The following is a 922,746-nucleotide window of genomic DNA, read 5'->3' on the forward strand; positions in this document are numbered from 1 at the left end:
GATTGCCAGCCGTTACCGCCGACAGTTATATTCGCTACTCTACTGATTTCCCATTTTAAAAAGCGCTCCGGCGCTTTTTTATTTCCCATCAGCCGAGGACAAAGCTTCGATGATTGGACAACAGGCGCTGTCGTTACCCGGGCAGGTGCTCGCCAATGATTTCAATGACTTTTTCATGGCCTGAAGTTCTTTTATTTTGTCGTCTATCTCTGCGATTTTCTCCAACGCCTTTTGCTTTACATCCGCACTTCGACGGTTAGGGTTTCGCGACATACCCAATAGCGTCTGACACTCTTCCAAGCTAAAGCCCACCAAGCGCGAACGACGGATCATTTGCAACTCATTAATGTGCTTTTGACCATAAGCCCGATAACCATTCTCCAGGCGTGCAGGTTCACTAATGATCCCCTTTTGTTCGTAGAAGCGAATCGTCTTTGGTGTCAGTCCTGTCGCCTTGGCAATTTCATTGATTTTCATGCCTCACTCCCCGTCTAAAACTCACGCTTGACCTTACAGTTGATGGAAGGTTTATTCTACGGAATTATGAACAGTCCATACCTGAGACCGCAAGTAGATTTATAGGTATCGAAATGACAGATACAGAACTGAACACTCGTGAGGAAGGCAAAGAAGCCGCCACATTTATCACGCTCCCCTTGTCAGGACTTAACTGCATGGGTTGTGCGCGTAAGGTGAAAAATGCCGTCGAGCCTATCGAAGGTGTGTCAGTGGTAGAAGCCGACAAGACCTCCCTAACGATCAACGCAGATGCGCCTTTAAGTGCCGTTATCAGTGCAGTTGAATCACTGGGTTATCAGGTGGGAACGACCACGGCACTTCCTTTGGCAGGGCTCAGCTGCGGACGCTGTGTTGCCAAACTGAAAGCCGCTTTTGAAGCTTCACCAAAGGTTTTTCTTGCTGATGTGACTAAGACCGAAGCTACCATCAACAGCGCACTGACACGGGAAGAATTGACAGCCATCGTCGATGCTACGGGTTATCAGGTTGCAGAAACCCAGAGCGAAACCACACACGTGGCTGAAATCACAGCAGCGCCAGAAGTTGCGCTCGATGATACTCCTTCCGAACCGCCGTTGAGTTCAAATTCAGCTTCCCTGCAATTTATTCTTTCCGGCATGACCTGCGCGAGCTGTGTGTCATCCGTAGAAGGCGCGATAAAAGGTGTAACCGGTGTAATGGCGGTCAACGTAAACTTGGCTGAGCGCACTGCGTTAGTGTCCGGAGAAGCCGACGCCGACGTCATCATCAGAGCGGTAGAAGCCGCAGGCTATGGCGCAGAAGTGAGCGAAAGCGAAGAGACTCGCCGTGAGCGTCAGTCAGCCATGCATGCCGCACAACTTGCAGAACACAAACGCAACACTTGGTTATCTCTGGGCTTAGGTGCACCACTGATGGCATGGGGACTGCTCGGCGGTTCAATGACCATTGAAAGCACCACTAGCCAGATCGGCTGGGGCATCATCGGCCTTCTGACCTTCGCACTTCTGTGCACCGCGGGTAAACATTTCTTCGTGAATGCTGTGAAAGCGGCACGCCATCATCGCGCGACCATGGATACCTTAGTCGCTTTGGGTACGGGATCTGCCTGGCTTTACTCTGTTGCCGTGGTGTTTGCGCCAGACCTTTTCCCTGCACAAGCGCGTCATGTGTACTTCGAAGCCACAGCCATGATTCTGGGCTTGGTGACGCTCGGTCATGCTATTGAAGCCAAAGCGCGGGCCTCGACATCTAAAGCGCTGGATCACTTACTCGACCTACAACCACCAACCGCACTGGTCGTTGAAAACGGTCAGGAGCGAGAAGTTCCACTGGCAGCCGTGCAAGCAGGCATGATGCTCAGGGTGAAACCCGGCTCAAAAATTCCGGTTGATGGTGTGGTTGAAGACGGCGAAAGCTATGTCGATGAATCCATGCTGACTGGCGAGCCGCTTGCCGTACGCAAAACCTCAGGGGAAACGCTGCATGCCGGTACCGTGAACCAAAACGGTAGTCTACTGTTTAAAGCCACCGGCATCGGTAGCGATACCATGCTGTCAAGGATTATTCAGTTGGTGCGTCAGGCACAAAGCAGCAAACCGGCGCTGGCACGCATGGCGGATTCTATCTCGGCCATATTTGTCCCGACCGTTATGATCATTGCCATTCTGACAGCGCTTGGCTGGTACAACTTTGGGCCTGATCCGAAGCTCAGCTTTATGCTGGTCACCGCGACCACTGTGCTGATCATCGCCTGTCCTTGTGCGCTTGGTTTGGCAACGCCAATGTCTGTCACAACTGGCGTTGGTCGTGCGGCTGAGCTTGGTGTGCTTATTCGTGATGCAGAGGCATTGCAACATGCAGCGTCGGTCGACACTGTGGTACTGGATAAAACCGGTACGCTGACCGAAGGTAAGCCGCAAGTGACGTCGATTATTAGCCTTGCACTGCCAGAAGAGGAGTTGTTACGTATCGCAGCAAGCCTTGAACAGGGCTCTGAACAGCCACTGGCAAAAGCTGTGCTGGATGCAGCAAAAGGTAAAGACATTGCCCTTGCATCAGTATCGAGCTTTGAAGGTATTCCAGGAAAAGGTCTGAGTGCCAACATTGATGGCGACACTTATTTTCTGGGTAACGCCCGCCTGATGGCTGAAAAAGGCATTGCGGTGGAAGACGGCCAGGCTGCCGCCAAGCAACAAGCAGAACGCGGGGAAACCGCTGTATATCTGGCAACACGCACTGAGCTTCTTGGTCTTATTGGTATCAGCGACCCATTGCGTTCAGATTCTGCCAGCGCAGTAAAACGTCTAAAGGCTTTGGGCTATGAGGTGGTGATGCTCACCGGTGATCACCCGGATACGGCCAATGCCATTGCCAAACTGGCCGGGATTGAGAATGTGATTGCAGGGGTTTTGCCAGACGGTAAAGCGGATGTAGTCACTCGCCTGCAAAGCGAAGGCAAAAAAGTCGCCATGATTGGTGATGGCATTAATGATGCGCCAGCACTGGCCAAAGCTGAAGTTGGGATTGCGATAGGCAGCGGCAGTGATGTAGCCATTGAAAGCGCCCAGATGACGCTGATGCGTCACTCAATTGATGCCGCCACTGATGGGCTAACACTGTCCAAAGCAACCCTTCGCAATATGAAGGAAAATCTCTTTGGTGCATTTGTTTACAATTCTCTGGGTATTCCGATTGCTGCGGGTGTGTTATATCCCCTCACCGGCGCACTGCTGAGTCCAGTTGTTGCTGGCGCGGCCATGGCTTTCTCGTCGATTACTGTCGTGAGTAATGCCAACCGACTGCGCTGGTTTAAACCACCTCAAGGAGGAAACCATGTTGGTTAATCTTGTTGGGTTTGGACTGATCGGAGCCATCATCTGGTGGTTCTGGCTGGCGGAAAAGAAAAATTAAACGCCGTCTAATTTAACGCTGTTTGCGACTACGCAACAGGCATTCGCCCCGGGTTGGTTTCATCGCACGGGGATAACATCAAGGAGAAAATGATGAAATCTAAACTTGCTGCACTGTCGTTTGCGCTGCTATCCACCAGCGTGTTTGCTGCTTCTGGTGTGACTTACAAATCTCCGTATTGTGGTTGCTGTAAAGAGTGGGTAAAGCACATGGAAGATAACGGCTTTGAAATGAAGTCCGAAGACCATGTGAACATGAACCCAATTAAGATGAAGCTTGGTATCAAGCCAGAGCTCGCTTCGTGCCACACTACTGTTATCGACGGTTACCTGTTTGAAGGGCACATCCCAGCAAGCGATGTAAAAGCCTTCCTTGAGCAAAAACCAAAGCTGGCCGGTCTTGCAGTACCAGGGATGCCAGTGGGTTCACCGGGCATGGAATATGGCGACCAGAAAGACCCATATGATGTCGTTGGCTTCTCGAAAAGCGGCATGACAATCGTCTTTAACAGCCACAACAAAGACTGACAATTGATGGTGAAGCCTCCATACTGGAATTTCAACAGTATGGAGGCTTCATGTACCGCATTACTACCCTGCTTTTCTCGCTGCTTTTTAGCGCATTATCTTTTGCTGCCCCTCAAGTCTGGCAAGCGCAAAAAAGCGACCTTTCCTTTACTATCATGGGCTCTGTACACGCTGGCAAGCCGGAGTTCTACCCTCTTCCCGAGATCATGATCAGTAGATTCGAATCTGCCGATGGTCTTATCGTAGAAGCCGATATCATCAACGATAAATCTATTTCCATTCCCAAAGGAAAACCTTCCGCCTCGTACCTGACAAACGCCCAGAAAGAAACACTTGAGGAAATCGCAGCAGAGACTGGCACACCATCAAACGTGCTGCTTAATCTTCCTCCCTGGCAAGCAGCCATGGCACTCCAGCTATACCAAATCAACAAGTTGGAATTGCAACAACTGCTGGGCATTGACCTTTATTTCCTCTCTCGAAGCCAGAAGCATTCTGTACCCGTGATCCCACTGGAAACCGTACAACAGCAAGTCGACCTACTGGCCGATGCAGATAAGGATGGTTTGGAGCTACTGACAGACACTCTGGATTACTGGGAACTCTCCAAAGAGTTTATGCCCTGTCTGATTGATGCCTGGCAGTATGGTGACGGTGCGAAAATGGAAGAAATGGTAACGGTCATGAGCGGCGCAGGAGAGTTCGAACGTCAACTGATTGATGAGCGTAACCACAACTGGCTGGAAGCTCTCACTGACAAATCGCGATTTAACAAAGGAAATTACGTCATGGTTGTCGGAGCACTGCATCTTTATGGCAAAGAAGGTGTGCTGACGCTGCTGGAAAAAGCCGGTTTCGACGTAAAACTCTTAACGCAGGGTGAAAAGGTTGATTGCGAAATTCCGGCGATTCCATGAGCGGCTAGATCAGCCGCTCACCAGTACCTGAGTCACAATCATTGAGACCAGAAACAACAGAATAAACCAGATAACAATGGACTTTCTCATACCTTTTTCCTTACTGCGGTAAAGCCAGAATCTGGAGTAGTTTACCGCATACACGATGAGGAAAAGAGCACAATTGGAAGGTTTGTAGCAGCGGATTGCTGCTCTCATTAGAGGAATAAAAAGAAGCCGAAGTGCGTTGCTGCCTTCGGCGTAAGCAACCAAGTCTACATTTAACTGGTTTAAGGGAATTATTGTGTTCCTGGCTCTTTCATCGCCTTGTAGACAAAGAACCCCGCCATGAAGCTAATCATGCCCAATGCAACAAAAATGACGATCATTGAGGAGAGGCCAATTGCGTTGCCGAAAAGTAGGTCTAACCAGAATTCCATTTTTGTGCTTCCTATGTCTGTGAACGTTAAGACTAGGTTGCCAATTGGTGAAAGAATCAACGATGATCCAGATCAAGTGAAGCTCGTGTTAGTGGCACGTGACAATTCAAGTGTGTGTGTTGTCGCAATTTATTCTGGATTGGTGATCCTTTGAGCGAACGGTTCGTACCACGCAAAAATCCTGATAAAACACTTGTGTCTTAAGCGTGGATGAGTAATATAACCAACCTCTGAGACGCACAGCGAATCAGCATTGTCGGTAATTAGCGCAGTTTGATGGCGCATCCGGCTCTAGTGAATAGCGGACCAGAGGGCCACCCTCTAATAGCGAAATCTCAAGACACAAAATACATGCTCGGTGAATAGCGCAGTTTGGTAGCGCATCTGGTTTGGGACTAGAGGGTCGGGGGTTCGAATCCCTCTTCACCGACCACTCTTTCAAATCTTGAGCAATACGCTTGAGTAATATCGTCGGTAAATAGCGCAGTTTGATGGCGCATCCGGCTCTTGAGAATAGCGGACCAGAGGGTCACCCTCTAATAGCCGAATCTCAAGATACAAAACATATGTTCGGTGAATAGCGCAGTTTGGTAGCGCATCTGGTTTGGGACCAGAGGGTCGGGGGTTCGAATCCCTCTTCACCGACCACTTTTCAAGACTTGAGCGATAAGCTTGAGCAATATTGTCGGTGAATAGCGCAGTTTGATGGCGCATCCGGCTCTTGAGAATAGCGGACCAGAGGGTCACCCTCTAACAACGGAATCTCAAGATACAAAATATATGTTCGGTGAATAGCGCAGTTTGGTAGCGCATCTGGTTTGGGACCAGAGGGTCGGGGGTTCGAATCCCTCTTCACCGACCACTCTTCGAAGCCTCGCAGCAATGCGAGGCTTTTTCTTATCTGTTTCATTTTACGTCCGCAAACGTTCATGCGTTCCGCATGATGGGTCGGGTACGGAAGGCCGCCCCGCTCGAATCCCTCTTCACCGACCACTCTTCAAAGCCTTGCAGCAATGCGGGGCTTTTTCGTATTATTTCCCTTTGTAACCCTTTGAACAATTGCGTTATTCACTTCCTACGAGACCTCCGAATTGTTTGCCGTTATACTCAAACCATGCTCCAACAACCCGTAACGACTATGAACGGCAACAACGAGTTCGACTTATTTCGGGAGATGATGGCAGATGTCGCGCCTATCAAGCACGATACGGTCGATAACTCCCAACAATCACATAAACCGACTGAAGCCCAGCTGGCACGTCAGCTTGCGGCTCAAAGCCTCTCTGAGGGTGATCCTGAGTATCTTTCCATTGATTACGCCAAGATGCTCAAGCCTGAAGATATCGTTGCTTTCAAGCGCCCTGGTGTTCAGGATGGCGTGTTTCGAAAACTTCGTCTGGGTAAATATGACATTCATGCCCGACTGGACCTGCACAAATACACCCTGAAAGATGCCAGAGATGAAATCCTGCGCTTTCTGAAACAATGCCAACGCATGGACATTCGCTCGGTGATCATTGTGCACGGAAAAGGCGAACGCTCTAACCCTCCCGCCATGATGAAAAGCTATGTCTGCCAGTGGCTGGAACAGATCACTGACGTGCAATGTTTCCACTCCGCCCAGCGTCATCAAGGTGGTACGGGCGCAGTCTATGTGATGATTAAAAAGAGTCAGGAAAAGAAACTGGAGACACGGGAGCGACATCTTAACCGTCGGAGTTAATCTTCTATCTCATCAACGGAAACAGGAGCCATTTGGCTCCTGTTGTGTGTTTCAGATATTGTCTAGCTATAGCGTCACAACAACCCGAACTGCAAGACCGATCAGCACGATGCCACACAGGCGGTCGATGAGTACGGCTTTTTGCTTGAGCTTTTCCAGCACATGGGGAGAGGACAGAACCAAAGCCACTATGGTGTACCACAGACCATCAATAACAAATGGGGTAGCCACAATCACTGCTCGGCTAAATGTATCTGTACCAATCGCTACAAACTGGCTGAACAATGCGAGGAAGAAAAGTGCTAGCTTGGGGTTAAGAACTGAAATCATAGCGCCATCTCGCGCCGCTTCCAACAAGGTGGTTTTCTCGCCTTTTTCCAGCTTGGCTGCCACACCACCTTTAGCACGCAGGGATTTAATACCTAGCCAGGCTAGATAAGCGGCACCCGCGTAGGCAATAGCAGTAAACAATGTTGGAGACTGTTTGAGGATAACCGCGAGGCCAAGCAGAGTAAGCAAAGCGTAGAAACCAACACCCAACGCGTGTGACCAAGCAGCGACAATACCATGTAGGCGGCCTCCTGCCAGGCTGTGCCGCATCATTACCACAAGGCTCGGCCCCGGGGAAACAGCCCCTAAAATACACACCAATGCCAGACCAAGCCATACGGAAAATGTCACTTAGCGCCTCCTTTCACGCCCATCAGGCTGTTTAGACGAATGATCTGTTCATTAGTCAATTCAATCATGCAGTTAAGGTATCCCTGTCCACTTCCTGAACCTGAGGCAAAGCTAGCCTCTACCATTTTGCACTGGTTTTCGCGCCAATATTGAAATCCACCAAAGGCACTCTGAGATATCGGCACCGCATCAGTTGCTGATGAGACTTCATCCAGCTTTTTCAAATGTGCCCCGAGCGCAATTTCCGTCTTATTCAATGCCTCCTGAGCCACCTTCCAATGGTTATCGAGACAGGCCGTGACTTCAACGTGCGTTTCAGATGCTTTGTAGCATGCCATTAATGCAGAGTGCTCTTTTCCTGCAAAGGCCGTTAGAGGTAAACTCAAAAAAACGAATACCCACCAACTCTTACGCATGAATTACCCCTCCTTGCCGATTACGGCAAATTTTCCTTGTGTCAGTGAGAGTAAATCTGAGGGAGAAAGTTCAATTTCAAGCCCGCGCTTGCCTGCGCTGACATAAATAGTTTCAAAGGCTTGTGCACTCTCATCTAAAAGCGTTGGTAAGCGCCGTTTTTGCCCTAGCGGACTGATACCACCCACCACATAGCCAGTAGTCTTTTCTGCAATCGCTGGATTCGCCATTTCTACCTTTTTCGCGCCCGCCGCTTTCGCCGCTGCTTTTAAATCCAACTGGCCGGAAACCGGCACAATGGCAACAGCCAGCTTTTTCGGGTCACCGTTCATCGCAAACAGCAGGGTTTTGAAGACACGCGCTGGATCTTGCCCCAACACACTTGCCGCCTCCAATCCAAAGTTGCTATTGTTCGGATCATGCTCGTAGCTGTGAACATGAAAATGGATACCCGATTTTTCCGCCAGTGTGATTGCCGGTGTCATACCTTTTCTCTCTGATTCTGCTCTTAAGATGAGCCGCGTTATCCCGCTGATAATGACATAAAAAAAGGCACTGTCACCAGTGCCTTTTCGTCTCTATAACGAGTTTGTCCGCGATGGGACAATGTGATTACTTGTAAGTAATTTCACCGTTTGGCGCATACTTGTTCACATCGATTGGAGAGTTCTTCTCCAGATAATCTTTCAGCACTTCAGCATCCACAAAACCGGTGTTCACGTTACCTGGGTGGCCAGTCAGCTTAGGATAGCCATCACCACCTGCTGCATTGTAGCTAGGCACAGTAAAGCGATAGGTTTTGCTTGTATCCAGTGGCTCACCGCCAATCACAACGTCGCTCACACCATCAGCTGACACTATCATTGAGATGCCATAAAACTGTGCATAAGCACCTGAATCAACTGGCTTGGTTGCCACTTCGTTTAGGTAATCCAATACCTCTGCACCGCTCATGTCGGTGTAAGTCACCATATTCGCAAATGGTTGAACGGTCAGCACATCTTTATAGGTCACGTCACCTTCTTCGATTGAAGCACGCACACCACCAGAGTTCATCACAGAGAAGTCTGCTTTCGCACGGTCTTTGTGCGCTGCTGCAATTAGACGGCCCAGATTAGTTTGCTGAAAGCGAACCACGTTACGATCACCTTGCAGATGGCCATTGGTTCCTGCAATTTTTACGTTCAGTTGCTCCTGACCTTTCTCCTGATAAGGTTTCAGGAAGTCGTACAACGCTTTATCTTTTGGAATCTCATTCTGGATGAAGACACGTTTCTTCTCACCGTTCACCTTGATTTTCTTCTTCAGGTTCACAGGTATCAGGTCGTAAGACACCAGATTCAGTTCGCCGTTGCGGAATTCAAAGTCCGCTTTACCCACGTACTTGCCCCACTCGTGCGCCTGAACAATCCAGGTACCGTTTTGGTTGTCTGGCTTACACTCGTCGCCCGGTTTGAACGACTTGTTATACATGTTTGGGCCTTCCATACAAACAGGCTCTTGTGAATGACCACCAACGATCATGTCAAGCGAACCTTCGTTCAGGTAGCGAGCCAGTGCTACATCGCCCGGTGCATTGATGCCACGCTGCCCATCTTCATAGTGGCCCATATGTGTCGCTGCGATAATGATGTCTGGGTTTTCGGTTTCTTTCAGCTCTGCAATCAACTTTTTCGCTTCTTCTTTGGGATCGCGGAAGTCCAGCTCACCAATAAACTCAGGGTTACCGATTTTCGCGGTATCTTCTGTCGTCAGACCAATAACCGCGATACGCAGGCCGTTGCGCTCAAACATTTGGTATGCCTGATACTTACGTTCACCAGTGGCTTTGTCGTAGATATTTGCCGACAGCATTGGGAAGTCAGCCCATTCCATTTGCTGGTCAAGCACTTCAAGCGGATTGTCGAATTCGTGGTTACCCAGTGCCATCGCGTCATAACCTATCATGGTCATGCCTTTGAAATCTGGTTCTGCATCTTGCAGATCAGACTCAGGAACACCGGTATTGATATCACCACCGGACAACAGCAGCACCGTCGCACCTTGTTCTTCAGATTCCTCACGCAGGTTATCAATCAGCGTCTTACGAGCTGCCATACCGTATTCGCCGTGACGGTTGTGCCAGAAGCGGCCGTGATTATCATTGGTGTGAAGAATGGTCACTTTGTAAGTGGTATCTGGTTGCCAACCTGGTACAACTTCCGTTGTTTGGGTGGTGGTTGAACAGCCTGCCAGAGCGGCAAGCAGTGCAGCGCTGATCGCTGCCTTCAGAGAGAGGCGTTCCTTCATGGTGATACCTATTATCTGTGAGGCAGCATGAAAGCGTTTACTTTCATGCTGTGGGGTTTAACCTAGACTGCTTTTATTTTCACGAAGTAGTCTAAATAGTTAAACTTGGCATCACATAGAACTTTCAAGAAAGTGCCATCCAGATCACTGAAAAACACCTCAATTGCGGGTAAATCAGCTGCAATTAAAGTATTTGTATTGGTTATCTAGACAGACACTGTCCTTTACTGCGTGCAATCGCAAAGCCTGCTGAGATCGCAAGCAAGAAACAGTAATAAGACTGGCTTACGACACTCATAGGGGACAATTCAAAGATTGAGCCAAGCAATAACGCCTGCGCACCGTAAGGCAGAACCCCCTGAATTACACAAGAAAAGATATCCAGCAAGCTGGCACTGCGTTTCGGTGAAACATCGTGCAGGGTAGCCAGCTCTTTCGCCACACCGCCAGCCACAATAATCGCAACCGTATTGTTTGCCGTACAAAGGTTGGTCATGCTTACCAGCGATGCAATACCGGCTTCGCTGGCTCGTGGTGAGCCTTTTTCTGTTTCCTTATCTGCACGTGACAGGATCAGTTTGCTCAGTTTATCCGTTACAAACGCCAAACCACCCTGTTGGCGCATCAATTCCGCCAAACCTCCAATCAGCAACGACAACAAGAAGATTTCCTGCATATTGCCAAAGCCTTTGTAGATGTCCTGACTGAACGTCATCACGCTATAGTCAGCGGTCTTTAACATACCAACGATACCCGCAAACAGAATGCCGATGGTCAATACAACAAAAACGTTCATGCCGTAGACCGCAAGCACTAGGATCGTCAAGTAAGGAAGCACCGCCAGCCAATCGATTTCACCGGAAACTGGCGCTTGGGTTACTTCATTGGCAAAGAAGAAAATCACCAAAGCCACCAATGCAGCAGGTACTGCGATTTTGACGTTTTCACGGAACTTGTCTTTCATGTGGCAGCCCTGTGAGCGCGTCGCAGCGATCGTGGTGTCTGAGATGATAGAAAGATTGTCACCGAACATCGCACCACTCAACACCACCCCCGACATCAATGCAGCATCAATACCTGTCGTATCAGCAATGCCCAAAGCGACAGGCGCAACTGCTGCGATGGTGCCCATCGATGTACCCATCGCTGTTGCGATGAAAGCAGAAATCAAAAACAGGCCTGGCAGAATAAAGCTTGAAGGAAGAATGGCTAAACCCAGATTAACCGTTGCATCTACACCGCCAGTCGCTTTTGCTACCGCAGAGAAAGCCCCCGCCAGTAAGTAAATCAAGCACATCGCGGTAATATCGCGATGGGAAACGCCTTCAATAAACTGACCAATAGCGCCGTTGAGCTTTTCTTTACTCATCAGCACAGCAAGCATGATAGCGGGCAACACCGCTATCGGGGCTGGAAGTTGGTAAAAGGCGAATTCGACATTCTGAGTCGAAAAGTAAATGCCCGTCCCTATAAATAGGCACAAGAAAAGCCCAAAGGGCAAAAGTGCGCTCGCTGATGGCGCAATGTTTGTCTGCTTCTGTGTCATGTTGCGTTGCATATTTTCGTGAAGTGAAACGCAGAGTAATCTTAAAGCGATAGACCGTCAACAAATAGACGTCTAAACGTCCAAGCTATTTTGTTACAGCAGAAATCTCTCTGAAAAACATCTGCAAACGGTAATATTTATCCCTTCGCCTCAGCCTTGTGAAAATGACTGAAGCAATCTCACATTCTCTGAGCTTAAAACAGCAAAAAATCGCGCACTTCCCCTCAAGCAACCGTTCCGCAGGTCGATATAGAATGTTGTGTGGAAAAGAATAATTCTCAGCACAACCCACCTCAATTTTTCAAAGAGTTCGATGCAAGGAACGTAACATGACGCTGACTCTCAAGCAGAAGCTGATAGGTACCTGCCTTGTCGCCGTGGTGGCGATGGCAACCATCCTGTCTTTCTTGGCTGCAAAGCAATTATCTACCCAGACCCAACAAGGCTTGGAAAATCGTGTGGAAAGCATGTCTCAAGTCGCCCGTGTTGGCTTTGCCAATTGGCTGGAGGCTCACGATGTGGCGATGAAAGGCTATGTAGAGACCCTACCCCACGAGGATGAAATCAATGCCTTGGAGATGCTCCAGGTTTCTGGTGACTTCGAGATGACTTTTTTTGCTCAAACTGATGGTGCCATAGCGCTTGCAAACGGAGCTAACATTGATATCGACCCTCGCCAACGCCCTTGGTATATAGAAGCTGTACGAGAAAACAAAACGATTTGTACCGCCCCTTACCGTGACGCCCTGACTGGAGAAACCATGGTGACACTGGCTACCCCGGTTTATCAGAGCGGAAAGCTTAAAGGTGTGGTTGGCGGTGACATCAGCCTTCGCAAGATTGTCAGTGACCTGTCTCAATTCAACTTCGGCGACAATGCCTTCGGCATGTTGTTTGCGGAAGATGGTACCCTTATTGCCCATAACAACGCCTCACTGAACGGCAAACCGCTGACTCAATACAATCCGGCTCTTACTCAGTCTGAGGTGCGTGAAGCTATGGCCCAAGGCGGCCTACTGAAAAGCTCTCTAAATGGCGATGAAAAGGCTTACTACTTCACAGAGCTTCCAGAAGCGAACTGGGTAATCGGTATTGAAGTCGATATGGGTACAGAGCTCTCCTCCCACAACTCAGCAGTAACCACCCTGATCCTGACAAGCTTTGCTGTAACCTTGGTAGTGCTTGCCCTGTCAGCCTGGTTGGTGAATGCGCTTTTCCGCGATCTTGTCCGCGTGTCGAAAGCGATGGAAGAAATTGCCAGCGGTGACGCAGATCTGACTCAGCGTCTGACACCACATAGTAACGATGAAGTCGGCCAACTGGCGCATAACTTCAACACCTTCGTTGCGAACATGCACACAATGGTGACGCACCTGAAAAGTGTCGGTGAATCGCTCACTGAACAGGCAACTCATGCCGCCGAGCAAGCGAGTATGCGCAGCACCCGTATTCGTGGTCAGCAGGATGAAATCAACATGGTGGCAACGGCTATCAACCAGATGGCAGCAGCAACCCAAGAGATCGCAGGTAGCGCGGAAAATACCGCTGAGCTTTCTAAGCAGGCTGTCGGTTGTTCAGAGGAAGGCGCCAATCAAGTGAACCAAAGCCAGCAATCCATCGGTAATCTGTCTACGGAAGTGGAATCTGCCACCAGCGTGATAGCGGAGCTGGACTCCCACACCCAGAGCATCAACTCTATTCTTTCCACCATTCAGGATATTGCCGAGCAAACCAACCTGCTGGCGCTAAATGCGGCGATTGAAGCAGCCCGTGCTGGTGAACAAGGCCGGGGCTTTGCCGTGGTTGCCGACGAAGTCCGCGTGTTGAGCCAACGCACACACAACTCAACCCGTGAAATTCAGGCAACGATTGAAACACTGCAAAACACCACTCAGTCCGCTGTGAAAATCATGGAAGACAGCCGCCATCTGGCTACCACAAGCGTAGAAGACGCTAACTTTGCAACCAACAGCCTGTCGCAAATCACCACTTCGGTATCGACCATCAGCGACATGGCGACCCAGATTGCCTCTGCTGCTGAAGAGCAATCTTTGGTAACGGCAGAAATCACACGCAATACGGAAGCAGTGCGCAATGCCTCGGACGAACTCGCTCACGAAGCTAATCATGCAACAGAGCAGGCGACGGCGCTTTCGAGCCTATCACGTCAGCTTAACGACGAGCTTGCCAGATTCAGGTTGTAACGTTTAGACGCTAAATCGCAGACACAAAAAAGCCGGCGTACTCGCCGGCTTACTTTTATCTCTTGTTTTGTTGATTCAAAGGCGATACTTAGCGGATATCCAGCTCTTCGAAGCTCTTCACCAGATCGTCCAGTGCTTTCATTTGCTTCAGGAACGGCTCTAGTTTGTCCAGAGGCAGCGCTGATGGACCGTCACAACGTGCGTTGTCTGGATCTGGGTGCGCTTCAATGAACAAACCCGCAATCTTGGTACCCAAACCTGCACGCGCCAAATCAACCGTTTGTTCGCGACGACCGCCAGATGCTGCCCCCAAAGGATCGCGGCATTGCAGCGAGTGAGTCACGTCAAAGATGATTGGGCTACCATTGCTCGCCTTCTTCATCACGTCAAAACCCAGCATATCGACCACTAGGTTGTCATAACCCATGCATGAGCCGCGCTCACAAAGAATGATGTTCTCGTTACCGCACTCTGCGAACTTGTCGACGATGTTGCCCACCTGTCCCGGGCTCATGAATTGAGGTTTTTTCACGTTGATCACTGAGCCTGTCTTCGCCATCGCTTCGACCAGATCGGTCTGGCGGGCAAGGAATGCTGGCAGTTGAATAACATCAACCACTTCTGACACGGGCTGCGCCTGCGCTTCGGTGTGAACGTCAGTGATGATTTTCACGCCGAAGGTATCTTTCAGCTCTTGGAAAATCTTCATGCCTTCTTCCATACCTGGACCACGGTATGAATGAACAGAAGAGCGATTTGCTTTGTCAAAAGACGCCTTGAACACGTATGGAATGCCCAGCTTCTGGGTCACTTCTACATAGTGCTCACAGATCTGCATCGCCAGATCGCGAGATTCCAACACATTCATTCCGGCAAAAAGAACAAATGGCTTGTCGTTAGCAACTTGAATATCGCCAACCTGAACCGTTTTTTGTGTTGTCATGGTGACTTCCTGATTAGTGGAAAATAGGAGCTTCTGCAGTCAACACTTTGACCTGCAGTTTCAGGAGCTCAGCCGCCGGATCATCAGGACACTGAGCGATAAAATATTCGTAGTCTTCCGCGGCAACCCAGTCACATTTCAATTGCTGGAAGATATAGCCACGGTCGCGAATTTCATAAGGATCATCCGGACTGAATGTTAGCGCCAGCTCACTGCAACGAAGCGCCATCGCGTAGCTTTCTTCACGAAGCAGTGCACTTTTGATTACCGCCAGCCAACGGCCAATCAATGTTGGATTATCCGATACCTCTAGATGCTCTTCTTCAAGCTTTGCCGTTGGACCTTCTTTACCCACCAGCCAACCACGTAACACGCGCTCAGATAGAAACTCGCCATCAAACGGGTTGATGTATTGCGGCTCACGGTGGAACCAGTCTACTTTCAGAATAAGTTGAGTCGGAAAGCCCACCGGCTCTAACGGCAAGTCGAGGCGGTCTGCGAAAAACAGGAAGATTGCGCCCAGACTCACTGGAATGCCTTTGCGACGCTCCAGCACTTTATCTACAAATGCATTTTCAGATGAAAAGTATTGCTCGAAGTCGCCTTTGAAACCCCATTCTTTGTAGAACAGACGCAGCAGACCTTCCAGTCGCAATTCGTCATTGGCTTCTCCTGCCAACAAATGTTCAGCGTCCTTTGCCAACCGTTCGAGCTCTGCCCGAACCCAATGCATGGATGTCGCAGGGTCAATGGCAGCATTCAGTGCAAGTGCGCCTTCGACCAACGTCAGCTCATCTAATTCCTGGTCAGTAAAACCGATCATTTTTACCCCAACAGCTGTGGTGTTTTAGTGATAGCCAAATTAGCGGCGGCAAATACCCAACCTAAAGCACCAAAGAAAGCAAAGAGTCGGAACATGGTTCCCTGACTGTACTTCATAGCAACAAAACCAAGCGCAATGTATGCCAGAACACACGTCAGTTTTTCAGTCATCCACATCCCTTGCGGTGTGAATGGATAGAAACCGGTGACAAAAATCAGTGCCACACCCGTTCCCAGTAAAATGGTATCAACAACGTGAGGAACGACCTTCACCCATTTCTTCTCAAGCATCTTGCTGTCCATCATGCGCCATGCAAAACGGATGATAAACAGGATCACGCTAAGGGCGATAAACATCAGGTGAGTATGCTTCAATGCAACGTACATAATTCCGTAGGTCTCTCTTTTTAATTTATTGTTTGGTTTCTTTCCACCAGAGTTCTAGCGAACAAAACGTCCTAGGGTAACACGATCCAACCCAGCATAATCGTGCTGCGTCTCGACATCGCTGAATCCTGCTTCAGAAAAAATCGTGCGTACCGCCTCACCCTGATCATAGCCATGCTCGATAAGCAGCCAGCCATCATCTGCCAGATACGCCGGGCTTTGCTGACAGATAACACGAATATCTGCTACACCATGGTCATCCGCGACTAATGCAGATTTAGGTTCAAAGCGAACGTCACCTTGCGACAGGTGCGGGTCTTCCAGGTCGATATACGGTGGATTGCTGACAATCAGAGAAAAGCGTTGTGCCGGGACATTACCAAACCAACTGCTTTGCATAAATTGGGCATTAGTAATCCCATTATCAAGCTTATTGCGTTCAGCCAGCGCGACCACTTCGTCACGGAGGTCAACACCGGTCACCTTCATGTCTTTGCGCTCACTGGCAATCGCTAGCGCAATCGCGCCCGTACCTGTGCCCAAATCCAGCACTGAGCCTTTGCCTTGTGGGAGACGCTCCAATGCCAGCTCTACTAACCTTTCAGTATCTGGTCTCGGGATCAGAGTACTGGGCTCCACGTTTAGGCGCAGCGACCAGAAATCGCGGTAGCCTATGATGTAAGCAACAGGTTCCCCCATTTTGCGACGTTCAAGCAGCGCATTGAACGTCGCTTCTTCTTCGTCTGTCAGCGCTTTGTCTGACCAAGTGTAGAGGTAGCTGCTCGGTTTATCGAGCAAGTGACAAAGCAACACAGAAGCATCAATACGCGGAGAGGGACTTTGATGCTCTGCTAACAAAAACGCTGCATCACGCAGCGCATTTTCAATGCTGATTGGCATTAGTGTTGCTCAGCCAGTGCCGCCAACTGGTCAGCCTGGAACTCTTGGATAATTGGCTGGATCAATGAATCCAGATCGCCTTCCATCACTTCGTCCAAACGGTAAACCGTCAGGTTGATACGGTGGTCAGACACACGGCCTTGCGGGTAGTTGTAGGTGCGGATACGGTCTGAACGGTCACCGGAACCCAGCAAGTTACGGCGGGTACTTGCCTGTTCAGCTGCACGTTTTTCTTCTTCTGCCTTGATCAAGCGCGCCGCCAGAACGGCCATGGCTTTGGCTTTGTTCTTGTGCTGTGAACGCTCGTCCTGACATTCCACCACAGTGCCCGTTGGCAAGTGGGTAATACGGATGGCAGAGTCGGTGGTGTTTACGTGCTGACCACCCGCCCCTGAAGAGCGAAAGGTATCGATTTTCAGATCTGCTGGGTTAATTTCCGGGATTTCTGCTTCTGGAATTTCTGGCAGGATCGCAACAGTACACGCTGAGGTGTGAACACGGCCTTGAGATTCAGTAGCAGGAACACGCTGAACACGGTGACCGCCTGACTCGAACTTCATCACACCATAAGCGCCTTCGCCGCTCACTTTAGCGATCATTTCTTTGTAACCGCCATGCTCACCGTGGTTGGCGTTAACCACTTCAACACGCCAGCCTTTCTTCTCCGCAAAACGGCTGTAACTGCGGAACAAGTCACCAGCAAAGATTGCCGCTTCGTCACCACCCGCGCCCGCACGGATTTCCAAAAAGCAGTTACGCTCATCGTTAGGATCTTTAGGCAACAACAGGACCTGAAGTTCATCGGTTAGGCGCTCGATTTCCGCCTTTGCTGATTTGACTTCTTCCTGCGCCATCTCGCGCATCTCAGGATCGTCTTCGTTGGCCATTTCCTGTGCCGCTTCCAGATCCTCTTCGGCCTGTTTGTATGAAGTGAAGCATTTGGTCACTTCTTCAAGTTGGCTGTATTCTTTCGACAAAGAGCGGAAACGATCCTGATCAGAGATCACTCCCGGATCGCCAAGCAGATGTTGCACTTCTTCATAGCGCTCACTGAGTGCTTCCAGTTTCGCGAGAATCGATGATTTCATAATGGGTCTTTAACTATTTCAGGGGATCCAGACCTAAGCTCTGACGTAGCGTTTCCAGTGTACGCTCATCGCCATTTCTGGCAGCTTCCTGCATGGCCTGAGTGGGGGCATGGATCAGTTTATTGGTTAGTTTATTACTCAGCTCGGCGATCACTTTTTGCGGATCGGCACCACTGGCGAGAGCTTGTAAGCCCTTGCTGAGCAATTCATCTTTCAGTGCTTCTGACTGAGCACGATATTGTTTGATGCTGTCCACCGCCCCGCGGGAACGCATCCATGTCATAAAGCCTTCGCTTTCTTCGTCAACAATCACTTCTGCCTGAATCGCGGCCGCTTTTCGCTGCTCACGGTTGCGCTCTACTATCGATTGCAAATCGTCGACGGTGTAAAGGTAAGCATCGTTCAGCTCACCAACTTCTTCTTCAATATCACGCGGCACAGCAATATCAATCAACAGCATGGGCTGATGACGACGCGCTTTGATCGCTTTTTCCACCATGCCTTTACCGATAATTGGTAATGGTGCAGCGGTGGAGCTGATTACGATATCCGCTTTGTGCATGTGCTCTGGAATTTCTTCCAGAGAAATAATTTCCGCACCAAATGCATCAGCAAATGGCTTAGCACGGTCGCGGGTGCGGTTAGCGACAATGATGTTCCTACAATCGTGCTCAAATAAGTGTTTAGCGACCAATTCGATGGTTTCGCCCGCACCAACTAGCAGTGCGGTAGAAGTTTCAAGTGACTCGAAAATCTGACGCGCCAGCGAACAGGCAGCAAAGGCAACTGATACTGCATTACCACCGATATCTGTTTCTGTGCGAACACGTTTAGCGACAGTAAAGGTTTTATGAAACAGGCGCTCCAGAGAACCGTTAACTGCACTTTGATCGACAGATTCCGCATAAGCCTGTTTTACCTGACCAAGAATTTGTGGTTCACCCAGTACAAGAGAATCAAGACCACTCGCCACACGCATTAAATGCTGCGCTGCCGCTTGGTCATGATGGGTATAAAGGCAAGGAAGCAACGCCTCACTGTCGAGTTGATGGAAATCTTGAAGCCAGTCTACCACCGCACCAGGGCTAGGTTGGTCGACTTCACAATAAATTTCGGTGCGGTTACAGGTAGACACAATCACTCCACTCTGCACAACCTGCTTTTCTTTAAGCTGGTGCAATGCATCGCGAAGTTGTTGCGGAGAAAAAGCGACTTTCTCACGCAGGTCGACCGTAGCGGTCTTGTGATTGATTCCGAGAACTAACAAGCTCATTAAGCAGGCTTACCGACAGCACCAAGTGAAATCCGAGCCGTGGATTTTACTTTATGGGCCCGATGAATAAAAGATAACATTAGTTCCCTCTCCTCGCTAGAAGCAGAAGTGTGACTTTTCCGCTTTTGTAACAACATATTCGTCCATTTTTTCAACAAGTAACAAATCGTGTTTAGTGGCTTTATTCTCAAATGTGTATGTCTTGGGTGTATTGAAGAGATTTTTACTTCTGCCACAGATATACCCAAACAACCTGAAGATGCAGGATTCAGCGAGATTGACTGGCGTTGTGATCGCGGCGTTCCTTTGCAGGTGTAGTCACCTCCATCAAAAAGGAACAACAAAGAGCACGACATCAGTCAACTCGCCCGAAGGGAGGGCCTCAATGCGAGCATCTTCAGGTTGTTTGGGTATATAATCAGACCACCTTCTCGACAGAGAAAACCAAAAACGGAGTTTGCCTATGTTCAGACGTCATCGCGTCTTGGTTATATTTTTCCTCGCCCTATTGGGATTGACCGGATGTTCCACCCAACCTATTCCACAAACCGAGTGGCAAACTCATCAAAAAGCATTGACAGAAATTACTGACTTCACTGCTAAAGGCAAAGTAGCGCTGATTAGTCCGGAACAGCGCGTTTCCGCCAATTTTGTCTGGGAGCAGAAAGATGACGAACTTTCACTCCGTCTGACCAACTTCCTTGGCACTACCCTGTTTAAACTGGATGCCACCCCCGATATTACGGTTTTGGTCGATGGCGACGGTGAACGTTACGTCGGTAGAAACGCCGCAAGTCTTTTAAAGCAACTGACAGGTATTGCCCTGCCTGTTGACGAGATGATGCTGTGGGTCAAAGGGCTGCCTGCAGAACAAAACGAATATGCGCTTGGCGCAGATAACCGCTTGGTATTCCTGAGTGAAAACAAAGCCGATACCAATCAGGCTGGCTGGCAGTTGGAATACACTGGCTACGATGCTGATACTAACAACCTGCTGCCATCAAAAATCAAAATGAATCAGCACCAGCAAAAAGTGAATCTGGTGATTTCTGAATGGGTTTTACCTCAATGACACAAACCACTTCAGTTTGGCCAGCACCGGCCAAACTTAACCTTTTCCTATATATCACGGGTCAGCGCGATAATGGCTATCACGATTTGCAAACCCTTTTTCAGTTTCTAGATTACGGCGACACGCTTTCTATTACCCTCAATGACAGTGGCGAAGTCACCCTGTCACCGGAAATTGAAGGCGTCCCGGTTGAAGAAAATCTGATCTATCGCGCAGCGATGGCAATCAAAGAAAAAACCGGATGTACCTTGGGCGCGCATATTTACGTCGAAAAAGTGTTGCCAATGGGCGGCGGTTTAGGTGGCGGTTCTTCTAATGCTGCCACCACATTAGTCGCCCTCAACCACCTCTGGGAAACCCAGCTTTCTGTTGATAAATTAGCCGATATTGGGCTGGCACTAGGTGCGGATGTCCCTGTATTTGTGCGCGGTACCACAGCGTTTGCAGAAGGGGTTGGAGAATTGCTTCAACCTGCCGAAGCAGAAGAGAAGTGGTACCTGGTAGCCAAGCCTGAGGTGAGCATCGCCACCGCAAAGATTTTTGGTCACCCCTCACTGACTCGCAATACACCAAAGCGCACACTAAATGCGCTGTTGGCGGCAAATTACGAAAACGATTGCGAAAAGATAGTCAGAGAGTTGTTTCCAGAGGTTGATAAGGCTATTTCGTGGCTGCTAGAATACGCGCCGTCGAGACTGACCGGGACCGGCGCCTGCGTTTTCGCTGAATTCGAAAACGAAAAGGACGCGCGAGCCACCTTAAACAAATTGCCCGACTGGCTCACTGGCTTTGTCGCGCGTGGTGTAAATACCTCACCACTGCTGTCGACACTGAAAGTACAATGAGACAGACAACACTCAATGGATGCAACCCCGAGGTTTTCCACCGTGCCTGATATGAAGCTGTTTGCTGGTAATGCAACGCCTGTACTCGCCCAACGCATTGCGAATCGCCTATATATGTCACTAGGTGACGCTACTGTTAGTCGTTTTTCTGACGGTGAAGTGTGTGTACAAATCAATGAAAACGTACGGGGTAGCGACGTATTCGTTATCCAGTCGACTTGTGCGCCTACCAATGACAACCTGATGGAATTGGTTGTGATGATCGACGCACTGCGTCGCGCATCAGCTGGCCGAATCACTGCAGTTATCCCTTACTTCGGCTACGCTCGCCAAGACCGCCGTGTGCGTTCTGCGCGTGTGCCAATCACTGCAAAAGTTATCGCAGACTTTCTGTCTAACGTAGGTGTTGACCGCGTTCTGACTGTTGACCTGCACGCAGAGCAAATCCAAGGCTTCTTCGACGTACCAGTAGACAACATCTTCGGTACGCCGGTACTTCTGGAAGACATGCTGGCGAAGAAGCTGGAAGATCCAGTCGTTGTTTCTCCAGACATCGGTGGCGTTGTACGTGCACGTGCAACTGCAAAACTGCTGGATGACACTGACATCGCCATCATCGACAAACGACGCCCACGTGCGAACGTTTCTCAGGTTATGCACCTGATCGGTGACGTTGAAGGTCGTGACTGCATCATCGTTGACGACATGATCGACACCGGTGGCACTCTGTGTAAAGCAGCAGAAGCACTGAAAAACCGTGGCGCGAAGCGTGTATTCGCTTACGCAACTCACGCAGTGTTCTCTGGCAACGCGCCTCAAAACATCAAAGAATCTGTGATTGATGAAGTGATCGTCACTGACTCAATCCCGCTGAGCGCAGAAATGCAAGCGACCGGTAAAGTTTCACAGCTGACTCTGTCAGGCATGTTGGCTGAAGCAATCCGCCGCATCAGCAATGAAGAATCTATCTCTGCAATGTTCGATTCTTAATCGTTCCCTTTTGCGGATGAAACGCCTCGCTTTTGCGGGGCGTTTTTGTTTTGCACAGATAATGGTAGGATAAGCCGCTTTTGGCACAGGGCGGTTTACCGTTGTGCATAAAACTGTCTACACAGAATAATGAGAATCTCACCGTGAGCGATAAAATTCGTCTTTTAGTGGGTCTGGCAAATCCAGGGCCGGAATATGCAAAAACCCGTCATAATGCGGGTGCCTGGGTGGTTGAAGAATTAGCGCGCATTCATAACGTGTCGCTGAAAGAAGACAAAAAATACTTCGGTTTGACTGCCAGAATCAGTGTGGGTGGCGAAGATCTGCGTCTACTCGTCCCAACCACATTTATGAATCTGTCAGGCAAGTCGGTCGCTGCACTGGCGAAATTCTTCCAAATCAAGCCGGAAGAAATCATGGTGGCTCATGACGAGCTGGATTTGCCACCGGGTGTTGCCAAATTTAAGAAAGGTGGCGGTCACGGTGGCCATAATGGTCTTCGCGATATCATCAGCAAAATGGGCAACAACAAAGAATTCTACCGTCTTCGTGTCGGAATCGGACATCCAGGGCACAAAGACAAAGTGGCGGGATTTGTGCTGACAAAAGCACCTGCCAACGAACAAAGCCAAATCGAGCAAGCCGTTGACGAAGCCGTTCGCTGCATCGATATTTTGCTGAAAGACGATCTGGCCAAGGCGCAAAATCGCCTGCATACATTTAAGGCTCAGTAAGCGTCTGCTGACTGAGCTTTCACTGTTTATACAACGAAAGGTTACCATCTCATGGGTTTTAAATGCGGTATCGTTGGTCTACCAAATGTCGGTAAATCAACTCTGTTCAACGCTCTGACCAAAGCAGGTATTGAAGCGGCTAACTTCCCGTTCTGTACCATCGAACCAAACACTGGCGTGGTACCAGTGCCAGATCTGCGTTTGGACGCACTGGCTAAAATTGTAAACCCACAGCGTATCCTGCCAACCACGATGGAATTCGTAGACATCGCAGGTCTTGTAGCTGGTGCTTCTAAAGGTGAAGGTCTGGGTAACAAGTTCCTGGCTAACATCCGTGAAACCGACGCGATTGGACACGTTGTTCGTTGTTTTGAAAATGACAACATCATCCACGTTGCTGGCAAAGTGAACCCAGCTGACGATATCGATGTTATCAATACCGAACTGGCACTGTCCGACATGGAAGCGTGTGAACGCGCTATCCAGCGCCAAGCGAAGAAGGCGAAAGGTGGTGACCGTGATGCGAAATTCGAAATCGCGGTACTGGAAAAACTACTCCCAGTGCTGGAAGAGGGCAAAATGCTGCGTTCTGTGGAACTGACCAAAGAAGAACACGCAGCGGTTGACTACCTGAACTTCCTGACCATGAAGCCAACCATGTATATCGCAAACGTGAACGATGATGGTTTCGAAAACAACCCTTACCTGGACATCGTTCGTGAGATCGCTGAAGCAGAAGGTGCAACCGTTGTTGCAGTTTGTGCGGAAATCGAAGGCGAACTGTCTGAGCTGGACGCTGATGAAGCGGCAGTGTTCCTGGAAGAAATGGGTCTTGAAGAACCTGGTCTGAACCGCGTGATCCGCGCAGGTTACGATTTGCTGACACTGCAAACTTACTTCACCGCTGGCGTGAAAGAAGTACGCGCTTGGACTATACCTGTCGGTGCAACTGCGCCACAAGCTGCGGGTAAGATTCACACTGACTTCGAAAAAGGCTTTATCCGTGCAGAAATCATCGGTTACGACGATTACATCGAAAACAACGGTGAAGCAGGCGCGAAAGTAGCGGGCAAATGGCGTTTGGAAGGTAAAGATTACATCGTTAAAGACGGTGACGTTATCCACTTCCGCTTTAACGTGTAATTACAGACACAATCTCTTATACCCAAACGACCTCAAGATGCTCGCATTCAGCATCTTCAGGTTGTTTGGGTGTATTAAAAAGCTGGCTTCTGCCAGCTTTTTTATTTCCCGAAATTAAGGACTTGCAACGCTTTCAAGCTTGAGTTGTTAGAATTTCAACCTTCCTGCTCACTTTCACACCGAACTCACCAAATGGGTAAAAAAAGCCAAGAAAAAAGGTTGACGTTGTCAGCCCTTCTTCGCATAATGCGCCCCGCACTCAGGGGGAGACCCCAGAAAGTAAAGATGGCTACGTAGCTCAGTTGGTTAGAGCACATCACTCATAATGATGGGGTCACAGGTTCGAATCCCGTCGTAGCCACCATCTTCTTTCCAGTGCAAAAATGCGATGGTGGCGGAATTGGTAGACGCGCTAGCTTCAGGTGTTAGTGTCCTCACGGACGTGAGAGTTCAAGTCTCTCCCTTCGCACCAAATCTTTGTTAAGGCAAAGTAACTCTTGGGGTATCGCCAAGCGGTAAGGCAGCGGCTTTTGATGCCGCCATTCCCTGGTTCGAATCCAGGTACCCCAGCCATATTTCAGGTTGGCTACGTAGCTCAGTTGGTTAGAGCACATCACTCATAATGATGGGGTCACAGGTTCGAATCCCGTCGTAGCCACCACTAATCTTGAAGGTCTTGAGACTTTCAGCCAGATAAGAGAAACTACCGATTCTCAGAAAGCGAAGGCTTTCAGTCTGGGAAAACAAAATTTGCGATGGTGGCGGAATTGGTAGACGCGCTAGCTTCAGGTGTTAGTGTCCTTACGGACGTGAGAGTTCAAGTCTCTCCCTTCGCACCAAATACCTTGCTCAAAAGAGAGTCAGACAAGGCTACAAACTGACAACAATTCGGATTGCGATGGTGGCGGAATTGGTAGACGCGCTAGCTTCAGGTGTTAGTGTCCTTACGGACGTGAGAGTTCAAGTCTCTCCCTTCGCACCAATCTCCTTGCTCTAAAAGAGAGTCAGACAAGGTTAAAAACTGACAGACAATTAGGTTTGCGATGGTGGCGGAATTGGTAGACGCGCTAGCTTCAGGTGTTAGTGTCCTTACGGACGTGAGAGTTCAAGTCTCTCCCTTCGCACCAAATCTTTGCCGAGGCAAAGTAACTCTTGGGGTATCGCCAAGCGGTAAGGCAGCGGCTTTTGATGCCGCCATTCCCTGGTTCGAATCCAGGTACCCCAGCCATATTTAAAAGCTCGCTTCCAGCGGGCTTTTCTCGTTTTTAAACCAAGGGTCAGTCGATCTTAAGAGTTTCTCCCTAAACCTTACGTGGTTGAAAGCCGCTGCAATCCCTGTACGCTTGAAGTATTCGGAACAAGGAATTAGCAGTCATGGCGTCGTTCGAAAATCCTATCAAGCATCAAGTCTATCTTTCATTACCGGAAGATATGTATACATCCCTCGCGCCGCGCCGCGTGGAGTCGCCTTCTCTTTTAGCCCTAAACAAAGCATTACTTGATGAGTATGGCTTGGCGAGCAACTGGTTTGAGGATGCCAAAGGCATTCACTTTCTTGCCGGCAATGGCGACTATGACGATGAAAGCCCTGTTGCCATGGCTTATGCCGGTCACCAGTTTGGGCATTACTCGCCACTGCTTGGGGACGGCCGCGCGCATATGCTGGGTCAACTTCAAAAAGTAGATGGCGCATACGTTGATGTGCAACTAAAAGGCTCCGGCAGAACCCCTTACTCGCGAGGTGGAGATGGAAGGGCGACGGTTGGTGCTGTAGTACGCGAATACCTCATCAGCGAAGCCATGGCGGGGCTTGGTATACCGACCACCCGCACCCTTGCCATTATGGGTACTGGCGAGTCCGTGATGCGCGATTACCAAATGGTGCCGGGTGGTATTCAGGTGCGCACAGGTGCCAGTCACATCCGCGTAGGCTCTTTTCAATATGCTTATGCCAAGTTGGGTAAAGATGGCGTCCAAGCGCTTGCCGATCACCTTATCGAACATCACTTCGCGGAAGTGACCGATCAAGAAGATAAATACCCAGCCTTACTTGAAGCCATTGCAGAAAGACAGGCCCAACTGATTTCTCAATGGATGCTGGTTGGTTTTATCCATGGCGTCATGAACACCGACAATATGTCTCTGGTTGGCGAAACCATCGACTTTGGCCCTTGCGCCTTTATGGATGAGTTCAAGGCCAAAAAAGTATTCAGCTCAATAGATCGCGACGGTCGATACGCTTGGGACCAGCAAGCCAATATCGGTTACTGGAACCTGTCACGCTTTGCAGAAACTTTGCTACCGCTGTTTTCCGATGATACAGATGAAGCTGTGAAGATTGCGGAATACAAACTCCAAACCTATATCGTCAACTTCCAGGAGCTGTTCCAAAAGGGGTTGATGACCAAGCTCGCGATCACCGCCAATTCAAAAGAAGCTGATGCCTTTGTTAATCAAGCACTGCCAACGCTGGAATCTGAGCGCATAGACTTCACGCTGTTTTTTGATGCACTGACACGTGTTGCCAATGGAGAGGAAGAATCCGAGCTGATCTCCCTGTTCGATAATCAGGAAAAAGGTCAGGTTTGGGTCAGTGAGTGGACTTCACTAAAAGATGATAGTGAAGCAGCACTAAAGGCAATGCGAGAAGCCAACCCGGCATTAATTGCCCGAAACCATCAGGTGGAAAAAGCCATTGAAGATGCAATGGAAAGGAGCGACTTTGCGCTATTCCACCGACTGGCAGAAGCACTGAAAACGCCTTATACCGTCAGCGAAGAAAACCGTGATTTACAAACGCCACCGGCACCGGAAGAATGTGTACTAAGAACATTCTGCGGCACATAGACGTAGCTCAACAATGAGATTTAGCGACATTTCTGACGCAGAATAAATGGCGATAGACAAGGCGCGAGTTGAAGGTGCTAGGGGTTCTACCACCAAAACGAGCAACGCAGCATATCGCCATTTAGACCAGTAACAATGGGGCTAAAGGCCCATGGCGTACTTCAACACCTGCTGTTTAACCGGCCCACTGTTTTCCGCCAACTTTAAGCCGACATTGCGCAATAGTTTAAGAGGCGCAATATCGTTGCTGAACCCACCATAGAACACATCCATACCGGTTTGCATGATAAGGTTATCAGGTTTACGTTTGCGCTCGTAAGTTGCCAATACGTCTTCATTCAGCCACTCTAAACCTGCATCGGCTGCTACTTCCAGCAAAGCATCCACGTCTTTAAAGCCGAGGTTTACTCCCTGCCCTGCCAGCGGGTTGATAGTGTGGGCAGCATCTCCCAATATCACCACATTCTTGTTGAAGTAGCGCTGGGCATGCCGACGGATTAATGGGAATGCGCCTTGTTGGATCACTTCAATATCACCGAGCTCTTTAGGGAAATGCGCAAGGACTTCTTCCTTTAGCGCCTCTGGTGACATGGAACACAAAGCTTTTATGCGTGATGGATTGTCATACCACACCAGTGAGCCTTGATGCCCAGGCAGAGGTAGGAAGGATCTCGGGCCCTCCGGGGTGAACCACTGCCAGGTAATATCTTGCTGTGGCAGCTCAGTTTTAACATTCACCAACATACAATGCTGACGGTAATCCCACGCGGTCACGCTAATTTTGGCGTAATCACGTACGCGGGAATTTGCACCATCTGCACCGACCAGCCAGCGGCCATGAAGCAAAGTACCGTCTTCCAATTCAACGACGTGCCCTTCGGAGTCGGCAAACATAGCGACAATATTGCCTGGGCAAAGTGCTTCCAGATTCTCTTGTGCCAAGCAAGCATTCCAAAGTGCGAGTTGCAGGATGCGGTTTTCCACAATGAAACCGAGCTCAGGTAAATCCATACTCTCTGCACTGAAGCGGATACGGCACTCAGGGTGCTCCCAGGTTTCCAGACGTCGATAAGGGCAGAGACGCATGTTCAGCACGTCATCCCATGCTTTCAGGGATTTGAGCAAAGAGACAGATGCAGGAGAAATGGCAGACACGCGAAGATCCATAGGCTGATCAGGAGAAAAGGCTTTTGGCTCGCTTCGTTCAACCATGGCCACACGTTTACCCTGTTTAGCAAGGCCTAATGCTGTGGCAGCGCCGACCATGCCACCGCCAACGACGATAATATCGAATTGTTTCATAACACAATCTCTAAAGTTCCTGCGCCCATTCTAGCGTCACCTCACTTAAATGCGACTCCTGCAGGCGCTGCTCATCCCTAAATCCAATAAAAAATTTGGGGAGAACGTGATCTGGTCACAGATTGACTAAAGCAGTACAATACGCGGCTTATCAACGGTTGGGGCTATTTTTCGTTGCCTCAGCTCGTACAAAGAACCATGATTTTCGGTTGGGATTTCGGCGGCGAACAGCCAGCGATAATTAAGTGCTTCCCGGCCGGAACACGTAAAACATCAACATGAGCAATGAGTTACATGGCTAAGAAACTGCTGATCAAAACCTGGGGCTGCCAGATGAACGAATACGATTCATCAAAAATGGCGGATCTGCTCAATGCGGCCGGCGGCTACGAGCTGACCGAGGAGCCGGAAGAAGCAGACGTACTGCTTCTGAATACCTGTTCTATCCGTGAAAAGGCCCAGGAAAAAGTGTTCCACCAGCTGGGTCGCTGGAAAAACCTGAAAGATCAGAAGCCAGGTCTGGTGATCGGCGTAGGCGGCTGTGTAGCCACTCAGGAAGGTGATCACATTCGTGAACGTGCACCTTATGTTGACGTTATTTTTGGTCCGCAAACCCTGCACCGTCTGCCTGAGATGATCAAAAAATCTCAGCAGGACGAAGCACCGGTCATGGATATCTCTTTCCCTGAGATTGAGAAATTCGACCGCTTGCCAGAGCCGCGTGCAGAAGGCCCAACGGCATTCGTTTCTATTATGGAAGGCTGCTCTAAGTACTGTACCTTCTGCGTGGTACCTTACACCCGTGGTGAAGAAGTCAGCCGTCCACTGGACGATGTGCTTTACGAAATCGCTCAGCTTGCTGAGCAGGGTGTTCGTGAAGTGAACCTGCTGGGTCAGAACGTTAACGCCTATCGTGGTGAAATGCACGACGGCGAAATCTGTTCATTTGCAGAACTACTGCGTTATGTGTCGGCGATCGACGGTATAGACCGTATTCGCTACACCACCAGCCACCCAATCGAATTTACTGACGACATCATCGAAGTGTACAAAGACACCCCAGAAGTGGTGAGCTTCTTGCACCTTCCAGTTCAGAGTGGCTCTGACCGTATTCTGACCATGATGAAGCGTCCTCATACGGCAATCGAGTATAAATCGAAGATCCGTAAGCTGCGTGAAGCGCGTCCAGGCATCGCAATCAGTTCTGATTTCATCGTCGGTTTCCCGGGTGAAACTGATGCTGATTTCGAAGCGACCATGAAGCTTATCCGCGATGTTAACTTCGACATGAGCTTCAGCTTTGTTTACTCACCACGTCCAGGTACGCCTGCAGCAGACATGCCTGACGACACACTAGAGCAAACCAAGAAAGAGCGTCTGTATGAACTGCAACAGCAGATCAACGCACAGGCGATGATCTACTCTCGCCAGATGCTGGATTCTGAGCAGCGTATTCTGGTCGAAGGTCCATCGAAGAAGAATCTGATGGAGCTGCGTGGCCGTACTGAAAACAACCGCGTGGTTAACTTCGAAGGTTCTGTCGATTTGATCGGTCAGTTCGTTGATGTAAAAATCACCGAAGTACTACCAAACTCACTGCGCGGTGAGCTGGTTCGTACTGAAAAGGACATGAATCTGCGTGTGGCGGTGTCGCCTGCAGAGATGATGGCAAAAACACGCAAAGAAGATGATCTTGGCGTAGGCGTGTATACTCCGTAAATAAACGGAGCCCAATAAAGCCATTACAAACCTCGAAGAAGCGAGGGTAATCACCTGTTATCGGCGTCCTATACAGACGCCGATAACCATTGCGAGGAAGCATTGAACAAAGTCATTACTTTAGAAGTATCACTGGAACCAGCTGATAATTCGCGCCTGGCCAGCCTTTGCGGCCCTTTCGATGACAACATCAAACAGCTCGAACGCCGTTTAGGTGTGGAAATCAATCACCGAAATCATCAATTCTCCGTGGTTGGCAAACCTCATACAGCCACTGCTGCTATCGATATTCTCAAACGACTTTACGTTGAAACTGCAACAGTGAAAGGCAATTTCATTGACCTTGAGCCAGAGCATGTGCATCTGGCGATCAAAGAAAGTGGCGTGTTGGAGCAGAGTATCGAGTCGTCGATCCCTTACGGCAAAGAGATCAACATCAAAACCAAGAAAGGTGTGATCAAACCGCGTACCCCAAATCAGGCGCAATATATCGCCAACATGGTGACGCATGACATCACCTTTGGTATTGGCCCTGCCGGTACAGGTAAGACTTATTTAGCGGTTGCTGCAGCGGTCGATGCACTTGAGCGTCAGGAGATCCGTCGTATTCTTCTGACTCGTCCTGCGGTTGAGGCCGGTGAGAAGCTTGGCTTCCTTCCTGGCGATCTGAGCCAGAAAGTCGACCCTTATCTGCGCCCACTATACGATGCCCTGTTTGAAATGCTGGGTTTTGAGCGCGTAGAGAAACTGATTGAGCGTAACGTGATTGAAGTGGCGCCATTGGCCTACATGCGCGGCCGTACCCTCAATGACGCCTTCATCATTCTTGATGAAAGTCAGAACACCACTGTGGAACAAATGAAAATGTTCCTGACACGTATCGGCTTTAACAGCCGAGCGGTGATCACCGGTGACGTCACGCAGATTGACCTGCCACGCAATGCGAAATCTGGTCTTCGCCATGCAATTGAAGTGTTGGCGGATGTTAACGAAATCAGCTTTAACTTCTTCCAGGCAGATGATGTGGTTCGTCACCCTGTCGTAGCACGTATTGTACAAGCCTATGATGCATGGGAAGCGGAAGATGCCCGTGCCCGTAAACAAGCGGAAGAGCGCCGTCGTCAGGAACGCGAAGCGGCATTGAATGCTGTGCCGCCTTCGGAAGAGAAACAATCGTAAATGCAATTTTTCGTTGACCTTCAAATTGCGACACAAAGCACTGATAGTCTGCCAACTGAACAGCAGTTTCAGCTGTGGTTTGAGCAAGCTGTCAAATCTTTCCAAGAGCAGGCGGAAGTGACTATCCGTATCGTAGACGAGTTTGAGAGCCAGTCTCTAAACCGCGACTATCGCGGAAAAGACAAACCCACCAACGTGCTCTCCTTCCCGTTCGAAGCGCCTCCAGGCGTGGAGTTGGATCTACTGGGCGACCTGATTATCTGTCGTCAAGTTGTCGAAAAAGAAGCAGAAGAGCAGAACAAAGACCTACTCGCTCACTGGGCGCACATGGTTGTACACGGCAGTCTCCATCTGCTAGGTTATGACCATATAGATGATGAAGAAGCCGAAGAGATGGAGTCTCTCGAGATTTCTATCATGAACGCACTGGGTTTTGAAAATCCTTATGCGGCGGACTTCATCTAATATCAACGTTGTAAAAATAGAGACAATGAACGAAGACAATTCACAAAGCTCTGAAGGTCCGAGTAGAAAGACCTTCTTCGAACGTTTAGGACAGATCTTTCAAGGTGAGCCTAAAGATCGTCAGGAACTGGTAGATGTATTCCGTGATTCGGAACAGAACGATCTGATCGATCACGATACACGGGATATGCTCGAAGGCGTTATGCAGATTTCTGAAATGCGCATCCGAGACATCATGATTCCGCGTTCGCAGATGGTGACCATCGAGCGCTCACAACCTCTCGAAGAAATCATCACTATCATCAATGACGCCCAGCACTCACGCTACCCAGTGATCAGTGATGATAAAGACCACGTTGAAGGCATCCTGCTGGCAAAAGACTTGCTGCGTTACCTGATGCCAGACAGCGAACCGTTCGACATCGACAAAGTGATCCGCCCAGCCGTGGTTGTGCCGGAAAGCAAACGAGTTGACAGACTGCTGAAAGAATTCCAGGAAGAACGCTACCACATGTCGATCGTTGTCGACGAGTTTGGCGGCGTGTCTGGCGTGGTAACCATCGAAGATATTCTTGAGGAAATCGTTGGCGATATCGAAGACGAATACGACGACGAAGAAGAGCAGGAAATCCGCCAGCTCAGCAAACACACCTTCGCGGTGAAGGCGCTGACCACACTGGAGGACTTCAACGAGAAGTTCGGTTCTCAGTTCAGCGATGACGACATCGATACCATTGGTGGCCTCGTGATGACCAGCTTTGGCCACCTGCCAGGACGTGGTGAAGAAGTGGACATTGAGAACTTCCACTTCAAGGTGACGGCAGCTGACAGTCGACGCATCATCCAATTGCAGGTTACTATTCCAGATACTACTGCAGAGGAAACGGCATAAACGTCAAATGCTAAACATAGAAACATTTAAGCGGCCCCAAGTATTCATGCGGATCTTAGGGGCCGCTTTTTCAGGTGCACTCGCCACCCTCGCCTTCGCGCCTTACTCCTTCTGGCCAGCCATGCTGGTCTCATTGGTGGCACTTCTCCTTCTTATTCACGGGCAATCGCCGAAACGTGCTTGCTATATCGGATTCTTTTGGGGTCTGGGTCAATTCGGAACCGGCGTTGGCTGGGTCTATGTCGTCATCGAGAAATTCGGTGGGCTACCTACGGCGATAGGCTTAGCTTTGATAGGCCTTTTGGTTACCTATCTTGCGCTATTCCCCGCACTTTTCTCCTATATACTGCGCCGTGTTCAACTGCCGTTAGCGCGCTCGTATTTATTACTTGCACCGTCACTCTGGCTAGTTATCGATTGGTTCCGTGGCTGGTTCCTGACTGGCTTCCCATGGCTTTGGCCTGGTTACAGTCAGATTGACGGGCCATTAGCCTTCTTTGCACCTATGTTTGGTGTGCAAGGTATTACGCTCGCACTGCTTATCATTTCTGGCTCAATCGCTATCACGCTGGTAAACCGAAAAGCCACTTCGCTTCTTCCGGCCTTGGTTGTCGCTGCAGTGGCTGCAGGTTCTTCCTTTGTACCCTGGGTGCAGAAAACAGGAGAAAGTGTAGATGTTGCCATGGTTCAGGGAAATGTCCCCCAGGAACTAAAGTGGCTCCCAAGCCAGCGCTGGCCAACTCTTCTGTCTTATCAGGACCTAACGCGAAAAAACTGGGATGCAGACATTGTGATCTGGCCAGAAGCTGCCGTACCAGCTTTGGAGCGAGATTTACCTGACTTTCTGGCTAGACTCGACGCTGCAGCCATCAATAATGACACCGCAATTGTTACAGGCGTACTTGATGTAAACTCAGACGGTAAGGCATACAACAATGTCATCACCCTAGGTGACAACGGGGAAGGTGGTTATAGTTACCCTTCTTCACAACGCTACAGCAAACACCACCTACTTGTGTTTGGTGAATTTGTGCCTTTTGAGGATATCCTGCGTCCACTTGCACCGCTGTTTAATCTACCCATGTCATCGTTCAGCCGAGGTGATTACACCCAATCGAACATAGACGCCAAAGGCTATCAGTTAGCCCCTGCCATATGCTATGAGATTGCCTTTAGTGATCAGGTTAGGCATAGCCTCACGGAAGAGTCGGATTTCATTCTAACCCTTTCTAATGACACCTGGTTTGGTACCTCAATCGGCCCCCATCAGCACTTAGAAATAGCCCGTATGCGCGCGTTGGAGAATGGTAAGCCGGTTCTTCGTGCCACCAATACCGGCCTGACCGCTGCTATTGGCTACAAAGGGGACATCATCGACCAAATCCCGCAGTTTGAAACGGTAGTGCTAAGAACTGATGTACCGACGACGACAGGCCAGACACCTTACACCCGCTTCGGAGATTGGCCTCTCTATGCATGGATTGTTCTGTCAGGGTTGGCACTGGTTCTGTTAACCCGCGGTCAAAAATCAACCGTTAGTGATCAGTCGCAACAATAAGAGCGAACAAGCGCTATAAAATCATGTCCTAATCAGCCAGAGGGATTTATTCCTCTGGCTTTTTTGTTGATTGATTTTGTTTGATATGGAGAGTCTTATGCGCCACTTGGCCAGAATCGCATCTTCCGTTGTTATCCTTTTTGCATCAGTCTTTGCTCCACTTTCCCATGCCAATCCGGATGCCGAACTCTTTGCGGATACCCGTGCTGCACTGGCGAATTTCCATCGATTTGAGCAAGTTAAACCCTTCTTTGAGAAAGCTTACGGCTACGCGGTATTTCCTTCTGTTGGAAAAGGCGGGTTCTGGATTGGCGGCGCTTACGGTAATGGTCTGGTGTATCAGAGGAATCAAACCGTTGCTGAAGCAGAGTTGATTCAGGTTTCTATCGGCCTGACCTTCGGCGGGCAGGCATTCAGCGAGATACTTTTCTTTGAAGACAAAGAAACCTTCGACAGCTTTATGTCGGGCAGTTTCGAGTTAGGCGCACAGGCTTCCGCCACCGCTTTAACTGAAGGTGCAGCGGCACATGTCGGCACAACTGGCACTTCAGCCAGCGCGGGTAGCGTGCAATCTAAAGCCTATTACATCAATGGCATTGCGATTTTCACCCAAGCCAAAGGCGGCCTGATGGTCGAAGCCGCACTGGCCGGGCAGAAGTTCAATATCGAACCGTTAGGGAATTAGGGTAAATCGGCCCTGAGACCAGGGTCACAAAATACTCAATTCTATCGTTCTCACTAAGCAGGAAACGGCTTACGACTGAATTCTTTACTGCCACACTTAATGCACGGTGTCAGCACATCTACATGGGTGTGCTCAGTCTGGTTGCCACATTTCTCGCAAATCAAAATGCCGAGCCCCACCACTTCACCCGCATTGTAGACGCCGTGATGCTGAATGTCCTGTAACACCTCACGCCACTCCAACTGGGTTTTGTCAGTGATCTCCGCAAGCTGCTCCCACAATGTGTTAGCGATCAAGTCGCGAAACAACTGACCATCATCTTTGTTTTCTTCGGGCTCGTTGTAACGTGCGCCAAATTCCTGCACATCACGTTTGAAATAGGCTTCGATAAGAGCAAGCTCATCTTTAGTCATGTCTGACGCCGCTTTTACGTATTTCTCAGACAAATCCAGCCAACGCTGCAGTTCTTCCGGGCTGTGCTTTAGTGCTTCACTGATCCGTTCGACCAGCACCTTGTACTCCGCTTTTTGCTCTGACATAGGCCACCTCCGCATTCAACTGTTGTTGCGCCTTCTACCTTTAGTTATTCTATGTCGATTATTTTGGTTCATTTTAAACCTATCTCACAAATTCCCGGATGTCATCGATGCAAGAACAATACCGTCCACAGGACATCGAGCCTAAAGTTCAGGCCGATTGGGACAAGAACAAAACCTTCGTAGTTCAAGAAGACCCAAGCAAAGAAAAGTTTTATTGCCTTTCCATGTTCCCGTACCCAAGCGGTCGACTACACATGGGTCACGTGCGTAACTACACCATCGGTGACGTAATCTCTCGCTACCAGCGTTTGCAAGGCAAGAATGTGATGCAGCCTATCGGTTGGGACGCGTTCGGTTTGCCTGCAGAGAACGCGGCTGTGAAGAACAAGACTGCACCAGCACCTTGGACTTACGAAAATATTGAGTATATGAAGAACCAGCTAAAAATGCTGGGCTTCGGCTACGACTGGGAACGTGAATTCGCGACCTGTACCCCTGAATACTACCGTTGGGAGCAAGAGTTCTTCACCAAACTTTACGAGAAAGGCTTGGTGTACAAGAAGATGTCAACGGTTAACTGGGACCCAGTAGACCAAACTGTTCTAGCAAATGAACAAGTTGTAGATGGACGCGGTTGGCGTTCAGGTGCAATCGTTGAGCAGAAAGAGATCCCGCAGTGGTTCATCAAAATCACTGAATATGCTCAAGAGCTAATCGACGATCTAGATAACCTGGATGGCTGGCCTGAAATGGTCAAAACCATGCAGCGTAACTGGATTGGTCGCTCTGAAGGTGTTGAACTTAAATTTGAAGTAAAAGGTCAGGCTGACCTTGAAGTTTACACAACACGTCCAGACACGCTAATGGGTGTGACTTATGTAGGTATCGCAGCAGGCCACCCTCTTGCGACAATCGCCGCTGAGACCAACCCTGAGCTTGCAGCATTCATCGAAGAGTGTAAGAACACCAAAGTAGCAGAAGCTGAACTGGCGACAATGGAGAAGAAAGGTATGGCTACTGGCCTTACTGCTATTCACCCATTGAACGGCCGCGAAGTACCTGTTTACGTAGCAAACTTCGTATTGATGGACTATGGCACAGGCGCTGTTATGGCAGTACCTGCACACGACCAGCGCGACTTCGAGTTTGCTACCAAGTACGGCCTAAACATTGAGCCAGTGATCCTGGCAGAAGACGGCAATGCACCAGACATCTCTGAAGCTGCACACACCGAGAAAGGTGCTTTGTTCAACTCTGGTGAGTTCGACGGTCTGAGCTTCGAGCAAGCGTTCGATGCGATTGCAGCGAAACTGGAGTCTGAAGGTAAAGGTCACAAGACAGTGAACTTCCGTCTACGTGACTGGGGTGTATCTCGTCAACGCTACTGGGGTGCACCGATCCCAATGGTAACCACTGAAGACGGTGAAGTGCATCCGGTGCCAGCTGACCAACTGCCAGTCATCCTGCCAGAAGACGTGGTGATGGACGGCGTAACCAGCCCGATCAAAGCAGACAAGACGTGGGCAGAAACCACCTACAATGGTCAACCTGCACTGCGCGAAACCGACACCTTCGATACCTTTATGGAATCAAGCTGGTACTACGCGCGTTACTGTTCGCCAAAGGCAGACGAAATTCTCGACTCAGAAGCAGCAAACTACTGGCTGCCTGTTGATCAGTACATTGGTGGTATCGAGCACGCGGTAATGCACCTGCTTTACTCTCGCTTCTTCCATAAACTGCTACGCGATGCGGGCTATGTTACATCTGACGAGCCATTTAAGCGCCTGCTGTGTCAAGGCATGGTACTGGCTGATGCTTTCTCTTACGAAAACGAGAAAGGCGGCATTGAGTGGGTTTCTCCAACTGAAGTAACCGTTAGCCGTGACGAAAAGGGCCGCATCACTAACGCTGTCGATAACGAGGGCCACGACCTTGTTCACTCAGGCATGACCAAAATGTCTAAGTCGAAGAACAACGGTATCGACCCACAAGAGATGGTTGATAAATACGGTGCTGACACCGTGCGTCTGTTCATGATGTTCGCATCACCAGCAGACATGACGCTTGAGTGGCAAGAGTCTGGCGTTGAAGGTGCTAACCGCTTCCTGAAACGTGTTTGGAAACTGGTATTCGAACACACTTCGAAAGGTGAAGTGGCTGCGCTGGATGCATCAGCACTGAACGCTGAACAGAAAGCACTGCGTCGTGAAGTTCACAAGACTATCGCGAAAGTGGGCGATGACATCGGCCGCCGTCAGACCTTCAACACCGCGATCGCCGCGATCATGGAACTGATGAACCGTCTGACCAAAGCACCTCAAGACTCTGATGCTGACCGCGCTATTCTGGATGAAGCAGTCAAAGCAATTGTTGCGATGCTATACCCAATCACTCCGCACATCAGCACTGAGCTTTGGGCTGCACTGGGTCAAACTGACATCGACAACACGGTATGGCCAGTCGCTGACCAAGACGCCTTGGTGGAAGACGAGAAGCTGATCATCGTTCAGGTGAATGGCAAGCTTCGCGCAAAAATCACCGTTGCAGCAGACGCAGCTAAAGAATCAGTAGAATCGATGGCGCTGAACGACGAGCATGTTGTGAAGCACACCGAGGGGAAAACCGTACGCAAAGTGATTTACGTACCGGGCAAACTGGTTAACATCGTTGCTAACTAATACAGGGAGTATTCGGTGAAATCGATCTTTCGCTCTCTCCGAACCCTGCTAGTCGTGGTGGCCGCTCTGGCCACCGCTTCTTGCGGATTCCACCTTCGTGGCAGCTACAACCTGCCAGAAGAAATTCAGAAACTGTCAGTCACCAGTTTCGATAAATACGGCAAACTCACCCGTGAAATGAAGACACAACTGCGTCTTCATGACATTGATGTCATCCCGCCCGCCCAAACCATTTCCAACTTGCATCTGAAAGGCGAGAGCTATGGTGAAAGCACACTGTCGCTTTACCAGAACAGCCGTGTAGCGGAAAAGCAATTTGCTTATACCGTCAGCTACTCAGTGACAGTGCCGGAGAAAGGTAGCTATAACTTTTCGACATCTCTTAGCCGCACTTACCTCGACAATCCTTTAACCGCCTTGGCGAAGTCAGTGGAAGAGGAAATGTTGGCCCAGGAAATGCGTGTTGAAGCGACCAAACAAATCATGCGACAGCTTGCCCGCCTGAATACGCACATCGAAGCTTTCGATCGCAAAGAAGCTGAAGAAAAGGCACTGCGTGAACTGTATCAAGGTGCAGAAGAAGAAAAGCCTTCCATGACTATTGAAACCCGTTTCGACGGCAAAGATGACGAAACACGCGGTAAGCCTCTGTCGAGCTTCACCACTCGCGGTGAAGAAGAAACACAATGAGGATTTACCCAGAGCAACTGACACAGCGTCTTAATCAGGGGCTGTGTCAGACTTACCTTATTTTCGGTAACGAACCACTGCTCAAAGAAGAATCCAAGCAAAGCATTATTGATATTGCGCAGAAGCAGGGATTCGACGAAAAGCACCGCTTCGTCATTGACAACCAGCTTAACTGGCAGGACGTTTACGACGTTTGTCAGGCACTGAGCCTGTTCGCCAGCCGACAAATCATCATTCTAGCATTACCTGAAAACCCGCTAACCACGGCTCAAGCGAATGCGCTGAAAGAGCTGCAGCCTATGCTGCATCAGGATTTGGTTTTGGTCCTTGATGGTCCTCGCTTGAACAAAAAACAGGAATCAGCCAAGTGGTTTACCAGCTTCCAGACAAACGGTTTGTATGTGCCATGCAACACACCTGATGGCAGACAGCTACCCCGTTTTATTGAGAACCGCTGCCACAGTCTGGGATTGCATCCGGATCACGAGTCCGTGATGTTACTGGCCCAATGGCATGAAGGTAACCTTCTCGCACTGTCGCAAAGCCTGATGAAGCTTCAACTGCTCTATCCCGACGGTGAACTGACACTGCCGAGGCTCCAAGACGCTTTGTCACGCCACAACCACTACACGCCGTTCCAACTCACCGACGCACTGATTGAAGGCAAAGCCAAGCGGGCAGCGCGTATCGTTCGCCAGCTTGAAGCTGAAGGCGTGGAAATAACTATCCTACTGCGCGTTATACAAAAAGAGCTGATCCAACTTTGTAAAATGCAGGAATACGGAGCGTCTGGCATGGGCCTAAGCAAAATCTTTGACCATTTCAGAGTGTGGCAAACACGTCGTCCAGCAATGACAGCCGCGCTCCACCGTTTGACGCTGCCAACGCTGATGCACCTTCTGCAAAGCCTTGCTGCCATCGAAGTAATGGTAAAAACCGACTTCGACAGCCAACCTTGGCCGGCACTTTCCGCATTTTGTCTGGAGATGTGTGGTCATCCGCTTCCGCTATCACCTGTCAACTGACAGTCAAACAGCGACACCGCTGTATTCTATTCATCACAGCCAGTGGTATAATTTTTAGATTCGTCCTGAAAAAGGACTGTCCTGCATTTTTGCAGAACGTTAGGCCAAAACCGATAAGGGGAAAACATTGCTTCCGGAACAACTTCAAGACTTTGTTGTCGATAAAGCAGATGATATGAAAGCCGCAGACATCGTCACTCTTGATGTCCGTGAGAAGAGCAGCATTACCGACTTTATGGTGCTTTGCACAGGTAACTCCAAGCGCCACGTTTCGTCCATTGCAGAACACGTCGCCGATGAGGCACGCGCAGCCAATGTAGATACTCTGGGTATGGAAGGTGAAAACGAAGGCGAATGGGTTGTACTGGATCTCGGTGATGTGATGCTTCATATCATGCAAGATGAACAACGTCAGTTGTACCAGCTAGAAAAGCTGTGGAACTGACGCAATGAAGTTACAACTGATTGCGGTCGGCACTAAGATGCCGAAATGGGTCGAGGAAGGCTACAAAGAATATAGCCGCCGCTTCCCAAAAGACATGCCGCTGGAGCTGGTAGAAATCCCTGCGGGTAAGCGCGGCAAAAATGCCGATATTGCGCGTATTCTGCAAAAAGAAGGGGAAGCCATGTTGGCCGCCGTTCCAAAAGGTAACCGCATTGTGACGTTGGATATTCCGGGCAAGCGCTGGGACACAGAGCAACTCGCAGAGCAGCTGGAGAGCTGGAAGTTAGATGCTCGAGACGTGTCTATTCTGATTGGAGGCCCTGAAGGGTTGGCACCGGCTTGTAAAGCAGCTGCTGACCAAAGTTGGTCGTTGTCTCCGTTGACACTTCCTCACCCGCTGGTACGTGTGGTGATGGCTGAAAGTCTCTACCGCGCCTGGAGCATAACAGCAAATCACCCTTATCACCGGGAATAATTCATGAAGCACAAGCGTAGTCCAATACGCGATCATCAGGCCGAGTCTTCCCTCTTTTTCCGTCGGGCCGTAGTGGCTTTCGGCGGTATTCTCGTTCTTGTCGGCGTCTTGCTTTTCAACCTGTATAACATTCAGGTAGAAGATCATGATGATTACATCACCCGCTCCAACGACAACCGTATCAAGGTCGTTCCCGTAGCGCCAAACCGTGGATTGGTTTACGACCGCAATGGAAAGTTGCTAGCAGAAAACCGCCCTGTTTATGCATTGGAAATCACACCCGAGCAGGTGAAAGACATTCCCGGTACCATTGCCAGCTTGCAGGAATTGCTGCCTATTTCAGAAAACGAAATCCGGGCTTTCGAGCGCGACAAGAAACGTACCCGCCGTTTTAACGCCGTCACACTGAAAAACCAGATGACGGAAGAGGAAGTGGCCATTTTCTCTGCCAACCAACACAAGTTCCCTGGTGTTGAGATCAAAGGTTACTTGAAGCGTTACTATCCTTATGGTGACGCGCTGACACACGTTTTGGGTTATGTGGCAAAAATCAACGATAAAGACATTAACCGTCTTGATCGTGAGGGTGTGCTTAATAACTACAAAGCGACCCGCGATATAGGAAAACTCGGCATAGAGCGCTTCTACGAATCTGAATTACACGGAACCGCTGGTTATCAGGAAGTGGAAGTCAACAGCCGTGGACGCATTATCCGCACGCTAAAGTATGTGCCGCCAGAGCCGGGCAAAGATCTGGTACTTAACCTTGATGTTGACCTGCAGTTGTACATTCGCTCTATCCTCGGCGATCGCCGTGGTGCAGTTGTGGTACTTGATCCTAAAGACTCTTCAGTACTGGCTATGGTATCGACGCCAAGCTATGACCCGAACCTTTTCGTTCACGGTATTTCTGGCAAGAACTACCGCAAATTACTGAATGACAAAAACCGTCCGCTGGTGAATCGCGCCACTTTGGGCATCTATCCCCCCGCATCCACGATTAAGCCTTTCATTGCCGTTGCGGCACTGGAAGAAAAAGCCATCACGCTGAATACCACGCGAAACGACCCAGGTTACTGGCGTTTACCAAACTCAACCTCACGACCTTTCCGTGACTGGCTCGCATGGGGTCATGGTCGGGTAAATATCGTTCAATCGATTGAAGAGTCGGTGGATACTTTCTTCTATCAAATTGCCTATGACTTGGGCATCGATAAACTATCTACTTGGATGAGTCGCTTTGGTTTCGGCGATTACACGGGTATCGACATCCATGAAGAAAGCAAAGCCAACATGCCGACTAGAGAGTGGAAAATGGCTCGTCATCGCCAGCCTTGGTACAAGGGTGACACGATCCCAGTCGGCATCGGTCAAGGGTATTGGACGGCTACCCCAATGCAAATCGCTAAAGCAACCTCTGTATTGGTGAACCGTGGTGAAGTAAACCCTCCTCACCTCCTCCAACGTATCGAGAACGAAGGAGTCATGGAAATTGCACCATTTTCTCCCTATCCACCGATTGAAAACGTAGATGAGAAATACTGGGATGCCGCTCTAGAAGGAATGCGCCTCGTCAACCATGGCAAAAAAGGGACAGCTCGCCGCGCTTTTGCCAATGCAGAATACATCACTGGTGGTAAATCAGGTACTGCACAGGTTTTTGGTCTGGGTGAAGACGAAGAGTATAACGCGGATGAAATCGCGGAGCATCTGCGCGACCATGCGCTTTATACCGGCTTTGCACCCTTTGAGGATCCGGAAGTGATTGTCTCTATGGTTTTGGAAAATGCCGGTGGTGGCTCCAGCAATGGCGCCCCTATTGCCCGCCGCATCTTCGACCACATGCTGGTTGATGGCTACAAAAACAATAAGAATGCTGATAAGAAGGAGGAGCAAGTCCAATGAGCTTGTTTGCATCCACGGGTCAGAAGAAGACTGTGTTTGAGCGGTTGCACATAGACTTGCCTCTTTTGCTTGGTATCCTGGCTCTGATGGGCTTTGGCCTCATAGTGATGTGGAGTGCCAGTGGCCAGAGCATTGCTATGATGGAGCGTCAGGTTTTCCGGATCTTTCTTTCGTTGGGAGTGATGTTTTTCCTCGCACAAATCTCTCCGCGGCATTATGAGTTTTGGGCACCCTATCTCTACGTAACAGGGCTGTTGATGCTGATAGCTGTATTACTGTTCGGTGAAACCGCCAAAGGTGCTCAACGGTGGCTGGACTTAGGAGTCATTACTTTTCAGCCTTCTGAATTGATTAAGTTAGCGGTCCCTTTGATGGTCGCGCGCTTTATCGGCAAAGAGCCGTTGCCACCGCGTTTCCAGACGTTGGTAATTGGTCTAGTCATGGTGTTTGTGCCGACTATTCTCATCGCTAAGCAACCCGATCTCGGCACCTCTATTCTGATCGCGGCTTCCGGTATTTTCGTTTTGTTTCTATCAGGTATCAGTTGGCGAATCATCTTAGGGGCTGGTACTTTGGTAGCGGCTTTCATCCCAGTACTTTGGTTCTTCCTGATGCGCGAATACCAGCGAGTCCGTGTTCGCACCCTGTTTGATCCGGAATCCGACCCATTAGGCGCGGGTTACCACATCATCCAGTCAAAAATTGCCATTGGTTCCGGTGGAATTGGCGGTAAAGGTTGGCTTCAGGGCACACAATCTCAGTTGGAGTTCCTGCCAGAACGCCATACCGACTTTATCTTCGCCGTCATTGCTGAAGAATGGGGCATGATTGGTGTCTCATGTTTGCTGGCACTTTACCTTTTCATCATCGGCCGCGGCCTGTTAATAGCCAGCCGTGCGCAAACGGCGTTTGGCCGTATGATGGCAGGCAGCATAGTGCTTAGTTTCTTCGTTTATGTCTTTGTTAACATTGGCATGGTAAGTGGCATATTACCTGTCGTTGGTGTTCCCCTTCCTCTTGTCAGCTATGGCGGTACCTCCATGGTGACTCTAATGGCAGGTTTCGGCATCTTAATGTCTATTCACACTCATAGAAAAATGCTTTCTAAGGCTCTGTAATGAAAAAATTATTGCTGATTACCGCTCTCATTCTTTCCGGCTGTGCCACACAAAATGATGACCGCTACAGCCTAGAACATGACAAAGCCCCGGAAGCCATTCCTACGCTGGATCATGTCGAAGATGCACAGCCACGATACGAGCCTTACAGCCGAGCGGGTAACAAGGACTACACCGTCCGCGGTGAAAGTTATCAAGTGATGACAAACCCTGAGAGTTACACTGGGGAGGGCATTGCTTCATGGTATGGTAAGAAGTTCCATGGTCACAAAACCTCAAATGGTGAGATTTATGACATGTTCTCTATGTCTGCGGCTCATAAAACACTGCCACTACCTAGTTATGTGGCAGTAGAAAACACTGCTAACGGCAAAAAAGCGATCGTTCGCGTCAATGACCGCGGTCCTTTTCACGAAGGGCGGATCATTGACCTGAGCTATGCCGCAGCATCCAAACTCGACATCCTCAAAACCGGGACTGCCCCTGTAAAAGTGACACTACTCAAGGTTGACAAACCTCAGGACAATAATGAGTGGCAAGGAGCCCGCCTTAACCGCTATTTTGTACAACTGGTAGCGATATCCAGTCAGGACAAAGCGGAGAAGGCCGCGGACACATTCCAGAAGCAATTCGAGTTGCCGACAGATATCCATCAGTCAGGTAGCGTTTATCGCGTGCGTTTGGGGCCATTTTACGATTATGACCAGACACAAAAAGCCGCATTACTTGCCAGGGAACAGCAAATAAATGAGGCATTCGTCGTTGTAGAGCCAATTACTGATGAACCGGGCAAGAAATCGGGTGTCAGTAATTAGGTTCCAAGACTATTTTAGGTAAGCAGCTCCTAATGCTCGTCATTTAGTAAGTTGTTGTAACCCTGTCTGACACTACCCTGACTATCTGCTATAGTGTTGGCAGTTTTTTGACTGAAGAAATACCAAGTAAGTACCTATATATATGAAAAAATCACCCTCATTGTTGCGCTCTTTAGTCTTATCGACTGCTGTCTTCTTTTCCGCTGCAACTGTAGCAGCCCCAACCGTCGTCCCGGATGCGCCTCAGATCTCGGCAAAAGGGTACGTACTGATGGATTACAACTCGGGCAAGATCCTGGCAGAAAACAACGCCTACGAACGTCTTAACCCAGCAAGCCTGACCAAAATGATGACAAGCTATGTCATCGGTCAGGAAGTTGAACGCGGCAACATCAGCCTTGATGATGATGTGGTGATCAGCAAAAACGCCTGGGCAAAGAACTTCCCTGGCAGCTCAAAAATGTTCATCGAAGTTGGCACCACCGTCAAAGTGGAAGATCTGAACCGCGGCATCATCATCCAGTCAGGTAACGATGCATGTGTTGCAATGGCCGAGCACATTGCAGGTTCCGAAGACTCGTTTGTAGACCTAATGAACGGCTGGGCAAAAACCCTGGGCATGAAAGACACCCAGTTCGCCAACTCACACGGTCTGGACCATGACGACCTGTATACCACGCCTTACGACATGGCGCTGCTGGGTCAAGCAATGATCCGAGATGTACCGGAAGAGTACCGCATCTATAAAGAGAAATCGTTCACCTACAATGGCATTACCCAGTACAACCGTAATGGCCTGCTGTGGGACAAGAGCATGAATGTGGACGGCATCAAAACCGGCCACACTGACAAAGCAGGTTACAGTCTTGTAAGCTCGGCTACTGAAGGTGACATGCGCCTCATCGCGGTTGTCATGGGTACCAACAGCGCAAATGCCCGTAAGGCAGAAAGCAAGAAACTGCTGAACTACGGGTTCCGTTTCTTCGAAACCGTCGCCCCACACAAAGCGAATGAAACTTTCGTCACAGAGAAAGTGTGGATGGGTGACACCGATCAAGTCGCGCTTGGTGTTTCTGAAGACACATATGTAACTTTGCCACGCGGCAAGGCAAAAGAGTTGGAAGCAAGCTTTGTGCTTGAAAAAACGCTAGAAGCACCAATTGCGAAAGGCGATGTAGTCGGAAAGCTTTACTATCAGGTAGACGGTGAAGACATCGCAGAATATCCACTGGTTGCGCTAAATGACGTGCAGGAAGGTGGCTTGTTCAGCCGTCTGATGGACTACATCATCATGTTCTTCAAGAACTTGTTCTAAGACTCAAGCCATCACTTTCAAGGGCAGCTAATGGCTGCCCTTTTTATTTCCCTTCTCGGCCCCATATATACTCAGACGACCTGATGATGCTAGCTTAATCCGGCACCTTAAGGTTGTTTCGGTACAAGAAAAAGTCACCAACTTGTTTTCTCAACACAGGACGATTACTATTCGTTTCCAACAAATTGCGTGATCATCTGCACATATATTTTGGGTCAACAGAGAAAGATCTGTGACCAATTCTGGAGTAACCGATGCAAGAGCAACCAAAACTAAAAGACCTGCTGGAATTCCCGTGTAAGTTTACTTACAAGGTCATGGGATACGCGAAGCCAGAGCTGACAGATCTGGTTTTGGAAGTGATCCAGCGCCACGCACCGGGCGATTACAGCCCAAGCGTTAAGCCAAGCGGCAAAGGCACTTACAACGCAGTTTCAGTCACCATTACGGCCACTTCTATCGAACAAGTTGAAACGCTGTACAAAGAACTGGGTGACATTGAAATCGTGCGCATGGTTCTGTAATCCTCTATCAGACTAAAGAACCACAATACCCATACGATTAGGCGGCTGTTATTTCAGCCGTCTGTCATTATAATGTCGTGACTGAGACAGCTATCCCCATCATATTCAATTCCGGCAGGTGTACATTGCAGCAGAACCGCCTCATTATCAGACAACTCGGATTGCGTCCTTACGAACCAACGTGGAAAGACATGCATGCTTTCACTGACGAACGTAACGCCGATACAACTGACGAAATCTGGTTGGTAGAGCACGAACCTGTGTTTACCCAAGGACAGGCGGGAAAAGCTGAACACTTGTTAGCAACGGGGGATATCCCGGTAGTACAGAGTGATCGTGGCGGTCAGGTGACTTATCATGGTCCAGGCCAACAGGTGGCTTACTTCCTGATTGATCTGAAACGCAAAAAGCTGGGTGTGCGAGAGCTGGTCACTTCGATTGAGAATATCGTGATCGATACCCTCGCCCATTACGGTATTGAATCCCGTGCGCGTCCTGATGCGCCGGGCGTATATGTGGGTAACGATAAAATTTGCTCGCTGGGTCTTCGTATCCGCCGAGGCTGCTCTTTCCATGGGCTGGCGCTTAACGTCAATATGGACTTGTCACCTTTCCTTCGTATCAACCCTTGCGGTTATGAAGGCATGGCAATGACACAAACCGTCGATTTAGGGGGCCCGGCATCACTGCCCGAGCTATACCCTGTGTTAGTAGAGAAACTGACTTCGCATCTGGGCTATGATCAGGTCGAGTCCCTAACAGAAAGCAATCAACTATGAGCAAACCGATCCAGATGGAACGCGGTGTTAAGTACCGCGATGCAGACAAAATGGCGCTCATCCCGGTCAAGAACATGCCGACCGAACAAAAAGAGATGCTGCGCAAACCTGAGTGGATGAAGATCAAGCTGCCTGCGGACAGCAAGCGTATCCAAGACATTAAGTCTGCGCTTCGCAAAAACAATCTGCATTCGGTATGTGAAGAAGCGTCCTGCCCTAACCTGGCGGAATGTTTCAACCACGGCACCGCGACCTTCATGATTCTGGGTGCGATTTGTACCCGTCGTTGCCCTTTCTGCGATGTGGCACACGGCCGTCCCAACCAGCCTGATGAAAATGAGCCAGCGAAACTGGCAAAAACCATCAGCGACATGAAGCTGAAATACGTGGTTGTGACTTCAGTAGACCGTGATGATCTTCGTGACGGTGGTGCGAAACACTTTGCTGACTGTACCCGCGAAATCCGTGCGCTGAACCCAGAAATCCGCATCGAAACGCTGGTTCCTGACTTCCGTGGCCGCATGGACACTGCGCTGGAATTGCTGAAAGACAATCCACCAGATGTGTTTAACCACAATCTGGAAACCGCACCACGCCTTTACCGTAAAGCGCGTCCAGGTGCGAACTACAAATGGTCTCTGGAACTGCTGAAGAAATTTGGTGAAATGCATCCAAACGTCCCAACCAAATCCGGTCTGATGATGGGTCTGGGCGAGACCAAAGAAGAGATCATCGAAGTTCTGAAAGATCTGCGAGCACACGGCGTGACCATGCTGACACTGGGTCAATACCTGGCACCAAGCCGTCACCACCTTCCGGTAGAGCGTTACGTGCCGCCAGAAGAGTTTGATGAGCTGAAAGATATTGCACTGGAACTAGGCTTTACTCACGCAGCTTGTGGTCCGTTCGTGCGTTCTTCTTACCATGCTGACCTTCAAGCGCAGGGCGTGGAAATCAAGTAAGCGCTAACGCAAATCTAAATACGAAAACGCCGAGCACTGCTCGGCGTTTTTTGTTTCCGATCGTCGAAGCTTATTTACTTTGGGAGAGGTAAATCTCGTGGTGCTCTAAATAGGTTTTGGACAAAATCTAGTTGGCAAGGTGGCTTAGCCGATTGAGTTTTTGATAATAAAAAATAATGGATTCTTGACTTAGTGCTGCATGGTCTAGTTTTTGAGGAGCAGGTCAGCCGTCGTCGACATAGACGATTTCGCAGCGTTCTGGCATTTCATCCAAAACGGTGGCTAAACGACGATGAAATTCAGGCAGGACTTCTTGCTCGTTAAAGAATGACACCACTACAACAAAACTGTTTTAGGCTCAGTGTGTTGGCTCACCTTTGAAAAGGTTGCAGCGTGAATATTGAAGGTTGACATGCTACTCTTCAACTAAATCCGATGAATGAATCCAGTCTACAAACATCAATGTGAAAGAGGTGTTGTTGACATCTTTTTCACGTTCTTAGTGAATAATGTTCGGTTAAGACGAAGTCTTATTTTCGAAAACTCGCCCACTTGGAGAGAAATACATTAAACGCGTACTTTTAGTCGAAGATAATCGAGAAATCGCAGGCATGCTGTTCGATTATTTTGAGTGTGCAGGTATGGAACTCGATTATGCAGACAACGGCGAGCTCGGCCTGAAACTGGCGATGGAAAACACCTTCGACATCATGTTGCTCGACCTTATGCTGCCACGCATGGATGGCCTGACTATGTGTAATAAACTTCGCGATGCGGGCAATAACACACCGGTGCTTATACTGACGGCACTCGATAGCCGTGACGATATGCTCAAAGGCTTTCAACACGGCGCCGATGATTACCTGACCAAACCTTTCGATCTGGATATTCTTGAAGCGCGCATGATGGCACTGATCCGCCGTTACCGTGGCACCGTCGCGTCGAGCAAGTTGGAATACGGTGAAGTGTCTATCGACCGAAAAACGCGCAAGGCTTACCGCCAAGATAAACTGCTGGCGCTAAACCCAACCACTTACACCATTCTGGAAATGCTTGTAAAAAACGCACCCGATGTGGTGACACGCGAAGAAATCGCCTTCCAACTTTGGCAAGAGAACGAGCCGAACAACGACGTTCTGCGCAGCCATATTTACCAACTTCGCAGCCAACTTGATAAGCCATTTGAACAACATGTGCTGATCACCGTGCCGAAAGTTGGTTTTCGCTTGGAGACAGGTGCATGATCAATCGCTTACTTGCTAGCACGCAAAGCACACAAAGTATGACAGGGCGACTCGCTCTGTTTTTCTCTTTGGTGTCGGTCGTGATTGGCATCTTCTGCTTTTTGTTGATTACCGGCTCCCTGCTTTGGTCTGAAGACCGCGTGGGTGAGCGTCGTATTATGGTCGACAAAAAAGAGGCGATTGAACATTTTAAGTCCCATCCAGAGCAAGGCAGTATTCAGCTTGACCTGCTCACCACCGCGTACAATGACATCTCACTAGTTGCCGAGCGCTACCAAAAATACCTAATTGGTCAAAAGCACTTTCTTGACGAAGTAGAGGTCGGTGAATACTCACGCATGGTTTACATGAGCACTTACACCTATAAAGGCGTTGAACATCCGGTGATCCTGGTTTCCTTGATTGATGAAATCGAGATCACCTCTGAGGAATTCATTCTCGTCGTCGCTATGGTGTTGTCGATTGTCGCCGTGCTGATGTTTCTGTTTGGCAGTCTGTTGCTGCGCTTATCACAGCGACTGATTGAACCCGTCAATGCGCTTAAAACCCAACTCGATCATCACCAAGGCGATGCAACGCAGACTTTTAGTGTGCCAGAAGGCTCGGCGAAAGAGTTCCAAACTCTTGCGGATGAGTTGAATGAGTACCGCCACAAAATCAACCAAGTCATTAAGCGCGAGCAAGCCTTTGCTCGATACGCGAGTCATGAACTGCGTACACCGTTAACGGTGATGAAAGGCTCAAGCAGCTTACTGGCGAGAAGTGCGAAAACGGATTTCCAAGCCCGCCAAGTGAACCGAATTCAGGATGCAACGCAGCAGATGTCGACCATTGTGGATGCCCTACTCGGCATAGTACGTTACGAGCGTAATGTAGATGATTCGCCAGTACGCAGCATCACCGAAGAAGAACTCAACCAAATCATCTTCCAAAGCCAAGCTCAGGCGGATGAGAAAACACTCAGCTTTGATGTACAGATCGACGGCAACCCAAGAACGCGCGCGACCAATGCTGTACTGACCATTATTCTTGGCAATCTGATTCGCAACGGCATCGCCGCGACACCATCAGGGTCAATTCGTATCAGTATGGATGAGAACACCATCTCGGTACGTGATGAAGGCGAAGGCTTTTCGTCCATTCCGCATTCTGATGGGCATGGATTAGGTTTGATGATTGTGGACGATTTGTGCCAACGCTATGGCTGGCAATTTAAGATTGGTACACATCCAGAAGGTGGATGTGAGGCTGTGATTGCTCTTTCGTCAGATCATCAAAAGGCTTGCTCAGAGTAACTTCCTCAGCAATAAATTCAATCAAAGATATCGCCAGTTTTAGTTGACCATTGCAAACACGACACATAGTTAACAGGCGGCAACAGTGCCGCCTTAATCATTTTTAACTCTTTACTTATCGACGTCTCCGATAACACCCTCATGGGATAGGTCGCCTGATAGCTCTGCTTTTATCTCTGCAAGCCTTTCTTCTTCAGCTGCGACAATCTTTCCTGTTAGGGCATCAACCTCTATTTCATAGGCTTTGTCGTCTTTTTTAACGAACACATCCCATTGAGTATCTGGTTTATCATGGCGAATGCCAAGCACTTCAATATTCAAAGCGCCGAGCGCAGCTTTAATGGCTTCTTCTTGGTTAATAATTTCTGCATTTGACGCTGCGTAATTTGGAAGGCTCACTACACCAAGTGCAATCAAAGTCGAGCATAACATTAACTTTTTCATTGGAATCTCCTTAACATCTTATTTACCCGAGGGAGTTCTTTCGTTGGCGCTTCCATAATGTAGGTAGTAATGTAAAAAAAATGTGAATGCGGCATTTGAGCGTTATTCCATCAAAAAAACGCACACTTTTGTCGTGCCAGGTATCTTGGTTTGAAAGAGGGAGCGATTGTGTTTTTAAGTGTAAGTGCATTAACTATACAAGTTTTTCACATTTATATTGATAGATAGGGTTTGTTGCAAAAACTGAAATCGAGCACCGGACTCAAGCTACCTTCTCCTGAACATATGATCCAATGAACAATCCCCATTTCAAATGGAAACACTTCGCCCCTGAGATCATTCTTTGGAGCGTCCGTTGGTACAGCTCTACGCCCCTGAGTTACGCACACCTCAGTGATATGCTTGCCGAAAGAGGGATCGCCGTTAACCGTTCGACGCTTTACCGCTGGTTTATTGAGTATTCCCCGAAACTACGTAAGACTCTCAAAAATTATCAATTTATCCGCTCTGACTCCTTGTGGCAGCTTGACGAAACGTATGTAAAAGTGAGGGGGAATGGCATTTTCTGTACCGCGCTATCAACAAGTAACGAGAAACCATTTATACAGATTGACGGTCAATTTTAGATAAGATTTTCTTATCTCAAACCTCGGAGTTTAACTCGCATAGCGCTATTGCACTAACAAGATTTGGGGCATTAACGTGCCAGGCTGATCGGCCTGACACGAGGCTGGACAATTATGGGTTAGGGTTTGTACCCGTAGCAGCTCACTTCGGATAAGTTGAGTTTGGGCAAAGAATGGATTTTCAGGGTCGGCTGCTCAACACTTCTTCTTATTTGTTAGGCTTAACGTTCTCCATTTATCTGCCTTGCAAAATCTGCGTGAAAGCTGATTAGCTCTATACCATCAATTGCTTTTATTGATGCATTGTTGCTTTCAACAGTACAGAAAGGCGGATAAACGAATAGCAGCTGACCAACCTTTAGCTCCAAATCGCTTGGAATATTCAATCTTTCAATTGGGTCCTCTTCTACCCAAGCCAAAAACTGCTCCCAAGTACAACCAAATTCATCAATCTCACCAGTTTCAGCATTCAACTTAACTACCAAGTTATCTCGAATAAGGAATTGATCGCCAAAGCAATCCTGAGCAATCGGAAAATCGCTTGCTTTAACTTCTCGATACAAGTTGTGGAGAGCAAATTCACCTTCTAAAAAGGTATTAACATTTAGCAAGCGTTCTTGTGCATCATGAGAGCGAACCTGAAGACCACCTGAATATAATATTTTCATAGTTTCCCCTGTAAGCCTAGCGCCCAATTAAGGGGTGAGCAACGCTACCACCCAACCTAAAGCATTGTACCGTAACCACTAAAATTGAAGTCGAAGCAAAAATGCCAAGCGTTGGGAATCCCTCTTAAATTGTTTGTTAGGCTTAAACTCGCTTGACCATTAATAGATCAATAATAACTGAACCTTCAAATTCCTCAGACATAAAACCATCTGCGAATTCAAAGCCATGCTTAGAATAAAACTGAATTGCTGCTTCATTGTTGTCGAGCACATATAACTTGATCATTGTTGTTCCCAGAGCTTGGGACTCTTGCTCTAAATGAGTTAGAAAGCTGCTACCAAGTCGTTGACCATAGACACTAGGACATAAGTAGAGTTTGCTTAGTTCTATAATTTCTGCTCCCTCCGGGGAAGCAAAATAGGACATGAACCCAACAACCTTGTTGGCTCTTTCAGCGACAACTACAGTCTCGGTGTTATTTCTTATTATTTTCTGCCATTCATCTACACGTGATGAAACGGTAAAGCCATTAATATAATCAGCAGGCATAAGCCCATCGAACGCAGACTTCCACGAATTCACGTGAATTTGTGCGATTTCCCGAGCATCCGTTTGGACTGCTTTCCTTAGATTAATGCCCACTGATTCCTCCTTGAAGCCTAACGCCCTGCTAAGTGGCTAGCAACGCATTACACGATACTTAAACTAGCCGCCGTAAACACTTTACCAAACTAGAGCCCAAATTGCCGAGCGTTGATAGTCCGCCTTGAGCAGTTTGTTAGGGCTTGAACCTAAAACCCATTGGATAGCTATGCAAGCCATCAAAATCACCTTTGCTGAGCGGAACACCATTTTTCCTAGCAATTGCATACACCATACTGACGTGGAACATATAGTTGGGGATTATGTATTCTAAGATGAAGCTGCTTTGAGGGAGTGACACTTCTGAAAAACCGGCGGAATCAGAAATTGATTTATTGTCATCAAAATTCTCCACATCAGGCATTGACTCGAGATGTGTCCTAACCTTTTCTAGCATCTTAGAGACAGAATCTTTCCCCGAGCCAACGAGTTTATACGACGCTGAATCAGCACCTACCAATGGGCAATAACCTCTCAACAAAAAATTAGCTGCAACTTGTGCGTTTAACTCAAGAGAAAACATGCCGTCAGATAAGGATTCAGAGAATACATCATTTTGTACTTTATCTACGATAACGCTCAGTTGCTTCAAATAACCAAGGAATAATTGCTTTGTCGAAATTCTAATATTGACCTCCTAGAGCCCTAACGTCGCAATAACGGGCGCTTATCAAACCACCCAAAACTGCTTTAATCCTTTGTATTCAGAACACTTTGAAAAGCTGCCGCATTGACAAAGCGCCCCGCATTGTTTGCCTTGTTATATGCTTTCATCTGCAACTACTTGGTCAAACCAAACATGCTCTGACTCACCACCTAAGTTAAAACGATACCCAAAAGGAAGAGCCATATATATTGCTAATTCAGGGCGTTTTTCAATGATGTGCTCAAAATGCACAGCAACCAATGAGCTGATGTTGCCGTCATATTCATCTGTAGTTAACCACCAACCACTCATATGGTTTGGTGATGGGTAACGAACCCCTTCGACCGGGGTTGAGCCTTCATAAATGCCTTTAGAAATAGTAACAAGTTGAGTAAGCTCAACAGGAGCATATATTGCTTGATAGTGCTCACAGCATTCCTTTTGGATTAACTCAATACTCAAGCTTCTAACTCCGAAATTGAAAAAGCATATAACGCCTTAAGCAGAGGCGTTCGTTGTTTGCGCGTCCTTCTGACTTAATTTGTTGTGTGATTTTCTCAAATACAACTTAGATGCTATATACGATGCCACTAAAGTCTCAACTAAGGCCATAGGTAAAACCGTCACTAAATACGACCAGCTTGAAAGGTTCATATTTGCCATACCAACCCAAAATAATACAAAGAAAAAGCACCAAGACATGACACCACTAATAGTGATTGATTTAGTATTGTTGCCAAATACCTGAGCACACAGCCAGAATAAAAATACGTATAAAGCCGTAAGTAATGTGTCCCACAAGCCCCAAATGGCAAAAATACCCCAACTCATATCAGCAACATTTGAGACAACAGATAGATAGCTATGCATTTCTGGTCGTACAAATAGGAAGTACCTAAACACCTCAGAGGCGTTAACCCATAGACTTACAACAACTGTAATTATTATGAAATCTTTTGCCACGAATTCTTTATTCATTTCTCTTGAGTACCTATATACACATAACGCCCGCCTTAACAGGCGGAAAATAGCAGGCTAAAATTAGCGACGAAGGAGCGCAAGCCTGCTGTTTTTCGTCCTTTGTTTAAGCTTTTGTTAGGTGACATTCTAGGAACTGCCTTGATAAACGTTAGCGCTAAAAACAAACCAAGTTTGCTGTATTTTGTGACATATATACAAAGTGCGAAACTCTATATTTTGAGTTTCAGTTTCAATAAGCCAGCCAATATTGACTGCCACTTGCCCTACGTCTAATCTTTGTTGATTTAAAATACTAAACTTTGCCTGCTTATAGCCAATATTGCCCATGTCTCGACAGTTGTTACTAAACTTATTTAAGAGTTCTATCTTATCGGTATAAGTTTGAACACCATCTGAGTCAACTATTGCACAAGGAAGACGATATAGACTAGCAATAGCTTCAGGGTCAAAGGCATCCCAAGCCGCAGCGTATTTTTGAAAAAGTTCTTCCATGTCTAATTTTTCCTTTGTCACCTAACAACTTATTAGCGGGCATAAAGCCCGTTTAGTACAAAATCGAGACGCCCGATTAGTCCGCGTACACTTAAGACACTTTATCATACAGCTTAGTAGAATCAGTGGATTAGCTTATTGGCTTGTGGTCCAAAAGTGAGAAATCGGGCGTCCCGAATTTAAAGCGTTCACATTTTTACTATATACATATCCCTGTATTTTTATACATAGGGAATGCAATAGAAAAATTTGGCCATTGTACGTCGATTCAAGTGCTGGATTGTTCGAAATGCTAACTCACTTTGGGGCATTCTTGAGTTACGCTGAGTACAGGCTCAGATCCCTCCCCTTCAACCCTTTGAAACGTCAATTACATCCGCAACGCGGATTGCTATTTCGGAAAAATACGTTTCTTGATTGTTCAATAGTGGCAAACCGGATTCGCGCTTAGAATAAACCCAAATTAAAGTAGGGTCTTTTCCATGAGCAAGCATCTGACAGAACTTCAAGAACGTTTCTACCAAATCATCAACAATCCAACCCTGTCGCCAAAGCAGAAAAACCAATGGCTGGCGTTGGAAGCAGAAGCAAGCCTGCCTTACATGGATATCTCGGACGATATCGAGCAGGCGATGAAAGACGGCGTTATCTGTGACATGTTTGAAGGTCACGCTCCGTTCAAACCACGCTACGTACTGCCAGACTACGCGAAGTTCCTGTCTCAGGGTTCTGAGTACCTAGAGCTGTCTCCAGCAGAGAACCTTGATGATGCGCTGAACATGCTGAACATCATCTACCACCACGTACCGTCTGTGACCAACATTCCTGTTTACGTGGGTCAGTTGGATGACGTGCTGATGCCTTACGTGGGCGAACTGTCAGACGAAGAGATCTACCAAAAAATTAGGCGTTTCTGGATCATGCTGGACCGCACCCTGCCAGACGCATTCATGCACGCAAACATCGGCCCCGCAGACAACATCATCTGTCGCACTATCCTGCGCGTGGATGCTGAGCTAAAGCAAATCGCACCGAACCTGACGTTCATGTACGACCCAGCGGTAACGTCTGACGACCTGCTGCGTCAAGCGACCTCAAACATCGTTGAGTGCAGCAAGCCGCACATCGCGAACTACCCAATGCACGCTGCGGCATACGGCGACAAGCGTTTCGGTATTGTAAGTTGCTACAACTCGCTGCCACTGGCTGGCGGTTCTAACACCTTAGTGCGTATGAACCTGAAGCATGCTGCTGAGAAAGCAGAAAGTGCTGAAGACTTCCTGAACGCTGTGCTGCCAACGTACAGCAAGCTGATGGTTGAACTGATGGACGTTCGCAGCAGCTTCCTGCACGAGTCTTCAAACTACTTCAAACACTTCCTGGCAACAGAAGGTCTGATTGAAGAAGGCCGTTTCGCGCCTATGTTCGGTATTTACGGCATGGCGGAAGCGGTTAACATTCTGATGGAGAAAGACGGTCAGTCACTGAAGTACGGCCACGACATCGCAGCAAACGAACTGGGCCACGCGATCTCTGCAAAACTGGCTGAGATTGTTGAAGCAAGCCCTGTTAAGTACGGGCTGAACGGTAAAGCGGTACTGCACTCACAAGGTGGCATCAGCATCGATAAAGACGTCACACCGGGTGTTCGTATTCCTTACGGTACTGAACCAGACCCAGTAACTTATGTGCATGCAACCGCTGGTCACCACAAATACTACACCTCGGGTATCAGTGACATTCTGACCATCGACGAGACCGTAAAATCAAACCCAGAAGCCATGTTCAACCTGTGTAAGGGTGCAATCAACAAGGGCTACCGCGAGTTCACCGCGAACGTTGCGTCAAACGATCTGGTGCGCGTAACGGGTTACATGATCAAACTGTCTGACATCGCGAAATACGACGACGAAGGCTCTCGTAAGAACACCACGTGGCTTGGCGCGGAAGCGGCTTGCAACACAGGTATTCTTGACCGCGCACCACGTGTGGTGAGCTTCGAGACCACGCCTGTTTACAAATAAGCGATAGAAAGAAATACCGCCGGAGAATGTCAGTGAAACCGAGTAAGACAAACGCATTGGTCAGCCGTATCCTGACATTCTCTTGTGTCGATGGACCGGGCAACCGCCTGGTCATCTTTTTGCAGGGCTGCAATTTCGACTGCATTACCTGCCACAATCCGCATACTATCAATCACTGCACCGATTGTGGCGATTGTGTAACGCCCTGCCCTGCTGATGCGCTGTCATTCAGTGCTGAAGGCAAAGTGGTTTGGGATGCGGCAAAGTGTACCCACTGCGATCTTTGCATCGACGTCTGCCCTCACAAGTCCAATCCAAAAATTGTCAGCTACAGTTTGGACGACATGCTGGCCTTGGTTCGCCAACACCACTTTTTCCTGAACGGCATTACGGTGTCAGGCGGTGAAGCCACACTGCAACTATCATTCATCATCGAGCTGTTCAAAGCCGTAAAAGCTGACCCTGCGTTGTCTCACCTAACATGCTTTATCGACAGCAACGGTTCATTATCCCGCTCAGGTTGGGAGCGTGTTGCCCCTTACCTTGATGGCGCAATGATTGATTTAAAATCCTGGCAATCAGAGACACACCGCTGGCTCATTGGCCGCGATAAACACCGCGTCATTGACACTATCGACTTGTTGGCTGAGATGGGAAAACTGCACGAAGTGCGTTTGCTTCATATTCCAGGGAAAAGTGATTTGGATACGGAAGTGGATGCCGTCGGCGCGTATCTCAACAAACTGCCGGAGTCGGTTCAAATTCGCCTCAATGCCTTTCAGCACCATGGCGTGATGGGTCAGGCACTGGAGTGGGAAAAATGCAGCGAAGCGGAAATGGATCGCTTCCACGACTTGCTGTTCGACCGCATTCAGCGCCCCATGCTGAAACCGACCATTTATACCTAACTCATCACCTCACTTTGATTGGCGATTAACTCTCGGCAATAAGCTGGCTATGAAGCCAACGACAGGCTGGGTTATTCAAGCTCACCGTATTCCACACCAGACTGTATGCCACCTGCCCATAATCGAATGGCAGAGATTTCACCACCAGTCCTTTTGCCTGCAACGCGGTTTCCGCCCAACGTTTAGAGCAGGTAAACAAATAGTTTGAGTGGTGACAGGTGGATGCTGCCGAACCAAAGTCCGCCACGCGCATGGCTATTTGGCGCGCACCATAGTGCTGGGTTAGGGTTTGTTCGAAATACGGCTCTGACAAATCTTTATCTATCACATTGATATGGCGACAACTCAGGTAGCCATCAATGTCTAACTCCGCACTTGCCAACGGATGGTTTGGGTTCATCAAACACACCATTTCATCCTCCAGAATCGTCTGCCAGACTAGGCTTTTGCTGAGCGTTGGTGGCTGACTGACATCGTGAGGAAGTACGAGAAAATCCAGTTTCCCACTCAGCAGCGCTTCGAAACTGAATTGCTCCTTGGTGGAAATACTAAGCTGCGCACTGGCACTCAGTTTTTGGGAAATATCACACAGCGTGGGCGCGAAAAGTTCAAAAGTACTTTCCCGCATGGCGAGTGACAGACTGCCGCCAAACCTCTCAGGTGCGAATTCACCCTGCTCAAAGATACCGCTGATGTTGGAAAGCACGTTATGGATAGCAGGACCAATGCTGAGCGCATATTGCGTCGGCATCAATTGGTTGCCGCGACGGAAAAAGAGTTCGTCATTCAGATCGGATTTAAGCTGCCCCAATGCTTTACTGACACTTGATGGCGTCACGCAAAGAATCTCTGCCGTTTGTGTCACGCTGTGCGTCATCAAGAGCACATGCATCACAGTGAGGTTTTTCAGGCTGATGCGGGAGAGCGTGGTGTAATCCATGGCGGTCTTTTTCAATCGTAAAGGTTGGCGAAAGATTACCTTCAAAGAGATTGGCAGAAAAGAAAAAGGCACGCTTTCGCGTGCCTTTCAATATTCATTTGGTGCGCGGTTTAAGCGCGTGGCAGGTAGTCTGCTTTACCGACCCACTTGTAGGTGGTCAGCTCTTCTAAGCCCATAGGACCACGTGCGTGCAGTTTCTGAGTAGATACCGCAACCTCTGCACCCAGACCGAACTGTGCACCGTCAGTGAAGCGAGTAGACGCATTCACGTATACCGCCGCAGAACCTGCACCATTGATGAAAGCTTCTGCTGCTGCCAGATCGTTGGTCAGGATCGCATCTGAGTGGCTCGCATTGTGGTCACGCATGTGTTTGAGCGCAGCATGCACATCGGCGACCATAGCCACGCCCAGTGTGTAGCTCAGCCATTCGGTGTCGAAATCACCTTCCGTTACTTCCTGCAGATCTGCAACGCCGCCCAGCAATGGCAGCGACGCTTTATCAGCAACGATTTTCAGCTTGTTGTCATTGAACAGTGGCGTCAGTTTTTGCAGCACCTCAGCGGCAACCGCTTCGTGTACCAGCAAGGTATCCAGCGCATTACACGCAGAAGGACGTTGAACCTTGGAATTAATAATCACATCCAGTGAGCGCTCGAGATCAGCCGTTTTATCTACGAACAAGTGACTGATGCCGAAGCCGCCAATGATCACAGGAATCGTGCTGTTTTCCTTACACATTTTGTGAAGACCCGCGCCGCCGCGAGGGATGATCATGTCAACATACTCGTCAAGGCGAAGCAGCTCACCCACAAGCTCGCGATCCGGCTTTTCAATGTACTGCACAGATGCAGCTGGCAAATCGGCTTTTTCTAGCGCCGTCTGAATCACTTTCACCAGCTCAACGTTTGAGTGGAAGGTTTCACGACCACCACGCAGAATGCTGGCATTACCGGTTTTCAGACACAAAGAAGCGATATCAATGGTCACGTTCGGGCGCGCTTCATAGATCACACCAATAACGCCAATGGGTTCACGGCGACGGCTCAGTGTCATGCCATTTTCCAGCACTTTGCAGTCAATCTCACTGCCAACGGGATCAGACAGCGAAATCACGTTGCGAACGTCAGCAGCAATACCCGCCAGACGCGCTTCGTTCAGCAAAAGACGATCCAGCATCGCGTCGGGCAAACCCGCTTCGCGTCCCGCATCGATGTCTTTTGCATTGGCAGCAAGGATAGTTGCTGCGTTCGCTTCCAATTCGTCAGCAATGACTGCCAGCGCTTTGTTCTTTTGCGCTGTCGGTGCCGTTGCTAGTGCGTAAGCAGCGTCTTTCGCTGCACGTCCCATTTGTTGAAGACTCATTTCAGCCTCTATTGCTCTTCCTGAATAACTGCGGTTTCTGCCACAGTCTGATTAATCGATAACGACCAAGTCGTCGCAGTGCACTGCGACCGCGCCGTGAGCGTATCCCAGAATATCTTGAATATCCTGGCTATGTCGACCCGCGATCGCGCTGAGATCTTTGCTTGAGTAGCGACAAATACCGCGTGCCAACTGTTTACCTTTCTGGTTACAGATGCGTGCTACTGAACCTCGGTCAAAATGACCTTCCACCCCAGTAATGCCTTTTGATAACAGGCTGCTGTGACGCTCAACCACTGCTTTCGCGGCGCCGTCGTCAATAATGATGTTACCCGCTGGAGGAGGCCCAGCCAGAATCCACCGCTTGCGGCTTTCCAGAGGTGATTCCAAGGGAAGGAAGCGCGTACCGGCCTCTTTGCCATCCACCAAATGTTGAATCACTTCCGGACGACTACCTGCTGCGATCGTCACTTCAATACCTGCACGGCGAGCAACATCTGCTGCCTGCAATTTGGTTGCCATACCACCCGTCCCCAAACCGCTTACACTGCCGCCAGCCAACTTGTGCAGGGTCTCGTCAATGGTATGTACCTCACGGATAAGCTCGGCTTCCGGATTGCTACGCGGATCGGCAGTAAACAGACCGGGTTGGTCAGTCAAAAGTAGCAGCTTGTCAGCTTCAGCCAAAATCGCAACCAGCGCTGACAGGTTGTCATTATCACCAACTTTGATTTCCGCCGTCGCAACTGCATCGTTTTCATTCACCACAGGCACAATATTGTTCAACAGCAACGCCTGAAGCATGTCGCGTGCATTAAGGTAACGCTCGCGGTCATCCAAGTCAGCACGGGTCAGCAGCATTTGACCAATGTTAATGCCATAAATGGCAAACATGCTTTCCCATTCCTGGATAAGACGGCTTTGACCTACAGCAGCTAGCATTTGCTTATTAGCAATGGTACTGGCAAGGTCTGGATAGTTGAGGTGTTCACGACCCGCAGCAATCGCACCAGAAGTGACAACAATAACTTTGTGTCCCTCTCGAATAAGCATGGCGCACTGACGCACTAGCTCAACGAGATGTGCGCGGTCGATTTTCTTGGAGCCGCCAGTCAGTACACTGGTACCGAGCTTAACGACGATGGTCTGACGATCAGAAGTATCGCCAGCACCAGAATAGACAGATGAAACGTTTTCTTGGCCTGACATGACATTGACAACATAAAAGCGATTAAGCCCTTCTTTTATCAATCCCAGACCAAGATAACAAGTGATTAAAGCAACTCAATCACATAATTCATCAAAAGGAGAGGTTTAGGCTGCAGAACCCAGTTTAGGCTCTTTCAGTGAAGGCTTGGCAGTGATTTCCAATCCCAATTCGCCTTCGACAAATTCAGTTATTTTTGAATAAAACGCATCAAGCGAGGCTTTTACTTCGGTAGAAGACTTATTTGGTACATTCTCCGCCTTCCACGATCCCTCGGTATCAAATTTACCGAAAGTATAAGCGTACTCAAACCCACCCTCTTTGGGTGAAATTTCCATCCACCAGCCCCAAAACTCACGGCATTCTGGTGATTTTTTGGCATTCACGCAAGCAGAAAGGCAATCAAAGAAATACCCTTCTTCCGAGCATTTATTTTGGCGTAAGTAAGGCCCCAACTGCGCAAAACGCGTCAGCAGGCGCCCATGTGAAAGCGTTTTTGTTTCATCGGTCATAGCAAGCTCCCATAAGACGAGAAAGGTTCCGTTTCAACACTACCGCGTACTGGCAAAAAAGGGGCTGTTTAGCGCAAAGCCCCCATTTTTATTATGTGCATTTTCACCAGCAGGTAATGCTTGTATAACACGCTACGATCAATATATCGTCCCATCGAGCATTGCTTTGAGCATTTAATGAATGCTCCACGCCGTTAAGAAGATCTATATCACAATGTATCGCTAAACCATTTCACAGCATCATTCATTATTCTGTGATATCCATCATGAAGTGGTCTATTGGGTAGCGTCTTCGCCTTGCCACCAAAACTGTAGAGTGCAGCAAGTTGATTATCCGTTTCTGGGCAAACTGGGTCACCTTCCAGGCTTAACGCCAATACCGGCACTTTGGTTTTTCGGCCGGATAGCAGTCCTTGATTTTTTAGCGACAGCGCTTGCAACTGAGTCAAAAACGATGTTGACGCCTGCACTTTCCCCATTCGGGAAGCGATAGTATCTAGATGCATCGGTGAGATCTGTCTAAGGCGCTGCATATCACTCAGTAAGGCGTGCAATACCCCACCAATGGATACGCAAGACTTGATACGATTCTCTTCCACAAACGCCATACGAACTGCAGCATTACCGCCAAAATGTACGCCCATACAGCCGACACGATGATGGTCAACCCAAGGTACTGAAGTGAGCTCACTCAGCATCGCCTGATGCAACTTGCTGGTATCCTCGCTCAGGGGCCAATGACAGCTACGACCAACAGACGGCATATCCAAAGTCAGCATGGCGATATTCGCAGGTGCAAAGTAGGTTTCGAACAGACGCCATAAGTCAGTCTGCAATGTATCCAAACCACCACTGACGATCACAGTAGGTAAAGGCTCATTGGTATGGGGAAGGTACAGGAAACCTTCGAGCGGTTTACCATCAACCTTAGTGATGATGTTTTTGATTTTGTATTGGGATTTTTCAATTGCAGAGTGGAAAGCCTTGTTGGCCAACACTTCAGCCTGCAAAGAAAGAGGATCGCCTTTTAAATGGGGGTAGGCAGCAATACTGAAATGGGTACAGGCATGTAGCCAATGCTCCGCAGCATCAGTTTTGTTTCCCCGCTCTTCGCTCTCTTGCGCAAGCTTCTGATGCTTCATGCCCTCCTGCGTCCATTCATAGGACCAGTTTCCAGGTCGATAACCCACAACCGTATCCAATAGCGTTTCACTGGTGCGGTTATTATCAGAGCCCGCAATACGCGCCAAAGTTGCTTCCATCTCAATGGGATCAATACCTTGCCAAATCCACTGAGGGCGACGCAGCGTACGGTACCAGCTGTTATTGCTGTCTCCATCTAAAGTGTTGTGAACACAATTTGCCGATTGGTTGACCGACCCAACAATGGTCGAGGTTTCCTTGGCATGCTTGTGTTGTTTGAAGAGTTTTACTGAAAGGTTTTCGGATTCGGCTTCGCTCACGTAACCTCTCCCTGATTAAATAACTGAACTGATACTATTCTATACTCAAACATGCTGAAAACCATCGCTTCACATGAATGATAAGCGCCTAACTTCAAACACAAAAAAAGCCCCATAAAGGGGCTTTCAAAACCGGTAACGATTAGCGCTTTGAGATTGGCTCAACGAAAGTCACGCCCATGTCCCATGGTTGCTCAATCCAGCAATCCTGCGGGATATCTACGACATAGTCATCAACCAGATGCTTACCGGCTGGCTTCGCACAAACAGTCACGAATTTCGCTTTCGGGTACATTTCGCGAATCACTTCTGCAGTACCCCCGGTATCAACCAGATCATCCACTACCAAGAAACCTTCGCCATCTCCGTCTGCTTTCTTCAGAACACGCATATCACGCTGGTGATCGTGATCGTAGCTAGAAATGCAAACTGTATCCACGTGGCGAATACCCAGCTCACGCGCCAGAATTGCTGAAGGAACCAGACCACCGCGGCTTACCGCGATAATACCTTTCCACTGTTCTGCCGGTAGCAGCTTTTCAGCTAATTGGCGGGTGTACATTTGCATGTTGTCCCAGGTGATAACAAACTTGTTGCTCATTTAGAAAACCTCAGGCGTTAGACGCCAATTTAACTCAGTAAAACGATTGCGGCGTATTGTGTCTTACATAACAAATTTCAGCAAGAACAGGGCAGCAAGAACCCAAATACTGATAGGCACATCACGTCCTTTACCACTGAATGCTTTGATCGCACAGTAAGAGATGAAGCCCAGACCAATACCGTGAGCGATGGAGTAGGTCAAAGGCATCAACAGACACACTACAACAACAGGTGCCGCCTCCGTCAAATCACGCCAGTTAACGCTCACCAGGCCCGACATCATAAGGATAGCGACGTAAAATAGTGCACCCGCGGTTGCATATGCCGGAACCATACCTGCCAATGGAGAGAAGAACAACGCAAGCAGGAACATGATACCCACAGTCACTGCAGTCAGACCAGTACGGCCACCTGCAGCAACCCCTGACACACTTTCAATATATGACGTAGTATTCGATGTACCCAGAACCGCACCCACAGTAGTCGCGGTACTGTCAGCCAACAGTGCACGGTTCAGACGTGGCAGTTTTCCATCTTTATCCAGTAGCTCTGCTTTTTGCGCAACACCTACCAAGGTGCCCGCTGTATCAAACAAGTCAACGAAAAGGAAAGCAAACACGATAGAAATCAGACCGACTTCCATCGCACCGGCAAAATCAAGCTGCATAAAAGTTGGAGCAATGCTTGGTGGTGCAGACATGATGCCGCCATATTGGATTTCGCCGAACAACACACCCAATGCAGTCACGATAAGAATCGCAATCATTACTGCACCTTTGATGCCGCGGTTAACTAGGCCAATAGTCAAGAAAAAACCCAATGCTGCCATCGCAGGACCAAAAGCAGACAAATCGCCCATTGAAACCAGCGTTGCTGGATGGTCAACAACAATGCCGGAGTTTTGCAATGCAATCAGCGCCAGAAACATACCGATACCCGCAGAGATACCGGTGCGCAGTGAAAGCGGAATTGAGTGGATAATCCACTCACGCACTTTGAACAGGCTTAACGCAATAAAACATACACCCGACAGGAATACTGCGGCCAATGCCACCTGCCATGAGTAACCCATCTGGAACACAACAGTGTAGGTAAAGAATGCATTCAAACCCATACCTGGCGCCTGGGCCACAGGATAGTTTGCAACCAAGCCCATGATGAAACAGCCAATTGCCGCCGCTAAACAGGTTGCAACAAAGACTGCACCACGATCCATACCTGTTTCAGATAGAATCGCTGGGTTTACGAAAATGATGTAAGCCATTGTCAGGAAGGTAGTCAGTCCTGCAATAACCTCGGTTTTGATATCTGTACCTTGCTCTTTCAGTTTAAAAAGACGCTCAAGCATGGCTTTCTGTTCCTTGGAAAGTAAGAATTTGGAAAATTTTCACGCAAACGTTTGTGGAAAACGTTTGCGTGAAAATTTGACGCGCATATTACCCGCCACATCACAAAATTTCCAGCGTGAATAACCACTTGAAAATCTTGATTGCTGGCGAATTAAACGACAGTTCGCGACCCTAAGGTCTGTACATATTATGTTAGAAGGAAACGCTGCTTAATAAATGTACTGTGTTGAAATCTGAGAGTTATATAAAGAAGTGGCTGAACAGAATGAGATCTGCTCAATGATTCACCAATTGATAGGTAAAAAAAACGCCACTTTAAAAGTGGCGCCAGATAAAAATGGCGTTCCCAAACTGCGGAAACAAAGTATCTGTTAGAGCGGGGTATTACAGTTGAGGACCTCGGTCCTCAGGGGGAACAAGTAAACTTACTTACGGCTGTACCCGAACATCGCCGGATAGCGAAAATTAGTGGTGTATACAGAACCGCGATTCCAGTATTGACACGCTGAGCTACCTTTCATCAGCTTATTACCTCAAAAAAATTCGAAAAGAATGCAGCTTCGTTAAAAGCTCGGTTCCGTGGAGACGAATACATTTCGGGCTTATCCATAAACAAATGAAAGCGCATGGCCATGTCCCGGGCAAAGAGCCCAATCCAAGGGACAGCGGGATAATAGCTTTTTCGTTACTTTATTACAACCAATAAAGCGACATAGATCACTCTTTACCTGAAAACCCTCCAGTTAATGTAATTTAATTACACACGGTTTCAAATGTTATAGAGAAAAATGTTAAGACATCTAGCTATTTCACCATAATTACTTGAATACCAAACGTCATGCTGAAAAAGTAGACAGTATAACTATAATTAAGACACAACAAGACAGGACTCGCTCATATAGGCTGCTCTAAACCCAGCTGAAAAGCGAACCACGGACAAACTGCAGTTGATGCTGTAGCTCCTTCAGTCACAACATAGGAATGTACTCTGATGCTTGTCAACGCTATTCGTAATATCAAAATCCGCCAGAGGGTTTTCATACTTGTCGCGATTATTCTAAGCGCCATGGTAATCCCAATTTATCTATTCGCCAGTCAAAACTACCAAGCCTTGATGGAGTATAAAAAGGATGAAACCAAAGTACTTGTGGAAAGCGGCCATTCACTAATTGAATACCATTACAACCGCTATAAAAATGGCGATATAACGGAACAAGAAGCCAAGCAGGCCGCTCTTGATGCGATTGCGGCTCTCCGATATGACCAGGGCAACTACTTTTGGATTAATGACAGTCAGCCTGCAATGGTCTTACACCCTATTAAGCCTGAGTTAAATGGTAAAGATCTTAGTCAATTTGAAGACAAGGCGGGGAATCGTCTGTTCGTTGAAATGGCATCAACAGCCAAACGTTCAGGAGGTGGTTTTGTTGACTATTTTTGGAGTAAGCCGGATTCTGACGTCCCTGTTCAAAAGAGTTCTTATGTGAAGCTTTTTCAGCCCTGGGGCTGGATTCTGGGCACAGGCATATATGTGGATGACGTAAAATCTAATTTTGCCAGCGGGATTACATTTCTGATTGCGTGTATGACAGTGATTTTTGGAATAGTTCTTTTTATCAGCGCAATTATCGGACAATCTATCGTTGCACCAAGCGTCAATACGGCCAAAGCACTGGAAGATATATCGAGTGGTCAGGGAGATCTATCAAACAGACTACCTTCTTCCGGTCGAGACGAACTCAGTCAGATAGCCCGCTTCTTCAACCGTTTCATCGAACAAATTCGTGGCATAGTCGGAGATATAAATCCAGTGTCTGACACGCTCGCCAAATCAGCGGATGCAATGGCTCGTTTATCTGAAAGTTCCGAAAGACTGGCAAATCAGCAAAGTGCAGAAATCGACAGCATTTCCGCCGCCGTCAATGAACTGCTGGCCAGTAATCAAGAAATGGCTTCTTCAGCCGCACATGCTGCGCAGGAAGCGCAACTTGCTACAAATGAATGCCATCAAGGTCAAAAAGTTGTCAACGATATGCACCACCAGATGCAAGGGATGGTTAATAGTATTCAGAGCGCTTCTAACGAAGCGAATATGCTGTCAGATGACTCAAAGAATGTGGGTCAGGTGCTAGATGTCATTCGCTCCATTGCGGAGCAAACTAATTTGCTTGCGTTAAACGCTGCTATTGAGGCTGCACGTGCTGGCGATCAAGGTAGAGGTTTTGCGGTGGTAGCAGATGAGGTTCGTACTTTAGCCATCCGTACCCAACAGAGCACTGATGAAATTGAAACCATCATTACTTCACTGCAAACCCGCGCTTCGTCACTAAATGCAGAGCTAGGTAAAACGCAGACCCTTTCTGAGGCTACAGCCGAGCACAACCAGCTAACCCAGCAAGCTTTGACGGCCATTGACGACAAGGTTGTAGACATCACTGAAGTAACACAATCTATAGCTTCTGCGTGTAGCCAAACAGCTTCTGCCACGGAAGATATTAACGTCAACCTGAACAATCTTGTCAGTAAAGGACGGGAGACCGTTGAACAAAGCCGTGACCTCACAGAGCAAAGCTTGGCATTGTCGGCAGTGGGCATTCAACTTAAAAGTGCCATCGGCCAGTTCAAGATGTAGTCAACCGCACTTACTCCAGAGGTATGCTTTTAACAAAGCATACTTTTACACTACAAATTCTGTTAATTTGACGGCATGCCATAATGGCATGCCGTTTTCGCACATAGACATGGTATGTCGTATGGGACAGAATCAATGTAGTGATATCCAAATAACCTAAAGATGCTCGCATTCAGAGGTTATCAATGCGTTCAATTCGAAGCGAATTTTGCGAGGAATAGTCGTTCTATTTTCGTGGAATTTAACGAAGAAGCGGGCGCATTGAGGCCCTACCTTCGGGTTGTTTGGGCATAAAACCCATTTTGGCTTTGTAAAGCGCCTTTTTATTTCGAGTTTTCTGGAGAAAACCTGTGTCAGAAATCAGCCAACTATCGCCACAGCCTGTGTGGCAGTTTTTCGATAAGATCTGTTCTATCCCTCACCCATCCAAGCATGAAGAGCAACTGGCACAGTACATTGTAGACTGGGCAAGCGGTGAAGGACTTTCTGTCACACGTGACGATATCGGCAACGTGATTATCAGAAAGTCTGCCACGGCTGGTATGGAAAACCGCAAAGGTGTCGTGCTTCAGGCACACATCGATATGGTGCCGCAGAAAAACGAAAACACAGAACATGACTTCACGACCGATCCGATACGTCCATATATTGATGGCGATTGGGTGACAGCCGATGGCACCACATTAGGCGCTGACAATGGCATGGGGATGGCAACATGTCTTGCGGTTCTGGCGTCTAAAGACATTGAGCATGGTCCTCTGGAGGTGCTGCTGACGATCGATGAAGAAGCCGGCATGACTGGTGCATTTGGCTTGAAGGCTGGTTGGCTAGAAGGTGAAATCCTCCTCAATACCGACTCGGAGCAGGAAGGTGAAATCTACATGGGTTGCGCCGGCGGTGTAGATGCCTCCATTGCTTTCTCTTTGGAACGTGAAACCCTAGGCGTCGGTTACGTAGGTAAAAAGCTACAGATTAAAGGTCTGAAAGGTGGTCACTCCGGTGTTGATATTCACACAGGCCGTGCAAATGCAAACAAACTGTTGGGCCGCTTTCTAGCTGGTCACGCGAACGAATTGGGCCTTCGTCTGCTTTCAGTCCGCGGCGGTACACTTCGCAATGCCATCCCGCGTGAAGCTTTTGCAGATGTCGCCGTCCCAGCAGCCAACGAGGAAAAGCTGACAAATCTGTTCAGTCATTTTGAATCTATTCTGAAAGAAGAACTGGGCGCTGTAGAGACCTCCGTCGCACTATCGGTTCTGGATACCGAGCTTACTGAGCAAGCGTTTAAGCCAACCGTTCAAAGCCGAGTTATCGCCACTATCAATGCCTGTCCTAATGGGGTAATTCGCATGAGTGATGATATTCCCGGCGTAGTAGAAACCTCTTTAAACCTCGGTGTGATTACCACTGAAAACGACCAGATGACCCTGCTTTGTCTTATTCGCTCTCTGGCTGACAGTGGGCGAAGCTATGTAGAAAGCATGTTGAAATCCGCTGGTGAACTGGCGGGTGCGAAAGTCACCTTCTCTGGCGCATACCCGGGCTGGAAACCAGACCCAAACTCAGAAATCATGCATGTTTTTAGAAAAACCTATGAAGACATCTATGGTCGTGCTCCTGACATCATGGTGATCCACGCTGGTCTCGAGTGTGGCCTGTTCAAAGAACCGTATCCAAACATGGATATGATCTCCTTTGGTCCAACCATCAAGTTCCCTCACTCCCCGGATGAGAAAGTGAAAATTACAACTGTTGGACTCTTCTGGGAGCAAATGGTGGCAATGCTGAAAGCCATCCCTGAGAAGGTATAATCCAAGAGCGCTAATTGGCGCTCTTTTCTATTCATGGCTCTCTCCAAGCCATTACCACTCAAAGCTGAGTTGCGAAGGCTGATTCTTCTCTGCTGACTTCAATCCTACCGACAGGCCAATAAGCCGCACTCCCCTCCCCTGCTGTCGTGATAGCGCCTCGTGCAGCAGCTCAGGAAACATCGCATTGTCATAACGCCACTGGCGATGTTCCACCGTGGTTTGCTGAAAATCAGAGAATTTGAGTTTTACGCCCTGCCGGACAATCTCCATATTGGGTGACACACGTTTGAGTCGGGTTTCCATCTCTTCAAAGAGACTGGTCATCACATCCATACATTCTTCTTCAGTCTGAATATCCTCTGGCAAGGTGCGCTCAACGCCCACAGATTTTCTGACACGCTCCGTTTCAACGTTTCGTTCATCAATACCATGGCAACGTTTCCAGAGGGAAAGACCAAACTTCCCAAATCGTTTGAGCAGTGTGTTCTTATCAAACTGTTGGACATCTTCGCCTTTATAAAGCCCCATCTCGTGAAGCTTCGTCAAAGTCACTTTTCCAACACCCGGTATTTTCTCGAGCGCCAGAGACTTAACAAATGCATCCACCTCATCCGGCGTCACAATATACATTCCATCTGGCTTGTTAAGGTCGGACGCTACCTTGGCAACAAACTTCACAGGTGCTATCCCTGCAGAAGCAGTCAGGCCAAGTTCTTCTCGGATGGCTCGACGGATATCGTCAGCAATCATGGTCGCAGAACCTTGAAAGAGTGAGCATTCATTAACATCTAGGTATGCTTCATCTAGAGAGAGGGGTTCTATTTTGTCGGTGTAGCGCTCGAAAATAGCGCGAATTTGGCGGGAAACACTTTTGTATTTATTCATGTCCCCACGAATCACCGTGAGGTTTGGGCAAAGCTTCAAGGCATAGGCTGTTGCCATGGCAGAGCGCACACCGAACTTACGGGCGATGTAATTACAAGTCGAAATCACCCCGCGACGCTTTTCAGAACCGCCAATAGCAAGAGGTATATCGCGCAGCGAGGGGTTATCCCGCATCTCAACTGCTGCGTAAAAACAATCCATGTCGACGTGGATTATCTTTCTCATAAACTCGCTCGCTCAGACTTAACACTGTTTATATATACAGCAATGCAGCCAGATGTCAATCTGACATCCCCCCAATACCTCTCAAAAATAAAGAAGCCTATGTTTTCTGAAGTCATAAAAAAACCGCCTGGTCAGGCGGTTTTTTGTTTAAATGATTTGATTCTTTTTCCACTCTTCGGTCTTGGCTGACCGAGCTTCACGCTTCTTCCGCGCATCACATGGTTCTGGGCAGTCACACTCTTTCTCGATACCGACTGCGCCCAGACCACCACAACTACCGCTGATGGTTTTGCGCTGAATAATGAAGCCAATAGACATACCAGTAATCACCAGAATGAATACCGCGAAGGTTATCAGATACACAGACATCTTATTACCTTTAACGTGTGAGATAGGGTTTAAACGCATCCGATGCGACTTCGTTAAATCCATTATCCGTCTTTACAATGAAAAATGCAGGAATATTTTCCTGGTTCGCTAATGCAAGCGCCGCATCTGGACCCATCACCATAAAGGCCGTAGACAGACCATCCGCCGTCATACAAGACTTATCGAGCACCGTTACAGACACAAGCCTATGGTTGATTGGCTTGGCTGTTGCTGGGTTGATGGTGTGCGAGTAACGAACACCATTTTCTTCAAAATAGTTTCGGTAGTCACCTGATGTGGCAATAGCCATATCACCCGGTGCAATGATTTCCTGCACGGTTTGCTGTTCAGAAGTTGGCTTTTCGATGGCAATACGCCATGGCTGCCCTTCTGCATTTTTACCTTTCAGTTGAAGTTCACCACCAATCTCAACCAAATAGTTACTAATACCCAAAGATGTCAGGTAGTTGGCAATCACATCTACACCGAAGCCTTTGGCGATTGACGATAGATCAACATATAAACCCGGATTGGTTTTGATCAGATTGTTGCCGTCCACAGACAAGAACTCAATACCTGTCATCGCACGACGCTCAGCAATCTGCTCGACCGTTGGCACCCGATCGGGGCGTCCTTCAGGACCAAAGCCCCAGAGATTGACCAAAGGACCAACTGTCACATCCAAAGCACCGTCAGACAAAGTGTTCAAACGAATCGACTCTGCCACCACTTTTGCCGTATCTTTCGACACAGTAAATGGTTCACTAGTTTTTTGCTGGTTGAACAGACTCAACTCTGAGTCTTTGCGGTAGGTCGACATCTGGTCATTAACCAACTCCAGACGCGCATCAATCTCTGCCTGAATATCATTGGATGCACGCGTGTCACCATCGGCAAGGTATTTCACCGAGTAGTAGGTGCCCATCGTAGACCCTGTCAGGTGCGCTTGCTTAGGTGCTTGTTCACAGGCAGCCAAAACCAGCAGCGCACTGATCATTAGACCGACTGACAACAGGAATTTTTTCATTACATCATCCAGTTGTTTAAAAGAAGGATCAGAAAGAATCACTTTCGACTATGGTAAGCTTAAAAAGCCTTTGAGAAAACAATGATTCTGTCTGATTAGATGCAAAATGGCTGACCCAAAGGCCAGCCATTATCTCTTTCAGACTGTGTAGTGATTAGCCACCGAAGTCATCCAGCAGGATGTTTTCGTCTTCAACACCCAAGTCTTTCAGCATGCCGATCACGGCGGCATTCATCATTGGAGGACCACACATGTAGAACTCACAATCTTCCGGCGCGTCGTGATCTTTGAGATAGTTCTCGTACAGCACGTTATGAATGAAGCCAGTGTAGCCTTCCCAGTTGTCCTCTGGTAGAGGATCAGAAAGTGCACAGTGCCAAACGAAGTTTTCGTTTTCTGCCGCCAAGCCATCGAAATCTTCTACGTAGAACATTTCACGCTTAGAACGCGCACCGTACCAGAAAGACATCTTACGACTAGACTTCAAACGCTTAAGCTGGTCAAAGATATGTGAACGCATTGGTGCCATACCTGCACCACCACCCACAAACACCATTTCTGCGTCAGTATCTTTCGCGAAGAACTCACCGAACGGACCTGAGATCGTACACTTGTCACCTTCTTTCAAAGACCAGATGTACGAAGACATGATGCCTGGCGGTACGTCTGGATTGTTAGGTGGTGGCGTCGCAATACGCACGTTCAGCATGATGATGCCAAACTCTTCTGGGTAGTTCGCCATTGAGTACGCACGAATGGTTTCTTCGTTAACCTTGGACTCGTAACGGAACAGGTTAAACTTCTCCCAGTCTTCACGATACTCTTCTGGAACATCGTAATCTGCATACTTAACGTGGTGAGCAGGCGCTTCGATTTGGATGTAACCACCCGCACGGAACGGTACTGACTCGCCGTCTGGAATTTGTAGCTTCAGCTCTTTGATGAAGGTTGCTTTGTTATCATTAGAGATAACAGAACATTCCCATTTCTTCACGCCGAAGATTTCTTCAGGGAGCTCGATGTCCATGTCAGTTTTCATTGCTACCTGACAGGCCAGACGCTCGCCTTCACGCGCTTCACCCTTGCTGATGTGGTCAAGTTCAGTTGGCAGAATATCACCACCACCCGATTTCACTTTCACGCGGCACTGGCCACATGAACCACCACCACCACAAGCTGAAGATACGAATACACCTGCACCTGCCAGCGCGCTCAGAAGCTTACCGCCCGGTTGCGTGGTGATTGCAAGGCTTGGATCGCCGTTTACAGCGATCGTGATGTCACCTGATGGTACCAGCTTGGACTTGGCGAACAGAATCACCAGTACCAGTGCCAGTACAATGAGAGTAAACATCACTACACCAAGAATAATGTCCATTGACTATTCCTTAATTCGCGGTTTACCCGACTTACAGTTGAACACCGGAGAAAGACATAAAGCCTAACGCCATCAGACCTACAGTGATGAAGGTAATCCCCAGACCACGAAGTGCAGGTGGTACGTCAGAGTACTTCATCTTTTCACGGATACCTGCCAGCGCAACAATCGCCAGCATCCAGCCCACACCAGAGCCAAAACCGTAAACCACAGACTCCATGAAGTTGTAGTCACGCTGAACCATGAAAGATACGCCACCGAAGATTGCACAGTTCACTGTGATCAGCGGCAGGAAGATACCCAGTGCGTTGTATAGCGGCGGGAAGAAGCGGTCCAGAACCATTTCCAGGATCTGTACCAGTGCCGCGATAACGCCGATGAAAGTGATGAAGTTCAGGAAGCTAAGGTCCACGCCCTCAACAATCGCACCGTTTTTCAGTACCAGGTTGTAAATCAGGTTGTTAACCGGAACGGCCACAGACAGTACTACGATTACCGCAACACCCAGACCGAAAGAGGTTTTTACTTTCTTGGACACCGCCAGAAAAGTACACATACCCAGGAAGAAAGACAGTGCTAGGTTTTCGATGAAAATCGAACGAACCAGCAGGCTAATGTAATGTTCCATTACGTACTTACTCCTTCGCTTCTACTTGTTCAGGTTTGAAGTAACGTACAACCCAGATCAGGAAGCCGATCAGGAAGAACGCTGATGGGGCCAGAAGCATCAGACCGTTTGGCTGGTACCAACCACCTTCTGAAGTCAGAGGCAGGATTGACACGCCGAACAGCTTGCCTGAGCCCAGCAGTTCGCGGAAGAAGCCAACAGAAATCAGTACGAAACCGTAACCCAGACCGTTACCGATACCGTCGATGAATGATGGCAGCGGTGGCGACTTCATCGCGTACGCTTCTGCACGACCCATAACGATACAGTTGGTGATGATCAGACCAACGAATACCGACAGCTGTTTAGAGATGTCGTAAACGTAAGCTTTAAGGATCTGGTCTACCACGATTACCAGCGATGCAATGATCGCCATCTGAACGATGATACGCACAGAGTTAGGAATGTGGTTACGAATAAGCGATACGAACAGGTTGGAGAATGCCGTTACGAAAACTACCGCAAGGGTCATTACAAACGCTGTTTCCAGCTTGGTGGTTACTGCCAGTGCAGAACACACGCCCAATACCTGAAGGGCAATTGGGTTGTTATCCAGTACTGGAGACCAAAGATTCTTTTTCAGTTCTTTAGAATCAGCCATTTATCAGCTCTCCCTGTTGAACTTTCTTCAGGAATGGGCCAAAGCCGTTGTCACCAAACCAGAAGTCAAACGTGTGCTGTACACCGTTTGAAGTCAGAGTTGCACCTGACAGACCGTCTACACCGTAAACGTCTCCAGGTTGAGCACCGCCTTTAACAACTTTCAGTGCTGGCATGCCTTTGTCATCAAACAGCAGTTTGCCTTCGAACTGTGCACGCCAGCGAGGGTTCTCAACTTCGCCACCCAGACCCGGAGTTTCACCGTGCTGGTAATAAGCGATGTCAGAAACAGTCTTGCCGTCTGTGTCCAGTGCAACGAAAGCATACATCATGCCCCATAGACCACTGCCGTGTACTGGCAGGATCAGACGTTCAGTTTGACCCGCGCCGTCTTTTACCAGGTAAACTTTGGCAATGTCAGACAGGCGGCCAATCTTGGCGATATCTTTGTCTGCAGTGAGTTTTACTGACTGAGATGGGTCAGATGCTGCAATGCGTTGGTCAAAAGCCTTCGCTTCTTCAACGGTACCTACAAGCTCACCTGTCTTCAGGTCAACCAGACGCGGTTCGATGAACTTGTCGAAGGTTCCAGTGATGTTGCCGTTCGCATCGATACCAGCAACAGAAAGGATGTTGCGCTGTACGTCCAGTACGGCATTTTTCTCTTGCAGAGGGCGCAGAGAAACGGCCGCGAAAGATACCACGACTGAACACACTAGGCTCAGCGCGATAACTACGGTCAGCGTTTTTTTAATGCTATCGTTATTGCTTGACACGAGCCAGTCTCCGTTTGATGTTGCCCTGGATTACCAGGTTGTCGAACAGTGGCGCAAACAGGTTCGCAAACAGGATAGCCAGCATCATACCTTCTGGGTATGCTGGGTTAACCACACGAATCATCACTGCCATCGCACCGATCAGGATGCCGTACCACCATTTCGCTTTGTTGGTAAACGACGCGGAAACTGGGTCAGTCGCCATGAACATCATACCGAACGCAAAACCACCCAAAACCAGGTGCCAATGCCATGGCATGCTGAACATTGGGTTAGTGTCAGAGCCTATGATGTTAAACAGGGTCGCTGTAGCTACAAGACCAATCATGGTACCCAGAATGATGCGCCAAGATGCGATTCGCATCGCTACGATCATTGCACCACCAATGAAGATTGCCAGCGTTGACACTTCACCGATTGAGCCTGGGATGTGACCAATGAATGCATCCATCCAAGAGGTTGCTTGGCCAGTAATGTTATTAACCAGCGCGCCTTGACCACCTTGAGCCCATTGGCTAAGGGCTGTCGCACCTGAATAACCGTCAGCCGCAGTCCAAACCAGGTCACCTGAAATCTGTGCAGGGTATGCAAAGAACAGGAACGCACGGCCAGCAAGTGCAGGGTTCAGGAAGTTACGACCGGTACCACCGAAAATTTCTTTTGCAACAACAACACCAAAGGTAATACCCAGTGCTGCTTGCCACAGAGGAAGTGTAGGTGGAACAATCAGAGCAAACAGGATAGAGGTCACGAAGAAGCCTTCGTTCACTTCGTGCTTGCGGACCATACAGAACAATACTTCCCAGAAACCACCAACGATGAACACCGTTGCGTAGATTGGTAGGAAATAAGTCGCACCCAGCATCATCATACTGCCCCAGCCCGCTTCAGAAGAAAGCGTGCCGCCAAGCATTTCCGTTAGCCAGTAGTGCCAGTTACCATCGATAACCGCAACCAGTTGGTCGCCGCTGTACATAGAGTTCAGCGCCATAATGGCTTGGTTACCTGCGTTGTACATACCGAAGAACATGGCAGGGAACACAGCCATCCACACCATGATCATGATACGTTTGAGGTCGATGCTATCACGAACGTGTGCACCGCGTTTGGTCACAAGGCCAGGAGTATAAATAACGGTTGCTACTGCTTCGTAAAGCGCAAACCATTTCTCGTGTTTGCCACCAGGCTCGAAGTGATGCTCGATATCTTCAAGATAATTCTTCAGGCTCATTGCTTACCCTTCCTTCTCAATTTGATCCAGGCACTCGCGGAGCATAGGGCCAAAATCGTACTTGCCAGGGCAAACAAAAGTACACAGAGCAAGATCTTCAGGATCCAGTTCCAGTGCGCCCAGCTGAGACATACTGTCCAGGTCACCTGCACAGATATCACGCAGCAGCAGAGTCGGCTCGATGTCCAGAGGCATCACACGCTCGTAGTTACCGATTGGTACCATTGAGCGCTCACTACCGTTTGTGGTAGTGGTCATATTGAACAGCTGGCCTTTAAAGAACTGGCTTAAGTATGCGCGGGTAACAGAGAACTTGTTCTTACCTGGTGTAATCCAGCCTAACAGTTCTTTTTCACGACCTTCACGTAGCGCACTCACCTGAAGATGATAGCGGCCAAGGTAACCGTGAACACCACCAGCGTTCGTACCACTTAGTACGGACCCAGAAATGAGACGGATTTCACCAGGCATTAACTCATTATCAGTGATGTCTGAAATGGAAGCACCGACCTGGGTGCGAATGAGACGAGGATTGTTAACAACTGGCCCTGCCAGAGAAACAACACGATCAGTGAAAACTTCACCTGTCAGGAAAAGCTTACCGAAAGCGATCACGTCTTGATAGTTCAGGTGCCATACCTGTACGTCCATGCCGACAGGACGCAGGAAGTGAATATGGGTGCCAACCAGACCTGCTGGGTGAGGACCATTAAACACTTGCTCTTCCACATTGGCTTGGTTGCTACGCGGCAGGCTGGATTCGCCTTTACACACAAACACCTTACCGTCGGTCAGGCGTGAAAGCACGTCCAGACCTGCTACAAACGCTTCTTGCTGTTCATTAATGATCAGCTCTGCGTTTGCAGCCAGAGGGTTTGAGTCCATCGCTGTAACAAAAACAGCTGCAGGACTTGCGTCAACCGCTGGTGTTTTGCTGAATGGGCGGGTACGGAGCGCCGTCCACACACCTGACTCAACAAGTTGGTCTACGACCACTTGACGATCCAGGCCTGCGATGTCGGAGGCTTCGTATTTGTTGAAAGTGACTTGCTCGTTGCCTTCTACTTCGATGACAACAGACTGAAGAACACGTTTTGCACCGCGGTTAATTTCAACCACAGTACCCGCTGCAGGAGCAGTAAATTTAACGCCTTGGTTCTTCTTGTCTTCAAAAAGAACCTGACCTTTTTTCACTACATCCCCAACACGAACATGCATCGTTGGACGCATGCCAACGTACTCTTCGCCAAGCAAGGCGACTTTTTTGATGGCAGGGCCATCATTTATCACCTGAGCTGGAGTCCCGGCAATTGGGATATCCAAACCCTTTTTTATTGTAATCATACGCACTTGCACTACATTAACGGGAAAAAATTCTGTTATTGCGCAGTTTAATACACGACTTTCCACTGTCTGGCTGAGCGATTCATCCGCTCACCTTCGCAACTTCCTCATCACCAACCCGCAACAATTCGAGGCATGGGGTCAGTTTTCAAGCGGTGGATTCTATCATCAACCAAAGTCGCTATTCCACGGCAATCACCGTGATACACCCTGAATTTTCAGCAACTGAACAAACTATGCTCAATTGTAAGCGATAAGTATGAGCAGGTGCACAACTTATGGTGCAAACGTGATGTAGATTAGTTGTTAGAGAAATAACATCTATCACGTAGACCTGTCGTCATCTCGGACACGCTAATACACTCAGATTTTTTAACATCTGCTCACATTTCAGGACGGTTTTGGTCCCAAGCTTTACGACTGATATCCAGTAGTGATTTTCCTTACTGCGCTAAAAAGGCTGTTTAAAACAGCCCATTGTCAATCACTACTCGGTATCTAAAACAGAGCCACCGTGACATGGCGGAGAGACCGGAGCCTGCTCATTTATTTCACGCCACTCCCCTTCAGTATAAGTATGAATTGCAAGTGCATGGATATCATTTTGCAATTCTTCACTCAGAGCCTGGTTTACCGCACGGTGCCTTGCGATAAGGCGTTTTCCTTCAAACTGTTCACTGACAACGGTGACTTTAAAGTGGCTTTCTGCCCCTTCCGGTACGTTATGCATGTAACTTTCGTTTTTCACATCCAAATGCACCGGTGAAAAAGCGGTATTGAGTTTTTCCTCAATTCTATGCTGAACTTTCATTGTTCCCTCTGGCTTTAAACGTAACGGGCTGAATGCACTGGGTTGGTTCTGAATCTCAATCAACTGCAGAAATTCATGGTTTAGCGTTGGCACTTTTTCCATGAGTCAGTCAATACAAATAAATCCCAACACAACCTGCATATTGCGCCGTTTTCGGTATATTATTTGCGACAATATACTCTATTCTCACAAGCACTTCGCCGATACCTCTCATGAAGACAACATTAGACATTTCCGGTAAGGCATTTTCTTTACGCCGTTACCCCATCCAGAAAAACGACACTCTGCAAGCATGGGATGCGGCTGATGAATACTTGATTGAACAACTGGAACAGGCCGAACTGCCAGCAGGTAGCCATCTTCTCGTGCTAAACGATGGTTTTGGCGCAATAAGCTGTTGGGCTGCAGAAAAAGGGTACCACGTTACCGCTGCCAGCGATTCACATCTCGCCCAAATCAGTGCTGATGCGAACCTCAGTAAAAATAACCTGAACAGTGTGAATTTTATTTCATCGCTAGAACCATTGCCGAACGATGCTGATATCATTGTGATGAAGCTTCCGAAATACACACGTTTTTTGGTTTGGCAACTCCAGCAAATATCGCAATACTCGCGAATAGGTGTGCAAGTTATCGCAGGCGCAAAAACGAAAGATATTCACACATCAACGCTCAAACTGTTCGAAAAACATATTGGTACTACACACACCTCACTGGCCAAGAAAAAAGCACGGTTGATTTTCTGTCTGAAAGAAAAGCAACTTGGATCAGCACCTGTTGAAACCACGTCTTTTGATGTTACTGATTACCAAATGACGCTGCAAAACCATGCCAATGTGTTTTCTTCGGAAAGTCTAGATATTGCGGCCTACTTGATGCTCAAACATATTCCAAGTAACGAAGACTTCAAACATATCATTGATCTAGGATGCGGAAACGGGGTGCTTTCAGTGGAAGCTGCACGCCGTAACCCTCAGGCCAAAGTGACTGCCGTGGACGAAAGTCACATGGCTGTGGCATCAGCATCTGCTAACCTGCTTAAACATGGTATTACAGCGGGACGTTTCGATTGCAGAGTCAACGACTGCTTGAATGGTTTTGAGCCAAACAGTGCTGACTTGGTGTTATGTAACCCACCATTCCATCAACTGAACACAGTGACGGATCACATCGCTTGGCAAATGTTTTGTGACGCCAGACGGGTTCTTGGACCCAATGGGCGCATTGTAGTGATTGGGAACCGCCACCTCGGCTATCATGCTAAATTGAAACGTCTTTTTGGCAATGCACAAGTCATTGCTTCTGACCGTAAGTTTGTTATTGTCGAGGCTTATAAACAGCCTGATTCTAAAGGGATGCGTTAACTCATGAAAAAACTACTGCTTGTTTCCGGACTGTTACTGGGCCTGACTGCTTGCTCGTCCCCCCGCGAACCTCAGATGACGATTGCGCCTCAGCCTTCAGTCTCATCCGTACCAGTCGCGCAAAGTAAACCGGTTACGGTAGAGAGCCGCGACCTGCGTACCGCACAATTTGTTGCCGTCGTTGATAATGGCCGTAAAAATGTACAACCAATTCAGGCTACCTCAAACGTGCGTGTGGTATTGGAAGATGCGCTTATCCGTCAGTTAAATTCACAAGGCTATAAAGTGGTTGCTGACAGCAAAGGTAAGCTACGCATGGATCTGCTTGATGCCTTAGTGAAGGTAGAGCACAGTGTTTTTTCCCATACGATGAACACCAACGTTCAGATCCAATTGGTTGCCGATAATGGTCAGAACAAGTTCGTGAAGCGCTATACTGGTAAATCGACCACTGAAGGCTCTACCAGCGCATCTGTAGAAGACATGGAAATGGCTCTGAACAGCCTGCTCGAAGCCGTACTGCAAGACATTGCGCGTGACCAACAGCTCATGACATTTATGAACGAGAACTTCTGATGAAAAATGTGTTAAAAACTGTACTTGTTGTCATCTCTTTGTTTGCTGCCCAGGCTATGGCAGCAAACCCTGTGGTTAGCGTTGAAACCAGCGTGGGTAACTTCAAACTAGAGCTATACCCAGAAAAAGCACCTAAAAGCGTAGAGAACTTCCTCAAATATGTGGAAGATGGAAGCTATGTGGGCACCCAGTTTCACCGTGTTATCCCTGGATTCGTTGCACAAGGAGGTGGTTACGATGCGTCATTCAAACCACGTCCAAATACCTATGGTGAAGTGGTTAACGAATCAAAGAATGGGCTAGGTAACGAGCGTGGAACGATTGCGATGGCGAGGCGTAAGGCTCCAGACTCTGCGACACGACAATTCTACGTTAATCTACGGAATAACAGTAACCTGGATGGTAACAGTCACAAATACGGCTACACAGTGTTCGGTAAAGTCATTGAGGGCTTTAACACTGTCGAGAAAATGGCAAAGGTTAAGACCATCACAATCCCCGAAGCTCGCATGCGTGATGTTCCTCAGCAACCTATACTGATCGAGAAGATTCTCATTATCAATTAAGTAACAGGTAAAGAGGGAATGCTAAAACTCGTTGCAGACAATCCCGAAACCAATAATGATGAGCTTGCCGGAGAACATGTTCGACAACATGCACCGGCATTTGCTGCTGATGTCATTCGTTACATTCTCCACCAAGCTTCCTACGACAATTTAGTAAACTCCAGCCAAAACCAGTTTATGGATTGGTGGCAACTGTCAATATCCGGCGGTCCTTCGGAAGACGATTACGAGTCAGTTTACTGGTACCTTCTCTACCTCATCGAATCCCGCAGAGAAGACGAATTGCGGGGTAACCGTTTTGTGAACCAACGTCTCAAAGAGTGTGCTTGCTATCTGATCAATAAAGAAAAATTGCCCCGGTTTGCACGTGGCATTCGTCCTTGAAGCACGGTAGCATGATTCTACCCTATACAGATAACAAGGACGTACACTGATGTCCCCCTCTTCCCATCCAACTTGGCGTGAGACGCTGAATAGCTATCTTGACCGCAGACTCCTATGGGTCTTCATGTTGGGCTGCGCAAGTGGCTTTCCATGGCTTTTGATTGGTTCAAACATGTCAGGCTGGCTGAAAGACGCTGGCCTTACCAGAACAGCAATCGGTCTATTCGGTTCTATTTTCGCGGTATATGCGATCAACTGGATGTGGGCGCCACTGATTGACCGGGTAAAATTACCTGTGCTGCACCGCACCTTGGGTCAACGACGCAGTTGGATCTTACTGATGCAGGTCATTATGTTGGTCTGTACACTTCTCATCGCCAATACCAACCCTTCATTTAACCTTTGGCTAACCTCTGTTCTTGCATTCACCATTGCGCTGGCTTCGGCCACCCAAGATATCGCTGTAGATGCATTCCGTATAGACAGTTTTGGTGAGCAGGAAAAGTCCAAAATGCCGCAGGCTGCCGCCATGGCTGTGATTGGTTGGTGGACAGGTTACAGCCTTCCTGGCTATTTCGCTTTTATCAACGCTGATTCAATAGGCTGGAATGGCGTTTACTACGGCATGGCAGGTTTTATTGTGCTTCTTATTCTGTTTACGCTATTTGTTGGCGAGCCGGACTCACAACGAGACAAACTGCAAGCTGAAGCTGAATCACGTTACGCTAAGCGTTTAAATCAAGGCGAGAACAGCATTCTGGTATGGTTCTCAGTGACCATCGTTGAACCTTTTGCTGAATTCTTCAGGCGCAATGGTGTAAAAGTCGCACTCACTCTTCTCCTCTTTGTATTTTTGTTCAAGATTGGTGAAGCCTTCCTCGGCCGTATGTCGATCGTGTTTTACAAGGAAGTGGGCTTTAGCAATGAGCAAATTGGCTATTATTCCAAGCTAATTGGCTGGGGCGCGACCGTTGTCTTCACCTTAATTGGTAGTGCAATAAATGTGCGTTTCGGTGTCGTGAAAGGGCTTCTGATTGGTGGTATTGCTATGGCCGCCAGTAACCTGATGTTTGCGTTGATGGCACATGTTGGGCCAAATGAGAACTTATTCCTTGCCACCATCATTGTGGACAACTTTACCAGTGCATTCGCAACGATAGCCTTTGTGTCTTTCCTGACATTTCTTACTGGCCGGGCTTTCTCTGCAACTCAATATGCCTTGCTCGCTTCACTCGGCAATCTTGGCAGGACAACCCTTTCATCCTTCAGTGGTTCTCTTGTCGATTGGATTGAACAGTTTGAGTGGATTCACAACATCAGTTGGCTTGATCCGTGGTCTTTCTTCTTCATCCTCACTACTGTCATGGTCATTCCAAGCCTCGCCATGATTGTGGGACTCAGGAAACACTTTAGAAAGCTTCAAGACGCGCAGGAAACCACCTAATCTGTGTTTAATCCGCGACAATTGTCGCGGATTCATATCTCAAATCCTGTTTAAACCGCCTTTCTGATCATCTTTTGAAACATATATCTCTAATTCAATCCTTTTCAACGGGATCTAAATCACAATTAGCAAACGATTGCGATTTCATTGCATTTTATTTTTTGAACTTTCCCATAGAATGGCGCCCGTTACGGCGGAGGTCCAACCAATAGGTGTCTTTGCCATTTCTTTTCTGACGGTGTAAAGAGAACTCAAGATGCGTAAATCAGTAGTAGCACTTAGCGTCCTGGCAGCAGCAGCTGCTGTTCCAGCTCAAGCGGAATACCTATTCGGCTTTGGTGGCATGTATGCAGACTACCAAGTTTGGAACCACGGTTTTGGTAATGACAATGACAACTTCGGTGGCGATATTTCTGATCGCAACCAAGCAGTGATTGGTATCGAAGGCGGTGCTGGTTTTACTTGGGGTCAAATCTACGGTTTCTACGACTACGAAGGCGTTGATCGTGGTACAGGTGACCGTGGCGCATCAGCTAAAGGTACTATCCACTACAACCTGACTGACTCTGGTGTGAGCCTTTACGCACAAGTGTACAACACTGATTCAGATGCAGGCTTCCACGAGCAAAACCGCGTTATCGGTCTGGGCTACACTGGCCTGAAAGGCGATGGTTGGGCATTGACTCCATTCATCGGTGTACACGAGATCAATTCTGGTGACATCAGCGGTGCAAACGGAGGCATGGCAGGTTGGGTTGGCTTTTACAACACCAACATCGGTAGCCAGAACTTCACTTTTTCAACCTGGGGTGAATACGAGTTTGGTCGCCAAGACGCTTACGCGGCTGTACAAGGCGACGACTGGGGCCTTAACGGTTCTGTTAACGCGATGTGGAACATCACTCAAAACTGGTCAACAGGCGTTCTTTACCGTTACACGGTGAATAAGCTGGCGCGTAAAGATTACCAAGACCTGATGATCTACCGTGTACAATACAACTTCTAATCAGAAGAGAAATGTATATTCAGAGGCAGCCAAATGGCTGCCTTTTTGTTTTTCAGCATTCGGCTCCTGTCACAACAATGGTATGCTTCCTATAGATCAATAAAGAAGGATGAAGCATGCGTTTTACGCTTGTCGGTGCCGGTGCGGTCGGCGCATTATGGGGACTAAAACTGTTTGAAGCTGGCCATCAGGTTCACTTTGTTACACGCAAAGAGGAGTCTCAGATAACACTGGGATTCGAGCACCAAAAACCGCAAACTTTCTCTGCTAACCAGCCCTCTTTGGGTGAAGATAGCGATTGCCTTGTGGTTTGCGTCAAAGCCTTCCAAGTCATAGACGCTATCAGTGCTGTTAAGTCTCATCTTCACCCGGATACACCCGTGGTTTTAATGCATAACGGTATGGGAACAGCCAATGATGTTCTTCAAACACTGGACACAAACCCTCTGGTGCTTGCCACTACCTCCCATGGCGCTTTAAAGATCTCTCCATCGGTATTACGACATACTGGCCTTGGGGAAACACGCCTGGGTGGTGCAAATGTCAGTGGAAAACAGTGTGACTTTCTTGCTGACGTTTTCAGCCATGCTCTACCCAGTGCCAAATGGGAAAAGGATATTCAGACCGCGCTTTGGCGGAAACTGGCCGTCAATTGTATGATCAATCCTATGACTGCACTGCGTCAATGCCAGAATGGCGAGTTGCTTTCTGATAGCTTGCGAGAGCAGCTAAACACATTAAGTGAAGAGATCGCTTTGGTCATGCAAGCCGAAGGATTAAACGTCGCATCGGGTGACGTCTTACAACACGCATTACAGGTCGCGAAAGCCACTGCAGAAAACCACTCTTCGATGAACCGGGACGTGCATTTCAAACGCCGTTCGGAAATCGACTTTATTACCGGCTACCTTATCAGCCGTGCAGAATCACACGATATAGCGGTACCGGAAAACCGGGCGCTGTATCAAGCCATCAAGAATTTGGAGCTATCCTATGACCACGCCTAGCGTATTGGTGTGCCTGGCCCAAGGCACAGAAGAAATGGAAGCCGTCACTGTTATTGACGTTATGGTACGTGCTGGATTCAACGTCACAACAGCAAGTGCTGCAGAAAACGGTGAGCTCACTTTGACTTGCTCACGTGGTGTAAAGCTGACCGCAGACATTCCACTAGTCAAAGTCGCGGATGAAGAATTTGACTGCATTGTTGTACCGGGCGGCGTAGAAGGCGCTAAAGCCTTGGGGGAAAGTGCGTTGGTTGTTGAAATGATTAAGCAGCAGCAGTGTGACCAGAAATGGGTAGCGGCAATCTGTGCAGCGCCTGCTTTGGTGATTGAGAAGAACCAGCTGTTCCCAGACGCTTATAAAACCTGCCACCCATCATTTATAGACCATATTCCGGCAGATAAGCAGAACAGCCGTCGGGTCTTCACTGATCACGACCACAAACTGATCACCAGCCAAGGTCCGGGCACTGCGTTGGAGTTTGCTATTGAGATTGTTTACTTGCTGGCAGGCAAAGACAAAGCCCGAGAAGTCGTAGAACCAATGGTGATTATTCCCAACCTCCATTACGAAAAGAAATTCGCTTAACCCTGCACTGGGTATACCTCAAACCAAAAAACCGACCTCGAAAGGTCGGTTTTTTGTTTCTAAGTCTTCTCGCTACGCTTTCTCGGATCAGCCTTACGGACGGTATACCTTCACATTCGCGTAGCCATTTTCTTGCAGGTAGAGAGCCTGCAGCCTGCTCATCACGCCGCGATCACAGTAGAGCAAATAAGTTTTGCTCTGGTCTAGATCGCCGAATTTGGTTGCCAGTCTGAAGAATGGAATGTGCACCACTTCCGCACCATCAATTTCCAATGGTTTTTCGTCTTCTTCTTCAGGGCTACGGATATCCAGCACCACGGCACCTTTAGCAATTTCGTCCACCAGTTCAACGTCTGGCGCTTTTTCTTTACTCAGCTTGCCGATATCACGGATATCAATGATTCGTGCGTCGTAAACCACTTTATCCAGAATGCTGAAATCAAAGTTCGCTTCTTCCGCTTCTAACTTCGCTTTCTCAGCTTTGATGGTTGGTTTACGTGAAATCACACCACAGTATTCCGGCATGGTCTTGGCGAAATCTTCAGTACCAATCTCGCGAGCCAGATTAATGATGTCTTCTTTGTCCCAGTTGATCAAAGGACGCAGGATCAAGGTGTCAGATACGTTGTCGATCATACGCAAGTTGGTCAACGTCTGGCTTGATACCTGCCCTAAAGCTTCACCGGTCACCAATGCCTGGATGCCAAACTTTTCCGCTACCATGGAAGCCGCTCGCACAAACATGCGCTTGAGCACGACACCCATTTGGCCGTCATCGACTTTCTCAAGGATCTCTGCCACAACAGGTTCAAAATCAATGGAAATGAACTTCACTTTGGCAGAAGAACCAAACTTCTCCCATAGGTAGTGGGCGGTTTGTTGAACGCCAATCTCGTGTGCTGCGCCGCCGAGATTGAAGAAACAATAGTGAACTTTACTGCCACGCTTGATGTGCAGATAGCTGGAAACGCCGGAGTCGAAACCGCCAGATATTAAGCTCAACACATCTTCCTGAGTACCCAGCGGGAAGCCGCCCTGCCCTTTAAAGCGCTCACGAACCACATTGACGTTTTCTTTGTCAACTTCCAGATGTACAACCATGTCAGGTTTTTTCAGCTGAACACGGGCTGATTCAACATCTTGGTTCAAGCCACCACCCACGTAGCGCTCGACGTCGATAGATGTGAAGTCATGATTGCCACGACGCTTGGCACGCACGCAGAAAGACTTACCTTTCAACTGATGTGCCACCGTTGCTGACACGATTTCATAGATGTTATGCAGATCAGTAAACGGCGTTTGCTCAACTTCCAACACATGGTGAATACCCGGCGTGTTGGTCAGCACACTCAGTGCAATATCGCGCTCAGCATCGTTTTTTAGCGAAACCTCGATATGGTCACGACGGTTGAATACCGACATAGCGTCTGACTTTCGCTTAAGAATATTTCGGATGTTAGTTTCCAGAATTTTCGTGAAGCGTTTCCGTACAGATTCACTTTTGACCATCACCTCAGGGTGAATTTTTACGATAAATTTCATAACAGGTTTCGCTACGGCTTTAACAAAGGCGCGGATTATACCTTAAGCATAACGTATTCGAAATAACCACACTGAAGTGAGTACAAAAACAAAAAAGGCAGCGTCAATGTGCTGCCTTTTGTAAGGGATTCAAACGATTCAGTTTTCTTGAATAGGCTCAACCGGAGCACTGGTAGAAATCTCATCAGATTCTTTCGGCTTACCCTGCATAATGGCAATCTCCACACGACGGTTTTGAGCCCGGCCTTCAGGTGTATCATTCGGCACGCGGGGTGAAGAGCCAGCGAGTCCCTCAACCCGCATTCTCATTGGGTCAAAACCTGTCACTGTTTCCATTTCCTGGGCAACAGAAACAGCGCGTTGCGCAGATAGGTCCCAGTTAGAGCGATAAAGCTCGGAGTCCAACGGTGAGTTGTCGGTGTGGCCGGAAACACGGATCTCGCCCGGTACGTCTTTCACTAAATCAGCGATCTGACGGACTAAAGGACGAAATTTTGGCTGTAGAAAAGCAGAGCCTGCCGGAAAAGCGCCGTTTTCGCGAATGCGAATAATCAGTTGCTGCCCCAGGTTTTCTACCTCAACGGCTCCTTCTTCCACTTCACGCTCAAGTGCTTGAACGACCATTTGGGCAGTACTCGACATCTGTTCTGTGTCTTGTTCCTGCTCCTGCATGGACGCTTCAGTAGCAGTAGAGCCCCCATCCAATTTTGCTGAATCGCGTTGTGAACCACCCGCACGCTCTGATTCACCATCTTGAAAGTCGAGCGTACGCTGCGTCATATCGATGGTTTGCTGCATGATAACTTCAATCGGCGTGGGCTCTGGACGGCCCGGGCGGAACTCCTGTGCAATCACACTGGTACCTTTCGGGATGTCTTTTACCTCAAGCAGGTTTTGTACACCGAAAGCGAATTTCATCGAGCCCGCGATCTGCTTGAACTTCAATACATCCATTTCCGAGAATGAAAGTAGAAGTACGAAGAAACACATCAGCAAAGACATCAAGTCAGCGAAAGTCCCCATCCAGGCTGGTAGGCCTGGGGGGGGACATTTGCATTCATCATCCATACCCGACTCCTTATCCCTCTACGTCAACTGCACGTTTCTTCTCGTTGAGGTAGTTCTTCAGGTAGCCGTCAATAACACGTGGGTTCTGACCATCCTGTATTGCTAAAAGACCGTCCATGATAAGACGTCGGTTCATTTTCTCTTGATCTTTACGCAGGCGAAGCTTACTGGCGATAGGAATCGCAATCATGTTTGCCAGCATTGCGCCGTAGAGTGTTGTCAAAAGTGCTACCGCCATCGCAGGGCCGATCGCTTTCGGATCGTCCATGTTTGAAAGCATGGCTACCAGACCGATCAGTGTACCGATCATCCCCATGGCAGGGGCTACGTCTGCTAAGGCACTGTAAAATTGTGCGCCAGCATCGTGCCTCTCGTCTGTCATCACAATGTCTTTTTGAAGCGTCATCTTCACGACTTCGGCATCGTGACCATCCACCAGCATGTCGACCCCTTTCTTCATGAAAGAGTTGGTCACTTCCATCTCTTCAAGTGCCAAGAAACCGCCTTTACGTGCTGCATCTGCCATCTCTACGATTTTGGCAATAAGGTCTTCCGGGTCGTCAGCTTTGAACATAAAAGCCTTTCCCGCGATTTTAAATGCACCAAAGAACTGACCCATGGTGTAGTTCATCAATACAACAAACAGGCTGCCACCAAATACGATTAACGTCGAAGGAACATCTACGAACATGCTGATGGTGCCACCAAGCAACATCGCCATGACGATGAAGGCAAAGGCGCCCAAAATACCTAGAAGTGTCGCCAGATCCACGGAACGATCCCCTTAAATTTTACTAGCCAGAAAGAGTAGTGACGTATTCTCAAGCGACCTGAGATTGCAGGTTATTAAACCGCTTGAGTATGACTGAATTCGCTGTCTGCCCTTCCGTTAACGGCAGATGTAGCGATAGATTTAGCGCGTACTTTAAATTTTATACCCATCTCATCTCAAGACGCAGATTTTCCTCTCAAGATTAAGCTAAATGTCCACTTCTGAATAGAGTAAGTAGACATTGAGTTGGACGACAATTTTTTGCCGCTGTCGAAAACACACGCAAAATTCAGGCCGTAATCGTCCATAACCCCAGAAAATCTACCCCAGCAGCGCAGATTTTCACTCAAGCGTTTGACCCTTAACAGGCACTGGGTTAACTTCTCCGCCATTCTGATCGTTCTGGATTTATCATGGCTGCTAAGAAACCTGAGAACATGACCTTTGAAGAAACACTCAAAGAGTTAGACACGATTGTTAATGGCCTTGAAAGTGGTGATTTACCGCTCGACGCGGCGCTAAAGCAATTTGAACGCGGGATTTCTCTGGCTCGCCAGGGACAAAAGACACTCTCTGACGCCGAGCAACGCGTGGAGATCTTGCTCGTGCAAGACGACAACGCCCCTTTGGAAAAATTTGAAGACACGCGCGATGAGTGACACTGCTTTAACTTCCACCCTCATCTATTACCAAAACCGCAGCAATGTGCAGCTTTCACGTTGGCTGGACAACCTCGGCAACGATGAACAGCCTTTGATCCAGGCAATGAAGCATGGTGCGTTACTCGGCGGCAAACGTGTTCGCCCTTACCTGACTTATGTAACTGGTAAGTTATTTGGCGCTCCGGAGGAGGCTCTGGACACCCCAGCAGCCGCGGTTGAGTGTATTCACGCTTATTCGCTTATCCATGACGATTTACCCGCCATGGATGATGACGCACTGCGTCGCGGTCAGCCAACTTGTCATGTTGCTTATGATGAAGCGAGTGCCATTCTTGCGGGTGATGCCCTACAGACACTGGCTTTCACCATTCTGGCAGAGGGAGATCTTTCTGCGGAAGGTAACGCGTACCGTATTCAAATGGTGAAAGAGCTGGCATCTGCATCCGGTGCTGCTGGTATGTGTCTGGGGCAGGCATTAGATCTGGCAGCGGAAGGTCGGAAAGTCGACTTAGCAGCGCTGGAAGCCATTCACCGCCACAAGACCGGAGCCCTTATTCGCTGTGCGGTTCGTCTCGGCGCATTGGCGGCGGGTGAGAGAGGTGTAACATACCTCGCAGAACTGGATACATTTTCAAATACCATCGGACTTGCCTTCCAAGTGCAGGATGACATTTTAGATATTATCAGCGACACCGAAACCCTTGGAAAACCGCAAGGTTCCGATCTCGAAGCGGAAAAAAGCACCTACCCGGCGTTGCTGGGACTGGAGGGCGCACAGCAGAAAGCCGAGCATCTATACCAAGAAGCACTACAAGCCCTGCAAGCGATCCCCTACAATACAGAGCAATTAGAACTGTTCGCCCGGTATATCATCGAGCGCAAGAGCTAAAACAAATAGCGCCATAAAACGAATATATGACTCTCGATATTTCTAAATACCCAACGCTCGCGCTGGCAGACATACCTGACGAACTCAGAACGCTGCCACGTGACGTTCTGCCGAAGTTGTGCGACGAGCTCAGAACGTATCTACTCAACTCCGTCAGCCATTCAAGCGGCCACTTTGCATCCGGTCTTGGCGCCGTTGAGCTGACCGTGGCACTTCACTATGTCTATAATACCCCTTTCGATCACCTGATCTGGGATGTAGGCCATCAGGCATATCCACACAAGATTCTGACCGGCCGCCGCGAGAGACTCACAACTATCCGTCAAAAAGACGGCTTACACCCTTTCCCATGGCGGGAAGAAAGCGAATATGACGTACTGTCTGTTGGCCATAGTTCAACCTCAATCAGCGCAGCGCTAGGGCTTGCGATTGCGGCAGCTAAAGAAGGCCGTGAACGTAAAGTCGTCAGTGTGATTGGTGACGGCGCGATCACTGCCGGTATGGCATTTGAAGCCATGAACCATGCTGGCGACGTACACGCAGATATGCTGGTGATCCTGAACGATAACGAAATGTCGATTTCAGAAAACGTCGGCGCACTGAACAACCATTTGGCACAACTGCTTTCGGGTAATTTCTACACCTCAATCCGCGAAGGCGGCAAGAAAGTGCTGTCTGGTGCGCCACCGATTAAAGAGTTGGTCCGCCGCGCAGAAGAACACCTGAAAGGTATGGTGGTGCCGGGCACTCTGTTTGAAGAGCTGGGTTTTAACTATATTGGCCCTGTTGATGGCCATGACGTTGAAGAGCTGGTCAAAACCATCAAGAACATGCGAAACCTTAAAGGGCCGCAGTTCCTGCATGTCATGACCAAAAAAGGCAAAGGCTACGAGCCGGCGGAGAAAGACCCGATTGGCTATCACGCTGTACCTAAATTCAACCCAGCTGAAAACACCCTTCCAAAAGCCAAATCATCAGGCCCTACTTTCTCCAAGATCTTCGGAGACTGGCTGTGTGATATGGCGATGGAAGACGAGAAGCTTCTGGCGATAACACCAGCTATGCGCGAAGGCTCTGGTATGGTGCGATTCTCCAAAGAATTTCCGGATCGCTACTTTGACGTCGCGATTGCGGAGCAACACGCTGTCACCCTAGGTACAGGTATGGCGATTGGTGGCTACAACCCTGTCGTTGCTATTTACTCTACCTTCCTACAACGCGGTTATGACCAATTGATCCATGATGTGGCGATCATGAACTTACCAGTCATGTTCGCCATTGACCGTGGCGGCCTTGTGGGGGCTGACGGACAAACGCACCAGGGTGCATTCGATCTCAGCTTTATGCGTTGCATTCCAAATATGGTGATCATGGCGCCGAGTGACGAAAATGAATGTCGCCAAATGCTCTACACCGGCCACACTCATCAGGGGCCAAGCGCCGTTCGCTATCCACGCGGTAACGGCTGTGGCGCCAAGGTAGAAGAGGTCATGACTGCGCTATCCATCGGTAAAGGTGTCATTCGCCGTCAAGGTGAAAAGATTGCTATCCTGAACTTCGGTACCATGATGCCTTATGCACTGGAAGCGGCGGAGAACTTGAACGCTACCGTTGCAGATATGCGCTTTGTAAAACCATTGGACGAAGCTCTTATCGACGAGCTTGCCACGTCTCATGATGTACTGGTGACAGTCGAAGAGAATGCGATTTCCGGCGGAGCAGGTTCAGGTGTGCTTGAGTATCTGATGAAGTCACGTCAAATCAAACCAGTGCTCCAAATTGGTTTGCCAGATAAGTTTATCCACCAAGGCACACAGCAGGAATTGCACGAAGAACTCGAGATAGACGGTAAAGGCATTGAAGCAAAAATCCGACGTTATCTGGGTGAATAACTTATAAAAAATATACTAAAAACGGCGCATTCAGCGCCGTTTTCTATTTCGTAATGCCACAGACTAACTGAGCCAGTACGTGTAGCCTATCCAAAGTATCACCATTGACATCAAACCTGCCACAATATCATCCAGCATGATCCCAAAGCCGCCATGCACTTTCTTATCCAGCCAACTGATAGGCCAAGGCTTGACCATGTCGAAAAACCTGAAAATGATAAATCCAGCCAGCACAACCTGCCAATCAGTCACAGGGACAAGGAACATGGTGATCCAAAAGCCGACAAACTCATCCCAGACAATACTGCCATGATCATGCACGCCCATATCACTTGAGGTGCGTTCGCAAAGGTAAATCCCCACCAGAGAACCAACCACAATAGCGATTGCCAATGCGAGGGGAGACAAGCTCACAAGCAAATAATAAAACGGCACCGCAGCCAGCGTACCCATGGTGCCCGGCATAATGGGAGAGAGGCCAGAGCCAAAGCCTGTTGCCAAAAGATGAACAGGATTGGAAAGACGAATTTTACTAATTGGATTATCCATACATCACTCGGAGAAATGATCCCAACCGCTCAGGGACCAATCGACAGGTTTGTCCTGCCATTGCACTGTTACGCCTTCACCATGGCGAATCTGACCGATACAGGTCACAGCAGTATTAGTATGTGCAAAGGCCGCATCCACCGCACCACGATGGCTCTCAGGTACAGTAAAACAAAGCTCATACTCTTCGCCACTGGTCAGTGCGATTTTCGCTGCCACTTCTTCACCGCCAGCAAACGCCACTAACTCTTCCGATACTGGTAGGGTTTCCGCATTAATAACGGCAGACACGCTACTGGCTTTCAGGATGTGCTTGAGATCCGCCACAAGACCATCAGAGATATCCAGTGCCGACGAAGCAATTTCACGCAGCGCCTGCCCTGCAAGAATTCTCGGCTCAGAATAATAGTGACGGTTAAGCAGTGTAATTTCAGTGTCATTCTTTGGTTTTTTGCCATTTAAGATGACTGAAAGACCCGCAGCACTGTCGCCAAGGTTGCCTGTCACATAAAGCCAATCACCCGCTTTTGCGCCATCACGACGAGTGGCTTTACCAGCAGGGACAAAACCCTGAAGCGTAATCGTAATACTCAGGGGGCCTTTGGTCGTGTCACCACCAACCAGTTGGACGTGGTAGTATTCAGCAAGCTTATAAAAGCCTTCACAAAACGCTGAAAGCCAAGTTTCATTTGGTTCAGGGAGTGTCAAAGCAAGAGAGCACCATGCGGGCATAGCGCCCATGGCAGCAAGATCGCTTAAGTTGGAAGCCAGCGCTTTATGCGCGACTTTTACAGGATCAGCATCGGGGAGAAAGTGGGTGCCTGCTACCAAGGTATCGGTCGTGACGACCAGTTGGCAGTTTTCCGGCACAGTGATGACGGCAGCATCATCTCCAATCCCCAAGTCCACATCGCGGCGCGTGACTGGCTGCGATTTAAAGTAACGGTTTATCAGGTCGAATTCGTTACCGGCCATTATTCCATCCCTAAGAAAAAGGCCAGCGTGGCTGGCCTTTGAAGTCTTAACTCGATATTACTTTTTACGCAGCGTCGGTACCGCTTTATCCAGCACACCGTTCACGAATTTGTGGCTGTCTTCTGCGCCGAAACGCTTCGCCAGCTCAATCGCTTCGTTAATAACTACTTTGTAAGGAACGTCTTCGCGTTTGCACAGTTCATACATAGCCAGACGAAGAAGTGCATGTTCCATTTCATCCAGATCCTGAATTGGACGAGACAGGTAAGGACGCATTTTGCTGTCCATTTCCTGATAGTTCAGAACGACACCCGCCAGCAGATCACGGAAATAATCTACGTCAGTTTCTGGTTGGCGCAGACGTGGTTCTTCTGCTTGATGCTCTTCTTCTTCATAGTTGTCTGCTGCCAGGAATTGAGCTTCGATATCAGCTACGTTACCTTGCGTCAGTTGCCATGAGTAAATCGCTTGTAGTGCAAAATGGCGCGCATTGCGCCGTGCGGCTGGTTTCACAGTAACCCCCGATTAGGATTCGATTTGGGACAGTACGTTTACCATTTCAAGCGCGCTTAGTGCAGCCTCTGCCCCTTTATTACCAGCCTTGGTACCCGCGCGTTCGATGGCTTGTTCAATGGTGTCTACGGTCAGCACACCGAATGCAACAGGAGTATCAAACTCCAGTGCTACCTGTGCCAGACCTTTGTTACATTCTCCGGCCACATAGTCAAAGTGTGGCGTACCGCCTCGGATCACGGATCCCAGCGCGATAATTGCGTCGTAACGGCCGCTTTTAGCAACACGTTGCGCCACCAATGGCAGCTCGTAGGCGCCTGGGCAACGTACTACAGTGATATTGTCTTCGCTTACCTGGCCCTGACGCTTCAGCGCATCAATAGCACCATCCAGCAGGCTTTCGTTAATGAAGCTGTTGAAACGGGAGATAACGATAGCAACTTGAGCATTTGGTGCTGCGAACGCACCTTCGATTACCTTCATGGGCCTTCCTGTGACTTATTTATCCGGATTGAGAAACCGCGGGATTCTATCACACTTTTCTGCAAAGCCGCCAGCGGTTATCCGGGCGGGAATTTGCGTCGAATCCTACAGGCTATAAATTAAAAAACGCAGCATAGGCTGCGTTTTCTCTGTCAGCATCGTTTTAGTTTAGTCGACGACGTACTCGACCACTTTCAGGCCAAAGCCAGATAGTGCATGGTAGCGCTTGTTAGTAGAGGATAACAAACGCATATCCGTCACACCCAAATCCGCCAAGATTTGCGAGCCCACACCAACACGGCGGCTGGTGCCCTGCCATTTGGCAGCTGCCGGTTTCTCGCCTTTGTCCTGCGCTTCGAAGGTACGTACTTTGTTGATGATGGACGAAGAAGACTCTTCTTTACCCAGAATAACCAGCACTCCACCATCAGCATTGATACGTTTCATCGCATCACTCAATGACCAACTACGCTCTGCTGATCGGTCAGAGTGCAGTAAGTCCGTAAAGGTATCCTGCAGGTGAACACGCACCAGCGTTGGCTGGTTGCTCACCTCACCTTTGCGCAGGGCATAATGCACCTGGCTGTCGATGGTGTCGCGGTAAGTGATCAGATCAAACTCACCATACTCGGTTGGCAGTTTACATTCTGCCACGCGCTCAATGGTGGTTTCGTTATTGTTACGATATTCAATCAAATCAGCGATGGTGCCTAGCTTGATGCCATGCTTCTCTCCGAACTTTTCCAGGTCCGGACGGCGTGCCATGGTGCCATCTTCATTAAGTATTTCAACAATCACACCTGCTGGAGAGAAGCCAGCAAGACGCGCCAAATCACAACCTGCCTCGGTGTGACCAGCTCGGGTCAGCACGCCACCATCCTGCGCCATCAACGGGAAAATATGTCCTGGCTGAACCAAGTCAGCGGCAACTGCATTGGGTGCAACGGCTGCTTCTACTGTGCGTGCACGATCGGCGGCAGAAATACCCGTTGTTACCCCTTCGGCCGCTTCAATCGAAACAGTGAAGGCCGTGGAGAACTGCGCGTTATTATCGCTGACCATCAGCGGTAAACCAAGGCGTTGGCAACGATCTTTAGTCATGGTGAGACAAATCAGACCGCGGCCATATGTCGCCATAAAGTTGATGGCTTCCGGCGTGATTTTTTCTGCTGCAATGATAAGGTCGCCTTCATTCTCGCGATCTTCATCGTCCATCAGGATAACCATTCTGCCCTGACGGATATCTTCGATAATCTCTTCTGCACTGCTGATTGGCATGGTTCTGTCCCTGTTCTTACCGGTTTGTTCGGTTCAGTTATCTCAAAAAGCCCGATTCGGCGAGCTTTGCCATGGTCAAACCTCCAACACCACTTTGCAGCGCTGCTCGGTCGCCCATCATTAATCGTTCAAGGTAGCGGGCAATCACATCCACCTCGATGTTGACCTGATGTCCGACGACGAAATCTTCAATCGTCGTTTCCAGTGCGGTATGAGGCACAATGGTCAGTTTGAATCGGTTGCCATCAATCGCGTTGATCGTCAGGCTGATACCATCAATAGTGACAGAGCCTTTTTCTGCCAGATATTTAGCAAGCGCCGTTGGCGCTTCAAGCCAAAACTCAATTGCACGCCCTGTTTGGGTACGAGAAACCACAGTCGCGACACTGTCAACATGGCCGGATACCATATGACCGCCAAAACGTGTCGTTGGCAACATGGCTTTTTCCAGGTTCACTTTCTGGCCTGCTTTATACGTTGCAAACGCAGTGCGATTCAACGTTTCACCCGACAGATCTGCCACATAACCGTTTCCAGTCAAGGCAACCACGGTCAGACACACACCATTAGTGGCAATACTGTCACCTAGCTTGACATCAGCCAGGTCCAGCTTGCCACTCTCCACGGTTAGCGAAATATCTCCACCTTTTGGGGTGATTTTCTGAATGTGACCAACCGCTTCAATAATTCCTGTAAACATACTAATTCACTTTAAATTTTACTCGGACTGCGGCTTTTGCATGCGAAGACGCACATCGTTGCCAATGCAGGTCACGTCAGTCAACTCGAAGGTTGGCACCTGGTTCATGCAGGTCATTCCCTTCAGGTTAACCAAACCACGGCTATCGATGCCCATGAGTTTTGGTGCTTGATAGACGATCAGCTCATCCACTAAGCCTGCATTCAGCAAACTACCCGCCAGCGTGGCACCTGCTTCTACCCAGATATGGCTGATACCATCTGATGCCAATGCACGCATGGTAATGTTCAGGTCAAGCTTTCCTGAGTCTTTTGCAACAGTCAGCACTTTATACGCATCATTGTCTGGTTCTGCTTGAGAAGCTGTCACTATAATAACGTCACCTTCCAAAGAGAAAAGGTGGGCATGTTCACTCACCTTCCTCTGGGTATCCAGTATCACGCGTACCGGTTGACGCAAATCATCTTGGGCATACTCTGCTTTAACAACGTCAGGCAGCTCTTCCCAACGCACGTTAAGAGATGGATTATCATCCAGTACCGTCTGACTGGTTGAGAGAATTGCGCTGGCCTGAGCACGAAACGCCTGAACATCTGCACGGGCTTCAGCCCCGGTTATCCACTTGCTCTGACCATTTGCCAGCGCTGTACGACCATCAAGACTGGAGGCAAGCTTTAACTGGACGAACGGCAGACCGGTTTTCATCACCTTGATGAAACTAGGGTTGAGCGCTTCAGCCTGCGCCTGCATTAAACCGACCTCGACCTGAATACCTGCATCACGCATGCGCTGTATACCACGTCCAGCCACTTTCGGATTCGGGTCTACCATGGAACATATTACGCGGCTAACGCCCGCCGCAACTAATGCATCAGCACAAGGTGGTGTTCGCCCATGGTGAGAGCAAGGCTCAAGGGTAACGTAAGCAGTGGCGCCTCTAGCTTTCTCACCAGCAGCCTGCAACGCATGCACTTCCGCATGAGGCTCTCCGGCACGGAAATGAAAACCCTCTCCGACGATGTCATCGCCTTGAGTAATCACGCAGCCAACATTCGGATTAGGAGCAGTGGTGTAAATACCGCGTTTCGCCAGTTCAAGCGCGCGCAGCATCATTTGAGTGTCAAAAATTGAAAACATGTAACCGCTTATTTTTCCAGGCGGGCTATTTCTTCACCGAAATCTCGGATATCTTCAAAACTGTGATACACAGAAGCAAAGCGAATGTATGCGACTTTATCAAGTTCTTTCAGTGCATCCATCACCAGATTGCCTACCAATGTCGAAGACACCTCACGTTCGCCTGTAGCGCGAATGGTTGATTTGATGGTGTTAATAGACTTTTCGATATCGTCTGTGCTCACCGGACGCTTTTCGAGAGCTCGTTGAATACCGCCACGCAATTTATCTTCGTTAAATGGCTCTCGGTTGCCATTAGTTTTGATGATACGCGGCATCACCAGCTCTGCAGTTTCGAACGTGGTATAACGTTCGTTACACGCCAAACACTGGCGACGACGACGCACCTGATGGCCGTCTGCGACCAGTCGTGAATCAATGACCTTGGTGTCATTCGCACCACAAAATGGACAGTGCATCTCGCCTCCTTAAACAATTGCTGAACAGTGTAACCGATTTGCAGACTTGAGAAAGCGGGAAAGTGGTGAAAACAGGCACAAAAAAAGCACCCGAAGGTGCTTTTTTCAATCAGATAACGACTTATGCGTAAACTGGAAGGCGTTTGCAGATTTCCAGCACCTTCGCTTTGGTTGCTTCGATAACTTCTGCGTTTTCAATGTCATCCAGAACATCACACATCCAGTTCGCCAGCTCTTTCGTATCTTCCTGAGTAAAACCACGGCGGGTGATCGCCGGGGTTCCAACACGGATACCAGAAGTGACGAATGGGCTACGTGGGTCGTTTGGCACGCTGTTCTTGTTCACAGTGATGTTTGCTGCACCCAGCGCTGCATCTGCATCTTTACCCGTGATGTTCTTGTCAATCAGATCCACAAGTAACAGGTGGTTTTCAGTACTGTCAGATACGATCTTGTAACCGCGCTCTTGGAACTGACCTACCATGGCTTTTGCATTGTCAACAACACGCTGCTGGTAAGCTTTGAACTCTGGCTCCATCGCTTCTTTGAAAGCAACTGCTTTTGCCGCGATCACGTGCATCAAAGGACCACCCTGACCACCTGGGAAGACAGCTGAATTCAGCTTCTTGTACATATCTTCGCCTGCATTAGACAGTATAAGACCGCCGCGTGGTCCCGCCAGGGTTTTGTGGGTGGTAGTAGTCACAACGTGTGCATGTGGGATTGGCGTTGGGTATACACCGGCTGCAACAAGACCAGCAACGTGCGCCATATCAACAAGCAGGTAAGCGCCTGATTTGTCTGCAATCTCACGCATTCGCGCCCAATCAACGATTTGTGAGTAGGCAGAGAAACCGCCGATAATCATCTTAGGTTTGTGCTCAAGCGCCAGTGATTCCATCTCGTCGTAGTTGATTTGGCCTGCTTCGTCGATACCGTAAGGAATCACATTGTAGTGCTTACCAGAGAAGTTAACCGGTGAACCGTGAGTCAAGTGACCACCATGAGCCAGGCTCATGCCCAGAACAGTGTCGCCCGGATTAAGCAGCGCCATATACACTGCACTGTTCGCCTGAGAACCTGAGTGAGGCTGAACGTTCGCGTACTCGGCACCGAAGAGTTCACATGCACGGTCGATAGCCAACGCTTCCGCTTTGTCTACATACTCACAACCGCCGTAGTAGCGCTTGCCTGGGTAGCCTTCCGCATATTTGTTCGTCAGCTGGGAACCTTGCGCTTCCATAACGCGAGGGCTGGTGTAGTTTTCTGACGCGATGAGCTCGATGTGCTCTTCCTGACGTGCAGTTTCTTCCTGGATCGCGGCAAACAGCTCCGCATCGTAATCAGCGATGTTCATGTCACGCTTTAGCATCTGTATCTCCTGACTCAGATAGTTCCCTGGGTACCAAGTTGACCGGATAACTCGCGCTAGCAAATTATCTGCTCAACCTGGCTTGGGTTGATTTACACCAAATTAAAAACGCCAGTATCCACGCGGACGCAAACGTTTTCGTCATTGCATTCCTATTGGCTGCGATTCTACAAAATTTGTTGCGCAACAGGTAGTAGGAATCACATTTTTTTTGCCTGAGTGAACATGGTCTTTTCTCATTCCAATCATGAATTGAATTCACATTGACCAATGTCACATACTGTAAACCACGGAACTTTACACTCCGTAAGCCGTTGGTGACACAAGCGCTTACGCAAGTTCATCCCGCCTCTTTTCTCCCTTATACAATCTCTTTAAGATGCCCTGCTTTTCATTCGCTTATAGTGAAAGCAGTGCCGTGGAATGATTCCAGAGAGAATCAAGCATCCCGGCTTTTTGCGAGTACATTCTTGCGTCGTGAATCCCTTTAAAAACGACACATTTTAGGAGTTATTACGTTGAGCTATCAGCCCAAACATTCACAGTTTGAAGACATGATTGCGATCCTGTCTGGTGCGTTTATTGTGGCACAGGGTGTTTATTTCCTTCAGCAAGCAGGCTTGCTGACTGGTGGTACAACAGGTCTGGCACTTTTAGTCACCCAGTTTACCGACCTCTCTTTCGGTACCCTTTACTTTCTGATGAACGTGCCTTTCTACATCATGGGATGGCATCGTTTCGGTACCCAGTTTGCCCTACGCAGTGTTTTTGTAGGCGCTATGGTTTCGTTAATCGTTGACCACATCTCCCATGTATTTACCATCGGCTGGCTACAACCACTTTACTGCGGTTTAATTGGCGGTCTTCTAATGGGCGTGGGCATGTTGATGATCTTTCGTCACAACGCAAGCCTTGGCGGTTTTAATGTAATGGCTCTCTTCTGCCAGGATAAGTTTGGCATTCGCGCAGGCAACGTTCAGATGACAATTGATATTGCGATCCTGCTGGCTTCATTCTTCTTTGTCTCGCCATGGCTGCTTGCCTGTTCGGTAATTGGGGCATTTGTACTGAACCTAGTGCTAACCATGAACCATAGGCCAGACCGCTACGTGGTTTGTTATTAAACGCGATTGAAACGAAAAGACCGCCAGTCGGCGGTCTTTTATCAATAGTCAGTTAGGCGATTAGATCGCCTCTTCATCTTCTTCTCCAGTACGAATACGCACTACGCGCTCGACGTCGGTAACAAAGATTTTACCATCACCGATCTTACCGGTTTGCGCCGTTTGCACGATGGTTTCCACACACTGGTCCGCCGCATCGTCTGCTACCACGATTTCCAGTTTTACTTTTGGCAGGAAGTCCACCATATACTCGGCACCGCGATACAGTTCGGTATGGCCTTTTTGGCGACCGAAGCCTTTAACTTCAGACACCGTCATACCTGTGATTCCGACTTCTGCCAGCGCTTCGCGCACGTCGTCAAGCTTGAACGGCTTGATAATCGCTTCAATTTTTTTCATATCGCATTCCCTTAAATTCTGGATTAAGCAAACAGCTCACTACTTTAATTGTAACCTTACACCACCCCGTTGGCGCGGTTTTCCCAAATAAAATCCCTCATTAAACCAGAGACTTCTTCCACGTCGTGGTTTTAGTTTCACCACAAGCAAAAGGAGGCTCGTAGCCGGAATTGGTCAACAGCGCCTGCATAGGTTTACGTCCAATGACTGCACCGCAGTCCACTTTAAGCTCGCAAGTGACGGTTGCAGCATAGGCCTCTAACGCATTCAGTAGGTTTTTACCTATCCCCTGAAGACGGCTTGCCTGATCAACCTCAAGCAGAGTAAGCGTGGCATCTTCAACCATAATCCCGTTGTGGCGCTTTTCATGCTGGAGTACGGCTACGGCAACAGGCTTGCCGTCTTTTTCGGCCACCAGCATTGGGATCTCTTGAGAGGATTCAAGATCGTTTAGTTTTGCCAGCGAAGGAAAACGGCGCTGAAGGGAATCCGGCATTGTTCCGGAAGGAATGAGCGTAAAGCTAATCGCACTGTCCATTGCATTTCTCTCCATAAAATTGCCGGAACACTTTACCCTCTTGCCGATACAGGATGCAATCGGATAAAAAAGCCGCCACCAGAAGGTAGCGGCTTGTGTCACAAGTTTGGTGTTTAAAACGTCCTGATTAGCCCAGCTTAACGCGCGCGTTACGGAACATACGCATCCATGGGCTATCTTCACCCCAGTTATCTGGGTGCCATGAGTTCGCCACAGTACGGAATACACGCTCTGGGTGCGGCATCATGATGGTCACACGACCGTCACGGGTGGTGAGGCCAGTGATACCGTTTGGTGAGCCGTTCGGGTTGGCAGGGTAATCCTGCGTCACCTTACCGAAGTTATCCAGATAACGCAGTGCAACCGTGCCTGATTGCTCAATCGCAGCCAGATGCTCAGCATCACGCACTTCCGCTCGGCCTTCGCCATGAGAAACCGCGATAGGCATGTGAGAGCCCGCCATACCACTCAGGAATAAAGATGGGTTTTCCTGAACCTGAACCAGACTGAAACGCGCTTCAAACCGCTCAGATTCATTACGAACGAAGCGAGGCCACAGGTCTGCGCCCGGGATCAAATCGTGCAGGTTAGACAGCATTTGACAGCCATTACATACGCCCAGTGCGAAAGAATCGCCACGGTGGAAGAAGCGCTCAAACTGGTCACGCGCCTGTTCGTTGAACAGGATTGATTTCGCCCAACCCTCACCTGCACCCAGCACGTCACCGTAAGAGAAGCCGCCACAAGCTACTAAGCCGTTGAACTCCTCCAGCGAGATATTGCCTGCCAGCACGTCGCTCATGTGAACGTCTTTAGCATCAAAGCCAGCACGGTCAAACGCTGCTGCCATTTCAACGTGAGAGTTTACGCCCTGCTCACGCAAAATTGCCATTTGAGGACGTGCACCCGTTGCGATAAACGGTGCCGCAACATCTTCCTGAACATCGAAGGTCAGGTTCGCTGACAAGCCTGGGTCAGTAACGTCTTTCTTAGCATCAAACTCTTGCTGAGCACCACGTGGATTATCACGCATTGCCTGCATTTGATAAGTGGTTTCCGCCCAAATGGTACGAAGCTCTGTGCGGTTCTGATCCAGCACCAGCGCGTCACCATTCCAGATACGAACGGCGTCGTCTTCTGTCAGGGTACCAATCACATGGCTACATGCTTCCAGACCGTGTGCAGAAAGCGTCGACAGAACAGCGTCCAAATCTTCGGTGCGAACCTGAACCACCGCGCCCAATTCTTCGTTGAACAGTGCTGCCAGCTCATCGTTGCACTCGCCTTCCGCTGACAGGGTGTTGATATCCACTTCTACACCCACATGACCAGCAAACGCCATTTCCGCAAGTGTCACGTAAAGGCCACCGTCACCACGGTCGTGGTAAGCCAGAAGCTTTTCGTCGCGAACCAGCGTTTGCATTGCGTTGAAGAAGCCTTTCAGCAGCTCAGGGCTGTCAACATCAGCAGGTTTGTCACCCAACTGCTTGTAAACTTGCGCCAGTGCGGTTGCGCCCATGCGGTTTTGGCCTTGACCTAGGTCGACCAGTACCAGTGCACTGTCGCCTTTGTCAGTGCGAAGTTGAGGCGTCACTGTCTTGCGTACGTCTTCGACACGGCCGAATGCGGTAATGATAAGAGACAGTGGCGAAGTGTTTTCTTTCTGCTCACCGTTTTCGTCCCAGCGGGTTTTCATCGACATCGAGTCTTTACCCACAGGAATGGTCAGATCAAGCGCTGGACACAGCTCTTCACCCACTGCTTTCACTGCTTCATACAGACCAGCATCTTCGCCAGGGTGACCTGCGGCAGCCATCCAGTTTGCAGACAGCTTGATGCGCTTCAGGTCACCGATGTCAGAACAGGCGATGTTAGTCAGGGATTCAGCGACTGCCAGACGCGCAGACGCAGCAAAGTCCAGCAGTGCAACCGGCGTGCGCTCACCCATGGACATGGCTTCACCATGGTAAGTGTCGTAGCTTGCTGCCGTTACCGCACAGTTCGCAACCGGCACCTGCCAAGGGCCGACCATTTGGTCACGCGCAACCAAACCGGTTAAGGTGCGGTCACCGATGGTGATAAGGAAGGTTTTCTCTGCAACTGAAGGCAAACGCAGCACACGCTGGGTGGCTTCTTCGATATTGATGCCGTCACGGGCAATAGCCTGACCTTCCACTTTCAGAGAGGTCACATCACGGTGCATTTTCGGTGGCTTGCCAAGCAGAATATCCATTGGCATGTCGATAGGTGTGTTGTCGAAGTGGCTGTCTTCCAGCGTCAGATGACGCTCTTCAGTCGCTTCACCGACGACCGCATATGGCGCACGTTCGCGCTTACAGATGGCATCGAATACGTCCATGTTTTCTGGCGCAACGGCCATCACATAGCGTTCTTGAGATTCGTTACACCAGATTGCCAATGGGCTCATACCCGGCTCGTCATTCGGTACATCACGCAGCTGGAATTTACCGCCGCGCTCGCCGTCATCCACCAGCTCAGGCAGGGCATTCGAAATACCACCCGCGCCCACGTCGTGAATAAACGCAATTGGGTTTTGCTCGCCAAGCTGCCAACAACGGTCAATCACTTCCTGACAACGGCGTTCCATTTCTGGGTTCTCACGTTGAACAGAAGCGAAGTCCAGATCTTCGGTCGACTGGCCAGACGCCATAGAAGAGGCTGCACCGCCACCCAGACCGATGTTCATCGCGGGACCACCCAGAACAATCAGCTTCGCGCCGACTGGGATTTCTTTTTTCTGTACATGCTGGTCACGGATGTTGCCCATGCCGCCTGCAATCATGATTGGCTTGTGGTAACCACGCACTTCTTCACCATTGTGCGAGCTAACCTTTTCCTCGTAAGTACGGAAGTAACCCAGCAGGTTAGGGCGGCCAAATTCGTTGTTGAATGCGGCGCCACCCAGAGGACCTTCCAGCATAATATCAAGCGCGTTGACGATACGGTTTGGCTTGCCGAAGTCGGTTTCCCAAGGCTGCTCAAAGCCAGGAATACGCAGGTTAGATACCGTGAAGCCCACCAGACCCGCTTTGGGCTTACCGCCAATACCGGTTGCGCCTTCATCACGGATTTCACCGCCAGAACCTGTTGAAGCACCTGGCCATGGAGAAATCGCCGTTGGGTGGTTGTGGGTTTCCACTTTCATCAGGATATGGGCTTCTTCCTGATGGTAGTCATATTGGCGTGACTCTGGATTCGGGAAGAATCGGCCTACATTAGAACCCGTCATCACAGCTGCATTGTCTTTGTAAGCTGACAACACATTTTCACTGTTGTGTTCAAACGTATTCTTGATCATCTTGAACAGGCTCTTTGGCTGTTCAACACCATCGATGGTCCAGTCTGCGTTGAAGATCTTGTGACGACAATGCTCTGAGTTTGCTTGTGCAAACATCATCAGTTCGATGTCGTTCGGATTACGACCCAGCTTGGTGAAGCTTTCTACCAAGTAGTCAATTTCGTCTTCCGCCAGTGCCAGACCCAACTCGACATTGGCTTTTTCCAGCGCTTCGCATCCACCACCTAAAATATCGACTGCCGTCATTGGCGCTGGCGTTGCCGCTTTGAACAATGCGGAGGCTTCATCGAGTTGGCCAAATACCACTTCCATCATACGGTCGTGAAGCAGGCTGGCGAGTACGTTTTGCTGAGCTTCAGACAGCTCTCCGGACAACTCAACATAGTAAGCTGTGCCACGCTCCAGGCGTTTAATCTGAGCCAAGCCGCAGTTGCGGGCGATGTCGGTAGCTTTGGAAGACCAAGGCGAGATGGTGCCGGGGCGCGGTGTTACAAGGAAGAGGGTTCCAGTTGGCGCATGCTCAGCGATCGTTGGACCGTAAGTGAGCAAGCGTTCCAGTTTTTGCTTTTCGTCGTCACCCAAAGGCGCGCTGAGATCAGCAAAGTGGATATACTCTGCATAGAGGCTGGTGACAGGCAAATCATTCGCTTTGCAGCTTTCCAGCAGTTTTTGGACTCGAAATTCGGACAGAGCGGGGGAACCACGCAAAATTTCCATGTGCGTACGTCTCTCGGTTAGCAGTGAATTAAAGTGATATTGACCTAACCCCATGATTTACATTGCGCAAATGAGATGGGAGAGCCATGTCGATACCACTTCTAAAGGCTTCGGGGCGGTATTATAGGGTAAAAAGGTGAGCGACGTAACACTTGACGCAACCGTTTGCGTAACTTTTTTTGACTGGCGTTTATTGTCACTATTCTGAGTATTCGCCAAGTAACGGTTGCTGCTTAACTTTCCGCATCCAGCCAGCTTTGATATAACAGTCCTACGAAATACGAGTGAGCATAACTTTTTGAACCAGAACGCTGTAAAACGAACCTACATACTACTCACTGGCTTTTTTCTGGCACTTTTTATCGCTGGATGCGAATGGAAGTACGACGACAGAACGGCGCTGGAAAAAATCCGCGATCGCGGCGTATTGCGTGTGGGCACCCTGAACAACCAGCTTTCTTACTACATCGGCCCCGATGGTCCGACAGGCCTCGACTATGAACTCGCCTCCCAATTTGCCCAAAGTCTGGGCGTTAAGCTTGAGATGCAACCGGCCTATACCCTGTCTGGGCTTTTCCCTGCCGTTGAACGTGGTGATGTAGACATCATAGCCGCGGGTTTAACCATCACCAAAGACCGCCTCGAACATTTCCGTCCGGGACCGGCTTACTACTATGTTAGCCAACAACTGGTATACAAAAATGGCCATTGGCGACCGCGAAACCTCACTGAGTTAAATAAAGATGGGGCTCGTGTTGCTGTCGTTGAAGGTTCAAGTCATGCCCTTACCCTAAAGGCGATTCAGCGCGAATACCCAGAGCTTGTCTGGGAAAGTGTCAAAGACATAGATGACGATGAGCTTCTCAAACAAGTTGCTGATGGCAAGCTGGACTTCACTATCGCTGACTCCGTCGATATTGCATTGGTACAACGCACCCACCCAACCATCACAGTTGCATTGGAATTAACTGAAGATGAACCTGTTGCCTGGTTCATGAAAAAATCACAGGACGACAGTGTTTACGCTTTAATGATTGAGTTTTTCGGCAAGAAAGCCCAAAGCGGAGAATTGGCAGCACTTGAAGAGAAATACTTCGGCCATGTAGACAGCTTCGACTTTGTGGATACCCGCGCCTTCCTTCGCGCGATTGACTCCAAACTGCCGAAATGGGAACCATTGTTTAAGAAATATGCCGACGAGTTTGACTGGCGCTTGCTTGCTGCTCTTTCTTATCAGGAATCTCACTGGAACCCGCGCGCAGTCTCTCCAACTGGCGTTCGTGGCATGATGATGTTGACGCTGCCAACAGCCAAATCTGTAGGTGTTAAAAACCGACTCGACCCGGAGCAGAGTATCCGTGGTGGCGCTGAATATCTGCGTAAGATGCTGCACCGTATCCCGGAGAGTGTGAACGAGCATGAAAAAATCTGGTTTGCGTTGGCTTCCTACAACATTGGCTTCGGCCATATGATGGACGCTCGCCGTCTGACCAAGGCACAGGGTGGAAACCCAGACTCTTGGGCGGATGTGAAACAACGCCTGCCACTATTGGCCAAACGCCAGTACTACAAGCAAACCCGCTACGGTTATGCGCGTGGTTACGAAGCACTCAGCTATGTAGAAAATATCCGTCGCTACTACCAGAGTATTGTTGGCTATGATCAGGATAAAGCAGAGGCTATCACCAGTGATGTCGCTGACGACCTTGAAGGATTGCAAACCATCATAGTAGAAGATGTAGCCGGTGAAGGGGTAAGTGAGGTTATTGATACGCTTGAATCGGCCCCCGTAGCAGATGAAGCAGAGAGTGCGGAAAAAACGCCGGAAGCTCAGTAATAAGCCAACGGGAAGAACGGGGTTTATCAGAGAATCATGCTGTCATCGTGCTTTAATAAAAGATGATTATAAATACCTATAAGCGCAGCGAGGCTGCGCTTATTTTTTAAAAGGAACGACGATGTTTGCAAGAAAACGAAAGGTACAGGCTAACTTCGCCCGTAACTCCAGTGCGGCGTCAAACCGTCGCAAGCGTCACCGCAACGTTGCATTGAAAAAGGTGCTTTGGCGTCAACGTACGTTCGCTATCCGCGAATTTGCTATGATGGACGAGAGTTTCTAGTCCTCTTCGGAAGGGTTTTGTGCTGCTTTTCGCGCTTCTTTTTCCGCTTTCTTTTCCAGACGACGGCGGCGAAAAAATGCCTGTAATTGCTCGCGACACTCTTCTTCTAACACGCCCCCCTGATAAAGAACATGGTGATTCACACCTTCATAGCTCAGAAGGTTCATGACACTGCCCGCTGCTCCGGTTTTATAATCCGGCGCACCAAAGACTACCTTACCAATTCGGCTGTGCACCATGGCAGAAGCACACATTGGACAAGGTTCCAGCGTGACATAAAGCACTACATCTAACAGCCGATAGTTTTGCAGCACTTTACCTGCTTGACGCAACGCCATCATTTCAGCATGGGCGGTAGCATCATGCTGGCCAATCAGACGGTTCCAGCCTTCACCAATGACAACACCTTCATGCACGACAACCGCGCCAACAGGTACTTCGCCATCGGCTTCTGCATTGCCTGCCAGTTCCATCGCCCGGCGCATAAACTGCTGATCTAATTCACTCTGTGTCACTATTCACTCTAAACCTACTCTTGATATGCGCCGGAGTATATCACTCCTATAAGCACTATTCCTTAGCCTGATTTGCCAGTTTAGCCGCCAGAAAGTCCACCAGCAGTTTGACACGAAGGGGCTGTAGCCTTCGGTGTGGGAAAAGTGCCCAAATTCCCTCTTCCAAATCCTCATAGGCATTCAGTACTTTGACGACCTCACCGGATCCCAATGCCTCTTGTAAGTAGTAATCCGGAAGCTGGATTAGGCCGTTACCGCGAGTTGCGGCATCAAGCAACGCAATACCACTGTTACAACGAAGGTTTCCGCGCACCCTCACTGTACGTTCTTTTCCTTCCTCCCTAAAACGCCAATAGTCGTGTTGCCCACGCAGGCAATTGTGTTGTGCCAATTCAGAGAGTGTATGAGGGGTGCCAAATTTGGAAAGATAATCCGGTGAACCACAAACAATAAGACGACGTGTAGCCAGGCGCTTACACACCATAGAGGAGTCCACCAAGCGCCCTAACCTTAACGCCACATCACAAGATGAGTCGACGAGATCTAACGTCGCATTGGTCAAATCTACCTCTATCTGAATTTCAGGATAGGCGTCCATAAAATCCAGAATCAAAGGCATCACAACTTTTTCACCATAAGTCACAGGCGCTGTCAGCTTGATCTGGCCGTTTGGCGTCTCGTGTAATTGAGTCACTGCACTCTCTGCTTCTTTCAATCCATCTGCCAGCAGCCTGCAATGTTGATAATAGATATCTCCCTCTTCAGTGGTCGATACCCTTCGCGTCGTACGAAATAGAAGGCGGGTACTAAGCCGCTCCTCCAGCAAAGCTACCTGTCTACTTACATGTGCCGTCGATGCGCCGAGGCGACTGGCCGCTTTGGTAAAGCTTGCCATTTCGACCACGGCCAGAAACTCCGAAACCCCTTGCCAATCTGACATTATTTCTCACCAGTAAAAGTTAATTGCAATTTAAGTGGATTATCACACGAATAGAAATAAATAGACTATCACTCAAATTCAGCGTGTCACAAAAGTGAACTCGCTACGTCAGAATAAATCGCCTAGGGTTAAACGTTAAGGGACTAGCCCTTTACTTAATGAGGATGCTTTCAATGGCAGAACAATTTATCAAATCACGCGCAGCAATTGCCTGGGAAGCAGGCAAGCCACTTAGCATTGAAGAAGTGGATGTCATGTTGCCAAAAGCGGGCGAAGTGCTGGTACGTATTATCGCAACTGGCGTTTGCCACACTGATGCATTTACCCTTTCTGGTGACGACCCTGAAGGCATCTTCCCAGCAATTCTAGGCCACGAAGGTGGCGGTATTGTTGAACAAGTGGGGGAAGGTGTCACCAGTGTTCAAGTGGGTGATCATGTTATTCCTCTATACACTCCAGAATGTGGTGAGTGTAAGTTCTGTAAATCAGGTAAAACCAACCTGTGTCAGAAAATCCGTGAGACACAAGGTAAAGGCTTGATGCCAGACGGCACGACCCGTTTTTACAAAGATGGTCAGCCAATCTACCACTACATGGGTTGTTCAACCTTCTCTGAGTACACAGTACTGCCTGAGATCTCTCTGGCTAAAGTGAACAAAGATGCGCCACTAGAGGAAGTATGTCTTCTTGGATGTGGTGTTACCACCGGTATGGGCGCAGTGCTCAACACCGCTAAAGTCCAAAAAGGCGACACTGTGGCTGTATTTGGTCTGGGCGGCATCGGGCTTTCAGCAATCATTGGTGCAGCAATGGCAGGTGCAAGCCGCATCATTGGTGTCGACATCAATGAGAGCAAGTTCGAGCTGGCTCAAAAGCTAGGTGCGACTGACTGCATCAACCCAAGCAAGTACGACAAACCGATTCAGGACGTGATTGTCGAACTGACTGACGGCGGTGTAGATTATTCATTCGAATGTATCGGTAACGTTAATGTCATGCGCTCAGCACTTGAGTGCTGCCACAAAGGCTGGGGTGAGTCAGTCATTATCGGTGTTGCCGGAGCTGGTCAGGAAATCTCTACCCGTCCATTCCAACTGGTTACCGGTCGCGTATGGCGCGGTTCGGCGTTCGGTGGTGTTAAAGGCCGCTCAGAGCTACCAGAGATCGTAGAGCGTTACATGGCGGGTGAATTCGCCCTTGATGACTTCATCACCCATACCATGGGTCTCGATGGCATCAATGAAGCGTTCGACCTCATGCACGAAGGTAAAAGCATTCGTACTGTCATCCACTACGACAAGTAAGCCACTTTACGATCCAACCCCACGCAGGCGGATCTCCACCGCCTGCTTTGGAGTCCTAAATGAGTCTTGAAAACATTAGCAGTAACCGTAGTTTTGGCGGTTGGCACAAGCAATATACCCATACCTCCCGCACGGTTCATTGCAACATGCGCTTTGCGATTTTTTTGCCACCACAAGCGTCAGAGTCAAATCGTGTACCAGTGCTTTACTGGTTGTCAGGACTGACCTGTAGCGATGAAAACTTTATGCAGAAAGCCGGCGCACATCGCGTTGCTGCTGAACTGGGTATTGCTATCGTTGCACCTGACACAAGCCCACGCGGTGACAACATTCCTGACGATCCAGAAGGTGCTTATGATTTTGGTATTGGTGCAGGTTTCTATCTGAATGCCACCGAGGCCCCCTGGAACCGTTTCTATCACATGTACGATTATGTGCTGAAAGAACTCCCAACTCTCGTCGAAGCGCACTTCCCAGTCAGCGATGTGAAGGCTATTTCAGGCCACAGCATGGGTGGCCATGGTGCTCTGACTATTGCGCTGAAAAACAGCGATGACTACCGTTCAGTCTCAGCCTTTAGCCCAATCGTGAATCCCGCCGCTGTGCCTTGGGGAGAAAAAGCCTTTACTAACTACTTGGGTGAAGACCGCCAGAGCTGGTTAGAATATGACAGTTGCGCCTTAATCAAAAAAGCAGATAAGCACTTGCCAATGCTGATTGATCAAGGTGATGGTGATCAGTTCCTGCATGAGCAACTGAAGCCAGGAAACTTACTCCAAGCTGCAGAAGAAGCGGGTTATCCGCTGGAGCTTCGAATGCAGGAAGGCTACGACCACAGCTACTACTTCATTTCGAGCTTTATCGAAGATCACCTCCGGTTCCATGGAGAGCATTTGAAGTAACGCTTCAAACAACAAAAACCCGGCCGAAGCCGGGTTTTTCTATTCTTGCTGCACCTGATCAGAAGCCCAGAGGAATATTAAAGCTGAAGAAGACGATCAGCAGGCTTGTCCATACTGTCAGGAACGCTGCCGAGTATGGCACCATCATTGCAATCACGTCACCGAACGTCAGATCCGATTTGTACTTGCGCATAAAGGCCAGAATAACACCTGCGTAGGTCATCATTGGCGTAATGATGTTGGTGGAAGAATCTGCCACACGGTAAGCCGCAGCAACCAGATCAGGTGTCATATTCGGGTTAACCTGATACAGCATAGGAACGAAAATTGGCCCCAGCAGCATCCACTTAGAAGTCAAACCACCGACAAACAGGTTGATCAGTGCAGTGGTAAGAATGAAGCCAATGATTAGCAGGATTGGGAAGTTTTCCAGGCCCAGTGAAGACAAAGTGGTTGCGCCTAGGTAAGTGATGTAAACACCCAAGCCTGAATAACTCAGTACCGCCAGGAAGTTGTGACTGAAGAAAGTCAAAACCAGAACATATCCAAAGGTATTCATCTGTTTCACCATGGCATTCACCACGTCTTGAAGCGACTTGAATTTACCCGTGCTATAACCAAAACAGATACCCGTCACCGCAAACACCATCGCAATTAGCAAGATCACGTTGTTCATATATGGCGTAACTGTGCGTCCTGCTTCGTTGGTGTAAGGTGCTAATGGTCCCATAGCCAGCGCAACAATCGCGGCCAGAGAAGCAACCAAACCAAGACCTGCAGCGCGCAAGCCCTTTTTCTCGCTTTCACTGACGGAGAAATCGCTCTGATCCAGTCCTTCTGGAAGTGTGTACTCCATTTTATCCAGACGCGGCGCCACAAAGCGCTTGGTGACCCAAGCACCCAGAACCGCCAACATGAACGTGGAAACGAAGATGAAGAAGTAATGCATGGTCGCCGGGTTCAGCACCTCTCCACCTGCGTTCTCAAAAGGTACACCTTGAGATTCTGCAAATACGCGTGCATTCAGACCAATAATAACATCAACCGGGGTTGCTGGAATCAGGTTCGCACTGAAGCCAGCAGATACCCCTGCGAACGCAGCTGCCATGCCAATCAGCGGGTTTTTACCCACACCTGCGTACAACATACCCGCCAATGGGATAAGCACCAGATAGCCTGCATCCGTTGCGATGGAACTCATGATACCCAGGAATACCAGCAACATCGGGAGCCACTTCTCATTCAGGCGAAGGCCAACGCGCTTAATTACCGCCCCCAGAAAACCTGAGTTCTCAGCAATGCCGACACCCAGCATCACCACAAGAATCACACCCAGTACGCCATGGCCAAACGATAGCCAGTTTTTCAGGATCGCATTGTCAAACATCCAGCGAACGTTTTCTGTTGCCAGCATGCTCTTCACAGTGTGGCTGACAGGATTACCATCTGCCCCTGTGGTTTGAAATTCCATTCCGCCGATCAAACCTGTAATGGTCAACGCAGCCACAAAAAGGAACATAAAAATGATCACAGGATCGGGGATTTTTTTACCTACACGTTCAATAAACGCAATCGCGCCATTCTGTTGCGGCGCTCCTTGTGAAGCTTGACTCATTTCGTACCACCTTTTCGATGAGTTCTAACCTGCATTGCTACTCTGCTGAAGGGAGCGCACGATAAAATCAGGTATATCCGTTACTTTCGCTGCAAGAACTTAGCAGATGCCACTTTTAGAGTAAAATTCCCAAAAAAGAGACTCAAAAGGCGACAATTCCAAACCCATGTGGATTATCAGGATTTATTACAAATGAAAGGCAGCCCAGCAGATAATAGTGTGAGATAACTAACACATCCCAGAACATGCATCTTTTATATAAAACTTCATAAAACCATTAATGTATGGAGTTATGTTTTGATTATGTTGCATATATGCAGCACATAAGGTTAAGTAAAAATTCAAGAGCAATAAAAAGCCCTGCACGATGGCAGGGCTTGAAAGCAACGGATTACTGTCACAGCTGGTAGGTATAAGGCGCTTGGATGCCTAGAGGAATACCAAGTGCCCAGTAAGCCAACAGGAAGATCGACCAGCCAATCAACATCGCAATGGAGTAAGGCATCATCATTGACGCCAATGTGCCGATACCTGTGCTCTTCACATAACGTTGGCAGTAAACCACAACCAGTGGGAAGAACACCATCAGTGGAGAAATGATGTTAGACACAGAGTCACCCACACGGTAAGCCGCCTGAGACAGTTCAGGAGAAATACCCAGCGCCATCAGCATTGGCACCAGGATTGGACCAATCAGCGCCCATTTCGCCGATGCAGAACCGATCAACAGGTTCACACACGCGGTCAACAAAATCATACCGATAATGGTTAGCTGACCCGGCATGTTCAGCGCTTTCAGGAATGCTGCACCTTCCAATGCCAGCAAGGTACCGATGTTCGACTGGCTGAATGCCGCCAGGAACTGCGCACAGAAGAATGACATCACCAAATACGCGCCCATCGTCGCCATGGTATCGCTCATCGCTTTGATGATATCGCCTTGCGTTTTGAAGGTACCTGCAACGCGACCATAAACCACACCTGGAATCACAAACAGGATAAAGATCAGCGGTACGATAGACTTCATCAGCGGCGCAGAGAACGCGGTAAGATCGCCCTCAGGTGAACGCAGTGCTGAAGTTTCAGGGATAAGCGCAACCACCAGCAGAACGATACCCGCCAGCATTGCAAAACCTGCGCGGTTGAACGCTTTACTCTCAATAGCGGTGAAGCTGCCGAGATCCGGTGCTTTTTCTGCGTCTTCATCAATTGGCAATTTGTTCAGGCGCGGCTCGATGATTTTCTCCGTCACATACCAGCCGATAGCCACAATCAGGAATGAAGATAGGCCTGTAAAATACAGGTTCGCCAGTGGGTTCACCACGTAGTCTTTATCCAGAACCTGCGCAGCAGACTGGGTGAAGCCTGCCAGCAACGGATCAATACCCGCCGGGATGAAGTTTGCAGAGAAACCGCCGGAAACACCAGCAAATGCTGCAGCAATGCCTACCAGTGGGTGACGACCCGCAGCGTGGAAGATAATGCCGCCCAAAGGAATAACCAGAACGTAACCTGCATCTGCCGCAGTGTGCGACACAATCGCCACCAGAATCAGCGCTGGAGTCAGCAGTTTCTTAGGCGTCACGTTAAGCATTTTCTTCAGGCCAGTCGTGATAAAGCCAGAAGCATCAGCCACACCTACACCGAGCATCGCCACCAGCACAATACCCATAGGTGCGAAACTAGTGAAAGTGGTCACCATGTTCGCCAAGAAGTTCGACAGCGCAGTGCCTGTCAGGAGGTTATTAATTTCTACAGCCTGGCCAGTAACAGGGTGGATCAGGCCGAAATCAACCTGAGAAAGAACGGCGGACAGGCCCCATACAATCAAAAGTCCATAAAAGAACAGAAGAGCAGGATCAGGAATTTTGTTACCTGCCCTTTCAATCCAGTTCAGGAACTTTTCCATACCGCCGTTTGGCGCGTCTGGAGTATTGCTCATGGCATGATTACTCATTTAAAGCTCCGAGTTATTGCAGTGTGTGTTTGCATCGTAAAAAGCGGATTCTTTGATGAATTCGCAACGACGTCATCATTATCCAACAGTACAAAATACAATTAAAAAACATAAATAATAGCGACTAATATCAATAAAAATCACCCATATAGCAGATAAATTCACTTCACACACAAGAAATAAACACAAAGCAAACAAAGAAAACCCAAATGAACAACAACCACAAAGAAATGGCTACTTTTGGCATGAAATGGTGAGTATCAGTCACCCATAAGCTGAATGACGTATCGCGGGTGAGAAAGAAAGAAAAAGGCACGCAATGCGTGCCTTTGAATGACTGGATTCAGGGGAAGATTATTCCCACTCGATGGTTGCAGGTGGCTTGCCAGAGATGTCGTAAACCACGCGGCTGATGCCATCCACTTCATTGATGATGCGGTTAGAAACTTTGCCCAAGAAGTCATATGGCAGGTGTGCCCAGTGTGCGGTCATGAAATCGATCGTTTCTACTGCACGCAGTGAGACAACCCAATCGTATTTACGGCCGTCACCCATTACGCCTACTGAGCGTACTGGCAAGAACACGGTAAATGCCTGAGAAACCTTGTTGTAAAGATCTGCTTTGTGTAGCTCTTCGATGAAGATAGCATCTGCACGGCGCAGCAGGTCACAGTATTCTTTCTTCACTTCGCCCAGCACGCGTACACCCAGACCTGGACCTGGGAACGGGTGGCGGTAAAGCATGTTGTATGGCAGGCCCAGCTCAAGACCTATCTTGCGCACTTCGTCTTTGAACAGTTCTTTCAGCGGCTCAACCAGACCCATTTCCATGTCATCCGGCAGACCACCTACGTTGTGGTGAGATTTGATCACGTGCGCTTTACCGGTCTTAGATGCAGCAGACTCGATCACATCTGGGTAGATAGTGCCTTGCGCCAACCATTTCGCGTTCTTCAGTTTCTTCGATTCTTCATCGAATACATCAACGAACACGTGACCAATCTTCTTACGTTTTGCTTCTGGATCAGCAATGCCTTCCAGCGCAGACAGGAAGCGCTCTTCCGCATCAACATGAACAATGTTCAAGCCGAAGTGATCACCGAACATTTCCATAACCTGCTCAGCTTCGTTCAAGCGCAGCAGACCGTTGTCTACGAATACACAGGTCAGCTTGTCACCGATCGCGCGGTGGATAAGCATAGCAACAACAGAAGAGTCCACGCCGCCTGACAGGCCAAGAATCACTTCGTCATTACCCACTTGTTCTTTGATGCGTGCAATCGCATCTTCGATGATAGATGCTGGCGTCCATAGCTTCTCACAGCCACAGATAACCATCACGAAACGCTCAAGCATGCGGTGACCCTGACGGGTGTGAGTCACTTCAGGGTGGAACTGAACGCCATAGAAGCGCTTCTCTTCGTTTGCCATTGCTGCGAATGGACAAGTGTCAGTCGATGCGACTTTCACAAAGTCAGCCGGAATTTCTACCACTTTGTCGCCGTGGCTCATCCATACATCCAGAACGCCTTTGCCCGCTTCGTTAATGGCATCTTCGATACCTTCAAACAGGCTACCTGGGTTATCCAGCGTCACTTTCGCGTAACCAAACTCTCGCTCGTTTGAACCTGAAACTTTACCGCCAAGCTGCTCAGACATGGTTTGCATGCCGTAGCAGACGCCCAGTACCGGAACGCCCGCGTTAAACACATATTCAGGCGCACGTGGTGAACCGTCTTCGGTCACGCTCTCCGGGCCACCAGAAAGAATGATGCCATTCGGGTTGAAGTCACGGATATCCTGCTCTTCAACATCCCAGCCCCAAAGCTCACAGTAAACACCGATTTCACGGATACGACGTGCAATCAACTGGGTGTACTGAGATCCAAAGTCGAGGATCAGAATACGTTGGTCATGAATATTTTGGGTCATTTCAGCTTGTCTCAAAAAGTCATCAATACAGGGGACTTTCGCCCCCATGCTATAAATTTCGGCTTTAAATTACGGGCACGAATTACTGGCCAGTACGATAGTTTGGTGCTTCTTTAGTGATGGTCACATCGTGCGCATGCGATTCAGTGATACCAGCACCTGTGATGCGAACGAACTCTGCTTTGGTGCGCAGGTCTTCAACAGTCGCTGAGCCAGTCAGACCCATGCACGAGCGCAGGCCACCCATTTGCTGATGAATGATTTCTTTCAGGCGACCTTTGTATGCCACGCGACCTTCGATACCTTCAGGTACCAGTTTGTCCGCTGCGTTATCGCTCTGGAAGTAACGGTCAGAAGAACCTTTAGACATCGCACCCAGCGAGCCCATACCACGGTAAGATTTGTAAGCACGGCCTTGGTATAGTTCCACTTCACCTGGAGATTCTTCAGTACCTGCCAGCATTGAACCCACCATGACACAAGATGCGCCAGCAACAATCGCTTTACACATATCACCAGAGAAGCGGATACCGCCGTCAGCGATACATGGCACGCCATATTGTTCTGCCACTTCTACTGCGTCTGAAATTGCAGTGATTTGCGGAACACCCACACCGGTAACAATTCGGGTCGTACAGATTGAACCAGGTCCAATCCCCACTTTCACAGCATCTACACCCGCTTCAATAAGGGCTTTTGCACCTGCTCCAGTCGCGACGTTACCGCCAATGATTTGTAGTTCAGGGAATTTTTCACGGGTTTCACGGATGCGCTGAAGTACACCTTCAGAGTGACCGTGAGAAGAGTCGATAAGCAGCACGTCAACGCCTGCTTCAACCAGTGCAGCAACACGGTCTTCGTTACCAGCACCAGCGCCAACCGCAGCACCAACACGTAGACGGCCTTGCTCGTCTTTACATGCGTTTGGCTTACGTTCAGCTTTTTGGAAATCTTTTGCAGTGATCATGCCCGCGATGTGGTGATCGTCGTTAACCACCAAGATTTTTTCTACGCGGTGCTTTTGCATCAGCTTTTGAACTTCTTCTGGGCTCGCACCTTCTTTTACCGTTGCCAAACGCTCTTTCGGTGTCATCGCTTCAGACACCTTGAGACTCAGGTCAGTCACGAAACGTACGTCGCGACCAGTAATAATACCGACCAGCTCATTCGCTTCAGTCACGACTGGGAAACCAGCAAAGCCGTGAGTGTCAGTCAAAGCTTTCACATCAGCAATGGTTTGCTCTGGCGTTACAGTGATTGGGTTTGAAACCACACCAGCTTCGAAAATCTTCACCAAGCGAACTTGTTCAGCTTGCTGTTCGATAGACATGTTTTTGTGGATAAATCCGATGCCACCTTCCTGAGCAAGCGCAATTGCGAGGCGCGCTTCGGTCACTGTGTCCATCGCCGCTGAGATCAGGGGGATGTTCAGAGAGATTTTTTTCGTCAGTTGAGTGCGCAAGTCGGCAGTGTTCGGAAGAACTGTGGAGTGTGCTGGAACCAGCAGTACATCGTCAAAAGTAAGGGCTTCTTTAGCTATTCGTAACATTGCAATATCTCACGCCAAAATAATATGAGGGAGTTCAAAATATTGCCGCCGCATTATACTGACAGCGCAAACGTTTGGCTACAGATTTTTACGAAAACGTTTGGCTTTCAGATTTCGCCTCTTTAACATGGCTTCATCTTGCTGAAAATAAAGACGCATTCCGCTATGAATCTCGCCAACAACAATATCTATACCGTCTCCAGATTAAACGCTGAAGTGCGTTTGTTGCTCGAAAACGAAATGGGCATTGTTTGGCTGGTTGGCGAGATTTCAAACCTCACCATGGCAACATCTGGTCACTGGTATTTCACCCTGAAAGACCGTCAGGCTCAGGTGAAATGCGCCATGTTTAAAGGCAACAATATGCGGGTAGCCTTTAAGCCTGCCAATGGTAATCAAGTCCTAGTGAGAGCAAGGCTGTCGCTGTATGAACCTCGTGGCGACTATCAGATCATTGTAGAAAGCATGCAGCCTGAAGGTGATGGTTTACTTCAGCAGCAGTTTGAAAAACTGAAAATGCAGCTTTCTGCAGAAGGGCTGTTTGCTGCCAGTCTGAAAAAGCCACTCCCAGAACAACCCAAGCGGGTTGGCGTGATCACTTCCAGCACCGGCGCAGCGCTACATGATATTTTGCATGTCCTGAAACGCCGCGATCCTAGCTTGCCTGTGGTGATTTATCCCACCCAGGTGCAGGGAAAAGATGCATCTATCCAAATCGCGCAGGCTATTGGGCGTGCCAACAGCCGTAATGAATGTGATGTGCTGATCGTTGGCCGTGGTGGTGGTTCGCTGGAAGACTTGTGGTGCTTCAATGAGGAAATTGTAGCTCGTACCATTGCCGCCAGTACCATCCCGATCGTCAGTGCTGTTGGCCATGAAGTTGATGTTACCATCGCGGATTTCGTCGCCGATGCCCGTGCCCCTACCCCGTCAGCGGCAGCAGAGCTTGTCAGCTGTGATACCTCGGTACGTGATCAGCAACTGCTGCAGCGTACTGATCGCCTCGCCCACGCTTTCAGCCGTCATTTAAGCCGCTCTCAAGAGTGGCTAACACGCTTGCAACACCGATTGGCGATGCAGCACCCCAAAACGCAGCTTCAACAACAATCTCAGCAGTTTGATGAGCTTGAAAGGCGTCTTCACCAATCCATGCGCTATACACTTCAAACGGAAGCCCAGCGCCTTGATAGAACTACGCAAAAGCTTGAGCGTTACTCCCCCGCGAACCAGATTCCTGGGCAGAAAGCACAACTGGGCTATGTGGAGCAGCGTCTTATTGAGGCCATGCGCCGACAACTCCGACAACAACAGCATGCACTGGCACTGCAGATGGAAACACTGGATGCAGTAAGCCCGCTGGCAACACTCGCACGCGGTTATTCGATCACCCGGAACGATAAAGGCGAAGTGATTCGTTCAGCATCATCGCTTAAGTCTGGCGATCAGATCAGGTCAACGTTCGGGGACGGAGAGATCCAATCTACAGTGAACTAGAAAGGATCTTTAACAAGAAAGGTGAAACGATGTCTCAGAACACCGTTTTTTGTTCTTCAAAAACGATTCTCGCGCTCGACTTCGATTTCAGCTCGTTGCAGCTATTACAGAAATAGCTGGTCGCCCCACAAGCCTGAAGCTTTTCCAATAGCGCGCGGCAAGTGGCACAAAACGCCTGTTTTATAAAACTTTTCTCGCAGGTTTCACAACGGTAAGTGCCGTTGTCCCACACCAAGTCACGTTCGCAATCAGGGCAATTATTTCCCATTAAGGTTTCCTTAGCTTTGACTTCGCAGTTTTTTGGTCAAAGGATGCACAATGATCCTTTTGCCGTTATTCTAACCCTTAGATGCTGGCAAAACGAGCAGCCTAGTGCTGGATCCTATAAAGATCGTCAGATCGCAGCGATTATGGGATCCGATCAGCGATCACCCCCTAAAAAAATATTTATCAATACAACCCCCGAAAGCATAAGTTACATGTTCTGCATATGGACTTTAAAAAGGATAAAGTATTTCAATATTATTAAAAAATCATCTTGTTCGATATTTTATAAATTATAGGAGTTATAGTAGCCGCGTAATAATTCGCCTTTCCTTCCTAGAACGATATTTCACGCCTAATTGCTTATTTTTTGTGACAAAGATCATCTAAACTCCATCATTCGACGGTCAGATCAGACTGAATTAGCGGTCAATCAGCCGTACCTGAGAGACTGTATTGAGGCTAACTGCTCAAATTACGGGCGGGAAATACGGAAAGATGACACTTTTGTCTAAATTACATGGGCTGTTATTCAACCTTCATGTATCCGGATACAATCCGTTTTTTACGAGCGTAAAAAAGCCGACCCTGAGGTCGGCTCTTAGTATTTAGTGGCAGAGAGTTACTTTTTGCCGCGAGTTTTCACCATGTCCATCAGACGCTTACGTTGGCGCGCCTGAGAAATGGTAAGCTTCTCTTTCTTACCTTCAAACGGGTTCTCGCTGTTCTGGAACTGAATACGGATAGGTGTACCCATGATTTCCAGAGACTTACGGTAGTAGTTCATCAGATAACGCTTGTAAGAATCAGGCAGCTCTTTCACCAGGTTTCCGTGAATAACGAAAATCGGTGGGTTGTAACCACCCGCATGTGCATACTTCAGCTTCACGCGACGGCCACGGATCATCGGTGGCTGGTGATCGTCCTGTGCCATGCTCATGATGCGTGTCAGCATCGCGGTGCTGATTCTCTTGGTCGCAGACTCATACGCTTCCTGAATCGACTCGAACAGGTGACCCACACCTGTACCATGCAATGCAGAGATAAAGTGAATCCGGGCGAAATCAACAAAGCCAAGACGACGGTCAAGCTCTGACTTCACACGCTCTTTCACCTCGCTGTCCAGACCATCCCACTTGTTTACAGCGATGACGATCGAACGACCTGCGTTCAATGCAAAGCCCAGCAGGCTCAAATCCTGATCCGAAATGTTCTCGCGCGCGTCGATGACCAGAAGAACAACGTTAGAGTCTTCGATCGCCTTTAGTGTCTGAATAACGGAGAACTTCTCCACTTTCTCGTTAACACGCTTACGGCGACGAACACCTGCAGTATCGATGATCACATACTCACGGCCATCACGCTCCATTGGAATGTAGATCGAATCACGTGTTGTGCCTGGCATGTCGTAAACTACCACGCGATCTTCGCCAAGAATACGGTTGGTCAGGGTCGATTTACCGACGTTTGGACGACCAATAATGCCGAATTTAATTGGAAGGTTGCGCAGACGCTCCAAAGCAGTTTCTGCATCTTCCTCGGTCAGATCTTTATCTTCGTCTTCTGCATCTTGCTCGCCAGTCAGATCGACCAAGCCTTCTTGATCTTCACCTTCTTCGTTCGCGAGTTCTTCCGCGAACGGCTTCAGTGCACGGTCGATCAAAGCGAGTACACCACGACCATGTGCGGCTGCAATCTGGTACATGTCTGGCATGCCCAGTTGCCAAAATTCTGCACTGGCTGCGTCTGCATCAATGCCATCAACTTTGTTGACGACAAGGAAGGTTTTCTTCTCACGGCTACGCAGATGATGTGCAATCGCTTCATCAGCAACGGTCAGGCCCGCTCGGCCATCAACCATAAACAGCACAACATCGGCTTCTTCAATCGCTGCCAGTGATTGCTCAGCCATCTTAGTTTCTACACCTTCTTCGGTACCGTCGATACCACCGGTGTCCACCACGATGAACTCATGCTCACCCAGCATAGCTTTTCCGTACTTACGATCCCTGGTCAAACCCGGAAAATCGGCAACGAGCGCATCGCGCGTCCTTGTTAGCCGGTTAAAGAGTGTCGACTTCCCCACATTAGGACGCCCCACCAGGGCTACTACAGGAATCATACTGACCTCTTAAAATCTCAAATTCATTAATAACAGCGGCTCCTGACCGGTCAGGATCAGGAGCCGAATAATTGATAAGCAACTGTTTTTACAATATTTGCTTTTTACTTATTGTGCCGTCACGGCTAATGACGATGTAGCCTTCATCGACCTTCAGCGGGCTCACAGCAAATCCACTGTCATCCAACTGTTGCTGCGCTACAAACTCGCCCGAGTTAGGGTCCATCCAATGCAGATAACCTTCTGCATCGCCAACCACAACATAACCGGAGATCGCAACCGGTGCCGTCAGCTGACGGTATTCCAAATCACGGTTCTGCCAAAGCTCAGTACCACTGCGTGCATCTACTGCAACAACATGGTCTTTATCGGTGATAAGGAACAGATAGCTGCCCACTACCAAAAAGTCAGTCGATGAACTGTAAGTACGTTTCCACGCAGGGCGACCTGAACGCAGGTCAATCGCAACCAACTGGCCATTGTAACCCACCGCGTAAAGCAGTGCGCCGTCAATCACAGGTGTTGCATCAACATCAACAAGGCGGTCGATTTCAGTAGCACCTTTCGGACTCGCAATCGGCTGTTGCCAGATGATGTTGCCGTTTTCAACGAAAGCAGCACCCAGACGGCCGTTTGCCATTCCCCAGAACACACCACCTGACGTTGATACCGGAGAGCTGTCTCCACGCAATGTCAGGTTTGGCAGGTCAGTAGAAATACGCCAGCGTTCTTCACCCGTTTCTGCATCAAACGCAGCCAGCTCACCACGGCTGGTGTTAACGATCACCAGACTTTCATCTGCCAAAGGCTTAGAAAGGATTTCGCCACCTGCGTTGCTACGCCAAACGGTTTCTCCGGTTTCTTCGTCCAACGCAATCAACGCACCGGTTTCGGTCCCCAAGTAGATCTTACTGTAAGAGGCTGTCAGACCACCGGAGATCAGTGCGGCAGCATCTTCACCGAGATCGACACTCCAAAGGGTCGAACCGGTTTCAGTATCCATCGCTTTAACCACACCTTGGCGATCAGCAGCAAACACTTTGCCATAAGCCTCTACAGGAGACAGGTTGCTGAAATAATTTCCAACACCGTCTCCAACACTCGACTTCCAAACCTGAGTTGGAGTGAATTCGCTCTCAACCACTGGCACGGGTGCCATTTGGATGGAATCCTCCTCACCCGCACAGCCAATCAGCAGTGTTCCCAGCAAGGCTGCTGCACCAACACGTTTCCATCCCATACGCATCATACTCAGGCCTTATTGAGACAGGTTGTCCAGTTTCATCTGAACAACAGGGTTGGTCGCTGCTGCAATGGAAGCGGCATAAGCAGAACGTGCTGCCGCGGTGTCGCCTTTACGCAGTTCAATATCGCCACGAAACTCTTCAACCTGTGCTTTCCAGCTTTCCGCCGTTACGCTGTTCAATTGTGTCAGCGCAGCATCGTAGTTACCAAGCTCTGCTTCAACACGTGCCAAGCGAACTGTCGCCAGTGTTTTCAGTGTTTCGTCTTTTGAGGACTGCACTTTACGCAGTTGCTCAGCCGCCTTGATTAGATCGCCCGCATCAACAAACGACTTCGCCAATTGCAGCTCAAGCAGGGTCGCGTAAGAGCCTTCATTATCACCGATAAAAGCTGTCGCTTTCTCTTCCGCCTGCGCATCGCCTGCAACCAGTGCGCTTACTACTTGTGTGTACGCTTCTGATGCCTGCTCACGGCTGGTTTCCATTTCCGATTGGTAATAACGCCATCCATAAAGGCCGCCCAAACCGATTACTGCGCCGAGGACAACGGCTTTGCCGTTATCCCGCCACCACTTTTTAATCGCTTCGACTTGTTGTTCTTCTGTGGTGTAGACGTCCACGTTTTGTCCTCTCTTAAACTCGTTGAGCCAGTTTATCGGCTACTTCATCCTGAGAAATGGTCAGCTGTTCGCCGCCTTTAAGATCTTTGAAGGTTACTTGGTTGTTAGCGACTTCATCTTCGCCAAGTACCAAAGCCACCGACGCACCGACTTTGTCAGCGCGTTTGAATTGCTTCTTAAAGTTACCGCCGCCAAAGTGGGTCATTACGCGCAGACCTGGAACCAGCTCACGCAGTTTCTCAGCCAGTTGCATGCCCGCTACCAGCGTGCCTTCACCTGCAGTGACCATGTATACGTCAACCGCAGGACGGGTTTCATCAAGCTCCAGTGTCTCCATCAGAAGTACCAGACGCTCAACACCCATCGCAAAGCCCACTGCCGGGGTTGCTTTACCGCCCAGTTGCTCGACAAGACCGTCATAGCGGCCACCGCCGCAAACGGTACCCTGAGAGCCTAGACTTTCAGTAATCCACTCAAATACAGTGCGGTTGTAGTAGTCCAGACCACGAACCAGTTTTTCGTTTACCGTGTATTGGATGCCAGCCGCGTCCAACAGTTCACAAAGACCTGTAAAATGTTGTTTTGATTCTTCATCCAGATACTCTGAAAGCTTTGGTGCATCAGTCAGTACCGCTTGAATATCTGAATTTTTGGTATCCAGAACACGTAGAGGGTTGGTATGCATTCGGCGCTTGCAATCTTCATCCAGAATCGCTTCATGCTGCATCAGGAACGCAACCAACGCTTCACGATAGTTAGCACGTGCTTCCAACGAACCGATAGAGTTCAGTTCCAGACGGACATGCTCATGAATACCCAGCTTACGCCAAAGGCGTGCGGTCATCATGATCAGCTCAGCGTCAACGTCAGGACCATTCAAACCAAACACTTCCACACCAAACTGGTGGAACTGACGGTAACGACCTTTCTGTGGACGCTCGTGACGGAACATTGGGCCAACGTACCACAGGCGTTGTTCTTGATTGTACAGCAGACCGTTTTCAATACCGGCGCGAACGCAGCCTGCCGTGCCTTCAGGACGTAGTGTCAGGCTATCACCGTTGCGATCCTCAAAGGTGTACATTTCTTTCTCAACCACATCGGTCACTTCACCAATCGCGCGGCTAAAAAGATGAGTCATTTCCACGATCGGCATGCGCACTTCGCTGTAACCGTATGCGCTGATAACGTCTTTAACAGTGCCTTCCACTTTTTGCCAAAGTGGAGACTGTGTTGGGAGGCAATCGTTCATGCCTCGGATTGCTTGAATAGTTTTTGCCACGTTAACTCTCGTAACCGATCTGTTTGTTCTAGCTAAGTAAGCGCGCTGCGCTTACTCTTGTGTGTTCACGTCAATGCGGTTGTTCTCATCCAGCATTGCCGCTTTCGCCCGGATCTTCGCTTCTAGCTGATCGATCAGGTTGTCGTTTTCAAAACGTTCTTTCTGGCGTTTGCCATCATCGTAATACGCACTGCGCTTGTTACCACCAGCAACGCCAATGTGCGAAACTTCAGCTTCACCTGGGCCGTTAACCACACAGCCAATCACTGATACGTCCATCGGGACGACAACGTCTTCCAGACGCTGTTCCAGTGCGTTTACGGTGCCAATCACATCAAACTCCTGACGGGAGCAGGTAGGACAGGCAATAAAATTCACGCCACGTGAACGGATACGCAGCGATTTTAAAATATCGAAACCGACTTTGATTTCTTCTACTGGATCCGCTGCCAATGAGATACGCAGGGTATCACCAATGCCTTCGCTTAGCAGCATGCCAAGGCCAACCGCTGATTTCACCGAACCTGCACGCGCACCACCTGCCTCAGTGATCCCAAGGTGCAGAGGTTGATCAATGCGTTTTGCCAGTTGACGGTAAGATTCAACGGCCAGGAATACATCCGACGCCTTCACACTCACTTTGAACTGGTCAAAGTTCAGGCGATCCAGAATATCAACATGGCGCATCGCCGATTCAACCAGAGCTTCCGGAGTTGGCTCACCATATTTTTCCTGAATATCACGCTCCAGCGAACCACCATTCACGCCAATGCGGATAGGAATATTCTTGTCACGCGCTGCATCAACAACAGAGCGGATGCGTTGTTCGTTACCAATGTTGCCAGGGTTAATACGAAGACAATCAACGCCGTATTCTGCCACCTTAAGGGCAATACGGTAGTCAAAATGAATATCAGCAACCAAAGGTATTGAACACTGTTGTTTAATCAGTTTGAACGCTTCAGCAGCATCCATAGTCGGTACAGAAACACGTACGATATCTGCACCCACTTTTTCCAGTGCTTTTATTTGCGCAACCGTCGCTTCCACATCAGTTGTGCGGGTATTTGTCATTGATTGAACTGCGATCGGAGCGCCATCGCCAATTGGCACGTCACCCACATAAATACGCGTAGACGGACGACGTTTAATAGGAGATTCGGTATGCATTAGGTGTACTCTGGATTACTTCGGAAGGCTCAAACGCGCTACCCGTCCTGATGGGTAGCCACTCAGATCAACGTTCTTGCCGTTGTAGGCAAGACTCACAGTAGCTGGTGCACCCAGCACCAACTTAAAGGGAGCTTCACCGGATAGTTCAACGGTTTCGCCCGCAGATTTTATCCCTGTCAACAGACGTTTGCCAGTAGCGTCGCGGATATCGACCCAGCAGTCGCCACTGAATGACATGGATAATGTAGGTTCAGTAACAATAGGTGTCGATACAATTTCTTCAATCTGAACAGGTTCTTCAATCACAGGCGCGGTTTCAGCCACTAGCGGTTGCTGAGGTGTGGCTTCTGACTCAGTAACCGCTGCCACGACAACTTCTGGTGAAGCATCAGCGACCGTTTCTTCCACCACATTATTTGTGCCTTCGGTATCTGTCAGCGCCGGCGCAATGCTATCTGTCACATCCTGAACCTGCTCGCCTTCAATACTCTCTCCAACATTATTAGCCGCAGGCGCTTCTTCTGTGAGAGAGGCTAGCAAACTGCTGCCTTCTGGTAGCGAAAGAAGTGGATCGTTTTGTTGGTTTTGCCACCACCAAAATGCTGTCAGCCCAACCACGACGGCCAGAATCACCCAAGTCAGCCCCATCACGCGGCTGTCATGCTGATCACGACGTGTTTTGCGCGAGAAGCTTTGCATCTTCTGCACATTGTCTTCTGCTTCGGGTGCAGGCTTAAACGTGTGCATGATCTCGTCTGCATTCACACCAACCAGTTTGGCGTAAGAACGAATATAACCACGTGTAAACGTGGTTATCTTTTCTTCATCGCAGCAATTTTCTTCTAAGTCTTGAATGACGGAAACACGAAGTCTGAGGCGGTCAGCCACATCCTGATCGGACAGCCCCATTGCCTCTCTAGCCTGTCGCAATACCGTTCCCGGATGTCTCGACTCAAGCTCAAACAGCTGTTCTTCGTTTTGTTCAGTATTCATTCGTTATGTACTGTCTATATTCTTTTGATTCCGGAAACTTGTTGGCCAACAGGTTTGCGTAACGCTCCACTTCCTTTGGCCGTCCAGCTTTGTTTTCCAAGTCAGTCATTATTAACAGCGTTGCAGGCTTATAGCCATAGCGTTTGTGAAAATGAAAAAGACGGATCCTCGCTTGATTCAGCTCATCGTCTTCCACTTCCATACGGGCGAGTTTTACAGAAGATAAAGGCCTGTTCGGCTCATGGTCAATGGCTTTAGCGAACCATACTTTCGCATTATCCCTACTCCCCGCTTTCATTGCACAGAGTGCGGCGTTTTCATAACTACCGGATAACTTGTAATAGTATGGCTGCTCAATCGCCTTCGCAAACGCCCGTTGCGCTTCGTTATACCGTTGCTGTCGGCATAAGAAGACACCGTAATTGTTCTGAACGTCACCATTTTTTGGTGAGTGACGTAACGCTGTTTTGTATTGCTGTTCTGCTTGGTCATACTCGCCGACTTCCTGAAGATAGTAGGCGAAACTAATAAGAGAGCGATAGTAAGTAGGTGCAAATTGCACCGCTGTTTCAAGATTTTTCCTCGCTCGCTCCCATTGTCCTGCCTTTAAATAGGCAAGACCAAGCGAAATTCTGGACTCGGCTGCGTCAATGCTATCAAACTTCGCGTTATTTTGCTTCTCCGTTACTGTGACACAACCAGCTAATAATCCCATCAAGAACAGAGCGCTAAGCGTCCTTGCCATTATCCCATCCTAATCAGTCTGACAAATCAGACTGATTTAACTGGGATTTGTTCCTCAACGTTCAGTCTGCTCTGCGTGCGTTTGGTACGGTCAATAACATCGCCAACAAGCTGACCACAAGCTGCGTCAATGTCATCGCCACGGGTTTTACGAACGATAACCGTGTAGTCATATTGCATCAGTGTTTTCTGGAAACGGTCGATACGAGAGTTACTCGGCTTCTTATATGGTGACCCAGGATAAGGGTTAAAAGGAATCAGGTTTATCTTCGCAGGCGTATCTTTTAGCAGCTCTGCGAGTTGGCGCGCATGCTCCATATCATCGTTAACGTGATCGAGGAGAATATATTCTACGGTGACACGTCCGCGGTTCGCATTTGAAGACGCTATATAGCGACGTACAGACGCCAAAAACGTATCAATATCATAGCGATCATTGATTGGCATGATTTGGCTGCGTAGCTCATCTGTAGGGGCATGAAGAGAGATTGCCAGCGCTACATCGATCTTGCCTGCCATCTGATCCAGACCAGAAACCACCCCTGACGTTGATACGGTGACACGGCGTTTTGACAGGCCGTAAGCAAGATCATCCAGCATCAGATTCAGCGCAGGGATAAGGTTTTTCATGTTCAGAAGCGGTTCACCCATGCCCATCATCACCACGTTGGTAATTGGACGTCGGCCAGTCTCTTTTTCCACACCGATTTCTTTCGCTGCACGCCAAACCTGTCCAATGATTTCAGACACTTTCAGGTTACGGTTAAAGCCCTGCTGCGCGGTAGAGCAGAATTTACAATCCAACGCACAACCAACCTGAGAAGACACGCATAAGGTCGCACGATCGTCTTCAGGAATATAAACAGTTTCTACATCCTGGTTACCAACACGCATAGCCCATTTAATGGTGCCATCAGAAGAATACTGAGCCGTGCTGACTTCCGGCGCGCTGATTTCGCAGCGCGCTTTCAGTTTTTCACGAAGCTTTTTGTTGATGTTGTTCATCTGATCAAAATCATCAACACCGAAATGGTACATCCACTTCATGATCTGATCGGCTCGAAACGCCTTTTCGCCTAATTCTTCGGCGAAAAACGCGCGTAGCGCCTGTCGATCGAAATCCAGCAGATTGATTTTTTCTGTTGTCATCAGATTGCCTCGTGAACAAATAAAAACAGGTATAGCCTTAAATCAAGGCGCGAAATTGTACAGTCTTTGTGATCGGGATTCCACCTGTTACTTATAGGACTATTTTACGTCAGAAATGAAAAAGGAGAGCCTGGGCTCTCCTTTTGTCTTATCTATGAACCGATTATAGGGTACGAGGGCAAATCTCATCACCGGCGAAAAAATAAGCAATTTCTCGTTCTGCTGAAGCCGTGCTGTCAGAACCGTGCACTGAGTTAAAACGCATGCTCTCGGCAAAGTCCGCACGCAGTGTGCCACACGCCGCTTCTTCCGGGTTTGTTTTACCCATCAGCTCACGGTATCGCGTAATCGCGTTTTCACCTTCCAGAACCTGCACGGTAACCGGACCTGAAGTCATGAACTCAACCAAACCGTCATAAAATGGCTTGCCTTCATGCTCGGCATAAAAACCTTGTGCCTGCTCTTTAGTCAGGTGAAGCATTTTTGCTGCAACAATTTGCAGTCCAGCCGCTTCAATACGCTGATAGATCGCGCCAATCAGATTGCGTTTTACTGCGTCGGGCTTAACGATTGAAAATGTGCGCTCAATAGTCATTCTATCTTCCTTTTATATTTATTCAGATAGCGGCATTAAGTACCAGTATCTGTTTGTATTTACAAAAATAGCCTACCAGAGCGCAATGCCAGACCCCACCCTGACATTGCGGAAGCGTTAACTGTGTTGTCAAAACACTTAACTTTTGTAGCGATTACTGGCTTGACTCATCCATCAGAATACGCGCGAGGGTTTTCACCCCCATACCGGTTGCGCCCACAGACCACTTGTCACTTGGTGTTTTGCGGTACGTGCCGGAGCAATCCAGGTGGATCCAACCTTCTTTGTAATTATCGACGAAGTACGACAGGAATGCCGCTGCTGTGCTTGCACCCGGTGAGTATTGACCACCGCCCACGTTTGCAAGATCGGCGAAGTTGGAGGGCAACATTTGGCGGTGGAATTCTGCCAGTGGTAATTGCCACATGCCTTCATTTTCTGACTCTGCTGCAGACAGACAACGCTGGGAAAGCGCCTTATCAAAGCTGAACAGAGCGTGGTAGTCATTTCCTAATGCAGCCTTAGCAGCGCCGGTCAAGGTAGCACAATCAATAGTCAGCGCCGGGCTGAATTTGTTTGCGTAAAGCAGGCCATCCGCCATCACCAAACGACCTTCGGCATCTGAGTTAAGTACCTCAACCGTCACACCGTTTTTGTAGGTAATAATGTCACCCAGCTTGTAAGCATTACTGGAAATCATGTTTTCTGCACAGCACAGAATTAATTTCACTCGCTTGTTCAGACCTTGCGCAACCGCCAGTCCAAGTCCACCGGTCGCCATGGCAGCGCCGCCCATGTCTGCTTTCATTGAGTCCATGAAGGCAGATTGCTTGATGCTGTAGCCGCCGGAATCAAAGGTAATGCCTTTGCCGACAATACAAGCAAACACTTCTGCGTCTTTGTCACCGGTTGGGTTGTAATCAAGCTGCAGCATCGCAGGTTTGCGCGCTGAACCACGGCCTACGGTGTGAGTACCCACCCAACCTTGCTCAAGCAGGTCTGCGCCGGAAACAATCTTGTAACTCACATGCTCAGGGTTAGGTGCCTGAGATTTAATGAACTCACCGGCTCGTACTGCCAATTGTTGAGGACCTACCTCTTCTGCGGTTTCATTGATGATCTGGCGAACCCAATCAGTAGCCACCATGCGTTCGTTCAGCACTTTCTGATCAGCATCTTCCAACTCTGCGTCGAAAGCAAAACCTGGCTTAGGACCACGTAGTCCTTGGTAAAAAGCCCATGCGGTTTCCAAATCCCAGCCATCACCGACCAGAGATACTTTGCGAATACCTTGCATATCAAGCTTACGGGCCGCTTGCTGTACTGGCGTGAGTTTGTAGTCACCTGAGGCGTGGACAATAGCGCCTTGCTGATTGAAAGAAACCAGTGCATTGGCACCCCAAGCTTCATCAGCTGCTTCTTGTGATAGCGTGATACGCATTTTGTCAGTCATGCTGAACTCCTTTTAACTGTCACCCCACGCATCGTTGCGGAGCGTAAAATTCGGGCTGATTTTTCTTTCAGAATACGCCATCTTTATGACGATTTATCTGAATCGCTCCAAATAGCCTGCTCATCAGAGAAACAGCTCAATTTGGAGATAAAACAAAGCGGGCAACATGCCCGCTTGAATAGTCTCAATCTGCCTGCTTTACTGGCGTAAAACAAGGGCTTTAATCCATTTCTTCCATCCAGCACAGGATGATTGCCTCTAAGATCTTCTCATTGGAGCGATTTGGGTCGTCTGAGAAGTCTTCAAGCTCCGTCACCCAACGGTGCAAGTCGGTAAAGCGCACCGTTTTCGGATCGGTTTCAGGGAATTTTTCTACCAGCTCGATCGCGATATCTCGCGAATCAGTCCATGTCAGGCTCATAGTTTTTGCTCCCTTATCAGATTAGTGATTTTCTGCAGCGTGGTTTAGGGTATAACGCGGAATTTCTACCACCAGATCTTCATCAGCCACTTTTGCCTGACAGCCCAAGCGTGACTCAGGCTCCAGACCCCATGCTTTATCCAGCATGTCGTCTTCCAGCTCATCGCTTTCATCCAGAGAATCAAATCCTTCACGGATGACTACGTGGCAGGTCGTACAAGCGCACGACTTTTCACAGGCATGTTCAATCGCAATACCGTTACGCAGTGCAACGTCCAGCACAGTGTCACCGGTCTTTGCTTCCAACACCGCGCCTTCTGGGCAGAGATCCTGGTGTGGCAGAACAACAATCTTTGGCATGTTTAAACCTCGTCAATGGAATGGCCAGCCAGTGCTTCACGGATGGATTTGTCCATACGGCGTGAGGCAAACTCCTGACTCGCTTTATCTGTATCTTTGATGCCTTGTTCAATGGCTGCGGCATCGTCACCGTTACGGAGCGCAATCAGCGCTTCAATCGCTTTCACCAGCGCTTGCTGCTCTTCGTCAGACAACAGCGCTTCGCCGTCTGCTTGCATCGCAACCAGCAGACCTTCAATCACACGATCGGCTTCAACACGTTGCTCCGCCAGGTAACGGGCGTCTTTATCTTCCTGCGCATGGGTGAACGACGATTTGATCATATCGGCAATTTCGGTGTCGCTCAGGCCGTAAGACGGTTTCACCTGAATCGATGCCTGCACCTCGGTGCTCTTTTCCATCGCTGTCACGGATAGCAGGCCATCGGCGTCAACCTGGTAAGTCACGCGAATATGCGCTGCGCCTGCAGCCATTGGTGGAATGCCTTTCAGGGTAAAATCCGCCAGCGAACGACAATCATCAACCATTTCGCGTTCGCCCTGAAGCACATGTACCTTCATGCCTGTCTGACCGTCTTTGAAGGTGGTGAACTCCTGCGCACGTGCAACCGGGATGGTGGTGTTGCGCGGAATGATTTTCTCTACCAGGCCACCCATTGTTTCAATCCCCAAAGACAGTGGGATCACGTCCAGCAACAGCATTTCACCATCTGGCTTATTACCGACCAGAATGTCTGCCTGTGTGGCAGCACCAATGGCAACCACTTTGTCCGGATCAATATTGGTCAGCGGCGTGCGGCCAAAAAACTCTCCCACTTTTTCGCGAACCAGTGGTACGCGGGTAGACCCCCCCACCATCACCACTTCCAGCACTTCTTCAGCAGAAACGCCAGCATCTTTCAGTGCGCGGCGACAAGACAACAGAGTTTTCTTTACTAGAGCGCCAATAAGATCGTCGAACTGTTCGCGACTCAATGTGCCTTTCCAGTCCAGCACATCAATATCTACGACATCGCTTGCGCTCAAAGCAACTTTTGTGCTGTTTGCGGCATTCATCAAACGCGCGCGGTCATCACCGGAAAGCGCCCCAAATCCTGCCTGATCGGAAATCCAATCTGCAATCAGGTGGTCAAAATCGTCACCACCCAGTGCTGAATCACCGCCCGTAGCCAGCACTTCAAACACGCCTTTTGAAAGACGGAGAATAGAGATATCGAAGGTACCGCCGCCAAGATCGTATACCGCAATCACACCTTCCTGACCGGAATCCAGACCGTAAGCAATCGCGGCAGCTGTTGGCTCGTTAAGAAGGCGAAGTACTTTAAGACCAGCAAACTTTGCGGCATCTTTGGTTCCTGCGCGCTGCGCATCATCAAAGTAAGCTGGAACGGTAATAACCACACCTTCCAATTCGCCACCCAACGCTTCTTCTGCACGCGCATTCACGGCACGGAGGATATCCGCAGAAACTTCGATTGGGTTTTTCTTCCCTGCACGGGTGTTGAGCAGTGGTAAACCATTGTCAGAGGCAGACAGTTCATAAGGAAGTTTGGGATAACGCGATTGAACGTCAGCAAGTGAGCGGCCCATCATGCGTTTGACGGAAGAAACCGTGTTTGCGCTATCAGTTTCGGACATCGCTTTCGCTGCGTATCCGACTGTGACATTTTCACCATAATGAACCACAGAAGGGATCAGCGCTCGGCCGTCTAAATCATTGAGTGTGCTCGCGGTACCGCTGCGAACAGAGGCCACGAGGGTGTTAGTAGTCCCTAGGTCAATGCCCACCGCAAGCTTGTGTTCATGCGGTGCAGCACTCTGACCAGGTTCTGCAATTTGTAACAGTGCCATGTTGGTTCCTGTAGCCTGATCAGCGTACTGTGTTAACCCAGCAGCCGATCTTCGATTCGTTCGATTTCTTGTTTGAGTTTGACCAAGAACTTCAGCTTGCGGACACTTGTTGCCGCATCCTGCCAACGCCCGCCATTTAATTGTTCTTTCAATTCGGCCAGCAAGGCTTTATGGAGTTTCTCAACACCTTGTTCAAAGTCAAACAACAATACATCCGGCTCATCGCTGTCTGCAATCTCTTCCAGCTCTTCTCGCAGCTCCATTTGCTGCATTAAGAACTCAGGATCTTGCATGGTCTGCTGCTCATCGCGCAGTTCTACGCCATTGAGAGAGAGAAGGTATTCTGCACGGCGTACCGGATCGATCAGCGTTTGATAAGCGTCGTTGATTTGCGCAGCTTTCTGCACAGCAAGCAAGCGATCCTGCTCGGATGCAGTGGCAAATTTATCCGGATGGAAACGTCGTTGGAGTTCGCGAAACTGCGAAGAAAGAGAGCTACCATCTAGTTCAAACTGCGATGATAGCCCAAATAGTTCGAAATGATTCATATCATCTCACGAGTTAAACGTTAAAGCTTTCGCCGCAACCACACTCGCTGCTTACGTTAGGGTTATTGAACTGGAAGCCTTCGTTTAAGCCTTCTTTAGTAAAATCAAGCTCGGTACCATCTAAGTACAAGAGACTTTTACTGTCGACAATCACTTTTACGCCGTATTGCTCAAAGTCGAATACTTCATCTTCTTCCTGGAGCTCATCAACAAATTCCAGTACATAAGCCATTCCCGAGCAGCCTGACGTGCGAACACCCAAGCGAAGGCCGATGCCTTTTCCGCGGTTTTCCAAGAAGGTGCGAACGCGTAATGCCGCCGCGTCAGTCATAGTAATGGCCATATGTACAACAACCCTTTAAATCGTATTAAGCTTCGTGTTTTTTCTTATAATCGCTTACTGCTGCTTTGATAGCATCTTCCGCGAGAATTGAGCAGTGAACCTTCACAGGAGGAAGCTCCAGCTCTTCTGCAATTTCAGCATTCTTGATTGCCGCAGCTTCGTCCAGAGACTTGCCTTTCACCCACTCAGTGACAAGTGAGCTCGACGCGATCGCCGAACCACAACCGTAGGTTTTAAACTTCGCATCTTCAATGATGCCTTGCTCGTTTACCTTGATTTGCAGTTTCATCACGTCACCACACGCTGGTGCACCAACCATACCGCTACCTACGTTTGGATCGTTTTTGTCAAAACCACCCACGTTACGTGGATTTTCATAATGATCGATTACTTTTTCGCTGTAAGCCATGATCTTATCCTCAAAACCCTGAACCGCTTAGTGGTGTGCCCACTCTACAGTGCTTAAATCAATACCTTCTTTGTACATATCCCACAGTGGTGACATTTCGCGTAGCTTGGTCACCGCTTGGCGTACTTGTTCAACCGCGTAGTCCACTTCTTCCTCTGTCGTGAAACGGCCGAATGAGAAACGGATTGAGCTGTGTGCTAATTCGTCATCAAGACCCAGTGCACGAAGTACATACGAAGGTTCCAGGCTGGCAGATGTACATGCAGAACCCGAAGAAACAGCCAGATCTTTCAGCGCCATCAACAATGATTCACCTTCAACGAAAGCAAAACTCACATTTAGGTTTGATGCAACGCGCTGATCCAGATCGCCATTCACATAAACAGCTTCCAGATCTTTCACACCGTCGTAGAAACGGTTACGTAATGCCAGAGAATGCGCCGTGTCCTTCTCAAGTTCTTCTTTCGCGATACGGAAAGCTTCACCCATGCCTACGATTTGGTGAGTTGGCAGAGTACCAGAACGGAAACCGCGCTCATGACCACCACCGTGCATTTGCGCTTCTAGACGAATGCGTGGCTTACGACGAACATACAGAGCACCGATACCTTTAGGACCGTATGCTTTGTGCGCGCTCATCGAAATCAGGTCAACTTTGATTTCCTGAGTGTCCAGAGGCAGTTTGCCGATAGATTGCGCCGCATCAACGTGGAATACGACTTTACGCTCACGACACAGCTCGCCGATCGCAGCAATATCCTGAACCACGCCGATTTCGTTGTTCACGTGCATAATAGAAACAAGAATGGTGTCTTCGCGAATCGCGTCAGCCAGCTTGTTTAGATCGACAATACCGTTTGACTCTGGCTCAAGGTATGTCACTTCAAAACCTTCACGCTCCAGCTGACGGCATGGGTCCAATACAGCTTTGTGCTCAGTTTTACAGGTGATGATGTGCTTACCTTTCTTACCATAGAAATGCGCCACACCCTTAATTGCCAGGTTGTCAGATTCTGTTGCACCAGAAGTGAACACGATCTCTCGAGGGTCAGCGTTAAGGTAGTTGGCGATGTTTTCACGGGCAGTATCTACCGCCTCTTCCGCCTGCCAGCCAAAACGGTGCGAACGGGATGCTGGGTTACCGAAACAACCATCAAGGGTCAGGTACTGCATCATCTTTTCTGCAACACGCGGATCCACTGGGCATGTCGCTGAATAATCAAAATAGATTGGCAATTTCATTTGTGTCTCCAAGTACTCCGGCACATCTAACTACGAGCGAAAATTCACACCCAAAGTGGTGGCTGGCTTTTCACTGCCACTGGAGTTTAAACCATGCCTAACAATTGTTGAGGACTCAAGTGAGGAGTCCTGACGATCCGCGACATGCTTGACTTCGTTGTCTTGCATAAGTTCGCCAAGCGTAATGTCATTCAAAAAGCTGCTGATACGGGAGCTAAGGTCACGCCATAGCGTGTGCGTAAGGCAGCGTGTTCCGCCTTGGCAATCGCCTTTGCCCTGACACTTGGTCGCATCTACCGATTCATCAACAGCGGCAATCACCATGCCGACTGCAATTTCATTTGCATTAACACCGAGTCGATAACCGCCACCTGGACCACGTACACTAGACACCAAGCCTGCTTTACGAAGGCGGGAGAAAAGTTGCTCCAGATATGACAGAGAGATCCCTTGACGCTCTGAAATATCGGCGAGAGGCACAGGCCCCATCTCGGAGTGTAGCGCGACATCGAGCATCGCTGTGACGGCATATCTGCCTTTCGAAGTCAGTCTCATAACATCCTACCTGTGAGCGAGTAATGAAATGAGTCTGACATACCCGACTAAAGTGGTCAAGTATTTAACCTACCATTTTAGTCAGGCTTTTAACCACAATTTTAAAGTGGTCATCTTTACTTATCTTTGTGTTGTTTTTCAACTGATGACAGCACACCGCGAAGAATATTCAGTTCCTGACTTTCCGGTCTTGCACGGTTGAACAGGCGGCGTAATTTGGTCATCACCATGCCTGGGTGGGATTTATTGATAAAGCCCGTCGTCTCTAAAACCTGTTCAAGGTGAGCGTAAAAGCGCTCTAGATCTTCAGCCAATGGATAAGGTTGTTCTTTCACTTCCCCTTTATAAGCCTGACTATCAAGCCAAGCCATACGCGCTTCGTAACAAAGGGTCTGTACCGCCATAGCAAGGTTCAGCGAGCTGTAATCCGGATTAGCAGGAATAGCCACATGGAAGTGACACGCCTGAAGCTCATCGTTTGTCAGGCCGGTTCGTTCACGGCCAAAGACAAATGCCACTGGGTATTGGGCTGCTTCTTCAATCGCTTTTACGCCACACTCGCGGGAGTCCAGCATTGGCCATTCTAGCGAACGGTTACGGGCGCTGGTTCCGATCACCAGACCACAATCGGCAACCGCCTCTTCAACGGAATCAACGATACGTGCGTTGTTAGCAATATCACTGGCACCGGCTGCAAGCGCTATCGCTTGCCCATCGACTGTACATTCAGGAGCGACCAGTATCATGTGTTTCAGACCCATCACTTTCATTGCGCGAGCCGCCGAACCAATGTTGCCTGAATGCGTGGTACCCACCAGCACAATTCGAATATTTTCTAACATTTCGCTATCACTGAATTACTTTGAGGAAGAAAAACCGCCGGATTCTAACACAACCGCTTTTGTTTTACCCTTTTTACGACCTTCCAGAAAAGGCGAGTGAGCAAAAAATAACCGCTTCCCTTTTGGTCCAGCTCTGATATACTCGCCGCCGCTTTTCGTTCTTTAACATCCGTTGGGAAAATCGTATGCATCCTATGCTAAATATCGCCATTCGCGCTGCGCGAAAGGCGGGCGACTTCATCGCTAAATCTGCAGAGAACTCTGATAACGTTGAAACCACTCAGAAAGGTTCTAACGACTTTGTTACTAATATCGACAAAGCAGCTGAGCAAATCATTATCGACGTAATCAAGAAGTCTTACCCTGAACACAACATCGTGACTGAAGAAGCCGGTGTGGTTGCAGGTAAAGACACTGATTACCAATGGATCATCGACCCACTGGATGGCACCACTAACTTCGTTAAAAGTTTCCCGCACTTCTCTGTGTCTATTGCCCTGCGCATTAAAGGCCGTACCGAAGTTGCGTGTGTTTACGATCCAATCCGTAACGAGCTTTTCTCTGCTCAGCGTGGCGCAGGCGCGCAGCTGAACAGTAAGCGTATCCGTGTAGGCGTTGCGAAAGATCTGAACGGTACCGTTCTGGCAACTGGCTTCCCGTTCAAAGCTAAACAACACTCTGAAGGCTTCATCAAAGTCGTTAGTGCACTGTTTGTTGAGTGTGCTGACTTCCGCCGCACTGGCTCTGCTGCTCTTGACCTTTGCTACGTAGCTGCTGGCCGCGTTGATGGTTTCTTTGAGCTGGGCCTGAAACCTTGGGATATCGCTGCAGGTGAATTGATTGCCCGTGAAGCTGGTGCAATTTGCACTGACTTCGCTGGCGGTACTGACTACGTTCAGTCAGGCAACATCGTGACCGCAAACCCGAAAGTACTGAAAGGTATTTTGGCGAAAATTCGCGACAACGCGAACGAAGCGATGAAAAAATAAGATTCTTTTGAATCAATAAAACGGAGCCAATCGGCTCCGTTTTTCGTTAAGGCATAGCGTCGAATTCTTCGCCTTCTTTTTCCACCGGAGGCGGTGGAAGCAGGTGCTCGCGGGTAATACCCAACTTGAGCGCCAGCGCAGAAGCAACATAGATAGACGAGTAAGTACCGATGGTAATACCAATCAACAACGCGGTCGCAAAGCCGTGGATCATGGCACCGCCCTGAAGGAACAATGCGATAACCACAAACAATGTCGTACCAGATGTAATCAAGGTACGGCTCAGAGTCTGGGACACTGACGCATTAACGACCTCATCCGCATCACCTTTACGCATCTTACGGAAGTTCTCACGGATACGGTCGTATACAACGATGGTATCGTTGAGCGAGTAACCGACAACCGTCAACAGTGCTGCCACAATAGTCAGGTCAACTTCAATCTGCAGGAACGAGAAGATACCCAGCGTGATAATCACGTCGTGTGCGAGAGAAACAACTGCACCCGCCGCCAGACGCCATTCGAACCGCAAAGAGACATACAGCAGAATACAGATTAGCGATACCAGTATCGCCAGACCACCCGCTTCTGTCAGTTCGTCACCCACGTTAGGGCCAACAAACTCGATACGGCGCATTTCTACTGCCTGACCCGTGCCTTCTTTAATGGCATCCAGAATCTGGTTACCCAGCAACTCACCCTGCGCATCTTCGCGTGGACGAAGGCGAACCATCACGTCACGTGCAGTACCGAAGTTCTGAACGATAGCATCACCAAAGCCTTTTGCTTCCAGTGACTCACGAATCAGTGGCAGGTTTGCAGGCTGCTCAAAGCCCACTTCAATCAACGTACCGCCAGTGAAGTCCAGCCCCCAGTTCAGCCACTTGGTAGACAGACTAAAAATTGACGCGCCAATCATTAGAAGTGACAGGAAAAACGCCGGCTTCGACCAACGCATAAAGTCGATGCTAAAGTCAGGCCTTAATAGTTGAAACATCTTAATGCCTCCTTAAATCGACAGCTTGTTAATGCGCTTACCGCCGTACACCAGGTTGACCAGGCAACGGGTACCGATAATTGCAGTAAACATAGACGTCAGAATACCGATCGACAGTGTCACAGCGAAGCCTTTCACCGCGCCTGTACCCACAGCAAACAGAATGATTGCTGTGATCAGTGTGGTGATGTTCGCATCGGCAATGGTACTGAATGCGTTCGCATAGCCCTGATGGATCGCTTGCTGAGGATTACGCCCTTCATTGAGCTCCTCACGGATACGCTCAAAGATAAGGACGTTGGCATCAACTGCCATACCGACCGTCAGAACGATACCTGCGATACCCGGCAGGGTCATGGTTGCGCCCGGAATCATCGACATCACACCGATAATCAGGATGATGTTTGCCGCCAGCGCACAGTTCGCAAACAGGCCAAAACGACGGTAGTAAACCAGCGTGAACAACATGACCGCCAGCAGACCCCAGATACAGGCTTTAATACCCATATCGATGTTCTGTTGACCCATAGATGGACCGATAGTGCGCTCTTCAACAATGGAGATTGGCGCGATCAAAGCACCTGCGCGCAGCAGCAGTGCAAGGTTATGCGCTTCTGCCTGAGAGTCGATACCCGTGATACGGAAGTTACGGCCCAGTGCAGTTTGAATCGTCGCTTGGTTGATCACTTCCTCATGCTTGGAAAGGATAACCTTGCCGTTTTCATCGCGCTTGCCACTGTCTTTGTATTCTGCAAACACAGTAGCCATCAGCTTGCCGACATTGTTCTTACTGAACGCTGCCATTTTGCTGCCACCGTCGCTATCGAGCGAGATATTTACCTGCGGACGGCTGTATTCATCGAAGCTTGAGCTCGCATCAGTAATGCTTGAACCGCCCAGAATCACACGTTTTTTCAGCACGACCGGACGACCGTCTCGGGTGTATTTGATTTCGCTACCCGGTGGTACACGGCCTGCGGCCGCAGCAGCCAGATCGGCGCTGTCATCCACTTCACGGAATTCCAGGGTTGCAGTCGCACCCAAGATTTCTTTCGCACGTGCCGTGTCCTGAACACCCGGTAACTCAACCACGATGCGGCTTGCGCCTTGGCGTTGCACCAATGGCTCGGCAACACCCAGCTCGTTAACACGGTTACGCAGGATAGTAATGTTCTGCTCAACCGCGTAGTTACGGATTTCCTGAAGGCGCTCTTCAGTGAACTTCGCAGAAACAGCAAAACGGGCACTATCGGTGGTGAACACCATATCTGGGTGCAGTCTTGCGAGTTCACTTTCTGCAGCATCCATGTCCGCTTCATTACGCAGCATGACTTCAATGTTGTCCTCACCGCCCACGCGGATACCGCGATAGCGGATTTTGGCTTCACGAAGTTCAGTACGGAAGGTGTCTTCCTGCTGGGTAAGCAGTTTTTCCATTGCCGCGTCCATGTCCACTTCCATCAGGAAATGCACACCACCACGGAGGTCCAGACCCAATTTCATTGGATTGGCACCAATGGCTTCCAGCCAATCAGGCGTTGCAGGAGCAAGGTTAAGCGCAACAATCAGACCGTCTTCTTTGAGTTCGCTGTTTAGAGCGTCACGAGCTTCAATCTGATTATCAGTGTCGGAGAAACGAACCAGTACAGTGCCGTTTTCTAGCGCAATGGATTTATAAGAGATTTTATCTTTTTCGAGGGAAGATTTGACGGTGTCCAGTGTGGAGAGATCAACCGAGGCGCCACGCGCCCCGGTGATTTGAACCGCTGGATCTTCACCGTAGATATTGGGAAGTGCATAAAGGGCGCCGACAAAAATGACCAACACCACCATAATGTACTTCCACAAAGGATAACGGTTTAGCACTGCTAGGATCCTTTATGGCTAGGGGGTTACAGCGACTGAATAGTGCCTTTTGGCAGAACAGCAGTCACAAAATCCTTTTTGATGGTCACTTCGTTGTTGTCGCTCAGTGCGATAACGATGAAGTCGTTTTCATCAGAAATCTTGGTAATTTTACCCACCAGACCGCCACCGGTCAGAACTTCATCGCCCTTGCCCATTGATGCCATCAGGTTCTTGTGTTCTTTCACACGTTTAGCCTGTGGACGGTAAATCATGAAGTAGAAAATAACGGCAAACAGGCCAAGCATGATAAATAGCTGCATACCGCCGCCTTGTGGTGCGCCTTCTGCTGCTGCATGAGCTTGAGAAATAAACATTCAGTAACGTCCTCGTATCAATATGAACATTTTCTAGACTTTCGCCTCACCGAAAGCACCCTTCCGGCAAGGCGAGAATTCCTAGTCTTCTTTCAGCGGTGGCACTTCACGGCCACGGCGTTCGTAGAATTCCTTAACAAAGGCCTCTAATCTACCTTCGTCAATAGCGTTACGCAAACTCTCCATCAGACGCTGGTAGTAACGCAGGTTGTGGATAGTGTTCAGGCGAGCGCCCAGAATTTCGTTACAGCGATCAAGATGATGCAAATACGCCTTGCTGTAGTTGCAGCAAGTGTAACAGTCGCACTCTGGATCCAGTGCAGTTGTGTCACTTTTATGCTTCGCATTACGGATCTTGATCACACCGCCAGTCACAAACAGGTGGCCGTTACGCGCGTTACGCGTTGGCATCACACAGTCGAACATGTCGATACCACGGCGAACACCTTCCACCAAGTCTTCCGGTTTACCTACGCCCATGAGGTAACGTGGCTTATCTTCAGGCAGTTTTGGACAGGTATGTTCCAGAACGCGATGCATGTCTTCTTTTGGCTCACCCACCGCCAGACCACCCACCGCATAGCCATCAAAACCAATATTGGTCAGGCCTTCGACGGACACATCGCGCAGGTCTTCGTAAACAGACCCTTGAACGATGCCAAACAGTGCATTTTTATTACCCATTTTGTCGAAATGGTTGCGGCTGCGTTGTGCCCAACGCAGGCTCATTTCCATCGATTTCTTTGCTTCTTCGTGTGTCGCCGGGTATGGCGTACATTCGTCGAAGATCATTACAATGTCAGAACCCAAATCGTATTGGATTTCCATCGACTTCTCTGCGTCCATGAAAATCTTGTCGCCATTCACTGGGTTACGGAAATGCACACCTTCTTCGGTGATTTTACGCATTGCACCCAAGCTGAATACCTGGAAACCGCCTGAATCGGTCAGAATTGGACCCTGCCAGTTCATGAAATCGTGCAAGTCACCGTGGGCACGCATGATTTCCTGACCGGGGCGAAGCCACAGGTGGAAAGTATTACCCAGAAGAATTTGTGCGCCAGTATCAGCCACTTCTTCCGGTGTCATCCCTTTTACGGTGCCGTAAGTACCCACTGGCATAAATGCCGGGGTTTCAACAGTGCCGCGTTCAAAAACCAGACGACCACGACGCGCGCGGCCTTCTTTCTTAATCAGTTCGTATTTCACAATACCTCCGAAATGCCAGAGAAACAGTCTGGCGCTAATGTGCCTGTCGCACAGAGACAAAACTGGCTGTCGCAAAATTGCTGACAGCCAGTTGAATTTGGAGTCGCCACATCACAGAAAGCAATGCGGCATAATAGCCAGCGTCTGATTATACCTCAGTCTGGCGGGTGACAAACATCGCATCTCCGTAACTGAAGAAACGATATTCATTGTTCACGGCTTCTTTATAAGCATTCATCACGTGCTCATAGCCTGCAAAAGAAGACACCAGCATGATCAAGGTTGATTCCGGCAGGTGGAAGTTAGTCACCAATGCATCCACCAATTGCCATTCGTAACCCGGATAGATAAAGATTTGGGTATCATTGAAGAAAGGCTTCAGGTCAGTGCCTTCATTCTTTGAATGCTGAGCAGCACTTTCCAGCGAACGCACAGACGTGGTACCTACCGCAATCACGCGGTTTCCGCGCGCTTTGGTTGCCAGAACCGCATCCACCACCTCTTGTGGCACTTCAGCATATTCAGAGTGCATCACGTGATCATTGATATCATCAACACGCACTGGTTGGAAGGTACCCGCACCAACGTGAAGGGTCACAAATGCCGTTTCTACGCCTTTCTCTTTGAGTGCCGCAAGAATATTTTCATCAAAGTGCAGACCTGCTGTTGGTGCTGCGACTGCCCCCGGTTTTTCATTGTAAACCGTTTGGTAACGCTCTTTGTCCGATTCTTCATCAGGGCGATCAATATAAGGTGGCAACGGCATGTGACCAACCTGATTTAAGATATCAAGTACAGCTTGCTCGCCGCTGAAGTGAATTTCAAAAAGGGCATCGTGACGGGCAACCATTTCCGCTTCGAACTCATCGTTCTCACCCAGGAACAATTGTGTACCCGGTTTTGGCGGCTTAGAAGCGCGGACATGCGCAAGGATCAATTTTTCATCCAGTATACGCTCCACCAGCACTTCAATCTTGCCACCGGACGCTTTGCGGCCATAGACACGCGCAGGGATCACCCGGGTGTTATTAAACACCATCAAGTCACCTGGCTCGACAAGATCAAGAATGTCAGTGAATTGCTTATGACTCAGCCCACCTGTATTGCCATTCAGTTGCAACAAACGGCTCGCAGTACGATCAGCTTGCGGATAACGCGCGATCAGCGAGTCAGGAAGGTCAAAGTGAAAATCGGATACTTGCATTGAAAAAGCCCCATTCTACAGCAGCCCGCTAGTATAGGCCGCTGTGCTGCAATATCAAGCAGGATGGGGCTTACCCGCTGTAAATTCAGCGGGCAATCTGTGAGGAGTTATGACAGCAGTCGGCGACGGAAAATCAGAAGTCCTAGTGAGAGCAGTGATAGCCAAGCGAAAGAGCCTCCCCCTCCAGAATTGTTTTCAGCAGTGGCGAGCGCGAAGATATCTTCAGCGAAGCTAACACTTGGTGCACTGTAGCCTCCGTCCATGTTGGCATCAATCCAAGAGAAATAGGTACTCACCTGAGTAAAACCATCCTCCGCATTTGGACTTGCACAGCCATCATCTCTGCTTGAGAAACTAACAAGTCCTGCGAGTCGATATCCGCGGTCTGCATCCGACGCGTTGCTTGGATTTTGCCATACAAGCGGGCCTCCGGAGTCCCCAGAACAAATACCTTCAGTGGTAGTATTGTTTGCACAGACATACGCGTCTGAGAATGCTTGCGACACACTCCCATTACTAAACGTTGTCCAAGAGCAACTACTGTCAGGGACACCTGTTAACGCCACCATCTTAAGAGACTGGCTTCCTGCCCCCCCTGTTCTTGTTGCACCCCATCCCGAGGAAACAAGGTTATCCAGTTTAGGTACTTGAAACTCGTTATCCATCTCACTTTGATTTTCTGCCATCAAAAGAGGAATAGATTTGGCGTTAGAGGGAAGCGATCCAGCAAGTTTCAAAATAGCAATGTCAGCGGTTAAATTCGCATTGTTGTAGTCAGGATGCACCTGAATATTAGCAACCGGAATAGGACTTCGCGGAGAGCTTAAATCCGTAAAGCCCGCAAGTACAGATATGTCGGACGCAAAAAGTCCTTCAACGCAATGCGCGGCCGTTAAGACATAGTCATTCGAAATGATAACGCCCCCACATCCACTTGAGGGAATATCAATATATACCTGCCAAGGTAACGCACTAATATTGGCATTGTTGCCACCTACTATGTGTGGCTGCCTTACGTTTTCTTCAGATGCATGACTAAAATTAGACAACGCCGCCAAGGCAAAAACTGCGAATCCCTGCTTTAATTTCATCCTATTCACTTCAAGATAAATATAAACACAGGTTACACAATAACGTATTGGTTTGTAGATTTCGGCTAAAAGCTAATACAGTGGCATTAGTATTCTCAAATATGAATCAAAATGGCCTTATATTTACTTTGCTCGTCTAAAGAGACAAAGAGCCATACTTATTATAAAAAATATTGGAACACTCCCTCCCCCGCCAGAGCTTTCAGTCGCTGTCGGAGACTGACTCGCACAGCTCCCTCCCTGACAACTAGAAATCCAGTCAGTGTAACTAGCAACCTGGGTGAATACGTCTGGAGCAATTGGAGATGCGCACTGTGAAGCGACACCAAAGCTCACCACACCAACCAAGGTGGCTCCGCCATCAGTATCACCCGCGCGGGATGGGTCATACCAAATCAGTGGGCCGCCGGAATCCCCATTACAGGACCCGACGCCATTTGCCTGAGCACAAAAGAATTTGGGCTGGTAATCAGAAATACCGGTCAGAGTAGAGCCCCAAGCTGAAGCGCAACTAGCGTCAGTTACGGCAGAGACTGTCGCTTTTTGGAGCCTATTTGTACTTTGAGAGCGGCCTTTGTCGGTAAAACCCCACCCCGTTAACTGCATATCATTGTTGTTGAGATTCCCCGTGGCATCGACGGCAGCTTGCACTGTGTTATTCGGTAACATAACGCTTGACGCGTTTGGATGAATATCAGAAGAAAGCTTGATCAATGCAATGTCGTTTTGGAGCGTTTTTTTGTCGTAGCCGGTGTTAGCATAGATAGATTCAACAGAAGATTGGAAGTTGGAGAAGTCTGCTCCGTTGATTTCCGCTGTGCCTGTGTAGACCGTGACCGAGCTCGCTGATACCAAAGAAAACGGGGCACCATCGCCGTTAGTATCAAGGCAATGCGCTGCCGTCAGAATCCACCGACTGGAAATGACAACACCACCACATGTGAAGTTACTTGTCCTGATAAATGCCTGCCATGGAGCATCACTAATGGAAGCATCTGCCCCACCAATTACGCGGGGCTCAAGTTCTAAGGCATACCCCGAAAAAGAGATCAGAAATACCAGTGTCGCTATCAGTTTCATTCGCATTATCTTCACTCCCACTAACAAAAAGGTATTGCTGGACGCCATTGCGCCCCGGTGCGTTGCTACTGCTTGAAACAACCTTGGTATCATTCAGAAGTTCCGGGTGGAAGCTTGAATGTCGTCGCCTACACTCCCTGCCTTTTTAGCTATATTTGACATATAGGCTTACTTTAGTGTGTATATGTAGGCAGAATATTTATCGTATATGACATGATGAGTAGCGACCTCATCACTCTCACTTCTAAGAATAAGACACTTCCAGTAATTTGAAAAAACGAAATAAACAGATTAATACAATCGAAAAGATCGATGAATGAATTCCCTTCTCTCAAACAGCTCCACTACTTGGCCACACTGCATGAGACGCGCCATTTCGGAGAGGCGGCCAAACAGTGTTTCGTCAGTCAGTCTGCACTACGTTCCGGCATTCAGAACCTTGAAGATGTAGTGCCTCGAAGTCGTGAAATCTTGGCACGTAGTCAGGATTTAATGGAGCTGGCGCAAGTCAGTTAAGGCCCGATGCAAGGCAAGCTGCGCGTGCAGTTAGCCAACTATTACAGGTCGTCAGTGTGCTTGGACAGGAAGGATGCAACACCTTCTGGAGACGCTTGCATGCCAGCCTTACCTTTTTCCACTGTGCCGGTCTCAAAGAGGCTGCGCTATATATGCAGAAGCGCAAGATTGGATGCTTGCCTGTCGTAGAGGACGACAAACTGGTTGGTATTATCACAGACAGCGATTTCGTCGCCATCGCCATCAACCTTCTGGAGATCCAGGAAGAGACTGAGCCAATGGAAGAAGAGGGAGAAACGGTCTGATAACGACAAACAGGTACCACTTAAGATAGGCTAAGCCTTCCGTATCAAGGAAAGATCCCGAGGGCGCGTGAATTATCTGGCGCATTTACACATTGCCGAACACTGCAACAGCCAGTTGATGGGAAACCTGATGGCAGATTTTGTTCGCGGTAAGCCCGACGGTAAATTTCTGCCAGAGACAACGCAGGCCATCTATCTTCATCGGTTTGTGGATCGCTACATCGATAGCCATGAGGCCATCAAGCCCTGCCGTGCGCTCTTTCCCAAACACCTTTACCGCTTCAGTGCCATCGCCCTCGATATGTTCTGGGATCATGCGCTGGTTTATCACTGGGATGCCTTTAATGACGATCCTTTTGAAGTATTTGTCGCGAATGCTGAGAGGGCCTGTCGAGCATCCACGCATCAAGAGCCTAATCCGCTCCCAGAAAAGTACCTCTTCCTCTCAGATAAAATGTGGCGCGAAGGTTGGATCCCTTCCTACGCGGATATCAACACCCTGCCCTTTGCGCTAAAGCGAATGTCAGCCCGAAGCCCTCGGATGGGGCCGCTGGCTGAAACGGCGGAGACCTTAGTCGCTCATCGACAAATATTGCTGAATGCTTTTCCCTCTATATACAGAGATGTGCTGAGCGCTGCGCATCATTTTCACCACTAAGGTCTGTTGACCAAATCACAGGCACAAAAAAAGCGACCCGAAGGTCGCTGAAAGCGTGGATATGGGGCAGTAAACCCCTGGGCTCTGCGGCCCATGAACAGCTAAGGAATTTGCATGTTATATACCCAAACAACTTTAAGGTGGTTAATTCAGGTTGTTTGGTTATACAGAACAATCGGGCTAACAGGTATGGCTGGTTTGTTAGCCCGATTGGGATAACGCTTTAGAACTGGTCTTCTTCGGTAGAACCTGTCAGAGCTGTCACAGAAGAGTTACCGCCCTGAATAGTGTTGGTCATCTTATCGAAGTAACCGGTACCCACTTCCTGCTGGTGAGCAACAAAGGTGTAACCACGCTCAGCCGCTTCAAACTCAGGACGCTGTACTTTCTCCACGTAGTGACGCATGCCTTCACCTTGCGCATAAGCGTGCGCCAGATCGAACATGTTGTACCACATGTTGTGGATACCCGCGAGAGTGATGAACTGGTACTTGTAGCCCATGTCAGACAGCGCCTGCTGGAACTTCGCGATGGTTGGCGCGTCCAGGTTTTTCTCCCAGTTGAACGATGGCGAACAGTTGTAAGCCAGCAGTTGATCTGGGTACTGAGCGTGAATAGCTTCAGCAAACTGACGCGCTTCTTCCAGATCCGGCGTCGCCGTTTCACACCAGATAAGGTCAGCGTATGGTGCGTAAGCCAGACCACGAGAAATCGCCTGTTCGATACCTGCACGAACCTTGTAGAAACCTTCTGAAGTGCGTTCACCTTCGATGAAGTCTTTATCGTAAGGGTCACAATCTGAAGTCAGCAAGTCTGCTGCATTCGCATCAGTACGTGCAATCACAAGGGTGGTGGTGCCTGCAACGTCGGCAGCAAGACGCGCTGCAACCAGTTTTTGGACGGCTTCTTGGGTAGGAACCAGCACCTTACCACCCATGTGACCACATTTCTTCACTGATGCCAGCTGGTCTTCAAAGTGAACACCTGCTGCACCCGCTTCAATCATCGAACGCATCAGCTCGTAAGCATTCAGAACACCACCGAAGCCCGCTTCTGCATCGGCAACGATTGGTAGAAAGTAGTCGGTACCTTCTTCCGGTGTGCCACCTTTAGACCATTGGATTTGGTCTGCACGGCGGAAAGAGTTATTGATACGCTTAACCACTGCCGGTACTGAATCTACCGGGTACAGTGACTGATCAGGGTACATAGAAGATGCGGTGTTGTTGTCCGCAGCCACCTGCCAACCTGACAGATAAATCGCCTCGATACCTGCTTTTGCTTGCTGGACTGCCTGACCACCGGTCAGTGCGCCAAGACAGTTCACATAGCCTTTTTTCGCACTGCCGTTGACCAGTTCCCAAAGCTTGTCAGCGCCGCGCTGGGCAATAGTCTGCTCTGGTACGAATGAACCACGCAGGGCAACCACTTCTTCCGCCGTGTAAGTACGCTTCACGTTCTTCCAACGCGGGTTTTCAGCCCAGTCTTTTTCCAATGCTTCAATTTGCTGCTGTCTTGTCAGAGTCATTGTGCTTCCCTCTCTCAATGTTCAAGTTTGTAAAATCAGTGGTTAGTCCAGCAATTCGTATCCAGATAACGTCAGGAAATCTGCCAGCTCATCACTGGTGGTCAGTTGCTCCATCAAACTGGCCGCCCGCTGGTATTTCCCGCCGTTGAATACGGTTTCACCTAGTTCTTGCTTCAGCACCTCCATCTCTTCGGCCAAACAGGCGCGGAAGAAATCGGCGGTCACGGTCTTGCCGTTGCTGAGCGATTTTTCATGTTTAATCCATTGCCAGATAGAAGCGCGGGAGATTTCCGCCGTCGCCGCATCCTCCATCAGGCCATAGATAGGCACACATCCATTTCCCGAAATCCAAGCTTCGATGTATTGCACCGCCACGCGAATATTGTGTCGCATGCCTTCCTCAGTGCGGTCGCCTTCACACGGCTCTGTGAGCTCTTTGGCTGTGATAGGTGCGTCTTGCTCGCGCATCACATCGAGTTGGTTTTTACGCTCACCGAGCGCCGCATCGAAAACTGCTTTCGCCGTGTCTGCCAGTCCAGGGTGAGCCACCCAGGTACCGTCGTGACCGTTATTGGCTTCCAGCGATTTGTCTGCATTGATCTTGTCCAGAACCCACGCATTCTTCTCCGGGTCTTTTGACGGGATAAACGCCGCCATGCCACCCATTGCCATCGCACCACGGCGGTGACAGGTTTTCACCAGAAGGCGCGAATACGCGTTCAGGAAAGGTTTTTCCATCGTCACCACCTGACGATCCGGCAATACGCGGTCCGGGTGGTGACGGAATGTTTTGATATAGCTGAAGATGTAATCCCAACGGCCGCAGTTAAGCGCCACAATATGGTCTTTCAGCGCGTGCAGGATTTCGTCCATCTCAAACACAGCGGGCAGCGTTTCGATAAGCACGGTTGCTTTGATGGTACCGCGTGGCAAATTGAACTCGTCTTCCGTGAAACAGAACACATCGTTCCACCATGCTGCCTCTTGATGCGCCTGCAGTTTTGGCAAGTAGAAATAAGGGCCTGAGCCGTTTTCCAGCAAGGTTTTGTGATTGCGTAAGAAATACAGACCGAAGTCCAACAGCGCACCTGGAATCGGCGTGCCATTCAGCAACACGTGCTTTTCTTTCAAATGAAGGCCGCGAACACGGCAAATCAGCACCGCTGGGTCTTCGCCCAATGCGTAGTGTTTGCCTGTCGCCGGGTTGTTGTAAGAAATGGTGCGGTTAATCGCGTCAGTCAGGTTGCGCTGACCTTGCAAAACGGGTCCCCATACCGGCGAGAATGAATCCTCAAAGTCCGCCATGAACACTTTTACGTTGGCATTCAGGGCATTAATCACCATTTTTCGCTCTGGCGGACCGGTAATTTCCAGGCGGCGGTCTTGCAAGTCTTCAGGGATCCCGCGAATACGCCAATCACCCTTTCGGATTTCCGCCGTATCAGGCAGAAAATCAGGAGTGGCACCCGCATCAAATTGCGCCTGACGTGCTTCTCGGGCTTCCAGTAGTTCTGGTACACGGTGCGCAAAGCGGGTGGCAAGTTTCAGGATGAAGGAGAGCGCTTCATCAGTCAGTACATCAGATTCCATCTCAGTGATCGGCGGAACAAACGACAATTCCTTTAAAGCTTGTTGTGCTTGTGATTCCATAAAACGCCCTCCATTTCCATTTGTAACTAAATCACAACAATATCAATTAATCCCTTACTGCTTCGATTGCTTTCTTATCGCCGAAACACCTTTCTAAACTGGCGTATTTATTTTCGCCAGTCAACACTACCAAAGGGGTTAGACTTAAGTATAAATTCTTTTAAATTTATAAATATCAATAACTTATAAAATATAGAGTTTTAACTCAAAACACTGAATTAAAACGATTCTCAGATTGTTCTTCCGTTTGTGACTTTCTCATCCCTTAGTGCGATTTTTGTAATCACTTACGAAATTAAATTACTTTAAGAGTAAACCAGTTGAATATCATACAGGTCTGTTTTAAACGTAGCAGCCGATGGCGATTTCTGCAGAAAATCTTTCCATAACAAAAACTTAACAATAATTACATGTGATTATGGCTAACGGGCAAGCAACTTAAGTGCTTAATAATTGATGAAAAATATGTAGGGATGCCGACAGAATTTAATTTCAGAAACGCAGGACAGTTACTAAAGTGTAAAAAGACAATAGCTCTAGTTTAAGAGAGAATATCAGCACAAAAAACCAAAGTTATTAGTAAACCTAATAAGAGCTAAAGAATCTTGAAAAAGCAGAGGAAATTTCATCGTTTTATGCACTATGAAGCTTATATAAACGATGAAACTCCCTCGGATTTGAGTTCCAGAATGGTGCTTAAAGGAGAGTTTCAACCAGATCTGCGAGTGCTTCAAAGGTCGGTTTGCGGCTCGAAGTAGGACGCCAGACCAGACCAATTTCGCGGTAAGCCTCCCTCCCTGGTGGCTCCATCACCACCAAATCGAGATTATCGATGAGGCCGTGATTGATCGCCATTTGAGGAATAAACGTCGTACCGAGGCCATTCGCCACCATCTGCACCAGCGTGTGAAGACTGGTCGCGGTAAAAGGATTGATTTTCTCTGTGCTTGCCAACTGGCAGGCCGAGACTGCGTGGTCTGTCAGGCAATGTTCTCGCTCCAACAGAAATACCGACTCATCCGGCAGGTCAGAATAGTGAATAGGGAAAGGCATCCCTTCCGCCTGAGCACTGTTCAGCACCATCTTGAAAGCGTCTTTCCCGACGATACGGCTTTGCATGCTGCCAATTTCGACCGGCATCGCCAAAATAAGCACATCCATCTCACCACTTTTCAGTGCCATCAACAGATTTGCAGTGGTGTCTTCACGAAGCAGCAAATCGAGTTCAGGAAAACGCTGATTCACTGCCTGTACCAAGTCACAGAGAAGAAAGGGCGCTATAGTCGGAATACAGCCTACACGCAGCTTGCCATGCATCGGGCCTTCACTGACTTGGGTCAGCTCCATTAAATCCTGACTACGTGCCAAGATTTCCCGACTTCGACACACCACATCTACACCAATAGCCGAAAATACCAGAGTTTTGTTATCTCGCTCAATAAGCTGAGAGCCAATCAGATCTTCAAGGTTCTGAATGCCGGAACTTAGTGTAGACTGACTGACGAAACACTGTTTGGCCGCCTCACCGAAATGGCGCGTCTCATACAGTGTGACCAAGTAGTGGAGCTGTTTGAGAGAAGGGAATTTATTCATCGATTTTTCCGATTGTATTAATCTGTTTATTTCACTTCTTCCAACTTATCACTTCCACTATAGTTTGTCCCGTTCATTGATGAATCAAGGCATTAATGCCCGAAAATTAGACATTTTAGGAGCTGAGAAATGTTACTATTAGGCCGTCACGCCCCAGATTTCACTGCAGCAGCAGTACTTGGCAATGGTGAAATCGTAGATAACTTCAACCTGAAAGATTTTACCAAAGGTAAGAAAGCGGTTGTGTTCTTCTACCCACTGGATTTTACTTTCGTATGTCCATCTGAGTTGATCGCTTTTGACAAGCGTTACTCGGACTTTAAAGAGAAAGGCGTTGAAGTTATTGGCGTTTCCATCGACTCTCAGTTTACTCATAACGCATGGCGCAACACGTCTGTCGAAGACGGTGGCATCGGACCTGTAAAATACCCACTGGTCGCAGACGTTAAGCACGAAATCTGTAATGCTTACGGCGTTGAGCACCCAGAAGCTGGTGTTGCTTTCCGTGCTTCTTTCCTGATTGACGAAGAAGGTGTGGTACGTCACCAGGTTGTTAACGATCTGCCACTGGGCCGTAACGTCGACGAGATGCTGCGCATGGTTGACGCACTGAACTTCCACCTAATGAACGGTGAAGTTTGTCCAGCACAGTGGAAAAAAGGTAAGGCTGGCATGCAAGCGTCTCCAGACGGTGTTGCATCTTTCCTGGCTAACCACACTGACGACCTGTAATAGTTGACAGCTGCGCGCGCAGTTTCCCCCTAAACGCGTAAGCGTAAAGCCAAAGTCAGCGATAAAATAGAACGAGGCCCGGACCACCGGGCCCTTTTAGTATTTAAGCCTCAGTGGTTGGTGATGTAATCACCTCTCGAAAAAGCCCGCACTTTTGAGTTCCAAAAGGACTTTATAGGGCCTACTCTTAACCAACTTTTACCAAACTTTTACACCCTCCCATCTTCTATTCCAACAGCAACTCATTGATGATGAATGCACGAAATTCAGGGAGTGTTGTATGTCTGTTTTGGTTGAAGTGTGCATTGATAGTATTGAATCCCTTTCTATTGCCGAGCGAGCAGGCGCAAAGCGTATTGAGCTTTGTAGTTCGCTGGCGACAGGTGGCCTGACAGCAAGTGCGGGTTACATGAAAGCCGCGATGCGTGTGGCGGGCATTCCGGTTTACGGCATTATCCGACCCCGTGAAGGCGACTTCCTTTATTCGGGTGATGATGTAGACATCATGCTCGAAGACATTCACACCGCTAAACAGGCAGGCCTTAACGGCGTGGTGATCGGTGCGCTGCAGGCTGACGGAAAAATTGATGAGACCATCGTCGGCGACATGATTAAAGCTGCCTCCGGCATAGGCATCACTTTCCACCGCGCGATTGACCACTGCTCAGCCCCGTTCGATGCCCTGGAGTTTCTGATGGCGCACAAAGTAGAACGCATCCTCACTTCCGGTCTTGCCAAGCGCGCAGAAGACGGCATAGATAAGCTGAAAGACATGGTGGCCTTCACCCAAGGTCGACTCTCTATCATGCCGGGCGCCGGTGTCTCGCCGGATAACGTAAAACGCATTGTCCAAGCCACAGGCGTCAGCGAAATTCACCTCTCCGGTAAAACCACCCGCCAATCCCATATGGCTTTCCAGAACGAAAACGCCACCATGGGCAACGGTGACGATTTCGCTATCACAGTCACCAACCCGGACACCATCAAAGCGACACTGGCTGCGCTCTCTTCTTAAGCCTGATTTCCCAAGCCTGATCGAGCCTCGCACTTTTCCGAAAGGGGGATTGAAATCATCCTCCTTTCTTTTTTAGGGTGGCAGGACAAACCCGAGGAAAAGGACGTGGCACATGGCGAGCGAAGATAAAAACCAGCCAACGAAAAAGAAGAAAGGGAAACTCAGCAGCGAAGCCTACGAGAACAAACTCGCTGAGCTACAGACGGAACTCGTCAAACTTCAGGAATGGGTCAAACTCAAAGGCCTGAAAGTGGTCGTCGTCTTCGAAGGGCGCGATGCCGCGGGTAAAGGCGGCGTAATAAAGCGCATTACCGAAAAGCTCAACCCGCGAGTCTGCCGCATTGTCGCGCTGGATAAGCCCACCGAGCGCGAACGCACCCAATGGTATTTCCAACGCTACGTTTCGCATCTACCAGCCGCAGGCGAAATCGTCCTGTTTGACCGGAGTTGGTATAACCGTGCGGGCGTAGAGCGCGTGATGGGCTTTTGCAGCGACGAGCAATACGACGAGTTCATGCGCACCTGCCCCGAATTCGAGCGTATGCTGCAACGCTCCGGCATTATCCTGTTGAAATACTGGTTCTCAGTGTCTGATGAAGTGCAGGAAAAACGCTTTAAAGAACGCATCGATACCCCGATCAAACGCTGGAAGTTCAGCCCGATGGATTTGGAGTCCCGAAGCCGCTGGAAAGAATACAGCGAAGCGAAAGACAAAATGTTCTCCTACACAGACACCAAAGAATCCCCATGGTGGGTGGTGGAAGCCGACAACAAAAAGCGGGCGCGCCTGAACTGTATTTCCCATCTTCTCTCCAGCATTCCGTATCAAGCCATCAGCTATGACACCATCGATCTGCCGGAGATCAACAAAGAGGGCTATGTCCGTGTGCCGCTCGAAAGCCAAAGCTTTGTGCCGGATGTGACCGACGAGTGATAAGCCAATAAACGCATCACCCCAAAAGCGCAGCCGATAAAAGCTGCGCTTTCTGTCATGAAAATACACCTCATAGACTACCTTTCCAGACAGCGTCAAAACTTCGTAAACCCCTGTAATAACGCCATAGAAACGTCATCACTGTGCATTCACTACCAATTCGTTCTGATGAACTGAGGGGCTACTTCAAATAACGGATTTTCTCGCTCACTCACCCGATAACTCCCTCTATATATTCCGCCCCCAGTTTCAACAACCACAACGACGACAATGATCAAGAAACAATTAGCCTGCCTTATTCCGGCATTGCTCGCTGGGGCAAGCTACTCAACAGCCTTCGCCAGCACACCAAGCTCTCAAACCGTTTACTTCAACCAGAAATCCCTGCCTTCAGATACCCAAGGCTCACTGGCTGCCAGCGTCAGCATGGCGCAGAGCGTGATCATGCCAACCCTCCACGGCATCGAAGGCGATCGCCAGCCGCATCTGGTCGCACTGCGTAAAGCACTGTTGATCGTTGAGCCTCACGCCACTCGAGCGCTTCAAAACAGCGACATCGCCGTGGTGGTGAAAAACAGCCAGGGCGAAGAAGTGCACCGTACCACCCTGCTGCCACCTTCGGCCCAACCAAAACCTGCGGGTCAGATTGATATCGACATCGACATTGTCGTGCCAGAAACCTACGCCCACCGCATCTCGTCACAACAGGCTATTGATGCCATCGCCTATGAATCCGGCAAGGACGCTTTCAAAGCGCTGCTGACCGAGCATGACACCCTCGAAATCGCCACCAGCAACGGCAACTTTGCCTACGACTTTATGCTGCCGGAAAGCGCAGAACTCGACGGCAAGATCGTCACCATCTCCTCACAGGCCGGATACAATTCACGCATTCACTACACCCACGGCTCAGACACGCTCTCAAACGGTAACCGCTTTACCTACAACAACGTCGGCGGAAAATGGTTTGCCCAGTCTGACGCGGATTACGGCAAGCTCGCCTACAGCGACAACGCCTACACGGCGGTTTTGCCCGCAGAAGTGATTGAGCCGGGCTTCAGCCTGACACTCAGCAATGGCCATCAGGAAGGTGTGGTCGAAGGCATTAAAGTTGGCGCTAACACCACACTGATCCTTAACGCCGTCGATGTGGGTCTGCTAACGCCACCGCGCGGTGAATTTCGCTTTATGAGCGATGAGAAACTGCACCGCGACTACTTCCAGTCTGTGCAGATCAGCAAGCTTATCGTGAATCCATACGCACCCATCCATCTCGAAGAAATCATGCTGCCGGATGGCCGCCTTCTGGTTGACGTAGACCCAAGCAAAGCAGACGCTTACGGCAGTGACTCCCACTACCGCATAGCCCGTGAACTGATTTCCGCTGGCATCAACAGCGCCAACTACGGCGTGAACAGCCATGACGTGATGAACGGCTCTCAATGGAACATCAGCGCGCCTTACCACGCGGCCCAAGTGACGGTGAACAACTCACGGGGCAACTACAGCGATGGCATTATCAATCACGGTTTGCTCGGCTCTTATGCCGGTGTCGCGTCAGTGGTCAGCTCAACAGGCAATGAATTCAGCCACGAAGTCGGCCATGAGTTTGGGGCTGGCACCCATGCAGAAGCTCACTATCTGGGCGGATTCAAAGGCTCAGTGCATAACAGCTCCACCAATATCAACTCCACCTGGGGCTGGGATCTGTTTGAAAACCGCTTCCTGCCGAACCTCAGCAAAGCGCGAACCAATGGTTCCTCCTGCTACGAAGGCGAATGCGCAGAACCTTTCAACGGACACAGTTTCGGCTGGGGCACCATGGCGGGTGGCTGGCCGCTGCACCCGGCAGGCAATGAATACACACTGCACACCCCTTACGAGCTGAACGTGTTCCAACATTTCATGGAAGGCAAAGCGAGCTTTGATCCTGCCTCCCCAACCGGATTCAGCAAATGGGATGCAGAAAGCCAGACCATGCAGCCATGGGACAACAGCGTGAAGGACGATCTCGCCTTTAACATTGTCACCATCAGCGACAACAACACCCTGAACGAGTTTGGCGCGGAAAGCCGCAAATTCCACGAACTGTTTGAGAACGCAGACGCCGTTCGCATCAACACAGGAAACGGCTACTGGGCGCGTGATTTCTACCTGCCGACAGACCAAAGCTATGAAGGCAAAGTGGTGGTGTTCCGCTCATCAGCAGGCTACAACTCCCACATTCACGTTAACGGTGGATCCCAGCTTCTGGTGAACGGCACCAAATACGCATACCGCTTTGAAGCGGTTCAGTGGGTGGAAGTCGAAAAAGACATCATCGACAAAACCGTGCCGCGCATTCCTGAAAAACAGGGCGTAGCCGTGACCACACTGGTGGGTTACTACGACCCAAGCAACACACTGCCAAGCTACATCTACCCCGCCCTGCATGGTGCATATGGCGCCGTGTATGCCGATAACTTCACCGCATCGTCGTGCCAGTTGGACGTGCTCATCCAGCAAGGCGGCACCCAGCGCTTCAACCTGCACAACCGACGCTTTAAAGAAGGCTTGATGAACCGCTTCCACGTGAATGTGGAAACCGCGCTCAACCCTTACCGCGCAGAGCTTTACTGCAACGATAAACTGCTTGCCGATATCGCGATTACCGCGCCGACGGTGGAACTCAAAGCTGGCATCGTCACCACAGAGCTTGGCGAAGCGCCGACCCTGTCAGGTGTGACAAACGTGACCCTGCAACAGGGCGATAGCTTTGATGCACTGCAAGGCGTAAGCGCGTTTGATAAAGAAGATGGCGACATCACCGCCAACATCCGCGTTTCCGGTGATGTCGATACCCAAACACCGGGCGATTATCAGCTGAGCTACAAAGTCACCGACAGCGAAGGCCAGACAGCGTCAGCCACCCGCACCATCACGGTCGAAGCCAGCGCCACATGCATTGCCAACTGGGAGAAAAACCGTGTGTATGTGGGTGGCGATAAAGTCTCGCACCACGGCGTGGTATGGCTGGCCGCGTGGTGGACCAAAGGCGAAGAGCCGGGCAACACGGGCGAATGGGGCGTTTGGAAACAAACCAACGACGAGAGCTGTGGCGGCGCTAACCCAGCCAAACCCAGAGCCAACACCCGATCCGGACCCAGAAGTGACACCGCCACTACCGGGGGAATACCCAAATTACACACCGGGCGCAGCCTATCAGGAAGGTGCCATTGTAAAAGGTCAGGACGGCAAGCTATACCAATGCAAGCCATGGCCAAACTCAGGCTGGTGCTCTAACCCAAGCTACGCGCCAGGTAAAACACCGTTCTGGCAAGATGCCTGGAACCTGCTGAAGTCATACCAATCGTAGTCAATATCCGCTCATCCTAGCTTGTGCGGGCTTCAATAAAAAAAAGCGGTGGCCAATGACCACCGCTTTTCTCTTTGTTCTTATCTATATTCTTATCCGCATTCTTCTTCACTTTCTTACACGAAAGCGAAGCGCTGATTTACTCGCCTTTACGCAGCGGGTTCACCTTCCCACCTGTGACCGGGTCAGATTTCCCTTCCGCTTTCATACGCTCTGCGCGACGGCGGCGGATTTCTTTCGGGTCTGCCACCAACGGGCGGTAGATTTCAATGCGGTCGCCGTCATGCACCGTCGCATCCAGTTTCACCAGACGACTGAACACACCGACTTTATTCTTCTTCAGGTCGATTTCAGGGTACGCATCCAAAATACCCGAGTGGCTGATAATTTCTTCCACCGGCGTATCTGGCGTCACAATCGCCTTAAAAACACGTTGCTCATCCGGCAACCCATACATTACTTCAATATGCAGTAACTTACCGTCACTCATAAATGTCTCTCGCCCTGTCGGTGAAAGCCTTCACCATATTCACCGCCAGCTCGTTAAAGACTTTTCCGAACGCCATTTCCACCAAACCGTTGGTGAACTCAAAATCCAGATTCAGCTCGATTTTGCACGCATCCGTATCCAAAGACGTAAAATGCCAGCCACCCACCAGTTTCCGGAAAGGGCCATCCACCAGTTCCATTTTAATTTGCTGACCGTTTACCAGCAGATTGCGCGTGGTAAAGGTTTTGCGGATACCGGCTTTCGACACATCCACCGACGCGGTCATCGCACTGTCATTGGCTTCCAGCACGCGCGAACCGGCACACCCCGGTAAAAACGAAGGGTAAGCTTCAACATCATTAACAAGTTCAAACATCTGCTCTGCACTATACGGCACCAACGCAGAACGGGTAATACGCGGCATAGCGTCTCCTCTCAGGTCGATTCCGGCATCATATCACCAGACCGTATTTTTCCCCAAATTCCTTCAACGTGCCTCCAAACCGCACAAACGGCAACGAACAGGTACACCCGGAAACACCGCCATCGACGGTTTATGGAGCCGGGCGCCTGAAAATCCGATAAAAACTTGTTTCGCCCACCATAACCACTACGTATAATGCCGCCATTATGGTAAAGAAAAACGCAAAGAATAAGGCGGGCAGCAACACGATTGCTCAGAACCGCCAGGCTCGCCACGAATACTTCATCGAAGACGATATTGAGGTAGGGCTAGAGCTACAAGGCTGGGAAGTGAAATCACTCCGTGCAGGCAAAGCCAACATCAGCGAGAGCTACGTGTTCTTCCGCAATGGTGAAGCTTTCATGTCTGGCGCGACCATCACTCCGCTGAACGTTGCTTCTACACACGTAGTGGCAGACCCAACACGCGTGCGAAAACTGCTGCTCAAGCGTCGTGAACTCGACAACTTGATTGGTAAAGTGAACCGCGAAGGTTACACAGTTATCGCGCTTTCCATGTACTGGAAACAGTCGTGGGCTAAACTTAAGATTGGTCTGGCGAAAGGTAAAAAACTTCATGACAAACGTGATGCTTCTAAAGATCGCGATTGGCAGCGCGACAAAGCGCGAATCATGAAGCACTCAACCAGATAATCGTTGACGCAGCAGCATGTTATGCTAGTATCTGCGTCCACATTCCGGGGCTGATTCAGGATTCGACAGGATCAAGAAGGCTCGTGGAGCATGCCGAGGGGCGGTTGGCCTCGTAAAAAGCCGCAAAAAAATAGTCGCAAACGACGAAAACTACGCACTAGCAGCTTAATAACCTGCTCAGAGCCTGCCCTCCCTAGCCTCCGCCTGTAGGACGGGGAATCAGGGCAGTCAAACCCAATCAGGATAGCGAGGGAAGCTTTGACCGAAGAGCTGAACCGCGAAATAGAATTTCGGTATGTCTTTTTGTAGCGTGTCTATTCGCAGCACACTGACGAGATTAAAGATAGACTAAGCATGTAGCGCCATTAGTTAGACTGATTTTGGACGCGGGTTCAACTCCCGCCAGCTCCACCAAACGTTTGGGAAAGCGCCAACTCGAAAGGGTTGGCGCTTTTTTAATATCTAAACCCCTGAGCCAGTACCTATTTATGACAAACTGCTCACACTTATGTTGATTAATATCCCTTTCAGGGGATATTGGTTTGCATATACCCAGTAAGGGATATAAGTTTAAATATACCGTGTAGGGGATAAGAAATAATATATCCGCAGCAAGGGATATATTATTTCACGTAGATGGAGGGTTGTGATGATTTACAGTCCGCAGCAATTAGCCAATCACTTAAAGTTACTCCGGACCAGGCATAAACTTACACAAGCCGAGCTTGCTCAACGCGTCGGTCTAAAACAAGCCACCCTCTCTAACTTTGAGAACCATCCAGACACCACACAGCTCAAAACCGTTTTCAAGATCATCCAAGCATTGGGTGTGAAAATGGAAATAAGCACTGAAGTGCACCCTGTGCAAAATCACTCGGATGAAGAGGTGTGGTGATGGAAAAGCTTGTGACATATATGAATGGAGAGCGTGTTGGCGAGTTCATTAAACTGACCAACGGCGCACACGAATTCCAATATTGTGCGCAGTGGCTTGAAAATCCAAAAGGGAGGCCACTTTCCCTTTCATTGCCCCTTCAGTTTAAAAAACATACCTCCAGCCACGTTATCAATTACTTTGACAATCTGCTGCCTGATCTCAACGAAATCCGTGACCGCATTTTAGCGAGATATAAAGCCGACTCACGTCAAGCGTTCGACCTTTTAAAACAAGTTGGCAAAGACAGCGTAGGCGCAATATCTCTGCACACAGCAGACGATAAACCTCATGTTCAGCAACTTGATTATGAGCCGCTCAGCAAGTCGCGATTAAAGAAAGTGCTCAGTGCATATCAGTCCAAGATCCCGCTTGGCATGTTAGACGACGAAGACGATTTTCGTATCTCCATCGCGGGCGCGCAGGAAAAAACAGCACTACTCAAAATAGGTAACGACTGGTGCATACCGAAAGGTTCAACGCCTACTTCACACATCATCAAGCTGCCTATTGGCGAAATTCAACAACCCAACGCAACACTGGACATGACCGACAGCGTTGAGAACGAGTTTATCTGTTTGAAGCTTGCAAAGGCGCTTGGTTTTGCGGTTCCTGATGCTGAAATCATTCACTGCAATAACGTTAAAGCGCTGGCCGTTGAGCGTTTCGACAGGCGCTGGTCAAAAGACAACACGTGGATTTTGCGTTTACCGCAGGAAGACATGTGCCAAGCGTTCGGCAAACCTTCTGCGATTAAATACGAAAGTGATGGCGGTGTTGGCGTAAAAGAAATCATGCAGCTGCTATTAGGTTCAAGTAACGCACTGGCCGACCGCGCTGCGTTTATGCGTTTTTTAGTCTTCCAATGGCTGATAGGCGCAACCGATGGACATGCCAAAAACTTCTCTATCTTTATTGGTGCTGGCGGCACATACCAGCTTACTCCCTTCTACGACATTATCTCCGCCTACCCCATTGTTGGCGGAAAAGGGCTCCACATCAAATCACTAAAACTCGCCATGGGCCTGAAAGCAAGCAAAGGGAAAAAGTACAAGCTAGACAAAATCTACCCTCGCCATTTCCTCGCAACAGCCAAGGAAGTCGGATTCAGCAAAATACAAATGCAAGAAATCATGGATGGGCTGGCTGGGGCGTTACCCAAAGCGATCGAGCAGGTCAAACAACAGCTACCGCCCGAATTTCCAGCACATATTGCAGATGCGATCTTTGAGGGGGCTTTAAAGATGGTGGCGCGGTTGGAATCGCAAGATGCTTACTGACCAAGCAACAACTCATCTAAAGATAGTCATCAACATGGGGAATTCACCGCGAGCAAAACGGCCCACTGTCGACACGCCGCATCCACCGTTTGCCGCCGCAACATGTCATGCTAGTATCTGCGTCCACATTACGTGGCTAATTCAGGATTCGACAGGATCAAGAAGGCTCGTGGAGCATGCCGAGGGGCGGTTGGCCTCGTAAAAAGCCGCAAAAAAATAGTCGCAAACGACGAAAACTACGCACTAGCAGCTTAATAACCTGCTCAGAGCCTGCCCTCCCTAGCCTCCGCCTGTAGGACGGGGAATCAGGGCAGTCAAACCCAATCAGGATAGCGAGGGAAGCTTTGACCGAAGAGCTGAACCGCGAAATAGAATTTCGGTATGTCTTTTTGTAGCGTGTCTATTCGCAGCACACTGACGAGATTAAAGATAGACTAAGCATGTAGCGCCATTAGTTAGACTGATTTTGGACGCGGGTTCAACTCCCGCCAGCTCCACCAAACGTTTGGGAAAGCGCCAACTCGAAAGGGTTGGCGCTTTTTTGTTTATATAAACAAGCAGCCAGAGGCAGTCTCTCAGTAACTGGAACTAAGTCACTCTGTTCCTTTCAAATCAAAGATCCATCCCAGCACCATTATGCTTCAACCAAGAAACATGTTTTTGGTAGTCCGGCATAATTTTATCGACGAGGTTCCAAAAAGCAGCACTATGATTGCGCTCAATGCGATGTGCTAGCTCATGCACCACGATGTAATCCAGAACTGCGAGTGGGGCCATCAGGCAACGCCAATGAAAGTTCAGGTCCCCTTTGGGTGAACAGGAGGCCCAGTGGTGCTGAAGCTCCATGACTCGGATTGCACGATAATCCACTCCCAGCTTTGGGGCGAAGTGCTCTACCCGTTTACTAATGCGAGATAGCCCTTTGGTGCGATAGAAATATTTGAACAGCTCGCTACCATATTCCGCTTTATCACGGCGCATCAGGAAATAACCATTTTTCAGGATCAAGTCTTCTTTCTGCTCGTCTACCAGCTTTAAGCGATAATTACAGCCCAAGTAGGGGAAGCCTTCACCGCTAACGAACTCTCGCTCGACCTTGGTGCGGTTAAGATCTTCCCACTCAGCAAGGTTGCGATAAATCCAACTGCGCTTTTCCTCAACGATGCTCTCTACTTTTTCAATATCGTAGCTTTCAGGCGCAAGCACAGTAACATTCCCATCCCGTTCGATAAGAATGCTGGTGGTCTTTCGCTTGCTCTGTTTCAAACTGTATTTGATATCTTTGTATTGCATTAGTGATGCTTTTTCTTATCTTACTTTGGTGAATTGCGGTTACGCAGTTGCTTTAGTGCGTCATCTACTAAGCTTTGCTCTTCAGTGCGCGAAATTCCGTAGTTCGCTTCATCAACTCCCCGTTCGGCGCGATTTCGCTCTACCATCGCTGGTAGCTCAGATTTGATACGCTCCCCTTTTGCAGCCATGTTTTTGATAGGCTGGCGACCTTTCAATGCGGTAGTTTTGATAACGTCATAAATGAAATTAGACATCACCCCAACAGTTACTCCAAAGATGAAGCTACCTTGCGCTGTTTCCTTCAATGCAACAATCGGCCTTTCCTCTAAATCTGGTAAAGAGAGCTCTGATTGAATTGTGAGGATAATATCGACCAATGCTTCACGAACGTCATCGGCAAACAAATTAAACTGTTTTCGAACCTCATACGGCAGTGTTGAACGATCTTCTTCGTTCTCTACATAATTGATGTCAGTAGCGACCTTTATCAACGCTAGCTCGTAGAAACTCTCATATTGCTCCAACTCTTGAGCTAGGTATAAATCAACACCATCCAAGTCATATTTCAGCATTGAGAGATCTGGTTCTTCGCTGATTTGTTTTTGTAACGCTTCAGGAGCAATCGCACGGAGCTTTTCGATAATTTCATCGATACGCTCATTCAGCGCCTGTTCAGATAGAATTAACAATTCCCTCCTTCGCGCTAATGCCACTACTTCAGTTGTCAGTTGTTCACTTAGTTCACTCAATTGAGGTACGCCACTCAGTAAGAAGCGCATTTCAACTTTCCCTTCGAGCTCCGAAATCAAATCTTCGCGTTCCCAGAAATCTAAGCTGCCAATATTCTCGCCAAGATCTTCCATAACGGCTTCGACACAGGCTTTTACCTTATCGTATGGCTTTATTGGTTCGCCGTCTTGAAATGCCTTTTGGACAATCAAATCAAAGAACGGATCCGATACTTTGGCGTTGGGGCCGCGTCCCGCGTCGATTTCATCTCGCAAAGCACTCAGCTCTAGGATCATCTTTTCCCAGTTGCCAGAGTGCTTTTTGATTATCTCATCCAGCTTCTCACTCATTTTTTTGTGGAAGACAGGGTCATCGTCCGCATTGACTTTGCAGTGCTTACGAATGGCGTGTTCCATCTCACTCGCTTGCGCTTGTAAATCCGGCTCTTTACCCATGTGCGTCATGAACGCATCACTGAACAGATCAATCGGCTTAATTTTAGGGTTGATGCCCAGGCTGATAAGATGCTCGTTCACAAGGTGGCGAATTTTTGCGCCCACGCCTTGGAAGCTCATACTGTCATCTTGGTAACGCTGGCGCGCTTTCGCTTGAATATGTACAAACTGGTACATCGGCGTTTTATAAGGGTCCGCCAATGAGTTAGGCATGATGATGTCCATGCTTTGAAGGAACTTCTTCAAGAACACGTTAAAACTGTCACGCTGGCGAGGGTCTTCTAAAACTGCGATCGCTTGAAGTTGAACTTGATAGTGCTCATCGACACTAAGCTTCTGGTTCACAAACGCTTCGATGTTGTGAACCTTGAGTTCGGTAAACAACTGAAGCAATCGGCGATAACGGCTTTCCAAAACCGGCACTTCGCTATCAATATTTTGCAAGCTTTCCAGAATGTCATCTTGGTCATCCTGCGAGTACATTGACAGCGCATCTCTCAGGTGATGAGCCAGACCAATGTAATCAACGATATAACCGCGTTTTTTCTCCTTTGCGGTTCGGTTTACACGGGCAATGGTTTGCAGCAAGTTATGCTCTCGCAGCTTTTTATCGAGGTACATCACCTGTTCAATAGGCGCATCGAAGCCCGTTAACAGCATGTCGCAGACAATCAAGAAAGCAACGCCAGTATTTGGCTTGCTGTGATCAAACTTCTTCTTGAAGCTCTCGACGGCTTTTATCTCTTTGGCCTGCTTTCTGGCATAGGTGAATGACGCGGCTTCATTGGTGTCATCACTGGAGATCACGACTGCCGTTTTCAAAAACTCAAGGCGTTCAAGCCAGGCCTTGTCGATACATTGCTCTGGCTGCTTTTTGTATCGCTCGATTTCTTTCGCCAGTGCCTTTTCAATGTAGGTTTGGTAATGAATCGCAGCTTGCTTAGAAGAGCACACCACCTGAGCTTTAAAGCCTGCAGGCAAAATCTGCCGTATGTAGTGTTTTACTAGGTCCTCAGCAATTTCCTCAATGCGCTTTTCTGCTTCAAGAATATCCCCTTCCGCACCATACTTTTTACGGATCTCTCTTAGTTCTTCTTCCGTTCTATCCGCAAAGAGATCTTCAAATTTGGTATCAAACCCCGCTTTATCGTAGATCGCGCTGTCAGCGGTTTTACCTTCGTAGAGGATTTTTAACGTGGCACCATCATCGACCGCATCCTGAAGCTTATATTTGTCGATATAGGCTTTTTCTTGGCTAACGCCAAAACGCTTCCAGGTTGGATATGTGTGATGGTCAGCGATAAGCGGCGTTCCTGTGAATGCCACTCGAGTTGATTTTGGGAAAGCATCAAACAGGTTGTCTGAAAGGCTGGGGCGGTCTTTGCCGCCTCGCTGGGTGCGGTGCGCTTCATCCACCAAGATCAATACTTTTTCACCAGCGTTGATCACGCCGAAAGGTCGATGCATAACAATCTCTGCATCAAAGTCAGCTTCTAGCTCTTCAATGCGCTCTACATCGCCCGCTTCTTTTGCTTCTGCGAGATGCTTAGATAAGAGCTTACGAACAGATTCCGGCAGGAAACTGCTGTCTTGCTCGCGGAACTTATGCACCATCACCATATTGGTGTTCGAGGTATCGCTGGCCAGCTTCTCTTTCGCATCCTTGGTGCTCTTGATCTCAACAACCGTATCACCAATTAACGCGGCGGTATTGGTCAGTTGCTCTTCAAGATCACTCCGGTCGTTGACCATCAGTACCTTGTAACTTTTCAGGTCTGGATGGCGACGAAGCTTTCGAACTAGGAACACCATAGTCAGGCTTTTTCCGCTTCCCTGGGTGTGCCACACCACACCGGAGCGTTGAATGCCGGTTTCGCCTTGCTCCATACGCTCAATGATTTTCTGCACCGCGCGAAACTGCTGGTAACGGCAAATCACTTTTACACGTGGGCCGTTGTCGGTATCCATAAACAGGGTAAAACAACGGGTAATATCAAGCAGCCGTTTGGGGTGGAGCATACCCTGGACCAGCTTTTCCTGGCTCCGATGGGTGCCAATTTCCGGTGCTCTATAGGACTCAGTATCGGGGTAGATGGTTTTCCAGTTGAAGTAGTAATCTTCATTTGAGGTGATGGTGCCCACTTTGCAATCATCACCGTAGGTGCTGATCATCAACTGATTAGTAAAGAACAGAGCAGGTTCACCTTCGCGCAGTTTACTGTGTTCGGGCTCGCGCAAGTCTGCATAGCGGCGTAATTGGTCAATACCTGCTGCCATTGGGTTAGAGCAATGCTGAGACTGCTCTTTACACTCAATCACCACCAGCGGCAGGCCGTTGACGAACAATACAATGTCTGGGCGTATGTGTTCTTTACCTAACCCTGGGGTATCAACGCGGAACTGGTTGATGGCAGTGAACGTGTTGTTTTCCCAATTATCAAAGTCAATCAGCTTAACAACCGGGTCTTCTTCGCCGGTCAGTTCGTTGCGATCAAGCTGCCATTTGTGGAGACGGCCAATAAACTCTTCATTGGCCGCCAGTAATTTGTGAGTACCAAAGTCGGTGACATCATCCTGCAAAACATCGAGTTGGCTATCCGTCAGCCAGGGCTTACCGTCATCAGTGGTGTTGATACGGTGCACCGCAGTTTTAAAAATGTCTTTTAAGATGACTTCACGAAAAGAGCTGCGAAAGCTGGTTGTCGGGTCGGTAGGCACACCTTGCCCTAAATCCGTCACATCCCAGCCCATGCTTTTAAGCTGGTTTAGCAGCGGCTTTTCAACCAATTGGTACTCTGACATTGTTTGATATCCTTATTGCAGGCAGCGAGGCATTTGCCTGCTGCCATTTTTTATTTTTTGTTATGCGGGTAAGGGGACTTTGCCTGTTAAGAGGTCGTGCATTAGGCCAGCCTTTTGGGCTTTTAACTTGTTTAATGACGAAACTTCGCTCCAGATATAACTTTCCAAACTTTGTAATTTCGAGTTGATCAACTCAAGTTCAATAGCATCAGGCATTGGAATCATTAATTCTCTCATTGTCTGAATTCCTACCGCCGGCTGTGATGTTACGTTCACAATTTTATCTAATTGAGCCAACGTATATTGGGAAACCAAAACGTCACGAATATAGTGTCCTTTCATACCTGACTTGATTAACAACACATTGGCACTTAATGCAAATTCACCATCTTCTCTAATGACTTTAGGTTGCCCAATGGTGCCAATTTTCCCGAAAATTACATCGCCCATCTCTACTTTAAATCGGCTCTGCTGTTTTAGATATGCGTTACGACTTACTTTACGACACTTCTTAGCGTCAATACGTTCATCCCAGGTAAAGTCACCAACCCCTACATAAGGAATACCTTCTTTTACCTGTGGAGGCGTTCTGTGATCAGGTTGAGGGTCAATTACAGGAGCTATTTCTTCAAGCAAACCTATATCCCACTCCTTCGGCAACATCCCCAATCGCGTCTTGTGATAAAGCTCTGGCGCTTCTTCAAATGTTGGGCGAAGGGCTTTGGTTTCCGGGTCGACACCTCGGCTAAACAAATCTGCCATCATACCTTGCTTAATAGCAGTGTATTTGTCGATAAGGGCTTGAGTGGCATCGACTTCAGCGTTAATACATTGGATTATATCTGTAACTTTTTCGCCAACTCTACGATTCTTTGGCACAGGGATTTTCATTTCCGAAAGATCTTTTGCGCAAATAGCATCAAACGTTGAACCTTGAGCGCGACGATGAAGAAAACTAGCGGATATAGTGAACGCCTCCCTCAAATATGAAGCGGAGACAATATTACTTTTGACCGCTGCTAACCCCCGACCAATACAATAATCTTTGTCTGCAACATTTGTTGTACCAACTGGAGCTCTAACACTAACCAATAAGCTCCCTTCTTTAGCAACCTTCCCAGGAGAGGTACAAAAAACATCAGTCACAGGATAGCTACCTGTAAAGTCTCCACAACCTTGTAAGAAAGGGATGTATCTATCATCATCTGTATATGTTTCAGAGTCTGGCGATTGCCCCATCGTAATCGCAGCAATTTCCCCAAGCCGCACCCATTCAAAATCACTCATAACCCAGCTCCTTCATAAAGCCAGCCAGCTTATTTGCTTCCTGCTCTCGCTTAGCAGTGATGCTTTTTGCGGTAACTTGGTATTTGCGGTGTAGGTTCTCGATTGCAGCGATACGGTCAAGCAACAAGGCACGGACATAACTTTGGTATTGGCGATCCAACTCAGTTTTGAACCGGTCCAGAATCAACACTTTCGCCTGTTCTGGTGTGATTGCCGCTCGGGCAGCCTCAAGCAGTTCATCTCGGCATTTTTCTGTTTCCTTGATTTCCGCTTTCAGCTGTTTCAACTCATCTTCTAACGCTTTGTGTGCTGCCAGCTTGGCTTCAATCGCAGTTGCTTCAGCCGCAGCAACTGCACCTTTTCTCGCGTGCTCTTTGATCAGCTCAAGGTTATCTAACTGAACGCCAAGTTCATCCGCTAAGGCAAGAATCTCGCTATGGACTGCGAAGTTCATTTCTTTACCTGTCAGCCCTTTTGCAAAATCCCCTTGCTTAGTGCCTTTTGGCAGTTCTGCACTGTTTTTCAGCTGGATGAACGCATCTTTGATTTGTGCTTTCAGCACTGCCACGCAGGTTTTGATCGTCGCTTTGTGTTCTTTCAACTCATCTTTAAGCTGTTTAACATACTCAGACGGCAGCGCAGGGTTTTCATCGGTCGGCTCGTAGTCCTCTTCATCTGCTGCATCAACAAAGGCTTGTAGTTCACTGATACGCGCTTGCTTGCTCTCCAGCTCTTCCACCACATCCGCGCACTGGCTAGCAAACAGCACTTCGTCAGGGATAAGCTCAGCATTCCAGCCGCTTGCCGCAACAGATTTAAAATCTGCTTCCAACGTCTTAAACCAATCTGCCAATGCGCCACGCACCTTGTATTGGTTGAGCAGTTTGATCGGCATTAGGTGCTTTTCAATGGTGTTCAGAGATTCGCGGCGCAGAGCAAATACACCTTCATCACCGAGCTTTTTGTCGCCCAGAGCTTCAAAGCCCGCAAAGTCTTGTTTCCAATCATCCAACGCCACTTGAAAAGCCGCATGTTTTTTCAGTACTGCTGGGAAGTTTTCAATATGTGGCTTGAGCGATGACAGCGCTTCAAACTCATCGGAAAAATCTTGAAACTCGTTGTTAGCACGTGGAACGAACAGGCTTTCTTTCAACCCTGGGTAATCATTCCAAGTGCTTTGCAGCGCATCAACTTCTTTGGTTGGAATACCGCCATTTAAGTGCGCTTTAACGTTTTGAGGCTCAGGTGCTGGGCTGTTATCGACATAGCGGCGAATATTGAAGTTGTAGTCTTCACGCGCCAATTCATCTTTGTGTACCAGACGCGCATATTTTTCGACGCCTGGGTGCTTTTCATCTTCCAGCATGGCTTTATAGACGCTGGTGATTTTCTCAATATCTTCAGGGCGCAGGCTGTTTTGGTTTTTGCCTTCGCGATATTCTCGGTCGGCATTAATAAACAGCACCGACTCGCGGTTTTCACGTCCAGCTTTGTTGAGCACCAACACACAGGCAGGAATGCCCGTACCGTAGAACAAGCCTTGCGGCAGGCCAATCACGGCTTCAAGAATGCCGCGCTCAATGAAGTCTTGGCGACAAGTGCGCTCTTCTGCACCACGGAACAATACGCCATGAGGCATCACCACAGCAGCTTTACCGTTGGCTTTGAGCGAAGCCACCATGTGTTGCACAAACATCAAGTCCGCTTTCTTACCAGACTCTGGCATAAAGGTGTTGAAGCGTTCTTTGAGCTGCATATCCGCTTTCTTGTAGTTTTGTGAAAACGGAGGGTTGGCAATCACGCGATCGAAAGGACGCACTTCACCATCTTTGGTTCGGTGCAGTGGGGTGGCTAGCGTGTCACCATTTTCAATGTCTGCACCACCTGTTCCATGCAAGATCATGTTCATCTTACAGATAGACCAGGTGCCACCATTGTCTTCTTGGCCGAACAGGTGAATTTTCTTAACATTACCGCCCGTTTCCTGCACGTAGTTGCGACTTTGGATCAGCATACCGCCCGAACCACAGGTGGGGTCGTAAATCTCCATGCCTTCAGCAGGCTCAAGAATCTCCACCAGCAAGCGCACTACTTCGGCAGGGGTGTAGAACTCACCACCTTTTTTGCCTGCACTGTCGGCGAAGTATTTGATCAGGTATTCATAGGCAGCACCCAATAGATCGGGGAATTCGAAATCGTCATTTGAGAGAGGGATGCTGTCAAAGTGCTGAATAAATTCAACCAGACGCTCATCTGGGATGGGTTTTTTACCCACCTTACGGTTGAAGTTGATGTGCTTGAGCACGCCTTCCAAGCCTTTCTTGGTATTGCTCTCTTCCAATGCTTCCAGCGCTTTGTTTAGCCCTGAGCCAACATTTGTTTTTAAATGACGCAGATTTTCCCAACGCGCTTTGTCTGGTACGAAAAAACTAAACTGAGACGCTTTGCTAACGACAGTTTGGATAGCCGCGTCACTATGACCAGCTTTTTTTAACTCTTGTACTTTGGTTTCATAATCTTTATGAAACTGGTCAGACATACGTTTAAGAAATAGAATCCCGAAAATATATTCTTTGTATTCAGAAGCATCCATCTTGCCCCGCAGAATATCACAAGCTTCAAATAGCTTACGGGACAGTTTGTTAAGCGTCAGTTTTTGCATAATTTTCTCGATGATTGTGTTCAGCCAGTGCAGAACAGTTAAATTCGATAATGGATTAAAGATAGAGGGGCTTGGTTGCCAATAGGCTATTCAACCACACCTTTTTGCTTCTCTATCCAGGCTTCGAGATCTTCTCGTTTGAAGCGCCAAGAGCCCCCCCCAACTTTAAAGCCAGGTAACTTGCCTTCACTGGCAAGCCGGTAGGCCGTTTTTTCAGCAAGCTTTAAATACGCCACCACCTCTTTCAAGGTTAAGATTTGATCATTCATTTCAGCGTGTTAGCTCTAACCGATTTTGTTGATAAGTTTGATGGTGAGAGGATATGGGAAAGTTGGTGAATGGACAATGATATAGAAGGGGTATTGCCTCCCGCCACACAACTACTGTTCGCACACCAACCAAATATATTTGAACTCATATTTGTCCCACTAGCTCTCAAAAAACTCTTCATCAATGCGTTTAAGGTAAATCACCTGCTCATCACGGCTACCGATGTTGTACCGAAGCATCAGCTTGGCTAATTCTTTGCCATTTATAAGCACAATACGCATACCTAAATCTTTCGCGGTTTGAACAGCGGAGAGCGTGAAATCAGAGGTAGTGATAAAGATACCTTTCTGCGCCTTCTTGAGGTTTAGTGCACCAAAGAAATCACGAATATCACCAGAACTAACATTATTACCTTCTGCATAACGTTTAGCTTGAATGTAAACCTGGTCGACACCCAATGGATCTTGGTTGATGACTCCATCAACACCATTGTCACCACTTTTACCCAAGGTGTGAGCCATACCCTCCCCAGTACCGCCATACCCCATGGCAAGAAGCAGGTCTATCAGTAACTGTTCGAAAAATGCAGGGCTGACTTTGCGAGTCCGGGCGAGAATTTCCGAGGCGAGTGCATCATTGATTTGTTTGTAGGCCGCGCGAAGAACTTCGTCTGGCGTCGTTTCACTTTCGACATCCGCTAGGCTAGGTTCATCTTCTTTGTTTTGACTAGGGCTAATGAACGCAACAAATTCTTCGTATTGCTTTAAGAACCGCGTATCGATTACAACGCTTGGATTGCTAATCGCGTCGACACCACGAGGCGTTATCATGAAATGTCCACGTCGGGTAACTTCAATCAAACCCGCTTTTGATAAGTAAGTTCGCGCCCACCCTACTCGGCTATCAATAACGGTTTGCTTACCACTTGGTAGCTTTTCTTCACGCTCTTCTTCCGACAAACCGAAATGGTCAGCGAGCGCATTGATTGCATCTCGAAGTCTGAGTTCCTGTCCATTGGCCGCTTTGGCGACTTCCAGCAATGGACGCATAAAAGCTTGATAGCTTGGGATCATTAATTATGCCTAACATTAGAGTGCTACTAGCTGGCTCTGGGAATAGAAGAACCGAAGAAATCTGCACTGATAGTGATATCAAAAGAGTACGAAAAGGGCCTTCAATGAACAATATGCTAGGCACTTTTGTGCGTACTTTATCAACAACATTGATACTCTTTTCGATTTACCTAACTTCACCACAGCAGCACTAGACCAAAAAGCCTACCAATAAATAACAACAACGATTTCGCGTTACCGTATACCTTTCGTTATCCTTGTCCAGAAAATTGATTAAAGCCAATAAGCATTGCCTAAACCACCGTTACTCTGAGCGACCTATCAATAGCTCAGAAGTTACGAGTGAATGAAAAGCATTGAATTTGACAAAGCCGGAAGAATCAAGAGGCTCAACACACTTGCCAAACCTCTCAACGCCAATCACATAGAAAGTGCCTGTCGTCTCTTTAACGAAAAACAAGGCGACATCGAAAGTTATGCTCCATCAAAGGATTACGATCTAATAGTCCACGGCAGGCCTTACCCGCCAAAGGCGATTTTTGGTCTTGCCATGTCTGAGTTGCTTAATATCGAAGTTTCCTCAAAACACTTCACGGGTGGTGAGAAAAGCCCGTGTTTCAAAGTGCTCAGAAAGCTTGGTTATGAAGTGATTGCTAAAGAAAGAGACATGGAAAATGTCACTTTAGAACTTTATGGGCAATATAATCGCGAGGAGGTTTGTAAAGTATTCGCACCTGAGGCGAAATTTACAAAAGGTGCGGGTTCATGGGGGCTTTCGGGTATCGTCTCCAATGCCTCAAAAGAAGGCGATTTTGTTTTCTTTGTCACCTTAGAGCCAAGTCAGTCAAACACTTACGAAGATTTCATTACAGATGATGGCAAGTTAATTTGGTGGTCACAGAACCAGCACACACCCGAATCCTCTGTCATCAAACAATTAATCGCTCACGATGATAAAACAAACACTATCCACTTGTTCCTGAGAGCCAATAAGGAGGATGACTACACCTACCTAGGTCATCTTCTTTTCGATAACTGGGACACAACAACGAGCGAGCCAGTCAATATAAACTGGCAGTTTGAGAGCTGGCCGATCCCTAGCATGATTCAAAGAAGGATAGCGTTCGAAACTCATTCCGATACGCCAACGTTTACTTCATTAAACCCCGATAAAACCGTCATTAAGGAAGTGCCGATTGATGGCAACCTCTCCCCGTTTTACGCAGAAAGTGGCAGGAAGAGAAAAGCTGCCCAAGTTGACTGGGCTGAAAGAGATAAAAGAAACCGTGAGCTTGGAGATATTGGTGAACAAATCGTTTTAGAGATGGAACGAAAACACTTGGTATCAAGCGGAAAACCCGAACTTGCCGAGCGCATTCAGCATATGGCTTTAATCAATCCCAATGCAGGATATGACATTCTGTCTTTCGAACCTGACGGTACAGAGAAATTCATCGAAGTGAAAACCACAGAGGGAAGGCAGAACACTCAGTTTTTCATTTCGGATAATGAAGTGAGTGTCTCTCGGGATACACCTGAAAAGTATTGGCTTTACCGTTTGTACAACCTTAACCGCACCGAGAACACAGCGGATTATTATAAGCGAAAAGGCGCTATTGATGAGTTGTTCGACCTCAGGCCAACAAGCTACAGAGCATCACTCAAATAGCATTCAATTATCGAGGAATAGCTTTGCGCTGTTCCTCACCACTCCCCCCACCAGCCAGGAATTCTTAGCCCCGCCTCCAATCTGATACAAACCAACGAATCAGCAGTGCGCAAAAACACAGATCACGGCAACGCGCTCAAAGATAAGCTAGCTTTCACAAAATGGTAATGACAGGGATGATGTCGATGAAAGTGCTGTTTAGAAAATCCGTGTGTAAACCGTTTTGGGTGTTTGGCTTATTTTGCACCTCTTTACTTGTTGGCTGTCAGTCAACGGGAAGCACTAACTCCCCGAAAGAGAGTGCCCCCAAAGCATATGCTCCCTCCACGCCTGCCAGTGTAGAACAAGGCTATAACGATGCGCTGAATGTAATGGTTAATCGGTTTATCCGACGCTATTACAAGTCATCACTCGATACGCTCATTCCCCTGGCTAACAACCGCGAAAGTGTTGGGCAGGCTTTTTCTCGGCTTCTCTTCAATCTGGACCCCATCGGTGTGGTGTTAACGGATGAAGAGAAAAAGGCGTTTGAGGATCGATATCGCGATCTGTTCGTTTATCCCCTAAACCTTTCCACCAAAGAGGCTCAGGACTTTTACACCGACTATCGGGAAAAGGAAAACCTCGCCATTAGCGCGATGAAAACCTGGCTGGCCGAAAACGGGGCTGAGGTTTTAAAAAATGCACCAGACAATGCGCTGAGTTTTATCTCAGCAGACGATGGCGATCTGATAGACGACAGACGAGCAGCGTTCCTGACGTATAAGCTGGTCGCTATCAATGGGTTTACTGACAACCCGGCAGAGACGCTGCGCATTATTGAGGGGCAATTGGACTATCATCAGTCGAAAACTGACCGCGTCGACTTTTCCAACATCGGGCTGTTTATTGGCGCACTGCTTCCTCACTCAGTGACAGGTGTTCACTATGTTTCTGAAAAAGAGTATCAACAAACGACGCTTCCTCCCGTTCCGCACATTGGTGCGACGTTGGCGCAAAGGCCAGCGTGTTACTCCGTCACGAGTATTACCAACACATCCACCCTTAATGCGGGTTTAAGACCGCTGGACTGTATTGTCGGTGTGACGAAATCCGGGGAGTTTTCAACACTCACAGACAGCCATGCTGACAAGCTCCAAGATTTGCTCACGGGAATCAGCGGTGAAATGGTCACGCTCCATGTTCTGCGCAATAACGGGGAAAATATTACCTTCCTTGATATTTCTGTCCCATTGCAGTTGGACACACAGGCGGATTTCACCTCCAGTGAAAATGGTATCCAAACACAGGGCGTTGATTTCTCCCTGCTGAACATCGACGGCAAGCGTGTCGCTTACATTTGGATGGCTTACTTTTACGATGGTATCGCTGAGGCAACCGGAAAGTTTTTAGAAGCCAACAATCCCGAGCTTGTAGTGTTCGATCTAAGAGGAAACCAAGGCGGCGCTCTGCCAGAGATGACAGGTTTAGCGGGCCTGTTTCTTGGGGATGAAGATTTCGGTGTCTATTACGATGCCTTTGGCAGAAGTAAGCGCGTTTCTTCCGAGGCCAGCAAGGTATTCGATGGGAAAATGTTGGTGCTAACCGATGCACAGACAAATTCCGGCGGGGAAATATTGGCGGCTGGGATTCAAAGTTCCCCCGAATCGACGGTGATTGGCAAGCCAACTGCGGGCTCTCCCTTGGTGATTCAGTTCCGTTCACTTCACCATATCTACGACTTGTATGATGAGAAATTTGGATACATCAGTTATCCCGTTATGGAGTTTCGTCGGTTAGATGGCTCAAGGTTGAATGAGGGCGTAGTGCCAGATATTTCATGGGAGTCTGAGTTACTCAAACAGAGCCCTTACACGTTGCCATACAGAAACAAAGCGGACTTGGAGAAAGAGCTTCGTGAAGCCATCCGTATCAGTGGCTTCTCTCAATGAATATGGGTTAAAGGGGATTTAAGGGATCAGTAACATGGCGGACAGCCATTAAATCGCCGGAGCCGTCATCCGGCAGTAACCTATTGGTATTGCGAATTAAGCTGCTCGCGTTTTGATCGTAAAACTGGATGTTCCGGTTCATGGAAATGGCAGTTCTGGGTGGTTTATCAATTGTACTGTGTATGGCCTTTTATGCACGATGAATTGAGTCGAATCGCGATGGGGGGTTAGAAATGACAAAAGTGAACCAATAAACATTGATATCTAAGCAACTTTTCGCCCACTGGGCCATTTCTTACCCAAGTCTCGGGTAAACTTTCGCCCCACTTACTGCAAATTAAATATAAGCATCTGTATTTATTAATAATTAAGAATGGCATGAATTGTGTTTAGTCATATGTTCTTTTATCGCAATCTACTTCTATCGCAATCTAAAAGGACATTACGATGCCAACTCCTTGCTATATCGCCATCGAAGGTAAAACTCAGGGCAACATCACTGCTGGTGCGTTCACTGCAGACTCTGTCGGTAACATCTATGTGGAAGGCCACGAAGATGAAATGCTGGTTCAGGCGTTTGACCACATTGTGACTGTACCGACTGACCCACAAAGCGGTCAGCCTTCAGGCCAACGTGTCCACAAGCCGTTTAAGTTCACTGTGGCGCTGAACAAAGCGGTTCCTTTGATGTACAACGCACTGGCATCAGGCGAAATGCTGCCGAAGATTGAGCTTAAATGGTACCGTACCTCAGTAGAAGGTAAGCAGGAGCACTTCTTCTCGACCATTCTGACTGACGGCACCATCATCGATATCGATTGCAACATGCCTCATTGTCAGGACGCGGCAAAGAAAGAGTTCACCCAACTGGTGACTGTTTCTGTGGCGTATCGCAAGATTGACTGGGAACACACAGTTGCGGGTACTTCAGGTGCCGATGACTGGCGTGCACCGATTGAAGCATAAGGCTTCACTGCATAAAGCTGGGGGCGGTTGTCTCTCGGCTTTTTGACGTCACCCGCCCTTTGGCGGGTTTTGTCGTCAATCTATAAAGAACAATACTGCGATGCCCCTGAAGGGTTATCGATAGACCTGGCTAACAGGCTCTGATTGGGAAGATGTATGGCTACGGAAAGCGGTCTCCAATTTACTCTCACCGTCGAAGGCTTGCCCGATGACACCTTTGCTGTGCTTGAATTCTCGGGAGAGTCAGCGCTCTCTTCGCCCTATTTATATAAGGTCAAGCTAGCCAGCCGTCAGGATACCGTCTCCAAAGAGTCAGTCGTTGACCGCAATGTCACCCTGATGCTCTGGCGTGATGGGGAGCTGGTCCAGCTTATTCATGGCATTGCCCGCCGCTTCACTCGGGGAGATACCGGTTTTAGCCATACGTTCTACGGGTTAGAAATCGTCCCGGCTTTGTCGCGGTTATCCCTTCGTCAAAACAGCCGCATTTTTCAGCAACAATCTGCGCCCGAAATCATCAGTATCCTGCTTCAGGAAATGGGCATTGATGACTACGCCTTTTCATTGTCTGCCACGCCTGAAGTGCGTGAATACTGTGTTCAGTACCGCGAGACGGATTTAGCGTTTCTCCAGCGTCTTGCCGCGGAAGAAGGCATTTTCTATTGTTTTTTGTACGCCAAAGGCAAGCATACGGTGTTGTTCTCCGACGACACCCAGACCTTGCCTTCATCGGGGCAGGCTTTCCTCTACAACGCCAATGTAGGCGGTGTCAGTGACCAGCCCTTTGTGAAAGGCTGGCAGTATACGGCGCAAGCCCGCCCGTCTTCCGTCACGCTCAAAGATTACAGTTTCAAAAAGCCTGCCTACAGTTTTCTGCAAAACAAGGCCGGCACAGAAATGAGTTTCCAGCGCGGTACGTACGAACATTATGACTACCCCGGCCGCTTTAAAAGTGACAGCTCAGGAAAGCCGTTTACCCAATACCGCTTAGAGCATTTGCGCAGCGATGCACTGACCGCCACGGCATCAAGTCACATCATGCAGGTCGATGCCGGTCAGGTCTTTGAGCTGGAAGAACACCCTGATGGCGCCAATAACCGCGACTGGGTTGTGGTCAGCATGAAGTGTGAGGGCACGCAACCGCAGGCACTGGAAGAGCGTGGCGGTGAAGGCATGACCACCTTCCACAATACCTTTTCGGTGATCCCCGGCCATCGCCCCTGGCGACCCAAACCACAGCCCAGACCTTGTGTTCATGGTCCTCAAGTTGCCATTGTCACTGGCCCTGAAGGGGAAGAGATTTTCTGTGATGAACATGGGCGCGTTAAAGTCCAGTTTCCGTGGGACCGCTACGGCAACAGTGATGAAAACTCCAGCTGCTGGGTTCGTGTCTCCCAAAGCTGGGCGGGGGCGCAATACGGCATGATGGCGATCCCACGTATCGGCCATGAAGTGATTGTGTCTTTCCTTGAAGGCGATCCTGACCAACCGATCATCACCGGCCGCACCTATCACGCGACCAATGTGCCACCCTACCCGTTGCCTGCCAACAAAACCCGCACCGTGCTCAGAACGGAAACCCATCAGGGTGAAGGCTTCAATGAACTGCGCTTTGAAGATCAGGCTGGGCAGGAAGAAATCTATGTGCATGCCCAGAAGGACATGAACCTGCTGGTGGAAAATGATCGCAAAGACAACATCAAGCATGATCTTCATGTTGATGTCGAAAACGAGCGTTTTTCTCATATCAAAGTGGATGACCACCTGACCGTCGACGGACAAAGCAAGACGCATGTCAAAGGTGACAAAACCGTGGTCACCGACCAGTCTTTCCACATTAAGGCCGGCACCGCGGTGCTGAGTGAAGCTGGCGTAGAAATCCACCATAAAGCCGGTCAGAAAGTAGTCATGGAAGCCGGCACGGAAATCACCCTGAAAGTAGGCGGTAACTTCGTCAAAATCGACCCTGCTGGCGTGCATATTGTCGGCACTGCTGTGAACCTGAACTCGGGCGGTGCTGCAGGCTCAGGCTCTGGGTTTGGTGGGGCGATGCCGGTCATGCCGAATGGGGTGACTGCGCCGAAAGCGCCTGAGGAAATACAGCCAAATTTTGCCACTGCGCTGCTTTATGCCGCAGAAGCTCATGTACCTATTTTGCCACTTTGTGGCCAACAAAGTGATGGCACCTGCACACTGGGGAATGATTGTCGATGCAAACCGTAACCTCAGGAGACTTGGTTGAGGAAACAAGCAAAACGTCCCGCTTGGTATTGTTGTTGGACACGCCCTGTTTTGACGAGAACGAGCGTTACCAACTGTTAGAAAGTACAACCAATTATCCACTGTTCACGGGTACACCCTTTGCGTCGATGCTCCATGTGTCACCTCATCTCATCGAATTGGGCGCAGAACATCAAGCTCTGCTTGAAGCCTGTCTGGAAAAACGTTCGGGTTGCATTGTTGTCAGTGATGAACCACTGAAAGACATGCAACAAGCACTTGCAAAGCAGCTGGTGGTAAAAAGTGCTGTCCATGGTGTCAGTTATCTGCGGTTTTATACCCCAATGGTCACCCGTGCCATGATTGACGATAGTATCAACCCTGATCCAACCTGGCCCATCGGGGAGGGAGTCTACCTTCCTGATCTAAAAGGAAAAAAATGGCAACCCATTGATTTTTCAAACGTCCGCTCAAGCATAACCGAACAAACTACAGAGTCATTGGAGCAGCAAATTCAAATCTTTCGAATGGCATACTCTTTAGGCGAAACACCGGAATGTCAGGCCCTAACAGAGGATGAACTACATCGCTTTGCCACCGCTATCGTCTGTTTTCACCAGTTACCTGATTTCTCGTTCAAAGCACTGGTAGCATGGCAAGCTTATTTGATGGAGCATCATCATGATTTTTCTGATATTTGTTGGCACACCTTTTTCAAAGCAACAAAAAGCATCCCCGAGGCAATGGAAGCTGCCAAGCAAGTTGTCATAAATAAAAACACGCCAGCGTTGGGAGAATAATAAATGGACAAGCCCACGGTCATCGAACTGCCTGAGTCGCCCTCTATCCCTACAAGGGGAGCGTGCCCCATTGCGCCGCTTCCGCCGAAAGTGTGCGCGCCCGATAAAACGCCAGTTAAATACCACGACATTATCTATATCGTGAACAGCCACGCCTTCTATTTGCTGACCGAAGAAGCGTGCAGCTACATTCAAACCGCAGAAGATAAACTGGCAGGCGTGAAAGGCAGCGATCACAAAGCAAAAGCGCTTTCAGGTATTTCGCAAGGGTTTACCATCGCCGCAATTCCCGAGTTTCTCTCTCAGCAAGATAAGGCGCGCTACGACGAGATCCTCTCCTTACTGGAGCAACCATTGCCTAGAGGAAGGGCAGAGTTGCTTACTGAATCCCGTAAACGTCACGGGTATTACATCGAGCAAAGAGCTTTAGAAGACAAAGCCATCGATATCGCCACCGACAAGAAGCATGGCTACACCTACAACAAAGGGCAGTTGTTTACACCGAGAGAAAGCAAAATTCAGTCTCTGCTAAAAGCCTATGACGCTGCTAAGAAAGCTTTTGCAAAAAACAAAGATATACCGCCAGATGACCAAGTAGCCGCGCTTAAAAAAGCACTGGAAGCGCACAAAGCATTCATCACCCAGTACGCACCCCATATGCTCTGGCCGGACCCCATGAACTACATCGAGGCCGAAAAACAACTGGCTGAAAAAAGTAGTTCGCTGCACAGGCTTTCAAATTGCATCACCGACCTTCAAGCCTTAGGCGTGGCCGTCCCCGAGTGCGCATTATCACTGAGTGGTGGAGACGGCATGGCCGTGTTAGCGCAATACTTTGCCCTGAGAAAGGAAGAAGAAACGCTGGAAGATGCATTACGCCAGCGTCTGAAAACCTTGGCAAAAGCAGCGGATTACCGGAACATCCCCCCCTCGTCCATCTTGAAAGACGAATATGAAAAACTGAAAGTTCTGCAAAAAGAGGCCAACCGTCTTTATAACCTGGCGCATCAGTTGGCGTCACAGCATCAGCTCTTACTTGTCTGGGATGTGACCGATTACAAAGAAAAGCCTGTACAACAACTGGTGAAAGATGACTTTCCCCTGCGCGAGTTTCTACTCGGCGCGCCAAAACCGGGGGCAGAGACAGCGCCCTCCGCACAGCTTCGCTACATGAGCTTGGCCGATATCCCACACCAGAGCGAGGCCGGTCAGCCAGTGAATGTCAGCTTCACCTCCCGACAAGACAGCGACAGCGCTTTTCAGCGCATTCTCAACCAAGGGCTGGCTACTCCGCTTAAGATTGAAAGTAAGTGGTTTGACGAGCATGGCCTGTTTCACCCTGATGCCTTCCATGCCGCCCTTGCAAAGCAAAACATCGAAGTCGCGAGCCTTCAGGCAGATCCCAGTGTATGGAATGATGCCGTGAGAGGCGTGGTGTATCGAGACTTTATCAAAAAACGGCTAGACCCTTTTGATAGCAGTTATCAGGCGCAATACTTCAGGTTCAGTACTCAACAGGGCAAAGGTGAAATTGGCCGGGTCTCGAATTATACCTATGAGAAAATAATCGATTACACCGGTACAACCAAGACAGGTGAACAATCTGATGAATCACTCAAAAGTGTCCACAAGGTTGAAGCCAAATACACACTGGCGGCTGCACGGGGAGAGCTGAACCTGATAGGTGCCGCTACCGGGAAGCCTTATCTCTCCTTCCCGGAAGAGTCAGAGATAAAACAGAATAAAGAGCTCGTGCTGACACTGGAAGCGCGCGACAAAAGCGCAGGTAAAACCTTTTCTTTTCCCTTTAAACCCGGCTTACTGCGAACGCGGCTTTACCTCAAGGCTTACGGATTTGCAGGGGCAAGCTTAGCCAGCGAGCAAAACATATCGCTAACCCCAGAAGGGCTAAAACCTTTCACTACCCTAAAAGACAAAGAGGTCAAACTCAGCTTAGAAGCCAATGTCGGGGTAGAAATGGCCTGTTATCTGGATTGGTTTTTGCCAAGCAGTGTCGATGACGGTATCGGCGTGCCAGATTTCATTGTGCCTAAAGATGTAAAAATGCTGACCACCCTCAAGGGCAGTCTCGGGGCCGAGGTGGGTGCTGAGGTCAGCCACTTGGTGCCGCTCTCCCTGCGCTATGTGAAAGAAAAGCTTTATCTGCGCTTTCAGGTGGGCCATGCAGCCAAACTGGTGATAGACGGGGAAATCATGCCAGAGGCAATAGGCGCATGGGTGTGGCAATTCCAGCGTATATTGCGTCAGGCTAACTACCACCCCGTGAACATTGCGGATGATGAAACCTTTCAGGCGCTATCCACCTTCAGCCGCGCCTGTTTGCTTTCACAAATGCAGGTGGGTTTGTTCCTGGCCAAAGGCAAAGACAGCTGGGACAAAATCATGACGATATTCCAAAGCAGCCCCGCGCCTATCGTGGCCCATGTCTTCACCATTGGCAATGAAGAGGCCATGAAACCCTGGATTCAGATGATGGTGCCGGAAGGACTCGCCCCTTTGATTGAGACGCTGCTGACAGAGCCAGAGGCGTTTACAATTGATGACCGACAAGGCGCTGGCGAAAAAGCAGATTACAGCAGCGAAGATGTCCTCGCCATGCAACAAATCGCGCTAATGAAAATCTTTATGTGGCTGCATAACATCTGGGCGAGATACCCAACACAGCGCCAGCCGGTATTGCGGCAAGTAGAAGAGGCGTTAAGCCGTTTAACGCGACACCACGAACTAAAAGCGCAGCGGGAGCTTGATTTTGTGCTCAATTGTGACCGGGTGGAAGCAATGATGAATCAATCAGTGAATATAAATGATAAAAGCAATAGCGGCGTCCTCAATGCTTACCTCGACGTTCGGCCAGTATTTCAAACCTATCATTTTCGCGATTTGACTATCGCCCAATACAAAAGTATTAAACAGCGTGAAGATGAACTCCGAAATGAAGTATTTGCCGACCTGCAACGACAATTTGATGGCAAAATACGCATTTAGCCTTAACCATTGTCTGAAAAAGAGGACGCCATTTACTATGCCCAAGTCTGTTAAACCTGTAACGAGAAATCTTTGGGTGCTGTTGATACTCATGCTGACAGCGTTATCCCCAGCCAAGGCCGAGACGCTCACCGCAGCCCAAGCCTACGAAAAAGGCAAAATCCTCCATTTTCAGGATAAGTTCGAGGAAGCTGAGCCTTACTTATTACAGGCAGGGCAAGGAGGATATGCAGCAGCCTACTATTTGATTGCGGGCGCAGAGCCTATCAATAGATTTATGATGAGCGAGAGAGAGTACAAATACTTAACGCTTGCAGCAAAAGAAGGTCACTTATTAGCAATGCTGGTTTTAACGCGAGATAGAAGCCTAGCACCTTCAAGCGAAAAGAGCAGTTGGCGACAATCATTGAAACAGATACTCGCACCTCATGTTGAGAAAAAAAACCCATTTGCAATGGCATTGAAAGCGCGTATGCACAGCAACGACCAAGATACTTATGATGCATACACGACCAAGGCTGCAGAAGCGGGTTATCCAACCTCCCAATATTATTTGGCAACGAGATATAGGAACGGTCGTGGCTGGTTTCTCCTCCCCGGAAGCCGAGAAAAAGAAGTCGCAAAGCTTTTCGAGGCTGCTGCGCGCGGGGGGTATCACGAGGCGATTATGTACAAAGGCTTTACCACGATTTCCGGCGGTGACATTGACACTGGCATGGCGGTATTAACATCGCTGGTTGACAAGGGAGATGCACAGGTGCTTTCTGGTCTTGGCATTCGCCTGTCAGGTATTGGCAAGGAGTACATCAAAAGCTGGACTTACTTTGACAAAGTCAAAGGCACGGTATTATTAAAATCACTTGCCTTGTCTACATCTCCGAAATTCGACGATGCTTACCAAAACTTCTCAGACCGCGCCTGGGCAACACTCACCGATGAAGAAAAAGCACAGGTCGACAAACTCACAGAAGAATACCTAAATAACCACACCGTCTACAAACAAGACGGCCTTGATGAATACGAATATACGGTTGATAACCTTCACACTGCCCTTGAGCGCTGGGGCGGCAATGCGATTGAGTAACTATGGGGTAAGAGAGCTGACCTAGCACACAGTACTTATGATCATGACCGTCCAAGCCTTACTGACCTATGCAATTGTCTTGTCACTACTGACATTGTCAGTTATGCAACCCGCAGTTGCAGAGACACTAACCGCCGCCCAAGCTTACGAAAAAGGGAAAGTCCTGCATTTTCAGGATAAATTTGAGGAGGCTGAGCCTTACTTATTACAGGCAGGGCAAGGAGGATATGCAGCAGCCTACTATTTGATTGCGGGCGCAGAGCCTATCAATAGATTTATGATGAGCGAGAGAGAGTACAAATACTTAACGCTTGCAGCAAAAGAAGGTCATTTATTAGCAATGCTGGTTTTAACGCGAGATAGAAGCCTAGCACCTTCAAGCGAAAAGAGCAGTTGGCGACAGTCATTGAAACAGATACTCGCAACTCATGTTGAGAAAAAAAAACCATTTGCAATGGCATTGAAAGCGCGTATGCACAGCAACGACCAAGATACTTATGATGCATACACGACCAAGGCTGCAGAAGCGGGTTATCCAACCTCCCAATATTATTTGGCAACGAAATATAGGAACGGTCGTGGCTGGTTTTTCCTCCCCGGAAGCCGAGAAAAAGAAGTCGCAAAGCTTTTCGAGGCCGCTGCGCGTGGGGGGTATCACGAGGCTTTGATTCACCAAGCTTATGAACTCATTACTTCGGGAAACAAAGTAGAAGAGGGACTGGGTGTGCTGGACATGCTTGTTCAAAAAGGGGATGCACAAGCACTTTCATTCTTTGGCAGTTTGTTTTCACACACCTTTTTTAATCATCCGAATGAGTGGACACTTAAGGATAAAGTTAAAGGCGGGTTGTATTTGAGCGCACTGGCAAAGTCCATGTCACCAAGCAGCGGTAATGGTGTTTACAAAGACAAATATGAGCGCTTGCTGAAAGTGCTCACCGATGAAGAAAAAGCACAGGTCGACAAACTCACAGAGGAATACCTCAGCAACCACACCGTCTACGAACAAGACGGTCTTGATGAATACGAATATACGGTTGATAACCTTCACACTGCCCTTGAGCGCTGGGGCAGTAATGCGAATGAGTAACTATGGGGCAAGAGAGCTGACCTAGCACACAGTACTTATGATCAAGACCGTCCAAGCCTTACTGACCTATGCAATTGTCTTGTCACTACTGACATTGTCAGTTATGCAACCCGCTGCTGCTGAGACGCTCACCGCCGCTCAAGCCTATGAAAAAGGGAAAACCCTCCATTTTCAGGACAAGTTTGAGGAGGCTGAGCCTTACCTATTATATGCTGGGGAAGGTGGGTATGCGGCCGCATATTATTTGATTGCAAATGCGGGCCACTTTAATCGTTTCGCGATGAGCGAGAGGGAGTATCAATATATTAAGCTTGCGGCAGAAAAAGGGCACCTTCTAGCACAAATTGGCATGATCAGTACTCGAAGTCATGCTCTTGAACAAGAAAAACAACAATGGAGAACAAAATTCTTTGATGTGGTTAACCCTGAAATAAATAAAGGAAATCCGCTAGCATACGAACTGAAATCCAGGTTATACGTCCTCACAGAAGACTATTTCGATCTTTTATCCGATTCAGCTTACGCGGGTTATCCTTCTGCACAATGGGAAATGGCACGACGTTTTAGGATGGGTGACGGTTGGTTTTTCCTCCCCGGAAGCCGAGAAAAAGAAGTCGCAAAGCTTTTCGAGGCTGCTGCGCGCGGGGGGTATCACGAGGCGATTATGTACAAAGGCTTTACCACGATTTCCGGCGGTGACATTGACACTGGCATGGCGGTATTAACATCGCTGGTTGACAAGGGAGATGCACAGGTGCTTTCTGGTCTTGGCATTCGCCTGTCAGGTATTGGCAAGGAGTACATCAAAAGCTGGACTTACTTTGACAAAGTCAAAGGCGCGGTATTATTAAAATCACTTGCCTTGTCTACATCTCCGAAATTCGACGATGCTTACCAAAACTTCTCAGACCGCGCCTGGGCGACACTCACCGATGAAGAAAAAGCACAGGTCGACAAACTCACAGAAGAATACCTAAATAACCACACCGTCTACAAACAAGACGGCCTTGATGAATACGAATATACGGTCGATAACCTTCACACAGCTCTTGAGCGCTGGGGTGGCAATGCGATTGAGTAGCTATGGGGCAAGAGACCTGACAGAGCTCAAGCCCAAAGCGGGGATACCCGCAAATTTTTAATGCCGATATCATCAAGTGATTGCAATAGTTCAACAATAATATTTCTCATCATATTGTCAGTGACTCTCTAGCCACTGGCATTCTTTCTGCTTAAAGCAGTGTCATGAACCCCTTAACCTAAATAAATCACTGATTGAATCCGGTCATTCGAACAGTAGAGGATTCGCTTATGCGAACTTGAAGTCGATACCCAATCGTTTCCAATGCTTCTTCAAAGCGTCTTTATGCTCAGTATCCATGGGGAGTTTTTGAAGCATTTCAGGCCAGTCTTTCCGAGCTAAGTTCATCACATCAATCAGGTGTGGCTTAATCGCAACCCATGGCACTCCTGCTTTCTTGGCCCAAAATTCAAAATGCTCCATGGTGATTTCAAACCAATTTCTGGTACCTACCATGTTCAACGCAAGGCTGTCATTTTCAATATACGGAGAGGTGAATACCACGTCATAAAGGGGCGATAAGCGCGGGGAGTAGGCATCGCTATAAATCAACGTCCAGTTTTTAAGGTGTGCATCGCCGTTTCCTAGCAAGATGTTAATCAGTAGCCTTCTTGCCATCTGCTGAATATCTTTCAAGCGTTCAGAGCTAGATTGATAGAGCACGTTGCCTAGTTGCTCGTAGTTAACCCTTTGATATTTATCCGATGGATAAAGGCCAAACACTTGAGCAAAATCTTCCGTATGTATTCGCCCCTTCTCATTGCGGTCAAACCGCTTGATGCCATAGGCATATTGCTCATCCGGTAGTTTGATACTGGGCAGTCCCTCAAGCTCATTCAGTTTGATTAGCCGAATCTCCGGAATATCTGCCCCCGCCGCTTCAGCTAATCTCATGCAGGTATATTCATTGACGGGAACACCTTGGTGAACAGTTGAAGGGGTTTTTATAATCCACATATCGTCAGAAATTTCCTGATCGATATGGTATCGGCCATCTAGGTGTGATGAGGAAAACTTCATCTGAACGCCAGCTAATGAAAACTTGGTATCCGCATGTTTCACTTTGATTTGCTGCGGCTCTGTCGATAATCGCTGCTCTAGTGCCCAGGCAGGTAAACCACCTGCTTTTATCGGCTTAGCGATGATTGCGCCTGGCAAGTTAGCGCCTAAATAAGCAAGGATTGAGAATTCGTTGTTTACGTGGCATTGGAACGCTTTGGCTGTCAGTTCTCTCAATGCTCCTTCTGGCAGCAGGTTGGACAATACAGGTGGGATTTTGTCGGTCCGGATCTGAGGCTTACTTAAATAATCAGGATCGCGCAGTTGCCTCAAGGTAAAAACAGGTCGTTTATCAGCTGACATCGCAGCAAATTCGGGATTGAAGGTCAGTATATTTTTCCCACCAGCATAATGCGCAATCACAGCCACATCGATACCGTGTAGTTGAATGTTTAGACCTTCAACTTTTTCGATTTGCCTGCTCATGCTCCATCCCCGGAACCAAACCAAAAATCCAGGTCATCTGAGTCATCCGCTAGCTCATTTTTGCCTATGCCAAGTGTGCTTTGACTATCTGCTACCGTTTCGACTGAGGAAGGTGCCGCTTTCCTTCCCTTAGGCACTATCGAGAGTTCCAAATCCAACCCTTCCAGCACTCTGAGTAAGGTCGAAAGTTTCACGTCATTACCGGCTTCAATGCGTTGATACTGTTGCTGCTTCATGCCGATTCGCATGTACATATCTTTTTGCTCGATACCCAGCTTTTTACGTTGCTCAATGAACAACGCTGCAATTTCATCAATATTCTTCACCACACACCTCAAACAACTCTATCGTTGTACCAGCTGCAATAAACAACACATTAGTTGTAAAAGGCTCAGATAACAACTTTAATGTTGTATATCATGTTACGAACAGCTCAGAAGTTGTGGCTACCAGCCTCTCTCGAGTTTCATGAAAAGCGTCCCTGCTGTCGACCAAAATGACATTATCAATACTCCGGGGAGCGCGGATTGGCGGGTAGCCATGAATACCGTAAAGCACCACATCACGGGCGGTGGTTCCGACAATGAAATAAGGTACGCCAAGCCCGTTGATGATCCGCACCAGGCTATAAAGCGCATGCTCAAACTGCGGGTTAAGGGAGTGAGTGAATGTATAGGTATGGGTTATTTAAGATCTCTGCACAAACCAAAACCCGGAGGCAGCAGCACTGGGAACTGGAAAGAGGCAACCCCGTGAAAGTCTTCAAAGGGTCCGGTTTTACGCCCTCTTAATTCGGAAATACAAAGGTTTATCTTCGTTATCCCTGATCGGGGATAAACCTTATTTTATACCCACTTGGGGATAAGAGTTGATGTTAGCCGCTCAAATATCAACCAAAACGCACGATTTAATTAAGCCTCAGTTTAATGAGTAACTAATCACTCATTAAGTGTTTATTGCTAATATTACGAGTAACTATCTACTCGTTTTTTGCGCAGCGGCTTTTTCTCAGAGAGCTTTTCACTACAATCTAAGTCGGGCATATACTTTTGAGTAGATAAATACTCATTAATTGAATTTTCATGAGTTTATGCGTAAATTAATACCCATTAGTGAACTCTGGGGTAATGATGATGGAGCAACTGACGATTCAGGCATTTATCAATGAACAATGGCTCGATATCGCCATCATTTCATTCCCTGAAAGTGACCTACACAACTACAAAGTCACCGCTGTTGACTATTTGCAGGACTATGCGATTGATCATTATGAAAAAGATGACCTGCACGCAGTTTCCATTAACCACCCAGTCGCTTTTTTCTTTGATGATAAAGGAGAACCCGGTTGGTTGAAGTTTCTCGACGACATCATGCCCAGTGGTGCCAGCAGGAAATACTGGGTTAAGCAATTAGACATTGAAGATCTTCCCCCTGCCGAGCAAGACTACGTCTTGTTGAGATATGGCACCATGTGTCCTGTTGGCAACCTTAGAGTCAAAGATTCTCTCCCAGATCGTTTTGATCTTGCCGATAATCTGTTCTTCTCGGTGGAAGATGTGAAAAGCCGCGCCAGTGACTTTTTAGATTATGCCCAACAGAGAGGTGCTGCGGCAGGCGGTGCAACAGGTGCAGGGGGAGAAGCGCCAAAGCTCCTTCTTCGCGCAGCTATCGAAGATAATCCAAATCACTGGAAAATATGGATAGATCCCTATCAGGACGACAACAGCAATCGGGATTTGCACTATTTAGTTAAATACCCACGAGGCTCAAGAAGTGTCATAGATTGCGATATTCTCCGCGCAGAGTTTCATTACTATCATGAACTGACAGAAATGGGGTTTGACACTATCCCAGTCGAGCACATGCGCCTGGAAGAAGGATCAGATTACCCCTCATTGTGGCTGCCTCGTTTTGACATTCGCTATAACTCTCAAGGGCAAATCGAAAGATTTGGCATGGAATCGGTCTATTCCATCCTGGGTAAAAGTGCTGGTGTCACCCTTGATCATGAAGAAACCATCAGAGCACTCATCGATAAAATCACTCAGAGTCATATGGTGACAAACCAAGGGTATCACTTTGATATTCAGGCATTCGTTATCGAATGGGTTAAAAGAGATCTTCTCAATATCCTCTTCGGAAACAGCGATAATCATGGGCGTAATACTTCATTTCTCAAAGGAAATGGTTACATCAAACTCGCGCCCATTTACGACTTTGCGCCAATGAAAGCAGACCCATCGGGTATACCAAGAACAACCAAATGGAAGGCACCGCTGGAGGTTGGTGGAACCTATGATTTTGTTGGAATAGCAAACACTTTGTCTGACCTGGTACCTAGCGAAAACTTGCTTCAAGCACTGCGTGATACGGCGGCCCAATGTATGGGTTTAAAGCAAAGACTGGCAGCAAAAGGGGTACCCGAAAAAATTCTCGAACTACCGGGTATTGGGTTCAACCATATCTCTGACAAACTGGCTAAGTGGGGGCTTCGATGAGCACAAACAAACCGTTACTTAACGAATCAGCTAGAGCGACCGTCGCTCGCCTGAAAGCCAACCGAGCACAGCTTTCACAAGTTCAATCAGATATCAGTGAAGCCACACAAAAGACCGTTTCAAACTCTCGGGCGACTCAACGGGTGTCAAAGAACAAGACACCGGTCAATGCAGCCGAGCGCAAAAATGTCGCCAACCGAATCATCAAGCAATTGCTGTTCGGGGAATTAACCCAAGGGCAAGCCTTAAAGGCGCTTAGGATAGATGTGCTGGGATTAAAGCAAGATGTGTTCGCCAAACTGGTCGACATTTCTCGAAAAACGCTTTCGGACATTGAGAACGATAGGGGCAGTTATAAGACGGACATATTGAACAAAGCATTTAAGCCATTTGGCTTGAAAGTGGGCTTGCTCCCAACCTCAGTCAGTACCTTGAACTCTTTATTACAGAGTGAAAGAGCAACGGATTAATACAGATTTATGGCTTAGATTTAGTTACCACGTATAAACCTTCTTCTATACCCACTTGGAAAAAAGCCAATGGATAACGCTTAAATATCACTCAGATCGCACGATTTAATCAAATTGCACATTTAGTGCGACAAGTTATACTCTGACTGTACTTTCAAATTGGAGCTCGATCATGCAGACACTAACAGCAAATGACGCCAAGCGTAATTTTGGAGAGTTACTTCTGAGCGCTCAGCGGGAACCAGTGAAAATCAGTAAAAACAGTAAAGACGCTGTTGTCGTCATGTCTATCAGGGACTTTGAAGAGCTTGAAGCTATGAAAGTCGAATACCTCAAGCACTGCTTTCATTCAGCCAAAGAAGAGCTCAACAGCGGTAAAACTGTCGACGGGGAAAGCTTTCTAAGTTCACTGTAATTATATGATAAATGAATAAATATAAGTTAAGTCAGTTAGCTCAATCCCATTTACTCAAAATAAAAAGCTACACCGTCGAAAACTTTTCTGAACTGCAGTGGCACAATTACAGAGAAATACTGCTTTCTGGGTTTCAGATGTTAGCTGACAACCCAGATATGGGAAGAAGCTGCAGCGAAATTTACCAGAATGGCTTCTGTTTGCACATTGGCAAACATACTGCTTACTACACCAAGGAAAACGGCTTCATTCTCGTTGTTGCAGTGCTGGGCCAATCACAGCTGCCCCAAAACCACCTGAAATAGTTTGCGTTGAGCGCAATATCGCTTCAGTAGATTCGGCTCCAAGAGTGACGCAAAGTTTACTCATTAGGGCTCCTCCTGCGCTATCCGCATCCCCCAAACAAATATGTTTTGGACGATGGAATCTGGACATCTTACCTTCCAACTGGAAACCTTACCCACTGATTGTCATTATTCATCTTATGCCGTTGTTATAATGCCGACGTTTCTGACTGGTCCATGGAGAGCCAAATGCGAATTGTTATCTGGGGGCTGATGCTGTCTCTGCTGTCTGCCCCTGCTCTGGCGAAATGGGATGACCCAGAGTATGTCAAAAGGGCGTTTAAACTGATTGCCCTCAGCAATGAATATGACAGTGACGAGCACCCTGTCCGTAAGTGGCAAAAACCGATCCGTATCTATATTGACCACCGTGTGGGCGATAAGGAACTTCATGGCATGCTGGCCAACAACCAGATTGACGATTTGGTGAGGGCAACAGGGCATGACATCAAGGTGGTGAACTCTCCGGAAAATGCCAACATCCGCATGGTGTTTACCCGCCAGAGCCGCTGGCAGAATGAAACCCGTGAATTGTGGCCGACACAGGAAAACTTTCCTTTTCATGGTGCCATCTGCATGGCGCATCTTTCCGTCTCGCCCAAGACGGAAATCAAAGAAGCACTGATTGTCATTCCTGTCGATCTCGCCCGCGAACGCGGTAAGCTCTTCGCCTGTGTGGTGGAGGAGCTGACTCAGGTGATGGGCCTGCCGAATGACTCTGACAAAGTCTTCCCTTCCATTTTTAACGATGGCTCTAAAAACAATGTGATGACAACGCTGGATATCACTTTGCTCCGCTTGCTCTATTCGTCAGACGTTCATGCGGGCATGACAGAGCAGCAGGTGATGCCGCTTCTAGATAGCTGGTTCAAGCAAAACCCCAACTGGTTGAAGCAATCGACCGATATGTATCTTAAGAGCAAGTTCGTGTCTGATTTTGGGTTGAATTAGCCCAGTCTCGGCAGGGAACGGTCAGCGCTGACTGACACCGACTAACAAATTAAATCCAGCACTTTATATGCAAAAAAAGCAAAAAAGATGAAATTTAATAGCACATATTCATCATTTGGATAGTTAATAATTTCTATTTTAGACATGGTAGTCATTAGAAAAGAAAGAAAAAGAAACGCCTTAACAGAATGTTCCGCAGTCACCTCAAATGTGCTTTTCTCTCCCCAAACAAATTATGCAATGAGATGCATTATCATATAGATATTTTTATTGATAACCGAAGCCAGTTTGCTCCTGGGCTTCGGAGACAAGAGGCTGTTGATTGTCACCAGCCATCTTGATCACTAAAATAAAATAGGAATATCAATATGTTAATAAACAAACTCAGTTGGTATATCACTGTTTCACTCGCAGTTATCTCTACGTCGGGTTTTGCACAAAGCAAAGAAGATCTGGGCATCGAGAAAGATCTTGGTATGACGATAGAAACGCAGAACCTGGCCCCCTTAGTGGTGGCCTCAGACGATCAGGCGATAAAAGACAGATACATCGTGATCCTCAAACAACCGTTTTTCCAAACGGGGAGCGTGGAAGAGATTCAGTCTTTCACGGAGCAAGCTGTCGCCAGTATTGAAACAGAGCAAGCGCTGACCATCGATCAGGTCTTTGATCGCTCTATCAGTGGCTTTGTGGCTGAATTGTCACCCGAGCAACTCCACGCGTTACGACAAGATCAGAGAGTGGAGCTGATTGAACAGGACCGTGTTATCTCGGTCGATCCCCTTGAAGGGGAAGACACCAACCAAAGCAATGCGATTTGGGGCTTGGATCGTATCGATCAGCGCGACCTGCCGCTGGATGGCAATTACAGCACTGATTTTGATGGTAGCGGCGTCACCGCTTACGTGATTGATACCGGTGTGACGATTACGCATCCTGAATTCGGTGGCCGGGCGGTATCAGGCTATGACTTCGTGGATAACGACGATGATTCAACAGACTGTAACGGGCACGGTACGCACGTTGCGGGCACCATTGGGGGTACAAAATATGGTGTCGCCAAGAACGTGAATATTGTCGGTGTCCGTGTCTTGAGCTGTTCAGGCTCTGGTTCTACGTCGGGTGTGATTGCGGGCGTTGACTGGGTTGCCGCGAATGCATCTGGCCCTTCTGTTGCGAACATGAGCTTGGGCGGTGGGGTCTCTATCGCGCTTGACCGCGCTGTTGCAAACGCTGTAGAGAAAGGAGTGAGCTTCATGCTCGCAGCGGGTAACTCTGATGCTGACGCGTGTAACGCATCACCGGCAAGGGAGCCAAGTGGCGTCACTGTGGGTTCTACGATGAGTAGTGACAAGCGCTCGAGTTTTTCAAACTGGGGAAGCTGTGTCGATGTCTTTGCTCCGGGCTCCTCGATTAAATCCGCCTGGTATGACGGCAGTTATAAAACAATCAGCGGAACCTCAATGGCAACCCCGCATGTAGCTGGTGTCGCCGCTCTGTATCTGCAGGAAAACAATACCCTGTCTCCGGCCGAGTTATCGGCGCTTATCAGCCAACGTGCGAGCGTAGGTAAAGTCAAAGATCCGAGAGGAACAGTCAACAAACTGGCTTACAGTCTGACAGACGGTGGCTGTGGTGATGATTGTCCACCTCCGGTAGAAGGCATTGAGCTCAATAACGGGGAAGCTGTTACCGGTATTGACGTGGCTGCCGGAGAAGAAGTGGATTTCTTCATTGATGTGCCTGCGGGCAAAAGCCTGTCTATCATGATGAGCGGCGGTACGGGCGATGCCGATTTGTACACCCGTTTTGGCGAACAGCCCACCACCAAAGAATGGGACTGCCGACCATATGCTTGGCGTAACAATGAAAACTGCGAGGTTTACAGCACCCAAGAAGGCCGTTATCACATTATGGTCAGAGGATATGTAGCCTCTGGCGGCATCAGTTTAGAAGCGAGATACTGAGCAAAGGGGAAGATTTAACACTTTGCTGAGGAAGCTTTCACGCTTTACAAAAAAGGATGACTTGCCGTGTAAGTCATCCTTATTGCCGATGATTAGTAGGAGAGAGGTGCTCACGACAAACATTATGTGAGAGAGGCAACTTAACAAGGCCACCAGTGTATTCTTCTCCAGATATAACCTTTTTGTTTCCCTCGTTTTCGAGCAAGAAATTGCCCCTGTTTGATCTGCCTTTCGGTTTTGGTTTCAACCCGTTGTACTGCCCCCGTTTGTTCGGTATCTAACCAAAAACAAAAGCACATCAGGGAAGGGTCAGTGGCGTACAGGGTTATAAAAATGACCGAACTTGCATCGTACGAGTTCGGCAAAGTCGAAGGGGGATTTTCGACGCTGGGTGAACGAGCATTGGAAGCCGTTTTACCTCAAGGCATCACCATACAAAAGTTTCAATCTCAGTTAGCAACTGGCGAATATGTGTTACTGAATGATTCGCCGGTCACCCCAGCACTGAAATCAACAACCAACTCAATGGGTGATAAGGTTTGGCAGGTCAATCCGGCTGCTGAATCCAGCTTTTCTCCTGAAGCCAAATCTGCGCTGACTTCACGGACGAAAGCCAAAGGATTTACCTCACGCTCGGGTTCTGAATCTAAAGCCCCTGCTGAGGCGCCTTACACGCCTGAAGCCAAAGTTGAAGAGAAACAGGAAAAGCCGCCCCAAGATTACGAATACCTGTTCGAAGTCGCCTGCTCGGAAGAGGTTCTTGCCAGCGAAGTAGGCTGTCAGTTTGCGCTGGGTAAAACGCCAAAGGAAGCCAGTATTGTCAGTTGGGAAACCAAGCTTTCTGAAACGGGCACCATTTTCTCAGCCAAAACAACTGACGACACGCCCCGCAAGCTTATCGCTAAAGTCGCTAGCGCGGAAAAAGGCGTGAGTAACCAGCCTCCTGTAAAGCTAAAACCCAAAGGCACAGACGCCGTTCGGGAAGCGTTTATTCCGGTGATCCCTGCCCTTCAGCTAGGCGACCGTTTGGGCTTTCCGACGGAAGGTTATTTCTACCATTTCCACGAAAATAAGCTGGTTCAGGAATACAAAATCCTCGGTGAAGGCCGCTGGGCATTTCAGGCCACACGTTCAACGCCGTTTAGCCTAAACAGTGAGCAAGGGCTGAATAAATATCAGGGCGCGATTCTGCTTTACTGGAAAATCAACAGTAAAGTCGTTATTGACCAGCACCTTATCTATCTCGACAGCCCAATCACGATTGAACAACTGGGTAATGTGAACGACCAATGGCTGAGCGAGCATGGCGTGATGATAGACATCCCTACCCTGCTGAATGCCAAGAAAGCCACAACGGCCGCCAAGAAGCCCTACAAACCGAAAACCTACAATGCGCCTGTTGATGTCGTCTACGACCATAAAGAACGCCTGTTAACCGGCTCGACACTCAAAGCCATCAACAATGAACGATTGGTAGAGAGTGGGTTGCCGGTAGTGAACATAAAGAAGTTGCCAAACAACAAGCTGACTATCGGTGTGTTCTTTGATGGAACGGGGAATAATCTTGAGAATGACAAATACAAAGAAGTAAGAGGTAGTACCTCCCGCACCAATGTAGCAAGATTGTTTGAAGCTTACCCAGAGAAGGAAGGTGAAATCGCCAAAATCTATATTTCTGGGGTAGGTACTCTCGATTTTGATTCCCGTGAAGAAGCCATCGAAGCGATAGACAATGACGAAGATTTGGAGATCACTGGCATGGCCACTGGCTCTTGGGATTTCTTTGGTAACTCAGATGCTTTTGATAAGTGGACATCTCTCATTGGAGCTTTAAGACGCATCACAAAAACCCTTGAAGAAACCGGGCACTATGAAAACATCAACCATATAGAATTTGATGTTTTCGGGTTTAGTCGTGGAGCTGCGTTGGCTCGTCATTTCGTCAATGCAGCAAATGTCGGTTTCCCAGACTATGACTCTCCGGTACCTCCCCCAAAGCCCCAGCATGGCCCACGTCACCACCCCCATCGTCATCGAAATAGTGACCAATTCAGTGTCGATGTTATCCCTCATCTTTTGAGTAGCGAACACAAAAGAGCAGGTAGGAGATGCCACTACTACATCGATAAATCAAGAAGTGTTAGCGTTCGCTTTGTTGGTATATTCGACACCGTCGGCTCTTTTGGTATTCCTGGAGACAATGATGAAGATGGTTTTAACTTAATCCTGTCCCCTTCTAGCGCAGAAACTGTCTACCACATCACAGCACACCACGAGTATCGGAAGAACTTCCCTCTTACCTCTCTAAAAGTTAATGGTGTATTGGCAGATAATTTTTATGAAGAGGTCTTCCCTGGCGCCCATGCTGATGTAGGTGGTGGTTATCCTTCCATGGCCCAATATGGAAAGAAAGGACTACCAAAACACTTGGACTTCCCTATTAACGATACATACAACAGAGAATTATTAAAAACAGTCAATCACCCAGGGTTGCAACCCAGAGATATGTTTCTGCTAGCGAGAAGTGAAGAAAGAGCTTGGGATAAGGAAGTGCAACAAAACTTCAAAAACCCGACACAACATGGCCGTGTTAAAAATGTTGGTAACACCCTCTATTATTACAGGCTTCAGCCAATTAATAATGGACTTCAAGGCTTGGCACAGGAAAGAATGAGACAACAAGGCGCAATTGCAGGTATCCAATGGCAAATGCGCAACTATGAAATGCCAAAAGACTTCAAAGAAAATGCCGAGCTTCCTTCACTCAATGCGAAACTATTGGCAATTGAGCCAGGGCAAGTTAATGCAAGCCACTGGGAAAGTGAAATAGCGCCAAACAAGCTGCTTTGGATCCACAGGCCTCACGACCCTCTGATCAACCCCGGTTATTCAAATATTACCGCTGCGCTGTCAAACGACGTAAACCGAGATTCCGAAGGGAAAATGTACAGGGAGATATTTAACAATGAGTAGAATCTTAATCAGTCTGGTAATGCTACTTGCTGTCTTCCCTTTTACTGGTTGCACGGATGACAGTATCCCGAGGGCTAAGCTTGGAAATGCGGGAAGCACTGATGGCCCCTACGGTATTAAAGAAATGGTTGTTTCTGATACCTCTGGAGGATTCTCAGATTTTGCATATGGTTTTGTCAGTAGCTACCCTGGTGCTTACGCAACCATTTCAGGCCTAGGCATACCCACTCACGTTAAGGGTTACTGGAGCAAGCACCCTGAATCAACGACAGACTCCCCTATTTATTATCGAATTGATAGTGCCATAAACAGCAAACTGGCTACTGAGAAAATGAAAGCGCTTGAGAATGCTTATAAAAACTTTGAGCCTTCAGGTGCATCTGTACAAGTCGTAGTTGATAAAGCTCATCTCAAAATTTTTTATACTTTCAGTTGCTTCAGTTCTTCGGATGACTGTTCAAAAAAAGAAGGGAGCGATCCAAACGGATGGATAGTGAGAAGTCCGAAAGATATTACGGATGTTGTTGTGCTCTTTTCTGGTGATGGAGAGACTTCACTTAAGCCCTTCCCAACATCGCCATATGACAATCGAATAATAAGAGCTGTCAATGTAGGTGAAACCGTTGTCAGCGAAGCGACTCTTCAGGATGTCGATTTGGTAAGCCACGAAGTCAACGACCAGATTGTGTTGCCTACTTCATTCTCCGTAAATTGGCGGAAGAAACTGAACCCAGACGCTGAATATTCCAAATGGCAATTTGATAACTATCAACTCACTGGCGACTTTAGTGCACTGGATATGATGGAAGAGAGTATTCAAGCCTATCGCAACGCCATGAACGGTTATATTAAAACCAGCACATTTGATATCTTTGCTGAAGATGAAAATCTTGTCATTACCTACAGTGCGGATTGCTTAACTGACACACCTGGGCAGCGCTGCAACGTCGCTGAAGACCCGAAAAAACGTTGGCGCTACTTCGACGAACTCGGTCGCCACGCTGTCGTCTTGTTTGAGGGAAAAGGAACGTTAATTGCTCATAGCAATCAGTAAGTACCTTCTTACAATATTGATGGCTTCACTCATTGTTGGTTGCTCCGATGAACAACGTCTAAATACAAAATTTGGCAATGCTGGCACCTTAGGTGGAACCTACAGTATCCGCGATGTATTGATTACGGACACTTCAGGCGCCTTTTCGAACTTCGGGTATGGCTCCGTCAGCGGCTACCCAGGAGCAAGTTCTGGTTTATCGGGGTTGGGAATTCCGGCTCACGTCTCAGCATATTGGAGTAAACCGTCTGAGACTTCTCCACACCCTGCAGCGTATTACCACCTCGATAGCGCCATTGATACGAAGTTAGCGAGCCAAAAAATCAAGACGCTAAAGGATGCTTATACGGCGTTAAAAGATAAGCCTGGTACTCTGCAAGTTGTGGTGGACAAAGACCAGATGCAGGTGCTTTACACGTTTAAATGCTTCGAAGTGTATGACGATTGCTCAAAAAAGGATGGCTCAGATCCGAATGGATGGATACAACCTAGCCCGGATGGAAATACTGACGTCGTCTTATTGTATTCGGGGAAAGGGAATACTTCTCCAACTGCTTTTCCCGCTTCTCCCTATGATCAGAGGCTTATCAGAACAAAGCGTGTAACAAGTACCAATATCACTGAGCTAAAGCTTAAAAATGAAGACGGAGAGCGGCGAGATTTGGGCGATAGCATGGCGCTCCCATCTTCCTTTGATGTTTCTTGGGCAACGAAAACAAACCCCGACGCCGACTATTCTCAATGGACATTTGACCGTTACCAGTTGAGTGGTAAATTGAACTCGCCTACAGACACTGAAAACGCAATCCAAGCCTACCGCAAAGCCACAGATGGTTATTTGAAAACCAGTACCTTTGACGTTTTCGCCAACAATGATCGCCTGTTTATTACCTACAGTGCTGCCTGTCTCACTGAAAAAATCGGAGAAAAATGCAACGTCGCTGAAGACCCCAAAAACCGCTGGCGCTACTTCGATGAACTCGGTCGCCACGCTGTCGTCTTGTTTGAGGGAAAAGGCGACCAAGTCCCCAGTGAGCAGGGTTAAATTCAGGCATAATTCAGAGGGATAAAAGAAACTCAGGATACATAATCCCTAGATCTTCACTCTTAGAGGTTTGGCATGGATTTCAAAGCAGAAGAAGCCAATCGACGCGAATTGGCGGTACGCCACTCCCCGGTGATGCAAAAAGTCGCGGCGTGGCTCAATCGTAAAAACATCACCCCGAACCAAATTTCGGTCATGAGCGTTGTTTTTGGCTTACTGGGCTTTTCCGCCATGCTCGCCAACCATTACTGGGGAGGCGATGTGCTGCTTTTGGTCACTGCGCTTTGTATTCAGTGCCGCCTGCTTTGTAATCTTTTTGATGGCATGGTCGCTATTGAAGGCGGTAAAAAAACACCCGCCGGCGAACTTTTCAACGATGTCCCAGACAGGATTACTGATCCCCTTTTCCTCATTGCTGCTGGCTTCGCTACCTATCTTGAGTGGGGAATGTATCTGGCATGGGCCTGCGCATTAGTGGCTGTTTTAACCGCTTACGTGCGTGTGTTGGGTACCAGCATGGGGTGTAAACCTGACTTTGGTGGCCCAATGGCAAAGCAACACAGAATGGCACTGCTAACAGCGGGCTTTATTATCCTTTTCCTCCAGAATCTCACTGATAGTTTCCTCGATGCGCCCGTTAATGCTATTGATGCCACGCTTATCATCATTTTGTTAGGCAGTATCATCACCTTCTGGAGAAGGCTTTTGACCATTTACAAGACAAAGGAAAATGAAGGGAGTGAAGGAGAAAACCATGACTGAAATACTCCCTCACTCTCTCCATGCAATGTATGCAGTTTTGCTGGCGTTGGTCTTGGGCACACTCATTTATCTGTGGAAGTCACGCACTAACCCAAACGCTGATTTTCTGGAGTTAAAGCTGAGGATCCGCTCGTGGTGGTGGATGGTGGGGCTGGTCTTTGTTGCTCTGTTTCTTCCGCTGCAATATACCTTGGTGTTCTTTGCTTTTCTGAGCTTTATGGCATTGAAAGAATTTCTCTCTATTGTGCCTATTCGACTTGCCGACCGACGAATTGTGTTCTGGGCGTACCTTTCTATCCCGTTAAATTACTATTGGCTGGGGAGCGGATGGTATGGCATGTACATCATTTTCATCCCTGTATATATGTTTCTTTATCTACCAATGGTTGCAGTGCTGATTGGAGATACGAAGGGCTTTATCCGCTCTGCAGGCGTGATTCATTGGTCTTTGATGCTCACCGTTTTCTGCCTGAGCCATATGGCATACCTCTTGGTACTTCCTTCTAAAAACCCTGATGCCGGTGCATTGGGAATGTTGCTGTTCCTCCTGATCTTCACCCAGTTAAATGATGTTTGCCAATACATCAGCGGAAAGTGTTTTGGGAAGCGCAAAATCGTTCCCAAAGTCAGTCCAAACAAAACGTGGGAAGGATTTATTGGTGGGGGGATCACCATCATTACCCTCTCATATTTCATTGCCCCTTATCTGACACCACTCACGCCATTGCAGGGTGTCGTGGCAGGACTGATTATTTCGATCAGCGGATTCATTGGTGATTTGGTGATTTCTTCGGTTAAGCGTGATTTACAAATCAAAGACACCAGCCAGTTGATTCCAGGTCACGGCGGTATTCTCGATAGGGTAGATAGCCTTATGTTCACCGCCCCATTGTTTTTCCACTACCTATATTATTTGTATTACTGATTATGCTATCTAAAGCACTGAAAATAATGTTTATTTTTCTGGTGGTAAAACCGCTGGTTTTTGTTGCGCTTGGTTTAAATGTCATCAATCGCAACAAGTTACCTCAGAAAGGGCCTGTCCTTATTGCCGCCAACCATAACAGCCATCTTGATACGCTGGTATTGCTCGCTTTGTTTCCCATTAGTCTGGTCCACAAGGTTCGCCCTGTGGCTGCTGCTGACTATTTTCTGTCAAATCGCTTTTCTGCCTGGCTCTCATTAAATGTTATCGGCATCATCCCTATTAACAGAACAGGAAATGCTGCTGATAGGAATGCGCTGTTTAATGAATGCCACCGCGCGCTGGATAAGGGAGATATTTTATTGGTATTTCCTGAAGGAAGCCGAGGTGAACCTGAGGTGATGAGCGAGTTAAAAAAAGGGATCTACCACCTGGCAAGAGAGCATGACCACTGTCCTGTTATCCCGGTTGTCATGAAAGGCCTTGGTATGTCTTTGCCCAAGGGCACAGCGATGTTTGTACCTTTCAACTGCGATGTTGTTATCGGCCAACCTGTGGATCACGTCGATTGTTCAGAAACCTTTATGGCTGAGATACAGGCTCAGTATGCTGAACTCAGTCAACACTGTATTACCCAGTATAACGCCTAGGGTCTGTTGACCTTTGGTGATGATTTTTGCAGCAGTTTGTGGGGATTTTATGCAAGGCAGAGGCTTCGATGTGTAGCTCGCCTACATGAGAAGCTGATAACGCAGCAGAAATTCCCCACAAACGCTGCCCGAAGGGTTCGACTGCGCGTCCCGTACTCTAAGCGTTTTATGCTTTGTTGAGGTGTATTTGCTTAGAATGGCTAGGCGGCACACACCTCGCCGCGCCTAAAACGCTTATGATGGGAACAAAACTCAACCACCAACGGTCAACAAACTCTGGCAATCATCCCCTTCAGCCAGCTCACAAAGCTCTCCGTGCTTTCGTCCTGCATATTGCTGATCAGGTAATACCCTGCGTTGGCTTTGATGGGCGAAAACGGTGACACCAACCTTCCGGTTTCCAACTCATTATCGATAAGCGCCATACGCGCCATCGCGATGCCTACGCCTGCTTCTGCGGCAGACATGGCCATATCAGTGCGGTTAAAGAAGTGGCCGCTGCCAGTGGGTACAGAAAGCTGCATTGCTTTGGCCCAGTTTCGCCATTCTAAATCCTTGTCGGCTTTTTCCCATGGCATGGCATCGTGCAGCAAGGTGATACCGCGCCAATGCTCAGCATTACCTCCTTCGTTTTGCAGCCACTGGTGACGTTCCAGATATCTTGGGTTCATCACTGGCAGCAGATACTCGTCCAACAACAGTTCAGCGTTCGGATGTTTGAAAGGATGCGGGCGATAGTCGATGGCAAGATCAAAGTCCCGCGTGTCAGCGTTCACCAATGCGCCTTCGGCATAGATCTGTACCTGAATATCGGGGTAAAAGTCGTGGAAGCTTTCGAGTTTTGGCACCAGCCATTTAAACGCAAAGGAAGGCGTCAGCTTTAGACGGATTTCCTGTTTCTTTCCGGTATTACGTTGCAAGCTGGCGATTTCTGCATCAATTTCTGCTAAATGGAAACTCACATTTTGGTGAAGCTGTTTACCCTTTTCGGTCAGACGAATACCCCGGGAATGACGTTCAAGCAGAGTGAAACCCAGTTGCTGCTCCAGTTGCAACAACTGTTGGCTCACCGCCCCAGTAGTCAGGTGCATAGCTTTCGCGGCGCTGGTCAGTGTGCTGTGCCTCCCAACTTCCGAAAAAGTATAAAGGGCACCGAGATGTTGGCTTTTGAGTGTCTGCATTTTTGCTTTTAGAAATTCTATACACAGTGATTAATTTAAATCGATTGTTAGGGTTATGTAAACACCGCAAACTCGCCCTGTCTGATTGGGGGGAATAATCATGAAAGCATTGGTCTTGGGAAGTGGCGTTGTCGGCCTGATGAGCGCCTGGTATTTGCAGCAGGCAGGTTACAAAGTCACTGTCGTCGATCGCCAATCTAAAGCAGGCGAAGAAACCAGTTTCGCCAATGCAGGGCAAATCTCCTACGGTTACTCCTCTCCTTGGGCAGCACCCGGTATTCCGCAAAAGGCCATTCGTTGGCTGATGGAAGAACACGCACCGCTCAAAGTGAAACCCTCGCTCGATCCTCAGTTGATCAAATGGGCAACGCAAATGCTGTCAAACTGTCAGCTTGATCGTTATCAGGTGAACAAGTCGCGTATGCTGGGCATTGCCAACCATAGCCGTCAGTGTCTGTTGGATTTGCGTGAGAAGCACGACATCGAATATCAGGGGCGCCAGAAAGGCACATTGCAAATCTTCCGTAATCAGAAGCAACTTGATGCGGTAGAAAAAGACATCGCCCTTCTGGAGCAAAGCGGTACCCGTTATCAACGTATGACGGTTGAAGATTGCATCAAGCAAGAGCCCGGATTGGCCTCTGTGAGCCACAAGCTGACTGGCGGTCTCTATCTGCCGGATGACGAAACGGGTGATTGCTACCTGTTCTGCCAGCAAATGACCGAGCTTGCCAAAGCGCACGGCGTGGAATTTATGTTCGACACCGAAGTGAAGAATGTGAAACGCGAAGGCACCCGAATTGTCAGCGTCGTAACGGATAAAGGCGAACTGGAAGCAGACGCTTATGTGGTGGCGATGGGTAGCTACTCGACCAAGTTTATGGCAGGTCTAGGTCTGAGTATTCCTGTGTACCCGGTGAAAGGTTACTCGCTGACCGTGCCTATCACTGACGAAACGCAGGCACCGACATCAACCGTGATGGACGAAACCTACAAAGTCGCCCTGACCCGCTTTGACGATCGTATCCGTGTGGCGGGCACTGCTGAGTTGGCAGGCTTCGATCCTTCTATTCCGGAAAAGCGCAAAGCGACGATTTCCATGGTGGTAAAAGATCTGTTCCCACACAGCGGCGATTTCGACAAAGCCGAGTTCTGGACAGGGTTCCGCCCAATGACGCCAGATGGTACGCCGCTGATAGGTAAAACGCCGTTCGACAATCTGTTCACCAATACCGGTCATGGTACGCTGGGCTGGACCATGGCTTGTGGTTCCGGCCATCTGCTGGCGCAAATCATCTCCAAAGAGATCACCAGTAATGTCGAGGGTCTGGATTACTTCCGCTACGCGGGATAACACATCTGACTAACAGAGGGGGCCACAAGGCTCCTTCTTTGCTTTCTTCTCCCGAAAACTATCTTTGCCACTTTCCCACTTTCCCCTCCCTGCTTTGTATCAAGAATAACGCGCGCTCTTCTGCCCTACACATCTAGGCTCTATGCATCTCTTTTCAATGAGGGTTTGTTATGCCAGTCATTCAACAGTTCAGCCTTGATGGTCAGGTTGCCATTGTCACCGGTGCTGCCGCCGGGATTGGGCGCCGGATAGCCGAAGTTTTTGCTGATGCAGGCGCAGAAGTGGTGGTAAGCGATCTGGATTTGGATGCCGCGACAGAAGTGGCTTCCGCCATTAATGCTACAGGTCGACATGCTATCTCAGCGGCCTGTAACGTCACCAAAGAAGAAGACAGAACGGCTTTGGTTGAACGTGCTGTCACGACATTTGGCAAGGTGACTATCCTTGCCAACAATGCAGGCGGTGGCGGCCCAAAACCCTTCGACATGCCAATGGCAGACTTTGAGTGGGCGTATCAACTCAATGTATTTTCCCCTTTTAGGCTGATGCAGCTTTGCGCGCCGGAGATGGAAAAAGCCGGCGGAGGCGCAGTATTGAATATCAGTTCGATGGCTGGCGAAAACAAAAACTGGATGATGGCGTCTTATGGCTCTTCGAAAGCCGCCATCAATCATCTCACCCGCAATACCGCTTTTGATTTGGGTGCCAGGGGCATTCGCGTGAATGCCATTGCACCGGGGGCAATCCGCACGGCGGCGCTGGAGAAAGTGCTCACCCCTGATATTGAAAAAGCCATGCTGAAACACACGCCACTCGGAAGGCTTGGGAAAACCGATGATATTGCGCTTGCCGCCCTGTTTCTGTGCTCGCCAGCGGCAGCTTGGGTGAGTGGTCAGGTGCTGACAGTCAGTGGCGGCGGCTCTCAGGAATTGAGCTAAAAACCATCTTTAACGAAAGTTAACCCCTCCTCGCCTCTCCCCTAAAAAGGGGGAGCCAAGACCGATTGTGTCATTCCCTTTAAACGGGAGAGACAAGGACGGAGTTAAATGGGGGGGGGGGAATCTTACTTCTCCATCTCTGCTTTCAGGTTATCTAAACCCGCTTTATAGAGTCCGGTGATGGCTGAAATGGCTGTTGCGTCGTTGAGGTTTTCAGGCGGATCGTTGTTCGGATAGCCACGGTAGAATCCGGCCTTCCAAGTCACCACACTTTTGTCACCTTCGGCTTTCACTTTGATGGTGGACTGGTAGTTGGTGACGGGTAACAACGCGGTGTTGTCTTTGATGATTTTGTATTTGAGCATCATGGCGTCAGGGTTGTAGCGCTTTATCTCTTCCGTCACGCTCTGGTCACCCACATAAACGACACGCACCGCCCCTTTCTCAGTCGGGTTTCCTGATTCCATGACCACTTTAGTCACGGGTGGCAACCAGGAAAGGCTCTCGAAAGCCCCTACCGTTTTCCAAACTTTGTCCGCTGGGGCATTGATGGTGACAGATTCAGAGACTTTGAGCCTTGATGGGCCATGGGCGTTGGCCGTTGAAACGCCGACAATGCCTGCCAGCATCACGATGACGGGAAGTAGTTTTCTTAACATCCGCTGTTCCTTCTCAAACCGTTTCGTTTCTTTATAACGACGATCAGGAAGGAACAGAATCACGTCAGTGGCAAAAGTGTTTTCCGTTTTTAGTGAATATCCTTGTATTACCTACCCACGCTGGGTTTCAAGCGTAAAGGTAAGATGCTATCCCCAAAAAACCTGAAGATGCAGGACTCAGATATATCCAAACAACCTGAAGATACTTCTATTCAGAGGTCATCAATGCATTCAATTCGAGGCAAATTTCACGAGGAATAGTGGCTCTATTTCCGTGGAATTAAACGAAGAAGTGGGCGCATTGAGGGCCTCCCTTCGGGCGAGTTGACTAACACCAAAAAATGCCTCTTTGTGATCAGGTGTAACGATGACTAACCCACTCATAAACCGCTTCATCAAACTTCGAAAATTCCACATGAAATTAAACTGAAAAAATTCACACCTTATTTCTATAATGTTAAAAAAAGAATAAATAAAACAATTTGAATCTCATCGAAAATAAACTTGCAAGTCATTTTAAAAATTAACTAACCATCCATTTCGTTTAAAACAAGAAAGGTCATGCAAGTCAAAATGAAGTCCGTGAAAGATCATTTAAACCAATATGTTAAACCAAAATCACAAGGAGGTATAAACAGATTAAAACAAAGATACAAATTAAAGTTAAATTGACTTTAAAAAGGCAGATTAAAAATCGAAATATATTGTCACATTAGAAGTTTAGGTTCACCCGGAAATCAATCAGAGGGTATATCTCAAATGAAAAAGTGGGCTCTATTATTATCTTTTCTAACGACAACAAACGTGCTTGCTGGTAGTGATGTCTACCTGACAAACAACTCTAGCCAGACTCTCACTATCAATGTTGATCATTCCGGTTCTGACTTACTTGAACATGGAAATGAATGGTTCCAACTCACTCAAACGTTGGGGCCTTGGGAGACCAAACCCGTGTTGACTTTCAATCGCTGGGAGGGCGTTAAAGCAGGCAAAGAATACCGCTTCACTACCGTAGTCACCAATGAATCTGGCCAGCAATCTATGTTACACCAAACCATGACGGGTCATTGGAGTCACTCTTCTATTTCCTATGGTGTCAGCGCAGATGATGTGCCTTTACACATGCAGAATGACCGGAACATTCACCGTTTCCACACCTCTGTGTTTCAGGACCGTCCTACGGAGCTGGCCATGAAATCCGTTGCCACCGCCAGATATGATAATCTTTATTACACCATCACTCCTGAGAAAATAGGTGAGCCTCAAGCACCATCTGAAGATACGTTAAAAGTCATGACGTATAACATTTGGGCTTTGCCATTGATTGCCTCTCATATCGGTGATCGGTTCAATATCATCCCCGAATACGTGAAAGGCTATGACGTTATCGCGCTGCAAGAAGTCTTTGCTAACGGGAGAGGCAGCTTCCTCCGCAGACTGGCCGCTGAATATCCTTATCAGACCCAAATGCTGAGTAAGAACAGTTCAAATATATATGATGGTGGTGTGGTCATTGTCAGCCGCTACCCTATCGTGAATGAAACACAATTTATCTTCCCTGATTGCTCGGGTACAGATTGCTTCGCCGATAAAGGGGTAAATTACGCGGAGATCATCAAAGGCGGAAAGGCCTATCATGTCTTTGCCACACATACGGCTTCTTTTGATACCGATACCGCAAGAGAATACAGGCAGCGACAGTTCCAACAAATTCGGGCCCTCGCAAATTCACTCGATATTTCGGCAAATGATACCGTCATCTACAGCGGAGACTTCAACGTGAACAAACTTAAGTTTCCCGGTGACTATCAACAGATGATCGAGAACCTCGCTGCTGTCGAGCCAACTTACTCGGGCTACACCGAATCAACATTTGATCCACGTATCAACAATTTTGCCGGTGAAGCGCTGTCCGGTGGAGAGCACATAGAATATCTCGACTACGTCATGATCAGTAGGGAATATGGCTCGAATACCGCGACCAATGACAACCGCGTCGATGTCCCTAGAACAACAGACCCGAGACTATGGAAACACTGGAATCTGTCTGATCACTTTCCCGTCGCCGCGGTGATTCAGCAATGAAAAAAGTCGTTATCGGCTTGGTGCCTGTCTTACTGACAGGCATCTTCATTGGGTTAGGAAGTGACGCTGACACACCTAATGTGGCTGTCATACCGACAAAAGCTGATGTCACCAATACGCCTCAAACTGAGCCTGACATCGCTTTACCCTTGCGCACTACAGACAAGGTTTCCGCCTCGACAAACCTAGAGGTGAAAAGTTCATTATTTAGCGATGATTTACTCTTAGGGGATCTTAAACGCTTAAAAGGCGAGCCTCTGCAACGATCTTTACAGGCATTTTGGACTCACTGCTCTGGGAAAGAAAATTGCGACGAGCGCTTGTTAGAGCTGCAGCAGCGCCTCTCTGCGGTTAATTATGATCTGCTAGCCACTTTCCCCATGCGAAGTGAAATCTGGAAAACAGTCCAATCCACTGTCCCACTCACCAATGACAATACGATTGAAGAGAATATCGCCATCTTCAAACGATATGGAGAAGAGACTTGGGATGATCACACCAATGTGGTGCTGGCAGATGCATTCACTATGCTGGATTTTAAGCAACAAGCACAGCAGCTAAACAATGTTTCAGCCGATATCTTTTTGTCGGAGTATCAATCTCTCCTCGGTCATTGGCGTCAAGATTTAAAGGTACTGGCGCTTGAATCAGGGGTAAATCAATATGAGCAAGGCCTTGATCTCATTCCTCCAAGTTTTACCAACGAACAACGCAGTATCATCCAAAGTCAACTCGCAAATTATTACCTCGAACCTCGGGAAGCAGAGCAGGTACTGGCCCGTGAGCGAGCAGTGATAGCACAATCAGAAAAAGTAGCGCGTTATCAGGCAGCCCTTTCCTCTCTTGAAGCATCATTGGAATCAGCACGCCTTACTACGCACTCTCATCTCGACAATACACGTTGGGAAGAATACAAGGCAGGAGAAATCAGCGTATTTCGGCGTAGGTTCTTTTCAGCAGGCACTGACTAGAAAAACGGGGCTCCCCATTTTCTGGAGAGCCTCCGATACAACGTGCTTCAATAGCCGAGACCCGTTACGCTCAGTAAATCCTTTATCTTCACCTATGAAGCGTGTTTTTTAATAAACCCTTTGATCTTAGGTGCTATCGCCTCTCGGTAGCGGCGACCGTTGAAAATACCGTAGTGCCCGACACCTTTTTGCTCATAATGGAGTTTCTTTGATTTCGGCAGCTTGGTACAAAGATCCAAGGCTGCAGAAGTTTGACCACGGCCGGTGATGTCATCTAACTCCCCTTCAATGGTCAATATGGCAGTTTGGGTAATGGCATCCAAATCGATAAGCTCTCCGCGATACTGCATGGTCTTATTAGGCAGTTTGTGTTCGAGGAAGACCTTGCGAATGGTATCGAGGTAGTAATGGGCAGGCAAATCCATCACGGCGAGGTATTCATTGTAAAACTTACGGTGGGCTTCTGCATTGTCGCCATCGCCTTTCACCAAATCGCCAAAGAACTTGAAGTGCTTCTGCACATGGGTATCAAGGTTCATCGACATGAAACCGGAAAGCTGTACGAAACCGGGATAAACCAATTGTCCCGCCCCCTCATATTGCTCGGGCACAGTACAAATCACGTTGGATTCAAACCACTCCAAATCCTTGTCACTGGCATAATCGTTCACTTCCGTCGGGTTGATTCTGGTGTCTATCGGCCCGCCCATCAGCGTCATACTGCAAGGCACCGCAGGATTGTTACGCGCTGACATCAAGGCGGTGGCCACCATTAAAGGAACGCAAGGCTGACAAACCGCGATGGCATGGGTGTCTGGCCCCAGAAGTTCTAAGAATTCGACCAGATAATCCACATAATCGTCGAAGTGGAACTCCCCTTCACTCAGCGGCACATCGCGGGCATTATGCCAGTCTGTGACATACACATCGTGATCTGGCAGAAAGGTGTCAATCGTGCCACGCAGCAAGGTAGCGAAGTGACCGGAAAGCGGCGCAACGAAAAGTACTTTGGGTTGGTTAATTTGGGCTTTGCTGCGGCGAAAATGCAGCAGATTACAGAAAGGTTTATTGGCAATCACATTGTACTGAATCGCGAGCTTCTCGCCGTTGATGACGGTGGTATCAAGCCCCCAGGCCGGTTCGTCATAGCAATCAGTCAGCCGCTCCACCAGTTCCATGGAAGCATCAAGCGTTCGGATAACCGGAGTCGTTTTCATTGGGTTCCAGGGGGCGGCATTCACATCCCGCACAAACTTAACCCAGCTGTTCAATGGCTTGATAGCATCCATATAGGTTGCGTTGAATTGGTAAAGCATAAACCGCCCCTTAATTCTGGCTGACTACAAAGGTGGTTTCGTTTTTATTAGCGATGGGTTATCGCTTATTGATTAACCACACAATTAATATACTAGCCCAGTTCGGCGTATTAACGCTTTGGCAAACTTCCACACAAACATCTAGATATCAAACGCGTGACCCTACGCGAAGCCACCCATTATCTGGTCCAGCAAGGCATGGTCTACCGCGTAAAAGGCTCCTGTCTGTATGTGGGATCTGGCCAAGTATCACCGAACAGCAATTTTTATGTCATCCCCCCCTTTCGATGAAAAGTCATCTCTAATATTCATCAAATTACCCGCCATTAGCGCTTACTTCCCCACCAGCCCTTCCTGAGGACTGGTTTACCGCAGTACTTTTATTTATATCTCGCTGGAAAGACATATGTCTCACATCTAGTCTTTTATGAGACAAAAAAGTCTTATTCAAGCGGGAAAAACAATGAAATACATCTTCATTCTGACGGCGTTGTCGATGCTATTAAGCGGCTGCGACAGCCGTGAAATCTCTGGAAGCCAGCAAGACGAAGAAGCAAAAGCTCTGGCCCTTAAACTTGCGGTATCAAGCCACGAGGACAGTGCAAGCTCAGAAGCAGCCCTGTACTTCGCCTCGCTGATAAACGAAAGATCCAAAGGTCAACTGACTGTATCTGCATCATTTAAGCCCAACAACGTCAGTGAGCGGGAGTTGATTGCTTCCGTCCAGAAAGGCGAGGTGGACTTTGCTGTTGTGACAAGCTCAAAGATGTCCTACCTTTATCCTTCTCTTGAACTGTTTGATTTGCCTTTTTTCTTTACAGATCATGAACAAGTCACACAAGTTTATGAAAGTCCGGCTGGCAAACTCTTGCTTAACTCTCTCCGAAAAAAAGAGCTTGTCGGACTGGCATTTTGGGATGGTGGCTTTAAGCATCTCGTCACCACTTTTCCCATGGAAACCATCTCACAATTAGACCAACGCCGCTTTCGCGTCACCGAAAGTGCCATTATTAAACAGCAATTCTCTGCCTGGAAGAGCCTGGCTATTCCCGTATCAGATGAAGTGGTAACGCAGGCTTTCTCAAATGGGGATTTGGATGGAGAAGAAATCACGCTAAGCCGGTTATCAGCGCGTCGAATTGCTGGGCAGAAACTCTATCTCACCCGTCATGGTCACCAAACCCAAATATTGATCATGTCGGAGAAAGCGAACGCAAAGCTCTCTGAAGCGCAGAAAACTCTCATCAATAGCGCCAGTAATATTGCCACCTCCTTCCAAAATGAAATTTCCCATCGAAAAGATCATGTTGCGCTTGCCAATTTAAGGGAAGAAGGAATCACCCGGCAACCGCCTGACAGCTTGCTTGCCGATTTAAAAGCCTCGTCTTCTAACATCATGGAACATAACAGGATGCGGATCGGCACGGCTATTATCGAACAAGTGCTTCAAGGAAAAGAGAATTGGAACCATCCGCATCCAGATAAACTTATTGTTGCGTTAGACGCCGATATGATCGGTGGTTCAGCCATTTCGGGATTGTCTATACGCAGGGGAATAGAACTCGCGCTGGAAGAAATTAATCAAGGTGGTGGCGTACTGGGCAAAGAAGTGGAATTGGTCGTCAGAAACAATTCTATGGTCCCCTCCCGGGGGTTGGATAACATTGCAATATTCTCGGAACTACCCAACCTAATTGCTGTGTTTGGTGGAATCAGTAGTCCCGTTGTGCTGGCAGAACTGGATTTGCTGCACCAACACAAAATACTGATGCTGGCTCCCTGGGCTGCCGCCACTCCCATTGTCAGTAATGGGCAAAATCCGAATTTTGTTTTCCGGGTTTCCGTGCGGGACGAATACGCCGCCCAGTTTATGCTGGATGGCGCATTGAGTGTTTCTAAAAAAGTAGGCTTTTTGCTGGTCAATAACGGCTGGGGAAGGAGCAATTTTGAGGGACTGACAAAAGAGATGGAGAGACGTACGCTTGCTCCTGTTCACGTCGAGTGGTTTGACTGGGGTGAGAAAAACATGGGAAATAAAGTTAAAAATCTCGTCCAGAAAGGCGTTGAATCCATCATTTTTGTCGGCAATGCCGTAGAAGGTGAAAAGTTTGTTTACCAACTTGCCAAATACCCCAATCCACCAGTCGTTTTCTCTCATTGGGGGATCACAGGCTCAGAGTTTGCCAGACGTTCTGAGAGCGCGCTTAGGGCCGTCGATCTCCGCGTATTGCAAACGTTCACTTTCGTTGAAAACAACACACCTGAAGCCAAAACTTTAGTCCAACGCTACCACCGCCGCTATGGAACCAAAAAAGAATCAGATATTTATGCCCCGTCCGGTACAGCACATGCTTATGATTTAATGCATATGCTCGCTATTGCTGCTGAAAAGGCAGGTTCGGCAGATATGTCCGCCATCCAAAAAGAACTCACTAAATTGGATAGATACAACGGACTGCTAAAGCAATACCGTTCTCCGTTTGATCGCGGTAAGCAAGATGCCCTGACATCAGAAGACTACCTGTTCGCTCACTATAAAGACGGAAGTCTTTATCCATTGGAGAGCGATCGCTGATGGCAACCAAAACCAGCATTGCCAACCGCTTTTCCAGACTTCTCCTGCTACTGCTTGTCTCATTCTTACTTTTGATTGTGGGCGCTACCACCATCATGGAAATTTTCCGAATTGAGCGACAGCTCCAAAGTACGCTCCATAGTGATGCGTTTAATACTTTAGGTCTTCTTGACCTAGAGCTAAAAACGCAGCAACGGGCAGTATCACGAACAGCACAAAGCCAGCTTTCCATCAACAGTCTTATTAATATCGGAACTGAGCAATATTACTTCCATCATGCTTTGGAAGATCTGACGCTCTATACCGCTATTGAGGACGCCTTGCTGTTTGATTATGCAGGGAATGCACTCGGCGATAGACAAGGCGATATCGGATGGTTTTCCCCGCAACTCGTCACAGATACACTTTCCTCTGGCCGCGGGGACGTCAAGTTTATCAACGGTAGCTTCTATATCATTGAGCCGATTAATTACTACTACGCAGTCCAGGGGGGAATCATTGCCAAAATCAATCTGGACCGGCTGACAGAAGCAGCTCTGGCAAACCTTGACCACAGCTACGACCTCAACATTCATCAAAAGTGGGGGAATAGTGAAGGTGATCTCGATGCTATGGGTATTAAAGTTTCTATGTATCCCGCGCAAGACCTGCTGATTGGCAAATTCGACATTTCTATTACCTTGAACCAACCCTATATTTCTATGCTCAAGGAAATTTCACCCTGGCTTACCAACTTCAGTATCCTTGCGCTTATCGCCATGATTCCACTGGTCATTATCACCAAGCGAATCGGGCAAAAAATGGCCACACCAATCGTTGAACTTGCCAACGAAGTCAAGGCAGGGGAATACCCGGTAAAAGCGCATGCATCAGACGCAGAGTTGGCGACCCTGGCAGAGGTTTTTAACCACGCTACCCAAGAAATAAACCGCATCAATGAACAAAATATTCAGGAAGAGCGTCAGTCTGGGCAAAGCCAGATAATCGCGATTGTGGATACTGTCATTGATGCCATTATCACCATCGATTCACAGGGCTATATCGCCACGTTTAATCCCGCTGCCGAAGGATTGTTTGGATACAAAGCAAGTGAGGTTGTGAGTCAGAAAGTCAATATCCTCATGCCTCATAAATTCGCCCGTGACCACGACACTTACATCAATAATTATCTCTCGGGTAAGCAGGCCCGAATTATCGGTGTGGGTCGTGAAGTTGTCGCAAGACGTAAAGATGGCTCGACATTTCCTGCGGAGCTGTCAGTCAGCGAAATGCAAGTATCGGGAAAACGGATGTTTACCGGTATCATCCGCGATATCACTTCACGAAAGCAAGATGAGGCGATGAAAAGCGAGTTTGTGGCCACAGTGAGCCACGAGCTTCGCACCCCCCTGACTTCAATACGTGGTGCGCTCGGTTTGATCCTCGGAAAATTCGCGGATGAGTTACCCCCAAAAACGCATAAAATGCTGACCCTGGCACTCAGGAACTGTGAACGCCTGACTCTGCTGATCAACGATATTCTGGATATCGAAAAGCTCAAATCCGATCAGATGGTATATACCTTCCACAGGAACAATCTCTACAGCATCATCACCCGTTCAATTGAGGACAATCAGGATTACGCCCGCCAGCATCAAGTCAGAATGTCGTTCCGAACGGAAACAGAAAATGCCTTCATCATCGCTGACTCCCCTCGCATGCAACAGGTGATGGCAAACCTGATTTCCAACGCAATCAAGTATTCAAAGCCAGGAGATAAAGTAGACATTTTGCTCTCTTTACAGGGGGGCGAGTATAAAGTGGAAGTGACTGATGTCGGAACTGGCATTCCGGAAGAGTTCCTTGATCACATCTTCGATCGGTTCTCCCAGGCTGATAGCTCTGACACCCGGCGCGTGGGCGGCACTGGTCTTGGGCTAGCTATCACTAAATCCATTATCGAGGCGCACAAAGGCAGCATCAATTTTTTCTCCACACAGGGGCAAGGGTCTACGTTCTTCTTCACTTTGCCTTGTGAAAACGCCCCTTCCCTCCCGAAAGCCCAGCAAGTTGCAGATACGCTTGCCGAATTTCAAATACTCTTTGTAGGACACAATGAAGATTTACTGACAGCACTCAGAAACCAGCTCTATCCTGCATGTGAGATCTCTGCTGCCGAATCAGTTTCACGTGCAAACCTCGCATTAGGCCAACAACCTTTCCAACTGGTCATGATGGCATTCCCTCAAAATGAACCCATCGACAAACTGCTGGACCAACTAAACCGTCGCAACATTCCAACCGTATTTCTTACTGATGGCATTCAGGACATCAAACTGCCTGAAGTTGTAGTCGCTACCCACGATATCCATGCATTGAATATCGGTAATCTTAAATCTGAACTATGTCTTATACTTAAGACATCAGTTCCCAGGGTCTGTTGACCTTTGGCGATGATTTTTGCAGCAGTTTGTGGGGATTTCATGCAAGGCAGAGGCTTAGATGTGAAGCTAGCCTACATGAGAAGCTGATAACGCAGCAGAAAGTCCCCACAAACGCTGCCCGAAGGGTTCGACTGCGCGTCCCGTACTCTAAGCGTTTTATGCTTTGTTGAGGTGTATTTGCTTAGAAAGAATGACTAGGCGGCACACACCTCGCCGCGCCTAAAACGCTTATAGATAGAACAAAATTCAACCACCAAAGGTCAACAGACCCTAGAGAGTCAGTCTGATGGATAAGCCAATTACCGTGCTTTACGTTGAAGATGATGAAGACATTCGTGATGTGGCAGAGCTCGCACTGGAAGGCGACGACTTCGTCATTCTGTCCTGCGAATGCGGTGACATGGCTCTTGAGAAAGCCGCGCTATCGAACCCGGATCTATTGCTGCTGGACGTTATGATGCCAGATATGGACGGTCCCACGACGCTAAAGCACCTTCGGGAAATGCCACATTTAGAAAGCACACCCGCGATTTTTATGACTGCCAAAGTTCAGCCTGCGGAAATGAAGTCCTATCACGACTGTGGCGCAATTGGCGTGATCAGCAAACCATTTGACCCTATGTTACTGGCCGACGAAATCATAAAGATAATGGGAAGGCACAGTGCATGAGACCTTCTCAAGTCAAAAAGTTTCAAGAACAGCAAGCCAAGTTCGCCAGCAGTGTTGCCAAACGCACTGAGCGTATTAAAACACTTTGGAATAAAATTCAGTCCCAAACATCCTCCGAATTTTGCGAATTGGAAGAGCTGGTCATGGAAGCGCACAAGCTTGCTGGCACCGCCACGACACTTGGGTTTGTGGATCTTGGTGAGTGCGGAAGAGATATCGAAGTACTGTTGAAACCTCACATTGAGAGCCAGACACTGCCTGCGGCAAGCGATGATATCGACAGACTGATTGTGGGCATAGACGATATCGCCAAGATCGAACCTAAACGCCCTGACGATCTTACGTATGGTGAGGTCACGCTACTTCACGAGAAGGACCGTACAAAGCAACTGGTTTATGTGGTGGCAGAGAACCCAGACGATGTCTCGGAGATGGTCAAACAACTCCAGTATATCGATTACGAAGTTATCCTTCTCGAGACCGCAACCCAGCTAAAATATGCACTCGGCAACGAGGCTCCTTCGGTACTGATTGTCGACTTGAACGACTTTCAGATCCTTGATGACATTACCCGAGTCTGGCGTAAAAACAGTGGTATTCCTCTTGTGGTACTCAGCACAACCGAATGCTGGGAAAGTCGTCTCCATGCCGCCAGGGCGGGTGCCTACACCTTCTTCCACAAACCTGTTGAGTACGATGATATTCTCGGGCTGCTCGATTCGCTGTGGGAGACAAATAACGCCCAGTATCGCGTGCTTATTGTGGAAGATGACCGCACTCTCGCCGAGCATTACTCTATTGTGTTGCAAGGTGCTGGAATGAAAACCAGCATTGTGGATAATCCCCATCAACTACTTGATGAACTTGGCGAATTCCATCCTGATCTTGTTTTAATGGACCTTTACATGCCGGAATGCTCCGGCGTGGAAGCCGCCAGTGTTATCCGCCAACATGCTTCGAATACCAATGTGCCTATCGTGTACCTTTCCGGTGAAACCGATCTCAAGCTTCAAATGAAGGCACTTCAGGTCGGTGCGGACGATTTCCTGACCAAACCCATCAATGATCTACACCTGACACAAGCCGTGTCGATTCGTGCTCATCGTTTCCGAGCCTTGAGTGCCATGATGGACAGAGATAGCCTGACCGGTCTTTTGAATCACTCCAACCTGAAAATGGCGTTGGAACGTGAGCTATCCCGCGCACGACGCCACAAGTCTCCAGTCAGCTTTGTGATGATCGATATCGATTACTTCAAATCGATTAACGACAAATATGGCCATCCGGTCGGAGACAAGGTGATCAAAGGTGTGGCCCGTTTGTTGAATTACCGCTTCCGTAAAACCGATACCAGCGCCCGTTATGGTGGAGAAGAATTTGCTTTGATCTTGCCTGACACCCCCGCAGACATTGCACTCAGGCTGATTGATGAAATTCGCATTACCTTTGCGAAAACGCCTTTTTCTAATGGCCCGGAAACGTTCACCGCAACCTTGAGTGCGGGGATCGCCACCTTTCCGGAATTCGATTCTACAGAAAGCATCATCGAAGCGGCAGACTCGTCACTCTATTTGGCTAAAGAGAGAGGGCGAAACCGTGTCATCACCCATGTTGAGCTGGGTGAGCATCATGATTCTCAGGAGAAAAACACCGCGTGATACCTTGATAGGTTTTCATTAGGGTCTGTTGACATTTGCGAGAATTTTGAGAGAAATTCGCGAGAGCTTTGCCATTTTTTCGCGCCATGCTTGGAGGAATTCAACGCACAGGGAGCGAAAAATGAAAACCTTACTTCTCAGCATGGCAATGGGCGCAGCATTCACCGCACAAGCCGCCAACGTCGATGTCAAAATCACCAATGCCACCGATGGTATTTATTTCACCCCACTGATTGTTGCTGCTCACAGCCCGGATGCGTATCTGTTCCGCACTGGCGAAGCAGCATCTGCTGATCTTGAAGCTATGGCAGAAGGTGGTGATATTTCCGGTCTGGTTGCGCTTGCTGAAGGCGTGGGCGCTGATGTGCAAGCCAACCCGGCAGAAGGCATTCTGGACCCAGGCGCATCAACGTCAACCACTCTTTATGCAAATCACGGCGATGTGCTTTCTATTGCCGCGATGTTGCTACCTTCTAACGATGCATTTATTGGTGTAGATAGCTGGAAAATTCCAAAGAAAAAAGGCACCTATGTCATCAGAGCCAATGGGTATGACGCGGGTACAGAAGCGAATGATGAGCTGGCAGGCAGCGTTCCAACCCCACCGTTTATCACCTTTGGTGAAGGTGGTACAGGTGTCGATACTGAAGTCGCCAATGAAACCGTCCATATTCACCCAGGCAACCTTGGTGATACTGATTCCAGTGGCGGTCTGAGCGACTTCGACAGCACCAAACACCGTTGGCTCAATCCAGTTGCCATCGTTACCGTTACCGTTTATTAAGGAGGGCATAACATGTATCGCTCTGCTCTCATTGGCGCTGCGGCGTTAATACTTGCCGGATGTGAGGAATACTCCGTGACGGTAGAAAATATGACGGACGCACAACCTATGTCTCCGGTGACGTTGTTAACTCACAGTAAGCCAAATACCCTGTTTGAAGTCGGCCAACCAGTATCTCTGGCCCTGGAGAAACTGGCCGAAGGTGGTGACAACAGTGAAGTGGTGGCTTATGAAAAACGACACCATGTCGAGGAGGCGCTCTCCGGTGCATCTCCTCTCGCGCCAGGCGCCTCCGAAAACTTCACGATTAAGCTCAAGCATAGGAAGACACGTTATCTGTCCGTTGCTTCCATGTTGGTTAACACCAATGACGCCATCGTTGCTGAGTCTGATATCGATCTTCGCAAATTACATCCAGGACAAAGTATCACTATTACACTGCCAGTGTGGGATGCGGGTACAGAAGCTAACTCGGAGACCCAAGGTACCATTCCTGGCCCTGCCGCGGGTGGTGAAGGCTTCAATGCTGCGCGTGATGATATAGACCGCCTACGTATTCATCCTGGCGTGCTATCCGCCGATGAAGGACTGGAAGATTCGGCACTGAAATACCGACACCGTTTTCTGAACCCCGGCGCAAAAGTCACCATCAAACGCGTTTGGTGATTCATTACCGCAAAGCACAAACGGGCACTGTTGAAAGTGCCCGTTTTGATCTCCGGTAACGTATTTATATCTATGTTAAGCTGATTGAAAAGACGATTAATGTTGGAGAACCCGTGTTGAGCTTTGTTGAATCACAGGAAAGCATTTTTCGCTTGCTGACTTTTTTCTCCATTTTTGGGGTGATGGCTGCTGCAGAGTGGCTGTTTCCCAAACGTACTCTTACGGTGAGTAAAGCCAAACGCTGGCTGAATAATATTGCCCTGATGATGCTCAATACGGCTGTGCTCCGCGCTATTTTCCCCCTCGCCGCTGCGGGTTTCGCGGCATGGTGTTCCCGCCAGGGGATCGGTTTATTCAATATCCTCGACGCGCCGCTTTGGCTTTCAGTAATCCTCAGTATTGTCATTCTCGATGGCATCATCTGGTTCCAACATAAACTCTTCCATACTGTCCCTCTGCTTTGGCGTTTGCACGCGGTTCATCATGCAGACCGGGACCTGGATGTCTCTTCAGGTGCACGCTTTCACCCGATTGAAATTCTGCTCTCGATGCTGATTAAGTTTGTAGCGATTGCGCTGTTAGGTGTCCCTGTCGTGGCAGTGATTTTGTTTGAAGTCATACTCAGCGGTATGGCTTTGTTTAATCACAGTAATGTGGCTATTCCATTGTCAATTGACCGCTGGGTGCGCAAAGTACTGGTGACGCCGGACATGCACCGCGTGCATCACTCCATTCACCGCTACGAAAGTGATTCGAACTTCGGCTTTAACCTTGCTATCTGGGACAGGCTGTTCAACACTTACCGCGCGCAACCCGAGGAAGGCCATTACGGTATGACAATTGGCATTAAAAGCCAACGGGAAGAAAAACATGTGGTTTGGCTAACAGGTCTGCTTGCCCTGCCATTTCGTTTGTTCAAACGCGCCCCTGAGAAAAAACAACAAGATAACTCCCTCTGAATCAGGATTGGATTCCCATGACTAAAGTGATCGTCACTTCGCTTAACCCTGCCAAAATTGCGGCTGTAGAAGCTGCCTTCAAAGAAGTATTTCCTAACAATGATATGACGTTTGAAGGTGTGTCTGTTGCCAGCGGTGTACCGGATCAACCCATGACCAGCGAAGCAACGTTGGCAGGTGCCCGCAACCGTGTCCACAACGCCAAGAAAGTGATTGATGGTAGTTTCTATGTAGGTGTGGAAGCCGGATTGGATGCCCCTTACACCTTTGCCTGGATGGTGGTGGAGTCTGCCGACCGTGTCGGTGAATCCCGTTCAGCCTCAGTACCATTGCCACCCGTGGCGCTGAAAATGCTGGAGGAAGGAAAAGAACTCGGCGATGTCATGGATGAGATGTTCAACGAGCAAAACGTCAAGCAGAAAGGCGGCGCGATTGGCATGCTGACCGGACACCTGCTAACAAGAAGCTCGGTCTACCATCAGGCGCTGATCCTCGCCTTAATTCCGTTTATAAATCCTGGGCTGTTTCCAACGAAAGAGTATTAAAGAGATCCTAGGGGCTGTAAAAAGAAAAAAGCGGCACTACTAAACAGTTGCCGCTTTCTCTTGTCCCTAGAACCTGCTTTTACTGAGCCCCAAGGCCCTCTGTTTATTTTTCCAAAAGCTTCAACAACCACTGCTTCTGCGCGTCATCCAGTTGCTTTAACTCGTTGGATCCACGGGTGATAGTGGCTATGCCTACGCCCAGCATCTGACTCAGTTGTCTTTGGCTCATCTCGCCTTTTAGCAACTCATTGACAATATTGACTCTGGCAATCAAAGCTGTTCGCTCATCAGGAGTCAGCAACATTTTCAGCAGTTCCGCTTCATGCCCGTCATCACTTGCTCTGTGGATCAAATCCAGCACATCTTGCCAGTCAGAATATTCCGGCGTCGCTTTCATGGTCACCTCATGGGAATGGGTTTACTAAACCCAGGCATTATACCCCATCTATGTCAGAGTCTTAGTGAATCATGACTTAATAACGACGCTTGGACTCACTTTCTGTCAGGAACTGCAGCTTCTGACCCAGTAACTTGCTGTAGTAGATGTCATACATCAGCACGTTTTGAACGTAACCACGGGTCTCTCGGAATGGAATGGCCTCGATAAACGCAATCGCATCCAGATTACCGTCTGACTTCTCCAGCCAGCGATTCGCTCGATGGGGACCAGCATTGTACCCGGCAAAGGCAAGGATGCGGTTTTCATCGAACTTATCCAACAGCATCCGAAGGTAGCCACTACCCAATCGGATATTGATACCCGGGTCGTTCAGCGTGCTCTTACCGAGATAGCGGAACCCCAGTTTTTTTGAGGTTTCCTTGGCAGTTGCTGGCATTAATTGCATCAGCCCACGCGCGCCAACAGGCGATACTGCGCGGGCGTAGAAAGCACTCTCCTGACGCGATAAAGCCAGAAGGGTCGTCAACGGAAGATCACGCTCTTTGCTGAAGAATTCAAACCACCAGCGATGCGCCACAGGAAAGCGGTACTCCAAATGTCCCCATAGCTTTCCAGCTATCGTTGCCTGCACACAAAGGTGATACCACTTCTGGTCGGACGCATACGCAGCCAGGTTCGCTTTCTGATCTTGATCGGCATTGCGGAGAATGTACTGCCACTCTCTTTTCGCAGCGGTAATCTTATCCAGTGCCAACAGTTCATCCACACGCTTCAAAGCGCTGTTAAATGGTGCCAGTGCGCCTGGGTTAAGCGGGGTAGTTTGGTAAGGGATATCAATCGGCTTACCTAACTCGTCCGCTGCTGCAACACTGTAGAAGTTACGCTCGCCGATTATGGACTCAAAAATCGCGTTAGCTTCTGCCGTTTTACCGGATTCTTTCAGCACGCGGGCACGCCAGTATTTCCACTTCAGCGAGTCGCGCTCTTTTTCTGACATGGCATTAATCCAGCGGCCAACGCCTGTCCAGTCGGCTTCCACTAAGCTCATGCGCACACGACGCTCCAGCAGCGACTGATTCACTGATTGCTTGAGATGCTTGTCACGCCAAGCGACAAGGGTTGCATCTTCTGTCGACATCAAACGACCAGCGAGATAATCGGCCATCTCCTGATGTTCATGCTTGTCGTAGTGCTGGCCTTCTACAGTGCGGTTGAACTGCTTCACCGCCTCTTTCGAATTGCTGCGCGAAAGACGTTCAAAGGCAATGCGGGTGAGATGGCGATTAAAGGCGGTGACTTTGCTTTTCTTGGAGAAATCCGCTACGCCCTGAGGCTTTTTATACAGCGCCAGAATCTCTTTGGCCTGACGTTTGGCATAAGATGACGTCAGTTGCTTCTCAAGATAAGTCATCAAGGACTTATTGCGGTTGTCAAACGCCAGCAACATGCGCTCAAGCACCAGGCTATCCGTCAACTTACCTTTGTCTTTAAGGTGTTCAAACAGCTTGTCGCATGCCCTGTCGACTGAGGAACCTGACAGATACAAGGATTTGGCCCCGGACAAAGCCAGGGCTTTGTCGCCTGCCCTGCTGTGTGCATAGTAGTAGTTACATTGATAACTCTCGCCACGCGGCACAGTCTGCTGAAAAGCCACCAACTGCGACCACTTTCCATTTGAAGCCAATGCGCTTAGATGACGAGCGCGCACTGTCCTGGTAAACGGCACATCTTCGTACTTCTCAAGAAAGGCATTCACTTCTTTGGTACTGGCACTGTTGATATCACGCATAAAGTCGCGATAGTCCAGGTACGGGTATAGTGGGTAGTTTTTCACATCAGATTTCAGACGCGAGAAGGTCTTTATGTCGTTGCGCTCAATGGCAGCAATAGCCTTTTCATAACGGGTACGCTGTTCATCAATCGTGAGGGCTTGGGCCGGCGCAATGCCACCTAAAAGCAACGCCAAACTGAGGGGCGCTGCAAAGTACAATTTATCCACTGACGTTATATATTCTTTTGTAATTATTGAGCTTTTGGTTAATAGCATTTCAGATGCTTCTCCCCGGCGCGCTTAGCTTTAAGCTTATACCCAATCCATCGAGTTAGATGGAAAATCAGATCCGTTGCACCGTCTTCTGTATATCAAATTCCCTGACCTCCCGCTGCAAAGAAACTGTTACTGAAAACGACAAACGGGAGCTCGGGCACGTGAGACGGAAGCATGCCTCTCTTTCTTTTGTTTTTCCCAACAACAAATGGTTCCCAAAACTATACTCTGACCAGCTCAATGTCTGACCTTAAAACGGTTTGAGGCCTATACCCAAACGACCTGAAGATGACCTCCCTCCGGGCGAGTTGACTGACGCCGTGCTCTTTGTTGTTCCTTTTTAATGGAGATGACTAAGCCTGCAAAGGTACGCCGCGATCACAACGCCAGTCAATCTCGCTGAATCCTGCATCTTCAGGTTGTTTGGATATAAGGTCTGTTACAATACTTGAACGAAGCAGGTAGAATATCCGGCTAATCATTTCCATTTAGTGACAAGAGAACGCGAGCAGAATGGCTGAGTACGTTTATACCATGTCGCGCGTTGGCAAAATCGTGCCACCGAAGCGTCAGATCCTTAAAGACATCTCTCTGTGCTTTTTCCCAGGTGCCAAAATCGGCGTATTGGGTCTAAACGGCGCAGGTAAATCCACCCTTCTACGCATCATGGCGGGTATCGATACCGATATCGAAGGTGAAGCGCGTGCACAACCTGGCATCAAAGTGGGTTACCTGCCTCAGGAACCAAAACTGGATGAAGACAAAACAGTTCGTGAAACTGTGGAAGAAGCAGTTTCTGACGTGGTTGACGCCCTGTCTCGTCTTGATGCTGTTTACGCCGCTTATGCAGAACCAGATGCAGATTTCGACGCCCTGGCAAAAGAGCAAGGTGAACTCGAAGCACTAATCCAGGCAAAAGACGGCCACAATCTTGATAACGCCCTTGAGCGCGCTGCGGATGCACTGCGTCTGCCAGAGTGGGATGCGAAAATTAAGCACCTGTCTGGTGGTGAGCGCCGCCGTGTCGCTATCTGCCGTCTGCTGCTTGAACGTCCAGATATGCTGCTGCTCGACGAGCCAACGAACCACCTGGACGCAGAATCTGTGGGCTGGCTGGAACGTTTCCTGGTTGATTACAACGGCACTGTTGTGGCTATCACGCACGACCGTTACTTCCTTGATAACGCAGCGGGCTGGATTCTGGAACTTGACCGTGGTGAAGGTATTCCATGGGAAGGTAACTACACCTCCTGGCTGGAGCAAAAAGACGCGCGTCTGCAACAAGAAGCGTCATCTGAAAAAGCCCGCCAGAAGACCATCGAGAAAGAACTTGAGTGGGTTCGCCAGAATCCTAAAGGCCGTCAGGCAAAATCTAAAGCACGTATGGCACGCTTTGAAGAGCTGAACACCACTGACTACCAGCGTCGTAACGAAACCAACGAACTTTTCATCCCACCGGGTCCACGTCTGGGTGACAAGGTTATCGAAGTGAATAACCTGACCAAGTCATTCGGTGACCGCGTTCTGATCGACGACCTGTCGTTCAGCGTGCCTAAAGGTGCGATTGTAGGCATCATCGGTGCCAACGGCGCGGGTAAATCTACCCTGTTCAAGATGCTGAGCGGCACCGAGCAGCCAGACAGCGGTTCTGTTGAAATGGGTGAAACAGTGCAACTGGCGTCGGTTGATCAGTTCCGTGACAGCATGGACGACAACAACACGGTTTATCAGGAAATCTCTGAAGGTGCAGAAATCATCCGCATCAACAACTTCGAGATCCCTGCACGTGCTTACTGTTCGCGCTTTAACTTCAAAGGCAGCGATCAGCAAAAACGTATCGGCGACCTGTCAGGTGGTGAACGTAACCGTGTTCACCTTGCGAAACTGCTAAAAGCGGGCGGCAACGTACTGCTTCTCGACGAACCAACCAACGACCTGGACGTAGAAACTCTGCGTGCACTGGAAGAAGCGCTGCTTGAATTCCCTGGCTGTGCCATGGTTATCTCGCACGACCGTTGGTTCCTTGACCGTATCGCGACGCACATTCTGGATTACCGTGATGAAGGTCAGGTGAACTTCTTCGAAGGTAACTACGCAGAATACAGCGAGTGGCTGAAGCAAACGCTGGGCGCAGCGGCAGCACAACCACACCGCATCAAATACAAGCGCGTGACCAATTAAGCGTTGCTTGATTGAGAAAAGGACCACGCCACGTGGTCTTTTTTTATCGATATATCTGCGGCTTACTTTCAATTATTGACTAATTCATTACTAAGACGGGTAGAACATCACGGAGACGAAGCGTCGAAGTAGAGATATAGCGTCGACTCTCCTACACTTGGTGTAAAAGGAATTGAGGAATTTTAGATGGCTGAACGTCGTAAATTTTCCCGCGTGGTCTATCGTACGCCTGCGACTCTCCAGCAAAAAGATAGGAGCTGGGAACCAAAATTGCTGGACCTTTCGTTGAAAGGCGCATTGCTTACTACTCCCGCCGGCTGGGGGGAAACCGGTAAGGCTGACGATTACGTTCTGAGTTTTTGTCTAAACGAATCAGACATCACATTAGATATGAAACTCAAGCTGATTCAGGAAAATGATGAATGCCTACACTTTGAAATCGTCCACATCGATATCGACAGTGCGAGCCACCTGAAGCGTTTAGTCGAACTCAATGTGGGTAATGATGATCTGCTTCATCGTGAATTAGCACAACTGACAGATTTAAAAGATACCGTATAATCGCGGTGCTCAATTAAGCGCAAATACATGAAGTAGTAGTAACATGCCCCACAACATTCGAATCGCCGTCTCCCATGCAAATGGCTCTCGCCACTTTGTACTTTCCCCTTGGCTCAAGAAAGTTCTGCTTTCACTGCTTGCTACCCTGATTGTCGGCATATTTGCCAGCATCGCGACTATCTATTATCTGAACCATCGCTCCACGACAGCAGAGGTGACGTTGAAGAACATGACGGAGAAAAGCTCTGCGCTCGTCGGCCAGTTGGAAGATCTCAGACAAAAACGTCAGCAACTTGAGCAGTTGATTGACAACAAAGAAGAGGAATACGCGCAGATCATTGAACACAAAGATAGTCAACTAAGCTACCTGACACAGCGCGTGTCGACGGTGGAAGAAGTGTTGGGTCTGGAAAACGAAGGCGATGAAACTTTGCCTTTGGCGGATCGCTTGGACGTCGCAGCTATTAACTCTGCCGTGCGAGCCACCATGTTACAACTGATCCCGAGTGGTAAACCGATAGAAAGCTATCGCCGCTCTTCTGGCTATGGCTCACGTAAACATCCTGTCACGGGTAACAAGAAGTTTCACCTTGGCTTGGACTTAACAGCGGATATCGGAACGCCCGTTTATGCGCCTGCTGATGGGGTAGTAGAATACAAACGCCCAAGCCGTAAAAAAGGCTATGGCAATATGCTGAAGATTGACCATGCCTTTGGCTTTATGACACTTTACGCGCACCTCGATAAATTCAACGTTGAAACCCGCCAGTTTGTAAAAAAAGGCGATTTAATTGGTTGGTCAGGAAACACAGGGCTTTCAACTGGCCCACACCTGCACTATGAAGTGCGCTTCCTGGGCAGGGCGTTGAACCCCAAACGCTTTATCACCTGGACGCCGGATAACTTCGAGTCTCTGTTCGAAGAAGAGGACAAAGTGAATTGGGCAAGCTTGGTAAAGATCATTGAAAATATGGTTTCAACTCAGGTTCAACTGGCATCCGATGCCGTTGCTCAATCAGGTACTGTCACAGCGAAAAGCCTGGATGATTCTGCGGTCACCATAGCCGCTGCTGAGTAGATAAGGGCAAGATACAAAAAGCGCCAATTCGTATTGGCGCTTTTTGGCTGACGTGTCTGGACACGTTAATCCATTTCATCCAGTACGGTCAGCACTTCAGAAAGCTTGTTCACCCCATAGATTTTCATGCCTGGAATGTCTTTTTTCGGCGCATTCGCTATTGGCACGACAGCGCGCTTAAAGCCGTGCTTGGACGCTTCTGACAAGCGCTCTTGCCCGCTGGGCACAGGGCGAATTTCTCCGGCAAGACCGACCTCGCCGAATACCACTAAATCACGCGGTAATGGACGGTCACGAAAGCTTGAAATCAACGCTAGCAGCAAGGCCAGATCCGCACTGGTTTCGGTGACTTTCACCCCACCGACGACGTTAACGAACACATCCTGATCTGACATTTGCAGGCCACCATGTTTGTGCAGAACCGCAAGCAACAACGCCAATCGGTTTTGCTCAAGGCCGACGGCGACCCGACGCGGGTTGGCAAGCTGACTGTAATCCACCAGCGCTTGAAGCTCGACAAGCAAAGGGCGAGTGCCTTCCCAAAGCACCATCACAGAACTCCCGGACGTCGCTTCCTCGCCACGTGACAGGAAGATAGCTGAAGGGTTGCTCACTTCACGAAGCCCCTGCCCTGTCATCGCAAAAACGCCCAACTCATTGACCGCGCCAAAACGGTTTTTGTGGCTGCGTAGGGTACGGAAACGGCTATCACTGGAACCATCAAGCAATACCGAACAGTCAATACAGTGCTCCAGCACTTTCGGGCCAGCGAGCGTGCCATCTTTGGTCACATGACCGACCATGAAGATAGCGACATTGTGCTGCTTGGCATAGCGGGTCAGGGCTGCAGCAGATTCACGCACCTGAGCCACACTACCCGGCGCAGAAGCGATATCAGCACAATGCATCACCTGAATCGAGTCGATAACCATGATTTTTGGCTGTTCCGTGCGGGCAATCGAACAGATGGTTTCAACGTTGGTTTCCGACAACATCTTGAGGTTGTCTTTCGGTAGCCCCAGTCGCTCAGCGCGCATGGCAACCTGTTGTAGCGATTCTTCGCCGGTCACATACAGCGTCGGCATTTGGCTTGCCAACCAGCACATGGTTTGCAACAAAAGCGTACTTTTACCCGCCCCTGGGTTACCACCAATCAAAATGGCAGCGCCCGGTACAATGCCTCCGCCCAGCACGCGGTCCAGCTCTTTAAATCCGCTGGTAAAACGCGGTACTTCCTGGAGGTCGATAGCGGAAAGTGTCTGAACTTTAGCTTCTGTCGCACCGGCATAACCGGCATATTTTTCTGTGCGAGCCACCGTCGGTGAAGCGGCCAAACGTACTTCAGTGATCGTGTTCCAAGACCCACAGGCTGTGCATTGTCCCTGCCAACGCGGGTAGTCCGCACCGCAGTCATTACACACGTAAGCACGTTTTGTTTTCGCCATGATTGCTCCTGTTACCAATTTTTACATGTATCGCTTGCAAGTATGCACATAAGTTCACGCCCAGGAAGAGAAAAAAGGTACACTAAGGGCACAATTTGCCGATACGTATTCTGTACTCTTAGTTTCAGGATTCTACCAGACTTTATCGAGATGAAGGACCACGACAAGGCGCTGTTCGATCAGCTACTCCCCCTTTATGAGCAAGACGCTTTTGATGCGGTTCTTGCCGAGCTCACTCCTGATGACAACGCTTCCGAACGGCTGATCACCAAAATGGAAGTGCGGCGCCTCATGTCTCCTTGCAGTAAGCCAGTTGATCTTCGTGGCAAAGTCGTTGGCGACTGCCGTCGCTACTTCCTACACGATGTCAATCACTGGATGGACGATGTAGCCATTAACCTGTATCACCGCCGTGTGGATATCTATCAAGGCAAGATGACTGTTGGCCTTTGGGAAGACCTACATAACACCCATAATAGCTACCGGGTATTGCAACGCCAAGGCGATGTCCGTGCGATGGAATCACCTGATACTGTTGACGCCGTGCCAATCCGTTTTGGTCACTACCTATCGAGAAGTGAAAACCGTATCCATCTTTCTACCCGCATTCAGGCTTTCTTGCCTGATGGTACGGAAGTGAATGGTTCGACCATCGATATTTCCAATTCAGGTATGCAGGTCAAACTACCCTCTTCGTTCCGGTATGAAGCAGGTTCAACGCTGGTCATTTACTTCCCGCAGTTGGGCGACGAATGCCAGCTTGCTGAGCTTTTTAGTGGCCTGAACTATCGTGTGGTGGGTGTTGAGCTCAACCTGAATGCAGACAACTTTCAGCGCCTGCGACTTCGGTTGATGAGCAGCACAGATGTCATCAAAGAAGCAATCGAAATTAAGTCCAGAAAGCACAATTTAACTTCCAAAACGGAAAACGAAGACAAGTTCCTGTCTACCCGTTCCCGCGCATATGAGCAGGTTTTCCTTGAGCAAACGCCCTCACTGCCACTTTTTTTCTGTGGTAACAAGCTAAGATACAGCCTGCTAACAGAGCAAAACAAGGAACTTTGGGACTACTGGCATGATGAGCGAAATCAGCCGGTGATCGACAAGCTGTTTTCAGCAAAGCGTCTGCAGTACCTGGCACTTGAAGGCTTAACCAACAGCGAAACTCTGGTTTATTGCTTCAACCACCAGCAGGGTGAGAAAACCTACTTCTTCTCCGCCTGTCCAACAGAGCTTGATGCAGCGCTTCGCCACTTGTTTTGGCATGTGGGCAGCTCACGCCCTTCCTGGCGCGTACTTCGCGTCACTATGGCAAAGATCAGCGAAGAAGATGCGCGCCGATTGCAGGAAGTCTCCCCGGCCTACATCCAGCAGATTGATGAGCTGACCCATATCGCGACTATTCAGGATTTAACACTTTCCCACATCAGTGGTGATTTTCGTATTCCCATCAAGCCCAAGCATCCGGTTAAGCAACTCAATCAGTTTGCCCACCCGCGTGATCCCATCCTACCTGTGGAGGCGGTACCTTCCGTATTAGCCCCTCAACGTAAGGAGCCGCGTTATCAGCACAAAACCAAAACCACTCTGGTGCACCATCTAAGCGGCGAATTGCAAGGGCGGACCATCGACTTTTCCACTCAGGGACTGAATGTGGTGTTGGATAAGCCGTTCACAGGCAGTAAACAGCAGGAAGTCGCAATCACCTTCACCGATCTAACGCGCGTTGACCCCAAAGCTCCGCTCGGTAATGTGCCTTACAAAGTGGTACAAATCAGTGAAGACAGGACCAACATCAAGCTGGCACTGTTGAAAGACAGACACAGCAAGCAATGTAGCCATTACTTGCAGCGTCTGATTGAGCACAATCAGCATAAGCTTCTGCTCGACAGCGAAAGGCTACCGGATGCGCCCCTACTGCATGCCATGCATAAAATGCTGCTAACCCGTCTGTCTGCAACGCCATATTTCATTGTACGCCGGGGCGAAACGCTTCAGGTGTCTGCGATTGGCGAGAGCTTAACGGGTAATGAGCTCAGCCGACTGCTACAGAAAAATGCTGGCTCAGACATGTTGTCACTGCGCTCAGTGATTGGTGATCACCTATCAAAATACGCGAACCCAGTCACCCGCCACCGTAACCGTGAAGCACAGGTTCGTCATGAGTTCTATATATCAGCAACGATCACAGATGGTGCCATCGTTGACATCACATCCCGACCCTTGGAAAGCTTCGGCTCGCCAGAAGAACGCAAGATGTTTATCTCACAGGCCAGAAGGCGTGGTAAGTTCTTCGCAGTCAGAAACTGGCTACAACCGATTGATGATGGTATTCAATGGCTTGCACCAGAAACACTCGAATCACTACTGTCTCTTTCAACCCTTCGGGCAAGACAGTTGGAAATGGAGTTTGCCGATCTGTGTGCATACGGTGAAATGAGTGATATTACGGATGAAGTGTTAAGGCGTCTGGAAATTGGTGGTTGAACCAAGACACAACAGCAGAAAAATAGAAATAAGGGATGTCAAATGACATCCCTTTCTCATTTTCTCTAACGGTTTACCAGCTCAAGCGTTGCGGTAACAGAGATGCAGAAAGCACACACAACACCCCTCCCAAGTCTGCATGGCGAATAGCAACTTGCGCTGCTTGTTGTACTTTCGGCTTTGCGTGGTAAGCAATACCAAGGCCTGCAGCAGACATCATCACCAAATCATTCGCACCATCACCGACGGCCAAAGTATTGGCCGGCATCAGCTCGTAGCTTTCAGCCAAATCAAGCAGGATATCTGCTTTGCGCTGTGCATCGACCACTGAGCCTGCCACTTCACCGGTCAGTTTACCGTTCTCAATCACCAATTGGTTTGATTCGGCATAGGCAAGCGACAAATCCTCTTTCAGCTTATCTGAGAACCAGGTAAAGCCACCGGACGCAATCGCCACTTTCCATCCACGCGCCTGCAAAGATGCGGTCAGTTGCTTCATGCCCGGCATATAAGGAATATTGTCACGCACTTGCTCAAGCACCGACACATCCGTGCCTTTCAGCGTCGCAACACGTTGACGCAGGCTCTCTTCAAAGTCGAGTTCGCCACGCATTGCTCGTTCAGTCACTTCCGCCACTTGCTCACCGACCCCTGCCAGCTTAGCAATTTCATCAATACACTCAATCTGAATCGCAGTTGAGTCCATATCAAACAACGCCAGACCTGGCTCGTAGAGGTTTGGAATGTTCTCTAGTGAAGCACAATCCAGCGCCAGAGCATCACACAGTTTTACGACCTCTGGCGTGAGTTCTCCGCGCATCAGCAATACTTCGTAAGGGCCAACGGTCCAACCTGTCAGCGGGAATACCCGCTCACCGAGCAGAAAGGAAAGATCATCCAAAGAACCTGGGCTGATATGAAGCCCATACAGAATCCAGCCTGCCTGGCGACTGTCGGAAGGGCGAAATTCTCGGATAGAAGGGAAACGGTTGAGCAGCTTAACGTGTTTTTTTATCGGATAGGCTGAAAATGCATCCATTGCATATATTCCTTTTAGTCAGTTATCCCTACTATATCAAAGAGTGCGGCAGATCACAGCAAGGCGCTGAACAGTCAGCAGCTTGCTTTTTTCCAGTCAGAACAGCAAACTGAATCAGTGAGTGTTCTCCCCACTCCATTTGTTGCGGTAACACGTTGAACACCGCCTTAGCTTGGACAGCTTATGCTTCAAATAAATACAAAACGCCTAAAAAGGCTTTGGCAGTTTATTGTTGTGGTTGCCTGTTTTACCACGGTAATGATGCTGTTTATGTACAGCAATCAACTGAACAACCGCAATTACAAAATGCTCTATGACCAGACAGAGTCCTTGTCCCGCGTTATTCTCCGTCAGGCGGCAGCATCCGCTAATAAAGCGCTTGCGAATGATGACATGGAAGCCGTGCAACAATTGGTGAACAACCTAAAGAACGAACCGCTGATCCTTGATGCCGCTGTTTATGATGTGAAAGGGAATTTGGTGGCAAGCTCACTGGGAGCAATGCCTTTAGAGCAACTCACCGGCCTCAATACCCCACTTTCAGTAGCGAGTATTGGCAGGCAGCAACTCGTGGAACCCATTGCTGAAGATGGTCATATGTCGGGCTTTGTGCGCATCACGCTCGAGCATGGGCAGGTGATTAAGGCTGCATCAAACCGGCTGGAACAAAGCATCAACCTAGTGCGCGCCATGATTTTGGTAGCCATTGCTACAGGTGCCCTGCTGATCTTCACCTTTGCTAACCGCAAGGATTTATGGCGCTCGACGTTTTTGTTGAAGAGTAACGACTAGTAGAACGAGAGCGGTCCAAAAGCCAACAGCCCCTGGGCGCGTTTTCCCTGAACGCAAAAAGGATGGCCGAAGCCATCCTTTTTCATTTTGGTCTGTTAGCAGAACTTACGCTTCTTCAGCGTCACCCAGCAGTACAGATTCCAGTGCGATTTCAATCATTTCGTTGAACGTGGTTTGACGTTCGTCGGAAGTGGTTTGCTCGCCGGTCTTGATGTGATCAGACACGGTGCAGATAGTCAGTGCTTTCGCGCCGAACTCTGCTGCTACGCCGTAGATACCTGCAGCTTCCATTTCCACACCCAGGATACCGTACTTCGCCATGGTGTCGAAGAAGTCTGGTTCTGGCGAGTAGAACAGGTCTGCAGAGAAAATATTACCTACACGAACGTTAATGCCTTTTGCTTTCGCTGCATCAACCGCATTACGGGTCATCTCGAAGTCTGCAATGGCAGCGAAGTCGTGACCGTTGAAACGAGTGCGGTTGATTTTCGCATCAGTAGACGCGCCCACACCGATGATAACTTCACGCAGTTTTACGTCTTCACGCACTGCACCACAGCTACCTACACGGATGATTTTCTTCACGCCGAAGTCTTTGATTAGCTCAGTCGCGTAAATTGAGCATGATGGGATACCCATACCGTGGCCCATGACAGAGATCTTGCGGCCTTTGTAGGTACCGGTGAAACCGAACATGTTGCGAACGTCACAAACTTGCTTCACGTCTTCCAGGAAGGTTTCTGCAATATATTTTGCGCGCAGCGGGTCGCCCGGCATCAGAACTACATCTGCAAAATCACCCATTTCGGCATTGATATGTGGAGTTGCCATTTTCTATTTCCTTTTGATCAAATTTCGGACTCAACCGATGCTAATCGGGTCACAGCACGTACTAAAAGTTTGGGCTGTGACCGGAATTCAAAGTGGATTACAGGAAAGACTTTCCGTATTCCATGTCTGAAGTACCGAAGTACTTCGCCAGAGACTGACCGATGTCTGCGAAGGTGTCGCGGCGACCCAGTGATCCAGCGGCTATGTGCTTACCATAAACCAGCACTGGAATGTGCTCGCGGGTGTGATCTGAGCCTTCCCAGGTAGGGTCACAACCGTGGTCAGCAGTCAGGATCAAAACATCATCTTCTTTCAGCATTTCGAGGATTTCAGGCAAACGCTTGTCGAAATACTCCAGTGCTGCAGCATAGCCTGCCACGTTACGACGGTGACCGTAGTGAGAGTCAAAGTCCACGAAGTTGGTGAAGATGATGCTGTTGTCACCTTCTTGGTTCATCGCATCTTTAGTTGCATTGAACAGGGCTTCCAAACCGGTCGCTTTCACTTTCTTGGTGATGCCAACGTGCGCGTAGATATCTGCAATCTTACCGATAGACATAACCTCACCGCCTTTCTCATCAACCAGCTTTTGCAGCACGGTCGCTGAAGGCGGCTCAACAGACAGGTCACGGCGATTACCGGTACGCTCAAACTGGCCTTTACCCGACCCGATGAACGGACGCGCGATAACACGGCCAATGTTGTAGTCTTCCAGCTCTTCGCGGGCGATCTGGCAAAGTTCCAGTAGACGATCCAGACCGAAGGTTTCTTCATGACACGCGATTTGGAATACCGAGTCCGCAGAGGTGTAGAAAATTGGCAAGCCAGTTTTCATGTGCTCTTCACCCAGGTCATCAAGGATCTGCGTGCCTGATGCATGGCAATTACCCAGATAATCCGGCAAACCTGCGCGTGCAAGAATGCGGTCAGTCAGCTCTTTGGGGAAGCTGTTTTCTTTGTCAGTGAAGTAGCCCCAGTCAAACAATACAGGTACACCGGCAATTTCCCAATGACCTGAAGGGGTGTCTTTACCGGAAGACAGTTCAGCCGCATGACCGTATGCACCGATAATTTCTGCGTTTGGATCCAGACCTTCAGGGAAGTAGCCTGATGATTCTTCACACGCTTTGCCCAAACCCAGTGCATTGAGGTTTGGCAGCGTGAGTGGACCTTGTCGGTCATCATTGTTCGCGTTACCCGCCGCACACGCTTTCGCAATAGAGCCCAGGGTGTTCGCGCCCACATCACCAAACTTGTGAGCATCTTCGGTTGCACCGATCCCGAAGGAATCCAGTACCAAAATAATCGCGCGTTTCATGATCGCCTCCTTAGACGTCTTGTGGGCCAATCTGGCGGTAAACTTCAGGGGTCGCTTCTGGCGCTTCGTCTTCGATGCGCATGGCAGCCTGAAATGCTGCAGCTGCTTGTTGCCATGCAGCTTCATTCTTGGCATGTACTACCGCCAATGGCGTGGTGCTGTCAGCTTGCATACCCAGACGGATAACATCGCTAAAGCCCACTGAATAATCGATCGTATCACTTGCAACACGGCGTCCACCGCCAAGGCCAACGACAGCCATGCCAATCGCGCGGGTGTCCATCGCTGATACAAAACCAGCACGGCTTGCAAACACAGGTTTCACGACGTTTGCCGCTGCCAGATACTTACTATAGTTCTCAACGAAATCGAGCGGACCACCCAAACCAGCTACCATTTTGCCAAAGCACTCTGCTGCCTTGCCGTTGTCCAGTACGGTTTGCAGTTTGTTCATGGCATCGTCTTTGTCTTTCGCCAGACTACTGATGATCAGCATTTCAGCACAAAGGGCCAAGGTGACGGCATACAGGTGAGGGTTACGATATTCACCTGTCAGGAACTGAACCGCTTCTTTCACTTCCAGTGCGTTACCTGCACTTGAAGCCAATACCTGATTCATGTCGGTGAGCAGTGAGCTAGTGCGGGTACCCGCGCCATTGGCAACTGCCACGATCGATTTCGCCAGTTCTTCTGATTTCTCATAGGTAGGCATAAAGGCGCCAGAGCCTACTTTTACATCCATCACCAGCGATTCTAGACCTGCCGCCAGTTTCTTCGACAGGATAGACGCGGTGATCAGAGAAATATTGTCGACAGTCGCTGTCACATCGCGGGTTGCGTATACACGCTTGTCCGCGGGTGCCAAATCACCGGTTTGGCCGATGATCGCCACACCTGCCTCTTTGGTCACCTTACCGAAAACATCATTGTTCGGCGTGATGTTATAACCCGGAATCGCTTCCAGTTTGTCCAGCGTACCACCGGTATGACCCAGACCACGGCCTGAAATCATAGGTACGTAACCACCACATGCAGCCACCATAGGGCCAAGCATCAGGGAGGTCACATCACCCACACCGCCGGTACTGTGTTTATCGACGATGGGGCCTTCAAAATTCATGTGTGACCAGTCAATCACCATGCCGGAGTCACGCATGGCACAGGTCAGTGCGACACGTTCGTCCATGGTCATGTCATTGAAGTACACTGCCATGGCAAATGCCGCGATCTGTCCTTCAGAAACAGTCTCTTTTGCAATGCCCTGGATAAAGAAATTAATTTCTTCAGAAGTCAGCGTAATGTTGTCACGCTTCTTCCGAATGATTTCTTGGGGAAGGTACATAATCGACCTCACGTACTGGGTGTCAAAAACAGGAGGAGCCAAAATCGCCAGCTCCCCAACAGAAGGGCTTAGTAGCCGCCTTCTGCCGCTTTTTCGCCTTCACCCAGCGTGTGAAGCAGGTTCGCCAGTAAGCTTGATGCACCAAAACGGTAGTGTGCGTTGTCAGCCCACTCGCCACCCAGGATACGGTCAGCCATCGCCAGGTATTCCGCTGCATCTTCAGCAGTACGCACGCCGCCAGCAGGCTTGAAGCCAACTTTGTCTGCAACGCCCATCTCTTTGATCACAGTCAGCATGATTTCTGCTGATTCTGGTGTCGCGTTCACTGGCACTTTACCGGTAGAAGTCTTTATAAAGTCTGCGCCCGCTTCAATAGAGATTTCTGATGCACGCTTGATCAGTGCGGCATCTTTCAGCTCACCGGTTTCGATGATCACTTTCAGCGTCACGTCACCACAGGCTGCTTTACATTGCTTAACCAGCTCAAAACCGATTTTCTCATCACCTGCGACCAGCGTGCGGTATGGGAACACAACGTCAACTTCGTCGGCACCGTAAGCCACAGCCGCTTTGGTTTCAGCCACTGCGATTTCGATGTCGTCGTTACCGTGTGGGAAGTTAGTCACGGTTGCGATTTTGATTTCAGGTGTGCCTTGCTCGCGAAGTTGTTTCTTCGCCACAGGGATAAAACGTGGGTAGATGCAGATAGCAGCAGTGTTCCCCACTGGGGTTTTCGCGCTCTTACAAAGTTCGATCACTTTCGAATCTGTGTCATCGTCGTTCAGGGTGGTCAAATCCATCAGTTTCAGGGCACGAAGAGCTGCTGCTTTTAGATCGCTCATGACTTTCTCCAGTCGTAAATATTCAAAACCAAGTAACAAACTACGCGAGGCAATGCTCGGCATAATCTGATGAGCGGACTTGGCTCCTTGAAGTTTGGCGCGCTGCATGGTCAGCGCCAATCAACATTCCGTGTTGGCCGCACACCCTATGGCATTCTGCCGGGTGTCTGCCTGTCTCATCGTGCTTCAAGTTTTTTACACGTTGGGGCAGGTTTGATGTCTCACCTTTCCGCTGTCTGTGAAACAGTAGTGAAACTAATGAAAGACTACTTCTGAAACTTTGACAGCGTTCACCAATTTTACCAATCTTCCTTTGGTTACACTAGGTGTTACCTGTTTCTGTTGAAAAACACTTTGTTGCTGATGGTGCAAACCTGAGCGGACATTTTTCGGTGTTACTGGCATCACTATAAGTGGCGATTAAGCATCACTTTGTCTTATTCCTGACGAATGGGCTCCCGAAGCTCCAGGCATAAAAAAACCACCTCACAAGGAGGCGGTTTTCGAATCTCTTTACTTGCTGATTACAGCGCAGCCAGCGTCAGGAAGAAACCAGCGATAGTTGCACTCATCAGGTTAGACAGAGTACCTGCACATACTGCTTTCACACCGAAACGCGCAATGTCGTGACGACGGGTTGGCGCGATGCTGCCCAGACCGCCCAGCAGGATTGCGATAGACGACAGGTTAGCGAAGCCACACAGTGCGAACGAAATGATTGCTGCAGTCTTCTCAGACAGGTCACCGATGATTGGGGTGAAGTTCAGGTATGCAACGAATTCGTTAACAACAATCTTCTGACCGATGAATGAACCCGCGATGTCAGCTTCTGCCCATGGAACACCAATCAGGAATGCCAGTGGTGCGAACACTTTACCCAGAATCCACTCCAGTGTCAGGCCTTCGATACCGAACCAACCACCGATGCCAGACAGCATGCCGTTGATCAGCGCAATCAGACCGATGAATGCTAGCAGCATTGCACCGATGTTTAGTGCCAGTTGCATGCCAGAAGACGCACCGCCCGCTGCTGCGTCGATAACGTTTGCAGGCTTGTCTTCGTCTTCGTCACCGTCTTGACTTAATTGCTCGATTGGCTCGTCAGTTTCTGGCTTGATGATTTTTGCGAACAGAAGACCGCCAGGTGCCGCCATGAAAGATGCTGCAATCAGATATTCCAGAGGTACACCCATTGCAGCATAACCTGCCAGTACACCACCGGCTACAGATGCTAGACCACCACACATGACTGCGAACAGTTCAGACTGGGTCATTTTTGGCACGTAAGGACGTACAACCAGAGGTGCTTCAGTCTGACCTACGAAGATGTTCGCCGTTGCAGACATTGATTCCGCATGAGAAGTACCCAGTACTTTACGCAACGCACCACCCAGAATACGGATAACAAACTGCATGATACCCAGGTAGTACAGCACGCTGATCAGCGCTGAGAAGAATACAACAGTAGGCAGAACCTGGAACGCAAAGATAAAACCGATACCGTCAACTGAAAAGTTAACCAAGCTACCGAACAGGAAGCCTATACCGTCTTTACCGTAGTTGATCACGTTCTGTACAGCATTGGACATGCCGTTCAGGATCGCTTGGCCCGCAGGGACAAATAAGATGAAACCACCCAGAACAAACTGGATAGCAAACGCACCGCCCACGGTACGCAGGTTGATCGCTTTGCGGTTGTCAGATAGCAGTACTGCAATACCAAGCAGTACAACCATCCCTACAATGCTCATAATCAGGCTCATAAAAGGGTTCCTAAAAAAGTCTTGGCGTCTCGACAAATTGGGAGTGTTATTCCGGCGGCGATTATACGCATTGGCTGGGGACCAAAGGAATGCATAAGTCACACTTGAAGTGAAAAATTCGGTGAAATTCACTCAAAAAGGTGACGAAGCTCAATTTTTGTGACCTATGCACGACGCAAACGTTTGGGCAAACGATGCCACTCAGACGTTCAATGCAAAACAGGCTGTCGAGTTTTGCGTGGTGACGTGAATAACTTTCTCGATATTGACCCCTTTCAGACTGGCTAGAGCTTGTGCAATCAGTGGCAAGCGCTCCGGTAAATTCGGTTCGCCTTGGTAACCGTAAACAGGCATATCAGGCGCATCCGTTTCTAAAACCAAGTTGGAGAGTGGAAGGTTTCTCACCGCATTTCGGGTCTTATTAGCGCGCTGGTAGGTGATGGTACCGCCGATTCCCAGCAAAAAACCGCGCTTGATATATTCGCGCCCAATCTGCTCACTGCCGCTGAAAGCATGAAGAATACCCTTCACTTTCGGAAAATCATTAAGTAGCTGCAACAGTTCATTGTGCGCTTTGCGGCTATGAAGAATCACGGGAAGCTGATATTTCTCTGCTAACTTGAGTTGTTCCGTCAACAATCTTATTTGTCGCTCTGGGTCGGCATTCTCTATCGCAAAATCCAGCCCACACTCGCCAACCGCAACCAATCCTTTCGGCGCGTCAGCCAAAAACGTATCCAGCTTCTGAATGTCTGCGTCCTCATGCGATGACATCCAAACAGGATGCAATCCAACCGCGTACGAGATCTCAGGAAATGCCTCAGCCAATGTTGCGACCCTCTCCCAGTTTTCTGTCGACACTGCGGGAACAATAAGCTGACGGACGCCAGCAGCCAACGAGCGCTCTATCCAAGTTTCGGGGCTTTCAGTAAACGGCGGAAAATCAAAATGGCAGTGGCTATCAATCATTGCGGTAAAGGTTCGTGGGTAACTTCTATCTTTATAAAGGATACAAAAAAGCCGCCCCGAAGGACGGCTTTCTTTCATATCTTGTGATTAGTGCTCACGTGTTGCACGGAAGCTCACATCAGGGTGACGCTCTTGCGTCAGGCTCAGGTTCACCATGGTTGGCGCAATGTAAGTCAGGTTATCACCGCCATCCAGTGCCAGGTTGGTTTGGTTCTTGCGCTGGAAATCATCCAGTTTCTTCGCATCACCACACTCCACCCAACGCGCTGTCGCAACGTTGACTGGCTCATAAATCGCTTCCACGTTGTATTCAGACTTCAAGCGTGCAACAACAACATCAAACTGAAGCACACCCACCGCGCCGACAATCAGATCATTGGATGTCATTGGGCGGAATACCTGTACCGCACCTTCTTCAGACAACTGTACCAGACCTTTCAGTAATTGCTTTTGCTTCAGTGGGTCACGCAAACGGATACGGCGGAACAGTTCAGGCGCAAAGTTTGGAATACCCGAGAACTTCAGATCTTCACCTTGTGTGAAGGTATCACCAATCTGAATAGTACCATGGTTATGAAGGCCAATGATGTCACCCGCGAAGGCTTCCGCCGCACGGGCACGGTCGCCTGCCATAAAGGTCACCGCGTCAGAGATCGACACCATTTTACCGGTACGCACATGCTTCATCTTCATACCCTGACTGTACTTGCCAGACACGATACGCATGAATGCAATGCGGTCACGGTGTTTAGGGTCCATGTTCGCCTGAATTTTGAACACGAAGCCAGAGAACTTTTCTTCACCCGCTTCAACAGCACGCTCATGAGTTTGGCGAGACAAAGGTGCCGGAGCCCACTCGGTTAAACCGTCCAACATGTGGTCAACACCGAAGTTACCCAGTGCAGTACCGAAGAAGACAGGTGTCAGCTCACCGCTAAGGAAAAGCTCTTGATCGAACTCATGCGAAGCACCCAGCACCAGTTCAAGCTCCTCACGCAGTTGCTCTGCCAGACTTTCACCGACCGCTTCATCCAACTCTGGGTTATCCAGGCCTTTGATGATGCGAGAGTCCTGGATGGTATGGCCCTGACCTGTTTGATACAGGATCGTTTCATCACGGTGGATATGGTAAACGCCTTTGAACTCTTTACCACAGCCAATCGGCCAAGATACCGGCGCACACGCGATATTCAGTTCACTTTCCACTTCATCCATTAACTCCATTGGGTCACGGATGTCACGGTCAAGTTTGTTCATAAAAGTGACAATCGGCGTGTCACGCAGACGGGTCACTTCCATCAGCTTACGGGTACGATCCTCAACACCTTTTGCCGCATCAATAACCATGAGGCATGAGTCAACCGCCGTCAGCGTGCGGTAGGTATCTTCTGAGAAATCTTCGTGTCCCGGGGTATCAAGCAGGTTAACCAGACAATCATTGAACGGGAACTGCATCACCGAGGTAGTGACCGAAATGCCACGTTCTTTTTCCATCTCCATCCAGTCAGACTTCGCGTGCTGGTTTGAGCCACGGCCTTTTACCGTGCCGGCTGTTTGGATCGCGCGTCCGAATAAAAGCACCTTTTCAGTAATGGTGGTTTTACCGGCATCCGGGTGCGAGATAATCGCAAACGTACGACGCTTGCCGACTTCTTGCTGAAGTGGAGAGTTTGACATGCTTAAGCTTTTCCGCGTTAAACAGCGCGCAGGCATTAGAACGGAACTGCACGCAGTGTAGATGAATTCAAATCGGCGGGTATTTTGTACGATCTCGGGTTGAGACTCAACGATAGCCCGAAAAATCCTTCATTTATGCTCAGAGAGAGACAATTTCGCTCCAAAAAACAAGCTTCTAAGCTTTACACCAAAAGCGTCCAATTATTGACACACTCACCTTCACACCCGGTCACTTTTTTAAGTCACTCTCACTATAGTGAGATAAAGCTTTATTCCTCATGAAGATAGTTAGTGACGATGATTATAGGAATTTACACTTACCGTCACTTTTTTGTCGTTTTTTTAACATCACTCTTATAATCAATCCGTTTGGGTTGTAATATACATGATACTTATGTGTCTTTATTGACACAAAAATCATAATTTACCTTTCGCAGGAAGAGATTCATGGATTCGATTATCACCAAACAGGCTGCAAAAGTAATTTCAGTAAACGGCAATGCATTCATCAAAGTGAACGGGAAAGACGTCCCCATCGCTGAAGTTTTAGACCTTAACGCCGGCACTGAAATCTTTATACCTGAGGGTGCCAACGCCCTTCTATCGCTTGAAGATGGCACTATGCTCCCAGTTGGTAAACAAGACTCACCTGCACAAGATATCTTAGGCTCACCGCTTGATGACGAAATCGCCGCTATTCAGGCATTGATTGAAGGCGGTGTCGATCCGACAGAAGTACTGGAGGCAACTGCAGCAGGAGGAACACCTTCAAGCTCAGGCTCGCAAGCGCCAGTAGCTATCGCTCGCATTGGTGAAGAGACTATTGCTCAAGCAGGTTTTGATACAGCAGAGATTGCACGTGGACCTAACACATTTACGCCTTCACAAGCCGAAGTAACCCAGGTAAATCGTGATATCCAACCTGAAATTGTTGTTCTCGCACCAACATCACCAGTTAGCGAAGGACAACCAGCTGTTTTTACCATCTTTCTTGCTTTTGAAGGGCAAGCAGTAAGTCTGACAAGTAGCCTGACATTGAATCTCCAAGCTATGACCGGTGGGAGATTCAGCGCCGAGTCAGAAGATCTAGGCGAGCTTGAATACTTTGATGGTACGTCATGGCAACCAATTGTTGGCGGACAAATCACATTACCTGCTGGGCAAGGAAGTATTCAGGTTCGTGTAAATACGGTTAATGAAGACGGTACACCAGTTTATGAAGGACTGGAGAATTTTGGTCTTATCGTATCGGAAGTAGTGATAGGAACCTCCCCTGTACTAACTAGTAATGGCGAAACAGGTGTTATTGGGGAAGCCAGCGTTGTTGATGATGGAAGTGGTTCTGTAACAGAAGGCGTTGTGTCTGATGATGATCGCCCAACATTGACAGTTTCTGACGCAGGAGAAATTAGTGAAGGAAATGACGCTGTATTTGTTGTGACACTCTCCAACCCTGTTGATGGAAACCTTAGCTACAAGTTTTCTCTACAAGACACCGACATTGAACGTGATGATATTACGGGTGTAACCATTAATGATGGGGAACCTCTAACTTCAGAACAAATTGATTTACTTTTCAGTGGTGACCTAGAGCTAAATATTGATGGCTTCGACACGCCTTTCAACGTTGTTCTAAATACAAATCCAGATTCAGTTTTTGAAGGTGATGAGAGCTTTGAATTAAATGTCGAATCTGTAGTCGGTGGTCAGGTTATTTCTGACAATGGTTCAGCAACCATCTCCGATGACGGCGTGATCGGCGGCGAGCCAGGCGGCGACTCGGATACCCCAACCCTGACTGTCTCCGGCGGCGGCGAAGTCAACGAAGGCAAGAACATTGTCTTTGATGTCAAACTCACCAAAGCGGTCGACGGCGACGTCACCTACGCCTTCAGCCTTGGCAATGCACAGATTGATGCTGACGACATTGAAGGCATCACGGTCAATGGCACACAAGTCGACATCGGCGCGTTCCTGGCCGGTAACATCACGGCCGCTATCGATGGCAGCCAGCAAAGCTTCAAGGTGGTTATCGACACCAAGGGCGACAAGGTGTTTGAAGGTGACGAGAGCTTCACCCTCAACGTGTCGGCAGACACCGGTATCACAGTCGACGGCCAGAGCGGCAACCTGATCCTGAATGGTGATGCCAATGCAACTGTTTCCGACGACGGCACCACCCATGGCAAGCCGGGTAACGACGACCGTCCTGAGCTGACAGTCACCGGCGGCGGCGAAATCAACGAAGGCAAGAACATTGTCTTTGATGTCAAACTCACCAAAGCGGTCGACGGCGACGTCACCTACGCCTTCAGCCTTGGCAATGCCCAGATTGATGCTGATGACATTGAAGGCATCACGGTCAATGGCACACAAGTCGACATCAGCGCGTTCCTGGCCGGTAACATCACGGCCGCTATCGATGGCAGCCAGCAAAGCTTCAAGGTGGTTATCGACACCAAGGGCGACAAGGTGTTTGAAGGTGACGAGAGCTTCACCCTCAACGTGTCGGCAGACACCGGTATCACAGTCGACGGCCAGAGCGGCAACCTGATCCTGAATGGTGATGCCAATGCAACTGTTTCCGACGACGGCACCACCCATGGCAAGCCGGGTAACGACGACCGTCCTGAGCTGACAGTCACCGGCGGCGGCGAAATCAACGAAGGCAAGAACATTGTCTTTGATGTCAAACTCACCAAAGCGGTCGATGGCGACGTCACCTACGCCTTCAGCCTTGGCAATGCACAGATTGATGCTGACGACATTGAAGGCATCACGGTCAATGGCACATCGGTCGACATCGGCGCGTTCCTGGCCGGTAACATCACGGCCGCTATCGATGGCAGCCAGCAAAGCTTCAAGGTGGTTATCGACACCAAGGGCGACAAGGTGTTTGAAGGTGACGAGAGCTTCACCCTCAACGTGTCGGCAGACACCGGTATCACGGTCGATGGCGATAACAGCTCACTGGTACTGACCGGCAACCAAGACGCGACCATCTCTGACGACGGCAATGATGGCACCCCGGGCAATGGCGACGATGACGACGACCGTCCTGAGCTGACAGTCACCGGCGGCGGCGAAGTCAGCGAAGGCCAGGACATCACCTTCAATGTCGATCTGTCTAACAAGGTCGCGGGCAAGGTCACTTACACCTTCGGTATCGACCAAGACGGCGTCGAGCGCGGTGACATCACCGGCATGACCATCAACGGTAAAGCATTGACCACTGATGACATCGACGATGTCTTTGCCGGCACTTACACCCTTGATATCAGCGGCGGCAACACCAACTTTGACGTGGTCTTCAACACCCGTGATGACCAGCGTTTTGAGGGCGATGAAAGCTTCACCCTGAACGTGTCGGCAGACACCGGCATCACGGTCGACGGCGATAACAGCTCACTGGTACTGACCGGCAACCAAGACGCGACCATCTCCGATGACGGCGTGATCGACGGCAAGCCCGGCGGCGATGATGACCGTCTGACTATTTCAATTGAGGGCAATAAAGAAGTTAGCGAAGGCAAAATCGCCTGCTATAAGATCACTCTGGACGGCCAATCAGATAAGGAAGTTACGTTCAAACTCGCATTGACAGAAGGCACAGCTGACTCTGATGACTACGGTAACGTCACTGTCTATTTCCTCAACACGTACAATAAGTTCGAGGCTATTACTCCTGACGCTGACGGTTACTACACTGTACCGGCTGGAGTGAATCAGTTACTAGCTTATGTCGATACGAAGCAAGACCATGTATTTGAGGGCGATGAAAGTTTCACTTTGACAGTGATTCCAGGAGAAAACGTTAAAGGCATTACTGATAACAAGTCTGCTACTGCGGAAACAATCATATCCGATGATGGCCAAATCAATGACAAGCCAGGCGGTGATGACGACCGCCCAACCCTGACCGTTGCAGACGCCAGCGAAGTGGCCGAAGGCACCAATGCCACCTTCGATGTGGCGCTTGGTAACGAGGTCAAGGGCGATGTCACCTACACCTTTACGCTATCAGGCAACGGCGACAACGCCGCTGACATCAGCAGAGATATTGTCGGCCTGACCCTGACCAATCAAAACGGCGACGCGATTGACAGTGTAACCGTAACGATGAACCCGGATGGTACCTACTCTGCCACCATCGATGGCTCTGTGACCGACTTCAAGGTGGTTGTTGAAACCCATCAAGACAGTGCATATGAGGGAAATGAAGGCTTCAAACTTGACGTCAGCACCAACACCCCTCTGGCCACAACTGGCAACGACACCTCCGGCGTCGCAACCATCATCGACAACGACAACCCGCCTGTCGCCATTGATGACTACAAGGAGTCCAACACCTTGTTCCAAGAGTCCTTTGAGTTCGGCAACGGCTCAAAAGGCTGGGTCGTGGTTGATGAATTCAATGGCTGGAACATCACAAATGGCCTAGAAATTCAGACTGGGAACGTTGGAGGAAGCACCGCTTCTGATGGAAGCAGTCACGCAGAACTCGACAGCCATGGCGCGTTGACATCTGTTGAAATCAGTCGTGTTCTCGACTCAGGTGACGGCGTGATTGCAGGTCAACCCTATACGCTGACTTTCGATTTCAAACCACGCCCACGTCACGAAGATGATAGCGACATGATTTTCACATTTGGTGATTACAGCTACAAAGTTATCGTCAGTGCTTCAAAAAACATCTCTTTTGAAGCACTGCAGGAAGGCGCTCCCGTCATTACCTCATCGTCCGCTGGAAATGGTTGGACAACAATCTCAGTAACCTATACCGCACAAGATGACGCGGAGATTAAGCTTGCCTTTGCCAATGACGATGAAACCACGAATAACGACACCTTCGGTGCTTACATCGACAATATCGAAGTCAACGGACCACAACCGTACTGGGTCAACAACAGTGATGCAGAAGGCATTTTCATTGCCTTTACCTACATAGCGCATAATGATACCGATGCGGATGAAGGTGACACGGTTTCTGTCTGGAATAAAGACGACCTAGACAGCTTTGTGTTGGTGCCAAGCGAGGCTGGATCGATCGAACTTAGGGACGATGGACAAGGCTTGGTATTCAAGCCAAATCCGGATTATAACGGCCCTGTGCAAATCGAATATTTTGCAACTGACGGTACCAACAAGTCGTTGGAGTCTGCAGACATTCACATCTATGTGAATGAAGTGAATGCCAACGATGATGGCACAGGCTTGGTGTTTGAAACCTCTAGCGACGATGGTTGGCAGAATCTTGATGGCAACGGCATTCTGACCATTAGTGCGGTTAAGATCGGTGAAAATGGACAGCGTGTGCCACAAGGGGATTTAGTCACAGAAAACTCCGAGCATGTGCATGATAAACATGGTATCGGTGTGGCCGATGAAGCCCGCGAAGGTAATGCCGGCGGTGTCAGCTATCAGGTCGAGTATGATCACGGCACGAACGCCTCGGAAGCGTTGGAGTTGATTCTCACCTCAGCAGCAGACAAGCTGGAGATTGGCATTGCCCGTCTCTTCCAGAATGAGCACGGCCATGGTAACCATGAAGTTGCCAAATGGACCACGTATGGCGAAGACGGACAAGTTATCGCTACCGGTGAATTCAATTTTGGCGACAGAACCAGTGGTAAAGGTGTCATCACCATTGAAGCCGAAGGCATCTACAAAGTTATTCTCGAAGCATTGCCACGTGTCAATGAAGCCGACTCGGGCAAAACCAGTGGTGACTCATCTGACTTCACCATCACCTCTGTGGCGGTATACAGTGAGCAGGCCAAGTACACAGTTACAGAGACGGAAACGCTAGATTCGACAAGCACAGTACAAAGCTCGTTGCTGGACAACGATGGTGATCCCGAAGGACACAGTTTCAAAGTCACTGAAATCAATGGCGAACCACTCGGAGAGTTTGATGAAGAAGGCTACGCCAAGGTCGAATTTGACGAAGGTACGCTCTACATCAACGAGGAAGGTGAATTCCGATTTGTGGCCAATGATCAGGCCGACCTCCTTGAAGGTCAGTCAGAGCAGTTCCAGTTTGAATACACCATTACAGACAGCATAGGCGATGTAGATACGGCCAAGGTGATCATTCAAATTGATGGACTGGATGAAGCGCCAGAGTTGCAATTGAGCACGGACTCGGTCGTTGTCGATGAAAGTCTACTTGATCCGGCGGGTAGTGCGACAGCAACTGGCTACTTTGATGCCACGGATACTGGAACAGCATCAGCAGATCTCATTGCAGCACTGAGCACATCGGCTTCGTTGACTACCGCAAACGGCGAAAGCATCAACTGGGAATGGGATCCAAGCAGCTTGACGTACACAGGTTACACTGGGCCTGTGATCACCCCAGACTCCACTGTGATGACAATTACGTTGGTGAAGCCAACTAGTGACAGCAACACCTGGTCTTACGTAGTCAATCAAGAACAAGCTGTACGTCATGAAAGCGCGAACGATGATCAGCAAGACATCATTTTCGATCTGTCAATTTCTGACGAAAAACATACTGTGTCGCAACCTATTACCGTGAGCATTGTGGATGATGGCCCCGCCATCAGTGCTCGTGAGCCAGTCACGACAGATGGCAATGGCAGTGACAACAGTGATTTCCCCCTCGTGGATGTCGCTATTACCACTAAGCTACCTTCCCAAAGCGGCCTGTTGGATGTTGACTATGGCGCAGACAATGGAGCGGAGCTGAATCCGTTGATGCTGGCTCTGACCGGAATCACCTCTGGACTCACCAGCAATGGTCAGCCGATCAGTGTGGCTATCAGTCAAGGTGACATCGTTGGAACGGCCAATGACGAGCATGTGTTCAGCATCACTCTGGATACCAGCACTACACCGCCAAGCTGGGTACTAACGCAACACAAAGCGATTGATGGTGATGATGGCGCATTCAGCTTTAATGTGGTGGCCACGGATAGAGATGGTGATACCGCCTCCGTCACCTTGACAGCAACCTTAACTGGGTCAAGCGTTCTACCACCGGATGCATCAGGCCTTGGTGCTGATGATACTATCAGTATCGCAACAACCATAACTGGTGACGGTAACTCTGTGGTCTATCTTCAGGCCGGTGCGTTCCCGACCGGTTCTGGGGAAAGTTACACCGAAGAGGCGTTAAAAGGTGCAGGCTGGACAGACTCACGTCATGACTGGGATATCTCTCAGCCTGAAGTGTACGTGGACTACGACGAAGCGACTGGCGCATATATCCATGGTGGTGGCGGCAACGACAACATCATTGGCGGCGCAGGTGATGATATCATTCGCGGCGGTACTAACGGCCACGGCAGTTCCGGTGCCACCGCAAACGGCCGCGAAGGTGACGCCTTGGAAGGTGGGGCTGGCTCAGATACCTTCCTGTGGTTGAAGGAGGATTTGGTCAACGAAGGAACAGTCGGGAATTACGATCACATCACTGATTTTATCGGCGATTTTAATGCTGATGAAGACAGACTAGATTTGTCTGATCTCGTGTCTGTCACCAACGGTCAGTTGGATAACCTGACGGTCAGCTATGATGAACACGGTCAACTGAAGCTCTCTATTGCTGTTGAAAATGTGCAGGGTGACACCGATGGCTGCGTCACACAGCACATCGTTCTGGAAAAAACCAGTCAGAGTCAAGTGGACAACGTCGGGTTGGATCCCTCTGAGCCAAGTGGTGTGGAAATTAACACCATCATAAATGGGGAGAGCGCGACACTAACCATCACTGATAGCGATGGATTTGCCGGCACAGATGTACCCAGAATTACCATTGATTTTGACCATAGTTAAGCCTCTAGAGGCATCAGCCATTCGGCTGATGCCTTATTTATCCCTTTGGATTTTATTATTATTTTTATAAAGAGAGAAATAGGTGACTGACGCAGCGATTGCCGAACGCAAGCCGCAGCAATGGCGCATTAGTGCGTCAACGCAAGCGGTAGACGACCCGTTGTTAGATTGCTTGGTCTTTTTGACTGAGCACTATGGATCGCCGTGCTCGGGGGATGCCTTAACGGCAGGTCTTCCGATGACAGACGCACTGCTGACACCGGATTTATTTCCTCAGGCGGCAGCCCGTGCTGGGTTGACGGCCAAGCTTTCTCGCAGGCAATTAAAAGCAATACCAAAGCTCTTATTGCCTTGCATACTTCTTTTGACTGACAAAAAATCCTGTATTCTTCGTGAGATAAACACCAACGAAAGCACGGCGCTAATCCAAACGTCTGAAACTGGCGGAGAAGAAGAAATCTCCCTTGCAGACCTGGAAGCCATGTATACGGGCTACACGTTTTTGGTTAAACGCCAATACCGTGGTGACAATAGCGTCGATCTGCACCTTCATGACACCAAAATCCATTGGTTCTGGCAAACCGTCAAAGATGCCTCGCCCATTTATCGCGATGCGCTGATTGCCTCCGTACTGGTCAATATTTTCGCGTTGGTTTCACCACTGTTTGTCATGAATGTCTACGACAAAGTGGTGCCTAACCTTGCGTTTGAATCACTTTGGGTGCTGGCAACCGGTGCGTTGATTGCCTTTAGCTTTGACTTCCTGATGAAAAAAATGCGCTCTTACCTAATTGATATTGCAGGTAAGAAAGTCGATATCATTGTGTCTTCTCGACTGTTCGCTCGCCTTATGGGGGTCCCACTTGAGAAGCGAGCAAAAAGTGTCGGCGGTATGGCGAAGCAGCTTAGCGAATTTGACGGCATCAGAGACATGCTGACCTCTGCCACCATCACCACCTTAGTAGACTTGCCGTTCGCGCTTTTCTTCCTGTTTGTGATTTATATATTCGCTGGTGATTTGGCAGCCGTCCCTGTCGTCGCTGGCATTCTTATTATCGGCTATGCCCTACTGGTTCAGCCAAAGCTCAAAGCTGCTATTGAAGAATCAAACAAATATGCCAGCCAAAAGCATGGCCATTTGATTGAAAGTCTCTCCGCACTGGAAGGCATCAAAGCCAATGTCGCGGAAGGCATAGTTCAAAAGAGCTGGCAACAGATGACCGCTCACACGGCAAACTGGAACCTTAAGGTGAAACAAATCACCAACTCGGTTTCCTATTTTGCTTCTTTTATCGTTCAGGTCACCTCTGTCGCCGTTGTTGTGCTCGGTGTTTATCGCGTGGCAGATGCGCAAATTACCATGGGGGGGATTATCGCGGCGGTCATGCTTTCAAGCCGGGCCGTGTCGCCAATGGCGCAACTGGCAGGTCTCATGAGCCGCTGGAATCAGACACAATCTGGTATGCGTCAGCTCAATGCCATGATGGATCAGGAAGATGAATTTGCGGACAAAGGCCACTTGGTTAGCCGCAAGCGCCTAAAAGGTGATATCTACGCAGACAATATTGGTTTTAGCTACCCAGAGTCAGAAAAACCAACCCTCCACCCCACCAGCCTGACCATCAACGCTGGCGAAAAAATTGCCATTCTGGGTAAGAACGGCACAGGTAAAAGTACCCTTATCCGAATGCTATCAGGCCTTTATCAGCCAACGGCAGGCAGCTTGCGATTTGATGGTGTCGATGCCAAGCAAATTCACCCAGCAGATCTGCGTCGCAATGTGGGCTATCTGGCACAGGATGTAACGTTATTCCACGGTACGATACGCGAAAATATTATGTTTGGTACAAGACAGGTGACAGAACACCAGTTAATCCGTGCCACACAACTGTCCGGCGTAGGAATTTTTACATCACAGGACAGCGAAGGTCTTGATAAGCAAGTGGGCGAGCGTGGCGAGGCACTTTCCCGTGGTCAGCGACAATCTGTCGCACTGGCTCGTGCTCTGCTCAATGACCCGCCACTACTCATCATGGACGAGCCAACAGCAAGTCTGGACGCGCACGCCGAAAATCAGTTTATCAATTCAATGAAGTTTGCTGCTAAAGAACGCACGCTGGTGATGATCACCCACAAAATGGCGCTGCTGCAACTGGTCGATCGCGTAATCGTGATGGACAAAGGTCGCATCGTGATGGACGGTCCGAGAGACAAAGTGCTGGAACGTTTGAATGGCAATGCAGGAGGTCAACGTGACTAACGCTATCAAGCGTGACGACATTGAAATGACCGATGACGTCTATGGCGCCATGTTAACGGATGCACCAGTACGATACCGCCTGGTGATCTGGGGCGTATTTGCTTTCTTCGCCGCAATTATCACCTGGGCGGCATTTGCTTCTTTAGACCGTGTCACACGTGGTGAAGGTAAAGTCATTCCCTCTTCCCAGGTGCAACTTATTCAAAGTCTGGATGGCGGCATTTTACAAGCCATGTATGTGCAGGAAGGCCAGTTAGTCAAGCAAGGTGAACCTTTAGCCCGCATTGATGACACCCGCTTCCGCTCTGACTTTGCACAGCAGGAAGAAGAAGTTTCCAGCCTGCGTGCGAACATCATTCGGATGCGAGCCGAACTTGATAGCATCACTTTGAACCCAATAGCGCCGACTTGGCGTGAACAAATTCAAGTCGCCATTAAGCAAATAACCTTTCCTGACAAATTAGAAAACTCAGAGCCTGAATTGGTTTCAGGGCAACGACAAGAATACCAAGGTCGCCTTCTGGATCTCAAAAATCGCTTGGAAATTCTTGCTCGCCAGATTCTTCAAAAACAGCAAGAAAGCCAGGAGATAGACTCAAAAATCCGCACACTTTCAGATAGCTATGGGTTAATTACTCGAGAGCTGAAGATCACCATACCGCTAGCCAAAAAGGGCATTGTATCGGAAGTTGATCTACTCAAGCTGGAGCGTCAGGTGAATGACCTTAAGGGTGAACTCAATTCACTACGTTTGATGCAACCCAAAATCAAAGCCACTGTCGATGAAGCCATTTTGAAACGCCGTGAAGCTGTGTTGACATTCAGCAATGAAACACGGTCAAAAATGAGCGAGCTGGAAACCCGGCTTTCCCGCTTGAACCAGGCCCAGGTGGGTGCACAGGACAAGGTCGACAAAGCCGTGATCACTGCGCCAGTGACAGGCACCATCAAAACCATTCATATCAATACCCTTGGCGGCGTCGTGCAGCCGGGTGTTGATTTGATAGAAATCGTCCCTGCTGAGGATCAGCTTCTTATCGAGGCCAAGATCGCACCGAAGGATATCGCATTCCTGCATGCGGGCCTGCCTTCCGTCGTTAAGGTAACAGCATACGATTTCACTCGCTATGGGGGTCTCGACGGCACGTTGGAACACATTAGCGCAGATACCACGCAGGACGAAGAGGGTAACAGTTTTTATCTGGTTAGGATCCGGACAGAGAAATCCAGTCTGGAGAAAAAGGATGGCAGTGAACTGCCGATCATCCCAGGCATGTTGACCTCAGTGGACATCATTACTGGAAAACGAACAGTACTGGAATACCTGCTTAACCCAATTTTGCGAGCAAAAAAATCCGCTTTACGTGAGCGGTAAATAATAACAATCAAGGAGAGAGAAATGAGAAAGAATGTTGGCCACTCGCTCAGAAAAAGCGTGGCAGCATTGGCAGTGGCTGTAGTGTTGCTACCGTCAACCGTAGCCGCTCAATCACTTGAGCAAGCCGTGGCATCCGCACTGGATACTCATCCTCAGATCAGGCAGGCTTTTAATCGTTTCAAAGCAAGCGAAGAACTCATTAACCAGGCTGAATCCGGTTACTACCCAACCATCGATTTTGATGCAGGCATTGGTAGGGAGTGGACAGAAAGTCCATCTACACGCCGTGACTCTGCTCAATATGGTGTAGACGAAGAAGTTGAACTCACACGAAGGGAAATAGGTGTTTCGCTGCGTCAGGTGTTATTCAATGGCTTCCAGACAACGAACGAAGTTGAACGTTCAGAGTTCGAAGCAAGCGCTGACCAATGGGCTCTATTCTCTTCCGCGGAAGATTTGGCTCTCGAAGTCACCCGTGCGTATCTTGAATTCCTTCGTGCAAAGCAAATTGTTGAGTTAGCAGAACGCAACCTAGAAAGTCACCAGATCATTTTTGATCAAGTTAAGCATAAAACGGATTCTGGTCTCGGCTCTACCGCCGATCTCTCTCAGGTAACCGGACGCTTGGCTCGATCACACTCAAACCTGATTTCGGCACAAAATAACCTGTCTGATGCGCGTATCGTTTATCAGAAACTGGTGAATACAACACCAGACGACCTGCGTATCCCAGTTGCCGATGCGCTCATGCTTCCTGAGAATCTAGCCCAGGCTCTGGATATGGCAAAAGCAAGCCATCCTACGCTGAAATCGGCAAATAATGACATTCAGGCAGCCACTGCTCAACGTGACGCGGCAAAAGGTAACTATTACCCACAGGTCACTTTCGATCTTTCTGCGAGTTGGGATGATAACCTTGATGGAAACGACGGCACCACGGCAACCCCCTTTGACTCTCCAGCAGACGTAGGTGGTAACAGTGACGAAGTGCTCGCTATGGTTCGCCTGAACTACAACCTATTTTCCGGTGGTGCCGATCGCGCGCGTGAAAGAGAGGCGGCTTACAGCATCAACGAATCAAAGGCAATTCAACAAGAAGCCTACCGCGATATCGTTGAAGGCACGACATTGGCGTGGAATGCTCGAGACTTTCTGAAACAACAGATGCAATACCTTCGCCAGCATGTCGAGGCTTCCATTGAAACCCGCAACGCTTATGAAGATCAGTTCAAATTGGGTCAACGCACCCTGATCGACGTTTTGGACTCAGAAAACGAGCTATTCCAGGCTCGTCGTGAGTATCTCACTGCGGAATATGATGACCTGATAGCTCAATACCGATTGCTTAACGCAACGGGCCAGTTACTTGAATCCCTAAGAATCACCACACCGGAAATTTGGAAAGGTGAAGATAACTACAAAGGAGGTGTCCAATCATGAAAAAACTTCTTATCGCTCTTCCTATGCTAGTTCTGGCAGGATGCTCTTCACAAGAAGTTATCACGATGCAAGATAGCTCTGTACAGGTGAATGACCTTCGTGATCTCGATTACGATGGTGTTATTGAAGCACGTGAGCAATGTTCGGAAACACTGTCAGGTGCATCAGTGAACAATGATGGATGCCCTCGCGATAAAACCGTACAGCAAAGCTTCCGCTTAGATGTGAAGTTCGCTAACGATTCCTCTGATTTGCGCCCCAGTAATTATGCGAAGCTCGAACAACTAGCAGCCTTCTTAAGTGACCAAACAGATGCCAATGTCACAATAGAAGGCCACGCAAGTAAAGTCGGCAACCCGCAGTACAACCTTGCACTTTCTCAACGCAGAGCCGATGCCGTTGCTAAAGCGCTGATTGAGGACTTTGGCATCCCCGCCTCTCGTGTTGAAGCCATTGGTTTTGGTGACACAGTCCTATTGCTCGATGAAGACTCTGAGTACGCCCACGAAACCAATCGACGGGTTATGGCAACACTGTCTGGCAGCTACAGCACCACGGACATGCGTTGGCATATATTCACTGCAGACTAACGTGACCAGCCGGCACCCTGTGGTGTCGGCTTTTTATAAACACATTTCACGAGAGCCAATATGTTCAAGAACCGTCTTTCATTGCTCAGTATCTACCTGACAAGTGTATTGGTGGTCGCGCTATCCTCATTTGCGTACTTATCGAACAGCATATCCCAACAGCAATTGGCGCTGGAAAATAGAGCTTCTCATCTAGAAACGAAGTTGCAAGGGATTTTGCCGAAGTTTATCGCTTACTATGATACCGAATCCGTCGGTAAAATAGCGGGAGCCGTATTATCAGCCGAAGTCAGGCAGATAACTATTACGGACCAAGTGACATCAGAACAAGGGACATGGTCAACACCTTCAGAAGAAGCCAATCCAACTTGGTTTAACAACATCCTTTCGGTCAAGCCAATAGAGTTAACAAGCCCACTGATCCATGAAGGTAGAAATATCGCTTCGCTAAATTTACGCTTCGCTCCTGACTTAGCAAATAAAGCAGTCGCAAAAGATCTCTTTGCCTTTATCACATTGTTTTCAATATCTGCTGGTGTATTACTCGCTTTGTTCACCTTTACCTTGAGCCGAAACCAAAAGGCAGTACAAAAAGCAGCCAGCGCTTTGGATCGACTCTCTGAGCAAGACTTCTCTGTAAATCAGCTTAACCAAATGTCAGGGATAAAGAGACTGGACAATTCAATCAATAACCTCTCTTCTCATATTCAGCGAATGATCCAGTCTCTTCACAAAGAACTGAAAACCCTCAACAACGGCATGATGTATGATGCTGCATCAGGGTTACCAAACCGTCAGTTTTTTATCCATCAACTCAACAGCTGGATGGGTGATGATGAAGGTGTGCCAGGGGCTGTGGTGATCGCTAACATGAGTTGGCTTGATACCATTTATCGTCGTTATGGCTATGCCGCTCGTGACGAAACCTGGCGTTTACTGTCCACTTCTTTGCAATCAGCATTCAGCGCTCAACCAAATATCTGTGTGGCGCGCATCAGCGAAACCGAAATTGCGCTAATCCTCCCAGAATGCAGTGAAGAACAAAGCCGCAACGGCCTTCATACACTGATTAGTACCCTCAATAATGAAGTTACCATGGCAGGGTTTGAGACCAATGAAGGTTTCCATGTTGGTGTGGTACATGGTCATGGTCTACCAGGTACTCAACTGTTGTCCTTGGCGGATAACGCACTTCAACGCGCCATCAGACACCATGAAGTGTTCGTGTTTAACCGTGGTTCAGAAGAGCAGGTCATCGACCGCGAAACCTGGCGCTCTTTGTTGGATAATGCGCTCAAGAAAAAAGCGGTTCGACTCCTCTCCCAGCCGGTTTATTGCTTATTTGGAGACACAACCGAGCCACTGCATAGTGAAGTGTTTACCCAAGCTAACATTGAAGGAACCTGGCAATCCGGCGGAAGATTGATACCCTATATCCAGCTATTTGAGAAAGGCGTGGAGTTTGATCGTGTGGTGGTCGAACAGTTGGTAAATCTTCATGAAATTAAGCCTATCACCCAGCCTTTAGCCTTAAACCTGACCGATGACAGTCTTGAAAACCGACAATTTATCAGTTGGCTTCAGAATTTGCTGAAAAGTGAACTCCCAGCGGAAAATATTTGCTTTGAGATCAGTGAAGCTAGTGCACGCAATAACCTCACGGCATGTATCAGCTTCAGTGAAGCAGTCAGACAAACAGGGGCAACAATTGGTATCGATCACTTCGGACGCTATTTACAGGAGGTCGAATATCTTTCGGTGTTGAAGCCGGGTTATGTCAAGCTGGATCAGGCGCTTAGCCAAAATCAGAATGCACAGAACCGCGTCTTTACGGAAACGCTGGCCAATATCGCGGATTCACAAAACATTACTGTGATTGCCACCGGCGTGAAAGACGATGAAAGCAAGGCGAAGATCAATGCTGATTTCATCGGCGCTTATCAAGGTTTTATTCATCCACCAGTGCCAATAACTCCTTCTGAGCAAACCGCATAATGAAGAGAACCCGCTGCAGCGGGTTCTCTTTTAAGGGCGGCTGGGCGATTTATTCGAACCAGCAACTCATGATCAGAGCATCTTCCCTGCCAGATGCCGTCGGGTAGTAATCATACCGACGGTCAAACTCGTTAAATCCCAAAGCTTCATAAAGTCTGATAGCTGATTGATTGCTCTCACGCACTTCTAACCAGGCCTCTTCCCCACCCGCTTCGCGCATGCAATCAAGAAATGCCTGAAGAAGCTGCTTACCATGTCCTTTTCCTTGAAACTCGGGGCAAACAGCAATATTCAACAATGAGGCTTCGCCTGCAACACATTGGGCAAAGAAGTAGCCAATCAGTTGATTATCTATAACCAATACGCGGTTACAGCCAAACTTGGCTTCTGGTTTTCTAAGCAGGCTTTCAGCCCAGGGGTGGCTGTGTGCGGTTTGTTCAATACGCACGACTTCGTCCAGCCATTGGCTTTCCATCGGAAGGATTTCAGGATTCATATCGCTTTATCTGCTGCCAAAGTTGTTTCTTGGCAAGTTGATCATTGTCGAGTACGGCGAGTGAAGGTGACGTTAACATCATCACCCCGTCAATATCTGTTTGTTGAGTACCTGCAAACCAACACCAATCCAGCTGGTGCTTTCCAAGCAAATTAACTGCCTGCGGCGGAAGATAAAGGGCCTGTTCAACAGATAATTTCATGCTGGCAAGCACCTTACTGAATAGCCAAGCTTCCTGTTCACTGGGCTGAGCATCACACACCAGCAGCAGTTTACAATGTTCAGGCAGAGAAACAGGCTGAGGGGCTAAGTCGGGATAGCACTCAGGTCGTCGGATATCCCATACCTTGATCCCCATTTCCTTCAGTCTTTGTAAATCGTTCATGCCGCTTTCACTCACTCTGCTGTGTGTATAAATGCTATCAAAGGCCAAGAGTAAACAACACAAAGAAAAAGAGCTGCTACCGCAGCCCTTAGTGTTTTTAGGGTACATTGGAATGATCTACAGCGCATCAAACTCTTGGCAATAAGCCACTTCACCACACGCTTCGTCAAATACTCCTGGCGTAAATTCAAACGCCATAAAGGCCTTTGCAGGTACATCCCATTTACAGCTAAGGCCAAAATCCGCAGCTGGCTTAAAACCAAATCGGCTGTAGTAAGCCGGGTCGCCCAGCACCACACAAGCGGGATAACCAAACTCGTTCAGCGTATCAAATCCTTCACGGACGAGCTGGGCCGCAATCCCCTGTTGACGATAACCGGGATGCACACACAAAGGCGCTAAACCTTGAACGCCAGTATCGGTTTCACCAACCAGCACCGGGCTGAACATTAGGTGTCCAACCACTTCGCCATCATCATTACACGCCACCAGCGACAAGGTGTTATGGCCATTCTCACGCAGCGCACGGACCAAAGCAGCTTCTGCCTCGGTCGGAAATACGTTTTTCAGCAGTCTATCAATGGCCAGCTGATCAGCCAGCGCTTCAGATCTTATGAGCATATTGGGCCTCGTTGACATTGGGTGTCGATTGTAGCCCTTTTTGTACGAAATCTGCCAATGTAAATAGTGCCTTGTGCAATCCAGAAGGCAGTGAATCTAAGTCGACGCTATCCATCAGGTTTTTCACTTCCAGTCCCAGTTCAGTATCGCCTTCGATCAATAATCGACGCTGGAAGAACAGAGTGTCTGGATCTTCCTTGCGTGCTGCGATGAGGATCAGGTCATTGAGATCACCGCTAAATCGCACATCTGCATTGTCGATATGGCTACGTACTATCAGTTTTTCATCTTCAAAGCTGATAAAGCTCTTCATATCAATATCGCGAACATGCACTTCGAGCCAGCGGTTTTCGAGAAACTCAAACTCACCATCATCCAAAGCTTCATGGAAAACGTGCTTCAACGTTTCAAGCATCACTTTTTGCTGAATAGAAGCGGGAAGGAGCTTAACAGGAAAGCGCAGAAAATTAGGTGCCTGCTGCACCAGAGTTGCATGGAGTTTGTCGAACAAAGTGGTGTTCCAATATGAATAAGCCAAAAGTAATCGACATTTTATGACACTGCTCGCGTGTTTTTTCATGCCCTGAGTCAAAAAACAAAGCTCTTTCCCATAAAGGTTTAACGTTACGCTCTCACATTATATAGTGTTGTCTCAATTATGGAGTTGAATTTAGATAAAGCTTTACGAGCTACAATGTATGGTGCCTAAATGCCAGTTGAGCAGTTGACCTATTGGTTTTCAAGTCTTACTCAAAACAGTCCGTTTCTCTTTGCCGTTCTCGATAAAAATCACCAATACCTCTGGGTGAGCCAGCGCTATTGTGAAATCAGCGGTCTGGATCAAGAAGAACTGGTGGGAAAACAGGATAGGGAAATTCTTGGCTCCAATTTTTATGAAGCACTAAAGCCTCACTATATGCGAGCTTTTGATGGCGAAGCGTCGGAAGGTGAGATCATATTGAATGATGGTGTTCATGATTCGAGCTTCCACTTCAGCGTCACGCCACTGACCAATAGCGAATGGGCAGATGGCGCTGTGATTTTCCATGCTGCTGATACCTCGGAGCGACAGGTACTCACCAGCGCCTTGGAATCATCAGAAAGCCGTTTTGACAACCTTTGTCAGTTGGTTGGCGATGGGTGTTGCGTGCTGGACGGCGGTATTATTCTGAGTGCTAACCACCATGCGGTGAAACTTCTGGGATTCGACAACCAGAATGAAATTCTTGGCGAGGACATCGAAAACCTTTTGGTGCCATCGGTGAAAGGGCAATCTGTTGTCACTTCATTGACCTTGCTAAAGCCAGGTCAACAACTGGTTTGCCAGACAAAAGGCGCTGGCGACAATCAGCCACCAATTAATATTTCTTACGGCTCTATCAGCCTGCTTGGCGGCAGTGGTGCTCTCATTACGCTCTCCCGCACGGGGGTAGTCTCCGATCACAAGCAAACCATCGAGAAGCTGGCACAGTTTGATGCTCTAACCGGACTTTACAATCGCCATGGTTTCTCACGGCGCCTGGAGCAGCTCATCAAAAGCAATACGCCGCTTCTGATGTTCTATCTTGATGTCGATAATTTCAAAAATATCAACGACTCCCTCGGACACCACATTGGTGACCGCGTCTTGCAGGACATCGCACAACGTCTCCGTAAACAACTTCCTTCCGATACTATTTTAGGTCACCTTGGCGGCGATGAATTCGCGGTTTTACTCCCCGAGCCAAGTAGCCCTGATGTTGCTGAAGAACTATCACAGTGCATCGTAGACGTCATTCGTCAGCCGTTCGACCTCTACCATTTCAGTAAGTACCTCGCCTGCTCTATTGGGATGGTGAAATTCCCAGGTGACGGTAAGGATGCGCGCAGCCTGCTTCAGAATGCCGATACCGCGATGTACGAAGCCAAAGAACAAGGCCGCAACCGCGTAGTGACCTACAACCAGCACATGAACAAAGAAGCGCGCATGCGTTTATGGCTAGAAATTGAGCTCCAAAAAGCGCTGCAAAACAATGGGCTGGAAGTCTGGTACCAACCCAAGGTCAACGCCAAAGACTACACCATCAATGGTGCTGAAGCGCTGGTGCGCTGGAAACACCCAGTGGAGGGTTACATCAGCCCAGGGCGCTTTATTCCAGTCGCTGAGCGCTCCGGTATGATTGAGCTGCTGGGTCGCAATGTGATGCGAGAAGTCTTCCAAACCGTCCGTCGCTGGCAAAATATGAAAGTACTGCCGGGCCGAGTGGCCATCAACCTGTCACCACAGCAGTTTCGTAACCCGAACCTAACCTCGCACATGAAAAAGCTGCAAGCAGCAACCCAAACCGATCCGTCACTGATCACTTTCGAGCTGACAGAAAGTGCGGTGATGAACGATGGCGTGCATGCTATCCAGATGCTGAATGCCATCAAGGAGCTGGGCTTCTCACTGTCGATTGATGATTTTGGTACCGGCTACTCCTCTCTGTCATATCTTGCCAAGTTCCCGCTTGATGAGATTAAGATTGACCGCGCCTTTATCTGCGATATGGAGACCTTCCCCAAGCAGGTTACCTTGATTGAAAATATCATCAATCTGGGCCGCTCGCTGAACATGTCCGTGGTGGCGGAAGGCGTGGAATCCGGTAAGCAGGCCAGTGTGCTTGCCAATCTGAAGTGCGACACGATTCAGGGGTTTCACTTCTATAAACCGATGCCACGTGAAGAATTTGAAGCCTTACTGATTAATAACCGCAAAGCGAAAATCGCGTCTTAACAACGCGGAAAAACACAAATACCACAGAGGCGCCATCAGCGCCTCTTTCTATCTCTCGTCCGTTTGTTGGCGCTAACCTGCCTTACATCAAAACCCTCTCCCCAAACTCTGCCTACAATTCAGGGCTTATCAAGACCATCACCCGAAACAGTAACCAGCCTGATGCTGACCACACAATGTGGGGAGAAATATGGAATTGCTTTGCCCAGCAGGTAACCTTCCTGCTCTGAAAACCGCCATCGATAATGGTGCGGATGCGGTATACATTGGATTTAAAGACGGCACCAATGCCCGTCACTTTGCAGGTCTGAACTTTGACGGAAAGAAGCTGGAAAAAGCCGTTTCTTACGTTCACGACCGCAAGAAACATATCCATGTTGCGCTTAACACTTTTGCGCATCCTGATGGCTTTCAACGCTGGATAGATGCGATGGATGCTGCGGTGGATCTTGGCGTTGATGCACTGATCATCGCCGATCTTGCTGTACTTGATTATGCCGCCACAAAACATCCTGACATGGAAATTCACCTATCGGTGCAGGCATCAGCCACCAACAGTGCCGCCATCCAGTTCTATAAAGATCACTTCAATGTTAAGCGTGTTGTGTTGCCGCGCGTGCTTTCCATGCATCAGGTAAAACAACTGTCTCGCACCACAGACGTGGATTTGGAAGTGTTCGCGTTCGGCAGCCTGTGCATAATGTCAGAGGGGCGCTGCTACCTATCCTCATACCTGACAGGTGAATCGCCGAACACCGTCGGCGCATGTTCACCCGCTAAATACGTTCGCTGGCAGGAAACCGCGGAAGGCTTAGAATCGCGTCTGAATGATATTCTGATCGATCGTTACCAAACCGGCGAAAACGCAGGCTACCCTACGCTGTGTAAAGGCCGTTTTGTCACCAACGGTGAGCCCTTCCACGCGCTGGAAGAGCCCACCAGCCTAAACACCCTGTCGATTCTGCCTGAGCTGTTTGAAGCAAACATCGCGTCAGTGAAAATCGAAGGCCGTCAGCGCAGCCCTGCCTATGTTGAGCAGGTCACCCGCACCTGGCGTCAGGCTATCGACAGCTATCAACGCAATCCGGGCAGTTATCAGGTACAGCCTCAATGGAACCAGTGCCTGGACAGCGTTTCCGAAGGTACACAGACCACCCTTGGCGCTTATCACCGTAAATGGCAGTAAAAGAGACTCCTATGAAATACTCACTTGGCCCACTCCTCTACTTCTGGCCAAAAAACCATGTTGAAACCTTCTATCAAAAAGCAGTGATGAGCGATGCCGACATCATTTATCTCGGTGAAACAGTATGCTCCAAGCGACGTGAGATTCGCCCCGCAGACTGGATGAACTTGGCTCGCGAGCTGGCATCCAGCGGCAAACAAGTCGCACTTTCCACCATGGCGCTGCTGGAAGCGCCAAGTGAAGTAAAAGTGATGCAGACCTACATCGACAATGGTGAATTCATTGTTGAAGCCAATGATGTCTCTGCCATACAACTGGCCTATGAAAAAGGTCTTTCCTTTGTCGCAGGGCCTGCACTTAACCTTTATAACGCACAGGCACTTCAAGTGATGCTGAAAAAAGGTATGACCCGCTGGTGTATGCCTGTTGAGTTATCACGCGAATGGCTGCACAAAGTGCTAACGGAAGCTGAGGCGGCGGGGATTCGCGATAAATTTGAGGTGGAAGTCTTCTCTTACGGCAATCTGCCACTGGCCTATTCCGCCCGCTGTTTCAGCGCACGTGCTGAGAACCGTCCAAAGGATAAATGCGAGACCTGCTGTATCAATTATCCGCAAGGTCTTGAAGTAAAAAGTCAGGAAAACCAGTCTTTGTTTACCCTGAACGGTATCCAGACCCAGTCCGGCTATTGCTATGACCTGAGCGCAGATACTGCATCGATGGAAGGCTTGGTGGATGTCGTTCGCATCAGTCCGCAAAGCGAAGCAGCGCTGGATGTGCTTGCTGGCTTTAAACGCGGAGAGTCAGGCTTTGCACCGAAAAGTCACTTCTGCAATGGTTACTGGCACAGTATTGAAGGGATGGCGACACAGCTTTAAGCCGCCTGCAAAAACGAAGAAGCCGCAAACGCGGCTTTTCTTTGTCTAACAACCATCATGTAGATGGCGGGTGACTCAGATCGTAAGCGATACGGCTCAACTCCAACATGGAGTAGCGGTGCTCAACGAAATCATACACATTGCCAGACATTGCCAGCTTATAAAGGGCCACTGCAGAGTTGATATCTCCCTGCGCCTGATAACGCTTGGCGAGGTAGAAGTAACCTTCACAGAGTCTTTCCGCGAGCTGGGCATTGTCGGTGCTGGTATTCATCACTTCACGGAAGAAAGCATCTTCACTGATGTCGTCCAGGTACATTCTTGCCAGCAACCACCCCCAATCAAGTTTGTCTGAGTGATCATAACGCGCTCTCAGCCCTTGCTGCGCTTTTTCCTGACCATCTTTTTCCAACTCGGCGAGGTATAGCCACAATGCGCGATAGGCGTCATTCTCGTTATCAGCGTAATGCTTGAGCAGATCGCGGACAGCCAGTTCGTAACGACCACCGTAATACAAAGCAATACCACGGTTCCGCTCAGCAGACTGGTGCTGCTCATTCAGTTCAAGGCTGGAATCGAAAGCTTCATAGGCAGCATCATACATGCCGCTTTGGGTGAAATAGACACCTAGGATGTTAAACACATCCGGCTGCGCTGGGTTATAAGAAAGTGAACGGTTGAAATCCAGACGAGCCAGATCACGAAGTCCCAGACTGTCATTGATCAGGCCACGCTCGTAGAAAAGCTGTGCCCTGTCTTTTTCGGTTAAATCATCACGCAGTAAAATCTGGTCAATTCGCGCCAGCTGCACTTCCTGCTGCGTGGTTGGCTGCAGCGGTACCGCCATTGGCAGCATATGCCAAGGCTGGTTATTATTCACCGAATTGCCCGAGGTCGCACAGCCTGATAACAGCAATACAGAACCTAGAACTGTCAGTAGCAGCCAGTTAAGTTTTCGCATTAGCGCTTCTCTCCTTAATCCCCAAATCACTTGCGTTCGAATAAAACACCACACAACGAGCTTCGAGTGTAAAACAAAAAGGGGGCATTGCCCCCTTTGTTATACCGTGTTTCACGCTAAAGCGTAAACCGTTATGCGTCAGCTTCTGGCTGTGCGTCAGTTTCTGAAGCTTCCGGCGCTTGCTCTACCGCTTCTTTCATTGACAGGCGGATACGACCCTGACGGTCGATTTCCAGAACCTTAACCTGAACTTCCTGACCCATTTCCACGTAGTCAGACACTTTCTCGATGCGCTTATCAGCCACTTGAGAAATGTGTACCAGGCCTTCTTTAGTGCCGATAACAGACACGAAGCAACCGAAGTCTACGATACGGGTGACTTTACCAGTGTAGATACGACCCACTTCCACTTCTGCAGTCAGCGCTTCGATGCGCGCGATAGCCGCTTTCGCTTTCTCGCCGTCGGTTGCTGCGATCTTCACAGTGCCGTCGTCTTCAATTTCGATAGTGGTTTCTGTTTCTTCAGTCAGCGCACGGATAACCGCACCGCCTTTACCGATAACATCTTTGATCTTCTCTGGGTTGATCTTGATGGTATGGATACGTGGCGCGAACTCAGAGATATCTTCACGTGCAGAAGAAATGGCCTGATCCATCACGCTCAGGATGTGCAGACGCGCACCTTTTGCTTGGTTCAGAGCAATTTGCATGATCTCTTTGGTGATACCTTCGATCTTGATGTCCATCTGCAGTGCAGTCACACCATCGTCAGTACCCGCTACTTTGAAGTCCATGTCGCCCAGGTGGTCTTCGTCACCTAGGATGTCAGACAGAACAACAAAGTCTTCGCCTTCTTTCACAAGACCCATCGCGATACCCGCAACAGATTTCTTGATCGGCACACCTGCGTCCATCAGCGCCAGCGATGAACCACATACAGAAGCCATAGAAGAAGAACCGTTAGATTCAGTGATTTCAGATACTACGCGAACTGTATATGGGAATTCTTCCTGAGATGGCATCACTGACTGGATACCACGCTTCGCCAGTTTACCGTGGCCGATTTCACGACGCTTAGGAGAGCCAACAAAGCCAGTCTCACCCACACAGTATGGAGGGAAGTTGTAGTGGAACAGGAAGTTATCTGTTGTTTCACCAGTGATTGAGTCGATGATTTGCGCATCACGCTGAGTACCCAGAGTTGCCGTTACCAGCGCCTGAGTTTCACCACGAGTGAACAGAGACGAACCATGGGTACGTGGCAGAACGCCAGTACGAACGTCCAGTGCACGAACCATGTCTTTCTCACGGCCGTCGATACGTGGTTCACCAGCAATGATGCGGCTACGTACTACGTTCTTCTCAAGGCTGTAAAGCATACCTTGGATTTCACGTGCGTCCAGCGTCTCGTCTTGCTCAAGCAGTTGCTCTTTCACGCTTGACTTGATTTCACCAACACGGTCGTAACGCGCCATTTTTTCAGTGATTTGGTACGCTTCGGTGAATTGTGCTTCAGCCAGTTCAGCAACACGCGCTTTCAGCTCGGTGTTTACCTCTGGTGCAGTCCAATCCCAAGCTGGAGTAGCAACTTCTGCTGCAAACTCGTTGATAGCTTGAATAACCACTTGCTGTTGATCGTGACCGAACACAACTGCTTGCAGCATTTGCTCTTCCGACAGGCGGTCAGCTTCTGATTCAACCATCAGAACCGCACCTTCAGTACCAGCAACAACCAGATCCAGACGGCTGTTCTCAAGCTCAGTGTTGCTTGGGTTCAGTACCAACTCATCGTTGATGAAACCAACACGCGCCGCACCGATTGGGCCGTTGAATGGGATGCCTGAAATCGCCAGCGCTGCAGAAGTACCAATCATGGTCACGATGTCTGGGCTAACGTTCGGGTTTACAGAAACCACAGTCGCGATAACTTGCACTTCGTTTTTGAAGTTGTCAGGGAACAGCGGACGGATTGGACGGTCTATCAGACGCGCAGTCAGGGTTTCGCCTTCAGAAGGACGACCTTCACGCTTGAAGAAACCACCTGGGATTTTACCTGCCGCGTAAGTACGCTCTTGGTAGTTCACAGTCAGAGGGAAGAAGTCTTGACCTTCAACCGCTTCTTTTTTACCAACAACAGAAACGAATACCGAAGTATCGTCCATGCTAACCATAACTGCAGCAGTCGCCTGGCGAGCCATTACGCCAGTTTCCAAAGTTACGGTGTGGTTACCGTACTGGAACGTTTTTACGATTGGATTCACGATAGATTCCTTGTAGTTGTGCGCGAATACGCGCGGTTTTACTTTTCTTTCAAAGGTCTCACCAATCGCGACTAATGAGAAAGTTTTCGCCTTGGCTGGAAAGCTCTCTCAATAGTCGCGGCCTGATGGTCGACTTCGTTGACTGTGAGTCCGATGAAAGCGCCAACATTATACACGGCTACACGATGAACGGTAACGTGAGACCGAAAGTTTCGTGCGTAAATGCCACAAAAATCTACGGATGCTGGCGGTTTACCCTCAACCGTCTCAAGGGACGTTACATTAAGTTAACGCACCGAAGGCTAAGCCTAGTCGAAGGGAGGGCGTTTCGGGGAGCAAAAACGAGAAAAGGAGCCACGAGGGCTCCTTTTCGGAATGCGATACTTAAAAGCCAAAGGCTTATTAGCGGCGCAGACCCAGACGCTTGATCAGCTCCAGGTAACGGTCAGCATCTTTACCTTTCAGGTAGTCAAGAAGCTTACGACGGCGAGAAACCATGCGCAGCAGACCGCGACGGCTGTGGTGGTCACCTTTGTGCTCAGCGAAGTGGCCTTGCAGGTGGTTGATAGAAGCAGTCAGCAGAGCTACTTGTACTTCTGGAGAACCAGTGTCGTTTGCGCCTTGCGCGTATTCAGCAACGATTGCTGCTTTAGTTTCTGCATTCAGAGACATAGTCTTTTCCTAAATGTAAAAGGTTTTAATTTGTGTCAGCCAATCTCTGATTCAGCCGACACCCGAGGCGGCGAATTCTACAGCGATTCCCAACATAAGGCAACCGCTGTAGGCTTCACCACGCGATAAATTTATACGTCGTGCGTACGCACCAAACGGCGCGGCTTCAACATGCCCTCAGCATCGATTTCACCGACACCGATAAAGGTATTGTCTTCACCCATGGTCACACGGACGACTTCGCCTTCTGCTGGCGCGTTTGGGATTTGAACCGCCTGGCCTTGCAGTGCGTAACTCGCCACCACTGGCAGAAGGTTCACTTCACGCAAATCCTGTACCGCAGTATCCAGTGGCAGAAGCAGTGGATCCAGCAACTCACGTGGCTGGATGTCTTGCTCACGGGCTTGTTCAAGCAGCGCTTCCAGTTGCTCAAGCGTCACCATTTTCTCATATGGGTAGCCTGAAACGCCGGTGCGACGCAGCATAGTCACGTGTGCACCACAGCCCAGTATTTCGCCCAGATCGTCAACGATGGTACGGATGTACGTGCCTTTAGAGCAATGGACTTCCATCTCTACTTCCTGGCCTTCAAAGCGCAGCAGTGAGATTTCGTACACGGTGATCTTACGGGCTTCACGCGGTACTTCGATGCCTTTGCGGGCATATTCGTAAAGCGGCTTACCTTCGTACTTCAATGCTGAGAACATTGAAGGAACCTGCATGGTTTCACCGCGAAACGACGCAATGCTGCGCTCCAGATCGCCCAAGTTCACTTTCACTTCACGGGTTTCGACCACTTCACCGTCAGAATCTGAGGTGTTCGTACGCTCACCAAGTTTGGCAATCACACGGTAGCGTTTGTCAGAATCGAGAAGGAACTGTGAAAACTTGGTCGCTTCACCGAAGCAAATTGGCAGCATACCGGTTGCCAGTGGATCCAACGCACCGGTGTGGCCTGCTTTTTCAGCGAAGTAGATGTTTTTTACTTTCTGTAGCGCGGCGTTCGATGTAATGCCTGTCGGCTTATCCAGCAGGATAATGCCGTCGACAGGGCGTCCGCGACGACGAGGACGGCGACCCATTACTCTTCTTCTCCGTTTTCATCCACACGACGTTCTTCGTCTGATTTCACTGCTTGAGATACCAGATTGGAGATACGCATACCTTCCGTCAGTGATTCATCAAAGAAGAAAGTAATTTCAGGTGTCACACGCAGACGAATCGCTTTGCCCAACAGGCTTCGGATGTAGCCAGTCGCTTCTTGAAGCGCTTCCAGGCCACCTTGCGGGGTTTGCTCACCCATAGTCAGGAAAGTCACGAATACTTTTGCGTAAGCCAGGTCACGGGACACTTCTACGCCGGATACTGTGACCATACCAATGCGTGGGTCTTTAATTTCGCGTTGCAGGATCAGGGCAATTTCTTTTTGCAGCTGCTGCGACACGCGTTGAGTGCGGCTAAATTCTTTTGCCATAACGCTCTTCTCTCATAAGAAATGGGGGGAAAGTGCTGAGCACTTCCCCCCATGGTGTTTATAAACAACCTGTTACAGTCGGTTATTATTCGATAGTACGTTTCACTTCGACGATTTCGAATACTTCGATTTGGTCGCCTACACGTACATCGTTGTAGTTCTTAACGCCGATACCACACTCGTAACCTTTCGCCACTTCTTGTACATCGTCTTTAAAGCGACGCAGTGACTCAAGTTCACCTTCGTAGATAACCACGTTATCGCGCAGTACGCGGATTGGGTTGTTACGCTTGATGGTACCTTCAGTAACCATACAGCCTGCGATTGCGCCCAGTTTCGGTGACTTAAACACGTCACGTACTTCTGCCAGACCCATGATTTCTTGTTTGAACTCAGGCGCCAGCATGCCGCTCATCGCTTGCTTCACTTCGTCGATCAGTGCGTAAATCACTGAGTAGTAACGAAGATCCAGGCTTTCAGTGTCGATAGTCTTACGTGCAGATGCATCAGCACGTACGTTAAAGCCAACCAGAATCGCGTTAGATGCTGCTGCCAGTACTGCGTCAGTTTCAGTGATTGCACCCACACCAGAGCCAACAATCTTCACTTTCACTTCGTCAGTAGACAGTTTCACCAGTGAGTCAGCGATAGCTTCAACCGAACCTTGTACGTCTGCTTTCAGAACGATGTTCAGCTCAGACACTTCGCCTTCAGCCATGTTAGAGAACATGTTCTCCAGTTTGGCTTTCTGCTGGCGAGCCAGTTTCACGTCGCGGAACTTGCCTTGGCGGTAGAGTGCAACTTCCCGTGCTTTACGCTCGTCACGCACAACAGTCGCTTCGTCACCCGCTTGAGGAACACCTGACAGACCCAGGATTTCCACAGGAATAGAAGGACCCGCTTCTTCAATCTCTTTACCGTTCTCGTCGCGCATCGCACGAACACGGCCATATTCCAGACCACACAGAACGATATCGCCACGCTTCAACGTACCTTCCTGAACCAGAACAGTTGCTACTGGACCACGGCCTTTATCCAGACGTGATTCAACAACTACACCACTCGCCATGCCGTCACGAATTGCTTCAAGTTCCAGAACTTCTGATTGCAGCAGGATAGCTTCCAGTAGCGCATCAATGTTAAGGCCTTGCTTCGCAGAAACGTGAACAAACATGTTCTCGCCGCCCCAGTCTTCCGGGATAACGTTGTGCTGTGCCAGCTCATTCTTCACTTGGTCTGGGTTAGCCGCTTCTTTGTCGATCTTGTTCACTGCAACAATCAGAGGAACTTCAGCCGCTTTCGCGTGCTGGATTGCCTCGATAGTCTGTGGCATTACGCCATCGTCTGCAGCAACAACAAGAACAACGATGTCCGTTGCTTTCGCACCACGAGCACGCATAGACGTAAACGCTGCGTGTCCTGGAGTATCCAGGAAGGTGATCATGCCGTTGTCGGTTTCTACGTGGTATGCACCGATATGCTGGGTAATACCGCCCGCTTCGCCCGATGCAACGTGCGCTTTACGGATGTAATCCAGCAGCGACGTCTTACCATGGTCAACGTGACCCATAATGGTAACAACCGGTGCGCGTGGTTCACGAACAGCATCGCCGTCACGATCTGACAGTACCGCCTCTTCCAACTCGTTTTCTTTGCGAAGAACAACCTTATGGCCCATTTCTTCAGCAACCAGTTGTGCGGTTTCCTGATCGATAACCTGGTTGATGGTTGCCATCGCACCCATCTTCATCATGGCCTTGATCACTTCAGTCGCTTTAACCGCCATCTTGTTTGCCAGTTCAGCAACAGTGATGGTTTCGCCGATTTCAACATCACGGGTCACTTTCTGCGCAGGTTTCTGGAAACCGTGCTGCATTGAGGTTGGCTTGGCCATACGGCCTTTAATCTTGCCACCCTTACCACCACGCGGACGAGAAGATGAAGTGTCATCTTTCTCTTGTGCTGATTTTTTCTTCTTACGACGACGTGGTGCAGCTTCTTGACGGCGATCTGCCTCATCTTCTGCTTCACGAGCATATTTCGACGTCGTGGTGTGGTGATCAGCTGTTTCCATTACTTCAACAGCAGCTGCGTCTTGTTGACTCCAGCGCTCTTCATTCAATTCTGCCATTTTGCGTGCCTCTTCTAGCTGGCGCTGACTTTCTTCTTCAGCTTTACGCTTGGCTTCCTCTTCCTGGCGACGCTTGAGTTCATCAGCTTCTTTCTTTGCTTGCGCCTCAGCTGCTTCACGAGCTGCAGTTTCTTCTGCAGTTTCGTTGGAAGCTTTTGCTTTCTCAGCCGCAATACGTGCTTTTTCTTCTGCTTCACGCTTGGCCTTCTCTTCAGCCTCGCGTTTTGCTTTCTCTTCAACTTCACGTTTCGCTGCTTCTTCAGCCTCACGACGTGCCTTTTCCTCGGCTTCGCGTTGTGCTGCTTCTTCAGCTTCACGTTGTGCAACTTCCTGAGCTACACGCTGTTCTTCCAGTTCACTGCGCTTCACGTAGGTGCGTTTTTTGCGTACTTCTACCTGAACATCCTTACTCTTTCCGCCAGCACCAGAAACACTCAATGTGCTGCGTTTTTTGCGCTGTAACGTCAGTCGAGTGGGAGCGCTACCATCATCACCATGCTCACGCTTGAGGTGAGACAGCAAGGTTTGTTTCTCATCTTGGCTTACATTGTCGTCTGCCGATTTCTGAATGCCTGCATCTTGAAATTGCTTCAGCAAACGTTCTACCGGCGTATCAATTTCGCTCGCCAGTGCTTTAACTGTAACCTCTGACATTCTGCTCCTCCTTTGCTGCGCTTAAGCTTCGTCGCTGAACCAGCAAATATTGCGCGCAGCCATAATCAGCTCGCCCGCTTTAACTTCATCCATTCCCTCGATATCCAGAAGATCATCTGTGCCTTGGTCAGCCAGATCTTCCAGAGTGCAGACGCCTTTCGACGCCAGACGGAACGCCATTTCGCGTTCCAAGCCATCCAGACCCAATAGGTCTTCTGCCGGCTCTGCACCATCGAGGATTTCTTCTTTTGCCAACGCAATAGTGGTCAGTGCTTCTTTCGCACGGTTACGCAGTTCATCAACGGTGTCTTCGTCCAGACCATTGATTTCCAGAAGCTCTGCTGCTGGTACGTATGCCACTTCTTCCAACGTTGTGAAACCTTCTTCAACCAGCACGGCAGCGAAGTCTTCATCAATGTCCAAGTGCTTGCTGAACAGCTCGATAGACTGGCCTGCTTCTTCCTGGTGTTTCTTATGAAGATCTTCAACTGTCATCACATTCAGTTCCCAGCCCGTCAGCTGAGAAGCCAGACGCACATTCTGACCGTTACGACCGATAGCCTGTGCTAGGTTGTCAGCTTCAACGGCGATGTCCATTGCATGGGTGTCTTCGTCAACGATGATAGAAGCAACGTCTGCAGGTGCCATCGCGTTAATAACGAATTGCGCTGGGTTGTCGTCCCACAGCACGATATCGATACGCTCGCCGCCCAACTCACCAGATACTGCCTGAACACGCGCACCACGCATACCCACACACGCACCAACTGGATCGATACGCTTGTCGTTGGTTTTCACCGCGATTTTTGCACGAGAGCCAGGGTCGCGAGCCGCGCCCATCACTTCGATCATCTCTTCGCCGATTTCTGGCACTTCAATGCGGAACAGTTCGATCAGCATTTCTGGCTTGGAACGGGTCATGAATAGCTGGAAACCGCGCGCTTCTGGGCGTACAGCATACAGCAAACCACGAACGCGGTCGCCTGGGCGGAAGTTTTCACGTGGTAGTTGATCGTCACGCTGGATTGCCGCTTCTGCGTTGTTACCCAGATCGACGATAATCACATCGCGGTTTACTTTCTTAACTACACCGGTGATCAGCTCGCCTTCGTTGTCCATGAACTGCTCAACCACTTGGGCGCGCTCTGCTTCACGTACTTTTTGTACGATCACTTGCTTAGCAGTTTGGGTTGTGATGCGGTCAAACGTCACTGATTCGATTTCGTCTTCAACGAAACCACCAAGATCAAGAGTTTCATCTTCAAATTGTGCCGCTTCCAACGTGATTTCGCGCGTTGGCAGCGCCACTTCTTCTACCACCAACCAGCGGCGGAAAGTGTCAAACTCACCGGTTTTACGATCGATAGCAACACGTACATCGATGTCAGCTTCATATTTTTTCTTTGTAGCTGTAGCCAGCGCCGTTTCCAGTGCTTCAAAAATGCGCTCGCGCGGAACTGCTTTTTCGTTGGATACCGCTTCTACGACAGCCAAGATTTCTTTGTTCATGAACTAATGCCTCATTTAGCCTTAAAATGAAGGAACCAGGTTGGCCTTGGCGATATTGCTCAGGGCGAACGCTTCTTCGTTGCCATCGACCTTGATGGTGACGGTTTCGCCTTCGACAGAAAGAATGTCACCTTTCCACTTGCGGCGGTTCTGCATGGCCATCTTCAGTACAATGTTTACTTCATGGCCAACAAAGCGCTGATAATGTTCAGCTTTAAAAAGTGGTCGCTCCAAGCCAGGAGACGATACTTCCAGGCTGTAAGCCACAGTAATCGGGTCTTCAACGTCCATTACTGCGCTAACCTGACGGCTAACTTCTGCACAATCTTCGACTGTGATGCCGTTTTCGTGATCGATATAGATACGAAGGGTGGAGTGTTGTCCTGCGCGAACAAACTCAAGCCCGACCAGTTCGTAATCCAGTGCCTCTACAGGCGCTTCAAGCAAGGCATGAAGCTGTTTCTCTAGTCCGGTCATACAAACCCCAGAAATAAAAAAAGGGCTTAAAAGCCCAGTCATCCATCCGAATGGTCATCTTCAGATAACAAAAAACCCCGAATTTCGGGGTTTAATGTAACTGGACCCTGATACCATGATTTCTCATGACCAGTGACTGTTTTGGTCTCTATAAACAATCACCTCAAAGTGGTTGCGGGGGCCGGATTTGAACCGACGACCTTCGGGTTATGAGCCCGACGAGCTACCAAACTGCTCCACCCCGCGTCCGAACGGCGCACATTATATCGTCGCCTCATGCACTATTTCAAGTGCGATGGCCTTATTCAGGACTTTCAAATTGGTGCTGAGAGCGGGACTTGAACCCGCACGCCTGTTAAGGCACTGCCCCCTCAAGACAGCGTGTCTACCAATTCCACCACCTCAGCGAAAGGTATTAATTCGGGATGTCGCTGTTGTTACTAGCAGCTGGCACATCACCTGACTGAACTTGTTCCACTGGAACGCTCAAATCATCGTATTCTCCGCCTGCTTCTGTCTGCTTAGCAGTCAGGTTACCTAGCACCAGGCTGAGAATAAAAAATATCGTCGCGAAGATCGCGGTCATTCGGGTGAGGAAGTTTCCAGAGCCGCCAGAGCCAAACACAGTGTTTGATGCTCCAGCCCCAAATGAGGCTCCCATATCTGCGCCTTTACCTTGTTGAACCAGTACCAGGCCAATGACAGCAAGTGCGGCCAACAGATAAATCACAAGTAGAATTTCGTACATGGGTTCCACCTATGTTCCAAATTGTTGAGCCAGATGACCAATTCAAGTTCACCAGCGCAACTCCCATCATTGGGAGCGGGAGAATACTAACGAATGCCAGCAGGTGAAACAAGTGAAAAATGCAAAAAAACAGGACTTTTCATTTCGTTTGCACATCTTGTGACCAACCGGACGCTCCCGCCCCACCACCATCCCCGTAAGGATTCGGAAACTAGCAGTTTGCTTTCACCGCATCTGCAATTTCAAATGCGTAGGCTTTTACGTCCTCCGCATTTTCGCCTTCCACCATAACGCGGATCAGCGGTTCAGTGCCAGACTTACGCAGCAACACTCGACCTGTCTCGCCAAGTTTAGCTTCCACAGACGCTTTCGCTGACAACACGGCGTCGGACTCCAGAGGGTCGCTAGCGCCGCTGAAACGCACGTTTTCAAGCACTTGTGGGAACATGCTCATGCCATCGCACAGCTCTTTCAGCGACATACCGGTACCGACAACACTTGCCAGTACTTGCAACGCAGCCACAATCGCATCACCGGTCGTCACTTTATCCAGCAAAATGACATGGCCTGAGTTTTCAGCGCCGATTTTCCAGCCGTTTTCCAGCAGCTTTTCCATCACATAGCGGTCACCCACTTTGGCACGGGTGAACGGAATGCCGAGGTTTTTCAGCGCCAATTCCATGCCCATGTTGGTCATCAAGGTACCCACCACCCCGCCTTTCAACTCACCACGGCGCAATGACTCACGGGCGATGATATAGGCAATCTGATCACCATCGACTTTGTTGCCTTCATGGTCAACCATGATCACGCGGTCACCATCACCATCAAAGGCTACACCCATCATAGCTTGCTCTTCGACAACACGAGCCTGCAACGCACGTACATCGGTCGCGCCTACTTCATCGTTAATATTGGTACCATTCGGCTCAACACCCATCGCGATGATATCGGCACCCAACTCTTTAAACACAGATGGTGCGATGTGATAGGTAGCACCATGAGCACAGTCGATAACTATCTTCATTCCCTTCAAGTTCATATCAGACGGAAAAGTGCCTTTGCAGAACTCGATATAACGGCCTGCGGCATCAACAATACGTTTTGCCTTACCCAGTTGCGCTGACTCTACGCACATTAGTGGCTGTTCAAGCTCAGCTTCAATCGCAAGCTCGATGGCATCCGGCAGCTTGGTTCCCTCGGATGAGAAGAACTTGATGCCGTTATCGTAGTAAGGGTTGTGTGAAGCTGAAATCACAATACCCGCTTCAGCACGGAATGTTTGTGTGAGGTAAGCGATTGCTGGAGTAGGCATTGGTCCCGTAAATGCAGCCTGCAGACCTGCAGCTGAAAGCCCAGCCTCCAACGCGGATTCCAACATGTAGCCAGAAATACGAGTATCTTTACCAATCAGTACTTTCTTGGTGCCCTGCTGACTCAGTATCCGACCAGCTGCCCAGCCAAGCTTAAGGATGAAGTCTGGCGTGATCGGGAATTGACCCACTTTACCGCGAACACCGTCGGTGCCAAAGTACTTACGTTCTGTCATTGTTTATCTCCAAATAAACCTGCTGCTTCTCGCATTGTGTTCACAATACGGACGACATCGGAGGTTTCAGCCACGTCATGAACGCGGATGATTTGAGCCCCTTTCAAAGCAGCAATGGTGGCGCAAGCTAAGCTCCCCCCGAGAATCTCAGTGGGGGATTTTTCTAATAATTTAAAAATCATAGACTTTCGTGACATTCCCGCCAGAACTGGTAGGCCAAATCGATGAAAGTCCTCCAGCTTTGCAAGTAGCTGGTAGTTATGTGTCAGTGTTTTCCCAAAGCCAAATCCAGGATCAAGAATAACCTTGCTCTTTTCAATTCCTGCCCCTTCACACGCCTTCAAGCGAGCATCAAAGAAGCTAAAAATATCTCCAAACAAATCGTCGTAGGTTGGATTGGTTTGCATGGTGCGCGGTTGTCCCTGCATATGCATCAGGCAAACGGGAACATTGGCTTTTGCTGCCTCTTCCAATGCCTGTGGCTCCTGAAGAGCACGTACATCATTGATAATATCGGCACCGGAAGCCACGGCTTCACGCATAACTCCTGCTTTACTGGTATCTATAGATATCCAACAATCAAAGCGAGAACGAATAGCTTCAATAGCAGGAATCACACGTTCCAACTCATCTTCCAAGGAAACGTCTGCGGCACCAGGACGGGTCGATTCACCGCCAATATCCAAAATAGTTGCGCCTGCTTTTAGCATGGCTTCGGCGTGCAGGAGAGCGGTATCTAACCGGTTGAATTTTCCGCCATCAGAAAACGAATCCGGCGTCACGTTGAGGATCCCCATCACCTGTGGTGAAGAAAGATCGAGGGTTTTATTTTTACTGACGAGTTTCATATGAGGGCTTTGTTCGGGCAGAGAATTTTCTACAGATAAAAGAAAAACCCCGAGTTATCCCGGGGTTTTGTCGGTTTGAATCACCAATTACGCTTCCGACTTACCGTCTGGGTCGACTGACTTGTTGCCAGTTTCCACTTCGTCCGAAGACGGAGGAACGTCGCTAGAGCTGGCTTCAGCGCTTGGCTTGGTCGGCGTATTATCTGAACTGTCGTCAGCGGACCAGCCTGCTGGCTCACGAACAGGGCGTCTTGCCATCAGGTCATCAATTTGTGCAGCATCGATAGTTTCGTACTTCATCAATGCATCTTTCATCGCATGCATGATATCCATATTTTCTTCGATGATCTTGCGCGCACGTAGGTAGTTACGGTCAATCAGTTCACGAATTTCACCATCGATAAGACGTGCAGTCTCATCAGACATGTGCTTACTCTGTGTCACGGAGCGACCCAGGAACACTTCACCTTCGTCTTCTGCGTACAGCAGTGGACCTAATTTCTCAGAGAAACCCCATTGAGTAACCATCTTACGGGCAATATCTGTTGCACGCTCAATATCGTTAGATGCGCCAGTTGACACTTTGTCAACACCGTAAATGAGCTCTTCGGCCAGTCGTCCACCGTACAGACTCGAAATCATCGACTCCAAGTGCTGGCGAGACATGCTGACACGATCTTGCTCAGGTAGATACATTGTCACACCCAACGCACGACCACGTGGGATAATAGAAACTTTGTACACTGGGTCATGCTCTGGCACCAAGCGACCAACAACAGCGTGGCCTGCTTCGTGGTATGCCGTTGACTCTTTGACCTCTTCGGACATCACCATAGACTTGCGCTCTGCGCCCATCATGATCTTGTCTTTCGCAAGTTCAAATTCAACCATTGAAACAACGCGCTTATTACCACGCGCAGCAAACAGCGCTGCTTCGTTGACAAGGTTAGCCAGATCTGCACCCGAGAAACCCGGGGTACCACGAGCGATCAGTGACGCTTCAACATCACTGCCCAATGGCACTTTACGCATGTGAACTTTAAGGATCTGCTCACGACCACGAACATCTGGCAGACCAACAACAACCTGACGGTCGAAACGGCCTGGACGCAGCAGCGCTGGGTCAAGAACGTCTGGACGGTTCGTTGCGGCAATAACAATGATGCCTTCGTTACCTTCAAAGCCATCCATTTCAACCAGCATTTGGTTCAGTGTTTGCTCACGCTCGTCGTGACCACCACCCAAACCTGCGCCACGTTGGCGGCCCACTGCGTCTATTTCGTCAATAAAGATGATACACGGCGATGCTTTCTTCGCTTGTTCGAACATGTCACGTACACGTGATGCACCCACACCCACAAACATCTCAACGAAATCAGAACCTGAAATGGTAAAGAATGGGACTTTGGCTTCACCGGCAATAGCTTTCGCTAGCAAAGTCTTACCCGTACCAGGAGGACCAACCATCAGGACGCCTGTCGGAATCTTACCGCCCAGTTTCTGGAAACGGCTTGGATCACGCAGATAATCAACCAGTTCTTTTACGTCTTCTTTTGCTTCGTCACAGCCAGCAACATCTGCAAATGTCGTTTTGATCTGTTCTTCGCTCATCATGCGCGCTTTTGATTTACCAAAAGACATCGCACCTTTACCGCCACCGCCTTGCATCTGGCGCATGAAGAAAATCCATACACCGATGAGCAGAAGCATTGGGAACCAGGAGATGAAAATAGACGCCAGAATGCTCGGTTCTTCAGGTGGTGTACCACGCACCTGAACTTTGTGGTTAATCAAGTCATCCAGAAGCTTTGGATCTTGGAGTACAGGCATGTACGTGACATAGCCAGTGCCGTCACGACGTGTCACTTTCAGTTCACGGTTATCGAACTGTACATCCTGTATCTTATCCTGTCCTATCTCTTGGACAAACGTTGTGTAGTCGACTTGACGGCCAGCACTGTCACCCGGTCCAAAGCTTTGGAACACAGACATTAATACGACAGCGATAACCAGCCATAAAATCAAGTTTTTTGCCATGTCACTCAAGGTGTTAGCCCCGCAAAAACTATATTAATAATGGTAGAGTACTACAGTTTATAACCTGTAGCCACAATGTAGACCTCGCGTGAGCGTGCACGTGAGGAATCAGGTTTACGGATTTTAACCGCTTTAAACATCTTACGCACTTCGGCCAAGTACTGATCAAAGCCTTCACCCTGGAACACTTTGACAATAAAGGAACCGTTTGGTGCCAAGACTTCACGACACATGTCCAATGCAAGCTCAACAAGGTACATGGCGCGTGGCTGGTCTGAAGCCAAGTTACCGCTCATGTTTGGCGCCATGTCTGACATCACCACATCCACCATATCTGGTTGAATACGATCAAGTAGCGCATTTAGCACCGCTTCTTCGCGGAAATCGCCTTGCAAGAATGCCACGCCTGGAAGAGAGTCCATAGGCAGAATATCACAAGCAATCACCTGTCCACTATCACCGACCTGCTCTACTGCGTATTGAGACCAGCCACCTGGAGCTGCCCCCAAATCCACAACAGTCATACCCGGTTTCAGCAGCTTATCTTTACCCTGGATCTCGTCGAGTTTAAAAATTGCTCTCGAGCGAAAGCCTTTTTTCTGGGCTTCCTGAACATATTTATCATCAAAATGTTCTTTCAACCAGCGACCAGAACTCGCTGAGTGTTTCTTTTTGCTCATGTTTTACCTAGCCCACAATACCACCGCAAAATTCTTGCTGATGATTCGGGGGGATATTTGTTCAGTTTGGATAGAGATGGCGGTAGAATGTCACGTTTTCAACCCCGATAAAACAATAAATCGAGCCATCAATGAATCTAAGCACAAAACAAAAACAGTATCTGAAAGGTCTGGCACACAACCTGAAACCGGTTGTACTTATGGGTGCAAATGGCCTGACAGAAGCCGTGCTTGCTGAGATTGTAATCGCTCTCGATCATCACGAACTGATCAAGGTGAAAGTGGCGTCCGAAGATCGCGACACTAAAAACTTGATTGTAGACGCAATCGTCCGTGAAACTAAAGCAGAGAAAGTACAGGTTATCGGTAAAGTTCTGGTACTGTACCGCCAAAGCGAAGAGCGCAAAATCGAATTACCACGCAAATAAAAAAGGCCGCTTAGCGGCCTTTTTTACATCAGTTGCCTGTAACAATCGCTAACATTTTTATCGACGGCAGGCATCCAACCTTTAAACGTACTCTACGCTATCAATCTCAAACTCTTTCACGCCGCCCGGCACAGTGATTGACACTTCATCACCTTCTTCTTTGCCGATAAGACCACGCGCAATTGGCGAGTTGATAGAAATCAGGTTCTGCTTGATGTCAGCCTCGTCGTCACCCACGATTTGGTAAGTCACCTCGTCATCAGTATTGCAGTCGATAAGCGTAACAGTTGAACCGAAGATAACTTTGCCGTTGTTTGGCATCTTCGCAATGTCGATCACCTGAGCGACAGAAAGCTTGTACTCAATATCACGGATTTGTGCTTCACAAATGCCCTGCTCTTCTCGAGCAGCATGGTACTCCGCATTCTCTTTCAGGTCACCTAGTTCGCGTGCTTCAGCAATCGCTTGAGTGATTAGCGGACGGCGTTTCAACAGGCGTTCCAGCTCTTCTCTCAATTGCTGTTCGCCACGCACAGTCATTGGTACTTTATCCATAAATGACATTACCTCTGTGACCAAAACCATATGTTTTGGCAAAAACAAAGCCACGCCCAGACAGAGTTTGAGCGCAGCCAACGAATAACTTTCATCTCAGTGTAAACAAGTTATCTTCTCAGGTCACCAACGATTTGAAACGCACACTCTCCGAAAAGAGAAGCTGGGAGGTAAACTCATAATCCAAAAAGAAATTCTCACGTAGCCATCACACATTCAACTCACACCAAAGAGATTTATATCGCAATTAAATATAAAAAATCATAAATCCCCTAAATATCAAGGAACTTCACCAATACGATATAAGTAACTGTTATTTATTGCATTTATTCTTTATCGCCAAATAAAAAACAGTGTTTTCTATTTGTTTTTTGATTGTTTTACTAACAGTCCTAAATCAGGAGCGGTTACAAACAAGGCATCGCGACGTTTGGAGATAACGTCTCGAAAATCAAATTCATATAAGGACAACGTAATGAACAAAAAGTTGATTGCTCTTGCTGTAGCTGCTGTAGCTTCTACCTCTGTTTCTGCTGCTGAAATTTTTAACGACGGCAATTCTTCTATGGCTATCGGCGGTCGCGCTGAAGCTCGTGCAGCTATCAAAGATGGCGACATGACTGACAACAGCCGCGTACGTATCAACGTTTTGGGTACTACTCAAATCGCTGAAGGTGCATACGGTGTTGGTTTCTTCGAGCGTGAGTTCAAATCTAACGAATCTAAAGATGAAAACCGCTACATCTACGCTGGTATTGGCACTGAGTACGGCCTGGTAACTTACGGTCTGAACGACGGTGCTCTGGGCATGATCACTGACTTCACTGATATCATGTCTTACCACGGCGCAAACGCGAGCACAAAAATCGCTGTAGCTGACCGCATCGACAACAACTTCGGTTACGTTGGCGAGTTCGGCGGTCTGACTGTGAAAGCTAACTACATTGGCGAAACAAACGATCTAGACGGCAACCTAGTAGTTGACGGTGGTTACTCTCTGGGTGCGGTTTACGCAATGGAAAACGGTCTGGCAATGGGTCTGGGCTATGCTGACCAAGGCAAAGACACGGTAACTTCTGCAGAATCCAACCAAATCCAAGCTGCTATCTCTTACTCAATCAACAACATCTACGTTGCAGCGCTGTACAAAGATGGTGAAGAGAAGCAAGCAGGTTCTAAAACTGACCTGACTGGTTACGAACTGGCTGCCGCTTACAAAATGGGTAACACTAAGTTCACTACTACCTACAACAACGCTGAAGAGAAAACTGCTAGCGACAAGTCAGAAACTGCTGACTTCATCGCTATCGACGCAACTCACTACTTCAACGACAACTTCCGCGCTTACACCTCTTACAACTTTAACCTGTTGGATGCAGACAAAGTTGGTAAAGAGAAAGCAGAAGACGAATTGGTATTCGGTCTACGTTACGACTTCTAATTCTCTGTTAAGTTAAATACTTAATATTGAATATCAAAACGCCTACCCCCGTGTAGGCGTTTTTTGTACCATACTGGAACTGCCTTCTTTGCCGGGGAAATCATGGTGCGACTTCTTACTCTGCTATTTTTCATCCTGCTCTCTTTCTCAACTTACGCTGTTCCCCTTAATAAGATTCAAGCCATGCTTCCCGCAGGCAGCCAATTAGCACTCTCTGTCCATGATGCCAATTCAGGTTCTGAGATTGTGTCAGTTGGCGATGACATTCTTCTACCACCAGCAAGCACCCAGAAAGTCGTGACAGCACTTGCTGCGAGCCTCTACCTACCTGAAGACTTTGCCTTTGAAACCAAAGTTGAACAGGCTGGCAATGACATCCTATTTACTTTTTCCGGAGATCCGACTTTAACGCGAAAAGACCTCCGGCTTATGGTTAGCGCCCTAAAAGCAAAGGGCGTGAAGCGAATCAGGGGCGATGTTTGGCTGGATGGAACTGTGTTTGCAGGCTACGAGCGAGCCGTAGGATGGCCGTGGGATATTCTGGGAGTCTGTTACAGTGCCCCTTCCAGCGCAGTCGCGCTGGAGAGAAACTGTGTTCAAGGCTCTATATACAGTGAAAAAAATAAAAAAATCACCCGGGTCTTTGTGCCTGAACATCAGCCTGTAAAGGTTAGCACTGACGCTCTCGCAGTAACCAAAAACGAACAGGAAGCCAAGCTGTGTGATTTGGAACTTCATTACGACAATAACAACCAGTATTTACTGAGTGGGTGCTTACAACACCGCACAAATCCACTCCCACTGAAATTCGCGATTCAGAATCCACAGAAATATGTCGAAGATGTGTTGGCTTCAGAGCTCAAAAGTGCCGCCATCAAATTGGATGGAAAAATTCGACTGGGTGCTGGCAAGGGAAACCGCACTTTGCTAGCAAGACACACATCGGATTCGCGGGATGCTCTCCTAAATATCATGCTGAAGCGCTCTGATAACTTGTTGGCCGACAACCTTCTTAAAACCATGGGACACCGCTATTACGGTCAGCCTGGCACCTTTGCAAACGGCGCTGCAGCGGTGAAGGCTATTTTACAGGAAAAAGCAGGGCTGGATTTAACCCATGCAGTGATAGTTGATGGTTCTGGCCTGTCACGTAACAACCGCATGACGGCTTCTCAACTGATGAACGTCATGCATTACGTTTATGAAAATCCAAGTCTTGGCGTGCTTCCTATGTTGCCGGTATCTGGTGTTGACGGCACTTTGAAGTACCGCTCCAGCGTACGCCATGCCCCCTTAAAGCAAAGACTCTCAGCAAAAACAGGCTCGCTCTACGGAAGCTATAACCTCGCTGGTGTGCTTAAAAACGAGCAGGGTAAAGATATCTTGGTCGTGCAATTGGTGACGAACTATCACATCCCAAAATCGGATGACAGGCCAGCCAATGTCGCCAGCCCGATCACCCAATTTGAACGGGAACTTTATCAGGCACTGCTTACGTCAAGCCTAACCACGCGTTAACCGTGATGAAATAGATTGCCATCCCGCTGATATCGACCACTGAGGCCAACACAGGGCTGACCAACACAGCAGGGTCAAGCTTGAGCTTTCTTGCCACCAAAGGCAGCACTCCACCAAGGGTGGTCGAAATTGTCACTTGAATGCTCAGTGCCAGGCCTATGGCTATGGCGATATCAATTAAGGTCATGCCTGCTGGCAGCGCACTGTCATCACTGAATAACATGACCCTTGCCATGATGACAGCAGCAAGGGAAATAGCGATGATCGACGCGATCCGTAGCTCTTTCCACATCACTTGAAGCCATTGCCTCGGCTTGACTTCATTCATAGCAAGCGCCCTGACCACCAATGTCGCAGCTTGCGAACCAGCATTACCACCGGCAGCTGCAATGACAGGCATATAGATAGCCAGTAACACAAGCTGGCTCAATGTATCCTCGTAGTGTGAGATGATAAGTCCAGATACAATACCGAGCAGTGCTAATCCGACAATCCAACCAATCCGTTGACGGACATGGCTCAATACCGAGTTAGCCAGATAGTTGCCATCAGGCTCCACTTCGGAGCTGATAAGCCCCAGCCCAGTGGCAATTTGCCTGACACGCACTGCCTCCCCCGTTTCAGCCAAGTCATCAAGCAGTTGTCGAGCCAATGCCACCGGGCACTGGTTTAACACCGCAATCGCCTCACTGACAGGCATAACACTAAGCAAGCTAACACGCTCATTGTTTTCATGAAATAAAAATGCGCTTCTTGCTGCTTCAATTTCTCTCGCAGCAAAAGCAGTTGGCTGGTTTCCCAGCGAAGTAGCGTTCATTACCGCCATAGCGAACCTCCCGATTGGCTAGGTGTAACGACCATAGAAAAGCGACTGATTTCAGACGAAAAAGTGCAGAAGCCTTTTAGCGACATACGAATACAGTCAGTTTTCTCACTCAGAATTTTCGGGAAGCACAGGGAATAAAAAGGAGCTTTAAAGCGGAGCATTCCAACCGGACGATTGAAACGCGAAATGATCACGAATGTTACCGTCTGGGATTACAGGCTTCCCTTGCAACTCGGAGGCTGGTCGATAACGTTCATGGTTTTCTCCAATTCAGTCGCAGCATTGCGACCCGTAAATTCTATGTGAAACGTAAAAGAACTCAACTAAAAACAAGGCAAAAAATATCAAGGACAAAAAACTAAAAACATAAAAAAGCCCACCATTAAGGCGGGCAAGGAGGTTATCGTAACGGTCGGCTTACTGCCGACTCATTAGTCTCCCCTCACAACTCAAAGCGCAAGCTCCAAATCGATCGGGGCTGTTTTGTTAATTATTTACCGTACTTTTCTGCCACACGTGCATGCAGTTCTTGTACTGAATTCACTTTCGACAGGTCAGCCGCAGCGTGAGCCATGCAGGTTGCGAATGCTGCATTCAGCGTAGTGGTGTAGTTCACTTTCTCTGCCAGTGCGCCGCGACGCAGTACCTTCGAGTCTTCAATCGCTTGACGACCTTCAGTGGTATTGATGATGTAGCTGTACTCACCGTTCTTGATGCGATCAAGGATGTGAGGACGACCTTCGTGTACTTTGTTCACCAGGCGTGGGTTGATACCCGCTTCACCGAGAACAACCGCAGTACCGTGAGTCGCATCCAGCTCAAAGCCCAACTTGATAAGCTTGGCTGCCAGGTCAACAACACGTTGTTTGTCGTTGTTACGAACAGACAGCAGAGCACGACCTTGATCAGTGTACGTTTTGCCACAGCCAAGGTCTGCTTTCGCAAATGCTTCTGCAAACGTGTCGCCCACACCCATGACTTCACCGGTTGAACGCATTTCAGGGCCAAGTAGTGGGTCTACGCCAGGGAACTTGTTGAATGGCAGAACCACTTCTTTCACTGAGTAGTAAGGAGGAATGATCTCTTGAGTGAAACCTTGTGACTCCAGAGACTGACCCGCCATGACACGAGCTGCAATCTTCGCCAATGGTGCGCCGGTCGCTTTTGATACGAAAGGCACGGTACGCGCTGCACGTGGGTTTACCTCAATCAGGTAAACTTCGCCGTCTTTTACAGCAAACTGAGTATTCATCAGGCCACGAACACCCAGCTCGAAAGCCAGTTTCTCTACCTGACGGCGCATTTCGTCCTGAATCTCTTGGCTCAGGGTGTAAGCAGGCAGTGAACATGCAGAGTCACCAGAGTGAACGCCCGCTTGTTCGATGTGTTCCATGATGCCGCCGATAACCACTCGCTCGCCGTCGCAGATTGCATCGACGTCAACTTCTGTCGCATCATCCAGGAAACGGTCCAACAGCACTGGTGATTCGTTAGATACACTTACCGCTTCATTGAAGTAGCGGCGCAGATCGCTCTCGTCGTAAACGATTTCCATTGCGCGGCCGCCCAGTACATAAGAAGGACGAACCACCAGCGGGTAACCGATTTCACGGGATTTCTCTACCGCTTGCTCCAGTGCCGTTACTGTCGCGTTTTCAGGCTGTTTCAGGCCAAGACGCTCAACCGCCGCTTGGAAACGCTCACGGTCTTCTGCACGGTCGATAGCATCAGGGCTGGTACCAATGATTGGCACACCTGCTGCTTCCAGCGCACGCGCCAGTTTCAGTGGCGTTTGACCACCGTACTGAACGATAACGCCTTTTGGCTTTTCGACACGCGCGATGGCCAGTACGTCTTCCAGTGTTACCGGTTCGAAGTACAGACGGTCTGAGGTGTCATAGTCAGTCGAAACCGTTTCAGGGTTACAGTTAACCATGATGGTTTCGTAGCCGTCTTCACGCAGTGCCAGTGACGCGTGTACGCAGCAGTAATCGAATTCAATACCCTGACCGATACGGTTTGGACCACCGCCCAGAACCATGATCTTGTCTTTGTCTGAAGGGGTCGCTTCACACTCTTCATCGTAAGATGAGTACATGTACGCCGTGTCAGAAGAAAATTCTGCTGCACAGGTATCAACACGTTTGTAAACAGGGTGAATGTCGTACTGGTCGCGCAGTTTGCGGATTTCGCTTTCGCTCACACCCAGCAGCTTGCTCAGACGTGCATCGGAGAAACCTTTACGCTTCAGTTTGCGCAGTACTTTCGCATTCAGGCCAGCAAAGCCGCCTTCTTTGATTTCCGCTTCCAGCTTCACAATCTCTTCGATTTGAACCAGGAACCAGCGATCGATGTTCGTCAGTTTGAATACGCCGTCTACGGACATGCCCGCACGGAATGCATCTGCGATATACCAAATACGTTCTGCGCCTGCATCTTTCAGCTCATGGCGGATTTTGGTCAGTGCATCTGGCTCATCCAGGTCAACCATTTCGTCGAAACCTGTCGCACCAACTTCCAGGCCACGCAGCGCTTTGTGCAGTGATTCCTGTTGGTTACGGCCGATAGCCATGACTTCACCCACAGATTTCATCTGGGTAGTCAGGCGGTCATTTGCACCCGCAAATTTTTCGAAGTTAAAGCGTGGGATCTTAGTAACCACATAGTCGATGGTCGGTTCGAAAGACGCTGGCGTTGCACCGCCAGTGATGTCGTTCATCAGCTCATCAAGGGTGAAACCAACAGCCAGTTTCGCTGCCACTTTTGCAATCGGGAAACCCGTTGCTTTCGAAGCCAGAGCAGAAGAGCGCGATACGCGTGGGTTCATCTCGATGATAACCATGCGGCCATCTTTCGGGTTGATACCGAACTGAACGTTCGAACCACCAGTTTCAACGCCGATTTCGCGAAGAACTGCCAGCGATGCATTACGCATCAGTTGGTACTCTTTATCAGTCAGGGTCTGCGCAGGTGCAACCGTGATGGAATCACCGGTGTGGATACCCATGGCATCGAAGTTCTCGATAGAACACACGATGATACAGTTGTCCGCTTTGTCGCGAACCACTTCCATTTCGTACTCTTTCCAACCGATCAGAGATTCGTCAATCAGCAGCTCGTTGGTTGGAGACAGGTCCAAACCGCGGCGACAGATTTCGTCGAACTCTTCTTTGTTATACGCGATACCGCCACCGGTACCACCCATAGTGAAAGAAGGACGGATGATACATGGGAAGCCCACCATATCGAGGACTTTGTAAGCCTCTTCCATGGTCTTCGCGGTGTCAGCGCGTGGACATTCCAGGCCGATAGACTTCATGGCTTTGTCGAAGCGTGAACGATCTTCTGCTTTATCAATCGCGTCCGCCGTTGCGCCGATCATTTCCACGCCAAACTCAGCCAGTACGCCGTGTTTTTCTAGATCCAGTGCACAGTTAAGCGCTGTCTGGCCACCCATAGTAGGCAGAACCGCATCTGGACGCTCTTTTTCAATGATGTTGCGTACCACTTCCCACTGGATTGGCTCGATGTAAGTCGCATCAGCCATCTCTGGGTCAGTCATGATGGTGGCAGGGTTAGAGTTCACCAGAATAACGCGGTAACCCTCTTCCCGCAGCGCTTTACACGCCTGTGCACCTGAATAGTCGAACTCACACGCCTGACCGATAACAATCGGACCTGCGCCAAGGATAAGAATACTTTGAATATCTGTACGTTTTGGCATTCTCTGCTACTCCGGATTACGCGCTGTGTTGCTTGATCAGTTCAATAAAGTGGTCGAAAAGCGGTGCCGCATCATGCGGACCAGGGCTCGCTTCAGGGTGGCCCTGGAAGCTGAATGCAGGCTTATCCGTGCGGTGGATGCCTTGCAGTGAGCCGTCGAACAGAGATTTGTGCGTCGCGCGCAGGTTAGCTGGCAGCGTCTCTTCGTCTGCTGCAAAGCCGTGGTTCTGGCTGGTGATCATCACGACATTGCGGTCCAGGTCTTTAACCGGGTGGTTCGCGCCATGGTGACCAAACTTCATTTTCACGGTTTGTGCACCTGATGCCAGTGCCAGGATTTGGTGGCCCAGACAGATGCCAAAGATAGGCAAGCCTTCCTCCAAGAACACCTTGGTCGCTTCAATCGCATAAGTACATGGCTCTGGGTCGCCAGGGCCGTTTGACAGGAACACACCGTCTGGATTCATTGCCAGCACTTCTTCTGCTGATGTCTGAGCTGGAACCACAGTCAATCGGCAACCACGGTCAACCAACATACGCAGAATGTTACGTTTCGCACCGAAATCGTAAGCCACTACATGATAAGGCAGCTCGCTGTCATCTTTCGCTTCTGGTAAGCCGCCTTCCAGCTTCCATGAGCCTTGTTTCCACTCGTACGCTTCTGCTGTCGTCACTTCTTTCGCCAAGTCCATGCCTTTCAGGCCAGGGAACTCTTTGGCTTTTGCCAGTGCCAGCGCTTCATCGATGTTATCGCCCGCAACGATACAGCCATTCTGAGCGCCTTTTTCACGCAGCAAACGGGTCAGCTTACGAGTGTCGATGTCAGCGATGCCAACGATATTTTGGGATTTCAGATAATCAGAAAGGGATTGCTGATTACGGAAGTTAGAAGCGATAAGAGGGAGGTCACGGATTACCAGGCCTTGAGCATGGATTTTTGAGGATTCTTCGTCTTCGGTATTAGTACCGGTATTGCCAATGTGGGGATAAGTGAGAGTAACGATTTGCTGGGAATAGGAAGGGTCGGTGAGAATTTCTTGGTACCCCGTCATCGAGGTATTGAAAACAACTTCACCAACAGCGGTTCCATCAGCACCAATGGATTCACCGTGGAATACAGTCCCGTCTTCCAGGACTAAGAGCGCAGACTTGCTCAAGACAACCTCCAAATCAATAAAGATGCAGAAAAGCTATATAATCTTGCATCAAAGCATTCCATACAAGTGCCAAAAATCACTAAAGCTGAATTTTGACAAATTGCGCGCATTCTAGAGATCGATTCACAAGCTGTCAATAAGTGGCAAAAAAAAGAATATTACTTATGGTCTATAACTGCGGTTTTGACTACCAAGCAGTTAAAAGTGAGGGTTATCTGAGGATTTCACGCAAAATTATGTAGAACAGGTTAACACTTTCTCTGCGCCGTAGCATTTGAGACAAATAAAGCAGTCAGGTCGAGACGTAACCGTTTTTATAAGCAATGTTTAGATAGTTTTTTATGGACTTAACAAAGAAAATAAGAATAACATCAAATTAAAAGCAGTTAAGTGGTGGGATTTTTGTAATCTGCGACCATTTAAATAGAATCATCGTCTTTTAAGAAAAACTATGCAGCATACAGAGAGAGACTGCATAGTTATATGAATACGTATCAACTGGAAAAACGAGTAATCTACAGGGTGTCCAGCTCAAGCACGTCTTGCATGGTATAGAAGCCCGCCTCTTTTGCTGCCAGCCAAACCGCTGCGCGAACCGCTCCATTGGCGAAGGTCATACGGTTCGATGCTTTGTGGGTAATTTCCACACGCTCACCGATGTCTGCAAACATAGCAGTATGCTCACCAACAATGTCGCCTGCACGGATAGTCGCAAAGCCAATCTCATCCCGGCTACGCTCACCTGTAATTCCTTCACGGGCATATACGGCTACATCACTCAGCTTGTTACCCATGGCTCCGGCAATCGCCTCACCCATACCAATTGCTGTTCCTGATGGTGCGTCCACTTTATGTCTGTGATGCGCTTCGACGATTTCGATATCACAGTAATCACCCATGACCTTGGCTGCTTTCTCCAGCAGCTTGAAAACAAGGTTCACACCCACGCTGTAGTTTGGCGCCATGACGATACCAACATCGGTCGCCGCATCAATCTGTGCACGTTGCTCTTCGGAAAATCCGGTCGTACCGATCACCAGTCGCTTACCATGAGCGCGGCAAAGCTCAATGTTTGCCAACGTCGCTACTGGCGCGGTGAAGTCGATGATGACATCAAATTGATCGGCCACTTTCGCCAAATCATCAACGATTGCTACATCGCGCTTACCAATACCTGCCAGTTCACCTGCGTCGGTACCAATCAAGCTCGACTCAGGACGCTCACTTGCTGCAGCCAGAACCGCGCCTTCCATCGCGTCAGTCGCCTGAATAAGCTGTCGGCCCATACGTCCGGCAGCGCCCGCAATTGCAATGCGAACCATCTGTTTCCCCTTTTAACTTCCTGTCATCACGCCACTTTGTGCGCGTTATGTTCGTAACTGGATAACCACTCTACCCTTTTCGTAGCGTGATGTGAATCAGCGGCGTAAAAAAGGGAGCCTTGGCTCCCTGAAGGTTTCATTAATTAATGGACTTCTTTCACCTGAAGCTCACGTGGAACCTCAAAGAACATATTTTCCTCGCGGCCTTTGAGCTCTTCAATCGTCGTACCGCCAAGCTCTTCAATACGAGAGATAATCAGGTTTACCAACTCTTCCGGCGCAGAAGCACCTGCGGTAATACCGACTTTGGTTTTCCCTTCAAACCATTCCGCTTTCACGTCTTCTGCACAATCGGTCAGATACCCCGGCGTACCCAGCTTTTCACTGAGTTCACGCAAGCGGTTTGAGTTAGAGCTGTTTTTCGAGCCCACTACCACCAATACATCACACTGAGTCGCTAAATCACGCACGGCATCCTGACGGTTTTGCGTTGCGTAACAGATGTCATCTTTACGTGGGCCTTGAATTTCCGGGAAGACCTTACGCAAAGTTTCAATCACCTCTGCTGTTTCATCCACCGACAAGGTCGTTTGGCTCACGAAATGAAGGTTGGATGGGTCTTTCACGTCCAACTTGTAAACGTCTTCCGGCTTCTCTACCAGATACATGCCACCGGTTTCGCTGGCATACTGTCCCATGCTGCCTTCTACTTCAGGATGCCCAGCATGACCAATTAACACCACTTCCATATTACGGCGGCTGGCACGTGCCACTTCCATATGGACTTTAGTCACCAATGGGCAGGTCGCATCAAACACGGTTAATGCACGGGTTTTCGCTTCATTACGTACCGCTTGAGAAACGCCATGCGCAGAGAAAATCACAATGCTGTCGTCCGGCACTTCGCTGAGCTCTTCAACAAATACCGCACCGCGCGCTTTGAGGCCTTCAACGACAAAACGGTTATGCACCACTTCATGACGTACATAAATGGGTGGCTGATAAAGTTCCAGAGCACGTTCAACGATACTGATCGCGCGATCAACACCGGCACAAAACCCTCGTGGGTTAGCTAGCATGACTTTCATGAGATAGCCCTTTAAGCAACACTGACAATTTCAACGTCAAAGATAACACGATGTCCCGCCAATGGGTGATTGAAGTCCACCGTCACAGATTCGCCCGCCACTTCCGTGACCAGACCCGGGATTTCCTGACCGCCTGGGCCGGAAAAGGCAATGATGGTGCCCTCTTCAGCTGGCGCATCACCTGCAAATAAGCTGCGGTCCATGTGCTGAACGTTATCTGGGTTTGGCTGACCAAAAGCATCTTCAGGTTCCAGTGTGAAGCTTGCCGACTCTCCTTCGGTTAAGCCCAACAGACACTTTTCGAAGTTCTCTGTCAGACTCCCATCACCCATCACCAGCTTCGCAGGTTTACCTGACGTTTTGGTGCTGTCTGCTACTGAACCGTCTTCAAGTTTGATGGTGAAGTGCATGATGACTTCACTGTTTGCAATAATTTGCGCCATTAACTCACTTCCTTTGTTGGCGGGCAATTTACCAAAAGAAACAGCCCCCAAGTCCCCAGTTTCAATTGGGTTATCAAGGTTTTTTATACGACTTGGCGCCGACCACGGAGCAGTCAGCGCCAATTTTTATTTTCGATGCGCGATAGGTTCTACTCGGCTTCAGCCTGAGGCTTTTTTGATGCGATGATGCTTTCCAGCACAATGAGTGCTGCACCAATCACAATCGCAGTGTCAGCCAAGTTGAATGCTGGCCAGTGATTGTTCCCGATAAAGAAATCAAGGAAGTCGACCACATAGCCATGCACCAGACGGTCAAACAGGTTACCAATGGCTCCACCAATCACCAATGCATAAGCAACATTCAGTATACGGTTTGTCGCAGGTGTTTGGCGCATCCAGTAAACCAACATGCCAGAAACACCAAGCGCTATGGCTGCAAAGAACCAACGTTGCCAGCCACCTGCATCGCTCAAAAAGCTGAACGCGGCGCCATAGTTATGAACATAGAGCAGGTTAAAGAATGGCAACACCTCAATGCGGTTCGACCAACCATAACCCATGGTATTCATCACCAGCAATTTGCTGCCGATATCCAGAACGAACACCAGAAGCGCTAGCCATAGCCAGCGCAGTCCTGATTGTTTCGCTGTCAGATCTTTCATCCAGCTTTCCTATCTTGCCTGTTATGCGAACTGGCGCTTTTCGCCTTCGCCATCGATGTTGCTCGCGCAACGGCCACAAATCGCTTCATGACCTTCGATGGTGCCAACATCTGCAACATGGTGCCAGCAACGATCGCACTTCTCTGCGCCAGACTTGGCAACAGTAACAGATAGACCTTCAACATCAGTCGCTACTGCAGCTTCAGGTGCTGCATCAGTGGCAACAACTTCAGCTTTTGACGTCAATAATACGAAGCGCAGTTCATCTCCCATTGCCTGCAGCTTGGCTGCAAACTCAGGTTTCGCATAAAGTGTTACTTCCGCTTCCAGAGAACCACCGATAGTTTTCTCGTTACGAGCAGCTTCCAGCACCTTGTTCACTGCACCGCGCACACGAAGTAGTTCAGCCCAGAATGCGTTGTTCAGTTGCTCGTCTTCACCCAGACCGAACAGACCGTCATACCATACTTCGGTGAAAACAAACTTGTTGCGGTTGCCTGGCATTTCGTTCCAGATTTCATCTGCGGTGAACGACATGATTGGCGCCATCCAGCGAACCAGTGCTTCCACGATATGGAACAGCGCAGTTTGACAGCTGCGGTGCGCGTGACCACCTGCTTTCGCGGTGTACTGACGGTCTTTAATGATGTCCAGATAGAATGAACCCATCTCAACCGAACAGAACTGCATCAGACGTTGCGTAACAGCGTGGAAGTTGCAATCTTCAAACGCTTTCACGATCTCTTCCTGAGCTTCCAGTGCTTTGCCCACTGCCCAGCGGTCTGCAACCACCAGCTCTTCCGCTGCAACCATATCAGTTTCAGGGTTGAATCCGTTCAGGTTCGCCAACAGGAAGCGCGCGGTGTTACGGATACGGCGGTATGCGTCTGCACTGCGTTTCAGGATTTCATCAGAAACTGTCATCTCACCAGTGTAATCGGTTGATGCCACCCACAGACGCAGGATGTCGCCACCCAGCTTGTTCATCACGTCCTGAGGTGAAACCACGTTACCGATAGACTTCGACATCTTGCGGCCTTGGCCATCAACAGTGAAGCCATGCGTCAGAACCTGCTTGTAAGGGGCGTGGTTTTTGATCGCGACAGAGGTCATCAGGGAAGACTGGAACCAACCGCGGTGTTGGTCTGAACCTTCCAGGTACATATCTGCTTCATGGCCTGCAAACTCTTCGCGCTGATTAACAACTGCATAGTGCGTTGCACCTGAATCGAACCATACGTCCAGAGTGTCCAGCACTTTTTCGTAGTTTGCCGCTTCTGCACCAAGCAGTTCTTCAGCGTCAAGATCCCACCATGCCTGAATACCCGTTTGCTCAACTTTCTGAGCCACTTGCTCAATCAGCTCGACGGTGTTGGGGTGCAGCTCTGCCGTTTCTTTGTGAACGAACAGGGCAATTGGCACACCCCAGGTACGCTGACGTGAAATACACCAGTCAGGACGACCTTCTACCATTGACTCAATGCGGCTCTGACCCCACTCAGGGATCCACTGTACGTTTTTGATTTCTTGCAGTGCTTTTGCACGCAGACCCGCTTTCTCCATAGAGATAAACCACTGCGGCGTTGCACGGAAGATAATTGGTGTTTTGTGGCGCCAGCAATGCGGGTAGCTGTGCTCGTAAGCATGATGATGCAGCAGTGCACCGTGCTCTTTCAGCACTTCAACCACGTTATCGTTCGCTTTCAATACGTGTTGACCTGCAAACAGCTCTGTGTCTGACAAGTAAACACCGTTACTACCTACTGGATTTGCTACTTCAAGGTTGTACTTTTGACCAACCGCGAAGTCTTCCTGACCGTGACCAGGTGCCGTGTGAACGACACCGGTACCTGACTCAGTCGTCACGTGATCACCCAGGATCACAGGAACATCGAAGCTATAGAACGGGTGATTAAAACGCAGCAGTTCCAACGCATCACCTTTACAGAAGCCAAGGTTATGGAAATGCTCAATTCCAGCTCGATCCATCACATCCTTAGCAAGCTCTGCTGCCATGATCAGACGACGAGGCGTTTCACCTTCCACCTGAACCAGCACATATTCCAGCGCATCAGAAACCGCGACGGCACGGTTCGCAGGCAGAGTCCAAGGCGTGGTGGTCCAGATAACGATAGACACGTCACCTTGACCGGCATGACCTTCGTTCAGGTTGAACTTAGACAGCACTGCCGCTTCATCAACCGCACTGAACATCACGTCGATGGATGGAGAAACTTTGTTGTAGTACTCGACTTCAGCTTCTGCCAGTGCAGAGCCACAGTCAGTACACCAGTGAACAGGTTTGAAACCTTTGTGCAGGTGAGCGTTACCCGCGATTTTACCCAGCGCGCGGATGATGTTTGCTTCGGTGTCAAAGTCCATGGTCAGGTATGGTTTTTCCCACTCACCCAACACACCCAGACGTTTGAAGTCTGCCTTCTGGCCTTCAACCTGCTTCGCAGCGTACTCACGACACTTCTGACGGAATTCAGCAGCAGACACTTTCTGGCCTGGCTTGCCGACTTTTTTCTCAACCATCAGTTCAATAGGCAGGCCGTGACAGTCCCAACCTGGTACGTAAGGTGCGTCAAAGTCCGAAAGGGTTTTGGACTTAATAATAATGTCTTTAAGAATTTTGTTTACGGAGTGACCAATGTGAATATTGCCGTTCGCATACGGAGGGCCGTCATGCAAAATGAAAGATTTTTTGCCTTTCTTCGCTTTACGGATTTCACCGTAAAGATCTTCGTCGTACCAGCGCTTGAGCATTTTTGGCTCGCGCTGTGCAAGATTCCCTCGCATCGGAAACGCGGTTTCCGGCAAGTTTAAGGTATCTTTAAAGTCACTCATTGATTGTTCATTCCGTATATGGACGTTTAGACATTATTTCTCATCATGCTCAGCCAGCCACGCACGCGCTGTCTGGGCATCAATTCCGATTTGGGCTTTCAACTCATCGAGCGAGCCAAATTTCATCTCGTCGCGCAATTTATGTAAGAGCTGCACTTCGATCTGAAGACCATAGAGATCACGCTCCAGGTCAAAAAGGTGTACTTCCAGTTGTTGGCGTACACCGTTGACAGTAGGCCGTGTACCGACATTCGCCACACCACCCAGACATTGTTCTCCTTCAATTCCGCCAACGCGCACAACGTACACGCCAGAAACTGGCGATACTCGACGCTTAAGCGGCACATTTGCTGTCGGAAAGCCTATGGTTCGACCCAGCTTGTTGCCATGGGATACACGGCCGCTAATGCTATAAGGACGGCCAAGCATGGTTTCAGCTTCACTCTGATGTCCCGCAGCTAATTCATTACGAATCGCAGTACTGCTGACACGTTGTTCAGAAACAGTAAAGCTGTCAGTGCTTACCACTTGAAAACCGGCAGTTTGGGCCTCGTTCTGCAAATAAGAGAAATCGCCCTGACGCTTAGCGCCAAAGCGAAAATCATCACCAACCACGAGAAACTTAACACCCAATTGTTCAGCCAACAAGCGATGAACAAAGTCATGCGGCGTGATAGAAGCAAATTTGGCGTTGAAGTTAACCATCACGAGACGCTCAACACCAAGCTTGGACAGTTGAACGTACTTATCCCGAAGCCTTGTGAGTCTTGCAGGAGCATTTTCTCCTGAAAAAAGTTCCCGCGGCTGGGGCTCAAACAGCATCACCGTTGAAGGCAATCCAAATTCACGTGCTTTTTCCACTACGCGGCGCAGCACTTCCTGATGACCTAAATGGACACCGTCAAAGTTACCTATTGTCAGCACGCAACCACGATGTCTATCGCGGATGTTATGGATACCCCGAATTAATTCCATAGCGGTATAACTGCTTTCCCTTAAAAAAACCGACGGATTATATACTAATCAGAAGCCGCAATCAGCCTTCAGCGCGAAGTTGATGCGGCCGCAGGCCCAAAATTACCAGAGACACCACGTAAGTCATTGCTCCCGAAACAATTAAACCAGCCAGCGTATATACCCGTTGCCAAAAATCCATCGCCAGCCACTGCTCAAACACCGGCATGGAGTAATAAACCACAGTACCCATGAGTACCACACCGACGATAAGACGCAGGGTGAATATCACGGTATCTTTGCTCACTCGGTAAACCTGCTGCTTGTGGAGGCCGCGATACAATAGGCCTGCATTAACCAAAGCAGACAACGCCGTTGCAATCGCCAATCCGACATAACCGTAGAAATAAGCAAAAATCAGGTTGAACACCATGTTGCTTGCCATGGCTATAATGCCATATCGCACGGGCGTTTTGGTGTCCTGCCGCGCGAAATAACCAGGTGCAAGCACCTTAATCAACATAAAGTTAAGCAAACCTGACGAATAAGCGATTAGGGACATCGCCGCTGCATTAACGTCATCTGCACCAAACTCACCGCGCATGAAAAGCACCATCAACATCGGCTTGGCGAGGACGATCATCCCGACCATTGCTGGAACCCCTAATAGCAGCACCATGCGCACGCCCCAATCCATTGTTGAAGCAAATTGCCCTGCCGTTTTCTCAACGTATTTTTTAGATAGTGCTGGCAGAATAACGGTCGCAATCGCGATACCGAAAAGACCTAATGGAAACTCCAAGAGGCGGTCTGAGTAGTACAACCAGCTGATAGAGCCAGTCGCCAGAAAACTCGCGATAAAGGTATCCAGTAAGAGGTTGATCTGGCTAACCGATACCCCAAACAATGCCGGGATCATCAGAGTCCGGATTTTCACAACCCCCGGATGCGACCAGCCCCACTTGGGGCGAACCAACATCCCTTCCCGGTAAAGGAACGGGATTTGGAAACCAAACTGAATAAGGCCACCCAGAAATACACCAATACCCAGCCCTATCTCAGGTTGGTCCATATTCGGTGAAATCCAGATCGCCGCAAAGATCATGGCAATATTAAGGAATACTGGCGTAAAGGATGAAACCGCAAAACGACCCAAGGTATTTAGTATCGAACCCGCCAGAGCCACAAAAGTGATAAACCAAAGATAAGGAAACGTGATCTTGAGGATCAGAGAGGCCAATTCAAATTTGTGAGCTGAAGGACCACCGTTCATCCAATCGAGGAACCACCCCATCCCGAACAATGCCGTGATAACCGGTGAGGCAATCACACCAAACAAGGTAACGATTGTCACTAACAGACCCAGTGTGCCCGACACATAGGCAATCAGCTCTCGGGTTTTGTTTTTATCTTCACTGGCTTGATATTCTGCCAGCACCGGGACGAAAGCCTGTGAGAATGCACCTTCAGCGAAAAGACGTCGCAGGAAGTTAGGGATTTTGTTGGCAAAGAAGAAAACATCCGCCGCCGCGCCTGCACCCATTAAATTCGCTATCACCACATCGCGTGCAAGACCCATTACGCGCGAAATCATGGTCATTGAACTGACAATTAATCCAGAGCGAAGTAATCGCTTTGACACCTATATCCCCTTAAAAAACAAAAGGAAGTAAACCTGCTCACCTGTCGCCCGCACCCCCTATAGTTATAAAAAGGAAGGAGGCACCTTTAATAGCACGAAAAGCACAGATAAAAGGCTTACTTCAAGTAAAGAATGCTGGTAGAATCTGCCGCCATATTAACCGCGATGTTCGCAGCACGCCAATCTTAAGGTGAGTGCGGCGGATATTTGCACAAATGAATTGACAACTCGGGTAAAACGAGGCATATTCCTCGGCCTTAAATTGTCACCGAATATAAGATTTGGGAGTTAGACCCTTGGCGAATATCAAATCTGCTAAGAAGCGTGCAATCCAATCTGAGAAGCGTCGCCAGCACAACGCAAGCCGTCGCTCAATGATGCGCACTTACCTGAAAAAAACTATCGCAGCTATTACAGCAGGCGATAAAGAAGCGGCTACTAAAGCATTTGCTGAAGCGCAACCTATCTTGGACCGCATGGCTACTAAAGGCCTTATCCACAAGAACAAGGCTGCTCGTCATAAAGCTGCTCTATCCGCTCAAATCAAAGCTCTGTAATAGCGCTCCGATTTGAAATAAAAAAACCGGCTCATAGCCGGTTTTTTTATTTGTTCTAATTTTTATTTACTGCAATACAACTGGTGTAGTGTTGTCATGATGGTTTGTACTTCTACACTTTTCAACGAATAGTAGACTGTCTGCGCTTCTTTTCTTGTCGCCACCAAGCCATCACGTCTTAACCAGGCTAAGTGTTGAGATAATGCAGACTGACTGAGTTCGAGCTTCTCACTCAGCTTACCAACCGACATTTCCCCTTCCAGCAGATAACAGAGTATGAAGAGTCTGCGCTCGTTGGCCATTGCTTTCAGCAACTGCACGGCCTTTGGCCCAGCTTCCTGCATCTGTTTCAATTCCATACTTACTGTCCGCTAAAAAATACGTCTAAAGGTTTGTTTGTGTTTGACTTAAGTTTAACATTGTTCGGAGCAGTAACAATGGCCCGCGCTTAAGAATGCTATAAAGGTGTTGAGACTTAGTGAAACAATTTGCTTAAATCGGCTTCACATATACGTTTTACCGCGGGATGTTGAATCATCCGCTCTGCAAAGATCACATAGTATTCCTCTTTCAATGCTTCTACCTTCGCAACCTCCTGCACATTAGGTAATTCCAACACGTCTGAAGAGTAGAATGTAGGCGCGACAAACATCGCTTTGTGATTCGAGCCAAAAGCTTTAATCAGCGCTGCATCATCAAACTCCCCAAGAATAGTTGGGGTGATCCCTTGGCTATCAAACCAATGCATCAACTTTCGTCCCATGGCAGTTCGCGTGCTCGGAATCAGTAGCTTGTGTTCTTCAATCTCTGCTGGGAAACGTTTCTTGGTAAAGTCAGCCGAGCAAAAAAAACTCATCAGGCTCTCACCAATCTTCACACTGAAAAGGCCGGGGCTTTGCGTGGAATCCACTGGGCAGTCAGAAAGAATCATATCGAGCTTATGCTGACTGAGCTGTTCGAGCAAAAGTTCGTGAGTTGATTCAAAACAACGCAGGTGAATACCATCATCTTCCGGCAGCGCTTTCAGTAGTACACGACTGACCAAGCTCTTTGATAGTGCATCGGCTACCCCAACATCAAACAGTTGGTGCTCCCGTTGACTGTAGTTAACGATATCAAGCATTTCATAGCTCAGTCCAAACATCTTGTCCGCGTATTTGAAGACAAGTTGCCCAAGCTCGGTGGGCTCGATATTCCTGCCAGCACGCTTGGTCAGTTTGCCCTTAAGACGCTCTTCAAGTGCTCTTATCTGCCCTGTGACAGTCTGTGGTGTCAGAAACAAAGCATCTGCAGCCTTGGATACTGAGCCTTGCTTACAGACCATCCAGAAGTAATAGAGGTGGTTATAGTTTAAATGTGACATGTGTTCTCAACGAAAAAACGCCAGGCACGTTATCCGCGGCTGGCGTTTTGACCTGTTAGCTTATCCTTTCTTGGCAATGGTGGAGGTCCTGTAACGACCACCTGCGCGCTGCTGAGGCGCTCTGCCTAATAGGGTGTCTTTGTAAAAGCTAGGCGTTGTTGTTAGTGATATTTTTTCAACAACCTCCGGTTGGGTTGTTTCCAGCCCAGCAAGGAAAGCCTTGCAAACATCTGTCGAATTATCATCAAAACAGTGCGAATACTTATCCGTTGCCAGCGCTGGTGCAGCAAAAAGACCACCGCTAATAATCAATGCTAACTTTTTTCTCATCGCTATCTTCCTCCACCTCGCTCGATTTCGGCAATACAGCATTCAGCAGAGCATAACCTGCGACAGCCGAGATAGTTGAGCCAATCAGAATGCCCAGTCGTGAGAAGGTAATGTATGTGTCATCTACCCCGACAAACGCCAGCGACGAAATAAAGATAGACATAGTAAAGCCAATACCACATAACAAAGACACGGCAAAGATCTGCTTAAAATCGACATTTTCCGGCAAACGGGCAACACCCAGTTTCACTGCAGCCCAACTGAATGTAAATATACCCAGTGGCTTACCAATCAACAGACCCAAAGCGATACCCAGCGGAAGCATATTAGTCAGACTTTCCATCGATACACCTTCCAGCGAAACGCCCGCACTTGCAAACGCAAAGATTGGCAGGATAAGAAACGCAACGTATGGATGTATTGCATGCTCAAGTGCTTTGAGCGGTGACTTACCATCTTTCCCACCTTCCAGTGGAATAACAAAGCCCAATACCACGCCCGCCAAAGTAGCGTGCACACCTGATTTCAAAACGCTAAACCAAAGTACGGCACCCACCAGTAAATACCACCTGGTTTGAGTCACACCTTTTGCGTTCATCAAAAATAGAGCAGCCGTAGAAAGGAAAGCAACAGTCAATGCTGCGATTGATAGGTCACTACTGTAGAACAGCGCAATAATCACGATAACTCCAAGGTCATCGATAATTGCCAGTGCCAGTAGAAAGACTTTCAGTGCCAATGGTACACGTTTACCCAACAGTGCCATGACGCCCAGCGCGAAGGCTATGTCTGTCGCCGCAGGAATCGCCCACCCAGCTTGAGTGACAGGATCACCAGCATTGAACGCTAAATAAACCAGAGCAGGCGCTAGCATACCGCCTACTGCAGCGATAGCTGGGAAAATCGCTTTTTCTTTTGTGTTTAGAGCACCTTCGATCAGCTCTCTTTTTACTTCCAGTCCAATCAGCAAGAAGAAGATGGCCATTAAGCCGTCATTGATCCAATGCGCGACAGAAAGACCAGCCACATAGCTGTGAAGTACTCCGTCATACACTGGCTGCAGGGGTGAGTTGGCAACAATCATTGCCAAAATAGCTGCAAATATCAGCACTAAACCACCAGCTGATTCCATCTTCATAAACTGACGAATCGCATCAGTCATTAAAAGCACTCCGTTAAATTAATTAATCTCTACTAGTCTAGGCGCCGATCATCGATAAAGAAAAATCGGTTCTTCGGAGATTAAACATCGAAATATCCGAAGTATCCAATCAAAATTGTTACTTTTTTCGCAACGAAAATCGGTAGCTCTGCAATAAACATCTCCAGTCCAGCCTGCATTAAGCTCCATACCGGTTCAAGTGCCTATTTTTTATACTGCGACTCTACCCTCCATACCCACAACTTATCTTTCTGTTTTTTATATGAATATGTACATGTGACACAAAGTCTTTACACCCTTTCTTATCAATGGCTAATGCACCAACTTATAACTGTCATATTAGTGAAATATTTCGTACCTAATATCCGCGCCAGATACTTTCACTGACACAAATCTGACATTTAACTGTCACGGAGATTTCTCTTATGACCTCCCAAGCCTCTACTGCTGCACCGATTAACAGCTCTAAGAATTGGGTACGTTGGGCCAACCTGGCACTTATGCTTTATGTACTGCTTCTGGCAGTATCCATGGTTGGAAGTGGTTTTAAATGGGCTGCGGGTGACGAAGCTAAAACCTTATTCGAGTTCGCGTCCCACCCAGTTGCAGGTCTGATGATTGGTATCGTAGCGACTGCGCTCATCCAGTCTTCAAGTACTGTGACTTCTATTATTGTTGGTCTAGTCGCTGGCGGCCTGCCTGTTGAGACAGCCATTCCTATGGTGATGGGTGCAAACATCGGCACCACCGTGACCAACACGCTGGTAAGCCTGGGTCACGCTCGCTGTAAAGACGAATTCCGCCGTGCATTTACTTGTGCGACTGTCCATGACTTCTTTAACCTGATTGCTGTTGCTATCTTCCTGCCACTGGAAATGATGTTCGGTCTGCTGGACAAGATCTCAAGCTGGTTGGTTGCACCATTCATGTTTGAAGGTAGCTTGAGCATGAAAGGTCTGGACTTCATGGGTCCGATCACTAAGCCACTGGTTAATGGTACGAAAGAAATGCTGTCTGTCCTTCCAGGTAACTGGGGCGGCGTAGTACTGGCTTTAATGGGTATTGCATTGATCTTCGCTTCTATCACCTTGATGGGCAAACTGATGCGCTCTCTGATGGTTGGCCGTGCAAAAGAGATGCTACACAAAGCAATCGGTCGTGGTCCTCTCCACGGCATTATGTCTGGCACTTTGGTAACTATCCTGGTTCAGTCTTCTTCTACGACCACCAGCCTGATGGTTCCGCTGGTTGGTACCAACGTACTGAAGGTACGCGATGTTTATCCGTTTACTCTGGGTGCGAACATTGGTACCTGTATCACTGCTCTGCTGGCAGCAACGGCGGTAACCGGTCCAAACGCGGTCTTTGCTCTTCAGATCGCTCTGGTACACTTGGCATTCAACATTCTGGCAACCCTACTGATCTTCGGTACACCATTCCTGCGTGAAATCCCACTGAAGTGTGCGGAAATGCTGGGTGACGCTGCAGCAAAGAACAAGATGGCCGTCGTGGCTTACTTAGGTCTGGTATTCATCGCAGTTCCTTCGCTAGTGATGCTGGTAACCCAATAAGCAAAACTGAAAAACTGATTTGAAAACGCCCGCAAATGCGGGCGTTTTTGTATTTAGCGTTCTGCAGGAGCAATACCAAATATTCCAGAAAACAAAAAAGCGGTACTGATAATCATCAGTTACCGCTCTTTTCTTTCCTAGGACCTTCTCTTAATAGGAGCTGCTCTTCCTAACTTTCAAACCTTAAATCGCAATCGGCGCTTTAATCGACGGCTGGGCTTCATAACCTTCAATCTCAAAATCTTCCAACTTGTAGTCAAAGATGGAGTTCGGCTTACGTTTGATTGCCAAGGTTGGGCGATTACCTGGCTCACGCTTGAGCTGCTCGTATACGATGTCATCGTTCAAGTGATTGTGATAAAGGTGGACATCACCAAAGGTATGAACGAAATCACCCACTTCCAAATCGCACTGCTGCGCAATCATATGGGTGAACAGCGCGTAACTGGCTATATTGAAAGGCACGCCCAGAAAGTAGTCTGCGCTGCGCTGGTAAAGCTGGCATGACAACTTGCCATCAGCTACATAGAACTGAAACAAACAGTGGCATGGTGCCAGTGCCATCTTGCCTTGCTCTGCATTTGCTTGCGGGCTGATGGTCTCGTCAGGCAGGTCAGCAGGGTTCCACGCCGTAATAATGTGGCGACGCGAATTTGGCTTGGCTTTGATCTGCTCAATCAGCTCAGCAATCTGGTCAACCGTTGAACCGTCCGGACAGGCCCATGAACGCCACTGAGCTCCGTAAACCGGGCCTAGATCGCCCTCTTCTGTCGCCCACTCGTCCCAGATTGTTACATTATTTTCTTGGAGATACTTGATGTTGGTATCGCCATTGAGGAACCAAAGCAACTCATGGATGATGGCGCGAGTGTAAAGCTTTTTGGTGGTCAGCAGCGGAAAGCCTTCACTAAGATCGAAACGCATCTGACGTCCAAAAACAGATCGTGTACCCACTCCAGTACGGTCACCGCGGTCGGTGCCGTTATCAATGATATCCTGCATCAAATCAAGATATTGCTTCATGACTCTTCCTTTCTTTTACTACCCGCCATAGCGGGGTGACAAATCACAAATATAAAGAAAGCCGCAGAGATCTGCGGCTTAAACTGAAATTATTATACGGAGCGCGCTGCGCTTGGGTCTCTGCGATAAGCCCAGACTACCATTAACACACCCACAATAATCATTGGCGTCGACAATATTTGTCCCATGCTGATCCAATCACCAAATAGGCCCAAATGTGCGTCAGGCTCGCGATAAAACTCAACAATAAAGCGGAACGCCCCGTAGCCAATCAGGAAGAGACCGGAAACGGCACCGGCAGGTCGCGGCTTCTTGATAAACCAGTTAAGGATGAGGAACAATACGATGCCTTCCAGCAAAAATTCGTAAAGCTGCGAAGGATGACGTGCAATTGGGCCTCCTGTCGGAAAAATCATTCCCCATGGCATATCTGTCGCACGCCCCCAAAGCTCACCATTGATAAAGTTACCCAGACGGCCTGCACCCAGCCCAAATGGTACCAGCGGCGCAATAAAGTCTGAAACAGCGAAGAAAGTCCGCTTGGTCTTGCGGGCATACCAAGCCATGGCTGCAATCACACCCAACAATCCACCGTGAAAAGACATGCCGCCTGTCCACACTTTGAACAGGAATAAGGGATCGGCAAGGAAAGCGTCAAATTGATAAAACAGCACGTAGCCAATACGACCGCCTAACACGACGCCTAAGAAGCCTGCGAACAGTAAGTCACCTACTTCATCTCTTGTCCATCCACTACCCGTTTTGTCTGCACGGCGGTTAGCTAACCAGAGCGCAAACGCAAAACCAGCAAGGTACATCAAGCCATACCAGCGAACTGCCAGCGGCCCGATTTCAATCAGGACAGGATCTATTTGGGGAAATGTCAGTGACATAAATTCGTCTTCCTTAGCTAAAAAACATGCTTGCGCCAACTACGAGCAAAAACACCGCGAATACGCGTTTTATGATGGGTGTCGGTAATTGGGTCGCAAGTCTAGCACCGTAGCGTGTTGTCATTACGGAAGTGACTACAATACCAATCAACGCAGGTAAGTAAACATAACCAACACTGTAGGGTGGTAGCGCTTCGGGTTGATTCAGCCCGAAAAAGATAAAACCAATGACACCGGAAAACGCCAAAAAGACACCGCACAGTGAAGCACTTCCGATGGCTTTTCGCATTTCGACGCCATGATAATGCAGGTAAGGCACGGTCAATGAACCGCCACCAATTCCCGCAAGGCTGGCTATCATACCAATCGCTGTCCCGCTGGTCATACTTCCTAGGGTGGAAGGTAACGGTCTGGCAGACTTAACCCTCAGCGATAATGCCATTTGAAGAGCAAGCAGCAACACAATAGCCCCAAACACTTTCGGCAAATATTCTGTCGGCATACGGTCTGCAATACCACTACCCAGCAATCCACCAAGTAAAATGCCTGGTAGCAGGGTACGGGTAACTGAAGGCTGAACATTGCCTAAGCGATAGTGCGTGTAAGCAGAAGAAGATGAGGTTACAACAATACTGGCAAGCGAGGTGGCAAGCGCCATTGGCATCACAAGATTTCCAGCAATCCCTGCCCAGGGGAGGAGAACACTCAGCGCAGGCACAACAATAAGACCACCACCGATCCCCAATAACCCGGCCAGCAAACCAACAACGCCCCCCAACAAAAGGCAAACGCCAAATAACCACAATGTGGCTTCTAACATGAAAGATCCCTATTGGCGCTGCACTTTTTGGGAAGCCAGATCACCCTATTTACCTACCCGGATCAAACCACCGAGATTATGCCGCTCTAAAAAGGCTTCTGAGGCGTTTCTTATATCACGCGCTAACGACAATTGTTGGACCGCCGCCGAGTGCGACTTAAGCTCTGCACTAGGAACATGACGTAATACGTATTTTATTTTCGCCACACTTCGGGTGTTCATACTGAGCTGTCGATAACCCATTCCCACCAATAAAACCGCGCCGATAGGATCACCGGCAAACTCACCACAGACACTCACCGGCAGTTTGAGCCGACGGCTGTTGTCGAGGATTTGCTTCAGCACGGCCAACACTGAGGGATGAAATGTATCATAGACATCTGCAACACGGGCGTTGTTTCTATCCACTGCCAGCAAATACTGTGTCAGGTCATTGGTACCGACTGAAAGGAAGTCGATGTGTGGGGCAATAGTATCCAGTTGGTAAAGGACGGACGGCACCTCCACCATGATCCCAAGCTTTGGCTGCTTCAAGGTCTCACTGTGCTGCGCAGCGATTTCAGACACTTCTGAAAATGCTCTTTCTATTAGACTTTTGGCTTCCAAAAGCTCTGATAAACCAGAGATCATCGGCAGCAAGATAGATAGGTTATCTCGACCGATGCTGGCACGCAGCATGGCTCGCACCTGAATAAGGAAGATATCTGGATGATCTAAAGTGAATCGAATCCCGCGCCACCCAAGGAACGGGTTGTCTTCTTCGATTTTAAGGTAAGGCAAAGGCTTGTCGCCACCAATATCCAGCGTACGCATCACCACAGGCTGCTTGGGGTAACAATCCAAAATCGAACGGTATTGGTTCACCTGATCGTCTTCAGACGGGAAGCTTCTCTGCATCAGAAAAGGCACTTCGGTTCGGTAAAGCCCAACGCCATCAACTCCACGGTTTATAGCAATGCTGGTATCAGCGCTAAGTCCTGCATTCAAGTGGACTTCAACCCGAACGCCATCGGCGGTTTCTGTCTTCTTAGTGAAGGCACTTTCGACTTCCTGTTGTAATTCAAGCTCCTCATCGCGAAGACGCTCGTACTCTTCAAGCACCTGAGGCGCAGGCTCAACCAGCAACCGGCCCTTGAAACCGTCAAGCACGATCTGCTTGCGGTGAACTAACTGCGGGCTGAATTCAACCCCCATGACAGCAGGAATACCTAGCGCTCTTGCCAGAATCGCGGCGTGGGCGTTCACCGCCCCCTCTTCAGCGACCACGCCCGCTAAACGATCGCGGGGGATCGCGGCCAGCATCGCAGCTGTCAGTTCACGAGCAAACAGCACGATAGGCTCATCAAAATTCCACTGTTTAATCTCCTGGTTCTCAAGGAAATAAATCAGACGCTGACCCAGCTCCTTCACATCATTGGCTCGTTCGCGAAGATAAGGATCTGACATGTTCTGGAACCGCTCAGCAAACGCATCGATGGTTTGCTTCACCGCCCACTCTGCCAAATCGCCATTTTGAATGCGTTCATTCATGGCTTTGCGCAACATCGGATCGTTCAGGAGGTGGATAAAAAGATCGAAGATCGCCAACGTATCCTGATTCAGGTCACTGTCAAAACGCTTCCGCAAACGTCGGAATTCGGTAACGGCAGCGCTGATAGCACCATCCAATCTATCGCGCTCTTTTTGTGTATCAAGGCAAGAAGCAGGGAATACCAAATCAAGACGTGGCTGTGAAACATCACACCATGCTTTGGCAATAGCAACACCTGGCGAAGCTGCCGCACCCTCGAGCAATAACGCTCCTTTAGCATTGTTAGGCCAGAAGCCCTGAGCTTTGGCATGGGCAAACACCACCGCAAGTTGGGCAGCGAGCGTGACAAGGAATGACTCTTCACTTTCATCAAACTGGCGTGAATCACGCTGCTGGACAACCAAAACTCCCAGCACCTTCCGGCGATAAATAATGGGTGTACCAAGAAAGGCATGGAAAATGTCTTCGCCGATATCAGGAAAGTGTTTGAAGTCACTATGTGAGCTGGCAAGTGCAAGGTTGATAGGCTCAGCACGGCGGCCAACCAACCCCACCAGGCCTTCATCAAAGGAGAGAGAAACACGGCGTGCACCGGCATTGAGTCCCTGCGTAGCCATGAGATCATATTGTTCGCGGTCATAATCGGCAATGTAGACAGAGCAACACTCCGTCTGCATCGCTGAACAGGTCTCACGTACCAAGACATTGAGCGCCTGTTTGACGTCGGTGGACGACGCTACATTGTTAACGATATCCCGCAGTTTCGTCAGCATCGGCGCCCTCGACGTTTATCCTTAGTTCTTCGCTGTGCCCCGTTTGCCTTTCCGTTTGCTTTTTCTTTCGCGAAAAGGCATCGCCATAGGCGCAAATTCTTTCATCGCGCGTCGATAAACTTCACGTTTAAACGACACCACTTGCCTTACGGGGTACCAATAACTGACCCAACGCCAGCCATCAAATTCCGGCGTCCCCCCGCGTTGCATGTTCACCTTTGACTCGTCACACTCCAGCTTCAGCAAAAACCATTTTTGCTTCTGGCCGATACACACTGGCTTGGATTCCCAGCGTACCAGACGTTTAGGTAATTTATAGCGTAACCAGTGACGACTGGTAGCTAGAACTCTTACGTCTTTCTTTGCTAACCCTACTTCTTCGTATAGTTCACGGTACATGGCCTGTTCAGGAGTTTCACCGTCATCAATACCACCTTGTGGGAATTGCCAAGAGTGTTGTCCGTATCGACGAGCCCAGAGAACTTGACCGTGGCTGTTACAAATTACTATCCCTACATTGGGACGGTAGCCATCGCCATCTATCACTGGACGACCTCAAATATAAATCTCTATTACCAGTGATTTTTTCACACTATGTGCACAGTGGTAAACAAACATTGTGTATGAGACGCATTTTTTGGGGGCTTTAACCGCCTTTATGGATAAATTCCCCCTCGCTCCAAAGTTATAAACAATCCGGTGAGACTGCGCGCACATTTATTCACGCTTTCTGTGGATACATTTGTGCAGAACAGACTTCAAACTGAATAAAAGTGTCGCAGTATAGAAAATAAAGGATACATTACGGACTTACAAAATAAAAATATCTCTCTATTTTTCATTAATATAGATAATAACACTATCGTAGCTCGCGTAAAGATTGGTGTCCAAATTTATAACGATCTTAAAATGGTCAAAGATCAATCAAACTTATACTTACCCACACAGCTCGTTCACTTTAACGCCAACACGTTCCAAAATTAACCACATTCTGTGAGTAAAACCACTGTATAGGCATCCATGACCCACTTTTATGCATTTCTTAAGCTGATCAATGTGGATAACTCAAAGATAAATGCAAAAATCAGTGGATCCATTTGGTAGAGGCTGATAGCGTTCTCATCAGATTAATCGTATTCAAAGCCATTATGATTCCAGCCCCAACATCTGAAGTTGAACTCCTTGAACGCGCCTTTTCCTTGGCGGGTTATACGCTTGGCGAGCTTGCTGAGCAACACGGGCTGGAGTGTCCGGCTGATCTTCGCCGTGAAAAAGGCTGGGTAGGCATGTTATTGGAGACATGCTTGGGAGCCACGGCGGGCAGTAAACCCGAACAGGATTTCCAAGAGATCGGGATCGAGCTGAAATCGATTCCGATCAGCCATACCGGAAAACCACTGGAAACCACGTTTGTCTGTGTTGCACCACTGACAGGGGTTCAGGGACTGACTTGGGAACAAAGCCACATTCGCAATAAGTTATCCAAAGTGCTTTGGATCCCGGTTGAAGGTGAACGGGAAATACCGGTATGTGAGCGTCATGTCGGCATGCCTTTGCTATGGCAACCCTCTGAAGATGAAGAAGCGCAGCTCAAAGCGGATTGGGAAGAGTTAATGGAGTTTATCGTGCTGGGCAAGGTACATGAAATCAGCGCCAGACATGGTGAGTATTTACAGCTTCGTCCTAAAGCAGCAAACAGCAAAGCAAAAACGGAAGCTTATGGTGCAAAAGGCCAACCCATCAAAACCTTGCCCCGTGGCTTTTATCTTCGCACCCAGTTCACGGGCAAGATACTCGCCCGCCACTTTATGCTGCCAGAAAGCGAAAGCTAACCTTACAGCGTAATTTCCATGTCTTCGTTACAGCTTGTGTCTGCGGGTCCAAATTCGTCATAGGGGTCAAGCAGGCGAAGCGTGGCTTTTTTCACGCCGACCTTACGAAGTTTTTCCGACACCTGCTCCATGTTGTCAAAATGCAGCACCTCGTCGGTATTGTCATCTTTCAAAGGCTCAAGTTTGTGTCTGACTTCTACTTCCACCACATACTGCGCACCACCTGCATGCGCGATCACATAGCAATGGGGTACGTTGTCGGGGTGAGCCTGTATCCAGCTCTTCAATTGCTTTAATTTCATTTCGTTACCCGCATTGTTAATCGAATGTTAACTTTAGTATATGGTGTCAGAATACTGAGTGTGATTTAAAACTGATATTTCTGACCGCTTCTATGTGAGTGATTTGCGACAGTTCAAACTCTCAAGTGGTGCGGCTGACTGATCTGCTTTTTTTTCGCTTGTACCGTCAAGAAAATTTCCTAAGATGGAAAGTAAAGCTCGTACATCTCTTCAACGTAATTCCCATCGCCCATGAGATGCAGCCCAAGGAGAAAGGATGCAATACCACACACTTCCCCACACCAACCTGGAAGTCAGTAAGATTTGTCTCGGCACCATGACGTATGGTCAGCAAAACACCGAAGCGGATGCTCATCAGCAGCTTGATTTTGCGCTCAATCGCGGTGTGAACTTTATTGACACGGCGGAAATGTATTCGGTGCCACCGACACCAGAAACACAAGGCCTGACTGAACAATATATTGGTACTTGGCTGCAAAAGTCCGGTAAGCGCGACAAAGTGATTATCGCCACTAAAGTCGCCGGCCCGCGTGGCGTGCCTTATATCCGTGAAAATATGTCGCTGGATCGTCGTAATGTTCGTCAAGCAGTAGATAATAGCCTTGCACGCCTGCAAACAGACTACATCGATCTCTATCAGGTGCACTGGCCTCAGAGACACGTAAACAGCTTTGGAGAATTGAATTATGACCATCAGGACGAAAACTCCGGTGTCACCCTGTTAGACACTCTGGATGCGCTGGCTGAATTGGTGCGTGAAGGAAAAATCCGCCATATTGGTGTATCCAACGAAACCCCATGGGGTGTAATGAGTTACCTTCGTTTGGCAGAGAAACATAGCCTGCCGCGCATAGTCTCCATTCAAAATCCTTATAATCTGCTGAACCGGAGCTTTGAAGTTGGCTTATCTGAGATTAGCCATCTGGAAGGCGTCGAGCTTCTAGCCTATTCACCGCTGGCTTTTGGTATTCTGAGTGGCAAATACATTAATGGAGCCAAACCTGAAGGCGCACGCTGTACACGCTGGGAGCGTTTTTCTCGGTACTTCACTGAGCAAGGGCAGGCAGCGACTCAAGCCTATGTCCATCTCGCAAAGGAATTCGCCATTGCTCCGGCACAGATGGCGCTGGCCTATGTGAACACCCGATCGTTTGTCGCCAGTAACATCATTGGCGCCACCACAATGGAACAACTTAAATCCAACATCGACTCCATTGATGTCGAGTTACCACAAGATTTGCTGAAACGTATTGAAGAGATCGGCAAGCAATACTCCAACCCTTGCCCATAACTCTGATATAAAAAGAAAAGCGCCATCAGGCGCTTTTTTATTGTCTAGCGGGAGCCACAAAGATCTGTGACTCCCTTTCGATTACGTAGTCAGGTTCAGCCTTAGCTTCCTGCGCATTCTAGCCACTTCGCGTTGAGCCTTGAATTGAGGGGCAACGCTGTGACCAATAGAGAAACCATCCTTTTCGAATCCAATATCTCGCAGAAGGTGCTCAGACAAAGGTTCGCCAACATAACGAATTCGGCGATGGGCTTTTCTCCAGGCAGACTCTTCACGTTTGATATCCATGCGGACAAAAAACACGGCCAGACGCAGGTAGATAGATTGGTTCATGACGGACTCCTTGATGAGTTATAGGAGGCCTTGGATAGATTGCGTGCGAGGGATCTTGATAGGGAAGTGTCGCTCAGAGCCGCAGTCGTATCCGCGGCCCATTTGCTAAAAGGGTGCGGACTAGTGTACAGGTTTTCGCTTATCTGCGCACAGATGAGTGGCGCAATTAATGACGGATGTAAGCTGTTGATTTGTCATCTTTTGCCTCCTTTCTGCGTAAACCTGCGGAACATTCCGCACTTGTAAATTCCCTGTTAATACTAATGATCTATATCAATATATCAACGCGTTATTTGATATAACAATGAATTTAGTGGCATGTTCTTTTTCAAATAACCTGAGCAAAGTTTCACCCTATCGTGTTCGAAGTTTTGCCTATTTAAAAGGACATTTCGCTCTTCACTAGTCAGTTTTAAAATTAATCTCTCCGGCAACAGTCGTCCCAAAATAATCAATCAGTTACACAACTGTAGGAAGACCGATCAAACTCATCTCTTTTACGGATAGTAAGTAACTATATTCAATCTTTTTAGTAGATATTATGTCGCTATTGACTGAGAGGAATAAACCATGAGAACTGCTGCTGACCGTATTCGACACGCCATCGCCTTTGAGGTGATTGGCCTTATTCTCATCGTGAGCATTTTGTCCCTGTTTGGTTTTGATGCGGCACACACAGGCGTGTTGGGTGTAGTTTTTTCCGTCCTCGCGACAGGTTGGAACTACATCTATAACCTTTGGTTCGACAAAGCTATGATGAGATTCGCAGGTAAGACTGAGAAGACACAGAAGCACCGTATTCTTCATGCGGTGCTGTTTGAGCTGGGCCTATTGTGGATAACACTACCCGCTATTGCTTGGTGGCTGAACATCAATCTGTGGCAAGCCTTCCTGATGGACATTGGTCTGGTGGCTTTCTATCTGGTTTATGCATATATCTACAATCTGATGTACGACAAAGTGTTCCCAATCAACGAGGGGAAACTTGCTAGCCAATAAAGCTAGAGACGAAAAAAAAACCGCCTGACCAGACGGTTTTTTCGTTTCAGCTAATCACTTAGCGAAAGCTACGTGGCGCCGGGATCAAGCTGTGCTTGTTCAGCAGGCGATACATAGTTGCACGGGATACACCCAGTTCTTTCGCAGCCGCAGATACTTGGCCATTGTTGCTTTCCAGTACCGCAAGCAATGCATCGCGCTCAGATTCTTCACGGATCTTACGCAGACTCTGTTTGTAATCGCCCTGACGTGGCAGATCCAGATGCTCAGCTTCAATCACCAGATTATCAGCCAGCAGTACTGCACGTTTTACTTGGTTGATCAGCTCACGTACGTTACCCGGCCAGCTGTAGTTGGTCAGGATCTTATTCGCCTCTTCAGAGAAAGTACGTGCTTGTGTGTTGTACTGACGTGCAAACTTCAGCAGGAAGTGTTCAGCCAGCTCAGGAATGTCTGCACTGCGCTCTTTTAGTGAAGGAACTGAGATACGCAAAACATTGAGACGGTAGAACAGATCTTCGCGGAACTGACCTTCAGCGACCGCTTTTTCCAGATCCATGTGCGTTGCAGCAATAACACGGACATCGATCTCTTTCGAGTACTTGTCGTCGTGTGTTTCTACCGTACCATCTTGCAACAGGTGCAGGAGATTCGCCTGAAGATTCAATGGCAAGTCACCGATTTCATCCAAGAATAGAGTACCTTGGTGCGCTTGCTGTACTTTTCCTTCTGTCGTGCCATCACCAAAGAGCTCGTCTTGAATAAGCTTTTCTGGCAACGCACTGCATTTCACTGAAATGAACGGACCTTTCGCGCGGGTAGAAGCATTATGAATCGCCATACCCACCAGTTCTTTACCGGTACCGCTTTCACCGTTGATTAGCACTGATACGTCTGTGGGTGCTACACGGCGAACCTGATCGCGAAGCTTCTTCATCACAGACGTTTTACCTAGCAGACCCATGTCACTGTGGTCGCCCAGTTGAGGCCATACGTGGCGCTCGAGTTTCAGCATACCCAGTTGGTGACCGATGGTGCTCATCAGCTGGCTATCTGGAATTGGAGAAGTGAAGTAGTCGATGCAGAAGCTCACGATGAACTGACAAATTGCATCATTGTTAAGTTGATCTTCGCGGATCAGCGCCAACCAGCGAACCTGCTTGTTGCGGTTTACCAGTGATGCGACACCGTTAAGACTGAAATCATCGTGGCTGATGTCCACAATACCAATGCAAGGACCAATGTCCTGAAGGAGAGATTGTGCTGCTCTGAGGTCATAACAGCGGTGACAACGCCAACCTGCTTGTTCCAGTGTTGCCAGCCAAGGTTCGTAAGTTCCGCCTACTACGACGAGTGAACTTGGAACCGCCTCAGATCTGAATTGCATACCCATAACGCCTGCCTTTAGTCATCCGTTAACGACACGTGTTCAAAATGTTGTGAGTATCATTATATTTTGTAAGACAAGCAGGTCTGTCTCAATGTAGATACAAAGTGGCTCTCAAATCAGCATAGTTCCCATATAAGACACTTTTGCTGTTCGATTTGCTGACAACATAGGCAACAAGTAGCTGACATAAATATCATTAATTTTAGTAAGTTAGACTATTCTACGATGCCTAAAAAAGCTATCAAAATGGCCAGTATTTCAAACACTTCTCATTTTTGAGAAATTTAGAATTATCTCTAAAATTTCTTAGATCATAGACTATGACCCGATTTATTGAGGCTATCTGCTGATAAAGAAGGCAAATGGCCGCATCTGAATGAGACTCGGTCTTTTATTTGAGGCAAAAAGGCGAACAACTATCTCACTTCTTCGCCACTGGCGATGACGGTTTCTCTTACTTTGTCTGCAAACTGCAACGCTTCCTCTCGGACTTTGTCTTCATCAACAGTCAGGATGTTTCTCTCCTGCATAAGGATCTGGCCATCCACAATGGTATGTTTCACGTTCGATGCATACGCTGAGTACACCAGCGCTGAATAGGGATTATACATTGGCAACATGTTTGGTGCCTTCGTATCAATCACGATGATGTCAGCGAGCTTGGCTGCTTCCAAAGAACCTATTTTATCTTCCATATGAAGCGCACGTGCAGCTCCTATCGTCGCCATCTCAATCACCTTGATGGGTGGCATTGCCGCGCGATCTTTGTTCACCAGCTTGTGCACTTTAGCAACTTGGTTGAATTCATCCACTGTGCTGAGTGTGTTACCTGACATCGGCCCGTCAGTGCCGAGACCAATTCGAAGACCATCATCAAACATCTTCAATGCCGGTGACACACCTTTGGCAGACTTGATATTGGCACTCATGTTGTGCGCAATGCCCACATCGTGCTTTTTCAGCAGCGCAATATCATGGTCATCGACATTAATCACGTGCGCGCCAACTAAGTTTGGCGTCAGCGCACCAATATCCGCCATGTATTCGACGGGAGACTTACCGCCACTGCGCTCGGCAATCACTTCGTTTTCACGCTCTGATTCCGCAAGGTGGATCATCACAGGCACATCGTGCTCCAGCGAAAGCCTGATGATTTTCTGCAGCACTTCGGTCGTATTGGTATAAGGTGCGTGTGGCGCGAAAGCTGGGGTAATACGTGGATGGTCTTTATATTTCTTAATAAAGTTCAGCGCGTATTGGATGCCTTCTTCCGCGTTAGCGGCATCAGCGACTGGAAACTTAATCACGGTTTCACCCAGGATCGCGCGCATACCAATCTTGTCGACGGTTTTCGCCACTTCATCTTCGAAGTAGTACATATCGGCATAAGTGGTCACGCCGCCTTTCAGCATTTCCACATTACCCAGTTGCGCGCCGATACGTACCATATCTCGGCTCACCAACTGACTTTCTAATGGGAAGATATAGCGATGAAGACGATCAGGCACATCATCACCCAGTGAACGGAACACTGTCATTGAGGCATGAGTGTGGGTGTTGATCAATCCTGGCATCACGATGTCACCGTCCACATCCAAGACAGTTTTGGCCTGATAGGCTTTCGACAGGGTCTCGTCACCGACAGCCACAATCTTGTTGCCATCAACAGCCACCACACCATTCGCATAAACCGCTTTATCAGCGTTCATGGTCAATACAGTCGCGTCTTTAATTAACAGGTCGATATGTTCAACAGCAAACGCTGCCGATGAAGCCAACGTTGCCAGAGCAACACTGGCAGAAAGGAAGGATTTTTTTAGTATGGTTATCTTCAATAAAAGCAGCAAGGAATTGCGCGGGCATCATCCCTGTAGATGGATCAAACCGGAACTAAAACGTTAATTGCACCGCAATATTTGTGACATTAAGCAAGCGTTTGTACATTCACATACACACATAAAAAAACACTGGCATAAGCCAGTGTTTTTGGTGTCTCAGAGACGTCTCAGAAGTCAGTCAGATTTAGTCTTTCTTCTGATTCTGTGGACGCATCGCCGGGAACAGAATCACATCACGGATAGTGTGTGTGTTGGTAAACAGCATTGCCAGACGGTCGATACCGATACCTTGACCCGCTGTTGGTGGCAGACCATGTTCCAGTGCAGTGATGTAGTCTGCATCGTAGAACATCGCTTCGTCGTCACCTGCATCTTTCGCATCAACCTGCGCTTTAAAGCGAGCGTCCTGATCTTCTGCATCATTCAGCTCCGAGAAACCGTTCGCTACTTCACGGCCACCGATGAAGAATTCAAAGCGGTCGGTGAAGAACGGATTGTCATCGCTACGGCGCGCCAGCGGAGAGATATCTGCCGGGTAGCCAGTGATGAAGGTTGGCTGGATCAGTTTAGGTTCTGCGGTTTCACCGAAGATTTCTTCCAGCAGCTGACCACAAGTCCAGAATTTCTCAACGTAGATCTCCAGAGACTTAGCGATAGCGACCAGCTTCTCACGATCCTGAACGTCTTCAACAGTCAGCGCTTGGATATCAGCGTGCTCTGGGTTGTAGTGCTTGATCGCTTCCAGCATGGTCATACGTGAATATTTACCACCGAATTCCACGGTGTAATCGCCGTAAGGCATAGAGGTTTCACCCAGAACTTCAAAAGCCACTGAACGAAGCATGTCTTCAGTCAGGTCGATCAGGTCGTTGTAATCTGCGTACGCCATGTAGAACTCAATCATGGTGAATTCTGGGTTGTGGCGTGGAGACAGACCTTCGTTACGGAAGTTACGGTTGATTTCGAATACGCGCTCGAAACCACCCACAACCAGACGCTTCAGGTACAGCTCAGGCGCGATGCGCAGGAACATTTCCTGATCCAGTGCGTTGTGGTGCGTGATAAACGGACGTGCAGAAGCACCACCCGGGATCACTTGCATCATTGGCGTTTCCACTTCCATGAAGTCTTTTGACTCCATGTAACGGCGAATCGCAGAAATCAGCTTAGATCTCACCTTGAATGCGTTGCGCGAATCCTCGTTTACGATCAGGTCAACGTAACGCTGACGGTAACGCATTTCCTGATCAGTCAGACCGTGGAATTTCTCTGGCAGAGGACGCAGTGCTTTAGTCAGCAGTTGGTACTCTTCCATGTTCACGTACAGGTCGCCTTTGCCAGACTTATGCAGTGCGCCTTTCACACCGATGATGTCACCGATGTCCAGGCCCTGATATTGATCTTTCAGCACGTTCTGAACGTCTTTCGCTGCGTATGCTTGAATACGACCGCTCACGTCCTGAAGTGCCAGGAAAGGGCCACGCTTTGCCATCACACGGCCAGCAACGCTGACTTTGTGATCCAATGCTTCCAGCTCTTCCTTGCTCTTTTCGCCAAACTCAGCCTGAAGATCAGCCGCTTTGTGCTCACGGCGGAATTCATTTGGGTGGCCGTTTGCATTGCAGCTTTGACGAATGTGGTTCAGTTTTGCACGACGCTCCGCGATCAGCTTGTTTTCGTCTTGTAACTGGTCAGTCATAGTGAACCTTTGAATTAACTTAAAAAATTACAAACCAGATTTCAGGCTCGCTTCAATAAACTTGTCGAGATCACCGTCAAGCACCGCTTGGGTGTTACGGTTTTCGATACCGGTACGCAGGTCTTTAATGCGTGAGTCATCCAGAACGTAAGAGCGGATCTGGCTACCCCAACCGATGTCAGACTTCGCTGCTTCATTCGCCTGTTTCTCTGCGTTCTGCTTTTGCAGTTCCAGTTCAAACAGTTTTGCGCGAAGCTGCTTCATCGCCTGATCTTTGTTCTTGTGCTGGCTTCGGTCATTCTGGCACTGCACCACGGTGTTGGTTGGTACGTGTGTGATACGTACCGCTGATTCGGTGGTGTTAACGTGCTGACCGCCCGCGCCTGACGCACGGTAAACGTCGATACGCAGATCAGACGGGTTGATATCGATGTCGATATTTTCGTCCACTTCCGGGTAAATAAATGCAGAAGAGAACGAGGTGTGACGACGACCGCCTGAATCGAACGGAGACTTACGAACCAGACGGTGAACACCGGTTTCGGTACGCAGCCAGCCGTAAGCGTATTCGCCGCTGATACGAACGGTTGCTGATTTCAATCCAGCCACATCACCTTCAGACACTTCAATCACTTCGGTCTTGAAGCCTTTTGCGTCAGCCCAACGCAGGTACATGCGCAGCATCATGGATGTCCAGTCTTGCGCTTCAGTACCGCCTGAACCTGCTTGCAGGTCGATATAACAATCAGAACCGTCGTGATCGCCAGAGAACATGCGGCGGAATTCCAGCTTCGACAGCTTCTCTTCCAGATCGCTCAGCTCCGGCTCGATTTCATCGAACGTATCCTGATCGTTTTCTTCTACTGCCAGTTCCAGCAGTTCGGTGATGTACTCGCCACCCTGATCCAGCTGGTCGATAGTTTCTACTACCGCTTCCAGCGACGCGCGTTCACGACCCAGCGCTTGGGCACGCTCAGGTTCGTTCCACACATCAGGTTGTTCGAGTTCGGCATTAACTTCTTCTAGACGCTCTTTCTTGGCGTCATAGTCAAAGATACCCCCTAAGGACATTTGCACGCTCGACAATGTCCGCTAGGCGGTTTTTGATTGGATTGATTTCAAACATGGTCACTTTTCTATGTTCGGAATGAGTTTTAACCGCCGAATTCTACAGAATTGCGGACGGAATATACAGAGTGTGATGGGGATCAAAGGAGAAATTTTCGGAGAAAAATGAGAGAAAAGGCTAAAGGTCCTGGGTCCTACAGTATTTGAACTGTTTAGCAGAGCCTCTGGCTCTTGCTCCTCCTAGGACCTTCTTTTCCTAGGACCCTAGGACCTGCTCTTCCTTACCTAAACCGCCGCCATATGCTCAACCATCAACTGCACCGTACGGTTGCCACGGAACTCGTTCACATCGAGGCGATATGCGACCTCGACCATTTGCACAGAGGGATCCGGCCAGCGTCGCAAGTCAATGTTGAAGGCGATGGCGTCCACCATTTGTCCGCCCATGACGGGTTCCAACATCATTTTCAGGTGTTTCCCGCCCACCAGCTTTTGATGCAGCAGCTTGAACTTGCCATCAAACAGTGGCTCAGGAAAGCCTTGCCCCCAAGGACCACCAGAACGCAGCGTTTCAGCCACATCCAAATTGATCTCATTGGAAAGGAGTTCACCGTCTGAAAGCAGTACACCTTTCAACTCTTCTTCGCTGATGGTGTTTTTTACGGCTTCGTCGAACAGTTTCGAGAAACGTTCAAAGTCCGCTTCGGCGATGGTCAGACCCGCTGCCATGGCGTGACCGCCAAACTTTTTAATCAGGCCCGGGTTTTGCGTATCAATCACATCCAGGGTGTCACGCATATGCAGCCCCTGAATCGAACGTGCTGAGCCTTTGATAGTGCCTTCACCACCATCAGCGAAGGCAATCACAGGGCGGTGGAATTTGTCTTTAATGCGTGATGCGAGGATACCAATCACACCCTGATGCCATTCGCGCTGGAACAGTGCAAGGCCGCAAGGCAGACTGCTGCCTTCACCAAATTGAAGACGCTCACAAATCGCCATCGCTTCTTCTTTCATGCCCTGCTCGATTTCCTTACGGCTTTGGTTCAGGGCATCCAGCTCACTTGCCATCTGGCGCGCGGCTTGAAGGTTTTGACACAGTAAAAGCTCAATACCAAATGACATATCATCCAAGCGGCCTGCAGCATTAATGCGTGGCCCCAAGGCAAAGCCGAAATCACTCGCCACCAGCGTCGTCATATTGCGGTTCGCTACTTCAATCAAAGCCTGAATACCCGGACGACATTTCCCCGCGCGGATTCGCATCAAACCCTGATGCACCAAAATGCGGTTGTTGGTGTCCAGCGATACCACATCGGCCACTGTACCCAATGCGACCAAGTCCAACAGTTCCGCCAAGTTCGGTTCAGCGATACCACGCTGGGCAAACCAGCCGTTATCACGAAGATGAGCACGCAGTGCCAACATCAGATAAAACGCCACACCAACACCTGCGAGCGATTTGGACGGAAAGCCACACTCGTTGAGGTTCGGGTTCACCATGGCATCAGCATCCGGCAGCACTTCGCCCGGTAAGTGGTGGTCGGTCACGACGACTTGAATATCGCGGGCTTTGGCTGCTGCAACCCCTTCAATCGAAGACACACCGTTATCCACGGTCATGATAAGCTCCGCGCCTTTGGCTGCAGCTTGCTCTACCACGTCTGGGCTCAAGCCATAACCATCGTCAAAACGGTTCGGCACTAGGTAATCAACGTTGGTGCAGCCCATCATGCGAAATGCCGTCACAGAAAGGGCTGAGCTTGTTGCGCCATCGGCATCAAAGTCGCCCACCACGATAATGCGTCGCCCTTCTGCCATTGCAGCTGCCAGCAATTCTACGGCGCGTGCAATGCCATGTAGTTCGTTGTAATTCAGCAGCCCGCGAGCACTGCGCTCCAGTTCACCTTCAGAGGTGATGCCACGGTTGGCGTAAATACGCTGGAGCAATGGCGGAATTGAAGCAGGAAAAGCAGCATCCTGTGCCGCATGACGACGTTTAATTTCAATCATGGAGAGAACCTGTGAGTCATCGCTTATACCGATGAGCATTAAGAATGCGGATTGAGCCTCCATTTTAGCGGGTGGTTTTCAAAGCGGAAGACTTTGGAACTGAATGCTGTGAAGACAGAAAGAAAAAAGCGCCATCAAGTCGGCGCTTTTTGAGAAGAAATATTTAACCTTTGAATTTCTGTTCAAGATTCTGCAGCAAACCCTTTGCAGGGAGATAACCGCCCAAAAGCGTACCATCTTCAAGCATAATGGCAGGTGTACCCGTCACACCCATTGCGTTGCCCAATACCATATGGCGACGGACAAGATCCGTGCACTGTTTGCTTTCTTCATTGAAGTTGCGCGCTTTTGCTAGGTTCATTGCGTCCACTTTGTCATCTGCACACCAAATGGCACTCATTTGGCCGATGTTTGGGGAGCGTTCACCCGAGCGAGGGAATGCCAGATAGCGAACGGTAATTCCCAGATCATTGTATTCCTTCATTTCACTGTGGAGCTTCATGCAGTAACCACAAGTGGTATCTGTAAATACGTTAACCACGTATTTCTCGTCTTTCGCCGGATAGACGATAAGTTCTTTCTCAACATCCGCTTCTTCAAACAGCTTTTTATTACGCTTCGCCTGAGTGATTTCAGTCAGGTTGATAGATTCCGTTGGAGTGGTATGGAAAAGCTGGCCGTAAATAAAGTAAGAGCCATCTTTATTGGCGTAAACTACGCCGCCATTCGTCACGACTTCATAGAGACCCTCAACCGGTGCTTTTTCAATAGTTTCAACATTCAGACGGTATTTCGCCAATACATCAGCAATTGCCGCTTTGTCTGCACCTTCCGCAGCCTGTGTGCCGAATGACAACATGGCAGAGGCAATCAAAGCACGCGCCATCAGTTGTTTTAAATTCATAGTGTTCAGATCCTGAAAATGGGTTTGCGGGCAAACTGTCACTCACTCAGACCGGACAGAAACGAAAAAAATCCCAAGTGAGGTAAAAAAACACCCGTTCGGCTGCATTATGCCCGAGGATGGTGCTCCTGATGCAACTGTTTTAGTCGCTCAGTCGCGACGTGAGTATAAATTTGCGTGGTCGACAGGTCACTATGTCCCAACAACATTTGCACCACACGTAAATCTGCACCGTGGTTTAGCAAGTGCGTTGCAAAAGCATGGCGCAAAACGTGTGGCGAAAGCATGTCACCATCAATGCCTGCAAGCGCCGCATAAAACTTGATACGGTGCCAGAAAGTCTGACGGGTCATCATGCGGGCGCGGCGGCTAGGGAAAAACACATCCGAACTTTGCTCACCGAGCAATGCCGGGCGGCTGTGCGCCATATATCGCTCCAGCCAGTCGATTGCTGCCTCTCCCATTGGCACCAGACGCTCTTTTCCACCTTTACCAATTACCCGAACCACGCCCTGACGCAGGCTGACGTTTTCAGTGGTCAGGCTAATAAGTTCAGTCACGCGAAGACCTGTGGCGTACAGGAGCTCCATCATGGCTTTATCGCGAAGCTCGAGAGTGTCTTCCACATCGGGCGCATCAAGTAGCGCTTCTACCTGCTCTTCCGACAAATCTTTTGGCAGACGCTTAGGCAATTTGGGGCTGATCAATGTGGCCGTTGGGTCGTCTTCACGCTGCTTTTCGCGGTAAAGGTATTGGAAAAGACGACGCATTGCAGAGAGCATACGGGCGCGGCTACTTTGCTTGTAATCCTGATCGAATAACCAATGTTGGTAATCCTGCAGTTTGGACGATGACACTTTCACCAGAGCCACGCTGTCATTATCCAGCCACTGGCAAAGTTTGGTCAGATCGTTTCGATAAGAGGCCAGGGTATTCTCAGATAGCCCCCTCTCCATCCACATTGCATCCAAAAACTGCTCTACCAATACCGCGTTTTGTTCCACGATTCACTCACTTAAGTTCAATTGTTGCTTATCTCAAACTACCTCACCCCCGCGTGAATGCAAGGTTTACCCTGATTAAGCAAAACGATTGCAGCAAAATGCGCCAAATCCTCGTGGTTTACAGGGTGGAGATACAAAGCCACGAGGAGTAGAATCCCCACGACGCAACAGCAGGAAAAGCACATGAAAATAGGTTTGTTTTACGGCTCCACCACCTGTTACACCGAAATGGCGGCAGAGAAAATCCGCGATATCCTGGGTGACGACATGGTGGATATTCACAACATCAAAGAAACGCCGGTTGACCAAATGAATCAGTATGATTTGCTGTTGCTGGGCATTTCCACTTGGGACTTTGGCGAGTTGCAGGAAGACTGGGAAGCGGTGTGGTCACAGCTCAATGGTCTGAACCTGCAAGGTAAAGTCGCCGCACTTTTTGGTCTTGGCGATCAGGAAGGCTATGCCGAATGGTACCTTGATGCCATGGGTATGTTGCATGACGAATTGCTGCCAACCGGCCTGAAATTTATCGGCTACTGGCCAAATGAAGGTTATACCTTTGAAGCCTCAAAAGCGCTGACCGAAGACGGTAAACAGTTTGTCGGCCTGGCTTTGGATGAAGACAGCCAATACGAACTGAGTGATGAGCGCATTGCAACATGGTGTGAGCAGGTGTTGGTTGAGTTTCAGGAAACGCTATAGTCCCTGAACCTGCAAGCCATCTTTCAGACATAAAAAAACCACCGCATCCGGTGGTTTTTTGTATTCCAATGATTTTGCTTTAAGCGTGTGACGTTTCGCCTTTACACTTGCCCGCAAAGCTTACCGCCGCCAGCGCAATTGCCGTTGGCAGCAACCATGCCATGCCGTAGTTAAACAGTGGCAGCACTTTCAACGCAGACACATCAACGCCCGCGACTTTCGCTGCATCCAACAGTGCGAACACCAGAGACACACCCAGTACCACGCGGTATGCCAGTTGTGGGTTAGGCATAAAGCGGCACAGGAACGTTAGAGCAATCAGTGCAATCGCAACCGGGTAAAGTGCAAACAAGACAGGAACAGATATGGCGATCAACTGGTTCAAGCCAACGTTCGCTACCACTGCACAAGCAATAGACAGGATAACCACCCATTGACGGTAAGTGATTTTGGTCAGGGTGCTGAAGTAGTCAGAACACGCTGAAACCAGACCAATAACCGTCGTCAGACACGCCAGTACAATGATGGTCGACAGGATGATTTGACCAGCAGGGCCAAACAGCGCCAACACGTAAGCTGACAGAATCGCACCACCGTTTGCCGCACCCGGTGCCACACCCGTCGCTGTCGCGCCCAGATAGAACAGAGAAACGTAAACAAATGCCAGACCTGCAGCCGCAATCACACCGGCATAAATCAGGTACTGACAGGTTTTCGCCTGATCAGTCACGCCTTTCTTACGGATAACATCCACAATCAACATACCGAACATCAGTGCGGCGAAGGTATCCATGGTGTTGTAACCTTCAAGGAAACCTGTCGTGAAGGCCTGATCCACATACGCACCCTGCGCTGCCACGATATCGCCTTGTGGGTTCACCACAACTGCAATCGCCAGTACTGCCAGTGCCGCAAACAGGGCAGGCGTCAGCAGCTTACCAATAGTGTCGATAAGCTTACCCTGAGACAGGGAGAAGAACATCGCGATGGCAAAGAACACCACCGAGAAAAGCGACAATTCGAACTGGCCTGGTGCATTTAGGAAAGGCTTAAAGCCCATCTCATAAGCCACCAAACCTGCACGTGGCGCTGCAAAAGCAGGACCGATAATGATGAAAATCAGCACCGCCATCAGTGTTGCGACTGACGCTGGCAGATCGCGGGTCAGGCCTTTCCAGCCGCCACCCGCCACGGCAACCGCGACGATACCAATAAGAGGAAGGCCTACAGCAGTGGTCAAAAAGCCCAGCATTGCAGAAAAGGTGTGTTCACCTGCCAGAAAGCCCGCCAGAGGAGGAAAGATGATATTTCCGGCCCCGAGGAAAAATGCAAAGGTCATAAACCCTAGCGCGAGTATATCGCTAACCTTTAAACTCTCTTTCACTTCGTACTACCTATGTGTGTTTGCTTAATAATTGTGTAATCAACCAGTTAGCCTTTTAGTTATTTTTACTACTCAATACCGATTACGCAGAATAATGACGAAGTTTCACTGCGCAGACAATAGAACATTAAAAAATAGATTATAAATCCATTTTTTAATGTTCTATTGGCACTTATAACCAAACATTAACCGTTAGTCGATAGAAGACAAAGATACTGAGCGCAAAAACTCATAACATGGAAGCAACATAATTATCTATTTTTTAAGCAATTGTCGACAATGGCAACGAGTAGAGATCAAGAGGTTACCGTGAGTAAAGGCTTCAGATTCAAGCAATTTACTGTTGAAGATAAAGGCTGTGGCATGCCCGTCAGTACGGATGGCGTGCTGCTTGGCGCTTGGGCTGAGGCGGGAGAGTCTGATGAAGTGCTCGACATTGGCACTGGCACTGGCTTGCTGGCACTGATGATGGCGCAGCGATTTCCCGCAGTAAAAATCACCGCGCTGGATATCGATGAACACGCCGCCAACACCGCGCAATTCAATTCAGAACAATCTGCTTGGGCAGATCGAATAAATGTACTGCATCAGGATATTGCCGAGTGGGAAAACCCGTTGCAGTTCAATACTATTATCTGCAATCCCCCTTACTTTAACTCCGGCGAGCAAGCAGGCGATTCTCGGCGAGCCACTGCGCGCCACACCGACACCCTCTCTCACGACACCTTATTAAAAGTGATAAATACTCGACTTTTACCCAACGGACAGGCGCATTTGATCTTACCTTCAGTGGAGGCTGATACCTTGCTGGCAAAAGCTGAAGAGTATGGACTTTATTGCCAACGGCTGTTGAACGTACAACCAACCGCCAACAAACCGGTGAGCCGGAAGTTGATGTCGCTATCGAATCAGGAAGAACATGGTTTAGATGCCAAAACCTTGGTGATCCAGGCAGCGGGAAGCTATACAAACGACTTTATTTCGCTCACAAGAGATTTTTACCTCAAGATGTGATGATCGTACTTGAATTAGTCTCTATAATTCGCCCCCTAACTTTGAGTGGAGAAACAACGCGTGCGAACTTTTGCTGAACTAGAACTGGATCCTCAACTGCTACAAGCGCTGGATGACATGAGCTTCGAGCGACCAACAGCGATCCAGGCTGGCGTGATCCCTCATGGTATGGATGGCCGTGATATTCTGGCGTCTGCGCCAACGGGAACAGGAAAAACGGCGGCTTTTGTATTGCCATTGCTGCAACACCTTATCGACTTCCCTCGTCAGAAGCCGGGTCCTGCACGCGCCCTGATTCTGACTCCAACCCGTGAACTGGCCATTCAGGTAGCTGATCAAGCCCGCGCGTTGGCGAAATACACAGATTTAAAGATCATCACCATCACAGGTGGTATCTCGTACCAAGAACATGCTGAGATTCTGGGTAAAACCCAAGACATCGTGGTTGCGACGCCTGGCCGTCTGATGGAATACATCGAAGCTGAACGCTTTGACTGTCGCGCAATTGAAAGCTTGGTATTGGACGAAGCCGACCGCATGCTCGACATGGGCTTTGGCCCTGCTGTTGATAAACTCTCTACCGAATGTCGCTGGCGTAAACAAAGTATGCTGTTCTCCGCGACGCTGGAAGGTAAAGGCATTGAAGGTTTCAAGAACACCCTGCTGACCGATCCGGTAGAAGTAGAAGCTGAACCGCCGCGCCGTGAACGCAAGAAGATCACCCAGTGGTACTACCGCTGTGACGACATGGCGCATAAAAATGCCCTGTTGAAAGCGATTCTGACGGAACAGGCTGAGCGTGCGATCATCTTTGTGAAAACCCGTGAGCGTCTGGCTGCACTGCGTGAATTCCTAACCAAAGAGAAAGTGAATTGTGCATGGCTGCAAGGTGAAATGGCTCAGGCAAAGCGTACTTACGCGATCGAGCGTTTCACCACTGGTGAAATTAATGTTCTGTTAGCAACTGATGTTGCAGCACGTGGTATCGACGTGCCAGACATCGACCACGTCATCAACTTCGACCTGCCACGAAAAGCCGACGTGTACCTGCACCGTATCGGTCGTACTGCCCGCGCGGGTAAGAAAGGTAACGCCATTTCTCTGGTAGAAGCGCACGATCAACCAATGATGGACCGTATCTGCCGCTACATGAAAGAAGACGTGAAAGAACGCTATGTTGATGGCATGAAGCCAAAACATAAGAAGCCGGAATTTAAGAAGAAAAAGAAAAAGCTTTCTAACAAAGAAGTAAAAGGAAAAGCTAAGAAAGCGGCGAAAAAAGCAGCGAAAAAATCCGCATAATCAAGATTTTGCTGGATTTTCAATTTAATTAACGTTAGAAAAGGAGGCGAAAAGCCTCCTTTTTTATTTGTTTGCGATCAGTCGCAGAGAAATATTCTAGTTTGCTAATGGAATGCAGACTAAAGATCGGGCTCACAATCCGTCATATTTACAATACAAAATGTTAACAATTCGTGTCATTTTCGGATTATCCTGCCGTTGGATAAAAAATCATCTATCCAATATTTTTTATTAGAGGGATCTTGTAATGCAATCTGTTGTTGATTTTTTAAACAGCATTATCTGGAGTCCAGTGCTTATTTACACCTGTTTGGGTGCTGGCCTGTTCTACTCCATCGTAACGCGCTTTGTTCAGGTTCGTCAGTTCAAAGAAATGACTCGCCTGCTGTTCTCTGGCAAAAGTTCTGAGAAAGGTATTTCGTCTTTCCAGGCGCTGGCCGTTTCACTCTCAGGCCGTGTTGGTACCGGTAATATCGCAGGTGTCGCTGCAGCGATCGGTTTCGGTGGTCCTGGTGCTGTTTTCTGGATGTGGGTTGTTGCCTTCCTTGGCGCTGCAACGGCTTACACTGAATCTACCCTTGCACAAATCTACAAAGAAGAAGACAAGGGCGAATTCCGTGGTGGTCCGGCTTACTACATCGAAAAAGCGATGGGTCAGAAGTGGTACGCATGGATTTTTGCCATCGCGACTATTTTTGCCTGTGGTGTTCTGCTCCCGGGCGTACAGTCAAACAGTATCGGTAACGCCGTTGAAGCCGCATTCGGCTCTGGTGAAATGATTGAAACCGCGATTGGTACCTACAGTCTGGCGAAAATCATCACCGGCACCCTCATCTCCATTTTGCTTGGTTTCATCATTTTTGGTGGCGTAAAGCGAATCGCGAGCTTTACTCAGGTCGTTGTGCCTTTCATGGCTTTGGCTTACATCATCATCGCATTCGTTATCATTGCGCTGAACATCACTGAAATCCCAGGTATCGTTGCGATGATCATTGGCGACGCATTCACACCTATGGCGGGTGTTGGTGCGGCTATCGGCTGGGGTGTTAAGCGTGGTGTTTACTCTAACGAAGCGGGTCAGGGTACAGGTCCACACGCAGCGGCTGCCGCGAACGTTCAGCACCCAGCGCAACAGGGTCTGGTTCAATCCTTCTCTATCTACATTGATACCCTGCTGGTATGTTCTGCCACCGCGTTTATGATCCTTATCACTGGCGCCTACAACGTTCACGGTGCTGGCGAAGCCTTCATCATCCAAAACGTTGCTGCAGACATTGCTGCGAATGGTCCAGTCTTCACCCAGATGGCAATTGAAAGCACCATGCCGGGTTGGGGCAAACCGTTCATTGCGATTGCACTGTTCTTCTTTGCGTTCACCACGATTCTGGCTTACTACTACATCGCAGAAACCAACGTGGCCTACCTGCGCCGTACCATCAAACTGCCAGGCATGATGTTTGTGCTGAAAGTGATTCTGATGGCAGCGGTATTCTATGGCACCGTGAAAACCGCCAACCTCGCGTGGGCGATGGGTGACGTGGGTGTGGGTCTGATGGCTTGGCTGAATATTGTAGGCCTTGTGATCATCTTCTTCCTGAGCAAGCCTGCCCTTAAAGCGCTGCACGATTACGAGCGTCAGCAGAAAGAAGGTGTGGAAGAATATACTTTCGATCCTGTGAAGCTTGGTATCAAGAACGCTGACTACTGGGAGCGTCGTCTGGCACGTCGTACTCAAGACAGCGAAGCGTCGGATGAAGTCTCCGGTAAGCCAGTCAATCCGACTGCTTAATCGAGATTATTGAGATACAAAAAAGGTTAGCCTCGGCTAACCTTTTCTTTTTTCTGATTTTAAATGGCGATTACTGCTCTTCGCGCTTAAACACCAGTTCCTTGTCGCTCGACTCTTCATTACAGAACCAGTATCCAGCCGTATCAAACTGCTTCAAAGCCTCAACCGAATCAATGCGGTTGTCGATGATGTAACGCGCCATCATGCCGCGCGCTTTTTTGGCAAAGAAGCTGATGACTTTGTACTGGCCGTTTTTCTGGTCTTTGAACACTGGCGTGATGATCTGCCCGTCCAATTGCTTAGGTTTGACTGATTTGAAGTACTCATTCGATGCAAGGTTAACCAGTACCTTATCACCCTGCGCGGCCAGTGCCTGATTCAACTCATCCGTGATGATGTCACCCCAGAACTGATAAAGATTGGTACCGCGTGGGTTCGCAAGCTTCGTGCCCATTTCCAAGCGGTAAGGCTGCATCAAATCAAGAGGACGCAACAGACCATAGAGACCTGACAGCATTCGCAGGTGATTCTGCGCCCAATCAAAGTCCTCTTCACTGAAAGTTTCCGCTTCAAGGCCTGTGTACACGTCGCCTTTGAATGCCAGAACCGCTGGACGGGCATTGTCGGTCGTGAACTCCGGCGACCACTCAGTAAAGCGTGCCGCGTTCAAACCTGCAATCTTGTCGCTTACTTTCATCAGACTGGAAATATCTGCCGGTGTCAGCTTACGGCAAACATCAATCAAAGCCTTAGAGTGCTCGGTCAACGTTGGCTGCGTGTAACGCTCCGTTGCAAGCGGTGATTGGTAATCCAAGGTTTTTGCCGGAGAAACCACAATCAACATAGTGTCATTCCTTTCAATCTCTTATTAGAGCAAAGAGTAACACCGACCATCAAAAAAGCCACGCGATCAAGCGTGGCTTTTTCCTATATGTGCCATAGACGAAACCGAATAAATCAGTTTGCTTTCTGGCGATTTTCCGATTCTGTTACTTGCGGTTTTCCCCAGACGCCTGGCTCAATCTGATTGAGCATATCAGGGTGATTACGGCTGTTGAACGACGGCACTTTGCCCTGCTTCACTTGCTGGTTGTAGTCTTTCGCCAGCGTCACCACGGTGCCAGAGAGCAGAAGGATTGCAATCATGTTTACGATCGCCATCAAGCCCATTGAAGTATCTGCCATGATCCAAACGACTGGCAACTCAGCCATCGCACCAAACATCACCATGCCAAGTACGACACAGCGAAAAAGGTTTAAACCCGCTTTGTGGTTGTGCTCAAGGAAGATCAGATTGGTTTCGGCATACGAATAGTTTGCAATGATTGAGGTAAACGCGAAGAAGAAAATCGCCACAGCCACAAAAATACCACCCCAGTCACCCACTTCGTTAGAAAGCGCACGCTGGGTCAATTCAATGCCGGTGATTTCACTACCCGGCATGTATTCGCCGGACATCAGGATGATTGCCATGGTGGCCGAACAAATAACGATGGTGTCTACAAACACGCCCAGCATCTGCACATATCCCTGAGAAGCAGGGTGCGGAGGATAAGGCGTTGCGCTGGCTGCAGCATTCGGCGCTGAGCCCATACCTGCTTCGTTGGAAAACAGGCCACGCTTAATGCCTTGCACCATGCCCTGCGCCACTGTGTAACCCAGCGCGCCCGAAGCGGCCTCTTCCAGCCCAAAAGCACTACGGAAAATCAGCGATAGTACATCGGGCACTTTTCCCAGATTAGTCAGCATGATGTACATGGCAAGCGCCAGATAAAGCAGCGCCATCACCGGCACAATCAACTCAGCCGTGCGGGCAATTTTTCGAATGCCACCAAAAATAACAAAGGCTGCAATTACCACCAATACAGCACCAACATGAAGGGGATCAAAGCCAAAAGCGACGTAAGCTGCCTGAGTAATGGAATTAGCCTGTACTGAGTTGAAAACCAGACCAAACGCAATGATTAGCAGCACAGAGAAGACCACGCCCATCCAGCGCATGCCAAGGCCTTTTTCCATATAGTAAGCCGGACCACCGCGGAAGTTGCCATCATCATCACGGGTTTTATAAAGCTGTGCCAGCGTGCTCTCAGCAAAAGCGGTGGCCATACCCAGTATGGCAATCAGCCACATCCAGAAAATGGCACCCGGCCCACCTAGCGTTAACGCAACGGCAACACCTGCCATATTGCCCGTGCCCACACGCGCCGCCAAGCTAGTACACAATGCCTGAAACGAGGAGATACCCTCTTTGTCTGATTTACGGCTGTTTTTCATCACCTTGAACATATGCCCGAAGTGACGAATTTGAATAAACCCAAGGCGCAGCGTAAAGAAAATACCGCCACCGATCAGAAGATAGATGAGCACCGATCCCCAGATCAGGTCGTTTAAAAAGTTGATGAGACTTACCACGCCTACCCCTCTGTACGCATAAACTGATTCGCAATGTCGTCGTTCCCCGAAATGAGGAAAATGCGATTAGATGCGACTGACGCAAGCCTAGCGTCTGCCGATAATGATGCAGGTCTCGCTGGCCAAAAAGGGCCACACAAAACCTGAAAATGTGTCGGTATTGCGGCAATCACCGCAAATTGCCGCGAGATGATGCAGGTAGATAACATAAAAATCAATATGCATATTTTTTTATATTGGATATGTGAGATATGCTCTCAAATCAAGACCAAACGTTCACACCACCGCTTTTCCATAACAGGATTGGAACATCGCGTTCACCTTGTCTGGCACCCTTTATGCATTTTATTCAATGTGTGACCAAATTCTGTCTTTACCCGGTCTGTTGCTTTGACAGGGGCTTGAGGAGCACCTCTCCGGATGAATTTGATGTTGTAGCTGTGAGACAACTTAAGGCACTGCAACTGCGCACATTTTGTTCAGTGACGAAATAAAGTTGATTGTGTTCTCATAAAAACTTCACTGAGGTGCAACAAATGAGAAACACTTCAATTTTATTTTGTCGGAGGTTTGATACTTAATTAGCGACCGCAACGGTAAAACGAGGTGAATTTATGGATAGCTTTGCCTTTGATGATGTATTCGATCAAGAGCGACCACAACGCGGTGGACGAACCAAACAAGCAAAACGTAAGTGGAGAGAAATTGAGGCGTTAAAAGACAGACAACGCCTGCGCAAAGAGCTGCAAGATATCGATATGCTCGGTGATATCAGCGACAGCGATTTCGATTTTTAAGTAGCGTACTCACTGGTTTAAATCGTCAATTTACTGACAGTATAACAATGGAATTTTAGAGAAAAGGCACCCGAGATGGGGTAATGCATGTGAATTAAGCTGAATGACGCTTTCTAGAAGGCCTAGTCGCATAGCGACTGGGCCTTTTCTTTACTGCTCTGGGATATGTCCTCTCCCGCCTCTCTGGAAGCACAAAGCTCTCTGCCATATCGAGGATATATCTGAGTACTTCTGGGTATCTGCCCGGCGCGACAGCCGGAAGCATCTGCAACTGACTCACCAAAAATATCGATGCCTGCTTAAAGCCTATTTGGTATGGCATCACCGTATTCAAGGAATACGCCATCTGGCACATCATAAAACGCAACAGGTTATAGGCGAGCAGCATTCCCCAAAGCTCCTGTTTCACTAACGCCGGCGTTTTACTTCTTAGCGTCAGGCTATTTTGAAGCATGGACTGTTTCATCTCTCGGTAGCCTAATTCGATTTCCCAGCGATGACTGTAGAGCTCTGCGATATCTGCACCTATATAACGCTTAGGGTCGGTCATGGAAGTCAGCAGTTTGACTTCTTTCCCTTTTATCTTGGTGGTAATGAGTCTGGCTTCCAGTGTATCCGGCGCATCTACCCACTTCTTTTTCGCTTGGGCAGTCAGGGAGAGCTCAACCAGCTCCTGACCGCGTCCCAGTTTTCTTAACGTCTTATATTGCGCCCCTTTACGAAGGGGAATTAGCCAGTGTCTTTCCTCTCCTTGGCTTTGCCAACGATGGAGAAGTCCCAATGCGTAGAAGCCTTTGTCAAACAGGGTAAGGCTATTGTCTTGGGCTTTGTCGATAAGCTGAGCGGTGAGGTCAATCTCACTGACCGAGACGGAGTCAAAGGCGGCACTGTTGAGCAGATGGCTCGTCAATTCCATGTGGCAGACCATGCGAACTTGGGGATAGTCTGACGTCGTTGTTTTATTACCTGTTCGACTAAACGCCTTATCATTGTCAGTCGTATCAGGTGTTCGCCAAACCACGCCATCGACGGCATGCAAAGTGAGCCCGTACCAATCGGGATGCGGGGTTTTCTCATGCCACAATTGCTGAGTTTGGTTGAACACCGCTTCTACGGGTTCATGTCCTAGTTTCTTACGGGCATGAATCACCGCGCTCGGCGCAACAAAAGGCTTCTTACCCGGAAGTAATATATCAAGCTGAGAGACCACCTTGCTCATCGATAGATGCCGATAAAGAGACATTCCCACCACGCTCCACACCATCAGTTCCATGGGGAGTCGACGCTTACGAATCGTGGCGACGCCCGTGTCTTCAAGACATTGATTAATCAGTGTGGGGCAAAGGAGATCTGATAGCCCATTGAGTTGGTCAGCAGAGAATTGGTGTATTCGGTCGAGCGCTTGCCTTAAGAACATAAAGAAATCCGAGTGCAGAGAAACACTCGGATTTTGACAGCCTATAAGGATCGTTCAACCGATCATTTATTGCTTAACTGATCGGCATTACCCGAGATGGGGTGCCTTTTTTTGTCTTGGATTTATAACCCAGCGGCAAGCTCTTTGAACCTGTCTGCCACTTGCTCACCAAACAGCGGATCAATATCTTCTTCCTCCCATTGTGTATGCAGGTATTCCCAATCTTCAGCTGTCAGGATTTGCTCCAAAACAGGCAGGATACTTTTCTCTTCCAAATCCAGATGTTCTTTCTGACAGCCTACAAACCTGTTGAGTTTGTCTGCAAAGAGATCGAGCGGAATGACAGCGTCCATCAATATCATGTCGACGGTATCCGCAAATTCAGCGGTTAAACCGGCGAGTGCTTCGTGCTCATCATCCAATCTGGCCACACCCTCTGAATCAGGGTAATGCTGTAAATAGTAGTGGTAAATAAGGTCTTCTTTTGGATGGTGATACTTTTCAGCGTGCTCTTGCAGGTAGCTGACGGTATCCTTAATCAGGCTGTAGTTAACGGGCTTTTCCTGCTGAATAGCCGTCAGCTTTTTCGACAACAGTTTAAGCAGTCGGCTGATGTTCCGGTGATCTCTATGAATGCTGGCTACTAACATAGCTCCTCCCTTTCTTCATTCACACCACGAGATCAGTCTATCGAACCGGACTGTTCACAAATTGCGCAAGGTCATTTTTTGTTCAGTTTCACCTTTGCACTACTAACAAACAAAAAGCCCGCGATGAAAATCACGGGCTTTCGAAACTCAATGAAACGAATCTATCCGTCGAGTTCTGGCTGCCAGTTAATCGGCGCTTTACCAGACTGGGTAAGCAGTGTGTTTGTGGTAGAAAAATGTTTGCAGCCCAAAAATCCACGATGCGCGGAAAGTGGAGATGGGTGTGGCGCTTCCAACACATGGTGACGGTTACGATCAATCACACGGCCTTTCTTGCGGGCGTGGGAGCCCCAAAGCAGGAACACGACCCCTTCACAATGTTGGTTTACGGCTTCTATCACGCGATCAGTAAAGGTTTCCCATCCTAAGTGGGCATGAGAGTGTGCGTTACCCTGCTCGACCGTCAGAACGGTATTAAGGAGCAACACGCCCTGATCCGCCCAGCTTTTGAGGTATCCATGCTGTGGAATGGTGAAACCTGGAATATCCTGAGCCAGCTCTTTATACATGTTCACCAGCGAGGGTGGCGTTTTGATACCGGGCAGGACTGAAAAACAAAGACCATGTGCCTGATTAGGACCGTGGTAAGGGTCCTGCCCCAGGATCACCACTTTCACATCTTCCAGCTCTGTAAAGCGGAAGGCATTAAATACGTCTTCCTTAGGCGGGTAAATCACTGTGCCTTTCTCACGGGCTTCCGCCACATAAGCCATAGTGTGTTTGAAATAGTCCTGTTCCTTTTCCTGGCCAATCACATCGTGCCAAGTCATCGCCTGTGTCATGCTTTCCCCAATCCTCTCTATTCTTCAGCGTCCGCTATTCTACGCAGAAACACGCTCAGATGCTGTGACTTCAAACTGACGCAGCAAACGGATTTCATCCGCCCACACTTCCGGTTTAATGGTCTCCAGAATCAATGGAATGCCATTGAAACGATTGTCTTGCATGATGACCTCAAAACACGGTAAACCAATCTCGCCCTCCCCCAGCGCCTGATGACGATCAACCCGGCTACCAAAAGGCGTTTTAGAATCGTTGAGGTGCATACCACGCAGATACTGAAAACCTACTGTGTTATCAAACTCCGTAAAAGTCGCTTCTGCCGCGCAGTGAGTGCGAAGATCATACCCTGCCGCAAAGGCGTGGCAGGTATCAATACAGACACCCACACGGGATTTATCTTGCACTTGCGAGATAATCGCCGCCAGTTGCTCAAACGACCATCCAAGATTGGTCCCCTGACCCGCAGTGTTTTCAATCACGGCAACGACCTCTGGTACGGCTTGATGTGCCTGATTGATAGATTCAGCAATCAGGGAAAGGCAGGCTTCCTCACTGATTTTCTTCAAATGGCTGCCCGGATGGAAATTCAGCAAAGGAAGCCCGAGTGTCTGGCAACGTTCCATTTCATCAATGAAGGCAGCGCGGGATTTCTCCAGCTTTTCTTCTTCAGGTGCACCCAAATTGATGAGGTAAGAATCATGTGGCAAAACAGCTTCAGGCACGAAACCATGCTTTTGGCAGTTTGCTTTGAATGCCGAGACATTTTTCGCTTCCAGTGGCTTTGCCTGCCACTGTCTTTGGTTCTTGGTAAACAGTGCAAACGCATTGGCACCAATTGCCGCGGCGTTAACCGGGGCATTTTCTACCCCACCGGAAGCGGATACATGTGCTCCGATAAACTTCATCTTCTCTCTCCAGGTCGAAACCGTAACCAACAACATTTTAAGTTACTCATACCGTAAAAGTCCGTTTTGATTTGCATATCGCTCTAGCACCACCAGACTGTGCCATCACATGGACTTGGGGCGATATCCGCATGTATCCCAATGCAATTCACACGCCATAAATGTAGTAATTAAATTACATTTGTAATTTTTAACAGAATATCGTCTTGTTAAAAATTTGTTTTAAACCATATATTTGATCTTTTATTGATTCAAAACAAAAAATCCAAGGCGTAAATTTCGCATATTTTGATTGTATTTTGACTAAAATCAAAATACCCTCACAAAAATTAAGGTATACAAGTACCCAGCTCATCAATTGATGGAAAATTAAAACCACCAAGCCTATCAAAAGGGGAAGGATTATGATCACTGGTATTCAAATCACTAAAGCGGCAAACGACGACCTGCTGAACTCTATCTGGCTGCTGGACAGCGAAACCAACGAAGCACGTTGCGTTGCAGCAAAAGCGGGTTTCGAAGCGGATCAGGTTATCCCTGCAGCAGATCTGGGCGAGTACGAAAGCCGTGAAATCGCTGTCGAAGTACCTGCAAAAATCGAAGGTGGTCAGCACCTGAATGTTAACGTTCTGAAGCGTGAAACACTGGAAGACGCTGCTAAGCACCCAGAAAAATACCCTCAGCTGACTATCCGCGTATCTGGCTACGCAGTGCGTTTCAACTCTCTGACTGTTGAACAGCAACGTGACGTTATCGCACGTACTTTCACTAACACTCTGTAAGTTAGTAGAAACATAAAAAACCGGCCAATTGGCCGGTTTTTTGTTTTATGTCGCGTGAGATTAGCCAGCAACCTTCATCAGATAATCACGAAGTTGTGCGAAATCCGCATCCTGCTCAACAGAAAGCAGTTCCATCGCCGCGTGTTTGGCCAGCGGGCCTGGCAGCGGAATGTCCTGAGTCAGGATCTCATCGACAGACTCTTTGAATTTCGCCGGATGTGCCGTACACAGGAACAAACCGTACTCACCATCCTGCAGTTGCTCGTCCAGCACGCGGTAAGCAATGGCACCGTGTGGCTCACACAGGTAACCTCCATCAAACATTGCTTTCAGCGTTTCTGCCGTTTGCTCATCAGTCACAGCACCTGCACCCAGCTCGTTCAGACCCCAGCCTTGACGCTGACAAAGCTCTTCAATGCGCGGCCAGTTGTTTGGCTGACTCACGTCCATCGCATTTGATAGTGTTGGGATAGTCGGTTCTGGCGTCCACTCACCGGTTTTCAGGTAACGTGGGACGGTATCATTCACGTTGGTTGCTGCGATGAAACGTTTGATTGGCAGGCCAATCGCTTTCGCCAATAGACCCGCAGTCAGGTTACCGAAGTTACCACTTGGCACTGCAACCACCAGGTTTTCTCGTTGTGCTTTGGTCAACTGCGACGCTGCTTCAAAGTAGTAGCAGATTTGCGCCATCAGGCGGCTGATATTGATCGAGTTTGCAGAGTTCAGGCCAATCGCTGCGCGAAGCTCTGCATCATCAAAGGCATTTTTCACCATGGCCTGACAGTCATCGAAAGTACCGTTGATGGCCACAGTGTGGATGTTGCCACCCAGAGTACAGAAGAGTTTTTCCTGCAGTGGGCTGATCTTACCTTTCGGGTAAAGGATAACCACGTTGATGTTTTCCATGCCGTAGAACGCATGGGCAACAGCAGCACCGGTATCACCAGAAGTAGCAGTCAGAATGGTCACTTTGCCGCTGTCAGACACTGCTGCCAGCGATTGCGCCATAAAACGGCCACCAAAGTCTTTAAACGCCAGTGTTGGGCCGTGGAACAGCTCAAGTGCGCTGATTTGGTCAGTCACTTTCTCGACAGGTGCCGGGAATTGGAAGGCATTATCCACCATGTTGCGCACGGTTTCTGGCGACAGCTCGTCACCGATGAATGCTGAAAGGATCTCGCTGCTGCGGCTGACAAAATCTTTGTCCAGCAGCGCATCAACGTCGTCAAATTTTGGCAGTTCGCTTGGAAAGAACAGACCCTGATTACGGCCAAGACCCTGTTTTACCGCTTGGCCGAACGATACCTGTTCGTCATTTTCTTTGATGTTGTAAAGCTTCATAGTTCACTTCCTGTCACTGTCGATCCTTTCACATCCAATCGACAGATGTGGACAAATCCTTCTTCGTTCTGAACGTAATTTTCCTCTAGCCACTTCGCTACGCGCTCTGCCACGGCTTTGTCATCCGTGATGCTAAACAGCGTCGGGCCGGAACCTGAGATGCCCGTCGCCAGTGCGCCTGCATCTTCCGCGTAGTGTCTGGCTTCGGCGAAGCCTGGCAACAATTTCTCGCGGTAAGGTTCTGCAACCACGTCTTTGATCATGCTCGCAGCAAGTTGTGGCTGGCCAGAATAACAGCCATGGATGAAGCCTGCCAGATGGCGACCGTGATTAATCACATCCTGACGACGATATTGTGCAGGCAAAATCGCACGCGCTTCAGCAGTCGGTACTTTGATCCCCGGATAAGCCATCACCCAGTACCATTCGTCAAAGCAAGGTACTTCCTGACTGATAATCCCCATTTGCTCTACCATCAGCTGCAGACCGCCAAGGTAACAAGGCGCCACATTGTCATAGTGAAGGCTGCCGGAAATCGCTGCTTCCATCTCGCCCATCAGCGCCAGCAAAGTTGTTTCGTCCAACGCTTCATCATGGAACTTGTTCAGGGCATCCAGAGCGGCAACGATAGAACAAGCACTGGAACCCAGACCAGAACCAATAGGCATGTTCTTTTCGAGAGTCATGGTGACGTGACGAACATGCTGTCCCAACTTTTCCATTTCACGGGAGAAGACCACGAAGCTCTGATAAACGATGTTTTCTTTCTGATCTTTAGGCAGCTTATCAACAAAGCTACCGACGCAGTTCAGGGTAAATGGTACATCACCACCATCTTCCACTTTCACGCGATCGCCAAGCAAAGTACCGTCGATGGGCGACACAGCGGCGCCCAATACATCGAAGCCTACACTGACGTTGCCGATTGAAGCCGGTGCGTAAACAACAACGCTCATCTTATACCCCCAGTTTCCAGCCAAGTGTACGCATCAAGTCTGCGAACACACCTGCCGCTGTCACGGCAGTACCTGCACCGTAGCCTCGCAATACCAATGGGATTGGTTGGTAGTAACGGCTGTAGAAAGCCAACGCGTTCTCTCCCTCTTTAATTTTGAACATTGGGTCGTCAGCATCCACAGCCTGGATTTTCACTGAACATTGACCGTGTTCGATGCTGCCTACATAGCGCAATACTTTGCCTTCGGCACGTGCATCACTAGCCAGTTTCTCAAAGTAAGCATCAGCTTCCGGCAGTTTTGCCATAAAGGAATCTACATCGCCAGAGGCGTCAAAGCCCGGTGGCAGTGCTGGCTCAACCTCAACATCTTCCAGTTCAAGGTGCATACCTGCTTCACGGGCAAGGATAAGAAGCTTACGCGCCACGTCCATACCAGAGAGGTCATCACGTGGATCCGGTTCAGTGAAGCCGCTCTCACGTGCTGCTGTCGTTGCTTCACAGAAGCTCTGGCCTTCGTCGAGCTTACCGAAGATGTGAGACAGAGAACCAGACAAGATGCCGGTGAACTTCTCGAGCTCGTCACCCGCAGCAATCAGGTTTTGGAGGTTTTCGATGACTGGCAGACCAGCGCCCACAGTTGTGTCGTACATGAACTTACGACGGGTTGCACGGGCAGACTTACGCAGCTGTTGATAGTATGCCATGCCCGCTGTGTTGGCTTTCTTGTTCGGTGTGATCACGTGGAAGCCTGCAGACAGAAAATCTGCGTATTGATCAGCAATCGCCTGATCTGAAGTACAGTCGATAAACACAGGGTTGATGATGTGGTTTTGCTGAACCAGGCTCACCATACGAGGGAGGCTGAACGGCTCTTCTGCTTTCGCCAGCTCATCGCGCCAGTTGTTCAGATCAATCCCTTTACTGTTCAGCACCATGCCACGGCTGTTTGCCATTCCACACACTCGGATAACAATGCCCTGACCAGCCAGTTTCGCCTGCTGGCGTTTCACCTGCTCAACCAGTTCGCCACCAACACCACCAACACCGACTACAAACACATCCAGGTAGTGGTTAGAGTTAAAGAGGTTTTCGTGACACGCTTTCACCGCTTCTGACACGCTGTCATCTGGGATAACTGCAGAGATTGAGCGCTCAGAAGAGCCCTGTGCAATTGCTACAATGTTTACGTTCACTTCTGCCAATGACGTAAAGAATTGAGATGCAACGCCTTTCGAGGTTCGCATCGCGTCGCCCACTAGCGACACAATCGCCACGTTGTCGACAAACTCAACCGGCTCAAGCAGACCGTCTTTCAGTTCGAGCTCAAAGCTTTCCTGAAGCGCGCGCTGCGCCATTGGCTTATCTTCCGCTTCAATACAAAAGCTGATGCTGTATTCAGAAGAGGATTGAGTAATAAGAACAACAGAAACACCTGCGGCTGACATTGCACCAAATACACGGGCAGCCATGCCGACCATGCCTTTCATTCCTGGACCTGACACATTCACCATGCTCAGTTTGCTAAGGGTGGTGATCCCTTTCACTGCAAGGTTGTCTTCACCACTGTCATTACCGATCAAAGTACCAGCGCCCTGTGGGTTCGCGGTGTTTTTGATCAGACAAGGAATATGGAAACGTGCGATTGGAAGAATGGTTTTCGGGTGAAGCACTTTTGCACCAAAGTAAGAAAGCTCCATGGCTTCCTGATAGCTCAGGGACTTAAGTAACGTCGCATCCGGCACCAAACGCGGATCACAGCTGTAAACACCGTCAACGTCCGTCCAAATCTCGCAGCACTCAGCGCGTACACAAGCTGCCAGTACTGCAGCAGAGTAATCAGAACCATTACGGCCAAGGGTAACAAGTTCGCCTTGCTCGTTAGACGCAGTGAAACCTGGCATCAAACCGATGTGTGCAGCAGGAATGGGTTCTTTTTTGAAGCGGTCGGAAGACACTTCGATATCGACCATAGCTTCAAGGTAATCACCTTTTGCCTGAAGGTATTTTACCGGGTCAATTTCAAAAGTGTTGTAACCGCGGGCTTGAAGCAGTGCAGACATAGTCGCAATAGAAAGGCGCTCACCTTTACTGATGATACGTGCATAGATGTTGTCGGGGCATAAGCCCAATAGCGCAATACCGTGGATATATTGCTTCAACTGCTCCACAGAGCGCTCTAGCTTGTCATAAAGCGAAGCTTTATCGATGCTTGGCTCCATTTCTTCCAGACCATCAAACAATGCGGAAAAGATTTTCCTGATCTCAGCAACCTGAATCTCGGCTTCGCCATGTTTAACTGTGTTATCAATCACATCAACCAATAGGTTAGTGATCTTAGCAGGCGCGGATAGAACCGCAGATACCTCACTTTGGCAGGTATTGCTGGTGATGATCTCTGCTGCGCGGCTGAATCTCTCAGCATTTGCCAGCGAAGTACCACCAAACTTTAATACTCGCATCCTTTCCTCCAATTCCTTCCAGAACTCGCAAATTTAATAATAAAGGGGTTAAAAAAAAGCCCGTACCTTGTTGGGTACGGGCTTCTTTTTAAAATTCTGTGCATGTCAGCCCGCACCCTCACCAATGGTGTTGGTAATAATGGTGATAATAGTTGTAGTGCCGACTGTTTTAAGCATGGGTTTTTAACCTACCGTGCTGCGTTTTTATAACCTTTACCGAACAAGGGTATCAAGGTCAACAAAAATTTAAGTTATCTCTCAAAAAAACGCTTCAATTCGCAACTCTTACTAACGAATTTAAAAGATGAGAAACCGCACCATTTCCCAGCATCTTCCTTGCTAAGAGTGATTTAGGCAGACATAGTTACTTGAATTGGACAGAAAATCAGCAACCGCGTAGGAGGGAACCATGGCAGTTGCGATGGAGGAGTTGGTCGCACAGACCATATTGCAGGGCTCTGATGCCATGTACGGCCGATTTTTGGATGTCACGGCTGGGGCACAGGAAAGGTTTGAAGCGCGCGACTGGAAAAGCGTTCAAAAAGCACTGAAAACCCGCATTAACTTTTACGACCACCACGTGGGCCTTGTCAGCCAGCAATTAAAAACCATGCTGGGGCGACAACATGCTATACGTTCTTTTCTGATGGCGGTAAAAGAGGAATACAGTCGTTTATTGGACGACTATCCGCGCTATGACATTGCAGAAAGCTTTTTTAACTCTGTGTATTGCAGAATGTTCGATCACCGCAATATCCGCCGTGAAAAGCTGTTTGTGAATAGCTCTCAGGGTGGCCGCATTCCTAGATATCCGACGCCACTGTTAAAACGCTATTCATCCAACCAGAAGCTTATCCAGACCATTGAGCGCATTCTGGATGACACTCCCTTCACCCTTCCTTGGGTTAACAAAGCACGCGATGTGCACCGTATTGTCGAAGCGTTGCAAAGAAGGCTGGGTCCACAATTGACCGAAGTTACTATCGATATGGTGCGTGAGCCTTTCTACCGGAACAAGGCCGCTTACCTGATAGGACGGATTGATATGGCGAATCAGGTTCGCCCGTTAGTACTGCCTTTGTTGGTGAACTCGAAAAATGAACTTTACGTGGATGCCTGTATTGCTGATGCGGATGAGCTCAGCGTTATCTTTGGTTTCGCCCGTTCCTATTTTATGGTTTTCGCACCAGCACCCGCTGCATTAGTTGATTTTCTTAACCAACTAATGCCCCATAAAACCCCTGCTCAGCTCTATACCGCGATTGGTTGTCAAAAGCACGGTAAGACCGAACTCTACCGGGAGTTCCTCCAGCATATTGAATCTTCTGACGATCAATTTGTAGTTGCTCCGGGGATCAAAGGCATGGTGATGTCAGTGTTCACCCTGCCCTCTTATGGCTTTGTCTTCAAGATCATCAAAGACAGGTTCGCTCCGCAAAAGGACATCACCCATGCGGTGGTCAAAGAGAAATACCGCTTGGTTAAAGAACACGACCGCGTTGGTCGCATGGCGGATACCCTGGATTATCGCAACTTCATTTTCCCAAGAGAGCGCTTCAGTGAAGACCTCATTGACGAGTTGATGGAAGTGGCGCCTTCGCTAATCAAACTGACAAAAAACGAAGTCCATATCCGCCACCTGTATATGGAGCGTAGGATGATCCCGCTAAACATTTACCTTGAACAGGCGGATGACGACGAGCTGAGAAATGCCGTTCAGGAATATGGCGACGCCATCAAACAGCTAGCTGCTGCGAACATCTTTGCCGGAGATATGCTGTTTAAGAACTTCGGAGTTTCTCGTCACAGTCGGGTGATCTTCTATGATTACGATGAAATTTCTTATTTGACGGAAGTGAATTTCCGAAAAATCCCGCCACCTCGCTTTCCTGAAGATGAAATGGCGGCTGAGCCTTGGTACAGCGTTGGCGAATACGATGTGTTCCCAGAAGAGTTCCGTACCTTCCTGCTGATCAACCCTAAAATCCGAGCTCTGTTTGATGAGCTACACTCCGATCTCTTTGAAGCGGACTACTGGAAAGGGCTACAGGACAACATTCAACAGGGACAATTTAACGACGTTTTCCCTTACAGCGACGATTGTCGCTTTACCAATCAGTAAAAATGAGACGCCGAGCAATCGGCGTCAATTTTCTACCGCCATTCGGGCACGCCATTTGCTTAAATATTAAACACCTCATGTAAGCGACGGGATTTTGCCGAATTCAACAAATTACACCATAACCGTTTGAATATATTCGTCAGGTGAGAGAGAAGATGGAAAATCTCAAACTCTCTTTATCAAAAACAAAACAAGTGAACTAGACTAAAAACTTAGTCTAATAAGAACGAATCAGGGAAGGTGGCTTAATGAAAAAATACCTACTCGCCGTCACCCTGCAATCAGTGGCTTTTTTTGCATTCGCGCAGGGTTCGTTACCGCTGTATGAATACTCCGATGAGAACCAGAAACCTTGGTTTTCGAGCTCCATTACATCTGGCAACCAAAGCTTTGATAGCTGGACTATTTCTTCGGGCTATCACTATCCCGTACTGAAAAATGTGAACGTGTATCTGGGTACAGAAATGACTACAGAAACAGACCATACCGCCAGCAGCAAAGGTTTGCTCAGTGGGATTCAATATAACTTTAATGAGAAGTTAAGCATTGGTAGTACCGTTCAAGCCGAACGCGTGAACGAAGAAACCATCGGCGTGGTGGGAATGAATAGCCAGTTCCGATTGACAGACAAGCTAAATTTGGAAGCGAAGTTCGATTACAACCTCAACCAAACACCCGCAGCCTCCGCTAATTACCAACTCGGCGTGGGTTATCGCTTCTGAAATCTGAAGTTCTGTCTAGAAAAATCGCCACTCGCGGTTTCTTCATTTCATGCTTCACTCTTTGTTTGTGATGGTTCCCCAAACTCAATCGGGTGTTGGCTAATCATTACGCCATTAAGATCCGCAAACAGGTAATTTCCTGGCGATACAGGAATTCCCTCTATGCGCAGTTGAACATCTTCATCACCCAGTCCACGCTTTTCCGTTTTGATGGGGCACACGCCCAAGGCTTTTACACCCAAGGCCATTTCACTTAATGCTCCCGCATCTCGCACCGCGCCATAGATAACAATACCTTCCCAACCATTTTCCACTGCGCGTTCGGCGAGCAAGTCACCCAGCAAGGCTTTGTTCAAATTACCATGTCCATCCACCACCAGCACGCGACCAGCACCGGGTTTCCCCAGAATATCACGCACCTTGGAGTTATCTTCGTAGCAACGCAAGGTTTCCACCCGTCCGGAGAAGACCTTTTTCCCGCCAAAATCGCGCCACTGAACCGGTATCCACATCACCTCATCGCCATGTGCATCACTGATATCAGGCAGTAAATCTTCCATGCTTCCTCCTATCAAGTCTTGGTATCAAGCTAGCAAGATACTCCTGCTTCGCCTCTTCCCGTTTCCATAAAGCTGGCATAGCTCACTCAAACTTTGGTGTTAGTGACAAAGCAAGAACAAGGAATGGTCAAATTCAGTAAGAACCTATACAGTGATATAACTATCAGATATGGGAGGAAAAAGTATGTGTGCAACCTTACTCATTTTTCTCTTTTACTGCCGTGACCTGCGAAGAGCTCTCGACAGGAGATAGTTGACCAGTATGCGACAAAATGGTCTGATAAAAGCGTTTTTACACAATATTCACACCTGTGGTAATAGTACAAAAAAGTTAAATCGAGTTTGTAAAATTCAGCCGGTTTATTAGGCAGCAATTCCACTATTTGTGACCACACAAGGCGAGATTGACGTATATCAATAAAGATTGAAAAAAGTTGCGTTGATTTATTACAAAATATTGTTAGCACGCTGTTAAATGAATACAATCAGCGCTATCCAAAGGATTAGCTGGTCAAAATGAGTTGACCAGTAGTATGCAGAGCAGAAAATCGCACCTGCAACCAGCTTCTCTAGGGATGGCGTTTGTATCAGGAAGGTATGCTCAAAAAGCATTCAAATCAATTTGATATACTTTTCCTGTTTGTTAGTTTTCTTCGCAGGGTCGTTAGACACTGTGGTTGATTGGGGAGACGCCTTTTTAACGTCGTCCCCGGTACCAGATTCCTTAAAGAAATTAGGTAACGCCAATGCAAACCCCTCACATTCTGATTGTTGAAGACGAACACGTAACTCGTAATACGCTGAAAAGCATCTTCGAAGCAGAAGGTTATACCGTTCTAGAAGCCAACGATGGCGAAGAAATGCATCAAGTGCTTTCTCACAATCAGGTTCACCTGGTTATCATGGACATCAACCTACCCGGTAAAAACGGTCTTCTGCTCGCTCGTGAACTGCGTGAGCAAGGTGACATGGCGCTGATGTTCCTGACCGGTCGTGACAACGAAGTTGACAAGATTCTGGGCTTGGAAATCGGTGCGGATGATTACATCACCAAGCCATTCAACCCGCGCGAATTGACGATCCGTGCTCGCAACCTCCTGACTCGTGCAATGAGCCAAGGCACACTGCCAGAAGACAAACGTTCTGTTGATAGCTACGTATTCAACGGTTGGACCTTGGACATCAACAGCCGCTCTCTAATCAGTCCAGACAACGAGCAGTTCAAACTACCACGATCTGAATTCCGCGCACTGCTGCACTTCTGTGAGAATCCAGGCAAGATCCAAACCCGAGCTGACCTACTGAAGAAGATGACAGGCCGTGAGCTGAAGCCACACGACCGTACTGTTGACGTTACTATCCGTCGTATTCGTAAGCACTTCGAGTCTTTCGGTGATACGCCAGAAATCATCGCGACCATCCACGGTGAAGGCTACCGCTTTTGTGGTGAGCTGGAAGAAATCTAATTCCTCCCCCAAAAGCACATAAGAAAGGCCTGCGATGCAGGCCTTTTTGTTATCTAAAAGTTTAGGGATTGGTGGGTTTAGTGATCTCTAGCTAAGCCTGACTCATCAGGCTTTCTATAGTGAATATTTCTGGTTAGGCCTCTTTGGAGTATTCCTCAAGCCACTGCTTCAGCACTTCCAGATCCTGAACATAACCTTCTTTGATTTCATCAACCCAATCAGCAATGTTCTCCCACCAGGCTGGCAGTTCCGGGGATTGCGCTTTCTGCGCCACTTTCTGGATGTGTTTCAGGCCAATTGAACCTGCTGCACCTTTAATTTTATGCGCTTCACTTGCAATACCGTCCTGATCTTTCGCCGTCATATTACTGTCGAGGATTTGAATGTATTCCGGCATCAGATCTTCAAACATCTTGATACTCTGGAACACAGGCTCAGAGCCCACAATATCCACATATGAAGTCAGCATTTCCAGATCCAGAAGCTTCTCAAGCATCTCATTGCCTGGCTTCTTCCGCTTTTTCACTTCAGCAGCTTCAGTGGCTACTGGGCATTGCAGTGCCAGACGCTCAATGACTTCAGCGACTGCAGAAACACTGATCGGTTTGCTGATGGCATCATCCATGCCGTTTTTGATGTACTCTGTTTTGTCCTTAATAACATTAGCCGTCAGCGCCACCAGCGGTGGCAATTCCTCACCAATCCCCCTGAGTGTCTTAGCGATATCAAAGCCTGTCATGTCTGGTAGTTGAATATCGAGTAGTAAGAGGTCGTATTGCGACTGTGGGTACATTGTCAGCGCTTCCTGACCGCTTCGCGCCACGTCAACCGAATGGCCAAGGCTTTCCAACAAGTTCGTAGCCACCGTAATATTCAGTTCAATGTCTTCGACCAACAGAATATGCAGAGGACTTTGCTCCGCATTCACTTTCTCTCTGTTGGAAACCATTTCACAAACTTGCACTGCCAAGGTCACAGTGAAGTTACTGCCTTCGCCCACTTCACTATCTACCGTAATATCACCGTTCATCAAACGGGCAAGCTTGCGGGAAACGGCCAGACCAATGCCTGTGCCTACAGCATGGAGGTTATCTTCACCTTGCTTCACCTGATAATACATGGCGAAGATCTTATCTTGCTCCTCCAGTGGAATACCGACACCACTGTCTTCCACATCAAACTGAAGGTGAGCTATGTCATCTTCAATGTCGCAACTGACCGTTACATTCACTGCCCCCTGCTTGGTAAATTTCACGGCATTACCGACCAAGTTCCAGAGGATCTGGCGAAGGCGCGTGGCGTCTACTTTGACCGCTGGCGGCAGATCAGTAAGTCTATCCAGCGAGAAACGCAGGCCGTTTTGCTGTGCCATCAAGGCACTGATGTTTTCAATTTCGGAAACAAAATCTGGGAAATCCAACGGTTGCGGCATCAACTCCAAACGGCTTCGATCTGACTTATCCATATCGATGATGTCGTTGAAGATATTACCCAGCGTAATTGCACTGACATAGATAGTACGCAGGTAACCCAACTGCTCTTCTGAGAGACGGGTTTCAAGCAACATACGACTTAGGCCTACAATGCCGTTCAGTGGCGTACGCAGCTCATGGCTAATGGTGGAGATAAACGCAGTTTTATCGCGGCTCGCCTTTTCGAGCGCATCCTGATAACGCTTACGTTCAGTGATCTCACGACCAAAACCTACCAGACCAAGACGTCGTCCATCCCGGGAGTAAAACGGGAGCTTTCGCAGTTCAAAGTATGCTTTGCGCCCGTCCTTGTATTCCAGCCACTGCTCATAAGTCAGGGAAACATTGCTATCAAAGACCTGCTGGTCAGTTTCTACCACTTTGCTAGCAATATCTTCACGGTAAACATCCCAAGGTGTCAGACCCACCAGCTCTTTTTCTTTCTTACCGGTCAAATCTTCCATCGCGCGGTTACAACCAGAGAATTGGCCTTTTTCATTACGGTAATAAATCAAGTCGGGTGAAGCATCAATAAACGAACGAAGTAACGCAGTTTGCTCCGCCAGTTCCACCTGCGCTTTTTCACGCTGATAGACTTCATTCTCCAAGTCCTGCATCGCCTCTTCACGCGCTTCTTCTGCTCGTTTACGCTCTTCAATCTCGAGGTTTAATTGGGTGATGTTCTCGGTCAGTTGGCGGTTGAGCTCCATATCACGGGCGCGCATTTCTTCAAGTTTGGAAACCAGTTTTGAAAGACGCTGTCGGGACTCTTCCAATTGATCCACCACGACAGAGAGAAAGTACACCGCCCAGGGGGTGATAAGTAGGCCGAAGAAAACAGAGCGAACAATATCGACATCGTGGACCGTACCATTCAACACAAGAGTGATGCCCACTTGAACAATTACCGCGAGGGCAACGAGAGCCAGCGCCAGTAACATGCTGAATCGAACCAAGCCAAGCTTGACTAAGAGATCCACGTAGTACTGAGCTAAGAGTTTAATTTGCTTCATTGAACGTCCAGATCAACATAAATAGGAAGTGCTGAGTCAGCCTTGAATCAGCATGGGAAAATAATACCCTTGGGGACGGAGAAGCTAAAGAAAAAGGGAGCATTTTACCTGCACCCACTACCCTTCTAGTAGAAAGGATCAGGCATTAGCTGAAAGCCGAACCTGTTTCAGTGATTGGCTTGTGGCCACCTGGTTTCTACCAGCATGTTTGGCACTGTATAGCGCACGGTCAGCCAAAGACACCAAATCACCGTAGTCCTGGCCACTGACGGGATGTAATGTAGCAATACCCTGACTCAGGGTCAGCCTGTCGGCCACTTTGGAGAATTCATGGGGAAGAGCTGCCACCTTCAACTCTTCCGCTATATTTTGGGCGACAACAACAGCACCTTCCTCAGTGGTATTAGGCAGAAGAATTGCAAACTCTTCACCACCATAACGGGCCACGGCATCCAGAGGACGTCTGATAACTCTTTGGAACACATCCGCCACGCTGCGCAGCGCTTCATCCCCCTGCTGGTGACCATAGTTGTCGTTATATGGTTTGAAGTAGTCAATATCACAGAAGATCAGAGAAAGAGGCTCTTGCTCACGGATGTGTGATTGCCACATTTTTACCAGTTGCTCATCAAAGCTGCGTCGGTTTGCCACCTTGGTGAGACCATCCACAAAGCTCAGTTCCTCAAGCTCCATGATGGCATCTGCAAGTTGCTGCTGAGTTGCCTTACGTTCAGTCACGTCGCGGGCAATCACCAGCACACCAATGGTGTCATCTGTCGGGTCTCGGAACTGGGTCTTGGTAAGCTCATACCAAACCATTGAACCATCACGCTTCATCACCAGATCTTCATATTTCACCGTGTCGCCACTTTCAAGCACAGGCACGTCAATCTTGCGGTGCTGTGCCAATACTTCCGGCTCCATCAAATCTTCCGCGTTCTCACCTTCAAGTTCATCATGCTGTGCGCCCATCGCTTCTGCGAAAGCCGCATTTCCACCAAGGAACTCGTAATCTTTATTGTAAATACCAATCGGGTCGACACTGGCTTTGAAAATAGAGGTCAGCAAATTACTGTGCTTTTTCAGTTGCTGTTCAACTTCCTGACGGGCCTCGATTTCTTGCTCCAGCGACTGTCGCATCATATACCAGTTGGTTACGTCATGGCTGATGATCAAGGTTCCAAACGCATGGTTTTCGTCATCCAGCAATACGGTTTGGTTGGACTCCAGCAAGCAACTGTCTCCATTGGGATTTGTCGTCCAGCTTTGCTGAGTTCGTCGACCCCGGGCATTTTCGTCGGCTGAGAAAATCAGGCCTTCCTGTTCGCGACCTTTCCAAAACCTGTCATACGCCAGATTAGAGCCAACAATACGGCCATCCTTGTCTTGGAAACAGATAAGTTCGGCGAGGGAGTTAATAACACTGCGGAAAATCTGACTATCATTATCAGCAAAAGGCTCACTATATACAGCGTCAGATTTTGGCTCGAGAGACACGATCCATATGCGTTGTCCTCCACACCAAACGGGAAGCCCTGAGAAACGGGCATGACGAGGAGTACAGTGATCCGAGAGCGTTCTGAAATCAGAGGTCATTTCAACAAAAGGGTGCGGCCAACGGCGGGAAGCGAGAAGTATATCAATGGTTTGTTGTTCCCGTTCACCCCGAATCTTATATTGATGTCTGCCCACTTCAACATCAAACAGGCGCACAAAACTGCGGTTCGCATACAAAATGCGACCGTTTTTATGGTTGATTATCGCTTTGGGGGAGTGAAGATTGGCCAGATATAGCTGCCATGTTTTCATCGACATTACACGCCGATGGGACACCCAAACCATTCCAGTTAAAAAACCTACCAATAGCAAAAACGCAGCTAATGGTAACCAATCAATCATCCTTCCACCTTTTGCCCGTCATCCTTAAATAAGCATTTTTTGAATAAACATCACACCTAATCTTGCCATATGGTTATGAAATAGAACGAGTATCTTCAATTTATTTTGCAAGGTATCTAATGTCGGTCACATTATTGTGGGAAATGAAAAGGCTTTCCCGTCAAGCTTCCCTGAACGCCTTTCACATTCAACGACCGGGCGATATCTGTCATTGCCAACCAGCGGGTTTTGCACCACTCAGGTGCCAATAATATTGGCTTTCGTGCATTCGCTGAGACACGGTGATAAACCACATCTGCCGGGGTGCGCAAATCATCTCAGAGGCACTTTCTACATATTCCTCAAGTGAAATAGCGTCTAGACGCGCTGCCCGCCAAGCTTTCGCCATTACAGAACCTTCAACGATGTGAAGAGGGTGTAATTTAATACCATCTGTACCTGTCTCAACCACCTGCTCGATAGTCTTGATATGGTCTGCTCTGGTATCACCCGGCAAACCAACGATCAGGTGGGTACAGACATTGAGGCCCAACGCCCTTGCTTTGCGTGTAATAACATCATAACAAGCAAAGTCATGACCACGGTTGATACGTTTCAACGTGTTGTCATTCGCCGTCTGTAACCCAAGCTCCAGCCAAATTTCAAAGCCCTCATCTTTATAGTGGGCGAGTAGATCCAGAACTTCATCTGGAACACAGTCAGGGCGCGTCCCTACACACAAGCCGACGATATCAGCGCTCTTCAATGCTTCTTCGTACATGGCTTTCAGCTTTTCCACCTCTGCATAGGTACTGGTATAAGCCTGAAAATAAGCCAGGTATCGCTTAGCACGGTTCACTTCTGTTGCTCGTTGAGACAGCTGTCTGGTGACAGACAATTGCTGGGCCGTTTCATCAGCAAACGAGGCCACATTACAGAAAGTACACCCGCCCCACCCTAACGTGCCATCCCTGTTGGGACAGCTGAACCCACCATGCAGAGTGAGTTTGTGAACTTTTTCGCCATACCTGCGTTGTAAATCCTGACCAAAGGTATCACCAATTGATGAAGTTCCATTGTCGACCGCCTGAAATATTGGATGAAGGAAAAAAGCGCGCGATCCTAACATCCGACAAAAAGAGAAAACCTCGATCAAATCAATATTGGATTAAGTTTTCATCAACAAACTGAAAGTTAATTACATTTCCTTTACATAGGGAAAAGTCACACCTTACGGCACTTTTTTTTATATTCATAAGATGATGCCCAATTCGAATTTTTATTCACTTAAAATAAAAACCCAGTCTAAAGTGGGCATTTAGATAGCCATCGAAACGCAACTTTTTATGGTAATTAATTTCCCGAAATTGTAGGATAGCTACAGCTGCGCCCAAATTGTGAGCAATAAAATTCGCCAAACTCAGCCTCGACTTAGAGTGTTATCTGGCAAATTAAAGAAAGCGCAGCATTTATGCATAGGATTGCAAAATAAGATGGTTACTGCTTTTTGACAGTAGCCGGGCTTGGTTACCGCGAATTTATACATTTTGTTGATTCAACCTTGGCGACCGCTCAGCTGTGCCCGCAACAGGTACAGCAAGGGAAGACAAATGCTCCCCCTGCATTTGTGTCAACTGGAAGGACGTAAACATGACTGATTCAGTGCTACGCACCGAGGGACTCTATGTGCCCGAAATGGAACACGACGCCTGTGGTATCGGCTTCGTTGCCCACCTGAAGAACAGAAAGTCTCATGCGATTGTTACTCAGGCACTTGATATGCTGGCCCGCATGGAACACCGTGGCGGCCAGGGCTGTGACCCATGCAGTGGTGACGGTGCAGGTATTCTTTTACAAAAACCCCATGAATTCTTACTCGAAGAAACCCGTAAGCTAGGTATTCAACTGCCGGCAGCTGACAAATACGGTGTTGGTGTGATGCTGTTCCCGAAAGACGAGAACAAACGCCAGCAGTGCCGTGAAATCTTCGAGCGTAATGCCAAACGCCTCGATCTTGAAGTGATTGGCTACCGTGTTCTGCCAACCGACAACTCTATGATCGGTGCAGATCCTCTGAGCACAGAACCTCAGTTTGAGCATGCTTTTGTCACAGGCGGTGTCGGCCTGTCTCTTGATGAGCTCGAACGTAAACTGTTTGTACTGCGTAACTACACCGTGCGCGTGTGCCTGGAAAGCGTCTCAAACATTGGCGACGACTTCTATATCAACTCTTTCTCTGCAAAGACACTGGTTTACAAAGGCCAGCTGACCACCGAGCAGGTACCTCAGTACTTCCTCGACCTGCAGAACCCGTCAATGGTGACGGCGCTGGCGCTGGTTCACTCGCGCTTCTCGACCAATACTTTCCCTCGCTGGCGTTTGGCCCAACCTTTCCGTTACATCGCACACAACGGTGAAATCAATACCGTTCGCGGTAACCTGAATTGGATGAAAGCGCGTGAAGCCCTGCTGGAATCAGACCTGTTCACAGACCAAGAGCTGAAAATGCTGCTGCCAGTGTGTCAGGAAGGCGCATCGGATTCTGCAAACTTCGATATGGCGCTGGAACTGCTGGTTCTAAGTGGCCGAAGCCTGCCACACGTATTGATGATGATGGTGCCGGAAGCGTGGCAAGAGAATGCGAATTTGGATCCAAAGCTGCGTGCTTTCTACCAGTACCATGCAAACATCATGGAACCTTGGGATGGTCCAGCGTCTGTTTGTTTCACTGATGGCGTGAAAGTAGGTGCGACCCTTGACCGTAACGGTCTGCGTCCAAGCCGCTATACCGTGACCAAAGACGATTACCTCATCATGGCATCCGAGTCAGGTGTGGTAGAGATTGAGCCGGAAAACATTCACTTCCGTGGTCGTCTGCAGCCTGGCCGAATCTTCGTGGCGGACCTTGAGCAAGGCCGCATCATTTCTGATGAAGAAGTGAAGAACGAAATCGCTTCTGCACAGCCATATCAAGAGTGGGTTGATAAGAACCTGCTGCATATTGATAAGCTGCCAGAAGCGGATACCAAACATCACCAGCCTTCTCCAGATCGCCTGTTGCACCATCAACAAGCATTCGGTGTGACCTCTGAAGAAGTGAACGAAATCATCGTTCCTATGGCAAAAGACGGCAAAGAAGCACTGGGCGCTATGGGTGCTGACTGGCCACTGGCAGTACTGTCACACCAGTCACAGCACCTATCTAACTACTTCAAGCAGCTGTTTGCGCAGGTCACGAACCCGCCAATCGACCCAATCCGTGAGCGCATGGTGATGTCGCTGAAAACGTATCTGGGTAAAGATCAGAACCTGCTGACCGAATCGCCTATTCACTGCCGCAAAGTTGAGCTGGAATCGCCAGTACTGAGCAATGCTGAGTTGGAAAAACTGCGTGCGGTTGACAACGATCACCTGCAAGCAAAAACACTGGATATCGTATTCCGTGCCAGCGGTGAGCCAGGCAAGCTTGAGCGTGCGTTGAAGCGCATCTGTCAATACGCGGAAGACGCCGTGATTGATGGCTACTCCATCATCCTGTTGACTGACCGTGCAGTGAACTCTAACCACGCTGCTATCCCAGCGATGCTGGCTGTCGGTGCGGTTCACCACCACCTGATCCGTAAAGGTCTGCGCGCGAAAGCCGACATCGTGATTGAAACCGGTGACGCGCGTGAAACCCATCACTTCGCCACACTCGTTGGCTACGGTGCGAATGCTGTTAACCCGTACCTCGTCTACGAAACGCTGGTGGATTTACAGCGTAAGAAGAAGCTGGATCCGGAAGCGGATGTGGATGTACTGTTTGAACAGTACCGCAAAGCGATCAACGCTGGCCTTTTGAAAATCTTCTCGAAGATGGGTATCTCAACCCTACAGTCTTACCATGGTGCGCAAATTTTCGAAGCACTGGGTATTAGCAAAGCAGTGGTCGACAAATACTTCACTGGCACAGTTTCCCGTATTCAGGGTCTGTCGATTGACGATATCGCGAAAGAGGTATTGGTTCGTCACCGTCTGGGCTACCCAACGCGTGAAATCCCTGTCCAAATGCTGGACGTGGGTGGTGTATATCAGTGGAAACAACGTGGTGAGAAGCACCTGTTCAACCCTGAAACTATTCACTTGCTGCAAAACTCCACCCGCAACAAGGACAAAAAGCAGTTTAAAGAATACTGCCACGCAGTAGACAGCCAAGGCGATGATGCTGCAACTCTGCGTAGCCAGTTTGATTTCGTGAAGAACCCCGCTGGCAGCATCCCTCTGGAAGAGGTTGAGCCAGTTGAGAACATCCTGAAGCGTTTCGCGACAGGTGCAATGAGCTTTGGCTCTATCTCTCATGAGGCGCACTCTACGCTGGCGATTGCCATGAACCGTATCGGCGCTAAGTCGAACTCTGGTGAAGGCGGTGAAGACCCTGTCCGTTTTGATAAGAAAGAAAACGGTGATTGGGAACGTTCTGCTATCAAGCAGGTAGCTTCTGGCCGCTTCGGTGTGACCTCTTACTACCTTGCCAATGCTGATGAAATTCAGATCAAGATGGCACAAGGCGCGAAGCCAGGTGAAGGTGGTCAGCTTCCAGGTCACAAAGTTGATGACTGGATTGGTCGCACCCGTCACTCCACCCCAGGGGTTGGTCTGATTTCGCCACCGCCACACCACGATATCTACTCCATCGAGGACTTGGCACAGCTGATTTACGACCTGAAGAATGCAAACCGTAAAGCACGTGTGAACGTGAAGCTGGTTTCTGAAGCGGGTGTCGGCACCATCGCTTCAGGCGTAGCGAAAGCAAAAGCAGACGTGGTTCTGATTGCTGGCTTCGACGGCGGTACCGGTGCATCACCACTGTCTTCAATCAAGCACGCAGGTCTGCCATGGGAACTGGGTCTGGCTGAAACGCACCAGACACTGCTGAAAAACGGCCTGCGTAACCGCATCGTGGTTCAGTCTGACGGTCAGATGAAAACCCCTCGAGACCTTGCAGTAGCGACTCTGTTGGGTGCTGAAGAGTGGGGTGTGGCAACAGCAGCACTGGTTGTTGAAGGCTGTATCATGATGCGTAAGTGTCACCTCAACACCTGTCCTGTTGGTATCGCTACCCAGAACAAGACGCTGCGTGAGCGCTTCGATGGCCGCGTAGAAGACATCGTCACCTTCTTCACCTATATGGCTGAAGGTCTGCGTGAAATCATGGCTGAGCTGGGTTACCGCTCTATCAACGAGATGGTGGGTCAGTCACAGCACCTGAAAGTCCGCTCTGATGTCGGCCACTGGAAATACCAGAACCTGGATCTCAACGTTGTTCTTTACAAAGAAGAGCCGCGTGAAGGCGATGCAATGTACTGCCAGCGCGAGCAGAACCATGGTCTGGAAACCGTGCTTGACCGCCGCCTGATTGAAGCCGCGTCCAGTGCGCTGAAAGAAGGTCGTAAAGTCGATGCCGAGTTCGCGATTGTGAACACCGACCGCAGTGCCGGTACCATGTTGTCGAATGAAATTTCGAAAGTGTACAAAGATCAGGGACTGCCGGAAGCAATGAGCGTGAAGTTCAAAGGTTCTGCAGGTCAAAGCTTCGGTGCCTTCCTCGCGAAAGGCGTGAACTTCACCGTTGAAGGCGATGCGAACGACTACTGGGGTAAAGGTCTGTCTGGCGGTACACTGGTACTCTACCCAGACGCGAAGAGCGACATCATTGCCGAAGACAACATCGTTGTCGGTAACGTCTGTTTCTATGGTGCAACCTCGGGCGAATCTTTCATCCGCGGTGTAGCCGGTGAGCGTTTCTGTGTACGTAACTCAGGCGCGAAAGTGGTTGTCGAAGGTATCGGTGACCACGGCTGTGAATACATGACAGGTGGTATTGCCATTGTTCTGGGTCAAACTGGCCGTAACTTCGCTGCGGGTATGAGTGGTGGTGTGGCTTACGTTTGGGATCAGTTCAATGACTTCGAATCCAAGCTCAACCCTGAGCTGGTGGATCTGGATCCGCTGGATGAAGAAGACATCGCACTGCTGAAAGAAATGATCAGCAAGCACCATGCACTGACAGGCAGTACGGTTGCAGAAACATTCCTTGCGAATGTTGAAGAGAACCTCAAGTCTATCGTCAAAGTCATGCCACGCGACTACAAAGCTGTGTTGCAAAAACGCAAAAAAGAAGCCGCTAACAAGGAAGAAGTGGAGGCTGTAAATGGGTAAGCCAACCGGATTTCTAGAATTTGGCCGTGAACTGCCGGCCAAAAAAGACCCTGCCGTTCGTATTCAGGACAACAAGGAATTTGTACTGAACGACGAGTTTGGCGAGAAAATTAACGAGCAATCTTCCCGCTGTATGGACTGTGGTGTGCCTTTCTGTCACAACGGTTGTCCTATCGGGAACATTATTCCAGAGTTTAATGACGCGGTTTACCGCGACAGTTGGGAAGAAGCCTGGAACATCCTGAGCTCAACGAACAACTTCCCAGAGTTCACTGGCCGGGTTTGCCCGGCTCCATGTGAAAGCTCTTGTGTCCTGGGTATTAACCAGGACCCAATCACCATCTGTAACATTGAAAAAACCATCGTGGAAACGGCATACCGCGAAGGTTATGCCAAACCGAAAACCCCGACTGCCCGCACAGGCAAGAAAGTGGCGATCATCGGTTCAGGTCCTGCAGGTCTTGCAGCGGCTGAGCAGCTCAACAGCGCAGGTCACTCAGTGACTGTGTTTGAGCGTGATGAAAAGGTCGGTGGCCTACTGCGTTTTGGTATCCCAGACTTCAAGCTGGGTATGGACGTGATTGACCGTAAAATCAGCCTGATGGCTGAAGCGGGTATCGAGTTTAAAGTGAACGCTCATGTTGGCGTTGATGTTAACGCTCAGCAAATCCGTCAGGATTACGATGTAGTATTGCTGACAGGTGGTTCTACTGTGCCACGTAACCTGCCAATCCCGGGCCGTGATCTCAAAGGCGTGCACTTTGCGATGGAATTTCTGGGTCAGAACAACCGCCGTGCAAACGGTATGGATCTAAAAACCGAAGAAATCCACGCCAAAGGCAAACACGTTGTGGTTATCGGCGGTGGTGATACAGGCTCTGACTGTGTGGGCACATCAAACCGTCATGGTGCAGCAAGCATTACGCAGGTGGAAATCATGCCGATCCCACCAGAGAAGCGCCCTGCGAACATGCCGTGGCCTCAGTACCCGATGATCCTGCGCACGTCGACTTCTCACGAAGAAGGCTGTGAACGTCACTGGAACATTCTGACCAAAGAGTTTATCAGCGACGAAAACGGCAACGTGAAAGCACTGCGCATGGCTGACATCGTATGGAAAGACGCAGCGCCTGGTGAGCGTCCAACCTTCGAAGAAGTTACAGGCTCTGAGCGTGAAATCCCTTGTGATCTGGCATTCCTGGCGATGGGCTTCTTGCACCCAGAACCACACGGTGTGCTGGCACAACTTGATGTGGCACTGGATGACCGCGGCAATGTTGCAACACAGGACTTCCAGACCAACCAGAAAGGTGTATTCGCTGCAGGCGATATGCGTACAGGCCAGTCACTGGTTGTACGTTGTATCAATGAAGGCCGTGAATGTGCCCGCTCTATCGATGCATATCTGATGGGCGGCACCAACCTCGAGGCCAAAGCGGACTCACTGATGCTCTCCGCATAAAAATAACGAGTGTTATCTTCCAGTTTTGCCAGCCCTCTGCGGCTGGCTTTTTTCGTTTTGAGCCCACATAAAAGCTTCACCGACCAAAAATTGAAAGCTTTTCATAAATAAGCCCCCAGATAGACCAAGTTAATCTCTGCGACAGGCTTAAAAAAACCGCCATAAAATGCTGCATGTAGGCAGTGCTTTCGACATATATAGCTATTAGTCGCCAAAGTTAATGTAATGTGACGAAATTTGACCTCTTCATCATTAACGGATAAGTTGATTGGCTCGCATACTCATGTGACCTGACGCAACAAAGTTCAGGCCATATAGGTATACGTAAAATCGAAACTGATTTTTCGGTAAAACACACTCCCAGGAAGGGAGGCCACTGAAAATCAGATGCCAGGACGGCATGAAAAACTGCAGTCGCTGCGTAACGCAGTCGCAAGGGAGAATTGCAATGTCGCTGTATGACCCAATGCTGGAGAAAGACAACTGCGGCTTTGGCCTGATCGCTCATACCGAGGGTGAAGCCAGCCATAAACTTGTCCGAACCGCAATTTCCGCACTGGACCGGATGACCCACCGAGGCGCAATTAACGCTGATGGGAAAACCGGTGACGGTTGCGGCTTATTACTTCAAAAGCCCGATAACTTTTTCCGAATCATCGCTGAAGAGAACAACTGGACCCTCAGTAAGCTCTACGGTGTAGGTATGATTTTTCTGAGCAAAGATCCTGCTAAAGCGAAGCGCGCTAAAGAGATCTTTGAACAGGAAATTGCAGCCGAAACCCTTTCTATCGTGGGCTGGCGTGAAGTGCCAACCAACGAAGACGTGCTGGGTGAAATCGCCGCCAGCTCTGTACCGAACATTGAGCAAGTGTTCATCAATGGTCCAGCAGGTTGGCGTGCCCGCGATTTGGAGCGTCGTCTCTACATCGCCCGTCGTCGCGCTGAGAAAGCGCTCGCGGACGACCCGGATTTCTACATCACCAGCCTGTCAACGCGCACCATTGTTTACAAAGGTTTGTGTATGCCAGCAGACCTGCCAAGGTTCTATTTAGATTTGGCAGATTTACGTCTTGAGGCATCTATCTGCCTGTTCCACCAGCGTTTTTCAACCAACACCACCCCTAAGTGGCCACTAGCACAGCCTTTCCGTTATCTCGCCCACAACGGCGAAATCAACACCATTGAAGGTAACCGCCAATGGGCGCGTGCCCGTGCATACAAGTTCAATTCACCATTGCTGCCTGATCTGAAACAGGCCGCTCCATTTGTGAATGAAACCGGTTCTGACAGCTCCAGCCTCGACAACATGTTGGAAGTTTTCCTCGCCGGCGGTATGGATCTCTTCCGCGCGATGCGGATGCTGGTGCCACCTGCATGGCAGAACCACCCAGACATGGACCCGGATCTGCGCGCATTCTACGACTTTAACTCCATGCACATGGAGCCGTGGGATGGTCCTGCAGGTATTGTAATGTCCGACGGACGTTATGCTGCTTGTAACCTCGATCGTAATGGTCTGCGCCCTGCCCGCTATGTGGTGACCAAAGACAAGCTCATCACGCTGGCATCCGAAGTCGGTATTTGGGATTACGCCCCCGATGAAGTAGCAGAGAAAGGTCGTGTTGGTCCGGGTGAACTGCTGGTTATTGACACCTTCGAAGGTGAGATCTGGCATTCTGCCGATATCGATAATGATCTGAAAAGCCGCCACCCTTACAAAGAATGGCTGGATAAGAATGTTAAGCGCCTGACACCGTTTGAAGAACTGCAAGCAGAGGACTCTTCCGGCCAAGGTGGCATGGACGACGACGAACTGCATGTCTTCCAGAAACTTTTTGGTGTTTCGAGTGAGGAACAGGACCAGGTACTTCGCGTACTCGGTGACATCGGTCAGGAAGCCACTGGCTCCATGGGTGACGATACCCCAATGGCAGTGCTTTCTTCGAAAGAACGCCATGTCGCTGACTACTTCCGTCAGAAGTTCGCTCAGGTCACCAACCCACCAATCGATCCACTGCGCGAAAATCACGTGATGTCGCTGGCGACCTGTATCGGCCGGGAAATGAACGTGTTCTCAGAAACTGATGGCCACGCCCAACGTGTTGCGTTCAAAAGCCCGGTACTTCTGTATTCCGATATGGTTCAGTTGCTGGAGTTGGATGACGAGCATTACCGTAACAGCATCATCGACATCAACTTCGATCCGAATGAGAAAGATCTCAAGCAAGCGATTGTGGAACTGTGCGATCAGGTAGAGCGCGTAGTACGCGACGGTACTGTACTGGTGGTGCTGTCCGACCGCGGTATTTCGAAAGGCAAATTACCTATTCCTGCCGCAATGGCAGTGGGTGCAGCCCAAAAACGTCTGGTGGACGCGCAGCTTCGTTGTGATGCCAACATCGTGATTGAAACAGCCTCTGCACGCGACCCACACCAGTTCGCGGTATTGCTCGGTTTCGGCGCGACAGCGGTATATCCCTACCTCGCTTACGAATCCATTGGCAAGATGGTCGAGAAAGGTGTCATCGAGAAATCGATGGGTGATGCGATGCTGAACTTCAGAAACGGCATCAATAAAGGCCTGTTCAAGATCATGTCGAAGATGGGTATTTCGACCATGGCCTCTTACCGCTGTGCACAGCTGTTTGAAGCTGTTGGCCTGAACAATAATGTGGTTGAGCTTTGCTTTAAAGGCGTCGCCAGCCGCATCCAAGGCGCAGATTTTTCTGACTTCCAGCAGGACTTACACAACCTTGCACGCAGAGCATGGCTGAAACGTAAGCCCGTCGAGCACGGCGGTTTGCTGAAATACGTCCATGGCGGCGAATACCACGCTTATAACCCGGATGTGGTTAACACGCTTCAATCTGCGGTTCGCTCCGGCGAAACGATGGATTACAAAACCTACGCAGAAACCGTTAACAGCCGTCCAGTCTCGTCACTGCGCGATTTGATGAACCTCAAACCTGCCGACAAGCCTATTTCTCTCGAGAAAGTGGAAGCGGCAACCGAGCTCTTCAAACGTTTTGACTCGGCCGCCATGTCAATTGGTGCATTAAGCCCTGAAGCACACGAGGCCTTGGCGATTGCGATGAACCGTCTGGGTGGTAACTCCAACTCCGGTGAAGGAGGTGAAGATCCACGTCGCTTTAACTCAGAGCGCAACTCACGCATCAAACAAATCGCTTCGGGTCGTTTCGGTGTGACACCACACTACCTGACCAACGCTGATGTGCTGCAGATTAAAGTAGCACAAGGCGCGAAGCCGGGTGAAGGTGGACAGCTACCTGGCCATAAAGTCACGGCTGAAATCGCGCGTCTTCGCCACTCGGTGCAAGGTGTGACTCTGATTTCACCGCCGCCGCACCATGACATCTACTCGATTGAAGACTTGGCGCAGCTAATTTTCGATTTGAAGCAGGTGAACCCTGACGCACTGGTTTCCGTCAAGCTGGTTTCTGAACCTGGCGTGGGCACCATCGCAGTCGGTGTTGCGAAAGCTTATGCGGACCTTATTACCATCTCTGGTTACGACGGTGGTACCGGCGCAAGCCCACTGACTTCCGTGAAATACGCGGGTAGCCCTTGGGAGCTTGGCCTTGCCGAAACCCAGCAGGCATTGGTCACCAATGGCCTTCGCCACAAGATTCGCCTTCAGGTTGATGGCGGTCTGAAAACTGGTCTGGACATCATCAAAGCGACCATTTTGGGTGCAGAAAGCTTCGGCTTTGGTACCGCACCAATGGTTGCGCTGGGTTGTAAGTACCTCCGTATCTGTCACCTCAACAACTGTGCGACCGGTGTAGCAACGCAGGACGATACTCTTCGCCGCGAATATTTCAAAGGCTTGCCAGAGCAGGTGATGAACTTCTTCAAAGGCCTCGGCGAAGAAGTGCGTGAATTGATGGCAGAGCTTGGCGTTGAGAAGCTCACTGACCTGATTGGCCGCACCGATTTGCTCGAAGCAGTCGATGGTTTCACCGCCAAACAGCTCAAGCTGGATCTTTCAGACATTCTGGAAAGGCCGCAGCCTAAGCCCGGTAAATCTGTATTCTGGAGTGAGCCAAACGCACCGTTTGATAAGGCGGAGCTTAACCAGAAGCTGCTGGAAACCTTTGAAAAGGCGATTGAAGAGCGCCGCTCAACCAGCGCGTATCTCGATATCCGAAACACCGACCGCTCGGTGGGCGCATCACTCTCCGGTGCCATTGCTAAACGTTATGGCAACCAGGGCATGGCGGCATCACCACTTGAAATCAACCTTCAGGGTACAGCTGGTCAATCCTTCGGTGTCTGGAACGCCGGTGGCGTTAACCTCACCCTGACCGGCGATGCCAACGACTATGTCGGAAAAGGTATGGCTGGCGGTAATATCGTGATCAAGCCGCCAGTTGGTTCAGCCTTCGATTGCCACGCATCTACCATCGTCGGCAACACCTGTCTTTACGGTGCAACGGGCGGCAAGCTCTTTGCAGCAGGTAAAGCGGGTGAGCGTTTTGCGGTGCGTAACTCTGGCGCGCAAGCCGTCGTCGAAGGCGCAGGCGATAACGCCTGTGAATACATGACAGGCGGTATTGTGGCGATTCTTGGCCATACCGGTGTGAACTTTGGCGCAGGTATGACAGGCGGCTTTGCTTATGTGCTTGATGAAGCGGGAGACTTCGCAGGCCGCGTCAACCCAGAACTGGTAGAAGCCTTGTCACTTGATAAGCTGGCTATCCATCAGGAACACCTCCGTGGTCTGATTGATCAACACCTCGAACTGACCGGCTCCAGCCGCGCTCAGGAAATTATCGCGGACTTTGAGCAATGGATCAGTAAATTCTATCTGGTGAAACCGAAATCAGCGGACGTGCGTTCCCTGCTGGGTCACCAAAGCCGAAGCGCAGCTGAGCTGCGTGTTCAGGCGCAGTAACGGAGGACCCTATGAGCCAGAACGTATACCAGTTTATTGACGTGCAACGTATCGACCCTCGAAAGAAGGCAATCAAAACACGTAAAACTCAGTTCGTTGAAATCTACGAACCTTTCACCCACAAGCAGGCGTCGGCGCAAGCCGACCGCTGTCTGGACTGCGGCAACCCTTACTGTGAGTGGAAGTGCCCGGTGCACAACTACATTCCGCAGTGGCTAAAGCTTGCCCAGGAAGGACGCATTATTGAAGCGGTGGAGCTATCGCACCAGACCAACAGTCTGCCGGAAGTCTGTGGCCGTGTGTGTCCACAGGACAGACTGTGTGAAGGCTCCTGTACCCTCAACGATGACTTTGGCGCAGTCACCATCGGTAATGTTGAAAAATACATTACGGATAAAGCGTTCGAGATGGGCTGGAAGCCAGACATGTCAGGCGTTACTTTGACTGACAAGAAAGTCGCCATCATTGGTGCAGGCCCTGCTGGCCTTGCCTGTGCAGATGTCTTGGTCCGTAACGGCGTGAAGCCAGTTGTATTTGACCGCTATCCGGAAATCGGTGGCCTGCTGACCTTCGGTATTCCGTCATTCAAACTCGAAAAAGACGTGATGCGTAACCGCCAGCGCGTCTTTACCGAAATGGGTGTCGAGTTCCGACTCAACACTGAAGTGGGTAAAGATGTCGAGCTGCAGTCTCTGGTTGATGAGTACGATGCCGTGTTCCTTGGCGTTGGCACTTACAAATCCATGCGTGCAGGTTTGGAAAATGAAGATGCGCCGGGTGTATTTGATGCCCTGCCGTTTTTGATTGCCAATACTTACCGCGTGATGGATTTAACGGAAAACCCGCCGGAATACATTGATATGGCGGGCAAGAAAGTCGTTGTTCTTGGTGGTGGTGATACCGCGATGGACTGTGTACGAACTTCGATTCGCCAGAATGCCAAAAACGTAATCTGTGCTTACCGTCGTGATGAAGCCAATATGCCGGGCAGCCGCCGCGAAGTGAAAAACGCGCGCGAAGAAGGGGTGAACTTTATGTTCAACCTGCAACCTATGGGTATTGAGCTCGACGCCAGTGGCAATGTGAGCGGCGTAAAGGTGGTGAAAACCGAGCTGGGCGAGCCGGATGACGCGGGCCGTCGCCGTCCTCAACCTGTTGAAGGTAGCGAGCACGTGCTGGACGCGGATGCCGTTATCATGGCCTTTGGTTTCCAACCGCACAAAATGGCATGGCTGGAACCATTTGGTGTCGACCTCGACCAATGGGGACGCATCAAAGCACCAGAGCAATCTGATTACGCTTATCAAACGTCTAACGAGAAAATCTTCGCCGGTGGCGATGCCGTCCGCGGCTCTGATCTCGTGGTCACCGCTATCGATGAAGGCCGTAAAGCGGCAGAAGGCATTCTCGATTATCTCGAGGTATAAGCCGACTTCAAAACCGACAGAAAAGTGCCTGCAAAGGCACTTTTTTTTCGCCCCAATTTTCGCCCGTGATACACTCTCGTTATTCCCTGATTATCAAAGAGCAACAAGATGAAAATCGGTATTATCGGTGCCATGGAGCAGGAAGTAACCCTGCTAAAAAGCAAGATCAACAACTGCCAACTGCAAGAGATTGGTGGCAGCAAATTTTATACGGGTGACTTGAATGGCGTAGACGTGGTGCTGCTGCAATCAGGCATTGGTAAAGTGGCGGCGGCAGTGGGTACATCTATCCTGTTGGAGCGTTTCAAACCAACAGCGGTGATCAACACAGGTTCTGCAGGCGGCTTCGATACCAGCCTGAATCTGGGTGACGTTGTGATTTCTACCGATGTCGCTTACCACGATGCTGACGTGACCGCGTTTGGTTACACCATGGGTCAAATGGCAGGCCAGCCAGCGAGTTTCACCTCTGATGTAAAACTGATGGATGTGGCAGAGCAGGCACTGGCAGCGATGGAACCAGCACCGCACGCAGTTCGCGGTCTGATTTGTACCGGTGATGCGTTTGTGTGCACCGCTGAGCGTCAAAATTACATCCGTGAATACTTCCCAGCTGTGATTGCAGTGGAAATGGAAGCCGCGGCAATTGCACAGGCGTGTCACCAATTCAAAGTCCCGTTTGTGGTAGTTCGCGCTATCTCTGACGTTGCTGATAAAGAGTCGCCAATGACATTTGATGAATTCCTGCCGCTGGCAGCGAAAAGCTCAAGCGCCATGGTTGAGAAAATGGTCGAGTTGCTGAAAGCATAATGACCGAGCTCTCCACACCGTTTGAAGCACTGTTAAACCACACCACATTACTTGCGATGTGGGGAGCCCTTATTTTGCACTGGTTTTTCCCAGTGCCTGCCTATATCAGCCCTGTCACCATATGGCGTCGTGTTGCCGAAGCCATTTCCGACAAGGTCAATCACGATGAAGACTCCCCGGAGCAACAACGCCTTTCCGGCGGTTTAGCGCTCGCAGTGATGTGGCTGACCCTAGCCGTGCTTTTAGTCGCCTTAAGGCAAATTGTCTGGATTGGCTGGTTGTTCGACCTTCTGCTGCTTTGGCTGGCATTAAGCTGGAAGCCCCTGACTGAGCTCGCGATGCAGGTCGAGCAAGCGCTCATTCGTGACGACAAGCCTGCAGCCAGAACCTTGCTGTCACAAACACTGAACCGCCAAACCCATTCACTCTCTCCGGTTGGTATTGCCAAAGCCAGTTGTGAAACCCTACTGGTTGGGTATGCGCGAGGCCTTGTCTGCGTGCTGTTCTGGTATGCCGTTTTTGGTGGCATTGGGGCGTTTCTTTACACGCTGGCAGCGCAACTTGCCCGTGTCTGGCCTCCCCGCCGACAGGAGTTCTCCCAGTTTGGATTGGCTGCCTCAGGCTTTCTTGCTTTGCTCGATTGGATACCATCCCGCTTATTTGCGCTTCTCATTGCCGCTGGGCACCGGTTTGAGCCTGCACTCACGGCAATCCGTGAACATGGACAAAGCTGGTCAGTGAACGGGGCGGGCTGGCTTCTTGCCGCATCCGGTGCCAAGCTGCAGCTTTCCCTGGGTGGTCCCGCTATCTATGACAGCGAGAAATGCACACGTCCCAGTATTGGCGGAAGCGTTGCCGCTTCTCCTATGCACCTGGCACTGCTGAATCAACAACTGAGGCAAAAGGCCTTGCTCTGGATCCTCATCCAAAGTTTCCTGATGTGGTTTACCCACGGATTATTGTGATGTTCCGTTTTTTAATGGTTTTACTTTTTCTTCCATCCTTCACCTTTGCCGAACCACTTCGCGTTATCAGCCTTTCTCCACATACCACAGAGCTCGCATTTGAAGCAGGGCTGGGAGATAACCTGATTGCAGTCAGTGCTCACAGCGATTACCCACCAGCAGCATTGGAACTTGAGCAGGTAGCCAACTACCGCGGGATCAATATTGAACGTGTAGTCACTCTGAAACCGGATTTGGTGCTGGCGTGGAAAGGCGGAAATCCAGATAAAGAGCTCGCCAAGCTCGAAAGGCTTGGCATTGAGGTGTTCTACTCAAATCCGCACTCTCTTTACGACGCTGCCGATAACATTGAAAAGCTGGGAGAGTGGTCAGAAAACCCGGCGTTAGCCAAAGCTCGCGCTGATGCCGTGCGTAACGAGTTGGCAAGCATTGAAGCAGCGCAAGCAAGAAAGTCCAAGGTATCCTATTTTTACCAACTCAGTGAGTCACCGTTGCTCACGAACAACGGCGATCATTGGCCACAACCTTTGTTTTCTCTCTGTGGCGGCAAAAACATCTTCGCGGAAAGCGCCGCGCCTTATCCTCAGGTCAGCATGGAGCAGATTGTAGTGAGAAAACCACTAGCAATTTTTTACCCAGCGGATCGTGAGAAACCTATGGCTGGCTGGCAAAAATGGCAGGACTTTATCCCCGCAGTGAAAAACAGCGCTATCTTTGCAATAACCGGAGACTGGCTAAATCGTCCAACACCAAGAGCACTAAAAGCAGTAAGACAGATATGCCTCGCGATGGATAAGGTAAGAGGCGATCTCGATCACTAATTCAAATAGTGGCTTGCAGAAGCTCTGTCTGTTGGATTGCCCGCCACCAAGTTTCACGTAAGATCGCGCGCGCTTATACCCAAACAGCCTCAGGTTGTTTGTGTATAACCAATTCGTGTTACTGGATCTCCGTGTCACAATAAAAACAAGACGCAGAGAAACACCAGCGATAGAGGTCGAATTGGATGTTTGGTTAAGGGATGAAATAACGCTTTATGCTTCTGTATATTTTGGACATGTTTGGTACGGCAGTCTTCGCCATATCAGGCGTATTACTTGCCAGTAAGTTAAGAATGGATCCCTTTGGGATGATCGTTCTTGCGATGGTCACCGCAATCGGCGGCGGTACCATTCGTGATATGGCATTAGGCGCAACACCGGTCTTTTGGGTCAACCAGCCGGAATACCTTTGGATGATCCTTGTCACCTGTATTCTTTCAATGTTGCTGATCCGTCAACCGCGTCGCCTGCCGTGGTACTTTTTGCCCGTGGCAGATGCCATCGGTCTGGCCGTTTTTGTTGCTATCGGTGTTGATAAAGCGCTGAGCTACGGTGCTTCCCCCATGGTGGCGGTGATCATGGGTGTGATTACTGGTTGTGGCGGTGGCATCATCCGCGACGTACTCGCTCGGGAAATCCCGATGCTTTTCAGAACCGAAGTCTACGCAACTGCCTGTATTGCAGGTGGAATTATCCATACAGTGGCGTTGGCAGCCAACGTGGATGTCGAGATAGCTTCCATTGCTGGTATGATCACTACATTGCTGATCAGGCTTGCTGCGATACGCTGGCACCTTTCTCTACCTGTATTCGGCTCAGGAAAGTAACCAAATTTTCAATTGCTTAGAACGCGCCTATCGGGCGCGTTTTTTGTTTCTGAGCCAGAAACATCCGTCTCTCACCTTGTTTCATCGTTTCCGCGCCACAGATCTCGATCTGGAGATCATCTCATCCATCCAAATCATTAAGTAAATTTTTTACTTTATTTAATGGCAATCCGATCTATTATGTAAATATATAGCTTTACTTAATAACGAGGAGCATCCCATGAGCAGCTATGTTGAACACGCCAATATCACTGTGACCAATCTCGATAACGCTATCCAGTTTTTGCAGACAGCCATGCCGGAATTCTCCATTCGTGGCTCAGGCCAGAATGATGATTACGGCTGGTGCCATCTGGGTACTGACACCTCTTACATCGCCCTTCAGGAAGTAGTCATCGAAAAGGCTGTCGAACGAGTCCCTTACCGTCAACTTGGCGTCAATCACATTGGCTTTGTGGTGGAAGATGCGGAAGGTACGGCGGAACGTCTGCGTGAAGCGGGCTATCAAGAGGCCTCATTTGACAAGAGCCATCCAGCCCGCAAACGTGCATATTTTTTCGATAGCGATGGTATGGAATGGGAGTTCATCGAATACCTGACCGACTCCATCGAAAGCCGGAACGATTACCTGCTTTAAGAACGAAGAACTAATAAAAATAGAGAGAAGCAGTCATGTTTAAACCAATAACGTCAGAAGCCCTAACACTCATAAGACATGGACATCGATATTCTCCAGTCTTTGGGCCAAGGCTTTCCAATCACTTGCCCATGGCACTGATTGCCATGTCCAGGCTAGGTGCCTCATCAAGGGACTTACATGACGAGTTCCAACGGGCAACCCCTCATCTGGAAGCGGAACAAACTCCTGTTGCCCCTCAAGTATTAAAGCTTGGGGAGAAAACACACAATGCGGATTTCGTGCTCTATTACAGCAAGGAGCTGGAAACCAAAGGCATTGAAGTAACATTAAAGGAGGCTTTGCCAACTTTACTGCCCGGTATCGCGGCAGGTTCTTTCCATGCCTTGATTCGCCTCGCCTATGCGGTGGAAAGTGAAGACTTCACTGAGATCAGCCACGCACTTGCCTACTGGTCATCCGGGTTTACGCCATTAGGGAACCTGCAATATGCCGCGGATAAAGACGCCGTTTCCCATCTCAATGAAGCACTGGGGGTAATGCGGGATCACACCTATCGAGAAGGGATCATCATCGATCATGTCGAAGAATTACGGGAACTTGCTAAGTACCACGCTGTTTCCACACAGCCCGCTTCATTGACCAAAGAGTCCGTTGCCATTGTGGTGCTCTCGCAATATGCCGCCAGCAATGATTTCACCTTGCTCCATGGCGTAACCGGCTTTCAGGCTCTGCTATCACTCGCTCCTTTTATAGACAATTTTGATTTTGCCTTGGACTGTTTCTGGCAAGCCTATGTCAGTGCAGCATGCACTGCGGAATACCGAGAGCTTGTTGCTCTCGAATGCAGAAATATCCAACCAGATTGGGAGATTTGGTTTAACCAGGCGCTGGCAACACAAGACGATCACACCATCAAACTTATCTACAGCTGCGCCCGGATTTATAACGAATTACAACTGGACGAGGCATTGCGTGCTATCAATGTCAGATTAGAGGTATCTTTATGAAGAAAATCGCGATTGTTTATTTCTCACAAACCGGTACCACAGACGCATTGGCTAAAGCCGTTGCATGCGGTGCAGAAACGCAAGGGGCACAGGTTTTTGCTTACCGCATATTAGGTTCAGACATCGTTGAAGGACGCTTCAAAAACGACGCGTTGTTCGAAGAGCTCAGTGACATGGATGCCATCATCTTCGGCTCACCAACATACATGGGCGGCCCGACAGCACAGTTCAAAGCTTTTGCTGATGCGAGCAGTGAAAGTTGGTCCAAGCAGCGATGGAAGAACAAGCTCGGCGCTGGGTTTACCATTGGCGGCAGCCCTTGTGGCGAAGTACAAAGCACGGTGGAATATTTCAATGTACTGGCTACTCAGCACAGTATGCTTTGGGTCGGCATTGATGCGCCAGAAGGCGCACTCAGCAAAGACTTTAACCGCCTAAATGCTTCTCTTGGCGTAGTTGCACTGGCTGATACAGAGAGTGGCCTTCACCCGGTAGATGCAAAAACGGCGGTGCGATTAGGTGAGCGGGTGGCGGAGCTGATTCGACAGTAGCTAACTAAATTTAGAAAAAAGGCGCCGTTCGGCGCCTTTTTCGTGATTATGCCAGCGTGATACGGGCAAATTTGCGTTTACCGACCTGGTAAACGGCAGTGCCGGCTGCTGGTACCAGCTTGATATCGTCCAACTTCTCACCGTCGATTTTCACCGCGCCTTGGCGGATCATGCGCATTGCGTCTGAGGTTGAACCTACCAGTGCTGCATCTTTCAGTAGGTTAGTGATAGCAACACCTTGCTCGAAAGAAAACTCTGGCATTTCGTCAGGTATCGCACCTTTCTGGAAACGGTTGATGAACTCAGCCTCTGCCGCTTCTGCATCCGCTTCAGAGTGGAAGCGAGCGATGATTTCTTTCGCCAGCAGGATCTTCACATCACGTGGGTTGCGGCCGTTAGCAATTTCTTCTTTAAGGCCCGCAATCTCTTCCAGTGGACGGAACGATAACAGTTCGTAGTAGTTCCACATCAGATCGTCAGAGATAGACATGATTTTACCGAACATCTCAGTCGGTACATCGCTGATACCGATGTAGTTGTTCGCTGACTTCGACATTTTCTTCACGCCGTCTAAGCCCACCAGCAGTGGCATGGTGATCACGACTTGCTGTGATTGGCCGTTTTGCTTTTGCAGCTCACGCCCCATCAGTAGGTTGAACTTCTGGTCAGTACCACCCAGCTCAACATCAGCTTCCAACGCCACTGAGTCATAACCTTGCAGGAGCGGATAAATGAACTCGTGGATCGCGATTGGCTGGTTGTTGCTGTAACGCTTTTTGAAATCGTCACGCTCAAGCATACGCGCAACGGTAGAGCTTGCTGCCAGACGGATCATGCCATCCGTACCCAGCTCACTCAGCCAGCTTGAGTTGAACTCAATGCGGGTTTTCTCTGGATCCAGAATCTTGAAGATCTGCTCTTTGTAAGTCTCAGCATTGCTCAGAACTTGCTCACGCGTCAGCGGTGGACGCGTTGCGTTCTTACCGCTTGGGTCACCTACCATCGCGGTATAATCCCCGATCAGGAAGATAACTTCATGGCCCAGCTCCTGGAAGGCACGCAATTTATTCATGATCACAGTGTGACCAAGGTGAATATCCGGTGCAGTTGGATCCGCGCCCAACTTGATACGAAGAGGACGGTTCTCTTTCAGTTTTGCAATGAGTTCCTCTTCAGGAATCAACTCCTCAACACCACGCTTAATTTCGGCTAGCGCGGCTTCAATGCTCGCCATATTTTATCGCTCCCACAGATTCGGCATTTTTTCGTAATCCGACATACTACTTGAATAGCGATGGTTTTTGAAACCAGTTAGACTTGAAGGAAGCAAAAAGGGATTAACGCGCCATTCTGATTTTTAGAGGGAGTTGGCACATCCCAACTAAATTCATTTTCTTAACGACTGTTTTTTAATGCCTGTTAAACATATTGCTGCGCTACCTAGGCTTCATCAAGTCTCGATTATGGCTCTCAGTGCCCTCGTGGTACTGCTGATTTTGCTCCCTACTGAAACCCCAGCTTCACACCCGGACGCCAAGTTTGAAGTCGGCAAACTGTATTCCATTCCCCTTGATGCTATCTCTTTGCTTCCACCGGAGAATGAGCAACAACCTGTGGTGGCCTATGCGCCGCTCGAGTGGCACAAGTTCAAGGTAAAAGCCGGTGATAGTCTGGCTGTGATTTTTGACCGTGTAGGGATAAGTCCAACCACCCTTTACCGACTGATTAACAGCGATAAAGGCACCAAATCGTTAGCCTCGTTGAAAGTGGGGGATGAAATTCACCTTGGGTTTGACGAAAACGGCCTTTTTACCCAGCTCGTGCAACCGAAACACGCCAATGAAAAGCTGGTGGTCACCCGCATTGGAGATGAGTTCTTTTCCAAAACAGAGTCCAAGCAAATTGATACCCAAGTGAACTTTGCCTCTGCAACCATCACCTCCAGCTTCTGGAATGCAGGTGTCGCTGCAGGACTTAACGCCAATCAAATCATGGAACTGGCGGGGATTTTCGGCTGGGATATCGACTTTGCCTTGGATATCCGTAAGGGCGACAAATTTGCAGTGTTGTTTGAAGAGCAATTGGTGGAGGGTGAAATGATTGGCCGAGGGAATATTCTGGCCGCGACATTTACCAATCAGGGCGAAACCTTCACTGCTATCCGCTCTGAAACAGGTAAGTATTACGATGATAGAGGCCGCGCAATGAGGAAAGCCTTCCTGCGCTCACCTGTTAACTTCCGGTACGTCAGCTCAAACTTCAACCCACGCCGCCTGCACCCCGTGACGGGGCGGGTTAAAGCACACCGTGGCACGGATTATGTTGCCCCGGTTGGCACACCAATTTGGGCGGCAGGCGATGGCGTAGTGATGAAATCGGCCTACAACAAGTTCAATGGTCATTACGTGTTCATCCGCCATAGTTCAACCTACATCACCAAGTACCTTCACCTGACCAAGCGTAAAGTGAAAACCGGCCAGCGTGTCAAGCAAGGACAAACCATTGGTACACTGGGTGGTACAGGCCGCGTGACAGGCCCTCACCTTCACTACGAATTTCTGGTAAACGGTGTTCATAAGAACCCAAGAACCGTCAAATTGCCACAATCGAAATCACTGGCAGGTAAGGAAAAGACCGCTTTTATTGAACTGGCCAAAGACCGGATGGCGCAGCTTAATAAGTTCGAGCAACTGTTAGCGTCTATCGGCACCCTTGAGCGCGTTTCTTCCTAAAGTCTGTTAACCTGTGGTTTGATTGACCAAATAAAAAGCAGCGCTTGTGCGCTAATGCATGTGAATTAAGCTGAATGACGCTTTCTAGAAGGCCTAGTCGCATAGCGACTGGGCCTTTTCTTTACTGCTCTGGGATATGTCCTCTCCCGCCTCTCTGGAAGCACAAAGCTCTCTGCCATATCGAGGATATATCTGAGTACTTCTGGGTATCTGCCCGGCGCGACAGCCGGAAGCATCTGCAACTGACTCACCAAAAATATCGATGCCTGCTTAAAGCCTATTTGGTATGGCATCACCGTATTCAAGGAATACGCCATCTGGCACATCATAAAACGCAACAGGTTATAGGCGAGCAGCATTCCCCAAAGCTCCTGTTTCACTAACGCCGGCATTTTACTTCTTAGCGTCAGGCTATTTTGAAGCATGTACTGTTTCATCTCTCGGTAGCCTAATTCGATTTCCCAGCGATGACTGTAGAGCTCTGCGATATCTGCACCTATATAACGCTTAGGATCGGTCATGGAAGTCAGCAGTTTGACTTCTTTCCCTTTTATCTTGGTGGTAATGAGTCTGGCTTCCAGTGTATCCGGCGCATCTACCCACTTCTTTTTCGCTTGGGCAGTCAGGGAGAGTTCAACCAGCTCCTGACCGCGTCCCAGTTTTCTTAACGTCTTATATTGCGCCCCTTTACGCAGGGGAATTAGCCAGTGTCTTTCCTCTCCTTGGCTTTGCCAACGATGGAGAAGTCCCAATGCATAGAAGCCTTTGTCAAACAGGGTAAGGCTATTGTCTTGGGCTTTGTCGATAAGCTGAGCGGTGAGGTCAATCTCACTGACCGAGACGGAGTCAAAGGCGGCACTGTTGAGCAGATGGCTCGTCAATTCCATGTGGCAGACCATGCGAACTTGAGGATAGTCTGACGTCGTTGTTTTATTACCTGTTCGACTAAACGCCTTATCATTGTCAGTCGTATCAGGTGTTCGCCAAACCACACCATCGACGGCATGCAAAGTGAGTCCGTACCAATCGGGATGCGGGGTTTTCTCATGCCACAATTGCTGAGTTTGGTTGAACACTGCTTCTACGGGTTCATGTCCTAGTTTCTTACGGGCATGAATCACCGCGCTCGGCGCAACAAAAGGCTTCTTACCCGGAAGTAATATATCGAGCTGAGAGACCACCTTGCTCATCGATAGATGCCGATAAAGAGACATTCCCACCACGCTCCACACCATCAGTTCCATGGGGAGTCGACGCTTACGAATCGTGGCGACGCCCGTGTCTTCAAGACATTGATTAATCAGTGTGGGGCAAAGGAGATCTGATAGCCCATTGAGTTGGTCAGCAGAGAATTGGTGTATTCGGTCGAGCGCTTGCCTTAAGAACATAAAGAAATCCGAGTGCAGAGAAACACTCGGATTTTGACAGCCTATAAGGATCGTTCAACCGATCATTTATTGCTTAACTGATCGGCATTAGCGCTTGTGCGCTGCTTTTTTGTGCATGGAAATTCAGCCTCAAAGCTGAGGCTCAACTTCCCGTTGTGCCTTTGGGTGTGGCGCTTCCTTCTCTTCGGTTTGCCAAACCATGTTAGTTTCTTTCTTCGCGCCTTTAGGCTCACGCGCCAGCATCAGAAGACACGGCGTCAAGACCAGCGTTAGCAAGGTAGAGAAAGCCAAACCACCCGCAACAGCAGTTGCAAGCTGAGACCACCACTGGGTACTCGGTGCACCAAACTCAATACCGCGGTTGACCAAATCAACGTTCATTTCCAGCACCATTGGTAACAGACCTAGAATCGTTGTTACGGTCGTCAGTAGTACCGGACGTAAACGCTGAGCACCAGTACGTAAGATGGCATCGATCTTTTCAAGGCCACTGCGGCGCAACACGTTATAAGTATCGATCAGTACAATATTGTTGTTCACCACGATACCCGCCAGTGTAATCACCCCAACACCTGACATTATGACCCCAAACGGACGCTGGAATACCAGAAGGCCAAGGAATACACCCACTGTCGAGAACAGCACGGCGCTCAAAATCAGGAAAGCCTGATAGAAGCTGTTGAACTGAGTGATGAGGATTAACGCCATCGCCGCCAATGCCGCCATAAAGGCAGTCATCAGGAAGGCTGAACTTTCATCCTGTTCTTCATTTTGTCCACGCAGTGTGACTTTGACTTCTGGAGATAGCCCCAAACGTTCGATGTGCTCGTTCAACCCGGGTAACGCCAGGCTGAGGTTATACCCTTCAGTCATATCGGCCATGACCTTCACCACACGCTTGCCATCAACTCGGTCGATATTACCTTGCTTCGGCTCTGGCTTGATTTGGGCAAAGTTGGTGATCGGCACCAACCCATAAGGCGTCATCACCCGAAGTTCATCAAAGCGGCCAATATCCCGCTTCTCTTCCGGATAACGTACCAGAATGTCGACTTCTTCACTGGCATCATCCGGCAGGTAATCGCCAATTTTCAGGCCATTGGTCACGAACTGAACCGTGTTCCCCACCAGCAAAGCGTCAGCCCCGTAACGTGCAGCATCTTCGCGGTTGATATCAATTGACCAATCAATACCCGGTTTGGTCAGGGTATCACTGTAGTTAGTAAATGCAGGATCCTGCTCAAGCAAGTCTCGGATCTGTTTCGCCGCAGGCGTGATCAGTCTGTGGTCTGCCGAACTGATTTCAATCGACAGATCATGATCACTTGGCGGCCCGGCATCCGGCTTTTTGAATTCCAGCTCAAGGCCGGATAAGTCAGCGGTTTTTTCGCGAAGGTCCTCAATGATCTCCTTCACCTTACGACGCTCTTGCCAATCGACAGGCTTCATCTGGATAACGCCGATTTCATCCTGACCACCCGTTTTGGTGTAGACGGACTCGATTTCATCCATCCCCATCACGCGCTCTTCAACCTCGGCCATGAGGGCATCTTTCTCGAAGATCGACAAATCTCCATGGGATCGTACTTTGATATTAAAGAAGGCCGGATCCACATCAGGAAAGAATTCCGAGCCAAGACCAGACTTGCCGTAAGAAAAGATAACGCCTGCAGCCACAATCACGGCCGCAATCAGAATCTTAACCGGATGTTTGATCGCAACAGAAAGCATGAGGATGTAAGCGCGCGTTATCCCCCGAGCTTGGGAGAAATCGCCCTGCTCGAGCGCATAAGTACGCGCCTGTTGCTCAGGTGTAAGAGGCAAAGGTTTACCGACCATGCTACCCAATACCGGCACAAACAGGAGCGCCATCGCCAGTGAAGCGGCAAGTGTGGCAATCAGAGTTAGCGGCATGTAGCCCATGAACTCACCGGTGATCCCGGGCCAGAACAAAAGTGGCGCAAAGGCTGCGAGCGTAGTCGCTGTCGAAGCGATGATTGGCCACGCCATACGGTGCGCCGCTTCGCGGTAAGCCATTTTACGCTCCACACCTTCGCGCATACGGCGATCTGCATATTCAGTGACCACGATTGCGCCATCTACAAGCAATCCAACCGCCATGATGAGAGAAAACAGCACGACGATATTCACCGTCAGTCCGCCCAATGACAGCACCACCAGACCTGTTAAGAAGGAACCGGGAATGGAAACCCCCACCAGCAGCGCAGTGCGCGCCCCCAAAATGGCGATAATAACGATCACCACCAGCAGGATAGCGGAAAGGATATTGTTCTGAAGATCTGTCAGCATGGAGCGAACATCTTCAGAGCCATCCCATGTGTATTTGACCTGAAGCGCACCAGGCCAAAGAGGCGATTTCTGCGCTTCATTCATGACTGCTTTCGCAATCTCAACCGTCTCAATGATGTTCTCACCCGCGCGCTTTTTCACGTCCAGCACAACGGCAGGTTTGCCATCCAAACGGGCAAAGCTTTCCGGATCTTTAAATGCGCGGCGAACGGTTGCAACATCGCCCACCGTGACCACCTGATTGCCATCAATCTTGATAGGTAGATTCAGTACATCATCTGCTGTTTCGAATACGGAAGGCACTTTGACAGAAAAGCGGCCGTAGCCGGTATCCACATACCCTGCCGCGACAACACGGTTGTTACGGGAAACCAGATTAAAGATGTCCTGCTGATCCAGCCCATAGCTTTCCAACAACAGCGGTTCGACGATAATTTCCACCACGTCGTCACGATCGCCGGCAATATCCACTTCGAGGATTTGCTTGAAGCCTTCCAGTTCTTCCTGAAGTTCCCGGGCGATTTTCACAATCGCACGTTCAGAAACATCACCATACAAAGCAATGGAAAGCACAGGCTGCATGTTAGCGAAGGTCACTTCGTTGACGGTTGGTTCGTCACTATCATCCGGCAGGCTCGGTTTCACCAAGTCCACGGCTTCTCGCACGTCAGCCATAGCTTCATTGAGATCCACGCCGACATTAAATTCCAGCGTGACAGAAGCGTGGCCTTCGGCGGCTGTCGACGTCATCTCCTTGATGCCCTCAATAGAGCGAAGCTCCTGCTCAACCGGACGCACAAGAAGACGTTCAGCATCCTCCGGAGAAATACCTTCATGGCTGACAGAGACATAAATCACCGGAATGGTGATGTCAGGATCTGACTCTTTCGGAATGGTTTGGTAAGTGTAAAAGCCCGCGACCAATAGCACCAACAACAAGGTGACCATGGTACGGGTGCGGGCCAGTGACGCATCAATCAATGTTCTCATGTGATGCTCCCCTTATTGTGCCGACGCTTGACGCACCGCCTCAACAGTATCGCCGTCACGCACAAAGCCCTGCCCTTTAGTGATCACATCCACTTCATCACCCAAGCCGGCTAGCCAAACGCCATTTTGCTCGGCTTTAACAACATTCGCAGAAACGAAGGCGACCTTATCACCCTGCAAAGTTTTCACCCCCAGATTGCCCTTTTCATCCAGTGCAAGCATTGAAGGACTCAGCTTCACAGCAGTCTGCTGCTCTAAAGCAAGATCGACTTCTGCGCTGATACCAGCGGGTAATTTTTGCTCGGGATTCGGAATTTCAAGCTCAATAGTGAAAGTATTGGTCGCTGGAGAAGAAATGCTGGATTGATAGCGAAGACGCCCTTCTTTCATTGCTCCGTTAACCAGCAGCACGTTGGCCGGCAAAGAGGCATCAATGTGGCTGATGTGTTTTTCACTGACATCCGCTGTCACAATCAAGGGGTCCAGATCCAGAATCGTCGCCATGGGATCACCGATACCTAGGTAGTCACCCACTTCGACATGCATGTCATCCACTATTCCATCGAAAGGTGCACGCACTTCAGTATGAGACAGAGCAAGTTTGAGGTTTTCAACTGTTGCACGGGCTTCGACCAGGTTGGCTTGAGCAAGAGAAAACGCGATTTCGCCCTGAAGCCCTTTTTTCTTCAGAGATTTCGCTGCATTGTATTCTTTTTCACGAACCAGCAACAGAGATTCGGCACGCTCAAGCTGTGCTTCACGATCACCACGGTCAATAAAGATCAGTAGTTCGCCTTTCTTCACTGCAGTACCTTTTCGGACATTCACTTTGGTGACACGGCCTGCCGCCTCTGCCGAAATGGTGGCATCTCGGTCCGGCGCAGTGCGGCCATATAGGGAAATTGAGCGGGTCATCGGCTCAGAATAAAAAGTTTCTACTGCCACTCTGGTCAAAGGAGCAGAAGTTTCGTCGTTAGCGGATTCTGGTTTTTCGTTGCTATGACCACTTCCGACCCAAAAAACCAAGCCGAAGAGAAGCACCAAAGAAATAACCCAGGGGCGCTGGGAGAGAAAAGACGTTTTTGCGCCTGCATTCGTCATAGTAGTTCCGTCCTGACGTAGTTACTGCAGTGAAAGAAAATGGCCGCTGATCCGACTGGCCCATAGAAAAAACGCGGCAGCTTTATTAAGAGCTACCGCGTCTTAAAAGTGTCTTACAGTTTATACACTGAAAGAGGCGCCACAACCACAGGTAGTCGTTGCGTTAGGGTTGTTAACGAAGAAACGTGAGCCTTCTAACCCTTCTGTGTAATCGACAACACCACCGATCAAATATTGCAGGCTCATTGGGTCAACAACTAAGGTGACACCACTTTTCTCAATAGTCATATCGCCATCGTTGACGTTTTCATCAAACGTGAAGCCGTACTGGAAACCACTACAGCCGCCACCAGTGATATACACGCGCAGCTTCAGGTTAGGGTTTTCCTCTTCCTGAATCAGCGTTTTTACCTTGTTCGCTGCGGTTTCAGAAAACTGCAGTGGCAAAGCGGCATCACTCATTGTTACCTCACATTAACTCTTTATATTTTGACCGCATTATCTAATACCTGACTAATTCGTTCAAGTATTGCTCATCACACGGAAACTTATCTGGCAATATACACCAAGTTTAAGCCAGATGTGATGGTTACCTCATCATCCATCTCGCACCCTTTATAGCCAAACGACCTGAAGATACTCGCATTCAGAGGTCATCAATGCGTTCAATTCGAGGCAAATTTCACGAGGAATAGTCGTTCTATTTCCGTGGGATTTAACGAAGAAGTGGGCGCATTGAGGGCCTCCCTTCGGGCGAGTTGACTGACGCCGTGCTCTTTGTTGTTCCTTTTTGATGGAGATGGCTACACCTGCAAAGGAACGCCGCGATCACAACGCCAGTCAATCTCGCTGAATCCTGCATCTTCAGGTTGTTTGGCTATAAACGTATCCCGTACAATACGCACCAACAGTGAATTCATGATCAAATAGTCCAGGGTCTGTTGACCTTTGGTGATGATTTTTGCGGCGCTTGCGGGGACTTTATACAAGGCAGAGGCTTCGGCGTGTAGCTGGCCTACACGAGAAGCCGATAAAGCAGGAGAAAGTCCCCACAAACGCCGCCCAGAGGGTTCGGCTAAAAGCGCTTTATGCTTTGTTGAGCTGTATTTGCTTAGAATGCTAAGCCTCATAAAGCTCGCCGGGCCTAAAACGCTTTTCGCAAGAACAAAATTTAACCACCAAAGGCCAACAGACCCTAGGAAAGAACCATGACAAAATCAGCCGATCTATTTCAACAAGCCCGTAAAACCATCCCAGGTGGAGTGAACTCTCCGGTTCGCGCTTTTGCGGGTGTGGGTGGTGACCCAATTTTTATCGAGCGTGCGGACGGCGCGTACATCTATGATGCAGATGGCAAAGCCTACATCGACTATGTCGGTTCTTGGGGCCCTATGATTCTGGGGCACAACCACCCAAGCATTCGTGACGCCGTGATCACCGCAGCACAAAATGGCCTGAGCTTCGGCGCGCCAACTGCCCGCGAAATCACGCTGGCTGAGCTGGTTAGCAAGCTGGTTCCATCAATGGAAATGGTTCGCATGGTGAGCTCTGGTACCGAAGCGACTATGAGTGCTATTCGTCTGGCACGTGGTTTTACCCGCCGCGACAAATTCATTAAGTTTGAAGGCTGCTACCACGGCCATGCAGACTGCCTGCTGGTGAAGGCGGGTTCCGGTGCTTTGACACTGGGCGAACCAACCTCTCCAGGTGTGCCTGCAGATTTTGCCAAACACACGCTCACTTGTACCTTCAACGATCTGGACTCAGTGCGTGCCGCGTTCGTGCAATACCCAGAAGAGATTTCGTGCATTATCGTTGAACCTGTTGCTGGCAACATGAACTGTATTCCACCACAGAAAGGCTTCCTGGAAGGGCTTCGAGCACTGTGTGACGAATTCGGCGCACTGTTGATTTTCGATGAAGTAATGACAGGTTTCCGTGTTGCTCTAGGCGGCGCGCAGGCGCATTACAACATCAACCCGGATCTGACGACTCTGGGTAAAGTTATCGGTGGCGGAATGCCAGTCGGTGCATTCGGTGGCCGTCGTGACGTGATGGAATACATTGCACCAACAGGTCCTGTTTATCAGGCAGGTACACTTTCCGGTAACCCTATCGCCATGGCAGCCGGTGAAGCGGCGCTGACAGAGTTGTCAAAAGAAGGCAATGAAGCGCATCTTGCAGATCTGACCAAGCGTTTGGCTGAAGGTTTCAAAACCGCAGCTGATAAACACGGCGTTGCTCTGGCGGTAAACCAAGTTGGCGGTATGTTCGGTTTCTTCTTTACCGACAAAGACACCATCAGCTGTTTTGTTGACGTTCAACAATGTGACATTGAGAAATTCAAACGCTTCTTCCATCTAATGCTCGAAGAAGGCGTGTATTTAGCGCCATCTGCATTTGAAGCGAGCTTCACCTCTCTGGCACACGGTGAGAAAGAACTTGAAGCTACACTGGCAGCCGCCGACCGTGCGTTTGCAAAGCTGGCCGCAGAGTAAACGTCTTTATGATCAAAAACGGAGCTTAGGCTCCGTTTTTATTGCCAGTTGATCACGACAAGTACCACAAGGACGACAACACAAAGTAACGGCAGACTCAGTTTGCGTCGTTTTTTGAACTCGCACTTGCCTTCACAGCACGCCATCATTTTTGTCCTTTCTCGTTGAATTATCACAACGTATCATACGCTTCACACTACACTGTTCTCCAGACCTTCGTGGAGAAAAACTAAGGAGCCATGCTGTGGCATCATTCAAGGCCGAACCGAGACACTGGACACTGATAGGTGCACTGCTCCTTGCGGCATACGCCTGCTATATGCTTATCGCCCCGTATCTGGGATCCATCGTGTTGGCATTTATTGTCTCCCTACTGTTCTTTCCTCTGCATGAGAAAATTGAAAACAAGCTACCTTCTTACCCTAACATTGCCTCGGCACTCTCATGTACGTTGTTAACCGTGATAATTATCATCCCGATGATTTTTGTCGCAGCGGCCATTTTGAGTCAGGGGGTAACTTTCTTTACCGGCGCCTATGAATGGCTCACCAAAGGAGGAGCAAAGGAGATTCTGGCTGCGCCTATTGTGAAGACAGGGTTGGCTTTGGTGGATAAATGGTTACCGACAGATTCTATCAATCCGCAAGAGCTGATTGCTAAAGCAGCATCGACACTTTCATCCATGAGCTCTCAAATGTTAGGAATGAGTTCAAAGATCCTTGGTGATGTCACCGGTGTATTCGTGAACTTCCTGTTGATGCTATTCGTGCTGTTCTTCCTGCTCCGCGATCACGACAAGATCATTAACATGCTCCGTCACGTCAGCCCACTTTCCCGCAGTCAGGAAGATACTTTGTTGGATGAAGCTGAGAAAGTGGCCAAGTCAGCAGTGCTGGGGTCTTTCCTCACTGCACTCGCTCAAGGCATCGTGGGTGGTTTCGCCATGTGGCTGGCAGGTTTTGCAGGCCTGTTCTGGGGCACTATGATGGCATTCGCCTCGTTTATCCCAGTAGTCGGTACCGCTTTGATCTGGTTGCCTGCAGCCGGTTATCTGCTCCTGATAGGCCAATGGGAGTGGGCTGCATTCCTCGCAGGTTGGGGAGTTATCGTTGTTGGTTCAGTCGATAATATCTTGCGTCCGCTTTTGATGCAGGGTAATTCAGGGATGAACACCTTACTCATTTTCTTCTCACTGATTGGTGGCCTGCATGTGTATGGCCTGATGGGATTGATTTACGGCCCAATCATTTTCTCGCTCACACTGGTACTGTTCCGAATGTACGAAACAGAATTCCACAGCTTCCTTGAGAAGCAAGACAACTGCTGATATTAGGGTCTGTTGACCCTAAGGAACCTAAGGCGCGGCATATTCCCTCACAGGTGACTTTATGGGAGAATCCGCGCCTCTTTGTTTGATAGCCCCGAGGTATCTATGTCCTACACTGCCCCTAGTCAAATCGCTGCTCGCCAACTCGAGTACTTCGAAGGCAAACACGTTCTGCTTGCCGGTGAATTGGAAGATACCTTTGCAACAGAGCTTGAAGACACTGCCGCAAGCGTCAGCATCTTCACAACCAACCTTGCTTACGCCAATCAAATGCGTCGCTACCAAAACATCGAAGTGCAGTTTGGCGAAAGCTATCAGGCAAACCCAAACGTCGATATGGTTTTGCTGTACTGGCCAAAAGCCAAAGCCGAAGCCGAGTTCCTTCTGGCGATGCTGATGGCAGAACTTGGCACGGGTACAGAGATAGCAGTTGTAGGCGAAAACCGAAGCGGCGTAAAAAGCATTGAGAAAATGTTTGCGCCCTACGGCCGTGTCACCAAATTTGACTCAGCCCGCCGCTGCAGCTTCTACTGGGGACAATGTGATAATCAGCCAGCACCTTTTGTATTGGAAGACTGGTACAAAAGCTACCCACTCAATGTGGGGGAGCAGTCACTGACCATCCGCTCTCTTCCTGGTGTATTCAGCCACGGTGAGCTCGACGCTGGTACCCAACTGCTTTTGGATAACCTACCAGTACTGAAAGGGAAAGTGCTGGACTTTGGCTGTGGAGCAGGGGTAATTGGTTCAGTAATCAAACTGCGCCATCCTGACGCGCAGATCGCCATGGTAGATATCAGTGCGCTGGCGGTTGCCTCTGCACGTGAAACCTTGCGTTTTAACAATCTTGACGGAGAGGTTTGTGCCTCAGATGTTTATAGCGATATTGACGGATACTTCGATCATATCGTGAGTAACCCGCCATTTCACGCTGGCCTTAAAACGCATTACACCGCAACTGAAACCTTGCTTGAGCGTGCACCTGATTACCTGAACCGTTCCGGTAGTCTAACAATTGTTGCCAACAGTTTCCTTCGTTACTTACCATTTATTGAGAAAGCATTTGGTCACTGTGAAACGCCAGCTAAGAGCAACAAGTTCGCTATCTATCACGCATCAAAGTGACACTAAATACGATGTAAAACGAGGGAGCCAATAGGCACCCTTTCATTTTTTACTTATACACATCTCGTCAAAAACGTTAATTTTGCGCATTGACACCAAGTTCATACAAAGGTTGCTTGCCAAGAAAAATTAACTCCGTATAAGAGTTGAAGATGTTTTTCATATGCGCCCATTTTAGCCATCGCCAAATTCCAACATTTCGGCTAAGCAAAGCGCCTTTTGATTTCTAATTTCTCAGGCAGAAACATGCAAAACAAGCAGAAATTTAAACGACTTCAGCACACGCTGATGTTGGCTTTTCTGGTGCTGAGTATTACGCCTCTCAGCCTGCTGGCGATTTTCTTCCTTGAATCTCACAGCAGCGATCTCGAACAACAAAGCACCACACACCTATCTTTCCTTCGTGATAACAAAAAAGAGCAAATAATCAGCTACTTTGATGCCCGTCACTCAGAGGTGAAATCCTTCAGTCGCTCTGAACTGGCAACCGCCAGTGGTGGACGCTTCTATGGATTAATTGCCGCCTTCCACCAATTGGGAGATACGGAAGAAATTGCCCGAAATGTTGCACGTGAGCGCTATGGTGCTGATGCCAACTCAACGCTTCCTCCAGGTACAAATGACAGCAACTTCATTGGCAGCGAGCGCTACCGCCTCCTGCACAAGCGCTACGACTGGGCTTACAAAGAGCATCTTAAACGTTCTGACTTTTCAGATATTTTGTTGGTCGACATCAAGGGTAATGTCGTTTATTCCGCACTTAAGGATGACGTTTTTGGTTCTAACTTACTCGACGAGAAGTGGCGTCATACTGCCATTGGCAAAACTTTTGCTGATATACAGAAAACAGTGGATGCACCGCTGGTCGATGGCGATAACACCCCGATAGCGTTTACCGACTACACCCAACAAGCCGACGGTGAAATGGTGGCGTGGTTTGCTGCGCCGATCATGCAACAAGGCTATTTACACAGTTATGTTTTGTTCAAACTGCCTAATACGGCATTGGACAAAATGCTTAACAAGACGCCACAGGAAAAGGGTTACATCAGTACGCTGCTAGTTGGAAATGACCTGATCCCCCGAAATTTGGTGACCAAAGACACTTTAAGGCCAATTAATAGCATCGCCATTGAGGCTGCACTTGCAGGGCTTCGCGATGTTGGCAGCTTCTTAAGCTCTGACAACCAACGTGTGTTAGGTGCCTATGCGCCGGTCAACATCACCGGTACAACCTGGGCGATTGTTCTCGAGCTGCCGGAAGAAGAGGCTTTTGCCCGTATTTATCAGTTAGAGAAAATCTTCATTGCCGTGATGGTAATCGCCATCTTGTTGGTGGTCATTGCTTCGCACATGCTGTCTAACTCCATCACAGCCCCGCTTCTAAAACTAACCTGGGCTGCAGAACAGGTCTCGGCGGGCGATCTGGATCAGAAGATAAACAATACTGACCGCGAAGATGAAATCGGGCGGTTGGCAGTAAGTTTTGCGCGCATGCAGCGCTCAGTCCGAGACAAACTCGCACTCATCCGAGAGCAAAACAAAGAGCTTGAACAGAACATTCAAGTCATCAAGCAAAAGAACGAAGAGCTGCAGCAAGCCGACCGCATGAAAGATGATTTTCTTGCAACGACTTCCCACGAGCTCCGCACACCACTTCACGGTATGGTAGGGATTGCAGAGTCCATACTTGCCGGCGCGGAAGGCCCGCTTCCAGAACGTCAAAAGCATCAGCTTCAGATGATTATCAACAGTGGAGAACGCCTTTCTAACCTCGTTGATGATTTGCTGGATTATCACAAGATGCGTTACGGCGAGCTTGAAATCTCTCCTCAAGCTGTAGATACCGCAAATGCAGTGAGGCTGGTTATTGAGCTTTCCAGTCACCTACTGGGCGGAAAGCCGGTGCGTATTATTAATCAGGTGCCTATCGACTTGCCGTTGGTACGTGCCGACGAGCAGCGTCTAGAGCAGGTGTTGTACAACTTGATTGGTAACGCCATCAAGTATACAGACGAGGGCAAGATCATCATTTCTGCCAACGTATTGGAAGGTCAGCTTCGCATTCAGGTGGTAGATACTGGTCAGGGAATCCCCTCCGACCAACTCGAGTACATCTTCGAGCCACTGACCCAAGCCAGTGGTAACGCGGCTCAATACCGTCAGGGGGCAGGACTTGGCTTATCTATCAGCCGCCAGCTTATCGACATCATGGGCGGTCAGCTGTATGTATCCAGCCAGCCTATGGTAGGAACGACGTTCAGCTTCACCTTGCCACTGGCAACCGAAGAAGATAAAGCAAAAACACGTCTTGCCAATAATGCGCATTTCGCCGCTCCCCGTGTAGAGCTGGATCAAACAGATTACACCCAGCTGCCGGAAAACCCAGATGGTCCTCTCATCATGGTGGTGGACGACGAACCTGTAAACCTACAGGTTCTTAATAACTTTCTGCGTCTCGAAGGTTATCGGGTGAAAGCCGTTGAAAATGGCCGCCAGGCTATTGAGTCTGTCACGATGGAAAAACCTGCGCTGATGTTGCTGGATGTCATGATGCCGGAGCTTAGTGGCTATGAAGTATGTACTCACCTTCGAGAGCGACACAGTCGTGCCGATCTACCTATCATCATGCTTTCAGCGTTAGGTCAGGTTCAGGATAAGGTGAAAGGATTTGATGCGGGAGCCAATGACTACCTGACCAAACCTTTCAATAAAGACGAACTCAGTGCCCGTATCCGAGCTTATATTAATGCCTCGCTGACCGAGCAGGAGCGCGAGCACAATCGCACGTTACAAAAAGAAATTCACTTCCGCGAGCAAGTGGAAGCTGGCCTTCGTGAAGTGCAAAACAGGCTACTTGGCATGCTGGATAGCGCATCTGAAGGCATTATCTGTGTGCAGGAGAATGGCCGGATAAGTTATGCCAATGATGCTTGCAGTGAAATCTTCCGTCTCAGTGCCGAACAAATCGAACGCCACCAACTCGAAGACTTCTTGGCAATGGTGCTGCCTGAACCAGAATCCTCACGAGGTCACTACAGCGGCCAGTTCAGGTTTAAAGTCGACGGTGATATTGCCGAAATCGACACTGATTTAATCACACTGCCCGAGGCCTCTGGCTTACAAATGATGCTAATCCTCAATACCGGAAAGAAAGCTTCCTCACACCGCGTACAGCTCTTGGAAAATGCTGTCTCGGCACTGTCCGACTATGCCTATGACGGTGATATGGAGAAGCTTCAGCAACTTCGTGAGCTTGGCGGGGAATTCACACGAATGGCAGACCGCTTTTCAGGCAGCAAACCGGATAAAGCCGATATCCTCAGAGATACGCTGGTCAAAGTGATGACTGCCACTTTGAATTTTTGGCAGAACTCCACCGGCAAAACCAAGTTTGACCTTGCAGAGGAAAGCGGGCTTTGGCGAGTCTACTTAGACAGAAGTACCTTGCAGACCCGTACGCTGGACAAATACCTCCATGTTGAAACTGTCCCTAAATCCCCTCGTTGGCGCACTGTTATCAGTACCATCGACTTTGTCCTGGAACGCTGTCTTGAAGAAAACAGAGAAAGGAATGAACTTGAAGTACTCAGGGAAAGGCTACAGACCTTAATTTCCCGATAATTCCATAAGCCCCGCAACGGGGCTTTTCTTCGCTATGTTTATACAAGCCCAGCACAAATCCTCCCTCACTGAAAGCGCTGATAAAGCCCGCTTTCATCCACATCCAGATCATCCCTGATATCTAAGCAATGACAACACTTTGCGTTTGGAAGCTTGAATCAGCAAGCCAGTTACTGCATCTACTCCATCATGCTCTCTGTACTTTGTCCGATATAAGGCGATTAAGCCTCCTATTACCTCTTCAATGTATTGGACTTCCTGTGCTTACTCTAAACTTATTTTTCGACGTAAAACCTAACCGCTATTGCTGGATTTATCAGGATGATTTTACCGTTTATAGCCCACCTAACCGTGCTCTATTTTTAACCGACAACCAAAAGGTTTAGACCTTTTTCCGTTTATGAGAACAGAATCACAACAAAATAAGCACTCAAATTTTCAGCAAAAAATTAACGGTAAAAACAAACGGAGATCGAGATCACCCAATATTTCAATTTCATTAAAAACAAGATAAAAACTGACCATAAACGATAGTAAATACTAACATTACTCGTTCTAATGGACGGATTTAGTTCATTTTTTGACCTCAATCAATTGAGGAGAAACCTTGTCAAAACCGTCAAAATTGACGGTTTTGACGCTCCTCTATTTTCTTTTGACGATTTTAACGGACTGCCCAATTGACCCAAAAACGGAACCGGAGTTTCCTTACCTTGCACTGAGCCTGCACGGCCATGTGGATAACCAAGTTCACTTGTGTGGTTATTCATAGCGGGTTCCGGCCTGACCAATTTATTAACGGTCAGAACCAAGTGGAACAAAGCAACTAGTAAGGAACAGCTATGCTTGCCAATCTAAAGAAAACAAAACTTGCAGTAGCCGTCGTTGCGGCCGCAGCGTCGGTACTGACAGCTCCTGTTGTCAGCGCTGCCGATAGAGTAGAACTAACTATCGTACCTGACTTCTACCCACAACTTACTCGTAACTTCAACCCGTTCTTACAGAACAACCTGAAGTCGACCTTGGACTTCGTTTACGAGCCACTGGTTATTTTCAACCAGCTGGACGGCAACACTCCAGTAATGCGTCTGGCGAAGGACTACACGATTTCTGATGATCTGAAAAAAGTGACTTTCGAAATCCGTGACGGTGTTAAGTGGTCTGACGGCACACCTTTCACTGCAGAAGACGTGGCATACACTTACAACCTGATCCGTGAAAACGCCGCACTTGACCTTGCAGGTAACGCAGCGCTGATCAGCGACGTAAAAGTGAAAGGCAACAACGTTGAAATCACTCTGAAAGAAGCTAACTCTTCAGCACCTTTCAAACTGGTTCAAACGCACCCTGTTCCTAAGCACATCTGGAGCAAGATCGACAAGCCAGAAGCTTTCGCGAACGAAACTCCAGTTGGTTCTGGTCCGTTCACCGAAGTTGATACCTTCACAAGCAACCTGTACGTCCAGTGTGAGAACCCTAACTACTGGGATGCTGACAGCGTAGCTATCGACTGTCTGCGTATGCCTCTGATCAACAACAACGACGGTCTGCTGTCTAAAATTGTTGCTTCTGAGCTGGACTGGACTTCTTCGTTCATCCCAGACATCGACGCAGTTTATGCTTCTGTTAACAAGAACCACAAATACTGGCCTGCTCCAGTAGGTTCGTCTGTTAACCTGCTGGTTAACTTTGAGCACCCAGAAGCTGCTAAGAACGAAGCACTGACTAACGTTGACTTCCGTCGCGCAATGTCTACTGCTATCGACCGTCAATCTATCATTGACATCGCGTTCTATGGCGCAGGTAGCCCTAACCACTCAGCAGCAGGTATTGCAGCGCTTTACCAAAGCTGGTCAAACGTTGACACCTTCAACGGTGCGAAAGCGTTCAACACCTACAACGTTGAGAAGTCGAAAGCTCTTCTTGCAAAAGCAGGCTTTAAAGACACGAACGGTGACGGTTTCGTAGAAACGCCTACTGGCAAGAGCTTCGAGCTGGCTATCCAGACTCCATCTGGCTGGACTGACTGGAACAACACTGCACAACTGGCAGCTGAGAACCTGGCAGACGTCGGTATTAAAGCGAAAGCTGTAACACCTGACTTCTCTGTGTACAACGAAGCAATGGCTGGTGGTACTTTCGACGTAGCACTGACTAACTACTTCACAGGTCCAGATCCACACCAGACTTGGGACACTGGCTTCCACTCTCGCTTTATGGCGAAAGAAGGTAACCCACGCTTCGCGATGCACCGCTTCAAGAGTGCGGAAGTAGATGACCTGCTGGACAGCTTCTACGCAACTGCTGACAAAGACGAGCAGCTGGAAGTAGCACACAAGATTGAAAAGATCCTGTCTGACAATCAAGTGGTAATCCCTGTAATGTCTGCGGCTTCTACTTACCAGTTCAACGAATCACGCTTCACTGGTTGGTGGAGTGCGGACAATGCCAAAGGCCGTCCAATGATTTGGCAAGGTATCAATGAGCGTCTGCTGCACATCCTTGATCTGAAGCCTAAATCTTAATCTCTAAATCTGGCGGCGCATCCGCGCCGCCTCTTTCCAAAGATAAACAATCGGTATTTTTGACCTTGGAGCTTTAATTCTTTGGTCACGGCTTCGTCGTGCCACTTAAGGTGTGAGTTATGGGATTTTTTCTTAATAGATTGATGTTTTATTTTGGCGCTTTGCTTATCGCAATCACGCTAAATTTTATTTTACCACGTGCAATGCCTGGCGACCCGGTGACCATGATGTTTGCCAACGCGAGTGTACAGGTAACCCCTGAGCGTATCGCGGCAATGAAAGCACTTCTGGGTTTCGTTGATGGCCCAATCCACGTTCAGTTCCTGACTTACGTGAAAAGTATTTTCACCTGGGAGCTCGGCGTATCTACCCAATTCTATCCAATGACTGTTAATGAGCTGATTGCTAAGTCGCTGGGTTGGACTCTGTTCCTTGCAGGTTCTTCCGTAGTGATGGCGTTCTGTATCGGTTCAGTGGTTGGTATCTTCGCGGCGTGGCGCCGTGGTAGTCGTTTCGACTCATTTGTATCCCCTGGCTTTATGGCCCTACAGGCAATTCCACCTGTTGTTATCGGCATGCTTATCCTTTTCGTATTCGGTATCACGCTTAAGTGGTTCCCGACATCTTACGGCATGCCAGAGGGCGCAGTTCTCGACTTCACCAGTTGGGAGACTTACAGCGGTATTCTCTACCACGCTTTCCTTCCTCTGTTCTGTGCAACCATTGCACAAATCGGTGGCTTCCTGATCAACATGCGTAACAACATGATCAACCTGTTGGCGGAAGACTACATCACTATGGCAAAAGGCAAGGGCCTTTCTGAAAACCGCGTTGTCTTCAACTACGCCGCACGTAACGCCCTGTTACCAACCGTGACTGCGCTTTCTATGGCGCTCGGTATGGCAGTTGCTGGTCAGCTGGTTGTAGAGATGATTTTCCAATACCCAGGTTTGGGTACTGCGATGCTCAATGCTGTGAACGGTCGTGACTACCAAGTACTGCAAGGCCTTCTGATCATCCTGACCATCGTCATGCTGTGCTTCAACTTCATCGCTGATGTTCTCATCGTTTTGCTTGACCCACGTCTGCGCAAGGGAGGCAAATAATCATGAAAGACTTTCTTAATATTATTCGCGGTAATACTAAAGCTCTGGTAGGTGTCATCTTAATTCTGATGTTTATCATCGCTGCTGTGTTTGCACCGTTTCTTTCTCAGTACGACCCACACAAGCGTACGGGTGCACCACATGAGTATCCGGGTTTCGTCGTAAAAATGGCGCAAGCCAATCCAGATGGCTGGGTCGCCGAGAACCTGGCAGATAACCAACGTCGTCTGCGTATGTCCAAAGATGGTGAGCACGTTCTAGGTACCACCCGTCTTGGCCGCGATATCTGGTCTCAGGTGGTTCACGGTGCACGAACCTCACTCTTCGTTGGCTTCACGGCCGGTATCTTCGTGTGTGTGGTTGCCACCATCATGGGTATCTCTGCAGGTTACTTTGGCGGACGTGTAGATAACGTATTGTCAGGTGCGATGAACGTCATGCTGGTTATGCCTCAGCTTCCAATCGTGATGGTAGTAGCAGCATTCGTCGGACAGGCCGGCCCGCTCACCATCGCCTTGGTCATAGCCTTAACCTCCTGGGCATGGGGCGCCAGGGTAATCCGCTCCCAGACACTGGCAATTCGTGAGAAAGAATTCGTTAAAGCAGCAGAAGTGCTTGGCGAATCCCGCACTCGCATCCTGTTTGTTGAAATCCTGCCAAACCTTATCCCTCTGGTAGGTGCAAGTTTCATCGGCTCTGTAATGTACGCCATCCTGACTGAGTCTGTGCTCTCGTTCATCGGTATGGGCGATCCGAGCGCAGTGAGCTGGGGTTCAATGCTGTACAACGTACGTACCTCTTCGGCAATGCAACTGGGTATCTGGTGGGAAGTACTGGCACCTTGTCTGGCGCTGAGCTTGCTGTCTCTTGCACTGGCACTGGTTAACTTCGCTGTCGATGAAATCGCTAACCCGCAGTTACGAGCACAAAAAGGCCTTAAGCGCTGGAAGAAGATGCAAGCAGCAGAAACTCAGTCACGTGCAGAAACTGAGCTGACTCCACAAGTAGCAATGAGCGGAGAGAAATAATGAGCGACGCACAACTACAAATCCGCAACCTATGTGTTGACTACATTACTGACGCGGGCGATGTCCGCGCAGTAAACAACGTAAGCTTTGATATTGGTAAAGGCGAAGTATTCGGCCTGGCCGGTGAGTCTGGCTGTGGTAAATCCACCGTAGCATTCTCGCTGATGCGTCTTCATAAGCCGCCTGCATTCATCAGCGGCGGTGAAGTACTCTTCAACGGTGAAGACATCATGAAATACAGCGATGAGCGCATGAGCCGCTTCCGCTGGAAAGAAATCTCTATGGTGTTCCAGTCAGCGATGAACGCCCTGAACCCGGTTCTTACCATGGAAGAGCAGTTCTGTGACGTTATCATGCGCCACACCAACATGACCCGTGAACAGGCAAAGCGCCGCGCAGAAGGTCTGTTGGAAATCGTTGATATCCACCCAAGCCGTTTGAGCGATTACCCGCACCAGTTCTCTGGTGGTATGCGTCAGCGTCTGGTTATCGCGATTGCACTGGCTCTGAACCCGAAAATGATCATCATGGACGAGCCGACAACGGCACTGGACGTGGTGGTTCAGCGCGAGATCCTGCAAAAGATCCACGCACTGAAAGAAGAGTTTGGTTTCTCGATTCTGTTCATTACCCACGACCTGTCACTGATGGTCGAGTTCACTGACCGTATCGGCATCATGTATGCCGGCCAGTTGATTGAGGTAGCACCATCGAAAGAAATCCTCAAAAACCCTTATCACCCTTACACCGAAGGTCTGGCTAGCTCATTCCCTCCATTGACGGGGCCAAAAACACACCTTTCCGGTATTCCAGGCAACCCTCTGAACCTGCTTGAGATTCCACAAGGATGTCGTTTCCAGGCTCGCTGCGGAAAGACCAAAGACACCTGTTTCAAAGTGGCTAACACACTGACTCAGGTAGAGCCAACCCGTTTCACCAACTGCCACCTGTTTACAGGCAAGTAATTGGCTTTAACGACTTGTAGGAGTGAGCAATGACTAAAGAATTAGGCCAACCGATTGTTGAAGGCAAAAATCTTGTAAAAGATTTCCCTATCAGCAGTAATGCGCTGAATAAGCCAATGATGCGCGCACTGAATGATGTCTCATTCAAGCTATATAAAAGCCGCGGTCTGTCGGTAGTAGGTGAATCTGGTTCAGGTAAATCTACCTCAGCAAAAATGATCGCCAAGATGTATGCACCAACCTCTGGCTCTATTGAGTACAAAGGCCGCGACATCGCGACGATCACCAAGAAAAACGATCTGATGACCTATCGCGAAGGTGTTCAGATGGTATGGCAAGACCCGTTCGGTTCTCTGAACCCAACACACACCATTTTCCACCACATCGCGCGTCCGCTGCACATTCACAAGAAAGCGAGTAGCAACCCGAAAGAGTTGGAAGAACAAGTGTATGACCTGCTGAATCAGGTTGGTCTGACACCGCCAAAAGAAACCGCACAGAAGTACCCTCACCAGCTTTCTGGTGGTCAGCGCCAACGCGTTAACTTGGCGCGTAACATCGCTGTAGGTGCTGAAGTTGTGCTGGCTGACGAGCCAACCTCCATGCTCGACGTATCTATCCGTGCAGGTGTATTGAACCTGATGGAAGAGATGAAGTTCGAGAAGGAAATGGCGCTGCTGTACATCACGCACGACATCGCTACTGCACGTTATATCGCAGAAGATCTGGCGGTAATGTACGTTGGCCACATGGTGGAATGGGGTGACTGTGAAGAAATCATTCACCGTCCACAACACCCATATACACGCCTGCTGGTTTCCGCAGTACCGGATCCTTCGAAATCTATCCACACCGAGCTGGAAGGTAATAAAGGCGAAATTCCTCTATGGACGCCAGATTCTGTTGGCTGTCCATTTGCTGGCCGCTGTCTGCACGCGACTGAAAAATGTCGTCAGGCGTTACCTCCAGTAACCAAACTGGCAGATAACCACTTCGTTCGCTGCTATCTGTTCGAGTGAGCCTCGGGCTAGAGTTTTAGGAGGTAAAATGCAGCTGTTGATCAATCATATCGGCTATGAGCGCTTCGGCAATAAACAAGCGCTGATCCTTGCAAAGCAAGAAGTCACTGCAACACATGCCGATATTGTAGATTGCCAGACTGGGCAATCAGTGATGCAGCTGCCTGTTTGTGCTTGTGGTTCTGTAGACCAATGGCATACCGGCGATGTTTACCGTATCGATTTCTCTGCACTCAATGAGTGTGGATATTTCTTCGTCAAAGTGGGAGATGTTTCATCTCCGGCTTTTTCAGTCGCAGAAGGTATCCTGTTTGATCGCACCTTTTCTGATGTGATCCACTACTTCAAATCCCAGCGTTGTACAGGCACATTTGATCAGCGCGATCTTACTGCACCCCTCCTTGGCACAGATCGTCACGTTGATGTTCATGGCGGTTGGTATGATGCGTCAGGTGACGTCAGCAAATACTTCAGCCACCTTTCATATGCTAACTATTTAAACCCTCAGCAAATTCCGATGGTTGTCTGGAATATGCTGAATACTCTGGAAACCCTTTCTTCAGAACTGGCTCCGTTTTCTAAAACCCGTCTACATGATGAAGCGCTGTTTGGTGCAGATTTTCTCGTTCGTATGCAGGACGCAGAAGGTTTCTTCTACTTGACCGTGTTCGACAAGTGGAGCAAAGACCCGTCTCAACGCGATATCTGCGCTTATGAAACCCAGCAAGGTCACAAGACCAATGCATTCCAGGCTGGTTTCCGTCAGGGTGCTGGCGTAGCGATCGCAGCACTTGCCGCTGCAGCGCGCTTTGGCGTCAACGGCGAATACGATGTTGAGACTTATCAAAAGGCTGCAGAAACGGGCTACTGGCATCTAAAAGAAAACAATTCGTCTTACCTGGACGATGGCCAGGAAAACACCATCGACTTCTACTGCGCGCTGCTGGCAGCAACAGAACTTTTCAAACTCACCGTCAGCGAGTCATACCTTGAAGAAGCGCGTTATTGGGCAACCCGCCTTGCCGAGCAACAACAGAGTGATGAATGTATTAATCACTTCTGGTCCGCTAACGGTGATGGTTCTCGCCCTTATTTTCATGCTGCTGAAGCAGGCTTGCCTGCGATTTCGCTGATGCAATACCTTCAGGTAGAAGGCGATGACACACTCAAAGCGAAATATACGGAAACCCTTTTCAATGCGCTGAACTTTGAACTCAGCATCTCCGCAGAAGTGAACAACCCGTTCGGTTATCCGCGTCAGTACATCAAAAGTGTCGACGCAGAAAAGCGCACCAGCTTCTTCGTGGCCCAGCGCAACGAGACCGGATACTGGTGGCAAGGTGAAAATGCGCGTCTGGGTTCACTGGCTGCCATGGCATTTATGGCCACCAGCTATGCGTCTGACGAAGAGCAAAAAGCCAAGCTTCGTGAATACGGTCAACATGCCCTGAACTGGATTGTGGGACTCAACCCTTACGACATATGCATGTTGGACGGCCATGGCCGCAACAACCCTGACTATCTGCCTGAACTTGGCTTTATCAATGCCAAAGGCGGCGTGTGCAACGGCATTACGGCTGGCTTTGAAAACGAGCATGACATCGCTTTTAATCCAGACGGCCAGAAAGATGACATGCTTCAGAACTGGCGTTGGGGTGAGCAATGGATCCCACATGCGGCTTGGTATCTGTTAGCGATTGCCATGCAAAAGAAGGATGTTGCCCATGGGTAATTTCTTCTGTGGCGTAGACGGTGGTGGCACTTCCTGCCGCGCGCGTATTGTTGATGAACAAGACCAGTTTTTGGGTGAAGCCAAAACCGGCAGTGCCAACATCCTTTTGGGTGTGGAACTGGCGATGGAGAACATCCAAAGCGCTATAGCTCAAGCAGCTGAACAGGCTGGCATCACCGACCTTTCCACCCTTTCTGTCGGTCTGGCATTAGCAGCAGCCGAGCAACGCTCGGCCTGGCAGGCCTTTATGTCTCTACCGCACCCGTACAAACACATGACCCTGAACACTGACGGTTATGGTGCATGTATGGGCGCATTCAACGGTGATAACGGTGCCATCGTTATCGCTGGCACAGGTTCTGTCGGTATCTATTTAGAAAACGGTCAACAGCATGTTGTCGGTGGCCGTGAATTCCCAATCTCAGATCAAGGCGGTGGCGCGGTTATGGGACTGCGCCTGATCCAACAAACACTGCTGGCACACGATGGTCTTCGCACCAGTTCAGCTCTGTCAGATCACGTCCTTGCGCATTTCAACCACGACCTCGATGCCATTGTTGAATGGTCTAAAACCGCGAAACCTCGCGATTACGGCCAATTCAGTCCGAAAGTATTCGAACTGGCAATGGAACGAGATGAACTTGCCATGGAATTACTGCAAGGCTCTGCTGATGATGTGGAGCGTCTTATCCTCGGTTTGAACCGTAAAGGCGCAACGCAAATCGCGCTGATGGGCAGCATTGGTGAACGCATTGTTCGCTGGCTGTCTCCAGCGGCCCAGTCTTTGCTGGTAAAACCCCAGGCGGATGCCATGGCCGGTGCTATTTTGATGGCGCGCGGTAACCACAATCTTTATCCGTTTTCGAGGTGAGCCATGAATTTTCGCCTAGACCTCAATGTTATTGAAGCGACGCCAAGCGAAAGCCGCTTTGCGTTAGTGCTTCATAACCTTTCTGAAACTAACATCCAGAACTGGCAGCTGACATTCAGCGCCAGCCGCTATGTGCTGCCAACGTCAGTGTCTCACGGCACCTTAAAACAGATTGGCAGTCTGTGTATTTTTGAAACGGGCGAACCTTTAAACGCAAACGATCATCTGTACCTCGAGTTCAGCCATCCTACCAAGCCTTTCTCTATGCATGATGAAGGCATTGGTGATGCATGTCTGTTGATCACTACAGAAGATGGCGTGAAGGCCGTGCCAGTTGAAACAACACCAATCAATCTCGGCACCCAAACACCAGAACGCCTTCCACTGACACTTCCGGAACCGAAAGCGATCAACCTGATCCCTCAGCCTAAAGCGTTGGTGGTAAAGCAAGGCCAGTTTACGCTGACTGACGACATCGCAATTCAATCTGACAGTGATATCAGCAAACCAGCTGCGCGTTGGCTGGCAGACGAGATGTCTCAACACCTTCGCCGTGATGTCACCATCAAGCAAGAAGCGCAAATCCGTCTGGTTCAGGACAACAATCTGAAGCCGGAGCACTACCGGGTAAGCGTAACCCTTCAGGGAGTAACGATTTCAGCATCTAACGAGGCAGGCTTTGCCCATGGTGTGGCGACCGTACTTCAACTGCTGCCAACACAGGCATCGCATCGTCACTATTTCGATTACGCCCTGCCATGTGTTGAAGTTGAAGACCATCCACGCTTTGGTTACCGCGGCATGATGCTGGACTGTGCACGTCACTTCCACCCAGTCAGTCGCGTGAAAAACCTTATCAACCAACTGGCTCGCTTTAAGTTCAACCATTTCCACTGGCACCTGACCGATGACGAAGGCTGGCGCATCCAGATTGATGCGTATCCAGAGCTGACGGAAATCGGTGCTTGGCGTGGGCCTTTCGAAAGCATTGAGCCTCAGTACACTTCGCTATCCAAAATCCACGGTGGTTTTTACACCAAGGATGAGATCCGCGACGTGATTGCCTATGCAGCAGGGAGAGGCATCACCGTGGTGCCGGAAATTGACATCCCAGGCCACTGCCGTGCGGCTATCAAATCCCTGCCACAACTGCTGGTTGAAGATGCCGATACCTCAGCTTATCGCAGCATCCAGAACTACAACGACAATGTGCTGAACCCAGGCCTCAAAGGCACTTACACCTTCTTGGAAACCGTTCTAAAAGAAGTGTGTGAGCTATTCCCTGCGCCTTACGTTCACATTGGCGCGGACGAAGTACCTGAAGGCGTTTGGATAGACAGCCCAGCATGTCAGGCCTTGATGAAAACCCACGGTTACAAAGACTTCAAAGATCTTCAGGGCCACGTTCTGCGTCACTGTGAAGATTTCCTCAGCACCAAAGGCAAACAAATGTTTGGCTGGGAAGAGGCCGTGTTTGGCAACAAAGTCAGCAAAGACACAGTGATCTTCTCTTGGCTCAACGAGCAATCCGGTCTCGACTGTATTCGCAACGGTTACAACGTTGTGCTTCAGCCTGGCCACGAAACTTACTTGGATATGGCACAAGACTACTCGGCTTGTGAGCCGGGCACAGACTGGGCCTGTAAGGTACCGCTTGAAAAAGCCTACCACTATGAGCCTTTCGCTAACTCAACCGTCACCACAGAAGAGTTTGGGAAAGTGAAAGGAATTCAATGCGCACTTTGGTGCGAGATGACCAATACCCAAAGCCGCTTCGAGTACATGATCTTCCCTCGCCTTCTGGCGATCGCAGAAGTGTGTTGGAGCGCCAAGGAACAGCGGGGCTGGGCAGATTTCCAAGCCCGTCTCAGCGGACAACTGCAATACCTTGATCGTCTGGGTATTAACTATCGTCGGTAATTACTTCAATTTTTTGAGATTTGTAGAAGGATATACGCCATGAAATACGGCTTCTTTGATAACGACAACCGGGAATATGTCATTACCCGCCCTGACGTACCGGCGCCATGGACCAACTATTTAGGTACAGAAAAGTTCTGTACTGTTATTTCACACAATGCAGGCGGCTACTCGTTCTACAATAGCCCTGAGTACAACCGCGTCACCAAATTCCGTCCAAACGGTACCTTCGACCGTCCAGGACACTACGTATACCTGCGTGATGACGAGACTGGCGACTACTGGTCAATCTCTTGGCAGCCAGTGGCTAAAAGCCTTGAAGAAGCGTCGTATGAAGTACGTCATGGCCTGTCTTACTCTAAATTCAAGTGTGAGTACAACGGCATCACCGCACAGAAAACCCTGTTCGTACCAAAAGGCGAAGACGCACAAATTTGGGATGTGACGATTAAGAACGACGGCGACAAACCTCGTACGATCAGCGCGTTCTCTTTTGTTGAGTTCTCATTCAGCCACATCCAGTCTGACAACCAGAACCACCAGATGAGCCTGTACTCTGCAGGTACTTCATATAACGAAGGCGTGATTGAGTACGATCTGTACTACAACACTAACGACCATGAAGGCTTCTACTACATGGCGTCCAGTTTCGACCCAGACAGCTTCGACGGTCAACGCGATAGCTTCCTGGGTATGTACCGCGACGAAGCAAACCCAATTGCACTGGAAAATGGCCGTTGCTCTAACCACGTTCAAACCTGTTACAACCACTGTGGTTCTCTGCACAAACAATTCGTTATTCAGCCAGGTGAAGAAGTTCGCTTCGTATTCTTACTGGGTATCGGTAAAGGTGAAGGCCAACGTTTGCGCGCGAAATACAAGTATATGGCTAACGTTGATGCAGCATTTGCTGACATCAAAGGCCACTGGGATGAGCGTTGTAACAAGTTCCAGGTAACCTCACCAAACAAAGGTCTGGACACCATGATCAACGCATGGACTCTCTACCAGGCGGAAACCTGTGTGGTTTGGTCTCGCTTTGCGTCATTCATCGAAGTAGGCGGCCGTACTGGTCTGGGCTACCGCGATACCGCTCAGGATGCGATATCTGTTCCTCATTCAAACCCAGCAATGACCCGCAAGCGTCTGGTTGACTTGCTGCGCGGTCAGGTGAAAGCCGGTTACGGTCTGCACCTGTTCGATCCAGACTGGTTCGATCCAGAGAAAGCCGACGTTAAACCATCTAAATCACCAACCGTTGTTCCAACCCCAAGTGACGAAGACAAGATCCACGGTATCGAAGACACCTGTTCTGATGACCACCTGTGGATTGTCCCGACCATTATTAACTATGTTCAGGAAACAGGCGAAGAAAGCTTCCTTGATGAAGTGATCCCATACGCAGATGGTGGCGACGCGACCGTTTACGAGCACATGAAAGCTGCACTGGAATTCTCTGCAGAATATGTGGGCCAAACCGGTATCTGTAAAGGTCTACGTGCAGACTGGAACGACTGTCTGAACCTAGGTGGCGGTGAGTCCGCAATGGTTTCTTTCCTGCACTTCTGGGCGCTTCAAGAGTTTGTAGCTCTGGCGAAGTACAAAGGTAATGACGCAGATGTTGCTAAATACACTGAGATGGCAGCAAACGTGCGTGAAGCCTGTGAACTGCACCTGTGGGATAACGAAGGCGGCTGGTACATCCGTGGCCTGACCAAAGACGGTGACAAGATCGGCACTGCACAACAAGCAGAAGGTCGTGTTCACCTTGAGTCAAACACTCTGGCTGTTCTGTCTGGTCTGGCGTCTCAAGAGCGCGGTGAGAAGGCAATGGATGCAGTAGATGAGAACCTATTCTCTGAGTATGGTCTGCACCTGAACTCACCATCATTCGCAACACCAAACGATGACATCGGCTTCGTAACCCGCGTTTACCAAGGCGTGAAAGAAAACGGCGCGATCTTCTCGCATCCAAACCCATGGGCTTGGGTAGCAGAAACCAAGCTGGGCCGCGGCGACCGTGCAATGAAGTTCTATGACGCACTGAACCCGTACAATCAGAATGACATGATCGAGAAGCGTGTGGCTGAACCTTACTCTTATGTTCAGTTCATCATGGGCCGCGACCACGAAAACCACGGCCGTGCAAACCACCCATGGCTGACAGGTACGTCTGGCTGGGCATACTTCGCGGTGACCAACTTCATTCTGGGTGTACAAACTGGCTTCAGCGGCCTGACTGTTGACCCATGTATCCCAACAAGCTGGCCCGGTTTCGAAGTTCGTCGTGAATGGCGCGACGCAACTTACAACATCAAGGTTGAAAACCCGAACAGCGTTAGCAAAGGCGTTAAATCAATCACTCTGAACGGTGAACCAGTAGAAGGTGCAATTCCTGAACAAGCTGCAGGCTCTGTGAACGAAGTGGTTGTTGTTCTGGGCTAATCACAAAAACGGGGCTGAATCAGCCCCGCTATTTGTCTGTTTCTAAAGGAGTTCAACCATGATCCAATTTGGTACCGGTGGCTGGCGTGCACTGATTGGCGAAGAGTTTACCCGCGATAACGTGCGACTCGTTGCTCAGAGCCTTGCCAACATCATGATCAATGAAAACGCTACTGAGCCGGGCTTTGTTATCGGTTATGACCGCCGTTTCCTGTCTGACAAAGCTGCAGAATGGTTTGCGAGCGTGCTAGCTGCAAACGGCATCACCGTTAGCTTTATCGACAAATATGTTCCAACCCCTATCGTCATGTTCAAGGCGAAGGAAATGGAAACCCACTACTCAGCATGTATCACCGCTTCACACAACCCTGCGGATTACAACGGTGTCAAAGTCTTTATCAAAGGCGGCCGTGACGCAGACGAAATCATCACTGCGAAGATTGAAGAGCAAATCAGCCAACTTCAACTAAGTGATGTGAAATCCATCGACTTCGAAGATGCGGTCGAAGCGGGCTCAGTCAAGATCATCAACCCGATGAACGAATTCGTGGATTCGATCATCAATTTCATCGACATTGAAGCGATCAAGAAAGCCAACCTGCGCGTGCTGATCGATCCTATGTTCGGTGTGGCGAAAAACGCCCTGCAAACCGTTCTTATCTCTGGCCGCTGTGATGTTGACGTTATCAACGACGGTGCAAACCCAGGCTTTGGCGGTTTGATGCCATCACCAAGTGCTGCAACGCTTTATCGCCTGAAACATTTGGTTGCTCATGAAGGTTACGACATCGGTATTGGTACCGATGGTGATGCAGACCGTCTTGGCATCATCGACGAGAAAGGTAACTTCATTCACCCGAACGAAGTCCTGTTGCTGCTTTACTACTACATGCTGAAGTACAAAGGCTGGAAAGGCTCAGTGGTACGTAACATCGCAACCACACACCTGCTGGACAAAGTCGCTGCAGACCATGATGAGAAGAGCTTTGAAGTACCTGTGGGCTTCAAACACATCAGCTCACAAATGGAAGCGGATGATTCTCTGATTGGTGGCGAAAGCTCCGGTGGCCTGACAATCCGCGGTCACATCAAAGGTAAAGATGGCGTATTCGCTTCAAGCTTGTTGGTGGAAATGATCAGCGTAACGGGTAAGAAGCTATCTGAATTGCTGGATGAAATCTACGGCAAGTATGGCTACGCCTACACAGCAGAAGGTGATTGCACGTTCAAAGCTTCCCTGCGCGAAGAGCTCTACAACAAGATTTATGTAGAAAAAGCGCTGCCAGAATTTGCTTATGAGATTGAAAAAGTCAGCTATGCCGATGGCCTAAAGGTTTACTTCAAGAACGGCGGTTGGGCATTGGCGCGCTTCTCAGGCACCGAGCCACTACTTCGTATTTTCGTAGAGTGGGAAGACAAAGAGACCGCAGAAGCACTCGTACAGCAAATCAAAGAGTTCCTATACGTTTGATGTCAAAAATGAACAGGTTAATCCACTAAATTGGCAACAATACTGTTCATTTCTGCAAACCGGAGGGTTTCTGCAACAAGGGTAGCTCAGCTACCCTTTCTTTTATCTGCTTAGGGTGCATTCACGGAGCAAAAGGTCACCAACAACCAACATGGCGTCATCCCCCTTGGTATATAAGCCTACAGAACTATCTTCTAGTTCATACTGCGCACCGGATGCAGAGCGAATACGGGGAAGTTGGTATTCAGCATCATTCACATGAACCAATGCATAATCAGACGTCACCATAGCACCAAACGTCTGATCACCCTCACAGGCATATTGGTAAGGTAATGATGAAGTACAGGCAAGCAACAGATATGTCGACATTGCTACGCTAAGTAATCTATTCATCGTTCTTTTCCATCACTGCGCTCTTATACACAAATAACCTGAAGATCCTGGATTCAGCATCTCTAAGTGGCTTGACTGTATCTATATTTCATCATGAATACAGAAATTCCCTTCACAGTACATTCTAGCTTGATCCAAGACGAGGCTTTGCTTCAAAACAAGATATTGAAGTTATGAAATTTGAATAGATTAACCAGCGAAAATAAAGGCGCATATTGATCGATATGTATAGCCATTTTTCTGTACATTGTGCGGTCAACAAAAATATTCTGTTGAAATGTCCTCCATTTCAGCTTCAATCGATGACCAAATTTGCAAAAGTAAAAGTCTTCCCTCGCAACTAATTGCCCTGCCTTTTTTCACCGTTATGCTCGTATTTTGTTTATTTCGCGTTAGAAATTAAAGGAGCAAACTGATGTTAAAACACGCTTTATTGGCGGCCGCTATTTCCGGAGCATTGGCGGCACCGAGTTATGCAGTCTCTTCGCAAGAGTTAATTCAGTTGGGCCAAGGTCTCGACCTGACGTACTCAGTCATCGATAACCAGCAAGATGAATGGCGTACGTTCAAAGGTGTCATTTCTCTCACCAATGACAGCGCAACCGCGCTACCATCGTCAGGATGGGCTATTTACTTCAGCCACATCCGCATGATCAAACCTTTAGCAACAGACACGCTTAAGGTTTCTCACGTTAACGGTGATATCTTCAAGATCGAACCTACCGCTTCTTTTTCTCCCCTCGCACCGGGACAGTCGCTTGATATCGAATTCTTATCCGAATTCTGGCAAGTGGCCAAAACCGACGTTATGCCAAACTGGTATCTGGTTTCCGACAGTGGTGATACCGCTCTGATTGCCAGCACAAGCAACACCATCAACGGAGAAGTGCCTACCAAGCCGGGTGAAGAGCTACCTTTCGTGTCTGATTTTGACACTGAGCTACAGTGGAAGCGCTATGGCGGCAGCATCACCGATTTCTACGACCCGTTCACGGCTGCCGATCGCTACGCGAAAAACAGCGATCTCAGCAAGATTGCTAACGCAAAGGGTGTTATCCCAACACCTGCTTCAATAAGCTTCGGGGAAGGCGATCTCACTATCGATCCATCTTGGGTAGTGGTTTACGACAATGGTTACCAAACCCAAGCTGAGTTTATCGCTAAGCAGTTTGGATTAACCGCAGCGCCTTGGTCTCCTAATCAATCCAAAGTGATTCATGTTGGCTGGGGGCAAGTCACCATTGATGGTAAAGCCAAGTGGGAAGAAGCTTACGAGTTGAGTGTATCCGCAGCAGAAGAAAAGATTGAGATCAACGCTGTTGATGCCGCAGGTGCCTTGTATGCTGCACAATCACTTATTCAATTAACAGACAACGGCACTGTGCCTGAAGCGTCAATCGCTGATGCCCCACGCTTTGCTTACCGTGGACTTTCCATTGACGCAGCACGTAACTTCCGCAGCAAAGAGTCTGTATTGGAGTTACTCGACCAGATGGCTGCGGTAAAACTGAATAAACTGCACCTTCGCCTGAGTGACGATGAAGCATGGCGTATTGAAATCCCAGAGCTGCCAGAACTCGCTGATGTTGGCTCAAAGCGTTGTCATGACCTCACTGAAACCACGTGTGTACTGCCATTCCTTGGCGCTGGCCCTGATGGCACAGCCGAATCCAATGGCTTCTACACCCAGGCTGACTACAAGGAAATCCTGGCCGCTGCAAAAGCGCTGAGCATTGAGGTGATCCCAGAAGTTGATATGCCGGGCCACGCGCACGCCGCTATCAAAGCGATGGACACACGCTATGAGAAATTTGCCGCGCAAGGTGATTTGGTCAAAGCCAATGAGTTCCGCCTGAGCGATCCTGATGACACCACAGAATATCTGTCAGTACAGATGTTCACTGATAACGCCATGAACGTTTGTATGGAATCAACCTACAACTTCGTTGATACCGTTGTTGGTTCATTAGTTGCCCTTCACCAGGACATTCAACCACTCAAAACCTTCCACTTCGGTGGTGATGAAATCGCTGGTGCATGGAAAGACTCTCCTGTCTGTCAGGCATTCCTTGCGAATAATAGCCATGGCATCTCTACCATTGACGAACTAAGCCAATACTTCGTTGAACGTATCTCTGCCATTACGGCGAACCACAACCTTGATCTGGGTGGTTGGGAAGATGGCCTGATGCACAACAACAAAGTTTACCCACGTGGTGAAATGGTGAACGCGCAGGTGACCGGTAATGCATGGCAGAACATCTGGGAATGGGGCGTTGCAGACCGCGCTTACAATCTTGCCAACAATGGCTATGGCGTGATTTATAACCAAGCAACTCACTTCTACTTCGATCACCCGCATGAGCCAGATCCAGAAGAGCGCGGTTATTACTGGGCGCCACGTTTCACTGACACCCGTAAGTCATTCGGCTTTATGCCAGATGATTTGTACGCGAACGCTGACTTTACCCGTGCTGGCGCGCCAATCACTAAAGAAGAAGTCCTCAACGCAGCTGGTGTGAAAACGCTTGAGCGTCCTGAAAACGTTCTGGGTCTTCAAGGCTCTATCTGGAGTGAAACTATCCGTACAGAAGCACAGTTCGAAGGCATGACCTTCCCTCGCGCAATCGCGTTGGCAGAGCGTGCTTGGCATTCGGCATTATGGGAAGCTCACGATGCAGACGGCAAGTTGGTTGATGAGGCGGCACGTAATGCTGGCTACAATCAGTTCGCAAACCTTGTTGCGAAAAACATCATGCCTAGTCTGGAAGAAGGCGGTATCGCCTTTAACCTGCCAGTACCTGGCGGCATCATCGAAGCTGGCGTATTGAAAGCGAACAGTGCTTTTCCTGGCCTAGCGATTGAATACTCCGTTGACAATGGTCAAAGTTGGCAAGCCTATGATGCGAATCAAGCGCCGGCAGTGACTAGTGCACTTATCCGCACTGTATCAGGAGATCGCTCAAGCCGAGTTGCTGAAGTGAACTAGTTCTTCATCTAGCTATATACGTCAAAAGGCCATTCTTACGGATGGCCTTTTTGTTGCGTGTCGAACAGTTGTTGTGTCATTAGCTATGGTGAACATGGAAAGTGGCAGATGCAAAAAAGCCCTGACCGTCAGGTCAGGGCTTTTTCTACTTTTTGTCTTCACTTTTTCAAAAAGTGAAAGAAAATTGGAAGCCTGGCGATGTCCTACTCTCACATGGGGAGACCCCACACTACCATCGGCGCTGTTACGTTTCACTACTGAGTTCGGCATGGAGTCAGGTGGGTCCATAACGCTATGGTCGCCAAGCAAATTCTGTGGCTTTATCCCGCTGGCTATAAAGCACGCTAGCGGCGTTACTTTGCTCCCTCACTCGGTCATGTACAGTCGTACACTCCCTCGCTCGGCTCACAAAATGCCTTGCTTTCGTACTTTATCCCTGCGCTGTTTTGGCGCTAGCTGGATAAATCCATCATCTGAAAAGTGACTGTCTTTGTTCTCGTTCTTACACATTCAATGTTCTCTCTGAGTCCGTCAAAACCCCTTGGGTGTTGTATGGTTAAGCCTCACGGGCAATTAGTATCAGTTAGCTCAACACCTCGCAGCGCTTACACACCTGACCTATCTACGTCGTCGTCTCCAACAACCCTTTAGAGGACTTTAAGTCCTAGGGATGACTCATCTTGAGGCTCGCTTCCCGCTTAGATGCTTTCAGCGGTTATCGATGCCGAACTTAGCTACCGGGCAATGCCACTGGCGTGACAACCCGAACACCAGAGGTTCGTCCACTCCGGTCCTCTCGTACTAGGAGCAGCCCCTCTCAATCATCCAACGCCCACGGCAGATAGGGACCGAACTGTCTCACGACGTTCTAAACCCAGCTCGCGTACCACTTTAAATGGCGAACAGCCATACCCTTGGGACCGACTTCAGCCCCAGGATGTGATGAGCCGACATCGAGGTGCCAAACACCGCCGTCGATATGAACTCTTGGGCGGTATCAGCCTGTTATCCCCGGAGTACCTTTTATCCGTTGAGCGATGGCCCTTCCATTCAGAACCACCGGATCACTATGACCTGCTTTCGCACCTGCTCGAACCGTCATTCTCGCAGTCAAGCGGGCTTATGCCATTGCACTAACCTCACGATGTCCGACCGTGATTAGCCCACCTTCGTGCTCCTCCGTTACGCTTTGGGAGGAGACCGCCCCAGTCAAACTACCCACCAGGCACTGTCCTCAACCCCGATAAGGGGCCCAAGTTAGAACATCAAACATACAAGGGTGGTATTTCAAGGTCGGCTCCACACAAACTGGCGTCTGTGTTTCAAAGCCTCCCACCTATCCTACACATGTAGGCTCAATGTTCAGTGCCAAGCTGTAGTAAAGGTTCACGGGGTCTTTCCGTCTAGCCGCGGGTACACAGCATCTTCACTGCGATTTCAATTTCACTGAGTCTCGGGTGGAGACAGCGTGGCCATCATTACGCCATTCGTGCAGGTCGGAACTTACCCGACAAGGAATTTCGCTACCTTAGGACCGTTATAGTTACGGCCGCCGTTTACCGGGGCTTCGATCAAGAGCTTCGACCGAAGTCTAACCCCATCAATTAACCTTCCGGCACCGGGCAGGCGTCACACCGTATACGTCATCTTTCGATTTTGCACAGTGCTATGTTTTTAATAAACAGTTGCAGCCACCTGGTATCTGCGACTGCCCTCAGCTCCATCCGCAAGGGACTTCACCATGGGCAGCGTACCTTCTCCCGAAGTTACGGTACCATTTTGCCTAGTTCCTTCACCCGAGTTCTCTCAAGCGCCTTGGTATTCTCTACCCGACCACCTGTGTCGGTTTGGGGTACGGTTCCTGATAACCTGAAGCTTAGAGGCTTTTCCCGGAAGCATGGCATCAATGACTTCATCACCGTAGTGACTCGACATCGTGTCTCAGTGTATAGCGTCCCGGATTTGCCTAAGACACCCACCTACGCACTTGAACCTCGACAACCGTCGCGAGGCCCACCTAGCCTTCTCCGTCCCCCCATCGCAGTTATCAGCAGTACGGGAATATTAACCCGTTTCCCATCGACTACGCCTTTCGGCCTCGCCTTAGGGGCCGACTTACCCTGCCCCGATTAACGTTGGACAGGAACCCTTGGTCTTCCGGCGAGGAGGTTTTTCACCCCCTTTGTCGTTACTCATGTCAGCATTCGCACTTCTGATACCTCCAGCAGCCCTTACAGACCACCTTCTACGGCTTACAGAACGCTCCCCTACCCAGATATAAATATCTGCCGCAGCTTCGGTGTATCGCTTAGCCCCGTTACATCTTCCGCGCAGGCCGACTCGACCAGTGAGCTATTACGCTTTCTTTAAATGATGGCTGCTTCTAAGCCAACATCCTGGCTGTCTGAGCCTTCCCACATCGTTTCCCACTTAGCGATAACTTGGGGACCTTAGCTGGCGGTCTGGGTTGTTTCCCTCTCCACGACGGACGTTAGCACCCGCCGTGTGTCTCCCGGATAGTACTTACTGGTATTCGGAGTTTGCAAAGGGTTGGTAAGTCGGGATGACCCCCTAGCCTTAACAGTGCTCTACCCCCAGTAGTATTCGTCCGAGGCGCTACCTAAATAGCTTTCGGGGAGAACCAGCTATCTCCGAGTTTGATTGGCCTTTCACCCCTAGCCACAAGTCATCCGCTAATTTTTCAACATTAGTCGGTTCGGTCCTCCAATTGATGTTACTCAATCTTCAACCTGCCCATGGCTAGATCACTCGGTTTCGGGTCTACGTCATGCAACTCATCGCCCAGTTAAGACTCGGTTTCCCTACGGCTCCCCTATGCGGTTAACCTTGCTACATAACGTAAGTCGCTGACCCATTATACAAAAGGTACGCAGTCACCTAACACGTAGGCTCCCACTGCTTGTACGTACACGGTTTCAGGTTCTGTTTCACTCCCCTCACAGGGGTTCTTTTCGCCTTTCCCTCACGGTACTGGTTCACTATCGGTCAGTCAGGAGTATTTAGCCTTGGAGGATGGTCCCCCCATCTTCAGACAAGATAACACGTGTCCCGTCCTACTCGTTTTCACGTTAAATAAGCCGTCGTGTACGGGGCTATCACCCTGTATCGCGCCACTTTCCAGAGGCTTCCACTAACTCATAAAACGCTTAAGGGCTAATCCGGGGTCGCTCGCCGCTACTGCCGGAATCTCAATTGATTTCTTTTCCTTCGGGTACTTAGATGTTTCAGTTCCCCGAGTTCGCCTCCACACACCTATGTATTCAGTGTGGGATACTGGCTTATGCCAGTGGGTTTCCCCATTCGGACATCCCAGATTCAAATGGCTGTTACTGCCTTATCTGGGCTTATCGCAAGTTACTACGTCCTTCATCGCCTCTGACTGCCAAGGCATCCACCGTGTACGCTTAGTCACTTAACCATACAACCCCAAGAGGTTTCGTAGGTTTAAACAACCAAGGTGTTCTTATAAGAACATGTTCACCCTTTTTGCCTCTGCTTTTTCTTAAAAAGCGGAAACATAAAGCGATGAACGATTTCGCCGGACTCAAATATTGTTCATCACTTCCTAGGAGAAGGATGAAACCAAGAACATTTGAATGTGTTTGGTGTTAATTCCGAAGAATCAACATTTGAGAACTTTTACAAACAAACTGAATCAGTTTGTTTAGTCAGCTTTCCAGATTTTTAAAGAGCATTTCTCTTTCGAGAACAGCGCAAAAAGCGCTAATCAATGACAGCGTCATTCATTAGGGCTTTTTACCTTCTTTATCATTTCGACCATAGCAATCTGTGTGGACACTAGCATTAATAGTATCGTTAAGGAGGTGATCCAGCCCCAGGTTCCCCTAGGGCTACCTTGTTACGACTTCACCCCAGTCATGAACCACACCGTGGTAAACGCCCTCCCGAAGGTTAAGCTATCTACTTCTGGTGCAGCCCACTCCCATGGTGTGACGGGCGGTGTGTACAAGGCCCGGGAACGTATTCACCGTGGCATTCTGATCCACGATTACTAGCGATTCCGACTTCATGGAGTCGAGTTGCAGACTCCAATCCGGACTACGACATACTTTCTGGGATTCGCTTCACATCGCTGTCTCGCTGCCCTCTGTATATGCCATTGTAGCACGTGTGTAGCCCTACTCGTAAGGGCCATGATGACTTGACGTCGTCCCCACCTTCCTCCGGTTTATCACCGGCAGTCTCCCTGGAGTTCCCGACAACCCGCTGGCAAACAAGGATAAGGGTTGCGCTCGTTGCGGGACTTAACCCAACATTTCACAACACGAGCTGACGACAGCCATGCAGCACCTGTCTCACAGTTCCCGAAGGCACACCAGAATCTCTTCCGGCTTCTGTGGATGTCAAGAGTAGGTAAGGTTCTTCGCGTTGCATCGAATTAAACCACATGCTCCACCGCTTGTGCGGGCCCCCGTCAATTCATTTGAGTTTTAATCTTGCGACCGTACTCCCCAGGCGGTCTACTTAACGCGTTAGCTCCGAAAGCCACAGTTCTAGACTACAGCCTCCAAGTAGACATCGTTTACGGCGTGGACTACCAGGGTATCTAATCCTGTTTGCTCCCCACGCTTTCGCATCTGAGCGTCAGTCTTTGTCCAGGGGGCCGCCTTCGCCACCGGTATTCCTTCAGATCTCTACGCATTTCACCGCTACACCTGAAATTCTACCCCCCTCTACAAGACTCTAGCCTGCCAGTTCAAAATGACTTTCCCAGGTTAAGCCCGGGGCTTTCACATCTTGCTTAACAGACCGCCTGCATGCGCTTTACGCCCAGTAATTCCGATTAACGCTCGCACCCTCCGTATTACCGCGGCTGCTGGCACGGAGTTAGCCGGTGCTTCTTCTGCCGCTAACGTCAAACACTGCACGTATTAGGTACAATGCCTTCCTCACGGCTGAAAGTGCTTTACAACCCGAAGGCCTTCTTCACACACGCGGCATGGCTGCATCAGGCTTGCGCCCATTGTGCAATATTCCCCACTGCTGCCTCCCGTAGGAGTCTGGACCGTGTCTCAGTTCCAGTGTGGCTGATCATCCTCTCAAACCAGCTAGGGATCGTCGCCTTGGTGAGCCTTTACCCCACCAACTAGCTAATCCCAACTGGGCCCATCCGGTAGCGAGAGGCCATAAGGTCCCCCTCTTTGGTCCAAAGACATCATGCGGTATTAGCCACCGTTTCCAGTGGTTATCCCCCTCTACCAGGCAGGTTCCCAGCCATTACTCACCCGTCCGCCGCTCGCCGCCCAATAAATCATCCGAAGAATCTTTATTGTCGCTGCCGCTCGACTTGCATGTGTTAGGCCTGCCGCCAGCGTTCAATCTGAGCCATGATCAAACTCTTCAATTAAAGTTTTTGGCTCGATGAAATACTGTTGTTGTTTTGTCTCCGCTTTTTAAAAAGCAGAAGCAAAACGAATTGACTGTGCCGATAACTCCGAAGAGTTTTCGTTTGGTCACTCAGTAAACATCGATAAATCTTTTGTCTATCAACTACGAGTGCCCACACAGATTGCATAGGTCAAATTGTTAAAGAACGTTGACTTGGTAGCTTGCTCTGCGAGCCGCTTGCCGTGTCGATGGGGCGCATTATAGAGAGTTTACTTTCATTGGCAATAGCCAAAACCAAATAATTTTAAAAAATCGAGTTAAATGGTCACAAAGCCAGCAAAAACAGCGAAAATGATCATTTATCCAGCAACTTTCACCCAAAAGGCGTAAAGAAAAATGAAATGAAGCATGCCTCCACCCCGATAAACCGTCGAGATTCTGTTTAAGAAGTCGCAGATGAGCCAAACAATCACAGGTCTCTTCCTTATCACTGATAATTAGAACGAAAGTGCTGAGGAACAAAGCATCACTAAATGGGAGTTAGGGTAAAGAAACGGAATAATGAGGAATTTTTAGAGTCGCAATAGAAAAACATAAAACGAAAAAAGCCCCAGTCTTTCGACTGGGGCTCTTCCGGAAGTTGGTGCCCGGGGCCGGACTTGAACCGGCACAGTTATTCACCGGCGGATTTTGAATCCGCTGCGTCTACCAATTTCGCCACCCGGGCAAGTGCGAGCAATTATACGCAAGCAATGGGTTGAAGCAAGCCTATAATTCACAAAACCTTCTCGATCGGTTCTTTTTTCACCACAGTGATATAAACACGCGCTATCTGCCCTATTTTTACGCATTCAACACTGTCGATGAGGCTGGTAAACTACACACAGTACTCATTTCTAGGACAGAACAATGGCTCAATCATCGACACAGTACAGCGTACCCAAGGGTGCTAGCTTTTTCCGACGTTTCGGCGCCTGGCTTTATGACTTTCTTGTCCTCATCGCCGTGGAGATGTTAGCAATCGCATTAGTCGTCGGTGCCGTGGCTATCGCCGTGCAGCTGGGGCTTTCCATTGATGGCTATGAAGATGTCAGCGATTACCTGACACGCAATCCTGCAATCAGTCCTTTCTTTACTATCTATGTGTTTACTATTGCAGCTGGCTTTTATGGTTACTTCTGGACCCGAGCAGGACAGACAGTGGGGATGAAAGCATGGAAGCTTAAAGTCGTCAGCGAGTTTGGTGGGAACATTACCTTTACACAAGCGCTTATCCGAATGGCGACGTCTTGTTTGGGTATTGGTAACCTGCTGGCTCTGTTTGACCGAAACAATCGCGCGTTTCAGGATCACTTCTCGAACAGTCAGGTGATTAAGGTCAATACGATTAAATAGGTCGACCGAATGCTACTAATAAAGAGGGAGCCAACAGGTCCCCTCTTTTGTTTTTCAGTCTGATATCGTCTTTTGTTAAAGTTTTCGATTAAGCAGATAAAGTGTCACGCCGATAAAAACCAAACTCGGTGCCACCGCACCAACAAATGGCGGCAGCTTGTAGACCAGTGTCATAGGGCCAAAGACTTCATTAGATATATAGAAGGCGAAACCAAAGATCACACCGGATAACACCCTTGCTCCCATGGTCACCGAGCGCAGTGGCCCGAAGACAAAGCTCAGTGCCAACAACATCATGACACCAATCGATAATGGCTGAAGTGCTTTACGCCATAAAGCCAGCTCATAGCGGGAAGCATCTTGCTCTGATGCTTTCAGGTAATCCACGTAACTGAATACGCCACTAAGAGACAGCTCTTCGGGTTTCACCGTCACAATCGCGAGTTTCTCCGGCGTCAGTGTGGTTTTCCACGCTAGCTCCGCTTCTTTGGTTTCACTGATCTTCACTGGACCATCGAAGTGCGTTACCGTCACCATCTCCAGCATCCAGTTGTCTTTATCCAGGTATTTCGCTTTCTCTGCGAAAACTTGTGCCTTAAGGGTCTGGAGATCATCAAACTTCCAGATATTCACACCCGTCAGTGACTCTTTCTGATCAGTACGTGCAATATAAATGAAGTCTGCACCGTCTTTGGCCCACACTCCAGTTCTCACCGACATCACGTTACCGCCAGATTTGGCGAAGGCGCGAAGTTCACGCGCAGCCTTCTGAGCATCGGGCGCACCCCACTGTCCCAGAGCCAGCACCACCAACATCAGAGGCATTGCAGTTTTCAATACAGAGAGACCGATATCCAACTTTGAAAATCCCGCCGCTTGCATCACCACAAGCTCAGAACTTGAAGCCAATGTGCCCAGTCCAATCAAGGCACCCAAAAGTACAGCCATCGGAAAAAACATTTCAATGTCGCGAGGCATGCTCAGCAGCACATACTGAATAGCCGTTATCATGGTGAAGGTACCATCACCCACAGAACGCAATTGTTCAACAAACTTGATAATGGCGGACAGGCCAACCAGTGTCGCAAGACACAAGGTTGTTGTGGCAATAATAGTGCGGCCTATATAAAGGTCGAGGATCTTAAACATTAGGCCGCTCTCCTCAATCGGTATTTCAGTTTACGCATTGGCAGACTATCCCAACTGATCAGCATTAACGCCACCAGCAACGCCAATATGTTTACACTCCAAAGACCAATCTCAGGTGGCAACTTGCTCTCCTCTACCGCAGATTTCGCCGCACTGATAGAAAGGAAGTAACCCAGATAAATTAATACCGCTGGGAAGAGCTTTGCGAAACGTCCCTGACGCGGGTTCACCGCCGAAAGCGGTACAACAATCATGGTCATCAGCGGGATGCACAGCACCAGAGAGATACGCCACTGCAGTTCAGCTTGAGCTCGTGCTGAAGGTTCGTTGAGCAGAGAATGGGTAGGAACGGCATCCCAATCCCTGTGTTTCTGACGCACTTCGCGTTGACCAATGAGCACCTGATAGTTCTCATAATCTGTCACTGTGTAATCGAGCAGGGTTGGCACACCTTCGTAGCGCATACCGCCATTTAGATCGAGAACCTGACGTCCATCAGGTAGTTCAGAGATATAGCCTTTCTCTGCTACAACAACGTTGGGGCGCAAGGTACCGCGAGGTACAGGTTGTGCAATAAATACTTTATGGAGATCTTTGCCATCTCCCGTGATTTCGTTGACAAAAACGACAGCCTGCCCATCTGGCGTGGTTTGGATTTGTCCCTGCACCAAAAGCTCAAGACCCGTATCGGCCTCTAGACTTTCCATCACTTTGATTTCTTTATCATTTGCCCATGGCGTTAGCCACAAAGCATTAAAGGCCGCAACGGTACCAGTAATTACAGCCAAATAAAGTGCTGCCCGGATCAGAAATTTGTTTCCGATACCCGTTGCGTTCATTACGGTAATTTCACTTTCTGCGTATAAACGCCCGAAAGTAATCAAAATACCTATATAGAGGCTGAGCGGCAGCATTAACATACCCATAGATGGCATGTACAACCCAACAAGAGTTAACACATCGCCGCCCGGAATTGAGCCATCTGTAGCGTTAGCCAACACTCGGATAAATTTCTGGCTAAAAAAGACCAGAAATAGCACAAACAGTACCGCAAGTTGCGTTTTCACTGTTTCTCGGATCAAATACCGAACAATAATCACGGCGTTTTACCTTTAGAAAACTTGTTTTTTTACTCGAATCGCTATAGTTTTTCGGTAAATTAGTTATTTTTTAATCTTTCGGCCAAGTGTTAGCCTGCTTAATGAAATTTACGTCGAACACGATATCGAGTTCCGATAAAGCGGGCATTATCCAACATTTAGCCTCACTTGTCTTTAGGATGTAGGAGTACGCATGGAGTTCAGTGTAAAAAGCGGGAGTCCCGAGAAGCAGCGCAGTGCATGTATCGTTGTTGGTGTATTTGAACCACGTCGCCTGTCACCAGTGGCAGAACAACTCGATAAAATCAGTGATGGTTACATCAGTAGCCTACTGCGCCGTGGTGACCTCGAAGGTAAGCCTGGCCAGATGCTGCTATTGCATCACGTTCCTAATGTGCTGTCTGAGCGTGTGCTTTTGGTAGGTTGTGGTAAAGAGCGTGAACTCGGTGAGCGCCAATACAAAGAAATCATCAAAAACACTATCAACACGCTGAATGAAACGGGCTCTATGGAAGCGGTTTGCTTCCTGACTGAATTGCACGTGAAAGGCCGCGATACATACTGGAAAGTACGCCAAGCGGTTGAGAGCACCAAAGACAGCCTCTACACCTTCAACCAGTTCAAGAGCGTGAAGCCAGAAACCCGCCGTCCGCTGCGGAAACTGGTATTCAACGTACCAACACGTCGTGAACTGAATTTGGGTGAACGTGCGATTGCACACGGCCTGGCGGTTGCTTCCGGTGTGAACGCATGTAAAGACCTTGGCAACATGCCACCAAACGTTGCAAACCCAGCATACCTTGCTTCGCAAGCACGCCGTCTGGCGGATGACTTTGAAAAAGTCAGCACCAAGATCATTGGTGAACAAGAAATGAAAGAGCTTGGCATGACTTCTTACCTGGCAGTTGGTCAGGGCTCGAAAAACGAGTCCATGATGTCAATCATGGAGTACAAAGGTCACCCAGACCCAGATGCCAAGCCAATCATCCTGGTTGGTAAAGGTCTGACGTTCGATGCTGGCGGTATTTCACTGAAGCCGCCTGCCAACATGGACGAAATGAAATACGACATGTGTGGCGCAGCGTCTGTATTCGGTGCAATGAAATCTCTTGCGAAGCTGGATTTGCCAATCAACGTGGTTGGGGTACTGGCGGGTTGTGAAAATATGCCTGATGGCAATGCTTACCGTCCAGGCGACATCGTGACCACCATGTCAGGCCAAACTGTTGAAGTGCTGAACACAGACGCAGAAGGCCGCTTGGTACTTTGTGACGCCCTCACTTATGTTGAGCGTTACGAGCCAGAGTGTGTGATTGACGTGGCAACTCTGACTGGCGCATGTATTGTGGCACTGAGCCATCACATCAGTGGTTTGATTTCGAACCACAACCCATTGGCACACGAAATTGTGAACGCATCTGAGCAAGCAGGTGATCGCGCTTGGCGTCTACCAATGACGGAAGAGTACCAAGACCAACTGAAGAGCCCGTTTGCTGACATGGCGAATATCGGTGGTCCAGGTGGCGGTACCATTACTGCAGGTTGTTTCCTGTCGCGCTTTGCGAAAAAGTACAATTGGGCACACCTTGATGTTGCCGGTACGTCATTCAAAGGCGGACAAAATAAAGGCGCAACAGGTCGTCCTGTCCCATTGTTGGTCCAGTTCCTTCTGAACCGTTCTGGCCTTGAAGTCGCAGAGTAAAACTGCATAAAGAGAAAAGGAGGCCAAGGCCTCCTTTTTTGTTGCCGCTTTTTGTTGCGTGAGTGAGCAACTCACCGCACACTGAGCCGAACACAAAGGTACCAACGCTGCTAACTAAGCTAATGTGCTAATGAGGGAAATCGATGATAGGCATGGCGACCTTCTACTTACTGGATGAATCGCAAGACCAACCAACACAACAAATGTTGGACAAGGTTAGTCAGCTCTCTGCCCTTTTTTGTCAGCAAGGTATAAAAGCATTCATCATGGCTGAAGATAAAAAACAAGCCGAAGCAATTGATGAATTGCTCTTCCAACAAACCACGGAACACTTTGTGCCCCATAACCTGGTTGGCGAAGGTCCACGTGGAGGAGCACAGGTTGAAATTGGTTGGCCGGGTGTACGCCATGCTGGCCACCGCCAAGTGCTAATAAATCTGGCGCAAGAAGCAGCAACTTTTGCGCCTTCCTTTGCACAAGTGGTAGACTTCGTGCCTTGCAAAGAAGCTCTCAAGCAACAGGCTCGGGAACGCTACAAAATTTACCGAATGGCGGGGCGTCAAATGCGTACCCTCGCCATTGAAGAAATGTCCTATTAAATCAGTCCATCAAGAGCGCTATGGAAAAGACATACAACCCAACATCAATTGAAAAGGCGCTGTACCAGCGCTGGGAAGAGGCTGGCTACTTCAAGCCTCACGGTGACACATCAAAAGCTGCTTACAGCATCATGATCCCACCACCCAACGTCACGGGCAGCCTGCACATGGGCCATGCGTTTCAGGACACCATCATGGATACCCTGATCCGCTGCGAGCGCATGAAAGGCAAAAACACCCTGTGGCAGGTCGGTACTGACCACGCAGGTATCGCGACCCAAATGGTTGTTGAGCGCAAGATCGCGGCAGAAGAAAGCAAAACCAAGCACGACTACGGCCGTGACGCTTTCATCGACAAGATCTGGGAGTGGAAAGGCGAATCCGGTGGCACAATCACCAAGCAGCTGCGCCGTCTGGGCGCGTCTGTAGACTGGGATCGTGAGCGCTTTACCATGGATGATGGCTTTTACGCTGCTGTTCAGGAAGTGTTTGTACGTCTGTATGAAGATGACCTGATCTACCGCGGCAAGCGTCTGGTTAACTGGGACCCGAAACTGCACACGGCTATTTCCGATCTGGAAGTAGAAAATAAAGACGTGAAAGGCCACATGTGGCACTTCCGTTACCCATTGGCTGACGGCGTTAAAACCGCAGACGGTAAAGACTACATCGTGGTAGCAACTACCCGTCCAGAAACCATGCTGGGCGATACCGGTGTTGCGGTAAACCCTGAAGATCCACGTTACAAAGATCTGATCGGTAAAGAAATCATTCTGCCAATCGTTGAGCGCCGCATTCCAATCGTGGGCGACGAACACGCAGACATGGAGAAAGGCACAGGTTGTGTGAAGATCACCCCTGCGCATGACTTCAATGACTACGAAGTTGGTAAGCGTCACCAGTTGCCAATGATCAACATCCTGACGTTCAACGCAGACATCCGTGACGCAGCCGAAGTGTTCAACACCAACGGCGAAGCGAGCGATCTATACAGCACTGACCTGCCGGAGAAATACCGTGGCATGGAGCGTTTCGCTGCACGTAAAGCGATCGTTGCTGAGTTCGAAGAACTGGGCCTGCTGGACGAAATCAAAGATCACGACCTGACTGTTCCTTACGGCGACCGTGGTGGCGTGGTTATCGAACCAATGCTGACTGACCAATGGTACGTTCGCACTGCGACGCTGGCACAACCAGCGGTTGAAGCGGTTGAAAACGGCGACATCCAGTTCGTGCCTAAGCAATACGAGAACATGTACTTCTCTTGGATGCGTGACATTCAAGACTGGTGTATCTCTCGTCAGCTTTGGTGGGGGCACCGCATTCCTGCGTGGTACGACAACGACGGCAATGTTTACGTAGGTCGTACAGAAGAAGAAGTACGTGAGAAGAATGGTCTTGCACCCGTTGTTGTACTGCGTCAGGACGATGACGTTCTGGATACCTGGTTCTCATCTGCATTGTGGACATTCGGTACACTGGGCTGGCCACAAGAAACGCCAGAACTGAAAACCTTCCACCCGACTGATGTACTGGTAACCGGTTTCGACATCATCTTCTTCTGGGTTGCGCGCATGATCATGATGACCATGCACTTCATGAAAGATGAAGATGGCAAGCCACAAGTGCCATTCAAGACGGTTTACGTAACGGGTCTGATCCGTGACGAAAACGGCGACAAGATGTCGAAGTCTAAAGGTAACGTACTTGACCCGATTGACATGATCGACGGTATCGATCTCGAGTCACTGGTAGAAAAACGTACCGGTAACATGATGCAGCCACAACTGGCGGCGAAGATTGAGAAGAACACCCGTAAGACGTTTGAAAATGGTATCGAAGCCTACGGTACCGACGCACTGCGATTCACCCTAGCTGCCATGGCTTCAACTGGCCGTGACATCAACTGGGACATGAAGCGTCTTGAGGGTTACCGTAACTTCTGTAACAAGCTCTGGAACGCAAGCCGTTACGTGCTGATGAACACTGAAGATCAGGATTGCGGCATGTCACAAGATCAGGGCGGTGAGATGGAATTCTCACTGGCTGACAAGTGGATCGAATCTCAATTCCAACTAGCAGCAAAAGAGTTCAACGGACATATCGAAAACTTCCGTCTGGATATGGCATCGAACACCCTGTACGAATTCATCTGGAACCAATTCTGTGACTGGTACCTGGAGCTGACCAAGCCCGTTCTGTGGAAAGGTTCTGAAGCACAACAGCGCGCGACCCGTCACACGCTGATCACCGTGCTTGAGAAGACATTGCGCCTAGCGCATCCGGTTGTTCCTTACATCACTGAATCTATCTGGCAGAGCGTGAAGCCGTTGGTAGACGGTGTTGAAGGTGACACCATCATGCTGCAGGCACTGCCACAATATGAAGAAGCACAGTTCGATGAAGCAGCACTGGCTGATATCGAGTGGGTGAAAGGTTTCATCACTGCCATCCGTAACCTGCGCGCTGAATATGACATCGCACCAAGCAAACCTTTGAATGTAATGTTGAAAGCCGCTGACGAGAAAGATGCTGCTCGTGTAGAAGCAAGCAAGCAGGTTCTAGTGTCACTGGCGAAGCTGGAAGGCATCCGCATTCTGGAAGCAGGCGAAGAAACACCGGCATGTGCAACCGCACTGGTTGGTAAATCTACCCTCATGATCCCAATGGCAGGTCTGATTGACAAAGACGCTGAACTGGCGCGTCTAGACAAAGAAATTGCCAAGACCCAGGGTGAAATCAAACGTGTTGAAGGCAAGTTGAATAATCAAGGCTTCGTGGCAAAAGCCCCTGAAGCGGTCGTTGCTGCTGAGCGTGCGAAACTGGACGGCTACGCTGAAACCCTGACTAAGTTGGAAGAGCAGAAAGCGACTATCGCGGCGCTATAAGCCAAACTCATTACGATTGCAGTACTAGGGCTGTTGACTTTTGCTTGTTAAATTTCGTTCTAGCCCTAAGCGTTTTATGCGCGGCGAGGTGTGCGCCGCCTAGTTATTCTAAGCAAATACACCTCAACAAAGCATAAAACGGTTAGGGCAGAACCCTTCGGGCAGCGTTTGTGGGGACTTTCTCCTGCGTTATCGGCTTCTCATGTAGGCCAGCTACATATCGAAGCTTCTGCCTTGCATAAAATCTCCACAAACTGCTGCAAAAATCACCACCAAAGGTCAACAGCCCATAGTAAACGGCATCACTACACCTATAAGCAGCAACCATTTCTCATTTTCATGAAAATCAGTTCTCTGTTCATCGTAGGAAGGACTGACAAGCTCCATTGTTGTTCAAAAACAAATATTTATTGCTTTTAACTCAATAGTCCACTTTTACACATACTTTTAGAATGTTAACTCCAAAACGCTCTAATATACATACCGATACTTTGTCATAACAATTTAAAAAGTATCAAAATAAAGACTGATTGGTGGCTAAGCTGAAACTCTGATTCCTGTTTCAAAGACAAAAACGTCACTCCTGTTCTATAGCCCTTCAGCTTCACATACCTTTATCTTAAACAACCATGACGCCGTAAGAGCCACACTTTATTCGTATCGATTAAAAACTAGTGTTAAATATACATTTAATTTGACTCATTAAGGTGACATGCGCCGCAATTGTCGTTCATATCAACATTGTTCTCTAAATCCGTTACTACGCTTTTCCGAACATCATCCTGCAACTAATGAAACGTAGAAATGAATTCAATTGCCTCCAGGCTGTACCTAAGTCTGATAACACTAGCGCTTCTCTTGCTAACCGTGTCGTCTTTGACTGTTTGGGTCGCGATCAGCACCCGAAGCAGCACGGATGCACTGCTTGATAAAGCGCTACAAAATACTGTCAATACTGCCCATATGGAGTATGAGCTCAGCGAAATGATGTTCAGTTTAGTCAGGTATGTGGAAGACCAAGAAAAGGAAGCTAACACAACCTTTCTGGAGCATCTGGGAAAATTCGTTGAGTACAAAAAAGAATTAAGTCTGTCTAAAAATGTTGAGACGACCAGCGAGGATATCGACAAGTTGAGGACGCTGCATCAAGAGTTTTTGTTATTGGCGCAACAACGTGTTTTCGGCGAGTTCGATCCGAGTTCAGTGCAACGTATCCGTACTCTTATCACTTCAAGCACCTTACCACTTGAAGTGCTTCTAAATAAGCTTCAAAGCTCTATCGACACTCAAAGCGAGCTTTATACGTTCCGTAACGATTTCTCCTCATCTCATCGATACGAATTGCATCGATACGATATAAAGATATTGCTCGAAAAAATACAGGACATGAAGACTGATTTAGATATTTTCCTTCTCGGCTACCCTTTGGCTGAAAAGCGTTTTATCGCTGATGCTGAAGAGTTTAAGTACTCCTTAAAGTCGATTTCTAATTCGACAGACAGCTCCAAAATTCTGGAGCAGATCAAGCCTATTGAATGGCACTTTACTAGGTTTTTTGGCGTTGCAAGCAGAATATTCAAATACCATGACAATACTGCCCGTCAACGTGCATTGAAGTCAGTAAATGAGCTAGAGAGAGGCGTGTTTCTGGATATGAAAACACAGCTCAAAAAGATTGCTGACCAATCGGATATTCTATTGATTGAAGAGTCACAAGGGCTACGTGGGGTGGCTAACAAGTCCATGTATGCACTTGTATTGGTGGTCGTTTTTGCATCCGTATTGCTAGCACTGATCGTTGTTTTCTTCCAGCGCTCCTTATTTAGGCCGCTGGAGAAAATCAACACAACGATTCAAGCGTTGCGTAAGGGGTATCGCAACATTGCTTTCGAGAACATTGAAGACAATGAACTAGGGCGAATTACCCAAAGTCTCAAAAACTTCCAGATTGGCTTATCTCAACTCGACCAACTCCAGAAAGAAAACGCCAACCAGAAGGAAGCGTTAAAGCAAGAAAAAGAGAGCCTGACTGAGATGCTAGAGAACCTGAAATCGGCACAAGACAAACTCATCGAGACCGAAAAACTCTCTTCCCTAGGTAGTCTGGTGGCCGGCGTTTCCCATGAAATTAACACGCCGCTAGGGATCTCTGTGACTATGGCGACGACTTTGGAAGACGAATATTCCAGCTTTATGAAGAAACTCAAAACCGGCGAGATCACTAGAGAAGACTTCGATAATTTTGAGTCACACAGTACCGAGACTCTCAACGTACTTAATGTCTCTCTAGAAAGAGCTTCTGGACTCATTAACAGCTTTAAACAGGTTGCTAACGACCAAACCAGTGAGCAACTACGTGACTTTGAACTGGGTACATTGTTGCAAGAGATATATTGCACCCTTCATCACCAAATCAAAAATCGACCCGTCAAATTCTCGTTGTACAACGATGAAGAACTAATGATGAACAGCTACCCCGGCCCTATTGGGCAGGTATTTACCAACCTTTTCAACAACTCCATTATTCACGGTTTTGATAATTTTAAAAAGGATATACAGGGAGAGATATCCCTCACATTAACTCGGGAAGGCGACCAAATACGTTTGCTCTACCGGGATTCAGGGAAAGGCTTATCTGAAGAAGGGATCAAACGTATCTTTGAACCTTTCTACACTACCCGCCTGGGCGAAGGTGGTTCAGGGATGGGCATGCATGTTGTCTACAGCATTGTGGTCAACATGCTGCAAGGGGACATTCAGGTATATAACGACAACGGTGCCGTCTTCGATATTTCTATTCCGGCATCCATTCAACAGACGGAAGATGAACTATGAGCGACTTTAAAATCAATATTATCGATGGCCCATCAACGCCTTCCCAACATCCAGTTACTCCAAGTCGAAGTTGGAAAGTCGCCATTATTGATGATGAAGCCTCTATGCACCATGCAACTACACTGGCACTTAAAAATGTCAAAATCATGGGCTACCCATTGAGTTTTATTCACGCATACTCTGGCAAGGAAGGACAACAGCTTCTTGCAGACAACATAGATACCGCCGTGATATTGCTTGATGTCGTGATGGAAGAGGAAGATTCAGGGCTGCAACTCGCCAGCTATATCCGAAAGGAATTAGGAAACCATACAACGCAAATCGTACTTCGTACTGGTCAACCCGGCTATGCCCCTGAAGAATCAGTGATTGAGAATTTCGAAATCAACGACTACAAGACCAAAAACGAGCTGACAAGAGCTAAGCTGTTCAGTACCCTTTGCTCGTCTATCCGCTCTTATCAGAGCCTGTATTCAATACAGAAAAGTCGTGATGGATTAAGAAAGATCGTTGACTCTGCCGCGAACCAATTCCAGGAGCGTTCACTCGCCAGCTTCAGCGAAGGCATACTAGATCAAATCAATGCACTGTTCGACATTCACTCAGAAGGTATTTTTTGCGTTTCCAGCCGCCCTCTCAATCCACCTCAACAACTGGAAAAGATTTACTTTCATGCCACTAGTGAACAGCATGAAGACGAACATATCGTTGTTGCTACCAGCCTAAAGTACCAGCAGGCATTCGGGAAAAACCTCGATACGATAGAATTGGATGAAACGTCCCACGCAGCTATCAAGCAGGCGTTTCAAGAGGGTCGAAATGTGATCAATGGCGGAAACATTGCACTTTATATGGACACGCCCAGCCAGTGGAAAGCTGTGATCTACATTTTCACTGGCAAAACCGATTTATTGGAGGAGCTTGATCCAGAGCTTCTGTCCGTGTTTATCCAGAATGTCGCTCTCGGTCTGGAAAATACCAAGTTTGTCAACCAACTATTTGATGCAGCCTTTATCGATGAAATCACAGGCCTTCACAGCCGCATGGGTTTTGTCGACTCGCAAGTCCCTTCTCTGCTGAAACGTGCAGGTCGCCTTACACTTGCCATGATTGATATTGATGACTTTCACCAAATCAATGAATCACTGGGCTTTGATTATGGCAATAAGGTTCTCAAAGTGTTCGGTGATGCTTTAAAGCAAAGCCTACCAACGAGCAGTGTGGTCAGCAGGCTTCACAGTGACGCATTTGCTGTCGCTACAGAGCTTGACGAAGCCTCGCTTCTCAATGTGCTTCAAACACTCCAAGATACCGTTTTTGAAATGGACGATGGTGGTCCCTTCTACCTTGGCGTTACGTCCGGCATTTTCAATTTGGAGGAAACCGGCACCCTAAACAACACAGAAGTCGCTCTCAAACGCGCGGAAATAGCACTTAAGCAGGCAAAGTCAAAACGTCGTGGTTGTGCACTAACCTTCCACGAAGATATGGAAATAGCCTGCAATGAGCGACTGAACCTCATCAATAAGCTGCGCCACGATCTATCTGAAGAGCTGCTTTATCTTGTATTTCAGCCAAAAGTGAACCTAACCAACAACTGCATTATTGGTGCCGAGGCTTTATTGCGCTGGAACCACACAGAGCTTGGTGAAGTCTCTCCGGGAGTGTTCGTTCCGATAGCAGAAGCTGCAGGGCTCAGTTTCGAGCTCGACACCTTTGTGTTTCGTTCTGCCTGTAAAGTGCTGGCAAACCATCCTGAATTGCCGGAAATTGCCATTAACATCTCCCCCCTGTCACTCAATCGCCGCGAGTTATTGCCAATTCTAGATGGCATCTTGCAACAGTATGGTATCGATAAGCGCCGGATATCTTTGGAAATCACCGAGGGCTGCTTCGTTCAGGGGAAAAGCTGCAAAGCAAATATTGCCAAGTTGCATGAACAAGGGTGGTCACTACACCTTGATGATTTTGGTACGGGGTATTCCTCCTTTGGTTACCTCCTCAACTTGCCAGTCTCCGTTATAAAGATCGACCGAATCTTCACTTGGGGACTAAGTAAATGTGACCGCTCTGAGCGCTTGCTGGGAGGAATGGTAAATATGCTCAAAGGCATGAACAAGCGGGTGCTTATAGAAGGAATAGAAACCGAAGAACAACTTGTTTCCGCTGTCGCTGCTGGGCTAGAAATGACACAAGGTTACCTGTTCTATAAACCACTTACCTTGGATGATTTCACGCTTGCGTTGAAAGAACAGGCTGTCGCCTAAAATGCATCTCAACCTTGGCTTGCTATATCAAGCCAAGGTTTACTCCGCTCCAATATCTCTCTCATCATCTGGCTTGTTTCAATACCTCCGCTTTGATAGCCCTTGCCTATTGTAGTAATCAAATAAAGCCAATTTACAAATGAGAATCATTTGCAATAATGGGGTCATACCGAATGAGGGAACTGTTATGAAAAAGACCTTAAGTTTTGCTGTGATTCACTTTACCGTTGCGTTTACTGTCGCATATATCCTGACAGGCGATATTCTGCTGGGTAGCTTGATTGCAATGGTAGAGCCTATGGTTAACACCGTTGCCTTCTACTTCCACGAAAAGGCATGGGACAACAAGTTACTGAAGCGTCTGGCAACAAACCATCCAGGCCGTAAAACAGCAAGTTTCGCCGTTGTTCATTTCAGCGTTGCGTTTGGTGTGGCTTACCTGCTGACGGGTGATGTGCTGATTGGCAGTGTGATGGCGATGATTGAGCCTTGTATTAACACCATAGCTTACTACTTCCATGAGCGTGTATGGCAGAAGAAAGAGCGCCTGAGCATGATGCAATATCACCACTATCCAATGGCAGCGTGATAGAGAACACGTCTCAAAATAAGAAAGGGCAGCGTAAACTGCCCTTTTATCATTCTGTCTGGAAGCTGTTTGCAGCCTCTATACGGCTTTCTGTGTCTGGATGGGAACTGAGCCATTGCGACATTCCCTCCGTCTGATGAGCCTCGCCAAGCAAGGCAAACATTTCTGCCTGTGCACTGGCATCACCATAAATAGTACTGAGGTATTTAGCAGCGAACTGATCGGACTCTTCTTCATCTGCCCTTGAATACCCTGCCGTCGCTGCAAGTACACCCAAACCTGTCATCAAGTCGATAACACCTGTGCTTTCACCGGTAATCACGGCTATAGAGACTGAAATCAAGGTCGAGCGCACCAGCCCTTTCATCACGTGCTGATGATAGACATGACCAAGTTCATGCAGTATCACACTCTCCAGTTGCGCGTCAGTTTGAGCAAGATTGACTAAAGGATCGAGTAACACCACAGTGCCATCACTTAAGGCAAAGGCATTGGGCCCTTGTTTCCAGTTGCGGAACACCAGTCTGGGGTTGACTGGCATCTGCGGAAGCATTTTCATCAACTCGTCAAAGCGTTGATTCAACGCTTGCTGGCGTTCCGTATCCAGCTCGGAAGCAGTAAACATTCTTTCATCGAGCTGAGACATCACATGCTCACCAACCGCCATCGGGATCTCTTCGGGTAAAACCTGCGTGATCCCTGTGCTTATCCCTGGCAACCCAATAGAGAAAAAGGCCGCAATAAACAACAATGCAGCCGCAATAGAAGAAAGGATCGCCGTTTTGCTGCTCTCAAGGCGTGTCAGCCATCCTCGACTTTTCACTTGAAAACAATAGGGCAAGTCAGCTTCATTATCAGGCAAAAAGAGCTCACCATTCGGAAAGCTAAGCTGAAGCGGAAGATTGCCGATGTGTTGGGAACGGGAGACTTCTTCCGGTCGGCATTCAACAGTTTTGCCATTAAATGTGAGTATCGCTTTGGTCTCACCTATGACAAAGAGTTCGGCCTGATGCTTCCCCGATTCTCCAGCAGCAAACGCAGTACCTTTCACCATCAGTTGATTCCAATATCCAAGTCGAAGACCTGTGACATCTCGTCACCGACTGCTGATTTGGCGCCATTTCCATCTTCGTAAACGCTGAGCGCATCAAGATCGCCATGAACCGCCGTCACTGACAATATATAGCGTGTTGTGCGGACCATTACCCAAGGACGCGCTAAACCCAACGTCAAAACCTGCATGAAGAAGTTCGTGATAACGAGCAGAATGTAATCAGCGGTATTCATTTTTGAAGACAGACGATAATCCCCACTGCCACCAACCATCATTTGGCTAAACACATGATTACGAGTTCGAGTATGAATAAACGCAGTCACGATAAGCATTGAGACAAACAACATCACATACATAAGAATGACCAGACTCATGGCGCCCAGTGCTGTCGTGATATGCCCGATATTGAGATCAGAAATATCAGTAAACCTTACCTCTGACAAACTGACAAACTGCCCACCAACAAAAAAGAATAATGCGCCAAATGCTAATACACCGATAGAAGACAGTATCCAGATAAGCACGGCCCAGATGTATGTGCGGACAAAAAAGCCTGTCGAGAGCGTGGCGTTAAATTGTAGTTTTCCGTAACCATATCCATTGGCGAAATAGCTTGCGATACCTTTCATCATCCATGCAAACATCACCAACAAAGAAGCAAGTCCACCAACAACAAAAAGGAAAGTGATAAAGCCACTGGTGGGCGCGATAGCGAAAGTCCCAAACACTACGATAGTGAGGATCAGCAAGAGGCCTCTACCCAGAATGGCAGCATAAGCGCCCATCAAAGTACCGGTGAAATTGAGCCTGACATTGCGGTAACTCGTCATACGGGCGTTAAAGCGAGCATTGTTTCTCGCTATCCAGGGCATCATAGCTAAGCCCAAAAGAAACAGAACGCTGGAAAAAACCGGGGAAAAATGGCCTGACAAAAACCAGATAACAAATGCAGTGACAGCTATAAGCCGCCCGATAAGGATTTGTTTTGGTGTTGCATGATAATCAAAGCGATCACCCGCAAGTTCAGTGTTTCCGTAAAAGTATTTTTTTGTACGTACTTTTGCCCACGCTGAATAAACTCCAAACGTAAGAATACTTAGCACAATATTTACAATCCAGATGCCAAAAAACTCACGGCCCGTACCGTGAAATGTCATTTTGTTTTCCATAGTCAATCCTTTGCCAACTGTTTTATTATGTATCTGAAGTCCATAATATACCCAAACAACCTGAAGATGCTCGCACTCAGAAGTCATCGACATGTTCAATTCGAGGCAAATTTCGCGAGGAATAGTCCCTCTATTTCCTTGGAATTTAACGAAGAAGTGGCCGTAATGAAGCTCTCCCTTCAAGTTGTTTAGGTATAAACCCTTCTCGCTTCAAGCTCAGGGCAAGTGCGAATCAAGAGACTTGTTTCTGTGCAGACGGAGTAATTATCTCTGAGTTACCTGCTTACACAAGACAGTAAGCCACAAAGGAATGCGACACATTTGGTGTAAAATGGAGACACAATGACTACAGGCCCAGTTGAAATCAGATCGCTCGTGCGCCAACTTCTTCGCCATCGCGGGTTGTTGGATAACATCTATGGCACTGCAGGACTTACCACAGTGCAATGCCACGTCATGATAGAGCTGGAGCAGGAGACTCTAACTGCTGAGCAACTTTCTGGGCGCCTCAATATTGATGTCGCCAATGCCAACCGAACACTGGCTATTCTCATCAACAATAACAATGTTGCTTCCACTATCGATCAAGACAGCAATCTGCCGCGCTATTCTCTGTCTGATGTTGGTAAAGAGCGTCTGGATGAGCACCACTTCGGTATCAATCATCAAATCGCCATGTATCTGGAACAACTGGATACCGATGAAATTGAATCCCTCTCCACATCCCTGCACCGCTATAACAGGGCTATGGAGCAGAGCGAACGCCAGAAAGGTTTCACCCTTCGCTTGTTGGAGCCTGCCGACAACGCAGCCATTGCCACTGTTATTCGCAAAGTATCAGAAGAATATGGCCTGACTGCTGACAAAGGCTACAGCGTGGCAGACCCGACACTGGATGTATTGAGTGAAAGCTACAAAGCGGATAATGCGGCTTATTGGGTCGTCGAGCAGAACGGAAAAATTTTTGGGGGCGGCGGCGTTGCATCTTTGCCCGGTGAAGAGGGTGTATGCGAATTGCAGAAAATGTATTTCCGTCCTGAACTACGTGGTCGAGGCTTTGCAAGAAGACTCGCGGCAATGGCCATGAAATTTGCGCGACATCACGGCTATCAAGCTTGTTATCTTGAAACGACTGCCTGTCTGAAAGAAGCCATTAGTCTCTATAAATCGCTCGGCTTTGAACATCTTGATAAGCCACTTGGTAACACCGGACATACAGACTGCGAAGTCGCGATGCTGAAAAAACTGTAAGTCACCAATTAACAAGCACAAAAAAGCCGGAGTCTTCAACGCTCCGGCTTTCTTTTCAGAAAAGACGATTAATCGTCTTCTTCCAGTTCACCCTCTTCCTCGGCGTCTTCGTCGTCCGATTCAAAGTAAGTGCCCCAGCCGTCATAATCGATACTGAATTTCTCAGCCAGCTTCACCAGTTTCTCGACCTGTTCGTCAATGCGCTCTGCATCCAACGCAGATTCCATCACTGCATCAAAGCAGATCACTGTGGAGCCATCTTCCAGTTCAAGCTCTTCCGCTTCCAGCACTTCAAAGCCCATTTTGAACGCTTCTACTGCCGCGCCTTCAAGCTCTGCAAAGCTGTCTGCAGACAGGTGGTGCTCAATGGTGTACAGCGCATCTGGATCGCTACCATCTTCCAGCAGGGCTTCAATGATTTCACGGGTTTCCGCTTTTTGTTCTTCAATAATGTCAGCGTAAGACATCAGATCACTCCAGGCACTTAATTAACGGCAGAACTATGGCATGGATTGGCATGGTTTACCACGTCAATTTCCCACACTCCCCCACATGTTAATTAAAAGTAAAATTGACCTTATCGAACAAGGTTGTCATTATTTGAGAACAGGGCAACAACAACACAAGATGCTGGATATATCTAAAAATACCCAATCTTGCGCCATCAAAGCCCCTGATTATGGAATAGTGTGCACTTATATCGCATAGATAAGCACCGATAGATGCATGGCGGGCTTTCACACTCGGCGAAGATCGAGCAAACCAAGGTTAGCCCTCACGCAAAAAGGTAAATGGATTTACGACAAATTTTCAGGCGTCTCTACTACCCGACGCCACGAATACAGAATTCTGTCGCTTTATCTCCATTTTCCCCACCGTTCCTGCTACGCACTGACATGACAGAGAGGCGAACGCTCTCTTCAACCTAACTCATGCGAAGTAAAACGGTGGAGGTTAATAAAAATTCAAGAGAGAAACGATCATGAGTCAGCTATATGTGGGATCTGAAGTCGGTCAATTGAAGCGTGTGATGCTTCATCGACCAGAACGAGCGCTAAACCACCTTACGCCGTCTAACTACAAAGACCTGTTGTTTGATGATGTACTCGCGGTGGAACGTGCCGGCGAGGAGCACGATCAATTCGCGCAAACCCTGCGTGACCAAGGCGTTGAAGTGCTGTTATTGCACGATCTGCTGGCCCAAACATTAGACGTGCCGGAAGCCAAGGCTTGGTTACTCAGTACCCAAGTGGGCGAATACCGTCTTGGTTACCAGTTCGCACATGATGTGAGAAGCTATTTAAAAAGCCTTAGTAACGAAGAGCTGGCACACATCCTTCTCGGCGGTTTGAGCTATATCGATTTTCCAAACCATTCAGCGTCGATGATGCAGGCAATGCACGAACGCATGGATTTCATCATCGACCCACTGCCGAATCACTTGTTTACCCGTGACACTTCATGCTGGGTATATGGTGGCGTGTCCTTAAATCCAATGGCGATGCCTGCCCGTCAGCGTGAAACCAACCACCTGCGCGCTATTTACCGCTGGCACCCACTGTTCGCAGGTCAGGACTTCATCACTTACCTTGGTGATGAGCAGCGCGACTACGATAATGCCATGGTCGAAGGCGGTGATGTGCTGGTTATCGGCAACGGTGCAGTTCTGGTGGGCATGTCTGAACGCACAACACCACAAGGTGTGGAGGCGCTGGCACGAAGTTTGTTTGCTCATGGTCAGGCAAAAGAAGTGATCGCGATTAACCTACCAAAGCACCGTTCATGCATGCACTTGGATACCGTGATGACTCACATGGACATCGACACTTTCTCTGTGTATCCACAAGTAATGCGTAAAGACCTGCAAAGCTGGCGTCTTATCAACAAAGGCAATGGCGATGTAGAAGTGAAAGAAGCTGACTATTTCCTTCATGCCATCGAAAAAGCGTTGGAGTTGCCTCAGCTCAACATCATCACCACCGGTGGTGACAGCTTTGAAGCCGAGCGCGAACAGTGGAACGACGCCAACAACGTGCTGACCGTGCGCCCAGGCGTGGTGATTGGTTATGAAGGCAACGTGTACACCAATGAAAAATACGACAAAGCGGGCATCACCGTTCTTCCTATCCCGGGCGACCAACTTGGCCGTGGTCGCGGCGGTGCGCGCTGCATGAGCTGCCCTATCGAACGCGAAGGACTGTAAAAGGGAACCGAACTCTCCCACTCTCCTTAACCGAACAAGCCACCTCATTGCGAGGTGGCTTTTTTCATGTCTCCGAGAAAATATCGACCAAACACAAATAAATATTTATTCAAAGGGGTTGAATTAATACTCACAAATAAGTCAGAATCGTGATTAATATCAAAGTGACATAAATTTATACCCAAACAACCTAAAGATGCAGGATTCAGCGAGCTTGACTGGCGTCGTGATCGCGGCGTTCCTTTGTAGGTGTAGTCACCTCCATCAAAAAGGAACAACAAAGAGCACGGCGTCAGTCAACTCGCCCGAAGGGAGGGCCTCAATGCGCCCACTTCTTCTTTAAATTCCACGGAAATAGAACGACTATTCCTCGTGAAATTTGCCTCGAATTGAACGCATTGATGACCTCTGAATGCGCGTATCTTCAGATTGTTTGGGTATAGGTCACATCGCAGTAAACGGATTTTTAGAAAGGGACCTCAACATGGCATTTAATCTGCGTAACCGGAACTTTCTCAAGCTGCTGGATTTCACGCCAAAGGAAATCGCGTACCTGCTGGATCTCTCCGCAGAGTTGAAGAAAGCCAAGTACGGTGGCTACGAGCAGCCTCGTCTGAAAGGCAAGAACATTGCCCTGATCTTCGAGAAAGCTTCTACCCGTACGCGATGTGCCTTCGAAGTTGCCGCCTTTGACCAAGGCGCACAGGTTTCCTATATCGGCCCATCTGGCTCGCAGATCGGTCACAAAGAGTCGATGAAAGACACTGCGCGTGTTCTTGGCCGTATGTATGACGGCATTCAATATCGTGGTTTCGGTCAGTCCATTGTTGAAGAACTGGGCCAATTTGCAGGTGTTCCAGTTTGGAATGGTCTGACTGATGAATTTCATCCAACGCAGATCCTAGCAGATTTCCTCACCATGCTTGAGCACGGCCAAGGCAAAAACCTTTCCGACATGAAGTTTGCTTACCTCGGTGATGCACGCAACAACATGGGTAACTCCTTGATGGTGGGCGCTGCGAAGGTGGGTATGGATATCCGCCTGGTTGCTCCAAGTCAGTTCTGGCCGGAAGAAGCGCTGGTTGAAGAGTGTCAGGAGATTGCCGCTAATACCGGTGCGCAAATTACCCTGACAGAGAGCGTGGAAGAAGGCGTTCAAGGTTGTGATTTCCTTTACACCGACGTGTGGGTTTCCATGGGTGAATCTAAAGAAGCTTGGGACGAACGTGTTGCCATCATGAAGCCTTATCAGGTCAATATGGGCATGATCAAAGCCACAGGTAATCCAGACGTCAAATTCATGCACTGCCTGCCGGCATTCCATAATGATGAAACCACCATTGGTGCAGAGGTAGCAGAGAAATACGGCATGAAAGGGCTCGAAGTCACCGAGGACGTATTCGAATCTGAATACTCCATCGTGTTTGATGAAGCAGAAAACCGTATGCACACCATTAAAGCAGTGATGGTAGCCACGCTGGGCAGTTAACCCTATTACATCGCTCCATGAAGCCGCGCACCTGCGCGGCTTTTTATTTTATAGGGCGACACGATGTCATTGGCTCTGCCTTGCACAGGACAAAAATGGGCGTATAATCCTTCGCAATTTGTCAAAAAAACGAATCGGAATGCCAACATTAGCGACACAACTGACTGCTAAAACCTGCCGAATCTCGGCACTGGCACCGTTTTTTGTTTTTACTGGATTCTCAAGAAAAGCCTCCTGATCGGGAGGCTTTTTTTTGACCAAAATGTACCATTCACCATGTTGCACTGGCTGTTTTCACCTAGCCAACGCATGGAATCTGTTAAGGGAAGAGAAGACATGGCGACCTCGCTGCACAATAAACACATCATCTCCATCCCGGAGTTGTCCCGCGAAGAACTGGAACTTATCGTCGACACTGCCGGCAAACTGAAAGCGGAACCGAACCCTACGGTGTTGAAGAACAAGGTAGTCGCGAGTTGCTTCTTCGAGGCATCAACCCGCACCCGCCTGTCTTTCGAAACAGCGGTCCAGCGTCTTGGTGGCACAGTCATTGGCTTCCCGGATGGCGGAAATACGTCTTCCGGTAAAAAAGGCGAAACCTTGTCTGACTCGGTACAGGTCATCTCTTCTTATGTTGATGCATTCGTGATGCGTCACCCGAAAGAAGGCGCTGCTCGTCTGGCTTCAGAGTTCTCCAAAGGTGTGCCAGTAATTAATGGCGGCGATGGTGCAAACCAGCACCCCACCCAAACCCTGCTGGACCTTTTCAGTATTTACGAAACTCAAGGCCGTCTGGACAACCTGAAAGTGGCAATGGTCGGTGACCTTAAATACGGCCGCACCGTGCATTCTCTGACTCAAGCACTGTCGAAGTTCGATAATAACCAGTTCTATTTCATTGCACCGGAAGCACTGGCCATGCCGGATTACATTCTGGAAGAGCTGGACGAGCAAGGCATCCCATACAGCCTGCATACCAGCATCGAAGACGTGGTGCCGGAACTAGACATTCTTTACATGACCCGAGTACAGAAAGAACGTTTTGACGAATCCGAGTACCAACACATCAAAGCGGCGTTCATTCTCGACACCCCACAGCTTGCCAATGCCCGCGATAACCTAAAGGTGCTTCACCCCCTGCCACGCGTAGATGAAATTACCGTCGCAGTCGATAAAACCCCTTACGCCTACTACTTCGAGCAGGCGGAAAATGGGGTGTATGCGCGTCAGGCATTACTGGCACTGGTTATCAACGGAAGCGTTTAAGGCAGGAGAATCAACATGGTTAAAGAACACAAATTACAAGTTGAAGCCATCAAGAACGGCACAGTTATCGACCACATCCCTGCCAATGTCGGCTTTAAGGTCATGAAGCTGTTTAAGCTACATAAAACCAACGAACGCGTGACGGTAGGTTTGAACCTACCTTCCTCAGCACTGGGTGCGAAAGATCTGATCAAGATTGAAAACATCTTCGTATCTGAAGAGCAGGCGCAACAACTGGCACTCTACGCGCCTAAAGCAACCGTCAACCAAATCGAGAACTACCAAGTCGTCGCGAAAATTCCCCTCACACTGCCTAAGAGTATTCTCGGCGTGTTCCGTTGCCCCAACTCCAACTGCATCACTCACGACGAAAAGGCCATTGAAAGCAGCTTCAACGTGATTGAGAAAGCCGATGATATCCATCTGAAGTGCAAATACTGTGAGAAAGTGTTCTCGCGCGAAATCATGACGGAAAACCACTGATCACTTCCTCTGCACTTGGAAAGCCAGCTTTTGCGTCTGGCTTTTCTTGTCTATGAGCGAAACATTGGGTGGTATCGGGTATAAAATGTGATGGAATTGGGTTTACGTCAGGCGAGTCGCAATGCAGACTAACCACCCTACCGAAAAACATTGAATGAAGGATTGGTAAATGACTAAAGTGCTTCACACTGAACACGCTCCAGCAGCAATTGGCCCATATATTCAGGGCGTCGATCTGGGTAATATGGTACTGACTTCAGGCCAAATCCCAGTGAACCCAGTCACGGGTGAAGTGTCAGCAGACATCGCGGTTCAAGCACGCCAGTCTCTGGAAAACGTGAAAGCGGTTGTTGAATCTTCAGGCCTAACTGTTAGCGACATCGTTAAGCTGACCGTATTCGTAAAAGATCTGAACGACTTCGGTACTGTTAACGAGGTATATGGCAAATTCTTCGACGAGCACGGTGTAGAACACTACCCAGCACGCTCTTGTGTTGAAGTCGCTCGCCTGCCAAAAGATGTTGGTATCGAAATCGAAGCGATAGCAGTACGCAAATAATCTCTCTCAAGGTCTGATGACTTTGATATCGGACGAGAATGAAAAAAGCGACCACAAGGTCGCTTTTTTATTATCTGGGCATATTGTTAAGCCGCCAACTGCACTTCAATCTTGTCGACAACCTGACGAAACCAGGCCGTAAACTGCTCGGGCTTATACCCCATCGCAGCAATCATTTCCTGCTGAGGCCACCAGCGCCAGTCCATCACTTCATCAGGGTTGGGGACCAGAGTGACATCATCTACCTGACAGACAATGATTTGATCCAACTCATGCTCGGTCAGATTGTTATCAAGCTCAGCGCGATAGCAAAAAGATTCGCCCATCTCGAAGCTGAGCGGCGCAACAATGCCAAGTTCTTCGTTCAAGCGACGCTTCGCTGCAGCCTCAAAAGACTCCCCTTGCATAGGGTGCGAGCAGCAGGTATTGGTCCACAATCCACCGCTGTGGTACTTACCCATCGCTCTTTGCTGGAGCAGGTATTCACGGCCATTCCGCGTTTCCCGGTAAATCATCACCGAAAAAGCCAGATGCAATAGTCCTTGCTCGTGCGCAGCCAGTTTCTCAGCCAGCCCTGTTGGCTCGCCGCTTTCTGTTACCAGAACAACCTGATCTCTCAGCATACCTGTCTTACTTCTCTTACAAATCAGAGGCTTTTAAAAACACAAAAGGATACGCACCAGCGTATCCTTTGGTTTATTGTTACAGAGTGTAGTCTATTATTTCTTGTTGAGCTCGGCTACTTCTGCGTCCAATTCTGCCAGCTTCGCCGCCATGATGTCATGACACTTCTTCGCCAATTCCCGAACGTTATCTTTGTTGTAGTCTTCGATAGAAATCGGATCCATCACTTCTACAATGATGTGTCCGTTATCGCCACGTGAAGCACTCAGGTGCTTGGTTGAGCTACATACGATAGGAACGATAGGCACACCTGCACCGATGGCAGCATGGAACGCACCAGTTTTAAATGGCAGTAGACCACGGCCACGTGAACGCGTACCTTCTGGGAACAGCCATACAGACACGTCTTTGTTTTTGACTTGGTCAACGACCTGACCAATGGTACCCATTGCCTTGCTGCGGTTGTTACGATCAATCAGGATGTTGCCGGTTAGCCAGTAAAGGGTGCCAAAAATAGGAATGTATGCGAGGCTTTTCTTACCCACGGTCACTGCGCCTGGACGAACAGCATTCGATACCGTTACCAAATCCCAATTGCTCTGGTGGTTAGCGATGTAAACGCAGGTGCCAACGTCTTTTGAGGCTTCAGACTGGCGCAGGTCAAGCTTGATGCCAAACAGGGAAGAAAGCTTGCCGAACATACGGCCAAAAGTATAAACGTGCTTTGGATTTCTCGGGCTGAACAGGCAGTAACCACAACCGAATACAAGCATGAAAATCGCAAACAACGCGACAGCCAGCAGTCGCAGTATAAAGTACATTCAAAATCTCCTAACACCATTTAGCCGCAAAGAATCAGGCTGTTGGCCTGGGGCGGTCGGGTAAAAATTACAGCGTACACTTGTTCGCTTAAATAGGCTGCGACTAGTATACGCATGCATTAACAAAAATCATCAACCTTCAGTTAACAAGACGAAAAAAAACCCTCCGTAGAGGGCTCTCTCTTATTCCGCACCTGGAGCGTCGGGCGCAGAGGTTTCTGCCGACGATGTGTCTGGTGTCACCACCTCGATAGCCGTCACGCGCTGCAAACCCCGTGGCAGCATAGAGCCACGTCGGCCTCGCTCGCCACGGAAGTTATCCATGTCCGCTGGTTTCAGCGACAGCTTGCGCTTACCAGCATGAAGGGTAACGGTTGAGCCTTGCGGTATAACGAACAATTGCGCCAACAGCTCTTCACGGGCTTTCGCGCGCGCAGAAGGAATGTTGATGATCTTATTACCTTTACCCTTGCCCAGTTGAGGCAACTCTTTCACCGGGAACACCAACATACGGCCTTCGTTAGTAATAGCGACGATATCGTCATTGTCGATATCAAACACACGTTGTGGTGCCATCACTTCTGCTGCTTGAGGTAAGCTCAGCAGGGCTTTACCACTGCGGTTTTTCGACAAAAGGTCGTCTTGCTTACACACAAAACCGTAACCTGCATCTGACGCCATCAGCACCAGATTGTCGTTGTCACCCATCATCACGTGACGCACTGTCGTGCCTGCTGTGATGTTCAAACGGCCAGTAATTGGTTCTCCCTGACTACGTGCAGAGGGTAGACTGTGCGATTCCAACGCATAACTTCGACCGTCAGTGCCTATGAAAACAGCAGGCTGGTTACTCTTACCGCGCGCAAACGCCAGGTAATTATCACCAGACTTGTAGCTCAGTGTGGTCGCATCAACATCGTGGCCTTTCGCATGACGGATCCAGCCTTTCTCGGACAGAACAACCGTGATTGGCTCACTCGGGACCAAATCACGCTCAGTCATCGCTTTCGCTTCAGCGCGTTCAATCAACGGAGAGCGGCGATCGTCGCCATACTTCTCAGCATCTGCCAGAATTTCTTTCTTCAGCAGGGTATTCATACGGCGCTCAGAGCCCAGCAGCTTTTCAAGTTGCTCGCGCTCTTTGTTCAGCTCGTCCTGCTCGCCACGGATCTTGATCTCTTCCAGTTTGGCCAGCTGGCGGAGTTTGATTTCAAGAATTGCTTCGGCTTGCTTCTCACTGAGGTCAAAACGACGCATCAGCTCTTTTTTCGGCTCGTCTTCGGTGCGGATGATCTCAATCACTTCATCAATATTGAGATACGCAGCCAACAAACCTTCCAGGATGTGCAGACGGGCCAGTACTTTGTCCAAACGGTATTGCAGACGGCGACGCACGGTCTCGCGGCGGTATTCCAGCCACTCAGTCAGGATTTTCACCAGACCTTTCACCTGAGGACGGCCATCAAGGCCAATCATGTTCAGGTTAACGCGGTAGCTCTTTTCAAGATCCGTTGAAACGAACAGGTGGTTCATCAGCTGATCGCAATCCACACGGTTTGAGCGTGGAACAATCACAATACGGGTCGGGTTTTCATGATCTGACTCGTCACGGAGATCGTCGACCATCGGCAATTTCTTCGCGCGCATCTGGTTAGCAATTTGCTCCAGAAGCTTCGCACCGGAAACCTGATGCGGCAGCGCGGTGATTACGATATCGCCGTTATCTTTGTGCCAGCAAGCACGCATCTTGATGGAACCACGACCATCGCGGTAAAGCTTCTTAAGCTCTACCTGCGGTGTAATAATTTCTGCTTCGGTCGGATAATCCGGGCCTTTGACGTACTCAAGCAGGCCATCCAAATCCAGTTTTGGCGTATCAATCAAAGCCACCAGCGCATCGGCCACTTCACGGGCGTTGTGCGGTGGAATGTCAGTCGCCATACCGACAGCAATACCAGTCACGCCGTTCAGCAGGATATGCGGCAGACGAGCAGGCAGCGCTTTTGGCTCCTTCATGGTGCCGTCGAAGTTTGGCTGCCAGTCGACAGTGCCTTGTCCCAACTCAGACAGCAGCACTTCCGAGAAACGTGATAGGCGCGATTCAGTGTAACGCATCGCCGCGAAGGATTTAGGATCGTCAGGCGCGCCCCAGTTACCCTGACCATCAACCAGCGGGTAACGGTAAGAGAACGGCTGCGCCATCAATACCATGGCTTCGTAACAGGCAGAGTCACCGTGTGGGTGATACTTACCCAGCACGTCACCGACGGTACGGGCAGATTTCTTGTATTTGGCAGTTGCCGACAGGCCAAGCTCAGACATCGCATAAATAATGCGGCGCTGTACCGGCTTCAGGCCGTCACCGATAAAAGGCAGTGCTCGATCCATGATGACGTACATCGAATAGTTGAGGTATGCATCCTCAGTAAACTTCCTCAGTGGAAGCTGTTCGACACCGTCATAAGTGATATCAGTCATTGAAAACGTCCGATCTTAAAATTCTTGCTTAAACTTCGGTCAGCTCAGCCATGTCGCCTTTGTCTTGTAACCAATGGCGGCGGTCTTCTGCACGTTTCTTACCCAGGAGCATGTCCATCATGCGATCCGTTTCTTCCTGATCGTCAATGGTCAACTGAACCAGACGGCGGGTATTTGGATCCATGGTGGTTTCGCGAAGCTGCAGTGGGTTCATCTCACCCAGACCTTTAAATCGCTGTACGTCGATTTTGGCGCGCTTTTGACTCAGGCGCTCAAGGATGCCGGCTTTCTCTTCGTCATCCAGCGCGTAATACACTTCTTTGCCGCAGTCGATACGGTAGAGCGGTGGCATTGCCACATACACATGACCAGCTTTCACCAGCGCCTGGAAGTGCTTAACGAACAGCGCACAAAGCAGTGTGGCAATATGAAGACCATCTGAGTCTGCATCGGCGAGGATACATACCTTGCCATAACGCAGGCCGCTCAGATCTTCACTGTCCGGGTCGATACCCAGTGCTACAGAAATATCGTGAACTTCCTGAGAGGCCAGCACTTGATCGGCTGAGACTTCCCACGTGTTCAGGATCTTACCGCGAAGCGGCATGATGGCCTGGAATTCGCGATCGCGGGCTTGCTTTGCGGAACCACCTGCCGAGTCACCCTCGACGAGGAACAGTTCAGTGCGCGCCAGATCCTGCATCGAGCAGTCAGTCAGCTTACCCGGCAGTGCTGGCCCCGAGGCCACTTTCTTGCGCACTACCTTCTTCGCGGCACGCATACGGCGGTGCGCGTTAGCAATACACACTTCCGCCAGTTGCTCTGCCAGTTGCGGACGTTCGTTCAGCCACAGGCTGAAGGCATCTTTTACTACGCCGGATACGAAAGCGGCGCATTGACGTGATGACAGACGCTCTTTGGTCTGGCCAGCAAACTGCGGATCCTGCATTTTTACAGACAGCACATAAGCACAGCGATCCCAGATATCGTCAGCGGTCAGCTTCACGCCGCGTGGTAACAGATTACGGAATTCACAAAACTCACGCATCGCATCCAGAAGGCCCTGACGAAGGCCATTCACATGCGTACCACCCTGAGCGGTTGGGATCAGGTTAACGTAGCTCTCAGCAATCAATTCGCCACCTTCCGGTAACCAGATAACTGCCCAATCGGCCGCTTCATGTGGCGCGTTAAAATCACCCACAAATGGATCTGCTGGCAGCAGTTCGTAACCTTTTACGCCTTCTGCAAGGTAATCTTTCAGGCCACTCTCGTAGCACCACTTGGTGGTTTCGTCAGTGTTCTTGTCGGTAAAGACGATTTCAAGCCCAGGGCAAAGTACGGCCTTGGCTTTGAGAATACTTTTCAGACGGGAAACAGAGAATTTCGGTGAGTCGAAGTAGCTGGCATCAGGCCAGAAGTGAACGCGTGTGCCTTTTGCACGGCGACCACAGGTGCCGGTCACTGTCAGCTCCTGTACTTTATCGCCATGTTCGAAGGCGATTTCATACACCTGACCATCACGTTTTACCGAGACTTCTACGCGGTTAGACAGGGCGTTTACAACCGAAATCCCCACGCCATGCAAACCTCCACTGAACTGGTAGTTCTTGTTGGAGAATTTACCACCTGCGTGGAGCTTACAAAGGATCAGTTCGACCCCTGAAACACCTTCTTCCGGGTGGATGTCCACTGGCATACCACGGCCGTCATCAATCACTTCAAGGGACTGGTCCGCATGAAGGATGACTTCCACTTTACGTGCATGTCCCGCCAATGCCTCATCGACACTGTTGTCGATAACTTCTTGACCGAGATGATTTGGACGGGTCGTGTCTGTATACATGCCGGGACGACGACGCACCGGCTCAAGACCATTGAGAACTTCAATGGATCCCGCGTTATAAACTTGCTCTGTCATAGATGAATGGTTTTCTAAATTTTGTCACATGGTCAGTGATGCCGCGCTAGCTTGTCAAATAATGTCACAGCTAACGAGGTTATTCTGTGAGTTGGGGTCACAGTCCCAGGAATTGAATGATTTCAGCGGGGTATCTGTCGAACCCAACAAAGGCGTGATCGCCACCTGCTTCAACGGTTTGCCTGCATCCCTGGTATTTAGCGACAGCCTCTCGGTAATCAAGCACTTCATCGCCCTCTTGTTGCAGCAGCCAGAGTCTCTCCGGATGGGAAATCGAGGCCACATCCAAGGCTTTCAGCTCATCCATATGATGAGGTTCAAGCAGGTACTCTTCTCCAGTGTAAGGATTTTGCTGTGGCCCCAGGTAGTCTGCCAGTAAGTCGTAAGGCTTTACGGCTGGATTCACCAGCGCGGCACGAAAACCATACCGGGCGTTGAGCCAAGTCGATAAATAACCACCGAGAGAACTACCAACCAAACCTATATGATAGTCACCTTTGTAGGTTTCGATAATATCTTTGAGTTGGAGTGCGGCTTCGGCAGGGTAACAGGCGAGACGGGGAACTTCCAGCTTTATGTCTGGGCGCTGCAGTTCGCACCAAGCCCGCATCAACTCTGCCTTTGCAGAAAGTGGCGAGCTGTTAAAACCATGGATATAGAGTAGCAACGAGGGCATATTCAATAGCCTGTTGAATTCATATCAGGCTGAAATTCCGTCCCTTTTAGTCGTCCTACATGAGTGATGATAGTGCCGTCCTGATGCAATTCAATCTCACGCCAACCAGGGTTAGTACAGTCCAGCGCAAAGTCATCAGAATCCGGTTTGAATTGGATGCAGGTTGAAGGTGCCGCCATCACACGACGACCTTTGTATTCAGTATCCAATGCCTGATGAATATGTCCACACACTACCCCTTTAACATTGTTGTGCTTTTCAACCACCGCCCAGAAATCTTCCTGATTGTGAAGTTGGTGTTGGTCCAGCCATGCACTGCCAGCGGGGAGTGGGTGGTGGTGTAGCAGCACCAGTGTATGACGGTCTTTGTTCGTTGATAGCGCGGTAACAAGTAGGGACAGTTGCTCTTCAGAGAGACAACCGTGCGGTACGCCTTTAACCTGGCTATCTAACACCACCAGTTGCCAATGCTCTCCAACCAACACGCTATCGCAACGTTGCAGCGAGGATTGCGCCAGAATGGATTGCATTTCCTGTTGGTAGTCATGATTGCCAGGTAGCCAGAAGCAGGGCTGTGACCAGTGAGCAATCCCATCGACAAAACGCTGATAGGATTCAGCGGTGTGATCCTGGGAAATATCGCCGGTCGCGATAATGGCATCAAACTCAACATGACTGGCTCGAATCTCGTTGACCACTGTCTGAAAACTCGCAGACGTATTCACCCCAAGTAGACAACCATAGGGGTCAGCAAAAAGATGGGTGTCTGTAATTTGTAACAACCGGACGGTCTGGCTGTGTTGGCTAGGTAGATGGCTTATCCGCAACGTCTTGAAAACCCTGATCGTAAATACGCGCTCATGCACGTCATACTAATAAATTATATTGTGTTTTGTTATACCGTTTTGCAGGCAATGCGCTAACCAGTCTGCAAGAAAAGCATTCACCTGATGCTTTTCATCTCTCTGGTGCATACGCGGGTTCGGGTAATCATATCGCGGTTGGATGCGAGAAATCTGCTGCGTGGTACACACTTCGGCCACACGTGCATCATGATACATACGAACTGTGAGTCTGGGTCGCAAATATTGGGGGACCTCACCACGCTGCCAAATATCGAGCAAGGTGGTGTAACGCGTCGACTCTACGATATCCATCTGGAACTCATGTCCCTGGATTTCGTACACGCAGGAATCCCCCACGTTGTCATCACGCGGCATCAGTCTTAGCAATTTAGCGTAATTGGTCTCGTACATGCGCATCAGCGCATTCAGGTCGACCTTGTATTGCCTCAACATACCTTTATTCCCAATCGCTACTTCATCAACCAAAGGAAGTCGACTCTGAGCGGACCCTGTCACGATTCAGTGCCAGCCACTGCAATGCAATAATAGAGGCGGCATTTTCCACTTTTCCGTCTTCTATCCATTGCATCGCGGTATCAAACGGCACCACGTGTACCAAAATATCTTCACCTTCTTCCGGCAAACCATGAACGCCTTCTGCCTCTGATGCATCCACCAGTCCGAGGTACAGATGAATGCGCTCAGAACACCCGCCAGAGCTCGACAGGTAGTTGGTCATCGGCTCAAGCTTACGGACAGAAAGCCCAGCTTCCTCATCCGCTTCACGCACAGCAACCTCCTCAGGGAATTCATCCTTATCGATGATCCCTGCGACAATCTCAAGCTGCCAGGGAGAATCGCTTGCCACCATTGCTCCGATACGGATTTGCTCGACCATTACAACCTGGTCAGTCACCGGGTCGTAAGGAAGCATTGCAACGGCGTGGCCGCGCTCGAAAAGCTCGCGTTCAATGGCATCACTCCAGCCACCGGCAAAAAGTCGATGACGAAAGCGATATTTCACCATCTTAAAGTAACCATTATAGACAACGTCGTTTGCTTCAATTTTGACGTCGCCTTTCCCAAATTGGGACGGCGCATTTTGCTGTGGCACGGAATATCCCTTTATTCCTGCAAACGGGGAGCAAATGATAAATGGTCGAAATGTGGGGCTGCAATGTCATACCTGTACTTTTTTGGTATGGATTGCAGAATTATTTGAATATCTTTATTGTCCAGATGGTTTTACAATCGATTTTTCTCAAGAAACCATCACATTGTCAGTTCCAAGCAAGCATCCATAGTTTACACTAGGGGCTTTGACCTATTGGTAATTGACGAGATAACGATAAGTTCAGGGACTACCTATTATGAAAAAATTGCTCCCCCTTTTTATCGGGGTTGCGCTAGGCTCTGCCGCTCCCCTGGCAAGCGCTGACGATTTGATTCAGGTTTACGAGCAGGCAAAACAAAGCGACCCACAACTCCTACAAGCAGCTGCAACAAAAGACGCTGCCTTTGCTGCCGTCGATACCAACCGCGGTACGCTGCTGCCACAGATTAATCTTAATGCAGGCTACAACCTCACCCGCTACAGCACTGACAGTCAGACCGGTCCTTTTGATACCAATGTCTTGAGTGCAGGCGTCGGCTTGAGCCAAGAGCTTTTCGAGCAAAACAGCTGGATTAACCTCGATATCGCCGAAATCACTGCCCGTCAGGCTGACGCGGTTTATGCAGCAGAACAGCAAGGCCTCATCCTCCGAGTATCACAGGCGTACTTCAACGTGCTTCGTGCCATTGATGATCTGATTTTCGTCCGTGCAGAGAAAGCGGCGGTTGGCCGTCAATTAGAGCAAACCAAACAGCGATTTGAAGTCGGTCTATCTGCGATCACCGACGTACATGATGCACAAGCGCAGTTTGACTCAGTACTGGCGCAGGAAATCCTGTCAGAAAATCAGGTTTCTAATAGTTATGAAGAGCTACGTGAGATCACGGGCACCCGCCACGCTGACCTTTACGTGCTAAACACCAGAAGCTTCTCAGCTTCCCGCCCTGAGCAAGCCACTGACCAGTTGGTGAAACAGGCAGAAGAAAGCAACCTGAGCCTGCTCGCGCAACGTATTTCCCGCGACGCAGCGAAAGAGCGTATCAGTCTCGCGGAGTCTGGTCATCTTCCATCGCTAACTCTGAATGCGGGATATGGTTACTCAGACACAGACAACAAAACAACAGGGGCTAGTAGCGACAACAACCAGTTCACTGCTGGTATTAACCTGAATATGCCTCTTTACACGGGTGGTACTATCAGTGCTGGAGTGAAGGAAGCACAGTTCAACTATGTTGCTGCGTCTGAACGCCTCGAAGGCACTTACCGTTCAACGGTGAAAGATGTACGTGCGTTTTATAACAATATCAATGCAAGCATCGGCGCACTGCGTGCTTATGAGCAAACCGTGGTTTCACAACGCTCAGCATTGGAAGCAACAGAAGCAGGCTTTGAAGTAGGTACCCGTACTATCGTTGACGTGCTGGATGCGACCCGTCGTCTGTACGATGCAAACCGCAATCTGTCAGATGCGCGTTACGACTACATCTTGAGCGTACTGCAACTGCGTCAAGCGGTAGGTACTCTGAGCGAGCAAGATCTTGTTGATATCAACAATGGTCTTCTGCCACCGAAGAAGTAACTCTCGGTATGCAGAAAAAAGGCGCCTCAGGCGCCTTTTTTGTCTGTATATCGGTTTGCCACAAACCTATTAGGCCTTGTTGTGACCACCCAGAATGGAGTTAATGATCTCTGTGGTAGAGCAGCCATCTTCAAAGTTCAGTACGCGAACTTCACCACCTGCTGCAATTACTTCTTTACCACCAGCGATATCTTCCGGCTTGTAGTCACCACCTTTCACCAACAGATTAGGCAACACTTCGCTGATAAGGCGTTGTGGGGTTTCTTCACCGAATGGTACAACCCAATCCACAGCCCCCAAACCTGCCAATACTGCCATACGGCGATCGGTAGGATTCACAGGGCGACCAGGACCTTTAAGCCCACGCACAGATTCGTCAGTGTTCACCGCAACAATCAGACGGTCGCCCAGTTTCGCGGCTTCATTCAGGTAAGCAACATGACCAGCATGCAGGATGTCAAAACAGCCGTTTGTCATCACCACTTTTTCGCCGCGGGATTGCGACATCTGCACGGATGCTTTCAATTGATCTTCAGTGACCACACCAAAACCAGAATGATGGCTACCGTGAACGGCTTCGGTAAGCTCAATGGTCGATAGGGTTGATGTACCCAGCTTGCCAACCACAACACCCGCCGCTGCATTTGCCAATGCACAGGCATCTTCGATTGATTTACCCGCCGCCAAAGAAGCCGCAAGTACAGAAATCACGGTATCACCCGCACCTGTCACGTCGTACACTTCTTTTGCCAATGTTGGCAGGTTAAGTGGCTCGTGCCCCTTACGAAGTAAGGTCATGCCGTTTTCACTTCGGGTAACCAGCAGTGCTTCAAAGTCGAATTGCTCAATAAGCGCCAAACCACGATCAACAATCTCTTCTTCGCTGCGGCAAGTACCGACGACTGCTTCAAACTCACTCATGTTTGGTGTCAGCAGCGTCGCGCCGCGGTAGCGTTCAAAGTCAGCACCTTTCGGATCAACCAATGTTGCTACACCTGCCTGGCGAGCCAGTTGGATCATGGGCTGAACATTTTCCAATGCGCCTTTTGCGTAATCAGAAAGGATCATTGCCTTTGCTTTCGGCAATGCCACTTCAATGCGCTCAAGAATGGGTTGAACGTCAACATCGTGGAAGCCTTCCTCGAAGTCCAGACGGATTAGCTGCTGGTTACGGCTCATTACACGCAATTTGGTGATCGTCGGGAAATTCTCCAAACCAACAAAATCACATTCCACTTTCAACGAGCTAAGAGTGTTGTTCAACACTTGCGCCTGCTCATCCTGGCCCACCAAACCAATCAGTTGTGCCTTGCCACCCAGCGCTGCGATATTCATCGCCACGTTGGCGGCACCGCCTGGACGCTCTTCAGTCTGGTTGATTTTTACAACCGGTACCGGAGCTTCCGGAGAGATACGTCCCGTAGGGCCATACCAATAGCGGTCAAGCATTACGTCTCCAACAACCAGAACGTCTGCTTGCTGATAATCAGGCAAAGTCAGTTTCATTGTTTTCTCCAGGGAAAAAGGAACGTCGGCGATATTACCATAAACACTGCACTGCAACAGCCATGCGAGCAATAACTCAACCCTTCAATGTCTGCAGTAAGATAGCTTGTTGACGAACTCTGACTATTTCAAAAGTTTCGGTATACAATGACGACCATATTTTCTCGCTTGATTCAGGAAACACGCATCGCTATGAGCAACCATTCTGACGCTCCGACTTTCCAATGGTCCTTACTACATCCTAAGTATTGGCATACCTGGATTGGTGTCGGATTGATGTTCCTGATCAGTTGGATGCCTTATCGCCTGCAACGTTTCCTGGGCCGTAAACTTGGCTTGCTGATCATGAAGTTCTTCAAAAGCCGTAAGAAGATTGCATCAAGAAATCTTGAGCTTTGTTTTCCTGAGATGACAGGTGGTGAACGCGAGGCATTACTGAAAGAAAACTTCCAACACATGGGGCTCGCTTTTTTTGAAACCTGTATGGCATGGTTCTGGCCTGCTTGGCGTATCAAGAAACACATGAAGTACGAGGGCTTTGAACAAATCGAGGATTTTAAAGCGAACAAAGAAGGTGTACTGATCATCGCGGTGCACTCTTTCAACCTTGAGTTGGGGGCACGTGCTTTTGGGGTTCACTCTCCAGGTTATGGTGTTTACCGACCCAACACCAACCCTGTTTATGATTGGTTTCAATACCGAGGCCGTACTCGCGAAAACAAGTGTATTGATCGTCGCGATGTAAAACAGATGATCAAACGTCTGCGTCAAGGCGGGCTAGTTTGGTATGCACCAGACCATGACTACGGCCGCCACCGCTACGCATGGGCACCACTGTTTGCGGTAGAAAAAGCCTGTACTACGACAGGAACACACTTACTGGCATCTGCCAGTAAGTGTAAGGTTGCTACTTTCACCATCACACGCGACCGCGAAGGTACCGGCTACACCATGAGACTGGATCCGCCAATGGATGCTTTCCCATACGATGACGCAGATGCTTCTGCGGTTTATACCAATAAGTTTGTGGAGCGCTCTATCATGCGTGCGCCTGAGCAATATATGTGGCTACACCGCAGATTTAAGAGCCGCCCTGAAGGCGAACCCTCGCTATATGACTAAGGAATCAAATAGCTTGGTCCTTCGCACAATAAAAAAGCGGCACCGAATCAGTAGCCGCCTTTTCATTTTCTAGGGTCTGTTTTACACAGGCTCCATCCACTCTTCCCAAGCCGTTTTCACCGCGTCACGCTCTACTGTGAAGGCGTTGTCATCCACTTCCACAGAAGCATCAAGCAGATTCAGACGATGGATTTCATCGCGCATCACGACATAAGCATCTCGTAAAGTCAGTGCCTGCGGCGTGCTGAGAATGCCTGCTTGTGCCATATCTTCGAGGATGCGGACGTTATCACTCCATCGGGTCAATGCAGGTTCGTCATTAGCATTCGCCAGCACGAAGAATTGAGTCATAAACTCAATATCTGTAATCCCACCCGGGTCTTGCTTGATGTGGAATTTGCCCTTTTCTTTACTTCCAAGATGGTCACGCATTTTATGGCGCATCTCGACCACTTCCTTGCGAAGGGCATCTATGTCACGCGCTTTAGTCAGCACACGCTTCCGCAAATCCGCAAAACCCTTGGTCAGGAGTGCATCACCATAAATCAGCCGGGTGCGCACCAGCGCCTGATGCTCCCAAGTCCAGGCTTCTTCGTTCTGATATTCTTCGAACGAATCCAGTGTCGTCACCAGCATCCCTGATGCACCCGAGGGACGAAGGCGAGTATCAATTTCATACAACACACCGGACGCGGTGCGGGTAGAAAACAGATGGACGATACGCTGCGCCAGTCGCAGATAGAACTGACGGCTGTCTATCTTTTTCGGGCCGTCTGTGTAGGTGTTATCCGGGCAATCGTGCACAAACACCACATCCAGGTCTGAGTTATAACCCAGCTCAATCCCCCCGACCTTGCCATAGCCGATCACCGCAAAGCCACGACCATCGCGGCCAGACAGGTGAGACGGCTGCCCGTACTTTTCAGTCATCTGATACCAGGCTTGATTCACCACCGCTTCCACGATGGCTTCAGAAAGATAGGTCAAGTGATCGCTCACCTTCATCACTGGCAACACATCAGCAATGTCAGCCGCAGCGATACGGAGCAACTGGGTTTGCTTGAATTGGCGGATGTTTTCCATTTGCTGTTCCATATCCTCTTCCGGAATACGGGCGAGAAAATCAAACAGCTCATTGCGGTATTGGTCGAGTGGCGTTGGATTGTAAAGGTGTTGCAGATCCAGAAGCTCATCCAGAAGGATCGGATAATTTGCCAGTTGCTCTGCCACCATTGGGCTCGCGCTACAAAGGCGGACTAACTGGCTAATCGACCCATGGTGCTCATCGAGAAGTTCCAGATACGTTGTCCGTGTAGCGATTCGAACAAGCAATTTGAGCACCCGCTCAAGCACAGCCATAGCATCTTTACGGCACACAATGTGGCTAAGCATCAATGGCATGAGTCGGTTCACCACTTCACGGCCACGAGGGCCTAAAGTGCGTTTAGCCAACTCTTCTTTGAATCGCAGCAGCGCTTTGGCCTGATCTTCGGCGCTTTGCGCCTGCATGTCAGTCAGGATCTTCTCCACCAAATCCGGATCGCGGGCAGCATCCCAGATCTCACTGAACTCAGCGCCGATCTTCTCTTCTTCGTTTTCCTCTTCGTCGCCAATCAGGTTATCGAAGATGTCGTGTACACCCTGCATATGGAAAGCAATTTTCTCACGCAGCGCGTCCCACTCCGTTTCACCCATGGCCACGGCAAGGCGCAACCTGTCACGATCGTTATCTGGCAAGGTTTGGGTTTGCTTATCGCCAATGGCTTGCAGCAAGTTCTCCACCCGGCGCAGGTAGCGGTATGATGCTTCGAGCGTGTCAGCTTCCTTCTCCGGCAGCAGCTCCAATTCGCGAATAGCCTTCAAGGTGATGAAAAGACCTCGTTTACGCAAAATCGGATCGCGACCGCCTCGGATAAGCTGGAAAGACTGGACGATAAACTCGATTTCACGAATACCACCCGCCCCCAGTTTGATGTTGTCTGTCAGGCCACGGCGACGCACTTCACTGCGGATCATCGCTTTCATACGACGTAGAGACTGGATCGCACTGAAATCGATATATCGGCGGAATACGAAGGGACGCAGCATCTGACGGAGAGTCTGGTAACAGGCAAACTGCTCTTTCCCCATCACCCGCGCTTTGATCATCGCGTAACGTTCCCAGTCACGCCCCTGCTCCTGATAGTAATCTTCAAGCGCTGCGAAACTCATGACCAGTGGGCCACTATCGCCAAACGGGCGAAGGCGCATATCGACGCGGTAACAGAAGCCATCATAGGTTTGCTGATCCAACGCTTTGATCAAACGCTGACCGAGACGGGTGAAGAACTGAGCATTGGCAATGCTGCGGCGCGCACCTTGCGTTTCGCCGTTCTCGGGGTATGTGAAGATAAGGTCGATATCAGAAGAAAAATTCAGCTCGCCGCCACCCAGCTTGCCCATGCCGAGGATCAACATTGGTTGCGCGTTTCCTTCTGCATCACATGGCGTTCCCCACTCATTGCAGCAGAAACGGTAAAGCCAGCCATAGGCTTCCATGATCATGGCTTCTGCCAGTTTAGAGAGATGGGCGAGACCATCATCAAGGGAAATGATGTCGTTAAAGTCATGCCACGCCAGCCAAACCATTTCGCGCCGACGGAAGCGACGAAGCTCACGCAACAGGCCATTTTCATCCTGCTGACCATCGAGATGCTCTTTCAGAAGCTTGCGGTATTGCGCAATACGAAGGCCAGAGCCGAGATTATCCTTCAGCCAAGGAAGCAGGTTTTCGTCATGAAGCACCGATTCCTTGATGAAATCACTGAGTGCCAATGTGCGGGAAAGGGTATCCCTGTCAGCACCTTGCCATTGTTCGAAGTTCTCGGGCTGCTTTTCAGCCAAGGTGTCGATAGCGCGGTTTGCGCAAGCTTCCAGTTCCGTAGGGAGCGGCATCGGTATTCTTTCCTTTGACCTTTCTAGTTATCCTTAAAATATCATAAAAAAAGCCCACACAATCGGTGGGCTTCCTCATTCCTAAACGGAAATCAAACCGCAAACTCTTTGATTTTCAAATCCAGCTGTTCTGCATTGCCCTGCATGCTTTCCGAGGTTTCCGCCAATTCAGTCACCACAGTGACCGATGCTTCCACCAGCTCACGGACATTGGTCAGGTTTTGGTTCATCTCATCAGCTACTGAGGCTTGCTGCTCTGCCGCTGTAGCGATATGAAAGTTCATGTCGTTGATTTGGCAGATTTGATCCACGATCAGGGTCAATTCTTCACCTGCTTTGCTCACAGACTCTACGCTTTCCACCGCTTCCACCACGCTTTGCTCCATCAGGCCAACCGCTTGCTGCGCGGAGGATTGAAGCTGGGTGATCATATCCTGAATTTCTACGGTGGCTTTTTGGGTGTTCTGTGCCAAGTTACGCACCTCATCTGCTACTACAGCAAAACCCCGGCCCGCTTCACCGGCACGCGCAGCCTCAATCGCTGCATTAAGTGCCAACAGATTAGTTTGCTCAGAAATCCCCTGAATCGTCACCACCACTGAACTGATCTTCTCCACACGCTCTTCCACCTGATTCACCACACTAGCTGACTCACGAATATCATCAGACAACTTGTTAATGGTCGAAATCGTGTTGCTCACATACTGCTGTCCGTTTGCCACCTGCTCGCGGGAGGCTTCTGTGGCTTGTGAAGCTGTACGGGCATGACCCGCAACATCTTGTACCGTCGACGTCATTTCACTCATTGCTGACGCCAACTGGTCAATTTCACCGAATTGCTCTTTGGCAGACTCGCGGGTTTCATCCATGCTGATGCTCATCACTTCAGCCATATCAGACAATTCTTCCGAAGAGTGACGCTGCGTTTTAATCACGCTCGACAGTTGAATACGGCTTTTTTCCAGTTCACGCGCCAGCTCACCGAACTCATCTTTGCAGTCCATCACCACAGGTATACCGAGGTTCTTCTGCGCCATATTCCTCATGCCGTCAATCAGGCAATTGATTTGGCGAAGCATCAGGTTAGAGCCTCCTAACAAGATCACCATAAAAGCAATAATCATGAGTGCCGTTTGCCATGCCACCTGCAACAGGTAAGCGTTGTAGTACTGTTCTGCCGCGGAATCTGGTTGGGAAGAAATGGACAACCAGTCTGTGTTTCCTACCGGCACCGCGATACCGTGACGCCCTTCATTCGCAAGGTGGTAAGTAAATTCGCCTCGGGTATTTCGAATCACTTCCGTCAGCATACGGCCATTTTCAAGTGGCAGGTTCAATCCATCAAAATTTCGTATGCTGGGGTGCGCCAAGACTTCACCGGTTTTACGATTGGTGAAGTAGATGTACTGGTTAATTTCGCTGGTCGCATTTTCACTGCTCACCACACGCTGAAGCAGCGCGGCTCCGTTTTCCTCTTTCAGAAGCTCTTTTGCCATTTCAGCGCTTCGCAATGCCAGACTATGGCTCTGTGCCTCGGTCACTTCACTGACAGAGTCACGGAACGTATTGGCGTCCCACAGCTGTTTTGTCACCAATAGCAAGGTACTGAAAACCATTAAAAGAATGAGTTTGGGAACCAGTTTGATGTTGGCAACGGCCTTTTCCCAAGGCCTGAATATCATCTGTGACATTCTCGGTGACTCCTTGATAGTGGCATCGCGTAATCTGCGATACAGTAAAGAGAAAGCAAACGGAATAGGGTTAGGTATCTGTCGAGCGTTAACTTCGGTGGAGATGCTGAGCCCTAAAGCACTAACGGCAATACAGGTTATTTATTAAGTGACGAGCGAGACTGAAACGAAAAACTTAGATCTAAATCCGATGGGATTGTTGAGCCTGTTGCTTTCCTTTGTCTCACTTTGTGTGGTCACTACTATTTTACTGCTGCCTAAAAACGCCCCCCTTTATACCTTATTGCTGGGCATCGATACGCTGATTTGCCTGATATTTTTGCTACAAATCGCCCTACATCTTCTTAAAAGTGATAACAAAGTCACTTATTTGAAAACACATTGGATAGATATCCTCGCCAGTATTCCTGTGGTCGAAGCATTGCGTTTCGCCCGCATTTTTCAAATTTTCCGGGTCATACGGCTTATTCGGCAAAGCCAGTCGCTGCTCACCTACATGAGCGAAAACCGCAATGAAACCACCATGGCGACCATTCTGTTATTGCTAACGGTTTTGGTTTCAACCGGCTCTGCCGCGGTATTTGCGTTTGAGAGCCCCGCAGCTGAAGCCAACATTACCAGCCTGACCGACGCTATCTGGTGGGTGTTTGTGACCATCTCGACGGTAGGTTATGGTGATTATTACCCAGTGACGCCAGCAGGACGCGCAGTCGCGGTGATAGTGATTATGTGTGGCGTGGGGATTTTTGGTGCTATCACTGGCCTTGTCACTTCGTATGTCACCAAGCCGGAGAAGAAAGCGCAGGAAAGAGAAGAACGCCGCCGCGAAGCGCTGGAACTTATCCTCGCCCAACAAAGTGAAATCATGGAACGTCTTACCGCGATTGAAGTCAAGCTGGAGAACAAACCCACTGCCCCGCAGATAAAAAAATAGCGCCATCAGGCGCCATTCCAACGTATTCAAGATTCTGCGCTTAGATATCCCAGTACGGGTCCAGAGTCAGGCCAATCTGGCGTGATTGCATCATGGCATGCAGCAAAGACTCTTCCTTGCGACCCAGCCATTTGTCTATCTGCACGCGGTCATCTTCTTCAAGATCATCGTCGTTTGCCAACTTTCTGACCGGCTCAAGCAATTGAAAATCTTCAATGCCCTGCAACAGATCCAACCAAGGGAGGCGGAAGGTCTCGCGCTCTTCACTCTCAAACAAGGCTGCAACACAACATCCTGACATCAGGTTCCGAGTCAGGCGCGGCTGTTGATCCAGATATGCAAATCGATCAAGCTCATTCCCTTCCGCAAAAACAGTCAACAGTTCATCCCAGGACTGCGCCAGTGAACGATTCGCAAACTGACGGATAGGTTCACCCAATTTCTCGCGAGCTTTGTCATCAAGGAAAGGTTGCCAACCACGGGTGAGGATCCAGCGGCTCAAATCAAGTAGCAGGTTGCAATAACGGCTTGAGTGAAGGAGTTCCAGCACTTCAGCACGCTCTGGCAATTCATCATATCGGTCAGAGAGCTTTGCCATCAGTGGCTTTTGCGCATTCAGTTTACGCAGGAAGTGACCTTTATCGTCAAGCAGGCGCTCAATGGCACGGCCTTCATAAACCCAATCCAGCTCCCCTTCCAGCCATTGCAGCTCCTGACGAAGCAGCGCACTGGCGCGACGCGGAATCAAACCACCATAAAGCACCAAAGCCTGACGGATCAGCGACACCGCATTACACATTTCGAAGATGGCTTCCTGCTCTGGGCGCTCCACATAGACCTGCTCGTGGTAGTGCCAATGATCGAGCGCATGCTCGAGTGCTTTCACAAACGACTGCTCTGCCGACATCTGGCCGTTAACACCAACCATGGTCAGCGGTTTCACCGGATCGCCTTCATAGCCAGTCGCCAGGCGATATCCGCGCGCCGCTTTACTAAGGTTGCCCAAACGCAGTCCACCGTTTTCTGCCAGCTCTCGCGCCAGCACAAACAAGGCATCCGTCTGACCAGACTTCAGCTCAAGCTCAACTTCGCAAATCGGGTCGTAACCGCCGTCCTCAGTCGTGACTTCGCCGCTGTCGAAAGCCAGCTCCACTTGACTACTGTCAGGCATCGCAAGCAGCCACTGCTGGCGCTCAAAATCTGTAGAGAACAAAGGATTCAGGTTGGCACTGAGTGCTTCGATGTCTAAGCCTTCTGGCCAAGCATCAGCAGGGATCAGTGAGAGATCAGGAACCGGAGAGTCCAGTTCTGCATTGTATTCCGGACGCTGGTGAAGTCCTGCAACAACGCGGCCTGCGGTTTTCAGTGTTTGCACGAACACATCGTCATACCGTCTGACACGAAGCCCTATATCATGGCGTCGTAGCAGGTAATCCGGGGTGTCGTAGTAGATATTACTGAGGTCTCGCTGGCGTTGCTGCAATACCTTTAAATCAGTAATTTTGTCCCGAATTTGGCGTGAAAAATCGCTTGAGACAAAAAACTTTAACTCTATCTCAGTTTCCATAAAGGTACCCATAACCAATAGCAGAACAAGGATATGGGTAATCGCCTAAGCGAGCAAGAGACTTTCATTGATCTGAAACGGTATCAATACAAATGTGATTACGATAACATTCGCCGCCTAAATAACCATCGCGTCACCAAAAAGCCAGACTCCTGAAATATTCAGATGGTTTTCGGTGTAATATTTAGCCTGATCCTTTGGACAGGTCTTTTAGGTAGATACGGCTATGCCTGTAAATACAATTGTTGGGCTGTTCGCAAAGAGCCCTCTAAAACCTTTGCAACGCCACGTGAGCCGCGTAAACGACTGCTGCTCGCTGTTAGTCCCTTTCTTCGAAGCCTGTGAGAAGGGCGATTGGGAACGTGCAGAGCAACTGCGCCATGAGATTTCCACGATTGAGAAAGAAGCTGATGCACTCAAGCGTGAAATCCGCCTCAAATTGCCTCGCGGTCTGTTCCTTCCGGTAGACCGCACTGACATGCTCGACCTGCTTATCCAACAGGACAAGCTTGCAAACCTCGCCAAAGATATTGCCGGCCGCGTGATTGGTCGACAACTCCAAGTCCCTTCCTTGCTCTACCCCGACTTCGTTGCTTACGTACAACGCTGTCTGGATGCTGCCGAACAGGCACGTCGCGTTATCAGTGAATTGGATGAACTGCTGGAAACTGGCTTTAAAGGACGTGAAGTCACTCTGGTCGAAGAAATGATCCACCAGTTGGATACCATTGAGGGCGATACTGACTCAATGCAAATCAAGCTTCGCCAGCAATTGATGTCAATCGAGAGTGAATACAACCCGGTTGATGTGATGTTCCTTTACAAGATTCTTGAATGGGTCGGCGCTATCGCTGATCAAGCACAACGTGTTGGCTCGCGTCTTGAGCTGATGCTGTCACGCTCGTAACGCGCCATTCATCTAAGAGATAACAAGGTAATACAATGGAAATCCTAGCGAATTACGGCACCATTATTATTTTGGTGGCCGCAGTCTTTGGTTTCATGATGGCTATCGGTATCGGTGCAAATGACGTTGCCAACGCCATGGGAACGTCAGTGGGCTCTAAAGCACTGACCGTTAAACAAGCCATCATCATTGCGATGATATTTGAATTCGCCGGCGCTTATCTTGCCGGTGGTGAAGTGACAGATACCATCCGAAAAGGGGTGATTGAAACGTCGCTCTACGCCTCGCAACCTGAAGTGCTGGTTTACGGCATGATGTCAGCTCTGCTCGCGGCGGGCACCTGGCTGCTGGTTGCGTCCTACATGGGCTGGCCGGTTTCCACCACTCACTCCATTATTGGTGCCATCATTGGTTTCGCCTGTGTATCTGTCGGCACCGAGGCTGTTGATTGGAGTTCCGTGCAAGGCATCGTAGGTAGCTGGCTTGTCACGCCTCTAATTTCCGGTGTGTTCGCCTATGCCATTTTTGTCAGCGCGCAGCGCCTGATCTTTGATACCGACAAACCTCTTATCAACGCCAAACGTTTCGTTCCGGTATACATGTTCCTGACCGCGATGATTATCGCCATGGTAACGATTAAGAAAGGTCTTAAGCACGTTGGTCTGCATCTTTCTACCGGCGAAGCCGTGATGGTGTCTATCACTGTTTCTGCACTGATCATGATGTTCGGTTATGTCTACATCAACCGTAAATACAAAGACGACACAGCAAGTAAAAACGGCTACCACGGCGTTGAGCGCGTATTCAGCCTGTTAATGGTCGTGACTGCCTGTGCGATGGCATTCGCACACGGCTCAAACGACGTAGCAAATGCGATTGGCCCGCTGTCAGCAATCGTTTCTACCGTTGAGCACATGGGTCAAGTTACGGAAAAAAGCGCAATTGCCTGGTGGATTCTGCCTCTTGGTGGTATTGGTATCGTTGTTGGTCTGGCAACACTGGGTCACAAGGTGATGGCGACCGTAGGTTCAGGTATTACTGAGCTAACGCCGAGCCGTGGTTTCGCGGCACAACTGGCAACCGCCTCAACGGTTGTTCTGGCGTCTGGTACGGGTCTCCCTATTTCTACCACACAGACTCTAGTCGGTGCGGTTTTGGGGGTTGGTTTTGCCCGTGGTATCGGCGCACTGAACCTAGGTGTCGTGCGTAATATCGTGGCATCTTGGGTTGTGACTTTACCAGCAGGTGCCCTACTTGCGGTGATTTTCTTCTACGTCATGCAAGCTGTATTCGGCGTTTAAGAAAGGCGTTTCAGTCACGTTTTTGTGCAGTGATGTCAGTCTTCGGTCAAAAAAGGGAGGTTATGCCTCCCTTTTGTTGTACCTGAACCGCAAAATTTTTTAGTATTTGGACTCTATACCCAAACAATCTGGATCCTACATCTTCAGGTTGTTTGGGTATATAAGTCTTAACTATCACGACCAAAACAAAGGAATACTCCGTGAAGCAACTTTTCTCTGCCCTGGCTGTACTTATGCTGCTGACGGTTCCTGCTGCACATGCGAAGGACAACTACATCTCAGACGAGCTTTTCACTTACATGCATTCAGGTCCGGGCACCCAGTTCCGTATTATCGGCAGTGTGGATGCGGGCACGAAAGTGACAGTTGTGGACAGTAACCGCAACGCTGGCTACACCCAAGTTATCGATGATCGTGGTCGTAAAGGCTGGGTTGAGACTAAGTACGTTTCTAAGCAACCAGGCCTGAAAACTCGCGTACCTGCATTGGAAGAAGAACTGAAGCAATTGAAAGAAGCACTGTCGAGTGCGCAAGGTGATTCAGAAGCGAAAACCAAAGGCCTGATCGAGTCGCTGGACCAACGTAACGCACAGGTGAAAGAGTTGGAGCAACATACCAGCGAGCTGAACCAAAAGCTGATTGATGCACAAACGGAAATCCGTGAACTGCGTGCGCGTATCGACACTCAGAAAGATGACCTGCTGATGCGCTACTTTGCCTACGGTGGCATGGTTGCCGGTGGTGGTTTGCTGTTTGGCCTAATCCTTCCGCACCTGATCCCACGCCGTAAAAAGCGTAATAACGGCTGGGCGTAAGAAATAAATAATCGAACGAAAACAAAAAAGCCGCGGAAGCGGCTTTTTTGTTTTTTGAATCAGCACAAAAGGCGATAGCTTTTGGCTCTTACTGCTTTTCCCTAGGTCCTAGGAAAAAACTCTAGAGGCGAACTCTTGAATTACCATGTCGTCAACGCTGGAATGGCGATGAGCGCATCTTCAAACTGCACCACCACCTGCTGGGGTTCGATCCCTCTAAGCAACACACCCTCTGCCACAAACTGCCCTTCACGGGCTTCTTTTCCGTTCACTTTCACCCAACGATTGTTCTCATTCGAGGTGTAAATATGGGTCTGAAAATCCATTGTAGGTAAGCGGTTTAACTGCGCAGAATTCAGCTCAGCAATCGGCACAACATTGCTTTCTGGATGGACGCGATCCAATTTCGCTTCTAGGGTTCGGCTTTTATCACTGCCCATAGCGGCTTCGACTTTCTGAGCCAACTCAGGGGAAAGCTCAGACAAGTCCAAATCTTCCAGCGTGAGCTCATCACTCCCTTTTAGCTGAGTCTGATTTGGCGCCGTAAAGGTTGTGCTACCAAGTTCTACCACTTCAGGTTCTGAAAGCCCGGCCTGAACAATCGCTTCCTCGACAACTGGCTCAATCCCGGTTGCTGGCAAAGGCTCAAGCGCAAGTTCAAACACCTCTGAGTCCGGCATCACCACTATCTCACCCTCTGAAAGCGCCAACTTCTCGCCCGGTGTAGCATCGATGCTGCCCACCAGCGTTGGCCCCGGCATTTGCAACACAGAGTCCAGCACCATAAAGGTCATTGCCCCAGGAATACCATCTGCATCCAAGCCTTTGCTTCGCTGGAACTCACGCACTTTCACGCGCTGCTCCTGCCCAAAGGTGTTAGATACCGGCGAATTCTCGCCAAGCACCAGATTCAGCCGTTGATCCAACCACTGGACCCGCTCGCCACGCTGACCGAAACGGATAAAGTTAGGGTTGCCCAATGGCGGACGCCAAAGCACCAATGCTTCGCCGCTCCAGTACTGGGTCAGAAATTCCTCGCTCACCAGCAGACGTTTGTCAGCAGCCAACAATTCAAACTGACCGTCGCCTCTGCCATACAGCACAGCAAACCAGTTCTGGCCACCTGTGCCGTTCATTTCAAGCACGGCTGGGCGGTCGATCGTCAACAATTGGGAAAGCGGTAAGTTTCCTTTAAAACAGGCAAGCTCGCCACGCACTTCCGACGAACAACCCGCCGCCAGCACGTCTGCATCAAATCCCCAAAGCTTATAAAGGGACTGCATCGACGAACCGGCACTCAGACTCTCACGAGTCACTTCGCTAAGTGGCAAAGTGACAATGGTTTGAACTGGCTTACTGGCCTCAACTTTCACCACAGGTGTCGGCTCAGTAACGACAACAACAGGCTCTGGGTTCGCAGGTATAGTGGTTACAGGTTGAGTCACCGCCACAGGTGCGGGCGACTCAGATGCCACCATGATGACTTCTTCCTCAGCACTGCCGCCCAGTCCTACACGAATCGCAATCGCGAGCAGCGCAGCACCACCAATCGCACCAGCATAAACCGGCCAGTAACGTTTGTAGTCGGTCTGAGGCTTGCTTTGAGTCACGCCCTGCCATTCCAATACGTCCTGACAAGCACGCGCCGCAATGGCTTTGTTCACCTTCTGGCGCGATTCTTTAAACGCCATCTTCAGCACTTTGTCACATACCAGATTGACCAGACGCGGCACACCGCCCGTTTCGTTGGCAATCAGCTTAATGGCAGCCCCATCAAACAAAGGCTCCAAACCACCCGCACAGCTAATGCGGTGAGTGATGTATTGGTGTACTTCATCAGCGGTCAGCGGCATCAGGTGATATCGGGCAGTAATGCGCTGGGCAAGCTGACGGAGGTTTGGTTGGCGAAGCATTTGCTGCAGCTCAGGCTGACCAATCAAGATCACCTTTAACAGCTTGCGGTAAGAGGTTTCGATATTGGTCAGAAGACGAAGCTGCTCCAACACGTCCGGCATCAGATGCTGGGCTTCGTCCACCAGCAAAACAGTTTGGATGCCTTTAGATTCGTTGTTGAACAACTTATCAGCAATCGTGTCATACAGACGCTTGAAGCTGTCATCGTCTTTGTATTCCACGCCCAGCTCATCGCAAAGCGTTTGAAGCAGTTCGAGGACAGAAACACTCGGGTTCAGGATCGTTGCCACCTGTGTTTTCTCAGGTAAGCGATCCAACAAGGCTTTCATGGTGGTGGTTTTACCCGTGCCCACCTCGCCGGTTAAAAGCGCCAGACCGCCGCCGTCCTCAATGCCATTCAGGACATGACTCAGCGCTTCTTTGTGCCTTTCGCTTAAAAAGTAAAATTTAGGATTAGGCACGATCGCAAATGGCGATTCGGTTAACCGGAAAAAGTCTTGGTACATGAATATTTCTCTGTTCCCTCAATGGCTCGCAAGGTAACGCGGCCTAAAGATGAAGTAAAGTCAGCCAAAGCTTCAGACTATGTAATCAGGGACAGGTTCGCACCTTTTACACACATCCTTGTATTCTGCGCACGGTTCCCGCCTGCATAGACGCATGGTTTCGGTATATGATGATCACATTATTACTTAGATTTCGGATAGTAATGTGAAAACCTACCTTGTCGGCGGTGCGGTACGCGACGAATTGCTCGGTCTGGAAGTCAAAGATCGGGACTGGGTCGTGGTCGGCGCAGATATTGATTCCATGCTAAACGCGGGTTACCAGCAAGTGGGCTCAGACTTCCCCGTTTTTCTGCACCCTAAAACCCGCGAGGAACACGCACTGGCGCGGACAGAACGAAAATCTGGCAAAGGCTATACAGGCTTTGTCTGTGATTTCACGCCGGACGTCACGCTGGAAGAAGACTTACAGCGCCGTGACCTCACCATCAATGCCATTGCCAAAGCCGAAGATGGAGCTCTGATTGACCTTTACGGTGGTCAGCAAGATCTCAACGATCGCCTACTTCGCCATGTTTCCCCAGCCTTTGTAGAAGACCCGCTCCGCGTATTGCGCGTTGCACGTTTTGCGGCGAGGTTCCATCATCTGGGGTTTCGCGTGGCAGATGAGACCCTTGCGCTGATGCAGGAAATCGTCGATAACGGCGAGCTTGAAGCCCTGACCGCCGAGCGTGTCTGGAAAGAGTGGGAGAAATCGCTCTCTTCCCAACACCCTGAAGTGTTTTTGAGCGTGCTTCGCGACTGCGGTGCATTGGCGGTTGTATTGCCTGAGATAGATGCCCTTTTCGGCGTGCCACAACCTGAGCAGTGGCATCCGGAAATCGATACTGGCATTCACACCCTGATGGTTGCCCGACAAGCGGCATTACTGACGGAAGACCGAGTTATCCGCTTTGCCGCGCAAGTACATGATTTAGGTAAAGGCCTGACCCCCAAAGAAGAGTGGCCAAGTCACAAGCTACACACCAAGCTTGGCTTGAAACCGATAAAAGCACTGTGTGAACGTATCCGTGTACCAAACGCCTACCGCGATGCCGCACTTCTAGTCTGCGCCGAGCACACCAATGTGCACAACGCGGGCGAGTTAAAAGCCGCGACTTTCGTCAAGATATTCGACCGCAATGATTGTTGGCGTAAGCCGGAGAAAATCCCTCAGATTGCCACCGCGAGCAAAGCCGATCACCAAGGCCGCACCGGTTTTGAGCAGCGTGAATACCCGCAATCAGAATGGCTGACTGGCGCGTTTGATGCCGCCAGTGCTGTCGAGGTTAAACCGATTGTCGCTGCTGGTTTTAAAGGCCCGGCAATTCGGGAAGAGCTGACTAGGCAGAGGGTTGAGGCAGTGAAGGGGTATCTCGAAGGACATAGGGTCCTAGGTTCCTAGAAGGCAATATGTCCAACTCCAGACGTAAAAAAGCGGCACTATATCAGTTGCCGCTTTTTCTATTGCTAGGGGCTGTTTTTCCTAGAACCTCAATCTCTTATCGTGTAGCCAAAAACGCCATCAGGCCAAGACCCAGCGCCACACGGTAAATCACGAATGGCTTCATGCCCATCTTGGTCACGAGTTTCAAGAACCAGTGAATGCACGCATAAGCACTGATGAATGAAACCAGCACGCCAGTCAAAATAGGCGCCCACATGACTGGCACGTCACTTTTCATGAGGCCTAAGCCAAGGTAAGAACCCGCCAGCACAATGATTGGAATCGACATCAGGAAAGAAAAACGCGCCGCAGCTTCGCGGGTATAACCCAGATAAAGCGCCATGGTCATAGTTGCGCCAGAGCGGGATGTGCCCGGGATCATTGCCAACGCCTGTGCAATACCAATCCACAGTGCCATTTTGGGCGTGGTTTTGTATTCATCAAACTCACACTTGGCTTTCACGTCCACCCACCAAAGCAGCAAACCGAAAACAATACAGGTCACCGCAATCACCCACGCCGAACGCAAGTACATTTCGATGATGTCTTTCATGAACAGGCCGAAAATACAGGCAGGAATCGTTGCCAGTACAATCATCCATGCCAGTGTAGCATCAGAAGAACGCTCGCCTTTGAAGATAGAGCGGAAGAATGCGCCCAGCAACTGCGTTACTTCTTTTCGGAAGTAGCCCACAACAGCAAGTAAAGTCCCCACGTGAACAGCGACATCAAAGGCTAAGCCCTGATCTTGCCAACCTAGAATTTCTGACGGAAGAATAAGATGTGCAGAGCTTGAGACGGGAAGAAACTCCGTCAGACCCTGAATTAAAGCCAGCGCAAAGGCTTCAAACATGCTCATAGTTTTAAGTCACTTATAATTATTAAAGGGAGAAGTCGGCTACCGGCCAAAGAGGTTGTTGCTCAGAGAATGCCTCCCACGCTTCTTTATAGGTTTTGTCATCACCCGGAATCAATTGGTCAGGACAAAGCTCTGCCAAAGGCCACAGGGTAAAGGCAAATTTATACACATCATTGCGCGGTAATCTCGGGCCTTCCGGCTGCGACAGCTCACCGTAAGTCAGCAAATCGATGTCCAGCGTGCGATCGCGAAACTTGATAGCATTACGTTCGCGACCCCAGCGAGATTCAATCTCACGCAGCGCAGCCATAATGCCTTCGAGGCTTAATTCAGTGTGAAGTTCAACGACAAGGTTATAAAAATTAGGACCTTCGAAGCCAACGGGGACAGCTTCAAAAATACGGGAACAACGACATTGGGGATCGAGCTCCCTAAGCGCAGCAATACCTTCAGAGATATGATGCTCGCGTTCAATGTTCGAGCCAACGCTCACTAAAACCTGAGTCACTTAGCGCCTCGCTCAATCACCACACCCACGGTACGGGCCTGAGGAACAGCACCGGGTTTGCTCACCTTCACGCGAACCCAAGGCACAGAGAACTGAGATTGGATCAGCGCCGCAATTTCTTCAGCAACACGCTCCACCAACAAGAAACGGCCATTTTCGACCAAATCGATGATAGCGCCACTGACCGAGGCATAATCCAGTGCGTAAGCGACATCATCGCTGTCCGCCGCAGGCTTGTTGTCGTGCGCCATTTCAATATCAAACACCAGCTTCTGTTTGATTTGTTGTTCCCAGTCGTAGACACCGATAGTCGTCACGACTTCAAGCTGCTCAATAAATACTAAGTCCATGTTCACTCAAAAATATCAGAGGTCGGATACCCATTATGCGCAAAAGCACGTAACATCGGCTCAACCGGCGCCATGGCCAAAACAGTCAGGGCGCGCATTATATCTACACAATATCCTCAAAAAATTGGATACTTTGTGTCTGGTGCGCGAACTATATCAAGTTCTCGCCGCCCTAGCGAATGTTCAACGTGGATGACTGAATGACTGCTTTTGGCCTATTAATGATCGTACTTGCATACTTACTGGGTTCCATATCCAGCGCAGTATTGATCTGTCGTCTCTATGGCCTGCCAGACCCACGTGAACAAGGTTCAGGTAACCCGGGCGCCACCAACGTGTTCCGCCTAGGCGGTCGACTCGCTGCCGCGCTCGTGCTGCTGTGCGACATGCTCAAAGGCACTATTCCTGTCTGGGTAAGCTACCTGTTGGGCGTCAATCCTTTCATGCTTGGCCTGATTGGTATCGCTGCCTGTCTGGGTCATATCTACCCCATCTTCTTTCATTTTCGTGGCGGTAAAGGGGTGGCAACAGCACTGGGTGCGATTGCACCTATAGGCTTAGACCTCACCGGCATGATGCTAGGAACATGGATAGCCGCTGTTTTAGTCACAGGCTATTCTTCTGTCGGCGCCTTGCTTGCCTCTTTGTTTGCTCCACTGTTTACGTGGATGGTCAAACCCCAGTTCACCATGCCCGTTGCCATGCTTTCCTGTCTTATCATTTTCCGTCATCAGGAAAACATAAAGCGCCTGCTTCGCAAGGAAGAGCAAAAGATCTGGAATAAAAAGAAGAAGCTGGCGGAGAGTGAAGATCAGGAAGGAAGAGCAGGTCCTAGGTCCTAGGTCCTAGGTCCTAGATCACTGAATACTGAATACTGAATACTGAAAGCAGTCTTCCCCCCTCCTTAGAGAAAAACAAAAAGCGGCGCTGGAAATCAGTCGCCGCTTTTTCTGTTCTATAACTCTGCTTTTTGCTTTTTCTGGGCTCTTGCTCTTACTAGGCCTTAGGACCTTTCTTTTCCTAGGCCCTGCTCTTACCCTTCAATAGACTTAAGTGTATCAATCGGCCAACGTGGGAAGGCTTTCACGCCCAAATCGTTGTGCTCGCCGTTTTTCAGGCGTTGCATGCCCGCATAGGCAATCATGGCGCCATTGTCAGTACAGAACTCAGTGCGTGGGTAGTAAACTTCACCACCGATATTGTTCGCCAACTCTTCAAGCTTGGCACGCAGATGACGGTTAGCACTCACACCGCCAGCAATCACCACGCGTTTCATGCCGCACTGCTTCAGTGCGCGCTTACACTTGATCACCAAGGTATCAACGACGGCATCTTCAAACGCACGGGCAATATCAGCGCGGGTTTGGTCGTCATTTTCATTAGCGGCAATCGTATTAGCGGTGAAGGTTTTCAGGCCAGAAAAGCTCATATCCAGCCCCGGCACATTGGTCATTGGACGCGGAAAAGTAAAGCGGCTGCTGTCGCCTTTTTCTGCCAGCTTGGAAAGCAGAGGGCCCCCTGGGTAATCTAGGTTCATCAGCTTCGCGGTTTTATCGAACGCTTCGCCGGCAGCATCATCAATCGATTCGCCAAGGATCTGGTATTCACCGATACCTTTTACTTCAACGATCATCGAGTGACCGCCAGAAACCAACAACGCGATAAATGGGAACGGAGGAGGGTTATCTTCCAGCATCGGTGCCAGCAAGTGACCTTCCATATGGTGAACCGCCACTGCAGGGATGTCCCACGCGTAGGCAAGGCTTCGGCCAATGGTTGCGCCTACCAGCAGCGCCCCCACCAGACCCGGACCTGCCGTGTAAGCCACGCCATCCAAGTCTTTCGGCGTCAGGCCCGCTTCTTTCAGCGCAGCTTGAACCAGCGGAATCGTCTTCTTTACGTGATCGCGAGAAGCCAGCTCAGGCACTACGCCGCCGTAATCAGCATGCAGTTTTACCTGACTGTATAACTGGTGCGCTAACAGCCCTTTTTCATCATCATAAATCGCCACGCCGGTCTCGTCGCACGACGTCTCGATGCCCAGAATTCGCATAACACCTCAGCTCACTTGGATCACAGATCGATCCGCTTTCGATCTGCCAGTTTCTATATCAGGCGGCAATCTTACATGGGCGGCATCAAATTCACCAGTTATGCTTTACAAGCACCCTAGTATCGGATTAGAATTCCGCACCATTTTTAATCAAAGCTGGTCAATCTGTCTCCAGCGATAACTGACTAACCCCTGAGGTGAAAGGCACATGCCAGTAGTTAAAGTACGTGAAAACGAACCATTCGACGTAGCACTGCGTCGCTTCAAGCGCTCTTGTGAAAAAGCAGGTATCCTTTCTGAAGTTCGCCGTCGTGAGCACTTCGAAAAGCCGACTACCGTTCGCAAACGCGCTAAAGCAGCTGCAGTTAAACGCCACCTGAAGAAGCTGGCTCGCGAAAACGCACGTCGCGTTCGCCTGTACTAATTACGATTAATACAGGATTGCGAGATGGAATTGATTGAACGTCTGAAAGACGAACAAAAAGCGGCGATGAAAGCCAAAGACAAACCTCGTCTTGGCACTATTCGTTTGATCATGGCTGCGATTAAACAGCAAGAAGTTGACGGTCAGAAAACTCTGAACGAAGACGAAGTGCTGGCAGTGATGACCAAAATGGTTAAGCAGCGTCGTGATTCTGTTTCGCAATATCAGTCAGCTGGCCGTGATGACCTGGCTGATGTGGAACTGGCAGAAATTTCCGTACTGGAAGAGTTCATGCCAAAGCCACTCAGCGACGAAGAAGTTGATGCTCTGGTGAAAGACGCCATCGCAACTTCTGGAGCAGGCTCCATGCAAGACATGGGTAAAGTCATGGCCGTTCTGAAACCTTTGGTTCAGGGCCGGGCTGACATGGGTAAAATCAGCCAATTGGTTAAAGCTAATCTGGCTTAACTTTTATCCGACCTGCAAACAAGCCGTGCTATCCATTTTTGGAGTGCGCGGCTTGTTCGTATTCGCTCAGTAGCAAATACTGAGAGTACCCTCTTCTCATATTCACCGAACGCATAAAGGTTTATGGCAGGAAAGATCCCACGTTCATTCATTGATGATCTGCTAGCCCGACTCGATATCGTCGAGCTAATAGACGCGCGGGTGAAACTCAAAAAGCAAGGCAAAAACTACGGTGCCTGCTGTCCTTTCCATAACGAAAAAACCCCGTCTTTCTCCGTCAGCCAAGAGAAACAGTTCTATCATTGTTTTGGTTGTGGTGCACATGGCAATGCCATCGACTTCGTCATGGAGTTCGATCGCCTCGAATTTGTCGAAGCCATCGAAGAATTGGCGTCTTCGCTGGGTCTGGATGTGCCAAGAGAGCAATCCGGCGGTGGTGCTCCAAAAGGACCTTATGCACGCAGCGATCAGAAACGCGACCTTTACCAGATGATGGGCCAAATCGCCCAGTTCTATCAAGGTGGACTGCGTAATGAAGCGGGTAAGATAGCGATTGATTACCTCAAAGGCCGTGGCCTTTCCGGTGAAATCGTGCAGAAGTTTGGGATTGGCTACGTCGCTGACGAATGGGATCAGGTGCGTTCACGCTTTGGCCGTGACAACAACAGCCAGCAGGCACTGGTGTCAACCGGCATGCTGATAGAAAACGACAACGGACGCCGTTACGACCGCTTCCGTGGCCGCGTGATGTTCCCTATTCGTGACCGTCGTGGACGTGTTATCGGTTTTGGTGGCCGCGTCATTGGCGATGGTACACCGAAATACCTTAACTCACCGGAAACACCGATATTCCACAAAGGACGTGAGTTGTATGGCCTGTACGAAGTGTTGCAGGCACACCGCGAGCCCAAGCAATTGCTCGTTGTTGAAGGTTATATGGACGTTGTCGCGCTGGGGCAGTTTGGCATTGATTATGCCGTTGCATCACTGGGCACCGCCACTACCGCAGAACATATGCAAACCATGTTCCGCCAAACCTCCAACGTGATTTGCTGCTACGACGGTGACCGAGCGGGACGTGACGCCGCATGGCGCGCAATGGAGCAGGCACTTCCACATTTGGTAGATGGACGCCAGCTCAAATTCATGTTCCTGCCAGATGGTGAAGATCCAGATTCCATGGTTCGACAGGAAGGTAAAGAAGGTTTTGAACAGCGTCTCGCAGGCGCAATGTCATTATCCGAATTCCTTTTTAACACCCTCATGGAACAGGTCGACACCAGCAGTCAGGAAGGCAAAGCCAAGCTCACCACTTTGGCCGTACCACTGATTGACAAAGTACCAGGTGGCACACTTCGTCTCTACCTACGTAACATTTTGGGCCAGAAGCTAGGTCTACCTGATGAGCAGCAACTTGAAAAGCTCATCAGCCGACAAGGACAGGCGCAAACGCGCAAGCCCTTGCCGGAAATGAAACGCACGCCGATGCGCGAAGTTATAACCCTGTTATTGCAAAATCCAGGGTTTATAGAAAACGTACCGCCACTGGATGGGGTGGAAGAGCTCGGCATGCCCGGCTTAAATTTATTCACCACCATGCTTGAACTTTGCAGAAACCGTCCCAATATTACGACAGGACAGCTGCTCGAACATTGGCGCGGCACAGAACAAGAGGCATTGTTGGCCAAATTGGCAAGTTGGGAATTACCCATCAACGAAAACAATGTATTAGACGTTTTTTTAGACTCGCTGGATAAAATTCTAGACCAGTGTGTCAAACAACAAATAGACAAGTTTCAAGCTAAAGATCGAAGCGTCGGCTTATCAGCCGAAGAGAGACGGGAATTATGGCTATTATTACAAAGCCGACCCGACTAGAAACTAGCCAGCATACTTGTATTTTGCTAAAATTGGCAGTTTGCGTTTCCGCATACTAAATTCTTCACTCAGACCCGAAGTTGGATATCGTCTATGGATCAAAATCCGCAGTCACAGCTAAAGTTGCTTGTCGCAAAAGGTAAGGAACAAGGCTATCTAACCTATGCAGAAGTAAATGACCACCTACCGGAAGACATTGTTGATTCTGATCAGATAGAAGACATCATTCAGATGATCAACGACATGGGTATTCAGGTGGTGGAAACAGCGCCAGATGCCGATGAGCTGATGATGTCTGAAACTGTCGCGGACGAAGATGCCGTCGAAGCAGCAGCAGCAGCACTTTCTAGCGTTGAATCTGAAATAGGTCGTACAACTGACCCAGTACGCATGTACATGCGTGAAATGGGTACAGTAGAACTGCTTACCCGCGAAGGCGAAATCGACATCGCCAAACGCATCGAAGATGGTATTAACCAAGTACAGGTATCGGTTGCCGAATACCCTGGTTCCATCTCATCACTGCTCGATCAGTTTGACAAAGTAGAAGCTGAAGAGCTTCGCCTGACAGACATCATTTCTGGCTTCGTAGACCCGAACCAAGAAGACATCGCACCTACCGCCACTCACATCGGCTCCGAGCTCACAGAAGAGCAGCTTGAAGACGAAGATGATGGCGACGACGATGAGGACGATGACGAAGAAGAAGATACCGGCATCGACCCGGAGCTAGCGCGCGAAAAGTTTAACGACTTGCGTCTGGCTTACGAAGGCATGCAACTGTCAATCGAGAAAAACGGCCGCTTCCACGAAGACACCGCTGGCGCCATCGCCGAGCTGTCAGAAGTGTTCAAGCAGTTCCGTCTAGTACCAAAACAATTCGACCGCCTGGTCAACGAAATGCGCGACACAATGGATCGCGTGCGCACGCAAGAACGCATTGTAATGCGCCTTTGTGTAGACCAAGCGAAAATGCCGAAGAAAGCCTTTGTACAACTGTTTAGCGGCAATGAATCGTCAGACAGCTGGCTAGACGAAGCACTGGCTTCAGAAAAGCCATACGTCGATCGCCTGAAGCAGTACGAAGAAGATCTTCGCCGCTGCGTACAGAAACTGAAAATCGTTGAAGACGAAACTGGCCTTTCTGTAGAGCGCGTTAAAGACATCAGTCGTCGCATGTCAATCGGTGAAGCGAAAGCTCGCCGTGCGAAGAAAGAAATGGTTGAAGCGAACTTGCGTCTGGTTATTTCTATCGCTAAGAAATACACCAACCGTGGCCTGCAATTCCTGGATCTGATTCAGGAAGGTAACATCGGCCTGATGAAAGCGGTAGACAAGTTCGAATACCGTCGTGGTTACAAGTTCTCGACCTACGCAACATGGTGGATCCGTCAGGCAATCACCCGTTCAATCGCAGATCAGGCACGTACTATCCGTATCCCTGTTCACATGATTGAAACTATCAACAAACTGAACCGTATCTCACGTCAGATGCTTCAGGAGATGGGTCGTGAGCCACTGCCAGAAGAACTGGCAGAGCGCATGCAAATGCCAGAAGACAAGATCCGCAAAGTGCTGAAGATCGCCAAAGAGCCAATCTCCATGGAAACCCCAATCGGTGACGATGAAGATTCACATCTGGGCGACTTTATCGAGGATACCACCCTCGAGCTGCCAATGGATTCCGCGACCATGAACAACCTCAAAATGGCAACCAGCGAAGTATTGGCTGGCTTGACACCACGTGAGGCAAAAGTTCTGCGTATGCGTTTCGGTATCGACATGAATACCGACCACACGCTGGAAGAAGTGGGCAAACAGTTTGACGTAACGCGTGAGCGTATCCGTCAGATTGAAGCGAAAGCACTGCGTAAACTGCGCCACCCAAGCCGCTCAGAAGTTCTGCGCAGCTTCCTGGACGAATAATCCAAGACGTATTTGAAGCAATATTGGAAAGGCGAGCACTGCTCGCCTTTTTCATTTCTGCGATTTGAACTAAGTGGCTAAAAAGCATACTGAATAGGGTGTGGTTACGTCTAGACACCCCTGCTTCCACCCCTTATAATCAACTCCCTACACGGCCCCTTAGCTCAGTGGTTAGAGCAGTCGACTCATAATCGATTGGTCCGCAGTTCAAATCTGCGAGGGGCCACCATATACAGAAAGGCCTGAGAGGTTAGTAACCACTCAGGCCTTTTGCTTTTTTTGCCCCGTTATAGCACTGTTATAGCAAATTAATAGATAATGGTCTTAAGTTACTCTTGCTGTCTTAGTGAAAAACCACATCCAAAGACGTTATGTTAATCTACACACAAGACCAAAATTAGAAGATTACTGACAAACATTTATCCGTTATATTCTCAAACACAGAAAAATACTGACAACACATAGAGATACTCCAGTTCAATGATTAAGTACGTGCAAGGTGATCTGTTTGCTGATGATGCAGAGGCCATTATCAACACTGTGAATACCGTAGGTGTTATGGGCAAAGGGCTCGCCTATCAATTCAAAGAAAAATACCCTGAGAATTTTGATGCGTATAGGGACGCCTGTAAACGCAATCAAGTTGTTACGGGCAAGATGTTTATCTTTGAAACTAAATCACTGAAAAAACCACGTATTATCATTAACTTTCCGACCAAGGAGCATTGGAGGGGGAAGTCAAAAATTGAGTATATAGAATCTGGTTTAGAGGATTTAGTAAAGATAGCCATTGATGCTGAGTTAAAGAGTGTTGCCATTCCTGCGTTGGGTGCCGGACTAGGCGGATTGCCTTGGAGTCAGGTAGAGCAAAAGATTATAAACAAACTGTCACCGATCAATGGCATTGAATGGCGAATATACGCTCCCAATGAAGAACCTAAGAAGCCAGTTAATGTCCATATGACCGTTTCTCGGGCGACAGTTTTATATGCTGTGAGTACTTACCTTCAGAAAACAAAAAAACAAGAAGTTACAGAGCAAGCACTCCACTGCTTTCTTTATTTACTAGACAAAAGAGGGCTGGGGATAGATGGGCTTACTTTCAATAAGTTCAAAGATGCACCTTATTCTGATGGATTACACACTTACCTTGTCAAAATTGACGGTAGCTCCATATACATGTCAGGTGAACAGAAAGCTGCAAATAGAAACTCTATAACTTTGAACAAAGACATACTCAAAGACCTCTTCTCGAAATATGTAATACCGCAAAAGTCAAAGAAACTGATCTTGGATGTTATTGATTCAATTTCTGGGTACGAGACACTTGATGGGCTAACCGTATTGGCAACTAGCCTTTGGGTAATCACTGAACAACCTTGCGACAGCACAGAGATTGTATCTAAGGATTTACCCGTTGAATTGATATCGGAAAGCTTAACAACGACAGGCACTTGCTCTAAGGCTATGATCAGAGGAGCCATTCAAAGGCTGAAAGAGGAAAAATGGCTCCAATGATTGAGTATGGGTTTAGGCTGTCTGTGCGGCTGCACAGAACATCAGGCTATTGACTTCTACATCGATAGTGAGTCCAAACTTCTCAGCTAACCCGTCAATATAGCTTTTACAAGCATCAGTCCTTACGTAAATTTTGAAAAAGTCACTTGTGGGCAACGTAGCGGGGGATAAACACTCTGCCATGCTTACCTGCTTCCATTCGTTACTATCCCAATCTCTGCTATCCATTAAATCCCAGTCAATTGCTGCCATACCATCTTGATATGGCAGCAATTTAGAAGCTCCCCTAGATAGAGGGTGCCTTGTAGAGATACTCCAGTTGTAGTGCTCAGCCAAGCTTCTACGAACTGTTATGTAAACAAATTCTATAGTTGGATTACTATTAACCACTGAATAGTCAAAGGGAGTTTTAACAAAGAAATGAAACGGAACCATGCTATCGAGAGCTCGCTCTCGTCTTCCACCCAAGATGCTAGCATCAGCAACATTTTTAAAATTATTCAGCTCATTTCTGGGTTTTAGGCCTTCGCTAAAAATACCATGAATATTATCAATAGCCGTGAAGTGATAAAGTAGCTTCCCATCTCTGATTGATTTACGCACCATGTGTTCCTTTTATTAAACAACCACACAAAAATAATGACTAATGATTAAAAATCAATACACGTGAGAAAATAAATATAGCTATGGGACGTACAACCAAAATACAGTTATTCACAGAACTCCAAGTAAAAGCGCATCTGTCCCTAGGACAGATGCCACTCGTTAGTTCGGGTAATGATGGTTTTGCCACCCGAAGAGATGCCTTTCAGTACCTTCAAAAGCTCCTCTTCGCTATACATCGAGGTTTTCACAACGCCTGTTGCCGTATCAACGGCAAGCTCATAATGCGGCGCGATAGCCTGTTCTGTGCGCTTACAAAACACACCGCCCATTAAATCGGTGAACGTCTTCCAACAACCTTTGTCCGCTGCCTCATGGATTTCTGTTACCAACTTGCTTTCGCCCATCATGGCCTTTAAACGGCGTAATTCGCGCCAAACTGTCACAGAACAGCCGCCAAGTTGCTGAAACTGGCGAATGCTCCAACATGCCGCCCATGCATCCACCCTCGCCGCTGCGCATTTGGGGTCTTCACCGTAAACGCCCGCTTCAAGGTTCTCACCATCAATGTTTTTAGAGATGTATTTAGCGATATAGCCCGTTGCTGACCCCTTATTAGGGTCTATCTTCACTTCGGTGAAACGGTGCTTATCTGCGCCGTTCTCGTCGCCATCTTCACGCATTGCGTACTCACGCATGATGTTTATCAAGGTGTCATAGTGGCGAGGCTCAACAAACAGCAATAAGTGCCAATGCGGTGTGCCGTCATGTTGTGGCTCTACGACGCGAAAACCATAGAAACGTACATCTTCTCGCTGCAATTTGGCGCGAACCAGTTTCCAGTTCTCGTTTAGATAGGTTTGGGCTTCGGCTGGCGTATAGCCTTGCCATTTGGGGTTATCGTCGCCTGTCGTTGCATAGCTGCGGTGATACTTTGACGGGCAAGTAATGGTTAGGAAAGTGGCAACATGGCCTAGCTCGTTGGCGAGGTCTTCAAAGCCACGCGCACGAACCATCAACTCGGTTTTGCGGATTTTAGGGTCAGATACGCCCTTTTGTGAAAGCTCCAACAGGCTAAAGCTTTGACCGTGTTGATTGGTCATAACGGTATTTGAAAGATATTCCGTTTGATGGAATTTTTGCGCTGCCCTGGCGGTGAGCGTTTCATCTGAGCAATAGATAGCTTTACAGCGATTCACTTCCCCAAGATGGCGCATGGTGGTTTCGATGTTCGCTCGCAACGCCTTGCGAAGTTTACGCAGCCACCAAGACTTATCCGACATACGCTTTAGGCGCCCTTCGAGCGTGTATTTTGTCTCTTCTGGCGGAGTGATTCCATAGCTTCGGCAAAGTGCGATCAGTGAAGATAGGGTTTCTTCCTCGTTGCCCATCATGGCTCGACGAATCGACAACGCAGCATCAACGAGATTTTCGGCTTCTTCGCGAAGCTCATCTTCTGACATGCTGAGACTAAGCGTTTCAGGGGAAACGGTAAGCTTTGCCGTTAGGCTATCAACCAATTCACGTAGGTCTGTGTTTCTAACCTGCTTGTTTGAGATAGCCTTGTAACGAATGAATAGAATTTTCTGTGCTTTGGGGGGCAATAGGGAAAGGCGCTCTTTTACGAACGCCCTGTCATCCCAATCAATTTTCGCCAGCTCGCTATCAGGAATGGCTAACATCTAAAGCCCTCCCCTCATCAGTTAGTTCATAGCGAAGCCAAGAGATACCGTAGTAAGACACCTTTTTGCTTGCAAGAATCCCTTCCCGTTGAAGCTTGAGAATGGTCCGGTGCATCACTCGAATACCGAAACCCTCAGAGCAGGCGTAACGGCCTTCAATGCATGGTTTGCTTGAATTGCACAGCTCGAACCAATGCCCTTTTTGAAGCGCTCCGATAACGTCTCGAAGGTGTTTGTTTAACTTGGGCTTGTTAGCGTTAGACATGCTCACCTCCATCACAGATAAGATGAGTTTGCTTGCGGTGGCTATCGAGCCACTGGTCGAGATCTTCTTTTAGGTAACGGACGGCACGACCAATTTTGATAAACGGTGGTGCTTCTGTGCGGTTCAGGCGGTGGCCTTCCATGCGTGATTGACGCAGAAAAGAGCGGCTCATGCCGATATAGGCGGAAGTTTCTTGTTCAGTGTATGCGCGTTTATTTGCGTGCTGTATAGCCATAACGATATCTCCTGTAGTTCGTTGGGAGATACCGTAAGCGTCCCGATGGCGTCGGGAGGCTCATCGGGAATCTAGTCGGGAAGGTTTTTAGGTTTGGCCTTTTCTAACCTCTGCTATCAGGTTTTGAAAGGTCTTGTACTTGGTAATTCGTACCGTGTCTTTCTGACCAAACCACTCTATTTCATCATTATTCATGGTGCTGATCAGGCTATCTGTATCTATCTGCTTTGCATCGTTTTGGTGATCGCGTCTTATAGCGTTCCAAATGGTTCGCGCATTGGCTTCTCTATTGCCAACAAGCACCTTAGCGATCATGGTCTTTATGGGATGTGTTTCGACACCAGTTGTATCGACGATTTGCTCAGCAACCTCTTTATGACCATTTGCTGCTAAACCGAACGTTCTGTTGACTAAGTTCAAGTCAAACCGAAGCTGTTCTGGCTTGATTACCAACGACTTCTTCTCAAGTACCTTATCGACCTTTAAGAATGCATCGAGTAAGCGCTTGGCACCTGCTTTTCGTTGCTCTTCAACACCAGAATTAGCAAGCCTCTTCATCTCGTCGCCAAACTCAGCTCTCGTACCGATTGAAGCAAAGGCAAAAAAAGTAGATTGGTATTGGGCTACCAATGGGGGAGCCTCATTTTTCCGGCATTGCTTAGCATCTGGAAAGTCGACAGACACATGTCGCCAGCGGGTAACTTTCTCAGGCTCTAATATAAAGACTATATCGACTTTGGCTTCTTCTGCCTGAATACATTTAATCGAGTCATCGGGCGATAAACCCAAAACTCCACGATAATCAAACAAGGGAATTTGAGAATAAGGATACACCTCAGTACGGCTTTTAGTTGCTCCCAGAGCTTTTGCATCCACCCACGCGCAAAGTCTCAGCTTTCCTGTTTCCACTGCATCAAGCAGGTCACCGTTGGTTAGAGGTGTTACATCAGAGATTTCATCTAACCGATAAAAGCGTCGTTTCAGCATCCGTGCTTACTTCCTTGCCTGTTTTCCAACCTATAGGTTAATCAAACCGAACATCTTGAATCAATTTCAAATATCAGAAAGCCAGTGTTTATGCGGCTTTGATCGGTTAAGTAACCGAACAAAAATGGAGGTTGCACCAACCTAGTAGTGGCTAGCGGAGTGAACCGAACCTTTAGGCTTACCCATTTCGGTTAGAGGCCTAGTGTTTATGCGGTTTCGTCGGTTAGGTAGCCGAAAAAATGGAGAGCGCACCAACATAGTAGTTGGCTAGCCAACTGAACCGAGCTTTTAGGCTTTCCCGTTTCGGTTAGAAGCCTAGTGTTTATGCGGCTTCGTCGGCTAAGAAGCCGAACATTTGATTTTGACCGAAAGAGGTAACACAAAGGTCTATCTAACCGAGGGAGCTCGGCTCAATGTGTCTTTTAGTTCGGTTAACAAGCCAGCTTATTAGCTGGCTCTATGTTCGGCTAGATTAAGATAAGTTGATAGCAACGTAACGCCACGGCAAGCGATCTGTCTCGGCCTCTCTGCAATTTATGAAAAGAAATGCACTACTCAGAATACTTGTGAAAGTATCGTCAGGTATAAGCTATCCAGAAACCTCTTAAGACTTTATAGGACAGAGGCCATTACGAAGCCTTGGTGTAACAAGATAAAAAATGAGATATAAACTGAAAATGAAAGACATCCCTTACCCTTACCGTCTTCCTACCTTTAAGACTTTGCATTAAAATAAAGGCAAACGTATCAAATCTACTAAATTTACTTGGCATTGAGGGCTGTAACCTTAGGACGGTAGTTTTCCTCTTTCAAATGCCCCGCCAACTTAATCACTGAGAATTTCGTGACAAACAACAGCAAGATACAACTAGCCACCCTTCTTCCTGGGGCTGATCTCTTAACCGAAACCACCAAAAACCCAGTATGGAAAGCTCCAGTAAAACTGCTAAACGGTGATACAACCTTCGTATACCTCAAGTTACTCGAAAAAAGACAGCTCTTTATCGAGTCTCTCTGTGCCATCATTGGGCGGGCAGTAGGGATACCCATACCAGAGCCACTCATAGTTAAAGTTCCAGCCAGCTTGGTTTCATCCTTAACAAAATGTGATGGGCCAACAGAAGACTTGTACGCATTTGGCTCAGTAGATGCAGATTATCCGAGTTTAAACCGCGTTTTGAACATAGATGATGGGAGTGTCGTTTGGGACAAACTTAGGGAGCACTCTAAGTCTCTAGAAGCTGCAATTTTTGATGAATGGATAGCCAACGGGGATCGGCACTGGGGAAACCTATTATATGACGGTGGTGACGATTTCATATTTATAGATCATGATTTAGCCTTATCTAGTTCAATTAATATCGATGAAGGAATAGAGAAGAACTTACTTTTCAACTTCATCACAGATGATATAGATGAGTTATCAAAAGCTAGAATTTTAAAGAAACTAGATGAAGAAATTCGTGTGAGCTATGAGAAAGTTGACATCACCGATTTTGTCGAATTATGTTTTGGAAGTTCATTTATCTGTGAAAATTCCATAGATGAAATAACAAATTTCCTTATAGAAAGAATAAATAAACTAAGTGTTATTTTAAGAAAAAAACTAAACCCAGAACAAGGGGATTTACTAGAATGTATATAGATTCCTTTCCTGACTTCCCCTCGTATAGCGCAAGTTGGACACCTGTCTATTTTGAGCCAATATTGCTATCAGGAGAAAGACTCACTGTACTAATCGTAATCGAAGATGAAAACAACGAATTTCGAATATTCAAAACATTACGAGACGAAGTTTTAGAATCTTTTTACGGCAGTAAATCTAAGAACGTAAAGTCGCTTATAGATTTATGTGAAACTTCGATTAAAGAACACTTAACTGTAAGACGCCAAATGAAAGATTGGCAACCGCCCTTTGACGGTCTTTATTCAGGTTTAACCAAAAGAGCAGCTGACGACAGCATAACTATGATTGCAAGACAGGCTATTCAACGTTCATCTAGCCTTAGCAGTTTGAGTATGGCCGTAGATAGAGATGATATTGAACAAGATAAGCAGAGCCAGAAACAGTCAATTCGCTGGCAAGATTCTATTATAAAAAACGTCCTAAATACTCATTCTCATTTTGAGAAGTCATTTAAAGTTAAACTAGCAATTGGTAATTCAAAATTAAAAACACAGTTTGGGTTTCTTTCAGATAAAGCTGCAGTGAATTTTGGCGTACTATCCCCACTTCATCACTCATCATCTTTAAATATAATAAAAGCAAGAATACTAGATCTTGAGCATTTAATGGGAAGTAGCTCTTTAATATTACCCGAAAATTACTCCATCATATTAAAATCTCCAAATCCCAATGATGCTTCTCTAAGTAAAATTGTGGTAGATAGACTTAATGACACATTACAAACGATCCAAGATATAAGCTCAGCAGCCAAGATAGATGTATATACTGCAGAAACTGTAGAGTCCGCAGCGAAAGCTTTGATAAAGGTTGCTGCTTAGTATGAAGTCATATGGTGTTTTCGCAGGAGGCGGGGTAAAGGGTGTAGCTTAGTATGAAGTCATATGGTGTTTTCGCAGGAGGCGGGGTAAAGGGTGTAGCTTTGGCAGGTGCTTTAGCTTCCGCAAATAAGAATGGAATTCGCTTTGCGGGCTTTGGAGGAGCTTCTGCTGGCGCGATTATCGCATATCTGGCTAGCATTGGTTATTCTGGTGAGGAAATTTATCAAAAGATGCTACGTACACCATTTAAAGATATGCTGTTTTATGACGGAGGGGAGAAATATTTCTCTCTGAAGGATCATGTAGAAGGAATATCAAGATTTCCAAACTACATAAAAAAAATAAATAAAGGTGGGACTCATATTGAATTTTATGGAAATATAAGAAAAGCCGTTTCAGCAACCACTCCATTTATCAAGTCGATACGACCAATATATAGAATAATAAATAATAGTGCTTTAGGAATTTATAGTACTAAAAAGCTTAAAGAAACACTAATTTATTGGACAAAATCAAAATGCCCAAATCTTATATCATCTGATGGAAATGGCCCTACATTTGAGTTATTAAAAAATGAGACTGAAATAGACCTCCGAGTTATAAGTTCAAACTTATCATCAAAGAGAGCCTTAGTTTATTCAGTTCAAAACACTCCTTCGGAAAGTGTTATTGACGCTGTATGTGCTTCTGCATCTTACCCATTCTTATTTAACCCTCAGATCGCTGGTGAAAAAGTTTTAATAGACGGTGGACTATCTTCCAACCTTCCGATGTTCATGTTTAAAGATGAAATGGGAGTTGGAAGTATCACGACTTATGCCTTCGATCTGTTCAAGGAAGAAAATGTGCCACTTGAGAATCCCGGACGGTTGGATTACGTGGCAAGGATGATTGATACAGCCTTGGAAGCTAGTGACCATGTAATGTCAAACATGCTCAAAGCCAGACGTGTACGTATTGACGTACCAAGTGATATTGATACGTTAGACGTAAATATTACCAAGCTAGATATCATGCGCCTTTACTATGCAGGACTAGTAAACGGTTCAAATTTTTTTGAAGTAGATAAAACTGTTCAGCTCCTTCAGGCTTCTGCAGACGACGTATGGAAAGAAGCCCTTGCTATTTATGGTTCTGGCAAAATGTTCAGTGTGGTTTTAAATACGATACAAGACATAGCAAAAATAAACTCATCGGAGAAAGTACGAGTATGGCTCTATACGCCATCATCTCGAGATACAATAATTTCTCTGGCAAACTCAAGCAACGCGACTGGGAATGTTTATGAATGGTCAACGATAAAACGTTCAGACGCTTGGGAAGCTTGGGAAAAGAAAGCTGAGGTCGTGTCATCTGATAAAAACCGGCATGGCGTTACTCGAACCAGAGTCTCATTTCCAATACCGATTGAAGATGATGTACTGAAGTTTGAGAGGGTTAATTCTAGTGATTCACATTTAGCTGGAGTTCTAGTATTGGACGTAAACGTTGGACCAAACGATTGTTATTGGTTAGACTTGAACAAAAAGAAACCAACTACTCTCGACTATTTTCGGGTCAACATGCTTGAGCCTTGGTTGCTTGTACTGAGCCGAATGCTATCAAAACCTTGTCATTAAAAGGAGGATGTTATGGATAAATCAAAACCTAGAACCGAGATTCTATCGATGCGCCGTTCTTCTTTAATCCGTAAGAGCTCCCCAGAAGAGTACTTCGACAGCGCAGTAGATACTAATGATATAGCTCGAGAAAATTTGATCAAAGCTCGCCTAAAGTCAATGAAAGCCGAAGATAGAGAGAGCCTCAGCAGTGATCTAGATTCAGCATTCAATCTTAGCAACTAGATTCGTGCTCTAGCAGCTTCGATTCAAACTCTCATCCAATCAGGCCAACCGCCGCCGCCTTATGCTCTGGCGCTAAGTGCGCATACCTTAAGGTCATTTTAAGGTCTGCATGACCGAGCAGCTCTCGCACTGTGTTTAGATCTACCCCCGCCATCACAAGCTTACTCGCGAAGTGGTGGCGGAGGTCGTGAAAGTTGAAGCCTTCAATCATGGCGATTTCCAGCACGGTTCCCCACGTCTTTTTGACATCAGTGATAGGCTTTCCAGCTTCTCTGCCTTCAAATAAGAAACGTGTAGTCGGGTTCTGTTCTCGCCACTTTTTCAGCACGTCAAACGCTTCATTGTTTAGCGGCATGGTTCGAGAGAGTTTTGATTTGGCATTGCTGGCTTTCACTTTGAGGAAGCGCTCATCAAAGGAAACATCTGTCCACTCAAGGCCAAGCAGTTCGCCACGGCGTAAGCCTGTATTCATGGCAAGAATTACTAATGGCTCTGCGTAGTCAGCAAACGCCACATCATCCAAACTCGGTAAGGTTTCATAGCCACGAATGGTTTTATGCTGATTGTTCGAACGTCGGCTTTCCCTGAGTTTCCAGTCCCTTTCTTTCAGAGCATGGCGAAGTCGCTTCTCTTCAGCTTCGGTCAGGTAACGAACTCGCGTATTATCGGCTTTAATCGCCTTCACTCTTCTCAAGTCATGCGATTCAATCAACCCCCAATCAACCGCCCTTGATAGTGCACCTTTGAGCGTGTTCAGCGTGTAATTGATGGTCGCGGGTGCTCGCCCTAACTTGCGTTGGCTTGTCCGCCATTTTTCGATTTCCCATGCTGTGATTTGCTCTAAGTCTTTATCCAGCAGAAATTTAAAGCTGTTCGTCAGGTGGTTAATGATTTTGCGTGAAGTCTTTGGGTTTCTCGTAGTGAGAAAAGGTTCGTAACGTTCGGTAAGGTAGGTTGAGAGCTTGAGGTGTCGACGGCGCTGGTTTTCTTCCCTTGCTGCTTTCTTGATTTCTTGAACGTCGTTTCCTTTGGCGACTTCACCTGCTTTCTCTCTGGCAAGGTCTCGCGCTTGAGCTGGCGTAATTTCACTTGCTAACCCAAGCTTGTAATTCACCTGTTTGCCATCAATGCGGTAATAGAGGTAGTAAGAGATTCGCCCAGCTTTCGACATGAGCGCATGGAAGCCGGAAATTTCGGTATCATTGAGGCGTCTTTCTTCAAGAGTAAGCTGTTTGATACTGGTCGCGGTGATCTTCTTTTTGATGGGCATTTAGGTCGGCTTCCTTGCGTCTCGTTTCCCCCGTTATAGCATATTTATAGCAAAATCTTCATTTCTCCATGAATTTCAGTGAACATTGAAAAACACATCACAATTTCTATAACATTGATATTTATAGTTTTATTTGATTTTTGTTGTTTATTGCTGTTCATTGAAAACCATCAATTTCGTTACTCATAATCGATTGGTCCTTAGTTCAAATCCGCGAGGGTTCACTATATTCCAGAAGGTTAACAGGCGTAATGCCTACTAACCTTTTTTGTGTCTGCCGTTTTTTAGTCAAACAAGGAACGGCTATCCAGCCGCTAAACGTGGCGAAAAAGCATGGGGCGGTTTACGCGGCGCCTTTTGCAGACATCACTGCGCATTAGGGAGCAACTTGATACCATCAAATAGGGGGATTATCGAAAGGATCAAACAACCGACAGTTCAGCGCCAGATTGACTTTCCCTAGCTCTTTGGCTTGCCAAAGCGCTCGGCTAAGTACTTTTTTTCAAGGTCAATGCCGTACTCGTTTTTCACCAGCACTACCACATCGTCATAAATCATATTCCTGGCTTCAGCATTGGCGAGTTCGCGTTCGAGTCGCTTTATCTTTTGTGCAGGTGTTTCGGACGATATAGACACAGGAGAGTGCGTACAAGGTCGTGACCAATCCAACTTACCGTGTTTTCTGAGCCAGACAAGCACGGTACTGCGACCTTGAATACCATAATGCTGTTGAGCCTGTTTATAGGTCAGCTTGCCTTTTTCGACTTGGGAAACCACGTCCAGTTTGAAGGCAAAGGAGTAGTCACGTTGAGTGCGTTTAAGCGTTGTCTTTCCTGGGGTGCTCATAGATAAGTCTCCAATGTGCCTACTTATCTCAGGGCGTGACATTACTTAAAATGCGACTCACTGTCTCGGCAAAGGAGAGAAACACCCCACATTTAACAACCTGTTTATCCATCATATTGTCCTTATCAGAAACACAAAAAACGCCCAATGGCGATGCTCACTAATAAGTTAGTGTATTTTCACTCTCTGTTTTTAAAATCGCTGATTTACGCGACCGAACCTTGATTTTCCCGTTATTGCTACACCAACGAGGCCAAAGATAACACCCCCCCCAGTTACCCAGACAGGGAAGAGTTATGCACTATTTAACACTCCCAACAGAAAATAAATTCATCCTGGCAGGGTGCGCAATTTTAAAAAAAACGGCGCTGTTCGTAGAACCTCTAAATTATCCAAGGCTCCAGTGAAGTCAGAATAAGGTTGGTTTTCTATACGCCAGACATGGTATTCGCCTCTTTGGCTCACCTGACGAATTTGTAAGCAACTTTTTGCCAACTACGCAAAATCTTGCCCCCGCATGACTAGATTCTATGTTTCGCAAACACTAACTTGCCATCAGCCTCTGACTCCTCTAGTTAATATCTATCCTATCGAACAGGAAGTAGATATGGTCGAGGTGGTTAATGTTGGAGATCGAGTTACTGACTAGGATGACCAACTGGTTACGACTCATTGCCATGGACTAGGTAGCTACGAGCGTTATGGTGGCGCAGTTTCACCCAAAAGAGTAATGCTATGGGAATTAAAAGATTGAACAAACTGGCAGCAGTGACGGTCCTTTCGGCTGGATGTGCTTATTCTCCGGTAGCCCTCAGTGGGCAGATACTTGAAGCTAGAAATAATCTAAAAGACTACGCACTGGTAAGCTGTCTTATTGCCATCGATCCAGAGAGCAAATTGGCCAAAGACTTGAATTTCACTAAACGAGCGCTGTCTTTCATGGGTAAAGGTGACTACAGGATTGTTCAAAACGCAGACACATTTGAAACGGAGAATGATCCCTATACCGAAGCTGTTAACATTCTGATAAGTGAAGCGAATCGCTCTATTGGATATATGAAAGATGGCTCATCATCTAGAACTTATGGTTGCTTTAATGCCGCAAAATCCGATGTATTTGATGAGTTTATAGTAAGCCAGGATGAGTTTATTGAAGATTAACTCAACACTAACAAAAAACACAGTCAAAGAGAGGTAGTTTGTAATTTGTAATCCATTCATTAATAACTAGAATTATTCAGAGAGCAATCCATCTTTAAGATTGAATCAGACCTGACAGATTGCTTTAACTCATTTCTTCCACACTTCGAGTTAGAATTTTTACTCATTCATGCTCTGTTAATATGAGTTTGACTTAGTAAAACTAATTTGAAAGCCCAACCTATTAAGCGAACAATAAAAGCTATAAGCAGGGGGCGAAGCCAAATTGATGGTCATATTTTAATATGTGGAGCCACGTTATAAACTCACCTTTGCTCATGCATTTGGTAGACTTAATGCGGCTGTATTGCGAGCGCTATTTGCTTTACTAAAGCCGTTCGAAATCCGCTTCTTTTTCACAGATTACTTCAATGTCTGCGGGAGAACATTACCAAGAGAAAATCACGTTGTAAGCAAAAGATTCACTCAGTGAATTGAGGAGAGCAACTTAACATCAGGTTCAAGATTTAAGCAACTTATCCGTAAAACGATCGGATTTTTGGTTCTTTTCATAGCTAAAAAAATACGACCAATTTTGGTATGCACTAAATTTATAAAGTATTAAAGTCGCACTTGTTATTAGTTTAAACTGGTAAGATAAATAATGTGTGACCTTTATAATAAAATACTTAAGTTAGTAGAAAATCTCGAATCAGCAACTTTAATTGACAATGAAAATGGTAGCTTCTACGTAAAAACATCGAATGACGTTTTTTTCTTATTCGTTAGTGCACAAGGCTACACCAAATTATCCTGTTACCCTACAGATGAAAAAGTCAACCCTGATCATTATAAGTTAATTTTAGAATACAACGCCTGTTATACCGAAACTGGAATTTCAATAGGTATTGATACAGATGGGCATATATGCTTTCAGACATTAATCCTAGATGATGACCTAAAAAATACATTTCTTTCATTTACTAGAAAAATCATTGAATGGACAGATTTACTGAGTGGAAATAGAAGTAAAAACACCTCACTTATAAACAAAGTATTGAGAGTATAATTAATGAAAATTGAATCGTTTACACAGCCAATATTATCAAAAAGCATAGATAAAGAAATTGTTAAAAATGGCGAAAATATTGAGACTGCGCCTAGGTTTAACGCCCTCTCATTAGGAAAGAGTGGAGCTAGAACAGCAGCAATCGATGCCATTTCTGAGGGATTAAAAAAAGAATTCGGGCTCAGTCAAAATGATATTGATAGCTTAATGAAACCAATTAGAGATTCAAAGAAAATCACTGTAGGTGAATTCAATAACCTTGTAAATAAGTTAGGAAAGCAGAAGTCTACTGCTACGATTGTGAGTGAAATAGTTAAACTACCAGCACAGACTAATACTAACATGGCCAAAACTTGGGTTCATGGTACAGATGCTATTGGTGAAATACTGTCCAGCCGCGAAGTATGGGGCGGGCATGCAGGCATAAAAGTACTGGGAGGAGATGCCAGTGGTGGGGTTGAAGATAAATCTCAAACCCACCACTTCTTTGTTGCTCAAACAGGTGACAAAGGGATTAGTGACAGGCCAGGGAATGCGTTTACTAAAGCTAGGCAGAACGCAGCGAATAAGTTACAGAATAATATAGAGCTCGGTTCATGGAAAGCTGCAGGTTATCCTCTTCTGGGCGTTTTAGAGTTTTCAAGTAATCTTGACTCAAGCTTGGATGGGAATACCTTTCAACAGAAAGGAGATGGAATTGGTGGTATCAATACCTTTATGAATGAAAAGGGCAAGTATACACAAAAGCTTGAAGGTGCCATGAAACCACAAGCGTTGAGACTGATGAATGAGCACGATATGGTTAATCTGGCCCTATTTCTAAAAGCAAGCCATGAGTCCGAAGACTTAGAGCAGTTCCTACCAATTCAGATAAGAGTTTTGAATGGTGATAATGCTAAAGCATCAGATAACGTCAATAAGTTTTTAAAGAGTGACAATGGTTTTCGTTCTCTTTTCACTACCGATATGGAAAGCGGTTGGAAAACCTACAATACTCAAGATGTCTTGAACGTAATAGAAAAGCTAAAAGTATAAAAACTTATCTATTATGACTTTGACATGACCGAGCTTGTTGAAAAATGGATAGGTTTCTGAGGTACCCATCTGAGCACCTCATTTCATGCAGAAATTCCTCAACAAGCTTTTGCCCATAATCGTGTCAGGCCGACCTGTTCTGGCACATTATGCCCCCCAAAGTACGGCATCTGAATTACGAATATTTTTGTAATCAGAACCGTACTTTTCCAATGTTGAAACATACTACCTATGCCATTGTGTCGCACAATATCGAAGTATTTGTTATTTCGACGATATATCGCGGAAATCATGGACGTGACCGAAAAAATCAATTCCAGCTGGGGATGGATCGGTATTGAAGCAGCCGAAACCTTAAACGTTGCTCTTTGAATAGCCTGACGTTGAGTTTTTGGGTTAACACCTGACTTTTTGTAATTGGTAGACAGTCCATAATTTCAAAAGTTATCAGGTTAAACTGCTTAGTCGAATCCGGTTCGGCATGTGTCTGTTTGAAAAGAACTGGAGCTAAGTATCACCCGGGTCATACGGCCCCAAAAGCGCTTACCTTCATGAGAAACAACTAGAAAATATCCTCTACCAGCTACCCCATTACCTCGGCAAAAACTGCTCTCATCTTGACCGGGTCAATCTCAATTCGCCTTGGAGATGGCACGATGTAACATCCAAGTGTTACCACGCTGTTAATAAATTGCGGTTAGATAACCATTAACCGCGCAGACATCGTACTTGCGCTGATTTATAGGAACAAAAGGAAGCTAATAATGGCAAGAGTGCTAATGATCACCGGTGACTTTGTCGAAGACTACGAAAATATGGTTCATTTCCAGTCGCTTACCGCAATGGGACACGAAGTCGATGCGGTGTGCCCGAACAAAAAGATAGGTGAAACCATCGCAACCTCTGTTCATGATTTCGAGGGGGATCAAACCTATACGGAAAAACGAGGACATAACTTTACCCTCAATGCGTTATTTAAGAATGTAAAAGCTGAAGACTACGAAGCTCTTTACATCCCAGGAGGCCGTTCGCCTGAATACCTTCGTTTGAACGAGAAAGTGATAGCGCTCGTTCGTGATTTCTTCTCGGCTGATAAACCTGTGGCATCAATTTGCCATGGTATTCAACTACTAACATCTGCTGGGGTGGTAGAGGGAAAAACACTAACGGCCTACCCTGCCTGCAAACCTGAAGTTGAGCTTGCGAAAGGGAAATATGTAGAAATTGCTATGGATGAAGCGATCACAGATGGAAAGCTTGTACAAATCATGATATCAGCAACTTCACCTCATTTCTGAGGGTATGCTGTAGTCGTTACTTGTCACTGATTGCAGATGGTGAAATAGCGAGAGATGACAACCCCTAAGACCATTAAATGCCGCTCCTATTCTGGAGAATAAAATGGCGCGGAGCCAAGCGCGTCAAAAACGTTACGACGCTTAACTCTGAGCGCCTTTAAGGATTCACGGATCTATAAATTCAACCTCTTTGAGCGCCCACTTCATTGGTCCAATAGTCATATCTATGTTTACCTAAACCACCTGAAGATACTCGAATTCAGGTGTTTGGAGCATAAGGCGACAGCCCCTGAAAAGCCTCTTGAATATCCTCTTTCCCTTCATTTTCCTATCTATCAGCGGCTCTTCCCGAGGTATTCTAAAAAGTTAATCGTCTCAATATTGCAATATGGGACATGGCACTAATCGTTTACTCATATTCTCTCTTATGCGACTCAATTGACTGCATGCTTTCATTTAGTCTCTCCAGAGTCGTTGAGAAAAAGTAGTATTCTCAATGTTAAGATAATTACCATTACATCAAATGCCTGCGACACAAACACTGCTCAAAAATTATTCACACACTGACTTCTGATTTTTTGAGAAAGTAGCGTGGAGTCGTTCTTAGAGACTCGTTTTCTTTCGCACACATTCAAATTTAAGTGCAAGTCACTGGATAAAAACCAAAGGATTGGGAGGTAGCTTGTCTACGGTCACAAAGTCTTTAAATTTCACCTCTCTCGTTGAAGAGAGCAACAAGAGAATTGCGGACATTAAGCGCGAGCAAAATTCGTCTGTGACAAGCACGGCGCGGAATTTAGGGTTTGCTGGATTTGCGCTTGTTGGATTGATGCTTTTGGGGACGATCCTGTTTCAGATAATTACCGGTGTTATTGCTCTGGTGGTTGGGCTTGGTGCTGTGGCACTTATGGTTTACGCCTTTCGTTATCTGAAAATGGCGGATCCCATGATTAAGCAAAAAATGCGTAATCATGTTTTAAAGAAAATGATTGAAGAAGCGAAAACTCACAAAATTGAAACCTTGACCCATATGGTTATTGAGTCAGGGAATCGTTTAGATTCTGCACGTGCAGCAAGGGACAAAATGGGTGGTTTTGTCAATAAAATCAATGCACGGCTCAAAACATCAAATAAAGAGTCATCTAACTACGCAAGAAAGGTTGAGATGGCTGAAAAAGTTGAAGCCGCTTATGGCATGGTAAAAGCCAACGTAGATCGAGCCGCCCGGGCGCATAAAGAATTAGAAATAAAAGTCCGCGATTATAAAGAAATGGCTGAATTTTCTGACATGGTGGGTGACGCACTGAAATTTGCCAATGATTCCAACGGTAACAAACTTGAGGAAATGCTTGGCATGGAAGCGTTTGCAGCCATTGAACAAGACTTCCATGAAGCCATGGTGAGTGTTGAGAACTCCGTTGCGGATTACGAAATTGACAACAAAGAATAGGAGCTGATATGTCGAATATCGAGCAAGAGACTAAAGTCGGTAAAACAACGAAAGTGATGCAGATTTTCATTGGTATTTTGTGCGCCGCGACTTTGGCTCTGGGTGTTCTTAGCTTCCTAAGTACGACAAACGGAGATTCATCAGAAAGCCACAACAACAACGTATTAACGGAAAGCCCATTTTAAGCTAAAGGAGAATAGCGAAATGAAACATCAATATTTGGTGGCTGCTGCACTCGCAGTATCTTTTATATCGAGCCCTTTGGTAGCTAAAGAGCTTGTGATGGGAACCGGCGGTCCTACGGGTAACTATTTTGGTATGGGTAATGATATTGCTGAATACTGTGCCGATGAAGTAACAGACTTCGACTTAACCATCACAAACTCCGGTGGGTCTGTTGATAACTTGCTCGGTATTACCAATAAGAAGTATGCACTCGGTATGGTGCAAGAAGATGTTCTTAACTTTCATGCTAAGCGCTCACCCAAACAGGTCAATAAAAACCGCATAAAGGTTCTATCTGGTTTACACGAAGAAGCCGTACACCTTTTAATTCCTAAAAACTACAAACCCAAGGGTAATGATAGTGGCGGAATGTGGACTAAGTGGTTCGGTGGCTCTGAAAAGAAAGCACAGAAGTTTGAACTCCCTATGCTAAAAGGACAGACAGTAGGCTCATGGGGAGGCTCGATGGTCTCGGCACAAGCGCTGAGCTACTTCTTCAATTTGAATCTCTCTGTCGTTGAAGCCGCCAACAACCCAAATGACACCAGCATGCCGCTAGTTTTGGTTGGTGGTGCACCTTACGCAGTGGTTGATGAGTATTTGAAAACGGGTAAGTGGACATTGGCAGAACTGGATTATGACCAAATTTCCCAGACGGCCGGTTTCTACAGCAAGCAAAACGTTAATTACCAAATTGCTGGCAAAGTGCAGTCAATTGAGACCGTTGGTGTGCGCGCACTATTGGTAGGCAAGTCCTTCCGTAAGAAAAAACGAAACGCATCGATGATTGAATTGGCAACGTGTATTTATGCCAATGTTGCTGACTTGGCTGATGATCCTAACACGAACCCTAACTGGGCAAGTGTTTATGACTATCTAGAAGATGAGGGCCAATCAGATTGGTCTTACTTCCCTCTTGATGAAGATAAGTTAGAGGACGAAGAGTACTAGCTGGCGCTCAATCATAAGGCAGATACAGCCAGGGAGTTTTAGATTCCTCTCGGTATACTCTCTTTGCTCTGACTCGCTCTAGCGCTTGGTTGTTCCTATGCCAGGTACTAGAGCTGATTCGTTTGCCTTGGTCGCCCCAAAAAGGAGGCGTGCGCTGGGAACTTCAGCATGGGTATTTTCGCTAATTTCGCTAAATTTGAAAAAGCGCCTTCTTTTTTCAGCTCATCTCGACACAAAGTATCTCTTTCAATTTGAGGCAAATAAAAAAGTGACTGCTATTGAGCTCCTCCCTAAACTCAGTAGAAGGCAGTTGCTTTTCAAGTCGCCTGGCTACGCTCAGTGGCACATGCATATCCTTATTACCATGCCAAAACACAACATGTGTCGGTAACGAACCTGGTTCAAAATCCGGTTTCCCCACCAGTCGCTCTACTTCTCGACATACCGAATATAAGCCTTGTTGCCAGCCGTAGTTAAGAACGTTACAAAATTCTTTTTCGAACTTGCTGTCGAGGAAACGTGTCTTTTCTTCACCAACAACACTTGATGAGATGAGGCTATAGACTTTATGCGGGTTTTTCCGGAACGTGGTGTACATTAAGTTCGCTATCAACCGAAAAGCTTTGGGGACATCTCTGGCTAAAAGCATACTCACCCGCCAAAGCGGATTCATTTGCTGAAACTCTGATTTTTCCGTAGAGGCTAAACCAGCGCTAACAGCAATGAGCTTTTGCACTCTGTTAGGGTAGGCATTCGCAAAACTGCCCCCGTAAAGCGCCCCCATCGAAAAGCCCAAAACGGGCAATTGAGTTATTTTCAAATGCTCAAGTAATACGTTTAGATCTTCTGCAAATGCTGAAAGAGAGCCATTTTTGTCCACACTCGATCTGCCATAGCCCGGACGATCAGGCGCGATAATCCGGTAACCCAACTCGCTGATCTCATCTGAGGTTGCCATCAATTCCAGCTCCTTTCCTCCCCCCAGAATGCTGTGTAAGTAAAGTATGGGCTTACCCATTGGTTTACCATACTCGGAATAACTCAATGTTCGTCCATCCTTCACGGTGACCTGTTTTACTTCTTGGTTCTGAATCGAACCACGATATAGCGCGACTTGTTGCGCTTGCTCGATGATAGGCCTAGGGCCGGTCAACAAAATGCGGACTAATTCAGTCTGTCGCTGCGTTTTGGTTTTTGACAGCAAGGATTTTAGATGGCTTCTCGCCGTGTGCTCAGTAACATGCATCTCATTGGCCAACTCTTTCACCGAAAAGCCCCGAATGAGCAGGCAGGCGACCTCCACCTCTTTTTTTGTCAGGCCGTAGTATTGCGTCAAGGAATCGGGGATAGACACGGGCTGGTTTTTCGGACTCGACAGGAAAGCCGCGACAAGCTGATTCCCGCTCTCATCTTGTTGGCCATAAATGGTGCTGAGCAGTACCATCAATTTTTCCAGAGGACGGGCAGCCTCTCCCAACATTAATACCTGATTGTGCTTACCAGAAAAATCTAAAGCGACTGCCTGAATAGCTTTAAACAAGCGGGCTTTTAACTCCCTGTCCTTGACGTTAATGATGCCATCTTCGATCTTGAGCAGGCCTTGGTTTTCCAGCATTTTCTTGGCGAGAAAGTTACTTTCCAGCACGCTTCCTTTACTGTTTAGAATGAGCAGGCCAACAGGAAGCTGATCAAGCACCGACGTCATAATGGCTCTATAGGATTCTCGTACATTCAGTTTTTGTGCGATCCCCAGAGCAGATTTAAAATGGCGTAATAGAATTGCATCAAGCTCTGTTTGGCTATATTGGCCGCTTGCCTCTTCAGAATCTGATGATAGAGGGCAAACCTGAAGTAATGCACTTTGCAGAGATATCGTTTCTGGCGCTTCGCTGCCAGGGAGAAATGTGTTCTGGTGATGCTGGGAATATCCCCTAAAGTCTTGGTAATTCGTGTTTTCCAGTAAATTAGCAACCGCTGTCACTAATACTGGCCATTTTTCAGGATCAACTGCCGCTTCATAAATATTTTCAATAAGATCATGAAGCTTTTCATTAGAGATCAACACAACAACAACCTACTGCTATACCCGAATAACCTGAAGATTCAGGATTCAGCGAGATTGACTGGCGTTGTGATCGCGGTGTGCCTTTACAGGTGTCGTCATCTCCATCAAAAAGTACAACGATGAGCACGGCGTCAGTCAACTCGCCCGAAGGAAGGCCTTCAATGCGCCCACTTCTTCGTTAAACCTCAGGGGAAATAGAACGACTATTCCTCGTGAAATTTGCCTCAAGCTGAACGCATTGATGACCTTTGAACACAAGTATCTTCAGTCTGTTTGGGTATATCAGAATGAAGACGCTCAATATTGATTAGATGTTTAGCTAAGCATCAAAAATTTGTGCTTAGCTAATCTGAAAGAATATTAAAGTCAGGCTTTATCAGCCCTCTCAATTCTAATAATCAAGTTCTGTGTTATTCGCTCATACCTCGGTTGCTTATTTTGAAGGAAGTACATAGCTGCTTACAGTAGCCTCCAGTTGCCGGGTAATCGTTACTGGATTGGAATAAGCCGACACTTCTGACTTCATCCTTCGCACTCGGCTCATACCGGTACGTTCCGAATAGCTGATCCCATAACACGATGGCGTTGCCGTAATTTGAATTAGCTTCATCAACCGACGTTGAATGGTGCCAACGATGCAGCTCGTTAGTGTTAAATAGGTAATTCAGCCCACCGTTTCTAAGGGGAATATTAGCGTGTTGAAGCATTAATACGGGTTGGCTGATGGCAAGGTACCCCAGAAAGGCCTGAGCAGAAAAACCAAGAAGCATGACAGGAAAGACCCCAACCGAAAAATTGATGATGTAGTTGAGTGGATGAAAGCGTAAATTATTGAAAGCATATAACCTTACACTACTGTGATGCATGGCATGGAAACGCCACAGTGGCATGGCGGTGTGGTGCAGGCGATGTGACCAATAGCGCCCAAATTCAACCAGCAGCGTGACCATGATGATTTGTACCGCTATTGGCAAGCTACCGAGGTTTGTACTGTCTGCAGAAAGCGTGAATATCGAATATAGAGCGATAATGGCAATAGGGGCCATATATTTCAAAGCGGGGTCCAGAATACCTGCGAGCACCAATGCGCTAGCCACATCCATCTTAATATCGCCCTGACTATTGTTCCATGTGGCTTTGAAGGGGTGTATGCGCTCGACAATACTCGCGGCTAAAAGTGTCATGATGGTTGACACCAACACAGCAAGTTCAAGATCCCAGCCTTGTGTGTAAGCAACAGTAAAAAGCGTGATGCTCAGAAACAGGGAGACAGAAAGTAAGTAGCGTGATAGTAAATGAACCATGGTAACCCCCTTTTTATGTGTTGAGGGTCTACCTTAAAGTCTCCCTATAAGGGGAGAGTCAAGCTTTGCATCTTCCAGCGCACAGGAAGGGTTATTCTCAAGACAGTCCAGAATGCTTGTTCTGTATTCTGAGAGGTGTTCTTTTTTCATTTCAAGTTGGATGATCGTGTCATTAATATCAGCGATTCTCTGGGTGATCATCTCTAAAATAGAATGCCAAGGGCTGGCATGACGCTCCCGCTCAACAAATTTCTTCATCTGTGACAATGTGAAACCCAGTGATTTGGCTTTGATGATCAACCTGACAAGGGCAATGTGATCTTTGTTGTAAACCCGATACTTGCCAGATCTCTTTATGTTGTTCAGCAAACCAATCTCTTCGTAAAACCTTATTGCCTTAATAGATGCGCCCGTCACTTCCGATAATTTGCCAATGTACATCTCGTCTTGCTCCTGGCTATAAGCTTGGCTACTGATTGATAGAATAGTGCAGCTCTCGAGAGAGGTTTTAAGACCGTGTATTTTTCAGTTACATCCCACCACCTTGCAACAGACACAGGCCTATCACTTCGAGACCAAAATTGCTTAACTTTTAACCAGATCATACTTAAAATTCGTATCCGCCACTACACTCGATAGATAGCTAAGGATTCTCTCATCCTTAATTTCTAAGGGGAAATGTATGCTCGACAGGCTGGATTGTCTTCACAAGTTGCTCCCCAGTGGCAGCAAGCACAGTGTTGTGCCTATGTATATGTTCGCTAACGATGCAGGGCTACCTGTGGTGCTGCGTCTGAACATTCGCGGGGGGGATACCTCTCTCCCTATCATGGTGGTGGCGTTTGATATCGACACCCTCGCCAAGTCAGTGTATTGCGATATTCAGTACCCTAGGGAAAAAGTACATTTCAAACTATACGGACAACTCACCTCCTCACGCTTTCATATCGGCACCCACGAAATTACCAGTTGGGGATCGTTGGAAAAACTCGCCATTGAGTGGCTGAAATCGACAGAAACCACCTCCTGAAAAATTAACCTTGTGGGCCCTTTTCTGGGTGGATTTAGTGAGGCTGAAGGTCTCACTTTCAAGAGTATTTCGAGAAACATGAAGCCCTACAGTCAAAAAGAAAGCTTTAAGCCATGGCCCATACCATAAGTGTTTGAGTTAGTTAATACACTTTAAAAAACCCTCCTACACCAAACTCACTTTACACATCATATTGTTAACGACGCCTGCTATAAGCCCTGGCTGAAAATATATGTTCAGTACTCACATTGATCCATTGGGTAAAGAACTTTTTCTGTTTTTACGACAAAGAAATAGTCAGTCGGAGATTCACAACAAAGCGAATAGAAAAAAGGAGGCAATACGCGACATCCCACTTGGGTTGACCTAATAACTCTATTGGAAAGGAGTAGAAATATGAGTTTTCAACCACGTTTCAGCACCAATATCGTAAAACCCATCACCATTGCAATCGCCTTATTCTCTGCCGCATGCTCTTCTGACTCTGTGACTTCAGAAAACGCGCCTGCATCTGATAATTTCACTATGATCCATTCAGCCTGGCTTGGAGGTTTCCAATGGCAAGGTGTTCAAGAGCAAGTCTTGAAGCAACAATCCGCCACCTTCAATACCCCCGACATGCCAGGACATGGGGCAGACAAAACCAAACCAGCAGACATTACTTTCGAGGATTATGTCAAAACAGTGACCGATATCTTGGATAAACAAGATGATAAGACCATTTTGGTCGGTCACAGTTTTGGAGGGATGATTGCAAGCCAAGTGGCCGAAGCGCGCCCTGATAAAATCAGTGCACTGGTTTACCTCTGTGCTTTCATGCTGCCTGATGGTGTCTCTTTTATGGATGCCACGCAAGGCGTTCAGGGCTCTGCCGTGCTCGATAACCTCTTCTTTAACGAAGATAAAACAGCCGTTGGGATCAAAGAGTCCGAAATCCATCATGCCTTTGCCCATGATTTACCCGCAGAAGCCGTTGAAGGTGCAAAAGCCGCTATGGTGATGGAGCCGACTGCACCGCTCACCTATAAGCTGTCGCTGACAGAGGAAAATTATGGCAGCATTCCGCGCTATTACGTGAAATGCTCTGAAGATAATGCTATTCCACCAGCCGTTCAGGACGCGATGATTCAGGGGCAACCTGTTAAAGGTACGTTCACGCTTGATTCAAGCCATGCCGTGATTTTTTCTGATCCAAAAGGTGTCGCTGATGCATTAGTTGCCGTCGCGGATGCCGAGCGCAACGAATAGTATCCACCGTTTTTCTGATCTGTTTGGAACTATTGCGATTGTATTGATTACAAGAAAAGCAAAACAGTAAATCTGGCCTCTGGTTATATTCGAAAATCAGAAAAGGTATACGTAACAAGCCGCACAGTAGGGACTAATGTGCGGCTTTTTTACTTTACATCATCATTCCCCTTGTGGAACGAACAACATGGAAGTGAGGGCCATCGCTACAAGCGCTTGTCTTGCGCTCCGCGGTGAAGCTGCTTTCTGCACTTCCGGTGACAACAGGGAGCAAGCATTGAGTACAAACAAGAACTTTGGCTTAACGTCGACCACTGAAATCCTGCTGACCAGTGAGGCGGGTGATAAGATGTCAGTGGTACCAAACCAGCCTTTTACCACCGAATGCGAAGAAAGTGACAAGCGGGTTGTGATCCAGCCAGATATCACCAAACAGACCATTACCGGAATTGGTGCCTCTTTTACCGAGTCGGCAGCGTTTGTTTTAGCGCATCTACCGCCAGCAAAACGCCATGAGGTAATGGAAAAGCTTTATGCCGAATCAGGCGCCAACTTCTCGCTGACGCGCACGCCAATTGGTTCTACCGACTTTTCAGTCGAAGGCAAACTGAGCTACGCCGAAGTAGAAGGTGATACTACGCTTGAGCATTTCACCATCGAGCCAGACAGCAATGGCTTTTCAAAAGCCAAGTATCCTGGAATTCAGGATGAATCGTTCGATGTGTTACCGATGATCAAAGAGGCTCAGTCGATTAAAGCCATACAGGATGACAGTTCCTTGAACATCATTGCTTCCGCGTGGACAGCGCCGCCCTGGATGAAGGACATCAATACCTGGTTTATCAAAGGCTCGGAAAAGAACGACTGGGAGGGAACGGGCGGCTCGCTCAAACCGGGATATGAATCCACTTATGCGGATTATCTGGTGAAGTACCTTGATCATTACAAAGAAGCCGGCGTTGATATCTGGGGCTTAACGCCAGTCAATGAACCACATGGCAACAGCGGCAACTGGGAGAGCATGCATTTCTCTGCTGAGAGCCAGAATACCTTCATCAAAACCTTCCTTGGTCCGGCCTTAAAAGAAAGCGCTTTCAGCGATACAAGATTGCTGATCTACGATCAAAACCGCGATCATCTGGAACATTGGACGGATATCATCCTGAGTGATCCAGACACCGCGACTTATGTCTATGGATCTGCGGTTCACTGGTATTCCAGCACGGTCGATGTGTATGAGAAGGTATTGGAGAAGGTACACAAAAAGTTCCCGGATTTTGCCATCATTCATACCGAAGGATGTATCGATGATCTCGGTAAACCTGCGCCAAAAGGTATTCTGGATCCGGTTAAGTTTCAGGAGTCCGGCTGGTTTGATAATGACGGGTTCTGGTGGAATGAAAACGCCACGGATTGGGCATACACTGCCACCTGGGCGCCAAACCCGGAAAACCACCCCATCTATACGCCGGTGCATCGCTACGCGCGCGATATTATTGTTGGCTTCAATCACTGGATGAACGGCTGGGTAGACTGGAATGCCGTATTAGATGCCAAAGGCGGCCCCAACCACGCTGGGAATTTCTGTGGCGCGCCAATCATGATTGATACGGAAACCGGCCACGTCTACTACACGCCAATTTACCATGTGCTGGCACAGTTCAGCCGCACGATTCGTCCTGGTGACCAGGCAGTCAAAACCGATACCGTGTTAGGCGGATTGGGGCATGATGATTTGCATGCCAGCGCGACGCTGAATCAGTCGGGGTTGCTCAGTGTACAGCTGCTGAACACGACCAAGAAGTCGATACAGTTTAATTTGAGGATTGGTGCGCAGGTTGCGCAGATAACCCTTCCAGCGAATGCGTTGCAAACGGTGAGGGTTCAACTACTAAGGATAGGTGCTTGAGGAAGTGAAAATTTGAAGTAAGACTGCGCAATATACTGAGTACTGCGCAGCCTCTCGCTGAATTACAGCGCTTCTACGTTAGTCGCTTGAGGACCTTTTTGGCCTTGCTCAACGTTAAAACGTACTTTTTGGCCTTCAGCCAATGTTTTGAAACCGTCAGAAACGATTGCACGGAAGTGAACGAATACGTCTTTGCCGCCGTTGTCTTGAGTGATGAAGCCAAAACCTTTAGTTTCGTCGAACCATTTTACCAGACCAGTCATTTTATCAGACATAGTAACCTCTAATTTTGTATTTTAATGAGTGTGTTAACGCGAAACATCAAAGCAGGCGTTAAACAATAAGGCTGTACGGAAAGCTATTGAATGGTCGATGAAGCACAAGTTGACGCAGGGTATTAACGAAGACTATCGAGAAGTCACTGAGCAGAAACTTAAACTAAATTTGGCATTAACAGCTCTTTCTGAGCCAGACGCGCACTATACAGGCTACTGGTTAAATAGCGAGCTTTATTTTCACTTTTCACGCATACCGCCGTTTACTTGTATACTCCATCCTCTGTTTTCTTCGTTCTGGAAGCCTCTCCATGCCATCTACAGCAGCCAATACCGTTGTCGTGCTCGACTTCGAAACCACAGGTTTATCGCCAAACATGGGCGACCGTGCCATTGAAATTGGTGCGGTGAAGCTAGTTGATGGTGAAGTGGTCGATACCTTTCAGGAATTGATGAACCCTGGCTTCCGTGTCAGCAGTTTTATCGAGGGTTACACCGGCATTAACAACAATATGCTACGTACGGCACCGGACTGTGAAGATGTGATGATCAGGTTTGCGGAGTTTATCGCCGGGTTTAACCTTGTGGCACATAACGCCTCTTTCGATAAACGCTTTTTAGATGCGGAGTTGGAGCGTCTGAGCGCGGGTTACTCCGGCCAGTTTACCTGTTCAATGCTCATTGCACGTCGTTTGATTCAGGACTCTCCGACCCATAAACTTGGCGATCTGGTGCGTTTCAAACACATCGCACACGATGGTGTTTTCCATCGCGCGTTAGCGGATGCCGAAATGACAGCAAAGCTCTGGCTTCTGATGCTGCATGAACTGGAGCAACAAGGTATCACCAACCTAACCTTTGCACAGATGCAAACCATCAGTAAAACCAGCAAGCAGGCATTGCCTTCCTTTTTGAACAAACAGCGCAGCAAAATCAGTCTTTAGTATCAATCTCTTAGACAACAATTATGCGACATGTTAGTGCAACTGAATTCACTATTGAGATTTCGCGCAAATAAACACAACCTGGCAATCGTCTTGAGTAGACTTAGTCGTCTATACATGTAAGAACGAAACGATCCGTAATGTCAGGTGAAGGAATGAATATCCTGGATAAGTCGCTGTTAACCTCCGCCATTCGATACCTTTTCGTGCTGCCGCTGCTGTTATTCAGTCAGCACGCAGTGTCCCAAAGATTCACTGTCATGACAGAGGATTTTGCGCCGTTTGGTTATGTGGAAAACGGTGAGCTGAGAGGTTTATCCGTCGAGATAGTGAGGGAGGTTTTCGCGATTGTGGAACACCCTGACGATATCGAGCTCCTACCATGGGCGCGAGCTTTCAAAGAGACACAGCGGAAAAAGCGCCGTATTATTTTTTCTATGAGCCGCACCAAAGAGCGAGAGCCACTATTCAAATGGGTTGGCCCTTTGATCGAAGACAGGGTGCGTTTTTTTCGCCATAAAGATAGTAACGTTGATATCCAATCATTGGATGATGCACGAGCGGTGAACTCTATTCTGGTCACCCGTGGTTTTCCAGAAACAGACTTTCTTCAGGCTAAAGGTTTCAACAACCTCTTCGTGACCAATTCGCCGGTGCAAAGTTTTGGCATGCTGGCAATGGAACGGGGGGAGTTGGTCCCGATTGGGGAGTTTGCCTACCAGTCGATGATACTAAAAAGTGGTATTAATCCGGACACCATTGAAAAAGTCGACATCCAGTTATTTAACATCGAGCTTTATATTGCCTTCTCGAAAGACACATCAAATGAAGAAATTGCCCGCTGGCAAGCAGCATTGGATCAGGTAAAAGCATCAGGCAAGTATGGGGAAATCATACGCCGTTATTCGGACCTTGGATATTAGTGTGAAAGTCCAGCAGATGCCTTGGGATGATTACCAATAAGATTCAAGAACGGTCGTACCTTTATAGGTCTTGCACTTAAAACGGGTTTTCTTGCCACTTTCCCCTTTGCAGCTCACCATGGTGAAAAGGGTGTCTTTGTCCCATATAGACTCAAAGTTTTGGTCGAAACCACAATCGGCACTATAAAAGCTCTCCGCCTGCGCTGCGCAGTATTGATAGGCTTCATGTTCCCCGCCGCGGGCATCCAACATTGCCGAGCGCATTTTTTGTTCTTTGAGAATATTGGCAATGTGCTCTTTATCCGGCATCTCAAACCAGTCTATGCGTGGGTTTTCTACATCAAAGCTTTTCTGGATCCATGTAGCTTCTTTGATCGTACCGGAGAATTTGATAGAAAGGTTTTTCAGATAATCGACATCCACGTCAGACAGTCCTTCGAAGCCAGCAAGGTCAGAGAGTGTAAAAGGCTCTCTTCCCACTCTAACCATCAGTTCTTCCTCGCTGGCTTCCTCAATCAAGCCCTCCAATGCTGTGAAGGTCACACCATCGCATTCATAGTTATATTGACGGTCAGCAAAGCACTGCTCCAAAAAGACATCACCGTCTTTTTCGTTTGAACAGCCTAAAACTGATAACAATGAAACTGCAAGAATTGAAGTCCTAAGCACTACCGAGAGATCCATTCCCAAAAAAAGATGACCTGTAGTGATTTTTGTACATATAACGTTCAAATTGCAAACCTATCAGTGTGTTTTGTGGCGCTGTTGGCTAATTTAAAATCCAATAATAGAACATCGTTCTGAAATCACACTTTTTTCATCGCACTTTTTACTGCTAAAACAGTGAAAATGAAAACCACATAGACGGCGGAGATGACTTGAGTGTTCACTACCATTACTATCAAAGCAAAGCTTGCTGAGAACCTTTTTACTTTCTATCAAGACCTGCTCGGCATGCGATTGACTGATTCAGGCTGGCAGTTTGAAGGCGAAAGTGCATCCCTCTCTTTTGTGCCGTCAGAGACCTCTTACCAACCAGCAGCAACCGATGGCTTTTGGAAAATCGGCATCACTGTGGTGGACTTGGACGCCGCCTGCCAATGGCTGCGTTCGCAGGGTGCGAATGTCTCTTCCCCCCGCCAGTTTCAGGATATTGGCTACCTCGCCCACCTGTCTGATCCCAATGGGCTGATCATTGAGCTGCTACAAACCACTTTTGAAGGTAATAAGCCTGAAAACCTGACGCTCTCACACCCTGTAGCTGATGGTGCGACGTTAGCGCACATTACGCTTCGCTGTCATAACAAAGATGCCATGCAGAAGTGGGCTGACGGCATTGGCCTTACGCTGAAATCTATCCAGCCGGTTACCCAATATGGCTTCACACTCTATTTCTACTCCTTCATTGATGAGGCTTTGCCAGAGCAGGATTTAAATGCAGTCGCTAACCGCGAATGGTTGTGGCAGCGTCCCTACACTGTGCTGGAGTTTCAGGTGGTTCATGACGCACAGCCTTTCGCTTTGCCTGAAGAGGGAGAAAGCGGCCTGTTTGCTTTTGAGGCAAGCGGGGAGGAAATCACGCCTAAAACACTTAAAAACGCAGGGCTCGGGAAATGAACTCCCCAGCTTTCGCCGGGGAGTGGTAGGCTAAATCAGCTTTTTGTTCATTGAATCAGCAATGTAATCCGCCTGACGGATCGCGAGGGCGACAATGGTCAGAGTCGGATTTTCAGCCGCACCCGTGGTGAATACGCTGCCATCAGAAATAAACAGGTTATCGATATCGTGGGACTGCCCCCAGCGGTTGACTACACCATCCTGTGCCTTGGCACTCATCCTGTTGGTGCCAAGATTATGCGTCGACGGATATGGAATGACTTTGTGGGTTTTCACTGCGCCGACGGCATCATAAATGGCGGCACCTTGCTTGTAGGCATGGTTTCGCATGGCGATATCATTGGGGTGATCATCGTAGTGCACATTAGGAACCGGTAATCCGAATTGGTCTTTGACATCGGTGTTGAGCGTGATGCGATTGGTCGAACGTGGCATGTCTTCGCCGACAATCCACATGCCCGCCATACGCTCGTAGCCTTCCATGTCTTTGGCAAACTCCTCGCCCCAGGCCCCCGGCCTTAAAAAAGCCGCCATAAAAGGAAGGCCCAGCGAAAGGGTTTCCATTTCATAGCCACCAACAAAGCCTCGGGATGGGTCGTGTTTGGACTCATCAGTCACAATCCCCGCCATCGTGGTTCCGCGGTACATGTTCACGGGATTTTCGAACTCAGCATACACAGAGCCTGTCACGTGGCGCATGTAGTTACGCCCCACTTCGCCTGAGCTGTTTGCAAGCCCATCCGGATACATGGCAGTAGCGGAGTTCAGCAGTACACGCGGGCTTTCAATTGAGTTACCGGCTAAGCAGACAATGCGCGCCTTCTGATGTTGCTGATTACCGTCGGCATCTACATAAAGTACACCATCTACTTTGCCTGATGCATCGTGGGTAATCTTCAGCACATGGCAGCTGGGCCTAAGCTCAAAGTGACCTGTCGCTTCCGCTTTCGGGATCTCAGTGTAAAGCGTCGACCATTTCGCACCCATTCGACAGCCCTGAAAGCAGAACCCAAGCTGCTGGCAGGCTGCCCGTCCATCTCGCGGTTCGGAGTTGATTGCCATGCGTCCGGTATGCACATTTTTGTAGCCAATTTTAGTGGCACCAGCTTGCAATACCTTGAAGTTGTTATTGCCGGGAAGGCCTGGGATATCATGGGTGCGGGTCACGCCCATTTTGTCTTCCGCTTTGTCGTAATAAGACTCAAGCTCCGCCAGTGTGATTGGCCAGTTCAATAAGGTGGCATCTTTGACATCGCCATACACGTCTTGGGTACGGAATTCGTGCTCCTGAAAGCGAAGGCTTGCGCCTGCCCAGTGAAGTGTTGAGCCGCCAACGGTTTTGCAAATCCAGGCGGGTAAGCCGGGAAAATCCCTTGCTACTTCCCAGGTGCCGGACGTGGTTCTGGGTTCCAGCCAGGCTTCTTTACCAAACATCTTCCATTCGTTGTTTTCAAAGTCCTTGCGGTAATCAAGGCGCGAACCGGCTTCAAGACACACAACATCGACGCCTTTTTGTGCCAGCTCATTTCCCAAAGTTCCGCCACCAGCTCCGGAGCCAATGACTACCACCACATTCTCGTCAGTCAGGTCATACTGCTTAGCCATGATTATCCCTCCTTACCGGATGTTGGCAGCCATTGAATATCGTCAAAGCCACGGTTGATGTAACCACCTTTTTCAAATGAAGAGCCTTCAAAACCAAAGGCAGGCCAGACACCAGGGTTGTCATAAAGGGACACCACCATGTTGCCGCGGACTGCCTGAAAAAAAGGTTCACTCGCCACCTGCTGAAGCAGTTCAGCTTGCTTCGACGAGGCAAGGCCATTCCAATCACCTCCCGCGTCTTTCATGAGGTTTGCTACGCCATCAGTCAGAGCTTTTTTCAAAGCAGGATCATTGGCGGCCTGCGCATCAATACTTTCCACGCTAGCGGCATAGTAGACATCACCAAGACTCGGGTGGGGATAAATACTGCGGGCAATGTTCACTAGATTGTTTGCGGTTTTGTTATCCAGCGCTTTGACTGTCAGTGCCCAGGATTTACCGGACAGGGAAATACCCACTGCCACATAGGCATAAGCGGCGGTGGCGGTCATCACTCCCATTTTTAGAATGGCTCGTCGGGAGTATTGGGGTTTCACGTTATTCATTGCTGTTCTCCTTGCTTTCAGTGTCCTTTTGCAAACAGTGCTGCGCTTCTTCTATTGGAAACGTCCGGACTGCTCAAGGAATTCGATTTTGTAGCCATCGGGATCGGTCAGGAAAAAGAACCTCGCCATAGGCGTACCTTGGTAGCTCATGGACTTAATTTCGGCAGGGTTTAGATTGGCATCGCTGATTTTGCAGTGCGTTGCTGCCAGATCGTCCACACAGACGGCAAGGTGCCCATAGCCCGTTCCGTGGGTATAGGGTTCGGTCTGGCTGTGGTTATGCGTTAATTCCAGCTCAAAGTCGTTACTGGCATTGCGCAGATAGATGAGGGAAAAGCCTTCAAAATCGAAGCGCTGTGCAACGTCGAGATCGAGGGCGGTTTTGTAAAAAGCTATTGAGCGATCCGGATCGTAAACCCGGATCATCGAATGAATGAGTTTCGCCATAAGCTCCTCCATACGTTATCGGGTAAACCCACTATAACGATGGGAACAACTGCTTAGGTGGTATCATGCTACCGCATGTAAAAATATTGTTAACATCACGAAGGTCTGTTGACCTATACCACTTTTTTCTCCAACTCGGCTTGTTGGCGAAGTTCAGCGTTGGCAAGGTCCAACACTCCGTGTGGCTCGCTCAGATAAAGAATACAGCTACAGCGAAGCAACGACGCAAAGTTGGTGACATCACTGTTGATATCCAAGGCTTCATCGTAAAGCGTGGAAAGGAACTTACCCGTGTTCATGCCCTGGGAGTGAGCGATATGATCGATGATTTGCCAGAACTTCTTTTCCAGCCTGACACTGGTGGAATGACCCGCAAGGCGAACAGAGCGGGAATGCATCTCGTAATTGGTGGGATCCTGCCCAGCGAAAATGGTACACATGACTTCTTACCTTTGCGCTACTACTCCTATTGAGCATATCCATAGTCGCGATGTGGTCTTGCCTCATCCTTAAGACAGTCAAGCGATAGGAAACTTTACGTCTGTCTACAATCAGCAAGTCTCATCATTCTGTTCAAGGTATTCACATGCAGCCTCAACCCCTTCATGAGCAGCCATTCGGAGGTATTTTTTGCCCTTGCTTTTATCAACAGCGATGCCAAAACCCTCGTAAAGAGCCTTACCATAGTGATATCGGGCAAGTCGCGAGTAGCCCGCTTCGTCGTTGAGTTGTGCCCCCTGTTTCATCAGGGCTGTGGAGCGGACGGGATTGGGGGCGGAGTAAACGCCGTTTTCATGGATTTGGGCTAGCAGTAGCATAGAATAAACGTCGTTCCATCGAGCAATGCAGTCTTCGAGAATAGCGACTGCAAAATCATGGTCACCGGTTTTCTCCGCGAAGTAACCATAAAGACACTTCATGCGGTTCTCACTGTCTAATTGTTCGGTGTAAGCAAATTCGCTCGTCTGCGCAGATAGGGTAAGAGGCAGAGAAAAAACACCAATACCCAGAAAAACTCTCCATTCAGACATGAAACAACCTCTTCAACCAATCCCGACAGTCTTGGTTTCACACTAGCAGTCATTCGCTTTTCCAACCGAAAATAACCTGCCATTTTGTCAGATCTAGGTGAAAAAATGAGGAAAACCGGACAGTGATAAAGCCGTATCGGTATTGAGCGGAATGATAGTTTTTCGCCTCACTACAAACAAAGATGTAAGACAACTGACTTACAAATGATTAGTTTCTAACGACAATTCAAAATTCTTGAAACACATCTCAGTTTTTACACTGATAAGTGATAACTTTCACATTAAATTTATGACCAGCACTTTTTCCACGCGATGCCAGATTTTAAAGACATACTCGACATCCACCCCAATCCCTGCGTTATACACATAAACTTTGTTCCTAAGTATGCCAATAACGCATTCGCCAAGTTCAGTGGAATGGCGAGTGCAGAAGACGTGCTGAGTCTGCCTTCGATCCGTGTGCTCTTTGAAGAGGAACACTGGCCAGAAGCTCAGCGCCGTTACAATCATGCGATGGAAACCGGGATCCCAACGTCACCGGAAGTGATTAATCATACGGATTTGAAAGGGAGTCCGATGATCGCAGAAATCACTGACAAAGTGATTGACTGGTATGGTGAAAAAGCCATGTGTACGTTTGTGAGTGTTGTGACCGACCAAATCCGTCGTGAACGCACCTTGCGTGATATGGCAAACCGGGACGACCTCACCAATCTTTACAACCGCCGTTATTTGCTGGATTTGTTCAGTGAACGCCATGCTGCCCAACAGCGTCGCCAGTATCTTGCTATGGCAGATATCGATCACTTCAAACGTATCAACGACACCTTTGGCCATCCGGTTGGCGATATTGTATTGCGTCGTTTTGCTCAAGAAGTTGAAGATTTCACCGCACCGGATGAGTATGCGTTCCGTCTTGGTGGGGAGGAGTTTGCCCTGCTTATCTGGGCGGATAACCAAACCGAAGCCACCTTGAGATTAGAGCAACTAAGACAGGAGGTGGAAGACTGCGAAGTGCGGGTCAGTCACCCTAATTCACAGCCTCTTTCCATCAGTTGCACTATATCCATTGGCGCGACAGCGCTCGACGCAACAGAAGATTTTCTGTCAGCCAGTTTACGTGCAGATGAAGCGCTTTACACTGCAAAGAAAACCGGACGTAACCGAGTGATAAATTACGACGAGCCCTCTGATGATAAAAGCTAAACACTAACCGGATTTGAATATCTATGATGCTGTTGGCTGGAAAGGCAGCCCAGCATCACCCTGTTACGCCCCGCTTCTTTGGCTTGGTACATCAAGCGGTCTGAGTGATGCAGCAGCGCCTCAAGCGACGTTTCCTTTCCATCTTTATCCACCAACAACGCCCCGATAGATACTGTCACGGTTAAACCGATGCCGTCCTGAGAAGCCTGTGGCACAATAAAGCTACATATATAGTCAGCGTTTACTTTTAGGTCGTGAAAGTCTTCTGCAGGTAGCAACAAGCAAATCTCTTCGCCCCCAATACGCGATATAGCCACAGCCTCACGCAGATAGTTGTTAAGCGCCTTACTCAAATCATTCAGCACTTCGTCACCTTTCAGGTGGCCGTATTTGTCGTTAATTTTCTTGAAATGGTCAACATCAAGCATCAACACCCCCAATTGACCACGCTTGAGCATAATTTTTACACGCTTGCTCGCGAAAACCCTATCTAGGCCGCGTCGATTCATCAGTCCAGTCAAGGAATCCGTAAACGCATATTCTTCAAGTTTGCTGTTCAGCGCCTTAAGGGCCCGGGTTTTGCGATTGACTGCCTGTTTAAGCAAGAGGATGTAGCTAGCTGCACCAAGTAAAAGCGCTGATCCCATGAAAGGCCAAAGCCAGCCGGGGATTTTCGTGGTTCTGCTGGTGTTAAGCCACTTCTGTTTGATGCGGTCTATTTCATGAGGAGGAATATTCTTTATACCGCTTTCGATTTCACGCATCAGTAACTCATTGCCTGCTGGCACGGCGGCATACAGCATTTTCTTGTACATACGCTCGATAGGCACGAATCCCAGCGAATTCTCCTGCTGAAGCAAGTAGTAAGTAGCGACCTGCGTGTCCACCAACATGCGTTTGACTTTGCCATTCCTCGCGGCCTGAATCAGCGCAGCATTGTTATCAAAACCCATAGTGGCAACCAATGGGTAGCGCATCTTCAGATATTCCTCTTCAAAGCCGCCGCTTACCACACCAATCACCATACCCGGCACCACGCCCTGTGTTTTCAGCTCTTCGCTATCGTTTACCACATAGAGGGTGGTGGTAATTTCAAAGAGGGGAAAAACGTAATCCAGATATTTATCGCGGGATTCTGAGTAGAGCAAACCGGCGTGTACTATTCGTCCGCCTTCTTGCATGGCAACTAAAGAGTCGTTCCAGTCTGAGAGAGCAAATTCAACAGGTGTATTATTAATCTCTGAAAACAACTTCCAGTAGTCGACCAACAACCCTTTGGCGATGCCATTTTCCGAAAAAGCAAATGGCTTCCAGCTATGAGAATTCGTTACGATGATGGTGTCTTTATCCGTTTCAGCCAACGCAACCGACTGGGAGATCCCCAGTGCGAGTACCACAACGCCACACACGAACCGGCATAACCGAAGCAAATGCATCAAAGGCAGCTTTTCCTCCAGATGAATCAGTGCCAACATTGTCGCAAAAATTAATCAACAGACCACATATTGTTTAACGATTGAATAGTCAGAGCGGGATATAGATCCATGAATTGATGAAAAATTTCGTAAAACGCTTACGGCACAACGAAATAATGTCATTTTTTTTCAAAAAAACTCAGGCATGATCCTCGCTAAGTGAGCTATCTTTTGACGCATTCAACCCAATGTTTACTGATGTTCACTGCTCTTTATCTAATCGTTGCTGATTAGTGATCTAGATAAGTTTATGTGGTAAATTTACGGCCCTGAAAAAGGCACTTGGCTGTATCATTTGGGTGGAACGTGGAAGGAAGGTTGGAATAACCCTTTTTCCATTGCCTATGATCAAATTTCCGCCATATAAAGCATGTATACTTGTGCCCGCTTTCATCGATGAGTTGTGTTGTCCAAGCGAATCTGCGTTTGGACAACACAATTATGTGGCATGAATCTGTATTAACGCTGTAAGAGCACCTGGCAATATTGCCGCTCATCACACAGTAGCTTGTTGTTTTATTACAAAACACAAGAGCCTGAATAACGTGGCTACAGTGACATTTATCCCTTGGGTAGTAAAAGTTCGACCGGAGAGAACCCTACATGAAAAAGACCAAAATCGTTTGTACGATTGGACCAAAAACCGAATCAGTAGAGATGCTGACTAAGCTGGCAGATGCAGGCATGAATGTAATGCGCCTGAATTTCTCGCACGGCGACTTCGCAGAGCACGGCACGCGCATCTCTAACCTGCGCCAGGTAATGGAAAACAGCGGCAAGCAACTTGCTATCCTGCTGGATACCAAGGGTCCTGAAATCCGCACCATCAAGCTGGAAGGCGGCAACGATGTTTCTCTGGTTGCAGGTCAAACTTTCACTTTCACTACTGATGCTTCAGTAGTAGGTAACGCAGAGCGCGTTGCAGTAACCTACCCTGGTTTCGCAAAAGATCTGGCTGCAGGTAACACTATCCTGGTTGATGATGGCCTTATCGAAATGGAAGTGCTGGAAACCACAGAAACTGACGTTATCTGTAAAGTTCTGAACAACGGTGATCTGGGTGAAAACAAAGGCGTTAACCTGCCAGGCGTTTCTGTCAACCTACCTGCGCTGTCTGAAAAGGACAAAGGTGACCTGGTATTCGGTTGTGAGCAAGGCGTTGACTTCATCGCGGCCTCTTTCATCCGTAAAGCGTCTGACGTTAAAGAAATTCGTGAGCTCCTGGCTGCAAACGGCGGCGAGAGCATCCAAATCATCTCTAAAATCGAAAATCAGGAAGGCGTTGATAACTTCGACGAGATCCTGGAGCTGTCTGACGGCATTATGGTTGCACGTGGCGACCTGGGTGTAGAAATCCCAGCTGAAGAAGTTATCTTCGCTCAGAAGATGATGATCGAGAAATGTAACCGCGCACGTAAAGTGGTTATCACTGCAACTCAAATGCTGGATTCAATGATCAAGAACCCACGTCCAACTCGCGCAGAAGCGGGCGACGTTGCAAATGCGATCATGGACGGTACTGACGCAGTGATGCTGTCTGGTGAAACTGCGAAGGGTAAATACCCAGTTGAAGCTGTGACCATCATGGCACAAATTGCTAAGCGTACTGATGCAGTACTGAAAGCTGAACTGGGCTCACGTCTGGACAGCTCTCGCCTGCGTATCACTGAAGCAGTATGTAAAGGCGCAGTAGACACCGCTGAGAAGCTGGGTGCTCCTCTGATCGTTGTTGCTACTGAAGCGGGTAAGTCTGCGCGTTCTATCCGCAAATACTTCCCAACTGCAAACATCATCGCTGTAACCATCAACGAGAAAACGGCTGCGCAACTTTGCCTGAGCAAAGGCGTGACTTCAGTGGTTGTTGACCAGTTCGAAAATACTGACGAATTCTACCGTCGTGGTAAAGAAATCGCTCTGGAGTCAGGTCTGGCTGCAAAAGGCGACATCGTTGTTATGGTTTCAGGCGCACTGGTTGCTTCTGGTACGACTAACACTGCATCTGTACACGTTCTGTAATCGAACCGTACCGAGCATGAAAAAGGAGCCAATTGGCTCCTTTTTTGTTTTTAGCGCTCGGGCTAAAATTCTGTTTCTTTGGGCTTTTACTTCTTAAATCTGGATGGAATCAGTTCATTGCGGTGAGTGTTCATCAGTACCGCCATCGGCACCAGATAAATCCAGCCGACCTTAATGGTCAGGACAGCCAGAGACAAGGTTGTCACTCTCACCAAATACTTATTGATGGTTTGCAACACAACGGCTTTCTCTTGGGTTTATTTTGTTTTTCTTGTACTCCGGGAGTATACATTTCGGGCAGAAAGTCACAAGCCGAGAGCATCTTCCAGCAGCCCATCAGACACAAAAAAACCGACGGCTCTTGTCGGTTTTTACTGGTATCGCTTGTCAGTTTTACTGACGCAGTGCGCGTTCACCACGTGCAATGCCTACAACACCACTGCGTGCCACTTCGATGATGTCAGTGACATCTTTCATCGCTGCGATGAAGGCTTCAATCTTGTCGCTTGAGCCTGCAATTTGCACAGTGTAAAGCGAGTTAGTCACGTCTACAATCTGGCCACGGAAAATGTCAGCAGTACGCTTCACTTCTGCACGGGCAAAGCCGCTCGCTTTCACTTTCACCATCGCTAGTTCGCGCTCAATATGCTCTGACTCGGTCACATTGCTCACTTTCAACACGTCAATCAGCTTGTGCAGTTGTTTCTCAATCTGCTCACGCTCTGACGCTTTAACTACGGTGGTCGTGATGTTCAGACGGGAAAGCGTTGGATCGTCTGTCGGGGAAACCGTCAGAGATTCAATGTTATAGCCACGCTGTGAAAACAGGCCGACTACACGAGACAATGCGCCCGGTTCGTTTTCCATCAAAATCGATACAATACTGCGCATTATGTTCTCTCCGTCTTGCTCAACCACATTTCATTCATTGCACCACCACGGACCTGCATAGGATAAACGTGCTCTGTTTCATCCACGCTGATGTCGAAGAAGACCAGTTTGTCTTTCATCGCCAGGCCACGTGCCAGTTCGCTTTCCAGTTGAGCCGGATCACTGATGCGGATACCTACGTGACCGTAAGCTTCTGCAATCGCAGCAAAATCAGGCACCGAATCCATATAAGAATGAGAGTGACGACCTTGATAAATCATGTCCTGCCACTGCTTCACCATACCGAGGAAGCGGTTGTTGAGGTTAATAATTTTGACGGGGATATCGTATTGCAACGCCGTCGACAGTTCCTGAATATTCATCTGGATACTGCCGTCACCGGTGACACACAGTACTTCTGCATCAGGGATCGCGAACTTCACGCCCATTGCAGCAGGCAGGCCGAAGCCCATGGTGCCGAGACCACCAGAATTAATCCAGCGACGGGGCTTATCAAACGGATAATAAAGCGCAGCAAACATTTGGTGCTGGCCAACATCCGATGCCACGTATGCGTCGCCATTGGTGAGCTTGTAAACCGCTTCAATCGCTTGTTGCGGCTTGATGCGCTCGTTGTTCGTTTCGTAAGCCAGACACTGACGCTCACGCCATACATTGACGTTGTTCCACCAAGCGTCGAGCGCTGTTTCATCATTCGTGCCCCCCTGTTCGGTCAGGATCTTCAACATGGTGTTCAGTACCACGTCCGCCGAGCCTACGATTGGGATATCAGCCGAAACAGTTTTTGAAATGCTCGAAGGATCGATGTCGATGTGCATGACCTTGGCATTTGGACAGTATTTTTCAAGATTATTGGTTGTACGGTCATCAAAGCGGACACCGATACCGAAGATCAGGTCAGCATTGTGCATCGCCATATTGGCTTCGTACGTGCCGTGCATGCCTAGCATACCCAGCGATTTATCACCCGTACCCGGATAAGCACCAAGGCCCATCAGCGTACTGATAACAGGAATATTCAGTGTGTCTGCCAGCGTTTTAATCTGCTCGCCACATTCAGAAATGATAGCGCCGCCACCCACATACAGAACCGGTTTTTTCGCTTCAAGCAGTGCTTTTAAACCACGCTTGATTTGTCCTTTGTGACCCGAGGTTGTCGGGTTGTAAGAACGCATGGACATGCTTTCCGGATACTCGTAAGGATATTTATTTGCTGGGTTCAGCATATCTTTTGGCAGATCAACAACCACAGGACCTGGACGGCCGGTTGACGCCAAATAGAAGGCTTTTTTGATGACTTTTGGAATGTCTTCAGTGTTTTTCACAAGAAAACTGTGTTTTACGATAGGACGGGAAACACCCACCATGTCACATTCCTGGAAGGCATCGTTACCAATCAGGTTGCTCATTACCTGACCGGACAAAACAACCATTGGGACTGAATCGTAATACGCAGTTGCGATACCGGTAATGGCATTGGTTGCACCTGGACCTGAGGTAACCAGTACCACGCCGACCTCGCCAGTTGCGCGGGCATAGCCATCGGCCATGTGAACAGCTGCTTGCTCGTGGCGAACGAGAACGTGCTCGATATCGCTTTTCTCATGCAGTGCATCATAGATATCCAAAACCGATCCGCCCGGATACCCAAATATATGTTTTACGCCTTGGTCGATCATCGAACGAACGACCATGTCGGCTCCTGACAACATTTCCACTATATGCCTCCATGTATGCATAGTTTAGGACTTATTTGTAGCCTAGAGATGGATGTCGGCGTGACTACCTGTTTGCCGCCAATCCATGCCAGCTATGCTTTTGACTCCGGTCGTAACAAGAATCAAAAAAGCTTCCACTCAAGGGCTATTTTGATGGCTGCTGCAAACAGCAACTCACCGCCTCTTGAGCACCACAACTTTAACGCTTTGTTAGCAAATATGTCTATCGCTTAACCCAGATTCCCAGTAATACTCTGATTGGATAAACTTTCGTCACTAAAGACTCTACTATAGATACCTGAATTAGCATTCACTGCTGAAAAGTTCCTTTTTGGCGATATTTAGTGTTCGCTCACCAAGAAAAATGAGGCATGAAAAAAGTATGTTTTTGGCTGTTACCGACAGAATTCAATTGAAGTAGCACATTAAAGACACTTTAACACCAGTTCCAAAGCAGGAATACGCAAAAGGATGCGATAAAAAAGCCCGACTCTTCGGCCGGGCTTTTCAGTGAAAACAAATCAGCGGTGCTTCTTGTACATGGCTTCGATTTGCTTCTTGTAGCGCTCGAGGATCACCTTACGGCGCAGCTTCAGGGTAGGCGTCAATTCACCTTGTGCCATGGAGAACTCTGAAGGTAACAGCGTAAACTTCTTCACTTGCTCAAACTTCGCCAGCTCTTTTTGTAGCTCTTCAACGCGTTTTTCGAACATTGCTACCACTTCACTGTGTTTAATCAACTCCATGCGATCGTGGTATTTGATGTTGAACTCTTTCGCCCAGGTTTCCAGCGATTCAAAACAAGGCACAATCAAGGCAGATACAAAATGACGTGCGTCTGCGACCACCGCGATTTGCTCGATGAAGTGGTCCTTGCCCAGCTTACCTTCAATCATCTGAGGCGCAATGTATTTACCGCCGGAGGTTTTCATCAACTCTTTGATGCGGTCAGTAATAAATAGGTTACCCAGCGCATCAATATGGCCAGCATCGCCGGTTTTCAGGAAGCCATCAGCTGTGAAGGTTTCTGCTGTTTCTTTTGGCTTATTGTAGTAGCCGCGCATGACCATAGGGCCACGCACCAAAATCTCGTTGTTGTTGCCAATTTTCACTTCAGCATTTGGCATTGCCATGCCAATGGAGTCCGGGTCAAAACTCGCACTGTCCCAGCAAGAAACCGTCGCCGTGGTTTCGGTCATGCCATAGCCCAGTTTCACGTTCACACCAATCGCGTGGAAGAAACGGCCAATAGCTGGCTCAAGCTTCGCGCCTCCGCACGGCATCATAGTAATATTGCCACCCAGAAGCTGGCGTAGTTTGCTCAATACCAACTTATCCGCAGTTCGGTGAGCGGTTTTCAGCCAAGGTGCTGGCTTCTTGCCTTTGCGGGTGATTTCCGCCATCAGGTTACCGATGTACACCGCTGCGCGGAACATACCTTTTTTCACCGGACTGGCAGTCGCCACTTTCTCGTGTACGGCGCTGTATATCTTCTCGTAAAATCGCGGAACCGCACACATTACGGTAGGTTTTACTTCCTGAAGCGCTTCACGGATGGCATTGGTGTTAGACAGGTAGCAGTTGGTCGCACCGTGGTGCAGGACATAAAAGCTCCAGCAACGCTCAAACACGTGAGACAGCGGCAGAAATGCCAGAGATACTTCGTTCTCACTGATCCCCAACACCTTATCGTGGCTTTCAATCTGGGCTGCTACATTGGCGTAATCAAGCATCACCCCTTTTGGCTCGCCTGTGGTCCCTGAGGTATAGATCAATGTCATCAGATCGCTCATTGAAGCGTCTGAAATACGCACCAGCATTTCCTGCTCTACGTTGTCATTGGCAGTTTGTAGGAAAGCTTCCCAGCTTTGGCCCATTTCATGGCTAGCAAAATCAACGTTGTCATCAAAGCTGACAATCTTTTCCAGCGCTGGGCAGCTAGACGCAATCGACATCGCCGCATCAGCCTGCGATTGATCGCCAACAAACAGAATACGTACACCTGCATCACGCAGGATATAGGCAGCCTGTTCAGCTGTATTGGTTGGATAAATTGGCACTGGCACACAGCGCACCTGTAGAGCAGCGACATCCGCTATGCTCCACTCCGCACAGTTGTTGGCAAAAATACCAATTTTGTCCTGAACAGCGAGGCCAGATACCAGCATCGCTTTAGAAGCTGTATCAATGCGCTCACCGAACTGACGCCAGCTCATTTCGCCCCAGCTATTTCCTTGCTGGAAACGCAGCGCGATCTTGTCGCCTTGAGCTTTTACCTGCTCACGGATTCGGTTAACGATATGAAGTTCCAGCGCCATTTAATTCTCTCTCAGCACGTGGTTGCGTCCCCTATGAATGCGTGGGGGGAACGACGATAAAAACTTAGCTAACACTTGTAAGCTAAAAATCCGAAGGCAGTGTAATAGCTCCCCCGTCAAATACAAGAAAAAGCACATGTAGAAAGCATAAAATATAGACAATGCATTTGAAGGCCACTGTCAATTTCAGAGTACACATGTTCTCTCAACTACCAGAAAAGTTGTAACAGGCTGTAATTCTGACAATAAATAGAGGGCGTAAAAAAACCGGCCAACGCCGGTTTTTGCACCAATGTCTGGGATAAGCTACGCGAGCGAATTACCGCAAATAGATAGCAATTGGTCACGCATCCATAGGTGACCTTTGTCTTTTTCTGCAGACGCATGCCAGCTCAGGTAGCCGCTAATACGGTTGGTATCGAGCGGCAGAGGCAGCATCTTGAGGTTATCGCGATTGTGGCCTGCTTCGATCATCCAGCGAGGTGCCACAGCCACCAACTGTGATTGGCTAACCACGTATAGGATGTTGCTCAAGCTAACGCCCTGGTACGCTTCGCGGTAACGGCCATCACGGTAAAGTGCTTCTGCGTAACCCTGCATTTCACCATTGCGTTTAAGTACTGCATGCGCTTCAGATGCCAGCTCTTTCGCGGTAATGCTTTCAGTAAGACGTGGGTGATTCTTACTCGCCACCACGACAAGCTCATCATTGAACATTTCTGTGCTGCTGAAGCCCGACTCGTTGAAATGAAGGTAATCAATCACAAAGTCCACTTCCTGATAACGCAGCTTACGCGCGATATCACGATCAAATTCCGTCTCTACCTGAACCTTCACGCTTGGTGCAACGGAAGAAATCGTGTTCAGGATTTGTGGAACAAAACGCATGTCTGATGGGCTGCAAATTGCCAGACGGAATGTACGGTTGCTGGTTTCAGGAATAAAGACTGAGGTCGGCAACTCATTCTTGATTAACTGGATCGCCTGGCGAATCGGGCCAAATAACTGACGGGCGCGTTGTGTAGGTTTAATGCCGCGGCCATTTCGAACAAACAGCTCATCGTTGAACATCACTTTAAGACGCGACACTGCATTACTCACCGCTGGTTGTGACATGCCTAGACTTTGTGCGGCGCGTGTAATGTTTTGTTCTTGCATCACTGCATCAAAAACAGTGATGAGATTGAGATCAACACTTCTTAACGTCGTATCCGTACGGTTTTCAATATTGTTAACCGACTCTTTCTGCGTCATAGCAAAACCCTAAAGGAAGGAGTAAATGTATAGCGTCCGCCACCCAAAACACCGAACGACCCTGAAAATGAGTATTTAAATTGAAAAGGGTCGAAAGACATCAGTCAGGCAACTTAGCTTGCTCATGCCCCAGCATAATGAGTGAAACTGAATACACGCTAACCAAGGCACCAACTTAGTAACATGATCGGATAAATACACCCCAGTAAATTGTTATAAAATCATGTGTGACGGAAATGGTAAAAACCTAAAAATAAAATAAAAAAGAGACTGATAAACAGCCTCTTAGTTCTAAAAAATACAACCAAAAACCTTGTTAGTTACACATTCACCTCATCAATGCTGACGCAAACTTTTATTTGTCTGTGACGGCAGCCTCATGCTGAACATGGCTCTCTTCCGGGTCTTTTGAGGCCAGAAATCTGACAAAAGATCGGTAACATGCTCTGGAAATGATACCTGCGACCAAAGGGATTCTCGAAGCAAAGGCAGGGTGCTCAAATCTCCTTCCCCCAACCATGCTGCCAGTTCTGAAGCAACGTTTGGGTATTTGACGCGACTGCTTTCTGTCTGCTTCAACCATTCACGAATCGTATCCAAATCCAGTGATTCCATTGAAGTTGCCAACCCCAGTGTATCGAGTGTCGAAACATTACTTTGCTGCTCAAACTGACCACTTAGCGGTTTAAGTAGCAACTTCTTGCCCAGCGATAATGCCTCTGAAGGCAGTTCAAACCCACCATTGGCAATGACACCGTCACAGCTTGCCAATACCTTGTGGAAAGCAGCCTTACTCAATGGACGGACATCCACATTCTCCTCCACTCTCGCTTCCTGACAGGATGGATGGAAGCAGATAAAGCGTTGCGTAAAATGTTGTAGCACTCCAATAACCTCTTCCAGTTTTTCAAACGGAAGATACGTCAAAATGGTACCACTTTTAGAGGTTTCTACCGTTTGAAGATCAATAATGGGTGGTAGGATGGGTTGGTTAAAATGGTACCAGTGTAAACCGATTTTAGTTTCCGTCGGCGCAAAATGGCGCATGATGACCTTATCCAGCAGAGATTGACTATGCTTTGGCACGTCATAAGCAAAAGCAGATTGGTGGCTGACAGACACCGTTGGCACGCCATGTCGCCTCGCAGCATGTGCTGTTAATGGCTCAAAGTCAGAAACCACCAGATCATAGCCCGACACATCCAGCTCGCGCACTTCGCGGACAAACGACACCAAGCTGTTGTTCAACGCGGTTTTCAGCATGCTGACTTTCCCCGCCTCACTGACAAAGGTGAGCCCACGGCGAACTTCATAATCCCCAAACACCCCCATATCAAAATATTCCGACGCGGGTCGCCCGGAGAAGAGGAATTTCACCTCTACATGTGGCAGCCTGGCAAAGGCTTCTGCCATCGCACGCGCACGTGAAATATGACCATTTCCCGTGCCTTGCACGCCATAAAGTATATTCATGCTGGTTCTCTATGTTGTTACCTGGCAATCAGACCATCAAAACCAATGATGCGCAGGCCAGTCCAAGCAGGGCTCCGACGAAGACGTCAGTGATGAAGTGAACGCCAAGTAACACTCGGGAAGCGCCAATAGCAGCAGCCCAGCCCCAGTAAACATGACTAAACTCGGGATAGAAGTGACTTAGCAATGCCGCCATCACAAATGCAGCTGCCGTATGTCCGGAAGGCATGCTATAGAGATCTGACGGTGTAATAAATGAAGGAAGATGTTGTGGTCTTGCTCGGCGGAAACGTCTTTTCAGCCACATAAAAAGAGGCACTTCAATAGCGAATGCCATCAGGCCCACTACCAGGAAATGTAGCCCTTGCATACCTCCGAAAAGCGCTAGCAATACACCAATGGCGGCGTAAAGGTGTCCGTCTCCACTTTTGGAGACCCAACGGAAAATCCTCGCGATATGCGCACTGAAACGGTGATTAAGGCAAAGGGTGGACACGGCATTATCCACCCTTTGGATAGCGACGAGACTCCGCATTCATCTGCTCCAATTCTTCACGTTACCGATTCAGATTAGGGGCGAGGAATGACAGTCCCATGACGCTTTGCAGACGACTTGATGAACTTTTAAGCGAAATCTCCGTGCAGAGACTCATGTTTTTTCACTTTGCCGAAGTCCGCCAATATGGCATAGGCCGCCGGTATCATAAACAGTACCAGCAATGTCGAAGTGAAAATCCCAAACACGATCGAGATAACGAGAGGTTTCACCACCTGAGCCTGTAAACTGGTTTCCAATAGCAGCGGCAACAAACCCGCTGCCGTGGTCAATGATGTCAGGAAAACAGCACGAAACCGTTCCTGACTGGCTCGCACAACAGCATCATAAATATCTTCACCTTCATCCAAGTGGTGACGGATATATTGCACCAGCAAGATGGAGTCATTCACCACCACGCCGGCCAGCGACACAAAACCCATCATGCTTGGCATGCTGAGCGGATGCCCTAGTAACCAATGCCCCCAGAGCACACCAATCAAAGCGAGCGGGATAGCGATTAACACCACAAAAGGCTCTAGATAGCTACGGAACTGATAACTCAGTATCACGAATATCCCGAACAATCCCAGCGCAAAGCCAATGCTCATAGATTGACTGGTCTCAGCCGTGTCCTGACTTTGGCCTTCAAACAATACACGTAGCCCCCGATATTGCGTTTCCAAATCAGGCACCACATCGCGTTTCAGTTGCGCCAGAACATCACCGATACTCACCTGACTCTGTACCACATCACCGTAAACACTTAGGGTCCGTAAGCCATCAATACGCTGGATACGAACAAAATTACGCTGGTAATTGAGCTCAGCGACGGTGGAAAGCGGCACCTGACTGCCATCTGGCAGGACAATCGGAAAGTTGGCGAAGCTTTGCAGGCTGGCAGCATCGTCGCCATCAAGTCGCACATCAATCTCGATACTTTCCGGACCAACCTGAATTTCATCTGCTGTCTGACCAAAATAAGCAGCACGAAGCTGCCTTGCAATCAATTGGCCGTTTACGCCAAAGGCTTCCGCACCGGGACGTAGCGTAACTTTCACTTCTTCCTTACCGGGACGCATATCATCCAACACACCGGATACCCCCTGAAACTGGCCAATAAACTGTTGAATCGCAATAGAGGCACTCTTCAGTTCATCCAGATCATCGTGCTGCAGGCGGATATCAAAGTCGCGCCCTCCCGGTCCCATCGCGGGTTGCTTGAATACCATTGAGATAGGGTCGGTTAAAACACCGGTTTCCTTTTCCCATTCAGCAAGAAATTCATCAATAAGGCTGTTCCGTGTTTCTGCGCTGAGCAAATCCAGTCTGACGGTCGCAATATGTTGGCCGCTCTCATCAGCATCGGCGTTAAAGTTGAACTGCTCGGTGATATGCTCAATCAGCGGCTGTCCGCCTTCTTTTTCTTCGCTCCAACGCTTACTGACCCGATTGGCTGATGCGACCAAGACTTCGACCACTTTCTCTGTTTGCGCCAATGACGACCCCGGCGGGAGGATGACCCTCGCTTCAGCTATATCACCATCCAATTCAGGAAAACCGACGAAACGTAACTGACCCGATGCCAGCAAAGATATCGAGATCAACAGCATCGCAATTACACCACCCACAAAGGGATAACGCCACTTGACCGCACTCTGCACCAACTCAGCCAGTTTGCCGGCACGGAAAGCTTCAAACTTCTCGAGAAAGATGCGTTTGAAAGCCAAATCTGGCTTTGGCGCTTTGGCTTTCGCCAGTGAATGCTGTAAATGATGCGGCAGAATAAGGAAGGCTTCGATAAGGCTAAGTGTGAGCACGAGGATCAACACCATAGGCACTACCCGGAGTACCGCTCCCATCTCTCCTTGCAAAAAGATCAGACTCCCGAAAATACACACAGTAGTGAGATAAGAAGACACTACGCCTGGAAGTACCTTCTTGACCCCGTTGACTACTGCTTCTTCGAGTTTCTGTCCCCGATCGATGTGTGATGCGATGGATTCGGATATCACAATGGCGTCATCCATCATGATACCGATAGCCATTAGGAGCGCGACCAGCGACATGATGTTGATGGAAAGCCCAAGTTGCGCCATCAAAAAGAAGCTGCCGAGGAAAGCAACTGGCAAGCCTGCCGCTACCCAGAATGAATAGCGCAACGAAAAGAACATCCACATCACACCAAATACCAGAATCACCCCTTGCCAGGCATTGCGGGTCATCATGGTCAGGCGATCCCAAAGGAGCGACGAGAAATCATTGGTAAGGTTGAGCGTCACGCCATTTGGGGTACGGGTCCGTTCGTCATCAACAAACTGCGCGACTTTTTCTTTAATGCGAAGGGCATCATCAGCTTTGTTTTTGCTGATTTTAAGCAGCGCAGAAGGTTTGCCATCAAACCATACCTGTTGTTCATCCAGCTCAAAGCGCTCGGTCAGGGTGGCGATATCCTGCAGACGAATCACGCCGCCGTCGCTGTCTGCGGCAACCACTATTTGCCCCAATGTGTCAGCGGCAATCCGTCTTTCGTCAAAGCGTATCAGCAGGCTCTTGTTATCAAGCTCAACATTACCGCTAGGGAGGTTAATGTTCTGCGCACTGACCTGAGCGGCAATATCAGAAACACTTAACCCCAGCTGGCGAAGTGCACTCTCTCGCACTTCGATGCGGATTTGCTTGCCCGAAAAGCCCGCCACACTGACCAAGGGGACATCGTAATCACGTTTAAGTGTCTGTTTGAGATCCTCTGCGTAGGCTTTGAGCCCCACCCAATCGGTATCAGCAGCAATCGCTACATCTACCACGGGTTCATTCCAATCCAACTCACGCACAACAGGGGGTTCAATATCGCTCGGGAAGTTGTTGATGGCGTTGATTTGGGTTTGGATGTCCACCAGCATGCGGGAGATATCAGCTTGGGCATCGAGCTTCACCACTAACCCTGCCGAACCTTCCACCGCTTCACAGCGGGTTTCAACAATATTGGAAAGACCATCAACCGCGTCTTCCATCAACAGACAGATGTTTTGCTCTACCTGCTCAGGGCTGGCACCGGGATACACTACCGTGGCGAGAATAAAAGGCGGCGCAAATTCCGGAAAGGTTTCACGCTTGAGTTGTGGCAGTGAAGTTAATCCAAGAAGGATCAACGTTAGCATCAGTAAGTTACCGGCTGTCGGATGACGGGCGAAAAAACGGATCATGATGCCTCCCCGTTCACCACATTGCTTTCTACCACATCACCGTTTGGGGTCACCGCGCGAAGCTCCATGCCTGGCACGGCGGGTAGAAGATCATTCAGTACCAGTTGCTGACCCGCTTTCAGATCCCCGGCGATCGCGACGCTCTCTCCACGCCTGAACAAAATGGTTACCGGCATCACTTTCAACGCACCGTCTTCCATCAGATAGATCTTGTCACCGCGAAGGGCACGCTCTGGGATCACCCAATGGGAAACGGGTTTTCCTTCAATCGTCGCTTTAACAAACATGCCATTAACCAGACTTGGCTGGGCGGCAATTCCCTGTTTTTGCTCTTCGTTCAATGCAATTTCGAGAATAACGCCGACCGTCGCCTGATTCAGGCTGACGGTATCACTGAGACGCGCCACCTTGGCAGGCCATTCCTCTTTAAAGCTGCCGCTGGAAAGGTTCACACTCGCGTTGAGCTGATGCAGTTTCTCGGCAAAACCCTCGCTTTGCTCGCCGTTTAAGGTGTCAAAAACCGTCTGCATGTCATGAATGGAGACCTGCGCATCTACCTCTACCGCACCAAGCCCATGGGCGATCACCATCACCTGTTGTGGCGTAACAACCTGATCACGTTCGATGTTTACTTCCGCAATGCGGCTGTCGACGGGCAAAACGATTTGGGTTTTATCGAGATTTCTCTGGGCTTGTTCCAGCGCCAGATTGCTCGCTTCAAGTTCTGATTCAGTGATGCGTTTTTCGTCCGGTAGGACTTTGAGCTGAGCTTCAAGATCCTGAACACGGGTTTGCTGGGAAAGGAAAGCTTGCTGTTCATTGTCTAAGTCTGACTGAGAGGTTAACCCTTTCTGGCGCAAGTTCTTTTGTCGCGTCAGTTCATCACGGCTAAGGGCCAGTCTGCGTTGTTCAATTGCCAACGTGGTTTTCAGATTCTTTTCGTCGAGCGACAGCTTTGCCAACCGCGCTTCCCGAACACTCACATCCGCCTGAGCCTGTGCAACCGCCAGTTGATAGTCAGTCGGGTCGATGCGTAATAGCTCAGTACCCGCGGGCAACACCCTACCCTTTTCCAAAGCAGGATTGCGGTAAATCACTTTGCCGTTCACTTCCGCAATTGCCTGCCAGGTAAGCTTCGGTGTCACCCGGCCAAAACCTGTGACCACAGGGGCGATATCAGATTGCTGCAAGGTGATAACATCCACAGCCCGCGCTTTAGACTGCGCGGGTTTCACGGGCACATCAGGTCTGCTGTTAATCGCGAAGAAAAGTACAGCGATTCCTACTGCCAGCGCTGGGAAGAAAAGCAGTTTACGGCGAAGTGTCATAGTGTGTTGTCTCCCTGAACCTTGAAAATTCCCTGTTGCAGCAGTGCGGCGTTGTGTTTGGCGAGTTTATCCAGAAAAGCACTGTCCATGGTGATCCCTTGAATGTCAGCGAGCGCTGTGGGAATGATAAATGGAAACACCATCAAGCTTGAGAAGCTCATTCGTGCCAGTTCCGGATCGATGTCTTTTCTCAAAGCGCCTTTTTCCTGTAGACGCTGAAAGAGTAATTGATGAAGGGGCAAGAGAATGTCCTGAAACAGCTTTTCGACCACCTGTCGTTGCTGATCGTCTTCATCCAGCATCATGCTACGGAAGATCAGCGTGGGTAGATTAGGCCCTGTAGACATCTCGCGGTAAAACGTTGTGACGACATCATTGAGGCTTTCAATTTTCCCTTCTTCAACCGCCTGACGCATTCGGGTGATCATCGGCGCCGCTGTCTCTCTGACCATGGCCTCAAACAAGCCTGCTTTATTGCCAAAGTAATAGCGGATCATCGCCACGTCGACACCGGCATTTTCTGTAATACGGCGTGTCGATACCTTGTGGTAGGGTTGTTTGTGGAAAAAGCGTTGGGCTTCGCTGATCAGCGCAGCTCTTGCATCAGAGCCTCCCAATGGTCGACCCGGCTTTTTGGTCATGGCATCATCCGTAATTCATCAGCGTTGAATTTATACTACTCCCTGTTTGGTCTCTTTTCGCACAATTTAATTCCCTAGATCATAGGATTGTGATGAATTTCCGTTCAAAAAATAACCACAGATGAATACTCTGGTTTTTTACTAAAAAAGCAGTTTTTTAAACCACAGTTAACATTATGAGTGACGCTTTCTTGTTATTTTCTAATTTGATATTGACGCTTTAGTAAGCTGTTTGGTATTCATTTGTGCAGACATCTTTAGAGAACTGTTACAAATGATGAAACGCATTTTCCTTCTAGACCTTCTACTTCTCGTGAATTGTTCGCGCGGGTAGGTCATGGATTGAAAACAGTTTTCACCTGACACACGAAACCCGCGCCAAGGCGCGGGTTTTTTGTATGACCTGCCAAAGGTGCGGAGTACAACCTAATAACGGCACATGAGGGAACGACCATGAAAGACCAAGTCATCATATTTGACACCACTTTACGCGACGGCGAACAAGCGCTGTCCGCCAGTTTGACTGTAAAAGAGAAGTTGCAGATTGCACTGGCGTTGGAGCGTCTGGGTGTGGATGTGATTGAAGCTGGCTTCCCTGTTTCAAGCCCGGGTGATTTTGAATCCGTCCAGACCATCGCTAAATCGGTCAAGAATAGCCGTATTTGTGCTTTGTCCCGTGCCGTCGATAAAGATATCGACGTCGCCGCTGAATCCCTCAAAGTTGCTGAAGCGTTTCGTATCCACACTTTCCTTTCCACTTCTACTATTCATGTTCAGGACAAACTGCGCCGTAGCTACGACCAGGTTGTTGAAATGGGTGTGAATGCCGTCAAACGCGCTCGTCGTTACACGGATGACGTGGAATTCTCCTGTGAAGATGCAGGCCGTACGCCGATTGATAACCTGTGCCGCATGGTGGAAGAAGCCATCAAAGCAGGCGCAACCACGGTGAACATTCCTGATACTGTGGGTTACACCGTACCGGGTGAGTTCGGTGGCATCATCGAAACTCTGTTCAACCGCGTACCAAACATCGACAAAGCAGTGATTTCGGTTCACTGCCACGATGACTTGGGCATGTCGGTAGCTAACTCGATTGCTGCAGTTCAAGCAGGTGCGCGCCAGATTGAAGGCACCATCAACGGTATCGGTGAGCGTGCCGGTAACTGTGCGCTGGAAGAGATTGCGATGATCATCAAAACCCGCGGCGAGTTGTTAGGCGTGGAAACAGGTATCAATCACAAAGAAATCAGCCGCACCAGTAAGATGGTCAGCCAGCTGTGTAATATGCCTATTCAGTCCAACAAAGCGATTGTCGGCACCAACGCATTCAGCCATAGCTCTGGTATTCACCAAGATGGCATGCTGAAGAACAAGAACACTTACGAAATCATGACGCCAGAGTCGATTGGTCTGGGTCAAAAAGCGCTGAACCTGACCAGCCGTTCAGGCCGTGCGGCGGTGAAGAGCCACATGGATACCATGGGCTACAGTGACGACGACTATAATCTGGACAACTTGTACGAATCTTTCTTGAAACTGGCAGACCGCAAGGGCCAGGTTTTCGATTATGATCTGGAAGCTTTGATGTTCTTCAACAATCTGCAAGAAGAAGATGACTTCTACAAGCTGAAGTATCTGAGCGTACAAAGCGGCAGCGTGATGGCAACCACAACCGTCAGCCTGCAGTGTGGCGATGAAGAAGTCAGCGACGCTGCGATTGGTAACGGCCCAGTTGATGCCTTGTATCAGGTCATTTACCGCATTACCGGCTATGACATTGTGCTGGACAAGTTTGACCTGACCGCCAAAGGCGAAGGGGAAGACGGCTTGGGTCAGGCAGATATCATCGCTAACTACAAAGGTCGCAAGTACCACGGTACGGGCGTCTCAACAGACATTATTGAAGCCTCAGGTCAGGCATTGCTGCATGTGATTAACAGCATTTACCGCGCTGACCGCATCGCGCAAATAAAAGAACAAGCAACATTAAAAATGGAGACAGTGTAACCATGGCAGGCACCTATAAGATTGCCGTTCTACCGGGAGACGGTATTGGCCCGGAAGTGATGCAACAAGCCCACAAAGTTCTTGATGCCGTAAGCGCTAAATTTGGCATTAGCTTTGAGAAAACAGAATACGATGTCGGTGGTATCGCCATCGACAACCACGGCACACCGCTGCCAGACGCAACCCTGAAAGGGTGTGAAGCGGCTGATGCGGTGCTGTTTGGTTCAGTAGGTGGTCCTAAGTGGGAACACTTGCCACCTAATGAACAGCCAGAGCGTGGCGCGCTGTTGCCACTGCGTAAGCATTTCCAACTGTTTTGTAACCTTCGTCCCGCGCAGATTCATGCCGGCCTTGAAGCTTTCTCACCACTTCGTGCGGATATCTCTGCGCGCGGTTTTGACATCGTAGTGGTACGTGAACTGACCGGTGGTATTTACTTTGGTCAGCCTAAAGGCCGTGAAGGCTCTGGCGCAGAAGAGAAAGCGTTCGACACGGAAGTTTACTACCGCTATGAAATCGAGCGTATTGCGCGCATTGCGTTTGAGTCTGCGCGTCTTCGCCGCAAAAAGGTGATGTCAGTAGATAAAGCGAACGTATTGCAAAGCTCTATCCTTTGGCGCGAAGTGGTCGAAGAAATCGCGAAAGACTACCCAGATGTTGAGCTGTCACACATCTACATCGACAACGCGACCATGCAGTTGATTAAAGACCCTGCACAGTTTGACGTGATGCTGTGTTCTAACATCTTCGGTGACATCATCTCCGATGAGTGTGCGATGATCACCGGCTCCATGGGTATGCTGCCATCCGCAAGTCTGAACGACAGCAAGTTTGGCCTTTACGAGCCAGCAGGTGGTTCTGCACCGGATATCGCAGGTAAGAACATTGCCAACCCAGTGGCGCAAATCCTGTCTGCCGCTCTGATGCTGCGCTATAGCCTTGGCGAAGAAGACGCTGCACGCGCTATCGAAGCTGCGGTCAGCCAAGCACTGGAAGCCGGCGAGCTAACGGCTGACCTGGCTGGCGATGCGACCCCGCTGACCACATCCGAAATGGGTGATAAGATTGCAGCGTATGTAAGCGAAGCCTAAGCGCACTGGAAGCACATAATTATTAAGGAAGACAGGGCAATGTCAGCAAAAACCCTTTACGAAAAAATCTACGACGCGCATATCGTCGTAGAAGCACCGGGCGAAACCCCGTTGCTGTATATCGACCGTCACTTGGTCCACGAAGTGACCTCTCCTCAGGCATTTGATGGCCTGCGTCAGCACGGTCGTAAAGTGCGTCAGGTTTCTAAAACCTTCGCGACCATGGATCACAACGTTTCCACTGAGACCAAAGACATCAATGCTTCGGGCGAGATGGCAAAAATTCAGATGGAAACACTGGCAAAGAACTGTGAAGAGTTCGGCGTCACCCTTTACGATTTGAACCACCCTTATCAGGGTATTGTTCACGTTATGGGTCCTGAGCTGGGTATTACCCTGCCGGGCACCACCATCGTTTGTGGCGATTCCCATACTGCAACCCACGGCGCGTTTGGTGCACTGGCATTCGGTATCGGTACCTCTGAAGTTGAACACGTACTGGCGACTCAAACCCTGAAGCAAGGCCGTGCCAAGACCATGAAGATTGAAGTCAAAGGCAAGGTCGATGAAGGCGTGACCGCGAAAGACATCGTTCTCGCGATCATCGGTAAAGTCGGCCACGCAGGTGGTACCGGTCACGTGGTTGAGTTCTGTGGTCAAGCGATTGAAGATTTGACCATGGAAGGCCGCATGACAGTCTGTAATATGGCGATCGAGCTGGGCGCGAAAGCGGGTCTGGTTGCACCGGACCAAACCACCTTTGAATACCTGCAAGGCCGCAAGTTCTCGCCAGCTGGCGCAGACTGGGATGCGGCAGTTGAATACTGGAATAGCCTGAAAACTGACGCTGACGCTGAGTTCGACACCATCGTCACGTTGGAAGCCGCGGACATCTCCAACCAGGTCACTTGGGGCACCAACCCAGGCCAGGTAGTGGGTGTGAACGATGTGGTTCCAGCACCAGAGAGCTTTAGCGACCCTATCGAGCGTCACTCTGCAGAGCGTGCGCTTCGCTACATGGGCATCGAAGCCGGCCAGAAAATCACTGATATCGCCATCGATAAAGTGTTTATCGGCTCTTGCACCAACTCACGTATCGAAGACATGCGCGCCGCAGCGGCTGTCGCCAAAGGCCGTAAAGTGGCAGCAGGCGTTCAGGCGCTGGTGGTTCCTGGCTCCGAGCAAGTCAAAGCACAAGCAGAGCAAGAAGGTCTGGACAAGATTTTCGTCGAAGCTGGCTTTGAATGGCGTCTACCAGGGTGCTCTATGTGTCTGGCGATGAACAATGACCGCCTTGGGCCAAAAGAGCGCTGTGCATCCACCAGTAACCGTAACTTCGAAGGCCGTCAGGGTCGTGAAGGCCGCACTCACTTGGTGAGCCCAGCGATGGCAGCTGCTGCAGCCGTAGCCGGTCACTTCGTTGATGTGAACAGCTTTTTACTAAGGAGACCACCATGTCAGGAATTAAACAACACACAGGCTTGGTGGCGCCGCTGGACGCAGCAAACGTCGATACTGATGCCATCATTCCAAAGCAGTTTTTGCAGAAAGTGACCCGCACAGGTTTTGGTAAGCACCTGTTTCACGACTGGCGTTTTCTGGATGATGCAGGCCAACAAGACAACCCAGAGTTCGTGCTGAACCAAGCACGTTACAAAGGCGCAAGTGTGCTGCTGGCACGCGAGAACTTCGGTTGTGGTTCATCCCGTGAGCACGCACCTTGGGCACTGGCTGATTTCGGCTTCAAAGTGATGATCGCGCCAAGCTTTGCGGACATCTTCTACGGTAACTCCATCAATAACCAGATGGTGCCGGTCAAGCTAACTGAAGCAGAAGTCGACGAACTGTTTAAGTTTGTGGAAGCCAATGAAGGTGCGGAGATCGCGCTGGATTTGGAGGCGCAAACCGTTTCAGCGGGTGGTAAATCTTACTCGTTCGAAATCGACGAGTTCCGCCGTCACTGCTTGCTGAATGGCCTAGACAGCATCGGTTTGACGCTGCAACACGAAGAAAAGATCGCAGAATACGAAAGTAAGATCCCCTCGTTTTTGGCGTGATCGCTCCTAACTTATGAACAAGCCGGCTCATTGAGTCGGCTTTTTTTGTCGTATCAGAAAGAAAATGATGGATTAAAAGGTCTTAGGCTTTAGAACGACTCTTTAGGGAAAAGATCATGCGAACTATTTTAACCATTTGCGCCGCCTTTTTATTGCTGACCAGTCAGGCTTTTGCTGCCCCCAAAAGCGACCTCTGGCCTATTTGGGATAAGAGTAACGAGTCTAACTCCGCTTCGTTTGATCACAGCTATTGGCAGAAAATTCTGGACAAGTACCTTCTCGAAAAAGGCCAGCACAATCTTTTCAATTACAGCGCAGTCAGTCCGGCTGAGAAGGCATTACTCAATCAATACCTGACTAATCTGACTGCTCTGGACCCTCGTAATTACAGCAAGGCTGAACAGTTTGCTTATTGGGTGAATCTATATAATGCGCTAACCGTTAAGCTTATCCTCGACGAGTATCCCGTAAAATCGATTACTAAACTGGGTGGGTTTTTGAGCTTTGGCCCTTGGGATGATGATGTTGCGAAAGTTGCCGGTCAATCATTGACGCTCAATGACATTGAGCACCGTATCCTTCGTCCGATCTGGAATGATTCGCGAATTCACTATGCAGTGAACTGTGCCAGCCTTGGTTGTCCTAACCTCGCCACCACGGCGTTTACAGCAGATAATAGTGAAACCTTACTGGAAGCTGCAGCTAAGCAGTTTGCCAACAGCGATAAAGGCGCCAGTCTTGATGGCAATACCTTAACCTTGTCATCGATTTACGAATGGTATGGCGTTGATTTCGGTAGTAATGAGCAAGAAATACTTCGTGCGATTGATAAATACCGGGATGGTGACAAGTTGGAGGGCTGGAGCGGAAAAATCAAATACGATTACGACTGGTCTTTGAATCAGCCATAAGAAGGATTGGTAATCATCAGTGTGATGATTACAATGGAAGACGTCTCATGGGGAGCTGACATTGTTGGCTGAGATTGCAAACGCTAAACCCATGTACCTGAACCAGATAATGCTGGCGTAGGAATGAGATGTCCCGAAGCTACAGCTTATTGACCCTCACCCTCGCCGCACATTGATGTGAGGCACTGATGAAATATTCTATTTCTGCTCTGATGTTGGCAATGACCATGGCAGGTCCTGCGCTGGCACATTCTACTGACACCCTGACGGTATACACTTACGACTCTTTTGCTGCAGACTGGGGGCCAGGCCCGGCAGTCAAAAAAGCATTTGAAGCGGAATGTCACTGCACCCTGAATTTGGTCGCGCTGGAAGATGGCGTGACCATCCTTAACCGCCTGCGTCTAGAGGGGGAAAACAGCAAAGCTGACGTCATTTTAGGCTTAGATACCAACCTGATGACTGAAGCAGAAAGGACCGGTCTGCTGGCCGCTCACAGTGTGGACACAAGGTCTGTCACCTTGCCTGACGGTTGGAACAATAACACCTTCGTTCCGTATGACTATGGCTATTTCGCCTTTGTTTATGACAAAACCAAGCTGGAAAATCCGCCGAAGAGCCTGAAAGAGTTGGTTGAAAAGCGTGATGGCATCTCCGTTATCTATCAAGACCCACGCACATCAACGCCAGGCCAAGGTCTGATGCTGTGGATGAAATCCGTCTATGGTGATGATGTCGCGGGTGCCTGGCAGCAACTGGCAAAAAAAACCGTCACTGTGACCAAAGGCTGGTCTGAAGCTTACAGCATGTTCCTGAATGGCGAATCAGACATGGTGCTGTCTTACACCACGTCTCCGGCATACCACCTGATTGCGGAAGAAAACCCGAACTTCAGCAGTGCTAACTTTGAAGAAGGCCACTACATGCAGGTCGAGGTTGCGGCAAAAGTAAAAAGTTCGGAAAGGCAGGAACTGGCTGATAAATTTATGCAATTTATCCTGAGTGACGGTTTCCAAAATGCGGTACCAACCGGCCAGTGGATGTATCCGGTTACGGGCGTAGAACTGCCAAAGGGCTTCGACACACTTTCTGTACCAGGGAAGAGCCTACAATTCACACCAGAAAAAGTGGCTGACAACCGCCGCAGCTGGATTCGTGAATGGCAATCGGCACTGGTAAAATAATCACGTGTTAAACTCTTCTAGAACCTGGCCCGGTATCTTGTCGGCGTCAGTCATCGCGGTGCTGATTGGCACCGCTTTGTTTTCTTTGCTGACTCAGGCTCCAACGTTAGATGTCGCCTCACTTTGGTACGACCCTTACCTGCAGCACGTGACGGAATTCAGTATCAAACAAGCTCTGCTTTCGACACTGCTGTCTGTTGGTTTGGCGATTCCGGTTGCACATGCGCTCTCGCGTCGGCAGTTTACGGGCAAGCGCTTATTATTGAAGTTGTTTTCCATGACGCTAGTCCTGCCTGTACTGGTTGGCGTATTCGGTATTCTGGCGATTTACGGCAAAAAAGGACTGCTGTCAGATTGGCTCCCATTGATTGGGCTGACCTGGGACCTCAATATCTATGGTCTTTCGGGCATTTTGCTGGCTCATGTTTTCTTTAACCTGCCATTTTCCACTCAGCTTCTGGTTCAGGCTATAGAACAGGTTCCAAGTGATCAGCAAAGACTTGCACAACAACTCGGAATGCGCGGATGGCATCGCTTCCGCCTATTGGAATGGCCATACCTTCGCCAGCAATTGCCACACGTGATTGGTTTGGTTTTTATGCTCTGCTTTACGAGCTTTGCGACTGTGATGGCACTGGGTGGCGGACCAGGCGCAACAACGATTGAGCTTGCTATCTATCAGGCTATCCGTTTTGATTTTGATTTGCAGACAGGTGCGCTGCTGGCACTATGGCAACTGCTGCTTTGTGGCCTTTTCCACCTCGTCATCCAGCGACTGACGCGTCCTGTTTCCCAACAAGGAAAGGACAGCCATATTGTGCTTCCACCAAGACTCGACAGCACAGCCGAGAAAATCTGGGACATCGTATGGATTGCCCTCGCGGTACTTTTTGTCATTCCTCCCCTTCTGATGGTGGCCCTGAGTGGTATCAACCCCAGCGCTCTGGATGTACTAACAAGCGCAGCGCTTTGGCAGGCGACAGCCAACTCCCTATCATTGGCTGCAGGGGCTGCGCTCAGTGCCTTTGTACTTGGCAGTGCCATTATGCTCACTAGCCGCTTTTGGCGTTTATGTGGCGCAAGCAGGCGTGCAGATAGCATAGAGATGACTGCTTCGTTGATATTGGTGGTTCCCAGCGTGGTCCTCAGTACGGGTCTATTCCTCACGCTGCGCAAACACATCGATTTATTCAGTTCACCTTATTGGCTTGTTCTGGCAGTCAATACATTGATGGCGTTGCCTTATGTGGTGAAAACGTTGAGCACACCCGCTTTCCAGCTTTCGCAGCAATATCAAAACCTGTGTAATAGCCTCGGCATAAAAGGAATCAACCGCCTCAAGCTCATTGAATGGCGCGCTCTAAAGGCGCCGATTGCCCGTGCTGTCGGTATAAGTTTTGTGCTTTCTACGGGCGATCTTGGCGCGATTGCTTTGGTCGGCAGTCAGGATTTTCAAACCCTGCCTTTGTACCTGTTCCACCTAATGGGAAGCTATCAAATGGATGCCGCTGCGGCGGCATCGCTGATTCTGTTTGCACTCAGCCTTGGCAGTTACGCCCTTATCGAAAAAATTATTTCAGGAAAACGTTATGCTGCGCGTCAGTGAGCTCAATTATCAATACCAGTCAGAAACGCTAAGTTTCTCTTTTGAAGCAGCGCCTGGCAGCATCACCGCCATCTTGGGTCCCAGCGGCGCAGGGAAAAGTACACTGCTCTCTTTGCTGTGTGGGCTTTTGACGCCTCAAGGAGGCTCGGTGAGCTTTAATGATGACAACTTCACACAAAAGCCATCACATGAACGCCCACTCTCTATTCTTTTCCAGGAACACAATCTGTTCAGTCACCTCAGTGCATTTGAAAATATTGCGTTGGGTATCAGTCCCAAACTCTCTCTGAGCGGGGAAGAAAAAGCCCACGTTGAAGAAGCGGCAAAAAAGGTGGGGCTGCTAGGCTATCTCAACCGCCAACCAGGAGAGTTATCAGGAGGTCAAAAACAGCGGGTCGCCTTGGCGCGATGTCTGGTTCGCAATCGACCACTATTGCTTCTCGACGAGCCATTTTCTGCTTTAGATCCTGCTTTGCGCCGCGACATGCTTATTGAAGTTCAACAACTTGCGCGTTTTCAGGGTACAACGATTCTGATGGTAACCCACCATCCTGAAGATGCCATCGCTATTGCTGATAAGGTGTTGTTTATTGATGGTGGAAAGGTCGTTTATCACGCTGAAATTAGCGAATTTAGCGCACCAAATGAAGCAATAAGGCCTTATTTTTCATAAAATTAAATGATGCTTAGTGGTGAAATATTGCGCATCAACTAACCGCATCTATACTTATTTTTAAGACACTTAACACATAAGAGAGATGCGATTGTGACTGTTACCAGTATCGATGTGCTGGACTCGGTGGTCGATATTACAGCCCAGACTGAGTCCGATACCATTTCCGAAAGCCTTATTACAACGGTCTTACAGCTAACACCGGCTAATCAGGTATTGGTGTTGGATTACAATTCAGAAGCCACCCCAGAATTTATGGTTGTCGCGTGTTCGGACATCTTTCTTTACGAAGATGAGCGGGATGCTATTGAGCGCGTAATCAAAAACTGCGTGCTGATTGGTGAGAATATCGTTGAATACAGTAATGATGATAATCAAGCCCTACTGGCAGTCCCTGTTCGATGTGGAGAGAAAGGGGAAATTGAAGCTGTTGTATTCTGCAAAGCAGATGAACTTAAAGGCGATGAAGTCCAACTTATCGAAGGGCTAACAAAAATCTATGAGAACTACCAAAAGATCATTTCAGCCAGCGAGAGAGACGGGCTTACTGGACTATACAATCGCAAAGTACTCACCTCAAAAATAGACCTTTTGCTTGACCGTTTTCTGATTCAGGGGGACACAATACTCGACTGCCCTTCCAGCACTCATTGGGTCTGCCTTTTTGATGTTGATCAGCTTAAAGTCATTAATGACACTCTTGGCCATGTCTACGGCGATGAGATATTGTTACTTATCACCGCGATAATGAAACAAGTCTTCAACGAAGATGACATCTTGTTCCGCTATGGGGGGGATGAGTTCGTTGTTATTATGCATCCGCAGTCTCGGGAAGAGATGGAAAGTACCGTCAGACGCTTTATGCAAGCGGTTCATGAGCGGGATTACGGGCAGGCAAAAGATGTTGCTATTTCTCTAGGCGCTGCCGCTATTAGCGAAGATGAGGCGAACGCAATCACAGTGATTGGTTATGCTGACCAAGCACTTTACAAAGCCAAACAAAATGGCCGTAGTCAACTCGCCTTCTATGAAGACTTAATTGCCAGTGGCGAACTCCAATCGTTTGTGCCCGAAGACGATGTCGAAATGTTCTAACTATCACTCAGCCTAATAAGCCGCCACACAAGGCGGCTTTTTATTCTGGGATGTACGTTACACTTTCACATCACATTAACGATTGACAGAAAACCGATTAATCATTTCCCTCAGCACAATGGGTTGCGTATAATCAAGTCAGATAATCTAGACAGATTGATTTACCCGAGTTTATTTATGCCCAGTATTCGCCGGCTCTTTGCTCTTGCGCTGACGTCAGTACTCTTTTTGTTTTCATCCTTCTCCTTTGCAGAAACCAAGAAGCTAGTCATTACGGGCTCCTCAACGTGGCAACCCTTTTCTTTTATCAACCGCTTTGGTGAGCCCGATGGCATCATGGTCGACTTTTGGCGGCTTTATGGTGTCGCCAACAATGTTGATGTCTCGTTTGAGCTCAAACCATGGAGTGAATCTCTCGCTTTTGCCCGTAATACTCCAAACGTAATACATGGCGGGCTTGGGTATACTGGTGATCGTGCCAAGTCACTCGCCTTCTCCCGGGAACTGCCACTTAATCATTACAACGTTAGTCTGTTCGTTCAAAAAGATCTGCCTTTTGACCACATCCACGCACTAGACTCGGCAATTGTGGGAACGGTGAAAGACAGCACTAAACACGCTTTTTTAACGTCACGTATTCCTGAGAAAAACATTCGCCTTTTCCCTACCTTCGGCTCTCTAAATGATGCAGCCTACCGGGGGGAAGTCGATGTATTTATTGATGATTTAAGCACGGCGCTTTATGACATGCGCCACACTGGCAACAGTGGCCAATTCACGTCGAGGCAAAAGCTCTACTCCTTCCCCATGCACTTTGCGGTAAACAAAGAGTCCAAAGCTATTATTGCGGATGTGGAAAGGGGACTAACCCGAATATCTCAGGAAGATATCAATGCCATCTATGAGAAATGGCTGCCTCAAAATAAGCTACACCTGTCATTGCCATGGTTGAATAAAACGGCTCAATATCTGATTTTTATTTCCTCATTGGTATTGCTGACAGTTGGATTGTTTCTCTACCATCGTTTGCTGAAATATCGCACTACAGAGCTAAAGAATGCGGTCAAAGCACTAAAAGATTCAAAACAAAAACTCGAGACAGCGACCCAAAACGATCCGCTTACGGGCACTAAAACACGTCATCAGTTTTTCGTGGCATTGAGTGATAAGCGCTTCTCACCGTCGCCTTATGTGGTAGCGGTGCTGGATATTGATCACCTTAAGGAAGTCAACGAGAGCTACGGGCAGGATGTGGGCGACATAGCCATCAAGCACCTTGCCACACAACTTAGATTACAGTTGCCTAGTCAAACGCTGTGCGCACGCCTTGGTGGCGGTGAGTTTGCAGTTTTATTTGATTTAAGTGATACCAGTCAGGCACAACGTAAGTTACAGCAGCTCCAAAAGACCCTACAGCTCAGCCTTCTCCACATCGACCAACAAGTCGTGCCGGTCAAGTTCAGCTCAGGCATCGCAGGCTATCCCTATGATGGTGAAAGTGGCGAGAAGTTGGTTCGTATCGCCTCAACCCGTATGCGCGCCAATAAACAGTCACAAAGTAACTTTACAGCTGGCGACAATGACGACGATTTGCTTGCTGAGCATCGCTGGGCATAGTGTCATAACGCATAAAAACAAAGGCTGCCAAACGGCAGCCTTTTTCAATTCGGTTCCGGTTAGAGGTTTTCTTCAGCAAACTCTGCGAGACGGCTGCGCACCACACCATTGAGGTAAACACAGGCACTGCCTTCAAAGTTCTTAAATCTTTCCACAATGTACGTCAACCCTGATGTCACAGGGGTTAGATATGGACTGTCAATTTGTGCCAGGTTACCCGAGCAAACGATTTTCGTGCCTTCACCGCAACGGGTGATGATTGTCTTCAACTGTGATGCAGTAAGGTTTTGACACTCATCCAGGATCACAAAGGCATTCTGGATAGAGCGGCCACGCATAAAGTTGATGGATTTAAACTGGATATTGGCCTTATCCATGATGTAACGCATCGAACCATCTGTACACTCGTCGTTTTTGTGCAGCGCTTCCAGCGTATCAGTTACTGCACCTAACCAGGGCAGCATTTTCTCTTCTTCGGTGCCAGGAAGAAAACCGATAGACTCGGCGATTTCCGGCGTGTTTCGGGTCACGATGATCTTGTCATACATACCCTTTTCTACCACCTGCTCAAGGGCGGCTGCCATGGCCAAGATGGTTTTACCACACCCCGCAGGGCCAGTCAGGATCACCAGATCCACATTCGGGTCGAGCAATGCATCCATTGCCATTCCCTGATAGATATTTTTTGGGCGCACTCCCCAAGCTTCGCGGTGCATCAAACGTTCACGGCTGATATCCTTGATGGTCATGTCCGTTTCCGTCAGTCCCACCACACGTCCGGCGAAATCGTCACCTTCATCCAGCAAATACTGGTTCACGAAGGTCGTATCGGCGAGTTCACGCGGCAAAGTGTGTAAGGTGGTACGGCCGCTGTTTTCCGTTTCCACTTGACCGACTTTGTCCCAGAAGCCGCCTTCAAAGACCTGAAAGCCTTTGGTCAGCAAGCTGACATCATCAATCAATTGATCGGTACGATAATCTTCAACAAACAGCACGCCAGCCCCTTTCGCTCGCAGGCGCATGTTAATGTCTTTGGTCACCAGTACCACCGTTCGTGGCGAGCGTTTAGCCTGCAGGTGCAGCACCGCATTGAGGATACGGTTGTCTCCCGCTTTGTCGGCAAACGCCTGAACGGTTTCCTTAATTTCGTAGTCTGCAAAAATGGAGACGGTCCCGGTGCTGCCTTCTTTACCGACAATAATGCCTTCGGCAATCTGGTCTGGGGTCGCGTCTTTAAAGATATCTTCGAGGGCGCGAATCGCGACGCGCGCGTCACGGGAAACGTCCCGCTTGCTGTCTTTGATCCGGTCTAGTTCTTCGAGGACGGTCATGGGAATGATCACGTCATGTTCTTGAAAGGAATAGATGGCGAAAGGTTCATGAAGCAGGATGTTGGTATCCAGCACAAAGAATTTCCGATCGGCATCGCCCATAGGCACCTCCTTGGTTGCATAGGCTTGTGGGAGCCCCACGAGTTTCCCCTGATCCCGCAAGCAAACCGCGTGCCACGGTAATCGGGTAAATACAGCCACTACGCTAAAAAGTCCGTGTCTGTATAATCTTAATCGTAAGACATATTTCAGTGTTTACCCGTCGACTACGCCACATTTTCACGAATTTGTTACTTGTTTGTTACGACCGCCAAATTTCCAACATTCGCCGTGACCCTGTTCACAAGTTCGAGTACCATTGGCAACCTTTTTCTCCGTGCGCATCATGGCCTACACTGTAGTTCGCATGAGGCACGTCATCTCCAATTTGTGTCAGCTTTAACCAGAGGTTTCTCCCCTATGTCTTACGCCCTCGGACAACGTTGGATCAGCGATACCGAAAGTGACTTGGGTCTGGGTACCGTTGTTGCGCTTGATGCGCGCACCGTGACCTTGATGTTCCCAGCCAGTGAAGAAAATCGACTCTACGCCAATAACGACGCACCCATTACGCGCGTGATGTTTAACGTAGGCGATACCATTGAAAGTCATGAAGGCTGGTTCCTGACCGTTGAACGTGTTGAAGAGGAAGGCGGTGTGCTGACCTATGTGGGAACACGCACCGATACCGGCGAGGAAAACACTTTGCTCCGCGAGATTTTCCTAAGCCACCAAATCCGTTTTAACCGCCCGCAGGACAAGCTGTTTGCCGGTCAAATCGATCGTATGGACCGTTTTGCACTGCGCTACCGCGCCCTGAAGAACCAGTACGAACAACACAAGAGCCCGATGCGCGGCCTGTGTGGTATACGTGCGGGTTTGATCCCTCACCAGCTTTTCATTGCCCATGAAGTGGGTCGCCGTCACGCGCCACGCGTATTGTTGGCTGACGAAGTAGGCCTGGGCAAAACCATTGAAGCAGGCATGATCATCCATCAGCAAGTGCTGTCTGGCCGTGCGTCCCGTGTTTTGGTTGTTGTGCCGGAAACCCTCCAACACCAGTGGCTGGTTGAGATGCTTCGTCGCTTCAATCTGCATTTCTCCATTTTCGACGAAGAGCGCTGCATCGAAGCCTTTGCGGATGCGGATAACCCGTTTGATACCGCGCAGTTGGTACTGTGCTCACTGGACTTCCTGCGTAAAAGCCGCAAACGCGCCGAGCAAGCCGCTGAAGGCGAGTGGGATCTGCTGGTCGTCGACGAAGCGCATCACCTTGAGTGGAGTGAAGAGAAAGCCAGCCGTGAGTATCAGGTGACTGAAGGCATCGCAGAAAACACCCCAGGCGTACTACTACTGACAGCAACCCCAGAACAGCTGGGGCACGAAAGTCACTTTGCCCGTCTGCGTCTTCTAGACCCAGACCGTTTCTATGACTATCAGGCATTTGTGGAAGAAGAAACCCAATATGCACCGGTTGCTGATGCCGTGAGCCAGCTTCTGTCTGAAGACAAGCTCAGCAACGAGGCGAAAAACAGCATTACCGAGCTGCTTTCTGAGCAGGACGTTGAGCCACTGCTGCGTATCATCGAAGCAGGCGATATCGATGACGACCAACGCCGTGACGCACGTAACGAGTTAATTGATAACCTGATGGACCGCCACGGTACGGGCCGCGTGTTGTTCCGCAACACCCGCGCGGCGATTCAGGGCTTCCCGCAACGCCATTTGAACCTATACCCGCTGGCACTACCAAGCCAGTACCAAACCTCGATGCGTGTTGCCGCCATGATGGGCGGTAGCAACCAGTCTATCGAGAAAAAAGCGGTTCAATGGCTATACCCTGAAGATATTTACCAGCAATTTGAAGGTGAAAACGCCTCGTGGTGGGGCTTCGATCCACGTATTGACTGGCTGCTAGATTTGCTAAAATCCAACCGCCAGAAAAAAGTGCTGGTGATCTGTTCGCGCGCACAAACTGCATTGTCGCTGGAGCAAGCTCTTCGCGAACGTGAAGGTATACGCGGTACTGTTTTCCACGAAGGCATGTCGATTCTGGAACGCGATAAAGCCGCCGCTTACTTCGCACAGGATGAAGCCGGCGCACAGGTACTGATCTGTTCTGAAATTGGCTCAGAAGGCCGTAACTTCCAGTTTTCTAACCAACTGGTGATGTTCGATTTGCCAATGAACCCAGACTTGTTGGAGCAACGTATCGGCCGTCTGGATCGTATCGGCCAGAAGCGTGATATCGAAATCCACGTCCCATTCATGGAAGGCACATCGCAAGCACTGCTGGCGCGTTGGTACAATGAAGGCCTGAACGCCTTTGAAGAGACCTGTCCGACGGGCCGCGCTGTCTTTGAAAACGTTCAGGAAGATTTGCTGCAACTGCTGGCAAAAGGCAGTCTGGATGAATCGCTGGATACGCTGGTTGAAACCAGTGCCGAGATGCACCATAGGCTAAAATCGGAGCTTGAAAAAGGCCGAGACCGTCTGTTGGAGATGCACTCCAATGGCGGAGACAGTGCCAAAGCACTGGCAGAAACCATCGCCTCCCATGACGGCGACACCAATCTGGTAACCTTTGCGCTGGGTCTGTTTGACACCGTCGGCCTGAATCAGGACGACAAAGGCGAGAACGCGATTGTGGTCACGCCTTCAGAACACATGCTGGTATCGAGCTACCCCGGGCTGCCAAGTGAAGGCTGCACCATCACGTTTGACCGCGAAACTGCGCTGTCACGTGAAGATTTGCACTTTATCAGCTGGGAACACCCAATGATCCAGGGCGGTATTGATCTGCTGCTTTCTGAAGATGTGGGCACCACCGCGGTTTCTTTGCTTAAGAACAAGGCCCTGCCTGTCGGTACCCTGTTCCTTGAGCTGCTGTATGTAGCCGATGCACAGGCACCGAAGAACTCAGGCATTCACCAGTTCCTGCCAGCGACCCCAATCCGTGTGTTGCTCGATGCAAAAGGTAACGATCTGGCAGCACAGGTAGAGTTTGAAGGCTTCCACCGCCAACTGAGCCCAGTAAACCGTCATCTGGCAAGCAAATTGGTGTCCTCCGTTCAGACCCAAATTCATGGTCTGATCGAAATGGGCGACCCGCTGGCTGAAAAACAACTGGCCGTGGTCAAAGATGCCGCAGAAGCGGAGATGACAGCCAAGCTTCGTGCTGAACTGGATCGTCTTCAGGCACTGAAAGCCGTGAACCCGAATATTCGTGATGATGAGCTGGAAGCGATTGAAACCCAGATGGGAGAGCTTCGTAGCTATATCAATCAAGCCCAGGTGAATCTGGATGCGCTGCGTGTGATCGTGGTCAGCCACCAGTAATCCAAGCGAGCCCAAAGGTAAGGCACTGCTTTGGCGGTGCCTTTTTGTATCCAGTCTTCCCTTTACATCGGGGCATGCTAAACTGCCGCCCGTCTAAACTTTGAGCAACACCATGAGCGACTTTATTTATAACCCGCCAACGGAGCCTTGGCTGAATGTTATCTATCAGGATGACGACATCATTGCCATCAACAAACCGAGTGGTCTTCTGACCAATCCCGGGCGAGACCCAGCGCATTACGACAGTGCATGGTCACGCATCAAGGCGGAATATCCTGACGCTGAACTGGTTCACCGACTCGATATGTCGACTTCTGGCTTAATTGTTTTTGCCAAACACAAAGAGGCAGAACGCCACCTGAAAGCCCAGTTTCGTGAACGTGTGACCCACAAGCTTTACTACGCACGCGTGTGGGGAAGTGTTGAACAGAATGAAGGTCGTGTCGACCTACCACTGATCTGCGACTGGCCAAACCGCCCTAAGCAAATGGTGTGTTTCGAAAACGGTAAGCCGTCAGTAACAGACTATGAAGTGATTAAGCGGGAGAAGAAAACCTCGCTGGTGCGCCTTCTGCCAATCACAGGCCGCTCCCACCAGCTTCGCGTGCATATGCTTGCGCTAGAACACCCGATTGTCGGTGACGAGTTTTATGCCCATCCGCAGGCACTAAAGTACTCACCACGCCTGCAACTTCATGCCGGAGAACTCTGTTTTCTGCATCCAGGTTCGGGGGAAACTATGCATTTGTCTGCGCCTTGTGATTTTTACAGCAGTGCGCCGGGTGACACGCTGGTACGACGAGGCATCAAAGCCGACCCTGAACTGTTGAAGTAATCAACAGTTCAGTTTTACACTGGCGGAAAAAGGAACTCCGCCATGGAAAAGATTGTCTTTCTGGATAGTGCCACCATCCCTTCCCATATCTGTATTCCCTCACCTTCTTTTTCTCATCAGTGGGAAAGCTTCGAAGAAACGTCTTCAGATGATGTACTGAACAGACTCAAAGATGCCACCATCGCCATTACTAACAAAGTCATCCTCAATGCTGAACTGTTGGCACAACTCCCTTCGCTAAAGCTGATTGCTATTGCCGCGACAGGCTATAACAACGTCGATACAGACTGGTGCAAAGCTAACAATCTCCCCGTATGCAATATCCGGGGGTATGCCACTCGTTCCGTGCCCGAACACGTAATTGCCCTCGCCTTTGCACTCAGGAGAAGTCTCAATGCCTACCACCGGGATATTGAACTTGGGGTGTGGAAGGAGAAGAACCAATTTTGCTTTTTCACCCATCCTATCGGGGACATTCAGGAAGCAACGCTTGGTATTATTGGCTCTGGCAGTTTGGGGCAAGCGGTGGAAACACTCGCTAAAGCCGTCGGCATGAACGTCATTCGCGTAGAGCGCAAAGACGTCACTTCCGCACGCGAGGGGTATGTCTCTTTTGAGGAGGCCCTGATGCAGGCAGATATCCTAACCTTGCATTGCCCACTGAGTGATGCCACCCGAAACCTGATTGGCGAAAAGGAATTCGCCAAAATGAAACCTACTTCGATTTTGATCAATACTGGTCGTGGCGGCTTAGTGGATGAAACAGCGCTGGTTGAGGCGCTGAAAAAAGGCGAGATTGCCGGTGCTGGGGTGGATGTGTTTACCGAAGAGCCCGCTACAAACAGCAATCCGTTACTGGCTCATTCAGGTTTGCCCAACCTAATCCTTACCCCTCATGTTGCCTGGGGCAGTGATTCCAGTCTTCAGACATTGGCAAATCAACTCACCGACAACCTGAATGCCTTTATCGAAGGTCATCCAAACAATCTCGTGTAAGGGCTTATTTAAAGCCCTTTTCTTTCTTAATCAAATCGTATGCAGCCTGAATTTCCTGCGCTTTCTGTTTCGCCATTTCCATCATCTCGGGCGGTAAGCCTTTTGCGGCTAGCTTGTCAGGATGATGCTCATTCATTAACTTTCTGTGAGCACGTTTAACAGCCTGTGCGTTGGCATCTTCATCAACACCCAAAATCTTATAAGCATCGGCGATATTGGGCCCGCCAAAGCCTTGTTGCCATTGTTGCTGGCCTTGATGCTGACCGCCCTGTTGCTGGTAAAACTGGTAAGCCGCTTCCTGCATCGCCAAGCGCTGTTCAAGTTGCGGGCGGGAAAAGCCTAGGGTGCTGGCAATGGTGTAAAGCATCTGAAGCTCGCTCGGGTGCATGGAACCATCGGCATACGCGGCCTGAATTTGTACCTCGAGGAAGAACTGGAGCAGGTCAAACCGGCCACCACAGTTGCGACGAACCGACGCTAATGTGTCTTCAAGCGGGAACGTGGCGTCTTTACCTTCACGGAATGCATCTTGCGCCTGTCTTCTGGCTTCACCATGCAGTCCCATTCGATCCATAAGGTTGGTCGCAAGACGGATTTCATTTTGTGTCACCTGCCCTTTGGCTTTGGCAACATGTCCCATCACTGCAAAAGTGGCATGAAAATAAGCCTGCTGACGCGCTTGCTGGTTTTGCCCTTGAAAGCCACCACCAAAGGAAATGTTTTGTCTCGCCTTATCGAACTTATGCCCCAAAAACAGACCTAACAATAACCCGAAAGGACCACCGAGCTGGAGGCCAAAGAATGCCCCCAACACTTTTCCCCAAACCGCCATCTTTATATCTCTATTTGATTAATTTATCTCGTTTAAGCCAGCAAGCAGGTGCCGTGAGGCATGATTTGCATTATCATATCCCCCATTTTTCAGCAAAAATTTACCAGGACGCAGCGCAAGAGTATACCAGTGCTGTATGCCAACAACAGGATTGAGTTTTAATGTCACTGACTGCCAGAAGTTTTTTATCCACGATGATTTGCCTTGCCCTTCATGGACAAGCCATGGCGGAAGAGAGCCAAGCCACTCAGGGCAGCAACGATCCTCTAGTGATTCAGACTGCAAAATGCCTTGCACCTGAATATCGCTGTAATCCTAGCAAAGGCAACACAGACGACATCAACAATTTACCAGTAAAAATCGTGGCGGACAGCGCAGAAGCCAAAGCCAACGAAAAAGCCATTTACCGTGGTGATGTGGTGGTGACACAGGGAAATCGCACAGTCAAAGCGGACACCGCGACCCTGCGACAACCAGAAAATATTGTCACGGCGGAAGGCAACGTTTACTTCCACGACGGTGAAATCGCTATTTCCGGTGAGTCTTTACAAACCAATTTGGATAACGAAGACACTACACTGAACGACGCACAGTACAAAATGATGTGTACACCCGGTCGTGGTAAAGCTAAACGCGTCTTTAAAAATGGGACGACGTTCTATGAGCTGGAAGATGGTACGTACACCACGTGCCCTGACGATGACAAAAGCTGGCGATTTAGCGCAGGCAAGCTGGAAAAAGAAGATGGCGATATCTTTGCTGATCTTTATCACGCCCGCTTCGAAGTGTTGGATACCCCCATTTTCTATCTACCTTACCTACGGGTGCCTGTGGAAGACGGCCGACTGACGGGGTTCCTATACCCTTCAATCAGTTGGAACGATACTGATGGTTTCGAGCTGGAGACGCCATTTTATTGGAATATCCATCCTCAGGCAGACATGCGTATTACGCCGAAATATATGTCTAACCGTGGTTTATTCATGACCATGGAGCCACGCTACCTCACCGAAATTGGAACCGGTAGTTTAGTATTGGAGTATATGGGTGGAGATAAACTCTACCCAGAATTTGATAAGAGCTGGGGATTTAACTGGACACATACTGGGATTCAAAACCATTGGCTGTATGATATTGATTACAGCAAAGTCAGTGATTACAGTTACTTCACCCGACATACCGATTCCCGAGTAGGTAGCCGCGAAGACAACACTCTGCTGCAAACCGGAGAAGTCTCCTATCGTGACCTGAACTGGGACTCAACGCTCAGCATTCGAAACTTCCAGCCATTGAGTCCTAACACATCGGTTTATCGCCTACTCCCGCAGCTTGCGATGAATTATTATCGTCCTGATGCAGGTTATGGGCTCGATTTCTATATGCCGGCACAAATTAGTAAATTTGCCACTGATAATACCAGTAAACCTAGCGCACTCCGTTTTAACATTGAACCGACCATTGTTCTGCCTTACAACCTGCCATGGCTCAGTGCTACTGCTGAAGGTAAGGTGTTTTATACCTACTATGACCAATCAAATATTGATGGTGTAACAGGTATCAATGGTGAAGAACTTGAGGAGACCGTCTCTCGGGTGATACCAATGGCACGACTTCACGCCGTCGTGACGCTGGAACGCAATGGTGCATTCTTCGATACCCCGTACACGCAAACTCTGGAACCACAGGTTCAATATCTGTACATCAAAGACGTCGACCAGAGCGGAATTTACAACCCAGTTAACTATTCAGGCGGTGGTTACGATACTGCGCGTCTGCAAACCGATTACTACGGACTGTTCCGAGCCAATCAATACAGCAGCGTAGATTACATCAACCCAGCCAACCAGTTTACGGTTGGTGCTGCCACCCGCTTCTTTGACGATGGCTACAAAGAGCGATTTAATGTGGCATTTGGTCAAATTTACTACCTCGACCGCTTTGGCAATCAGGAAGATACCTCTATCAATTATTCTGCTTGGGCGATTGAAAGTGAGCTGAACCTCAATGATTACCTCTTCGTTCGAGGTTCTCTCGAATACGATAGCAATCTGAGAGATGTACAGTTTGGTAATGCTACCGCCGAGTATCGTGACGGGGGATTCTTTGCGCAGACCAGCTATCGCTATGTCGCGAAAGATTACATTGCCAGCTCTGTTGGGTTCAGCAATTTGGATCAAATCACCGAAGATGGTATTTCGCAGGTAGGTCTGGTCACGGGCTTTCCTATCGCGGACGCCGTAAGTGTGCGTGGACAGTATTTCCACGACTTGACTCAGGATCTCATGTTGGAAAACCAGCTGGGTATTACGTACCGCTCTGATTGTTGGGTAATTGGCCTGAGTTACAACGAATATCTGTTGGCACGCAGCAATATCAATGATATTGCGCGATACGACAACAACATCAGCCTGTCATTCAGTCTACTTGGTCTCGGAGCGAACGCCGGCTTTGGCTACAGCACCGCTAGCGGCAACGCCTTGGGTTACCGCAATCCGTTTGGCCTTAAGAACTAATTTTGAGATTTTGGAAACGCAAATGAATAAATGGACGAAAGCTATACTGGCCACGGCAATCTCAGCCAGTTCATTAACGGTGTCGGCTTCCCCGGCAGAATTAGATCGCGTTATCACTGTCGTGAACGAAGGTGTGATCCTTTCAAGTGATGTCGAATCTCTAAAAAAGACAGTGGCTTTGAACGCAGATACAGCAAACCTGCCGCCAGAAGACGTGCTTGAGCAGCAAATTCTGGATCAGCTCATCATCGAAGAGCTGCAACTCCAAGAGGCAAAACGATTGGGTATTCGTATCGATGATACCCGTCTTGAGCAAGCTATTGACTCTATCGCCAAAGATAAAAATGTATCAGTCAATCAACTGCGTGAAGAACTGAAAGGAAACGGCATTACTTGGTCGTCTTATCGCGACCAAATCCGCCGCGAGATGACCATCAGCGAAGCACGTAATGCTCAGGTTCGCCGCCGCATTAACATTCTTCCTCAGGAAGTAGAGTCACTGGCATCCCAACTCAATGCACAAAACCTTGAGAACGTAGAGTACCGCCTAAGTCATATCCAACTTCGATTAGATGAAGACGCAGAGAAAGACGAGCGTAATGCTGTCGCTGCAAAGGCAAACAAGTTGGTTTCTGAGCTTGAAGCTGGCGGTAATTTCAAAGAATTAGCACTGGCAAACTCGAAAGGTCCGAAAGCACTTGATGGCGGAGACTGGGGCTGGATGCGTCTTCAGGAAATGCCAACCATCTTTGCTGACCAAATCAAAAATAACGGCAAGGGTGCCGTCATAGGCCCGTTCCGCAGCGGCGTAGGTTACCACATCCTGAACATTGCTGATGTGAAGGGCCTTCAGTCGGTTGCTGTTACTGAGGTAAAATCACGTCACATTCTAATAAAACCTTCTATTGTATTGAGTGATGAAGGTGCAAAGCGTCAGCTCAACAAAATGATTGCGCAAATCAACAAGGGCGAGAAAACCTTTGATGATCTGGCTAAACAATACAGTGCCGATCCTGGCTCAGCAGTGAAAGGTGGTGACCTTGGCTGGCAAACTTCAGAGCTTTATGTTCCTGAGTTCAAAGACAAAGTAGATACCCTCCCAGAAGGTCAAATCAGTGAGCCTTTTAAAACTGTTCATGGCTGGCACATTGTAGAAGTATTGGATCGCCGTCAGGCTGACCGCACCGATGCCGCAGTACAAAACCGTGCATACCGTATGCTGCTTAACCGTAAGTTCAATGAAGAAGCACAGGCTTGGCTACAGGAGCTTCGTGCTGGTGCTTACGTAGAACAGGTGGGTAACCTTGATGAAAACAGCTAACCCAAAACGCATTGCGATCACCCCCGGTGAACCTTCGGGTATCGGCCCAGATTTAGTCTTGGCGCTCGCGCATGATAATTGGCCGCACGAGTTGGTGATTTGCGCTAATAAGGCGATGCTGGGGGAGCGTGCCAAGCTACTTGGTATTGATGTCAGCTTTGAAGATTACGAACCGTCTGCAGCACCAAAAGCCCATCAACCTGGTGTATTGGTAGTTTGCGATGAGCCGCTTGAAGCTGCCGTAGTGGCAGGTGAGCTCAATGAAGCCAATGGCCACTATGTCCTGAATACACTCACCCGCGCTGCCGAAGGCAATATGCAGGGCGAGTTTGCCGCTGTCGTAACCGGCCCAGTACACAAAGGCGTGATTAACCGTGCAGGTGTTTCGTTCAGTGGCCATACTGAGTTCTTCCAGCACCATGCTAACGTACAACAAGTAGTGATGATGCTGGCAACAGAAGGCCTCCGCGTTGCCTTGGTGACCACCCACATTCCTTTGGCCTATGTATCAAAAGCGATTACCGAAGAGCGTCTTTTTCAGGTGATAGGTATTTTGAATGATGACCTCAAATCCAAGTTCGGTATTGCTGAGCCTAAGATTTATGTTTGTGGCCTGAACCCACATGCCGGAGAAGATGGCTGTCTGGGCCGCGAAGAAATCGACATCATAGAACCTGCGCTTGAGAAACTTCGCGAGCAAGGTATGAATCTGATTGGTCCTCTGCCTGCGGACACCCTATTTCAGGATAAGTACCTGAAAGATGCTGATGCCGTATTGGCGATGTATCACGATCAGGGACTGCCTGTGTTAAAATTCAAAGGATTTGGAAAGTCAGTCAACATTACGCTTGGCCTGCCTTTCATCCGAACTTCAGTGGATCATGGTACCGCATTGGATTTAGCAGGTACCGGAACGGCGGATACTGGAAGCCTGCGGACAGCGCTATCCCACGCCCTCGAGTTAGTAGATAAGAAAGCATGAGCGATAAAGTCCATCTAGGCCACCGCGCCCGTAAGCGTTTTGGCCAGAACTTCCTGAACGATCCGTACATCATTGACGGTATTGTTTCTGCCATTAACCCTCAGCCAGGCGAAAATCTGGTTGAAATCGGCCCAGGCCTCGGTGCTCTGACCGAGCCTGTTGCACGCGAAGTCGACAAACTGAGTGTGGTTGAACTTGACCGTGACCTGGCTGAGCGTCTTCGCCATCACCCAGATTTGGCAGACAAACTGACCATCTATGAAGGCGATGCAATGAAGTTCGACTTTACGCAACTGTCGTCTGAAGAGAACCCACTGCGCATTTTTGGCAATCTGCCGTACAACGTATCAACACCGCTGATGTTCCACTTGTTCAGCTTTGCGGGTAAAGTGAAAGACATGCACTTTATGTTGCAAAAAGAAGTGGTTAACCGTCTGGCTGCGGGTCCAAACAGTAAAGCCTATGGCCGTTTGACTGTAATGGCACAATACTACTGTAAGGTAGTGCCAGTGCTGGAAGTACCACCAACGGCGTTTAAGCCAGCGCCAAAAGTGGATTCAGCTGTTGTACGCCTTATTCCGCACAAAGAGCTGCCACACCCAACCACTAGCCTGAAATGGCTGGAACGTGTTTGCCGTGAAGGCTTTAACCAACGCCGTAAAACCGTGCGTAACTGTTTCAAATCACTGATTGATGCAGAGACAATGGAATCACTGGGTATCGACCCTTCGGCTCGCCCAGAGAGCCTCACGCTGGCACAGTTTGTTGCACTGGCAAATTGGATGGATGTTAACCATCAACAATAATTCAGGGAACACTTCAGGGATGATAATCAACAATTTTACGGTTCGCGTTTTGACTCACTATGTGGAAGAGCAATCCGAGCCGGATAAAAAGCGTTATGTGTTTTCCTACACGATTACCATTGAAAACAATGGTAATCGTCACGCACAACTCCTTCGCCGTAAATGGCTGGTCACCGATGCCAATGGAAAAAAATTGGTGATCGAGGGTGAAGGTGTTGTGGGTGAACAGCCCCTAATCGAAGCGGGCGACCAGTATACCTACACCAGTGGCACTGTGCTGGAAACGCCTGTGGGTGTCATGCAAGGATTTTACACCATGATCGATTTAGACGAAAAAGAGTTCGACATCGAAGTCTCGCCATTCCGTCTCGCACTTCCCAATATTCTCCACTAGGAATTTTTGTGGCTACTTACCTTGTCGGTGACATTCAAGGCTGTTTTGACGATCTCAACGCGCTGTTGAAAGAAGCTAGCTTCGATCCTTCCAACGATCACCTTTACATAGCTGGAGATCTAGTCGCCCGTGGCCCCGACTCCCTTGCAGTACTGAGGTTTGTAAAATCCCTTGAAAAGCATGGTCATACGGTTCTTGGGAATCATGATCTCCATCTTTTAGCGGTATCAGAGGGGATCATGAAACCGAAAGGTAAAGACAAAACTCTCGCGATACTGGAAGCTGACGATCGTGAAGAGTTACTCAATTGGCTTCGCCAGCAACCCTTGCTGATCCATGTTGATCAAGCCAATGCAGACAGCCCGGGCTTTGTAATGACCCATGCTGGTATCCCTCCTGTCTGGGATATTGAAACGGCTAAAACAAATGCACGGGAAGTGGAAAGCGTCCTGAAAAGTGATCGCTATGTCTGGCTACTTGAAAACATGTATGCCAATAAGCCTGCACTTTGGTCACCAAACTTAAAAGGCATTGAAAAGTATCGCTATGCCATCAATGCCCTGACACGCATGCGTTTTTGTGAGCTAGATGGAAGCTTGGATATGGCCTGCAAACTCCCTCCAGAGAAAGTGAAAGATGGACGTCTCATGCCTTGGTTTCAGATGCCAAATCGTCGCACGATTGACGAAACGCTGGTTTTTGGCCATTGGGCAGCGCTGGGCGGCGTATTAACTGACAATCTGTTAGGACTGGATACTGGCTGTGTGTGGGGTGGCTCACTCACCATGGTGAGATGGGAAGATGGGCAAAGGTTTTCGCGCCCCTGCCCAGTTCATGCCTGACCGCTTACGCCCGCTCTAACACCACAAACTCCATGTTGTAGCGGTTCTTTTCATCAGCCTGATAGGATTCGCGGTGTGTTTCTGACCATCCCTCCCCCCAATCAGGGAAGCAGGTATCACCGTCTATCTCAGCATCAATAAAGGTCAGACAAAGCTTATCCGCCATGGACATGCTCGCCTCGTAAATAGTACCACCACCAATGATCACCGCTTCTTCAACATCGCCTGCTAACACAATCGCTGCGTCAATGCTGGTAGTGCTCTCCACGCCTTCTGCTGACCAGTTTTCGTCTCGGCTGATCACTATATTACGTCGACCCGGCAGCGGGCGGCCAATCGACTCATACGTTTTCCGGCCCATGATGACTGGCTTGCCTAACGTGTTTTGTTTAAACCAGATAAAATCGGCAGGCAGATGCCAAGGCATGGCGTTGTCTTTTCCTATCACACGTCCCTTCGCCATTGCGGCAATCATACTGATCTTCATCTGCTCTTGATCCTTTATTTTCAAACGGCTGCGACATGCTACACCACAGGTTTTCCTCACGGAACCTTGATTTTATACCAATCGTAGTAAATATCTGCTCATCCTAGCTTGTTAAAATGCTCGATAACTGCGTTGAAAAATTTGATTGTAGAATAACTACTTATCGAAATTTTCCGCCTTGTTCTCGAGCATTTTTACTGCGCTATTTCTGATCACCTACCTACTGTGATTGGTATTATTAAGGCGAAAAAAAACCGCCTTTATCTAGGCGGCTTTTTATGTATTCCGGATTATGGACGGTAGATGATCTCTACGTCGTAATCGTCTTCGTTCCAATCATCCCAGTCATCGTCGTCGTCATCATCGGACTTAGACTGCTTCTTGATTTCCTGCTCGTGGTAGTCATCCCACTTGAATTCAACTTTAGCTTCTTCAGCTGCTTCTTCTGGCTCAATTGCCGTTGGCAGCGATTCGATGAATTCCATCAGATCGTAAGTCAGCTGTTGAGTGTTGCCTTTGTTGATGGCAGAAATCGCGTAGTAAGGTTCATCCCAACCTAATGCATCAAGAATACGCTCGATTTCCGCTTCCGCATCTTCTTCACTCATCAGGTCGATCTTGTTAAACAGGATCCAACGAGGCTTATCAGCCAGCTTCTCGCTGTAGCGTTGAAGCTCTTCAATGATAGTGAATGCATTATCGACAGGATCTGAACCATCAACAGGCATCAGATCAATCATATGCAGCAGCACACGACAGCGCTCTAAGTGTTTCAGGAATCGAATACCGAGGCCAGCACCTTCTGCAGCACCTTCAATCAGACCCGGGATGTCGGCAACAACAAAGCTCTTATTGTCAGCAACACGCACTACGCCCAGACTTGGCACCAGCGTGGTAAACGGATAGTCCGCCACTTTTGGCTTAGCCGCTGATACCGCGCGGATGAAGGTTGATTTACCTGCATTAGGCAGACCCAGCATACCCACGTCAGCCAGCAGAAGCAGCTCAAGACGCAGATGACGCAATTCACCCTTGGTGCCCATCGACTTTTGACGAGGTGCGCGGTTTACAGAAGATTTGAAGCGGGTGTTACCCAAGCCATGCCAGCCGCCCTTTGCCACCATGATTTTCATACCATGATGAGTCAGATCAGCAATCACTTCGCCGGTGTCTTCGTCAACGGCACGGGTACCCACAGGGACATTCAATATCAGATCGTCACCACGCTTACCGGTACAGTTACCACCACGGCCATTTTCACCACGGCCAGCAGCGTGGAAACGCTCAAAGCGGTAGTCAATAAGGGTATTCAGGTTTTCATCTGCCAGCAGGTAAACGTCACCGCCATCACCGCCATCACCGCCATCAGGACCACCTTTAGGCACATATTTCTCACGACGGAAACTGACTGTACCGTTACCGCCATCGCCGGCTTCAACGCGGATTACCGCTTCATCTACAAATTTCATTTTTCTTCTCCATACCCTGCACCACCTACCTTGAGGAAGGTATTACGTGTTCTTGGGTTAACATTGGCGATCGAGCAGCACCCTGTTGGAGCACTTCTGGCCGATGATCCTTATCCTTTAAGAAGATCTTAGGATCAAAAACCGGGTTGCGTTCAGTATTGCCACGCTATGTATGCCTACGGATGCATTCGTGACATCTGTGACATCTGCGTGACGCGATTCCTTTCAAGCCGCGAATGATACGCGGCATGCGTAAAATCGCTGCTGAGCCGCCTGAGCTTAGATTGCTGTTGTATAGCTAAATAACTTCACCCAAAGTCACTTAGCTATGCAACAAAAAGCCCCGCCGTAAGGCAGGGCTTCAAAATCAGTATCGAGAGCTATTAGTCAGCTTCGATGCTAACGAATTTACGGTTCTTAGGACCTTTAACCTCGAACTTCACTTTGCCGTCAGACAGAGCGAACAGAGTGTGGTCTTTTCCGCAACCTACGTTAGTGCCCGCGTGGAATTTAGTACCACGTTGACGAACGATGATGTTACCTGCCAGAACAGATTCACCGCCGAAGCGCTTAACACCAAGACGTTTGCTTTCTGAATCACGGCCGTTACGAGTAGAACCGCCAGCTTTTTTATGTGCCATTTATCTCTTCTCCTAGATTAAGCGCTGATGCCAGTAATTTTGACTTCAGTGAACCACTGACGGTGGCCCATTTGCTTACGAGAATGCTTACGACGACGGAACTTAACGATTTTCACTTTGTCGCCACGACCGTGAGTAACTACTTCAGCAGTTACTTTACCGCCTGCTACGAATGGTGCACCAACGGTGATTTCTTCGCCGTTAGCTACCAGCAGAACAGAATCAAACTCAACAGTTGAGCCAGTTTCAATGTCTAGCTTTTCCAAGCGAATAGTTTGGCCTTCGCTTACACGGTGTTGTTTACCACCACTTTGGAAAACTGCGTACATGGTTTTCTCCGCATTTCCGCACAGCCTTCTGCGTTTAAAAATTGTACAGTGAGGGGTGCGCATTTAATTCATCAATAGGGCGCGAATTCTACGGTAAGATTCGCCCTCTGGCAAGGGGGAAGTGAAAGAAAATTGGTGAAAAGCTGTTCACTGTATTTAACCGTCTATTTTGCCAACATTGATACTGTGTCGAGTAAGGAATTTTAGTGTACTATCATCGCAAAAACGAGAGCAGCAAACTGCAATCTACCCTTGGACCGGACGCATCAATGGATTTTAACACCATCCAAGCACTGACTGCCGATGACATGGCAAAAGTGGACAAAAAAATACTTGCGCAACTGAATTCTGACGTCGCCTTGATTAACCAATTAGGCTTTTATATCGTCAGTGGTGGAGGCAAACGCCTACGCCCTATGCTTGCTGTTTTGTCAGCCCGTGCGCTGAACTATCACGGTGAAGGACACATCACCGCCGCTGCCTTTATCGAATTTATCCATACCGCCACCCTGCTGCACGATGATGTTGTCGATGAGTCTGACCTCCGTCGTGGCAAAGCGACAGCAAATGCCATGTTTGGCAACGCAGCCAGCGTGCTGGTTGGCGACTACATCTACACGCGCTCTTTCCAAATGATGACCGAACTTCGATCGTTGAGGATCCTCGATCTGATGAGTGAAGCTACCAATGTGATCGCAGAAGGTGAGGTTTTGCAGTTGATGAACTGTAATGACCCGGATACCACTGAAGAAAGTTACATGCAGGTGATCTACTCAAAAACCGCACGCCTTTTTGAAGCAGCCACCCAAATAGGCGCAATCCTTTCAGACTCATCTGAAAATGTAGAAAAGGCGTTGCAAGATTATGGCCGCTACCTTGGGACTGCTTTCCAGCTTATTGATGACGTGATGGATTACACTTCACAAGGCGATGAGATGGGCAAAAATACGGGTGACGACTTGGCTGAAGGTAAACCTACCCTGCCATTACTGCACGCCATGGCGAACAGTAATCCAGAGCAGGCTGCTATGATCCGCGAAGTGATCGAACAAGGCAATGGTCTGGACAAGCTTGATCCTATCCTTGCCTGCATGAAACGGTGTGGATCTCTGGAATACACACGCCAACGTGCAGAAGAAGAAGCGGAGAAAGCCATAGAAGCCCTCGCACCTATTCCCGAATCAGAATATAAAGAGGCGCTCAAAGCGCTGGCACACATCGCTGTGCACCGTAAAAAGTAGACGTTCTGAAAAAGATCGACATGCTCTTTCAACGATGACAAAAAAAGCGGCTATCCAGCCGCTTTTTCTCTTTTCAGGGAAAAGTTACTTAACGAACTCTTCGCCCAGTTGGATATCTTTACGCAGTGTATCCAGCATGCTGTCCAGTGCGTTTTGCTCGAAAGCACTCAGCGGGCCGTGATCCAGGATCTCTTCCACACCGTTTTTGCCAAGGCGCACTGGTTGAGCGAAGAAGCGTGCATATTTGCCATCGCCTTCCACATAAGCACACTCGACAACGTCTTGTTCGCCTTGAGCTGCACGAACCAGTGCCAGACCAAAGCGACACGCTGCTTGCCCCATAGACAGGGTCGCAGAACCGCCACCCGCTTTCGCTTCGACGACTTCAGTACCCGCATTTTGGATACGTGGCGTCAGTGCAGCCACTTCTTCTTCAGTGAACTCAACACCCTCAACCTGAGACAGCAGCGGCAGGATGGTGACACCAGAGTGACCACCGATAACCGGTACACGAACATCGCTTGGATCTTTACCTTTCAGCTCAGCCACAAAGGTTTCAGAACGGATGATATCCAGCGTGGTCACACCGAAAAGGCGGTTCTTATCGTAAACACCCTTAGCTTTCAGCACTTCTGCTGCGATAGCAACAGTGGTGTTCACTGGGTTAGTGATAATACCGATCAGCGCTTTCGGGCATACATCAGCAATTCTTTCACTCAGAGAACGAACGATACCTGCGTTCACGTTGAACAGATCAGAGCGATCCATACCTGGCTTACGCGCTACACCAGCCGAGATCAGAACAACGTCAGCACCTTCCAGCGCAGGCGTTGGATCTTCACCGCTGTAACCTTTGATCGATACTGGGGTAGGGATGTGGCTAAGATCGACCGCAACACCCGGTGTTACAGGTGCAATGTCATACAGAGCCAAATCAGAACCCGCAGGCAGACGGTTTTTCAAAAGCAGGGCTAAAGCTTGACCAATGCCACCAGCGGCGCCAATCACAGCAACTTTCATCTCGTTCTCCTTATTTACGATTTTATTATTTCAGACCTTGGATACGAGGCAAGTCAGCAATAAGGTGGTTTACTTAAATCCACTGACAACCCCGCATGCATAACGGACCTCTGCGCATGATACGTTCCCATCATAGATAACCACAAGCTTATCAACCTGAGGATAAGCCGCGCTTCTCATTTTTATCTTCAAAGCCATCAAGGCCTGTTGAAAGGTGATAGGTGCGTCACTTTACCGCTGATTTTATTGCTCACGAGTGAATCACTATGCAAGAATGCGCCATCCTGAGACGGGGAAGAAAGAAGATATATGCGCAATTCAGATAAACAAGATCAATTGGTGAAGGCTTTTAAAGCCATCCTGAAAGAAGAAAAGTTCAGCTCTCAAGGCGAGATCGTAGATGCTCTGAAAGCGCAAGGCTTTGAGAACATTAATCAATCTAAAGTCTCTCGCATGCTGACCAAGTTTGGCGCTGTGCGCACCCGCAACGCAAAAATGGAAATGGTGTACTGCCTGCCGGTAGAACTTGGCGTACCCACCACAAGCAGCCCACTGAAAGAGTTGGTGATGGATATCGATTACAACGACGCATTGGTTGTTATCCACACAGGTCCTGGTGCAGCGCAGCTTATCGCGCGCCTGCTGGACTCTCTGGGTAAAGCAGAAGGTATTCTTGGCGTGGTTGCCGGTGACGATACCATCTTCATCACTCCAACGCGCTCTACCACCACTGTGCGACTGTTTGAAGCCGTTTGCGGACTTTTCGATTACTCCCGCTAATTCAAACTGAAAGTCCTTCAAAATTGGCAGGATGATTATCCGGTAATCCTGCCAGCTTCCTTATCCAACTATTCCCACCCTGAGACGTTATTTTGTCTCACTAATGAGGCTGCCCCGCTTTTATCTCCCGTTACGCCTCAATTCGATGCGAAAGACCATGACAAAATATTTCACTAGTTTTAAATTTTGGAAACAGGTTTGTTATCATCCATAACCAAAGAATCCTAAATACACACAATAAACTGAGTCTTACACAAGACCTTACAAAGCAGTACTCGTCATTAGGTGAAGACAATAAAGGCGTATAAAACGCGCTGTGGAGATAGCCCGCTTTGTTGCGGGTTATCCGCATCTGATGTCAGGTTTTTTTACACTTTTACTTGCCGATTAAAGGACAATGGCATGACGAAGACGACCGAGACACCGCAAGAAGCGCAGGATATTGTCGCTCAAGCGGACACCGGAGCCCGCGCTCCGTCAGGTTTACCAGGAAAAATCCTCTGGTTTGTTCCCTTGTGCTGGTCTATTTTCCAGCTCTGGTATGCCTCACCATTTACTGTCGCGCTCAATGATACCGAGGCACGATCGATTCACTTGGCGTTTGCTATCTTTCTGGCATTCACCGCATACCCCGCTCTGAAAAACTCTCCACGAGACCGTATTCCTGTCCAGGATTGGATTTTTGCGGCCGCAGGAAGCTTCTCAGCCGGGTACCTCTTCCTTTTCTATACCGAACTCGCTTCCCGCGCTGGTGCTCCAACAAGCTTTGATATCGTTGTTGCAGTCACAGGTATGATTTTGCTGCTGGAAGCGACACGACGCGCTCTTGGCCCTCCGCTGATGGTCGTCGCACTGGTATTTCTACTCTACACCTTCGCGGGTCCCCATATGCCCGATGTTATTGCGCACAAAGGGGCAAGCCTAAACAAAGCCATGTCCCACATGTGGCTGACTACCGAAGGTGTATTTGGTGTCGCACTGGGTGTATCAACGTCTTTTGTCTTCCTGTTTGTACTCTTCGGTGCCTTGCTTGATCGTGCCGGTGCAGGTGGCTACTTCATCAAAGTGGCCTTTTCCATGCTCGGTCATATGCGTGGCGGTCCAGCAAAAGCAGCCGTTGTGGCTTCTGGTCTGTCAGGCCTGATTTCCGGATCATCTATCGCGAACGTGGTAACGACGGGAGTATTCACCATTCCACTGATGAAGCGTGTCGGTTTCCCAGGAACAAAAGCGGGTGCAGTAGAGGTTGCAGCATCAACCAATGGTCAGCTGACACCACCTATTATGGGTGCGGCAGCTTTCCTGATGGTGGAATACGTCGGTATTCCTTATATTGAAGTGATTAAAGCGGCGATTTTGCCTGCCATCATTTCTTACATCGCACTTATCTACATCGTTCACCTTGAAGCTTGTAAGGCTGGCATGACAGGCCTTCCACGTCGCCACCAATCAACGCTGGTACAGTCTCTGCTTAGCTTCCTGACCATCGTGATTGGTATCTGTGTGCTGAGCTTTGCGGTCTACTATGGCATTGGCTGGACGAAAGATGTGTTCGGTGCAGCGGCGAGCCCAATCATTGCCGTAGCGATTTTCATTGCCTACGTCGCGTTGGTTCGCTATTCAGCGCAATACAAGAAAGAGGCTGTAGAAGACCCAGCAGATACCGATCTCTCTGAGCTCCCTGATCCAGGTCCAACCGCACGTTCAGGTCTTTACTACCTACTCCCAATCGTGGTGCTGGTATGGTGTCTGATGGTTGAACGCTTCTCACCGGGCCTGTCCGCATTCTGGGCAACCCTGTTCATGATGTTCATCGTGGTGACCCAACGTCCGCTGTTTGCTTTCTTCCATGGCGAGTCTAACTTCGGCGAAGAAATCAAAAACGGTTTCATCGACTTGGCAGAAGGCTTTGTCGCTGGCGCACGTAACATGATTGGTATCGGTGTAGCGACTGCTGCAGCGGGCATTGTGGTAGGTGTGGTAACACTGACGGGTATCGGTTTGGTGATGACTGACTTCGTTGAGTTCATCTCCGGCGGTAACATCATGTTGATGCTGCTGTTCACCGCAATCATCAGCCTGATCTTGGGTATGGGTCTACCAACCACAGCAAACTATATCGTGGTATCTACCCTGATGGCCCCAGTTATTGTGACGTTAGGTGCACAAGAAGGTCTTATCATCCCACTAATCGCCGTTCATCTGTTCGTGTTCTACTTCGGTATTCTGGCAGATGATACCCCACCGGTAGGTCTTGCAGCCTTCGCAGCGGCGGCGATTGCGAAATCTGACCCAATCAAAACCGGTATCCAGGGTTTCACCTACGATATTCGTACCGCGATCCTGCCGTTTATGTTCATTTTCAACACCCAACTGTTGTTAATGGACATCGAAGGTCCAGTGCATCTTTTACTGACTATCGGCTCAGCCGTGATCGCCATGCTCGCCTTCTCAGCCGCGACGCAAGGTTGGTGGTTCACCAAGAACAAATGGTGGGAAACACTGCTGCTGGTGCTGATCACTTTCTCACTGTTCCGTCCAGGTTACTGGTGGGATCAAGTTTATCCCGCAACCAATGATTACCTAGGTTCTTCTATTATCGAAGTGGCAGAAAAGCTGCCCGATGGCCAAACGCTTAACCTACAAGTTCGTGGTGAAACCATCGACGGTGATATCGTCACCAAACACGTTCACTTGCCCATTGACTATGCACAGGCAGAAGGTCTGGCTCGAGTCATGTCTACTGGCCTGGAACTGCGTGATGAAGAAGGCGCGAAACTGGTCGATATGGTTCAGTGGGGTAGCCCGGCATCAGATGCCGGTATCGATTTCGACTGGGAAATCGTTCAGGTGAGTACACCTGCGGAGCGGCCGTCAAAAGAATGGGTATTCGTCCCTACCTTGCTTCTTCTTGCAGCTATGGCCTGGAACCAGCGCCGCCGCATCAAAAGATCAAAACAACAAACAGCGTAATCAGTCCGGGGCATTACGCCCCGGTCACTACCAAACAAGAGAGTAGACGATATGTATAAACACATTCTGGTCCCTGTTGATTTGAATGATGAAAGCTTTGCTGATAAAGCAGTAGAGCACGCTGTTTGGCTGGCAGGACAAACCGGTGCTACTTTGCACCTGTTGACTGCGCTGCCGGGAATTCATAACTCCATGGTACAGTCATACTTCCCGGAAGATGCAGCCCGCCAGATGAAACAGGACGTACGTAACAACCTTAAAGCCTTTGCTGAGCGCATTGTGCCGGAAGGCATCTCGTATGATTTGTCTGTGGCTGAAGGCAAGCCTTACAAGGCCATCGTCAAAACCGCTGACAGCCTTGGCTGCGATTTAATCGTGATGCCAAGCCACAAGCGCTCTAAAGCCAACAAGCTTATCATTGGCTCAGTAGCATCCAAGGTGCTGGAGCAATCAAAAGTCAACGTGTTGATCATGAAGCCTCAAGGCTGATAGCGATACCAAGATCTAAAAAGGGCGGTATCGATACCGCCCTTTTTCTTTATCTGAATGAGAGTTACTTATCGCGCTGGTCATAGCCCCATCGCGGCACCAAGACCTGCTCAATCCCAAGATGATCGAGAATACGTGCCACCATAAAGTCCACCAGATCATCGATAGACTTTGGTTGGTGATAAAACCCCGGTGCAGCAGGCATGATGGTCACGCCCATTTGCGATAACTTCAGCATATTCTCTAGGTGAAGAGTGGAGAATGGCGTTTCACGCACCACCAATAACAGTTGGCCACGCTCTTTCAGTACCACATCTGCAGCGCGTTCTGCCAGATTATCCGACATGCCATGGGCAATCGCAGCTAGCGAGCCAGCCGAACAGGGGCACACCACCATTTTCTTAGGTGCCGCAGAGCCCGATGCAACCGGCGAGAACCAATCCTCTTTGCTACACACGATCAACTTGTCAGTCGGCGCATTGAGATGTTTTACCAAGGCTTCTTTCGCCGCGTCGGGCCCAGATGGCAGTTTTATACCATGCTCGGTGGCGAACACCACACGTGCGGCGGATGACACCAGCAAATAGACTTCATAGTCTGCCGCCAGCAAGCACTCCAGCAGGCGAAGTCCATAGGGCGCGCCTGATGCACCACTCCAAGCCAGTGTAATGCGTTTGTCGCTCATTGAAGTTGCCATGTGTTCCTTATTGTTGTTCCAACTTGGCTTTCAGTTTGTCGTGAATGCCACCAAAACCACCGTTACTCATCACCAGTATAACGTCGTCTACCTTGGCCTCACTGGCAATGCATGAAACCAGTGCATCAATCTCGTCAAAGGTTTGCGCTGGTGCTTTGCACGCTTCCGCTACCTCTTTGACAGACCATTCGATATGCTCCGGCTGGAAAAGCAATACCTCATCGGCAGCATCCAGTGACGGTGCAATCTCGTCTTTATGTACGCCAAGCTTCATGGTGTTGGATCTCGGCTCCAACACCGCAAAGATACGACGCTCACCCACTTTGGCACGTAGGCCTTCCAGTGTGGTTTTAATTGCAGTTGGGTGATGGGCGAAATCGTCATAGACAGTCACACCGTTAAAGTCGCCTTTGTGCTCCAGACGCCGTTTGGTGTTGATGAAACGCCCCAAGGCTTCACAAGCCAGATCCGGTGTGACACCGACGTGACGTGCAGCAGCAATGGCCATCAATGCATTACTGACATTGTGATCGCCAATCAGATCCCACTTAACCGTCCCGACCGACTCGCCTTCAAAACACACATCAAATTCGCTACCATCAGCTACGCGTTTCTCGGCTTTCCAAGTACCGTCTTCACCGGCAAACTCCAGCTCGCTCCAGCAACCCATCTCCAGCGTCGATTTAATGTTTTCATCATTCGAAGGCGCAATGATGCGGCCGATTCCCGGCACTGTCCGCACCAAATGATGGAATTGACGTTTAATCGCATTCATATCGTCGAAGATGTCAGCATGATCGAACTCAAGATTGTTCATGATCAGCGTATGTGGATGGTAATGCACGAACTTAGAACGCTTATCGAAAAAAGCACTGTCGTATTCATCCGCTTCGACCACAAAGAACATGGTTTCACCCAAGCGGGCAGATACGCCAAAGTTACCCGGTACACCACCAATCAAAAAGCCTGGCTGATAGCCGCAATCTTCCAAAACCCAAGCCAGCATACTCGCTGTCGTGGTTTTGCCATGCGTACCTGCTACCGCCAGTACCCAGCGATCTTTAAGCAGGAAATCCAACAGCCATTGGGGGCCGGAAGTGTAATTGAGGTTTTTATTCAGCACATATTCCACGCACGGATTGCCGCGGCTCATAGCATTTCCTACCACCACCAGATCCGGTGCCGGATCAAGCTGAGAAGGATCATAGCCCTGAATGATACCTATACCCTGAGATTCCAACAGTGTGCTCATTGGCGGGTAAACATTGGCGTCACAACCTGTCACTTTATGACCCAGTTGTCTCGCCAGAATAGCTGCGCCGCCCATAAAGGTGCCGCAAATCCCTAAAATGTGTATATGCATAAGGTTCCGTCAGCTTAAAACCGTCGTTCTGCATCTCCAAGGATCACAGTTCCCGACATGTCCAAATTACTTCGATACGAATAAAAAGTTCTACACTATAAAATGTGTAACAAGTTGATTTTTTGTCCGGTTGTGACGTCACGTTTTTGGCAAAAACTTTTGCCTGCCGCCCAAGCGATGCACCGAACACTTCGAATCAACCGGGAAAGTAAAGGCCTTATTGCATTTCGCTTGCGACTTTGTTTCCCAGCATCTTACCCAAGAAACCAATAACAGACATCAAAAGGATCTGGAATGTCCGATATGCGTACACTTGGCGAGTTCATTGTTGAAAAACAACATGAATATCCTAGCGCCAGTGGAGAACTCAGCTCACTACTCTCCTCTATCCGACTGGCCGCCAAAATCGTTAACCGTGAAATCAACAAAGCCGGTTTGGCTGATATCACTGGCGCATTTGGTGGCGAGAACGTCCAAGGCGAAGAACAACAAAAACTGGACGTCTACGCAAACGAAAAATTCAAAGCTGCCATGGCGGCACGCGATCAGGTGTGTGGCGTAGCCAGTGAAGAAGAAGATGATGCGGTTATCTTCGACACCGAACTTGGGCGCAACGCCAAGTATGTCATCTTGATGGATCCACTTGATGGCTCCTCCAATATCGACGTGAATGTATCGGTAGGCACCATCTTCTCCATCTACCGCCGTGTTTCCCCTATCGGCCAACCGGCCACCATGGAAGATTTCCTCCAACCGGGTAACCGGCAGGTGGCGGCGGGTTACATCATCTACGGTTCTTCTACCATGTTGGTTTATACCACAGGTAACGGCGTACACGGCTTCACCTACGACCCATCCATCGGCGCGTTCTGCTTATCCCACGAGAACATGACCATCCCGCAAGATGGTAAAATCTACTCCATCAACGAAGGGAACTATATTCGCTTCCCACTTGGGGTGAAGAAGTACATCAAATACTGCCAGGAAAACGAGCCAACTGACGGCCGTCCTTACACTTCGCGCTACATCGGCTCATTGGTGTCCGATTTCCACCGTAATATGCTCAAAGGCGGTTTATACTTATACCCAAGCACAGCGGCTTACCCAAGCGGCAAATTGCGCCTGCTTTATGAGTGCAACCCAATGGCTTTTATCATTGAGCAAGCGGGCGGGAAGGCGTCAGATGGTGCGCAACGCATCATGGATATCAAACCCACCGAGCTCCACCAGCGTGTACCGTTTTTTGTGGGTTCCACTCACATGGTTGAGAAAGTCGAAGAGTTTCTTGAGAATTTCCCAGACGAAGAGTAAGTGTCTAAAAAGAAAGCCCGGTTTCAATACCGGGCTTTTTGTTTTTGGGTTACTTGATACTGAACTGGTAAAGCAGGTCGACCGCATTGTCTGCGCCTGAAACCGCCTCGACATAAAGATCTGACAGTAACCGGTAGCGCACTGTGAATTCCGGCAAACTGGTAAAGATACCCACACCATATTTCACCTGAAGTCCTGGCAGAATGTAGCCAGAGACCTCTACTTTCTCGTCATTACCACTGCCCGAGGTATCTACCGACAGATCCTGTACACCAAACGCTTGGCCGATTTGTCCCACCAGCTTACCACTCTGAGAAAGACCGAGGCCGATCAACATCGACGTCATGGCGTTGCCGTCAGATTCGCTGTCCAGATTCCGTCCACGCGTCAAGTAAGACAAGGCGTTTGCCTGAGGCATGGCCGGATCTGAGAACACCTGCACTTCCGGCGCATCCGCAGGGCCGGTCACTCGGATACCTGCTTCGACGCCATCTTCAATAGCGTCTGGATTGCGGATCGCCTCCACTTGCAGATAAGGCTGTTCAGGCGGACCATTGAACAAGATCTGACCTTTTTTGATTTGGAGATCCTGACCAAATGAACGATATGTTCCCTCTTCCAGATTGATCTCGCCGTTAACGCTTGGTCCTTTACGGTTACTGGCAACGTCAAGCTTACCGACCAAATTGGTTCTCAGGCCAAAGGCTTCAAGGCGAACGTCATCGCCAATATTGACAGCAATGTTAGCGTTCACCGTGATCGGGTTGCTTTCTTCCTCAGAAACAGGCTGAAGATCATCGTTCAGGATCACGACATCACTGGAAACCTGCACCGCCGATGCTGGTAGGTTTTCCACCACAATACGCCCCCAAGGAACAGAGACACTACCATTCACATTCACGGACTTCGGCGACGCATTCAGCGTCATGTCTGGGCTGACTTCCATTGCAACCATGGGTGGCACGACGACTTTCAGGCGTTGTCCTTTCACATTCAGCGATGCCAGCCAGGCATTAAGATCTTTCCAGTCCGCATGACCGGTAAGTACCAAATCGCCATCCGGTGTTTTGATATCACCGTTGATGCGACCATTGGTGCCATTTAACAACGCCGTTATCTGACCTTCCCGCACTTCCACAGGCGCAGCGAGGCTCTGTAATTTCAGGCCACTCAGCTCAATGCTGCCATTGGCAGTTGGCGCCTCCAGATCGCCATTGAGGCTGACATTACCGCTGAGCATCCCCGCCAACTTGGTATCTTCGCCCAGCGCGGGGGCCAGGATATCGAGGTCAATATTATCAATGTCGAAGGTGCTTTTGAGGGTCCTTTTCTGGCTTTCAAGATTACCCATGACGGCTCTGAGAGTCACCTTGCCGTTGTCAGTCAATGCCAGCAGCACATCTGCGTTCAGGGTGTTATTTGCCAGCGTCGCATCAATGTTCACAGCATCCCAACCAAGGGTCAGTGGCGCATCTAATTGTTCCGTCACCTTCCCTTTTGACAAATCTACCGATGCTTTCAGGTTTGGCAGTACGTTTGGCTTCCACGCGACATTGGCGTTGGCAGTGACCATCCCTTCAATCGTGGTCGTGACAGGCAGAAAAGACTGCACCACATCAAGATTAAAATCGACGATAGAAAGCTGTGCTTCCCCACTGTCAGCCACTTTCGCTGGCTTATCCAGACAGATTTGGCTTTGGTTTTGCGTCCAGCAGAATGCGCCGATCTCGACCACACCAGATTTGAAATTCACGCTCAGCGGCACATTATTCACCAGCTTCCAAGGTCCGATAGGTGTTTTTACAGCGGAAGAATACAGGGTTCCCTTCCAGCCTTTTTCCCTGTCTAAACTGCCTCGAGCGGAAAGGTTTGCACTGACAGGCTTACCATCAACCTTTAGGCTTACTGTTTGATCTTTTTCATCCCCAGACGCACGAAGAGCAAGCGTTTTCACTTCTACGCCTTCTGCTTTCACGCCATTCACATCGACAATCAGACCGCCACCAATGATAGGAAGTGGCTTCACAGAGCCGCGAATACTGACATCCTGCACGGTGACCAGCTCTTCCCAACGCAAGGCATTGGCATTGATTAGCAGCGCCGCCTCTGGCTTTTCCAGCGTACCTGAAAGACCGATATTACCTTTAATACTGCCGCCAGCCTGCGGTACCGAAGCGGAGAGCTTGGGAAGGTTGAGATTGAGTTTCAGCGCCAGCGCTTTATCCACCTTGCCCGACACATCAATCTGGTTTGGGCCATGGCGGAGGGAAAGTCCCTTGGTTTCAAACAACAGGTCGCCTTTGCCTTTTACATCAGAAGCGTTGAGCTGGCCGCTTAGATCCAATGCCTGATCGCGGATGATGCCTTCAATGTCGAGTTCTGGCAGTCGCACTAACCAACCGCCCTGCTCGGTAATCTCACCACTGTTTTGCACTTCACCTGAAAGCTTACCTTCCGCTTCAGGCCACTGAAGTCCGGGCTGAATATCAGAAAAAGCCAGCCGGGTTTGCCATTTCACCTGCTTAGTCCAGTCGACGCTCGCCCAACCATCAATACCACCACCAAGTGTTTTCAATGAGATATCCCCCAACATCACTTTGCCGAGATCACCCTTTAACTTAGTCGACAAGTCGATATCCGGTATCGCTTCACCCGAGGCTTGGGTTTTCACCGAAGCACTGTACTTTTTCAGGCTACCGCTGGCATTGATAGCCGTTGATGTCAGCTTGTATTCCGCGTTACTGTCAACCGGCCACTGCAGGTTCTTACTGGTCAGCAGTACGTTAAACGGTAGGTTGGGATCAAGCACATTCAGCCTGCCGGAAAGCGCGGCCAGCAATACACCTTTAAGGTTGGCTTTAATCGCTAAATCGCAAAGGTCCCCCTTCGCATCCAGCGTCAGTGAGTGTCCCTGAAGCGGTTCCATTCTTACCTTGGCATTTGCAGCAAGGTTCAGCGGATAATCATCTTTCAGCGAGATATCACCATTGAGTGAAACCTTGCCCTGCTCTGCGTCGAGGCGTACATCTTCAAGTACAATGTCAGGACCACCCGCTTTTCCTTTCACAAAGAACTCATGAATCACCTGTTTTTGCGGCAACATGAGTAGTGCATCTTTCAGCGCAAACCCCTCAATCACAACATTGAGTGGGATATTCACGGCAGGCAATTCAATCGGCGTGTCACTTGTAGACGTGGCTTCTGGTTTCGCCGGTTTCTCTTCGCTTTGGGCAAGTTCGACCTTGATACCTTTCCATTCGGTAGGCTTTAACGTCACTGTGTTGCCCTGCATCTGGGCGGCGGTAGTCAGGCTGTCCCAATGCACCTTGGTGCCGAGAATATCGAGGGAGATATCAGAGAGTGCCACACCGCTGAGAAACAGTGGTACTGGCGTCTTAATTTCGGTCAGTGGCTCAGACGGCGGCGATGCCGGCGCAGGTTCAGTTTCACCAACCACCACTTTAATGCCATCCCCCGTCAGCGACTCCACACATAGAGCTGGGCCACTGAGGCACTTACTGTTGATATCAAGAGAGAGGGATTGACCTGACAACGAAAAGCCGTCCATGCTGAAGGCTACCCCTTCCAGCGCAAATCCGTTCAACAGCGCCCCACGGCTTTTTTCTATTGTTAACTCCGGCAGAGCTTCTTGCGCCCCCCAAACCGCAAGCTTAACGCCGGCGGGTGTCAGCAACACCGTAAGCGCTCCAGCAACAACCAGAAACAACAACAATACGATAGCGATAACGAATCGCTTAAACCAACGCATCATAGTTCCGGCCCAAGACTAAAGTGGATCATGAAATCATCGTCTTGGTTCTCAAAACCGTGGGCTATATCAAATCGGATAGGGCCTACTGGCGATTCCCATCTCACGCCCACACCAGCTGAGGTTTTCCATTCCGGATCGCTGCTTGTCCAGGCGTCGCCGCCGTCTACAAACAGCGCGCCCCACCAGTTTCCCGCCACGCGGTAGTTATATTCCAACGAGCCCGTTGTCATGTAGGCACCGCCTTCGAGCTTGCCTTCACTGTCACGGGGTGAAATCGATTCATAACTATAACCACGGATGCTGTTATCACCACCAGCGAAAAAGCGAAGTGATGGCGGCACGCGCTCAAATTCAGTGGTAAAAATACCGCCCGCATTCACGCGAGTCAGGAAGCGGTTGTCGCTGTTCAGACTGCGGATCCACGCAGTTTGCCCGACCGCGCGGAAGAGACTGATGTCTGAGAGCAACGCCGGATCACCTGCTTCAAAGGTAATAGATTGCTTATCACCCCAATATGGCATCGCACCGCCACGGCTACGCACCCGGGAGAAGTTTATCCCCGGTAAAATCAGGTTAGAGATGTTCGAGACACTGCCCTGGGTATAGTCCGAGTAGAGCCAGCGAAGGTACAGCGCACGCTGCCAGCCGGTGTCATACTTCCAGTGGCGGGAAACGGAAGAGGTTAACTCAAGGCTGGTTGTGTCATTATTATCGAGGTTTTCAAGGCCAACCTGCACCTGATAGTACTCGCGCTGCACATCCTCCAGCGGAATCTTATAGGTTGATTCCAGTGTTTGCTTAGGCTTGGAAACGTATAAGTCCGTGTTCAAACTATGGCCACGACTGTTAAACCAGGGCTTCTTCCATCCGATTTTGACGCGCGGCCCCACGTCGGTGGAATAACCAATACCGGTTTCAAACTGATTTCGAGGGGAGGGCTCAAGGTTCACCGAAATCGGCACACGATCGTCGCGAAGATCATCAATCCCCGCTTCAACGAGCACCGAGGAAAACCAGCCAGTGTTGGATAGGGATTGGTTGAACGCGCCAAGGTCAGACACGAGATACGGGTCACCTTCTTTGAACGTCAACATACTGTCGAGGCGTTCTTCGTTGATTTGGCTATTGTGGTAGATAACTTGACCAAAGTGATAACGTATCCCACTGCTAAAATGCAGGCGAATAAAGGCCTGATAGCGTCCTGGAGCCACCTCCAGTCTTGAGAGGGTATATTCAGCATCGAAGTAACCGCGACGCACTGCAAGGCTTTGAATCGACGATTTCAGGGCATCGTATTGCCCCTGATTAAGCACGTCGCCTACTTTCGGCGCGGTTTTCAGAAGATCGGTAAACGCCTCATCAGTTTTGGCATCCCCCGTCAGTTCGACATCCACTTCTGCAATGCGCACAGGTTCACCGGATGCGATATCCAACACCACAGTGGCATCATCGACTGACTTTTTATCTTCGAGCTTATAGCTAATCGTTGGGTCGTAATATCCCAGAGCCTGCAGCGCTTTTTCTATTTCGTCTGTAACGCGGGACTGAAACCGGAAAGTCAGCCGTCGCTCGCTATCAGGGATGGCGTCTAGGTAAACGGAAACATTTTTCTCCAGGGCATCATCCAGCCCTTTGATTTCAAAGTCCACATCAGCGATTGCCACCCCAGGCACCCATATTGCTGTGACTAAAACACAAGGTATTAATCGTTTCTTAATCATCAACCGTATACTTTTCTCTCACCCTGAGAGCCTGTTAAAAATAGAATAGTGACAGTATGACCGTCCATGTGTTCGGTTGTTCTGTTGCAAATATGCATCAAAGCGAGGAAAGATGTCCTCAACGGATCACTTTGAATGCACTGCAGAGTCGTCATCTTACGCAAGTACCTTATGAGGGTTCGGGCATCGGTGAAAGAATAAGCCCATTGTTCCGTTCTTTAGTTTTCCTGCCTGTTCAGTTACGTTTGTGGACACCTAACAAAAAACAGGCGCAATCCAGACACGACAAGGAGTCGATATATGCTTATCAACCAAAAGCAACTCTCCATCACCGCGGATCAGGCGTTGCCAGATCGACTCGAGGAAATTATTCCGGCTGAAGCGCATGCCGTCAATGGCTCAATGTTGAGTAAAGAAGCACCTGAAGGCCAAGCTCAAATCCTTTTGGGCATGGGTTGTTTCTGGGGTGCAGAGCGGCTGTTCTGGAAACTTGATGGCGTAAAATCCACGTCAGTCGGCTACAGCGGTGGCTTTACCGTGAACCCCACATACAGAGACGTATGCAGCGCCCAGACGGGTCACACCGAAGTGGTGCAGGTCGTTTTCAACCCTTCACGTATTTCACTGGAAGAAATCCTGGCACAATTTTGGCAGAGCCACGATCCAACGCAAGGTATGCGTCAGGGAAATGACAAGGGTACCCAGTATCGATCGGCAATCTATTATTTCGATGATGACCAGAAAGCCGCAGCACTAGCCAGTCGAGATGCTTATCAGGCAGCTTTGGATGCAGAAGGTAAAGCGGAGATCACTACAGAGATCGCTCATGCTGGTCCCTACTATTTTGCCGAAACCTATCATCAGCAGTATCTGGAGAAGAATCCAAACGGTTATTGTGGCATTGGAGGTACTGGTGTTTGTCTGCCTCCTTGGGAAAGATAATCCACCGGAAAAAGCGGCACTTTAAACGCAAAACGCCCGTCAAACGACGGGCGTTCTTGTATGTTCTTTTGATTAAGTCAGGCGGCAACTGCCATGGCCTTGATTTCATTGTTTACTTCGGTCATCACCGCCAGTGCGCGTTTGTCTTTTTTGTGCGGTGGCAGCAATCTCCCCCTGTCGAATTCAAAGGCCCCCACGCCATCGATGTAGACTCTACCGCGAAAAAAGCCTTTCACATAACGTGCAACCTGACGAGGGCGGTATTGGTGAAAAATACGCAACATTGATGAACTCCTCCATGCCTATGATAAAAGACCTGCATCACACACCAATACTTTCGGCATTGGCTGACATTTGCACGATGCAATCTAAATGCCAAGTGTTCAGGATAGTTGCCATCACTTTTTCGACAACAAAATCGACAAAGGTTTCCCAAACAAACCTAAACAATCACAAGCCGAAGACTGTTTAGTTATTCAATCACAACCAAATAAGCGTAGACAAAAATCCTCACATGGCAAAATTACGACACACTGTCTTGAAAAAGATTCAATTTGAACTGGGTTGAATTTCTCATTTTGAGTGGTTGGGCCAGTTATTGGTTCGGGCTCACTTCCTGTATCAGCTATATTCAATACCGTACCCCGTAAACTGAACAAATTCAGAGGGGTTACGCATAAAAACAAATACATCAATGAACAGGAAATAATCACTCATGCGTCGTATTAAAACACTAGCCTTGGCGACTGCTCTCATCTCAACCTTTGCCTCGGCTCACAATCTCTCAAACGGCCAAGCATTACCATCTGTCTCCGTCGAAAAGCACGGTGAACTTACCCTAAATGGCGACAAGATAGGTTACGAAACCTGGGACAGTGCAAACCTGACAGGCAAGGTCCGTATCATTCAAGCTATTGCTGGCCGCAGTAGCGCAAAGGAAATGAATGCCCCTTTGATTGAAGCGGTAAAAGTTGCTGGTTTCCCGCGCGATAAATACCAGACCACGACCATCATCAATCAGGATGATGCAATCTGGGGGACCGGTGGTTTCGTGAAATCTTCAGCCGCAGACAGCAAAAAAGAATTCAGTTGGTCGTCCATTGTTTTGGATGAAAACGGCACTGTTGCTGACGCGTGGCGATTACAGGATGAAAGTTCAGCCATTGTTGTACTGGACAATGAAGGTACCGTCCGTTTTGTCAAAGAAGGCGCACTAAGCGAAGCTGAAATCACTCAAGTTATTGATTTGGTGAACAAGCTAATGAAGTGATCTTGCTCACTCCTTGAAACGAAAAAAACCCGCTAGGTGCGGGTTTTTTTAATGTTTAACGAAAGTTAGCCGATAAACTGAGAAAGATAGAGTAGCGTTGCAATGTAAAACACGACAAGCAGGATATTGACGGAATTCATTTTGAACTTCTTCACTTCAATCATCCTCCTTTCGCTTCCATAACATGGATTAAATGTTAACAAATTTAATTTAATTTTAACATAGTTGATTGCGCGCGTTTTGCCCTAAATCATCGCCAAAACATTACCTTAACGTGTTCAAAGCGGGAACAGTATGGCCGAACCAAACAAACCTGTCGTTATTGATGCGGAAAGCGTCGAAAAAGAGAACTCGAAGCGTGGTGACAAATCACAAAGCCAGCAAGAGAGCCATATCAAATCCAGCCAGCACCGCCTTGCCGCCATTGCTGCCTCTCACCACATTGATGCAAAATTGCACGATATTGAACACGATACGCTGACGTCCCGAGCGGCTTTCCGCCAGTTAGAGATCAAACAGAAACAGCAGGAAAACCTAGAGCAAGTCATCAAGACCTGTAACGATCTTTGCCGCGATGAAACCGCCAGCTCGCCGGATCCGGACTGGCTGTACCGTTTTTTTGAAATGGCCAAAAACATCTACGGCGCTGGCATGCAGAACCTGTGGGCACGGATCCTGAAACAGGAAATTATCAAACCCGGCAGTACCTCGCTCAAAGCCTTGTCTTTGCTGGAAACAATGACACAACGCGAAGCACAGGCTCTACAACGCGCCTGCGCATTGGCCTGTACATTCGGCAGCGACAGCAGCAACAAACTCATTACGGGATTTAGAAAGCCGGAAGAAGGTATGAAGCGATACTTCAAACCGGATATTGCCGAGCGTTTGGCGCTGGGGAATTTCAAATTGCCATTCACGGATCTGATGCTGTTGATGGATTTAGGCCTCATATTGAGAACCGAATTGGAATCTGGCTTGCTTGAGCCACCGGCCTCATTTCCGCTGTTTGGTCAAAACAAAACCTTTATGCTCACGCCACTGAAAAAAGGCATTCGGATTTACTACTATCGCTTCAGCCCAACAGGCAATGAGCTGGCAAAACTGGTGGGTCAAAAAGCGCACCCCGAGTATATCGATGCCCTGATGGTACTGCTTTCAAAAGCCTTTAAGGTGGAAAGTGATGTTGGCTCGACAGTGAATGAAAAAGCCTAATCTTCTTCATATTTTGGCGATGAAAAATTGAAAGAAAAAGAGAAAACGGCCGGGAAATCCCAGCCGTTTTTTGTTTCGCGACTATCAATGTCAGCCGATGATACTAGCCTGACGTAGTGATGCAATACACTGATCCACCAGGACTTCGACAGAATGATCGTCAGTTTGAAGATGCACTTCCGGCGTTTCCGGCGCTTCGTACGCAGAGCTGATACCGGTGAAGGCTTTGATTTCACCCGCGCGGGCTTTTTTGTAGAGGCCTTTCGGATCGCGTGATTCACACACTTCCAAAGGCGTATCGACAAATACTTCCAAGAACTCACCTTCCGGTAGAAGCTCACGCACTAATTGGCGCTCTTCACGGAACGGAGAGATAAACGCGGAGAAAACAATCAAACCCGCATCTGTCATCAGTTTCGCCACTTCACCCACACGGCGAATGTTCTCGCGGCGGTCGTGATCGGAAAAACCTAGGTCGCGGCAAAGGCCGTGACGTACGTTGTCACCATCAAGCAGGTAGGTATGGTATCCCATCTGTGCCAGTTTACTTTCCAGTGCACCAGCAACGGTGGATTTGCCAGAGCCTGAAAGGCCAGTAAACCAAAGCAGCGCCGGACGCTGGTTTTTCTGTTCTGCGCGGTATGTTTTGTCGATAACGTGTTTATGCCAAACGACGTTTTCATCCGGATGCGGCGTATCCGCAGCACTCATAACTCAATCCTTTGTTGACCTCATCTCAGGCTCTATTGGCCTTTGAGGTAATTAAAATGGGAAAAACAGAGGGATAAGACCCAACACCAGTGCGGAGTACACCAACGACAACGGCAATCCAATCCGCAGGTAATCCGTTAACTGATAATTACCCACACTGTAGACCAGAAGGTTAGTCTGGTAACCATATGGCGAAATAAAGCTCGCACTGGCACCAAACAAGACTGCCATAATAAACGGCATCGGATCTACGCCATATCCGAGAGCGAGGCTATATCCGATCGGAAATGACAGCGCTGCTGCGGCATTGTTGGTCACAAGCTCAGTTAACACCAGCGTCAGCAAATAGGTTGCAATCAGCGCGCCATAAACGCCCCAGCCGTTAAACCAGTAGATAAACAGCTCGCCCATTTGCTCAGAAAGCCCAGACTCAATCATCAACTGCGCAAGACTTAGCGCGCTGCCGACAATCACCACGATCTCAACCGGGAAGCGGCGTTTCAGCTCCACCAGATTCACCACACCTGTCAGCAACAGCACAGTCAGATAGGCAGCCAAACCATTCAGCAGTGGCATCCACTCCATTAAAGCGGAACCAATTACTGCGGCAAAACCTGCCAGCACCCAAGTGCTCATTTTGCTATCGAGACGCGCACTGGAGTCCAAACCATTCACCAGCACGAATTCGCGCTGCATGCGTTGTTGTTCTTTCGCAAATCCTTTACCAGGGACAATCACCAAAGTGTCACCGGCAAGCAGGGTAATATTGCCTAAACCGCCTTCGAGCTTTTCATGACCGCGACGGATAGCGACGACGACCGCATCAAAGTTTTCACGGAATTTGGCCTCTTTCAGCGTCTTACCCAGAATCGATGCACTGTGGCTCACTACCACCTCAAGCAAGTTCTGTCCGTTAATGTGGTGCTGACCAAACAGCGCCAAACCTTCGATTTCCTGCAAGGTGGCCACGCTTTCCACATCGCCACAGAACTGAAGCTTATCGCCTTCGCGCATCACAGTATCCGGGCAAACCGGCGCGATCAGCTCACCATCGCGAACAATTTCGGCCAGATACAAACGGCGAAGCGCACGCAACCCATTTTCAGACACGGTTTTACCCGCTAATGGAGAGCCCCTTTTGACTTCTGCTTCCAATACATATGGCAAATCGTCATCACTGTCGTCGTCATAGTTAGGAAGGAGATAACAAAACGGGATCAACACCAGAAGACCGCCAGCCAATACGGCAAGGCCAATCGTGGATGGCGCAAAGAAGCTCAGTGTAGGCAGACCAGCACTTTCCACGAAGCTGTTGATGATGAGGTTTGTCGAGGTGCCAATCAGGGTAAGGGTGCCACCAAGAATGGCTGCGTAAGAAAGAGGAATCAGCAGTCGTGATGGCGCATGACGACGGTTACGCTTCACCGCACCAATCAGAGAAACCACGACAGCGGTGTTGTTGGTAAACGAGCTTAGAAACGCGGTCGACACGCCTAATTTAGCAACGACAGTTCCTAAACGGCCGCTGGCAAGTTGCCCGCTGACCCAACTGACCAAACGTGTTTTTTCCAGTGCCGCAGAGGCAAGGATGAGGAGTACCAGCGTTAACAGGGAACTATTGGTGAAGTTCCCTGCCATCGCTTCCACCGATACCAGCCCGGATTGAAATGCAACGAAAGCTACGCCTGCGAAAAGCACGGCAGGTTTGATTTTGGTAAACACCAAACCTGCCACAATCGCCAGCAGCAATCCCAATACCAGAGACTGATCCCAGCTCATTGGAATTACCCCAACAGCTTACTGATGTCGCGTGCATTCCAGTGTGGGAAGTGCTTGCGGATCAGCGCGTTGAGTTCTACCTCAAACGCAGAGATATCAGTACCTGAAGTTTGTGCAACGCTGTCTTCGAGCAGCTCGCTGATCATACCTGCACCCACGGTCACGTTGGTCAGGCGATCAATCAGGATGAAACCACCGGTGTCGGCGCAATCAGTGTAAACGTCGAGCGGCACAGATTCGGTCAGTTCAACCTCACATTCAGCGATGCCGTTCAGTGGCAGGCTTTCAGTATTGAAAGTTTCCAGCGAGTTGATGTCCACCTGATGACGGATTTTGCTCACGGCACCCACGGTTTTCTTGCCCGCGACTTTGACATCGTACTGGCGACCCACTTCCAGTGGTTGCTCAGCCATCCAAACAATGCGTGCGGCCAGTTTGTTGGTCGCTTGCTGGGTATCAGCAGCTGGCACAATCAAATCACCGCGGCTGATGTCGATTTCATCAGTCAGAGTAATCGTTACAGCCTGACCTGCGTGTGCATAATCCAAGTCACCATCAAAGGTAACGATACGCGCGACTGTCGAGGTTTTACCCGATGGCAGCACTTTGATTTCATCACCTGGGCGTACTTCACCACCAGAGATGGTACCGGAGAAACCACGGAAGTCGAGGTTTGGACGGTTCACGTACTGCACTGGGAAACGGAAGGCACCGTTGTCTTTCTCCGCAGTCACGTTTACATCTTCCAGCAAGGTCAGCAGGGTCTCGCCGTCATACCAAGGGGTGCTTGGGCTGCGATCTACCACGTTGTCGCCTTCCAACGCTGACAGTGGCACCAGTTTGATGTCGATGTCCGCATTCAGCTTTTCAGCAAACGCCAGGTAATCATCACGGATGCTTTCAAAACGTGCCTGATCGAAATCCACCAGATCCATTTTGTTCACCGCAACCACAAAGTGGCGGATGCCCAGAGAGCTCGCGATAAACGAGTGACGACGGGTTTGATCCAATACGCCTTTACGTGCATCAATCAAGATAACCGCCAGATCACAGGTCGACGCACCGGTCGCCATGTTACGGGTGTACTGCTCATGTCCCGGGGTATCCGCGATAATGAACTTACGTTTTTTGGTCGAGAAGTAGCGATATGCCACGTCGATGGTGATGCCCTGCTCGCGCTCAGCGGCCAGACCATCAACCAACAGCGCCAGATCCGGCTTTTCACCTGTGGTACCCACTTTCTGGCTGTCTGCGTGGATCGCTGCCAGCTGATCTTCATAAATTTGCTTAGAGTCATGCAGCAGGCGGCCGATCAGCGTACTTTTGCCGTCATCCACCGAGCCACAAGTCAGAAAACGCAGCAGGGATTTGTTCTGATGTTGGTCCAGATAGGCCTCGATACCCAGCTCGGCCACTTGTTGTTCAATAGCACTATTCATGTTTAATCCCTTAGAAGTATCCCTGACGTTTCTTCAATTCCATGGAGGCGGACTGATCGTGGTCGATCGCACGTCCCTGACGCTCACTCGAGGTCGCCACCAGCATCTCTTCAATAATCCCTGTCAGGGTGTTGGCTTCCGACTCCACAGCACCGGTCAGTGGGTAACAACCCAAGGTGCGGAAACGGACGCTCTTGTGTTCAATTTCCTCGCCTTCCTGCAGCTTCATACGGTCGTCATCGACCATGATCAGCATGCCGTCACGCTCCACCACTGGGCGCACGTCAGACAGGTACAGCGGCACGATATCGATGCCTTCGAGGTAGATGTATTGCCAGATATCAAGCTCGGTCCAGTTCGACAACGGGAACACGCGGATGCTCTCGCCTTTGTTCACCTGACCGTTATAAGTGTGCCAAAGCTCAGGACGCTGGTTTTTTGGATCCCAGACGTGGTTCTTATCGCGGAAGCTGTAAACACGCTCTTTAGCGCGGCTTTTCTCTTCGTCACGACGCGCACCGCCGAATGCTGCATCAAAACCGTATTTGTTCAGCGCCTGCTTCAAACCTTGGGTTTTCATGATGTCAGTGTGCTTGGAAGAACCATGGTCAAACGGGTTGATGCCCGCTGCCAGACCTTCTGGGTTTTTGTGTACCAGAAGTTCGAAGCCATATTTCTTCGCCGTTTCATCGCGGAACTTGATCATTTCCTTGAACTTCCAGTCAGTGTCGACGTGCAGAAGAGGGAAAGGGATCTTGCCCGGATAGAAGGCTTTACGAGCCAGGTGAAGCATCACGGAACTGTCTTTACCGATGGAGTACATCATCACCGGGTTATCGAATTCCGCCGCCACTTCACGAATGATGTGGATACTTTCTGCCTCAAGCTGTTTGAGGTGGGTAAGAGTTTTGGCTTCCATTCTATGTTGTTTCCTTAGCCTAAATTAACCACGGACGGTGCACGAACATCACCTACCGCTTCGAATGATTGCTTTCCGTACCAGTTCAACTGGTCTGCGAGCTGCACCACTTCACCGACGACGATCAATGCAGGGGAACCTACACCTTCCGCCAGCGACTCCAGCTCGTTGAGTTTGCCTTTATAGATTTTCTGATTGGTACGCGTGCCGTTTTCTATGATTGCGACCGGGGTCTCCGGGTCACGTCCATGCTGAATTAATTGCTGCTGAATATGGGCGCTTTTCATCAGACCCATGTAAATCACCAGCGTCTGGCGACCACGCGCAAGTGTCGCCCAGCGGAAACTGTCATCTTCTTTCTTGAGGTGTCCGGTAATGAACATCGCCGTTTGCGCATAATCGCGGTGTGTCAGCGGAATACCGGCATAGGCGGTTGCCCCGGCTGCGGCAGTAATGCCCGGTACTACCTGAAATGGAACGCCCGCTTCCTGCAGCACTTGTAGCTCTTCACCACCACGGCCAAACATGAAGGGGTCGCCGCCTTTCAGGCGCACCACGCGGTGGCCTTTCTGCGCATATTTCACCAACATGGCGTTGGTTTCTTCCTGCGATACGCTGTGATAGCTCGCGCGCTTACCGACACAAATCAGCTCGGCATCACGACGACAAAGTTCCATGATTTCATCAGAGACCAGATAGTCATAAAGCACCACATCGGCTTGCTGCATCAGTTGAAGCGCACGTAGGGTCAGAAGACCTGGGTCGCCCGGGCCAGCGCCAATCAGCGCCACTTCACCTTGTAGGGAAACGCCGTCAGTCAGTCGCTCGAGCTCTGCTTTGGCACCCTCTTCGTCGCCTGAAGCAACCAGTGAGGAAAAACGACCATCAAATGCCATTTCCCAGAATTTACGGCGACCATTCAGGGTCGAGATTTTCTGTTTTAAGGTATCGCGAAAATCGCCAGCCAGTTTTGCCATACGGCCAACGTGCGACGGGATCAGGGTTTCGAGTTTCTCTCGAATCAATCTTGCTAAGACCGGTGATTTACCAGCAGAAGAAATTGCAATCACAATTGGGCTGCGATCAACAATAGAGGGAACAATGAAGCTGCATTTCGGGGTGTCATCCACCACGTTTGCCAGTACACGACGTTTGTCGGCAGCTTTAGAAACCAGCTCATTCACCAGCGGGTTATCAGTGGCTGCAATCACCAGAAATACGTTGTCGAGGTGCTCCGGTTTAAAACCTTCTTTCAGCCACACCAGCTCGCCATTTTCAGCCGCTTCAATAACTTCATGATCAGCTTCAGGCGCCACGATGGTGACAGACGCCCCGGCTTTCATCAGCATGCGCGTTTTGCGCCATGCGACTTCACCGCCGCCGACGACCAGACAAGCACGTCCTTCAAGCTTTGCGAAAATTGGCAAGTAATCCATAGTGTCAGCCCTTTCAATCCATTGAGGCCACTATAGAGAGTTGATGTTATTACTTGAAATTCTAAAAATTCATTTTTTATAACGTTATGGCTATTAGACCTTCACTCTCATAGCGACGAAATTTTCTCCAACCGCCGCGAAGCCGCGCCAGCACTGCATTCGATTACATATCAATTAATCAAGTCATAGATCACAGTTAGAGATGAAATGTAACTATTCCTAGTCGTCGATATGCAAAATACAGGCACATTTCTGTCCTTGGGAGATAATCATGACTCTTTCAGCCCGTCCACTTTCCATCGCTGTACTGACCGGTATGCTTACCATGGCAGGCCCAGCAATGGCCCACACCATTAAACTGCGTATCATCGAGACCACTGACATCCACACCAATGTGATGGATTACGACTACTACAAGGACAAGCCGAGTGAGAAAATCGGTCTGGTGCGCACTGCAACGCTCGTGAAGGCTGCACAAGAAGAGGTCGGAAACAGCGTATTGGTCGATAATGGTGACCTGATTCAGGGCAGCCCTATGGGTGACTACATGGCTGCCAAAGGTATTGAGAAAGGCGAAGTTCACCCTGTCTATAAGGCAATGAATCTGTTGGACTACGATGTGGGTAACATCGGTAACCACGAGTTCAACTACGGCCTCGACTTTCTCGACCGCTCGCTGGAAGGCGCGAAATTCCCCTATATATCTGCCAACGTGATTGATGCCAACACTGGCAAGCACTACTTCAACCCCTACATCATCAAAGAGCACACCTTCAAAGACACCGACGGCAACGCCCATCTGGTGAAAGTTGGTTATATCGGTTTTGTCCCACCGCAAATCATGGTGTGGGACAAGAAGAACCTTGAAGGCAAGGTGATTGCTGAAGACATCAAAGCCAGCGCAGAAAAGCTGGTACCTGAAATGAAAGCCAAAGGCGCAGATGTGATTGTGGCTGTGCCTCACTCAGGCCTGTCTCAAGACCAATATAAAGCCATGGCGGAAAACTCGGTGTACTACCTTGCCGACGTTGACGGTATTGATGCCATCGCCTTCGGCCACTCCCACGCAGTGTTCCCCGGTAAAGGCTTTGACAACATTAAAGGCGTCGATAACCAAAAAGGCACCATCAAAGGCGTAGCGGCTGTAATGCCGGGTCGTTGGGGCAGCCACGTCGGCATCATGGATCTGCAGCTCGACAAGCAAGGCGATGAGTGGATTGTAACGCCGGTACAAAGCGAATCCCGTCCTATCTTTGACGGTAAATCACTGGCGGCGGCGGACGTTGAGATGCGTAAAGTACTTGAGCACGACCACAAAGGCACCCGTGATTTCGTCAATCAGCCTATCGGTAAAGCTAACGATGTGATGTACAGCTTCCTCTCGCTGGTGCAGGACGACCCGACGGTACAAATCGTCAATCTGGCACAGAAAGATTACGTCGAACGCTTCATTCAGGGTGACCCGGATCTGGACGGCATTCCAGTACTGTCAGCCGCGGCACCGTTCAAAGCAGGTGGCCGTAAGAATGACCCAGCGAATTTCACCGAAGTGGAAGCAGGCGAACTGACGTTCCGAAATGCAGCAGATCTCTACCTTTATCCAAATACCTTGGTGGCACTGAAAGTCACCGGTAAAGAAGTGAAAGAGTGGCTGGAATGCAGTGCCGGTCAGTTTAACCAAATCGACCCTCAATCCAGAGCCCAGCAGTCACTCATTAACTGGGATGGCTTCCGCACCTACAACTTCGATGTGATAGATGGTGTGAACTATCAGGTAGATATCACCCAGCCAGCACGATACGACGGTGACTGTGCATTGGTTAACGAAGGTGCTGAACGTATTCAGAACCTGACCTTTAACGGTAAGCCAGTAGATATGGCACAGCCATTTTTGATTGCGACTAACAACTATCGTGCATACCTGGGCAAATTCCCAGGCACAGGCAATGACTTCATTGCCTTCGCCTCACCGGATGAAAACCGTACCGTGGTCGCCAACTACATCAGTGCGGTGACCAAAGAGAAAGGTGTGGTTACCCCAACGGCTGACAATAACTGGTCGTTTGCCCCAATCGAAACCGACGTTGATCTGAACGTGGTGTTTGAGACATCACCAAGTGACAAGGCGGCTGATTTCGTAAAAGCCAAAGGTCAGTACCCAATGGAGAAAGTGGGCACAGATGATGTGGGCTTCGCGCAGTACCGCATTGACCTGAAAAAATGATTAATAATTGGTTGCACCAATGTTTAATTATTGAAAACACCCAAAATTGATACAGAAAAACCGCGGCTTTGATCGCGGTTTTTTTATAAGTTATCCGACTACCCAAAGGGAAATGGGCTATGAAAAAAGTAGCCCAAGAGATTTTTAAAAATCAGGAATAACAATAATGCAATGGATAACCCTGACCTTTGGTCAGTTGTCGACACGGCAACTCTATGACCTATTGAGGTTGCGCACTGACGTGTTCGTCGTAGAACAAAACTGTCCGTATCCGGAGCTGGACGGCCATGACACCCATCCCGAAACCCGACACTTGCTCGGCTACCGCGATGACAAAATGACAGCCTACGCCCGCATACTGCCAGCAGGCCTCACCTATCCGGAAATGAGTATCGGACGCATTGTGACCGCCATTACAGAGCGCGGAAACGGCTGTGGCAGTGAGCTGGTCAAACAAGCCATTATTCAAGCACATGATATATGGCCAAAAGCGCCAATCACCATTGGAGCCCAATATCACCTGCGAGAGTTCTATCGTCGCCACGGCTTTGAAGAAATTTCTGAGCAGTATCTGGAAGACGGCATTCCGCACATCGACATGCGCCGCGTCGCAGCCTAATCGGCGGTAAAAAGATATAAAAAAGGCTGCCCAATGGCAGCTCTCTTCTGTTTTCAGCAATTACTTACGCCGGGCAAAACTGCCATCTGACAGCCTGAAGAAAATCACCGACGCGCCTGAGGTTTCAATCTGCAACATATCCAAGGCACCTTGGTCATTACGCTTGAAGCGGAGCAATTGCCCAGGTTGGATTCGGCTGAGAGGCTTATCGTCCCCCTCTATCGCTGAGATGGCGTAAAGGTCAGGCAATGGTAAATCCTGTGCACGGAAGATATTGGACAGCGTATCACCACCCTCCACTTCGTAGTTCACCCAGTCCGTATTTACGGCTTGCGCGCCCACTGACTGCGTGGATATCACCTGCTCGCCATCAGCATCAAAGCCTTCATCGTTGCTGACTTGCTGCTGTCGAACCGCAAGTGGCACGGATACGCGTTCACCGGCCGTGTTGCTTTCCGGTGCCGAGTTATCACTTGATGGCCATAGCAGAAGCACCAACAACAACGCACCCAGTACTGAAATCGCAGTGCGGTGTAACTTCGGTAAGGATTGCCAGTAAGGGTGAACACGTTCAACCAGAGGGCTCAGCGAGGCTTTCGCTTTTTCTAATGCGCTTTTGATTGCCTCGCCCAGAGGCGGCGTGGCGGATGCTGTTCCTTTTTCGCGCTTTCCTTTCAAGGTCATTACCTCTTTCAAGATCCTCATTGTCCAGTATCTCAACGAATTCAATCACCTTGAATACTAGATCTGCAATATCAGCAAAATGTCAGCCAGTCGGCTTAACCTGAATAATTGTCTGACATTTGTACTTTCAAAGAATTCCGTCCGAATTACAACCTTAAAGCTGTAAGTCGATTTGTCCCGTACGCCCTGTAACTGTTATCCTTGCCCACTTTAAACCCGCAAATAAAGAGAGACGACATGTCTGATGTAAAACTGGAAACCGTAGAGCAGAAAGCAAGCTACGGCATCGGTCTGCAAATGGGTCAGCAACTGGCAGGTTCTGGTCTGGAAGGTCTGAACGTAGATGCAATCGCGAAAGGTATCGCAACCGCTCTGGCGGGTAACATGCCTGAGATTGAGATCGACGAGATCAACAATGCACTGCGTGAACTGCACACCCAGGCAGAAGAAGTTCGCCAAGCGGCAGCAAAAGAAGCAGCAGCAGAAGGCGAAGCTTTCCTGGCTGAGAACGCGAAGCGTGACGAAGTGACCGTGACCGAGTCTGGCCTGCAGTACGAAGTACTGGTTGAAGGTAACGGTGAGGTCCCGACTTCTGACAAGCAAGTACGTGTTCACTACCACGGTACCCTTACTGACGGCACTAAGTTCGACAGCTCTGTAGAGCGCGGTCAGCCAGCTGAATTCCCAGTAACCGGCGTGATCAAAGGTTGGGTTGAAGCCCTGCAAATGATGCCTGTAGGTTCTAAGTGGAAACTGTACATCCCACAAGATCTGGCATATGGCGAGCGCGGTGCGGGTGCAGCGATCCCTCCTTTCGCAGCACTGGTATTCGAAGTAGAACTGCTGGATATCCTGTAAGTTCTGCGCAAAAAAAGCCAGCTTTCGTGCTGGCTTTTTTTGTACCTGTGACTTTAGATTACCCCGCAGCTTCCTGATGGTCATCGTTGTCGTGATGCTCCTCCACCATCCAGGGCAAATGATGCTGGAAATGATCGGAGAGGAAGTCCACAAACAGCCTGACTTTGGCTGACAGGTTGCGGTTAAACGGGTAAACCGCCCAGACTGCCGAATCCGGTGCCTGATAACCCGACAAGACTTCTACCAGCTCACCGCTCATGATTTTCTGGCTTACGTAGTAGTCCGGCAATTGTGCCAACCCCAAGCCGTGTAAGGCAGCATCCAGCACTGCACTGCCACTGTTCCCATGCCAGCGCCCCTGCGGTTTGATGTTCACCGCGTTACCGTCATCCCGAAAACTCCAGCTATCCACAAGCCCAACCAGACAATTGTGGTTTTGCAGATCGTCCAAATTAGCCGGTACCCCAAATTCCTTCAGATAAGCTGGCGATGCACACACATAGAGTTTCCGCGGCGCAAGCTTTTTCGCCATCAAGGTACTGTCTTTCAGATCTCCGGTACGAATGGCCAAGTCATAGCCGTCATGCACCAAGTCCACCACATCATTGGTAAAGTGAAACTCGACACTGAGCTTGGGATGCACCTCAATGAAATCATTCGCGAGCGGCGCAATGAACTTCTCACCAAACACCGAAGGCGCAGTGATTTTCAAGGTACCGACCGGCTCGGTCTGCATTTGGGTAACCAATGCTTCTACCTCAGCGAATTTTTCGATGAGATCATTACATTGCTCAAAGTACATTTTGCCGACTTCAGTCAGCGTGATTTGTCGCGTTGTACGATAGAGCAAGCGGGTAGTGAGCCTACTTTCCAACGCGTCGATACGACGACTGACATGGGAAGTAGACACCCCCAACTTGCGTGCGGCGGCGGTAAAACTGCCACTGTTGACAACTTCAACAAATTCTTCAACACCACTCCAACGGTTCATCTTTGCCCCACTGAAAAGAAGTTTATTGATGGCTGCAACAATAAAACCCGCCCCTTGACGGTCTGATTGTTATCCTAATGTTAACCCATAATGTGTAGTGCTCTGCCCTTCTCCTACTAAGGTATGAGTATTATCAGAATAAAGTAGTATGAATGCCCTTAAATTTATCAAGGAAATAAGTTTCATATGCGCGATATTGTGTGCTTTTCATATCACCAGTATCAGTGCTGAAACAATCCCTGAACCCAACAGCTACCGTACCGAGAATTACCGGGCAGCAGTTCCTGAAACATTAACCGGTGGTCAGGTCATCGATTCTGCCGAGCAGCTTGCGGCTTTCATTGACGCGCGGCGTCCAATATTGATTGATGTCTTCCCTGCCCCTAATAAACCTAAGGACCTTTCACCGGATACGCTCTGGATTGAGCCTTCACGTGAGACCCTGCCGGGCGCCATCTGGCTTGCCAATGTCGGCCACGGGATTGCGCCTGACTCTCTCATCCAGCTATTGAAGACATCACTGCCTAATAACACGCCAATGGTGGTATTTTGCGAGCCCAATTGCTGGCATTCGTGGAATGCAGGAAAACGGGCAATTGAGCTAGGAGCCAAAGATGTCTATTGGTATCGTGCAGGTGTGAAAGGTTGGAAAGAGGCGGGTTATGCGCTAGAAACGCAGCATCCGGTAAGACCATGAGCCGTCTACTGGTCATGCTTTTTCTGATGCTTCCTCTCTCTGTACAAGCATCGCTGGAACTTACGTTTAGAGAGGTCGCACCCGGTGTTTTCATGCATCAGGGGAAGATTGCAGATCTGTTTACCGTCAACAACGATCCAGTCGCCAATATCACTTTTATTGTCGGAGACGAAGCTGTTGCTGTGATTGATACCGGCGGCAGTAAACGGGCGGGCGAGGCGGTGCTTAGGGCGATTAGGCAACAAACCCGTTTACCTATTCGCTTTGTGATCAATACGCATGTCCATCCCGATCATCACTTCGGCAACATCGCCTTTGTCGATGAAAAGCCTGAGTTTGTCGCCCACGCCCGCTACCCCGGCGATTTCAATGCCAAATCCGGCTACTATCTTCAACGATTAACCAACCCGTGGTTTACCGGCACCAAGCCGATTGGGGCGACGCGTGTGGTTAGTGAAACGACCAGCCTTGATCTTGGTAACCGTATCCTGACGTTAACCCCGCACGAGCGGGCGCACACCCGCCACGATCTCTCAGTGTTTGATCGAGAATCAGGCACACTGATCTCCGGCGATCTACTGTTTATTAATCATCTGCCCACACTTGATGGAAACCTGATTGGCTGGCTCGCTGAAACGGAAAAACTTGAGGCCATGCCTTACAACCAAGTGATCCCGGGGCATGGCCCACTACAAAAATCAAAACAAGCTTTTGAAAAACAAAAGCGCTATCTCTCTTCTCTGGCACAAGCTGTTCGTGCCGCTATCAACAATAACATCGATATCAACACAGCCAGCACCACCGTCATGCCGTCTCCAGAGGACTGGAAGCTTTATGAAGAGTTCCACCCTCGCAATGTGATTCAGGCTTACAAGGAGTTGGAATGGGAATGATGAGAGGACTCTCCGATGAAAATGACCACCATGCTGCTATCGGCACTGCTCAGCACTTTGCCACTGCAAAGTTATGCCCAATCTGAAACAGAAAGTGCCACCTGGCCACTAATCCGTGACAGTCTGTTTCCCGGCTCACCTGATATTGTAGAAAGTGAAGACGTTGTTTCGCTGACAGCACCGAAACGCGCCATTGATGCTGCGCTGGTTCCACTCGAAGTGAAGGTTAATGTGCGTCAGGACGATCCTAACCCTATCCAGCGCATTCACCTTATCGTCGACAACAACCCTTCTCCGATTGTTGGCAGCTTTGACATGAGCCCGAACAATGGGGTCGCTAACATCGCCACCCGTGTTCGCGTCAATGCCTACAGCCCAATTAGGGTGATTGCCCAAACTGCTGATGGCAAACTTCATATGCACAGTAAATTTGTTAAAGCTTCTGGCGGTTGCTCTGCACCGGCAGGCGCAGATGACATGCTGGCTCGTCAGCGAATGGGAAGAATGAAGCTTAAAGATCTGGCAGGTGAAAATTCCAGAATGATGCAGCTTTTGATCAGCCACCCCAACTACAGTGGGCTTCAAATTGACCAGATCACGCGCCACTGGATCCCTTCGGATTACGTAAGTGATGTAAACATTACGCTAGAAGGTGAACCTGTCATGCACTTTAACGGGGGCATATCTATCAGCGAAAATCCAACTTTTACCTTCCATCTTGATAAGGGTAAGAGCGGCAAATTGAAAGCCGACGTGAAAGACTCCACTGGCCGTCAGTTTTCCAGTGAATGGGACATTTGATAACAGTCCTGCGAAGTCTCATAAAAAAACACCAAGCTCCTGGTAACGTATCTCGATGACTTTTAAGGATATGTTACCGGGCGCTTATCTCATAAATTAATGGTTATCCCTAAAGTAAGACACCTAAAGTATTATTATTTTCAGTGATTTAATTACAAAATCCCACCCCTTAAACATTGTTGCCCGCGGACAAAAGTGTTGTGTCCTTTTCCTTCTCACACAACCCCAAAAGCTGCCATACACTCAATTCACGACATTTTGTACTCAACAAACGGCACCACTTTTAGTGCCCCTCTCTTGAGTCGAGATGATCTTAGGATTCAGTCAATAAACGCGGATCCGCCCAAGTTGTAGATCGCTATCGTAGCCAGCGCATCAAAGTGGCTTACAGACCCAGCGAGCATTGGCCAGCGCAGCGTCCCCACAACTCCGCGGCATACGCATTAAAAATTGAGTCAATAAAGCCGAAGTCAGGTCGCCCTTAGGCCTCCGACCAATCGTGCTGTCACGGAGGAAGTAAATATGATAGGTGCTGTAAGGTTAAGACGCTGCTTAGTCGCAGTCGCTACATTATCCATCACCATGCTGTTTCCCGCAGCTTCACAAGCAAATGACGAGCTCATCAAACTCCAGGATGATCCCAATCAGTGGGTCATGTGGGGCGGTGACTATTCAGGGACTCGGTATAGCTCACTAGATCAAATCAACGCGAAAAACGCTAAAGATCTTCAGGTAGCCTGGACATTCTCTACTGGTGTACTTCGTGGTCATGAAGGCAGTCCACTTGTTTTGGGCGATACCATGTATGTCCACACACCTTTCCCCAACAAAGTCTTCGCCATTGATCTGAAAACCAAAGCGCTGATTTGGGAGTACGTACCGAAACAAGATTCGTCTGTTATCGCTGTTATGTGTTGCGACACCGTTAATCGTGGCCTTGCATATGCCGATGGAAAAATTTTCCTACAACAGGCAGACACTACCCTCGTCGCGTTAGATCAAAAAACCGGTAAGGTGGTCTGGAAAGTCGTAAATGGCGATCCAAAAACTGGTGGGACCAACACCAATGCTCCTCTGGTGGTGAAAGACAAAATCATCACAGGTATCAGTGGGGGGGAATTCGGTGTGCGCGGTTACCTTACTGCTTATAACATCAAAGACGGCAGCGTCGCCTGGCGTGCATACAGCACAGGGCCAGATGATGAAATGCTGGTTGACCCAGAAAAAACCACTGAGATGCTCAAACCTATTGGTAAAGATTCCAGCTTGAAGTCCTGGGAAGGCGACCAATGGAAAATCGGTGGCGGTACCACCTGGGGTTGGTTTACCTATGATCCTGAGTTGAATCTCATTTACTACGGAACGGGTAACCCAAGTACTTGGAATCCATCACAGCGCCCAGGTGACAACAAGTATTCCATGACTATCATGGCGCGTGATGCAGATACTGGTATGGCGAAATGGCTTTACCAGATGACGCCTCACGATGAATGGGATTACGATGGCATCAACGAAATGATTCTGGTTGATAAGAAGTTCAAAGGCAAAGACCGCAAACTGCTGGTTCACTTTGACCGTAACGGCTTCGGCTACACCATGGATCGCGTTACCGGCGAATTGCTGGTGGCTGAGAAATTTGACCCTGCTGTAAACTGGGCTACTCATGTGGACATGGAAACTGGTCGTCCTCAAGTGGTGGACAAATATTCCACGCAATATAATGGTGAAGATGTAGATACCAAAGGTATCTGCCCTGCCGCACTCGGCTCCAAAGACCAACAACCTGCGACATATAGTCCGCGCACTGGTCTTTTCTATGTTCCGACCAACCATGTATGTATGAACTACGAACCTTTCGAAGTTTCTTACACCGCTGGGCAGCCTTATGTTGGTGCTACCCTTTCCATGTTCCCTGCACCGGACAGCCATGGCGGTCTGGGTAACTTTATTGCCTGGGATGCAGAGAAAGGCGAGATAGTCTGGTCACTGCCAGAGCCATTCTCTGTGTGGAGTGGCGCCTTGGCAACGGGCGGTGGCATCGTCTTCTATGGCACACTCGAAGGCTACCTGAAAGCCGTAGATGAGAAGACAGGTAAAGAACTTTATCGCTTCAAAACCCCATCGGGCATTATCGGCAACGTGAATACATACATGCATGATGGCAAGCAATATGTGGCAGTTTTGTCAGGTATTGGTGGCTGGGCTGGCATAGGTATGGCCGCCGGTCTTGAGGGCGATACTGACGGTCTTGGTGCAGTAGGCGCCTACCGCAAACTGTCTGACTATACCCAACTAGGTGGCGTGTTGACGGTGTTTGCTTTGCCTAACTAAATCAAAAACAACAACGAAGGGGGAGTATCTACTCCCCTTTCTCATCTCTGACGCACTGCATCAGGTTGAATCGCCTTTGGGGCATCTACACTCAACAAGTAGCAAAAGGATAATGCGTATGGCTAAGAAGTTAGTAGGTTCACTCTTATTGTTTTTGGGACTGGTAAGTAACGCTTTTGCAGAAGAATACGAAGTACGCGCCGTCGGCGTGAAATTCGACCCCATGTTCGTGATTCTCCAACCGGGGGATAGGGTAAGCTGGACGAATATGCCCGCTCATCTCATTGAAACCATTGACGCTATGGTGCCTGAAGGCACCGAGAAGATTTTGACTGAACTCGGCATGGATGTGAGCTTTGTTTTCGACAATGAAGGCGTTTATGTCTACAAATGCACACCGCATTGGGGAGCACGGATGGGCGGTGTTCTGCTTGTCGGCGACCCTTCCGATATTGAAGGCACTATCGACGCCTACCTCGCCGAAATCAAGAAAGACAAATCTTTGCTCCCTGCCAAAGGGCTGCTGAAGAAATTCAAAAAACACCTTAAAGCCGAAGGCGTAATTTGAGCGTTTTCTAGTAAAGGAGTCAGCTTATGCAAGTAGTAAAAAGAGTAAGCGCGCTTGTTGTACCCACCTTGTTTTTACTGGCCTCACCTGCTGCTAGTGCTAACGATTTCCCAACGCTTGAGCGAGTGAAATACGTGCAGGAATGTATGTCACTAAAAGGCGGGCCAACGTATGTAAACATGTATGGATGCAGTTGTGTGATTGACAAAATTGCCAGTCAAATGACCTTTGACGAATACGTACATGCGGATGCGTTTGTGCGCCTTCGCAGCATGCGTGGTGAACGGGGCGGTTACTTCCGTTCGTCCAAAGACAGCCGCAGTGCGCGAAAAGGGCTACTAGGCATTCGTGACAATGCCGAACAAGAGTGCTTTGTGTCCCAGCAAGTCACGGCAGCAGCCAAGTAGGAGGTCAGTATGAAGTCTTTGTTTTCACTCCTTATCGTGATGCTCTCGCTGTGGATTAGCAGTTTATCCTTCGCGGCAGACAATACCTTCCCATCTTCCTTGCCAGATAAACTCCGTGTCTGCGCAGACCCCAATAACCTACCCTACTCCAACCGCGAACAGCAGGGGTTTGAGAATAAAATCGCCGAGCAGCTCGGAGATTATTTCGGGCTTGATGTGGAATATGTTTGGTTTCCCCAGCGTATGGGCTTTATCCGCAATACCCTAAAGAATTGGTCTGACGACAATGGCCGCTTTGCCTGCGATTTGGTGATTGGTGTTCCGGTACAGTTCGATATTGCAGCCACCACCAAGCCCTATTACCGCTCTGCCTATTCTCTACTGTACAAAAAAGAAGGGGCATTGGCAGGAGTCGACAGTCAACAGGCGCTCGCCAACTTGCCTGACGAGGTCAAACAGTCACTGAAAGTCGCAGCCTTCACTCCTTCTCCCGTCGTTTCATGGTTACGTGAGAATGGCTTCAAGGACAACACAGAATTCTTCCGTATTATGAACGGTGATCCGGAAGACTACCCTGGCAAGATGGTGAAACGGGTAGCGGATGGTGAGTATGATGTCTTGGTGATCTGGGGTCCCATTGCTGGCTATTTTGCCCAAAACCAGTCTGATGTTGCGGTCGTTCCAATGACATCAGAGGGTAGTAAAGTCTTTGATTTCGCTATTTCGATGGGGGTACGCTACGGAGAGCGTCCATGGAAAGAAACGGTAGAAATGGCAATGGATGCCAATGCACCGCAAATCGCGATGATCCTTCAGGATTATGGGGTGCCAGTCGTGGAAGCTTCATCCAAGCCAAGGCGTGATGATGATGATGACTAATCACTCTACGGGCAGTTTAACTGTCCGTTTTTACTTATCCTTCCCTAAGGCGTTCATGTTTGCGACGCTGTTTTTCAGCACCCCATCCTTTGCCGCTGGCATTGCCGTCCTCAATTTTGAGCTCGCAGACTTTACACAGATCGATGACAACACTGAAGAAGTCGTACGCACTGCCAGCCTTGCTCCTATGCTGCGTAAATCTTTGGCAGACGAACATGGTTACGCCACTGTTCAGGTTCCGCTAGAAGCCTATGAAAACGCCAACCAAGGCTTTGGTTATCTGTTTGAACATACAGACTCAGCCACTGAACTTGGAGAGAGCTTTGACGCTGACTGGATCGTCATCACCCGACTCCATAAACCCAGCTTCCTGTTTTCCTACCTGATTGTTCAGGTTGTCAACGTGAAAGCAAAGCTTGCATACCCTGAACTGATTGTGGAAATAAAAGGTCAGCAGAGTGAATTGAATCAACGGGGCATCGACAAGCTCGCTGAGAAAATTCACAGCCAGATAAAACAACTATCCCGAACATCATCCCCTTAACCTTCAGGCTTCAGAACTGGCGGTTAAACTCCAATCGCCAATCCCGTGTAGAACCGGCAATATCAGAGTCAGAGAAGTGACCAAATACTCTGACATTCTGACGTGGGTTGATTTGGTAACTGGCAGCCACTTCATGATACCAACCATCCATCGCACCTTTCATGTAGTGATTGTCGTTCAGGGTGTTGATATACATAGGGTTGTAGTTAAGCCAAATATCATCGGAGACCGTCAATTTGGCGTAAGTTCCTACCACAAGATAGGTAGATGGAATGGCATAGCCAACGCTGCCAATTGGCGTCTCCGTTCCCCTGATCTCTGCCGTGTCTGACACCGTCAAGCCGGCACCAGCCAAAGGGTATAACTGAAGTGCACCCATTGCTGGCAATGCGCGGATTTTACTGTATGAAGCTCTTCCCAAACTGCTGTCGAAATCCCAACTGATGTCAATCTGAGAGCCCCAACCTATCTGGGTATCAAGGCCAAAGTTACGGAAACGAACGGTATCAAAACTGTCATCACCACCAAGGTGTAAAAAATCCCCTGCCAGCCCTTTCAGCTCTATAATGTTCATCCCCATGGTGGTATCAATGCCGGTATCGTAGGTCATACCCAGTTTGAAGTTCAGACCATTATTCGTCACTCCAACACCAGCCTGCGTGTATACGGCCAACGGATCAGACATATCCTGCAGATCACTTTTTTCAGCATGCACCTGAAACGTGAGTCCAAAGGTAACCAAAGGAGTGAGTAACAAGCCTTGGCGGGTGGAGCTGAAGAAATGGTCGGAAGCGTCAAAGCCGCACTTGTTGGCACTACGGATAGCACAAGGGTTAATCATCATCTATCTCCATCGCAATCTGTGATTCATCTAATGGAGAGACATTACCGCCTTGACATATAATTAAAAATAAAGTCAATTTTAATAAAAATATAATCAATTGTTATGTGTTTACTATGACTAAACCAGACTTCAATTTGCTATCCGTTTTTCTCACTGTCTACGAACTTCGCTCGATAACCGCTGCGGCCGAATCACTCAATATGACACAACCGGGTGTCAGTACGGCGTTGAAACGTCTGAAGAAGCAAATTGGAGTGGAACTGTTTGTCCGGGAAGGAAGGGGAATTAGCCCCACGCATGCAGCTGTTCAACTAGCCAATGACATTCGTCCGGCCCTCGAGCAGATGTCCCGTGCCTTATTACACATTAATCATTTCACTCCCCAAACTGAGCGCACCTTTAACGTATTGGTTAACGAAGTGGCCTTGCAGTTACTGCACCCTAAAGTCGAAAAAAGTCTACTGTTCGAAAAGTGCCGAATCCAGTTTAATTCAGTCCCCCGAACAGAAAGCCGTTTGCTGGAAATGCTTAGTCTACAAAAGGCCGATCTCGCGATAGATGTGGGTAAAGTCAATGGACAATCGTTCCAGACACTGCCGCTTTTTAACGAGGAACTTCGCCTTATCTGCGCCAAAAGCCACCCTCGGATTGGTGACAAGATTTCAGCCACTCAGTATTATGCGGAGAAACACATCACGCTTCGGCTCAGACGCTCAAATCTGTTTGCAGCAGACTATTTTACAAAGGAAAACCTCAGTGAACGCATTATCAGCGCAGAGTGCGAGTCCCTCTCATCCATGATGGCGCTGGTCGGGGAAAGTGAATGTATTGGCATGACTGGTCATTTGTTCGCAGAAAAGCACGCTAAGCTCCACGACCTTAAAGTGCTTGAATCTCCCTTTACCGGCGAAAACATTGTTCATCAGTTAATTTGGCACAAACGTAACCAACACAGCCCGGCAAACCTGTGGCTGAGAAACGCACTTTGCGAATTAATTAAAGATTCGCCAGTCTAACTAGAAAATGGAACTGAGAACGTGAAGATGAAAGCCATGTTGATAGCCACCAGTTTGTTGATTATCGCCGGGTGTTCCGCCGATGTTGGCCGCGAAATGGCAGAAGATGAGTGTTACCAAATCCGTAACAATACTGATAGGGAACAATGCTTTAAAGACGTTGACCGCACGTTTAAAAATTACTGATTCATCACGATCAACAGTAAAAAAGCGATGCTAGATAGCATCGCTTTTTTCGTTCTGTTTGGACGTTAAATGCCCGCGCCGTCGCTCACGTCGTCTTCATGCAAACCACATTCGCGTTTCAGACCAAAGAAGCGGGTTTCTTCTTCTGTCATGCCGTCTTCCAGCTTGCGGGTGGTATGCACATCACCAACCGACACATAACCTTGATCCCACAATGGGTGATACGGCAGGTCATGCTCTCTCAGGTAGTAGTGCACGTCTTTGTTCGTCCAGTCGATGACTGGCAGAAACTTAAACACACCGTTCTGAATACCCAGAATAGGCAGAGTCTGGCGTGAACTTGACTGATCGCGGCGAAGGCCAGAAAACCAGGTACCCACATTCAGCTCATCCAGTGCACGGCGCATTGGCTCCACCTTGTTGAGGCGGTTGTAGCGCTCAATGCCTTCCACACCTTGCTCCCAAAGCTTACCGTATTGCGCTTCCTGCCATGCCGAGCTCTGCTCTGCACGGTAGACGCACAGTTCTAGTTTTAGGCGCTCAGTCAGTTCATTAATAAACTGGTAGGTTTCCGGGAACAGATAGCCTGTGTCGGTCAGAATAACCGGCGTGTCCGGTTTTTCCTGTGTCACCAGGTGCAGCATCACCGCCGCCTGAATACCAAAGCTTGATGACAGGGCGAACTCCCCCTGCAGGTTTTCCAACGCCCAGCGAACCCGCTCCTGCGCTGACATGCTTTCAAGCTCAGCATTGATTGGCGCCAGTTCTAAGATTTGCTCAGCCTTGGTGCGGCCAAGCAAATCGGACAGTTGAAATTTAGGCATAGAAATCCCTCTTAGAGACTTTCACTTCCGCAATAATGCCAGCGCGGATAACAAAATCACCGAAGCCTTCACCGTCGTTACGCTCGGTTGCCCAGCGGCCAACCAGTGCATCGATCTCTTCCAGGATCTGTGCGTCAGTAATGTTCTCTTTGTACATTTTAGGCACGCGGGTACCTTCACGGTTCCCACCTAGGTGCAGGTTGTATCGACCCGGCGCTTTACCCACCAGACCAATCTCTGCCAGCATGGCACGGCCACAACCGTTCGGACAGCCAGTGACACGGAAGATGATGTGGTCATCACCTACGCCGTGCTTCTCCAGCACGCCTTCAATCTCGGTCACAAAGCCTGGCAGGAAGCGCTCAGCTTCAGCCATCGCCAACGGACAGGTTGGGAAAGCCACACACGCCATCGAGTTCTTACGCTGCTCGCTTACACCGTCATCCATCAGGCCATGTTCACGGGCAATCTTCTCAATTTTCGCTTTGTTAGACTTAGACACACCCGCGATGATCAGGTTCTGGTTCGCGGTCATGCGGAAATCGCCTTTGTGGATTTTCGCAATCTCAGCCACACCGGTTTTCAGCGGCTTGCCTGGGTAGTCTAACAAGCGACCGTTTTCGATAAACAGAGCCAAGTGGTGCTTACCGTCGATGCCTTCAACCCAACCCAGACGGTCACCACGGTCAGTGAACTCGTACGGACGGCTTGCTTCGAACTTCACGTCTGCGCGCTTTTCCACTTCCGCTTTGAACACGTCAGTGCCAACACGATCCAGTGTGTACTTAGTCTTCGCGTTCTTACGGTTAGAACGGTTACCCCAATCGCGCTGTGTGGTCACAACGGCTGCCGCTACATCCAACGTTTTATCCAGCGGGATAAAGCCCAGATCGTCCGCTTTACGCGGATAAGTGCTGGTGTCACCGTGGGTCATTGCAAGGCCACCACCGACCAGTACGTTAAAACCAACCAGCTTGCCATTATCTGCAATCGCCACAAAGTTCAGGTCGTTTGCATGCACATCCACATCATTTTGCGGTGGGATCACGACAGTGGTTTTAAATTTACGTGGCAGATAGTTTGAGCCCAGGATAGGTTCTTCATCCTGATGTCCTTCTACCTTCTCACCGTCCAGCCAAATTTCCGCGTAAGCGCGGGTTTTCGGCAGCAGGTGTTCACTGATCTTGGCTGCCCACTCGTAGGCTTCCTGATGCAGCTCAGATTCCACAGGGTTTGTGGTACATAGTACGTTACGGTTCACGTCACCCGCTGTTGCAATGGAATCGATACCGATTTTGTTCAGCGTCTGATGCATCAGCTTGATGTTTGGCTTCAACACACCGTGGAACTGGAATGTCTGGCGCGTAGTCAAACGGATACTGCCGTACATAGTGTGCTCGGTCGCGAACTCATCAATCGCCAGCCACTGTTTCGGGGTGATGATGCCACCCGGCATACGGGCACGCAGCATCACATTGTGCAGCGGCTCCAACTTCTGCTTTTGACGCTCAGCGCGAATATCGCGGTCGTCCTGCTGATACATGCCGTGGAATCGGATCAGCTGGAAGTTGTCTGCGGTAAAACCACCTGTCACTGGATCAGACAGATCCTGCTCAATGGTGCCGCGAAGAAAATCACTTTCGCGCTTCAGACGTTCGTTATCTGACAATGGGCCTAGCTCTTGACCCAACACGACTTGCTTGTCACTCATTAATACACATCCTTTTGATAGCGCTTCGCCTTACGCAGTTCGTTCAAATAGTTTTCTGCGTCTTCTCGGCTCTTACCACCCTGCTCCTGGGCAACCGTAATCAATGCTTCATGAACGTCTTTGGCCATATAGGTCGCGTCACCACAGATGTATAGGTAAGCGCCGTCTTGCAGCCATTGCCATACTTCTTTGCCTTGCTCGACAATCTTATGCTGAACATATACTTTCTCAGCTTGATCGCGGCTAAAGGCTAGGTCGATTTTGCTCAGCAGGCCGTCTTTCAGGAATTTCTGCCACTCGACTTGATACAGGAAGTCTTGGGTGAAAGTACGGTCGCCAAAGAACAACCAGTTCTTACCTTCTGCGCCGCGGGCATCACGCTCTTGCATGAAAGCACGGAATGGCGCAATACCCGTACCTGGGCCGACCATGATGACAGGTGCATTGTCGTCTGCTGGCAGTTTGAAGTTGTTGTTGTGTTCGATGAACACTTTCACAGACTCTGCGTCTTCAGCACGCTGCGACAGGAAGCCTGATGCACCGCCAAAACGGGTGTTGTCACCGTTTTGGAACTCCACCAGACCCACGGTCAGGTGTACTTCTTCGCCCACTTCTTCCTGGCTTGAAGCAATCGAGTACAAACGAGGCGTCAGTTTACGAAGCAGGCCAGCCAGTTGCTCAGCGGTCAGCTTGGTTTTCTTCTCGCCCAGCACGTCAACCACTTGGGTGTTGTTGGCGTATTGGCGCAGTTTGTCTTTGTCTTCTGCGAGCTTTTGCAGTTTCTTGCTGCCAGAAAGTTCAGCAATCGCAGCCACTTGCTGCGGGTTCGCTGCGGTGATCTCGAACTTCTCGATCAGCGCTTGGCGCAGTGAAAGGGATTCACCCGCCACTTCAACCGTTTCATCACCCGTCAGGCCCACTTTCGCGAGGATTTCATCGGCAAGTTCAGGACTGTTGGTGTAGTAAACACCCAGCGCATCGCCCGGTTGGTAAGTCAGACCTGACTCACCCAGATCGATTTCGATATGGCGAACGTCTTTGCCTGAATCACGGCCAGTGATTTTCTGGTTTGCTACCAGCTCTGCCGCATAAGGGTTTTGCTTGTTATAGGCAGAAGCCGCACCTGCGGTGGTCGCTGCATGCAGTGGCACAACCACTTCATCTTCACCGCCACCAATGGTTTCTTTCACTTTCGCCAGGACGTCGCTGCTCCAGCTTTCTGCTTCTGCTTCGTAATCCACGTCGCAGTCAACACGCGGTGCGATAGCTTTCGCGCCCAGCTTAGACAGGTAAGTGTCGAAGTCTTTACCGGTTTGGCAGAAGAATTCGTAGCTTGAATCACCCAAGCCCAACACTGCGTATTGCAGTTTGTCGAGTTTCGGCGCTTTCTTTGATTGCAGGAATTCGTGCAGAGAAATCGCATTATCTGGCGGCTCGCCTTCACCGTTGGTCGACGCCACGATGATAAGGTGCGTTTCTTTCGCCAGATCACGCGGTTTGTAATCATCCGCTGAATACAGAGAAACCTCTACGCCATCTGCCTTGGCTTTTGCTTCCAAAGCTTCCGCCACGCCTTTTGCGTTGCCGGTTTGAGAGGCATAAATGATAGTCAGCTTACCCGCAGGTTTCGCCGCAGTGGCAACCGCTTGGGCAAGAGGTTGAGGGTTAGCACCCGCTGCCGCCGGAGTTTGGCTTAAACCCCAGAAATAACCGCTGATCCAAGCCAGCTGTTGTGGCGACAACTCTGCCACGGCCTGCTGCAGTTGGCCGATCTGCTGGTCATTAAGCGGACTCGCCAGCGCAGAAAGTTCCTTAAGTAACATGTCACGACATTCCTTTATTATTGCGTGAGCATAGATTAGCTATTCGCCGTAATAACTAGAAAGAATAGAAATGCATGTTTTATAACCTTGCGTTAGATCACATGGTCATATAGAAATGTATCGGATTCACTGACCAACTGAGATCTATGGGAATTCGCGGGTAAGGAGAAAACCGGAGTAACACTAGGTACAGTTCATAGAAAGCTTGGCAAAAGATATTTGCTAGAAAGGAACCTTACGGGTCAATCAAGCGTCGACGATTCGTACCTGATGAAAACCGACATCCAATGCGTTTTCCGTCGCCATATCGACGTCACCAAAGCATTGTTCAATACCGTTGCCATCTGTTAAAGGGACCAATCCACCACGGGCATGGCGAAATTCGACAATCCATCCATCACTGGACAGAGATGGCTCGACTACGGCCTCCACCAGCATTTGCTGAGAATAGAGATTACGAAGTTCTGATTTTGTCATCACGCTTTCCTGCTGCTTTGCCAAATCAAAGCGTTACGCCACCATTAACGTAACAATAACCACACGTTTCGTTAGGAAAAGCATAGACCCGCACAGTACGATGTGCCATAGCAGGATCTATCGATTGTGAAACGTCCCCATTCTAGAGTCTTTTGACCTTCGCTGGTCAACAGACCCGAACAGAAACAGGGTATGCTTGCTCACCCGCGAGGAGATGAACCATGGTCATTTTCAAACGCATCGGTGACACAGGTTTATGCATAACCAAATAGCCGCAATCACGTGCCTGATGCTGAAGCTCTTCACTGCGGTTTGCAGTCACAATCACCGTGGGCACCTTTTGCATACGCTGCTGATTGATGGATTTAGCCAATGACAACCCCGTCATATCATTGTCGAGATGAAAATCCACAATCAGGAGCTCTACCGGACTTTGCACCGTATCACAGCTGATTTGCAGCTCTTCAAGCGAACCGGCACTCGTCACTTCACAACCCCAGCGTTGCAGTAGTTCTTCCATCGCGCGGCAGATATTCGGGTCATTATCAATCACCCAAACCCGTGCTCCCTGAAGCACCACACTGTTATCAGAAACCAGCGATTCCACATTACGAAGGCTTTGTCTTTCGGGCCTACCATAAGGCACCAGTACAGAAAATCGCGAGCCTGAACCCGGTATAGAGTCGACCGTCACTGTATGACCTAACACGCTGGCAATTTTGTCGACAATCGCCAGCCCGAGACCAAGCTGGGTGTGGCTTTCATCCTGTTTGGCGGTAAGGCGTTTGAATTCCTGAAAAATCTCATTCTTTTTGTCTTCCGGAATACCGACACCAGTATCCAGCACTTCAATGCGAAGTCCCTCTTTACAGCGGCGACCGCCAAGCAGGATCTTTCCGCTTAGTGTGTAGCGGAGTGCGTTTGTCATCAAGTTGCGTACAATCCGGGCCAACAGCTGAGAGTCAGTGTAAACATACGCTGAGCTATGCACATAACGCACTTCTACACTGCTACCTTCCGCAGCATGGCTGAAATCATCAGCGATGTTATCGAGCAGGTCGCTCACCGGGAAAGATTGCTTATCAGCCCGCACCACACCAGCATCGAGTTTGGAAATATCCACCAGGGTGGTAATAAGGGATTCCACGTCTTCCAGAGAATGGGCCAGTGAACTCACCAGTTTTCTCGCCGAAGGCGACATACGGTGACTCAACAGAGAGCCGAGATAAAGCTGCGCAGCATTTAGCGGTTGCAGCAAGTCATGACTGATGGCAGCGAGGAACTTGGTTTTGGAGAGATTCGCCCGTTCGGCTTCTTTTTTGGTTTCCAGCAGACGCTCTTGAATGGCGCGACGCTCTTCCACTTCATCCTGAAGCTGATCGTTTAAGGTTTGAAGCTGTGCTGTCCGCTCCTGAACGCGAAGTTCCATGGTTTGGTAGGCTTGCTCCAACTCCTCTGCATTTTGTTTACGCTCTGTGATGTCCCAGTTAAGCACGAAAAGCCCAGTGATTTTTCCATTAGAGGCCTGATTTGGCACATAACTTTTTACAACATATCTCACATCGCCAGATGCGTTGTATTCTTCGATTTCAAACACCACAGACTCGCCATCCAGCGCGCGCTCGACATAAGGACGCAACGCTTCAAACGTCGATGAACGGCGGGAGACCGAAATATGTTTGCCTATCAGCTCACCACGTGGGAAGCCATACCATTCGTCGTAAGCACGGTTAGTGAACTGGTAGTGAAGATCATCGCCAACATAGGCAATCAGCGCGGGCACATTGTCAGTGATCAGCCTCAGCCACTGCTCGGTTTCGCGCAGCTCTTTGGCATCAAGATAACGCTGGGTGATGTCAGTGTATGTATTCACATAGCCCTGATCTTCCATGGCGTGGCTGCGCACTTCAATCACGCGGCCATCAGGCAGGGTTTGCACCCGTATCCCTTCCGGCGGACGTATACCGCCTCGGCCGATACGCCAAAGGGTCACAGGTGACTCTTCGGTCAAGGGTTCAATCTGCGCACCAATTAGTCGTGATTGCTCGAAACCACTCATATCGAGAAAACGCTGGTTAAACACCTGTACTTCACCGTTTTCGCTGACCATCAACACGCCCTGAGACAGGTTGTCTACCATGTTTTGCAGGATGCGGCTTTTCTCCGCCATTGCCGCTTCAAAGCGCGCAGTTTCAGCCAATTTTAGTTGGGTGATATCCGAGTAGAGCATGACCATGCCACCATCGCTGGTCTGGCGCTCTTTGATCTGCAACCAGCGGTCATTTTGCAACTTCAGTGTATGTCCATTCAGGTTTCCAGCCACTTCACGTACGATCAGACCACGGTCTTTGGCAAGTTGCTGGATTTTTTCAGGGGTCAGGGACGGCGTGTTGAGCGAGATGGCATTATCTTGCCAATATCGTTGGAAGCGGCTGTTGGAGTACACCAGCTCCCGGTTAGGATCGTAAAGAGCAAAACCGTCAGAGATAGATTCGATGGCATCGATAAAACGCTGATGGGCCAGCTCTGCTTGTTGGTTAGCCTGGGTCAACTGACGATTGGTGGATTCAATGGAATGCAGCGCATGGTTCAGCTCTTCGGTTTTTTCCCGCACCTGATCGGCAAGTACCACAGAATGCTGAAATGCTCCCCATGCATCAACCTGACCGCTGCCACCCTGCTCTGCCCGCTTTACCAGTGCTTCAATTATTTTCTTTTGGCGCGCGTTCTCTTCCTTCAACGCGGCAATTTGCTGTTCTAGCGACAAATCCTTTTCAGCCACTAATCACCCCGCCTTACGGTCGACTATCACCGGCATTTCCAGCGGTTGAGTAGGTGGTTTACCAATCATCACACCCGTCAGGGTCTGGTTCATATGAATGCCATTGAGCTGTTCACCATAGGTGTTAAAGCCAACAAAATTGAAACGACGAAACATCATTTTGGCCTTATCACGCATCAGCTTCTGCTCAATCTCGAGGCGGCGCAGGAAACAGTCACAGGCCAGTGTGAGTTCCGGTTCACCAATCCGTTCCTGAATCGCGCTAAGCTTGGTTTCCATGTCGGCAAACAGATCACCCGGACGCATGGCGGTCACCACAATGCCATCGTCTACGGCACAGTAGAAATCGAGGCTCAAATCTTCATTCACTTTCTGAATTGAGCGGACGTAATACTGATCGCCAATCAAGACCGCGAGGGGGTGAAGGGCATAGATTTCAGGCCGTAAATCTTCCAGCGAGATACCCGCTTCACGGGCATAGACTTCGGCGGCAGGCTCTGCATTGAACTCGTGAACCCGGCGAGCAGTACAATCGGCGTCCGTCACCACCAACTTACTATCAAGGCTCTGAATATGGTGGGTGGTAAAGACTTCGAACGGACAATGGGTATTGAACATCACCACGATGGCAGACTCGCTGTGAAACGCGCCTTCGCTATAAACATGGGTATTGGCAAGATTGACATCATCCCCTGCTGACCCGCCAAAGTGAGGCAAACGGCCAAGTGCGGTATCTAGAGTCACTAGAAAACGCTCTTCATTCGGCGAGAGACCATCAATCAGGGTTAAGACGAAAGTATTGGTGTTGATTGGGGCTTTGAGATCTTGCTGGCAGGCATCCATCAAATCACTGACACAAAGCTGTGCAGATTGTAGGTCGAAGCCATCAAGTGACACCCGCTGGCCACTGACCTTGAAGTCCCGTCTCGAAAAACCAAGCGCGCTGATGCTGCTCTTTGCATAGCCGGAGGGCATCAGTTCACCAGCAGTGGTGCACCCCATGACCTCACAGTGGGAAAACGCCTGCTTCATCTCCCGTCCGAGGGCATCCAAATCGTACGCGGCGGAACAGAAGAAAAGCACAAAGCCGATATCTTCATCATCAAGCTGCATCGCCAGTTCACGCGCAGCCTTGGTTGCGTCTATCTGGTACGTCGCCGCGCTAAAAATAGCGCGGTGCTGAATAGAGGTTTGAAGTGCTACCATGGGCTCTCCTGCTCACTTTTAAGACAACTTAACATGACACTTTTGGGGAGTGCATATGACTTAAGTTTAATCGCTCGCAGGTCGGAGTAACTTCATACTTAGGAAGGATTTTTACAAAATTGCAAACTTTGCATATCAAAAGTATCAAGAATGTGACACCCAGACCAACACAAATGGAATCAGGGTCACTACACTGAATAGCAAGCAAAACCTTAGGGAATAAGCGCCTTTTCATTGACTCCTCATCGGGTCATTTTTGATGTGACACGCGTCGGGATGGCGGTGTTTGCAGTATTAAAAAGGATTGAATCATGTACAAATTTCTCGTTGCAGACGACCACCCGCTGTTTCGTGATGCATTGATTGCGGTGATACGTGGTCGTTTCGAAGAGTGTGACATTCTGCAGTCGGAAGACATTGAACGTACACTGGATGTAGCTGAGAAAAACCCGGACCTTGACCTTATTCTTCTCGATCTGAATATGCCCGGTATGGCGGGACTCAAAGGGTTACTTGAGCTTCGAAACCAGCATCCCACTATCCCCGTCGCCATTATCTCTGCCGAAACCAACAAACAGATTATCCTGCAAACCATCGCCTATGGCGCGGTGGGCTTTATCGCCAAGAGTGCACCGCGTGAAAAGATGCGAGAAGCGTTCGAACAAATTCTGGATGGGCACGTTTATTTGCCTGCTGATATCATCCGTGCGGAAGGGGAAAGTGAAAACTCTCACCGCCGAAAAGAAGACCCTCAATTTTCACCGGAAATGCTCCATACACTGACACGCCGCCAATTGCTGGTCCTAAAGTCTATGGCGCAGGGTGCAGCCAATAAACAGATTGCATACGATCTGAATATTTCGGAAACCACAGTGAAGTCACACGTATCTGCGATATTAAAAAAGCTTGGCGTACACAATCGTATTCAGGCAGTGGTGGGCGTAACTAATATCGATTTTGACCGCTACCTTAAGCGATGAGATTCAGGCATCAGTGTACGGTAGGATGTTTGAGCGCAGCCAATACACTGGTGGCGAGGTGTGTCAGACTGGCAGGTGTAACTATGCTGAAATCTACTGCCGTTGACTGCCCTACCGTTTCCAGCAACGCGGTGTGGAAACGGGCATGGGATTTCCGGTAACGCGCAGACACCAAACCCAAGCCCCCCTGACAACGCTTTTCCAGATCCTCCCATTCCAAAGGCTCTGTCAGTCCTTCTATTGCATTTAGCAAAGCGATAAAGCTGACGCTGGGGTCACTGTCTGCCACTGTGTCGAACGCGAGTTCATAGGTCATCAAATCAATCGACACCCCAAAGCTGTAACAACGTCCGCCAAGGCGACGTTTTTTCACCATGTCGCTCGCCATCACTGCCTGACCAAAGGTCGCGATGTCGCCTGCTTCCAAGGAGTGGGGAAACGAGAGCGTCACATGCATCGCTCCTTCTTCGTCTTTATGGCTGGCCATGATACTGCCAGCACGAAAGACCGGTGTACTTTGTGTGACGTAAAATTCTATGCCATTTCGGGTGTGCTGCCATTCGCCGTCCAGCACATTGATTTCATCGGCACTCAGGTGGTGGTGCCAGAAATTTCGTAGGACTTCGGCCTGTTCGAGGGATAGATCCACAGTGTACCCCAGCACTAAAGCGTTGGCACAATGCCATTCTCCCATGCTACCCAGTACGGGTTTCCCCTGCATCCATGCCCAACGCAATGTGCGTTGTTGACAGAGGATCAACCAGCGCTCCAACGACGCTTTGGTGTCCTCATCCCGTGCATTACAGCGACATAGGATTGCCATACGTGTAAGTGATTTACAAGGAGAAAGCCACTCTACATTGGCAATCGATGACGACGTATCTTCGAGCAACGGCTCACTGACATCGCCTTTCAGGAAAGAGGGGGCAAACGGGGTCACTGAAAAATCATGGTAAAGCCGCTGAAGACCATCGCCCCAACGCCTGGCCATATCCCGCCCTTGCTGGAGCGAGAAGTAGCCGGATTGCCAACTAACACGCCGTGAAGGCATACGCCTTGCTACCTCCTCAACATGGCGGTAAAGAGCGTCTAGATCGGCGTTGGAATCCAACTGAAAGCGCAAAGTAGGCACCGGCTGAAAGTCGGTAATAAGTGGCAAAAGGGTGGCACCATGCACTTTCATCATCTGCTGATTTCTCAGCGAACAAAGCGTGGGATAAAGCGCCGCCGCCCAATGTGGCGAGTAAGATAAAGTTTCGATAGTCGAGTCTTTGTTCGGGGCGATGTCAGCCAGCAATGAAAGCTCTGGCACTTCCGTCGGCAGCGGTTTTCCAACATTACTGAGGGATTTGGAAATTTGTCGCCAAAGCGCCACCATAGGCCAATTCCCAGATGTCAGGATCACCATTGATTCCGGCCGATAGTAATGATTGTGATAACGCCTAAGATCATTGATATCAAGTAGTGGCACAGTCTCGGGCATGCCGCCATAAAGCGGTGCACGGGGCTCACTCCTCACCGCCTGAGCAGTGGATTGCTGAAAACGCTCATAGCGCATGTATTCACCAAGCTCACGGAAAAGTGCGCCATCGTGGCCACTTTCTTCTTCCCGCACAATTTCATCGTCAAAATCATCGTCGGCAAGCTGCGGAGACAATACGGCGTCCGCCATAAATCCAATGCCACGCAGCACAGAATGGGGGTCGTATCCGGTAAGGTGAAAACGGGTGCTTTCTTTCTGTGTGGTGGCGTTAAATTCGAGCAAGGCCAGTTCTGCACGCAGGGTGAGAAAGGTGTCCGGCTCGGGGTAGCGGGCTGAACCACGAAGTACCATATGTTCCAGCGCGTGAGTGATTCCGCTGTCATCGTCGGCAGGGGTGGGAAACACAATCGCTGCGCTTAACCTGTCCTCTTCTGATGCTGCGTGATGCCAGTGCATGGCACCGCTGACATGACGATATCCAACCCAGCCTGTTTCCAGTTGCTGCTCATCTGGCGGTAACAGCAGCCAGTCCGGCGCAGTGGGATGCGGTTTCGCCATTGCAGTTCCTCACTCATGTGGCTCACCAAACCTCAGGGTTTGACGGACAGAATTATCTGGCTATTCTTCACGGTTCTCGCTAACGCTGCACTGTGGCAGCCCTGATTGGCTTTCGCCACCGCCTCTTCAATCACATGATGATGCGGTGATTTGCTGCATACCGGATCAGCGTTCGCCGGATCGCCAGTCAAAAGCATCGCCTGACAGCGACAGCCACCGAAGTCATTTTCCTTCTCATTACAGCTTCGGCAAGGTTCCCGCATCCAGTCAAATCCACGGAAGTGATTAAAGCTCTCCGACTCCTGCCAGATGTATGAAAGTGAGTGTTCCTTCACGTTTGGATGGGGTAAAGCGAGCATCGCTGCACTGTGGCAAGGCAGGGCTTTACCGTCTGGCGCTATGTTGATGAAAAGATTTCCCCAGCCACTCATGCAGGGCTTGGGACGGGATTCATGATAATCCGGCGTGACAAAGATGAATTTGGGCCCGACGCCTTGTTGGCTATAACGAATCGCGTTCACCTTGGCTTCGGCTTCTTCAATCTGGGTTTGCGATGGCAACAGTGCGTCACGGTTATGCAGCGCCCAACCATAATATTGTGAGGTAGCCAGCTCAACGAAATCCGCTTCCAGTTCAATCGCGAGAGCCATAATCGCTTCAATCGATTCAATGTTCTGGCGGGTAATCACCACATTCATCACCATGGGAAAGCCGTTATCCTTTACCGCTTTAAACATGGTTTTTTTATGCTCGAAAGCATGACGCTTTCCTGCGATGGCATCGCTTAAATCCGGATCAGCCGACTGGAAGCTGATTTGGATATGATCAAGCCCTGCTTCTTTCAGCGCCAGAATCCGCTTTTCATTGAGTCCGACCGCAGAGGTAATCAGATTGGTGTAATAGCCCAGCCCTTTGGCGTGGGCGACTAATTGTTCCAGATCTTTGCGCATCAAAGGTTCGCCACCGGAAAAGCCAAGCTGCACCGCACCCAGTTCCCGACCTTCTTCCAGCACGCGGAACCACTCATCTGTAGAAAGCTCATCGTCAGGATCGCCAAGGTTTATCGGGTTAGCGCAATAGGCACAATGAAGCGGACAGCGATACGTCAGCTCTGCCAATAGCCAAAGTGGCGGATTAACAGGCTTCGAGCCACTTTTTGTCACAGGCGACCTCCACGAACTCGTTTACATCATCTGCCAGATCGACACCGGGGAATTTGTCTTCCAGCCTTGAAATCACTGTTTCTACTGAGCTTGGCGTATCAAATTGCATCAGGATCTCTGCGGCGCTTTCGCTCAGTTTCACCATCCCTTCCGGGTAGAGCAGTACGTGGCAGTCCTGTGCTTTCTCAAACTGCATCCGGAACATGCTGTTACGCTGATAGACGGTATCACTGCTCATGTCGCCTCCCTGCTTGTGTTATCTCTATGTTTTCATTATCTGTCGAGCGCATGGTGCCAGACAGGTTTGTCGGTAATGCCAACATAAGGTGGACGCTCAAATTCGTATGCCATGCTGATGGCATCGAGCAGCGACCAAAGGATATCGAGTTTAAATTGCAGAATGTTCAGGGCCTGAACCTGTTGCTCAGCCGTCTGGAAATGATCAAGCGTAATGGACAACCCATGCTCCACATCGCGACGGGCCTGACTGAGACGCTGGCGGAAATAGGTCAGCCCTTCAGGGTCAATCCAAGTGTAATGATTCGGCCAAGAATCAAGACGGGACTGGTGAATTTCCGGTGCGAACAGCTCGGTCAGTGATGAGCAGGCGGCCTCCTGCCAGGTGGCCCGGCGGGCAAAGTTCACATACGCATCCACCGCAAACCGTACGCCCGGCAGTACCCATTTTTCATCGAGCACTTCTTGTCTATCCAGACCAACGGCTTCGGCCAAACGCAGCCAGGCTTCAATGCCACCCCATGTGCAATCCAGACTCTTGTGACCGTCATGGTCAAGGATGCGCTGCACCCACTCGCGACGGATTTCCGGGTCGCGACAGTTCGCCATAATGGCAGCGTCCTTCACCGGAATAGAGGTCTGGTAATAAAAGCGGTTTGCTACCCAGGCACGGATTTGCGCTTTGGTGCACCTGCCCGCGTACATGGCTTGATGAAAGGGATGGTGAATGTGGTAGTACTGCCCTTTGGCGAGCAGTGCCTGTTGGAATTCATCACGTGTCATTGGCTGTGCCATGGCGCCTCCCAGAATCAAATCTCAATCGTCATGCCGTCGAAGGCAATTTCCACTCCGGCATCCAACACCGCCTGATGCTGCGGCGAGTCAGGATCCAGAATGGGGTTGGTATTATTGATATGAATGAGCACCTTGCGCGGCTTGGTGAAATCTTCCATCAACGCCAACATGCCGTCGTCGCCAGAGACTGAAAGATGGCCCATTTCCGACCCCAGAGAGGTGCCAAGCCCTTCGCGGATCATTTCATCGTCCGTCCAGAGTGTGCCGTCCATCATCACGCAATCGGCATCGCGCATGGCTGCCAACACAGCATCTTCCGGTGCGCCCAGACCGGGTGCGTAAAAGAGCGTGGCCCCCGTTCGGGTATCGACAATCTTCAGGCCAATGTTGTCTCCCGGGCGCGGGCGGTTGCGGTAGGGCGAAAACGGCGGCGCATTGGACGAAAGAGAAATCGGATGGAATTCGAGGTTTGGCACGGAAGGAATGCGCCAGCCTTCCGGAGAATGGATATCGACGGTGCAGGTTTGGTAGCCCCCTTCCCAATGCTTCATCATCGACAAAATCGGATAGCTGGTACTGAGCTCTTCTGCGACTTCCGGTGTGCAGTAAAGCTCGAGCGGTAATCCTTCGCGAAGAATGAGCAATCCGGTTGTGTGGTCAATCTGTGCATCGGTGACCACCACGGCGCTAATGGCAGAGCCTCTTGTGCCATCAGCTTTCGCAAGTTGCGGAGAGGCGTTGATTTGCTGACGGATATCGGGGGAAGCATTAATCACCACCCAATGTTCACCATCATCGCTCACGGCAATGGAAGATTGAGTGCGCGGCTCAGCGCGACTGGTACCATTTCGCACCGACTTGCACATACGACAATGACAATTCCACTGGGGAAATCCGCCTCCGGCGGCTGAACCTAATACAACAATTTGCATCCATTCACCTCGTCGATTGCTATCCTGTCGACAAACAGCAGGGAATTAAAAACGGGATGCCCCTCTGTGAATCAGCGAAGGTGCATCCCGTTTGTCAGCTACTTAGCGGTTACTGATGTAAAGAGTCACTTCAAAACCGAGTCTGAGTTCTGTGTAGCTTGGTTTCTTCCACATACTGTCGCTCCTTGTACCGATACGTCGAGGCACGACTTGCCTCCTGATTTAGCCTATGCACAAGCTCCCGATCTACCAATCCTACTTTGTGATGATTTCTCTCATCTAAGACACTGATTTTATATCTTTGATGAGCCTTGTTGAGTGCTCTCCAAAGGGTCACAGATGGCAACCGGAATCGCCTCGCCCGACGTCCTCGTTTTGCGCCTGCGTTTGCCATATTTATCCGCGACACAACGGGTGTTGTCATTGATAATCGCAAGACAGGAAAAACACTGTATACACTCGTTGTAATCTATCGCGCCATCTTTATGAATAGCGTTGATCCCACAGTGTTTTTCACAAAGCCGACAGGGGCTTCCACACTCTTTTCTTCGGGTCAGCCAACTGAAGATCCTGAGCCTTCCAAGCACTGCTAAACCCGCTCCAAGAGGACACAAATACCGACAGTAAGCCTTGTGGATTTTGGCGCTGATCAGCAGCAGTAAAACCGCATAAATGACAAAGGGGGAGCTGCGCTCAAACATCAGGGTGACAGCAGTTTTAAAGGGCTCAATTTCGGCCATGGTTTCAGCTAAAGAGAGGCTGTAAAAGGACGTTCCCACCAGCACCAAAAGCACGCCATATTTCAGGTAAATCAATCGGCTATGAAGCACGTCATCGACCTTCCATTGTCGGATACGAAGCTTCTCAGCTACCGCTGCCACCAGCTCCTGCATGGCGCCAAATGGGCATAGCCAGCCACAGAAAAGTCCCCTTCCCCATAGAAAAAGGCTGATAAACACGTAACTCCAGAGAATAAACAGCATAGGATCGAGCAAAAAGACTTGGATATCAAACCCTTGCCAGAGCGATAACAGCAAGGTGTAGATGTTCACCACCGACAATTGCCCCTGGGTATAAAAGCCAATAAAAAGAATGATAAAACAAAGAGATACCAATCTTACCGGCGTTAAATATTGACCGAACTTGGCCAGCCTGTGCTGAAAGACAAATGCCCCCGTCAGCAACACCAAATATACCGCTAACACGCTGATTTCTGGTGTTCTATCCAACCAGATACGCTGCCAGAGTGGCAACGGCTTCTCCGGAGGCTCAACCGGGGTTTGCACCGATTTGGGGAGTGAATAATCGGTAGAAACGGTGATTGTTTCCGATTCCAGAAAATTCTTTTTCACCTGAACATTGATTCCAACGGTGATCGGAAGCGAAGGGTCGAAGCCACTTTGGTCTGAAAAGGTAAATATATGGGTAAGCTCGAATGGCGCAAGCGCAACGGAAAAAGCAGGAGGTTGTGCGTGGAACAAATCAGCATCCCGTAGGGCGAGCGGGCTGGCTTCCTGCTTCAAGGTCAGGCGCTGGGGCGCAGTGCCCGCCACAAAGTCTTCCGCCACATGATGATAGCCACCGCGAGAGCCCACCAGCACTGCCACTTCACCCGGCTCCAGTGTTGCCATAATGCGGGCGTATTCCTCCTCCCCCAGCAGATTTTTGCCTATCAGCGGAGGGTTTAGAACTGCAAAGGTTAAATCCAAAAATGGCGCATCTTTGTCTGCGGAGTCTTCTCTTGCCTCGGCGATTTTGTCCGGTGAGGTGTTGAGGACAGTTTCAGCCTCTTCATTCCCCATTTGCCATCGGAACAGCAGGCCTTCGCTTCGAAGATCGTCGAGGGTTTTCGGGTGATAGCTTTCCGTATTCAAAATCGCCTGAGTTGCTGAGCCAAACCCGGAGAGCCGCGACTGCGCCACTTTCCTTGCCGCTGCGATGATGGTGTCGTGCACCACCATTACTGACACTGTCGCCTTGGTGACACCATCAAAGTAAGCGATGTCATCACTCGCGATGCGTTGTTGGTCGCTGCCCACCAGCACCTGTTGTTTCAACGACAATCCCTGATATTGGCTGATGAAATCAATCAGCGGCTTTTCACCCAGGCCATGCAGAAATATCGGTTCGTGGTGACCGAGCAATAACAGCCCCACAATGCGCCCTTCGGTATCAAGCCCTACACGCAGGTTAATCGTATCGCCAGAGAAACCGGGAAAATTGGTGAGGTTATCGGTTTCAAACACATAGCCGATGGGTTGATCGAGTTGGTAGATTTCAGTGACAGGCAGCGCGTCTTCCGAAGCTTTCATCCGGGTGGCGCTGGGAAATAACGACGCGGCTTCCTCACTGACTTCCAACCAAGGAGAAGCTATCGAGAGGAAGGGTAATATCATGAGAAGCAGCCACAAAACCAGAGCACTGCGCCAACGCATGGTACACCTCTATGCTCAAACGCCAGAAAGCGCATGAGAACAACGGTCCTTTGAAAGAAAAAAGCGGGGCAAATGCCCCGCAAAAGCTCTCGCCTCAGGCAGCACCGGGAGGATTAACTGCCTTCGGACAAGCGGATATCGAACAAACGGACTTAGACAAAGCGCGTGTTACTGCTATCGGCTTTCACCTCTGCCGCAACACGCCCTCAGACTTACTTAGAAGAAACCCAATGGGTTGATGTCATAGCTCACCAACAAGTTCTTTGTTTGCTGGTAGTGATCTAGCATCATCTTATGGTTTTCACGGCCAATACCAGACTTCTTGTAACCACCAAACGCTGCATGTGCTGGGTATAGGTGGTAACAGTTAGTCCAGACGCGACCCGCTTCAATTGCACGGCCAACACGGTAAGCACGGTTAATATCTCGAGTCCACAGACCAGCACCCAGACCATATTCTGTGTCGTTGGCTATCGCCAGCGCTTCCGCCTCATCTTTGAAGGTCACCACGCTCACAACCGGACCGAAGATCTCTTCCTGGAACACGCGCATGTGGTTTTCACCTTTCAAGATGGTTGGCTGGATGTAGTAGCCGCCACCAAAGTCTGCCGCGTCACCACCAATCAGCACTTCGGCACCTTCCGCTCGCCCAATATCGAAGTAGCCTTTGATTTTCTCGAACTGTTCGTTAGAAGCCTGCGCACCCACTTGAGTCTCTGTGTCCAATGGGTCGCCGTGCTTGATGGACTTCGCACGCTCAATGACTTTGGCGATAAAGTCTTCATAGATGCTTTCCTGAACCAACAGTCGTGAAGGACAAGTACAGACTTCACCTTGGTTGAAGAATGCCAGCACGCAGCCTTCTACCGCTTTGCTGATGAATTCGTCTTCCTGCTGCATCACGTCTTCGAAGTAGATATTTGGAGACTTACCGCCCAACTCAACAGTGGATGGGATCAGATTGTCAGCCGCGCAACGCAATACGTGGTTACCAATCGCCGTTGAACCAGTGAATGCGATTTTCGCAATACGATCTGAAGTGGCCAGTGCCTGGCCCGCTTCCGGACCCATGCCATTCACCACATTCAAAACGCCCGGCGGCAATAGATCACCAATGATTTCCATCAGCAACAGAATAGTCGTTGGTGTTTGTTCGGCTGGCTTCAAAACAATACAGTTACCTGCAGCAAGCGCCGGCGCTAGTTTCCATGCAGCCATCAGCAGTGGGAAGTTCCATGGAATGATCTGGCCAACTACACCAAGTGGCTCATGGATATGGTAGGCCACGGTATTGGAGTCAATTTCAGCCGCAGAGCCCTCTTGCGCCCTAATCGCGCCGGCGAAGTAGCGGAAATGGTCGACACAAAGCGGAATATCAGCGGCAAGCGTTTCACGCACAGCTTTGCCGTTTTCCCAGGTTTCTGCCACGGCCAAATATTCGATGTTCGCTTCGATGCGGTCAGCGATTTTAAGTAGGATGTTGGAGCGCTCTGTAACCGAAGTTGCCCCCCAGCTTGCTTTTGCAGCGTGCGCAGCATCAAGCGCGAGCTCGATGTCTTCTGGGGTTGAACGCGGGATTTCAGCGATGGGATCACCCGTGCAAGGCGAGGTGTCCGTGAAGTACTGTCCCTTCGTTGGCGGAACCCAATCACCACCGATGTAGTTAGCATAACGCGCCTTAAAGTTAACGACGGCTCCGTCGGTATTTGGTTTTGCGTAAATCATTATCCACCCCTGTTTTGGCGAAATTCCCTTTGTCTTCCCTGACGAGCCGAAAAACGGAGTCAGGCGTTGTAGTAGTAACAGTATGGAATGATCACCAAATCTCTCCATCGCTCCTTGGTTGGCAAAATCTCATACTTTGGAGGGAGGCGATGAGAAGGATAATGTTGCGTTTTGAATAAAGAGGCGCGTTCTGTGCCCTTGATTACCAGTCAAACCGCCATTGGGTGGAGAGTCCGGGGATGTCCAACCGACCGGCGACTTGCTGTTTTCTAGCGCGAAGTTCCAACCAATGCGTCCAGACGTCTTCAACTGGCCAAGCATTTTCCGCCCTGCTTTCAAGTATGAACCTGTCTCCTGCGCTCACCTGTCCTGTTTCTAGTACACGGTAATACCAACCTGTACGTTTTAGGGAGACCAGTAGTGCCATCATATGTCCATTACCAATGTGTTGGTTAAGTTTCCAGCAGGGCATGCGGGGCTGACTGACCTGAATAAGGGCGGTACCGATGCGATAGCAATCACCGATATGTGCGGTGTCATCCATCATTCCTGAAGACGAAAAATTCTCGCCAACACAGGGGGATGAAAAACGCTCCGTAAGGTGCGGCAGGGCTTCAGTGAGGGTTTTATACGTTTCAGAAGGGAATTGGTAAATCGCTTTTTCCGGACCACCATGCACACGGCTATCCGCCACAAAATCACCGAGCAACCCCATTTCAGTTATCTCGACACTGCCTTCGGTTTTGAGCTTTTTGATACCGGTAGCAGTCTTGTTTGGGCCAATCTCAGAACGCGTCGCAATCGCGACTGAAAGCAATTCCATTGATGCCGTCGTATCCATACTTACCTCCAGATACAAGAATGCCGGACACACGGCCCGGCAATGATTTAAACAATAAAAACTTCAGTTTTTCGGTAACTTAAAGGTCCACACCATACCACCTTGGTTGAAGTCTTTGACGCGTTTTGCCACGTCACCACCCCAAAGTGGTACTGCACCACCCCAGCCTGACAGAACAGAAACATACTGCTCTCCGTCCATTTCCCAAGTGACTGGGCTACCCACGATGCCCGAACCAGTGTTGAACTTGTAAAGCAGCTCACCGGTCTTGTCATCGAACGCCATCAAGTAGCCTTCCGGGTTCCCGGTAAACACCAGACCACCGCCTGTGGTCATGACACCGCCCCACAGTGGCGCGTAGTTTTTGTATTCCCAGACGCGCTCACCGGTTTTTGGATCGTAGGCGCGCAGTGCGCCAATATACTCATCATTGAGTGTTCTGATGGTAAAGCCCGCACCGAGGTAAGCCGCACCTTTTTTGTAGGCGACAGGCTCATTCCAGATGTCCATTTTCCATTCATTGGCAGGCACATAGAACAGGCCGGTATCCGGGCTGTATGCCATTGGCATCCAGTTTTTACCGCCGAGGAAGGAAGGCACAGCTTCCACTGTTTTACCCTGCTTCTCGCCAGATGGGTTGCCCGGACGGTTGTCTTTGACATAAAGCGGACGGCCTTTGTCATCGAGCCCCGTCGCCCAGCTGATTTCATTCACAAACGGGAAGCCGCGGATGAAATCACCGTTGGTGCGGTTCAGAACATAGAAGAAGCCGTTACGGTCGGCCGTCGCCGCTGCTTTCACTTTCTTGCCGTTTTCGGTGTAGTCGAACGCAATCAGTTCATTAACACCATCGAAGTCCCAGCCATCATGCGGCGTGGTCTGGAAGTGCCAGACAATTTTGCCATCATCTGGGTCAATCGCGAGACGTGAAGAAGAAAAGAGGTTGTCGCCCGGACGCATGTGTGAGTTCCAAGGCGCAGGGTTACCCGTGCCGAAGAATAAAAGGTCAGTATCGGCATCATAAGTACCGCCTAACCACGGTGCTGCGCCGCCGCTTTTCCAGAGGTCTGCTGGCCAGGTTTTGCCCGGAGCACCGCCCGAGATGCCGTTTTCGGTTTTCTTACCATTTTTCCAGACGTAGCCCATGTGGCCCTCGACTGTTGGGCGTTCCCAGACCAACTTACCGGTTTTTGCGTCATAGGCTCTCACCTTACCAACAATACCAAACTCACCACCTGATACACCGGTGATCACTTTACCTTTTACAACAATGGGTGCTGCAGTGATGGAATAACCATCCTGATAATTATCAACGGTTTTTTTCCAGCGGGTTTTACCGGTTTTCGCATCCAGCGCCACAAGCTTGGCGTCCAACGTACCGAAGATAACCAGATCGTCGTAAAGTGCCACACCACGGTTAATCACGTCACAACAAGGCATGATACCGTCCGGCAGACGTGCGTCGTATTGCCAAAGCTCTTCACCGGTTTTCGCATCAATCGCGAACACGCGGGAATAGGAGCCCGTGATATACATAACGCCGTCTTTCACCATCGGCTGGCTTTCCTGACCACGCTGTTTTTCCCCACCGAGCGAGAAGGCCCACACAGGACGGATTTCTTTGACCGTCTCGCGGTTGATGGTGTCCATTGGGCTGTAGCGCTGACCACGAAGCCCAAGACCATAAGTCACCACGTCCTCTATGGTCTCCTGATCGGCGAGGATGTCTTTGTCCGTGACACCCGCGTAAACGGGCGAAACCGTCATCGCGAGCGAGAGTGCGGCATAGAGTCCGCAACGTTTAAATGACTTAATTGTCATAGGGATACCTCATTGTTGGCTGAATGCTTAGGGTCTGTTGACCTTTGGTGGCTAAATTTTGTTCTAGCCATAAGCGTTTTAGGCGCGGCGAGGTGTGTGTCGCCTAGTCATTCTAAGCAAACACATCTCAACAAAGCATAAAGCGCTTAGGGCAGAACCCTTCGGGCAGCATTTGTGGCGACTTTCTCCTGCGTTATCGGCTTCTCATGTAGGCCAGCTACATTTCGAAGCCTCTGCCTTGCATAAAGTCGCCACAAACTGCTGCAAAAATCATCACCAAAGGTCAACAGACCCTAGGTAAACAAGCTCTGTCGTTTTAGTCGTGCCTGTCCTGCCCCCGCATCGCCATGAGGGAGAGTTCGGTTCGCGAGAGATAACAGGCTGTTTGGAATTACGGTGTTTGTGCGATAGCCCCTTCATCGGCGACATCGGGCTCAGGACGGAAACGTTCAGGGAGTTGGTAATCCACCCCGAATCGTTCACCCCAGCGGAAAAAGTCGCCGTTGTTGATATGGGTCATCACGATATCTTCCAGTGCGTAGGCCAATTGACGGTAGTTCGAATGCACCGCAATGCCGAGTTCCCATTCGCTGCGCCCAAGAAGTGGGAACGCTAGTTCGGTGAGTTGCTCGTTAGCTTGCGGCTTTTTGTTGTTGTGATGAAGCCATTCCAACTGCGAAGCAGTGCCCATCACGATAGAAACTTCACCATCGTTGAGCGCTTGAAAGGCTTCCGGTGTAGAGGGATAAGTGCGGCTTTTTTCGCGGAAACGGCCCCCAAACGCAGTCGTAACGAAAAACTGGGGGACCGTGTCCACTTCAACGCCCACCGGGTGATACATAAAACGGGCGGCGGTTTGCGGTCTTTCAAGCTTGGTAGTGTCGTAGGCCATCAACCAACGCTCTTGTTGATATGGCGCGAACATATGCACCAACTCATGGGCAGGGAGACCAATATCATCGCGTTTCATCGCAAATTCACGGTCGTACGGCACTCGCAACATGACATCTGCTTTCACGCGCTGGCCGTCCTCACTGGTGAGGTTCATCCCTTTCCAAAGGTAATTACGCATATCATCTTCGACCGTTTCATCTGGCGTCATCCAGCGAAGGTCAAGATCGACATCCAGCCCTTTGGCAAGCGCCTTGGCAAGCTCCACATCAATACCCGCCGGATTCCCATTCTCGTCCTTGAACGAGTACGGCGGGAAATCGTTGTAGACGGCAATGGCAATCACGCCACGGGTCTGGATATCATCGTAGGAAAGCGCATGGGATGGCACAGCCAGCGCCATGCACAGCAGCAAGCAAAGTGTCTGAATGGCAGTGACCAACTTCATCCCGTCGCCCTCCTGTTAACCGTTATCCGGTGCCACAGATTCCAGCCAGGTGCGGATCGCCCATAGTGCTTCCTGGTTGAGGTGCTCGGTCATTTTCGGCATGTAAACCGCACCGTTACGAACCGCTCCGTTTTGTACGCGGTAGACATACCACTCGTCGCCATCATAGTCCGGTGCAAGCATGCGTAAATCTGGCGCAATCCCGCCTGAAATACCCTCAAGACCATGGCAGCGTGCACAATTCTGGTTGTAGGCCGATGCTCCCAAGCGCTCAATTTCCACCTTCACATCACCACCCAATTCGCGGTAGGGGTTGGTCTCAGACCAATCATCTCCTAGGGTGGGGATGGTTGAGGTATCGATGGATTGTGGTGTGACATCACCGTGGGCAAATGCCAGTTGGGTACTCAGCACAGAAACCAGCGCCACGGCAGTCAGAATACAGATATTACGTTCAACCCTTTCCACGTCTTTCGACTCCTTAATTTGTCAGCGTTGGAAAAAGTGTATGAGCGACGAGAGTTTGAGGACATGGTACAAAAGCGGGGATATTCCTCATTCTTTGGGAGGATTTTTTAGAAAGTCTCGTTCTTGTTTTTGGCAAATATGCCAGCGCCGCATACAGTAAAAACGTATGCGGCCACGGAGCAGTATTTGCGATGGACAAAGCAAAAAGACAATTTAAAACAAAGCATTACACCAGAATTCTATTAGTAGCACTCGGCTGGCTAGCTTTCTCTGCCTACGCATCAGTTCAGGTGGATGTAGGACTGTTAAGGCTATCTGTTGAAACCACCACTGCTGTTCCTGACTACCTTGCGGAGCCAGAAAACAACGGTGAAGCTGGGGCTGAGCTGGCAGTGAATGATGCTAATGGCACTGGGAAGTTTCTGGGGCAGAAATACGCTTTTCGGGTGGAGACTAACGACGATATCACTACACTCAATACCACCGCGAAAACCTGGTATGACGAAGGGGTAAGATATTTTCTTACTGACCTTGATACGCCTTCTCTACAAGCACTCCGTAAAGCACTGCCGGACGATGCGCTACTGTTTAATATTGGGAACCAGGACGATGCATTAAGACGCGATGTTTGTCTGCCAAACACGCTGCACACTGCGCTCAGCTACACCATGCGCGCCGATGCCCTTGGTCAGTGGATGCGATTACGACGCCTGAACGATGTCTTTTTGGTGTCCGGCACTACCGATGCTGACAATGCCTTCCTTACCACCACCAAGCAGACTCTGAAGAAATTCAACCAGAAAGTTGTGGCAGAAAAAGTCTGGAATTTTGATACGGACCTTCGCCGTACCGCCTCTGCTGAACTCCCTCTTTTCACCCAAGCCAGCGATTACGATCTGGTCTGGGTAATTGACGAAAGTAACCTTTTTGGTCAACACCTGCCCTACAACACTTGGCTTCCCCGTCCAGTCGTCGGTACTCACGGCATGCGTGCTGATGGCTGGCATTTCGTGATTGAGCAATGGGGCGCAATTCAGCTTCAGAACCGCTTTACCAAGAAATTCGACCGCCCCATGACGGCCAAAGACTACGCAGGATGGGTAGCCGTTCGCTCTATCAATGAAGCCGTGACTGTGCTCAATAAAGGCGATGTGGAAACAGTTTTGCCTTTCATCATGAGCGACAAATTCCAACTTGCGGCTTATAAAGGTCGTAAGTTGACCTACCGGCCATGGAACGGTCAACTCCGTCAAACCGTGCCTTTGTTTGACTCGCAAGCACTGGTGGCCAGCGCCCCATTCGAGGGTTTCCTTCATCCCCGCAACGAGCTTGATTCACTCGGGGTCGATGAGGCACAAAGTCAATGCCGCCAGTTTTAACTCTGTTTAATCGAACGACAGCTAACAATAAGGACATCACAATGAATTTTTCCAAATCGATTCTCGCCGTGACCTTCACGGCGCTGTTGGCTTCGCCGCTGGTCTCTCACAGTGCAGCGGCGAAAGAGCTGGCTTACGTGGCAAACGAAAAGGATGACACGGTCAGTGTGATCGACATGGACTCCATGGAAGTGATTGACACTATTGAGGTAGGTGATCGCCCGCGCGGCATTGAACTCAGCAAAGATGGCACTAAGCTCTATATCTGTGCCAGTGAATCAGACACGGTGCAAATCCTCGACCTCGCCACCAATAGCATCATCGGCGACCTACCGTCGGGCGAAGACCCGGAGCTTTTTGCACTCCATCCAGATGGCAGCCGTCTCTACATCGCTAACGAAGACGACGCCCTGATGACAGTTGTCGATATCCCGAGCTCCAGCGTGGTTGCGCAGGTGGAAGTAGGTGTTGAGCCAGAAGGCGTCGCAGTGAGCCCAGATGGAAAAATGGCGATCATCACGTCAGAAACATCGAATATGGCCCACTGGATTGATACCGAATCCAACCAGATGGTGCACAACACTTTGGTTGATGCCCGCCCGCGTTACGCCGAATTTACCCCAGACGGTGAACAGCTTTGGGTGAGCGCAGAAATTGGTGGTACCGTGGCGGTGATCGACACCGACACCAAAGAAATCATCAAGAAAATCGGTTTTGCTCCCAAAGGGGTTCATAAAGACAAAGTACAGCCCGTTGGCGTGAAAATCGCAGCAGATGGTAAAACGGCGTTTGTCGCATTGGGACCAGCAAACCACGTCGCTGTGGTCAATACTGATACCTTGGAAGTAGAGGACTACCTTCTGGTCGGCCGCCGAGTGTGGCAAATGGCCTTCAACGGAGAACAGGACAAATTGCTGGCGACCAATGGCGTAAGCGGTGATGTTTCGATCATTGACGTCCCGAACCGTAAAGTGCTGAAAACAGTGAAGGTCGGTCGCTACCCTTGGGGGGTAGCTGTTGGTCAAGCGGAATAAGGAAAGGTGAGACGCCTGACATGATTGAAGTTACCGGTTTGTCTCACCATTATGGTCCACGGTGCGCCATCAGCGATCTCTCCCTTTCGCTGGGGCGCGGTCTCCACATGTTGCTTGGGCCAAACGGAGCGGGGAAGAGCACCCTGTTTTCCCTGCTCACCCGCCTGACTCCCGTTCAACGAGGCGAGATATCTTTGTTGGGACAAACACCTTCAAGAGAGACCATGGCCAAGCTTGGCATGGTGTTCCAGCAAAGTACGCTCGACCTTGATTTGACCGTAGGGCAAAACCTCAGTTATTACGGCGCGCTTCATGGCTACAGCAAAAAACAGAGCCTCGAAAAAGCAGCGTCCCTGCTGGCGCATTTTTCCCTAAACGACCGCATAAACGACAAAGTCCGCACACTGAATGGCGGTCATCGGCGTCGCACCGAACTTGTCCGTTCATTAATGCATTCACCCTCTATTTTGCTGCTAGATGAACCCACCAGCGGGCTCGATCCCAAGGCACGGGCATCCCTTTCTAACGCTGTGAGAAGTCTTTGCAAGCAACAACCATTGTGCGTGCTGTGGGCAACTCATTTGATTGAAGAAGTCGACGATCATGACGATGTATTGATCCTGCATCACGGCATTTTGCGGGCGCACAACAAGGCTAGTGAGCTCAGAGCGTTGCACCAACACCCGACACTTGCAAAAGTCTTCGCCACCCTGACCTCAGATAACGAGGGGGAGGGTCGATGAGCTATTGGTATGCGTTTGTTGGAATTTGCTATCGAGAGTGGCTACGCTTTTTCTCTCAACGGGCAAGGTTTGCAGCCAGCCTCGTCAGGCCACTCTTATGGCTTGTGGTGTTTGCGGCAGGTTTCAGAGCAGCACTTGGCATTGCCATCATGGAACCTTACGCCACATACATCAATTACGAGGAATATATCCTACCCGGTCTTTGCGCTATGATTTTGCTGTTCAATGGCATGCAAAGCTCACTGTCGATTGTGTATGACCGGGAAATGGGAAGCATCAAGGTGCTATTAACCAGCCCGCTGCCACGTCCTTTCCTTTTACTTTCCAAGCAAATAGCAAGTGCTCTGGTCAGCGTGCTTCAGGTCGGTGCTTTTCTCGTGATAGCAGCGCTATACGACAGGCCATTGGAGCCAATGGGTTATGTGCTGGTGATCCCCGCCCTTTTCCTCGTTGCCCTGATGCTCAGTGCCCTAGGTATCGTCATTGCCTCGCGCATCAAACAACTGGAGAATTTCGCTGGGGTGATGAACTTTGTCATTTTCCCGATGTTTTTCCTTTCTTCAGCGTTGTATCCGCTTTGGAAAATGCAGGAAGCGAGTCTCTGGCTGTATGAAATCTGCCGTTTCAACCCCTTCACTTTTGGCGTCGAACTTATCCGGTTCGCGCTGTATCAGCAGTTGAATGTCACCGCCCTACTGGTGGTGTCCGGCTGTACACTGGCGTTTGTGATTCTCGCCGTCGCCGGTTTCCAGCCCGTTAAAGAACAAGGCAAAACCGGCGGAAAGCCATAAGCCAACCAACAACTGTCTCTAAACAACAGACACAAAAAAACCGCGCCTTTGCGCGGTTTTCTCAACATTTTCAGGGCTTAGAAATTGAACTCTACACCACCGAAGAAACCGTCATTGAAGAACTTACCATCGTTCGCACCGAAGTAGTTGAAGTCGTAATCCTGAACGCGGTAACCCGCTTTGAAGTTCAGGTCAGCTGCGACCAAACCCAGGGTGAACAACACACCCGCTTCTGCATCAACTGTGCTGGTGTCATCATAGCTACCAAAGCTGAAGGTACCGAACAGAGACACAGGCGTTGCTGGAATGCCCAGACGCACGTCAGAGTAAACTGCTGGCTGCCACTCATCGAAGCTACGACCAGTGAAACGGCCATCAAATTTCTGCAGGTTCAGACCGATGTCGAAAGCGATCAGGTCGTTATCCAGAATTTCGTAGTATGCAATCAGGTCATACTGAGTAAAGTCAACATCATACTTCGAAGATTCAACGCCTGTGTAACGGATTTTCGCGTTTGGCACCAGTGGAATGAAGTGTTCGAAAGCGGCGTAGTAAGATGGCTGAACACTTGCATCGTCTGCACGTACTTCGTTGACTTTCGCATCTGCATACCATGCATCGGCGCCAACTTTAGCCCCCAAAAGCACTGCAGCCTGTGCAGGCATTGCGATTACACCGGCCACTGCCAGCGCAGCCAGAGAAAGGTTTAGTTTTTTCATTGAAAGGGCTCCGCCTTACATTCTTTAAGTTTATGGTTTGCGATCACTATATCAAAACCAAGACGAAGATTCCGCACAAACTGCCGGATTTTTATGCGGAATAATCACTCTTATCAAGAAACACAATCAATTAAAGCGCCGTTTAGAAACGGCGCGCTCGATGGTAACGTCGTGACCGTTTGTAGCAGTAATCACGCGCTTGGGTGGCAGTTTTATCACGGCCTTTTAGCAACCAGACAATCACAGCGGCCAGCAAAATCCATGGTAGCATTTTGAATACCAAGCCAATCATGCCTGCCAGTGCCATCACGATAAATCCCACCGCCATCGCAGCGACAATGCCTAAAAAGCTGATACCCGTTGCCAACAGTGCAATGGTAAAACCAACAATAAACAGAAACTCGATCATCATACCCTCCTAAGGTCAGTGACTCTTTCTTGTTTGTATACCCAAACGACCTGGAGATGCTCGCATTCAGAGGTCATCAATGCGTTCAATTCGAGGCAAATTCCACGAGGAATAGTCGCTCTATTTCCGTGGTATTTAACAAAGAAGTGGGCACATTGCAGGCCTCCCTCCGGGCGAGTTGACTGACGCCGTGCTCTTTGTTGTTCCTTTTTGATGGAGATGGCTACACCTGCAAAGGAATGCCGCGATCACAACGCCAGTCAAACTCGCTGAATCCTGCATCTTCAGGTTGTTTGGGTATATTAGTCTTTGCACGAAGCGGGCCAACTTTATCAATCCCTTTTAAAACATACAGATAAAGAAAGATCGCCGCAGTTTGGCTGCGGCGCTTCGTTTATTTTTGGTAAATTTTACCGACTATTGAGTCAAATTTAACCAGACTGACTTACACATCCAGATGCGCAGGGATTTTTGCCAGTGCGGCTTCCAGCACTTCAACGCCTGAGCCTGGTTTGTGGGCGTTTTCACTGATGTATCGACGCCATTGACGTGCACCCGGCATGTTTTGGAACAAGCCCAGCATGTGACGGCTAATATGATTCAGATAAGTGCCCTTGCTCAATTCTACTTCAATGTAAGGGAACATGGCTTTCACAGCGTCACTGCGTTTGATGATTGGTACATCGCCACCAAAAAGGCGGTTATCCACTTCTGCCAGCATGTAAGGGCTTTGGTAAGCCTCACGGCCAATCATGACGCCATCCAGATACTTCAGATGCTCTTCTGCTTCTTCCAGCGATTTGATACCGCCGTTGATCGCCATGGTCAGGTGCGGGAAGTCTTTCTTAAGTTGGTAAACGCGTGGGTAATCCAGTGGCGGAATTTCACGGTTTTCTTTCGGGCTAAGGCCGGAAAGCCAAGCCTTACGCGCATGAATGGTAAAGTTATCGCAGCCGCCTTTCTCGCTCACTGTACGTACGAAATCGACCAGAAACTCATAGCTGTCCTGATCGTCGATACCGATACGAGTTTTTAGGGTTACCGGAATATCGACCACTTCTTTCATTGCCAATACGCACTGCGCTACCAACTCTGCTTCGCCCATCAGGCAAGCACCGAAACGACCATTTTGAACGCGATCAGACGGGCAACCCACGTTAAGGTTGATTTCATCGTAGCCACGCTCAACCGCCAGCTTGGCGCAGGTTGCCAAATCCACAGGGTTTGAACCACCCAGTTGCAGCGCGACAGGATGCTCTTCTTCATTAAACGCCAGAAAGTCACCTTTACCGTGGATAATGGCACCCGTGGTTACCATTTCGGTATACAGTAGCGCATTCTTGGAGAGGATGCGGTGGAAGTAGCGGCAATGACGGTCAGTCCAATCCAGCATCGGCGCAACAGAAAAACGAGCAGTGGAGAAAGTCGGCGTAATGTCAGGCGTAGCCTGTGTTTTCATTGAATTTGTCATACTTATGAATTGCTGCAAATCGCTTTGAATAGTCGCTAATTTCCTTATACAGTACCCCTATAGGTTCCCTCAAGCGGGTAGGACAAATGGCCTCTTTCTCAGTAGAAACTCGCAAACTGGCGAGTGGCGAACTGCGGTTCAAAGCGACGGTTATCGTCAAAAAAAGTGGAAAAATTATACACCGAGAATCCAAAACATTCAGAAAAAAAGCGCTAGCTCAAACTTTCGGTAAGAAACGCGTGAATGAACTGGAAGAAAACGGCGTGAGGAGTACCAAGGCGGTTTCCCTAGGGGAACTGATCGACATGTTCATGCTAGAGGCCGATTTATGGAACAACACAGGCCGCACCAAACGCTATGTGATTCAAATGCTGCGTGACTGCAACATAGCCACAGTGAAAACTGACGAACTGAAAACCAGCGACCTGATCACCCACTGCAAAGAACGCAGAAGCGCGGGCGCTGGTCCCGCGACCATTTATCATGATATCGCCTACCTACGCAGCATCATGAAGAAAGCTAAACCCGTTTGGAACATAGAAGCCAACTATGCAGTGTTCGAAGAAGCGGTGCCAATCCTGATAGACATGAAACTGGTTGGCAAAAGCCAGAAGCGAACGCGACGACCCACAGAAAACGAAATCGACAGGCTAAAAGAAGGGCTGGAAAAGCGCATGGCCTACAGGCCGAACGGCCCTACTCGCATTCCCTTCGTTGATATTCTCGAATTTAGCATTCTTACCTGTATGCGAATTGGCGAAGTTTGCGCCCTCCGCTGGGAAGACCTGAACGAAGACAACAAAACCGTGATGGTTCGAGACAGGAAAGATCCACGTAAAAAAGAAGGTAATCACATGTTAGTGCCATTACTCGGTGGTTCATTCGATATCATCAAGCGTCAAGCACAAAACAGTGATCGTATCTTTCCCTACAACGCCAAAAGCGTGACCGCAGGGTTTCAACGTGTGCGTAACCAACTCGGAATAGAAGATTTACGTTATCATGATTTACGCCGTGAAGGCGCTAGTAGGTTGTTTGAGAAAGGCTATTCCATTGAAGAAGTAGCTCAGGTAACAGGTCATAGAAACTTGAACATACTTTGGCAGGTTTACACGCAATTGTTCCCGCATAAGCTTCATAACAAAAACCTCGCATAAGCGAGGTTTTTTCAGCAAATTAAATGAATTTTCTTGAAGAGATGCACCAAGTCACTCCTTGGCCATACTCATCACAACACGGCCAAGAGTTTTGATTTCTTCTTCTGAGATCTGCATTGCTGTTCCATTAAAATCAATCGACAGGTTTTTACCCGGAAGCCTTTGCGCTTGGTTGATGGTATACACCCCATCTATATCAAAGAGGTATCGACCAGAAGCCACATTGCTGTCTGAAGTATCTATGATAAGAATTAAATCTGAATCTCTTATTACTTCCAGTTTCTCTGGCTCCACATCTAAAAGTTCAACTTGAGAGTTATCCAGGTTAAAACTCCCAACTTCTTTTAAGGCACCTTTCATCAGTTTCTTAAAAGGAACTCGTAATCTTGATTCAGAAAAGTCCCCATAAGGGAAAAGCTCACCTTCCCCAAGAGATAGAGATCTAAGATCAGCGCCGAAGTGCAGACTGGCTCTAAGTAAAAGCTCATATGGTATTAAGCCTCTTTTTCGCCAAGTTGCTATCGTATTCTTAGGCACTCCAAACACGTCAGCTAACTGAATATCCTTCTCTACACCAGAAACCTCCTTCAACTTCTCGATGACATCCTCGCCGCCAAGATAATTGAATGCAGGCACCTTCGCCTCCAACCTCGAACCAACTTTGGTCATAAAAACCCCGCAAAATAGAATTAAGGTCACAAAAACGACAAAAGAAATCATTGTAATTTCTTTTGAACCACACACAGACATTGACAAGATTTCATTTGCGATCCTATTCTTGTCCATATCAGGGCATGCCACGATGTGACAAGTCGCATCAGAAAGCTCTGAGTACCAACAGGAGAGGATATCACTATGAACAAGACCGAGATAGTACGTGAAAGGATGTATTGCACTGTTGCTGAGTTCGCAAATGAATGCGGTGTGAGCAATCGCACAATCGAGCGCAGAATTTCCGATGGAATAATCCCAATCCTTCCTAAGAAGAAGGGCCAAAAGACACTCATCAACCTGCGCTTACTACAAAAACGCGCAGAGCAAGCCGAGTGAACAACTTATTAATGGCTGCGTACAACTTATTCGCAATCGCGGCCATCCTGACCCCTTATGTACTCAAATGAGTTTCAATCATGGTTACAGATAGCTCAATGTGCGACTCACGCGAACGCAAACAAAAGATTTGGGATGAACACTGTTATACGTTTGCGAATAGCACTGATATGACGAATATGGCGCAACGCATCGGCATCACGCCGCAAATGATGCGTAACAAGGTGAATCCAAGCCAACCGCATGAACTGAAAGTGCGTGAACTTATAGACATTACCAACACCGGAAATGAAACCCTTATAAGTGGTCTTTTGCTTGCGTGCGGCATGGTTGGCGCAAAACTGCCAAAAGAAAATGAATCAGCGACACTCGCAATACGAGCCCTGCTCTCTTCAAAACACGCTGGTGAAATTTCAGCGGCAGCACTAGAAAACGCTGGCGCTGAACGCCTACCCCGCACCGAGCGCGAAACCTTGCGCGACGTCGCCCACCGCAGCATCAGAAACATGGTGTTGCTGATATCTGATTTAGAAAACCGCACTGCTGGCATTGCACCCTTCCTTTCCATGTCTATGGAAACGATAGGCAACGGCATGCCATTGCCCGGACTGGCATAAGGAACCAAAACAATGAATACACAATTCGCCCTATTGGCACGTTTTGAAAGCCCGACCATTCCACTAAAGCACGTGTGTGTCGAGTTCTTTGGCATTCAACACAAAACCGCAGAAGCACAAGCCAAGAGCGGAGAGTTCCCCATCCCAACGTTCAAGATGCGCAATTCAGAGCGCAGCCCAACGTTAGTTCACATCGAAGATTTGGCAAAGCACATTGATGCCCAATTGACCAAAGCTCGTGAGGAGTGGGCCTCGGTCAATAACACTGGCGCTTGAGGAGACACTCATGAGCAACGTAATCACACAAACCTGTTCTCAGGTGGATAACATCAACTACCACAATGGCTTGCTGGCCAAAGGGCTAGGTAAAGGCAAATACCGAGTTGTTGATGCGCAGGAGTTTGCAGCAGTATGACTCGCCCAGCAGTGCAAACTACTTATGTTGCTGCCTATGTCAGTAACCAGGGTGGTTTAATTCGAGACAGTAAAACAGGTAGACCTCGTCATCTTCGACTCGGAAATTTTGCAAATATAGAGCAGGCCACAGCGAAAGCCTGCTCGCAGATGGGTTGCATCAGGGTTCGTTCAAAGTATGGTGTGAGTCTGGTTTCCAGAGGCGAAGGTAAAGGAAAAGAAGCGTTTTCCATTCTGCGTGAAGCCGCAGTAAGACAAGAAACCCAAGAAGTGGTTTACCTAGAAGAAGGAACCGAAGCCGCATATGAAGCAGAAAAGCTGGCCCAATTATGGTCCTCTGGTGCTTTGCCCCCCCGTGAGGTTTCCGGCCTTGCCCTTCCGCCGGTTAAGCATACCCTTGAACCGGAGGTTATGAGCGTTACCGAGCGCAAACTTTATGAGGTAAACCCAGACGACCATGACTGGCGTAAGCCCTACTTCGCTGGTTTGCCAGATTATCTGGTGCGATACTTTGCCAATAAATACATCAGCATCTTTAACAACGAAGGCCGCAAGGCGGCAAACGAATTTGTAGTCAAACGAATGGGCGGTGAATTGCAGCGCCGAATTCGTTTGGTGATGAACCGTTACCGCAAACTGCCCACTCTTAAAAAAGTGGCCATACTGGCAGGTGACTATGCCGAAAAACTTAAAGAAGCTGATAAGCATGCCGCTCAGGTAAACCTATTTACAGGCCCACAGAAAGAACGCCTCCCGTTCAATTTCGACACCACAAAAACAAAACCACAGCGTGAAAAATTACTCTGCGAGCTAGGCCGTGAAGAAATCAAAGTATTGGCCTTTAAGCTGGCCAACGTCTGCCAAGAGAAAATGCTCGCATTTGTGGACGCCCTGCAATCAGGTACAGAGCGCCCAAAAGTGATGAAAAAGGCCTACAGAGATATTGCACAGTTTGCGGCTACGCTCGGCATAAAACCGCCCATAAGTAAGAAAAAGCCCTCAACAGGAGATTACGAAAGCGGCCTGCTGAAAATGACCGCTGAAGACTGGTGGGAAGATAGACTAAACAAATCACGCAAGTTCATGCGCGAACACCTCGCCATTGCCATGGGCCAAGTCAGCAACAACGCCAGCCCCTATTGCTCACGAGATTGCCAGTACGAATACGAAGAGCAGAAGAAACGCAATTGGGAAGCCATCGAAGCCACGGAGCTCTTCGACGCAGAAACCGAAGAAACCGTCTCACTGAAAGACATGGTACTGAAGTCAGTGGCAAACCCTGCCATTCGTCGTATGGAGCTCATGGTACGTACACGCGGCTGTGAAGATATTGCCAACCACTTCGGTTTGACTGGCTTGTTCCTAACCCTGACGGCGCCAAGCCGCTATCACAACACATACAAAAAAGGTGGTTTCATTCCACATTGGAGCGGCTCAAGCCCGCGTGATGCACAGCATTACTTGAACCGCACCTGGGCGAAAATCCGTGCAGCATTAGCACGCGCTGACATCCGTTGGTTTGGCGTGCGCACTGCGGAGCCACACCATGATGGTACACCCCACTGGCACCTGTTGTTATGGACAAAGCCGGAAAACGTTTTCCGCGTCACCAAGGTGTTTATCGAATACGCCATTCGAGAGGACAGGCACGAACTGTTCACCCAAAATCGCCTCTTTTATCCAGTGCAATATGCTGGCGTGCCAATGCCACAGGTAGAGCCAAACAGCCGTTTCACCGTTCCAAAAATGCTAGACCACCGCTTTACCAGCAAATTAAAAGGCGTGGCAAATCTGCGCCCAAAGGTGGAGGTCCCCAGAGGCGTCATGCCATATCCATTCACCGATACGCCAGAACTGACCGATCACAACATAGATTACTCAGCCAGGTGTGACGTGAAATTCATCGACCCAGAAAAAGGCAGCGCAACCGGCTACATCGCCAAATACATTTCCAAGAACATCGATGGTTATGCGATGGAAGGCGAAAAAGATGAAGAAACAGGCGAAGACGTCAAAGACACGGCAAAAGCTGTTACGGCATGGAAGGCTCGATGGAACATCCGCCAGTTTCAATTCTTTGGTGGTGCGCCTGTTACCACTTACCGCGAACTACGCCGCTATGCCAATGCAAACAAAATGGCGTTTAGCAACTACCTGGCGCAGCAAGAGCGGAACGATCTGATCAACATACTCGAACATAGCTACCCAGATGATTTCATTGGCCCTCGGCTTAATGCCACCACCGTGGAGAATATGAAAATGAAAACCAAAGACATCTTTATCAGACTGATGGACGCTTATCAGCCAATCCAAGAAAGCGCGAGCGTAACGGGAACACTCAAGGCCGCAGACCAAGGAGACTGGAAAGGCTACGTCATGGGGCAAGGTGGGCCATTTGTATCGCGCGATGCACTTAAAATCCGTAACGATTACGAACAGACGCCGTTTGGAACCGTTTACGGAGAAACAGCATCCAAAATAATTGGCTTTATCGCCGAAGGTGAACACATAAAAACGCGCACCAGAGTGTGGGATATCCGTAAAAAGTCTGACGAGACAGCAGAGGCTCTTGCTCTTTCTGGCGGCTCTGCCGCCTCTCGGAGTTCTGTCAATAACTGTACGCACTCCGTCTTCGAAGGTATTACGAAGCCATTTGATATTGGAGATGATGCGTTAAGCGCATTACTGAAAGGCTCTCGCGTCAGTGTTGGTGGGGGTAGCAGTATCAAAATACGCCAAGTTAGCGAAATGGTATTAGATGACACAGGCCACTACATCACCATAGAGCGCCCCCCACAGCTCATAGAAATTGACGACCGATGCCACCAACAAGACATGAAGGCATTCGATAACGCCCTGTCAGACTTCATTAACTACGGAAAACCGGAAGAAATACCACCGGAAAGACTCAAAAACACCCAACCCGACCTTTCTCGAATTCCCCCAACCTACAGGGACAGTTAAGAATGGACGCTGATTTAGTGGAAAGAAGCAAAAGCTCATGGCAACCCGAAAACAATATGAAAATTAGGAGGCTAGATGTCTATGTCTAATTTAAAAGAGGAAGCGATTTGCTTTGTAGAAGATACACTGGCAGTAGACACCGCCGCAGACATAGAACAAAAACAAAGAATCGCAGAGTACCTGAAAAGGCTAATCAGGGAAGACAATAGGAACGAGCCGCCTTCACCCACACACTGAACACCTCACCCGCCACAAACCGGAACGCGACAGGCCCAGAATTGCCCCACCCCCACAGCAGCTAAGGCCTGTCGCTGTTTTTTTGAAAAACCGCGGAAAGTGGAAGCCAAATTAGTTCAAGCACTTATGCTAGAAATGTTCCCACCCCTCTTGACGAGCCCCTTCGAAATCAGCACATTAAAGCTCTCCCCTTAAACACCTCAAACAGCACATTTTTTCATTTGGGACAAATGTAACCAACGAGGTGTCAATGACCGACAGAACCCAAGCCGTCCTAGATTGGATAGAAGCACGCGCAGCCGAAAACACCGCCAATCAAGACGAAAATATCGTCGTGCCTTACCTTAAATCACTTGTACAGAAAGCCGCGCCTAAAACAGCGCCAGTTGCTTATGAAGGGTCTTGCGAACGGAAGGGGTAACAGAACGGATTAACGCCAGGGCAAGCGCCTCAGTGGTATGGGCCGAAGGGCTGAGCGTATGCGAGAACGCCCGAACCATCACAAACCGATGGCCACAACCACTGCATTCACAATACAAATCTGCCACGTTGGCTGAGAGGCGGTTGGTTTTCTGAATACAGGCGCGTTCCCCACAACTGCAAACAATACGCTTACCCACCACAGAAGCACCGAGTGACGCGCTGGGCGTTGCAGAAGCAGGAACAAAAAGCGAGTGCTTAAAAGACAAGGAAGAAACAAAGGTATGCCCACATTCAGGGTCAATACAGGAGCAAAATAGTGATACCGAGGCGTCGTCTTCCTTTTTACTGCGGCTAATCACGGCACGAGAACCACACTGACATTCAATACGCATCATACCGTCCCCAAGCCACTGACCCAGAGGATGATTATACAACAAACACTGTATTTATGAACAGTAATGAGTAAAAGGTGCTTTCGACCAGATGAGTTGATAGAACTTTATAGAGAGAGGAAAAATAGCCCCTACCTGCTGTGGTACTGGTAAACCGTGCGATCACACTCGCGCATATCACTAGATAATGTGACATATTGCTTGACGCACACTGATAGACACCAAATTTGCCAAAGAAAACAGAGATCATATGCACATTTTATTGGTCATTTTGGTATAGATTTGCATACGTCTCTAAATGCTTAGCTATACCTTTCTTGCTGTTTCAAATTTAAGACCTTCTAATCCCACAAGGATACGAACATGGCAAAAGTTTATTGTACTCCAGACAAATACAGCGAGAACTTCTCTGCACCGGCAGTATATTTGGGCGATGAAACGTGGAGTAAAATCCAAAACCTTAAAAAAAGTAACTTGGGTGCACTGTCTGTGTTTACCCAGAAAGTGGAAAACGAGGATAGCTTTTCGGCAAGCTTCGGTAGTTTGTTCTCAGCCTCCTATGATAGTGATAAGACTTTTCTTACCATCTGCTGCACCGTCTCAGAAAGCTTTGCTAACCCGGTAAGACATGATGGGCCTGATGCCATTCAGTTTGGTTATGGGTTTTACGTTGGTCTCGTCGTAGACGACAAAGACTTCAACTGTGATGGCTTCGGAACCATTAGGGCAAACATCTCAGATCATTCATTTACCAGTGAAGTTCAATTCATTGGGCTAAACACTTTTTTCTCTAACAACGCAGCCGCCAAACTCTGTCAAAGCATCATTCTCGATGGAACTGCCGGCGGTGACAATTCGCTAGATAACCTTGTGGTGGGCTCCACCAATCTAATGAAACTTCTGAACGATGCTCAAGACAATGACGTTAAAATCGACATCGTTTCTTACTCAGAAAGATAACTAAGGATATATAATGGCTAGTGTAAGTGTTATTCCACCAAATCCTACAGATATACCTTCCGAGATCAAATGTCAGGCTATTGCAGATAACATCAAAAAAGATAAAGGCTGGGATATTGAATTTGATATCACAAATTCAGATGCTGAATTCAGTACTGATGACGCAACAAGTAATGAATTAAAGATAGCTTTAACGGCCCGTTTTCCTGAAGACTGGACCTATCTTGCTCTTACCACGCAAGAATAACAAACATCTCAGTTACATTCATCCATGAAACAGCTCAATAAATCCAGCGGCGCCGGTTAACGCTGTCGCTGGCGTCCCCTAATTTGTCCCCCAGACAGAAAAGGGAGATGCGCAACTTAAAATTGCCCCATTCCGTGCCAGCGTCGTTCGACATCATGAATCACATTGAGACGGTTTGACTGACATTTTCTTACCTGTGTAATGTGTTGTAAGTCGGTGGGTACGTGAAATGAAAACCTTTACGGAAACACAGTCGCCATCCTCAAGTCGGCTTTCTTATGATCTACGCCACCGCCTCACATGTATCCCTCTAATGTCATCCACTTTTCGCGGCTTTCTTGGCGGTATTTTGAAAGAGTTTCCGGCATGAATAACCTCTAATCCCCCCTTTGTCTCAGGGACGATTACTGGCAAATATTGTTCTTTGATATCCATCAAGTGGTGCCGTGAATCTATAAATGATTTCAGACAGCAAGTCACAAACGACATTTGGAATTTAGCATTAGTGACATATTCTGCGGTAAGTCTTTTGAAAGATGGGCTTGCTGGACTCATCGCGGTGTATACAGCCCCAACCTGCGGTATCGAGGCAGCGATATACCAGTCGTCCAGTTCTTCTGGGAATCTATCTGTTTCTCGTGCTTTGAAAAGCATCTCAACCTGTTTGATAAGTCGCTCTGTGCACCTGTCGTGGCGTGTAATAGCAATCTGAAGAGGCTGGTCAAAATAGTGGAGTGCTACCTCTACGCGCTTTATATTTTCACGGACTTCTTTCAGCTCTCTCAAACTTCTGTTAAGGCTGTTTATATCTCTAAGTAAGGCTAGTTCCTCTTCTACCCGATCAGAACAGTAGTGAGGGTATGGGTACCCGCTCCAATCGTCATCGTATGGGATAACATGCTCCATACAGTCCATGAAACAAAGCTCCAAATAAGGTGGTTGAGAAATATCCTTCAGATCGAAATAGTGGGCGTTAATCGCAGCAATTTTTCCTTTGTGGTTTGGTAAGTGGCTAGTGAACCAATAAATAAGGGCACCAGTGAAAACGCCGATACAGATATTTTCGGCAAGTACCAAATATTGCTCATAGGCTTCAAGCCAAGTGTTATCGATGTGTTTTTGCAATAAGTAGGCGATGACAACACACATTAATACCGGAACATAAAGGCATAGGTGCATTTTCAGAGACATAGACCACCAAGGACTACCTATGCGATATGCCAACAATTCGGCCTTCCATTCTTGAGGGGTGTCTTTGAGCCGACAATAGAGTGGGTAAACAACTGTCTCGTAAATGACGGCTAACGTTGTAATAACCATCATTACCGGAAAGAATAGAAGTGCCGCTAGCTGCGGCAATATTTGGATATATTTCATGTGTTACTTCATTCTCTCAGGTATTAGCGGCTCAACGTGTTTCTTTATCGCCTTTCTCAGCTCAATACGTGCAAGAGTGAGACTGGCTGCAATTGCAACCGTGTGTGAAAACCCAGAAAGTCGGTATTCCGTAAGTTGGACATATCCTGTAGGGTCACTCTTCATTTTTTCGGCTTTTGTTTTTAAAAGCCAATGAGTAAACACGCGGTGTTCGTTAAATACCATGAGGTTATGTCTATGGGTTTCGTCTTTTATCTGCTCTGCCTCTATCTCAAAGTCTCCGCACTTGACTAGCAATTCATCGACAAGCCGTTCAACAAGAGCAAAGGTATTCCTTACGTCTTGGTCGAAAAATATCACTGAACGGTCAATGCGACTCATGGTTGTTCGAAATTCATTTAAGAGAGTCTGAGTTCCAGTTCTTCCAGTTCCTTCTAGGAAGCGTATGTATTGTTCAGAAAGACCATCGAGAGACCTACTGGGGTTGCGATATTCTTTTGCCTTTTCTGCGGTGTTTTCATCGTGCTTCCAGCCAAAAAATTGCGCCTCTATTCCACAAGGGCTCGATATTCTTAGCAGCTCATGATAGTGGGCCTCATATGCGCTTTTTCGATTGTTTATATCGGTAATATGGTTGGTGAAGTAGTAGAAGATAACCGCAGCGAACACACTGGTCGCAGAGCCTGCTAGAAAGGTCATGGTTGCTGACTTAACTAATTCTTCACCGTAGATACCAAATATTGCCCAAGCAACAAATGCAGAGATTACGGCGATGACATACATAGGCTTTGGCAAGGTGCGTAGATAGAAAGAGCGCATCCATCTTTGGTAAGTAAAGGTCGCCGCTGGTGAGAGAAGTTTAAATAGCAACTTGCTTATGTGCCACAGCAGAAACCCAAACGAAGGTATAGCAGGGATGATTTGAATTGCGGAGAGTTTCATACCTGACAAAGTAGTCCTAGATGTAAAAAAGGGCAGATACTCTAATGGTTTTTTGGCCTGATGTGTAGCCATTTAGCGGGTGAATAGCCAACCACTTGATAGACGTTTCGGGAGTCATCATTTACCCAAAAAATACTTATCCGAAACTAACAGTTTAGTGCGCCAGCTCTAACGAACTTCTGTCCAAAACTTAGCTGGCCAATATCCTACATACCTGCGATCGGCTATAGCCGGTCGCTTCTGCGATTTCTCTCAGGCTAAGGCCTTTATCTCTGTAGTATTTCACTTTCTGGTGCCGTTCGGTGTCGGGTTGCTTGCCTTTGTATTTGCCGTTAGCTTTCGCAGCTTCTATTCCCTGGCGCTGGCGTTCTCTTCTAGTTTCATAGTCCTTTCTGGCCATGGTAGCCATTAGCTCTATCAGCATGTTGTTAATGGCATCGAGCACAGCTTTAATGATGGGGTCATTGTGGGTGAGGGCATTGTTGTCGAGCGCCTGCCAGCTGGTTGGTACGTCCATGCTGACAATGCGTATGCCTTTTTCCTCGATCATGCGCTTGAGCTGTTTCCAGTCGTGGTCGTTAAGGCGGGTGAGGCGGTCGATTTGTTCAACAAGCAGTATGTCGTTTGCCTGGGTGTCGGTTAACAGGCGGTTGAGTTCTGGGCGGTCGAGTTGGGTCCCGCTGATGTTTTCGGTGTAGTAACTGGCAATGCGTTGGCCATGCTCTTGGGTGAACTGGCCGAGGGCGGTTTTTGCGCGTTCGGCATTTTGTTCATCGGTCGAGGCGCGAAGGTAAGCGCGAATAAACATGATTTATCTCCCTGAAGTTGGCCAACGTCGCATTTAGGTGGTCGCAATAGGGAGTGTCGCATTTAAGTGGTCACATTGCCAGTTTTTGTATAAGGGTAGGGTGGTCGCGTTGGGGTATACCTAAAAAATCTTGTTTATGAAAAAAGGGGTTTCCCCCTCTCTAATGCTTTTACTACTTTTGAATTTTTTTTCTGTGATATTCAGAATTATCTAGGTAGTACTTTAAGTCTTCTTCTTGATAGTAATCATGTGCATCAAAATCCTCTTCATCTGTTGCGAGAAGTAGGTCATGTATTACGAAATGATATGTGCCATCTGGCATTAGAAAACCTGAATAAACGACGGCTTCTTTGCTGGTGCACTCCCATTGTGGTTCGTTTTTATCCCACTGCTCTTCACTATCAAAATGCACGTGAGTAAGGTTTTCTTTGACTATTCTAGCTGCCCATTTGGTTGGGTAGTCAAAGACTCTGTCTCTACCGTAAAGGTTATGAATTGATGGGCGCTTTGCCTGAATACCTTCATTCGGTGCAATGAAGTTGTTTGGGTTTTCAGTAAGACTTAGCTGTTTATAATGTTTGAATTCATCAACAACAAACTGTTGGAAGGGGGTCAGGGGATCGAGATCTTCGTCAACGATGATCTTTACATTAACTTTTTTGTGTCCGTTCAATTGCTACAATACCCTTGTGCTTAGACGGGTTTCTACGTTTTCTTGCTTCTTTCAAAGTAAGAAAAGAACCCTTTTGCTCAGTTTTACTGAAAGGTATTTTAACATCACGTCTGGTTACAGTCATCTTTAACCTACTGTATTGTGGTTAGTTTGCGCTTTGACAAGACCACTCATCGCTTCACCAAAGTACTACCCTGTCAAGTATACTAATAATATACACGAAACACTAATAATAGTTGTCAACGGTTGAGTGCAATTCAGATCACCCTTCGGGCAACCATGCTCTATTTCACACGTCTCTCCGGCGGTCGTTCCTCCCTTGTATCGTCGGTTCAACCAAGTCTAACCACACTTCGCAACGTCTTGGCCCATTCGGGTCACGATCAGGGCTAATTAAAGCCAAAGCCTAAAGAAAAGAGCAGATCAAAAGCTTTCACCGTCTGCGCCAAAGTGCTGCTAAGGCGTAGCCGGCGAGCAACGTATCTCCGTTGCATCACTCAGGCTCCACAGCGATGAGGGGGCTGTTGCCTTTTGAAACTGAAGCCATGAATGGGCGTTTTTGCTGTCTGTATGAACGTTTACGCGAAATCAATCCGAGTATCCAGCAAATGGTTTGGGCACTGAATGTGGTGCTTAATCAGCATGGCTGGGCCATTCGCACGGTCGAAGATCTGGAATGTTTTATGGATGCGGCGGAAGCGTGGGGGCAAGAAAATGACTGATTCAGAATATTACCGCACCATCGCGAAAACCATTCTTGGCCAGCTCGGCGGAAACCGCTTTATCACCATGACGGGGGCGCGGCAGTTTGTCGCGCTGGATTCGCCAGGGCTGCAGTTTGATTTGCCGGCGCGGTTTGCGAAAGAAGGCATTAACCGCATTCGGGTGGTGTTGGACCCGTCCGATACTTACACCGTCACCGCGTTTAAGCTGTGCCGCCGGTCGTTTGAATGTCCGGAAATGGGCAGTCAGTCCGGGGTGTATTGCGACATGCTCGAAGGGGTATTCAGTGAGTTAACGGGGCTGAATACCAGGCTTTAATCAGTTACGTAACTTATGCAAATGAAGTAAAGGGCATCACTTACGTAAGTGATGCCTGTTTCTTTTAGCTGCCTTTGAAGCCTGGTAAGCCGTTTGTGTGTCGCCACTTTACTACTTCGTTTACCACGCCTTGTGGGCTATCGTCTTCAATTTCGACAGCGGGGTCCACAATCAGCCCAGCGCCTAATGGATGCCCGACCACATTGTGAAAGTGCATTATCCATTGGTCAGTTTCTTCTTCAGTGCCGTTAGCTTCGTATATATCAATAACGAACTGAAGAAACTCTTCTTCTGTATAGTCCTCAAACTTTTCTTTCTTCATGGGTGATTTATCCATAATGAATTCGGTTGTGATTTTTGGGAGTTACGATTCTAATGTTATCAACGTCGTAGACTGCCCCTCCATGCTGAATCTCTTTTACGTGGTGAAGTTCGAAGCTCGCTTTTTCAAAATGCCACTCTGAAGGGACAGCTTTAGGAGCTCTGCCTTTTTTCAAGTTCCCTTGGTTACCTGGCCTAAATTGGCTGCGTAGCTCTTCATCCGCATAGACCTCTTTCCAAAACGCTTCTCTGAATTTATCAAAGCTAGAGAATTCGCGCCCCCGCATTTTGTCTGCAATTTGTGAAGGGATGGGAGAGCCGAGATCTTTGCCCGCACTTTCTAACCAGATGCCTGTAATGTCTTCGCCTTGTCCCGTTACGCCGCCTGGCTTATTCCTCGGTGAACTAAACACCAGGTAAAGTGGCGGTATGCCGCTGTCTGCCGGAAAGGTAACAATCAGCTCTATGTGTTCGGCTTCTGGGTTGGGGTAGACAAGGGTGGTCAGCTCCTGTCCGTCGTCTTCTATCGGGCGTACCAGTATGTTGCTGATTTCCAGCCCGCTGGTATCGGGGAAGGAGGTGCCAGCAGTGAGCACGTTGTCGCTGTCGTCGGGGAACCAGGTCAGTGTGATCTCTTCATCAACCTTGGCTTCGAACCTGTCTTCGACGGCTTCTGCAGAAATCCGTTTGACGGTATCGCCGTAAGGGCTCCCTTCGCCGGTGTGAATGCCTATCGCCTGCGGGTTGCCGTGCTCGTCTTGGTAGAGCCGGAACCGGACTCGGGTGGTCGCCTCTGGCAGTTGGGCCAGCTCTTCGTCTGTGTAGAGGGTCCCGTCTCCCAGTTGTGCAGGCCAGAACGCGAGGGCGAGAAAGTTGGCGCGTTTGGCGACGCTTTTGGCTATCTCGCCCGTCAGTCCCCAGTTCAGCGGCATCCGTGTTGTGTTGCCGGTGAGCTTTGTCAGAGGCAATCGTCCGCTGGCGTCTAATGCCTGGGCAGGCACCATGGCCGCCATCATGCCGAAGTTGGGCGCTTTCAGTGCTTCTTCGCATGCCTGTGTGTCGCCATAGGGGCGGGTGCAGGATTTGGCGAACACTTTATCGGCCTGTGCCGGTTTACCAAAGTTCTCTGAAATCTTGGTCGGGGCGATGGGCTCAGGCGGGGGATCCGCGACGACGGCCTCGGGTGTATAAGGCGGCTGTGGTAATGGCGGGTTGAGCGAACCGCCGCTGGAAGCGGGTGCGCCTTGTACTTTGGTACGGGACACCATGGCTTGTTGTGCCTGTGGCGAAAGGTGGTTACTGGCTTCTGGGTTGACGCGCCAGGTGGTGTTGCCCATGGTGCCTTTCTGGGCTTGCAGGGCGGGTACATTGGGGGTGTCGTTGAGCAGCACGAGTTGTCCGTCGTAGAGCTTGTTTTTGAAGACATCGATGGCCATGCCGTCGGGGATCACGCGCTCCAGATCGCGCGCGCTCATCTGCTGAAAACCGCCTTCGACTTTGCCAAATTCATACGCCATTAAATCGGTGGCTTTCACTACCCGTAAACTCACAGTCTTCCTTTTCTCTCTCCCTGAGTGCTGGTTGTTATCTTAAAGGAGCGGCCACAGCGCACACAGGTAACTATGCATTTTTTCGAATTTTCATCTAACTATTGAGACAATCTGGATGGAGTGGTTGGGTGTGGTCACTGCTCAATTTTCCCGCTGTCAGAAAAGCTGGATCTTGCCAGTGAGACAGAAAGAGATAGAATCAATACTGTATATATAAACAGTATTATTTAAATGAACGTTATCCCTATTTTTGCCAGTGCCGGTATCACCGGCTTTGAATCTCCGGCGAGCGATTATCGCCAGCTCCCGCTGAGCTTGGATGAGCTCTTGGTTGAGCATCCCAGCGCAACCTTTATTGGCCGTGCTTCTGGGGAGTCGATGCAAGGCGTCGGTATTTTTGATGGCGATATCCTGATCGTTGATAGGCACGTCACCGCCAGGGATGGGGATGTGATTGTGGCCAACTTTAACGGGGAGTTTGTTTGTAAGCTTCTCGATGTGTCCCGCCGTTTGTTGCTGTCGGCCAATGACACTTACGCCTCTGTGCAAATCACCAAACACGACACGTTCTCCATTGAGGGGGTCGTCGTCCGCTCTATCCGCTGTCACCGTGAGAGTCCGTTGTTATGCTCGCGCTAGTTGATGCCAATGCGTTTTACTGCAGTGCTGAGCAGGTGTTTCGGCCAGACTGGCGGGGAAAGCCGGTGATTGTGCTGTCGAATAACGATGGGTGTGTGGTGGCAGCAAACCGTCAGGCCAGGGAACTGGGGGTCGAGAAGTTTAAGCCGTTTTTTCAAATGCGAACCCTGTGTGAAATGAAGGGGGTGATCGTCTGTTCATCGAACTATGAACTCTACGGCGATCTGTCCGACAAGATGATGCAGGTGATAGGTCGCTTTGCGCCTGAGCAACATGTGTATTCGATTGATGAATCTTTCCTGTCGTTTCACCGCTGCGCAGCTATTCCTGATTTACGTTTGCATGCTGAATCTTTGCGTCGGGCGGTATGGAAAGAGTGTCGGTTGGCGGTCGGGGTCGGCATGGGGGAAACCCTGACGTTGGCCAAAGCGGCAAACCATGCGGCGAAGAAGTTAGCCGGTTATGCCGGTGTCTGTGTGTTGGACTCGGAAGCTGAGCGCCTTAATGTGTTGGGGTGCATGGCCGTGGGGGATGTCTGGGGTGTTGGCCGGCGGATTTCTGAAAGGTTGAAGCGTCAGGGCATTGAAACGGCGCTACAGCTGTCTCGTCAGAAACCGGCGTTGATGCGTCGTGAGTTTAATGTGGAAATGGAACGCACGGTGCGGGAGCTGAACGGCGAGGTCTGCAAAGGCTGGGATGTAGCCAGAGCGGATAAGCAGCAGATCTTTTCTACCCGCTCGATGGGGGAGCGGATTGTGGAGCAGGAAGCACTGCACCAGGCATTGTGTAAGCATGCGGGTATTGCGGCCGCGAAGCTTCGGGCGCAAGGGTCGGTGTGTTCAGTGTTGATGGTGTTTGCGGGAAATTCGCCGTATGACGAGAAGCCAAGAAGTTTTAAGCAGCTACACCGCTTTGCCTTTCCGGTGGACGATACCACGGTGATCACGTCGGCGGTGTCGGCCTTGGTGCCGTTGTTGTATGAGTTGGGTGTGCAGTATTACAAGGTAGGGGTGGGGCTATTGGATTTAGCCAGGGCCGAGCATGTGCAGCCGGATTTGTTTGATACCCATCCAGGGAACCCAGCGTTAATGAAGGCGTTTGATGGGCTGAATCAGCGTTATGGTACTGGCACGGTGTTTCTGGCGGCGGAAGGGATTGCGCCTAAGTGGGGTATGCGGAGAGAGTTTTTGTCGCCGCAGTATACGACTCGGTGGGGAGATGTGCCGAGGGTGCGGTGTTGAGGTGGTTTTGGACAAAAATGGCTTAGAGTCGAAACTCGAAGCCATATAGTTCAGATAAGCTGAGGTTGGGGAAAATCTAGGTTACTACAGTCTACGAGTTCGGTGGCTATTCAGTATATATGTCCATGTCAGCTTCACACACTGGTTTGAGACACAAATTTTCCGTTATGACCATTAATACCTCCATTCGTATAACGCCAAATTAAGGTGTGAACAACGCTGACACCTTACCTAAAGCATTGTGCCATAAATACTAAACTGGCTTGAAGTGAAAGCGCCGAGCGTTGTGAATCACTCTTAAATTTATTGTTAGGGCTACGGACCCACGTATGGCATGAATTCATCAACTATAAAAGGAATGTAAGACTCTTCAGCATTAGACAAAACCTGGTTTGACAATGTTGATGCCACGCCAAACTTAATTTCTTTTCCTAAATTTTCGAGGGAAACATAATATGGGAACTGATTTAATGATTCCTCAACAATTTGACGAACGGTAGACTCTTGTACAGACAGCAATTGTTCATATTGTGCTTTGTTAAAATATAACGAAGCTAAGCAGTCAATATCACCAGTCACAACACTCATAGTCGTGTATTCATCATCGGCTAATTTACACATGAAGTTCGTATGAACAGATGTAGCAATAAATTTGAATCCATCAATAGCACCCAATTTACGAACAAAAATCCCATAATCTGGATGATAATCTAGTAGCTCTGGGTTAGCTTTCACGCCCGGATTAAGTATACGGAAAAGATGCTCCCAATACGTTTCAATATCAGCGAGTTTGAAATGTAAAATAGGGTCGAATTTTTTGACATCGAACAGCACAAACTCACGTCCATTACAAAGAGCATACAAAGGAGCTCTAACTTCTGGATGAATAGCATAGCTATAAGCTTGTTCTACATGTTTACTTTTCAGGATACTTTCATTTGGAGATTTCGCATCCAGTATCCAATATGGACTTGAGTCAGACGTAAACACGTAATCAGGAACTATAGATACCTTCCTCTGTTGCGATCCGATTGCAACGTACGGATGAACTAAAGATTTCGAGCGTATGATTCTTGAGTCACCGGTGACAGAGTATCCTAGCGCTTTGATGATTGGTAACACCAATTCTTCTCTGACTGCATCTTCTTTGAAGTCAGGATCATCCAAGATACTAAAGTCAAAATTACTAAACATCTTCACCTCATTTATTTTCGGGTAGCCCTAACGCTCTAATAATGGGCAAAAAATTGTTGGCTAAAGTGTTGAGGGACGAAAACAGCCAACTGTTTTTTTGTCCCTATTTATTAGCTTGTTATGTGTTTTTTACACCATTATAAAAACCTTCGAATACGGCACACATCCAGAGTAAGATAGCGGCACTATTTACAGGCTTCTGAATGAGCTCACCAACTGAGGTCGTATAAACTTCACCAGTAGAACTAGGCAATTGCAAAGGGTAGCTTTCGTCTTTGGAGTTAGTTATAACCTTTGATAATTTACCAGCCGATTTACTGTCCCAAATGCCTTTGTTATGCATATAACAGTTTCGTATCTCTCTAATTTTTAACAAGTCTTGAACTACAGATGGATCAGCTTTTAGATTAAGTTCAGTAAATGATTGAGGGCTCACATAAATAATTGCGTCTTCTTTTGCAGGATCTATCTCACAAAAGCAATTTCTGATAAAACCCTCAAATGAAGAGTAAAGCAACGTAATAGAGTATTCGAAAATTTTGTGCTGACCTTCGTCAAGCATATACCTTTTTATTTCATCGATATTAGCTTCGATAGCGGGAACATGTTCACCGCCTATTGGTGCTCTTTCTAATACCCTTACACCCATTTGCCCTGAGTCCATAAGAGCTTGAATATGAGGTGGTAAATTAGGAGAAACTGCTCTAAAAGCATTGGTATTAAATAAAACAATTGAACTGGAATAAGCCGTGAAGAATTTCTTAACTGCTTCAACTTTATCTAAAGCGATTTCTACATTATTTTCGAACACCTAACTCTCCTAAACACATAACGTTTGAATAACGGGCGTTTACTAAACAAAACTGATTGAAGCGCTTGAATCACAGCATTTCAATAAAAAAATGCGCCACGAGTAAACGTCCCTCGTTGATTCACTTGTTAAGCTACTTTCCCGCCATTACCGCGGAGGTGACCGTTTCTCCAACAGCGATCTTACAGTTTTCAAACAGCATTCGCTCGAAGGTTTTGACGGTTTCATAAGCAGTTTCTACGTAATCGGGAGTCAAACTGCTATCCCATGGACATTGCATTTGCACACGCAATTCATCTCTAGTTTTTGCGTCTGTAGTAAATTCGATTGGTTTTCCATGAGCGATTGAATCTCGTAGTTCTTTTAGCTCCCAAAGTGATTTATAGACCCCTACGCTTTTATCAAACTCCACTCCTGCAACAGAACAAACCTGAGAAATTTTCACATAGTAAGGCTTACGCTCTTTCCACCCTTTGACTCGCTTAGTGCCGACCAAATTAACAATCGCTTCTACTGAAAATGCCAATGACACAAGACACGACAAACAGTCTAAAGCTACCGCATCTTCTTCATCTGCTGCTACCTTATTGCGAATAGTCTCTCTCTGATAATGCGCAAGATTCATTAAATCGTTATGTGGATACACCCTAACTCGAGCCATATTTACTCCTTGTAGCTTAACAGTGTATTAGATGACCAAATGTCGGAATTAAACACGACATTTTGTCCTTTAATAACAGTACATTATGCCATAACTACTCGTTACTATATGATTTTAAAATCTTTTTTAATCATTTAAGATATCGATTTGTGAAAAAGCTCCAAAATGTCATTTTTCATCAACATGCATTGGATCTCTACGATGCTGTGGTTATCAACAGTAAAAATGTCGGTTCAGATTAGAAAGAATAAGGCCAATCGGGGGAGCTATTATCCGAGCGGAGAAAGAGCCTAGCTCACTTTGGGGCAATTTAGAGTTAGCCATCGTGGCCAACTCTAAAGTGGACAATATGTGCAAATCAATCGCAAAATACATAGTTGGACTCGATACAGCTTTTTCCCCTTTTCTTTGCTTCAATGATTTCATCTTGAAGCAAGTTAAACTTCAACTGAATCTCGCTGTTAGGGTCTTTGTTTTGTTGGTAGATGAAATACCACATGTAAGCCACAGACTCGTCCTTCTCTACACCTAACCCTTTTTTATATAGCCATCCTAAGTTACGTTGAGACAAAAAGTGATTCTGTATGGCCGCTTTGCGATAGTAAATCGCAGCCTGCTTATAGTTTGGCCTAACCCCACGTCCCCTTTCATACATATCTGCTAACCTATACTGCCCTTCAGCGTACCCTTGATCTGCCGCCATTTTGTAGTATTTGATGGCTTCAGTATCACTTTGAGACGGAACCCCGCGGAAAAATACATACATCCAACCAAGATCTACCTGGGCTCTCGGTTCTCCCTGTTGTGCCGCAAGTCGAAACATTCTGACGGCTTCCCTATCATCCCGCTCAACACCACGACCAACTTTGTACATCCAACCCAAGTAGTATTGAGCTGATGGGTAGCCACTTTCAGCTGCTAGTCGGTAATACTTAAGCGCTTCTCTATCACTTTGAGGAGTATCAGAGCCTGTTAAATATGATGTACCAATTTTGGTAAGCTCCTCAGCACTCATATTTTCCATTTTCGATACTTGAAACGAGCTTGAACAAGCGCAAATAAAAAAAACTGTGGTTAAAGAAAGCTTCCTTAACATTTGGTTTCCCATTGTAAATTTGATTTTTGAGGCTTAATCATAGCGCTATATGTGTATATATGGTGATCTGATAATCAAGAAGTTCAGAAACCGCTAATTCTACTTGAGCTAAATATAAGAACTTTAAATTATTTTTCCCAAGGCGTTAGGCATAGGTAAAATAACCCCACTACGCATTATACCCATAGTGTTAAATCACCTTACCCCCGCGAACCACAGCAAACATTGAATTCCGCCGTATAGAAAACTAAACGCATATTCAACCACCCAAACCAGTGATAAAATCCGCCTCCCTTATTGGTGTTAGCGAAGTAGTAATGGAACGCCGAAACGAAGAAACACTCAAAACACACCTTCGCCATGTGGTGAAGGAAGCCCGAATGGCCAACAAACTCACACAAGCCGAGTGCGCTCGTAGGATGGGCATTGCCCGCCAAACCTATTTGGACTTTGAAAACGCAAAGACGCTACCCAAAGTTGACCTTATCTATGACTTTGCCGAACTCACGCAAAGATCCCTCTCCTACTTCCTTCCGCCGCTAGGCGTGACCCTAGAAGGACACATCCTGGTTAAAAGCGAAACCTGGGAGAAAATGAGCCAGCTGAATGAAGAGCTGCGGACTTGTCTGGCAAGATAAACCCACCGCGACCAGCCCGCGCTGAGCGCACTTACAAACACAGCCAATTCCATACCAAACAACATAATAGCTAATAGTAAACTGGGCTGGTTTGATAAAATGGCAACTCAACTACAGGATACGCACCATAATCCAGCGCTGGTAAATGCCAGATAGCCAAGCGGAAAAACACCTACGTAAAACAAAATGACTAGACGCCTCATAAAGAGGCGCTAAATTATTTTACCCCGCCACACCAAACAAATAGTCAGTATGTTACACCCCTCCAAACAATCATCACGTAAAGCGCTGACGTGAACTGTTCTGCTACGTAAAACGCACTCCTCCTCCCCTCCCGCGAGGTTCAGGATCTGAATTTTTTTTCAGTTTTGATTTGTGCAAAAATATACCGCCAACCCGCACGGCTGTTGGGGTTTCGCTGACGATAAGAAATTTCGAAAAATGCGCTTTTTTTCAGTGTTTTTCAGTTTCAAGGATCACCGAAAGCGACGGCGATAAACCTAAGTCATTGATAAAAAACAGAGTGTGCATTTTACGTGGTCAAATTAAAGGATCGGACGATCAAAGCGACGATCAGCAATAAAAGCGGCCAGCCCGCATCAGTACTGGCACCACCGCAATTTTGTTATGACAGAAGAATTTCAAAACGGACGGCATGATGCTCAGGGCAACGACATGTAAAGTCGGGACAAAAAATACCCCGCTTAGTATCGGAAAAATAGTAAGCGAGGTTGAACTGGACTGCAGTTGTAACGAAGTTACAAAACAAAAGGTTAGCAAGCTCATTCAATCTAGTGTTGGATAGAAAATTCAAATGAGCCGTACCCACAGTAAAAAGAGCATTTGATATTGTCGAGATTTCCACCTGAACACCTCGAAGTGTCCACATCAATGACCTTATGAGTAATGTCACTATTACAAAGATTTGCTCACTCCATCGCACTCTAAGCAAAGCCTATAATACATTTCCAAATGCACGTAGCAGGCTGCTCGATGGAGCGATGAGGAAGAGATGAAAGCTAACAACATTACCGGCGTCTTTATGTGTCTTCACTAACTCGTTTCTGCCCCGAAGTGAGCCAGCATCATTTTTGATGAGGTGTTTAAAAGTCTCCTATTCACCCTACTTTTTGTAATCCGAAACGTGCTTTTCCACTGTTGATACACTCAGTTGATGCAAAGGTGTCGCATAATACCGAAGTAAGCCGTTTTGGGGTGTTTTTACAAGCTCATTTTTGACGAACTGAAAAAAGCAAATAAAAACAAAGGGAAAGTCACTCTTAAAATACAGTGACTTGTTATTGGTGGACACAATGGGGTGTTTAAATACACCACTTTGGTGTCCAATACACTGTTATAAACCTAGGTAGGGGATTCCTTTCTCCGTTTACATTAGCCAAGATTATTGCTGTGTTTAGAGTCAGGGTTAGAAACGGGCGTTTTCACACCGTTTATTTTTCGAACATGATATTTGGGGTAGTTGCCGCCTTCAATCGCTTTTACAAATTGAGCGCGACTCATGCTCTCTCCAGAGTAGTTGTCGCGAAATGACTTGTTGCGGCCTGATTTTGATTCAGATATTACAGATACTTTTTTACGAGACATAGTCATACCTTTTTCAGTTAGGTTTCTACTAAGTTACAAATCCATTGCCTAACTAGATATGGTGATCTCCTTATCACTCAGAACAAGATATTGTGGCTACGGGCTTATTTTCAACTTACTGAATGGCTGAAAGTTTCCAGATTGAGATGTGTGCCGCAATGATCGCGTGAATGAAAGTCTTGTAACTGATTAATAATCAACTTCCGGCTTATAACACATATGAGCCCTTCTCCGGTCAATAGGCAATAGTTTTCTTCTGACTGCCCAGTGCAGCCATTTCTCATACTCTAAAGATAACCCCAACAAATAGCCATCTCTTGGTTTATTTTCCACATAAATACAAACGGTTATTGATTGCTCACTCAATAATAAATCAGTCCTTCATGCGATCGAAATCAAATCTGCTTTAATACACTTTATGGTACATTCCCGCCAAAAGTTTTAGACAGTGATGGTGTGTTGCTTGCCGAGAAGCGAAGGGCGGTAGCTTCGAACTTAACGGGCAAGTTGCTCACTGATAAGTTGTTAGTTTCTGGGAGAAGTATGGGAATCTATCAAACGGTCATATTAGGGGTCGTATCGGGAATACTGACAACATGCACTTTGTTTGTGTTCTCAAAGCTCGTGACACTTTGGCTGGTGCCACAATACCAAAAATGGCGCTATCAAGGAGCTGATGTAAGTGGTACTTGGGTTGCTGACCTTATTGAAAACGATACTGGAATAAGAACTAAGCATTCTTTGAGCATAAGGCAGCATGCACACAAGCTGTCAGGTTCATTGCACTTTGAGTATGAGAGTGAAAGCAAATCATTTACTACTGACTTTGAAGTTAGTGGCGAGTACTGGGAAGGCTACTTTATTCTCGTGTTTAAGTCAGTTGATAGAAAGCTATTTTCAAGGGCATCATCGGTTATGAAACTCGTAAATGGTGGTAATGGAATGGCGGGACACTTCTCGTTTAGAAACGTGGATTTAGACATTGTAAACACAGTGCCCTTAGTTCTAACTCGATGCTAAAAAGCGAATAAAAAGGAGGTGTTTACTAATGGCAATATTTTTTCTAGAAACGTTGTGATTCAATCATTTTGGGCTGGTAAACGATCGTTATTCGAACGTTATAACCTTTAAGGGGGGTGAGATGAGTACTGAAAAAATAGACGGAAAATTGTTCAAAAAATACCTTGGTGGGGTTATTGGGGCAGCGCAACTAGTCTCGGGATTCTATGCCTTCGATGGCAATGCATTCACCCCTATCCCTGAGCTAAAAATGCTCAAAGAACTAGAGTCATTACATGCTGAATACAAACAGTTACTTAGCCCTTCACAAGATCTATCAGGAGACAAAGAGTTAGAGTTAGAGTTAGAGTTAGAGTTAGAGTTAGAGTTAAGCAGTGTAGACGTTATTAGCGCCTCAATTACAATTGACTTCAGCAATGGTGTCAGCATTTTGGATAGCAGCAACTGTTCTAGTTTAGCGGACGAGGCTGTCGATAGGTTTTCTGTTAACTTTTCCATGCCATTGAGTGACTACATAGCTGTTGTTATTGGCCCAAAGGATCTACAAACAACCATCAAAAATGAGAAGCATCAAGCAGGCTTGGTTTTCAATAAGCCACCTATAGGTATAGCTACAGTAGTATTTTTTGAAAAAACGTGGTCCGTTGAATAGCAAATACTGTTATAGCACATATGAGCCCTTCTCTGGTCAATAGGCAATAGTTTTCTTCTGACTTCCCAGTGCAGCCATTTCTCATACTCTAAAGATAACCCCAACAAATAGCCATCTCTTGGTTTATTTTCCACATAAATACAAACGGTTATTGATTATTTACTCAATAATAAATCGGCTCTTCATGCGATCGAAATCAAATCTGCTTTTATGCACTTTATGGTACATTCCCGTCAAAAGTTTTAGACAGTGATGGCGTGTTGCGTGCCGAGAAGCAAAGGGCGGTAGCTTAAGTGGCTTTTGCCCCAAAATGAATTAGGGCAATTATTCCATTGATGTAATTTTTTCACAATTTTGCATAACACAATTTATGAGATATTTGGATTAAGGTCGATTAAGTTAAAGTGCCAAAATTCTATGGTTCCACAGTTACTCTAGTTGTGCAAACATCAGTATATTACTAGTCTATTCATTTTAAAAACAGTAGCCTACTAAGATTTTTACTTTTGTAAAGTCAGAAATAGGTTCCTTTTGAAATAGTCCGTTTTTATGATGGCGGTATAATTTGTTAGCATTTAAGGGTAGATAAAATGGAACCAATTACATTGGCAATTGGTGGTGTGTCATACTACGTTGCCGTCAAGTTTGTAGACCAATTTATATCTCAGGAAGGATATGGCTGGTTTCGGAAGCGGTTTTTTCCTAAGGATAGGTATGTAGACAGGCTCTATCAGCTTATCGAGGAAACTGCTTTAGAGTTTGAAGTTGAATATCCAACAGATTTAGACAAAGTTCCATTCTATCAATCTCAGCCATTATTTGACGTGCTAAACGAATATACTTTGTTTAAAGAGTTTCCTGATAAAGCTGAGGTAGTGAATAAGTTTAGTGATTATCCTAGTGTACTTCCCCCAACTCAAAAACAACTTGAACGTTTTTATGAAATTCTAGCACTTAAAATAAACAAGTGTACAACATTAAAAAAGCTCCATATCGAAGAGACTTATAAGGATAAGATATTCGATATCAATGAAGAGCTGATTCAAATGAAACTTCTATTACGCTCTATAGACGAGAAGCTTACGTTTCACTTAAGTGATGATTGGTTAAATGAAAAAAACAGACAGGCAATAGCTGATTTAGGTGGACGATACACACCTGAATTAAACTTAAAGCTAGAAATAGCAAAGATCTTTGATGGTCTTGGGAGGACTCAGAGTTTTTCAGAAATCTTTTATTCATATATAGATAGCTTTCTGATTAAAGGAAACAAGCTCCGTACGTGTGATGAAATATCCTCGCAGCTATCTGTAATATCTAAATCTTTAATTGAAATTACAACCTTATACCAAGCAATTGATTTTTCTATATTAACTAAAATACCAATAGATAAGCTTTGTATCAGTATTACTTCCTGCAACAATGCAGTAGCAGAATCTGAATCGGTACTGTGGAAACTGCGTGAAGAAGCAAAAGCAGCCGGAGAGTCTAATGATTACAGTGGAAAATACTCATCAACTTTAAGGGAACTTAGGGATTTTTATTATGAGTGTAACAAGTTAAGTACTTTCTTAAACTCCATAACAGTAAACTTGTCGAACAACCCGTTTTTACTTCTTGAAGGGGAAGCTGGGATTGGTAAGTCTCACTTACTTGCCGATGTCGTTGAAACAAGAATTAGAACTGGTTCTCCATCTCTTTTCTTATTAGGGCAACAGCTCACTTCTGATGAATCACCTTGGGTGCAAATTTTTAAAAGGTTACAGGTTGATACCACATCCAATGACTTTCTAGAAAAGCTTAATTTATATGCTAAAAAAACCAATAAAAGGGTTTTGATATTTATTGATGCGATCAATGAAGGAAACGGAAATAAATTTTGGAATGACAATATAAATAGTTTTGTTGAAGAAATTAAACAATTTGATTGGCTTGGCTTAATAATGTCAGTTAGGTCAACGTATAAAAATATTACCATTTCTGATGAGAATGTATCACGCAATAATTTTGAAACTCATGAGCATATTGGCTTTAAGAACATTGAACTAAAAGCTGTTAATTTATTCTATGACAATTACAATATAGAGAGGCCCTCTTCTCCCAACTTAAACCCAGAGTTCAAAAATCCGTTATTTTTGAAATTACTATGCGAAGGCGTTAAGAAAAGTGGATTAAGTAAAGTTCCAGTGGGTTTTCATGGGATTTCTAAAATTCTCAGTTTTCACATTGCTGGTATCAACAAGTCGCTTGCCTCACCTAAAAAATACAGTTTCGATTCCAGCTTTCCACTGGTTAGTGATGCATTAAATGAACTAATCAAGATTAAGGTGGGCTCAGGGGCTAAGAGTATACCTCTTAAAGATGCGCATGTTGCCGTCCAGTCTGTTGTTCAAGACTATGTTAAAGATAAAACTTTTCTTAGCGCATTAATAGATGAAGGGTTGTTAACAAAAGGAATTACTCGAAACGACGAAAACGTTGTTGAAGAGGTAGTATATATATCTTTTGAAAGGTTTGATGACCATTTAACGGTAAACTACTTACTTGACTGCGTTGAAAATATTGAAGATGAGTTTAAGGTGGGAGGCCGTCTAAGAAGTTACTTTAAAGAAGAGTATGATTTTTACTACAACCAAGGAATTGTTGAGGCTCTTTCGATTCAGTTACCTGAAAAATATGGAAAAGAACTCTACGAGTTACTGCCAGAGTTCAGTGAGCATGATTACTTAATAAATTCTTTTATTGATAGTTTAGTTTGGAGAAAAATTTCTGCGATAGATTTCGAAAAACTTAAGCCGTTTATAAATGATAACGTACTTCAGTTTAGGGATACATTTAGCCACTTTTTAGAAATACTGATTTCAATTTCAGGTATTGAAGGACACCCATTTAATGCGAACTTCTTACATTATTGGTTATCTAAACACCCCTTGCCAAAAAGAGATTCATTTTGGACTGCTCAATTAAAATATAAGTATAGTGAGGACTCTACATTCAGACATTTAATAGATTGGGCTTGGGGTGACTTTGATAAGAGTTACATATCTGATGATTCAATCGAGTTAGTTGCTACTGCGCTTTGTTGGTTTTTAACTTCAAGCAACCGAGAGTTGAGGGATTGTTCAACTAAAGCTTTAGTTAACTTGTTAGAAAATAGAGTTCCAGTATTGGTTAGGATAATCAACAAATTTTATGCCATAGATGATCCTTATGTTTGGGAGAGAGTGTTAGCTGTTGCCTTAGGTTGTGTATTGCGAACAAAGGATCATAATGAGCTAAGCGCTGTAGCTGAAATAGTTTATACAAAGGTCTTTGATACAGAAGATGTATATCCACACATCCTCTTAAGAGACTACGCAAGAGAGATTATAGAGTATGTTTCACACCTTGGATTGATAACAGAAAATATTGAATTGTCCAAAACTAAGCCCCCATACAAAAGTGAATGGCCTGATGACATACCAACTAAAGATGAGCTGAAAAGTCTTTATTATCAGAAAGACTACTGGGAGTTGTGGGGTTCAGTTATGGGGGGCGGTGACTTCTCTAGGTACACCATCGGCACTAACTTTAATCGTTCAGATTGGTCCGGGTGTAGATTTGGCCAATCCCCTATAAACAGAGAAGAAATATTTAAAAAATTTAAGAGCGACTTATCTGAAGAACAGCTTGGATTATTTAATTCATTAGATCCGATTATTTATACTGAAGACTCTGATGATTTGGTTATAGGTGAAACTATAATCCGCATGAGGAGCGCTTTAGACAGAAAAACAGAAGAAGAACTATTTTCGAATAAATTGGATTTTAAAAAGTCTTTACCAGAAAACACTTTAAATATTTATGAGAGAGATATTGAACCATACCTTGATCATAATAACAATCTATTAGATACAGATGCTCATTTTGATCTTAGGCTAGCTGAATGTTTTATTTTTAATCGCGTTATAGATCTAGGTTGGTCTCCTGATAAGCATGGCGATTTTGATAAAAACATTAGCACAGGCAGGGGGCGGCATGAATCCTATCAAGAGCGAATAGGTAAAAAATATCAATGGATTTCATTTTATGAATTTATAGCAAGGCTTTCAGATAACTACATCCGCTATGAGGGATACGGCAATGAGAGAAAAGAGTCTCCTTATCTAGGTCCTTGGGAACCCTATGAAAGGGATATTGATCCAACAATTCTGCTTAAAAATACCGGAGATAAATGCATACCTCTTGAAGATAAGTGGTGGGTTAGTAAAGAAGCTTTTCAGTGGGATTGTACTTTTGAAGATTGGGTAAAGGATACTTCTACGTTGGATAAGCCACAGGGGTTGATTGAAGTAAAAGACAATAATGGTACTGACTGGCTTGTTCTGGAAAGTCATCCGTCTTGGAAAGAGCCTAAAGAAGTAGGTAAGGAAGACTGGGGACATCCACGGAAAGAGGTTTGGTGTCAACTTAGAAGTTACTTAGTTAAGTCATCTGAATATGAACATTTTAAAAGCTGGGCTGAAAGCCAACATTATATGGGCCGATGGATGCCTGAGAGCACAGATAGATATCAGTTGTTTAATAGGGAGTATTACTGGTCAGATGCTTTTAAGTTCTTTGAATCTGATTACTATAGCGGCTCGGACTGGGTAACAGTTACTGACAAAAAGACAGGAACTAAGGTTGCTGATGTTGGTGTTACTACTATCGGTTATCGTTGGGAAGAAGAGTTTGATAAATCAAAGGCTGAAACTTTAAGTTTTCTAAAGCCAAGCTCTCTAATTTTTGACAATATGAAATTAAAACATGGTTCTCAAGAAGGTAGCTATATCGATGAGGCTAAGAATGTTGTTTGTTTTGCTGCTGAAGCTCTACACGATACAAAAGCACATTTATTGGTAAAAAAAGAACCATTTTTGAAGATGCTAAAGGATAATGATTTGGAGGTTGTTTGGACTTTGTTAGGTGAAAAGGGTGTGATTGGTGGCTCTTTTTCTTCGAACCATAATTATGGCCGTATAGAGTTTAGCGGTGCTTTTTACATTGATGGAGATCACATCGAAGGAAAGCATAAGATTTTCACTACAACCTCTAGTGGATAAGAGAATGTGGCCAGCCACATTTAGGTTGGCCACATGGTAGCAATGCCAAAAGTAATCCGAAAAGTCAGAGTGCTTTATTGTTTGTAACTCGAAATTGTCCAAATCTGAGTCAGCTGCAAAAAATTGGGCTTGTGAAAATATGGGCTCTCAATATGAGAGCCCAGCCACTTATTGCTTCACTTCGCCGCATTTGGCATCGACAACTCGACGGTTACAGGACAATGATCAGATGGCCTTGCTTGGTCACCGCAATACGCACCTCTTCCGTAGTCAGCACCTTTGGCATAAATCTTCTCCGGTGAATCCGTTAACGAAGTAAAGAGACTATCTCCGACAATGATATGGTCGATACCGCGATGACACGAATAGACTTTTTCAACATACCCCTCTTTAGACGGACAGTCATATTTGTACTCACCATCTATCTTCTGCCATTCCAAATGAAGCTTGGCACCTTCAGGAGAATTATCATTAAGCTCATGAAACACTGAGCCAATTTGAGTGTTTGGCAATATAGGATCTGACGGTTTTGAACCATCCAATCGCGCTGTCATTTTGTTGCGGAACTCTTTTACAAAGTCTCTGTTGAAATCTCCCAGCAAAATAAACATCTCTCCATTGGTTGCACGTTGGTCAATCCATGCCTCTAATGCTGGTATCTGGTCACGTAGCATCTGACATCCCTCAATGTTTCGTTCAGAAGCTCCGGTTCTTGGCTGGCTAACGGGGTCTGACCGGCAACTAGATTTGAGATGTACATTAAGTATTTTCACCATTTCGCCATTCACACCCAAGGTCAACTCAAGTCCTGGGCGAGTTCGATAGGCGGAAGGTTTACAACTGGCAGGGTTTTCGAGAATGACCCTATCTTCCTTCCTGCAAACCGATACACTTTCCACCAATGAATATGAGGCGTTTTTTGCCAACGATTTGCGTACTGCATAACCCACCTGCATAGGCACCCCATCGACAGCTTCAAACATCACTACATACTCGTTTTTAGGTAAGATGCTTTCGATAGCCTCAGCGTCACTGACCTCTTGAAAAGCGTATACATCAGAATCCAGTTCGATGGCACGCTCTTGTAGTGCAGCGACTTTCTGTTCAAATGCTTCTATCGTTCTTAGTGGCAATGATTGTTGTTTGGTATTTGCTGGCCAATTTAAACCACTGTGGGCGTTGCAGTAAGTTAAATGACGGGGCTTACCTTTACTCTTGGCAACGTTATCGTCCCAGTTTACGTCATCTCTGCCACAGAACGTTGCCCATTCCTGAAAACGTTCACGGCTCATCATATGTTCAAGGTTCCAAGTGGTGATTTTTAATTTGACTTCTCCACTCCATACACCAAATGTTTCATTTAGGGGCACCAGTGGTGTCATGTCGGTATTGGGCTGAATCCCATTAGCAGACATTGCTCCCATTAAAGCACGGCCAAACAATGTTTCATCGACGACATATGGGTTAACTGTTCCCTGGATATCAGCAATCGCCATTGTTCGTTTGAGCTCTTTATCGTCTACGGGATCCAGTTGATGCCACTTGTAAAGGGTATCGAGTTGATTTTCAAACCAGCGTTCACTGCCAGGAGGAAGGTCGTAAACGGTATAGAGGTATGCCATCGCTCGGGCGACGTTGCCTTTATGATCTTCCCGAGGCTCAAATTTTCCGGTTGTTGATTCACTATAGAAGTCGATGTTTTGAGTTGGGATAGCACTCACGCCATTATCATTCACCCACCACTTTTTGGTTTGATTGTCGGGGATTTCTGCGAAAGGTTTACTGCCGCGCTCTGCATTGACCTTGCTGAAGGTTGGGTAGAGATGATGCAGATCTGATTTCATCATAGATCTGTCTCGGGAACCTTTGAATTTTGATTGAGGCCATGTGTGCTCAGTATTGACGATGTTATGGTTGGGGATAGTCGTGGTCGGAAAATACACACCGGTATATACAAGCTTTACCTGCCCGTTTTCGTTATCAATTTCTGAAAACATTTTTTCACGTGCGTTGCCATAGTTGAGCGTCTTTTGTGGTTTGTAATCACGCTGAAGTAGCTCTAGCAACGCTTCTCCGGTTTGGTCTGAAGCGATCATCTCGGCGTGAAGTCCCGAAGCACATATTGCCATCAGTGAAGCAATAAATGGCCAACATTGTCTGTGTTTACCCATAGAACAATCCTTACTCTAGTTATGAAATAACTCAGCGGTATCTGCCTGCTGAATAGAATAGTGCAGCGATGGGTTAATACACATGACTACAAATCAGGAACTGATTCACATCAAAATGTCTAAGTATCTGTTCTCATGTTTTTTCAAATATAAGTGATATTCCATTTAAAACAGACAATTACAAAATAAGCACTTTATGACCTAATTCACTTCAATCTTCGCCAACTGCAGATAACCAAAAGCAGTTTGACGAAGTAAGCCAACCGAAATGACGTTTCATACTGGATAAAATTTGATCCCTTAAAACTGAATAATCAGGCAAGGGAAATATCAATAAAAAAACAGGCTAAATTGGTTTAGTTCGGCTGAGACAGCGAGAAAGGGTTTTGCCGAGTGGATGAAAGTATCCGCTTGATTCGCATGAACCCAAAGCAATGGAAACACGAGTACAGTGCTTGCCAAAAGGTAACCATCTTGGAGTGCTCTTATCCTCTGCTCAAATACAAAGGACAAGCATTCGTGCTAACAAAACGTTTCAGTTTGAACGCTATGGCAGTATCAGGTGAGGGGAACTAAGTCAGGGGAACTGAGAGGGACTTTACTCAAAGGGATCTACTATAGTCTCCCCTAAAAATTATAAAACAATGATTAAATTAACATATCAGTCCAATCCAGCATCGGAGCCACACTAAAACGAGCTGACGGGTTGGACACACCCTCAGACAGAAAGCCTGATGATGAGTTTTGGATGTCAGTTGTTTCGTTCAGCATGGATAAACCTCATTGAATTTGGTCACGCGAAAGCACCGTCCGATTGCAGTACCTGATAAAAAAGTGTGCGGATTCTACCTTAACTCTGGCATTTGCCCAAGTTGTGAAGGTGCGGCACACCAACATCCCACCTGCCGTCAGAAACAAAAAGGGCATAGCTCAATGCTATACCCTTTATTTCTCAAGGATTTCCCTATCTTCACACAGGGCATCCTTCCAGCTTGTATATCGCATATCCTTTTTCGTTGATCTCACCATCAAATTCGGGCAAGTCAGCAGTGGTATGGCAAAACGCACAGTTGCCAGATTTTACTGTGGCATCCGCCTCACCAATCTCAGCGAGCCAAGCCTTGGCATATTTCACCGCCAATTCGTCGTTTTTCTCTCTCAGTAATACATCAAAGTGCATAATTTTACCGGAAGATGCCGTCGCATAAGTGTCGTACACATGTATTGCCATTTCTATCTCCTTGTTAAACGCTTTAAAAACAGTCACGCAGATCGGTTGAAAAACAACCCTTTAAGTATAATTTGTAATAAGCTATTGATTTAAAATGGAGTACTAGGACTTCAGACTACTATTCATAGTCATGCCTAATTTTCTATTATGAGATCTCGCTCCAATATAGTTCCGTATCGAAACTATATTGAAAATACGTATCCTGCTAGAATTGTCAACTAAGAGTTGTAGTTTCGAATAAAAACTGTCCCCAAACAGAGACAATACATGAGTACCATCAATCCATTAACTGACATCCTGGAACGCATTGTCACTCTGCACCGAAATGAAGTGCGTCTTGTGGGTGTGGAATATGGCCTTCATCCAGTGCACCTTGAGGTGCTTTATTTCCTTTCCCGTTGCAATAAATTCAGTGACACACCTGCTGCTGTCACTGAATTTCTGGGGACCACAAAAGGCACCACCTCTCAATCCATCACCCTGCTGGCGTCGAAAGGCTTCCTGAACAAGGAAAAAGACCCAGATGATCGCCGTGTTACCCATTTGGTGTTAACAGAAAAAGGAAAAGAGGTCGCGAGTAAGGCCATTCCCCCCGTTGTTTTGAAAAATGGATTGGAGCAATTGGGCAACGACAGTGAGGCGCTACGCGAACAACTCGAAACCTTACTGCGAAGCATGCAAAAAGCCACCAACAGTGCTAGTTTTGGGGTTTGCAAAACCTGTAAGTTTCATCAGCCCGTCTCTGATGGTGTATTCTTCTGCAAATTAACCAAAGAAACCTTGGACTTGGAAGGTGGAGAGTTGCTGTGCCGTGAGCACACTATTGAGTGAGACAGTTTGTTGACTTGTGATGAACTACCTAAAACGAGGTGTGTCTCACTAATCGGATGATTGTCTATAATCTACAATTATCTAAAGGCATACTACGGTCACGGCTTGGCGGATGCGTGATTTGTTTGCTGTGATAGAATGTAGTCCTCAGCCTGATTTTTGAGGTCTTATGGCCAATCTTTCACATTTAATTGCCCGGGCTCAGTCACTTTGCGAGCAACGAGGTGTTCGACTTACGACACAACGTGAGCGGGTATATGAGATTATCGTTCAGAGTAAAAGGGCTATTAGCGCCTACGATTTGCTGGACGTATTGCGGGAAACAGAGCCGCAAGCCAAACCACCAACGGTTTACCGCGCGCTCGATTTTTTGCTGTCTCAGGGCTTTGTGCACAAAGTGGAGTCAACAAATAGTTTTATTGCTTGCTGCCTCCCTGGACATGAGCAACATTGTTCACAGCTATTGATTTGTGACTCGTGTGGAGCTGTCGAAGAGTGTCACGCCGATACCCTGTCGACAGCACTGAAGCAAAAGGCCCATCAGGTTGGCTTTGCGGTGAGTCATCACGTTGTTGAAACACATGGAACCTGTCACGCCTGCCAGGTGGCGACACATAAAATGCAGTAGGACGGTAAATAACAATTATGCGCGCTGAATTTGTAAACCCTTTTTTATCTTCGTTGGTTAACGTGCTGACTACCATGGCGCAGTTGGAAATCACGCCGAAAAAACCTCAGCTCAAAACATCTGAAATCGCAAAAGGCGATGTTTCAGGACTGATTGGTATGGTGGGCCCAAAAACCAAAGGCTCTTTCTCTGTTACGTTTGAAGAAAAGCTAGCACTGGAAATCATGAGCCGCATGCTAGGTGAGCGCCCAAGCTCAATCAATGCGGATGTCACCGACATGGTCGGTGAAATCACCAATATGGTGACGGGAGGTGCCAAACGCTTGCTGGCAGAAAAAGGCTTTGATTTTGACATGGCGACCCCGGTTGTTGTGTCTGGCCGCGAGCACACCATCACCCACAAGAGCGATGGCCAAATAATTATCATGCCATTCGAATGTGAGCATGGCCGCGCTTATATCGAAATTTGCTTCGATTAAGCTAACAAATCCAATAAAAACGCCGCATCATCGATGCGGCGTTTTTTGTTTTCTTACGTTCAGAGTTTAGTGTTTATGCACGCCATTGTTTAAACGCGTTGATCAGGCCATTAGTTGAGCTGTCATGGCTGGTAACTTCATCCTGATCTGCCAGTTCGGGCAGAATTTGGTTCGCCAGCTGTTTGCCCAGCTCTACGCCCCACTGGTCAAAGCTGTATATGTTCCAAATCACGCCCTGCACGAAGATTTTGTGCTCGTACATCGCAATCAACGCACCCAAGCTGCGAGGGGTAATTTGCTTCATCAGGATTGAGTTGGTTGGGCGGTTACCTTCAAATACTTTGAACGGTACCAGATCCGCCACTTCCTCAGCCGACTTACCTGCCTCTGCGAATTCCGCCTCTACCTGCTCACGGTTTTTACCGAATGCCAGTGCTTCAGTTTGCGCGAAGAAGTTCGCCATCAGTTTAGGATGGTGATCGCTCTGCGGGTTGTGGCTGATAACAGGCGCAATGAAGTCGCATGGGATTAGCTTGGTGCCCTGGTGGATAAGCTGGTAGAACGCATGCTGACCATTGGTGCCAGGCTCACCCCAGATGATTGGGCCAGTCTGGTAATCAACAGGCTTGCCGTCGCGGTCAACATACTTACCGTTTGACTCCATGTTGCCTTGCTGGAAGTATGCCGCAAAGCGATGCAGGTATTGGTCATAAGGCAAAATCGCTTCTGATTCCGCACCGTGGAAGTTGTTGTACCACAGACCAATCAGTGCCAGCAGCACAGGCAGGTTTTCAGTAAATGGTGAGCTTTGGAAGTGTTTATCCATGTCGTGCGCACCAGCAAGCAACTCAATAAAGTTGTCGTAGCCAATCGCCAGACAGATAGAAAGACCAATCGCTGACCACAGTGAGTAGCGGCCACCAACCCAGTCCCAGAACTCGAACATGTTGTCGGTGTCGATACCAAACTCAGCGACTGCTTCTGCGTTGGTAGACAACGCAGCGAAGTGTTTCGCTACGTGTGCTTGATCTTCTGCTGACGCCAGGAACCAATCACGCGCAGACAGAGCATTGGTCATGGTTTCTTGAGTCGTGAAAGTTTTTGATGCAATCAGGAACAGGGTTGTTTCTGGATTAAGGCCTTTCAGGGTTTCCGCAACATGTGTGCCGTCAACGTTAGAAACGAAGTGCAGGTTCAGACGTGTTTTATAAGCAGCCAGAGCCTCGCTCACCATGTAAGGACCTAGATCAGAACCGCCGATACCGATATTCACGATGTCAGTGATTTCTTTGCCGGTGTAACCTTTCCACTCACCACTGATAAGACGTTCGGAGAAACCTTTCATTTTCTCCAGCACAGCATTAACTGCAGGCATCACGTCTTCGCCATCTACCATCACTGGCGTGTTGCTGCGGTTACGCAGAGCAACGTGCAGCACGGAACGACCTTCAGTATGGTTAATATTGTCACCACGGAACATCGCTTCAATAGCGCCTTTTACTTCCGTTTCATCAGCCAATGCGAACAGTTTGTCCAGCGTTTGCTCGCTGATCAGGTTCTTTGAGTAGTCCAGCAAGATATCGTTGCCGAATTGTATGGAGAACTTATCGAAACGGTTCGGATCGTTGGCGAAAAGCGAGGTGAGGGTCAAATCCTGCGCATCTTCAAAGTGAGCCGTCAGCGCTTTCCATGCTGCGGTTTGCGTCGGATTGATGGACTTCAACATAATTATTGTTCCTTTGTAGACATAGCCTGTTATCGCGGGCACTGCCTTCCCACGGTACAGAGGCAGGCCGCCTTGTTTCGGGGCAGCCTCCAGAATCGCATAATGGTATACCCAAACTTCCTGAAGGTGTAGGTTTCAGGGTACCTGAGTACAAGATGTCACCGACATTAGCTCTAAGTCCTGTATACTTTTAGTCATATCAAAATATCGCCGCCAGGTTACAGGCACCAGGGGCGTAACAGTTTGCCACGAAAAAATTGCTGCAATGTTGCGCTGGGTCAGTGACAACCGATTAACCAACTTGGACTCGCAGCGTCACGCACTCTACCCAAATTTTTTAAAGCAGGTTGTTTTAAATGTGGACACAAAAAACAATTAGCCTACGTCCCCGTGCAAGGGGCTTCCACCTGATCACCGACGAAGTGGTAAAGCAATTACCGGAAATTCGTAGCCTAGAAGTCGGCTTGGTAAACCTGTTTATTCAACACACTTCGGCCAGTCTGACACTCAATGAGAACGCCGACCCAACGGTGAGAAGCGACATGGAGGCACACTTTAATCAGTTCGTGCCGGAGCGCGCACCGTATTACCAGCACACCCACGAGGGCCACGACGATATGCCCGCACACATCAAGGCCTCGTTGCTGGGAGCAAGTATGATGATCCCAATTAGCAATGGAAAATTAGCGCTCGGGACTTGGCAGGGTATTTATCTTGGCGAACATCGTGACCACAGTGGGATACGACAAATAATTGCTACGTTACAAGGTATTTAACACCCAAGAAACTCAAACAAGGCGAAAGTGATAACATCTTAATACATGAATTAGTTTTCATAATTATTCTCACATTTGAATATGCGCCTCCTATAATCTCTAAAGGACTTGCGGGGGTCAAATGTTAGAAAACGTCAAAATCACAAGAAAGCTGCCACTGGTTATTATTTCTTTCGCGCTTTTATCTTCAATTATTACTGGAATAATGAGCTATAAGTTCGCAGCAGAACAACTCATCCTCTCTGCCGAGTCAAAGCTAGTTGCACTGCTCGACTCAAGGAAAGAGTCGCTACTGCTGTACTTTGATACGGTAAAACGCGATCTCTTTATTCACGCCCGTTCACCTCAGACAAGAGATGCGGTGATTGAAATCACTGAGGCATGGGAAGACATTGGGGAAAACCAGGAATCAACCCTTCAATCTCTTTATATCACCGATAACCTGTTCGACGTGGGCCAGAAGGAAGCACTGCTATACGCTGAAGACGGTTCTGCGTATAGCAAAGCCCATAAGAAATATCACTCTTTCTTCCGCAATCTAGCCGCAGAGCATGGCTACTATGACATTTTCCTCGTCGATAGAGAGGGCAATATTCTCTATTCGGTCAAAAAAGAAGATGACTTTGCCACCAATCTTCTCAATGGAAAATGGCAAGACACTCATTTGGCCCGGGCATTCACCATGGTGAACAAAAACCCCTCTGTGGATAACGCATACCTTACTGATTTCGAAAAATATGAGCCGAGCTTTAATCAACCCGAAGCCTTCTTTGCCACCCCTATCCACAGAAACGGTGAGGAGTATATAGGCGCTCTAATCTTCCAAATGCCCATCAAATACATTAATAGTGTCATGCAAGTTAGCGCGGGTATGGGGGAAACTGGTGAGACAGTCCTGATTGGTCCTGATGAATTAATGCGAAGCAATTCCCGGTTTCATGGAGAGAAAATTCTGGAAGCCTCTGTTCATACCAATTCTGCTGCCAAAGCACTAAGTGGTATTTCTGGCATCCAGTTTGAGCAAGATAACAGAGGCGTGGAGGTACTCAGTGCCTTTGCGCCATTTAATTTTATGTCGCTACATTGGGCTATCATTGCAGAGATAGAACGTGACGAAATATTGAGCCCTCTTCGCGTTTTTGTCAGTGCGCTAGCCTTATCTGTGCTAGTAGGAACGGTTGTTATTTTTGTCATGGGTTATTTTCTTGCCTTAGATATAGCAAAGCCAATCGCTGCTATGTCATCAATGATGAACCGCCTTGCTAACAATGAATTGGACATCAATATCTCTGTATCAGAGCGTAAAGACGAAGTCGGTCATATGGCCCAAGCACTAGAGATATTTAAAACCAACGCCATCGAAAAAGATAAGCTGCAAAAAGAACTGACTTACATGGCACACCATGACATGTTAACAGGCCTTCCTACCCGACAGCTCATTACAGATCGCCTGCAAGACATGACAAAAAGTTACAACAAAGAGCATTTCCCGTTCGCGGTTATGTTCGCTGATCTCGATAACTTTAAAACAGTTAATGATACGCTGGGTCATCATATTGGTGATGAGGTTCTAAAGGCGGCTGCCCGTATTTTTCAGGAAGCGTTACGCGATGGTGATTTTGTTGCCCGGATTGGTGGCGATGAATTTGTACTGCTATTCACCAATATTCAAGAAGCAGATGAAGCCATGGAGATCGCAAAAAAGTTGGTCGTTTCCATCGAAACCGGCCTTAAATTAGTTAGCACGACCATCCCAGTGACCTTGAGTCTTGGAATTGCTGTGTGTCCCGACGATGCTGAAGATACCACTTCCCTGATCCGGCATGCAGATGAAGCCATGTACCGAGCAAAGCAGAAAAGTAAAAACTGCTGTAGCCGTTGATAGCGGGCGACAAATATTGCTCCGCCTAAAACGCTTTTCGCGAGAACAAAATTTAACCACCAAAGGTCAACAGACCCCAAGGCCTATTGACCTTTGGTATAAATCAGGTCAACACGGGAAGTGAGATTGGTGACAAGCTCATAGCCAATGGTGCCTACATGACGGGCGATTTCTTCCACCGGAAGTTCCTCACCCCACAGAGTCACTTCATCGCCCACACGGTCGGTCGCTTCTGGCCCCAAATCAATGGTGATCATGTCCATGGAGACACGTCCCGCAAGTGGCACGCGCCGGCCATTGATCATCACAGGTGTGCCATCCGGCGCAACACGCGGATAGCCATCACCATAGCCAATTGCCACCACACCGATTCTGGTATCGCGCTCTGTCATCCAGCGTCCGCCATAACCAATCGTTTCACCTTTCTTGGCTTCACGCACAGCAATAAGACTTGAGGTCATGGTCATCGCAGGTTTAAGTCCGAAGTCCTTACCGCAGCGCTCTGCCATCGGTGAAATACCGTACAGGCTGATTCCCGGGCGAACATAATCAAAATGGCTGGTTGGCCAAATTAAACTGCCGGAAGATGCTGCCAATGATTTGTAACCCGGCTGACCAGCGGTCAGTTCTTCAAACAGTGCGATTTGCTGCTCCGTGACAGGCTTTTCCGGTTCATCCGCACAGCCGAAATGGCTCATAAAGTTGAGCGGTTTCGCGACATTCGGGCAGGCATTCAGCCGCTCGATAAATTCGGCGACATATTCCGGACGCACACCCAAACGGTGCATACCGGTGTCGATTTTTAGCCAGACATGAAGCGGATGATCAAGGTTCGCTTTTTCAAGCGCTTCCAATTGCTCGATACAGTGAACCGCCGTTTGGAGGTCTTTAGCTTCCAGTGTCGGCAAATCCGCAGAAGAATAAAAACCTTCAAGTAAAAGGATAGGTTTCATAATCCCACCAGCACGAAGGCTCACGGCCTCATCAAGGCGCGCGACACCAAAGCCATCGGCTTGTGAAGACAGTGCGTTTGCCACCGGAAGGAGACCGTGTCCGTATCCGTTAGCTTTAATCGCCGCCCAAGTTCGACTGTTCGGCGCCATGGCACGAATAACGTCGATATTGTGGTTCAGGGCTGCCGTATGGATGATTGCTGTCGCCGCTTTCATAACACCTCGCGGGTAATTCTCAACAAACCGTTTTATTCTTCGTCAAACGCTGGACCCGCGTAGTTATCAAAGCGAGAGAACTGACCCTGAAAGGTCAAACGCACACTACCGATAGGTCCGTTACGCTGTTTACCCAGAATGATTTCCGCAATGCCTTTGAGCGGGCTTTCCGGGTTGTACACCTCATCACGGTAAATAAACATGATAAGGTCCGCATCCTGCTCGATCGCGCCCGATTCACGCAAGTCGGAGTTTACAGGGCGTTTGTCTGCACGTTGTTCCAGCGAGCGGTTAAGCTGCGATAGAGCCACAACAGGCACGTTCAATTCTTTAGCTAGCGCCTTGAGCGAGCGGCTGATCTCGGCAATCTCAAGGGTACGGTTATCCTGAAGGCCAGGCACACGCATCAGCTGAAGGTAGTCGACCATGATCATGGAGAGGCCTCCGTGTTCACGCGCCACACGTCGGGCACGGGAGCGAACTTCCGTTGGCGTCAGACCTGAGCTGTCATCGATATACATATTCTTCTTCTGCATCAGAATACCCATGGTCGATGAAATACGCGCCCAGTCCTCATCATCCAACTGACCGGTACGGATTTTGGTCTGATCAACACGGGAAAGCGACGCGAGCATACGCATCATCAGCTGTTCAGCAGGCATCTCGAGTGAGAAGATCAGTACTGGCTTTTCCTGATCCATGGCGGCGTTTTCACACAGGTTCATCGCAAACGTGGTTTTACCCATGGATGGACGTGCCGCCACGATGATGAGATCCGAGCCCTGCAGGCCTGCGGTTTTCTTGTTCAGATCGGTAAAGCCAGTCGACACACCGGTCACACCGTCTTGCGGCGATTTGAACAGAATTTCGATACGCTCAAGGGTTTTCGACAATACATTGTCGATGTTCTGTGGTCCTTCGTTTTCCGTCGTGCGCGATTCTGCAATGGCGAAAACTTTGCTCTCTGCCATGTCGAGCAAGTCTTCTGAGGTACGCCCTTCTGGGTCATAACCCGCATCTGCGATTTCATTCGCGACGCTGATAAGGTTTCGTACCATCGCACGTTCACGGACGATATCAGCATAAGCGACAATATTCGCCGCACTTGGGGTATTCTTTGCCAGCTCGGCGAGATACGCAAAACCGCCCACATCTTCAAGCTGGCTGTGCTTTTCGAGGTTTTCAGAAAGGGTAATAAGATCCAGTGGCATACCTGCATCGAGCAGCTGTTTCGTGCTTTCAAAAATCAGGCGGTGAGGACGGCTGTAAAAATCGGCAGCAACCACTTTTTCCGCCACGCTGTCCCAACGCTCGTTATCAAGCATCAGGCCCCCCAGCACAGACTGCTCGGCTTCCAGAGAATGCGGCGGTACCTTCAGGGCATCAACCTGACGATCCTTGGGTTTGTTGGAATTAAATTGCTTGCTGCGTTGCTCTGCCATATTACTTATTACCTTGTCGATTCGACCGACATTATACCCAGAACGTCCAGCGAATAACTATCGATAGGCGCTTTGGAGTGACCACGACTTTTTTGCCCACCAATTTAACGTGCCGCTGACGAAATGCAGGATGATTCATATAGAATGTGGCTCCTCCTGTTGTAATGGTAACCTAAATGGCGTCGTCGCTACTGAAACCGTCTCTGTTTTGTCTGGTGGCACTCCCTCTTTGTGCAAGCGCAACCGTACCTGAGCCATGGCAATCAGAAGTGGAACTTGGGTTTCAGGCGCTTTCCGGCAACTCAGACTCCCTAACGATCAACAGTCGTCTAGGGGTCAACTTCACCGAGGGACCCTATCGACACACTTCAGAAGCCAAATTCCTGCTGGTTGAAAAAGACGGTGAAGAAGATAAACGTAAAAGCGAGTTCGAAAGTCAGGCCAACTACAAGTTTGATCCCAAGCATTATGTGTGGGGAAACGTTAGCTTTCTTGACGATAAATACGGCCCTTATTTTAAAGACCTTACTGTCGCAGTAGGAGTGGGTTATCAGGCCATTTGGCAGGAAGATTTATCATTGCTGCTAGAAGTCGGTCCCGGTTACCGTTATCAGTCACCAAACCTGGACGAGCTGGATGATGACGACCTTATTTTGCCATATGACGTGGAAGAAGCGATTTTGCGTGGTCAGGCCGAGCTTTCCTGGCAAATGACAAAGGCCGCGCTGTTTGAAGGTCGCATTACTGCCATCAGCGGGCCAAGTAACACCAGTTTTGAAGCAAGAGCATCGGTGTCCACCAGCTTGATTGACGATCTGGCTATCAAGCTTTCCACCACACAGAAATACATCAGTGAAGTTCCACCGGGTCTTGAGAACCTCGATTCAATCTTCACGGTGAACATGCTTTATAAGTTTTAGGTAAAGCTGACCCAGAGCCTAAGTCCGCTTTTACCCGCATTGCTCTTCCAAATTCCATACACAAAAAAACCGGCCAAAAGGCTAACACCTATCACTTAAGGTTTAAGGTGCTTAGAGCGAACAGGGTAGCGAGTTTTATTAATACGAACGGTCCTCGCTTTGGGCCGTTTTCTTTTTTTGGGGAGTATGTAGCGTTTCACTCTCTCCCGCATGGCTCTTAGCTTTCTCGGGATTGAGCCGGGGGCTGCTATCGCACACCACATCAGCTCATCCTGAATATCTCTCAATGCCATCATAAAACTTATCCGCAATGGCGATACCTGCGCCTCTCTCGCAATACGACTGATTTCCAGACGAACCAAATTGTAAGCTATCAATAGTCCCCAGATTTCTTGTATTACCCCCTCCACAGACTGACTTCGTAGCAGCACTTCATCTTCAAGCATATTGTGCTTTATCTCTCCGTAGCTGTTCTCTATTTCCCATCGCTCAAAGTACACATCCAGTAATGACTGCGTACCATATTCCAGACTCGTTAAGGAGGTGAGGACACCTTTGACGTGATTGGGTTGCTCTGGCTTGGGGGACAGGACAAGGCGGGCTTGCCATTTCTCCGGCAAGCTCGGGTCTTGTTTCCGAGCATGGGCTGACACTTTCATTTCCACTAAAAGGTCTCGCCCTTCCTTATCCAGTTGTTCAATCACTTCATATTGCGTGTTGGATTTTATCGGCGTCATCCAGTGACTCGTCGTATGTTGCCGTTGCCAATTAATCATCAACTCAGCACTGAGGTAACAGCGGTCAAAAATCGTCAGGGAGTGAGCGGGAGCCGAAGCCGCCAGCTGTTTGGCATAAGAGACCTCACCTGTCGAGCTGGGCCCAAAGACAACATCATGTAATAAACGACTTCGCAGCGATGTGAGGGCACATAATCGAACAATCGGGTATTCAGTATGGTGGTTTTCATTGTACTTGATGTATTGGAAGTGCTCCGCAAGACAGGCGGTATCATGGGTGCGGAACTGAGTGCCGTCGACTGAAAGTAAACTTAGGCCAAACCATTTGTCATCGCTATCTTCCTGCTGGGTCCAATGGGCGGCTGTCAGTTTAAAAAGCGCTTCCAAAGGTTGGGCGGTGAGGCGCTTTCTCGCTTGAGGGATAGCACTTGGTGCAACAGAATCCCCTAAGTGGTTGGAAAGCTTGAGGTCTAATTTATCTAAAACTTCCGTGATGGGTTTATCCCGATACAAGCCAATACCGACAATCAACCAAACGACAAGTTCGGCGGGTAACTTACGCCGTCTCATACTGGCTTTGTTGGTCGAATCAAGGGCTTGCTCTATCCATTCGAGCGGGAGTTCTTTTTGGAAGAGAGCCATTGATTCGGGTGCAGCAAACGTATCGACATCAATCAGCCAGTGAGCCAACATAAAAAATACCCTCAGCAATTAGTGTACTGAGGGTATTGTTAACCATCTGTAGGATCGTTCAACTGATCAATGCCTTAACTGATCGGTGTTAGGCCAAAAGGCCGGTTTTTCAAAGCGACGATGTGTCTGAATTACTCAGCAACAACGTTCAGCTTAACAGTAGCGAATACTTCAGAGTGCAGTTGCAGGCTGATTTCGTACTCACCAGTGTTACGCAGCGCACCTTCTGGTAGGCGAACTTCGCTCTTCGCTACTTCAACGCCAGCCGCAGTTACAGCGTCAGCGATGTCGCGAGTACCGATAGAACCGAACAGTTTACCTTCGTCACCAGCTTTAGAAGCGATTTCAACCGCTTCCAGTGCTTCGACTTGCTCTGCGCGAGCTTGTGCAGCTCCAAGAGCTTCAGCAACTTTAGCTTCCAGATCTGCACGACGAGCTTCGAAATGCTCAACGTTAGATTTGGTTGCCATTACTGCCTTACCTTGTGGGATAAGGAAGTTACGTGCGTAACCAGACTTAACAGTTACCTGATCACCCAGACCACCCAGGTTAGCGATTTTATCAAGCAGAATAACTTGCATTATCTATTCCTCTATTAACTTGGACAGTGGCCGATTACTGATGCTTGTCAGTATATGGCAGCAGAGCCAGGTAACGTGAACGCTTGATAGCGCGTGCCAGCTGACGCTGGTACTTAGCACGGGTACCAGTGATACGGCTAGGTACGATTTTACCAGCTTCGGTGATGTAGTTTTTCAGAGTCGCTACGTCTTTGTAATCGATCTCTTGTACGCCTTCTGCAGTGAAACGGCAGAATTTACGACGACGGAAGAAACGTGCCATGGGCTAATCTCCTGATCTTAAATGTCTTTAATATTGTCGGCATGCAACACTAATTTACCTGCGCCATTTCGGCTGGTTTGGTAAGCGAGAAACCCACTCACCTCAATATTGCTGCCTAAAGCTAAATGCTGTGTTTTGCTTTGCGACCCTTGCCCGCTCAATACTACCGATAATCGACAGTAGACTTGCCTTGGCAATCCAGCTTCCTGTTGATCCGAACGATGCTCAATCACAAAGTGACAATGAGGAATGCCGGCAGGACTCTGTTTTCGAATCGGGCCTTGGGTGATAACACCAGCAAGCTCAATCCGATTGGTCATCAAATCAAATTACTCAGCTGCTGCTTCGCTCTTCAGATTGCTGCTTCTGCACGCTCTTCGCGACGAGGTGCGCGCTCTTCTTTAGCCTTCATCATTACAGACGGCTCAGTGATAGCGCCTTTGGTACGCATGATCATGTTACGGATCACAGCGTCGTTGAAGCGGAACGCAGTTTCCAGCTCATCAATCACAGCTTGCTCAGCTTCAACGTTCATCAAAACGTAGTGTGCTTTGTGCAGCTTGTTGATTGGGTAAGCCAGTTGACGACGGCCCCAGTCTTCCAGACGGTGGATCTGACCACCTGACTCTTTGATAGAACCAGTGTAACGCTCGATCATGCCAGCAACTTGCTCGCTTTGATCAGGGTGCACCATGAATACGATTTCGTAATGACGCATTGGTTGCTCCTTACGGATTATTCAGCTTCCACGCTTGGCCCGGTCGTCCAGCGGAAGCAAGGAACGAAAGTAAAAGACCGGGAATTTGGAGGCAGGATAGTACAGAATTGCACCGCTAATAGCAACAAAAAGCACAACGCCCGGAGAAATAAATCACCGGGCGTTGCTTTGTCTGAAAACAGTCTGTCTTGCGGTTACCCGCGGCGCTGACGCACAGCTTCAAACAGACAGATACCGGTCGCTACCGACACGTTCAGGCTTGATACGCTGCCCGCCATAGGAATGCTGATGAGATCATCACAGGTCTCTCGGGTCAGGCGGCGCATACCGTCACCTTCTGCGCCCATCACAATCGCCAGTGGACCTGTCAGTTTCGCATCGTATACATCGTGCGTCGCTTCACCGGCCGTGCCGACAAACCACACGCCTTTTTCCTGCAACGCACGCATAGTACGCGCTAGGTTGGTTACGCGCACCAGTGGCACTACTTCTGCAGCGCCTACTGCGACCTTGCGAGCCGTTGCGTTCAGCTGTGCCGATTTGTCTTTCGGCACGATGACCGCACATACGCCGGCAGCATCCGCATTACGCAGACACGCGCCCAGATTGTGTGGGTCGGTCACACCATCAAGTACCAGCAGCAGTGGGTTTTCTTTGCCATCCAGAATGATGTCGAGGTCGTTTTCATTGTACTGTCGACCTGGCTTCACACGAGCAATCAAGCCCTGATGCGACGCACCTTTGGCTTTGTCGTCCAGTGCTTTTCGACCCATTTCCTGCAGAGTGATACCCAGACGGGTCAACTCATTCAATACAGGCAATACACGATCGTCTTGACGACCTTTCAGCACGAAGACTTCGATGAAGCGGGACGGATCAGATTCTAGTACGGCTTTAACGGCATGGATGCCGTAAATCATTTCATTGCTCATGGATTACTTCTTATTCTTGCCTGCTCTGGCTGGTTTGCCTTTCTGCGCTTTTTTCTTGCGCACCTTCTCAGCCTTGGTTTTCTTCTTCGCCGGGTTTTCGCCTTTGCCGCCTCGTTTGCCAGCAGTCGCTTTTTCGCCACGCTTTCCGGCCGGGGCTTTATCACCCTCACCTTTTGGAATCGCGCCGCGCTTCAGTTGCTGGCGAACAGACATACGCTCTTGGCGTGCTTCAGGATTTTTCCCTGACTCTGCGCGGCCTTTCTTGGCTTTATTACGAGCAGTTTTACCGGCACCGCGGGCTTTACGGGTTGTACCCTCCAGCTCGAAATCGATCATCCTTTCATCAAGGTTGACGGATAATACTTTGACCGTGACCTGATCGCCAAGTCGGAAAATACGACCAGAGCTCTCGCCTACCAGTTTTTGGCCTACCATGTCGTAGTTGTAGTAATCGTTGTCAAGATTCGAGATATGCACCAAGCCGTCAATATGGAGCTCTTTTAAACGCACAAAGAAACCGAAACCAGTGACATTGGCAATGGTGCCTTCCATCACTTCTCCAACGTGATCTTGCATATATTCACACTTGAGCCAGTCAGAGACATCCCGCGTCGCATCATCTGCACGGCGCTCAGTCATCGAGCATTGTTCGCCCATCACATCCATATCATCAAAGGAGTAGTGATAGCCACCGGTTGGTGTCCAGCGATCAGTGTTGCGCCCTTCTTCTTTGGCAATCAGGTATTTGATCGCACGGTGCAGCAGCAAATCCGGATAACGACGGATTGGCGAGGTAAAGTGCGCGTACTGCTTCAACGCCAGACCAAAGTGGCCTGAATTATCAGCCTGATACACCGCCTGCTTCATTGAGCGCAGCAGCATGGTTTGGATGAGTTCCTGATCAGGGCGGCCAGCAATTAAATGTGCCAGTTTGGCGTAATCGGTTGGAGACGGCTCTAAGCCCCCTTCAAGTGTGAGACCCATTTCGCTCAGGAAGTCTTTAAAGCCCGTCAGGCGCTCTTCACCCGGCGCTTCGTGCACGCGATAAAGTGCAGGCTCTTTGGCTTTCTCAACAAAACGCGCTGACGCGATGTTCGCCAAAATCATACATTCTTCGATGATCTTGTGGGCGTCGTTACGCTCAACCGGCACGATGCGCTCAATCTTGCGCATAGCGTTGAAAATAAACTTGGTTTCGACGGTTTCAAATTCAATTGCACCACGCTGTTCACGTGACGCTTTCAGCGCCTTGTACATGCGGTTCAACTCTTCGAGATGTGGAACCAGCGGCGCATAGCGCTCGCGGAGCTCTTCATCACCGTCCAACATCGCTGCCACCTTTGTATAAGTCAGGCGCGCGTGGGAGTTCATCACCGCTTCGTAATGTTTAAAACCGGAAAGCTTACCGGCTTCCGAAATCGTCATTTCGCACACCATGCAAAGGCGATCGACCTGAGGGTTCAGTGAACAAAGACCATTGGATAGCACTTCCGGCAGCATAGGAATAACCTGAGACGGGAAGTAGACTGAGTTACCGCGGTTCACCGCTTCTTTGTCCAACGCAGAGTCCGGACGGACATAGTAGCTCACATCCGCAATCGCGACCCAAAGGCGCCAGCCACCTGACTTTTTCTTTTCACAGAATACGGCGTCATCGAAGTCGCGTGCATCTTCACCGTCAATGGTGACCAGAGGCAAGTCACGTAGATCAACGCGGCCCTTTTTCGCCTCTTCCGGCACTTGCTCAGTGAAACTCTTGATTTGTTTTTCGACGTCTTGTGGCCACTCATGAGGAATGTCATGGGTACGGACGGCAATTTCGATTTCCATACCCGGTGCCATGTTCTCACCCAGCACTTCAACCACACGACCCACCGGGTTGTGTTGACGGGTTGGTCGCTGGAAGATTTCCACCACCACAACGTTACCCATGCGTGCACCTTTACGCTCATCCTGTGGGATCACGATGTCCTGACTGAGGCGGGAGTCGTCCGGCACCACAAAGCCCATACCGTTTTCGACGAAGTAGCGGCCAACAATCTGGCCTTTTCGTTCTTCCAAAACACGCACCACGCGGGCTTCTTTACGACCACGCTTATCAGTGCCTGCTGGTTGTACAAGGATGAAATCACCATGCATCACCTGTTTCATCTGGTGATGTGGCAACAGCCAGTCTTCGCGGTTGCCTTTGCCCTCCGGACGTAGGAAGCCGAAACCGTCGCGGTGCCCGATCACGGTACCTTTAACCAAGTCCAGACGCTCAGGCAATGCATAGCACTGACGACGTGTAAAAATCAGTTGGCCATCACGCTCCATGGCTCGGAGGCGTCGGCGCAAACCTTCGTATTCTTCGTCGCTACGCAGGCCCAGCACCTCAAACAACTGGTCGCGGTTTACCGGTGTGGTAAAGCCTTTAATTACCTCGAGAAGGTGCTCACGGCTTGGCACAGGATTGTCGTATTTTTCTGCTTCACGACCCAGAAAAGGATCGTTGCTGTGTAGGTGTTTGTCCTGAGACATATAAAATTCCCATTAGCGACATGTGTTACTCAGTATATCGCTTTGAATAAAAGAAATTGGGCACCCGCAAGAATTACCGACAAAAACTGGCAGTTCGTCTCAAACGATGAGAATCAGAGCGGGCGAGTGGGGATAAGAAGGTGCTGCAGGTCATCATTGCCTGACACCATGTCATGAAGTGTGTAACGATCCATCTCGTCAAGAAAAGCATCCAAAGCTCTCGCTAGGGCACCTTTTATACGACAAGCTGACGTAATATGGCAGTTTTGTTGCTCGCAATTGACAAGTTGCAAGGGCTCGAGAGCACGGATCACGTCGCCGATAACAATACGGTCTGCGGATTTACCCAAACGGATCCCACCATTCTTACCCCGAACTGCTTCAACAAGCCCTATCTTACTCATACGGTGAACGATTTTGACCATATGATTACGGGACACTCCGTATTTTTCGGTGACGACAGTAATACTGGTCAACTCACCTTCCGGGAGCGTAGCCAGATAAATTAGCGCCCTTAGGCCGTAGTCGGTAAAACTGGTTAATTGCACGTTATCAACTCTCCTTGCGCACAGTGTACTTGGAAAGTAAAAAGCGCGCACTCTCTGATTTTCTTTACTTCTCAGCAACCAAACTGGTCGACTTGAAATCACTTTACCTTTTATCTCAATTTTTGTTGATTTAAACATTTATTTTAGATACAACTTTAAAGGTGCATTTAAGATGAAACTTTAAAAATAAAAAGGCCCTCCATGCTCAACGAGAAAACCATTGAAATTGTTAAGTCCACAGCCCCACTACTTGCTGAAACCGGTCCAAAGCTGACAGCGCATTTTTACGATCGCATGTTCAGCCGACATCCAGAGCTCAATGATATTTTTAACATGAGCAACCAATCTACGGGTGCCCAACGCGAAGCACTCTTCAACGCAGTGTATGGCTATGCAGCGAATATCGATAATCTGCCAGCCCTCCTGCCAGTGGTTGAAAAGATTGCGCAAAAACACGCAAGTTTAAATATAACGCCAGAAATGTACGCCATTGTCGGTGAAAACCTGTTGGCAACTATTGACGAGCTTTTCTCTCCAGGCCAGGAAGTGTTGGATGCCTGGGCTGAAGCCTATGAGGTTCTGGCTCAGGTTTTTATTAACCGCGAAGAAGAAATCTACCAGCAAAACGAAATGTCTAACGGCGGTTGGCGTGGAACACGCACTTTCAGGCTGGTTAGCAAAAAAACTGAAAGTGAATTGATTACCAGTTTCATTTTCGCCCCTGTCGACGGTCAGCCTGTGGCGGACTATGTACCGGGACAATACATCGGTATTTACCTTTCCCCTGAGCAGTTTACCAATCAGGAAATCCGCCAATACAGTTTATCTGGGGCACCGAATGGTGAGATTTACCGTATCTCTGTGAAACGTGAGACGCAAGGAACGGTATCTAACTACCTGCATGATCACCTGAAAGTCGGAGATACAGTTGAGCTGGCGCCACCAACCGGCGACTTCTTTTTCCATTCAGACAATAACGCCCCGGTAGCTTTGATTTCAGGCGGTGTCGGACTCACACCTATGTTGTCGATGCTGGAGTCACTCAGTGGCAAACATGATGCAGCCATCCACTGGCTGCACGCAGCTGAAAATGGTGCACACCTTGCCTTTGGTAATCATATTAACAACTTACTAGGGCAACACCATAACGCCAGACAGGATGTATGGTTCCGTGAACCCTCGAAAGCGGATTTGATAGGTGGGCAATTCGATCACCAAGGCTTGATAGATATCAGTAAAGTCGAAGGATTAACCGAAGATACAAACCGTGACTTCTACCTCTGTGGTCCAGTTGGTTTTATGCAGGCTGTCGCGTCACAACTTGTTGATGCAGGGATTAACAAAGACCGTATTTTCTACGAATGCTTTGGCCCACATAGGGTGATTTAAAGGCTCTCCTAAAAGCAAAATGCCCGCAACTTCAACTGCGGGCATTTTTAATTCTTTTTGGTTATTACCAATAGGTATCACGACGTTTCGCGCGGGCGATGACGTTGCGTGGCATCTTGTCTTCCAATGCGCGTCTTAGCATGGCAATACGGTTGTGTGTGGATGTATCCGCCGTGATGGTGTGGTAAAGCCATCGATAGGCATCCTCGTAATCCAACGGGCTACCATAATCAGCTACTAGAAGCTCAGCCAATTGCAGTCTTGCACGGGTATTCCCCAGAGATGCTGCTTCACGGAGGTAGGGAATCGCGCGTTCTTTGTCCTGCTGCACCAGGGTGCCTTTGGAGTAGTAACGGCCAAGTTGCTCAAGCGCCGCCGGTAGGCCTTGCTGCGCTGCTACCCGCATATAGTAAACGCCAGTTTCGACATCTCTGTCTACACAGACGCCCCAAGCCAACATATCACCATATAGAAACTGGTAAGCCGGAGATTCAACCCGGATAGCACGGGCTTCGATATCTTGCAGGAGCTGACAATCGTCTTCTTTCACCTTCTTGAGGTGCATGTTCGACTCAAACAGACGAATCAATTGCGACTCTTCATACACAGGAAGAGCCGGGCCGACTTCCGCTTTTGCGAAAGGGCTGGCTAACATCATGGATATAAATAAGGTACGCAGTTTCATGCCTTCCCACTATACAGGTGCTGTTCTACCAAACAGGCGAATCATCCGCTCTTTGGTAATGGATACGGTGTGTCTTGCCTAACTTATATCGGCAAGGATTTGCCGAACTTTACCCTTTTTACGGCGAAAAAGTTCCGCTCATTGATATCAACAGTATAGAACTGACCGGGCAAAAAAAAACCAGCCATGGAGGCTGGTTTTCTTGTAACCGGAAGCCGATTAAGACGCGAAAGGATGAACCTTGATGATGGTCTCGTTACGGTCTGGGCCAGTAGAAATGATATCTACAGGCACACCTGTCAACTCTTCGATACGTTTAATATAGTCCAGTGCCGCTCGTGGCAGCTCTTCAATAGACTTAGCACCGAAGGTCTTCTCGCTCCAACCTGGAACAGTTTCGTAAATCGGTGTGATGTTTTCGTACTCGTCAGCAGCCATAGGAGAAACGTTCAGCACAGTGCCGTCAGCTTTCTGGTAACCCGTACAGATTTTAATTTCTTCCAGGCCATCCAGAACATCCATCTTGGTCAGACAGAAGCCTGAGATAGAGTTGATCTGGATTGCACGACGCATAGCTACAGCGTCAAACCAACCAGTGCGGCGCAGACGACCGGTAGTCGCACCAAACTCATGGCCAACAGTACCCAGATGCTTGCCGATTGGATCTTGTTTCTCCTGGCCATCGTACAGTTCAGTCGGGAAAGGACCAGAGCCTACACGCGTGCAGTATGCTTTCGCGATACCCAGAATGTAACCTAGGTGACGCGGGCCGAAACCAGAACCTGCAGCAACACCACCAGCGGTTGTGTTAGAAGAAGTCACGTATGGATAAGTACCGTGGTCGATATCCAGCAGTGTACCTTGCGCGCCTTCGAACATGATCTTGTCGCCGCGCTGACGTGCGTCGTCCAGCTCTTGGGTGACGTCGAGAACCATACTGGTCAGTATGTCAGCTTGCTCCATGACCTTCGCGAGAGTTTCTTCATAGCTTACTGGCTCAGCTTTGTAGAAATGCTCCAACTGGAAGTTGTGCAGTTCCATCACTTCCTTAAGCTTCTCGGCAAACGCTTCTTTATCGAACAAGTCGCCTACACGCAGACCGCGACGTGCAACTTTGTCTTCGTAAGCAGGACCGATGCCGCGACCGGTAGTACCGATTGCTTTCGCACCTCGTGCTTTCTCACGCGCCATATCAAGAGCGATGTGATAAGGAAGAATTAGCGGACAAGCTTCTGACAAGAAAAGACGCTCACGAACTGGAATGCCACGCTCTTCCAAACCGCTCATCTCTTTCATCAGGGCGTCAGGAGAAAGCACAACACCGTTACCGATGATGCATTTTACGTTATTGCGAAGAATGCCAGAAGGAATCAAGTGAAGAACGGTTTTTTCACCGTCAATGACAAGAGTGTGACCTGCGTTGTGGCCGCCTTGATAGCGAACGACGTACTGAGCGTCTTCAGTCAACAGATCAACGATTTTACCCTTACCTTCGTCACCCCATTGGGTGCCGAGAACAACTACGTTATTGCTCATCTTTTCCAGTCAGTTGATGATTAAAACGGGATTCTAGCACCATCGTATAAAGGATGCAGTCATTTTTTGAGCGCCGTCCTGCTTATGGTCATTTGGGTGTCACAGTTTTTTGCTCTTTCGATTTACTTGGACGGCCACATCATATATGCGATCACCGCTCCTGCAACGACTAAACAGCCACCAATACGCCGTAGCGTAGCATCAGGTAACAGACTCATTTCACTGACCATTTTTCGCCACTTTTTCGGTACCAACATCGGCCCCAGCCCTTCAACTACCAGCACTAAGCCCATTGCGAGCCACAACTCAGACCCCATTTTTCACTCTCTTCTATTTGGATAAAAAAAAGACAAGGCGCGGCGCCTTGTCTTTTCTGTTTTGCTGTTTGGCAACGATTAGTTTGCCTTAAAGTTTGGCTCTTTCATGTACTGGAAGAACTCACTGTTAGGGTCCACAACCATGATGTCACCCTTGCTGTTAAAGCTCTTCTCATAGGCTTGCAGCGAGCGCAGGAAATTATAAAACTCCGGCTCTTTGTTGAACGTGTTCGCGTAGATATTTGCTACTTCTGCATCAGCTTCACCGCGTGTAACTCGCGCCGTTTTCTCAGCCTCTGCCAGTACGGTTGCCACTTCCAATTCAGCCTGAGCACGAATAACTTCCGCTTTCTCACGACCTTGTGAACGGTGACGACGAGCTACGGTCTCACGCTCTGCACGCATACGTTCGTATATCGAATCACTGATCTTCTCTGGAAGGTTGATCTTCTTGATACGCATATCAATGACTTCAATGCCGATATCATTCGCACTTTCCTGAACTTCAGTCAGTACGTCTTCCATCACCTGCTCACGCTTCTCAGAGACAATCTCTTTGATGGTTTTGGAACCAATTTCCGCACGCAACCCATCCGCGACTTTACGTTGAAGTAGGGCTTCAGCGGTCAGACGGTTACCACCACCGGTAGACAGGTAGTATTGGCCAAAGTCTTTGATTCGCCACTTGACGTAAGAGTCGATAATCACGTCTTTTTTCTCAGACGTCACGAAGCGATCAGACTGGTCATCCATAGTTTGAATACGCGCATCAAGTAACTGCACACGATCAAACAACGGAAATTTGAACTGAAGACCAGGGCTGTAGATACGCGCCATATCGTCATCGGTTTTCAGTACTCGTCCAAATCGAATCACAATACCACGCTCGCCTTCTTTCACGACAAAGACTGACATCAGACCAACAACGATCGAAACGATAATAAGGGGAATTAATAACTTACGCATAATTAGTATCTCCCCTCACGTGTAGTCGACTGACGAGTATTCGAGTTAGGCGCAACCGACTGAGAAGAACGCTCAAGCTCAATACCATAATCTGCCGCGTTGTCATCGTTAGAAGAACTGCTACGTTGGGCTGGAGTCTGATTCATCAGTTTATCTAATGGTAAGTACAACAAGTTGCCGCTACCTGCTTTAGAGTCGATTAATACCTTACTGGTATTACCGAACACGTTCTCCATGGTCTCAAGATACAAGCGGTTACGTGTCACTTCAGGTGCCGCCTGATATTCAGGCAACAGCTTTTCAAACTGTGCAACGTCACCCTGCGCTTCATTAACGGTTTTCTCTTTGTAACCCAACGCTTCTTTCTTCAGACGCTCCGCACGACCTGTTGCTTTTGGCAAAATGTCATTGCGGTAGGCCTCTGCTTCTTTGATGAAGCGCTCTTCGTCTTCCCTAGCTTTGATCGCATCATCAAATGCTTCCTGCACTTGCTCAGGTGCACGAGCACCTTGCAAGTTAACGTCCACAACAAGAATACCCATGTTGTAGCGATCAATAATTCGGTTGATTTCGACCTCGGTACGCTCACGGATTTGCTGGCGACCCGTAGTCAGGATCTGGTCCATTTCCGCATCACCAATCACTGCACGTAGCGCCGAGTCTGTCGCTTGGCGAAGACTGTCGTCTGCATTTGTCACTGAGAAGAGGTATTTCTCAGGATCAGCAACACGGTATTGAACGTCCATATCAACGTTAACCATATTTTCATCCTTGGTTAACATTTGACCAGACCCGCGTAGAGACCGGATAGCCTGTACGTTTACCGTTTCTACTTCATCGATAAACGTTGGTTTCCAGTTAAGACCAGGCTGAACGATGCGATCGTATTCGCCGAAACGTAGTACAACACCACGCTCTGCTTCACCGATAGTGTAAAAGCCTGAGACACCCCAGATGACTGCACCCACAACGGCAATTACGCCCAATCCAGCAGCACTACTGCCACCAAAAGACGGCCCTTTGCCGCCAAACAAGCCACTCAGTTTGCGGCTTAACTTGCCAAATACCTCATCGAGGTCAGGCGGCCCTTGGTCACGACCACCGCGGTTCCCCCACGGATCTTTGTCCTGACCGCCATTATTTCCTGGCTCATTCCACGCCATTAGAACACTCCATCAGTATGATATGACGATAGTTTTTATACTGTAACAGGCTGTCAGTGGACGATAAAGTCGCCTAACTCACTGCCTTCCCTTTTTTTCAACCTCAACCAGTCTGTTTGAGGTAACCGCACATCGACCAGCAAATGTCCGTCCTGCTCGTATTCTTCATGCGTAATACAGCGCAACTGACAGAATTTACTGTGCATTCTGCCGATAGCTGCTGGTGGAATACGTAAGCGATAGCTTACCATAGTCCCCGCCAGCCTCTCGGTCAGCGCCTCAAAAAGAAGATCTATGCCCTGATCTGCTAGTGCAGATACATAAACAACACGGGGTAAACCTTCTTCATCACGCTCAATGCGCGGCAAGGCCTCTTCCATGTTGTCAATTTTGTTCATCACCAACAGTGTTGGGATTTCATGAGCATCGATTTCTTCAAGTACTACGTCAACCGCTTCAATGTTCTCGCGGAAGCGATCATCACTGGCGTCGATAACATGCAGAAGCAAAGCTGCTTCCTGTGTTTCCTGCAAGGTTGCTTTAAACGCTGCTACCAGATCATGTGGCAGGTGGCGGATAAAGCCAACAGTGTCCGCCAGGATCACATCGCCAACATCTTCCACCTCGATTTTACGCAGCGTCGGATCTAGCGTTGCGAAAAGCTGATCCGCGGCGTAAACCCCCGCTTCGGTGATGCGGTTAAAGAGGGTGGATTTACCGGCGTTGGTGTATCCCACCAGCGAAACGGTTGGTACTTCAGCACGGCTGCGGGCACGTCGGCCCTGTTCGCGCTGTTTAGACACTTTCTCAAGTCTACGCAGGATCGCCTTAACGCGATCACGCAGCAATCGGCGGTCTGTCTCGAGCTGGGTTTCACCAGGACCACGCAGACCGATCCCCCCTTTCTGACGCTCCAAGTGCGTCCAGCCCCGTACGAGTCGGGTGGAAAGGTGGCGAAGCTGCGCCAGCTCTACCTGCAACTTACCTTCGTGAGTGCGGGCACGCTGTGCAAAGATATCTAGGATCAGACCAGTGCGATCAAGCACTCGGCATTTGACCAGACGCTCGAGGTTTCGTTCCTGCGCTGGAGAAAGCGCATGGTTGAAAATAACAATGTCGGCCCCTGTCCATCGAACAGCATCGGCGATCTCGAGGGCTTTACCTTCACCAACGAAGTATTTGGAATGCGGGGACTGACGACTGCCCGTAATGGTTTGCAGTCGACTAACCCCCGCTGACGATACCAGCATTTCAAATTCGCTGAGATCTTCCCATTCGCCTTCTTGGGTGAAGTTGATATGAACTAAAATAGCCTGTTCACCGGCTTCATAACGGTCAAACAAGCGATCAACTCCTTACCAAAGGATTGTTACTCCTCAGTCTTCTCTTGCGGACGTTCATTTGGCGAACGCTCAGAGTTGTTGTGATGGTGGTTCACTGGGCGAGCTGGGACCACGGTGGAAATCGCGTGCTTGTAAACCATTTGGTTTACAGTGTTTTTCAGCAGGATCACGAACTGGTCAAAAGATTCAATCTGGCCCTGAAGCTTAATACCATTTACCAAGTAGATTGAAACAGGTACACGTTCACGACGCAGTGCGTTCAGAAATGGGTCTTGTAGAGATTGCCCCTTAGCCATTTTTAATTTTCCTTATTGGTTTGTAGTTGTATTAGCAACAATAAAATCAACAACGCCGCTTACAACAACCCAAAGTATACCTGTCTCTTCCCAGATCAGGTCAGACACTTTGTGACTGTTTGTAACGATAGCCCGGCATCGTCGCTATCAAGCCATGTCAAATCTTCCCAGCTGCGAAGCCAGGTTATCTGACGTTTGGCTAACTGACGGGTTGCACACACACCACGATAAACTGCATCGTCAAGCGAACAGCTACCCGCCAAATAATCCCACATCTGTCGATACCCAACACATCGAATCGACGGCATATCCGAGTTCAGATCGCCACGATCATAAAGTTTGCGTACCTCCGCTTCGAAACCGGCTTCCATCATTTTTTGGAAGCGCAGCTCTATACGGCGATGCAGCTCTCCCCTTTCCTTAGGGGCTATAGCAAATTGGTGAACCTCATATGGCAATGGTTCACCTTTGGTTTCGGTCAACTCAGTGAGAGTTTTACCCGAAATACGAAAAACTTCCAGCGCTCTCGACAATCGTTGAGGATCATTCGGATGGATCCTCGCACCTGCGACAGGGTCAATCTTGCACAACTCGTCATGCAGTGCCTGCCAGCCCATTTCCCTCGCTTCCTGTTCAATTTTAGCGCGGATCACAGGATCCGCTGATGGCAAAGGAGACAGACCTTCCAATAATGCTTTGAAGTAAAGCATGGTACCACCAACCAAAAGGGGAATTCTCCCTTTTGCGACAATATCTTCCATTTCACGCAATGCGTCTGCACGGAAGTCCGCAGCCGAATAGGCTTCTGACGGATCAAGGATGTCGATCAATCGATGGGGTGCCAATACCAACTCTTCTGCCGTTGGCTTGGCAGTGCCGATATCCATTTCTTGATAGACCAATGCACTGTCGACACTGATGATCTCTACAGGAAACTGTTTTTTCAGGCCAATGGCCAGATCAGTTTTACCTGATGCGGTAGGCCCCATTAAAAAAATTGCCTTCGGCAATGGCTTAGTCATGTTTAAAAGCTTCTATTGCCGCTGTCACGTCAACCGGACGCAACAACGTTGAATAATGCATTGCCAGCCTTTCCTGCCAGCAGTTTTCTAAATCAGCGATCAGTGTAACGGCTTGTGATAGACCGTAAACATCCGTTTTTTGCGTCGCCTGTACGGCCAACCAATTTGCCAGTGATTCAGAAGACAAAGCATCCGACTCACTGGCAATAAATGCCATCATCGCAGGGACAAACTGCTGTAGATTGTAATTCCGTAACGGCTGGCAAACCGCCATCACCATCAACTGAATTGACGACTTTTGACGAAGAAGCATACCAAATTGCTGAAGTAGACTTTCATGTTTCGCAATCAACGCTAATTCTTCCTCTGATGCAGGCAGTGCCTGCGGGATCAATAGCGGTTGCGCTTTCAAGCCTTCGCCCTCTGCCGCAGCCTGAAACTGGCCAAGCATCACCAGGTAAGCTGCTGCATCTAAATCTAACAGTACAATACCCTCCTCACGTTGAAGCATTAAATATTTGGAAGACACTATAGCTAGCGCCTTACCCAAGCCCTTTCCTGCATGTCCAACAGAAACCGGTGTTTTTGCCACCGTTGATGGGATAAACACTGGCGCAGCCTCGGCTACCTGCGTATCCGATGATGGGACGACGGGCGTTGTCATTAGCGCTTCATACACTTTTTGCTCACGCTTGGAAGGCGCACTTTCGCCATATTGCTCGCGGCGTACACTGCTGCCAGACGAAGCTCCCGAAGATGATTGGCTAAAGCCTGATGCACGTGGGCTCTGCCCTGAAAACTGAGGTCGCCATTCCGCGTATTCAGCCTGGCCAGGGTAGTTAGAGTAGGCAGTACCAACAGAGTCCTGACCTTCTACCGAATTGAGGGTTTCAGGTTCTGATACCTCTGGAATAGCTTCAGGCAGGATAGTATTTTGCCCATTGCTGGCGTCACTGACCGACGGCTGTCCAAACTCTAGCGCAGGAGCGTGCTCCGCCGCGACTTGCATCAATGCATCTGCCACGGCCTGATAAATAAAATCATGTACCAGACGCGCCTGATGGAAACGCACTTCGTGCTTAGCCGGATGCACATTGACATCCACCTGATGCGGATCGATATCGATGTAAAGAACGTAAGCCGCAAATTGATCTGGACGCAATGACGCTTCATAGCCCTGACGAATCGCGTGATTGATGAGTTTGTCTTTCATCATCCGAAGGTTCACAAAGCAATGTTGAATATCGTTCTGTGCACGCGCACCTTCTGGCGCACAAATCCAGCCATGAAGGGTTAAGCCCTGATGTTCCAAGCTTACTTCCACTGAGCTTTTCACAAATTGCGAGCCACAAATCGCAGCCAGTCGCTTTTCACGCTGCACATCATTCGAAGCCGCGCGGTACTGGCGAACGACAGCGCCATTGTGGCGCAGTGTGATCGCAACATCAAAGCGGCTCAGCGCAATGCGTTTCAGCAGCTCATCAATGTGACCGAATTCAGTTTTGTCAGTGCGGAGAAATTTGCGACGGGCCGGTGTATTAAAAAATAAATCCACCACTTCAACCGTCGTCCCAACCGGGTGAGCAGCAGGTTTTACCTGTACCGCCATATCCCGCCCTTCTGCATAAGCGGACCAGGCTTCTGATTGGGTGATAGTTCGGGATGTCAAGGATAGCCGGGATACCGAGCTAATACTCGCCAGTGCCTCACCACGAAATCCGAGGCTGATTATGGCTTCAAGATCATCGAGGCAGGAGATTTTGGACGTCGCATGACGGCTGAGGGCCAATTCCAGTTCTTCTTTGGCAATGCCTGAGCCATTATCACGGACACGGATAAGCTTGCTGCCGCCTTTTTCAATGTCGACATCAATACGGGTCGCGCCCGCATCAATGCTGTTTTCGACGAGTTCTTTGACGACAGAAGCAGGCCTTTCAACCACTTCGCCTGCCGCTATCTGGTTAGCAAGGCGTGCAGGTAGGATTTGAATTGCCATGCTTAGCTCCCGGGAATAATCAAGGTCTGGCCAATGGCCAGCTCGTCAGAACGCAATTTATTAGCGCGACGGATACTGTCTACCGTCACTCCATAATTGCTGGCGATTTTACCCAGATACTCCCCACGTTTCACTTTATGCTGTTTATCCTTGGGCTTTATGCCTACAATTTTCAGTTTCTGCCCGATAGCCAATTCATCTGAGCGCAGGCGGTTAGCACTGCGAATGCTGGCAACGCTCACGTCATATTCCTGCGCGATTTTACCCAAGAACTCGCCACGTTTGACTTTGTGAATTACAGTTTTACCTGATGAGACAGTAGGTTTTGAATTGTTAACCGAGGGCTTGGAACCTGACGCCAGTGCACCAACATTGACGTCAGGAACAGTAAGTACTTGCCCCACTCTCAAACTGTTGGACTTCAAGCCATTTGCCGCTTTAATTGCCGATATCGAGCTGCCATATTTTTTCGCAATCACAGACAAAGACTGACCGGAAGTGACTTTGTGTTTGATGCCGTTCTTACGTGCCGCCATCAAGGTGCCGTCTGGCGGGAACTCTTCAAAGTAGGTGAGGATGCCACGATAAACAGCGTTGGCTATTTTCTTTTGGTGACTCGCAGTGTGCAGCAGTTTTTCTTCCTGCGGATTAGTGATAAAGCCAGCTTCGACCAAAAGTGATGGAATATCAGGCGATTTCAGTACTGCAAGACTCGCGTGTTCTGGACTGGATTTGTGAAGCTTTGTCACCTTACCCATTTCATTCAAAACACGAATTGCAACGTCATAACCTTCTTTTTGTGAGTTACTGAACTGCAAGTCCAATACCGCACGGCTAAGGTATTCATCTTGGTTATCATCAAGCAATGCGCCACCACCTAGGAGGTTGGACTGCTCTTCATGCTTCTCAATCCAACGACCGATTTCACTGTTGGCACGGCGGCGGGATAAGACCCACACTGACGCTCCACGAGGCTGAGGTTTATGGAAACCATCAGCATGGATTGAAACCAGTAGATGTGCGCCTTTACGGCGCGCAATATCAGAGCGCTTGTTAAGATCGACGAAGTAGTCACCATTGCGCGTCAATACCGCTTTCATCCCAGGCACTGCATTGATTTTGGCTGCCACCTGACGTGAAATAGAGAGCGTCACATGCTTTTCATATTTACGCCTCGGTCCTACAGCACCTGGATCGTTGCCGCCATGACCCGGGTCAATGGCGATAATAATGTCGTCCGTACCAAACGGTAACGCAGTCTGGGTTTCCGCTGGCGCAGTTGGCTTGGCTGGTTTCGCCACAACAGTTGGCTTTCCGTGTGGTATATCAATAACCAAACGGTGGCCATACTCACCGCCAGGCGCTAGCGGAAATAGGCGGGGCACGCTTTTGCCTTTAAGTTCGAAAACCAGACGGTAAGTGCCCTTGCTCGGTGGGTTACTTTTACGGATTTTAGAAAGGATCTTACTGTCACTAATGTTTTTTGGCAGCTTCATACCCAAAGTAGTGTCCTTCAAGTCCACCACAAGACGGTCTGGCTTTGTCAGAGTAAAATAGCTATAGGATGGCTCTCCAGCCAAATCCATCACTACGCGCGTTTCATCCGGCGCTGGCCAGACACGCACATTTTCTAATGAATTTGCCAGCGCAGGAGAAAGCGCTCCCAGCCAACAGATCAATCCCAGTAACACGCCCCGCCAAAGCATATCGTTATTTCCACTCCAGTTTTGCCAATAACGCTTCACCAACAGGCGTGTTGGCTGTTACCTGCACTGAACGTTGTTCGTCTTTATATTTCAGTGTGATATCAAGATCCGGTTGCGGCAACAAACCTTCACCTTTTTCTGGCCATTCCACCAGGCAAAGTGCTTCAGGTGTGAAGTAATCCCTGATCCCCATGAACTCAAGCTCTTCTGGATCAGCCAGCCTGTAAAGATCAAAATGATAAACCTGCCAGCTATCCAATTGATAAGGCTCTACAAGAGTATATGTCGGGCTTTTTACATTGCCACAATGGCCAAGAGACTGGATAAAACCGCGGGAAAAGGTGGTTTTCCCTGCACCAAGATCGCCGTGAAGATAAATCGTTGTTTGCTGCACGCAAGCGGCCGCGATAGCCGCACCAAAGGCAACTGTTGCCTGCTCATCGACAAGCCCAGCCATAAAATTCTGTGTCATGTTTCTCACTGCTTTTTCAACGGTAACTGTTCTGTCCTACCGCTGTATTTGTTTTATATTTTTTCCAAGAAGCGGAAGCAAATCGCTGGCAATCAGGCCCCGCTCTCGATCTTGTCCAGCTACGTCTGCTGAATAGCTATGTAAATAGGCGCCAAAGTGGGCCGATGCGGAAAGCAAGGGCATTTGTGCCAAGCATCCAGCAATCACACCGGTCAGGACATCCCCCATGCCACCACTAGCCATTCCGGGGTTGCCTGCATCGATGATGCTTAAAGTGCTGCCATCATAAACGATTGTGCCTGCGCCTTTAAGCACCACTGCACCGCCGTAGCGCTTATGCAGTTCTTTGACGGCAGAAAAACGATCACGTTCAATTTCTATTGTGCTGGTTCTTAATAAATTTGCGGCTTCTCCAGGATGCGGCGTCAAAATCCAGTTATCCCTGTATATCGGTGACTCCGCCAGCAGGTTGAGTGCATCAGCATCAACCACCATGGGGCACTCACATGCAACTGCTGCTTCAAACAACTTTCTCGCCCACATACTCTTTCCAAGACCAGGACCAATGGCAATAACATTTGCCCACGCGAAGATGTTGTTAAGCACTTCATTACTTTCATTTTCGTGCCACCATCGTACCATCAGCTCTGGTTGACGGGCCAACAATGCGGGAACATGACTTTCATCAGTTAGGACCGCCACTAACCCAGCACCGCTTCGAAGTGTTGCCTGAGCACTCAGAATAATGGCACCACCCATCCCTTTCTGACCACCCACACACATCACACGCCCTGTATGACCCTTATGTGTGCTGCTTTTACGTTTGGGTTCCAGCTCAGCTGCTTCGGAAAGCATCAGCAGTGTAGACGAAGCAGGAACATTCGCTGCAAACTCTTCACCGATACCCAAGCCGTCATAGAGCAGGTCACCACAATAATCACGCGCCTTGCCAGTGAAGAGACCTTGCTTTAACCCCACAAAGCTCAGTGTACAATCAGCAATGACTGCCTCACCCCAGACATGTCCGGTATCTGCATCCAGACCGCTTGGAAGATCGACCGCGATCTTTGGACAATCGAGCGAATTAATCGCTTGTACAGCCGAAAGATAGAAACCCGATAAATCACGACTGAGCCCGGTGCCAAAAACCGCATCAACCACCAGATCATACTTACCATCAGGAAACGTGCCTTGCACAATCAAACCACCAACAGCCACAAACTTCTGTTGTGCTTTCAATGCATCGCCGCTAACACTAGAGGGGTCGGCTACCGACCAGAGCGTCACAGACATATTGGCTTCAAGGGCCAGCCTTGCAATAACATAGCCGTCGCCGCCGTTATTGCCATTGCCGCAGCATACAAGGATCGACTCTGCATCAGGCCAACGATCTTTCACCACCTCAAAGACAGCAAGGCCTGCACGCTCCATCAAGCTGTACATTTCTACGCCAAGATCTGCTGCAATCTTGTGCTCTCCATCTCTGACCTGATCCGATCGATAAAGTGAGTGTGGTAGACTTGCGCTCATCTTTGTTTTTCCTTGCTGATCTTATGCCTGAATCCCGATCTTCATCGTCGATCAATTTTACCCAACTTGCTGAAAATATCAGGCAATGGGGACACGAACTAGGATTTCAGCATATAGGGATCACTGATGTTGATCTCCGTCAGCATGAAGAACAACTGCAGCGTTGGCTCGATAACGGCTATCACGGCGAAATGGATTGGATGGCGCGCCACGGCATGATGCGTGCCCGTCCACAGGAACTCGTTGAAGGAACAGTCCGTGTAATCAGTGCCAGAATGAATTACCTACCACCTGATGCTGGGTTTGCCAAAACATTGGAAACCCCCTCCCTCGCCTATATCAGTCGTTATGCGCTTGGGCGTGACTATCACAAACTCATCCGCAATCGACTAAAAAAATTGGGTCAGCGCATTGAAGAAGAAATTGGAAAATTCGGCTATCGTCCTTTTGTCGATTCTGCCCCTGTTTTAGAGCGCCCGTTGGCCGAAAAAGCTGGCCTCGGCTGGACAGGAAAGCACTCTCTTCTACTCAGTAAAGACACAGGATCGTGGTTTTTCCTGGGGGAGTTACTTATCGATCTCCCATTGCCGGTGGATGAACCGTCAGAAAATCAATGCGGCAAGTGCGTTGCCTGTATCACCTCTTGCCCAACAGAAGCTATTGTTGGTGACACTATTGTCGACGCCAGGCGATGCATCTCTTACCTGACGATTGAGCTCGATAGTGAAATACCGGAAGAGTTTCGCGAAGCAATGGGTAACCGTATCTACGGCTGTGATGACTGCCAGTTGGTCTGCCCATACAACCGCGAAGCTGACCTAACCAATGAGTCTGATTTTTATGGACGGGAAAGCTTGATTCAAAAGCCTCTTAAAACATTGTTCAGTTGGGATGAAGCGACATTTTTGAAAGAAACTGAAGGCTCTGCCATTCGCCGTATAGGCCACGAAAAATGGCGGCGCAACCTCTCTGTGGCAATGGGGAATGCCCCTTACGATCCAGAGATAATTGAACTTTTGGAATCAGCCAGAGGATTCTCTGCTATGCTTGATCAGCACCTTAATTGGGCGCTGGAACAACAGATGAAACGCCGGAGTGAACATTTTATTGACGTTCTGCCTTCCTCAACCAAGAGGCTGGTCAGAATCGTTCAGAAGGGTTTACCAAGAGATGCCTAAGCGCAATCACACTGTAGTGGAAAGTCACCTATCTGCTCAAAATTAATGCAAAAACAAGACATAGATTCACTTCTTCTGCGAAATGTGGAAAACCTTTTCAGTACGCTATAAAACAGTGCACACTTATAAAGTTAAACACACTCTGTGAATAATCTCAGATGAAAATCACGAAAGGTGATGAAGCTGGGGATAATCGTTTGAAAACAGTGTAAACCGAAAATTTAAAGCCATTAAAAACATAACCTTATAATGAAAATAATTCACAGGAATCAGTTTTCCACCGATCAACATCCGCACAAATAACTCTGAGTGGCATCACATCTTCTGATATTCATCAACGGCTTTACCCACAAGCTAAACATTGTGGATAACTCTGTTAAGAAATACGATAAAAAGCTGCTTAAAGCACAGTGCAGACACATTAACTATAAAAACATATTCAGATTGTATTTGGGCTAGACCTTGCCCGGAGATAATGCTTCACAGCATTAAAGACAACGACCCGCCGTATCCTATAAGTAACTGATACATATAATGCGGAATGTTGGTGCTTACAGATGATGTTCTGTAAGAAATTTGGAGTGATACATGAGGTTCCGGCTCTCAAGGTAAAAGACGTGACCTCAACCTTGGCTTGATACCTGCTGTAGCGCACTTCCAAATGGAAGTTTGGAGCGACACACGAGGTTCGAACTCGTGACCTCAACCTTGGCAAGGTTGCGCTCTACCAGCTGAGCTAGTGTCGCATTCAAAGAGCGTCCGAAATGCTTCGGTAAATTTGAATCAAATGGCTAAATTTGCTTCTTATCGAAAAAACTCGAGTAATACACAAGGTTCCCGATTTTCAAGGCTTAGGCTTGACCTTCGTCTTGGCAGTTTTTCTTGCGTTTTTCACTTCCAAAAAGAAAGTTTAGCTTTTCCACTTAGAACTTAGAACTTAGAGAAAGTGGAGCGACACACGAGGTTCGAACTCGTGACCTCAACCTTGGCAAGGTTGCGCTCTACCAGCTGAGCTAGTGTCGCATTGCCCATCCGACAATTAATCGGAATCACTTCAAATTTTGGAGCGACACACGAGGTTCGAACTCGTGACCTCAACCTTGGCAAGGTTGCGCTCTACCAGCTGAGCTAGTGTCGCATAGATCATCCGACGATCAATCGGATCATTCAAATTTTTGGAGCGACACACGAGGTTCGAACTCGTGACCTCAACCTTGGCAAGGTTGCGCTCTACCAGCTGAGCTAGTGTCGCTTTATCAAAGACATTTGTCTCTGTCAGGGCTGCGAATTATACGAAGAAAAATCACGGATGCAATACTCTGAATACAGAATTTTTGATTTTTCTTCGTATCGGTTATTTTGCAGTCAGATCGTAAAGATCTTGCTCCGATAATAGCGAAGCTCTTCAATAGACTCACGAATATCATCAAGAGCCAGATGCGTGCCCTGCTTTTGGAATCCTGATAATACCCCTGGTTCCCAACGACGAACCAACTCTTTGATCGTGCTGACATCGACAGTGCGGTAATGGAAAAAGCGTTCTAGATCAGGCATGTGTTTGTAAAGGAATCGGCGATCCTGTCCAACACTGTTGCCACAGATTGGCGACACACCCGCTGGCACCCAGTCTTGCAGGAAGGCGATCGTCTGTTTGATCGCGTCTGTTTCGCTTACAGAGCTGGCTTTCACGCGATCCACCAGCCCACTGTGGGTGTGCGTATTGGTACACCACTCATCCATTTTCGCCAGTTCTTGATCAGACTGATGAATGGCGAGCACAGGCCCTTCAGCTAATACATTAAGCTCAGCATCTGTTACAACGGTAGCGATCTCAATGACTTTGTGTACTTCTGGGTCAAGCCCTGTCATTTCAAGATCAATCCAGATTAAATTCTTATCGCTGAAAGACATCCAAATTGCCTATTTTGCAAGTAAACCATGTATCATACTTAGCCTGACATGAAAGCCAACTAAACTAGCGACATTCTCGTGGCAAAAAAGAAAAAGCTCACAAAAGGCCAGTTACGCCGAGTACGCACAAATCAAAAAAAACGCATCGATCGCCAGCAAGAAGAGGTCCAATGGGACGAATCTCTGCTTGAGTCTGCCCGTGAAGGGGTGGTGATCACCCGTTTCGGTCAGCACGCTGACATCGAAGATACTCAAACTGGCATCATCCACCGTTGCAACCTTCGCCGCTCTATCGAAAGCTTGGTGACCGGGGACAAAGTCATCTGGCGTCCAGGTGTGGAAACACTGCAAGGTATCGCTGGCGTTGTGGAAGCTGCTCATGAACGCCACTCAGTGCTTACCCGTCCTGATTACTATGACGGCGTCAAACCAGTCGCGGCCAATATTGATCAGGTGGTGATCGTTTCCGCGATATTACCCGAATTGTCTACGAACATTATAGACCGTTACCTTATCGCCACCGAACAGGTTGGTTTCAAACCCCTTATCGTGATCAACAAGATTGATTTGTTGGACGATGAAGGCCTTGAAATGGTTAAGAATTTCCTCGCTTTATATGCCGAAATTGGCTACGAAGTGTTGATGGTTAGCCAGAAGAACGGTGAAGGCGTTGACGAGCTAAAGGCACGTTTAGCTGATGGCACCAGTATTTTCGTGGGTCAATCTGGCGTAGGCAAATCCAGCCTAGTGAATGCCCTGCTTCCTGAAGTAAATGCCGACATCGGTGAAGTTTCTGAAAACTCAGGGCTTGGCCAACACACCACAACGACAGCGCGTTTGTACCACTTCCCTGATGGTGGAGATCTGATTGATAGCCCAGGGGTGCGAGAGTTCGGTCTTTGGCATTTAGAGCCTGAACAGGTGACACAAGGCTTTAAAGAATTCCGCAAATTCCTCGGTGGCTGTAAGTTCCGCGACTGCAAACACAAAGATGATCCAGGCTGCTTGCTGCGAGAAGCAGTAGAAGATGGCAAAGTCAGTGCAGAGCGTTTCGAGAGCTACCATAAAATCATCGACAGCATGTCTGAGATGAAGGCAAACCGTCAGTTTTCACGCAACAAAGAAAACTGATCCGTTTCGCTCAACTACACATCAACTGGTTAGCGGCCTGTTAATTTTGTAAACTAGGCCGCTTTTTAAATTCCAGGCCCGTTCTCGGGCGCATACGAGTTAGGAATATAACCGTGTCTAACGATTTAAAAATTGGCCTGCAGTACTGCATGCCAAAACACCTGCTGACCCGACTTGTTGGCAAACTGGCAGCAGCTAAAGCCGGCTTTCTGACAACGGCTGTGATCAAGTGGTTTATCCGCCAGTACAAGGTGGAAATGAACGAAGCTAAGAACTCAGATCCGAAAAGCTATCCAACCTTTAATGACTTCTTCGTCCGTGAATTAAAAGACGGCGCACGCCCTCTGAATGACGAAGCAAACGTGATTGCCCACCCTGCCGATGCATGTGTGAGCCAAGCTGGCCCAATTGAAAAAGGCCGTCTGATTCAGGCGAAAGGCCATACCTTTGATGCCTGTGAGCTGCTGGGCGGCGACGCCAAGCTGGCAGAAGAATTTACTGATGGCGACTTCGCTACGCTGTACCTGTCACCACGTGATTACCATCGTGTTCACATGCCATGTGACGGCACACTGCGCCAGATGATTTACGTACCGGGCGACCTGTTCTCCGTCAACCCGCTGACCGCAGAAAATGTCCCTAACCTGTTCGCACGTAATGAGCGCGTGGTATGTATCTTCGATACCGCTTTCGGTCCAATGGCGCACATTCTGGTTGGCGCGACCATTGTCGGCAGCATTGAAACGGTTTGGTCAGGCACAGTTACACCTCCTACTGGTCAAAGCATCCGCCGCTGGGATTACCCAGCAGAAGGCGAGCAAGCCATCACGCTGAAAAAAGGCGAAGAGATGGGTCGCTTCAAGCTGGGTTCAACCGTGATCAACCTGTTCCCGAAAGACGCCATCACCTTTGATGACGCCATCATTCCTGGCAAACCAACCCGCATGGGTGAGGTTTACGCACGCCGGAACAGTGTTGAAGCATCGGCTCAGACAGAAGGCAACGAAGCGCAAACCGCCGAATAAGCATACTGGTAACACAAGCTGTGATTTGTAACGAAAAGGGCAGCTATGCCCTTTTTTGTGCCCAAAGTTTATCCAGACACAGAGTATTTTCTCTGCCACTACGTATCCTTTAGCTCGTACTGAGCGGCATCATGGACAAGGAAGAGCTGAAACTCATCAACTGGGATGTGCTTTGGCTGGTAGCGGGCGGTATCGCGATTGGTTTGGCGATCGATAAGACCGGGCTGACGCTGCGCTGTCTCATGCCGTGGATTACGATGCCTTATCACCACTCGCCGTGGTGCGAACGCTCTCTATGATTTGCTGGCTAATGGCGAATTTCATGTCCAACACTGTCACCGCAAACCTCCTGATGCCAATTGCCGCAGCGGTTGCAATGTCGATGGACAGCCTTGTTTCTGTCGGCAACATTCAGGGGCTTCTTGTCGTCGTTGCCTTCTCTGCATCTCTCGGGATGATACTTCCTGTATCAACACCGCCAAACAGTCTGCCTTACTCCACAGGGCTCATTGAAAGTGAAGACATGGCGAAAGTCGGCACTATCTTGGGTCTGGCTGGCCTTGTGATTGTCTACACCGCTCTACTTATCCTAAACTGATCACAGCTAATTGCGGGGAAGTGAAACACCCACTTTTCCCGCTAAGCTCCAGCAGCTAAACTCGCGCTCCCTCCGGTTTTTTACGTTAAAGGTGTCATCTTGAGTTACGAATGGCTCGCGCTCGGCGCTGCCTTCCTATGGGGTATTTCTAGCCTGATTTCGGTCACGCCTGCGCGTCATTTGGGCAGCTTTACCTATAGCCGCTGGCGGATGGCATGTGTGTCAGTGATGCTGACGACACTGGCCTTGCTTACAGGTGGCTGGGCAACCGTCTCATCCGATATTCTCTGGCCAATGGCACTGTCTGGTCTTATCGGGATCTTTATCGGCGATACCGCCCTGTTTGGCTGTATGAACCGAATAGGCCCCCGACGCTCTGTCCTCTTGTATTCCTGTCATGCGGTCTTTTCTGCCCTGCTAGGTATTTGGTTGTTTGGTGAAACACTAGAAGGGATCCGCCTGTTCGGTGCCATTCTGGTGTTTTCCGGTGTGATGATTGCCGTTTTCTTCCGTCAAAGCGGTAATGCGCACCAATGGGAAGAAACTAAAGGCAATATCTGGGTGGCTGTCGGACTGGGTTTGACCGCAGCGCTTTGTCAGTCGCTGGGTGGGGTCATTGCCAAGCCTGTTTTAACTCAAGGTGTAGATCCGATTGCCGCTTCCGCAATCCGGATGATTGCAGCCTTCCTTGCCCACGGCACACTGATTTTCCTCCAGATACGTGTCGCGCAACCTGTTAACCCGATCAACTGGCATATCTTCGGCATGGTTGTCGTGAACGGCTTTTTGGCAATGGCTGTCGGTATGACCCTGATTATGTACGCGCTGAAATGGGGTGAAGTCGGCATGGTCGCGCTACTGTCTTCCACGACACCGGTAATGATCCTGCCGTTGATTTGGCTGTTTACCCGCGTGCGCCCTGCACCAAGCGCTTGGTTAGGTGCGGCGCTCACTGTTATTGGCGCTGGTCTTATCGTTACCAGTAGCTGATAGGATTCTCAATAAAAAACGCCGCATGATGCGGCGTTTTTTATTGGAGCGGGGTTAAGCTCGCCCGACCGGGAAAGCAATCACCTCATCGATGTGGGTTTTGTCTAAAGCCAGCATGATCAGACGATCGATACCCAACGCAACACCTGCGCAATCCGGCAAGCCATGACGAATCGCTTCAATCAAATGATGATCGATAGGTTGGGCTTGCAGCCCCATCTTTTCGCGCTTGCGGTTATCTTCTTCAAAACGGGCCAATTGCTCGTCGGCGTTGTCCAGTTCATAGAAACCGTTCGCGAGTTCAATACCTTTAAAGTAGACCTCGAAGCGCGCCGCCACGCGGCTATCGTCTTCACACACTCGCGCCAGTGCCGCCTGTGATGCCGGGAAGTTGTAAACGAAAGCCGGAACAGTTTGGCCAATTTTCTCTTCAACACCAACGCTGAATAAGAGTTGCAGCAAGGTATCGCGGTCTTCTTCCGGCTCGGCGATATCAGACAATCCGAGTGATGCAGCTGCGGCCTTTAACTCGTCCATCGAGCCTTCTAGCGGGCAAACACCGAGTACCTTGATGAACGCTTCCTGATACGTCATTCGCTCTGCACCGACAACGCCCAGAATCAGTTGAAGCAAAGCATCCATTTCATCCATCAATGCATGATGGTCAAAGCCCGGACGGTACCATTCCAACATGGTGAACTCAGGGTTGTGGTTTCGCCCTGCTTCTTCGTTACGAAAGGCTTTGTTGATTTGGTAGATAGCACCACTCCCCGCCGCCAGCAGGCGTTTCATGTGGAACTCAGGGCTGGTCATCATGTAAAGCGGGATACCCTTAGCGAAACCTGGGCCAACAAATTCCGTCTTGAAGGTATGCAGATGAAAATCCGTCACCGTCGCCTGACTCATGGCTGGCGTGTCCACTTCCAGCACATCACGCTCGGCAAAAAAGCCGCGAATATCGTTCACCAGTTTGGCTCTGGCTTTCAGGGTTTCAATTTCTGCGGTGGGACGCCATTCAAGGGTCATTGCTATCACTCAATCTCATTATGACTGGCGGCATTTTAGCTTTCGCGAGGCATGATAGAAACCCGTGCTTTTATCAGCCTCAGAAATGCCTTTTCTGCCCTTTCATTCAAGCGACTAAATTAGCGCAATAAAAGCGCAAAACTCCTTTCGATAACCATTCTCATTTTCACCATTTTTCCTTTTTAAAAGAGAGAGTTAAATTGCGTGTGGCGATGACAGATTTTACGTGTCAGAAACAAGAGAGAACGACGCGCAACCTCTGTTTAACAAGGTGATTTCTTCCTGTCTAACGACCTGGGTCACAAATCTACTGCTCTGGCTTTTTAGAAGGCAGAAACTCGGAACAAATACCCTTTCAGGTCAAAATTTACGGGATTTAACTTTAATAAGATGGGGAAAGTTTTTGAGTTAGATGCACGGTTAGCATCTTTAAATTTTTAACAATCCTCCGGAGGATAGCTGTGAAAACCATTACCACAGATATCGCTGTTATTGGCGCGGGCGGTGCAGGTCTTCGTACTGCAATTGCTGCTGCAGAAGCAAACCCAGAGCTGGAAATCGCTTTGGTTTCCAAAGTTTACCCAATGCGTTCCCACACGGTGGCCGCAGAAGGTGGCTCCGCCGCTGTCATCAAGGATGAGGATAGTCTCGACAACCACTTTAACGATACCGTTGGCGGTGGTGACTGGCTATGTGAACAGGACGTTGTTGAATATTTCGTAGAGAACGCGACTCGCGAAATGATTCAGTTGGAGCAATGGGGTTGCCCATGGAGCCGCAAGGAAAACGGTGATGTAAACGTACGTCGCTTCGGTGGTATGAAGGTTGAGCGCACCTGGTTTGCCGCTGATAAAACCGGCTTCCACATGCTGCACACCCTGTTCCAGACATCGATCAAATACCCACAAATCAAACGTCTCGACGAGTATTTCGTCGTTGACCTGCTGGTTGTCGACAACGAAGTACAAGGCCTTATCGCCATTCACATGGCGGAAGGGGAGCTGGTCTGCATTAAAGCGAAATCTGTCGTACTGGCAACCGGTGGTGCGGGTCGTGTTTACAACTGCAACACCAACGGCGGTATCGTGACTGGCGACGGCATGGCGATGGCTTTCCGTCACGGTGTGGCACTGCGCGACATGGAGTTCGTTCAATATCACCCAACTGGCCTGCCAGGCACCGGCATTCTGATGACAGAAGGCTGTCGCGGTGAAGGCGGCATCATCGTCAATAAGAACGGCTACCGTTACCTTCAAGATTACGGCATGGGCCCGGAAACTCCGGTTGGCCAGCCAAAGAACAAATACATGGAACTGGGCCCGCGTGACAAAGTGTCGCAAGCGTTCTGGCACGAGCAACAAAAAGGCAACACCATCAAGCACCCACTGGGTGACGTGGTTCACCTTGACCTTCGCCACCTGGGTGAAGAGTACCTCAAGGAACGTCTGCCGTTTATCTGTGAGCTGGCAAAAGCATACGTGAATGTCGACCCAGCCAAAGAGCCAATCCCAATCCGTCCTACCGTGCATTACACCATGGGTGGTATCGAAACTGATTCCCGCACTGAAACCAGCATTAAGGGTCTGTTTGCAGTGGGTGAATGTTCTTCTGTCGGCCTGCACGGCGCGAACCGTTTGGGCTCAAACTCTCTGGCAGAACTGGTGGTCTTTGGCCGCGTAGCCGGTAAAGGTGCCGCTGACCGTGCCGCTGAATTCAAAAGCTGGGACGAAGCTGAAATCGCAAATCAGATGGAAGCAGTGAAAGCTCGCATCGATGTGCTGATGTCTCAAGAAGGCGATGAGAACTGGGCGGAAATCCGCACTGAAATGGGTCATACCATGGAAGCGGGTTGTGGTATCTACCGCCGCGAAGAGCTGATGCAAGACACAATCAACAAACTGGCTGAGCTGAAAGAGCGTTACAAGCGCATCAGCATCAAAGACAAGGGCAAAGTGTTCAACACTGACCTGCTGTATGCGATTGAAGTGGGCTACGGTCTGGAAGTTGCTGAAGCCATGGCACATTCCGCCGTGCTTCGCCGTGAATCCCGTGGTGCACACCAGCGTTTAGATGACGGCTGCACTGAGCGTGATGACCAGAACTTCCTGAAGCACTCGCTGGCGTTCTATAACCCAGAAGGTGCACCAACGATTAAATACAGTGACGTGAAAATCACCAAGTCTCAGCCAAAAGCACGTCTTTACGGCGCCGCTGCAGAAGAAGCTGAAGCAGCAGCGAAGAAGGCTGAAAAAGCAGAGAAGGAGCAGGCATAATGTCAGCAAACCGCATTCAGAAAGTCAGCATTCTTCGCTACGACCCATCGAAAGATGACGAACCACGTCTGCAAACGTTCGACGTGCCATTTGATGAAACCATGTCTGTACTGGACGCGTTGGGTTACATCAAAGATCACCTGGACAAAGATCTGTCTTACCGCTGGTCTTGCCGCATGGCGATCTGTGGTTCGTGCGGCATCATGGTCAACAAGGTGCCAAAGCTGGCATGTAAAGCCTTCCTGCGTGATTACCCAGACGGTGTAACCATCGAGCCACTGGCGAATTTTCCTATCGAGAAAGATTTGATTGTCGACATGACGCCGTTCATCGAGCGTCTTGAAGCCATCAAGCCGTACATCATTGGTAATGACCGCACACCGGAACATGGCCCGAACAACCAGACGCCTGAGCAAATGGCGCGCTACAAACAGTTCGCTGGCTGCATCAACTGCGGTCTGTGTTACGCGGCATGTCCGCAGTTTGGTCTGAACCCTGAGTTCATTGGCCCAGCTGCACTGACACTGGCACACCGCTACAACCTCGACAGCCGTGATAACGGTGCTGCTGAGCGTATGAAGCTGATTAACGGTGAAAATGGCGCTTGGGGTTGTACCTTTGTGGGTTACTGCTCTGAAGTGTGTCCGAAGAACGTTGATCCAGCAGGCGCGGTAAACCAAGGCAAGATCGCATCGTCACAAGACTTCGTGATCGCAATGCTCAAGCCAGGTGGCTCTGAGAAAGTGGAGGCTTAAGGATGTCTAACCGTAAACCTTACGTTCGTGAAATGAAGCGTACCTGGTGGAAAGACCATCCTTTCTACCGCATGTACATGGTGCGTGAAGCCACTGTGCTTCCGCTGATTTTCTTCACCCTGTGCCTGACTTTCGGTTTAGGCGGTCTGGTCGTTGGCGAAGCGGCATGGAATGGCTGGTTGTCGTTCATGGCAAACCCAGTGGTTATCGCGATCAACATCGTGGCACTCGCGGGTAGCCTTTTCCACGCACAGACTTTCTTCAGCATGATGCCGCAAGTGATGCCTATCCGCATCGGTGGAAAGTTGCTGGATAAGAAAGTGATCGTCCTGACGCAGTGGGCTGCTGTTGCGGTGATTTCTGCTGTCATTCTGTTTCTGGTCTAACCCCGGCATCTGAGGAGATTTAACGTGGTCGATTTGAATCCAAAACGTTCTGACGAACCGGTATGGTGGAGTCTGTTTGGTGCAGGTGGTTCATGGTTTGCAATGATCACCCCTGTGACCATTCTGGTTCTGGGCATTATGGCACCAATGGGCATGCTGGATGCAGAAGTATTGAGCTACGAGCGCGTGACAGGTTTTGTCACTAGCTTCATCGGCGCACTGTTCACCATCGGTACTCTGTCTCTACCAATGTGGCATGCAATGCACCGCTTGCACCATGGTATGCACGATCTAAAATTCCACACTGGCACCGCAGGCAAAGTCGCCTGTTACGCAACGGCATTTCTGATCAACGCCCTGTCTGTTATCTTCATTTTCATGATTTAACAGCCAGTAAAACAAGAAAAAGGGAGCATTCGCTCCCTTTTTGTTTACCTAGGCTCTGTTGAAATAGACCTTTATTGCTGCACTTTCTGCATAGCTTCGGTTTTTTCCATCATTCCCAATGCGCCAAGCCCGGTGATCACATCAAGGTTGGTGGTCATCTTTCCGCCATCACCGCCACCAAAGTAATGCTTTGGCACTTCAACTTTGAAGTCTTTCAGGTTGTGATAAAGCGACGTAGAAATATCTCGGTTAAGCTCTGCCAGATAGACGTCGCGGTTTGCACCATAGGCATCATACTTGGCTTTCAATATGGCCGCCTCCGCTTCACCTTTAGCCAGAATCGCTAGAGCTTCGAACTCCGCAGCCTTCGCGTTAGCTTGTTGAATCGCAAGGTTGGCTTCGGCAATCGCCAGCTCTTTGGATTTCTCCACTTCCGCCAATTGCTTGGTTTTCTCTACCTCAACAATCTCACGTTTGGCAATTTGCTGCGCAACCGCTACCTCTTTTTGTTGGGCAATCACCGCCAGCTCTTTAGTACGCTGTGCATCCTGTACTTCACGGGTACGTTGGATTTCTTTACGAAGCTGCTCGGTTTCTGCTTGCGCCTTCGAGGTTTCCTGCTCCTGAATCGCACGGATACGATCCGCGACCAGTCGTTTCTTATCAGCTAACAATTGGTCTAACTGCTTCTCCGGTTGCGGATCGCCGATGGTGACCTGAGTGACATGAATACCATATTGCTGCAGCGGGTTATCCTGTCGGATTGGCTGACCACTTGCATCACGTACAGGCACGGTTTTCCAGACCAATTGTTGGGTGCGTTGCAGCTTGTTGGCATCAGATTGATCCAAACCAACAGGTGCCAAATCCAACTCTTCCACTTCAACCTGACGACGTTCGGTCAAATAGATCCCTTCACGAAGCTGATCGCCCAGTTTGGATTTGAATTGGTTCAGTCCGCCCTGGAAGAACTCCTCTCCCGTGTACTGGGTTGCCGTGATCACCGTGACGTTTCGTGCGTTTTTCACCAACAAAGCATCAATCAGGTTGCTGTTGTTACGAAATTCTCGGTGCATTTTCTTCACGGCTTCCGGATCGTTGCTTAGCTTAAAGCGGTAAGTCACCGGAATTTGGCCGATGTAAGTATCCGCAAAGCGCACCTGCACCGGATCCAGACGCTGGTAGAAATCTTCACCTGCGTTGTTACCGAATGACACAGTGATCACTTGATCGTACTGCGTGATCTTCGACAAAAACGGCATCCGAAAGTGAATACCCGGCTCGGTAAACACATCCAGTTCACCTGTCATATTGTTCTGATGAACATAGGTGTAACCTGCATCTGTCATCAATACTGAGCTATTAATTGTCAGCCCTAACCCGAGCAGCGGTATACCAATAATCGCTGCTTTTAGACCTGTTCTAGCCAACTGACGTCTTTCTTCCATTTTTAAACCCTGTCCTAGATTTTTAGTGTCCATATTCTTTTCCTTCTTATTTGCTGCTTGATGAATAAAGCGGTATGGCTTTTAGGCCAAAGTGAATAACTAATCATCACCAGCGGGAATAAATGTAACAAAAAATTTATAACAGGAATATTCGAAACATTAGCCTTATTTATTCGGTTTTAACGAAATATAACAACAAGGAATGATAGAAGGATGTTTGCGAAGATAAATTGGAACTTACGGGGCTCTGATACGCAAAAAGCGCCCCGAAGGACGCTTTTCAGCATAGAAGTAATGAATTACTTCACGCGGCTTACGTATTCACCCGAACGAGTGTCAACTTTGATCACTTCGCCGATTTGGATGAACAGAGGTACACGCACAACTGCGCCAGTGATCAGAGTTGCTGGCTTACCACCGGTACCCTGAGTATCGCCTTTCAGGCCTGGGTCTGTTTCAGTCACTTCCAGCTCAACAAAGTTTGGTGGAGTCACTGCGATTGGGTTGCCATTCCACAGAGTCAGAGTACAACGATCGTTCTCTTTCAGCCATTTGATGTTTTCGCTTACTGCTTTCTCGTCAGCTGCGATTTGCTCAAATGATTCTGCGTTCATGAAATGCCAGAACTCACCGTCGGTGTACAGGTAGTCCAGTTCCATATCGATAACGTCAGCAGCTTCAACAGAGTCGCCAGACTTGAAAGTCTTCTCCAGCACTTTGCCAGAAAGCAATTTGCGGATTTTCACGCGGTTGAACGCTTGGCCTTTACCTGGCTTAACGAACTCGTTTTCGATAATGACACAAGGCTCGTTATCGAGCATAATTTTCATTCCGCCGCGGAATTCATTGGTGCTAAAAGACGCCATGTCTATCCTCTTAACATCTTCGAAGTTGTCATAAATGCCGGACATAATAACCCGAAACGCGCCTTCTGTTGAGCAAAACTGGCTCAAAGAAATGGCAAATGCTGTCTCAGATCCTCAAAAGCTTCTGCAACAGCTTGATATAGAGCCTTCCGCCTGGGCGTCTGGCTTCAGCGCGCGCGAACTATTTTCCCAGCGTGTGCCACAAAGCTTCATCAATCGTATGGAAAAAGGTAACCCACACGATCCTCTGCTTCGTCAAGTGTTGCCAGTGATTGAAGAGTTCGAAGAAGTCAGTGGTTTCACCACAGATCCACTTGAAGAGCAGGACAATACGGTTCCAGGCCTGCTGCACAAATACAAAAACCGCGTACTGATGATTGTTAAGGGTGGCTGCGCGATTAATTGCCGCTATTGTTTCCGTCGCCATTTCCCGTATGAAGACAACAAAGGCGGGAAAGACGTCTGGCGCGAAGCGATCACGTACTTACAGCTGCATCCAGAAGTGGATGAAGTCATCCTTTCAGGTGGCGACCCACTGATGGCAAAAGATCACGAACTGCAATGGCTGATTGAAGCCATAGAGTCTGTATCGCATATCAAACGTCTTCGTATCCACACACGTTTACCTGTCGTTATTCCATCCCGAGTGACGTTAGCACTTACTCACATGCTTGAATCATCAAGGCTCGGTGTGGTGTTGGTTACGCATATTAACCATGCTAACGAGATTGACGACGAGCTTCGAGCTTCGATGGCAACGCTGAAGCAAGCAGGCGTTACTCTCTTAAACCAAGGTGTGCTGCTCCGTGGCGTGAATGATTCTGTCGATGCACTGAAAAATCTGAGCAACAACTTATTTGATGCAGGCATCTTGCCGTATTATCTGCATGTACTGGATAAGGTAAAAGGAGCTGCGCATTTTCTGATCGACGACGACGAAGCCAAAAAGCTGATGTCTGGTCTTATCAAAGAGGTCTCTGGCTACATGGTGCCACGCCTGACCCGCGAGATCGGCGGACGCGATAGTAAAACACCACTAGACCTTCACCTTGAGTGGTACTAGCAAGCAATCACCAACTAAAAAACTGCTTGCTTAGCAGTCAGTTGCAAGCAATGATGAAAAGCCCCTCTGGCATTACCTAAGGAGTGACTATGCCTGTAACTGTTCGTCCTGTAGAGCCTCGCGATATTCCTGCCATTCAACAACTTTATGCCTGCCCGAAAGCACAAGCTGGTACACTGCAAATGCCACTACCATCGCTCACGATGTGGGAAAAGCGACTCAATAATATACCGGATGACATTTACTGCTTGGTCGCAGAAGAGGATGGTGAGATAGTCGGCCAATTAGGCTTTGAAGCCAACCATAAAGGGCGAAGACGTCATGTCGGACAATTTGGCATGGCAGTGCATGACGACCACACTGGAAAAGGCGTCGCCAGCGCATTGCTTACTGCAATGATAGACTTGGCGGACAACTGGCTGAACCTGCGCCGAATCGAGTTAACTGTTTATAGTGACAATGAAGCGGCCATTGCCTTGTATCAAAAGTTTCGTTTTAGGCAGGAAGGTGTCGCGATTGATTACGCGTTTCGAAATGGGAAATACGTCGATGCGCTTTTTATGGCACGCCTGAACACTCAATAATCCAAGAAGACAATAGAGATCCGGTCATCCGGATCCTCTTATTTTAATTAATCAACAAACTCCAGTTGATGGAGATCGACAAGCGGTCCCAACTCCAACAACTCCACTTCATTACGCTCTTCAATCCATTCCTTAATTGATTTCCTATCCTGCTCTGTCGCAGAGCCATATCTGAGAGCGGAACCTATAACCAACTCGATATTACTCATACCCCCACCGCCAACAAGCAGGTGTCGGGATTCAGCAAAATCAGCAAGTGACTCGATAAAAACATCCAGCTCCTCATCACTTTCCGTATTCAGCTTCAGACTGATCACAAAGCCAAAAACTGCAAATTCATCCAGATACAGTTTCTTTCTCAATCGCTTAGAACGTTGTGATGGCATGGCTCAGGTTCCTGTCAGATAACAAGTGCTGACAGTGTAGAAGCTAGTCGAGGAGTTGTCGGTAGCAAAGGTTAAAAAACGGGAGCGGTGGTAAATATGGAAAGGGATGCAGATGTAAAAAGCCCTGACTGTCAGGTCAGGGCTTCTTCTGCTTTTTGTCTTCACTTTTTCAAAAAGTGAAAGAAAATTGGAAGCCTGGCGATGTCCTACTCTCACATGGGGAGACCCCACACTACCATCGGCGCTGTTACGTTTCACTACTGAGTTCGGCATGGAGTCAGGTGGGTCCATAACGCTATGGTCGCCAAGCAAATTCTGCTAAGTCTTCACCTTTAAAAAAGGTGAAAACCAAAATCTTGGAAAGCTGTTTGTTATTCTCGTTCTTACACATTCAAGGTTCTCTCTGAGTCCGTCAAAACCCCTTGGGTGTTGTATGGTTAAGCCTCACGGGCAATTAGTATCAGTTAGCTCAACGCCTCGCAGCGCTTACACACCTGACCTATCTACGTCGTCGTCTCCAACAACCCTTTAGAGGACTTTAAGTCCTAGGGATGACTCATCTTGAGGCTCGCTTCCCGCTTAGATGCTTTCAGCGGTTATCGATGCCGAACTTAGCTACCGGGCAATGCCACTGGCGTGACAACCCGAACACCAGAGGTTCGTCCACTCCGGTCCTCTCGTACTAGGAGCAGCCCCTCTCAATCATCCAACGCCCACGGCAGATAGGGACCGAACTGTCTCACGACGTTCTAAACCCAGCTCGCGTACCACTTTAAATGGCGAACAGCCATACCCTTGGGACCGACTTCAGCCCCAGGATGTGATGAGCCGACATCGAGGTGCCAAACACCGCCGTCGATATGAACTCTTGGGCGGTATCAGCCTGTTATCCCCGGAGTACCTTTTATCCGTTGAGCGATGGCCCTTCCATTCAGAACCACCGGATCACTATGACCTGCTTTCGCACCTGCTCGAACCGTCATTCTCGCAGTCAAGCGGGCTTATGCCATTGCACTAACCTCACGATGTCCGACCGTGATTAGCCCACCTTCGTGCTCCTCCGTTACGCTTTGGGAGGAGACCGCCCCAGTCAAACTACCCACCAGGCACTGTCCTCAATCCCGATGAGGGACCTAAGTTAGAACATCAAACATACAAGGGTGGTATTTCAAGGTCGGCTCCACACAAACTGGCGTCTGTGTTTCAAAGCCTCCCACCTATCCTACACATGTAGGCTCAATGTTCAGTGCCAAGCTGTAGTAAAGGTTCACGGGGTCTTTCCGTCTAGCCGCGGGTACACAGCATCTTCACTGCGATTTCAATTTCACTGAGTCTCGGGTGGAGACAGCGTGGCCATCATTACGCCATTCGTGCAGGTCGGAACTTACCCGACAAGGAATTTCGCTACCTTAGGACCGTTATAGTTACGGCCGCCGTTTACCGGGGCTTCGATCAAGAGCTTCGACCGAAGTCTAACCCCATCAATTAACCTTCCGGCACCGGGCAGGCGTCACACCGTATACGTCATCTTTCGATTTTGCACAGTGCTATGTTTTTAATAAACAGTTGCAGCCACCTGGTATCTGCGACTGCCCTCAGCTCTATCCGCAAGGGACTTCACCATGGGCAGCGTACCTTCTCCCGAAGTTACGGTACCATTTTGCCTAGTTCCTTCACCCGAGTTCTCTCAAGCGCCTTGGTATTCTCTACCCGACCACCTGTGTCGGTTTGGGGTACGGTTCCTGATAACCTGAAGCTTAGAGGCTTTTCCCGGAAGCATGGCATCAATGACTTCATCACCGTAGTGACTCGACATCGTGTCTCAGTGTATAGCGTCCCGGATTTGCCTAAGACACCCACCTACGCACTTGAACCTCGACAACCGTCGCGAGGCCCACCTAGCCTTCTCCGTCCCCCCATCGCAGTTATCAGCAGTACGGGAATATTAACCCGTTTCCCATCGACTACGCCTTTCGGCCTCGCCTTAGGGGCCGACTTACCCTGCCCCGATTAACGTTGGACAGGAACCCTTGGTCTTCCGGCGAGGAGGTTTTTCACCCCCTTTGTCGTTACTCATGTCAGCATTCGCACTTCTGATACCTCCAGCAGCCCTTACAGACCACCTTCTACGGCTTACAGAACGCTCCCCTACCCAGATATAAATATCTGCCGCAGCTTCGGTGTATCGCTTAGCCCCGTTACATCTTCCGCGCAGGCCGACTCGACCAGTGAGCTATTACGCTTTCTTTAAATGATGGCTGCTTCTAAGCCAACATCCTGGCTGTCTGAGCCTTCCCACATCGTTTCCCACTTAGCGATAACTTGGGGACCTTAGCTGGCGGTCTGGGTTGTTTCCCTCTCCACGACGGACGTTAGCACCCGCCGTGTGTCTCCCGGATAGTACTTACTGGTATTCGGAGTTTGCAAAGGGTTGGTAAGTCGGGATGACCCCCTAGCCTTAACAGTGCTCTACCCCCAGTAGTATTCGTCCGAGGCGCTACCTAAATAGCTTTCGGGGAGAACCAGCTATCTCCGAGTTTGATTGGCCTTTCACCCCTAGCCACAAGTCATCCGCTAATTTTTCAACATTAGTCGGTTCGGTCCTCCAATTGATGTTACTCAATCTTCAACCTGCCCATGGCTAGATCACTCGGTTTCGGGTCTACGTCATGCAACTCATTCGCCCAGTTAAGACTCGGTTTCCCTACGGCTCCCCTATGCGGTTAACCTTGCTACATAACGTAAGTCGCTGACCCATTATACAAAAGGTACGCAGTCACCTAACACGTAGGCTCCCACTGCTTGTACGTACACGGTTTCAGGTTCTGTTTCACTCCCCTCACAGGGGTTCTTTTCGCCTTTCCCTCACGGTACTGGTTCACTATCGGTCAGTCAGGAGTATTTAGCCTTGGAGGATGGTCCCCCCATCTTCAGACAAGATAACACGTGTCCCGTCCTACTCGTTTTCACGTTAAACAAGCCGTCGTGTACGGGGCTATCACCCTGTATCGCGCCACTTTCCAGAGGCTTCCACTAACTCATAAAACGCTTAAGGGCTAATCCGGGGTCGCTCGCCGCTACTGCCGGAATCTCAATTGATTTCTTTTCCTTCGGGTACTTAGATGTTTCAGTTCCCCGAGTTCGCCTCCACACACCTATGTATTCAGTGTGGGATACTGGCTTATGCCAGTGGGTTTCCCCATTCGGACATCCCAGATTCAAATGGCTGTTACTGCCTTATCTGGGCTTATCGCAAGTTACTACGTCCTTCATCGCCTCTGACTGCCAAGGCATCCACCGTGTACGCTTAGTCACTTAACCATACAACCCCAAGAGGTTTCGCAGGTTTAAACAACCAAGGTGTTCTTATAAGAACATGTTCACCCTTTTTGCCTCTGCTTTTTCTTAAAAAGCGGAAACATAAAGCGATGAACGATTTCGCCGGACTCAAATATTGTTCATCACTTCAGGAGAAGGATGAAACCAAGAACACTTGAATGTGTTTGGTGTTAATTCCGAAGAATCAACATTTGAGAACTTTTACAAACAAACTTCAGTTTGTTTAGTCAGCTTTCCAGATTTTTAAAGAGCATGTGATGTGTTCTAGTGAACAACCACTTTTTAAGAACACTCACCATTCTCTGTTCGAAGAGAAGTGTGCTTAAAGAGTGGTGGAGCTATGCGGGATCGAACCGCAGACCTCTTGAATGCAAATCAAGCGCTCTCCCAGCTGAGCTATAGCCCCGAAAGAATGGTGGGCGATACCGGGCTCGAACCAGTGACCCCCTCCTTGTAAGGGAGGTGCTCTCCCAACTGAGCTAATCGCCCACATCAGTTTTACATCCTCTGTGGAAGAAGATGGTGGGTCGTGCAGGATTCGAACCTGCGACCAATTGATTAAAAGTCAACTGCTCTACCAACTGAGCTAACGACCCAGTGGCGTCCCATAGGGGAGTCGAACCCCTGTTACCGCCGTGAAAGGGCGGTGTCCTAGGCCTCTAGACGAATGGGACGCACAGTGTCTGGCATTGGGATGCCAAACCACTCTTTACTTTTTCAACCTATACAATCTGTGTGGACACTGGTATCAATAGTATCGTTAAGGAGGTGATCCAGCCCCAGGTTCCCCTAGGGCTACCTTGTTACGACTTCACCCCAGTCATGAACCACACCGTGGTAAACGCCCTCCCGAAGGTTAAGCTATCTACTTCTGGTGCAGCCCACTCCCATGGTGTGACGGGCGGTGTGTACAAGGCCCGGGAACGTATTCACCGTGGCATTCTGATCCACGATTACTAGCGATTCCGACTTCATGGAGTCGAGTTGCAGACTCCAATCCGGACTACGACATACTTTCTGGGATTCGCTTCACATCGCTGCCTCGCTGCCCTCTGTATATGCCATTGTAGCACGTGTGTAGCCCTACTCGTAAGGGCCATGATGACTTGACGTCGTCCCCACCTTCCTCCGGTTTATCACCGGCAGTCTCCCTGGAGTTCCCGACATTACTCGCTGGCAAACAAGGATAAGGGTTGCGCTCGTTGCGGGACTTAACCCAACATTTCACAACACGAGCTGACGACAGCCATGCAGCACCTGTCTCACAGTTCCCGAAGGCACACCAGAATCTCTTCCGGCTTCTGTGGATGTCAAGAGTAGGTAAGGTTCTTCGCGTTGCATCGAATTAAACCACATGCTCCACCGCTTGTGCGGGCCCCCGTCAATTCATTTGAGTTTTAATCTTGCGACCGTACTCCCCAGGCGGTCTACTTAACGCGTTAGCTCCGAAAGCCACAGTTCTAGACTACAGCCTCCAAGTAGACATCGTTTACGGCGTGGACTACCAGGGTATCTAATCCTGTTTGCTCCCCACGCTTTCGCATCTGAGCGTCAGTCTTTGTCCAGGGGGCCGCCTTCGCCACCGGTATTCCTTCAGATCTCTACGCATTTCACCGCTACACCTGAAATTCTACCCCCCTCTACAAGACTCTAGCCTGCCAGTTCAAAATGACTTTCCCAGGTTAAGCCCGGGGCTTTCACATCTTGCTTAACAGACCGCCTGCATGCGCTTTACGCCCAGTAATTCCGATTAACGCTCGCACCCTCCGTATTACCGCGGCTGCTGGCACGGAGTTAGCCGGTGCTTCTTCTGCCGCTAACGTCAAACACTGCACGTATTAAGTACAATGCCTTCCTCACGGCTGAAAGTGCTTTACAACCCGAAGGCCTTCTTCACACACGCGGCATGGCTGCATCAGGCTTGCGCCCATTGTGCAATATTCCCCACTGCTGCCTCCCGTAGGAGTCTGGACCGTGTCTCAGTTCCAGTGTGGCTGATCATCCTCTCAAACCAGCTAGGGATCGTCGCCTTGGTGAGCCTTTACCCCACCAACTAGCTAATCCCAACTGGGCCCATCCGGTAGCGAGAGGCCATAAGGTCCCCCTCTTTGGTCCAAAGACATCATGCGGTATTAGCCACCGTTTCCAGTGGTTATCCCCCTCTACCAGGCAGGTTCCCAGCCATTACTCACCCGTCCGCCGCTCGCCGCCCAATAAATCATCCGAAGAATCTTTATTGTCGCTGCCGCTCGACTTGCATGTGTTAGGCCTGCCGCCAGCGTTCAATCTGAGCCATGATCAAACTCTTCAATTAAAGTTTTTGGCTCGATGAAATACTGTTGTTGTTTTGTCTCCGCTTTTTAAAAAAGCAGAAGCAAAACGAATTGACTGTGCCGATATAACCGAAGTTATTTCGTTTGGTCACTCAGTAAACATCGATAAATCTTTTGTCTATCAATCACGAGTGCCCACACAGATTGCATAGGTCAAATTGTTAAAGAACTTTGACTTTCAAGGCCTTAGCACATTGCGCTTCAGCAAGTAAGGCCGCGAATCTTACGCGATTCTACTATCGAGTCAAGAAAAAACTTTCATATTTTTTCATCCTAAGATGAAGAGTAAAAATCTTTTTTTGACTTCGCTCACATTGTAATCAGAGGAGCGAAAGAAAAGCCCGTTGCACTCAACGGGCTTTCTCTAAATTGGAAGCCTGGCGATGTCCTACTCTCACATGGGGAGACCCCACACTACCATCGGCGCTGTTACGTTTCACTACTGAGTTCGGCATGGAGTCAGGTGGGTCCATAACGCTATGGTCGCCAAGCAAATTCTGCTAAGTCTTCACCTTTAAAAAAGGTGAAAACCAAAATCTTGGAAAGCTGTTTGTTATTCTCGTTCTTACACATTCAAGGTTCTCTCTGAGTCCGTCAAAACCCCTTGGGTGTTGTATGGTTAAGCCTCACGGGCAATTAGTATCAGTTAGCTCAACGCCTCGCAGCGCTTACACACCTGACCTATCTACGTCGTCGTCTCCAACAACCCTTTAGAGGACTTTAAGTCCTAGGGATGACTCATCTTGAGGCTCGCTTCCCGCTTAGATGCTTTCAGCGGTTATCGATGCCGAACTTAGCTACCGGGCAATGCCACTGGCGTGACAACCCGAACACCAGAGGTTCGTCCACTCCGGTCCTCTCGTACTAGGAGCAGCCCCTCTCAATCATCCAACGCCCACGGCAGATAGGGACCGAACTGTCTCACGACGTTCTAAACCCAGCTCGCGTACCACTTTAAATGGCGAACAGCCATACCCTTGGGACCGACTTCAGCCCCAGGATGTGATGAGCCGACATCGAGGTGCCAAACACCGCCGTCGATATGAACTCTTGGGCGGTATCAGCCTGTTATCCCCGGAGTACCTTTTATCCGTTGAGCGATGGCCCTTCCATTCAGAACCACCGGATCACTATGACCTGCTTTCGCACCTGCTCGAACCGTCATTCTCGCAGTCAAGCGGGCTTATGCCATTGCACTAACCTCACGATGTCCGACCGTGATTAGCCCACCTTCGTGCTCCTCCGTTACGCTTTGGGAGGAGACCGCCCCAGTCAAACTACCCACCAGGCACTGTCCTCAATCCCGATGAGGGACCTAAGTTAGAACATCAAACATACAAGGGTGGTATTTCAAGGTCGGCTCCACACAAACTGGCGTCTGTGTTTCAAAGCCTCCCACCTATCCTACACATGTAGGCTCAATGTTCAGTGCCAAGCTGTAGTAAAGGTTCACGGGGTCTTTCCGTCTAGCCGCGGGTACACAGCATCTTCACTGCGATTTCAATTTCACTGAGTCTCGGGTGGAGACAGCGTGGCCATCATTACGCCATTCGTGCAGGTCGGAACTTACCCGACAAGGAATTTCGCTACCTTAGGACCGTTATAGTTACGGCCGCCGTTTACCGGGGCTTCGATCAAGAGCTTCGACCGAAGTCTAACCCCATCAATTAACCTTCCGGCACCGGGCAGGCGTCACACCGTATACGTCATCTTTCGATTTTGCACAGTGCTATGTTTTTAATAAACAGTTGCAGCCACCTGGTATCTGCGACTCTCAATAGCTCTATCCGCAAGGGACTTCACCATGGGCAGCGTACCTTCTCCCGAAGTTACGGTACCATTTTGCCTAGTTCCTTCACCCGAGTTCTCTCAAGCGCCTTGGTATTCTCTACCCGACCACCTGTGTCGGTTTGGGGTACGGTTCCTGATAACCTGAAGCTTAGAGGCTTTTCCCGGAAGCATGGCATCAATGACTTCATCACCGTAGTGACTCGACATCGTGTCTCAGTGTATGGCGTCCCGGATTTGCCTAAGACACCCACCTACGCACTTGAACCTCGACAACCGTCGCGAGGCCCACCTAGCCTTCTCCGTCCCCCCATCGCAGTTATCAGCAGTACGGGAATATTAACCCGTTTCCCATCGACTACGCCTTTCGGCCTCGCCTTAGGGGCCGACTTACCCTGCCCCGATTAACGTTGGACAGGAACCCTTGGTCTTCCGGCGAGGAGGTTTTTCACCCCCTTTGTCGTTACTCATGTCAGCATTCGCACTTCTGATACCTCCAGCAGCCCTTACAGACCACCTTCTACGGCTTACAGAACGCTCCCCTACCCAGATATAAATATCTGCCGCAGCTTCGGTGTATCGCTTAGCCCCGTTACATCTTCCGCGCAGGCCGACTCGACCAGTGAGCTATTACGCTTTCTTTAAATGATGGCTGCTTCTAAGCCAACATCCTGGCTGTCTGAGCCTTCCCACATCGTTTCCCACTTAGCGATAACTTGGGGACCTTAGCTGGCGGTCTGGGTTGTTTCCCTCTCCACGACGGACGTTAGCACCCGCCGTGTGTCTCCCGGATAGTACTTACTGGTATTCGGAGTTTGCAAAGGGTTGGTAAGTCGGGATGACCCCCTAGCCTTAACAGTGCTCTACCCCCAGTAGTATTCGTCCGAGGCGCTACCTAAATAGCTTTCGGGGAGAACCAGCTATCTCCGAGTTTGATTGGCCTTTCACCCCTAGCCACAAGTCATCCGCTAATTTTTCAACATTAGTCGGTTCGGTCCTCCAATTGATGTTACTCAATCTTCAACCTGCCCATGGCTAGATCACTCGGTTTCGGGTCTACGTCATGCAACTCATTCGCCCAGTTAAGACTCGGTTTCCCTACGGCTCCCCTATGCGGTTAACCTTGCTACATAACGTAAGTCGCTGACCCATTATACAAAAGGTACGCAGTCACCTAACACGTAGGCTCCCACTGCTTGTACGTACACGGTTTCAGGTTCTGTTTCACTCCCCTCACAGGGGTTCTTTTCGCCTTTCCCTCACGGTACTGGTTCACTATCGGTCAGTCAGGAGTATTTAGCCTTGGAGGATGGTCCCCCCATCTTCAGACAAGATAACACGTGTCCCGTCCTACTCGTTTTCACGTTAAACAAGCCGTCGTGTACGGGGCTATCACCCTGTATCGCGCCACTTTCCAGAGGCTTCCACTAACTCATAAAACGCTTAAGGGCTAATCCGGGGTCGCTCGCCGCTACTGCCGGAATCTCAATTGATTTCTTTTCCTTCGGGTACTTAGATGTTTCAGTTCCCCGAGTTCGCCTCCACACACCTATGTATTCAGTGTGGGATACTGGCTTATGCCAGTGGGTTTCCCCATTCGGACATCCCAGATTCAAATGGCTGTTACTGCCTTATCTGGGCTTATCGCAAGTTACTACGTCCTTCATCGCCTCTGACTGCCAAGGCATCCACCGTGTACGCTTAGTCACTTAACCATACAACCCCAAGAGGTTTCGTAGGTTTAAACAACCAAGGTGTTCTTATAAGAACATGTTCACCCTTTTTGCCTCTGCTTTTTCTTAAAAAGCGGAAACATAAAGCGATGAACGATTTCGCCGGACTCAAATATTGTTCATCACTTCCTAAGAAGGATGAAACCAAGAACATTTGAATGTGTTTGGTGTTAATTCCGAAGAATCAACATTTGAGAACTTTTACAAACAAACTGAATCAGTTTGTTTAGTCAGCTTTCCAGATTTTTAAAGAGCAATGCGATGTTCTTTCGAAGCACCACTTTCTAATCACACTCAATGAATGCGTTTAATAAGTGGCGTCCCATAGGGGAGTCGAACCCCTGTTACCGCCGTGAAAGGGCGGTGTCCTAGGCCTCTAGACGAATGGGACACATCGTTTCTTTACATTTCGACCGTAGCAATCTGTGTGGACACTGGCATCAATAGTATCGTTAAGGAGGTGATCCAGCCCCAGGTTCCCCTAGGGCTACCTTGTTACGACTTCACCCCAGTCATGAACCACACCGTGGTAAACGCCCTCCCGAAGGTTAAGCTATCTACTTCTGGTGCAGCCCACTCCCATGGTGTGACGGGCGGTGTGTACAAGGCCCGGGAACGTATTCACCGTGGCATTCTGATCCACGATTACTAGCGATTCCGACTTCATGGAGTCGAGTTGCAGACTCCAATCCGGACTACGACATACTTTCTGGGATTCGCTTCACATCGCTGCCTCGCTGCCCTCTGTATATGCCATTGTAGCACGTGTGTAGCCCTACTCGTAAGGGCCATGATGACTTGACGTCGTCCCCACCTTCCTCCGGTTTATCACCGGCAGTCTCCCTGGAGTTCCCGACATTACTCGCTGGCAAACAAGGATAAGGGTTGCGCTCGTTGCGGGACTTAACCCAACATTTCACAACACGAGCTGACGACAGCCATGCAGCACCTGTCTCACAGTTCCCGAAGGCACACCAGAATCTCTTCCGGCTTCTGTGGATGTCAAGAGTAGGTAAGGTTCTTCGCGTTGCATCGAATTAAACCACATGCTCCACCGCTTGTGCGGGCCCCCGTCAATTCATTTGAGTTTTAATCTTGCGACCGTACTCCCCAGGCGGTCTACTTAACGCGTTAGCTCCGAAAGCCACAGTTCTAGACTACAGCCTCCAAGTAGACATCGTTTACGGCGTGGACTACCAGGGTATCTAATCCTGTTTGCTCCCCACGCTTTCGCATCTGAGCGTCAGTCTTTGTCCAGGGGGCCGCCTTCGCCACCGGTATTCCTTCAGATCTCTACGCATTTCACCGCTACACCTGAAATTCTACCCCCCTCTACAAGACTCTAGCCTGCCAGTTCAAAATGACTTTCCCAGGTTAAGCCCGGGGCTTTCACATCTTGCTTAACAGACCGCCTGCATGCGCTTTACGCCCAGTAATTCCGATTAACGCTCGCACCCTCCGTATTACCGCGGCTGCTGGCACGGAGTTAGCCGGTGCTTCTTCTGCCGCTAACGTCAAACACTGCACGTATTAAGTACAATGCCTTCCTCACGGCTGAAAGTGCTTTACAACCCGAAGGCCTTCTTCACACACGCGGCATGGCTGCATCAGGCTTGCGCCCATTGTGCAATATTCCCCACTGCTGCCTCCCGTAGGAGTCTGGACCGTGTCTCAGTTCCAGTGTGGCTGATCATCCTCTCAAACCAGCTAGGGATCGTCGCCTTGGTGAGCCTTTACCCCACCAACTAGCTAATCCCAACTGGGCCCATCCGGTAGCGAGAGGCCATAAGGTCCCCCTCTTTGGTCCAAAGACATCATGCGGTATTAGCCACCGTTTCCAGTGGTTATCCCCCTCTACCAGGCAGGTTCCCAGCCATTACTCACCCGTCCGCCGCTCGCCGCCCAATAAATCATCCGAAGAATCTTTATTGTCGCTGCCGCTCGACTTGCATGTGTTAGGCCTGCCGCCAGCGTTCAATCTGAGCCATGATCAAACTCTTCAATTAAAGTTTTTGGCTCGATGAAATACTGTTGTTGTTTTGTCTCCGCTTTTTAAAAAAGCAGAAGCAAAACGAATTGACTGTGCCGATATAACCGAAGTTATTTCGTTTGGTCACTCAGTAAACATCGATAAATCTTTTGTCTATCAATCACGAGTGCCCACACAGATTGCATAGGTCAAATTGTTAAAGAACGTTGACTTGGTAGCTTGCTCTGCGAGCCGCTTGCCGTGTCGATGTGGCGCAGTATAGGGACTTCGAAATTTGGCGCAAGTGGTTTTTTGAAAATAATCACACTTTCGCGTTCAAGTGTTCAAATAACGCCCAAAAACAGTATTTTTGTATAAAAGATGAACAGATTTTTTCAGATCTTTGATGATCAGGATCAGAGGCCACGATCCAGATTTCGACAATATGTCGTTTCAATGACTGTTTTGTTTACCGCAAGACTATTCAGTAAAGCACAAGCTGAGAAATCCGCACGGTTATTTTTGACTCATTTGTGTAAGTCGCTAGCCCAGTAAATACGCGGGATGCGTTAAGACACTCTTTAAAAACAAAAAAGCCCGCTTGCGCGGGCTCTTTCTATTTCGCATTGAAACGGGATGATTACATCATGCCGCCCATACCACCCATGCCGCCCATATCAGGCATTGCTGGGGCATCTTGTTTTGGCAGTTCAGTTACCATTGCTTCGGTGGTGATCATCAGACCTGCTACAGAAGCTGCGAACTGAAGTGCTGAACGGGTAACTTTAGTTGGATCCAGGATACCCATGTCAATCATGTCGCCATATTCGCCAGTCGCTGCGTTGTAGCCGTAGTTGCCTTCACCACCTTTAACTTGGTTAGCTACTACTGAATCTTCGTCGCCTGCGTTCAGCGCGATTTGACGGATAGGTGCTTCCATCGCACGCAGTGCAACGCGAATACCTACGTTTTGTTCTTCGTTGTCACCTTGCAGGTCAACAACTTTGCTTGCTGCGCGGATAAGTGCAACACCACCACCAGCAACCACGCCTTCTTCAACAGCTGCGCGGGTTGCGTGCAGTGCGTCTTCTACGCGGTCTTTCTTCTCTTTCATTTCAACTTCTGTTGCTGCGCCAACTTTGATTACCGCAACACCGCCTGCCAGTTTCGCAACGCGCTCTTGCAGTTTCTCTTTGTCGTAGTCTGAAGTTGCATCTTCGATTTGCTGACGGATTTGAGTAACGCGACCTTGGATAGAAGCTTCGTCACCCGCGCCATCGATGATGGTGGTGTTTTCTTTAGTAATAGAAATACGCTTCGCCTGACCAAGATCTTCCAGCGTCACTTTTTCCAACTCCATACCGATCTCTTCAGAGATAACGGTACCCGCAGTCAGTGTCGCGATGTCTTGCAGCATTGCTTTACGGCGATCGCCGAAGCCAGGTGCTTTAACCGCTGCAACTTTCACGATGCCACGCATGTTGTTCACAACCAGTGTTGCCAGCGCTTCACCTTCTACGTCTTCTGCAATGATCAGCAGTGGACGTGAAGATTTCGCTACCGCTTCCAGCGTAGGGAGCAGTTCGCGGATGTTTGATACTTTCTTATCAACCAGCAGGATGAATGGGCTTTCCAGATCAACAGAACCAGACTCTTGGTTGTTGATGAAGTATGGAGACAGGTAGCCACGGTCGAATTGCATACCTTCAACCACATCCAGCTCATCTTGCAGAGACTGACCTTCTTCAACAGTGATAACACCGTCGCGGCCTACTTTTTCCATCGCTTCTGCAATGATGTTACCTACGGTTTCATCAGAGTTTGCAGAAATAGTACCTACCTGTGCGATAGCTTTAGTGTCGTTACACTCAACAGACAGCTCTTTCAGTTGCTCAACGGCAGCTGTTACTGCTTTGTCGATACCGCGCTTCAGGTCCATTGGGTTCATACCTGCTGCAACAGCTTTCAGGCCTTCAGCTACGATTGCCTGAGCCAGTACAGTTGCCGTAGTCGTACCATCACCCGCTGCGTCGTTTGCTTTAGACGCAACTTCTTTAACCATTTGAGCGCCCATGTTCTGGAATTTGTCTTCCAGTTCAATTTCGCGTGCGACAGACACACCATCTTTAGTGATGGTTGGTGCGCCGAAAGACTTATCCAGAACAACGTTACGGCCTTTAGGACCAAGGGTCACTTTTACAGCGTTTGCCAGAACGTTTACACCTTCCAGCATTTTCGTGCGTGCATCATTGCCAAATTTAACGTCTTTAGCTGCCATTTCTCTCTTCCTTTTTAAATCTGTTCTTCAGTGATGAAATAGAAATTACTCAACGATAGCCATGATGTCGTTTTCTGACAGAATCAGGACTTCTTTACCGTCGATTTTCTCAGTCTTAGTGCCGTAGCCTTCTGAGAAGATCACAGTGTCGCCAACTTTAACGTCCAGTGGTTGCACATTGCCGTTTTCAAGAATACGGCCCTTACCTACCGCTAGCACAACGCCACGCGTAGATTTTTCTGCAGCAGAACCAGTCAAAACGATGCCACCAGCAGATTTTGATTCAACTTCCTGGCGTTCAACGATTACTCGATCGTGTAGTGGACGAATGTTCATTAGTCGTCTCCTGAATAAATGTAGTGATCCATGTGATAAATGAAGTGGAAACTGCCACACAATGCAGGTTCCGAATTTCTGAATCCCTGATAGACAGCGTCTAATCAAGGATTAAGTCAATTTGCGTATAACGTGGGGATGGGTCCTATCGATCCCAAGGGGTGATGTGCAAATTTTTTCTATTTTTTTACTCAATACCTTTTGCTCCATCACATTCTATGAATTAGGGTAGCCGTGGCTTAGCAAACATAACGATATGCAACCTTGGCGTATTGTTGACTTCCCTACGCTACCTCTTATAGAGATTGGAATGAAGGACAAACACGGCCTGCTTTCTGGCCCCATTGACCAAACGCTCAAAAACATGACCATCCCTATGGTGTTTGGCCTTGTAGCGATCCTGGCGTTTAACCTGGTCGATACCTTTTTTATTTCCTTGCTGGGCACAGAAGCATTAGCTGCGGTAAGTTTCACATTCCCGATCACCTTTGTGTTGAACTGCATCACCATGGGCATTGGTGTGGGTGTCTCTACCGGAGTTGCCCGTTTGCTAGGCCGAAGCGCTCAAATTGAGGCTGCCCGCCTATCAGGGCATGGTTTGATGCTCGCGGTCATTTTGGTGATTGCAGCAAGCGCATCGGGTCTGGTGACGATCAATCCCTTATTCCGGATGCTTGGTGCGCATGAAAACCTGTTGCCACTGATTCATGACTACATGTCGGTGTGGTATCTCACTATCCCTCTATTAGTTATCCCCATGGTAGGTAACTCCGCCATCCGTGCCACGGGTGACACCAAAACCCCCGCCAAAATCATGATAGTGGCCGGCTTTATTAATGGTCTTCTCGACCCGCTGTTAATTTTCGGGCTGGGCCCAATTTCCGCGCTGGGTGTAAAAGGCGCGGCAATTGCCAGTGCGATCAGTTGGGCTGGGGCATTGGTTTGTTCGCTGTATGTGCTGATAAAGAGGGAAAAGTTACTGGCTTGGCCGTCACCAACGAAAATTGTGCAGGATTGGAAAGATATCCTCGCCATTGGCACTCCGGCTGCGCTGTCCAATGCGCTGAACCCAATTTCCGGTGCGATTTTGATGGCCATGCTCGCAGCACAAGGTACTGCGGCTGTTGCTGCTTATGGTGCAGCGCAACGGGTGGAATCTTTGCTGCTAATCGTGATGATTGCACTGACCTCAGCCCTAACGCCTTTGATGGCACAGAATTTCGGCGCCAATAACCCAACACGCTCATTCGAAGCGCTATTTCGGGCGATGCGTTTTTCTATCATGTTCCAGTTCATCGTGTTTCTGGCCATGGTGCCACTCAGCGTGCCGATTTCCGCTATCTTCAGTCAGGAACCTGCCGTACAAAACAAGCTGTGGCATTACCTGATTGTTGTACCTGTCAGTTACGGCATGCAAGGTGTGATGATGATGCTGGTCAGCGCATTAAACGCGATGAAAAAACCGGTTCACGCCTTTTCGATGAACCTGATTCGACTGTTTGTGTTGTTGCTTCCTATGGCTTGGTTTGGCAGCCTAATTGACGGTACGGAAGGGATGTTTATTGGCATTGCTGTCGCCAATGGCATCACGGGGATTTTTGCCTACCTTTACGCCGTGACGCTTCGTAAGCAGATGAACCTTGAGCCCCTCAAGCACTGACCGGATTAAGGTTCGCGAATGGCTCTTGCCGGATCAGCATCGCTTTTCTCCAACAAAGCGTCCAATGTACGAAGAAAACTCTCGTACTCTTTTTCTGAAATGCCATCTAACATCGCACTTTCCCACGCTTTTGCTTTCGGCAATATGGTGAGATACAGCCCTTTCCCTTCATCTGTAAGATGTATATAGGCGGCGCGCTGATCAGCTTCATCTTTGACTTTCACCACCAGCCCTTTTTCCTCTAACACCTTTAACGTGCGTGAGACCCGAACCTTATCCATACTGGTTTCCGTCACCAAAGATTTGGCATTGAGACCATCTTTCGCCCCCATTGAGGCGAGTATCCGCCACTCAGGACGACTGATCCCAAACTCAGTTTCATAAATCCGAGCCAAAGAATCCGACACATGGGCAGCAGCTTTTACCAGCTTATAGGGCAAAAAGTCATCCAGATAAAACGGTAGAGGTAACGCCATCAACATACTCCTTCAAACACTTAACTCACTTCCCATGCGCCAGCGCACAAAACACCCACATAAGTTGCCATTTTGTTATCAGTGCAGCTAGACTAAATTTAGTTTCAAATGAAACTATAATTCAATTCCTCACTCATTGCATAGTTCAGGAGGAGAAATGCGAAAGTGGTTTTCATTTCCTATCGTGGAAGGCAAAGCATCACATCAGGCTCACTGTGATTTGCCCGATGGCACCTTTGAGCGTGAATGTGGCAAAGAGGGGTTCTTTGGTCCTGCCACACACATGTATCACCAACATGCCCCGACCGGTTGGACAGAATGGGAAGGCGATCTCCGTCCTCATGCGTTTGATACCAACAAAGTCAAAGATGTTGGTGATAACCCGCTGACTGCACCACTTTTGCTCTCCAATGCCAATGCGAAAGTCAGGATCTGGCGCTGCGACACAGCGATGGAGTATCTGGTACGAAATGGTGACGGGGACGAGTGCCTGTTTATCCATGAAGGCTCCGGTTCACTTTTCTGTGATTACGGCCACCTGCGCTTTCGCGATGGTGATTACCTGATCTTACCGCGCTCCACCAATTGGCGTATTGAGCCTGACTCTGCCGTTACTGTGCTAATGATCGAAGCCACTCATGGATCTTATATGACAGCAGAGCGTGGGATCGTCGGCGATCATGCTGTGTTTGATCCGGCTGTGCTGGAATACGCCAAGATCGATGATGCTTTTATTGCGCAGCAACAAGACGAAAAATCGTGGCTAGTGCACCTGAAATCCCGTAATGCAATGAACCGCATTACCTACCCATTCAATCCACTTGATGCCCTTGGCTGGAAAGGGAACCTCACCGTATTCCGGCTAAACTGGCGTGACATCCGACCGCTGATGAGTCACCGCTATCATCTGCCGCCTTCGGCGCACACGACCTTTGTCGCCAATGGCTTTGTGATTTGTACTTTTGTGCCAAGGCCGATTGAATCTGACCCCGGTGCGCTCAAGGTACCCTTCTATCACAACAATGATGACTATGATGAAGTCATCTTCTATCACAAGGGCGAGTTCTTCAGCCGCGACAACATTCACCCCGGCATGGTGACTGTGCATCCTTGCGGCTTCCCGCACGGCCCGCACCCCAAAGCATTTGCGGCTGGCGCTAAAGCCACCAAAAAAGAAACTGATGAAGTCGCGGTGATGATTGATACCCGCATGCCGCTCGATTTGGGCGAGGCAGCGAAACAAACCGAACTCGATGATTACGTCCTGTCCTGGCGCACGCCGCCCCGTGGCGAATAGATCGCAGACATTAGATTAAGGAGTAGATGATGAAACTGGCTTCCCTAAAACACCGCCGAGATGGAAAACTCATCCTGGTCTCACGCGATCTGACTCAGGCAGCAGATGCTTCTGATATTGCACTCACCCTACAGGATGCACTGGATGAGTGGGATACCCTTTCGCCGCTTTTACAGGCTCGTTATGACGCTTTGAATGATAATAATGTCGGCGAGCGCTTTCCTTTTAATCCCGCTGATTGCGAATCTCCTTTACCACGCGCATTCCAGTGGGCGGACGGCAGCGCTTACGTGAATCATGTCGAACTGGTGCGTAAAGCCCGTGGGGCGGACATGCCGGAAAGCTTCTGGACTGATCCTTTGATGTATCAGGGTGTTTCTGACAAATTTATCGGCCCACGCGATAGCATTGAACTTTGCGATGAAGCCTGGGGCTGTGATTTCGAAGCCGAAGTCGCCGTGATCACTGATGATGTCGCCATGGCGACGCCAAGTGAAAAGGCTGGTAGCCACATCAAACTACTGATGCTGGTGAATGACGTCTCGCTTCGAAACCTGATCCCAAGTGAGCTTGCCAAGGGCTTTGGTTTCTTCCAATCCAAACCAGCCTCTTCATTCTCTCCGGTAGCGGTGACACCCGATGAGTTGGGTGAAAGCTGGCAGGAAAACAAAGTGCATCTGCCCCTGGAAGTATTCCTGAATGGCGAACAATTCGGCGCACCCAATGCCGGCGTGGACATGACGTTTGATTTTGCAGAACTCGTTGCCCACGCAGCCAAAAGTCGTCATTTAGGCGCAGGCACCATTATTGGGTCAGGAACGGTATCAAACCTTGATCGATCAAAGGGTTCCTGTTGCATTGCAGAGAGACGAATGTTGGAAATTCTGGATCTTGGGTCACCGAAAACGCCGTTTCTACTCTATGGTGATAAGGTCAGTATCGAGATGCATGACAAGGAAGGTCGTTCAATCTTTGGCAAGATTGATCAGGAAGTTGTCCCGTATAGTTAATAAAGGGAACGCACGCAGTGAAGCTTTATGACTACAGTAAATCCTCGGCGTCATACCGTGTTCGCATTGCGCTGAATCTCAAGGGGCTGAATTATCAATCACAGGCCGTCTCTTTGCTGGACGGCGATCAACGTGGCGACAATTATCTGGCCCTGAACCCTACCGGGCTGGTACCGACACTGGTTGATAACGGTCAGGTTCTGACCCAGTCGCTGGCGATCATCGAGTATCTGGAGGAGGTTTACCCTTCTCCTTCGCTGTTGCCTGCAGACCATGCAGCCCGGGCGAAATGCCGCGCCATCGCGCTCGACATTGCCTGCGACATCCATCCGCTCAACAACCTTCGGGTACTCAAACACCTCACCGGCTCCATGGGCCACAGTGAGGAAGAAAAACTGGACTGGTATCTGTACTGGCTAAAAGCCGGATTGACGGCGGTCGAAAAAAAAGTGGAAAGTACACAAACGGATTTCTGCTGTGACGACATTCCCACCCTCGCTGATATTTGTCTGGTTCCTCAACTGTTTAACGCCCGCCGGTTTTCACTCGATCTGACTCCTTACCCGACACTGAAAGAAATAGAACAGCGCTGCCAAGAGTTACCCGCCTTTGAGCACGCGCACCCAGACAATGTTTAGGAGACAGCATGTCAGAGCAGCCTCTTTGGCGACCCAGCGCATCGCGCATCGCCAATGCCAACCTCACTGACTTTATCAATGAGGTCAACAGACAGTACGCGCTAAGTCTGACCAACTACGACCAACTCTATGACTGGTCGGTCAAACACTGTGAGGCGTTTTGGGAAACCCTATGGAACTTTGCGAGCGTGGTCGGTGAACGCGGGGAGCGCGTTATTAGTCGCCCGGAAAACGACCCGAATAAAAACAGTATCTGGTTCCCGGATGCCGAAGTCAATTTTGCAGAAAACGTGATGCAATGGGTGAAAGACATGCCCGAAAAAGACGCCATCGTGTTTTCTGGAGAAGACGAATCCGCTGTTCGTCTGTCATGGGCAGATCTTGAACGTCAAGTCAGCTGCATCGCAGCTTACCTAAAAGAATGCGGTTTAGAAAAAGGTGATGTGGTGGCAGGTTATCTGCCGAACATAGCAGAAACCGTGGTCGCCATGCTGGCGACGTCTTCCCTTGGGGCAATTTGGACCTCGACCTCACCGGATTTTGGTATCGACAGCGTCCTCGATCGTTTCGGTCAGACCCAACCCAAAGTGCTTTTCACCACCGATGCTTACCACTACAACGGCAAAACCCACGACAACCTGACCAAAGCACGCACCGTGCGTGAAGGCGTGGAAAACATCACCCACATGGTGGTGATCCCGTATGTAGGCGGCACAGCACCCAACAGCGATGAAACCTGCTGGAAAGCCATTATTTCAAAGCCTGCTGAGCCACTGACGTATACCCGCGTGGGCTTTAACGACCCCATGTATGTGCTTTACTCCTCCGGTACCACAGGCAAACCAAAGTGCATCATCCACAGTGTGGGCGGCATGCTGCTCAATCACTTGAAAGAGCACCAACTCCATTCTGACGTGAAATGCGGCGACAAGGTTTTCTACTTCACCACCTGTGGCTGGATGATGTGGAACTGGCTCGCCAGTGGCCTTTTGAGTGGCGCGACGCTGGTGCTGTTTGATGGTTCACCGTTTTATCCTGATGCGGGTGTACTCTGGCGTTTGACCGACACGCAGAAAGTCACGCTTTTCGGCACGTCCGCCAAATACCTCGAAGCGCTGGAAAAGCAAGAATACAGCCCAATGGACGAGCATAGTCTTTCGTCGCTCCGCGCACTTTGCTCAACAGGCTCAGTGCTTGCACCTGAGCAGTTCGACTGGGTCTACAGCCACATCAAACAAGACTTACAATTAAGCTCCATCGCAGGTGGCACAGACATCTGCGGTTGCTTCGTGCTCGGCAGCCCGATTTCCCCTGTTTACCGCGGCCAAAGTCAGGTTCGAGGGCTGGGGCTGGATGTCGAAGTCTTCAACAATGAAGGCAATCCGGTTCAGGGTGAGAAAGGCGAATTGGTGTGCTGTAACAGCTTCCCCAATCAGCCGGTAGGATTTTGGAATGACAACGACGGCACCCGTTACCACAAGGCTTATTGGGACAAGGTTGAAGATACCTGGTTCCATGGGGATTATGTCGAGCTCACCCACGAAGGCGGTATGGTGTTCTTCGGACGTTCAGACGCGATCCTGAATCCAGGTGGCGTGCGCATCGGTACCGCAGAGATTTACCGTCATGTGAATCAGCTTGATGAAGTACTCGATTCTGTCGTGATTGGGCAGGACTGGATGAAGGATGTCCGTGTGGTGCTGTTTGTGAAACTCAAGCCAGGCATCGATCTCAACGACAATCTGGAGCGCAAAATTCGCAGCACCATCCGCACCAGTTGTACGCCGCGCCATGTGCCGGCAAAAATTATTCCTATCACAGACATTCCGCGCACCAAATCAGGAAAACTCGCCGAACTGGCAGTTCGCGATGTGGTTCATGGCCGCGCGGTCGCTCAGCTTAGCGCGCTGGATAACCCAGAATCGCTGGAACAATACAAAGAGCGTCCTGAGCTGCAGGAATAATACCAATCACAGTAGGTAGGTGATCAGAAATAGCGCAGGAAAAATGCTCGAGAACAAGGCGAAAAATTTCGATAAGTAGTTATTCTACAATCAAATTTATCAACGCTGTAATCGAGCATTTTAACAAGCTAGGATGAGCAGATATTTACTACGATTGGTATAAGCCAAGCGAAACCACAACGCAAAACGCCATCCCGAAGGATGGCGTTTTTTTTAATTTTCGTGGCATCAGTTCAAGCGATCGCGATCTTCATCTTTTCGCTGATATTCACCTTCGAAGGTGTTGCCACCATCATTCGAACCTTGGTGAGGGCCGCGGTTAAACGGGTCTTGTCCGCCAAATGGCCCCTGACCTGGTTGACCACCAAACCCACTTTGAAACCCAGCGACTTTCACCTTGCTCATAAACTGTTTTGCCAGCCAAGCTCTCGGCCAAGGCAATAACACCGCCATACCCATAGCATCGGTCATAAAGCCGGGAGTCAGAAGCAGCACGCCTGCCACTGCCAGCATCACACCTTCAATGATTTGCTGTGCCGGTAACTCGCCCTGATTCATGCGCTGCTGCACTGTCATTAAGGTTTGCAGTCCCTGACTGCGCACCAATGAAGCCCCCACAACAGCGGTCAGTATAATCAGCGCTACCGTCGGCCAAAGTCCCAACACGCCACCGATCTGAATAAACAGAGCAATTTCAATCACAGGGACAGTAATGAATATCAACAGCAAAATTGGAAACACAGCAAAACCTCATATTCGTGTCGAACCATCATAGTAACACTGGACTCAATGATTGCATCGACAGCGTCGTTATTTCCCCTCATTAAAGGAGATCTGTTTGTAGCTTGGTTTTAAACAATGTACGCGGATATTGTACAGAATTTAACTGTATCAATACTTTTCGGCTGACAGATAAAACAATAGGAAACAAAGACAAACAAACCGTCTAACGATCTGGATCACAGTTCTATGCAAATCGTTCCACTTTGCTTTGATTGGTGATCTTTCTCATGTTTTTACCGCAACGGAGGAGTAGAATTATCCAGCATAAACCGGGTGTAAAACATCGATCACCCAGCCAAAATCTCTGATGAATGGACTCTACAGCGAAATTGTTGGCTACAGAATAACCAATATAAATTTCATTTAGGGCCAAATCATGTCTCAGACGATTGATTTCGAAAATAACCTGACCAACCCTCTTTTGGCGACCCGTATCGAAGAAGATTTGCTTGGCGAACGCCATGTACCGTCTGGTGCGTATTACGGTATTCATACCCTTCGTGCTGTTGAGAACTTCAATATCTCCCGTACCACGATTTCTGATGTACCAGAATTCGTGCGTGGCATGGTCTTTACCAAGAAAGCCGCTGCGATGGCGAACAAAGAACTGGGTGTTATCCCTGCTGAAGTGGGCGATTACATCATCAAAGCGTGTGATGCGATTCTGGAAACAGGCAAATGCATGGATCAGTTCCCATCGGACGTTTACCAAGGCGGCGCAGGCACTTCCGTGAACATGAATGCGAACGAAGTGATCGCGAACCTGGCACTGGAACTGATGGGTAAAGAAAAGGGTGACTACGACGTTGTTAACCCTAACGACCACGTGAACAAGAGCCAGTCGACCAACTGTGCTTACCCAACTGGTTTCCGTGTTGCGGTTTACAACAGCATCCTGAAGCTGATCGAATCAATCGACTACCTGCAAAACGAATTCGATGGTAAAGCAACAGAATTCAAAGGCGTACTGAAAATGGGTCGTACCCAGCTTCAGGACGCAGTGCCTATGACAGTAGGTCAAGAATTCCACGCGTTTGCAGTACTTCTGAAAGAAGAAGTGAAGAACCTGAAATACACCGCAGAACTGCTTCTTGAGGTGAATCTGGGCGCGACCGCTATCGGTACAGGCCTCAACGCTGCAGCAGGTTACCAACAACTGGCGGTTCAGCGTCTGGCGGAAGTGACGGGACTGAACTGCACCCCGGCAGAAGACTTGATTGAAGCGACTTCTGACTGTGGCGCTTATGTGATGGTTCACGGCGCACTGAAACGCCTGGCGGTGAAACTGTCGAAGATCTGTAACGACCTGCGTCTACTATCTTCTGGTCCTCGTGCTGGCTTCAACGAAATCAACCTGCCGCAAATGCAGGCGGGTTCTTCTATCATGCCAGCGAAGGTAAACCCGGTGATCCCAGAAGTAGTTAACCAAGTGTGCTTTAAGGTGATCGGTAACGACACCACGGTGACCTTTGCGGCAGAAGCTGGTCAGCTGCAGCTGAACGTGATGGAGCCAATAATTGGTCAGGCGCTGTTCGAGTCTATCGAAATCCTGTCTAACGCCTGCGTAAATCTGGGTGAGAAGTGCATCAACGGCATCACGGTTAACAAAGAAGTCTGTGAAGCCTTCGTTTACAACTCCATCGGCATCGTCACTTACCTGAACCCGTTCATTGGCCACCACGAAGGTGACATCGTCGGTAAGATTTGTGCGGAAACCGGTAAGAGCGTTCGTGAAGTGGTCTTGGAAAGAGGATTGCTAACGGAAGAACAACTCGATGATATCTTCTCCGTCGAAAACTTGATGCATCCGCAATATAAAGCGAAGCGCTATAACTAAGCGTCGAAAGAATGGGTACTCACGATGAGTACCCTTTTTTAGATTTTCTGCCCAGCTGTTTTGAACATCTGGGCTTTAAAGCCCAAACGTAGGTACTTTTTTACATTCACTGCGCCCTAAAAACCCTATTTTTTACAAGGCAATGAACTCCATGAGACAGTGACTCCGTTTGGTTTTTATTTTTTGTTTTAATAATCTGAACAGGAGTTACCCATGGTAGCAGTGGAGTTGTTCGTCGTTCTTGCGTTCATCTATCTGGGCGCACGGATTGGCGGTATTGGTATCGGCTTGGCCGGTGGCGCGGGTGTTGTTGCTCTGTCCTTATTTTTGGGAATGCCAACGGCGCAAAGCTATATTCCTATCGACGTTATCTTGATCATCATGTCCGTGATCACCGCAATTGCAGCGATGCAGGCTGCAGGTGGTATGGACTGGCTGGTTGAAAAAGCCGAAGATTTTCTTCGTAAAAACCCTAAACAAATTACCTTCTACGCACCGATCGTCACTTATCTGATGACGCTGATGGCAGGTACTGGCCACACCGCGTTCTCAACCCTTCCTGTTATTGCAGAAGTGGCGAAAGAGCAAGGCATCCGCCCATCACGTCCACTTTCTATCGCGGTTGTTGCGTCTCAAATCGCGATCACGGCGTCTCCAATTTCTGCTGCTATGGTGTTCTTCTCTGGCATTCTCGAGCCTTTGGGTATCGGCTACCTGACTCTGCTGGCTATTTGTATTCCAACTACGTTTGTTGCCTGTATGGCAGGCGCATTTGTGGCGAACTTCCTGGGTTGTGAGCTGAAAGATGACCCTGTTTACCAGGAGCGTCTGGAAAAAGGTCTGATCAAACTGCAGGGCACCACCAAGCGTGAAATCGCACCTACCGCGAAGAAAGCAACATACATCTTCCTAGGTGCCATCGTGCTGGTCGTGGCTTACGCCGCAGCGATTTCAGGATCAATAGGCCTGATTGAAAACCCAACGCTGGGTCGTAACGAAGCCATCATGACCTTCATGCTGGCAGCGGCGGCGCTGATTGTTGCAACCAGCAAAATCGACGCATCGAAAATCCCATCTGCACCAACTTTCCGCTCAGGTATGACAGCGTGTGTGTGTGTACTGGGTGTGGCTTGGTTAGGTTCAACCTTTGTGAACGCGCACGTTGAAGGCATCAAAGAAGTCGCGGGCACCTTGCTGTCTGACTACCCATGGATGCTGGCTATGGTGCTGTTCTTTGCTTCGATGCTGCTCTACTCACAAGGTGCGACGACGGTTGCCCTGATGCCTGCGGCGCTGGCAATTGGCGTTGCCCCTCTGACAGCGATTGCTTCATTTGCGGCAGTGAGTGCACTGTTCGTTCTGCCAACTTACCCAACACTGTTGGCCGCGGTTGAAATGGACGATACAGGTTCAACCCGTATAGGTAATCTGGTCTTCAACCACCCGTTCTTCATTCCAGGCGTGGTCACCATCGCCACTGCTGTTGTGCTGGGCTTTGTGGTAGGCGGCATTGTGTTGTAAGCCAAAGTAAGACGATGAAAAAGGACGCTTTGGCGTCCTTTTTTATTATGCGATCTTCGTTGGAAACGAATTCGGGCATTCCCGGTCTCAGTGATATAGTTCATTCAATTTTTAAGAAACCGTTTTGATGAAGGTTATGTCCAAAACAGGCTCACGACTTTTTGCGATTTTTGCGCTGGCGCTGATAAGTGCCCTTCCCGCCAAGGCGGAATTTACCCTTTTCAATTCTCCGACACCGGCAGCGGGCAGTGCGCCTGCGTTCGTTCCGGTGGATCAGGCATTTCCTTTCAACTTTACCCAACAAGGCGATCGGGTTTATCTCGATTGGCAGGTTCTGCCTGGGTACTACCTCTATCAGGACAAGATAGAAGTTGTTTCCAGTGAAGACGCCAGAATTGGCGCGCTGGATATGCGTCAGGGACAGCCTTACGAAGACGAGTTCTTCGGTGAGGTCTCGATTTACAAAGAGCCGCTGACGGTATCAGTACCTTTGCTTGAAGCGACGGATAACTCGCTGCTGAAAGTCACCTACCAAGGCTGTGCAGAAGCGGGCTTCTGCTATCCGCCAGAAACCGTCACCGTCCCATTAATCGCAGTAGCCGCTGGCAGTGGAGCGCCACCAGCATCTGATGTTAGCGCACCTGTTGAACCCGCAAAACCAGCCTCCACAGGCTCAAGTTCGTCTTCCACAGAAGTAAGCAGCCTCGCCGATAACTGGTGGCAGCCGTTACTGTTTTTAGGCTTGGGCATTGGTTTGGCTTTTACACCATGTGTGCTGCCGATGTACCCGATTTTGACCGGTATCGTACTAGGTGGCGGTAAGAAAACTCATGGGCAGACCTTCCGACTTTCCATGCTTTATGTACAGGGTATGGCACTGACTTACACCCTGCTGGGACTGGTTGTCGCTTCGGCTGGCTTACAGTTTCAGGCGGCTTTCCAACACCCTTATGTGTTGATAGGCTTGAGTGCGCTCTTTGTGCTGCTGGCGCTGTCGATGTTTGGCGTGTTTAACCTGCAACTTCCGGCCAGTCTTCAAACCAAGCTCAGTGAAATGAGCAACCAGCAAAAAGGCGGAAGCAACCTTGGTGTGTTCACCATGGGCGCGATCTCCGGGTTGATTTGCTCGCCATGCACTACAGCGCCGTTATCCGGAGCACTTTTGTATGTTGCGCAAAGCGGTGATCTTCTGACAGGCGCAGTGACGCTCTACGCGCTGGCATTGGGTATGGGCATTCCGCTGATCATCGCAGCGATGTTTGGCAACAAACTACTGCCAAAAGCTGGCGGCTGGATGGACAGAGTCAAAATCTTCTTCGGTCTGGTGCTCTTAGCTGCGCCTATCTTCCTGCTGGAGCGCCTGCTGCCTGAAAGCGTCAGCGTGTGGCTTTGGGCAGCATGGATGTTGATATCACTCGGCTGGTTGTATCACATCAGCCGTACACTCCAGCCAGGCAAGCTCGCCAGTGCACTCGGGATTATCGCGATCCTCGGCCTGAGTGGTGGTGCGGCTTACACCTATAACGCAGTATTTACGCCTGCTGCGAAAGCCGAAGTGCCATCGGTCGAGTTCATTAAGATTGCCAATATCGACGATCTAAACCGAGAGCTCGCGGCAGCCAAATCCGCAGGCAAGCCGGTGATGCTGGATTTCTATGCCGACTGGTGCGTGGCATGTAAGGAGTTTGAGAAGTACACCTTCCATGATGCGAACGTAGCTCCAGAGCTGAAAAACTTCGTTTTACTGCAGGCTGATGTGACGGCCAACCGTCCACAGGACATCAAAATGCTGACTTCCCTTAACGTGCTGGGCTTACCCACTATCGATTTTTGGGATGCCAACGGGAATCCACTTCCTAATGCGCGTTTGACCGGATTTATGGAGGCTAAACCCTTCCTTTCCCATCTTGAGCAAAATCAGTTGATTAACAAACAAGGCTGATTGCATACAAACTTGATCGCCCCGACATTGCCAACAAATGACGGGGGATCAAGCTCTTACTTCCTACCTATGCAAATTGAACAATCACCACCCCGGTGTTAGCGTTTTTGTTAAAGAGGTATGAACGAAATCGCCATGGACGCCCAATACACCATTGTCATCGCTGACGACCACCCTTTGTTTCGCAATGCACTGTTCCAATCTGTGCATATGGCGATCAGTGGTGCCAATTTGCTGGAAGCCGACTCGCTTGATAGTCTAACCGCCCTATTGGAAAAAGAACCCGACATTGATTTACTGCTGCTTGATCTGAAAATGCCTGGAGCGAATGGTATGTCCGGTCTTATCCACCTTCGCGTCCAATACCCAGAGCTACCTATCGTGGTGATTTCAGCTAGTGAAGAGGCCAGCGTAGTCCGTCAGGTGAAAGCCAATGGTGCGATTGGTTTTATTCCGAAATCCAGCGACATGCGCGAGCTGATTAATAGCCTCAACCATGTTCTTGAAGGCGAGACGTGCTTTCCTTCCGGTATCGACTTCAGTGATGACAGCGATGAAGAGTCGCTGATGGATAAGATATCTTCTCTCACTCCTCAGCAATACAAAGTACTCAACATGCTCAATGATGGCCTGCTTAACAAGCAGATTGCCTATGAACTAGATGTGTCTGAAGCAACGATTAAGGCTCATATGACAGCCATTTTCCGTAAACTCGGTGTGAAAAACCGCACTCAAGCGGTCATTCTCTTGCAGCAAATGGACCAAGATGCTTAACGTCTCTCCGCACACTTAAATCGAAGATTTTCTCAATCCCCTTCAGGCGATGTTCAGTCAACTCGTGTACAATCACCCCTCATGGTTCGTCGCCCTGACGAGACCCGATTGACCTTCTCTTGGTTCCAAGGAGGCCAACATGTTAAGCGCACTTATCACCCAATTTGTTGTTCTATGGGCTGTTATCGATCCTATTGGCTCAGTCCCTGTCTATCTATCACAAACCAGCCATATGACTGAAAAGCAACGGCGAATCGTGGCTTTGAAAGCCGTTGGTATTGCAACGCTGATACTGCTGTTCTTTCTGATTGCCGGTCAGTTTTTGCTTGAAGCAATGCAAATCCCTTTACCAGCCTTTCAGGCGGCAGGTGGACTTGTATTATTGCTGTTTGCCTTGAGTATGATCTTTGGTGAGAGCAAACCCGATCAGGAAACCAAGCTATGCAGTCACTCACTCTCACATTCTGATCTGGCTGAAGCAGCGGTATATCCTTTGGCGGTCCCTTCTATCGCCTCGCCAGGTGCAATGATGGCGATTGTCATGTTGACCGACAATCACCGTTTCGCCGTGATGGAACAGGTCGTCACCGCAGGCCTTGTGCTACTGGTATTAATCGTCACTTTATTGCTGCTTTTCAGCGCTGGATTTATCCATCGAATCATCGGCCGCGTGGGCGCTTCGATCATAAGCCGCGTTATGGGTCTCATCCTTGCAGCCGTTGCAACAAGTAATTTGCTTCAAGGCATACTCGACTTTTACACCTTAGCCTAAAGCCTATTAGACCTTGGTCTATCTTAACATCTCATTAACACAACACTTTCTTGTCTCAAATCACATAAACCCCCTAGTAGCAGAGGGTTAGCCTCATTTTTCAATCGACTAAAGTTGCAGTGTCTCCTTGTGCCTTGGCTGCTATTGTCAAATCGTAACAATCCGTTAACTCGTCACTTAAGGAGATGGTGATGTCTGAGGAACAGAAACAAGATAACGCCAAAGCCTATTGGCAAAAAAACGTCAGGTTGATGATTTATCTACTTGCCGTTTGGTTCGTGGTGTCGTTTGGATGCGGCATCCTATTTGTTGATCAACTCAACGAAATTCGTATCGGCGGCTACAAGCTAGGCTTCTGGTTCGCACAACAGGGGTCAATTTATACCTTCTTGGCCATCATTTTTGTTTACGCCTTTCAGATGCGCAAACTCGATAAAGAGTTTGGCGTAGATGATGACGAGTAAGGAGCAGTAGTCATGGATTTGAAAACCGTTACTTACCTTGTCGTAGGTTTCACATTCGTTCTCTACATCGGGATCGCAATTTGGGCCCGCGCAGGTTCAACGAAAGAGTTCTATGTTGCAGGCGGTGGTGTAAACCCTGTTGCAAACGGCATGGCAACGGCAGCGGACTGGATGTCTGCAGCTTCATTTATTTCAATGGCAGGTCTGATTGGCTTTATGGGATACGGCGGTTCTGTATTCTTGATGGGCTGGACAGGTGGCTACGTACTTCTGGCACTGCTGCTTGCGCCTTACCTACGTAAGTTCGGTAAGTTTACTGTTCCAGAGTTTATCGGTGAGCGTTTTTACTCGAATACAGCACGTGTGGTCGCAGTTATCTGTCTGATCATCGCATCGGTAACTTACGTTATCGGTCAGATGAAGGGGGTGGGCGTCGCATTCGGTCGCTTCCTGGAAGTTGACTACGCAACAGGCCTGTACATCGGTATGGCTATCGTATTCATATACGCAGTACTTGGCGGAATGAAAGGCATCACCTACACACAGATTGCTCAGTACTGTGTACTCATTCTGGCATACACCATCCCAGCCATCTTTATCTCGCTGCAACTGACTGGCCATCCTCTGCCACAAATTGGCTTAGGCAGCACCATGACCGGCACGGATACCTATTTGCTTGACCGGCTCGATCAGGTGGTCTCTGAACTTGGGTTCACTGAATACACCACATCAGTACGCGGTGACACCCTTAACATGTTCGTTTACACCATGTCACTGATGATCGGTACTGCAGGTCTGCCACATGTCATCATCCGCTTCTTCACAGTACCAAAAGTACGTGATGCACGTATCTCTGCAGGTTGGGCGCTGTTCTTCATCGCAATTCTTTACACCACTGCACCAGCCGTTGCGGCAATGGCACGTCTGAACCTAATGGATACGGTGAACCCTGCACCAGGCCAGCACCTTGCGTATGACGAGCGTCCTGACTGGTTTAAGAACTGGGAAAAAACTGGTTTGCTTGGCTTTGATGACAAGAACAACGACGGCAAGATCAACTACACCTCTGATAAAGCAACGAATGAGCTGAAAGTTGACCGTGACATCATGGTTCTGGCGAACCCTGAAATCGCGAAACTGCCAAACTGGGTTATCGCGCTGGTTGCAGCGGGTGGTCTGGCTGCTGCACTATCAACAGCTGCAGGTTTGCTCCTGGCTATCTCGTCGGCGGTGTCCCATGACTTGCTGAAAGGGGTCTTCAGGCCTGATATTTCAGAGAAGAACGAGCTCATGGCAAGCCGAATAGCGATGGCGGTGGCGATTGCCTTTGCTGGTTACCTGGGTCTAAACCCACCAGGCTTCGCAGCCGGCACGGTGGCCCTCGCCTTCGGCTTGGCCGCCTCCTCTATCTTCCCTGCACTGATGATGGGTATCTTCTCTAAGACCATCAACAAGGAAGGTGCGATTGCCGGTATGATTGCTGGTATCAGTGTGACACTGTTCTATGTCTTCCAGCACAAAGGCATCCTGTTTATCGCTGACTGGAAATACTTGGAAAGCTGGGGCAGCAACTGGTTCCTGGGCATTGAGCCAAATGCATTCGGTGCGATTGGTGCGCTCGTGAACTTCATTGTTGCTATCGCGGTATCCCGCGTAACAACTGAAACTCCACAACACGTTAAAGATCTGGTTGAGCATGTACGTATCCCTGGCGGAGCGGGCGAAGCGCAAGACCACTAACCACTGACGCTGAGCGCTTAGATAAGAGCGTCACGTTAACGCTAAAAAGCCCCGCTCAGGGGCTTTTTTTATCCTCAGGGGACGACCTCACTATGGTATGTTACCCCTTAGCCCAAGGACGAAAGCGAACTCTTTATCATGTTAAAAAACAAACACGTAATTGCCGCCATGCTCGTGGCACCGATTCTGGCCTTGATTGCCTACTTTGGCGTAGATTTAGCAGTCAGTGAAAAGCCCCATGCTGCCAAGGAAGGAGAAACCTATAAACTCGCTGCTGACTCAAACTGTCGATACACTAGTGGTATCTGCTCTCTGGAAAACGGCGACTTCAAAATCAAGCTTCGTTCAGAAAGCCTGTCTGACAGCGAAGTGGTCTTGAAGCTAACATCAGAGTACCCACTGGAAGGCGCAAAAATCAGCCTGATCCAGAAAGAAGGTGACCGTTCAAACCCGGTCGATATGGATGCTAATGGCACAAACGCCAAAGAGTGGTGGGTAGACCTGCCAGCCCCCAACTCAGAAGACAGTGAAATCCATCTGGTGGTGAAATCAGACGGTACCTTGTATTACGGTGAAACCACCGCTGTGTTCGTAGAGTACAAAACCCTTCTTAATAAGGAGCAGCAATAAGCCACTCCTGCATATCTCAAATCAGTTTTATTAAGTGACAAGATAGAGTTTGGTGGCGGCAAGAACTTCCGCCACTCTCACTTCATGCTCTTGCTCTGACAGCCAAAACGTCACGTCTACCCAACCGTCAGTACCCATCATATCAATCTCAACAAGCTGGATTTCCCCGGTCAATGGGACCCAGGTGCCTTCGACCCGTACCAATCCCACTTCAGTATCCAGCCTTGGAATCGTAAACGCTTCCATATCAGCTCACTCCTTGTTGAAGCAGCGCTCTTAATTTCAGCGGTTTCACCGGCTTGGCGATATAACCAAAGCCAAGTTCCCGCACCAGATTTCTTGTTTCTTGTGTTCTGTCGGCAGTGATCACTGCACCGACGAAATCATCACCCAGCATTTCCCGACAACGTTGCAAAACATCGAGTCCCGTCAGTTCTGGCGCCAGATGGTAGTCGCTGAGAATGGCATCAGGCCGCAGGCCTTGTCCAATCAGCGCAACCACACCATCAAGGTCTTCTGCCACATCGACTTGGCATCCCCACCGCGTCAGGAGACTTTCCATGCCTGCGAGGATGTCCTTTTCATTATCTATACAGAGCACGCGAACCCCAGAGAGTGGCTCACTATTTTTGCCCTTTTCTTCATGCTCAACGCCAGTGTCACAAACCTGAGGCGCTGATTCGATGCGGGCTGTAATGGAAAAAACCGTCCCTTCTCCCGGCCAGGAGCGGAGGCTCAGAGGCTGATGTAGAATACGACTGATCCCGCGGGCAATCGCCAATCCAAGTCCCAGTCCAAGCTCTGCACCTTTGCGATCAATGCGGGTAAATTCGTTGAAGATATCCTGCTGCATCTCTTGCGGAATACCCGGGCCGTTATCCCATACCTCAATTCGGCACTGGGAACCATGACGACGCGCGCCCAGCAGTACCCGACCATTAGGGTTGTAGCGGAAAGCATTGGTGAGGAAATTCTGCAATACGCGGCGCAGCAAACGTCTGTCGGAGCGAATTCGAAGTCCGGTGTGTTGGACCCGAAAATCGATACCCTGGTCATTGGCAATCACGCCAAACTCTGCGGCCAGCGTCGAGAAGACTTCATCCAACTCGAAGTGGGTAATTTTGGCTTTCATCTTGCCCGACTCAATACGGGAGATATCCAGCAAATCACCGATAAGGTCTTCTGCCGCACCCAATGCACTCTCGATGTGACCCGCCATTTTTTGGGTCTCTTTTTCTTCGGCCATTTCATTCAGGGATGATGCAAAAAGGCGTGCGGCATTCATCGGTTGCATCAGATCGTGACTGACCGCAGCAAGCAATCGGCTTTTCGATTGCGATGCCTGCTCGGCTTTGGCGGTGGCACTGATAAGGCGTCGGTTAAGGGTTTCGAGCTCTTTTGTGCGCTCAACAACCCTTGCCTCCAGCGTTTCATTGGATTGCTTCAACGCTTCTTCCGCATCACGGAAGGCGGTGATGTCGGTAAAACTCATGACAAACCCGCCACCTGGCATTGGGTTACCCTGCACCTCAATCACACGGCCATCAGGGTGAACACGTGATGAAGTATGCGGCGAGCCCTTACGCAAATAGCCAACGCGCTTTTTCACGTGCTCTTCAATATCACCCGGACCACACAAACCGCGCTCGGCGTTGTAGCGCACCACATCCGCAATCGGCCTACCAACCTGAATTAAATCTGGCGGGAAGTTAAAAAGCTCCACATAACGCTGGTTCCAGGCCACCAGCCGGAGCTGTTTATCTACCACGGAAATACCCTGACTGATGTGCTCGATTGCGCCTTGGAGCAATCCCCTGCTGAAATCGAAAAGCTCGGAGGCTTCATCAACAATGGTGGCGATTTCCTCAAGCTGCATGTTCCTACCCTGCAACGCGGAGGTCAGTACCAGCTTGGCAGAAGACGCACCGAATACACCAGCCAATACACGTTCGGTGTGACGGATAAGCGCCGCGCTTGCCTGTTGCTGCGGCAACAATACTTCGCCACGCTGCTCACCGAAGGTGCGGAAAGTCTGGCGCATACGGGTACGGCCAACAAAGCGGGCCGCCAGCATTTCAAGTTCTGCTACTGTCACGCGGCTTTGATACAGGCTGGAATCGTCCCCTTCAGGCAATGGTGTACCTACAAAACTAGCTGCTTGCAGGCGCTCACTGAGTGAAGGCCGGGTTGCCATCGACACCAGCACAAAGCAGAAGGTATTGACCATCACACTCAGGATCATGCCCCAGTTCACCGGACTTAAAGATTGGAAGAACGGGATATCTGGCGGCGCCAGAATCCAAAGCACCAGGTTGGTGTCTTCGTTACCTGCCAACATACCCGTCTGCATCATCAAGGTCATCAGCCAGACAATGAAACCGGCGAAAAGCCCAGCATACACGCCTTTTTTATTGGCCTGACGCCAGTAAATTCCCGCGACAAGCGGCGGCGCGAACTGGGCAATTGCAGCAAAGGAGAGGAAACCAATCGCCGAGAGTGACGGCACTTCCAGGATCAGTTGATAGAAGCCCCAGGCACCAATGAGCAGCAGGAAAATCAGCGCGCGACGCACGTTCAGCAAAAGGCCGGAGAACTGGGTAAAGTTGCGATTCGACACCCGCATTCGGCGAAGCAGTTGTGGCAAAACCAGATCGTTCGACACCATGATAGCAAGGGCGATAGTGGAAACAATCACCATACCGCTTGCCGCCGATGCACCACCCAAAAACGCCAGCAGCGCAATGCCCTCGCTTCCGGTGGAGAGCGGAAGCTGGATAACATGGGTTTCAGCAGATACTTCCGGCAGGAAAGCTTGTCCTGCATACGCTAATGGCAGAACAAAAATGCCCATTAATAGCAGATAAAGCGGGAAAACCCAGCGTGCGGTGTGCAAATCCTGTGCACGGGCATTTTCCACCACCATGGTATGGAACTGGCGGGGTAAACAGATGATTGCCGCCATGGTTAGCAGGGTATGTACCAGCAATGCCCCCCAATCCGGAGAACCTACAACATTGGCTTCTTTTAATGTTGGCAGCGGTCCTGGCGCATCCAGCAGCAAGCCCACAGCAAAGAAGCCCACAACCAAAAAGGCCACAAGCTTAACGATGGACTCAAAGGCCACCGCCATCATCATGCCGCGGTGGTGCTCGGTAGAATCAATATGACGGGTACCAAAGAGGACAGTAAACATCGCCAGTGACATGCAGACCAGCCAGGCAATTTGCCCCTCATTGAGCCCAGCACTCTCACCGATATCCGGCGCAATCACATCCAGCCCCATGGTGATCCCGCGAAGCTGCAGCGCGATGTAAGGCAGAATACCGACCACCGCAATCACGGTAACCATCACCGCCAAGCCTTGGGATTTCCCGTATCTGGCAGCAATAAAGTCGGCAATCGAGGTGATGTGTTCCCGTTTGGCAATCAGAATAATCCGGGCGAGAAACCGCCAGCCAATGGTAAAGACAAGAATGGGCGCAAGGTAGATAGGCAGAAATGACCATGGCTGGCTCGATGCCTGCCCGACAGTGCCAAAGAAGGTCCAAGATGTACAATAAACGGCGATAGAAAGACTGTATATCCACGGACGCCAGCCACGTAGCCAGCGCGGCCGACTATCGCCATACCAGGCGATAAGAAACAAAACGCCCAGGTACGCCAGTGCCACCGGCACCACTATCCATCCCGCCGACATAATCCCTTCCATGACAAACTATTAACTAGAGTCTGTTTAACATGCTCTCAGTTGTACAACAACGCGCCACTTTATCTCCGTGAGCGAGCTCTAAATGCGTACCACAAATTCAGGACCTTACTGCTTCTTCCACAGTGTCGGTTTTCAATGTCAGAAGGAGAACAGGCAAGCCAAGAAGCGCCATTGCATAGAAACTGCCTCCGCCTAACTGTTCGTAGAGCTCACCAGCGACCACAGTAAGAAGCGCCATGATTACGCCCATAGGGATTGCACTATACAGAGCCTGCAGTGCCATGACTTTATCGCTCGCTTGCTGTTGGATATAACGCATCGCGGCAATATGGGCGGCACCAAAAGTCAGGCCATGGAGTGACTGCGCGGCAAAGAGCACACCGAGATCAGTGCTCCAAGCCGTTAAACACCAGCGCAGAATCACCGCCAGCGCTGCCAGCCGAAACAGTGATTGCACCTGCCAACTTCCGAAAAACTTAGCGGCCAGTGCAAACATCATCACTTCCACCACCACACCAAAGCTCCATAGGTAACCCACCATCACATCGGAAACGCCTGCCTGGGTCCAATGAATCGCACTGAATGCATAATAAGCGGCGTGGCTGCCTTGAATGAAGGAGACGATAGCAAGAAACACCAACACTGGTTTCACACGAAGCACCTGAAGCAATGGCATTCTGACCATCGCTTGGGTTTCTTCTTTCGCGGGTAGTTGCTGAGGCGAAGACAGACTCCAACACCAGGTCAACAGCAACGCCCCAGCAGCGAGAGGTACAATGATTGGCGGCCCAAAGCGCTCCACCAGCATACCCGCCATCATAGAACCAATCACAAATGCTAGTGAGCCCCAAAGCCTGGAACGGCCATAATCAATCAACTTCCTGCGGTTGTAATGATTGGCTAATGCATCCGACACCGGAATAGACGGCCCAATCACGCTGTTAATCAAAATAGAAAGCGCGGTCAGCCAGAGTAAATCCGGCGTTGCCATCAAATGCAGAAAGCCAATCACTGTGGCTAGAAATGACAGCCACCGAATAGCGGGAAGTAAATGTTCGGGTAAGTAAAAACGGGGGTGAGAGTGAGGTTCACCACAAAGCGCGCCATGACACCCGCGCCCAACACAATGCCAATGTCATCTGCAGAGAGGCCAAGCCATGCCAGCCATACTGACCAAAAAGGCAGATAAACCCCAAACGCAAAAAAATAGGCACCATAATAGATGGATAGCCAATGGTAGGGGGTGGGACGGGGGTAACTCATTCTGGCGCATCCTTTCTGCCGCAACGAGGGTGGCTATTTTGACAGCGATTCATCCAAACTTATAGTCTCAACTTAGCATGGATTAATAGACTAAAGTCGGCTGGCAAGGTGGATTGCCGTGCGACACACTGGGAGTTGCAAAGACGCGCAGCGCGCGTGGTTAATAACACGGAGTTTGCCGCCATGCCTGAACCGTTCGACACTTCCTCTCCCCCGTTTGACCGCCTTGATGCAAAACAAGCCAAGCACCTGCTGTCCTCATTGGATGTCGCCTATTACCGCCGCGGTGATGTGCTGATAGAAAAAGGGGAAGGCAATGATGCCCTTTATATCGTCATCAAAGGACGCGTTCAGGAAGTCAATCCTGATACCAAGGAAGTGCAGGCGCAGTATATTAAAGACGATCTGTTTGACGCCCGAGCGCTGCTGAAAGGCCATTCACACCACAGATACCGTGTGGTGGAGGACACGCTTTGCTATGTGCTGCCCAAAACCGTGTTTCTCGAACTCTATGGCCAAAACCAGTCGTTTGCTGACTACTTCAATACCAGTTTCAGTAAACGAAAACGCATGCTGGAAAAGGCACAACAACAGCAGAACCTTGCCGAATTCATCCTGACTGAGGTGGATGAAACCAACATCCAACCCATCATGACCATGCCCCATGGCACCTCGATTCGGGAAGCGATATTGAATCTTCGCCGTGAGCGTCAGGACTGCGCACTGGTCGCCCTCGAAGCTAAGCCGCACGATATCGGCATCATCACCCGAACCAACTTGCTGCACGCATTGGTTGAGGATGGCTGCACTTTAGAATCTTCCATCGGTGAAGTCGCCACCTCTCCGGTCATCAGCGTCGAGATGGGCGAGTACCTGTTCAACGTAATGATCCTGATGACCCGCGATCGGGTAAAACGGATTCGCGTCACCGAAGATGGCGAGACGGTCGGCATGCTGGATATGACTCAGGTACTGAGTCTTTTCTCAACGCACTCTCACGTGCTCACGCTGCAAATCAACCGCGCACATTCGATTGAGGAACTCGCGCTCGCAGCCAATAACCAACATCAGCTCGTCGCCAATCTCACCAACAACGGCATCCACACCCAATTTGTCATGGAGCTGATTTCCGCCGTCAACGAACAGATCATCGAAAAGGCTTTTCGTCTCACCATTCCAGAAAGCTTCCACAATCAATGCTGCCTGTTTGTGATGGGCTCGGAAGGTCGTGGTGAACAGGTTCTAAAAACCGATCAAGACAATGGACTTATTCTTGCTGACGATGCCGATTGGCCCGACGTTCATCATTACATGGAAAGATTCAGTGAAGTGCTGAGCCGTCTAGGCTACCCGCCCTGTCCCGGCAATGTCATGGTTAACAATCCACGCTGGGTGAAAACCCAATCTGAGTGGATAAAAGCAATGGTTTCCTTCAGTAAGATTTCTGACGAACGCACCCTGATGGACTTGGCCATCATTGCTGACAGTCATGCTGTGGCTGGCAACAAAGCGTTGCTGGAACCCGTCCTGGAAAAGCTCCATGCTTCGCTCAAAAACAACATGCTGACGCTCAATACCTTCGTCCGTCCCAGCCTTGCGTTCCGTGTTCCTCTGACGCTTTTCGGTAGCCTAAAGGCGGATAAAGAAGGATTGGATGTAAAAAAAGGGGGTATTTTTCCGTTGGTGCATGGGGTTCGCACCTTGGCGCTGGAAAAAGGGCTCTCCGAAACCAATACCTTTGAAAGACTGGATGCACTGGTCGAATGCAAAGCATTGGATCAAGAAACCGCCAACAACCTCTCTGAAGCTTTAAAGCTTTTCGTGAAAGTACGCTTGAAACAGCAACTCGATAGCGATGCCAGTACAGGCAACCAGCTCGATGTCACCCACCTTTCTCGTACTGAAAGGGATTTGCTGCGCGACTGTCTGGGTGTGGTGAAGAAATTCAAAGAGCGACTGGCTTCGCACTATCAGGTGAGGGACTAGCATGAACCTGCTGGAAAGACTCTGGCTCAGATGCAAGTGGCGCGACAGCGAGTATGCTCGACTGTTTTCTTCACCTAGTGATGAAGACTTGGTCTCATTGGATTGTGAAACCACCAGCCTGGACCCACACAAAGCTGAGCTGGTGACTATCGCTGCAACTAAAATCCGCGGCAATAAAATTGTCACCAGCGAGCCTTTCACCATTTCCCTTCGCGCGCCCAGCTCTCTGAGCGCACAGTCGGTGAAAATTCACGGCATCCGACATCAGGATCTGAGCGATGGCGTGACGGAAAAAGAGGCCATGCTCAAACTCATCGAGTTTATTGGTAACCGGCCGATTGTTGGGTATTACATCCAGTACGACAAAGCGATCCTTGACCGCTATGCCAAAAAGCACCTTGGCTTCAAACTGCCCAATAGCACAATAGAGGTGAGTGACATGTACCGACGGAAACTCGAACACATTCTGCCGAATGCTTATTACGACCTGAGTATGGAGGCGATAGGACACCACCTCGATCTTCCCCTTTCCGGGCGGCATGACGCACTCGATGATGCCATTAGTGCAGCACTGATCTACGTTCGACTAAAGTACGGGGATGTATCAATGCCCACTTATTGATAATTTCCCCGCAACCCACTGCATGTAAATGAGAGCAACACCTCAGTGTGATTGTCCAAAGGTCACAAAACCCATAGAAAACGGCCTCTTCATCCTAAAGTCTAATTGTCGAGAATCCCTAACTGTCCGACCTTAATGGAACAAGACCGCTAGACCGGACCCTATATACTAATTCGTCGTGGTCGAATATTTGACGATGCCAGACAGCATCACGCAGGAACACAAGGAGAAAGATAATGAGTGAGGTTCACCTGCATCCGGTTATGCCGGAAATCGAAGCCAAAGCGCACGCAAACAACGACACTTACCGCGAGATGTATCAGCAGTCTGTTGTTAACCCAGAAGGATTCTGGCGTGAGCATGGCCAGATCGTAGATTGGATCAAACCTTTCACTAAGGTGAAGAATACCTCTTTTGATACCGGCCATGTCGACATCAGATGGTTCGAGGACGGTACGCTAAACGTTTCTGCCAACTGTATTGACCGCCATCTTGAAGCAAAAGGTGATCAGGTTGCCCTGATTTGGGAAGGCGATGACCCAAATGACGACAAAACCCTGACTTACAAAGAACTACACACTGAAGTGTGTAAGTTCGCTAATGCACTGAAAGGCCAAGGCGTGCGCAAAGGCGACGTCGTGTGCCTATACATGCCAATGGTAATGGAAGCCGCGATTGCCATGCTGGCATGTACTCGCATTGGTGCCGTTCACACCATCGTATTCGGTGGCTTCTCTCCAGAAGCACTCGCAGGCCGCATTGTTGACTCCAACGCGAAACTGGTAGTCACTGCCGATGAGGGTGTACGTGGCGGCCGCGCAGTACCTTTGAAACAAAACGTGGATGCAGCGCTTGCAAACCCTTCGGTCACGTCAGTTGAAAAAGTCGTTGTTTACCAACGCACTGGTAACAATGTTGAGTGGAATTCTGGCCGTGATGTATGGTGGCACGAAGCAACCGCAGTCGTGTCTGATAACTGTGAACCGGAAGAGATGAACGCAGAAGACCCAATGTTCATCCTTTACACCTCAGGTTCAACCGGCACGCCAAAAGGTGTTCTCCACACCACAGGTGGTTACCTGGTTTATGCGACCATGACCTTCAAGTACGTCTTCGACTACCAGGAAGGTGAAGTCTTCTGGTGTACCGCAGATGTGGGTTGGATCACCGGTCACAGCTACCTGATCTACGGACCACTGGCGAACGGTGCCAAAACCATCCTGTTCGAAGGCGTACCTAACTACCCATCAACTGCCCGAATGAGTGAAGTGGTTGATAAGCATCAGGTCAACATCCTGTACACCGCCCCAACCGCAATCCGCGCCCTGATGGCGAAAGGTAACGAAGCGGTTGAAGGCACCAAGCGTGATTCGCTACGCATCATGGGTTCAGTGGGCGAACCCATCAACCCAGAAGCATGGGAGTGGTACTATAAGACAATCGGTGACAGCAAGTGTCCTATCGTAGATACCTGGTGGCAAACCGAAACCGGCGGCATCCTGATCACTCCGTTACCTGGTGCAACCGCGCTGAAGCCAGGGTCGGCAACTCGCCCATTCTTCGGTGTACAACCAGCACTGGTTGACAACATGGGCAACATCATCGAAGGAGCAACCGAAGGTAACCTGGTTATGCTCGATTCTTGGCCAGGCCAAATGCGCACCGTTAACGGTGACCATGAACGCTTCGAGCAAACCTACTTCTCAACCTTCAAAGGCATGTACTTCACTGGTGACGGTGCTCGCCGTGACGAAGACGGTTACTACTGGATTACAGGTCGCGTGGATGACGTGCTGAACGTTTCCGGACACCGTATGGGTACCGCAGAAATCGAATCGGCATTGGTGGCATTCGACAAGATCGCAGAAGCGGCAATTGTAGGTGTTCCACACGATATCAAAGGTCAGGCTATCTACGCCTATATCACGCTAAATGCAGGCGAAGTACCAACTGCTGAACTGACCAAAGAAGTGAAAAATTGGGTACGTAAGGAAATCGGTCCTATCGCAACACCGGATTTCATCCACTGGACAGATGCCCTACCGAAGACCCGTTCAGGCAAAATTATGCGCCGAATCCTGCGTAAGATTGCGACTGGCGATACTGGCAGTCTGGGTGATACCTCTACGCTGGCAGATCCAAGCGTGGTAGATAAACTCATCGCAGAAAAGTCCAGCGTGGTATAGCCCACCTTCCTGCTCAATCTCTAAGGGCCGCTAAACGCGGCCCTTTTTGGGTCCAAGTACACAGCCATTGCATGGGATGAAATCAATGTAGCTATCAAGTTATCTTGCTTCCAGAATTGGTGACACACATCGTTCCAATGTAATAACCAAACCATTGTGTCATAGCGCTTCTGAATCACATTCCCCTCCCAAATAATCCGAGGCATTACATCGACTAAACGCTCTCATTGTCGGATCTGTGGCTTATTAGTCGAGGGTTTTGTCAATTAGGTTTCGGGTACTGCGGTACTATTTCCGTAAACAGAATGACACTCCCTTATAGCGTCGGAATAAGAGCCACATTGGGCAAAAAAGGGGCTGCTGACCTTTTTGTGATGATTTTTGCAGCAGTTTGTGGAGTTTTTATGCAAGGCAGAGGCTTTGATGTTTAGCTAGCCTACATGAGAAGCTGATAACGCAGCAGAAATTTCCCACAAACGCAGCCCGAAGGGTTCGACTGCGCGTCCCGCACTCTAAGCGTTTTATGCTTTGTTGAGGTTTATTTACTTAGAATGCTAGGCAACACACACCTTGCCGCGCCTAAAACGCTCATAGCTAGAACTAAATTTAACCACCAAAGATCAACAGCTCCTGGTATGAACGTTGTTCCCAATTGGTAACCGCAACCTAACTAATTAATATTTAAATGATTATTTCCCATTATCTCACTTTAAAGACACCCGGGTAGTAAAAGGGGCCTGTAAAATGTTCAGGCGAAAAAGACACGTTTAAAACGCGGGATGAGATCTGCCTAACAGTTCCACCGGCTCAACTGGTCATTTCGTGAACTATTGCCACGAAATTTCTGTCGTAACTGCGTAACCTGTACGCGGGATTGCCAGATTTTGTCTGATAAGACCAGTATTTTGCTGCCATTTGCGGTGAATTCTCTATAATTGCGTTTCAGTAAGTGGCGGGAGTGCCATTTTTCAGGTTCTCGCACCCTCTGGTGCTAAAAAGCAGAAGTTAACGCCTTTTCGCAACAAGAACAGGAACAAAGCGATCAATATGACGACAAATCGCAAAGTTTTACTTATCAACGGTCCGAACCTAAACATGCTAGGGGTTCGTGAACCTGGCCACTATGGACAGACTTCGTTGGATCACATCGTCGCCGATCTGACGACATTAGCAGCATCTTTCAATATTCAACTTGAACACGTGCAGTCCAATGCGGAACACGTCCTGATTGATACCCTCCATCAGGCAATGGGAAAGGTTGATTTCATCATTATCAACCCAGCTGCGTTTACGCACACCAGCGTGGCGCTGCGAGATGCCATTCTCGCTGTTGGCATTCCTTTTATTGAAGTGCACCTTTCAAACGTTCACGCCCGTGAACCATTCCGTCATCATTCTTACTTCTCCGATAAAGCAGAAGGTGTGGTTGTCGGACTGGGCGCTGACGGTTACGAATTTGCTCTACGTGCGGTCGCTAAGCGTCTGCAAGCAGAGAACAACTGAACAATAATTTCAAAGAGATAGACATCATGGATATTCGTAAAATCAAAAAACTGATTGAGCTTGTTGAAGAATCTGGCATCGCTGAGCTGGAAATATCTGAAGGTGAAGAGTCAGTACGCATTAGCCGCGCAACTGCGCCAGTCGCCACTCAGGTTTACGCAGCACCTGCAGCCGCCGGCTCCAGTAGCGGCACCAGCAGCTCCTGTGGCGGCTCCGGCAGCAGCAGAAGCACCAGCAGTTGAAGCAGAAGTTGCGGGTCACAAGGTTCTATCTCCAATGGTGGGTACTTTCTACCGCTCTCCAAGCCCAGAAGCGAAGTCTTTCGTTGAAGTGGGTCAATCAGTAAATGTTGGCGATACCCTTTGCATCGTTGAAGCGATGAAAATGATGAACCAAATCCAAGCAGACAAAGCGGGTGTAGTGAAAGCTATCCTGTGTGAAGACGGCCAAGCAGTAGAGTTTGACCAAGCTCTGGTCATCATCGAGTAATCGAGGACAGCTATGTTAGATAAAATTGTCATCGCTAACCGCGGTGAAATTGCGCTTCGCATCCTTCGTGCGTGTAAAGAGCTCGGCATCAAAACGGTTGCCGTTCACTCCACCGCCGATCGCGATCTGAAGCACGTATTGCTGGCAGACGAATCTATCTGTATCGGTCCTGCATCAAGCGTTGAAAGTTACCTGAACATCCCACGCATCATCAGTGCTGCAGAAGTGACTGGTGCGGTGGCTATCCACCCAGGTTACGGCTTCCTGTCAGAGAATGCAGATTTTGCAGAGCAGGTAGAGCAATCAGGCTTCATTTTCGTCGGTCCTCGCGCTGAAACTATCCGCCTGATGGGTGACAAAGTGTCTGCCATCAACGCGATGAAAAAAGCGGGCGTACCTTGTGTACCAGGTTCTGATGGTCCACTTGACGACGACGAGTCTAAGAACAAGGCTTTCGCAAAACGCATCGGCTACCCTGTGATCATCAAAGCATCCGGTGGTGGTGGTGGTCGCGGTATGCGTGTGGTTCGTTCTGAAGCAGAACTGACCGACGCTATTGCCATGACCCGCGCAGAAGCAAAAGCTGCCTTCAACAATGATATGGTTTACATGGAGAAATTCCTGGAAAACCCACGTCACGTTGAAGTGCAGGTTCTGGCTGATGGTCAGGGCGGTGCGATTCACTTAGGTGAACGTGACTGTTCGATGCAGCGCCGTCACCAGAAGGTTGTTGAAGAAGCGCCAGCACCGGGTATCACTGCTGAAATGCGTAAGTACATCGGTGAACGTTGTTGCCGCGCATGTCTGGAAATCGGCTACCGCGGTGCAGGTACGTTTGAGTTCCTGTACGAAAACGGTGAGTTCTACTTCATTGAGATGAACACCCGTATTCAGGTTGAACACCCTGTGACCGAAATGGTCACTGGCGTTGACCTGATCAAAGAGCAGCTTCGCATTGCCGCTGGCCAGCCTCTGTCATTCACGCAAGATGACATCCAAATCCGCGGCCATGCGATTGAGTGTCGTATCAACGCCGAAGACCCAGAGCGCTTCCTACCAAGCCCAGGTAAAATCGATCGCTTCCATGCGCCAGGCGGCATGGGTGTGCGTTGGGAATCTCACGTGTACTCAGGCTACTCTGTGCCTCCACACTATGATTCCATGATTGGTAAATTGATCTGCTTCGGTGAAAACCGTGACGTGGCCATTGCCCGTATGCGTAACGCCCTGCAGGAAACCATCATTGATGGCATCAAAACCAATATTCCTCTTCAGCTGGAAATCATGAAAGATGAGAACTTCCAGCATGGTGGTGCAAACATCCACTACCTGGAGAAGAAGCTGGGCATTCAGAAGTAATTCTGAGAAAGAGCCAAAAGGTCGCGTTTACGCGGCCTTTTTTGTTTTTAGTGCCCTAACCCTGCACGTATAAATCTGTCACATTCTCCGTGGTTTTGTCACAATAGACCCCTTATCAACACTCTCTTATCGCGTTAAGTAAGAAGGCTCTAATGAAGACACTTAGCAGCCGATACCGCCAGGCTCACAAGGAAGCCAAATGGGCGATTGCACTCGCACTCGCGTATTTTGCATGGTGGTACGGATTTGCCTATGGTCTGGCCCCAGAAGGAATTGAACAGACTCCCCCTACGCTCTATTTCGGTTTGCCACTTTGGTTTTTAATGGCATGCGTTATCGGCCCCCTTTTATTTACCCTGCTGTGCGCACTGATGGTGAAATTCCTCTACAAAGACATGCCACTCGACATCGAAGAGGAAGCGTCCGATGAATAGTCAGCTTCTTATCCCGATGACGTTGTATCTGGTCGCTGTATTTGCGCTGGCCATTTATTCGCGCAAACAAGGGGATCGCAGTGGCGGATTCCTGAATGAATACCTGCTTGGTAGCCGAAGCATGGGTGGATTTGTGCTGGCGATGACTCTCGCGGCCACCTATGCCAGTGCGAGTTCTTTTATCGGTGGGCCCGGTGCGGCTTACAAAATGGGACTCGGCTGGGTGTTACTGGCGATGATCCAGTTACCTGCTGCATGGCTGACGCTCGGTGTGCTCGGAAAGAAGTTCGCCATTGAGTCCCGTAGTCACAATGCGCTCACTCTGAATGACATGCTCTATGCGCGTTACAAAAACCGTGCTGTGGTGATTTTCGCCTCTCTCGCTTTATTGCTGGCCTTTTTCGGCACCATGGTGGTTCAGTTCGTTGGCGGCGCACGCTTGCTGCAGACTGTTACCGGGGTTTCCTATACCCACGGTCTGATGCTGTTTGCCTTGACGGTGGGCGTTTACACCACCATCGGCGGATTTCGCGCTGTCGTCATGACCGACACCGTGCAGGGCATCATGATGATCATAGGCACTATTGCGTTGCTGGTTGGCATCATCCACGCAGGCGGCAGTCTGGGTGAAATGATCACTGAGCTTCATGCTATCGATCCTGCACTGGTCACACCGTATGGCCCCAACAATTTCCTGTCAGAGCCGTTTATGTTGAGCTTCTGGGTATTGGTCTGTTTCGGTGTGATTGGCCTTCCCCATGCGGCGGTGCGCTGTATGTCTTACAAATCCAGTAAGTCTCTCCACAAAGGCATGGTGCTCAGCACAGCGATGGTGGCGCTATTGATGCTTGGCATGCATTTGGCTGGAGCGCTGGGCCGTGCGATTGTTCCGGAAATTGATAACCCGGATCAGATCATGCCGACCCTGATGATGACGGTTTTGCCCCCTGTCGTTGCCGGTGTGTTTCTGGCAGGCCCAATGGCGGCGATTATGTCGACCATCGACTCGCAACTCATTCAGGCATCCGCAACGCTGCTGAAGGATTTGTATCTCAACTACATCAACCCCAATGCCGCCAAAGCGCCGGATGCAGAAAGCAAATTACCCAAACTCTCTTTATGGGTAACGGGGATATTCTCACTGCTGGTATTTGTCGCGGCCACCAACCCACCTGACATGATCATCTGGCTGAACCTGCTCGCCTTTGGCGGTATGCAGGCGGTGTTCCTGTGGCCGCTGATACTTGGCCTTTACTGGAAGAAAGCCACCGCTTCAGGCGCGTTAGCATCCATGATTACTGGCCTTGGCAGCTATGCCGCGCTTTCGACCTTTAAACCGGACATGAGCGGCATACACGCCATTGTGCCTTCACTGGCCATCAGTCTGTTTGCCTTCCTGCTTGTTAGCGGTATGCAGTACACGAAGACACGCCAAGCAACCGCATAACTTCTCAGGGCAGCATTCGCTGCCCTTTTTCTTCCTTTCTTAACCCTGACCGTGCTAGGGTCTGTTGACCTTTGGTGGTTAAATTTTGTTCTCGCTATAAGCGTTTTAGGCGCGGCGAGGTGTGTGCCGCCTAGTCATTCTAAGCAAATACACCTCAACAAAGCATAAAACGCTTAGAGCAGAACCCTTCGGGCAGCGTTTGTGGGGAATTTCTGCCGCGTTATCGGCTTCTTATGTAGGCTAGCTACACATCGAAGCCTCTGCCTTGCATAAAATCCCCACAAACTGCTACAAAAATCATCACCAAAGATCAACAGACCCTTAGGCTATGCGGTCTGACTACTTTTTATGCTAGACTCCGCGCCTTAAAATCGTCGTTAAACGAAGAAGTGAAGAAACCATGCCTTGGATTCAAATCAAACTGAACGCAACCGCTGAAACCGCTGAAGCCATTGGTGACATGCTGATGGAAGAAGCTGGTGCGTTGTCAGTCACTTTCCTTGATGCCAAAGACACCCCAGTGTTTGAACCTATGCCGGGTGAAACCCGTCTGTGGGGCGAAACCGACATCGTCGCACTGTATGACGCAGAAACCGACATGAATGCAGTGGTGGCTATCCTGAAAAACAGCCCGCTACTGGAAGAAAACTTTACGCACAAAATTGAACAGTTGGAAGACAAAGACTGGGAACGCGCTTGGATGGATAACTTCAAGCCGATGCGTTTTGGTCAGCGTCTTTGGGTTTGCCCAAGCTGGTGCGATGCACCAGAGCCAGAGGCCGTCAATATCATGCTTGATCCTGGCCTGGCGTTCGGCACCGGTACTCATCCAACGACAGCACTCTGTCTCGAGTGGCTGGATGGCCTGGACTTGTCTGGCAAGACGGTGATCGACTTCGGTTGCGGCTCAGGCATTTTGTCGCTGGCAGCGCTTCTGCTGGGCGCAGAGAAAGTCATCGGTATCGATATCGACCCACAAGCACTGCAAGCATCTAAAGCCAATGCAGAGCGCAATGGCGTCGCAGATCGCCTTGAGCTTTACTTGCCTCAAGATCAACCAGAGAACCTACAAGCCGAAGTCGTGGTTGCCAACATTCTGGCAGGTCCACTTCGTGAACTTTCTCCAATCATCAAAAGCCTGATCGCACCGCAAGGTGTACTGGCGATGTCCGGTGTATTGGATAGTCAGGCTGAGTCTGTTGCCGACTGTTACCGCGATGAACTCAGCGTTGACGCGATTGTCGAAAAAGAGGAATGGTGCCGCATCACTGCGTGCAGAGCCTAACTCAGTGATAATTGAACAATTTTTGTACTAAAAAATTGAATTATCTGGATTTTTAAAAAATCAAGGCAAAACGCTCAAATATTGGCCTTTTCAGAGCAGGAAAAAATGCGTAAAATGCGCGCCCTTGCTGACATAGAAGGTATCCCCTTGCAGATCGGACCATACAAACTGGAAAACCAACTTATCGTGGCGCCTATGGCAGGCGTGACTGACAAACCTTTCCGCGAACTCTGTTTGCGCTACGGGGCTGGCATGGCGGTAAGTGAAATGATGTCCTCCAATCCGGCGATGTGGCACACAGCCAAATCTAAAAACCGGATGGTCCATCTCGATGAAAAGGGGATCCGTTCTGTACAGATCGCTGGTGCTGAACCGGCACTGATGGCAGATGCCGCAAGCTTCTGTGTTGAAAACGGCGCGCAAATCGTCGACATCAACATGGGCTGCCCGGTAAAGAAGGTCAATAAGAAACTGGCTGGCTCAGCACTGCTGACCCGACCGGATATCATTGAGCAGATCCTGAAAGCAGTGGTTTCTGCAGTGGACGTTCCCGTTACACTGAAAACCCGGACAGGCTGGGATCCGGACAACAAGAACTGTGTCCAGATCGCCAAAATGGCCGAAGACTGTGGCATTCAGGCGTTGGCCCTTCACGGTCGCACACGCGCTTGTATGTATAAAGGGGAGGCAGAGTACGACAGCATCAGAGCGGTCAAAGAAGCTATCACTATCCCGGTTATCGCCAATGGGGATATTGATTCGCCTCAGAAAGCCAAATTTGTGCTGGATTACACAGGTGCTGATGCCTTAATGATTGGTCGCCCTGCACAAGGGCGTCCTTGGATTTTCCGTGAAATCCAACATTACCTAGCCACGGGTGAAGCACTTGATGCGCCACCGATGGAAGAGGTAAAAGCAATTTTGTTGGGCCATGTTCAGGGGCTTCACCAGTTTTATGGTGAACTCAAAGGACTACGTATCGCGCGTAAGCACGTGAGTTGGTACCTGAAAGAACATGACCAAATTGGCGATTTTCGCCAGACTTTCAACGCAATCGAAGACGCTCACGAGCAGATCGATGCGCTGCAAGATTACTTCGAAAACGTTGCATAAATACGAGAAGAGCTGACAGAGTATGTTCGAACAAAACCTGACTTCAGAAGCATTGACAGTGACTACTGTGACTTCACAAGATCAAATCACCCAGAAGCCACTGCGTGACTCAGTAAAAGCCTCCCTGAAAAACTACCTAGCGCAGTTGAATGGCCAGGAAGTCAATGACCTGTACGAGCTGGTACTGGCAGAAGTTGAGCAGCCACTGCTGGACACCATCATGCAATACACTCGCGGTAACCAAACCCGCGCAGCAACCATGATGGGTATCAACCGTGGTACTCTGCGTAAGAAACTGAAAAAGTATGGCATGAACTAAGTTCTGCTAACTTAACAGTTTTCAGTAAAAGCCAGGCTGCAAAGCCTGGCTTTTACATTTTCAGCCTCCGCACGTAATCGCAATGCCCCTCTGATGCATCTTCAGGTTGTTTGGATATATACTCCCTGCTGACTTTGCAGCTTTGTATCCAGCCGCACGATAGATTTTTTCGGGAGAACACCATGGCTCAGGCTAACGCCTCAATTAGCACCTCAGACAACAAACCGGGCATCTTGCATATTTGCCTGTCAACAGGCTGGGGTGGCCTGGAAATGTACCCATCACGCATGGGTAAAGAGTTTATCAATAAAGGTTACCGCGTCTTTGGTCTTGCTTCGGAAAACTCCCGTGTAGCCAACGCGATGAAAGATGCCGGCATGGACATTTTTACCGTACCGAAGAAAGCTACGCTTTTCGGTCCAACACTCTTTAGTCTCAATAAATGGCTAAAAGCGAACAATGTGCAGATTGTGCATTGCCACAAATCCGGCGACATCCTAGTTTCTGCACTTCTAAACATGCTGACCCGTCGCTACACCCTGTTTACCGAACACATGGGTGTGAAACGACCGAAAAAAGACATCTATCACCGCTGGGTTTACCGACACGTGGAACAGGTACTGTCGATCAGTAACGAAACCTATCAACGTAATATCAAGGCACTGCCTGTAGCAGAAAGTAAAATCGAGCGGCTCTGGCTAGGAACGCGTATCGATCAGAAACAGTTTAGCAAGGAGAACCGCCCTCACCTGTTAGCCGATGAATATGGGCTGTCTCATGACACGACCTTTATCGGTTCAGTAGGCCGCATCTGTGATGGCAAAGGTCAGGCAGATTTGTTGGCAGGCTTTGAACTTATCGCGGCCGATTACCCGAACGCCCATTTAGTGCTGATTGGTGGACTGAACCCCGATGAGGGCGCAGACGAAGCCTTTTCAAACCAACTACAGGAAAAGGTGAAAGCCTCTCTTTTTGCTGATCGGGTGCACCTGGCCGGTTACCGCAAAAACGTACCTACCCTGTTGGAGGAAATTCAAATTGTCTGCCTGCCGTATTGGAACGAAGCATTTGGTCTGACCGCCATTGAAGCCATGGCACAGCACTGTGCCTTAGTGGTTTCCAACACAGGAGCGCTACCAGAAATTCTTGAAGAGACAGGGGTGTACTGCACGCCAAAGGATACAGCGTCAATCGCTATAGGGCTTAAACGCTATCTGGATGACGAGTCATTGCGTGAATCGAACGCTACCCGCGCTTATCGCCGCGCGCTGGAGCATTTTTCCATGCAGGGGCATGCGGATAAGCTAGAGAGTATTTACCTTTCTAGCCTCTCTTAATCAGATATCTCAGTGACGGACAAACCTATCCAAAAAGGTTTGTCCGTCAATGACATCATTAGTCCTCGAACAAATGAGTACCGTGCGTTAAAGCTCCACCGGCACGAATAGCCGCCGTTAGTAAGACAACTTCAGCAAACTCTTCTTCGGTCGCTCCCGCTTTTAGAGCTGCATTCTTATGCGCTTCAATGCAATAGGCGCATTGAGTCGTTAACCCAACAGCAATAGCCATAAGTTCTTTGTATTTTTTAGGGATAACACCATCTGCGAGTGCAAGGTTGTCATATGCCCAAAAGGCATCAGTGGTTGGTTTAGCGTGGTCTTTTAGCTTAGATAGCTTCTTCAGGTTTTCCATCTTGTGCATGGCACATCTCCTTCTAGCGACGAGCGAACGTTCCTATAGACATTTCGCCAGTGTGAATGTCCAGACACGTTACGCCAGAGAGGAAGATGTGACCACGAGGTTTAATTTTACAAAACAGAAAGGTTTTATTTATCGCTATAGATATTCGCAGAAATACGCGGTATTTTGCTCAACTTTCACCTGGAATGATGATTCACCCGGGACTTCGAAGTCATCGCCAGCACCGTAGGTTTCCCAATCGATATGACCTGGCAGCTTTACCGTCAATTCGCCTTTCACCACGTGCATACGCTCAGGAGCTGCGGTACCGAAGGTGTATTCACCCACTTCCATCACGCCAATGCTCAGTGGGCCTTTGTTTTCAAAGCTGATGGACTTTACGCCACCATCAAAATATTCGTTTACCTTTAACATCTTTGTCCTTTATTACTTGTGATATACCCAGTCGACAGCAAGATGCTTGTATTTCAAGGCTCTGGAGCCGGGGTACCTATCCTTTCGATTTCCCTGACGCTATCACACTCTTATCATGTTCCCAAACCTTATTTTGGTTACCACTGGTCGCTGCATCCAGTTTTTACGTATTCCCGTTTTCGAACATGGATTTGGTGCGTGCTTGTGCCACACTACTACCCAAACGACGTGAATTAAGGAGAGAACAATGTCGCAAACCCATTTTAAAGGTGAACCTTTGCCACTCTTAGGCACCTTGCCGAAAGTCGGTGGCCATGCCCCGGATTTCTCGCTCGCTGCCGGTGATTTATCTGAGCTTACACCTGCTGCCCTTCGCGGCAGTAAAGTGGTATTGAATATCTTCCCAAGCATTGATACTCCAACCTGTGCTGCCAGTGTGCGTGCATTCAACGAGAAAGCGGCATCAATGAAAAACACCAAGGTGGTATGTGTGTCTGCCGACCTACCATTCGCCGCCAGCCGTTTTTGCGAATTGGAAGGTCTGGAGAACGTCCAGCATGCATCAACGTTCCGCGACCCATCCTTCATGAGAGATTACGGCGTAGCCATTGCAGAAGGCCCCCTGGTTGGCTTGGCGGCGCGCGCGGTAGTTGTACTCAATGAAGAAGGTGTAGTACTGCATGTTGAGCTGGTGAATGAACTCTCCGAAGAGCCTGACTATGCAGCTGTGCTTGCAGAACTTGCACAGTAAACAAATCAGAAGAAGGCCCCGTGCCTTCTTCTTTAATATTTTATCCTCTCACTACTTACTCTGACGCTAAAGCCTCTAAAATCGAACAGTGACTGGCGTCATCGTCCACGTGACCACAACATGCATCATTGATTCTTTTTAACGCGATGCGAATCTCAGTCAATTCAGCAATTTTCCCATCGAGCTCATCGAGCTTTTTCTGGGTGATACCTTTCACTTCAGCACAGCTGTGTTGGGTGGCTTCCAAGCGTATCTCAAGCAACTCCTGAATTTCTTCCAGCGTCAGTCCAATACGTTTCCCCTTGATAATAAAATGTACACGCGACACCGCATCCTCATCATAAAGACGGTAACCACTTTCACTTCGGGCAGCTGGCTGCAGTAGGCCAACTTTTTCATAAAACCGCAGCGTATCGCCCGATACACCTGCACGCTTGGCTAACTGCCCGATTTGTAACATCTTCATAGATACCCTCTCGCGTATTTTTGTGACAAAGCCACAAAAGCAATCGATTGCGTCAATAAATTAGGTTAGAATGTGCGCCAATTCAATCAAGGCTTCGCCTTAGCGGGTATTTGGCAAAGCGGCTCTCAAAGCGGCGGTTTTGCCAAATATCCTATCCCCACATTTAAAGAGATGGTAGCAATGGAAAACGCTCGTCCTATTCGTCGCGCATTGATTAGCGTATCTGATAAAACCGGCATTGTAGAATTTGCCAAAGCTCTCGCAGAAAAAGGTGTCGATATCCTATCGACTGGTGGTACCGCTCGCCTTCTGGCAGAGCAAGGTCTGGCAGTAACTGAAGTATCTGACTACACCGGTTTTCCGGAAATGATGGATGGGCGCGTAAAAACCCTACACCCGAAAGTACACGGTGGCATTCTGGGTCGTCGTGAAACAGACGATGCAGTAATGAACGAGCATGGTATTTCACCTATCGACATAGTTGTTGTGAACCTATACCCATTTGCGGAAACCGTCGCGAAAGAAGGCTGTACGCTGGAAGATGCGGTTGAAAACATCGATATCGGTGGCCCAACCATGGTTCGCTCTGCGGCGAAAAACCACAAAGATGTCACCATCGTGGTGAATGCCTCTGATTACGGCCGCGTGCTGGCTGAGCTTGATGCCAACAACGGTTCACTCTCACTACGAACCCGTTTCGATCTAGCTATCTCTGCATTCGAACATACTGCTGCGTACGACGGTATGATTGCTAACTACTTCGGTACCATGGTGCCGTCTTACGGCGACAACAAAGAAGGCGATGAAAAGTCGAAGTTCCCACGTACCTTCAACCAGCAGTTCATCAAAAAACAGGACATGCGCTACGGCGAAAACAGCCATCAGGCTGCGGCTTTCTACACCGAAGCCAATCCGGAAGAAGCGTCTGTCTCTACGGCTACCCAGCTTCAGGGTAAGGCACTGTCTTACAACAATATCGCAGATACCGATGCCGCACTTGAATGTGTAAAAGAGTTCATCGATCCGGCATGTGTGATCGTTAAGCACGCCAATCCATGTGGTGTAGCACTGGGTGATAACATCCTTGAAGCTTACGACCGCGCTTACAAAACTGATCCAACCTCAGCGTTTGGCGGTATCATCGCGTTTAACCGTGAACTGGATGCGGAAACCGCCCAAGCCATCGTTGACCGTCAGTTTGTAGAAGTCATCATTGCACCAAGCGTGTCAGACGCAGCGGTAGAAGTGGTTAGCGCGAAGAAGAATGTTCGCCTGCTGGTTTGCGGCGAGTGGAGCGCACAGACCACTGGCTTTGACGTGAAACGCGTTAACGGCGGTCTGCTGGTTCAGGACCGTGACCAAGGTATGGTCTCTCTGGATGACCTGAAAGTGGTCTCCAAGCGTCAGCCTTCTGACGCGGAACTGCGTGATGCGCTGTTCTGCTGGAAAGTCGCGAAATACGTGAAATCCAACGCGATTGTTTACGCGAAAGGTAACATGACTATCGGTGTAGGCGCAGGCCAGATGAGCCGCGTTTACTCGGCAAAAATTGCGGGGATCAAAGCTGCTGACGAGAATCTGGAAGTGGCAGGCAGCGTGATGGCGTCTGATGCATTCTTCCCATTCCGTGATGGTATCGACGCCGCTGCAGAAGCTGGCATTACCTGTGTTATCCAGCCAGGCGGTTCAATGCGTGATGACGAAGTGATTGCCGCTGCTGACGAGCACCGCATGGCGATGGTCTTCACTGGCATGCGCCACTTCCGCCACTAAGCATTTTTCACAGCCCAGAGTTACTCTGGGCTGCTTTGATTGAAGGATTCAAAATGGACGTATTGGTTATTGGCAGCGGCGGCCGTGAACACGCTCTGGCGTGGAAAGTCGCACAGTCTGCAAAAGTTGAGACCGTTTTTGTCGCGCCAGGTAACGCAGGTACCGCGCTGGAGCCAAAACTGGAAAATGTCGCCATTGGCGTCGAAGACATCTCAGCGCTGGTTGCTTTTGCTCAGGATAAAAATATTGGCCTGACCATTGTCGGCCCAGAAGCACCACTTGTGATTGGTGTGGTTGATGCTTTCCGTGAAGCTGGCTTGCCTATCTTCGGTCCAACCGAAGCTGCTGCGCAGCTGGAAGGCTCAAAAGCCTTCACCAAAGACTTCCTTGCCCGTCACCAAATCCCGACAGCCGAATACCAGAACTTCACCGAGATTGAGCCTGCACTGGCGTACGTGCGCGAGAAAGGTGCACCTATCGTCGTGAAAGCTGACGGTCTGGCAGCAGGTAAGGGCGTTATCGTTGCGATGACCCTGGAAGAAGCAGAAAACGCGATTCGTGACATGCTGGCGGGTAATGCCTTTGGCGATGCAGGCAGCCGCGTGGTTATCGAGGAATTCCTTGATGGCGAAGAAGCGAGCTTTATCGTCATGGTTGACGGTGAAAACGTCTTGCCAATGGCCACAAGCCAGGATCACAAGCGTGTCGGTAATGGTGATACTGGCCCAAATACCGGTGGTATGGGCGCGTACAGCCCGGCACCTGTTGTAACCGCAGACATCCACGATCGCGTGATGAACGAAGTGATTTACCCAACCGTTCGCGGCATGGCGTCAGAGGGTCACCCATATACAGGCTTCCTCTATGCAGGCTTGATGGTGATGGCTGACGGCACACCGAAAGTGATTGAATACAACTGCCGCTTTGGCGACCCAGAAACCCAGCCAATCATGCTGCGCCTGCAATCTGATCTGGTTGAACTGTGTGAAGCTGCGGTAGCAGGTAAGCTGGATACCGTAGAATCCAAATGGGACCCACGCGCATCCATCGGTGTTGTACTGGCAGCGGGTGACTACCCTGCGTCATACAACAAAGGCGATGTCATTTCTGGCTTACCAACCACTGAGTTGGATGCAGCGAAAGTGTTCCATGCAGGGACGGCAGAGAAAGACGGTAACGTTGTGACTGCTGGCGGCCGTGTGCTTTGTGCAACCGCAATGGGCAACACCGTTTCAGAAGCGCAGAAACGTGCTTATGAGCTGGCCTCACAAATCAGCTGGGATGGCATGTTCCACCGCGATGACATTGGCTACCGTGCGATTGCACGCGAGCAGGGCGAATAATCCCTAAAGCTCAAATGCTGCCCTAAAACGTCAAAACGCGCCAATCGGCGCGTTTTTTCTTTCTGGGTGATGCGAACTTTAGAACTCCGGTCTTTCGAAACAATCCGCACTGTCGTTATCCAGCACGATAATGGTTTCTGCCGTATTGGTGTTGCGGCCGACTTTGCCGACAGCCGCGATGAAATTATCTTCTTTCTTCAGCCTGTGCAGTATGTAATCCGGAAACTCAGCACTGAACTTCAGTGTTTTTACATCACCAGATCCACACTCTTCAAACACACCTTCATTCCAATAGCCCTGAAAGAAGTTTTTGTTGTTCTTTCCTAGTGCCTGAGCGGTTTCTAAAGCCTTTTCCGCCTGTTTGTAATAACGCACCAGCTCAGTACTTCTAATAGGTAACAAGGCGCCACCCAGACGATACTGCTGATATACTGCCTGCCCTTCCGAATCGTAACGGATAAGTACCGACTGGTGTTTCAATTCACCATCAATCAAGGTATTTCCTTTGCGCTGAATTTCACGCACCACGCCTTTGCGCCAGCGATATTCAGACGAATACTGGCCATTGTCACCCATCATCACAAGCTCAGTGAGAGTTTCAGGAAAGCGTTGACCTTGATCGAGCCAGAAAATACTGGTGGCATCGCCCTGTACAATGGCAGTGACGGTTTGAACAGGAGGTTGGATTATCTCTGTCGAGCTACAGCCCGCCAAAGTAAGAATAAGAGGTGAAACAAGGAGAGACGCTTTAATGCGCATAAATATCCGCCAAAACAAGAACTGCCTCGGCGGAGTATCAGTTACTTAACTGCGTCTTTAAGCGCTTTGCCTGCAACAAACGCTGGAACGTTTGCCGCTGCAATTTGGATTTCCTGACCAGTTTGTGGGTTACGGCCAGTACGCGCAGCACGGTGGTTAACTTTAAACGTACCGAAACCGATCAGTTGAACCTGGTCACCGTCTTTCAGTGCACCTTCGATACCCGCCAGAGTTGCTTCTAGTGCAGCTTTAGCTTGTGCTTTAGACAGGTCTGCTTTTTCAGCAATCAGGTCGATCAAGTTGGTCTTGTTCATTAGGTCTTCCCTTCTTAGGTTTTCTTGAGACAAGTGAACTCTAATTCAAAAGAAGCCCGACTGGCAAAGGTTTGTGGTGCTACAAGTGACTGTATGCAGAGTCTTTAACCATAAACTGAGCGCATCCTCACAAAATATTGGGTATATTTTGGCGGCAACTCTTGTATTTACTGCCCTCAGACCCGATCTTTGGCGCTACTATTGGCCCTGTTTATTACATTTACGCTGGAAAACGATGATCCTGCTATTCATGTTTGTGGCACTTTCTATAGGTGTCTCATTTATCTGTTCGGTGCTCGAAGCGGTGCTTCTGAGTATTACCCCAAGTTATCTCGCCCAAATGCGACAGCAAGGGCATCCAGCTGCCGGACGTCTGTCCTCACTGAAAGATGATATCGACCGTCCATTAGCTTCTATTCTGACCCTAAACACCATTGCCCACACCGTGGGTGCAGCAGCATCCGGTGCGCAAGCTGCCAAAGTCTTTGGTGATGCCTGGTTGGGCGTGTTCTCCGGTGTGCTGACGCTAGCGATTCTGGTGTTGTCTGAAATTGTGCCAAAAACCATTGGTGCTACCTACTGGCGTCAATTGGCTCCGGGCGCAGCTACCGTGCTTCGTTGGATGGTATGGGCATTAACCCCTTTCGTTTGGGCTTCGGAGCAACTGACCCGTCGACTGGCGCACGGTAAAGAGCAACCAAAGCTGCGTGATGAAATCTCTGCGATGGCTATGTTGGCGAAAGAAAGTGGCGAGCTGGAAGATGACGAGTCCACCATGCTGACCAACCTACTGAGCCTTCGTGACGTGCCGGTTACCAAGTTGATGACGCCACGCCCTGTGCTGTTCCGCGTTGATGCGACCATGACCATTGAGGATTTCCTGCGTGAGCACCATGACACGCCGTTCTCCCGCCCGCTCGTTTATGCCGAGTCACGTGACAATATTCTGGGCTTTGTTCACCGTCTTGAGCTGTTCTCCGCCAGCCAGCACGGCAAGGGTCAAAAGCAACTTGGCAACCTGATGCGCCCAATCCCAGTGGTTCATGATTCCACTATCGTGCCGAAAGCCTTTGACCGTCTGATGGCTCAGCGCTCTCAACTGGCGCTGATTGTTGACGAGTATGGTGACGTTCAGGGCATCATCACGCTGGAAGATATCTTCGAGCACCTGATGGGTAAAGAAATCATGGATGAGGCGGACAAGACTTCAAACATGCAGGCACTTGCCCATGAACGGTGGGAAGACTGGAAAGAAGCCCATGGCGTGATTGAAAGCAAAGATGATGACGAGGAAGAAACGATAAAAGCGGCTGAAGAGTCAGTAGAAGCCTCAGAAAAAGAAGGCACCTCTGAAAAAAACAGCGAGGACGGGACATCGACTTCGCCGAACGATGAAGAGAAAACCTCAAAGTAATCGACACCCAAAGAAAACGGGCCATCAGGCCCGTTTTTTATTTTGTCAGTGCCATGCTGGCTTAGAGTGATAAACCGAGGTTGCTCACGCCTTCTTCACGCAGTTCATTGCGAATGCCGCGAATCATCTCAACATCACGCTCTTCTGCTTCTTTCAGTGCACGGAAGATCGTCCACTGCATGTCCCACTCGGCACAGACAGATTCCATTTCTTTCTGGTTCTCGTTCGTCACTTCAACGCCGGTTTGCGCTTCTTCAAGCTGCGTCACACTTGCCACTGATTGCTGACTAACTTTCAGTACAGATTCCAGCAACAGGTCGCGGTCCAGTAACGTGTGGATCAGCGTCGACATCGACACACAGGCATCAATCGCTGGGTAAACCAGATAAATATCGAATTCTTCCGTGGTCGGGATCAGCTCTTCCAACTTCTCCAGTTGACGCTCAAAGTTGATTTTGGCGTTCTTAACCGTCAGCACTTCCCATACTGCATCCAAAAGCTGGCGGAAAGCCTGAGGCTCCGCAAACTCAGTCTGTTGGCAAAATGCCGCATAGTTGGGATACATGCGCTCCACCAGCGCTGCCATAAAAGTGATATGCTGCCATGAGTCGAGTTTTTCGAGTCGCAGCTGGATCGGATTCTGTAACATGGTCTGCCGTCTACAGTGATTGCCGACGTGTAATGCCGGATAGGATTTCCGCGCAAGTGTACTTTATATACTGCAATAGCAAAAGGAACAGATTTGAACCATCTTTATCTTTGCTCAGCCCAACAAAAACGTTATCTGGCGTTATTGGAAGACGCCGCACTGCCTGATCTTCAAATCACCGAAGATATTAGCAAAGCCAACATCATCCTCGCCGACCCACCTAAATTCGCGCCGAAGCTTGAAAAGGCAGAGAACCTTCAGTGGTTGCAGTCGACCTTTGCGGGTTGTGATGCCCTGTTGACCAAGCCCAAAAGCGACTATCAGCTTACCAATGTGCGTGGGGTTTTCGGCCCCTTGATGTCGGAGTATGTTATCGGTCAGCTTCTGACATTAACCCGCCATTTTGCCCATTACCGCGATGCACAGCAGGAAAGCAAATGGTCACCAGTTCCTTATCAGGGTCTGGCCGGAAAATGTATGGTGATACTTGGGACAGGCTCGATTGGTGCGCATGTTGCTAAGACCGCACGTCATTTTGGGATGCAGGTGATTGGTGTGAGCCGCTCCGGAAAACCCGTAGAAGGGTTCGATAAGATCATCACCAACGCCAACATAACACACGCTTTTTCCAAAGCAGATGTAATTGTCTCAGTATTGCCTTCCACACCGGAAACCAAAGGCTTACTCAACCGGGTTACACTGTCTACTTGCAAACAAGCCATTCTGTTTAACGTTGGCCGCGGACCTGTGCTGGAAGAAGAAGGGCTCCTCGAAGCTATCGAAGGCGGAAACATCCAGCATGCGGTGTTGGATGTATTCAGCAAAGAGCCGCTCGCACCTGAGCATCCGTTTTGGACGCATCCTTCCATTACGGTCACGCCTCATATCTCAGCCGAGAGCTTCCCGGAGCAAGTGTTTGGTATTTTCGTCGAAAACTACACACGCTGGCTAAATGGCGAGCCATTGAGCTACCAGATGGACTTCTCGTTGGGGTATTGATGACAGACAAGCCGTTGGAAATCTTGTTGAAAGAGGTGCAAGAGTGCCGCCACTGCGAAGCCCATTTACCATTGGGGCCGCGTCCTGTGGTGCAGGCTGAGTCTTCAGTAAGGTTACTCATTATCGGTCAGGCACCGGGAACCCGCGTGCATGATACGGGAATTCCGTGGAATGACCCCAGCGGTGATCGGCTGCGTGAATGGCTTCAGATGGATAAAGAAAGATTCTATGACCCTGCTCAGGTCGCCATTATGCCGATGGGGTTTTGCTATCCGGGGCGCGGCAATTCCGGCGATCTGCCGCCAAGACCCGAGTGCGCACCCAAGTGGCACGCTGCGATTAAGTCCCACCTTCCCAATGTGGAACTGACCCTGCTGATTGGCGATTATGCACAGCGCTATTATCTGGAAGGGAAACCTAAAACCCTGACTGAAACGGTGAAAGCCAACGCTAACTGGTCACCGGATTTTATCGCGCTACCCCACCCCTCTCCCCGCAATAATCTGTGGCTGAGGAAAAATCCGTGGTTTGAAGTGGAGATCCTGCCCATCTTGAGAAAACGTATTGATCAGCTTTTCTTATGACAATCAGCTTTTTTCTGAACTCCAAATGATATCAAACAGCCATCAACATTTAATTGCATGATTTTTAATTCATTAATTGGCGTGTACAGCTTTATGAGGAATTTCTCTGGTGAACCTGATTTGTACGATTTCGCTAAAATAACGAAGAAATTTCGTTCCTCAATAATTTGATCAGCATTTTAAAAGTCAAACAGCTTTAACCTGTACGCCATTTTTGCAACGAAAGAGCGATCAAGCTAATTATATGTTTTTAAATGAAATAAATATTATGTGTAGTTTTATTAGAAAAATTTTCGACGAACCCTGTACAGGACGGCAAAAACGAAAAAGGCCAGCATCTGCTGGCCTTAATAAACGTATACTGTGTTACTTGTGGTAAGGCTTGGAAAGCTCGTGTACCGCATCCACAAACACACCTGCATTTTCAGGCGGCACATCCAAGTGAATGCCGTGACCCAGGTTGAACACATGGCCAGTGCCGTTGCCGAAACCTTCCAGAATCGTCGCCACTTCCTGACGAATACGCTCTGGTGATGCGTAAAGCATGGATGGGTCCATGTTGCCTTGCAGCGCCACTTTGTCACCGATGCGGCGTTTGGCGTCAGCCATATCAATGGTCCAGTCCAGACCCACACCATCACAGCCTGTTGCCGCAATTTTCTCAAGCCACATCCCACCGTTTTTAGTGAACAGGGTGACTGGTACGCGACGGCCATCGTTTTCACGGATCAGGCCATCAACAATCTTGTGCATGTATTGCAGCGAGAAGTCGTTGTAATCACGCGGGGTCAGCACGCCGCCCCATGTATCAAAGACCATTACTGACTGTGCACCCGCTTTGATTTGCGCGTTCAGGTACTCAATCACGCTGTCTGCCAGCTTATCCAGCAGCAGGTGAAGGGTTTGTGGCTCGGCGTACATCATCTTTTTGATTGTGGTGAAAGCTTTTGAGCTGCCGCCTTCAACCATATAAGTCGCCAATGTCCATGGGCTGCCAGAGAAACCAATCAGCGGCACTTTACCTTCCAGACCTTTGCGGATAGTGCGAACGGCATTCATCACATATTGCAGTTCACCTTCTGGATCTGGCAGACCGATTTTTTCTACGTCAGCTTTACAGGTGATTGGGCGCTCGAATTTCGGACCTTCGCCAGTCTCGAAGTAAAGGCCTAGACCCATCGCATCTGGAATGGTCAGAATATCGGAGAACAGGATAGCCGCATCCAGATCGTAGCGGCGCAGCGGCTGAAGGGTCACTTCACACGCCAGCTCTGCATTTTTACACAATGACATAAAGTCGCCAGCTTCCGCGCGGGTTGCCTTGTACTCAGGCAGATAGCGGCCAGCCTGACGCATCATCCATACCGGCGTGTAATCCACCGGTTCCTTTAACAGCGCACGCAAGTAACGGTCATTCTTTAGTTCTGTCATTGTCTACATCCTGCAAGTTTGGTGACCGTATTGTAACACCCTCGGGGTACAACAAAAGACACCCTTTGTGGAGACGATCATAAATATCGTCTCTAGTGATACGGTATATTTGCCGGATCTTTAATGACATGTTAAATAATTGCACAAATAACAAAATGTCTGACAGACACTACCCATAATCGCATCTTACACCCGCCTCCCTACGGCGGGTTTTTTTTATCCTGCGAAAACACTGGCCTTACCGCGTATTTACTGGGGTGATGCTAATCAGCAAAAAACAGGCCAAAAATCAATAAACGCCAATGATCGTCAATGCTCGCCATTTTTACCGCCATTTTTACCGCCACTTTTTCGGCGCGGTTTGTAGCGCGTTAATCAGATGTTATTCAGCCTGGCTATTGGGTTAAGCGAAACCGCCTGTTGCAAGTGATCGGGGGAAAAGTGCGCATATTTCATGGTCATTTGGATATTCGCATGGCCCAAAATACGCTGAAGGGTGAGGATGTCGCCGCCATGCTGCATGAAGTGGCTGGCGAAGGTGTGGCGGAAAACGTGAGTCTTCTGGCCGTCCGGTAAACGTGGGAACAATTTAGCCAACCGCTTTTCCAGCATTTTGCGCACTGGCTGAACAGGCAGGCCGTATTCTTCGTCGTATCGAATCAGCTCTAAATACAAATCTTCGCTGATTGGTACCGTTCGGTTTTGTTTGGTTTTGGTTTTCGTGAACGTGAGTTTGAACTGCGAAACCTGTGATCGGGTTAAGTTCTCAATCTCGGAAATACGTGCGCCGGTTGCCATGCACAACTTGCACACCAAAAGATAAGAGGCTTTATAAGTCGCCTTTTCAAAACTGCCAAGTAGTTGCCGGATTTCATCTTCAGTGAGATAAGTCATTTCGGCTTGGTCACTTGCCAGTTTCTTCACACTCGCCAATGGGTTTGGGAAGTGCCATTCATCCGCACCAATCAGGAAATTAAACACCCCTTTCATTAGTGCCAGGTCAACGTTATGTGTTGCTGCAGCGGCTTGTTTGTCTTTGCCATGCTGCGCGGCATAACGGTTCACCCGTTCAGAACGCCAGTGTAGGTAATCTTTCGCCGTGAAATTCTTCGCAACCGGATTGCCCATTTCTTCAATGGCAAAACACAGGCGGCGAAAGCTGTTTTCGCCGCTGGTTAAGTGCTGACCGTGAAGCCGAAACCACAACGCCGCCAAATCATGCAGCGTGCGAAGTTCCGGCTTTTCGCCAAGCCAAGGTTTGGTGTCCACCTCTTTCAACGTGTAGCGTTCAAACGCCACCGCTTCACCTTTTGTGGCAAAGCGCTTGCGCACCCGCTTACCGCCGGCACCGTGGATGTAAACCTCACACAACCACGGTTTAGAGTTGCCGTCTTTTAGCTTTCGGACAGACACTCCAGCCTCACTAAGCTTTCGCCATACTCATCGCAACACGGCCAATCACCTTGATATCATCTTCACCTACATCAACCAAAGATCCATCAAAATCAACAGATAACTTTTTGCCAGGAAGACGGCGAACTTTATTGATGGAAAACACACCATCAACATCAATGAGGTAAAAGCCTGATATTGGTGAAGTCTCGGAAGAATTGATCAAATAAGTGGCTTCTTCAGAGAACAAAGCGAAACAATTTTCACGTGTTAGCCCTTCAGTGAGAAAAGCCCTATCCAAAGAAACAGACTTCATTTCTTCGATCTTGCCGCTACTAATTCGTTTAGCACTGAGAATCTCAGAAGGTGAGTACTCAGATTTCAGTGAGAAAGACTCTCCTTTACCAAGCGCCAAATATTCAATGTTTGCACCGGTTGCTATGCAAGCTCTGATAACTAGTTCGTACGGGACAAGGTCTCTTTGCTTCCAAGTACCAATAGTACCTTTAGGAACACCGTATACATCGGCAAGTTGAAGATCGATGTCCACGCCCGACACTTCTTTCAATTTATCTACGATATCTTTCCCTCTGAGATAATCAAAGGGTGGTATTTTCGCTTTTAACCTACCCACGCTTCCTCCACGCAGTCAATACAGAACAAAAAAATGATCAATGTCACAAATTGGACTTCAATAAGCCCATGGTTCGCTTTTGACTTATTTATTAACTTGACCTAGTTCGCTAATGCGATCTAGCATCAATTCTAATGACACGAGAGCACCCATTACGCCTCAAGATCATTCATAAGCAATCAAAACAACCTTGGAGAATAACACGATGACTTCAATTCAAATAGCAATCGATGCCCCCTACGTTACTAAAGCCGAATACCTGCGCCGCAGTGGCATGTCTTCTTCCACATTTGACCGCAAGAAAAACAAAGGCGAAATCATTGTGGAAGGCAAAGAAGTCGCTGGCGGTTCTGTGTTGGTGAACATGGTGGCAATGGCTCGCCGTGCTGCAGAGCAAGCCGCATGACACCAGCTAACAACTCAAATGAAAGGCTGAAATTCAACAACCTACCTCTGTGGTACAGAGTCTTCGGATTTACAGTCATCTTTTTGCCTTACGCACTCTATTGAGTATTTATGATGGTGCAAATTAATCAAATATCCGGTTTACCCAAGAACGAATACAGCGGATGGAATGCTGCTTGTATTGCGTTTTCCAAGCTGCGTTTAACTAGTGGGTTGGAACGTGAAATGGGTTTGAGCGATGGCACCTTGCGAAATCGCCTCAACCCAAACACCACAAACGCAAACCTCACAGTTAAACAACTTATTGAAATCACCAACCGCTCTGGCCACACCGAGTTGATTGATGGTGTTTTGCAGAGCGTCAACATGGTTGGTGCGCCCCTAAATGGCTCCGACAAAGAAACCACACTGGCAATTCAAGCACTGAAAGCCAGCCAGTTTTCTGGCGAGTTGGCGCAAGTCGTTCTGCAAAACGCCAACGGCAGCCGCCTACCGCGCACCGAGCGTGACCGCATAAGAAACATTGCGAGTGCAGGTATTCGCAACTTTGTTTCTGTGATCAACACCATCGAAACCAAAACCGCAGGGATTCAGCCGCTTCTCGCCATGAGTGTAGATGTTGCAGCGGGCTTCCCCCTGCCCGGCATCGCATAAGGAGTCCGACCCATGAGTAACGCAATTGCACTAACCAGTCAGCCGCACAACCTAAGCCAAGTACGTGCAATGATTGAGCAAGCCGCCAACGCAGACACTCGCCCAGCGGCAGATAGCATTTCCGCTGCAAAAGCACTATTCACTAAAGGCCACAAGCAAAGCCAAATCGAACTCGTTTACAACGGCCTCGCCGCCAAACAACGTGCGCTGATTCTGTTGGCAGGTGGCGCCGACCACAACCTTCGAGATACGAACTTCAAAAACCTCGACGATCTAACACGTGAAAAAGTGCGGCGTGGATTGAATGAGTTTTCAAGCGTCATTCGCCGCTTTAACAACGCCATAGGTCACATCGAAAGAACCCTTCCCTCAGATTTTAGATAACGCTAGCCACCACCCTTGGCCCTTCGTGGGCCCTTTTTTTATCCGTAAATAGAGGCAGACATCATGAAAGAAAACCGAGTGAAAGACCTAAAAAGCGCGATAGATGGACTGATTTGGTTAAGCGCAGAGTCAGCACAGCATCAGCCCCGCCGCTTTCTGGTTGATGTGCACGTGTCGTCAAGTTGCAAGACCGCAACGGTTGAGATTTTGGACGCGCAAACTGAATCCATCATTTACCTGGATTCGAGCGATGGTAAACCCTTCACCGCTGAAACCATCCTAGCGATGGAAGACCGCTTGATCGAGAAGTTAGCAGACCTAAAGAAACTGCAGGAGATTGCAGAGTTATGAATACGACAAAACAAGTGCAGAAATGGATTCAGACGTTTTTCCCTCAACAAGGAGCCCTAGAAAAACTGGGCTCTTGTTTGGGTGTAGCAGCAAGAAAGGCAGAGCTGGAACCGCACAACTTTGAGGCCATTGAAGAAGACGTTAAGCGTTTTTCTCTGAGTGAAAAAGCGCATCAAATCCTCGCTGCGTCTTAGTTTCAGCAAGGCCAAATTTTTTTAGGTTCTGGTCAAGGCCCACGTAGTCACCCAAGCCCTCGACCGAAATGGAACGATAAACCTGCCCCTGATTGTTAAGAATGCCAACGCGGTATTCGGGGCCGCCATAAGGGTTTTCAGGTTGGCGAGAAATCCAAGTAGTTAGTTTCTCGTCAATATCCAAAGGTTCGTGATTATCAACTCGGTTGGTCTTCATGTTTCCTCCAAGAGATTAAAAGTAACGCCCTAATTTTTGCAAAAAACCAAAAGAGACAAACAGGTTTTATTCGAGAAACGACATGGTTGCTGCGTTGGCAATTCAGTACCACCAACCATGGCCCGCGTATTGGTTCAGGCCAATAGCGCCCGCTCAATGATTCAGGAGCAAGCAGCATGATCAATTTCCTCGCCATATTCCTCAACAACGACGGCGCAATTGTTCGCGACAATGACACCGCCGAAGTGATGAACATCCAACTGGGTGAATTCGACTCCAAAGACACGGCGATTCAACAGGCAATGGTGCAGCTTGGCTGCGTGAAAGCCGTGAATAACGTGATCCTCAAAGGCCAAAACAAAGGTGGTTTCATGGTGGTTGATGCGCAGGAGTTCGCCACAGTATGACCCGCCCTGCAACCCCACTGGCGATTCCGGGAACCGCCGCCGCATACGAAGCAGAAAAGCTGGCCCAACTATGGGCTACTGGTGCTTTGCCTGCGCAACAGGTTTCCGGCCTTGCCCTGCCACCGGAAAAGCACGCCATTGAACCGGAGGCAATGAGCGTCACCGAGCGCAAACTTTACGAAGTAAACCCAGATGACCACGACTGGCGAAAACCTTACTTCGCTGATTTGCCAGATTACCTGGTTCGCTACTTTGCCAATAAATACATCAGTATCTTCAACAGTAAAGGCCGCAGGGCAGCAAACGAATTTGTAGTCAAACGAATGGGCGGTGAGCTGCAGCGCCGCATTCGTTTGGTGATGAATCGCTACCGCAAACTGCCCACCCTGAAAAAAGTGGCGGTACTGGCAGGTGAATATGCCGACAAACTTAACGAAGCGGACAGGCACTCCGCTCAGGTAAAACTGTTTACAGGCCCACAGCAAGAGCGCCTGCCGTTTGATTTCGACACCGCTAAACCAAAACCACAGCGTGAAAAGCTGCTGTGCGAACTCGACCGTGAAGAAATCAAAGAAATGGCCTTCCAAATGGCATATGTGTGCCAAGAAAAAATGCTGGCCGAAGTCGACGCACTACCATCAGGTACCCAGCACAAAGAAGTGGCTAAACAAGCCTATGAAGTGTTGGCAAAGTTCGTGGAAAGTCTAGGCATCAAGCCACAACTCACCAAAAAGCGCCCAACGGTTGAAGATTACGAATGCGCCTTGGTGGCAACCTCTGACAAAAAGTGGTGGGAAGGCCGCCTGAAAAAATCCCGAAAATTCATGCGTGAACACCTCGCTATTGCCATGGGTCAAGTCAGCAAAAACGCCAGTCCCTATTGCTCACGTGATTGCCAGTATGAATATGAAGAACAGCGCAAACGCAACTGGGAAGCCATCGACAGTAGAGAGCTGTTCGACGCCGAAACCGAAGAAACCGTCTCGCTAAAAGACATGGTGCTGAAGTCAGTGGCAAACCCTGCCATTCGTCGTATGGAGCTCATGGTGCGTACACGCGGCTGTGAAGATATTGCTAACCACTTCGGTTTGACTGGCTTGTTCCTAACCCTGACGGCGCCAAGCCGCTATCACAACACCTACAAAAAAGGGGGGTTCATTCCACATTGGAGTGGCTCAAGCCCTCGTGATGCACAGCATTACTTGAACCGTACCTGGGCGAAAATCCGCGCAGCATTAGCACGCGCTGACATCCGTTGGTTTGGCGTGCGCACTGCGGAGCCACACCACGATGGTACACCCCACTGGCACCTGTTGTTATGGACAAAGCCGGAAAACGTTTTCCGCATCACCAAGGTGTTTATCGAATATGCCATTCGAGAGGATAGGCACGAACTGTTCACCCAAAAGCGCCTCTTTTATCCAGTGCAATATGCTGGCGTGCCAATGCCACAGGTAGAGCCAAACAGCCATTTCACCGTACCAAAAATGCTAGACCACCGCTTTACCAGCAAATTAAAAGGCGTGGCAAATCTGCGCCCAAAGGTGGAGGTCCCCAGAGGCGTCATGCCATATCCATTCACCGATACGCCAGAACTGACCGATCACAACATAGATTACTCAGCCAGATGTGACGTGAAATTCATCGACCCAGAAAAAGGCAGCGCAACCGGCTACATCGCCAAATACATTTCCAAGAACATCGATGGTTATGCGATGGAAGGCGAGAAAGATGAAGAAACAGGCAAAGACGTCAAAGACATGGCAAAAGCCGTTACGGCATGGAAAGCTCGATGGAACATCCGCCAGTTTCAATTCATTGGTGGTGCGCCTGTTACCACTTACCGCGAACTTCGACGCTATGCCAACGCCAACAAAATGGAGTTCGGCAACTACCTGGCGCAACAAGAACGCAGCGACCTGATCAAGTTGTTGGAAGAAAGCTATTCACAAAGCTTTGTTGGCCCGCGCCTGAATGAAGTGGCCGTGAAGCACCTGAAGATAAACACCAAAGACCTGTTTGCCCGTCTGATGAATACCTACATTCCAAATACAGACAGCAAAGGCGTAACGGAAACACTGAAAGCCGCAGACCAAGGTGACTGGAAAGGCTACGTCATGGGGCAAGGTGGCCCGTTTGTAACACGCGATGAACTGCAAATCCGCAACGATTATGAAGTGACGCCGTTTGGCTCTGTCTATGGTTACGCCGTATCAAAAATCATTGGCTTTATCGCCGAAGGTGAGCACATAAAAACGCGCACCAGGGTGTGGGAAATCCGCAAAAAGTCAGACGAAACAGCGGAGGCTCTTGCTCTTTATGGCGGCTCTGCCGCCTCTCGGAGTTCTGTCAATAACTGTACGCACCCCGTCTGCGAAGGTATTACGAAGCCATTTGATATTGGTGAAGATGCGTTAAGCGCATTACTGAAAGGCTCTCGCGTCAGCGTTGGCGGGGGGAGCAGCATCAAAATACGCCAGGTTACCGAAATGGTATTAGATGACACAGGCCACTATATCACCATAGAGCGCCCCCCACAGCTCATAGACATTGACGACCGATGCCTTCAACAAGACATGCAAGCGTTCGACAACGCCGTGGCCGACTTCCTCAACTTCGGAAAACCGGACAAAATACCACCGGAGCGACACAAAAACACCCAACCCGACCTTTCACGAATCCCTCCAACCTACTGGGACGATATCGAATGGCCGCTGATTTAATGGGAAAGGATAAAGAGCCGCATGAAGAGTGCACATATTCATGCGGTAATATTCATGATGTTAGGTGGATTTAAAAGTGGTAATTCAGCCCAAATGATATGGCGTCCAGATCTACGTCGGTATTGCCAACATATTCGATGCTAGTTGTCATATAACTAGCTGTCAGACTTACGTTCTCTGTCAGTCCATAGTTTGCTTCTAACCCATAGCTGAACGCACTTTCAGTTTCCTCTGCAAAAATAAATCGCGGTTCGTTTCTTAGGTTCAAAAATGTGTTGTAAGAACCAAAGCCTATTACACCTGCAAGGGAAAAGTCTGAGTGGCCAAAATAGTATGTCGGTTTTAAGTTAAAAATAAATGCTGTAGTGTAAAATTCAATGCTACCGGAAAGACTGTTGTCCTTGAAAAACTCGCTTGCTTGCACGTTAGAAGTGCCAAAGTCTGCATATGATAATTCTCCAGCTAAGTAAAAATTGTCGTTTACTGGATATAAATAACCAACATTTAAAGCGTATCCTGTTTCCCTAGATAAGTCGGAAGAGACCGTATCATCTTTGTATGCATAGTCTGTCGACATTAACTCAACACCCGCATAAAACCCCTTATACTTTTCAGCTGTAACATTCTCTTCAGCTAAAACAGAAAAAGGTAATGTGCTTAGAAGAATTATTGGTGCGAACATTTTCATGATTAAATTCCTTTTCGCCTTTGTAAAAAACGAATTTAAGCATGTCTCACCTTGGTGAGAGTGTCTTCTTTTCAATACATTCTGATTTTATATATCTTAGGGTTGAATCGAGCACTGACAATGAAGTTTGAACGACCCACATTCAATTCAATCGCCCCAACCTGACCTCTCACGTATCCCGCCAACTTACTGGGATGACGAAGAATGGCCGCTGATTTAACTCTGTTCTTGGTGTGTTCTTCTGGGGTCGGGTATGACTGTCAAACCCTGAATCGGTTGCGCAGGCCAAGACCGATTAAAAAGAGCGCAACAAAACTCCCCAAGCTGAACAAGGCCGATAACGGCGCGTAACCGTCACTCATTTCGAGAGCAGCGGACGCGGCCCTTCCTTCGATGACGATACCACCGATAAACGGTAGTGTTTTACTGATTGTCAGGGTGATGACGTCCCTCCAGGGCATACAACCCCACGGATGCGACGAAAAGAAAAAGGTCAGCCAAAATAAGCCCATCATCATCGAGAGCAGCAGTAAAGCCGGTCGCTGAATAGACTGTCCGTATTCGCTGAGCCAATCAAAAAACCAACTTGAAACATCCCATTGTTTCCGCTTTATACGCATTTCATCAGCATGGAATCTAAGTGCTGACTCATGATCTTTATTCGCTTCTGCCAGCTCTTTCAATCTCGTGAGTCTTGGTAGATCCTGCATATCTCTGGATTCATTAGGATCTCGGGAGCGGACGCCTTTGGGTCGGCACTTGAGAAATGAAATATCGACATGGTGACTGGTTTTGGTATTGATAAGATCAGGGACACAATTGACTTCGGCAATATCTTGATTTTCATCAGCGAAAGACAGACTAAAAGGGCCATCGAACGAGGCTTTTTTGAACGAAAACGTCTTGCACTCAGGGCTGAGCTCAACGGCTTCAAATTGCGTATCACCCTGAAACTTTGCAAGGTTGAAATCGACTTTACTGCCAGCAAACTCGGCCCGATAAAAGCTAACGTCCCCTTTGCCGAACTCGACACTACTAAAGCTTACTTTCCCGTCGCCGAACTTGGCCTCCCAAAAGTATACGTCCCCGTCGCCGAACTTGGCATCATCAAAGGCTACTTCCCCGTCGCCGAACTTGGTCTCCCAAAAGTGTACGTCCCCGTCGCCGAACTCGGCCTCCCAAAAGGATACTTCCCCTTTGCCGAACTTGGCCCTAACAAAGCCTACTTCCCCGTCGCCGAACTCGGCCCTATGAAAGTTTACGTCCCCGTCGCCGAACTTGGCATCAACAAAGACTACTTCCCCTTCGCCGAACTTGGCAAAACTAAAGTCTACTTTCCCGTCGCCGAACTCGGCATAATAAAAGCCTACTTTCCCGTCGCCGAACCCGACCCCAGTAAAACTTACGTTCCCTTTGCCGAAATCGGCTCCAATAAAGCTTACGTCCCCTTCGCCGAACTTGGCAAAACTAAAGTCTACTTCCCCGTCGCCGAACTTGGCCTCACGAAAGCTTACCTCCCCTTTGCCGAACTTGGCCTCACGAAAGCTTACCTCCCCTTTGCCGAACTTGGCCTCAAAAAAACTTACGTCCCTGTCGCCGAACTCGGCGCGATTAAAGTTTACTTCTCCGCTTGGAAAATGAAATCCTTTAAAGTTGAATCCCTTTCTTTGGTTTTCAAATTCATCTATCCATTCCGTCACATCATCATCGCCAAATGACACATTGGAAAAATCGATATCGGCATCAGGGTTGTCTGCCACCCATTTATTCCACTCGTCTTTACCTTTCTTCCAGAGGGCTTTGGCGTCTTCGCCTTTGAGTACGACCCTGTCAGTCATGGATGAGTCTCCTTTTATATAAGTGGTAAGGCTGGCTAGTACTCTTTATTGGGCATGCTATACCATTAAATTGCTTCAGCACTTTCTTTTGATGAGACTTTGACCTCGATAAATATCAAGCGAAGTACATCAGGCTTATTGTGTGATGAAAGAGAAAAGAGGCGTTTGGAGCCTCTGAACACTAGTGCGGATTACAGACTAACTGTGGAATAGATGCCAAATGGCAGAAACGGTGGGGTATCACGGCTAATATTTTGAAGAATCTGGGCGAAGATACTGAAAACGCGACTAAGTTTGTCCTCGAATGCACATTGTCAGATATTAAAATTTAAGGGGACTAGTAGCCGTCTCTATCGCTCTGCTTTCTCTTTGGCGATCAGCTCAATCAGGGAAATAAATGTCGAATAATACCTTTCTGGCAATTTGCAGATAGCGGCCCGTACATCTTCAGTGACTAAACGCCGTTGTTGTCGTTCGCCGTCCGCCACATCCGCCAGCGTCAACTTGTAACAGTCCATCAACTGTCTTAAATGCTTCATCGTCATCGAGGTTTCACCCGATTCAATCCGTCCCAATGTCTTCAAAGACAATTCAGGACAGAACGCGGCCACCTGTTGTTGCGTATACCCCATTTGACGTCTTACTGCTTTCAAATATACAACAATCGGGTCCATCTCATACCTAAGAATATTTATATTTTTCATGTGGAAAAAGAGACTAATCTGACTCACAAATACTGCTAATCGGCCACATATGACAGCTCAATTCCTCATTCTCAATATAGCCATTAAATCCCATTAACGAGACATAAAAAATGAAGAATATTACAAATGCACCAGAGTGCATTTCGATAGGTAAAAAATAAAAAACAGTAATCAACGAATCAGATGGAAGGTGACTGACTATGGCGTTATTACATGAACTTTCAAAGCAGTGGGTTAAAGACAGGTTTTATGAACATACCGACGGCGACCCTATCCATGAGGATGTCGTTGTGTTGGCATATCTGATTTTGTTGATCGATTTTGATGAGAGAGAAAGCGATTTTCTCAATATCAATAGTGAAGACTTTGACGGGCCAGAGGAAACAAACGTCTAACGCCTCAACGTGAAGTTAGAAAAGCGAAAGTTGCTGTTTTAGCTCGCGTCTCGCCGACGGTGGGATTGACCGGATGAGCGCCACCGCCAATTCGTTGGTGGTGAGTGCGGAAGGTGAAAGCGTGTATGCGTAAGCCCGGTACATCACAAAGCGGTGGCCGCAGCCAGAGCAGTGGCAGTAAATGTCGCTCACATTGATCGAAAGGCGGTTAGTTTTCTGGATGATAGCTTTGCTACCGCACCCGCAAAAAATCCGGGCTCCCTTGACTGAAGCCCCCAAAGGTTTACTGCTTGGTAAACTCAGGGAGTGTTTAAAGCCTAAGCTTGTGACAAATGAGTGCCCACACTCAGGCTTCTTACATGAACAGTAAAGTAGTGTTTTATCAGTATGTTCTGGTTCACTTCTACTAACCACAGCTTGCGATCCACATGAGCAATTTAGACGCATATATACCTTCCTAACTATATTAAGATCCAATGAAAACAAACTAAAATCTACCAGTTAGTGGCCTCATTCCATATCTGGAAGTATGGTTACTATGAAAGTTTAATATTTAACCCCACTTAAACTAAACTTGCCAAGCTCATCCTGATAGTGCTTTGAAGGTTATTCTTTATTTAGAATAAGGTTTCTACATGAAGAGAAATTTCATCATCATCTGAATCTGAATCATAAAGAGAAAATAATTCCTTCATCTTATCTTTGCTTAAGTATTTTTGAAATATTAAACTTTCTCTACTCTCTAATTCCAACTCCCAAATGGGGTTTGATTTCTCTTTGAGTTTCACATAGTCACTAATAAGCATCCAATCTCTAATCATACCATATGTTGTAGTTGACAAATCTAACTCCAGCATGAATTTTTCATAATTATCAGGTATGATTGATTGTAAACCCTGAAGTGTATTTATACCAAAATCGTTAAGTTCTTTTAGTAGTTCAACATCCATTTTCTCGTTATAGAAATCAGATATATAAAAGTCTATAGATTTTTTATAATTACTCAAAAAGTTAGAGAGAGTAATTGAGTTTAGCTCAATATTCAACTCTCCTTTTTCTGTGTTTTTATTAGATTCTAATCTGTATTCTTCGATACTTGAAGCCAATTCATCAAAGCCCTTATCTGCAATTTCTAACATTCCAGCATAGAGATAAAGCTTACGCTCTATTGCTCTGGGTAGTTTTCCGCTAAATTTATAGTTTCGGTCGTGAGCAAGTTCCGCCCAAGCATGTTGAAGTACTGTTCTAACCTGAAACTCAAATTTTAGGCCTTTAAGGCTTTTAAATTCAGGTAATTTTACTCTTTGTTCACCTAAATCACATACATAGTGTATAGAACGATATCCAATTTGATCAGTGGCTAAAAGTTCTTGTTTCGATGAACTGTTTTCTATATCTACTTGGAAGGATTCTCTAATTATCTTAGATACTCTTGTTATATCGGATTCGAAGTACATAATTACTCTTATTCCGGAAAGATCTGTTAATTGTTTTTCTGGATTATTATATGATTTTCTCTTTATTTTCTCTTTAATGCTTTCTTTGTCCTTTGTTCGTCCTGTTACCGCAAGGTGGTCAATTTTATTTTCTTTTAATAAGTTCTCAATAATATTGATAACATGCTTTGTGAGAGACTCATGTTTTGGAACTATTTCATCAATCCACATATCGATGTCTTTTTGACTTTTTTCATTTGAAGCTTTAGTCATTTAATATATGCTTTGGTAGTGATATGAGCTGTATACTCTATATTAAGTTTAGTAAGTCTGCATCTTTTTTGGTGAGAAGCCTCTACAGGGTGATTAATCTGATATTGATTGTAAACAACTTAAAAATCCTATTCAAATGTGAACCCTATCGAAAAATCTTTTATTTTTTTTATTTCTGCATCACTATTTATCTCATCCATCATGATTTCGCATACAGGGATGATCTCGTCTCTGAGATATTCGCGTCCCACTTTTTCAGGGTCGCCAAAACCTGCGGTGTTGGTAGGCACAATGCCCCCTTTCCCCGGTGGGAAGCGGTGACTCACCAGAATGTCCTGTGCGGTGATGTTCTTAATGCTGTCGAATTCATCGCGGGTGGCGATATCCCCAACCGGGATAAGTTGTATGCCTTTTTCATGCCCGTTCGGGATATTGATAAACATCGACCGAAAGTTGCCCACGCCTTTTGAGCTGGCAATTTTCTCTTTGAGCATCTCCTCGTCTTTACTGCTGAGACGGGGGTCGGTGGAGTAGAAGATAAACCCCATATGGGCGCCGTTTTTGTAGTAACGGCGGCGGAACAGGGTGGCGTCTTTGTTAAGCAGTGAACTTTGCAAGCCCCCCACATAATCAGGTACGCCATACACTTGCTGTTTCGGGTCATACTGCGCCAGCCAAATCACGTCTTTGGCTTTGTACAGCCGCTTTTGATCATCACGCTCTAACAGCCAAAAATCACCATTCTTTCGTTTTCGAAGGTACATCGACGGAAGCGGAAACAATCCAATCACGCGTCCCAGTCGGTCACGCAGTTTCAAAAGGGCGCCATGGCCAAACTGGGTGTAGTCTCGGGCAAAGCGCTGGAAGTGATTACGGCGCATGTTCCCACCGCCTGTAAATCGGCTTGCCACATAATTCGAGCGCGCGATCAACAAGCTGCCGTGATAGGCGTTGGCGTGGGCCAGTTGTGCCAGCCCTTCGGGGTTGATGGGGGGCTCCCAGTAATCTTCGGTGTCGTTGTAAAAGAGTTCACTGTAATTGGTTAGCCAACTGCTGGCGTCCACGGTTTCAAAACCGGTATCCAGACTGTACACACTGGCCGGGGCGGCGTGTTCTTCGGTTACGGGGAAAGGTGCAGTCATCGTTATCGCCCAAATGCATAAGTGGAGGTTCGTTCGGCGTCCGCCGTATTCAGCGGCTCATTAATCAGGGCATGCGCTATCGCCCAGAACGCATCAGCATGCCCGGTGGTGTCGCTGCGCTCGGCCTTAAATGTCATCATGTTGCCGCTGCTGCTTGGCACGCGTTTGATGGCCATAAAGGCCATGGCAATGTCTTTGTGTTCGGCATCCCACTGCACGCGGCCCGCGTCAATCACATCAATCATTTTCAGCACCAGACGGTTTTTGTTTTCGTTGCTGTAGTGAATGGCGTGCGCCTCACGCGGGTGATTGGCGCTCACCAAATCCCATACACCCGCCCCGATGCCGGTGGTATCGATGCCGATATAGGTCACGTTGAAGCGCTGGAACGCATCATCAATCTGGCTGGCCTGGTACTGGAAGTTGAGCCCTTTCCAATAGTGCTTTTCCAGCACCCGGAACAACTCAGCATGGGTTTTTGGTGGCGCCACCACCACGAGGCAGGCGTTGTCGCGGGTCCGGCTTGGGTCATAGCCCAGCCACACTTCCTGGTTGGCATAAGGTCTCGCCGTATCGGGGGTGACATCCTTCCAGTGGCTGGTGTCCACCATGGCCCGTTCGAGCTTATGGAACTGGAACACCGAGGCGTTATCGTCGACAAACACACACATGAAGAGGTTGGAAAAATCCGACGCGCTGTATTCGTCGCGCAGCTCCTCAATATCAAAGAGGTCGCAGCCCCCTTGCTGCGCATCTTCGATGGTCACGACAAGACGCCATTGCCTGTCCGGGCAGAGTGCTCCACCGTGTCGGAAATCCTCAAAGGAAGGAAAAGACACCGATTCACGGTGGGCTTTTCCCTTGCGCCAGCTGTCACCGGTCCAGAAGGGGTAAGCCTGGTGCGCCTTGCTGGAGGGCGTCGAAAAGTAGGTCTTACGCCACTTTTTATGCGTCGCCATCGCGGACGCCAGTTTGTTCAGCACATCAAACTTGGGGATCCAAAAGTATTCATCAATGTAGACATGGCCATGAAAGCCCTGAGAGGTACTGCTGTTGGTCGAGCAAAAGCGAAGCTCGGCGCCATTACTCAGCACGATGGGGTTCCCGGACAACTCGATGCCGAGGAACTCACGCGCAATATTGATGATGTAGCGCCGGAAGATTTCAGCCTGGGCACGGGAGGCAGACAGGAACACCTGGTTATCGCCGGTGAGGATCGCATCTTCCAGCGCTTCACAGGCAAAGTAGTAGGTCGCACCAATCTGGCGGGATTTAAGAATGTTTCGGGTGCGCCGGTGCAGGTTTTCACGCATCAGGATCTGGTAATCGAAGAAACTCGCATGGAGGGCGTTAAAGGCGTCAGCGGTCAGCCCGCTCACATCATTTTTGACCTTCCTGCCTTTCTTCTTTTTCGGGGTGTGACTGCGCTCTGTGGCCTTTTGGCCGCTGTGGCTTTCGCCCCCGGACGGCATGGCAGCCTGCTGGCGCTGCCTTTTCAGCTTCACATGCTTTTCAATCAGCATGTCGAGTTCTTTTAGCTGGGCAGGGCTTTTTTCGTCTTTGTCCGTCAGCAGCACAATACGACGCCCAATCGCGTCGTCCACTTCTTCTTCGCGCAGCAAATCACGCCAGCCGTATTTATCCGCCCAGTGGTAAACAATGCGGGTGTTTGGCAGCGTCAATTCATCGGCAATGTCCTGCGGCGTGTGGCGTCGCAAATAAAGGCGTTTTGCCGCTTCTCTGATTTCAGGTGAGTAAGCCATGGGCGCAGTTTACGCAATGTGTACGTACACCTACGCCTGCCAAAATTCGGCTGAATTCGGATTTCGGTCATATCCGAATTTTCAGGAATGGAACCAGATGAAAGCCCGCCATTAACGCAGTAACTTTCCCATCAATTCGAACGCATTTGACATTCACGGCAGGGAAACACAACCGCATGAGCAAGCAATCTGGCTGGGTCATCATTGCAACGGCAGGCGCCACCGTAGACGGTCGCACCATTACCCCGTCATGGATTAAAGACATGGCGGAAAGCTACTCGGTAGACGAATACGAGGCAATGATTTGGCCGGAGCATTTCCGCTCTCAATTTTCACCCTTTAAGGGGAAGAACTGGGGAACCGTGGATGAACTGAAAGCAGAAAAGAGAGGCGGAAAACTGCGCCTGCTTGCCAAAATTACCGCGAATCAGTACCTCATTGAGGCCAACAAAGACGGCCAGAAACTCTTTACCTCTATCGAACCGAAATTGAACTATCGCGGAACAGGCAAGTGCTACCTGATGGGTCTCGCGGTGACCGACTCCCCGGCAAGCGCCGGCACCACCCGCCTGAAGTTCTCCATGGGCGACGAAAACTGCGAACACGAGTACAGCCAGTTGGAGCCGCTTTTGTTCCTGGATACTGACGCAGAGCAGAACGACACCGACGGCTTCTTTAAAACGCTGGCGGCAGGCATTGCCAGGTATTTGCCGCAGTTCAGCGAACTCCCGACTGACACCACACCACCACCCGAGGACACCGACGTGACCGAAGAACAACTGACGGCCGCACTGCAAAGTGCGCTAGCACCGTTCAACGCGCGCCTGGACGCTATCGAGCAAACGTTTTCCGCCCCGCCCGAAGGCGAAGACACCCAGCCCGACGGCGACAATGGCGACAACAATCAAACCGCGCCAACGGTTGAGCAATTCAGCTCGGCACTGGCCGATGCGCTCAAACCGCTGACGGAAAAAATCGACGGTTTGAACACGCAATTTAAAGCACTTTCTGAAGAAGCGCCGGGGCAACGCCCAGCCGGTGAGGGTGCAGAATCATCAACGGTGGAGGCGCTTTAAATGAGCTTGAACCAAACCGCATTGCAGTATCTGGCCGATTATGACAACGCGCTGATGCAATCTTACGGCACCACCGATCCTTCCCGGCAGTTTTCCATTACGCCAGTGATTGAAACCAAACTTCGCCAGGCGATCCTTCATTCGGTGGCCTTCCTGAGCATGATCACCCACAGCACCGTGGACCAAATCAAAGGACAGGTGATTGATGTGGGCACCGGCGGCCTGTTAACCGGCCGTGTGAAAGATGGCCGTTTCCGTGCGGGCCTGAGCCACGATGGCAACACTTACGAGTTGGTCGAAACCGATTCGTGCGCAGTCATCAAATGGCAAACCATGACCCAATGGGCCAATTCAGGCAGTAGCGGCGAATTCATTAAATTGATGAACAACGCCGCCACCCGGAACTTTGCCCTCGACATGTTGCGCATTGGCTTTCACGGCAAAACCGTGGCTGAGACCACCAACCCTGACACCAACCCACTCGGGCAAGACGTCAACAAAGGCTGGCTGCAAATCGTCAAAGAGAAAGCCGCCGCCCAAGTGTTGGCTGATGCCCTTTTAGATCCCAAAGGGCAGGCGCAAGACAGCTACAAAAACTTGGATGCGCTGGTCAATGACTTGGTGAGCACCACCATTCATGAAGTGTTTCAGGAAGACACCGATTTGGTGGTGTTAGTGGGCCGTGATTTGGTCTCCGCCGAGCAGCACCGTTTATTGAGTGCGGCCGATACCCCGACCGAGCACAAAGCCGCGCAGTCATTGGCTACCACCATTGACGGCAAAAAGGCCTACACCCCGCCGTTTTTCCCCAAAAATGCGCTATGGGTGACCACCCCAAAAAACCTGCAAATTCTCACCCAGCGCGGCACGCAATGGCGTAAGTCACGCAACGAGGAAGACCGCAAACAACACGAAAACTCCTTCCTTCGCATGGAAGGGTATGGCGTGGGCAACTTCGACAAATTTGCGGCCATTGAAGCCGTCAGCGTGGCGGGGGACTGAGCATGGCCAGCCCGTTGAGACGACAGCGTGATGCGCTGATCGCGAACACACTGCTCAAGGCGTCGCCGACAGCCTATGCGTCATCACCGGCAGCGCTGACGCTGCCCCTGATGGAGCTTGAAGCCGACAAAGCGACCCTGAAAAGTTTTAACGCCATTGCGGACAAAATCGCGCACAAGCGCACGGTGCTTATCCCGAAATACCGCCCGATGGCCGACGCCTTTTTGAATGCGGACGACGTGCACGATAACCCGGTATTCACCCACGTGGTGCTCTGGCTGTTTGATGTGGGGGAAATCAACACCTTCATTGAATGGTGCTTTGTGGCGATTGAAAAAGGCTTGCCGTCGCCGTCCCACATCAAGCGTGACTGGCCGACCTTTTGTGCCGACAGCGTGTATGACTGGGCGCATTCGCAGGCAGAGAAAGGTGACAGCATTGAGCCCTATTTCTCGATGGTGTTTGAGCAGGTCCGCCACCACTGGCGCCTGCACGAAAAAGTGGTGGCCAAGTGGTACAAGCTGGCAGGGCTGCAACAACTGCGCGATGACACCGGTAAGCCCAATGTCACCGCCATTGGCGACGTGGAAAGGCTCAAAGAAGCGCTGGCCCTGCTGACCGAGGCGCATGAGTGTTACGACAAAATCGGCGTCACTGACTTAATTAAAAACCGTATTCCGGCACGCATCAATGCGCTGACGGCGGAAACCGACTCCTGACCCCCCGCGTGCTTCGGCTGGCGAGTCGGGCTGCCGTAAGGCAAACCCAATGACGTTGACCTAGTGGGTAGAAGCACACCGATTTGAGGAATAGTGAAAATGAAACGACTGCTATCCGTCTTGCTCGTTGTTCTGACTTTGGTCACGGCGCTTGTTGGCGAGCATGTTGGCCTGATTAACGAAGGCGTGATGAACATCGGCCTGTTTGTCGGTTGGTGTTATGCACTGGTCTTTTTGTTCGCGTTTCTGGTTTGCATCAGTAACGACGGACTAATCAAAGAGATGGCTAAAAAATTCTCTGCGAAACCCAAGCGGCCTAAGTGGATGACGCGGATTGAGGTTTTCTCATTGTATGCCATTTCACCTGCACTGGTTTTCTTCAGCTATTGGTCAACAGCCATTCTCTGGACGGCGTTGTTGTGCGCCGCCCACTTGCTCGCCTACTTGATCGTCAATGAGCTCAAGAAACTGGAAGAAACATCAGCGAAGGAAGAGCAGACAGTATGAGCTTTGGCGGCAACTTACCCCGGCATCAGTCCACCTTTATTCCCGGACAAGGGTGGCCCTACTTTGATACCCAGGACTTTCGCACCATGCGCCGTATCCCCCCGGTTTTTGACGAGCAAAGCATCATAGCGGCGCTGGAAATTGCGGTGATGGCGGTGCAGGCACAGTTACCGCCACTCAATGGTCAGCGCCTGTCCGGGGCAGAAAGCACCTTGTATCTGCGCGCGGTCTTTGCCCGCGCACATGCTGATTTGTTGCCGGAGTTTGCTACCCAGAACCGACGGGATGAAGCGCGCAACACCGCAGAAGATTTGGCCGAGCAAGGGGATCGTTTCCGCGCCCAGAGCAACCGCGATATTGCCTTGTTGCTGGGCCTGAGTGAAAACCGGGTGGCGTTGATCTGATGGGACATTCAAACGTGACGCCTTATCACCAAACCCACCTGGAGCACCTGACGGATTACATGTGCGCGCACATGTCCGGGGTGGTGCTCGCCAACAAGATTGATGCCTGGCAGGAAAACGCGCAGCTCACCGTCTCCGGGGAAGATCTCGGGAACGGCGGTTTTTTGATGGCGCAGTGGCAGTACCAGGCGGTGGTCAGCATTGAGGGGTTTCCCCACAAAGCCATTGACCCGCGTTACCTGCTGGCGTCGGTGGCCTGTTGGATAAGTGAGTTTGACCCGGACCGCAGTCAAAAAGGACTGGCCGACCCGTCAGTCAGTGTGGATGTGCTGGACGATGGCAGCGTGGACGTGGCCATCGAGCTCGAACTTTGTGAAGACATACAGATGGTGCCGGACAGCGAGGGCCATATCCGCTATCAGGGGACACAGTACCGCGTAGAGGCGGTGCCCATCTGGACAGCAGAAGACGTGGAAATTCGCTATGAAACCGGTCATTAGCCTCAACAAACGCGACGCGCTGAATGGCAAGGAAAAGCTGGCCCTGCTGGCCCTTCCACCCAAAAAACGATACTGGATTCTGAAAACGCTGGGGCGGTGGGAAAAGGCCAACGTCAGACAACGCATCCGCCAGCAAAAGGACATTCACGGAAAGACACTGACGGCCAGAAAAAAAGGGCGAAAAAAGATGTTCCGCCGCCTGGCAAAGGGGCTGGAGCCCTACGTCAGGCAAGGCGGACAGGTGCTGGATCTCACCTGGCGCAACCGGATGGTAGGAAGAACAGCGGCCAGGCACCACACCGGCCAAACACAGAGGATGAGCGCCAGACAACTGCAGCGGCGCTTTGGAAAACCAGACTATGACGCCCCAGCCACCAAAGGCATGGCGCGCACACTTCGGGAACTGGGCTACAGCATCCCGACAAAGAGCGGCAAAGGCCGCAAAAAGCCAACACTGGCATGGATTCAACAGAACCTGACGCACGGCAAGGCGGGAGCCATTATCCGTGAACTGAGCGGCAAGCCTCAGCAAACGCAGTGGGATATCCCGCTGGATAAACGCCAGATTTTAGGCAGTCCACAACCCGACGTTAACCGCCAGCTCATCAAGATTATCGGGCAGGCACAGAAAAGGACATAACCATGGCATTGGGACAAGTCGAGGTAAACAACCTCAACCTGGGACAAGGCGGGATCCCCGAGATAGAAAGGCACTTTCTGTTTATCGGCACCACGTCAAAGTCAGCCCTTCAGGGCAAAGTCACCCGCATTGACGCCACCACCGACTTAGCGCCCCTGATGGGCAATGATGCGCTGGGCGACAACGTGAAGGCCGCGCAGGTCAACGGCGGGCAGAACTGGACCGCGGAAGTCTTCGGCCTGAATGGGGCAATAGACTGGGAAGAGGCCGTTGACCTTGCCAACGCGTCCGGCTCGTTTGAAGCGGTGGTCCTGGTTGATGAAACCACGGACAAGCTGGCCTTTAAAACCATGCAGGCGAAAACGGCTGAGCTTATCAACAAGCTGGGCCGGTGGTGTTTCTTTCTTGCCGCGGTGCCGGGTATCGACGCCAGCGCACAAACCTGGTCAGAGTATGAGACGGCGACCATTGCCCTGCAGGCTTCTATCGCGGCCAACATGGTGGTGGCGGTACCGCAGCTGCATGGCAATAACGCCGGGGTACTGGCCGGGCGTCTGTGTAACCGGAGCGTGACCGTTGCTGATACCCCCATGCGTGTGGCCACCGGTCCCGTGCTCGACCTTGGCGCCTCTCCCAAAGACAAAGACGGCAACGCCCTGAGCCTCGCGACCCTTGGCGCACTCTCCCGCGAACGCCTCAGCGTGCCGCAGTGGTACGCCGATTACGAGGGCATTTACTGGGCCGACGCCTCCACACTGGAAGCCAAAGGCGGCGATTACCAGTTCCTTGAATACATCCGGCCGGTGCACAAACTCAACCGCCGTGTGCGTATTCAGGCTATCCGCCGGGTCGGTGACAAAATCCTGAACTCGACCCCGGCCTCCATTGAGCTCAACAAACAGTATTTTTCCAGGTACATGCGTGAAATGAGCAAGGGTATCCAGTTGGGTGACATTCAGTTCCCTGGGGAAATCATGCCTCCGAAAGAGGGCGACGTGACTATCCAGTGGCTGACCAAAACCAAGGTCGCTATCGGGCTAATTGTCACCCCGCACAACTGCCCGAAACACATTGTGGTGAATATCGCCCTCGACCTGTCCAACCAAGCGGAGGGGTAACCCATGCGTATATCCGGTAAGAACCTCAAATTTATGATGGGTGACCTGAAACTTCAGGCCCAAAAGTGGACGCTCAGCATCACCGATAACAGCGCCGTCACCAAAACCAATGGTGTGCCTGATGATTACGTGGACGGCGACGTGGACGCCAGCGGCGAGCTGGAGCTGGTGACCAGCCAGTTTAATTTGCTGATGCTGGCCGCCAAACAGGCGGGCTCCTTCCGGGGGCTACCCACCTTCGACGCCATGGGATTTGGCCAGACTGACCGCGACACGCTCAAGGTCGATATGTACGGCATCAAGCTGAAAATCTCCGATTTGATTGATGCGGACAGCAGCGGCGGCAACGCGCTGGTCCACAAAATTCCGTTTGATATCACCAGCCCCGATTTCGTCCACATCAACGGTGTGCCTTACCTGCGCCCGGATGAAACCGTGGACATCATCGGGTAACAGCGTATGCCGGATTTATTCGACCATGCCAGCGGCATCGAAACCCAGTTCACCGAGGTGGCGCTGGCCAACCAGCTGGCCGCCAGCGCCAGGGCAAAAGCGGCGCCGGTTTATACCCACACCGAATGCGCAGAGTGTGGCGATACCATCCCGGCAGCGCGGCGTAAGCAGGTACCTCAAAGCACGACCTGTACCCACTGCCAGCAGGCACATGAAATCAGGGTCCGCCGCCTCGGCGGACGGTAACAAGGGAAAACACCATGGCTTATCAACTTGGAAAACGGTCACGTCAACGCCTGGCCAAACTGCATCAGGATTTACAGCGCGTGATAGAGCGGGCCATTGAGATTGTGGGCGTCGACTTCACGGTAATGGAAGGGCTGCGCACCCTGGCCCGTCAGAAAGTGCTGGTCGAAAAAGGCGCCTCAAGAACCTTTAACAGCCGACACCTTACCGGCCATGCCTGCGATTTGGGCGCCTGGGTCGGGGGAAGTGTACGCTGGGATTTCGGGCTTTACGTCAAGATAGCCTATGCCGTGAGGCAGGCCGCCAGGGAGCTGGATATTCCCATTGTGTGGGGCGGCTGTTGGACAGTCATCAACGACGAAGCGGATTTAGAGGACGCTATCGCCCGTTATGTGGCGCGCAAAAGGCAACAAGGGAAAACCCCGTTGCTTGATGGCCCCCATTTTCAACTGTGCCGGAAATGCTACCCGGCGGTGACGGGAGAGGCCGCGTGATGTGGGAGACAGTCAAACGCCTTCTGGGCAGTGCAGCGCCTTTAATTGGTACCGTTATCGGTGGTCCGGCTGGCAGCGCGGTGGGCGCCATGGTCGCCAGTACCCTGGGTGTAGAAGCGACACCGGCCGCCATTGAGGCTGAGCTGAAAGCCAACCCGGATGCCCTGTTAAAAATTAAAGAGCTGGAAAGTGAAGAGCGTCTGCGGCTCAACGACCTCGCGTTCCAGCATGCTGCGCTGGAAAGCGAAGAGCGCAAACTGGCGATGACCACGCAAGCGGCCACCCAGCAGGCGGAGCTTGCCAGCAATGATGCGTATGTGCGCCGCTGGCGGCCAACGTTTGGCTATGCCATGTGTCTGGCCTGGTCGCTGCTGTTTTTCGGTCTGGCCTATGCCCTGGTGTGTCACCCGACGCAGGCCGCTGCCCTCGTGAATGCGGTGGTCGCCTTAACTCCCCTGTTTACGGTGGCACTGGCGGTGCTGGGTATCAGTATTCATAAACGCAGCCAGGACAAACAGGTGGCAAAGGGGCTTTCCCCGCCTGGCCTGTTTGGCCGCCTCAACCCCACGAGCAAGGAACACTGAATGGACGATGTTCGCCTATGGCTCGCCGTGGCCACGTTTCTTCTCGGACTGATTGGGTTTGTGTTTACCCGCGCGGAAAAATCGGCCCATTCCGCCCGTGAGCTGGAGCAACGCACACACAAAAATGAGCTGGCCATTGTCGAGCAGCGGGCCGATGCCGCCGAGAAGTACGCCACCAAGCACGATGTGAGTGAGTTAAAGGAATTTATCACCGGGCAGTTTGCCCGCCTCGAAACCAAATTAGACAGAGAGAGAAAGTCATGAATGAAAAAGGCATCGAACTGACCGTGGAAGGGAAAGACATCACCTTTTCCCCCTCCCCGGAAATCTACGGGCAATACATCGGCGCCGTGGCACAGGGAGATATTGCGGATGCAGCACATAACTTTGTCATGCAGTCGGTCAACAGTGAGGACAGCAAAGGGGCACTGCGCCAGCTGGCGGCAGACAACCCCGGCGCCATGATGCAGTTAGCCAGTGTGGTGATGGCGCAATATGCGCCGAAGGTGTCAATCACCATAAAAAAATAGAAGACCTGGTGAAGTCGCACGAGAGCAGCGACTTACTCCAGATGTATGCGTGGCGGCGAAAATGGCTGCCCCATGAAACCGATTCAGAGATGAACCTTGCACGGGCTGTGTTCCTTGAAACGCAGTACTGGAAAAACACCGGCATGGCCACGGCCAGCGCCCTGGGAGCCTAACCACTTATGTCATTGCCTGAACCACTGCGCTTTACCGTCGGCCTGATTGACCAAATCAGTCAGCCGCTGGGGAACATCCAGCGGCAGTTCAGCGCGATGTCAAAACACTACCGCGACGGCACCCACACCATGGTCGCAGGCGCCGCCGGGGTGGCCGGGGCAGGCATTGCGCTGCAACAGGCCCTGCAACCGGCGATTGATATGGACAGGGCACTGGGCGAGGTGAAATCGCTCGGGGTCGCGGATGCCCATCTCCAGCACCTTGCCGACACAGCCCTGTCGTTTTCTGTCGAATACGGCAAATCGGCGGCGGAATTTGTGGCCGCCTCCTATGACATTCAATCGTCCATGGAAGGCATCAACCCGAGTCAGCTGGCCAGCATCACTCAGGTGGCGGCAGTGACCGCCGCGGCGACCAAGGCGCAGACCTCAACCATTACCGATTACTTCGGCACCATGTATGGCATTTTCAGTGACAATGCCAAAGCCATAGGGCAAGACGCATGGGCGGAGCAACTGGGCAGCTATACCGCGCTGGCCGTGCAGAAATTTAAAACCGATGGCATCAAGCTGTCCCAGTCCTTCAAGCGTCTGGGGAACGATGCCACCACGGCGGGGGTAAGCCTTGGCGAGCAGTTTGCCGTGCTGGGGCTTTTGGGTAACCAGATGGAAGGCTCGGTGGCGGCCACCAAATACCAGGCATTTATTGCCAAGGTGGCCGGAGCAGGGGAAAAGCTCGGCCTGAAATTTCTTGACAGTAATCACCAGCTCAAAGACACCGCCAGCATCATACAGACCCTTCGCCAGCAGTACGGCAGCACACTGGATGCGATGGAAAAGCTGGAGATTGAAAAAGCCTTTGGCGGTAAACAGGCCATGAGCTTTATCAATACCCTCTATGACCGCACCGGAGAGCTGAAAGGGGCGATTGATGACTTTAGGCAGGTAAAGGGGCTCGCGCTGGCCCAGCAGATGGCCGGGGCCATGACCGACCAGTGGGAGCGCATGGAGGCGGGTATTTTCGCTATCCGCGCCGCCATTGGCAGCGCCTTGCTGCCCTCTTTGCTTCCCCTGGTGCAGTCTCTTGCCGACGGCGCCATGCAGCTGGTGCAGTGGACACAGGTCTTTCCGAAAATCACCAAGTGGCTGGGTTATGCGGCGCTGGGCTTCTTCGGCCTGGTGGCGGCAGGCGGTGTGCTCACCATCATTACGGGGGCGATGAAAATGCTATGGGCGACAGTGATGCTTGTCGGTACGCCGTTAATTAAAGGGTTGGGCTTGGCTTTTGGTGCACTTTCCAAAACGCTGGCCTTTGCAAAAGGCGCTTTCCTCGCGCTCAACATTGTGATTGCGGCCAACCCGATTGTGTTGATTGTCGGTGCCTGTGTGGCGGCCGTCGCGGCGATGGGTGCGCTGACCTACTACTGGGACGACTTGAAAGCCAGCTTTGGTGATACCGCCTGGTTTGATGCCATCACTTTGCTTTCCGCCCCCTTCCGCGCCGCGTTTCAGGCCATTTACGGTGGCTGGCAATGGGTCACCAGTGGATTCACTGACGTCACCGCCTTTGAGGGTTTGTTTGCCATTGGTGATGAACTGAAAGCGGTATTCACCAGCCTGTTTGACTGGCTCAGCAGCGGATTCAATGCGGCCATGGAATCGGTCAAAGGGCTGGTTGATTGGATCCCGGGCTTTGGCAGCGACGAAGAAGCACCGGGGCAAAAAATTGATGCAGTTCGCCAAGCCACCCCACGTGCGCCGGTTCAGCAAGGCGGCGTGGCGCGTCAAATGGCGACCTACAACCAAGGCCGCAGCACCCACTATGGTGGCGTGAACATCTACGCGCAGCAGGTCAACAGCCCGCAAGACCTTGCGCATGAATTGGAGATGGCCGCGCCATGAGTTACCGCTATCAGGACATATTGATTAAAAACGGGGATGTGGTGCTGGACGACGGCCGCAACCCGGTGCTCATCCAGGATGCGCAAGTGATCGCTCAAGACATCAAGCACGCGATTATCGAAAGCGGTTTGGCCGTGGCCCTGATTGGTGACACCTCGCCGTCTGGCCGGGCTGACATCAAAAAGCAAATTGAACTTCTGGTGGAAGAAGAAACACGACTGGTGCCAGGCACGGTGACATTGGAAGAGCCCAAGCTGGGCCTAATTTGGATTTTTGCCGACACCCGCGAATTTGGCCGACTCGACGTAGAGGTAAGCAATGTCTGATATTCCTAAGCCGGACTATAAGCAAATCGTCAAAGACGCAGGCATTCCGACCGACCCGGCAGGCTGGCGCAAGGTGCTGAAAGAAGAAATGGAAAAAGCAGGGAGCGTGATCAACAACGACAGCCGCTTCTCGCCTTTCTGGCGCATGATTGAGCAAGCGGTGATCACCTGCACGGTGTGGTTGGTTGAAAAGCTGCTGATTGGCTTTGTGTTGCCAAACATGTTTTTGGCGACGGCGTCCGGGCAGTTCCTGAAGCAAAAGGCATGGGGCGTGGACGTGACCCCCAAGCCCGCCAATAAAGCCAAAGGCAATCTGGTGTTTCAACGGGCCGCCCTTCAGGGGCCTGCCTTGCTCATCCCGGCGGGCACCTGGGTGCAGACCGATATCATCAACGGCAAAATCTACCGCGTGAAAGTGCAGAAAGACACCGTGATGCCTGAGAACGCCACTACCGTGGAAGCGGCAGTGGAAGCGGAAGCGGCGGGCGCAGCCTATAACCTCGGCGCCGGGTACTTTCATGTGTTGCCGACGCCCCCGCCGGGCATTGCGGCGGCGGCCAATGAGGAAGACTGGCTGATGGTGGCGGGTGCAGACGAAGAAAACGAAGATGAGTTGCGCCTTCGCGTGCGCAACCAGTGGTCAGCCGTGGCGCAATGGCACATTGATGCGGCTTACCGCGCCATTCTCACTGAAGTGAAGGGCATTCAAACCGACAACGTGTTTTTTGAACACGGTGCGCCCAATGGCCCCGGTACCGCCAACGCCCTTATCCTGTTAGACACCGGAAACCCCGCCCCCGCGCTGATTGCGACGCTGCAAGCGCGGATTGATGAAGGCTTACACGGCCACGGTGATGGCTTGACGGTGAAAGCGATGCCGGAAACGCATCATGACATCTCGGTGTCTGTGTGGCCGAAGCCTGAACTCACCGATGCAGAGCGCGGGGCCCTGCAAGCACAGGTGAGGCTTATCACTGGATCCGCATTCCGGGAAAACCTTGATTACACCGTGACGCGCACTCAGCCGGTTGGCCGCTTCAGCTTTTCCCGCCTGGAAGGCGAGTTGCACACCCTGTTGCCGGGTCTCGAATCGGTGAAGTTTGCCGAGGACGACATCATCAGTCACCTGACCATTCCACGTCTTGGCGCGCTGACCGTGAATTTACAAGGCTAACCGCATGAAGCTGCCAGACATCAAATTCAAGTACTGGATGGGCCGCGAAGGCAGCGAGCTGGTGAAGTTTGCCCGCGCGCTCAGGCACTACTGGCAAAAAGTCGATGACGCATTGCGCCTGCCTCTCACCCAGTTTGATGCACTCACCGCCCCCATTGGCGTGGTCAAACTGATGGCGTGGGAGCGGGACATTACCCCGCTGGAGCGTGAAGACGAAATGATTTTCCGCATACGTGTGGCGAATGCCTACCCCTTCGCCCGCCACGCTGGCGAAACCCGTGGTTTTCGAACCATGTTCGCCAAACTGGGGGTGGATTGGGTAGACATCCATGAACGTGAAGACCCGGTGCAATGGGATGTGGTCACCATTGATACCGCAGACGGGGAACTGGCGCAAAAGGGCTGGCTGATGAATGCCATGATCCGCCAATACGGGCGTACCTGCCGCCGCTATCAATTCAATGTGACCTATCCGGTCGCACTCCGGGTACATGGCGGCGCCTTCGGTCACCGCTTTGACCTGGCTTCCGCCCACGCGACCGACAGCGTATCCATCAACCTGCCACCTCAGCCTGCTGAGACCCGGCAACAGCTTTTCATTGCAACACTATCGCAGCCAGAAGGGGGCGAGACATGAGCCAGACGGCGATCCCGTTAGGGTTTGAACAGTATCTACAGAACAAAGTGTTATTGGGCGAGCCCACTGACCTCAATGAAATCATTTTTGCCTACATCCCGGATTTGGATGCTAGCCAGACGATTGACCGCACGGTGACACTGCCGCCACAAGGTCAATGGGTTCACCAACAGGATGTCGAACAAATCGGCAAATCCGGCAGCAATGCCGTGGTGTATTCGGTCGTGATACCGGGCAGTACGGCGCCGTTCACGTTCAACGCCATGTTCTTGCATGACAAAGCGGTCCCGGACAGTTGTGCCATGGTCGTATACAAGGCCACCGAAACCAAAGAGACGGGCATGGCGCTCACCAAATCCTTGCTGATGCAGTTTGATGGTGCGGCGAAAGCGGCCAATGTGACGGTGGATGCGGCGACCTGGCAAGTTGACTATCATGCCCGTTTGAAAGGGATGGACGAAGACCACCGCCTGCACTGTCTCGATAACTATGGTCATACTGCTTTTCTTGATGGATTTGAGGTGACACAGCATGCCAGTGATGCCACCAAATACCTGATCTCGCCGGGGTTGGCATATCTGGGCGGGCTGAGAGTACAAGCCGGGGTATTGCAGGTACTCACGGTCACAGAGACACCGGTCACCCTATGGTTGGATGCATACAGGGACGGGACCGCCACATCGGCATGGGCCAACACCGCTGACATAAGGTTATCCGCCGACCCATTGACCGATTACGCCGATGGGAATGGAAGGCCCCATTATGTTTGTCCGCTGGCCATGCTACATGACGACGGCACCATAAAAGATTTACGCGAGGTGCGGGAGAGCAGCAACAGTTGCCCGGTAGGGGCGCCTTTACCCTGGCCTACTGATGAGGCCCCGGAAGGGTTTGCCATTATGAAGGGGCAGGCGTTTGACAAACAGACCTATCCTAAAACCGCGCAAGCTTACCCCCTGGGTGTGCTGCCTGATATGCGGGGGATGGCGGTAGTCGGTAAAAAAGAGACTGACACGGTACTGGCGTTTGAATCCGACCAAATCAAAAGCCATGGACACCCTAACTCAACGGTCAGCAGTACCGACATCGGTAATAAATACACCACCGTCGGTGGTAACCACAGGCACCACACAAGGGGGGGCTATCAAGGTGGCTATACCAGCAGCTACCACAACGCCGATGCTGCCGGAGGCTCACACGGCAACGTGCTTTATAGCAGCACAACGGGGAACCACAACCACATTATTAACGTCGGCAGCCACAGTCACACGGTCAATATCGCCGCGCACGGCGGCGCAGAAAATACCATCAAAAACATCAAATTCAACTGGATAGTGAGGCTTCAGTAATGGCACGTTTTTTTGAACACACCCAAAGCGTGAGGGTATCGCGTCATTGTCCAAAAGGATGGTGGATGGAAAATGTCACAGAGCACGTCGTCAAAGGGACTTGCCTGGGTCCCGATTGTACCCAGTCTGTTTTCACCCCGAGCGCAGAAGGGAAAACCGCGCGTTTCGACGTCAAAACAGAAAGGTGGTCTCCTGAAATTGACGATGCCACCCTGGTGCCTTTTTATTCGGTGGATGGCGTGCGTTACTTTGTGGATGAACCCGATGGTGCTTTTCCTGAATGGGCAATCTTTGAGGTCCCGCCAGTCTATGAACCACAGACGCAAACCGTTCATCATGATGGTAAAAAATGGCGGGTATTGGACATAAAAACAGGCGCACGTTACTGGGACAAAGAAGGACGTGAACAGGTGGTTGCTGAGCCCGGTTTTGTGCTTCCTGACGATCACACATGGGAAGCGCCACCTCATGTGGAAGAGGGGTTTGCCGTGGTACTTGAACACGGCAAATGGCGCCTTGTTGAAGATTACCGCGGCCAAATTCAGTATCAAAAAAATGACGGTAGCGTCTCGGAAGAAGTCACCGACCTCGGACCGATAAAGCAAGGATGGACCCTAAAATCACCGAACAGTCCCTTTGATGTCTGGAAACAGAACCGTTGGCAATACGACAGGGAGAAAGAGCGGCCAGCCAAAGCGGTCAATGAGCGACACTGGCGCAACGGGAAGCTGACATCCATCATACAGCGCCTTGAGCAATATGAACGGGACTTGCGTGTCCCTGAAGCCTACCGGACCGGTGCGCTGACCGGAAGTGACTACGAAAACCTGTTGGCCGACCGCAAGGCATTATGTGATTACCCGGATAACCCGGATTTTCCGTTTGGTGAACGACCGGCCCTGCGCTCTGATGGCAAAGGCGCACTGAGTTAAGGGGCAAACATGCTGAATCTTTCCGGACAACGGGTCCCGCTGAAAGGACTCAAGGTCACCGCCCGCCAGCAACTGGCCGGACAGGACATGTCCGGTAGTTCGGCAGCCACTGACCAGGCCGAAACCGGCGATAAAACCAAAGTGTTGGCGGTGACCGGTACCATACCGTTTAAAGCGGCGCCTATGTTAAACCAGCTCTTCACCCTGGCAGGGGCAAAAGAGGCCGCTGCCAGGGTGGTATACCGTATTACCAATCCAACGGCCGATGCGCTCAAAATCCGTCAGGTGAAATTTCAGGGCACCCTGACCGCACGGGAAGACATGACGCTGCGGCAATGGGTGGTTGCCTTTGAACTGGTTGAACACCTCAGCGTTGCTGAGCGCACCGAAAAGCGCGAACCGCCAACACCCGCGGCGCAGCAAAAAGCCACCGGCATGACGACACCCACTACTACGCCGACCGCCTCTGACGACGTGCCACCGGACACTGACGTGGAAATGACCGGCTTTATGGGCGTGCTGCACCAAATTGAAAACGCATTACCATGAATAGCCCCAGATTTCGCCTCCAATGCTGGAAAGGCAACACACAAACCGAGGTCAGCCAACATCAGTTGGCCTTTTCTGAAAATGCGCCGGGGCGGGCGCAACTCACGATCAAAGGTGATGCGGACCCAAAACAAATCGTTGCCATAGATTTGGGCTGGGGTGATTCCGTTAAGCGGGTATTCACCGGCTACATTGAGCGCGTCTCACCGGGCAAACCGGGATATGTACAAATCTTCTGCCGCGAGCTAGCCGCCGTGCTCTATCACCCATGGCATGTGGTTATGCGTCATCCCACATTGGCGGGCATCCTGAGCAACCTGTCACAGCAAACGGGCTTGCAGTTCGTCTTTCCTGATAACGCCTACAGCCAAACGGCGATCCCCTGCTTTTACTCAACGGGGAACGGCTACCGCCTGTTAGATGACCTCGGTCAAGCCTTCAACATCCCTGACTACATCTGGCAACAGCAAGGTGACGGCAGGATTTTTGTGGGAAGTTGGGCGGACTCCTACTGGGCAGACAAAGCCGTTGACCTGCCAAACAACATCATGAACCCGAACCAGGCACTGAAAAAAGCCACCCTGCCATGCATTCCGCACCTAAAGCCGGGCGTGATAGTCAATGGCCGAAAGCTGGCGAGTGTCGAACACACAGGAACAGAGACGGTTATCCAATGGACATAAAAGCGATAAACCGGATCATTTTACGCCTGTTCCCGGAATTCACCGGCAAATGGCATCTGCCACACGCCGCCAAAGTCGTGGCCCTGACTGAATTGCCCAATGAAGGTGATTTATCAGATCGCTTTTATCCGCACTACGCTGCAGACGTGAAGCTGCTGGACAGCAAATTCATGGAGCGTGAAGACATTCCAACCCTTCAGGCTGTGCCGCTGCCCGTGCCAGGCATTGGCGAACACGCCGGAAGGTTAGAGCCGCCCGCCATGGGCGCCATCGTCGAAGTCGCGTTCTTCAACGGCGAACCGGATAAGCCTTTTATCCGCACCGTGTTGCCACTGGGCTGGAAGTTGCCCGCCATCAAAGCAGGGGAAAGCCGGTACCAACAGCGTCCGGGGGTTTACCAACACGTGGACGACCAGGGTAACTTTAGACACATCACCGATAAGCTGGCCCAACTTCATTGCGACCTGCACGAAGTGCGCGCCAAAACAGAGCAAGACCACCGCGCCCCAAAGACATGGCTTGGCTCAGAAGGCGAGAATGTACTCAAGCTGCTCAGCGAACTGATGCAAGTGGTCACTGATTTGTCTGATACATGCGCATCACACACGCACCCACATTCATGGACAGACCCCGGAGGCTCGGGAACGACCAGCGCACCTGACCAATCAGCCGATATGGCAGGCCACGGTGAAGCATCAACAGCCCTAAAAGGTAGGCTGGATCCCATCACCAAATAAACCCACGTAAAACAAGCCACTCAGGGCGCCCACACAAGGGCGTTTTTCTTGTTCCGTCCAGTGATACCAAACCCATCACGAACGCATCACCACGCGCCAAACAGCCGCCATGTCATCTGCACACGTAAACCTTCCCGCCACGTAAAACGCACTCCTCCTCCCCTCCGGCGACGCTGGCGATCTGATTTAATTTTCAATTTTGATTTGTGCAAAAACATACTGCCAACCCGCACGGCTGCTGGGGTTTCGCTAACGATCAGGAATTTCGAAAAGTGCGCTTTTTTTCAGTGTTTTTCAGTTTTAAGGATCAACGAAAGCGACAGGTGATAAACCTAACCTATTGATAAAAAACAAAGTGAGAATTTTACGTGGTCAAATCAAAGGATCAGACGCTCAAAGCAACGATCAGCAATAACGCGGCCAACCCGCATCAGTACTGGCACCACCGCAATTTTGTTATGACAGAAGAATTTCAAAACGGACGGCATGATGCTCAGGGCAACGACATGTAAAGTCGGGACAAAAAAAGACCCCGCTTAGTATCGAAGAAATAGTAAGCGAGGTTGAACTAGTCGGTAGTCGTACCGGAGTTACAAAACAAAAGGTTAGCTAGCTCATTAAATCTAGTGTTGGATAGAAAATTCAAATGAGCCGTATCCAAAGTAAAAAGAGCATTTGAAATTGTCGAGATTTTGACCTGAACACCTCGAAGTGCCCACATCAATGATCTTATGAGTAATATGACTATTACAAAGTTTTGCTCACTCCATCGCACTCTAAGCAAAGTCTTGAATGCATTTCCAAATGCGCTTTGTAGACGGTTCGATGGCGGGATGGGTGAAGAGATGAAAACTCGCGACATTATAAGTGACTCTATGTGTCTTCACTAATTCGTTTCCGACCAATTCTTTGCTTGCGAAAGTCAAGGATATCAGTCTTACTTTGAGAGTTTTCGATAAATTTATAATGCTCTATGTGAGGTGCGTACAAATAAAGCATTTGGATATCTAATAAATTGTAATGCAATATGTATCATTGCATTTGATTGCATTTAAATGAATCGATAGGTACTATCCATTGCCATAATTTAAGCGAGTAATGAATGGTATAAGAGAGTGATAGAATTTGTCGAAGAGCCTGCCAAGAAATCTATAGGTGCAGTGTTTGATACTGTTAACAAACGAACTGAAGCACTAGATATACTAAATAAATACAAAGACGCCAATAATCAACTTGTACGAAGTAGCGTTGAAAACGTTCAGATATTAGGTATGTCAGAGCCTGTAAAGTTAACGGATATTTATTCGACAACTAGGATATCTACTAGTATTCATCGGCGCTTATATAGTACCGAGTGGGCTGAGCTAGACTCTCTAGAATGGCATAAAAAGAACGGAAAACACAAGTCAACGATACGTGCTGATGAATATATAGAAAAGCATGATCGTATTGTGGTTTTGGCAGGTCCAGGTTCCGGTAAAACAACGCTGTTGAAATATACAGCGCTCTCATACGTTGATAAAGAGTTATTCTCTAAATCGAAGTTAGAGACAAAGAAGGTTCCATTTTTTCTTTCGCTTCCTGATATAGTGGAAACAGAGAGCAATATAGAAGAATATTTGTCTAACAAGTTAAAGATTAAAACTCATGAATATGCTTCTGAATACGTTAGGCGACAATTAGACAAAGGTAGGGCTGCTGTATTGTTGGACTCATTAGATGAAGTCCCACAGGCAAAGCGAAAGCGAGCATATGATTTAATTGAAGAATTTTCAGATCTCTATCCAAATGCAAAGATAATAATAACATGTAGGGTAGCTGACTATGATGTGACTTTAGAAGGTTTCTATGAGGTTGAGATATCTAGGCTCACCGAAGCGGCAATTAATAAAATAATTAAAGCCTGGTTTAAAGGACGCCCTAAGAAATCGCGTGAATTGATTAATCATTTGTCTGTTGATAAAGATGTTTACTCATTAACTGAGACACCACTTTTATTAAGTTTACTATGTATACAATATTCAAATGATTTGAATATCCCAAATAGAAAAACAGAATTGTATAGTAGATGTATAGATGCACTTCTCCGACTGTGGGATACTAGCAGGGGATTTCGGAGAGATACAATTTTTTCATCTTTAACGGACGACCGAAAAGAAAAGCTCTTTGCAGAAGTTGCGTATCAGTTCATTTGTAATAGAAATGAAACTTATATTTTCCAAAATAATGATCTAAATGAAATTATTTCAAAATTTATTGAGCGATTTGGTCTTAATGGGAATGACTCTCAGAATATTATTGACGAGATAGAATCACATCACGGAGTTCTTGAAAAGTATAGTGCAGAGTCTTATTCTTTTAGTCATGTTTCGTTTCAAGAATATTTTGTTGCCGCCGCCTTAGTTGCTAAAAGACAGGAGTTAAGTTTTGTAAAACGAAATGTAAACAAGTCAAAGGCATCTTCTATTATAGTATTTATGGTTTCCTTAATGGAAGATCCTTCACCAATCCTGAAGTTTTTAATGACTAAGTCAACTCTCAAGGGTATTAAAACATATCCAGCAATGAGCTCTAGGACTGAGGTACTAAGTTTACTTTATCGATGTATGAACTCCGGAGTTGCTATCTGTCCAACATTGCGAGATTCAATCTATACACATATAGCAAGATCCCAAATAGATATCTCAAAAATATATAGAGACGCTAGTACATATCCTATTGCTAAATTGGAAAATGACGGCGTTAGTCATACGTTTTTCTATACTGAAACTACAAGAAAAACATTGGGTGCTGCACTACTGTCTTATCGAAAGTTGTCAAATGAAATACTGTTATCTCCAAATAAACGCTATGCTGAGGCGGCTATAAAAGTTATCGACGAATATGAGATGGGTAATAACAATATCGTTACTTTGTGTGTAAAAACATGTGTACTTGTCCCGCTTTCGGGGTCCGTACCTGAAAATGTACTGGTGAGACTGGAAGCTCTCGGTGAAAAACTCAATAAAGATGATTTATTACGTCGTTTGGTTGAGGTAAATACGGATAAGCTGAAAAACGTGTATATCGACGCTAGCGAATAGTTATATTATAAATAAAGTGTCGCATAGCCGACACTTTTTTTTGGGGTTGAACAAGCATATTTTTGAGGCACGATATAATCAGTTACCCAAACTCAAGTTATTCGACTTATGCCCCTATGAGTATGGCTACTAGTTTATTTCTATCCATACTCGTGTCGGTTTTCTTATTCCTAATAGGATAATTACCCAAAGTGATTCTAGTAGAAAGCATATTAGATAACTAAAGGTAACTAAAACTACCGCGAATGGGAGTTTAACCTTACTATAAACTAAGGCTACAACAGAGACAGAGACAGAGACAGAGACAGTGACTATAAAAGTTGGTGAGTAACATTCACCAACTTCTAATATTCAACGAATTTTAAAGAATTTATTAGTTTCTGAGAGTTCTAAAATCACATCATTTTCTTTATATTTATTAAAGCATGGGTTTGATAATTTATCACTAAGTACAGAAACAATATACTGTCCATTAAGCTTATTAGCTTCGGTAAAGATATCATTTATCTGCTTTGAATCTACATCTTCAATTGAGTCATGAATAATAAAAGTGGCTCTGTTGATTTTTTTCTTATTGACAAAATTTATATAAGCAAAGTCGAATGCACTAACTTCACCTTTCTTTTTCCCGCCTGTAGAGTTTGGTGTTATATTAGCTATATCAAACTCACACTTTTCAGAATCTAGGTCAAAGTTAAGATCAAAAATATATCTGTCTTCATAGAAATCTTTACTTAGTTCACCAAAGTAACTATTAAAAACCTCAATATTATCATTCAAAATTTCAGAGTTTTTGAAAATTTCATTTACAATTACTTCCTTATCTTTTTCTAGTGAGGAAATATCATTTTTTGTATCCTCAATCTTCTTTATAAGAACTTCTACACTAGCTATTTTCTCTCTCACGAGAGATAGGTTATTATATATTTCACCAATAGATTTGAGAGTTTCAGGTTTACTCACCTCTTTGAATACTCTCGACTCAGATAACTGAAGAGCATTAATTTTACTTTTAACCGACTTAGAAAGCTCTTCAAATTTAAACAAATCATTCTCTATTAATTTAACTTTATTTGATATTACTTTATTATGAAAGACCATTAGGTCTTGATATGTCCTTTTTAATTTCTTATTTAAAGATATACCAGCAAAATTATAAATTTCATATATTTCCTTCCCATCTACAGAAGAAGCATTACTCTTCAATTTATCAATACTTTTTATTAGATAACTAACTCTTGTTTCATAGTTTGAGTATTTAACTGTTAATTCCGATATTTCTGACTGAATACTAACTAGTTGTTTTACACCTTTCTCTTGGCTATCAGTGAAATCAAAGTTAGAAATTTTTTTAGTGAGTTCCTCTTTCTCTTCTTCTAAAGGTTTAAGCATTTTTTGTAATGCACTTTCTTTATTAGGTTTTCTATATGCTGATAAATCTTTCTTTCTTGTTGTAATCCTTCTATTAATTGCACCTTTTTCTTTAAGAAGATGAAGATCCTGAAAGCCAAATAGAAATAAGTATAACTGATCATATATATCAGGTTTTGTGTTTGTATGTAAGAACCTTGTAGTATTTTGCATTTTATCATGAGTATTTCTTATAAACTTATGGCTGAGGTTTCTTATAATTGGTTTATCACCTATAAACCCAAATACTTGTTCAGATATCAATTTTGTATATTCGTTCTTACCTACTTCATCTTGACCGATAAAATATAGTTTAGCGCTATCCCCTCTAGATAGAAATCTACCAAACAAGTATTCACGATCATCAAAGCCAGTCACACTCAAACGTACAAAAATTCTATTGTTATCAATAAAATCAACTATTTCTGTAATAAGTTTTCCAAATTCAGGTGCTTGATATATATCTTTACCGTCAGACAAAAAAATGTAGTCGACTAATCTAGATAAAGTTGACTTTCCGACACTATTTCCACTACTTAATGAATCAGACTCTTCATTAATTATAAGATTAACCCCATCTTTAAAAGTTATCTCTCTTATAATTTTATTATTTTTGTATACCCACAAATTATTTAGACGCATACTTTATTATTCCATCATCATCTAGATTTATTGCTTCAATAGCATATAGCCAGTCTAAAGAAAAAGTAAAAACTTCGTAAGAGATATCAAGTTCTTTAGAAATATGATCGTATATTTCCTCAACATTAAGAGGTTTATCATTGTTCTTCGACATTAAATTGAGAATATGAGCACCAATGTTTATTGGATTTATAATAGGGTCTGAATCAATTGTTAGCATTAGGGTTCTCTAAAACTATACATTCAATTATGGAGTAACTGGTTACTAATTCAATTCCCCATGAAATATCTTCATCAAAAAATCCTTCTCCAAGATCGGATGAATTACGGACGAAGGTCTTTGCTCTTTTCATAATGTCTTCAATAACAAAATCAGCTTTCTCTCTTAGTTTTACCAAATCAACTGGACGTGTCGATATTTTAAATTTTGCTAATGACTCTCGATAGAATATATTCATTTGTCGCTTTAATTTTGTCGTTCCATTATTTATGTCTTTATTCAACTGAGTCATTGATGAATCAACCAAAATTGAATTATCTATATAGCTATCTACCAACCATCTATATATAAATAATTGGTTATGAGTGATTTTATTAAGGATTTCTGCCGGATCTCGTTTTAGATCTTGCCTCTCTTCGCTTCCAGATGCAATTATCTCAATTAGCTTTCCAAGTACAGTAGATCGACGGACCTTTGTGTCTGTATTAATTTCAACAGGAGCTAGGTTATTGTCAAAGACTATATCACCCATATTACCCTCCCATATCAATAGTTACAGGACCAGAATTCTCTTGAAAATACTGAGATCTATCACCTTGAGAAACAGTATTTTTATTTAGAATATTTTTCACTTTAATTTTCAACTCACGGTTTTCTGTTAATAGAGTGACGTTATGTTTTTGTAGCGTTACAACTTCTTTTTTAACGACTGACTTCGTATAAGCCTGATGAATAGCTATGCAGGCAGCAATAAGTGATAAAACGTAACCCACAGCACCTACGACTGGATTTTCTAGTATTTGAGTTAGGAACTCCATATACACCCCTAAATAAAACTGGTTGCTATTAAATTGAATGCATTTTACATAACTAATTAGTGATGTAAAATTGAAGAAGTAGGGCATTTCAATATTTTTAACCACCAAATTTTACCTAAAAATAGTTTGCCGAGCTGACCCATCCAAACTGTCGCTTCATACGTGATAAGGTTTAATCACTTCAAGATAACTAGGTAGGAAAAATCTCAATGCAAAAGGAAAAGCCGATACAGGCTACATTGGTTGAGTTCGCCTGTGACTGTGGTGGAGGGTTTTACCGTGTGGATGAAAGTGTCCGTGTGATTCACTCGAACCCAAAACAATGGAAGCACAAGTGCAGTGCTTGCCACAAAGAAACGTACTTCACGTTCCCTTATCCCATGGTCAAATACAAAGGCCAAGAATTCGTGCTGGCTAAACACATCCGATTTGAAGTGAATGACTAGCCAAAATAAAGTATCGCCACTTTATCGCCATTCGACTATATTAAAATTTATAAGTCACTAAAAATAAAAGGTTAAATATAATAGTGTCTATAATCGCATCTTACACCCGCCTCCCTACGGCGGGTTTTTTTTGCCTATTACCCCCCTCCCTGTTGCGACACCTGAAGCGCGACACCTGTTGCATTTTGCTTCATCACCCTGACTAAGAAACCTATTAACCGATTGATTTAAAACAACACTCATATTGGCACTTTACTTGCTAAAGGCGACCAAACCTATTGCAAAGGATGCAAAGTGATGACAAAAAATGCCACCTACTCATATTGGCTTGCTCTCCCCCTTCTATTCCTACTGGCCATTTATTTTATTCCACCGGCTAACGCTGCAACATCAGACAGCGACTGGCCAAAATACCATCGACTGGATAATGGCTGGCGATACAGTCCTTTGTCAGACATCAATAAAGCCAATGTGGACAAACTCAAGGTGGTATGGATTCACCAGCCCGGGGACATCCAACATGGCTTACAGGCCACCCCTATTGTCCTTGATGGTGTCATTTATTACGTGGCAGCCAATAACAATGTCTATGCCGTGGATGGCGAAACAGGCGAAACACTTTGGCACTACCAGCCTGAACTCGACCCTATTGTGACCAGAGTGTTTTATCAAGCCGCCAGCCGCGGTGTGACGGTAGGGCATGGCATGGTTTATCTTGGCACTCTGGATGGACGTTTTATCGCCCTCAACCAGAAAACGGGTAAGCCCGTCTGGAAGCGCAAAATTACGGACCTGAAATCCTGCTACGGTTGCCTGTTTTCATCACCACCACAACTGGCGGGCGAGGTGCTGTATGGCGGAACAACAGGCGGCGACCAGCCTCAGCGGGGAAAAATTTATGCGGTCAATGCCCTGAACGGCCAACCGCTTTGGGAGTTTGACACCATCAGTGATGATCCTGAAAGCTGGCCGGGCGACACAGGAAATGTCGGAGGCGGCGGAGCGTGGATGCCGGGTGTGTACGACGAGAAAACCGACCTCATCCATATTGGTACCTCCAACGCTGCCCCGGATTTTTTTGGTGAGGTGCGCAAAGGCGACAACAAATACACTGCGTCCTTACTGGCGATTGAAGCCAAGACCGGGAAGTTGAAATGGTTCTTTCAGGAGGTTCCCCACGATGTCTGGGACTATGACTCGGCGTATGAAATTGTCACCATTGAACACGAAAACCGGGATGTCATTTTCCATCTCAACAAAGGAGGATTCGTTTACGTTCTGGATAAAAAGACTGGCAAGCCTATTAATATCTGGCCCCTTTCACAAACCTACAACTGGGTCGAATCAGTCAATCCAAAAACCGGAGAGTTGATAGGTCGCAACGAGCCTAAACTGGGTGAAGAAAAAGTTCTCTGCCCTTACCTTCTCGGTGCGCGCAGTTGGAACCACGGTGCCTATAGTCCGAAAACTGGGCTCTGGTATACCAATGCAATGGAAGTCTGTAACAAGATCATCGCCGCAGAGCAAAATCCCGAGAAAATTGGCATATCAGGTCTCTATCTGGGTGTTTCCCTGCTGGAAGCCGTAGCCCCACCGAATCAAAAAGCCAGTGCCCGACTCGATGCCCGCGACCCCATCACGGGTGAAGTCCGTTGGAGTGTTAATTATCCCATTCCTGGTTTAGGCAGTGTTTTAGCCACTGCAGGCGGGTTGGTTTTTAACGGAGATGTGTTTGGCAAAGTGTTCGCTTATGACGCTGCTAACGGTGATGAGTTGTGGTCTTTCAACACAGGGTCTGGTATTCGCTCAGGGATAATCAGTTACGGAAAAAATGGAAAACAATATCTACTCGTGCCAAGTGGCTTTGGCTCCCACGCCCCAGGCTTTATGGCAAGTGCGTTTCCTGAAGTCTCCGGCCTGCCCGGCGGGGCGGCGCTCATCGCATTCAGCATCGACAAATAAGGAGAATTTGCGATGAATAGGCCATTTACTTCCAACGCTCTAGGGCAATGTTTAGCAGTGATAGGACTGGTATTGATGCTGCTCCTATCCAATGAAGCAATTGCTGTCGCCGTACCAATCACACAGGAATCACCACTAAACATCCCCACCTCTCCTGCTGAAATAAAGCAAGGAGAAATCCGCTTCTACCAGAATTGTGCCTACTGCCATGGCGCAAAAGGAATTGGCGGGAAGTCTAAAAAGCTGCAATGCCGTGACTTTGAGGGTGATTACTTGTTTGACACCATTTCAAATGGGCTCCGAAGGGGCAGTCAGTTCATGCCCCCTTGGGCCGATACGTTTTCCGAGTCTGAACGGCTGGAGCTGGTCGCGTATATTCTTTCACTTCGCACTCTTGAGACCTGCCTGTGAGTCCTGAATCTAGAAAGCATTTTGTTTGGCTGATAATAAGTGGGCTATGGGCGATATCGCCCATAGCCCGTCCTTTTTCCCTTCAGGAGTCAGTGCAGCAAGCAGGACTCCTTACCGTCTGTGCCTCCCGTGAGGCTCTCCCACTTTCTGGCGAAGACAGCCCCAAAGGCGCATTCATTGAGATTGCCGAAGCGGTGGCCAAAGCATGGCATGTATCCCTGTCCGTTGAATGGATCTGGGCAAGGTATCAGATACGAAAGTCCGACTGCCAATTGATACTCGGTGTTGCGCTGGCACAAAATCCACAAACCCATGCCCGCTTTGCCCCAGCGCTACTTGAGCATAATCTTGTTTGGGTGCAGGCTGTGCCGAACTCCTATGAACTTGCCTCACTCCCAGACAACCTGAGAGTTGCAGTCTCTTCAGGGTCAGCCGCCCACAGGAAAATGCTGGAGCATCTGCCAAACAGTCAACTCAGGGTAGGATTCGGCAATGACCAAGATATGCTGAGCGCAGTTACGGCTGGTGACGTGGATATGGCTATCGTCTCGAATCTCTCGTTTTCATGGTTTATCCATCGGTTGGGCAATAATAAGGAGCGGTTACGCGCTTCGCCATTTCCTGATACTGAGCAGGTCATTTCATATCCCATGACCATAAGTATCCGCCATGCTGACTCGCTGGACGAGTCAGATGTTCGTGAAGTGCTAGAGAATTTGGAAGAAAGTGGCACGCTAACCGAGATTTTAAGCCAGTATGGTCTGACATTGAGCCCAAGGTTTTCAGACGCCAATGCCAGCCTCCCCCGCCAATATCAGGAACCTATTGGGAAGTCGCCTCGCCACAACATCATTACTGGTCAATAACGTTGAATTAGCGTTTCCCTTGCGGTTGGTAGTGACGCTCGATTCTCTCTTTTTTCATCCTGCGATGGATGGTGGATCGATCCACTCCCAAAGCACGGGCAGTTTCTGAAATGTTCCAGTTGTAGGCTTCCAGTGTTGCCAACAGCTCTTGGGTGACCGAGGAAACACACTGTGGCCGCCCTAACCCTGTTTTAATCTCTTCGGGTAAATGCTCTGGCTGGATTTCACCCTCAACACAAAATGCCAACGCGAAGCGGAGCGTATTCTCTAGCTCCCTGATATTGCCCGGCCACGGGTACTTTTCAAGCAGATCGCCCGCCAGTGTTGAAACGTGTACTGGCTTATCTGTCAGTCCCGTTAGAATCTGTCCCACCAACCACAATATATCCGAGCGCTCACGCAGGGCGGGAATTGTAAGGGTCGCTCCGTTGATGCGATAGAAAAGGTCTTCCCTGAAACTGCCATTACTTACCAGATCTGGCAAAGCTTTATGGGTAGCTGCAAGCACCCGGAAGGAAACAGGGATCGCTTTGGTCGCCCCCACTGGAAGCAACTCTCTTTCGGCGAGAACCCTGAGTAATCTTGCCTGAAGCGACAAGGGCATATCCCCAATTTCATCCAAAAACAGGGTGCCGTTGTTGGCCTGCTCAATCACCCCTCTTTTGCCTTTGCTGCGCGCGCCGGTAAAGGCACCGTCTGCATAACCAAAGAGCTCGCTTTCAATCAGACTTTCGGGGATCGCTGCACAATTGATGGCAATGAAAGGGCCGGATTTGCGTGACGAACTCTCATGAATGGCTTTGGCCAAAAACTCCTTCCCAGTGCCGGTTTCCCCGTTCAGCAGAAGTGGCAAGTCCGACATTGATAGCGTGGTCGCTTTGATTGCCAAATCCGCCATCTTGGCATCATCACCATAAAGCGATACCAAACTGCCACTCACGACTTTTTTACGCCGCTGTATTGAAGAAGGCTGCGGGGCTATAGCATGGGCAAACCACAAATCACCATGAATGGTGGCCAGTAGCCTCTCTTCCGTGGGAAGTGCCCGGCTGAGCGCGGGAAGCTCATTGATATCGAGATTGAAAAAGTCCGACAGCAAACAGCCTAACAGTGCATGTGGTTGCCGCCAGTTGTTGCCTTTAATCCGCGAAAGCAGGCGTTGGGTGCTATGTGTCATCCCAATAATCCGGCCTTCCGCATCCACCGCCATCGCGCATTCAGGATCGACATCCAAAAACGCCGGAGATTGACTGAGCCGGATTATCCAGTCCCGCCTGAAGGTATTCATCAACGACGCCATCTCGATGCGACGCGTGCAGGAAGTGACAAGCTGCAAGGTCAATGCCTGGCTGGCTTTGGGCTCAGGGCTTTGGAGCGCAGAAATATCGAGCACAGCAGCCAGTGAACCGTCTACATCGTAAATCGGCGCAGCCGTGCAGGAGAGTGACGAATGCGTGGCATCAAAGTGATCGCTCTGATGCACCGTCAACGCTTCCCCGGTGTAGATACAGGAGCCCACGCCACAGGTTCCTGCCCGCGCTTCAGACCACTCTGCCCCAAGGTAAAGCCCGGCTTTTTTGAGCTCCCAAGTGAGCGATGCATCACCCTGATAATCGACAGTGACTCCCTCAGCATCGGTCAGCATCAACACATATCCGTGATCCGCCACCTGATGATACAAGGCATCGAGTCCGTACTTTGCCGTGCGAATTAGCTTATCGAGCCTTTCCCTATGCTCCTTGAGCTGAGTATGGGGAACAATATACGCCTCCTGCATCACCACAGGATCAAGGTGATAATCGTCGATACACCGTGTCCAAGACGTGGCAATAACATCGTCACGGGATGTTTGACTGCCTTCAATAACGCTTTGCACTTCCTTGATGTGTTCACTGACTCGCATAGTGACTGCCATATGCTACCGCTCCTGTCATTTGATTGATTATTAACCAACAACAAAACAGTCATACAACTCTGTACAACGATAAAGCCGACTTTCATGCTCCGGTTTCTCACTCACAACACAGAATTTGTTTTCCTGTGACATCCACTACCTGATAACGCCCCACCTGTTGCACGCAAGCGCATCAGCGCCACACATCACCGCAAGAATAAAAACAGTAGGGCATTGATATTTATTAATATTTTCCCTCTCCATCACTTGGCACGTATTTTGTTTAGTCCCTTACACCAGCCAAGAGTAAGGAGTAGCTGTGACTGGATTGACGGTAGGGATCATTGCCAATCCCATTTCTGCCCGCGACATTCGCCGGGTGATCGCCAAAGGCGCCAACCTGCAGCTCACTGACAGAGCAAACATGGTGCTGCGAATTCTGGCAGGACTCGCTCAGAGTGACGTTGAGCATGTGGTGATGATGCCGGAACGGGCAGGCCTTAGAACGCATATAGAACGTGGATTGCATCAAGCTTCGCTGGATAACTTTCGGATGCCAGATGTCCGTTGGCTCTCCATGCCTGTTTCATCCACGGCGCAGGATACACTCGAAGCCAGCCGCGCAATGCGCGAGCTCGGTGTTTCCGCGATTGTCGTTCTTGGCGGTGACGGTACTCACCGTCTGGTGGTCAAAGCCTGCGGAAGCATTCCCATCTCCGGCGTTTCAAGCGGGACCAATAACGCCTTTCCTCCGCTGACAGAACCCACCATCACTGGCATCGCCACAGGTCTTGCAGTATCAGGAAAAATTCCTCCATCACAGGCATTTGAAGCTAACAAACTACTGGAAATCATCGTCAACGAGACCCGTGATATCGCCCTTGTCGATGCAGCCGTCGTTCAAGAGCGTTTTATCGGTGCGCGCGCCGTCTGGCGACCAGAAAGCCTTCGGGAACTGTTTGTTACCTTTGCCGACCCCTCACTGATTGGGCTTTCTTCCATTGCCGGATTAATCCAACCTATCACCCGAAAAGCGCCTGTAGGCATGCACCTTACGTTTACCAGTCCACAAGAAGCACTTTATTCCGTCAATGCGCCACTCGCTCCGGGATTGCTGACGCCAGTTCATATCGGGCACACCCAGCATTTTGAACCCGATTTACTCATTACGCCTGTCAGCCAGCAGGGCTCTTTCGCCCTCGACGGCGAGCGGGAACTGCCATTTGGCCCTGACGATCAAGTTTCGGTCAACCTCAAACATGACGCTTTCAACACGGTCGATGTACCGCGCTGTATGGCCTTTGCTGCTGAGCATGGCCTGCTTCGCTTTCCATCGACACACCACAACAACAACATCAAGGAGAAACTCATGAGTGATAATCCATTTCCACTCTCTCGTGAACAGTTGCTGGACGCATACCGGATGATGAAAACCATCCGTGATTTCGAAGAGCGCTTGCACGTCGATTTTTCCCGTGGCGACATCCCGGGTTTTGTCCACCTCTATGCGGGTGAAGAGGCCACGGCCGTTGGCATCATGATGCATTTGAATGACAACGACCGCATAGCCTCGACCCACCGCGGGCATGGCCACTGCATCGCCAAAGGCGTCGACGTGCACGGCATGATGGCGGAAATTTATGGCAAGGAAACCGGTTCGTGCCGCGGTAAAGGCGGCTCAATGCACATTGCGGATTTATCCAAAGGCATGATGGGTGCCAACGGTATTCTAGGTGCAGGCTCTCCGTTGGTATGCGGCGCAGCACTTGCAGCAAAACATCTTGGCCACGGCGGTGTGGGCATCAGTTTTACCGGTGATGGCGCATCCAACCAGGGCACCTTTTTGGAAAGCTTAAACCTTGCTGCCGTTTGGCAACTCCCCACCATTTTTGTGATTGAGAACAATGGCTATGCGGAATCTACCTCAGTGGACTGGGCAGTAGCCTGTGACTCCTATGTTGACCGCGCAACAGGCTTTGGTCTGCCGGGCGTCACTGTCGATGGCACCGATTTTTTTGCTGTTTATGAAGCCGCAGGAGAAGTCATTAGACGAGCGAGAAACGGCGGTGGCCCTTCGATGCTGGAATGCAAAATGGTGCGCTTCTTTGGTCACTTTGAGGGGGATGCCCAGACCTACCGCGCTGACGGAGAGGTCGAAGATATCCGCACCAACCGCTGCTGTCTGAAACTCTTCCGCCAACGTGTGGAAGAAACCGGTCTTATCAATGCAGAAGAATTCAACGCCATTGACAGCGAAGTCGCATCACTTATCGAAGATGCGGTTTGTGCTGCAATTGATGCACCACAACCACCAGCCAGTGCCCTGCTGACCGACGTTTACGTCACCTATTCAGAATAACAAGGAGAGTGATGATGGCCAGAACACTATCAATCAAGGATGCAATTAACGAAGCGATCGATCAGGAAATGTCCCGCGACCCCAACGTTATCATGATGGGAGAAGACATTGTCGGCGGTACCGGCGCACCGGGTGAAGACGATGCCTGGGGCGGCGTACTCGGGGTGACCAAGGGGCTTTATGCCAAACATCCTAACCAAATGATGGATACGCCTCTGTCGGAAAGTGCCTATGTGGGTGCTGCCATTGGTGCTGCTACCTGTGGGCTCCGTCCGATCGCAGAGCTGATGTTTATCGATTTTATGGGCGTCTGTTTCGATCAGATTTTCAATCAAGCCGCCAAGTTCCGCTATATGTTCGGAGGGAAGGCAGAAACGCCAGTTGTTATCCGTGCCATGTGCGGCGCTGGCTTTAGAGCTGCAGCACAACACAGCCAGATGCTTACGCCGCTTTTCACCCATATTCCCGGGCTAAAGGTGGTTTGTCCGTCGAATGCCTACGATGCCAAGGGTCTCCTTATCCAGTCCATCCGAGACAATGACCCGGTTATCTTCCTTGAGCATAAAAATCTCTATGCCAGCGAATCTGATGTGCCGGAAACGCCTTATGCCATACCCTTTGGCGAAGCCAATGTGCTTCGTGAAGGTAAAGACGTCACCCTGGTTTCTTATGGCCTGACGGTCAACCGCGCTCTGGAGGCGGCCAAACAACTGGCGAAGCAAGGTGTACAATGTGAGGTGATTGACTTGCGCACTCTCTCGCCGCTGGATATCGATACGGTCATAGAAAGTGTTGAAGAGACAGGCCGTTTGGTGTGTATCGACGAAGCCAGCCCACGCTGCTCAATCGCCGCAGATGTTTCTGCACAGGTAGCTGAGTCGGCCTTCTCATCACTGAAAGCACCAATAGCCATGCTTACCCCTCCCCACACGCCAGTACCTTTCTCCCCTTCTCTGGAAGACATCTATGTACCGACCGTTGAAGACATCGTCAGTGCAGTAAACAAAACGGTGGGAGTAAATGCATGAGTAAGAAAATCACACCTGTCGTGATGCCCAAATGGGGGCTTTCCATGAAGGAAGGCACCCTCACCGAGTGGCATGTTGACGAAGGGGATACCATAGAAGTGGGTCAGGTGATCATGGATGTGGAAACCGATAAAATTGCCAGCGAGGTGGAAGCGCCGGATGCAGGGCTCTTGAGACGCAAGGTCGCTGAGGAAGGTGACGTCTATTCGGTTCAGGCCCTACTCGGTGTACTTGCGCCATCAGAGGTGACAGACGAAGAAATCGATGCCTATGTCGCCGCCTTTGTTCAGCCCTCCTCCGAAGACGGAGACGAGGAAGAAGCGACCTCATCCTATGCTTTTATAGAGACCGATGCAGGACGTATTCGCTACAGTCATGTGAATGCCGATGCCTCTGGAATACCTTACGTACTGATACATGGCTTTGGTGGCGACTTGGACAACTGGCTGTTTAATCTGGATGCTCTTGCCGAAAAAGCGCCTGTGTTGGCGCTCGATCTTCCAAATCATGGACAGTCAGCGATTTCAGTAGATGTGCAGTTTAGCGATCTCATCAACGCTGTCGTGACTGTGATGGATAGACTCGATATTGAGGGAGCCCATTTAGTCGGACATTCGATGGGCGGGCTTATCAGTGGTGAACTCGCGAGGCTTCATCCCAAAAAGGTCGCTTCGCTCACTTTGATTGGCAGCGCCGGCCTTGGGAAAGACATCAACAACAACTACATCCGCGGCTTTGTCGATTCAGAAAGCCGGAAAACCCTAAAACCTGTCTTGCAGCTGCTTTTTGCAGACAGTAGTTTGGTCACGCGAAATCTGGTCGATGATGTGCTCAAGTACAAACGACTGGATGGTGTGAAGGCATCACTGAGCGTGCTAGCCGATCAGCTTTTTGTGGATGGCACCCAAAGCGCTGTTCTGGATTTAGATGCGATCCCGTCACCGCTTGTGATTTGGGGGGAGTCGGATGCGGTTATTCCTGCTTCGCACGCTTCGAACATCAGCAATGCAGAAGTGCACGTTTTCACCGACGCTGGACATATGGTGCAGATGGAACAGGCCGCAGCCGTCAATAGCCTGATCCTTGCTCATACCCAATAGCGCTTCAGCAATAACCTAAAAGGGATGCGCTGCATCCCTTCCGCTATCCTTTCACAGCCTCAATCAGCCGTCTTGCAATGGTACCTTCCGGTGCCACCAGCGGCAGGTCATCGACATCAAACCACTGCGCGTCTGTAAGCTCTTCATAATCTGGATTAATCTCACCGCTCTCATAGTCTGCGATAAACCCCATCATCAGATTGGAAGGAAAAGCCCAAGGCTGACTGTCAAAGTAGCGGATGTTACTGACTTCTATTCCTGTTTCTTCCATCACTTCACGAGCAACGCATTGCTCCAACGTCTCTCCCGCTTCCACAAAGCCCGCAATGACTGTGTACATTCCGTTTTTATGTCGCGGGTGATGGGCCAACAGAATTTGTCCTCCCTTTTTTACGGCAACAATCACACAGGGAGAAACTCTGGGGTAATGCACGGCGTGACAAGATGGACATAACATTGCAGGATGGGTCGCATCAAAGTGATTCTGGAGACCGCAACGGCTACAAAACTGCTGTGTATTACGCATGTAATCCAATTGGATTGCCTTACCTGCAAGATTGAACAATTCACTGGGCAGATGTAACAAAGATCGCAAACTGTCCAACTCTGTTTCAGCTGCATTGTGATGCTCATACGCATACACAACCTCATGCTCATCGTAGCGACCTATCACATAGCTTGCCTTAATCCATTTATCCAATTGATTTTTCGAGATAAGTGGCAGGTTGTGATCTGCCAACCAGAGTTGTCCATTGGTTACATAACACAGATATACAAGATCTTTTTGATTAGACATAACAACACTTCGCTCCTTGCTTAGCCGGGCGATTTGGGGCACTCTAAAATCAGTAACCTGATGTTAGACAATTGATGGCCTGATTGATATGGCTGTAATCCTATAAAAGCGCTCAGGTGCGCTGATCATGAGGAACGTGGTCATGCTTAACAAACTCGAAAAAGCACAACAGCAGTGGGGCGGTTACAGTGATGTAATCGACTACTGGTTGACGTTAAGGCAAGAGCTGCTGGTCCAGTACTGTAAAGTAGCTGGTCTTTCCGGTAATAATAAAAACTGCCTGCCAACAGAAGAAGAATTGAACCATTTCTGTGAGGCCTTGGTGGATTATATTTCCGCTGGGCACTTTAAGATCTATGACATGGTCATGGAGCGTTGGAAAGCGACTGGCTTCTCCACCAATGAAGAGATAGATAGCCTTTACTTTCATATTGTCGAAACGACAGAGCCTCTTCTGAACTTCAATGATAAATACAGTGGCTTTGTTCTGGATGATGATAATTTCGCAGGCTTTGACGACGATATTTCCACCGTCGGCGAAATCATGGAAATACGCTTTGAAAAAGAGGACATGCTGATCCAGCTGATTGCGGATAGTCTCGCGATCCCTCCTGGCGCTTAATATTCAAGTTTTCAGGCCTCCCGGTTGATGATGATACCCATCAGCCGGTTTTCTAGACCTCGCTTCTCGCTTCTCGCTTCTCGCTTCTCGCTTCTCGCTTCTCGCTTCTCGCTTCTCGCTTCTCAAATAGCCTCTAACTTACTGAAAATTTGCCAATAAAAAAGGCACCCCGAAGGATGCCTTTTACCAGTCATGGCACGAGATTAGTTCTCGTCGCTCAGACCTGCGTTCAGCAGTGCTGCCAGATCCTGAGAGGCTTGTTCAGCATCGATTTGCGGAGCTACGGGCTCTTCTACCACATTGCGACGCGCTTGGCGCGACTTGTGGTATGCGAAACCGGTACCCGCAGGGATCAGACGACCAACGATAACGTTCTCTTTCAGGCCGCGCAGTTCGTCGCGCTTGCCAGATACAGCTGCTTCGGTCAGTACGCGGGTCGTTTCCTGGAACGATGCCGCAGAGATGAACGATTCAGTTGCCAGCGACGCTTTGGTGATACCCAGCAGATCGCGCTCGAAGCTTGCAGGCTGTTTGCCTTCAGTTTCCAGCATACGGTTCGCGATAGTGACGCGAGAGTATTCTACCTGCTCGCCTTCAAGGAACTCAGAGTCGCCTGAAGACAGGATAGTTACCTTGCGCAGCATCTGACGAACGATAGTCTCGATGTGCTTGTCGTTAATCTTAACGCCCTGCAGACGGTAAACATCTTGTACTTCGTTAGTGATGTACTCAGTTACCGCACGCACGCCACGAAGACGCAGAATATCGTGTGGAGATTCTGGACCATCGGCGATGACGTCACCTTTCTCAACCTTCTCACCTTCGAATACGTTCAGCTGACGCCACTTAGGAATCATCTCTTCGTATGGAGAACCGTCAGTTGGCGTGATGATCAGGCGACGTTTACCTTTGGTTTCTTTACCGAAGGAAACTGCACCCGTGATCTCTGCCAGAATTGCAGGCTCTTTAGGCTTACGAGCTTCGAACAGGTCCGCAACGCGTGGCAGACCACCGGTGATATCTTTCGTACCGCCAGATTCCTGAGGAATACGAGACAGAGTATCACCCACGCCTACGTTTGCACCGTCTTCCAGCTGGACAATTGCTTTACCAGGCAGGAAGTATTGTGCAGGCATATCAGTACCTGGGATCATCACAGCGTTACCAGATGCATCAAGCAGTCGAACGGTAGGACGCATGTCTTTACCCGCTGACGTACGCTCTGCAGCGTCCAGAACTACCATTGAAGATAGACCGGTGAGCTCATCCGTTTGACGTTGAACGGTAACACCGTCAATCATATCAACGAACTCGATACGACCTTCTACTTCAGTGATGATCGGCATGGTGTGCGGATCCCAGTTAGCCACGGTTTCGCCCGCGTTAACTGCATCACCATCCAGCTTGCTCAGCACACAACCGTAAGGCAGCTTGTAGCTTTCTTTGGTACGGCCAAACTCATCAACGATAGTCAGCTCAGATGCACGTGAAGTGATCACCAGCTTGCCAGCGTTGTTGGTAACGAACTTCGCATTGTGCAGGTGCATAGAACCGTTGTTCTTCACCTGAATGCTGCTTTCTGCTGCCGCACGAGATGCCGCACCACCAATGTGGAACGTACGCATCGTCAGCTGTGTACCTGGTTCACCGATTGACTGTGCAGCGATAACACCAACAGACTCACCGTGGTTAACCAAGTGACCACGAGCTAAGTCGCGACCGTAACAGTTTGCACAACAACCGAAGTCAGTTTCACAGGTTACGACAGAACGCACTTTCACCTGGTCAACAGAGTTCTGCTCCAAGATGTCACACCACTTCTCATCAAGCAGGGTGTTGCGTGGTGCCAGTACTTCGTCAGAACCTGGCTTGAGTACGTCTTCTGCAACCACACGGCCCAGAACACGCTCACGCAGTGCTTCTTTAACGTCACCACCTTCGATAACTGCCATCATGTTGATACCTTCTGAGGTACCACAGTCAGTTTCAGTAACCACAACGTCTTGAGCTACGTCTACCAGACGACGGGTCAGGTAACCGGAGTTCGCTGTCTTCAGTGCGGTATCCGCAAGACCTTTACGCGCACCGTGCGTCGAAATGAAGTACTGAAGTACGTTCAGACCTTCACGGAAGTTCGCGGTGATTGGCGTTTCGATGATAGAGCCATCTGGTTTCGCCATCAGACCACGCATACCCGCCAACTGACGAATCTGTGCAGCAGAACCACGAGCACCTGAGTCGGCCATCATGTATACACTGTTGAACGACTTCTGTGCTTCTTCTTCACCATCGCGGTTAATCACGGTGTCGAAAGACAGGTTATCCATCATCGCTTTAGCAACTTGTTCGTTTGCTGCCGCCCAGATATCGATAACTTTGTTGTAACGTTCGCCAGCAGTAACCAAACCAGACTGGAACTGCTCCTGGATCTCAGCAACTTCAGCTTCTGCCGCTTCGATCAGGTCGTATTTCGCCTGTGGGATAACCATGTCATCGATACCAACAGATACACCAGACAATGCCGCGTAAGCGAAACCGGTGTACATGATTTGGTCAGCGAAGATAACGGTATCTTTCAGACCCAGTGCACGGTAACAGGTGTTCAGCAGGGCAGAGATTTGCTTCTTGCCCAGCGCCTGGTTAACGATGCTGTATGGCAGGCCCTCAGGCACGATTTGCCACAGCATTGCACGACCAACAGTGGTGTCCACCAGCTCAATTTTCTCAGAGCGGTTACCCATTTCGTCGAACAGCACTTCTTTGATACGAACCTTAACGCGTGCATGCAGTTCTGCGTTACCGGTACGGTATGCTTTTTCAGCTTCCGCAGGGCCAGACAGGTAAAGTGCTTCACCTTTCGCGTTAACTTTCTCACGGGTCATGTAGTACAGACCCAGTACAACGTCCTGAGAAGGTACGATGATTGGATCACCGGACGCAGGAGACAGGATATTGTTGGTCGACATCATCAGAGCACGCGCTTCTAGCTGTGCTTCCAGTGTCAGAGGTACGTGAACAGCCATCTGGTCACCATCGAAGTCGGCGTTGTATGCCGCACAAACGAGTGGGTGCAGTTGGATTGCTTTACCTTCGATGAGCACTGGTTCAAACGCCTGAATACCCAGACGGTGAAGTGTCGGTGCACGGTTCAGCAGTACTGGGTGTTCACGGATAACCTCATCCAGAATATCCCAAACGACCGCTTCTTCGCGCTCTACCATCTTCTTAGCCGCTTTGATGGTGGTCGCCAGACCACGAGCTTCCAGCTTGCCGTAGATAAATGGTTTAAACAGCTCAAGTGCCATCTTCTTAGGAAGACCACACTGGTGCAGACGTAAGTATGGACCAACGGTGATTACCGAGCGTCCAGAGTAGTCTACACGCTTACCAAGCAGGTTCTGACGGAAACGACCTTGCTTACCTTTGATCATGTCAGCCAGAGATTTCAGAGGACGCTTGTTCGAACCAGTAATGGCACGACCACGGCGACCGTTGTCCAGCAGGGCGTCAACTGACTCTTGCAGCATACGTTTTTCGTTACGTACGATGATGTCAGGTGCAGCCAGATCCAGCAGGCGTTTCAGACGGTTGTTACGGTTGATAACACGACGATACAGATCGTTCAGATCTGATGTCGCGAAACGACCGCCATCCAGTGGTACCAGCGGACGCAGATCCGGCGGCAGTACTGGAAGAACAGTCAGGATCATCCACTCAGGATTGTTTCCAGACTGCAGGAATGCTTCAACAAGCTTCAAGCGCTTGGTGATTTTCTTACGCTTGGTTTCAGAGTTGGTTTCTTCCAGCTCTTCGCGCATCAGTTCAGCTTCAGCTGCCAAGTCCATATTCGCCAGCAGGGCTTTCACTGCTTCGGCACCCATACGAGCGTCGAATTCATCACCCCATTGCTCCAGCGCGTCCAGATACTGCTCTTCAGACAGCATTTGGCTACGCTCAAGATCGGTCATGCCTGGTTCGATCACAACGTATGATTCGAAGTACAGAACACGCTCGATGTCACGCAGAGGCATGTCCATCAGCAAACCGATACGGCTAGGCAGTGATTTCAGGAACCAGATGTGGGCAACAGGTGAAGCCAACTCAATGTGACCCATACGCTCACGACGTACTTTGGTCTGAGTAACTTCAACACCACATTTTTCACAGATCACGCCACGGTGCTTCAGGCGCTTGTATTTACCACAAAGACATTCGTAGTCTTTTACCGGGCCAAAGATACGTGCACAGAACAGACCGTCACGCTCAGGCTTAAAGGTACGGTAGTTAATGGTTTCTGGCTTTTTCACTTCACCAAAAGACCATGAACGGATCATGTCTGGTGAAGCAAGACCGATTTTGATTGCATCAAATTCTTCGGTCTTGTGCTGTGCTTTCAGAAACTTAAGTAAGTCTTTCACATTCGGCTCCTGTGAGGAGTTGACCCATAAAAGTGCAGACACTCTGCACTTTCATATTGATACCGGAAATTCCCTTTGTATTTGAGATGCAGCCTTATTGCTGCATCTCGTTTTACACTGGGAAGTGCAAATAAGCCTGGGCTTACTCGTCTTCCAGCTCGATGTTGATACCCAACGAGCGGATTTCTTTCAGCAATACGTTGAAAGATTCCGGCATACCCGGTTCCATGCGGTGATCGCCGTCGACGATGTTCTTATACATCTTCGTACGACCGTTCACGTCATCCGACTTAACAGTCAGCATTTCCTGCAGGGTGTATGCTGCGCCGTATGCTTCCAGCGCCCACACTTCCATCTCACCGAAACGCTGACCACCGAACTGAGCTTTACCACCCAACGGCTGCTGAGTAACAAGGCTGTAAGAACCGGTAGAACGGGCGTGCATCTTATCGTCAACCAAGTGGTTCAGTTTTAGCATGTACATGTAACCAACAGTTACAGGGCGCTCAAACTTCTCACCAGTACGACCGTCGAACAGGTTCAGCTGGCCAGATTCTGGCAAGTCACCCAGTTTCAACAGTTCTTTGATTGCCGGCTCTGGTGCACCATCGAACACAGGGGTTGCGATTGGCAGACCGCTTCGCAGGTTCTTGATCAGCGTATGCACTTCTTCGTCAGTCAGCGTACTGATGTCCACTTTCTGACGCGTGTCACCCAGATCGTAAACCTTCTGCAGGAACTCACGGAATTTCGCCAGTTCTTGCTGCTCTTTGATCATCTTGTTGATCTTGTTACCGATACCTTTCGCCGCCAGGCCAAGGTGGGTTTCAAGGATCTGACCGATGTTCATACGAGACGGTACACCCAGTGGGTTCAGTACGATATCTACTGGCTCACCAGTTTCGTCATACGGCATGTCTTCTACAGGGTTGATCTTGGAGATAACACCCTTGTTACCGTGACGACCCGCCATCTTATCACCAGGCTGGATACGACGTTTAACAGCCAGGTATACCTTAACAATCTTAAGGACACCCGGTGCCAGATCGTCACCCTGAGTGATCTTACGGCGTTTGGTATCGAACTTCTTATCGAAGTCAGCTTTCAGCTCGTCGTACTGCTCAGCCAGTTGCTCCAGCTGAGTTTGCAGTGCTTCGTCGTCAAGAGTCTGAGAAAGCATCGCCTGACGATCCATGTTCGCCAGTTTGTCTTGGCTGTAACCAGCATTTGCCAGTACGCCACGAACACGTGCTACCAAACCACCTTCCAGAATAGAGAACTCTTCTGTCAGGTCCTTCTTGGCTTCTTTCAGCTGCATTTCTTCGATTTCAAGCGCACGCTTGTCTTTCTCTACACCATCACGGGTAAATACTTGTACGTCGATAACCGTACCAGATACGCCGTTAGGAACACGCAGAGAAGAGTCTTTCACGTCAGACGCTTTCTCACCGAAGATTGCACGTAGCAGTTTTTCTTCTGGAGTTAGCTGAGTTTCGCCTTTAGGCGTCACTTTACCTACCAGAATGTCGCCGCCTTTCACTTCCGCACCGATGTATACAACACCAGATTCGTCAAGCTTAGACAGCGCAGCCTCACCCACATTAGGGATGTCAGCAGTAATTTCTTCGCTACCCAGTTTAGTATCACGCGCCACACACTGGAGTTCCTGGATGTGGATGGTAGTCAGGCGGTCTTCCTGTACTACGCGCTCAGATACAAGGATGGAGTCCTCGAAGTTGTAACCGTTCCAAGGCATGAACGCGATACGCATGTTCTGGCCAAGTGCCAGTTCACCCAGGTCAGTCGAAGGACCGTCTGCCAGTACGTCACCGCGCTGCACAGGCTCGCCTGGCATCACACATGGACGCTGGTTGATACAGGTGTTCTGGTTAGAACGGGTGTACTTCGTCAGGTTGTAGATGTCGATACCTGCTTCGCCTGGTACCAGCTCATCTTCATTAACCTTAATAACGATGCGTGATGCGTCAACGGACTGAACCATACCGCCGCGTTTCGCAACAGCTGTTACGCCCGAGTCAACCGCTACTGCACGTTCAATACCAGTACCTACAAGCGGCTTATCAGCGCGCAAAGTTGGTACTGCCTGACGTTGCATGTTCGCACCCATAAGTGCACGGTTAGCATCGTCGTGCTCAAGGAACGGGATCAGAGATGCCGCCACCGATACAACCTGGTTGGTTGCAACGTCCATGTACTGAACATGGTCACGTGGGTGCAGACCTGATTCACCTTTCTGACGAGCAGTGATCAATTCATCTGTGAAAGAGCCGTCTTCGTTCAGCGCGGCGTTTGCCTGCGCGATAACGAACTGACCTTCTTCGATCGCAGATAGGTAGTCGATGTCATCGGACACTTTACCGTCAACAACTTTACGGTAAGGCGTTTCCAGGAAGCCGTACGGGTTAGTACGCGCAAACGCTGAAAGCGAGTTGATCAGACCGATGTTTGGACCTTCAGGCGTTTCGATAGGACACAGGCGACCGTAGTGGGTTGCGTGCACATCTCGAACTTCAAAGCCTGCGCGTTCACGCGTAAGACCGCCTGGACCCAGTGCAGAAATACGACGCTTGTGCGTGACTTCTGACAGCGGGTTGTTCTGGTCCATAAACTGTGACAGCTGAGAAGAGCCAAAGAACTCTTTAACCGCCGCAGAGATAGGCTTAGCGTTGATCAGATCCTGTGGCATCACGTTATCGAGATCACCAAGGCTCAAACGCTCTTTAACCGCACGCTCAACACGCACCAGACCTACACGGAACTGGTTCTCAGCCATTTCACCAACAGAGCGGATACGACGGTTGCCCAGGTGGTCGATATCGTCCACCTCACCGATACCGTTACGGATATCGATCAGCTTGCGCATCACTTCAATGATGTCATCATGGCTCAGTACGCCCGGACCGGTCATTTCTTCACGAGTCAGGGAGCTGTTGAACTTCATACGGCCTACCGCAGACAGATCGTAACGATCTTCTGAGAAGAACAGGCTTTCGAACAACTGTTCTGCTGCTTCACGCGTTGGTGGCTCACCAGGACGCATCATGCGGTAGATTTCAACCAACGCGGTCAGACGGTCAGTCGTGCTGTCGATACGCAGAGTATCAGACATGTACGGGCCGTGATCCAGGTCGTTGGTGAACAGGGTTTCGATCTTCTTGTGGCCAGCCTGAGACAGAAGCGCCAGAGTTTCCAGGCTCAGCTCTTGGTTTGCACCCGCGATGATCTCACCGGTTTCCTCGTTGATGTAGTCACGTGCGGCAACTTTGCCGACGATGTACTCAACAGGGACGTCAATTTGTTTCACGCCGTCTTTTTCGAGCTGGCGAATGTGGCGCGCAGTGATGCGGCGACCTTGCTCGATGTATACCTTACCGTCAGCTTCAATATCGAAGCTCGCAGTTTCACCACGAAGACGATCAGGTACCAATTCCATTACCAGTGACTTACCCTGAACTTCGAAAAAAACCTTCTCGAAGAACATGTCCAAGATCTGGTCGGTGGTGTATTCCAACGCACGCAAGATGATCGATGCAGGCAGCTTACGACGACGGTCAATACGTACGTACAGCAGGTCCTTAGGATCGAATTCAAAGTCCAACCATGAACCACGGTATGGAATGATACGCGCGTTATACAGCACTTTACCTGAGGAATGGGTTTTACCCTTATCGCTGTCGAAGAAGACGCCCGGGCTACGATGCAGCTGGGATACGATAACCCTCTCAGTACCGTTAATAACAAAGGTACCATTGTCCGTCATGAGTGGAATTTCACCCATGTAGACTTCTTGCTCTTTGATGTCTTTTACGGTGCCAGCAGGTGCATCTTTGTCAAACATCACCAGACGCAGTTTAACGCGCAGTGGTGCAGAGTAAGTTACGCCACGGATCTGACATTCTTTAACATCGAAAACTGGCTCACCGAGACGATAGCTAACGTATTGCAGCTCGGAATTGCCGTTGTAGCTCTGAATTGGAAAGACAGAGCGAAAGGCAGCTTCAAGACCGTATTGCCCTTCTGGATCCTGCTCGATAAACTTTTCAAAAGAATCAAGCTGGATCGACAGCAAGTATGGCACGTCCAGAACTTGAGGACGCTTACCAAAATCCTTACGGATACGCTTTTTCTCGGTATAAGAGTAAACCATAGGGTTCCTCAGCTCGCTGATAAGTGACCCAAACTGTCCAGACTGAGGGACAGTAACTAATAACCACCGTTTACTGTAGGAACATCAGAGGGTTAATTCCGATGTATTTGCATGGTCAGCAGTGACTAAACGGGGTGCAAAATTCACCACTGCCCTACAGCGCAAAAAGGCCGGTGGCTATTTAGCCACCAGCCATTAGCCTTTTCAGGCTAAGAAGCTAAGCAATAATTACTTAACTTCAACAGAAGCACCAGCTTCTTCCAGATCTTTCTTCAGAGCTTCTGCTTCTTCTTTAGAAACAGCTTCTTTCAGAGGTGCTGGAGCGCCGTCAACAACTGCTTTCGCTTCTTTCAGGCCCAGACCAGTCGCGCCGCGAACTGCTTTGATTACTGCAACTTTGTTTGCACCAGCAGCAGTCAGGATTACGTCGAATTCAGTTTGCTCTTCTGCAGCTTCACCAGCAGCAGCGCCGCCAGCAACAACTGCTGCAGCAGCAGAAACACCGAACTTCTCTTCCATAGCTTCGATCAGTTCAACAACTTGCATTACAGACATTTCTGCAACTGCGTCTAGGATTTGCTCGTTAGTGATAGACATAACAATTCTCTTTAAAGTCAACAATTAGTTTAAATAGCAACCAGTAAAAAGCAATGCGAATTACGCAGCTTCTTTCTGATCGCGAACAGCCGCGATAGTGCGAACCAGCTTGCCAGCAGACGCTTCTTTCATGCACATCATCAGACGTGCGATAGCTTCGTCGTAAGTTGGCAGCGTTGCCAGTACGTCAGCGTTAGTCAGCGCGCCTTCGAATGCAGCAGCTTTGATCTCGAAATCTTTGTTCTCTTTCGCGAAGTCTTTGAAAAGACGCGCTGCAGCACCTGGGTGCTCAGTAGAGAACGCAATCAGTGTAGGACCAACAAAAATGTCTTTCAGACATTCGTAGTCAGTACCGTCTACTGCACGACGAGCCAGTGTGTTACGAACAACTTTCATGTAAACACCCGCTTCACGCGCTTGTTTACGAAGAGAAGTCATCGCGCCAACTGTTACGCCACGAGAATCAGCTACAACTGCAGACAGGGCACCGCTGGCAGCTTCGTTGACTTCAGCAACAATTGCTTTTTTGTCTTGAAGATTTAATGCCATTTGGATTTGCTCCTGGATTGTTTTTACACCACTCGCTGCTTCACAGCAGGAGAGTAATTACGGCGCAGATCCAAGAAAGAAATATATCTATCATGTTCCTGGCACCGTCTACGTAGGTAACGATTAAGTCGTACTTATGTAAGACGCCTACGGTCTTGGACGAAGTTCGGCAAGCCGAACTTAGCCATAAATTTGAAGCGACGAACTATACAGCAACTCATCGCCTCAAGCAATTAGTTTGATTGTGCGTCCAGAGTGTTCTGGTCAACCGCAACACCTGCACCCATAGTGGTAGAGATGCTTACTTTCTTGATGAAAGCGCCTTTTGCTGAAGAAGGCTTAGCTTTCTTCAGAGCTACCAGCAGAGCTTCCAGGTTACCTTTCAGCTTGTCAGCGTCGAAGTCAACCTTACCGATGGTGGTGTGGATGATACCGTTCTTGTCGTTACGGTAACGAACCTGACCAGCTTTAGCGTTCTTAACTGCTTCAGCAACGTTAGGAGTTACAGTGCCCACTTTCGGGTTTGGCATCAGACCGCGAGGACCCAGGATAGTACCCAGTTGACCTACAACGCGCATTGCATCTGGAGATGCGATAACTACGTCGAAGTTCATTTCGCCTTTCTTAACTTGCTCAGCCAGCTCTTCCATACCAACGATGTCAGCACCAGCTTCTTTAGCAGCGTCAGCGTTCGCACCTTGAGTGAATACAGCTACGCGGATGTCACGGCCAGTACCGTGTGGCAGTACAGTTGCGCCACGAACGTTTTGGTCTGATTTACGTGCATCGATGCCGAGGTTAACAGCAACGTCTACACTTTCAACGAATTTAGCAGTAGCCAGTTCTTTCAGAAGAGCAACAGCTTCGTTGATGTCGTACTCACGAGTCACATCAACTTTCTCGCGGATTACGCGCATGCGCTTAGTCAGTTTTGCCATTGTCTTAACCCTCTACTACCAGACCCATTGAACGAGCGGTACCAGCGATTGAGCGTTTCATCGCTTCAATGTCTGCACCAGTCATGTCTTTCGCTTTAGTTTCAGCGATTTCCTGGATCTGAGCGTCAGTAACAGTACCAACTTTCTCAGTGTTAGGACGGCCTGAACCAGACTTAATACCCGCTGCTTTCTTCAGCAGAATTGCTGCAGGTGGAGTCTTCATTTCGAAAGTGAAAGAACGGTCGCTGTATACAGAGATAACTACTGGAGTTGGCAGTCCTTTCTCTAGAGATTCTGTACGTGCGTTGAACGCTTTACAGAATTCCATGATGTTCACGCCGTGCTGACCCAGAGCAGGACCAACTGGTGGACTTGGGTTAGCCATACCAGCTGCAACTTGCAGCTTGATGTAAGCTTCTACTTTTTTAGCCATTACTAAATACCTAAATTTGGGTTCAAACGTCTACTTTCGACAAGCAGACTCCCCGTTTAACAAAAGGGCGCGAAATTATATTCAAATTTCGCGCCCCTAGCAACTGTTACCGAGCAAAAAATGATCAGGATTTTTCTACTTGGCTGAATTCCAGTTCTACCGGTGTTGCACGGCCAAAGATAGAGACTGATACCTTCAAGCGGCTCTTTTCGTAATCGACTTCTTCTACCACACCGTTGAAGTCCGCAAATGGGCCTTCAGTCACACGGATAACTTCACCCGCTTCATACACAGTTTTGTGTACTGGCGACTCGCTAGCCTTCTCCAGACGGTTCAGGATTGCGTCCGCTTCTTTGTCAGAAATCGGCGCTGGACGATCTGGTGTACCGCCGATGAAGCCCATTACACGTGGTACGCTGCGCACCAGGTGCCATGACTCATCGTTCATCAGCATCTGAACCAAAACATAACCAGGGAAGAACTTACGCTCGCTCTTGCGACGCTGGCCAGCGCGCATTTCGACTACTTCCTCAGTCGGTACCAGTACTTCACCAAAGAAGTCTTCCATCTCGTGCATTTTGATATGTTCTTTCAGCGACTTCGCTACACGGCCTTCAAAGCCAGAGAAAGCCTGAACAACATACCAACGTTTTTTTGGAGCTTCGCTCATGTAGTTAACCTCACACGCCAGTGAATAGGCGGACCAGACGGACCATGATTCCGTCGATGCCCCACAGGATGAGCGCCATGACGACAGTGACAGCCAGAACGATGAGAGTGGTCTGCAAAGTTTCCTGGCGAGTAGGCCATACCACTTTACGCACTTCCATACGCGATTCACGTGCAAAGGTGATCGCTGCTTTACCTTTGGCAGTCAGTGCGGCAACACCACCAGCGGCGGCAACCAACACAACTACAGCTGCAGCTCGTAGCACGACAGACATATCACTGTACAGGCTATTTCCCACTACCGCTACGGCCAATAAGGCAAAGACCACAACCCATTTCAGGGCGTCCATTGACCCGGTTTGGGCTTCAGCATTCGCTTTCATACATTCTACCTGTAACTAGTCTATTTCATAGACGACAACAACCTCGCGTCAGCGAGGTAAAAGAACAAGGAAAATAGCTTTAGATTCATATGACCGTCTATTTTCTTATCCCTAAAACAATGTTCACTGCGGCAAATCGGTGAAAAAAAGTTCAATCCAAAGATTTGGCGCAGAAAAAGGGCATCAAATGATGCCCTTTTTGCTAGTGCGTCGTCAAATCTTATTCGACGATTTTAGCAACAACGCCCGCACCAACAGTACGGCCGCCTTCACGGATTGCAAAGCGCAGACCTTCGTCCATCGCGATTGGTGCAATCAGAGTTACAACCATTTGGATGTTGTCGCCTGGCATTACCATCTCAACGCCTTCTGGCAGTTCGATAGTACCGGTCACGTCAGTCGTACGGAAGTAGAACTGTGGACGGTAGCCTTTGAAGAACGGAGTATGACGGCCGCCTTCGTCTTTAGACAGAACGTATACTTCTGACTCGAAAGTTGTGTGAGGAGTGATAGAACCCGGCTTAGCCAGTACTTGACCACGCTCAACTTCGTCACGCTTAGTACCACGCAGCAGAACACCAACGTTCTCACCTGCACGGCCTTCGTCAAGAAGCTTACGGAACATCTCAACGCCAGTACAAGTAGTAGTGGTAGTCTCTTTGATACCAACGATAGCAACTTCGTCACCTACGCGAACGATACCTTGCTCAACACGACCCGTTACAACAGTACCACGGCCTTGGATTGAGAATACGTCTTCGATTGGCAGAATGAATGGCTTGTCGATCGCACGCTCTGGCTCTGGAATGTAAGAATCCAGTGCTTCTGCCAGCTCAACGATTTTCGCTTCCCACTCAGCTTCGCCGTTCAGTGCACCCAGTGCAGAACCTTGAATGACTGGGCAGTCATCACCTGGGAATTCGTACTCAGACAGCAGTTCACGAACTTCCATCTCAACCAGCTCAAGCAGCTCTTCGTCGTCAACCATGTCACACTTGTTCATGAATACAAGGATGTATGGAATACCAACCTGGCGACCCAGCAGGATGTGCTCACGAGTTTGTGGCATTGGACCGTCAGTTGCCGCAACAACCAGGATACCACCGTCCATTTGCGCAGCACCAGTGATCATGTTTTTAACATAGTCAGCGTGTCCTGGGCAGTCTACGTGTGCGTAGTGGCGAGTTGGAGTATCGTACTCTACGTGTGAAGTAGAGATGGTGATACCACGCTCACGCTCTTCTGGCGCGTTATCGATTGATGCGAAGTCACGCGCTGAACCGCCGTAAGTTTTAGACAGTACAGTACAGATTGCTGCAGTCAGAGTGGTTTTACCGTGGTCAACGTGGCCGATAGTACCAACGTTAACGTGCGGTTTCGTACGTTCAAATTTTTCTTTAGACATGACAGTCCCTCTAAGCACGGTATTTTGGTGGTTTAACGACCACACATACAACAAACGGATTTTTGTTGAGCATATGACAAATGGCTTGAAGTAACTTTGGGGAGAAAGAGTGGTGCTGATACCCAGATTTGAACTGGGGACCTCACCCTTACCAAGGGTGCGCTCTACCGACTGAGCTATATCAGCACTATAAGATTGGAGCGGGCAGCGGGAATCGAACCCGCATCATCAGCTTGGAAGGCTGAGGTAATAGCCATTATACGATGCCCGCTTTCAGTTTCTCGTAGAGCTATTCAAACTATTTGAAATAATGGTGGTGGGAGAAGGATTCGAACCTTCGAAGGCGGAGCCGTCAGATTTACAGTCTGATCCCTTTGGCCACTCGGGAATCCCACCAAATTGTTCTTTTTTGTCGTAATGGTGCCGGCTGCCGGAATCGAACTGGCGACCTACTGATTACAAGTCAGTTGCTCTACCAACTGAGCTAAGCCGGCGACAAGTGCTGCGCATTCTATTCAATGATTTTTAACGTTGCAATAGGTAAATTGAAAATTTCACCTAAATAAGATCTTATGGAGCATTAATTCACCAATTTTCTCCGTTTTTTAGCTAGATGGCGCAGCGTTAAATTCCCTCCATACTTCCACAAAACGCATCGATAAGGTATTGTCGCTCTCCTTAACACACAGATTCATCCAGAGCATGAGTGATTTACTAACTCCATATTTGTCGTTCGACCGTGAGCAATGGTCAGAATTGCGCGACTCAGTGCCAATGACGCTTGACGAGACCGATCTCGAAAAGCTCCGTGGTATTAACGAGCATTTGACGATGAATGAGGTGCGGGATATCTACCTCCCACTTTCGCGATTGCTGAATTTGTACGTCAAGGCACGAAAAGGCCGCACCCAAGTCCTTGAGCACTTTTTGGGGCAAAAAGACAATAATGTTCCGTATGTAATTGGTATTGCTGGCAGCGTAGCGGTGGGAAAAAGTACAACTGCACGTTTGCTAAAAGCACTACTGGAACGCTGGCCTGAGCACCCAAAAGTCGAACTCATCACCACTGATGGCTTTCTTCATCCAAACAAGACCCTCAATGAACGCGATCTGATGAAGAAAAAAGGGTTTCCTGAGTCTTACGATATCAGAGGGTTAGTGCAGTTCGTTGCGGATGTGAAGTCTGGAAAATCTCGGGTAGAGGCACCTGTCTATTCGCACTTGGTGTATGACATCACTAAAGATACTAAAGTGGTGCAGCAACCGGATATTTTGATCGTTGAAGGCCTGAATGTACTGCAAAGTGGCATGGATTACCCACACGACCCACACCGTGTTTTCATTTCAGATTTTCTGGATTTTTCTATCTATGTCGATGCTGATAGTGAATTGCTTAAGACTTGGTATATCGAGCGCTTTATGGCTTTCCGCAAAGGCGCATTCCAGAATCCATCTTCCTATTTCCATCACTACACCAAGCTTTCTCATGACGAAGCTGTTGAGACGGCATCGGGCATTTGGGAAGAGATTAACGGCAGAAACCTGGAAGAGAACATCCTTCCTACCCGCGAGCGTGCTGGTTTAATCCTTCAGAAAGGTGCTAACCACGCGGTTCAAACCGTTAGGGTCAGGAAGTAGTTCAGTCGTCAGCGCGCAAGCTGATTTCGCCGCCAAGGTAAGGAGCGATACCGTTTTCGGTTTCCAGCAGTAGTGCCCCTTGCTCATTGATCCCACGCGCAATTCCCTTAACAACACGCTCTCCCAGCAATAATTTTACGGACCTGCCCTGAAAGTTGTCGTAGATATCCCAACGTGGCACAAAACCTGACATTCCGGTTTCTTCATATTGGTTAAGCGCTTCTGTTACGCTATTTACCAAAGCTGCTGCTAAAACGTTTTTGTCGGGGAGTGGATGGCAAGCATCCTGAAGATTTGCCCAGCTTTGATCCACCTCATCCGTTTCAGGCATTGAAACGTTCAGCCCCATACCAATAACCAAATGAGCGGCATCACCAGCCTGGCCTGTCATTTCGACCAAAATGCCTGCAAGCTTTTTGTCATTCCAATAAAGGTCATTCGGCCACTTTACTTTTACGCCTTCTGCCCCCAACTTCTGCAGGGTTTCAGCCATGGAAACACCTACGACAAGGCTTAACCCCATTGCAGCTGCCATACCAGCATCCAATCGCCAATACATGGAAAGATAGAGATTCGCGCCAAACGGAGAAAACCACGACCTGCCCCGGCGTCCACGGCCGGCTTGCTGATACTCAGCAAGACAGGCAGAACCAGATTCCAGTTGTCCGACACGTTCCAAGAGATGCTGGTTCGTAGAGTCAATGACCGGGATAAGCTCAAACGCAGGTACGTTCAACTGGGTTTTCAAAGTGCTTTCATCAAGGAGATTAAGCGGCGATGGTAGGCAATAACCTTTCCCCTGAACGCGAAAAACATCCACACCCCACTGATGCAACACCTTGATGTGCTTACTGATTGCTGCACGGCTCATACCTAGCTCTTCACCCAGTTTTTCGCCAGAGTGGAACTGGCCGTCTGCCAGTATCTTAATAAGGGCTAGGCGCGGCGTGTTATCTAACGCTGGCATACCGCCTCCAACGTGGTTTCTGCGGTAGCATCCATAAAACGTACCTCGTGTTCTAACAAGACTCCAAAACGTTGGTGAACGGTATCAACCACTTCTTTCGCAAGAGTCACGACATCGCTGGATGTTGCACCACCACTATTTACCAGCACCAATGCCTGCTTATCATGAACGGAGGCGCCGCCAACTCTTTTTCCCTTTAAGCCACACTGATCGATAAGCCAGCCCGCAGCAAGCTTCACCTCGGAACTCGACACTTCAAACAATGGCATCTTTTCATTATCAGCTAAGAGAGATTTTACCTGTGTCTTAGGCACAACTGGGTTTTTAAAGAAGCTCCCGGCATTTCCTAACAGATTAGGGTCAGGCAGTTTTTCACTTCGAATTTCGCAGACTTTATCAAACACCTCTTTAGCAGAAACGTCATTCTTAGTCGCCAAATCGCCCAGCGCCCCGTAACCTATTATGGGCTTCCAAGCTTTAGATAACTGGAAGCCTACTGCAAGAACAATGGCTTTATCTTTGAGTTCACGCTTGAACACCGAGTCCCGGTAACCAAATTCACAGGCCCCTGCTCCCATGCGAATGAATTCGCCGGTTTCAAGCATCAGGACGTCGACATATTCGCACCGCTCATTCAACTCAACACCATAAGCACCGATATTCTGGATAGGCGCAGAGCCTACAAGGCCGGGGATCAGCGCAAGATTTTCAAGCCCTGGCATACCCTGTTCAACTGTCCATTTTACCAATTGGTGCCAGTTTTCACCGCCAGCCACATGAAGATGCCAGTGCGATCCCGTCTCTTCAATATCAACACCCTTGAGGCGATTTAGTACAACGACCCCATCAAAGTCTTCACAAAACAGAAGATTACTGCCTTCGCCTAAGATGATCTTTGGCTCGTCAGCATAATCGCGCCAGATCGTGATAAAATCATCTGCGTTTTGCGCTTCAATAATGGCTTTGGCCTGAACATCAATACCAAAGGTATGAAATGGTTTAAGCGATGTAGTAGACAGGATATTCATTCGGATCGCAGTTTCGTTTTGATAAAGTCTTAGCAATGTATACTACCCCATCCACCTTGAATTCACAGTGATTTGATAACCATGGCCGACACCAGATATACCCTTCTCGACCCACTCCGTTTTCCACTGGTGGCTCGTTTTTACAAAATACATTATCCAGCAGGGAAGCCGAAGAAAGACGAAATCATTTGGACTGCAGAAAACAGCAGCGGCCTTTTTGGTTCAGTCAGGTTCCGACAATTTGCAGATTTCCAACTACTGACTGGCATGCTTATCGCTCCCGAGCAACGAGGGAAAAAGCAGGGAGAAGCTTTCCTCAATGCCGTTCAGACTCAGATTCAGACCAAGGCTTGTTATTGTCTTGCGTATCGCTATTTGGAAAACCTCTATAAAGAGGCTGGATTTGAAGTGATAGAGGTCAGTAATCTGCCCGAAGAATTACGTGGCCGATACCAAAGCTACTGCAACAGTGGTAAAGATCTTATCCCTATGGGTCACAACTCAATGTCACAGTTGTAAATCGAGATAGCTGACGCATCGATATCGCTGGAAATTGCACAATTTCTGGTACAATACAGGGTTTGATTTGCATTAACACGACCCAGTGTCGAACTTAATGAGGCAACAATGGTTTCAGCTACTGCAAATAAGCAGTTGATCGATCAGCTCCCGAAAATTGCGCACCGCCCAGACCAGCTAGAAACACTGCTGGATGCGAGCACCTTCAGGGAGCGCCTGCTTCACGAGATAGCACACGCTAGACATCGTATTTACCTTGTTGCGCTTTATCTGCAAGATGACGAGGCGGGCCGTAATATTCTTGATGCGCTCTACGAAGCAAAACATAAGAATCCAGTTCTGGATATCAAAGTGCTGGTTGACTGGCACCGTGCTCAGCGTGGCTTGATTGGCGCAGATAAGTCAGACGGGAACGCGGCACTCTACCGCGAATATGCAGAGAAATACCAATACAAGATTGATGTCTTGGGTGTACCGGTCAGAAACCGGGAAGTCTTTGGCGTGCTGCACCTTAAAGGCTTTGTCTTTGATGATACCGTTATCTATAGCGGTGCCAGCTTGAATGACGTCTATCTTGCTCAGCACGAGCGCTATCGCTACGATCGCTACCATGTCATCAACAGCAAAACACTGGCTGATTGTATGGCGGGTTTTATCGGCAATACTCTGGTCGCCAGTGATGCAGTGACCTGCCTTGCACAACCTAATCGCCCGGAAGTGAAGGTGCTCAAGCCTGCAATCCGTGACCTACGTGCGCGTCTCCAAGCCGCAAGCTATAGCTTCATCTCGCAACACATTAATGACGATCAAGTTGGCCTAACGCCAATGGTGGGATTGGGTAAGCGTAAGAACTTTCTTAATGTGCAAATTTGCCGCCTGATAGCCAGTGCTGAAAGCGAGCTCATTATTTGCACGCCGTACTTTAATCCCCCGCGCAGTGTAACCAGAGAGATCCGAAGTGCACTGCGCCGTGGCGTAAACGTCACAATTATCGTTGGCGACAAAACGGCGAATGATTTCTATATTCCACCGAGTGAGCCGTTCAAAACAATTTCTGGTCTGCCTTACCTTTATGAAATAAACCTGCGTAACTTTGCACGTCGTAACGAGGCTGCCATCGCAAAACGTCAGTTAAAAATTCACCTTTGGAAGCATGATGACAACAGTTTCCATCTAAAAGGGATTTGGGTAGACCGCTCTTACATGCTGCTGACAGGTAACAACCTTAACCCTCGTGCATGGAAGCTTGATCTAGAGAACGCTATTCTGCTTCACGATAAACGCCGTTTGCTTGAAGCAGAAGCACAAAAGGAAATCGACAAGATCTTGGAGCACACTCAACTCATTGGCAGCTATAAACAGATCGAAAAGTTAGAAGTGTACCCACCTCAGGTGAAGAAACTGCTAAAGCGTATTAAACGTGTCAAAGCAGACCATTTGCTGAATCAGATCCTGTAAGGAGTCAGAAGTGATAGCATCTATCGATGTTGACCCGCAGAAAACCTTTACGCCTATTTGTCCAGGAGAGTTACCCGTAGATGGTGGTGACAAAATTGCTCCCGCACTCAATGAGCAAGCCAAGAAAGCCAGCTTTCGAGTTCTTACAAAGGATGCACATCCTGTTAATGCGGTATGGGTGGTCGACAGTCACAATAAGATGTTAGCTCCTTTGGAACATGCCAATGCAGATCTTACTTGGGTATCCCATGCAGTGCCTGGTACAGAAGGCTTTGAAATTATACCGGGGCTCCCTGACGTTACTGAATATGATCATGTTATTTGGAAAGGTGTTGAGCCTGACTTACACCCATACGGAGCCTGTTTCCACGATATTCAGGAAAAGCTCAGCACCGGTCTTATCGAGTGGCTGAAAGCAAAAGAAGTCACCACTGTATTAGTCGGTGGTCTCGCTACTGACTATTGCGTTAAAACCACTGCCATGCAATTGAAGATGTATGGTGACTTTGATGTTTGGGTTAACCTGGAAGCTTGTCGAGGCATTACTGAAGAAACAACTGAAACTGGCTGCGCTCAAATGCGTGATGCCGGTATCCATGTTATAGCAACGCTGGAAGAATTCAGGGCATAACTCACTCATTTAGGCACAAAAACACCACCTGATAGGGTGGTGTTTTTGTGCCTATTATTTGAAAGCCCCTTACCAGCCACAACTGATTGGTCAGTAGACATGCACCTTCTGCGGGTATGGAAGTTGTCTGTAATTGAGGTTAAAAACGGGGACGGTGATAGGTGTGGAAGGATTAAGATGCAAAAAAGCCCTTACCGTCAGGTCAGGGCTTCTTCTGCTTTTTGTCTTCACTTTTTCAAAAAGTGAAAGAAAATTGGAAGCCTGGCGATGTCCTACTCTCACATGGGGAGACCCCACACTACCATCGGCGCTGTTACGTTTCACTACTGAGTTCGGCATGGAGTCAGGTGGGTCCATAACGCTATGGTCGCCAAGCAAATTCGTTGCTAAGTCTTTACCTTTAAAAAAGGTGAAAACCAAAATCTTGGAAAGCTGTTTGTTATTCTCGTTCTACACATTCAAGGTTCTCTCTGAGTCCGTCAAAACCCCTTGGGTGTTGTATGGTTAAGCCTCACGGGCAATTAGTATCAGTTAGCTCAACGCCTCGCAGCGCTTACACACCTGACCTATCTACGTCGTCGTCTCCAACAACCCTTTAGAGGACTTTAAGTCCTAGGGATGACTCATCTTGAGGCTCGCTTCCCGCTTAGATGCTTTCAGCGGTTATCGATGCCGAACTTAGCTACCGGGCAATGCCACTGGCGTGACAACCCGAACACCAGAGGTTCGTCCACTCCGGTCCTCTCGTACTAGGAGCAGCCCCTCTCAATCATCCAACGCCCACGGCAGATAGGGACCGAACTGTCTCACGACGTTCTAAACCCAGCTCGCGTACCACTTTAAATGGCGAACAGCCATACCCTTGGGACCGACTTCAGCCCCAGGATGTGATGAGCCGACATCGAGGTGCCAAACACCGCCGTCGATATGAACTCTTGGGCGGTATCAGCCTGTTATCCCCGGAGTACCTTTTATCCGTTGAGCGATGGCCCTTCCATTCAGAACCACCGGATCACTATGACCTGCTTTCGCACCTGCTCGAACCGTCATTCTCGCAGTCAAGCGGGCTTATGCCATTGCACTAACCTCACGATGTCCGACCGTGATTAGCCCACCTTCGTGCTCCTCCGTTACGCTTTGGGAGGAGACCGCCCCAGTCAAACTACCCACCAGGCACTGTCCTCAACCCCGATAAGGGGCCTAAGTTAGAACATCAAACATACAAGGGTGGTATTTCAAGGTCGGCTCCACACAAACTGGCGTCTGTGTTTCAAAGCCTCCCACCTATCCTACACATGTAGGCTCAATGTTCAGTGCCAAGCTGTAGTAAAGGTTCACGGGGTCTTTCCGTCTAGCCGCGGGTACACAGCATCTTCACTGCGATTTCAATTTCACTGAGTCTCGGGTGGAGACAGCGTGGCCATCATTACGCCATTCGTGCAGGTCGGAACTTACCCGACAAGGAATTTCGCTACCTTAGGACCGTTATAGTTACGGCCGCCGTTTACCGGGGCTTCGATCAAGAGCTTCGACCGAAGTCTAACCCCATCAATTAACCTTCCGGCACCGGGCAGGCGTCACACCGTATACGTCATCTTTCGATTTTGCACAGTGCTATGTTTTTAATAAACAGTTGCAGCCACCTGGTATCTGCGACTGCCCTCAGCTCCATCCGCAAGGGACTTCACCATGGGCAGCGTACCTTCTCCCGAAGTTACGGTACCATTTTGCCTAGTTCCTTCACCCGAGTTCTCTCAAGCGCCTTGGTATTCTCTACCCGACCACCTGTGTCGGTTTGGGGTACGGTTCCTGATAACCTGAAGCTTAGAGGCTTTTCCCGGAAGCATGGCATCAATGACTTCATCACCGTAGTGACTCGACATCGTGTCTCAGTGTATAGCGTCCCGGATTTGCCTAAGACACCCACCTACGCACTTGAACCTCGACAACCGTCGCGAGGCCCACCTAGCCTTCTCCGTCCCCCCATCGCAGTTATCAGCAGTACGGGAATATTAACCCGTTTCCCATCGACTACGCCTTTCGGCCTCGCCTTAGGGGCCGACTTACCCTGCCCCGATTAACGTTGGACAGGAACCCTTGGTCTTCCGGCGAGGAGGTTTTTCACCCCCTTTGTCGTTACTCATGTCAGCATTCGCACTTCTGATACCTCCAGCAGCCCTTACAGACCACCTTCTACGGCTTACAGAACGCTCCCCTACCCAGATATAAATATCTGCCGCAGCTTCGGTGTATCGCTTAGCCCCGTTACATCTTCCGCGCAGGCCGACTCGACCAGTGAGCTATTACGCTTTCTTTAAATGATGGCTGCTTCTAAGCCAACATCCTGGCTGTCTGAGCCTTCCCACATCGTTTCCCACTTAGCGATAACTTGGGGACCTTAGCTGGCGGTCTGGGTTGTTTCCCTCTCCACGACGGACGTTAGCACCCGCCGTGTGTCTCCCGGATAGTACTTACTGGTATTCGGAGTTTGCAAAGGGTTGGTAAGTCGGGATGACCCCCTAGCCTTAACAGTGCTCTACCCCCAGTAGTATTCGTCCGAGGCGCTACCTAAATAGCTTTCGGGGAGAACCAGCTATCTCCGAGTTTGATTGGCCTTTCACCCCTAGCCACAAGTCATCCGCTAATTTTTCAACATTAGTCGGTTCGGTCCTCCAATTGATGTTACTCAATCTTCAACCTGCCCATGGCTAGATCACTCGGTTTCGGGTCTACGTCATGCAACTCATTCGCCCAGTTAAGACTCGGTTTCCCTACGGCTCCCCTATGCGGTTAACCTTGCTACATAACGTAAGTCGCTGACCCATTATACAAAAGGTACGCAGTCACCTAACACGTAGGCTCCCACTGCTTGTACGTACACGGTTTCAGGTTCTGTTTCACTCCCCTCACAGGGGTTCTTTTCGCCTTTCCCTCACGGTACTGGTTCACTATCGGTCAGTCAGGAGTATTTAGCCTTGGAGGATGGTCCCCCCATCTTCAGACAAGATAACACGTGTCCCGTCCTACTCGTTTTCACGTTAAACAAGCCGTCGTGTACGGGGCTATCACCCTGTATCGCGCCACTTTCCAGAGGCTTCCACTAACTCATAAAACGCTTAAGGGCTAATCCGGGGTCGCTCGCCGCTACTGCCGGAATCTCAATTGATTTCTTTTCCTTCGGGTACTTAGATGTTTCAGTTCCCCGAGTTCGCCTCCACACACCTATGTATTCAGTGTGGGATACTGGCTTATGCCAGTGGGTTTCCCCATTCGGACATCCCAGATTCAAATGGCTGTTACTGCCTTATCTGGGCTTATCGCAAGTTACTACGTCCTTCATCGCCTCTGACTGCCAAGGCATCCACCGTGTACGCTTAGTCACTTAACCATACAACCCCAAGAGGTTTCGCAGGTTTAAACAACCAAGGTTGTTCTTATAAGAACATGTTCACCCTTTTTGCCTCTGCTTTTTCTTAAAAAGCGGAAACATAAAGCGATGAACGATTTCGCCGGACTCAAATATTGTTCATCACTTCCTAAGAAGGATGAAACCAAGAACACTTGAATGTGTTTGGTGTTAATTCCGAAGAATCAACATTTGAGAACTTTTACAAACAAACTGAATCAGTTTGTTTAGTCAGCTTTCCAGATTTTTAAAGAGCATGTGATGTGTTCTAGTGAACAACCACTTTTTAAGAACACTCACCATTCTCTGTTCGAAGAGAAGTGTGCTTAAAGAGTGGTGGAGCTATGCGGGATCGAACCGCAGACCTCTTGAATGCAAATCAAGCGCTCTCCCAGCTGAGCTATAGCCCCACACCGATACTTAGCTATTGACCAACCGCTTTCAAAACAAGGGGTGAAAGAAGGACGTTTAGTTCGCTAAACGACGAGTTTCACAACGCAGTGTTGGAAGTGGTTGGTGGGTCTGAGTGGACTTGAACCACCGACCTCACCCTTATCAGGGGTGCGCTCTAACCACCTGAGCTACAGACCCATCTAAGTATGTTCTTTTTCTTTTTGACCGTAGCAATCTGTGTGGACACTGGCATCAATAGTATCGTTAAGGAGGTGATCCAGCCCCAGGTTCCCCTAGGGCTACCTTGTTACGACTTCACCCCAGTCATGAACCACACCGTGGTAAACGCCCTCCCGAAGGTTAAGCTATCTACTTCTGGTGCAGCCCACTCCCATGGTGTGACGGGCGGTGTGTACAAGGCCCGGGAACGTATTCACCGTGGCATTCTGATCCACGATTACTAGCGATTCCGACTTCATGGAGTCGAGTTGCAGACTCCAATCCGGACTACGACATACTTTCTGGGATTCGCTTCACATCGCTGCCTCGCTGCCCTCTGTATATGCCATTGTAGCACGTGTGTAGCCCTACTCGTAAGGGCCATGATGACTTGACGTCGTCCCCACCTTCCTCCGGTTTATCACCGGCAGTCTCCCTGGAGTTCCCACTCGAAGGCTGGCAAACAAGGATAAGGGTTGCGCTCGTTGCGGGACTTAACCCAACATTTCACAACACGAGCTGACGACAGCCATGCAGCACCTGTCTCACAGTTCCCGAAGGCACACCAGAATCTCTTCCGGCTTCTGTGGATGTCAAGAGTAGGTAAGGTTCTTCGCGTTGCATCGAATTAAACCACATGCTCCACCGCTTGTGCGGGCCCCCGTCAATTCATTTGAGTTTTAATCTTGCGACCGTACTCCCCAGGCGGTCTACTTAACGCGTTAGCTCCGAAAGCCACAGTTCTAGACTACAGCCTCCAAGTAGACATCGTTTACGGCGTGGACTACCAGGGTATCTAATCCTGTTTGCTCCCCACGCTTTCGCATCTGAGCGTCAGTCTTTGTCCAGGGGGCCGCCTTCGCCACCGGTATTCCTTCAGATCTCTACGCATTTCACCGCTACACCTGAAATTCTACCCCCCTCTACAAGACTCTAGCCTGCCAGTTCAAAATGACTTTCCCAGGTTAAGCCCGGGGCTTTCACATCTTGCTTAACAGACCGCCTGCATGCGCTTTACGCCCAGTAATTCCGATTAACGCTCGCACCCTCCGTATTACCGCGGCTGCTGGCACGGAGTTAGCCGGTGCTTCTTCTGCCGCTAACGTCAAACACTGCACGTATTAAGTACAATGCCTTCCTCACGGCTGAAAGTGCTTTACAACCCGAAGGCCTTCTTCACACACGCGGCATGGCTGCATCAGGCTTGCGCCCATTGTGCAATATTCCCCACTGCTGCCTCCCGTAGGAGTCTGGACCGTGTCTCAGTTCCAGTGTGGCTGATCATCCTCTCAAACCAGCTAGGGATCGTCGCCTTGGTGAGCCTTTACCCCACCAACTAGCTAATCCCAACTGGGCCCATCCGGTAGCGAGAGGCCATAAGGTCCCCCTCTTTGGTCCAAAGACATCATGCGGTATTAGCCACCGTTTCCAGTGGTTATCCCCCTCTACCAGGCAGGTTCCCAGCCATTACTCACCCGTCCGCCGCTCGCCGCCCAATAAATCATCCGAAGAATCTTTATTGTCGCTGCCGCTCGACTTGCATGTGTTAGGCCTGCCGCCAGCGTTCAATCTGAGCCATGATCAAACTCTTCAATCAAAGTTTTTGGCTCGATGAAATACTGTTGTTGTTTTGTCTCCGCTTTTTAAAAAAGCAGAAGCAAAACGAATTGACTGTGCCGATATAACCGAAGTTATTTCGTTTGGTCACTCAGTAAACATCGATAAATCTTTTGTCTATCAATCACGAGTGCCCACACAGATTGCATAGGTCAAATTGTTAAAGAACGTTGACTTGAAGAAGCGTCGCTTCTCACCGTCAGGGCTGCGAATTTTACGCTGCCGGGCGATGAAGTCAAGAAGAAATTTTGAGATTTTTCAGCGTTGCTTTCGCAACCCTCAAAACACCTTATTGACTTGCCTCTCGGGCCTCTCGGGGTGAATTTCCCTCCGAAGCGGGCGGCCATTTTACTGATTCGAAACAGCGCGTCAAGCGTTTATTTCAACTCAATTTTTGAGGCCTTCGCCGTACCGATTTGAGTGGGCGTTTCCGCTGTGGGAGCCGCTCTCCGTGTCGGTGAGGCGGCATTATAGAGACTAGGATCACATTGGCAAGGGTTTTTATTGGTTTTTTTTCCGATTGAACACAATTCAACCTAAACTTTGAAAAACACAACAAATTGCAACATTAGATAGCCGTCACATTCACTTACTAGCAATAAGAACTCAATATCCGTAATATCAACCCGACAATTGTATTTATTTTAGTCAGCATTGATTTCAATTCTTCATGCTATTTCTTCTAACCGACGTTTACTTTAGACGATTACTTTAGACGATTATGAAAACATCTATCAGCTTGCTTATTACTGCAGCCATTGCATTGCTTGGTGCATTGCTTTTAAACAACTCTACTTTAATTGCCAGTACTGGTTATGCATTTGCTCTTGGTGCTATTACAACAGGTATTGCCATTTCTCTTTTTTCTACTAAATCTTCAAGCGATATTTCAGACTCTACTCCTTCTACTAGCAAAACCATCTATGTAGGTAACCTTCCTTACCGTGCTAATGAGAATGACGTAAAGGAATTGTTCTCTAAACATGGTGAAGTATTTGCCGTACGCTTGATGAAAGATAAGCGTACAGGGAAGCGACGTGGCTTTGGGTTTGTCGTGATTGCAGCGGGAGATGCCCCTGAAGCAATAGAGGCATTAAACAATAGTGAATATGGAGAAAGGACGCTAAAAGTTAGAGAGGCGAATGATCCTAGAAAATCGGAGCGCGGTTAATAGTTGCAAAACCCAACTTTACCAGTTCCTGATTTAGCGCTTCCTCTTCTTTAACTGGAGCACTGCTAAAAACAAAATGTTTAGCTTTGCTGGGGGAGGTCTTTTGATCTCCCTCTTTTAATAATGTCACTACACGATTTGCTATTGCGCTTCCTGAATCAATTACCAGACACTGTTCGCCCAGAATGTCTTCAATTTCTTCTTTGAGTAATGGGAAATGCGTGCATCCTAATACAATGCAGTCTGTTTTATTAATAAACGGAGCCAATACTTGTTTTAATAATTGCTTATCAATAGGCGTACCACGTAATTTCCCCTCACCCATTTGTACTAGCTCTGTTGAGCCAACCATTTCTACTTGGCAATCGGGCGCAAATTCTTTGACCAGTTGATGGGTATAGGATCGTCTTACCGTAGCTGGCGTTGCTAAAAGACCGATACATTTAGATTTACTTAACATAGCAGCAGGTTTAATTGCAGGAACAACACCAACAACCGGAATACTCAGTAATGAGCGGAGATGTGGAAGCACCAGAGTACTGGCCGTGTTGCAGGCGATAATCACGAGTGCAATATCATGCTCATTACAGATAGCTGACACCATGCCACACACACGTTGGACAAGCACATCGTCCGCCAGCTCTCCATAAGGAAAAGCTGCATTATCGAAGGCATACACGACATGCTGATCCGGCAATTCCTGAGCCACTTCCTTATAAACAGAAAGCCCACCCACACCAGAATCAAAAATCAGCACACTCTTCACGCTATAACCCTTCGTTATCTACTTGCGACGCAATCATACTTTGCGCGCCATCGAATTTGAATCTTTCAACTAACGAGATGATAGCTGAGGTGATGGAATCTCCCCTCTCGCTGAAAGCCTGTGATCTCGATATCGAGTGGGTATTGAAAGCAAGGCGCATCCGTGACAATAGTGTGGAACTCTCCGTCTTCACCGCAAGGGTCACAACCCAAAAGTAAGTCAGCAATCAATGCTGAGTTGTAATCTCTTCCGAGGTACTTTCCGTCCAACTGAGAAGTATCAACAGTCGACAGTGTCGTCTTGATTCCGGATGAAATAATTTCGTTTGCAAGCACAATGCTTTCATCACCCAACAAAGGAAAAATGCATTGCCAGCCCTGAGGTTCAATATAGCTTCTGCGGTATTCTTCTATGCCATTACAGAACATATCGCCGAACGCTACGGCATCCACATTGAGCCCACTACCGCGTATACCTTCGACAACCCTCTTCTGATAAACATCATTGGGAGGAAAAACTTCGCTCAGTTCGATAAGCACCAGAGGCAATCCAATACTTGCTGCCTGCGCTTTGACAACCTTGATGGGCGTGGCCTGGAAAGGAACAGTGCCTGCTACGTAAGTGGTATAAAGCCCGACAACTTGATAACGATCGTCTTCTAGCAGTCGGCACAGTGTCAAGGTTGAGTCCTTACCGGATGACCAACTGACAATGACGCGTTTTTTCATAAGTGTTCCTGAAAGTAAAAAGCCGCCCTTTGGCTAACACCTATCACTTAAGGTTTAAGGTGCTTAGAGCGAACAGGGTAGCGAGTTTTATTAATACGAACGGTCCTCGCTTTGGGCCGTTTTCTTTTTTTGGGGAGTATGTAGCGTTTCACTCTCTCCCGCATGGCTCTTAGCTTTCTCGGGATTGAGCCGGGGGCTGCTATCGCACACCACATCAGCTCATCCTGAATATCTCTCAATGCCATCATAAAACTTATCCGCAATGGCGATACCTGCGCCTCTCTCGCAATACGACTGATTTCCAGACGAACCAAATTGTAAGCTATCAATAGTCCCCAGATTTCTTGTATTACCCCCTCCACAGACTGACTTCGTAGCAGCACTTCATCTTCAAGCATATTGTGCTTTATCTCTCCGTAGCTGTTCTCTATTTCCCATCGCTCAAAGTACACATCCAGTAATGACTGCGTACCATATTCCAGACTCGTTAAGGAGGTGAGGACACCTTTGACGTGATTGGGTTGCTCTGGCTTGGGGGACAGGACAAGGCGGGCTTGCCATTTCTCCGGCAAGCTCGGGTCTTGTTTCCGAGCATGGGCTGACACTTTCATTTCCACTAAAAGGTCTCGCCCTTCCTTATCCAGTTGTTCAATCACTTCATATTGCGTGTTGGATTTTATCGGCGTCATCCAGTGACTCGTCGTATGTTGCCGTTGCCAATTAATCATCAACTCAGCACTGAGGTAACAGCGGTCAAAAATCGTCAGGGAGTGAGCGGGAGCCGAAGCCGCCAGCTGTTTGGCATAAGAGACCTCACCTGTCGAGCTGGGCCCAAAGACAACATCATGTAATAAACGACTTCGCAGCGATGTGAGGGCACATAATCGAACAATCGGGTATTCAGTATGGTGGTTTTCATTGTACTTGATGTATTGGAAGTGCTCCGCAAGACAGGCGGTATCATGGGTGCGGAACTGAGTGCCGTCGACTGAAAGTAAACTTAGGCCAAACCATTTGTCATCGCTATCTTCCTGCTGGGTCCAATGGGCGGCTGTCAGTTTAAAAAGCGCTTCCAAAGGTTGGGCGGTGAGGCGCTTTCTCGCTTGAGGGATAGCACTTGGTGCAACAGAATCCCCTAAGTGGTTGGAAAGCTTGAGGTCTAATTTATCTAAAACTTCCGTGATGGGTTTATCCCGATACAAGCCAATACCGACAATCAACCAAACGACAAGTTCGGCGGGTAACTTACGCCGTCTCATACTGGCTTTGTTCGTCGAATCAAGGGCTTGCTCTATCCATTCGAGCGGGAGTTCTTTTTGGAAGAGAGCCATTGATTCGGGTGCAGCAAACGTATCGACATCAATCAGCCAGTGAGCCAACATAAAAAATACCCTCAGCAATTAGTGTACTGAGGGTATTGTTAACCATCTGTAGGATCGTTCAACTGATCAATGCCTTAACTGATCGGTGTTAGCCCTTTGGCGGCTTAGTGAACCTTAGAACTGATATGTACCAGTTACATAGAACGCTCGCTCACTTCTAGGATAATACCCGTCATATTGAACGTACGAAGCGTATTGTTCATCAAACACGTTCTCTAGACTACCTGACAAAGTCAGAGATTCATTAATGTTGTAATTAACTGCTAAGTTTACTAGCCAGTATGCACTAACTTTCCCCGACGAATTTGAATAGTCACCCGCTTGGTACATTGATCCCGTATAGACCGCGTCAGAGTAAACATCCACGCTATCTGTAATGAAGTAGTTCATCCCGACTCTTGCAGTATGATTTGCTACCCAAGGAACATCTTTGTCTTTATCCTCGCCTTCGGTAACTTCCGCATCAACAAAACTGTATTCAGCAGAAACAAGGAAGTCTTCATTGATGTAATAGTCACCATAGATGGAAGCGCCATTTCGTTCAGATGCATCAGCATTCACGTTTGCACCATTAAACAGCCCCCCATTTGGTGGAGCTGCACTACTCAGAAAAACAATTTCATCTTCTAGTTGTAAATTGAACACATCAATACGGATTGAATAATCACTGTCAGTGTAGTGCCACCCCAACTCATTGGATAAACCTGTTTGCGGTTTTAATCCGACTACATTTGCTGGTGTGTATGCTTGCTCTGATATTTTCGCAAAGCGGAAGTTGCTCTCGGTACGAACATATACACGAGACTTTTTAGAAATCTGGTAGTTAAGCGCCAGCTCATACGCATTAGCGTCATCTTTAAGTTTAACTCCATCAGGGTATACAGCCTGATCGTTAAGATCATCTTTTACACGTCCATAACGACCGCCTACAGTGAAAACCAAGTCCTCAATTAGCGGATATTTATACTGCGAGTAGACATTAAGGGTTCTCTGCTCGATATCTCTGTCAGTAAACGAACTTTTATAGTCATACTCAGCCTTACCTGCATCTACACCAAAGAGGAAATAAGCTTCTCCCGCAGATGTATCATGCTTTCCTTCAACTTGGCTTGATAAGAAAGCCTGACCACTATCTACATTTGTAGCTCCACCCCAAATAGCACCATGCTCAGTCGTATCATCAATGATAAATTCATTTTTCAACAACCAGTCGTCACTTAAAGCTAGGTCAAAGCCTAAGCGTGCAACACGAGTGTAGGCATGACTGTAGTCATCTTTATTTGAAGGGTTAACTTGAGTTGGATCGGTTTCAAACTGCTCTTTTGTCAGGCTTCCGGCATACTCTCGTTCGGTATCATAGTAGCCAAGTTCCAAATAAGCTTTTCTTGTTGTGTTTTCATAATCAACACGGCCCATCAAAGCCCCATTCTGGCTGGCGTTGTGCTTACGATAGCTGTCGGAGTTATCTTGAGTCGCAGAGAAACGATAACTCGTCTTGTCGTTAATTGCGCCAGATGTAGCTACATTCGCATTTACAGAGTCAAAACTTCCATAAGAAGCACTCACTGTGACTCTGTCGTCTTTAGAAGAGCGGGTGACAATATTGATAACGCCACCCACAGCTTGATCGCCGTATAGAACACCTGCACTACCCGATAAAATTTCAATACTTTCGATATCGTTTAGCTGAATGAAGTTCAGGTTTGGTGAAGTAAGATCCAGAGAGTTGAGTCGACGTCCATCTAACAACACTAAAACATTGTTAGCGGCCTGCTCACCGCTCAAGCCACGGAGTGAAAATGATGCTCCACTGTTTGAATCAGATACCTGAATACCAGCACGCCCCTTGAGTAAGGCTTCGAGCGATTTAGCATTGCTTTTTTCGATTTCATCACGAGTAACAACTGTTACATTAGAAGGGATGTCTGCAATGGAGTTTACGAATTCGCTGCGAGCGAAGACAACCATCGTATCGTCAACAGAGGAAGTAGTAGATTCGGCGTGCGCAAACGCAGCCCATAGCAGCATACCTGCCGCAAGTAGCTTTTTAGACATATCAGATCCAAATATCGCGTGTATCCAATGATGTCAGGAGATCCTGAAACCATATTGTGACCCAGCTGATATTCGGACTTGGAGACTACCTACAGTGACGACTTCCCACATTAAAATGCAGTGTCTGGCTTTCGCCGTGTCACTTTCGTTTCTCTTTACCGCTGCGCGCCAGTTCCGGATTCACACCGGATTCCCAGCTGGAGTGAAAGCGCGCAGATTATAGAGAAATCAGCGCGCTATTGATACACAGATATTGAGAACTCAATCTCATTCGTCTGGGAAATGGGTGAATTGTGCTTGGCAGCGCATTCAGTAACTGAGACTAACAAACTCCACTTCTTCCACATCTAACTTCATCTTGATGTACACCGTCAGCACAAAGAAGAAGTTGGCAAGCAGGTTGGCGAAACGGGGCAGTACAGGCTCAAAGGTCACGCCTGATTCATCTAAGCGGTGAAGTAAGCGCACGGTTTTCTTTGATCCCGTGCGGCACTGATGTAGCGCCATTACACCAACCGGACCTCTTGGCAGCACAAAGCGGTTAATACGGCCACGGCTCAGTTCGTTGTAGTAATCATATCTGGCATGCAGCAATTCCAAGTCTTCATCAAAGATGGCTGTCTTCCCACGCACCGAACCATTGAGGTGATAGATTTTCGGGTGAAGGGTCTCGAGATCTTCCCGCACATCATCAAAACCTTCCGGCAAGGTTGCCAGTGCCATCCCCACCAGACTGCAAAGCTCGTCAGTGTGGATTTCATAGTCGCAGGTCAACGCCGATTCATAGATAAACGGATAACAAATCTCTTTGCGGTTCTTTGGTTTTCGAAAGCTCATGACAAGGCTCGGTGTGATTAAAGTGTGCCAATATTATCCCAAGGCGCAGGTTTACGCTTCTACTGGCGAAAAAGTCAGCGAAAAGGCTGGACAATATGGTTCCGCTACTTACAATTTGCGCTCATTTTTAGTTATGCAGGTTAGGTAATATGAGCAATACCCTGATTGACACCACCCAATATCAGGCGCAGTTGGACGAGAAAATCGCGCGTATGCAAGGCGCGTTCGCCGAGTTCAATGCTCCTGAGCTGGAAGTGTTTCCGTCTCCAGACAAACATTACCGCATGCGTGCGGAATTCCGCGTCTGGCATGAAGGGGATGACCTCTATTACATCATGTTCAATCAAGAGACTAAGCAGAAGTACCGTGTGGACCAGTTCCCGCAGGCAAGCCGCATCATCAACGATCTGATGCCACTGCTGGTTGATGCTATCCGTCCGATTCAAAGCCTGCGTCGCAAACTGTTCCAAGTGGACTTTCTGTCTACCCTGAGCGGTGAAGTACTGGTTTCGATGCTTTACCACCGTCAGCTTGACGAAGAGTGGGAAGTGAATGCGCGCATGCTGAAGCAACGTCTGAACGATGAAGGCTTCAACCTGAACCTGATTGGCCGGGCGCGTAAGCAAAAGATCGTGATTGACCGCGATTACGTGGTAGAAAAGTTAAACGTTAACGATCGCACCCTGACCTACCAGCAAATTGAAAACAGCTTCACCCAACCAAACGGGAAAGTGGCAGAGAAGATGTTGGAATGGGCTGTTGACTGTACCCATGACAGTACAGGCGATCTGCTCGAACTCTACTGCGGAAACGGTAACTTTTCGCTGGCACTGGCAGACAACTTCGATCGCGTGCTGGCAACAGAACTGGCTAAACCTTCTGTTGAATCTGCGCAGTGGAACATTGCAGCGAACAAGATCGACAATGTCCAAATCATCCGTATGTCTGCGGAAGAATTCACGGAAGCGATGGAAGGTAAACGCGAGTTCCGCCGCTTGCAGCAAGCTGGTGTGGATCTGAAAAGCTACAACTGCAACACTATCTTTGTCGATCCACCACGTTCCGGTATGGACGAAGGTACTTGCCGCATGGTGCAGGCATATGACCGCATTCTTTATATCTCCTGCAATCCGGAGACACTGAAAGAGAATCTGGATATTCTGTCAGAAACACATCGCATCACACGTTTTGCGCTGTTTGACCAGTTCCCTTACACACACCACATGGAAGCGGGTGTTCTACTCGAGCGCAAATAAAACGCTGAGAAAAAAGGCGCCTAAGGCGCCTTTTGTGTTTTTGTTGTCAGCATTACTCTTCGACTGGCGTTTCTTCTTTCTTGCCGCCGACACTCAGCCAGCCCATCTTGAACGCCACCCAGAATATCAACAACATGGTCACGATGATGGAGAAGAAATTACCGCCCAACTCTGGTACCTGCATGCGTACAAACGCTGAGTAACCAAACGCACCAACCAGAAAACAGGCAAACGCGATGAGCGGTGTGCCGTCGGTCAGTGGTTGATTAACATGCTGCTGGTAGAAGCAGTACACCGCCAGAACAAAGGCGATGATGGGAAAAATGGAGAATGCAACGCTGTCGATGAAAAGCGTTGCCAGTGATGCGCTACCACATAGACCTGCGATCACTGCGAGAAGGAGAAATTTACGCTCTGATTGGTGATTCTGTTCCATATTACTTACCTGCCTGAAGACAACTTATCCTTGAGAGCATTGCGTACGCGTTCTTTGCGGTACCAGTATGCGCCTTTCGCGATAATGCGCAGCTGGGTAACAAGACGTTCCGCGAGTTCAGCACGTGCACGCTTGTCCAAATCCAGCGCTTCTGCGCCAGAGCTGAATACCAAAGTGACACATGCCTCTGCCTGATTATAGGCTTCATCTCGGGTCGATCCGCCTGTCGCTTGGAAATATTCCGTTAGCTCAGCGATAAAGTGTTGAATTTCTCGTGCGACGGCTGCGCGGAAAGCCGCAGAGGTACCTGAACGTTCACGCAATAGCAGCCTGAATACATTGGGGCTGCTTTCGATAAATTCCATGAAGGTTTCGACTGACGTTCTAACAACACTGCCTTCGGTAGCAATACGTTGACGAGCCTGTCGCATCAGCTGACGCAACAACAAGCCACCTTCATCCACCATGGTCAGACCAAGTTCGTCCATATCCTTGAAGTGACGATAAAACGATGTCGGTGCAATACCGGCCTCACGTGCCACTTCGCGTAAACTGAGACTGGAAAAACTTCGGTCTGCGCTGAGTTGGCTAAAAGCCGCATCAATCAGCGTTCGCCGGGTTTTTTCTTTCTGTTGAGCTCTAATTCCCATCGTCAGTGTTTTACCTCATGAAATCTAACCGCAAACTATACTCGGTTTTTATAGTGAGTTCAGTGCTTATACTCCACTTTCCGAGAAGCGAGATCAGATCACCTATGTTTCGTGCAATTAACATCATAAACGGCCTGTTTTTACGTTAAGTAGCGTGATCACCTACGCTGAATAAGAGCGAGTTGATTCTCGCCACGCCCTGTGAGCGCTACACTTAGCCCGCAATCCTTAACATAATGAAAACAAAAGGCCACACGGACATGAGCAAAGCGACTCCTACATCGTCTAACCATTTTGATGTCATCGTAATAGGCAGTGGCCCCGGCGGCGAGGGCGCTGCCATGGGTCTGACCAAGGCGGGTTTACGCGTCGCGGTGATTGAAAAAGAAGGCACCGTTGGCGGCGGGTGTACCCACTGGGGCACCATTCCATCCAAAGCGTTGAGACACACCGTCAGCCGTATTATCGAATTCAACCAGAGTCCGATTTATACTGGCGACAATAAGCAGGTACACAGTACCTTTTCTGCCATTCTCGGTCATGCCCAATCCGTTATCGGCAAACAGACACGCATGCGTCAGGGCTTTTATGACAGAAACCTCTGTAGCATCATTCACGGCAGTGCCAAGTTCAGTGGCACGCACGAAATTGAAGTAAAAGCCGCGGACGGCAGTGTCGACAAATACACGGCAGACAAATTCGTTATCGCAACCGGTTCACGCCCTTACCGTCCAAAAGATGTCGACTTCAGACATCCACGTATCTACGACAGTGACTCTATCCTCTCGCTGCAGCACGACCCTCGCCACGTGATCATTTACGGAGCCGGTGTTATCGGGAGCGAATATGCGTCTATCTTCCGTGGTCTTGGTATAAAAGTGGATTTGATCAACACCCGAGACCGTCTGCTCTCGTTCCTTGACAACGAGATGTCAGACTCGCTTTCCTACCACTTCTGGAACAGCGGCGTTCTGATCCGTAACGATGAGACCTACGAGAAAATCGAAGGTACCAAAGACGGCGTTATCCTGCACCTACAGTCCGGCAAGAAGATGAAAGCCGACTGTATTCTGTTTGCCAACGGCCGTACCGGTAATACTGATGCGCTGAACCTGAAAGCCGTCGGTTTAAAGGCAGATTCACGTGGCCAGCTGAAAGTGAACGATAATTACGGCACCGAAGTAGAGCACGTTTATGCTGTTGGTGATGTGATTGGTTATCCAAGCCTTGCGAGTGCAGCTTACGATCAGGGGCGAATCGTCGCTCAGGCAATGGTAGAAGGTCAGGCCAAAGGCCGCCTTATCGACCATATCCCAACCGGGATTTATACCATTCCGGAAATCAGCTCCGTGGGTAAAACCGAGCAGGAGCTAACCGCAGCAAAAGTGCCGTATGAAGTGGGACGCGCGCAGTTCAAGCATTTGGCGCGTGCACAGATTGCAGGTATGGATGTGGGAAGTCTGAAAATCCTGTTCCATCGCGAAACTAAAGAGATCTTGGGGATCCACTGTTTTGGTGAGCGTGCGGCGGAGATCATCCACATTGGCCAGGCGATCTTTGAGCAAAAAGGCGAAGGAAATACATTGGATTACTTCATCAATACCACCTTCAACTACCCGACCATGGCAGAAGCCTACCGCGTAGCAGCATTGAACGGCCTTAACCGTCTGTTCTGATTTGCTAACAGGCAATAAAAAACGGAGCTTCTGCTCCGTTTTTTTATCTCTGAACGATGGCGAAAACTGGTTGCGTTAACCTTCCAATCTCACAATCTGTCGCCAAGGCAGCTCGGTGTCACCCAGTACAATGAAATTAGGGTTTTCCAGTGAATCCCGCTCGTTGTAGGAAAGCGGTGAAAGCGTCATATCCAGAATACGTCCGCCCGCCTCTTCCACGATGCATTGGGTTGCCGCCGTGTCCCATTCGCCGGTTGGGCCAAGGCGAAGGTAACAATCCACTGCGCCTTCTGCCACTAGACAAGACTTAAGCGCCGCAGAACCTAAAGGCACCAAGTCATAATTACGGCTCGGTTCAAGGCGGTCAGTGATGGCTTTGATGTCCTGGCGGCGGCTGATCGCAATCGACAGGGAAGCTAATTCGTCTTCATGCTTGAGGATAGACAGACGGTGTTTTTCACCATCCGGCATTACTTTCCAAGCACCATGACCTTTGGCTGCGTAGTAAGATACTCCTGACACCGGGCCATACACCACGCCCATCACCGGCTGGTTGTTTTCCACCAGCGCGATAATGGTGGCGAAATCGCCACTCCCAGCAATAAACTCCTGTGTGCCATCCAGCGGATCCACCAGCCAGTAACGCTCCCAGTTGCCACGTTCGGCGAACGGAATCGATGCATCTTCTTCTGATAACACAGGAATATCCGGGGTTAACGCACTCAGACGTTCAGTCACCAGTTTATGCGCAGCAAGATCGGCACTGGTCACCGGTGTGTCATCGCTTTTAATGTTCTTTTCAAATTCACCGCGCTGATAGATGTCCAGGATCACCTGACCGGAAGCCCGGGCAATCTCTATCACCGGCTGAAGCAGTTGTGACAGCTCCATGTAACACTCCTCTTGGGCTCTCACACTACGACTTTGTCCAATAGCCTTTGGTCACGAAATGATCAGCGGCCGGAAAGCTCTCTCAAGGCCAACAGTAATGCGGTAATACTGCGTGCTTCCCCAAAATCGACGTGAGATAACAATTCTTCTGCCTGCGCGACGGGCCAACGGACCAATTCCAATGGCTCAGGTTCATCGCCCTCGAGCTTCTCTGGATATAGGTCCTGCGCCAACAACAGGGTCATTTTGCTGGAAAAGTAAGACGGTGCGAGCACCACCTCTTTCAGCGGGAACAATTGATGGGCACCGAAACCGATTTCCTCTTTGAGCTCTCGGTTTCCCGCTTCTAAGGCGGTCTCACCAGGATCAATTAGCCCCTTTGGAAAGCCTAGTTCATAACGTTCAGTTCCGGCAGCGTATTCACGTACCAGCAGCAAATCGCCATTTTCAGTTATCGGCACGACCAATACGGCATTGCGGCCACTTGGTTTCATGCGTTCATAAGTGCGTTCTTCACCGTTACTGAACTTTAAATCCAAGGCTTCAATCTGAAACAGACGCGACTTGGCAACGACCTTGGCGTGAAGGATTTCAGGTGGAATGTGCTTTTTCATGCTAACTCTCCCGAGAAGGCATTAACCGCTGAAACTGAGGCGATAACGGCCTTCACTGTCCGGATTGCCCAAAAAGCCAAGTTGGCCACGCATGCTTTCCGGAAAAGCGTCACCCGGCGCAAACCAGCCATTCAGGCTGTAACGTTGATCCGGTGACAGAAAAATATTGAACTCGGTTTCAATCGCGTCAGATGCACTGTCGCCATCCAGCACCAACTGGCCTTCATTGCAGGACAATTGCGCCACCACCAAACCGGGATCAATCGTGCCAATTGGCGAGTCGACATTACCCTGTGACCAGGCAAGGTTACCGGCGAGGGCTTCGCAGAAAGGCTGCTGACCAAACAGGTAATCGCGTACAGTTAAATCAAACTGTCCCGATAGACTAACAGGCAATGGAGTCGGAAGAAATGATTGCACAATATTGGCCGATGCCGATAAAAGTAGGTTATTGGCGTAGATACCACCCAAGCTGTAGCCCACGTTTCCGCGGGCAGATAACCCCGGCGTACCGGAAAGGCGAAGATCGACATCCGCTTTGCCAGCAAAGAGCTTCAGGGGGTTGAATTGCCACTTCAGTCTCCCCATCGGCTGCCCCTGCCATGAGAACTTAGCAGCGGAGCCATTCCATAAGGTGCCGGAAATACCACTCAGTTCCAGCCCTTGTGTCGGCGGAAGCTGGCGAACCACCAAATTGGCCGGAATATGCACAATCGCGCTCCCGACCAGAACCACAAGGAAAAGCAAGCTCCAAAGGATCACTCGTTTCATTTTACCCTCTTCCCAACTGCAGTCGTTTTACTTCAACAACACCCTGGGTGTCGGTTTTACCAACATCAATAAACTTCACTTCCACACCGTGGTTAGTGGAGAGAAAATCGAGCCAGCTAATGAGTGAATTGAACGGCATCGGTTTCAACCACACTTGAATCTCTTCCCGTTGCGGCTGCAAACGGACAATTTCCAGGTTGTAGCGTTTCACCGTAGTGGTCACAGACTGATTAAGTGGTAACGCACTCACCTGACTGCGGTTTCCGGTTGCACGGCGAAGACCGTCAATCTCAGCGGCTTTGCCGTTTACCCAAGTCAACAGATTACGCTCACTGACCAGCCGCTGCTGTGCCTGCTCTGCGCGCACTTTAAGTGGACTTACGACACCCCAGTACATGATACCCAGAACTAATACTGCACTTGCCACACTGAGCAAGCGCTGTTCGCGACGGGATAACCCTTGCCAATAGGCGATCAGTGCTTTCATGATGGTTCCTTACGCAATACAAAGGCGCCAGTGACGGTTTGCTGGTCGCGGCTTAATTGCCCCAGCTCCGTGTTGTATCTGCTCGACAAGGCTTCACGCAATTTTTCGAAATCCCCAAAATCTTTTCCACGCGCATTGAGGCGAAGCTCCCCTCTATCCTGATCGAATCGCATTGCATCTAGCTGAATGCCAGGTGCGGATTCCAGAAGCGGACCTAATTCCGCCATCCATACCATCACACCAGACTGGGTCCCTGCACCAGAGAGTCTATTCACCTCACCTTCTAAGATACGACGCATGTAGCTTGTGGTTGGGATACGCTGGTTTTGTGGCAACAGCGCACGCACTTTGGCTTCACTTAGCTCGCGATATTGCGCCGCCTGTGATTCCATCTGGTAAATATCTGCAACCTCCTCGCCACCCAACACTGCCAGCAATACCGCAGCCGCGATTGCCGCGCCACGCCAAGGTTTGAGGTGTTTATAGATTTGGTTTTGTGGTTTGTAGCGTCCGGCCAGCAGATTATAACGGCTCTGCATTGCCTGTTGTGCAAGCAATAGCATCACCAGCTCACAAGGCTCAGCTTTCCATTTGTCGCCCATGTCTTCCGGCACATCAGAATAGCTGTAAACGGTTTTAATGCCGCCTTCTTCTTGTGCACTGTCCAGGCTTTGTAACCAAACAGGCAACCAACCTTCTTCCGCTGAACTACCCTCAGTTTCTCCGGTACGCAACAGCCAGCGATGATTGAGGTTCGCCGCACTGTAGCCATCGTCATGCAGCGGTAGACAGAGGCAATCCGGCACCAGTTTACGGACGTGCAAGTTGGCCTCCGACAAGTCGTCCAGCCAACGTAGCAGCACTTTGTGCTCAATGACCGCTACGTTAGCGAGCTCACCGCTTTTACCCAGTAGAGTGATATGAACCTGATCAACATCCTGTGCCAAATCATCTTCTAAAAGGAAAGGTAAAACCGTATCGAGCTGGCGCTCACTGCCCGCGGGGATAGTCGCCGTAGTCAGCGTCATCGCAGCACTGTCAGCCAATGCGACCACGTCCCGGTCAGCCGCATAATCTGTCAGCTGTGACAAGCTTTCGGCTTCGCCAGAAGCAATCACTTCCTGCTGGGCTGGCGACCAGACCAGCCAGGGGATCGACTCCTGCGGATCGCTGTTAAGCCTGATTGTCAGGATCTCGCTCACTCTTTCCTCCAAAGCGACGACGGATAACGTTAACCTCGCCGTTGTCATCCCTCTGCAGCAAAGAACGCAGTCTGAGCGTTACGCTACCGAGGGTAATTTCTGTGTCTAATTCAAAGTAGCGGCTTCGCACATCCAGATATGGCTGCAGGCGCCCCCTTTCTTCCTGTTCAATATCGGCCAGCAACGGCTCAGCCATAAAACTGGCCACATCTGGCCAGCCATCAACGGCGTTTCTTCCGTTTATCAGTTCTTTTGCCTGCTCCTCAGAGAGGCTCGGGTGAAAGATGGCACTTAGAATAGGAGCATCTTCCTCTGTCAACGTATTCACATTCACCACAAGCTTGTCGCTCGGAATAGCGCAAAGCAGCGGGCTGACTTTATCAAACACTTCTTGCGTCACACCATTGATGGCGCGCCACTCGGAAATATCCGCAATAAAACTGTTTGGCGCCACATGCGGCTGTGGACGCGCTTCGTATTCACTGTCTTCCACACCGAGGGGAGATTGAACATTGGTATCAGTATCAATAAATTCCCAGGTCGCTGCGGCTGCCGTTTCCGCCTCAAAGCTGTCGATACCCTGCGATTCAATCAACTGCTGGAATGACACCACTAGTTTCGGGTTAGTGCCGTTTTCCGTCGGTTTGACACTGCGAAACCCATTCACGTTAAAACACGCCTGCTGATCATAGACATTACCTGTCGCCTGACCACCATCGAGCGGATAGACCTGATCGCGCACAGCCCATGGTTGGCTCAGCGTCACTGTGTCTTCGCTATCGAAGCTTTGCTCGATACCATAGCGCGCCAGTGACTCAACAGACTGCGTGAACCAGTAGGCCTGCTGATAACGCACCTGACTTTCCGCACGGTTGAAATTCACAAACATGCGGCCAGACATGCTTACCGCGACCGTGGTCATCAGTGCCATAATCAGCAACACCACCAAAAGCGCAACGCCACGCTGCGATTGACCGCGCATCACGGCGTGTTCTCCGTAGGTGGGGAGATGGTCTGTCCCGGTAGCAAATACACTCGGGTTAGTTCACCATAACGTTCCGTCTCCATCACCACCCGAATCGCTTTAGGCATTTCTAGCGGTGTGTCCCAATTTTTTTTCCAACCGTCACTTCCATTGACTTCAAAGTGAATACCTGTGACCCCTTCCATCAGCGGCATAGAGGCTGGTTCTGTCGCTGAGCTGTCATCCGGGTACATCCAGCGGATACGTTCCAAGGTGTCATCCTGAATGCGGTAACCCACTTTTACCACTTCCCCACGGGGAAAAAGCTGTTGAGGATTGATCCAACCACCGCGGACAAAGCGGATACCCTGGGATTCGGAGTCCAAAAAGTCATCACCAAATTCCAACAAGGTTTCTTTGGCTTCATCGCCACCATTTCGGTACTGACGCGCCAACATCTGGCGAAAATCACTGTCCATGATCAGAAGCGTCCGTTGCAGGCTTTTCAGCGCATTGCCCACTTCTTCTGTCTGTATATTGCTATTGATGACATTACGGAAAATCTGGTTCGCCGCCACACTCAGGGTGGCGAAAATCATCAAAGCTAACAGCACTTCAATCAGGGTAAATCCCCTTACTTTTTTAGTTCGCTGGTACATAGGTCCTTACCGTCACCAGAGAGCTTTGTCGCCGCTCATCACGCCACACAATCACATCGACCGCGCGCAACAAGTTATCTGAAGTCGCAATGGGTTTGACTGTCCAGAACCACTCACGCCCCGCCATTTCTGACTTACCATTTTTTGCAGAGGAAATCGGTTTGTCTTCCAGCACAAACAGTGCCAATTGATTATCCGCCACCATAGACGCGAAAGTTTTCTCTTCCAGTGCACCTAGCGAATTTACATGCTGACCAGTCGCATTAAGCACCGCCATAGCCGCCACAGCAAACACTGCCATTGCTACCAAGACTTCAATCAGGGTAAAGCCGCGATGCTTTATCACTCTTTATCCTCATTCAAGTTCTTTACTTCAAATGTTGCTACGTCATTGCCTTTTATCTGCCACAGGCGCTTGTCATCCGCCACGATAGTCAGGGTAAAGGGAATGATCTCACCGTTCCCCATAAGCAACACTTGCGGCTGAGGCGGTTTGCTTTCCTCATCGGCAAACATCTCTTCATCAAACAGGCTTTCTCTGTCGAACAAGCGGTCTTCTTCCGCCACAAAGCCACTGACTTCCAAATCAAGCTCCAACCCTTCAGGTAGAGTAACCGACGTGACTTTTCTATCCTGTTCCATCGGCACCCAGTCTTCACGAGTCAGGCGGAGCAGTTGATAGCCGTCTTTGTCCACATTGAGTCCAAGAGTTTGCCCGGTCAGCAAGGACTGTTCAGTCCAAAGCTGAATAAGCTGGAAGAAACGCTGTGCTTCTTCTTTAGCATCATCATTTTTGTTCTGCGGAAGGTTGGGCACCACGATCACAGCGCTTATCGCTAATAACACCATCACCAGCAGTATTTCCAGCAATGTGAACCCGGTCGGGCGCCTTCTTCTCACGATTAATTAATGTCCAGCATGTTCCAGTTGCCGATATCCTGATTCACGCCGTCACCGCCTTCTTGACCATCTGCACCCAAGGTAAAAATATCTACGGTGCCGTGCTCTCCTGGATTCAGGTACTGGTATTCATTACCCCAAGGATCTTGTGGTAGACGCTTGATGTAACCACCTTCACGGTAGTTGCGTGGCTCTGGCGACGAGCTGGGCTTTTTCACCAGTGCGTCCAGACCCTGATCGGTCGTTGGGTACACGCTGTTATCGAGACGGTACATGTCCAGCGCACCTTCCAGCGCACTGATATCCGTCACCGCTTTTTGCTGATCGGCTTTGTCTTTATTCCCCAGCAGGTTTGGAACAACCAAACTTGCCAGTACACCCAAAATAACGATAACAACCATAATTTCCAGCAGGGTGAAGCCCTGTTGACGACGTTGCATTTTCTATCTCTCCTGAAAGAATGCTGCTTGGCAGCGAGTTGGGGTTATACGCCCACAATATTGTTGAGCTGAATAATTGGCATTAAGGTTGCCACGACAATAAACAACACGATACCGGCCATCGCGATGATGAGCGCCGGACCAAAAATACCCAGTGCGATATTGACCTGGGATTCGAAATCTCTGTCCTGATTGTCTGCGGCGCGAGTCAGCATCTGTTCGAGCTCACCACTTCGTTCACCACTGGCAATCATATGCAGCATCATGGGTGGAAAAAGTTTCGATTTTTCCAGCGATACCCTAAGGCTCGCCCCCTCCCGGACACGATCTGACGCTTCCAGTACTTTGCTCTTCACCCAGGTGTTGGTCATCACATCTGCCGCGACTTTCATTCCATCCAGCAAAGGAATGGCACTTGAAGTACAAATCGACAGTGTGCGGGCAAAGCGCGAGGTATTTAGCCCCCGGGCAACCCGTCCAACCACCGGCATATTTAATACACTTCTGTCCCAGCCAAGGCGCCGGCTTTCGTTCCGAAGCAGCGCCCGGAAAAGCACAAACAACGCAAGGCTGACACCCAAAACCAACAGTCCCCAATTGGTGACGAAATCACTGGCTGCCAACAGTACTTTGGTAATGTTTGGCAGCTCCGCACCGGTTTGTAGGAATTGGCCCACAATGTCCGGCACAACGGTCGCGAGCAAAAAGGCTACGATGCCAATAGCCGCGACAGTCAGCACCATGGGATACACCATGGCCTGGATAAGCTTATTTTTGACCTGCTGGCGATTTTCTACGTAATCAGCAAGACGTTCCAGCACAGGGCCTAAGTGACCGGATTTCTCACCGGCAGCAACCATGGCGCGGAACAGTTGGTCAAACACATGAGGGTAATCACCAAAACTGTCAGAAAGTGTATAGCCTTCAACGACACGCGCACGCACACCGGTGAGCATGTTCTTCAAACGCTGCTTTTCAGATTGCTCGGCAACGGCCTTGATACACTCTTCCAATGGCATACCCGCCTGAACGAGCGTCGCAAGCTGACGAGTCAGTAATGCCAGTTCGTTGGTGCTGATACCACGTTTGAAACCTACCGAAGCTGATTGCTTTTGCTGCTCTTTCTCTTGCGTCTGGGCCACTTCCATTGGCACCAGCGATTTTTCACGAAGCATCTGACGCGCCTGACGGGCTGTGTCAGCTTCAATAACGCCTTTAACGGTGCGGCCTTTGGCATTTAACGCTTTGTATTCAAACGCTGCCATCAGCCCTCCCTGGTCACACGCAGGACTTCTTCGAGCGTGGTCTCACCCCGACGCACTTTCATCAAGCCATCAGCGCGGATGCTTGGGGTAGACTCGCGAACATAACGCTCAATCGCCTGCTCACCCGCTTCGTTATGGATAAGCTCTTGCACTTGAGTATCAACCACAAGAAGTTCGTGGATACCGGTACGACCGCGATACCCTTTGTGGTTGCACTTCTTACAGCCTTTAGCTTTATAAAGTGTCAGCGATTCACTTTCCGGCATTTCAAACCAGGCTTTGCTCTGGGCATCAGCTTCATAAGGTTCTTTGCAGTCTGGGCACAAGGTACGAACCAATCGCTGCGCCAGCACGCCAAGAAGTGAAGAGGATACTAGGAACGGCTCAATGCCCATGTCACGAAGACGGGTCACGGCACCGACTGCGGTATTGGTGTGAAGCGTCGACATCACAAGGTGACCCGTCAACGATGCCTGCACCGCAATTTGCGCAGTTTCAAGGTCACGGATCTCACCAACCATCACCACGTCCGGGTCCTGACGCAAGATAGCGCGAAGGCCACGGGCAAAGGTCATATCAACTTTGGTATTCACCTGTGTCTGGCCGATGCCATCGATATCAAATTCGATAGGGTCTTCGACCGTCAGAATGTTTCGCTCCGCACTGTTAAGCTCGGTCAGGCCAGCATAAAGCGTGGTCGATTTACCCGAACCAGTCGGACCGGTCACCAGCAAGATACCGTGCGGACGCTTGATAAGATGCTGGAAGTTGTCATGCACCGCTGGGGTCATGCCCAAGCTTTCTAGATCAAGCTGGGTTGCGTTTTTATCGAGAAGACGCAGTACCACGCGCTCGCCGTGGGATGACGGCATAGTCGATACACGCACATCAACAGCACGGCCACCAATGCGCAGCGAAATACGACCATCCTGAGGCACGCGTTTTTCCGCAATATCCAGTCGCGCCATGACCTTGATACGTGATACCAAAAGCGGTGCCAGTTTGCGACTAGGGCTCAATACCTCACGCAGCACACCATCCACGCGGAAGCGGATAGACAGACTCTTCTCGAAGGTTTCAATATGGATATCCGAGGCTGTTTCTTTGATCGCCTCACCGAGCATGGCGTTAATAAGTTTGATGATCGGCGCATCGTCTTCTGACTCCAGCAAGTCCTCACTCTGTGGCAGCTCTTCTGCCAGCGCAAAGAAGTCGTCACTGTCTGCACCGATGTCTTCCATCAGCTGTTGAGCTTCTGATGAATCACGCTGGTAAAGCTGGGTCAGCTTTGGCTCAAAGTCTTCCGAGCGCAGTTGAACTGGCGTGAAGCCATGACCCAAAACCCGACGCACTTCATTGAGCACAGCAGGCTTTGGCTGATCGCGGTAGTAGAGTAGAAAACCGTTCTCTGTTCGCTCCACCACGACGCCATGGCGCTTGGCAAAGCCAAACGGCAGCCGTGTGGCTGCCATTGGGACATTAAGGTCCTGAACCAGTTCTGCTTCCGTTTCCTGAGACAGCATTTCCATGGCCTTACCTCAGCTCAGCCATGATGGCGCGCACTTCCGCAGGCATGGTCAAATCAGAGCCAAACTCCGGTAATACTGGCGTTTTCACGCCAGGCATCAACTTTACTTCTTCCTGTGCGCGGAAAATCTGCTCTGCACGGATGTAGTTGTATTTGCGTTGCGTGATGCCATCTGCGGTCAGACCGGTGCGGATGATAGTCGGCTTGATAAATAGCATCAGGTTACGCTTGGTTTTTCCTGACGATGTAGATTTGAACAGGTGGCCAAGAATTGGGATATCACCCAGCAAAGGTACCTTCTGCTCGCTCTCGTTGGTTTGCTCGTCAATCAGACCACTCAGTACAATCATCTGCTGATCAGCAGCCAATACCGAGGTATTGATTTGACGCTTACCAAAGCGGATATCGACGGCGCCGCTTGCACCCAATACGTTCGAGATTTCCTGTTCGATGTTGAGCTGTACGGAATCACCTTCGTTGATTTGCGGGGTGATCTTGAGTTTCACACCGACATCTTTACGCTCAACCGTCTGGAATGGGTTGTCGTTGTTGGAACCTGTGGCAGAGCCAGTCACAACCGGTACTTCCTCACCCACGATGAACGAGGCTTCTTCGTTATCCAATACCATCAGGCTTGGCGAAGAAAGGATGTTGGAATCACTGTTGGTTGATACTGCAGTCACCAAAGCAGTCCAGTCACCAAACACCACACCAGCAGCCAAGCCACTTACACCGCCCAGCACTTCAGCAATCGCCGTAGGGTCGCCGGATTCTGTGATTGGCACTTCCACCAGATTGTTGTTGCTGTCAAAGCGCGATTCTGTGGTTGTGGTGTCTTTCGCTTCTTCCTGCGCAGCCAAGTAGTTAGTGATGGGTACGCCGGTATTACCAAACTGGATACCACCACCGTCCAGTGACCCCCACTGAATACCGAGATTTGCACCGTCGCTTTCTGACATTTCGACGATCATCGCTTCAATCAGAACTTGGGCACGGCGAATATCCAGCTGCGAAATCACACCTTCCAACGCACGCATAATGTCTGGTGGCGCAGTAATAACCAATGAGTTTGTGCCTTTATGCGCAGAAATCTTTACGTCGCCACCCACGCTGGTAGCAGCCTTCTGACCGCCCTGTTTCTCAGCAATCAAGTTTTCAGATACGCCCTGAAGCACATCAACCACGTCTTCGGCCTTGGCGTAACGCAGATAAATAACGCGGTTGTTACCAACGGTTGCCATTTCACGGTCAAGCTGGGAAATCAGACGGCGGATGCGATCGCGTACCTGCGGTTCACCGGAGATCAGTACGGAGTTGGTGCGCTCATCGGCAACAAAACTTGGCTGCAATAGCGCTGGGGTGTTCTTGCCGTCGCCTTGCTTATTCAAGCTTTCAACAATGCGCACCATTTCTGATGCCGAAGCATGCTTGAGGTTAACCACCTCAACTTCTTTGTTACCCGCCTGGTCAACGCGCTCGATGATATCTGCCAGCCGGTTCACCACCGCTGCACGACCCGTGATCATGATGACATTCGCCGGGTCATAGTGAACCACGTTACCAGCACCGGCGTTATCAATCAGCTGTCGCAGTAGCGGTGACAATTCCCGCACAGAGACGTTTTTCACTGAAACAACACGGGTGACAACCGCATCGCCTTGAATGTTGTCGTTATCACCCACAACTGGAATCGCTGATTGCTTTGCGTCTTTGTCACGCACCACTTTCAACACACCGTTTTCCATTTCAACTACTGCAAAGCCATAGACAGACAGTACGTTGAGGAAAAACTGGTAGTACTGATCTTCATTCAGCACATCGTAGCTGCGCACGTTCACTTTGCCGCGCACCGCTGGGTCAACAATGATGGTCTTCTCGAGGTTGCGTCCTACAATCTCGATAAACTCCTGAATATCTGTTCCCTTAAAACTGGCACTGAACTCGGCAGCCCAAGCTCCCATGCTCTGCATGGCGAGCACACCTGCAACTAACCAGGTTGTTTTACGTTTTTTCCACGTATTCACTTCGTTCTCCGTTTCCTGTCCAGTTACAGACCGATATAAATTTCGTGCAATTGACCGTCACGTTGGACGGTAAGGCTGATCTCTGAGGCATCAGACAAGCTTTGCCAGATACGGTTCATTTCCGCTGGGTTAGTCAAATCCGCCCCATTAATACCCACAGCGATATCACCGGCCTGAAGACCCGCCTGTTCGAACAGCCTGCTGTCCCCACCAGGCCCCAAACGATAACCCACCAGCCCCTCTTCATTTCTTTCCTGCGACAGAGTGATGAATTTGAGCAGCGACTGTGGATTGTTCATAATTTCCGCTTTCACGTTACTCAGATCTGCCTGTCCTGTGTTTTGTGGAATAGTCGGCTTTGCTTTTGCACGGGTCGGCACTGGCGAGGAACTGGCTTTGTTATAATCTACACCTGCCAGCATCAATGCTTCATCGCGACCGTTGTTTCTGAGGATAACGCGATCATTGAGGACCTGACGGAGAATAACCCGCGTCCCCTCTATCGCTTCACCAATGCCGTAGGTTTTTTGCGAGCCACGGTTGGCAATCACAGCCAGGCCGCGATCCGGCTCAGAACTTGCGACCAGTCCCACCAAGGTTAGATTCAAGCGGGTACGCGGGGCATCAACAACGGGTTCAGGCTTTTTCTCAACAGGTGCAGCTTTGGCACTGTATCGGCCAAAGAAGTGGCGGTTAACCAATTGGTCTAGCTGATAGGCAGGACCCTGTGTACTGACACTTGCCACCGCAGCCGGGGTATCAGAAACATCTTCCGGTGCAGCGTTTGGTACCCAAACCCACACCAATCTTCCCAGCGTCCAAGCCAGTATCAACACCAGTAAACACGTCACCCACTTCGCAAGAGAAGCGGGAAACGCCTTTCCAAGTTGCGGTTGTGCCAAAACGAGCGAGCGCTTTATCCCAAAATTCGCAGACATGCTTTTCCTGTTACAAACATCGGCATTTCATTGCCATTCAGTCATTTGCCGTATTTGGTACCTGACGGCACTTTAATACAAGAATATAAAATTGACTGTTCAATTTACCTGTTTTCTTTTCCATTGCCGATAAGTGAGAGCCCTTTTTTGTCTGAATGATTCCATTGCGGCTTGAAAGTTAGACGAATGAACACCATATAAGAGCTCTAATTGTGATGCTGATCGTATTCAGCAAACGTGATAAGTTTAGCCCCCTGAATGTAAAGGAGTGTCTAGTGGGCTCGAAACACAATCAATTTGACCAAGATTTGCAGGTAAGGCTGGATAAGTGGCTTTGGGCAGCGCGTTTTTATAAAACCCGTACCATAGCGAGAAATATGATCGATGGCGGCAAGGTCCACTACAACGGTCAGCGGTCAAAACCGAGCAAACTGGTAGAAATTGGTGCCGAGATCAAACTGAGACAGGGTTTTGATGAGAAAATCATCGTCGTTGAACAATTGAGCGAACGTCGCCGAGGTGCACCTGAAGCTCAAGCCCTTTACCGAGAAACTGATGAAAGCCTGTCGCGCAGGGAACAACGCAGCTTAGAGCGCCAGCTTAACGCACATAACCCAAGTCCAGATCGTCGTCCCGACAAAAAGCAGCGACGCGATATTATCAAATTTAGAAACAGTAACGATTAACGCCGGAGAAGTTATCCCATGGCACAAGACAGTCTGCACCGTTATTTGTTCGATGGCGTCTCCGTACGCGGCGAACTGGTTCAACTTTCTGATTCATTCCAACAGCTGACCGGCAGCAAAGACTACCCGGCTCCAGTCAAAGATCTGCTAGGCGAGTTGATGGTCGCAACCAGCCTGCTGACAGCAACACTGAAGTTTGAAGGCAGTATCACGGTACAAATCCAGGGTGATGGACCGGTATCTCTCATTGTTATCAACGGCAACCATAATCAAGTACTGCGCGGCACTGCGCGCTGGAACGGTGAACTGCCGGAAACCGCAACGCTGCCAGAGCTGATGGGTAAAGGCCACATCGTGATCACTATTGAGCCGGAGCAAGGCGAGCGATATCAAGGCATCGTAGGTCTGGAGGGGAACACGCTGCAGGAATGTCTCGAGGATTACTTCGCACGTTCAGAGCAATTAAAGACACGTCTGTGGCTGCGTACTGGTGAAGTAGAAGACAAATCGAAAGCAGCTGGTATGCTGCTGCAAGTCTTGCCAGACGGCATCGGCAATGAAGACGATTTCGATCATCTAGCGAAGTTGACTGAAACGGTCAAAGACGAAGAACTTTTCAATCTAGAAGCGGAAGAAGTGTTATACCGTCTTTACCATCAGGAAAATGTGAAAGTCTACGAGCCGAAAATTGTGACATTCAAGTGTTCATGCTCGCGCGAGCGCAGCGCTTCAGCCATTGCTGCAATTGAACGTCAGGAAGTTGAAAAAATGGTCGCTGAGACCGGAAATATCAAACTTCACTGCGACTACTGCGGCGCTGACTACGAATTTGATTCCGTTGATATTTCAGCAATTTTCAACCAAAACGGTCCCTCTTCAGAAGCCGTGCATTAATAATTCTCTCAAATAATTAATGGTCAAAAAACCCACAAAAACCGGCTTTTTCGCCGGTTTTTTCACCTATCACTTCTCTTTTTCAAAAAAAATACGCCGCATTCTAACTGCTTAATTTTGTACAAATAATAACCACTTCCGTATGGCACATGCGCGCAACATGGCGGTAATATTATAGGTACAGACTGGTTAAGACCATTACAAACGCTTAATTTGTTTGTGGTTATTTTTTGAGTTAACTCTCTGAATTGGCTAATTCAGGTTGCTAGCATGGACGACAGTTACACTACATCTTACCCAAGGAGCACCTATGACTGTCATGAACGTCGAAAAAAAGGTTGCAAATAATATCGATTTGTCAAAACACGGCTTGTACGATGTTAAAGAGATTGTTCGTAACCCTACATACGAACAACTTTTCGTCGAGGAAACCAAGCCGGAACTGGAAGGATTTGAGAGAGGCACTGTGACTGAGCTGGGCGCAGTGGCTGTTGACACCGGGATTTTTACCGGTCGTTCTCCCAAAGACAAATACATTGTGCGCGACAATACTACCCAAGACACCATGTGGTGGTCAGATCAAGGGACCAACGATAATAAACCGATCGACCAACACGTCTGGGAAGACCTCAAATCCCTCGTTACCCGCCAGCTGTCAGGCAAACGCGTGTTTGTGATTGATGGTTACTGTGGCGCTAACCCTGATACCCGACTGAGCATTCGCGTGATCACCGAAGTGGCCTGGCAGGCACACTTTGTGAAAAATATGTTTATCCGCCCAACAGAAGAAGAGCTGGAAAACTTTGAACCTGATTTCGTGGTCATGAACGGCGCGAAGTGCGTCAACGAGAAGTGGCAGGAGCATGGTCTGAACTCCGAAAACTTCACTGTCTTTAACCTGACTGAGCGCATGCAGCTCATCGGCGGTACCTGGTACGGCGGTGAGATGAAGAAAGGAATGTTCGCCATGATGAACTACTTCCTGCCGCTCCAAGACATTGCATCTATGCACTGTTCTGCCAACATGAACAAAGATGGTGAAGTAGCGGTTTTCTTTGGTCTGTCAGGTACAGGCAAAACCACACTGTCTACCGATCCGAAACGCGCACTGATCGGCGATGATGAGCATGGATGGGATGATAACGGCGTTTTCAACTTTGAAGGCGGCTGTTACGCGAAAACCATCAAGCTGTCTAAAGAGGCCGAGCCAGACATTTACAACGCGATTCGCCGCGATGCACTCCTGGAAAATGTCACCGTTCGCAACGACGGCTCCATTGATTTCGACGACGGTTCTAAAACAGAGAATACCCGTGTTTCTTACCCGCTTTACCACATTGAAAATATTGTGAAGCCGGTTTCGAAAGGCGGCCATGCTAACAAAGTAATCTTCCTTTCTGCGGATGCGTTCGGTGTACTTCCTCCGGTATCCAAGCTGACACCGGAGCAAACCAAATACCACTTCCTGTCTGGCTTCACTGCCAAGCTGGCAGGTACTGAGCGAGGTATCACTGAGCCAACCCCAACTTTCTCTGCTTGTTTCGGTAATGCGTTTCTGACGCTGCATCCAACCAAGTACGCGGAAGTGCTGGTGAAACGTATGGAAGCGGCAGGTGCAGAAGCCTATCTGGTCAATACTGGCTGGAACGGTTCTGGTAAGCGTATTTCAATTAAAGATACCCGTGCGATCATCGACGCGATCCTTGACGGCTCGATTGAAAAAGCAGAAACCAAAGTGGTGCCAATCTTCAATCTCGAAGTGCCAGTGAAACTGCACGATGTTAACCCTGACATTCTGGATCCACGTGATACCTACGTTGACCCTCTGCAATGGGAAAGCAAAGCACAGGATCTGGCAAAACGCTTTGTCGATAACTTTGCGAAATACACTGACACGCCAGAAGGCGAGGCATTGGTCAAAGCAGGGCCTCAGCTCAGCTAAACAACAAATACCAAGATTCAAAGCCCCCCCCAACTTCGGGGGCTTTTTGTTTTGTGGTTTGCAGGACAATATCTAAATTTCTTCACTGCCTTGGTGTTGAAACGGATTACTGCTTGAATAACGTCAATTTTTACGCCAACCTCAAAAGAATCGCGGCGTAACACGCTGCACCTTACACGTCGGATAACTGAAGAGAGTAGATCGCCAAATGCGTGTCCTTGCCAAGCTGTTTGCCTCGCTTGTCATCATTACTTTTGTCGTATTGGGTGCGCTTCTCATCGTTCTCAACACTAATTACGGCCTGCCTTTGGTGCAGAAAGCTGTCAGCACGCTTACTCCCTATTCCCTGCGCGCAAACTCTCTGGACTACAACTTACTGGCTCCTCTTTCTCTCTCATTGAATGAGCCTGAACTGATTGAGTTGGAAACCGAGAACACAATTTATCAAGCAGGGTACGTTTCAGTAGCACTGTCACTTTGGGATTCACTTGATGGTTCACTTTCCTTGCAAAGCGCGGTGGTTCGTAGAGCCAAAATCAATCTGGCCGACAAAGCAGCCTTACCGGCTTCGCTTTTAATCAAACATCTGGCACTAGATGATGTCGCCTACCAAAGTAATACGTTTGCTTTCGATCATGCCGACATTCAGGTCTCCAACTGGCGCAACACACAGGATAAATGGGGAAGCTGGCAGGGCCAGTTCCAGTTGTCTGCACCTTCGCTCTCGATCGATGGCCAGACGCTTTCCAACCTTCTGCTCGACAGTGAACTCATCGATGGAACGTGGGAAATTTGGGGGCTGTCGTTTAACAGTGAGTTTGGCAATATTACAGGCAGCGCGACAGTCGAAGATCGGAAAGTAATGCTCCACCAACTCACATTGAGTGATGCCCGAATTGAACCTTCGCGTAGCCTCTCCAATCTCACAGCGATGTGGGGCTCGTTAAGTGAAGACTACGACATTGCCATCAAACGCCTCGATCTACTGGATGTCAGTGCGTCGGTGGATGATTTCACACTGGAACACCTCAATCTTTCAGCACAGTCGGTTAACCTACTCAACGGCGAACTGGCATGGGCAGCCAACGATGCGTCATCACTGCTCTCTTTCAATGCCAATCTGATCAACTTCGACAAATGGCTACTGACTGATGTCCTTGCAGAAATGTCGCTCTCCCCATCGCGCATTGAGGTTGGCGCCTTTTCTTCCAAGATTGATGACGAGGGCTACATTTCGTTTGCCGGGGATATGACGCCTGCCTCGTTATCATTGCGGTCACTGGTACTTAATGGTCTGACTCTGGAACTGGAAAGCGGGCTTTCTAAGACGCTGTCCGCGCAGTGGGAACGTTTCGACAATATCCGCGTTGGCAGTCTGTCCATCAGACACACCAATGTCACTGCACCGAACCCTGAATTCCCGTTGCAAGTGATTGGATTGAATCTGAAGGGCAAAGACTTACTGTTGAGGCAGGCAAGCCATAATGGCATGTGGCGAGGACAACTGACTGGCAGCGCAAAAGCAGCCAGCGTCAATCGTATTCTGGTTTCCTCACCTTATGCAGCGATGAGCGTCGAGGACGGCTTATGGCAACTTGATCCACTCAGCCTGACCTTCCAGCAAGGTCAGTTGGCAGCCAAGGCCAGTGTCGACTTCAGTAGTCCTAGCCGTCAGTGGCACTTTGAGGGTACAGGCCTCAGCCTTCCGACGTCTTTGTATTCACGGTGGCTAGGTTTAAACCTGCCGCTTGAAGGCGAACACGATCTCACTGTGCATATTTCCGCACTGGGAGGCGACACAGATAGCTTGGCTTACAGTCTGACCGGCGATCTTAAAGCCACGCCGCACCGCACCGTGATGCAAGTTAACGACGGAGAATCTTTCGGGCAGTCACTGATGATGCTGTTTTCGAAGAAACTCGAGGGTGCTGAGCACGTTGATTTTCCTATCAATGTAGGTGAGGTGGTTATCGCCGCAGATCGTGGCCGGATAGGACTGGCACCGACCAGCCTGGAGCAGGGAGGAACACTTTCCACGCTATCCGGTCAATGGGATTTGGTCTCAGGTGAGGGCAACCTCTCCCACACAAACCAATAAGAACAGCTTAGGGTCTGTTGCCCCTTTGGCTCAGCCAAACAGCAAAGTCTGGCTCTCAATGGTATCTGCGGCCTGATCCTGTTCGGGTACCAGCATATAAGTGCCTGAAAACGTCCCTGCTACATCATCCCCGCTGTAGAAAGTCACTTCTAGTTTGACTCTGGCTTTACGACCATTTTCGAGACGATCAAGGTCACCACTGAGCCCATCAAGAGACACGACAGCGCGCGGTCGCTCCAGAATTGGCTGTCGGTAACGAATGTGACTGTCTGCCAGTACGATACTCGCAGAGAGCTGACGCTCTTTCATCAACAACCACACCATACCCCAGCCTGCCAGAGTCGCCATACTGAAAACACTGCCAGCAAACATAGAGTCATGGGGATTGAGGTTGGCGTTTAACAGCGCGCAGATTTCAAAGCGGTACCCAGTAAATTGGCTGATACGGATACCCATTTTATCGCTGATCGGAATTTGCTGCTGCCATCGCTGCTGGAGCTCATGACACCACTCAGGGCGGCGCACCACGTCAGACATCATATCCAGCGTTTTCAGCATCTGCTGGTGACGCACAGGGCCACGCTCTTCGCTCAGCTCCCCTTGGTTCACAAAGCCGTTTTGACTGTAGAAGCCAATGGCATCCTCTCGGGCATTACAGACCAACCGTTTCGCCCCCTCCTGACGAGCTAACGATTCCAGCGTCATGAGAATAAGTGCACCTAAGCCCCGCTGACGGTACTGGGGAGCCACGGCCATGTAGCGTATTTGGCCATCGTTATCCGGCGTAAGATAAAGGCGGCCGATAGCAATAGGCTCGCCTTTGGCATCAACAATCACGCGGTGGTGTGAGCCAACATCATAGGCGTCGCGCTCAGAGCCTTCCGGCAGACGCCAGGGTTCACGAAGCATCTTCCAGCGAAAATGAAAATACGCCTGAAGTTCATCATCCTTGGTAGGGGTGATTAACCGAAACATCCCGTTTCTCTCCTCGTGAACCCAATTGGGTTGTTAAACCTGCAGCCAGAAAGTCACTGGTCCATCATTCACCAGGCTGACTTTCATGTCTGCTGCAAACACACCATTTTCTGTTTTGACACCACTTTCGCGGCAATATTGCGAAAATAACTGATAAAGACGATCGGCTTCCGCCGGAGGCGCACCATTAAAGCTGGGACGCATCCCTTTGTTGGTTTCGGCTGCCAGTGTGAACTGGGAAACCACCAGCACATCACCACCTGCCTGCTGCACATTAAGGTTCATCTTGCCGTTTTCGTCTTCGAAAATACGGTAACCCAATACCTTTTCATACAGGCGATGCGCTTTCTTCTCATCATCGCCTTTTTCAACACCCAACAGCACCAACAGCCCTTTACCAATCGCACCAACAGTGCGACCGTCAACCACGACATTGGCTTCGCTGACTCGCTGGATAAGCGCAATCATAACAGCTCCTTTCTTATCATCTTAATTGTCAGTAAGTTGTCCTGGTTCCGTTTCAAGTGAAATACTCCACATTTCTCGCTCGCCGAGCGATGCGGTAATTTCTGCGCCAATCAACACAATACACCAGCTGAGATAGACCCAAACAAACAGCAAAGGTACCACAGCCAACGCGCCATATATCAGCTCATAGGAAGGGAAGTTTGTGGCATAGAAGGCAAAGCCTTTCTTGCTGAATTCAAACAGCATAGCTGCCGATATCGCCCCGGCAAAGGCATGCACGAGACGCACTCTGCAATTGGGCACCAAGGTATAAAGCCCAAGGAAGGCCAATGCGGTAAAGAAGAAAGGCAACCATTTCAACAAAGTCGGCGCCCATACATCTGCCCCATCCAGGTCCAGCAAGTTCAGCGAACCAAGGTAGGAGCTGACACCCAGGCTACTACCCACCAGCACAGGGCCAAGTGTCAGCACCATCCAGTAGATAGAAAAAGACACCACAGGCGCGCGCTTATGTTTTATTCGCCAAATGTAGTTCAGACTCTTATCGATAGCAGAGATCAACATCAATGCCACCACAAACAGAAAGGCCACACCGACAGCGGTCATCTTACCTGCGTTTGCGACAAACTCATTAAGGTATTGCTCAAGAGCGTCACCAGAGGCAGGCACAAAGTTATGCAGAACAAAAGTGCGAATCTGATCACCCGCTTCAGCAAACCCCGGGATCAAAGATAGCGCTGACAATACCACAGTGATCAGTGGTACCAGCGACAGCAAAGTGACATATGCCATGTAACCGGCAGTCACTGTCAGGCGGTCATGAAGAACACGACGGATGAGATGCCTTGCGAAGGCGAACAGAATTTGCCCTGCCTTGGGCAATGAATGCTTGAGTCGTTCCAATGCTTCAACCATAGTCTTTATTTAGAAAATTAATCATACACGAAGGAGTGTACCGTGCGCCTCATCTCCACCCTGCTTTTGTTTTTTACGCTGGCTGGCTGTCAGTCAGCCTATTACGCCACCATGGAAAAGGTCGGTGTACATAAGCGTGACATCATGGTCGATCGCGTTGAGTCTGCTTCCGATGCTCAGCAGGAAGCCAGCGAGCAGTTTACCAGTGCGCTTGATGCGCTCACCACTCTGACCAACTTCGACGGCGGAGAGTTACAAACAATGTTCGACACCATCAACGAGCAGTACGAAGACAGCGAAGCGGCCGTGGACAATGTACATGAGCGCATCGCAGCCGTTGAAGATGTGTCTGGCGCCCTGTTCGATGAATGGCGCGAGGAGCTTTCCCTCTATTCCAGTGCAACACTGCGCCGCGACAGTGAACGTAAACTCAAGGCAACCGAGCGCAGCTACGGGCAAATGTTATCTGCAATGAAAAAAGCAGAAAGCAAAATGGAGCCTGTTCTCGACACACTACGCGATAACACTCTGTATCTAAAACACAACCTCAACGCTGCCGCCATTGGTGCATTGAAGGGTGAATTTGCAGGTTTGGAAAAAGAAATTAACCATGCAATCAAGGATATGCAAACCGCTATCACAGAGTCAGAGCGCTTCCTTGCAACCCTCAAGAACTAAGAGAAATATCCCAGCCGTCTCAGTTATTTTCTCGTAGTTGAAACAGGCGATGTGAGACAAACTACCGTAAGGTGTGCCCAGGCAATTTACTGCCTGCATTCAACGGTATTACCGTTTCTCAACTTGGAGGAGAAATTATGAGCATTATTTCTTGGATCATTCTTGGCTTACTCGCAGGTGTTCTCGCGAAGTGGATCATGCCAGGAAAAGACAGTGGCGGTTTCATTATCACAACCCTTCTGGGTATTGCTGGTGCTGTGGTTGGTGGCTGGGTCAGCACACTGCTGGGCATTGGTACCACAACAGGTCTTAGCATTGGCGGCATCGTGATGGCAACAGTAGGCGCACTTATTCTGCTGTTTGTTTACAACAAGTTCGTCAAATAACGCAGAAGAACAAAAAGCGATAGAGACAAAAAAGCCTCCCATCCGGGAGGCTTTTTTACGTTCCTAAGAAGGCTTACTTGCTGCCGCGGCTTGCGCGCTTACGGTCAGTTTCAGTCAACAGTTTCTTACGGATACGGATGCTTTCTGGGGTCACTTCTACCAGTTCGTCGTCATCAATGAACTCCAGTGCCTGCTCAAGCGTGTACTTGATTGGTGAGGTCAGCACCTGCGCGTCATCAGTACCTGATGCACGTACGTTGGTCAGCTGCTTACCTTTCAGGGCGTTAACGGTCAGATCGTTGTCACGGCTGTGAATACCGATAACCATACCTTCGTACACTTCAACACCGTGACCGATGAACAGACGACCACGTTCCTGCAGGTTGAACAGAGCGTTCGTCAGGGCTTTACCTGCTGCGTTTGCAATCAGTACGCCGTTGTTACGCTGGCCAATGTTACCGCCTTTGTGTGGACCGTAGTGATCGTAAGTGTGGTAAATCAGACCTGAGCCAGAAGTCAGGGTCAAGAACTCTGTCTGGAAGCCAATCAGGCCACGAGATGGCATGATGAAGTCCATACGTACACGGCCTTTGCCGTCTGGAGACATGTCTTTCAGCTCACCTTTACGCAGGCCGATTTTCTCCATGATACCGCCCTGGTGCTCTTCCTGAACGTCAATGGTCACAGTCTCAAACGGTTCCATCAGCTGGCCGTCTTCTTCGCGCAGAATAACTTCCGGACGAGATACGGCAAGCTCGAAACCTTCACGACGCATGTTTTCGATCAGGATAGACAAGTGCAGTTCACCGCGACCTGAAACGCGGAATTTATCCGGGTCTTCTGTTTCTTCAACGCGCAGTGCAACGTTGTGAACCAGTTCTTTCTGCAAACGCTCAAGGATGTTACGTGAAGTCACGAACTTACCTTCTTTACCTGCAAAAGGAGAGGTGTTCACCTGAAAGGTCATGGTCACCGTTGGCTCGTCAACAGACAGCGCTGGCAGCGCTTCAACCGCGTTTACGTCACAAATGGTGTCAGAGATTTTCAGCTCACCTAAACCTGTGATTGCGATGATGTCGCCCGCAGCGGCAGATGCAACATCATGACGCTCAAGGCCCAGGTAACCCAGCACAGTACCAACTTTACCGTTACGGGTTTTACCGTCAGCACCTATGATGGTCACTTGCTGGTTAGGTTTTACAGAACCACGGGTCACGCGGCCAACGCCGATAACGCCGACATAAGAGCTGTAGTCCAGCTGAGAGATCTGCATTTGCAGAGAGCCTTCGGTATCAACTTCTGGTGCTGATACGTTATCAACGATAGCCTGAAACAGTGGTTCCATGTTCTCGCCAGTTTCGCCTTCTTCCAGCGTCGCCCAGCCGTTCAATGCTGATGCGTAAACCACTTGGAAGTCCAGCTGCTCGTCAGTTGCACCCAGGTTATCGAACAGATCAAACACCTGATCCATTACCCAGTCAGGACGTGCTCCAGGGCGGTCGATTTTGTTGATAACAACGATTGGCTTCAGACCGTGTGCGAACGCTTTTTGTGTGACGAAGCGGGTTTGAGGCATTGGGCCATCAACGGCGTCAACGATCAGAAGTACAGAGTCAACCATCGACATGATACGTTCCACTTCGCCACCGAAGTCGGCGTGTCCTGGGGTATCTACGATGTTGATGCGGTAATCATTCCAGTTAATCGCGGTGTTCTTCGCCAGAATGGTAATGCCACGCTCTTTCTCGATGTCGTTCGAGTCCATGACGCGTTCTTCGTGCTCGCCACGGGTTTCCAGGGTGCCAGACTGCTGAAGCAGTTTGTCAACCAGGGTGGTTTTACCGTGGTCAACGTGCGCGATGATCGCGATGTTTCTTAGTTTATCTATCTGTAGAGTAGACATGGGTTCTCTTTCACTCAAAAAAGATGTGCCGCCAAAAGCTCCGGTATTGCCGAAAGCGCTCACCGCCACTGATTAAAAATCCGGCCGTAATTTACCAGATTTTTATTGAAAACCCACGAAATATGTGACTTAGGATCAATTTATATTCGTTCTGCCTTGTTACCGACACAAAAACAACGCTCAGGAGACGGCTCTACATCCCTTACCCTGCTCCATCTACGGGCGATCAGTGCGCAACATCTGGGCAACATCTGGGGTAATTACGATGCATCGGTTTTTTTTCTACTTTTTTCACAGCAAAGAGCCGGTTTTCGATCCACCTCACACCTCCAACATTGTCTGTTCTTTCCATCCTCTCAGTCGTTGACAACCACAACGAACCGCTGCTGAATGAGTTGATTGGCACGCAATCCTTCCCAATTGCACCATATTGGTGCGGACGCGCACCAAAAGTGATCGATAATACGCACTTTTTTAAGTCATCATCGTGTAAACACGGGAAATGACAGGGATTTTAAACTTGGCACACTTTTCGCTTCAGTGGAGCCAGACCAACTTTTTGGTGAAGCGCATAGACGCACCTTCACCAAGTTAGAGAACAATGACACCGGAGGTTTATTCACATGTCAGTAGAAAACGTACTCGCCTTAATCCAAGAGCACGAAGTTAAGTTTGTTGACCTGCGCTTCACCGATACCAAAGGTAAAGAGCAGCACATCTCAATCCCAGCGCACCAGATCGACGCAGACTTCTTCGAAGAAGGTAAAATGTTCGACGGTTCTTCTGTTGCAGGTTGGAAAGGCATTAACGAGTCAGACATGGTAATGATGCCTGATGCGTCTTCAGCAGTACTTGACCCATTCACGGAAGATGCAACGTTAAACGTGCGTTGTGACATCCTTGAGCCGGCAACCATGCAAGGCTACGACCGCGACCCACGCTCTATTGCGAAACGCGCTGAAGACTACATGCGCTCTACCGGTATCGCTGACACAGTTCTTATTGGCCCTGAGCCAGAGTTCTTCCTGTTTGACGATGTGAAATTCGCCACTGACATGTCAGGCTCTTTCTTCAAGATTGACGACGTAGAAGCAGCATGGAACACAGGTTCTGATTTCGAAGGCGGTAACAAAGGTCACCGCCCAGGCGTTAAAGGCGGTTACTTCCCAGTAGCACCAGTTGATTCATCTCAAGACATCCGTTCAGCAATGTGTCTGGTTATGGAAGAGATGGGGCTGGTTGTAGAAGCACACCACCACGAAGTAGCAACTGCAGGTCAGAACGAAATCGCAACGCGTTTCAACACCCTGACCAGCAAAGCAGATGAAATCCAAATCTACAAGTACGTTGTTCACAACGTAGCGCACGCATTTGGTAAGACTGCGACCTTCATGCCCAAGCCACTGGTTGGCGACAACGGTTCAGGTATGCACGTTCACCAATCTCTGGCGAAAGACGGTCAGAACCTGTTCGCTGGCGATAAGTACGGCGGCCTGTCTGAAACTGCACTATTCTACATCGGCGGTATCATCAAACACGCTCGCGCAATCAACGCCTTTGCAAACCCTGCAACCAACTCATACAAGCGTCTGGTTCCAGGTTTCGAAGCACCAGTTATGCTGGCTTACTCTGCACGTAACCGTTCCGCTTCTATCCGTATCCCAGTGGTACCAAGCCCGAAAGCACGCCGTATCGAAGTTCGCTTCGGTGATCCAGCAGCAAACCCATACTTGGCGTTCTCAGCAATGCTGATGGCTGGTCTTGACGGTATTAAGAATAAGATCCACCCTGGCGATGCAATGGATAAAGACCTGTACGACTTGCCAGCAGAAGAAGCAGCAGAAATCCCAACTGTTGCTGAGTCTCTGCAGCAAGCTCTGCAAGCACTGAGCGACGACCGTGAGTTCCTGACTTCAGGCGGCGTATTCTCTGACGACTTCATCGATTCTTACATCGCACTGAAATCTCAGGACGTTGAGAAGGTGAATATGACGACTCACCCACTGGAATTCGAACTGTACTACTCAGTGTAATTCAACGAATTTTATAACAAATCAAAGGGCTCGCTCACAGGCGGGCCCTTTTTCTATTGTCTGGATTTCTCCCCCACGGAAAATAGGTTTGTTGGCACCTCACCAGAAACTCAAGGAATTCATGATGCGCAAAATCGGTATGCTCCTTTTTGGTGCGCTGTCTGTGTCCGCCAGCGCGGGTGATTATTACCGCTGGGTTGATGAAAATGGCACTCTGCATTTTAGCGACTCCCCACCATCAGTCGGCCTAGAGCTTGAAGTAGAACTAAGCACTATCCCTTTGCCCTCTCAAGGCTCATCTATTGTGGCATCGCCAACCTCTCCGGAAGCACCACCCGCACCAGGTGCCCCTGAAACACCGCCGCTGGCCAGCTCAATTTCCCTGCTAACTCCGGACGACGAGGCCACCGTCCGCAGTAACGAAGGCAACATCACCCTGAATATTTCCACCGATCTTCCGCTTGGGAGAAACCAATCCATCCGAGCTGTGGTTGATGGGAAAAAACAGCCTGCCTCAAAAGGTGCATCTCTCACCTTAACGAATGTCGATCGAGGTACCCACACCATAAAGGTGCAATTACTACAAGATGGCAAGGTAATTGCAGCATCCCATTCAGTTACTGTGTATCTGCATCGGGCAACCAAGAAGAAAGTACTGCCTCCGGGCAAGCCAACCCCCAGATAACATAGGTTAAGAAGCTATTTGGCAGCGCTACTATAGAAAGCGGTTTTTCTTCGCTGCACAACAACGCACTATCGAGTAAACTGAATTGCACCAATATGGTGCAATCAAAAAGGAAGGTAATGTGGCCACGCTGACTGAAACTGTTATGGATAACCTGATCACTGCAGTATTAGTGCTCGATAACGATCTTGTTGTCACCTACGCTAACCCCGCGGCAGAACAATTGCTCTGCCTGAGTGCACGCCGCTTACTCGAACATCCTTTTCCTGATCTGCTACAGCACTGCTCAATCGATCTCGGTCTCGTTAAAGAAACGCTTTCTGGTGGTCAGGGGCTGACAGACAGCGATGTCACCATTGTTGTTGATGGTCGCCAGCGTAAAGTGGAGCTGAGTGCAAGCCCTTTGCTATGGGAACGTAGTCCCTCCATGCTGATTGAAATCAAAGCCATAGGCCACCAGCAGCAAATCAGTAAAGAACTACAACAGCAGGCACAGCAACAGGCAGCCAAAGAGTTAGTGCGCGGCCTTGCACACGAAATCAAAAACCCGCTCGGAGGTCTTCGCGGCGCAGCACAGCTTTTAGAGAAAATGCTGCCAGACCCAAATTTAGGGGAATATACCCGCATCATTATTGAGCAGGCTGATCGCCTGCGCAATCTGGTGGACAGGTTACTGGGACCACAAAAGCCCGGTCACCGCCAACAGGAAAACATTCACGTGGTGCTTGAGAAAGTCCGGCAGTTGGTGGAACTCAGTGCGGGCAAGGTCAAGATTGAGCGTGACTATGACCCCAGCTTGCCGGATATAGACATGGATCCTGAACAAATGGAGCAGGCCATTCTCAACGTGGTGAATAACGCGGCACAGATTCTGGACGACAACCCGAATGCCGAAATCACCCTCCGTACCCGTACCGAGCATCAGGTGGTGATCAGCGGTAAACGCCACCGTTTGGCTGCACGTATCGATATTTCTGACAATGGTCCTGGCATTGCCCCTGAGCTCCAGGACACCTTGTTTTATCCCATGGTGTCAGGTCGTCCCGGAGGCACAGGGCTTGGACTATCCATTACCCGAAACCTCATAGATCAGCATAAGGGCAAGATTTACGTTAATAGCTGGCCGGGACACACCACTTTCACCATTTTGTTACCAATTCGTCGCTAAGGGGAGAATATGAGCAAAGGACTAATCTGGGTCGTCGATGACGACAGCTCAATCCGCTGGGTACTGGAACGCACCCTGAGCGCAGCCGGGCTTGCCTGTGAAACGTTTGCCGACGCTGATAGTGTGCTGGATGCATTAAACCGGGAAGTCCCGGATGTACTTGTCTCCGATATCCGCATGCCGGGCACCGACGGCTTCACCCTGCTAAACCGCCTACAATCCGAATACCCGACACTGCCAGTGATCATTATGACGGCCCATTCTGACCTGGACGCTGCCGTCAGCGCCTATCAGAAAGGGGCATTTGAATACCTGCCAAAGCCGTTTGATATTGATGAAGCGGTTGCTTTGGTTGAACGTGCTGTCTCCCACAGCCAAGAGCAGAAACGACAGCGTTCACCCAAAGAAACCATGGAAGCGGCACCAGAGATTATTGGTGAAGCACCTTCTATGCAGGAAGTTTTCCGCGCCATTGGCCGCCTTTCCCGCTCATCGATTTCAGTGCTTATTAATGGTGAGTCCGGTACGGGTAAGGAGCTAGTTGCCCATGCATTGCACCGCCACAGCCCTCGAGCTTCAAATTCCTTTATCGCACTGAACATGGCAGCAATCCCCAAAGATCTGATTGAATCAGAGCTGTTTGGTCACGAGAAAGGCGCCTTTACCGGCGCTAACAATGTGCGTCAGGGCCGCTTTGAACAGGCCAATGGTGGCACCCTGTTTCTGGATGAAATCGGTGATATGCCGCTCGATATCCAAACTCGTCTGCTGCGTGTACTGGCTGATGGCCAGTTCTATCGTGTGGGTGGTCATCAGGCCATCAATGTGGATGTCCGCATCATTGCTGCGACCCACCAGAACCTTGAAAAGCTGGTCACTGAAGGGAGCTTCCGTGAGGATTTATTCCACCGCCTGAACGTGATTCGCGTTCATCTGCCACCGCTTCGAGAGCGCCGTCAAGACATCGGTCAGCTTGCCAAACACTTCCTCAAGCGAGCCTCTGATGAGCTCGATATCGAAGTCAAATCGCTCCACCCTACCACACTGGATTTGATGTCTGGCCTTTCATGGCCGGGTAATGTACGCCAGCTTGAAAACACCTGCCGATGGCTGACGGTAATGGCGAGCGGTAAAGAAATTCTGCCGGAGGATTTGCCACCGGAGCTGATGCAGCCCGAATCAATGGAAAGTACCGGCGAAGGTGACAGCTGGCAGGCCGCGCTGTCCCAATGGGCTCGCCTTTCGCTGGGTAATGGTGATGACAACCTACTGCGCGAAGCATTACCTGAGTTTGAGCGCATCTTGCTGCGTGAAGCACTCAGTCACACCCGAGGGCACAAACAGGAAGCGGCAAAGCTGCTCGGCTGGGGACGTAATACTCTGACCCGTAAGCTGAAAGAGCTTCAAATGCCTTAGATCTTCAAAGCGGCCCACCATTTAAACAAATTTAGTAAACAACCATTTCAAAACCGCCTTTTTAGGCGGTTTCCTTTTACTGCACTACTGACGACCTAGTTTTTAGTCCTTATACTTGCCAAAAGTTGATTTAAGGATATTCACATGATCGCAACCCACCTTCCTCTGACGGACCTGCACCGTCACCTTGATGGCAATATTCGTATTAACACCATTCTGGAGCTGGGTCAGAAGTTCGGCATGACGCTTCCTGCTGACACTATCGACGCACTCCGCCCACACGTTCAGGTTATGTCTAACGAGCCGGATTTGGTTGGTTTCCTGTCCAAGCTGGATTGGGGTGTCGCTGTACTGGGCGATCTGGATGCGGTTCGCCGTGTTGCCTATGAAAACGTCGAAGACGCACTGAATGCACGCATTGACTATGCAGAGCTGCGCTTCTCGCCTTACTACATGGCGATGAAACACCAACTGCCAGTGAAAGGTGTAGTAGAAGCTGTGATTGATGGCGTTCAGGCTGGTAGCCGTGACTTCGGCGTGAAAACTAACCTGATTGGTATCATGAGCCGCACTTTTGGTGTGGAAGCCTGCATGCAGGAGCTGGATGCGCTGTTGGCACTGAAAGAACATCTGGTTGCTATCGATTTGGCTGGTGACGAACTGGGCCAGCCGGGTCACCAGTTCAACGACCACTTTGCCAAAGTACGCAAAGCTAACCTGAACGTGACTGTGCACGCTGGCGAAGCGGCTGGTGCAGAAAGTATGTGGCAGGCAATCAATGAGCTGGGCGCAACCCGTATCGGTCACGGCGTGAAAGCCATCGAAGATCCATCTTTGATGGAGTTCCTGGCGAAGAACCTTGTCGGTATTGAGTCCTGCCTCACCTCTAACGCACAAACCAGCACCGTAGCTTCACTGCAAGCACATCCGGTGAAACAGTTCTTGGCACAAGGCATTCTGGCAACGTTGAACACCGACGATCCTGCGGTATCAGGTATCGAGTTGCCTTACGAGTACGAAGTGGCGGCACCGCAGGCTGGCCTGAGCCAAGCGCAAATCACTCAGCTTCAAGCGAACGGCATGGAAATCGCGTTCCTGTCTGATAGCGAAAAAGCGGAGCTGAAAGCTAAAGCGGCATCGCGCGGCTAATCCGTTCAACTGAAAAATATCCTGAAAACACCGGCAAAAGCCGGTGTTTTTTTGTTCAAAACTCAAGTAGAATGCCGCCGAATTTTAAGCAACCAAGGTCAATGCAAAGCCTTTGCTTTGATAATCCTTGGTTGAAAACCCATATTTACGCCGGATGAGAAGTATCATGTTCGACGCACTGTTAACCGCAAATGAAATTGTTGCTGCAGGCCCAGGTCAACTAGCAGCGGCAGCACTGGCTGTGGTGCTGGCTATTTTCAGCATCGGCAGCGGCGCATAACGCCCCATCAACAGCCAACAAAAAAGCCGCTATCAGCGGCTTTTTTCGTTTCTCGTGGCTTAAGACAGCATTAAATCACACGGGAAAACTGCTGCTGACGCGCTCTTTCACGCAAGTAAGTGTCAAAGCACATGCAGATGTTGCGAATGAGTAGGCGCCCTTTCAGCGTCACTTTAATCGTATCCGTATCGATGCTCACCAGCTCATCATCGACAAAGCACTGCAGTAAATCCAGATCTTCAGCAAAGTGAGTGTCGAAGAAAACACCGAACTCGCGTTCAATCGCACGCTTGTCCAGGGTGAAATTGCAGATCAGCGATTTGATGACTTCGCGGCGAAGCAAATCATCGCCATCCAGCATCACCCCTTTCCACAGCGCATGGCGTTGCTCGTCGACCTGACCGTAATATTTCTTCAGCTCTTTCTGGTTCTGTGCATAGCAATCACCAATCATGGAAATCGCTGACACACCCAAGCCCAGCAGATCGCAATCGCCTTGGGTGGTATAACCCTGGAAGTTTCTATGGAGGATGCCTTCACGCTGCGCTACCGCCAGTTCATCATCCGGCAAGGCAAAGTGGTCCATACCGATAAACTGGTAGCCTGCGCCAGTCAGGGTGCTGATGGTTTGCTCCAGCATCGCCAGTTTTTCCTGTGGCGATGGCAAGTCGTCTTCTTTGATTTTTCGCTGCGCGGCAAACAGTTGTGGCAGGTGCGCATAGTTAAAAACAGACAGACGGCCCGGTTGCATGGTCAGCACTTGTTCCAGCGTCTTGGCAAAAGTTGCACTATCTTGGTGCGGGAGGCCATAAATCAGATCCAAATTGGTCGAGCGGAAGCCCAACTCTTTGGCGCGCACCACCATGGCTTTAATGAAGTTTTCATCTTGCTCACGGTTCACCGCTTTCTGAACTGTCTTATCGAAATCCTGAACACCAATACTCAAACGGTTGAAACCTTCAGTACGCAGGTGGTCGAGTATGTCAAGTTCAATCTCACGCGGATCCACTTCGATACTGATTTCTGCATCGGCATTGAGACGGAATTCTTCACGCAACAGGGACATCAGACGGGAAATCTGTTCCTTGGTCAGGAAGGTAGGCGTGCCACCGCCCCAGTGCAGTTGAGTCACGTTGCGATCGCGAAGCAAGTAAGCACGTTGACGGATTTCCAGCTCCAGCACGTCAAGATACTGATCCGCTTTGTGTGCATGACGGGTGATCACCTTGTTACAGCCACAGTAGTAACAAAGGGTGTGGCAGAAGGGGATATGCACGTACAACGACAGATTGCGATCCGGGTATTGGGTACACGCCATATCAAACTCAGCTGCGGTAAAAACCTCGTGGAATTCCAGTGCGGTTGGATAAGAGGTGTAACGCGGCCCTGAGTAGTTATACTTCTCGATCAGTGCCTGATCCCAGATAATTTGCTGCTTAGACATGTATGTTCCCGCCAAAATGAACAACCGGAAAGTGTAAGTTGGCTAATTCTGCCACACTCTCCGGCTGCTAAGAATTGTTCCCGCACAAGGAACGGGAAAATTGTTGATCAGATCGTACCTTTAAGGGCTGAGCAGTTAACTCGCCAAAGTACGCACTGGCGTCATTTTCGCGCCAGTAAATGCGAGGATTTCCTCAAGCTCAGTATGAATGGCCTGCTGCAGTCGGGCTTCCGCCTTCATGCGCTCCATGTCATGGCGCATGCGTTCACGCTTTTCGATCTTCTTACGCGCATCGCCGCGTGGCATGTCTTTGACTACGTCATACAGCTCGTAAAGTGCTGGGAAGCGCTCTGGGAACTCCACGCGCTTTTCTCCCTGCAGGTGATCCATGATCATGTAAAGACGGATAGCCGCTTCTGACAGGTCGCACTGCTCTTGCAGTGTCGCCATGGCAATCACATCTACACTCTCAATGATTTTCTCGTTACGTTGCTTGATAGCCGCGTTCATCGCCTTTTCCTGCATTTTGGTTTGATGGCGAAGTTTCGACAACAACCAGCCTGCATACACAGCTAAACCGAGAATGATGGCACCACCGAGTGCCACAACACCTATAGGAAGAGTTTCCAACACTTACTCCTGGTCAAATTTGAAGTTTTCAAACTCCGCCAGCAAATCATCATCGCCGCGACGTTTGTTTTTCTTCGGTGCTTCTTCCGCTTCAGGCTCATCATCTTCGAACAGGCCCAGTTGCTTCATTAACACCTCAATGCGATCCAGCTTCTCATCAACATATTGCTGAAGACCTGCGCCCAAGCTATCACCGTTTTCAATACGATCGAGAAGCACATTTAGTTGCGCATCATTTTCCAACATTTCCAATTCCTGCTCAGCGCTCAGTCGACGGGCCTTCTTCGCTTCAGCTGATTTTGGATGTGGTTTGGCTTCTACCACCAATTGGATAGGCTTTTTGCTGCCCAGACGCGGATCGCGCTGCGCTTGCGCCTGACGCTGTTGCGCGGTTTTGCCTTCCGAGTGGCGTGAGCCAGACTTCAGACCTTTACGCTTGCTCTTACGTTTGCGTGCCAGCGCAGCAATGTCTTCTTTGGTCAGCGACTTCTCGCTATATTGCGCAGGGCCTTCAGAGCCAGCTTTGCGGGCTTTTTTCTTGCGGGTCATTCGTTTTTCTTCCTCAGTAAAATTACGTCGTTACCAACAAAGTCCACGTCAAGACCATCACGCTCGGCCAAAAAGCGGAACGTTTCGCGACTGAAAAAACTCACGTGGGTTGGGTCATTTTTGTAATGCCAGCTTTTAAAAGCTGGAGCATCAATAACGAGCTTGGTCATAATGGCTAACCAGCCTCCCGGCTTGACCAAGTTCAGCAATTGTCTCCATTCCCTGTGAGGCATATAAAAGTGTTCAATGGCTTCTGTACAGGTCACGAAATCATAAGTGGTGTCCAACGCACTGAGGTTGGGCGCAAAATACGGATCGTACACAGCCATTTGGTGTCCGGCTTCTTCAAGCATGGCAGCCAGAGCAGGCCCCGGGCCACATCCAAAGTCTAAACCTTGCTTTGCACCATCACCCATTTTTTCCATAAGCGGTGTCGCGAGACGGCTTAGGAAACGTCGATAGCCTTCATCTTCCACGACATTCTCATGTTTGTCGTAAACGGCTTTTTCTTCCTCCGGTGATAACAGGCACTCAGGGTCTGCAAAGACCAGGTAGCATTCCTGACAACGGAAGTAACGGCGACGTCTATCCTGCTCGAAATCGGCTACATCAGCAGATCTACATAGAGGGCATTCAAGGGACATGGGGGTTTCTACACCAAATTGAATGGCGGGAAATGTAGCAGAAAGTTGAATAAGAAAAAAGCGACAGGCAAAGCCTGTCGCTCTATAGCGTTCTAATGAACGGATTTACCGTTTTCATCCCTAACAGTAACACCACATCCCGGTGAATAAGGGTCCTTCTAAACGCGGGCGTCCTGCCGTTTTTATTTGAGTTATTACTCGCAACGTCCTGTCGTCATCACCGTCCTGGTGTGTGTCCTAACCTTTCATCCTAAAGGTGATCCATGCTGAGTGTGTATCCTTCACACTTTTGAATGCCGTCCTGACAACATAACGTCCTGGTCTCTGGGGCTTTCCTAAGCCAAAGTCCGTTTGAATCCTTGCCGCAGCCCTGCGAAATCGTCCTGATTGTCCTTTCCGTGTCGTGCTCCTGTCGACATGAATAAGTTTACGCTTTCCCACTTTTCAAAACAGGCGGTAACTCACAATTCAAACAATCATCAAATGCACTTAAATAATATCTTTTTGAAATATAGAAGAAAAAAATAAAAACCAGCAAGTATTTAAGCACCTTTCTCTATAAAGAATGGTCGATCACTTACAAGATCATGGGAAATAAAAGAAACCCAAATGAAAAAAGGCAGCGAATGCTACCTTTTTGACGTCTTATTGTGCAATCTAGCTATTGCACAATCTGTTAGTGCAGACCACCAACATAATTAGAGATAGCTTCGATTTCTTTATCTGACAGCTTTTGCGCCACAATACGCATCATGCCATTGAGGTCATTGTTACGCTGACCATCCCGAAACGCCATCAGCTGAGCCTTCATGTAATCGGCATTTTGTCCGGAAATCTTCGGGAAACCTGACAACGCAGTACCATTACCACGAGGACCGTGACAAGCGATACATGCAGCGATACCGCGTTTTTGGTCACCTGCCATATATAGTTCTCTACCAATTTCGATAGACGATTCCGGCGTCGTACCCGGCTTCGCTGTTTGTGATGTGTAGTATGCCGCCAAATCTGCCATGTCCTGCTCAGACAGTGCAGCCACCATGCCAGCCATCACGGCATTGTTACGACCTTGTTCACCGCCAGTCGTCATACCTAGCTTGAACTCTTTGAGCTGCTTAAGAAGGTATTTTTCGTGCTGACCTGCAAGGCTAGGGTTGGCGGGAATGACGCTGTTACCGTCTGCACCGTGACAAGCGGCACAAGTGGCTGATTTTGCTTTACCTGCTTCTGCATCGCCTTGTGCAAAGGCAGTAAAGCTCGCGAATAAAGTGAGTAGTAGCGCTAATCTCTTCATGACATTCCATTTATAATTATCAAGCTTCCAATACCACGATGCCCACGCCATCATGATACAATCATCGAGCAAAAACCGAGCACGGTCATTTTACACAATTTCACATAAAAGTAATCAGTCGACTACATAAAGTCGAGACGGAGTTAACAGTGAATCCTTCACTCAACTATCGAAACACCCACTTTATTACCAGTGCGCCAGATATCAGGGCTTTACCTCATGATACTGGCATCGAGATCGCATTCGCAGGTCGTTCCAATGCTGGTAAATCTAGCTCAATAAACAGGCTTTGTGATCAAAAAAGCTTGGTGAAAACCAGTAAAACGCCGGGTCGCACACAATTAATCAACCTGTTTAAAGTGGATGAGGGATGCCACATTGTTGACTTGCCGGGTTACGGCTACGCGCAAGTGCCGCTGGAAATGAAGCTAAAATGGCAGAAATCTCTGGGCGAATATCTGCAAAAGCGTAACCAGCTTAAAGGCCTCGTCGTGCTGATGGATATCCGTCACCCACTGAAAGAGCTGGATCAGGATTTGATTTTCTGGGCGGTAGACAGCAACTTGCCGGTGCTGGCACTGCTAACCAAGTGTGACAAGCTGAAAAGCGGCGCGCGCAAAGCAGAGCTTTTAAAAGTGCGTGAAGCAGCCAAAGATTTTGGCGGTGATGTAGAAGTCGAGCTTTACTCATCATTAAAGGGTATTGGTGTCGATAAACTGCGTAAAAAGCTGGATGGTTGGTACGCACCGGCACTCGAAATCCCACAAGAGTCTGATCAGCAAGATACTGAAAACGACGAGGCTTAATCTGTCAGGACGCTGAAAATAAAGACCCCACCATGTAGGTGGGGTAACGGGAGAGAAATAGGAGGTTTTTTTTAGTCGTTATAAAGCTAGTGTCAGTGATTTTCCCCACCCCCGCAAGTTCGCCCCGCCCAAACTATTGCCATATTTGCCTCAAAGCGCAGGCAATTCATACCCATCAAATTTCAACCTAATGATTTCTATTCACTTTATTCTTATTTGCAAAACTTATTTTTTAAAAAGAAATATCATCCATATCGTATAAATATCAATAGATAGAATCTTGGAAGTGAGTTACAGGATTGATTGGATAAAAAAAGAACGAATCGATCGCTCAATTCGGTCAGAAATAACGTGTGAGTCGCCTATCGTAAGTTGGATTGCAGACCACTCAGACACATCAAGAACAAGAAGCAGTGGTCATTATAGCGCCAACACTCTTAAATTAAAGTATTTACTCTAATGGACGGTAACAAAATACAAATACGCCAAAATGAACAACAATAAATAACTGTATTAAAAGGGAATATTAAAATAATTACAGGAAAGAGAAAGGATAGGAAAAGCACAATAAAAAATGCCCCGGCTGACATTTGTCAACCGGGGCTGCTGAATCAGCTAAATCCAATAACGTGAAACAAAAGGTCTGAAAGATAGAACATCTTACCTCTGTACCCTACGCCTCTTACTGTATATCAAATGGCCGATTAAGAAAACCCTTTACGTAGTTTTTTTTCATCAAATTATAAAAATGAACACCTGATGTATTCATATTGTTTCATTTAAGAAATAAAAAAGCCCGCAGTAGCGGGCTTTTTTCGCGTTAAGTTTTAAGTATTTGTGCGAGTCAGGTCGGAATTAACCGCCTGATTTAATGCGCCTGATCCCAGTTTTCACCGCTACCAGACTCAGCGACCAGCGGAACTTCCAGCAAAGCAGCCGATTCCATTAACTTACAAACCTGTTGCTCAATGTCAGAAAGGTGTTCGGTATCTACTTCCAATACCAATTCATCGTGTACTTGCATGATGAGCGCCACACACCCCTCAGGTTGGGTTTGAATCCAGGCATCCACCAAAATCATCGCGCGTTTGATGATATCTGCTGCCGTTCCCTGCATAGGAGCATTGATTGCAGCGCGCTCTGCCCCTTTACGACGCATGGCATTACTGGATTTGATTTCCGGCAGGTGAAGACGGCGGCCAAAGATGGTTTCTACATAGCCCTGCTCCGCAGCCTGCAGTCGGGTGGTTTCCATGTATTGGCGCACACCTGGGTAGCGCTCGAAGTAACGCTCCATGTATTGCTGCGCTTCACCACGCGGAATGCCGAGCTGTTTTGCCAGACCAAACGCACTCATGCCGTAGATAAGGCCGAAGTTAATGGCTTTCGCACGGCGACGCATTTCAGAGGTGACATCACTGATATCAATCCCCATCACTTCCGCAGCCGTTGCCGCATGGATGTCTTTGCCGTGACGGAAAGCGTCAATCAGAGCTTCATCACCCGACAGGTGCGCCATGATACGAAGTTCGATTTGCGAGTAGTCCACTGCCAGAATGGTCTTACCTACCGGTGCGATAAACGCCTGACGGATACGACGGCCTTCTTCATTGCGAATAGGAATGTTCTGAAGGTTCGGATCGGTTGATGACAAACGACCCGTTGCCGTGACTGCCTGATGATAAGAAGTGTGCACACGGCCAGTAGCCGGTTTCACCATCTTCGGCAGTTTATCGGTATAGGTGGATTTCAGCTTCGCCAGTCCACGGTATTCCAGAATACGTTTTGGCAGCGGGTAATCCAACGCCAGCTCCTGAAGCACTTCTTCATTGGTAGAAGGGGTGCCTGATGGTGTTTTCTTCAACACTGGCAGACCCATTTTCTCGAACAGGATCGCCTGAAGCTGCTTGGGTGAACTCAGGTTAAATTCTTCACCGGCAATCTCATAAGTTTCCTTTTCGAGCTCATCCAAGCGAATCGCAATTTCCTGAGATTGCTTCGCCAGCATTTCCGCACTGATCAACACACCATGGCGTTCAATACGCGACAGTACTGGCACCAACGGCATTTCATACTGTTCGAAAATAACTTTCAGTTTCTCGTCATTGTTGAGCTGTGCCATCAGGGCATTGTGCAAACGCAGGGTAACATCAGCGTCTTCTGCTGCGTAAGGAGCCGCCTGATCCATTTCAATCTGATTGAACGTCAGCTGCTTCTTGCCCTTACCGGCAATCTCTTCAAAGCTGATGCACTTGTGCTGCAGGTAGCGAAGTGCCAGGCTGTCCATGTCATGCTTACCTGCCACGCTGTTGAACACGTAAGATTCCAGCATGGTGTCGTAAGCAATACCTCGCATCGCGATGTCGTAACGTGCCAACACGCTCGCATCGTATTTCAGGTTCTGGCCAACTTTCAGCGCACCGGCATCTTCGAGCCAGGCTTTCATTTCTTCCAGCACCCAGTCTCTGTCCAGCTGCTTCGGCGCATCCAGATAGTCATGAGTCAGCGGCAGGTAAGCCGCTTCACCCTCAGCAACGGCGAAGGAAATGCCTACCAGGTTGGCTTCCATGTAGTCCAGGCTGTCGGTTTCGGTATCGAAAGCCACGACATTGGTTTTCTTCAGCTTTTCCATCCAGCGCTGGAAGTCTTCTTCTGTCAGGATGGTTTCGTATTGGCTGCGATCAATCGCAGCGGCTTCGAATGTTGCTTCTGCTTTGGCAGATGATTTCGCTGATGAAGCGCCAGAAGCAGCGCGCTCTGCGACGGCATCAACACCTGCGCTGCCACTTTGGGCTTCTGCCAGCCAGCGCTTGAAGTTCAGTTCAGTGAAAAGCTCAACCAGCTTGTTGTTATCCGCCGCGCGGTTAATCAGCTCTTCCGGCTTAAACGGCAGCTCACAATCAAGCTTGATAGTCGCAAGCTGATAAGAGAGGTAAGCATTCTCTTTGTTGTCTTCTAGCTTCTTCGCCATGGTTTTTGAGCCACGGAAGCTAAGGTCTGTAATCTTATCAAGGTTGTCATACAGCGCATCCAGACCACCGATACCGGCGATCAACGCCGTGGCGGTTTTCTCACCCACTCCCGGTACGCCCGGGATGTTGTCGACTTTATCGCCCATCAACGCGAGGTAATCGATAATGTGCTCTGGGCCAAAACCGTATTTGTCATGCACGCCTTGTGGCGTCATGATCACATTGGTCATGGTGTTGATCAGGGTGACGTTTTCATCCACCAACTGCGCCATGTCTTTATCACCGGTACTGATAAGGATTGGCATGCCTGCCTTAGAACCTTGCACCGCTAATGTGCCGATAACATCATCCGCTTCAACGCCTTCAATCACCAGCATCGGGAAGCCCATGGCTTCAATGATTTGATGCAGCGGAACAATTTGGCTGCGCAGATCATCCGGCATTGGCGGACGGTGCGCTTTGTATTCCGCATACATGTCATCACGGAAGGTCTTGCCTTTGGCGTCAAAAATCACCGCCACATGAGATTGCGGATACTGTTTCACCAAGCTGCGCAGCATGTTCACGACGCCATAAACGGCACCTGTTGGCTCGCCATTGGCATTGGTCAGGTTGGGAGAAGCGTGGTACGCGCGGTAGAGATAAGAAGAGCCGTCGACCAGGATCAACGGGTTATCAGAAGTCGTCGCCATAACGTTATAAGCTAACCGGAAAATGATTGATGGGTAAGGATGCCACGAGTTCCAGAGTCTGTTAACCCGAGATTTAGGTCTTCGGCTCACTAATGCCAAGGCGATCGCTTTGGGTTTGCAGCATTATTCCTTTCTATTTCACTGACTTTCCCACCCTGTGCATAAGCCTTATACACAACTCATTCACCAAATTATTCTGTGGATAAGTTTGTTGGTATTTATTTTAAGGTCTTTAGATTACATTTGGGATACCAGGAAGAAAAGAAATTTATCTATTACTTTTTAATCACTTAACCATGTTCCATTGATCAGGATCAGGATCGATCGCTGATCATCGACTGTGGAAAAAGAAATTAGCAGCATGATCGAGTTATCCCGAATAATTTTCCTTTATCGATCTGTGAGGATGTGATCCGGTTTGATTTAAATCCCTACCAATTTGCTCATAAACTAGCCTAGCATTGATGGATCGACAGGCCAGAAACATAAACTCTGCCTGTTCAAAAAAATGACGATGAGGATGCACTTATGAAAAAAGTGGCAGTGATTTTGGCTGGTTGTGGTGTTTACGATGGTGCGGAGATCCATGAATCCGTTTTATCCCTGCTGGCGATTGAACAGGCTGGCGCTTCCTGGCATTGTTTCGCGCCGGATATGAACCAACACCATGTGATTAACCATGCAGCGGGAGAAGAATCCGGTGAAACACGCAATGTCCTTGTGGAGGCAGCGCGCATTGCCCGAGGTGATGTTAAGCCGCTCAGCGAGCTCAATGTAAATGAGTTTGATGCCCTACTGCTACCCGGCGGATTTGGCGTTGCTAAGAATCTGAGCACTTTTGCCACCAGCGACGCAGACATGGACATCGAGAAAGAAGTGCTTCGCGTGTGCAAGGCGTTTGCCACGGCGGAAAAACCGGCTGGCTATGTCTGTATCTCTCCGGTGCTGATCCCGAAAGTGTATGGGCCAGGCGCAAAAGGCACCATAGGTAACGATCCTCAAACAGCGGCGGCTTTCAACGCCATGGGCGGTGAACACATTGATTGTCCGGTAGATGACTTCGTTCTGGATCAGAGCCGCCGTTTGCTATCGACACCAGCATACATGCTGGCGACGTCAGTCAGTCAGGCTAATGCGGGGATCGCTAAGCTTGTCAGGAAACTGGTCGAATTGGCGTAATGTAGGGTAAGGCCTACTGACCTTTAGTGATAGATAAGAAAAAAGCGACGCTTTGAGCAAAAGCGTCGCCTGCATCAGGGTCAACTGCACAACGTAAGCAGTTTCATGCAAAAACATATACTGGAAGCAATGTGAGCAATGTCGTGTGTCCGAAAGTAAGTTTCCCACTTGCCCTCGGACAAGACAAATAATAATCATTCTCATTACTATTTAGCAAGCGGTATTTTGGTTATTTTTTGTCTTCATGCCACAGGTGTGATTTTCTTCACAAAATGGAGGCGATATTTCGCTAATGCCTCTTTTTTCTCCAAATGTTCGATCTGGTAGTGATTGTTAAGCAGCAAACACAGCATGCCCGCAAAGCAGTTGCGGGACTTTACCCTGAGGCTGGTATACCCATGCTTCGACACCCAACGCTCCTGCGCATGCAATAACGCCTGTGCGATACCATGTCGACGACCGGCTTTAGTGACACCACCCAGCCAACTGTAAAAACACTCGTTATCTAACTGATAACCAATTTTAACGCCACAAAGTTCGCCGTCGATATCAGCAACCAATACCAGTGAGGGCTTATCACCAATACGTTTTTTTAACGACGCTAGGGTTTCCTGATGGGCAAACTCATCAATCTGGCTGAGCACGTTTACAGCTTCCGCCAGCGTGCCTTCTCGAATGATCATGAGAAATTCCTTGAAATAGTCAGCGCCAAGACGCTCGTGATTCGATTATAGCGCTTGGAGATAGGACATAAAAAAGCCGGTCTTTCGACCAGCTCTCTTTCCCTCAATATTCTGCGTTTATTTCGCGGTTAAACCAGTTTGGTTTCAATGGCTTCGTTCACACAGGTAATGCGGCTGACAATGTAGTTCAACAGCACACCGTACATCGGAACGAACAAGCCTAAGCTAATCACCAGTTTAAATGCGTAATCGACCAGCGCGATTTCCACCCAGTTCTCCGCCATAAACGCATCCGGGCTGTTGTAGAAAGCAATCGCAAAGAACGCCAGGGTATCAATCGCGTTACCAAACAGCGTTGAACAGCTTGGTGCCACCCACCATTGCTTGGTTTGGCGCAGACGGTTGAACACATGGATATCGAGGATTTGTCCCAGCAGGTAAGCCATAAAGCTTGCTGCAGCGATACGTGCAACGAACAGGTTAAACTCAGTCAGATGACCCAGTCCCTGATATTCGCCTTGGTAGAAAAGAACCGACAGTACATAAGAGATCAGCAACGACGGCACCATGACCGCGAGAATGATCCTGCGCGCAAGGCCCGCACCAAAGATGCGAACAGTTAGATCAGTCGCCAGAAAAATGAACGGGAAAGTAAACGCACCCCAAGTGGTGTGAAACCCGAAAACGGTAAATGGCAGCTGAACCAGATAGTTACTGGATGCTATGATAACCAGATGGAAAACCACCAGGAAAGAGAGGGCTTTGCGCTGTTGCGCGGGCGTAAAAGTGCTCATTGTGAACCTTTTTGTCATTGGGGGCGAGGGAACCCAAATTACCAACTCACCAGATTCTGTGATCTGGCTCCTATGAAGGTGGCGAATTATACATCAATTCCGGCGAATGCCAACTGCTACAAATTGCGAAATTCGAGGCGAAGATTAGCCAAGCTGTTTCGACAGCCAGTTGTTCATAAAGGCGAGCTCTTCGTCACCCTCTGCGCTTAACTTTTCCAGCCACACGCTGGCGCTGTAATGCTCTGCACGCAGCATAAATGCCACACCTTCAAAGTCGATAAGCCAGCTCAGTAAATCCGCATCGGTTTGTTTTTCAGTGACCTTAGCATCAATCAGTTGGCAAAACGCCATCAGATGTTTCTCGGCGTTGTCAAAATCCAGCGTATCTGCAGCCAGCACCAGACGACCTGCTTCGCTGTCGTAATGAGAAAGGCGGAAGGTTAGGTTATACATAACTCGTTTCATCGTCATTGAGAGTGATATGGTCTTCAATCACATCGAGGAATACGTTGCCGTATTTTTCGAGCTTACGCTGACCCACACCGTTCACCGCCAGCAGCTCACCTTGTGAGGTTGGAATCATCTCCGCCATCTCAATTAAGGTGGCATCGTTGAAGACCACGTATGGTGGGATATCTTCTTCATCCGCAATCGCTTTACGGAGCTTGCGAAGCTTGGCAAACAGTTTCTTGTCGTAGTTACGCTTACCAAGCTTGTCAGCTTTGCTACGTGGCGAAAGCCCCAGCCTCGGCACCGCAAGCTCAAGGGCAATCTCCCCACGGAGCAACGGACGCGCTTCTTCGGCTAACTGCAACACTGAGCTGCGGGCGATATTCTGCACGAGATAGCCGCGGTGGATAAGCTGGCGAAATATACTGACCCAATATTCATGACTGAATTCTTTCCCCAAACCATAGGTGCTAAGTTTCTCGTGTCCGTGTTCCTTAATACGCTGATTCTGCATCCCACGCAGCACTTCGACTGTGTAGCTCACACCGAAATTCTGGTTCACGCGGTATACACAGGACAAGGCTTTTTGCGCTTGCTCGGTGCCATCAAACAGCGTGGGAGGGTCAAGGCAGATATCGCAGTTGCCGCATGGCTTCTCGCGATACTCGCCGAAGTAATTCAGCAGTACCAGACGGCGACAAGTCAGCGCTTCGGCAAATGCGCCCATGGCATTGAGCTTGTGGCTTTCTACCCGCTTTTGCGGACCATCCGGTTTTTCTTCCAAGCATCGGTGCAGCCAACCAATGTCCGACGGGTCATAAAACATCACCGCTTCCGCAGGCAGACCATCACGCCCGGCGCGACCCGTTTCCTGATAATAGGATTCAATATTTCGCGGAATGTCGTAATGCACAACAAAACGCACATTGGGTTTATTAATACCCATACCGAATGCCACGGTAGCGACCACTATCTGCACGTCATCACGCTGGAACGCTTCCTGAACCCAGGCGCGCTGCTCGTTGGTCATGCCAGCATGGTAAGCCGCGGCGCGGATGTTGCTGCCGATGAGCTTTTCCGCCACCTGTTCCACACGTTTACGGCTGTTGCAGTAAACAATACCGCTCTGGCCGGACTGGGTTGACAGAAACTGTGTCAATTGCGCAAGAGGCTTGTGCTTTTCCACCAAGGTATAGCGGATATTCGGGCGGTCAAAACTGCCGAGATAAATGTGCGGGTCTTTGAGAGCCAGACGCTGGCAGATGTCCTGACGCGTGGTGTCATCTGCCGTCGCAGTCAACGCCATCACAGGTACATCAAGGAAATGCTGTTTCAAGCTGCCAAGCTGGGCATACTCAGGGCGAAAGTCGTGTCCCCACTGACTAATACAGTGTGCTTCATCGACCGCGATCAGACCTAGCTTCACGACTTGGAGGCGTTCGATGAAATCACGCATCAGAATACGCTCTGGCGATACATACAACAGCTTGAGCGAGCCATTGCGCAGCGATTGCCACGTAGCCGATTGCTCATCTGGATTCATCGAAGAATTAAGACATGCTGCCTGCACGCCGTTTGCAAGCAATTGATCAACCTGATCTTTCATCAAGGAGATCAGCGGCGAGATCACGATGGTGAGGCCATCGCGAACCAACGCAGGGATCTGATAACAGAGACTCTTGCCACCGCCTGTTGGCATGATCACCAATGAATCACGCCCGCCAACAGCGGCATCAATGATTTCTTTCTGACCGTCGCGGTAACTGTGATAGCCGAACACTTCCTGCAGAACAGTTTCGTCGTGCGCCAGTGGTGGTGTCATTTCGGCCGAATCGGTAACGGTCATAGAGCCTCTCATCATGTAGTAGCCGCTCATTCTAAACGCAGCGGAGCATGGATAAAAGGTCAACGACGACGAACTGTCAGTTCAATTTTTCTCAACAGAAAAGGTGTGCTTCAAAAAGGGAAGTCCATATACTGGCCAAAGCAGCAAAAACTTTTATATATGATGTGTATGCTGGACTTTAACCGGAAAAACCCACATCAAACCTTTATTTTTCGCTGCACGCACCGCCATCAGGCGGTTTTTGCTCTTTAGCGTTTGTAGATGTAGAGATTTCGCAGTGAATGATGCGCAACAAACCCGCCGCGGCGTCATGCTAGCGCTGGGCGCTTATACCATGTGGGGCGTGGCTCCGCTTTACTTTAAGGCTCTGACTGATGTGCCACCAATGGAAGTCTTAGTGCACCGCGTAATTTGGTCTTTTTTCTTCCTGGCCCTCATTCTTCATGCCAGTGGCGGCCTCGCACGCGTAAAATTGCTGTTGAAAGACAAGAAACGTCTTGGTCTTCTGACGATTACTGCTGTAGTGATCGCCGCCAACTGGCTGATCTTCATATGGGCGGTGAAAAATGACCTGATGCTCGATGCCAGTCTCGGCTACTACATCAACCCACTGATCAATGTGGTACTTGGAATGTTCTTCCTTGGTGAGCGTTTCAGAAAGCTACAATGGGTTGCCGTAACCCTGGCATTTCTCGGCGTGGCCATTCAAGTCATCACCTTTGGTTCTTTGCCTTGGGTTGCACTTGTGCTGGCATGCAGCTTTGGCTGTTACGGTCTACTGCGTAAGAAGATCAACGTTGATGCTGCTACCGGGCTTTTCATTGAAACCCTGGTGCTGATGCCGGTGTCACTAATTTATATTTTGTTTATCGCCAGCAGCAGCACCTCAGACATGATGCAAAACAGTTGGGGGTTGAACCTACTTCTGATAGCTGCAGGTGTGGTGACGACATTGCCACTGCTTTGCTTTAACGGGGCGGCGACAAAATTGCGTCTCTCGACATTGGGCTTTTTTCAGTATATCGGCCCAACCATGATGTTCATGTTGGCCGTTGGCCTCTATAACGAACCGTTTACGACAGATAAGGCGACCACTTTTGCCTTTATCTGGACGGCACTCGCGATCTTTACTTTCGATGCAGTGAGACAGCGAAATAAACAGCGAGCGAATCGCTAAGCATTTAAAACGGCACGTCGAGGTGCCGTTTTTATTTCCTAAAAGACCTCACGCTATCTTGCTGCTACATCGGGAAAAATTAGACTTATTGCCTCGATAATCCGACACTCTTCTCTTCCTTTTGCGGACTATACTCAAAGTCCAACTCTTTGGGCGTTAAAAGGAATTACAATGAAAAAACACCCTACCCTATTTCTTTCCACGCTGGCACTCAGCCTTACACTCACTTTTCCTGCCGCTGCCACATCGGAAGGCCAAACCACAGATGCGATTGCACCTGAGCTTGCGACCGGCAGCGTGATGCGCAAAGCCGTTAAAGGCAAAGAGTGGATGGTAGCTTCTGCCAACCCCCATGCCAGCAGAGCCGGTGAGGCCATGTTGCGTGCAGGTGGCAATGCCATCGACGCCATGGTGGCAGTTCAAACAGTATTGGGTTTAGTCGAGCCACAAAGCTCCGGCATTGGCGGTGGCGCACTGCTGGTGTATTGGGATAGTGATACACAGGCACTCACCACGTTTGATGGACGCGAAACCGCACCAAAAGATGCCACTCCGACCCTGTTTCAAAATGAAAATGGCGAGCCGCTGAAGTTCTATGATGCTGTGGTCGGTGGGCGCTCTGTCGGCACACCGGGTACCCTTCGCCTGATGCACGACACACACGCCAAATTCGGTAACCTTTCTTGGCGTGCAGTGCTGACGCCAGCCATCGAACTTGCCGAGAGCGGCTTTGAAGTATCCCCCCGCCTGGCTGGCCTGATTGAAGGTGATGCCGACAGACTGCGCCGTTATCCATCCACCTATCAGTATTTCTTTGACGATAACGGCAACCCTCTGACCGTTGGTCTCCGACTGGTCAATCAGGAATATGCCAACACCTTAAAACTGGTCGCTCAGGATATCGACAATTTCTACGAAGGTGAGATTGCCGACGACATTGTGGCGACGGTACAAAACGCCGCAGGTAATCCCGGTATTTTGAGTAAAGAAGATCTGGCGGATTACCGCATTGTGGAGCGTAAACCTGTCTGCGCGCCTTACCACCAGTACCGTATTTGTGGCATGGGGCCGCCAACGTCAGGTGGTATCACGGTAGGACAAATTTTGGGGGTTCTGAGTCACTTCCCGATGAAATCATTGGGTAAAGACAACCCGGAAAGCTGGCGCTTGATTGGTGATGCCTCACGGTTGGCGTTTGCAGATCGCGGCCGCTACATCGCCGACAGCGACTTTGTGCCAGTGCCAACCGAAGGCCTGCTGGCTCCGGAATACCTCAAAGCCCGCGCCGAGCTGATCCCAGCGGAAGGTGCCATGAAAGAAGTTAGCCCGGGTGAGCCCAATTTCAGCCACGCCAGCGTTACACCAAAACTTGCCGATGACGAGTCTATTGAATTGCCCTCCACCAGCCATTTCTCGATTGTGGATAAAGACGGCAATATCGTTTCTATCACCACCACCATCGAAAACGGGTTTGGCTCGCGCCTGATGACACGAGGCTTTCTGCTCAACAACGAGCTCACAGACTTCTCGTTCAAAACCCACGCCAACGGCTACCCGATTGCCAATCGCGTTGAACCGGGTAAGCGCCCGCGCTCATCCATGTCGCCGACCATCGTGATGCGTGATGGCAAACCTTACATGGCTGTTGGCTCACCGGGCGGTAGCCGCATCATTGGCTACGTGGCTAAAACCTTGGTCGCACACCTCGATTGGGGTCTAGACATCCAATCTGCCATCGACCTACCTCACCTTGTAAACCGTTTTGGCACTTACGATCTTGAAGCCGGGACGGACGCAGAAAGTTTCAAGCCTGCGCTTGAAGCAATGGGATATCAGGTCAATATTCGTGACTTAACCTCGGGTATCCACGGTATCGTTATAGACAGTGGCGCCTTGGTAGGCGGAGCCGACCCAAGGCGCGAGGGTTTAGTTGTGGCGGATTGAGGCCAGGAGCAAAGAATGTTGCGTAAAGTGAATATGATTGCGCTGTGTACCCTTTTGGGTGCAGCGAGTATCCCGGCGCAGGCGACCGACTTAGGTAGCCTGCTTGGCAGTGCCGAGAAAGAAGCGTCGAACCTATTGGAAGGCGTAAGCAGCGAAACAGCGGGCAACCCGCTGACAGAATTGCTTTCGACTGACCTCGGGGTCAACGACAAACAAGCGGCAGGTGGTACCGGTGCTCTGCTGGCGATGGCTTACCAAACGCTAGGGGAAAACCAAAGTAGCGAGCTGCTGAAAATGGTACCGGGTATGGATTCACTAACCAGCATGATCCCGGATGATTTGGGCAGCAACCTGTCTAACATGGAGTCAGTAGGCAAAGTGTTCAATATGCTGGGAATGGACTCAGGCATGGTGCAGAAATTCGCGCCTGTGATTTTGAAGCACCTGACAGGCGCTGGCGCGAGTGAATCGCTCATCAGCGATCTGGCCAGTGTCTGGGGCACGCCTGCTTAATCCTAATTATCGGCACGCCAAAGACAGAAAGGGTGGCTCAATGCCACCCTTCCTTTTTTGCTCTAAACCCGAATTACATTGCTTCAAGCTTGGCATATTGAGTCACCAACCACTTGATGCCTTCTCCGTTAAAGGCCACCTGCACCCGGCTCTGTTGACCGCTTCCTTCAAAGTTTATGATGGTTCCCTCACCGAATTTCGGGTGCTGCACACGCTGTCCAAGCGAGAATCCGGTCTGGTTAAAGTTCTCTTGGGTCTGGGTTTGTGAGAAGCGCCCACTTGCTGAAGCAGGACGCGATACTTTCGCGCGCATTCGCACTTCTTCCAGGCAATCTTCTGGCAGTTCACGGATAAATCGCGACGCTTTGTGGAACATGTCCTTACCGTAGACACGGCGCATTTCCGCGTGGGTGATATAGAGCTTTTTCATCGCACGTGTCATGCCGACGTAACAAAGGCGACGCTCTTCTTCCAATCTTCCGGCTTCTTCAGCCGACATCTGGCTTGGGAACATGCCTTCTTCCACACCCACCATGAACACCATTGGGAACTCCAGGCCTTTGGCACTGTGCAGTGTCATCAGCTGCGCCGCATCGTCAAACTCATCGGCCTGACCTTCACCGGCTTCAAGCGCGGCATGAGAGAGGAACGCCGACAGTGGCGACATTTCTTCCTGCACCTCTTCTGGTACTTCAAACTGACGGGTTGCGGTGACCAGTTCTTCAAGGTTATCAATGCGTGCCTGCGCTTTTTCACCTTTCTCTGCTTCGTACATAGCGCGAAGACCAGAGTGCTGAATCACGTAGTCCGTTTGCTGGAATAGCGCCATTTCACGGGTGTCATCTTCAAGTGCATTCACCAGCTCGACAAAACGGCGCAGTGAGTTTGCCGCGCGGCCTGCCAACACCTGCTCTTCAAGTAGCTGGTTACTCGCTTCCCACATAGTTGCACCACGATCGCGTGCAGCAAGACGGATGGTTTCGAGTGTGCGATCGCCAAGACCACGCGCTGGCGTATTGACCACACGTTCGAAAGCCGCATCATCAAAACGGTTACCAATCATACGCAGATATGCCAGCGCATCTTTGATTTCCTGACGTTCGAAGAATCGCATACCGCCATAGATGCGATATGACAGGCCCACTTGGATAAGAGCTTCTTCGAGCACACGGGATTGGGCGTTGTTGCGGTATAGAATCGCAGTGTCATTCAGCGCACCGCCTTCGTCCTGCCAGGCTTTGATTTTGCCCACCACGAAACGGGCTTCATCTAACTCATTAAACGCACTGTATACAGAAATTAATTCACCTTCCTGACCCTCCGTCCACAGGCTCTTGCCCATGCGCTCGGCGTTGTTTTCAATCAGGTGGTTAGACGCCTTCAGGATGTTACCAGTCGAGCGGTAATTCTGCTCAAGACGAATAGTTTCCGCCGCTGGGAAATCCTGCAGGAAGCGGGAAATGTTCTCGATTTTGGCGCCGCGCCAACCATAGATGGACTGGTCATCATCACCTACGATCATCACTTTGGCACTGTTGCCCGCCATCATACGCAGCCAGGCATATTGGATGTTGTTGGTATCCTGAAACTCGTCCACCAGAATGTGCTGAAAACGCGCTTGATAGTGCTCACGGATATGCTCTTTATCACGTAGCAGCTCGTGGCAACGGAGCAGCAATTCCGCAAAATCCACCAGGCCTGCACGGTCACACGCTTCCTGATAGGCAGCGTAAACACGCAGCCAGGTTTTCTCTACCGGATCAAACTGGGCATCAATGTGATGCGGGCGCAGGCCTTCGTCTTTCTTGGCGTTGATATACCAAGAAGCCTGACGCGCAGGCCAATGTTTTTCATCCAGATTCTGCGCTTTGATCAGGCGACGAAGCAGACGCTGTTGATCGTCTGAGTCCAGAATTTGAAAGTCCTGTGGCAGGTTCGCATCCAGATGATGGGCGCGGAGAATACGGTGGCACAAACCGTGGAAAGTACCACACCAAAGACCGGAAGCTGTACCCTGCATTAATTTCTCAATGCGCCCACGCATTTCAGCAGCAGCTTTGTTGGTAAAGGTGACGGCCATCACCGAAAATGGCGAGGCATACTCAACCTGCATTAACCAAGCAATACGGTGAACAAGTACCCGTGTTTTACCACTGCCTGCGCCGGCCAGAACCAGATAGTTGCCAAGCGGAGCGGCCACCGCCTCGCGTTGTTTGTCATTCAGACCGTCAATCAGGTGGGATACGTCCATCGTTCATTCACTGGTTATTTATACACTGGTTGAGGATTATATACCCAAATCACCCCAAGATGCATGTCGCAGCTTGGCCTTCGTCTGCTTTTTGAATCCGAGTCCATTCCATACGCTTCACCTCTTAGATACAAAGCATGCTGGGCTTTTACTGTCTCCCATACTCTCCCTAAAAAAATCCGTTATTTTTAAATCATAAAATTCATGAGGTTATACCTAGACTGGCCTCTTAGTCGAAAATTAAGCACAAAAAATAACCGTGATTGCGAAAGTTTTTGGGCGAGACACCTATCCTTTTGGAAGAGCACTGAGTAATCAACAGTGCCACAGGGGTCTTCCCAATTAACTTATTGATTATCTTGATGACGAAAGTCTGTAAAGAGAGGAACTACCATGAAAAAGACCAATTTTGCTGTCGCTGCTGCTGTTACTAGTCTTCTTGCTGTCGGTGCAACTACCCTGACAGCTACTCCCGCTCAAGCAGCAGAGAAAGAAAAATGCTACGGCGTAGTGAAAGCCGGTAAAAACGACTGTGCAACGAACAACAGCTCTTGTGCAGGTACATCTACTAAAGACTCACAAACTGATGCATTCGTTGTCGTACCAAAAGGTCTGTGTGAGCGTCTGGTTGGCGGTTCAACCACTTCGTCTTAATTGGCACTAAAGGGTCCCGGTATGGAAAAGGTATCTCCTTGGGTGGGCGTTGGACTGAGACAGCCACACCACGATCACTTTCTTAATCATTCCCCGGATATCGGATGGTTAGAAGTACACAGCGAGAACTTTTTCCTGCCGCATTCTAAGGCCTTTGAGGCGCTGCACACGCTGCGGCGCCACTATGACATCAGTTGCCACGGTGTAGGTTTGTCACTGGGGTCTGTCGATCCTGTGAACAAGCACCACCTTGGCAAGCTGAAACATCTGGTCGACACCCTCGACCCCCTCTTTGTTTCCGACCATTTAAGCTGGAGTTCGGTCGACGGCGAATACTTCAATGACCTGCTGCCTCTGCCGTATACAGAAGAAGCGCTGGAGGTGTTTTGCCGCAATGTCGACGCGACGCAAGATCATCTGAGCCGCCAGATGCTGGTCGAAAACCCATCGAGCTACTTAAGTTTCAGTCACTCCACCATTCCTGAGTGGGAGTTTCTCGCCGAAGTGGCGAGGCGCACTGGCTGTGGTTTATTACTCGATCTGAATAACATTCATGTCAGCGCCTTCAATCATGGCTTTGATACCGACACTTACCTCGCGGCAATTAATCCTGAGTGGGTACAGGAAATTCATCTGGCCGGCTTTACCGTGAAGCAGTTAGACGAAGGGGAAGTCTGGATTGATACTCACAGCCAACCCGTGTCTGAGCCTGTGTGGTCGCTTTATGAAAAATGGATTGCCGAGCACGGCGCGCGCCATACCTTGATTGAATGGGATCGCGATATCCCCACGCCGGACGTTTTACTCGGTGAAGCAGCAAAAGCCGATCGCATCGTCAAAGCCCTCTCGCCATCCGTGAAGGAGGCATCATGAGCGCACCTAGCCTTGCTTCGCTGCAGCATCAATTTCGCGATGCCCTGCATTATGAGTCACACGATTTACCTGTTGCAGAAGGCGTGACAGAGCCTGAAGCGCTGATACAGGTTTACCGCAACAACTTTGTGATGACCCTGACTGAATGCCTCGAGAACATTTACCCCGTCGCCAATGCTCTGGTGGGTGAAGAGTGCTTTCAGGCCATTGCCCGTCACCACGTACTTGGCACCACCATGGATAACGCCTGCGCCGATCGCTATGGCGCCGGGTTTGCTGACACCATTCACGCGCTGCCCAACATCATCGAAGCCGTGCCGTATCTGGCAGATATCGCTGAGATTGAATGGCATATCCAATGCGTGAACAGAGCGCCATTGCCTGAGGCTTTTCCGGTCGAGGCCTTATCAGAAGTACCACTGGAAGATTTTCCGCGTATTCAGCTGACGCTTTCTCCGGCTTCCGCTGTGATGAAAAGTGACTTCGCTATCGCCACACTTTGGCAAGCGGTCAGCAATCAGGATGAGGAAGCCTTGAATCAGCTTGATTTGATGAGTCCAGAAGCCCTGTTGGTGCAGAAAGATGACGAAGGGATCAGTGTCACCACTATGAGCGATGAAGAAGCCTCGCTGATACTCGCTTGCAAAGATTTCGCGTTTGGGGAGATTGACCCCGAGCTTTTGCCACACATTTCCGGCGCCATGCAACGCGGTGTATTCAGCAGCTTTGCACTGGCCGGTGATTAACAAGAAAAAGGAAATCGCACATGTTCGCTGTGATCAATAAAATCGACGACTTGATGGAATCTGCGCTTAAGCCTTTGGTTCCGGTTCTTCTGCTGGTTAGCCGCCTTTGGGTAGCCTGGGTATTTTTCAAATCCGGCCAGACCAAAATTGCCAGCTGGGATAGCACCCTGTTCCTGTTCGAATACGAATATCAGGTACCGTTTCTTCCTTGGGAAATGGCGGCCTACCTCGGTACGGCGGCGGAACTTATTTTGCCTATCTTCCTTGCATTTGGCTTGCTCACCCGCCCAGCCGCTTTTGCCCTGTTTGCGTTTAACATTGTTGCCGTGGTGTCTTATCCGGCGCTGTGGCCAAAAGGCTTTTTCGACCACCAGATGTGGGGCGTGATGCTACTCGTCACCATGATTTGGGGGCCAGGCATGGCTGCGGTCGATAACTGGTTGAAGAACCGTAACTAACTGAGTGCGAGCAGCTCGGAAAGGTCGGAAACTTCCACATCCGGCAGTAACGAAGCGCGCCGCTGCAATGTCAGCGGCGTTTTTGTGTCGTTAAACCAACACGCTTTAAAGCCGGCCAGTTTTGCCCCGCGTACATCGGCTTTGAGGTGATCGCCAACATGGAGAATGGTATCTGCGGGAATATTCAGGATGGATTGCGCCTTGGTAAACAGTGCGCCGTCAGGTTTCGCTGCACCGTCCGGCCCTGCCTGAAGCACGTGTTTGAACAGCGGCGTCAGGCTCAGCTTGTCGCAATCAACATTCCCGTTGGTGATCGCCACCAGCGGATAGCGCTCAGCCAATTCACCAATAATCTGCATCGCGTCTTCCGGAACAGTAAAATTACTGCGCTCATGAAGGAAAAACGCTACACCATCATCGGCGAGAGATTTGGCGTCAGTCTCACTCAGGCCGCAACGTAAAGCTGCCAAGGTAAGTTGGGCACGACGGATTTCGGTGACAAACCCCACCAGCGAGGCATTCGCTGCAATCACTTCTGCGCGCATCATCTGCCACTGCGGCCAGTCAAAATTGACCATCGCAGGACAACGCGCTTCCAGCCAATCCAGCAACATTTGCTCTGCACGGATAATCACTACCCGGTTGTCATACAGGGTGTCATCCAAATCAAACGTCATGGCAGAGACAGGTTGCCAGCGACGATAGAACTTCATGCGCGCTCCTTACAGTGAGTAGTACGGTTAGTCGTCGTTTTTACGCTTACGTGCTCTAGGGTGGGCGGCGTCGTACACTTTAGCCAGATGCTGGAAATCGAGGTGGGTATAGACCTGAGTGGTAGAGAGGTCAGCATGGCCCAGAAGCTCCTGCACTGCCCTCAAGTCACCGGAAGATTCCAGCATGTGCGTAGCAAAACTATGACGCAATTTGTGGGGGTTGATATGGCTGCTGACCGCCTGTTTCTGTCCCCATTCCGCCATACGTTTTTGCACGCTGCGTGGAGAGATTCGGTTTCCCAGCTTCGATAGGAAAAGGGCATCTTCCGGCCCTTTAAGCAGTTGGTTACGTACTTTCAGCCAGTTGAACAGCCATTCTTTCGCCATACCGGTAAAAGGCACAACGCGCTCTTTGTCGCCTTTACCGATGACACGTAAATCACCCTTTCGCATCGCCACATCGCGAACGTTAAGACCAATGAGCTCTGACAGACGGAGTCCTGCGCCGTACATCAGCTCCATCATGGCGCGATCGCGGACAGCTAATGGGTCATCTGCATCCACCGACAGCAACTGATTCACTTCATCGACATCAAGGTTCTTTGGCAGCGTGCGACCTTGCTTGGGCGCTGCGACGCCTTTCGCGGGATTCGCCGCCAGTGCGCCGTCTGACACCATAAAATCAAAGAAGCTACGAAGTGCTGACAGGCGAAGCGCAATGCTGCCCGCTTTCAGACGTTCGCGCTTAGCTTGAGCGGCAATCTGGCGCACCCAGGCGGCATCGACATCCTGCCACTTGGTCACGCCTGCACCCACCAGGAACTCTGCACTGGCGGTCAGTTGTTGGCGATAATTATTTTCGGTATGGCGACTTAAGCCCCGCTCACGGATCATGAAATCAAAGAATCGCGCCAGCGGTTTTTCGATGCTGGCAGGCAAACTCATTCGTTCGCCTGCCATTTGGTGAGGAGGATGGCGATGTGCTCGGCGATCTGTTCGACAAACAGGGTATCCATGCTTGGCTGGAAGTGACCGCCATCTTGGCTGGCAAAAGTCAGGAAACCGAGCTCTTTGCCTTTAAACACTGGAACCAACGCATAAGAGCCGAGTTCAGGGGCTTGAGTAACGAAATGGTCGCCATCGACTTTGCGTAATCTACCAAGGTAGATGCGCTGACCGCAGAAATGCGCGGCTTTCACCGCATCCACACTCTTGCGGTGCAATGGATGGTGTACACCGTTATAGAGACGAAGGTTCACAACCAAGTGCAGTGAGTTGGCTAGCTCTCGCAAGGCTTTGTGAATATCGTCTTCACTTTCTGCCACAAACAGCGCCTTGTGCGCATGAGAAAAAGCGCGAAACAGGTTCTCATTACCTGCCGCGATGCTCATCAATTGGGTAATGTCTTCTTCAAGCTCGACCACGCGCTCACGCAAACGGCCGAGTTGGATTTCCACCAGAGATACCGCACCACGCTCAGCATGAGGCACTCTCAGTTGTGCCGCCAGTTCAGGCTGGCGATTGAAGAAATCTGGATTGTCTTTCAGAAAAGCGGCCACGGCTTCTTCGGTCAATGCCTCAGCCAGTGGCCCTTTGAGCTTGGAAAGCTCCGTCATACTGTTATCTGTCCATCATATACGTGTGAAGCTGGGCCCGTCATATAAAGCGGATGTCCCAAGCCTTTCCAGCGGATTTTCAGCTCGCCGCCCGGCAGATACACTTTTACCGACTCATCAAGCAACCCCTGCAAAATACCCACAGCGACTGCTGCACAAGCACCACTGCCACACGCCTGAGTTTCGCCCGCACCGCGCTCGTAAACGCGAAGACGGATTTCGTTGCGCGACACCACCTGCATAAAGCCAGCGTTAACACGCTCAGGGAAACGCTCGTGGGATTCCACCAGCGGACCTAGGCCTTCCACGTCATAGGTATCGACGTCATCGACCACGGTGACGCAATGCGGGTTGCCCATACTGACCGCGCCCACAAACAGGGTTTTATCTTCTACACGTAAAATATAGGTTTTTTCTTCAGCGTTTGCGCGGAAGGGGATTTTAGACGGCGCCCAAATAGGTTCACCCATATTGGCAGTAACCAGTTCGTCACTGTCCATCTTGAGTATCATCTTGCCGCCTTTGGTGCTGACCTGAATTTGGTTTTTGTTGGTCAGCCCTTTCATCCGCACAAAACGGGCAAAGCAGCGCGCACCATTGCCGCACTGCTCCACTTCGCTGCTGTCAGCATTAAATATCCGGTAATGGAAGTCACTTTCCGGATCATACGGTGGCTCAACCACCAACAGCTGATCAAACCCCACGCCGGTATTTCTGTCCGCCAGACGGCGGATCATATCCGGAGAGAAGTATGTATTTTGCGTCACACAGTCAACGACCATAAAATCGTTGCCGAGACCATGCATTTTGGAAAATTGTATCTGCATCCGGATCCTTTTACTCAGGCAGTACCTGTTCGAATTCCCACAGGGATTCCAGCGGCTCACGCTGACGCACCAAGTGGGATTGGTCGCCATCTACCATCACTTCTGCCGCGCGGCAGCGGGTGTTGTAGTTCGACGACATCACAAAGCCGTAGGCACCTGACGAACGCACCGCCAGCAGGTCACCCGCTTCGAGCACCAAAGAGCGATCTTTACCGAGATAATCGCCAGTTTCACATACCGGACCAACCAAATCATAAGTTTTGGCTTCACCCTGACGTGGCTGCACAGGAACAATGTCTTGCCAAGCCTGGTAAAGCGCAGGGCGGATCAAGTCGTTCATCGCTGCATCGATGATGGCAAAGTTCTTCTGCTCATTATGCTTGAGAAACTCAACCTTGGTCAGCAACACACCTGCATTGGCGGCAATCGCGCGACCAGGCTCAAACACCAGTTCAATCTCCTGATGGTTCGACAAACGATCAAGCAAGGCTTTCGCATAGTCAGACGGCTCTGGTGGCTTCTCATCGCTGTAAGTTACGCCCAGACCACCGCCTACATCAAGGTGATCGATAGCAATGCCATCCTGTCCCAAGGCATCAATCAGCGCCAGCAGGCGATCGGTTGATTCGATAAACGGTGCCAACTCCGTCAGCTGTGAACCGATATGACAGTCAATACCATGTACAGAAAGATGTGGCAGGCTATTGGCATACTGATAGACCTCACGAGCTCTATCAAACGCGATACCAAATTTGTTTTCTTTCAGACCGGTAGAAATATACGGGTGGGTTTTGGCATCCACATCCGGGTTGATACGCAGGCTGATTGGTGCCACTTTCCCCAGCTCGCCCGCCACTTTGTTCAGGCGATCAAGCTCGGCTTCTGATTCGACGTTGAAGCATTTAATACCGAGCTCCAGCGCGCGCGCCATTTCCGGCTCGGTTTTACCTACGCCAGAAAACACCACTTTCTTCGGGTCACCGCCAGCCGCCAATACCCGCTCCAGCTCGCCCTGAGAAACGATGTCAAAGCCTGATCCCAGACGCGCCAATACATTCAGTACGCCAAGGTTGCTGTTTGCCTTCACGGCATAACAAATCAGGTGCGGGTGGTCACCCACAGCTTTATCAAACGCATGCCAGTGACGCTCAAGCGTCGAACGCGAGTAAACATAAAGCGGTGTACCATATTGTTCTGCAAGCTGCGCCAGTGGCAGCTCTTCTGCCCAAAGTTGCCCGTCATCCTGATAATTGAAGTAGTCCAACGTTGTCCTTCCCTGTCCAAAGTTTTATGGCTGAGTAGATTCCTGAGTATCCTGCGGCGTTTCCGGATTTACCTGCTCATTTTGGGCGGGTATATCTTCAGGAAAGTAGAGAGGTCCTTGCTGACCGCATGCCGAAATCAGGGCTACTGTTGCCAGTGCGGCAAGTTTCAGGGCTAATCGCATCATTTATGCCAGTGATCTAAAAGTTAATGCCCTCTATAATCGCATCAACGCACTGAAAAGCAATAGGACGACTAAGAATGAACACAAGCCAATACCATGAACTGGTTGACGAACAATGGATGGCGATTGAAGACGGCATCGACGAGAGTGGCGCGGATATCGATTACGAAACGAATGGCAATGTGCTGACACTGGATTTTGAAGACCGCAGCCAGATCATCATCAACCGCCAGGAGCCGATGAAAGAGATTTGGTTGGCATCACGCTCAGGCGGCTTCCATTTCAGCTATCAGGACGACAAATGGCTGTGCAGCAAAAGTGGTATCGAGTTTATGGACATGGTGAAGCAAGAATGTTCCAAACACGCTGGCGAGAGTGTGGATTGGTAGAAAGCAACTTTATCTGAAGGTGCATCAAGAAGGGCTGACAGCAACTGGTGCCAGCCTTTCTTATTCGAGATTAATCAGCGGGACGCGTATTGGGCAGCGTCAGTATTCGCATCAGCACGTTGCCATTGGCGGTCACTCTTGTAAGGAATCACTTGAGCGCGACCATCAGCCTGGTGAATGATGTCGTAAAACTGCGGCAGATTGAAGTTCACCGCTTTACCGCCAAAGTTCGTTGTTTCCTGTGCTGAGGTGTAGAAACGGTTCACACCCTGCACCATTTCCTCTTTGTCACCGCTGCACTGACGGTAAACTTCCACGCGGTTATTTTCATCCAACACATAGATGTGGAAGCCGTCGTTACAATCTTCAAAGAAGAACTGGATAAGACCTTCACTGGCGTATGCGTCAACCACTTCCGGCGGATGAATATCGGCGTCTTTGTCCAATACCACTATCGGTGAGCCGTGAACCTTGTTGGTCGAAATGGAACGGTAGAACTCGACGGAGTTTTCGAGTTTCTGGACTGACACACCGCGACGCTCAAAGAATAAGCCAAAGGTTTGGTCCGCGACTCGAATCGCTTTAAATCGGCGACGTTTCTCCTGATCTATTGGTTTCAGGCGCATGTCGATGCATTCTGCAACCAGTTGGTAAACTAGGTTACGAATCAAACCACGCATCTTGCCTGCATAGCAGAACACATCCACCGACTCTGGCGGAATGGCATCCTGATGCATTTTACCCAGCAAAGTTTTCAATACGTCAAGAATCGCGTTTTCACCCTTGAAGTTCAGGGTACGCACTTCGTTCCAGCTATTGCGGTAAACCAAATCGACACTGCCAACCAAACACTGCTGCTCAGCACCATAGCTGAAAATATCCGTGTTTTTGAAATCGAAACGCACCGCAGGCTGTTTAAGCTCTGTGGTTGGGTCGTTTTCAAGGTTGATAAACAACGCCAGCTTACGCACTTCACAAGGGCTCGACAGCGCCTGCAGTGAAGGCTGCGGACGACGTACAGAGAAGGTGTTACGAAGGTCACTGACCAGTTGGTAAAGCTTGTCGATGTCGACCTTGCTGTTACGTGCCACGGAATGCAGGCGGCTAGATTCAGTCAAAAGGCCATTGAAATACGCCCATGCCACCAGCTTTGAAAGGTAGCGGTTATGTTCGAGCGGCGAACGGCCAATGATTTCCACTGGCTTCAATGATTGTTTATACAGATACCAACCCGGCGGATTACTGCGACCTTCCGTCACCTGAATAAAGCTCAGGTCCGCTTCATGCAAATCCGGAGACAGTTGCGGGTTAAGCAAGGTTACTTTACCCGGTAATACCTCAAAAGCAGCATAGAGCTTACGTGCCAGAATACTGATATCTTCAGGGCTGATAGCAGAAGTAATGTCATTGCGGCGCGCGAAACGGATAAGGTTTCGATAGCTCAGCATCAAGGCTTCAAGTAGCTCGTTATGTGCTTCTTTAACCTCTTCCACTTTCCAGTTACGGCGATTATCCAGCCGCGCGATGTCTTCCTGTGACCAGCCCCATTCACGGGTTAGGATACACAGTACTTCTCGACGCCATGGCACAGAACCTGGGCCAGGCTCACGGGTTAGTTTCTCGTGGGTTTTGAGGTAGAAGCAGCGGCGCACCAGATCAAGACGGCGGTGGTCATCGATACGCTCAAGATAACGGGTCACTTTCTCCAGCATAAGGTAATACGCGTCAGACTGATAAACGTCCAACATGCCAGAGAAGAAACGGCGTTTGCCGTCGACGCTCAAAAGCTGGGTTCCCGGGTACTCCCAAGAGTAAGCTTCAAGCAAGATTGCTTTCAGTACCGACTTATACGGTGAATCGATGCTTTTATACAGTTGCCAGAGGCTAGAGCCGAAGTATTCTTCAGCCGGGATCGAAGGCAGGCCGCCAAAATCCACCCAGTCGTTGCGCTCAATGGCACCACTGGCAATCATCTCCCCGACGTAATCTTCGTAACAACCTTCCATCTCTGGAGGTACCAGATACCAAAGAAGATGCTGTCCAGCCAGATGCACGGCGGAGCGGTAAAATTCATCAAGTAGAAGATAATGTTGGGTCGAGCCACAGTTTTCCGTGGTCATCGCCTGCGCCATGTTCTGGCGGAAACGTTGCTCGCAAATCACAAAGAAGTTCACTTCCACACCCTGAGACATCGCCCAGTCGGAGATCAGTGAACATTTGGCGTCAAGCATGTCACGCTCATCATGCCCCACCCAATCCTGTACACAGACCCAAATATCCAGATCACTGGAAAGGCTTTGACCCATCGATGCGGTACTCCCCATAGAAAACAGGCCTTTAATAGGATGCTCTTGGGAGAATGGCTTGGCTGGTGAAGGGGTATTCAGTGTGAGGGCACAATCGTTGATAAAATCTTGCTGGACGGTAGAGAGAGAGAAATTACAAATACCATGAACGACATTACGCTCGAGATAACCAGGGACCGCAGGATGGTTAAAGTGCAGCAAGGCAGGCAATACGTTAAAGACGTTAACGGCCTGAGAGTGCATAGCGCTTCGGGCGCGCTCCAACCTAACGTGGTTGAAGGCATTAAGACGCTCTAATTGCTGATCAACATAGTTTTGCAAGATAAACATCCAAAGTTGCCGACATCCTAGTCAACGAAATGGGAGCAGAATCAAAGAGACTTCGTTGCCCATGGATAAAAACGTGATCAATCTAACAGTTTTTCTTTGGAGCGTAAAGCGAGCAATGACTCATCATTTTTACGTCACTTTGCTTACTATATGAACAAAACTGTGAGAGAGACAACGCTTTATCTCAAATTTGATTCGAAATAAGGTGAAGCACGTTGGGTTTTACCCCTGTGAATCGCCCTAATAATATGATCCATGTCACATCATAATAGCCGAAGCCGCGTAGATTCGCACCTTTTTATCTCTGCACCTGAAGTTCTCAAGAAATAACAAGGGGTGGTAGGATTAGCGTAATCAAATCAAATGGACGTAACTATGACTTCAACACCCATCCGCATCGCTACTCGCCAAAGCCCGCTCGCCCTGTGGCAAGCCGAATTTATTAAAGCCGCACTGGAAGAAACCCATCCAGGTTTAGCGGTGGAACTGGTTCCTATGGTGACCAAAGGCGACATCATTCTCGATACACCTCTGGCAAAAGTTGGCGGAAAAGGGTTGTTTGTAAAAGAACTGGAACAGGCAATGCTGGATGGCCGTGCAGACATTGCGGTCCATTCAATGAAAGACGTGCCGGTAGAGTTCCCTCAAGGGCTTGGCCTTGTCACTATCTGTGAACGTGAAGACCCGCGTGACGCCTTTGTCTCCAACAACTACGCCAGCATCAGCGAACTGCCGAAAGGCGCAGTCGTAGGTACGTCGAGTCTTCGCCGCCAGTGTCAGTTACGTGCCATGCGCCCGGACTTAGTGGTGAAAGATCTGCGCGGTAATGTCGGTACCCGTCTTGGTAAACTGGATAACGGTGAATACGACGCCATCATCCTTGCGTCAGCAGGTCTGAAACGCCTAAACCTGCACGAACGTATCCGCAATGAAATTGAGCCGGAAGAAATTCTGCCAGCAGTTGGCCAGGGTGCGATCGGTATTGAATGCCGTCTGGATGATGAACGTGTTCGAGCGCTGTTGGAGCCGTTGGCGGATGCCAACACCACCTACCGCGTGCTGTGTGAACGTGCAATGAACAACCGCTTGATGGGCGGGTGTCAGGTGCCCATTGGTAGCTACTCAGAAATCCACGGTGACCAAATCCATCTGCGCGCACTGGTAGGCGAGCCGGACGGCAGCAAAATCGTCAGTGGTGAAGTGACAGGCCCGCTCGAAAAAGCGGAAGAGCTGGGTACTGGCCTTGCTGAACAGCTGCTTGAAGATGGTGCGCGCGTGATTCTGGAAAAACTGTATCAGGACGAAGTATGACCGTACTGGTGGTGCGCCCCGCACCCGCCTGCTATGAACTTGCCGAAACGCTGAACCAATCAGGAATAAAGGCGCTTCCCGCGCCTTTGTTGTCTTTTTCTGCAGGAAATGACCTCTCCTCACTGGCTCATAGTCTTAATACACTTCCACCATATAGCGCTGTCGTGGCGGTGAGTCCCCGCGCGATTGAATACGCCAACCAACAAATTCAGGACGAAAACACCGCTTGGCGTGACGATCTGCATTATGTCGCAGTCGGAGAAAAAACGGCGCAAGTCTGGAGAGCGAAAGGCGGTGTGAAGGTCACCCAACCAACGACGGAAGATAGTGAAGGCATGTTGTCCTTGTCCGTCTTTGAAAATCCAGAGAATCTCCAGGTGGTGATCCTGCGTGGCAACGGTGGACGAGCACTTTTGGGCGATACCCTAACAAATCTCGGTGCCAAGGTGCGCTATTTTGAAGCCTATCAACGACATTGGACCAGTGAGCCCCTATCATCACTAGCTACGCAATGGCGGGCGGAAAATGTCGACACTATGGTCATCACCAGCGGTGAACAACTTTCGCTTTTGTGCCAGACAATCTCAGAGAGTGACCAGCAATGGTTACGAGAATGCCATATACTGGTGCCTAGTAAACGGATTTATAATCAAGCAATTGGCCTTGGTTTTAATGCAATTAGATGCGTAAACAGCGCCTCCAATCACGCCCTGTTTCACGCGTTAAACGAGATGATTAACTCGGGACATTCGGATGACAGACAACAATAAGATATCAGGCACGGATAAAGACACGTCGGCGCCAGCATCCCCTACCGGCAAGGAAACGCCATCGTCTTCCAAGCAAAGTGGTAAGCCTTCCGCGACCGACAAGTCTGCTGCAAAATCCAAGCCTGCTGATACGCCGGCGAGCGACAATAACACTCCACCCCCCCAGGTGGCCAAAGAGAAAAATAGTGGCAGCAAGCTCTCTATTGTTGCCATTTTATTAGTGATCGCACTCGGCGGTGGTCTTTACTACCACGGTCATCAACAAAGCCAGCAACTCACCGCTAATATCTCTGCACTAACAAGTGAAATTAGCGCTCTAAAATCCGCCCTGGCTGACAGCGAAAAGCAAAGTCAGGAAGCAGTGAAGCAAGCCGTACAAGATACTCAAGTACTGATTACTCAACAGGATACGACGATAAAGAGCCTCCAATCCGCGCTAGCTGACGTGAAAGGCCGGCGTCCGAATGACTGGCTGTTAGCCGAAGCGGATTATCTGGTGAATCAGGCGGCGCGTAAGCTGTGGCTGGAACACGATGTGCTGACGGCAACCACGCTGATGCAAAACGCAGATCAACGTATTGCCGAGCTGAATGATCCTTCACTGACCCCAATCCGCCAGGCGATGGCAAAAGACATTCAACAACTGAAAGCCGTGAAGCGCATTGACCGCGACGGTATCGTACTTCGCTTAAACTCGCTGCAGCAGGAAGTGGATAAACTGCCGCTGGCAAATGCCATTATGCCCGAAGCAGAAGAAGTGGCGCCGCAGCAGGTCTCCGGTAATGTGGATGACTGGCAACAAAACCTGAAAGCCTCATTCAGTGATTTCGTCAGTGAGTTCATCACGTATCGCAAACGTGAAGGTAATGTGGTGCCGCTGCTAACACCAGCGCAGACTTTCTACCTGCAGGAAAACCTCAAGGCGAAACTGGATCAGGCGGTGACTTCGGTATATCGCGAGAATGGACGTCTATATGCAGAATCGTTGAAAACCGCGAAAGCATGGGCTGAGCGCTTCTACAATCAGGACGCAGATATCACCAAGAGTTTTATCGCTACCCTCACCAACCTCAGCCAGCAGACTATTGAAGTCAGCTACCCTGAAGCATTGAAAAGCCAGGCGCTTATTAGCGACATGCTGACTGACCGCCTTCGCCGTAATTTGGCGCCAAAACAAACCGGGGAGAATAACCAATGATTAAAATTCTCCTGCTGGTTATCGCGCTTATTGCAGGCCTGATTGTCGGGCCGGATCTGGCGGGTAATCAGGGTTATGTGCTGATTTCAGCGGCCAACCAAACCATCGAGATGAGTGTCTCTACCCTCATTATTCTGGTGGTCTTCGCGTTTGCTGCGCTGTTTATCCTTGAGTGGCTCATACGTAAGCTCTTCTCGCTTTCAAGCTCCACCCGCGGCTGGTTTTCCGGCCGCAAGAGCAAGAAAGCCCGGGCATTGACTAATGATGGTCTCCTGAAACTACTAGAAGGCGACTGGAAACAGTCCGAGAAGTTGGTAATGAAAGGGGCAGCTCACAGCGATGCACCCTTGCTGAATTACCTCGCAGCGGCAGAAGCTGCACAGGGCCGTGGTGACGTCGACAGTCGAGACCGTTACCTCCAACAGGCGGCAGACTTCGGGACAGATCGCTTAGCGACCTCATTGACCCGTGCCAAACTGCAGTTTCGCCAAGGTCAATATGAGGAAGCACTGGCCAGCCTACAAGGCTTGGTTGATGCCAATCCGCGCAACCCGATTCTGCTGAACCTATTGAAAGACACTTACCTGCAACTTCAGGACTGGCAGGCACTGATCCGCCTGATGCCCTCACTGAAGCGCGTGAAAGCCGTGACTAACAGTGAAGCGGAAAATCTGGAGCAGAGAGCCGAGTGTGGTCTGATGGCGCACATTGCGACCCAAAAAGGCAGCGATGGCCTTCTTGCACACTGGAACAGCCTCAGTCGTGCAGCGCGTCAGCAACCTAAGCTGATTGCCTGTCTGGTGCAGCAGCTGATTTCACGTCACGCAGACTCAGAGGCTTACATCATTCTGCGTGAGAACCTGAAAAAACACCCGGATGAAACCCTGATTTCTCTGGTGCCTGAGCTGAAGCTGCCTGACTATCACCCAGCCATTCTCAAGCTTCAGGATCTGCTGCGCTACAACGAGAATAACCCGGTGACCCATAGTGCATTAGGCCAACTTTACTTCCGCGAAGGGAAATGGGCTGAAGCTCGAACCCATTTTGAAAAAGCGCTGGAAATCCGCCCAGACGTGACCGATTACGCCTGGTTGGTAGACACCTTGGAAAAGCTCAACGAATCCGGTGCTGCCAACAGCCTTTCACGCGAAGCACTCAAGCTTGCGCTACCTCACAAAGAGTGAAACATTTCATGCACAAAAAACGCCCGAAAGGGCGTTTTTTTATTCACGACGTCTACAGTCAGATCTAAAAACAACCCAAGTTGTTTCAGGCTGTTAATAATGATTAACTGCTATTTACCAGCCATTGTTAAGACAAAGTAGCTGTTATCAAATAAGGGCGTAACAAATTATATTTTGCCGGTTTCAGTTGTTAATCAATTCGTGGGCTTTTATCAGTCAGTGCGATCAACAATTGGCATCGGCTTTGCCAATCCTTTTTGATAGTGAGCCCGCCCATCATGGATATGTTACCTTGGATCCTGGTATCAGGTCTGTTGGTTTCAGTTGTTACTGGTCTGCTGACAGTTCTACTGGTTAAAGGTATGGAGTAATCCGACCCTTGCACCCCACGCCTCTGTTTCGGAGGCGTTTTGGTTTCTGGTGGAGAGGACTATCGCATAGCTGCCTTCACATAAACGTCAAAGCGGTTCTTCTTGGTTTCAATTTGGGTAGAAGGCGTTTTGCCAGCCAAAAACTCCGCATAATCCGGGCGCTTGACCACGACACGCTTGGTTGCAAGTGTATAAGCTGGATCATACAGCCCATCAGCATCATCATCCGACCCGACCAGCGACTGGAAGACTCGCATTTCTTTTTTCACCAATGCCGACTTCTTCTTGTGAGGGTACATAGGGTCGAGAAAGACTACATCCGGGCGTACCAGACTTTCGTCATCGACGAGGTTCATCAAGGCATCATGGCTTGAAGCGTGTAGCAAAGACATACGCTCACTGACCCATGAACCAATTTCCGAATCAGCTTTGGCACGGGCAAGGCCATCATCCAGCAGCGCCGCAACCACAGGATGACGTTCAACCATCTGTACCTTACAGCCAAGAGACGCCAGCACAAAAGCATCGCGCCCCAGCCCTGCAGTCGCATCCAGCACCGTTGGCATCGCCCCTTTGTTGAGTCCCACCGCTTTGGCGATCGACTGCCCTTTACCGCCTCCGAATTTCCGGCGATGGCCAACAGCACCGCCCACCAAATCGACAAAAACCGCACCGAGCTTAGGCTCGTCCAATTTTCGAAGCTCCAATTGGTTTTCGGTCAGTACTAACGCAAATAGGGCGTTCTCATCGTGGGTCAGTCCCCAATGGTTGGCAATCTCGTTAAGGATGTCAGCGCGTTCTGGCGCTTCGCAGGTTAAAGCTATCTGCACCTGGGTTCTCCGGCGTAATATTCGCCGAGAGTATATACCCAAACGACCTGAAGATGCAGGATTCAGGTCGTTTGAGTATATAACGAAAGGCTAAGGTTCTAGGAGAAATAGAGAATTGGCTGAGACATCCTGTTAGAGCACCGCTTCTTTTTCACTGGCTGCCGCTTCAAGAATAAGCTGCTCCATCGGTTTCGGCACGCTGAAGAAATAGCCTTGCGCATAATCGACACCAAGTGAGCGTAAGCGCATCAAGATGGCATCATTTTCCACAAACTCTGCCACGGTTTTCTTGCCCATCTGAGTCGCCAGTTGGTGAATCGCCCGCACCATCACATAGTCAGTTTCGTCTTCGGCAATATCCCGAACAAACTGACCATCAATCTTAATGATGTCGACTGGCAGACGCTTGAGATAACCAAATGAAGAAAGGCCAGAGCCGAAGTCATCCAGAGCGATAGTACAACCCAGTTGTTTGAGCTTTTTGAAAAGCTCAATCGCATCACTGAGGTTACCAATCGCTGCTGTTTCCGTGATCTCAAGGCTAATCGATGTACTTGGAATAGTGCTGGTTTTCAGTGCTTCAATGAGGAACTGGATAAAGCCTTCATCACTCATAGAGCGGCCGGAAAGGTTAATCGAGACCATCCCTACCGAATCAACATATTCCGGATAACGTTCAAACCAACCCAAGGTTTTCTCTATCACCCGTTTATCAATCAAGTGCGCCATGTTGTAGCGCTCGGCAGCAGGTATAAACTGTCCCGGAGCCACATTCTCACCTTGAGTGTCACGCATCCGCACCAAGACTTCGAAATAGAGCTTCTCTTTCAAATGGGAAGTAACGCTGACAATCGGCTGGGCATAAACCTCAAAACGGTCTTCTGCCAATGCATCATGGATTTTGCTGACAAAGGACATTTCACGCTCGTGGCGGCGAAGTTCCTGATCATCTGGGCGATAGAGGTGAACCCGGCTGCGGCCATCATGCTTGGCGGCATAACAAGCTGTATCAGCCTGAGCATGCACTTGTTGAGGCGTGCCCGCGGTTTTATCCAACATCCGGATACCGACAGAACACCCCAGAGCCAAGCGGGTATTCTTCCAGTAAAAGTCGAGTTCACTTAGGGTATCGAGAATTTTTCTGCCCTGATCCAGCGCGTCCTGCTCATTGCAGTCATAGCAAATCACTGCAAACTCGTCACCGCCAAGACGCGCCAGTGTCGCACCAATAGGCAGCAACTCGCGCAGAACCTGCGCCGTTTGTTTGAGCGCCTCATCACCCGCCTCATGCCCCACGGTATCATTAATCACGCGGAACTGGTCAAGATCGATATAGAACATGGCGTGCACCGCGCCGTTTTCAGTCAAGGTACCCAGTACATCAACCAATCTGGCTTCAAAGTAATTACGGTTCAGCAAACCGGTCAGGAAATCATGTTGCGCCTGATAACGAAGCTGTTGCTCCATGCGACGGTTTTCCGTGATGTCTTCCCCCACCAGCAACAGTTGTGATTGCACCTGAGTCGAACGGATACTTTCCCGAATCCAGCGCTCTTTGCCATCATTGGTGCAGTAGCGGATCTCACGGCGGCGGATCCCGAATTGCTCCCGATCCTTGCCGTTCAAAAGGCTTCTTGGTGGTGGGCTACCATCAGCATAAAAGTCTGTCACCTTGTGTCCGAGCATATGGCGTTTAGAAAACCCCAGCCATTCAGTGGTGCATTGGTTCACTGACTGAATACGAGATTGCTGATCGATCGTCAGTAGCATCACAGGCTGCTGCTCATACAACATGCGATACTCAACCTCACTTCGCTGAAGCTTCTGTTCTGCCAATTTTCGTTGGCTAATATCGCGGGCTTCAAACAGGATTTGTGCGTCGGCATGGCTGTGATCTGGTAAGGCTTTCAGCGCCACATCCAAAATCACTTCATTTTGTTGCTCGGAGAGAAGGCATACCTCAAAGCGGCTCGCCTGCCCTTCAATTAAAGATTCAAGGTGAAGCTTAAGCCTGTCAGCACAGAGCCATTCCGACCAGCGCCATAGTGGCAAGAAACCGCGGTTGGTAAATTCAGGAAACAAACGCTGGAATGCGCCGTTGGCGGAAACAACGCGTCCCTGATAATCCAACAACGCAATATATTGGTGACTTTGATCAAAAACGCCTTTGAACAGTGCCCGGCTTTGTGCCAGTGCCCGCTCACCCTGTTTCTGGCGGTTCATGTGTTTGGTGAGAATGCCAATGATCACCATGGCAATAAACATAATGGCGAGACTACTCAACACTGCATCGCGATTGGCTTGCCAGAAGGGTGGGGGCTGGTTGTTGACGGTGGCTTGAGGAAACTGTCCGATGTCTATTTGACGCTTTTTTGCAGCGTCATATTCAAAGATAAGCTGATTGGCGTCGGAAATAATCTGCGGCATTTCGCCACTGTTTAGCGTTTCAATCAGTAAGCCTGCCTGCACCTTGCCGTGATGCTCGCCATCCACCATGATGCCTCCGACAATACCGTAGGGCAGCATAAAGCTGTTAGCGCCATAAACCGGTACCGTTGCCGCTTTGGTGACCTTGGTCAGCAAATCGCCATGTTCCATAAAGTCGCCATTGGCATCTTTGAAGAAGGAGACAAAGAGAATGACATCGCCTTCTTCCAGCCTCGCACTCTGCGCCACCAACTGCTCAAAACTCACTTTGTGCATGCGTCGGATCTCAACCCCTATATCCTTAGCGCTGTCCAACTGGCGTGAGATAGCCTGCCAGTAATGGCGGCTGGAATAAGCATCATCCAGTGCAAGCCAAACGCGTTCAGTTTCAGGGTGAAGGTTTTTAATCAATGAGACGTTGGCGGGCACATTAATCAACTCTTCTACGCCGCCGAGCATATTAATGTTCTGATACGGTTCTAGACTGGCACTGTTCAAACCGGAAAATACCACAGGCACATTGCCAATTTCCTCAGAGAGTTCGTTGACCAGCCAAAGCGCGGCATTATCTGTGGTTAGCACAGCATCGTAGCGATGCTCTTTAAGGCGAGCCAGATAGAGACGCTTCAATTCTTCATGATAATTAGGGGATTGAATGCGTTTGGTATCGAGATAGGTGTGCTCTACAACAATGTCCTGCTCTTCAACACCCTTTTCGATTCCGCGTACAATGGATTCCGTCCAGAAAAAGTCCGGATGGTAGGAATGAATGGCGAGAACCTGATAGGCTGCTAGTGCTGCGCCGCTTTGAAGAAAGAGAACAGTAACAAAAAGCCACTTAAGTATTTGGCGCATAGAATAAAGTAAAGTTGTCTTAATTCTGTATCAGTTGTACCACACGGTATTGGGAAGGCTATCAATTGGTCAAGTTTCATGCACGGAAACTGCGGGTAACATGGAGTTTAGTGAATCGCTATGAATGAGATTGCAAAATTAGATGATTTAGATCGCCAAATTCTACGAACCCTGATGGCGGATGCCAAAGTGCCCTATGCGGAGATGGGGAAACGTTTTTCTGTCAGTCCAGCCACAGTGCACGTGCGGGTTGAAAAGATGAAATCGGCGGGCATCATCACCGGCACCGAAGTCTTGGTGAACACCAAAGCGCTCGGCTACGACGTGTGTTGTTTTATCGGTATCAACCTCTATGCCGCACGGGACTACCACTCGGCGCTGGAAAAGCTTCAACAACTTGATGAAGTGGTGGAAGCCTATTACACCACGGGCGCCTACAACATCTTCGTCAAACTGATGTGCCGCTCAATTGAGGAGTTGCAATACGTGCTGATTGATAAACTTCAGGCCATTGATGAGGTGCAGTCGACGGAAACCCTGATCTCACTGCAAAACCCCATTAAGCGGAATGTCGCGCCTTAATTAAAAACTCCATCGTCCAGAGACAAAAATGCCAGCAAATCGCTGGCATTTTTTCATCGGAGGTCAGCTTATTCAGCCTCTTCCTGATTCGGCAGATCAGGGATTTCCATCTGCTGCTCTTCGGCCAGCCAACGCGCCACGTCTTTGGCAAAGTAAGTCAGGATGCCGTCTGCACCTGCCCGCTTAAAGCACATCAGCGATTCCATCACAGTTTTACGCTCGTCGAGCCAACCATTAATAGACGCCGCTTTTTGCATCGCGTACTCACCGGAAACCTGGTACGCAAACGTCGGTACCTTAAGCTCCGTCTTCACGCGGCGAACGACGTCAAGGTAAGGCATGCCAGGCTTAACCATCACCATGTCCGCGCCTTCATTCACGTCCATCGCCACTTCATGGATGGCTTCGTCGCTGTTGGCAGGATCCATCTGATAGGTTTTCTTGTCGCCGCCTTTTAAGTTGGCAGTAGAGCCGACCGCATCGCGGAATGGGCCATAGTAAGCCGACGCATACTTCGCTGAGTACGCCATGATTTGGGTGTGAATGTAAC

The 922,746-nt window shown here is 49.0% G+C and carries 784 protein-coding genes, 30 tRNA genes, 12 rRNA genes, 2 other RNA genes, 10 pseudogenes, 2 riboswitches and 1 other annotated feature (2 of these 841 cut by a window edge); of the genes and pseudogenes, 401 read left to right on the forward strand and 437 right to left on the reverse strand.

Annotation, left to right across the window (positions count from 1 at the left end; translation table 11 throughout):
- A protein-coding gene (locus tag VP504_RS06865; protein ID WP_325893556.1) for a co-chaperone YbbN crosses the window boundary here: on the forward strand, nucleotides 1-46 show its end. It extends 809 nt beyond the left edge of the window; the window shows 46 of its 855 coding nt (coding positions 810-855); the start codon falls outside the window, past its left edge; it ends in the stop codon at nucleotides 44-46.
- Between the two features lie 32 nt (nucleotides 47-78).
- On the opposite strand, the gene cueR is transcribed toward VP504_RS06865, so the two are convergent.
- Entirely contained in the window at nucleotides 79-477 is a 399-nt protein-coding gene (gene cueR / locus VP504_RS06870) for a Cu(I)-responsive transcriptional regulator (protein WP_325893558.1), read from the reverse strand.
- Nucleotides 478-590: 113 nt separating this feature from the next.
- On the opposite strand from cueR, the gene VP504_RS06875 reads away from it, so the two are divergent.
- The 3 genes from VP504_RS06875 to VP504_RS06885 all read left to right on the forward strand — a co-directional run bounded on the left by VP504_RS06875 (nucleotide 591) and on the right by VP504_RS06885 (nucleotide 4,855).
- The gene (locus tag VP504_RS06875) at nucleotides 591-3,344 is read left to right on the forward strand and encodes a heavy metal translocating P-type ATPase (protein WP_442788899.1); all 2,754 of its coding nucleotides are present in this window, start codon (nucleotides 591-593) and stop codon (nucleotides 3,342-3,344) included.
- 159 nt (nucleotides 3,345-3,503) lie between these two features.
- Entirely contained in the window at nucleotides 3,504-3,938 is a 435-nt protein-coding gene (locus VP504_RS06880; protein WP_325894000.1) for a DUF411 domain-containing protein, read from the forward strand.
- 50 nt (nucleotides 3,939-3,988) lie between these two features.
- Entirely contained in the window at nucleotides 3,989-4,855 is an 867-nt protein-coding gene (locus VP504_RS06885; RefSeq protein WP_325893559.1) for a TraB/GumN family protein, read from the forward strand.
- A gap of 278 nt (nucleotides 4,856-5,133) precedes the next feature.
- Here the strand turns inward: VP504_RS06885 and VP504_RS06890 are convergent, their stop codons facing one another.
- Nucleotides 5,134-5,274, reverse strand: coding sequence for a DUF3149 domain-containing protein (locus VP504_RS06890; RefSeq protein ID WP_002541291.1), 141 nt, complete (start codon nucleotides 5,272-5,274; stop codon nucleotides 5,134-5,136).
- 356 nt (nucleotides 5,275-5,630) lie between these two features.
- On the opposite strand from VP504_RS06890, the gene VP504_RS06895 reads away from it, so the two are divergent.
- The 4 genes from VP504_RS06895 (at nucleotide 5,631) to smrA (ending at nucleotide 6,997) form a co-directional block, all read left to right on the forward strand.
- Nucleotides 5,631-5,707 (forward strand) — tRNA-Pro (locus VP504_RS06895).
- A gap of 138 nt (nucleotides 5,708-5,845) precedes the next feature.
- Nucleotides 5,846-5,922 (forward strand) — tRNA-Pro (locus tag VP504_RS06900).
- Nucleotides 5,923-6,059: 137 nt separating this feature from the next.
- Nucleotides 6,060-6,136: transfer RNA gene (locus tag VP504_RS06905), tRNA-Pro, on the forward strand.
- Between the two features lie 276 nt (nucleotides 6,137-6,412).
- Nucleotides 6,413-6,997, forward strand: a complete 585-nt coding sequence (gene smrA, locus VP504_RS06910; RefSeq protein ID WP_325893560.1) for a DNA endonuclease SmrA — start codon at nucleotides 6,413-6,415, stop codon at nucleotides 6,995-6,997.
- A 66-nt stretch (nucleotides 6,998-7,063) separates the two neighbouring features.
- On the opposite strand, the gene VP504_RS06915 is transcribed toward smrA, so the two are convergent.
- The 5 genes from VP504_RS06915 to VP504_RS06935 all read right to left on the reverse strand — a co-directional run bounded on the left by VP504_RS06915 (nucleotide 7,064) and on the right by VP504_RS06935 (nucleotide 11,939).
- The gene (locus VP504_RS06915) at nucleotides 7,064-7,678 is read right to left on the reverse strand and encodes a LysE family translocator (RefSeq protein WP_325893561.1); all 615 of its coding nucleotides are present in this window, start codon (nucleotides 7,676-7,678) and stop codon (nucleotides 7,064-7,066) included.
- A complete protein-coding gene (locus tag VP504_RS06920; RefSeq protein WP_325893562.1) occupies nucleotides 7,675-8,094 on the reverse strand; it encodes a lysozyme inhibitor LprI family protein in 420 nt (139 codons plus the stop codon). The genes VP504_RS06915 and VP504_RS06920 overlap by 4 nt, the downstream gene beginning before the upstream one ends.
- A 3-nt stretch (nucleotides 8,095-8,097) precedes the next feature.
- Nucleotides 8,098-8,577, reverse strand: a complete 480-nt coding sequence (gene ybaK, locus VP504_RS06925) for a Cys-tRNA(Pro) deacylase (protein ID WP_325893563.1) — start codon at nucleotides 8,575-8,577, stop codon at nucleotides 8,098-8,100.
- A gap of 127 nt (nucleotides 8,578-8,704) precedes the next feature.
- A complete protein-coding gene (ushA, locus tag VP504_RS06930; RefSeq protein ID WP_325893564.1) occupies nucleotides 8,705-10,381 on the reverse strand; it encodes a bifunctional UDP-sugar hydrolase/5'-nucleotidase UshA in 1,677 nt (558 codons plus the stop codon).
- 202 nt (nucleotides 10,382-10,583) lie between these two features.
- Nucleotides 10,584-11,939, reverse strand: a complete 1,356-nt coding sequence (locus VP504_RS06935) for a Na+/H+ antiporter NhaC family protein (RefSeq protein ID WP_442788900.1) — start codon at nucleotides 11,937-11,939, stop codon at nucleotides 10,584-10,586.
- Between the two features lie 317 nt (nucleotides 11,940-12,256).
- Between VP504_RS06935 and VP504_RS06940 the strand changes: the two genes are divergently transcribed.
- Nucleotides 12,257-14,131 carry a methyl-accepting chemotaxis protein gene (locus VP504_RS06940; RefSeq protein ID WP_325893566.1) on the forward strand — a complete coding sequence of 625 codons (1,875 nt, stop codon included), beginning with the start codon at nucleotides 12,257-12,259 and terminating at the stop codon, nucleotides 14,129-14,131.
- A gap of 88 nt (nucleotides 14,132-14,219) precedes the next feature.
- On the opposite strand, the gene kdsA is transcribed toward VP504_RS06940, so the two are convergent.
- Genes kdsA through hemA form a run of 6 tightly spaced genes read right to left on the reverse strand, consistent with a single transcriptional unit; the run spans nucleotide 14,220 to nucleotide 19,544 of the window.
- Nucleotides 14,220-15,074 (reverse strand): 3-deoxy-8-phosphooctulonate synthase, encoded by an 855-nt coding sequence (kdsA, locus tag VP504_RS06945; protein WP_325893567.1) that lies wholly within the window; start codon nucleotides 15,072-15,074, stop codon nucleotides 14,220-14,222.
- Between the two features lie 13 nt (nucleotides 15,075-15,087).
- Nucleotides 15,088-15,897: a SirB1 family protein gene (locus tag VP504_RS06950; RefSeq protein ID WP_325893569.1), complete on the reverse strand. Its 810-nt coding sequence runs from the start codon at nucleotides 15,895-15,897 to the stop codon at nucleotides 15,088-15,090.
- Nucleotides 15,898-15,899: 2 nt separating this feature from the next.
- Nucleotides 15,900-16,283: a SirB2 family protein gene (locus VP504_RS06955; protein WP_325893570.1), complete on the reverse strand. Its 384-nt coding sequence runs from the start codon at nucleotides 16,281-16,283 to the stop codon at nucleotides 15,900-15,902.
- A 54-nt stretch (nucleotides 16,284-16,337) separates the two neighbouring features.
- Nucleotides 16,338-17,183 (reverse strand): peptide chain release factor N(5)-glutamine methyltransferase, encoded by an 846-nt coding sequence (gene prmC, locus VP504_RS06960; protein ID WP_325893571.1) that lies wholly within the window; start codon nucleotides 17,181-17,183, stop codon nucleotides 16,338-16,340.
- Nucleotides 17,183-18,271, reverse strand: a complete 1,089-nt coding sequence (gene prfA, locus VP504_RS06965) for a peptide chain release factor 1 (RefSeq protein WP_325893572.1) — start codon at nucleotides 18,269-18,271, stop codon at nucleotides 17,183-17,185. The genes prmC and prfA overlap by 1 nt, the downstream gene beginning before the upstream one ends.
- Nucleotides 18,272-18,284: 13 nt before the next feature.
- Complete coding sequence (hemA, locus tag VP504_RS06970; RefSeq protein ID WP_325893573.1) at nucleotides 18,285-19,544, reverse strand: glutamyl-tRNA reductase; 1,260 nt, start codon at nucleotides 19,542-19,544, stop codon at nucleotides 18,285-18,287.
- 463 nt (nucleotides 19,545-20,007) lie between these two features.
- Here hemA and lolB point away from each other — a divergent pair, with 463 nt between their 5' ends.
- The 14 genes from lolB (at nucleotide 20,008) to VP504_RS07040 (ending at nucleotide 27,175) form a co-directional block, all read left to right on the forward strand.
- The gene (gene lolB, locus VP504_RS06975) at nucleotides 20,008-20,616 is read left to right on the forward strand and encodes a lipoprotein insertase outer membrane protein LolB (protein WP_325893574.1); all 609 of its coding nucleotides are present in this window, start codon (nucleotides 20,008-20,010) and stop codon (nucleotides 20,614-20,616) included.
- A complete protein-coding gene (gene ispE, locus VP504_RS06980; RefSeq protein WP_325893576.1) occupies nucleotides 20,613-21,461 on the forward strand; it encodes a 4-(cytidine 5'-diphospho)-2-C-methyl-D-erythritol kinase in 849 nt (282 codons plus the stop codon). The genes lolB and ispE overlap by 4 nt, the downstream gene beginning before the upstream one ends.
- A 42-nt stretch (nucleotides 21,462-21,503) precedes the next feature.
- Nucleotides 21,504-22,451, forward strand: coding sequence for a ribose-phosphate pyrophosphokinase (locus VP504_RS06985; protein ID WP_002542407.1), 948 nt, complete (start codon nucleotides 21,504-21,506; stop codon nucleotides 22,449-22,451).
- 143 nt (nucleotides 22,452-22,594) lie between these two features.
- Complete coding sequence (pth, locus tag VP504_RS06990; protein ID WP_325893577.1) at nucleotides 22,595-23,185, forward strand: aminoacyl-tRNA hydrolase; 591 nt, start codon at nucleotides 22,595-22,597, stop codon at nucleotides 23,183-23,185.
- Nucleotides 23,186-23,236: 51 nt separating this feature from the next.
- A complete protein-coding gene (gene ychF, locus VP504_RS06995; RefSeq protein ID WP_002542409.1) occupies nucleotides 23,237-24,328 on the forward strand; it encodes a redox-regulated ATPase YchF in 1,092 nt (363 codons plus the stop codon).
- Between the two features lie 287 nt (nucleotides 24,329-24,615).
- A tRNA-Met gene (locus VP504_RS07000) sits at nucleotides 24,616-24,692 on the forward strand.
- Between the two features lie 21 nt (nucleotides 24,693-24,713).
- A tRNA-Leu gene (locus VP504_RS07005) sits at nucleotides 24,714-24,800 on the forward strand.
- Nucleotides 24,801-24,826: 26 nt separating this feature from the next.
- Nucleotides 24,827-24,901, forward strand: a tRNA-Gln gene (locus VP504_RS07010).
- An 11-nt stretch (nucleotides 24,902-24,912) separates the two neighbouring features.
- Nucleotides 24,913-24,989: transfer RNA gene (locus tag VP504_RS07015), tRNA-Met, on the forward strand.
- 91 nt (nucleotides 24,990-25,080) lie between these two features.
- Nucleotides 25,081-25,167 (forward strand) — tRNA-Leu (locus VP504_RS07020).
- Nucleotides 25,168-25,223: 56 nt separating this feature from the next.
- Nucleotides 25,224-25,310 (forward strand) — tRNA-Leu (locus tag VP504_RS07025).
- Nucleotides 25,311-25,368: 58 nt separating this feature from the next.
- Nucleotides 25,369-25,455, forward strand: a tRNA-Leu gene (locus VP504_RS07030).
- 26 nt (nucleotides 25,456-25,481) lie between these two features.
- Nucleotides 25,482-25,556 (forward strand) — tRNA-Gln (locus tag VP504_RS07035).
- 146 nt (nucleotides 25,557-25,702) lie between these two features.
- A complete protein-coding gene (locus VP504_RS07040) occupies nucleotides 25,703-27,175 on the forward strand; it encodes a protein adenylyltransferase SelO (RefSeq protein WP_325893579.1) in 1,473 nt (490 codons plus the stop codon).
- Between the two features lie 141 nt (nucleotides 27,176-27,316).
- Here VP504_RS07040 and VP504_RS07045 read toward each other — a convergent pair whose 3' ends face one another.
- Nucleotides 27,317-28,477 (reverse strand): 2-octaprenyl-3-methyl-6-methoxy-1,4-benzoquinol hydroxylase, encoded by a 1,161-nt coding sequence (locus VP504_RS07045; protein WP_325893580.1) that lies wholly within the window; start codon nucleotides 28,475-28,477, stop codon nucleotides 27,317-27,319.
- A 294-nt stretch (nucleotides 28,478-28,771) separates the two neighbouring features.
- Between VP504_RS07045 and miaB the strand changes: the two genes are divergently transcribed.
- From miaB to VP504_RS07075, 6 genes are all read left to right on the forward strand, one after another.
- The gene (gene miaB, locus VP504_RS07050) at nucleotides 28,772-30,196 is read left to right on the forward strand and encodes a tRNA (N6-isopentenyl adenosine(37)-C2)-methylthiotransferase MiaB (RefSeq protein WP_325893582.1); all 1,425 of its coding nucleotides are present in this window, start codon (nucleotides 28,772-28,774) and stop codon (nucleotides 30,194-30,196) included.
- A gap of 102 nt (nucleotides 30,197-30,298) precedes the next feature.
- A complete protein-coding gene (locus tag VP504_RS07055) occupies nucleotides 30,299-31,375 on the forward strand; it encodes a PhoH family protein (protein ID WP_325893584.1) in 1,077 nt (358 codons plus the stop codon).
- Nucleotides 31,376-31,840 carry an rRNA maturation RNase YbeY gene (gene ybeY, locus VP504_RS07060; protein WP_062712762.1) on the forward strand — a complete coding sequence of 155 codons (465 nt, stop codon included), beginning with the start codon at nucleotides 31,376-31,378 and terminating at the stop codon, nucleotides 31,838-31,840.
- A gap of 25 nt (nucleotides 31,841-31,865) precedes the next feature.
- Nucleotides 31,866-32,732, forward strand: a complete 867-nt coding sequence (corC, locus tag VP504_RS07065; protein ID WP_046307981.1) for a CNNM family magnesium/cobalt transport protein CorC — start codon at nucleotides 31,866-31,868, stop codon at nucleotides 32,730-32,732.
- Nucleotides 32,733-32,739: 7 nt separating this feature from the next.
- Nucleotides 32,740-34,290 carry an apolipoprotein N-acyltransferase gene (gene lnt, locus VP504_RS07070; RefSeq protein WP_325893585.1) on the forward strand — a complete coding sequence of 517 codons (1,551 nt, stop codon included), beginning with the start codon at nucleotides 32,740-32,742 and terminating at the stop codon, nucleotides 34,288-34,290.
- Between the two features lie 97 nt (nucleotides 34,291-34,387).
- Nucleotides 34,388-34,975 (forward strand): lipid-binding SYLF domain-containing protein, encoded by a 588-nt coding sequence (locus VP504_RS07075; protein ID WP_325893586.1) that lies wholly within the window; start codon nucleotides 34,388-34,390, stop codon nucleotides 34,973-34,975.
- 53 nt (nucleotides 34,976-35,028) lie between these two features.
- Here the strand turns inward: VP504_RS07075 and VP504_RS07080 are convergent, their stop codons facing one another.
- Nucleotides 35,029-35,514, reverse strand: coding sequence for a zinc ribbon-containing protein (locus tag VP504_RS07080; RefSeq protein WP_062660652.1), 486 nt, complete (start codon nucleotides 35,512-35,514; stop codon nucleotides 35,029-35,031).
- A 107-nt stretch (nucleotides 35,515-35,621) separates the two neighbouring features.
- Between VP504_RS07080 and leuS the strand changes: the two genes are divergently transcribed.
- From leuS to lipA, 12 genes are all read left to right on the forward strand, one after another.
- The gene (leuS, locus tag VP504_RS07085) at nucleotides 35,622-38,195 is read left to right on the forward strand and encodes a leucine--tRNA ligase (protein ID WP_325893587.1); all 2,574 of its coding nucleotides are present in this window, start codon (nucleotides 35,622-35,624) and stop codon (nucleotides 38,193-38,195) included.
- A 15-nt stretch (nucleotides 38,196-38,210) separates the two neighbouring features.
- Nucleotides 38,211-38,885 (forward strand): LPS-assembly lipoprotein LptE, encoded by a 675-nt coding sequence (locus tag VP504_RS07090; RefSeq protein ID WP_325893588.1) that lies wholly within the window; start codon nucleotides 38,211-38,213, stop codon nucleotides 38,883-38,885.
- Nucleotides 38,882-39,910 (forward strand): DNA polymerase III subunit delta, encoded by a 1,029-nt coding sequence (holA, locus tag VP504_RS07095; protein ID WP_325893589.1) that lies wholly within the window; start codon nucleotides 38,882-38,884, stop codon nucleotides 39,908-39,910. Before VP504_RS07090 ends, holA begins: the two co-directional genes overlap by 4 nt.
- Nucleotides 39,911-40,037: 127 nt before the next feature.
- Nucleotides 40,038-40,355 (forward strand): ribosome silencing factor, encoded by a 318-nt coding sequence (rsfS, locus tag VP504_RS07100; RefSeq protein ID WP_062712797.1) that lies wholly within the window; start codon nucleotides 40,038-40,040, stop codon nucleotides 40,353-40,355.
- A 4-nt stretch (nucleotides 40,356-40,359) separates the two neighbouring features.
- A complete protein-coding gene (gene rlmH / locus VP504_RS07105; RefSeq protein ID WP_325893590.1) occupies nucleotides 40,360-40,830 on the forward strand; it encodes a 23S rRNA (pseudouridine(1915)-N(3))-methyltransferase RlmH in 471 nt (156 codons plus the stop codon).
- Nucleotides 40,831-40,833: 3 nt separating this feature from the next.
- Nucleotides 40,834-42,735, forward strand: a complete 1,902-nt coding sequence (gene mrdA / locus VP504_RS07110) for a penicillin-binding protein 2 (RefSeq protein ID WP_325893591.1) — start codon at nucleotides 40,834-40,836, stop codon at nucleotides 42,733-42,735.
- On the forward strand, nucleotides 42,732-43,853 hold the full coding sequence (mrdB, locus tag VP504_RS07115) for a peptidoglycan glycosyltransferase MrdB (RefSeq protein WP_325893592.1): 1,122 nt from the start codon (nucleotides 42,732-42,734) through the stop codon (nucleotides 43,851-43,853). Before mrdA ends, mrdB begins: the two co-directional genes overlap by 4 nt.
- Nucleotides 43,853-44,668, forward strand: coding sequence for a septal ring lytic transglycosylase RlpA family protein (locus tag VP504_RS07120; RefSeq protein WP_325893593.1), 816 nt, complete (start codon nucleotides 43,853-43,855; stop codon nucleotides 44,666-44,668). The genes mrdB and VP504_RS07120 overlap by 1 nt, the downstream gene beginning before the upstream one ends.
- Before the next feature lie 142 nt (nucleotides 44,669-44,810).
- The gene (locus VP504_RS07125) at nucleotides 44,811-45,983 is read left to right on the forward strand and encodes a serine hydrolase (RefSeq protein WP_325893594.1); all 1,173 of its coding nucleotides are present in this window, start codon (nucleotides 44,811-44,813) and stop codon (nucleotides 45,981-45,983) included.
- 254 nt (nucleotides 45,984-46,237) lie between these two features.
- Complete coding sequence (gene ybeD, locus VP504_RS07130; protein ID WP_002542316.1) at nucleotides 46,238-46,507, forward strand: DUF493 family protein YbeD; 270 nt, start codon at nucleotides 46,238-46,240, stop codon at nucleotides 46,505-46,507.
- 125 nt (nucleotides 46,508-46,632) lie between these two features.
- Nucleotides 46,633-47,286 carry a lipoyl(octanoyl) transferase LipB gene (gene lipB, locus VP504_RS07135; RefSeq protein ID WP_046307634.1) on the forward strand — a complete coding sequence of 218 codons (654 nt, stop codon included), beginning with the start codon at nucleotides 46,633-46,635 and terminating at the stop codon, nucleotides 47,284-47,286.
- On the forward strand, nucleotides 47,283-48,248 hold the full coding sequence (gene lipA, locus VP504_RS07140; protein ID WP_325893595.1) for a lipoyl synthase: 966 nt from the start codon (nucleotides 47,283-47,285) through the stop codon (nucleotides 48,246-48,248). The genes lipB and lipA overlap by 4 nt, the downstream gene beginning before the upstream one ends.
- Before the next feature lie 226 nt (nucleotides 48,249-48,474).
- Here the strand turns inward: lipA and VP504_RS07145 are convergent.
- Nucleotides 48,475-48,662, reverse strand: a pseudogene (locus VP504_RS07145) (glycosyltransferase); the annotation flags it as partial.
- A gap of 152 nt (nucleotides 48,663-48,814) precedes the next feature.
- On the opposite strand from VP504_RS07145, the gene VP504_RS07150 reads away from it, so the two are divergent.
- Together VP504_RS07150 and VP504_RS07155 are read left to right on the forward strand one after the other, a co-directional pair.
- A complete protein-coding gene (locus tag VP504_RS07150; RefSeq protein ID WP_325894001.1) occupies nucleotides 48,815-49,492 on the forward strand; it encodes a response regulator transcription factor in 678 nt (225 codons plus the stop codon).
- On the forward strand, nucleotides 49,489-50,787 hold the full coding sequence (locus tag VP504_RS07155; protein WP_325893596.1) for a sensor histidine kinase: 1,299 nt from the start codon (nucleotides 49,489-49,491) through the stop codon (nucleotides 50,785-50,787). Before VP504_RS07150 ends, VP504_RS07155 begins: the two co-directional genes overlap by 4 nt.
- Nucleotides 50,788-50,898: 111 nt before the next feature.
- Here the strand turns inward: VP504_RS07155 and VP504_RS07160 are convergent, their stop codons facing one another.
- Nucleotides 50,899-51,231 (reverse strand): PepSY domain-containing protein, encoded by a 333-nt coding sequence (locus VP504_RS07160; protein ID WP_325893597.1) that lies wholly within the window; start codon nucleotides 51,229-51,231, stop codon nucleotides 50,899-50,901.
- A 293-nt stretch (nucleotides 51,232-51,524) separates the two neighbouring features.
- On the opposite strand from VP504_RS07160, the pseudogene VP504_RS07165 reads away from it, so the two are divergent.
- Nucleotides 51,525-51,817: pseudogene (locus VP504_RS07165) on the forward strand (DDE-type integrase/transposase/recombinase); the annotation flags it as partial.
- Nucleotides 51,818-52,078: 261 nt separating this feature from the next.
- On the opposite strand, the gene VP504_RS07170 reads toward VP504_RS07165, so the two are convergent.
- The 6 genes from VP504_RS07170 to VP504_RS07195 all read right to left on the reverse strand — a co-directional run bounded on the left by VP504_RS07170 (nucleotide 52,079) and on the right by VP504_RS07195 (nucleotide 55,287).
- Entirely contained in the window at nucleotides 52,079-52,525 is a 447-nt protein-coding gene (locus tag VP504_RS07170) for a hypothetical protein (RefSeq protein ID WP_002538519.1), read from the reverse strand.
- Nucleotides 52,526-52,667: 142 nt separating this feature from the next.
- On the reverse strand, nucleotides 52,668-53,168 hold the full coding sequence (locus tag VP504_RS07175) for a GNAT family N-acetyltransferase (protein WP_325893599.1): 501 nt from the start codon (nucleotides 53,166-53,168) through the stop codon (nucleotides 52,668-52,670).
- Between the two features lie 136 nt (nucleotides 53,169-53,304).
- On the reverse strand, nucleotides 53,305-53,760 hold the full coding sequence (locus VP504_RS07180) for a DUF1993 family protein (protein WP_083939882.1): 456 nt from the start codon (nucleotides 53,758-53,760) through the stop codon (nucleotides 53,305-53,307).
- A gap of 168 nt (nucleotides 53,761-53,928) precedes the next feature.
- Complete coding sequence (locus tag VP504_RS07185; RefSeq protein WP_325893600.1) at nucleotides 53,929-54,276, reverse strand: immunity protein Imm33 domain-containing protein; 348 nt, start codon at nucleotides 54,274-54,276, stop codon at nucleotides 53,929-53,931.
- Between the two features lie 36 nt (nucleotides 54,277-54,312).
- The gene (locus tag VP504_RS07190) at nucleotides 54,313-54,792 is read right to left on the reverse strand and encodes a hypothetical protein (RefSeq protein WP_325893602.1); all 480 of its coding nucleotides are present in this window, start codon (nucleotides 54,790-54,792) and stop codon (nucleotides 54,313-54,315) included.
- Nucleotides 54,793-54,921: 129 nt separating this feature from the next.
- Nucleotides 54,922-55,287, reverse strand: a complete 366-nt coding sequence (locus tag VP504_RS07195) for a hypothetical protein (protein ID WP_325893603.1) — start codon at nucleotides 55,285-55,287, stop codon at nucleotides 54,922-54,924.
- A 482-nt stretch (nucleotides 55,288-55,769) separates the two neighbouring features.
- Between VP504_RS07195 and VP504_RS07200 the strand changes: the two genes are divergently transcribed.
- Together VP504_RS07200 and VP504_RS07205 are read left to right on the forward strand one after the other, a co-directional pair.
- On the forward strand, nucleotides 55,770-57,311 hold the full coding sequence (locus tag VP504_RS07200; protein WP_325893604.1) for a YjjI family glycine radical enzyme: 1,542 nt from the start codon (nucleotides 55,770-55,772) through the stop codon (nucleotides 57,309-57,311).
- 26 nt (nucleotides 57,312-57,337) lie between these two features.
- The gene (locus VP504_RS07205) at nucleotides 57,338-58,219 is read left to right on the forward strand and encodes a YjjW family glycine radical enzyme activase (protein ID WP_325893605.1); all 882 of its coding nucleotides are present in this window, start codon (nucleotides 57,338-57,340) and stop codon (nucleotides 58,217-58,219) included.
- Nucleotides 58,220-58,244: 25 nt separating this feature from the next.
- Here the strand turns inward: VP504_RS07205 and VP504_RS07210 are convergent, their stop codons facing one another.
- The 7 genes from VP504_RS07210 to VP504_RS07240 form a co-directional block, all read right to left on the reverse strand.
- On the reverse strand, nucleotides 58,245-59,159 hold the full coding sequence (locus VP504_RS07210) for a LysR family transcriptional regulator (RefSeq protein WP_325893607.1): 915 nt from the start codon (nucleotides 59,157-59,159) through the stop codon (nucleotides 58,245-58,247).
- Nucleotides 59,160-59,269: 110 nt separating this feature from the next.
- Nucleotides 59,270-60,523: a glutamate-5-semialdehyde dehydrogenase gene (locus tag VP504_RS07215; RefSeq protein ID WP_325893608.1), complete on the reverse strand. Its 1,254-nt coding sequence runs from the start codon at nucleotides 60,521-60,523 to the stop codon at nucleotides 59,270-59,272.
- 51 nt (nucleotides 60,524-60,574) lie between these two features.
- Nucleotides 60,575-61,732 (reverse strand): glutamate 5-kinase, encoded by a 1,158-nt coding sequence (gene proB, locus VP504_RS07220; protein WP_325893609.1) that lies wholly within the window; start codon nucleotides 61,730-61,732, stop codon nucleotides 60,575-60,577.
- A gap of 105 nt (nucleotides 61,733-61,837) precedes the next feature.
- Nucleotides 61,838-62,242 carry a sigma factor-binding protein Crl gene (crl, locus tag VP504_RS07225; RefSeq protein WP_325893610.1) on the reverse strand — a complete coding sequence of 135 codons (405 nt, stop codon included), beginning with the start codon at nucleotides 62,240-62,242 and terminating at the stop codon, nucleotides 61,838-61,840.
- A gap of 209 nt (nucleotides 62,243-62,451) precedes the next feature.
- Nucleotides 62,452-63,705, reverse strand: a complete 1,254-nt coding sequence (gene frsA / locus VP504_RS07230; RefSeq protein ID WP_325893612.1) for an esterase FrsA — start codon at nucleotides 63,703-63,705, stop codon at nucleotides 62,452-62,454.
- 142 nt (nucleotides 63,706-63,847) lie between these two features.
- Nucleotides 63,848-64,306, reverse strand: a complete 459-nt coding sequence (gene gpt, locus VP504_RS07235) for a xanthine phosphoribosyltransferase (RefSeq protein WP_325893613.1) — start codon at nucleotides 64,304-64,306, stop codon at nucleotides 63,848-63,850.
- 63 nt (nucleotides 64,307-64,369) lie between these two features.
- Nucleotides 64,370-65,656: an NCS2 family permease gene (locus tag VP504_RS07240; protein WP_325893615.1), complete on the reverse strand. Its 1,287-nt coding sequence runs from the start codon at nucleotides 65,654-65,656 to the stop codon at nucleotides 64,370-64,372.
- Nucleotides 65,657-66,648: 992 nt separating this feature from the next.
- Between VP504_RS07240 and VP504_RS07245 the strand changes: the two genes are divergently transcribed.
- Nucleotides 66,649-68,289: a methyl-accepting chemotaxis protein gene (locus VP504_RS07245; RefSeq protein WP_325893617.1), complete on the forward strand. Its 1,641-nt coding sequence runs from the start codon at nucleotides 66,649-66,651 to the stop codon at nucleotides 68,287-68,289.
- A gap of 350 nt (nucleotides 68,290-68,639) precedes the next feature.
- Nucleotides 68,640-70,100, forward strand: coding sequence for an aminoacyl-histidine dipeptidase (locus VP504_RS07250; protein WP_325893618.1), 1,461 nt, complete (start codon nucleotides 68,640-68,642; stop codon nucleotides 70,098-70,100).
- 51 nt (nucleotides 70,101-70,151) lie between these two features.
- On the opposite strand, the gene dinB is transcribed toward VP504_RS07250, so the two are convergent.
- From dinB to bolA, 10 genes are all read right to left on the reverse strand, one after another.
- A complete protein-coding gene (dinB, locus tag VP504_RS07255; RefSeq protein WP_325893619.1) occupies nucleotides 70,152-71,210 on the reverse strand; it encodes a DNA polymerase IV in 1,059 nt (352 codons plus the stop codon).
- Nucleotides 71,211-71,357: 147 nt separating this feature from the next.
- Complete coding sequence (nqrM, locus tag VP504_RS07260) at nucleotides 71,358-71,579, reverse strand: (Na+)-NQR maturation NqrM (protein ID WP_325893620.1); 222 nt, start codon at nucleotides 71,577-71,579, stop codon at nucleotides 71,358-71,360.
- Between the two features lie 10 nt (nucleotides 71,580-71,589).
- A complete protein-coding gene (locus VP504_RS07265; RefSeq protein ID WP_325893621.1) occupies nucleotides 71,590-72,606 on the reverse strand; it encodes an FAD:protein FMN transferase in 1,017 nt (338 codons plus the stop codon).
- Nucleotides 72,607-72,760: 154 nt separating this feature from the next.
- Nucleotides 72,761-73,984 (reverse strand): NADH:ubiquinone reductase (Na(+)-transporting) subunit F, encoded by a 1,224-nt coding sequence (gene nqrF, locus VP504_RS07270; protein WP_325893622.1) that lies wholly within the window; start codon nucleotides 73,982-73,984, stop codon nucleotides 72,761-72,763.
- Nucleotides 73,985-74,015: 31 nt separating this feature from the next.
- Nucleotides 74,016-74,612: an NADH:ubiquinone reductase (Na(+)-transporting) subunit E gene (gene nqrE / locus VP504_RS07275; RefSeq protein ID WP_002537045.1), complete on the reverse strand. Its 597-nt coding sequence runs from the start codon at nucleotides 74,610-74,612 to the stop codon at nucleotides 74,016-74,018.
- Between the two features lie 7 nt (nucleotides 74,613-74,619).
- On the reverse strand, nucleotides 74,620-75,252 hold the full coding sequence (locus tag VP504_RS07280; protein WP_002537043.1) for an NADH:ubiquinone reductase (Na(+)-transporting) subunit D: 633 nt from the start codon (nucleotides 75,250-75,252) through the stop codon (nucleotides 74,620-74,622).
- Nucleotides 75,245-76,027, reverse strand: coding sequence for a Na(+)-translocating NADH-quinone reductase subunit C (locus VP504_RS07285; protein WP_325893623.1), 783 nt, complete (start codon nucleotides 76,025-76,027; stop codon nucleotides 75,245-75,247). The genes VP504_RS07280 and VP504_RS07285 overlap by 8 nt, the downstream gene beginning before the upstream one ends.
- On the reverse strand, nucleotides 76,014-77,258 hold the full coding sequence (locus tag VP504_RS07290) for an NADH:ubiquinone reductase (Na(+)-transporting) subunit B (protein WP_325893624.1): 1,245 nt from the start codon (nucleotides 77,256-77,258) through the stop codon (nucleotides 76,014-76,016). Before VP504_RS07290 ends, VP504_RS07285 begins: the two co-directional genes overlap by 14 nt.
- A 3-nt stretch (nucleotides 77,259-77,261) precedes the next feature.
- Complete coding sequence (locus VP504_RS07295) at nucleotides 77,262-78,602, reverse strand: Na(+)-translocating NADH-quinone reductase subunit A (RefSeq protein ID WP_325893625.1); 1,341 nt, start codon at nucleotides 78,600-78,602, stop codon at nucleotides 77,262-77,264.
- 487 nt (nucleotides 78,603-79,089) lie between these two features.
- On the reverse strand, nucleotides 79,090-79,413 hold the full coding sequence (gene bolA / locus VP504_RS07300) for a transcriptional regulator BolA (protein ID WP_062708553.1): 324 nt from the start codon (nucleotides 79,411-79,413) through the stop codon (nucleotides 79,090-79,092).
- A 212-nt stretch (nucleotides 79,414-79,625) separates the two neighbouring features.
- On the opposite strand from bolA, the gene VP504_RS07305 reads away from it, so the two are divergent.
- The 8 genes from VP504_RS07305 (at nucleotide 79,626) to VP504_RS07340 (ending at nucleotide 86,346) form a co-directional block, all read left to right on the forward strand.
- Nucleotides 79,626-80,777, forward strand: coding sequence for a methyltransferase (locus VP504_RS07305; protein ID WP_062708504.1), 1,152 nt, complete (start codon nucleotides 79,626-79,628; stop codon nucleotides 80,775-80,777).
- Between the two features lie 3 nt (nucleotides 80,778-80,780).
- Nucleotides 80,781-81,353, forward strand: coding sequence for a YajG family lipoprotein (locus VP504_RS07310; RefSeq protein ID WP_062708501.1), 573 nt, complete (start codon nucleotides 80,781-80,783; stop codon nucleotides 81,351-81,353).
- Nucleotides 81,353-81,919 carry a peptidylprolyl isomerase gene (locus VP504_RS07315; RefSeq protein ID WP_062708489.1) on the forward strand — a complete coding sequence of 189 codons (567 nt, stop codon included), beginning with the start codon at nucleotides 81,353-81,355 and terminating at the stop codon, nucleotides 81,917-81,919. Before VP504_RS07310 ends, VP504_RS07315 begins: the two co-directional genes overlap by 1 nt.
- A gap of 18 nt (nucleotides 81,920-81,937) precedes the next feature.
- A complete protein-coding gene (locus tag VP504_RS07320) occupies nucleotides 81,938-82,303 on the forward strand; it encodes a hypothetical protein (protein WP_062708487.1) in 366 nt (121 codons plus the stop codon).
- A gap of 49 nt (nucleotides 82,304-82,352) precedes the next feature.
- A complete protein-coding gene (locus VP504_RS07325; RefSeq protein ID WP_325893626.1) occupies nucleotides 82,353-83,747 on the forward strand; it encodes an AmpG family muropeptide MFS transporter in 1,395 nt (464 codons plus the stop codon).
- Nucleotides 83,748-84,003: 256 nt separating this feature from the next.
- Nucleotides 84,004-84,753, forward strand: a complete 750-nt coding sequence (locus tag VP504_RS07330; protein WP_325893627.1) for an outer membrane protein OmpK — start codon at nucleotides 84,004-84,006, stop codon at nucleotides 84,751-84,753.
- 116 nt (nucleotides 84,754-84,869) lie between these two features.
- A complete protein-coding gene (locus VP504_RS07335) occupies nucleotides 84,870-85,760 on the forward strand; it encodes a 2-dehydropantoate 2-reductase (RefSeq protein ID WP_325893628.1) in 891 nt (296 codons plus the stop codon).
- The gene (locus tag VP504_RS07340; protein ID WP_325893629.1) at nucleotides 85,747-86,346 is read left to right on the forward strand and encodes a DJ-1 family glyoxalase III; all 600 of its coding nucleotides are present in this window, start codon (nucleotides 85,747-85,749) and stop codon (nucleotides 86,344-86,346) included. Before VP504_RS07335 ends, VP504_RS07340 begins: the two co-directional genes overlap by 14 nt.
- A 93-nt stretch (nucleotides 86,347-86,439) precedes the next feature.
- Here VP504_RS07340 and thiI read toward each other — a convergent pair whose 3' ends face one another.
- The 3 genes from thiI to pomA form a co-directional block, all read right to left on the reverse strand.
- Nucleotides 86,440-87,888, reverse strand: a complete 1,449-nt coding sequence (thiI, locus tag VP504_RS07345; RefSeq protein ID WP_325893630.1) for a tRNA uracil 4-sulfurtransferase ThiI — start codon at nucleotides 87,886-87,888, stop codon at nucleotides 86,440-86,442.
- Between the two features lie 138 nt (nucleotides 87,889-88,026).
- Nucleotides 88,027-88,956, reverse strand: a complete 930-nt coding sequence (locus tag VP504_RS07350) for a flagellar motor protein MotB (protein WP_325893632.1) — start codon at nucleotides 88,954-88,956, stop codon at nucleotides 88,027-88,029.
- A 10-nt stretch (nucleotides 88,957-88,966) separates the two neighbouring features.
- Nucleotides 88,967-89,728 carry a flagellar motor protein PomA gene (gene pomA, locus VP504_RS07355; protein WP_325893634.1) on the reverse strand — a complete coding sequence of 254 codons (762 nt, stop codon included), beginning with the start codon at nucleotides 89,726-89,728 and terminating at the stop codon, nucleotides 88,967-88,969.
- Between the two features lie 413 nt (nucleotides 89,729-90,141).
- Here pomA and xseB point away from each other — a divergent pair, with 413 nt between their 5' ends.
- From xseB to dxs, 3 genes are read left to right on the forward strand one after another with little or no spacing between them, the layout of a single operon-like run.
- On the forward strand, nucleotides 90,142-90,387 hold the full coding sequence (gene xseB / locus VP504_RS07360; protein WP_325893635.1) for an exodeoxyribonuclease VII small subunit: 246 nt from the start codon (nucleotides 90,142-90,144) through the stop codon (nucleotides 90,385-90,387).
- Nucleotides 90,380-91,279, forward strand: coding sequence for a (2E,6E)-farnesyl diphosphate synthase (gene ispA, locus VP504_RS07365; protein ID WP_325893637.1), 900 nt, complete (start codon nucleotides 90,380-90,382; stop codon nucleotides 91,277-91,279). The genes xseB and ispA overlap by 8 nt, the downstream gene beginning before the upstream one ends.
- A 26-nt stretch (nucleotides 91,280-91,305) precedes the next feature.
- Nucleotides 91,306-93,171: a 1-deoxy-D-xylulose-5-phosphate synthase gene (gene dxs, locus VP504_RS07370; protein WP_325893639.1), complete on the forward strand. Its 1,866-nt coding sequence runs from the start codon at nucleotides 91,306-91,308 to the stop codon at nucleotides 93,169-93,171.
- 63 nt (nucleotides 93,172-93,234) lie between these two features.
- On the opposite strand, the gene pgpA is transcribed toward dxs, so the two are convergent.
- From pgpA to glyA, 9 genes are all read right to left on the reverse strand, one after another.
- A complete protein-coding gene (gene pgpA, locus VP504_RS07375) occupies nucleotides 93,235-93,720 on the reverse strand; it encodes a phosphatidylglycerophosphatase A (RefSeq protein WP_325893641.1) in 486 nt (161 codons plus the stop codon).
- 3 nt (nucleotides 93,721-93,723) lie between these two features.
- Nucleotides 93,724-94,695, reverse strand: coding sequence for a thiamine-phosphate kinase (gene thiL, locus VP504_RS07380; protein WP_325893643.1), 972 nt, complete (start codon nucleotides 94,693-94,695; stop codon nucleotides 93,724-93,726).
- 57 nt (nucleotides 94,696-94,752) lie between these two features.
- Complete coding sequence (nusB, locus tag VP504_RS07385) at nucleotides 94,753-95,208, reverse strand: transcription antitermination factor NusB (RefSeq protein ID WP_002537000.1); 456 nt, start codon at nucleotides 95,206-95,208, stop codon at nucleotides 94,753-94,755.
- Nucleotides 95,209-95,220: 12 nt separating this feature from the next.
- Nucleotides 95,221-95,691, reverse strand: a complete 471-nt coding sequence (gene ribH, locus VP504_RS07390) for a 6,7-dimethyl-8-ribityllumazine synthase (protein WP_002536998.1) — start codon at nucleotides 95,689-95,691, stop codon at nucleotides 95,221-95,223.
- Nucleotides 95,692-95,859: 168 nt separating this feature from the next.
- On the reverse strand, nucleotides 95,860-96,969 hold the full coding sequence (gene ribBA, locus VP504_RS07395; RefSeq protein ID WP_325893645.1) for a bifunctional 3,4-dihydroxy-2-butanone-4-phosphate synthase/GTP cyclohydrolase II: 1,110 nt from the start codon (nucleotides 96,967-96,969) through the stop codon (nucleotides 95,860-95,862).
- A 37-nt stretch (nucleotides 96,970-97,006) separates the two neighbouring features.
- Nucleotides 97,007-97,669, reverse strand: a complete 663-nt coding sequence (locus VP504_RS07400) for a riboflavin synthase (protein WP_325893647.1) — start codon at nucleotides 97,667-97,669, stop codon at nucleotides 97,007-97,009.
- An 18-nt stretch (nucleotides 97,670-97,687) separates the two neighbouring features.
- A complete protein-coding gene (gene ribD / locus VP504_RS07405) occupies nucleotides 97,688-98,806 on the reverse strand; it encodes a bifunctional diaminohydroxyphosphoribosylaminopyrimidine deaminase/5-amino-6-(5-phosphoribosylamino)uracil reductase RibD (RefSeq protein WP_325893648.1) in 1,119 nt (372 codons plus the stop codon).
- Nucleotides 98,807-98,814: 8 nt separating this feature from the next.
- Nucleotides 98,815-99,264 carry a transcriptional regulator NrdR gene (nrdR, locus tag VP504_RS07410; RefSeq protein WP_002536993.1) on the reverse strand — a complete coding sequence of 150 codons (450 nt, stop codon included), beginning with the start codon at nucleotides 99,262-99,264 and terminating at the stop codon, nucleotides 98,815-98,817.
- Nucleotides 99,265-99,385: 121 nt separating this feature from the next.
- A complete protein-coding gene (gene glyA, locus VP504_RS07415) occupies nucleotides 99,386-100,636 on the reverse strand; it encodes a serine hydroxymethyltransferase (protein ID WP_325893650.1) in 1,251 nt (416 codons plus the stop codon).
- A gap of 554 nt (nucleotides 100,637-101,190) precedes the next feature.
- On the opposite strand from glyA, the gene VP504_RS07420 reads away from it, so the two are divergent.
- Nucleotides 101,191-101,760 carry a YitT family protein gene (locus tag VP504_RS07420; RefSeq protein WP_442788910.1) on the forward strand — a complete coding sequence of 190 codons (570 nt, stop codon included), beginning with the start codon at nucleotides 101,191-101,193 and terminating at the stop codon, nucleotides 101,758-101,760.
- 60 nt (nucleotides 101,761-101,820) lie between these two features.
- Here VP504_RS07420 and glnB read toward each other — a convergent pair whose 3' ends face one another.
- The 3 genes from glnB to purL form a co-directional block, all read right to left on the reverse strand.
- Nucleotides 101,821-102,159, reverse strand: a complete 339-nt coding sequence (gene glnB / locus VP504_RS07425; RefSeq protein ID WP_062708442.1) for a nitrogen regulatory protein P-II — start codon at nucleotides 102,157-102,159, stop codon at nucleotides 101,821-101,823.
- 100 nt (nucleotides 102,160-102,259) lie between these two features.
- On the reverse strand, nucleotides 102,260-102,697 hold the full coding sequence (locus VP504_RS07430) for a GNAT family N-acetyltransferase (RefSeq protein WP_325893654.1): 438 nt from the start codon (nucleotides 102,695-102,697) through the stop codon (nucleotides 102,260-102,262).
- A gap of 127 nt (nucleotides 102,698-102,824) precedes the next feature.
- Nucleotides 102,825-106,733: a phosphoribosylformylglycinamidine synthase gene (gene purL / locus VP504_RS07435; protein ID WP_325893656.1), complete on the reverse strand. Its 3,909-nt coding sequence runs from the start codon at nucleotides 106,731-106,733 to the stop codon at nucleotides 102,825-102,827.
- Nucleotides 106,734-107,031: 298 nt separating this feature from the next.
- Here purL and mltF point away from each other — a divergent pair, with 298 nt between their 5' ends.
- Both mltF and VP504_RS07445 read left to right on the forward strand, forming a co-directional pair.
- The gene (gene mltF / locus VP504_RS07440; RefSeq protein ID WP_325893658.1) at nucleotides 107,032-108,570 is read left to right on the forward strand and encodes a membrane-bound lytic murein transglycosylase MltF; all 1,539 of its coding nucleotides are present in this window, start codon (nucleotides 107,032-107,034) and stop codon (nucleotides 108,568-108,570) included.
- A 121-nt stretch (nucleotides 108,571-108,691) separates the two neighbouring features.
- Nucleotides 108,692-108,853 carry a hypothetical protein gene (locus tag VP504_RS07445; RefSeq protein WP_325893659.1) on the forward strand — a complete coding sequence of 54 codons (162 nt, stop codon included), beginning with the start codon at nucleotides 108,692-108,694 and terminating at the stop codon, nucleotides 108,851-108,853.
- Here VP504_RS07445 and tadA read toward each other — a convergent pair.
- On the reverse strand, nucleotides 108,850-109,338 hold the full coding sequence (tadA, locus tag VP504_RS07450) for a tRNA adenosine(34) deaminase TadA (protein ID WP_442788911.1): 489 nt from the start codon (nucleotides 109,336-109,338) through the stop codon (nucleotides 108,850-108,852). The two genes, VP504_RS07445 and tadA, sit on opposite strands and share 4 nt — an antisense overlap.
- A gap of 85 nt (nucleotides 109,339-109,423) precedes the next feature.
- The gene (locus VP504_RS07455; protein ID WP_325893661.1) at nucleotides 109,424-110,308 is read right to left on the reverse strand and encodes a LysR substrate-binding domain-containing protein; all 885 of its coding nucleotides are present in this window, start codon (nucleotides 110,306-110,308) and stop codon (nucleotides 109,424-109,426) included.
- Nucleotides 110,309-110,481: 173 nt separating this feature from the next.
- Here VP504_RS07455 and VP504_RS07460 point away from each other — a divergent pair, with 173 nt between their 5' ends.
- Both VP504_RS07460 and fghA read left to right on the forward strand, forming a co-directional pair.
- On the forward strand, nucleotides 110,482-111,612 hold the full coding sequence (locus tag VP504_RS07460; RefSeq protein ID WP_325893663.1) for an S-(hydroxymethyl)glutathione dehydrogenase/class III alcohol dehydrogenase: 1,131 nt from the start codon (nucleotides 110,482-110,484) through the stop codon (nucleotides 111,610-111,612).
- Nucleotides 111,613-111,671: 59 nt separating this feature from the next.
- Entirely contained in the window at nucleotides 111,672-112,514 is an 843-nt protein-coding gene (gene fghA / locus VP504_RS07465) for an S-formylglutathione hydrolase (protein ID WP_325893664.1), read from the forward strand.
- 58 nt (nucleotides 112,515-112,572) lie between these two features.
- Here the strand turns inward: fghA and VP504_RS07470 are convergent, their stop codons facing one another.
- The 4 genes from VP504_RS07470 to guaB form a co-directional block, all read right to left on the reverse strand.
- Entirely contained in the window at nucleotides 112,573-114,129 is a 1,557-nt protein-coding gene (locus tag VP504_RS07470) for an AbgT family transporter (protein ID WP_325893665.1), read from the reverse strand.
- 397 nt (nucleotides 114,130-114,526) lie between these two features.
- Nucleotides 114,527-116,086, reverse strand: a complete 1,560-nt coding sequence (locus VP504_RS07475) for an AbgT family transporter (protein ID WP_325893666.1) — start codon at nucleotides 116,084-116,086, stop codon at nucleotides 114,527-114,529.
- Between the two features lie 354 nt (nucleotides 116,087-116,440).
- Nucleotides 116,441-118,018: a glutamine-hydrolyzing GMP synthase gene (guaA, locus tag VP504_RS07480; protein WP_325893668.1), complete on the reverse strand. Its 1,578-nt coding sequence runs from the start codon at nucleotides 118,016-118,018 to the stop codon at nucleotides 116,441-116,443.
- 82 nt (nucleotides 118,019-118,100) lie between these two features.
- The gene (gene guaB, locus VP504_RS07485) at nucleotides 118,101-119,567 is read right to left on the reverse strand and encodes an IMP dehydrogenase (RefSeq protein WP_325893670.1); all 1,467 of its coding nucleotides are present in this window, start codon (nucleotides 119,565-119,567) and stop codon (nucleotides 118,101-118,103) included.
- 165 nt (nucleotides 119,568-119,732) lie between these two features.
- Between guaB and xseA the strand changes: the two genes are divergently transcribed.
- Nucleotides 119,733-121,061 (forward strand): exodeoxyribonuclease VII large subunit, encoded by a 1,329-nt coding sequence (gene xseA / locus VP504_RS07490; protein WP_325893671.1) that lies wholly within the window; start codon nucleotides 119,733-119,735, stop codon nucleotides 121,059-121,061.
- Nucleotides 121,062-121,095: 34 nt separating this feature from the next.
- Here xseA and VP504_RS07495 read toward each other — a convergent pair whose 3' ends face one another.
- From VP504_RS07495 to trmJ, 20 genes are all read right to left on the reverse strand, one after another.
- Nucleotides 121,096-121,329 carry a zinc ribbon domain-containing protein gene (locus tag VP504_RS07495; protein WP_325893672.1) on the reverse strand — a complete coding sequence of 78 codons (234 nt, stop codon included), beginning with the start codon at nucleotides 121,327-121,329 and terminating at the stop codon, nucleotides 121,096-121,098.
- A 618-nt stretch (nucleotides 121,330-121,947) separates the two neighbouring features.
- A complete protein-coding gene (gene der, locus VP504_RS07500; protein WP_325893673.1) occupies nucleotides 121,948-123,447 on the reverse strand; it encodes a ribosome biogenesis GTPase Der in 1,500 nt (499 codons plus the stop codon).
- An 88-nt stretch (nucleotides 123,448-123,535) separates the two neighbouring features.
- Nucleotides 123,536-124,696 carry an outer membrane protein assembly factor BamB gene (gene bamB, locus VP504_RS07505; protein ID WP_325893674.1) on the reverse strand — a complete coding sequence of 387 codons (1,161 nt, stop codon included), beginning with the start codon at nucleotides 124,694-124,696 and terminating at the stop codon, nucleotides 123,536-123,538.
- 9 nt (nucleotides 124,697-124,705) lie between these two features.
- A complete protein-coding gene (locus tag VP504_RS07510; protein ID WP_325893676.1) occupies nucleotides 124,706-125,311 on the reverse strand; it encodes a YfgM family protein in 606 nt (201 codons plus the stop codon).
- A 13-nt stretch (nucleotides 125,312-125,324) separates the two neighbouring features.
- Nucleotides 125,325-126,593: a histidine--tRNA ligase gene (hisS, locus tag VP504_RS07515; protein ID WP_325893677.1), complete on the reverse strand. Its 1,269-nt coding sequence runs from the start codon at nucleotides 126,591-126,593 to the stop codon at nucleotides 125,325-125,327.
- Nucleotides 126,594-126,644: 51 nt separating this feature from the next.
- Nucleotides 126,645-127,763 carry a flavodoxin-dependent (E)-4-hydroxy-3-methylbut-2-enyl-diphosphate synthase gene (gene ispG, locus VP504_RS07520; RefSeq protein WP_325893678.1) on the reverse strand — a complete coding sequence of 373 codons (1,119 nt, stop codon included), beginning with the start codon at nucleotides 127,761-127,763 and terminating at the stop codon, nucleotides 126,645-126,647.
- 15 nt (nucleotides 127,764-127,778) lie between these two features.
- Nucleotides 127,779-128,759 (reverse strand): cytoskeleton protein RodZ, encoded by a 981-nt coding sequence (gene rodZ / locus VP504_RS07525; protein WP_325893680.1) that lies wholly within the window; start codon nucleotides 128,757-128,759, stop codon nucleotides 127,779-127,781.
- The gene (gene pilW, locus VP504_RS07530) at nucleotides 128,749-129,504 is read right to left on the reverse strand and encodes a type IV pilus biogenesis/stability protein PilW (protein ID WP_325893681.1); all 756 of its coding nucleotides are present in this window, start codon (nucleotides 129,502-129,504) and stop codon (nucleotides 128,749-128,751) included. Before pilW ends, rodZ begins: the two co-directional genes overlap by 11 nt.
- Before the next feature lie 26 nt (nucleotides 129,505-129,530).
- Complete coding sequence (locus VP504_RS07535; RefSeq protein WP_325893682.1) at nucleotides 129,531-130,652, reverse strand: bifunctional tRNA (adenosine(37)-C2)-methyltransferase TrmG/ribosomal RNA large subunit methyltransferase RlmN; 1,122 nt, start codon at nucleotides 130,650-130,652, stop codon at nucleotides 129,531-129,533.
- 163 nt (nucleotides 130,653-130,815) lie between these two features.
- The gene (ndk, locus tag VP504_RS07540; protein WP_325893683.1) at nucleotides 130,816-131,247 is read right to left on the reverse strand and encodes a nucleoside-diphosphate kinase; all 432 of its coding nucleotides are present in this window, start codon (nucleotides 131,245-131,247) and stop codon (nucleotides 130,816-130,818) included.
- A gap of 154 nt (nucleotides 131,248-131,401) precedes the next feature.
- Complete coding sequence (gene pepB / locus VP504_RS07545) at nucleotides 131,402-132,700, reverse strand: aminopeptidase PepB (RefSeq protein ID WP_325893684.1); 1,299 nt, start codon at nucleotides 132,698-132,700, stop codon at nucleotides 131,402-131,404.
- A gap of 220 nt (nucleotides 132,701-132,920) precedes the next feature.
- Nucleotides 132,921-133,115 carry a Fe-S cluster assembly protein IscX gene (gene iscX / locus VP504_RS07550; RefSeq protein ID WP_198159482.1) on the reverse strand — a complete coding sequence of 65 codons (195 nt, stop codon included), beginning with the start codon at nucleotides 133,113-133,115 and terminating at the stop codon, nucleotides 132,921-132,923.
- 27 nt (nucleotides 133,116-133,142) lie between these two features.
- The gene (gene fdx, locus VP504_RS07555) at nucleotides 133,143-133,481 is read right to left on the reverse strand and encodes an ISC system 2Fe-2S type ferredoxin (RefSeq protein ID WP_002536943.1); all 339 of its coding nucleotides are present in this window, start codon (nucleotides 133,479-133,481) and stop codon (nucleotides 133,143-133,145) included.
- Nucleotides 133,482-133,483: 2 nt separating this feature from the next.
- Nucleotides 133,484-135,331: a Fe-S protein assembly chaperone HscA gene (gene hscA / locus VP504_RS07560; protein WP_325893685.1), complete on the reverse strand. Its 1,848-nt coding sequence runs from the start codon at nucleotides 135,329-135,331 to the stop codon at nucleotides 133,484-133,486.
- A 32-nt stretch (nucleotides 135,332-135,363) separates the two neighbouring features.
- On the reverse strand, nucleotides 135,364-135,879 hold the full coding sequence (hscB, locus tag VP504_RS07565) for a co-chaperone HscB (protein WP_062708381.1): 516 nt from the start codon (nucleotides 135,877-135,879) through the stop codon (nucleotides 135,364-135,366).
- A gap of 13 nt (nucleotides 135,880-135,892) precedes the next feature.
- A complete protein-coding gene (gene iscA / locus VP504_RS07570) occupies nucleotides 135,893-136,222 on the reverse strand; it encodes an iron-sulfur cluster assembly protein IscA (protein WP_062708378.1) in 330 nt (109 codons plus the stop codon).
- A gap of 25 nt (nucleotides 136,223-136,247) precedes the next feature.
- Complete coding sequence (gene iscU / locus VP504_RS07575; protein ID WP_062708375.1) at nucleotides 136,248-136,631, reverse strand: Fe-S cluster assembly scaffold IscU; 384 nt, start codon at nucleotides 136,629-136,631, stop codon at nucleotides 136,248-136,250.
- A 27-nt stretch (nucleotides 136,632-136,658) separates the two neighbouring features.
- Nucleotides 136,659-137,873 (reverse strand): IscS subfamily cysteine desulfurase, encoded by a 1,215-nt coding sequence (locus VP504_RS07580; protein ID WP_062708373.1) that lies wholly within the window; start codon nucleotides 137,871-137,873, stop codon nucleotides 136,659-136,661.
- Between the two features lie 30 nt (nucleotides 137,874-137,903).
- The gene (gene iscR, locus VP504_RS07585) at nucleotides 137,904-138,428 is read right to left on the reverse strand and encodes a Fe-S cluster assembly transcriptional regulator IscR (RefSeq protein WP_002536934.1); all 525 of its coding nucleotides are present in this window, start codon (nucleotides 138,426-138,428) and stop codon (nucleotides 137,904-137,906) included.
- Nucleotides 138,429-138,544: 116 nt separating this feature from the next.
- The gene (gene trmJ, locus VP504_RS07590; protein WP_325893686.1) at nucleotides 138,545-139,270 is read right to left on the reverse strand and encodes a tRNA (cytosine(32)/uridine(32)-2'-O)-methyltransferase TrmJ; all 726 of its coding nucleotides are present in this window, start codon (nucleotides 139,268-139,270) and stop codon (nucleotides 138,545-138,547) included.
- 185 nt (nucleotides 139,271-139,455) lie between these two features.
- On the opposite strand from trmJ, the gene suhB reads away from it, so the two are divergent.
- Nucleotides 139,456-140,259 carry an inositol-1-monophosphatase gene (gene suhB, locus VP504_RS07595; protein ID WP_325893687.1) on the forward strand — a complete coding sequence of 268 codons (804 nt, stop codon included), beginning with the start codon at nucleotides 139,456-139,458 and terminating at the stop codon, nucleotides 140,257-140,259.
- 46 nt (nucleotides 140,260-140,305) lie between these two features.
- Here suhB and secF read toward each other — a convergent pair whose 3' ends face one another.
- The 7 genes from secF to VP504_RS07630 form a co-directional block, all read right to left on the reverse strand.
- Nucleotides 140,306-141,256 carry a protein translocase subunit SecF gene (gene secF, locus VP504_RS07600; RefSeq protein ID WP_062708364.1) on the reverse strand — a complete coding sequence of 317 codons (951 nt, stop codon included), beginning with the start codon at nucleotides 141,254-141,256 and terminating at the stop codon, nucleotides 140,306-140,308.
- A 12-nt stretch (nucleotides 141,257-141,268) separates the two neighbouring features.
- A complete protein-coding gene (secD, locus tag VP504_RS07605) occupies nucleotides 141,269-143,122 on the reverse strand; it encodes a protein translocase subunit SecD (RefSeq protein WP_083939838.1) in 1,854 nt (617 codons plus the stop codon).
- A 26-nt stretch (nucleotides 143,123-143,148) separates the two neighbouring features.
- On the reverse strand, nucleotides 143,149-143,478 hold the full coding sequence (gene yajC / locus VP504_RS07610; protein ID WP_062708362.1) for a preprotein translocase subunit YajC: 330 nt from the start codon (nucleotides 143,476-143,478) through the stop codon (nucleotides 143,149-143,151).
- Between the two features lie 81 nt (nucleotides 143,479-143,559).
- Nucleotides 143,560-144,687, reverse strand: coding sequence for a tRNA guanosine(34) transglycosylase Tgt (gene tgt / locus VP504_RS07615; RefSeq protein WP_062708359.1), 1,128 nt, complete (start codon nucleotides 144,685-144,687; stop codon nucleotides 143,560-143,562).
- 148 nt (nucleotides 144,688-144,835) lie between these two features.
- Nucleotides 144,836-145,891 (reverse strand): tRNA preQ1(34) S-adenosylmethionine ribosyltransferase-isomerase QueA, encoded by a 1,056-nt coding sequence (gene queA, locus VP504_RS07620; protein ID WP_325893688.1) that lies wholly within the window; start codon nucleotides 145,889-145,891, stop codon nucleotides 144,836-144,838.
- Nucleotides 145,892-145,998: 107 nt separating this feature from the next.
- Nucleotides 145,999-146,982: a S1 family peptidase gene (locus tag VP504_RS07625; protein ID WP_325893689.1), complete on the reverse strand. Its 984-nt coding sequence runs from the start codon at nucleotides 146,980-146,982 to the stop codon at nucleotides 145,999-146,001.
- A gap of 123 nt (nucleotides 146,983-147,105) precedes the next feature.
- A complete protein-coding gene (locus tag VP504_RS07630; RefSeq protein WP_325893690.1) occupies nucleotides 147,106-148,068 on the reverse strand; it encodes a S1 family serine peptidase in 963 nt (320 codons plus the stop codon).
- Nucleotides 148,069-148,374: 306 nt separating this feature from the next.
- On the opposite strand from VP504_RS07630, the pseudogene VP504_RS07635 reads away from it, so the two are divergent.
- The 3 genes and pseudogenes from VP504_RS07635 to VP504_RS07650 form a co-directional block, all read left to right on the forward strand.
- Nucleotides 148,375-148,572: pseudogene (locus tag VP504_RS07635) on the forward strand (helix-turn-helix domain-containing protein); the annotation flags it as partial.
- 131 nt (nucleotides 148,573-148,703) lie between these two features.
- A pseudogene (locus tag VP504_RS07645) lies at nucleotides 148,704-148,883 on the forward strand (CBS domain-containing protein); the annotation flags it as partial.
- A 67-nt stretch (nucleotides 148,884-148,950) separates the two neighbouring features.
- Nucleotides 148,951-149,541, forward strand: a complete 591-nt coding sequence (locus VP504_RS07650) for an ACP phosphodiesterase (protein WP_442788901.1) — start codon at nucleotides 148,951-148,953, stop codon at nucleotides 149,539-149,541.
- A 223-nt stretch (nucleotides 149,542-149,764) separates the two neighbouring features.
- Here the strand turns inward: VP504_RS07650 and aceA are convergent, their stop codons facing one another.
- The 3 genes from aceA to VP504_RS07665 form a co-directional block, all read right to left on the reverse strand.
- Complete coding sequence (aceA, locus tag VP504_RS07655; protein ID WP_062705114.1) at nucleotides 149,765-151,069, reverse strand: isocitrate lyase; 1,305 nt, start codon at nucleotides 151,067-151,069, stop codon at nucleotides 149,765-149,767.
- Between the two features lie 42 nt (nucleotides 151,070-151,111).
- Nucleotides 151,112-152,719, reverse strand: coding sequence for a malate synthase A (aceB, locus tag VP504_RS07660; protein WP_325893692.1), 1,608 nt, complete (start codon nucleotides 152,717-152,719; stop codon nucleotides 151,112-151,114).
- 696 nt (nucleotides 152,720-153,415) lie between these two features.
- Entirely contained in the window at nucleotides 153,416-154,312 is an 897-nt protein-coding gene (locus VP504_RS07665) for a hydrogen peroxide-inducible genes activator (RefSeq protein ID WP_325893693.1), read from the reverse strand.
- A 129-nt stretch (nucleotides 154,313-154,441) separates the two neighbouring features.
- Here VP504_RS07665 and VP504_RS07670 point away from each other — a divergent pair, with 129 nt between their 5' ends.
- From VP504_RS07670 to VP504_RS07685, 4 genes are all read left to right on the forward strand, one after another.
- Nucleotides 154,442-155,044: a peroxiredoxin gene (locus VP504_RS07670; RefSeq protein ID WP_325893694.1), complete on the forward strand. Its 603-nt coding sequence runs from the start codon at nucleotides 154,442-154,444 to the stop codon at nucleotides 155,042-155,044.
- A gap of 280 nt (nucleotides 155,045-155,324) precedes the next feature.
- A complete protein-coding gene (locus VP504_RS07675; RefSeq protein WP_325893695.1) occupies nucleotides 155,325-156,059 on the forward strand; it encodes a copper homeostasis protein CutC in 735 nt (244 codons plus the stop codon).
- Nucleotides 156,060-156,171: 112 nt separating this feature from the next.
- Nucleotides 156,172-156,993 carry a polyphosphate kinase 2 gene (ppk2, locus tag VP504_RS07680; RefSeq protein WP_325893696.1) on the forward strand — a complete coding sequence of 274 codons (822 nt, stop codon included), beginning with the start codon at nucleotides 156,172-156,174 and terminating at the stop codon, nucleotides 156,991-156,993.
- 270 nt (nucleotides 156,994-157,263) lie between these two features.
- On the forward strand, nucleotides 157,264-160,275 hold the full coding sequence (locus VP504_RS07685; protein ID WP_442788902.1) for a M66 family metalloprotease: 3,012 nt from the start codon (nucleotides 157,264-157,266) through the stop codon (nucleotides 160,273-160,275).
- Between the two features lie 212 nt (nucleotides 160,276-160,487).
- Here the strand turns inward: VP504_RS07685 and VP504_RS07690 are convergent, their stop codons facing one another.
- Together VP504_RS07690 and VP504_RS07695 are read right to left on the reverse strand one after the other, a co-directional pair.
- A complete protein-coding gene (locus VP504_RS07690) occupies nucleotides 160,488-160,838 on the reverse strand; it encodes an RnfH family protein (RefSeq protein WP_325893698.1) in 351 nt (116 codons plus the stop codon).
- Complete coding sequence (locus VP504_RS07695; protein WP_062705132.1) at nucleotides 160,831-161,262, reverse strand: SRPBCC family protein; 432 nt, start codon at nucleotides 161,260-161,262, stop codon at nucleotides 160,831-160,833. Before VP504_RS07695 ends, VP504_RS07690 begins: the two co-directional genes overlap by 8 nt.
- A 206-nt stretch (nucleotides 161,263-161,468) precedes the next feature.
- On the opposite strand from VP504_RS07695, the gene smpB reads away from it, so the two are divergent.
- The 5 genes from smpB to ssrA (VP504_RS07720) all read left to right on the forward strand — a co-directional run bounded on the left by smpB (nucleotide 161,469) and on the right by ssrA (VP504_RS07720) (nucleotide 164,668).
- Nucleotides 161,469-161,954 (forward strand): SsrA-binding protein SmpB, encoded by a 486-nt coding sequence (gene smpB / locus VP504_RS07700; RefSeq protein WP_002536901.1) that lies wholly within the window; start codon nucleotides 161,469-161,471, stop codon nucleotides 161,952-161,954.
- 46 nt (nucleotides 161,955-162,000) lie between these two features.
- Nucleotides 162,001-162,368: a transfer-messenger RNA gene (gene ssrA, locus VP504_RS07705) on the forward strand.
- Between the two features lie 235 nt (nucleotides 162,369-162,603).
- Nucleotides 162,604-162,849 (forward strand): type II toxin-antitoxin system antitoxin HipB, encoded by a 246-nt coding sequence (gene hipB, locus VP504_RS07710; RefSeq protein ID WP_325893699.1) that lies wholly within the window; start codon nucleotides 162,604-162,606, stop codon nucleotides 162,847-162,849.
- Nucleotides 162,849-164,168, forward strand: coding sequence for a type II toxin-antitoxin system HipA family toxin (locus VP504_RS07715; RefSeq protein WP_325893700.1), 1,320 nt, complete (start codon nucleotides 162,849-162,851; stop codon nucleotides 164,166-164,168). The genes hipB and VP504_RS07715 overlap by 1 nt, the downstream gene beginning before the upstream one ends.
- Before the next feature lie 132 nt (nucleotides 164,169-164,300).
- Nucleotides 164,301-164,668, forward strand: a transfer-messenger RNA (tmRNA) gene (ssrA, locus tag VP504_RS07720).
- A 112-nt stretch (nucleotides 164,669-164,780) separates the two neighbouring features.
- Here ssrA (VP504_RS07720) and VP504_RS07725 read toward each other — a convergent pair.
- The 6 genes from VP504_RS07725 to VP504_RS07750 all read right to left on the reverse strand — a co-directional run bounded on the left by VP504_RS07725 (nucleotide 164,781) and on the right by VP504_RS07750 (nucleotide 174,739).
- Nucleotides 164,781-165,461 (reverse strand): M48 family metallopeptidase, encoded by a 681-nt coding sequence (locus VP504_RS07725; RefSeq protein WP_188011930.1) that lies wholly within the window; start codon nucleotides 165,459-165,461, stop codon nucleotides 164,781-164,783.
- 20 nt (nucleotides 165,462-165,481) lie between these two features.
- Nucleotides 165,482-169,447, reverse strand: coding sequence for a type I restriction endonuclease subunit R (locus tag VP504_RS07730; protein ID WP_325893701.1), 3,966 nt, complete (start codon nucleotides 169,445-169,447; stop codon nucleotides 165,482-165,484).
- Nucleotides 169,448-169,507: 60 nt separating this feature from the next.
- A complete protein-coding gene (locus VP504_RS07735) occupies nucleotides 169,508-170,734 on the reverse strand; it encodes a restriction endonuclease subunit S (protein WP_325893703.1) in 1,227 nt (408 codons plus the stop codon).
- Entirely contained in the window at nucleotides 170,727-173,396 is a 2,670-nt protein-coding gene (locus VP504_RS07740; protein WP_325893705.1) for a type I restriction-modification system subunit M, read from the reverse strand. The genes VP504_RS07735 and VP504_RS07740 overlap by 8 nt, the downstream gene beginning before the upstream one ends.
- An 86-nt stretch (nucleotides 173,397-173,482) precedes the next feature.
- The gene (locus VP504_RS07745; protein WP_325893707.1) at nucleotides 173,483-173,665 is read right to left on the reverse strand and encodes a helix-turn-helix transcriptional regulator; all 183 of its coding nucleotides are present in this window, start codon (nucleotides 173,663-173,665) and stop codon (nucleotides 173,483-173,485) included.
- A 159-nt stretch (nucleotides 173,666-173,824) separates the two neighbouring features.
- Nucleotides 173,825-174,739 (reverse strand): restriction endonuclease, encoded by a 915-nt coding sequence (locus VP504_RS07750; protein ID WP_325893708.1) that lies wholly within the window; start codon nucleotides 174,737-174,739, stop codon nucleotides 173,825-173,827.
- Nucleotides 174,740-175,085: 346 nt separating this feature from the next.
- Here VP504_RS07750 and VP504_RS07755 point away from each other — a divergent pair, with 346 nt between their 5' ends.
- The 9 genes from VP504_RS07755 to VP504_RS07795 all read left to right on the forward strand — a co-directional run bounded on the left by VP504_RS07755 (nucleotide 175,086) and on the right by VP504_RS07795 (nucleotide 188,586).
- On the forward strand, nucleotides 175,086-176,408 hold the full coding sequence (locus VP504_RS07755; RefSeq protein WP_325893710.1) for a DUF3427 domain-containing protein: 1,323 nt from the start codon (nucleotides 175,086-175,088) through the stop codon (nucleotides 176,406-176,408).
- 185 nt (nucleotides 176,409-176,593) lie between these two features.
- On the forward strand, nucleotides 176,594-178,339 hold the full coding sequence (locus VP504_RS07760) for a S41 family peptidase (RefSeq protein WP_325893712.1): 1,746 nt from the start codon (nucleotides 176,594-176,596) through the stop codon (nucleotides 178,337-178,339).
- A 447-nt stretch (nucleotides 178,340-178,786) separates the two neighbouring features.
- Nucleotides 178,787-179,305 carry an Hcp family type VI secretion system effector gene (locus VP504_RS07765; RefSeq protein ID WP_062705145.1) on the forward strand — a complete coding sequence of 173 codons (519 nt, stop codon included), beginning with the start codon at nucleotides 178,787-178,789 and terminating at the stop codon, nucleotides 179,303-179,305.
- A gap of 156 nt (nucleotides 179,306-179,461) precedes the next feature.
- Nucleotides 179,462-181,528, forward strand: a complete 2,067-nt coding sequence (gene tssI / locus VP504_RS07770; protein WP_325893713.1) for a type VI secretion system Vgr family protein — start codon at nucleotides 179,462-179,464, stop codon at nucleotides 181,526-181,528.
- Nucleotides 181,516-182,325: a DUF4123 domain-containing protein gene (locus tag VP504_RS07775; protein WP_325893715.1), complete on the forward strand. Its 810-nt coding sequence runs from the start codon at nucleotides 181,516-181,518 to the stop codon at nucleotides 182,323-182,325. The genes tssI and VP504_RS07775 overlap by 13 nt, the downstream gene beginning before the upstream one ends.
- Nucleotides 182,326-182,328: 3 nt before the next feature.
- Entirely contained in the window at nucleotides 182,329-185,331 is a 3,003-nt protein-coding gene (locus tag VP504_RS07780; RefSeq protein WP_325893716.1) for a hypothetical protein, read from the forward strand.
- A 37-nt stretch (nucleotides 185,332-185,368) separates the two neighbouring features.
- Nucleotides 185,369-186,415: a hypothetical protein gene (locus VP504_RS07785; RefSeq protein WP_325893718.1), complete on the forward strand. Its 1,047-nt coding sequence runs from the start codon at nucleotides 185,369-185,371 to the stop codon at nucleotides 186,413-186,415.
- 43 nt (nucleotides 186,416-186,458) lie between these two features.
- The gene (locus VP504_RS07790; protein ID WP_325893719.1) at nucleotides 186,459-187,505 is read left to right on the forward strand and encodes a hypothetical protein; all 1,047 of its coding nucleotides are present in this window, start codon (nucleotides 186,459-186,461) and stop codon (nucleotides 187,503-187,505) included.
- A 37-nt stretch (nucleotides 187,506-187,542) separates the two neighbouring features.
- Entirely contained in the window at nucleotides 187,543-188,586 is a 1,044-nt protein-coding gene (locus tag VP504_RS07795; protein ID WP_325893720.1) for a hypothetical protein, read from the forward strand.
- A gap of 228 nt (nucleotides 188,587-188,814) precedes the next feature.
- Here VP504_RS07795 and VP504_RS07800 read toward each other — a convergent pair whose 3' ends face one another.
- A complete protein-coding gene (locus tag VP504_RS07800; protein WP_325893722.1) occupies nucleotides 188,815-190,071 on the reverse strand; it encodes a type II toxin-antitoxin system HipA family toxin in 1,257 nt (418 codons plus the stop codon).
- Nucleotides 190,068-190,397: a helix-turn-helix domain-containing protein gene (locus tag VP504_RS07805; RefSeq protein ID WP_325893724.1), complete on the reverse strand. Its 330-nt coding sequence runs from the start codon at nucleotides 190,395-190,397 to the stop codon at nucleotides 190,068-190,070. The genes VP504_RS07800 and VP504_RS07805 overlap by 4 nt, the downstream gene beginning before the upstream one ends.
- 807 nt (nucleotides 190,398-191,204) lie before the next feature.
- Here VP504_RS07805 and VP504_RS07810 point away from each other — a divergent pair.
- From VP504_RS07810 to VP504_RS07825, 4 genes are all read left to right on the forward strand, one after another.
- Nucleotides 191,205-192,569, forward strand: a complete 1,365-nt coding sequence (locus VP504_RS07810; protein ID WP_325894003.1) for a type II toxin-antitoxin system HipA family toxin — start codon at nucleotides 191,205-191,207, stop codon at nucleotides 192,567-192,569.
- Nucleotides 192,566-193,039, forward strand: a complete 474-nt coding sequence (locus VP504_RS07815) for a helix-turn-helix transcriptional regulator (RefSeq protein ID WP_325893725.1) — start codon at nucleotides 192,566-192,568, stop codon at nucleotides 193,037-193,039. Before VP504_RS07810 ends, VP504_RS07815 begins: the two co-directional genes overlap by 4 nt.
- Before the next feature lie 172 nt (nucleotides 193,040-193,211).
- Nucleotides 193,212-193,454: a type II toxin-antitoxin system Phd/YefM family antitoxin gene (locus VP504_RS07820; RefSeq protein WP_062705160.1), complete on the forward strand. Its 243-nt coding sequence runs from the start codon at nucleotides 193,212-193,214 to the stop codon at nucleotides 193,452-193,454.
- 11 nt (nucleotides 193,455-193,465) lie between these two features.
- Nucleotides 193,466-193,759 carry a type II toxin-antitoxin system RelE/ParE family toxin gene (locus VP504_RS07825; RefSeq protein ID WP_325893726.1) on the forward strand — a complete coding sequence of 98 codons (294 nt, stop codon included), beginning with the start codon at nucleotides 193,466-193,468 and terminating at the stop codon, nucleotides 193,757-193,759.
- Here the strand turns inward: VP504_RS07825 and VP504_RS07830 are convergent.
- The gene (locus tag VP504_RS07830; protein WP_325894098.1) at nucleotides 193,701-193,823 is read right to left on the reverse strand and encodes a hypothetical protein; all 123 of its coding nucleotides are present in this window, start codon (nucleotides 193,821-193,823) and stop codon (nucleotides 193,701-193,703) included. The two genes, VP504_RS07825 and VP504_RS07830, sit on opposite strands and share 59 nt — an antisense overlap.
- 164 nt (nucleotides 193,824-193,987) lie before the next feature.
- On the opposite strand from VP504_RS07830, the gene VP504_RS07835 reads away from it, so the two are divergent.
- The 8 genes from VP504_RS07835 to VP504_RS07870 all read left to right on the forward strand — a co-directional run bounded on the left by VP504_RS07835 (nucleotide 193,988) and on the right by VP504_RS07870 (nucleotide 204,125).
- Nucleotides 193,988-194,749, forward strand: coding sequence for a DUF2927 domain-containing protein (locus tag VP504_RS07835; RefSeq protein ID WP_062705163.1), 762 nt, complete (start codon nucleotides 193,988-193,990; stop codon nucleotides 194,747-194,749).
- 368 nt (nucleotides 194,750-195,117) lie between these two features.
- Nucleotides 195,118-196,716: a S8 family peptidase gene (locus VP504_RS07840; protein ID WP_325893728.1), complete on the forward strand. Its 1,599-nt coding sequence runs from the start codon at nucleotides 195,118-195,120 to the stop codon at nucleotides 196,714-196,716.
- A 333-nt stretch (nucleotides 196,717-197,049) separates the two neighbouring features.
- On the forward strand, nucleotides 197,050-199,689 hold the full coding sequence (locus tag VP504_RS07845; RefSeq protein ID WP_325893730.1) for a DUF2235 domain-containing protein: 2,640 nt from the start codon (nucleotides 197,050-197,052) through the stop codon (nucleotides 199,687-199,689).
- On the forward strand, nucleotides 199,682-200,743 hold the full coding sequence (locus tag VP504_RS07850) for a hypothetical protein (RefSeq protein WP_325893731.1): 1,062 nt from the start codon (nucleotides 199,682-199,684) through the stop codon (nucleotides 200,741-200,743). Before VP504_RS07845 ends, VP504_RS07850 begins: the two co-directional genes overlap by 8 nt.
- A 19-nt stretch (nucleotides 200,744-200,762) precedes the next feature.
- Nucleotides 200,763-201,788 (forward strand): hypothetical protein, encoded by a 1,026-nt coding sequence (locus VP504_RS07855; RefSeq protein WP_325893733.1) that lies wholly within the window; start codon nucleotides 200,763-200,765, stop codon nucleotides 201,786-201,788.
- Nucleotides 201,789-201,863: 75 nt separating this feature from the next.
- Nucleotides 201,864-202,550: a CDP-alcohol phosphatidyltransferase family protein gene (locus VP504_RS07860; RefSeq protein ID WP_325893734.1), complete on the forward strand. Its 687-nt coding sequence runs from the start codon at nucleotides 201,864-201,866 to the stop codon at nucleotides 202,548-202,550.
- Nucleotides 202,543-203,475 carry a phosphatidate cytidylyltransferase gene (locus VP504_RS07865; RefSeq protein ID WP_062705174.1) on the forward strand — a complete coding sequence of 311 codons (933 nt, stop codon included), beginning with the start codon at nucleotides 202,543-202,545 and terminating at the stop codon, nucleotides 203,473-203,475. Before VP504_RS07860 ends, VP504_RS07865 begins: the two co-directional genes overlap by 8 nt.
- Nucleotides 203,476-203,477: 2 nt before the next feature.
- On the forward strand, nucleotides 203,478-204,125 hold the full coding sequence (locus tag VP504_RS07870; RefSeq protein ID WP_062705176.1) for a lysophospholipid acyltransferase family protein: 648 nt from the start codon (nucleotides 203,478-203,480) through the stop codon (nucleotides 204,123-204,125).
- A 266-nt stretch (nucleotides 204,126-204,391) separates the two neighbouring features.
- Here VP504_RS07870 and VP504_RS07875 read toward each other — a convergent pair whose 3' ends face one another.
- Nucleotides 204,392-205,306: a LysR substrate-binding domain-containing protein gene (locus tag VP504_RS07875; protein ID WP_325893735.1), complete on the reverse strand. Its 915-nt coding sequence runs from the start codon at nucleotides 205,304-205,306 to the stop codon at nucleotides 204,392-204,394.
- A gap of 100 nt (nucleotides 205,307-205,406) precedes the next feature.
- Here VP504_RS07875 and VP504_RS07880 point away from each other — a divergent pair, with 100 nt between their 5' ends.
- Nucleotides 205,407-206,660: a D-amino acid dehydrogenase gene (locus tag VP504_RS07880; protein WP_325893737.1), complete on the forward strand. Its 1,254-nt coding sequence runs from the start codon at nucleotides 205,407-205,409 to the stop codon at nucleotides 206,658-206,660.
- Between the two features lie 170 nt (nucleotides 206,661-206,830).
- A complete protein-coding gene (hdhA, locus tag VP504_RS07885; RefSeq protein ID WP_325893739.1) occupies nucleotides 206,831-207,598 on the forward strand; it encodes a 7-alpha-hydroxysteroid dehydrogenase in 768 nt (255 codons plus the stop codon).
- Between the two features lie 125 nt (nucleotides 207,599-207,723).
- Here the strand turns inward: hdhA and VP504_RS07890 are convergent, their stop codons facing one another.
- The gene (locus tag VP504_RS07890) at nucleotides 207,724-208,257 is read right to left on the reverse strand and encodes an SRPBCC family protein (RefSeq protein WP_325893741.1); all 534 of its coding nucleotides are present in this window, start codon (nucleotides 208,255-208,257) and stop codon (nucleotides 207,724-207,726) included.
- A gap of 759 nt (nucleotides 208,258-209,016) precedes the next feature.
- On the opposite strand from VP504_RS07890, the gene VP504_RS07895 reads away from it, so the two are divergent.
- Both VP504_RS07895 and VP504_RS07900 read left to right on the forward strand, forming a co-directional pair.
- Entirely contained in the window at nucleotides 209,017-210,342 is a 1,326-nt protein-coding gene (locus tag VP504_RS07895) for a sphingomyelin phosphodiesterase (protein ID WP_325893742.1), read from the forward strand.
- Nucleotides 210,339-211,313 (forward strand): hypothetical protein, encoded by a 975-nt coding sequence (locus VP504_RS07900; RefSeq protein ID WP_325893743.1) that lies wholly within the window; start codon nucleotides 210,339-210,341, stop codon nucleotides 211,311-211,313. The genes VP504_RS07895 and VP504_RS07900 overlap by 4 nt, the downstream gene beginning before the upstream one ends.
- Before the next feature lie 92 nt (nucleotides 211,314-211,405).
- Here the strand turns inward: VP504_RS07900 and VP504_RS07905 are convergent, their stop codons facing one another.
- On the reverse strand, nucleotides 211,406-212,629 hold the full coding sequence (locus VP504_RS07905) for a polyhydroxyalkanoate depolymerase (RefSeq protein ID WP_062705190.1): 1,224 nt from the start codon (nucleotides 212,627-212,629) through the stop codon (nucleotides 211,406-211,408).
- A gap of 463 nt (nucleotides 212,630-213,092) precedes the next feature.
- Between VP504_RS07905 and dctP the strand changes: the two genes are divergently transcribed.
- The 8 genes from dctP to yjjX all read left to right on the forward strand — a co-directional run bounded on the left by dctP (nucleotide 213,093) and on the right by yjjX (nucleotide 222,909).
- Complete coding sequence (gene dctP / locus VP504_RS07910) at nucleotides 213,093-215,204, forward strand: TRAP transporter substrate-binding protein DctP (protein ID WP_325893744.1); 2,112 nt, start codon at nucleotides 213,093-213,095, stop codon at nucleotides 215,202-215,204.
- Nucleotides 215,204-217,627: a sensor histidine kinase gene (locus VP504_RS07915; RefSeq protein WP_325893745.1), complete on the forward strand. Its 2,424-nt coding sequence runs from the start codon at nucleotides 215,204-215,206 to the stop codon at nucleotides 217,625-217,627. The genes dctP and VP504_RS07915 overlap by 1 nt, the downstream gene beginning before the upstream one ends.
- A gap of 286 nt (nucleotides 217,628-217,913) precedes the next feature.
- Nucleotides 217,914-218,297 carry a response regulator gene (locus tag VP504_RS07920; RefSeq protein WP_325893746.1) on the forward strand — a complete coding sequence of 128 codons (384 nt, stop codon included), beginning with the start codon at nucleotides 217,914-217,916 and terminating at the stop codon, nucleotides 218,295-218,297.
- On the forward strand, nucleotides 218,294-219,955 hold the full coding sequence (locus tag VP504_RS07925; protein ID WP_325893747.1) for a diguanylate cyclase: 1,662 nt from the start codon (nucleotides 218,294-218,296) through the stop codon (nucleotides 219,953-219,955). The genes VP504_RS07920 and VP504_RS07925 overlap by 4 nt, the downstream gene beginning before the upstream one ends.
- A 121-nt stretch (nucleotides 219,956-220,076) precedes the next feature.
- Complete coding sequence (locus VP504_RS07930; protein ID WP_325893748.1) at nucleotides 220,077-220,739, forward strand: spondin domain-containing protein; 663 nt, start codon at nucleotides 220,077-220,079, stop codon at nucleotides 220,737-220,739.
- A gap of 12 nt (nucleotides 220,740-220,751) precedes the next feature.
- Nucleotides 220,752-221,405: a spondin domain-containing protein gene (locus VP504_RS07935; protein WP_325893750.1), complete on the forward strand. Its 654-nt coding sequence runs from the start codon at nucleotides 220,752-220,754 to the stop codon at nucleotides 221,403-221,405.
- 113 nt (nucleotides 221,406-221,518) lie between these two features.
- Nucleotides 221,519-222,364 (forward strand): sterol desaturase family protein, encoded by an 846-nt coding sequence (locus VP504_RS07940; RefSeq protein ID WP_325893751.1) that lies wholly within the window; start codon nucleotides 221,519-221,521, stop codon nucleotides 222,362-222,364.
- Nucleotides 222,365-222,381: 17 nt separating this feature from the next.
- Nucleotides 222,382-222,909, forward strand: a complete 528-nt coding sequence (gene yjjX, locus VP504_RS07945; RefSeq protein ID WP_325893752.1) for an inosine/xanthosine triphosphatase — start codon at nucleotides 222,382-222,384, stop codon at nucleotides 222,907-222,909.
- A 103-nt stretch (nucleotides 222,910-223,012) separates the two neighbouring features.
- Here the strand turns inward: yjjX and trpR are convergent, their stop codons facing one another.
- Entirely contained in the window at nucleotides 223,013-223,306 is a 294-nt protein-coding gene (trpR, locus tag VP504_RS07950) for a trp operon repressor (RefSeq protein ID WP_325893753.1), read from the reverse strand.
- 76 nt (nucleotides 223,307-223,382) lie between these two features.
- The gene (gene sltY / locus VP504_RS07955; protein WP_325893754.1) at nucleotides 223,383-225,356 is read right to left on the reverse strand and encodes a murein transglycosylase; all 1,974 of its coding nucleotides are present in this window, start codon (nucleotides 225,354-225,356) and stop codon (nucleotides 223,383-223,385) included.
- Nucleotides 225,357-225,869: 513 nt separating this feature from the next.
- Between sltY and ettA the strand changes: the two genes are divergently transcribed.
- From ettA to VP504_RS07970, 3 genes are all read left to right on the forward strand, one after another.
- Entirely contained in the window at nucleotides 225,870-227,537 is a 1,668-nt protein-coding gene (gene ettA, locus VP504_RS07960; RefSeq protein ID WP_325893756.1) for an energy-dependent translational throttle protein EttA, read from the forward strand.
- Nucleotides 227,538-227,723: 186 nt separating this feature from the next.
- Nucleotides 227,724-228,098: a PilZ domain-containing protein gene (locus VP504_RS07965; protein WP_325893758.1), complete on the forward strand. Its 375-nt coding sequence runs from the start codon at nucleotides 227,724-227,726 to the stop codon at nucleotides 228,096-228,098.
- Between the two features lie 43 nt (nucleotides 228,099-228,141).
- Nucleotides 228,142-229,176: a M23 family metallopeptidase gene (locus VP504_RS07970; protein WP_325893759.1), complete on the forward strand. Its 1,035-nt coding sequence runs from the start codon at nucleotides 228,142-228,144 to the stop codon at nucleotides 229,174-229,176.
- 65 nt (nucleotides 229,177-229,241) lie between these two features.
- Here VP504_RS07970 and radA read toward each other — a convergent pair whose 3' ends face one another.
- Nucleotides 229,242-230,621, reverse strand: a complete 1,380-nt coding sequence (gene radA, locus VP504_RS07975; RefSeq protein WP_325893760.1) for a DNA repair protein RadA — start codon at nucleotides 230,619-230,621, stop codon at nucleotides 229,242-229,244.
- 150 nt (nucleotides 230,622-230,771) lie between these two features.
- Between radA and VP504_RS07980 the strand changes: the two genes are divergently transcribed.
- On the forward strand, nucleotides 230,772-233,108 hold the full coding sequence (locus tag VP504_RS07980) for a PilZ domain-containing protein (protein ID WP_325893761.1): 2,337 nt from the start codon (nucleotides 230,772-230,774) through the stop codon (nucleotides 233,106-233,108).
- A gap of 73 nt (nucleotides 233,109-233,181) precedes the next feature.
- On the opposite strand, the gene serB is transcribed toward VP504_RS07980, so the two are convergent.
- Nucleotides 233,182-234,147, reverse strand: coding sequence for a phosphoserine phosphatase (gene serB, locus VP504_RS07985; protein WP_325893762.1), 966 nt, complete (start codon nucleotides 234,145-234,147; stop codon nucleotides 233,182-233,184).
- 183 nt (nucleotides 234,148-234,330) lie between these two features.
- On the opposite strand from serB, the gene VP504_RS07990 reads away from it, so the two are divergent.
- Nucleotides 234,331-234,939 (forward strand): YtjB family periplasmic protein, encoded by a 609-nt coding sequence (locus VP504_RS07990; protein ID WP_325893763.1) that lies wholly within the window; start codon nucleotides 234,331-234,333, stop codon nucleotides 234,937-234,939.
- A 105-nt stretch (nucleotides 234,940-235,044) separates the two neighbouring features.
- Here VP504_RS07990 and deoD read toward each other — a convergent pair whose 3' ends face one another.
- The 4 genes from deoD to deoC form a co-directional block, all read right to left on the reverse strand.
- Entirely contained in the window at nucleotides 235,045-235,770 is a 726-nt protein-coding gene (deoD, locus tag VP504_RS07995; RefSeq protein WP_002538934.1) for a purine-nucleoside phosphorylase, read from the reverse strand.
- Nucleotides 235,771-235,867: 97 nt separating this feature from the next.
- Nucleotides 235,868-237,088, reverse strand: coding sequence for a phosphopentomutase (locus VP504_RS08000; RefSeq protein WP_325893764.1), 1,221 nt, complete (start codon nucleotides 237,086-237,088; stop codon nucleotides 235,868-235,870).
- Nucleotides 237,089-237,098: 10 nt separating this feature from the next.
- Nucleotides 237,099-238,430 (reverse strand): thymidine phosphorylase, encoded by a 1,332-nt coding sequence (gene deoA, locus VP504_RS08005; RefSeq protein WP_325893765.1) that lies wholly within the window; start codon nucleotides 238,428-238,430, stop codon nucleotides 237,099-237,101.
- Nucleotides 238,431-238,498: 68 nt separating this feature from the next.
- Nucleotides 238,499-239,272, reverse strand: coding sequence for a deoxyribose-phosphate aldolase (gene deoC / locus VP504_RS08010; protein WP_325893766.1), 774 nt, complete (start codon nucleotides 239,270-239,272; stop codon nucleotides 238,499-238,501).
- A gap of 69 nt (nucleotides 239,273-239,341) precedes the next feature.
- Here deoC and VP504_RS08015 point away from each other — a divergent pair, with 69 nt between their 5' ends.
- The gene (locus tag VP504_RS08015; RefSeq protein WP_325893767.1) at nucleotides 239,342-239,548 is read left to right on the forward strand and encodes a hypothetical protein; all 207 of its coding nucleotides are present in this window, start codon (nucleotides 239,342-239,344) and stop codon (nucleotides 239,546-239,548) included.
- A gap of 248 nt (nucleotides 239,549-239,796) precedes the next feature.
- Here VP504_RS08015 and VP504_RS08020 read toward each other — a convergent pair whose 3' ends face one another.
- From VP504_RS08020 to prfC, 3 genes are all read right to left on the reverse strand, one after another.
- The gene (locus tag VP504_RS08020) at nucleotides 239,797-241,035 is read right to left on the reverse strand and encodes a NupC/NupG family nucleoside CNT transporter (RefSeq protein WP_325893768.1); all 1,239 of its coding nucleotides are present in this window, start codon (nucleotides 241,033-241,035) and stop codon (nucleotides 239,797-239,799) included.
- Nucleotides 241,036-241,236: 201 nt separating this feature from the next.
- The gene (locus VP504_RS08025) at nucleotides 241,237-242,004 is read right to left on the reverse strand and encodes a TatD family hydrolase (RefSeq protein WP_325893769.1); all 768 of its coding nucleotides are present in this window, start codon (nucleotides 242,002-242,004) and stop codon (nucleotides 241,237-241,239) included.
- Nucleotides 242,005-242,091: 87 nt separating this feature from the next.
- Complete coding sequence (prfC, locus tag VP504_RS08030) at nucleotides 242,092-243,681, reverse strand: peptide chain release factor 3 (RefSeq protein ID WP_325893770.1); 1,590 nt, start codon at nucleotides 243,679-243,681, stop codon at nucleotides 242,092-242,094.
- A gap of 447 nt (nucleotides 243,682-244,128) precedes the next feature.
- On the opposite strand from prfC, the gene VP504_RS08035 reads away from it, so the two are divergent.
- From VP504_RS08035 to VP504_RS08060, 6 genes are all read left to right on the forward strand, one after another.
- Nucleotides 244,129-251,481: a retention module-containing protein gene (locus VP504_RS08035; protein WP_325893771.1), complete on the forward strand. Its 7,353-nt coding sequence runs from the start codon at nucleotides 244,129-244,131 to the stop codon at nucleotides 251,479-251,481.
- Between the two features lie 82 nt (nucleotides 251,482-251,563).
- Entirely contained in the window at nucleotides 251,564-253,741 is a 2,178-nt protein-coding gene (locus VP504_RS08040) for a type I secretion system permease/ATPase (RefSeq protein WP_325893772.1), read from the forward strand.
- A complete protein-coding gene (locus VP504_RS08045) occupies nucleotides 253,734-255,116 on the forward strand; it encodes an HlyD family type I secretion periplasmic adaptor subunit (protein ID WP_325893773.1) in 1,383 nt (460 codons plus the stop codon). The genes VP504_RS08040 and VP504_RS08045 overlap by 8 nt, the downstream gene beginning before the upstream one ends.
- Before the next feature lie 24 nt (nucleotides 255,117-255,140).
- Nucleotides 255,141-256,559 carry a TolC family outer membrane protein gene (locus VP504_RS08050; RefSeq protein ID WP_325893775.1) on the forward strand — a complete coding sequence of 473 codons (1,419 nt, stop codon included), beginning with the start codon at nucleotides 255,141-255,143 and terminating at the stop codon, nucleotides 256,557-256,559.
- Nucleotides 256,556-257,149 (forward strand): OmpA family protein, encoded by a 594-nt coding sequence (locus VP504_RS08055; RefSeq protein ID WP_325893776.1) that lies wholly within the window; start codon nucleotides 256,556-256,558, stop codon nucleotides 257,147-257,149. Before VP504_RS08050 ends, VP504_RS08055 begins: the two co-directional genes overlap by 4 nt.
- Nucleotides 257,150-257,209: 60 nt before the next feature.
- Complete coding sequence (locus tag VP504_RS08060) at nucleotides 257,210-259,144, forward strand: EAL domain-containing protein (protein WP_325893777.1); 1,935 nt, start codon at nucleotides 257,210-257,212, stop codon at nucleotides 259,142-259,144.
- A 49-nt stretch (nucleotides 259,145-259,193) separates the two neighbouring features.
- Here the strand turns inward: VP504_RS08060 and rimI are convergent, their stop codons facing one another.
- The 4 genes from rimI to ubiT form a co-directional block, all read right to left on the reverse strand.
- Nucleotides 259,194-259,640 carry a ribosomal protein S18-alanine N-acetyltransferase gene (gene rimI, locus VP504_RS08065; protein ID WP_325893778.1) on the reverse strand — a complete coding sequence of 149 codons (447 nt, stop codon included), beginning with the start codon at nucleotides 259,638-259,640 and terminating at the stop codon, nucleotides 259,194-259,196.
- Complete coding sequence (locus tag VP504_RS08070) at nucleotides 259,630-260,025, reverse strand: DNA polymerase III subunit psi (protein ID WP_325893779.1); 396 nt, start codon at nucleotides 260,023-260,025, stop codon at nucleotides 259,630-259,632. The genes rimI and VP504_RS08070 overlap by 11 nt, the downstream gene beginning before the upstream one ends.
- 117 nt (nucleotides 260,026-260,142) lie before the next feature.
- Complete coding sequence (locus tag VP504_RS08075) at nucleotides 260,143-260,646, reverse strand: GNAT family N-acetyltransferase (RefSeq protein ID WP_325893780.1); 504 nt, start codon at nucleotides 260,644-260,646, stop codon at nucleotides 260,143-260,145.
- On the reverse strand, nucleotides 260,630-261,157 hold the full coding sequence (ubiT, locus tag VP504_RS08080; RefSeq protein WP_325893781.1) for a ubiquinone anaerobic biosynthesis accessory factor UbiT: 528 nt from the start codon (nucleotides 261,155-261,157) through the stop codon (nucleotides 260,630-260,632). Before ubiT ends, VP504_RS08075 begins: the two co-directional genes overlap by 17 nt.
- Nucleotides 261,158-261,355: 198 nt before the next feature.
- Between ubiT and VP504_RS08085 the strand changes: the two genes are divergently transcribed.
- From VP504_RS08085 to VP504_RS08095, 3 genes are all read left to right on the forward strand, one after another.
- Entirely contained in the window at nucleotides 261,356-263,401 is a 2,046-nt protein-coding gene (locus VP504_RS08085; RefSeq protein WP_325893782.1) for a sensor domain-containing protein, read from the forward strand.
- A 190-nt stretch (nucleotides 263,402-263,591) separates the two neighbouring features.
- On the forward strand, nucleotides 263,592-264,587 hold the full coding sequence (gene ubiU / locus VP504_RS08090) for a ubiquinone anaerobic biosynthesis protein UbiU (RefSeq protein WP_325893784.1): 996 nt from the start codon (nucleotides 263,592-263,594) through the stop codon (nucleotides 264,585-264,587).
- Between the two features lie 11 nt (nucleotides 264,588-264,598).
- A complete protein-coding gene (locus VP504_RS08095; protein WP_325893786.1) occupies nucleotides 264,599-265,465 on the forward strand; it encodes a U32 family peptidase in 867 nt (288 codons plus the stop codon).
- 55 nt (nucleotides 265,466-265,520) lie between these two features.
- Here the strand turns inward: VP504_RS08095 and nlpI are convergent, their stop codons facing one another.
- From nlpI to rlmE, 15 genes are all read right to left on the reverse strand, one after another.
- Nucleotides 265,521-266,426, reverse strand: a complete 906-nt coding sequence (gene nlpI, locus VP504_RS08100; RefSeq protein ID WP_325893787.1) for a lipoprotein NlpI — start codon at nucleotides 266,424-266,426, stop codon at nucleotides 265,521-265,523.
- Between the two features lie 131 nt (nucleotides 266,427-266,557).
- Entirely contained in the window at nucleotides 266,558-268,687 is a 2,130-nt protein-coding gene (pnp, locus tag VP504_RS08105) for a polyribonucleotide nucleotidyltransferase (protein WP_325893789.1), read from the reverse strand.
- A gap of 402 nt (nucleotides 268,688-269,089) precedes the next feature.
- Nucleotides 269,090-269,359, reverse strand: a complete 270-nt coding sequence (rpsO, locus tag VP504_RS08110) for a 30S ribosomal protein S15 (RefSeq protein ID WP_002540321.1) — start codon at nucleotides 269,357-269,359, stop codon at nucleotides 269,090-269,092.
- A gap of 131 nt (nucleotides 269,360-269,490) precedes the next feature.
- Complete coding sequence (gene truB / locus VP504_RS08115; RefSeq protein ID WP_325893791.1) at nucleotides 269,491-270,441, reverse strand: tRNA pseudouridine(55) synthase TruB; 951 nt, start codon at nucleotides 270,439-270,441, stop codon at nucleotides 269,491-269,493.
- Complete coding sequence (gene rbfA / locus VP504_RS08120) at nucleotides 270,441-270,833, reverse strand: 30S ribosome-binding factor RbfA (protein ID WP_002540323.1); 393 nt, start codon at nucleotides 270,831-270,833, stop codon at nucleotides 270,441-270,443. Before rbfA ends, truB begins: the two co-directional genes overlap by 1 nt.
- A gap of 85 nt (nucleotides 270,834-270,918) precedes the next feature.
- Nucleotides 270,919-273,618, reverse strand: coding sequence for a translation initiation factor IF-2 (infB, locus tag VP504_RS08125; RefSeq protein ID WP_325893792.1), 2,700 nt, complete (start codon nucleotides 273,616-273,618; stop codon nucleotides 270,919-270,921).
- Nucleotides 273,619-273,639: 21 nt separating this feature from the next.
- The gene (gene nusA / locus VP504_RS08130) at nucleotides 273,640-275,127 is read right to left on the reverse strand and encodes a transcription termination factor NusA (protein WP_325893793.1); all 1,488 of its coding nucleotides are present in this window, start codon (nucleotides 275,125-275,127) and stop codon (nucleotides 273,640-273,642) included.
- 21 nt (nucleotides 275,128-275,148) lie between these two features.
- Nucleotides 275,149-275,604, reverse strand: a complete 456-nt coding sequence (gene rimP / locus VP504_RS08135) for a ribosome maturation factor RimP (protein WP_062667298.1) — start codon at nucleotides 275,602-275,604, stop codon at nucleotides 275,149-275,151.
- Between the two features lie 169 nt (nucleotides 275,605-275,773).
- Nucleotides 275,774-275,850, reverse strand: a tRNA-Met gene (locus VP504_RS08140).
- Between the two features lie 74 nt (nucleotides 275,851-275,924).
- A tRNA-Leu gene (locus tag VP504_RS08145) sits at nucleotides 275,925-276,011 on the reverse strand.
- Between the two features lie 8 nt (nucleotides 276,012-276,019).
- Entirely contained in the window at nucleotides 276,020-276,352 is a 333-nt protein-coding gene (gene secG / locus VP504_RS08150; RefSeq protein ID WP_325893794.1) for a preprotein translocase subunit SecG, read from the reverse strand.
- A 211-nt stretch (nucleotides 276,353-276,563) separates the two neighbouring features.
- Nucleotides 276,564-277,901 carry a phosphoglucosamine mutase gene (gene glmM, locus VP504_RS08155; RefSeq protein ID WP_325893795.1) on the reverse strand — a complete coding sequence of 446 codons (1,338 nt, stop codon included), beginning with the start codon at nucleotides 277,899-277,901 and terminating at the stop codon, nucleotides 276,564-276,566.
- Nucleotides 277,898-278,749 (reverse strand): dihydropteroate synthase, encoded by an 852-nt coding sequence (gene folP, locus VP504_RS08160; protein WP_325893797.1) that lies wholly within the window; start codon nucleotides 278,747-278,749, stop codon nucleotides 277,898-277,900. The genes glmM and folP overlap by 4 nt, the downstream gene beginning before the upstream one ends.
- Before the next feature lie 87 nt (nucleotides 278,750-278,836).
- Nucleotides 278,837-280,786: an ATP-dependent zinc metalloprotease FtsH gene (ftsH, locus tag VP504_RS08165; RefSeq protein WP_442788903.1), complete on the reverse strand. Its 1,950-nt coding sequence runs from the start codon at nucleotides 280,784-280,786 to the stop codon at nucleotides 278,837-278,839.
- Between the two features lie 50 nt (nucleotides 280,787-280,836).
- Complete coding sequence (rlmE, locus tag VP504_RS08170) at nucleotides 280,837-281,466, reverse strand: 23S rRNA (uridine(2552)-2'-O)-methyltransferase RlmE (protein WP_062705990.1); 630 nt, start codon at nucleotides 281,464-281,466, stop codon at nucleotides 280,837-280,839.
- A gap of 131 nt (nucleotides 281,467-281,597) precedes the next feature.
- Between rlmE and yhbY the strand changes: the two genes are divergently transcribed.
- A complete protein-coding gene (yhbY, locus tag VP504_RS08175; protein WP_325893798.1) occupies nucleotides 281,598-281,894 on the forward strand; it encodes a ribosome assembly RNA-binding protein YhbY in 297 nt (98 codons plus the stop codon).
- Between the two features lie 81 nt (nucleotides 281,895-281,975).
- Here yhbY and greA read toward each other — a convergent pair whose 3' ends face one another.
- On the reverse strand, nucleotides 281,976-282,449 hold the full coding sequence (greA, locus tag VP504_RS08180; RefSeq protein WP_325893800.1) for a transcription elongation factor GreA: 474 nt from the start codon (nucleotides 282,447-282,449) through the stop codon (nucleotides 281,976-281,978).
- A 475-nt stretch (nucleotides 282,450-282,924) separates the two neighbouring features.
- On the opposite strand from greA, the gene VP504_RS08185 reads away from it, so the two are divergent.
- The gene (locus tag VP504_RS08185) at nucleotides 282,925-283,890 is read left to right on the forward strand and encodes a porin (RefSeq protein WP_325893801.1); all 966 of its coding nucleotides are present in this window, start codon (nucleotides 282,925-282,927) and stop codon (nucleotides 283,888-283,890) included.
- Nucleotides 283,891-283,992: 102 nt separating this feature from the next.
- Nucleotides 283,993-285,408: a serine-type D-Ala-D-Ala carboxypeptidase gene (gene dacB, locus VP504_RS08190; RefSeq protein WP_325894005.1), complete on the forward strand. Its 1,416-nt coding sequence runs from the start codon at nucleotides 283,993-283,995 to the stop codon at nucleotides 285,406-285,408.
- Here dacB and VP504_RS08195 read toward each other — a convergent pair.
- The 10 genes from VP504_RS08195 to murJ all read right to left on the reverse strand — a co-directional run bounded on the left by VP504_RS08195 (nucleotide 285,383) and on the right by murJ (nucleotide 300,075).
- On the reverse strand, nucleotides 285,383-286,234 hold the full coding sequence (locus VP504_RS08195) for a magnesium transporter (RefSeq protein ID WP_325893802.1): 852 nt from the start codon (nucleotides 286,232-286,234) through the stop codon (nucleotides 285,383-285,385). The genes dacB and VP504_RS08195 overlap by 26 nt on opposite strands.
- Before the next feature lie 490 nt (nucleotides 286,235-286,724).
- Nucleotides 286,725-289,958: a carbamoyl-phosphate synthase large subunit gene (carB, locus tag VP504_RS08200; protein ID WP_325893804.1), complete on the reverse strand. Its 3,234-nt coding sequence runs from the start codon at nucleotides 289,956-289,958 to the stop codon at nucleotides 286,725-286,727.
- Nucleotides 289,959-289,974: 16 nt separating this feature from the next.
- Nucleotides 289,975-291,114 (reverse strand): glutamine-hydrolyzing carbamoyl-phosphate synthase small subunit, encoded by a 1,140-nt coding sequence (carA, locus tag VP504_RS08205; protein ID WP_325893806.1) that lies wholly within the window; start codon nucleotides 291,112-291,114, stop codon nucleotides 289,975-289,977.
- A gap of 515 nt (nucleotides 291,115-291,629) precedes the next feature.
- Nucleotides 291,630-292,436 carry a 4-hydroxy-tetrahydrodipicolinate reductase gene (gene dapB, locus VP504_RS08210; RefSeq protein ID WP_325893808.1) on the reverse strand — a complete coding sequence of 269 codons (807 nt, stop codon included), beginning with the start codon at nucleotides 292,434-292,436 and terminating at the stop codon, nucleotides 291,630-291,632.
- A 143-nt stretch (nucleotides 292,437-292,579) separates the two neighbouring features.
- Complete coding sequence (gene ispH / locus VP504_RS08215; protein ID WP_325893810.1) at nucleotides 292,580-293,524, reverse strand: 4-hydroxy-3-methylbut-2-enyl diphosphate reductase; 945 nt, start codon at nucleotides 293,522-293,524, stop codon at nucleotides 292,580-292,582.
- Between the two features lie 11 nt (nucleotides 293,525-293,535).
- Nucleotides 293,536-293,967 (reverse strand): FKBP-type peptidyl-prolyl cis-trans isomerase, encoded by a 432-nt coding sequence (gene fkpB / locus VP504_RS08220; RefSeq protein ID WP_062706014.1) that lies wholly within the window; start codon nucleotides 293,965-293,967, stop codon nucleotides 293,536-293,538.
- 149 nt (nucleotides 293,968-294,116) lie between these two features.
- Nucleotides 294,117-294,629, reverse strand: coding sequence for a signal peptidase II (gene lspA, locus VP504_RS08225; RefSeq protein WP_325893811.1), 513 nt, complete (start codon nucleotides 294,627-294,629; stop codon nucleotides 294,117-294,119).
- 21 nt (nucleotides 294,630-294,650) lie between these two features.
- Nucleotides 294,651-297,479, reverse strand: a complete 2,829-nt coding sequence (gene ileS / locus VP504_RS08230) for an isoleucine--tRNA ligase (protein WP_325893812.1) — start codon at nucleotides 297,477-297,479, stop codon at nucleotides 294,651-294,653.
- Nucleotides 297,480-297,512: 33 nt separating this feature from the next.
- Complete coding sequence (gene ribF, locus VP504_RS08235; protein ID WP_325893813.1) at nucleotides 297,513-298,454, reverse strand: bifunctional riboflavin kinase/FAD synthetase; 942 nt, start codon at nucleotides 298,452-298,454, stop codon at nucleotides 297,513-297,515.
- 61 nt (nucleotides 298,455-298,515) lie between these two features.
- Nucleotides 298,516-300,075 (reverse strand): murein biosynthesis integral membrane protein MurJ, encoded by a 1,560-nt coding sequence (gene murJ / locus VP504_RS08240; protein WP_325893814.1) that lies wholly within the window; start codon nucleotides 300,073-300,075, stop codon nucleotides 298,516-298,518.
- Nucleotides 300,076-300,371: 296 nt separating this feature from the next.
- Between murJ and rpsT the strand changes: the two genes are divergently transcribed.
- Nucleotides 300,372-300,632, forward strand: a complete 261-nt coding sequence (gene rpsT, locus VP504_RS08245) for a 30S ribosomal protein S20 (protein ID WP_325893815.1) — start codon at nucleotides 300,372-300,374, stop codon at nucleotides 300,630-300,632.
- Nucleotides 300,633-300,694: 62 nt separating this feature from the next.
- On the opposite strand, the gene VP504_RS08250 is transcribed toward rpsT, so the two are convergent.
- The 4 genes from VP504_RS08250 to nhaA form a co-directional block, all read right to left on the reverse strand.
- Nucleotides 300,695-300,991 carry an ArsR/SmtB family transcription factor gene (locus VP504_RS08250; protein WP_325893816.1) on the reverse strand — a complete coding sequence of 99 codons (297 nt, stop codon included), beginning with the start codon at nucleotides 300,989-300,991 and terminating at the stop codon, nucleotides 300,695-300,697.
- 116 nt (nucleotides 300,992-301,107) lie between these two features.
- Nucleotides 301,108-301,995 (reverse strand): transcriptional activator NhaR, encoded by an 888-nt coding sequence (gene nhaR / locus VP504_RS08255; protein WP_325893818.1) that lies wholly within the window; start codon nucleotides 301,993-301,995, stop codon nucleotides 301,108-301,110.
- A 60-nt stretch (nucleotides 301,996-302,055) separates the two neighbouring features.
- Nucleotides 302,056-302,325 (reverse strand): hypothetical protein, encoded by a 270-nt coding sequence (locus VP504_RS08260; protein ID WP_325893819.1) that lies wholly within the window; start codon nucleotides 302,323-302,325, stop codon nucleotides 302,056-302,058.
- The gene (gene nhaA, locus VP504_RS08265) at nucleotides 302,297-303,487 is read right to left on the reverse strand and encodes a Na+/H+ antiporter NhaA (RefSeq protein ID WP_325893820.1); all 1,191 of its coding nucleotides are present in this window, start codon (nucleotides 303,485-303,487) and stop codon (nucleotides 302,297-302,299) included. The genes VP504_RS08260 and nhaA overlap by 29 nt, the downstream gene beginning before the upstream one ends.
- Before the next feature lie 425 nt (nucleotides 303,488-303,912).
- On the opposite strand from nhaA, the gene VP504_RS08270 reads away from it, so the two are divergent.
- A complete protein-coding gene (locus VP504_RS08270; RefSeq protein WP_325893821.1) occupies nucleotides 303,913-305,058 on the forward strand; it encodes a Na/Pi symporter in 1,146 nt (381 codons plus the stop codon).
- A gap of 183 nt (nucleotides 305,059-305,241) precedes the next feature.
- Here the strand turns inward: VP504_RS08270 and VP504_RS08275 are convergent, their stop codons facing one another.
- The 5 genes from VP504_RS08275 to rppH form a co-directional block, all read right to left on the reverse strand.
- Nucleotides 305,242-306,081, reverse strand: coding sequence for a thymidylate synthase (locus VP504_RS08275; protein WP_325893822.1), 840 nt, complete (start codon nucleotides 306,079-306,081; stop codon nucleotides 305,242-305,244).
- Between the two features lie 92 nt (nucleotides 306,082-306,173).
- A complete protein-coding gene (gene lgt / locus VP504_RS08280) occupies nucleotides 306,174-306,974 on the reverse strand; it encodes a prolipoprotein diacylglyceryl transferase (RefSeq protein ID WP_325893824.1) in 801 nt (266 codons plus the stop codon).
- 13 nt (nucleotides 306,975-306,987) lie between these two features.
- Nucleotides 306,988-307,794, reverse strand: a complete 807-nt coding sequence (locus VP504_RS08285; RefSeq protein WP_325893825.1) for a sulfite exporter TauE/SafE family protein — start codon at nucleotides 307,792-307,794, stop codon at nucleotides 306,988-306,990.
- A 45-nt stretch (nucleotides 307,795-307,839) separates the two neighbouring features.
- Nucleotides 307,840-310,098, reverse strand: a complete 2,259-nt coding sequence (ptsP, locus tag VP504_RS08290; RefSeq protein ID WP_325893826.1) for a phosphoenolpyruvate--protein phosphotransferase — start codon at nucleotides 310,096-310,098, stop codon at nucleotides 307,840-307,842.
- Nucleotides 310,099-310,119: 21 nt separating this feature from the next.
- The gene (gene rppH, locus VP504_RS08295; protein WP_325893827.1) at nucleotides 310,120-310,644 is read right to left on the reverse strand and encodes an RNA pyrophosphohydrolase; all 525 of its coding nucleotides are present in this window, start codon (nucleotides 310,642-310,644) and stop codon (nucleotides 310,120-310,122) included.
- A 602-nt stretch (nucleotides 310,645-311,246) separates the two neighbouring features.
- Here rppH and mutH point away from each other — a divergent pair.
- A complete protein-coding gene (mutH, locus tag VP504_RS08300) occupies nucleotides 311,247-311,930 on the forward strand; it encodes a DNA mismatch repair endonuclease MutH (protein ID WP_251876547.1) in 684 nt (227 codons plus the stop codon).
- Between the two features lie 2 nt (nucleotides 311,931-311,932).
- Here the strand turns inward: mutH and VP504_RS08305 are convergent, their stop codons facing one another.
- Nucleotides 311,933-312,232: a DUF6482 family protein gene (locus VP504_RS08305; protein ID WP_062667251.1), complete on the reverse strand. Its 300-nt coding sequence runs from the start codon at nucleotides 312,230-312,232 to the stop codon at nucleotides 311,933-311,935.
- Between the two features lie 256 nt (nucleotides 312,233-312,488).
- On the opposite strand from VP504_RS08305, the gene VP504_RS08310 reads away from it, so the two are divergent.
- Nucleotides 312,489-313,523, forward strand: coding sequence for an NADP(H)-dependent aldo-keto reductase (locus VP504_RS08310; RefSeq protein WP_325893828.1), 1,035 nt, complete (start codon nucleotides 312,489-312,491; stop codon nucleotides 313,521-313,523).
- An 81-nt stretch (nucleotides 313,524-313,604) separates the two neighbouring features.
- Here the strand turns inward: VP504_RS08310 and VP504_RS08315 are convergent, their stop codons facing one another.
- Nucleotides 313,605-313,856: a hypothetical protein gene (locus VP504_RS08315; RefSeq protein ID WP_325893830.1), complete on the reverse strand. Its 252-nt coding sequence runs from the start codon at nucleotides 313,854-313,856 to the stop codon at nucleotides 313,605-313,607.
- Nucleotides 313,857-314,426: 570 nt separating this feature from the next.
- Here VP504_RS08315 and VP504_RS08320 point away from each other — a divergent pair.
- On the forward strand, nucleotides 314,427-314,855 hold the full coding sequence (locus tag VP504_RS08320; protein WP_325893832.1) for a PACE efflux transporter: 429 nt from the start codon (nucleotides 314,427-314,429) through the stop codon (nucleotides 314,853-314,855).
- Between the two features lie 58 nt (nucleotides 314,856-314,913).
- Here VP504_RS08320 and VP504_RS08325 read toward each other — a convergent pair whose 3' ends face one another.
- The 7 genes from VP504_RS08325 to xerD all read right to left on the reverse strand — a co-directional run bounded on the left by VP504_RS08325 (nucleotide 314,914) and on the right by xerD (nucleotide 324,729).
- Nucleotides 314,914-316,248: a sigma-54 dependent transcriptional regulator gene (locus tag VP504_RS08325; protein WP_325893833.1), complete on the reverse strand. Its 1,335-nt coding sequence runs from the start codon at nucleotides 316,246-316,248 to the stop codon at nucleotides 314,914-314,916.
- 413 nt (nucleotides 316,249-316,661) lie between these two features.
- The gene (locus VP504_RS08330) at nucleotides 316,662-318,068 is read right to left on the reverse strand and encodes an amidohydrolase (protein WP_325894006.1); all 1,407 of its coding nucleotides are present in this window, start codon (nucleotides 318,066-318,068) and stop codon (nucleotides 316,662-316,664) included.
- A 199-nt stretch (nucleotides 318,069-318,267) separates the two neighbouring features.
- Nucleotides 318,268-319,782 carry a lysine--tRNA ligase gene (gene lysS / locus VP504_RS08335; protein WP_325893834.1) on the reverse strand — a complete coding sequence of 505 codons (1,515 nt, stop codon included), beginning with the start codon at nucleotides 319,780-319,782 and terminating at the stop codon, nucleotides 318,268-318,270.
- A 27-nt stretch (nucleotides 319,783-319,809) separates the two neighbouring features.
- A protein-coding gene (gene prfB / locus VP504_RS08340; protein WP_325893835.1) for a peptide chain release factor 2 occupies nucleotides 319,810-320,908 on the reverse strand; the annotation gives its coding sequence in 2 pieces (ribosomal slippage) (nucleotides 319,810-320,832 and nucleotides 320,834-320,908; 1,098 coding nt in all).
- A 227-nt stretch (nucleotides 320,909-321,135) separates the two neighbouring features.
- Nucleotides 321,136-322,863, reverse strand: coding sequence for a single-stranded-DNA-specific exonuclease RecJ (gene recJ / locus VP504_RS08345; RefSeq protein WP_325893836.1), 1,728 nt, complete (start codon nucleotides 322,861-322,863; stop codon nucleotides 321,136-321,138).
- A gap of 163 nt (nucleotides 322,864-323,026) precedes the next feature.
- A complete protein-coding gene (gene dsbC, locus VP504_RS08350) occupies nucleotides 323,027-323,767 on the reverse strand; it encodes a bifunctional protein-disulfide isomerase/oxidoreductase DsbC (protein WP_325893838.1) in 741 nt (246 codons plus the stop codon).
- Between the two features lie 107 nt (nucleotides 323,768-323,874).
- The gene (gene xerD, locus VP504_RS08355) at nucleotides 323,875-324,729 is read right to left on the reverse strand and encodes a site-specific tyrosine recombinase XerD (RefSeq protein WP_232314351.1); all 855 of its coding nucleotides are present in this window, start codon (nucleotides 324,727-324,729) and stop codon (nucleotides 323,875-323,877) included.
- Between the two features lie 225 nt (nucleotides 324,730-324,954).
- Between xerD and fldB the strand changes: the two genes are divergently transcribed.
- Complete coding sequence (gene fldB / locus VP504_RS08360; protein ID WP_325893840.1) at nucleotides 324,955-325,473, forward strand: flavodoxin FldB; 519 nt, start codon at nucleotides 324,955-324,957, stop codon at nucleotides 325,471-325,473.
- 79 nt (nucleotides 325,474-325,552) lie between these two features.
- On the opposite strand, the gene brnQ is transcribed toward fldB, so the two are convergent.
- Nucleotides 325,553-326,857, reverse strand: coding sequence for a branched-chain amino acid transport system II carrier protein (gene brnQ, locus VP504_RS08365; protein ID WP_325893841.1), 1,305 nt, complete (start codon nucleotides 326,855-326,857; stop codon nucleotides 325,553-325,555).
- A 279-nt stretch (nucleotides 326,858-327,136) separates the two neighbouring features.
- On the opposite strand from brnQ, the gene VP504_RS08370 reads away from it, so the two are divergent.
- The 3 genes from VP504_RS08370 to VP504_RS08380 all read left to right on the forward strand — a co-directional run bounded on the left by VP504_RS08370 (nucleotide 327,137) and on the right by VP504_RS08380 (nucleotide 330,962).
- A complete protein-coding gene (locus tag VP504_RS08370) occupies nucleotides 327,137-327,871 on the forward strand; it encodes a tRNA1(Val) (adenine(37)-N6)-methyltransferase (RefSeq protein ID WP_325893842.1) in 735 nt (244 codons plus the stop codon).
- 60 nt (nucleotides 327,872-327,931) lie between these two features.
- Nucleotides 327,932-329,173 (forward strand): ATP-dependent RNA helicase SrmB, encoded by a 1,242-nt coding sequence (srmB, locus tag VP504_RS08375; protein WP_002540395.1) that lies wholly within the window; start codon nucleotides 327,932-327,934, stop codon nucleotides 329,171-329,173.
- Nucleotides 329,174-329,420: 247 nt separating this feature from the next.
- Nucleotides 329,421-330,962: an alanine/glycine:cation symporter family protein gene (locus VP504_RS08380; protein WP_046303903.1), complete on the forward strand. Its 1,542-nt coding sequence runs from the start codon at nucleotides 329,421-329,423 to the stop codon at nucleotides 330,960-330,962.
- Nucleotides 330,963-331,032: 70 nt separating this feature from the next.
- Here VP504_RS08380 and yaaA read toward each other — a convergent pair whose 3' ends face one another.
- Complete coding sequence (yaaA, locus tag VP504_RS08385; protein ID WP_325893844.1) at nucleotides 331,033-331,806, reverse strand: peroxide stress protein YaaA; 774 nt, start codon at nucleotides 331,804-331,806, stop codon at nucleotides 331,033-331,035.
- A gap of 113 nt (nucleotides 331,807-331,919) precedes the next feature.
- Nucleotides 331,920-333,377, reverse strand: a complete 1,458-nt coding sequence (locus tag VP504_RS08390; RefSeq protein ID WP_325893846.1) for an alanine/glycine:cation symporter family protein — start codon at nucleotides 333,375-333,377, stop codon at nucleotides 331,920-331,922.
- Between the two features lie 614 nt (nucleotides 333,378-333,991).
- Between VP504_RS08390 and VP504_RS08395 the strand changes: the two genes are divergently transcribed.
- A complete protein-coding gene (locus VP504_RS08395; RefSeq protein WP_325893847.1) occupies nucleotides 333,992-334,174 on the forward strand; it encodes a DUF3545 family protein in 183 nt (60 codons plus the stop codon).
- Nucleotides 334,175-334,268: 94 nt separating this feature from the next.
- On the opposite strand, the gene VP504_RS08400 is transcribed toward VP504_RS08395, so the two are convergent.
- From VP504_RS08400 to nfo, 4 genes are all read right to left on the reverse strand, one after another.
- Nucleotides 334,269-335,591, reverse strand: a complete 1,323-nt coding sequence (locus VP504_RS08400; RefSeq protein WP_325891603.1) for an IS4 family transposase — start codon at nucleotides 335,589-335,591, stop codon at nucleotides 334,269-334,271.
- Between the two features lie 122 nt (nucleotides 335,592-335,713).
- On the reverse strand, nucleotides 335,714-336,241 hold the full coding sequence (locus tag VP504_RS08405; RefSeq protein WP_325893848.1) for a hemerythrin domain-containing protein: 528 nt from the start codon (nucleotides 336,239-336,241) through the stop codon (nucleotides 335,714-335,716).
- Nucleotides 336,242-336,402: 161 nt separating this feature from the next.
- The gene (gene ung, locus VP504_RS08410; protein WP_165017091.1) at nucleotides 336,403-337,083 is read right to left on the reverse strand and encodes a uracil-DNA glycosylase; all 681 of its coding nucleotides are present in this window, start codon (nucleotides 337,081-337,083) and stop codon (nucleotides 336,403-336,405) included.
- Nucleotides 337,084-337,122: 39 nt separating this feature from the next.
- Nucleotides 337,123-337,989, reverse strand: coding sequence for a deoxyribonuclease IV (gene nfo / locus VP504_RS08415; RefSeq protein ID WP_325893849.1), 867 nt, complete (start codon nucleotides 337,987-337,989; stop codon nucleotides 337,123-337,125).
- A 404-nt stretch (nucleotides 337,990-338,393) separates the two neighbouring features.
- On the opposite strand from nfo, the gene grcA reads away from it, so the two are divergent.
- Nucleotides 338,394-338,771 (forward strand): autonomous glycyl radical cofactor GrcA, encoded by a 378-nt coding sequence (gene grcA, locus VP504_RS08420; protein ID WP_325893850.1) that lies wholly within the window; start codon nucleotides 338,394-338,396, stop codon nucleotides 338,769-338,771.
- 60 nt (nucleotides 338,772-338,831) lie between these two features.
- On the opposite strand, the gene thrC is transcribed toward grcA, so the two are convergent.
- From thrC to thrA, 3 genes are read right to left on the reverse strand one after another with little or no spacing between them, the layout of a single operon-like run.
- Entirely contained in the window at nucleotides 338,832-340,115 is a 1,284-nt protein-coding gene (thrC, locus tag VP504_RS08425) for a threonine synthase (RefSeq protein WP_325893851.1), read from the reverse strand.
- Entirely contained in the window at nucleotides 340,112-341,071 is a 960-nt protein-coding gene (thrB, locus tag VP504_RS08430; RefSeq protein WP_325893852.1) for a homoserine kinase, read from the reverse strand. Before thrB ends, thrC begins: the two co-directional genes overlap by 4 nt.
- A gap of 1 nt (nucleotide 341,072) precedes the next feature.
- A complete protein-coding gene (gene thrA, locus VP504_RS08435) occupies nucleotides 341,073-343,532 on the reverse strand; it encodes a bifunctional aspartate kinase/homoserine dehydrogenase I (RefSeq protein ID WP_325893853.1) in 2,460 nt (819 codons plus the stop codon).
- Between the two features lie 49 nt (nucleotides 343,533-343,581).
- Nucleotides 343,582-343,699, reverse strand: a sequence feature (Thr leader region).
- A 242-nt stretch (nucleotides 343,700-343,941) separates the two neighbouring features.
- On the opposite strand from thrA, the gene aceK reads away from it, so the two are divergent.
- Nucleotides 343,942-345,654, forward strand: a complete 1,713-nt coding sequence (gene aceK, locus VP504_RS08440; protein WP_325893855.1) for a bifunctional isocitrate dehydrogenase kinase/phosphatase — start codon at nucleotides 343,942-343,944, stop codon at nucleotides 345,652-345,654.
- Between the two features lie 248 nt (nucleotides 345,655-345,902).
- The gene (locus VP504_RS08445) at nucleotides 345,903-346,376 is read left to right on the forward strand and encodes a hypothetical protein (RefSeq protein WP_325893856.1); all 474 of its coding nucleotides are present in this window, start codon (nucleotides 345,903-345,905) and stop codon (nucleotides 346,374-346,376) included.
- A gap of 47 nt (nucleotides 346,377-346,423) precedes the next feature.
- On the opposite strand, the gene VP504_RS08450 is transcribed toward VP504_RS08445, so the two are convergent.
- Nucleotides 346,424-346,936: a putative 4-hydroxy-4-methyl-2-oxoglutarate aldolase gene (locus VP504_RS08450; protein WP_325893857.1), complete on the reverse strand. Its 513-nt coding sequence runs from the start codon at nucleotides 346,934-346,936 to the stop codon at nucleotides 346,424-346,426.
- A 746-nt stretch (nucleotides 346,937-347,682) separates the two neighbouring features.
- Between VP504_RS08450 and arcA (VP504_RS08455) the strand changes: the two genes are divergently transcribed.
- A complete protein-coding gene (arcA, locus tag VP504_RS08455; protein ID WP_325893858.1) occupies nucleotides 347,683-348,402 on the forward strand; it encodes a two-component system response regulator ArcA in 720 nt (239 codons plus the stop codon).
- 133 nt (nucleotides 348,403-348,535) lie between these two features.
- Here arcA (VP504_RS08455) and arcB read toward each other — a convergent pair whose 3' ends face one another.
- The 3 genes and pseudogenes from arcB to VP504_RS08470 form a co-directional block, all read right to left on the reverse strand.
- The gene (gene arcB, locus VP504_RS08460) at nucleotides 348,536-350,887 is read right to left on the reverse strand and encodes an aerobic respiration two-component sensor histidine kinase ArcB (RefSeq protein WP_325893859.1); all 2,352 of its coding nucleotides are present in this window, start codon (nucleotides 350,885-350,887) and stop codon (nucleotides 348,536-348,538) included.
- Nucleotides 350,888-351,025: 138 nt separating this feature from the next.
- Entirely contained in the window at nucleotides 351,026-352,786 is a 1,761-nt protein-coding gene (locus VP504_RS08465) for a diguanylate cyclase domain-containing protein (RefSeq protein ID WP_325893860.1), read from the reverse strand.
- Nucleotides 352,787-352,917: 131 nt separating this feature from the next.
- Nucleotides 352,918-353,842: pseudogene (locus VP504_RS08470) on the reverse strand (TIGR01212 family radical SAM protein).
- Nucleotides 353,843-354,415: 573 nt separating this feature from the next.
- Here VP504_RS08470 and gltB (VP504_RS08475) point away from each other — a divergent pair.
- The 11 genes from gltB (VP504_RS08475) to VP504_RS08525 all read left to right on the forward strand — a co-directional run bounded on the left by gltB (VP504_RS08475) (nucleotide 354,416) and on the right by VP504_RS08525 (nucleotide 372,388).
- Nucleotides 354,416-358,963: a glutamate synthase large subunit gene (gltB, locus tag VP504_RS08475; protein ID WP_325893862.1), complete on the forward strand. Its 4,548-nt coding sequence runs from the start codon at nucleotides 354,416-354,418 to the stop codon at nucleotides 358,961-358,963.
- The gene (locus VP504_RS08480; RefSeq protein ID WP_325893863.1) at nucleotides 358,956-360,425 is read left to right on the forward strand and encodes a glutamate synthase subunit beta; all 1,470 of its coding nucleotides are present in this window, start codon (nucleotides 358,956-358,958) and stop codon (nucleotides 360,423-360,425) included. The genes gltB (VP504_RS08475) and VP504_RS08480 overlap by 8 nt, the downstream gene beginning before the upstream one ends.
- Before the next feature lie 448 nt (nucleotides 360,426-360,873).
- Nucleotides 360,874-365,340, forward strand: coding sequence for a glutamate synthase large subunit (gene gltB, locus VP504_RS08485; protein ID WP_325893864.1), 4,467 nt, complete (start codon nucleotides 360,874-360,876; stop codon nucleotides 365,338-365,340).
- Nucleotides 365,341-365,351: 11 nt separating this feature from the next.
- Nucleotides 365,352-366,767, forward strand: a complete 1,416-nt coding sequence (locus tag VP504_RS08490; protein WP_325893865.1) for an FAD-dependent oxidoreductase — start codon at nucleotides 365,352-365,354, stop codon at nucleotides 366,765-366,767.
- A 108-nt stretch (nucleotides 366,768-366,875) separates the two neighbouring features.
- Nucleotides 366,876-367,577, forward strand: coding sequence for a 5'-methylthioadenosine/S-adenosylhomocysteine nucleosidase (gene mtnN / locus VP504_RS08495; RefSeq protein WP_325893867.1), 702 nt, complete (start codon nucleotides 366,876-366,878; stop codon nucleotides 367,575-367,577).
- Nucleotides 367,577-368,542 (forward strand): cobalamin biosynthesis family protein, encoded by a 966-nt coding sequence (locus VP504_RS08500; RefSeq protein ID WP_325893868.1) that lies wholly within the window; start codon nucleotides 367,577-367,579, stop codon nucleotides 368,540-368,542. Before mtnN ends, VP504_RS08500 begins: the two co-directional genes overlap by 1 nt.
- Entirely contained in the window at nucleotides 368,542-369,363 is an 822-nt protein-coding gene (gene btuF / locus VP504_RS08505; RefSeq protein WP_325893869.1) for a vitamin B12 ABC transporter substrate-binding protein BtuF, read from the forward strand. The genes VP504_RS08500 and btuF overlap by 1 nt, the downstream gene beginning before the upstream one ends.
- A 215-nt stretch (nucleotides 369,364-369,578) precedes the next feature.
- Nucleotides 369,579-370,190: a TRIC cation channel family protein gene (locus VP504_RS08510; protein WP_039850273.1), complete on the forward strand. Its 612-nt coding sequence runs from the start codon at nucleotides 369,579-369,581 to the stop codon at nucleotides 370,188-370,190.
- A 220-nt stretch (nucleotides 370,191-370,410) separates the two neighbouring features.
- The gene (locus VP504_RS08515) at nucleotides 370,411-370,827 is read left to right on the forward strand and encodes a VOC family protein (protein WP_325893870.1); all 417 of its coding nucleotides are present in this window, start codon (nucleotides 370,411-370,413) and stop codon (nucleotides 370,825-370,827) included.
- Between the two features lie 35 nt (nucleotides 370,828-370,862).
- Nucleotides 370,863-371,837, forward strand: a complete 975-nt coding sequence (locus tag VP504_RS08520) for a questin oxidase family protein (RefSeq protein WP_325893871.1) — start codon at nucleotides 370,863-370,865, stop codon at nucleotides 371,835-371,837.
- A complete protein-coding gene (locus VP504_RS08525; protein WP_325893873.1) occupies nucleotides 371,834-372,388 on the forward strand; it encodes a flavodoxin family protein in 555 nt (184 codons plus the stop codon). The genes VP504_RS08520 and VP504_RS08525 overlap by 4 nt, the downstream gene beginning before the upstream one ends.
- A 46-nt stretch (nucleotides 372,389-372,434) precedes the next feature.
- Here the strand turns inward: VP504_RS08525 and tyrS are convergent, their stop codons facing one another.
- Entirely contained in the window at nucleotides 372,435-373,622 is a 1,188-nt protein-coding gene (gene tyrS / locus VP504_RS08530) for a tyrosine--tRNA ligase (protein ID WP_325893875.1), read from the reverse strand.
- Between the two features lie 178 nt (nucleotides 373,623-373,800).
- Here tyrS and VP504_RS08535 point away from each other — a divergent pair, with 178 nt between their 5' ends.
- On the forward strand, nucleotides 373,801-375,120 hold the full coding sequence (locus VP504_RS08535; protein ID WP_325893876.1) for a peptidoglycan DD-metalloendopeptidase family protein: 1,320 nt from the start codon (nucleotides 373,801-373,803) through the stop codon (nucleotides 375,118-375,120).
- 65 nt (nucleotides 375,121-375,185) lie between these two features.
- On the opposite strand, the gene VP504_RS08540 is transcribed toward VP504_RS08535, so the two are convergent.
- The 5 genes from VP504_RS08540 to VP504_RS08560 form a co-directional block, all read right to left on the reverse strand.
- On the reverse strand, nucleotides 375,186-376,508 hold the full coding sequence (locus VP504_RS08540) for an IS4 family transposase (RefSeq protein ID WP_325893878.1): 1,323 nt from the start codon (nucleotides 376,506-376,508) through the stop codon (nucleotides 375,186-375,188).
- Nucleotides 376,509-376,637: 129 nt separating this feature from the next.
- On the reverse strand, nucleotides 376,638-379,808 hold the full coding sequence (locus tag VP504_RS08545) for an efflux RND transporter permease subunit (RefSeq protein ID WP_325893879.1): 3,171 nt from the start codon (nucleotides 379,806-379,808) through the stop codon (nucleotides 376,638-376,640).
- Between the two features lie 12 nt (nucleotides 379,809-379,820).
- A complete protein-coding gene (locus VP504_RS08550; protein WP_325893881.1) occupies nucleotides 379,821-380,909 on the reverse strand; it encodes an efflux RND transporter periplasmic adaptor subunit in 1,089 nt (362 codons plus the stop codon).
- 120 nt (nucleotides 380,910-381,029) lie between these two features.
- The gene (gene erpA, locus VP504_RS08555) at nucleotides 381,030-381,371 is read right to left on the reverse strand and encodes an iron-sulfur cluster insertion protein ErpA (RefSeq protein WP_325893882.1); all 342 of its coding nucleotides are present in this window, start codon (nucleotides 381,369-381,371) and stop codon (nucleotides 381,030-381,032) included.
- A 341-nt stretch (nucleotides 381,372-381,712) separates the two neighbouring features.
- Nucleotides 381,713-382,039, reverse strand: coding sequence for a hypothetical protein (locus VP504_RS08560; protein ID WP_325893884.1), 327 nt, complete (start codon nucleotides 382,037-382,039; stop codon nucleotides 381,713-381,715).
- Nucleotides 382,040-382,117: 78 nt separating this feature from the next.
- Between VP504_RS08560 and hemL the strand changes: the two genes are divergently transcribed.
- From hemL to VP504_RS08630, 14 genes are all read left to right on the forward strand, one after another.
- Nucleotides 382,118-383,407, forward strand: a complete 1,290-nt coding sequence (hemL, locus tag VP504_RS08565; protein ID WP_325893885.1) for a glutamate-1-semialdehyde 2,1-aminomutase — start codon at nucleotides 382,118-382,120, stop codon at nucleotides 383,405-383,407.
- Nucleotides 383,408-383,651: 244 nt separating this feature from the next.
- A complete protein-coding gene (locus VP504_RS08570) occupies nucleotides 383,652-384,734 on the forward strand; it encodes an AI-2E family transporter (protein WP_325893887.1) in 1,083 nt (360 codons plus the stop codon).
- Between the two features lie 105 nt (nucleotides 384,735-384,839).
- Complete coding sequence (gene rsmC, locus VP504_RS08575) at nucleotides 384,840-385,859, forward strand: 16S rRNA (guanine(1207)-N(2))-methyltransferase RsmC (RefSeq protein ID WP_325893889.1); 1,020 nt, start codon at nucleotides 384,840-384,842, stop codon at nucleotides 385,857-385,859.
- A 246-nt stretch (nucleotides 385,860-386,105) separates the two neighbouring features.
- Complete coding sequence (locus VP504_RS08580) at nucleotides 386,106-389,483, forward strand: response regulator (RefSeq protein ID WP_325893891.1); 3,378 nt, start codon at nucleotides 386,106-386,108, stop codon at nucleotides 389,481-389,483.
- An 842-nt stretch (nucleotides 389,484-390,325) separates the two neighbouring features.
- Nucleotides 390,326-392,008 carry an ABC transporter substrate-binding protein gene (locus VP504_RS08585; protein WP_325893892.1) on the forward strand — a complete coding sequence of 561 codons (1,683 nt, stop codon included), beginning with the start codon at nucleotides 390,326-390,328 and terminating at the stop codon, nucleotides 392,006-392,008.
- A 119-nt stretch (nucleotides 392,009-392,127) separates the two neighbouring features.
- Nucleotides 392,128-393,114: an ABC transporter permease gene (locus tag VP504_RS08590; protein WP_325893893.1), complete on the forward strand. Its 987-nt coding sequence runs from the start codon at nucleotides 392,128-392,130 to the stop codon at nucleotides 393,112-393,114.
- 2 nt (nucleotides 393,115-393,116) lie between these two features.
- Nucleotides 393,117-394,142, forward strand: coding sequence for an ABC transporter permease (locus VP504_RS08595; RefSeq protein WP_325893894.1), 1,026 nt, complete (start codon nucleotides 393,117-393,119; stop codon nucleotides 394,140-394,142).
- Nucleotides 394,142-395,107 carry an ABC transporter ATP-binding protein gene (locus VP504_RS08600; RefSeq protein ID WP_325893895.1) on the forward strand — a complete coding sequence of 322 codons (966 nt, stop codon included), beginning with the start codon at nucleotides 394,142-394,144 and terminating at the stop codon, nucleotides 395,105-395,107. The genes VP504_RS08595 and VP504_RS08600 overlap by 1 nt, the downstream gene beginning before the upstream one ends.
- 29 nt (nucleotides 395,108-395,136) lie before the next feature.
- A complete protein-coding gene (locus VP504_RS08605) occupies nucleotides 395,137-396,126 on the forward strand; it encodes an ABC transporter ATP-binding protein (RefSeq protein WP_002540450.1) in 990 nt (329 codons plus the stop codon).
- A gap of 28 nt (nucleotides 396,127-396,154) precedes the next feature.
- Nucleotides 396,155-397,858, forward strand: coding sequence for a glycoside hydrolase family 9 protein (locus VP504_RS08610; RefSeq protein WP_325893896.1), 1,704 nt, complete (start codon nucleotides 396,155-396,157; stop codon nucleotides 397,856-397,858).
- Nucleotides 397,851-398,729 (forward strand): BadF/BadG/BcrA/BcrD ATPase family protein, encoded by an 879-nt coding sequence (locus tag VP504_RS08615; RefSeq protein ID WP_325893897.1) that lies wholly within the window; start codon nucleotides 397,851-397,853, stop codon nucleotides 398,727-398,729. Before VP504_RS08610 ends, VP504_RS08615 begins: the two co-directional genes overlap by 8 nt.
- Before the next feature lie 3 nt (nucleotides 398,730-398,732).
- Entirely contained in the window at nucleotides 398,733-400,649 is a 1,917-nt protein-coding gene (locus tag VP504_RS08620; RefSeq protein WP_325893898.1) for a beta-N-acetylhexosaminidase, read from the forward strand.
- Between the two features lie 39 nt (nucleotides 400,650-400,688).
- A complete protein-coding gene (locus tag VP504_RS08625; protein ID WP_325893899.1) occupies nucleotides 400,689-403,094 on the forward strand; it encodes a GH36-type glycosyl hydrolase domain-containing protein in 2,406 nt (801 codons plus the stop codon).
- A 58-nt stretch (nucleotides 403,095-403,152) separates the two neighbouring features.
- Nucleotides 403,153-404,565, forward strand: coding sequence for a phosphoglucomutase/phosphomannomutase family protein (locus tag VP504_RS08630; protein WP_325893900.1), 1,413 nt, complete (start codon nucleotides 403,153-403,155; stop codon nucleotides 404,563-404,565).
- Nucleotides 404,566-404,667: 102 nt separating this feature from the next.
- Here VP504_RS08630 and VP504_RS08635 read toward each other — a convergent pair whose 3' ends face one another.
- Entirely contained in the window at nucleotides 404,668-404,958 is a 291-nt protein-coding gene (locus VP504_RS08635; protein ID WP_325893901.1) for an MliC family protein, read from the reverse strand.
- A 415-nt stretch (nucleotides 404,959-405,373) separates the two neighbouring features.
- Between VP504_RS08635 and VP504_RS08640 the strand changes: the two genes are divergently transcribed.
- Nucleotides 405,374-407,947, forward strand: a complete 2,574-nt coding sequence (locus VP504_RS08640) for a family 20 glycosylhydrolase (RefSeq protein WP_325893902.1) — start codon at nucleotides 405,374-405,376, stop codon at nucleotides 407,945-407,947.
- 190 nt (nucleotides 407,948-408,137) lie between these two features.
- On the opposite strand, the gene rrf (VP504_RS08645) is transcribed toward VP504_RS08640, so the two are convergent.
- The 4 genes from rrf (VP504_RS08645) to VP504_RS08660 form a co-directional block, all read right to left on the reverse strand.
- Nucleotides 408,138-408,253, reverse strand: a 5S ribosomal RNA gene (gene rrf, locus VP504_RS08645).
- A gap of 246 nt (nucleotides 408,254-408,499) precedes the next feature.
- Nucleotides 408,500-411,386, reverse strand: a 23S ribosomal RNA gene (locus tag VP504_RS08650).
- Between the two features lie 399 nt (nucleotides 411,387-411,785).
- Nucleotides 411,786-413,336, reverse strand: a 16S ribosomal RNA gene (locus VP504_RS08655).
- Together the 16S, 23S and 5S rRNA genes form the textbook arrangement of a ribosomal RNA operon.
- Before the next feature lie 622 nt (nucleotides 413,337-413,958).
- Nucleotides 413,959-414,044 (reverse strand) — tRNA-Leu (locus tag VP504_RS08660).
- Between the two features lie 182 nt (nucleotides 414,045-414,226).
- Between VP504_RS08660 and VP504_RS08665 the strand changes: the two genes are divergently transcribed.
- Nucleotides 414,227-414,712: an RDD family protein gene (locus VP504_RS08665; RefSeq protein WP_325893903.1), complete on the forward strand. Its 486-nt coding sequence runs from the start codon at nucleotides 414,227-414,229 to the stop codon at nucleotides 414,710-414,712.
- 75 nt (nucleotides 414,713-414,787) lie between these two features.
- On the opposite strand, the gene lptG is transcribed toward VP504_RS08665, so the two are convergent.
- Both lptG and lptF read right to left on the reverse strand, forming a co-directional pair.
- Nucleotides 414,788-415,861, reverse strand: coding sequence for an LPS export ABC transporter permease LptG (gene lptG / locus VP504_RS08670; RefSeq protein WP_325893904.1), 1,074 nt, complete (start codon nucleotides 415,859-415,861; stop codon nucleotides 414,788-414,790).
- The gene (gene lptF / locus VP504_RS08675) at nucleotides 415,861-416,961 is read right to left on the reverse strand and encodes an LPS export ABC transporter permease LptF (protein ID WP_325893905.1); all 1,101 of its coding nucleotides are present in this window, start codon (nucleotides 416,959-416,961) and stop codon (nucleotides 415,861-415,863) included. Before lptF ends, lptG begins: the two co-directional genes overlap by 1 nt.
- Nucleotides 416,962-417,154: 193 nt before the next feature.
- Between lptF and pepA the strand changes: the two genes are divergently transcribed.
- The 6 genes from pepA (at nucleotide 417,155) to VP504_RS08705 (ending at nucleotide 427,841) form a co-directional block, all read left to right on the forward strand.
- Nucleotides 417,155-418,663, forward strand: coding sequence for a leucyl aminopeptidase (gene pepA, locus VP504_RS08680; protein WP_062712061.1), 1,509 nt, complete (start codon nucleotides 417,155-417,157; stop codon nucleotides 418,661-418,663).
- A gap of 143 nt (nucleotides 418,664-418,806) precedes the next feature.
- Entirely contained in the window at nucleotides 418,807-419,262 is a 456-nt protein-coding gene (locus VP504_RS08685) for a DNA polymerase III subunit chi (protein WP_442788904.1), read from the forward strand.
- A gap of 20 nt (nucleotides 419,263-419,282) precedes the next feature.
- Nucleotides 419,283-422,150: a valine--tRNA ligase gene (locus VP504_RS08690; RefSeq protein ID WP_325893907.1), complete on the forward strand. Its 2,868-nt coding sequence runs from the start codon at nucleotides 419,283-419,285 to the stop codon at nucleotides 422,148-422,150.
- Between the two features lie 804 nt (nucleotides 422,151-422,954).
- Nucleotides 422,955-424,985, forward strand: a complete 2,031-nt coding sequence (locus tag VP504_RS08695; RefSeq protein ID WP_325893908.1) for a sensor histidine kinase — start codon at nucleotides 422,955-422,957, stop codon at nucleotides 424,983-424,985.
- Complete coding sequence (locus tag VP504_RS08700; protein WP_325893910.1) at nucleotides 424,982-427,252, forward strand: bifunctional diguanylate cyclase/phosphodiesterase; 2,271 nt, start codon at nucleotides 424,982-424,984, stop codon at nucleotides 427,250-427,252. The genes VP504_RS08695 and VP504_RS08700 overlap by 4 nt, the downstream gene beginning before the upstream one ends.
- Nucleotides 427,253-427,439: 187 nt before the next feature.
- Nucleotides 427,440-427,841: a DUF2061 domain-containing protein gene (locus VP504_RS08705; protein ID WP_062712080.1), complete on the forward strand. Its 402-nt coding sequence runs from the start codon at nucleotides 427,440-427,442 to the stop codon at nucleotides 427,839-427,841.
- Between the two features lie 49 nt (nucleotides 427,842-427,890).
- Here the strand turns inward: VP504_RS08705 and VP504_RS08710 are convergent, their stop codons facing one another.
- Nucleotides 427,891-428,895: a M48 family metallopeptidase gene (locus VP504_RS08710; protein WP_325893912.1), complete on the reverse strand. Its 1,005-nt coding sequence runs from the start codon at nucleotides 428,893-428,895 to the stop codon at nucleotides 427,891-427,893.
- Nucleotides 428,895-430,064: a YjgN family protein gene (locus tag VP504_RS08715; RefSeq protein WP_325893914.1), complete on the reverse strand. Its 1,170-nt coding sequence runs from the start codon at nucleotides 430,062-430,064 to the stop codon at nucleotides 428,895-428,897. Before VP504_RS08715 ends, VP504_RS08710 begins: the two co-directional genes overlap by 1 nt.
- 342 nt (nucleotides 430,065-430,406) lie before the next feature.
- On the opposite strand from VP504_RS08715, the gene VP504_RS08720 reads away from it, so the two are divergent.
- On the forward strand, nucleotides 430,407-431,315 hold the full coding sequence (locus VP504_RS08720; RefSeq protein WP_325893915.1) for a bifunctional helix-turn-helix transcriptional regulator/GNAT family N-acetyltransferase: 909 nt from the start codon (nucleotides 430,407-430,409) through the stop codon (nucleotides 431,313-431,315).
- Between the two features lie 68 nt (nucleotides 431,316-431,383).
- Here VP504_RS08720 and rraB read toward each other — a convergent pair whose 3' ends face one another.
- Complete coding sequence (rraB, locus tag VP504_RS08725; protein ID WP_325893917.1) at nucleotides 431,384-431,782, reverse strand: ribonuclease E inhibitor RraB; 399 nt, start codon at nucleotides 431,780-431,782, stop codon at nucleotides 431,384-431,386.
- A gap of 515 nt (nucleotides 431,783-432,297) precedes the next feature.
- Here rraB and arcA (VP504_RS08730) point away from each other — a divergent pair.
- From arcA (VP504_RS08730) to VP504_RS08750, 5 genes are all read left to right on the forward strand, one after another.
- Nucleotides 432,298-433,518 carry an arginine deiminase gene (arcA, locus tag VP504_RS08730; protein ID WP_325893919.1) on the forward strand — a complete coding sequence of 407 codons (1,221 nt, stop codon included), beginning with the start codon at nucleotides 432,298-432,300 and terminating at the stop codon, nucleotides 433,516-433,518.
- 484 nt (nucleotides 433,519-434,002) lie between these two features.
- Nucleotides 434,003-435,007 carry an ornithine carbamoyltransferase gene (argF, locus tag VP504_RS08735; RefSeq protein ID WP_325893920.1) on the forward strand — a complete coding sequence of 335 codons (1,005 nt, stop codon included), beginning with the start codon at nucleotides 434,003-434,005 and terminating at the stop codon, nucleotides 435,005-435,007.
- Between the two features lie 336 nt (nucleotides 435,008-435,343).
- Nucleotides 435,344-436,273, forward strand: a complete 930-nt coding sequence (gene pyrB, locus VP504_RS08740) for an aspartate carbamoyltransferase (RefSeq protein ID WP_046307058.1) — start codon at nucleotides 435,344-435,346, stop codon at nucleotides 436,271-436,273.
- A gap of 15 nt (nucleotides 436,274-436,288) precedes the next feature.
- The gene (gene pyrI, locus VP504_RS08745; RefSeq protein WP_325893922.1) at nucleotides 436,289-436,756 is read left to right on the forward strand and encodes an aspartate carbamoyltransferase regulatory subunit; all 468 of its coding nucleotides are present in this window, start codon (nucleotides 436,289-436,291) and stop codon (nucleotides 436,754-436,756) included.
- 169 nt (nucleotides 436,757-436,925) lie between these two features.
- Complete coding sequence (locus tag VP504_RS08750) at nucleotides 436,926-437,315, forward strand: RidA family protein (RefSeq protein ID WP_046304083.1); 390 nt, start codon at nucleotides 436,926-436,928, stop codon at nucleotides 437,313-437,315.
- An 86-nt stretch (nucleotides 437,316-437,401) separates the two neighbouring features.
- Here the strand turns inward: VP504_RS08750 and idi are convergent, their stop codons facing one another.
- The 8 genes from idi to nudF all read right to left on the reverse strand — a co-directional run bounded on the left by idi (nucleotide 437,402) and on the right by nudF (nucleotide 445,794).
- Nucleotides 437,402-437,938 carry an isopentenyl-diphosphate Delta-isomerase gene (gene idi, locus VP504_RS08755; RefSeq protein WP_325893923.1) on the reverse strand — a complete coding sequence of 179 codons (537 nt, stop codon included), beginning with the start codon at nucleotides 437,936-437,938 and terminating at the stop codon, nucleotides 437,402-437,404.
- Nucleotides 437,939-438,034: 96 nt separating this feature from the next.
- Nucleotides 438,035-438,760, reverse strand: a complete 726-nt coding sequence (locus tag VP504_RS08760; protein WP_325893924.1) for a 1-acylglycerol-3-phosphate O-acyltransferase — start codon at nucleotides 438,758-438,760, stop codon at nucleotides 438,035-438,037.
- Nucleotides 438,761-438,943: 183 nt separating this feature from the next.
- On the reverse strand, nucleotides 438,944-441,238 hold the full coding sequence (parC, locus tag VP504_RS08765; RefSeq protein WP_325893925.1) for a DNA topoisomerase IV subunit A: 2,295 nt from the start codon (nucleotides 441,236-441,238) through the stop codon (nucleotides 438,944-438,946).
- Nucleotides 441,239-441,266: 28 nt separating this feature from the next.
- Nucleotides 441,267-443,159, reverse strand: coding sequence for a DNA topoisomerase IV subunit B (gene parE / locus VP504_RS08770; RefSeq protein WP_325893927.1), 1,893 nt, complete (start codon nucleotides 443,157-443,159; stop codon nucleotides 441,267-441,269).
- Nucleotides 443,160-443,256: 97 nt separating this feature from the next.
- Nucleotides 443,257-443,835, reverse strand: a complete 579-nt coding sequence (gene yqiA, locus VP504_RS08775; RefSeq protein ID WP_325893929.1) for an esterase YqiA — start codon at nucleotides 443,833-443,835, stop codon at nucleotides 443,257-443,259.
- Nucleotides 443,836-443,837: 2 nt separating this feature from the next.
- The gene (gene cpdA / locus VP504_RS08780) at nucleotides 443,838-444,662 is read right to left on the reverse strand and encodes a 3',5'-cyclic-AMP phosphodiesterase (RefSeq protein ID WP_325893930.1); all 825 of its coding nucleotides are present in this window, start codon (nucleotides 444,660-444,662) and stop codon (nucleotides 443,838-443,840) included.
- A gap of 45 nt (nucleotides 444,663-444,707) precedes the next feature.
- On the reverse strand, nucleotides 444,708-445,133 hold the full coding sequence (locus VP504_RS08785; RefSeq protein ID WP_325893931.1) for a DUF1249 family protein: 426 nt from the start codon (nucleotides 445,131-445,133) through the stop codon (nucleotides 444,708-444,710).
- A 25-nt stretch (nucleotides 445,134-445,158) separates the two neighbouring features.
- Nucleotides 445,159-445,794: an ADP-ribose diphosphatase gene (gene nudF / locus VP504_RS08790; RefSeq protein WP_325893932.1), complete on the reverse strand. Its 636-nt coding sequence runs from the start codon at nucleotides 445,792-445,794 to the stop codon at nucleotides 445,159-445,161.
- 256 nt (nucleotides 445,795-446,050) lie between these two features.
- Here nudF and tolC point away from each other — a divergent pair, with 256 nt between their 5' ends.
- Nucleotides 446,051-447,373, forward strand: coding sequence for an outer membrane channel protein TolC (tolC, locus tag VP504_RS08795; protein WP_325893933.1), 1,323 nt, complete (start codon nucleotides 446,051-446,053; stop codon nucleotides 447,371-447,373).
- A 69-nt stretch (nucleotides 447,374-447,442) separates the two neighbouring features.
- On the opposite strand, the gene hldE is transcribed toward tolC, so the two are convergent.
- Nucleotides 447,443-448,879, reverse strand: coding sequence for a bifunctional D-glycero-beta-D-manno-heptose-7-phosphate kinase/D-glycero-beta-D-manno-heptose 1-phosphate adenylyltransferase HldE (gene hldE, locus VP504_RS08800; RefSeq protein WP_325893935.1), 1,437 nt, complete (start codon nucleotides 448,877-448,879; stop codon nucleotides 447,443-447,445).
- A 192-nt stretch (nucleotides 448,880-449,071) separates the two neighbouring features.
- Here hldE and lpxL point away from each other — a divergent pair, with 192 nt between their 5' ends.
- Nucleotides 449,072-450,001 carry an LpxL/LpxP family Kdo(2)-lipid IV(A) lauroyl/palmitoleoyl acyltransferase gene (gene lpxL, locus VP504_RS08805; RefSeq protein WP_062712143.1) on the forward strand — a complete coding sequence of 310 codons (930 nt, stop codon included), beginning with the start codon at nucleotides 449,072-449,074 and terminating at the stop codon, nucleotides 449,999-450,001.
- 81 nt (nucleotides 450,002-450,082) lie between these two features.
- On the opposite strand, the gene glnE is transcribed toward lpxL, so the two are convergent.
- Together glnE and VP504_RS08815 are read right to left on the reverse strand one after the other, a co-directional pair.
- On the reverse strand, nucleotides 450,083-452,935 hold the full coding sequence (gene glnE / locus VP504_RS08810) for a bifunctional [glutamate--ammonia ligase]-adenylyl-L-tyrosine phosphorylase/[glutamate--ammonia-ligase] adenylyltransferase (protein WP_325893937.1): 2,853 nt from the start codon (nucleotides 452,933-452,935) through the stop codon (nucleotides 450,083-450,085).
- A 92-nt stretch (nucleotides 452,936-453,027) separates the two neighbouring features.
- Nucleotides 453,028-454,626 (reverse strand): methyl-accepting chemotaxis protein, encoded by a 1,599-nt coding sequence (locus VP504_RS08815; RefSeq protein ID WP_325893938.1) that lies wholly within the window; start codon nucleotides 454,624-454,626, stop codon nucleotides 453,028-453,030.
- A gap of 190 nt (nucleotides 454,627-454,816) precedes the next feature.
- On the opposite strand from VP504_RS08815, the gene VP504_RS08820 reads away from it, so the two are divergent.
- Entirely contained in the window at nucleotides 454,817-455,560 is a 744-nt protein-coding gene (locus VP504_RS08820; protein WP_325894009.1) for a potassium channel family protein, read from the forward strand.
- 40 nt (nucleotides 455,561-455,600) lie between these two features.
- Here VP504_RS08820 and VP504_RS08825 read toward each other — a convergent pair whose 3' ends face one another.
- Nucleotides 455,601-457,127 carry a CYTH and CHAD domain-containing protein gene (locus VP504_RS08825; protein WP_325893940.1) on the reverse strand — a complete coding sequence of 509 codons (1,527 nt, stop codon included), beginning with the start codon at nucleotides 457,125-457,127 and terminating at the stop codon, nucleotides 455,601-455,603.
- Nucleotides 457,128-457,353: 226 nt separating this feature from the next.
- Here VP504_RS08825 and VP504_RS08830 point away from each other — a divergent pair, with 226 nt between their 5' ends.
- From VP504_RS08830 to VP504_RS08840, 3 genes are all read left to right on the forward strand, one after another.
- Nucleotides 457,354-458,034 carry a TIGR00153 family protein gene (locus VP504_RS08830; protein WP_062712155.1) on the forward strand — a complete coding sequence of 227 codons (681 nt, stop codon included), beginning with the start codon at nucleotides 457,354-457,356 and terminating at the stop codon, nucleotides 458,032-458,034.
- A gap of 35 nt (nucleotides 458,035-458,069) precedes the next feature.
- Complete coding sequence (locus VP504_RS08835; protein ID WP_325893942.1) at nucleotides 458,070-459,335, forward strand: inorganic phosphate transporter; 1,266 nt, start codon at nucleotides 458,070-458,072, stop codon at nucleotides 459,333-459,335.
- A gap of 200 nt (nucleotides 459,336-459,535) precedes the next feature.
- Entirely contained in the window at nucleotides 459,536-460,150 is a 615-nt protein-coding gene (locus VP504_RS08840; RefSeq protein WP_325893943.1) for a TIGR04211 family SH3 domain-containing protein, read from the forward strand.
- Between the two features lie 140 nt (nucleotides 460,151-460,290).
- Here the strand turns inward: VP504_RS08840 and VP504_RS08845 are convergent, their stop codons facing one another.
- Nucleotides 460,291-462,570 carry an AAA family ATPase gene (locus VP504_RS08845; RefSeq protein WP_325893945.1) on the reverse strand — a complete coding sequence of 760 codons (2,280 nt, stop codon included), beginning with the start codon at nucleotides 462,568-462,570 and terminating at the stop codon, nucleotides 460,291-460,293.
- A 205-nt stretch (nucleotides 462,571-462,775) separates the two neighbouring features.
- Between VP504_RS08845 and VP504_RS08850 the strand changes: the two genes are divergently transcribed.
- A complete protein-coding gene (locus tag VP504_RS08850; RefSeq protein ID WP_325893947.1) occupies nucleotides 462,776-464,014 on the forward strand; it encodes a multifunctional CCA addition/repair protein in 1,239 nt (412 codons plus the stop codon).
- Nucleotides 464,015-464,111: 97 nt separating this feature from the next.
- On the opposite strand, the gene VP504_RS08855 is transcribed toward VP504_RS08850, so the two are convergent.
- Genes VP504_RS08855 through folB form a run of 3 tightly spaced genes read right to left on the reverse strand, consistent with a single transcriptional unit; the run spans nucleotide 464,112 to nucleotide 465,779 of the window.
- Entirely contained in the window at nucleotides 464,112-464,915 is an 804-nt protein-coding gene (locus tag VP504_RS08855; protein WP_325893949.1) for an undecaprenyl-diphosphate phosphatase, read from the reverse strand.
- A gap of 22 nt (nucleotides 464,916-464,937) precedes the next feature.
- Entirely contained in the window at nucleotides 464,938-465,423 is a 486-nt protein-coding gene (gene folK / locus VP504_RS08860; RefSeq protein ID WP_325893951.1) for a 2-amino-4-hydroxy-6-hydroxymethyldihydropteridine diphosphokinase, read from the reverse strand.
- Nucleotides 465,420-465,779 (reverse strand): bifunctional dihydroneopterin aldolase/7,8-dihydroneopterin epimerase, encoded by a 360-nt coding sequence (gene folB, locus VP504_RS08865; protein WP_039849772.1) that lies wholly within the window; start codon nucleotides 465,777-465,779, stop codon nucleotides 465,420-465,422. The genes folK and folB overlap by 4 nt, the downstream gene beginning before the upstream one ends.
- A gap of 194 nt (nucleotides 465,780-465,973) precedes the next feature.
- Between folB and plsY the strand changes: the two genes are divergently transcribed.
- Nucleotides 465,974-466,615, forward strand: a complete 642-nt coding sequence (gene plsY / locus VP504_RS08870; protein WP_325890873.1) for a glycerol-3-phosphate 1-O-acyltransferase PlsY — start codon at nucleotides 465,974-465,976, stop codon at nucleotides 466,613-466,615.
- A gap of 191 nt (nucleotides 466,616-466,806) precedes the next feature.
- Here plsY and tsaD read toward each other — a convergent pair whose 3' ends face one another.
- Entirely contained in the window at nucleotides 466,807-467,826 is a 1,020-nt protein-coding gene (tsaD, locus tag VP504_RS08875) for a tRNA (adenosine(37)-N6)-threonylcarbamoyltransferase complex transferase subunit TsaD (RefSeq protein WP_325890874.1), read from the reverse strand.
- Between the two features lie 208 nt (nucleotides 467,827-468,034).
- Between tsaD and rpsU the strand changes: the two genes are divergently transcribed.
- The 6 genes from rpsU (at nucleotide 468,035) to darG (ending at nucleotide 474,040) form a co-directional block, all read left to right on the forward strand.
- The gene (gene rpsU / locus VP504_RS08880; protein WP_002537656.1) at nucleotides 468,035-468,250 is read left to right on the forward strand and encodes a 30S ribosomal protein S21; all 216 of its coding nucleotides are present in this window, start codon (nucleotides 468,035-468,037) and stop codon (nucleotides 468,248-468,250) included.
- A 24-nt stretch (nucleotides 468,251-468,274) separates the two neighbouring features.
- On the forward strand, nucleotides 468,275-468,718 hold the full coding sequence (locus tag VP504_RS08885; RefSeq protein ID WP_325890875.1) for a GatB/YqeY domain-containing protein: 444 nt from the start codon (nucleotides 468,275-468,277) through the stop codon (nucleotides 468,716-468,718).
- 123 nt (nucleotides 468,719-468,841) lie between these two features.
- Entirely contained in the window at nucleotides 468,842-470,596 is a 1,755-nt protein-coding gene (gene dnaG, locus VP504_RS08890) for a DNA primase (RefSeq protein WP_325890876.1), read from the forward strand.
- 93 nt (nucleotides 470,597-470,689) lie between these two features.
- A complete protein-coding gene (rpoD, locus tag VP504_RS08895) occupies nucleotides 470,690-472,522 on the forward strand; it encodes an RNA polymerase sigma factor RpoD (RefSeq protein WP_325890877.1) in 1,833 nt (610 codons plus the stop codon).
- Between the two features lie 153 nt (nucleotides 472,523-472,675).
- Nucleotides 472,676-472,751 (forward strand) — tRNA-Ile (locus tag VP504_RS08900).
- Between the two features lie 251 nt (nucleotides 472,752-473,002).
- The gene (darG, locus tag VP504_RS08905) at nucleotides 473,003-474,040 is read left to right on the forward strand and encodes a type II toxin-antitoxin system antitoxin DNA ADP-ribosyl glycohydrolase DarG (RefSeq protein ID WP_325890878.1); all 1,038 of its coding nucleotides are present in this window, start codon (nucleotides 473,003-473,005) and stop codon (nucleotides 474,038-474,040) included.
- 12 nt (nucleotides 474,041-474,052) lie between these two features.
- Here darG and VP504_RS08910 read toward each other — a convergent pair whose 3' ends face one another.
- From VP504_RS08910 to VP504_RS08930, 5 genes are all read right to left on the reverse strand, one after another.
- Complete coding sequence (locus tag VP504_RS08910) at nucleotides 474,053-474,646, reverse strand: DarT ssDNA thymidine ADP-ribosyltransferase family protein (RefSeq protein WP_325890879.1); 594 nt, start codon at nucleotides 474,644-474,646, stop codon at nucleotides 474,053-474,055.
- 140 nt (nucleotides 474,647-474,786) lie between these two features.
- Entirely contained in the window at nucleotides 474,787-476,325 is a 1,539-nt protein-coding gene (locus tag VP504_RS08915; RefSeq protein ID WP_325890880.1) for a replication endonuclease, read from the reverse strand.
- Nucleotides 476,309-476,590, reverse strand: coding sequence for a hypothetical protein (locus VP504_RS08920; protein ID WP_325890881.1), 282 nt, complete (start codon nucleotides 476,588-476,590; stop codon nucleotides 476,309-476,311). Before VP504_RS08920 ends, VP504_RS08915 begins: the two co-directional genes overlap by 17 nt.
- A complete protein-coding gene (locus VP504_RS08925; protein WP_325890882.1) occupies nucleotides 476,583-476,825 on the reverse strand; it encodes a helix-turn-helix transcriptional regulator in 243 nt (80 codons plus the stop codon). Before VP504_RS08925 ends, VP504_RS08920 begins: the two co-directional genes overlap by 8 nt.
- An 87-nt stretch (nucleotides 476,826-476,912) precedes the next feature.
- The gene (locus tag VP504_RS08930; RefSeq protein ID WP_325890883.1) at nucleotides 476,913-477,812 is read right to left on the reverse strand and encodes a hypothetical protein; all 900 of its coding nucleotides are present in this window, start codon (nucleotides 477,810-477,812) and stop codon (nucleotides 476,913-476,915) included.
- A gap of 844 nt (nucleotides 477,813-478,656) precedes the next feature.
- Between VP504_RS08930 and VP504_RS08935 the strand changes: the two genes are divergently transcribed.
- Genes VP504_RS08935 through VP504_RS08950 form a run of 4 tightly spaced genes read left to right on the forward strand, consistent with a single transcriptional unit; the run spans nucleotide 478,657 to nucleotide 482,161 of the window.
- A complete protein-coding gene (locus VP504_RS08935; protein WP_325890884.1) occupies nucleotides 478,657-479,457 on the forward strand; it encodes a HipA family kinase in 801 nt (266 codons plus the stop codon).
- Nucleotides 479,448-480,317 (forward strand): hypothetical protein, encoded by an 870-nt coding sequence (locus VP504_RS08940; protein ID WP_325890885.1) that lies wholly within the window; start codon nucleotides 479,448-479,450, stop codon nucleotides 480,315-480,317. Before VP504_RS08935 ends, VP504_RS08940 begins: the two co-directional genes overlap by 10 nt.
- A 53-nt stretch (nucleotides 480,318-480,370) precedes the next feature.
- Nucleotides 480,371-481,936 (forward strand): patatin-like phospholipase family protein, encoded by a 1,566-nt coding sequence (locus VP504_RS08945; RefSeq protein ID WP_325890886.1) that lies wholly within the window; start codon nucleotides 480,371-480,373, stop codon nucleotides 481,934-481,936.
- Nucleotides 481,937-481,948: 12 nt separating this feature from the next.
- Nucleotides 481,949-482,161: a hypothetical protein gene (locus VP504_RS08950; protein WP_325890887.1), complete on the forward strand. Its 213-nt coding sequence runs from the start codon at nucleotides 481,949-481,951 to the stop codon at nucleotides 482,159-482,161.
- A gap of 31 nt (nucleotides 482,162-482,192) precedes the next feature.
- On the opposite strand, the gene VP504_RS08955 is transcribed toward VP504_RS08950, so the two are convergent.
- Both VP504_RS08955 and VP504_RS08960 read right to left on the reverse strand, forming a co-directional pair.
- Nucleotides 482,193-483,431, reverse strand: coding sequence for a site-specific integrase (locus VP504_RS08955; RefSeq protein WP_325890888.1), 1,239 nt, complete (start codon nucleotides 483,429-483,431; stop codon nucleotides 482,193-482,195).
- 421 nt (nucleotides 483,432-483,852) lie between these two features.
- Nucleotides 483,853-484,277, reverse strand: a pseudogene (locus tag VP504_RS08960) (IS3 family transposase); the annotation flags it as partial.
- Between the two features lie 735 nt (nucleotides 484,278-485,012).
- On the opposite strand from VP504_RS08960, the gene VP504_RS08965 reads away from it, so the two are divergent.
- The 8 genes from VP504_RS08965 to VP504_RS09000 all read left to right on the forward strand — a co-directional run bounded on the left by VP504_RS08965 (nucleotide 485,013) and on the right by VP504_RS09000 (nucleotide 491,445).
- Nucleotides 485,013-485,438, forward strand: a complete 426-nt coding sequence (locus VP504_RS08965) for a hypothetical protein (protein ID WP_325890889.1) — start codon at nucleotides 485,013-485,015, stop codon at nucleotides 485,436-485,438.
- A 286-nt stretch (nucleotides 485,439-485,724) separates the two neighbouring features.
- On the forward strand, nucleotides 485,725-485,910 hold the full coding sequence (locus VP504_RS08970) for an IS1 family transposase (protein WP_442788872.1): 186 nt from the start codon (nucleotides 485,725-485,727) through the stop codon (nucleotides 485,908-485,910).
- Between the two features lie 171 nt (nucleotides 485,911-486,081).
- A complete protein-coding gene (locus VP504_RS08975; protein WP_325890890.1) occupies nucleotides 486,082-486,486 on the forward strand; it encodes a hypothetical protein in 405 nt (134 codons plus the stop codon).
- A gap of 3 nt (nucleotides 486,487-486,489) precedes the next feature.
- Nucleotides 486,490-487,521 (forward strand): hypothetical protein, encoded by a 1,032-nt coding sequence (locus VP504_RS08980; RefSeq protein ID WP_062710410.1) that lies wholly within the window; start codon nucleotides 486,490-486,492, stop codon nucleotides 487,519-487,521.
- Between the two features lie 764 nt (nucleotides 487,522-488,285).
- Complete coding sequence (locus tag VP504_RS08985) at nucleotides 488,286-488,819, forward strand: DJ-1/PfpI family protein (RefSeq protein WP_325890891.1); 534 nt, start codon at nucleotides 488,286-488,288, stop codon at nucleotides 488,817-488,819.
- A gap of 682 nt (nucleotides 488,820-489,501) precedes the next feature.
- Nucleotides 489,502-490,269 carry a hypothetical protein gene (locus VP504_RS08990; protein ID WP_062710416.1) on the forward strand — a complete coding sequence of 256 codons (768 nt, stop codon included), beginning with the start codon at nucleotides 489,502-489,504 and terminating at the stop codon, nucleotides 490,267-490,269.
- 8 nt (nucleotides 490,270-490,277) lie between these two features.
- Complete coding sequence (locus VP504_RS08995; protein WP_198159504.1) at nucleotides 490,278-490,454, forward strand: hypothetical protein; 177 nt, start codon at nucleotides 490,278-490,280, stop codon at nucleotides 490,452-490,454.
- Nucleotides 490,455-490,473: 19 nt separating this feature from the next.
- Nucleotides 490,474-491,445, forward strand: a complete 972-nt coding sequence (locus tag VP504_RS09000; RefSeq protein ID WP_062710420.1) for a TAXI family TRAP transporter solute-binding subunit — start codon at nucleotides 490,474-490,476, stop codon at nucleotides 491,443-491,445.
- Between the two features lie 217 nt (nucleotides 491,446-491,662).
- Here the strand turns inward: VP504_RS09000 and VP504_RS09005 are convergent, their stop codons facing one another.
- The 3 genes from VP504_RS09005 to VP504_RS09015 form a co-directional block, all read right to left on the reverse strand.
- Nucleotides 491,663-493,510 carry an alpha/beta fold hydrolase gene (locus VP504_RS09005; protein ID WP_325890892.1) on the reverse strand — a complete coding sequence of 616 codons (1,848 nt, stop codon included), beginning with the start codon at nucleotides 493,508-493,510 and terminating at the stop codon, nucleotides 491,663-491,665.
- A gap of 410 nt (nucleotides 493,511-493,920) precedes the next feature.
- Nucleotides 493,921-494,814, reverse strand: a complete 894-nt coding sequence (locus VP504_RS09010; RefSeq protein ID WP_062710425.1) for a sterol desaturase family protein — start codon at nucleotides 494,812-494,814, stop codon at nucleotides 493,921-493,923.
- A gap of 33 nt (nucleotides 494,815-494,847) precedes the next feature.
- Nucleotides 494,848-495,255, reverse strand: coding sequence for a MerR family transcriptional regulator (locus tag VP504_RS09015; RefSeq protein WP_325890893.1), 408 nt, complete (start codon nucleotides 495,253-495,255; stop codon nucleotides 494,848-494,850).
- Between the two features lie 241 nt (nucleotides 495,256-495,496).
- Here VP504_RS09015 and VP504_RS09020 point away from each other — a divergent pair, with 241 nt between their 5' ends.
- The 3 genes from VP504_RS09020 (at nucleotide 495,497) to VP504_RS09030 (ending at nucleotide 499,001) form a co-directional block, all read left to right on the forward strand.
- Nucleotides 495,497-495,844: a hypothetical protein gene (locus tag VP504_RS09020; protein ID WP_325890894.1), complete on the forward strand. Its 348-nt coding sequence runs from the start codon at nucleotides 495,497-495,499 to the stop codon at nucleotides 495,842-495,844.
- 396 nt (nucleotides 495,845-496,240) lie between these two features.
- The gene (locus VP504_RS09025) at nucleotides 496,241-497,092 is read left to right on the forward strand and encodes an alpha/beta fold hydrolase (RefSeq protein ID WP_325890895.1); all 852 of its coding nucleotides are present in this window, start codon (nucleotides 496,241-496,243) and stop codon (nucleotides 497,090-497,092) included.
- A 187-nt stretch (nucleotides 497,093-497,279) separates the two neighbouring features.
- A complete protein-coding gene (locus VP504_RS09030) occupies nucleotides 497,280-499,001 on the forward strand; it encodes a glycoside hydrolase family 30 protein (RefSeq protein ID WP_325890896.1) in 1,722 nt (573 codons plus the stop codon).
- A 62-nt stretch (nucleotides 499,002-499,063) separates the two neighbouring features.
- Here the strand turns inward: VP504_RS09030 and cspE are convergent, their stop codons facing one another.
- Entirely contained in the window at nucleotides 499,064-499,276 is a 213-nt protein-coding gene (gene cspE / locus VP504_RS09035; RefSeq protein WP_062710440.1) for a transcription antiterminator/RNA stability regulator CspE, read from the reverse strand.
- Nucleotides 499,277-499,587: 311 nt separating this feature from the next.
- Here cspE and VP504_RS09040 point away from each other — a divergent pair, with 311 nt between their 5' ends.
- The gene (locus VP504_RS09040) at nucleotides 499,588-500,220 is read left to right on the forward strand and encodes a 3'-5' exonuclease (RefSeq protein ID WP_325890897.1); all 633 of its coding nucleotides are present in this window, start codon (nucleotides 499,588-499,590) and stop codon (nucleotides 500,218-500,220) included.
- Between the two features lie 155 nt (nucleotides 500,221-500,375).
- The gene (locus tag VP504_RS09045; RefSeq protein WP_325890898.1) at nucleotides 500,376-501,143 is read left to right on the forward strand and encodes a substrate-binding periplasmic protein; all 768 of its coding nucleotides are present in this window, start codon (nucleotides 500,376-500,378) and stop codon (nucleotides 501,141-501,143) included.
- A gap of 30 nt (nucleotides 501,144-501,173) precedes the next feature.
- Here VP504_RS09045 and VP504_RS09050 read toward each other — a convergent pair whose 3' ends face one another.
- Nucleotides 501,174-501,812, reverse strand: a complete 639-nt coding sequence (locus VP504_RS09050) for a hypothetical protein (RefSeq protein WP_325890899.1) — start codon at nucleotides 501,810-501,812, stop codon at nucleotides 501,174-501,176.
- A gap of 213 nt (nucleotides 501,813-502,025) precedes the next feature.
- Here VP504_RS09050 and VP504_RS09055 point away from each other — a divergent pair, with 213 nt between their 5' ends.
- Nucleotides 502,026-502,760 carry a VOC family protein gene (locus VP504_RS09055; protein ID WP_325890900.1) on the forward strand — a complete coding sequence of 245 codons (735 nt, stop codon included), beginning with the start codon at nucleotides 502,026-502,028 and terminating at the stop codon, nucleotides 502,758-502,760.
- Between the two features lie 30 nt (nucleotides 502,761-502,790).
- Here the strand turns inward: VP504_RS09055 and VP504_RS09060 are convergent, their stop codons facing one another.
- The 5 genes from VP504_RS09060 to VP504_RS09080 all read right to left on the reverse strand — a co-directional run bounded on the left by VP504_RS09060 (nucleotide 502,791) and on the right by VP504_RS09080 (nucleotide 506,388).
- On the reverse strand, nucleotides 502,791-504,365 hold the full coding sequence (locus tag VP504_RS09060; protein ID WP_325890901.1) for a GMC family oxidoreductase: 1,575 nt from the start codon (nucleotides 504,363-504,365) through the stop codon (nucleotides 502,791-502,793).
- A gap of 2 nt (nucleotides 504,366-504,367) precedes the next feature.
- A complete protein-coding gene (locus tag VP504_RS09065; RefSeq protein WP_325890902.1) occupies nucleotides 504,368-504,910 on the reverse strand; it encodes a hypothetical protein in 543 nt (180 codons plus the stop codon).
- 51 nt (nucleotides 504,911-504,961) lie between these two features.
- A complete protein-coding gene (locus VP504_RS09070) occupies nucleotides 504,962-505,357 on the reverse strand; it encodes a VOC family protein (protein WP_325890903.1) in 396 nt (131 codons plus the stop codon).
- A 113-nt stretch (nucleotides 505,358-505,470) separates the two neighbouring features.
- Complete coding sequence (locus VP504_RS09075; protein WP_325890904.1) at nucleotides 505,471-505,797, reverse strand: ribbon-helix-helix domain-containing protein; 327 nt, start codon at nucleotides 505,795-505,797, stop codon at nucleotides 505,471-505,473.
- Nucleotides 505,798-505,908: 111 nt separating this feature from the next.
- Entirely contained in the window at nucleotides 505,909-506,388 is a 480-nt protein-coding gene (locus VP504_RS09080) for a sel1 repeat family protein (RefSeq protein WP_325890905.1), read from the reverse strand.
- A 312-nt stretch (nucleotides 506,389-506,700) separates the two neighbouring features.
- Here VP504_RS09080 and VP504_RS09085 point away from each other — a divergent pair, with 312 nt between their 5' ends.
- Complete coding sequence (locus VP504_RS09085; protein ID WP_325890906.1) at nucleotides 506,701-507,594, forward strand: GGDEF domain-containing protein; 894 nt, start codon at nucleotides 506,701-506,703, stop codon at nucleotides 507,592-507,594.
- Here the strand turns inward: VP504_RS09085 and VP504_RS09090 are convergent.
- A complete protein-coding gene (locus VP504_RS09090; protein ID WP_325894011.1) occupies nucleotides 507,591-509,030 on the reverse strand; it encodes a transporter substrate-binding domain-containing diguanylate cyclase in 1,440 nt (479 codons plus the stop codon). The genes VP504_RS09085 and VP504_RS09090 overlap by 4 nt on opposite strands.
- A gap of 642 nt (nucleotides 509,031-509,672) precedes the next feature.
- On the opposite strand from VP504_RS09090, the gene pykF reads away from it, so the two are divergent.
- Nucleotides 509,673-511,085, forward strand: a complete 1,413-nt coding sequence (pykF, locus tag VP504_RS09095) for a pyruvate kinase PykF (RefSeq protein ID WP_325890907.1) — start codon at nucleotides 509,673-509,675, stop codon at nucleotides 511,083-511,085.
- A gap of 86 nt (nucleotides 511,086-511,171) precedes the next feature.
- Here the strand turns inward: pykF and VP504_RS09100 are convergent, their stop codons facing one another.
- The 10 genes from VP504_RS09100 to VP504_RS09145 form a co-directional block, all read right to left on the reverse strand.
- Entirely contained in the window at nucleotides 511,172-511,324 is a 153-nt protein-coding gene (locus tag VP504_RS09100; RefSeq protein WP_325890908.1) for a hypothetical protein, read from the reverse strand.
- Nucleotides 511,325-511,478: 154 nt separating this feature from the next.
- On the reverse strand, nucleotides 511,479-511,976 hold the full coding sequence (ilvN, locus tag VP504_RS09105) for an acetolactate synthase small subunit (RefSeq protein WP_002537707.1): 498 nt from the start codon (nucleotides 511,974-511,976) through the stop codon (nucleotides 511,479-511,481).
- Complete coding sequence (locus VP504_RS09110; protein WP_325890909.1) at nucleotides 511,976-513,694, reverse strand: acetolactate synthase 3 large subunit; 1,719 nt, start codon at nucleotides 513,692-513,694, stop codon at nucleotides 511,976-511,978. Before VP504_RS09110 ends, ilvN begins: the two co-directional genes overlap by 1 nt.
- 521 nt (nucleotides 513,695-514,215) lie before the next feature.
- Entirely contained in the window at nucleotides 514,216-516,012 is a 1,797-nt protein-coding gene (locus VP504_RS09115; RefSeq protein WP_325890910.1) for an AMP-dependent synthetase/ligase, read from the reverse strand.
- A gap of 306 nt (nucleotides 516,013-516,318) precedes the next feature.
- Entirely contained in the window at nucleotides 516,319-517,266 is a 948-nt protein-coding gene (gene leuO, locus VP504_RS09120) for a transcriptional regulator LeuO (protein ID WP_325890911.1), read from the reverse strand.
- A gap of 336 nt (nucleotides 517,267-517,602) precedes the next feature.
- The gene (locus VP504_RS09125) at nucleotides 517,603-518,739 is read right to left on the reverse strand and encodes an MJ1255/VC2487 family glycosyltransferase (protein ID WP_325890912.1); all 1,137 of its coding nucleotides are present in this window, start codon (nucleotides 518,737-518,739) and stop codon (nucleotides 517,603-517,605) included.
- Between the two features lie 28 nt (nucleotides 518,740-518,767).
- On the reverse strand, nucleotides 518,768-519,274 hold the full coding sequence (locus VP504_RS09130; RefSeq protein ID WP_325890913.1) for a phosphatase PAP2 family protein: 507 nt from the start codon (nucleotides 519,272-519,274) through the stop codon (nucleotides 518,768-518,770).
- A gap of 89 nt (nucleotides 519,275-519,363) precedes the next feature.
- A complete protein-coding gene (locus VP504_RS09135) occupies nucleotides 519,364-522,480 on the reverse strand; it encodes an efflux RND transporter permease subunit (protein WP_325890914.1) in 3,117 nt (1,038 codons plus the stop codon).
- Complete coding sequence (locus VP504_RS09140) at nucleotides 522,477-523,808, reverse strand: efflux RND transporter periplasmic adaptor subunit (RefSeq protein WP_325890915.1); 1,332 nt, start codon at nucleotides 523,806-523,808, stop codon at nucleotides 522,477-522,479. The genes VP504_RS09135 and VP504_RS09140 overlap by 4 nt, the downstream gene beginning before the upstream one ends.
- The gene (locus VP504_RS09145) at nucleotides 523,805-524,449 is read right to left on the reverse strand and encodes a TetR/AcrR family transcriptional regulator (protein WP_325890916.1); all 645 of its coding nucleotides are present in this window, start codon (nucleotides 524,447-524,449) and stop codon (nucleotides 523,805-523,807) included. Before VP504_RS09145 ends, VP504_RS09140 begins: the two co-directional genes overlap by 4 nt.
- A 453-nt stretch (nucleotides 524,450-524,902) precedes the next feature.
- Here VP504_RS09145 and leuA point away from each other — a divergent pair, with 453 nt between their 5' ends.
- The 10 genes and pseudogenes from leuA to VP504_RS09195 all read left to right on the forward strand — a co-directional run bounded on the left by leuA (nucleotide 524,903) and on the right by VP504_RS09195 (nucleotide 536,693).
- Nucleotides 524,903-526,459 (forward strand): 2-isopropylmalate synthase, encoded by a 1,557-nt coding sequence (leuA, locus tag VP504_RS09150; protein WP_002537717.1) that lies wholly within the window; start codon nucleotides 524,903-524,905, stop codon nucleotides 526,457-526,459.
- 2 nt (nucleotides 526,460-526,461) lie between these two features.
- Complete coding sequence (leuB, locus tag VP504_RS09155; protein WP_325890917.1) at nucleotides 526,462-527,550, forward strand: 3-isopropylmalate dehydrogenase; 1,089 nt, start codon at nucleotides 526,462-526,464, stop codon at nucleotides 527,548-527,550.
- A 39-nt stretch (nucleotides 527,551-527,589) separates the two neighbouring features.
- Nucleotides 527,590-528,984: pseudogene (gene leuC / locus VP504_RS09160) on the forward strand (3-isopropylmalate dehydratase large subunit); the annotation flags it as partial.
- Between the two features lie 20 nt (nucleotides 528,985-529,004).
- Nucleotides 529,005-529,607 (forward strand): 3-isopropylmalate dehydratase small subunit, encoded by a 603-nt coding sequence (leuD, locus tag VP504_RS09165; protein WP_325890918.1) that lies wholly within the window; start codon nucleotides 529,005-529,007, stop codon nucleotides 529,605-529,607.
- A 116-nt stretch (nucleotides 529,608-529,723) separates the two neighbouring features.
- A complete protein-coding gene (locus VP504_RS09170; RefSeq protein WP_325890919.1) occupies nucleotides 529,724-530,518 on the forward strand; it encodes a DUF547 domain-containing protein in 795 nt (264 codons plus the stop codon).
- Nucleotides 530,519-530,556: 38 nt separating this feature from the next.
- Nucleotides 530,557-530,659: riboswitch (TPP riboswitch) on the forward strand.
- A gap of 71 nt (nucleotides 530,660-530,730) precedes the next feature.
- The gene (thiB, locus tag VP504_RS09175; RefSeq protein ID WP_442788912.1) at nucleotides 530,731-531,702 is read left to right on the forward strand and encodes a thiamine ABC transporter substrate binding subunit; all 972 of its coding nucleotides are present in this window, start codon (nucleotides 530,731-530,733) and stop codon (nucleotides 531,700-531,702) included.
- Between the two features lie 4 nt (nucleotides 531,703-531,706).
- A complete protein-coding gene (gene thiP, locus VP504_RS09180; RefSeq protein WP_325890921.1) occupies nucleotides 531,707-533,308 on the forward strand; it encodes a thiamine/thiamine pyrophosphate ABC transporter permease in 1,602 nt (533 codons plus the stop codon).
- Nucleotides 533,292-533,981 (forward strand): thiamine ABC transporter ATP-binding protein, encoded by a 690-nt coding sequence (gene thiQ, locus VP504_RS09185; RefSeq protein WP_325890922.1) that lies wholly within the window; start codon nucleotides 533,292-533,294, stop codon nucleotides 533,979-533,981. The genes thiP and thiQ overlap by 17 nt, the downstream gene beginning before the upstream one ends.
- A 93-nt stretch (nucleotides 533,982-534,074) precedes the next feature.
- Nucleotides 534,075-535,076: a GGDEF domain-containing protein gene (locus VP504_RS09190; protein ID WP_325890923.1), complete on the forward strand. Its 1,002-nt coding sequence runs from the start codon at nucleotides 534,075-534,077 to the stop codon at nucleotides 535,074-535,076.
- Nucleotides 535,077-535,253: 177 nt separating this feature from the next.
- Nucleotides 535,254-536,693: a transporter substrate-binding domain-containing diguanylate cyclase gene (locus tag VP504_RS09195; RefSeq protein WP_325890924.1), complete on the forward strand. Its 1,440-nt coding sequence runs from the start codon at nucleotides 535,254-535,256 to the stop codon at nucleotides 536,691-536,693.
- Nucleotides 536,694-536,752: 59 nt separating this feature from the next.
- Here the strand turns inward: VP504_RS09195 and VP504_RS09200 are convergent, their stop codons facing one another.
- Complete coding sequence (locus VP504_RS09200; protein WP_325890925.1) at nucleotides 536,753-538,126, reverse strand: PhoH family protein; 1,374 nt, start codon at nucleotides 538,124-538,126, stop codon at nucleotides 536,753-536,755.
- A 357-nt stretch (nucleotides 538,127-538,483) separates the two neighbouring features.
- Here VP504_RS09200 and rapA point away from each other — a divergent pair, with 357 nt between their 5' ends.
- The 3 genes from rapA to VP504_RS09215 all read left to right on the forward strand — a co-directional run bounded on the left by rapA (nucleotide 538,484) and on the right by VP504_RS09215 (nucleotide 543,233).
- Nucleotides 538,484-541,402 (forward strand): RNA polymerase-associated protein RapA, encoded by a 2,919-nt coding sequence (rapA, locus tag VP504_RS09205; protein ID WP_325890926.1) that lies wholly within the window; start codon nucleotides 538,484-538,486, stop codon nucleotides 541,400-541,402.
- A 112-nt stretch (nucleotides 541,403-541,514) separates the two neighbouring features.
- Entirely contained in the window at nucleotides 541,515-542,237 is a 723-nt protein-coding gene (gene rluA / locus VP504_RS09210; RefSeq protein WP_325890927.1) for a bifunctional tRNA pseudouridine(32) synthase/23S rRNA pseudouridine(746) synthase RluA, read from the forward strand.
- A gap of 42 nt (nucleotides 542,238-542,279) precedes the next feature.
- Nucleotides 542,280-543,233, forward strand: a complete 954-nt coding sequence (locus VP504_RS09215) for a D-2-hydroxyacid dehydrogenase (protein WP_325890928.1) — start codon at nucleotides 542,280-542,282, stop codon at nucleotides 543,231-543,233.
- Nucleotides 543,234-543,237: 4 nt separating this feature from the next.
- Here VP504_RS09215 and djlA read toward each other — a convergent pair whose 3' ends face one another.
- A complete protein-coding gene (gene djlA, locus VP504_RS09220; RefSeq protein ID WP_325890929.1) occupies nucleotides 543,238-544,065 on the reverse strand; it encodes a co-chaperone DjlA in 828 nt (275 codons plus the stop codon).
- Between the two features lie 161 nt (nucleotides 544,066-544,226).
- On the opposite strand from djlA, the gene lptD reads away from it, so the two are divergent.
- The 6 genes from lptD to VP504_RS09250 are packed head-to-tail and all read left to right on the forward strand — an operon-like array spanning nucleotide 544,227 to nucleotide 550,923.
- Nucleotides 544,227-546,578 (forward strand): LPS assembly protein LptD, encoded by a 2,352-nt coding sequence (gene lptD / locus VP504_RS09225; RefSeq protein ID WP_325890930.1) that lies wholly within the window; start codon nucleotides 544,227-544,229, stop codon nucleotides 546,576-546,578.
- Nucleotides 546,579-546,600: 22 nt separating this feature from the next.
- Nucleotides 546,601-547,899: a peptidylprolyl isomerase SurA gene (surA, locus tag VP504_RS09230; protein ID WP_325890931.1), complete on the forward strand. Its 1,299-nt coding sequence runs from the start codon at nucleotides 546,601-546,603 to the stop codon at nucleotides 547,897-547,899.
- Nucleotides 547,886-548,881 carry a 4-hydroxythreonine-4-phosphate dehydrogenase PdxA gene (gene pdxA / locus VP504_RS09235; protein WP_325890932.1) on the forward strand — a complete coding sequence of 332 codons (996 nt, stop codon included), beginning with the start codon at nucleotides 547,886-547,888 and terminating at the stop codon, nucleotides 548,879-548,881. Before surA ends, pdxA begins: the two co-directional genes overlap by 14 nt.
- Nucleotides 548,878-549,687, forward strand: a complete 810-nt coding sequence (gene rsmA, locus VP504_RS09240) for a 16S rRNA (adenine(1518)-N(6)/adenine(1519)-N(6))-dimethyltransferase RsmA (RefSeq protein ID WP_062710549.1) — start codon at nucleotides 548,878-548,880, stop codon at nucleotides 549,685-549,687. The genes pdxA and rsmA overlap by 4 nt, the downstream gene beginning before the upstream one ends.
- Nucleotides 549,688-549,706: 19 nt before the next feature.
- Complete coding sequence (apaG, locus tag VP504_RS09245) at nucleotides 549,707-550,081, forward strand: Co2+/Mg2+ efflux protein ApaG (RefSeq protein WP_062710554.1); 375 nt, start codon at nucleotides 549,707-549,709, stop codon at nucleotides 550,079-550,081.
- An 8-nt stretch (nucleotides 550,082-550,089) separates the two neighbouring features.
- Nucleotides 550,090-550,923, forward strand: a complete 834-nt coding sequence (locus tag VP504_RS09250; protein ID WP_325890933.1) for a symmetrical bis(5'-nucleosyl)-tetraphosphatase — start codon at nucleotides 550,090-550,092, stop codon at nucleotides 550,921-550,923.
- A 4-nt stretch (nucleotides 550,924-550,927) separates the two neighbouring features.
- Here the strand turns inward: VP504_RS09250 and folA are convergent, their stop codons facing one another.
- The 4 genes from folA to rplU form a co-directional block, all read right to left on the reverse strand.
- Nucleotides 550,928-551,410, reverse strand: a complete 483-nt coding sequence (gene folA / locus VP504_RS09255) for a type 3 dihydrofolate reductase (protein WP_325890934.1) — start codon at nucleotides 551,408-551,410, stop codon at nucleotides 550,928-550,930.
- 290 nt (nucleotides 551,411-551,700) lie between these two features.
- A complete protein-coding gene (cgtA, locus tag VP504_RS09260; RefSeq protein ID WP_002536475.1) occupies nucleotides 551,701-552,879 on the reverse strand; it encodes an Obg family GTPase CgtA in 1,179 nt (392 codons plus the stop codon).
- 383 nt (nucleotides 552,880-553,262) lie between these two features.
- On the reverse strand, nucleotides 553,263-553,520 hold the full coding sequence (gene rpmA, locus VP504_RS09265) for a 50S ribosomal protein L27 (protein WP_325890935.1): 258 nt from the start codon (nucleotides 553,518-553,520) through the stop codon (nucleotides 553,263-553,265).
- A gap of 17 nt (nucleotides 553,521-553,537) precedes the next feature.
- Complete coding sequence (rplU, locus tag VP504_RS09270) at nucleotides 553,538-553,849, reverse strand: 50S ribosomal protein L21 (RefSeq protein ID WP_002536481.1); 312 nt, start codon at nucleotides 553,847-553,849, stop codon at nucleotides 553,538-553,540.
- A 269-nt stretch (nucleotides 553,850-554,118) separates the two neighbouring features.
- Here rplU and ispB point away from each other — a divergent pair, with 269 nt between their 5' ends.
- On the forward strand, nucleotides 554,119-555,090 hold the full coding sequence (gene ispB / locus VP504_RS09275; RefSeq protein WP_325894012.1) for an octaprenyl diphosphate synthase: 972 nt from the start codon (nucleotides 554,119-554,121) through the stop codon (nucleotides 555,088-555,090).
- Nucleotides 555,091-555,174: 84 nt separating this feature from the next.
- Here the strand turns inward: ispB and mdh are convergent, their stop codons facing one another.
- Entirely contained in the window at nucleotides 555,175-556,110 is a 936-nt protein-coding gene (mdh, locus tag VP504_RS09280) for a malate dehydrogenase (protein ID WP_062666541.1), read from the reverse strand.
- Nucleotides 556,111-556,419: 309 nt separating this feature from the next.
- On the opposite strand from mdh, the gene argR reads away from it, so the two are divergent.
- The 3 genes from argR (at nucleotide 556,420) to VP504_RS09295 (ending at nucleotide 560,352) form a co-directional block, all read left to right on the forward strand.
- The gene (gene argR / locus VP504_RS09285) at nucleotides 556,420-556,890 is read left to right on the forward strand and encodes a transcriptional regulator ArgR (protein WP_002536488.1); all 471 of its coding nucleotides are present in this window, start codon (nucleotides 556,420-556,422) and stop codon (nucleotides 556,888-556,890) included.
- A 402-nt stretch (nucleotides 556,891-557,292) separates the two neighbouring features.
- Nucleotides 557,293-559,863: a TRAP transporter permease gene (locus VP504_RS09290; protein ID WP_325890936.1), complete on the forward strand. Its 2,571-nt coding sequence runs from the start codon at nucleotides 557,293-557,295 to the stop codon at nucleotides 559,861-559,863.
- 51 nt (nucleotides 559,864-559,914) lie between these two features.
- A complete protein-coding gene (locus VP504_RS09295) occupies nucleotides 559,915-560,352 on the forward strand; it encodes a universal stress protein (protein WP_062710590.1) in 438 nt (145 codons plus the stop codon).
- A 64-nt stretch (nucleotides 560,353-560,416) separates the two neighbouring features.
- Here VP504_RS09295 and VP504_RS09300 read toward each other — a convergent pair whose 3' ends face one another.
- Together VP504_RS09300 and mpl are read right to left on the reverse strand one after the other, a co-directional pair.
- Complete coding sequence (locus VP504_RS09300) at nucleotides 560,417-561,049, reverse strand: flavin prenyltransferase UbiX (protein ID WP_325890937.1); 633 nt, start codon at nucleotides 561,047-561,049, stop codon at nucleotides 560,417-560,419.
- A 7-nt stretch (nucleotides 561,050-561,056) separates the two neighbouring features.
- Nucleotides 561,057-562,412 carry a UDP-N-acetylmuramate:L-alanyl-gamma-D-glutamyl-meso-diaminopimelate ligase gene (mpl, locus tag VP504_RS09305; protein ID WP_325890938.1) on the reverse strand — a complete coding sequence of 452 codons (1,356 nt, stop codon included), beginning with the start codon at nucleotides 562,410-562,412 and terminating at the stop codon, nucleotides 561,057-561,059.
- Nucleotides 562,413-562,706: 294 nt separating this feature from the next.
- Here mpl and fbp point away from each other — a divergent pair, with 294 nt between their 5' ends.
- Complete coding sequence (gene fbp / locus VP504_RS09310; RefSeq protein WP_062710597.1) at nucleotides 562,707-563,723, forward strand: class 1 fructose-bisphosphatase; 1,017 nt, start codon at nucleotides 562,707-562,709, stop codon at nucleotides 563,721-563,723.
- Nucleotides 563,724-563,772: 49 nt separating this feature from the next.
- On the opposite strand, the gene tamB is transcribed toward fbp, so the two are convergent.
- Nucleotides 563,773-567,495 (reverse strand): autotransporter assembly complex protein TamB, encoded by a 3,723-nt coding sequence (tamB, locus tag VP504_RS09315; protein ID WP_325890939.1) that lies wholly within the window; start codon nucleotides 567,493-567,495, stop codon nucleotides 563,773-563,775.
- Complete coding sequence (gene tamA / locus VP504_RS09320) at nucleotides 567,492-569,216, reverse strand: autotransporter assembly complex protein TamA (protein ID WP_325890940.1); 1,725 nt, start codon at nucleotides 569,214-569,216, stop codon at nucleotides 567,492-567,494. The genes tamB and tamA overlap by 4 nt, the downstream gene beginning before the upstream one ends.
- 306 nt (nucleotides 569,217-569,522) lie before the next feature.
- Here tamA and msrA point away from each other — a divergent pair, with 306 nt between their 5' ends.
- Complete coding sequence (msrA, locus tag VP504_RS09325) at nucleotides 569,523-570,158, forward strand: peptide-methionine (S)-S-oxide reductase MsrA (RefSeq protein WP_325894014.1); 636 nt, start codon at nucleotides 569,523-569,525, stop codon at nucleotides 570,156-570,158.
- Between the two features lie 77 nt (nucleotides 570,159-570,235).
- Here the strand turns inward: msrA and VP504_RS09330 are convergent, their stop codons facing one another.
- Nucleotides 570,236-570,442, reverse strand: a complete 207-nt coding sequence (locus tag VP504_RS09330; protein ID WP_062710608.1) for a DUF1107 domain-containing protein — start codon at nucleotides 570,440-570,442, stop codon at nucleotides 570,236-570,238.
- Between the two features lie 431 nt (nucleotides 570,443-570,873).
- Between VP504_RS09330 and VP504_RS09335 the strand changes: the two genes are divergently transcribed.
- Both VP504_RS09335 and VP504_RS09340 read left to right on the forward strand, forming a co-directional pair.
- Nucleotides 570,874-571,428 (forward strand): YtfJ family protein, encoded by a 555-nt coding sequence (locus VP504_RS09335; RefSeq protein ID WP_325890941.1) that lies wholly within the window; start codon nucleotides 570,874-570,876, stop codon nucleotides 571,426-571,428.
- 294 nt (nucleotides 571,429-571,722) lie between these two features.
- Nucleotides 571,723-572,640, forward strand: a complete 918-nt coding sequence (locus tag VP504_RS09340) for a TIGR03899 family protein (protein WP_325890942.1) — start codon at nucleotides 571,723-571,725, stop codon at nucleotides 572,638-572,640.
- Nucleotides 572,641-572,730: 90 nt separating this feature from the next.
- Here VP504_RS09340 and cysC read toward each other — a convergent pair whose 3' ends face one another.
- The 5 genes from cysC to cysG are packed head-to-tail and all read right to left on the reverse strand — an operon-like array spanning nucleotide 572,731 to nucleotide 578,924.
- Nucleotides 572,731-573,351 carry an adenylyl-sulfate kinase gene (gene cysC, locus VP504_RS09345; protein ID WP_325890943.1) on the reverse strand — a complete coding sequence of 207 codons (621 nt, stop codon included), beginning with the start codon at nucleotides 573,349-573,351 and terminating at the stop codon, nucleotides 572,731-572,733.
- A gap of 51 nt (nucleotides 573,352-573,402) precedes the next feature.
- On the reverse strand, nucleotides 573,403-575,130 hold the full coding sequence (locus tag VP504_RS09350; protein ID WP_062666566.1) for an SLC13 family permease: 1,728 nt from the start codon (nucleotides 575,128-575,130) through the stop codon (nucleotides 573,403-573,405).
- Nucleotides 575,131-575,135: 5 nt separating this feature from the next.
- Nucleotides 575,136-576,569 (reverse strand): sulfate adenylyltransferase subunit CysN, encoded by a 1,434-nt coding sequence (gene cysN, locus VP504_RS09355; protein WP_325890944.1) that lies wholly within the window; start codon nucleotides 576,567-576,569, stop codon nucleotides 575,136-575,138.
- Nucleotides 576,570-576,579: 10 nt separating this feature from the next.
- The gene (gene cysD, locus VP504_RS09360; protein ID WP_002536513.1) at nucleotides 576,580-577,488 is read right to left on the reverse strand and encodes a sulfate adenylyltransferase subunit CysD; all 909 of its coding nucleotides are present in this window, start codon (nucleotides 577,486-577,488) and stop codon (nucleotides 576,580-576,582) included.
- A gap of 14 nt (nucleotides 577,489-577,502) precedes the next feature.
- Nucleotides 577,503-578,924, reverse strand: a complete 1,422-nt coding sequence (gene cysG / locus VP504_RS09365; RefSeq protein ID WP_062666570.1) for a siroheme synthase CysG — start codon at nucleotides 578,922-578,924, stop codon at nucleotides 577,503-577,505.
- A 271-nt stretch (nucleotides 578,925-579,195) separates the two neighbouring features.
- On the opposite strand from cysG, the gene VP504_RS09370 reads away from it, so the two are divergent.
- Nucleotides 579,196-581,148: a bifunctional 2',3'-cyclic-nucleotide 2'-phosphodiesterase/3'-nucleotidase gene (locus tag VP504_RS09370; protein WP_325890945.1), complete on the forward strand. Its 1,953-nt coding sequence runs from the start codon at nucleotides 579,196-579,198 to the stop codon at nucleotides 581,146-581,148.
- A gap of 166 nt (nucleotides 581,149-581,314) precedes the next feature.
- Nucleotides 581,315-581,767 (forward strand): GNAT family N-acetyltransferase, encoded by a 453-nt coding sequence (locus VP504_RS09375; protein ID WP_325890946.1) that lies wholly within the window; start codon nucleotides 581,315-581,317, stop codon nucleotides 581,765-581,767.
- Between the two features lie 60 nt (nucleotides 581,768-581,827).
- On the opposite strand, the gene VP504_RS09380 is transcribed toward VP504_RS09375, so the two are convergent.
- Nucleotides 581,828-582,451, reverse strand: a complete 624-nt coding sequence (locus VP504_RS09380; protein WP_325890947.1) for a LysM-like peptidoglycan-binding domain-containing protein — start codon at nucleotides 582,449-582,451, stop codon at nucleotides 581,828-581,830.
- Nucleotides 582,452-582,688: 237 nt separating this feature from the next.
- Here VP504_RS09380 and VP504_RS09385 point away from each other — a divergent pair, with 237 nt between their 5' ends.
- On the forward strand, nucleotides 582,689-583,309 hold the full coding sequence (locus tag VP504_RS09385; protein ID WP_325890948.1) for an FKBP-type peptidyl-prolyl cis-trans isomerase: 621 nt from the start codon (nucleotides 582,689-582,691) through the stop codon (nucleotides 583,307-583,309).
- Between the two features lie 58 nt (nucleotides 583,310-583,367).
- On the opposite strand, the gene VP504_RS09390 is transcribed toward VP504_RS09385, so the two are convergent.
- Complete coding sequence (locus VP504_RS09390; protein WP_325890949.1) at nucleotides 583,368-584,300, reverse strand: LysR family transcriptional regulator; 933 nt, start codon at nucleotides 584,298-584,300, stop codon at nucleotides 583,368-583,370.
- A gap of 148 nt (nucleotides 584,301-584,448) precedes the next feature.
- Here VP504_RS09390 and VP504_RS09395 point away from each other — a divergent pair, with 148 nt between their 5' ends.
- From VP504_RS09395 to VP504_RS09430, 8 genes are all read left to right on the forward strand, one after another.
- The gene (locus VP504_RS09395) at nucleotides 584,449-584,997 is read left to right on the forward strand and encodes a rhodanese-like domain-containing protein (protein WP_325890950.1); all 549 of its coding nucleotides are present in this window, start codon (nucleotides 584,449-584,451) and stop codon (nucleotides 584,995-584,997) included.
- A complete protein-coding gene (locus VP504_RS09400) occupies nucleotides 584,994-585,890 on the forward strand; it encodes a quinoprotein relay system zinc metallohydrolase 2 (RefSeq protein WP_325890951.1) in 897 nt (298 codons plus the stop codon). The genes VP504_RS09395 and VP504_RS09400 overlap by 4 nt, the downstream gene beginning before the upstream one ends.
- 15 nt (nucleotides 585,891-585,905) lie before the next feature.
- Nucleotides 585,906-586,691 carry a quinoprotein dehydrogenase-associated SoxYZ-like carrier gene (locus tag VP504_RS09405; protein ID WP_325890952.1) on the forward strand — a complete coding sequence of 262 codons (786 nt, stop codon included), beginning with the start codon at nucleotides 585,906-585,908 and terminating at the stop codon, nucleotides 586,689-586,691.
- Between the two features lie 522 nt (nucleotides 586,692-587,213).
- Nucleotides 587,214-589,022 carry a methanol/ethanol family PQQ-dependent dehydrogenase gene (locus VP504_RS09410; RefSeq protein WP_442788873.1) on the forward strand — a complete coding sequence of 603 codons (1,809 nt, stop codon included), beginning with the start codon at nucleotides 587,214-587,216 and terminating at the stop codon, nucleotides 589,020-589,022.
- Between the two features lie 118 nt (nucleotides 589,023-589,140).
- Nucleotides 589,141-589,590 (forward strand): plastocyanin/azurin family copper-binding protein, encoded by a 450-nt coding sequence (locus VP504_RS09415; RefSeq protein WP_325890953.1) that lies wholly within the window; start codon nucleotides 589,141-589,143, stop codon nucleotides 589,588-589,590.
- Nucleotides 589,591-589,616: 26 nt separating this feature from the next.
- A complete protein-coding gene (locus VP504_RS09420; protein ID WP_325890954.1) occupies nucleotides 589,617-589,997 on the forward strand; it encodes a hypothetical protein in 381 nt (126 codons plus the stop codon).
- A 9-nt stretch (nucleotides 589,998-590,006) separates the two neighbouring features.
- Nucleotides 590,007-590,876 (forward strand): quinoprotein dehydrogenase-associated putative ABC transporter substrate-binding protein, encoded by an 870-nt coding sequence (locus VP504_RS09425; protein WP_325890955.1) that lies wholly within the window; start codon nucleotides 590,007-590,009, stop codon nucleotides 590,874-590,876.
- 55 nt (nucleotides 590,877-590,931) lie between these two features.
- Entirely contained in the window at nucleotides 590,932-591,420 is a 489-nt protein-coding gene (locus VP504_RS09430) for a DUF2380 domain-containing protein (RefSeq protein WP_325890956.1), read from the forward strand.
- 10 nt (nucleotides 591,421-591,430) lie between these two features.
- On the opposite strand, the gene VP504_RS09435 is transcribed toward VP504_RS09430, so the two are convergent.
- On the reverse strand, nucleotides 591,431-592,264 hold the full coding sequence (locus tag VP504_RS09435; protein ID WP_325890957.1) for a hypothetical protein: 834 nt from the start codon (nucleotides 592,262-592,264) through the stop codon (nucleotides 591,431-591,433).
- Nucleotides 592,265-592,377: 113 nt separating this feature from the next.
- Between VP504_RS09435 and VP504_RS09440 the strand changes: the two genes are divergently transcribed.
- Nucleotides 592,378-593,280 carry a LysR family transcriptional regulator gene (locus VP504_RS09440; protein WP_325890958.1) on the forward strand — a complete coding sequence of 301 codons (903 nt, stop codon included), beginning with the start codon at nucleotides 592,378-592,380 and terminating at the stop codon, nucleotides 593,278-593,280.
- 21 nt (nucleotides 593,281-593,301) lie between these two features.
- The gene (locus VP504_RS09445; protein ID WP_325894097.1) at nucleotides 593,302-593,466 is read left to right on the forward strand and encodes a hypothetical protein; all 165 of its coding nucleotides are present in this window, start codon (nucleotides 593,302-593,304) and stop codon (nucleotides 593,464-593,466) included.
- Nucleotides 593,467-593,531: 65 nt separating this feature from the next.
- Here the strand turns inward: VP504_RS09445 and VP504_RS09450 are convergent, their stop codons facing one another.
- The 6 genes from VP504_RS09450 to nosP form a co-directional block, all read right to left on the reverse strand.
- The gene (locus VP504_RS09450; protein WP_325890959.1) at nucleotides 593,532-594,290 is read right to left on the reverse strand and encodes a phosphoadenylyl-sulfate reductase; all 759 of its coding nucleotides are present in this window, start codon (nucleotides 594,288-594,290) and stop codon (nucleotides 593,532-593,534) included.
- Nucleotides 594,283-596,001, reverse strand: a complete 1,719-nt coding sequence (cysI, locus tag VP504_RS09455; protein WP_046305652.1) for an assimilatory sulfite reductase (NADPH) hemoprotein subunit — start codon at nucleotides 595,999-596,001, stop codon at nucleotides 594,283-594,285. The genes VP504_RS09450 and cysI overlap by 8 nt, the downstream gene beginning before the upstream one ends.
- Nucleotides 596,001-597,824, reverse strand: coding sequence for an assimilatory sulfite reductase (NADPH) flavoprotein subunit (locus VP504_RS09460; RefSeq protein WP_325890960.1), 1,824 nt, complete (start codon nucleotides 597,822-597,824; stop codon nucleotides 596,001-596,003). Before VP504_RS09460 ends, cysI begins: the two co-directional genes overlap by 1 nt.
- Before the next feature lie 246 nt (nucleotides 597,825-598,070).
- Entirely contained in the window at nucleotides 598,071-598,301 is a 231-nt protein-coding gene (locus tag VP504_RS09465) for a hypothetical protein (RefSeq protein WP_062710684.1), read from the reverse strand.
- Nucleotides 598,302-598,467: 166 nt separating this feature from the next.
- A complete protein-coding gene (locus VP504_RS09470; protein ID WP_325890961.1) occupies nucleotides 598,468-601,083 on the reverse strand; it encodes a hybrid sensor histidine kinase/response regulator in 2,616 nt (871 codons plus the stop codon).
- Between the two features lie 3 nt (nucleotides 601,084-601,086).
- On the reverse strand, nucleotides 601,087-602,289 hold the full coding sequence (nosP, locus tag VP504_RS09475) for a nitric oxide-sensing protein NosP (protein WP_325890962.1): 1,203 nt from the start codon (nucleotides 602,287-602,289) through the stop codon (nucleotides 601,087-601,089).
- A 311-nt stretch (nucleotides 602,290-602,600) separates the two neighbouring features.
- On the opposite strand from nosP, the gene VP504_RS09480 reads away from it, so the two are divergent.
- Nucleotides 602,601-603,269, forward strand: coding sequence for a response regulator transcription factor (locus tag VP504_RS09480; protein WP_325890963.1), 669 nt, complete (start codon nucleotides 602,601-602,603; stop codon nucleotides 603,267-603,269).
- A gap of 10 nt (nucleotides 603,270-603,279) precedes the next feature.
- Here the strand turns inward: VP504_RS09480 and VP504_RS09485 are convergent, their stop codons facing one another.
- The 7 genes from VP504_RS09485 to VP504_RS09510 all read right to left on the reverse strand — a co-directional run bounded on the left by VP504_RS09485 (nucleotide 603,280) and on the right by VP504_RS09510 (nucleotide 610,872).
- Entirely contained in the window at nucleotides 603,280-605,310 is a 2,031-nt protein-coding gene (locus tag VP504_RS09485; RefSeq protein WP_325890964.1) for an insulinase family protein, read from the reverse strand.
- 32 nt (nucleotides 605,311-605,342) lie between these two features.
- Nucleotides 605,343-606,473, reverse strand: coding sequence for a pyrroloquinoline quinone biosynthesis protein PqqE (gene pqqE, locus VP504_RS09490; protein ID WP_325890965.1), 1,131 nt, complete (start codon nucleotides 606,471-606,473; stop codon nucleotides 605,343-605,345).
- Entirely contained in the window at nucleotides 606,445-606,711 is a 267-nt protein-coding gene (gene pqqD, locus VP504_RS09495; RefSeq protein ID WP_325890966.1) for a pyrroloquinoline quinone biosynthesis peptide chaperone PqqD, read from the reverse strand. The genes pqqE and pqqD overlap by 29 nt, the downstream gene beginning before the upstream one ends.
- Before the next feature lie 35 nt (nucleotides 606,712-606,746).
- A complete protein-coding gene (gene pqqC, locus VP504_RS09500; protein ID WP_325890967.1) occupies nucleotides 606,747-607,505 on the reverse strand; it encodes a pyrroloquinoline-quinone synthase PqqC in 759 nt (252 codons plus the stop codon).
- A gap of 14 nt (nucleotides 607,506-607,519) precedes the next feature.
- Nucleotides 607,520-608,437: a pyrroloquinoline quinone biosynthesis protein PqqB gene (pqqB, locus tag VP504_RS09505; protein WP_325890968.1), complete on the reverse strand. Its 918-nt coding sequence runs from the start codon at nucleotides 608,435-608,437 to the stop codon at nucleotides 607,520-607,522.
- Between the two features lie 102 nt (nucleotides 608,438-608,539).
- Nucleotides 608,540-608,611, reverse strand: coding sequence for a pyrroloquinoline quinone precursor peptide PqqA (gene pqqA / locus VP504_RS25600; RefSeq protein WP_081796241.1), 72 nt, complete (start codon nucleotides 608,609-608,611; stop codon nucleotides 608,540-608,542).
- Nucleotides 608,612-608,730: 119 nt separating this feature from the next.
- Nucleotides 608,731-610,872 (reverse strand): 4Fe-4S binding protein, encoded by a 2,142-nt coding sequence (locus tag VP504_RS09510; protein ID WP_325890969.1) that lies wholly within the window; start codon nucleotides 610,870-610,872, stop codon nucleotides 608,731-608,733.
- Between the two features lie 11 nt (nucleotides 610,873-610,883).
- Between VP504_RS09510 and VP504_RS09515 the strand changes: the two genes are divergently transcribed.
- Nucleotides 610,884-611,111, forward strand: a complete 228-nt coding sequence (locus tag VP504_RS09515; RefSeq protein ID WP_325890970.1) for a hypothetical protein — start codon at nucleotides 610,884-610,886, stop codon at nucleotides 611,109-611,111.
- Here the strand turns inward: VP504_RS09515 and exaC are convergent.
- The 5 genes from exaC to pedF all read right to left on the reverse strand — a co-directional run bounded on the left by exaC (nucleotide 611,089) and on the right by pedF (nucleotide 617,066).
- Entirely contained in the window at nucleotides 611,089-612,597 is a 1,509-nt protein-coding gene (gene exaC, locus VP504_RS09520; RefSeq protein WP_325890971.1) for an acetaldehyde dehydrogenase ExaC, read from the reverse strand. The two genes, VP504_RS09515 and exaC, sit on opposite strands and share 23 nt — an antisense overlap.
- Before the next feature lie 202 nt (nucleotides 612,598-612,799).
- Entirely contained in the window at nucleotides 612,800-613,438 is a 639-nt protein-coding gene (locus VP504_RS09525) for an MOSC domain-containing protein (protein ID WP_325890972.1), read from the reverse strand.
- A gap of 63 nt (nucleotides 613,439-613,501) precedes the next feature.
- Nucleotides 613,502-615,259, reverse strand: a complete 1,758-nt coding sequence (locus VP504_RS09530; protein WP_325890973.1) for a PQQ-dependent methanol/ethanol family dehydrogenase — start codon at nucleotides 615,257-615,259, stop codon at nucleotides 613,502-613,504.
- Between the two features lie 391 nt (nucleotides 615,260-615,650).
- Nucleotides 615,651-616,598, reverse strand: a complete 948-nt coding sequence (locus tag VP504_RS09535; RefSeq protein ID WP_325890974.1) for a substrate-binding periplasmic protein — start codon at nucleotides 616,596-616,598, stop codon at nucleotides 615,651-615,653.
- Between the two features lie 15 nt (nucleotides 616,599-616,613).
- On the reverse strand, nucleotides 616,614-617,066 hold the full coding sequence (pedF, locus tag VP504_RS09540) for a cytochrome c-550 PedF (RefSeq protein ID WP_325890975.1): 453 nt from the start codon (nucleotides 617,064-617,066) through the stop codon (nucleotides 616,614-616,616).
- Between the two features lie 191 nt (nucleotides 617,067-617,257).
- On the opposite strand from pedF, the gene VP504_RS09545 reads away from it, so the two are divergent.
- The 4 genes from VP504_RS09545 to VP504_RS09560 are packed head-to-tail and all read left to right on the forward strand — an operon-like array spanning nucleotide 617,258 to nucleotide 621,013.
- Nucleotides 617,258-618,445 (forward strand): ABC transporter substrate-binding protein, encoded by a 1,188-nt coding sequence (locus VP504_RS09545; protein ID WP_325890976.1) that lies wholly within the window; start codon nucleotides 617,258-617,260, stop codon nucleotides 618,443-618,445.
- Between the two features lie 41 nt (nucleotides 618,446-618,486).
- The gene (locus VP504_RS09550; protein WP_325890977.1) at nucleotides 618,487-619,479 is read left to right on the forward strand and encodes a YVTN family beta-propeller repeat protein; all 993 of its coding nucleotides are present in this window, start codon (nucleotides 618,487-618,489) and stop codon (nucleotides 619,477-619,479) included.
- Between the two features lie 20 nt (nucleotides 619,480-619,499).
- Complete coding sequence (locus VP504_RS09555) at nucleotides 619,500-620,222, forward strand: ATP-binding cassette domain-containing protein (RefSeq protein WP_325890978.1); 723 nt, start codon at nucleotides 619,500-619,502, stop codon at nucleotides 620,220-620,222.
- The gene (locus VP504_RS09560) at nucleotides 620,219-621,013 is read left to right on the forward strand and encodes an ABC transporter permease (protein ID WP_325890979.1); all 795 of its coding nucleotides are present in this window, start codon (nucleotides 620,219-620,221) and stop codon (nucleotides 621,011-621,013) included. The genes VP504_RS09555 and VP504_RS09560 overlap by 4 nt, the downstream gene beginning before the upstream one ends.
- Before the next feature lie 77 nt (nucleotides 621,014-621,090).
- Here the strand turns inward: VP504_RS09560 and VP504_RS09565 are convergent, their stop codons facing one another.
- The 3 genes from VP504_RS09565 to dusA all read right to left on the reverse strand — a co-directional run bounded on the left by VP504_RS09565 (nucleotide 621,091) and on the right by dusA (nucleotide 623,600).
- Nucleotides 621,091-621,732, reverse strand: a complete 642-nt coding sequence (locus VP504_RS09565) for a TIGR04219 family outer membrane beta-barrel protein (protein WP_325890980.1) — start codon at nucleotides 621,730-621,732, stop codon at nucleotides 621,091-621,093.
- Between the two features lie 142 nt (nucleotides 621,733-621,874).
- Entirely contained in the window at nucleotides 621,875-622,141 is a 267-nt protein-coding gene (pspG, locus tag VP504_RS09570) for an envelope stress response protein PspG (RefSeq protein ID WP_325894018.1), read from the reverse strand.
- A 445-nt stretch (nucleotides 622,142-622,586) separates the two neighbouring features.
- Nucleotides 622,587-623,600 (reverse strand): tRNA dihydrouridine(20/20a) synthase DusA, encoded by a 1,014-nt coding sequence (gene dusA, locus VP504_RS09575; protein WP_325890981.1) that lies wholly within the window; start codon nucleotides 623,598-623,600, stop codon nucleotides 622,587-622,589.
- Between the two features lie 98 nt (nucleotides 623,601-623,698).
- Here dusA and VP504_RS09580 point away from each other — a divergent pair, with 98 nt between their 5' ends.
- Nucleotides 623,699-624,769, forward strand: coding sequence for a tyrosine-type recombinase/integrase (locus VP504_RS09580; RefSeq protein ID WP_062710752.1), 1,071 nt, complete (start codon nucleotides 623,699-623,701; stop codon nucleotides 624,767-624,769).
- Between the two features lie 51 nt (nucleotides 624,770-624,820).
- Here VP504_RS09580 and VP504_RS09585 read toward each other — a convergent pair whose 3' ends face one another.
- Nucleotides 624,821-625,765: a helix-turn-helix domain-containing protein gene (locus VP504_RS09585; RefSeq protein ID WP_325890982.1), complete on the reverse strand. Its 945-nt coding sequence runs from the start codon at nucleotides 625,763-625,765 to the stop codon at nucleotides 624,821-624,823.
- A 134-nt stretch (nucleotides 625,766-625,899) separates the two neighbouring features.
- On the opposite strand from VP504_RS09585, the gene VP504_RS09590 reads away from it, so the two are divergent.
- The 5 genes from VP504_RS09590 (at nucleotide 625,900) to VP504_RS09610 (ending at nucleotide 630,051) form a co-directional block, all read left to right on the forward strand.
- Nucleotides 625,900-626,436, forward strand: a complete 537-nt coding sequence (locus VP504_RS09590) for a phage regulatory CII family protein (RefSeq protein ID WP_062710758.1) — start codon at nucleotides 625,900-625,902, stop codon at nucleotides 626,434-626,436.
- A 12-nt stretch (nucleotides 626,437-626,448) separates the two neighbouring features.
- Nucleotides 626,449-626,712: a pyocin activator PrtN family protein gene (locus VP504_RS09595; protein WP_325890983.1), complete on the forward strand. Its 264-nt coding sequence runs from the start codon at nucleotides 626,449-626,451 to the stop codon at nucleotides 626,710-626,712.
- 10 nt (nucleotides 626,713-626,722) lie between these two features.
- Nucleotides 626,723-626,851: a hypothetical protein gene (locus tag VP504_RS09600; protein WP_325890984.1), complete on the forward strand. Its 129-nt coding sequence runs from the start codon at nucleotides 626,723-626,725 to the stop codon at nucleotides 626,849-626,851.
- Entirely contained in the window at nucleotides 626,848-629,814 is a 2,967-nt protein-coding gene (locus VP504_RS09605) for a replication endonuclease (RefSeq protein ID WP_325890985.1), read from the forward strand. The genes VP504_RS09600 and VP504_RS09605 overlap by 4 nt, the downstream gene beginning before the upstream one ends.
- Before the next feature lie 75 nt (nucleotides 629,815-629,889).
- Nucleotides 629,890-630,051 carry a hypothetical protein gene (locus VP504_RS09610; protein ID WP_157515608.1) on the forward strand — a complete coding sequence of 54 codons (162 nt, stop codon included), beginning with the start codon at nucleotides 629,890-629,892 and terminating at the stop codon, nucleotides 630,049-630,051.
- 371 nt (nucleotides 630,052-630,422) lie between these two features.
- Here VP504_RS09610 and VP504_RS09615 read toward each other — a convergent pair whose 3' ends face one another.
- Together VP504_RS09615 and VP504_RS09620 are read right to left on the reverse strand one after the other, a co-directional pair.
- Nucleotides 630,423-630,671, reverse strand: coding sequence for an ogr/Delta-like zinc finger family protein (locus VP504_RS09615; RefSeq protein ID WP_325894019.1), 249 nt, complete (start codon nucleotides 630,669-630,671; stop codon nucleotides 630,423-630,425).
- Between the two features lie 108 nt (nucleotides 630,672-630,779).
- Nucleotides 630,780-630,869, reverse strand: a pseudogene (locus VP504_RS09620) (hypothetical protein); the annotation flags it as partial.
- 360 nt (nucleotides 630,870-631,229) lie between these two features.
- Here VP504_RS09620 and VP504_RS09625 point away from each other — a divergent pair.
- Nucleotides 631,230-631,826: a hypothetical protein gene (locus VP504_RS09625; RefSeq protein WP_062710762.1), complete on the forward strand. Its 597-nt coding sequence runs from the start codon at nucleotides 631,230-631,232 to the stop codon at nucleotides 631,824-631,826.
- 13 nt (nucleotides 631,827-631,839) lie between these two features.
- On the forward strand, nucleotides 631,840-632,073 hold the full coding sequence (locus VP504_RS09630; RefSeq protein ID WP_325890986.1) for a hypothetical protein: 234 nt from the start codon (nucleotides 631,840-631,842) through the stop codon (nucleotides 632,071-632,073).
- Nucleotides 632,074-632,349: 276 nt separating this feature from the next.
- Here the strand turns inward: VP504_RS09630 and VP504_RS09635 are convergent, their stop codons facing one another.
- The 4 genes from VP504_RS09635 to VP504_RS09650 all read right to left on the reverse strand — a co-directional run bounded on the left by VP504_RS09635 (nucleotide 632,350) and on the right by VP504_RS09650 (nucleotide 635,873).
- Nucleotides 632,350-633,450, reverse strand: coding sequence for a hypothetical protein (locus VP504_RS09635; RefSeq protein ID WP_325890987.1), 1,101 nt, complete (start codon nucleotides 633,448-633,450; stop codon nucleotides 632,350-632,352).
- 3 nt (nucleotides 633,451-633,453) lie between these two features.
- Complete coding sequence (locus VP504_RS09640; protein WP_325890988.1) at nucleotides 633,454-634,464, reverse strand: hypothetical protein; 1,011 nt, start codon at nucleotides 634,462-634,464, stop codon at nucleotides 633,454-633,456.
- A 118-nt stretch (nucleotides 634,465-634,582) separates the two neighbouring features.
- Nucleotides 634,583-635,200 carry a recombinase family protein gene (locus VP504_RS09645; protein ID WP_325890989.1) on the reverse strand — a complete coding sequence of 206 codons (618 nt, stop codon included), beginning with the start codon at nucleotides 635,198-635,200 and terminating at the stop codon, nucleotides 634,583-634,585.
- 172 nt (nucleotides 635,201-635,372) lie between these two features.
- The gene (locus tag VP504_RS09650) at nucleotides 635,373-635,873 is read right to left on the reverse strand and encodes a hypothetical protein (protein WP_325890990.1); all 501 of its coding nucleotides are present in this window, start codon (nucleotides 635,871-635,873) and stop codon (nucleotides 635,373-635,375) included.
- Nucleotides 635,874-636,397: 524 nt separating this feature from the next.
- Here VP504_RS09650 and VP504_RS09655 point away from each other — a divergent pair.
- Both VP504_RS09655 and VP504_RS09660 read left to right on the forward strand, forming a co-directional pair.
- Nucleotides 636,398-636,595 carry a hypothetical protein gene (locus VP504_RS09655; RefSeq protein WP_325890991.1) on the forward strand — a complete coding sequence of 66 codons (198 nt, stop codon included), beginning with the start codon at nucleotides 636,398-636,400 and terminating at the stop codon, nucleotides 636,593-636,595.
- Nucleotides 636,588-636,914 (forward strand): hypothetical protein, encoded by a 327-nt coding sequence (locus VP504_RS09660; RefSeq protein ID WP_325890992.1) that lies wholly within the window; start codon nucleotides 636,588-636,590, stop codon nucleotides 636,912-636,914. The genes VP504_RS09655 and VP504_RS09660 overlap by 8 nt, the downstream gene beginning before the upstream one ends.
- A 64-nt stretch (nucleotides 636,915-636,978) precedes the next feature.
- Here the strand turns inward: VP504_RS09660 and VP504_RS09665 are convergent, their stop codons facing one another.
- Nucleotides 636,979-637,236: a bacteriocin immunity protein gene (locus tag VP504_RS09665; protein WP_062715216.1), complete on the reverse strand. Its 258-nt coding sequence runs from the start codon at nucleotides 637,234-637,236 to the stop codon at nucleotides 636,979-636,981.
- A gap of 7 nt (nucleotides 637,237-637,243) precedes the next feature.
- Complete coding sequence (locus tag VP504_RS09670; protein WP_325890993.1) at nucleotides 637,244-638,785, reverse strand: S-type pyocin domain-containing protein; 1,542 nt, start codon at nucleotides 638,783-638,785, stop codon at nucleotides 637,244-637,246.
- Nucleotides 638,786-639,016: 231 nt separating this feature from the next.
- On the opposite strand from VP504_RS09670, the gene VP504_RS09675 reads away from it, so the two are divergent.
- Complete coding sequence (locus VP504_RS09675; protein WP_002537669.1) at nucleotides 639,017-639,424, forward strand: LexA family protein; 408 nt, start codon at nucleotides 639,017-639,019, stop codon at nucleotides 639,422-639,424.
- Complete coding sequence (locus VP504_RS09680; protein WP_325890994.1) at nucleotides 639,412-640,665, forward strand: Y-family DNA polymerase; 1,254 nt, start codon at nucleotides 639,412-639,414, stop codon at nucleotides 640,663-640,665. Before VP504_RS09675 ends, VP504_RS09680 begins: the two co-directional genes overlap by 13 nt.
- A 315-nt stretch (nucleotides 640,666-640,980) precedes the next feature.
- Here VP504_RS09680 and VP504_RS09685 read toward each other — a convergent pair whose 3' ends face one another.
- The 4 genes from VP504_RS09685 to VP504_RS09700 form a co-directional block, all read right to left on the reverse strand.
- Complete coding sequence (locus VP504_RS09685; RefSeq protein WP_325890995.1) at nucleotides 640,981-641,859, reverse strand: hypothetical protein; 879 nt, start codon at nucleotides 641,857-641,859, stop codon at nucleotides 640,981-640,983.
- A 118-nt stretch (nucleotides 641,860-641,977) separates the two neighbouring features.
- Nucleotides 641,978-642,670, reverse strand: a complete 693-nt coding sequence (locus VP504_RS09690; protein WP_325890996.1) for a hypothetical protein — start codon at nucleotides 642,668-642,670, stop codon at nucleotides 641,978-641,980.
- Between the two features lie 133 nt (nucleotides 642,671-642,803).
- Entirely contained in the window at nucleotides 642,804-643,331 is a 528-nt protein-coding gene (locus tag VP504_RS09695; protein ID WP_325890997.1) for a hypothetical protein, read from the reverse strand.
- A gap of 358 nt (nucleotides 643,332-643,689) precedes the next feature.
- Nucleotides 643,690-644,427 (reverse strand): tetratricopeptide repeat protein, encoded by a 738-nt coding sequence (locus VP504_RS09700; protein WP_325890998.1) that lies wholly within the window; start codon nucleotides 644,425-644,427, stop codon nucleotides 643,690-643,692.
- 317 nt (nucleotides 644,428-644,744) lie between these two features.
- Here VP504_RS09700 and VP504_RS09705 point away from each other — a divergent pair, with 317 nt between their 5' ends.
- Nucleotides 644,745-645,065, forward strand: a complete 321-nt coding sequence (locus VP504_RS09705; protein WP_325890999.1) for a helix-turn-helix transcriptional regulator — start codon at nucleotides 644,745-644,747, stop codon at nucleotides 645,063-645,065.
- Nucleotides 645,066-646,457: 1,392 nt separating this feature from the next.
- Here the strand turns inward: VP504_RS09705 and VP504_RS09710 are convergent.
- Nucleotides 646,458-646,670: a hypothetical protein gene (locus VP504_RS09710; RefSeq protein ID WP_325891000.1), complete on the reverse strand. Its 213-nt coding sequence runs from the start codon at nucleotides 646,668-646,670 to the stop codon at nucleotides 646,458-646,460.
- Between the two features lie 543 nt (nucleotides 646,671-647,213).
- Here VP504_RS09710 and VP504_RS09715 point away from each other — a divergent pair.
- The 3 genes from VP504_RS09715 to avs2 all read left to right on the forward strand — a co-directional run bounded on the left by VP504_RS09715 (nucleotide 647,214) and on the right by avs2 (nucleotide 653,426).
- The gene (locus VP504_RS09715) at nucleotides 647,214-647,690 is read left to right on the forward strand and encodes a hypothetical protein (RefSeq protein ID WP_325891001.1); all 477 of its coding nucleotides are present in this window, start codon (nucleotides 647,214-647,216) and stop codon (nucleotides 647,688-647,690) included.
- 121 nt (nucleotides 647,691-647,811) lie between these two features.
- Nucleotides 647,812-648,342 (forward strand): hypothetical protein, encoded by a 531-nt coding sequence (locus tag VP504_RS09720; RefSeq protein WP_325891002.1) that lies wholly within the window; start codon nucleotides 647,812-647,814, stop codon nucleotides 648,340-648,342.
- 590 nt (nucleotides 648,343-648,932) lie between these two features.
- On the forward strand, nucleotides 648,933-653,426 hold the full coding sequence (avs2, locus tag VP504_RS09725; RefSeq protein WP_325891003.1) for an AVAST type 2 anti-phage system protein Avs2: 4,494 nt from the start codon (nucleotides 648,933-648,935) through the stop codon (nucleotides 653,424-653,426).
- A gap of 176 nt (nucleotides 653,427-653,602) precedes the next feature.
- Here avs2 and VP504_RS09730 read toward each other — a convergent pair whose 3' ends face one another.
- Both VP504_RS09730 and VP504_RS09735 read right to left on the reverse strand, forming a co-directional pair.
- Nucleotides 653,603-655,597 (reverse strand): endonuclease, encoded by a 1,995-nt coding sequence (locus tag VP504_RS09730; RefSeq protein ID WP_062712324.1) that lies wholly within the window; start codon nucleotides 655,595-655,597, stop codon nucleotides 653,603-653,605.
- A gap of 970 nt (nucleotides 655,598-656,567) precedes the next feature.
- A complete protein-coding gene (locus VP504_RS09735; RefSeq protein ID WP_325891004.1) occupies nucleotides 656,568-656,828 on the reverse strand; it encodes a DUF2024 family protein in 261 nt (86 codons plus the stop codon).
- Between the two features lie 267 nt (nucleotides 656,829-657,095).
- On the opposite strand from VP504_RS09735, the gene VP504_RS09740 reads away from it, so the two are divergent.
- The 3 genes from VP504_RS09740 to VP504_RS09750 all read left to right on the forward strand — a co-directional run bounded on the left by VP504_RS09740 (nucleotide 657,096) and on the right by VP504_RS09750 (nucleotide 658,766).
- Nucleotides 657,096-657,659 (forward strand): MarR family winged helix-turn-helix transcriptional regulator, encoded by a 564-nt coding sequence (locus VP504_RS09740; RefSeq protein WP_325891006.1) that lies wholly within the window; start codon nucleotides 657,096-657,098, stop codon nucleotides 657,657-657,659.
- Between the two features lie 169 nt (nucleotides 657,660-657,828).
- Nucleotides 657,829-658,287: a zinc uptake transcriptional repressor Zur gene (gene zur / locus VP504_RS09745; protein WP_062712327.1), complete on the forward strand. Its 459-nt coding sequence runs from the start codon at nucleotides 657,829-657,831 to the stop codon at nucleotides 658,285-658,287.
- 17 nt (nucleotides 658,288-658,304) lie between these two features.
- The gene (locus VP504_RS09750) at nucleotides 658,305-658,766 is read left to right on the forward strand and encodes a chemotaxis protein CheX (RefSeq protein ID WP_325891007.1); all 462 of its coding nucleotides are present in this window, start codon (nucleotides 658,305-658,307) and stop codon (nucleotides 658,764-658,766) included.
- A 73-nt stretch (nucleotides 658,767-658,839) separates the two neighbouring features.
- Here VP504_RS09750 and pgi read toward each other — a convergent pair whose 3' ends face one another.
- Complete coding sequence (gene pgi / locus VP504_RS09755) at nucleotides 658,840-660,492, reverse strand: glucose-6-phosphate isomerase (protein ID WP_325891008.1); 1,653 nt, start codon at nucleotides 660,490-660,492, stop codon at nucleotides 658,840-658,842.
- A 356-nt stretch (nucleotides 660,493-660,848) separates the two neighbouring features.
- Between pgi and VP504_RS09760 the strand changes: the two genes are divergently transcribed.
- On the forward strand, nucleotides 660,849-661,268 hold the full coding sequence (locus tag VP504_RS09760) for a secondary thiamine-phosphate synthase enzyme YjbQ (protein ID WP_325891009.1): 420 nt from the start codon (nucleotides 660,849-660,851) through the stop codon (nucleotides 661,266-661,268).
- 205 nt (nucleotides 661,269-661,473) lie between these two features.
- Nucleotides 661,474-663,150, forward strand: a complete 1,677-nt coding sequence (locus VP504_RS09765) for a GGDEF domain-containing protein (RefSeq protein WP_325891010.1) — start codon at nucleotides 661,474-661,476, stop codon at nucleotides 663,148-663,150.
- Between the two features lie 83 nt (nucleotides 663,151-663,233).
- On the opposite strand, the gene alr is transcribed toward VP504_RS09765, so the two are convergent.
- A complete protein-coding gene (gene alr, locus VP504_RS09770; protein ID WP_325891011.1) occupies nucleotides 663,234-664,319 on the reverse strand; it encodes an alanine racemase in 1,086 nt (361 codons plus the stop codon).
- A 32-nt stretch (nucleotides 664,320-664,351) separates the two neighbouring features.
- A complete protein-coding gene (locus VP504_RS09775; protein ID WP_046302979.1) occupies nucleotides 664,352-665,761 on the reverse strand; it encodes a replicative DNA helicase in 1,410 nt (469 codons plus the stop codon).
- Nucleotides 665,762-665,937: 176 nt separating this feature from the next.
- Here VP504_RS09775 and VP504_RS09780 point away from each other — a divergent pair, with 176 nt between their 5' ends.
- Entirely contained in the window at nucleotides 665,938-666,681 is a 744-nt protein-coding gene (locus VP504_RS09780) for a DUF481 domain-containing protein (RefSeq protein ID WP_325891012.1), read from the forward strand.
- Between the two features lie 95 nt (nucleotides 666,682-666,776).
- Here VP504_RS09780 and VP504_RS09785 read toward each other — a convergent pair whose 3' ends face one another.
- The 8 genes from VP504_RS09785 to nsrR form a co-directional block, all read right to left on the reverse strand.
- Nucleotides 666,777-668,111 carry an IS4 family transposase gene (locus VP504_RS09785; RefSeq protein WP_325891013.1) on the reverse strand — a complete coding sequence of 445 codons (1,335 nt, stop codon included), beginning with the start codon at nucleotides 668,109-668,111 and terminating at the stop codon, nucleotides 666,777-666,779.
- 131 nt (nucleotides 668,112-668,242) lie between these two features.
- The gene (rplI, locus tag VP504_RS09790) at nucleotides 668,243-668,692 is read right to left on the reverse strand and encodes a 50S ribosomal protein L9 (protein WP_325891014.1); all 450 of its coding nucleotides are present in this window, start codon (nucleotides 668,690-668,692) and stop codon (nucleotides 668,243-668,245) included.
- Nucleotides 668,693-668,726: 34 nt separating this feature from the next.
- Nucleotides 668,727-668,954, reverse strand: a complete 228-nt coding sequence (rpsR, locus tag VP504_RS09795) for a 30S ribosomal protein S18 (protein ID WP_002539422.1) — start codon at nucleotides 668,952-668,954, stop codon at nucleotides 668,727-668,729.
- A gap of 17 nt (nucleotides 668,955-668,971) precedes the next feature.
- Nucleotides 668,972-669,274, reverse strand: a complete 303-nt coding sequence (gene priB, locus VP504_RS09800; protein ID WP_325891015.1) for a primosomal replication protein N — start codon at nucleotides 669,272-669,274, stop codon at nucleotides 668,972-668,974.
- Nucleotides 669,275-669,306: 32 nt separating this feature from the next.
- The gene (rpsF, locus tag VP504_RS09805; RefSeq protein WP_325891016.1) at nucleotides 669,307-669,672 is read right to left on the reverse strand and encodes a 30S ribosomal protein S6; all 366 of its coding nucleotides are present in this window, start codon (nucleotides 669,670-669,672) and stop codon (nucleotides 669,307-669,309) included.
- 194 nt (nucleotides 669,673-669,866) lie between these two features.
- Entirely contained in the window at nucleotides 669,867-670,604 is a 738-nt protein-coding gene (gene rlmB / locus VP504_RS09810; protein ID WP_002539410.1) for a 23S rRNA (guanosine(2251)-2'-O)-methyltransferase RlmB, read from the reverse strand.
- Between the two features lie 3 nt (nucleotides 670,605-670,607).
- Nucleotides 670,608-673,124 (reverse strand): ribonuclease R, encoded by a 2,517-nt coding sequence (gene rnr / locus VP504_RS09815; protein WP_325891018.1) that lies wholly within the window; start codon nucleotides 673,122-673,124, stop codon nucleotides 670,608-670,610.
- A gap of 113 nt (nucleotides 673,125-673,237) precedes the next feature.
- The gene (gene nsrR / locus VP504_RS09820) at nucleotides 673,238-673,672 is read right to left on the reverse strand and encodes a nitric oxide-sensing transcriptional repressor NsrR (protein ID WP_062712355.1); all 435 of its coding nucleotides are present in this window, start codon (nucleotides 673,670-673,672) and stop codon (nucleotides 673,238-673,240) included.
- Between the two features lie 201 nt (nucleotides 673,673-673,873).
- On the opposite strand from nsrR, the gene hmpA reads away from it, so the two are divergent.
- On the forward strand, nucleotides 673,874-675,061 hold the full coding sequence (gene hmpA / locus VP504_RS09825; RefSeq protein WP_325891020.1) for an NO-inducible flavohemoprotein: 1,188 nt from the start codon (nucleotides 673,874-673,876) through the stop codon (nucleotides 675,059-675,061).
- A gap of 64 nt (nucleotides 675,062-675,125) precedes the next feature.
- Here hmpA and motX read toward each other — a convergent pair whose 3' ends face one another.
- From motX to VP504_RS09885, 12 genes are all read right to left on the reverse strand, one after another.
- Complete coding sequence (gene motX, locus VP504_RS09830; RefSeq protein WP_325891021.1) at nucleotides 675,126-675,746, reverse strand: flagellar protein MotX; 621 nt, start codon at nucleotides 675,744-675,746, stop codon at nucleotides 675,126-675,128.
- A gap of 219 nt (nucleotides 675,747-675,965) precedes the next feature.
- Nucleotides 675,966-677,282, reverse strand: coding sequence for an adenylosuccinate synthase (locus VP504_RS09835; protein ID WP_325891022.1), 1,317 nt, complete (start codon nucleotides 677,280-677,282; stop codon nucleotides 675,966-675,968).
- Nucleotides 677,283-677,404: 122 nt separating this feature from the next.
- Nucleotides 677,405-677,599, reverse strand: a complete 195-nt coding sequence (locus tag VP504_RS09840) for a DUF2065 domain-containing protein (protein WP_325891023.1) — start codon at nucleotides 677,597-677,599, stop codon at nucleotides 677,405-677,407.
- Nucleotides 677,600-677,677: 78 nt separating this feature from the next.
- Entirely contained in the window at nucleotides 677,678-678,565 is an 888-nt protein-coding gene (gene hflC, locus VP504_RS09845) for a protease modulator HflC (protein WP_325891024.1), read from the reverse strand.
- A 2-nt stretch (nucleotides 678,566-678,567) separates the two neighbouring features.
- Nucleotides 678,568-679,728, reverse strand: coding sequence for an FtsH protease activity modulator HflK (gene hflK, locus VP504_RS09850; RefSeq protein ID WP_062712374.1), 1,161 nt, complete (start codon nucleotides 679,726-679,728; stop codon nucleotides 678,568-678,570).
- A gap of 53 nt (nucleotides 679,729-679,781) precedes the next feature.
- Nucleotides 679,782-681,071: a ribosome rescue GTPase HflX gene (gene hflX, locus VP504_RS09855; protein WP_325891025.1), complete on the reverse strand. Its 1,290-nt coding sequence runs from the start codon at nucleotides 681,069-681,071 to the stop codon at nucleotides 679,782-679,784.
- Between the two features lie 26 nt (nucleotides 681,072-681,097).
- Complete coding sequence (gene hfq, locus VP504_RS09860; RefSeq protein ID WP_062666682.1) at nucleotides 681,098-681,367, reverse strand: RNA chaperone Hfq; 270 nt, start codon at nucleotides 681,365-681,367, stop codon at nucleotides 681,098-681,100.
- Nucleotides 681,368-681,462: 95 nt separating this feature from the next.
- Nucleotides 681,463-682,389 carry a tRNA (adenosine(37)-N6)-dimethylallyltransferase MiaA gene (miaA, locus tag VP504_RS09865; protein WP_325891026.1) on the reverse strand — a complete coding sequence of 309 codons (927 nt, stop codon included), beginning with the start codon at nucleotides 682,387-682,389 and terminating at the stop codon, nucleotides 681,463-681,465.
- On the reverse strand, nucleotides 682,382-684,385 hold the full coding sequence (gene mutL / locus VP504_RS09870; protein ID WP_325891027.1) for a DNA mismatch repair endonuclease MutL: 2,004 nt from the start codon (nucleotides 684,383-684,385) through the stop codon (nucleotides 682,382-682,384). Before mutL ends, miaA begins: the two co-directional genes overlap by 8 nt.
- A gap of 2 nt (nucleotides 684,386-684,387) precedes the next feature.
- Complete coding sequence (locus VP504_RS09875) at nucleotides 684,388-686,091, reverse strand: N-acetylmuramoyl-L-alanine amidase (RefSeq protein ID WP_325891028.1); 1,704 nt, start codon at nucleotides 686,089-686,091, stop codon at nucleotides 684,388-684,390.
- A gap of 4 nt (nucleotides 686,092-686,095) precedes the next feature.
- On the reverse strand, nucleotides 686,096-686,563 hold the full coding sequence (gene tsaE, locus VP504_RS09880) for a tRNA (adenosine(37)-N6)-threonylcarbamoyltransferase complex ATPase subunit type 1 TsaE (RefSeq protein ID WP_325891030.1): 468 nt from the start codon (nucleotides 686,561-686,563) through the stop codon (nucleotides 686,096-686,098).
- A 36-nt stretch (nucleotides 686,564-686,599) separates the two neighbouring features.
- Entirely contained in the window at nucleotides 686,600-688,093 is a 1,494-nt protein-coding gene (locus tag VP504_RS09885) for an NAD(P)H-hydrate dehydratase (protein ID WP_325891032.1), read from the reverse strand.
- Between the two features lie 50 nt (nucleotides 688,094-688,143).
- On the opposite strand from VP504_RS09885, the gene queG reads away from it, so the two are divergent.
- Nucleotides 688,144-689,271 (forward strand): tRNA epoxyqueuosine(34) reductase QueG, encoded by a 1,128-nt coding sequence (gene queG, locus VP504_RS09890; RefSeq protein ID WP_325894020.1) that lies wholly within the window; start codon nucleotides 688,144-688,146, stop codon nucleotides 689,269-689,271.
- 670 nt (nucleotides 689,272-689,941) lie between these two features.
- Here the strand turns inward: queG and VP504_RS09895 are convergent.
- The 5 genes from VP504_RS09895 to orn all read right to left on the reverse strand — a co-directional run bounded on the left by VP504_RS09895 (nucleotide 689,942) and on the right by orn (nucleotide 691,182).
- A tRNA-Gly gene (locus VP504_RS09895) sits at nucleotides 689,942-690,017 on the reverse strand.
- Nucleotides 690,018-690,218: 201 nt separating this feature from the next.
- Nucleotides 690,219-690,294: transfer RNA gene (locus VP504_RS09900), tRNA-Gly, on the reverse strand.
- A gap of 39 nt (nucleotides 690,295-690,333) precedes the next feature.
- Nucleotides 690,334-690,409 (reverse strand) — tRNA-Gly (locus VP504_RS09905).
- 38 nt (nucleotides 690,410-690,447) lie between these two features.
- A tRNA-Gly gene (locus VP504_RS09910) sits at nucleotides 690,448-690,523 on the reverse strand.
- A gap of 113 nt (nucleotides 690,524-690,636) precedes the next feature.
- Nucleotides 690,637-691,182 carry an oligoribonuclease gene (gene orn / locus VP504_RS09915; protein WP_325891034.1) on the reverse strand — a complete coding sequence of 182 codons (546 nt, stop codon included), beginning with the start codon at nucleotides 691,180-691,182 and terminating at the stop codon, nucleotides 690,637-690,639.
- 78 nt (nucleotides 691,183-691,260) lie between these two features.
- Between orn and rsgA the strand changes: the two genes are divergently transcribed.
- The 4 genes and pseudogenes from rsgA to VP504_RS09935 all read left to right on the forward strand — a co-directional run bounded on the left by rsgA (nucleotide 691,261) and on the right by VP504_RS09935 (nucleotide 694,926).
- Nucleotides 691,261-692,313: a small ribosomal subunit biogenesis GTPase RsgA gene (rsgA, locus tag VP504_RS09920; RefSeq protein WP_325891035.1), complete on the forward strand. Its 1,053-nt coding sequence runs from the start codon at nucleotides 691,261-691,263 to the stop codon at nucleotides 692,311-692,313.
- 113 nt (nucleotides 692,314-692,426) lie between these two features.
- Nucleotides 692,427-693,338: an archaetidylserine decarboxylase gene (gene asd / locus VP504_RS09925; RefSeq protein ID WP_325891036.1), complete on the forward strand. Its 912-nt coding sequence runs from the start codon at nucleotides 692,427-692,429 to the stop codon at nucleotides 693,336-693,338.
- A gap of 119 nt (nucleotides 693,339-693,457) precedes the next feature.
- Nucleotides 693,458-693,936: pseudogene (locus tag VP504_RS09930) on the forward strand (SLC13 family permease); the annotation flags it as partial.
- 99 nt (nucleotides 693,937-694,035) lie between these two features.
- Complete coding sequence (locus tag VP504_RS09935) at nucleotides 694,036-694,926, forward strand: DMT family transporter (RefSeq protein ID WP_325891037.1); 891 nt, start codon at nucleotides 694,036-694,038, stop codon at nucleotides 694,924-694,926.
- Nucleotides 694,927-694,980: 54 nt separating this feature from the next.
- Here VP504_RS09935 and epmA read toward each other — a convergent pair whose 3' ends face one another.
- On the reverse strand, nucleotides 694,981-695,952 hold the full coding sequence (gene epmA / locus VP504_RS09940; protein WP_325894021.1) for an elongation factor P--(R)-beta-lysine ligase: 972 nt from the start codon (nucleotides 695,950-695,952) through the stop codon (nucleotides 694,981-694,983).
- A 461-nt stretch (nucleotides 695,953-696,413) separates the two neighbouring features.
- Here epmA and frdA point away from each other — a divergent pair, with 461 nt between their 5' ends.
- Genes frdA through frdD form a run of 4 tightly spaced genes read left to right on the forward strand, consistent with a single transcriptional unit; the run spans nucleotide 696,414 to nucleotide 699,753 of the window.
- Nucleotides 696,414-698,225, forward strand: coding sequence for a fumarate reductase (quinol) flavoprotein subunit (gene frdA, locus VP504_RS09945; protein WP_325891038.1), 1,812 nt, complete (start codon nucleotides 696,414-696,416; stop codon nucleotides 698,223-698,225).
- Nucleotides 698,225-698,980, forward strand: coding sequence for a succinate dehydrogenase/fumarate reductase iron-sulfur subunit (locus tag VP504_RS09950; protein WP_325891039.1), 756 nt, complete (start codon nucleotides 698,225-698,227; stop codon nucleotides 698,978-698,980). Before frdA ends, VP504_RS09950 begins: the two co-directional genes overlap by 1 nt.
- Before the next feature lie 2 nt (nucleotides 698,981-698,982).
- On the forward strand, nucleotides 698,983-699,366 hold the full coding sequence (gene frdC, locus VP504_RS09955) for a fumarate reductase subunit FrdC (RefSeq protein WP_325891040.1): 384 nt from the start codon (nucleotides 698,983-698,985) through the stop codon (nucleotides 699,364-699,366).
- A gap of 24 nt (nucleotides 699,367-699,390) precedes the next feature.
- Complete coding sequence (gene frdD / locus VP504_RS09960; RefSeq protein WP_325891041.1) at nucleotides 699,391-699,753, forward strand: fumarate reductase subunit FrdD; 363 nt, start codon at nucleotides 699,391-699,393, stop codon at nucleotides 699,751-699,753.
- 71 nt (nucleotides 699,754-699,824) lie between these two features.
- On the opposite strand, the gene VP504_RS09965 is transcribed toward frdD, so the two are convergent.
- A complete protein-coding gene (locus VP504_RS09965) occupies nucleotides 699,825-701,234 on the reverse strand; it encodes an SPFH domain-containing protein (protein WP_002535615.1) in 1,410 nt (469 codons plus the stop codon).
- 266 nt (nucleotides 701,235-701,500) lie between these two features.
- On the reverse strand, nucleotides 701,501-702,067 hold the full coding sequence (gene efp, locus VP504_RS09970) for an elongation factor P (protein ID WP_002535616.1): 567 nt from the start codon (nucleotides 702,065-702,067) through the stop codon (nucleotides 701,501-701,503).
- A 34-nt stretch (nucleotides 702,068-702,101) separates the two neighbouring features.
- On the opposite strand from efp, the gene epmB reads away from it, so the two are divergent.
- On the forward strand, nucleotides 702,102-703,130 hold the full coding sequence (gene epmB, locus VP504_RS09975) for an EF-P beta-lysylation protein EpmB (RefSeq protein WP_325891042.1): 1,029 nt from the start codon (nucleotides 702,102-702,104) through the stop codon (nucleotides 703,128-703,130).
- Between the two features lie 89 nt (nucleotides 703,131-703,219).
- Nucleotides 703,220-703,714, forward strand: coding sequence for a GNAT family N-acetyltransferase (locus tag VP504_RS09980; RefSeq protein WP_325891043.1), 495 nt, complete (start codon nucleotides 703,220-703,222; stop codon nucleotides 703,712-703,714).
- A 47-nt stretch (nucleotides 703,715-703,761) separates the two neighbouring features.
- On the opposite strand, the gene VP504_RS09985 is transcribed toward VP504_RS09980, so the two are convergent.
- The 14 genes from VP504_RS09985 to VP504_RS10050 all read right to left on the reverse strand — a co-directional run bounded on the left by VP504_RS09985 (nucleotide 703,762) and on the right by VP504_RS10050 (nucleotide 717,876).
- Entirely contained in the window at nucleotides 703,762-704,100 is a 339-nt protein-coding gene (locus tag VP504_RS09985) for a 50S ribosome-binding protein YggL (protein WP_325891044.1), read from the reverse strand.
- 193 nt (nucleotides 704,101-704,293) lie between these two features.
- Nucleotides 704,294-704,409 (reverse strand): 5S ribosomal RNA (gene rrf / locus VP504_RS09990).
- A gap of 124 nt (nucleotides 704,410-704,533) precedes the next feature.
- Nucleotides 704,534-707,421 (reverse strand): 23S ribosomal RNA (locus VP504_RS09995).
- A 348-nt stretch (nucleotides 707,422-707,769) separates the two neighbouring features.
- Nucleotides 707,770-707,845 (reverse strand) — tRNA-Ala (locus VP504_RS10000).
- A gap of 7 nt (nucleotides 707,846-707,852) precedes the next feature.
- Nucleotides 707,853-707,928, reverse strand: a tRNA-Val gene (locus tag VP504_RS10005).
- Nucleotides 707,929-707,959: 31 nt separating this feature from the next.
- Nucleotides 707,960-708,035, reverse strand: a tRNA-Lys gene (locus VP504_RS10010).
- Between the two features lie 2 nt (nucleotides 708,036-708,037).
- Nucleotides 708,038-708,113, reverse strand: a tRNA-Glu gene (locus VP504_RS10015).
- 87 nt (nucleotides 708,114-708,200) lie between these two features.
- Nucleotides 708,201-709,753 (reverse strand): 16S ribosomal RNA (locus VP504_RS10020).
- A gap of 394 nt (nucleotides 709,754-710,147) precedes the next feature.
- Nucleotides 710,148-710,263, reverse strand: a 5S ribosomal RNA gene (gene rrf / locus VP504_RS10025).
- A 124-nt stretch (nucleotides 710,264-710,387) separates the two neighbouring features.
- A 23S ribosomal RNA gene (locus tag VP504_RS10030) occupies nucleotides 710,388-713,275 on the reverse strand.
- Between the two features lie 333 nt (nucleotides 713,276-713,608).
- Nucleotides 713,609-713,684 (reverse strand) — tRNA-Glu (locus tag VP504_RS10035).
- Between the two features lie 62 nt (nucleotides 713,685-713,746).
- A 16S ribosomal RNA gene (locus tag VP504_RS10040) occupies nucleotides 713,747-715,299 on the reverse strand.
- Between the two features lie 603 nt (nucleotides 715,300-715,902).
- Nucleotides 715,903-717,540, reverse strand: a complete 1,638-nt coding sequence (groL, locus tag VP504_RS10045; RefSeq protein WP_325891045.1) for a chaperonin GroEL — start codon at nucleotides 717,538-717,540, stop codon at nucleotides 715,903-715,905.
- A 45-nt stretch (nucleotides 717,541-717,585) separates the two neighbouring features.
- Nucleotides 717,586-717,876, reverse strand: a complete 291-nt coding sequence (locus VP504_RS10050) for a co-chaperone GroES (RefSeq protein WP_002541974.1) — start codon at nucleotides 717,874-717,876, stop codon at nucleotides 717,586-717,588.
- Between the two features lie 310 nt (nucleotides 717,877-718,186).
- Between VP504_RS10050 and VP504_RS10055 the strand changes: the two genes are divergently transcribed.
- Complete coding sequence (locus VP504_RS10055) at nucleotides 718,187-719,536, forward strand: MATE family efflux transporter (RefSeq protein WP_325891046.1); 1,350 nt, start codon at nucleotides 718,187-718,189, stop codon at nucleotides 719,534-719,536.
- 5 nt (nucleotides 719,537-719,541) lie between these two features.
- Here the strand turns inward: VP504_RS10055 and VP504_RS10060 are convergent, their stop codons facing one another.
- Nucleotides 719,542-720,012 (reverse strand): MarR family winged helix-turn-helix transcriptional regulator, encoded by a 471-nt coding sequence (locus VP504_RS10060; protein ID WP_325891047.1) that lies wholly within the window; start codon nucleotides 720,010-720,012, stop codon nucleotides 719,542-719,544.
- A 157-nt stretch (nucleotides 720,013-720,169) separates the two neighbouring features.
- Between VP504_RS10060 and VP504_RS10065 the strand changes: the two genes are divergently transcribed.
- Genes VP504_RS10065 through VP504_RS10080 form a run of 4 tightly spaced genes read left to right on the forward strand, consistent with a single transcriptional unit; the run spans nucleotide 720,170 to nucleotide 724,921 of the window.
- Nucleotides 720,170-721,309 (forward strand): homogentisate 1,2-dioxygenase, encoded by a 1,140-nt coding sequence (locus VP504_RS10065; RefSeq protein WP_325891048.1) that lies wholly within the window; start codon nucleotides 720,170-720,172, stop codon nucleotides 721,307-721,309.
- 29 nt (nucleotides 721,310-721,338) lie between these two features.
- Entirely contained in the window at nucleotides 721,339-722,319 is a 981-nt protein-coding gene (locus VP504_RS10070) for a fumarylacetoacetate hydrolase family protein (protein WP_325894022.1), read from the forward strand.
- A 17-nt stretch (nucleotides 722,320-722,336) separates the two neighbouring features.
- The gene (gene maiA, locus VP504_RS10075) at nucleotides 722,337-722,957 is read left to right on the forward strand and encodes a maleylacetoacetate isomerase (protein WP_325891049.1); all 621 of its coding nucleotides are present in this window, start codon (nucleotides 722,337-722,339) and stop codon (nucleotides 722,955-722,957) included.
- A gap of 8 nt (nucleotides 722,958-722,965) precedes the next feature.
- Complete coding sequence (locus VP504_RS10080; RefSeq protein ID WP_325891050.1) at nucleotides 722,966-724,921, forward strand: acetoacetate--CoA ligase; 1,956 nt, start codon at nucleotides 722,966-722,968, stop codon at nucleotides 724,919-724,921.
- 228 nt (nucleotides 724,922-725,149) lie between these two features.
- Here VP504_RS10080 and VP504_RS10085 read toward each other — a convergent pair whose 3' ends face one another.
- Nucleotides 725,150-725,662: an FxsA family protein gene (locus tag VP504_RS10085; RefSeq protein ID WP_325891051.1), complete on the reverse strand. Its 513-nt coding sequence runs from the start codon at nucleotides 725,660-725,662 to the stop codon at nucleotides 725,150-725,152.
- Between the two features lie 418 nt (nucleotides 725,663-726,080).
- Between VP504_RS10085 and aspA the strand changes: the two genes are divergently transcribed.
- The 8 genes from aspA to VP504_RS10125 all read left to right on the forward strand — a co-directional run bounded on the left by aspA (nucleotide 726,081) and on the right by VP504_RS10125 (nucleotide 735,384).
- Nucleotides 726,081-727,541 carry an aspartate ammonia-lyase gene (gene aspA, locus VP504_RS10090; protein ID WP_325891052.1) on the forward strand — a complete coding sequence of 487 codons (1,461 nt, stop codon included), beginning with the start codon at nucleotides 726,081-726,083 and terminating at the stop codon, nucleotides 727,539-727,541.
- A gap of 213 nt (nucleotides 727,542-727,754) precedes the next feature.
- Nucleotides 727,755-729,062: an anaerobic C4-dicarboxylate transporter gene (locus VP504_RS10095; protein WP_325891053.1), complete on the forward strand. Its 1,308-nt coding sequence runs from the start codon at nucleotides 727,755-727,757 to the stop codon at nucleotides 729,060-729,062.
- A gap of 127 nt (nucleotides 729,063-729,189) precedes the next feature.
- Nucleotides 729,190-731,004 (forward strand): protein-disulfide reductase DsbD, encoded by a 1,815-nt coding sequence (locus VP504_RS10100; RefSeq protein WP_325891054.1) that lies wholly within the window; start codon nucleotides 729,190-729,192, stop codon nucleotides 731,002-731,004.
- Nucleotides 731,005-731,139: 135 nt separating this feature from the next.
- Nucleotides 731,140-731,778: a response regulator transcription factor gene (locus VP504_RS10105; protein WP_046303627.1), complete on the forward strand. Its 639-nt coding sequence runs from the start codon at nucleotides 731,140-731,142 to the stop codon at nucleotides 731,776-731,778.
- A gap of 139 nt (nucleotides 731,779-731,917) precedes the next feature.
- Nucleotides 731,918-732,550 (forward strand): MarC family protein, encoded by a 633-nt coding sequence (locus tag VP504_RS10110; RefSeq protein WP_325891055.1) that lies wholly within the window; start codon nucleotides 731,918-731,920, stop codon nucleotides 732,548-732,550.
- Nucleotides 732,551-732,741: 191 nt separating this feature from the next.
- Nucleotides 732,742-733,014: a DUF4212 domain-containing protein gene (locus tag VP504_RS10115; protein WP_062710233.1), complete on the forward strand. Its 273-nt coding sequence runs from the start codon at nucleotides 732,742-732,744 to the stop codon at nucleotides 733,012-733,014.
- Between the two features lie 12 nt (nucleotides 733,015-733,026).
- Nucleotides 733,027-734,754 (forward strand): sodium:solute symporter family protein, encoded by a 1,728-nt coding sequence (locus tag VP504_RS10120; protein WP_325891057.1) that lies wholly within the window; start codon nucleotides 733,027-733,029, stop codon nucleotides 734,752-734,754.
- 138 nt (nucleotides 734,755-734,892) lie between these two features.
- A complete protein-coding gene (locus VP504_RS10125) occupies nucleotides 734,893-735,384 on the forward strand; it encodes a hypothetical protein (protein ID WP_325891058.1) in 492 nt (163 codons plus the stop codon).
- 30 nt (nucleotides 735,385-735,414) lie between these two features.
- On the opposite strand, the gene VP504_RS10130 is transcribed toward VP504_RS10125, so the two are convergent.
- The 4 genes from VP504_RS10130 to VP504_RS10145 all read right to left on the reverse strand — a co-directional run bounded on the left by VP504_RS10130 (nucleotide 735,415) and on the right by VP504_RS10145 (nucleotide 740,356).
- On the reverse strand, nucleotides 735,415-735,630 hold the full coding sequence (locus VP504_RS10130; RefSeq protein ID WP_325891059.1) for a hypothetical protein: 216 nt from the start codon (nucleotides 735,628-735,630) through the stop codon (nucleotides 735,415-735,417).
- A 1-nt stretch (nucleotide 735,631) separates the two neighbouring features.
- Nucleotides 735,632-739,081, reverse strand: coding sequence for a hybrid sensor histidine kinase/response regulator (locus tag VP504_RS10135; RefSeq protein WP_325891060.1), 3,450 nt, complete (start codon nucleotides 739,079-739,081; stop codon nucleotides 735,632-735,634).
- Between the two features lie 109 nt (nucleotides 739,082-739,190).
- Entirely contained in the window at nucleotides 739,191-740,132 is a 942-nt protein-coding gene (locus VP504_RS10140; RefSeq protein WP_325894023.1) for a 3-phenylpropionate MFS transporter, read from the reverse strand.
- Nucleotides 740,111-740,356, reverse strand: a complete 246-nt coding sequence (locus VP504_RS10145; RefSeq protein WP_325891061.1) for a hypothetical protein — start codon at nucleotides 740,354-740,356, stop codon at nucleotides 740,111-740,113. Before VP504_RS10145 ends, VP504_RS10140 begins: the two co-directional genes overlap by 22 nt.
- Nucleotides 740,357-740,539: 183 nt before the next feature.
- Here VP504_RS10145 and VP504_RS10150 point away from each other — a divergent pair, with 183 nt between their 5' ends.
- The 12 genes and pseudogenes from VP504_RS10150 to VP504_RS10205 all read left to right on the forward strand — a co-directional run bounded on the left by VP504_RS10150 (nucleotide 740,540) and on the right by VP504_RS10205 (nucleotide 754,436).
- The gene (locus VP504_RS10150) at nucleotides 740,540-742,342 is read left to right on the forward strand and encodes a DUF294 nucleotidyltransferase-like domain-containing protein (RefSeq protein ID WP_325891062.1); all 1,803 of its coding nucleotides are present in this window, start codon (nucleotides 740,540-740,542) and stop codon (nucleotides 742,340-742,342) included.
- A gap of 1 nt (nucleotide 742,343) precedes the next feature.
- Entirely contained in the window at nucleotides 742,344-742,964 is a 621-nt protein-coding gene (locus VP504_RS10155) for a 3'-5' exonuclease (protein ID WP_325891063.1), read from the forward strand.
- Between the two features lie 236 nt (nucleotides 742,965-743,200).
- On the forward strand, nucleotides 743,201-745,150 hold the full coding sequence (acs, locus tag VP504_RS10160) for an acetate--CoA ligase (RefSeq protein WP_325891064.1): 1,950 nt from the start codon (nucleotides 743,201-743,203) through the stop codon (nucleotides 745,148-745,150).
- Between the two features lie 1,047 nt (nucleotides 745,151-746,197).
- On the forward strand, nucleotides 746,198-746,653 hold the full coding sequence (gene aroQ, locus VP504_RS10165) for a type II 3-dehydroquinate dehydratase (protein WP_325891065.1): 456 nt from the start codon (nucleotides 746,198-746,200) through the stop codon (nucleotides 746,651-746,653).
- 26 nt (nucleotides 746,654-746,679) lie between these two features.
- Nucleotides 746,680-747,142, forward strand: a pseudogene (accB, locus tag VP504_RS10170) (acetyl-CoA carboxylase biotin carboxyl carrier protein).
- 12 nt (nucleotides 747,143-747,154) lie between these two features.
- A complete protein-coding gene (gene accC / locus VP504_RS10175; protein WP_002542000.1) occupies nucleotides 747,155-748,501 on the forward strand; it encodes an acetyl-CoA carboxylase biotin carboxylase subunit in 1,347 nt (448 codons plus the stop codon).
- Between the two features lie 152 nt (nucleotides 748,502-748,653).
- Nucleotides 748,654-748,935, forward strand: coding sequence for a YhdT family protein (locus VP504_RS10180; protein WP_251876793.1), 282 nt, complete (start codon nucleotides 748,654-748,656; stop codon nucleotides 748,933-748,935).
- Complete coding sequence (gene panF, locus VP504_RS10185; RefSeq protein ID WP_325891066.1) at nucleotides 748,928-750,382, forward strand: sodium/pantothenate symporter; 1,455 nt, start codon at nucleotides 748,928-748,930, stop codon at nucleotides 750,380-750,382. Before VP504_RS10180 ends, panF begins: the two co-directional genes overlap by 8 nt.
- 400 nt (nucleotides 750,383-750,782) lie before the next feature.
- The gene (gene prmA / locus VP504_RS10190) at nucleotides 750,783-751,667 is read left to right on the forward strand and encodes a 50S ribosomal protein L11 methyltransferase (RefSeq protein ID WP_325891067.1); all 885 of its coding nucleotides are present in this window, start codon (nucleotides 750,783-750,785) and stop codon (nucleotides 751,665-751,667) included.
- Between the two features lie 147 nt (nucleotides 751,668-751,814).
- Nucleotides 751,815-752,780, forward strand: a complete 966-nt coding sequence (gene dusB, locus VP504_RS10195; protein ID WP_325894024.1) for a tRNA dihydrouridine synthase DusB — start codon at nucleotides 751,815-751,817, stop codon at nucleotides 752,778-752,780.
- 22 nt (nucleotides 752,781-752,802) lie between these two features.
- Nucleotides 752,803-753,099 (forward strand): DNA-binding transcriptional regulator Fis, encoded by a 297-nt coding sequence (gene fis / locus VP504_RS10200; RefSeq protein ID WP_002542007.1) that lies wholly within the window; start codon nucleotides 752,803-752,805, stop codon nucleotides 753,097-753,099.
- A gap of 182 nt (nucleotides 753,100-753,281) precedes the next feature.
- The gene (locus VP504_RS10205) at nucleotides 753,282-754,436 is read left to right on the forward strand and encodes a glycosyltransferase family 4 protein (RefSeq protein WP_325891069.1); all 1,155 of its coding nucleotides are present in this window, start codon (nucleotides 753,282-753,284) and stop codon (nucleotides 754,434-754,436) included.
- 58 nt (nucleotides 754,437-754,494) lie between these two features.
- Here the strand turns inward: VP504_RS10205 and VP504_RS10210 are convergent, their stop codons facing one another.
- Both VP504_RS10210 and ppnP read right to left on the reverse strand, forming a co-directional pair.
- A complete protein-coding gene (locus VP504_RS10210; protein ID WP_062710280.1) occupies nucleotides 754,495-754,800 on the reverse strand; it encodes a carboxymuconolactone decarboxylase family protein in 306 nt (101 codons plus the stop codon).
- Nucleotides 754,801-754,935: 135 nt separating this feature from the next.
- Nucleotides 754,936-755,214: a pyrimidine/purine nucleoside phosphorylase gene (ppnP, locus tag VP504_RS10215; RefSeq protein ID WP_251876797.1), complete on the reverse strand. Its 279-nt coding sequence runs from the start codon at nucleotides 755,212-755,214 to the stop codon at nucleotides 754,936-754,938.
- A gap of 247 nt (nucleotides 755,215-755,461) precedes the next feature.
- Between ppnP and tpx the strand changes: the two genes are divergently transcribed.
- Nucleotides 755,462-755,965: a thiol peroxidase gene (tpx, locus tag VP504_RS10220; RefSeq protein ID WP_325891071.1), complete on the forward strand. Its 504-nt coding sequence runs from the start codon at nucleotides 755,462-755,464 to the stop codon at nucleotides 755,963-755,965.
- A 55-nt stretch (nucleotides 755,966-756,020) separates the two neighbouring features.
- On the opposite strand, the gene zntR is transcribed toward tpx, so the two are convergent.
- A complete protein-coding gene (gene zntR, locus VP504_RS10225) occupies nucleotides 756,021-756,431 on the reverse strand; it encodes a Zn(2+)-responsive transcriptional regulator (protein ID WP_325891072.1) in 411 nt (136 codons plus the stop codon).
- A gap of 180 nt (nucleotides 756,432-756,611) precedes the next feature.
- Here zntR and purH point away from each other — a divergent pair, with 180 nt between their 5' ends.
- A complete protein-coding gene (purH, locus tag VP504_RS10230) occupies nucleotides 756,612-758,204 on the forward strand; it encodes a bifunctional phosphoribosylaminoimidazolecarboxamide formyltransferase/IMP cyclohydrolase (protein ID WP_325894025.1) in 1,593 nt (530 codons plus the stop codon).
- Between the two features lie 53 nt (nucleotides 758,205-758,257).
- Nucleotides 758,258-759,547: a phosphoribosylamine--glycine ligase gene (purD, locus tag VP504_RS10235; protein ID WP_325891073.1), complete on the forward strand. Its 1,290-nt coding sequence runs from the start codon at nucleotides 758,258-758,260 to the stop codon at nucleotides 759,545-759,547.
- 78 nt (nucleotides 759,548-759,625) lie between these two features.
- Here the strand turns inward: purD and VP504_RS10240 are convergent, their stop codons facing one another.
- Both VP504_RS10240 and hupA read right to left on the reverse strand, forming a co-directional pair.
- A complete protein-coding gene (locus tag VP504_RS10240; RefSeq protein WP_325891074.1) occupies nucleotides 759,626-760,306 on the reverse strand; it encodes a DUF1481 domain-containing protein in 681 nt (226 codons plus the stop codon).
- A 41-nt stretch (nucleotides 760,307-760,347) separates the two neighbouring features.
- Nucleotides 760,348-760,620, reverse strand: a complete 273-nt coding sequence (hupA, locus tag VP504_RS10245) for a nucleoid-associated protein HU-alpha (protein WP_002542017.1) — start codon at nucleotides 760,618-760,620, stop codon at nucleotides 760,348-760,350.
- A 235-nt stretch (nucleotides 760,621-760,855) separates the two neighbouring features.
- On the opposite strand from hupA, the gene VP504_RS10250 reads away from it, so the two are divergent.
- Nucleotides 760,856-762,034: a hemolysin family protein gene (locus tag VP504_RS10250; protein ID WP_325891075.1), complete on the forward strand. Its 1,179-nt coding sequence runs from the start codon at nucleotides 760,856-760,858 to the stop codon at nucleotides 762,032-762,034.
- A gap of 61 nt (nucleotides 762,035-762,095) precedes the next feature.
- On the opposite strand, the gene VP504_RS10255 is transcribed toward VP504_RS10250, so the two are convergent.
- A complete protein-coding gene (locus tag VP504_RS10255; protein WP_325891076.1) occupies nucleotides 762,096-762,683 on the reverse strand; it encodes a YjaG family protein in 588 nt (195 codons plus the stop codon).
- A 93-nt stretch (nucleotides 762,684-762,776) separates the two neighbouring features.
- Here VP504_RS10255 and VP504_RS10260 point away from each other — a divergent pair, with 93 nt between their 5' ends.
- Together VP504_RS10260 and VP504_RS10265 are read left to right on the forward strand one after the other, a co-directional pair.
- Nucleotides 762,777-763,682 carry a D-2-hydroxyacid dehydrogenase gene (locus VP504_RS10260; RefSeq protein WP_325891077.1) on the forward strand — a complete coding sequence of 302 codons (906 nt, stop codon included), beginning with the start codon at nucleotides 762,777-762,779 and terminating at the stop codon, nucleotides 763,680-763,682.
- Complete coding sequence (locus tag VP504_RS10265; RefSeq protein ID WP_325891079.1) at nucleotides 763,682-764,266, forward strand: uracil-DNA glycosylase family protein; 585 nt, start codon at nucleotides 763,682-763,684, stop codon at nucleotides 764,264-764,266. Before VP504_RS10260 ends, VP504_RS10265 begins: the two co-directional genes overlap by 1 nt.
- 366 nt (nucleotides 764,267-764,632) lie before the next feature.
- On the opposite strand, the gene hemE is transcribed toward VP504_RS10265, so the two are convergent.
- From hemE to VP504_RS10280, 3 genes are all read right to left on the reverse strand, one after another.
- On the reverse strand, nucleotides 764,633-765,697 hold the full coding sequence (gene hemE / locus VP504_RS10270; protein WP_325891080.1) for a uroporphyrinogen decarboxylase: 1,065 nt from the start codon (nucleotides 765,695-765,697) through the stop codon (nucleotides 764,633-764,635).
- Nucleotides 765,698-766,072: 375 nt separating this feature from the next.
- Nucleotides 766,073-767,110: a phage integrase gene (locus tag VP504_RS10275; protein ID WP_325891081.1), complete on the reverse strand. Its 1,038-nt coding sequence runs from the start codon at nucleotides 767,108-767,110 to the stop codon at nucleotides 766,073-766,075.
- Nucleotides 767,111-767,120: 10 nt separating this feature from the next.
- A complete protein-coding gene (locus VP504_RS10280; RefSeq protein ID WP_325891082.1) occupies nucleotides 767,121-767,723 on the reverse strand; it encodes a helix-turn-helix domain-containing protein in 603 nt (200 codons plus the stop codon).
- A 205-nt stretch (nucleotides 767,724-767,928) separates the two neighbouring features.
- On the opposite strand from VP504_RS10280, the gene VP504_RS10285 reads away from it, so the two are divergent.
- From VP504_RS10285 to VP504_RS10300, 4 genes are all read left to right on the forward strand, one after another.
- Nucleotides 767,929-768,129, forward strand: a complete 201-nt coding sequence (locus VP504_RS10285) for a hypothetical protein (RefSeq protein ID WP_325891083.1) — start codon at nucleotides 767,929-767,931, stop codon at nucleotides 768,127-768,129.
- A gap of 110 nt (nucleotides 768,130-768,239) precedes the next feature.
- Nucleotides 768,240-768,782: a phage regulatory CII family protein gene (locus VP504_RS10290; RefSeq protein WP_325891084.1), complete on the forward strand. Its 543-nt coding sequence runs from the start codon at nucleotides 768,240-768,242 to the stop codon at nucleotides 768,780-768,782.
- Nucleotides 768,783-768,794: 12 nt separating this feature from the next.
- A complete protein-coding gene (locus VP504_RS10295; RefSeq protein WP_325891085.1) occupies nucleotides 768,795-769,166 on the forward strand; it encodes a hypothetical protein in 372 nt (123 codons plus the stop codon).
- Between the two features lie 63 nt (nucleotides 769,167-769,229).
- The gene (locus VP504_RS10300; RefSeq protein ID WP_325891086.1) at nucleotides 769,230-769,517 is read left to right on the forward strand and encodes a hypothetical protein; all 288 of its coding nucleotides are present in this window, start codon (nucleotides 769,230-769,232) and stop codon (nucleotides 769,515-769,517) included.
- A 141-nt stretch (nucleotides 769,518-769,658) separates the two neighbouring features.
- On the opposite strand, the gene VP504_RS10305 is transcribed toward VP504_RS10300, so the two are convergent.
- Nucleotides 769,659-769,928, reverse strand: a complete 270-nt coding sequence (locus tag VP504_RS10305) for a hypothetical protein (RefSeq protein ID WP_325891087.1) — start codon at nucleotides 769,926-769,928, stop codon at nucleotides 769,659-769,661.
- Nucleotides 769,929-770,104: 176 nt separating this feature from the next.
- Here VP504_RS10305 and VP504_RS10310 point away from each other — a divergent pair, with 176 nt between their 5' ends.
- Both VP504_RS10310 and VP504_RS10315 read left to right on the forward strand, forming a co-directional pair.
- On the forward strand, nucleotides 770,105-770,335 hold the full coding sequence (locus tag VP504_RS10310; protein ID WP_325891088.1) for a hypothetical protein: 231 nt from the start codon (nucleotides 770,105-770,107) through the stop codon (nucleotides 770,333-770,335).
- A complete protein-coding gene (locus VP504_RS10315) occupies nucleotides 770,332-773,058 on the forward strand; it encodes a replication endonuclease (protein ID WP_325891089.1) in 2,727 nt (908 codons plus the stop codon). Before VP504_RS10310 ends, VP504_RS10315 begins: the two co-directional genes overlap by 4 nt.
- Before the next feature lie 70 nt (nucleotides 773,059-773,128).
- Here VP504_RS10315 and VP504_RS10320 read toward each other — a convergent pair whose 3' ends face one another.
- From VP504_RS10320 to VP504_RS10330, 3 genes are all read right to left on the reverse strand, one after another.
- Complete coding sequence (locus tag VP504_RS10320) at nucleotides 773,129-773,746, reverse strand: outer membrane beta-barrel protein (protein WP_325891090.1); 618 nt, start codon at nucleotides 773,744-773,746, stop codon at nucleotides 773,129-773,131.
- 260 nt (nucleotides 773,747-774,006) lie between these two features.
- Entirely contained in the window at nucleotides 774,007-775,584 is a 1,578-nt protein-coding gene (locus VP504_RS10325; RefSeq protein ID WP_325891091.1) for a hypothetical protein, read from the reverse strand.
- Between the two features lie 350 nt (nucleotides 775,585-775,934).
- Nucleotides 775,935-776,216 carry a hypothetical protein gene (locus tag VP504_RS10330; protein WP_325891092.1) on the reverse strand — a complete coding sequence of 94 codons (282 nt, stop codon included), beginning with the start codon at nucleotides 776,214-776,216 and terminating at the stop codon, nucleotides 775,935-775,937.
- Between the two features lie 272 nt (nucleotides 776,217-776,488).
- On the opposite strand from VP504_RS10330, the gene VP504_RS10335 reads away from it, so the two are divergent.
- Nucleotides 776,489-776,683 (forward strand): hypothetical protein, encoded by a 195-nt coding sequence (locus tag VP504_RS10335; protein WP_325891093.1) that lies wholly within the window; start codon nucleotides 776,489-776,491, stop codon nucleotides 776,681-776,683.
- Nucleotides 776,684-776,698: 15 nt separating this feature from the next.
- Here the strand turns inward: VP504_RS10335 and VP504_RS25605 are convergent, their stop codons facing one another.
- From VP504_RS25605 to VP504_RS10360, 4 genes are all read right to left on the reverse strand, one after another.
- The gene (locus tag VP504_RS25605) at nucleotides 776,699-777,130 is read right to left on the reverse strand and encodes an ogr/Delta-like zinc finger family protein (RefSeq protein WP_442788874.1); all 432 of its coding nucleotides are present in this window, start codon (nucleotides 777,128-777,130) and stop codon (nucleotides 776,699-776,701) included.
- Nucleotides 777,131-777,300: 170 nt separating this feature from the next.
- Complete coding sequence (locus tag VP504_RS10350) at nucleotides 777,301-778,392, reverse strand: GTP pyrophosphokinase (protein WP_325891094.1); 1,092 nt, start codon at nucleotides 778,390-778,392, stop codon at nucleotides 777,301-777,303.
- Nucleotides 778,393-778,520: 128 nt separating this feature from the next.
- Nucleotides 778,521-779,534 carry a phage portal protein gene (locus VP504_RS10355; RefSeq protein ID WP_325891095.1) on the reverse strand — a complete coding sequence of 338 codons (1,014 nt, stop codon included), beginning with the start codon at nucleotides 779,532-779,534 and terminating at the stop codon, nucleotides 778,521-778,523.
- Between the two features lie 2 nt (nucleotides 779,535-779,536).
- Complete coding sequence (locus VP504_RS10360; protein ID WP_325891096.1) at nucleotides 779,537-781,297, reverse strand: terminase large subunit domain-containing protein; 1,761 nt, start codon at nucleotides 781,295-781,297, stop codon at nucleotides 779,537-779,539.
- 176 nt (nucleotides 781,298-781,473) lie between these two features.
- On the opposite strand from VP504_RS10360, the gene VP504_RS10365 reads away from it, so the two are divergent.
- The 25 genes from VP504_RS10365 (at nucleotide 781,474) to VP504_RS10480 (ending at nucleotide 801,115) form a co-directional block, all read left to right on the forward strand.
- Complete coding sequence (locus VP504_RS10365) at nucleotides 781,474-782,373, forward strand: GPO family capsid scaffolding protein (protein ID WP_325891097.1); 900 nt, start codon at nucleotides 781,474-781,476, stop codon at nucleotides 782,371-782,373.
- A complete protein-coding gene (locus VP504_RS10370; RefSeq protein ID WP_325891098.1) occupies nucleotides 782,374-783,375 on the forward strand; it encodes a phage major capsid protein, P2 family in 1,002 nt (333 codons plus the stop codon).
- Between the two features lie 2 nt (nucleotides 783,376-783,377).
- On the forward strand, nucleotides 783,378-784,094 hold the full coding sequence (gene gpM, locus VP504_RS10375) for a phage terminase small subunit (protein WP_325891099.1): 717 nt from the start codon (nucleotides 783,378-783,380) through the stop codon (nucleotides 784,092-784,094).
- A gap of 99 nt (nucleotides 784,095-784,193) precedes the next feature.
- Nucleotides 784,194-784,601, forward strand: a complete 408-nt coding sequence (locus VP504_RS10380; protein WP_325891100.1) for a hypothetical protein — start codon at nucleotides 784,194-784,196, stop codon at nucleotides 784,599-784,601.
- Nucleotides 784,602-784,687: 86 nt separating this feature from the next.
- A complete protein-coding gene (locus VP504_RS10385) occupies nucleotides 784,688-785,005 on the forward strand; it encodes a head completion/stabilization protein (RefSeq protein WP_306456050.1) in 318 nt (105 codons plus the stop codon).
- Nucleotides 785,005-785,505, forward strand: a complete 501-nt coding sequence (locus VP504_RS10390) for a phage tail protein (protein ID WP_325891101.1) — start codon at nucleotides 785,005-785,007, stop codon at nucleotides 785,503-785,505. The genes VP504_RS10385 and VP504_RS10390 overlap by 1 nt, the downstream gene beginning before the upstream one ends.
- The gene (locus VP504_RS10395; RefSeq protein ID WP_325891102.1) at nucleotides 785,489-786,145 is read left to right on the forward strand and encodes a virion morphogenesis protein; all 657 of its coding nucleotides are present in this window, start codon (nucleotides 785,489-785,491) and stop codon (nucleotides 786,143-786,145) included. Before VP504_RS10390 ends, VP504_RS10395 begins: the two co-directional genes overlap by 17 nt.
- 2 nt (nucleotides 786,146-786,147) lie before the next feature.
- Nucleotides 786,148-787,263, forward strand: a complete 1,116-nt coding sequence (locus tag VP504_RS10400; protein ID WP_062710117.1) for a DUF2586 domain-containing protein — start codon at nucleotides 786,148-786,150, stop codon at nucleotides 787,261-787,263.
- 3 nt (nucleotides 787,264-787,266) lie between these two features.
- Nucleotides 787,267-787,716 (forward strand): phage protein, encoded by a 450-nt coding sequence (locus VP504_RS10405; protein WP_325891103.1) that lies wholly within the window; start codon nucleotides 787,267-787,269, stop codon nucleotides 787,714-787,716.
- Nucleotides 787,717-787,722: 6 nt separating this feature from the next.
- Nucleotides 787,723-787,962, forward strand: coding sequence for a TraR/DksA C4-type zinc finger protein (locus tag VP504_RS10410; protein ID WP_062710123.1), 240 nt, complete (start codon nucleotides 787,723-787,725; stop codon nucleotides 787,960-787,962).
- A 14-nt stretch (nucleotides 787,963-787,976) separates the two neighbouring features.
- Nucleotides 787,977-788,456, forward strand: a complete 480-nt coding sequence (locus tag VP504_RS10415; protein ID WP_325891104.1) for a M15 family metallopeptidase — start codon at nucleotides 787,977-787,979, stop codon at nucleotides 788,454-788,456.
- Nucleotides 788,456-789,040 (forward strand): 3TM-type holin, encoded by a 585-nt coding sequence (locus tag VP504_RS10420; protein WP_325894028.1) that lies wholly within the window; start codon nucleotides 788,456-788,458, stop codon nucleotides 789,038-789,040. Before VP504_RS10415 ends, VP504_RS10420 begins: the two co-directional genes overlap by 1 nt.
- Complete coding sequence (locus tag VP504_RS10425) at nucleotides 789,041-789,304, forward strand: hypothetical protein (RefSeq protein ID WP_062710133.1); 264 nt, start codon at nucleotides 789,041-789,043, stop codon at nucleotides 789,302-789,304.
- The gene (locus tag VP504_RS10430; protein WP_325891105.1) at nucleotides 789,301-789,570 is read left to right on the forward strand and encodes a putative phage tail assembly chaperone; all 270 of its coding nucleotides are present in this window, start codon (nucleotides 789,301-789,303) and stop codon (nucleotides 789,568-789,570) included. The genes VP504_RS10425 and VP504_RS10430 overlap by 4 nt, the downstream gene beginning before the upstream one ends.
- Nucleotides 789,571-789,659: 89 nt before the next feature.
- Complete coding sequence (locus VP504_RS25610) at nucleotides 789,660-789,743, forward strand: DUF6890 family protein (RefSeq protein ID WP_442788913.1); 84 nt, start codon at nucleotides 789,660-789,662, stop codon at nucleotides 789,741-789,743.
- A 6-nt stretch (nucleotides 789,744-789,749) separates the two neighbouring features.
- Nucleotides 789,750-791,645, forward strand: coding sequence for a phage tail tape measure protein (locus tag VP504_RS10435; protein WP_325891106.1), 1,896 nt, complete (start codon nucleotides 789,750-789,752; stop codon nucleotides 791,643-791,645).
- Nucleotides 791,642-791,971, forward strand: coding sequence for a DUF2590 family protein (locus VP504_RS10440; RefSeq protein WP_062710142.1), 330 nt, complete (start codon nucleotides 791,642-791,644; stop codon nucleotides 791,969-791,971). The genes VP504_RS10435 and VP504_RS10440 overlap by 4 nt, the downstream gene beginning before the upstream one ends.
- Nucleotides 791,964-793,145 (forward strand): baseplate J/gp47 family protein, encoded by a 1,182-nt coding sequence (locus tag VP504_RS10445; protein WP_325891107.1) that lies wholly within the window; start codon nucleotides 791,964-791,966, stop codon nucleotides 793,143-793,145. The genes VP504_RS10440 and VP504_RS10445 overlap by 8 nt, the downstream gene beginning before the upstream one ends.
- A gap of 4 nt (nucleotides 793,146-793,149) precedes the next feature.
- Complete coding sequence (locus VP504_RS10450) at nucleotides 793,150-793,782, forward strand: phage tail protein (RefSeq protein ID WP_062710148.1); 633 nt, start codon at nucleotides 793,150-793,152, stop codon at nucleotides 793,780-793,782.
- Nucleotides 793,779-795,131 (forward strand): phage tail-collar fiber domain-containing protein, encoded by a 1,353-nt coding sequence (locus VP504_RS10455; protein WP_325891108.1) that lies wholly within the window; start codon nucleotides 793,779-793,781, stop codon nucleotides 795,129-795,131. Before VP504_RS10450 ends, VP504_RS10455 begins: the two co-directional genes overlap by 4 nt.
- A gap of 65 nt (nucleotides 795,132-795,196) precedes the next feature.
- On the forward strand, nucleotides 795,197-796,063 hold the full coding sequence (locus VP504_RS10460) for a hypothetical protein (RefSeq protein WP_325891109.1): 867 nt from the start codon (nucleotides 795,197-795,199) through the stop codon (nucleotides 796,061-796,063).
- Nucleotides 796,064-796,072: 9 nt separating this feature from the next.
- Nucleotides 796,073-796,612: a baseplate complex protein gene (locus tag VP504_RS10465; RefSeq protein ID WP_325891110.1), complete on the forward strand. Its 540-nt coding sequence runs from the start codon at nucleotides 796,073-796,075 to the stop codon at nucleotides 796,610-796,612.
- Nucleotides 796,603-797,295 carry a hypothetical protein gene (locus tag VP504_RS10470; protein WP_325894030.1) on the forward strand — a complete coding sequence of 231 codons (693 nt, stop codon included), beginning with the start codon at nucleotides 796,603-796,605 and terminating at the stop codon, nucleotides 797,293-797,295. The genes VP504_RS10465 and VP504_RS10470 overlap by 10 nt, the downstream gene beginning before the upstream one ends.
- Nucleotides 797,286-798,032 carry a hypothetical protein gene (locus tag VP504_RS10475; protein ID WP_325891111.1) on the forward strand — a complete coding sequence of 249 codons (747 nt, stop codon included), beginning with the start codon at nucleotides 797,286-797,288 and terminating at the stop codon, nucleotides 798,030-798,032. The genes VP504_RS10470 and VP504_RS10475 overlap by 10 nt, the downstream gene beginning before the upstream one ends.
- 1,115 nt (nucleotides 798,033-799,147) lie before the next feature.
- Nucleotides 799,148-801,115 carry an NACHT domain-containing protein gene (locus tag VP504_RS10480; RefSeq protein ID WP_325891112.1) on the forward strand — a complete coding sequence of 656 codons (1,968 nt, stop codon included), beginning with the start codon at nucleotides 799,148-799,150 and terminating at the stop codon, nucleotides 801,113-801,115.
- Between the two features lie 351 nt (nucleotides 801,116-801,466).
- On the opposite strand, the gene VP504_RS10485 is transcribed toward VP504_RS10480, so the two are convergent.
- The 4 genes from VP504_RS10485 to VP504_RS10500 are packed head-to-tail and all read right to left on the reverse strand — an operon-like array spanning nucleotide 801,467 to nucleotide 804,205.
- On the reverse strand, nucleotides 801,467-803,167 hold the full coding sequence (locus VP504_RS10485; RefSeq protein WP_325891113.1) for a DUF2326 domain-containing protein: 1,701 nt from the start codon (nucleotides 803,165-803,167) through the stop codon (nucleotides 801,467-801,469).
- On the reverse strand, nucleotides 803,154-803,387 hold the full coding sequence (locus VP504_RS10490) for an ABC-three component system middle component 6 (protein WP_325891115.1): 234 nt from the start codon (nucleotides 803,385-803,387) through the stop codon (nucleotides 803,154-803,156). Before VP504_RS10490 ends, VP504_RS10485 begins: the two co-directional genes overlap by 14 nt.
- Entirely contained in the window at nucleotides 803,374-803,919 is a 546-nt protein-coding gene (locus VP504_RS10495; RefSeq protein ID WP_325891117.1) for a hypothetical protein, read from the reverse strand. The genes VP504_RS10490 and VP504_RS10495 overlap by 14 nt, the downstream gene beginning before the upstream one ends.
- A 1-nt stretch (nucleotide 803,920) precedes the next feature.
- Nucleotides 803,921-804,205 (reverse strand): hypothetical protein, encoded by a 285-nt coding sequence (locus tag VP504_RS10500; protein WP_325891118.1) that lies wholly within the window; start codon nucleotides 804,203-804,205, stop codon nucleotides 803,921-803,923.
- Between the two features lie 209 nt (nucleotides 804,206-804,414).
- Here VP504_RS10500 and VP504_RS10505 point away from each other — a divergent pair, with 209 nt between their 5' ends.
- The 4 genes from VP504_RS10505 to VP504_RS10520 all read left to right on the forward strand — a co-directional run bounded on the left by VP504_RS10505 (nucleotide 804,415) and on the right by VP504_RS10520 (nucleotide 807,890).
- Nucleotides 804,415-804,651 (forward strand): hypothetical protein, encoded by a 237-nt coding sequence (locus tag VP504_RS10505; protein WP_325891119.1) that lies wholly within the window; start codon nucleotides 804,415-804,417, stop codon nucleotides 804,649-804,651.
- A 297-nt stretch (nucleotides 804,652-804,948) separates the two neighbouring features.
- Nucleotides 804,949-806,613 carry a pyrroloquinoline quinone-dependent dehydrogenase gene (locus tag VP504_RS10510; protein ID WP_325891120.1) on the forward strand — a complete coding sequence of 555 codons (1,665 nt, stop codon included), beginning with the start codon at nucleotides 804,949-804,951 and terminating at the stop codon, nucleotides 806,611-806,613.
- A gap of 12 nt (nucleotides 806,614-806,625) precedes the next feature.
- Entirely contained in the window at nucleotides 806,626-807,024 is a 399-nt protein-coding gene (locus tag VP504_RS10515; RefSeq protein WP_062710317.1) for a c-type cytochrome, read from the forward strand.
- Between the two features lie 92 nt (nucleotides 807,025-807,116).
- Nucleotides 807,117-807,890: a substrate-binding periplasmic protein gene (locus VP504_RS10520; protein ID WP_325891121.1), complete on the forward strand. Its 774-nt coding sequence runs from the start codon at nucleotides 807,117-807,119 to the stop codon at nucleotides 807,888-807,890.
- 7 nt (nucleotides 807,891-807,897) lie between these two features.
- Here the strand turns inward: VP504_RS10520 and VP504_RS10525 are convergent, their stop codons facing one another.
- Nucleotides 807,898-809,805, reverse strand: a complete 1,908-nt coding sequence (locus VP504_RS10525; protein WP_325891122.1) for a sigma-54-dependent Fis family transcriptional regulator — start codon at nucleotides 809,803-809,805, stop codon at nucleotides 807,898-807,900.
- Nucleotides 809,806-810,103: 298 nt separating this feature from the next.
- Here VP504_RS10525 and VP504_RS10530 point away from each other — a divergent pair, with 298 nt between their 5' ends.
- The 3 genes from VP504_RS10530 to VP504_RS10540 are packed head-to-tail and all read left to right on the forward strand — an operon-like array spanning nucleotide 810,104 to nucleotide 814,271.
- On the forward strand, nucleotides 810,104-812,143 hold the full coding sequence (locus VP504_RS10530) for a thiamine pyrophosphate-dependent enzyme (RefSeq protein ID WP_325891124.1): 2,040 nt from the start codon (nucleotides 810,104-810,106) through the stop codon (nucleotides 812,141-812,143).
- A gap of 14 nt (nucleotides 812,144-812,157) precedes the next feature.
- The gene (locus VP504_RS10535) at nucleotides 812,158-813,171 is read left to right on the forward strand and encodes an alpha-ketoacid dehydrogenase subunit beta (protein ID WP_325894031.1); all 1,014 of its coding nucleotides are present in this window, start codon (nucleotides 812,158-812,160) and stop codon (nucleotides 813,169-813,171) included.
- The gene (locus tag VP504_RS10540) at nucleotides 813,168-814,271 is read left to right on the forward strand and encodes an acetoin dehydrogenase dihydrolipoyllysine-residue acetyltransferase subunit (RefSeq protein ID WP_325891125.1); all 1,104 of its coding nucleotides are present in this window, start codon (nucleotides 813,168-813,170) and stop codon (nucleotides 814,269-814,271) included. Before VP504_RS10535 ends, VP504_RS10540 begins: the two co-directional genes overlap by 4 nt.
- A gap of 43 nt (nucleotides 814,272-814,314) precedes the next feature.
- Here VP504_RS10540 and nudC read toward each other — a convergent pair whose 3' ends face one another.
- On the reverse strand, nucleotides 814,315-815,067 hold the full coding sequence (gene nudC / locus VP504_RS10545; RefSeq protein ID WP_325891126.1) for an NAD(+) diphosphatase: 753 nt from the start codon (nucleotides 815,065-815,067) through the stop codon (nucleotides 814,315-814,317).
- Between the two features lie 142 nt (nucleotides 815,068-815,209).
- Between nudC and VP504_RS10550 the strand changes: the two genes are divergently transcribed.
- On the forward strand, nucleotides 815,210-815,689 hold the full coding sequence (locus VP504_RS10550) for an Rsd/AlgQ family anti-sigma factor (protein ID WP_062710341.1): 480 nt from the start codon (nucleotides 815,210-815,212) through the stop codon (nucleotides 815,687-815,689).
- 203 nt (nucleotides 815,690-815,892) lie between these two features.
- Here VP504_RS10550 and rpoC read toward each other — a convergent pair whose 3' ends face one another.
- The 13 genes from rpoC to VP504_RS10615 form a co-directional block, all read right to left on the reverse strand.
- On the reverse strand, nucleotides 815,893-820,107 hold the full coding sequence (gene rpoC / locus VP504_RS10555; protein ID WP_325891127.1) for a DNA-directed RNA polymerase subunit beta': 4,215 nt from the start codon (nucleotides 820,105-820,107) through the stop codon (nucleotides 815,893-815,895).
- Nucleotides 820,108-820,249: 142 nt separating this feature from the next.
- Nucleotides 820,250-824,275, reverse strand: a complete 4,026-nt coding sequence (gene rpoB / locus VP504_RS10560) for a DNA-directed RNA polymerase subunit beta (protein WP_325891128.1) — start codon at nucleotides 824,273-824,275, stop codon at nucleotides 820,250-820,252.
- A gap of 228 nt (nucleotides 824,276-824,503) precedes the next feature.
- Nucleotides 824,504-824,872, reverse strand: a complete 369-nt coding sequence (gene rplL / locus VP504_RS10565) for a 50S ribosomal protein L7/L12 (RefSeq protein WP_002542039.1) — start codon at nucleotides 824,870-824,872, stop codon at nucleotides 824,504-824,506.
- A 60-nt stretch (nucleotides 824,873-824,932) separates the two neighbouring features.
- The gene (gene rplJ, locus VP504_RS10570) at nucleotides 824,933-825,421 is read right to left on the reverse strand and encodes a 50S ribosomal protein L10 (protein ID WP_002542041.1); all 489 of its coding nucleotides are present in this window, start codon (nucleotides 825,419-825,421) and stop codon (nucleotides 824,933-824,935) included.
- Between the two features lie 233 nt (nucleotides 825,422-825,654).
- Nucleotides 825,655-826,359, reverse strand: a complete 705-nt coding sequence (gene rplA / locus VP504_RS10575; RefSeq protein ID WP_325891129.1) for a 50S ribosomal protein L1 — start codon at nucleotides 826,357-826,359, stop codon at nucleotides 825,655-825,657.
- A gap of 4 nt (nucleotides 826,360-826,363) precedes the next feature.
- On the reverse strand, nucleotides 826,364-826,792 hold the full coding sequence (gene rplK / locus VP504_RS10580; protein ID WP_002542045.1) for a 50S ribosomal protein L11: 429 nt from the start codon (nucleotides 826,790-826,792) through the stop codon (nucleotides 826,364-826,366).
- 124 nt (nucleotides 826,793-826,916) lie between these two features.
- Nucleotides 826,917-827,462, reverse strand: coding sequence for a transcription termination/antitermination protein NusG (nusG, locus tag VP504_RS10585; protein ID WP_002542046.1), 546 nt, complete (start codon nucleotides 827,460-827,462; stop codon nucleotides 826,917-826,919).
- A 10-nt stretch (nucleotides 827,463-827,472) separates the two neighbouring features.
- Entirely contained in the window at nucleotides 827,473-827,844 is a 372-nt protein-coding gene (gene secE, locus VP504_RS10590; protein ID WP_002542047.1) for a preprotein translocase subunit SecE, read from the reverse strand.
- Nucleotides 827,845-828,064: 220 nt separating this feature from the next.
- A complete protein-coding gene (gene tuf, locus VP504_RS10595; protein WP_251876817.1) occupies nucleotides 828,065-829,249 on the reverse strand; it encodes an elongation factor Tu in 1,185 nt (394 codons plus the stop codon).
- A 110-nt stretch (nucleotides 829,250-829,359) separates the two neighbouring features.
- A tRNA-Thr gene (locus VP504_RS10600) sits at nucleotides 829,360-829,435 on the reverse strand.
- A gap of 10 nt (nucleotides 829,436-829,445) precedes the next feature.
- Nucleotides 829,446-829,520: transfer RNA gene (locus tag VP504_RS10605), tRNA-Gly, on the reverse strand.
- Nucleotides 829,521-829,560: 40 nt separating this feature from the next.
- Nucleotides 829,561-829,645 (reverse strand) — tRNA-Tyr (locus VP504_RS10610).
- Between the two features lie 22 nt (nucleotides 829,646-829,667).
- Nucleotides 829,668-829,743 (reverse strand) — tRNA-Thr (locus VP504_RS10615).
- A gap of 208 nt (nucleotides 829,744-829,951) precedes the next feature.
- On the opposite strand from VP504_RS10615, the gene coaA reads away from it, so the two are divergent.
- Nucleotides 829,952-830,887, forward strand: coding sequence for a type I pantothenate kinase (coaA, locus tag VP504_RS10620; RefSeq protein WP_325891130.1), 936 nt, complete (start codon nucleotides 829,952-829,954; stop codon nucleotides 830,885-830,887).
- 1 nt (nucleotide 830,888) lies between these two features.
- Here coaA and birA read toward each other — a convergent pair whose 3' ends face one another.
- Both birA and murB read right to left on the reverse strand, forming a co-directional pair.
- On the reverse strand, nucleotides 830,889-831,854 hold the full coding sequence (birA, locus tag VP504_RS10625; protein ID WP_325891131.1) for a bifunctional biotin--[acetyl-CoA-carboxylase] ligase/biotin operon repressor BirA: 966 nt from the start codon (nucleotides 831,852-831,854) through the stop codon (nucleotides 830,889-830,891).
- Complete coding sequence (gene murB / locus VP504_RS10630) at nucleotides 831,842-832,882, reverse strand: UDP-N-acetylmuramate dehydrogenase (RefSeq protein WP_325894032.1); 1,041 nt, start codon at nucleotides 832,880-832,882, stop codon at nucleotides 831,842-831,844. The genes birA and murB overlap by 13 nt, the downstream gene beginning before the upstream one ends.
- A gap of 81 nt (nucleotides 832,883-832,963) precedes the next feature.
- On the opposite strand from murB, the gene VP504_RS10635 reads away from it, so the two are divergent.
- The 3 genes from VP504_RS10635 to VP504_RS10645 all read left to right on the forward strand — a co-directional run bounded on the left by VP504_RS10635 (nucleotide 832,964) and on the right by VP504_RS10645 (nucleotide 835,490).
- Nucleotides 832,964-833,401, forward strand: a complete 438-nt coding sequence (locus VP504_RS10635; protein ID WP_325891132.1) for a GNAT family N-acetyltransferase — start codon at nucleotides 832,964-832,966, stop codon at nucleotides 833,399-833,401.
- Between the two features lie 108 nt (nucleotides 833,402-833,509).
- Nucleotides 833,510-834,859, forward strand: a complete 1,350-nt coding sequence (pssA, locus tag VP504_RS10640; RefSeq protein ID WP_325891134.1) for a CDP-diacylglycerol--serine O-phosphatidyltransferase — start codon at nucleotides 833,510-833,512, stop codon at nucleotides 834,857-834,859.
- A 10-nt stretch (nucleotides 834,860-834,869) separates the two neighbouring features.
- The gene (locus VP504_RS10645; RefSeq protein ID WP_325891135.1) at nucleotides 834,870-835,490 is read left to right on the forward strand and encodes a nicotinamidase; all 621 of its coding nucleotides are present in this window, start codon (nucleotides 834,870-834,872) and stop codon (nucleotides 835,488-835,490) included.
- A gap of 259 nt (nucleotides 835,491-835,749) precedes the next feature.
- Here the strand turns inward: VP504_RS10645 and rrf (VP504_RS10650) are convergent.
- From rrf (VP504_RS10650) to VP504_RS10670, 5 genes are all read right to left on the reverse strand, one after another.
- Nucleotides 835,750-835,865, reverse strand: a 5S ribosomal RNA gene (gene rrf, locus VP504_RS10650).
- Nucleotides 835,866-835,990: 125 nt separating this feature from the next.
- Nucleotides 835,991-838,878, reverse strand: a 23S ribosomal RNA gene (locus VP504_RS10655).
- A 352-nt stretch (nucleotides 838,879-839,230) separates the two neighbouring features.
- A tRNA-Ala gene (locus tag VP504_RS10660) sits at nucleotides 839,231-839,306 on the reverse strand.
- A gap of 104 nt (nucleotides 839,307-839,410) precedes the next feature.
- Nucleotides 839,411-839,487 (reverse strand) — tRNA-Ile (locus VP504_RS10665).
- A gap of 67 nt (nucleotides 839,488-839,554) precedes the next feature.
- Nucleotides 839,555-841,105, reverse strand: a 16S ribosomal RNA gene (locus tag VP504_RS10670).
- A 741-nt stretch (nucleotides 841,106-841,846) separates the two neighbouring features.
- On the opposite strand from VP504_RS10670, the gene VP504_RS10675 reads away from it, so the two are divergent.
- Nucleotides 841,847-842,296 carry an RNA recognition motif domain-containing protein gene (locus tag VP504_RS10675; protein WP_062708794.1) on the forward strand — a complete coding sequence of 150 codons (450 nt, stop codon included), beginning with the start codon at nucleotides 841,847-841,849 and terminating at the stop codon, nucleotides 842,294-842,296.
- Here the strand turns inward: VP504_RS10675 and murI are convergent.
- The 5 genes from murI to VP504_RS10700 all read right to left on the reverse strand — a co-directional run bounded on the left by murI (nucleotide 842,274) and on the right by VP504_RS10700 (nucleotide 848,064).
- Entirely contained in the window at nucleotides 842,274-843,062 is a 789-nt protein-coding gene (gene murI / locus VP504_RS10680) for a glutamate racemase (RefSeq protein WP_325891136.1), read from the reverse strand. The genes VP504_RS10675 and murI overlap by 23 nt on opposite strands.
- Before the next feature lie 65 nt (nucleotides 843,063-843,127).
- Nucleotides 843,128-843,790, reverse strand: coding sequence for an ATPase (locus VP504_RS10685; protein WP_325891137.1), 663 nt, complete (start codon nucleotides 843,788-843,790; stop codon nucleotides 843,128-843,130).
- A gap of 47 nt (nucleotides 843,791-843,837) precedes the next feature.
- Entirely contained in the window at nucleotides 843,838-845,172 is a 1,335-nt protein-coding gene (locus tag VP504_RS10690) for an IS4 family transposase (protein WP_325891013.1), read from the reverse strand.
- Between the two features lie 114 nt (nucleotides 845,173-845,286).
- Entirely contained in the window at nucleotides 845,287-847,227 is a 1,941-nt protein-coding gene (locus VP504_RS10695; protein ID WP_325891138.1) for a TonB-dependent receptor, read from the reverse strand.
- 49 nt (nucleotides 847,228-847,276) lie between these two features.
- Nucleotides 847,277-847,483: riboswitch (cobalamin riboswitch) on the reverse strand.
- Nucleotides 847,484-847,536: 53 nt separating this feature from the next.
- On the reverse strand, nucleotides 847,537-848,064 hold the full coding sequence (locus tag VP504_RS10700; protein ID WP_325891139.1) for an ATP--cob(I)alamin adenosyltransferase: 528 nt from the start codon (nucleotides 848,062-848,064) through the stop codon (nucleotides 847,537-847,539).
- 149 nt (nucleotides 848,065-848,213) lie between these two features.
- Here VP504_RS10700 and trmA point away from each other — a divergent pair, with 149 nt between their 5' ends.
- Nucleotides 848,214-849,320: a tRNA (uridine(54)-C5)-methyltransferase TrmA gene (trmA, locus tag VP504_RS10705; protein WP_325891140.1), complete on the forward strand. Its 1,107-nt coding sequence runs from the start codon at nucleotides 848,214-848,216 to the stop codon at nucleotides 849,318-849,320.
- A gap of 52 nt (nucleotides 849,321-849,372) precedes the next feature.
- Here trmA and VP504_RS10710 read toward each other — a convergent pair whose 3' ends face one another.
- Both VP504_RS10710 and fabR read right to left on the reverse strand, forming a co-directional pair.
- Nucleotides 849,373-849,756: a YijD family membrane protein gene (locus VP504_RS10710; RefSeq protein ID WP_062708780.1), complete on the reverse strand. Its 384-nt coding sequence runs from the start codon at nucleotides 849,754-849,756 to the stop codon at nucleotides 849,373-849,375.
- A gap of 5 nt (nucleotides 849,757-849,761) precedes the next feature.
- Nucleotides 849,762-850,406: an HTH-type transcriptional repressor FabR gene (gene fabR / locus VP504_RS10715; RefSeq protein ID WP_062708777.1), complete on the reverse strand. Its 645-nt coding sequence runs from the start codon at nucleotides 850,404-850,406 to the stop codon at nucleotides 849,762-849,764.
- 260 nt (nucleotides 850,407-850,666) lie between these two features.
- On the opposite strand from fabR, the gene sthA reads away from it, so the two are divergent.
- Nucleotides 850,667-852,082, forward strand: a complete 1,416-nt coding sequence (sthA, locus tag VP504_RS10720; RefSeq protein WP_062708773.1) for a Si-specific NAD(P)(+) transhydrogenase — start codon at nucleotides 850,667-850,669, stop codon at nucleotides 852,080-852,082.
- A gap of 75 nt (nucleotides 852,083-852,157) precedes the next feature.
- Here the strand turns inward: sthA and cysQ are convergent, their stop codons facing one another.
- The 14 genes from cysQ to gspC all read right to left on the reverse strand — a co-directional run bounded on the left by cysQ (nucleotide 852,158) and on the right by gspC (nucleotide 864,765).
- The gene (cysQ, locus tag VP504_RS10725) at nucleotides 852,158-852,973 is read right to left on the reverse strand and encodes a 3'(2'),5'-bisphosphate nucleotidase CysQ (RefSeq protein WP_046305057.1); all 816 of its coding nucleotides are present in this window, start codon (nucleotides 852,971-852,973) and stop codon (nucleotides 852,158-852,160) included.
- Between the two features lie 62 nt (nucleotides 852,974-853,035).
- The gene (nudE, locus tag VP504_RS10730) at nucleotides 853,036-853,587 is read right to left on the reverse strand and encodes an ADP compounds hydrolase NudE (protein ID WP_062708770.1); all 552 of its coding nucleotides are present in this window, start codon (nucleotides 853,585-853,587) and stop codon (nucleotides 853,036-853,038) included.
- A 21-nt stretch (nucleotides 853,588-853,608) separates the two neighbouring features.
- Complete coding sequence (locus VP504_RS10735; protein WP_325891142.1) at nucleotides 853,609-854,358, reverse strand: type II secretion system protein N; 750 nt, start codon at nucleotides 854,356-854,358, stop codon at nucleotides 853,609-853,611.
- 1 nt (nucleotide 854,359) lies between these two features.
- Nucleotides 854,360-854,845: a type II secretion system protein M gene (locus tag VP504_RS10740; RefSeq protein ID WP_062708762.1), complete on the reverse strand. Its 486-nt coding sequence runs from the start codon at nucleotides 854,843-854,845 to the stop codon at nucleotides 854,360-854,362.
- Nucleotides 854,842-856,047, reverse strand: coding sequence for a type II secretion system protein GspL (gene gspL, locus VP504_RS10745; RefSeq protein ID WP_325891143.1), 1,206 nt, complete (start codon nucleotides 856,045-856,047; stop codon nucleotides 854,842-854,844). The genes VP504_RS10740 and gspL overlap by 4 nt, the downstream gene beginning before the upstream one ends.
- Entirely contained in the window at nucleotides 856,019-857,029 is a 1,011-nt protein-coding gene (gene gspK / locus VP504_RS10750; protein WP_325891144.1) for a type II secretion system minor pseudopilin GspK, read from the reverse strand. Before gspK ends, gspL begins: the two co-directional genes overlap by 29 nt.
- Nucleotides 857,029-857,670: a type II secretion system minor pseudopilin GspJ gene (gene gspJ / locus VP504_RS10755; RefSeq protein ID WP_325891145.1), complete on the reverse strand. Its 642-nt coding sequence runs from the start codon at nucleotides 857,668-857,670 to the stop codon at nucleotides 857,029-857,031. Before gspJ ends, gspK begins: the two co-directional genes overlap by 1 nt.
- Nucleotides 857,654-858,016: a type II secretion system minor pseudopilin GspI gene (gene gspI, locus VP504_RS10760; protein WP_084387695.1), complete on the reverse strand. Its 363-nt coding sequence runs from the start codon at nucleotides 858,014-858,016 to the stop codon at nucleotides 857,654-857,656. The genes gspJ and gspI overlap by 17 nt, the downstream gene beginning before the upstream one ends.
- Nucleotides 858,013-858,570 (reverse strand): type II secretion system minor pseudopilin GspH, encoded by a 558-nt coding sequence (gene gspH / locus VP504_RS10765; RefSeq protein ID WP_325891146.1) that lies wholly within the window; start codon nucleotides 858,568-858,570, stop codon nucleotides 858,013-858,015. Before gspH ends, gspI begins: the two co-directional genes overlap by 4 nt.
- A gap of 2 nt (nucleotides 858,571-858,572) precedes the next feature.
- Entirely contained in the window at nucleotides 858,573-859,010 is a 438-nt protein-coding gene (gspG, locus tag VP504_RS10770) for a type II secretion system major pseudopilin GspG (protein WP_062708753.1), read from the reverse strand.
- 44 nt (nucleotides 859,011-859,054) lie between these two features.
- Nucleotides 859,055-860,275 (reverse strand): type II secretion system inner membrane protein GspF, encoded by a 1,221-nt coding sequence (gene gspF, locus VP504_RS10775; RefSeq protein ID WP_325891148.1) that lies wholly within the window; start codon nucleotides 860,273-860,275, stop codon nucleotides 859,055-859,057.
- Nucleotides 860,275-861,747 (reverse strand): type II secretion system ATPase GspE, encoded by a 1,473-nt coding sequence (gspE, locus tag VP504_RS10780; protein ID WP_325894033.1) that lies wholly within the window; start codon nucleotides 861,745-861,747, stop codon nucleotides 860,275-860,277. The genes gspF and gspE overlap by 1 nt, the downstream gene beginning before the upstream one ends.
- Before the next feature lie 61 nt (nucleotides 861,748-861,808).
- Nucleotides 861,809-863,827 carry a type II secretion system secretin GspD gene (gene gspD, locus VP504_RS10785; protein ID WP_325891149.1) on the reverse strand — a complete coding sequence of 673 codons (2,019 nt, stop codon included), beginning with the start codon at nucleotides 863,825-863,827 and terminating at the stop codon, nucleotides 861,809-861,811.
- Nucleotides 863,828-863,850: 23 nt separating this feature from the next.
- Complete coding sequence (gspC, locus tag VP504_RS10790) at nucleotides 863,851-864,765, reverse strand: type II secretion system protein GspC (protein ID WP_325891151.1); 915 nt, start codon at nucleotides 864,763-864,765, stop codon at nucleotides 863,851-863,853.
- A gap of 275 nt (nucleotides 864,766-865,040) precedes the next feature.
- On the opposite strand from gspC, the gene hslR reads away from it, so the two are divergent.
- The 4 genes from hslR (at nucleotide 865,041) to VP504_RS10810 (ending at nucleotide 870,385) form a co-directional block, all read left to right on the forward strand.
- A complete protein-coding gene (gene hslR / locus VP504_RS10795) occupies nucleotides 865,041-865,451 on the forward strand; it encodes a ribosome-associated heat shock protein Hsp15 (protein WP_325891152.1) in 411 nt (136 codons plus the stop codon).
- An 18-nt stretch (nucleotides 865,452-865,469) separates the two neighbouring features.
- Entirely contained in the window at nucleotides 865,470-866,345 is an 876-nt protein-coding gene (gene hslO / locus VP504_RS10800) for an Hsp33 family molecular chaperone HslO (RefSeq protein ID WP_325891154.1), read from the forward strand.
- 310 nt (nucleotides 866,346-866,655) lie between these two features.
- Entirely contained in the window at nucleotides 866,656-868,287 is a 1,632-nt protein-coding gene (gene pckA, locus VP504_RS10805; RefSeq protein WP_325891156.1) for a phosphoenolpyruvate carboxykinase (ATP), read from the forward strand.
- Between the two features lie 208 nt (nucleotides 868,288-868,495).
- On the forward strand, nucleotides 868,496-870,385 hold the full coding sequence (locus tag VP504_RS10810; RefSeq protein ID WP_325891157.1) for an AsmA family protein: 1,890 nt from the start codon (nucleotides 868,496-868,498) through the stop codon (nucleotides 870,383-870,385).
- Between the two features lie 30 nt (nucleotides 870,386-870,415).
- Here the strand turns inward: VP504_RS10810 and VP504_RS10815 are convergent, their stop codons facing one another.
- The 3 genes from VP504_RS10815 to VP504_RS10825 are packed head-to-tail and all read right to left on the reverse strand — an operon-like array spanning nucleotide 870,416 to nucleotide 872,743.
- A complete protein-coding gene (locus tag VP504_RS10815) occupies nucleotides 870,416-871,360 on the reverse strand; it encodes a bifunctional GNAT family N-acetyltransferase/hotdog fold thioesterase (protein WP_325891159.1) in 945 nt (314 codons plus the stop codon).
- A 33-nt stretch (nucleotides 871,361-871,393) separates the two neighbouring features.
- Nucleotides 871,394-871,828, reverse strand: coding sequence for a D-aminoacyl-tRNA deacylase (dtd, locus tag VP504_RS10820; protein WP_325891160.1), 435 nt, complete (start codon nucleotides 871,826-871,828; stop codon nucleotides 871,394-871,396).
- A gap of 21 nt (nucleotides 871,829-871,849) precedes the next feature.
- Nucleotides 871,850-872,743: a virulence factor BrkB family protein gene (locus tag VP504_RS10825; RefSeq protein ID WP_062708721.1), complete on the reverse strand. Its 894-nt coding sequence runs from the start codon at nucleotides 872,741-872,743 to the stop codon at nucleotides 871,850-871,852.
- Nucleotides 872,744-872,785: 42 nt separating this feature from the next.
- Between VP504_RS10825 and VP504_RS10830 the strand changes: the two genes are divergently transcribed.
- Both VP504_RS10830 and VP504_RS10835 read left to right on the forward strand, forming a co-directional pair.
- Nucleotides 872,786-873,421, forward strand: coding sequence for a DUF2959 domain-containing protein (locus VP504_RS10830; protein ID WP_325891161.1), 636 nt, complete (start codon nucleotides 872,786-872,788; stop codon nucleotides 873,419-873,421).
- A gap of 137 nt (nucleotides 873,422-873,558) precedes the next feature.
- The gene (locus VP504_RS10835; protein WP_325891162.1) at nucleotides 873,559-873,807 is read left to right on the forward strand and encodes a GlsB/YeaQ/YmgE family stress response membrane protein; all 249 of its coding nucleotides are present in this window, start codon (nucleotides 873,559-873,561) and stop codon (nucleotides 873,805-873,807) included.
- 73 nt (nucleotides 873,808-873,880) lie between these two features.
- On the opposite strand, the gene typA is transcribed toward VP504_RS10835, so the two are convergent.
- Nucleotides 873,881-875,710, reverse strand: a complete 1,830-nt coding sequence (typA, locus tag VP504_RS10840) for a translational GTPase TypA (RefSeq protein WP_325891163.1) — start codon at nucleotides 875,708-875,710, stop codon at nucleotides 873,881-873,883.
- A 623-nt stretch (nucleotides 875,711-876,333) separates the two neighbouring features.
- Between typA and glnA the strand changes: the two genes are divergently transcribed.
- The 5 genes from glnA to add all read left to right on the forward strand — a co-directional run bounded on the left by glnA (nucleotide 876,334) and on the right by add (nucleotide 882,161).
- Nucleotides 876,334-877,743 (forward strand): glutamate--ammonia ligase, encoded by a 1,410-nt coding sequence (glnA, locus tag VP504_RS10845; protein ID WP_325891164.1) that lies wholly within the window; start codon nucleotides 876,334-876,336, stop codon nucleotides 877,741-877,743.
- 121 nt (nucleotides 877,744-877,864) lie between these two features.
- On the forward strand, nucleotides 877,865-878,428 hold the full coding sequence (locus tag VP504_RS10850) for a DUF4124 domain-containing protein (RefSeq protein ID WP_325891165.1): 564 nt from the start codon (nucleotides 877,865-877,867) through the stop codon (nucleotides 878,426-878,428).
- 145 nt (nucleotides 878,429-878,573) lie between these two features.
- Complete coding sequence (glnL, locus tag VP504_RS10855) at nucleotides 878,574-879,596, forward strand: nitrogen regulation protein NR(II) (protein WP_325894035.1); 1,023 nt, start codon at nucleotides 878,574-878,576, stop codon at nucleotides 879,594-879,596.
- Between the two features lie 9 nt (nucleotides 879,597-879,605).
- Nucleotides 879,606-881,012, forward strand: coding sequence for a nitrogen regulation protein NR(I) (gene glnG, locus VP504_RS10860; protein ID WP_325891166.1), 1,407 nt, complete (start codon nucleotides 879,606-879,608; stop codon nucleotides 881,010-881,012).
- Between the two features lie 144 nt (nucleotides 881,013-881,156).
- Complete coding sequence (gene add, locus VP504_RS10865; RefSeq protein WP_325891167.1) at nucleotides 881,157-882,161, forward strand: adenosine deaminase; 1,005 nt, start codon at nucleotides 881,157-881,159, stop codon at nucleotides 882,159-882,161.
- A 350-nt stretch (nucleotides 882,162-882,511) separates the two neighbouring features.
- Here add and hemN read toward each other — a convergent pair whose 3' ends face one another.
- The 5 genes from hemN to VP504_RS10890 all read right to left on the reverse strand — a co-directional run bounded on the left by hemN (nucleotide 882,512) and on the right by VP504_RS10890 (nucleotide 887,002).
- Complete coding sequence (gene hemN / locus VP504_RS10870) at nucleotides 882,512-883,885, reverse strand: oxygen-independent coproporphyrinogen III oxidase (protein WP_325891168.1); 1,374 nt, start codon at nucleotides 883,883-883,885, stop codon at nucleotides 882,512-882,514.
- A 135-nt stretch (nucleotides 883,886-884,020) separates the two neighbouring features.
- Nucleotides 884,021-884,518: a DUF2489 domain-containing protein gene (locus VP504_RS10875; RefSeq protein ID WP_325891169.1), complete on the reverse strand. Its 498-nt coding sequence runs from the start codon at nucleotides 884,516-884,518 to the stop codon at nucleotides 884,021-884,023.
- Nucleotides 884,519-885,064, reverse strand: a complete 546-nt coding sequence (gene yihI, locus VP504_RS10880; protein ID WP_325891170.1) for a Der GTPase-activating protein YihI — start codon at nucleotides 885,062-885,064, stop codon at nucleotides 884,519-884,521. It lies immediately after the preceding gene.
- On the reverse strand, nucleotides 885,061-885,708 hold the full coding sequence (locus VP504_RS10885) for a class I SAM-dependent methyltransferase (protein ID WP_325891171.1): 648 nt from the start codon (nucleotides 885,706-885,708) through the stop codon (nucleotides 885,061-885,063). Before VP504_RS10885 ends, yihI begins: the two co-directional genes overlap by 4 nt.
- A 676-nt stretch (nucleotides 885,709-886,384) precedes the next feature.
- Nucleotides 886,385-887,002, reverse strand: a complete 618-nt coding sequence (locus tag VP504_RS10890; protein ID WP_325891172.1) for a c-type cytochrome — start codon at nucleotides 887,000-887,002, stop codon at nucleotides 886,385-886,387.
- A gap of 149 nt (nucleotides 887,003-887,151) precedes the next feature.
- Here VP504_RS10890 and yihA point away from each other — a divergent pair, with 149 nt between their 5' ends.
- Nucleotides 887,152-887,808: a ribosome biogenesis GTP-binding protein YihA/YsxC gene (gene yihA, locus VP504_RS10895; protein ID WP_002539693.1), complete on the forward strand. Its 657-nt coding sequence runs from the start codon at nucleotides 887,152-887,154 to the stop codon at nucleotides 887,806-887,808.
- Nucleotides 887,809-888,419: 611 nt separating this feature from the next.
- Here the strand turns inward: yihA and VP504_RS25615 are convergent.
- Together VP504_RS25615 and polA are read right to left on the reverse strand one after the other, a co-directional pair.
- Nucleotides 888,420-888,467 carry a hypothetical protein gene (locus VP504_RS25615; RefSeq protein ID WP_438356882.1) on the reverse strand — a complete coding sequence of 16 codons (48 nt, stop codon included), beginning with the start codon at nucleotides 888,465-888,467 and terminating at the stop codon, nucleotides 888,420-888,422.
- A 209-nt stretch (nucleotides 888,468-888,676) separates the two neighbouring features.
- Nucleotides 888,677-891,472, reverse strand: a complete 2,796-nt coding sequence (gene polA / locus VP504_RS10900) for a DNA polymerase I (RefSeq protein WP_325891173.1) — start codon at nucleotides 891,470-891,472, stop codon at nucleotides 888,677-888,679.
- Nucleotides 891,473-892,000: 528 nt separating this feature from the next.
- On the opposite strand from polA, the gene elbB reads away from it, so the two are divergent.
- Nucleotides 892,001-892,651, forward strand: a complete 651-nt coding sequence (elbB, locus tag VP504_RS10905; protein WP_325891174.1) for an isoprenoid biosynthesis glyoxalase ElbB — start codon at nucleotides 892,001-892,003, stop codon at nucleotides 892,649-892,651.
- Between the two features lie 242 nt (nucleotides 892,652-892,893).
- Here the strand turns inward: elbB and VP504_RS10910 are convergent, their stop codons facing one another.
- The 4 genes from VP504_RS10910 to recQ form a co-directional block, all read right to left on the reverse strand.
- The gene (locus VP504_RS10910; RefSeq protein WP_325891175.1) at nucleotides 892,894-893,334 is read right to left on the reverse strand and encodes a GNAT family N-acetyltransferase; all 441 of its coding nucleotides are present in this window, start codon (nucleotides 893,332-893,334) and stop codon (nucleotides 892,894-892,896) included.
- A gap of 128 nt (nucleotides 893,335-893,462) precedes the next feature.
- Nucleotides 893,463-894,128 (reverse strand): 7-cyano-7-deazaguanine/7-aminomethyl-7-deazaguanine transporter, encoded by a 666-nt coding sequence (locus tag VP504_RS10915; RefSeq protein ID WP_325891176.1) that lies wholly within the window; start codon nucleotides 894,126-894,128, stop codon nucleotides 893,463-893,465.
- Nucleotides 894,129-894,272: 144 nt separating this feature from the next.
- Nucleotides 894,273-894,581, reverse strand: a complete 309-nt coding sequence (locus VP504_RS10920; RefSeq protein WP_325891177.1) for a DUF3630 family protein — start codon at nucleotides 894,579-894,581, stop codon at nucleotides 894,273-894,275.
- Nucleotides 894,574-896,424 carry an ATP-dependent DNA helicase RecQ gene (recQ, locus tag VP504_RS10925; RefSeq protein WP_325891178.1) on the reverse strand — a complete coding sequence of 617 codons (1,851 nt, stop codon included), beginning with the start codon at nucleotides 896,422-896,424 and terminating at the stop codon, nucleotides 894,574-894,576. The genes VP504_RS10920 and recQ overlap by 8 nt, the downstream gene beginning before the upstream one ends.
- A 277-nt stretch (nucleotides 896,425-896,701) precedes the next feature.
- On the opposite strand from recQ, the gene rarD reads away from it, so the two are divergent.
- The 3 genes from rarD (at nucleotide 896,702) to VP504_RS10940 (ending at nucleotide 900,058) form a co-directional block, all read left to right on the forward strand.
- Nucleotides 896,702-897,601, forward strand: a complete 900-nt coding sequence (rarD, locus tag VP504_RS10930; RefSeq protein ID WP_325891179.1) for an EamA family transporter RarD — start codon at nucleotides 896,702-896,704, stop codon at nucleotides 897,599-897,601.
- A gap of 171 nt (nucleotides 897,602-897,772) precedes the next feature.
- Nucleotides 897,773-899,545 (forward strand): gamma-glutamyltransferase, encoded by a 1,773-nt coding sequence (gene ggt, locus VP504_RS10935; protein ID WP_325891180.1) that lies wholly within the window; start codon nucleotides 897,773-897,775, stop codon nucleotides 899,543-899,545.
- A 15-nt stretch (nucleotides 899,546-899,560) separates the two neighbouring features.
- Entirely contained in the window at nucleotides 899,561-900,058 is a 498-nt protein-coding gene (locus VP504_RS10940) for a DUF2780 domain-containing protein (protein ID WP_325891181.1), read from the forward strand.
- Between the two features lie 73 nt (nucleotides 900,059-900,131).
- Here VP504_RS10940 and uvrD read toward each other — a convergent pair whose 3' ends face one another.
- On the reverse strand, nucleotides 900,132-902,309 hold the full coding sequence (uvrD, locus tag VP504_RS10945) for a DNA helicase II (protein ID WP_325891182.1): 2,178 nt from the start codon (nucleotides 902,307-902,309) through the stop codon (nucleotides 900,132-900,134).
- A gap of 393 nt (nucleotides 902,310-902,702) precedes the next feature.
- Here uvrD and VP504_RS10950 point away from each other — a divergent pair, with 393 nt between their 5' ends.
- Genes VP504_RS10950 through VP504_RS10965 form a run of 4 tightly spaced genes read left to right on the forward strand, consistent with a single transcriptional unit; the run spans nucleotide 902,703 to nucleotide 905,040 of the window.
- Nucleotides 902,703-902,963: a BufA1 family periplasmic bufferin-type metallophore gene (locus VP504_RS10950; RefSeq protein WP_325891183.1), complete on the forward strand. Its 261-nt coding sequence runs from the start codon at nucleotides 902,703-902,705 to the stop codon at nucleotides 902,961-902,963.
- Between the two features lie 21 nt (nucleotides 902,964-902,984).
- Nucleotides 902,985-903,836 carry an MNIO family bufferin maturase gene (gene bufB / locus VP504_RS10955; RefSeq protein ID WP_325891184.1) on the forward strand — a complete coding sequence of 284 codons (852 nt, stop codon included), beginning with the start codon at nucleotides 902,985-902,987 and terminating at the stop codon, nucleotides 903,834-903,836.
- Entirely contained in the window at nucleotides 903,833-904,582 is a 750-nt protein-coding gene (locus tag VP504_RS10960) for an HvfC/BufC N-terminal domain-containing protein (protein ID WP_325891185.1), read from the forward strand. The genes bufB and VP504_RS10960 overlap by 4 nt, the downstream gene beginning before the upstream one ends.
- Nucleotides 904,583-904,602: 20 nt before the next feature.
- Nucleotides 904,603-905,040 carry a DoxX family protein gene (locus VP504_RS10965; RefSeq protein WP_325891186.1) on the forward strand — a complete coding sequence of 146 codons (438 nt, stop codon included), beginning with the start codon at nucleotides 904,603-904,605 and terminating at the stop codon, nucleotides 905,038-905,040.
- Here VP504_RS10965 and VP504_RS10970 read toward each other — a convergent pair.
- The 6 genes from VP504_RS10970 to lptM are packed head-to-tail and all read right to left on the reverse strand — an operon-like array spanning nucleotide 905,037 to nucleotide 909,646.
- A complete protein-coding gene (locus VP504_RS10970) occupies nucleotides 905,037-905,753 on the reverse strand; it encodes an HAD-IA family hydrolase (protein WP_325891187.1) in 717 nt (238 codons plus the stop codon). The two genes, VP504_RS10965 and VP504_RS10970, sit on opposite strands and share 4 nt — an antisense overlap.
- Before the next feature lie 27 nt (nucleotides 905,754-905,780).
- On the reverse strand, nucleotides 905,781-906,698 hold the full coding sequence (gene xerC, locus VP504_RS10975) for a tyrosine recombinase XerC (protein ID WP_325891188.1): 918 nt from the start codon (nucleotides 906,696-906,698) through the stop codon (nucleotides 905,781-905,783).
- Entirely contained in the window at nucleotides 906,695-907,369 is a 675-nt protein-coding gene (locus VP504_RS10980; RefSeq protein WP_325891189.1) for a DUF484 family protein, read from the reverse strand. The genes xerC and VP504_RS10980 overlap by 4 nt, the downstream gene beginning before the upstream one ends.
- Nucleotides 907,366-908,196, reverse strand: a complete 831-nt coding sequence (dapF, locus tag VP504_RS10985; protein WP_325891190.1) for a diaminopimelate epimerase — start codon at nucleotides 908,194-908,196, stop codon at nucleotides 907,366-907,368. The genes VP504_RS10980 and dapF overlap by 4 nt, the downstream gene beginning before the upstream one ends.
- 10 nt (nucleotides 908,197-908,206) lie before the next feature.
- Nucleotides 908,207-909,460, reverse strand: a complete 1,254-nt coding sequence (gene lysA / locus VP504_RS10990) for a diaminopimelate decarboxylase (RefSeq protein WP_325891191.1) — start codon at nucleotides 909,458-909,460, stop codon at nucleotides 908,207-908,209.
- A gap of 24 nt (nucleotides 909,461-909,484) precedes the next feature.
- On the reverse strand, nucleotides 909,485-909,646 hold the full coding sequence (gene lptM / locus VP504_RS10995) for an LPS translocon maturation chaperone LptM (protein ID WP_084387693.1): 162 nt from the start codon (nucleotides 909,644-909,646) through the stop codon (nucleotides 909,485-909,487).
- A gap of 74 nt (nucleotides 909,647-909,720) precedes the next feature.
- Between lptM and cyaY the strand changes: the two genes are divergently transcribed.
- Nucleotides 909,721-910,032: an iron donor protein CyaY gene (cyaY, locus tag VP504_RS11000; RefSeq protein ID WP_325891192.1), complete on the forward strand. Its 312-nt coding sequence runs from the start codon at nucleotides 909,721-909,723 to the stop codon at nucleotides 910,030-910,032.
- A 74-nt stretch (nucleotides 910,033-910,106) separates the two neighbouring features.
- On the opposite strand, the gene VP504_RS11005 is transcribed toward cyaY, so the two are convergent.
- Nucleotides 910,107-912,668, reverse strand: coding sequence for a class I adenylate cyclase (locus VP504_RS11005; RefSeq protein ID WP_325891194.1), 2,562 nt, complete (start codon nucleotides 912,666-912,668; stop codon nucleotides 910,107-910,109).
- A gap of 375 nt (nucleotides 912,669-913,043) precedes the next feature.
- On the opposite strand from VP504_RS11005, the gene hemC reads away from it, so the two are divergent.
- The 4 genes from hemC to VP504_RS11025 are packed head-to-tail and all read left to right on the forward strand — an operon-like array spanning nucleotide 913,044 to nucleotide 917,131.
- On the forward strand, nucleotides 913,044-913,979 hold the full coding sequence (gene hemC / locus VP504_RS11010; protein ID WP_325891196.1) for a hydroxymethylbilane synthase: 936 nt from the start codon (nucleotides 913,044-913,046) through the stop codon (nucleotides 913,977-913,979).
- Nucleotides 913,976-914,749 (forward strand): uroporphyrinogen-III synthase, encoded by a 774-nt coding sequence (locus tag VP504_RS11015; protein WP_325891198.1) that lies wholly within the window; start codon nucleotides 913,976-913,978, stop codon nucleotides 914,747-914,749. The genes hemC and VP504_RS11015 overlap by 4 nt, the downstream gene beginning before the upstream one ends.
- The gene (locus tag VP504_RS11020; RefSeq protein WP_325891199.1) at nucleotides 914,733-915,947 is read left to right on the forward strand and encodes a uroporphyrinogen-III C-methyltransferase; all 1,215 of its coding nucleotides are present in this window, start codon (nucleotides 914,733-914,735) and stop codon (nucleotides 915,945-915,947) included. The genes VP504_RS11015 and VP504_RS11020 overlap by 17 nt, the downstream gene beginning before the upstream one ends.
- A complete protein-coding gene (locus VP504_RS11025; RefSeq protein ID WP_325891200.1) occupies nucleotides 915,944-917,131 on the forward strand; it encodes a heme biosynthesis HemY N-terminal domain-containing protein in 1,188 nt (395 codons plus the stop codon). The genes VP504_RS11020 and VP504_RS11025 overlap by 4 nt, the downstream gene beginning before the upstream one ends.
- A 430-nt stretch (nucleotides 917,132-917,561) precedes the next feature.
- On the opposite strand, the gene VP504_RS11030 is transcribed toward VP504_RS11025, so the two are convergent.
- The gene (locus VP504_RS11030; protein WP_325891201.1) at nucleotides 917,562-918,332 is read right to left on the reverse strand and encodes a class I SAM-dependent methyltransferase; all 771 of its coding nucleotides are present in this window, start codon (nucleotides 918,330-918,332) and stop codon (nucleotides 917,562-917,564) included.
- Nucleotides 918,333-918,464: 132 nt separating this feature from the next.
- Entirely contained in the window at nucleotides 918,465-921,614 is a 3,150-nt protein-coding gene (locus VP504_RS11035) for an EAL domain-containing protein (protein WP_325891202.1), read from the reverse strand.
- 120 nt (nucleotides 921,615-921,734) lie between these two features.
- Between VP504_RS11035 and asnC the strand changes: the two genes are divergently transcribed.
- Nucleotides 921,735-922,196, forward strand: a complete 462-nt coding sequence (gene asnC / locus VP504_RS11040; protein WP_002541578.1) for a transcriptional regulator AsnC — start codon at nucleotides 921,735-921,737, stop codon at nucleotides 922,194-922,196.
- A gap of 68 nt (nucleotides 922,197-922,264) precedes the next feature.
- Here asnC and hemB read toward each other — a convergent pair whose 3' ends face one another.
- Nucleotides 922,265-922,746, reverse strand: partial view of a porphobilinogen synthase gene (gene hemB / locus VP504_RS11045; protein WP_325891204.1) — the end only. It continues 574 nt past the right edge of the window; 482 of the gene's 1,056 nt are visible here — the last part of the coding sequence; its start codon lies beyond the right edge, outside the window; it ends in the stop codon at nucleotides 922,265-922,267.

Origin of the sequence: Grimontia sp. NTOU-MAR1 (assembly GCF_035758505.1) — a bacterium.
Taxonomy (GTDB): Bacteria; Pseudomonadota; Gammaproteobacteria; order Enterobacterales; family Vibrionaceae; genus Enterovibrio; species Enterovibrio marinus.

Bases quoted from the DNA above. Each gene is read 5' to 3' on its own strand.
- cueR (WP_325893558.1), bottom strand. From the start codon at position 477: ATGAAAATCAATGAAATTGCCAAGGCGACAGGACTGACACCAAAGACG.
- VP504_RS06875 (WP_442788899.1), top strand. From the start codon at position 591: ATGACAGATACAGAACTGAACACTCGTGAGGAAGGCAAAGAAGCCGCC.
- VP504_RS06880 (WP_325894000.1), top strand. From the start codon at position 3,504: ATGAAATCTAAACTTGCTGCACTGTCGTTTGCGCTGCTATCCACCAGC.
- VP504_RS06885 (WP_325893559.1), top strand. From the start codon at position 3,989: ATGTACCGCATTACTACCCTGCTTTTCTCGCTGCTTTTTAGCGCATTA.
- VP504_RS06890 (WP_002541291.1), bottom strand. From the start codon at position 5,274: ATGGAATTCTGGTTAGACCTACTTTTCGGCAACGCAATTGGCCTCTCC.
- smrA (WP_325893560.1), top strand. From the start codon at position 6,413: ATGAACGGCAACAACGAGTTCGACTTATTTCGGGAGATGATGGCAGAT.
- VP504_RS06920 (WP_325893562.1), bottom strand. From the start codon at position 8,094: ATGCGTAAGAGTTGGTGGGTATTCGTTTTTTTGAGTTTACCTCTAACG.
- ybaK (WP_325893563.1), bottom strand. From the start codon at position 8,577: ATGACACCGGCAATCACACTGGCGGAAAAATCGGGTATCCATTTTCAT.
- ushA (WP_325893564.1), bottom strand. From the start codon at position 10,381: ATGAAGGAACGCCTCTCTCTGAAGGCAGCGATCAGCGCTGCACTGCTT.
- VP504_RS06935 (WP_442788900.1), bottom strand. From the start codon at position 11,939: ATGCAACGCAACATGACACAGAAGCAGACAAACATTGCGCCATCAGCG.
- VP504_RS06940 (WP_325893566.1), top strand. From the start codon at position 12,257: ATGACGCTGACTCTCAAGCAGAAGCTGATAGGTACCTGCCTTGTCGCC.
- kdsA (WP_325893567.1), bottom strand. From the start codon at position 15,074: ATGACAACACAAAAAACGGTTCAGGTTGGCGATATTCAAGTTGCTAAC.
- VP504_RS06950 (WP_325893569.1), bottom strand. From the start codon at position 15,897: ATGATCGGTTTTACTGACCAGGAATTAGATGAGCTGACGTTGGTCGAA.
- VP504_RS06955 (WP_325893570.1), bottom strand. From the start codon at position 16,283: ATGTACGTTGCATTGAAGCATACTCACCTGATGTTTATCGCCCTTAGC.
- prmC (WP_325893571.1), bottom strand. From the start codon at position 17,183: ATGCCAATCAGCATTGAAAATGCGCTGCGTGATGCAGCGTTTTTGTTA.
- prfA (WP_325893572.1), bottom strand. From the start codon at position 18,271: ATGAAATCATCGATTCTCGCGAAACTGGAAGCACTCAGTGAGCGCTAT.
- hemA (WP_325893573.1), bottom strand. From the start codon at position 19,544: ATGAGCTTGTTAGTTCTCGGAATCAATCACAAGACCGCTACGGTCGAC.
- lolB (WP_325893574.1), top strand. From the start codon at position 20,008: ATGTTCAGACGTCATCGCGTCTTGGTTATATTTTTCCTCGCCCTATTG.
- ispE (WP_325893576.1), top strand. From the start codon at position 20,613: ATGACACAAACCACTTCAGTTTGGCCAGCACCGGCCAAACTTAACCTT.
- ychF (WP_002542409.1), top strand. From the start codon at position 23,237: ATGGGTTTTAAATGCGGTATCGTTGGTCTACCAAATGTCGGTAAATCA.
- VP504_RS07040 (WP_325893579.1), top strand. From the start codon at position 25,703: ATGGCGTCGTTCGAAAATCCTATCAAGCATCAAGTCTATCTTTCATTA.
- VP504_RS07045 (WP_325893580.1), bottom strand. From the start codon at position 28,477: ATGAAACAATTCGATATTATCGTCGTTGGCGGTGGCATGGTCGGCGCT.
- miaB (WP_325893582.1), top strand. From the start codon at position 28,772: ATGGCTAAGAAACTGCTGATCAAAACCTGGGGCTGCCAGATGAACGAA.
- ybeY (WP_062712762.1), top strand. From the start codon at position 31,376: ATGCAATTTTTCGTTGACCTTCAAATTGCGACACAAAGCACTGATAGT.
- corC (WP_046307981.1), top strand. From the start codon at position 31,866: ATGAACGAAGACAATTCACAAAGCTCTGAAGGTCCGAGTAGAAAGACC.
- lnt (WP_325893585.1), top strand. From the start codon at position 32,740: ATGCTAAACATAGAAACATTTAAGCGGCCCCAAGTATTCATGCGGATC.
- VP504_RS07075 (WP_325893586.1), top strand. From the start codon at position 34,388: ATGCGCCACTTGGCCAGAATCGCATCTTCCGTTGTTATCCTTTTTGCA.
- VP504_RS07080 (WP_062660652.1), bottom strand. From the start codon at position 35,514: ATGTCAGAGCAAAAAGCGGAGTACAAGGTGCTGGTCGAACGGATCAGT.
- leuS (WP_325893587.1), top strand. From the start codon at position 35,622: ATGCAAGAACAATACCGTCCACAGGACATCGAGCCTAAAGTTCAGGCC.
- holA (WP_325893589.1), top strand. From the start codon at position 38,882: ATGAGGATTTACCCAGAGCAACTGACACAGCGTCTTAATCAGGGGCTG.
- rlmH (WP_325893590.1), top strand. From the start codon at position 40,360: ATGAAGTTACAACTGATTGCGGTCGGCACTAAGATGCCGAAATGGGTC.
- mrdA (WP_325893591.1), top strand. From the start codon at position 40,834: ATGAAGCACAAGCGTAGTCCAATACGCGATCATCAGGCCGAGTCTTCC.
- mrdB (WP_325893592.1), top strand. From the start codon at position 42,732: ATGAGCTTGTTTGCATCCACGGGTCAGAAGAAGACTGTGTTTGAGCGG.
- VP504_RS07120 (WP_325893593.1), top strand. From the start codon at position 43,853: ATGAAAAAATTATTGCTGATTACCGCTCTCATTCTTTCCGGCTGTGCC.
- VP504_RS07125 (WP_325893594.1), top strand. From the start codon at position 44,811: ATGAAAAAATCACCCTCATTGTTGCGCTCTTTAGTCTTATCGACTGCT.
- ybeD (WP_002542316.1), top strand. From the start codon at position 46,238: ATGCAAGAGCAACCAAAACTAAAAGACCTGCTGGAATTCCCGTGTAAG.
- lipA (WP_325893595.1), top strand. From the start codon at position 47,283: ATGAGCAAACCGATCCAGATGGAACGCGGTGTTAAGTACCGCGATGCA.
- VP504_RS07155 (WP_325893596.1), top strand. From the start codon at position 49,489: ATGATCAATCGCTTACTTGCTAGCACGCAAAGCACACAAAGTATGACA.
- VP504_RS07160 (WP_325893597.1), bottom strand. From the start codon at position 51,231: ATGAAAAAGTTAATGTTATGCTCGACTTTGATTGCACTTGGTGTAGTG.
- VP504_RS07170 (WP_002538519.1), bottom strand. From the start codon at position 52,525: ATGAAAATATTATATTCAGGTGGTCTTCAGGTTCGCTCTCATGATGCA.
- VP504_RS07190 (WP_325893602.1), bottom strand. From the start codon at position 54,792: ATGAATAAAGAATTCGTGGCAAAAGATTTCATAATAATTACAGTTGTT.
- VP504_RS07195 (WP_325893603.1), bottom strand. From the start codon at position 55,287: ATGGAAGAACTTTTTCAAAAATACGCTGCGGCTTGGGATGCCTTTGAC.
- VP504_RS07200 (WP_325893604.1), top strand. From the start codon at position 55,770: ATGAGCAAGCATCTGACAGAACTTCAAGAACGTTTCTACCAAATCATC.
- VP504_RS07205 (WP_325893605.1), top strand. From the start codon at position 57,338: ATGTCAGTGAAACCGAGTAAGACAAACGCATTGGTCAGCCGTATCCTG.
- VP504_RS07210 (WP_325893607.1), bottom strand. From the start codon at position 59,159: ATGGATTACACCACGCTCTCCCGCATCAGCCTGAAAAACCTCACTGTG.
- VP504_RS07215 (WP_325893608.1), bottom strand. From the start codon at position 60,523: ATGAGTCTTCAACAAATGGGACGTGCAGCGAAAGACGCTGCTTACGCA.
- proB (WP_325893609.1), bottom strand. From the start codon at position 61,732: ATGTCAGGCCAAGAAAACGTTTCATCTGTCTATTCTGGTGCTGGCGAT.
- crl (WP_325893610.1), bottom strand. From the start codon at position 62,242: ATGACCGATGAAACAAAAACGCTTTCACATGGGCGCCTGCTGACGCGT.
- gpt (WP_325893613.1), bottom strand. From the start codon at position 64,306: ATGAGCAACAAGTTTGTTATCACCTGGGACAACATGCAAATGTACACC.
- VP504_RS07240 (WP_325893615.1), bottom strand. From the start codon at position 65,656: ATGCTTGAGCGTCTTTTTAAACTGAAAGAGCAAGGTACAGATATCAAA.
- VP504_RS07245 (WP_325893617.1), top strand. From the start codon at position 66,649: ATGCTTGTCAACGCTATTCGTAATATCAAAATCCGCCAGAGGGTTTTC.
- dinB (WP_325893619.1), bottom strand. From the start codon at position 71,210: ATGAGAAAGATAATCCACGTCGACATGGATTGTTTTTACGCAGCAGTT.
- nqrM (WP_325893620.1), bottom strand. From the start codon at position 71,579: ATGTCTGTGTATCTGATAACCTTCGCGGTATTCATTCTGGTGATTACT.
- VP504_RS07265 (WP_325893621.1), bottom strand. From the start codon at position 72,606: ATGAAAAAATTCCTGTTGTCAGTCGGTCTAATGATCAGTGCGCTGCTG.
- nqrF (WP_325893622.1), bottom strand. From the start codon at position 73,984: ATGGACATTATTCTTGGTGTAGTGATGTTTACTCTCATTGTACTGGCA.
- nqrE (WP_002537045.1), bottom strand. From the start codon at position 74,612: ATGGAACATTACATTAGCCTGCTGGTTCGTTCGATTTTCATCGAAAAC.
- VP504_RS07280 (WP_002537043.1), bottom strand. From the start codon at position 75,252: ATGGCTGATTCTAAAGAACTGAAAAAGAATCTTTGGTCTCCAGTACTG.
- VP504_RS07290 (WP_325893624.1), bottom strand. From the start codon at position 77,258: ATGAGCCTGAAGAATTATCTTGAAGATATCGAGCATCACTTCGAGCCT.
- VP504_RS07295 (WP_325893625.1), bottom strand. From the start codon at position 78,602: ATGATTACAATAAAAAAGGGTTTGGATATCCCAATTGCCGGGACTCCA.
- bolA (WP_062708553.1), bottom strand. From the start codon at position 79,413: ATGAAAGTTCAGCATAGAATTGAGGAAAAACTCAATACCGCTTTTTCA.
- VP504_RS07305 (WP_062708504.1), top strand. From the start codon at position 79,626: ATGAAGACAACATTAGACATTTCCGGTAAGGCATTTTCTTTACGCCGT.
- VP504_RS07310 (WP_062708501.1), top strand. From the start codon at position 80,781: ATGAAAAAACTACTGCTTGTTTCCGGACTGTTACTGGGCCTGACTGCT.
- VP504_RS07315 (WP_062708489.1), top strand. From the start codon at position 81,353: ATGAAAAATGTGTTAAAAACTGTACTTGTTGTCATCTCTTTGTTTGCT.
- VP504_RS07320 (WP_062708487.1), top strand. From the start codon at position 81,938: ATGCTAAAACTCGTTGCAGACAATCCCGAAACCAATAATGATGAGCTT.
- VP504_RS07325 (WP_325893626.1), top strand. From the start codon at position 82,353: ATGTCCCCCTCTTCCCATCCAACTTGGCGTGAGACGCTGAATAGCTAT.
- VP504_RS07330 (WP_325893627.1), top strand. From the start codon at position 84,004: ATGCGTAAATCAGTAGTAGCACTTAGCGTCCTGGCAGCAGCAGCTGCT.
- VP504_RS07335 (WP_325893628.1), top strand. From the start codon at position 84,870: ATGCGTTTTACGCTTGTCGGTGCCGGTGCGGTCGGCGCATTATGGGGA.
- VP504_RS07340 (WP_325893629.1), top strand. From the start codon at position 85,747: ATGACCACGCCTAGCGTATTGGTGTGCCTGGCCCAAGGCACAGAAGAA.
- thiI (WP_325893630.1), bottom strand. From the start codon at position 87,888: ATGAAATTTATCGTAAAAATTCACCCTGAGGTGATGGTCAAAAGTGAA.
- VP504_RS07350 (WP_325893632.1), bottom strand. From the start codon at position 88,956: ATGGATGATGAATGCAAATGTCCCCCCCCAGGCCTACCAGCCTGGATG.
- xseB (WP_325893635.1), top strand. From the start codon at position 90,142: ATGGCTGCTAAGAAACCTGAGAACATGACCTTTGAAGAAACACTCAAA.
- ispA (WP_325893637.1), top strand. From the start codon at position 90,380: ATGAGTGACACTGCTTTAACTTCCACCCTCATCTATTACCAAAACCGC.
- dxs (WP_325893639.1), top strand. From the start codon at position 91,306: ATGACTCTCGATATTTCTAAATACCCAACGCTCGCGCTGGCAGACATA.
- pgpA (WP_325893641.1), bottom strand. From the start codon at position 93,720: ATGGATAATCCAATTAGTAAAATTCGTCTTTCCAATCCTGTTCATCTT.
- thiL (WP_325893643.1), bottom strand. From the start codon at position 94,695: ATGGCCGGTAACGAATTCGACCTGATAAACCGTTACTTTAAATCGCAG.
- ribH (WP_002536998.1), bottom strand. From the start codon at position 95,691: ATGAAGGTAATCGAAGGTGCGTTCGCAGCACCAAATGCTCAAGTTGCT.
- ribBA (WP_325893645.1), bottom strand. From the start codon at position 96,969: ATGCCAATCAGCAGTGCAGAAGAGATTATCGAAGATATCCGTCAGGGC.
- VP504_RS07400 (WP_325893647.1), bottom strand. From the start codon at position 97,669: ATGTTTACAGGAATTATTGAAGCGGTTGGTCACATTCAGAAAATCACC.
- ribD (WP_325893648.1), bottom strand. From the start codon at position 98,806: ATGTTTTCAATTTTTGACACTCAAATGATGCTGCGCGCGCTTGAACTG.
- nrdR (WP_002536993.1), bottom strand. From the start codon at position 99,264: ATGCACTGTCCATTTTGTGGTGCGAATGACACCAAGGTCATTGATTCA.
- glyA (WP_325893650.1), bottom strand. From the start codon at position 100,636: ATGCTAAAGCGTGACATGAACATCGCTGATTACGATGCGGAGCTGTTT.
- VP504_RS07420 (WP_442788910.1), top strand. From the start codon at position 101,191: ATGATTGCGATCCTGTCTGGTGCGTTTATTGTGGCACAGGGTGTTTAT.
- glnB (WP_062708442.1), bottom strand. From the start codon at position 102,159: ATGAAAAAAATTGAAGCGATTATCAAGCCGTTCAAGCTTGACGACGTG.
- VP504_RS07430 (WP_325893654.1), bottom strand. From the start codon at position 102,697: ATGGACAGTGCGATTAGCTTTACGCTCATTCCTTCCGGAACAATGCCG.
- purL (WP_325893656.1), bottom strand. From the start codon at position 106,733: ATGGAAATTTTGCGTGGTTCCCCCGCTCTGTCCGAATTTCGAGTCCAA.
- VP504_RS07445 (WP_325893659.1), top strand. From the start codon at position 108,692: ATGTTTGCAAGAAAACGAAAGGTACAGGCTAACTTCGCCCGTAACTCC.
- tadA (WP_442788911.1), bottom strand. From the start codon at position 109,338: ATGCGCCGGGCGATGGAACTGGCAGGCAATGCAGAAGCCGATGGCGAA.
- VP504_RS07455 (WP_325893661.1), bottom strand. From the start codon at position 110,308: ATGTCAGATTGGCAAGGGGTTTCGGAGTTTCTGGCCGTGGTCGAAATG.
- VP504_RS07460 (WP_325893663.1), top strand. From the start codon at position 110,482: ATGGCAGAACAATTTATCAAATCACGCGCAGCAATTGCCTGGGAAGCA.
- fghA (WP_325893664.1), top strand. From the start codon at position 111,672: ATGAGTCTTGAAAACATTAGCAGTAACCGTAGTTTTGGCGGTTGGCAC.
- VP504_RS07470 (WP_325893665.1), bottom strand. From the start codon at position 114,129: ATGAGTCAAGCTTCACAAGGAGCGCCGCAACAGAATGGCGCGATTGCG.
- VP504_RS07475 (WP_325893666.1), bottom strand. From the start codon at position 116,086: ATGAGTAATCATGCCATGAGCAATACTCCAGACGCGCCAAACGGCGGT.
- guaA (WP_325893668.1), bottom strand. From the start codon at position 118,018: ATGACCCAAAATATTCATGACCAACGTATTCTGATCCTCGACTTTGGA.
- guaB (WP_325893670.1), bottom strand. From the start codon at position 119,567: ATGTTACGAATAGCTAAAGAAGCCCTTACTTTTGACGATGTACTGCTG.
- xseA (WP_325893671.1), top strand. From the start codon at position 119,733: ATGAATCTCGCCAACAACAATATCTATACCGTCTCCAGATTAAACGCT.
- VP504_RS07495 (WP_325893672.1), bottom strand. From the start codon at position 121,329: ATGGGAAATAATTGCCCTGATTGCGAACGTGACTTGGTGTGGGACAAC.
- der (WP_325893673.1), bottom strand. From the start codon at position 123,447: ATGATTCCTGTAGTAGCCCTGGTGGGGCGTCCTAATGTGGGGAAGTCG.
- bamB (WP_325893674.1), bottom strand. From the start codon at position 124,696: ATGATGCGTATGGGATGGAAACGTGTTGGTGCAGCAGCCTTGCTGGGA.
- ispG (WP_325893678.1), bottom strand. From the start codon at position 127,763: ATGCATACCGAATCTCCTATTAAACGTCGTCCGTCTACGCGTATTTAT.
- rodZ (WP_325893680.1), bottom strand. From the start codon at position 128,759: ATGAATACTGAACAAAACGAAGAACAGCTGTTTGAGCTTGAGTCGAGA.
- pilW (WP_325893681.1), bottom strand. From the start codon at position 129,504: ATGGCAAGGACGCTTAGCGCTCTGTTCTTGATGGGATTATTAGCTGGT.
- VP504_RS07535 (WP_325893682.1), bottom strand. From the start codon at position 130,652: ATGACAACAGAAAAAATCAATCTGCTGGATTTCGATCGACAGGCGCTA.
- ndk (WP_325893683.1), bottom strand. From the start codon at position 131,247: ATGACTATTGAGCGCACATTTTCAATCGTTAAGCCCGACGCAGTAAAA.
- pepB (WP_325893684.1), bottom strand. From the start codon at position 132,700: ATGACTGACAAAATGCGTATCACGCTATCACAAGAAGCAGCTGATGAA.
- fdx (WP_002536943.1), bottom strand. From the start codon at position 133,481: ATGCCAAAGATTGTTGTTCTGCCACACCAGGATCTCTGCCCAGAAGGC.
- hscA (WP_325893685.1), bottom strand. From the start codon at position 135,331: ATGGCACTGTTACAAATTGCAGAACCTGGTCAGAGTGCTGCACCGCAT.
- hscB (WP_062708381.1), bottom strand. From the start codon at position 135,879: ATGAATCATTTCGAACTATTTGGGCTATCATCGCAGTTTGAACTAGAT.
- iscA (WP_062708378.1), bottom strand. From the start codon at position 136,222: ATGGCCATTACTATGACTGACGCGGCGGCATTACGCGTTCGCACCTTC.
- iscU (WP_062708375.1), bottom strand. From the start codon at position 136,631: ATGGCTTACAGCGAAAAAGTAATCGATCATTATGAAAATCCACGTAAC.
- VP504_RS07580 (WP_062708373.1), bottom strand. From the start codon at position 137,873: ATGAAATTGCCAATCTATTTTGATTATTCAGCGACATGCCCAGTGGAT.
- iscR (WP_002536934.1), bottom strand. From the start codon at position 138,428: ATGAGACTGACTTCGAAAGGCAGATATGCCGTCACAGCGATGCTCGAT.
- trmJ (WP_325893686.1), bottom strand. From the start codon at position 139,270: ATGTTAGAAAATATTCGAATTGTGCTGGTGGGTACCACGCATTCAGGC.
- suhB (WP_325893687.1), top strand. From the start codon at position 139,456: ATGCATCCTATGCTAAATATCGCCATTCGCGCTGCGCGAAAGGCGGGC.
- secF (WP_062708364.1), bottom strand. From the start codon at position 141,256: ATGTTTCAACTATTAAGGCCTGACTTTAGCATCGACTTTATGCGTTGG.
- yajC (WP_062708362.1), bottom strand. From the start codon at position 143,478: ATGTTTATTTCTCAAGCTCATGCAGCAGCAGAAGGCGCACCACAAGGC.
- queA (WP_325893688.1), bottom strand. From the start codon at position 145,891: ATGCAAGTATCCGATTTTCACTTTGACCTTCCTGACTCGCTGATCGCG.
- VP504_RS07625 (WP_325893689.1), bottom strand. From the start codon at position 146,982: ATGAAATTAAAGCAGGGATTCGCAGTTTTTGCCTTGGCGGCGTTGTCT.
- VP504_RS07630 (WP_325893690.1), bottom strand. From the start codon at position 148,068: ATGCGAATGAAACTGATAGCGACACTGGTATTTCTGATCTCTTTTTCG.
- aceA (WP_062705114.1), bottom strand. From the start codon at position 151,069: ATGACTCTGACAAGACAGCAGCAAATTGAAGCATTGGAAAAAGACTGG.
- aceB (WP_325893692.1), bottom strand. From the start codon at position 152,719: ATGGAATCACAAGCACAACAAGCTTTAAAGGAATTGTCGTTTGTTCCG.
- VP504_RS07665 (WP_325893693.1), bottom strand. From the start codon at position 154,312: ATGAATAAATTCCCTTCTCTCAAACAGCTCCACTACTTGGTCACACTG.
- VP504_RS07670 (WP_325893694.1), top strand. From the start codon at position 154,442: ATGTTACTATTAGGCCGTCACGCCCCAGATTTCACTGCAGCAGCAGTA.
- VP504_RS07675 (WP_325893695.1), top strand. From the start codon at position 155,325: ATGTCTGTTTTGGTTGAAGTGTGCATTGATAGTATTGAATCCCTTTCT.
- ppk2 (WP_325893696.1), top strand. From the start codon at position 156,172: ATGGCGAGCGAAGATAAAAACCAGCCAACGAAAAAGAAGAAAGGGAAA.
- VP504_RS07685 (WP_442788902.1), top strand. From the start codon at position 157,264: ATGATCAAGAAACAATTAGCCTGCCTTATTCCGGCATTGCTCGCTGGG.
- VP504_RS07690 (WP_325893698.1), bottom strand. From the start codon at position 160,838: ATGAGTGACGGTAAGTTACTGCATATTGAAGTAATGTATGGGTTGCCG.
- VP504_RS07695 (WP_062705132.1), bottom strand. From the start codon at position 161,262: ATGCCGCGTATTACCCGTTCTGCGTTGGTGCCGTATAGTGCAGAGCAG.
- smpB (WP_002536901.1), top strand. From the start codon at position 161,469: ATGGTAAAGAAAAACGCAAAGAATAAGGCGGGCAGCAACACGATTGCT.
- hipB (WP_325893699.1), top strand. From the start codon at position 162,604: ATGATTTACAGTCCGCAGCAATTAGCCAATCACTTAAAGTTACTCCGG.
- VP504_RS07715 (WP_325893700.1), top strand. From the start codon at position 162,849: ATGGAAAAGCTTGTGACATATATGAATGGAGAGCGTGTTGGCGAGTTC.
- VP504_RS07725 (WP_188011930.1), bottom strand. From the start codon at position 165,461: ATGCAATACAAAGATATCAAATACAGTTTGAAACAGAGCAAGCGAAAG.
- VP504_RS07730 (WP_325893701.1), bottom strand. From the start codon at position 169,447: ATGTCAGAGTACCAATTGGTTGAAAAGCCGCTGCTAAACCAGCTTAAA.
- VP504_RS07735 (WP_325893703.1), bottom strand. From the start codon at position 170,734: ATGAGTGATTTTGAATGGGTGCGGCTTGGGGAAATTGCTGCGATTACG.
- VP504_RS07740 (WP_325893705.1), bottom strand. From the start codon at position 173,396: ATGCAAAAACTGACGCTTAACAAACTGTCCCGTAAGCTATTTGAAGCT.
- VP504_RS07745 (WP_325893707.1), bottom strand. From the start codon at position 173,665: ATGAATGATCAAATCTTAACCTTGAAAGAGGTGGTGGCGTATTTAAAG.
- VP504_RS07750 (WP_325893708.1), bottom strand. From the start codon at position 174,739: ATGATCCCAAGCTATCAAGCTTTTATGCGTCCATTGCTGGAAGTCGCC.
- VP504_RS07755 (WP_325893710.1), top strand. From the start codon at position 175,086: ATGAAAAGCATTGAATTTGACAAAGCCGGAAGAATCAAGAGGCTCAAC.
- VP504_RS07760 (WP_325893712.1), top strand. From the start codon at position 176,594: ATGAAAGTGCTGTTTAGAAAATCCGTGTGTAAACCGTTTTGGGTGTTT.
- VP504_RS07765 (WP_062705145.1), top strand. From the start codon at position 178,787: ATGCCAACTCCTTGCTATATCGCCATCGAAGGTAAAACTCAGGGCAAC.
- tssI (WP_325893713.1), top strand. From the start codon at position 179,462: ATGGCTACGGAAAGCGGTCTCCAATTTACTCTCACCGTCGAAGGCTTG.
- VP504_RS07775 (WP_325893715.1), top strand. From the start codon at position 181,516: ATGCAAACCGTAACCTCAGGAGACTTGGTTGAGGAAACAAGCAAAACG.
- VP504_RS07780 (WP_325893716.1), top strand. From the start codon at position 182,329: ATGGACAAGCCCACGGTCATCGAACTGCCTGAGTCGCCCTCTATCCCT.
- VP504_RS07785 (WP_325893718.1), top strand. From the start codon at position 185,369: ATGCCCAAGTCTGTTAAACCTGTAACGAGAAATCTTTGGGTGCTGTTG.
- VP504_RS07790 (WP_325893719.1), top strand. From the start codon at position 186,459: ATGACCGTCCAAGCCTTACTGACCTATGCAATTGTCTTGTCACTACTG.
- VP504_RS07795 (WP_325893720.1), top strand. From the start codon at position 187,543: ATGATCAAGACCGTCCAAGCCTTACTGACCTATGCAATTGTCTTGTCA.
- VP504_RS07800 (WP_325893722.1), bottom strand. From the start codon at position 190,071: ATGAGCAGGCAAATCGAAAAAGTTGAAGGTCTAAACATTCAACTACAC.
- VP504_RS07810 (WP_325894003.1), top strand. From the start codon at position 191,205: ATGGAGCAACTGACGATTCAGGCATTTATCAATGAACAATGGCTCGAT.
- VP504_RS07815 (WP_325893725.1), top strand. From the start codon at position 192,566: ATGAGCACAAACAAACCGTTACTTAACGAATCAGCTAGAGCGACCGTC.
- VP504_RS07820 (WP_062705160.1), top strand. From the start codon at position 193,212: ATGCAGACACTAACAGCAAATGACGCCAAGCGTAATTTTGGAGAGTTA.
- VP504_RS07825 (WP_325893726.1), top strand. From the start codon at position 193,466: ATGAATAAATATAAGTTAAGTCAGTTAGCTCAATCCCATTTACTCAAA.
- VP504_RS07830 (WP_325894098.1), bottom strand. From the start codon at position 193,823: ATGAGTAAACTTTGCGTCACTCTTGGAGCCGAATCTACTGAAGCGATA.
- VP504_RS07835 (WP_062705163.1), top strand. From the start codon at position 193,988: ATGCGAATTGTTATCTGGGGGCTGATGCTGTCTCTGCTGTCTGCCCCT.
- VP504_RS07840 (WP_325893728.1), top strand. From the start codon at position 195,118: ATGTTAATAAACAAACTCAGTTGGTATATCACTGTTTCACTCGCAGTT.
- VP504_RS07845 (WP_325893730.1), top strand. From the start codon at position 197,050: ATGACCGAACTTGCATCGTACGAGTTCGGCAAAGTCGAAGGGGGATTT.
- VP504_RS07850 (WP_325893731.1), top strand. From the start codon at position 199,682: ATGAGTAGAATCTTAATCAGTCTGGTAATGCTACTTGCTGTCTTCCCT.
- VP504_RS07855 (WP_325893733.1), top strand. From the start codon at position 200,763: ATGGCTTCACTCATTGTTGGTTGCTCCGATGAACAACGTCTAAATACA.
- VP504_RS07860 (WP_325893734.1), top strand. From the start codon at position 201,864: ATGGATTTCAAAGCAGAAGAAGCCAATCGACGCGAATTGGCGGTACGC.
- VP504_RS07865 (WP_062705174.1), top strand. From the start codon at position 202,543: ATGACTGAAATACTCCCTCACTCTCTCCATGCAATGTATGCAGTTTTG.
- VP504_RS07870 (WP_062705176.1), top strand. From the start codon at position 203,478: ATGCTATCTAAAGCACTGAAAATAATGTTTATTTTTCTGGTGGTAAAA.
- VP504_RS07875 (WP_325893735.1), bottom strand. From the start codon at position 205,306: ATGCAGACACTCAAAAGCCAACATCTCGGTGCCCTTTATACTTTTTCG.
- VP504_RS07880 (WP_325893737.1), top strand. From the start codon at position 205,407: ATGAAAGCATTGGTCTTGGGAAGTGGCGTTGTCGGCCTGATGAGCGCC.
- hdhA (WP_325893739.1), top strand. From the start codon at position 206,831: ATGCCAGTCATTCAACAGTTCAGCCTTGATGGTCAGGTTGCCATTGTC.
- VP504_RS07890 (WP_325893741.1), bottom strand. From the start codon at position 208,257: ATGTTAAGAAAACTACTTCCCGTCATCGTGATGCTGGCAGGCATTGTC.
- VP504_RS07895 (WP_325893742.1), top strand. From the start codon at position 209,017: ATGAAAAAGTGGGCTCTATTATTATCTTTTCTAACGACAACAAACGTG.
- VP504_RS07900 (WP_325893743.1), top strand. From the start codon at position 210,339: ATGAAAAAAGTCGTTATCGGCTTGGTGCCTGTCTTACTGACAGGCATC.
- VP504_RS07905 (WP_062705190.1), bottom strand. From the start codon at position 212,629: ATGCTTTACCAATTCAACGCAACCTATATGGATGCTATCAAGCCATTG.
- dctP (WP_325893744.1), top strand. From the start codon at position 213,093: ATGAAATACATCTTCATTCTGACGGCGTTGTCGATGCTATTAAGCGGC.
- VP504_RS07915 (WP_325893745.1), top strand. From the start codon at position 215,204: ATGGCAACCAAAACCAGCATTGCCAACCGCTTTTCCAGACTTCTCCTG.
- VP504_RS07920 (WP_325893746.1), top strand. From the start codon at position 217,914: ATGGATAAGCCAATTACCGTGCTTTACGTTGAAGATGATGAAGACATT.
- VP504_RS07925 (WP_325893747.1), top strand. From the start codon at position 218,294: ATGAGACCTTCTCAAGTCAAAAAGTTTCAAGAACAGCAAGCCAAGTTC.
- VP504_RS07930 (WP_325893748.1), top strand. From the start codon at position 220,077: ATGAAAACCTTACTTCTCAGCATGGCAATGGGCGCAGCATTCACCGCA.
- VP504_RS07935 (WP_325893750.1), top strand. From the start codon at position 220,752: ATGTATCGCTCTGCTCTCATTGGCGCTGCGGCGTTAATACTTGCCGGA.
- yjjX (WP_325893752.1), top strand. From the start codon at position 222,382: ATGACTAAAGTGATCGTCACTTCGCTTAACCCTGCCAAAATTGCGGCT.
- trpR (WP_325893753.1), bottom strand. From the start codon at position 223,306: ATGAAAGCGACGCCGGAATATTCTGACTGGCAAGATGTGCTGGATTTG.
- sltY (WP_325893754.1), bottom strand. From the start codon at position 225,356: ATGCTATTAACCAAAAGCTCAATAATTACAAAAGAATATATAACGTCA.
- ettA (WP_325893756.1), top strand. From the start codon at position 225,870: ATGGCTGAGTACGTTTATACCATGTCGCGCGTTGGCAAAATCGTGCCA.
- VP504_RS07965 (WP_325893758.1), top strand. From the start codon at position 227,724: ATGGCTGAACGTCGTAAATTTTCCCGCGTGGTCTATCGTACGCCTGCG.
- VP504_RS07970 (WP_325893759.1), top strand. From the start codon at position 228,142: ATGCCCCACAACATTCGAATCGCCGTCTCCCATGCAAATGGCTCTCGC.
- radA (WP_325893760.1), bottom strand. From the start codon at position 230,621: ATGGCGAAAACAAAACGTGCTTACGTGTGTAATGACTGCGGTGCGGAC.
- VP504_RS07980 (WP_325893761.1), top strand. From the start codon at position 230,772: ATGAAGGACCACGACAAGGCGCTGTTCGATCAGCTACTCCCCCTTTAT.
- serB (WP_325893762.1), bottom strand. From the start codon at position 234,147: ATGGATGCATTTTCAGCCTATCCGATAAAAAAACACGTTAAGCTGCTC.
- VP504_RS07990 (WP_325893763.1), top strand. From the start codon at position 234,331: ATGCTTCAAATAAATACAAAACGCCTAAAAAGGCTTTGGCAGTTTATT.
- deoD (WP_002538934.1), bottom strand. From the start codon at position 235,770: ATGGCAACTCCACATATCAATGCCGAAATGGGTGATTTTGCAGATGTA.
- VP504_RS08000 (WP_325893764.1), bottom strand. From the start codon at position 237,088: ATGAAACGCGCGATTATTTTGGTACTGGATTCCTTCGGGATCGGTGCA.
- deoA (WP_325893765.1), bottom strand. From the start codon at position 238,430: ATGTACCTTCCCCAAGAAATCATTCGGAAGAAGCGTGACAACATTACG.
- deoC (WP_325893766.1), bottom strand. From the start codon at position 239,272: ATGAGCGATCTAAAAGCAGCAGCTCTTCGTGCCCTGAAACTGATGGAT.
- VP504_RS08015 (WP_325893767.1), top strand. From the start codon at position 239,342: ATGAGCGGACTTGGCTCCTTGAAGTTTGGCGCGCTGCATGGTCAGCGC.
- VP504_RS08020 (WP_325893768.1), bottom strand. From the start codon at position 241,035: ATGAGCCTGATTATGAGCATTGTAGGGATGGTTGTACTGCTTGGTATT.
- VP504_RS08025 (WP_325893769.1), bottom strand. From the start codon at position 242,004: ATGATTGATAGCCACTGCCATTTTGATTTTCCGCCGTTTACTGAAAGC.
- prfC (WP_325893770.1), bottom strand. From the start codon at position 243,681: ATGTCAAACTCTCCACTTCAGCAAGAAGTCGGCAAGCGTCGTACGTTT.
- VP504_RS08035 (WP_325893771.1), top strand. From the start codon at position 244,129: ATGGATTCGATTATCACCAAACAGGCTGCAAAAGTAATTTCAGTAAAC.
- VP504_RS08050 (WP_325893775.1), top strand. From the start codon at position 255,141: ATGAGAAAGAATGTTGGCCACTCGCTCAGAAAAAGCGTGGCAGCATTG.
- VP504_RS08055 (WP_325893776.1), top strand. From the start codon at position 256,556: ATGAAAAAACTTCTTATCGCTCTTCCTATGCTAGTTCTGGCAGGATGC.
- VP504_RS08060 (WP_325893777.1), top strand. From the start codon at position 257,210: ATGTTCAAGAACCGTCTTTCATTGCTCAGTATCTACCTGACAAGTGTA.
- rimI (WP_325893778.1), bottom strand. From the start codon at position 259,640: ATGAATCCTGAAATCCTTCCGATGGAAAGCCAATGGCTGGACGAAGTC.
- VP504_RS08070 (WP_325893779.1), bottom strand. From the start codon at position 260,025: ATGAACGATTTACAAAGACTGAAGGAAATGGGGATCAAGGTATGGGAT.
- VP504_RS08075 (WP_325893780.1), bottom strand. From the start codon at position 260,646: ATGCTCATAAGATCTGAAGCGCTGGCTGATCAGCTGGCCATTGATAGA.
- VP504_RS08085 (WP_325893782.1), top strand. From the start codon at position 261,356: ATGCCAGTTGAGCAGTTGACCTATTGGTTTTCAAGTCTTACTCAAAAC.
- ubiU (WP_325893784.1), top strand. From the start codon at position 263,592: ATGGAATTGCTTTGCCCAGCAGGTAACCTTCCTGCTCTGAAAACCGCC.
- VP504_RS08095 (WP_325893786.1), top strand. From the start codon at position 264,599: ATGAAATACTCACTTGGCCCACTCCTCTACTTCTGGCCAAAAAACCAT.
- nlpI (WP_325893787.1), bottom strand. From the start codon at position 266,426: ATGCGAAAACTTAACTGGCTGCTACTGACAGTTCTAGGTTCTGTATTG.
- rpsO (WP_002540321.1), bottom strand. From the start codon at position 269,359: ATGTCTCTGAATGCAGAAACTAAAGCAGCAATCGTTGCTGAATACGCG.
- truB (WP_325893791.1), bottom strand. From the start codon at position 270,441: ATGGGTCGCCGTCCTCGTCGTCGCGGACGCCCTGTCGACGGCATTATC.
- rbfA (WP_002540323.1), bottom strand. From the start codon at position 270,833: ATGGCAAAAGAATTTAGCCGCACTCAACGCGTGTCGCAGCAGCTGCAA.
- infB (WP_325893792.1), bottom strand. From the start codon at position 273,618: ATGTCAGAGGTTACAGTTAAAGCACTGGCGAGCGAAATTGATACGCCG.
- nusA (WP_325893793.1), bottom strand. From the start codon at position 275,127: ATGAACAAAGAAATCTTGGCTGTCGTAGAAGCGGTATCCAACGAAAAA.
- rimP (WP_062667298.1), bottom strand. From the start codon at position 275,604: ATGACCGGACTAGAGAAACAGCTTCATGCCTTGCTTGAAGCGCCTGTA.
- secG (WP_325893794.1), bottom strand. From the start codon at position 276,352: ATGTACGAAATTCTACTTGTGATTTATCTGTTGGCCGCACTTGCTGTC.
- glmM (WP_325893795.1), bottom strand. From the start codon at position 277,901: ATGACAGAACGTAAGTACTTTGGCACCGACGGTGTTCGCGGTAAAGTG.
- folP (WP_325893797.1), bottom strand. From the start codon at position 278,749: ATGAAACTCGTCAGTAAAAATAAAACCCTCGATCTTTCTTCACCACAG.
- ftsH (WP_442788903.1), bottom strand. From the start codon at position 280,786: ATGGCAAAAAACTTGATTTTATGGCTGGTTATCGCTGTCGTATTAATG.
- rlmE (WP_062705990.1), bottom strand. From the start codon at position 281,466: ATGAGCAAAAAGAAACACTCAGCGAGTTCTGGTCGCTGGTTGAAAGAA.
- yhbY (WP_325893798.1), top strand. From the start codon at position 281,598: ATGAATCTAAGCACAAAACAAAAACAGTATCTGAAAGGTCTGGCACAC.
- greA (WP_325893800.1), bottom strand. From the start codon at position 282,449: ATGGATAAAGTACCAATGACTGTGCGTGGCGAACAGCAATTGAGAGAA.
- VP504_RS08185 (WP_325893801.1), top strand. From the start codon at position 282,925: ATGAACAAAAAGTTGATTGCTCTTGCTGTAGCTGCTGTAGCTTCTACC.
- dacB (WP_325894005.1), top strand. From the start codon at position 283,993: ATGGTGCGACTTCTTACTCTGCTATTTTTCATCCTGCTCTCTTTCTCA.
- VP504_RS08195 (WP_325893802.1), bottom strand. From the start codon at position 286,234: ATGGCGGTAATGAACGCTACTTCGCTGGGAAACCAGCCAACTGCTTTT.
- carB (WP_325893804.1), bottom strand. From the start codon at position 289,958: ATGCCAAAACGTACAGATATTCAAAGTATTCTTATCCTTGGCGCAGGT.
- dapB (WP_325893808.1), bottom strand. From the start codon at position 292,436: ATGGTTCGCATTGCAATTGCGGGCGCTGCCGGACGTATGGGCCGACAG.
- ispH (WP_325893810.1), bottom strand. From the start codon at position 293,524: ATGAAAGTCATGCTAGCTAACCCACGAGGGTTTTGTGCCGGTGTTGAT.
- fkpB (WP_062706014.1), bottom strand. From the start codon at position 293,967: ATGGCGCAAATTATTGCAAACAGTGAAGTCATCATGCACTTCACCATC.
- lspA (WP_325893811.1), bottom strand. From the start codon at position 294,629: ATGAAAGATCTGACAGCGAAACAATCAGGACTGCGCTGGCTATGGCTA.
- ileS (WP_325893812.1), bottom strand. From the start codon at position 297,479: ATGAGTGACTTTAAAGATACCTTAAACTTGCCGGAAACCGCGTTTCCG.
- ribF (WP_325893813.1), bottom strand. From the start codon at position 298,454: ATGGAATTAATTCGGGGTATCCATAACATCCGCGATAGACATCGTGGT.
- VP504_RS08250 (WP_325893816.1), bottom strand. From the start codon at position 300,991: ATGGAATTGAAACAGATGCAGGAAGCTGGGCCAAAGGCCGTGCAGTTG.
- nhaR (WP_325893818.1), bottom strand. From the start codon at position 301,995: ATGTCACATTTAAACTATAACCACCTCTATTACTTCTGGATGGTCTGT.
- VP504_RS08260 (WP_325893819.1), bottom strand. From the start codon at position 302,325: ATGAGAAAAAAGTTAGCATTGATTATTAGCGGTGGTCTTTTTGCTGCA.
- nhaA (WP_325893820.1), bottom strand. From the start codon at position 303,487: ATGACTGATGCGATTCGTCAGTTTATGAAGATGGAATCAGCTGGTGGT.
- VP504_RS08270 (WP_325893821.1), top strand. From the start codon at position 303,913: ATGACCTCCCAAGCCTCTACTGCTGCACCGATTAACAGCTCTAAGAAT.
- VP504_RS08275 (WP_325893822.1), bottom strand. From the start codon at position 306,081: ATGAAGCAATATCTTGATTTGATGCAGGATATCATTGATAACGGCACC.
- lgt (WP_325893824.1), bottom strand. From the start codon at position 306,974: ATGTCACTGACATTTCCCCAAATAGATCCTGTCCTGATTGAAATCGGG.
- VP504_RS08285 (WP_325893825.1), bottom strand. From the start codon at position 307,794: ATGTTAGAAGCCACATTGTGGTTATTTGGCGTTTGCCTTTTGTTGGGG.
- ptsP (WP_325893826.1), bottom strand. From the start codon at position 310,098: ATGCTGACGAAACTGCGGGATATCGTTAACAATGTAGCGTCGTCCACC.
- mutH (WP_251876547.1), top strand. From the start codon at position 311,247: ATGATTCCAGCCCCAACATCTGAAGTTGAACTCCTTGAACGCGCCTTT.
- VP504_RS08305 (WP_062667251.1), bottom strand. From the start codon at position 312,232: ATGAAATTAAAGCAATTGAAGAGCTGGATACAGGCTCACCCCGACAAC.
- VP504_RS08310 (WP_325893828.1), top strand. From the start codon at position 312,489: ATGCAATACCACACACTTCCCCACACCAACCTGGAAGTCAGTAAGATT.
- VP504_RS08315 (WP_325893830.1), bottom strand. From the start codon at position 313,856: ATGAACCAATCTATCTACCTGCGTCTGGCCGTGTTTTTTGTCCGCATG.
- VP504_RS08320 (WP_325893832.1), top strand. From the start codon at position 314,427: ATGAGAACTGCTGCTGACCGTATTCGACACGCCATCGCCTTTGAGGTG.
- VP504_RS08325 (WP_325893833.1), bottom strand. From the start codon at position 316,248: ATGGGTATGCAATTCAGATCTGAGGCGGTTCCAAGTTCACTCGTCGTA.
- lysS (WP_325893834.1), bottom strand. From the start codon at position 319,782: ATGACTGACCAGTTACAAGACGAAAACAAGCTGATCGCGGAGCGTCGT.
- recJ (WP_325893836.1), bottom strand. From the start codon at position 322,863: ATGATTGAAATTAAACGTCGTCATGCGGCACAGGATGCTGCTTTTCCT.
- dsbC (WP_325893838.1), bottom strand. From the start codon at position 323,767: ATGAATTTAAAACAACTGATGGCGCGTGCTTTGATTGCCTCTGCCATG.
- xerD (WP_232314351.1), bottom strand. From the start codon at position 324,729: ATGTGGATGGAGAGGGGGCTATCTGAGAATACCCTGGCCTCTTATCGA.
- fldB (WP_325893840.1), top strand. From the start codon at position 324,955: ATGAAAATAGGTTTGTTTTACGGCTCCACCACCTGTTACACCGAAATG.
- VP504_RS08370 (WP_325893842.1), top strand. From the start codon at position 327,137: ATGGCAACGAGTAGAGATCAAGAGGTTACCGTGAGTAAAGGCTTCAGA.
- VP504_RS08380 (WP_046303903.1), top strand. From the start codon at position 329,421: ATGCAATCTGTTGTTGATTTTTTAAACAGCATTATCTGGAGTCCAGTG.
- yaaA (WP_325893844.1), bottom strand. From the start codon at position 331,806: ATGTTGATTGTGGTTTCTCCGGCAAAAACCTTGGATTACCAATCACCG.
- VP504_RS08395 (WP_325893847.1), top strand. From the start codon at position 333,992: ATGGATAGCTTTGCCTTTGATGATGTATTCGATCAAGAGCGACCACAA.
- VP504_RS08400 (WP_325891603.1), bottom strand. From the start codon at position 335,591: ATGTTCTTAAGGCAAGCGCTCGACCGAATACACCAATTCTCTGCTGAC.
- VP504_RS08405 (WP_325893848.1), bottom strand. From the start codon at position 336,241: ATGTTAGTAGCCAGCATTCATAGAGATCACCGGAACATCAGCCGACTG.
- ung (WP_165017091.1), bottom strand. From the start codon at position 337,083: ATGACACAGGCGATGACTTGGCACGATGTGATTGGCCAGGAAAAGGAA.
- nfo (WP_325893849.1), bottom strand. From the start codon at position 337,989: ATGAAGTTTATCGGAGCACATGTATCCGCTTCCGGTGGGGTAGAAAAT.
- grcA (WP_325893850.1), top strand. From the start codon at position 338,394: ATGATCACTGGTATTCAAATCACTAAAGCGGCAAACGACGACCTGCTG.
- thrC (WP_325893851.1), bottom strand. From the start codon at position 340,115: ATGAAGCTTTACAACATCAAAGAAAATGACGAACAGGTATCGTTCGGC.
- thrB (WP_325893852.1), bottom strand. From the start codon at position 341,071: ATGAGCGTTGTTGTTTACGCACCGGCTTCAATCGGCAACGTCAGTGTA.
- thrA (WP_325893853.1), bottom strand. From the start codon at position 343,532: ATGCGAGTATTAAAGTTTGGTGGTACTTCGCTGGCAAATGCTGAGAGA.
- aceK (WP_325893855.1), top strand. From the start codon at position 343,942: ATGGCAGTTGCGATGGAGGAGTTGGTCGCACAGACCATATTGCAGGGC.
- VP504_RS08445 (WP_325893856.1), top strand. From the start codon at position 345,903: ATGAAAAAATACCTACTCGCCGTCACCCTGCAATCAGTGGCTTTTTTT.
- VP504_RS08450 (WP_325893857.1), bottom strand. From the start codon at position 346,936: ATGGAAGATTTACTGCCTGATATCAGTGATGCACATGGCGATGAGGTG.
- arcA (WP_325893858.1), top strand. From the start codon at position 347,683: ATGCAAACCCCTCACATTCTGATTGTTGAAGACGAACACGTAACTCGT.
- arcB (WP_325893859.1), bottom strand. From the start codon at position 350,887: ATGAAGCAAATTAAACTCTTAGCTCAGTACTACGTGGATCTCTTAGTC.
- VP504_RS08465 (WP_325893860.1), bottom strand. From the start codon at position 352,786: ATGATTGATTGGTTACCATTAGCTGCGTTTTTGCTATTGGTAGGTTTT.
- gltB (WP_325893862.1), top strand. From the start codon at position 354,416: ATGACTGATTCAGTGCTACGCACCGAGGGACTCTATGTGCCCGAAATG.
- VP504_RS08480 (WP_325893863.1), top strand. From the start codon at position 358,956: ATGGGTAAGCCAACCGGATTTCTAGAATTTGGCCGTGAACTGCCGGCC.
- gltB (WP_325893864.1), top strand. From the start codon at position 360,874: ATGTCGCTGTATGACCCAATGCTGGAGAAAGACAACTGCGGCTTTGGC.
- VP504_RS08490 (WP_325893865.1), top strand. From the start codon at position 365,352: ATGAGCCAGAACGTATACCAGTTTATTGACGTGCAACGTATCGACCCT.
- mtnN (WP_325893867.1), top strand. From the start codon at position 366,876: ATGAAAATCGGTATTATCGGTGCCATGGAGCAGGAAGTAACCCTGCTA.
- VP504_RS08500 (WP_325893868.1), top strand. From the start codon at position 367,577: ATGACCGAGCTCTCCACACCGTTTGAAGCACTGTTAAACCACACCACA.
- btuF (WP_325893869.1), top strand. From the start codon at position 368,542: ATGTTCCGTTTTTTAATGGTTTTACTTTTTCTTCCATCCTTCACCTTT.
- VP504_RS08510 (WP_039850273.1), top strand. From the start codon at position 369,579: ATGCTTCTGTATATTTTGGACATGTTTGGTACGGCAGTCTTCGCCATA.
- VP504_RS08515 (WP_325893870.1), top strand. From the start codon at position 370,411: ATGAGCAGCTATGTTGAACACGCCAATATCACTGTGACCAATCTCGAT.
- VP504_RS08520 (WP_325893871.1), top strand. From the start codon at position 370,863: ATGTTTAAACCAATAACGTCAGAAGCCCTAACACTCATAAGACATGGA.
- VP504_RS08525 (WP_325893873.1), top strand. From the start codon at position 371,834: ATGAAGAAAATCGCGATTGTTTATTTCTCACAAACCGGTACCACAGAC.
- tyrS (WP_325893875.1), bottom strand. From the start codon at position 373,622: ATGGCGAGCATTGAAGCCGCGCTAGCCGAAATTAAGCGTGGTGTTGAG.
- VP504_RS08535 (WP_325893876.1), top strand. From the start codon at position 373,801: ATGCCTGTTAAACATATTGCTGCGCTACCTAGGCTTCATCAAGTCTCG.
- VP504_RS08540 (WP_325893878.1), bottom strand. From the start codon at position 376,508: ATGTTCTTAAGGCAAGCGCTCGACCGAATACACCAATTCTCTGCTGAC.
- VP504_RS08545 (WP_325893879.1), bottom strand. From the start codon at position 379,808: ATGAGAACATTGATTGATGCGTCACTGGCCCGCACCCGTACCATGGTC.
- VP504_RS08550 (WP_325893881.1), bottom strand. From the start codon at position 380,909: ATGACGAATGCAGGCGCAAAAACGTCTTTTCTCTCCCAGCGCCCCTGG.
- erpA (WP_325893882.1), bottom strand. From the start codon at position 381,371: ATGAGTGATGCCGCTTTGCCACTGCAGTTTTCTGAAACCGCAGCGAAC.
- VP504_RS08560 (WP_325893884.1), bottom strand. From the start codon at position 382,039: ATGAGGCTTAGCATTCTAAGCAAATACAGCTCAACAAAGCATAAAGCG.
- hemL (WP_325893885.1), top strand. From the start codon at position 382,118: ATGACAAAATCAGCCGATCTATTTCAACAAGCCCGTAAAACCATCCCA.
- rsmC (WP_325893889.1), top strand. From the start codon at position 384,840: ATGTCCTACACTGCCCCTAGTCAAATCGCTGCTCGCCAACTCGAGTAC.
- VP504_RS08580 (WP_325893891.1), top strand. From the start codon at position 386,106: ATGCAAAACAAGCAGAAATTTAAACGACTTCAGCACACGCTGATGTTG.
- VP504_RS08585 (WP_325893892.1), top strand. From the start codon at position 390,326: ATGCTTGCCAATCTAAAGAAAACAAAACTTGCAGTAGCCGTCGTTGCG.
- VP504_RS08590 (WP_325893893.1), top strand. From the start codon at position 392,128: ATGGGATTTTTTCTTAATAGATTGATGTTTTATTTTGGCGCTTTGCTT.
- VP504_RS08595 (WP_325893894.1), top strand. From the start codon at position 393,117: ATGAAAGACTTTCTTAATATTATTCGCGGTAATACTAAAGCTCTGGTA.
- VP504_RS08600 (WP_325893895.1), top strand. From the start codon at position 394,142: ATGAGCGACGCACAACTACAAATCCGCAACCTATGTGTTGACTACATT.
- VP504_RS08605 (WP_002540450.1), top strand. From the start codon at position 395,137: ATGACTAAAGAATTAGGCCAACCGATTGTTGAAGGCAAAAATCTTGTA.
- VP504_RS08610 (WP_325893896.1), top strand. From the start codon at position 396,155: ATGCAGCTGTTGATCAATCATATCGGCTATGAGCGCTTCGGCAATAAA.
- VP504_RS08615 (WP_325893897.1), top strand. From the start codon at position 397,851: ATGGGTAATTTCTTCTGTGGCGTAGACGGTGGTGGCACTTCCTGCCGC.
- VP504_RS08620 (WP_325893898.1), top strand. From the start codon at position 398,733: ATGAATTTTCGCCTAGACCTCAATGTTATTGAAGCGACGCCAAGCGAA.
- VP504_RS08625 (WP_325893899.1), top strand. From the start codon at position 400,689: ATGAAATACGGCTTCTTTGATAACGACAACCGGGAATATGTCATTACC.
- VP504_RS08630 (WP_325893900.1), top strand. From the start codon at position 403,153: ATGATCCAATTTGGTACCGGTGGCTGGCGTGCACTGATTGGCGAAGAG.
- VP504_RS08635 (WP_325893901.1), bottom strand. From the start codon at position 404,958: ATGAATAGATTACTTAGCGTAGCAATGTCGACATATCTGTTGCTTGCC.
- VP504_RS08640 (WP_325893902.1), top strand. From the start codon at position 405,374: ATGTTAAAACACGCTTTATTGGCGGCCGCTATTTCCGGAGCATTGGCG.
- VP504_RS08665 (WP_325893903.1), top strand. From the start codon at position 414,227: ATGGCTCAATCATCGACACAGTACAGCGTACCCAAGGGTGCTAGCTTT.
- lptG (WP_325893904.1), bottom strand. From the start codon at position 415,861: ATGTTTAAGATCCTCGACCTTTATATAGGCCGCACTATTATTGCCACA.
- pepA (WP_062712061.1), top strand. From the start codon at position 417,155: ATGGAGTTCAGTGTAAAAAGCGGGAGTCCCGAGAAGCAGCGCAGTGCA.
- VP504_RS08685 (WP_442788904.1), top strand. From the start codon at position 418,807: ATGATAGGCATGGCGACCTTCTACTTACTGGATGAATCGCAAGACCAA.
- VP504_RS08690 (WP_325893907.1), top strand. From the start codon at position 419,283: ATGGAAAAGACATACAACCCAACATCAATTGAAAAGGCGCTGTACCAG.
- VP504_RS08695 (WP_325893908.1), top strand. From the start codon at position 422,955: ATGAATTCAATTGCCTCCAGGCTGTACCTAAGTCTGATAACACTAGCG.
- VP504_RS08700 (WP_325893910.1), top strand. From the start codon at position 424,982: ATGAGCGACTTTAAAATCAATATTATCGATGGCCCATCAACGCCTTCC.
- VP504_RS08705 (WP_062712080.1), top strand. From the start codon at position 427,440: ATGAAAAAGACCTTAAGTTTTGCTGTGATTCACTTTACCGTTGCGTTT.
- VP504_RS08710 (WP_325893912.1), bottom strand. From the start codon at position 428,895: ATGGTGAAAGGTACTGCGTTTGCTGCTGGAGAATCGGGGAAGCATCAG.
- VP504_RS08715 (WP_325893914.1), bottom strand. From the start codon at position 430,064: ATGGAAAACAAAATGACATTTCACGGTACGGGCCGTGAGTTTTTTGGC.
- VP504_RS08720 (WP_325893915.1), top strand. From the start codon at position 430,407: ATGACTACAGGCCCAGTTGAAATCAGATCGCTCGTGCGCCAACTTCTT.
- rraB (WP_325893917.1), bottom strand. From the start codon at position 431,782: ATGTCTTACGCTGACATTATTGAAGAACAAAAAGCGGAAACCCGTGAA.
- arcA (WP_325893919.1), top strand. From the start codon at position 432,298: ATGAGTCAGCTATATGTGGGATCTGAAGTCGGTCAATTGAAGCGTGTG.
- argF (WP_325893920.1), top strand. From the start codon at position 434,003: ATGGCATTTAATCTGCGTAACCGGAACTTTCTCAAGCTGCTGGATTTC.
- pyrB (WP_046307058.1), top strand. From the start codon at position 435,344: ATGGCGACCTCGCTGCACAATAAACACATCATCTCCATCCCGGAGTTG.
- pyrI (WP_325893922.1), top strand. From the start codon at position 436,289: ATGGTTAAAGAACACAAATTACAAGTTGAAGCCATCAAGAACGGCACA.
- VP504_RS08750 (WP_046304083.1), top strand. From the start codon at position 436,926: ATGACTAAAGTGCTTCACACTGAACACGCTCCAGCAGCAATTGGCCCA.
- idi (WP_325893923.1), bottom strand. From the start codon at position 437,938: ATGCTGAGAGATCAGGTTGTTCTGGTAACAGAAAGCGGCGAGCCAACA.
- VP504_RS08760 (WP_325893924.1), bottom strand. From the start codon at position 438,760: ATGTACTTTATACTGCGACTGCTGGCTGTCGCGTTGTTTGCGATTTTC.
- parC (WP_325893925.1), bottom strand. From the start codon at position 441,238: ATGACTGATATCACTTATGACGGTGTCGAACAGCTTCCACTGAGGAAG.
- parE (WP_325893927.1), bottom strand. From the start codon at position 443,159: ATGACAGAGCAAGTTTATAACGCGGGATCCATTGAAGTTCTCAATGGT.
- yqiA (WP_325893929.1), bottom strand. From the start codon at position 443,835: ATGCCCTCGTTGCTACTCTATATCCATGGTTTTAACAGCTCGCCACTT.
- VP504_RS08785 (WP_325893931.1), bottom strand. From the start codon at position 445,133: ATGTTGAGGCAATACAAGGTCGACCTGAATGCGCTGATGCGCATGTAC.
- tolC (WP_325893933.1), top strand. From the start codon at position 446,051: ATGAAAAAATTGCTCCCCCTTTTTATCGGGGTTGCGCTAGGCTCTGCC.
- hldE (WP_325893935.1), bottom strand. From the start codon at position 448,879: ATGAAACTGACTTTGCCTGATTATCAGCAAGCAGACGTTCTGGTTGTT.
- lpxL (WP_062712143.1), top strand. From the start codon at position 449,072: ATGAGCAACCATTCTGACGCTCCGACTTTCCAATGGTCCTTACTACAT.
- glnE (WP_325893937.1), bottom strand. From the start codon at position 452,935: ATGCCGCTCCCTACGGAACTGGAAGCTTGCGCAAACCGCGCTATCGAC.
- VP504_RS08815 (WP_325893938.1), bottom strand. From the start codon at position 454,626: ATGTCACAGATGATATTCAGGCCTTGGGAAAAGGCCGTTGCCAACATC.
- VP504_RS08820 (WP_325894009.1), top strand. From the start codon at position 454,817: ATGGGATTGTTGAGCCTGTTGCTTTCCTTTGTCTCACTTTGTGTGGTC.
- VP504_RS08825 (WP_325893940.1), bottom strand. From the start codon at position 457,127: ATGGAAACTGAGATAGAGTTAAAGTTTTTTGTCTCAAGCGATTTTTCA.
- VP504_RS08830 (WP_062712155.1), top strand. From the start codon at position 457,354: ATGCCTGTAAATACAATTGTTGGGCTGTTCGCAAAGAGCCCTCTAAAA.
- VP504_RS08835 (WP_325893942.1), top strand. From the start codon at position 458,070: ATGGAAATCCTAGCGAATTACGGCACCATTATTATTTTGGTGGCCGCA.
- VP504_RS08845 (WP_325893945.1), bottom strand. From the start codon at position 462,570: ATGTACCAAGACTTTTTCCGGTTAACCGAATCGCCATTTGCGATCGTG.
- VP504_RS08855 (WP_325893949.1), bottom strand. From the start codon at position 464,915: ATGAGCATGTTTGAAGCCTTTGCGCTGGCTTTAATTCAGGGTCTGACG.
- plsY (WP_325890873.1), top strand. From the start codon at position 465,974: ATGACTGCTTTTGGCCTATTAATGATCGTACTTGCATACTTACTGGGT.
- tsaD (WP_325890874.1), bottom strand. From the start codon at position 467,826: ATGCGAATTCTGGGCATCGAGACGTCGTGCGACGAGACCGGCGTGGCG.
- rpsU (WP_002537656.1), top strand. From the start codon at position 468,035: ATGCCAGTAGTTAAAGTACGTGAAAACGAACCATTCGACGTAGCACTG.
- VP504_RS08885 (WP_325890875.1), top strand. From the start codon at position 468,275: ATGGAATTGATTGAACGTCTGAAAGACGAACAAAAAGCGGCGATGAAA.
- dnaG (WP_325890876.1), top strand. From the start codon at position 468,842: ATGGCAGGAAAGATCCCACGTTCATTCATTGATGATCTGCTAGCCCGA.
- rpoD (WP_325890877.1), top strand. From the start codon at position 470,690: ATGGATCAAAATCCGCAGTCACAGCTAAAGTTGCTTGTCGCAAAAGGT.
- darG (WP_325890878.1), top strand. From the start codon at position 473,003: ATGATTAAGTACGTGCAAGGTGATCTGTTTGCTGATGATGCAGAGGCC.
- VP504_RS08910 (WP_325890879.1), bottom strand. From the start codon at position 474,646: ATGGTGCGTAAATCAATCAGAGATGGGAAGCTACTTTATCACTTCACG.
- VP504_RS08915 (WP_325890880.1), bottom strand. From the start codon at position 476,325: ATGTTAGCCATTCCTGATAGCGAGCTGGCGAAAATTGATTGGGATGAC.
- VP504_RS08920 (WP_325890881.1), bottom strand. From the start codon at position 476,590: ATGTCTAACGCTAACAAGCCCAAGTTAAACAAACACCTTCGAGACGTT.
- VP504_RS08925 (WP_325890882.1), bottom strand. From the start codon at position 476,825: ATGGCTATACAGCACGCAAATAAACGCGCATACACTGAACAAGAAACT.
- VP504_RS08930 (WP_325890883.1), bottom strand. From the start codon at position 477,812: ATGCTGAAACGACGCTTTTATCGGTTAGATGAAATCTCTGATGTAACA.
- VP504_RS08940 (WP_325890885.1), top strand. From the start codon at position 479,448: ATGTATATAGATTCCTTTCCTGACTTCCCCTCGTATAGCGCAAGTTGG.
- VP504_RS08945 (WP_325890886.1), top strand. From the start codon at position 480,371: ATGAAGTCATATGGTGTTTTCGCAGGAGGCGGGGTAAAGGGTGTAGCT.
- VP504_RS08950 (WP_325890887.1), top strand. From the start codon at position 481,949: ATGGATAAATCAAAACCTAGAACCGAGATTCTATCGATGCGCCGTTCT.
- VP504_RS08955 (WP_325890888.1), bottom strand. From the start codon at position 483,431: ATGCCCATCAAAAAGAAGATCACCGCGACCAGTATCAAACAGCTTACT.
- VP504_RS08965 (WP_325890889.1), top strand. From the start codon at position 485,013: ATGGGAATTAAAAGATTGAACAAACTGGCAGCAGTGACGGTCCTTTCG.
- VP504_RS08975 (WP_325890890.1), top strand. From the start codon at position 486,082: ATGTGTGACCTTTATAATAAAATACTTAAGTTAGTAGAAAATCTCGAA.
- VP504_RS08980 (WP_062710410.1), top strand. From the start codon at position 486,490: ATGAAAATTGAATCGTTTACACAGCCAATATTATCAAAAAGCATAGAT.
- VP504_RS08985 (WP_325890891.1), top strand. From the start codon at position 488,286: ATGGCAAGAGTGCTAATGATCACCGGTGACTTTGTCGAAGACTACGAA.
- VP504_RS08995 (WP_198159504.1), top strand. From the start codon at position 490,278: ATGTCGAATATCGAGCAAGAGACTAAAGTCGGTAAAACAACGAAAGTG.
- VP504_RS09000 (WP_062710420.1), top strand. From the start codon at position 490,474: ATGAAACATCAATATTTGGTGGCTGCTGCACTCGCAGTATCTTTTATA.
- VP504_RS09010 (WP_062710425.1), bottom strand. From the start codon at position 494,814: ATGGTTCATTTACTATCACGCTACTTACTTTCTGTCTCCCTGTTTCTG.
- VP504_RS09015 (WP_325890893.1), bottom strand. From the start codon at position 495,255: ATGTACATTGGCAAATTATCGGAAGTGACGGGCGCATCTATTAAGGCA.
- VP504_RS09020 (WP_325890894.1), top strand. From the start codon at position 495,497: ATGCTCGACAGGCTGGATTGTCTTCACAAGTTGCTCCCCAGTGGCAGC.
- VP504_RS09025 (WP_325890895.1), top strand. From the start codon at position 496,241: ATGAGTTTTCAACCACGTTTCAGCACCAATATCGTAAAACCCATCACC.
- VP504_RS09030 (WP_325890896.1), top strand. From the start codon at position 497,280: ATGGAAGTGAGGGCCATCGCTACAAGCGCTTGTCTTGCGCTCCGCGGT.
- cspE (WP_062710440.1), bottom strand. From the start codon at position 499,276: ATGTCTGATAAAATGACTGGTCTGGTAAAATGGTTCGACGAAACTAAA.
- VP504_RS09040 (WP_325890897.1), top strand. From the start codon at position 499,588: ATGCCATCTACAGCAGCCAATACCGTTGTCGTGCTCGACTTCGAAACC.
- VP504_RS09045 (WP_325890898.1), top strand. From the start codon at position 500,376: ATGAATATCCTGGATAAGTCGCTGTTAACCTCCGCCATTCGATACCTT.
- VP504_RS09060 (WP_325890901.1), bottom strand. From the start codon at position 504,365: ATGGCTAAGCAGTATGACCTGACTGACGAGAATGTGGTGGTAGTCATT.
- VP504_RS09065 (WP_325890902.1), bottom strand. From the start codon at position 504,910: ATGAATAACGTGAAACCCCAATACTCCCGACGAGCCATTCTAAAAATG.
- VP504_RS09070 (WP_325890903.1), bottom strand. From the start codon at position 505,357: ATGGCGAAACTCATTCATTCGATGATCCGGGTTTACGATCCGGATCGC.
- VP504_RS09075 (WP_325890904.1), bottom strand. From the start codon at position 505,797: ATGTGTACCATTTTCGCTGGGCAGGATCCCACCAATTACGAGATGCAT.
- VP504_RS09080 (WP_325890905.1), bottom strand. From the start codon at position 506,388: ATGTCTGAATGGAGAGTTTTTCTGGGTATTGGTGTTTTTTCTCTGCCT.
- VP504_RS09085 (WP_325890906.1), top strand. From the start codon at position 506,701: ATGCCAGATTTTAAAGACATACTCGACATCCACCCCAATCCCTGCGTT.
- VP504_RS09090 (WP_325894011.1), bottom strand. From the start codon at position 509,030: ATGCATTTGCTTCGGTTATGCCGGTTCGTGTGTGGCGTTGTGGTACTC.
- pykF (WP_325890907.1), top strand. From the start codon at position 509,673: ATGAAAAAGACCAAAATCGTTTGTACGATTGGACCAAAAACCGAATCA.
- ilvN (WP_002537707.1), bottom strand. From the start codon at position 511,976: ATGCGCAGTATTGTATCGATTTTGATGGAAAACGAACCGGGCGCATTG.
- VP504_RS09115 (WP_325890910.1), bottom strand. From the start codon at position 516,012: ATGGCGCTGGAACTTCATATCGTTAACCGAATCCGTGAGCAGGTAAAA.
- leuO (WP_325890911.1), bottom strand. From the start codon at position 517,266: ATGACGCAGAAAGAGTCGGTTAACAATATTGAAAACCGTACGGATACG.
- VP504_RS09125 (WP_325890912.1), bottom strand. From the start codon at position 518,739: ATGAATATACTTTATGGCGTGCAAGGCACGGGAAATGGTCATATTTCA.
- VP504_RS09130 (WP_325890913.1), bottom strand. From the start codon at position 519,274: ATGCGGAGTCTCGTCGCTATCCAAAGGGTGGATAATGCCGTGTCCACC.
- VP504_RS09135 (WP_325890914.1), bottom strand. From the start codon at position 522,480: ATGATCCGTTTTTTCGCCCGTCATCCGACAGCCGGTAACTTACTGATG.
- VP504_RS09140 (WP_325890915.1), bottom strand. From the start codon at position 523,808: ATGACACTTCGCCGTAAACTGCTTTTCTTCCCAGCGCTGGCAGTAGGA.
- VP504_RS09145 (WP_325890916.1), bottom strand. From the start codon at position 524,449: ATGACCAAAAAGCCGGGTCGACCATTGGGAGGCTCTGATGCAAGAGCT.
- leuA (WP_002537717.1), top strand. From the start codon at position 524,903: ATGAAAGACCAAGTCATCATATTTGACACCACTTTACGCGACGGCGAA.
- leuB (WP_325890917.1), top strand. From the start codon at position 526,462: ATGGCAGGCACCTATAAGATTGCCGTTCTACCGGGAGACGGTATTGGC.
- leuD (WP_325890918.1), top strand. From the start codon at position 529,005: ATGTCAGGAATTAAACAACACACAGGCTTGGTGGCGCCGCTGGACGCA.
- VP504_RS09170 (WP_325890919.1), top strand. From the start codon at position 529,724: ATGCGAACTATTTTAACCATTTGCGCCGCCTTTTTATTGCTGACCAGT.
- thiB (WP_442788912.1), top strand. From the start codon at position 530,731: ATGTTGGCAATGACCATGGCAGGTCCTGCGCTGGCACATTCTACTGAC.
- thiQ (WP_325890922.1), top strand. From the start codon at position 533,292: ATGCTGCGCGTCAGTGAGCTCAATTATCAATACCAGTCAGAAACGCTA.
- VP504_RS09195 (WP_325890924.1), top strand. From the start codon at position 535,254: ATGCCCAGTATTCGCCGGCTCTTTGCTCTTGCGCTGACGTCAGTACTC.
- VP504_RS09200 (WP_325890925.1), bottom strand. From the start codon at position 538,126: ATGGGCGATGCCGATCGGAAATTCTTTGTGCTGGATACCAACATCCTG.
- rapA (WP_325890926.1), top strand. From the start codon at position 538,484: ATGTCTTACGCCCTCGGACAACGTTGGATCAGCGATACCGAAAGTGAC.
- rluA (WP_325890927.1), top strand. From the start codon at position 541,515: ATGAGCGACTTTATTTATAACCCGCCAACGGAGCCTTGGCTGAATGTT.
- VP504_RS09215 (WP_325890928.1), top strand. From the start codon at position 542,280: ATGGAAAAGATTGTCTTTCTGGATAGTGCCACCATCCCTTCCCATATC.
- djlA (WP_325890929.1), bottom strand. From the start codon at position 544,065: ATGGCGGTTTGGGGAAAAGTGTTGGGGGCATTCTTTGGCCTCCAGCTC.
- lptD (WP_325890930.1), top strand. From the start codon at position 544,227: ATGTCACTGACTGCCAGAAGTTTTTTATCCACGATGATTTGCCTTGCC.
- surA (WP_325890931.1), top strand. From the start codon at position 546,601: ATGAATAAATGGACGAAAGCTATACTGGCCACGGCAATCTCAGCCAGT.
- pdxA (WP_325890932.1), top strand. From the start codon at position 547,886: ATGAAAACAGCTAACCCAAAACGCATTGCGATCACCCCCGGTGAACCT.
- rsmA (WP_062710549.1), top strand. From the start codon at position 548,878: ATGAGCGATAAAGTCCATCTAGGCCACCGCGCCCGTAAGCGTTTTGGC.
- apaG (WP_062710554.1), top strand. From the start codon at position 549,707: ATGATAATCAACAATTTTACGGTTCGCGTTTTGACTCACTATGTGGAA.
- folA (WP_325890934.1), bottom strand. From the start codon at position 551,410: ATGAAGATCAGTATGATTGCCGCAATGGCGAAGGGACGTGTGATAGGA.
- cgtA (WP_002536475.1), bottom strand. From the start codon at position 552,879: ATGAAATTTGTAGATGAAGCGGTAATCCGCGTTGAAGCCGGCGATGGC.
- rpmA (WP_325890935.1), bottom strand. From the start codon at position 553,520: ATGGCACATAAAAAAGCTGGCGGTTCTACTCGTAACGGCCGTGATTCA.
- rplU (WP_002536481.1), bottom strand. From the start codon at position 553,849: ATGTACGCAGTTTTCCAAAGTGGTGGTAAACAACACCGTGTAAGCGAA.
- ispB (WP_325894012.1), top strand. From the start codon at position 554,119: ATGGATTTTAACACCATCCAAGCACTGACTGCCGATGACATGGCAAAA.
- mdh (WP_062666541.1), bottom strand. From the start codon at position 556,110: ATGAAAGTTGCTGTGATTGGCGCCGCTGGTGGCATTGGTCAAGCTTTA.
- argR (WP_002536488.1), top strand. From the start codon at position 556,420: ATGCGCAATTCAGATAAACAAGATCAATTGGTGAAGGCTTTTAAAGCC.
- VP504_RS09290 (WP_325890936.1), top strand. From the start codon at position 557,293: ATGACGAAGACGACCGAGACACCGCAAGAAGCGCAGGATATTGTCGCT.
- VP504_RS09295 (WP_062710590.1), top strand. From the start codon at position 559,915: ATGTATAAACACATTCTGGTCCCTGTTGATTTGAATGATGAAAGCTTT.
- VP504_RS09300 (WP_325890937.1), bottom strand. From the start codon at position 561,049: ATGGCAACTTCAATGAGCGACAAACGCATTACACTGGCTTGGAGTGGT.
- mpl (WP_325890938.1), bottom strand. From the start codon at position 562,412: ATGCATATACACATTTTAGGGATTTGCGGCACCTTTATGGGCGGCGCA.
- fbp (WP_062710597.1), top strand. From the start codon at position 562,707: ATGTCCGATATGCGTACACTTGGCGAGTTCATTGTTGAAAAACAACAT.
- tamB (WP_325890939.1), bottom strand. From the start codon at position 567,495: ATGATGCGTTGGTTTAAGCGATTCGTTATCGCTATCGTATTGTTGTTG.
- tamA (WP_325890940.1), bottom strand. From the start codon at position 569,216: ATGATTAAGAAACGATTAATACCTTGTGTTTTAGTCACAGCAATATGG.
- VP504_RS09330 (WP_062710608.1), bottom strand. From the start codon at position 570,442: ATGTTGCGTATTTTTCACCAATACCGCCCTCGTCAGGTTGCACGTTAT.
- VP504_RS09335 (WP_325890941.1), top strand. From the start codon at position 570,874: ATGCGTCGTATTAAAACACTAGCCTTGGCGACTGCTCTCATCTCAACC.
- VP504_RS09340 (WP_325890942.1), top strand. From the start codon at position 571,723: ATGGCCGAACCAAACAAACCTGTCGTTATTGATGCGGAAAGCGTCGAA.
- cysC (WP_325890943.1), bottom strand. From the start codon at position 573,351: ATGAGTGCTGCGGATACGCCGCATCCGGATGAAAACGTCGTTTGGCAT.
- VP504_RS09350 (WP_062666566.1), bottom strand. From the start codon at position 575,130: ATGAGCTGGGATCAGTCTCTGGTATTGGGATTGCTGCTGGCGATTGTG.
- cysN (WP_325890944.1), bottom strand. From the start codon at position 576,569: ATGAATAGTGCTATTGAACAACAAGTGGCCGAGCTGGGTATCGAGGCC.
- cysD (WP_002536513.1), bottom strand. From the start codon at position 577,488: ATGGAAGCCAAAACTCTTACCCACCTCAAACAGCTTGAGGCAGAAAGT.
- cysG (WP_062666570.1), bottom strand. From the start codon at position 578,924: ATGGATTACTTGCCAATTTTCGCAAAGCTTGAAGGACGTGCTTGTCTG.
- VP504_RS09370 (WP_325890945.1), top strand. From the start codon at position 579,196: ATGACTCTTTCAGCCCGTCCACTTTCCATCGCTGTACTGACCGGTATG.
- VP504_RS09375 (WP_325890946.1), top strand. From the start codon at position 581,315: ATGCAATGGATAACCCTGACCTTTGGTCAGTTGTCGACACGGCAACTC.
- VP504_RS09380 (WP_325890947.1), bottom strand. From the start codon at position 582,451: ATGACCTTGAAAGGAAAGCGCGAAAAAGGAACAGCATCCGCCACGCCG.
- VP504_RS09385 (WP_325890948.1), top strand. From the start codon at position 582,689: ATGTCTGATGTAAAACTGGAAACCGTAGAGCAGAAAGCAAGCTACGGC.
- VP504_RS09390 (WP_325890949.1), bottom strand. From the start codon at position 584,300: ATGAACCGTTGGAGTGGTGTTGAAGAATTTGTTGAAGTTGTCAACAGT.
- VP504_RS09395 (WP_325890950.1), top strand. From the start codon at position 584,449: ATGAATGCCCTTAAATTTATCAAGGAAATAAGTTTCATATGCGCGATA.
- VP504_RS09400 (WP_325890951.1), top strand. From the start codon at position 584,994: ATGAGCCGTCTACTGGTCATGCTTTTTCTGATGCTTCCTCTCTCTGTA.
- VP504_RS09405 (WP_325890952.1), top strand. From the start codon at position 585,906: ATGAAAATGACCACCATGCTGCTATCGGCACTGCTCAGCACTTTGCCA.
- VP504_RS09410 (WP_442788873.1), top strand. From the start codon at position 587,214: ATGATAGGTGCTGTAAGGTTAAGACGCTGCTTAGTCGCAGTCGCTACA.
- VP504_RS09415 (WP_325890953.1), top strand. From the start codon at position 589,141: ATGGCTAAGAAGTTAGTAGGTTCACTCTTATTGTTTTTGGGACTGGTA.
- VP504_RS09420 (WP_325890954.1), top strand. From the start codon at position 589,617: ATGCAAGTAGTAAAAAGAGTAAGCGCGCTTGTTGTACCCACCTTGTTT.
- VP504_RS09425 (WP_325890955.1), top strand. From the start codon at position 590,007: ATGAAGTCTTTGTTTTCACTCCTTATCGTGATGCTCTCGCTGTGGATT.
- VP504_RS09430 (WP_325890956.1), top strand. From the start codon at position 590,932: ATGTTTGCGACGCTGTTTTTCAGCACCCCATCCTTTGCCGCTGGCATT.
- VP504_RS09435 (WP_325890957.1), bottom strand. From the start codon at position 592,264: ATGATGATTAACCCTTGTGCTATCCGTAGTGCCAACAAGTGCGGCTTT.
- VP504_RS09440 (WP_325890958.1), top strand. From the start codon at position 592,378: ATGACTAAACCAGACTTCAATTTGCTATCCGTTTTTCTCACTGTCTAC.
- VP504_RS09450 (WP_325890959.1), bottom strand. From the start codon at position 594,290: ATGCCTAAATTTCAACTGTCCGATTTGCTTGGCCGCACCAAGGCTGAG.
- cysI (WP_046305652.1), bottom strand. From the start codon at position 596,001: ATGAGTGACAAGCAAGTCGTGTTGGGTCAAGAGCTAGGCCCATTGTCA.
- VP504_RS09460 (WP_325890960.1), bottom strand. From the start codon at position 597,824: ATGTTACTTAAGGAACTTTCTGCGCTGGCGAGTCCGCTTAATGACCAG.
- VP504_RS09465 (WP_062710684.1), bottom strand. From the start codon at position 598,301: ATGACAAAATCAGAACTTCGTAATCTCTATTCTCAGCAAATGCTGGTG.
- nosP (WP_325890962.1), bottom strand. From the start codon at position 602,289: ATGGTAGCACTTCAAACCTCTATTCAGCACCGCGCTATTTTTAGCGCG.
- VP504_RS09480 (WP_325890963.1), top strand. From the start codon at position 602,601: ATGTACAAATTTCTCGTTGCAGACGACCACCCGCTGTTTCGTGATGCA.
- VP504_RS09485 (WP_325890964.1), bottom strand. From the start codon at position 605,310: ATGGCGAAACCGCATCCCACTGCGCCGGACTGGCTGCTGTTACCGCCA.
- pqqD (WP_325890966.1), bottom strand. From the start codon at position 606,711: ATGAGCAGTGATACCGTCTATCAGCGTAACAGCATGTTCCGGATGCAG.
- pqqC (WP_325890967.1), bottom strand. From the start codon at position 607,505: ATGGCACAGCCAATGACACGTGATGAATTCCAACAGGCACTGCTCGCC.
- pqqB (WP_325890968.1), bottom strand. From the start codon at position 608,437: ATGCAAATTGTTGTATTAGGTTCAGCCGCCGGAGGCGGATTTCCCCAG.
- VP504_RS09510 (WP_325890969.1), bottom strand. From the start codon at position 610,872: ATGCGTTGGCGCAGTGCTCTGGTTTTGTGGCTGCTTCTCATGATATTA.
- VP504_RS09515 (WP_325890970.1), top strand. From the start codon at position 610,884: ATGCTCAAACGCCAGAAAGCGCATGAGAACAACGGTCCTTTGAAAGAA.
- exaC (WP_325890971.1), bottom strand. From the start codon at position 612,597: ATGATTTACGCAAAACCAAATACCGACGGAGCCGTCGTTAACTTTAAG.
- VP504_RS09525 (WP_325890972.1), bottom strand. From the start codon at position 613,438: ATGGATACGACGGCATCAATGGAATTGCTTTCAGTCGCGATTGCGACG.
- VP504_RS09530 (WP_325890973.1), bottom strand. From the start codon at position 615,259: ATGACAATTAAGTCATTTAAACGTTGCGGACTCTATGCCGCACTCTCG.
- VP504_RS09535 (WP_325890974.1), bottom strand. From the start codon at position 616,598: ATGAAGTTGGTCACTGCCATTCAGACACTTTGCTTGCTGCTGTGCATG.
- VP504_RS09545 (WP_325890976.1), top strand. From the start codon at position 617,258: ATGGACAAAGCAAAAAGACAATTTAAAACAAAGCATTACACCAGAATT.
- VP504_RS09550 (WP_325890977.1), top strand. From the start codon at position 618,487: ATGAATTTTTCCAAATCGATTCTCGCCGTGACCTTCACGGCGCTGTTG.
- VP504_RS09555 (WP_325890978.1), top strand. From the start codon at position 619,500: ATGATTGAAGTTACCGGTTTGTCTCACCATTATGGTCCACGGTGCGCC.
- VP504_RS09560 (WP_325890979.1), top strand. From the start codon at position 620,219: ATGAGCTATTGGTATGCGTTTGTTGGAATTTGCTATCGAGAGTGGCTA.
- VP504_RS09565 (WP_325890980.1), bottom strand. From the start codon at position 621,732: ATGAAAAAACTAAACCTTTCTCTGGCTGCGCTGGCAGTGGCCGGTGTA.
- pspG (WP_325894018.1), bottom strand. From the start codon at position 622,141: ATGATCGAGTTTCTGTTTATTGTTGGTTTTACCATTGCACTGTTGGCA.
- dusA (WP_325890981.1), bottom strand. From the start codon at position 623,600: ATGAAAACACAGGCTACGCCTGACATTACGCCGACTTTCTCCACTGCT.
- VP504_RS09580 (WP_062710752.1), top strand. From the start codon at position 623,699: ATGGCCTCTTTCTCAGTAGAAACTCGCAAACTGGCGAGTGGCGAACTG.
- VP504_RS09590 (WP_062710758.1), top strand. From the start codon at position 625,900: ATGGTTACAGATAGCTCAATGTGCGACTCACGCGAACGCAAACAAAAG.
- VP504_RS09595 (WP_325890983.1), top strand. From the start codon at position 626,449: ATGAATACACAATTCGCCCTATTGGCACGTTTTGAAAGCCCGACCATT.
- VP504_RS09600 (WP_325890984.1), top strand. From the start codon at position 626,723: ATGAGCAACGTAATCACACAAACCTGTTCTCAGGTGGATAACATCAAC.
- VP504_RS09605 (WP_325890985.1), top strand. From the start codon at position 626,848: ATGACTCGCCCAGCAGTGCAAACTACTTATGTTGCTGCCTATGTCAGT.
- VP504_RS09610 (WP_157515608.1), top strand. From the start codon at position 629,890: ATGTCTATGTCTAATTTAAAAGAGGAAGCGATTTGCTTTGTAGAAGAT.
- VP504_RS09625 (WP_062710762.1), top strand. From the start codon at position 631,230: ATGGCAAAAGTTTATTGTACTCCAGACAAATACAGCGAGAACTTCTCT.
- VP504_RS09630 (WP_325890986.1), top strand. From the start codon at position 631,840: ATGGCTAGTGTAAGTGTTATTCCACCAAATCCTACAGATATACCTTCC.
- VP504_RS09635 (WP_325890987.1), bottom strand. From the start codon at position 633,450: ATGAAATATATCCAAATATTGCCGCAGCTAGCGGCACTTCTATTCTTT.
- VP504_RS09640 (WP_325890988.1), bottom strand. From the start codon at position 634,464: ATGGCTACACATCAGGCCAAAAAACCATTAGAGTATCTGCCCTTTTTT.
- VP504_RS09645 (WP_325890989.1), bottom strand. From the start codon at position 635,200: ATGTTTATTCGCGCTTACCTTCGCGCCTCGACCGATGAACAAAATGCC.
- VP504_RS09660 (WP_325890992.1), top strand. From the start codon at position 636,588: ATGACTGATTCAGAATATTACCGCACCATCGCGAAAACCATTCTTGGC.
- VP504_RS09665 (WP_062715216.1), bottom strand. From the start codon at position 637,236: ATGAAGAAAGAAAAGTTTGAGGACTATACAGAAGAAGAGTTTCTTCAG.
- VP504_RS09675 (WP_002537669.1), top strand. From the start codon at position 639,017: ATGAACGTTATCCCTATTTTTGCCAGTGCCGGTATCACCGGCTTTGAA.
- VP504_RS09680 (WP_325890994.1), top strand. From the start codon at position 639,412: ATGCTCGCGCTAGTTGATGCCAATGCGTTTTACTGCAGTGCTGAGCAG.
- VP504_RS09685 (WP_325890995.1), bottom strand. From the start codon at position 641,859: ATGTTTAGTAATTTTGACTTTAGTATCTTGGATGATCCTGACTTCAAA.
- VP504_RS09695 (WP_325890997.1), bottom strand. From the start codon at position 643,331: ATGGCTCGAGTTAGGGTGTATCCACATAACGATTTAATGAATCTTGCG.
- VP504_RS09700 (WP_325890998.1), bottom strand. From the start codon at position 644,427: ATGTTAAGGAAGCTTTCTTTAACCACAGTTTTTTTTATTTGCGCTTGT.
- VP504_RS09705 (WP_325890999.1), top strand. From the start codon at position 644,745: ATGGAACGCCGAAACGAAGAAACACTCAAAACACACCTTCGCCATGTG.
- VP504_RS09710 (WP_325891000.1), bottom strand. From the start codon at position 646,670: ATGTCTCGTAAAAAAGTATCTGTAATATCTGAATCAAAATCAGGCCGC.
- VP504_RS09715 (WP_325891001.1), top strand. From the start codon at position 647,214: ATGGGAATCTATCAAACGGTCATATTAGGGGTCGTATCGGGAATACTG.
- VP504_RS09720 (WP_325891002.1), top strand. From the start codon at position 647,812: ATGAGTACTGAAAAAATAGACGGAAAATTGTTCAAAAAATACCTTGGT.
- avs2 (WP_325891003.1), top strand. From the start codon at position 648,933: ATGGAACCAATTACATTGGCAATTGGTGGTGTGTCATACTACGTTGCC.
- VP504_RS09730 (WP_062712324.1), bottom strand. From the start codon at position 655,597: ATGGGTAAACACAGACAATGTTGGCCATTTATTGCTTCACTGATGGCA.
- VP504_RS09735 (WP_325891004.1), bottom strand. From the start codon at position 656,828: ATGGCAATACATGTGTACGACACTTATGCGACGGCATCTTCCGGTAAA.
- VP504_RS09740 (WP_325891006.1), top strand. From the start codon at position 657,096: ATGAGTACCATCAATCCATTAACTGACATCCTGGAACGCATTGTCACT.
- zur (WP_062712327.1), top strand. From the start codon at position 657,829: ATGGCCAATCTTTCACATTTAATTGCCCGGGCTCAGTCACTTTGCGAG.
- VP504_RS09750 (WP_325891007.1), top strand. From the start codon at position 658,305: ATGCGCGCTGAATTTGTAAACCCTTTTTTATCTTCGTTGGTTAACGTG.
- pgi (WP_325891008.1), bottom strand. From the start codon at position 660,492: ATGTTGAAGTCCATCAATCCGACGCAAACCGCAGCATGGAAAGCGCTG.
- VP504_RS09760 (WP_325891009.1), top strand. From the start codon at position 660,849: ATGTGGACACAAAAAACAATTAGCCTACGTCCCCGTGCAAGGGGCTTC.
- VP504_RS09765 (WP_325891010.1), top strand. From the start codon at position 661,474: ATGAGCTATAAGTTCGCAGCAGAACAACTCATCCTCTCTGCCGAGTCA.
- alr (WP_325891011.1), bottom strand. From the start codon at position 664,319: ATGAAAGCGGCGACAGCAATCATCCATACGGCAGCCCTGAACCACAAT.
- VP504_RS09775 (WP_046302979.1), bottom strand. From the start codon at position 665,761: ATGGCAGAGCAACGCAGCAAGCAATTTAATTCCAACAAACCCAAGGAT.
- VP504_RS09780 (WP_325891012.1), top strand. From the start codon at position 665,938: ATGGCGTCGTCGCTACTGAAACCGTCTCTGTTTTGTCTGGTGGCACTC.
- VP504_RS09785 (WP_325891013.1), bottom strand. From the start codon at position 668,111: ATGTTGGCTCACTGGCTGATTGATGTCGATACGTTTGCTGCACCCGAA.
- rplI (WP_325891014.1), bottom strand. From the start codon at position 668,692: ATGCAAGTTATTCTGCTTGATAAAATCGCTAACCTGGGTGGTCTGGGT.
- rpsR (WP_002539422.1), bottom strand. From the start codon at position 668,954: ATGGCACGTTTCTTCCGTCGTCGTAAATTCTGCCGTTTCACTGCAGAA.
- priB (WP_325891015.1), bottom strand. From the start codon at position 669,274: ATGACCAATCGGATTGAGCTTGCTGGTGTTATCACCCAAGGCCCGATT.
- rpsF (WP_325891016.1), bottom strand. From the start codon at position 669,672: ATGCGTCATTACGAAATCGTATTCATGGTGCACCCTGATCAAAGCGAG.
- rlmB (WP_002539410.1), bottom strand. From the start codon at position 670,604: ATGAGCAATGAAATGATTTACGGCATCCATGCCGTTAAAGCCGTACTA.
- rnr (WP_325891018.1), bottom strand. From the start codon at position 673,124: ATGTCTCAGGACAAACACCTACACAGCAACGATCCTTTTCTGGGTCGT.
- hmpA (WP_325891020.1), top strand. From the start codon at position 673,874: ATGCTCAACGAGAAAACCATTGAAATTGTTAAGTCCACAGCCCCACTA.
- motX (WP_325891021.1), bottom strand. From the start codon at position 675,746: ATGAAACTGCGTACCTTATTTATATCCATGATGTTAGCCAGCCCTTTC.
- VP504_RS09835 (WP_325891022.1), bottom strand. From the start codon at position 677,282: ATGAGCAATAACGTAGTTGTTCTCGGCACCCAATGGGGTGACGAAGGT.
- VP504_RS09840 (WP_325891023.1), bottom strand. From the start codon at position 677,599: ATGGGGTCTGAGTTGTGGCTCGCAATGGGCTTAGTGCTGGTAGTTGAA.
- hflC (WP_325891024.1), bottom strand. From the start codon at position 678,565: ATGCGTAAGTTATTAATTCCCCTTATTATCGTTTCGATCGTTGTTGGT.
- hflK (WP_062712374.1), bottom strand. From the start codon at position 679,728: ATGGCGTGGAATGAGCCAGGAAATAATGGCGGTCAGGACAAAGATCCG.
- hfq (WP_062666682.1), bottom strand. From the start codon at position 681,367: ATGGCTAAGGGGCAATCTCTACAAGACCCATTTCTGAACGCACTGCGT.
- miaA (WP_325891026.1), bottom strand. From the start codon at position 682,389: ATGACTAAGCCATTGCCGAAGGCAATTTTTTTAATGGGGCCTACCGCA.
- mutL (WP_325891027.1), bottom strand. From the start codon at position 684,385: ATGGCAATTCAAATCCTACCTGCACGCCTTGCTAACCAGATAGCGGCA.
- VP504_RS09875 (WP_325891028.1), bottom strand. From the start codon at position 686,091: ATGCTTTGGCGGGGCGTGTTACTGGGATTGATCTGTTGGCTGGGAGCG.
- tsaE (WP_325891030.1), bottom strand. From the start codon at position 686,563: ATGACACAGAATTTTATGGCTGGGCTTGTCGATGAGCAGGCAACAGTT.
- VP504_RS09885 (WP_325891032.1), bottom strand. From the start codon at position 688,093: ATGAGCGCAAGTCTACCACACTCACTTTATCGATCGGATCAGGTCAGA.
- orn (WP_325891034.1), bottom strand. From the start codon at position 691,182: ATGTCTTTCAGCGATAAGAATTTAATCTGGATTGATCTTGAAATGACA.
- epmA (WP_325894021.1), bottom strand. From the start codon at position 695,952: ATGACCCTTGAATGGCGTCCCACCGCAGAAATTGAAACCCTGAAAGCC.
- VP504_RS09950 (WP_325891039.1), top strand. From the start codon at position 698,225: ATGTCAGCAAACCGCATTCAGAAAGTCAGCATTCTTCGCTACGACCCA.
- frdC (WP_325891040.1), top strand. From the start codon at position 698,983: ATGTCTAACCGTAAACCTTACGTTCGTGAAATGAAGCGTACCTGGTGG.
- VP504_RS09965 (WP_002535615.1), bottom strand. From the start codon at position 701,234: ATGGACACTAAAAATCTAGGACAGGGTTTAAAAATGGAAGAAAGACGT.
- efp (WP_002535616.1), bottom strand. From the start codon at position 702,067: ATGGCGTCTTTTAGCACCAATGAATTCCGCGGCGGAATGAAAATTATG.
- epmB (WP_325891042.1), top strand. From the start codon at position 702,102: ATGCCGGACATAATAACCCGAAACGCGCCTTCTGTTGAGCAAAACTGG.
- VP504_RS09980 (WP_325891043.1), top strand. From the start codon at position 703,220: ATGCCTGTAACTGTTCGTCCTGTAGAGCCTCGCGATATTCCTGCCATT.
- VP504_RS09985 (WP_325891044.1), bottom strand. From the start codon at position 704,100: ATGCCATCACAACGTTCTAAGCGATTGAGAAAGAAACTGTATCTGGAT.
- groL (WP_325891045.1), bottom strand. From the start codon at position 717,540: ATGGCAGCTAAAGACGTTAAATTTGGCAATGATGCACGCACGAAAATG.
- VP504_RS10050 (WP_002541974.1), bottom strand. From the start codon at position 717,876: ATGAACATTCGTCCACTACACGATCGAGTAATCGTTGAACGCCAGGAA.
- VP504_RS10055 (WP_325891046.1), top strand. From the start codon at position 718,187: ATGAAGGACAAACACGGCCTGCTTTCTGGCCCCATTGACCAAACGCTC.
- VP504_RS10060 (WP_325891047.1), bottom strand. From the start codon at position 720,012: ATGGCGTTACCTCTACCGTTTTATCTGGATGACTTTTTGCCCTATAAG.
- VP504_RS10065 (WP_325891048.1), top strand. From the start codon at position 720,170: ATGCGAAAGTGGTTTTCATTTCCTATCGTGGAAGGCAAAGCATCACAT.
- VP504_RS10070 (WP_325894022.1), top strand. From the start codon at position 721,339: ATGAAACTGGCTTCCCTAAAACACCGCCGAGATGGAAAACTCATCCTG.
- VP504_RS10080 (WP_325891050.1), top strand. From the start codon at position 722,966: ATGTCAGAGCAGCCTCTTTGGCGACCCAGCGCATCGCGCATCGCCAAT.
- aspA (WP_325891052.1), top strand. From the start codon at position 726,081: ATGTCTCAGACGATTGATTTCGAAAATAACCTGACCAACCCTCTTTTG.
- VP504_RS10095 (WP_325891053.1), top strand. From the start codon at position 727,755: ATGGTAGCAGTGGAGTTGTTCGTCGTTCTTGCGTTCATCTATCTGGGC.
- VP504_RS10100 (WP_325891054.1), top strand. From the start codon at position 729,190: ATGAAGGTTATGTCCAAAACAGGCTCACGACTTTTTGCGATTTTTGCG.
- VP504_RS10105 (WP_046303627.1), top strand. From the start codon at position 731,140: ATGGACGCCCAATACACCATTGTCATCGCTGACGACCACCCTTTGTTT.
- VP504_RS10110 (WP_325891055.1), top strand. From the start codon at position 731,918: ATGTTAAGCGCACTTATCACCCAATTTGTTGTTCTATGGGCTGTTATC.
- VP504_RS10115 (WP_062710233.1), top strand. From the start codon at position 732,742: ATGTCTGAGGAACAGAAACAAGATAACGCCAAAGCCTATTGGCAAAAA.
- VP504_RS10120 (WP_325891057.1), top strand. From the start codon at position 733,027: ATGGATTTGAAAACCGTTACTTACCTTGTCGTAGGTTTCACATTCGTT.
- VP504_RS10125 (WP_325891058.1), top strand. From the start codon at position 734,893: ATGTTAAAAAACAAACACGTAATTGCCGCCATGCTCGTGGCACCGATT.
- VP504_RS10130 (WP_325891059.1), bottom strand. From the start codon at position 735,630: ATGGAAGCGTTTACGATTCCAAGGCTGGATACTGAAGTGGGATTGGTA.
- VP504_RS10135 (WP_325891060.1), bottom strand. From the start codon at position 739,081: ATGTCGGCGGGATGGATAGTGGTGCCGGTGGCACTGGCGTACCTGGGC.
- VP504_RS10145 (WP_325891061.1), bottom strand. From the start codon at position 740,356: ATGAGTTACCCCCGTCCCACCCCCTACCATTGGCTATCCATCTATTAT.
- VP504_RS10150 (WP_325891062.1), top strand. From the start codon at position 740,540: ATGCCTGAACCGTTCGACACTTCCTCTCCCCCGTTTGACCGCCTTGAT.
- VP504_RS10155 (WP_325891063.1), top strand. From the start codon at position 742,344: ATGAACCTGCTGGAAAGACTCTGGCTCAGATGCAAGTGGCGCGACAGC.
- acs (WP_325891064.1), top strand. From the start codon at position 743,201: ATGAGTGAGGTTCACCTGCATCCGGTTATGCCGGAAATCGAAGCCAAA.
- aroQ (WP_325891065.1), top strand. From the start codon at position 746,198: ATGACGACAAATCGCAAAGTTTTACTTATCAACGGTCCGAACCTAAAC.
- accC (WP_002542000.1), top strand. From the start codon at position 747,155: ATGTTAGATAAAATTGTCATCGCTAACCGCGGTGAAATTGCGCTTCGC.
- VP504_RS10180 (WP_251876793.1), top strand. From the start codon at position 748,654: ATGAAGACACTTAGCAGCCGATACCGCCAGGCTCACAAGGAAGCCAAA.
- panF (WP_325891066.1), top strand. From the start codon at position 748,928: ATGAATAGTCAGCTTCTTATCCCGATGACGTTGTATCTGGTCGCTGTA.
- prmA (WP_325891067.1), top strand. From the start codon at position 750,783: ATGCCTTGGATTCAAATCAAACTGAACGCAACCGCTGAAACCGCTGAA.
- fis (WP_002542007.1), top strand. From the start codon at position 752,803: ATGTTCGAACAAAACCTGACTTCAGAAGCATTGACAGTGACTACTGTG.
- VP504_RS10205 (WP_325891069.1), top strand. From the start codon at position 753,282: ATGGCTCAGGCTAACGCCTCAATTAGCACCTCAGACAACAAACCGGGC.
- VP504_RS10210 (WP_062710280.1), bottom strand. From the start codon at position 754,800: ATGCACAAGATGGAAAACCTGAAGAAGCTATCTAAGCTAAAAGACCAC.
- ppnP (WP_251876797.1), bottom strand. From the start codon at position 755,214: ATGTTAAAGGTAAACGAATATTTTGATGGTGGCGTAAAGTCCATCAGC.
- tpx (WP_325891071.1), top strand. From the start codon at position 755,462: ATGTCGCAAACCCATTTTAAAGGTGAACCTTTGCCACTCTTAGGCACC.
- zntR (WP_325891072.1), bottom strand. From the start codon at position 756,431: ATGAAGATGTTACAAATCGGGCAGTTAGCCAAGCGTGCAGGTGTATCG.
- purH (WP_325894025.1), top strand. From the start codon at position 756,612: ATGGAAAACGCTCGTCCTATTCGTCGCGCATTGATTAGCGTATCTGAT.
- purD (WP_325891073.1), top strand. From the start codon at position 758,258: ATGGACGTATTGGTTATTGGCAGCGGCGGCCGTGAACACGCTCTGGCG.
- VP504_RS10240 (WP_325891074.1), bottom strand. From the start codon at position 760,306: ATGCGCATTAAAGCGTCTCTCCTTGTTTCACCTCTTATTCTTACTTTG.
- hupA (WP_002542017.1), bottom strand. From the start codon at position 760,620: ATGAACAAGACCAACTTGATCGACCTGATTGCTGAAAAAGCAGACCTG.
- VP504_RS10250 (WP_325891075.1), top strand. From the start codon at position 760,856: ATGATCCTGCTATTCATGTTTGTGGCACTTTCTATAGGTGTCTCATTT.
- VP504_RS10255 (WP_325891076.1), bottom strand. From the start codon at position 762,683: ATGTTACAGAATCCGATCCAGCTGCGACTCGAAAAACTCGACTCATGG.
- VP504_RS10265 (WP_325891079.1), top strand. From the start codon at position 763,682: ATGACAGACAAGCCGTTGGAAATCTTGTTGAAAGAGGTGCAAGAGTGC.
- hemE (WP_325891080.1), bottom strand. From the start codon at position 765,697: ATGACAGAACTAAAGAATGACCGTTACTTGCGTGCGCTGTTAAAGGAA.
- VP504_RS10285 (WP_325891083.1), top strand. From the start codon at position 767,929: ATGACTTCAATTCAAATAGCAATCGATGCCCCCTACGTTACTAAAGCC.
- VP504_RS10290 (WP_325891084.1), top strand. From the start codon at position 768,240: ATGATGGTGCAAATTAATCAAATATCCGGTTTACCCAAGAACGAATAC.
- VP504_RS10295 (WP_325891085.1), top strand. From the start codon at position 768,795: ATGAGTAACGCAATTGCACTAACCAGTCAGCCGCACAACCTAAGCCAA.
- VP504_RS10300 (WP_325891086.1), top strand. From the start codon at position 769,230: ATGAAAGAAAACCGAGTGAAAGACCTAAAAAGCGCGATAGATGGACTG.
- VP504_RS10305 (WP_325891087.1), bottom strand. From the start codon at position 769,928: ATGAAGACCAACCGAGTTGATAATCACGAACCTTTGGATATTGACGAG.
- VP504_RS10310 (WP_325891088.1), top strand. From the start codon at position 770,105: ATGATCAATTTCCTCGCCATATTCCTCAACAACGACGGCGCAATTGTT.
- VP504_RS10315 (WP_325891089.1), top strand. From the start codon at position 770,332: ATGACCCGCCCTGCAACCCCACTGGCGATTCCGGGAACCGCCGCCGCA.
- VP504_RS10320 (WP_325891090.1), bottom strand. From the start codon at position 773,746: ATGAAAATGTTCGCACCAATAATTCTTCTAAGCACATTACCTTTTTCT.
- VP504_RS10325 (WP_325891091.1), bottom strand. From the start codon at position 775,584: ATGACTGACAGGGTCGTACTCAAAGGCGAAGACGCCAAAGCCCTCTGG.
- VP504_RS10330 (WP_325891092.1), bottom strand. From the start codon at position 776,216: ATGGGGTATACGCAACAACAGGTGGCCGCGTTCTGTCCTGAATTGTCT.
- VP504_RS10335 (WP_325891093.1), top strand. From the start codon at position 776,489: ATGGCGTTATTACATGAACTTTCAAAGCAGTGGGTTAAAGACAGGTTT.
- VP504_RS25605 (WP_442788874.1), bottom strand. From the start codon at position 777,130: ATGCGTCTAAATTGCTCATGTGGATCGCAAGCTGTGGTTAGTAGAAGT.
- VP504_RS10350 (WP_325891094.1), bottom strand. From the start codon at position 778,392: ATGACTAAAGCTTCAAATGAAAAAAGTCAAAAAGACATCGATATGTGG.
- VP504_RS10355 (WP_325891095.1), bottom strand. From the start codon at position 779,534: ATGACTGCACCTTTCCCCGTAACCGAAGAACACGCCGCCCCGGCCAGT.
- VP504_RS10360 (WP_325891096.1), bottom strand. From the start codon at position 781,297: ATGGCTTACTCACCTGAAATCAGAGAAGCGGCAAAACGCCTTTATTTG.
- VP504_RS10365 (WP_325891097.1), top strand. From the start codon at position 781,474: ATGAGCAAGCAATCTGGCTGGGTCATCATTGCAACGGCAGGCGCCACC.
- VP504_RS10370 (WP_325891098.1), top strand. From the start codon at position 782,374: ATGAGCTTGAACCAAACCGCATTGCAGTATCTGGCCGATTATGACAAC.
- gpM (WP_325891099.1), top strand. From the start codon at position 783,378: ATGGCCAGCCCGTTGAGACGACAGCGTGATGCGCTGATCGCGAACACA.
- VP504_RS10380 (WP_325891100.1), top strand. From the start codon at position 784,194: ATGAAACGACTGCTATCCGTCTTGCTCGTTGTTCTGACTTTGGTCACG.
- VP504_RS10385 (WP_306456050.1), top strand. From the start codon at position 784,688: ATGCGCCGTATCCCCCCGGTTTTTGACGAGCAAAGCATCATAGCGGCG.
- VP504_RS10390 (WP_325891101.1), top strand. From the start codon at position 785,005: ATGGGACATTCAAACGTGACGCCTTATCACCAAACCCACCTGGAGCAC.
- VP504_RS10395 (WP_325891102.1), top strand. From the start codon at position 785,489: ATGAAACCGGTCATTAGCCTCAACAAACGCGACGCGCTGAATGGCAAG.
- VP504_RS10400 (WP_062710117.1), top strand. From the start codon at position 786,148: ATGGCATTGGGACAAGTCGAGGTAAACAACCTCAACCTGGGACAAGGC.
- VP504_RS10405 (WP_325891103.1), top strand. From the start codon at position 787,267: ATGCGTATATCCGGTAAGAACCTCAAATTTATGATGGGTGACCTGAAA.
- VP504_RS10410 (WP_062710123.1), top strand. From the start codon at position 787,723: ATGCCGGATTTATTCGACCATGCCAGCGGCATCGAAACCCAGTTCACC.
- VP504_RS10415 (WP_325891104.1), top strand. From the start codon at position 787,977: ATGGCTTATCAACTTGGAAAACGGTCACGTCAACGCCTGGCCAAACTG.
- VP504_RS10420 (WP_325894028.1), top strand. From the start codon at position 788,456: ATGTGGGAGACAGTCAAACGCCTTCTGGGCAGTGCAGCGCCTTTAATT.
- VP504_RS10425 (WP_062710133.1), top strand. From the start codon at position 789,041: ATGGACGATGTTCGCCTATGGCTCGCCGTGGCCACGTTTCTTCTCGGA.
- VP504_RS10430 (WP_325891105.1), top strand. From the start codon at position 789,301: ATGAATGAAAAAGGCATCGAACTGACCGTGGAAGGGAAAGACATCACC.
- VP504_RS25610 (WP_442788913.1), top strand. From the start codon at position 789,660: ATGAACCTTGCACGGGCTGTGTTCCTTGAAACGCAGTACTGGAAAAAC.
- VP504_RS10435 (WP_325891106.1), top strand. From the start codon at position 789,750: ATGTCATTGCCTGAACCACTGCGCTTTACCGTCGGCCTGATTGACCAA.
- VP504_RS10440 (WP_062710142.1), top strand. From the start codon at position 791,642: ATGAGTTACCGCTATCAGGACATATTGATTAAAAACGGGGATGTGGTG.
- VP504_RS10445 (WP_325891107.1), top strand. From the start codon at position 791,964: ATGTCTGATATTCCTAAGCCGGACTATAAGCAAATCGTCAAAGACGCA.
- VP504_RS10450 (WP_062710148.1), top strand. From the start codon at position 793,150: ATGAAGCTGCCAGACATCAAATTCAAGTACTGGATGGGCCGCGAAGGC.
- VP504_RS10455 (WP_325891108.1), top strand. From the start codon at position 793,779: ATGAGCCAGACGGCGATCCCGTTAGGGTTTGAACAGTATCTACAGAAC.
- VP504_RS10460 (WP_325891109.1), top strand. From the start codon at position 795,197: ATGGAAAATGTCACAGAGCACGTCGTCAAAGGGACTTGCCTGGGTCCC.
- VP504_RS10465 (WP_325891110.1), top strand. From the start codon at position 796,073: ATGCTGAATCTTTCCGGACAACGGGTCCCGCTGAAAGGACTCAAGGTC.
- VP504_RS10475 (WP_325891111.1), top strand. From the start codon at position 797,286: ATGGACATAAAAGCGATAAACCGGATCATTTTACGCCTGTTCCCGGAA.
- VP504_RS10485 (WP_325891113.1), bottom strand. From the start codon at position 803,167: ATGCGTCTAAATAATTTGTGGGTATACAAAAATAATAAAATTATAAGA.
- VP504_RS10490 (WP_325891115.1), bottom strand. From the start codon at position 803,387: ATGCTAACAATTGATTCAGACCCTATTATAAATCCAATAAACATTGGT.
- VP504_RS10495 (WP_325891117.1), bottom strand. From the start codon at position 803,919: ATGGGTGATATAGTCTTTGACAATAACCTAGCTCCTGTTGAAATTAAT.
- VP504_RS10500 (WP_325891118.1), bottom strand. From the start codon at position 804,205: ATGGAGTTCCTAACTCAAATACTAGAAAATCCAGTCGTAGGTGCTGTG.
- VP504_RS10505 (WP_325891119.1), top strand. From the start codon at position 804,415: ATGCAAAAGGAAAAGCCGATACAGGCTACATTGGTTGAGTTCGCCTGT.
- VP504_RS10510 (WP_325891120.1), top strand. From the start codon at position 804,949: ATGACAAAAAATGCCACCTACTCATATTGGCTTGCTCTCCCCCTTCTA.
- VP504_RS10515 (WP_062710317.1), top strand. From the start codon at position 806,626: ATGAATAGGCCATTTACTTCCAACGCTCTAGGGCAATGTTTAGCAGTG.
- VP504_RS10525 (WP_325891122.1), bottom strand. From the start codon at position 809,805: ATGGCAGTCACTATGCGAGTCAGTGAACACATCAAGGAAGTGCAAAGC.
- VP504_RS10535 (WP_325894031.1), top strand. From the start codon at position 812,158: ATGGCCAGAACACTATCAATCAAGGATGCAATTAACGAAGCGATCGAT.
- VP504_RS10540 (WP_325891125.1), top strand. From the start codon at position 813,168: ATGAGTAAGAAAATCACACCTGTCGTGATGCCCAAATGGGGGCTTTCC.
- nudC (WP_325891126.1), bottom strand. From the start codon at position 815,067: ATGTCTAATCAAAAAGATCTTGTATATCTGTGTTATGTAACCAATGGA.
- VP504_RS10550 (WP_062710341.1), top strand. From the start codon at position 815,210: ATGCTTAACAAACTCGAAAAAGCACAACAGCAGTGGGGCGGTTACAGT.
- rpoB (WP_325891128.1), bottom strand. From the start codon at position 824,275: ATGGTTTACTCTTATACCGAGAAAAAGCGTATCCGTAAGGATTTTGGT.
- rplL (WP_002542039.1), bottom strand. From the start codon at position 824,872: ATGTCTATCACTAACGAGCAAATCCTAGACGCAGTTGCAGAAATGTCT.
- rplJ (WP_002542041.1), bottom strand. From the start codon at position 825,421: ATGGCATTAAATCTTCAAGACAAAAAAGCAATTGTTGCTGAAGTCAAC.
- rplA (WP_325891129.1), bottom strand. From the start codon at position 826,359: ATGGCAAAACTGACTAAGCGCATGCGCGTAATCCGCGAGAAAGTTGAT.
- rplK (WP_002542045.1), bottom strand. From the start codon at position 826,792: ATGGCTAAAAAAGTAGAAGCTTACATCAAGCTGCAAGTTGCAGCTGGT.
- nusG (WP_002542046.1), bottom strand. From the start codon at position 827,462: ATGAGCGAAGCTCCAAAAAAACGTTGGTATGTTGTTCAGGCTTTCTCT.
- secE (WP_002542047.1), bottom strand. From the start codon at position 827,844: ATGAAAGCGAATGCTGAAGCCCAAACCGGGTCAATGGACGCCCTGAAA.
- tuf (WP_251876817.1), bottom strand. From the start codon at position 829,249: ATGTCTAAAGAAAAATTTGAACGTACGAAACCGCACGTTAACGTTGGT.
- coaA (WP_325891130.1), top strand. From the start codon at position 829,952: ATGAGTGATTTACTAACTCCATATTTGTCGTTCGACCGTGAGCAATGG.
- birA (WP_325891131.1), bottom strand. From the start codon at position 831,854: ATGCCAGCGTTAGATAACACGCCGCGCCTAGCCCTTATTAAGATACTG.
- murB (WP_325894032.1), bottom strand. From the start codon at position 832,882: ATGAATATCCTGTCTACTACATCGCTTAAACCATTTCATACCTTTGGT.
- VP504_RS10635 (WP_325891132.1), top strand. From the start codon at position 832,964: ATGGCCGACACCAGATATACCCTTCTCGACCCACTCCGTTTTCCACTG.
- pssA (WP_325891134.1), top strand. From the start codon at position 833,510: ATGGTTTCAGCTACTGCAAATAAGCAGTTGATCGATCAGCTCCCGAAA.
- VP504_RS10675 (WP_062708794.1), top strand. From the start codon at position 841,847: ATGAAAACATCTATCAGCTTGCTTATTACTGCAGCCATTGCATTGCTT.
- VP504_RS10685 (WP_325891137.1), bottom strand. From the start codon at position 843,790: ATGAAAAAACGCGTCATTGTCAGTTGGTCATCCGGTAAGGACTCAACC.
- VP504_RS10690 (WP_325891013.1), bottom strand. From the start codon at position 845,172: ATGTTGGCTCACTGGCTGATTGATGTCGATACGTTTGCTGCACCCGAA.
- VP504_RS10695 (WP_325891138.1), bottom strand. From the start codon at position 847,227: ATGTCTAAAAAGCTACTTGCGGCAGGTATGCTGCTATGGGCTGCGTTT.
- VP504_RS10700 (WP_325891139.1), bottom strand. From the start codon at position 848,064: ATGAGCTTTCGAAAACCAAAGAACCGCAAAGAGATTTGTTATCCGTTT.
- trmA (WP_325891140.1), top strand. From the start codon at position 848,214: ATGAGCAATACCCTGATTGACACCACCCAATATCAGGCGCAGTTGGAC.
- VP504_RS10710 (WP_062708780.1), bottom strand. From the start codon at position 849,756: ATGGAACAGAATCACCAATCAGAGCGTAAATTTCTCCTTCTCGCAGTG.
- fabR (WP_062708777.1), bottom strand. From the start codon at position 850,406: ATGGGAATTAGAGCTCAACAGAAAGAAAAAACCCGGCGAACGCTGATT.
- sthA (WP_062708773.1), top strand. From the start codon at position 850,667: ATGAGCAAAGCGACTCCTACATCGTCTAACCATTTTGATGTCATCGTA.
- cysQ (WP_046305057.1), bottom strand. From the start codon at position 852,973: ATGGAGCTGTCACAACTGCTTCAGCCGGTGATAGAGATTGCCCGGGCT.
- nudE (WP_062708770.1), bottom strand. From the start codon at position 853,587: ATGAAAAAGCACATTCCACCTGAAATCCTTCACGCCAAGGTCGTTGCC.
- VP504_RS10735 (WP_325891142.1), bottom strand. From the start codon at position 854,358: ATGAAACGAGTGATCCTTTGGAGCTTGCTTTTCCTTGTGGTTCTGGTC.
- VP504_RS10740 (WP_062708762.1), bottom strand. From the start codon at position 854,845: ATGAAAGCACTGATCGCCTATTGGCAAGGGTTATCCCGTCGCGAACAG.
- gspK (WP_325891144.1), bottom strand. From the start codon at position 857,029: ATGCGCGGTCAATCGCAGCGTGGCGTTGCGCTTTTGGTGGTGTTGCTG.
- gspJ (WP_325891145.1), bottom strand. From the start codon at position 857,670: ATGTACCAGCGAACTAAAAAAGTAAGGGGATTTACCCTGATTGAAGTG.
- gspG (WP_062708753.1), bottom strand. From the start codon at position 859,010: ATGCAACGTCGTCAACAGGGCTTCACCCTGCTGGAAATTATGGTTGTT.
- gspF (WP_325891148.1), bottom strand. From the start codon at position 860,275: ATGGCAGCGTTTGAATACAAAGCGTTAAATGCCAAAGGCCGCACCGTT.
- gspE (WP_325894033.1), bottom strand. From the start codon at position 861,747: ATGGCAGCCACACGGCTGCCGTTTGGCTTTGCCAAGCGCCATGGCGTC.
- gspC (WP_325891151.1), bottom strand. From the start codon at position 864,765: ATGTCTGCGAATTTTGGGATAAAGCGCTCGCTCGTTTTGGCACAACCG.
- hslO (WP_325891154.1), top strand. From the start codon at position 865,470: ATGGCACAAGACAGTCTGCACCGTTATTTGTTCGATGGCGTCTCCGTA.
- pckA (WP_325891156.1), top strand. From the start codon at position 866,656: ATGACTGTCATGAACGTCGAAAAAAAGGTTGCAAATAATATCGATTTG.
- VP504_RS10810 (WP_325891157.1), top strand. From the start codon at position 868,496: ATGCGTGTCCTTGCCAAGCTGTTTGCCTCGCTTGTCATCATTACTTTT.
- VP504_RS10815 (WP_325891159.1), bottom strand. From the start codon at position 871,360: ATGTTTCGGTTAATCACCCCTACCAAGGATGATGAACTTCAGGCGTAT.
- dtd (WP_325891160.1), bottom strand. From the start codon at position 871,828: ATGATTGCGCTTATCCAGCGAGTCAGCGAAGCCAATGTCGTGGTTGAC.
- VP504_RS10825 (WP_062708721.1), bottom strand. From the start codon at position 872,743: ATGGTTGAAGCATTGGAACGACTCAAGCATTCATTGCCCAAGGCAGGG.
- VP504_RS10835 (WP_325891162.1), top strand. From the start codon at position 873,559: ATGAGCATTATTTCTTGGATCATTCTTGGCTTACTCGCAGGTGTTCTC.
- typA (WP_325891163.1), bottom strand. From the start codon at position 875,710: ATGTCTACTCTACAGATAGATAAACTAAGAAACATCGCGATCATCGCG.
- glnA (WP_325891164.1), top strand. From the start codon at position 876,334: ATGTCAGTAGAAAACGTACTCGCCTTAATCCAAGAGCACGAAGTTAAG.
- VP504_RS10850 (WP_325891165.1), top strand. From the start codon at position 877,865: ATGATGCGCAAAATCGGTATGCTCCTTTTTGGTGCGCTGTCTGTGTCC.
- glnL (WP_325894035.1), top strand. From the start codon at position 878,574: ATGGATAACCTGATCACTGCAGTATTAGTGCTCGATAACGATCTTGTT.
- glnG (WP_325891166.1), top strand. From the start codon at position 879,606: ATGAGCAAAGGACTAATCTGGGTCGTCGATGACGACAGCTCAATCCGC.
- add (WP_325891167.1), top strand. From the start codon at position 881,157: ATGATCGCAACCCACCTTCCTCTGACGGACCTGCACCGTCACCTTGAT.
- hemN (WP_325891168.1), bottom strand. From the start codon at position 883,885: ATGTCTAAGCAGCAAATTATCTGGGATCAGGCACTGATCGAGAAGTAT.
- yihI (WP_325891170.1), bottom strand. From the start codon at position 885,064: ATGACCCGCAAGAAAAAAGCCCGCAAAGCTGGCTCTGAAGGCCCTGCG.
- VP504_RS10885 (WP_325891171.1), bottom strand. From the start codon at position 885,708: ATGTCCCTTGAATGCCCTCTATGTAGATCTGCTGATGTAGCCGATTTC.
- VP504_RS10890 (WP_325891172.1), bottom strand. From the start codon at position 887,002: ATGAAGAGATTAGCGCTACTACTCACTTTATTCGCGAGCTTTACTGCC.
- polA (WP_325891173.1), bottom strand. From the start codon at position 891,472: ATGGCGACGACTTCTGATAACCCGTTGATCCTGGTCGACGGCTCTTCT.
- elbB (WP_325891174.1), top strand. From the start codon at position 892,001: ATGAAAAAAGTGGCAGTGATTTTGGCTGGTTGTGGTGTTTACGATGGT.
- VP504_RS10910 (WP_325891175.1), bottom strand. From the start codon at position 893,334: ATGATCATTCGAGAAGGCACGCTGGCGGAAGCTGTAAACGTGCTCAGC.
- VP504_RS10915 (WP_325891176.1), bottom strand. From the start codon at position 894,128: ATGAGCACTTTTACGCCCGCGCAACAGCGCAAAGCCCTCTCTTTCCTG.
- VP504_RS10920 (WP_325891177.1), bottom strand. From the start codon at position 894,581: ATGTATAACCTAACCTTCCGCCTTTCTCATTACGACAGCGAAGCAGGT.
- recQ (WP_325891178.1), bottom strand. From the start codon at position 896,424: ATGACCGTTACCGATTCGGCCGAAATGACACCACCACTGGCGCACGAC.
- ggt (WP_325891180.1), top strand. From the start codon at position 897,773: ATGAAAAAACACCCTACCCTATTTCTTTCCACGCTGGCACTCAGCCTT.
- VP504_RS10940 (WP_325891181.1), top strand. From the start codon at position 899,561: ATGTTGCGTAAAGTGAATATGATTGCGCTGTGTACCCTTTTGGGTGCA.
- uvrD (WP_325891182.1), bottom strand. From the start codon at position 902,309: ATGGACGTATCCCACCTGATTGACGGTCTGAATGACAAACAACGCGAG.
- VP504_RS10950 (WP_325891183.1), top strand. From the start codon at position 902,703: ATGAAAAAGACCAATTTTGCTGTCGCTGCTGCTGTTACTAGTCTTCTT.
- bufB (WP_325891184.1), top strand. From the start codon at position 902,985: ATGGAAAAGGTATCTCCTTGGGTGGGCGTTGGACTGAGACAGCCACAC.
- VP504_RS10960 (WP_325891185.1), top strand. From the start codon at position 903,833: ATGAGCGCACCTAGCCTTGCTTCGCTGCAGCATCAATTTCGCGATGCC.
- VP504_RS10965 (WP_325891186.1), top strand. From the start codon at position 904,603: ATGTTCGCTGTGATCAATAAAATCGACGACTTGATGGAATCTGCGCTT.
- VP504_RS10970 (WP_325891187.1), bottom strand. From the start codon at position 905,753: ATGAAGTTCTATCGTCGCTGGCAACCTGTCTCTGCCATGACGTTTGAT.
- xerC (WP_325891188.1), bottom strand. From the start codon at position 906,698: ATGAGTTTGCCTGCCAGCATCGAAAAACCGCTGGCGCGATTCTTTGAT.
- VP504_RS10980 (WP_325891189.1), bottom strand. From the start codon at position 907,369: ATGACGGAGCTTTCCAAGCTCAAAGGGCCACTGGCTGAGGCATTGACC.
- dapF (WP_325891190.1), bottom strand. From the start codon at position 908,196: ATGCAGATACAATTTTCCAAAATGCATGGTCTCGGCAACGATTTTATG.
- lptM (WP_084387693.1), bottom strand. From the start codon at position 909,646: ATGATGCGATTAGCCCTGAAACTTGCCGCACTGGCAACAGTAGCCCTG.
- cyaY (WP_325891192.1), top strand. From the start codon at position 909,721: ATGAACACAAGCCAATACCATGAACTGGTTGACGAACAATGGATGGCG.
- VP504_RS11005 (WP_325891194.1), bottom strand. From the start codon at position 912,668: ATGTTTATCTTGCAAAACTATGTTGATCAGCAATTAGAGCGTCTTAAT.
- hemC (WP_325891196.1), top strand. From the start codon at position 913,044: ATGACTTCAACACCCATCCGCATCGCTACTCGCCAAAGCCCGCTCGCC.
- VP504_RS11015 (WP_325891198.1), top strand. From the start codon at position 913,976: ATGACCGTACTGGTGGTGCGCCCCGCACCCGCCTGCTATGAACTTGCC.
- VP504_RS11020 (WP_325891199.1), top strand. From the start codon at position 914,733: ATGACAGACAACAATAAGATATCAGGCACGGATAAAGACACGTCGGCG.
- VP504_RS11025 (WP_325891200.1), top strand. From the start codon at position 915,944: ATGATTAAAATTCTCCTGCTGGTTATCGCGCTTATTGCAGGCCTGATT.
- VP504_RS11035 (WP_325891202.1), bottom strand. From the start codon at position 921,614: ATGCGCCAAATACTTAAGTGGCTTTTTGTTACTGTTCTCTTTCTTCAA.
- asnC (WP_002541578.1), top strand. From the start codon at position 921,735: ATGAATGAGATTGCAAAATTAGATGATTTAGATCGCCAAATTCTACGA.